This is a genomic window from Pelomonas parva (assembly GCF_043555835.1).
GTDB lineage: Bacteria > Pseudomonadota > Gammaproteobacteria > Burkholderiales > Burkholderiaceae_C > Pelomonas > Pelomonas parva.
Map to the genome: position 1 here is coordinate 113,425 of NZ_JBIGHV010000001.1, position 835,196 is coordinate 948,620.

688 protein-coding genes, 10 tRNA genes, 4 pseudogenes and 1 riboswitch (1 of these 703 running past the window's edge) are annotated in these 835,196 nt (G+C 68.7%); of the genes and pseudogenes, 286 read left to right on the forward strand and 416 right to left on the reverse strand.

The annotated features are described in order from the left end of the window. The 5 genes from ACG00Y_RS00455 to ACG00Y_RS00475 all read right to left on the reverse strand — a co-directional run. On the reverse strand, positions 1-2,827 hold the 5' portion of the coding sequence (locus ACG00Y_RS00455; protein ID WP_394475292.1) for a polysaccharide lyase family 8 super-sandwich domain-containing protein. The gene continues 59 nt to the left of window position 1, outside the view; 2,827 of the gene's 2,886 nt are visible here — the first part of the coding sequence; it begins with the start codon at positions 2,825-2,827; the stop codon falls past the left edge of the window. An 80-nt stretch (positions 2,828-2,907) separates the two neighbouring features. Further along, on the reverse strand, positions 2,908-5,757 hold the full coding sequence (locus tag ACG00Y_RS00460) for a TonB-dependent receptor (RefSeq protein ID WP_394475293.1): 2,850 nt from the start codon (positions 5,755-5,757) through the stop codon (positions 2,908-2,910). A gap of 47 nt (positions 5,758-5,804) precedes the next feature. After that, the gene (locus ACG00Y_RS00465) at positions 5,805-6,956 is read right to left on the reverse strand and encodes a glycoside hydrolase family 88 protein (RefSeq protein WP_394475294.1); all 1,152 of its coding nucleotides are present in this window, start codon (positions 6,954-6,956) and stop codon (positions 5,805-5,807) included. 107 nt (positions 6,957-7,063) lie between these two features. Then, entirely contained in the window at positions 7,064-8,419 is a 1,356-nt protein-coding gene (locus tag ACG00Y_RS00470) for an MFS transporter (RefSeq protein ID WP_394475295.1), read from the reverse strand. 8 nt (positions 8,420-8,427) lie between these two features. Then, positions 8,428-9,510, reverse strand: coding sequence for a LacI family DNA-binding transcriptional regulator (locus ACG00Y_RS00475; protein ID WP_394475296.1), 1,083 nt, complete (start codon positions 9,508-9,510; stop codon positions 8,428-8,430). A 108-nt stretch (positions 9,511-9,618) separates the two neighbouring features. Here ACG00Y_RS00475 and ACG00Y_RS00480 point away from each other — a divergent pair, with 108 nt between their 5' ends. The 5 genes from ACG00Y_RS00480 to ACG00Y_RS00500 all read left to right on the forward strand — a co-directional run bounded on the left by ACG00Y_RS00480 (position 9,619) and on the right by ACG00Y_RS00500 (position 17,549). After that, the gene (locus ACG00Y_RS00480; RefSeq protein ID WP_394475297.1) at positions 9,619-11,928 is read left to right on the forward strand and encodes a polysaccharide lyase 8 family protein; all 2,310 of its coding nucleotides are present in this window, start codon (positions 9,619-9,621) and stop codon (positions 11,926-11,928) included. Between the two features lie 132 nt (positions 11,929-12,060). Then, complete coding sequence (locus tag ACG00Y_RS00485; RefSeq protein ID WP_394475298.1) at positions 12,061-13,197, forward strand: efflux RND transporter periplasmic adaptor subunit; 1,137 nt, start codon at positions 12,061-12,063, stop codon at positions 13,195-13,197. A gap of 631 nt (positions 13,198-13,828) precedes the next feature. Next, positions 13,829-15,826, forward strand: coding sequence for an ABC transporter permease (locus tag ACG00Y_RS00490; RefSeq protein WP_394475299.1), 1,998 nt, complete (start codon positions 13,829-13,831; stop codon positions 15,824-15,826). Between the two features lie 5 nt (positions 15,827-15,831). Beyond that, positions 15,832-17,214, forward strand: a complete 1,383-nt coding sequence (locus tag ACG00Y_RS00495; protein WP_394475300.1) for a TolC family protein — start codon at positions 15,832-15,834, stop codon at positions 17,212-17,214. Further along, the gene (locus tag ACG00Y_RS00500; protein ID WP_394475301.1) at positions 17,211-17,549 is read left to right on the forward strand and encodes a low molecular weight protein tyrosine phosphatase family protein; all 339 of its coding nucleotides are present in this window, start codon (positions 17,211-17,213) and stop codon (positions 17,547-17,549) included. The genes ACG00Y_RS00495 and ACG00Y_RS00500 overlap by 4 nt, the downstream gene beginning before the upstream one ends. Here ACG00Y_RS00500 and ACG00Y_RS00505 read toward each other — a convergent pair whose 3' ends face one another. Then, on the reverse strand, positions 17,550-18,011 hold the full coding sequence (locus ACG00Y_RS00505) for a DUF4440 domain-containing protein (protein WP_394475302.1): 462 nt from the start codon (positions 18,009-18,011) through the stop codon (positions 17,550-17,552). It abuts the gene before it with no gap. A 192-nt stretch (positions 18,012-18,203) separates the two neighbouring features. Next, on the reverse strand, positions 18,204-19,382 hold the full coding sequence (locus ACG00Y_RS00510; RefSeq protein ID WP_394475303.1) for an acyl-CoA dehydrogenase: 1,179 nt from the start codon (positions 19,380-19,382) through the stop codon (positions 18,204-18,206). A 132-nt stretch (positions 19,383-19,514) separates the two neighbouring features. On the opposite strand from ACG00Y_RS00510, the gene ACG00Y_RS00515 reads away from it, so the two are divergent. The 4 genes from ACG00Y_RS00515 (at position 19,515) to aqpZ (ending at position 24,003) form a co-directional block, all read left to right on the forward strand. After that, on the forward strand, positions 19,515-20,390 hold the full coding sequence (locus tag ACG00Y_RS00515) for a LysR family transcriptional regulator (protein WP_394476160.1): 876 nt from the start codon (positions 19,515-19,517) through the stop codon (positions 20,388-20,390). 248 nt (positions 20,391-20,638) lie between these two features. After that, complete coding sequence (locus ACG00Y_RS00520; RefSeq protein WP_394475304.1) at positions 20,639-22,222, forward strand: methyl-accepting chemotaxis protein; 1,584 nt, start codon at positions 20,639-20,641, stop codon at positions 22,220-22,222. Positions 22,223-22,543: 321 nt separating this feature from the next. Further along, positions 22,544-23,314: a DUF3011 domain-containing protein gene (locus ACG00Y_RS00525; protein WP_394475305.1), complete on the forward strand. Its 771-nt coding sequence runs from the start codon at positions 22,544-22,546 to the stop codon at positions 23,312-23,314. Beyond that, on the forward strand, positions 23,311-24,003 hold the full coding sequence (aqpZ, locus tag ACG00Y_RS00530; protein ID WP_394475306.1) for an aquaporin Z: 693 nt from the start codon (positions 23,311-23,313) through the stop codon (positions 24,001-24,003). The genes ACG00Y_RS00525 and aqpZ overlap by 4 nt, the downstream gene beginning before the upstream one ends. Positions 24,004-24,008: 5 nt before the next feature. On the opposite strand, the gene ACG00Y_RS00535 is transcribed toward aqpZ, so the two are convergent. Next, positions 24,009-24,782: a hypothetical protein gene (locus ACG00Y_RS00535; protein WP_394475307.1), complete on the reverse strand. Its 774-nt coding sequence runs from the start codon at positions 24,780-24,782 to the stop codon at positions 24,009-24,011. A gap of 126 nt (positions 24,783-24,908) precedes the next feature. Here ACG00Y_RS00535 and ACG00Y_RS00540 point away from each other — a divergent pair, with 126 nt between their 5' ends. Then, positions 24,909-26,030, forward strand: a complete 1,122-nt coding sequence (locus tag ACG00Y_RS00540) for an ABC transporter substrate-binding protein (protein WP_394475308.1) — start codon at positions 24,909-24,911, stop codon at positions 26,028-26,030. Between the two features lie 198 nt (positions 26,031-26,228). On the opposite strand, the gene ACG00Y_RS00545 is transcribed toward ACG00Y_RS00540, so the two are convergent. The 3 genes from ACG00Y_RS00545 to ACG00Y_RS00555 are packed head-to-tail and all read right to left on the reverse strand — an operon-like array spanning position 26,229 to position 28,166. Then, positions 26,229-26,621, reverse strand: a complete 393-nt coding sequence (locus ACG00Y_RS00545) for a nuclear transport factor 2 family protein (protein WP_394475309.1) — start codon at positions 26,619-26,621, stop codon at positions 26,229-26,231. 13 nt (positions 26,622-26,634) lie between these two features. Beyond that, complete coding sequence (locus ACG00Y_RS00550; protein WP_394475310.1) at positions 26,635-27,339, reverse strand: DsbA family protein; 705 nt, start codon at positions 27,337-27,339, stop codon at positions 26,635-26,637. Beyond that, positions 27,336-28,166, reverse strand: coding sequence for an MBL fold metallo-hydrolase (locus tag ACG00Y_RS00555; protein ID WP_394476162.1), 831 nt, complete (start codon positions 28,164-28,166; stop codon positions 27,336-27,338). Before ACG00Y_RS00555 ends, ACG00Y_RS00550 begins: the two co-directional genes overlap by 4 nt. Before the next feature lie 171 nt (positions 28,167-28,337). Between ACG00Y_RS00555 and ACG00Y_RS00560 the strand changes: the two genes are divergently transcribed. The 7 genes and pseudogenes from ACG00Y_RS00560 to ACG00Y_RS00585 all read left to right on the forward strand — a co-directional run bounded on the left by ACG00Y_RS00560 (position 28,338) and on the right by ACG00Y_RS00585 (position 34,396). Then, positions 28,338-29,261, forward strand: coding sequence for a LysR family transcriptional regulator (locus ACG00Y_RS00560; RefSeq protein ID WP_394475311.1), 924 nt, complete (start codon positions 28,338-28,340; stop codon positions 29,259-29,261). Positions 29,262-29,449: 188 nt separating this feature from the next. Beyond that, positions 29,450-29,947, forward strand: a pseudogene (locus ACG00Y_RS28895) (MCP four helix bundle domain-containing protein); the annotation flags it as partial. A gap of 114 nt (positions 29,948-30,061) precedes the next feature. Beyond that, positions 30,062-30,985 (forward strand): annotated as a pseudogene (locus tag ACG00Y_RS28900) (methyl-accepting chemotaxis protein); the annotation flags it as partial. 94 nt (positions 30,986-31,079) lie between these two features. After that, complete coding sequence (gene kynB, locus ACG00Y_RS00570; protein ID WP_394475314.1) at positions 31,080-31,736, forward strand: arylformamidase; 657 nt, start codon at positions 31,080-31,082, stop codon at positions 31,734-31,736. Next, positions 31,733-32,986 (forward strand): kynureninase, encoded by a 1,254-nt coding sequence (kynU, locus tag ACG00Y_RS00575; protein WP_394475315.1) that lies wholly within the window; start codon positions 31,733-31,735, stop codon positions 32,984-32,986. The genes kynB and kynU overlap by 4 nt, the downstream gene beginning before the upstream one ends. Continuing rightward, the gene (gene kynA / locus ACG00Y_RS00580) at positions 32,983-33,816 is read left to right on the forward strand and encodes a tryptophan 2,3-dioxygenase (protein WP_394475316.1); all 834 of its coding nucleotides are present in this window, start codon (positions 32,983-32,985) and stop codon (positions 33,814-33,816) included. Before kynU ends, kynA begins: the two co-directional genes overlap by 4 nt. A 58-nt stretch (positions 33,817-33,874) precedes the next feature. Next, positions 33,875-34,396 carry a MarR family winged helix-turn-helix transcriptional regulator gene (locus tag ACG00Y_RS00585; protein WP_394475317.1) on the forward strand — a complete coding sequence of 174 codons (522 nt, stop codon included), beginning with the start codon at positions 33,875-33,877 and terminating at the stop codon, positions 34,394-34,396. A gap of 42 nt (positions 34,397-34,438) precedes the next feature. On the opposite strand, the gene ACG00Y_RS00590 is transcribed toward ACG00Y_RS00585, so the two are convergent. The 3 genes from ACG00Y_RS00590 to ACG00Y_RS00600 are packed head-to-tail and all read right to left on the reverse strand — an operon-like array spanning position 34,439 to position 38,533. Next, positions 34,439-35,494 (reverse strand): mechanosensitive ion channel family protein, encoded by a 1,056-nt coding sequence (locus ACG00Y_RS00590; protein WP_394475318.1) that lies wholly within the window; start codon positions 35,492-35,494, stop codon positions 34,439-34,441. Positions 35,495-35,501: 7 nt separating this feature from the next. Then, a complete protein-coding gene (gene otsB / locus ACG00Y_RS00595) occupies positions 35,502-36,272 on the reverse strand; it encodes a trehalose-phosphatase (protein ID WP_394475319.1) in 771 nt (256 codons plus the stop codon). Positions 36,273-36,295: 23 nt separating this feature from the next. Continuing rightward, the gene (locus ACG00Y_RS00600; RefSeq protein ID WP_394475320.1) at positions 36,296-38,533 is read right to left on the reverse strand and encodes an alpha,alpha-trehalose-phosphate synthase (UDP-forming); all 2,238 of its coding nucleotides are present in this window, start codon (positions 38,531-38,533) and stop codon (positions 36,296-36,298) included. A 125-nt stretch (positions 38,534-38,658) separates the two neighbouring features. Between ACG00Y_RS00600 and ACG00Y_RS00605 the strand changes: the two genes are divergently transcribed. Both ACG00Y_RS00605 and ACG00Y_RS00610 read left to right on the forward strand, forming a co-directional pair. Then, positions 38,659-40,452 carry a glycoside hydrolase family 15 protein gene (locus tag ACG00Y_RS00605; RefSeq protein WP_394476164.1) on the forward strand — a complete coding sequence of 598 codons (1,794 nt, stop codon included), beginning with the start codon at positions 38,659-38,661 and terminating at the stop codon, positions 40,450-40,452. A 151-nt stretch (positions 40,453-40,603) separates the two neighbouring features. Further along, on the forward strand, positions 40,604-42,421 hold the full coding sequence (locus ACG00Y_RS00610; RefSeq protein ID WP_394475321.1) for an aminopeptidase P family protein: 1,818 nt from the start codon (positions 40,604-40,606) through the stop codon (positions 42,419-42,421). A gap of 7 nt (positions 42,422-42,428) precedes the next feature. Here ACG00Y_RS00610 and ACG00Y_RS00615 read toward each other — a convergent pair whose 3' ends face one another. The 7 genes from ACG00Y_RS00615 to ACG00Y_RS00645 form a co-directional block, all read right to left on the reverse strand. Then, the gene (locus tag ACG00Y_RS00615; protein ID WP_394475322.1) at positions 42,429-43,619 is read right to left on the reverse strand and encodes an MFS transporter; all 1,191 of its coding nucleotides are present in this window, start codon (positions 43,617-43,619) and stop codon (positions 42,429-42,431) included. Continuing rightward, positions 43,598-44,413: an efflux RND transporter periplasmic adaptor subunit gene (locus ACG00Y_RS00620; RefSeq protein ID WP_394475323.1), complete on the reverse strand. Its 816-nt coding sequence runs from the start codon at positions 44,411-44,413 to the stop codon at positions 43,598-43,600. Before ACG00Y_RS00620 ends, ACG00Y_RS00615 begins: the two co-directional genes overlap by 22 nt. Further along, positions 44,410-46,401, reverse strand: a complete 1,992-nt coding sequence (locus tag ACG00Y_RS00625) for a preprotein translocase subunit SecA (protein WP_394475324.1) — start codon at positions 46,399-46,401, stop codon at positions 44,410-44,412. Before ACG00Y_RS00625 ends, ACG00Y_RS00620 begins: the two co-directional genes overlap by 4 nt. Positions 46,402-46,525: 124 nt before the next feature. Continuing rightward, on the reverse strand, positions 46,526-48,700 hold the full coding sequence (locus ACG00Y_RS00630; protein WP_394475325.1) for a PqqD family peptide modification chaperone: 2,175 nt from the start codon (positions 48,698-48,700) through the stop codon (positions 46,526-46,528). Further along, positions 48,688-50,532: an efflux RND transporter periplasmic adaptor subunit gene (locus tag ACG00Y_RS00635; protein WP_394475326.1), complete on the reverse strand. Its 1,845-nt coding sequence runs from the start codon at positions 50,530-50,532 to the stop codon at positions 48,688-48,690. Before ACG00Y_RS00635 ends, ACG00Y_RS00630 begins: the two co-directional genes overlap by 13 nt. A 133-nt stretch (positions 50,533-50,665) precedes the next feature. Beyond that, positions 50,666-51,259 (reverse strand): PEP-CTERM sorting domain-containing protein, encoded by a 594-nt coding sequence (locus ACG00Y_RS00640; RefSeq protein ID WP_394475327.1) that lies wholly within the window; start codon positions 51,257-51,259, stop codon positions 50,666-50,668. A gap of 19 nt (positions 51,260-51,278) precedes the next feature. After that, complete coding sequence (locus ACG00Y_RS00645) at positions 51,279-94,796, reverse strand: cadherin-like domain-containing protein (RefSeq protein ID WP_394475328.1); 43,518 nt, start codon at positions 94,794-94,796, stop codon at positions 51,279-51,281. Between the two features lie 277 nt (positions 94,797-95,073). Between ACG00Y_RS00645 and ACG00Y_RS00650 the strand changes: the two genes are divergently transcribed. Further along, positions 95,074-96,156 (forward strand): NAD(P)/FAD-dependent oxidoreductase, encoded by a 1,083-nt coding sequence (locus ACG00Y_RS00650; protein ID WP_394475329.1) that lies wholly within the window; start codon positions 95,074-95,076, stop codon positions 96,154-96,156. A 190-nt stretch (positions 96,157-96,346) separates the two neighbouring features. Here ACG00Y_RS00650 and ACG00Y_RS00655 read toward each other — a convergent pair whose 3' ends face one another. From ACG00Y_RS00655 to uvrC, 25 genes are all read right to left on the reverse strand, one after another. Then, on the reverse strand, positions 96,347-96,958 hold the full coding sequence (locus tag ACG00Y_RS00655) for a hypothetical protein (RefSeq protein ID WP_394475330.1): 612 nt from the start codon (positions 96,956-96,958) through the stop codon (positions 96,347-96,349). Between the two features lie 168 nt (positions 96,959-97,126). Next, entirely contained in the window at positions 97,127-99,631 is a 2,505-nt protein-coding gene (locus ACG00Y_RS00660) for a hypothetical protein (protein WP_394475331.1), read from the reverse strand. Positions 99,632-99,726: 95 nt separating this feature from the next. After that, positions 99,727-100,323 carry a hypothetical protein gene (locus ACG00Y_RS00665; protein WP_394475332.1) on the reverse strand — a complete coding sequence of 199 codons (597 nt, stop codon included), beginning with the start codon at positions 100,321-100,323 and terminating at the stop codon, positions 99,727-99,729. Beyond that, positions 100,320-100,805: a hypothetical protein gene (locus tag ACG00Y_RS00670; protein WP_394475333.1), complete on the reverse strand. Its 486-nt coding sequence runs from the start codon at positions 100,803-100,805 to the stop codon at positions 100,320-100,322. Before ACG00Y_RS00670 ends, ACG00Y_RS00665 begins: the two co-directional genes overlap by 4 nt. Then, positions 100,802-101,068: a hypothetical protein gene (locus tag ACG00Y_RS00675; protein WP_394475334.1), complete on the reverse strand. Its 267-nt coding sequence runs from the start codon at positions 101,066-101,068 to the stop codon at positions 100,802-100,804. Before ACG00Y_RS00675 ends, ACG00Y_RS00670 begins: the two co-directional genes overlap by 4 nt. 8 nt (positions 101,069-101,076) lie before the next feature. Beyond that, on the reverse strand, positions 101,077-101,679 hold the full coding sequence (locus ACG00Y_RS00680; RefSeq protein WP_394475335.1) for a hypothetical protein: 603 nt from the start codon (positions 101,677-101,679) through the stop codon (positions 101,077-101,079). Positions 101,680-101,682: 3 nt separating this feature from the next. Next, entirely contained in the window at positions 101,683-101,883 is a 201-nt protein-coding gene (locus ACG00Y_RS00685; RefSeq protein WP_394475336.1) for a hypothetical protein, read from the reverse strand. After that, positions 101,880-102,332, reverse strand: coding sequence for a hypothetical protein (locus ACG00Y_RS00690; protein ID WP_394475337.1), 453 nt, complete (start codon positions 102,330-102,332; stop codon positions 101,880-101,882). Before ACG00Y_RS00690 ends, ACG00Y_RS00685 begins: the two co-directional genes overlap by 4 nt. Continuing rightward, positions 102,323-102,637 (reverse strand): hypothetical protein, encoded by a 315-nt coding sequence (locus ACG00Y_RS00695; protein WP_394475338.1) that lies wholly within the window; start codon positions 102,635-102,637, stop codon positions 102,323-102,325. Before ACG00Y_RS00695 ends, ACG00Y_RS00690 begins: the two co-directional genes overlap by 10 nt. Further along, positions 102,634-102,873: a hypothetical protein gene (locus ACG00Y_RS00700; RefSeq protein WP_394475339.1), complete on the reverse strand. Its 240-nt coding sequence runs from the start codon at positions 102,871-102,873 to the stop codon at positions 102,634-102,636. The genes ACG00Y_RS00695 and ACG00Y_RS00700 overlap by 4 nt, the downstream gene beginning before the upstream one ends. Positions 102,874-102,951: 78 nt before the next feature. Further along, the gene (locus ACG00Y_RS00705; protein ID WP_394475340.1) at positions 102,952-103,176 is read right to left on the reverse strand and encodes a hypothetical protein; all 225 of its coding nucleotides are present in this window, start codon (positions 103,174-103,176) and stop codon (positions 102,952-102,954) included. Between the two features lie 124 nt (positions 103,177-103,300). Next, a complete protein-coding gene (locus ACG00Y_RS00710; RefSeq protein ID WP_394475341.1) occupies positions 103,301-104,881 on the reverse strand; it encodes a DnaB-like helicase N-terminal domain-containing protein in 1,581 nt (526 codons plus the stop codon). Further along, the gene (locus ACG00Y_RS00715) at positions 104,878-105,081 is read right to left on the reverse strand and encodes a hypothetical protein (RefSeq protein ID WP_394475342.1); all 204 of its coding nucleotides are present in this window, start codon (positions 105,079-105,081) and stop codon (positions 104,878-104,880) included. Before ACG00Y_RS00715 ends, ACG00Y_RS00710 begins: the two co-directional genes overlap by 4 nt. After that, the gene (locus ACG00Y_RS00720; RefSeq protein WP_394475343.1) at positions 105,078-105,365 is read right to left on the reverse strand and encodes a hypothetical protein; all 288 of its coding nucleotides are present in this window, start codon (positions 105,363-105,365) and stop codon (positions 105,078-105,080) included. Before ACG00Y_RS00720 ends, ACG00Y_RS00715 begins: the two co-directional genes overlap by 4 nt. A gap of 93 nt (positions 105,366-105,458) precedes the next feature. Beyond that, entirely contained in the window at positions 105,459-105,881 is a 423-nt protein-coding gene (locus ACG00Y_RS00725) for a hypothetical protein (RefSeq protein WP_394475344.1), read from the reverse strand. Then, positions 105,881-106,393, reverse strand: a complete 513-nt coding sequence (locus ACG00Y_RS00730; RefSeq protein ID WP_394475345.1) for an HNH endonuclease — start codon at positions 106,391-106,393, stop codon at positions 105,881-105,883. The genes ACG00Y_RS00725 and ACG00Y_RS00730 overlap by 1 nt, the downstream gene beginning before the upstream one ends. Before the next feature lie 11 nt (positions 106,394-106,404). Continuing rightward, entirely contained in the window at positions 106,405-106,755 is a 351-nt protein-coding gene (locus ACG00Y_RS00735) for a hypothetical protein (protein WP_394475346.1), read from the reverse strand. 89 nt (positions 106,756-106,844) lie between these two features. Beyond that, complete coding sequence (locus tag ACG00Y_RS00740; protein ID WP_394475347.1) at positions 106,845-108,086, reverse strand: tyrosine-type recombinase/integrase; 1,242 nt, start codon at positions 108,084-108,086, stop codon at positions 106,845-106,847. A gap of 173 nt (positions 108,087-108,259) precedes the next feature. Continuing rightward, positions 108,260-108,335 (reverse strand) — tRNA-His (locus tag ACG00Y_RS00745). A 28-nt stretch (positions 108,336-108,363) separates the two neighbouring features. Further along, complete coding sequence (locus tag ACG00Y_RS00750) at positions 108,364-110,277, reverse strand: SurA N-terminal domain-containing protein (protein ID WP_394475348.1); 1,914 nt, start codon at positions 110,275-110,277, stop codon at positions 108,364-108,366. A gap of 71 nt (positions 110,278-110,348) precedes the next feature. Next, positions 110,349-110,424: transfer RNA gene (locus ACG00Y_RS00755), tRNA-Val, on the reverse strand. A 35-nt stretch (positions 110,425-110,459) separates the two neighbouring features. After that, complete coding sequence (locus ACG00Y_RS00760) at positions 110,460-110,732, reverse strand: HU family DNA-binding protein (RefSeq protein ID WP_394475349.1); 273 nt, start codon at positions 110,730-110,732, stop codon at positions 110,460-110,462. A 239-nt stretch (positions 110,733-110,971) separates the two neighbouring features. After that, positions 110,972-111,538: a CDP-diacylglycerol--glycerol-3-phosphate 3-phosphatidyltransferase gene (gene pgsA / locus ACG00Y_RS00765; RefSeq protein WP_394475350.1), complete on the reverse strand. Its 567-nt coding sequence runs from the start codon at positions 111,536-111,538 to the stop codon at positions 110,972-110,974. A gap of 58 nt (positions 111,539-111,596) precedes the next feature. Further along, positions 111,597-112,118, reverse strand: coding sequence for a hypothetical protein (locus ACG00Y_RS00770; protein WP_394475351.1), 522 nt, complete (start codon positions 112,116-112,118; stop codon positions 111,597-111,599). A 39-nt stretch (positions 112,119-112,157) separates the two neighbouring features. Next, positions 112,158-114,146, reverse strand: coding sequence for an excinuclease ABC subunit UvrC (uvrC, locus tag ACG00Y_RS00775; RefSeq protein WP_394475352.1), 1,989 nt, complete (start codon positions 114,144-114,146; stop codon positions 112,158-112,160). 23 nt (positions 114,147-114,169) lie between these two features. Between uvrC and earP the strand changes: the two genes are divergently transcribed. After that, the gene (earP, locus tag ACG00Y_RS00780) at positions 114,170-115,198 is read left to right on the forward strand and encodes an elongation factor P maturation arginine rhamnosyltransferase EarP (RefSeq protein ID WP_394475353.1); all 1,029 of its coding nucleotides are present in this window, start codon (positions 114,170-114,172) and stop codon (positions 115,196-115,198) included. A 95-nt stretch (positions 115,199-115,293) separates the two neighbouring features. Then, complete coding sequence (gene efp / locus ACG00Y_RS00785) at positions 115,294-115,848, forward strand: elongation factor P (protein ID WP_394469582.1); 555 nt, start codon at positions 115,294-115,296, stop codon at positions 115,846-115,848. Between the two features lie 56 nt (positions 115,849-115,904). Here the strand turns inward: efp and ACG00Y_RS00790 are convergent, their stop codons facing one another. The 7 genes from ACG00Y_RS00790 to mltG all read right to left on the reverse strand — a co-directional run bounded on the left by ACG00Y_RS00790 (position 115,905) and on the right by mltG (position 120,776). Next, entirely contained in the window at positions 115,905-116,129 is a 225-nt protein-coding gene (locus tag ACG00Y_RS00790; protein WP_394475354.1) for a hypothetical protein, read from the reverse strand. 115 nt (positions 116,130-116,244) lie between these two features. Then, entirely contained in the window at positions 116,245-116,895 is a 651-nt protein-coding gene (locus ACG00Y_RS00795) for an ankyrin repeat domain-containing protein (RefSeq protein ID WP_394475355.1), read from the reverse strand. Then, positions 116,892-117,677, reverse strand: coding sequence for a TatD family hydrolase (locus tag ACG00Y_RS00800; protein WP_394475356.1), 786 nt, complete (start codon positions 117,675-117,677; stop codon positions 116,892-116,894). The genes ACG00Y_RS00795 and ACG00Y_RS00800 overlap by 4 nt, the downstream gene beginning before the upstream one ends. Next, entirely contained in the window at positions 117,677-118,126 is a 450-nt protein-coding gene (locus tag ACG00Y_RS00805) for a PilZ domain-containing protein (protein WP_394475357.1), read from the reverse strand. The genes ACG00Y_RS00800 and ACG00Y_RS00805 overlap by 1 nt, the downstream gene beginning before the upstream one ends. A gap of 39 nt (positions 118,127-118,165) precedes the next feature. Then, positions 118,166-119,170: a DNA polymerase III subunit delta' gene (locus tag ACG00Y_RS00810; RefSeq protein WP_394475358.1), complete on the reverse strand. Its 1,005-nt coding sequence runs from the start codon at positions 119,168-119,170 to the stop codon at positions 118,166-118,168. After that, entirely contained in the window at positions 119,164-119,784 is a 621-nt protein-coding gene (gene tmk / locus ACG00Y_RS00815; RefSeq protein ID WP_394475359.1) for a dTMP kinase, read from the reverse strand. The genes ACG00Y_RS00810 and tmk overlap by 7 nt, the downstream gene beginning before the upstream one ends. Beyond that, positions 119,781-120,776: an endolytic transglycosylase MltG gene (gene mltG / locus ACG00Y_RS00820; RefSeq protein ID WP_394475360.1), complete on the reverse strand. Its 996-nt coding sequence runs from the start codon at positions 120,774-120,776 to the stop codon at positions 119,781-119,783. The genes tmk and mltG overlap by 4 nt, the downstream gene beginning before the upstream one ends. Before the next feature lie 46 nt (positions 120,777-120,822). On the opposite strand from mltG, the gene ygfZ reads away from it, so the two are divergent. Beyond that, entirely contained in the window at positions 120,823-121,701 is an 879-nt protein-coding gene (gene ygfZ / locus ACG00Y_RS00825; protein ID WP_394475361.1) for a CAF17-like 4Fe-4S cluster assembly/insertion protein YgfZ, read from the forward strand. Further along, complete coding sequence (locus ACG00Y_RS00830) at positions 121,701-121,949, forward strand: DUF4936 family protein (protein WP_394475362.1); 249 nt, start codon at positions 121,701-121,703, stop codon at positions 121,947-121,949. Before ygfZ ends, ACG00Y_RS00830 begins: the two co-directional genes overlap by 1 nt. Here the strand turns inward: ACG00Y_RS00830 and ACG00Y_RS00835 are convergent. From ACG00Y_RS00835 to ACG00Y_RS00855, 5 genes are all read right to left on the reverse strand, one after another. Continuing rightward, complete coding sequence (locus tag ACG00Y_RS00835; protein ID WP_394475363.1) at positions 121,946-122,242, reverse strand: type II toxin-antitoxin system RelE/ParE family toxin; 297 nt, start codon at positions 122,240-122,242, stop codon at positions 121,946-121,948. The genes ACG00Y_RS00830 and ACG00Y_RS00835 overlap by 4 nt on opposite strands. After that, complete coding sequence (locus ACG00Y_RS00840) at positions 122,239-122,469, reverse strand: addiction module protein (RefSeq protein ID WP_394475365.1); 231 nt, start codon at positions 122,467-122,469, stop codon at positions 122,239-122,241. Before ACG00Y_RS00840 ends, ACG00Y_RS00835 begins: the two co-directional genes overlap by 4 nt. A gap of 62 nt (positions 122,470-122,531) precedes the next feature. Further along, the gene (locus ACG00Y_RS00845) at positions 122,532-123,389 is read right to left on the reverse strand and encodes a YbgC/FadM family acyl-CoA thioesterase (RefSeq protein ID WP_394475366.1); all 858 of its coding nucleotides are present in this window, start codon (positions 123,387-123,389) and stop codon (positions 122,532-122,534) included. Next, entirely contained in the window at positions 123,386-124,315 is a 930-nt protein-coding gene (locus tag ACG00Y_RS00850) for an alpha/beta hydrolase (RefSeq protein WP_394475367.1), read from the reverse strand. Before ACG00Y_RS00850 ends, ACG00Y_RS00845 begins: the two co-directional genes overlap by 4 nt. Continuing rightward, positions 124,312-126,009, reverse strand: coding sequence for a S10 family peptidase (locus tag ACG00Y_RS00855; RefSeq protein ID WP_394475368.1), 1,698 nt, complete (start codon positions 126,007-126,009; stop codon positions 124,312-124,314). Before ACG00Y_RS00855 ends, ACG00Y_RS00850 begins: the two co-directional genes overlap by 4 nt. Positions 126,010-126,068: 59 nt before the next feature. On the opposite strand from ACG00Y_RS00855, the gene ACG00Y_RS00860 reads away from it, so the two are divergent. Continuing rightward, positions 126,069-127,208 (forward strand): iron-containing alcohol dehydrogenase, encoded by a 1,140-nt coding sequence (locus ACG00Y_RS00860; RefSeq protein WP_394475369.1) that lies wholly within the window; start codon positions 126,069-126,071, stop codon positions 127,206-127,208. Positions 127,209-127,328: 120 nt separating this feature from the next. Then, complete coding sequence (locus ACG00Y_RS00865) at positions 127,329-128,876, forward strand: methyl-accepting chemotaxis protein (RefSeq protein WP_394476166.1); 1,548 nt, start codon at positions 127,329-127,331, stop codon at positions 128,874-128,876. A 5-nt stretch (positions 128,877-128,881) separates the two neighbouring features. Here the strand turns inward: ACG00Y_RS00865 and ACG00Y_RS00870 are convergent, their stop codons facing one another. Together ACG00Y_RS00870 and aceA are read right to left on the reverse strand one after the other, a co-directional pair. Continuing rightward, positions 128,882-129,694, reverse strand: coding sequence for a hypothetical protein (locus ACG00Y_RS00870; RefSeq protein WP_394475370.1), 813 nt, complete (start codon positions 129,692-129,694; stop codon positions 128,882-128,884). A gap of 116 nt (positions 129,695-129,810) precedes the next feature. Continuing rightward, the gene (gene aceA / locus ACG00Y_RS00875; protein WP_394475371.1) at positions 129,811-131,109 is read right to left on the reverse strand and encodes an isocitrate lyase; all 1,299 of its coding nucleotides are present in this window, start codon (positions 131,107-131,109) and stop codon (positions 129,811-129,813) included. Between the two features lie 250 nt (positions 131,110-131,359). Between aceA and ACG00Y_RS00880 the strand changes: the two genes are divergently transcribed. After that, positions 131,360-131,911: a GNAT family N-acetyltransferase gene (locus ACG00Y_RS00880; RefSeq protein WP_394475372.1), complete on the forward strand. Its 552-nt coding sequence runs from the start codon at positions 131,360-131,362 to the stop codon at positions 131,909-131,911. 30 nt (positions 131,912-131,941) lie between these two features. Then, the gene (locus tag ACG00Y_RS00885) at positions 131,942-132,094 is read left to right on the forward strand and encodes a hypothetical protein (RefSeq protein WP_394475373.1); all 153 of its coding nucleotides are present in this window, start codon (positions 131,942-131,944) and stop codon (positions 132,092-132,094) included. 21 nt (positions 132,095-132,115) lie between these two features. Here ACG00Y_RS00885 and ACG00Y_RS00890 read toward each other — a convergent pair whose 3' ends face one another. The 6 genes from ACG00Y_RS00890 to queG form a co-directional block, all read right to left on the reverse strand. Beyond that, on the reverse strand, positions 132,116-132,718 hold the full coding sequence (locus ACG00Y_RS00890; RefSeq protein ID WP_394475374.1) for a MarC family protein: 603 nt from the start codon (positions 132,716-132,718) through the stop codon (positions 132,116-132,118). Between the two features lie 31 nt (positions 132,719-132,749). Further along, a complete protein-coding gene (locus ACG00Y_RS00895) occupies positions 132,750-135,110 on the reverse strand; it encodes a TonB-dependent receptor plug domain-containing protein (protein ID WP_394475375.1) in 2,361 nt (786 codons plus the stop codon). A 145-nt stretch (positions 135,111-135,255) separates the two neighbouring features. After that, complete coding sequence (gene xerD, locus ACG00Y_RS00900; protein ID WP_394475376.1) at positions 135,256-136,131, reverse strand: site-specific tyrosine recombinase XerD; 876 nt, start codon at positions 136,129-136,131, stop codon at positions 135,256-135,258. Further along, complete coding sequence (locus tag ACG00Y_RS00905; protein WP_394475377.1) at positions 136,124-137,098, reverse strand: tripartite tricarboxylate transporter substrate binding protein BugE; 975 nt, start codon at positions 137,096-137,098, stop codon at positions 136,124-136,126. Before ACG00Y_RS00905 ends, xerD begins: the two co-directional genes overlap by 8 nt. A gap of 31 nt (positions 137,099-137,129) precedes the next feature. Further along, positions 137,130-137,732, reverse strand: a complete 603-nt coding sequence (locus tag ACG00Y_RS00910) for a chalcone isomerase family protein (protein ID WP_394475378.1) — start codon at positions 137,730-137,732, stop codon at positions 137,130-137,132. Then, entirely contained in the window at positions 137,729-138,865 is a 1,137-nt protein-coding gene (queG, locus tag ACG00Y_RS00915; protein WP_394475379.1) for a tRNA epoxyqueuosine(34) reductase QueG, read from the reverse strand. Before queG ends, ACG00Y_RS00910 begins: the two co-directional genes overlap by 4 nt. Between queG and tsaE the strand changes: the two genes are divergently transcribed. Next, positions 138,860-139,333: a tRNA (adenosine(37)-N6)-threonylcarbamoyltransferase complex ATPase subunit type 1 TsaE gene (gene tsaE / locus ACG00Y_RS00920; protein ID WP_394475380.1), complete on the forward strand. Its 474-nt coding sequence runs from the start codon at positions 138,860-138,862 to the stop codon at positions 139,331-139,333. The two genes, queG and tsaE, sit on opposite strands and share 6 nt — an antisense overlap. Next, positions 139,330-140,688: an N-acetylmuramoyl-L-alanine amidase gene (locus tag ACG00Y_RS00925; protein WP_394475381.1), complete on the forward strand. Its 1,359-nt coding sequence runs from the start codon at positions 139,330-139,332 to the stop codon at positions 140,686-140,688. The genes tsaE and ACG00Y_RS00925 overlap by 4 nt, the downstream gene beginning before the upstream one ends. Positions 140,689-140,692: 4 nt before the next feature. Here the strand turns inward: ACG00Y_RS00925 and ACG00Y_RS00930 are convergent, their stop codons facing one another. The 5 genes from ACG00Y_RS00930 to ACG00Y_RS00950 are packed head-to-tail and all read right to left on the reverse strand — an operon-like array spanning position 140,693 to position 145,317. Continuing rightward, complete coding sequence (locus ACG00Y_RS00930) at positions 140,693-141,367, reverse strand: phytanoyl-CoA dioxygenase family protein (protein ID WP_394475382.1); 675 nt, start codon at positions 141,365-141,367, stop codon at positions 140,693-140,695. Between the two features lie 16 nt (positions 141,368-141,383). Continuing rightward, positions 141,384-142,571 carry an FAD-binding domain-containing protein gene (locus tag ACG00Y_RS00935; RefSeq protein WP_394475383.1) on the reverse strand — a complete coding sequence of 396 codons (1,188 nt, stop codon included), beginning with the start codon at positions 142,569-142,571 and terminating at the stop codon, positions 141,384-141,386. Beyond that, positions 142,564-144,111: a cryptochrome/photolyase family protein gene (locus ACG00Y_RS00940; RefSeq protein WP_394475384.1), complete on the reverse strand. Its 1,548-nt coding sequence runs from the start codon at positions 144,109-144,111 to the stop codon at positions 142,564-142,566. Before ACG00Y_RS00940 ends, ACG00Y_RS00935 begins: the two co-directional genes overlap by 8 nt. Continuing rightward, positions 144,104-144,271: a DUF2256 domain-containing protein gene (locus ACG00Y_RS00945; RefSeq protein WP_394475385.1), complete on the reverse strand. Its 168-nt coding sequence runs from the start codon at positions 144,269-144,271 to the stop codon at positions 144,104-144,106. Before ACG00Y_RS00945 ends, ACG00Y_RS00940 begins: the two co-directional genes overlap by 8 nt. Continuing rightward, a complete protein-coding gene (locus ACG00Y_RS00950) occupies positions 144,271-145,317 on the reverse strand; it encodes an NAD(P)/FAD-dependent oxidoreductase (RefSeq protein ID WP_394475386.1) in 1,047 nt (348 codons plus the stop codon). The genes ACG00Y_RS00945 and ACG00Y_RS00950 overlap by 1 nt, the downstream gene beginning before the upstream one ends. 102 nt (positions 145,318-145,419) lie before the next feature. On the opposite strand from ACG00Y_RS00950, the gene ACG00Y_RS00955 reads away from it, so the two are divergent. The 3 genes from ACG00Y_RS00955 to ACG00Y_RS00965 all read left to right on the forward strand — a co-directional run bounded on the left by ACG00Y_RS00955 (position 145,420) and on the right by ACG00Y_RS00965 (position 147,748). Beyond that, positions 145,420-146,400 carry a MerR family transcriptional regulator gene (locus tag ACG00Y_RS00955; RefSeq protein ID WP_394475387.1) on the forward strand — a complete coding sequence of 327 codons (981 nt, stop codon included), beginning with the start codon at positions 145,420-145,422 and terminating at the stop codon, positions 146,398-146,400. A 57-nt stretch (positions 146,401-146,457) separates the two neighbouring features. Next, the gene (locus tag ACG00Y_RS00960) at positions 146,458-147,255 is read left to right on the forward strand and encodes an EAL domain-containing protein (RefSeq protein WP_394475388.1); all 798 of its coding nucleotides are present in this window, start codon (positions 146,458-146,460) and stop codon (positions 147,253-147,255) included. Positions 147,256-147,337: 82 nt separating this feature from the next. Continuing rightward, entirely contained in the window at positions 147,338-147,748 is a 411-nt protein-coding gene (locus ACG00Y_RS00965) for a hypothetical protein (protein WP_394475389.1), read from the forward strand. A gap of 65 nt (positions 147,749-147,813) precedes the next feature. Here ACG00Y_RS00965 and ACG00Y_RS00970 read toward each other — a convergent pair whose 3' ends face one another. Next, positions 147,814-148,014: a YbdD/YjiX family protein gene (locus tag ACG00Y_RS00970; protein WP_394475390.1), complete on the reverse strand. Its 201-nt coding sequence runs from the start codon at positions 148,012-148,014 to the stop codon at positions 147,814-147,816. Continuing rightward, positions 148,007-150,073 carry a carbon starvation CstA family protein gene (locus ACG00Y_RS00975; RefSeq protein WP_394475391.1) on the reverse strand — a complete coding sequence of 689 codons (2,067 nt, stop codon included), beginning with the start codon at positions 150,071-150,073 and terminating at the stop codon, positions 148,007-148,009. Before ACG00Y_RS00975 ends, ACG00Y_RS00970 begins: the two co-directional genes overlap by 8 nt. A gap of 243 nt (positions 150,074-150,316) precedes the next feature. On the opposite strand from ACG00Y_RS00975, the gene ACG00Y_RS00980 reads away from it, so the two are divergent. Then, complete coding sequence (locus ACG00Y_RS00980; protein WP_394475392.1) at positions 150,317-150,688, forward strand: hypothetical protein; 372 nt, start codon at positions 150,317-150,319, stop codon at positions 150,686-150,688. Positions 150,689-150,697: 9 nt separating this feature from the next. Here the strand turns inward: ACG00Y_RS00980 and ACG00Y_RS00985 are convergent, their stop codons facing one another. The 6 genes from ACG00Y_RS00985 to ACG00Y_RS01010 all read right to left on the reverse strand — a co-directional run bounded on the left by ACG00Y_RS00985 (position 150,698) and on the right by ACG00Y_RS01010 (position 156,144). Further along, the gene (locus ACG00Y_RS00985) at positions 150,698-151,114 is read right to left on the reverse strand and encodes a DUF4124 domain-containing protein (RefSeq protein WP_394475393.1); all 417 of its coding nucleotides are present in this window, start codon (positions 151,112-151,114) and stop codon (positions 150,698-150,700) included. After that, positions 151,111-151,743: a response regulator transcription factor gene (locus ACG00Y_RS00990; protein WP_394475394.1), complete on the reverse strand. Its 633-nt coding sequence runs from the start codon at positions 151,741-151,743 to the stop codon at positions 151,111-151,113. Before ACG00Y_RS00990 ends, ACG00Y_RS00985 begins: the two co-directional genes overlap by 4 nt. After that, positions 151,740-153,113 carry a cache domain-containing protein gene (locus tag ACG00Y_RS00995; protein WP_394475395.1) on the reverse strand — a complete coding sequence of 458 codons (1,374 nt, stop codon included), beginning with the start codon at positions 153,111-153,113 and terminating at the stop codon, positions 151,740-151,742. Before ACG00Y_RS00995 ends, ACG00Y_RS00990 begins: the two co-directional genes overlap by 4 nt. Positions 153,114-153,117: 4 nt before the next feature. Next, on the reverse strand, positions 153,118-153,813 hold the full coding sequence (locus ACG00Y_RS01000; protein ID WP_394475396.1) for a hypothetical protein: 696 nt from the start codon (positions 153,811-153,813) through the stop codon (positions 153,118-153,120). Between the two features lie 137 nt (positions 153,814-153,950). Beyond that, positions 153,951-155,471: an AAA family ATPase gene (locus tag ACG00Y_RS01005; protein ID WP_394475397.1), complete on the reverse strand. Its 1,521-nt coding sequence runs from the start codon at positions 155,469-155,471 to the stop codon at positions 153,951-153,953. A gap of 25 nt (positions 155,472-155,496) precedes the next feature. Continuing rightward, entirely contained in the window at positions 155,497-156,144 is a 648-nt protein-coding gene (locus ACG00Y_RS01010; RefSeq protein WP_394475398.1) for a DedA family protein, read from the reverse strand. 57 nt (positions 156,145-156,201) lie between these two features. On the opposite strand from ACG00Y_RS01010, the gene mutL reads away from it, so the two are divergent. From mutL to ACG00Y_RS01030, 4 genes are read left to right on the forward strand one after another with little or no spacing between them, the layout of a single operon-like run. Then, positions 156,202-158,052, forward strand: a complete 1,851-nt coding sequence (mutL, locus tag ACG00Y_RS01015) for a DNA mismatch repair endonuclease MutL (RefSeq protein ID WP_394475399.1) — start codon at positions 156,202-156,204, stop codon at positions 158,050-158,052. 2 nt (positions 158,053-158,054) lie between these two features. Continuing rightward, complete coding sequence (locus tag ACG00Y_RS01020; protein ID WP_394475400.1) at positions 158,055-159,386, forward strand: pseudouridine synthase; 1,332 nt, start codon at positions 158,055-158,057, stop codon at positions 159,384-159,386. Beyond that, complete coding sequence (miaA, locus tag ACG00Y_RS01025; protein ID WP_394475401.1) at positions 159,371-160,303, forward strand: tRNA (adenosine(37)-N6)-dimethylallyltransferase MiaA; 933 nt, start codon at positions 159,371-159,373, stop codon at positions 160,301-160,303. Before ACG00Y_RS01020 ends, miaA begins: the two co-directional genes overlap by 16 nt. After that, the gene (locus tag ACG00Y_RS01030; protein ID WP_394475402.1) at positions 160,300-160,953 is read left to right on the forward strand and encodes an ABC transporter ATP-binding protein; all 654 of its coding nucleotides are present in this window, start codon (positions 160,300-160,302) and stop codon (positions 160,951-160,953) included. The genes miaA and ACG00Y_RS01030 overlap by 4 nt, the downstream gene beginning before the upstream one ends. On the opposite strand, the gene ACG00Y_RS01035 is transcribed toward ACG00Y_RS01030, so the two are convergent. Both ACG00Y_RS01035 and ACG00Y_RS01040 read right to left on the reverse strand, forming a co-directional pair. Beyond that, a complete protein-coding gene (locus tag ACG00Y_RS01035) occupies positions 160,950-162,212 on the reverse strand; it encodes a pyridoxal-dependent decarboxylase, exosortase A system-associated (protein WP_394475403.1) in 1,263 nt (420 codons plus the stop codon). The two genes, ACG00Y_RS01030 and ACG00Y_RS01035, sit on opposite strands and share 4 nt — an antisense overlap. Continuing rightward, positions 162,209-163,798 carry an acyl-CoA ligase (AMP-forming), exosortase A system-associated gene (locus ACG00Y_RS01040; protein WP_394475404.1) on the reverse strand — a complete coding sequence of 530 codons (1,590 nt, stop codon included), beginning with the start codon at positions 163,796-163,798 and terminating at the stop codon, positions 162,209-162,211. Before ACG00Y_RS01040 ends, ACG00Y_RS01035 begins: the two co-directional genes overlap by 4 nt. Before the next feature lie 135 nt (positions 163,799-163,933). Between ACG00Y_RS01040 and ACG00Y_RS01045 the strand changes: the two genes are divergently transcribed. The 13 genes from ACG00Y_RS01045 (at position 163,934) to wecB (ending at position 177,193) form a co-directional block, all read left to right on the forward strand. Further along, positions 163,934-164,191 carry a phosphopantetheine-binding protein gene (locus ACG00Y_RS01045; protein WP_394475405.1) on the forward strand — a complete coding sequence of 86 codons (258 nt, stop codon included), beginning with the start codon at positions 163,934-163,936 and terminating at the stop codon, positions 164,189-164,191. Further along, positions 164,188-164,994 carry a hydrolase 2, exosortase A system-associated gene (locus ACG00Y_RS01050; protein ID WP_394475406.1) on the forward strand — a complete coding sequence of 269 codons (807 nt, stop codon included), beginning with the start codon at positions 164,188-164,190 and terminating at the stop codon, positions 164,992-164,994. The genes ACG00Y_RS01045 and ACG00Y_RS01050 overlap by 4 nt, the downstream gene beginning before the upstream one ends. Beyond that, positions 164,991-165,836 carry a hydrolase 1, exosortase A system-associated gene (locus ACG00Y_RS01055; protein WP_394475407.1) on the forward strand — a complete coding sequence of 282 codons (846 nt, stop codon included), beginning with the start codon at positions 164,991-164,993 and terminating at the stop codon, positions 165,834-165,836. Before ACG00Y_RS01050 ends, ACG00Y_RS01055 begins: the two co-directional genes overlap by 4 nt. Then, positions 165,836-166,528 (forward strand): hypothetical protein, encoded by a 693-nt coding sequence (locus tag ACG00Y_RS01060; RefSeq protein ID WP_394475408.1) that lies wholly within the window; start codon positions 165,836-165,838, stop codon positions 166,526-166,528. The genes ACG00Y_RS01055 and ACG00Y_RS01060 overlap by 1 nt, the downstream gene beginning before the upstream one ends. Before the next feature lie 2 nt (positions 166,529-166,530). Beyond that, the gene (locus ACG00Y_RS01065; protein WP_394476168.1) at positions 166,531-167,784 is read left to right on the forward strand and encodes a glycosyltransferase; all 1,254 of its coding nucleotides are present in this window, start codon (positions 166,531-166,533) and stop codon (positions 167,782-167,784) included. A gap of 82 nt (positions 167,785-167,866) precedes the next feature. Then, the gene (locus ACG00Y_RS01070; protein ID WP_394475409.1) at positions 167,867-168,823 is read left to right on the forward strand and encodes a glycosyltransferase family 2 protein; all 957 of its coding nucleotides are present in this window, start codon (positions 167,867-167,869) and stop codon (positions 168,821-168,823) included. Next, on the forward strand, positions 168,820-170,028 hold the full coding sequence (locus tag ACG00Y_RS01075; protein ID WP_394475410.1) for a glycosyltransferase family 4 protein: 1,209 nt from the start codon (positions 168,820-168,822) through the stop codon (positions 170,026-170,028). The genes ACG00Y_RS01070 and ACG00Y_RS01075 overlap by 4 nt, the downstream gene beginning before the upstream one ends. Then, the gene (locus tag ACG00Y_RS01080; RefSeq protein WP_394475411.1) at positions 170,025-171,497 is read left to right on the forward strand and encodes a lipopolysaccharide biosynthesis protein; all 1,473 of its coding nucleotides are present in this window, start codon (positions 170,025-170,027) and stop codon (positions 171,495-171,497) included. The genes ACG00Y_RS01075 and ACG00Y_RS01080 overlap by 4 nt, the downstream gene beginning before the upstream one ends. A 3-nt stretch (positions 171,498-171,500) precedes the next feature. Continuing rightward, on the forward strand, positions 171,501-172,550 hold the full coding sequence (locus ACG00Y_RS01085) for a glycosyltransferase family 4 protein (RefSeq protein ID WP_394475412.1): 1,050 nt from the start codon (positions 171,501-171,503) through the stop codon (positions 172,548-172,550). An 86-nt stretch (positions 172,551-172,636) separates the two neighbouring features. Further along, on the forward strand, positions 172,637-173,602 hold the full coding sequence (locus ACG00Y_RS01090) for a glycosyltransferase family 2 protein (protein WP_394475413.1): 966 nt from the start codon (positions 172,637-172,639) through the stop codon (positions 173,600-173,602). Positions 173,603-173,616: 14 nt separating this feature from the next. Beyond that, positions 173,617-174,357, forward strand: a complete 741-nt coding sequence (locus ACG00Y_RS01095; protein ID WP_394475414.1) for a GNAT family N-acetyltransferase — start codon at positions 173,617-173,619, stop codon at positions 174,355-174,357. Between the two features lie 40 nt (positions 174,358-174,397). Then, positions 174,398-176,071 (forward strand): asparagine synthetase B family protein, encoded by a 1,674-nt coding sequence (locus ACG00Y_RS01100; RefSeq protein ID WP_394475415.1) that lies wholly within the window; start codon positions 174,398-174,400, stop codon positions 176,069-176,071. A 21-nt stretch (positions 176,072-176,092) separates the two neighbouring features. Then, complete coding sequence (gene wecB / locus ACG00Y_RS01105) at positions 176,093-177,193, forward strand: non-hydrolyzing UDP-N-acetylglucosamine 2-epimerase (RefSeq protein WP_394475416.1); 1,101 nt, start codon at positions 176,093-176,095, stop codon at positions 177,191-177,193. Here wecB and ACG00Y_RS01110 read toward each other — a convergent pair whose 3' ends face one another. From ACG00Y_RS01110 to ACG00Y_RS01150, 9 genes are all read right to left on the reverse strand, one after another. Continuing rightward, positions 177,194-179,104: an acyltransferase family protein gene (locus ACG00Y_RS01110; protein ID WP_394475417.1), complete on the reverse strand. Its 1,911-nt coding sequence runs from the start codon at positions 179,102-179,104 to the stop codon at positions 177,194-177,196. A 9-nt stretch (positions 179,105-179,113) separates the two neighbouring features. Next, complete coding sequence (locus tag ACG00Y_RS01115) at positions 179,114-180,064, reverse strand: polysaccharide deacetylase family protein (RefSeq protein WP_394475418.1); 951 nt, start codon at positions 180,062-180,064, stop codon at positions 179,114-179,116. Continuing rightward, positions 180,061-181,374 carry a putative O-glycosylation ligase, exosortase A system-associated gene (locus tag ACG00Y_RS01120; RefSeq protein WP_394475419.1) on the reverse strand — a complete coding sequence of 438 codons (1,314 nt, stop codon included), beginning with the start codon at positions 181,372-181,374 and terminating at the stop codon, positions 180,061-180,063. Before ACG00Y_RS01120 ends, ACG00Y_RS01115 begins: the two co-directional genes overlap by 4 nt. Further along, positions 181,367-182,566: a glycosyltransferase family 4 protein gene (locus ACG00Y_RS01125; protein WP_419964746.1), complete on the reverse strand. Its 1,200-nt coding sequence runs from the start codon at positions 182,564-182,566 to the stop codon at positions 181,367-181,369. The genes ACG00Y_RS01120 and ACG00Y_RS01125 overlap by 8 nt, the downstream gene beginning before the upstream one ends. A 5-nt stretch (positions 182,567-182,571) precedes the next feature. After that, positions 182,572-183,783: a glycosyltransferase family 4 protein gene (locus tag ACG00Y_RS01130; RefSeq protein WP_394475421.1), complete on the reverse strand. Its 1,212-nt coding sequence runs from the start codon at positions 183,781-183,783 to the stop codon at positions 182,572-182,574. Next, positions 183,780-185,096 carry a nucleotide sugar dehydrogenase gene (locus tag ACG00Y_RS01135; protein ID WP_394475422.1) on the reverse strand — a complete coding sequence of 439 codons (1,317 nt, stop codon included), beginning with the start codon at positions 185,094-185,096 and terminating at the stop codon, positions 183,780-183,782. Before ACG00Y_RS01135 ends, ACG00Y_RS01130 begins: the two co-directional genes overlap by 4 nt. Before the next feature lie 19 nt (positions 185,097-185,115). After that, positions 185,116-187,041, reverse strand: a complete 1,926-nt coding sequence (locus tag ACG00Y_RS01140) for an XrtA/PEP-CTERM system amidotransferase (protein ID WP_394475423.1) — start codon at positions 187,039-187,041, stop codon at positions 185,116-185,118. A 169-nt stretch (positions 187,042-187,210) separates the two neighbouring features. Then, positions 187,211-188,167 (reverse strand): NAD-dependent epimerase/dehydratase family protein, encoded by a 957-nt coding sequence (locus tag ACG00Y_RS01145; RefSeq protein WP_394475424.1) that lies wholly within the window; start codon positions 188,165-188,167, stop codon positions 187,211-187,213. Then, entirely contained in the window at positions 188,167-189,156 is a 990-nt protein-coding gene (locus tag ACG00Y_RS01150) for a glycosyltransferase (protein ID WP_394475425.1), read from the reverse strand. Before ACG00Y_RS01150 ends, ACG00Y_RS01145 begins: the two co-directional genes overlap by 1 nt. A gap of 241 nt (positions 189,157-189,397) precedes the next feature. On the opposite strand from ACG00Y_RS01150, the gene ACG00Y_RS01155 reads away from it, so the two are divergent. Together ACG00Y_RS01155 and ACG00Y_RS01160 are read left to right on the forward strand one after the other, a co-directional pair. Then, the gene (locus ACG00Y_RS01155) at positions 189,398-189,799 is read left to right on the forward strand and encodes a GtrA family protein (RefSeq protein WP_394475427.1); all 402 of its coding nucleotides are present in this window, start codon (positions 189,398-189,400) and stop codon (positions 189,797-189,799) included. Positions 189,800-189,883: 84 nt separating this feature from the next. After that, a complete protein-coding gene (locus tag ACG00Y_RS01160; RefSeq protein WP_394475428.1) occupies positions 189,884-190,363 on the forward strand; it encodes a glycosyltransferase family protein in 480 nt (159 codons plus the stop codon). On the opposite strand, the gene ACG00Y_RS01165 is transcribed toward ACG00Y_RS01160, so the two are convergent. The 13 genes from ACG00Y_RS01165 to ACG00Y_RS01225 form a co-directional block, all read right to left on the reverse strand. After that, on the reverse strand, positions 190,346-191,860 hold the full coding sequence (locus ACG00Y_RS01165) for an ArnT family glycosyltransferase (protein WP_394475429.1): 1,515 nt from the start codon (positions 191,858-191,860) through the stop codon (positions 190,346-190,348). The genes ACG00Y_RS01160 and ACG00Y_RS01165 overlap by 18 nt on opposite strands. Positions 191,861-191,968: 108 nt before the next feature. Next, complete coding sequence (locus ACG00Y_RS01170) at positions 191,969-193,138, reverse strand: TIGR03088 family PEP-CTERM/XrtA system glycosyltransferase (protein WP_394475430.1); 1,170 nt, start codon at positions 193,136-193,138, stop codon at positions 191,969-191,971. A gap of 8 nt (positions 193,139-193,146) precedes the next feature. After that, complete coding sequence (locus ACG00Y_RS01175) at positions 193,147-194,736, reverse strand: hypothetical protein (protein ID WP_394475431.1); 1,590 nt, start codon at positions 194,734-194,736, stop codon at positions 193,147-193,149. 319 nt (positions 194,737-195,055) lie between these two features. Next, complete coding sequence (locus tag ACG00Y_RS01180) at positions 195,056-196,336, reverse strand: nucleotide sugar dehydrogenase (RefSeq protein ID WP_394475432.1); 1,281 nt, start codon at positions 196,334-196,336, stop codon at positions 195,056-195,058. Between the two features lie 44 nt (positions 196,337-196,380). Further along, positions 196,381-197,943 (reverse strand): exosortase A, encoded by a 1,563-nt coding sequence (xrtA, locus tag ACG00Y_RS01185; RefSeq protein WP_394475433.1) that lies wholly within the window; start codon positions 197,941-197,943, stop codon positions 196,381-196,383. Next, entirely contained in the window at positions 197,937-199,133 is a 1,197-nt protein-coding gene (locus ACG00Y_RS01190; RefSeq protein ID WP_394475434.1) for a TIGR03087 family PEP-CTERM/XrtA system glycosyltransferase, read from the reverse strand. The genes xrtA and ACG00Y_RS01190 overlap by 7 nt, the downstream gene beginning before the upstream one ends. 7 nt (positions 199,134-199,140) lie before the next feature. Further along, positions 199,141-200,190, reverse strand: coding sequence for a FemAB family XrtA/PEP-CTERM system-associated protein (locus tag ACG00Y_RS01195; protein ID WP_394475435.1), 1,050 nt, complete (start codon positions 200,188-200,190; stop codon positions 199,141-199,143). Next, positions 200,191-201,084: an XrtA system polysaccharide deacetylase gene (locus ACG00Y_RS01200; protein WP_394475436.1), complete on the reverse strand. Its 894-nt coding sequence runs from the start codon at positions 201,082-201,084 to the stop codon at positions 200,191-200,193. Between the two features lie 16 nt (positions 201,085-201,100). After that, entirely contained in the window at positions 201,101-202,198 is a 1,098-nt protein-coding gene (locus tag ACG00Y_RS01205) for an XrtA/PEP-CTERM system-associated ATPase (protein ID WP_394475437.1), read from the reverse strand. 77 nt (positions 202,199-202,275) lie between these two features. Continuing rightward, on the reverse strand, positions 202,276-203,862 hold the full coding sequence (locus ACG00Y_RS01210) for a TIGR03016 family PEP-CTERM system-associated outer membrane protein (RefSeq protein ID WP_394475438.1): 1,587 nt from the start codon (positions 203,860-203,862) through the stop codon (positions 202,276-202,278). Next, positions 203,792-204,781 carry an XrtA-associated tyrosine autokinase gene (locus ACG00Y_RS01215; protein WP_394475439.1) on the reverse strand — a complete coding sequence of 330 codons (990 nt, stop codon included), beginning with the start codon at positions 204,779-204,781 and terminating at the stop codon, positions 203,792-203,794. The genes ACG00Y_RS01210 and ACG00Y_RS01215 overlap by 71 nt, the downstream gene beginning before the upstream one ends. After that, the gene (locus ACG00Y_RS01220; protein ID WP_394475440.1) at positions 204,778-206,367 is read right to left on the reverse strand and encodes an XrtA system polysaccharide chain length determinant; all 1,590 of its coding nucleotides are present in this window, start codon (positions 206,365-206,367) and stop codon (positions 204,778-204,780) included. Before ACG00Y_RS01220 ends, ACG00Y_RS01215 begins: the two co-directional genes overlap by 4 nt. Before the next feature lie 68 nt (positions 206,368-206,435). Next, on the reverse strand, positions 206,436-207,011 hold the full coding sequence (locus ACG00Y_RS01225) for an XrtA/PEP-CTERM system exopolysaccharide export protein (protein ID WP_394476170.1): 576 nt from the start codon (positions 207,009-207,011) through the stop codon (positions 206,436-206,438). A 306-nt stretch (positions 207,012-207,317) separates the two neighbouring features. Here ACG00Y_RS01225 and ACG00Y_RS01230 point away from each other — a divergent pair, with 306 nt between their 5' ends. Further along, positions 207,318-208,109 (forward strand): PEP-CTERM/exosortase system-associated acyltransferase, encoded by a 792-nt coding sequence (locus ACG00Y_RS01230; protein WP_394475441.1) that lies wholly within the window; start codon positions 207,318-207,320, stop codon positions 208,107-208,109. On the opposite strand, the gene ACG00Y_RS01235 is transcribed toward ACG00Y_RS01230, so the two are convergent. Further along, on the reverse strand, positions 208,110-208,988 hold the full coding sequence (locus ACG00Y_RS01235) for a ThiF family adenylyltransferase (protein ID WP_394475442.1): 879 nt from the start codon (positions 208,986-208,988) through the stop codon (positions 208,110-208,112). Positions 208,989-209,088: 100 nt separating this feature from the next. Here ACG00Y_RS01235 and ACG00Y_RS01240 point away from each other — a divergent pair, with 100 nt between their 5' ends. Together ACG00Y_RS01240 and ACG00Y_RS01245 are read left to right on the forward strand one after the other, a co-directional pair. After that, positions 209,089-210,171: a nitroreductase family protein gene (locus tag ACG00Y_RS01240; protein WP_394475443.1), complete on the forward strand. Its 1,083-nt coding sequence runs from the start codon at positions 209,089-209,091 to the stop codon at positions 210,169-210,171. Continuing rightward, positions 210,168-211,409, forward strand: coding sequence for a glycosyltransferase (locus tag ACG00Y_RS01245; RefSeq protein ID WP_394475444.1), 1,242 nt, complete (start codon positions 210,168-210,170; stop codon positions 211,407-211,409). The genes ACG00Y_RS01240 and ACG00Y_RS01245 overlap by 4 nt, the downstream gene beginning before the upstream one ends. Positions 211,410-211,512: 103 nt before the next feature. On the opposite strand, the gene pepA is transcribed toward ACG00Y_RS01245, so the two are convergent. From pepA to ACG00Y_RS01285, 8 genes are all read right to left on the reverse strand, one after another. Beyond that, on the reverse strand, positions 211,513-212,319 hold the full coding sequence (gene pepA / locus ACG00Y_RS01250) for a flocculation-associated PEP-CTERM protein PepA (RefSeq protein WP_394475445.1): 807 nt from the start codon (positions 212,317-212,319) through the stop codon (positions 211,513-211,515). A gap of 168 nt (positions 212,320-212,487) precedes the next feature. Continuing rightward, complete coding sequence (gene prsT / locus ACG00Y_RS01255) at positions 212,488-215,277, reverse strand: XrtA/PEP-CTERM system TPR-repeat protein PrsT (protein WP_394475446.1); 2,790 nt, start codon at positions 215,275-215,277, stop codon at positions 212,488-212,490. Positions 215,278-215,839: 562 nt separating this feature from the next. Continuing rightward, the gene (gene prsR / locus ACG00Y_RS01260) at positions 215,840-217,201 is read right to left on the reverse strand and encodes a PEP-CTERM-box response regulator transcription factor (protein WP_394475447.1); all 1,362 of its coding nucleotides are present in this window, start codon (positions 217,199-217,201) and stop codon (positions 215,840-215,842) included. Then, the gene (gene prsK, locus ACG00Y_RS01265; protein ID WP_394475448.1) at positions 217,198-219,345 is read right to left on the reverse strand and encodes an XrtA/PEP-CTERM system histidine kinase PrsK; all 2,148 of its coding nucleotides are present in this window, start codon (positions 219,343-219,345) and stop codon (positions 217,198-217,200) included. The genes prsR and prsK overlap by 4 nt, the downstream gene beginning before the upstream one ends. Positions 219,346-219,405: 60 nt before the next feature. Next, on the reverse strand, positions 219,406-220,788 hold the full coding sequence (locus ACG00Y_RS01270; RefSeq protein ID WP_394475449.1) for a TIGR03013 family XrtA/PEP-CTERM system glycosyltransferase: 1,383 nt from the start codon (positions 220,786-220,788) through the stop codon (positions 219,406-219,408). A 671-nt stretch (positions 220,789-221,459) separates the two neighbouring features. Then, positions 221,460-222,599 (reverse strand): branched-chain amino acid ABC transporter substrate-binding protein, encoded by a 1,140-nt coding sequence (locus tag ACG00Y_RS01275; RefSeq protein ID WP_394475450.1) that lies wholly within the window; start codon positions 222,597-222,599, stop codon positions 221,460-221,462. A gap of 118 nt (positions 222,600-222,717) precedes the next feature. Continuing rightward, positions 222,718-223,140, reverse strand: coding sequence for a DNA polymerase III subunit chi (locus ACG00Y_RS01280; protein WP_394475451.1), 423 nt, complete (start codon positions 223,138-223,140; stop codon positions 222,718-222,720). Continuing rightward, on the reverse strand, positions 223,140-224,603 hold the full coding sequence (locus tag ACG00Y_RS01285; protein ID WP_394475452.1) for a leucyl aminopeptidase: 1,464 nt from the start codon (positions 224,601-224,603) through the stop codon (positions 223,140-223,142). Before ACG00Y_RS01285 ends, ACG00Y_RS01280 begins: the two co-directional genes overlap by 1 nt. Positions 224,604-224,633: 30 nt before the next feature. Between ACG00Y_RS01285 and lptF the strand changes: the two genes are divergently transcribed. Genes lptF through ACG00Y_RS01305 form a run of 4 tightly spaced genes read left to right on the forward strand, consistent with a single transcriptional unit; the run spans position 224,634 to position 228,164 of the window. After that, a complete protein-coding gene (lptF, locus tag ACG00Y_RS01290) occupies positions 224,634-225,731 on the forward strand; it encodes an LPS export ABC transporter permease LptF (RefSeq protein WP_394475453.1) in 1,098 nt (365 codons plus the stop codon). Continuing rightward, entirely contained in the window at positions 225,728-226,855 is a 1,128-nt protein-coding gene (gene lptG / locus ACG00Y_RS01295; protein WP_394475454.1) for an LPS export ABC transporter permease LptG, read from the forward strand. Before lptF ends, lptG begins: the two co-directional genes overlap by 4 nt. Continuing rightward, on the forward strand, positions 226,852-227,223 hold the full coding sequence (locus ACG00Y_RS01300) for a sirohydrochlorin chelatase (RefSeq protein WP_394475456.1): 372 nt from the start codon (positions 226,852-226,854) through the stop codon (positions 227,221-227,223). The genes lptG and ACG00Y_RS01300 overlap by 4 nt, the downstream gene beginning before the upstream one ends. After that, complete coding sequence (locus ACG00Y_RS01305) at positions 227,220-228,164, forward strand: CysB family HTH-type transcriptional regulator (protein WP_394475457.1); 945 nt, start codon at positions 227,220-227,222, stop codon at positions 228,162-228,164. Before ACG00Y_RS01300 ends, ACG00Y_RS01305 begins: the two co-directional genes overlap by 4 nt. Before the next feature lie 42 nt (positions 228,165-228,206). Here ACG00Y_RS01305 and ACG00Y_RS01310 read toward each other — a convergent pair whose 3' ends face one another. After that, positions 228,207-229,859: a type IV pilus assembly protein FimV gene (locus ACG00Y_RS01310; RefSeq protein WP_394475458.1), complete on the reverse strand. Its 1,653-nt coding sequence runs from the start codon at positions 229,857-229,859 to the stop codon at positions 228,207-228,209. Between the two features lie 123 nt (positions 229,860-229,982). On the opposite strand from ACG00Y_RS01310, the gene ACG00Y_RS01315 reads away from it, so the two are divergent. Both ACG00Y_RS01315 and ACG00Y_RS01320 read left to right on the forward strand, forming a co-directional pair. After that, the gene (locus ACG00Y_RS01315; RefSeq protein WP_394475460.1) at positions 229,983-230,687 is read left to right on the forward strand and encodes a Crp/Fnr family transcriptional regulator; all 705 of its coding nucleotides are present in this window, start codon (positions 229,983-229,985) and stop codon (positions 230,685-230,687) included. A gap of 62 nt (positions 230,688-230,749) precedes the next feature. Further along, on the forward strand, positions 230,750-231,823 hold the full coding sequence (locus ACG00Y_RS01320) for a phosphotransferase (RefSeq protein ID WP_394475461.1): 1,074 nt from the start codon (positions 230,750-230,752) through the stop codon (positions 231,821-231,823). Here the strand turns inward: ACG00Y_RS01320 and ACG00Y_RS01325 are convergent. Then, entirely contained in the window at positions 231,820-232,527 is a 708-nt protein-coding gene (locus ACG00Y_RS01325; protein ID WP_394475462.1) for a hypothetical protein, read from the reverse strand. The two genes, ACG00Y_RS01320 and ACG00Y_RS01325, sit on opposite strands and share 4 nt — an antisense overlap. A gap of 87 nt (positions 232,528-232,614) precedes the next feature. On the opposite strand from ACG00Y_RS01325, the gene ACG00Y_RS01330 reads away from it, so the two are divergent. Beyond that, positions 232,615-233,307, forward strand: a complete 693-nt coding sequence (locus tag ACG00Y_RS01330; protein WP_394475463.1) for a glutathione binding-like protein — start codon at positions 232,615-232,617, stop codon at positions 233,305-233,307. A 54-nt stretch (positions 233,308-233,361) separates the two neighbouring features. Here ACG00Y_RS01330 and ACG00Y_RS01335 read toward each other — a convergent pair whose 3' ends face one another. From ACG00Y_RS01335 to ACG00Y_RS01480, 30 genes are all read right to left on the reverse strand, one after another. Beyond that, entirely contained in the window at positions 233,362-236,661 is a 3,300-nt protein-coding gene (locus tag ACG00Y_RS01335) for a phage tail protein (RefSeq protein WP_394475464.1), read from the reverse strand. Then, entirely contained in the window at positions 236,662-238,566 is a 1,905-nt protein-coding gene (locus tag ACG00Y_RS01340; RefSeq protein ID WP_394475465.1) for an ATP-binding protein, read from the reverse strand. After that, a complete protein-coding gene (locus ACG00Y_RS01345) occupies positions 238,566-240,308 on the reverse strand; it encodes a hypothetical protein (protein WP_394475466.1) in 1,743 nt (580 codons plus the stop codon). Before ACG00Y_RS01345 ends, ACG00Y_RS01340 begins: the two co-directional genes overlap by 1 nt. A gap of 2 nt (positions 240,309-240,310) precedes the next feature. Continuing rightward, positions 240,311-241,576, reverse strand: a complete 1,266-nt coding sequence (locus tag ACG00Y_RS01350; protein WP_394475467.1) for a hypothetical protein — start codon at positions 241,574-241,576, stop codon at positions 240,311-240,313. Between the two features lie 4 nt (positions 241,577-241,580). After that, positions 241,581-244,025 (reverse strand): hypothetical protein, encoded by a 2,445-nt coding sequence (locus tag ACG00Y_RS01355; RefSeq protein WP_394475468.1) that lies wholly within the window; start codon positions 244,023-244,025, stop codon positions 241,581-241,583. Between the two features lie 10 nt (positions 244,026-244,035). Then, positions 244,036-246,753 carry a phage tail protein gene (locus tag ACG00Y_RS01360; RefSeq protein ID WP_394475469.1) on the reverse strand — a complete coding sequence of 906 codons (2,718 nt, stop codon included), beginning with the start codon at positions 246,751-246,753 and terminating at the stop codon, positions 244,036-244,038. Continuing rightward, the gene (locus ACG00Y_RS01365) at positions 246,753-248,951 is read right to left on the reverse strand and encodes a baseplate J/gp47 family protein (RefSeq protein WP_394475470.1); all 2,199 of its coding nucleotides are present in this window, start codon (positions 248,949-248,951) and stop codon (positions 246,753-246,755) included. The genes ACG00Y_RS01360 and ACG00Y_RS01365 overlap by 1 nt, the downstream gene beginning before the upstream one ends. Positions 248,952-249,032: 81 nt before the next feature. Then, positions 249,033-249,437, reverse strand: coding sequence for a GPW/gp25 family protein (locus tag ACG00Y_RS01370; protein ID WP_394475471.1), 405 nt, complete (start codon positions 249,435-249,437; stop codon positions 249,033-249,035). A 757-nt stretch (positions 249,438-250,194) separates the two neighbouring features. Further along, the gene (locus ACG00Y_RS01375; RefSeq protein ID WP_394475472.1) at positions 250,195-252,237 is read right to left on the reverse strand and encodes a hypothetical protein; all 2,043 of its coding nucleotides are present in this window, start codon (positions 252,235-252,237) and stop codon (positions 250,195-250,197) included. Between the two features lie 124 nt (positions 252,238-252,361). Continuing rightward, a complete protein-coding gene (locus ACG00Y_RS01380; protein ID WP_394475474.1) occupies positions 252,362-253,078 on the reverse strand; it encodes a phage baseplate assembly protein V in 717 nt (238 codons plus the stop codon). Beyond that, positions 253,075-254,154, reverse strand: coding sequence for a phage late control D family protein (locus ACG00Y_RS01385; protein WP_394475475.1), 1,080 nt, complete (start codon positions 254,152-254,154; stop codon positions 253,075-253,077). Before ACG00Y_RS01385 ends, ACG00Y_RS01380 begins: the two co-directional genes overlap by 4 nt. 3 nt (positions 254,155-254,157) lie before the next feature. After that, entirely contained in the window at positions 254,158-254,337 is a 180-nt protein-coding gene (locus ACG00Y_RS01390) for a hypothetical protein (RefSeq protein ID WP_394475476.1), read from the reverse strand. 20 nt (positions 254,338-254,357) lie between these two features. Beyond that, positions 254,358-255,251, reverse strand: a complete 894-nt coding sequence (locus tag ACG00Y_RS01395) for a CIS tube protein (protein ID WP_394475477.1) — start codon at positions 255,249-255,251, stop codon at positions 254,358-254,360. After that, complete coding sequence (locus ACG00Y_RS01400; protein ID WP_394475478.1) at positions 255,244-255,717, reverse strand: phage tail protein; 474 nt, start codon at positions 255,715-255,717, stop codon at positions 255,244-255,246. Before ACG00Y_RS01400 ends, ACG00Y_RS01395 begins: the two co-directional genes overlap by 8 nt. Continuing rightward, positions 255,717-258,107: a hypothetical protein gene (locus ACG00Y_RS01405; protein ID WP_394475479.1), complete on the reverse strand. Its 2,391-nt coding sequence runs from the start codon at positions 258,105-258,107 to the stop codon at positions 255,717-255,719. Before ACG00Y_RS01405 ends, ACG00Y_RS01400 begins: the two co-directional genes overlap by 1 nt. An 8-nt stretch (positions 258,108-258,115) precedes the next feature. Beyond that, entirely contained in the window at positions 258,116-258,568 is a 453-nt protein-coding gene (locus tag ACG00Y_RS01410; protein WP_394475480.1) for a phage tail protein, read from the reverse strand. A gap of 13 nt (positions 258,569-258,581) precedes the next feature. Further along, positions 258,582-260,687 (reverse strand): phage tail sheath family protein, encoded by a 2,106-nt coding sequence (locus tag ACG00Y_RS01415; protein ID WP_394475481.1) that lies wholly within the window; start codon positions 260,685-260,687, stop codon positions 258,582-258,584. Between the two features lie 11 nt (positions 260,688-260,698). After that, entirely contained in the window at positions 260,699-261,523 is an 825-nt protein-coding gene (locus tag ACG00Y_RS01420; RefSeq protein ID WP_394475482.1) for a hypothetical protein, read from the reverse strand. Continuing rightward, positions 261,523-262,137: a Pvc16 family protein gene (locus ACG00Y_RS01425; RefSeq protein ID WP_394475483.1), complete on the reverse strand. Its 615-nt coding sequence runs from the start codon at positions 262,135-262,137 to the stop codon at positions 261,523-261,525. Before ACG00Y_RS01425 ends, ACG00Y_RS01420 begins: the two co-directional genes overlap by 1 nt. 176 nt (positions 262,138-262,313) lie before the next feature. Continuing rightward, the gene (locus ACG00Y_RS01430; RefSeq protein ID WP_394475484.1) at positions 262,314-263,909 is read right to left on the reverse strand and encodes a mechanosensitive ion channel family protein; all 1,596 of its coding nucleotides are present in this window, start codon (positions 263,907-263,909) and stop codon (positions 262,314-262,316) included. 18 nt (positions 263,910-263,927) lie between these two features. Continuing rightward, a complete protein-coding gene (soxA, locus tag ACG00Y_RS01435) occupies positions 263,928-264,653 on the reverse strand; it encodes a sulfur oxidation c-type cytochrome SoxA (protein WP_394475485.1) in 726 nt (241 codons plus the stop codon). Next, on the reverse strand, positions 264,650-264,973 hold the full coding sequence (locus tag ACG00Y_RS01440; RefSeq protein ID WP_394475486.1) for a thiosulfate oxidation carrier complex protein SoxZ: 324 nt from the start codon (positions 264,971-264,973) through the stop codon (positions 264,650-264,652). Before ACG00Y_RS01440 ends, soxA begins: the two co-directional genes overlap by 4 nt. Further along, entirely contained in the window at positions 264,973-265,383 is a 411-nt protein-coding gene (locus ACG00Y_RS01445) for a thiosulfate oxidation carrier protein SoxY (RefSeq protein ID WP_394475487.1), read from the reverse strand. The genes ACG00Y_RS01440 and ACG00Y_RS01445 overlap by 1 nt, the downstream gene beginning before the upstream one ends. Beyond that, the gene (gene soxX, locus ACG00Y_RS01450) at positions 265,380-265,754 is read right to left on the reverse strand and encodes a sulfur oxidation c-type cytochrome SoxX (protein WP_394475488.1); all 375 of its coding nucleotides are present in this window, start codon (positions 265,752-265,754) and stop codon (positions 265,380-265,382) included. Before soxX ends, ACG00Y_RS01445 begins: the two co-directional genes overlap by 4 nt. Then, on the reverse strand, positions 265,754-267,907 hold the full coding sequence (locus tag ACG00Y_RS01455; protein WP_394475490.1) for a xanthine dehydrogenase family protein molybdopterin-binding subunit: 2,154 nt from the start codon (positions 267,905-267,907) through the stop codon (positions 265,754-265,756). The genes soxX and ACG00Y_RS01455 overlap by 1 nt, the downstream gene beginning before the upstream one ends. Beyond that, entirely contained in the window at positions 267,904-268,398 is a 495-nt protein-coding gene (locus ACG00Y_RS01460) for a (2Fe-2S)-binding protein (RefSeq protein WP_394475491.1), read from the reverse strand. The genes ACG00Y_RS01455 and ACG00Y_RS01460 overlap by 4 nt, the downstream gene beginning before the upstream one ends. 41 nt (positions 268,399-268,439) lie before the next feature. Further along, the gene (locus ACG00Y_RS01465; RefSeq protein ID WP_394475492.1) at positions 268,440-269,198 is read right to left on the reverse strand and encodes a hypothetical protein; all 759 of its coding nucleotides are present in this window, start codon (positions 269,196-269,198) and stop codon (positions 268,440-268,442) included. 79 nt (positions 269,199-269,277) lie between these two features. Next, a complete protein-coding gene (locus tag ACG00Y_RS01470) occupies positions 269,278-269,556 on the reverse strand; it encodes a hypothetical protein (protein WP_394475493.1) in 279 nt (92 codons plus the stop codon). Positions 269,557-269,599: 43 nt separating this feature from the next. Beyond that, complete coding sequence (locus tag ACG00Y_RS01475) at positions 269,600-271,168, reverse strand: phytase (RefSeq protein WP_394475494.1); 1,569 nt, start codon at positions 271,166-271,168, stop codon at positions 269,600-269,602. After that, on the reverse strand, positions 271,168-273,636 hold the full coding sequence (locus ACG00Y_RS01480; protein WP_394475495.1) for a TonB-dependent receptor: 2,469 nt from the start codon (positions 273,634-273,636) through the stop codon (positions 271,168-271,170). The genes ACG00Y_RS01475 and ACG00Y_RS01480 overlap by 1 nt, the downstream gene beginning before the upstream one ends. 171 nt (positions 273,637-273,807) lie before the next feature. Between ACG00Y_RS01480 and ACG00Y_RS01485 the strand changes: the two genes are divergently transcribed. Together ACG00Y_RS01485 and ACG00Y_RS01490 are read left to right on the forward strand one after the other, a co-directional pair. Beyond that, complete coding sequence (locus ACG00Y_RS01485) at positions 273,808-274,710, forward strand: GGDEF domain-containing protein (RefSeq protein ID WP_394475496.1); 903 nt, start codon at positions 273,808-273,810, stop codon at positions 274,708-274,710. Further along, positions 274,707-275,717, forward strand: coding sequence for a helix-turn-helix transcriptional regulator (locus ACG00Y_RS01490; protein ID WP_394475497.1), 1,011 nt, complete (start codon positions 274,707-274,709; stop codon positions 275,715-275,717). Before ACG00Y_RS01485 ends, ACG00Y_RS01490 begins: the two co-directional genes overlap by 4 nt. 184 nt (positions 275,718-275,901) lie before the next feature. Here the strand turns inward: ACG00Y_RS01490 and ACG00Y_RS01495 are convergent, their stop codons facing one another. From ACG00Y_RS01495 to ACG00Y_RS01520, 6 genes are read right to left on the reverse strand one after another with little or no spacing between them, the layout of a single operon-like run. Next, positions 275,902-276,078 carry a hypothetical protein gene (locus ACG00Y_RS01495; RefSeq protein ID WP_394475498.1) on the reverse strand — a complete coding sequence of 59 codons (177 nt, stop codon included), beginning with the start codon at positions 276,076-276,078 and terminating at the stop codon, positions 275,902-275,904. A gap of 53 nt (positions 276,079-276,131) precedes the next feature. After that, on the reverse strand, positions 276,132-277,166 hold the full coding sequence (locus tag ACG00Y_RS01500; protein ID WP_394475499.1) for a bifunctional nicotinamide-nucleotide adenylyltransferase/Nudix hydroxylase: 1,035 nt from the start codon (positions 277,164-277,166) through the stop codon (positions 276,132-276,134). A gap of 14 nt (positions 277,167-277,180) precedes the next feature. Continuing rightward, positions 277,181-277,732, reverse strand: a complete 552-nt coding sequence (locus ACG00Y_RS01505; protein WP_394475500.1) for a prolyl hydroxylase family protein — start codon at positions 277,730-277,732, stop codon at positions 277,181-277,183. Beyond that, positions 277,729-279,441: an NAD+ synthase gene (locus ACG00Y_RS01510; RefSeq protein ID WP_394475501.1), complete on the reverse strand. Its 1,713-nt coding sequence runs from the start codon at positions 279,439-279,441 to the stop codon at positions 277,729-277,731. The genes ACG00Y_RS01505 and ACG00Y_RS01510 overlap by 4 nt, the downstream gene beginning before the upstream one ends. Continuing rightward, positions 279,438-280,628, reverse strand: coding sequence for a nicotinate phosphoribosyltransferase (pncB, locus tag ACG00Y_RS01515; RefSeq protein WP_394475502.1), 1,191 nt, complete (start codon positions 280,626-280,628; stop codon positions 279,438-279,440). Before pncB ends, ACG00Y_RS01510 begins: the two co-directional genes overlap by 4 nt. A gap of 2 nt (positions 280,629-280,630) precedes the next feature. After that, positions 280,631-281,464 carry a cysteine hydrolase family protein gene (locus tag ACG00Y_RS01520; protein ID WP_394475503.1) on the reverse strand — a complete coding sequence of 278 codons (834 nt, stop codon included), beginning with the start codon at positions 281,462-281,464 and terminating at the stop codon, positions 280,631-280,633. Positions 281,465-281,574: 110 nt separating this feature from the next. On the opposite strand from ACG00Y_RS01520, the gene ACG00Y_RS01525 reads away from it, so the two are divergent. After that, on the forward strand, positions 281,575-282,264 hold the full coding sequence (locus ACG00Y_RS01525) for an NUDIX hydrolase (protein WP_394475504.1): 690 nt from the start codon (positions 281,575-281,577) through the stop codon (positions 282,262-282,264). A 48-nt stretch (positions 282,265-282,312) separates the two neighbouring features. Here the strand turns inward: ACG00Y_RS01525 and ACG00Y_RS01530 are convergent. The 5 genes from ACG00Y_RS01530 to ACG00Y_RS01550 all read right to left on the reverse strand — a co-directional run bounded on the left by ACG00Y_RS01530 (position 282,313) and on the right by ACG00Y_RS01550 (position 290,383). After that, a tRNA-Arg gene (locus tag ACG00Y_RS01530) sits at positions 282,313-282,389 on the reverse strand. A 10-nt stretch (positions 282,390-282,399) separates the two neighbouring features. Next, complete coding sequence (locus tag ACG00Y_RS01535) at positions 282,400-284,379, reverse strand: OPT family oligopeptide transporter (protein ID WP_394475505.1); 1,980 nt, start codon at positions 284,377-284,379, stop codon at positions 282,400-282,402. Between the two features lie 174 nt (positions 284,380-284,553). Further along, positions 284,554-284,630: transfer RNA gene (locus tag ACG00Y_RS01540), tRNA-Pro, on the reverse strand. Between the two features lie 15 nt (positions 284,631-284,645). Further along, positions 284,646-287,834, reverse strand: a complete 3,189-nt coding sequence (locus ACG00Y_RS01545; protein WP_394475506.1) for a UvrD-helicase domain-containing protein — start codon at positions 287,832-287,834, stop codon at positions 284,646-284,648. Next, entirely contained in the window at positions 287,831-290,383 is a 2,553-nt protein-coding gene (locus ACG00Y_RS01550; RefSeq protein WP_394475507.1) for a PD-(D/E)XK nuclease family protein, read from the reverse strand. The genes ACG00Y_RS01545 and ACG00Y_RS01550 overlap by 4 nt, the downstream gene beginning before the upstream one ends. A gap of 145 nt (positions 290,384-290,528) precedes the next feature. Between ACG00Y_RS01550 and trxA the strand changes: the two genes are divergently transcribed. The 4 genes from trxA (at position 290,529) to ACG00Y_RS01570 (ending at position 294,531) form a co-directional block, all read left to right on the forward strand. Beyond that, positions 290,529-290,858 (forward strand): thioredoxin TrxA, encoded by a 330-nt coding sequence (trxA, locus tag ACG00Y_RS01555; RefSeq protein WP_394475508.1) that lies wholly within the window; start codon positions 290,529-290,531, stop codon positions 290,856-290,858. Between the two features lie 254 nt (positions 290,859-291,112). After that, positions 291,113-292,378 carry a transcription termination factor Rho gene (gene rho / locus ACG00Y_RS01560; protein ID WP_394475509.1) on the forward strand — a complete coding sequence of 422 codons (1,266 nt, stop codon included), beginning with the start codon at positions 291,113-291,115 and terminating at the stop codon, positions 292,376-292,378. 135 nt (positions 292,379-292,513) lie between these two features. Further along, on the forward strand, positions 292,514-292,765 hold the full coding sequence (locus ACG00Y_RS01565) for a type B 50S ribosomal protein L31 (RefSeq protein ID WP_394475510.1): 252 nt from the start codon (positions 292,514-292,516) through the stop codon (positions 292,763-292,765). Between the two features lie 125 nt (positions 292,766-292,890). Beyond that, positions 292,891-294,531 carry a hypothetical protein gene (locus tag ACG00Y_RS01570; RefSeq protein ID WP_394475511.1) on the forward strand — a complete coding sequence of 547 codons (1,641 nt, stop codon included), beginning with the start codon at positions 292,891-292,893 and terminating at the stop codon, positions 294,529-294,531. Here ACG00Y_RS01570 and phoR read toward each other — a convergent pair. From phoR to pstS, 7 genes are all read right to left on the reverse strand, one after another. Then, entirely contained in the window at positions 294,525-295,892 is a 1,368-nt protein-coding gene (gene phoR / locus ACG00Y_RS01575) for a phosphate regulon sensor histidine kinase PhoR (RefSeq protein WP_394475512.1), read from the reverse strand. The genes ACG00Y_RS01570 and phoR overlap by 7 nt on opposite strands. A gap of 15 nt (positions 295,893-295,907) precedes the next feature. Beyond that, entirely contained in the window at positions 295,908-296,609 is a 702-nt protein-coding gene (gene phoB / locus ACG00Y_RS01580) for a phosphate regulon transcriptional regulator PhoB (protein WP_394475513.1), read from the reverse strand. Between the two features lie 2 nt (positions 296,610-296,611). Beyond that, entirely contained in the window at positions 296,612-297,319 is a 708-nt protein-coding gene (gene phoU / locus ACG00Y_RS01585; protein ID WP_394475514.1) for a phosphate signaling complex protein PhoU, read from the reverse strand. A 14-nt stretch (positions 297,320-297,333) separates the two neighbouring features. Continuing rightward, the gene (gene pstB / locus ACG00Y_RS01590) at positions 297,334-298,119 is read right to left on the reverse strand and encodes a phosphate ABC transporter ATP-binding protein PstB (protein ID WP_394475515.1); all 786 of its coding nucleotides are present in this window, start codon (positions 298,117-298,119) and stop codon (positions 297,334-297,336) included. 11 nt (positions 298,120-298,130) lie between these two features. Further along, positions 298,131-299,000 carry a phosphate ABC transporter permease PstA gene (gene pstA / locus ACG00Y_RS01595; protein WP_394475516.1) on the reverse strand — a complete coding sequence of 290 codons (870 nt, stop codon included), beginning with the start codon at positions 298,998-299,000 and terminating at the stop codon, positions 298,131-298,133. Beyond that, positions 298,997-300,013: a phosphate ABC transporter permease PstC gene (pstC, locus tag ACG00Y_RS01600; RefSeq protein WP_394476172.1), complete on the reverse strand. Its 1,017-nt coding sequence runs from the start codon at positions 300,011-300,013 to the stop codon at positions 298,997-298,999. Before pstC ends, pstA begins: the two co-directional genes overlap by 4 nt. Before the next feature lie 107 nt (positions 300,014-300,120). Beyond that, positions 300,121-301,125 (reverse strand): phosphate ABC transporter substrate-binding protein PstS, encoded by a 1,005-nt coding sequence (gene pstS / locus ACG00Y_RS01605; protein WP_394476174.1) that lies wholly within the window; start codon positions 301,123-301,125, stop codon positions 300,121-300,123. Positions 301,126-301,396: 271 nt separating this feature from the next. Between pstS and ACG00Y_RS01610 the strand changes: the two genes are divergently transcribed. Beyond that, positions 301,397-301,876, forward strand: coding sequence for a fasciclin domain-containing protein (locus ACG00Y_RS01610; protein WP_394475517.1), 480 nt, complete (start codon positions 301,397-301,399; stop codon positions 301,874-301,876). Between the two features lie 68 nt (positions 301,877-301,944). Here ACG00Y_RS01610 and glmM read toward each other — a convergent pair whose 3' ends face one another. The 4 genes from glmM to ACG00Y_RS01630 all read right to left on the reverse strand — a co-directional run bounded on the left by glmM (position 301,945) and on the right by ACG00Y_RS01630 (position 306,850). Beyond that, positions 301,945-303,276 carry a phosphoglucosamine mutase gene (gene glmM / locus ACG00Y_RS01615; protein ID WP_394475518.1) on the reverse strand — a complete coding sequence of 444 codons (1,332 nt, stop codon included), beginning with the start codon at positions 303,274-303,276 and terminating at the stop codon, positions 301,945-301,947. A 13-nt stretch (positions 303,277-303,289) separates the two neighbouring features. Continuing rightward, complete coding sequence (gene folP, locus ACG00Y_RS01620) at positions 303,290-304,132, reverse strand: dihydropteroate synthase (protein ID WP_394475519.1); 843 nt, start codon at positions 304,130-304,132, stop codon at positions 303,290-303,292. Between the two features lie 59 nt (positions 304,133-304,191). Continuing rightward, positions 304,192-306,090, reverse strand: a complete 1,899-nt coding sequence (gene ftsH / locus ACG00Y_RS01625) for an ATP-dependent zinc metalloprotease FtsH (protein WP_394475520.1) — start codon at positions 306,088-306,090, stop codon at positions 304,192-304,194. A gap of 85 nt (positions 306,091-306,175) precedes the next feature. After that, the gene (locus tag ACG00Y_RS01630) at positions 306,176-306,850 is read right to left on the reverse strand and encodes an RlmE family RNA methyltransferase (RefSeq protein ID WP_394475521.1); all 675 of its coding nucleotides are present in this window, start codon (positions 306,848-306,850) and stop codon (positions 306,176-306,178) included. A 20-nt stretch (positions 306,851-306,870) separates the two neighbouring features. Here ACG00Y_RS01630 and ACG00Y_RS01635 point away from each other — a divergent pair, with 20 nt between their 5' ends. Continuing rightward, a complete protein-coding gene (locus tag ACG00Y_RS01635) occupies positions 306,871-307,344 on the forward strand; it encodes a YhbY family RNA-binding protein (RefSeq protein WP_394475522.1) in 474 nt (157 codons plus the stop codon). Here ACG00Y_RS01635 and ACG00Y_RS01640 read toward each other — a convergent pair. The 6 genes from ACG00Y_RS01640 to ACG00Y_RS01665 form a co-directional block, all read right to left on the reverse strand. Next, a complete protein-coding gene (locus ACG00Y_RS01640; RefSeq protein WP_394475523.1) occupies positions 307,322-307,768 on the reverse strand; it encodes a DUF4149 domain-containing protein in 447 nt (148 codons plus the stop codon). The genes ACG00Y_RS01635 and ACG00Y_RS01640 overlap by 23 nt on opposite strands. Then, positions 307,768-308,244, reverse strand: coding sequence for a transcription elongation factor GreA (gene greA / locus ACG00Y_RS01645; RefSeq protein ID WP_394475524.1), 477 nt, complete (start codon positions 308,242-308,244; stop codon positions 307,768-307,770). The genes ACG00Y_RS01640 and greA overlap by 1 nt, the downstream gene beginning before the upstream one ends. 77 nt (positions 308,245-308,321) lie before the next feature. Continuing rightward, positions 308,322-311,600 carry a carbamoyl-phosphate synthase large subunit gene (gene carB / locus ACG00Y_RS01650; protein WP_394475525.1) on the reverse strand — a complete coding sequence of 1,093 codons (3,279 nt, stop codon included), beginning with the start codon at positions 311,598-311,600 and terminating at the stop codon, positions 308,322-308,324. 15 nt (positions 311,601-311,615) lie between these two features. Next, entirely contained in the window at positions 311,616-312,257 is a 642-nt protein-coding gene (leuE, locus tag ACG00Y_RS01655; RefSeq protein WP_394475526.1) for a leucine efflux protein LeuE, read from the reverse strand. 13 nt (positions 312,258-312,270) lie between these two features. Further along, the gene (gene carA, locus ACG00Y_RS01660) at positions 312,271-313,431 is read right to left on the reverse strand and encodes a glutamine-hydrolyzing carbamoyl-phosphate synthase small subunit (RefSeq protein ID WP_394475527.1); all 1,161 of its coding nucleotides are present in this window, start codon (positions 313,429-313,431) and stop codon (positions 312,271-312,273) included. A 168-nt stretch (positions 313,432-313,599) separates the two neighbouring features. Further along, entirely contained in the window at positions 313,600-314,001 is a 402-nt protein-coding gene (locus ACG00Y_RS01665; RefSeq protein WP_394475528.1) for a GlcG/HbpS family heme-binding protein, read from the reverse strand. Positions 314,002-314,092: 91 nt separating this feature from the next. Here ACG00Y_RS01665 and ACG00Y_RS01670 point away from each other — a divergent pair, with 91 nt between their 5' ends. Continuing rightward, on the forward strand, positions 314,093-314,785 hold the full coding sequence (locus ACG00Y_RS01670; protein WP_394475529.1) for a Bax inhibitor-1/YccA family protein: 693 nt from the start codon (positions 314,093-314,095) through the stop codon (positions 314,783-314,785). Between the two features lie 63 nt (positions 314,786-314,848). On the opposite strand, the gene ACG00Y_RS01675 is transcribed toward ACG00Y_RS01670, so the two are convergent. The 6 genes from ACG00Y_RS01675 to surE form a co-directional block, all read right to left on the reverse strand. Beyond that, positions 314,849-316,369 (reverse strand): glycoside hydrolase family 5 protein, encoded by a 1,521-nt coding sequence (locus tag ACG00Y_RS01675; RefSeq protein WP_394475530.1) that lies wholly within the window; start codon positions 316,367-316,369, stop codon positions 314,849-314,851. Between the two features lie 127 nt (positions 316,370-316,496). After that, a complete protein-coding gene (rlmD, locus tag ACG00Y_RS01680; RefSeq protein WP_394475531.1) occupies positions 316,497-317,849 on the reverse strand; it encodes a 23S rRNA (uracil(1939)-C(5))-methyltransferase RlmD in 1,353 nt (450 codons plus the stop codon). Between the two features lie 30 nt (positions 317,850-317,879). Continuing rightward, entirely contained in the window at positions 317,880-318,878 is a 999-nt protein-coding gene (rpoS, locus tag ACG00Y_RS01685; RefSeq protein ID WP_394475532.1) for an RNA polymerase sigma factor RpoS, read from the reverse strand. A gap of 41 nt (positions 318,879-318,919) precedes the next feature. Then, positions 318,920-319,822: a peptidoglycan DD-metalloendopeptidase family protein gene (locus tag ACG00Y_RS01690; RefSeq protein WP_394475533.1), complete on the reverse strand. Its 903-nt coding sequence runs from the start codon at positions 319,820-319,822 to the stop codon at positions 318,920-318,922. A 59-nt stretch (positions 319,823-319,881) separates the two neighbouring features. Next, entirely contained in the window at positions 319,882-320,682 is an 801-nt protein-coding gene (locus ACG00Y_RS01695) for a protein-L-isoaspartate(D-aspartate) O-methyltransferase (protein WP_394475534.1), read from the reverse strand. Further along, complete coding sequence (gene surE, locus ACG00Y_RS01700) at positions 320,679-321,425, reverse strand: 5'/3'-nucleotidase SurE (protein WP_394475535.1); 747 nt, start codon at positions 321,423-321,425, stop codon at positions 320,679-320,681. Before surE ends, ACG00Y_RS01695 begins: the two co-directional genes overlap by 4 nt. 93 nt (positions 321,426-321,518) lie before the next feature. Here surE and ACG00Y_RS01705 point away from each other — a divergent pair, with 93 nt between their 5' ends. Beyond that, entirely contained in the window at positions 321,519-322,496 is a 978-nt protein-coding gene (locus ACG00Y_RS01705; protein WP_394475536.1) for an NADPH:quinone oxidoreductase family protein, read from the forward strand. Positions 322,497-322,596: 100 nt separating this feature from the next. Continuing rightward, the gene (locus tag ACG00Y_RS01710) at positions 322,597-323,340 is read left to right on the forward strand and encodes a LuxR C-terminal-related transcriptional regulator (protein ID WP_394475537.1); all 744 of its coding nucleotides are present in this window, start codon (positions 322,597-322,599) and stop codon (positions 323,338-323,340) included. On the opposite strand, the gene ACG00Y_RS01715 is transcribed toward ACG00Y_RS01710, so the two are convergent. Next, complete coding sequence (locus ACG00Y_RS01715) at positions 323,341-325,242, reverse strand: propionate--CoA ligase (protein ID WP_394475538.1); 1,902 nt, start codon at positions 325,240-325,242, stop codon at positions 323,341-323,343. It lies immediately after the preceding gene. A 229-nt stretch (positions 325,243-325,471) separates the two neighbouring features. Between ACG00Y_RS01715 and ACG00Y_RS01720 the strand changes: the two genes are divergently transcribed. Beyond that, on the forward strand, positions 325,472-326,209 hold the full coding sequence (locus tag ACG00Y_RS01720; protein WP_394475539.1) for a C40 family peptidase: 738 nt from the start codon (positions 325,472-325,474) through the stop codon (positions 326,207-326,209). 1 nt (position 326,210) lies between these two features. Here the strand turns inward: ACG00Y_RS01720 and paaZ are convergent, their stop codons facing one another. The 12 genes from paaZ to ACG00Y_RS01780 form a co-directional block, all read right to left on the reverse strand. After that, on the reverse strand, positions 326,211-328,253 hold the full coding sequence (paaZ, locus tag ACG00Y_RS01725) for a phenylacetic acid degradation bifunctional protein PaaZ (protein WP_394476176.1): 2,043 nt from the start codon (positions 328,251-328,253) through the stop codon (positions 326,211-326,213). Further along, the gene (locus tag ACG00Y_RS01730) at positions 328,250-329,395 is read right to left on the reverse strand and encodes an ABC transporter substrate-binding protein (RefSeq protein WP_394475541.1); all 1,146 of its coding nucleotides are present in this window, start codon (positions 329,393-329,395) and stop codon (positions 328,250-328,252) included. The genes paaZ and ACG00Y_RS01730 overlap by 4 nt, the downstream gene beginning before the upstream one ends. Positions 329,396-329,413: 18 nt before the next feature. Continuing rightward, on the reverse strand, positions 329,414-330,031 hold the full coding sequence (locus ACG00Y_RS01735; RefSeq protein ID WP_394475542.1) for a TetR/AcrR family transcriptional regulator: 618 nt from the start codon (positions 330,029-330,031) through the stop codon (positions 329,414-329,416). Between the two features lie 6 nt (positions 330,032-330,037). Further along, positions 330,038-331,096 carry a 1,2-phenylacetyl-CoA epoxidase subunit PaaE gene (paaE, locus tag ACG00Y_RS01740; protein WP_394475543.1) on the reverse strand — a complete coding sequence of 353 codons (1,059 nt, stop codon included), beginning with the start codon at positions 331,094-331,096 and terminating at the stop codon, positions 330,038-330,040. Continuing rightward, entirely contained in the window at positions 331,096-331,563 is a 468-nt protein-coding gene (paaD, locus tag ACG00Y_RS01745; RefSeq protein WP_394475544.1) for a 1,2-phenylacetyl-CoA epoxidase subunit PaaD, read from the reverse strand. The genes paaE and paaD overlap by 1 nt, the downstream gene beginning before the upstream one ends. Continuing rightward, a complete protein-coding gene (paaC, locus tag ACG00Y_RS01750; protein WP_394475545.1) occupies positions 331,560-332,324 on the reverse strand; it encodes a 1,2-phenylacetyl-CoA epoxidase subunit PaaC in 765 nt (254 codons plus the stop codon). The genes paaD and paaC overlap by 4 nt, the downstream gene beginning before the upstream one ends. Continuing rightward, the gene (gene paaB / locus ACG00Y_RS01755; protein ID WP_394475546.1) at positions 332,324-332,617 is read right to left on the reverse strand and encodes a 1,2-phenylacetyl-CoA epoxidase subunit PaaB; all 294 of its coding nucleotides are present in this window, start codon (positions 332,615-332,617) and stop codon (positions 332,324-332,326) included. Before paaB ends, paaC begins: the two co-directional genes overlap by 1 nt. Continuing rightward, complete coding sequence (gene paaA / locus ACG00Y_RS01760) at positions 332,617-333,621, reverse strand: 1,2-phenylacetyl-CoA epoxidase subunit PaaA (RefSeq protein ID WP_394475547.1); 1,005 nt, start codon at positions 333,619-333,621, stop codon at positions 332,617-332,619. Before paaA ends, paaB begins: the two co-directional genes overlap by 1 nt. A 1-nt stretch (position 333,622) precedes the next feature. After that, positions 333,623-334,924 carry a phenylacetate--CoA ligase PaaK gene (paaK, locus tag ACG00Y_RS01765; protein ID WP_394475548.1) on the reverse strand — a complete coding sequence of 434 codons (1,302 nt, stop codon included), beginning with the start codon at positions 334,922-334,924 and terminating at the stop codon, positions 333,623-333,625. Further along, positions 334,921-335,349 carry a hydroxyphenylacetyl-CoA thioesterase PaaI gene (gene paaI, locus ACG00Y_RS01770; protein ID WP_394475549.1) on the reverse strand — a complete coding sequence of 143 codons (429 nt, stop codon included), beginning with the start codon at positions 335,347-335,349 and terminating at the stop codon, positions 334,921-334,923. The genes paaK and paaI overlap by 4 nt, the downstream gene beginning before the upstream one ends. Next, positions 335,349-336,152, reverse strand: coding sequence for an enoyl-CoA hydratase-related protein (locus tag ACG00Y_RS01775; protein WP_394475550.1), 804 nt, complete (start codon positions 336,150-336,152; stop codon positions 335,349-335,351). The genes paaI and ACG00Y_RS01775 overlap by 1 nt, the downstream gene beginning before the upstream one ends. 79 nt (positions 336,153-336,231) lie before the next feature. Continuing rightward, positions 336,232-337,167, reverse strand: a complete 936-nt coding sequence (locus ACG00Y_RS01780; RefSeq protein WP_394475551.1) for a PfkB family carbohydrate kinase — start codon at positions 337,165-337,167, stop codon at positions 336,232-336,234. Positions 337,168-337,239: 72 nt separating this feature from the next. Between ACG00Y_RS01780 and moaA the strand changes: the two genes are divergently transcribed. The 3 genes from moaA to ACG00Y_RS01795 all read left to right on the forward strand — a co-directional run bounded on the left by moaA (position 337,240) and on the right by ACG00Y_RS01795 (position 339,541). Beyond that, positions 337,240-338,346: a GTP 3',8-cyclase MoaA gene (gene moaA / locus ACG00Y_RS01785; protein WP_394475552.1), complete on the forward strand. Its 1,107-nt coding sequence runs from the start codon at positions 337,240-337,242 to the stop codon at positions 338,344-338,346. Positions 338,347-338,463: 117 nt separating this feature from the next. Next, the gene (mobA, locus tag ACG00Y_RS01790; protein ID WP_394475553.1) at positions 338,464-339,027 is read left to right on the forward strand and encodes a molybdenum cofactor guanylyltransferase MobA; all 564 of its coding nucleotides are present in this window, start codon (positions 338,464-338,466) and stop codon (positions 339,025-339,027) included. After that, positions 339,020-339,541 carry a GNAT family N-acetyltransferase gene (locus tag ACG00Y_RS01795; RefSeq protein WP_394475554.1) on the forward strand — a complete coding sequence of 174 codons (522 nt, stop codon included), beginning with the start codon at positions 339,020-339,022 and terminating at the stop codon, positions 339,539-339,541. Before mobA ends, ACG00Y_RS01795 begins: the two co-directional genes overlap by 8 nt. Here the strand turns inward: ACG00Y_RS01795 and ACG00Y_RS01800 are convergent. Further along, positions 339,530-340,132, reverse strand: coding sequence for a YceI family protein (locus ACG00Y_RS01800; protein ID WP_394475555.1), 603 nt, complete (start codon positions 340,130-340,132; stop codon positions 339,530-339,532). The two genes, ACG00Y_RS01795 and ACG00Y_RS01800, sit on opposite strands and share 12 nt — an antisense overlap. A gap of 97 nt (positions 340,133-340,229) precedes the next feature. Here ACG00Y_RS01800 and ACG00Y_RS01805 point away from each other — a divergent pair, with 97 nt between their 5' ends. The 3 genes from ACG00Y_RS01805 to ACG00Y_RS01815 all read left to right on the forward strand — a co-directional run bounded on the left by ACG00Y_RS01805 (position 340,230) and on the right by ACG00Y_RS01815 (position 342,678). Next, positions 340,230-340,772, forward strand: coding sequence for an Mpo1 family 2-hydroxy fatty acid dioxygenase (locus ACG00Y_RS01805; RefSeq protein WP_394475557.1), 543 nt, complete (start codon positions 340,230-340,232; stop codon positions 340,770-340,772). A 10-nt stretch (positions 340,773-340,782) separates the two neighbouring features. After that, a complete protein-coding gene (locus ACG00Y_RS01810) occupies positions 340,783-341,796 on the forward strand; it encodes a 2-dehydropantoate 2-reductase (protein ID WP_394475558.1) in 1,014 nt (337 codons plus the stop codon). 114 nt (positions 341,797-341,910) lie between these two features. Then, the gene (locus tag ACG00Y_RS01815) at positions 341,911-342,678 is read left to right on the forward strand and encodes a TerC family protein (RefSeq protein WP_394475559.1); all 768 of its coding nucleotides are present in this window, start codon (positions 341,911-341,913) and stop codon (positions 342,676-342,678) included. A gap of 25 nt (positions 342,679-342,703) precedes the next feature. Here the strand turns inward: ACG00Y_RS01815 and ACG00Y_RS01820 are convergent, their stop codons facing one another. The 5 genes from ACG00Y_RS01820 to ureE form a co-directional block, all read right to left on the reverse strand. After that, positions 342,704-342,922 carry a hypothetical protein gene (locus ACG00Y_RS01820; protein WP_394475560.1) on the reverse strand — a complete coding sequence of 73 codons (219 nt, stop codon included), beginning with the start codon at positions 342,920-342,922 and terminating at the stop codon, positions 342,704-342,706. 126 nt (positions 342,923-343,048) lie between these two features. After that, positions 343,049-343,888, reverse strand: a complete 840-nt coding sequence (locus ACG00Y_RS01825) for an urease accessory protein UreD (protein ID WP_394475561.1) — start codon at positions 343,886-343,888, stop codon at positions 343,049-343,051. Next, complete coding sequence (ureG, locus tag ACG00Y_RS01830) at positions 343,881-344,531, reverse strand: urease accessory protein UreG (protein WP_394475562.1); 651 nt, start codon at positions 344,529-344,531, stop codon at positions 343,881-343,883. Before ureG ends, ACG00Y_RS01825 begins: the two co-directional genes overlap by 8 nt. After that, positions 344,528-345,211 (reverse strand): urease accessory protein UreF, encoded by a 684-nt coding sequence (locus tag ACG00Y_RS01835; protein WP_394475563.1) that lies wholly within the window; start codon positions 345,209-345,211, stop codon positions 344,528-344,530. Before ACG00Y_RS01835 ends, ureG begins: the two co-directional genes overlap by 4 nt. Then, positions 345,195-345,809, reverse strand: coding sequence for an urease accessory protein UreE (gene ureE, locus ACG00Y_RS01840; RefSeq protein WP_394475564.1), 615 nt, complete (start codon positions 345,807-345,809; stop codon positions 345,195-345,197). The genes ACG00Y_RS01835 and ureE overlap by 17 nt, the downstream gene beginning before the upstream one ends. 63 nt (positions 345,810-345,872) lie before the next feature. Here ureE and ACG00Y_RS01845 point away from each other — a divergent pair, with 63 nt between their 5' ends. The 4 genes from ACG00Y_RS01845 to ACG00Y_RS01860 all read left to right on the forward strand — a co-directional run bounded on the left by ACG00Y_RS01845 (position 345,873) and on the right by ACG00Y_RS01860 (position 347,939). Beyond that, positions 345,873-346,097, forward strand: a complete 225-nt coding sequence (locus ACG00Y_RS01845) for an AbrB/MazE/SpoVT family DNA-binding domain-containing protein (RefSeq protein WP_057300201.1) — start codon at positions 345,873-345,875, stop codon at positions 346,095-346,097. Next, positions 346,094-346,489, forward strand: coding sequence for a type II toxin-antitoxin system death-on-curing family toxin (locus ACG00Y_RS01850; protein WP_394475565.1), 396 nt, complete (start codon positions 346,094-346,096; stop codon positions 346,487-346,489). The genes ACG00Y_RS01845 and ACG00Y_RS01850 overlap by 4 nt, the downstream gene beginning before the upstream one ends. An 18-nt stretch (positions 346,490-346,507) precedes the next feature. After that, positions 346,508-347,326: a crotonase/enoyl-CoA hydratase family protein gene (locus ACG00Y_RS01855; RefSeq protein ID WP_394475566.1), complete on the forward strand. Its 819-nt coding sequence runs from the start codon at positions 346,508-346,510 to the stop codon at positions 347,324-347,326. A 67-nt stretch (positions 347,327-347,393) separates the two neighbouring features. Further along, positions 347,394-347,939 carry a histidine phosphatase family protein gene (locus ACG00Y_RS01860; protein WP_394475567.1) on the forward strand — a complete coding sequence of 182 codons (546 nt, stop codon included), beginning with the start codon at positions 347,394-347,396 and terminating at the stop codon, positions 347,937-347,939. A gap of 15 nt (positions 347,940-347,954) precedes the next feature. On the opposite strand, the gene ACG00Y_RS01865 is transcribed toward ACG00Y_RS01860, so the two are convergent. Together ACG00Y_RS01865 and ACG00Y_RS01870 are read right to left on the reverse strand one after the other, a co-directional pair. After that, the gene (locus ACG00Y_RS01865) at positions 347,955-348,221 is read right to left on the reverse strand and encodes a TfoX/Sxy family protein (RefSeq protein ID WP_394475568.1); all 267 of its coding nucleotides are present in this window, start codon (positions 348,219-348,221) and stop codon (positions 347,955-347,957) included. A gap of 23 nt (positions 348,222-348,244) precedes the next feature. Then, entirely contained in the window at positions 348,245-350,059 is a 1,815-nt protein-coding gene (locus ACG00Y_RS01870) for a tetratricopeptide repeat protein (RefSeq protein WP_394475569.1), read from the reverse strand. A gap of 172 nt (positions 350,060-350,231) precedes the next feature. Here ACG00Y_RS01870 and ACG00Y_RS01875 point away from each other — a divergent pair, with 172 nt between their 5' ends. Then, the gene (locus ACG00Y_RS01875; RefSeq protein WP_394475570.1) at positions 350,232-351,416 is read left to right on the forward strand and encodes an esterase-like activity of phytase family protein; all 1,185 of its coding nucleotides are present in this window, start codon (positions 350,232-350,234) and stop codon (positions 351,414-351,416) included. 77 nt (positions 351,417-351,493) lie between these two features. After that, on the forward strand, positions 351,494-352,582 hold the full coding sequence (locus tag ACG00Y_RS01880; RefSeq protein WP_394475572.1) for a DUF3616 domain-containing protein: 1,089 nt from the start codon (positions 351,494-351,496) through the stop codon (positions 352,580-352,582). Between the two features lie 10 nt (positions 352,583-352,592). Here the strand turns inward: ACG00Y_RS01880 and ACG00Y_RS01885 are convergent, their stop codons facing one another. The 5 genes from ACG00Y_RS01885 to ACG00Y_RS01905 form a co-directional block, all read right to left on the reverse strand. After that, entirely contained in the window at positions 352,593-353,360 is a 768-nt protein-coding gene (locus tag ACG00Y_RS01885) for an HvfC/BufC N-terminal domain-containing protein (RefSeq protein ID WP_394475573.1), read from the reverse strand. Next, positions 353,357-354,187: an MNIO family bufferin maturase gene (gene bufB / locus ACG00Y_RS01890; protein ID WP_394475574.1), complete on the reverse strand. Its 831-nt coding sequence runs from the start codon at positions 354,185-354,187 to the stop codon at positions 353,357-353,359. Before bufB ends, ACG00Y_RS01885 begins: the two co-directional genes overlap by 4 nt. 13 nt (positions 354,188-354,200) lie before the next feature. Continuing rightward, positions 354,201-354,494 carry a BufA2 family periplasmic bufferin-type metallophore gene (gene bufA2 / locus ACG00Y_RS01895; protein WP_394475575.1) on the reverse strand — a complete coding sequence of 98 codons (294 nt, stop codon included), beginning with the start codon at positions 354,492-354,494 and terminating at the stop codon, positions 354,201-354,203. 176 nt (positions 354,495-354,670) lie between these two features. Beyond that, positions 354,671-355,216 carry a chlorite dismutase family protein gene (locus ACG00Y_RS01900; protein ID WP_394475576.1) on the reverse strand — a complete coding sequence of 182 codons (546 nt, stop codon included), beginning with the start codon at positions 355,214-355,216 and terminating at the stop codon, positions 354,671-354,673. 171 nt (positions 355,217-355,387) lie between these two features. Continuing rightward, positions 355,388-356,599: a CaiB/BaiF CoA transferase family protein gene (locus tag ACG00Y_RS01905; RefSeq protein WP_394475578.1), complete on the reverse strand. Its 1,212-nt coding sequence runs from the start codon at positions 356,597-356,599 to the stop codon at positions 355,388-355,390. A 109-nt stretch (positions 356,600-356,708) separates the two neighbouring features. Between ACG00Y_RS01905 and ACG00Y_RS01910 the strand changes: the two genes are divergently transcribed. From ACG00Y_RS01910 to ACG00Y_RS01920, 3 genes are all read left to right on the forward strand, one after another. Further along, positions 356,709-357,323 (forward strand): NUDIX hydrolase, encoded by a 615-nt coding sequence (locus ACG00Y_RS01910; RefSeq protein WP_394475579.1) that lies wholly within the window; start codon positions 356,709-356,711, stop codon positions 357,321-357,323. A gap of 17 nt (positions 357,324-357,340) precedes the next feature. Then, positions 357,341-358,510, forward strand: coding sequence for a sialidase family protein (locus ACG00Y_RS01915; protein ID WP_394475580.1), 1,170 nt, complete (start codon positions 357,341-357,343; stop codon positions 358,508-358,510). A 130-nt stretch (positions 358,511-358,640) separates the two neighbouring features. Next, complete coding sequence (locus ACG00Y_RS01920) at positions 358,641-359,654, forward strand: hypothetical protein (RefSeq protein ID WP_394475581.1); 1,014 nt, start codon at positions 358,641-358,643, stop codon at positions 359,652-359,654. Between the two features lie 41 nt (positions 359,655-359,695). Here the strand turns inward: ACG00Y_RS01920 and ACG00Y_RS01925 are convergent, their stop codons facing one another. Continuing rightward, positions 359,696-360,220 (reverse strand): REP-associated tyrosine transposase, encoded by a 525-nt coding sequence (locus tag ACG00Y_RS01925; RefSeq protein ID WP_394475582.1) that lies wholly within the window; start codon positions 360,218-360,220, stop codon positions 359,696-359,698. Between the two features lie 28 nt (positions 360,221-360,248). Here ACG00Y_RS01925 and ACG00Y_RS01930 point away from each other — a divergent pair, with 28 nt between their 5' ends. Next, a complete protein-coding gene (locus tag ACG00Y_RS01930) occupies positions 360,249-360,479 on the forward strand; it encodes a hypothetical protein (protein WP_394475583.1) in 231 nt (76 codons plus the stop codon). Further along, positions 360,472-361,671 carry a hypothetical protein gene (locus ACG00Y_RS01935; protein ID WP_394475584.1) on the forward strand — a complete coding sequence of 400 codons (1,200 nt, stop codon included), beginning with the start codon at positions 360,472-360,474 and terminating at the stop codon, positions 361,669-361,671. The genes ACG00Y_RS01930 and ACG00Y_RS01935 overlap by 8 nt, the downstream gene beginning before the upstream one ends. A 3-nt stretch (positions 361,672-361,674) precedes the next feature. Here ACG00Y_RS01935 and ureC (ACG00Y_RS01940) read toward each other — a convergent pair. From ureC (ACG00Y_RS01940) to apbC, 15 genes and pseudogenes are all read right to left on the reverse strand, one after another. After that, positions 361,675-362,037: pseudogene (gene ureC, locus ACG00Y_RS01940) on the reverse strand (urease subunit alpha); the annotation flags it as partial. A 40-nt stretch (positions 362,038-362,077) separates the two neighbouring features. Further along, on the reverse strand, positions 362,078-362,377 hold the full coding sequence (locus tag ACG00Y_RS01945; protein ID WP_394475585.1) for an addiction module antidote protein: 300 nt from the start codon (positions 362,375-362,377) through the stop codon (positions 362,078-362,080). A 6-nt stretch (positions 362,378-362,383) separates the two neighbouring features. After that, a complete protein-coding gene (locus ACG00Y_RS01950) occupies positions 362,384-362,680 on the reverse strand; it encodes a type II toxin-antitoxin system RelE/ParE family toxin (protein WP_394475586.1) in 297 nt (98 codons plus the stop codon). Positions 362,681-362,740: 60 nt separating this feature from the next. Further along, entirely contained in the window at positions 362,741-362,872 is a 132-nt protein-coding gene (locus ACG00Y_RS01955) for a hypothetical protein (RefSeq protein ID WP_394476192.1), read from the reverse strand. Between the two features lie 33 nt (positions 362,873-362,905). Further along, positions 362,906-363,520, reverse strand: a complete 615-nt coding sequence (locus ACG00Y_RS01960; protein ID WP_394475587.1) for a DUF4844 domain-containing protein — start codon at positions 363,518-363,520, stop codon at positions 362,906-362,908. Between the two features lie 101 nt (positions 363,521-363,621). Then, positions 363,622-365,340, reverse strand: a complete 1,719-nt coding sequence (gene ureC / locus ACG00Y_RS01965; protein ID WP_394475588.1) for an urease subunit alpha — start codon at positions 365,338-365,340, stop codon at positions 363,622-363,624. Further along, complete coding sequence (locus tag ACG00Y_RS01970; protein WP_348011652.1) at positions 365,337-365,642, reverse strand: urease subunit beta; 306 nt, start codon at positions 365,640-365,642, stop codon at positions 365,337-365,339. Before ACG00Y_RS01970 ends, ureC (ACG00Y_RS01965) begins: the two co-directional genes overlap by 4 nt. Further along, entirely contained in the window at positions 365,642-365,803 is a 162-nt protein-coding gene (locus ACG00Y_RS01975) for a hypothetical protein (protein WP_394475589.1), read from the reverse strand. The genes ACG00Y_RS01970 and ACG00Y_RS01975 overlap by 1 nt, the downstream gene beginning before the upstream one ends. Before the next feature lie 10 nt (positions 365,804-365,813). Then, a complete protein-coding gene (locus ACG00Y_RS01980) occupies positions 365,814-366,116 on the reverse strand; it encodes an urease subunit gamma (protein WP_394475590.1) in 303 nt (100 codons plus the stop codon). 149 nt (positions 366,117-366,265) lie between these two features. Continuing rightward, a complete protein-coding gene (locus ACG00Y_RS01985) occupies positions 366,266-366,853 on the reverse strand; it encodes a nitroreductase family protein (RefSeq protein WP_394475591.1) in 588 nt (195 codons plus the stop codon). Beyond that, positions 366,850-367,605 carry a phosphonate ABC transporter, permease protein PhnE gene (phnE, locus tag ACG00Y_RS01990; RefSeq protein ID WP_394475592.1) on the reverse strand — a complete coding sequence of 252 codons (756 nt, stop codon included), beginning with the start codon at positions 367,603-367,605 and terminating at the stop codon, positions 366,850-366,852. Before phnE (ACG00Y_RS01990) ends, ACG00Y_RS01985 begins: the two co-directional genes overlap by 4 nt. Continuing rightward, a complete protein-coding gene (phnE, locus tag ACG00Y_RS01995; protein WP_394475593.1) occupies positions 367,602-368,408 on the reverse strand; it encodes a phosphonate ABC transporter, permease protein PhnE in 807 nt (268 codons plus the stop codon). Before phnE (ACG00Y_RS01995) ends, phnE (ACG00Y_RS01990) begins: the two co-directional genes overlap by 4 nt. Then, positions 368,405-369,211, reverse strand: coding sequence for a phosphonate ABC transporter ATP-binding protein (locus ACG00Y_RS02000; protein ID WP_394475594.1), 807 nt, complete (start codon positions 369,209-369,211; stop codon positions 368,405-368,407). Before ACG00Y_RS02000 ends, phnE (ACG00Y_RS01995) begins: the two co-directional genes overlap by 4 nt. Beyond that, positions 369,208-370,059 (reverse strand): putative selenate ABC transporter substrate-binding protein, encoded by an 852-nt coding sequence (locus ACG00Y_RS02005; RefSeq protein ID WP_394475595.1) that lies wholly within the window; start codon positions 370,057-370,059, stop codon positions 369,208-369,210. Before ACG00Y_RS02005 ends, ACG00Y_RS02000 begins: the two co-directional genes overlap by 4 nt. Before the next feature lie 7 nt (positions 370,060-370,066). Beyond that, on the reverse strand, positions 370,067-371,161 hold the full coding sequence (gene apbC / locus ACG00Y_RS02010; protein ID WP_394475596.1) for an iron-sulfur cluster carrier protein ApbC: 1,095 nt from the start codon (positions 371,159-371,161) through the stop codon (positions 370,067-370,069). Positions 371,162-371,347: 186 nt separating this feature from the next. On the opposite strand from apbC, the gene ACG00Y_RS02015 reads away from it, so the two are divergent. Continuing rightward, entirely contained in the window at positions 371,348-373,582 is a 2,235-nt protein-coding gene (locus ACG00Y_RS02015; protein ID WP_394475597.1) for a TonB-dependent receptor plug domain-containing protein, read from the forward strand. A gap of 21 nt (positions 373,583-373,603) precedes the next feature. Here the strand turns inward: ACG00Y_RS02015 and ACG00Y_RS02020 are convergent, their stop codons facing one another. The 5 genes from ACG00Y_RS02020 to ACG00Y_RS02040 all read right to left on the reverse strand — a co-directional run bounded on the left by ACG00Y_RS02020 (position 373,604) and on the right by ACG00Y_RS02040 (position 378,926). Continuing rightward, a complete protein-coding gene (locus tag ACG00Y_RS02020; protein ID WP_394475598.1) occupies positions 373,604-375,172 on the reverse strand; it encodes a methyl-accepting chemotaxis protein in 1,569 nt (522 codons plus the stop codon). A gap of 179 nt (positions 375,173-375,351) precedes the next feature. Next, on the reverse strand, positions 375,352-377,274 hold the full coding sequence (locus tag ACG00Y_RS02025) for a bifunctional diguanylate cyclase/phosphodiesterase (RefSeq protein ID WP_394475599.1): 1,923 nt from the start codon (positions 377,272-377,274) through the stop codon (positions 375,352-375,354). Between the two features lie 13 nt (positions 377,275-377,287). Next, positions 377,288-377,962: a transglutaminase-like cysteine peptidase gene (locus tag ACG00Y_RS02030; protein WP_394475600.1), complete on the reverse strand. Its 675-nt coding sequence runs from the start codon at positions 377,960-377,962 to the stop codon at positions 377,288-377,290. A 60-nt stretch (positions 377,963-378,022) separates the two neighbouring features. Further along, positions 378,023-378,490, reverse strand: coding sequence for a DUF6152 family protein (locus tag ACG00Y_RS02035; RefSeq protein WP_394476178.1), 468 nt, complete (start codon positions 378,488-378,490; stop codon positions 378,023-378,025). 16 nt (positions 378,491-378,506) lie between these two features. Further along, entirely contained in the window at positions 378,507-378,926 is a 420-nt protein-coding gene (locus ACG00Y_RS02040) for a hypothetical protein (protein ID WP_394475601.1), read from the reverse strand. 81 nt (positions 378,927-379,007) lie between these two features. On the opposite strand from ACG00Y_RS02040, the gene ACG00Y_RS02045 reads away from it, so the two are divergent. Both ACG00Y_RS02045 and ACG00Y_RS02050 read left to right on the forward strand, forming a co-directional pair. Beyond that, positions 379,008-379,898, forward strand: coding sequence for an HDOD domain-containing protein (locus ACG00Y_RS02045; RefSeq protein ID WP_394475602.1), 891 nt, complete (start codon positions 379,008-379,010; stop codon positions 379,896-379,898). Continuing rightward, positions 379,895-380,461: a hypothetical protein gene (locus tag ACG00Y_RS02050; RefSeq protein ID WP_394475604.1), complete on the forward strand. Its 567-nt coding sequence runs from the start codon at positions 379,895-379,897 to the stop codon at positions 380,459-380,461. Before ACG00Y_RS02045 ends, ACG00Y_RS02050 begins: the two co-directional genes overlap by 4 nt. A gap of 229 nt (positions 380,462-380,690) precedes the next feature. On the opposite strand, the gene ACG00Y_RS02055 is transcribed toward ACG00Y_RS02050, so the two are convergent. From ACG00Y_RS02055 to aceE, 5 genes are all read right to left on the reverse strand, one after another. Continuing rightward, positions 380,691-380,903: a hypothetical protein gene (locus tag ACG00Y_RS02055; RefSeq protein ID WP_394475606.1), complete on the reverse strand. Its 213-nt coding sequence runs from the start codon at positions 380,901-380,903 to the stop codon at positions 380,691-380,693. 206 nt (positions 380,904-381,109) lie between these two features. After that, a complete protein-coding gene (locus ACG00Y_RS02060) occupies positions 381,110-382,423 on the reverse strand; it encodes an HD-GYP domain-containing protein (RefSeq protein WP_394475607.1) in 1,314 nt (437 codons plus the stop codon). An 88-nt stretch (positions 382,424-382,511) separates the two neighbouring features. After that, positions 382,512-384,305 (reverse strand): dihydrolipoyl dehydrogenase, encoded by a 1,794-nt coding sequence (lpdA, locus tag ACG00Y_RS02065; protein ID WP_394475608.1) that lies wholly within the window; start codon positions 384,303-384,305, stop codon positions 382,512-382,514. A gap of 12 nt (positions 384,306-384,317) precedes the next feature. Beyond that, positions 384,318-385,976, reverse strand: a complete 1,659-nt coding sequence (gene aceF, locus ACG00Y_RS02070) for a dihydrolipoyllysine-residue acetyltransferase (protein WP_394475609.1) — start codon at positions 385,974-385,976, stop codon at positions 384,318-384,320. 78 nt (positions 385,977-386,054) lie between these two features. Next, positions 386,055-388,763: a pyruvate dehydrogenase (acetyl-transferring), homodimeric type gene (gene aceE, locus ACG00Y_RS02075; RefSeq protein WP_394475610.1), complete on the reverse strand. Its 2,709-nt coding sequence runs from the start codon at positions 388,761-388,763 to the stop codon at positions 386,055-386,057. Positions 388,764-388,941: 178 nt separating this feature from the next. Between aceE and ACG00Y_RS02080 the strand changes: the two genes are divergently transcribed. The 5 genes from ACG00Y_RS02080 (at position 388,942) to ACG00Y_RS02100 (ending at position 395,691) form a co-directional block, all read left to right on the forward strand. Continuing rightward, positions 388,942-391,545 (forward strand): PAS domain S-box protein, encoded by a 2,604-nt coding sequence (locus ACG00Y_RS02080; RefSeq protein WP_394475611.1) that lies wholly within the window; start codon positions 388,942-388,944, stop codon positions 391,543-391,545. Next, entirely contained in the window at positions 391,542-392,165 is a 624-nt protein-coding gene (locus ACG00Y_RS02085; protein WP_348011669.1) for a response regulator transcription factor, read from the forward strand. Before ACG00Y_RS02080 ends, ACG00Y_RS02085 begins: the two co-directional genes overlap by 4 nt. A 154-nt stretch (positions 392,166-392,319) precedes the next feature. After that, positions 392,320-393,180, forward strand: coding sequence for a bifunctional methylenetetrahydrofolate dehydrogenase/methenyltetrahydrofolate cyclohydrolase FolD (gene folD / locus ACG00Y_RS02090; protein WP_394475612.1), 861 nt, complete (start codon positions 392,320-392,322; stop codon positions 393,178-393,180). 1 nt (position 393,181) lies between these two features. Then, entirely contained in the window at positions 393,182-395,170 is a 1,989-nt protein-coding gene (locus ACG00Y_RS02095; protein ID WP_394475613.1) for a M3 family metallopeptidase, read from the forward strand. Continuing rightward, a complete protein-coding gene (locus ACG00Y_RS02100; RefSeq protein ID WP_394475614.1) occupies positions 395,167-395,691 on the forward strand; it encodes a DUF1697 domain-containing protein in 525 nt (174 codons plus the stop codon). The genes ACG00Y_RS02095 and ACG00Y_RS02100 overlap by 4 nt, the downstream gene beginning before the upstream one ends. On the opposite strand, the gene ACG00Y_RS02105 is transcribed toward ACG00Y_RS02100, so the two are convergent. The 15 genes from ACG00Y_RS02105 to ACG00Y_RS02175 all read right to left on the reverse strand — a co-directional run bounded on the left by ACG00Y_RS02105 (position 395,692) and on the right by ACG00Y_RS02175 (position 414,469). Beyond that, entirely contained in the window at positions 395,692-396,807 is a 1,116-nt protein-coding gene (locus tag ACG00Y_RS02105; RefSeq protein ID WP_394475615.1) for a patatin-like phospholipase family protein, read from the reverse strand. A 39-nt stretch (positions 396,808-396,846) separates the two neighbouring features. Next, on the reverse strand, positions 396,847-397,374 hold the full coding sequence (locus ACG00Y_RS02110; RefSeq protein WP_394475616.1) for a hypothetical protein: 528 nt from the start codon (positions 397,372-397,374) through the stop codon (positions 396,847-396,849). Then, positions 397,334-397,630, reverse strand: a complete 297-nt coding sequence (locus ACG00Y_RS02115; RefSeq protein ID WP_394475617.1) for a putative quinol monooxygenase — start codon at positions 397,628-397,630, stop codon at positions 397,334-397,336. The genes ACG00Y_RS02110 and ACG00Y_RS02115 overlap by 41 nt, the downstream gene beginning before the upstream one ends. A 4-nt stretch (positions 397,631-397,634) precedes the next feature. Next, complete coding sequence (locus tag ACG00Y_RS02120) at positions 397,635-398,171, reverse strand: hypothetical protein (RefSeq protein WP_394475618.1); 537 nt, start codon at positions 398,169-398,171, stop codon at positions 397,635-397,637. Further along, entirely contained in the window at positions 398,171-398,593 is a 423-nt protein-coding gene (locus ACG00Y_RS02125) for a VOC family protein (protein WP_394475619.1), read from the reverse strand. Before ACG00Y_RS02125 ends, ACG00Y_RS02120 begins: the two co-directional genes overlap by 1 nt. A gap of 33 nt (positions 398,594-398,626) precedes the next feature. Beyond that, a complete protein-coding gene (locus ACG00Y_RS02130; RefSeq protein WP_394475620.1) occupies positions 398,627-401,398 on the reverse strand; it encodes a M16 family metallopeptidase in 2,772 nt (923 codons plus the stop codon). A gap of 206 nt (positions 401,399-401,604) precedes the next feature. Beyond that, entirely contained in the window at positions 401,605-404,394 is a 2,790-nt protein-coding gene (locus tag ACG00Y_RS02135; RefSeq protein ID WP_394475621.1) for a M16 family metallopeptidase, read from the reverse strand. A gap of 53 nt (positions 404,395-404,447) precedes the next feature. Beyond that, a complete protein-coding gene (locus ACG00Y_RS02140; protein WP_394475622.1) occupies positions 404,448-406,142 on the reverse strand; it encodes a hypothetical protein in 1,695 nt (564 codons plus the stop codon). Beyond that, positions 406,139-406,639 (reverse strand): toxin-activating lysine-acyltransferase, encoded by a 501-nt coding sequence (locus ACG00Y_RS02145; protein WP_394475623.1) that lies wholly within the window; start codon positions 406,637-406,639, stop codon positions 406,139-406,141. The genes ACG00Y_RS02140 and ACG00Y_RS02145 overlap by 4 nt, the downstream gene beginning before the upstream one ends. A gap of 61 nt (positions 406,640-406,700) precedes the next feature. After that, positions 406,701-408,848: a peptidase domain-containing ABC transporter gene (locus ACG00Y_RS02150; protein ID WP_394475624.1), complete on the reverse strand. Its 2,148-nt coding sequence runs from the start codon at positions 408,846-408,848 to the stop codon at positions 406,701-406,703. Positions 408,849-408,869: 21 nt separating this feature from the next. Continuing rightward, positions 408,870-409,328 (reverse strand): hypothetical protein, encoded by a 459-nt coding sequence (locus ACG00Y_RS02155; RefSeq protein WP_394475625.1) that lies wholly within the window; start codon positions 409,326-409,328, stop codon positions 408,870-408,872. Positions 409,329-409,381: 53 nt separating this feature from the next. Then, entirely contained in the window at positions 409,382-409,603 is a 222-nt protein-coding gene (locus ACG00Y_RS02160; RefSeq protein WP_394475626.1) for a hypothetical protein, read from the reverse strand. Positions 409,604-409,714: 111 nt separating this feature from the next. Then, complete coding sequence (locus ACG00Y_RS02165) at positions 409,715-411,049, reverse strand: HlyD family secretion protein (protein ID WP_394475627.1); 1,335 nt, start codon at positions 411,047-411,049, stop codon at positions 409,715-409,717. 380 nt (positions 411,050-411,429) lie between these two features. Then, positions 411,430-412,989, reverse strand: coding sequence for a hybrid sensor histidine kinase/response regulator (locus ACG00Y_RS02170; RefSeq protein ID WP_394475628.1), 1,560 nt, complete (start codon positions 412,987-412,989; stop codon positions 411,430-411,432). Beyond that, positions 412,970-414,469 (reverse strand): DUF7125 family protein, encoded by a 1,500-nt coding sequence (locus tag ACG00Y_RS02175; RefSeq protein ID WP_394475629.1) that lies wholly within the window; start codon positions 414,467-414,469, stop codon positions 412,970-412,972. Before ACG00Y_RS02175 ends, ACG00Y_RS02170 begins: the two co-directional genes overlap by 20 nt. 360 nt (positions 414,470-414,829) lie before the next feature. On the opposite strand from ACG00Y_RS02175, the gene ACG00Y_RS02180 reads away from it, so the two are divergent. Further along, on the forward strand, positions 414,830-415,078 hold the full coding sequence (locus tag ACG00Y_RS02180; RefSeq protein WP_394475630.1) for a hypothetical protein: 249 nt from the start codon (positions 414,830-414,832) through the stop codon (positions 415,076-415,078). Between the two features lie 159 nt (positions 415,079-415,237). Here ACG00Y_RS02180 and ACG00Y_RS02185 read toward each other — a convergent pair whose 3' ends face one another. The 12 genes from ACG00Y_RS02185 to ACG00Y_RS02240 form a co-directional block, all read right to left on the reverse strand. Continuing rightward, on the reverse strand, positions 415,238-417,223 hold the full coding sequence (locus tag ACG00Y_RS02185) for a hybrid sensor histidine kinase/response regulator (protein WP_394475631.1): 1,986 nt from the start codon (positions 417,221-417,223) through the stop codon (positions 415,238-415,240). Then, entirely contained in the window at positions 417,220-418,098 is an 879-nt protein-coding gene (locus tag ACG00Y_RS02190; protein ID WP_394475632.1) for a sensor histidine kinase, read from the reverse strand. The genes ACG00Y_RS02185 and ACG00Y_RS02190 overlap by 4 nt, the downstream gene beginning before the upstream one ends. A 14-nt stretch (positions 418,099-418,112) precedes the next feature. After that, positions 418,113-419,090, reverse strand: a complete 978-nt coding sequence (locus ACG00Y_RS02195) for an ATP-binding protein (protein ID WP_394475633.1) — start codon at positions 419,088-419,090, stop codon at positions 418,113-418,115. Between the two features lie 7 nt (positions 419,091-419,097). After that, positions 419,098-419,511 (reverse strand): anti-sigma regulatory factor, encoded by a 414-nt coding sequence (locus ACG00Y_RS02200; RefSeq protein ID WP_394475634.1) that lies wholly within the window; start codon positions 419,509-419,511, stop codon positions 419,098-419,100. Continuing rightward, entirely contained in the window at positions 419,486-419,875 is a 390-nt protein-coding gene (locus tag ACG00Y_RS02205; RefSeq protein WP_394475635.1) for an STAS domain-containing protein, read from the reverse strand. The genes ACG00Y_RS02200 and ACG00Y_RS02205 overlap by 26 nt, the downstream gene beginning before the upstream one ends. A 219-nt stretch (positions 419,876-420,094) precedes the next feature. Next, positions 420,095-420,943: an STAS domain-containing protein gene (locus ACG00Y_RS02210; protein ID WP_394475636.1), complete on the reverse strand. Its 849-nt coding sequence runs from the start codon at positions 420,941-420,943 to the stop codon at positions 420,095-420,097. A gap of 189 nt (positions 420,944-421,132) precedes the next feature. Continuing rightward, positions 421,133-421,927: a metallophosphoesterase family protein gene (locus tag ACG00Y_RS02215; RefSeq protein ID WP_394475637.1), complete on the reverse strand. Its 795-nt coding sequence runs from the start codon at positions 421,925-421,927 to the stop codon at positions 421,133-421,135. After that, positions 421,924-422,898 (reverse strand): diacylglycerol/lipid kinase family protein, encoded by a 975-nt coding sequence (locus ACG00Y_RS02220; protein ID WP_394475638.1) that lies wholly within the window; start codon positions 422,896-422,898, stop codon positions 421,924-421,926. The genes ACG00Y_RS02215 and ACG00Y_RS02220 overlap by 4 nt, the downstream gene beginning before the upstream one ends. Positions 422,899-423,011: 113 nt before the next feature. Further along, positions 423,012-424,553: a methyl-accepting chemotaxis protein gene (locus ACG00Y_RS02225; protein WP_394475639.1), complete on the reverse strand. Its 1,542-nt coding sequence runs from the start codon at positions 424,551-424,553 to the stop codon at positions 423,012-423,014. A 114-nt stretch (positions 424,554-424,667) separates the two neighbouring features. After that, positions 424,668-427,604: an EAL domain-containing protein gene (locus ACG00Y_RS02230; protein WP_394475640.1), complete on the reverse strand. Its 2,937-nt coding sequence runs from the start codon at positions 427,602-427,604 to the stop codon at positions 424,668-424,670. Beyond that, complete coding sequence (locus ACG00Y_RS02235; protein WP_394475641.1) at positions 427,601-428,212, reverse strand: FecR family protein; 612 nt, start codon at positions 428,210-428,212, stop codon at positions 427,601-427,603. The genes ACG00Y_RS02230 and ACG00Y_RS02235 overlap by 4 nt, the downstream gene beginning before the upstream one ends. A gap of 10 nt (positions 428,213-428,222) precedes the next feature. Further along, the gene (locus ACG00Y_RS02240) at positions 428,223-431,216 is read right to left on the reverse strand and encodes a CHAT domain-containing protein (protein ID WP_394475642.1); all 2,994 of its coding nucleotides are present in this window, start codon (positions 431,214-431,216) and stop codon (positions 428,223-428,225) included. Positions 431,217-431,366: 150 nt separating this feature from the next. On the opposite strand from ACG00Y_RS02240, the gene ACG00Y_RS02245 reads away from it, so the two are divergent. The 5 genes from ACG00Y_RS02245 to ACG00Y_RS02265 all read left to right on the forward strand — a co-directional run bounded on the left by ACG00Y_RS02245 (position 431,367) and on the right by ACG00Y_RS02265 (position 434,825). Further along, complete coding sequence (locus ACG00Y_RS02245; RefSeq protein ID WP_394475643.1) at positions 431,367-431,501, forward strand: hypothetical protein; 135 nt, start codon at positions 431,367-431,369, stop codon at positions 431,499-431,501. Between the two features lie 129 nt (positions 431,502-431,630). Then, on the forward strand, positions 431,631-432,299 hold the full coding sequence (locus tag ACG00Y_RS02250) for a hypothetical protein (protein ID WP_394475644.1): 669 nt from the start codon (positions 431,631-431,633) through the stop codon (positions 432,297-432,299). Between the two features lie 50 nt (positions 432,300-432,349). Further along, positions 432,350-433,039 (forward strand): hypothetical protein, encoded by a 690-nt coding sequence (locus ACG00Y_RS02255; RefSeq protein WP_394475645.1) that lies wholly within the window; start codon positions 432,350-432,352, stop codon positions 433,037-433,039. A gap of 8 nt (positions 433,040-433,047) precedes the next feature. Continuing rightward, positions 433,048-434,064 (forward strand): sensor histidine kinase, encoded by a 1,017-nt coding sequence (locus tag ACG00Y_RS02260; protein ID WP_394475646.1) that lies wholly within the window; start codon positions 433,048-433,050, stop codon positions 434,062-434,064. Next, entirely contained in the window at positions 434,061-434,825 is a 765-nt protein-coding gene (locus tag ACG00Y_RS02265) for a LytR/AlgR family response regulator transcription factor (protein WP_394475647.1), read from the forward strand. The genes ACG00Y_RS02260 and ACG00Y_RS02265 overlap by 4 nt, the downstream gene beginning before the upstream one ends. 5 nt (positions 434,826-434,830) lie before the next feature. Here ACG00Y_RS02265 and ACG00Y_RS02270 read toward each other — a convergent pair whose 3' ends face one another. From ACG00Y_RS02270 to ACG00Y_RS02305, 8 genes are all read right to left on the reverse strand, one after another. Further along, entirely contained in the window at positions 434,831-436,009 is a 1,179-nt protein-coding gene (locus ACG00Y_RS02270; RefSeq protein ID WP_394475648.1) for an MFS transporter, read from the reverse strand. Then, positions 436,006-437,385: a DNA recombination protein RmuC gene (locus tag ACG00Y_RS02275; protein ID WP_394475649.1), complete on the reverse strand. Its 1,380-nt coding sequence runs from the start codon at positions 437,383-437,385 to the stop codon at positions 436,006-436,008. Before ACG00Y_RS02275 ends, ACG00Y_RS02270 begins: the two co-directional genes overlap by 4 nt. Before the next feature lie 23 nt (positions 437,386-437,408). Continuing rightward, positions 437,409-438,116, reverse strand: a complete 708-nt coding sequence (locus tag ACG00Y_RS02280; RefSeq protein WP_394475650.1) for a LytR/AlgR family response regulator transcription factor — start codon at positions 438,114-438,116, stop codon at positions 437,409-437,411. After that, on the reverse strand, positions 438,113-439,411 hold the full coding sequence (locus ACG00Y_RS02285; RefSeq protein ID WP_394475651.1) for a sensor histidine kinase: 1,299 nt from the start codon (positions 439,409-439,411) through the stop codon (positions 438,113-438,115). The genes ACG00Y_RS02280 and ACG00Y_RS02285 overlap by 4 nt, the downstream gene beginning before the upstream one ends. A 132-nt stretch (positions 439,412-439,543) precedes the next feature. Continuing rightward, positions 439,544-440,335 (reverse strand): hypothetical protein, encoded by a 792-nt coding sequence (locus ACG00Y_RS02290; protein ID WP_394475652.1) that lies wholly within the window; start codon positions 440,333-440,335, stop codon positions 439,544-439,546. Next, positions 440,332-441,312, reverse strand: a complete 981-nt coding sequence (locus ACG00Y_RS02295; RefSeq protein WP_394475653.1) for a 2-hydroxyacid dehydrogenase — start codon at positions 441,310-441,312, stop codon at positions 440,332-440,334. The genes ACG00Y_RS02290 and ACG00Y_RS02295 overlap by 4 nt, the downstream gene beginning before the upstream one ends. Before the next feature lie 2 nt (positions 441,313-441,314). Next, positions 441,315-442,013 (reverse strand): nitroreductase, encoded by a 699-nt coding sequence (locus ACG00Y_RS02300; RefSeq protein WP_394476180.1) that lies wholly within the window; start codon positions 442,011-442,013, stop codon positions 441,315-441,317. Between the two features lie 11 nt (positions 442,014-442,024). Further along, positions 442,025-442,462 (reverse strand): acyl-CoA thioesterase, encoded by a 438-nt coding sequence (locus ACG00Y_RS02305; protein WP_394475654.1) that lies wholly within the window; start codon positions 442,460-442,462, stop codon positions 442,025-442,027. A 178-nt stretch (positions 442,463-442,640) separates the two neighbouring features. Here ACG00Y_RS02305 and ACG00Y_RS02310 point away from each other — a divergent pair, with 178 nt between their 5' ends. Beyond that, positions 442,641-443,111 carry a cache domain-containing protein gene (locus ACG00Y_RS02310; RefSeq protein WP_394475655.1) on the forward strand — a complete coding sequence of 157 codons (471 nt, stop codon included), beginning with the start codon at positions 442,641-442,643 and terminating at the stop codon, positions 443,109-443,111. Positions 443,112-443,117: 6 nt separating this feature from the next. Continuing rightward, positions 443,118-444,653 (forward strand): methyl-accepting chemotaxis protein, encoded by a 1,536-nt coding sequence (locus ACG00Y_RS02315; RefSeq protein WP_394475656.1) that lies wholly within the window; start codon positions 443,118-443,120, stop codon positions 444,651-444,653. Here ACG00Y_RS02315 and ACG00Y_RS02320 read toward each other — a convergent pair. Then, complete coding sequence (locus ACG00Y_RS02320) at positions 444,631-445,566, reverse strand: histone deacetylase family protein (RefSeq protein WP_394475657.1); 936 nt, start codon at positions 445,564-445,566, stop codon at positions 444,631-444,633. The genes ACG00Y_RS02315 and ACG00Y_RS02320 overlap by 23 nt on opposite strands. Positions 445,567-445,737: 171 nt before the next feature. On the opposite strand from ACG00Y_RS02320, the gene ACG00Y_RS02325 reads away from it, so the two are divergent. From ACG00Y_RS02325 to ACG00Y_RS02375, 11 genes are all read left to right on the forward strand, one after another. Continuing rightward, the gene (locus ACG00Y_RS02325; protein WP_394475659.1) at positions 445,738-446,295 is read left to right on the forward strand and encodes a phasin family protein; all 558 of its coding nucleotides are present in this window, start codon (positions 445,738-445,740) and stop codon (positions 446,293-446,295) included. A gap of 169 nt (positions 446,296-446,464) precedes the next feature. Beyond that, positions 446,465-447,184, forward strand: a complete 720-nt coding sequence (locus ACG00Y_RS02330; RefSeq protein ID WP_394475660.1) for a LiaI-LiaF-like domain-containing protein — start codon at positions 446,465-446,467, stop codon at positions 447,182-447,184. 5 nt (positions 447,185-447,189) lie between these two features. Further along, positions 447,190-448,251 (forward strand): sensor histidine kinase, encoded by a 1,062-nt coding sequence (locus ACG00Y_RS02335; RefSeq protein ID WP_394475661.1) that lies wholly within the window; start codon positions 447,190-447,192, stop codon positions 448,249-448,251. Beyond that, positions 448,248-448,970 (forward strand): LytR/AlgR family response regulator transcription factor, encoded by a 723-nt coding sequence (locus ACG00Y_RS02340; RefSeq protein ID WP_394475662.1) that lies wholly within the window; start codon positions 448,248-448,250, stop codon positions 448,968-448,970. The genes ACG00Y_RS02335 and ACG00Y_RS02340 overlap by 4 nt, the downstream gene beginning before the upstream one ends. 9 nt (positions 448,971-448,979) lie before the next feature. Beyond that, complete coding sequence (locus tag ACG00Y_RS02345; RefSeq protein ID WP_394475663.1) at positions 448,980-449,369, forward strand: VOC family protein; 390 nt, start codon at positions 448,980-448,982, stop codon at positions 449,367-449,369. A gap of 6 nt (positions 449,370-449,375) precedes the next feature. Then, complete coding sequence (locus ACG00Y_RS02350) at positions 449,376-449,666, forward strand: ASCH domain-containing protein (RefSeq protein ID WP_394475664.1); 291 nt, start codon at positions 449,376-449,378, stop codon at positions 449,664-449,666. Further along, positions 449,641-450,012, forward strand: coding sequence for a cupin domain-containing protein (locus ACG00Y_RS02355; protein ID WP_394475665.1), 372 nt, complete (start codon positions 449,641-449,643; stop codon positions 450,010-450,012). The genes ACG00Y_RS02350 and ACG00Y_RS02355 overlap by 26 nt, the downstream gene beginning before the upstream one ends. A gap of 77 nt (positions 450,013-450,089) precedes the next feature. Beyond that, on the forward strand, positions 450,090-450,989 hold the full coding sequence (locus ACG00Y_RS02360) for a YihY/virulence factor BrkB family protein (protein WP_394475666.1): 900 nt from the start codon (positions 450,090-450,092) through the stop codon (positions 450,987-450,989). A gap of 64 nt (positions 450,990-451,053) precedes the next feature. Continuing rightward, positions 451,054-451,575, forward strand: coding sequence for a gluconokinase (locus ACG00Y_RS02365; RefSeq protein WP_394475667.1), 522 nt, complete (start codon positions 451,054-451,056; stop codon positions 451,573-451,575). A gap of 17 nt (positions 451,576-451,592) precedes the next feature. Beyond that, entirely contained in the window at positions 451,593-452,960 is a 1,368-nt protein-coding gene (locus ACG00Y_RS02370) for an MFS transporter (protein WP_394475668.1), read from the forward strand. Continuing rightward, positions 452,957-455,293: a GH36-type glycosyl hydrolase domain-containing protein gene (locus ACG00Y_RS02375; RefSeq protein WP_394475669.1), complete on the forward strand. Its 2,337-nt coding sequence runs from the start codon at positions 452,957-452,959 to the stop codon at positions 455,291-455,293. Before ACG00Y_RS02370 ends, ACG00Y_RS02375 begins: the two co-directional genes overlap by 4 nt. On the opposite strand, the gene gntR is transcribed toward ACG00Y_RS02375, so the two are convergent. Continuing rightward, positions 455,285-456,331 carry an HTH-type transcriptional regulator GntR gene (gene gntR, locus ACG00Y_RS02380; RefSeq protein WP_394475670.1) on the reverse strand — a complete coding sequence of 349 codons (1,047 nt, stop codon included), beginning with the start codon at positions 456,329-456,331 and terminating at the stop codon, positions 455,285-455,287. The two genes, ACG00Y_RS02375 and gntR, sit on opposite strands and share 9 nt — an antisense overlap. A gap of 257 nt (positions 456,332-456,588) precedes the next feature. Here gntR and ACG00Y_RS02385 point away from each other — a divergent pair, with 257 nt between their 5' ends. Both ACG00Y_RS02385 and ACG00Y_RS02390 read left to right on the forward strand, forming a co-directional pair. Next, a complete protein-coding gene (locus ACG00Y_RS02385) occupies positions 456,589-459,516 on the forward strand; it encodes a TonB-dependent receptor plug domain-containing protein (protein ID WP_394475671.1) in 2,928 nt (975 codons plus the stop codon). A gap of 50 nt (positions 459,517-459,566) precedes the next feature. Continuing rightward, complete coding sequence (locus tag ACG00Y_RS02390) at positions 459,567-460,388, forward strand: alpha/beta hydrolase (RefSeq protein ID WP_394475672.1); 822 nt, start codon at positions 459,567-459,569, stop codon at positions 460,386-460,388. On the opposite strand, the gene ACG00Y_RS02395 is transcribed toward ACG00Y_RS02390, so the two are convergent. From ACG00Y_RS02395 to ACG00Y_RS02405, 3 genes are read right to left on the reverse strand one after another with little or no spacing between them, the layout of a single operon-like run. Continuing rightward, positions 460,366-460,998 (reverse strand): LON peptidase substrate-binding domain-containing protein, encoded by a 633-nt coding sequence (locus tag ACG00Y_RS02395; protein ID WP_394475673.1) that lies wholly within the window; start codon positions 460,996-460,998, stop codon positions 460,366-460,368. The two genes, ACG00Y_RS02390 and ACG00Y_RS02395, sit on opposite strands and share 23 nt — an antisense overlap. 4 nt (positions 460,999-461,002) lie before the next feature. Then, positions 461,003-461,908: a patatin-like phospholipase family protein gene (locus tag ACG00Y_RS02400; RefSeq protein WP_394475674.1), complete on the reverse strand. Its 906-nt coding sequence runs from the start codon at positions 461,906-461,908 to the stop codon at positions 461,003-461,005. Positions 461,909-461,921: 13 nt separating this feature from the next. Next, entirely contained in the window at positions 461,922-462,347 is a 426-nt protein-coding gene (locus ACG00Y_RS02405) for an Lrp/AsnC family transcriptional regulator (RefSeq protein WP_394475675.1), read from the reverse strand. Between the two features lie 124 nt (positions 462,348-462,471). On the opposite strand from ACG00Y_RS02405, the gene ACG00Y_RS02410 reads away from it, so the two are divergent. After that, complete coding sequence (locus ACG00Y_RS02410; protein WP_394475676.1) at positions 462,472-463,509, forward strand: ornithine cyclodeaminase; 1,038 nt, start codon at positions 462,472-462,474, stop codon at positions 463,507-463,509. A 75-nt stretch (positions 463,510-463,584) separates the two neighbouring features. Beyond that, the gene (locus ACG00Y_RS02415) at positions 463,585-464,466 is read left to right on the forward strand and encodes a DUF4399 domain-containing protein (protein ID WP_394475677.1); all 882 of its coding nucleotides are present in this window, start codon (positions 463,585-463,587) and stop codon (positions 464,464-464,466) included. Here the strand turns inward: ACG00Y_RS02415 and ACG00Y_RS02420 are convergent. Further along, positions 464,454-467,411 (reverse strand): HD domain-containing phosphohydrolase, encoded by a 2,958-nt coding sequence (locus tag ACG00Y_RS02420; protein ID WP_394475678.1) that lies wholly within the window; start codon positions 467,409-467,411, stop codon positions 464,454-464,456. The genes ACG00Y_RS02415 and ACG00Y_RS02420 overlap by 13 nt on opposite strands. Before the next feature lie 238 nt (positions 467,412-467,649). On the opposite strand from ACG00Y_RS02420, the gene ACG00Y_RS02425 reads away from it, so the two are divergent. The 11 genes from ACG00Y_RS02425 (at position 467,650) to ACG00Y_RS02475 (ending at position 477,452) form a co-directional block, all read left to right on the forward strand. Next, positions 467,650-468,207 carry an outer membrane beta-barrel protein gene (locus ACG00Y_RS02425; protein WP_394475679.1) on the forward strand — a complete coding sequence of 186 codons (558 nt, stop codon included), beginning with the start codon at positions 467,650-467,652 and terminating at the stop codon, positions 468,205-468,207. 33 nt (positions 468,208-468,240) lie between these two features. Continuing rightward, positions 468,241-469,164 (forward strand): DNA-binding protein YbiB, encoded by a 924-nt coding sequence (ybiB, locus tag ACG00Y_RS02430; protein ID WP_394475680.1) that lies wholly within the window; start codon positions 468,241-468,243, stop codon positions 469,162-469,164. Between the two features lie 118 nt (positions 469,165-469,282). Then, positions 469,283-470,050 carry a sulfite exporter TauE/SafE family protein gene (locus tag ACG00Y_RS02435; RefSeq protein ID WP_394476182.1) on the forward strand — a complete coding sequence of 256 codons (768 nt, stop codon included), beginning with the start codon at positions 469,283-469,285 and terminating at the stop codon, positions 470,048-470,050. Between the two features lie 12 nt (positions 470,051-470,062). Beyond that, positions 470,063-471,778, forward strand: a complete 1,716-nt coding sequence (locus ACG00Y_RS02440) for a nitrite/sulfite reductase (protein WP_394475681.1) — start codon at positions 470,063-470,065, stop codon at positions 471,776-471,778. A gap of 7 nt (positions 471,779-471,785) precedes the next feature. After that, the gene (locus ACG00Y_RS02445) at positions 471,786-472,283 is read left to right on the forward strand and encodes a DUF934 domain-containing protein (protein ID WP_394475683.1); all 498 of its coding nucleotides are present in this window, start codon (positions 471,786-471,788) and stop codon (positions 472,281-472,283) included. Continuing rightward, a complete protein-coding gene (locus ACG00Y_RS02450; RefSeq protein ID WP_394475684.1) occupies positions 472,280-473,035 on the forward strand; it encodes a phosphoadenylyl-sulfate reductase in 756 nt (251 codons plus the stop codon). Before ACG00Y_RS02445 ends, ACG00Y_RS02450 begins: the two co-directional genes overlap by 4 nt. Continuing rightward, positions 473,032-473,997: a sulfate adenylyltransferase subunit CysD gene (gene cysD, locus ACG00Y_RS02455; protein WP_394475685.1), complete on the forward strand. Its 966-nt coding sequence runs from the start codon at positions 473,032-473,034 to the stop codon at positions 473,995-473,997. The genes ACG00Y_RS02450 and cysD overlap by 4 nt, the downstream gene beginning before the upstream one ends. Next, the gene (locus tag ACG00Y_RS02460) at positions 473,997-475,283 is read left to right on the forward strand and encodes a sulfate adenylyltransferase subunit 1 (RefSeq protein ID WP_394475686.1); all 1,287 of its coding nucleotides are present in this window, start codon (positions 473,997-473,999) and stop codon (positions 475,281-475,283) included. The genes cysD and ACG00Y_RS02460 overlap by 1 nt, the downstream gene beginning before the upstream one ends. Further along, positions 475,283-476,035: a uroporphyrinogen-III C-methyltransferase gene (gene cobA / locus ACG00Y_RS02465; protein ID WP_394475687.1), complete on the forward strand. Its 753-nt coding sequence runs from the start codon at positions 475,283-475,285 to the stop codon at positions 476,033-476,035. The genes ACG00Y_RS02460 and cobA overlap by 1 nt, the downstream gene beginning before the upstream one ends. Then, positions 476,032-476,355, forward strand: coding sequence for a ferredoxin FdxA (gene fdxA, locus ACG00Y_RS02470; protein ID WP_394475688.1), 324 nt, complete (start codon positions 476,032-476,034; stop codon positions 476,353-476,355). Before cobA ends, fdxA begins: the two co-directional genes overlap by 4 nt. Before the next feature lie 11 nt (positions 476,356-476,366). After that, positions 476,367-477,452, forward strand: a complete 1,086-nt coding sequence (locus ACG00Y_RS02475; RefSeq protein ID WP_394475689.1) for an NAD(P)/FAD-dependent oxidoreductase — start codon at positions 476,367-476,369, stop codon at positions 477,450-477,452. A 3-nt stretch (positions 477,453-477,455) separates the two neighbouring features. Here ACG00Y_RS02475 and ACG00Y_RS02480 read toward each other — a convergent pair whose 3' ends face one another. Together ACG00Y_RS02480 and ACG00Y_RS02485 are read right to left on the reverse strand one after the other, a co-directional pair. Continuing rightward, positions 477,456-478,721 (reverse strand): type II toxin-antitoxin system HipA family toxin, encoded by a 1,266-nt coding sequence (locus ACG00Y_RS02480; RefSeq protein WP_394475690.1) that lies wholly within the window; start codon positions 478,719-478,721, stop codon positions 477,456-477,458. Further along, positions 478,711-478,980 carry a helix-turn-helix domain-containing protein gene (locus tag ACG00Y_RS02485; protein ID WP_394475691.1) on the reverse strand — a complete coding sequence of 90 codons (270 nt, stop codon included), beginning with the start codon at positions 478,978-478,980 and terminating at the stop codon, positions 478,711-478,713. The genes ACG00Y_RS02480 and ACG00Y_RS02485 overlap by 11 nt, the downstream gene beginning before the upstream one ends. A 119-nt stretch (positions 478,981-479,099) precedes the next feature. Next, positions 479,100-479,204: riboswitch (TPP riboswitch) on the forward strand. Between the two features lie 68 nt (positions 479,205-479,272). Between ACG00Y_RS02485 and ACG00Y_RS02490 the strand changes: the two genes are divergently transcribed. The 4 genes from ACG00Y_RS02490 to ACG00Y_RS02505 all read left to right on the forward strand — a co-directional run bounded on the left by ACG00Y_RS02490 (position 479,273) and on the right by ACG00Y_RS02505 (position 482,049). Beyond that, the gene (locus ACG00Y_RS02490; RefSeq protein WP_394475692.1) at positions 479,273-481,408 is read left to right on the forward strand and encodes a TonB-dependent siderophore receptor; all 2,136 of its coding nucleotides are present in this window, start codon (positions 479,273-479,275) and stop codon (positions 481,406-481,408) included. A 27-nt stretch (positions 481,409-481,435) separates the two neighbouring features. Then, positions 481,436-481,511: transfer RNA gene (locus ACG00Y_RS02495), tRNA-Asn, on the forward strand. Positions 481,512-481,571: 60 nt separating this feature from the next. Beyond that, positions 481,572-481,647, forward strand: a tRNA-Asn gene (locus tag ACG00Y_RS02500). A gap of 63 nt (positions 481,648-481,710) precedes the next feature. Beyond that, positions 481,711-482,049, forward strand: coding sequence for a zinc ribbon domain-containing protein YjdM (locus tag ACG00Y_RS02505; protein ID WP_394475693.1), 339 nt, complete (start codon positions 481,711-481,713; stop codon positions 482,047-482,049). A gap of 25 nt (positions 482,050-482,074) precedes the next feature. On the opposite strand, the gene ACG00Y_RS02510 is transcribed toward ACG00Y_RS02505, so the two are convergent. Then, positions 482,075-482,896: an HDOD domain-containing protein gene (locus tag ACG00Y_RS02510; RefSeq protein WP_394475694.1), complete on the reverse strand. Its 822-nt coding sequence runs from the start codon at positions 482,894-482,896 to the stop codon at positions 482,075-482,077. A 216-nt stretch (positions 482,897-483,112) separates the two neighbouring features. Here ACG00Y_RS02510 and ACG00Y_RS02515 point away from each other — a divergent pair, with 216 nt between their 5' ends. The 4 genes from ACG00Y_RS02515 to ACG00Y_RS02530 all read left to right on the forward strand — a co-directional run bounded on the left by ACG00Y_RS02515 (position 483,113) and on the right by ACG00Y_RS02530 (position 487,046). Continuing rightward, complete coding sequence (locus tag ACG00Y_RS02515) at positions 483,113-484,543, forward strand: hypothetical protein (RefSeq protein ID WP_394475695.1); 1,431 nt, start codon at positions 483,113-483,115, stop codon at positions 484,541-484,543. A 97-nt stretch (positions 484,544-484,640) separates the two neighbouring features. Continuing rightward, the gene (locus tag ACG00Y_RS02520; protein WP_394475696.1) at positions 484,641-485,126 is read left to right on the forward strand and encodes a hypothetical protein; all 486 of its coding nucleotides are present in this window, start codon (positions 484,641-484,643) and stop codon (positions 485,124-485,126) included. 14 nt (positions 485,127-485,140) lie between these two features. After that, the gene (locus ACG00Y_RS02525) at positions 485,141-486,307 is read left to right on the forward strand and encodes a WG repeat-containing protein (RefSeq protein ID WP_394475697.1); all 1,167 of its coding nucleotides are present in this window, start codon (positions 485,141-485,143) and stop codon (positions 486,305-486,307) included. A 22-nt stretch (positions 486,308-486,329) separates the two neighbouring features. Next, the gene (locus ACG00Y_RS02530; RefSeq protein ID WP_394475698.1) at positions 486,330-487,046 is read left to right on the forward strand and encodes a hypothetical protein; all 717 of its coding nucleotides are present in this window, start codon (positions 486,330-486,332) and stop codon (positions 487,044-487,046) included. 16 nt (positions 487,047-487,062) lie between these two features. Here ACG00Y_RS02530 and ACG00Y_RS02535 read toward each other — a convergent pair whose 3' ends face one another. Next, positions 487,063-488,199, reverse strand: a complete 1,137-nt coding sequence (locus ACG00Y_RS02535; protein ID WP_394475699.1) for a hypothetical protein — start codon at positions 488,197-488,199, stop codon at positions 487,063-487,065. Between the two features lie 180 nt (positions 488,200-488,379). On the opposite strand from ACG00Y_RS02535, the gene ACG00Y_RS02540 reads away from it, so the two are divergent. After that, positions 488,380-489,393, forward strand: coding sequence for a hypothetical protein (locus tag ACG00Y_RS02540; RefSeq protein ID WP_394475700.1), 1,014 nt, complete (start codon positions 488,380-488,382; stop codon positions 489,391-489,393). A gap of 2 nt (positions 489,394-489,395) precedes the next feature. On the opposite strand, the gene ACG00Y_RS02545 is transcribed toward ACG00Y_RS02540, so the two are convergent. From ACG00Y_RS02545 to ACG00Y_RS02555, 3 genes are read right to left on the reverse strand one after another with little or no spacing between them, the layout of a single operon-like run. Continuing rightward, a complete protein-coding gene (locus ACG00Y_RS02545; RefSeq protein ID WP_394475701.1) occupies positions 489,396-490,280 on the reverse strand; it encodes an ankyrin repeat domain-containing protein in 885 nt (294 codons plus the stop codon). Positions 490,281-490,291: 11 nt separating this feature from the next. Then, positions 490,292-490,801, reverse strand: coding sequence for a hypothetical protein (locus tag ACG00Y_RS02550; protein ID WP_394475702.1), 510 nt, complete (start codon positions 490,799-490,801; stop codon positions 490,292-490,294). 15 nt (positions 490,802-490,816) lie between these two features. After that, positions 490,817-491,128 carry a hypothetical protein gene (locus ACG00Y_RS02555; protein WP_394475703.1) on the reverse strand — a complete coding sequence of 104 codons (312 nt, stop codon included), beginning with the start codon at positions 491,126-491,128 and terminating at the stop codon, positions 490,817-490,819. Positions 491,129-491,294: 166 nt separating this feature from the next. Here ACG00Y_RS02555 and ACG00Y_RS02560 point away from each other — a divergent pair, with 166 nt between their 5' ends. Further along, positions 491,295-492,602, forward strand: coding sequence for a leucine-rich repeat-containing protein kinase family protein (locus tag ACG00Y_RS02560; protein ID WP_394475704.1), 1,308 nt, complete (start codon positions 491,295-491,297; stop codon positions 492,600-492,602). Here ACG00Y_RS02560 and ACG00Y_RS02565 read toward each other — a convergent pair. Beyond that, complete coding sequence (locus ACG00Y_RS02565) at positions 492,599-495,070, reverse strand: DEAD/DEAH box helicase (protein WP_394475705.1); 2,472 nt, start codon at positions 495,068-495,070, stop codon at positions 492,599-492,601. The two genes, ACG00Y_RS02560 and ACG00Y_RS02565, sit on opposite strands and share 4 nt — an antisense overlap. 309 nt (positions 495,071-495,379) lie before the next feature. Next, positions 495,380-497,107: an ATP-binding cassette domain-containing protein gene (locus ACG00Y_RS02570; protein WP_394475706.1), complete on the reverse strand. Its 1,728-nt coding sequence runs from the start codon at positions 497,105-497,107 to the stop codon at positions 495,380-495,382. An 88-nt stretch (positions 497,108-497,195) separates the two neighbouring features. Here ACG00Y_RS02570 and ACG00Y_RS02575 point away from each other — a divergent pair, with 88 nt between their 5' ends. After that, positions 497,196-498,350 (forward strand): glycosyltransferase family protein, encoded by a 1,155-nt coding sequence (locus tag ACG00Y_RS02575; RefSeq protein WP_394475707.1) that lies wholly within the window; start codon positions 497,196-497,198, stop codon positions 498,348-498,350. Positions 498,351-498,361: 11 nt separating this feature from the next. Here the strand turns inward: ACG00Y_RS02575 and ACG00Y_RS02580 are convergent, their stop codons facing one another. From ACG00Y_RS02580 to ACG00Y_RS02635, 12 genes are all read right to left on the reverse strand, one after another. After that, positions 498,362-498,982, reverse strand: a complete 621-nt coding sequence (locus ACG00Y_RS02580) for a hypothetical protein (RefSeq protein WP_394475708.1) — start codon at positions 498,980-498,982, stop codon at positions 498,362-498,364. Continuing rightward, a complete protein-coding gene (locus ACG00Y_RS02585; protein WP_394475709.1) occupies positions 498,979-499,710 on the reverse strand; it encodes a methyltransferase in 732 nt (243 codons plus the stop codon). Before ACG00Y_RS02585 ends, ACG00Y_RS02580 begins: the two co-directional genes overlap by 4 nt. Next, a complete protein-coding gene (locus ACG00Y_RS02590; RefSeq protein WP_394475710.1) occupies positions 499,707-501,107 on the reverse strand; it encodes a B12-binding domain-containing radical SAM protein in 1,401 nt (466 codons plus the stop codon). The genes ACG00Y_RS02585 and ACG00Y_RS02590 overlap by 4 nt, the downstream gene beginning before the upstream one ends. A gap of 2 nt (positions 501,108-501,109) precedes the next feature. Then, positions 501,110-501,934 (reverse strand): class I SAM-dependent methyltransferase, encoded by an 825-nt coding sequence (locus tag ACG00Y_RS02595; RefSeq protein WP_394475711.1) that lies wholly within the window; start codon positions 501,932-501,934, stop codon positions 501,110-501,112. Then, on the reverse strand, positions 501,931-504,369 hold the full coding sequence (locus ACG00Y_RS02600) for a B12-binding domain-containing radical SAM protein (protein WP_394475712.1): 2,439 nt from the start codon (positions 504,367-504,369) through the stop codon (positions 501,931-501,933). Before ACG00Y_RS02600 ends, ACG00Y_RS02595 begins: the two co-directional genes overlap by 4 nt. Beyond that, complete coding sequence (locus ACG00Y_RS02605; protein ID WP_394475713.1) at positions 504,353-505,930, reverse strand: B12-binding domain-containing radical SAM protein; 1,578 nt, start codon at positions 505,928-505,930, stop codon at positions 504,353-504,355. Before ACG00Y_RS02605 ends, ACG00Y_RS02600 begins: the two co-directional genes overlap by 17 nt. 34 nt (positions 505,931-505,964) lie before the next feature. Then, complete coding sequence (locus ACG00Y_RS02610; RefSeq protein ID WP_394475714.1) at positions 505,965-507,050, reverse strand: hypothetical protein; 1,086 nt, start codon at positions 507,048-507,050, stop codon at positions 505,965-505,967. Continuing rightward, positions 507,047-507,496, reverse strand: coding sequence for a hypothetical protein (locus ACG00Y_RS02615; protein WP_394475715.1), 450 nt, complete (start codon positions 507,494-507,496; stop codon positions 507,047-507,049). The genes ACG00Y_RS02610 and ACG00Y_RS02615 overlap by 4 nt, the downstream gene beginning before the upstream one ends. A 79-nt stretch (positions 507,497-507,575) precedes the next feature. Next, on the reverse strand, positions 507,576-508,295 hold the full coding sequence (locus ACG00Y_RS02620; RefSeq protein ID WP_394475717.1) for a TorF family putative porin: 720 nt from the start codon (positions 508,293-508,295) through the stop codon (positions 507,576-507,578). Then, positions 508,295-509,500, reverse strand: a complete 1,206-nt coding sequence (locus ACG00Y_RS02625) for a S8 family peptidase (protein ID WP_394475718.1) — start codon at positions 509,498-509,500, stop codon at positions 508,295-508,297. Before ACG00Y_RS02625 ends, ACG00Y_RS02620 begins: the two co-directional genes overlap by 1 nt. After that, complete coding sequence (locus ACG00Y_RS02630) at positions 509,497-510,105, reverse strand: zf-HC2 domain-containing protein (RefSeq protein ID WP_394475719.1); 609 nt, start codon at positions 510,103-510,105, stop codon at positions 509,497-509,499. Before ACG00Y_RS02630 ends, ACG00Y_RS02625 begins: the two co-directional genes overlap by 4 nt. Continuing rightward, a complete protein-coding gene (locus tag ACG00Y_RS02635) occupies positions 510,102-510,725 on the reverse strand; it encodes an RNA polymerase sigma factor (RefSeq protein WP_394475720.1) in 624 nt (207 codons plus the stop codon). Before ACG00Y_RS02635 ends, ACG00Y_RS02630 begins: the two co-directional genes overlap by 4 nt. Positions 510,726-510,800: 75 nt before the next feature. On the opposite strand from ACG00Y_RS02635, the gene ACG00Y_RS02640 reads away from it, so the two are divergent. From ACG00Y_RS02640 to ACG00Y_RS02660, 5 genes are read left to right on the forward strand one after another with little or no spacing between them, the layout of a single operon-like run. Beyond that, entirely contained in the window at positions 510,801-511,964 is a 1,164-nt protein-coding gene (locus ACG00Y_RS02640) for an MlaE family ABC transporter permease (RefSeq protein ID WP_394475721.1), read from the forward strand. After that, positions 511,961-512,806, forward strand: coding sequence for an ABC transporter ATP-binding protein (locus ACG00Y_RS02645; RefSeq protein WP_394475722.1), 846 nt, complete (start codon positions 511,961-511,963; stop codon positions 512,804-512,806). The genes ACG00Y_RS02640 and ACG00Y_RS02645 overlap by 4 nt, the downstream gene beginning before the upstream one ends. A 10-nt stretch (positions 512,807-512,816) precedes the next feature. After that, positions 512,817-513,779: an MlaD family protein gene (locus ACG00Y_RS02650; RefSeq protein ID WP_394475723.1), complete on the forward strand. Its 963-nt coding sequence runs from the start codon at positions 512,817-512,819 to the stop codon at positions 513,777-513,779. After that, entirely contained in the window at positions 513,776-514,342 is a 567-nt protein-coding gene (locus ACG00Y_RS02655; RefSeq protein WP_394475724.1) for an ABC-type transport auxiliary lipoprotein family protein, read from the forward strand. Before ACG00Y_RS02650 ends, ACG00Y_RS02655 begins: the two co-directional genes overlap by 4 nt. Continuing rightward, a complete protein-coding gene (locus tag ACG00Y_RS02660) occupies positions 514,297-515,145 on the forward strand; it encodes an alpha/beta hydrolase (RefSeq protein ID WP_394475725.1) in 849 nt (282 codons plus the stop codon). Before ACG00Y_RS02655 ends, ACG00Y_RS02660 begins: the two co-directional genes overlap by 46 nt. On the opposite strand, the gene ACG00Y_RS02665 is transcribed toward ACG00Y_RS02660, so the two are convergent. Genes ACG00Y_RS02665 through ACG00Y_RS02695 form a run of 7 tightly spaced genes read right to left on the reverse strand, consistent with a single transcriptional unit; the run spans position 515,146 to position 521,106 of the window. Then, on the reverse strand, positions 515,146-515,880 hold the full coding sequence (locus tag ACG00Y_RS02665) for an Lcl domain-containing protein (RefSeq protein WP_394475726.1): 735 nt from the start codon (positions 515,878-515,880) through the stop codon (positions 515,146-515,148). A gap of 30 nt (positions 515,881-515,910) precedes the next feature. Continuing rightward, positions 515,911-516,672: a PEP-CTERM sorting domain-containing protein gene (locus ACG00Y_RS02670; RefSeq protein WP_394475727.1), complete on the reverse strand. Its 762-nt coding sequence runs from the start codon at positions 516,670-516,672 to the stop codon at positions 515,911-515,913. Next, positions 516,672-517,484, reverse strand: coding sequence for a transketolase C-terminal domain-containing protein (locus ACG00Y_RS02675; RefSeq protein WP_394475729.1), 813 nt, complete (start codon positions 517,482-517,484; stop codon positions 516,672-516,674). The genes ACG00Y_RS02670 and ACG00Y_RS02675 overlap by 1 nt, the downstream gene beginning before the upstream one ends. A gap of 5 nt (positions 517,485-517,489) precedes the next feature. After that, on the reverse strand, positions 517,490-518,317 hold the full coding sequence (locus ACG00Y_RS02680; RefSeq protein ID WP_394475731.1) for a thiamine pyrophosphate-dependent dehydrogenase E1 component subunit alpha: 828 nt from the start codon (positions 518,315-518,317) through the stop codon (positions 517,490-517,492). A 3-nt stretch (positions 518,318-518,320) separates the two neighbouring features. Continuing rightward, entirely contained in the window at positions 518,321-518,479 is a 159-nt protein-coding gene (locus ACG00Y_RS02685; protein ID WP_394475733.1) for a hypothetical protein, read from the reverse strand. Between the two features lie 9 nt (positions 518,480-518,488). Beyond that, positions 518,489-519,553, reverse strand: a complete 1,065-nt coding sequence (locus ACG00Y_RS02690; RefSeq protein ID WP_394475734.1) for a hypothetical protein — start codon at positions 519,551-519,553, stop codon at positions 518,489-518,491. An 8-nt stretch (positions 519,554-519,561) separates the two neighbouring features. Continuing rightward, complete coding sequence (locus tag ACG00Y_RS02695; protein ID WP_394475736.1) at positions 519,562-521,106, reverse strand: hypothetical protein; 1,545 nt, start codon at positions 521,104-521,106, stop codon at positions 519,562-519,564. Between the two features lie 228 nt (positions 521,107-521,334). Here ACG00Y_RS02695 and ACG00Y_RS02700 point away from each other — a divergent pair, with 228 nt between their 5' ends. From ACG00Y_RS02700 to ACG00Y_RS02710, 3 genes are read left to right on the forward strand one after another with little or no spacing between them, the layout of a single operon-like run. Beyond that, the gene (locus tag ACG00Y_RS02700) at positions 521,335-521,817 is read left to right on the forward strand and encodes a hypothetical protein (protein WP_394475738.1); all 483 of its coding nucleotides are present in this window, start codon (positions 521,335-521,337) and stop codon (positions 521,815-521,817) included. Continuing rightward, the gene (locus ACG00Y_RS02705; protein ID WP_394475740.1) at positions 521,817-522,299 is read left to right on the forward strand and encodes a hypothetical protein; all 483 of its coding nucleotides are present in this window, start codon (positions 521,817-521,819) and stop codon (positions 522,297-522,299) included. Before ACG00Y_RS02700 ends, ACG00Y_RS02705 begins: the two co-directional genes overlap by 1 nt. After that, the gene (locus ACG00Y_RS02710) at positions 522,296-523,678 is read left to right on the forward strand and encodes a GAF domain-containing protein (RefSeq protein ID WP_394475741.1); all 1,383 of its coding nucleotides are present in this window, start codon (positions 522,296-522,298) and stop codon (positions 523,676-523,678) included. Before ACG00Y_RS02705 ends, ACG00Y_RS02710 begins: the two co-directional genes overlap by 4 nt. Here ACG00Y_RS02710 and ACG00Y_RS02715 read toward each other — a convergent pair. Continuing rightward, positions 523,675-523,965, reverse strand: coding sequence for a hypothetical protein (locus ACG00Y_RS02715; RefSeq protein WP_394475743.1), 291 nt, complete (start codon positions 523,963-523,965; stop codon positions 523,675-523,677). The two genes, ACG00Y_RS02710 and ACG00Y_RS02715, sit on opposite strands and share 4 nt — an antisense overlap. A gap of 244 nt (positions 523,966-524,209) precedes the next feature. On the opposite strand from ACG00Y_RS02715, the gene ACG00Y_RS02720 reads away from it, so the two are divergent. The 6 genes from ACG00Y_RS02720 to ACG00Y_RS02745 are packed head-to-tail and all read left to right on the forward strand — an operon-like array spanning position 524,210 to position 530,873. Further along, positions 524,210-525,166, forward strand: coding sequence for a sugar kinase (locus ACG00Y_RS02720; protein WP_394475745.1), 957 nt, complete (start codon positions 524,210-524,212; stop codon positions 525,164-525,166). A 12-nt stretch (positions 525,167-525,178) separates the two neighbouring features. After that, positions 525,179-526,501, forward strand: coding sequence for a pectate lyase family protein (locus tag ACG00Y_RS02725; RefSeq protein ID WP_394475746.1), 1,323 nt, complete (start codon positions 525,179-525,181; stop codon positions 526,499-526,501). Then, positions 526,498-528,102, forward strand: a complete 1,605-nt coding sequence (locus tag ACG00Y_RS02730) for a family 43 glycosylhydrolase (RefSeq protein WP_394475748.1) — start codon at positions 526,498-526,500, stop codon at positions 528,100-528,102. Before ACG00Y_RS02725 ends, ACG00Y_RS02730 begins: the two co-directional genes overlap by 4 nt. Positions 528,103-528,113: 11 nt before the next feature. Further along, positions 528,114-529,073, forward strand: coding sequence for a TRAP transporter substrate-binding protein (locus tag ACG00Y_RS02735; RefSeq protein WP_394475749.1), 960 nt, complete (start codon positions 528,114-528,116; stop codon positions 529,071-529,073). After that, positions 529,073-529,567 (forward strand): TRAP transporter small permease, encoded by a 495-nt coding sequence (locus ACG00Y_RS02740; RefSeq protein WP_394475752.1) that lies wholly within the window; start codon positions 529,073-529,075, stop codon positions 529,565-529,567. Before ACG00Y_RS02735 ends, ACG00Y_RS02740 begins: the two co-directional genes overlap by 1 nt. 25 nt (positions 529,568-529,592) lie before the next feature. Beyond that, positions 529,593-530,873, forward strand: a complete 1,281-nt coding sequence (locus ACG00Y_RS02745; protein WP_394476184.1) for a TRAP transporter large permease — start codon at positions 529,593-529,595, stop codon at positions 530,871-530,873. Here ACG00Y_RS02745 and ACG00Y_RS02750 read toward each other — a convergent pair. After that, positions 530,870-531,637, reverse strand: coding sequence for a substrate-binding periplasmic protein (locus ACG00Y_RS02750; protein WP_394475754.1), 768 nt, complete (start codon positions 531,635-531,637; stop codon positions 530,870-530,872). The two genes, ACG00Y_RS02745 and ACG00Y_RS02750, sit on opposite strands and share 4 nt — an antisense overlap. Positions 531,638-531,687: 50 nt before the next feature. Here ACG00Y_RS02750 and ACG00Y_RS02755 point away from each other — a divergent pair, with 50 nt between their 5' ends. From ACG00Y_RS02755 to ACG00Y_RS02785, 7 genes and pseudogenes are all read left to right on the forward strand, one after another. Next, positions 531,688-532,776 carry a dienelactone hydrolase family protein gene (locus tag ACG00Y_RS02755; protein ID WP_394475756.1) on the forward strand — a complete coding sequence of 363 codons (1,089 nt, stop codon included), beginning with the start codon at positions 531,688-531,690 and terminating at the stop codon, positions 532,774-532,776. Positions 532,777-532,812: 36 nt separating this feature from the next. Beyond that, positions 532,813-533,331, forward strand: coding sequence for a tetratricopeptide repeat protein (locus tag ACG00Y_RS02760; protein ID WP_394475758.1), 519 nt, complete (start codon positions 532,813-532,815; stop codon positions 533,329-533,331). A gap of 52 nt (positions 533,332-533,383) precedes the next feature. Continuing rightward, positions 533,384-533,698 carry a hypothetical protein gene (locus ACG00Y_RS02765; RefSeq protein ID WP_394475760.1) on the forward strand — a complete coding sequence of 105 codons (315 nt, stop codon included), beginning with the start codon at positions 533,384-533,386 and terminating at the stop codon, positions 533,696-533,698. A 26-nt stretch (positions 533,699-533,724) separates the two neighbouring features. After that, positions 533,725-533,982, forward strand: a pseudogene (locus tag ACG00Y_RS02770) (penicillin-insensitive murein endopeptidase); the annotation flags it as partial. A gap of 74 nt (positions 533,983-534,056) precedes the next feature. Beyond that, complete coding sequence (locus ACG00Y_RS02775; RefSeq protein WP_394476194.1) at positions 534,057-534,371, forward strand: hypothetical protein; 315 nt, start codon at positions 534,057-534,059, stop codon at positions 534,369-534,371. 21 nt (positions 534,372-534,392) lie between these two features. Continuing rightward, the gene (locus tag ACG00Y_RS02780; protein WP_394475762.1) at positions 534,393-534,794 is read left to right on the forward strand and encodes a DUF3592 domain-containing protein; all 402 of its coding nucleotides are present in this window, start codon (positions 534,393-534,395) and stop codon (positions 534,792-534,794) included. Positions 534,795-534,837: 43 nt separating this feature from the next. After that, complete coding sequence (locus ACG00Y_RS02785; protein WP_394475764.1) at positions 534,838-535,335, forward strand: rod shape-determining protein; 498 nt, start codon at positions 534,838-534,840, stop codon at positions 535,333-535,335. On the opposite strand, the gene ACG00Y_RS02790 is transcribed toward ACG00Y_RS02785, so the two are convergent. The 6 genes from ACG00Y_RS02790 to ACG00Y_RS02815 form a co-directional block, all read right to left on the reverse strand. Continuing rightward, on the reverse strand, positions 535,332-536,084 hold the full coding sequence (locus ACG00Y_RS02790) for a rhamnogalacturonan acetylesterase (protein WP_394475766.1): 753 nt from the start codon (positions 536,082-536,084) through the stop codon (positions 535,332-535,334). The two genes, ACG00Y_RS02785 and ACG00Y_RS02790, sit on opposite strands and share 4 nt — an antisense overlap. Before the next feature lie 5 nt (positions 536,085-536,089). Next, positions 536,090-537,430: a pectate lyase family protein gene (locus tag ACG00Y_RS02795; RefSeq protein WP_394475768.1), complete on the reverse strand. Its 1,341-nt coding sequence runs from the start codon at positions 537,428-537,430 to the stop codon at positions 536,090-536,092. Between the two features lie 187 nt (positions 537,431-537,617). Beyond that, positions 537,618-540,515, reverse strand: coding sequence for a TonB-dependent receptor domain-containing protein (locus ACG00Y_RS02800; protein ID WP_394475770.1), 2,898 nt, complete (start codon positions 540,513-540,515; stop codon positions 537,618-537,620). Between the two features lie 34 nt (positions 540,516-540,549). Further along, positions 540,550-543,357: a pectate lyase family protein gene (locus tag ACG00Y_RS02805; protein WP_394475772.1), complete on the reverse strand. Its 2,808-nt coding sequence runs from the start codon at positions 543,355-543,357 to the stop codon at positions 540,550-540,552. Positions 543,358-543,379: 22 nt separating this feature from the next. Next, a complete protein-coding gene (locus ACG00Y_RS02810) occupies positions 543,380-543,937 on the reverse strand; it encodes a PEP-CTERM sorting domain-containing protein (protein ID WP_394475774.1) in 558 nt (185 codons plus the stop codon). 14 nt (positions 543,938-543,951) lie between these two features. Continuing rightward, the gene (locus ACG00Y_RS02815; RefSeq protein WP_394475775.1) at positions 543,952-546,891 is read right to left on the reverse strand and encodes a TonB-dependent receptor; all 2,940 of its coding nucleotides are present in this window, start codon (positions 546,889-546,891) and stop codon (positions 543,952-543,954) included. A gap of 500 nt (positions 546,892-547,391) precedes the next feature. Between ACG00Y_RS02815 and kduD the strand changes: the two genes are divergently transcribed. From kduD to kdgR, 5 genes are all read left to right on the forward strand, one after another. Then, entirely contained in the window at positions 547,392-548,153 is a 762-nt protein-coding gene (kduD, locus tag ACG00Y_RS02820; protein ID WP_394475777.1) for a 2-dehydro-3-deoxy-D-gluconate 5-dehydrogenase KduD, read from the forward strand. A 153-nt stretch (positions 548,154-548,306) separates the two neighbouring features. Further along, positions 548,307-549,476 carry an oligogalacturonate lyase family protein gene (locus tag ACG00Y_RS02825; protein WP_394475779.1) on the forward strand — a complete coding sequence of 390 codons (1,170 nt, stop codon included), beginning with the start codon at positions 548,307-548,309 and terminating at the stop codon, positions 549,474-549,476. Continuing rightward, positions 549,473-550,552: a pectinesterase family protein gene (locus ACG00Y_RS02830; RefSeq protein ID WP_394475780.1), complete on the forward strand. Its 1,080-nt coding sequence runs from the start codon at positions 549,473-549,475 to the stop codon at positions 550,550-550,552. Before ACG00Y_RS02825 ends, ACG00Y_RS02830 begins: the two co-directional genes overlap by 4 nt. Further along, complete coding sequence (locus ACG00Y_RS02835) at positions 550,549-551,784, forward strand: pectate lyase family protein (protein ID WP_394475782.1); 1,236 nt, start codon at positions 550,549-550,551, stop codon at positions 551,782-551,784. Before ACG00Y_RS02830 ends, ACG00Y_RS02835 begins: the two co-directional genes overlap by 4 nt. Before the next feature lie 53 nt (positions 551,785-551,837). Then, on the forward strand, positions 551,838-552,644 hold the full coding sequence (gene kdgR, locus ACG00Y_RS02840) for a DNA-binding transcriptional regulator KdgR (protein ID WP_394475784.1): 807 nt from the start codon (positions 551,838-551,840) through the stop codon (positions 552,642-552,644). Between the two features lie 19 nt (positions 552,645-552,663). On the opposite strand, the gene ACG00Y_RS02845 is transcribed toward kdgR, so the two are convergent. After that, complete coding sequence (locus tag ACG00Y_RS02845) at positions 552,664-553,692, reverse strand: hypothetical protein (protein WP_394475786.1); 1,029 nt, start codon at positions 553,690-553,692, stop codon at positions 552,664-552,666. Next, the gene (locus tag ACG00Y_RS02850) at positions 553,689-554,786 is read right to left on the reverse strand and encodes a hypothetical protein (protein WP_394475788.1); all 1,098 of its coding nucleotides are present in this window, start codon (positions 554,784-554,786) and stop codon (positions 553,689-553,691) included. The genes ACG00Y_RS02845 and ACG00Y_RS02850 overlap by 4 nt, the downstream gene beginning before the upstream one ends. Before the next feature lie 130 nt (positions 554,787-554,916). On the opposite strand from ACG00Y_RS02850, the gene ACG00Y_RS02855 reads away from it, so the two are divergent. The 6 genes from ACG00Y_RS02855 to ACG00Y_RS02880 all read left to right on the forward strand — a co-directional run bounded on the left by ACG00Y_RS02855 (position 554,917) and on the right by ACG00Y_RS02880 (position 561,433). Next, the gene (locus tag ACG00Y_RS02855; RefSeq protein WP_394475790.1) at positions 554,917-555,936 is read left to right on the forward strand and encodes an NADP-dependent oxidoreductase; all 1,020 of its coding nucleotides are present in this window, start codon (positions 554,917-554,919) and stop codon (positions 555,934-555,936) included. Further along, positions 555,936-556,388: a GNAT family N-acetyltransferase gene (locus ACG00Y_RS02860; protein ID WP_394475791.1), complete on the forward strand. Its 453-nt coding sequence runs from the start codon at positions 555,936-555,938 to the stop codon at positions 556,386-556,388. Before ACG00Y_RS02855 ends, ACG00Y_RS02860 begins: the two co-directional genes overlap by 1 nt. After that, on the forward strand, positions 556,385-557,272 hold the full coding sequence (locus tag ACG00Y_RS02865; RefSeq protein WP_394475793.1) for an SDR family oxidoreductase: 888 nt from the start codon (positions 556,385-556,387) through the stop codon (positions 557,270-557,272). Before ACG00Y_RS02860 ends, ACG00Y_RS02865 begins: the two co-directional genes overlap by 4 nt. A gap of 217 nt (positions 557,273-557,489) precedes the next feature. Further along, a complete protein-coding gene (locus ACG00Y_RS02870) occupies positions 557,490-559,001 on the forward strand; it encodes an MFS transporter (protein WP_394475794.1) in 1,512 nt (503 codons plus the stop codon). A 56-nt stretch (positions 559,002-559,057) separates the two neighbouring features. Beyond that, positions 559,058-560,323, forward strand: a complete 1,266-nt coding sequence (locus ACG00Y_RS02875) for a TIGR03862 family flavoprotein (protein WP_394475796.1) — start codon at positions 559,058-559,060, stop codon at positions 560,321-560,323. A 120-nt stretch (positions 560,324-560,443) separates the two neighbouring features. Further along, complete coding sequence (locus ACG00Y_RS02880) at positions 560,444-561,433, forward strand: hypothetical protein (RefSeq protein ID WP_394475798.1); 990 nt, start codon at positions 560,444-560,446, stop codon at positions 561,431-561,433. On the opposite strand, the gene ACG00Y_RS02885 is transcribed toward ACG00Y_RS02880, so the two are convergent. After that, positions 561,430-562,074: a glycoside hydrolase family 19 protein gene (locus tag ACG00Y_RS02885; protein WP_394475799.1), complete on the reverse strand. Its 645-nt coding sequence runs from the start codon at positions 562,072-562,074 to the stop codon at positions 561,430-561,432. The genes ACG00Y_RS02880 and ACG00Y_RS02885 overlap by 4 nt on opposite strands. 144 nt (positions 562,075-562,218) lie before the next feature. Here ACG00Y_RS02885 and ACG00Y_RS02890 point away from each other — a divergent pair, with 144 nt between their 5' ends. From ACG00Y_RS02890 to ACG00Y_RS02945, 12 genes are all read left to right on the forward strand, one after another. After that, complete coding sequence (locus ACG00Y_RS02890) at positions 562,219-564,543, forward strand: Tex family protein (RefSeq protein ID WP_394475801.1); 2,325 nt, start codon at positions 562,219-562,221, stop codon at positions 564,541-564,543. 152 nt (positions 564,544-564,695) lie between these two features. Then, positions 564,696-566,930, forward strand: a complete 2,235-nt coding sequence (locus ACG00Y_RS02895; RefSeq protein ID WP_394475803.1) for a TonB-dependent receptor plug domain-containing protein — start codon at positions 564,696-564,698, stop codon at positions 566,928-566,930. Beyond that, positions 566,930-568,015: a patatin-like phospholipase family protein gene (locus tag ACG00Y_RS02900; RefSeq protein WP_394475804.1), complete on the forward strand. Its 1,086-nt coding sequence runs from the start codon at positions 566,930-566,932 to the stop codon at positions 568,013-568,015. Before ACG00Y_RS02895 ends, ACG00Y_RS02900 begins: the two co-directional genes overlap by 1 nt. Positions 568,016-568,195: 180 nt before the next feature. After that, positions 568,196-570,103 carry a threonine--tRNA ligase gene (gene thrS, locus ACG00Y_RS02905; protein WP_394475806.1) on the forward strand — a complete coding sequence of 636 codons (1,908 nt, stop codon included), beginning with the start codon at positions 568,196-568,198 and terminating at the stop codon, positions 570,101-570,103. 68 nt (positions 570,104-570,171) lie between these two features. Beyond that, the gene (gene infC / locus ACG00Y_RS02910) at positions 570,172-570,717 is read left to right on the forward strand and encodes a translation initiation factor IF-3 (RefSeq protein ID WP_082568087.1); all 546 of its coding nucleotides are present in this window, start codon (positions 570,172-570,174) and stop codon (positions 570,715-570,717) included. A 120-nt stretch (positions 570,718-570,837) separates the two neighbouring features. Beyond that, entirely contained in the window at positions 570,838-571,041 is a 204-nt protein-coding gene (rpmI, locus tag ACG00Y_RS02915) for a 50S ribosomal protein L35 (protein WP_119042821.1), read from the forward strand. Between the two features lie 26 nt (positions 571,042-571,067). Beyond that, positions 571,068-571,424: a 50S ribosomal protein L20 gene (gene rplT, locus ACG00Y_RS02920; RefSeq protein WP_025564000.1), complete on the forward strand. Its 357-nt coding sequence runs from the start codon at positions 571,068-571,070 to the stop codon at positions 571,422-571,424. Between the two features lie 85 nt (positions 571,425-571,509). Next, positions 571,510-572,565 carry a phenylalanine--tRNA ligase subunit alpha gene (gene pheS, locus ACG00Y_RS02925; protein ID WP_394475808.1) on the forward strand — a complete coding sequence of 352 codons (1,056 nt, stop codon included), beginning with the start codon at positions 571,510-571,512 and terminating at the stop codon, positions 572,563-572,565. A 10-nt stretch (positions 572,566-572,575) separates the two neighbouring features. Then, positions 572,576-575,005, forward strand: coding sequence for a phenylalanine--tRNA ligase subunit beta (gene pheT, locus ACG00Y_RS02930; protein ID WP_394475810.1), 2,430 nt, complete (start codon positions 572,576-572,578; stop codon positions 575,003-575,005). A gap of 24 nt (positions 575,006-575,029) precedes the next feature. Beyond that, the gene (locus ACG00Y_RS02935; RefSeq protein ID WP_394475812.1) at positions 575,030-575,398 is read left to right on the forward strand and encodes an integration host factor subunit alpha; all 369 of its coding nucleotides are present in this window, start codon (positions 575,030-575,032) and stop codon (positions 575,396-575,398) included. Between the two features lie 35 nt (positions 575,399-575,433). Beyond that, entirely contained in the window at positions 575,434-575,958 is a 525-nt protein-coding gene (locus ACG00Y_RS02940; RefSeq protein ID WP_394475814.1) for a MerR family transcriptional regulator, read from the forward strand. 34 nt (positions 575,959-575,992) lie between these two features. After that, positions 575,993-576,069 (forward strand) — tRNA-Pro (locus tag ACG00Y_RS02945). A 1,058-nt stretch (positions 576,070-577,127) separates the two neighbouring features. Here the strand turns inward: ACG00Y_RS02945 and ACG00Y_RS02950 are convergent. Then, positions 577,128-577,451 carry a helix-turn-helix domain-containing protein gene (locus ACG00Y_RS02950; RefSeq protein WP_394475816.1) on the reverse strand — a complete coding sequence of 108 codons (324 nt, stop codon included), beginning with the start codon at positions 577,449-577,451 and terminating at the stop codon, positions 577,128-577,130. A gap of 201 nt (positions 577,452-577,652) precedes the next feature. Here ACG00Y_RS02950 and ACG00Y_RS02955 point away from each other — a divergent pair, with 201 nt between their 5' ends. The 5 genes from ACG00Y_RS02955 to ACG00Y_RS02975 all read left to right on the forward strand — a co-directional run bounded on the left by ACG00Y_RS02955 (position 577,653) and on the right by ACG00Y_RS02975 (position 581,517). Then, the gene (locus ACG00Y_RS02955; protein WP_394475817.1) at positions 577,653-578,132 is read left to right on the forward strand and encodes a hypothetical protein; all 480 of its coding nucleotides are present in this window, start codon (positions 577,653-577,655) and stop codon (positions 578,130-578,132) included. Between the two features lie 7 nt (positions 578,133-578,139). After that, on the forward strand, positions 578,140-578,631 hold the full coding sequence (locus tag ACG00Y_RS02960) for an RNA polymerase sigma factor (RefSeq protein ID WP_394475819.1): 492 nt from the start codon (positions 578,140-578,142) through the stop codon (positions 578,629-578,631). A gap of 68 nt (positions 578,632-578,699) precedes the next feature. Next, a complete protein-coding gene (locus tag ACG00Y_RS02965) occupies positions 578,700-579,680 on the forward strand; it encodes a FecR family protein (RefSeq protein WP_394475821.1) in 981 nt (326 codons plus the stop codon). A gap of 488 nt (positions 579,681-580,168) precedes the next feature. Continuing rightward, positions 580,169-580,525, forward strand: a complete 357-nt coding sequence (locus tag ACG00Y_RS02970; RefSeq protein WP_394475823.1) for a hypothetical protein — start codon at positions 580,169-580,171, stop codon at positions 580,523-580,525. After that, a complete protein-coding gene (locus ACG00Y_RS02975) occupies positions 580,522-581,517 on the forward strand; it encodes a relaxase/mobilization nuclease domain-containing protein (RefSeq protein WP_394475824.1) in 996 nt (331 codons plus the stop codon). Before ACG00Y_RS02970 ends, ACG00Y_RS02975 begins: the two co-directional genes overlap by 4 nt. Before the next feature lie 205 nt (positions 581,518-581,722). Here the strand turns inward: ACG00Y_RS02975 and ACG00Y_RS02980 are convergent, their stop codons facing one another. The 7 genes from ACG00Y_RS02980 to ACG00Y_RS03010 all read right to left on the reverse strand — a co-directional run bounded on the left by ACG00Y_RS02980 (position 581,723) and on the right by ACG00Y_RS03010 (position 617,183). After that, positions 581,723-582,022: a hypothetical protein gene (locus ACG00Y_RS02980; RefSeq protein ID WP_394475826.1), complete on the reverse strand. Its 300-nt coding sequence runs from the start codon at positions 582,020-582,022 to the stop codon at positions 581,723-581,725. A gap of 532 nt (positions 582,023-582,554) precedes the next feature. Next, positions 582,555-583,292, reverse strand: a complete 738-nt coding sequence (locus ACG00Y_RS02985) for an efflux RND transporter periplasmic adaptor subunit (protein WP_394476186.1) — start codon at positions 583,290-583,292, stop codon at positions 582,555-582,557. Positions 583,293-583,393: 101 nt separating this feature from the next. Then, positions 583,394-585,409, reverse strand: a complete 2,016-nt coding sequence (locus ACG00Y_RS02990; protein WP_394475828.1) for a preprotein translocase subunit SecA — start codon at positions 585,407-585,409, stop codon at positions 583,394-583,396. Beyond that, the gene (locus tag ACG00Y_RS02995; protein WP_394475830.1) at positions 585,402-587,561 is read right to left on the reverse strand and encodes a site-2 protease family protein; all 2,160 of its coding nucleotides are present in this window, start codon (positions 587,559-587,561) and stop codon (positions 585,402-585,404) included. Before ACG00Y_RS02995 ends, ACG00Y_RS02990 begins: the two co-directional genes overlap by 8 nt. Positions 587,562-587,565: 4 nt before the next feature. Continuing rightward, the gene (locus ACG00Y_RS03000; RefSeq protein WP_394475832.1) at positions 587,566-589,440 is read right to left on the reverse strand and encodes an efflux RND transporter periplasmic adaptor subunit; all 1,875 of its coding nucleotides are present in this window, start codon (positions 589,438-589,440) and stop codon (positions 587,566-587,568) included. Next, the gene (locus ACG00Y_RS03005; RefSeq protein WP_394475833.1) at positions 589,437-590,219 is read right to left on the reverse strand and encodes a SapC family protein; all 783 of its coding nucleotides are present in this window, start codon (positions 590,217-590,219) and stop codon (positions 589,437-589,439) included. Before ACG00Y_RS03005 ends, ACG00Y_RS03000 begins: the two co-directional genes overlap by 4 nt. A gap of 36 nt (positions 590,220-590,255) precedes the next feature. Then, entirely contained in the window at positions 590,256-617,183 is a 26,928-nt protein-coding gene (locus tag ACG00Y_RS03010) for an LEPR-XLL domain-containing protein (protein ID WP_394475835.1), read from the reverse strand. A gap of 413 nt (positions 617,184-617,596) precedes the next feature. On the opposite strand from ACG00Y_RS03010, the gene ACG00Y_RS03015 reads away from it, so the two are divergent. The 7 genes from ACG00Y_RS03015 (at position 617,597) to ACG00Y_RS03045 (ending at position 628,431) form a co-directional block, all read left to right on the forward strand. Then, positions 617,597-617,821 carry a type II toxin-antitoxin system ParD family antitoxin gene (locus ACG00Y_RS03015; RefSeq protein WP_394476188.1) on the forward strand — a complete coding sequence of 75 codons (225 nt, stop codon included), beginning with the start codon at positions 617,597-617,599 and terminating at the stop codon, positions 617,819-617,821. An 86-nt stretch (positions 617,822-617,907) separates the two neighbouring features. Then, complete coding sequence (locus ACG00Y_RS03020) at positions 617,908-618,135, forward strand: hypothetical protein (protein ID WP_394475837.1); 228 nt, start codon at positions 617,908-617,910, stop codon at positions 618,133-618,135. Positions 618,136-619,008: 873 nt separating this feature from the next. Then, positions 619,009-623,889, forward strand: coding sequence for an NACHT domain-containing protein (locus tag ACG00Y_RS03025; protein WP_394475839.1), 4,881 nt, complete (start codon positions 619,009-619,011; stop codon positions 623,887-623,889). Between the two features lie 440 nt (positions 623,890-624,329). Next, positions 624,330-625,187: a formylglycine-generating enzyme family protein gene (locus ACG00Y_RS03030; RefSeq protein WP_419964748.1), complete on the forward strand. Its 858-nt coding sequence runs from the start codon at positions 624,330-624,332 to the stop codon at positions 625,185-625,187. A 139-nt stretch (positions 625,188-625,326) separates the two neighbouring features. Next, the gene (locus tag ACG00Y_RS03035; protein ID WP_394475843.1) at positions 625,327-626,304 is read left to right on the forward strand and encodes a TAXI family TRAP transporter solute-binding subunit; all 978 of its coding nucleotides are present in this window, start codon (positions 625,327-625,329) and stop codon (positions 626,302-626,304) included. 811 nt (positions 626,305-627,115) lie between these two features. After that, a complete protein-coding gene (locus ACG00Y_RS03040; protein ID WP_394475845.1) occupies positions 627,116-627,976 on the forward strand; it encodes a DUF932 domain-containing protein in 861 nt (286 codons plus the stop codon). Between the two features lie 116 nt (positions 627,977-628,092). After that, entirely contained in the window at positions 628,093-628,431 is a 339-nt protein-coding gene (locus tag ACG00Y_RS03045; protein ID WP_394475847.1) for a DUF7673 family protein, read from the forward strand. 172 nt (positions 628,432-628,603) lie between these two features. On the opposite strand, the gene ACG00Y_RS03050 is transcribed toward ACG00Y_RS03045, so the two are convergent. The 3 genes from ACG00Y_RS03050 to ACG00Y_RS03060 are packed head-to-tail and all read right to left on the reverse strand — an operon-like array spanning position 628,604 to position 630,266. Continuing rightward, positions 628,604-629,074, reverse strand: a complete 471-nt coding sequence (locus ACG00Y_RS03050) for an H-NS histone family protein (protein WP_394475849.1) — start codon at positions 629,072-629,074, stop codon at positions 628,604-628,606. A 59-nt stretch (positions 629,075-629,133) separates the two neighbouring features. Then, positions 629,134-629,883 (reverse strand): StbB family protein, encoded by a 750-nt coding sequence (gene stbB, locus ACG00Y_RS03055; protein ID WP_394475850.1) that lies wholly within the window; start codon positions 629,881-629,883, stop codon positions 629,134-629,136. After that, entirely contained in the window at positions 629,880-630,266 is a 387-nt protein-coding gene (locus ACG00Y_RS03060) for a hypothetical protein (RefSeq protein WP_394475852.1), read from the reverse strand. The genes stbB and ACG00Y_RS03060 overlap by 4 nt, the downstream gene beginning before the upstream one ends. Before the next feature lie 984 nt (positions 630,267-631,250). Between ACG00Y_RS03060 and ACG00Y_RS03065 the strand changes: the two genes are divergently transcribed. Together ACG00Y_RS03065 and ACG00Y_RS03070 are read left to right on the forward strand one after the other, a co-directional pair. Continuing rightward, positions 631,251-632,348 carry a DNA cytosine methyltransferase gene (locus ACG00Y_RS03065; RefSeq protein WP_394475854.1) on the forward strand — a complete coding sequence of 366 codons (1,098 nt, stop codon included), beginning with the start codon at positions 631,251-631,253 and terminating at the stop codon, positions 632,346-632,348. Between the two features lie 42 nt (positions 632,349-632,390). After that, a complete protein-coding gene (locus ACG00Y_RS03070) occupies positions 632,391-635,504 on the forward strand; it encodes an N-6 DNA methylase (protein ID WP_394475856.1) in 3,114 nt (1,037 codons plus the stop codon). A 104-nt stretch (positions 635,505-635,608) separates the two neighbouring features. Here the strand turns inward: ACG00Y_RS03070 and ACG00Y_RS03075 are convergent, their stop codons facing one another. The 4 genes from ACG00Y_RS03075 to ACG00Y_RS03090 all read right to left on the reverse strand — a co-directional run bounded on the left by ACG00Y_RS03075 (position 635,609) and on the right by ACG00Y_RS03090 (position 641,264). Continuing rightward, the gene (locus tag ACG00Y_RS03075; RefSeq protein ID WP_394475858.1) at positions 635,609-636,538 is read right to left on the reverse strand and encodes a hypothetical protein; all 930 of its coding nucleotides are present in this window, start codon (positions 636,536-636,538) and stop codon (positions 635,609-635,611) included. Between the two features lie 6 nt (positions 636,539-636,544). Further along, positions 636,545-637,660, reverse strand: a complete 1,116-nt coding sequence (locus ACG00Y_RS03080) for a ParB N-terminal domain-containing protein (protein ID WP_394475860.1) — start codon at positions 637,658-637,660, stop codon at positions 636,545-636,547. A gap of 240 nt (positions 637,661-637,900) precedes the next feature. Next, positions 637,901-639,301, reverse strand: coding sequence for a tyrosine-type recombinase/integrase (locus ACG00Y_RS03085; RefSeq protein WP_394475862.1), 1,401 nt, complete (start codon positions 639,299-639,301; stop codon positions 637,901-637,903). A 667-nt stretch (positions 639,302-639,968) separates the two neighbouring features. Further along, positions 639,969-641,264, reverse strand: coding sequence for an acetyl-CoA hydrolase/transferase family protein (locus ACG00Y_RS03090; RefSeq protein ID WP_394475864.1), 1,296 nt, complete (start codon positions 641,262-641,264; stop codon positions 639,969-639,971). Between the two features lie 288 nt (positions 641,265-641,552). Between ACG00Y_RS03090 and ACG00Y_RS03095 the strand changes: the two genes are divergently transcribed. Further along, positions 641,553-641,990, forward strand: a complete 438-nt coding sequence (locus ACG00Y_RS03095; RefSeq protein WP_394475866.1) for an acyl-CoA thioesterase — start codon at positions 641,553-641,555, stop codon at positions 641,988-641,990. A gap of 19 nt (positions 641,991-642,009) precedes the next feature. On the opposite strand, the gene ACG00Y_RS03100 is transcribed toward ACG00Y_RS03095, so the two are convergent. After that, entirely contained in the window at positions 642,010-643,485 is a 1,476-nt protein-coding gene (locus tag ACG00Y_RS03100) for an NAD-dependent succinate-semialdehyde dehydrogenase (protein WP_394475868.1), read from the reverse strand. Next, complete coding sequence (locus ACG00Y_RS03105) at positions 643,485-644,660, reverse strand: iron-containing alcohol dehydrogenase (protein WP_394475870.1); 1,176 nt, start codon at positions 644,658-644,660, stop codon at positions 643,485-643,487. The genes ACG00Y_RS03100 and ACG00Y_RS03105 overlap by 1 nt, the downstream gene beginning before the upstream one ends. A gap of 284 nt (positions 644,661-644,944) precedes the next feature. Here ACG00Y_RS03105 and ACG00Y_RS03110 point away from each other — a divergent pair, with 284 nt between their 5' ends. Continuing rightward, a complete protein-coding gene (locus ACG00Y_RS03110) occupies positions 644,945-645,769 on the forward strand; it encodes an IclR family transcriptional regulator domain-containing protein (RefSeq protein ID WP_394475872.1) in 825 nt (274 codons plus the stop codon). 3 nt (positions 645,770-645,772) lie between these two features. Here ACG00Y_RS03110 and ACG00Y_RS03115 read toward each other — a convergent pair whose 3' ends face one another. The 3 genes from ACG00Y_RS03115 to ACG00Y_RS03125 form a co-directional block, all read right to left on the reverse strand. Then, positions 645,773-646,912 carry an MmgE/PrpD family protein gene (locus ACG00Y_RS03115; protein ID WP_394475874.1) on the reverse strand — a complete coding sequence of 380 codons (1,140 nt, stop codon included), beginning with the start codon at positions 646,910-646,912 and terminating at the stop codon, positions 645,773-645,775. A gap of 125 nt (positions 646,913-647,037) precedes the next feature. Further along, a complete protein-coding gene (locus ACG00Y_RS03120; RefSeq protein WP_394475876.1) occupies positions 647,038-647,871 on the reverse strand; it encodes a helix-turn-helix domain-containing protein in 834 nt (277 codons plus the stop codon). A 48-nt stretch (positions 647,872-647,919) separates the two neighbouring features. Continuing rightward, the gene (locus ACG00Y_RS03125; RefSeq protein ID WP_394475877.1) at positions 647,920-649,179 is read right to left on the reverse strand and encodes an MFS transporter; all 1,260 of its coding nucleotides are present in this window, start codon (positions 649,177-649,179) and stop codon (positions 647,920-647,922) included. A gap of 221 nt (positions 649,180-649,400) precedes the next feature. Between ACG00Y_RS03125 and ACG00Y_RS03130 the strand changes: the two genes are divergently transcribed. From ACG00Y_RS03130 to ACG00Y_RS03175, 10 genes are all read left to right on the forward strand, one after another. Continuing rightward, positions 649,401-650,621, forward strand: a complete 1,221-nt coding sequence (locus ACG00Y_RS03130) for a class I SAM-dependent methyltransferase (RefSeq protein WP_394475878.1) — start codon at positions 649,401-649,403, stop codon at positions 650,619-650,621. Continuing rightward, the gene (locus tag ACG00Y_RS03135) at positions 650,618-650,974 is read left to right on the forward strand and encodes a hypothetical protein (protein ID WP_394475879.1); all 357 of its coding nucleotides are present in this window, start codon (positions 650,618-650,620) and stop codon (positions 650,972-650,974) included. The genes ACG00Y_RS03130 and ACG00Y_RS03135 overlap by 4 nt, the downstream gene beginning before the upstream one ends. Beyond that, the gene (locus tag ACG00Y_RS03140) at positions 650,971-652,152 is read left to right on the forward strand and encodes an FAD-dependent monooxygenase (protein WP_394475881.1); all 1,182 of its coding nucleotides are present in this window, start codon (positions 650,971-650,973) and stop codon (positions 652,150-652,152) included. Before ACG00Y_RS03135 ends, ACG00Y_RS03140 begins: the two co-directional genes overlap by 4 nt. A gap of 9 nt (positions 652,153-652,161) precedes the next feature. Further along, positions 652,162-653,196: an alpha/beta fold hydrolase gene (locus ACG00Y_RS03145; RefSeq protein WP_394475883.1), complete on the forward strand. Its 1,035-nt coding sequence runs from the start codon at positions 652,162-652,164 to the stop codon at positions 653,194-653,196. A gap of 26 nt (positions 653,197-653,222) precedes the next feature. Next, a complete protein-coding gene (locus ACG00Y_RS03150) occupies positions 653,223-654,140 on the forward strand; it encodes a polysaccharide deacetylase family protein (RefSeq protein ID WP_394475884.1) in 918 nt (305 codons plus the stop codon). Further along, a complete protein-coding gene (locus ACG00Y_RS03155; protein ID WP_394475886.1) occupies positions 654,137-655,651 on the forward strand; it encodes an aldehyde dehydrogenase family protein in 1,515 nt (504 codons plus the stop codon). Before ACG00Y_RS03150 ends, ACG00Y_RS03155 begins: the two co-directional genes overlap by 4 nt. Positions 655,652-655,689: 38 nt before the next feature. Next, positions 655,690-656,649: a DUF1838 family protein gene (locus ACG00Y_RS03160; RefSeq protein WP_394475887.1), complete on the forward strand. Its 960-nt coding sequence runs from the start codon at positions 655,690-655,692 to the stop codon at positions 656,647-656,649. 2 nt (positions 656,650-656,651) lie between these two features. Beyond that, on the forward strand, positions 656,652-658,988 hold the full coding sequence (locus ACG00Y_RS03165) for a serine hydrolase domain-containing protein (RefSeq protein ID WP_394475889.1): 2,337 nt from the start codon (positions 656,652-656,654) through the stop codon (positions 658,986-658,988). A 10-nt stretch (positions 658,989-658,998) separates the two neighbouring features. After that, complete coding sequence (locus ACG00Y_RS03170; RefSeq protein ID WP_394475890.1) at positions 658,999-659,898, forward strand: alpha/beta fold hydrolase; 900 nt, start codon at positions 658,999-659,001, stop codon at positions 659,896-659,898. Between the two features lie 115 nt (positions 659,899-660,013). Further along, positions 660,014-660,856, forward strand: coding sequence for a hypothetical protein (locus ACG00Y_RS03175; protein WP_394475892.1), 843 nt, complete (start codon positions 660,014-660,016; stop codon positions 660,854-660,856). A gap of 185 nt (positions 660,857-661,041) precedes the next feature. Here ACG00Y_RS03175 and ACG00Y_RS03180 read toward each other — a convergent pair whose 3' ends face one another. From ACG00Y_RS03180 to ACG00Y_RS03190, 3 genes are read right to left on the reverse strand one after another with little or no spacing between them, the layout of a single operon-like run. Continuing rightward, the gene (locus ACG00Y_RS03180; RefSeq protein WP_394475894.1) at positions 661,042-661,881 is read right to left on the reverse strand and encodes an SGNH/GDSL hydrolase family protein; all 840 of its coding nucleotides are present in this window, start codon (positions 661,879-661,881) and stop codon (positions 661,042-661,044) included. Continuing rightward, positions 661,881-663,161 carry a sugar MFS transporter gene (locus ACG00Y_RS03185; RefSeq protein WP_394475895.1) on the reverse strand — a complete coding sequence of 427 codons (1,281 nt, stop codon included), beginning with the start codon at positions 663,159-663,161 and terminating at the stop codon, positions 661,881-661,883. The genes ACG00Y_RS03180 and ACG00Y_RS03185 overlap by 1 nt, the downstream gene beginning before the upstream one ends. Continuing rightward, entirely contained in the window at positions 663,158-663,799 is a 642-nt protein-coding gene (locus ACG00Y_RS03190; RefSeq protein ID WP_394475896.1) for an isochorismatase family protein, read from the reverse strand. Before ACG00Y_RS03190 ends, ACG00Y_RS03185 begins: the two co-directional genes overlap by 4 nt. A 195-nt stretch (positions 663,800-663,994) precedes the next feature. On the opposite strand from ACG00Y_RS03190, the gene ACG00Y_RS03195 reads away from it, so the two are divergent. From ACG00Y_RS03195 to ACG00Y_RS03230, 8 genes are all read left to right on the forward strand, one after another. Further along, a complete protein-coding gene (locus ACG00Y_RS03195; RefSeq protein ID WP_394475898.1) occupies positions 663,995-664,852 on the forward strand; it encodes an IclR family transcriptional regulator domain-containing protein in 858 nt (285 codons plus the stop codon). A 78-nt stretch (positions 664,853-664,930) separates the two neighbouring features. Beyond that, positions 664,931-666,358 (forward strand): 3-isopropylmalate dehydratase large subunit, encoded by a 1,428-nt coding sequence (gene leuC / locus ACG00Y_RS03200; RefSeq protein ID WP_394475900.1) that lies wholly within the window; start codon positions 664,931-664,933, stop codon positions 666,356-666,358. Continuing rightward, positions 666,358-666,966 (forward strand): 3-isopropylmalate dehydratase small subunit, encoded by a 609-nt coding sequence (gene leuD, locus ACG00Y_RS03205; protein WP_394475902.1) that lies wholly within the window; start codon positions 666,358-666,360, stop codon positions 666,964-666,966. The genes leuC (ACG00Y_RS03200) and leuD (ACG00Y_RS03205) overlap by 1 nt, the downstream gene beginning before the upstream one ends. A 30-nt stretch (positions 666,967-666,996) precedes the next feature. Further along, on the forward strand, positions 666,997-667,860 hold the full coding sequence (locus ACG00Y_RS03210) for an isocitrate lyase/PEP mutase family protein (protein WP_394475903.1): 864 nt from the start codon (positions 666,997-666,999) through the stop codon (positions 667,858-667,860). Between the two features lie 187 nt (positions 667,861-668,047). Then, on the forward strand, positions 668,048-669,235 hold the full coding sequence (locus ACG00Y_RS03215) for an alpha/beta hydrolase-fold protein (RefSeq protein WP_394475905.1): 1,188 nt from the start codon (positions 668,048-668,050) through the stop codon (positions 669,233-669,235). A gap of 41 nt (positions 669,236-669,276) precedes the next feature. Beyond that, on the forward strand, positions 669,277-670,131 hold the full coding sequence (locus ACG00Y_RS03220; protein WP_394475906.1) for a DUF1838 family protein: 855 nt from the start codon (positions 669,277-669,279) through the stop codon (positions 670,129-670,131). A gap of 2 nt (positions 670,132-670,133) precedes the next feature. Then, complete coding sequence (locus ACG00Y_RS03225; protein WP_394475909.1) at positions 670,134-671,168, forward strand: alpha/beta hydrolase; 1,035 nt, start codon at positions 670,134-670,136, stop codon at positions 671,166-671,168. Positions 671,169-671,274: 106 nt separating this feature from the next. Continuing rightward, positions 671,275-672,279: an alpha/beta hydrolase gene (locus ACG00Y_RS03230; protein ID WP_394475911.1), complete on the forward strand. Its 1,005-nt coding sequence runs from the start codon at positions 671,275-671,277 to the stop codon at positions 672,277-672,279. Positions 672,280-672,410: 131 nt separating this feature from the next. Here ACG00Y_RS03230 and ACG00Y_RS03235 read toward each other — a convergent pair whose 3' ends face one another. The 3 genes from ACG00Y_RS03235 to ACG00Y_RS03245 all read right to left on the reverse strand — a co-directional run bounded on the left by ACG00Y_RS03235 (position 672,411) and on the right by ACG00Y_RS03245 (position 677,544). Next, positions 672,411-674,894: a TonB-dependent receptor gene (locus ACG00Y_RS03235; RefSeq protein ID WP_394475913.1), complete on the reverse strand. Its 2,484-nt coding sequence runs from the start codon at positions 674,892-674,894 to the stop codon at positions 672,411-672,413. Positions 674,895-675,163: 269 nt separating this feature from the next. Next, a complete protein-coding gene (locus ACG00Y_RS03240) occupies positions 675,164-675,988 on the reverse strand; it encodes a helix-turn-helix domain-containing protein (RefSeq protein WP_394475914.1) in 825 nt (274 codons plus the stop codon). A 20-nt stretch (positions 675,989-676,008) separates the two neighbouring features. Beyond that, on the reverse strand, positions 676,009-677,544 hold the full coding sequence (locus ACG00Y_RS03245) for an FAD-binding oxidoreductase (protein ID WP_394475916.1): 1,536 nt from the start codon (positions 677,542-677,544) through the stop codon (positions 676,009-676,011). Positions 677,545-677,822: 278 nt separating this feature from the next. On the opposite strand from ACG00Y_RS03245, the gene ACG00Y_RS03250 reads away from it, so the two are divergent. Together ACG00Y_RS03250 and ACG00Y_RS03255 are read left to right on the forward strand one after the other, a co-directional pair. Beyond that, a complete protein-coding gene (locus tag ACG00Y_RS03250; RefSeq protein WP_394475917.1) occupies positions 677,823-679,280 on the forward strand; it encodes a flavin monoamine oxidase family protein in 1,458 nt (485 codons plus the stop codon). 14 nt (positions 679,281-679,294) lie between these two features. Next, positions 679,295-680,299 (forward strand): alpha/beta fold hydrolase, encoded by a 1,005-nt coding sequence (locus ACG00Y_RS03255; RefSeq protein WP_394475919.1) that lies wholly within the window; start codon positions 679,295-679,297, stop codon positions 680,297-680,299. Between the two features lie 125 nt (positions 680,300-680,424). Here ACG00Y_RS03255 and ACG00Y_RS03260 read toward each other — a convergent pair whose 3' ends face one another. The 5 genes from ACG00Y_RS03260 to ACG00Y_RS03280 all read right to left on the reverse strand — a co-directional run bounded on the left by ACG00Y_RS03260 (position 680,425) and on the right by ACG00Y_RS03280 (position 688,365). Next, positions 680,425-681,942, reverse strand: a complete 1,518-nt coding sequence (locus tag ACG00Y_RS03260; RefSeq protein WP_394475921.1) for an aldehyde dehydrogenase family protein — start codon at positions 681,940-681,942, stop codon at positions 680,425-680,427. A gap of 1 nt (position 681,943) precedes the next feature. Then, the gene (locus tag ACG00Y_RS03265) at positions 681,944-683,329 is read right to left on the reverse strand and encodes an MFS transporter (protein ID WP_394475923.1); all 1,386 of its coding nucleotides are present in this window, start codon (positions 683,327-683,329) and stop codon (positions 681,944-681,946) included. 48 nt (positions 683,330-683,377) lie between these two features. Beyond that, positions 683,378-684,187 carry an alpha/beta fold hydrolase gene (locus tag ACG00Y_RS03270; RefSeq protein WP_394475925.1) on the reverse strand — a complete coding sequence of 270 codons (810 nt, stop codon included), beginning with the start codon at positions 684,185-684,187 and terminating at the stop codon, positions 683,378-683,380. A 217-nt stretch (positions 684,188-684,404) separates the two neighbouring features. Then, positions 684,405-686,900, reverse strand: coding sequence for a TonB-dependent receptor (locus ACG00Y_RS03275; RefSeq protein ID WP_394475928.1), 2,496 nt, complete (start codon positions 686,898-686,900; stop codon positions 684,405-684,407). Positions 686,901-687,159: 259 nt separating this feature from the next. Beyond that, positions 687,160-688,365: an FAD-dependent oxidoreductase gene (locus tag ACG00Y_RS03280; protein WP_394475929.1), complete on the reverse strand. Its 1,206-nt coding sequence runs from the start codon at positions 688,363-688,365 to the stop codon at positions 687,160-687,162. Positions 688,366-688,593: 228 nt separating this feature from the next. Between ACG00Y_RS03280 and ACG00Y_RS03285 the strand changes: the two genes are divergently transcribed. The 11 genes from ACG00Y_RS03285 to ACG00Y_RS03335 all read left to right on the forward strand — a co-directional run bounded on the left by ACG00Y_RS03285 (position 688,594) and on the right by ACG00Y_RS03335 (position 698,411). After that, a complete protein-coding gene (locus ACG00Y_RS03285; RefSeq protein WP_394475931.1) occupies positions 688,594-688,998 on the forward strand; it encodes a c-type cytochrome in 405 nt (134 codons plus the stop codon). After that, complete coding sequence (locus tag ACG00Y_RS03290; RefSeq protein WP_394475933.1) at positions 688,995-689,987, forward strand: VOC family protein; 993 nt, start codon at positions 688,995-688,997, stop codon at positions 689,985-689,987. Before ACG00Y_RS03285 ends, ACG00Y_RS03290 begins: the two co-directional genes overlap by 4 nt. 67 nt (positions 689,988-690,054) lie before the next feature. Continuing rightward, the gene (locus tag ACG00Y_RS03295) at positions 690,055-690,732 is read left to right on the forward strand and encodes an isochorismatase family protein (protein ID WP_394475934.1); all 678 of its coding nucleotides are present in this window, start codon (positions 690,055-690,057) and stop codon (positions 690,730-690,732) included. Then, a complete protein-coding gene (locus ACG00Y_RS03300; RefSeq protein ID WP_394475935.1) occupies positions 690,729-691,646 on the forward strand; it encodes a polysaccharide deacetylase family protein in 918 nt (305 codons plus the stop codon). The genes ACG00Y_RS03295 and ACG00Y_RS03300 overlap by 4 nt, the downstream gene beginning before the upstream one ends. Continuing rightward, positions 691,647-692,582, forward strand: a complete 936-nt coding sequence (locus ACG00Y_RS03305) for a polysaccharide deacetylase family protein (protein ID WP_394475938.1) — start codon at positions 691,647-691,649, stop codon at positions 692,580-692,582. After that, positions 692,579-693,532, forward strand: a complete 954-nt coding sequence (locus tag ACG00Y_RS03310) for a hydroxymethylglutaryl-CoA lyase (RefSeq protein WP_394475940.1) — start codon at positions 692,579-692,581, stop codon at positions 693,530-693,532. The genes ACG00Y_RS03305 and ACG00Y_RS03310 overlap by 4 nt, the downstream gene beginning before the upstream one ends. After that, positions 693,529-694,716, forward strand: coding sequence for a CaiB/BaiF CoA transferase family protein (locus ACG00Y_RS03315; protein ID WP_394475942.1), 1,188 nt, complete (start codon positions 693,529-693,531; stop codon positions 694,714-694,716). The genes ACG00Y_RS03310 and ACG00Y_RS03315 overlap by 4 nt, the downstream gene beginning before the upstream one ends. Then, positions 694,713-696,119, forward strand: a complete 1,407-nt coding sequence (leuC, locus tag ACG00Y_RS03320; protein ID WP_394475944.1) for a 3-isopropylmalate dehydratase large subunit — start codon at positions 694,713-694,715, stop codon at positions 696,117-696,119. The genes ACG00Y_RS03315 and leuC (ACG00Y_RS03320) overlap by 4 nt, the downstream gene beginning before the upstream one ends. Beyond that, entirely contained in the window at positions 696,120-696,737 is a 618-nt protein-coding gene (gene leuD, locus ACG00Y_RS03325; protein WP_394475945.1) for a 3-isopropylmalate dehydratase small subunit, read from the forward strand. Position 696,738: 1 nt separating this feature from the next. Beyond that, positions 696,739-697,581 carry a cupin domain-containing protein gene (locus ACG00Y_RS03330; RefSeq protein WP_394475946.1) on the forward strand — a complete coding sequence of 281 codons (843 nt, stop codon included), beginning with the start codon at positions 696,739-696,741 and terminating at the stop codon, positions 697,579-697,581. After that, positions 697,581-698,411, forward strand: coding sequence for an alpha/beta fold hydrolase (locus ACG00Y_RS03335; RefSeq protein WP_394475948.1), 831 nt, complete (start codon positions 697,581-697,583; stop codon positions 698,409-698,411). The genes ACG00Y_RS03330 and ACG00Y_RS03335 overlap by 1 nt, the downstream gene beginning before the upstream one ends. Before the next feature lie 163 nt (positions 698,412-698,574). Here ACG00Y_RS03335 and ACG00Y_RS03340 read toward each other — a convergent pair whose 3' ends face one another. Beyond that, entirely contained in the window at positions 698,575-699,276 is a 702-nt protein-coding gene (locus ACG00Y_RS03340; RefSeq protein ID WP_394475949.1) for a hypothetical protein, read from the reverse strand. 501 nt (positions 699,277-699,777) lie between these two features. Between ACG00Y_RS03340 and ACG00Y_RS03345 the strand changes: the two genes are divergently transcribed. After that, positions 699,778-701,979: a beta-glucosidase gene (locus tag ACG00Y_RS03345; RefSeq protein WP_394475950.1), complete on the forward strand. Its 2,202-nt coding sequence runs from the start codon at positions 699,778-699,780 to the stop codon at positions 701,977-701,979. A gap of 31 nt (positions 701,980-702,010) precedes the next feature. Here ACG00Y_RS03345 and ACG00Y_RS03350 read toward each other — a convergent pair whose 3' ends face one another. Beyond that, positions 702,011-702,325 (reverse strand): helix-turn-helix domain-containing protein, encoded by a 315-nt coding sequence (locus tag ACG00Y_RS03350; protein WP_394475952.1) that lies wholly within the window; start codon positions 702,323-702,325, stop codon positions 702,011-702,013. After that, the gene (locus tag ACG00Y_RS03355; RefSeq protein ID WP_394475953.1) at positions 702,309-702,632 is read right to left on the reverse strand and encodes a transcriptional regulator; all 324 of its coding nucleotides are present in this window, start codon (positions 702,630-702,632) and stop codon (positions 702,309-702,311) included. Before ACG00Y_RS03355 ends, ACG00Y_RS03350 begins: the two co-directional genes overlap by 17 nt. A gap of 148 nt (positions 702,633-702,780) precedes the next feature. Here ACG00Y_RS03355 and ACG00Y_RS03360 point away from each other — a divergent pair, with 148 nt between their 5' ends. Continuing rightward, entirely contained in the window at positions 702,781-703,680 is a 900-nt protein-coding gene (locus ACG00Y_RS03360; RefSeq protein WP_394475955.1) for a DUF4437 domain-containing protein, read from the forward strand. Continuing rightward, a complete protein-coding gene (locus ACG00Y_RS03365) occupies positions 703,677-704,474 on the forward strand; it encodes a maleate cis-trans isomerase family protein (RefSeq protein WP_394475957.1) in 798 nt (265 codons plus the stop codon). The genes ACG00Y_RS03360 and ACG00Y_RS03365 overlap by 4 nt, the downstream gene beginning before the upstream one ends. A gap of 75 nt (positions 704,475-704,549) precedes the next feature. Here ACG00Y_RS03365 and ACG00Y_RS03370 read toward each other — a convergent pair whose 3' ends face one another. Continuing rightward, positions 704,550-706,751, reverse strand: a complete 2,202-nt coding sequence (locus tag ACG00Y_RS03370) for a TonB-dependent receptor (protein WP_394475958.1) — start codon at positions 706,749-706,751, stop codon at positions 704,550-704,552. A gap of 105 nt (positions 706,752-706,856) precedes the next feature. Beyond that, complete coding sequence (locus ACG00Y_RS03375) at positions 706,857-708,467, reverse strand: FAD-binding oxidoreductase (protein WP_394475960.1); 1,611 nt, start codon at positions 708,465-708,467, stop codon at positions 706,857-706,859. A 186-nt stretch (positions 708,468-708,653) separates the two neighbouring features. Between ACG00Y_RS03375 and ACG00Y_RS03380 the strand changes: the two genes are divergently transcribed. From ACG00Y_RS03380 to ACG00Y_RS03390, 3 genes are all read left to right on the forward strand, one after another. Beyond that, positions 708,654-709,883, forward strand: a complete 1,230-nt coding sequence (locus ACG00Y_RS03380; protein WP_394475961.1) for an MFS transporter — start codon at positions 708,654-708,656, stop codon at positions 709,881-709,883. Next, the gene (locus tag ACG00Y_RS03385) at positions 709,883-710,362 is read left to right on the forward strand and encodes a (2Fe-2S)-binding protein (protein WP_394475964.1); all 480 of its coding nucleotides are present in this window, start codon (positions 709,883-709,885) and stop codon (positions 710,360-710,362) included. Before ACG00Y_RS03380 ends, ACG00Y_RS03385 begins: the two co-directional genes overlap by 1 nt. A gap of 152 nt (positions 710,363-710,514) precedes the next feature. After that, positions 710,515-711,243: a hypothetical protein gene (locus tag ACG00Y_RS03390; RefSeq protein ID WP_394475965.1), complete on the forward strand. Its 729-nt coding sequence runs from the start codon at positions 710,515-710,517 to the stop codon at positions 711,241-711,243. 103 nt (positions 711,244-711,346) lie between these two features. On the opposite strand, the gene ACG00Y_RS03395 is transcribed toward ACG00Y_RS03390, so the two are convergent. The 5 genes from ACG00Y_RS03395 to ACG00Y_RS03415 form a co-directional block, all read right to left on the reverse strand. Then, positions 711,347-712,027 carry a hypothetical protein gene (locus tag ACG00Y_RS03395; protein WP_394475967.1) on the reverse strand — a complete coding sequence of 227 codons (681 nt, stop codon included), beginning with the start codon at positions 712,025-712,027 and terminating at the stop codon, positions 711,347-711,349. Positions 712,028-712,136: 109 nt separating this feature from the next. Beyond that, positions 712,137-713,159, reverse strand: coding sequence for a zinc-dependent alcohol dehydrogenase family protein (locus ACG00Y_RS03400; protein ID WP_394475969.1), 1,023 nt, complete (start codon positions 713,157-713,159; stop codon positions 712,137-712,139). After that, positions 713,159-715,309: a xanthine dehydrogenase family protein molybdopterin-binding subunit gene (locus ACG00Y_RS03405; protein WP_394475970.1), complete on the reverse strand. Its 2,151-nt coding sequence runs from the start codon at positions 715,307-715,309 to the stop codon at positions 713,159-713,161. The genes ACG00Y_RS03400 and ACG00Y_RS03405 overlap by 1 nt, the downstream gene beginning before the upstream one ends. Beyond that, the gene (locus tag ACG00Y_RS03410; RefSeq protein WP_394475971.1) at positions 715,306-717,201 is read right to left on the reverse strand and encodes a hydantoinase B/oxoprolinase family protein; all 1,896 of its coding nucleotides are present in this window, start codon (positions 717,199-717,201) and stop codon (positions 715,306-715,308) included. Before ACG00Y_RS03410 ends, ACG00Y_RS03405 begins: the two co-directional genes overlap by 4 nt. Before the next feature lie 16 nt (positions 717,202-717,217). Continuing rightward, positions 717,218-719,269 carry a hydantoinase/oxoprolinase family protein gene (locus tag ACG00Y_RS03415; RefSeq protein ID WP_394475972.1) on the reverse strand — a complete coding sequence of 684 codons (2,052 nt, stop codon included), beginning with the start codon at positions 719,267-719,269 and terminating at the stop codon, positions 717,218-717,220. Positions 719,270-719,421: 152 nt separating this feature from the next. Here ACG00Y_RS03415 and ACG00Y_RS03420 point away from each other — a divergent pair, with 152 nt between their 5' ends. Beyond that, complete coding sequence (locus ACG00Y_RS03420) at positions 719,422-719,943, forward strand: hypothetical protein (protein WP_394475974.1); 522 nt, start codon at positions 719,422-719,424, stop codon at positions 719,941-719,943. 87 nt (positions 719,944-720,030) lie between these two features. Here ACG00Y_RS03420 and truD read toward each other — a convergent pair whose 3' ends face one another. From truD to galB, 4 genes are all read right to left on the reverse strand, one after another. Then, positions 720,031-721,044 carry a tRNA pseudouridine(13) synthase TruD gene (gene truD, locus ACG00Y_RS03425; RefSeq protein ID WP_394475976.1) on the reverse strand — a complete coding sequence of 338 codons (1,014 nt, stop codon included), beginning with the start codon at positions 721,042-721,044 and terminating at the stop codon, positions 720,031-720,033. Positions 721,045-721,274: 230 nt separating this feature from the next. Beyond that, the gene (locus tag ACG00Y_RS03430; protein ID WP_394475978.1) at positions 721,275-722,360 is read right to left on the reverse strand and encodes a LacI family DNA-binding transcriptional regulator; all 1,086 of its coding nucleotides are present in this window, start codon (positions 722,358-722,360) and stop codon (positions 721,275-721,277) included. Between the two features lie 237 nt (positions 722,361-722,597). Further along, on the reverse strand, positions 722,598-723,677 hold the full coding sequence (locus ACG00Y_RS03435) for a LacI family DNA-binding transcriptional regulator (RefSeq protein ID WP_394475979.1): 1,080 nt from the start codon (positions 723,675-723,677) through the stop codon (positions 722,598-722,600). 245 nt (positions 723,678-723,922) lie between these two features. Next, positions 723,923-726,643, reverse strand: a complete 2,721-nt coding sequence (gene galB / locus ACG00Y_RS03440) for a beta-galactosidase GalB (protein WP_394475981.1) — start codon at positions 726,641-726,643, stop codon at positions 723,923-723,925. A 159-nt stretch (positions 726,644-726,802) separates the two neighbouring features. Between galB and ACG00Y_RS03445 the strand changes: the two genes are divergently transcribed. Beyond that, a complete protein-coding gene (locus tag ACG00Y_RS03445) occupies positions 726,803-727,855 on the forward strand; it encodes a LacI family DNA-binding transcriptional regulator (protein ID WP_394475982.1) in 1,053 nt (350 codons plus the stop codon). Then, a complete protein-coding gene (locus ACG00Y_RS03450; RefSeq protein ID WP_394475984.1) occupies positions 727,852-729,435 on the forward strand; it encodes a glycoside hydrolase family 43 protein in 1,584 nt (527 codons plus the stop codon). Before ACG00Y_RS03445 ends, ACG00Y_RS03450 begins: the two co-directional genes overlap by 4 nt. A 2-nt stretch (positions 729,436-729,437) precedes the next feature. On the opposite strand, the gene ACG00Y_RS03455 is transcribed toward ACG00Y_RS03450, so the two are convergent. From ACG00Y_RS03455 to ACG00Y_RS03540, 18 genes are all read right to left on the reverse strand, one after another. Beyond that, the gene (locus ACG00Y_RS03455) at positions 729,438-731,051 is read right to left on the reverse strand and encodes a glycoside hydrolase family 43 protein (protein WP_394475986.1); all 1,614 of its coding nucleotides are present in this window, start codon (positions 731,049-731,051) and stop codon (positions 729,438-729,440) included. 102 nt (positions 731,052-731,153) lie between these two features. After that, the gene (locus tag ACG00Y_RS03460; protein WP_394475987.1) at positions 731,154-734,309 is read right to left on the reverse strand and encodes a TonB-dependent receptor; all 3,156 of its coding nucleotides are present in this window, start codon (positions 734,307-734,309) and stop codon (positions 731,154-731,156) included. Between the two features lie 185 nt (positions 734,310-734,494). Further along, positions 734,495-736,078 (reverse strand): glycoside hydrolase family 43 protein, encoded by a 1,584-nt coding sequence (locus ACG00Y_RS03465; RefSeq protein ID WP_394475989.1) that lies wholly within the window; start codon positions 736,076-736,078, stop codon positions 734,495-734,497. Positions 736,079-736,360: 282 nt separating this feature from the next. Then, complete coding sequence (locus ACG00Y_RS03470) at positions 736,361-737,065, reverse strand: pentapeptide repeat-containing protein (RefSeq protein WP_394475991.1); 705 nt, start codon at positions 737,063-737,065, stop codon at positions 736,361-736,363. Further along, entirely contained in the window at positions 737,062-738,573 is a 1,512-nt protein-coding gene (locus ACG00Y_RS03475; RefSeq protein ID WP_394475992.1) for an MFS transporter, read from the reverse strand. Before ACG00Y_RS03475 ends, ACG00Y_RS03470 begins: the two co-directional genes overlap by 4 nt. Further along, positions 738,574-739,776 (reverse strand): MFS transporter, encoded by a 1,203-nt coding sequence (locus ACG00Y_RS03480; RefSeq protein WP_394475994.1) that lies wholly within the window; start codon positions 739,774-739,776, stop codon positions 738,574-738,576. It lies immediately after the preceding gene. A gap of 34 nt (positions 739,777-739,810) precedes the next feature. Continuing rightward, positions 739,811-741,490, reverse strand: coding sequence for a GMC oxidoreductase (locus tag ACG00Y_RS03485; protein ID WP_394475996.1), 1,680 nt, complete (start codon positions 741,488-741,490; stop codon positions 739,811-739,813). Between the two features lie 10 nt (positions 741,491-741,500). Then, entirely contained in the window at positions 741,501-742,268 is a 768-nt protein-coding gene (locus ACG00Y_RS03490) for a TIM barrel protein (protein WP_394475998.1), read from the reverse strand. Beyond that, positions 742,265-743,047 (reverse strand): TIM barrel protein, encoded by a 783-nt coding sequence (locus ACG00Y_RS03495; RefSeq protein WP_394475999.1) that lies wholly within the window; start codon positions 743,045-743,047, stop codon positions 742,265-742,267. The genes ACG00Y_RS03490 and ACG00Y_RS03495 overlap by 4 nt, the downstream gene beginning before the upstream one ends. Before the next feature lie 21 nt (positions 743,048-743,068). After that, positions 743,069-744,028 (reverse strand): sugar phosphate isomerase/epimerase family protein, encoded by a 960-nt coding sequence (locus ACG00Y_RS03500; RefSeq protein ID WP_394476001.1) that lies wholly within the window; start codon positions 744,026-744,028, stop codon positions 743,069-743,071. Beyond that, positions 744,021-744,989 carry a sugar phosphate isomerase/epimerase family protein gene (locus ACG00Y_RS03505; RefSeq protein WP_394476003.1) on the reverse strand — a complete coding sequence of 323 codons (969 nt, stop codon included), beginning with the start codon at positions 744,987-744,989 and terminating at the stop codon, positions 744,021-744,023. The genes ACG00Y_RS03500 and ACG00Y_RS03505 overlap by 8 nt, the downstream gene beginning before the upstream one ends. Continuing rightward, positions 744,986-746,014, reverse strand: a complete 1,029-nt coding sequence (locus tag ACG00Y_RS03510; RefSeq protein ID WP_394476005.1) for a sugar phosphate isomerase/epimerase family protein — start codon at positions 746,012-746,014, stop codon at positions 744,986-744,988. Before ACG00Y_RS03510 ends, ACG00Y_RS03505 begins: the two co-directional genes overlap by 4 nt. Before the next feature lie 10 nt (positions 746,015-746,024). After that, complete coding sequence (locus ACG00Y_RS03515) at positions 746,025-746,423, reverse strand: C-glycoside deglycosidase beta subunit domain-containing protein (protein ID WP_394476006.1); 399 nt, start codon at positions 746,421-746,423, stop codon at positions 746,025-746,027. 27 nt (positions 746,424-746,450) lie between these two features. After that, positions 746,451-746,843, reverse strand: a complete 393-nt coding sequence (locus tag ACG00Y_RS03520; RefSeq protein ID WP_394476008.1) for a C-glycoside deglycosidase beta subunit domain-containing protein — start codon at positions 746,841-746,843, stop codon at positions 746,451-746,453. Positions 746,844-746,867: 24 nt separating this feature from the next. Beyond that, positions 746,868-747,878: a sugar phosphate isomerase/epimerase family protein gene (locus ACG00Y_RS03525; protein WP_394476010.1), complete on the reverse strand. Its 1,011-nt coding sequence runs from the start codon at positions 747,876-747,878 to the stop codon at positions 746,868-746,870. Between the two features lie 22 nt (positions 747,879-747,900). Further along, entirely contained in the window at positions 747,901-749,091 is a 1,191-nt protein-coding gene (locus tag ACG00Y_RS03530) for a Gfo/Idh/MocA family protein (protein ID WP_394476011.1), read from the reverse strand. Continuing rightward, on the reverse strand, positions 749,091-750,149 hold the full coding sequence (locus ACG00Y_RS03535) for a sugar phosphate isomerase/epimerase family protein (protein ID WP_394476013.1): 1,059 nt from the start codon (positions 750,147-750,149) through the stop codon (positions 749,091-749,093). The genes ACG00Y_RS03530 and ACG00Y_RS03535 overlap by 1 nt, the downstream gene beginning before the upstream one ends. 63 nt (positions 750,150-750,212) lie before the next feature. Further along, positions 750,213-752,462: a TonB-dependent receptor gene (locus ACG00Y_RS03540; RefSeq protein WP_394476014.1), complete on the reverse strand. Its 2,250-nt coding sequence runs from the start codon at positions 752,460-752,462 to the stop codon at positions 750,213-750,215. 386 nt (positions 752,463-752,848) lie between these two features. On the opposite strand from ACG00Y_RS03540, the gene ACG00Y_RS03545 reads away from it, so the two are divergent. From ACG00Y_RS03545 to ACG00Y_RS03570, 6 genes are all read left to right on the forward strand, one after another. Continuing rightward, positions 752,849-753,877 carry a LacI family DNA-binding transcriptional regulator gene (locus ACG00Y_RS03545; protein WP_394476016.1) on the forward strand — a complete coding sequence of 343 codons (1,029 nt, stop codon included), beginning with the start codon at positions 752,849-752,851 and terminating at the stop codon, positions 753,875-753,877. A gap of 149 nt (positions 753,878-754,026) precedes the next feature. After that, positions 754,027-754,956: a LysR family transcriptional regulator gene (locus tag ACG00Y_RS03550; RefSeq protein ID WP_394476017.1), complete on the forward strand. Its 930-nt coding sequence runs from the start codon at positions 754,027-754,029 to the stop codon at positions 754,954-754,956. Between the two features lie 332 nt (positions 754,957-755,288). Beyond that, positions 755,289-755,690 carry a helix-turn-helix domain-containing protein gene (locus ACG00Y_RS03555; RefSeq protein WP_394476019.1) on the forward strand — a complete coding sequence of 134 codons (402 nt, stop codon included), beginning with the start codon at positions 755,289-755,291 and terminating at the stop codon, positions 755,688-755,690. Further along, on the forward strand, positions 755,687-755,995 hold the full coding sequence (locus ACG00Y_RS03560; protein ID WP_394476021.1) for a BrnT family toxin: 309 nt from the start codon (positions 755,687-755,689) through the stop codon (positions 755,993-755,995). The genes ACG00Y_RS03555 and ACG00Y_RS03560 overlap by 4 nt, the downstream gene beginning before the upstream one ends. Before the next feature lie 51 nt (positions 755,996-756,046). Continuing rightward, positions 756,047-756,250 (forward strand): hypothetical protein, encoded by a 204-nt coding sequence (locus tag ACG00Y_RS03565; protein WP_394476023.1) that lies wholly within the window; start codon positions 756,047-756,049, stop codon positions 756,248-756,250. 42 nt (positions 756,251-756,292) lie between these two features. After that, on the forward strand, positions 756,293-756,523 hold the full coding sequence (locus ACG00Y_RS03570) for a BlaI/MecI/CopY family transcriptional regulator (protein ID WP_394476025.1): 231 nt from the start codon (positions 756,293-756,295) through the stop codon (positions 756,521-756,523). Positions 756,524-756,995: 472 nt separating this feature from the next. Here the strand turns inward: ACG00Y_RS03570 and ACG00Y_RS03575 are convergent, their stop codons facing one another. Then, entirely contained in the window at positions 756,996-757,922 is a 927-nt protein-coding gene (locus tag ACG00Y_RS03575; RefSeq protein WP_394476026.1) for a LysR family transcriptional regulator, read from the reverse strand. A gap of 87 nt (positions 757,923-758,009) precedes the next feature. On the opposite strand from ACG00Y_RS03575, the gene ACG00Y_RS03580 reads away from it, so the two are divergent. Genes ACG00Y_RS03580 through ACG00Y_RS03625 form a run of 10 tightly spaced genes read left to right on the forward strand, consistent with a single transcriptional unit; the run spans position 758,010 to position 765,908 of the window. Beyond that, complete coding sequence (locus ACG00Y_RS03580; RefSeq protein ID WP_394476028.1) at positions 758,010-759,182, forward strand: alpha/beta hydrolase family protein; 1,173 nt, start codon at positions 758,010-758,012, stop codon at positions 759,180-759,182. Between the two features lie 15 nt (positions 759,183-759,197). After that, on the forward strand, positions 759,198-760,145 hold the full coding sequence (locus tag ACG00Y_RS03585; RefSeq protein WP_394476029.1) for a VOC family protein: 948 nt from the start codon (positions 759,198-759,200) through the stop codon (positions 760,143-760,145). A 6-nt stretch (positions 760,146-760,151) separates the two neighbouring features. Then, positions 760,152-760,508: a Rieske (2Fe-2S) protein gene (locus ACG00Y_RS03590; RefSeq protein ID WP_394476031.1), complete on the forward strand. Its 357-nt coding sequence runs from the start codon at positions 760,152-760,154 to the stop codon at positions 760,506-760,508. Further along, positions 760,505-761,635 carry an FAD-dependent oxidoreductase gene (locus ACG00Y_RS03595; protein WP_394476032.1) on the forward strand — a complete coding sequence of 377 codons (1,131 nt, stop codon included), beginning with the start codon at positions 760,505-760,507 and terminating at the stop codon, positions 761,633-761,635. Before ACG00Y_RS03590 ends, ACG00Y_RS03595 begins: the two co-directional genes overlap by 4 nt. Before the next feature lie 11 nt (positions 761,636-761,646). Further along, complete coding sequence (locus ACG00Y_RS03600) at positions 761,647-762,450, forward strand: cyclase family protein (RefSeq protein WP_394476034.1); 804 nt, start codon at positions 761,647-761,649, stop codon at positions 762,448-762,450. Between the two features lie 5 nt (positions 762,451-762,455). Next, positions 762,456-763,439, forward strand: a complete 984-nt coding sequence (locus ACG00Y_RS03605) for a fumarylacetoacetate hydrolase family protein (protein ID WP_394476036.1) — start codon at positions 762,456-762,458, stop codon at positions 763,437-763,439. Further along, positions 763,436-763,609, forward strand: a complete 174-nt coding sequence (locus tag ACG00Y_RS03610) for a hypothetical protein (RefSeq protein WP_394476038.1) — start codon at positions 763,436-763,438, stop codon at positions 763,607-763,609. Before ACG00Y_RS03605 ends, ACG00Y_RS03610 begins: the two co-directional genes overlap by 4 nt. Beyond that, positions 763,606-764,190 (forward strand): cupin domain-containing protein, encoded by a 585-nt coding sequence (locus ACG00Y_RS03615; RefSeq protein ID WP_394476039.1) that lies wholly within the window; start codon positions 763,606-763,608, stop codon positions 764,188-764,190. The genes ACG00Y_RS03610 and ACG00Y_RS03615 overlap by 4 nt, the downstream gene beginning before the upstream one ends. Next, the gene (locus ACG00Y_RS03620) at positions 764,187-764,951 is read left to right on the forward strand and encodes an SDR family NAD(P)-dependent oxidoreductase (RefSeq protein ID WP_394476040.1); all 765 of its coding nucleotides are present in this window, start codon (positions 764,187-764,189) and stop codon (positions 764,949-764,951) included. The genes ACG00Y_RS03615 and ACG00Y_RS03620 overlap by 4 nt, the downstream gene beginning before the upstream one ends. Beyond that, positions 764,952-765,908, forward strand: coding sequence for an NAD-dependent epimerase/dehydratase family protein (locus ACG00Y_RS03625; protein WP_394476042.1), 957 nt, complete (start codon positions 764,952-764,954; stop codon positions 765,906-765,908). It begins immediately after the preceding gene. 42 nt (positions 765,909-765,950) lie between these two features. On the opposite strand, the gene ACG00Y_RS03630 is transcribed toward ACG00Y_RS03625, so the two are convergent. The 5 genes from ACG00Y_RS03630 to ACG00Y_RS03650 all read right to left on the reverse strand — a co-directional run bounded on the left by ACG00Y_RS03630 (position 765,951) and on the right by ACG00Y_RS03650 (position 768,629). Beyond that, positions 765,951-766,025: transfer RNA gene (locus tag ACG00Y_RS03630), tRNA-Val, on the reverse strand. Positions 766,026-766,063: 38 nt separating this feature from the next. Beyond that, positions 766,064-766,138, reverse strand: a tRNA-Val gene (locus ACG00Y_RS03635). A gap of 55 nt (positions 766,139-766,193) precedes the next feature. Further along, positions 766,194-766,922: a DNA polymerase III subunit epsilon gene (gene dnaQ, locus ACG00Y_RS03640; protein WP_394476043.1), complete on the reverse strand. Its 729-nt coding sequence runs from the start codon at positions 766,920-766,922 to the stop codon at positions 766,194-766,196. Next, complete coding sequence (gene lgt, locus ACG00Y_RS03645) at positions 766,919-767,728, reverse strand: prolipoprotein diacylglyceryl transferase (protein ID WP_394476045.1); 810 nt, start codon at positions 767,726-767,728, stop codon at positions 766,919-766,921. Before lgt ends, dnaQ begins: the two co-directional genes overlap by 4 nt. Positions 767,729-767,774: 46 nt before the next feature. Then, a complete protein-coding gene (locus tag ACG00Y_RS03650; protein WP_394476046.1) occupies positions 767,775-768,629 on the reverse strand; it encodes a LysR family transcriptional regulator in 855 nt (284 codons plus the stop codon). Positions 768,630-768,720: 91 nt separating this feature from the next. On the opposite strand from ACG00Y_RS03650, the gene ilvD reads away from it, so the two are divergent. Beyond that, entirely contained in the window at positions 768,721-770,400 is a 1,680-nt protein-coding gene (ilvD, locus tag ACG00Y_RS03655; protein WP_394476048.1) for a dihydroxy-acid dehydratase, read from the forward strand. 128 nt (positions 770,401-770,528) lie between these two features. Here the strand turns inward: ilvD and ACG00Y_RS03660 are convergent, their stop codons facing one another. Next, positions 770,529-770,789: a TIGR04438 family Trp-rich protein gene (locus ACG00Y_RS03660; RefSeq protein WP_394476049.1), complete on the reverse strand. Its 261-nt coding sequence runs from the start codon at positions 770,787-770,789 to the stop codon at positions 770,529-770,531. 60 nt (positions 770,790-770,849) lie between these two features. Between ACG00Y_RS03660 and ACG00Y_RS03665 the strand changes: the two genes are divergently transcribed. Together ACG00Y_RS03665 and ACG00Y_RS03670 are read left to right on the forward strand one after the other, a co-directional pair. Then, positions 770,850-771,152 (forward strand): c-type cytochrome, encoded by a 303-nt coding sequence (locus tag ACG00Y_RS03665; protein ID WP_394476051.1) that lies wholly within the window; start codon positions 770,850-770,852, stop codon positions 771,150-771,152. Between the two features lie 167 nt (positions 771,153-771,319). After that, the gene (locus ACG00Y_RS03670) at positions 771,320-772,675 is read left to right on the forward strand and encodes an esterase-like activity of phytase family protein (RefSeq protein ID WP_394476053.1); all 1,356 of its coding nucleotides are present in this window, start codon (positions 771,320-771,322) and stop codon (positions 772,673-772,675) included. 58 nt (positions 772,676-772,733) lie between these two features. On the opposite strand, the gene acs is transcribed toward ACG00Y_RS03670, so the two are convergent. Then, positions 772,734-774,695 carry an acetate--CoA ligase gene (acs, locus tag ACG00Y_RS03675; protein WP_394476055.1) on the reverse strand — a complete coding sequence of 654 codons (1,962 nt, stop codon included), beginning with the start codon at positions 774,693-774,695 and terminating at the stop codon, positions 772,734-772,736. Positions 774,696-774,813: 118 nt separating this feature from the next. Here acs and ACG00Y_RS03680 point away from each other — a divergent pair, with 118 nt between their 5' ends. Then, entirely contained in the window at positions 774,814-775,434 is a 621-nt protein-coding gene (locus tag ACG00Y_RS03680) for a TIGR00645 family protein (protein ID WP_394476057.1), read from the forward strand. Between the two features lie 4 nt (positions 775,435-775,438). Here ACG00Y_RS03680 and fumC read toward each other — a convergent pair whose 3' ends face one another. Then, positions 775,439-776,824, reverse strand: a complete 1,386-nt coding sequence (fumC, locus tag ACG00Y_RS03685; protein WP_394476059.1) for a class II fumarate hydratase — start codon at positions 776,822-776,824, stop codon at positions 775,439-775,441. An 87-nt stretch (positions 776,825-776,911) separates the two neighbouring features. On the opposite strand from fumC, the gene ACG00Y_RS03690 reads away from it, so the two are divergent. From ACG00Y_RS03690 to ahr, 3 genes are all read left to right on the forward strand, one after another. Then, positions 776,912-778,453: a fumarate hydratase gene (locus tag ACG00Y_RS03690; RefSeq protein WP_394476060.1), complete on the forward strand. Its 1,542-nt coding sequence runs from the start codon at positions 776,912-776,914 to the stop codon at positions 778,451-778,453. 69 nt (positions 778,454-778,522) lie between these two features. Further along, entirely contained in the window at positions 778,523-779,386 is an 864-nt protein-coding gene (locus ACG00Y_RS03695) for a CE1 family esterase (RefSeq protein ID WP_394476062.1), read from the forward strand. 9 nt (positions 779,387-779,395) lie between these two features. Beyond that, positions 779,396-780,421, forward strand: coding sequence for an NADPH-dependent aldehyde reductase Ahr (gene ahr, locus ACG00Y_RS03700; RefSeq protein WP_394476064.1), 1,026 nt, complete (start codon positions 779,396-779,398; stop codon positions 780,419-780,421). On the opposite strand, the gene ACG00Y_RS03705 is transcribed toward ahr, so the two are convergent. Continuing rightward, positions 780,391-781,707, reverse strand: a complete 1,317-nt coding sequence (locus tag ACG00Y_RS03705; RefSeq protein ID WP_394476066.1) for a mechanosensitive ion channel family protein — start codon at positions 781,705-781,707, stop codon at positions 780,391-780,393. The two genes, ahr and ACG00Y_RS03705, sit on opposite strands and share 31 nt — an antisense overlap. Before the next feature lie 124 nt (positions 781,708-781,831). Beyond that, positions 781,832-782,767 (reverse strand): histone deacetylase family protein, encoded by a 936-nt coding sequence (locus ACG00Y_RS03710; RefSeq protein ID WP_394476068.1) that lies wholly within the window; start codon positions 782,765-782,767, stop codon positions 781,832-781,834. A 35-nt stretch (positions 782,768-782,802) separates the two neighbouring features. Here ACG00Y_RS03710 and ACG00Y_RS03715 point away from each other — a divergent pair, with 35 nt between their 5' ends. Further along, the gene (locus ACG00Y_RS03715) at positions 782,803-783,738 is read left to right on the forward strand and encodes an AAA family ATPase (RefSeq protein WP_394476069.1); all 936 of its coding nucleotides are present in this window, start codon (positions 782,803-782,805) and stop codon (positions 783,736-783,738) included. 12 nt (positions 783,739-783,750) lie between these two features. Here the strand turns inward: ACG00Y_RS03715 and ACG00Y_RS03720 are convergent, their stop codons facing one another. Together ACG00Y_RS03720 and ACG00Y_RS03725 are read right to left on the reverse strand one after the other, a co-directional pair. After that, positions 783,751-784,158, reverse strand: coding sequence for a disulfide bond formation protein B (locus ACG00Y_RS03720; protein WP_394476190.1), 408 nt, complete (start codon positions 784,156-784,158; stop codon positions 783,751-783,753). An 83-nt stretch (positions 784,159-784,241) separates the two neighbouring features. Further along, positions 784,242-784,709 carry a RidA family protein gene (locus ACG00Y_RS03725; protein WP_394476071.1) on the reverse strand — a complete coding sequence of 156 codons (468 nt, stop codon included), beginning with the start codon at positions 784,707-784,709 and terminating at the stop codon, positions 784,242-784,244. An 80-nt stretch (positions 784,710-784,789) separates the two neighbouring features. On the opposite strand from ACG00Y_RS03725, the gene ACG00Y_RS03730 reads away from it, so the two are divergent. Together ACG00Y_RS03730 and ACG00Y_RS03735 are read left to right on the forward strand one after the other, a co-directional pair. Next, on the forward strand, positions 784,790-787,177 hold the full coding sequence (locus ACG00Y_RS03730; protein ID WP_394476072.1) for a DNA internalization-related competence protein ComEC/Rec2: 2,388 nt from the start codon (positions 784,790-784,792) through the stop codon (positions 787,175-787,177). A gap of 58 nt (positions 787,178-787,235) precedes the next feature. Beyond that, the gene (locus tag ACG00Y_RS03735) at positions 787,236-787,781 is read left to right on the forward strand and encodes a hypothetical protein (protein WP_394476074.1); all 546 of its coding nucleotides are present in this window, start codon (positions 787,236-787,238) and stop codon (positions 787,779-787,781) included. A gap of 6 nt (positions 787,782-787,787) precedes the next feature. Here the strand turns inward: ACG00Y_RS03735 and mltB are convergent, their stop codons facing one another. The 6 genes from mltB to ACG00Y_RS03765 all read right to left on the reverse strand — a co-directional run bounded on the left by mltB (position 787,788) and on the right by ACG00Y_RS03765 (position 795,236). Then, complete coding sequence (gene mltB / locus ACG00Y_RS03740; protein WP_394476075.1) at positions 787,788-788,849, reverse strand: lytic murein transglycosylase B; 1,062 nt, start codon at positions 788,847-788,849, stop codon at positions 787,788-787,790. Between the two features lie 34 nt (positions 788,850-788,883). Next, positions 788,884-789,951 carry a hypothetical protein gene (locus ACG00Y_RS03745; RefSeq protein ID WP_394476077.1) on the reverse strand — a complete coding sequence of 356 codons (1,068 nt, stop codon included), beginning with the start codon at positions 789,949-789,951 and terminating at the stop codon, positions 788,884-788,886. Positions 789,952-789,980: 29 nt separating this feature from the next. After that, a complete protein-coding gene (locus tag ACG00Y_RS03750) occupies positions 789,981-791,006 on the reverse strand; it encodes a hypothetical protein (protein ID WP_394476078.1) in 1,026 nt (341 codons plus the stop codon). Positions 791,007-791,028: 22 nt separating this feature from the next. Further along, positions 791,029-793,050 carry a transglutaminase TgpA family protein gene (locus ACG00Y_RS03755; protein ID WP_394476080.1) on the reverse strand — a complete coding sequence of 674 codons (2,022 nt, stop codon included), beginning with the start codon at positions 793,048-793,050 and terminating at the stop codon, positions 791,029-791,031. Next, entirely contained in the window at positions 793,047-794,030 is a 984-nt protein-coding gene (locus ACG00Y_RS03760) for a DUF58 domain-containing protein (protein WP_394476082.1), read from the reverse strand. Before ACG00Y_RS03760 ends, ACG00Y_RS03755 begins: the two co-directional genes overlap by 4 nt. A gap of 63 nt (positions 794,031-794,093) precedes the next feature. Further along, positions 794,094-795,236 carry a pectinesterase family protein gene (locus ACG00Y_RS03765; protein ID WP_394476084.1) on the reverse strand — a complete coding sequence of 381 codons (1,143 nt, stop codon included), beginning with the start codon at positions 795,234-795,236 and terminating at the stop codon, positions 794,094-794,096. 211 nt (positions 795,237-795,447) lie between these two features. Here ACG00Y_RS03765 and ACG00Y_RS03770 point away from each other — a divergent pair, with 211 nt between their 5' ends. Beyond that, a complete protein-coding gene (locus tag ACG00Y_RS03770) occupies positions 795,448-796,542 on the forward strand; it encodes a hypothetical protein (RefSeq protein WP_394476086.1) in 1,095 nt (364 codons plus the stop codon). 10 nt (positions 796,543-796,552) lie between these two features. Here the strand turns inward: ACG00Y_RS03770 and ACG00Y_RS03775 are convergent, their stop codons facing one another. From ACG00Y_RS03775 to ACG00Y_RS03815, 9 genes are all read right to left on the reverse strand, one after another. Continuing rightward, on the reverse strand, positions 796,553-797,374 hold the full coding sequence (locus ACG00Y_RS03775) for a plasmid replication/partition related protein (RefSeq protein WP_394476089.1): 822 nt from the start codon (positions 797,372-797,374) through the stop codon (positions 796,553-796,555). A gap of 715 nt (positions 797,375-798,089) precedes the next feature. After that, the gene (locus ACG00Y_RS03780) at positions 798,090-798,836 is read right to left on the reverse strand and encodes an L-fucose dehydrogenase (protein ID WP_394476091.1); all 747 of its coding nucleotides are present in this window, start codon (positions 798,834-798,836) and stop codon (positions 798,090-798,092) included. Between the two features lie 137 nt (positions 798,837-798,973). Then, positions 798,974-800,251 carry an L-fuconate dehydratase gene (locus tag ACG00Y_RS03785; protein WP_394476093.1) on the reverse strand — a complete coding sequence of 426 codons (1,278 nt, stop codon included), beginning with the start codon at positions 800,249-800,251 and terminating at the stop codon, positions 798,974-798,976. Positions 800,252-800,258: 7 nt separating this feature from the next. Next, positions 800,259-801,113: an ureidoglycolate lyase gene (locus ACG00Y_RS03790; RefSeq protein ID WP_394476096.1), complete on the reverse strand. Its 855-nt coding sequence runs from the start codon at positions 801,111-801,113 to the stop codon at positions 800,259-800,261. Between the two features lie 123 nt (positions 801,114-801,236). Then, entirely contained in the window at positions 801,237-802,169 is a 933-nt protein-coding gene (locus ACG00Y_RS03795; protein ID WP_394476098.1) for an ABC transporter substrate-binding protein, read from the reverse strand. Between the two features lie 22 nt (positions 802,170-802,191). Beyond that, positions 802,192-802,950: a hypothetical protein gene (locus ACG00Y_RS03800; protein WP_394476100.1), complete on the reverse strand. Its 759-nt coding sequence runs from the start codon at positions 802,948-802,950 to the stop codon at positions 802,192-802,194. A gap of 4 nt (positions 802,951-802,954) precedes the next feature. Then, positions 802,955-803,926 (reverse strand): ABC transporter permease, encoded by a 972-nt coding sequence (locus ACG00Y_RS03805; protein ID WP_394476102.1) that lies wholly within the window; start codon positions 803,924-803,926, stop codon positions 802,955-802,957. A 97-nt stretch (positions 803,927-804,023) separates the two neighbouring features. After that, positions 804,024-805,547, reverse strand: a complete 1,524-nt coding sequence (locus ACG00Y_RS03810) for a sugar ABC transporter ATP-binding protein (protein ID WP_394476104.1) — start codon at positions 805,545-805,547, stop codon at positions 804,024-804,026. Continuing rightward, positions 805,547-806,335 (reverse strand): SDR family oxidoreductase, encoded by a 789-nt coding sequence (locus tag ACG00Y_RS03815; RefSeq protein ID WP_394476106.1) that lies wholly within the window; start codon positions 806,333-806,335, stop codon positions 805,547-805,549. The genes ACG00Y_RS03810 and ACG00Y_RS03815 overlap by 1 nt, the downstream gene beginning before the upstream one ends. Positions 806,336-806,436: 101 nt before the next feature. Here ACG00Y_RS03815 and ACG00Y_RS03820 point away from each other — a divergent pair, with 101 nt between their 5' ends. Next, positions 806,437-807,135 (forward strand): FadR/GntR family transcriptional regulator, encoded by a 699-nt coding sequence (locus ACG00Y_RS03820; RefSeq protein WP_394476108.1) that lies wholly within the window; start codon positions 806,437-806,439, stop codon positions 807,133-807,135. A gap of 5 nt (positions 807,136-807,140) precedes the next feature. Here the strand turns inward: ACG00Y_RS03820 and ACG00Y_RS03825 are convergent, their stop codons facing one another. The 6 genes from ACG00Y_RS03825 to ACG00Y_RS03850 all read right to left on the reverse strand — a co-directional run bounded on the left by ACG00Y_RS03825 (position 807,141) and on the right by ACG00Y_RS03850 (position 815,040). Continuing rightward, positions 807,141-808,904 (reverse strand): gamma-glutamyltransferase family protein, encoded by a 1,764-nt coding sequence (locus ACG00Y_RS03825; RefSeq protein ID WP_394476110.1) that lies wholly within the window; start codon positions 808,902-808,904, stop codon positions 807,141-807,143. A 59-nt stretch (positions 808,905-808,963) separates the two neighbouring features. After that, positions 808,964-810,103 carry an endo-1,4-beta-xylanase gene (locus ACG00Y_RS03830; protein WP_394476112.1) on the reverse strand — a complete coding sequence of 380 codons (1,140 nt, stop codon included), beginning with the start codon at positions 810,101-810,103 and terminating at the stop codon, positions 808,964-808,966. A 271-nt stretch (positions 810,104-810,374) separates the two neighbouring features. Next, positions 810,375-811,748, reverse strand: coding sequence for a DUF1501 domain-containing protein (locus ACG00Y_RS03835; protein WP_394476114.1), 1,374 nt, complete (start codon positions 811,746-811,748; stop codon positions 810,375-810,377). A 136-nt stretch (positions 811,749-811,884) separates the two neighbouring features. Then, positions 811,885-813,582: a DUF1800 domain-containing protein gene (locus tag ACG00Y_RS03840; protein WP_394476116.1), complete on the reverse strand. Its 1,698-nt coding sequence runs from the start codon at positions 813,580-813,582 to the stop codon at positions 811,885-811,887. A gap of 110 nt (positions 813,583-813,692) precedes the next feature. After that, complete coding sequence (locus tag ACG00Y_RS03845; RefSeq protein ID WP_394476118.1) at positions 813,693-814,331, reverse strand: 3-oxoacid CoA-transferase subunit B; 639 nt, start codon at positions 814,329-814,331, stop codon at positions 813,693-813,695. Between the two features lies 1 nt (position 814,332). Next, positions 814,333-815,040 carry a CoA transferase subunit A gene (locus tag ACG00Y_RS03850; RefSeq protein ID WP_394476120.1) on the reverse strand — a complete coding sequence of 236 codons (708 nt, stop codon included), beginning with the start codon at positions 815,038-815,040 and terminating at the stop codon, positions 814,333-814,335. A 107-nt stretch (positions 815,041-815,147) separates the two neighbouring features. Between ACG00Y_RS03850 and ACG00Y_RS03855 the strand changes: the two genes are divergently transcribed. Genes ACG00Y_RS03855 through ACG00Y_RS03870 form a run of 4 tightly spaced genes read left to right on the forward strand, consistent with a single transcriptional unit; the run spans position 815,148 to position 818,876 of the window. Continuing rightward, the gene (locus ACG00Y_RS03855; RefSeq protein WP_394476122.1) at positions 815,148-816,377 is read left to right on the forward strand and encodes a hypothetical protein; all 1,230 of its coding nucleotides are present in this window, start codon (positions 815,148-815,150) and stop codon (positions 816,375-816,377) included. A gap of 5 nt (positions 816,378-816,382) precedes the next feature. Next, on the forward strand, positions 816,383-817,462 hold the full coding sequence (locus ACG00Y_RS03860) for a substrate-binding periplasmic protein (protein ID WP_394476124.1): 1,080 nt from the start codon (positions 816,383-816,385) through the stop codon (positions 817,460-817,462). Further along, a complete protein-coding gene (locus ACG00Y_RS03865) occupies positions 817,462-818,001 on the forward strand; it encodes a LuxR C-terminal-related transcriptional regulator (protein ID WP_394476126.1) in 540 nt (179 codons plus the stop codon). The genes ACG00Y_RS03860 and ACG00Y_RS03865 overlap by 1 nt, the downstream gene beginning before the upstream one ends. Beyond that, positions 817,998-818,876 carry a DUF3667 domain-containing protein gene (locus tag ACG00Y_RS03870; RefSeq protein WP_394476128.1) on the forward strand — a complete coding sequence of 293 codons (879 nt, stop codon included), beginning with the start codon at positions 817,998-818,000 and terminating at the stop codon, positions 818,874-818,876. Before ACG00Y_RS03865 ends, ACG00Y_RS03870 begins: the two co-directional genes overlap by 4 nt. Here ACG00Y_RS03870 and ACG00Y_RS03875 read toward each other — a convergent pair whose 3' ends face one another. Genes ACG00Y_RS03875 through ACG00Y_RS03900 form a run of 6 tightly spaced genes read right to left on the reverse strand, consistent with a single transcriptional unit; the run spans position 818,877 to position 822,331 of the window. Next, positions 818,877-819,719, reverse strand: coding sequence for a 2OG-Fe(II) oxygenase (locus ACG00Y_RS03875; RefSeq protein ID WP_394476130.1), 843 nt, complete (start codon positions 819,717-819,719; stop codon positions 818,877-818,879). Beyond that, positions 819,716-820,495: a peroxide stress protein YaaA gene (yaaA, locus tag ACG00Y_RS03880; RefSeq protein WP_394476132.1), complete on the reverse strand. Its 780-nt coding sequence runs from the start codon at positions 820,493-820,495 to the stop codon at positions 819,716-819,718. The genes ACG00Y_RS03875 and yaaA overlap by 4 nt, the downstream gene beginning before the upstream one ends. Before the next feature lie 27 nt (positions 820,496-820,522). Then, the gene (locus ACG00Y_RS03885; protein WP_394476134.1) at positions 820,523-821,155 is read right to left on the reverse strand and encodes a DUF599 family protein; all 633 of its coding nucleotides are present in this window, start codon (positions 821,153-821,155) and stop codon (positions 820,523-820,525) included. A 3-nt stretch (positions 821,156-821,158) separates the two neighbouring features. Then, positions 821,159-821,569: a DUF6691 family protein gene (locus ACG00Y_RS03890; protein ID WP_394476136.1), complete on the reverse strand. Its 411-nt coding sequence runs from the start codon at positions 821,567-821,569 to the stop codon at positions 821,159-821,161. 9 nt (positions 821,570-821,578) lie between these two features. After that, a complete protein-coding gene (locus ACG00Y_RS03895) occupies positions 821,579-822,013 on the reverse strand; it encodes a YeeE/YedE family protein (RefSeq protein WP_394476138.1) in 435 nt (144 codons plus the stop codon). A 3-nt stretch (positions 822,014-822,016) separates the two neighbouring features. Continuing rightward, on the reverse strand, positions 822,017-822,331 hold the full coding sequence (locus tag ACG00Y_RS03900) for a metalloregulator ArsR/SmtB family transcription factor (RefSeq protein WP_394476140.1): 315 nt from the start codon (positions 822,329-822,331) through the stop codon (positions 822,017-822,019). A gap of 78 nt (positions 822,332-822,409) precedes the next feature. On the opposite strand from ACG00Y_RS03900, the gene ACG00Y_RS03905 reads away from it, so the two are divergent. Beyond that, entirely contained in the window at positions 822,410-823,285 is an 876-nt protein-coding gene (locus ACG00Y_RS03905; protein WP_394476142.1) for an MBL fold metallo-hydrolase, read from the forward strand. Between the two features lie 42 nt (positions 823,286-823,327). Here the strand turns inward: ACG00Y_RS03905 and ACG00Y_RS03910 are convergent, their stop codons facing one another. The 3 genes from ACG00Y_RS03910 to ACG00Y_RS03920 form a co-directional block, all read right to left on the reverse strand. Further along, positions 823,328-824,674, reverse strand: a complete 1,347-nt coding sequence (locus ACG00Y_RS03910) for a TolC family outer membrane protein (protein WP_394476144.1) — start codon at positions 824,672-824,674, stop codon at positions 823,328-823,330. Positions 824,675-824,813: 139 nt separating this feature from the next. After that, positions 824,814-825,467, reverse strand: coding sequence for a protein-L-isoaspartate O-methyltransferase family protein (locus ACG00Y_RS03915; RefSeq protein ID WP_394476145.1), 654 nt, complete (start codon positions 825,465-825,467; stop codon positions 824,814-824,816). Between the two features lie 208 nt (positions 825,468-825,675). Further along, positions 825,676-826,311 (reverse strand): TetR/AcrR family transcriptional regulator, encoded by a 636-nt coding sequence (locus ACG00Y_RS03920; RefSeq protein WP_394476147.1) that lies wholly within the window; start codon positions 826,309-826,311, stop codon positions 825,676-825,678. Between the two features lie 128 nt (positions 826,312-826,439). Here ACG00Y_RS03920 and ACG00Y_RS03925 point away from each other — a divergent pair, with 128 nt between their 5' ends. The 7 genes from ACG00Y_RS03925 (at position 826,440) to ACG00Y_RS03955 (ending at position 834,426) form a co-directional block, all read left to right on the forward strand. Next, positions 826,440-827,297, forward strand: coding sequence for an undecaprenyl-diphosphate phosphatase (locus ACG00Y_RS03925; protein ID WP_394476149.1), 858 nt, complete (start codon positions 826,440-826,442; stop codon positions 827,295-827,297). A 209-nt stretch (positions 827,298-827,506) separates the two neighbouring features. Next, positions 827,507-828,328, forward strand: a complete 822-nt coding sequence (gene map / locus ACG00Y_RS03930; protein ID WP_394476150.1) for a type I methionyl aminopeptidase — start codon at positions 827,507-827,509, stop codon at positions 828,326-828,328. Position 828,329: 1 nt separating this feature from the next. Continuing rightward, the gene (locus tag ACG00Y_RS03935) at positions 828,330-830,918 is read left to right on the forward strand and encodes a [protein-PII] uridylyltransferase (protein ID WP_394476152.1); all 2,589 of its coding nucleotides are present in this window, start codon (positions 828,330-828,332) and stop codon (positions 830,916-830,918) included. A gap of 60 nt (positions 830,919-830,978) precedes the next feature. After that, positions 830,979-831,054 (forward strand) — tRNA-Ala (locus tag ACG00Y_RS03940). Between the two features lie 187 nt (positions 831,055-831,241). After that, complete coding sequence (locus tag ACG00Y_RS03945; protein WP_394476154.1) at positions 831,242-832,549, forward strand: tyrosine-type recombinase/integrase; 1,308 nt, start codon at positions 831,242-831,244, stop codon at positions 832,547-832,549. A gap of 21 nt (positions 832,550-832,570) precedes the next feature. After that, positions 832,571-834,154, forward strand: a complete 1,584-nt coding sequence (locus ACG00Y_RS03950) for a S8 family peptidase (RefSeq protein ID WP_394476156.1) — start codon at positions 832,571-832,573, stop codon at positions 834,152-834,154. Between the two features lie 8 nt (positions 834,155-834,162). Next, positions 834,163-834,426, forward strand: a complete 264-nt coding sequence (locus ACG00Y_RS03955) for a hypothetical protein (RefSeq protein ID WP_394476158.1) — start codon at positions 834,163-834,165, stop codon at positions 834,424-834,426. Positions 834,427-835,196: the final 770 nt, after the last annotated feature.

Here is an 835,196-nt window from a genome sequence, read left to right on the forward strand (position 1 = left end):
GCACCCAGCCTGTGCTGCCGGCGTTGGCGGCGGCATCGACGAGGAAGGACACCAGCTTGTCGCCGCCCAGCGCGGTGACGACTTGCGCCGTCACGTCGATGTCCACATGGCTGCCCGGCACGACCGTCCAGCTGCCCAGCGGTGTCGATGCGGCCGGCTTGTTGTTCCACGTGAGGCCGGCTTCCGTCCACGCATCGCCGGCGGACAGGAAGGCCTGGTTGACGATGCCGGCCGCACCTGTCGCGGTCGCGTACAGACGCAGCGTGGCGCTGGACACCGCGCCGGTGATGCCGTTCAGGTCGAACTTGACGAAGGTCTGGCGGTCATAGCCGGTGGCTTCCTTCTTCACGTCCAGCACGGTGGCCGCGCCGTAGTTGGTGTCGGCGTAGCTGCCGCTACGCACATGCGCGTCGGCAGCCGCCTCGCACGGCGTCAGCGTGCCGAGCTGCAGTCTGGCCGTGTACGTCTTGCCGGCCGACGCATTGACATTGACGCGGAGCTTGATGGTGGGCGCCAGCCGCAGCACGGTCACGCCGGCATCCGCCGCGATCAGCCGCGTGGCGGCGCGGTGGACCTCGATGACGATGCTGCCGGTGTTCAGCTGCGTCGGGTCGGCGATGCCGATGTGCAGCTCGCGGGCTGCGTTCTCCAGCATCGTGACCGAGGCCTTTTTGTCGCTGCTGATGACGGGCGAGCCGGCGTCGCTGACGGTCTTGGCCGCGTCGTTCCAGAAGTTGACGCCGACGAGCTTGAGGCTCGCATCCTTGGCCGCATGGGCTTCGGCCGAGTTCTCCAGGATGGTGATGGTCGGCGCGGCCGCGTAGCTGGCCAACTGCACGGCGCTGACGTTGGGCAGCACGACATAGGCATAGCCCGACGCCGTCGGGTTGACACCATGCGGGACAGCCAGGCTCAGGTAGTGGCGTGTGATGGTGTCGGTGCTGCCGCCGTTGTCGATCTGGGACTGGCTGCCGGTGCGGGCCTCGCGCTTGCCGTCCAGCGTGGCGGTGAAGGGGAAGTGGTAGCCGATGTCCGCGCCCGCCACGCTGCCGGCCAGGTGGGCCCAGCTGACGCCGCTGATGCGCTCGGCCCAGCCCGTCGCCGTGGACCTGGCGCTGCCGTTGACGGCCAGGGCGTTGCTGCCGCCTGCGTTGAGCTTGCGGTTCTCGACGATGGTCTCAACGTTGCGGCCATCGGTCGTCGCGATGCCCGAGCCCAGCGCGACGATGCGGTCACCGAAGACGAACCACGATTTTTTGCCCTGCAGCGTGGAGCCGGTGCCGCCGGAGGTTGCGAACTGCATGCCGCTGGACAGGTGCTGGTCGCCCACCGTGCTGCCGCCCACCCAGCTGTTGGGGTTGGGGTAGCTCTTGAAGCTGACCAGCGTGCCGGCCGAACCGTCCGTCGTGGTGCCGGGGAGGCGGAAGGAGTCGACGGTGGGCCAGAAGCCATCGGAGAACTGGGTCTGGTCGGCGTTATAGAGCGTGGTCATGCCCAGCCCGGTGAACCAGCCCTTCTTGTTGTTGCCGTTGCCGTATTCGAAGGTGGCGATGCGGCTGGACGACAGGCTCAAGCCCCAGGCATAACCGGGCGCCAGCTTCAGGCCGCGGTCCATGCTGGCGTAGAAGCGCGCGCTGTCGAGCGCGGCTGTCGGCGTGATGGCACTGTTGGCCATCACCGCCTTGATGCGGACGATGTCGGGCAGGCGCAGCTCGGCGTAGTAGTTCGCGAAGCTGGTGTCGCGCTGCACCTGGCCCTTGACGATGCCTTGCAGCAGCGTGGCCTGCGCGGCCGGCGCGCCCTGGGCCAGCATGGCCAGCGTCGCGACGATGGCGCGGCCGCTGAGGTGGTCGCTGGTGGCCGGGAAGCTGATGCTGCGCCCGCGCAGCATGTCCATCATGGCGCCCTGGTAGAGGAAGGGCTGGAAGGAATCGCTGACCCAGCGATAGACGTTGCCGGCATTGGCGTCCGTGATGGGCCAGCTGGAGCCGTTCAGCAGATAGAACAGCTTGGCGACGCCCGACAGCAGCACCGCGCCATAGCTGCCGGCATAGGGCACGTTGTAGTGCTGGATGAAGGAGCCGTCGACATAGAAGCCGTCGCTGCTGGTCACATAGGGGTAGACCTGGTTCATCGCGTCGCGGCCCTGCACCATCTTGGCTGCGGACTTGCCCAGCACGCCGCGCACGACGACGACGAGGGCCTTGTCCAGCCGGTTCGCGCCCGTGGCCACGGCGTTGTAGAAGGTAAAGACCGTGGGGTCGCCGCAGAAGCGGTCCACCGCGCGGATATAGCTGGCGCGCTGCGTGGCGGTGAGCTGCGCATGCATCAGGGCCATCGCGTCCAGCAGCGCCTGCGGCGTGCCGATCTCCCAGTCCCACCAGTTGCCATAGGGTGTCTTGTTCTCGTGGTAGCGCTGGGCGTAGAGCCAGTCCAGCCCGCTGACGACGTCGGCGGCCAGCGCGGCGTTGCCCTGCAGCGCCGAGCCGGCGGTGGCGTAGGCCAGCGCCATCGTCCGCAGGCGCTGGTAGGCGTAGCTGATGTGCGCGGACGTGGTGGTGGAGGCCGTGTCATCCCACAGCGTCGTGCGGCCGGGCTCCTTGCGCATGCCGTCCCAGTGCAGCTGCGCGTTGCTCGTGATGAAGCCGACCTGGGCGGCGATGTCCGCGTCAGCGGTGTTGACGCTGCCGCCGGTGAGGTGCGTCACCCACTTGCCGCGCAGGTCGTCGTACTCATCGGCGCGCACCAGGCCCGCGGCGCACAGCATGAAGAAGAAGCAGGCGAGCAGCCGCATTGCGTGCGACAGCCCTTGCAGTCGTGAAGTCATGGCGATGGCTCCTGTCGTTGACATGGATGGACCGAAGGCGATGAGAAGCAAACAGCCCCCGCGACGGGGGCCTGGCCAGCTCAATACTTGTAGCGAAGGCCGACGTAGACCTGGCGGCCGCTGTTGTAGAGCGCCGTGGTCTGCTCGGGCAGCGACGCATTCGTCGGCACCTTGTTGAAGTAGCGCAGCGTCGGGCTGTTCAGGTTCAGGCCTTCGACGCTGAGCGTCAGCGCGTCCGTCAGCTTGACGCCGAACGACGCGTTCACCGTGCCGCTGGCCGCCGCATAGCTCTGCTGCGCGCCGTACAGACCGATGCGGATCTCGCTGCGGTGGGCGTAGGCGATGCGGGCGTTGAAGCGCTCGTCCTCGTAGTAGGCGCCGAGGTTGTAGGTGTGGCGGGCGGCGCCCATGATGGGGTTGCCGTTGGCTTCCTTGGCGTCGGCGAACGTGTAGTTCGCGTTGGCGCCAAAGCCGCCCCACAGCGGTTGCTCCCAGCCCAGCTCGATGCCCTTGGACTTGCCCGTCACCGAGATCGGCTGGCTGACGGTCGTGTCCATGAAGGCAGGCTTCAACACGCCGGTGACCGGGTCCTTGGCCGCCGTGTTGAACAGGTATTGCACCGAGCTGCCGGCGCCGATCAGCGAGTCGAAGTCGATGACGAAGACCTGGGCCGACAGCAGAGAACGCGGCTGGAAGTACCACTCAACGCCGAGGTTGTAGTTCTTGGCGACCACCGGGTCCAGCTTCGGATTGCCGCCCGACGCGGTGGACACCGGCGTGGACGCGGGGTTGTACTGGAAGTTGCCGATGGCCGTACCCAAGGCGCTGTACTCGGGGCGTGACATCGTCTTGGCCACGGCCGCGCGCACAGTCAGGTTCTTGCTGACGTCGAACACCAGGCTGGCGCTGGGCAGCAGCTCGCTGCCCTTGCTGTCGGTGGTCATCGTGAAGAAGTTGCCGAAGCGCGAGCCGGTCGTCAGCGTGGCGCCGGTGGGCACAAAGGCCGCGCACTCGCTGGCCTGCAGCGCGCTGCCATAGGTGATGAGCGTGCCGTCCGCCGCGCGGCTGCCCGCGGCGCCGCAGGACAGGCCGGTGTTGGTCGTCACGCTGGTGTTCGTCTTCACGTAGCGCAGGCCGACATTGCCGCGCCACGCGTCACCGCTGAGCTTGGCCATCAGGTAGAGCGCCTGGCTCTTCTCGCCGACGCGGAAGGGGCCGGAGGCCGGGCGGTTGAAGACCGGGTCGTTGCTGAGGTTGGCCTCGCTCCATTGCGCGATGGTGGACGGCGACAGCGACGGCACGTAGCCCGCCAGGCCGCCGGCACCATCGCCGAGGCTGGCGCCGAAGTCCGACGGCAACGTCTTGCCGTCCCAGGCGATCTGCGGCAGGCCGCCGTCGACCTGGCCCGTGCCGGCGGCATTCATCGGCCAGCCGGTCTTCAGCGGCCGGTAGGCCTGGCGCAGATGGTCGGCGCCGCGCCAGCCGAACTTGAGGCTGTTCAGCGCGCCGCTGTCGAAGCTCCATTCACCGTCGAGCTGCGCGAAGTCCTCGCGGTCGACGCTGCTGGCCAGCGTGTGGTTGTGGTCGCTGCGGATGAAGTTCCAGTTGCTCGCCGACAGGCCGTTCGGCAGGCTGATGCTGGTGGCGCCCGACTCGTTGCCCAGCGCATAGGCCTGGGTCACGCCGCGGAAGCTCATGTAGTGCTCGTAGAAGTCGGCCTTGCCCTCGGCCTTGGTCGTGCCGACGAGGCCATTGACCGACAGCTGCTCGCTGGCCTTGAGCTTGAAGTCGGCCGTGTAGTAATTCGTCTTCACCGCCGCGCCGGGGTTGTAGGTGGCCTGCAGGTTGTTGCCGTTGTTGGTCGTGTTGGCGAAGGTGCCGCCGGTCAGCACGCCGTTGCTGATGACCGCGCCGGTCGGCACGACTTTGCTGTTCAGGCTGTTGGCGAAGTCGGTGTTGAAGACCTGCCGGTGGTAGCTCGCGTCCAGCTGGGACATGAAGGCCTCGGCGCCCAGCGTCAGGTCGTCGCTGGCCTTCCACTGCACGCCCAGCACGCCGCCGCGACGCTTGCGCTCCTGCTCGAACAGCTGCGTCGCCACGTTGGTGACGAAGGTGGTGCCCACCGGCACGGCCGCATTGGCCTGCGCGGCGGTGGCGATGCCGTAGCTGCGCGTCTGGCCGTCGCGGCGCACGTGGCGGCGCTCGTCGAAGAACTGGCCCATCACGCCTAAGGTGTTGCCCGCGTTCTTCCAATTCACCAGGGCGGACAGCTGCGGGTCGGTCTTGCCGGCGCGGTCGCTGTAGACGGCCTGCAGGCCAATCTCGGCCGTGAAGGGCTTCTTGAAGTCGAGCGGGCGCCTGGTGATGATGTCGATGGAGCCGGCCACGCCGCCCTCGATGTCGTCGGCCTGGGCGCTCTTGTGCACGACGACCTGGCTGACCAGCTCCGACGGCAGCAGCAGGAAGCTGACGCTGCGCGCCGAGCCGCTGGTGTTGGGGCCGGCGCCGCCGGCAATCATGTCGCCGTAGTCCCAGTCGGCCGACGCGACCGAGTGGCCGTTCAGCGTCACCAGCGACAGGCTGGGGCTGGTGCCGCGCATGCTGACGCGGTCGTTCTCGTCATAGCCGCCGTTGCCACCGGTGCCGGTGGCGGTGTTGATGCCGGGCAGGCGCTGCAGCGCGTCGGCCACGTTCTTGTCGGGCATCTTGCCGATGTCCTCGGCGCTGATGACCTCCGTCACGCCGTCGGCGTAGCGCTTGCTCGCCAGCGACTTGTCCTTGGCGGCGCGGATGCCGGTGACGAGCACGGTCTCCAGCTTGTTGTTGTCGGCGTCGGCGGGCGCGGCCGTCTGGGCCTGGGCGGCGCCCATCAGCAGCGTGAAGACGGCCAGGGCCGTGGGGCGCAGGGAGAGGCAGGAGGTCGATCGCATGGTGTGGCTCCGAATGATGAGGGTTTCGAGTGGTGCGGCGCTGGCTGTTAGCCGCCCGGGTGCCAGAAGGGAGCCCAGCCCCGCGCTCGGCGGGCCAGGGCTTCGAGAAAGAAGAAGTCGCCCCACAGGCAGGCCTCGTCGACGCCGAGGCTCTCGGGCTTGCTGTAGACGCTGTGCAGCAGCAGCGCGTTGCTGCCCGCCGTGCGCCAACCGGCGCAGTGCTGCAGCAGGCCGGCGAGCAGGCGGTCGGCCTGCTGCAGGTAGTAGGCGGCGCGGTCGGCCTGGCCTTCGGCCTGCAGCAGCTCGGCGATCTCGATGAGGCCGCTGGCCGCGATGGCGCTGGCGGAGCTGTCCCAGGGTTCGCCGGGGTCGGCGGCCAGGCTCAGGTCCCAGCAGGCGACGCCGTGTTCCGGCAGGCCGGCCAGGAAGCGCCGCGCCAGCCGCTCGGCAGTCTGCAAGAAACCGTGGCTCGGTGCCCAGCGGTGGTTGAGCGCGAAGCCGTACAGCCCCCAGGCCTGACCGCGCGCCCAGCAGGAGTCGTGCGAGGCGCCCTGGGCCGTCGTGCCGTGCAGCGGCGCGCCGGTCTCGGGGTCGAAGTGGAAGGTGTGGAAGCTCGTGTCGTCGCCGCGCACGAGGTGCTGCTGCGAGCGCAGCGCATGGCTGAGGGCCGCTTCGCGAAAGCGTCCGTCGCCGCTTTGAGTGCTCGCCCAATGCAGCAACGGCAGGTTCAGCAGGCAGTCGATGATGATGCGGCCACGTTGCGACGGCTCGTCCAGCCGGCCCCAGGCCTGGATGACGCCGGCCTTGGGCAGGTAGCGCGTCATCAGCAGCTGGGCGGCCTGCAGCGCGGTGTCGGTCGCATCCACGCCGCTGCGCCCGGCTGCAATGCACGACGGCATGAACAGGAAGCCCAGGTCGTGGTGGTCGACGACGTAGCGCTTCTCCAGCCGCTCGGCATAACCCGGCAGCTGCGCGCGTGCTGCGGCTGCGAAGTGCGGCTCTTCGCTCAGCTCGTGCGCCATCCACAGCAGGCCGGTCCAGAAACCGGCCGTCCAGCTGCCATTGGCACCGAGCGGCGCGTCGGCCCAGCAGGACGGCCGGAAGCGGTTGGCCTCGCTGGTGTCGCCAGGGAAGTGGTCGCCCAGCTGCGCCAGGCAGCGGCCCAACTGCGCGCAGGCGTCCTGGATCTCGCTGGCCATCACCACGCCGCGCCTCGCTTGTGTGAACTACTGTTATTCATAGGTTAACGTCAACATATCCGGTGCAAAAAAAACGGCCACGGGCCCGGCCGCGGCCGCAAAGGAGATCAGGGCGCGCGGTAGGCGGCAAAGCCGCCGAGTGCGCGCATCTGCCGGGCCAGCAACACATAGCAAAGTGCCGAGCCGGCGGCGAGCACGCCGCTGGCGATGAAGGTGTGGCGGTAGTGGCTGCCGGTGGCGTCCAGCCAGGCGCCCATGCCAGGGGCGACGAGCATGTAGCCCAGCGCCGCCAGCAGGTTCATCGCCGAGAAGAACTGCGCGAAGCTGGCGCGCGGGAACAGGTACTGGCCCAGCGCGGCGGTGCCCGTCAGGTAGACGCCCGACACGACGCCGTGCAGCACGAAGGCGAAGCCGAACTGCTGCGCATCCTGCACCCACAGCCCAGCGACCAGCATGCACGCCGCGTAGACGGCAATGGCGCCGAGGCCGACGCGCAGCGGGTGCCAGCGGTCCGCCAGCCAGCCCACCGGCAGCGCCAGCACCAGCGAGAAGCCATAGCTGATGGCCAGCGCCTTGCCGTAGCCGTCCAGCCCCAGGCCCACCTGCTTGGCATAGAACACACCGAAGCTGTTGACCGGGCTCCCGCTGACGAGGCCCAGCATCATGGCGACGAACAGCAGCACGTAGAACCGATGGCTGAAGCACTCGCGCAGGTAGCGCCGCGTGCCGGCGACCCAGCCGCCCTCCTCCGCCGGCACAGGCTCGGGCGGCGGGTAGCTGCCCTCCTTCACGCGCCAGCACAGCAGCGCAAAGCACAGGCCGTAGATCAGCGCGATGCCGGTGAAGATGGCGGCGAACTGCTGCTCCGCATGGCCCAGCACATGCGAGCTGAAGCCGATGCCGGCCAGCAGGCTGGTGGCGCGGAACAGGCCGTAGAAGCGACCCACCAGCGGTTGCGGCACCACATCGTTGATGAGGCCGCCGAACACCGCGTTCGCCGTGACTGAGGCCACCTCGAACACGGTCCACATCAGCGTGAACCAGGCCAGCTGGCACAGGCGCGGCGACAGGCCGGCCAGCTCGCTCAGCCAGGCGCCGGCCACCGGCGTGGCGGCCATGCCCAGCAGACCGATGACGATGGGCGGCGTGGGCAGCAGCAGGTAGGGGATGCGCCGCCCGAGCCGGCCACGGTGGCGGTCCGACCGCACCGCGATGACCGGCCCCAGCAGCATGCCAAGCGCCGCCGGCAGCGAGCCGACGACCAGCGCGATGAAGAAGTCGCTGGCCTGCAGCTGCTTCAGCAACACCTGCGCCACCGGCACGACCGCCCGCTCCTTCAGGCTCCAGGCAAAGTCGCCGAGCAGCAGCCAGGCGAACAGCACGGCCAGGCCGCCCACGCCATAGACGAGGCTGCCCTGCTGCCACTGGCGCGGCGCGTCGGGGAGATCCGCAGGTGTGGTCACCGCCGGCGTCATCCGCGCTTCTTCCCGCCCGCGCGCCTGGCCACCGGCGGCGCGGCCGTCGAGTCGCGCGTCACCAGATGGCTCTGCAGCTCGATGCGCATGCCGCGCTGCGTGCCGTTCTCGATGTGCTGCAGCAGCAGCCGAACGGCGCTCTCGCCGAGTTGGTCGTAGTCCTGCCGCACCGTCGTCAGCGCCGGGTGGCTGTGGGCGGCGGCGGGGATGTCGTCGAAGCCGGCAATCGACAGCTGGCCCGGCACCTCCACGCCGGCCGCCCGCGCCGCGTCCAGCACGCCCAGCGCCATCAGGTCGCTGGCGCAGAAGATCGCGGTCGGCGGCTCGGCCAGGCCGAGCAAGACCTGGCCCTGCTCGAAGCCCGAGCGCTGCCCGAAGTCGCCCTGCGCGATCAGCGCCGGGTCGGCCTGCAGGCCGGCCGCGGCCAGCGCGGCGAGGTAGCCGCGTTCACGCTCCGGGCTCTGGCCCGAGTGCGACGTGCCGCGCATGAAGCCGATGCGGCGATGCCCCAGCCCCAGCAGGTGCTGGGTCACCGCGTAGGCGCCCTCGTAGTTGTCGGCGCGCACGACCGGCAGCGGCGTCGGCGCGCGCCAGTAGTTCACCAGCACCACCGGCAGCTTGGCGCGCTGGAACTGCTCCAGCTGTTCGGCCTGCTTGCCCGGCAGGATGAGCAGCAGCCCGTCGCACAGGCTGGACATCAGCGGCACGATCTCGGGCCGGGCGCTGTCGCCATCGGGCGTGGCGATGTCGTAGAGCAGCAGGTCCAGCCCGGCCTGCTTCACGACCCGACTGATGGCATTGATGATGGCCGCGATGACGGGTGACTGGAAGTCCGTCACCAGCAGGCCCAGCACGCGCGTGCGGCCGCCCTTCATCGCCTTGGCGCCCACGTTGGCCACATAGCCCATCGACTGCGCGATCTGGTGGATCTTGGCCCGCGTGGCCTCGGCCACATAGCCCTTGCCGCTGAGTGCGCGCGAGACCGTCATCACCGACACACCCGCCGCTGCAGCGATGTCGGTGACCGTCACGCGGCCCGTGCCGCTGCCGGTGGCTTCATCGTCGGGTGGCTTGAGCATGCCTGTTATACCTGTCATTTTATGTGTTAACGTTAGCTCATTGTGAACGACCAACGGCGCCGTGACAAGCCGTCCGGCACCCGGGTTTACGACAGGATCGACGCCGTGATGAGAGTTCTGCTGCTGTTGCTGTGCTGGCCCTGCCTGGCCTGGGCTGCCCCTGCCGAGGACGCCATGCTGGCCCGTGCCAGCGCGCTGCTGCTCGCGGCGCCGGCGCAGCTGGCCGACGCCGACGTGGCCGCCGAGATCCGCCGCCAGCAGGCTTTGGCCCGTGAGCTGTGGCAGACGCTCGACACGCGCGCCGTCCGCCGCGAGCTGTGGGCGGACCTAGCCGCCAAGCCGCGCAGCGAGGCCAACTCGCTGAGCTTCAAGCGCCTGCGCACGCTGGCCCTGGCGCACGCGCAACCGGGCTCCGCGCTGCACGGCCACGCCGAGCTGGCCGAAGCGCTGCGCCGCAGCCTCGACTGGCTCGTCGAACACCACTACCGTCCCGACACGCCCTACAGCGGCAACTGGTGGGACTGGGAGATCGGCTCACCACAGTCGCTGCTGGACTGCCTGCTGCTGTTGCATGACGAACTGGGTGCCGAGCGCCGAGCGCGCTACCTCGCGTCCATCACCCGCTGGGTGCCCGATGCCACGCGGCGCCTCAACGGCTCGACGGCCGAGGAGACCGGCGCCAACCGCGTCGACAAGGCCTTGATCGTCGTGCTGAGCGGCGCGCTCGAAGGCGACGCGAGGAAGGTCGCCGCCGGCCGTGCGGCGCTGGACGCCGTCTTCCCCTACGTCACCCACGGCGACGGCTTCCACAGCGACGGCTCCTTCATCCAGCACGACTTCGTGCCCTACACCGGCAGCTACGGCACCGTGCTGCTCGCCGCGCTGGCCCGCCTTACCGTCGTGCTGGGCGATGGCGCGCTGACCGACGCACAACGCGCGACCCTCGCTGCATGGGCCGACGACGCCTTCCTGCCGGTGCTCGTGCGCGGCGCCGTGCTCGACAGCGTGCGCGGCCGCGCCATCTCCCGCCCCGCCGAGGAGGGGCGCGCCGGCCGCACGCTACTGCGCGACCTGCTGCGCTTGAGTGCGCAGATGCCACCTGGGCTGCGCGCCCGGCTCAAGTTCCATCTGCTCCACGACAAGCGCCAGCCGGACTACTACCGGGGTCTGGACGCCCCCTCTATCGCCGAGCTGAAAGCCCTCGCGGCCGACGCCACGACAGCGCAGCAGCCAGCGCCCGACACCAAGGTCTTTGCCGCCATGGACCGTGCCGTCCACCACCGGCCCGGTTTCGCGTGGGCGCTGTCGCTGTTCTCGCCTCGCATCGCCGCCTTCGAGTACGGCAACGGCGAGAACCCGCGTGGCTGGCTGACCGGCGCCGGCATGACGACGCTGCTGCTGCCCGGCGACGACGCGCAGTTCGCCGACGGCTACTGGGCCACCGTCGACATGGCCCGCCTGCCCGGCGTGACGACGAGCGGCCACCTGCCAGCCGAACCGCCGCGCGACTTCTCCATGGTCCCCAACCCCGAGCCCTGGGTCGGCGGCGCCGCGCTGCCCGGCGGCAGCGGCGTGGCGGGCATGGCCTTCAACCTGCGCAACCTGGGCCAGGGTGAGCTGAGCGGCCGCAAGTCCTGGTTCATGTTCGGCGACCGCATGCTGGCGCTGGGCTCGGACATTCGCGGCGAGGGCGCGGTGGAAACCATCGTCGATCAGCGCAAGCTGCCTCAGCCCGACGCTGTGCTGCATGTCGATGGCCAGGCGCCGACCACCCACCGCGCCAGCCGGCCCGCGCGCACCGCCCAGCTCGCCGGCGTCGGCTACCACTTCCCCACGCTGCTGCAGCCGCAGTTGCTGAACATCAGCCGCGAATGGCGCGAAGGCAGCTGGCGCGCCATCAACCCCGCGGGCTCGCCCGCCCCGCTGCGCCGCGCCTACGCCAGCCTCGCGCTGCAGCATGGCCACCGGCCGGACGGCGCGAGCTATGCCTACACGACGTTGCCCGGCATCAGCGCCGACGCACTGGCCCGTTATGCCGACGCGCCGCCGCTGCGCATCCTCGCGCTGGACGCGCAAGCCCACGCGGCGGCCGATGCCGACACCGGCATGGCCGCAGCCACCTTCTGGGGCGACGAGCAACACACCGTGGTTCGCGATGGCCAGCCCTGGATGGTCGCGAGCGGCGCTTGCGCCGTGGTGCTACACAACAGGTCCGACGGCAGCTTGCAACTGGCCGTCTCCGCGCCGACCCAGCCGGAGCGCGGCTCACTGATGCTGGAGCTGCATACCGCCGTGTCGCCGCATGTCGCCCACGATCCGGCCATCCACGTGCTGTCGACTTCGCCCACGCTGCGCCTGCGCATCGCCCTCGAAGGGCTGCGCGGCCGCTCGGTCCAGCTGCTCGCGCGCAAGCCCTGACCCCACATGACTTTCGCCAAGCCCGCGTTCGCGAGGGACGATCGCCACGTTAAGCGGACACTTAGGTGGCGACTGCTACGCTAACGGCTACATCCGTAGGCGGGGCGCAGACCCCGGCACCCTGGGAGGGACATGAAAGCATTCCTGAAGCGTTGGCGCGTGCGCCTGATTGTCATCGCCGTGATCGCGGCCGGTGTCGCCTGGTGGGCCACTCGCAAGCCGCCGCCGCCGCCGCCGCCACCCACCGGCGTCGTCGCGCTGGCCGACATCACGCAGGCCGTGCAGGCCGCCGGCGTGCTGCAGGCCAAGACCAAGGTCGACGTGGGCGCCCAGGTCAGCGGCCAGATCCAGACGCTGCATGTGCAGCTCGGCCAGCAGGTCAAGAAGGGCGAGCTGCTCGTCAGCCTGGACCCGGAGCTGGCGCGCAGCGACGTCGCCCAGGCCGAGGCCGCGCTGGCCCAGGCGCGCGCGCAGCTGGACAGCAGCAAGGTCGACGCCGAGGCCTCGCGCCGCGAGGTCGCGCGCCAGCGTCGCATGCTCGCCGGCCAGGCCACCGCGGCCATCGAGGCAGAGCGGGCCGAGACCGACCTCGCCAAGATCGAGGCCGCTCTGCGCGGCCAGGCCGCCACCGTCGCGCGCTTCGAGGCCGACCTCGACAACCGCAAGCTGCGCCAGTCGTACACGCGCATCACGGCGCCGATGGACGGCACCGTCGTCAACCTGCCGGTGCAGGCCGGCCAGACCGTCATCGCCATCCAGGTCACGCCGGTCATGCTGACGCTGGCGGACCTGGACACCATCACCGTGCGGGCCAAGGTGCCCGAGGCCGACATCCAGTCCATCAAGATCGGCCAGACGGCGCGCTTCTCGACGCTGTCCGGCGAGGGCAAGCGCTACGAGGGCAAGCTGCGCGTCATCCAGCCGGTGCCCGAGCGCGCCGGCAACGCGGTGTTCTACAACGTGCTGTTCGACGTCGACAACCGCGACCGCGCGCTGTTCAGCGACATGACGGTGCAGGTGGACATCGAGACGGGGGCGGTGAAGCAGGTGCCGGCGATGCCCATCGTGGCGCTGGGCGAGCGCGGCAAGGACGGGCGCTTCACTGTGACGGTGCTGGATGCGGCCAACAAGCAGGTGCCGAGGCAGGTGAAGGTGGGGTTGCAGGACGGCGCTCGGGTGCAGGTGCTGGAGGGCGTGAAGGCCGGCGAGAAGGTGCTGCTGGCACCGCCGAGTGCGGTGGACGCGGCGGCGTCAGCGGCGAGCAGGTGATGGGTATCGCTTCTCGGTGCTTCGGCTTTGTGGTCAGGCCCAGCCGGGATTTCGTCCCGGCGGCCGACCTACTTTTTGCGCCGCCAAAAAGTAGGCAAAAAGCTCTCCCCTGCAAAACCGGCCCTGCGGGCTCCCCTGCGATGCTCGAAGCCCAGGGCCGCGCCGAACTCACTTCGCTACGCTCCGTTCAAACAAGCGTCGCGAGTCAGTTCTTGAAGCGTGCTGCGCACGCGCCCTGGGCTTCTGCGCTTCTCTGCGGTTTTGAAGGGGAGGCCCCAAACAGCCGAACAGCCAACAGCCAAGCCCAACAGCCAGGCCGTGGATGTGTTCATCTTCCCCCCTCTGAGCCCGCCGAGAAGCGCAGGGCCTTGAGCCCGCGAGCGAAGCTCGCCTCAACTTCTGACTCGCGCCGCTTGTCTGAGCAGAGCGTAGCGGCGCGAGTTCGGCGCGCGGGCTCAAGGACCGAGCATCGCAGGGCAGCCCGCTGCGAAGCTAAGGGCCGGGCGGTTCGGGGGCGGTTTCTTTGGTTACTTTCTTGGGCGCCCAAGAAAGTGACTCGCCCGCCGGGGCGAAATCCCGGCATGGGCCTGGGCACCAAGCCAACCTCCGTTCAACACACGGAGGCCTCCCCATGCCTCTGATCGAACTCAAGAACGTCGCCCGTCACTACCAACTCGGCGAAATCGACGTCCCCGCCCTCGACGGTGTGAGCCTGGCCATCGAGGCCGGCGAGTTCGTCGCCATCATGGGCCAGTCCGGCTCGGGCAAGAGCACGCTGATGAACGTGCTCGGCTGCCTGGACAACCCCACCAGCGGCCGCTTCCTGATCGGCGGCACCGACGCCGGCACGCTGGGCCCCGACGAGCTGGCCGCGCTGCGCCGCGAGCGCTTCGGCTTCATCTTCCAGCGCTACCACCTGCTGCCCCACCTGGACGCCCGCGCCAACGCGGCGCTGCCGGCGGTCTATGCCGGCGTGGGTGTCAATGCACGCGGCGAACGCGCCCGCGCGCTGCTGGAGCGCCTGGGCCTGGGCGAACGCCTGCATCACCGACCTAACGAGCTGTCCGGTGGCCAGCAGCAGCGCGTGTCCATCGCGCGGGCACTGATGAACGGCGGCCAGATCATCCTGGCGGATGAGCCCACCGGCGCACTGGACTCGGCCTCGGGCGCCGAGATGCTGCGGCTGCTCAAGGAGCTGAACGAGCGCGGCCACACCATCATCCTGGTCACGCATGATGCCGCCGTGGCCGCGCATGCACGCCGCGTCATTGAGCTGAAGGACGGCAAGGTCGTCGCCGACAACGGCACGCCCGCCGGCCATGTGCCACCCGCCGAGCTGCCCAGCGACGCACCGCCGGTGAAGCAGAGCGCCTGGCCGGGTCGCTGGCTCGTGCAATGGCGCGAGGCGGTCGCCACGGCGCTGCTGGCGCTGAAGAGCAACCGGCTGCGCACGGCGCTGTCCATGCTGGGCATCAGCATCGGCATCGCCTCGGTGGTCAGCATCGTCGCGCTGACGACGGCGGCGCGTGACTCCATCGAGAGCAATGTCGCAAGCATGATGTCCGGCCGCATCCCCGTCTGGGCCGGCAACCCGTCCCTGCCGCCGGGCGTGCAGCCCAAACCCTTCCGGCCCAACGAGATCGACTCGCTGCGCGCGCTGGACGGCGTGCGCGGCATCACGCCCAACCGGCAGATGCAGCTGACGGCTCACCACCGCTCGCGCGACGCGACCGTGCAGGCCGTGGCCGCCGACGCCAACACGCTGAAGGGCCGCAAGCTCAAGCTCGTGCAGGGGCGCTACTTCGGCGCGATGGACTTCGAGGCCCACAGCCAGGTGCTGGTGCTGGACGAGAAGGCGCGCGACGCGCTGTTCAAGAAGGGGCAGTCGCCCATCGGCCAGGTCGTGTTGCTGCAGCTGGGCGGCGGCGCACCGGTCGGCCAGTGGGTGCCGCCCACGGCCGCCCTGCCCTTCACGGTCATCGGTGTCGCCGCCGCGGACGGCGGCGCGATCAGCTTCAGCGGCGGCCAGAGCCAGCTCTACCTGCCCAACACCACGTTCGGGCGCAAGCTGGAGTCCCGCGCCGAGGTCTGGAGCTTCGACGTGAACCTGGACAACAGTGTGCCGCCGCAGCAGGTGCGCGAGCACGTCATCCACCGCCTGAAGGCCTTGCATGGCCGCGAGGACTTCAGCAGCTTCAACGCCGAAGAGGAGTTCCGCAAGTTCCAGCAGATCACCAGTGCGATGGCCGCCGTGTTCGCCGGCGTGGGCGCCATCTCGCTGCTGGTGGGCGGCGTGGGCGTCATGAACATCATGCTGGTGTCGGTGTCCGAGCGCACCCGCGAGATCGGCATTCGCATGGCCGTGGGCGCGCGCCAGGGCGACGTGAGGCTGCAGTTCCTCATCGAAGCGGTCGTCCTCTGTTGCCTGGGCGGGCTGGTGGGCGTTTTCCTGAGCTGGCTCGCGGCACAGGGGCTGAACGCGGCGCAGAAGGAAGTCGTGGTGGTCGTCAGCTGGGCAGCGCTGGGCGTGGCCTTTGGCGTGTCGAGCCTGGTGGGCCTGGTGTTCGGCACGCTGCCCGCACGGCGCGCGGCAGCACTGAGCCCCGTGGATGCATTGGCTCGGGAGTGAGCAACATGAAAACAAGACTGACCTCGATGGCCGCCGCCTGGTTGCTGGTCGGCTGCGCGCATGGCCCCGTGGACAAGGCGCCGGAAGTCGCCCTGCCCACCGCCTGGAGCCAGGCCGGCGGCGACGCCACGCCCGACTGGGCCGGCCTGCTGGACCCCACGCTGGCCGCGCTGCAGGCCCGCGCGCTGGACGCCAACCGCGACATCGCACTGGCGGCACAGCGCTGGAAGCGCGCGCAGCTGCTGGCCGACCACGGCGCGCTGCGCTGGACGCCCAGCGCCGGTCTGTCCACCAACGCCAGCCGGCCGCTGGAGACCCAGAGCACGACCCGCAATGTCGACGTCGGCGGCGTGACCATTCCGGTGACGTCATCTACCGGCGTGTCACGCAGTTATGGCGCCAACATCGGCGTGGGCTACGAGCTGGACCTGTGGGACCGCCTGGGCCAGACGCAGGCCGCCCAGCGCGCCAACGCCGAGGCCGCGCAGACCGACATCGCCGCCGCCCGCCTGTCGATCCGCAACCAGGTGGCCGAGGCCTACTGGACGCTGGCCTCGCTGCGTGCCCGCCAGCCGCTGGCCGAGACCCAGCTCGCGATCACCCGCGAGACGCTGGAGCTGACGCGCGCACGCGTTCGCGAGGGCAAGCTGCTGCCCATCGAGCTGGACAAGATCGCCGCCACCGTGCAGGCCGCCGAGAACCGCCTGGCCGACCTGGCCGCCGACACGCTGCTGCAGCGCCAGCGCCTGGCCCTGCTGCTGGACGAGCCGCTGCCGGGACCGTCGCCCGACGCGGCCTTGCCCGTCAACGAGCCGCCGCAATGGCGCCTGGCTCCACCCGCCGACGTGCTGGCCCGCCGCCCCGACGTGCAGAGCGCCCGCCTCGGCGTGGACGCCGCGCTGGCCCGGCTGCGCGCCAGCGAGGCCGAGCGCTACCCGCGCCTGAGCTTCTCCGGCAGCATCGGCACGGGCGGCTCGCATGCCAGCGACTGGCTGTCGCAGCCGCTGGCCTCGCTGGGCGCCAACCTCGTCGTGCCCATGATCGACTGGAAGCGCCTGGCCCTGTCACGCGACGGCGCCCGCACCGACCTCGACACCGCCGCGCTGACGCTGCGCGACACGCTGAACAAGGCCTTGGCCGACATCGAGACCCAGCGCATCGAGGCCGAGCGCCTGGCCCAGCAGCTGAGCGCCAACAACAGCCGTCTGCGCGAGGCCGTCGAGAACGAGCGGCTGGCCACGCTGCGCTATGAAGCCGGCGCGATTGCCCGCGCCGACTGGCTGCAGGCCCGCAGCGCGCGGCTGGATGCGGAGCAGAACCGCATCCAGCTGCGTGCCCAGCAGTGGGTACGGCAGGCGGCCTTGTTCAAGGCACTGGGTGGTGCGTGAGCAGCAAGCTCAACGTCCTGTTCATCTGCAGCCGCAACCAGTGGCGCAGCCCCACCGCTGAGCAGACCTTCCGCCGCCACCCGGCACTGGCCGTGCGCTCGGCCGGCACCAGCGCAAGCGCGCGCAAGCAGGTCAGCCACCTCGACCTGGCCTGGGCCGACGTCGTCATCGTCATGGAGAGCAAGCACAAGTCTCGCCTGCTGGCCGAGCACGCGCGCACGCTTGCCCACAAGCCACTGCACGTGCTGGACATCCCCGACGACTACCGCTTCATGGACCCGGAGTTGGTAGAGCTGCTGGAAGCGGCCGTGCCGCCGCTGCTCGGCATCGAGTGATCAGCGGCAGACGTCGGTGCCGAAGTCGAACACGATCTCCCAACCACCGACCGGCTTGCGCCGCCACACCGACTGGAAGCGCTGGAACAGCTTGCCATCCGGGTCCAGCACCGGGCCGCTGGTGCGGGCCAGGTCGCCGCTGGGCAGCACCAGCACCAGGTCGGGCGCCCAGCTGAACGGCGGCTTGGCCGCGCTCAGATAGCCCGCCCATGCCTGCATGACGGCTTCGGGGCCGTGCAGCGGGTCCCTGCCCACCCAGATGGTGTCGGGCGCCAGGAAGCGCCGGAACGCCGCTGCATCCCGGGCCGCGAACGCGGCGGCGAAGGCGGTCTCGGCGGCCCGCGCTTCGGCCACGCGGCGCGCAATTTCGTCGGCGGCGGGCCAGCCCGGCTGGGCGGTGGCCGTACCCGCTGCGGCGGGCAGGGTGGCGGCGGCGAGCAGGGCGTTGCGGCGAGTGGTCATGGGCTGTCTCCGGCGTGTTGGGGCAGCGAAGGATGGCGGCACGATCAGCGAGTGCTGCAAGTCACACTGCGTCCACGCCAGCATCGCCGAAGTCCGCCACAGAGGCACAGAGGCACAGAGAGATCACGGCACAGGGAACAAACGAATTCCTCTGTGCCTCTGTGGCTGTGTTCTGTTCTCCGCTTCCTGACCTCAGAACGCCGCGATGCCCGTGATCGCCCGCCCCAGGATCAACGCATGGATGTCGTGCGTGCCCTCGTAGGTGTTCACCACCTCCAGGTTGACGAGATGCCGCGCGATGCCGAACTCGTCGGAGATGCCGTTGCCGCCCAGCATGTCGCGCGCCATGCGGGCGATGTCCAGGCTCTTGCCGCAGCTGTTGCGCTTCATAATGGACGTGATCTCCACGGCGGCCGTGCCCTCGTCCTTCATGCGGCCCAGGCGCAGGCAGCCTTGCAGGCCCAGCGTGATCTCGGTCTGCATGTCGGCCAGCTTCTTCTGCACCAACTGGTTGGCCGCCAGCGGCTTGCCGAACTGCTGGCGGTCCATCGTGTACTGACGGGCCGTGTACCAGCAGTCCTCGGCCGCGCCGAGCGCGCCCCAGGCGATGCCGTAGCGCGCGCTGTTCAGGCAGGTAAACGGCCCTTTCAACCCACGGACTTCAGGGAAGGCGTTCTCATCGGGGCAGAACACCTTGTCCATGACGATCTCGCCGGTGATGGACGCGCGCAGGCCCACCTTGCCGTGGATGGCGGGCGCCGTCAGGCCCTTGGCGCCCTTCTCCAGCACGAAGCCACGGATCTGCCCGCCGTCATCCTTGGCCCAGACGACGAACACGTCGGCGATGGGGCTGTTGGTGATCCACATCTTGCTGCCGGTCAACTCGTAGCCGCCGTCCACCTTGCGGGCGCGGGTGACCATGGAGCCGGGGTCGGAGCCGTGGTTGGGCTCGGTCAGGCCGAAGCAGCCTATCCACTCGCCGCTGGCCAGCTTGGGCAGGTACTTCTGCTTGGTGGCCTCGTTGCCAAACTCGTTGATTGGCACCATCACCAGCGACGACTGCACGCTCATCATCGAGCGGTAGCCTGAGTCGACGCGCTCCACCTCGCGGGCGACGAGGCCGTAGCAGACGTAGTTCAGCCCGGCGCCGCCGTACTGCGCGGGGATGGTCGGGCCCAGCAGGCCTAACTCACCCATCTCACGGAAGATGGCCACGTCGGTCTTCTCGTGGCGGAAGGCCTCCAGCACGCGCGGCTTCAGGCGCTCCTGGCAGTAGGCGGCGGCGGCATCGCGCACCAGGCGCTCGTCCTCGGTGAGCTGCTCGTTCAGCAGCAGCGGGTCGTCCCAGTGAAAGCTTGCCTTGTGGGCCATGGCGGTCTCCTCGATGGTCAGTGGGCGCCGGTCAAGCGCGTATGGCGCCGAGTATTCCTCCGCTGCCCGATTCGTGTCCAATTCAAGAAACGACTCCGACCATTCGCCATGCCTATCGATGCGACACGCTCGCTGGAGTTCCGCCACCTGCGCTACTTCCTCGCGCTGGCCGAGGAACTGCACTTCGGCCGCGCCGCCCAGCGCCTGGCCATCTCGCAACCGCCGCTGTCCGTGGCCATCCAGCAACTGGAGGCCAGCGTCGGCGCCCGGTTGTTCGACCGCGACAGCAAGGGTGTGCGCCTGACGCCGGCGGGCCTGGCCTTCCGCGCCAGCGCGCAAGGCCTGATCGACCGCGCCGAGGACGCCTGCGCGCTGGCCCGCGACGTGCAGTCCGGCGAGGTGGGCCGGCTGCGGCTGGGCTTTGTCGGCTCCACGCTGTTCAACGGCCTGTCGGCCTGGCTGCAGGCCTTCCAGGCCAGCCATCCCAGGGTCGAGGTGGTCGTCGTGGAGCTGAACTCGCAGGACCAGATCGACGCGCTGCTCGGCGAGGAACTGGACCTCGGCCTCGTCCACACCGACCGCCTGCCGCCGGCGCTGGCCTCGCAGCCGCTCTACAGCGAGCCCTTTCTCGCCTGCCTGCCCGCCGGCCACCCGCTGGCAGTGCTCGAGGAGATCCCGCTCGCGGGCTTGAGCGACCAGCCCTTCATCCTGTTCTCCCGCAAGGGCTCGCCGGACTACCACGCCCGCATCGTCGAGATCTGCCGCCAGCACGGCTTCTACCCGCGGCTGCAGCACGAAGGCCGGCACTGGCTGTCGGTCGTGTCACTGGTAGCGCAGGGGCTGGGCGTCAGCATCGTGCCGGCGGCGTTCCTGCGGGCGGGCGTGCAGGGGGCGGTGTTCAGGCCGCTGGTCGAGGCCCTCGAGACGTCGGCCGTGTTCGCAGCATGGCGCAAGGATTCGGCCGGCGTGTTGCGGGAAAACTTCCTGGCCGTGCGGCCGACACGCTGAACCTTCCAAGCCACCAGGGAGGACGCCCACCGCAGATCGCCAGCCGGCCGCAACGGCTGCACGTTGGGCGCAACCGCGAAATCCTGCCGCGCCTTCACGCCTCCTACAAACGGGCTGAGCCGGAAACCACTCATCATTCGTCTGTCCGCAATTTGTCCTGGACAAACCTTGTTAAAGGCAGCCCGCTGCGCTTTCGCGACAGTCATTGCCGCCCCTTGTTTCGCCGCTCGAAAAAGAAAGTGCACCCCATGAAACTCGATCAGTTGCCCGTCGGCACGCGCCTGCGTCTGGGCTTCGGACTTGTGCTCACCATCCTGGTGATCGTCACGTCGGTGGCGGTGGTCAAGGTGAACGCCATCCGAGCGGCGCTGCATGCCAACAACGATGTGCACGCCTCCATCCAGCGCTTTGCGATCAACTTCCGCGGCTCGGCGCACGACCGGGCCATTGCCGTGCGTGACGTGGTGCTGGGCGCAGAGCCGGCCGACCGGCAAAAGGAGACCGCCGCCATCGATGCGCTGGCCAGGTTCTACGCCGAGTCAGCGAAGCCGCTGGAGACGCTGCTAGCCACTTCTGCAGACAAGCCCGCACTCGACAAGCTGTACGGCGACATCAAGGCCATCGAGGCGCAAGCCGTAGCCACCACCCAGAACGTCGTCAAGCTGATGGACGCGGGCGACACGGCGGGCGCGCAGGCACTGCTGTGGGGTGAAGCCAAGCCGCAATACGTGCAATGGCTGGCGGCGATCAACCGCCTGATCGACTACGAGGAGAGCCGCATCCAGGTCGAGAACAAGATTGCGCTGGAGCAGTCGGACGGTTTCCTGCAGGTAATGTTGATCGCGCTGGCCCTGGCGCTGCTCTGCGGCACGGCGCTGGCGTGGCTGCTGTCGCGCAGCATCCTGCGCCAGCTGGGTGCCGAGCCCCAGGCGCTGGGAGACGCGGCGCGGCGCGTGGCTGCCGGCGACCTGAACCAGCTGCCGGGTGCGGCGGCCGCACCGCCGCAGAGCGTGCTGGCCTCGCTCGGCGCCATGCGCGACAGCCTGGCGGCCATCGTCCTCCAGGTCCGCCAAGCGTCCGACTCCATCGCCACCGGCTCGGCGGAGATCGCCAGCGGCAATGCCGACCTGTCCACGCGCACCGAGCAGCAGGCGTCCAGCCTGCAGCAGACGGCGTCCTCAATGAGCCAGATGAACGCGGCCGTCAAGGGCAATGCGGACACCGCACGCCAGGCCACCCAGCTCGCCGCCTCGGCCAGTGCCGCGGCCGCCAAGGGAGGTCAGGTGGTGGGACAGGTGGTGGCAACGATGGAAGACATCAGCACCAGCTCCAAGAAGATCGCCGACATCATCGGCGTCATCGACGGCATCGCCTTCCAGACCAATATCCTGGCGCTGAATGCCGCCGTCGAGGCGGCCCGCGCCGGCGAGCAAGGCCGCGGGTTTGCCGTCGTGGCCTCCGAGGTGCGCAGCCTGGCGCAGCGCAGCGCCGAGGCGGCCAAGGAGATCAAGTCGCTCATCGGCGCGAGCGTGGGCCGGGTGGAGGCCGGCACGCAACTGGTCAGCGATGCCGGCGCGACGATGGATGACATCGTCAGGCAGGTGAAGAACGTGGCCGACCTGATCACCGAGATCGGCGCATCCGCGCATGAGCAGACCGAAGGCATCGGCCGCGTCAGCGGCTCCGTCTTCGAACTGGACCGCAGCACGCAGCAGAACGCGGCCCTGGTCGAACAAAGCGCGGCGGCCGCCGAGAGCCTGACCCAGCAGGCCAGCCGCCTGGCCGAAGTCGTGCGGCTGTTCCACATCGATCGGCCGGCGTCGCGTGGCTGACAGCGGTTGCCCCGCATGGAGACAGGCGGGGCTCAACCGGCCGACATTGTCAAGCAGCGGAACGGCAGGATCTGCCGCAGCTACGCGAGAACGTTCGTGCCGGCGTCCAGCCTGCCGATGACTTCCCGCCGGCAAGCAAGGCGCACTCCGGCCACGGCAACTTCCACCCGGTCGCCTGGTGCCAGCATTGCGAAGGCGGCGGCATCCTCAATCGAAGGGAAAGGCACTTCGCCATCGCGACGCCGGCTTCATGGCCCCGCCATCGCGCTGCAATAGCATCGGGCCGCTTCGCTAACGAAGCGTCACGTGGACGGAGGCGGCATGCTGGCAAGGCATTGTCAAAAGTCGGCCGCAGCCCCGAGCAGCCTGGGTCGGGCGGTCCTGCCGGGGCCGGCGGCGGCCGAAGAGACCCTAGGCTGCGACAGCCGCAGTTTCAGCTATCGCTACTGCCGGGCCGACACCGACAACCGGATGGAACTGCTCCGGCAGCGCAGCCTCATCGATTGCCGCGAGGGGCGCTACTGGGGCCATGACCGCTACGGCGTATGGGTGGATCGCGGCTGCCCGGCAGACTTCCGCGTCGGCCGCAACGACCACCACGACCGCCACAAGACCGTCGGCAGCGGTGTGGCCATCGTCGGGCTGGCCACGTTGACCGCTTTGGTGAGCAGTCGCAAGCAGCAAGCTCGACAAGGGAGGCCCGGGGTGAGGCGCTACCCTCCGCCGTGGGTCATTTCAGTTGTCCATTCCGCATTCGCGGCACCCGCGACGCATGAAAGAAGCAATTCGGGCCGAGCGCCGGGCCGCTCCCAAGCCGGCCCGGTGGGCGATGTGCTTGCCGGTCGAGCCCGCAAGCATCGCCGCCCCCCGGGGGGCCGACTGGGCCGGCCCGCGTCCAGCGGGGCAAGACCGGGCGAGGGGCTCACTTTCACTTCAGCGGCTACGACGCGCAGGAGCGGGTCAAGGCCCGGATGCAGTTTCTGCCCCGCCTTCGCCGCTCCGCCACAGCGTCGTTCTGTTGCAGGCGAGAGCACCCCGTCGCGGCGCAGCGCCTCCAGAATCCCACCATCTAGAACCTGGAGTTACTCATGATCAACAAGCTCGCCGCCGAATCCATCGGCACCTTCTGGCTCGTCCTTGGCGGCTGCGGCAGTGCCGTGCTCGCCGCAGCCTTCCCGCAGGTGGGCATCGGCCTGCACGGCGTATCGCTGGCCTTCGGCCTGACCGTGCTGACCATGGCCTTCGCCATCGGCCACATCTCGGGCTGCCACCTGAACCCGGCCGTGTCGGTAGGCCTGTGGGCCGGCGGGCGCTTCCCGGCCAAGGAGTTGTTGCCCTACATCGTGGCCCAGGTCGCGGGCGGCATCGCTGCGGGTGCCGTGCTGTATGTCATCGCCAGCGGCGCGCCGGGCTTCGATGTCAGCAAGGGCTTCGCATCCAACGGCTACGGCGCGCATTCGCCGGGTGGCTATTCGCTCACCGCCGCGCTGGTGACCGAGGTGGTCATGACGGCCTTCTTCCTCCTCATCATCCTCGGCGCGACCGACCGCCGCGCACCGGCCGGCTTTGCGCCCATCGCCATCGGCCTGGCGCTGACGCTGATCCACCTGATCAGCATCCCGGTCACGAACACCTCGGTCAACCCGGCGCGCAGCACCGGCGCGGCGCTCTTCGTCGGCGGCTGGGCGGTGGAGCAGCTGTGGTTGTTCTGGGTCGCGCCCATCATCGGCGCGGTGCTGGGTGCCGCCATGTACCGGGTCATCGGCAGCGAACAGCGCTGAGCCTGTCAACGCCTCAACCCGTTGAGCACCTCACCCCCACTCCCCAGCAGCCGCTCGACGACCGCCTCAAACAAGCCCTCCTCCGCCACCACGCCCTGCAACGTCTGCCCCTGCAGCGACCCGCACAGGTTGACGCTCGCCAGTGGCGCCGGCAGCGCCCGCATGTACTCGGCCACCGCCACCGGCTGCGCCGCCACGATCTCGGCCATGAAGGCGGGGCTCAGCAGGCCGACGTTGTCGAGCAACGGAAACGGCAGGATCTGCCGCAGCTGCGAGAAAAAGTTCGTGCCGACGTCGAGCTTGCCGACGACTTCCCGCTGGCGGCCGATGCGCGCGCAGGCATCGATGAAGAAGTCCAGATGCAGGCTGCCGGCGCAGAACACGGCCACCGAGTTGTTGACGCGGTGGATGACGCGGCGGGTGCCCGTTGGATCGGTGAACAGCCAGAGTTCATGGCAAAGCGCAAAGCCGCTCTCCGCCGTGATCTGCAGCGCATCGGGGTCGAAGACGAGCATGTCCGCGTCCACCCAGATGCTGCGCTGCCAGCCCTCGGCCAGCAGCTCCTTGGCGACGACGAGGCGGGCCAGGTCCGTGACGGGGCAGATCGCGTGTTGCGCCTTGGCGCGGAACCAGTCGGGCGCGCGGGCCAGGAAGGCGTCGTCGTAGAAGCGGTAGTCGAACCCCTGCGCCTGCGCCCAGGCCTTGACGGTGGCCATGCAGGCGGTGATCCAGGCCGGCACCCGCTCGGTGCGGAAGGATTGGTAGACGATAGTCTTCATGAATGTGGAAGTACGCAGTAGCCGGGCACGGGTGCCGAATCTAAAGTCAACGCGCTCGCGCGAGCTGGTCTCGCGTGATGACCTTCCTCTTCAAAACAACTGCGCCGGCCCGGCCTGGAGACAACGATGCATCACTTCCGACGACTGGCCAGCCGCCTGCTCGCCACCGCCGCCACGACGGCCGGGCTGATGGCCGGCGCCCACGCGCAGATCACCATCGGCCAGACCGCCGGCCACACCGGCACCGTGGCCGCCAGCGTGAAGGAGGCGACACAGGGCGCCAAGCTCTACTTCGACATCGTCAACGCCGGCGGCGGCGTCAACGGCCAGAAGCTGACGCTGGTGTCGCTGGACGACAAGTTCGACGCCAAGCTGGCCGTTACCAATGCCAAGGCGCTGATCGACCAAGGCGTGGTGGCGCTGTTCCTGAACCGCGGCACGCCGCTGACGCAGGCCATCATGCCGCTGCTCACCGAGCACAAGATCCCGCTGGTGGCGCCGTCCACCGGCGCGATGGTGCTGCACAAGCCCGTGCACCCCTGGCTGTTCAACGTGCGCGCCACCTATCAGCGCGAGGCCGAGCGGTCCATCGAGCACCTGAGCCTGATCGGCGTCGAGCGCATCGCCATCGTGCAGGTCGACGACTCCTTCGGCGAGGACGCCGTGCAAGGCGCGATGGCTGGCCTGGCCAAGGTGAACAAGGCGGCCGTCGCTCACGAGAAGTACGACCGTGCCAAGCCCGACTTCGCGCCCTTGCTGCCCCGGCTGCTGGCCAAGGAGCCTCAGGCGGTGCTGTTCATCGGCTCCGGCACGGCCGTCGTGCAGGGCATGAAGGCCGTGCGGGCGGCGGGATCGTCGGCGCAGCTGGTGACCTTGTCCAACAACGCCTCGGCCGGCTTCATCAAGGACCTGGGCGACATTGCCTACGGCGTCATCGTCAGCCAGGTGTTCCCGTACGAGCGCTCCATCGCCAAGCCGGTCATCAAGGAGGCCCTGGAGGCCGCGCAGAAGGCTGGCCTGGAGCTGACGCCCACCACCGTCGAAGGCTATGTGTCGGCCAAGGTGCTGGTGGAGGGCCTGAAGCGGGCTGGCAAGCAGCCGACGCGCCAGAGCCTGCGCGATGCGCTGGAAGGCATGGGCCGCTATGACCTGGGCGGCATCGAGGTGGGCTACAGCGCCAAGGACCACAGCGGGCTGGACTATGTCGACCTTGCCATCATCGACAGGACGGGCAAGTTCAGGCGGTGAGGCGTGAGCCCCTCGCCCGGTCTTGCAGCCCGCGCAGCCGACAGAGCGGCTGCTCTTCGGCAGGCACGCCAAGTCCACAGGACTTGCCGTGTCCGGCCTCAGCCCCCAAGGGGACGGCGATGCTTGCCGGTTCGACCGGCAAGCACATCGCCCACCGGGCCGGCTTGGGGCGGCCCGGCGCTCGGCCCGAATGCGGCCTCAAGCCGTCATCGCCCTGGCCACCAGCAGCGTGTCGGTGAACTGCTCGAAGGCCACGACCCGGCCCTGCGCCAGGCGCCACACGTGCGCCACCCGCGCCTGCATGGCCTTGCCGGTGGCGCTGCAGCGGCCGCTGTAGTGGCCGATGCCCACCAGTTGGTCGCCGCCATCGATGATCTGCTCCAGCGTGAAGCGGTAGCCGTCCCAGTCGCGGCCCAACACAGCAAAGACGTTGTTGACGACCTCTTGCGGCCCGACCCAGGTGCCGCCACAGGGGAAGCCGGCCATCTCCGTCCGGGCCACGTCGGGCGCCACGTCGGCCATCATGGCGGCGATGTCGCCACGCGCCGAGGCGGCGTAGTGGTCGGTCACGATCTGCAGGTGGGTCTTCATGTTCGGCTCCGCTTCATGGAGTACAGCCGTCGACCGCGCACAGCGTTGCCGCGTCGTCTGGCCCCACCGGCGGCTGGCCTGCCAGGCCTTGCAGCACCGCAGCGAAGTCCAGCGGCCGCCCCAGGTAGGCCATGGCGTCCAACCGGCTCAGGCCTGCCGGCGTCTCCAGGATGAAGCCGGGAAAGCCGCGCACGCCGGTCCGCGCCATGAAGGCCCGGGTCTGCTGGATGTGCGTCTGCACCGGGCCGGCGCTCTGGCGTGCCAGCTCGTCAGCGAAATCCGCCTCGGCCAGGCCGATGGCGCCGGCAAGCTCCACCAGCACGGCCGGCTCCGCGATGCGCCGCCCCTGCACGTAGTGCGCCGCCTGCAGTTCGGCCAGCAGGTGCAGCCCGCGCCCGCCCAGCGCGTCGGCGGCAAGGATGGCAGCGGTGGGCGGCTCGGAGTCGAACACCGCCTCGCCGTCACGCAGCAGCACGTCACGGTAGGGCGCGCCAAAGGGCTGGCCGCTGGCCTCGGCGATGCGCTGGTCATGCGCCATCACGTAGCCGCGCAGCTCGGGCGTGACGGGCTGGCGCTGGGCGCCGGCCATCATGCCGCCGCCATGCAGGCGCAGCGGCAGCACGGCACTGGCCGCGCGCACCAGCGGCGCGGCGCCCCAGCACCAGCCGCACAGCGGGTCGTGGATGTAGTGGAGGACGGGGTTGGTCACGGCGCTCACCAGGCCATTTCGCCCTTGTTGACCTTGGCGCCGATGTCCAGCGCGATGCCAAGGCCGGCCTGCGGGTAGGCCTGCTTCATGGCGTCGATCAGCTCAGCGCCGGTCTTGGCCTTGGCAGCTTCGGCGTCGAAGCGGCGCAGGTAGTCGCGGGTGTGGCGGATGGCGCTGGCGTCCAGCGTGGTGCCGGCGGCCATGTGGCCGGGCACGACGGTGGCGGGCTTGAGCGCCTCGATCTCGTCGAGCTGGGCAAACCAGGCCTGGCGCTCGGCGGGCTTCTGCGTGTCGGCCGTCCACACATGCAGGTTGCCGAAGATGGCGATGTTGCCGGCGATGGTCTTGATGGACGGAATCCACACATAGGGCCGGTGGGCCAGCACGCCGGTGGTGCCGCGCACCTCGACGGTCTCGCCATCCACGGTCAGGCTGCTGCCTTGAAGCGCCTCGGGCACGACGGGCTGCTGCGGCGCGTTGGCGCCCATCTTGGGCGACCAGAAGGCGAGCTTGCCCGCCAGCTTGGCCTGGATCTTTTCGCGCACGGCGGGCGTGGTCAGCACGCGGGCGTTGGGGAAGAGGGTCTTCAGCGTCTCGGCGCCGAAGTAGAAGTCCGGGTCGGCATTGCTGATGAAGATGGTCTTCAGCGTCTTGCCGCTGTCCAGCACGTTGGCCGCCACGCGCAGCGCGTCGGCGCGGGTGAAGCCGCTGTCGATGACCAGCGCCTCGGTCTTGCCGCTCACCACCACGGCATTGACGTGGAAGCTGTTGCCATCGGCGTTGTAGACCTTGACGGCCAGCGGTGTCTGGGCTTGTGCGGCGCCGCTGGCGACCATGCCGAGGGCCAGTGCGGGCAGCAGGCGGCGGACGAGTTGGCTGAGGGGGAACATGGGCATCTCCGTGGGTGAGGTGGGTATGGGCTGAACTCTAGGCATTGCGATACGGTTGATAAAGTCCGCTTCGGTTGACTGTTTATTTCACCGTTCGTCTCAATCCGAAGGGAACCCATGGATCGCCTGACCGCCTTGCGTGTCTTTGTCGAAGTGGCGGACCGCGGCAGCCTGACCCAGGCGGCCGATCAGCTGGAGATGTCCACCGCCATGGTCAGCCGCTACCTGGCAGCGGCCGAGGACTGGCTGGGCGCGCGGCTGCTGCACCGCACGACGCGCCGGGTCAGCCTGACCGATGCCGGCAGCGCCGCCCTGCCCGCCTGCCGCCAGCTGCTGGACCTGGCGCTGGAGACCCAGCACCTGGCCGCCGAGCGCAGCCGCGAACCCGCCGGCCTGCTGCGCATCACCACGCCGGGTTCGCTGGCGGAGGCGCAGCTGACAAGCGCGCTGGTGGACTTCCAGCAGCAGTACCAGCAGGTGGAGGTGATGCTGTCCGTCGCCGACAAGGCGGCCGACCTGGTGGCCGAGCGGGTGGACCTGGCCGTGCGCATCACCAACCACCTGGACCCGGCCATGATTGCCCGCCCACTGGCGCGCTGCCGCTCCCTGCTCTGCGCCTCGCCCGGCTACCTGCAGCAGCACGGCACTCCGCACACGGCCGACGAACTGCGCCAGCACCGCTGCGTGGCGCACGCCTTCGGCATTGGCCGGCAGTACCGCTTCCTGCACGGCGGCGAGGTCATCACCGTGCCGGTCAACTGGAACCTGCACACCAACGAGACCGCCGTGCTGCGCCGCGCCGTGCTGGCCGGGGCCGGCATCGGCATGCTGCCGACCTACTACCTGGGTGATGACCTGCGCGCCGGCCGGCTGGTGCCGCTGCTGCCTGACCATCAGCCCGAGGAGATGGGCATCCATGCCATCTACCTGTCGCGCCAGCACCAGCCGCTGGCGCTGCGCCTGCTGGTGGACTTCCTCGCCGCCCGCTTCGCCGACGAGCCCTGGGACCGTGACCTGGGTGCCGCCACGACGGCGGCCTGATCACCGGCGGGCCTGACGGGCGCCTGCGGCCAGGCCACATCTGTGCACTCCTTCGCAGCAGGCTGCCCGTGCGCTCTGGCCGGGCTGGCCCGGGGGCCAGCCCCTGGGCTACAAAGGCCGGTGCAGGACGTGCCGGCAGCCCCCCCCCCGCAGCTGACCCGGTCGCGAAGACGCAGAAAGGGCAAGCCATGCGAATCTCCACCCAGTTCCAGCTGCTGACCTCCGGCTTGATCGCCGCGCTCTTCCTGGCCTGCGGCGTGGCGGCCTGGGAATCCCGCAAGGCGCAGCAAACCAACGAGCGCACCTACAAGGGCGAAACGCTGGCCACGGCCTATCTGAACGACGCCACGAATGCGATGTGGGCCCAGCGCCTGGGCACGGCGCAATTCCGCAGCACGACGGACCGCGCGCAGCAGCAGGCGCTGATCGACGGCGGCAAGCAGCAGGCCCGCAATTTCGAGCTGGCCCTGGCCGGCCTGACCGAACAGCCGCTTTCCGCCACGGCCGTGAGCCAGGTCGGCGAGATGCGCGCCAGCTTCGACAAATACACCCAGGCACGCGCCCGTTGGTTCGAGCTGTCCCTGCAAGGCGACGCCGAGGCGGCCGAGGCGCAACGCAAGAGCGAGCTGACACCGGCCGCCGCCGCTGCGGTCAAGTCGCTGCAGGCGCTGGTCGACCTGGTGCGGTTGGAAGGCAAGACCGGCTTTGAATCACGCAATGCCAGCCTGCAGACCATGAGCAGCGCGCTCTTGCTCAGCGGCCTGTTCATCGTGCTGGCGGCGGCCGTGGCGTCGGCCCTGATCGTCCGCAAGCTTCGCCAGCGCCTACAGCGGGCGGCGGGCAAGGTTGGCCGCATCGCCGCCCTGGACCTGACGGACAGCATGCCGGACGACGGCCGTGACGAGATCAGCGAACTCATCGGCGCCTTGAACCAGATGCAGACCCAGCTGTTCGACGTGGTGCAGACCGTGCGCGCCAATGCCGGCAGCGTGGGTGTGGCCAGCGAAGAGATCGCCAAGGGCGCCATGGACTTGTCGATGCGCACCGAGCAGCAGGCCAGCGGCCTGGAGGAAACCGCCGCGTCGATGGCGGAGCTGTCGGGCCAGGTCAAGCAGAACGCCGAGAGCGGCCGGCAGGCGAATCAACTGACGGCCAGCGCCACGCAGGTGGCGCGCGACGGCGGCGAACTCGTCGCGCAGGTCGTCAGCACCATGCGCGGCATCGACGACAGCTCCAAGCAGATCGTCGACATCATCGGCGTCATCGACGGCATCGCCTTCCAGACCAACATCCTGGCCCTGAATGCGGCGGTCGAAGCCGCCCGGGCAGGCGAGCAGGGGCGCGGCTTCGCCGTCGTGGCCAGCGAGGTGCGCACGCTGGCCCAGCGCAGCGCGGCCGCCGCGAAGGAGATCAAGGCCTTGATCGCCGCCAATGTGGAGCGCGTCGAACAGGGCAATGTGCTGGTCAACCGCGCCGGGCAGACGATGAACGAGGTGGTGAGCGCCATCCAGAACGTCGCCACCATCACCGCGGAGATCAGCGGCGCCAGTGCCGAGCAAAGCCTGGGCGTGACCCAGATCAACCAGGCCATCAGCCTCATGGACGACGCCACGCAGCAGAACGCCGCCCTGGTCGAGCAAAGCGCGGCGGCGGCCGAGAGCCTCAAGGACCAGGCCCGGCAACTGGTGAAAGCGATGGAAGTGTTCCGGCTGAGCCAAGGCTGAACCGCGGCCGCCCAGGCGCGGCCCTCGCCGATTGACAGGCAGTTGGATTTAACCGACACCACGCTCTCCAGCGCGAAGCTATGGTGCCGCCGCCATGAGCAGTTCCAACGTCCCTCCCCACCCCTCGGCCCGCCTCTGGGACATTTCGCCCACCGTCGCTCCCGAGGCACCCGTCTTCCCCGGTGACGAGCCCTACAGCCTGCGCTGGACGGCGCAGCTCTCGCCCGGCTACCCGGTCAACCTGAGTGCCATCACGATGTCGCCCCACGTCGGCGCGCATGCGGATGCACCGCTGCACTACGCCAATGACGCGCCGGCCATCGATGAAGTGCCGCTGGACACCTACCTCGGCCGCTGCCGCGTCATCCATGCCATCGGCGCGGCGCCGCTGATCACGGTCGCGCATCTCCAGCATGCTGGGCAAGACCTGCCCCCGCGCGTGCTGGTGCGCTGCTGCGAACGGGCCGACACCGCGTGGAACCCCACCTTCACCGCCTATGCCCCCGAGGCCATCGAATGGCTGGCCGTGCGCGGCGTGAAGCTCATCGGCATCGACACACCCAGCGTGGACCCGGCCGACTCCAAGGCGCTGAGCAGCCACCAGCAGCTGAAGCGCCTGGACCTGCGCGTGCTGGAGAACCTCGTGCTCGACGACGTGCCCGAGGGCGACTACGAGCTGATCGCCCTGCCCCTCAAACTCCAAGGCGCCTGTGCCTCTCCGGTGCGCGCCGTTCTCAGGGAAATCCAATGAATCTCGACGACGCCAAGCGGCTCGATGCCGCCGACCCGCTGCGCAGCCTGCGCGACCTCTTCACGCTGCCCGAGGGCATCACCTACCTGGACGGCAATTCCCTCGGCGCCCTGCCCCGCGCCACGCCCGAGCGCATACGGCGCGCGGTCGAGCAGGAGTGGGGCCAGGGCCTCATCAAGAGCTGGAACACGGCCGGCTGGATCGACCTGCCACGCCGGCTGGGCGACCGGCTGGCACCTTGGCTGGGCGCACGGCCCGGCGAGGTGCTGGTGGCCGACTCGACCTCCATCAACCTCTACAAGGTCCTGCACGCCGCGCTGCAACTGCAGCAGGGCCAACGCCGCGTCATCGTCAGCGAGCGCAGCAACTTCCCGACCGACAACTACATCGCCCAGAGCGTCGTGCGCGCCCATGGCGGCGAGCTGATCCTGGCCGAGTCGCCGGAAGAGATCCCGCCCCTGCTGGACGAGCGCTGTGCCGTGCTGATGCTGACGCACGTGAACTACCGCAGCGGCCGCATGCACGACATGGGGCTGCTGACGCGCTGGGCCCACCAGGCCGGTGCACTGGCCGTGTGGGACCTGGCGCACAGCGCCGGCGCCGTCCCCATCGACCTGCTGGGCAGCGCGGCGGACTTCGCCATCGGCTGCGGCTACAAGTACCTCAACGGCGGCCCCGGCGCCCCCGCCTTCGTGTGGATGCACCCGCGCCACGAGGGCCAGGTGTGGCAGCCGCTGACCGGCTGGCTGGGCCATGCCAATCCCTTCGACTTCGACAGCGACTACCAGCCCGCGCCGGGCATCCAGCAATACCAGTGCGGCACGCCGCCCGTGCTGTCCATGACTGGTCTGGACACGGCGCTGGACGTGTTCGACGCGGCGCAGAAGCTGGGCGGCATCAAGGCGCTGCGCAACAAGTCGCTGGCGCTGACCGAGGCCTTCATCGGCGGCGTGGAAGAGCGCGTGCCGGGCGCGGCAATTGCCACCCCGCGCGAGGCGGCGCTGCGCGGCTCGCAGGTGTCGTTCTCGCTGCCGCGCGACGTCGACGGCTATGCGGTCATGCAGGCCCTCATCCACCAGGGCGTCATCGGCGACTTCCGCGCCGGGGACCCCGAACTGCTGCGCTTCGGCTTCGCACCGCTGTACAACGGCTTTGCCGACGTGGCGCGAGCCGTGGACGTGATGGGCGACATCCTGGACAAGCGCAGCTGGGATGCGCCCGAGTTCACCAATCGGAACAAGGTGACGTGACCGTGTCGACGACCGAACACCACGGCGCCCAGCTCGACTTCTCCAAGGACATGAGCTACGGCGACTACCTGCAGCTCGACGCCATCCTCAGCGCCCAGAAACCGCTCTCGCCCGACCACAACGAGATGTTGTTCATCGTGCAGCACCAGACGTCCGAGCTGTGGATGAAGCTGATGCTGCACGAGCTGCATGCGGCCATTGCTAACGTCGCGGCCGACCGGCTGCCGGAAGCCTTCAAGATGCTGGCGCGGGTCTCGCGCATCATGGAGCAGTTGGTCCACGCCTGGGACGTGCTGGCGACGATGACGCCGCCCGAGTACAGCGCCGTCCGGCCCTACCTGGCCAAGAGCAGCGGCTTCCAGAGCGCGCAGTACCGGCGCATCGAGTTCCTGCTCGGCAACAAGAACGCGGCCATGCTCAAGCCCCACGAGCACCGGCCCGATCTGCTGGCGCAGGTGCAGCAGGCGTATGAGGCGCCGTCTCTCTACGACGAAGTTCTGAAGCTGATGGCCAGCCGCGGCATTACCGTGCCGGGCTCGCACACGCAGCGTGACTGGACCCAGCCCTACGCCGCCGACGACGGCGTGAAGGACGCCTGGCTGGTGGTCTACCGCGCGCCCAGGGACCACTGGGACCTCTACCAGATGGGTGAGGAGCTGGTGGACCTGGAAGACGCCTTCCGCCTCTGGCGCTTTCGCCACGTGACCACCGTGGAGCGCGTCATCGGCTTCAAGCGCGGCACGGGTGGCACGGGCGGCGTGAGCTATCTGCGCAAGATGCTGGACGTGGTGCTGTTCCCGGAGCTGTGGACGCTGCGCACGGAGCTTTGAGGCGCGCCGCGTCAGGCAGCGCACAGCCTCGAACCAGCCGCCGCCCTATCATTTGCCCATGGCCGAAATCAAGAAAAACAAGGTCGCTGCGCCGACCAGCCCCAGCACCGAGGGCGTCGCCCTCGACGATCCGACGGCCCAGGTGCTGAGCCACTTCCGCCTGATCTTCAACTCGGTCAAGACCCACTTTCAGAAGGTCGAAAGGAAGGCTGGCATCAGCGGCGCCCAGGCCTGGGCACTGAGCATCATCTCCACATCTGAAGGCCTGGGCGTCAGCGCACTGGCACGGGCCATGCACATTCACCAGTCCACCGCGAGCAATCTGGTCAAGGCATTGATCGAGCGCGAGCTGATCGTTGCCGCCAAGGATGGGCCGGACAAGCGCACCGTGCAGCTGCACCTGCTGCCGGCCGGCAGGAAAGTGCTCAAGCGCGTACCGGGTCCGTTCTCGGGTGTGCTTCCGCAAGCATTGGCCAACCTGGACCCGCCAACATTGCAGCGGCTGGATACCGACCTCGCCCAACTGATCGTTGTCTTGGGCGCGGATGAGCGGGGGGCGCAGATACCGCTCGGCGAGTGAGCCGGGGCTGCTTCAGCGTCTGCGGCCGCCGCGCCGCCATGCTCAGGTGCTGGCCGCCATGACCACCGTGCGCGTGGGAAAGGCGAAGTCCACACCCAGCTCGCTCAGCTCACGCATCAGCGCAAGGTTGACGCGCTGTTGCTCGTCCATGTAGGTCCCGTAGTCGGCATTGAGGACGTGGTAGACGACCTCGTAGTCCAGCGAGCTTTCGCCGAATGCCTTGAAGTGCGCGCGGTCGAACCGCAGCCGCTCGCTGGCCTCCACCACCCGTCGGACGGCGCCAGGGATGGCCTCGGCCTGCGCAGGCGTAGTGCCATAGGTGACGCCGAAGCCAAACACGATCCGCCGCTCTCTCAGGCGTTTGTAGTTGCTGACGGTTTGCTTCAACAGTTCGGTGTTGGACATGACGACCTGCTCTCCGCCTAGGCTGCGAATGCGGGTCGTCTTGACTCCCACCCGCTCCACCGTGCCCGACACCGAGCCCAGCACGATGAAGTCACCCACTTCAAATGGCTTGTCCAGCGCGATGGCGACGGAAGCAAAGAGGTCGCCGAGGATGTTCTGCGCCGCCAGCGCGACGGCGATGCCGCCCACCCCGAGGCTGGCGACAAAGGCCGTGATGTTCACGCCGACGTTGGACAGCACGGCGAGCAGCACGACCGTCCAGATCAGCACCCGCAAGGCCCAAGACAGCAGCGTTGCCGCCGCGCCTGCCGGGGACGCGACGCCGGGCTCCTGCACGGCGACATGACTGCGGCGCCCCACGGTGACGGCCGTATTGCTCCACAGACCCAGCTGCAGAGCCAGCACCGCAAACCAGAGCTGACCGACGCGCAGGTCCCAGCGATCTGAGAGGCTGAGCGTGCCCACGCCGATGAGCAGCGCCGCGAGTGCGATCAGCCAGGGCCGCGTGCTCTCCAGCACTTCCACCAGCATGTCATCCGCGCGGTTGGTCGTGTGCTGTGCCAGCTGCCGAAGCCGCCGATGAGCGAATCGCAGCACCAACGACATGCCCAGGTAGGCCGCCAGCGCAACCCCCGATGCAATGCCGATTTCCGCCACAGGAACGCCGAACCATGGGGTCGCCAAGAATGTCATTGCCAACTCAGTCATCGGGGCTGGGGGCCTCTCTCACCATGGCTTGCTGTAGCCGCTCCAGCAACGCGCTCATTTCCGAATGGGTATCGAGAAAAAACATCGCCAGGCTGGCGCCGTGCGAGCGGCCGATGCGCACCGTCAACCAGCCGTCCTGGGCGCACTCGAACACCGCCTCGTCGTTCACGTCGTCCCCCACGAACAGCAACGCCTCACAGCCGCTGGCGCGCAGCAGTGCCTTGGCGGCATCACCCTTGTCGGGCGCGTCCTGACTCACGACGTTGACGACGCATTTGCCACCGAACATCTGCACACCGGCCGCCGGCGCCGCCAACAGCCTTTCAATCGCCTGCATCGCCACCCCGCGGTCGCGGGCCAGCCGGTAGTGCAGCGCCAACGAGAACACCTTGTCTTCAACCTGCACGCCCGCCGCCCGCAGATCATCGGCATGCGCACGCAACCGGGCACGGAACTGATCCATGCCTTCGCCCGAGGGTGACCAGCCCATGCCCTCGGCGCCATGGTTGCCGACGACGAAGCTGGGTTCGAACCCAAGCCGCGGCCGCACATCCGCAACGCTGCGGCCGGTGATCACCGCGACGGGACGCTGCGCTGCCAGCAGCGACAGTCGCCGCGCGATGGCCACCGACACCCGTGCGTCGTCGGGCCGGGCGACGATGGGGGCGAGCGTGCCGTCGAAGTCGAAGGCCAGCAGGACGTCCTGACGACGCATCAACTGGGCAACGGCGGCTTCACCGGCGGGACTGAAAAGATGCCGCATGGCTCCTTGGCTCACTTTCTCGATCAATCGCCGTTGTGCCGCAGCATGCGGGCCTCGATGCGTTCCCGCAGGCGCCAGCGCGCCGCGTCGGCCAGCATGCGGCCTGCCCAGCGGTAGACGTTGAAGTCCCGCACCGTCATGCGCAGGTTGGCCATGCGCTCGCGTTGTTCGGCGGCCGGCATCGTGATCGCGCGGTACAGCGCATCGGCACTTTCCTCGACGTGATAGGGGTTCACGATCAGCGCTTCGTTAAGCTCGGCCGCCGCACCGGCGAACCGGCTCAGGATCATGACGCCTTGCTCGTCATCGCGGGCCGCGACGAACTCCTTGCAAACCAGGTTCATGCCGTCGTGGAGGCTGGTCACCATGCAGACCTCGGCGGCGCGATACAGCTCGGTGACCGCATCGTGCTCGTGGTGCTCGGCCAGCAGGTAGATCGCCTGGTAGCCCGGAGATCCGAAGCGTGCATTCACGCGCCCCACCACCTGATGGATGCGCTGCTGGAACGCCTTGTACTCATCCAGGTCGCTTCGTGATGGCGCCGCCACCTGCACCAGGCTGAACTCGCCGACCCAGCTCGGGTGTTTCTCCAGCATGCGCTCCACCGCATGGATGCGCTCCAGGATGCCCTTGGTGTAGTCGAAGCGGTCCACGCCCACGGCGAGCTTGTGCGCGGGGCCAAGGCCAAGCCGATGCCGGACGGCACTGCGACAGTCCGCCACCGAGGGCCAGGCGGCGCGTTGCGTGTCCGATGGCCAGGCAATCGAAATGGGGTAGCTCTCGACCAGGGTCGTCTGCTTGTTGATCGTGACCGTCGAGTGCTCATGCTCGGTACGGGCCTCCAGGTTGCGATCAACCGTCTCGATGAAGTTCTTGCAGTGGAAGCGCGTGTGGAACCCCAGGATCGTGCTGCCCAGCAGCCCCTCCAGCAGCTCGGTGCGCCAGGGGCAGATGCTGAAGGACTCGGGGTTCGGCCAGGGGATGTGCCAGAAGGTCAGGATGGTGGCGCGAGGCAATCGCTGGCGGATCAGCGCGGGCAGCAGCGCAAAGTGGTAGTCCTGGACCAGCACCACCGGGTCGGCGCTGCGCGCCTCGGCGACCACGGCGTCCGCAAATCGCTCGTTGACGCGCCGGTAGGCCTCCCAGTCCGATTCACGGAACACGGGTCGCACATGGGCCACATGGCACAGCGGCCAGAGGCCCTCGTTGGCAAACCCGTAGTAGTAGCCCTGCTCCTCTTCGGGCGTGAGCCAGATGCGCCGCAGCGTGTACTCCTCGCTGCCGGGCGGCACCATCACGCGGTCATGCTTGTCGACCACGCTTCGGTCAGCGCTGCCACTACCGTGGGCGATCCAGGTGCCCGAGCAGGCCCGCATGACCGGCTCGACCGCCGTGACAAGCCCGCTGGCCGGACGCTTGAAATGCACGCCGTCGGGACCCGTCTCGTGGATGTAGGGCTCGCGGTTGGACACCACGATGAGCTCGTCTCCGCGCAGTTGCGCGTGCAGCAGTGCACGCAGGCGCTCAGGGTCCCACTGGTCATCCCGGTCGAGCGAGCGGCGGTAGGCATCCTCCAGGTCACGCAGCCGGTCGCGGAAGTCGTCTGCCAGCGGCCCCAGGTCATGGTTGTTCTGCATCAGAGGCGTCAGCAGCCCCTCGCCGCGCAGCAGCGCGCGCGCACCCTTGACCCATCCCCGCCAGCTCAACTGGGCGACGACCACCGTGATGACGGCAATCACGGCGCCCAGGGCGACCATGAAGGCAATCAGGTACTTCTGTGTGTCTTCGCTGCGCCGCTCGACAAAGCTCAGGTCGTGCAGCAGCACGAGGTCGGCCACGTGAGCGCCCCCCAGCTCCAGGGCATGCATGCCGACATGCACCGTGCCTCCGGCCAGCTGCAGCTTGGGCAACGGCAGATTCGCGAGTTCGGCTGCTCCCGCACAAGTCAGGTCGCCAGGGTAGGCCGCGCTGCGCTGGAGAAGTTCGCCACCTGGCGCACAGGCTGCCAGCGCAACCAGCCGCTCGTCCTGCACGGTCCGCGTGAACAAGGCCTGCACACGGGCGTCGTTGCCCTCCTGGAGCGCGCCCACCAGGGAGTCGGACAGCGTGTTGGTGACCAAGGTGCCACGCAGGCTGAGGTCCCGCGAGAACCAGCGCAAGGTCAGGTTGTCGAGCAGCGGCAAGGCGAGGAAGGCCGCAGCAGCCAGCGTCAGAAGCAGCGGCGCCAGGAACCTGAACTGCAAACGTAGTGTGCTCAGCATGGCGTCGAGAACGTCCGTTCGGCGAGCCGATGGCGGCGATGGATGTCAAAATACATTGGCACAAATGTAATGCATTGAAATTCCCAACTCTCCGCAACGGCAACGAAGGGCCCGTCATGACGCCAATGAATCGCGAAGCCAACCTGTCGCTCGCCTTGATCGGCAACTGCGCCGTGAACGCGTTGGTCGACGCACAAGCGCGCATCGTCTGGGCCTGCATGCCGCGGCCGGACGCCGATCCGGTCTTCCACGCGCTGCTCGATTCGGCAGAGGGCATCGGGCGTGACGGCACGATGGCGATCGAGCTGGAGGGCATGGTTCAGTGCACGCAAAGCTATGTGCCAGGTACAGCCGTGGTGCGCACACGCATGTTCGACGCGGACGGCGCGGGCATCGAGGTGACGGACTTCGCCCCGCGCTACCGCAGCCGCGACCGCATGTTCCGGCCGGCTCAGCTGATCAGGCGGGTGCGCCCCTTGTCAGGAACGCCCAGGGTACGCGTCATCGTTCGGCCGCGCGCCGACTGGGGGGAGAGCGTGCCGGCGCTGACCCGGGGCAGCAACCACCTTCGTTTCGTCACGGCGGGCTGGACCCTGCGCTTGAACACGAACGTGCCGCTGACCTACCTCGTCGACGAGACCTGGTTCCTGCTGCGTGAGCCGATGAGCCTGCTGCTTGGCCCGGATGAATCGCTGCACGGCGGTATCGAGGACACGGCGCGGGAATTCGAGGAGGAGACGATTTCGTACTGGCGCCACTGGACCTCGCGCCTGCACCTGCCGCTGGAATGGCAGGACGCCGTCATCCGCGCAGCCATCACGCTCAAGCTCTGCCAGTTCGAGGAGACCGGGGCCATCATGGCGGCGGTCACCACCAGCATTCCCGAGGCTCCCCACACCCAGCGCAACTGGGACTACCGCTACTGCTGGCTGCGCGATGCCTTCTTCGTCGTGCGTGCACTCAACAGCCTGTCGGAAGTGGGCACCATGGAGGACTACCTGCGCTGGCTGCAGGATGTCGTGCGCGGCACCTCGGGTCACGTGCAGCCGCTGTACGGCATCGGCCTGGAGGCCACGCTGACGGAGCGCCTCATCGAAGGACCCGCAGGCTACCGGGGCATGGGGCCGGTACGGGTGGGCAACCAGGCCTACGAGCACTTCCAGCACGACGTGTACGGCAACATCGTGCTCGGCGCCGCACAGGCCTTTCACGACCATCGACTGATGCGCCGTGCGGACGTGCAGGACTTCCACCACCTGGAGCGCTTCGGCGAACAGGCATGGCTGCTGCACGACCGCCCCGACGCCGGCATGTGGGAGCTGCGCACGCGGGCCCGCATCCACACGTCGTCCTCCCTGATGTGCTGGGCCGCGTGCGACCGGCTGAGCAAGATCGCCCGCGCGCTCGGCCTGGCGGACCGCGCGGCCTTCTGGCAGGAACGGGCGGAGACCATTCGCGAGAAGATCCTGCTGCTTTCCTGGAACGAGCGTCGCGGTGCGTTTGCGGAGAGCTTCGGCGGCCAGGATCTCGATGCCAGCGTGCTGCTGATGTGCGAGGTGGGCTTCATCAACCCGCGCGACCCGCGCTTCGTCGGCACCTTGCAAGCCATGGAACAAAGCCTGTGCGACGGACCGTTCATGCGCCGCTACGAGGCCCCCGACGACTTTGGCAAACCCGAAACGGCGTTCAACGTCTGCTCGTTCTGGCGCATAGACGCGCTGGCGCGCATCGGGCGCATCGAGGAGGCGCGCGACATCTTCGAGACGCTGTTGGCGCGGCGCAACCATGTCGGCCTGCTGTCCGAGGACCTGTCGCCGACCACCGGCGAGCTGTGGGGCAACTTCCCGCAGACGTACTCGATGGTCGGCATCATCAACGGGGCCATGCGGCTGTCGAAGCCTTGGGACGACGTCGTCTGACAGGCGTCCACTAGAGGGCTGCGGACCAACGCGTGGCGCCGGGCGGCCCACGGGGACCGGCCAGGCCGCCGCTGTCTTTTGCGAGAATCTGGCGATCCCTCCCCAGGCCGCTGCCGACCCGGCAGAGACCGTCAGCCAAGGCTCCAACACCATGGACACCCGCACCTCCGAAACCCGCCTGCGCATTGAGCGCCTGCGTGACGCGCTGATCGCCAGCAACGTGCACGCCGTGCTCGTGCCGTCAAGCGACCCCCACCTCTCCGAGTACCTGCCCGAGCGCTGGCAGGGCCGGCAGTGGCTGTCGGGCTTCGACGGCTCGGCGGGCAGTCTGGTCGTCACGCGCGACCGCGCCGCGCTGTTCGCCGACAGCCGCTACTGGGCCCAGGCCGAGGCACAGCTGGCCGGCAGCGGCATCGACCTGGAAAAGACGACTTCCGGCGCGTCGACGCAGTTCATCGACTGGATCGCGCGGCAGCTGCAGCCCGGTGAGGTGCTGGGCGTGGACGGCCAGGTGCTGGGCCTGTCGCTGGCCCAGCAGCTGCGCGGGGCGCTGGGCCGCAAGGGCATCAAGCTGAACACCGACGTGGACCTGCTGCAGCCCGCCTGGGACGACCGCCCCGGCCTGCCGCTTCAGCCCGTCTACGAACACCTGCCGCCCCAGGCCACCGTGGCCCGCGCCGACAAGCTGGCCCGCGTGCGCGTGGCGATGGCAACGGCCGCCGCGACCCACCACCTCGTCTCCACCGTCGACGACGTGGCCTGGCTCCTGAACCTGCGAGGCAGCGACGTGGAGTGCAACCCGGTGTTCATCGCCCACTTGCTGCTCGACACGCAGGGCGGCCGGCTCTTCATTGGCAGCGGCAAAGTGCCGGCCGATGTGGCCGCACGCCTGAGCGCCGACGGCATCGAGCTCGCTGCCTATGACCAGGCCGCTGCCGCGCTGGCCACGCTGCCAGCCGACGCCACGCTGTTGATCGACCCGCGTCGCGTCACGCTGGGCCTGCGCGAGGCCGTGCCGGCTGGCGTCAAGGTCGTCGAGCAGATCAACCCCAGCACGCTGCTGAAGAGCCGCAAGACGCCGAACGAAGCCCACTTCATCCGCGAGGCCATGGCCGAGGACGGCGCGGCGATGTGCGAGTTCTACGCCGAGTTCGAGGCAGCCCTCGCGCGCGGCGAGCGCTGGAGCGAGCTGGATGTGGATACGCGGCTGTCCGCTCAGCGCAGCAAGCGCAAGGGTTTCGTGGGGCTGAGCTTTTCAACCATCGCCGGCTGGATGGCCAATGGCGCCCTGCCCCACTACCGCGCCACGGCCGAGTCGTTCGCACAGATCGAAGGCGATGGCTTGCTGCTGATCGACTCCGGCGGGCAGTACCTCGGCGGCACGACGGACATCACGCGCGTCTGGCCCATCGGCACCGTCAGTGCCCAGCAGAAGCGCGACTACACGCTGGTGCTCAAGGGCACGATGGCCTTGTCGCGCACCCGCTTCCCGCGCGGCACGCTGAGCCCCATGCTCGACGCCATCGCCCGCGCGCCGCTGTGGGAGCACGGCCTGGACTACGGCCATGGCACCGGCCATGGCGTGGGCTACTTTATGAACGTGCACGAAGGCCCGCAGAGCATCAGCAAGGCCATCCCCGAGCCAGCCATGGCGATGGAGCCCGGCATGATCACGTCCATCGAGCCGGGCCTGTACCGGCCAGGGCTGTGGGGCGTGCGCATCGAGAACCTGGTCATGAACGTGGCCGTGGAAACGCCCGAGAAGAACGCCTTCGGCGAGATGCTGGCGTTCGAGACGCTGACGCTGTGCCCTATCGCCACCAGCTGCATCGACAAGTCGTTGCTGCGTGCCGACGAGATTGCCTGGCTGAACGATTACCACGCCACCGTGCGCGAGCGCCTGCAGCCGCTGGTGAGCGGGCCGGCGCTAGCCTGGCTGCTGGAGCGCACAGAGCCGTTGACGGCCTGATCTGTACTCAGGCCGTCCGCGGCACCGGATAGCGCCACACCAGCGCCGCGCTGACCAGCAACTGCAGCAGCACGCCGCAGAACAGCGGCACGGCGCTGTCCTCGCCACCCAGGAACGGCGCCACCAGTTGCGTGCCCAAGGCGCCGAACGCCAGCAGCGCCAGCACCAGCAGCGCCGTGGCGCGGCCCATCTGGGCGGGCGGCACGGCCAGCGCGTCGACGAAGGTGGCCGGCCCGCGGAGGGCCAGAGCGCCGCAGAAGCACATCCAGTAGGCCGCCATCGCCGCATACGACAGCTGGCCCAGCGCCGCGCCCGCAAGCGCCAGCGCGCAGGCCAACGCCTGCACCGCGTTGCCCAGGCGCACAACGCGCGCATGCCCCAGCCGCTTGGCCAGCCGGCCCGACTGCGACGCGCCCAGCATGAAGCTGCCCACGCCCAGCACCTGCAGCAGCGCGAACGCCGACGTGCCCAGGCCCAGCGTGTGCTGTAGCAGCTGCGGCGCGCTGGACAAGAAGGTCAGCAAGGCGCCCATGCACAGCGCGTGTGACAAGGCCAGGCGCAGATAGCTGCGGTTGCGCAGGATGGCGGCATAGCTCGCGTCGTGCGCGAGGTTGAGCCCGGGCAGCTGGCGAGGCGCGATCTTGACGACCCAGGGCAGCACCAGCAGCGACAGCGCCGCCAGCAGCCAGAAGGTGCCGCGCCAGTCCGTGAAGGTCAGCAGCAGCGCGCCGATGACGGGCCCGGCCGCCGGCACGATGGCCTCGACCATGGAGATGGCCGCAATGCCGCGCACCACATCGGCCTCGCCCAGCGTGGCGCGCGCGACGGTGGGTGCCACAACTGTCGCCGCTGCCGCCGCCACGCCTTGCAGCAGGCGCATCACCAGCAGCACCTCGATGTTGGGCGCCAGCGCGCAGCCTAGGCTGGCGAGCGCCAGCAGCCCTAGGCCCCACTCCATGCAGCGGCGCGGGCCCAGGCGGTTCAGCAGCTCGCCCCACAGCAGCTGCGCGCCGGCCAGGCCGGCGAGGTAGACGGCCACCGTCGCCTGGGCCAGCGTGATGCTGATGCCCATGCCGGTCTGCAGGGCCGGCACGGCGGGCAGGTAGACGTCCATCGCCGCCATGCTGACGCCGGTGACGAAGGCCAGCGGCAGGATGGTGCGGATCGATGCGGCGCTCAGAGAAAGCGCACCTTGCAACGCACGCCGGCCGGGATGTCGCCATTCGGGTTGGGCAATTCCAGCCGCACGCCGAACGAACCGCTGGCCGAGTCCATCACGCGGTCGACGACCTTGATGCTGGCCTGCCACGTGCCCTTGAGCGGCGCCTCGGGCATGATCTCGGCCGTGCGGCCGGCCTTGACCTGGCCCAGCACCGACACCGGCAGCACGACCTCTACGCGCAGCGGGTTCGTCTGCGCCATCTTCAGGATGGGCCGCGAGCCCTCGCCGGTGAAGGCCAGTTCACCGGGGTTTTGCAGCCGCTCGGTGACGATGCCGCTGAAGGGCGCGCGCAGCGAGCGTTGCTTGACGACCGCACTCAGCCGCTGCGCCTCGATGCCGGCCAGGCGGCGGTTGTCCACGGCCAGCGCCAGTTCGGCCTCGGCAACGCGCAGCTCGGCCTGGGCCTCGTCACGGTCCTGGGCGGTGATGTAGTTCTGCTCGCGCAAGTCCTCGCGGCGGCGGAACTTCTCGCGGGCGTAGTCGGCGCGGGCGCGGGCCACGCGCAGCTCGGCCTCGGAGTCGGCACGCTGCTGGGCACCGGCCAGCGCCTCGCGCTCGACGCTGCCGTCCAGCAGCACCAGCGTGTCGCCGGCGCGCACGGAGCTGCCGCGCTCGACCAGGATCTTGTCGATGAGGGCATTGGTGGGGCTGCGGATCTCGATGCGCTGGTTGGGCTCGATGAGGCAGTCGTAGCCGGTGGGTGCAGCAGCCGGCTTGGGCGCTTGCGCGAGGGCCGCCGAGGAGAGCAGGACGAGCGAGAGGGCTTTCATATCTGGTTTCCAGCGAATCCAAGCAGGTTGTCGAGCTGGCGGTCGGCCTTGAGCGTGCGGCGGCGCATGGCCGCGTGCAGGCGGCCGGCGTGGCCTTGGGCAGCGCGGCGCAGCAGTTCCAGCGCCCATCTCGGCAGCTCGTCGCGGCCCGCAAACACACGGCCCAGCAAGGCCTGCAGTGTCGCGGCATGGGCGGTGAAGATCTCGTCGTCCAACGCGACGATGGCCAGCGCCACGCCGGGATCGCCCTGGCGCGCGCCGCGGCCGACGAGCTGGCGGTCGATGCGGGCGGAGTCGTGGAACTCGGTCAGCAGCACGGCAAGGCCGCCCTTGTCCTTGACGCGGTCGTCGAGGTGGATGTCGGTGCCGCGCCCGGCCATGTTGGTGGCCACCGTCACGGCACCGGGCTCACCGGCGGCTGAGACGATGTCGGCTTCCTCCTTGTCCTGCCGCGCATTCAGCACGCGATGGACCTGGCGTGGGCCGAGTTCTTCGGACAGCGCGACGGAGGCACGGACGGAGCGGGTGCCGACGAGGACGGGACGGCCGGCGGCGAGTTCATTGGCGACCGCCTCGTGCACGGTCTTCCACTTCGCCGCCTGCGTGCGCAGCAGGCGCGGCGGCAGCGTGACGCGCTGGTCGGGCCTGTGCGTGGGCAGGCGCACGACGTCCAGTCGGTAGACCTGGTTCAGCTCGGGCGCGACCTCGGCGGCCGTGCCGGTCATGCCGGCCAGACGCAGGTAGCGGCAGAAGAAGCGCTGAAAGGTGATGCGGGCCAGCGTGCGCGCCGGCTCGGTCAGCGCCAGCCCTTCCTTGGCCTCCATCATCTGGTGCAGACCGCCCTCCCAGCTGCGACCTTCGAGCACGCGGCCGGTGTATTCGTCGACGATCTGCACGGTGCCGTCGATGACGACGTAGTGCTGGTCGCGGCGGAAGAGGTGCAGCGCCCGCAGCGCCTGGCCGACGAGGTGCTCGCGGCCGCGTGCGACGCCCCAGATGCCACCTAGACCTTCGGCCGCCTCGCGCACGGCGGGCAGGCCGGCGGCCTCGAAGTGCAGGCTGTGGCGGGCGGCATCGATGCCGAAGTGCTCGCCGAGTTTCAGCGTCGCGGCGATCTTCAGCGCCTGCTGGTAGTCGGTCGCGTCGGGCGGCTTGCCCTGCTTTTCGGACAGGATCAGCGGCGTGCGCGCCTCGTCGATGAGGATGGAGTCGGCTTCGTCGACGATGGCGAAGTGCAGGCCACGCAGCAGCAGCGGCTGCGGCAGCTGGCCGTGAAGCAGCCGGGCCTGCATCTGCGCCGGGCTGACCCGGCCACCGGCCGACACGCGGTCGCGCAAGTAGTCGAACACCAGGCTCTGGTTGGTGCAGTAAGTGATGGGCCGCTGGTAGGCGACGCGCTTGGCCTCGTGTTCCAGCGTGGCCCAGACGACCCCGGCCGTCATGCCGAAGAAGTTGAACAGCGGCTGCATCAGCTCGCAGTCGCGGCGGGCGAGGTAGTCGTTGACGGTGACGACATGGGTGGGCAGGCCGGCGGCGCCGGCGATGGCTGCGGCCAGTCCTGCCGTTAGCGTTTTTCCTTCGCCCGTTTGCATCTCGGCGAGGCGGCCTTCGAGGAGGACGGCGGCGCCCATGAGCTGGGTGTCGAAGGGGCGTTTGTTCAGCGCTCGGCGGGCGCCTTCACGGACGAGGGCCATCACTTCGGCAAGGCCTTGTGCCTTGCCGGCCTGGACGGCGGCGGGGGCTTTCTGGAAGAGGCGTTTGCGCAGTTCCTGGTCGGGCTGCTGCTGGAGTTCGGCTTCGAGTTCGCCGGCCTGTTGCGCCATCTTGCGGAGTGTCGGAACGGCGGGGATGAGGCGGCGCTTCAGGCGCCACAGCACGCCGCGCGCGAAGCGGTCGTGGATGGGCTCGTCCACGTCACGGCGCTCGGGGAAGATGCCGTGGGCAAGGGATTCGCCGATGTCGAGGGGGAGCGTGGCGGTTGCGCTCATGGCATGCACCCTGAGAGGTCGCCGCGACGAGTGCCTCGCGCCTCGGTAATCCTGCGCATCCCGGCACCGCACTCTGCAAAACGCAGGAGTACCGAGGCGTGTCTCACGCGTCCCTCATCCACCGTCATAACTGAAAGTGCGACAAGAACAACCGCCGCAGCCCTTCCCAAACCCTCACCGCCACCGGCTCCGACTCATGCTCCAGCCGCACCAGCACCCTCGCCCCGATCTGCCGGTATGGCATGTCGATGCCCAGCTGCAGCTCATGCTCGAACAAGGTCTGCAGCGCCTGCAGTCCCTTCGGATCATGCGGGTCCAACGCAATGTCCCCACCGGCTGCCGTCCCCAACGCCGGACTCGGTAACTCACGCGCCGCCGCGGGCACGCTGCGTTTCAACACCGCCTCAAAGCTCTGCCCCGGCTGCTGCGGCAGCCGCACCTCGAAGCCCCGCACCGCCGCGCTCTGCCACTGCGGCAGCACCAGCCGCACGCGCGCCGGGCCGGCCGTGTCGACGTGGCCCAGCACCTCGCCGCGCTTGAAGAAGCGGCCGGCCAGATCATCCGGCCGCGTCAGCAACAGGATGCCCGCCACCTCCGAGCGCACCACCAACCGCGCGGCCTCGTCTTCCAGCGCCGCCAGCGCAGCCTGCTCGCGCCGCACCTCCTCGGCCAGCAGCGCCGCCCGCGCAGGCGCCATGCCGATGACGCCGAACGCCGCGTCGTGCCGGGCCTGCGCCAACTCCAGCCGGCCGCGCTGCTCGCCGACACGAGCGTCCAGCATGGGGTCGACCAGTTCGGCGACGGGCTGGCCCTCCAGCACCACCGTGCCGGGCCGCACCAGCAGCTTGGAGAGGAATCCGCCGCCCTGCGCGCGCAGCACCGCGTTGTCGCTGGGCCAGACGACGCCGGTCGCCACCGTGTGATGCGGCATCGGGATGACGAAGAGCAGCAACGCCAGCGCCGCGCCCGATGCCCACAGCACCCGCCGCACACGGCCCGCCTGCGGCTCCAGCGCCGGGTCGCCGGCCAGCTTCTTCAACCCGCGCGCCCAGGGCAGGATGACGCTGGCGAACAAGCCCCAGGCCGCAATCAGCACGCCGATGAAGAAGTAGCGGCTGGCGATGAAGATCGCGATGCTGAACATGACGAACAGCCGGTAGGCCAGCGCCAGCGGCGCGTAGACCAGGAACCAGCGGCGCTCGCCCGGCGTGCTGGGCGGCGGCTCGGCCTGGTGCTGGCCGAACAGGTGATAGCGCATCAGCCAGCCCCAGTAGGCCGTGGAGCGTTGGCCAAGGTTGGGGCTCTCGATGGCGTCCGCAAAGATGTAGTAGCCGTCGTAGCGCAGCAGCGGGTTGGCGTTGAACAGCAGCGTCGTCACGCTGGCCAGCACGATGACGTTGAAGGCCAGCGAGCGGGCAAAGCCCGGCTCCAGCGCCAGCCACAAGAAGAAGGCGACGGCCGCGATGAACAGCTCGGTGAGCATGCCCGCTGCACCCACCAGCATGCGCGGCCAGCGGCTCTCGAAGGCTGAGGAACTGCTGGCGTCGACATAGGGCACGGGGAAGAACACGAGCAGCATGACGCCCATCTCGTGCACCTCGCCGCCAAAGCGCTTGGCGGCCAGTCCGTGGCCGATCTCGTGCGCGGCCTTCAGCAGCGGGAAGAGGATGGCCAGCAGGATGAGGTTGTCCACCGCGAGCAGGCGCTCGTTGATGTTGCCGGTCAGCTCGCGCCAGTGGCTGGGCGCCAGCAGCAGCGCCGGCAGCACGACGGCCAACCACAGCGCCACCCCCACCCAGCCCTTGAGTGGCCCTGCCTTGGCGATGACCCGGCCCAGCCAGGCGTCCGGGTCCACCAGCGGGAAGCGCAGCGACACCGGGTTGGCGAAGCGCTGCAGCAGCTTGGCCTTGCGCTGCTTGCCGCCGCGCTCGAACAGCTCTGCCACGTCGGGCGTCACGTCGCACTGGATCAGGTCGGCCGCGTAGAGCTGGCCGAACAGCTGCACCAGTTCGTCCTGGCTGGGCGTGTGCTCGTCCATCGCAGCCGACAGCCGCTCCCACACCTGCTGCAGGGAACGCTCGCCGTCCAGCAGGCCGATGACGCGGTAGCTGCTGGGGTTGAAGCGGTGGTATTTGCCGGAGACGCGGTCCTCGACGACGTACCAGATCTCGCCGCGGTAGACGTGGCGGTGGATGCGCACATGGCCGCGCAGCCGCGGCTTCAGCGTGGCGACGCGGTACCAGTTGGCGGAGAAAAGCGCGTCGCCGAGTGGCCGCTCAGTAGGTGCTACGGCGTCCATTGCCACAGGGCCAGCTTGACCCAGTCGGTGAAGCGATGTGTCCACACCCACAGCAGGCTGCGCTCGCCGACGACGACCTTGGCCACGCCCTCCATGTTGGGCTTGAGCTGGACGCCCTCCTGGCCCACCAGCTCCGCCTCGGCGCGGAAGTAGTTGCGGCCTTCCTCCACCACCGACACCGGCGTGACGGACTTGACCTTGAAGTGCCAGCGCTCGCCCGGCGCGCCGGTCAGCACCAGCTCGCCGCCCTGCCCCGGCTGCACGCGGGCGATGTCGCGCTCGTCGATCTTCAGCATGACGCGCCAGCTCGCCAGCGGCGCCAGCTCGAACAGCGTCTTGCCCATCTCCAGCGGCGCACCGAGCTGCTGCGACAGGTCGCCCTTGACGACGATGGCGTCGAACGGCGCGGCCAGCTCGACGCGGGCAAGCTTGGACAGCGTCAGGTCGAGCTGCGCGCGGGCCTGGTTGGCCTGGGCGGCGGACAGGCGCTGGTTGACGCGGTCAGCCTGCGCCATGGCCTCGCGCTCCTTGCGCTGGGCCATCTCCAGCTCGGTCTCCCAGCGCACCTTTTCGAGCTGCAGCTCGCGGTCGTCCATGCGCGCCAGCACCTGGCCGGCCTTGACGGTGTCGCCGGCGCGGGCGGGGGCGTCGCGCAGGAAGCCGTCGAAGGGCACGACGGCCGAGCGCTGCACGGCGCCTTCGACGATGGCCGGCGACGACACGCGGTGATCCACCGGCACGATGGCCGCAACCAGCAGCAGCAAGGCCAGCACGCCGGCACCGAGCTTGAGCCCGGGGTGGGACGCATCGGTCAGCCGCGCCGCCGTGTGGCGCAGGCTGCGGCGGGCGTGTTGGGCCAGGCTCTCGTCGCGCGCATGCTTGTGCTCCAGCACCGGCGCCAGCACGCCGGCCAGCAGCGCCATGCCCTTGAGCTCGGCCGGCTGGAAGACGGTGTTGCGCTCGAACAGCAGCACGGCGAACGGCGGCGCGGCGCCAATGGCCAGCGGCTGGGACACGAGGGCCAGGCTTCCGGAGTCCGTCGCGTAGCGGCCATGGGCCATGCGCGGCATGCGGCCCTCGGTGCTGTCGTCCTCCGGCCAGACGACCGCGCCGCGCTGGTCGAAGGCCTCGGTCATGGCCGCGCGGGCCAGCGCCGTCAGGTTGGCGCGTTCGTCGAACCAGGCCGAATGCGATACGGCCGCCGTCTTCAGCTTGGGGCCGTCGGCCAGCGCCAGCTGCACCTGGTGGCAGCCGAAGCGCGCGGCCAGCTTGTTGACGAGGGTCAGGCCGGCCTGGCGGAAGTCGGGCTCGGCCAGGGCCGCGAGCGAGACCTCGAACAGGAAGGCGGATTCATCGAGGCGCTGGCGGGCCTGGCCCAGCTCGCGCTGCGCGAACAGGTCGGCCATCCAGCCGGCGCCCCAGTGCGTGAGGCGAGCGGCCAGACGCGCGGCCTCGGGGCTGGGGTCGAGCAGTTCCAGCACGACGGCGCCGTGCAACGCGTTGCCGGCGGCCAGCGGATAGGCCAGTTGCACCGGGTGGCCGGCATGCTGGCGGCGCACGCCCTGGCGCGTGCCCAGGCATTCGCGGGCAATGTCGGCCAGGCGTTGCAGCTCGGTACCCTCGGGCCAGGCGGCGGCGGGCACGTAGGAGCCGCTGGCGTCCTGCAGCAGCAGCAGGCCCACCTGGGCACCAGGCACCAGCTGGCACAGCACCGCCAGCCAGGCCCGGCAAAGCTGCTCGGCCGAATCGGCGCCCGCCAAGGCAGCCCAGGCTTGATCACCCGCAGGCGATGCGTCCATGGGGCTGGTCGGGAGATCGTGGCGGGCGTTCATGGCTGGGGCCCGATCTTGCCAGCCCGGGCGGGCAGCCGGCTGAGCGTCCCGCAGCAGACGGGCCGGCTCAGCACCGCGCCATCCGAGCCCGTGAAGGCGGCACCACTGGGCGGCGTGTGGGGTTCAGTCAGGCTCAAGCCGCGCGGCGACGACCGAGCCAGCCCAGGCAGGCCAGACCGGCCAACAGCAGCAGCGCCGGCTCGGGCTCGGGCACGGCGCTGACCGTGATGGGTGTGCTGAGCTCGGTGCTGGTGAAGACGATGCCTTGATCGTCGATCAACTGGATGAGATCGGTCTTGACCGGGAAACTGCCGGCCGACAGGCCATCAAACTTGAGCGTCAGGGTTTGGGTGCCAGCAGCCAGGTTCAAGGGCAGGCTCAGGAAGCTGGACAAGCCGTAGCTACCGAAGGTGTTGCCCTCCTCCGTTTCGCCTTCGCCCAGGCCGCCCATTGCCACCAGGTCTGGCAAGGCCGTCCCCAAAAAGGTGGAGCCGTTGCGATTGAAGATCAGGCCAGCGCCGTCCCAGCTGAATTGAAAGTTCACGGCGATCAGTGACAAGGCGCTCGCGGTCTCGAAGGTCAGCGTCAAGGTCGCCTCGGTGCTACCGACGACGGCACCCGTGGCCGAGCCGGTCAGCACAAGGGGCTCGTCGGCACGGGCAGCCGCCGAGGCCATCAGGAGTGCAAGGCTGATGGCACCCAGGCGGGCGGTCAGATGGGGGGTCATGAGCTTCTCCTCAAAGCAGTTATTCAATTGTGAGCTTCCAGTCGTTGGGTGCCGATTGGCGCGAACCCGCCACCCATTCATTCACCCAGTCGCTGCTCGGCAGCGGCGCCTTCAAGCCGAAATTCAGGCCAAAGTCGAGGGCGCCACCCAGCTGCACCACCGGCGCTGCAGCGACAGCGGTCGCAGCGGAGGCAGGCGCCGCTGCTGCGCGTGCGGTGGGTTGCGCGCTCAACGGCACAGTCGCTGGAACAACCGCAGCAGTCTGCGCCGTCACGGCCGAACCCACCACCCCCGAGATGCCGGTAGCCGCCGGGGCGGCGAGCGGCATCGGGGTGCCGATCTGGGCACGCACCTGAGCGGAATCGACGATGGTGATGCGACCGTCGCGGTTCATGTCGGCCACGCGCACCGGGTCGATCAGTCCGTAGGCGGCAAAGCCGGTATCAACGCGCCCGCTGACCCGCTGCACGGCAGCGAAGTCGTTGGTGCTGATGATGCGGTCGCCGTCCGCATCGCCCAGGCGGGCCACGACTTGCAGACCCTCGTCGACGCTGATCGCCGCCAGGTTGCCCGAGACCTCGGTAAGCCGCAGCACCTGCGCGGCGCCATAGCCGGCCGTGACCGGCACGGTGGCCTGCACCAGCACCAGTTGGCGGAGGGCGGCGTCGGCGATCGGGCTGCCCAGGGTGATCTGCACCTGCAGGCGGCCCGGCTCGATGACGCTGGCCACGATGCTGGAGCCTGCAGGCAGGCCGGCGGCCAGGGTGGCGCCGGTGACGTTGAGCAGGGCAGCGTCGTAGCGCAGCTCAAAGCTCACGGTGCTCAGGCCCGCCGCACGCTCCAGGCTGACGGCGAAGGCGCCGAGGGCCGGGTCATAGCTGGCCACCTGGCCGGGAGCGCGCGCGAACTCCTGCACCGACAGCACGGCGGCGCTGGAGGCGGCGACCGTGAAGCTGCGGGTGTAGTTGTCGCCGGTGGCGCCGTCACCGTTGCCGTCCAGGCGCAGGCCGCCGAGGCTGATGAAGCCATCGGCGCCGGCGTTCAGCGACAGTTGGTAGTTGCCGGCTTCGAGCAGGCCGCCGGTCTTGACGAAGCTGAGGCCGCGGCCGTCGGCGTCGAAGACCAGGCTGCCGGCCACGCGGCCTTGCACGCCGCCGGTGGTGCCGGTGAAGGCGACATCGGGCACGACGGCGCCCGCGCCGTATTGCTGGATCAGGCTGGGGTCGACGGCGCCGTCGAAGCGCAGGCGCCAACCCGTGTCGGTAGCCTGGAAGCTTTCCACGCGCAGGGTCGTCTGGGCCGGCAGCACGGTCAGGTCGACACGGCCCGTCGCCGTGCCGCCCACACCGTCGCTGAGCAGGTAGCTGAAGCTGGTGGCGCCGCTGAAGCCAGCCGTCGGCGTGAAGCGCAGGCTGCCATCGGGCAAGACCTGGACCGTGCCCTGCGTGCCGGTGGTGTCGACGGACTGGATGGCCAGCGCGTCGCCATCGGCGTCGCTGTCGTTGCCGAGCAAGCCCGGTGCGGGGATGTCGAGCACCTGGCCGGCGATGACGGTGTAGCTGTCGTTGGCCGCCACCGGGGCGGCGTTGGTGACGGCAATGCGCACGACGGCCGTGGACGTGCCGCCGTAGCCGTCAACCACGGTGTAGCCGAACTGCGTATTGCCGACGAAGCCGGCGGTGGGCGTGAAGACGAGTTGGCCGTCCGGCTGGGCAGAGACCGAGCCCTGCAGACCGGCCACCTGCAGGGAAGTGATGGTCAGCGTGTCGCCGTCGGCGTCGCTGTCATTGCCCAACAGGCCCGGTGCGGCGATGGTGAGCACCTGACCGGCATGGACCGTGTAGCTGTCATCCGTCGCCAAGGGGGTGGCATTGACGACGGCGATGCGCACGACACCGGTGGTTGTGCCGCCGTTGCTGTCGCGCAGCGTGTAACCGAACTGCGTATTGCCGACAAAGCCGGCGGTGGGGGTGAAGACGAACTGGCCGTCGGGGTTGGCGGCGACGGTGCCCTGCAGACCGGCGACCTGCAGCGAGGCAATGGCCAGCGTGTCGCCGTCGGCGTCGCTGTCGTTGCCCAGCAGGCCCGGCGCGGGGATGGTGAGCGTGCGATTGGCGCGCACCGTGTAGCTGTCGTCCACCGCCACCGGGGCGGTGTTGGTCACGGCGATTCGCACGACGCCGGTGGACACGCCACCGAAGCCGTCGGTCAGCGTGTAGCCGAACTGCGTGTCGCCGACAAAGCCGGCCGTGGGCGTGAAGACGAACTGGCCGTCGGGGTTGGCGGTGACGGTGCCCTGCAGGCCGGCGATCTGCAGGGAAGTGATCTCCAGCGTGTCGCCATCGGCGTCGCTGTCGTTGCCCAGCAGGCCGGGTGCGGGGATGGTCAGCACCTGGCCGGCGTGCACCGTGTAGCTGTCGTCCGCCGCCACGGGCGTGGCATTGACGACGGCGATGCGCACGACGCCGGCAGACGTGCCACCCAGGCCGTCGGACATCGTGTAGCCGAACTGCGTGTTGCCAACGAAGCCGGCGTTGGGCGTGAAGACGAACTGGCCGTCCGGCTGGGCAGAGACCGAGCCTTGCAGACCGGCCACCTGCAGTGAGGTGATGGCTAGCGTGTCGCCGTCGGCGTCGCTGTCATTGCCCAGCAGGCCGGGCGCGGGGATGGTGAGCGTGCGGTTGGCGCGCACGGTGTAGCTGTCGTCCGCTGCCACCGGAGCGGCATTGGTGACGGCGATGCGCACGACGCCGGTGGCCGTGCCGCCCTGGCCGTCGCTCAGCGTGTAGCCGAACTGCGTGTTGCCGACGAAGCCCGTCGTGGGCGTGAAGACGAACTGGCCGTCTGGGTTGGCGGCGACCGAGCCCTGCAGGCCGGCCACCTGCAGCGAGGTGACGGTCAGCGTGTCGCCGTCGGGGTCGCTGTCGTTGGCCAGCATGCCGGGCGCGACGATGGTGAGCACCTGGCCAGCGTGCACCGTGTAGCTGTCGTCCAGCGCGGTGGGCGCCTGGTTGGACGTGGTGATGCTGACGGCGACCGGCGCGGCCGCATAGCTGCCGTCCTCGTCGGTGGCGGTGGCCGTGATCTGCGCGTTGCCCGCGGTGGCGAACACGTGGGTCGCGCTGGTCGCGGTGCCGGCCACGGTCGTGTTGGGCGTGCCGTCGCCCCAGTTGATGACCCACTGGCTGATCGTGTCGGCACCGGCGTCGGTGGCCGAGAAGTTCAACGTGTAGGTCTGGCCGGTGCCGATGATGGCCGGGCCGGTGACGGTGAGGGTCGGCGCGACGTTGACGACATCGACATCGAAGCTGGTCGTGCTCAAACCACTCGCGCCGTCGTTGGCCTGGACGGTGAAGCCGTAGGTGGCGTTGCCGTCGGCGGCCGTCCAGCTGATGAGGCCGGACGTGGCGTTGATGGTGGCGCCGGCCGGGGCGCTGGTGAGCGACCAGGTAATGGGGCCGGGCCCGTCGACGTCGGTGGCCGTGGCGGTGAGGCTGAGGGCCTGGCCTTCGTTGACGGTCTGCGTCGCAATCGCAGCGACGACGGGCTTGTCGTTGATCGGGTTGACGACGAGGTTGATCGTCGCCGTGCCAGTCTTGCCGCCCCCGTCGGTGACGCGGAACACGAAGCTGTCGATGCCATTGAAGTCGGCGTCGGGCGTGAAGGTGACGGCGCCGGTGCTGGCGTCGATGCTGCCCAGCGTGCCGTGGGCCGGGCCGCTGACGAGGCTGTAGGTCAGCGCGCCGCCTTCGGGGTCGGTGCCGGCCAGCGTGATGGCCTTGGCCACGTCCTCGTCGACCTGCACGGTCTGGCCGCTGGCCACCGGCGGGTCGTTGAACTCCATGCGCAGATTGAGCGTGCTGGCCGGGTGGGCGCCGTCCTCGTTCGAGGGGCTGACGCTGACCGTGTAGTTGCCGTCCACGTTCGCGTAGCTGTGGCTGAGGCTGCCGGGGTTGCCGGTGACGGTCTCGGTGGTGCCGTCGCCCCAGTCGACGAACAGCGACGTGATCGTGTCGGTACCGGGGTCGGTCACCGTGTAGGCGAAGGTGTAGGCCTGGCCGGCGACGCCATTGCCGGCGTTCGGTGCGCTGAAGCTGAGCACCGGCGCGACATCGTTGACGAGGATCTTGAACGTCAGGTCGGCGCTGCGGGCGGGCGTGCCGCCGTCGCTGACGCGCACGAGGATGTCGACGCTGCCGGGGCCGTCGGTCGGTGTCCAGCTGAACAGGCCGGTGCTGGCGTTCAGCGTGGCGCCGGCGGGGGCGCTGAGCAGGGTCCAGGTCTTGCCCGGGCCGTCGGGGTCGGTGGCGGTGAGCTGGACCTGGATCTGGCTGCCCTCATTGACCTGCTGGTCAGCCACGGGGGCGATGACGGGCGCGTCATTGACGTTGACGACATTGAGCGTGAAGGTGGCGGTGGCCGACGTGGCGGCGTTGCCGACGGTGCCGTCCGGGTCACCACGATCCTTGGCGCGCCAGGTAAAGCTGTCGGCGCCGATGTAGCCGGCGGTGGGCGTGTAGATCCAGGCGCCACCCGCGCCTTGCGTCAACGTGCCGTGAGCGGGGCCTGTGACCAGTTCGAAGGTGAGGTTGGCGCGGGCGGTCTCTTCGTCGGCGGCGGCGAGCAGCAGGTTGAGGCTGCCGTTCTCGTTGACGGTGCCGGATTGATCCTGCGCCACCGGGGCGGTGTTGGTGGGCGTGACGTTGAGCGTGATCGTGGCAGAGGACACGCCGGTCTTGCCGTCGTCGACCTTGAAGACGAAGCTGTCCGGGCCGTTGTAGTTGGCGTCCGGCGTGTAGGTCAGCTTGCGGGTGACCGGGTCGATGGCCGACAGCGTGCCGTGCAGTGCATCGGTCGGGATCGAGTAGGTCAGCGCGTCGCCGTCGGCGTCCGTCGCGGCCAGCGTGATTTCTATCGTGCCGTTCTCGGCGACGTTGACGGTGGCGGGCGTGGCCACCGGCGCGTTGTTGGTGCTGCGGTCGATGGTGAAGGTGCGCACGTAGTCGCCACCCGGCGTGCCGTTGGCGTCGCCGTCCAGCGGGTTGCCGGCGGTGTCGAAGATGGCCTTGGTGCCAGACAGCGTCAGGCGGTAGTCGCCTTCGGCCAGCACGCCGCCGAAGTTCAGCGTCAGGCTGGTCTCGGGGAACGAATAGAACGGCGTCAGCTTGACGATGACGTCGTCGCCGGTGTCGAACTGGCCATCCGCGCCGGCGCGGCGCAGCTCGTAGTTGGCCGGGCTGCGCGCGGAGACGCCGTTGAGCGCCTCGTTGAAGTCGATCTGCACGGCCGAGAAGGCCAGCGCCGTCGTGCCGCCGTTGGCCGGCAGTTGCGAGATGCTGGCGACCAGCGGGCCGGTGGTGTCGCCGGACGCGCCCTGGAACTCGTAGGCGCCGATGTCGTGATAGACGAGGCCGGGCGTGGGTGTCCACAGCAGCGAGCTGGCGCTGGCGAGGTTGGCCTGGCCGTCGTAGGCGGCCAGCACGTAGGTGACGCCGTTGCCGGCGGACATGCCGACCGTGGGCGTGAGGCCGGTGTTGCCGGCGCCGTAGTCGAAGCGCAGCTTGCCATCGGCGAACAGCGTCATCGCGACATTGACATCAGTGGCCGTGCCCTGCAGCTTGGCCGCCCAGCGAATGGTGATGCTGTCGGCCGTCTGGCTGACGAAGATGTCCTTGCCGGTGGGGCCGGTGTCGAGGTTGTCCCACAGCGGCGCGATGCGGACATTGCGCAGCAGCAGGTCGGTGCTGTTGGCGTTGCCGTTGTAGGCCGAGTCGGGGCCCTCGAACTGCACGAAGCCGTTCACGTTCACGACCATCCTGGTGTAGGTCTTGCCGTAGAACGAGAAGCTGAAGCCGAGGTCCTGCTCGAAGGCGTAGTCGCTGGTGCGGAAGTTCTTGGCCGTGCCGGTGGCCGTGAACAGCGCGCCGGCATCGGTCGGGACAAAGAGATCCCAGCCCGTGCCCTTGTTGGTCACGTCGGGGTCGTTGCGGCGGTCGCGGCCTTCGATGTCCTTGGCCGGTGCGAGGTAGGCATTGGCGGCGTCGATGGCAGCCGAGAAGGCGTCCAGTTCGAAGTTGTCGTCGAAGCCGTTGCCGGTGGAGACGCCCTGCTCGCCGAGGATGTTGTCGGCGCCGTCGATGTCGAGGAACAGCGGGTTGCCGGTCTGCGAGTTGGCGTCCTTGCCAGAGGCCGTCTGCCAGGCCGCGAGCGTGGTCTGCGTCGCGCCGTTCCACAGGCCGACGTAGGCGTTGGCAGCGGGGCCGCGATAGAGCAGGTTGTAGTTGCTCTGCAGGCCGACCTGGCTGTTGTTGTCGACGGCGATGCCGTAGCCGGCGTCGACGCGCAAGATGTTGTTGGCCAGTACCACGTTGGCGGCGCTGCCGGTCAGGCGGATGCCCTCGCCCACCGTCTGCAGGATGGTGTTGTTGAAGAGACCGTCGCCCGCCGCGACGGTGTGGCCGCCCTGCACGCGCACGCCCTGGTTGGTGTTGGCATAGATGACGTTGTTGACGATGCGGCTGTAGCCGGTGTCGATGATGCCGACCGAGTTGCTGTAGATGCGGTTGCCTTCCAGCAGGCCGTCGTAGATCTGGATGCCGGTGGTGTTGGCGTAGACGGCATTGCCGCGCAGCGTCGCAGTGGCCTGCGTGCCTTCGATGCCGAAGCCGTTGTGGTGCACCAGGTTGCCGTCGATCAGCAGCGTGCCATAGGCGAACTGCAGGCCGTAGTTGGCCTGGTTGTAGATCTCGTTGCCGCGGAAGACGTTGTTCGTGCCGCTCCAGTTGTAGAGGCCGTAGCCGCTGTTGTCGTGGACCTTGTTGCCTTCGGCGAGGTTGGCGTTGGTGGCGTAGAAGTACAGGCCGTTGGCGTTGTCGCGGATGTCGTTGTTCTCGACGCGATTGCCCGTCGCGTACTCGAAATAGATGCCGCGGCTGGCGTTGTTGCGAACGACGTTCTCGGTGAGCAGGTTGTTGTCGTTGCTGGTGCCCAGCCAGACGCCGTCCTGCGTGGCGCTGCTGATGTCGTTGGCGCGCAGCGTGTTGCCGTCGCTATCGGCATTGCTGTTGAACACGACGCCATAGGCCGCGCCGGTGATGTTGAGGTGGTCGACGGTGACGTTGTCGGCGCCCGAGAACTCCAGCGTGTAGGTGCCGGTGTTGGTGTTGCCGCGGTTGATGGTGGCGGTGTGGCCCACGCCCGTGGGGCCGCTGACCGTCACGCCCGAGTCACTGGCCTCAAACGGCACGTTGGTGTAGGCGCGGTAGGTGCCGCTGTCGACGTGGACGACGTCGCCCGGGTTGAGGTCATAGGCCCGCAGCAGTGCTGCAAGGCTGGACATCGGGTTGGCGGCGTCCTTGCCGCTGTTGAGGTTGTTGCCGACCGCCGTGCTGAACTCGTCGCCGGCCAGGCTGGCGTCGTTGACGAAGAACTCGGTGCCGCCGTTGGCGATCAGGAAGGGCTCGTCCGACAGGTCCTGGGCCGCGACGCTGCCGTCGCCATGGCGCAGCACGGCGCGGATGAGGGCGGTGTTTCCGGCGGTGGTCTGGTCGGGCGTCCAGCTGTAGTGGCCGTTGCCGAGGCGGTCCATGGCGAGACCGGTCGCCAGGGTCTGCCAGGTGTTGCCGTTGTCCAGGCTGGTCTGCAGGTCGACCGTGGCTTCCAGATCGGCCGCCGGCACGACGCGCAGGATCTCGATGCCGTTGATCAGCGCGCCTGCGCCGCTGGTGCGGGTGATGAGGTCGAGGTCGATGCCGTTGCCGCCGCTGGCGACGACGTTGAACTCGCGCACCACCGCCTTGAAGTTCGCACCCGCCGTGGCGCGGATGTCGAAGTTGCTCTGCACGGTGTTGCCGTTGAGCTTGATGTCGAACTGGCGCGTGCCGTTCTGGGCGTAGAAGTAAGTCTCGGCGAAATGCAGACGCACGATGTACTGCCCGTCGTCGACCGGCAGTTCATAGCTCACGCCCTGCCCCACGGTGCCGTTGCCGTACATCGCGGTCTGGTAGACGCTGGCCGGCGCCGGGTCGGTGACGCCGCTGAGGTCCACCGCGTCGGTGAAGCTGGTGTAGCTGTAGTACTGCGTCTGGTAGGCGTTGCGCTGCCAGTAGCCCATCACGGCCTCGCCCACCGGGCCGGCATTGCCGGCGTTGATGAGCAGGGCCGGCTCGGTGCGATTGATGCCGGCGGTGTGCCAGCTGACGTCGACGGCCGTGCCGACCTCGAGCTTGGCATAGCCGCTCGGGCCGGTGACCTGGATCAGCGGCACTGGGCTCGGCGTCGCGTTGACGGTGTTGCCATAGGCGCCCATGTCGATGCGGGCGCCGTTGTCCAGCGGCTCATGCACGTAGGCGAAGCGGGGGTCACCGGCATCGATGCCGGCCGAGCCGACGGCCAGGCGGAAGTCGTCGTCCCGGCCGGTGTCGCCCTGCACCCGCTGCAGGCGGATGGCGTCGGCGGTGAACTTGCCGGAGGCGCCGCTGTCGGAGACGCGCACCGTCAGCGTGTTGCCGGTGATGACGACGGTCGAGATCTCGCGCCAGTTGGCGCCATTGGCCGTGAAGCCGCTGGGCAGGCTGTTCTGCCCGGTGCGCTGGAAGCTGATCTGCCGGTCGGGGTCGACCAGGCCGTCGTAGATCTCGTAAGGCGTGTTGCCCGAGTGGCCGCTGGTGACCGCCCAGGTGGCGGCGATCTGGTAGGTGCCCGGTGCGAGGTCGGTGAAGGTGTAGACGGCGTGGTTGCTGCCGTTGCCGGTGGCGCCGCTGCCGGCTTCGCGGCGGTCGCCGCCGTAGCCCGGGGTGCCGTTGGTGACGGTGGTGAAGCTGCCGCTGAAGCTGACACCAATGTCGCCGTCGTCCAGGATGACGGCGTCGCCCACGGCCGCGTTGGACCAGCCGTAGATGTCGTCGGCCCCATTTACATCGCGGAACTGCACGGGCGCGACCAGGCTGTGTGTGTCGTTGCCGGTCTCGAAGCGCCAGGTCAGCAGGTTGTTGAAGGCCACGCCCTCCCAGTTCATGCCGAGGAAGTCGGTCGCGCTGGCACCGCTGAAGAGGTTGTAGTCGCTGTCGAAACCGCGCTCGGCGCTGGCCGGCACGAAGATGGCCGTCGCGTCGACCAGGTCGAAGACGTTGTTGCGCAGCGTGACGTTGGTGGCGTTGGCCTCGACGTCGATGGCGCGGCCGCCGGTCTGGCGGATGGTGTTGTTGTAGAAGCCGTTCTGGTCGTTGCCACTGCGGCCGCCGGAGATGCGCGCCGCCGTGGCATTGGCCCAGAAGACGTTGTTGCGCACCAGGTCCGAACCCGTGTCGCGCAGGCCCACCGTGTTGCTGTAGATGCGGTTGTCCCAGATCGTGCTGCTGGACATCTCGATGCCGACGCTGTTGGCGTAGACATGGTTGCCGACGATGTCCGAGCCGCTGCCGGCGATGCCGGTGGTGTTCTGGCGCAGCACGTTGTTCTCGGCGCGCACGTTGGTGAGGGACAGGCCGGTGCTGGCGTCCCAGATCTCGTTGCCACGCACGACGCCCTCGTAGGACATCGAGACGCCGGTGCTGACGTCGTGCACGCGGTTGTTGACGACCAGGGGTGCGTCGTTGGCCTCGTCGCCGGCCGACCAGGTGTAGATGCCGGTGGACTGGTTGTAGACCTCGTTGTCGGTGATGACGGCGCGGGTGGCCTGCTGCGCCTGGATGCCGGTGCTGTTGCCGTTGTCGTGGACGGTGTTGCCGGTGACCAGCGCGTCGTCGATGTTGACGCCGACGTAGATGCCGCCGCTGGTGTTGCCGGTGACTTCCAGGTTCTTCAGCGTGACGCGGTGTGAGCCGGTGTTGTCGCCCAGCACGACGCCCCACTGGCCGCCGCTGAGCTTGAGGTTCTCCAGCGTGACGTCCGTCGCGCCGGTGATGTTGATCGGGTACTGGCCAGTGTTGGTGTTGCCGCGGTTCAGTTCGGTCGCGGCATGCAGCGCGCCGACGATGCGCACGCCGGAGTCCTTGGCCGTCAGCGTGAAGTTGGTGATGAGGTTGTAGCGGCCGCTGTCGACGAAGACGGTGTCGCCGGGGCCCACGTCGTAGGCGCGCAGCAGGGCCGACAGGCTGGCCATGGGGTGGGCCGCGTCCTTGCCGCTGTTGGCGTTGTCGCCGACCGCCGTCGTGTACTCGTCGTTGGCGGTGGTGGCGTCGTTGACGTAGTAGACCTTGCCGCCGTTGGCGATCAGGAAGGGCTCGTCGGAGGTGTCGATGGCGGCCGTCGTGCCGTCGCCATGCACGGCGATCGCACGGATGAGGGCCGTGTTGCCGGCGGTGGCGAACTCGGGGGTCCAGGTCGTGCGGCCGTTGCCGAAGCGGTCCATCGTCAGGCCCGTGGCAATGGCTGTCCACGACAGGCCGTTGTCCAGGCTGACCTGCAGGTTGACCTTCGCGTCGGCGTCTCCCGCAGGGACGACGCGCTGGACCTCGATGCCGCTGATCAGGGCGCCCGAGCCGTTGGTCCGGGTGATGAGATCGAGATCGATGCCATTGCCGCCGCTGGCGGTGACGGAGAACTCGCGCACCACGGCCTTGAAGTTGGCGCCCGCCGTGGCACGGATGTCGAAGTTGCTCTGCACCGTCGTGCCATTGAGCTGGATGTCGAACTGGCGCGTGCCAGCCTGAGCGTAGACATAGCTCTCGGCGAAGTGCAGGCGGATGACGTAGGTGCCGTCGGCCACCGGCAACGCATAGCTCAGGCCCTGGCCGACCGTGCCGTTGGCGTACTGGTTGGTCTGGTAGATGCTCGCAGGCGCCGGGTTGGTGACGCCGCTGAGATCGGGGTTCTCGGTGAAGCTGGTGTAGCTGTAGCCCTGGGTCTGGTAGGCGTTGCGCTGCCAGTTGCCGAGTGCGCCGCCCGCCACCGGGCCGGCATTGCCGGCGTTGATGGCCAGCACGGGCTCGGTCGGCAGCAGGCCGGCGGTGTGCCAGTCGATGGTGACCGGCGTGCCGACGGTCAGCTTGGCGTAGCCGGCCGGGCCGGTGACCTGGATCAGCGGCGCCGGGCTCTGCGTGGCGCCGAGGGTGTTGCCGTAGGCACCCTGGTCGATGCGGGCGCCGTTGTTCAGTGGCTCGACGTGGTAGGGCGAGGTCGGGTCGCCACCGTCGATGCCGGCGGAACCGGCGACGAGCCGGAAGTTGTCGTCGGCGCCATGGTCGCCGCCGATGCGCTGCAGGCGGATCGCGTCGGCCAGGATCTTGCCGCTGGAGCCGGCATCGCTGATGCGCACGGTCAGCGTGTCGCCGGTGATGACGACGGTGGCCAGGTCGCGCCAATTGGCGCCATCAACCGTGTAGTCGGCAGGCAGCCCCTGCAGGTTGGTGCGCATGTTGCGCACGAGGTTGGCCGCCGTCGGCGCGCCGTCGTAGAAGTAATAGGGCTGGTTGCTGGTGTTGCCCGACGTGCTGCTCCACGTCGAGGCGACGACATAGGTGCCCGCCTGCAGGCCAGTGAAGGTGTAGGTGGCAGTGTTGCTGCCGGTCTGGGCGCCGGTGGCTTCGCGGCGGTCGCCGCCGTAGCCGGAGGTGCCGGTGACAACCGTGGCCCAGCTGCCGGTGAAGCTGACACCGGCGTCGCCGTCGTCCAGCACGATGGCCGCGCCGATGGCGCTGCCATCCCAGCCGAAGCGGTTGTCGGCGCCATTGGCATCGACATAGTCGGGCGACGCAACGCGGCTGTGCACGTCGTAGCCGGTCTCGTAGACCCAGTCAGGCCGGCTGGTGAAGTTGCGGCCTTCCCAGCGTGTCAGCACCGTGCCGGTCGGCTGGTTGAACAGGTTGTAGTCGCTGTGGAAGCCGTTCTGGCTGTTTGGGCTGACCGAGATGCCGATGGCGCCGCTGCGCAGGTCGAGGATGTTGTTGACGATGCGGACGTTGGTGGCGCCCTCGGCCAGCACGGCCGTGCCGCCAGTCTGCACGATGGTGTTGTTGGCGATGCCGTGCTGCTCGGTGCCGTTGTGGCTGCTGGTGATGCGAACGCCGGCGGTGTTTTCCCAGATCAGGTTGTTGGTCAGCAGCGTGTTGCTGCTGACGTTGACGCCCAGCGTGTTGTCGTAGATGCGGTTTTCGCGGGCGACCAGGCTGTTGATGCTCAGGCCGGTGGTGTTGGCGTAGAGGGTGTTGCCGGTGACCGAGACACCGCCGGCATCGATGCCGGTGTTGCTGCCCCAGACGGTGTTGCCGCTGACGTCCTGGTTGCTGTTGGCGCCGATGCCGGTGCCGGTGGCCGCCCAGACGGTGTTGTTGCGCACCCAGCCCTCGTAGGACTGCGAGATGCCGGTGGACACGTCATGGACCAGGTTGCCGATGACCATGGGGCCGTCGTTGGCCTCGTCGCCGGCCGACCAGGTGTAGATGCCGGTGCTCTGGTTGTAGACCTCGTTGCCGCTGATCAGCAGGCGGGTCGACTGCTGGCCCTGGATGCCGATCGTGTTGCCGTTGTCGTGGACGATGTTGTTCAACACCTTGCCGTCGTCGATATTGACGCCGACATAGACGCCGCCCGAGCTGTTGCCGCTGATGTCGCTGTTGCTCAGCGTGAAGCGGTGGGCGCCGGTGTTGTCGTTGGCCACGAAGCCCCACTGGCCGCCCGTCAGCGTGACGCGGTCCAACGTCACGTCGGTGGCGCCGCTGCCGAGCAGGAAGGCGTACTGGCCGCTGTTGGTGTTGCCGCGGTTCAGCACGGACGCATGGCTGACCGCGCCGCGGATGACCACGCCGCTGTCCTGCGCGTCCAGCAGCAGGTTGGTGGACAGGTTGTAGACGCCGGTGTCGATGAGGATGAGGTCGCCCGGCTTGAAGTCGTAGGCGTTCAGCAGGGCCTGCAGCGAGGCCTTGGGCCTGGACGCACTGCGGCCGTCGTTGGCGTCGTTGCCGATCGCCGTGGCGTACTCGTCGCCGGTGGTGGAGCCGTCGTTGACGTAGAAGACGCTGACGGTGCTGGCCAGGTTGAAGGTCGCGTCGGACTGGTCCTGCACCGCCGGCTGGCTGGCCGAGCTGACACGCAGCACGTAGTCGCCGCCCGGGAACTGGCCGGTGCCCGGCGTCCAGTCGAAGACGCCGTCATTGGCCTCGCCAGCAGCCACGGACAGCCAGCTGCCGCCGCCATCGCGGCTGATGTCGAGGTTGACGCTGCCGCTGAAGCCGTCGGAGCGCCAGCGCACGGTGAAGGTCTCGCCCTCGGCAACGGTCTCGCCGCCGTTGGGCGTCATCACGCGCACGTAGACGGCCGGGCTCAACGAGGCGTACCGGGTGTTGCCGTCCGAGCCGATGTTGACGTAGCCGCCGCGCGGTGCGGGCTCCTGATCGAAGGGCTGGTTCAGCGCGCCGCGGTCGATGCCCGGGCTATCCTGGGCGTCGAGGGTCAGCGTGCCGGTCAGCAACACCGGCAGGCCGCCCGCGCCCAGCACGGGCGCCAGCGAGGCGCCGTGGAAGCTGCCCTGCGTGCTGCGCAGGTGGAAGTCGTCGTCGCGGCCATCGCTGGCCGGGCTGGCGTAGCCGAGGTTGCCGTCGGCGCCGGTGATGTCGACGAACAGCGGGTCGGTGGCCTGGCCGTCCAGGTCCTGGAAGTTGGCCTGGCGCCAGGCGGTCAGCGTTGCGCGCTGCGTGCCCTGCCAGGTACCGACGGCGCCCTGGAAGATGTTGAAGTTGGACGTGAAGCCGTTCTGCGAGTTCGCGTCGATGTTGAGGGCGACGCCGCCGGTGCCTGCCCACAGGATGTTGTTGATGAACTGGGCATTGCTGGCCGAGCCGTAGAGCTGGATGGCGTCGCCCGTGGTCTGGTAGACCGTGTTGCCGATGAACTGCGGCGCACTGCCCTGCAACTGCACGCCCGCCGCCGAGTTGGCATAGACGAGGTTGCTGCGCAGCACGCTGTTGCCCTGGCTGTAGACGCCGACGCGGTTGCTGTAGACGGTGTTGCCGGTGGCCGTGGCGGTGCTGAGCCACAGGCCGGTGCCGTAGCTGCCGGCCGTGCCCGGGTTGTTGTTGTAGATGCGGTTGTCGGCGACCAGGCCGCTGTACATGTACAGGCCGTTGGAGTTGCCGTGGACGACGTTCTGACGGGCCTCGCCGCCGCTCATGCCGATGCCGTAATTGCCGTTGCCGGCGTTGCCACTGGCGACGTTGCCCCAGACCAGCGCATTGCCGTTGAAGATGGCGCCGCCGTTGCCGTTGTTCAGGAAGCGATTGCCCAGGCCCGAGCCCAGCGCGCCGCCCACCAGCGCCTGGCTGCTGCCGCCGACGTTGTAGTTCAGGCCGGTGTTGCTGTTGCCCTGGAACAGGTTGCCCTGCACGCGCACGGCGCCGGGGTAGTAGAGGTTGGCGCCATGGCCGACGTTGTCGGTCAGCGTCGATTGGGTCAGGAAGCCCAGCGCGCCTTCGGCGTAGAGGCCGCCGTGGCCGCGGTTGCGGGTGGACGTCAGCTGGTCGATGCCGCCCAGCGTGCCGGACACGAACAGCCCGGTCTGGCTGTTGTCATGCACGTTCAGGCCCGTCCAGGTCGCCAGCGGCGCATTGACCTGCGACGCGTAGATGCCTTCGTTGACATGGCCGTAGGCCTCGATGTCGTCGAGGTCGATGGCGTCCGCACCACCGCTGATCAGCACGCCGCGGTTAGCGTCACGCAGCTGCAGGTGGCTGATGGTGACGAAGTCGGTGTCGGACAGGTCCAGCAGCGCCCAGGTGCGCTCGTTCGGCACGATGGGGAACAGGGACGCGAGATGGCTGCCCTGGGTCGGGCCGGTCATGACGAAGCCCTCGTCGATGCCGAAGCCACGCGTGGCGGTGCCCGACAGCGTCAGCGACTCCAGCAAGGCGTAGTTGCCGGTATCGACATAGAGGGTGGCGCCGGCCTGCAGGTCGTAGGCGCGGAACAGGTTGGTGACGTTGGGCTTGGGCGCGTCGGCGGACTTGCCGGTGTTGCGGTTGTCGCCCGCAGCCGTGGCGTACTCGTCACCGGCGGTGGAACCATCGTTGACCCAGTAGGTCAGGCCGTCCTCGGGCACGGTGAAAGGCTCCTGGCTGCGATCCAGCACGGCCGGGTTGGTCACCAGGCTGACCTGGATGCGCAGGCCGTGGGTGTTGAAGTCGATGCCGCTGTTGCCCGGAATCCACGTGAACTGGCCGGAGTCCGGCGTGGCCGATACGACGTTGGCGACCCAGGTCGGGCCGTCGGCCGTGTCCCGGTAGACGTCGATGCGCACCGGCGAGTCGTCGGCGTTGCCGAAGGTTTCCCAGGTGATGTTGAGCGGCTTGAACTTTTCCCAGTCGAGATAGAGGTCGGGGCCGCGCAGGTTGATGCGGGGCGCACCAGTCAGCGCAAGGTCCGTCGCGTCATGGCCGTAGGCGCCGAGGTCGCTGGCCTGGTTCTCGCTGACCTTGTAGAGGAAGGCCTGGTCGAAATAGCCGTCGGCATTGCCGCCGGTGATGCGGTTGGTCTTGAAGACGTACTCGACCGAGCGCGTGCCGAAGGGCACGTCGGCGCGCTGGCCGACCAGTTCCCAGCGGTTGGTGGTGCCGCTGGCCTTGGCCACGGCCGTGGCGAGCACGTCGCCGCCGGCGTTGCGGAAGATCAGCTGCACCTCGCCGCTGTCCACCGGGCTTTCCACGCCCATGCGGATGCGTCCACCGAAAAGCAGCTCGAAGTCCTGGCCGTCGGCTTGCGCGGCGGTGAGGCCCAGTTGGGCCAGCGTGAAGGTCTGGCGCGCGAAACCGCCCGTCACGCCGCCGCCGAAGAAGAAGTTGTTGCCTTCGTAGGCCTTGGTCGTAGCGCCTGTCGGCGTGTGCGAGCTTGAGCCGGCATTGGTCTCCCAGCCCGCCAGCGAGCCTTCGAAGCCGGGGTTGGCGATGAGGTTCTGCTCGGCCGGGTTGCGGCCGTTGTCGACCAGCAGATTGCCCATGTCGATGCCGGGCGAGCTGAAGCGCTGCAGGCCCAGCGGGTCGCGCAGGCGGAAATCGTCGCCCAGGATGCTGACGAACTCAGGCTTTGCCCAGGTCGGGTTGACCACCGTGGCGCCGATGGAGTGCAGGTCGAAGCGGTCGATGTCCGCCTGCCAGTCGAGGATGTCGGTGAAGTCCTTGGTCCAGAAGCCAACCTTGCCGGTGCCGGACGTGAACAGGTTGTTGTAGTCGGAGTAGAAGCCGTAGCGGCTGTCGTTGGCGACGTACAAGTCGTAGCCGGACATCGCCCACATCAGGTTGTTCTGCACCTCGACTTCGGTGCTGTTGCCTTCGGAGCGCAGGTTGTCGCCGGTGACGGCGTAGAACGTGTTGTTGAACACCCTCACGTCGTTCTTGCCGGTGATCTGCACGCCCACCGCCGTGTTGCGATAGAACAGGTTGTGCAGGATGCGCTGCTCGCTGCTCGCATTGACGGCGACGTTGTTGGCCGAGAAACGGTTGAACTGGATGGTGCCCGTGAAGGCGTTGACGCCGGTGGTGTTGGTCTCGATCAGGTTGGCGTGGGCCAGCGTCGCGCCGCCCAGTTGGCCAGTGCCGGTGACGCCCACCGTGTTGCCACGCACGACCTGACCCTGCATGAAGGCGCCGCCGAGCAATTGCACGCCGGTGGCGTTGCCCTCGAAGGTGTTGGGGCGGTCGACGGACGCGCCCACCCAGCCCAGCGCGGCCGCGCCGGCCAGGCTGCTCTTCAGGCCCACGGTGGCGCCGCTGACGGTGTTGCCGGCCAGCTGGTTGGCGGCCGCGTAGTTGATGCCCAGCGCGCCGCCCAGCACGCGGTTGCCCTCGATGAGGCCGTTGAACGTGGCCAGCAGGTCGAGGACGGTGGCTGCGGCGGTGCCGGCCAGCGTGTTGCCGGCGATGCGGCCACTGGCGGTGGCGCCGTCGGCGATGCGCAGCGCGGCGGTGGTCCCGGTGATGCGGTTGTCGCGGATCTGCACGCCGGTGGCGCTGTCCAACAACAGCGCGACGCCGCCGGTGATGGTGTTGAAGCGCAGGCTGGCGTTCTGCACGCCGGCCGCGATGCTGACGCCGCCGGTGAGCGCATTGCCGAACAGCTTGGCGCCCTGCCCTGCGCTGATGCTGACCGCGCCGGTCGCGCTGGAGTCACTGACGCCCACGCCGTTGCCGGCGATGGTCAGCGTGGACTGCAGCTTCAGGTTCTGCAGCGTCACGTTGGCGCCGTTAATGGTCACCGCGCCGGCGATGCTGCTGCCCGCCGCGCCCCAGATCGTCACGCCGGCATCGCCGGCCGCCACGGTGAAGCCGCCCTGGCTGCCGTTGACGACGATGACATCCCCCGCGCCGAGATCCTGGCTGTCGAGGATGTCCTGCACCGAGTTGCCCGCGCTGGTGTTGAAGACACGGCTGACCGGGGCTGCGTCGGCGCGAACAAGGATTTCCGGTGAACCGACGCTGGCGTCTGCCCAAGCCAGCACGGCCCGGCCGCTGCTGTCCACGGCCAGCGCCAACTGCTGCGGCTCGCCGCCGGTCTGGCTGATGCCACTGCCTTCGCCAATGCCGCTGGCCTGGCCGGGCAGCACTTCCTCGAAGTGCTGCGTTGTCGCGTTCCATTGGCGCTCGTACAGGCTGCTGGATGCGTTCAGCAGCGGCGTGTTGACCCACACCAGGCGCAGCGAGCTGCCGCCGGCCGCCAACTGCGGCAGGCCCGGGCGGCTCTGATCCTGGATGACATCGCGGACGGTCACGCCAGCTGCGCTCAGTTGAGCTGTCACGACGGTGGCGCCCTGGTCGGCCCAGGCTTGCCAGGCGACGAAGAGGCTGCCGCCGAAGTAGGCCACGCTGGGTTGCGCGTGCCAGGTCGAGTCGAGGCCCAACGCCGTCTTGACGGCCGCGCCACCGCTGACGCCGGTGGTCGCGTTGGAGCCGGCAAGGCCGGCCCAGGTGCCCGTGCCCGCCGAGCCGCCCGCTGTGAGCGTGAATTCGGTGACGTAGACCTGGCGCAGCGAGGCGCCCGGCTGCACGGCCGAGTAGGCGATGGCCACCTTGGTGCCGCTGGCCGCGACGCTGAAGTCGCTCAGCTCGGTGCCGATGGCGAGGCCGGTGCCGGTCGTGGCGGCTTGGGCCCCCAGGGCGACCCAGCTGCCGCCGGTGTAGATCTTGGCGTAGACGCGCAGGTTGCCGGCGGAGTCATCGGTGTAGACGACGACCGGGCCATTGCTCGTGTTGACCAGCCTGGCCTGCACCGCGTTGCCGTTGTTGGTCGCATTGCCCAGGCTGACCCAGGCCGAGCCGTCCCAGCGCTTGACGACGATGTCGCGGCTGCCGTCGGCCAGCGTCTCCGTCCAGGCGACGACGGGCGCACCTGTGCCATCGACGGTCAAGGTCGGCTTCGCAGAGGCCGCCGCGCTGCTGGCGGACACGCCGCCCTGCGACGCGCTGGTGCCCAGCGTGACCCACTGCGTGCCGTCATGCTTGGCGACGTAGATCTCCAGGTTGCCGTTGCGGCTGTCGCTCCAGGCGACGTAACGCTCGCCGCCGGTGCCGACCGCGACGGCCGGCTCCTGCGACAGGCCGAGGTCGCCGGCCAAACCCCGCAACACAGCGGAGTCCGCCGAGCTGCCGTTCAGGTCGGCCCAGCGGCCGCTGCCAACCACCCCATCGGGCAGCACGCCCACGGCGCGCGGGCTGGTGTCGTCCACCGGCTGAATAGCCGGTGCCGGCGTGGCGGGGAAGGCGCTGAAGAAGCCGGCGTCGTCGCCAGCACCGCCGAAGTCGATGAGGTTGGTCGTGCCGCCGCCGGCCTCGGTCTGGGCCATGCCGGCCACACCCTGAATGAGGTCGTCGCCGCCTTCGCCGTACAGCAGGTCGTTGCCCCCCTGGCCGAACAGCTTGTCGCTGCCCGAGCCGGCCTCGTTGGCATTGCTGCCGAAATCGCCATAGAGGTAGTCGGCCGCGTTGTCGTCACCCGCGCCGCCGACCGAGTGGCCGTGCAGCGTGTCGTTGCCGGCGCCGCCGACCATCAGATCCGCGCCCGCGCCGCCTTCGAGCAGGTCGTCGCCCTCGCCGCCTTCCAGTGTGTCGGCGCCCGCGCCGCCGTCCAGGCTGTCGTCGCCGGCCAGGCCTTGCAGGCGGTCCTCGCCGTCGCCGCCATAGAGGGCGTCCTCGCCGTCGGCGGAGCCCACCAGCAGGTCGTCGCCGTCGCCGCCTTGCATCACGCCGCCCTGGCCGTAGCCCTGGATCAGCTCGTCGTTGCCGTCGTTGCCCTGGATGTTGTCGGCACCGAAGCCGCCGTCGATGAAGTCGTCGCCGCCGTTGCCGTAGAGCTGGTCGTCGCCCTGCTCGCCGAAGATGCGGTCGGTGGCGTTGTCGTCGGCCGGTTGGTCGGTCCGCTCCGACAGCGCATGGCCCCAGATGGTGTCGTTGCCACGGCCGCCGTACAGCCTGTCCTTGCCGGCGCCGCCGGTGATCTCGTCGTGCCCGGAGCCGCCGTCGACGAAGTCGTCGCCGGCACCAGCGTCGATGGTGTCGGAGCCGCCCAGCGCCCAGATCTGGTCGTCGCCGTCGCCGCCAAGAATGGTGTCGCCTTGCGCACCATCGCCGCCGTCGTCGCTGCCGAAGATGCGATCCGCGCCCTCGCCGCCACTGAGCGTGCCGCCAGCGCCGGGGCCGGCCACGAGCAAGTCGTCGCCGCCATTGCCGGTAAGGGTGTCGACACCATCGCCGCCGTACAGGTCATCGGCGCCCGAGCCGCCAACGAGGGCGTCATCGCCGCCGCGGCCGTAGATCGTCCAACCTTGCGACTGGGCGGAGACGTTCAGCACGTCGTCCTGCTCGTTGCCGACCAGTTCCTGGCGGTCGCCCGTCACCGTGCCGCCGATGACGGCGGTGGCGCCTTCGGCATCTGCGCTTTGATGGTCGACGCCGAAGAACAGGCGGTCGCCGGCCGAGACCGTGCCGGTGACGATCAGGTTGTCGCCGGCGCTGAGCGTGACGCTCCTGCCTGCGCTGACGCTGCGGCCGTCGCCGATGACGATGTTCTCGCCCGTGGCCTGGCTGTCACGCGTGGTCAGGCGCACATGGCCGGCGCTGCTGACGATGGCGCCCACGTAGAGCGCCTGCACGACTTCGGTCAGCTGGACGCCAGCATTGCCGGTGGCGTTGACGAAGCCGCCCGCCGCGCTGAAACGGCTGTCGATCTCGACATCGTTGTAGTAGCTGCCGATGCTGCCGCTGACGGTCATCGTCAGCGTGTTGCCGTCGATGTCGGAGAGCAGATCGGCCAGGTCGTCCACCAGGTCGCCGGCCAGCACGGTCAGCTCCACGTCGGCGCTGCTGGAGCGCACGCGGTCGAGGTTGAGGTCGCCCGCGACCTCGATCATGTAGACGGACCCGTCGGCCAGCGCCCAGACGTTGCCGTGGCTGGGGCGGGAGGAGTCAATCTCCAGCGCGTTGGCATTCGTGCCGATGCCGGCGACGCCGGCAGTCAGGCGCAGGCTGATCCCCAGCACATCAGCATCCGCGTCGCTGCCAATCTCCTGGATGCCGCCGTTGGCTGCGGAGAGGGTGACGTCGTTGTTGGCCGCCTCGACGCGCGCCAGCAGCACGCTTCCGCCGGTGCTGGTGATGCTGATGGCGCCGGTCTGAGCCAGCACCAGGCGGGGCAGCGTGATGTCGCCGCCGGCCAGCATGGTGATGCTGTCGCCTGCGGTGACGAGGTTGTTCGGGTAGAGGGCGAGACGGTTGCCGGTCTGGCCGCCGGTCACGTTGGAGATCGTGCCTTGCGTGGCCGTGATGGACACGTCGCTGCCGGCGACGACATGGTCGACCTGCACCGAGCCGCTGACGCTGGTGACGGACACGTCGGCCGTCTCAGACCAGATGGACGCGGGTGCCAGCACCTGCTGGCCAGCCTGGATGACGACGTTGTTGCCGGCCTGCACGATGCGCGGCAGCGTGATGTCACGGCCGGCGGTCATCGCGGCGGTGCCGCCGGTGGTCAACAGGTTGTTGGTGTACAGCGCCAGCCAGGTGTGGGCGTAGCTGGCCAGCACGTTGGAAATGTCCAGTGCGGCGCTGACCGAGGCGTTGCCACCGGCGATGAGATGGTCGGCCTGGACGGAGTTGTTCAGGCTCTGCACCGTCAGGTTGCCGGTGCCGGCCTGCACGGTGCTGGGCAGCGTGATGTCGCCGTTGCTGCGGATGGTGGCGTTGGCGCCGGCCGTCCAGGTGTTGCGCTGGAACAAGTCCATGCGCTGGGCCGGCGTCTGGGCGATGACGCTCAGGTCGGTGCCTGCACTGAGCGTGCCGATGGTGGTCGTCGAGGCGATGGCCTCGTTGCCGGTGCCGAAGAAGCCGACGGGGAAGTCGACGATGGCATTGCCCGCCTGGTCGGGGCGGAAGTGGCGTATCCAGTTCGTCGTACCGAGGTCGAGGCCGCGGCTGGCGTAGTCGATGTTGACCTCGACCTGGTAGGTCGGCGGCGTGCCGACGACGGTGACCTGGCGCTTGGCTTCGCGCAGCAGCAGGTTCAGTTCGCCACCAGCGGACAGGTTGCCCAAGGAGAGCGTGAAGCTGCCGGCGTTCGGATCACGCTGCAGGCCGCGGATGCCGAGGAAAGTGCCGCCGCCGGAGGCGCTGGCCAGCGTGGCCAGGCGGCCCTCGCTTTGCACCAGCTCCAGTTCCAGACGCTGGTTGGACAGGCCGATGGCGCTGCCGGCGCTGAAGGACGCGGTGTTGGTGCGCACCAGCGCACCCGCGCTGAACGGCACGATGCTGCCGCCGACGGCGGCGATCAGTGTCGAGCCCAGCGGGTTGTCGATGACGCCGTTGAGCTGCACGTCCGAACCGCTGTTGGTGCTGGTGTTGCGGATCAGCAGCTCGGTGGCGCCGTAGCTGTGGCGGATGTTGAACTCGAACGGCGTCGGGTCGCCGGCCGGCCCGGTCACGTTGTCGACGTCGATGTGCACGCGCGGCACCGCCGTCGTGTTGACCGGCGCGATGTTGTTGATGCGCAGGTCCTTGGCCGACTGGTTGGTCAGCGTGATGCGGTTGTAGGTGTGGACGAAGGTGAAGGTGGACTGCGTGCCGGTGATGGTGCCGGGCTGGATGTCCTTGCCAGGGTCGTACACGCCGTTGGCGCGGAAGTTGGCCGTGCCGATGTCGTCGTTGGTGATGTCGTTGACGATGACGGTGCTGGCCGTGTTGTTGACCGTCACGTTCTGCGCCGTGACGACATTGCCGGCGGCGTCGACCAGCAGCACCGGGTTGGGGCCGGACGACAGGCGCGCATCCGAGTTGAAGTCGATGTGCTGGTTGTAGGTGTGCGGTGCGCCCGCGTTCACATCGCCGTCGTCGATCCAGGCGCCGTCCTGCACGTAGCGGTAGTTGGTGGCGTAGCCGTTCAGCTCGGCGCGCACGTCCAGCGCATGGGTCTCGAAGGTGGCGCCCGCCTCGGCGTTGACCAGCGTGTTGAGCCGCTGCTCGATGGTCAGGTCGACATCGGTATCACCGCCGGCCGCATCGGCCTCGCCCTTGGAGTAGGCATAGGCGTTCAGCCCGCCATGCGAGGCCTGCACATCGATGTTCTCCAGCGAGCTGACGAGCGCACCGCTGCGCACGTTGACGACCGCGTCCGAGAACATGCGCAGATAGGCATGCGAGTCCGGGTTGGCGCCCACGGCGGCCGAGTAGGCGGTCGCGGAGACGCGGCTCTTGGCATGCGTCATCGCCGCGTCGAGCGTGATGTCGTCGCCGGCCTTGACAACCGCACTGCTGCCGACGTTGACGGCCGTCTGCTGCTGGTTGCCGCTGCCGCCGACGCGCCAGTACATGTCGGCATCCGACCCGGCGCCCAGGCCGCCGCTGGAGGCCCGGCCGTTGACCTCGCCATCGAACTGCGACTCGGCCTTGATGTTGACGTTGTTCGCCGCCGTGATGCTGCCGCTGTCGCCGATGCCGGCGTTGGTGCTGTGGTTGAGCTGCACGCCGCCCGTCACGTCGGACGAGTTGATGACGCCGCCGCCCTTGGAATTGGCGTCGATGGTGCCGTTCTGCGTGCTCTTGGACAGCAGGCTGACCGAGCCGCCCGAGGTCAGCTGCGCGCCGCTGCCTGCCGTGGCCTGCACGGTCTGCGTCGCATTGACGTAGGCCTCGGAGTAGCCCACGGCAACGAAGGAACCGCTGCTGGAGCCCGCCGTGCCCGCGCCGTTGGCGGCCGAGAAGGCATCGAGCAGGATGTCACCGCCGGCCTGCACGACCGCGTTGTCGCCGACCGTCGCACGCACATTGGTGACCACGTCGACGCGCGACTCCGAGCCCTTCACGCCGAAGAACAGCGAGCCCGCCGCACCCGAGGTCTTGCCGCTGGAGACGCCGTTGTCGGTGACGCTGTCGACCAGCTGCAGCGCACCGCCCGCGCCCAGCAGTTGGTGGCCGTTGCCGCTGCCGGTGCCGGTGATGTCGACCTCCAGCTGGTGCATGCCGGTGGTGCTGGCACCCGAAAGCTCCATGCCCTCGACGCCGATGGTGTGCTTGCCGCCGCCCGCACCGAGGTTGATCGCCGCGCCGCCCGCCGTCGCGGCGAGCTGGAAGGTGTTGGCGTCGATGAACTTGACGTAGTAGGTATTCCCGGCGGCGAGGCCGGACAGCGGCGCCGCGCCGACGCGCGTCAGCACATGGCCGCTGGCGGCGGACTCGGCGGTGTTGCTGATGTCGATGGCCGTGCCGGCGGTGGCATTGCTGGCGCTGCTGGCCAGCTTGATCTGGTTGTCGTTGATGCGGATGACGTAGTAGTTGCTGTCGCCCGTCAGATTGGTGATCGCGGCCGGCGGTTGGCCGTCCAGCGTGTTGAGGTCGCGCAGGCTGTACTTGACCTGGTCGCCGGTGTTGAAGCCGTGGCCGGCGATGGCGATCTGGTCGGCGCCGCCCGACTCGACGGCCGAGCCCTCGAACTGCTCGTCACCGGCCGTGCGGTAGGTGACGGCCTGGCCTTCCGAGAAGCCGTGGCCGCCGAGCGAGATCTGCTCGGTCGTCGCGTTAACGGCACCGCTGAGGAAGGTCTTGGGCGCCACCGTGGCCGCCGCCGCGCTGGTCGCGAGCTTGATGGTCTGCGCGTCGATGACACGCACGAAGTAGGCCTGCCCGTCGTTCAGGCCGCTGATGGCCGCGTTGCCGGCCGCGTGGTAGATGACGCGCTGACCGTTGACGAAGCCATGCTCGACGTCGAAGGTGATCTGGTCCTTGGCCGCGTCGACGGTGCTGGACTTGAACACCGAGCCCAGCTTGACGGCGGTGGCCGACTGCACGATGACCTGGTAGTTGCGCCCGTCGCCCAGACCGCCGACCGCGACATTGCCGTCCAGGCCGATGCTGTAGTTGACCGTGTCGCCGGTGGCCAGGCCATGGGCGCCGTTGAGGGTGACGGTGTTGTCGCCCGTGTTGACGCCGCCTGCGCCGAAGCTGGTGTCGGCGGTGTTGACGGTCTGGCCCTGGTCGGCCCTGACCTCGACATTGCCGCCCGCCTTCACGCGCGCACCGGCACCGATGTCGGCGCGCACGCTGGGGTTGATGTTGACGTCGGCCAACGAGATGCTGCCCGTGCCCAGGCCGGCAAAGGAGCTGCCGTCGGCCACGCCATCGCCCTCGGCATTGCCGTGTGCACGGATGGCCACGTTGCCGCCCACGTCGACATTGGCGCCGCCGTACAGCTCGGCCGCGATGGTCGGGTTGACGTTGACGACCGGCGCGGCACCGTTGCCGGACACCAGCAGGCCGCCCGTCGCGGCCACCGCCGTGGCGGCGCCGCGGCCGCCGCCGGAAGCGTCGACCGTCAGGCTAGCGCCGGTGATCTGGGCGTTGCCCACGGTCGCGCGGCTGCTGGAGTTGGCATCGGCACGGGCATCGGTGGCACCGATGGCGACGCCCAGCGAATAGGCCTCGCCGTCCGAGCGGGCGCTGGCCTTGTCGGACACGGCGGACAACACCTCGGTGCCGCCGTCGGCGTTCACGGATGCGCCGTTGCGGATCTCGGCGCTGACCGCCGCTGCGGTGGCGGCGCGCGTGTCGGCGCCGTTGATGCTGGCAAAACCGCTGCCGCCGCCCGCCTCGCCCTTGGCCGTGGCGCCCTCGGAGCCGTCATGCGCGGCGCGGATGGTGATGCGGCCGCCGGCATCGAGCACGCCGCCCACGGTGGTCGCGACCGTCGGCGTGACCTGGGCATTGGCCTGCGCCTTGCCCAGCGAGACCAGGCCGAAGGAGGTGGCATCGGACGTGGCGCGCGCGCCGCCGCTGGTGGCGCCGCCGAGCAGGATATTGCCGCCGGCCGTGATGCCGCTGCCGAGCATGGAGGTGCTCAGGTTGCGCGCCACGATGGCGTTGGAGTCGTTGGAGGCCGCGCCGATCAGGCCGCCGGCCGGGGCCGTCGTGTCGGTCGCCGCGCCCTGGTCGCTGATGTTGTCGATGGCGACATTGCCACCGGCCGCGATGCCGGTGCCGGCCGCGATGGTCGTGGCCTGGTTGTCGTTGCTGTAGGTGTTGTTCTGGGCATTGGTCAGCGTGCCGCCGACGATGCTGTCCGCGCGGGCATTGCCCTTGCCGAGCAGGCCGCCGATGGACAGGCCGTAGCCCTCGGCGCTGGCCATGTTGCCGGAGCGGGTGGTGACCGTGAAGTCGCCGGTACCGGCGGACAGGTCGCTGCTGGCACCACCCAGCGAGGTGTTCATGTCGGCCGAGGACTGCGCCAGGCTGTTGGCGCCGACGCCGCTGAAGCCGAAGGAGCCGCCGGAGGCGTTGGCGTAGGCCGTCGCGTCCTGGCCGCTGGCGCCGTTGCCGGTGTGGTTGTGGCTGGCCAGCACTTGGAAGTTGCGGCCGGCGCTGACATCGGCGTTGCCGATCGTCGTGTCCATGTCCGGCCGCACGCGCGCCGCCGCGTCGGAGCCGCTGAACGAGCCCAGGCCGCCGACGCTGACGCCGTCGGCCCGCGCATTGGCGTCGCCGGTGGAGACGTTGTGGATGATGACGTCGCGGCCGGCCGCGATGCTGCCGCCGGCGCCGATGCCGACGTTGATGACCGGCGTGATGACGGCGTTGGCTGTGTTGGCGCCGCCCGAGCCGAGCAGGCCGACGGCGGCGGCGTCGCTGTCGGAGACGGCGCGGTAGTTGCTGGCCGTGTTGATGACCAGGTCGCCGCCGACGGTGCCGGAGATGGCGCCCGTGGTCGCGTTGGTCGTGCCGCCCATCGTCGCGCTGGACCTGGCCACGCCGCCCGCGCCGACGAGGCCCAGGTTGAGGCTGTCACCCACCGCATCGGCCGTCAGGCCCGACAGCGTGTCGAAGCGGACATTGCCCGAGGTGTTGAAGACGACGCCCGAGCCGGTGTTGTTGGTCAGGTTGGCGACCGTCGAGGCGGTCGAGTTGCTGCCCGAGACCGACAGCGCCGAGCCCGCGCTGGCGCTGGAGCGCGCGGTCGCCTTGCCGGCGCCGGCATCGCCGTTGTTCAGGCGCAAGGCCATCTGCACGTTGCCGTTGCCGCCGCTCGTCGTGATGCGCGCGTTGTTGCCGATGTTGACGGTCATCGTCGGGTTGATGTCCACATCGGCGACCGAGCCGCCCGCGCCGACACCACCCGAGAACTGCACGCCATCGGCGGTGCCGGTGGACGCGGTGTTGGCATTGGCGCCGACGTTGACGGCGCCATTCACGTCGATGACTGCGCCCGCGCCGATGCCGGCGTTGACCGTGGGCGTCACGGCGCTGGTGGCCCGGGCGCCGGCGCTGGCGACCAGCAGGCCGCCGGCCGCAGCCGAGCTGTCGGCGGTGGCGTTCTGGTTGGCCGTCGCCTCGATGACGAGACCGCCGCCGTTGACCTTGGCCGCGCTGTTGGCGTTGGTGGTACCGGTGGACGTGGCCGTGGCCGTCATCGCGCCGCGTGCCAGGCCGCCGCCGCCCAGCGCCGTCCCGTCGGCGGTGACGTTGTTGTTGGCCAGCGCCTGCACGGTGGCGACGCCGCCGTTGCCGTTCAGCGTCGCGTTGACCTGGGTGACGGCGCTGGTGTTGGCGCCGGACTTGGCCACCGCGTTCGCCCCGGCGACGCTGACACCGGCGCCGATGCCGGCGCTGTCCGCCTTGGCGCGCGCGTTCTGGCCGCCCTGGTTGTGCTGGGCCAGCACGTTGACGCCCTGCCCGCTCAGCGTCGTCGTGCCCTGCACGAGGTTGCTGACCGTGGGCGAGACATCGGCGTTGGCCGACATGACCCCGACCGCGCCCAGCAGCCCGACCGACAGGCCACGCGCCTGCGCGTTCGCGTCCGCCTGGGACAGCGCCAGGATGTTGATGAGGCCGGCGCTCGTCACCGTGTTGGTGGCGTTCGCCGTGCCCGCACCGGCCGTGACGGCGCCATTGGCCTTGGCCGTCGCGTCGCCGCTGTTGACGCCGGCCGCCAGGCCGCCGCCGGAGGCATTGGCGTGCGCATCGGCGTAGTTGCGGCCGAGCGCGCGCACGTCGACGCCGGTGCTGCCGCCCGAGCCACCGCCGATCTCGGCCGTCGTCGCGCCATTGGCGTTGGACGCAGCCACCGACTTGCCCGCCGAGACGACCAGGCTCACGGCCAGACCCGAGGTTTCGCTATGCGCCAGGTTGGCCGCATCGGCGCGGATGCTCAACGAGCCGCCGGCCGTCAGCACGCTGCCGGTCCCGCTGCGCGCGGTGGTGGTGGCGTTGGCGTTCGCCGTCGACGACGCGCCCGCGACGCTGAGCAGCACGGACCCGGTGGACGCGCGCGCCACAGCCGAGGTGTTGCCGCCCGTCGCGTTAGCGCCGTCATGGTTGTGCGCGGCGCGGATGCTGATGTTGCGGCCGACCGTGGCCGACTCGTTGCCAGTCAGCGCATTGATCGTCGGGCTCATCGTCGCGGTGGCGAACGAGCCGCCGAAGCCGATGCCGGCGCTCGTGGCCGCGCCGAGCGCGGTGGCCGTCGTGTCGGCCGTGGACAGCGCCGTGACGATGAGGTCGCGGCCGACGTTGATGCTGCCGCCGCCACCGAGGTTGGCGCCAATGGTCGGGCTGAAGCTGGCCGTCGCGCCGTTGATCTGGGCCGCGCCGAGCAGACCCAGCGTCGAGGCGCGCGAGGTGGCATCGACGAGGTGGTTGGCCGTCGTCTCGACCTTGAAGTCGATGCCCTGCGTGCCGCTGACGGCGCCCAGGGCCTGGTTGACCGTGCCAGTGACGGTAGCGTTAGACACAGCGCCGCCCAGGCCGCCGACGAGGCCGAAGCCACGGGCATCGCCGTCGGCTTCCACGTGCGCGCCGGTCTGCGTCGCGAAGGACACGCCGCGCGCCGAGTTCAGCGTCACGCCGGTGCCAGTCGTCGCGCTGATGTTGTAGTTGAGGGCCGCGCTCGCATCGGCGCCGCCGCCGGCCGCAATGCCGCCGCCGGCCGCAAAGGCCGTGGACGTGGCGCCGCCGGCCTGGTTGCTGCCGCCGTTGTGGCTGAGCGAGAAATTGATGTCGCCGGTGTTGGCGGATTGCGTCGTCGCGTTGACGCCGGTGCCGACACGCAGCGTCATCGTCGGCGCCAGCGTCACGTCGGACTTGGACAGGCCCAGCGACGGGCCAAGGGACACGGCCACGCCGGTCGCCGTGCCGTCGGCATCGGTGTTGGCCGTGCCGCTGACGTTGATGCCGCCGGCCACATTGATGACCGCACCATCGCCCAGGCCCGCGCGCACATCCGGGTTGACGGTGGTCGTCACGCCCGCGCCGGTGCCGGCGGCAAGCAGGCCGCCGGCCGCGCCCTCGGCCGTGGCCAGGCCGGTCTGCGTGGCGGTGGACTGCACGGTCAGCGAGCCGCCCTGCACGTCGGCACCGCTGGTGGCCTCGGTGATGCCGCCGGAGCGGGCCGTGGCCGAGACGATGCCGGCAGACACGCCGAGCGCGCCGCTGAACGCATCGCCGGTGCCGGTGACGACGTTGGCCGCATTGGCCTGCACCAGCACGGCGCCGTTGCCGGCGTTGAAGCTGGTCGCATTGCCCGCCAGCGCATTGGTGTCGGCCGCGCCGGTGGCGTCGGCATGCGCGCCGCTGATGGACACGCCGCCGGCCACGCCGGCCGCATCGGCCACCGCCGTGCTGTTCTCACCCGCCTGGTTGTGGCGGGCGCGCACGGTGATGCCGTTGCCGCTGACGCTGGTGGTGCCGCGCACCTCGGCCGTGACATTGGGTGAGACCTGGCTGGTGGCGCTCATGAAGCCGAGCGCGCCGGCAAAGCCAAAGGAGAAAGCCTTGGCCTTGGCGTCGGCATCGGCGCTGGAGATGGCGTCGACGAGGACGGCGCCGGTGGTCGTCGAGCTGCTGGCGATGCCGCCGTCGCCCATGCCCGCCGTCACGCCGCTGTTGGAGCGCGCCGTCGCGCTGCCGCCGCTGGCGCCGGCCAGGCCGGCCGCGCCGGAGGCGTTGGCTCCGGCCACGGCGGTGTTCTTGCCCTGGGCGATGACCTGGACGGACGTGGCTCCGCCCACGCCGCCACGCAGGTCGGCCGTCGTGCCGCCGCCAACAACGGCCGAGCTGGTGGATAGACCGATGCCGATCAGGCCGCCGGCGCCCAGGCCGGCCGTGTCGCCGCTGGCCAGGTTGGCCGCGTCGGCCAGCACCTTGACCGTGCTGTTGGACGTCAGGCTGCTGCCCGCGCCGACGGTGGCGTCGACGACGGCCGATGCGGTGGCGGACGCAGACGCACCCGTGCCGCTGACCAGCGCGCTGCCGGCCGAGGCCAGCGCGGTGGCGACGGCATTCAGGCCGGTGGGCGCGGTGCCGTCGTGGTTGTGGCGGGCCTCGACGAGGATGGCGCCGCCGGCCGTCAGCTGCTGGCTGCCGGTGCGGGCGAAGATCGTCGGGCTCATCGTCGCCGTGGCGCTGGACGAACCGATGCTGGCCGCGACGCTGAGCGCCTTGCCGACGGCGTTCGCCGTCGTGTCGGTGCTGGACAGCATCTGCACCGTCGCGCTGCCGCCGACGTTGGTCGTGCCGCTGCCGAGGTTGATGCCGAGGGTCGGCGTGAAGCTGGCCGTGGCGCTGTTGAACTGCCCGCTGACCAGGCCGCCGCCGGAGGCGCGCGCGGTGCTAGTGACGGGCTGGCTGGAGACACCCAGCGCGTTCAGGTTGCGCCCGACCGTGCCGCTGGCGCTCGTGAAGTTGCTCTGCGCGCTGCCGTCGACGGTAGCGCTGGAGACGGCGCCGCCGATGGCCGCGACCAGGCCGAAGGTGTCGCTGTTGGCGGTGGACTCGACGTGGTTGCCGACCTTGAGCTCCACGTTCAGGTCGCGGCCAGCGTTCAGCGTGACGCCGGTGCCGGAGCTTTGCAGGATGTTGTAGGTCGTCTGCGCCGAAGCGCCGGTGCCGCTGAGCCCCGCCGCCAGGCCGCCGGACGGCGCGGTGGCGGTGGCCGTGGCGCCGCCGGCATTGCTGGCGCCGTTGTTGACCCGGGTGGCGATGGTCAGGTCCGAGCCAGCGCCGTTGGCGCTGAGGCTGGAGCCCGTGCCGATGCGGTTGGTCATCGTCGGGCTCAACGTCGCGTCGGCGACGGAGATGCCCATGGACACACCGCCCGACACGGCCACGCCGCTGGCGAGGCCGTCGGAGTCGGCATTCGTCTCGGCCACGACCGAGATAGCGCCGCCGACGCTGACCTGCGCACCGTCACCGATGCCGGCGTTGATGGTCGGCGTGACGGTGCTGGTGCCACCGGCACCGGTGGCGCCGCCGGTCAGTCCGCCGGCCGCGGCCGTGGCGTGGCCGTCGGCGTTCTGGTCGGCATGGGCCAGCACGGTGTAGCTGGCGCCGGTCACGTCGGCGCCGCTGACGGCGCCCGTCGTGCCGCCGGTGGTGGCATTGGCCACCACGCCGCCGACGCCGACCACGGCGCCGACCGCAAAGGCCGTGCCGGTGGCGTTGGCGACGTTGTCGGACAGGCCTTCGACCGTCACCGCGCCGCTGCCGCCCGCGATGGACGTGTTGTTGCCCACCAGCGACTGCGCCCCGCCCTGGCTGTTGGCGTTGACGATGGTGCCGCTCACTGCCAGGCCAAGCCCGCCGCCGGCCGCGTCGGCCGTGGCGCGCACGTCTTCACCGTTCTGGTTGTGGTACGAGCCGACGCGCACGCCGTTGCCCGCCACCAGGCCGGTGTTGCCGGTGACGGTGGAGCGCACGTCGGGCGAGGCCTCGGCGCTGGCGGCCATGATGCCGACCGCGCTGCTCACGCCCAGCGACAGGCCGTAGGTGTTGGCCGTCGCGTCATTGCTGGAGCGCGACTCGATGACGATGGCGCCGCTGGCGTTGATCGTCGCGTCCTGCGCGGCGACGCCGACTGTCGTCTGCACATTGCCGTTGGCGCGCGCGGTGCTGCTGGCGCCGTTGTTGGCGTCCAGGCCGCCGCCGGAGGCATCGGCCTCCGCGTTGGCGAGGTTGCGCGCCTGGGCGCGCACGGTCAGGTCGGTGGATGAACCGACACCGCCGAGCAGCTCGGCCGTCGTGCCGCCATTGGCGCGGGCGTTGCCGATGCTGACACCGACGGTCGCCCCGCCGATGGACAGGGCCAGGGCCTCGGCCTGAGCCTCGTTGTTGTTGTAGGCCAGCACGTCGAGTTGGCCACCCGCGCTGACGAGCGAGCCGGAGCCGATGCTGGCCTTGACGCTGCCATTGGCCTCGGCCGTGGGCACCGCGCCGTTGCCGGTGAAGCCGCCAAATCCCGGCGCCGTGGACTGCGCCCAGGCGCCCTTGTTGGCCAGGGCCGTCGTGCCGTTGTGGTTGTTGCGCGCCTGCACGCGGATCAAGCCGCCGGCGTTCAGCACCGAGGTGGCACCGAACAGCGCCTGCACGGTGGGCGAGAAGGTGGCGGAGGACAGGCTGACACCGGTCGCACCCGCACCGGCGGTGACGGTCAGCACGTCGGCGTCGGCCTTGCCGGTGGTGACGGCGTCGACCGTCGCCTCGCCGGTGGTCTTGATCAGCGAGGCGTCGCCCACCGAGGCGCGCACCAGCGGCTTCACGTCGACGACGGCGAAGTTGGCGCTGATGGCGACCGCGCCGACCGAGAAGGCCAGCGTGTGCGCATAGGTGTCGAAATCCGCCGTGGCGTTGACATGCAGCGCGCCGACGTTGAGGCCTGCCTCCTGGCCAATGCGGGCGCCCGCGCCCACGTCGGCGCTGACCTGGCCGTCGCTGCTGAGGCTCGTGAAGGACGCACCCGCAGCCACGGCACCCGCCGTGCCCTGCGCCGTGTTCAGGTGAATCGTGCGGTTGGAGATGGCGGTCACGTCGACGCTGGCTGCGGCACGCACGCGGGCGTTATCGGCCAGCGCGCTCTGCACATAGCTGCTGTCGCTGAGCACGGACACGGCCGCGCCCAGGCCCACGAAGCCGCCGCCACCAGCAAAGGCGGTGGCGTCGACGGTGCTGTCCAGCCGCGAGCTGACCGTGAAGACACCGCCGGCCGTGTAGCTGCCGCCCGCATTCGCATTGGTGTTGAAAGCGGTCGAGAACACGCCGATGCCGGCGCCAAATCCCCCGGCGCCCCCGGCGACGGCGCCGACCAGGAAGTCCAAATCGGCCCATTGCCGGGCATTGACCGTGATGGCGCCACCGGCCGTGATGCTGGTGCCGCCGGCCACCGTGGCCTCGGTGCCCTGAGCGGGCGTGGCGGCATTGATGGCGGCGAGCAGCGCGGCCTGGCTGGGGCCGGAGCCGGTGACCAGCGCGCCGGCCGCACCGGCGCGGTCCTTGACGCGCTGCTGGCCGCTGCCGGCGGAGCCCCCGTCGAAGCCACCCAGCGCGGTGCCGACCTGGCCCTTGGCCGCCGTGGCTTGGGCGGCGGCGTCACTGTCGCCGCTGCCGCCGTTGATCTCCAGGCTGTCGGCCGAGTCGCCGTCCTCGTTCTCGTAGCCGCGCTCCATCGGCGTGCCTACGGACCAGACCGTGACCGCGCCCGCCACGCCGACGAAGCCGCCGGCGCCGGAGATGGTCAGCGTATCGAGGTCGATGTGCGACAGGCCGTTGACGGCCACGTTGCCGGCGGCCGCGACATCCGCATTGCCAAGGATGCGCGCTGCCGTGTCGTTGCGCAGGCTGCCGACCTGCACGGCCGCACCGACGCCGACGAAGCCGCCCGCCGCCGCGCCGGTGAAGTGCGTGCCCGAGGCGCTGTTGGCCGCGGTCACGTAGACGCCCTGGTCGCCGTCCGCGCCGGCATTGCCGTTGGCGCGGTTGATTCTGGTGTTGGCGCCGATGATGGCCGTGGTGTCGGAGTCCAGCAGCGTCACACCGACGCCGCCGGCCACGCCGACATAGCCCGCCCCGACGGCGACGTTGAGGTGGAAGAACTCCTCGCTGCTCTTGCTCTGCACGACCACGCCGTGGCGCTCGGCCGTGCCGAAGCCGCCCGAGCCGACGCTGCCGTCCAGCCGGCCCGCCAGGCCGCTGCCGGCGCCCTTGGCGTCGACGCTGGCGCCGGTCAGGATGCCGGCATCCGTCTGCTTGGTGACGGTGACGACACCGACCGACGCACCGACGCCGACCATGCCGCCCGCGCCCGCGCCGGCGATGACCGTCAACTCGGAGTCGTCGACGGCCAGCACGCCGACATCGCCGCCGGCGCTGACCGTGGCCGCGGCGCCGATGGTGGCGGCGGTCTGGTTGTCCATCACCAGCACGTTGACGGCGCCGCCGACGCCGACGGTGCCGCCAGCCACACCGGCCGCGATCAGCAGCAGGTGGTCCTTGTTGGCCGCCTGCACGACCACGTCATCGCGCGCCTTGACGCTGGCGCTGCCGCCGATGCCGGCGGTCGTTTCATGGCTGATGACGGACACGTCCACGCCCGGCGCCACACCGACCGTGCCCAGGCCCACGGCCGCCGCGACGGCGACATGCGAGAAGTCGTTGCCCGCGCCGACCAGCACGCTCTGGCCCGCGCCAGCGGTGCTGGTGTCGGCATTGATGTCGGCGCCCGCGCCGATGTTGGCGTTGGTCGTCGTGTCGATGACGTTGGTCGCCGAGCCGACGCCGATGCCCACCGTGCCGCCGCCCAGGCTGATGGCGAAGGTGTTGATGTTGTCGCGGTTGGTGGCCGTGACGGCCAGGCCCTGGAAGCCGCTGCGCGTCGTCGGCGTGGCAGCACGGATGCCGCTGAAGCTGGCGTCGTCGCTGCTGTTGCCCTGGCCATCCTGCGAGTTGTAGGCCGGCGTGCCGACCTGGTAGTCCGAGGCGGAGCCGCGCTGGCCGGACGAGGCGTCGGGCAGCGCCTCGACGTCCATCTCGGCGGCCGGCGTGTAGCCCACGCCGATGCCGCCGTCCTGCACGGTGATGCCCGGGCGCAGGCCATCGGCCGTGACCTTGGCGCCGTCGCCGATCAGGGCTTGCGTGTTCTTGGTCGCCGTGACGACACCCACCGCTGCGCCGATGCCGGCGGTGCCGGACACGCCGATGGAGCCGGTGATGATGTTGGCGTTGCTGTATTCGTCGGCCGCCACCTGCACGCTGCCCTGCGCATGCAGGTCGCCGGCACCGGCGCTGGCCTTGGCGTCGGTCGGGTCGTCGCCGAGGATGGCGCGCGTGGTGATGTTGAGCACCTGGACGTTGGCGTCCACCGCGATGCCCACCGAGGAGCTGGCGGCGATGCCGCCCGACACCGAGGCGATGTTCTCGCTGGAGTCGGACAGCACGTGCACATTGCCGTCGACCGTGCCGACGGCGTTGGAGCCGATGCGCGCCTCGGTCGTCTTGTTCAGCGTGTTGACGACGGCGCCGACGCCGACGCCGACGCTGCTGGATGCCGCCACCGAACCGGCCACCGAAACGATCTCGGTGTGGTCCTCGGCGCGCACCTTGACATCGGCCTGAGTGGCCCCGGAGGCCGTGCCGACCACCAGCGTCGCGCTGTCGTCGATGCGGGCCTTGGTCGTCTCGTTCAGCACGTTGACGACGACCGAGCCGGCCACGGCCGCGCTGCTGGACGCACCGCCGCCGACGGCGATGGTGACAAGGTTCTCGTGCGACGTGGCGGCCACGTCGACGCCCCCGGTCGCCCCGGCGGCGATGGCGGTGTTCGGGCCGACCAGGGCCTGCACCGTGTCGGTGTGCACGAGCACGGTGCTGGAGATGCCGACGCCGGCCGAGTTGCCGTAGGCCAGCGCACCGGCAATTTGCGTGAGGTCGAACGGCGCATCGGCCACCACGGCCAGCGCGCCGCCCGCCTGCAGCGCCGAGCCGGCGCCACCGGCCGTCGTGGCTTCGGTCGTGTTGGTGACGATGTAGACGGACACGCTGCCGCCCACGCCGGTGCCGTCGGTTGCCACGCCTGCCGTGGCGGCGACGCTGGTGATGTCTTGATCCGAGTTCGCGCGCACCGCGATGTCGCGGCCTGCCTTCAGCGCAACGCCGGTGCCCAGCGTGGCCTTGGTGTTCTCGATGAGGACGGTCACGTCCAGGCCGATGCCGACGCCGGCATTGCCGATGGAGATGCCGCCGGCGCCCGCGCCGCCTTCGATGTTGGTCTTGCTCCTGGCGCCCACCGTCACGTCCTGGGCCGCGCCTGCGGCCACGCCCAGAGCGGCGTCGTTGACCGTCACGCCGTTGTCCAGACGCGCGATGGTGTCCAGCGTGTAGATGTTGACCGCCGCCGAGCCGGCGCCCGCGGCGCCGTCGGTGGAGATGCCACCGGAGATGGCGAGGTTGCTGACCGTCAGGCCGCCCAGCGGATCGGGCAGGTCCAGCGTGGCCGGGATGACCTGGCCGGTGGCGGTGATGGTGGTCGCATCGCGCGCGGCGAGCTGGGCGCCCGCGCCCACGGTCGCGTGGGTCCGCTCGACGACGATGTTCAAACCGACCGACGCACCGACGCCCGTGCCGCCCGTGCTCAGCGCGGCCGCGCCGGCGATGGCCTGGATGGCGGTGCTCTGGTCGGCGACGACGTCGAGCTTGCCGGCATTGGCGCGCACCTGGCTACCTGCGCCGACCGTGGCCGCAGTGTCCAGCGTGACGATGTTGATGGCGGCGCTGCCGGCCACCGAGGTGTCCTTGCCACCCGCAGCGGCAACGGCCAGGCTGCGGAATTCATGGTCGCCGCTGTCGCCGGGGCGGTCGGCGCGGATCAGCACCGAGGCGCCGCGCAGGTCGGCATTCGCGCCGACCTGGGCCACATTGCTGGCGTCCGTGACACCCAGCGCCACGGCCGCGCCGACGTTGGTGTCCTTACTCAGGTCGATGGCATCGCCCTGGGCGGTGTTGATGACGTTGTAGTCGGCGGTGGCATCGAGGGCAATAGCGCCGCCGGCCGTCAGCTTGACGCCGTCGGCCACGCTGGCCGTGTTGTCGGTGACGAGCACCTGCACGACGATGGCTGCCGCCACACCGGTGCCTTCCGACCCGGTGCCGCCGGTCTCGCCGCTGGTCTGCGAGTTGGCGGAGTTGGTCTGGTCGTTGCTCTTGGGCAGCGTGCGGTCGCCGCCGTTGTTGGGGTTGTTGTTGACCTGGTTGTCGGCCTCGCTGTCGGAGCTGCGGCCACCCGAATCGTTGCCCGAGGCGCTGGCCTCGGCCGTGCCGACAGCCAGCACCGTAGCGCCGGACGACACCTCGGCCGCGCCGCCGGCCGTCACGTTGCGGGCCAGGCGCGCGCTGACATCGCCGTCGACGACGGTGACGACGACCGAGGCGCCGACGGCGGTGTCCTTGCCGGCCGCTTCGGCCTTGGCGCTGCCTGTCACCTGGTCGAGGCGGAAGGCGCGCACGGCCATGTCACCACCTACGGTCAGCGTGCCGGTGCCCGTGCCGACGTAGGCATTCGTGTCGTTCGTGGCGATGGTGACAGCCGCCGCCACGCCGACGCCGGTGTCGCCCTTGGCGCCGTTCTCGGTCTCGGTGGTGATGGAGTCCATCGCGGTGGACGAGACCGTCATCGCCGACACATTGCCGGCGATCTGTGCGCCGTCGGCCAGCGTGGCATCGAGGTTACGGTCGACCACATTGACGGCGACGGACGCACCGACGCCCACGTCGCTGCCGCCGGCCTGTGCGCCCTCGTTCTCGGGCAGCGCCTTCGCCGTGTCGCTGGCGGTGGACTGGGTGATGGCCTGCAGCGAGCCGCCGGAATCGGCACCCGACAAGGTGGCGCCGCCGCTGAACTGGGCGCGCGTGTCCTCGTTGACGACGTTGATGGCAACCGAGCCGGCCACGCCGATGTCGCCGCCGCCCGCGCCGCTCTTGGCGCTGGACAGCGTCGTGTGCGTGGTGTCGCCGCCGACGTTGGTCATCGTCGCGCCGAGTTGCAGGCCGTCGGCGGCGATGACGACGCCGGTGTTGACCAGCGCCTCGTTGGTCGTCGCGGCGTAATTCACCGCGACCGCAGCGCCGACGCCGGTGCCGCCGTCGCCGGTCGTCGCGCTGCCGTCGGCAATAGCCTGCACGTCGGTGTTGGCGGAGGACTGAACCGAGACGTTCTTGGTCGGCGTGGAGATCGTGCCGGCGCTGATGCGCGCGCGGCTGGTCACGTCGGTGACGTTGACGGCCACGGCAGCGGCGACGCTGACGGTCTCGCTGCTGCCGCTGTCGCCACTGGTGGAATCGGTGCTGGCCACGCCGGCCGAGGGCGTGGCCGCGCTGCTGCTGGAGTCGCGCGCGCCGCCGTCGCCGGCTGCGGAGTTGCCCAGGCCACGGCCGGCCGCCGTCTTCTGGTTGACGCCGTCGTCGTCGGAGGCGCTGTCGCTGTCCTGCTCACCGCCGACCGCGCTGGCCTCGGCCTTGCCCGTGGTGCTGACCTGGCTGCTGCCGGCCACGCTGACGGCGCCGGTGCTGGTGACCGAGCGGGCCAGCTCGGCGGTCGAGTGGTCGAGTTCCACGTTGACGGCGACGGCGGCGCCGATGGCCGCATCCTCATCGCCCTCGGCCTTGCCCTTGGCCGTGGTGTTGTTGGTGGAGCGCAGGTCGGCCGTGACGGCCAAGTCGCCCGTGGACGTGAGCAGCCCGCCCGTACCCAAGCGCGCGATGCTGTCCTGGTTGGCCACCGTGACGGCGACGACCGGCGCGACGGCCGTGCCGCCCTTGGCGCCGCCTTCGGCCTGGGTCGTGATGGTGTTCTGGAGAGCGGACGAAATCGTCAGAGCGCCCGCGCTGCTCAGGCCCGCACCGTTGAGCACCTCGGCCCGCACGATGTGGTCGGGCACGTTGACGGCGACGGACGCGCCGACGCCGGTGTTCTGCGCGTCGGCCTGCACGCCCGAGTCCGTGGGCGTGGCCTTGGCCGTGTCGGCATGCGTGCTCTTGGCCGTGACGCTGCTGGCGCCCGCGCCGGCCTGGGCATTGCCGGCCAGCTCGGCCGTCGTGCGGTCCACCGCCACGTTGACGGCCAGCGCACCGGCCACGCCGGTCTTGGCGCCGCCCGCGCCGCTCTTGGCCTCGGCGCTGGTGGTGTGCGTCGCGCCGTCCCCCGATACGGCGGCCATGCCGGCCGTGATGTTCAGGCCCTGGCTGTTGATCGTGCTGCCCGACAGCACGCGCGCTTCATTGGTGCTGTGGCCCACGTTGATGGCCACAGCCACGCCGACGCCGGTGTCGTTAGGCTCGTCCTCGTCCTTGGCGCGGGTGCTGCCGTCGGCTATTGCCCTGGCGTCGCTGTCGGCGGTGCTGGCGACGGTGACGGCGCCGCTGGAGGCGATGCTGGCGCCGGAAACCGTCGCGCTCGCCGTCGCGTCGGCGATGTTGACGGCCACCGCAGCAGCCACGCTGACCGTGCCGCCGCCCGTGCCTTCAGCCGACGGCGTAGACGTGGATGACGACGAATTGCGCGCGCCGCCCGCTGCGGCCGCCGAGTCGCCGGTGCCACGCGCGGCATTGTTCTGGTCGTTGACGGCTGCGTCGTCGCTGGACGAATTGCTGTCGTCTTCCTTGCCGCCCACGGCGCTGGCCTTGGCGCTTGCCGTCGTGTCCGTCTCGCTAGACGCGCTGATGCCGAGGCTGGTCGTGCCCGTCAGGTTGCGGTTGACGCTGGCGCGGCTCTCGTCGTTCTCGACGTTGATGGCGATGGCGGCGCCGACGGCAGCGTCCTTGCTGCCTTCGGCCTTGCCCTCGGCCTTGGTCGTGTTGGTGGACTTGAGGCTGGCGTTGACGTTGACGGCGCCGGTCGCGTTGATGGCGCTGGGGCTGGTGCCGATGCGGGCGATGGCGTCCTGGTTGGCGACCGTGACGGCCACGACAGGCGCGACGGCGGTCTCGCCCTTGGCGCCGCCTTCGGCCGTCGTCGTGATGGCGTTTTCCAGCGAGCCGCTGACGGTCAGCGCGCCGCTGCTGGAGACGACTGAGCCGTCGGCGATTTCGCCGCGGGCAATGATGTCGGGCACGTTGACGGCGACGGAAGCACCGACGCCGGTGTTCTTGGCATCGGCTTGCACGCCGGAGTCGGTCGGCGTGGCGCTGGCCGAGTCGGCATGCTTGGTGGCGGCACTGATGGTGCTGGCGCCCGCGCCGGCATTGACGTTGGCGCCGGCGACGACCTCGGCCGTCGTGCGGTCCACGGCCACGTTGACGGCCAGCGCACCGGCGATGCCGGTCTTGGCGCCGCCCGCGCCGCTCTTGGCTTCGGCCGCGTTGGTGTGGGTACCGTTGCTAGTCATGCCGGCGCGCACGTTGACGCCCTGGCTGGCGACAACGGCGTCACCGAGCAGGCGCGCCTCGTTGGTGTTGGTGGCGGCGTTGATGGCCACGCCGACACCCACGCCGGTGTCGTTCGGATTGGCCGCTTCCTTGGCCCGCGTCGAGCCGTCGGCCGTGGCCTTGGCGTCGGTGTCGGCCTTGCTGTCCAGGCTGACCGCGCCGCCTGCCGTCAGCGTGCCGCCGCCGGCCGTGGCCCGGCTGGTGGCTGCGGCCACGTTGACGGCGACGGCCGCCGCCACGCTGACCGTGCCGCCGCCGGTACCCTGGGCGGACGGTGTCGACGACGAGGTGGACGAGTTGCGTGCGCCGGCCGAGTTGGCCGCCGAGTTGCCGCTGTTGCGGGCGGCGGTGTTCTGGTTGTCGACGGCCGCGTCGTCGCTGGACGAGTTGCTGTCGTCCTCCTTGCCGCCCACGGCGCTGACTTTGGCGGACGCCGTGCTGGCCGCGCTGCTGGTGGCGGAGATGCCGATGGCGCCGGTGCTCTTCAAACTGCGCGCGGTGCTGGCGGTGCTCTTGTCGTTCTCGACGTTGAGGGCCACGGCGGCGCCGACGGCCGCGTCCTTCGTGCCCTCCGCCTTGCCTTCGGCCTTGGTCGTGTTGGTGCTGGCCAGCGTGGCGTTCACGCCAATGGCGCCGCTCGCGTCGACGAGATCGCCGGTCCCGACGCGCGCCAGCGCATCCTGGTTGGCCACCGTGACGGCGACGACGGGTGCGACGGCCGTGCCGCCCTTGGCACCGCCTTCCGCAGTGGTCGCAATGGCCGAGTCGGTCTTGGCGTTCAGCGTCACCGACCCGGCCGGCGTCAGCGTGGCGCCGTTCTCGATCTCCGCGCGGCTCAGGTGGTCGGCCACGTTGATGGCGACGGACGCACCGACGCCGGTGTTCTCTGCCACCGCACCGCCGCCGTCGGGCAGCGCCTTGACGGTATCGCCCGTCGTCGAGTCGGCGTCCAGCGTCACGGCACCGCTGCCGGCGTTGACCTTGGCGGCCGGCGACAGCGTCGCCTCGAACTTGCTGATGCCCACGCCGATAGCGAGCGACCCAGCCACGCCGGTGTCGCCGGTGGCCGCACCCGAGGTGGCGGTCGTCGTCGCCTCGCTGCGCTGGCCGGACACGGTGGTCGCGCCCAGGGCCAGGCCCTGGCTGCTGACGCTGCCTGTGCCGCTGCCGCCCACGCGTGCGCTGCTGCCGATCTCGGCCACGTTGATGGCCACCGCCGCGCCGACGTTGGTGCTGCCGTTGCTGGCCACGCCGATGGCGTCGGACTGGGCGTCGAGGTCGGTCTCGTTCTTCAGCGAGAGCAGGCCGCTGGTGGTGATCTGCGCGTTGTCGCCGACGCGCGCCATGCTCTGGCCGCCGAGGTGGTGGATGGCGATGGCCGCAGCCACCGTGACCGGGCCTTCGCCGCTGCTGGCCTGGGGCGTGCTGCCCGAGGCGCCACGCGCGCCGTTGTTGCCGGCCGCCGTGTTGCCGGCGCCCTGCGCGGCCGTGCCCTGCTGGCTGGCGTTGTTGCCGTTGTCGGTTGCACCGCGCGCGGCGGCCTTGGCCTCGCTGCGCGTCAGGCCGGTGTTGCGGCCCGTCAGCAGCACGGCGGCGCCCGCCTGCAGCTTGCCGTCCAGCGCCAGCTCGACGATGGGCGCCGCATGCGTGACGACGACGGAGGCGCCGACGGCGGCGCTGTCATCGCCCACCGCGTCGCCGTGGCCTTTGGCCAGCACGTTCAGCGCGCTCTTGGCGTCGCTGGTCAGGCCCCCGGTCAGGGTGATGTCGCTGCCGCCCAGCGCGCCGACCCTGGCGTCGGTGTTCACGACGGTGACCGCCACGACCGGCGCAACGGCCGTGCCACCGCTGGCACCGCCCTTGGCCTCGGTGTCGACATCGCCGGTGGCATTGGCGTTCTGCGTCAGGCTGGTGCCGGTGAACGTGGCGTTGGCGTTCGCCTGGGCGCGTGTCGTCTCGTCGACGACGTTGATGGCGACGGACGCACCGATGCCGGTGCTCTCGCCGGTGGCGCCATTGACCTTGGGCAGCGCACGCGCCTGATGGTGGGTGTTGCTGGTCGCGTTGAAGGTGACCGCACCGGTTGACGACGCCGTGCTGCCGGTCTCCTGCACGGCCTCGGTCGACAGCACGCCGACGTGCAAGGCCAGCGAGCCGGCCACCGCGACACCGCTGGTGCTGCCCGCGCCGGACGTGGCGATGGCGCCGAAGTTGGCATCCGTCGTCGTGCTGGCGCTGAACGTCGCGCTGGGCGCGGTGATGGCGGCGCCGTCGCCAAGTGAGGCGCGTGTCGTGCCGTCGATGAAGCTCAATGCGGCGGCCACACCCACGCCGGGGCTGCCGGTCGCGGCGCTGCCGTCGGCCTCGGTGGTTGCGGCGGCACCGGCGATGGTGGCCGTCGACGACGTGGCCGACACGGTGACCGCGCTGGCGCTCGTCACATTGCCGCCGGCCAGGCGGGCGGTGGTGTCGCCGCCGACATGGGTCACGGCCACGGCGGCGCCGAAGTTCAGCGCGCCGTCGCCCGTCTGGGCGTTGTTGTTGGCGAGCTGCTGCTGCCCTTGCGTGGGCGTGCCGGCGCCCGGCTGCGTCGCCCCGCCGGCGGTGGCCTTGGCGGAGGTGTGCACGGTGCGCGCTGCGGTCGATGCCGCCGTGACGCTGCTGCCGGCCAGCGCCGCCGAGTCGGTCACGTTGACGGACGTGTTGCCGCCCAGCGCCGTGACGGCGACCGTGCCGCCCTTGGCACCGCTGGCATTCGCGCCGGCCGTGCCGTCGGCGATGGTGTCAACGCTGACCGTGTTTGTCGCGGTCAGGATCACCGCGCCGCTTGCCGTCAGCGAGGAGCTGCCGCCGACCGTCACGCCGGCCGAGCTGCTGACGATGGACGAGGCGACGGACGCATCCGTGTCGGACGCCGTGCTGTTGGCGTCGGGCTGGGTCGTCGCCCTGGCGGTGACGGTGGAGTTGGACGCCAGCGTGATCTTGCCGGCGGTCGCGTTCAGGTTGGTGGCGCCGGACAGCGTGATCTGCGCGTCGGAGTTGGTCTGGACGAAGGCAACCTTGATCAGATTGCTGGCGTAGCTGGAATCCGTCGTGCTGACGTTGATGCTGGTGTTGACGATGAGGCCGATGTCGCTGGCCGTCAGCGTCGCGCCGGTCAGGTTGATCGCGCCGGTGGCGCTGCCCAGCAGGTTGAAGCCGTCCAGCAGCGTCACGCCGTCGGTGACGGCCTTGTTGACGCCCAAATACATGTCGCTGGCCTGCAGCGTCACGCCATTGGCGCTGATGCCTTCCTCGGAGTCGACATTCAGCGCGCCAGTGGACGAGAAGTTGCTGGCGAAGACGATGTTGTCCGTGCTCTTAAGGAACAGCGTCGTCGGGTTGTAGAAGTCCGGACCGCTGCTGTTGAAGGTCAGCGTGTCGTCGGTCAGCAGCGGCACATCGAGGCCGCCGTCCAGTTCCACCATGACGGCGAACGGACTGGTGGCGGCAGTGCCTGCCACACCGTCGTCGTAGCCCAGGTCGACCTGGACGTTGTCGTTCAAGCCCGGCAGGCCGTTGATGCTGATCTTGACGTTCTGCGTCAACGCCACCTGGCCCAGCGACATGCCGACCGTGTTGTCCCAGACGCGGATCTGCGGCGTGCCGCCGCTGTAGACCGTCTCGACCTTGAGGTCGCCCGAGTGGACGTTGATCGTCAGCGTGCCGGCGGGCGCGAAGGCGGCCAGCGGGATGGGCGTGTCCGACAGCAGCAGGCGGGGTTCGAGATGCTCGAAGACCAGCTTCTCGCGGGACAGCGCAGGCGCTTCCGGTTTGTCCAGCGGCGTCGGCGGGGTGGCCTTGTCTGCGTGCTTGCCCAGGCTGTGCTGAAGCTTCTGCCAGAAATTCTTGCGCTTGGCCATTTGCCGTCTCCGCTGACGTTGGACACCCACCGGGCCGGAGCGCGCATGACCACGCGCTCACGCCGCAACCGGGCGGGTGCCAAGACGGCGATCTTCGTCTCCTGCGACCGATGCACCAATCCAGACCGTCACCCTAAGCGGCGACAGTGGCCCCCTCAGGCTAGGGGGCGGCTTCATGCCAGGCTGGGTTGCGGAACTCAATACAGCGGGAAAACCCTCTGCCGACAGCGGCCGCAGCGGGCGCAAGGCAAACCCGTGGCATTGGTAGGCTGCGACCATGGATCAGGTTGAAGTCGCCGTCATCGGCGCTGGCGTCGTGGGCCTTGCCGTGGCCCGCGAACTGGCGCAGCGCGGGCGGGAGGTCATCATCATCGAAACCGCTGGCGCGGTGGGAACCGGCATCTCTTCGCGCAACAGCGAAGTCATCCACGCCGGCCTCTACGACGTGGGAGGCAGCCTGAAGGCGCGGCTGTGCGTGCGCGGCAAGGCGCTGCTCTACGGCTACTGCGAGGCCCGCGGCATCGCGCACCGGCGTTGCGGCAAGCTGGTCGTCGCCACCCGGCCCGAAGACCTGCCCCGGCTGGAGCAGATCGCTGCCCGCGGGGCAAGCAACGGCGTCGACGACCTGCGCCTGCTGGATGCCGCCGACACGCTGGCGCTGGAGCCCGCGCTGCGAGCGACTGGCGCGCTGCTGTCGCCTTCCAGCGGCATCGTCGACAGCCATGGCCTGATGACGGCGTTGCTGGGCGACGCCGAAGCGGCAGGCGCGACGCTGGCGCTGGCCAGTCCGGTGACGAGTGGCGAGCGAGATGGGGACGGCTGGCGGCTGCGCGTGGGCGTGGATTTCGAGTTGCGGGCGGGCAGTGTCATCAACGCCGCCGGCCTGTTCGCAGCCCAGGTGGGGCAGTCGCTGGGAGCGCCGTCGCCACCGCTGCGTTTCGCGCGCGGCCACTATTTCTCGCTGGCCGGCCGCGCGCCGTTCTCACGCCTGATCTACCCGCTGCCGATGGACGGCGGCCTGGGCGTGCACCTGACGCTGGACCTGGGCGGCCAGGCGCGCTTCGGCCCGGACGTGCATTGGCTGCCCGACACCGATCCGGCCACGCTGGACTACGCCGTCGATGCCGCGCTCGCGCCGGTCTTCGAGGCCGAGGTGCGTCGCTACTGGCCGGGCCTGCCGGCCGGCGCGCTGCAGCCGGGCTACAGCGGCATCCGCCCCAAGCTGAGCGGCCCGGACGAGGCGGCGGCGGACTTTCACATCGACACCGGGACACCCGGCCTCGTGCAGTTGTTCGGCATCGAGTCGCCCGGGTTGACGGCCTCGCTCGCGCTCGCTGAAGAGGTAGCGAACCGCCTCTGAGCCGTTCAGGCCGACCAAACAAAACGGACGCCTAAGCGTCCGTTTTGTTTTCGACTTTCATCGAGATTAGTTGGGGTGCTGATGGAGATTGAACAATTCAATGCAAGCCACGCCAGCGCTTGCGCAGCGACGTGTGGAACTCAATCGTTCCCCGATCTGTTCCCCTTGTTGCGCTGAAGCCGGCGCGCGCTCAGTCCTGCTTGCTGGCGACAGGTAGGGGGGTGTTGCGATGCTGTTGCATCGCTTCCCACAGCCGGTCGAGAAAAGCTTCGTCTGGTCGCCCTACGCAGGCAGCACCGACCGACGTGTGGGCTATTACCCGCAAGCGCCTTAGGCTGCGCCGGGTGCGAAGCACGTCACTGAAAAAGCCGTGCTCCCGCGGCGTTCTAAACCAGTCGTGCGGCCCGAAGGCAGCCAGGCTGAACGTCGCGCTTTCGCCGTGGGCCAAGACTAACGGCAGTCGTGGATTCGGCCATTGAGCCGAAGTAGTCTCCACGAACTGGTGCATAGCCAGACGCCGGTAGCCCCACCAGAAGCGCCTTCGGAGCCTCCAGCCAACCGACTGGATGATGACGTTCTGAGGCCCTTTGTTCACAACCGAAATGACAAGGAACTCGGGCATATCGTCTCGACCGTCGCCATACACCAGCACTCGCATGTTCGCGGATACAGACACCTCGACGCCCGGTCTCCGCTGCGCCAGCCAAAGCGACACGATCACCGCGCCGCACGTACCAATCGCGCTGGCGATTTGCGCCCAGTCGACCAGCGTGCCCGGCCAAAATTTGACAGCCTCAACCATGCAGCCTCCCCTCCCGGGCTTGTTCTGCGGCCGATTTTGAACTATCGCCTGGCGCAGATCTGAGGCCAAGTCAGGACCTCTGGCGGACACCCGATGTCGCCAGAAGAAAAAGGCCCGGCGCTGAGGCCGGGCAAACACAGGATCTCTGGACGGTGCAACTTTGGCGCGCTACACCTGAGGCGCGATGAGCCACTCCTGTCCCTGCTTCTCCATGTCGCGCTGCACCCGCCGCAGGTAGCCGGGCGAGAGCATCTCCTGCATCTGGTACAGCACCATGTGGTTGAGCACGGGCCGGACATAGAAGAGGTTCATGAACGGCGTCGTGTTCAGCACGGTCGTGAACGCGCGGGCCGCCACGTCGTCCCCTTCAAGCATGCGGTGGTAGAGGTCAATGACTCGCCCCGCGTCGCTGATCGTCGGGCCGGCCAGGCTCTCGATCGTGCCGGAGCCCATGCGATTGGCCGCGCCGAACAGGAAGTCGCCGTAGATACCGGCGCCGCCGCCCTGCACCATCGCGGCCAGCATGACCTTCAGCGCCTGGCCGTCCTCGGTCGGGTCGCGCGGCGTCTTGCCCTTGGCGACGTCCTTCAGCGACATCGACGCGTAGCCCAGCAGCGTGGACATGGCCACCAGCCGGGCCAGGCCCTGGAACTCGCCGTTGCCGTTGCGCAGCGCGCCGATGAGGCTGTCGCCCTCGTAGCCGCGACCGTAGAACTCGCGGCCGAGGATGCGCTGCATGTAGGCGCCGGTGAAGCTTTTGAACTGCATGGCGAAACGCATGAACTCGCCGGTCCAGGTGCCGGGGCGCGTGCCCTGCAGCAGGATGGCGCGCGTCTTGGCGTCGGGCTCCAGCGCCAGCGTCTGCGTCTGGTCGACGTAATAGGTGCGGAGCTTGTCCTCGATCTCGCGGCGGGCCCGGGCGATCTCGCCCTCGGTGGCGCCAGCGCCGGCGTAGTCGCGCAGCGCCTTCTCGTCGACCGTGCGCAGCGCCTCGGGGACGATGTAGGCCTTGCCGTCGACGTGCTGCTCCGACGTTTGGCGGATCACGTTCCACTCGGCCTCGCCGATGCCGTAGAGGCCCAGCACGCGCTGGTACTCGCCGCCGATGTCGGCGAAGGTCTTGCCGGCCTGCAGCGCCATGTGATGCGACATGCCGAAGGCGGCCGACGTGCGCATGCGACTCGTCCACCACTGCGAGCCGTTCCACTTCATGAAGGTGGACATGACGCGGGACATCGAGCCGGCTTCGTTGAACGACCCGACGCGGCCCAGCTCGCCGGCCATATTGTCCAGCACGACGCCGAGGGACGCGGCCAGCTCGCGACGCTCCGGTGCGCTGAGGTCGCGACCCAGGCCGCCGACGGCCTCGGCCATGCCGGAGAAGAAGCCGCGGCCCTGGTAGCGCGCACCGGAGCCGTAGACCGCCACGTCGTTGAGCTGGGACAGCAGCATGCCGCCGAGCTTCGACAGCGACTCCCACGACCGCACGTTGGCCGAGCGTCGCGCCCACATCGCATTCCCGGCGATGTTCATGGAGCCGTCCACCGCCGACAGGTAGCGCTCGATCTTGCCTTGGGCCTCGCCGAGCTTCGTCGCCGCCTCGACGTTGCCGGCGTCCTTGGCGGCCAGCGTCAGGTCGTCCTTGATGGCGTTGACCATGGCGGCCGGGTTGGTGCCCAGCATCTGCATGATGCCGGTGGACTGCGCAGACCGCTCCAGGCCTTGCAGCACGCTCTCGCGCAGGTTGCCGCTGCCGAACTGGTTGTTGTAGTCGAACCAGTCGTCGGCACTCTTGAAGATGACCGAGCGCGACTGCGACAGCTTCTTCGCGATGTTGGCCGGGCCCTTGAAGCCGCTGGCCACGTCGTCCGGCGCGGCCTTGAGGTGGTTGCCGCTGGCCAGGTTCGTCCAGAGCCCGCGCAGCATCTTGTCCGGGTCGGCGGCGCCGCTGAGCGCCTGCATCTGCGGTAGGTCGAACGCCTGCCGTGCGACGTCGGCCCAGCGCTGGAAATCAGCCTCGGCGCCTCCGCCGCGCACCTTCTCGGGAACATGCGACTGGCGGGTGATGTAGTCGTCGCGCTGACCGACCCAGGCGCCGGCCCGGTTGGCGTCCAGGCGAGTCACCTCCTGCCACTTGCCCACGATGCGGGCCATCTCGACGGCTTCGGCCGGCACGCCGGACAGGTCGGCGCCGTCGCGGCGGATAAGGTACAGCGCCTTGGCGACGTCGCGGTCCATGGCGCCCGAGGCGAACAGCGCACCGTGTCCGCTGGCCTCCAGATCGTGAGTGAAGCCGGCCAGGTATTGGGCCTTCAACGACTCCTGCACCGAGGCGACCGACAGCCGGGCGCCCTGCTTCGCGCGCTGCGTGCCCACCAGCATCGACTCGACGCCCAGCGCCACGTTGTTGCCGAAGTGCTGCTGCACCCAGCCGACGCGCTCCAGGCGCTTGGCCGCATTCAACACGGCGTTGCGCTTCTCGACCATGGCTGCCTGCAACACCTGATCCGCAACCTCCTGGCCGGCCTTGAGCCGGGCGTCCGGCTCGGCCAGGCCGTCGCGGATCATCACGTACCGGGTGCGCGCGCGGATCGCGTCCTCCAGCGCCGCCAGCTCCTCCGGCGACAAGGGGGAGCCTTCAGCCTGGTTCACCTTCTCAAAACACTCGCTCACGTTGGGTCCATTCGTGCCGCTTAGCGACACCGTTCGGGGAATAGAAAGGGGCACACGAACGAGCGGCCCCCAGTGAAGTGCAGGCTGCGCGCGGCCTAGCGGCCAGCCTTCGAGGTCCGCGACCGACCTTGAGCACGGGCCAGCAGCATCTTGGCGATCGGCGCCGAGTTGGCGAAGCCGGCGGCGAGGGCGTAGTCGGCGTAGCTCATGCCCCGCCGGATGGTGTCCGGCATGGCCTCGTAGAGGCGGCGCCCTTCCTGATTGGCGGCCTGCAGGTTGGCGTCGAACTGGTCGCCCCAGGCCTGGCGCAGCGAGCGCTCCCCCGTGGAGTAGTCCACCGCCACCGACAGCGGCGTGACCTCGCGCTGCGCCGCGTTGAGAGCGACGAGGTAGAGCGAGGACGCCAGGCTACCGTCGACGCCGGCCGAGTGCAGCGCGGCGCGCAGCTCGGCCTCGACGGCGAAGTCGACCTGCAGGCCACGCTGCACGGCGGTCTGGCTGGGCAGCTGGTAGTCCGCCGGGCGCGGAGGAGGGGCAAAGAACGCGGCCACGGCGGCCTCGTCCGTCGCGGCCTCGTCGACCTCAACGTCTGCGGCGGCTCGTGCCTCGTTCGGCTGCAGCTGCAGCGAGGGGGAGGCCTGCGCCGCGGGCGCGGGCGCCGGTGCTGGTGCCGGGATCTCGGCGGCGCTCACGACAGAACCCCCGTCAGCGCTGCGACGGCGCCAGCGACGAGTGCGCCACGCGCCGCATCAGACCCTGGTTGCTCGTGGTCGACGATCAGCGCCACGGCGTGCGGGCCGCCGATGCTGCCCATGACGTAAGGACGCATCGTCGCGGAGACGTTCGCGGCGGTCCACCCGGCCTTGTACGAGAACGCGAGCACCTGCGGGTTGGGCTGCGGATTGCTGGGCGGCGCGAAAGGTCCAGTGGAGAGGATGCCGGGACCGATGCCGCTTTGCGCAGGCGGCCGCGTGCCGCTCGTGCGACCGAAGTAGTCGCTGGCGGGGTAGATCGGAAGCGCCGCCAACGCCGAGTTGAGCTGCGCCAAGGTCCGCACCTGGCCGAGGTTGACGATCAGCAGTGCGGCGTTGCCCTCGCACGGAAGGCTGCTGGACCAGACCCCGCGGGACACGCCCGCACCGGCGTTCACGTCGGCCACGCAGATGGCGCTCATTGGGCACCGCCTTCGAGCGCAGCCTGGAACACGCCGGGCTTCTGGCCTGCGGCGTCCAGCACGTCCATGTCGGTGAGGATGGCCTGTTCCAGCGTGCGCAGCACCCTGTGCAGGTCGCCCGTGTTGGTGATCTGAGCTGGGTTGATGATGACTGCGACGCCGGCCTCGCCGATGAAGCGGCTGTCGGGCCCGAGCTGCTGCGAAGCCTGCATCTCGTCGATGCGCTGAGCGATGTTGCCCAAGTACAAAACGGTTTGAGCCATGGGCCCTCCTACCTGTCGTGCTGCGGATGGGCCGCAGCGTCCCTCACGCGGAAAAACTCCGCGACAGATTCGACTTGCGTCGAGGCGCGTGCACCACCGACCTCGTGGAACGTTCGGCCGGTGGTCTGCGTGAAGCGCCTCCAAACCCGGCGCCACACCTGATCCGGCTTGGACCCGTTCACGTCCAGGAAAGGAACGTGCGCATCTATGGCCGAGAGGCGGGCCTTCTGGAACAGCCGCTCAACGTCCAGCCACAGCTCGGCCACCTCGCCGTTCACCAGCTCGTCGAACTCGATGGCGCGCGCGATCAGCGCCTGCATGTGCTTCTCGTGGGTTTCGCGCAGTGCGGCAATGGCTGCCTGCTCGGTCCGCTGGCGCTCGCCGCGCTCCAGCTGCTCGCCGGCGTCGACGGCGGCCGCAAGCGCCGCAATGTCCTCGTCGAGCTTGGCCAGCGCCTTGCGGGCCCTGGCTGCTGCCGCGTCGTCATCGGAGGCGATTGCGGCCAGGTACTCGCCCTCAAGATCCGGCCGGCGGCCTCGGAGTTCGGCGAGCTGCCGCCTGCGGCGCGCCGAGGCGTCCAGCAGGCGGGTCAACATGGTGGAGATCGACATTGGTCAGTCCTTTCGGAGGGGCACTCGGGCGAGGTTGGCGACGTAGAGCGTTTCGGCGATGCCGCGCACTGCATCAAAGCGGCACTGCGCCTCGACCTGGCCAATGCCGGGCCGCAGGAGCAGGCCAGCCACCACGGGCACCGGAGGGGCAGCAAGGGCCTCCAGGCGGCGCACGCGGTTGCGCAGGGATGCGTTGAGGGTCATGGGGTCTCCTTGAAAAGATCGCCAGCAAGGGCGACATCGGCGAGGTACTGGCGCGCGGCCTCGCGGTTTCGCTGCTGGTCACTCCAGTCGGCCATGGCAATGCAGCGGGCATCCATGTCTCGCACGGTGGCGTTCGGCGGCAAGGGGCCGGGCTCGGCCAGATCGGGCTCGTGCAGCGACGCCATCGCGGCGAGGTGCCGCTGGCCTTGCCAACGACTCGCGCGAACCAAGCGGCTTTCGACGTCCTCGCCCGTCGGCTCCGGCAGCGCGACCAAGGCGACCCCGCGCGCAGCGCGCTGGCAACGTTCAGCGGCGCGCTGCTGCGGCGTCATGGCGCGCCACCGCTCACGGGCGCGGCGCAGCCGCTCCGCAATGGTTGGCTGCGCGGCGTCGGCTTGGCGCTCCTCCAGCCGACGGACGCGATTGCGCAAAGACGAGTTCAGCGCCATGAGGGCTCCTTCATGAGATCGCCGGCCAGCGCCAGGTCGGCCAGGTAGGCACGGCCGAAAGCACGGTGGCGCAGCTGGTTGCGCCACGCGGCGCGGGCTTCGACGTCCAACGGCGAGGGCTCTGGCAGGGTCGGCTCTTTCAGCGAGGCCATCGCAGCCACGTGCAAGCGACCACGGTTGCGCACCCGGTGAGCGCGAATCGCGGCCAGGCTCTCGCCAACGGGCTCTGGTCCTTCCAGCGACTCGACGGCGGCCACGATGGCCTTGCAGCGCTCCGCTGCCTGCTGATGGGGCGTCAGCTTCATCGCCCGCCCCCTGCCTTGCCTTCGAGCGCCTCGATGCGCGCGATGGTGTCGGTGCCCTCGATCAGTCGGCCCAAAGTGCCCAACATGTTGACCATCTTTGACGCGTCGGAGATCTCGCGGCGGCCCGCCTTCGCGTCCTTGTAAACACGCGCAATCTCGGCTTTCACATGCCGCATGGTCTTGAGCGGCGGCTCTCGCCCACGGGATGGGGGTGTCGAGCTTTTCTCAGTGTTCATCGTGGTTCCCTCGGATTCAGCGTTGCGTTTTCTGCGGAAAATCGATCAGGGCGCGTGCGGTTTCGGGCCAAAAAGCGCCTAAACCTCGACAACAAGAACCGGTATGCCCAGGCTCAGCAATGCGGCATCACGGCCGCGGCGGTACTGCTTGAACTGCGCCTTCGTCAGCTTCTGAGGCTGCGTTGGCGCCCACTCGATCACTGCGGCGCGCTGGCCGTCTGGGCTGGGCTGCGACACGGTCAGCGTGGCTGTGCGGTTGCCGACACGCCAGGACCGGACGAGGGCTGCGGCTGATGCGCTCATGCTTCGGCTCCCCATGCACTGCACGCACACAACGCACACCATCTCCCCCTACTCCGTAGGGGGGAGAGGTTGTGTGCAGGGCTTTGTGCGGCTTGGTGCAGACTTTGTGCAGACACTTGGTGCATCACGCCATCTCCTCAGACTGGAGCACCAGACCCTGCTTCGGGTTCCGGTTCGAGTAGTGCCCGACCGGGCCGCGGATGAAATGACCGCGCCCCATGAGGCGATTCATCGCCCTGGCCAGTTCTGAGGAGCTGTAGCCGCAGCCGAGGCCTTTCGCCGCCATCTGCTTGGGCAAGTAGTCCGGCGAGTTCTTGCCGTCGGTGGCGCTGATGCCCATCGCCTTCAGCGACTTGAAGCCGGCGACGACCAGCTCCTCGGCGCGCTTCTCGTCCAGCTGCGAGACCTGCCCTGCGACACCGCCGACCTGTACCTGGTCCGGCACCAACACCCCGTCGCGCATGCTGAAGCGCACGTAGTCGCGGCTGGAGTAGTTCGCCTTGCGCTTGCACAGGAAGCGCGCATCTGCGGCTTCGTCCTCGCCGTCGTCGCCCTTCTGGTCGGGCAACTTGGTGCCGAGGTACCAGCGCATGCGCACCGCGTTCTCCCATGCGGCCGAGCCGGCGAACTCCGAGCCGGCCTGGCGCGCCGTGTGGGCCAACAGCACCACGGCGAACTGCCGGCCGGAGACCAGCCCGGCCATGGAGTTGATGAAGGCGGTCACCTGGCCGCGCACGTTCTCATCGCCGCCGAACAGGTGAGCGACGTTGTCGAGCCAAAGGACGTCGATGCGCAGGTCGTTCACCTGGTGCCTCAGCTCATCGAAGATCGGGGTGCGCTTCAGCGCGCCGTAGGCCGGCGCCATCAGGACGCTGTCGACGCCGCGGCGGCTCTGGATGACCAAGTTGTCGGCCGGTGCGTCGAGCTCGACCTCGAGCTGCGCGCTGATGGCCTCCTGGCGGCGCCACAGCTCCTCGGCGTCGTCCTCGCAGGCCCAGATCAGGCTGCGGAAGGGCTGTTCGATCTCGCCGACGAAGCCGCGGCCGAGAGCACCGCACGTGGCGGCCTGCTGAGCCAGCAGAGTCTTGCCGACGCCGCCGGCAGCAGCGAACAGCGTCGGGCCGTCGGCGAGCCAGTCGCGGACGAACCACTGTCGCGCAGGCGCTTTCTGAGCGGCGAGATCGCGCAGGTCAAGCGTGCGCGGCCGCACCATCGTGCTGAGCGAGCGCTGCTCATGAAGCCGTGCAAACTCCAGCTTCAGATCGCCCAGCAGTTCCGCGGGCGGCTCGTTCTTGAAGGCGCGCGAACTGGCCACGTCGGCCGCCGCGATGATCGAGCGCAGGGTGGCTCGCTCGGCCACGATCTCCGCATACCGCACGATGTTCGCGGGGCTCGGCACCGACTGCGCGACCTGGTTCAGGTAGGACAGGCCACCGCATGCTGCTGCCGTGTCGCCCAGCTCGTCGAACACCGTGATGACGTCCACCGGCTTGCCGGCGCCGATCAGCGCGGTGATGGCCGTGAAGATGGTGCGATGCGTGTGCGAGTAGAAGTCGGCCGCGGTGAGGCTGTCGCTGATGCGCGCGAACGCCGTGCTGTCGATCAGCAGGCCGCCCAGCACGCTGTATTCCGCCTCGTCGGAGTGCGGCGGCGTGCGCAGCTGCTCCGGAGCGTCGATGTGATGCGCCGGGGGATCGACGATCACCGCTTGCCCTCGACGCGATCAAGCCAGGCCTCGACCTCGGCCAGCGTGGCGAACGACTTGGTCAGGTGCCAGCGCGAGACGATGAACTCGCTGCGGCCGGCGTCGTCCGGCAGGGCATGGAGCGTGGCGCCCAGCAGTGCGGCGCGAGCCTTGCAAGTGGCCAGAGCCTTTCCCTCAACAGCAGACGCAGCAGCGCTCATACCGGTGTGCCGGCCAGGCGCTGCAGATAGGCCTTGGCGTTCTCTGAGGTGACCCTGGTGCACCTGGCGCCGCGCTTCGACACCACGAGATCGCCGCGCTTCACCGCGCGATAGAGGGTGGCGATGGATTCGCCCGACAGCTTCGCCAGCGTTTCGAGCTTGAGCAGTGCGCCAGGGATGTTGATGACGTCGGTCGGCTGGCCTACACGCGTGTACTTTCTCTTTGCGACCTCTCCGCGTTCAGCGGCCAGCGGACTGGTAGGGACGTTGTGCAGTGCTTCCATTTGCGCTCCGTGACACGTCGTTTAACGACATGACGCAAATGGTCTGCCTTGGCGTCTCCCGACGCGACCCGGTCTTTAGCTCAATGACCGCCCCTACTTGGCTTGTCGCTTCAAGTCGAGCACGACGCGAAGCTTCGGAAACATAGCGCGACCTTCCCGCTCTATGTCTTCGATGGTGCTGGGTGACTTGGAATGCTTGATGCCGACGAGTTCGCGAGCTGCCCCCTTCTTGAGTCCATCGGCTTCGGCCTCCAACAGATCGATCAGGACGTCGAGCAGTTCTTCGGGTCGACGCTCCCGCGTCCCTGTGCCTTTCGCCTTGAGGTGCCCCGCCAGCATCTTGCGAAAGCCAGGCCGTCGATCAGCGATTGCGCCAACCTGTGCGGCCAGCAGGCGCATGAACTCTTGGCTCTGCAGAGCGTGCTCGAAGACATGCGCGAGGAGGCCCATCTCCTGCGCCGTCAGCGTGCTGGGTGGCAGATGGTCCGTGCGCGCATCGCGGTGAACTACCGGCATCAGCGTCGGCTTCCTTGTGCGCACAGGAACTCTAGAGCCGTCCGGTCGCTCTTCTGCAGGTTGCAGCGCTCGCAGGCCGCGACGAGGTTCAGCGCTTCGTCTGTCCCGCCCAGCGCGCGCGGCAACTGGTGCTCGACGTGCCACGCGCCGTCGATGCGCTGGGGCGTGCCGCAATAGTGGCAGCAACCGCCCGAGCGCACGAAGACCTCACGCCGGCGCCGAGACACCGGCCGGGGCGGTGGTTCAGCGGCCACCACCGACAGCTCAGCGTCCGACCAGAGGCGCGGCTGCACCCAGCGAGGCTCATCGTTCGCAGCGTGGGTGGCGCGCAGCACGCGCCGGGCGCCGGCCAGGGCCTCGGTCTTGCTTTCGGCAATGGCCAGCACCCGGCCGGCGCGCGGCTGGATCACAAGGAACCGGACCGCGTGCAGGCCGTTGCTGATCGTCGGCTGCGTGGCCAGCTCGAACTCGCCCTGGCCGAACAGACCGCCCAGCAGAGGGCGTCTGAGCATGGGTGGGGCGGTCATGACGCGTGCCTGCCGCGCAGCGTACCGATGCCCTGGACCGCGTTCGCCGCGAGGTTGACCGCCTCCATCGCTGGGGTCAGCACCGCTCGCAACGCGTAGGGGAGCGCTTCGTCGGCATCGGCACGAGACAGGGCGCGAAGCACCTCATCCAGGATGCAAAGCTGGCCATGCGCATACGCCAGCAGATCAGGGACGCCTGCGCCTGCGTTGAAGACCACGGCCGAGGGGCCATCGGTATCCAACCGAATGGTGTCGTGAATGCCGGCTTGGGCGCTGATCGGCAGCATGGCCCGGTCGGCGGAGAGTGCAGGTGAGCCGCTGGCGGCGGTAGAGTTATGAGAGGCCATGTTGATCTCCTATCGATCAGGGTGGTTCAGGGCTCGCTCGGTGTGTCACCACCTTGCGGGCCCGCTTTGCCGCCATCCGGGCGGCGCGGTCAAGCAGCCTTGAAGGGCACGATCTCCGCCCCCTGTGCCAAGCGCTGCAAGTAGTCGGCCCACAGATCCATCATCTGCCGGCGCTGTTCCATGAATTCGGCCCGGTCGTAGGCCATGCCCAGCGGCCCGGACTTGCCGTGCGCGAGCTGGGCCTCAATGACGTCGGGGTGCACGTTCAGGCGTTCGACCATCAGCGTGCGCGCCATCGCGCGGAAGCCGTGCGGTGTCATTGTGTCGTTGTCGAAGCCCATGCGCCGCAGTGCCGTGCGCAGCGTGTTATCGCTCATCGCGCGTTCGCCGGTGAGCAAGCTCGGGAAGACGAAGCGCCCGTGCCCGGTGAGCGGCTGCAGATCCTTCAACAGCTCCACGGCGCGCGGCGCCAGGGGCACGAAGTGCGGTCGGCCGTTGATCTTGCCGGCCTTGATGCGCTTCATGGAGTCGGCCGGGATCGTCAGCATGGCGGAGTCCAGGTCGACCCAGGCCCATTCCATGGCGCGGACGTTGCCCGGCCGCTGGAAGATCAGCGCCGACAGCTCCAGGGCCGTCCTGGTGGACGGCTGCCCCTCGTAACCATAGATAGCGCGCATGAGGTCGCCCGCAGCCTTGGGCTCTAGCACCGCGGCCATGTGCTTGGTCGCCACCGGCTTGAGTGCGCCGCCCAGCGTGGCCGCCGGGTTGTGCTCGCACGCGCCGATGGAGTTGCCGTGCTTGAACACCTGGCCGCAGGCCTCGCGCAGCGAGTGCGCCAGTTCCTTGACCCCCCTGCCCTCCACCCGCCGCAGCGTGCTCAGCAGCAGCGGAGCCTTGACGTCGACGATGGGCAGCTTGCCGATCCAGGGCAACACGTCTTTCTCAAGCCTGGCCAGCCAGCGCTCGGCATAGTGGTCGCTCCAGCCGGAGGCCTTCAGCTGGTGGAAGTCGCGCGCAACCGCCTCGAATGTGTTGACGCTGGCAGCTTTGCGCTGCAGCTTGGCGACGATGCGCTCCTGGGCCGGGTCGCTGCCGGCCTGCTGGAGCAACCGGGCCTCGTCGCGCTTGAGCCGGGCGGCCTTAGGCGCGGTGTCCGGGTAGGAGCCCAGCGCCAGGCGCTTCTCCTTGCCGCCGAAGTAGTACTTCCAGAACCAGCGCTTCGAGCCGGCGGGCGCGACTTCGAGGTACAGCCCCTGGCCATCGGCCAGCCGAACACGCTTCAGCTCAGGGGGGCATGCGGCGTTCTTGCATTCCAGATCGGTGAGCGGCATCGGGGAACAATCCTCGCTGCGAGACCGGAATCGGCCTTCGTTCCCCGAAATGTGCCCCTTGTTCCCCTGCGCTGCAATGCCTCGACATGCGACGCACTGACAAGAAAAAAGCCCCAAGTGCTTGATGCGCCTGGGGCTTTTGCGATTTCATGACGCATCATGAAGTGTTCTTATGGGGTGGCTGATGGGACTCGAACCCACGACGACAGGAATCACAATCCTGGACTCTACCAACTGAGCTACAGCCACCGCAGAGCCAAAGAGTATAGCGTAGAAATCAGGGTGCGCTAGCGGCAGACGCCGGTGCTGCCACCTTGATGACCGCCTTGTGCTGCGTCTTCAGCGCGGCCAGATAGGCCTCGCTTTCGGCGCGAGCCCAGGCGCTGGTGTACTGCTGGGCGGCTCGCTTGTCATCGATGACGGCAGCGTCACGCGGTTGCAGCTGGCTGATGCGCACGACGACGTAGCTGCCGTCGTCCGCCGCCACGCCCAACGCCGCAGGCAGCTTGGCCGCGTCGGCACCGAGCACGGCTTCGAGCTGGGCGCGGGTCAGGTTCAGCGGCTTGGCGCGCGAGACGGTCACCGCAGCCTCCAGGCCGGCCGTGTCGGTGGGCGTCGCCTTGAGCGCCGCCAGGCGCGCTTCGCCGGCCTTCTTCGCGTCAGCGCTGGCGAGCTTCTGCACGAGTTGCTGGCGGACGGTCTCCTTCACATCGGCCAACGGCGGCACGCGGGCGGGGTTGTGCTGGGTGACGCGGGCGGAGACCAGCTGGCTGGGGCCAGCCTCGACGGCTTCGGTGTTGCGCTTGTTGCGCAGCGCCTCGGCGCCGAAGACAGCGTCCAGCAGCTTGGGCGAGGCCAGTGGGCCGGTGGCGCCGGGCTGTGGCTGGCGCGCGACGGTGGCGGTCTGGATCTGCAGCTTGAGCTTGTCGGCCACCGGCTGCAGGCTGTCGGACTGTTCGTAGACCAGGTTGCCGAACTGCTCGGCGACCTCGGAGTAGCGGCGCTGGGCGAGCTGCTTGCGCACCTCGTCCTCGATCTCGCCGCGCACGGCCTCGAAGGACTTTTTCTCGCCGCCGCGGGCGCCGGTCATCTGGATGATGTGGAAGCCGAAGTCGGTCTCGACCAGGTTGCTGATCTCGCCTTCCTTCATCGCGTAGACGGCAGCATCGAACTCCTTGACCATGGCACCTCGACCAAAGAAGTCGAGGTCACCCCCATTGGCGCCCGAGCCCTCGTCCTGCGAGTTCTTCCTGGCGACGTCGGCGAAGGACGCAGGCGTCTTGCGCACCTGGGCCAGCAACTCCTCGGCCTTGGCCTTGGCCTTGGCGCGCTCCTCAGCGGGCGCGCTGCGCTCGGCCTTGATGAGGATGTGGCTGGCGCGGCGCTCTTCCGGCACGCCGTAGCGCGAGGCGTTCTCGGCGTAGTACTTGCGCAGGTCTTCCTCGGTGAAGGTCACGTCCTTCTTCAGCGCTTCCAAGTCCAGCACCACGTACTGGATCTGGGCCGATTCGGGCAACTGGAACTTGGTGGCGTTGGCCGGTTCCTTGTAGAACGCTTCGAGTTCCGCGTCGGTGGGCGACAGCTTGGCGGCGAAGTCCCGCACGTCGAAGCGCTGCAGCTGCACCTCGCGCTGCTGCAGCAGGGAGTCGAAGGCCAGCTTGGCGTTGGCAGCGCCGGCCACCGCAGAGGTCTCGACGGGCGTCATGACCTGGCGCAGCGCGTAGCTCTGGCGCATGCGCTCGACGAAGCCGGTAGGCGTCAAGCCCTGCGCGGCAAGGATGCCCTTGTTGACCGTGCCGTCCGGGTTGCGCAAGTCCTTGAACTCCGGACTGTTGAAGATCCGGTCCTGGACGGTCTCGAAGCTGGGCGTGAAGTGCTGGTGCGTGGCTTCGGCCTGCAGCGTGCGCTCGTTGACGAGGTTCTCCAGCGCCCGGTGCTTGATCTCCGGCGTGTCCAGCAGCTTGGCATCGATGCCGGGGCTCTGGCGGCGGATGTTGTCGGCCTGCTCGCGCTGGGCGAGCTCCCATTCGGCCTGCGTGATCTTGCGGCCATCGACCGTAGCGACGCCGGCGTTGGCGCCGTCCATCATGCTGGTGTAGCCCTCCATGCCGACGAAGGCGAAGGACGGCAGGATCAACAGCAGCAGGATGCCCTGGAACAGGCGCATGTGAGCGCGGACGAAATCAAACATCTCGGGAAGCCTTGAGGATCAAACGCGACGAAGGCGAACCGAGGTTCGCCTTCGAGGGGAGTCACATTCTATGGTGGGCGCTGACGGGCTCGAACCGCCGACAATCTCCGTGTAAGGGAGGTGCTCTACCAACTGAGCTAAGCGCCCGGAAAAACCGGGAATTCTCGGAACCGGCGAGGGCTTCAGTTCACAGCGTCCTTGAGCGCCTTGCCGGGTTTGAACTTGGGCACCTTGGCCGACTTGATCTTGATCGCATCGCCGGTGCGCGGGTTGCGGCCGGCGCGCGCGGCGCGTTTGGTGATGCTGAACGTGCCGAAGCCTACCAGCGACACGGTGCCGTTCTTCTTCAGCGTCGTCTTGACGCCGCCGATGACGGCTTCGAGCGCCCGCCCCGCAGCGGCCTTGGAAATGTCGGCCTGCTTGGCGATGTGCTCGATCAATTCTGACTTGTTCACTCGTGCCCCCAGATTGGACGATTCAGCGGACTGTTGCGCCCCGCAGCTTGGTCGACGTGCAGGACTCAGTTGAGACGGCGACCCGCACACTGCTGAAGCCCGGAGGGGGCCGCGTTGGCGGCCTGGGGCTCGCGCGGGGAAGGCGATTCTAGACGCGGGCCCGACGGTCGGCGGGGCGGGAAAAGTCCCGATACAACTCGTTGTCGCGCAAGCTGGCGGACAGCGTCCGAGCGAGCGTCTCAACGCGCCTTGGCCCGGATCTCCGGCAAGGCCTTCTGCAGGTAATAGACCATCGACCAGATGGTCAGCACGACGGCGGCATAGACCAGCCAGGTGCCCCAGAGCCGTGTCGGGATGACGCCGAACAGCGTGCCGTCGTACAGAAGGAAGGGGATGGCCACCATCTGCACCGTCGTCTTGAGCTTGCCCACCATGTGGACGGCGACGCTGCGCGAGGCGCCGATCTGCGCCATCCACTCGCGCAGCGCCGAGATGGCGATCTCGCGGCCGACGATGACGAGCGCAACGAAGGCGTTGACGCGGCCCAGCTCCAGCAGGATGAGCAACGCCGAGCAGACCAGGAACTTGTCGGCCACCGGGTCGAGGAAGGCGCCGAAGGACGAGGTCTGGTTGAGCTTGCGGGCGAGGTAGCCGTCCAGCCAGTCGGTCAGCGCGACGACGATGAACAGGCTGGTCGCGAACAGGTTCTGTTGGGAGGGCTGCAGCTCCAGGTAGAACACGCCGACGATCAGCGGGATGGCCACGATGCGGGCCCAGGTCAACAGAGTCGGTAGCGTCCAGAACATGCGGGCGATTGTGCACAACCCAGGGGCATCGCCACGGCTAGGTTGTGGTGGCGAACCCTCAATCGAGGCTGCGCGGCTTGAAGCGGCGGTTCTCGTCGAAGAGGAAGGTTTCGGTGAATCGCCAGGGCTCGGGCATGCGGCGCACGTCACCGAAGGGGGCGGCGCGGTGCACGGCGTCGATGGCCATCTGCAATGTCTCGGGGCCGAACCTGGGCGGGCGCAGGACGTTGATCTTGCGCACGCTGCCGTCGGCCTTCACCTCCACGTCCAGCACGACGACGGTCAGCAGGTGCGAAGGCGCCGGCGTCATGTAGCTGCGCTCCGGGTTGGCCATGACGAGACGCTGCGCCGCCTGGCGACGCAACTCCTCATGGGTGCGTACCGGCTTGGGCGCCGGCATGCCCTGGGGCTTGTGCAGCGTGGCCGGGGGTTGCGGGGCGGGTGCAGGCACGGCTGCCGGGGCAGCAACGGGCGCGGGCGCCGGCTGCGCCGGGGCGGGAGCCGGTGCACGAGGCGCGGCGCCACAGGCGGCCAGGAAGGGTGCAATCAGCCAGCAAGCGGCGCGTTTGATGCGGTCCATGGTTTCTCCTCCGAGTCTGTTCTTGTCGCGATCTTGCATTCAGTGCAGCGCGCGGTAGATATCTTCGGCTAGCTCGCGTGAGATGCCTTTCACGCTGCACAACTCGTCGACGCTGGCGCCCGCCACACCGCGCACACCACCAAAGCGCTGCAGCAGCTGCGAGCGCTTCTTGGGGCCCACGCCGGGCACGTCCTCCAGCCGCGAGCCGCCGGTACGCGTGGCCGCACGCTTGGCGCGCATGCCGGTGATGGCAAAGCGATGGGCCTCGTCGCGGATCTGCGCGATCAGCATCAGCGCGGCGGAGTCGCGGCCCAGGTAGACCTTCTCGCGGCCGTCGGCGAACACCAGCTCCTCCAGCCCGACCTTGCGGCCCTCGCCCTTCTCGACGCCGGCGATCAAGCTCAGGTCCAGTCCCAGCTCCTCGAAGACCTCGCGCGCCATGCTGACCTGGCCGCGACCGCCGTCCACCAGCACCAGGTCAGGCAGGCGCCCCGTGCCGAGCTGGGCGGCCTCGGCCATCTTGGCGTAGCGGCGCGTCAGCACCTGGCGCATGGCGGCATAGTCGTCGCCGCCTGTGATGCCCTCAATGTTGTAACGACGGTACTGGCTGCTCTGCATCTGGTGGCTCTCGAAGACGACGCAGCTCGCCATCGTCGCCTCGCCGGCCGTGTGGCTGATGTCGAAGCACTCGACGCGGAACTTGTCGATCTCGGCGACGGACAGGTCCAGCGCATCGACCAGCGCCCGCGTGCGCGCCTGCTGCGAGCCCTCCTCGGCCAAGAGCCGCGCCAGCGCCAGCTCGGCGCCCTTGACGCACATCTCCAGCCAGATGCGCCGCTGGCCGCGCGGTTGGGCCTGCACGGTGACACGGCTGCCGGCCTGCGTGCTCAGCGCATCGGCAAGGCTGGCCTCGACGGGGTCGCTGACGACGATGAGGCCAGGCACCGGCGACGCCAGGTAGTGCTGGGCCATGAAAGCCTCCAGCACCAGCCGCTCGGGCGAAAGCCGCGCTTCGTCGTCCAGCTGGATGGCCGTCGCGTCGTCGACATGCTTGGGAAAGAACGCCCGGTCGCCCAGATGCCGGCCGCCGCGCACCATGGCCAGGTTCACGCAGGCCTTGCCGCCCTGCACCTTGACGGCCAGCACATCCACGTCGCGTTCGCCGCCGGTGGCGCTGCTTTCTTCCATGACCTGCTGCTGCAGCACCTTGGACAGCGCCTGGATCTGGTTTCGCACTTCGGCGGCCAGCTCGTACTGGAAGCGCTCGGCGTAGGCGCCCATCTGCTCCTGCAGCGCTGCCAGCACCGCATCGGTCTCACCGCGCAGGAAGCGCTCGGCGCTGCGCACGTCGCGCTCGTATTCCGGCGTCTGGCCGAGTGGCACGCAGGGGGCCGAACAGCGCTTGATCTGGTGCAAGAGGCAGGGCCGGCTGCGGTTGTTGAAGACGCTGTCCTCGCAGGTGCGCAGCTTGAACACCTTCTGCATCAGCTGGATGGACTCCTTCACCGCCCAGGCACTGGGGAAGGGGCCGAAGTACTGGTGCCGCTTGTCCACCGCGCCGCGGTAGTAGGCCATGCGCGGCCAGGCGTGCGCGGTGATCTTCAGGTAGGGGTAGCTCTTGTCGTCGCGGAACAGGATGTTGAAGCGCGGGTTCAACGTCTTGATGAGGTTGTTCTCCAGCAGCAGCGCCTCGGCCTCGGTACGCACGACCGTGGTCTCCATGCGCGCGATGCGCGAGACCATGACGCCGATGCGCGTGCCGCCGTGGTTTTTCTGGAAGTAGCTGGAGACGCGCTTCTTCAGCTCCCTGGCCTTGCCGACGTAGAGCACCTCGCCCTTGGCGTCGAAGTAGCGATAGACGCCCGGCATGGCCGGCAGCGCATTGACCTCGATCAGCAGCTTCTCGCGCGTCTCGCGGGCGGCGGCCTCCAGATCGGCGGCGCGTTGCTTCTCGGCGGCTTCGATGACGGCGCGCTCGGCGGGGGCTTGCTCGCCGAGGTCGGCGGGGGAAGGAGGCGTGCTGGACATTGGCGAGATTCTGGCCTGGGACAATGAGGTCCATGCTCTGGGACATCTTCTGCCGCGTCATCGACAACCACGGCGACCTCGGCGTCTGCTGGCGGCTGGCGCGTGATCTGGCGGCACGCGGTGAGCGCGCCAGGCTGTGGATCGACGACGCGACGGCGCTGGGTTGGATGGCGCCAGAGCGGCCCGGCGGCATCGACGTTTGTGTATGGCCGATGGGCGACGTGGACGTGCAGCCGGGCGACGTCGTCATCGAAGCCTTCGGCTGCGACCTCCCCCCCGCCTTTGTCGCCCGCATGGCCGCGCGGCAGCCGGTGCCGCGCTGGATCAACCTGGAATACCTCAGCGCCGAGGACTACGTCGAGCGCAGCCACGGCCTGGCCTCGCCGCAGTTCAGCGGCCCTGGCGCGGGCCTGACCAAGCACTTCTTCTACCCCGGCTTCACGCCGCGCACCGGTGGGCTGCTGCGCGAACCGGGCCTGCTGGAGCGCATCGCTGCGTTCGACGGGCCGGCCTGGCTGGCCGCGCATGGCTGGGCGCCGCAGCCCGGCGAGCGTGTCGTCAGCCTGTTCGCCTACGCCAATCAGGCCCTGCCGCCGCTGCTGAATGCACTCGCCGATCAACCCACACTGCTGCTGGCCTGCCCGGGACCGTTGCAGGCGCAGATCGCCGATCGCCCGGGCCTGCGCACGGTCGCCCTGCCCTATCTCGCCCAGGACGACTACGACCGGCTGCTGTGGGCGTGCGACCTGAATTTCGTCCGCGGCGAGGATTCGTTTGTGCGCGCGCAGTGGGCCGGCAAGCCCTTTGTCTGGCAGATCTACCCGCAGGACGACAACGCCCACTACGCCAAGCTCGAGGCCTTCATGGCCCGCGCCGACCTGCCCGACGCCTGGCGCGCGGTCTGGCGCGGCTGGAACGGCCTCGGTGCACTGCCGGCACGGCCCGAAGGCCTGACCGACGCCACAGCTCACGCACCGGCCTGGCGTGCGCAGTTGGCGACTCAACCCGACCTGCTCAGCCAGCTTCTCTGGTTCCTGGGGGCTTTCCGCTAGAATGTCGGGCTTTGCCGCGCCAAGCCGAGACGGAATCTGGTGCGCTGCAACGGTTCACCAGCTGGCACCGCCAGCCCCCAACTTCGCAACACACCATGAAACTCGCACAAGAAATCCGCGCCGGCAACGTGATCATGCAAGGCAAGGACCCGATGGTCGTGCTGAAGACTGAATACAGCCGCGGTGGCCGTGGTGCCGCCACCGTGCGCATCAAGATGAAGAACCTGCTGAACGGCTCTGGCGCCGAGCTGGTCTTCAAGGCCGACGACAAGATGGAGCAGATCATCCTCGACAAGAAGGAGTGCACCTACTCCTACTTCGCCGACCCGATGTACGTCTTCATGGACACCGAGTACAACCAGTACGAAGTCGAGTCCGAGAACATGGGCGACGGCATCTCCTACCTGGAAGACGGCATGGCCGCGGAAGTGACCTTCTACGACGGCAAGGCCATCTCCATCGAACTGCCCACCAGCGTCGTGCGCGAGATCGAGACCGAGCCGGCCGTCAAGGGCGACACCTCGGGCAAGGTCATGAAGCCCGCCCGCCTGAAGGGCACCGGCTTCGAGATCAACGTGCCGCTGTTCGTCGAGAACGGCGACAAGATCGAAATCGACACCCGCACGCACGAGTACCGCAAGCGCGTCTAACGCCTCTCCGGTCTCGCCAAAACGAAACGCCCGCTTTGCGCGGGCGTTTTGCTTTGTCAGGCGTCGTCGGAGAGGTCGGGGATGTCGATTTCCAGCTCGGCGTCGATCTCGCTGTCGAAGTCGGCGCTGGCCTTGATCGGAATCCACGGCCGGTCCAGCGGCCGGTAGACGCGGCGCTGCAGGCGGGCCAGGCGGTCGGAGCGCCCGATGGCGTCCATGACTTGCTCGGGTGCGAGCAGCATGGCGAACGGATCAGCCAGATTCGGGGTGGTGGACAGCATGGTGAGCCTCCTGTTGACGATGGGTCCACTGTAGGCAGACCCCTCTTTTCGCAACAGTCGGCACAGCGCGCTAGGGGCTGTAAGACTTTGCCTTACACGCCCTTTGCGGCGTGAACTACTTCTCGGCGGCCACGCGCTGGCGCTCGGCCATCGCGCGGCGCAGCTCCGCAGCAATCTTGTCGCGGCCGCTGCGCTGGGCGAAGTCGGCTGCCGTCAACTCCTGCTCGTTGGCCGCACGAGGCTCGGCACCGGCCTTCAGCAGCATCGGCACCACGTCGGCATTGCCGTAGCGGGCGGCCATCATCAGCGGCGTCGTGCCGTTCTCGGAGCGGGCGTTCAGCTCGGCACCCTGGGCGATGAGGAAGGCGGCGACGCCGTTGTCCGGCCCGCTGCAGGCGTAGTGCAGCGGCGTCCAGCCCTTGCGGTTGACGGCAGCGCCGCGCTTGACCAGCGCCTGGACCGCCGGCAGCGAGCCACGGATGGCCGCAATCATCAAGGGCGTCTCACCATCGGCGTTGACGGTGTCCACCTGCAGTTGCGGCGCCACCAGCAGGCTGTCAAGCGCCCGCTGCGAGCCTTCGCGCACGGCGGTGAACAACGCCGTGCGGCCGCGGGAATCCGCCAGGTTGGGGTCCACGCCCTTCAGCAGCAGTGCGACGACCGCGCGCGGGTCGTTCATCTCCGCAGCCATGACGAGGTCGTCAATCGGTGCGGCGCGGGCACCGGCAGCGGCCGTCAAGGCAAGGGCAATCAGCAGTGCCTTCATGCGGACTCCGGCAAGTTGAAAAGGCGGCGCGTGTTGGCCGTCGTGAGGGCGGCCAGCTCGGGCACCGGCAGGCCGACGGCATCCGCCACGGCCTTGGCCACATGCGGCACGTAGGCTGGCGAGTTGGTCTTGCCACGGAAGGGCACGGGCGCGAGATACGGGCTGTCGGTCTCGATCAGCACGCGGTCCAACGGCAGCAGCTTCAAGAGGTCGCGCAGGTCCTGCGCATTCTTGAAGCTGACGATGCCGGAGAACGAGATGTAGTAGCCACGCTCGACGGCCGCCAGCGCCACCTCGGCCGTCTCGGTGAAGCAGTGGAAGACACCGCCGGCCTGCTCGCCGGCCTCCTCGTCCAGCACGCGCAGCGTGTCGGCAGCGCTGGAACGGGTGTGGATGACCAGCGGCTTGGCAGCCTGCTTCGCCGCGCGGATGTGCGTGCGGAAGCGCTCGCGCTGCCACTCCATGTCGTCGATGCTGCGGCCGTTCAGGCGGTAGTAGTCCAGCCCCGTCTCGCCGATGGCGACGACGCGCGGCAGCGCCGCCAGCCGCACCAGCTCCGCCACGTCGGGCTCGCGCATGTCCTCGGTGTCGGGGTGCACGCCAACGGTGGCCCAGAGCACATCGTTCTCAAGCGCCAGCGCGTGCACGGTCTCGAATTCCTCCATCTGCGTGCAGATGCAGATGGCTTGCTCGACCTGCGCGTTGCGCATGTCGACAAGGATATCGGGGAGCCTTTGCTTCAGTTCGGGAAAGCTGAGGTGGCAATGCGAATCGACAAACATCAGAGCGTCTGGGTGGGCTTGCTCGACGAGATCGCCGTGCCCAGCACTTCCTCGATGCGCACGCGGATCAGCCGCGTCTTGTCGTCGCCGGGGAAGCGCACGCCCACGCCCTGGGTGCGACCGCCTGACGCGTTGGCTGGCGTCAGCCAAGCGACCTTGCCGGCGACGGGGTAGCGCTGGTTGTCCTCGGGCAGGGCGAGCAGCAGATAGACGTCTTCGCCGAGCTTGTAGTCACGCGTGGTCGGCACGAACAGGCCACCCTCAGTGAAGGCGGGGATGTAGGCCGCGTAGAGCGCCGACTTCTCACGGAACACGAGCTGGATGACGCTGGGCCGCGCCTGCGAACTGCTGGCGGACCCGCTGACCGTGGGCACCGGCAGCGCACCACCGAGTTGGCTGGGCTGGAACTGCAGGGAAGCCGGGCCCTGCTTGGATGTGGCGTCGCTCATGACCCGAGTGTATGAGCCTGGAAACCGCAGCTGCCAGGCTCAGCGCAACGACGCCGACATCGCCGCCTGGGCCTGCGCCACCAGCGCCTCGATCCACAGGCTGGCGTTCAGCGGGTGATCGGCATGACGCGCTGCGCGGCGCAGTTCCGCATCCCACGTCAGCAGCGGGGCTGCGCGTTTGGGCGACGGCAGCGCGGCCGGCGCAAAGAACTGGCCCGGCTGGCCATGGCTGCGGCGCAGGAGGTCGTGGCACAGGCGCTGCAAGGCGTCGATGGCGCGGGGTGGCGCCAGGTCGGACAAGGCCTGCACCTCGCCGCGCGCGACGCGCTTGGGGATGGCCTGCCAGGCCGCGTCGGTCAGGCCGGCCTGCGACCATTCCAGCGCCTGCTGCGGCCGGCCGCCGGTGGCATCGAGCAGGCCTTCCGCCCCGTCGACGCCCTTGGACGCCAGCCAGGCCAGCGCGGCGGCGCGCTCGGGCAAGGCCAGCGGCAGCGGTTGGCAACGGCTGCGGATGGTGGGCAACAGGCCGGCGCTGTCATGGCTGGCGAGTGCGAAGCGCAGCAGGCCCGAGGGTTCCTCCAGTGTCTTCAGCAGCGCATTGGCGGCGACGCCGTTCAGCGCCTCGGCCGGGAAGATGACGACGACCTTGGCGCGACCGCGCGCCGATGTAGCCTGCGCGAAGGACAGCAGGTTGCGTACCGCCTCCACCTTGATCTCGCGGCTGGGCTTGGCCTTGCCGGCCTTGGTCTCGATCTCCTCGAACGGCAGGCCGAGCGATTCGCGGGCCGACGCATCGAGCGCCTCGGGCAGCAGCAGCTGGAAGTCGGGATGCGTGCCGCTGGCGAACAGCTTGCAGCTGGGGCACTGGTTGCAGGCGGGTTGGCCGGGCGCTGCGGCCTCGCAGAGCCAGCTCTGCGCCAGCTTGACGGCCAGTTCCAGCTGACCGACGCCGGCCGGGCCTTGCACCAGCAACGCATGCGAGCGGGCACGGGCCAGCGCATCGGCCAGCGGGGCCTGCAACCAGGGGAGATCGGCGTTCAACATGCCGGGTAGCGCTCGGCAAGCACGGCCAACACCGCAGCGCCCACCTGCTCGACCGTGCCGCTCGCGTCGACTCGCACGATGCGCTGCGGCGCCTGGGCCGCGCGGGCGGCGTAGCCGGCACGCACACGCCCGAAGAAGTCCAGATCCAGTTGCTCGATGCGGTCGGCCTCGCGGGCGCTGGCACGGCGGGCGGCGGCTTGCTCGGCGGGGAGGTCGAACCACAGCGTCAGCTCGGGCTCGGTGCCCTCTTGCACCCAGTCCGCCAGCGAATTCAGCACCGACAGCGGCAGGCCACGGCCGCCGCCCTGGTAGGCAAAGCTGGCGTCGGTGAAGCGGTCGCAGAGCAGTGTCCTGCCGGCGGTCAGCGCGGGCTTGATGACCGTTTCGACATGGTCACGGCGGCCGGCGAACATCAGCAAGACCTCGGTCAGTGAGCCCATGGGCTGCTTCAGCACGATCTCGCGCAGCGTCTCTGCCAGCGGCGTGCCGCCGGGCTCGCGGCTGAGCTGCACGTCCGCACCTCGGGCGCAAAACCAGTCGGCCACCGCCTGGATGTGGGTGGACTTGCCGGCACCGTCGATGCCCTCGAAGCTGATGAAACGTCCTGAACTCACTGAGCGCCGCGCTGGTACTTGTTGACCGCGCGATTGTGCGCGGGGAGGTCATCGCTGAACTCGCTGCTGCCGTCGCCGCGCGCCACGAAGTACAGCGACTTGACCGGCGCCGGGTTCAGCGCCGCCTGCAGCGAGGCCGCGCCGGGCATGGCGATAGGCGTGGGCGGCAGGCCGCCGCGCGTGTAGGTGTTGAAGGGCGTATCGGCCAGCAGGTCGCGCTTGCGCAGGTTGCCGTCGAAGCGCTCGCCCAGGCCGTAGATGACGGTGGGGTCGGTCTGCAGCGGCATGGCTATGCGCAGCCGGTTGACGAATACGGCAGCAACGCGACTGCGGTCGGCCGGGGTGCCGGTCTCCTTCTCGACGATGGAGGCCAAGATAAGCGCCTCCTCGGCGGACTTCAGCGGCAGGTCGGGCTGGCGCTTGCTCCAGGCGTCGGCGAGGCGCTTCCTCATGGCTTCACGGGCGCGCTTGAGCACGGTCAGGTCGCTGACGCCACGGCTGTAGGCATAGGTGTCGGGGAAGAAGCGGCCCTCGGGTGCGACGCCGGGCTCGCCCAAAGCGGCCATGATTTCGGCGTCGCTCATCGCTGCCGTCTTCGCCTTGAGCGATGGCGCGGCAGCGAGAGCCGCCCTCACCTGGCGCCAGTTCCAGCCCTCGATGAGGCGCAACTGCTCAAGGATCTGGTCGCCACGCACCATCTTGTCGAGCAGCGCGCGCGGCGTGACGCCGGCATGGACTTCATAGCTGCCGGCGCGGATCTGCCGAGCCTGGCCGGACCACTTGAACCATTGGTAGAGGACGCGTGCATCCGTCTGCACGCCGGCAGCCACCCAGGCGCGGGCGACCTCGGCCGGGTTGGTGCCGGGTTCGATGGACAGCTCCACGGACGGTGCGGTCAACGTCAACGGGCTGCGCAGCCATTGCCAAATCGCGCCTGCGGCCAGCGCCGCGATCAACAACAAGACGAGCAGCGCCCGCAACAACCACTTCATGCCCTTGCCCGGCTCCGTCAAAAGGGCGCCGATGATAATTCCGGACATGTCCCAAGCCTCCCAACTCCGCCTCGCCGACTGGGGCGTCATCCGCGCCCAGGGCGCCGACGCCGCCAGCTTCCTGCACAGCCAGCTGACCCAGGACTTCGCCCTGCTCGACCGCGAGCACGCGCGGCTGGCCGGCTTCTGCACGGCGAAGGGCCGGCTGCTGGCGACGCTGGTGGGCTGGCGCGGTGGTGACGAAGAGATCCTGCTGGCGCTGCCGGCCGAGACGCTGGCGGCGACGCTGAAGCGGCTGTCCATGTTCGTCATGCGGGCCAAGTGCAAGTTGAGCGATGCGAGCGCGGAGTTCGCGGTCTATGGCCTGCTCGGCGCGCCGACCGCAGAGGCCTGGACCTTGAGCCGCGACGGCGATGCCGTGCAGATCGCCCTGCCGGGCACGGGCCGCGCGCTGCGTGTCCTGCCGGTCGATGCGCCCGGCCCGGCCGGCGAGGCCATCACGCCCGACGACTGGGCCTGGGCCGAAGCCGAGGCCGGCATCGCCTGGGTGCGCGGCACGACGGTCGAGGCCTTTGTGCCGCAGATGATCAACTTCGAGGTGCTGGGCGGCGTGAGCTTCAAGAAAGGCTGCTACCCCGGCCAGGAGATCGTCGCGCGCAGCCAGTACCGCGGCACGTTGAAGCGCCGGCTGCAGGTGTTCGAGACCGACGCGCCGGCGACGGTGGGCCAGGAGATCTTTCACAGCGCCGACCCCGAACAGCCGGCCGGCGTCGTCGCCAGCAGTGGTTCGCGGGACGGTCGTTCGTTGATCGCTGCGGAGATCAAGCTGGCGACGCTGGAGAGCGGCAGCCTGCACCTGGGCAGCGCTGCTGGTGCGACGCTGCAGCCACGAGCCCTGCCCTACGAAATTCCTCCCCAAGACTGATGCAGCTCTACGTCTACTACCGCGTAGCGACGGAGAACGTCGACACCGCCCTCATCGCCTTCCGCAAAGCCCGCGTCGAGGCGCCCATCGAGCTGCTGCAACGCCCCGAGCCGGATGCCGATGGGCATTGGACGTGGATGGAGATCTACCCCGAAGGCTGGGGCCACCGCGAGCCGCAGGTGGCGGGGGCGATGGCGCAATGGCTGGCCAGCGAGCGCAAGGTGGAACGGTTCGAGATGCTGGGTTAATCCGCTCGCGGCAGCCAGTAGCCGGGCTGATGCCGGTCCGGCGCGATCGCGAACACGATAACGGCGGCCGGTTCGTCCCGGTAGACCACGGTGAACGGGAAGCCCTTGACCTTGGTGCGCCGTGTCGACGCCGGCCCGGGAGCGCCGCCCATCGGGAAGCGGCGGATCAGGTCGAACGACGCTGCGACCGCCTCGCGAAACCGCTTGCCGGTGCCCTCGCGTTTGCCTTCGTAGTACGCCGTTTCCCGCAGCAGTTCGGCGCGCGCCTCACCGCGCAGGCGCAGCGGTTTCAAGGGGCCAGCCGTCGGGCTTCGGCCATCACATCGTCCAGCTCGTGCAAGTTGCCTTCGCCTCGCTCGTGCGCTGCCACGCGTCGCTCGATCTCCTGAGCCCAGGCTTCATCGCTGAGCTGCGCCGACAGGGGCTGCAAGGACTCCAGCAACAGATCAAGCAGTCGCACCCGGTCCTCAGGCGAAAGGTTGCGGCCTTGCTCGGCAAGTTCGGCAACGGGATCAGGCATGGCGGCCTCCTGCAGCGGGTCAACGGGTGGCGGGATTGTCCTGCGTAGCGAAAGAGAAGTCCCTACAAGCCGCGCACCATCTCCACATGCGCGATGCCCGCCTCTTCAAACGGTTGGCCCCTTCGCTGGAACCCCGCCCGCAGATAAAAATTCTCCGCCGACAGCTGCGCATGCAGCAGCACCTCGCGGTAGCCCTGCTTCTTGGCCTCGGCCATCAGCGCGTCCAGCACCTGCCGGCCTATCTGGGTGCCTCGCATGGCGCGCAGCACGGCCATGCGGCCGATCTTGGCGACGCCGGGGACATGCTCCAGCAAGCGGCCGGTGGCCAGCGGCCTGCCGAAGCGGTTGCGGGCCAGCGCGTGCAGGCAGCTGGCATCGGCCGCGTCCCATTCCATGTCGGCCGGGATGCCCTGCTCCTCGATGAAGACCTCGCGGCGGATGGCCCCGGCCGCGTCGCCCAGTTCGCGCCAGCTGCCCACGGCCACGTCGACGACCGGCTGGCCGGTCTCGAAGCCATGGATGGCATCGCGCAGCGCGTCGGGCACGCGCTGCGGCGTCTGCGTGGCGGGCTCGGCGAAGACGTAGATCATGTCGGCCTGCACCAGCAACTGCTCGCCGCGAAAGACGCCAGCGTCGACCTTCATCGAGCTGTTGCCGAACTCGCGGCAGCGCACGCCGATGTCCAGGCGGTCGTCGTAACGGGCCGAGCCGAGGTAGTCCAGCACGGACCGGCGTACGAAGAGGTCGCCGCCGAGCTGCTTCATGCTGTCGGCATAGGGCAGCGCCAGCGCGCGCCAGTAGCCGCTCATGGCCGTGTCGAGGTAGGTCAGGTAATGGCCGTTGAAGACGATGCCCTGGGCGTCGATCTCGGCCCAGCGAACGCGCAGGGGTTCGAGGTGGCGGAAGTCTTGGCGTTTCATGGCTGCAGATGATCCCTGATCGCGGCGGCGCAGGCGTCGAGGGCGGTGATGGCCTCGGGGATCTGGCGGCCCATCTTGATGAAGTCGTGCGTGACGCCGCGATACAGCTCCAGCTGCACGGCCACACCGGCGGCGCGCAGCGTGTCGGCGTAGGCAATGCCTTCGTCCACCAGCGGGTCGCATTCAGCCAGCACGACGCAGGCCGGGGCGAGTCCGGCGTGGTCGTCGGCCTCCAGCGGCGCGAAGCGCCAGTCGTGGCGCTGTTGGCGGTCGATGTAGTGCCCGAAGAACCACTCGATGCTGGCGGCGTCGAGCAGGAAGCCATTGGCGAACAGCTCATGCGACGGCGTGCCGGCGTGGCTGGCGCTACCGGGCGTGATGAGCAATTGCCCCTTCAGCGGCAGGCCGCGGTCGCGGGCGAAGAAGGCGGTGCCGGCGGCCAGCGTGCCGCCCGCGCTGTCGCCACCCACGGCCAGCCGCGAGCCGTCCAGGCCCTGCGAGCCGGCGTGCTCATGCAGCCAGGCCAGCGCCGCCCAGGCGTCGTCGACGGCGGCCGGAAAGCGGTGCTCGGGCGCCAGCCGGTAGTCCAGCGCCAGCACGGCACAGCCACTGCGCAAGGCGAGCTGGCGGCACAGGCTGTCGTGCGTCTCCAGGTCGCCGATGGTGAAGCCGCCGCCGTGCAGGTAGAGCATCACGGGCAGCTGCTCCGCGCTGGGCGCGTACAGGCGCGCCGGGCGACCGGCGGCTTCGAGGTCTTCGACGCGCGGCAGCGGCGCGCGCGGCAGGTCGAGGATCTCGGCGCCCATGCGGTAGGCGATGCGGGCCTCGCGCGGCGTCAGGCTGTGGAAGGGCGGCCGGTTGGCGCGGCGTATGCGTTCGAGCACGCCGGCCATGCGCGGCGTCAGCAATCGAGTGGGCGAGGTCATTGGGCGCGCATTGTCTGCGGCGGCACCCACGGGTCGCGCAGCGGCGCCTGGAAGGCCCGCTCGTTCGTCGGCGCGACGCTGCCTGGCTTCTGCGGCGTGCCGGCGCGGTCAACGGCGATGACGGCCCGAGCTTCCAACGTGCGGCGCTCAGGGCCGAGGTCTGCTGCGGCGCGCAAGGCCAGCGTGTTGGCGTAGAAGGCCTTCATGTCGGCCAACTGCGCGATGCAGGTGGCGTCGTCCAGGTAGCTCATGTGGCCGCCCGCGTAGTTGCGGATCTTCACGCGGCTGGCGTCCACGCGGGCCAGGTCGATCTCGGTCAGGTGGAAGGGCGTGGCCAGGTCGTGATAGCCGCTCACGGCCAGCACGCGCAGACGCGGGTTCTGCGTGAGTGCTGCGGCCAGGTCGGGCAGCGTGTCAGGTAATGCACGGCCGGCGTGGCTGAAGTCCCAGTGCTGGATGGCGTTGCTGAGGATGACGTAGGTGGAGGCATTGCGATAGCCGAGCTGGTCGCGCAGATGCGTGGTGATGCCTTGGGCAAAGCTGCCGCCTATCCAGGTGCTGGATGGGTCACCCTCGGCGGCGAGCTGGCTGCCCGTCGCCGCCTTCATGCGGCCGTCGTAGCGGCCCAGCAACTGGCCGCTGATGAGCCACTGGCGGTAGTCGTCGGCGCTGACGTTGAGCGTGGCCTGCCAGCGCGACACCGGCAGGCCGGTCAGGTCGGCCAGCGGCTGCCACAGCGCGGGCGCCTGCTGGCCGCCGCTGATGAAGGCCTGCAGCGCGGGCGCGTAGACCTGCTCCGCATAACTGCGCGCGTTGGCGGCCCAGGCATCGGGGTCGCTGGGCACCGGCTGCGTCAGGCGGTGGAAGGCGCCGACGGCGGCAAAGGTCGGCAGGAAGCCGTTGCAGCCCTTGCCCGTCGTGATGGCGCAATTGCTGTTGTAGTCCATGGCCGGCGACTGCAGCACCAGGCCGTCCAGCATGACGCCGGCCTCCTGCAGCCGCCGCGCCAGCACGGCCGTGCGCGGGCCGCCGTAGCTTTCGCCGAACAGGTATTTGGGCGAAGCGGCGCGGTTGTAGACGGCCAGGTAGCGCAGGATGAAGTCGCGGAACAAGGCGGCGTCGGCGCCCACGCCCCAGAAGCTGCGGTTCGTGAAGGGCGCGATGGCCTGCGAGTAGCCGCTGCCCACCGCGTTGATGAAGACGAGGTCGCTCTGGCCCAGCAGGTGCTCGGCGTTGTCCACCATTGTGAAGGGCCGTGCGGCGGTCGTCTCGGGCACGCCGGTCACCAGCCGCTTGGGGCCGAAGCTGCCCAGCTGCAGCCAGACCGAGGCCGAGCCCGGGCCGCCGTTGTAGAAGAAGGTGACGGGGCGCGTGGTGGCATCGGCACCGGACAATGTGTAGGCGACATAGAAGACCGAGGCCTGGGCGGCACCGGCCGCGTCGCGCGCGATCAGGTGGCCGGCGGTGGCGGTGTAGCTCAGCGTCTGGCCGTTGGCGGTGAGCGTCTGCGTGCTGACGGCAGCAGCCTCGACGGCGCCGGGCAACGAGGCCTCGGGCGCTGAGGAATAGACCGTCGTGTCGGTCAGGCCGGGCAGGTTGCCGACGGGTGGCGGGGCAGATGACCCACCTCCCCCACCGCCGCCGCAGGCCGTGAGCAGGAGGACGAGCAGCCAGGTCAGTGGAGTCGCGCGCATGACTGCCAGTCTAGACAGCCGGCCACTACGATGAGGAAAGACATTGCGGAGACCGCGCCATGGCCCAGATCCTCTACCTGACCCGCATTGAGCTTGAGTTCGGCGCCTGCCGCCTGCTGCCCGCCGAATGCGAGCGCATCGGCATTCGCCGTCCCCTCGTCGTGACCGATGCCGGCGTGCGCGCGGCCGGTGTGCTGGACGAGGCGCTGGCGGCCTTCGAGGTCAAGCCACCCGTCTTCGACCGCACGCCCGCCAACCCGACCGAGTCCGCCGTGCGCCTGGCCGTGCAGGTGGCGCAAGAGTTCGGCTGCGACGGCCTCATCGCCATCGGCGGCGGCTCCAGCATGGACCTGGCCAAGGGCGTGGCCATCGCCGCCACGCACGAGGGGCCGCTCAAGCGCTGGGCCACCATCGGGGGCGGTGCCGTCAACATCACGTCCAAGGTGCTGCCCCTGATCGCCGTGCCGACGACGGCGGGCACCGGCAGCGAGGTGGCGCGCGGCGCCATTCTTATCGTCGACGACGGCCGCAAGCTGGGCTTCCACAACTGGGAGCTGCTGCCCAAGGCCGCCATCTGCGACCCGGCGCTGACGCTGAAGCTGCCACCCGCGCTGACCGCCGCCACCGGCATGGACGCCGTCGCCCACTGCATCGAGACCTTCCTCGCGCCGGCCTTCAACCCGGCGGCCGACGGCATCGCGCTGGAGGGCTTGCGCCGGGGCTGGCAGAGCATCGAACGCGCCACCCGCGACGGCCAGGACCGCGACGCGCGGCTGGACATGATGTGCGCCAGCGTGCACGGGGCGCTGGCCTTCCAGAAGGGGCTGGGCGCCGTGCACTCGCTGAGCCATTCGCTGGGCGGCATCAACCCGCGCCTGCACCATGGCACGCTGAACGCCGTCTTCCTGCCCGCCGTCATCCGCTTCAACGCCGAGGCCGACAGCGTGCTGCGCGAGGACCGCATGGCGCGGCTGGCGCAGGCGATGGGCCTGGCCGGCAGCGATGCCGATGCCGTGGCCGAGGCCATCACGGCGATGAACGCGCGGCTGGGCCTGCCGTCAGGCCTTGCTGCCATGGGCGCCGGGCCGGAGCTGGACGATCGCATCATTGAGCACGCGCTGCTGGACCACTGCCACAAGACCAACCCGCGCATCGCCAGCGCCGAGGACTATCGGGCGCTGCTCGCCGCCTCACGCTGATCCGCGTTGCGACGCGATCCGTGACGTAAGCCGCATGGCCCGGCACGCGGGACCCAAGGCGCATGCGCATGGGGGCGAACATCGCAGGTTGACAAATAAGACCTGCAGGAGACCGCCGTGATGAACCTTTCCATTGGCAAGCGCCTGGCCGCCGGCTTCGCCTTGATCCTCGTGCTGGCTGCGTGCGTCATTTCATTGGCGTCTTTGCGCATGACCGCCACCGCCACGGCAACGCGGCAGATGATGGACGAGCCGCTGACCAAGGAGCGCTTGCTCGCGGACTGGAACCGCAACATCAATGCCGGTGTGCGCCGCACGATCGCGATTGCCAAGAGTTCCGACACCTCCCTGGTCGCCCTGTTTGCCGAGGACCAGGCGCAGTCGACCCAGCAATCCGGCGAGTTGCAGAAGAAGATCAAGGCGCTGATCCGTTCGCCCGAGGAGCAGGCACTGTTCGATGCAGTGGCCAAGGCCAGACAGGTCTACATCGCCTCACGCGAGGAGATCGTCCAGCTGAAGAAAGCCGGAGAGGCCGAGGCCGCCGACAAGCAGCTGACCGACGTCTTCGTGCCCGGCTCCAAGGTCTACCTCGCGCGGATGCAGGAGTTCCTGGACCACCAGCGCAAGAGCATCGACCAGACCGCCGCTGGCATTGACGCCGCCAACGGCAACAGCCGGCTGCTGCTGATCGGCTTCGGCCTGGCGATGCTGGCTGTGGGCGTGGCAGCGGCCTGGAGCATCACGCGCAGCATCACCGTGCCGCTGGCGGCCGCCAACGAGCTGGCCGAACGCGTGGCGGACGGCAACCTGATGCGCTCCGGCCAGGGCAGCCTGGCGGGCAGCGACGAGATCGGCAAGCTGCAGACGACGCTGCGACGCATGCGCGAAACGCTGGCGCAGACCATCGGCAGCATCCGTGATTCCGCCGAGTCCATCGGCACCGCCTCGGCCGAGATCGCCAGCGGCAACCAGGACCTGAGCGCGCGCACCGAGAAGGCCGCGTCCAGCCTGGAGGAGACGGCCAGCGCGATGGAGGAGCTGACCGGCACCGTGCAGCAGTCGGCCGCGTCGGCAGGCCAGGCGAACTCGCTGGCCGTGTCGGCCGCCAGCGTGGCGCAGCGCGGTGGCGAGGTGGTCGCCCAGGTGGTGCACACGATGGACGAGATCAATGCCAGCTCACGCAAGATCGCAGACATCATTGGCGTCATCGACGGCATCGCCTTCCAGACCAACATCCTGGCGCTGAACGCGGCCGTCGAGGCGGCGCGCGCGGGTGAACAAGGCCGCGGTTTCGCCGTCGTGGCGAGCGAGGTGCGCTCGCTGGCTGGCCGTTCGGCGGACGCGGCCAAGGAGATCAAGGGCCTGATCGGCAGCAGCGTCGACCGCGTGGAGGCCGGCTCGCGGCTGGTGGCCGAGGCGGGCAAGACGATGGGCGAACTCGTCGGCGCCGTGCAGCGCGTCAAAGACATCATGGGCGAGATCACGACCGCGACGGCCGAGCAGTCCGACGGCATCGCCCAGGTCAACATCGCCATCGCCCAGCTCGACCAGGTCACGCAGCAGAACGCCGCGCTGGTGGAGGAGTCCACCGCCGCCGCCGAGAGCCTGCGCGAGCAGGCGACGACGTTGAACGGCGCGGTCGGGACCTTCCAGGTCGCGAGGCGTTGAGCCTCTCAGGTCCCGCCGCCGCAGCCCGATCCGCAGCTGCAGCCGCCGCCATCTGAGCTGGTGCTGCAGCTGCCGGAGTCGACTGAAGTTCCAGTACCACCGCCGCCGTCGCCGCCCTGCTGTCGGCGCAGCGAGATCAACTCCGCTTCGCTGACGAGGCCCAGCGCCACCAGGCCGGTCGCCGCGACGCTTGCATGCGTGAACGCAACGCCGCAGGGCTGACCGAAACCGTCGATCTGCCGGTGCAGCAACGCACCCCGCTTGTGCTGATAAGCCCAGCCGGCGGGCAGGCGCAGCAGGCCGTCGAGTGCGAACAGCAAAGGAAGCTGCGGCCCGAGCGGGCTCGCGCCCTCGCTGCGGCAGGCGCCCACCCAGGCGCGGGCGAGACAGTCGTCTAGCGGCGCGCCCAGATCGGCAGACTCGCAGTGCTCGACGACCCGGCCGAAGTAGCGCTGCTGCCAGTCGGCCAGCCCCGCCGGGTCAAGCTGGAGCCAGACATGCCAGACCGAATCCGCCGCCTTGCTGGGCAGCGCACAAGGGCCATGCTCGCGCTGCAGCCGGCAGGCCTCGAAGAACTGCGCCAGGCCGAGCGAGCAGCGCAGCCAGGCGCTGTCGCTGACGGCCAGACCGGGGAATTCATCCGGCGCGTGATGAACCCAGGCAATGCGGACGGCGGGCGCGATCTGCCCGGCCGCCAGCGTCGCCGGCGGGCAGCGCTTGCGCAGTGCGACGGCCTCGCTGCCCTCGCGCCGCTGCGCCCACCAGCCACCGATGCGGGTGGTGAGACTGAACCTTGTATTTATTGTTGTGTTGTTCATGGCAGCGAGTGTTTGACGAAAGTGTGACGCGACCATGACGAGACGTAAAAAAGCCCGCCAAAGCGGGCTGTGAAACCGTCAGGAGTTGAGGTTGACGGGGAGATATTGCGACGGGATCAACCGTGCTTGGCGTCGAAGAACTGTTCGTCTTCGGTCGAGCCTTTCAGCGCCGCGGTGGAGGCGTTGGCTTCGATGGTGGTGGTGACGGCGTCGAAGTAGCCGGTGCCGACTTCGCGTTGGTGCTTCACGGCGGTGAAGCCCTTCTCGGCGGCGGCGAATTCCTTTTCCTGCAGTTCGACGAAGGCACTCATCTGGTGGCGCGCATAGCCGTGCGCCAGCTCGAACATCGAGTAGTTCAAGCTGTGGAAGCCGGCCAGCGTGATGAACTGGAACTTGTAGCCCAGCGCACCCAGCTCGCGCTGGAACTTGGCGATGGTGGCGTCGTCGAGGTTCTTCTTCCAGTTGAACGACGGCGAGCAGTTGTAGGCCAGCAGCTTGCCGGGGAACTTGGCGTGGATGGCGTCCGCGAAAGCCTTGGCGAAGGCCAGGTCGGGCTTGCCGGTCTCGCACCAGATCAGGTCCGCGTAAGGCGCGTAGGCCAGGCCGCGGCTGATGGCCTGGTCCAGGCCGTTGCGGGTGCGGTAGAAGCCTTCGACGGTGCGCTCGCCGGTGCAGAAGGGCTTGTCGTTGTCGTCGATGTCGGCGGTGACGAGGTCGCCGGCTTCGGCGTCGGTGCGGGCGACCAGCAGCGTGGGCGTGCCCATCACGTCGGCGGCCAGGCGGGCGGCGACGAGCTTGGCGACAGCTTCGCGGGTGGGCACCAGCACCTTGCCGCCCATGTGGCCGCACTTCTTGGCGCTGGCCAGTTGGTCCTCGAAGTGCACGCCGGCGGCGCCGGCTTCGATCATGGCCTTCATCAGCTCGAAGGCGTTCAGCACGCCGCCGAAGCCGGCTTCGGCGTCGGCCACGATGGGGGCGAAGAAGTCGATGTCGTCCTTGCCTTCGCTCCACTGGATCTGGTCGGCGCGCTGAAAGGTGGCGTTGATCTTCTTGACGACCTTGGGCACCGAGTCCACCGAGTACAGCGACTGGTCCGGGTACATCTCGCCATTGCTGTTGGCGTCACCGGCCACCTGCCAGCCCGACAGGTAGATGGCCTTCAGGCCGGCCTTGACCTGCTGCATGGCCTGGTTGCCGGTGAGCGCGCCCAAGGCGTTGACGAAAGGCTCGGTGTTCACCAGGCCCCAGAGCTTCTCGGCGCCGCGCTTGGCGAGCGTGTGCTCGATCTCGATGGAGCCGCGCAGGCGCACGACGTCGGCGGCGCTGTAGCCGCGGGTGATGCCCTTCCAGCGCGGGTTCTCGGCCCAGTCTTTCTCGAGGGCGGCGATCTGTTGTTCACGGGTCAGGCGGGTCATGGAAGCTCCTTGCAAAACATTGAAAACCGATGCCGCAAGACTAGTCCTCACGGCCGCCTCTGTGCGCACCCAAGTCTTCTATAAGAATAATTTGTTTGTTATTTAAAATCAGTTGCTTACGATGCACATTTCAAATTGCAAAAAGACATTCACCATAATGAGAAAAAATGCGGCGCCGCAACACGCGCGCATTTCTCGATATGAAAAGTGACTTTCGAATCGTGAGAACGTGCGGATGCAACATCGGCGCATGCCTTTACTGAACACACCCCGGCTGCGGCTGGAGCCGCTGGACGATGGCCACTTCGACGCGCTGCATCGCTTGAACAGCGACCCGGTCGTCATGCGCCACATCACCGGCCGGCCCGAGACGCCGCAGGACACACGGCTCATGATCGAGCGCGTGAAGGCACGCTGGGCCGAGTTCGGCTACTCCTGGTGGGCCTTCATCAAGCAGGACGGCGGCAACCTGATCGGCACCGGCTGCATCCAGCACCTGAACCGCGACCCGGCCGGCCCGCTGGAGACCGGCTGGCGGCTGCGTCAGGACGCCTGGGGCCAGGGCTATGCCAGCGAGGCGGCGCGGCACATGGTGGGCTGGGCATTCGCGACGCTGCAGCCAGAGCGCATCTGCGCCGTCTGCCAGCCGGACAACACGCCCTCCTCCACCGTCATGGAGCGCCTGGGCATGAGCTACACGGGCACGGGCCGCTGGTACGACATGGACTGCGACCGCTACGACATCACAGCCGCCGAATGGGCAGCGAGCCCCGCCAAGGCGCGCTACGACGCTGAGGCATAGTTCAAACTTTCACCCAACCTGGAGGACAGCATGGCCAACACCGAACAACGCGGCAACAAGATGACGAAGAAGCCCAAGAAGGACAGCGCGCCCATCAAGGCGGCAGCGGGTTCCGACCGTCCGGTCGCACCGATGACGGCCGTGCTGCCCAAGGGCAAGGAAGCCAAGCTGAAGAACAAGTGAGGCCCGCATCGGCGGGCTGGCTCACAGCCCACCGATGAAATAGCGCTTCAGGCCCGCCAGCACCATTTCCACGGCGATGGCCGTCAGCACCAGGCCCATCAGCTTCTCGATGGCCGACACGACCGAATCGCCCAGCAGCTTGCGGATGCGGTCGGCCAACACCAGCACGATGCCCGACACCAGCAGCGCCGCGCTGAGCGCGCCTATCCACTCGTAGATGCGGTCCGGCTGGCGGGAGGCCAGCAGCAGCACGGTGGCCATGGCCGATGGCCCGGCCAGCAGCGGCACGGCCAGCGGGAAGATCAGCGGCTCCTTGCCGGGCTCCAGCCCGTAGGCCGACTCGGCCGAACTGCCGAAGATCATGCGGATGGCGATGATCATCAGGATGACGCCGCCCGCCACTTCCAGCGAACGCTCCGACAGGTGCATCACGCGCAGGAAGCCTTCGCCCAGAAACATGAAGGCGAACAGCACGCAGAAGGCGATGCCCACCTCGCGCAGCGCCACGCGCGTGCGGCGCTCTTTGGGCACCGCACGCATGACGGAGATGAAGATGGGCAGGCTGCCGAGCGGGTCCAGCACCAGCAGCAGCAGGATCAGGGCGGAGACGAAGCTGTGGTCCATCCGCCCGGATTGTCCAGGAGCAGGCTCCGGCTCAGAACCGGTAGTGCGCCCGCGCGAAGTAGGACGCGCCATTCAGGCCGAACTGCACGGCGTCGTAGTAGAAACCGTTGTCGGTCTCATACGGGTCCTGGCGGGTCGGCTTCACGTTGAAGACGTTGTTGCCGCCCATGCTCAGCTTCAGCGCCTTCGTGACCTGCCAGGTCAGGCCCAGGTCCATCGAGGTCTTGGGCTTGTAGTGCAGGTTGGGCACCGGCGGACCGGAGAACGTGCCCTGGGTCTGGCTGCCGAAGTGGATGACCTTGGCCTCGCCCGTCCAGGCACCTTGGATGTACTCGAAGCCCAGCGTCGCCTTGGCGCGCGGGCCGCCCTGCTCGATGAACAGGCGCTCGCGCTCGGACAGCAGCACGTCCGCGTCCATCTTCAGGCTGGCCGGCACGTTGACCTTGCTGACGTTGGTGCGGCTGATGTTCAACGCCAGGAAGGTGTTGAGCGTGCCAGCGCCCAGCTTGCTGCGCTGCGACGCCGTCAGGTCCAGGCCGCGCGTGCGGGTGTCGACCGAGTTGACGAAGAACTGCGCCTGGCCCACGCCCAGGCCCTGCAGGATGGGGCCCAGGTTGGGGTCGCTGGCATCGACGCGGCCGGACAGCACGATGCGGTCCTTGATGTTGATCTGGTACAGGTCGACCGTGATGGCGGTATCGGCGCTCGGCTTGACGGTGAAGCCGACGGTGAGGTTCTTGGACTTCTCCTGCTTCAGCGCCGGCACGCCCGCCGCGTTCGTCAGCGCGCTGCCGTTGGGCGCCAGCACGACGTCCAGCGGCTGCTGGTTGATGAAGTCGGTGAAGGTGGACGAGAAGTACAGCTGCTGCAGGCTGGGCGCGCGGAAGCCCGTGCTGGCCGCGCCGCGCAGCAGGAATGCCTTGCTGAGCTTGTAACTGCCGGAGAGCTTGGCCGTCGTCGTGGAGCCGAAGTCGCTGTAGCGCTCGGCACGGACGGCGGCATCCACCGTCAGCGCGGGCGTCAGGCTGACCTCCCAGTCGGCGTAGAGCGCCCGGCTGTTGCGGCTGCGGTTCGTGGCATCACCGGGCTGGAAGCCCGGGAAGCCCTGGCTGCCGGCGTTGCCGCCGACGCCTACGCCATCGACGTCGCTGTAGGAGCCGGGCTCGCCCGCGACGATGTCGTACTTCTCGCGGCGGTACTCGGCACCGAAGGCGATGTTGCTGCCGCCCAGCAGATCGGGGAAGTAGCGGCTGACGTCGAAGTTGGTCGTGGCCTGGCTGAAGCCGAAGCCGCCGGCATCGAAGCGCGTCGGGCTGATGCCCTGCCCGCCCGCCAGCAGATCCTTGTTGGCGACGGACGCATTCAGCGTGTTGCTGATGTCGTAGCGCATCTTGTTGGAGCCATAGGTCTGCGACAGGTCGGTGTCCCAGCCGGCGATGGACGACTTCCAGCCGACGATGACGTAGCGGTCCTGCACGTCGCCGTTGATGAAGGGCACGAAGCCGTTGGGGTACATCGCGGCCGAGTTGCGGCTGGGGATGTCGTCTGAGCCGACACCACCACGCGCCCAGGCGCCAGATGACGCATCGCGGTCCTGCGCGCCGGCGGTCAGGTAGACGCGGTTGTCGACGTCGACAGGGAACTCGCCGTTCAGGTAGACCGTCTTGTTCTTGACGGCCGTGTCGCCGATGGTGCGCAGGTCGCCCGGGTCGGCCCGGTTGGAGCGGCCGCGGTCCTGCCATTCGCCGGTGACGGCCAGCGTGCCGCCGCCCAGCTTGACGCCGCAGTAGGCCGAGGCGAGGTAGTTCTTGCCGTCGCCGGCCGAATACTGGCCGTAGCCGGCGACGGCCTCGCAGCCGGCCTTCTTCTTGAGCTGGATGTTGATGACGCCGGCGATCGCGTCCGAGCCGTACTGCGCTGCCGCGCCATCGCGCAGCACCTGCACGTTGTCGATGGCCAGCAGCGGCAGCGAGTTCATGTCCGTGCCGGTCGAGCCGCGGTTGCGCGCGCCGAACAGGTTGACCAGGGCCACGGTGTGGCGGCGCTTGCCGTTGACCAGCACCAGCGTCTGGTCCGAACCCAGGCCGCGCAGTGCGGCGGAGTCGATCAGGTCGGCGCCGTCCGCGCCGGTCTGGCGCGTCGAGTTGAACGACGGGGACAGGTATTGCAGCGACTGCGCCAGGTCGAACTGGCCGCCGCCTTCGGTGACCTTGCTCATCGAATAGATGTCCACGGGCACCAGCGTGTCGGTGCTGGACGCGGCGGGCATCGTCTTGCGCGAGCCAACGACGCTGACGCGCTCCAGGCTGGTGGTTTCCTGGGCGACGGCGGCCATGGTGGCGAAGAGGCTGAGGGCGGCCAGGGCCGTGGGCAGCAGGCGGGGGGCGGGCATGGAGAACTCCGTGAAGTGGTGTGCGATGGCGGCGCAGTTTGCTCGCGGCCAAACCGCCGTGGGACGCCCTGTTGCTGCCCACCGACGGGTTTGAAACCAACGAAACGAACGAAGCCGCCGTGCAACGCTTTCGCGAGAAACGTGCCTACCCCCGGGGGTGGTGTTGCGCGTGCAAGGCCTTGAGGCGCTCCCGCGCCACATGGGTGTAGATCTGCGTCGTCGACAGGTCGGCATGCCCCAGCAGCAGTTGCACCGCGCGCAGGTCCGCACCATGGTTGAGCAGGTGCGTGGCGAAGGCGTGGCGCAGCGTGTGTGGCGACAGCGGCACCGTGATGCCGGCCACCAGCGCATGGCGCTTGATCAGGGTCCAGAACATCTGCCGCGTCATGCCCGCGCCGCGCGCGGTGACGAACAAGTCGTCGCTGCTCTGGCCGGCCAGGATCTCTGCGCGCGCCTCGCGAATGTAGCGCGCCATCCACTCCGCCGCGTGCTCGCCGAAGGGCACGAGGCGGGCCTTGCCGCCCTTGCCGGTGACATGCAACACGGCGTCCTTGAAGGCGACGTGCGCGCCCTTGAGCGTGACCAGCTCCGACACGCGCAGGCCGCTCGCATACATCAGCTCCAGCATGGCGCGGTCGCGCAGGCCCAGCGGCGTGTTGACGTCGGGCGCGGCGAGCAAGGCGCTGACCTGCGCCTCGCTGAGCAGCTTGATGTTGCGGTGCCCCGCCTTGGCAGCGGTCAGCTTGAGGGTCGGGTCGGCTGCCAGCCGGCCCTCGCGCAGCGCCCAGCGGAAGTAGCGCTTGATGGCCGACAGCCGCCGGTTGGCGCTGCTGGATTTGCCGCCCGCTTTGGCCACGGCAAGTTCGAGCAGGTCGTGTTCGGTGCAGCTGTCGAGCGGCCGGGGTGCGATCAGCGCTGCCAGCGCCGTCAGGTCGCGCCGGTAGGCCGCCTGCGTGTTGGCGCTCAGGCCGTCTTCCAGCCAGAGCGCCTCGATGAACGATTCAATCGCTGGGTCAGTCAAGCTTCAATTTTTGTTGAGCGACGACCTTCTTGTAGACCTCGAACTCCGCCGCCACCTGCGCCGAAAACTCGGCAGGGGTGTTGGCGACGATCAGCGAGCCGGTGTCCTCGATGCGCTTCTTCACGTCGGGCATCTCGACGGCCTTGCGGACGGCGGCGTGCACCTTGTCGACGACCTCCTTCGGCAGCCCCTTGGGGCCCTGGATGCCGTAGTAGGCCATGCGGTTGACCAGTTCCAGCCCCACCTCCTTGAAGGTCGGCACGTTGGGCAGCGTCGCCAGCCGCTGCGGCGCGGCAACGACGATGGGGATGAGGCGGCCGTCCTTGATGAAGGGCAGCGCCGAGGGCAGGTTGTCGAAGATCATCGGCACCTGGCCGGCCACCGTGTCGTTCAGCGCCGGGCCCGCACCGCGGTAGGGGATGTGCAGGATGAACAGGCCCGTCAGCGACTTGTACAGCTCCATCTGCAGGTGGCCGATGCCGCCCGTGCCCGAAGTCGCGAAGCTGTACTTGCCGGGATTCTTCTTGATCTCGGTGACAAAGCCCTTGTAGTCGCGAGCCGGGAAGCTGGGGTGCACCGCGATGACGTTGGGCGTGGCCGCAACATTGGTGATGGCCGTGAAGTCGGTCAGCGGGTTGTAGGCGATCTTGGGGTTGATGGCCGGGTTGGAGGCCGTCGTCGACACCGTAGCCACGCCCAGCGTGTAGCCGTCCGGCGCGGCGCGCACGATCTCGTTCGCGCCCACCGTGCCGCCACCACCGGCCCGGTTGTCCACCACCATGGTCTGGCCCAGCAGCGCGGGCATGCGCTCGGACAGGATGCGGGCAATGATGTCCGTCGTGCCGCCGGGCGCGAATGGCACGATGAGGCGCACGGTCTTGGCCGGGTAGGCCTGGGCCCAGGCGAGCGGGGCCAGCGGGCCGAGGCCGGTCAGTGCGGCGGCTTGGAGGATGGAACGACGTTGCATGGTCTGTCTCCTTGTTGTTGGCGAGGCGATGCTAGCTCGACTGCCCCAGCAGGCCGGCGCGCAGTTGGGCGTCGCTGTTGCGCTCACCGATGAACACCTTGAGGAAGGCGGCGTAGAAGTCCTGGCCCTCGATGGGCTTGCCATGGACCTTGCCGTTGATGGTCAGCACCGTGCCTTGGTCTGGCAGGTAGTCGATGACGAGTCGGTCGCCCTTTTTCACCCGCCCGACCTCGCTGATGGCGGCGTTGAACTGCCTCACGCGCTCCTCGACCGCCGCCTTCTCGGCCTCGGTGGAGTTGCGGCTGACGCCCTTGTTGATGGCCTTGACGAACTCCTGCGTCGACACGTCCTTCACGATCGGGATGACGATGCGCAGTTCCAGCCGCTTGGGCCCGCCCTGCGCATAGATCGCCTCCGGGGTGCTGGCCTTCTGCGGCAGGTAGAGCGCGGCCAGGTAGGCCGAGTAGCGCATGACGAACACCTTGGCCCCCACGCCGTTGAGCTGCAGCGTGGCGCCACCCAGCGGCAGGGTGTCGGCAAAGTCCTGGCCTTCGAAGCGCACGGCCTGCGCCGGCAGGGACACAACGGCAGCCAGGGCCAGCACGGCGGCGTGGCGGCGGATCGACAGACTCATGCAGGGGCTCCAGCGGAAGACGTTCCGGACGATAACGGCAGGGACGACGGTGGCGCCGACAAGGCCCAGGCGACATGCTCGGCCACCAGCGCCTCGGCGCCCTCCCCGGCCCGCTGCAGCGCGGCCCGCAGGCTGGCGTCGTCACGCTGGCGCAGCGCGTTGCCGGCAGCCACCGCCAGGTTGCGTTGCCAGCGCGCAAAGCCAATGCGACGGATGGCGGAGCCCTCCGTGCGGCGCAGGAACTCGGCCTCGTCCCAGGCCAGCAACTCGGCAATCGGCGTGCCTGCCAGGCCCGGGCGCACGTCGAAATCAGCCAGCACGGCAGGCTGCGCGAACTTGTTCCACGGGCAGGCCAATTGGCAGTCGTCGCAGCCGTAGACACGGTTGCCGATCAGCGGCCGAAGTTCGGTCGGAATGGACCCGTCGTGCTCGATGGTCAGGTAGGAAATGCAGCGCCGCGCATCGACGCGGTAGGGCGCCGTGATAGCCGCCGTGGGGCAGACAGCGATGCAGGCGCTGCACTCGCCGCAGTGCGCGCTGACGGCCTCAGTAAGCGGCAAGGCGATGTCGATGAACAGCTCGCCGAGGAAGAACATCGAGCCCGCCTCGCGGTGCAGCGTCAAGGTGTGCTTGCCGCGCCAGCCCAGGCCCGAGCGCGCGGCCAACTCCACCTCCAGCACCGGCGCCGAGTCGGTGAACACCCGGTAGCCCAGCGGCCCGACCTCGGCCTCCAGTTTCTCGGCGAGCTTCTGCAGGCGGTTGCGCAGCACCTTGTGATAGTCGCGGCCTCTCGCATAAATGGAGACCTGCGCCTGCGTCGGCTCGGCCAGGCCGGCCCATTCGACTGCCTGCCAACCCGGCTCGGTCGCCTGAGGCAGATAGTCCATGCGCGCCGTGACGACCCGCAGCGTGCCCGGCACCAGCTCCGCCGGCCGCGCCCGCTTCATGCCGTGCGCGGCCATGTAGTGCATGCGGCCGTGGTGGCCTGCGTCAAGCCAGGCCTGCAGGCCGGGCTCGGCGCTGCTGAGGTCCACATCGGCCACGGCGATCTGTGAGAATCCCAGCTCACGCGCCCAGCCCCGCAAACGCTCCAACAGCGCGGTGGCATCGACAGTAGACGGGACCTCTTGCATTTGTCGCCGATTCTAGAAACCGAACTCCTGTGGTCCGACGAGACTGCGGCTCAAGCCTCCGCTGAAAAGCTCGCGGCGGCGCTGCTCCCCTCCCCCGACGCCGTCATCGAGCTGCATGGCCCGCTCGGCGCCGGCAAGACGACCTTCACGCGCCTGCTGCTGCGTGCGCTGGGTGTCGAGGGCCGCATCAAGAGCCCGAGCTATGCCGTCATGGAAAGCTACGAGTTGCCGGGCGGCGCGACCGCCAGCCACTTCGACTTCTACCGCTTCGGCGACCCGCGCGAGTGGGAGGACGCGGGCTTTCGCGATGTCTTCGCCGCGCCCGGCCTCAAGCTCTGCGAATGGCCCGAGAAGGCGGCCGGCCAGTTGCCGCCGGCCGACCTGCAGCTCTTCATCGAGTTGATGGCCGATGACGGCCGCCGCGTGCGCATGGTGGGCGACGCGCGACTCGTGGAGGCGCTGAAGTGAAGCGCCGCGCCTCCCTCGGCTTTCTCGCGCTGCTGCTGAAAGCGCCCACGACGCTGGCCGCGAGCAGCCAGGCCAGCATCGTCGCCGTGCGTGTCTGGCCGGCGGCCGACTACACGCGGGTGACCATCGAGTCCGACCGCCTACTCGCGGCCAGGCACTTCCTCGTCGACTCCCCGCACCGGCTGGTCATCGACATCGACGGCCTGTCGCTGAGCCCCGGCCTGCGCGAGCTGATCGGCAAGGTCAAGGCCGACGACCCCTACATCGCCGGCGTGCGCGTGGGCCAGAACACGCCCACCGTCGTGCGCATCGTGCTGGACCTGAAGCAGCCCGCCGCGCCGCAGGTGTTCACGCTGGCACCGGTGGCGGCCTACAAGCACCGGCTGGTGCTGGACCTGCACCCCAAGGTCGAGACGGACCCGCTGGTCGCCCTGGCCCAGGAGCACGACAAGCCGCCGGCTGCCGCAAGGCGCGCCGAGGCAGCGGCCAGCGCCGTCAACGACGCGCTGGAGGAACTGATCCAGAAGATCGAGCGCCCCGCCGCTCCGCCTGTTGCGCCACCACCCGTCGTTGCTGCCGCACCCAAGCCGGCCTCGGCGCCCGAGCCCAAGCCGCAGGCCGCCAAGGCCATGGACAGCCTCATCGTCATCGCGCTGGACCCCGGCCATGGCGGCGAGGACCCCGGCGCCGTCGGTCCCTCGGGCCTGCGCGAGAAGGACGTGGTACTCGCCGTGGGCCTGAAGCTGCGCGAGCGCCTGCAGTCCAACCCCAACATCCGCGTGCTGATGACGCGCGATGCCGACTTCTTCGTGCCGCTGCACGAGCGCGTGCGCAAGGCCCGGCGCGTGCAGGCCGACCTGTTCGTCTCCATCCATGCTGACGCCTTCTTCACGCCCAAGGCGCGGGGCGCCTCGGTGTTCGTCCTTTCGGACGGCGCCGCGACCAGCGCCGCCGCGCGCTGGATGGCCAACAAGGAGAACGCGGCCGACATGGTGGGCGGCGTCAACGTCGGCGCGGCGGTGAAGGACGCCAGCGTGCTGCGCGCGCTGCTGGACATGAGCACGACGGCGCAGATCAAGGACAGCCTCAAGCTCGGCAGGGAGGTGCTGGGGCAGATCGGCAAGGTCGGCCGGCTGCACAAGCCGCGCGTCGAGCAGGCCGGCTTTGCGGTGCTGAAGGCGCCGGACATCCCGAGCATCCTGGTCGAGACGGCCTTCATCTCCAACCCCGAGGAAGAGAAGAAGCTGCGCGACCCGGACTACCAGGACAAGCTGGTGGACGCGCTGGCGTCAGGGATCGCAAGGTATTTTGCAAAGAACCCGCCGATGGCGAGGAAGCGCGGCACGGCGCTCTGACGTTTCACCAAGCCCATCGCAGGCCCAGCGGCAGTTGCCGAGGCCCGAACAGGAAGTGCAGCACGCGGCGCCGCCCCGACGCCGACGCCTTCGACGACGCGTGCAGCACCAGCGGCCGCATCAACAGCCCGTCGCCGGCCCGCGCGTCCACCGCGACTTCACCGACCCGGCCGCGGCACTGCGCTGCGTCGGCTTCGCTGAGCACGCCGCGCCGATGCGATCCCGGCACGAAGCGGAGCCCGCCGTCGGCCTGCGTCGCGTTGTCCAGATGCAGGCGCAGCGCCACCATCTGCGCCAGCACCTCTGCCGGCGCCAGCACGAAATGCCGTCCGCCCTTGATGGACCAGGCGGTCAGCGCCGCATGCTCGATGCGCTCGGCCACGGGGATCGCCAGGTCCTGATGCGGCGCAACCAGCCAGTTGCGGTCGGGCGACTTCTCGAACAGCGTGCACTGCACCGCCACCGCATCGGCCGGCAGCACGCCGCGCAGCTGCGGCAGCGCCTGTAGCCACCGTGACAAGACCTGGCACCACGGCTGCTCCAGCAGCTCGCGCTGCCCGGCGGCACCGGGCGGCAGCGTGGCGAGTTCGGCGATCAGCCCCTGCCGCCGCTCGAGCGCCAGCAGGCCAGGGAGAAGGCGGAAGCCCTCGGGCAAGGCGTCGTCGTTCAGGACCGGCACGGGCCGGGATTTGACCTCACAGCCCCGGCACCTCGTTCACGGCCAGCAGGTCGGCGGCGGTAGCCAGCCCGCGCGAGGTACGCGCCCACCACTGCGAGAAGGAGTCGCAGCGGCGGTCCGCCGGCGGGAACAGCGCCGGCGCAGGCAGGCAGTCCGCCCAGCCCGCCAGCCAGGGCGCGAGGTGGGGCTCGGCGACGCTGCGCACGCTGCGGGCGGCCTGCAGCGCCGCACTGATGGCCGCTGGGTCGCCGTGCCAGGCCTGCGCCACCAGCTCACCCATGCGCCGGCCGACAAAGCGCCAGCGGCGCTCGCTCCACGGCCAGGCGCGGTGGTAGTCGCTCACGTAAAGGCCGATGGCCAAGGTGTCGGCGGGCAGCTCGCCCAGGCACCAGGGATGGACGAGCCAGACATCCCGGCCAGCGACGGCCGCCGCGCTTGGCGCCATGGCGCCCAGGTCGGGTGGCGGCGCGTCGCTCAAGCCGGGCTCGATACGGGCGGCGGCACTGGCAGGTGCAACGGCGCTGGACCGAGGCTCACGCGCCATCCGGTCCAGCGCTTCGTAGCTCGTGTCGATGACGCTGCCCGGGCTGTGCCAGTGCGCCGGCGCATAGCGGGCCACATTGTCGGCGTTGAAGAGATAAGGCCTGCTGCTGCCGGTACCGGCCACCCATTGCCAGCTGAGGTGGTTGCTGGCCAGGTCGCCGTCCAGCAAGTGGGCATAGAGCCAGTCGGCGCCGGCCCGCCAGTGCACACGGCGCACATGCACCACGTAGCTGGCCAGCCACATGCGCGCATGGTTGTGCAGCATGCCGGTGGCGTAGAGCGCGCGCACGGCCTCGTCCACCACGGGCACGCCGGTGCAGGCCTGGCGGATGTCGTCCGGAAGCTCACGGGCATAGGCGTCATCGGGCAGCGGGCCGGCGTGCAGCGACTGCAGGATGGCGTCGCCCCGGTGCTGCCAGACATGGCGGAAGTAGGCGCGCCAGCCCAGCTCGTAGACGAACTTGTGCTGCACGAGCAGCGGGTGGCGTGCCGCCACGCCGGCCAGCACCTCGGGCAACGTGACCAGGCCGTGCGTGAGGTAGGGCGACAGGCCGCTGACGGCGCCGTCGAGCGCATTGCGGGTGCGCGCATAGGCGGCCGGCCGCACGGCGGCGATGCGCGCCCGGGCGGCGGCCAGCGTGGGGGCGAAGGCCTCATCCATGGCCGACGTGCCCGCACCGGATCTGCGCCGCCCGCTCCTGCACGGCCTGCCTTTGCTCGTCGCTCAACCGCGCCACGTTCTTGACCTGCAGCACCATGCGCGGGTTGTTCGCCAGCCGCGCCTCGTGGCGCATCAGGAAGTCCCAGTACAGCGTCGTGAACGGGCAGGCGCGGTGGCCCGTGCGCTGCGCCGGGTCGTAGCGGCAGTCCTGGCAGTGCGGGCTCATGCGCTGGATGTACTTGCCGGTGGCGACATAGGGCTTGCTGCCCATCAGGCCGCCGTCGGCGTATTGGCTCATGCCCAGCGTGTTGGGCAGCTCCACCCACTCGACGGCATCCACGTAGACGGCCAGGTACCAGGAGTGCACCTGCTGCGGCGCCACGCCCAGCATCAGCGCGAACAGCCCGGTCACCATCAGGCGCTGGATGTGGTTGGCATAGCCGTGGGCCAGCGTCTGCGCCAGCGCATCGCGCAGGCAGGCCATGTCGGTGGCGCCGGTCCAGTACCAGGCGGGCAGGTCTTCGCACGCATCGAGCGCGTTGAGGTCGGCATAGCGCGGCATGCGCGTCCAGTAGATGCCGCGCACGTACTCGCGCCAGCCCAGGATCTGGCGGATGAAGCCCTCCACGCTGGCCAGCGGCGCCTGGCCCGCGCGGTACGCAGCTTCGGCGGCGGTCACGACCTCGCGCGGGTTCAGCAGCTTGAGGTTGAGCGCGGCCGACAGGTGCGAGTGGTAGAGCCAGGGGTCGCCGGGCCACATCGCGTCCTGGTAGCGGCCAAACCGCGGCAAGCGCTGTGCGATGAAGCCTTCCAAGGCCTGCAGCGCCTGCTCGCGGGTCACGGGCCAGGCGAAGCTGTCCAGCTGGCCTGGGTGATCGGCAAACCGGCTGTTGACCAAGGCGATCACGTCGCGCGTGACGGCATCGGGCTCGAAACCCGCTCGCGCCGGCACCTCGCCCGGGCCGTCGGCACCGAAGGCCTCGCGGTTGTCCGCATCGAAGTTCCACTGCCCGCCTTCCGGCTGGCCGTCCTGCATCAGCACGCCGTGGCGCTGGCGCTGCTCGCGGTAGAAGTACTCCATGCGCAGCGACTTGCGGCCCTTGGCATGGGCGGCGAACTCGCGCACGGTGACATAGAAATGCCGGTCCTCGCGGATGTCCAGCGGCAGGCCGCTCGTCTGCGCGACCGCCTTGATGGCCTGCAGCACGCGCCAGTCGCCCGGGGCGGTAATGACCAATCCGGCCGGCCGCAGCCGCGCGATGTCGGCCTGCAGCTGGGCGGCCAGCGTGCCGCAGTTGGCCGCGTCATCCAGCAGCATGTGGTGCAAGGGCCGGCCCGCTGCCTGCAGGGCCAGCGCGAAGTGCCGCATGGCGGCGAGGAACATCGCCGTGCGCGGCTTGCTGCTCCAGACGTGAGTGGACTCCTCCACCACCTCGGCCATCCAGACGGCATCGGTCGCCGCATCGAAGCCGTCGAAGCCGGACGCATCGAGATCAAGCTGATCGCCCAGCACGATGACCAGGTTGCGCAGCTCAGCCACGCGGCGCCCTCTTGCGGCGGCAGGCGTCGGAGCAGTACTTCACCTCGGCCCAGTTGCTGGCCCAGCGGCGGCGCCAGGTCATGGCCAGCCCGCAGCCCGCGCAGGGCTTGCTGGGCAGGGCGGCCTTGTTGCCGCGAAAGCCGCTGCGTTCGCGCGACATCAAGCGGCCCGCGCGGCGTCACCCAGCCAACGCAACATCGCCGTCGACAGCGAATGCGCAGACAGCCAGGCGCCCTCGACGCCCGCGCCGCCCAGGAAGTCGCCACACACGCCCAGGCCTTGCGCGGCGTCCCACCAGAACGATTCGCCCGGCGCCGTGCGGCGCGCCTGGGGCAGCGCATAACGCCAGCGATGCACGGTGCCATGAAGCCAGGCTACCGGCCGCCCCAGCGTGTCGCTCAGCGCCGCCTGGAGTTGCTGCAGCACCCACTCGGGCGGCTGCTCCAGGTGTTGCCGGCTCCAGCCCGCACGCGCATGGGCGACCCAGTGCGCCTGCCCCGGCGCACGCGCCCGGCCAGGCCGCGCGTCGTTGCGCATCACCCAGGCCAGCGGCCCGGCGGGTGGGCGGGCCAGCTCCCAGGCGGGCACAGCGTCGTCTGCGGCTACACCCATCAGCGTCCAGCAGGGCTGCATGGGCGCCAGCGACGCGTGTCGGGCCCAGTCGCTCCGGTGTGTCACTAGCAGCGGCGCCGCCTGGGCCGGCGGCAGCGCCAGCACGACCGCGTCGAAAGGCCCGCCCTGACGCTGGCCGGCGGCCTCCACCTGCCAGCCCGACGTTGTCCACTGCAGGTTGTCGATGACGCACGACCACCGGGTGGCTACGCCGGCCAGCAGGCGGCGGCACAGCTCGGGGCTGTCGGGCACGGGCACATGGAACTCAGCGGCGCCGTCCAGCGGCAGGCTGCCTGCGGCCAGCACCGGCCGCCACTCGGCCAGCCAGCCGGCCTGCAAGCCCTTGTCGACGAAGGCGCCGAAGGGCTCGACATGGGCCGTCATGCCCAGCGCGCCATGGTCCAGCCATGTCGTGCAGGGCTCTCCGGCACTGTCGACCCACGCCATGCGGCGCGTCGCCAGCCGCCCACCGGGGCCGCGCGCCTTGTCGAACACCTGCACCGCATGCCCGGCCTGCGCCAACGCGTGCGCGCAAGCCGACCCGGCGATGCCCGCGCCGATCACTGCCACCCGTTGAAGCTCTTTCAATGCCATCGCTGAATGCTACGCAAAACCGATTCAATTCATGAACTCGAATCGAATGCTCCGCGTCATCGCTTGGATAATCAGCGTCAAAGACGATTCAACAAGAAGGCCATGAACAAAGCCCAGGACACACCGACGCGCCACCGCAGTGGCGCCGTGGCGCGCATGCTGCGCATGCCGGTGGCGACGCTGCGCATCTGGGAGCGCCGCTACGCGCTGACCCGGCCGGCGTTGTCGCCCAGCGGCCAGCGCCTCTATTCGGCAGACGACGTGCGCCGGCTGGCCCTCATCAAGCAGCTGACGGACCTGGGCCATGACATCGGCAGCCTGGCGCCGCTGGACATGGCGCAGCTGCAGCAGGTGGCGGCCACGCATGCGACCACGCTGGCCAGCCGGGTGACGGCGGCCGAGGCCACGCCCGCCCGCGAGCGGCGCCTGGTGGTGATCGGCGCGGCCCTGGGCGCAAGGCTGCGCCGCCCTGCCCTGCTGCGGCAGCTGCCGGTGGCCGTGGAGATGCTGGGGCCGTTCAACGACGCGGCGCAGGCGGCGGCAGCCGTCGATGCGGCCAGCGTCGATGCCGTGCTTGTCGATGAGCCGCAACTGCACACCGGCTGGCGGACGGCGTTCGACGCCGCCGCCCCGGCGCTTGCCGGCCTGCCCACCGCGGTGCTGTACGGCTTTGCCGCCGACGCCGTCTGCGACGAGCTGGCCCGCAGCGGCACGCGGCTGTTGCGCGGGCCGCAGCCGGACGCGGTGGTGGCGCAGTGGCTGGCCGGCCTGATCGCCGTGCCCGCAACGACGACGGCGGCCGCCGGGGCCACCACCCCGTCACCCCGGCGCTGGAGCGACGCCGCGCTGGCCGACTTTGCCGGCCTGTCCTCCACCATCGCCTGCGAGTGCCCGCGCCATGTGGCGGAGCTGCTGGTGCAGCTGTCGCATTTCGAGGCCTACAGCGCCGACTGCCTGCAGCGCAGCCCCGACGACGCCGAGCTGCACGCCCACCTGGCGCAGGTCGCCGCCAGTTGCCGTGCGAAATTCGAGGCGGCGCTGGAACATGTGGCGCGGCACGAAGGCCTGCTGCTGCCGCGCTGACCGCACCGCGTCGGACAATGGCGGCCTTCGAATGACGCCCATCTGCAGAGGCCGGAAATGCCCCACAACCAGCCGCAACCCTCGGACTTCATTCCCCTGACCAGCGACACGCCGAACGACTGCGGCGGCTGCGGCAATGCCGACCGCCTGGGCTTCCAGTTCGACTACGCCTACCAGCCCATCGTCGACGTGGCCGCCCGCAACGTCTATGCGCATGAAGCCCTGGTGCGCGGGCCGCAGGGCGAAGGCGCGATGTCGGTGCTGGCCCAGGTGAACGAGGCCAACCGCTACCGCTTCGACCAGGCCTGCCGCGTCAAGGCCATCAAGACGGCCGCGCAGCTGGGCATGGCGGAGCGCGTCTCCATCAACTTCCTGCCCAACGCCGTCTACAAGCCCGAGGTGTGCATCCGCACGACGCTGGAGGCGGCGCGCACGCACGGCTTTCCGACCGAACGCATCATCTTCGAGGTGACCGAGGGCGAGCGCGTGGAGGACGGCCCCTGGCTGGCGACCATCCTGCGCGAGTACCAGCGCTGCGGCTTCCTGACGGCCATCGACGACTTCGGCGCGGGCTACGCGGGGCTGGAACTGCTGGCCGACTTCACGCCCGACATCATCAAATTGGACATGGCGCTGGTGCGGGGCGTGGACACCGGCAAGGCGCGCCAGGCGATCGCGCGCGGCATGGTGCGCATCTGCGCGGAGCTGGGCATCCAAGTCGTCGCCGAAGGCGTCGAGACGGCTGGCGAGCGCGACTTCTTCCTCAGCGAGGGCGTGACGCTGATGCAGGGCTATCTGTTCGCCCGGCCGGCGTTCCGGGCGCTGACGGCGGCGAGTGACATTGGCTGGGCATGAGCCTCTGCAACACGGCAGCTTCAGCCGACGGACTCGAGCACGGGGGGAACGGATGAACGAGATCAGATTTCTGATGGGCCTCATGACCGCCGCCGTTGTGGCCGGTTGTTCACAAAGCGCAGACGTTTCCAGCCGCATCGCCGCCGAAGCGGCAAAGGCGCAGACCATCGACCTGGCAGCGCTCACGCCGTTCGCGTGGGACCGCGCGTTGGTGTTCGGCCCCTATGCCTCGACAGATCGCATCTGCGCAGCGCTTCCCAAGTCCTTCGCCGAATGCGCCAAGAGCTATCCGCAGGGCGTGGGTGAAGGCAGCTATCTACTGACCTTCATTCGTGACAGCCGCGTCGTCCACCACGAGTTGCACTCCCGTCGCCACGGGGAGTTCTGTAAGAACAGCTGCGTACTTGAACTCAGCCCAGAGACTGCCCGCTTCACTGTCGGCGTTTCATCGTCCGTCCCTGACAGAAAGCACTTCTCGCCAGCGACTCGCTGACCCGGCGCCGCAGGCGGCGCAGGCGAGTGGTCTTCGGGGAGAGGCTTGTCGTTTGCGCTGCTCGGTCAGCAGCACTTCCCGACTCGCGCGCTGTAGCGCGCCGCCTGCCTCTCCCTGAAGAACTCCTCGTAGCTCATCGGCGCCCGCTCCGGGTGCGTGGCCTGGTGGTGGGCCAGGTAGGTGCCGTAGTCCGGCACGCCCACCATCAGACGCAGCCCTTGGGCCAGGTAGCGACCCGCACGGGTCAGGTCGCCACGCTCAAGCACGCTGGCCCGCCGGCAGCTGCACGAAGGCCGTTTCCTGCGCCGTGACCCTGGCCGTGCCACGCGCCACGCGGATGGCCTTGACGCTGTAGATCAGCACGCTGATGACCACGCCCATGAAGAGCACGCACAGCGCCGCGTCCAGCCGGTCGTTGAAGACGACGCGCTCCATCGCCGCCAGCGTCTTGGCCGGCGCCAGCACCTTGCCTTCCGCAATCGCGGCGGCGTACTTGTCGGCATGGGCCAGGAAGCCCAGCTTGGGGTCGCTTGAGAAGATCTTCAGCCAGCCCGCCGTCATCGTGCACACCAGCAGCCAGGCGGCGGGCACCATGGTGACCCAGGCGTAGCGGTCCTTCTTCATCTTGAACAGCACGACCGTGCCCAGCATCAGCGCGACGGCGGCCAGCATCTGGTTGCCGATGCCGAACAGCGGCCACAGCGTGTTGATGCCGCCCAGCGGGTCGACGACGCCCTGGTAGAGGAAGTAGCCCCAGGTCGCCACGCACAGGCCGGTGGCGACAAGGTTGGCAACCCAGCTCTCGGTGCGCTTCATGGACGGCACGAAGCTGCCCAGCAGGTCCTGCAGCATGAAGCGGCCGGCGCGCGTGCCGGCGTCCACGGCGGTCAGGATGAACAGCGCCTCGAACAGGATGGCGAAGTGGTACCAGAACGCCATCATGGCTTTGCCGCCCACCACCTGATGCAGGATCTCGGCCATGCCCACCGCCAGCGTCGGCGCACCGCCGGCACGGGCCAGGATGGTCTTTTCGCCGACATCGGCCGCCGCCTGGGTCAGCTGCTCGGGCGTGATGACGAAGCCCCAGGTCGACAGCGTCTGCGCGACCGTCGCCGCATCTTTGCCGACGACGGCGGCCGGGCTGTTCATCGCGAAGTAGACGCCCGGCTCGATGCACGAGGCCGCGACGAGGGCCATCACCGCGACGAAGCTCTCGGCCAGCATGCCGCCGTAGCCGATGTAGCGGGCGTGGGTCTCGTTCTCCAGCAGCTTCGGGGTCGTGCCCGAGGAGATCAGCGCATGGAAGCCCGACACCGCGCCGCAGGCGATGGTGATGAACAGGAAGGGGAACAGGCCGCCCGCCCAGACCGGGCCGCCACCGGCCGCGAACTGCGTCAGCGCCGGCATCTTCAGCGGCGGCGCAACGATGACGATGCCGATGGCCAGCGCGATGATGGTGCCGATCTTCAGGAAGGTGCTGAGGTAGTCGCGCGGCGCCAGCAGCAGCCACACCGGGATGCTCGCGGCGACGAAGCCGTAGCCGACCAGCAGCCAGACCAGCGTGGTCGGCTCCAGCGTGAAGATGGGCGCCAGCGTGGCGCTCTCGCTGACCCACTGGCCGCCGAAGATGGACGCCATCAGCAGCACGAAGCCGATGGCCGACACTTCGCCGATGCGGCCCGGGCGCAGGTAGCGCAGGTAGACGCCCATGAAGAGCGCGACGGGAATCGTCGCCGCCACCGTGAACAGGCCCCAGGGCGAGTCCGCCAGCGCCTTGACGACGATCAGAGCCAGCACCGCCAGGATGATGATCATGATCATGAAGGCGCCGAACAGCGCGATCAGTCCGGGCACCGTGCCCATCTCCTGCTTGACGAGGTCGCCCAGCGAGCGGCCGTCACGGCGCGTGGAGATGAACAGCACGATGAAGTCCTGCACCGCCCCGGCGAACACGACACCGGCCAGTATCCACAGCAGCCCCGGCAGATAACCCATCTGCGCCGCCAGCACGGGGCCCACCAGCGGGCCGGCGCCGGCAATCGCCGCGAAGTGGTGGCCGTAGAGCACGTGCTTGTTGGTGGGCACGTAGTCCAGCCCGTCGTTGTACTTCCAGGCCGGTGTCTGCCGGCTGGCGTCCAGGCCCAACACCTTGTGGGCGATGAACAGGCTGTAGTAGCGGTAGGCAATCAGGTAGACGCACAGGGCGGCGGCCACGACCCACAGCGCGCTGATCGTCTCGCCGCGGCTCAAGGCCACGGTGGCGAGGGATGCGGCGCCGAGGATGGCAACGCCGGCCCACGCGAGGTGGCGACCGATGTTCTGCATGAGGTTTGTCTCCGTTGCGGCGCACGCCTCGACGAGGGCGCATGGCCGTGGCGGCAGTCTCGGCATTCGGCCTTCGCGGCACATCGTCCATGCCACGCGGGTCGGGCACGCGGCAACACCTAAGGGTCAACCCCGAACACAGCCGCTTACGAATGCAGCGCCGGCGGCCGTCAACGACCCGCCGGACGCCGCGTTGATCCAGGCATCGCAGGCCAGCCCTCACGGCCTCGAAGGAGAGTTGAAATGCTTCGTCGCACTGTTGCCATCCTCGCCACCGTCAGCGCGCTGCTCGGCGCCACCGCTGCTCAAGCCGGCACGAGCTGGTCCATCGGCATCAACCTGCCGGGTGCCGCTGTCGTCGTGGCCGACGGCCCGCGCCACTATGTGCGGGAGGTGACCCCGGTCTACTACGCCGCCGCACCGCGGTATGTGGAGCGCGAGGTCTACTACGCACCGCCCCCGCGCGTCGTCTACCAGCCCCACTACCGCCATCGCCACGTGCATCACCACCACAGCCACCGATGGGACGACCGTCGCCATGACCGCCGGGATGACCGGCGAGACGATCGCCGCAACGACAGGCGCGACGACCACGGCCCGCACCGCGGCCGTTGAGCCCGGCCGCTAACGGCAGAACCGCCTGACATCCGCCGTGGCGATGTCGCGGTCGTGTTGGTCGATGCTGGCGCCGTTGGTGTGCCTGAGCCTGCCGTTGAGGATGTCCTGGGCCAGCGCGCAGCGCGAGGCGTCGGTGCCATGCTCCTTGCCGCCCGACTGCGAGCGAGGCGGCGGCGCCGGACGGGGCGGCTCGGGCCAGCGCAGCTCCGAGGCCTTGGCCGCAGGCGCCCAGGCTGCAGGCGCGGACGCCGGTGGCGGGGCCGGCGGCAGCTTGATCTTCAGCTCCTGCTGCCTGGCAGCGGCGTCCTTGCGGTCGCCGTAGTGCACCTTGCCATTGGCGTCCGTCCACTTGTAGACCTGCGCCTGGCTGGCGCCTGCACAGCAGGCCGCGCCCAGCACGAGCGATCGCATCCACGCCTTCATGTCAGTCCCTCCTGCCTGGCATGTTCCACCGCATAGCGGATCAGCTCGGCCTGCCCGTCCAGCGCCAGCTTGCGCTTGATGCTCTGGCGGTGGGCCTCGACGGTGCGCACCGACAGGTTCAGCTCGCGGGCGATCTGCTTGCTGGAGGCGCCGCGGCCCAGCGCGGACAGGATCTCGCTTTCACGCGGCGTCAGCACCGGCTTGGGCGCCTGGCCGCGGAAGAGCCGGCCGGACACGGCGGCACTCAGGAAGGTGCCGCCGGCCGCCACCGCGTCAATGGCCGACACGATCTCGGTCGCTGGCGCGTCCTTGAGCACATAGCCCCGCGCGCCGGCGGTCAGCGCGCGCTGCACGTACTCGGGGTTGTCGTACATGCTGAACATCAGCAGCTTGACGCTAGCTTGGGCGGTCAGCATCTCGGCGGCCAGCGCGATGCCGTTGACGTCCTTCAGGCCCACGTCCATCAGCACGACGTCAGGTGCCGTGCGCGCGAGCTGCTCCAGCGCCTCGACGCGGTTGCCCGCCTCGCCGACGACATCGAAGCGCGCCACGGCCGCCAGGCGCGCGACCAGACCTTCGCGCACCATCGGATGGTCGTCGACAAGCAGGATGCGGATGGGCGTGGTCATGCGGCGGCGCGGGCGAGGTCGGCAGCCGATAGTTTGACCGTGAGCCGGCTGCCGTCGCCGGGTGCAGTCTCCAGACTCAGGCGCGCGCCCAGCGCGGCGGCACGTTCGCGCATGCTGCGCAGGCCCAGGCCCCGGTCGGCCACGGCCTGTGCGGCGTCGGCGTCGAAGCCCTGGCCGTCATCCCTGATGTCGAGGCTGAGGCCACCATGGGCTTCGAAGCGCAGCGTCATGTCCACCGCCGTCGCATGCGCATGGCGGGCGGCGTTGCTCAGCGCCTCCTGGGCGATGCGGAACAGCGCCGTGTTGACCACCTCCGGCAGCGCGACTTCCTGGCCCTCGACGGCCGCCGAGAACCGCGTGCCACCGGCCGCGTCGAACTCACCCGCCAGGTGCTGCAGCGCGGCCGGCAGGCCCAGCGTGTCCAACAGCGCCGGGCGCAGCGCGTGGGACAGGTGGCGCACCTCGGCCAGCGTGCTGTTCAGCCGCTTCAGCGCCAGCGCCTGCAGCCGCTCGGCGCCGGCGGGCGCTTGCTGGGCCGATTCGATCAGCAGCTTGGTGGCCACCAGCGCCTGGCTGACACCGTCGTGCAGCTCGCGGGCCAGCCGGGCGCGCTCGTCCTCCTGGCTCTGCACCACCTCGCGGGCCAGCGCGCGCAGCTTGGCCTCGGCGCTGCGGTGCTCGCTCAGGTTGAGGGCCAATGCCCCCGCGCTGATCAGCGCGATGCCGAACACAGCCACGGCCCCCACCCACAGCATGGTGGCGGTGATGTTCTGCCGTGCGCCCTGGGCCAGATCGGCCATGGTGGCCTCGATGCCGTCCAGGTACAGCCCGGTACCCAGCATCCAGCCCCACTCCGGCACGGCCACCACGTAGCCCAGCTTGGGCGCGAGCAGGCTGCTCGATGGCTTGCGCCACAGGTACTCGACATAGCCGCCGCCCGCCTTGGCCTGCGCAATGAGCTGCTGGATGGTGGGCCGGCCCTGCGGGTCGCGCAGCTCCCAAAGGTTCTGGCCGGCCAGCTCGGGCTGGCGGGAATGCATCAGCACCTGGCCGTCCAGCGCGTAGACGAAGAAGTAGCCATCGGGCCCGTAGTCCAGCGACTTCAGGATGGCCAGCGCCTGCTGCTGCCCGCCGGGCTGGCCCAGCAGCGGCCTGACGGTGCTGACGGCCAGGTCGACGTAATGCTTCAGCTCGGTGCGACGCGCATCCATGTAGCTGGCGCGCACCAGCGCATGCTCCCGCTCGACCAGCTGGCTTTCCTGCTGGCGCACGACGAGGGCGATCAGCGCCAGCGAGGCCAGCAGCGGCAGCAGAGCCAACAAGGCCAGCTTGCCGCGCAGGGACAGAGCGGGCAGGCGCGTGTCGGGCACAGCCTTACTTCGTCGGCAGCATCACGACGCGGGCATCGCGCAGGCGGATGCGCTCGCCGACGACCTTGACCCAGGGCTGAAGGCGCGCTTCGGCCGGCGCCGCACGCTCGAGCAGCACCGCTGCTTCGTCGAAGCGGGCCAATTGCCGCAAGCCCTCCACCTTGGTCAGCAACTGGTTGACGTTGGACTCATCGAGGCTGGCCAACAGCGCTTCCAGGTTGTCCCTGTCGGCTGAACCGGCCGCGAAATCGCTGGATTCGATGGCGGCCTGGGAGGCTTCTCTCGGCCGGCGTTGGTGATTGGCTTCCCACCAGGCGTGGCGCCGCAGGTAGGCGAGCCGCTCCGCCGTGTCGCCCAGTCCATCAGCAATGGCCTGCAGGTACTCGGCGCCTTTCAGGGAGCGCACGGTCGGCGCCTGTTTCCAGCCCTGCGGCGCGGACGCTGGCAGTTCGCCCCAGGGCGTGATCTCGCCCAGCACCTTTGCCGACGCCACCCAGAAGATGGGGCCGCTGTCGCTGCAGCGCGTCACCGCAGGGAATCTCGGCAGCATGGGCGCCACCATGTAGCCATCGGTCCAGATCCGCGCGCCAAAGGTATTGCCAGAGTTGATGCTGGGCACCGAGCGAATCTCGTCCGAGCCCGGGCATTGGATGATCTTCGTGGGCCCCGGCGTGGTGGCTTGTGAGGTCGCGGCAGCCATCAGGCCTGCGACGCCCAGAAGTGACAGAAGGGAGGTGGCGCGAATCTTCATCCGCCGAGTGTCGCCGCAGCCATGCGCAGCGCGACTGCTCCCACCGCAAGACCTTGGGCCCGATGTAGCGCCGGGTTCTCAGAAGTTCAGTCCGCCCGCACCGTGCGGCCTGCCGCCCACGCCCGCAGCGCCTCCACCGCCTCGGCGCGTGTCACCGACAAGGGCTTGGTACGCCGGAGTTCAGCACCGATGTGTGTGGCGTCGGGCTTCACGTTCTGCGCATGCGCCTCGTAGCGCGCGGCCACGACGGCGGCTTCGATCTCCGCGCCCGAGTAGCCGTCGCTCAGCTCGGCCAGCGCCTTGATGGCGCCCTCGTTGCAGGCCACGCCCAGTTTGCCCAGGTGGATGCGGAAGATGGCGTCGCGCACCGGCGCGTCGGGCAGGTCGACGAAGAAGATCTCGTCGAAGCGTCCTTTGCGCATCAGCTCAGGCGGCAGCGTCTCGATGTCGTTCGCGGTGGCGACGAGGAAAACGCTCGAACGCCGCTCGGCCATCCAGGTGAGCAGCGTGCCCAGCATGCGCTTGCCAGCGCCGGTGTCGCCATCGCCCCCGCCGCTCGCCAGGCCTTTCTCGATCTCGTCCATCCACAGCACGCACGGCTGCATCGCGTCGGCAACACGCAGGGCTTCGCGCAGCTTGCGTTCGCTCTCGCCCTGGTATTTGTCGAAGAGCGCGCCGAAGTCCATGCGAAACAGTGGCACTTGCCACGAGGCCGCGATGGCCTTGGCCGCGAGGCTTTTGCCCGCACCTTGCACGCCCAGCAGCAGCACACCGCGCGGGGCCGGCAGGCCCGCCGCCAGCGGGTCGATGAAGGGGAGCTTGCGCGCCGCGAGCCAGCGCTTGAGTGCCGCCATGCCGGCCACCTGGCTCATCGGCGGCAGATGCTGCTCGAACACCAGCAGTTCCGCCACGCCAAGTGACTCGTTCTTCGCGGCCAGCACCTTCAACAGGTCCTGCGTGCAGATGCGGCCATCGCCCAGCGCCAGGCGCACCATGTGCCGCACCGAAGTCTCGGGCAGGCCAACCATGTGGCGCAGCAGCGACTGCAGCGTGTCACGGCAACCACCCACCTCGCGGCCGGACTGGTCACGCTGGCGGGCCATTTCGGCGCTGAACAGCGTCTTCACGCGCTCCAGCGTCATGGGCTCGATCTCGTAGCGGCTCGCGAAAGGCGCCAGCTCGCCGGGCAGTGCGATCTCATGCCCCACCAGCACCACCTGCCGGCCCTGGCTTTCGCACTTGAGCGCCAGCTCCTTGATGGCGCGCGTGATGAGCGGGTTGCTCAGATAGGGGTGAACGTCGAGCAGCAGCACGATGGCGCCCGGCTGCAGCCTGTCGATCTGCTCCAGCGCCGCAGGCAGCTCCTTCGTCTCGGCCGCGCCGGCCATGTCTTTGCTGCCGCCGAAGTCGAGCAGACTCAGCTTCAGCCCATGGGCCACGCGCAGGCCTCGGCTCGCCGACCAGTGCCACACCTCACGCTCGCTGCGCTTGGACACCTCGGTGAAGAGCGCCATCACACGCGCTTCTTCGTGCGTCTCGATCACCACCAGCGGCGTGCGGGTGGACAAGAGGTCCAGCAGGGACTGGGTTTGCTCTGGCGTGGGCATCGTGTGGGCTGCTTCGAACGAAGGTTCAACCCGGCTGGCGCTTGAACTTCGCCTTCAACCCGCCGGCGATGACGATGAGGCCGGGGATGATGATCATGGCCCAGATGATCTTGCTGAGGTGCGTCTGCACCCAGGGCAGGTTGCCGAAGAGGTAGCCCACCACGGTGATGCCCACCACCCAGATCAGCGCGCCGGTCACGTTGAAGAACGTGAACTTGGATCGCGTCATCTCGGCCACGCCCGCCACAAAGGGAACGAAGGTGCGCACGAAGGGCATGAAGCGGGCAATGATGATGGTGACGCCGCCGTGCTTCTCGTAGAAAGCGTGCGCCGCGTCGAAGGCCTTCTTGTTGAAGAAGCGCGATTGCTCCCACTGGAAGACCTTGGGGCCGATGTGCCGCCCGATCATGTAGTTGGTCTGGTCGCCCAGGATGGCCGCGGCCAGCAGCACGACGATGGCTACCGGCAGGCTCATCAGGCCCGCACCGCACAGTGCGCCGACGACGAACAGCAGTGAATCACCCGGCAGGAAGGGCATGACCACCACGCCCGTCTCGACGAAGACAATCGCGAATAGCAGCGCATAGACCCAGACGCCATAGGCCTGGACGAATTCGGCCAGGTGCTTGTCGACATGCAGGATGAAGTCGATGAGGAAGGTGAGCAGTTCCATGGGCGCGCATTATCCCGGCGAGTTTGTGACGCCTCGGGGGAAACGATAATCCCAGCGATGGATTCCCCCCTGCCTGAGGTCCCCGCCCCCCGCGCCATCCGCGAACTGCCCGACGAGCTGGTCAGCCAGATCGCCGCCGGCGAGGTCGTCGAGCGCCCGGCGTCGGTGGTGCGCGAGCTGGTGGACAACGCGCTGGATGCCGGCGCCCGCAACATCCAGGTGAAGCTGATGGCCGGCGGCGTGCGCGCCATCGTCGTGGAAGACGACGGCTGCGGCATCCCGGTCGCGCAGCTGCCGCTGGCGCTGAAGCGCCATGCGACAAGCAAGATCGCCAGCCTGAACGACCTCGAATCGGTGGCCACCATGGGTTTCCGTGGCGAGGCACTGGCGGCGATCTCGTCGGTGTCCGACATGGCGATCGCCAGCCGCACCGGCGCCGACGCCCACGCCCACCGGCTGGACGCCCGCAGCGGCGAGCTGCAGCCCGCCGCTCGCGGCCGTGGCACCAGTGTGGAGGTGCGCGAGCTGTTCTTCTCGACGCCGGCCCGCCGCAAGTTCCTGAAGACCGATGCCACCGAGCTGGCCCACTGCGTGGAGGCCGTGCGCCGCCATGCGCTGGCCCGGCCGGACGTTGGCTTTGCGATCTGGCACGAGGGCAAGCTCGTCGACCAATGGCGCGCGGCGTCCAGCGAGCAGCGTATCGCCGACGTACTGGGCGAGGACTTCAGCGCCGAGAGCCGCCCGTTTGAATACAGCGCCGGCCCGCTGGCTCTGAGCGGCCGCGCCGGCCTGCCCGAGGCGGCGCGCTCGCGGGCCGACCAGCAATACGTCTGGGTCAACGGCCGCTATGTGCGCGACAAGCTCATCAGCCACGCCATCCGCTCGGCCTACGAAGACGTGCTGCACGGCCAGCGCCAGCCCAGCTATGTGCTCTTCATCGAGATCGCACCCGAGCTGGTGGACGTGAACGTGCATCCGACCAAGATCGAGGTGCGCTTCCGTGACGGCCGCGCCATCCATCAATCGGTGCGCCGCGCCTTCATCGACGCGCTGGCCCAGTCGCGCGCGGATGCCGCCGCCGTCGAGTCGGCCATGGCGCCGCTGGCCTTCGAGCCGACGATGGCGGCGACGCTCTACGTTGCCGAGCCACGGCCGAGCTACCAACCCTTCACGCCGCCCGTGCCGCCCTCGGCCGAGCAGGTGCGGCTGTCGCTGGTGCAGCACGAGACGCTGTGGGAGGCGCCCAAGCCGGAGGTCGCCACCTCGCTGCCGGCGGCCCCTACACAGCCCGATGTCAGCCTGCCCGAGCTGTCGGCCAAAGACGATTGGCCGCTGGGCCGCGCCATCGCGCAGATCCAGGGCGTCTACATCCTGGCCGAGAACCGCCAAGGCCTGGTCATCGTCGACATGCACGCGGCCCACGAGCGCGTCGTCTACGAGCGGCTCAAGGCCAGGCTGGGCGCGACGCAGATCGAAAGCCAGCCGCTGCTGATCCCAGTCAGCTTCGCCGCCACCGCCGAGGAAGTCGCCGCCGCCGAGCAGCATGCCGACACGCTGAACCAGCTGGGCCTGGACGTGTCGCCGCTGTCCGGCCGCACGCTGGCCGTGCGCTCCCGCCCTGCCCTGCTGGCGGCCAGCGACCTCGTCGCGCTGACGCGCGAGCTGCTGGCCGAGATGGCCCAGTTCGACGCCAGCTCGGTGCTCGAACGCGCCCAGCACGAAATCCTCGCAACGATGGCCTGCCACGGCGCCGTGCGCGCCAACCGGCAGCTGACACTGGATGAAATGAACGCGCTGCTGCGCGACATGGAAACCACCGAACGCGCCGACCAGTGCAACCACGGCCGCCCCACCTGGCGCCAGCTCGACATGCGCGAGCTGGATGCTCTCTTTCTACGCGGACGCTGAACATGGCCACGCTGACACTCAAAAACAAGAAACCCGCCGCCAAGACCCGCAACGCCGAGGGCGAGAAGCGTGCGCCCATACGCGGCAAAGGCGTCTCCAAGCCCCGCCCGTCGCTGGCCAAGGCGCAAGCCGAGCGGGCCGAGCGCGAGGAGCGCTACCAGCAGGCGCAACAGCAACGCAACGAGCGACCGGCGCCCCGGCGCGAGGAGCGCCCAGCCTGGCCCGGCCCCAAACCAGGCGGCTTCCAGCAGGACCGTCCGCCGCAGCGCGGGGAACCCTTCCGCCGCGACGAGCGCCCCGACCGACCGCGCGATGAACGCCAGGGTCGCCCTGGCCCAAGGCCGGGCGGCCCCGGTGGGTTCAGCCCGGACCGCCCGCCGCAGCGCGGCGAACCCGTGCGCCGCAACGAGCACCGCGACGAGCGCCCGATGGACCGCCCTCGCGACGACCGCCCGCCGCGTGTCGACCAACGCCGCGTCGCCAACCGCGGCCCCAACTTCGAGCCACCGCAGCGCCCGCAACAGCGCCACAACCCGGCACGCGAGGTAGCGCCGGAGGACGGCGAGCGCCTGTCCAAGCGCATGGGCGAGCTCAAGCTCGCGTCACGCCGCGAGGCCGATGAATGGATCGCTGCCGGCTGGGTGCGCGTCAACGGCAAGGTCGCCGTGCTGGGCCAGCGCGTCGGCCCCGACGTGCAGATCGACATCGACCCCGCCGCCCGCAACCAGCAGGCCCAGCTCGTCACGGTGCTGCTGCACAAACCCATAGGCTATGTCTCCGGCCAGGCCGAGGACGGCTACGAGCCAGCGGCCGTGCTGTTCCAGCCCCAGAACCGCTGGGCGGAAGACGCCTCCGGCATCCAGCCCAACGCCGGCCACCACCGCAACCTGGCCCCGGCCGGGCGGCTGGACATCGACTCCACCGGCCTGCTGGTGCTGACGCAGGACGGCCGCATCGCCCGCGTGCTGATCGGCGACGACTCCGATGTGGAGAAGGAGTACCTCGTGCGCGTCGAGTACGTCGGCCTGCCGGGCGCTGAAGTCCCGCCCGAGGGCACGCTACCCAACGCGGCGCTGTCGAACAACAAGCTGGCGCTGCTCAACCACGGCCTGGCGCTGGACGGCGAAGAACTGAAGCCCGCCAAGGTCAGCTGGCAGAACGAGCACCAGTTGCGCTTTGTGCTGCGCGAGGGCAAGAAGCGCCAGATCCGCCGCATGTGCGAGCTGGTGGGACTGAAGGTCGTGGGCCTCAAGCGCGTGCGCATCGGCCGCATTCCGCTGGGGCATCTGCCAGTGGGCCAATGGCGCTACCTGGCACCATGGGAGAAATTCTGAACACACCGATCTGCCTGGCCGGCCCGACCGGCTGCGGCAAGACGGCGGCGGCGCTGGCCATCGCCGAGGTGCTGCCCGTCGAGATCATCAGCGTCGACTCGGCGCTGGTGTATCGCGGCATGAACATCGGCACAGCCAAGCCCACGGCCGCCGAGCTGGCCGCTGTGCCGCATCACCTCATCGACATCCTCGATCCGACCGGGAGCTACTCCGCCGCGGAGTTCGTGCGTGACGCGAAGCGGCTGGCCGCCGAGATCCGTGCGCGCGGCCGGCTACCGCTGCTGGTGGGCGGCACGATGCTGTACTTCAAGGCGCTGTTCGACGGCCTCTCAGCGCTGCCCCAGGCGGATGCCGACCTGCGCGCGGACATTGACGCCGAGGCCGCCGAGCGCGGCTGGCCGGCGCTGCACGCCGAACTGGCAAGGCTTGACCCCGAGACCGGCGCACGCCTTGCACCCAACGACAGCCAGCGCATCCAGCGCGCGCTGGAAGTCATCCGTCTGACCGGCCAGCCGCTGAGCGTGCTGCACGCCGCGTCGCGCGACGAAGGCGTCGACTGGCCGCTGTTCTCCCTGGAGCCGACCGACCGCGCCTGGCTGCACGAACGCCTGGCCAAGCGCTTCGACGTGATGCTGGCGGGTGGTCTCGTCGACGAGGTCAGGGCGCTGCGCGCCCGTGGCGACCTGAGCCTGGCCTTGCCGGCCATGCGCTGCGTCGGCTACCGCCAGGTCTGGGAAGCGCTGGACGCCAACGACTTCTCCGACCTGCGTGAGCGCGGCGTAGCCGCCACGCGCCAGCTCGCCAAGCGCCAGGTCACATGGCTGCGCAGCATGCCCCGGCGCCGCGTCATCGCCTGCGACGGGCCGCAACCGGTGCCCGAACTGCTGGCGACCCTTCAACGACTGCTGCACGCATGACCGTCCTCACCGCCCGTGGCCTGGCCAAGCGCTACGCCGACACGCCCGTCTTCTCCGGCATCGACCTGGACCTCGCCCCCGGTGAGGTCGTCGCCCTGCTTGGCGAATCGGGCAGCGGCAAGTCGACGCTGCTGAACTGCCTGGCCGGGCTGGACGAAGTCGACGCCGGCAGCATCAAGCTGGCCGGCCGGGACCTGCGCGCTCTGGACGACGAGGGCCGCTCGGCGCTGCGGCGCGAGTCGCTGGGCTTCGTCTTTCAGGCCTTCCACCTGCTGCCCCACCTGAGCGTGGCGGACAACGTCGCGCTGCCGCTGCGCCTGCTCGGGCGCCACGACCCCGACCGCGTGGCGCAGGTGCTGGACGCGGTGGGTCTGGGCCATCTGCTGGCGCGCATGCCGCGCCAGCTGTCAGGCGGGCAGTTGCAGCGCGTGGCGATCGCTCGGGCGCTGGTGCACAGGCCGCAGCTGGTGCTGGCAGACGAGCCCACCGGCAACCTCGACGCCCGCCACGCAGCCGAGGTGCTGGCCTTGCTGCGTCAGTGCACGCACGAGGCCGGCGCCGCCTGCCTGCTGGTCACGCACTCCGAAGTGGCTGCGCAGTCAGCGGACCGCCGGCTGCGGCTGGACGCCAGCGGCCTGCACGCAGCCTAAACAAGCACCTCGACGCAGGCGGGGTGGCCCAGGAAGCCCTCCGGGCTGGCGCTGCGGCCGTAGGCACCGCTCTGGTAGACGACGGCCAGATCGCCGATCTCGCCACGCGCCATCTCCATGCGGTCGGCCAGCAGGTCCAGCGGCGTGCACAGCGGGCCGACGACGCTGGCCGGCTCCATCGCCGTCTCGGCACGGCCCTGCGGCTCAACCGAGGCCGGGTAGTTCTTGCGCAGCACCTGGCCGAAGTTGCCGGAAGCCGACAGGTGGTGATGCAGGCCACCGTCCGCCACCAGGAAGACCTGGCCGCGCGAGACCTTGCGGTCGACGATGCGGCTGACGTAGACGCCGGCCTCGCCGACGAAGTAACGGCCCAGCTCGATGACGAGTTTTGCCTGCGGCAGGTCGGCCTTGGCGCGCGCCTGAAGCTCGGCCAGGTTGTCGGCGATGGACGCCAGCTCCAGCCGCGACTCGCCTGGGAAATACGGAATGCCGAAGCCGCCGCCCAGGTTCAGGAAACGGACCGGCGCCGGGGCCGACTCCGCCAGGCGCAGCGCCAGCTCATAGCTCTTCAGCTGCGCCTCGCAGATGGCTTCGGCCTTCAGGTTCTGCGAGCCGGCGAACAGGTGGAAGCCTTCGAAGGCCACGCCGTCGCCGCTCAGGCGGCCCACCTCGGCCAGCACCTCGGGCAGCGCCTCGGCATCGATGCCGAACTGCTTGGGCCCGCCGCTCATGCGCATGCCCGAACCCTTTAGCTCGAAGTCCGGGTTCACGCGCAGCGCGACGCGCGCCGGCAGGCCCAGGCGCTGCGACGCACGCGCCAGTGGCGCCAGCTCGCGCAGCGATTCCACGTTGACGAGCACACCGGCCGCCACCGCCTGGCCCAGCTCGATGTCGCGCTTGCCTGGGCCGGCGAAGCTGACTTCGCGCGGGTCCGCGCCGGCATTCAGCGCCACCTGCAGCTCGCCGGCAGAAGCCACGTCGATGCCGTCGACCAGGCCCGCCATCAGCTGCACCAACGCCGGCATCGGGTTGGCCTTCATCGCGTAGTGCAGCTCGATGCCCTGCGGCAGCGCGGCGCGCAGCTCGGCGACGCGGGCTCTCAGCAGGCCACGGTCGTAGGCATAGAACGGCGTCTGGCCGACGCGCTCGGCCAGCACCGACAGCCGCTGACCGCCGACGAGCAGCTCGCCGTTGGCATCGCGGGGAAACAGGACGGGGGCGTGTTCGAGGGCACGCTTCGGAGTCGGGGCGTCGGTCATGCAGCGTGGCGCTCAAGCCAGTCGGTCGAGAGGGTCTTGCGGTCGATCTTGCCGTTGGGGTTGCGCGGCAGCGGGCCGGTTCGGGCATCGATGCCGTGCGGCACCATGTAGGCGGGCATGCGCGCCTTGCAGGCGGCGGTCAGCGCGGCCAGGTCCAGCTCGGCAGCGCCTTCTGACGGCGTGGCGATGACCTGGATGGCCTGGCCCAGCGTGTCGTGGTGGACACCAAAGGCGACGCACTCGCCGACCAGACCGGTCGCATACAGCACTTCCTCGACCTCGGTCGGGCTGACCCGGTAACCCGAGGTCTTCATCATCTCGTCGCGGCGGCCGACGAAGTACAGGAAGCCCTCGGCGTCACGCGTGACCGTGTCGCCGGAGAACACGGCGTACTCCGGCAGTTGCAGCCCGCTCTCGCGGCCGCCCACGCCGGCCGGCAAGGGCTTGTAGCGCTCGGCCGTCTTCTCGGCGTCGTTCCAGTAGCCCAGGCCGACGAGGGCGCCGCGATGCACCAGTTCGCCCGGCTCGTCCGGCGCGCACTCGCTGCCGTCCTCGCGCAGCACGAGGATCTCGGCGTTGGGGATGGCCTTGCCGATGGAGTCCGGCCGGCGGTCGACCTCAGCAGGCGGCAGGTAGGTGGAGCGGAAGGCCTCGGTCAGGCCGTACATCAGGAAGGGCTTGGCCGACGGCACACGGGCGCGCAGCAAGTCCAGCGTCGCACGCGGCATGCGGCCACCGGTGTTGGCGAAGTAGCGCAGGTTCGCGTCAATCGCAGCGGGCCATTCGAGCTGCGTGAGCTGGATGTAGAGCGGCGGCACGGCCGTGAGGCCTGTGACCTTCTCACGCTCCATGGCCTTGAGCACGTCCTTGGGCATCAGATAGTTCAGCAGCACGACGCGGGCGCCACTGTGGAAGGCGGTCGTCAACTGGCTGAAGCCGGCATCGAAGGACAGCGGCAGCGCAGCCAGCAGCGTGTCGCTGGCGCGGTTCTCCAGGTAGCTCGCCACGCTCTTGCCGCCCGCCACCATGTTGCGGTGGGACAGCACGACGCCCTTGGGCCGGCCGGTGGAGCCCGAGGTGTAGAGGATGGCCGTCACGTCGGTGTCGATGACACGATGGCCTGCATGCGCGGGCGACGCCAGCAGCGCGGCCCAGTCATGCACCGGCACGGGCGCGGAGCCAGTGCCGCTGGTCAGTACCACATGGCGCAGAGACGGGCATTGCGTCAGCACATCGCCCAGCTGCGCCAGGCGCTCGGGCGATGTGACCAGCACGCGCACGTCGCAGTCGCGCAGGATGAAACCGACCTGCTCGGGCTTGAGCAACGGGTTCAACGGCACGAAGACGCCGCCAGCCGCCGGCGCACCAAAGCTGGCGATGACGGTCTCGAAGCGCTTTTCCAGATAGATGGCGACGCGCTCGCCGCGCGCCAGGCCCAGGGCCATCAGGCCACTGGCGAAGCCCCGCACCGCGAGGTCGAGTTCGCCGTAGCTCAGCGTCGTGTTGCCATAAGTCAGCGCCGGGGCGTCGGGCGTGCGCTCGGCGGCAACGGCCACCAGTTCGTTCAGCAGGGTCGATTCAGGCATGAAGCGGCGATGTCAGAGTGGGCGCAATCAGTGAAAAAAGTATCTCATGCGACCCCTCTGCCTCGGGGGACGCGCCCCCGAGGCAGAGGGGGGCCGCAGCTAAACTGGCGAGCTAACCTTTTTGGACGGCCACGGATGGACAACGCCCAAGTACTCGGCCATGTGCTGAGGCTTCTCGACGACGTGCTTAGCCTGGACGGTCGCGCCCAGACTTTCACTAGCGACACCGCCCTGCTGGGTGCACTGCCCGAGCTGGATTCGATGGCGGTGGTCAGCCTGATCACCGCCATGGAGGAACAGCTCGGCATCACGGTCGACGACGACGACATCGATGGCGACGTCTTCGCCACGGTCGGGTCCCTGGCCGGGTTCGTCGCGGCCCGCCTAGGTTGACTCCCCGCGCCGACGTCTTCTTTCTGCCCGCTGCCCACGATGAGCAGCGGCTCTGCCTGTTCCACGCCCCTGCGGGCGCTGCGCGCAGCAAGATCCTCTATCTGCATCCGTTTGCAGAGGAGATGAACAAGTCCCGGCGCATGGCAGCCCTCACCTGTCGCGCGCTGGCCGAAGCGGGACACGCGGTGCTGCAGATCGACCTGCGCGGCTGCGGCGACTCGTCGGCTGATTTCGGCGATGCGAGCTGGGCCGACTGGCAGGCCGATGTCCGGCTCGGGCTGGCGGCGCTGGACGCCCGTATCCCGGACGGGCTGCCGGTCTGGCTCTGGAGCCTGCGCGCCGGCTGCCTGCTGATCGCCGGTGACTGGGGACGCCCTGTGAACCATCTGTTCTGGCAGCCGATGCCCAGCGGCAAGCTGGCACTGCAGCAGTTCCTTCGCTTGAAGCTGGCGGCCGACATGGCTGGCGGCGTCGGCAAGGGGTTGATGGAACAGATGAAGACTGACCTGGCCGCCGGCCGGTCGATCGAGGTGGCCGGCTACACCCTGAACGCCGCCATGGCCTCCGGGCTGGACACCGCTCAGCTGGTCCCGCCGGCGCGGCCGGCACGTCTCGAATGGCTGGAGCTGAGCACGCGCGAGAGTGCATCGCTGCTGCCTGCCAGCGAGCCGGTGATCAAGCGCTGGCAAGACAACGGCTGGCAGGTGCGCCCGCAGGTCGTGCAGGGCCCGGCATTCTGGGCGACCAGCGAGATCGAAGTCGCCCCGGTTCTGATCGACCGCACGCTGGAGGCGTTGTCGTGAAGGAATCCGTGCTGGCGTTCGATTGCCAAGGCGAACGCCTGATCGGCATCCTGTCCGAGCCGGATGCTGACGCCGCGGACACCGGCGTCATCGTCATCGTCGGCGGCCCGCAGTACCGCGCCGGCAGCCACCGGCAGTTCACGCTGCAGGCGCGCCATGTCGCCCGCCACGGCTTCCCGACGCTGCGCTTCGACTACTGCGGCATGGGCGATGCCACGGGCGAAGCGAGGGACTTCCAGCAGGTGGATGCGGACATCGCCGCCGCCATCGACGCGCTACTCGCGGCCCGGCCGACTTTGAAGCGGGTCGTGCTGTCTGGGCTGTGCGATGCAGCGTCAGCCGCCCTGCTCTACCTGAACGCCACCCGAGACCCGCGGGTCTCGGGCCTGGTGCTGATCAACCCATGGGTGCGCTCAGCTACGACGCTGGCACAGACCCATGTGAAGCACTACTACTGGCACCGCCTGCGTCAGCACGATTTCTGGTTGAAGCTGTTGCGGGGCGGCGTCGGCCTGAAGGCCTTGCGCACCTTGGGCCGCAACCTGCAACTGGCCCGCGGCGACGCCGCACCCGGCGACCAGCGCAGCTTCCAGGAACGCATGGCATCGGCAGCCGAGGGCTTCGCAGGCGCCATGCTGCTGCTGCTCAGTACCGACGACTACACCGCGCGAGAGTTCGTCGCCCACGCAACCCAGACCCCGCGCTGGCTGGCCGTACTGGCGCGCCCTTCGCTCCGGCGTGTGGACCTCGAAGGCGCCGACCACACGCTGTCCACCTCCGGCCACCTCGACGCCGCTCATGCCTGTATCGTCGAATGGCTACAACATGGACCTGCCCAGTGATGAAGCTCGCACGACACTCGCTCGCCTTGGGCCTGCTCTGCAGCGCCTTGTGCCTCCCTGCCCATGCGCAGCTGGAGTCCTCCTGCGGATCTCTGGGGAACCCTTACGGACCTTTCGACTACCGGACCGAACGCTTCAAGAAGCTGAGGATCGTCGACGAGCACCATTTCACCGCCAAGGTCGAACGCCTGATCGGCGGCCAGAGCGGCTATCTGGGCGGCGACATCGACTACACACTGCGGGCGTCGCCCAACCACCACCGGGCGCTGCTGGCGCTCGCCAACTGGGCCGTCAAGCTGAAGGGGCTGCAGCCGCCGCATACGAAGTACACGGTCGACTGCTACTTCGATCGCGCCTTCCGTTTCCGCCAGGATGACCGAGTGCCGCAACTGATCTACATCGACTACCTGGGCCGGCTGGGCCGCAAGGAAGAGGCACTGAAGACTGCAGAGCCGCTGCTGCGCGCACCGGAACTAAGCGCGATCACGCGCAACAACCTCGGCATGCTGATGTTCGACCTTGGCAACTACGACGAGGCGCTAAAGCAATGCCATCTGGCCATGGCCGATGGCTGGGAACGTACCGACCTGAAGGCGCGGCTCAAGTCGGTCGGCCGCTGGCAGGAGCCGGCACAACCACCCGCCGATGCCGCATCGGCGCCCGAACTTGCCGCACCGGCATCTGCCCCTTGAACATGCCCGAATGCTCGCCAAAGAAGAACGCGCAGCGCCGTCGGGTGCTGCTGATCGCCTATCACTTCCCGCCGCTCACCGGCTCCAGCGGCATTCAGCGCACCTTGCGCCTGGCGCAGCATCTGCCCGAGCTGGGTTGGGACGTGTCGGTGCTGACCTGCCAGCCTCGTGCCTACGAGCGTGTGGCCGATGACCTGCTGCGCGAGTTGCCGCCGCAGGTGCATGTGGAGCGCGCCTTCGCACTCGATGCAGCCCGTCACCTGTCGCTGGGCGGGAGGCACCTGGCGTTCACGACGCGCCCCGACCGCTGGGCGTCCTGGCGCCTTGACGGCATACGACGCGGAAGACAGCTGCTGGCCCGCACGCCCCACCACGCCATCTGGAGCACCTACCCCATCCCCACGGCCCACGTCATCGGTGCCGCACTTGCGCAGCACTCGGGCCTGCCCTGGATCGCGGACTTCCGCGATCCGATGATGCAGCCCGACTACCCCACCGATCCGAAGACACGTGCCCAGTGGCGTGCGCTGGAAGAGCGCATCGCCGCCCGGGCACAGATCATCACGGTCACGACACCCGGCACACGGCAGCACATGCTGCAACGCCATCCGGGTGCGCACATCGAGCTGATGGAGAACGGCTACGACGAAGCCAGTTTCGCCGACCTGCCGGCGCAGGCCGGCGCGCCACTGAACCCCGGCGCCATCACGCTGGTGCACAGCGGCATCGTGTATCCCTGGGAGCGTGACCCGACCCAACTCATCGAGGCGCTGGCCCAGTTGCGTTCGCAAGGCCTAGGGGCACAGCAGTTGCGCGTCCGCTTCCGAGCGCCGGTGCATGCGGAACTCATCACCGACTTGGCCGCACGGCACCAGGTCAGCGACATGGTCGAGGTCATGCCCGCCATCGGCTACCGCGCCGCCCTGGAGGAGATGCAGCGCGCCGACGCGCTGCTGGTAATGCAGGCCGCCAACTGCAACGCGCAGGTGCCGGCCAAGGTGTATGAATATCTACGCGCCGGCCCGAGGATCGTGGCGCTGGCCGCGCCCGAGGGCGATACCGCGCTGGTCTTGCGCCAGGCGGGGGTCGCCGACCAGGCCCCGCTGGACAACGCGGCCGCGATCGCGACGCTGCTGCAGCGCCTGTGCACCGGCGACGCCGGCCTGCGCCTGTCCCCCACGCCCCAGGCCGTGGCAGGCGCCTCGCGCTGGGCGCGCAGCGAACAACTGGTCCGGTGGCTGGACGCGCTGGCATGAGTGGCTCGCCGCACCAACTGCCCGTCGGGGCGCGCGCTTCGTGCGTCCTCGGACAACCCGGCCTTGCTCCAGGGCAGACACCATGATCATCACCGTCGTGTTCTCCACCCACAACGGCGCCGGGACCTTGCCGGCCATGCTGGCCAAGTTCCGTGAACTGACGATGCCGCCAGGGACGGAGCTGCAGATCGTGGCGGTCGACAACAACAGCAGCGATGCAACGGGCGACATCCTGCGGACCGCGTCTGCGGACCTGCCGCTGACCGCGATCCGGCACGGCGAGCGCGGCAAGAACCGCGCGCTGAACGCCGCCCTGCCACTGGCCAGGGGCGAGCTGGTCATCTTCACCGACGACGACGTCCTGCCCGACCCCAACTGGCTGGTCGCCCTGCAGCGAGCAGCGGCGGAGAACCCTGGCTTCGACATCTTCGGCGGCCACATCATTCCCCACTGGCCCAGCCCGCCGCCACGCTGGATCACCGAGCAGACGCCGCTCGGCATCACCTATGCGCTGACGGCCTCCCACCTGCCCGCCGGGGAAATCTTTCCTGGCCTGATCTGGGGCCCCAACATGATGGTCCGCCGCTCGGTGTTCGACGCGGGCCTGCGCTTCAACGAGGCCATCGGACCGAGTTCCGGCCAGTACATCATGGGCAGCGAGACCGAGTTCAACCTCCGGGCGCACAGGAACGGCCACCGCTGCTACTTCGCGCCGGATGCCAAGGTGCAGCACATCATCCGGCCGGGTCAGATGAGCAAGCAGTGGGTGGTGCAGCGCGCCTACCGCTTCGGCCGCAATGCCTGGAACCAGTACGTCAGTGGCGCCGAGAAGTTCAACGGGCCAACCCTGCTCGGCATGCCTCGGTGGCGGTTCAGGTCCTACCTCGACCATGCCTGCCGGGCGCTGCTGCTGCGGCTGCGCAACCGTGCCGACGACGCCTTTGCCCATGACTGGGAGAAGTCCTTCCTGCGCGGCTACTTTGCCCAGTGGTGGCAGACGCGGCGCAGCCAGCCTCTGCCCACCGCCACGGCGAAATGAGTGCGCCGCGCATCCTGCTGACCAGCCTCTCGGGGCAGCTCGGCGGCCTGGAACTGCGCCTGGCCGACGAGGCCCGGCAGCTCCAGTCCTGCGGGACCGAGCCGATGCTGGCCATCTCCCCGTTTCCGGGCCTGCAGCCCTGGCTGCAAGGGCTGCGGCAAAGCGGCCTTCAGACGGCCGAGTTCTCGCCGCCGCCCTTCTTCGAGGAATGGCGCTATCGCCGCCTGCGCAAGCTCTGGGCCTGCACCTACCACCTCCGCCAGCTCAGGGACCTCGCGCCCGACCTGGTCCACGTCGCCTATGCCTGGACCCACACCGGTGGCTCGCGGCTGTGGCTGGCCGACCGTGCCGGCATCCCCAGTGTGATCAGCGTGCACAACACCTTCCCGGTGGCCGCGTTGCCGCCCTGGTCGGCACGGCTGATGCGCGAGGCTTTCCGCAGCGTGCGGGGCATCTACGGCGTGTCGCGCAGCGCGCTGGCAGCCTTCCAGGCGAACTACGGCGAGTTCATCGCGACCACGACCGCGCAGACCGTCATCCACAACTTCGTCGACACGCGGCGCTTCCACTTCTCAGAAGAACGCCGGCGACAGGCGCGAGCCCAACTGGACCTGCCTGACGACGCCCTGGTGCTAGGCTCCATCGCCCGGCTGGACAAGCAGAAGGAACCGCTGACCGTGCTGCGCTGCTTCGAGCAGGTCAGCCGCGTGGTACCGAACACCTACCTGGTGTACGTCGGCAGCGGTGGGCTGGAGGCCGAGGTCAAGGCCTTGGCGCAAAAGCTGGGGCTGACCTCACGCATCCGACACCTGCCGTTTACGCCGGCACCGGAACTCATCTATCCCGGCCTGGACGTGCACCTGCTGCTGAGCCGGCAGGAGGGCTTCGGCATCTCCACGGTGGAGGCCATGGCCAGTGGTGTCGCCGTGATCTGCTCCGACGTGCCCGGCTCCCGCGACGTGCTGGAGACGGCGGGAACCGGGCGCCTCGTCGCCTACAACGACGTCGAAGGAACCACGCGCGCGCTCATCGAGCTGCTGTCGGATTCCGCTCACCGCCAGGCACTCGGCCGCACCGGTGAGCAAGCGGCACGCGAGCATTTCGACCGCACGATCTGGCAGCAGCGCCTCGGCAGCTTCTACGACACCGTCCTGCCCGCCAGCGGCAGAACGCCGACGCACGACTCACCGGTTCCCCAGCGATGAAGCAGTTGCGGCTGGCGCTGTTCTTCTCCCTGGTCGAGCGCTACTTTTCCGTGCTGCTCGCGTTCGGCAGCAGCATGGCGCTGGCCCGGTTGCTGACGCCGCAAGAGATCGGTGACTACTCGATCACGCTGGCCGCCATCGGCATTGCCCAGGTGCTGCGAGATTTCGGGGTGGGCAGCTACCTGATCCAGAAGGCGGAGCTCGACGAGGACACGGTGCGCTCCGCCTTCGGCATGGCGCTGCTGATCGGCGTCGCGCTGTTCGCCGTGGTCTTCAGCGTGGCACCCTGGGTGGGCGAGTTCTACCGCAGCGAGCGGCTCGCCGTGCTGATGCGTGTCGTGGCCTTTAACTTCCTGATCCTGCCGTTCTGCACGATCTCGCTGTCTCTGCTGCGGCGGGACATGCGGTTTCGCGCGCTGATGGGGGTGAACCTGACCGCCGCCGTTTGCGCCACAGCGATCACCGTGGGCGGCGCCTGGGCGGACTGGGGTCCGGTGTGCATGGCCATCGGATCGGTCGCCAACAACGCCGTCACGGGTTTCGGTGCTTGGTGGGCGCGGGGGCGCAAGCGCTTCATGCGCCCGGCCCTGAAGGCGTGGCGGCCCATCGCGCGCTTCGGCGCCCAGTCGGTGTCCGCCGGCATCGTCACCTCGGTGGCCATGGATATCAACGACCTCGTCGTTGGCCGCGTGCTGGGCACTGCGCCGGTGGCCATCAGCAGCCGCGCCCAGGGGCTGATGAACCTGTTCCACCGCGACTTCATGGCCGCCATCCGCGGCGCCATGTTCCCCGCCTTCGCGCAGACGCACCGCGAGGGCGGCGACGTGGATGCCCGCCACACGGCGGCCGTCATCCGCATCACGGTGCTGGCCTGGCCGTTCTACGGTTTCCTGGCCCTGCACGCCCATGAAGTGCTGCGCCTGCTGTTCGGGCCGCAATGGGATGCAGCGGCACCGCTGGTCCCGGTCTTCTGTCTGGCGGGCGCCGTGGTCTGCACCGCCAACCTGGTGCTCAGCCTGCTGACGGCCATCGGGCGCAACGATGTCGCGACGATGGCCGAACTCGTCTTCCAGCCGCTGCGCGCCCTGCTCATCGTGGCCGCAGCGCTGCACTTCCAGAGCCTGCTGGCCTGCGCCTGGGCCTACTGCCTCAGCTTCTGTCTGCAACCCGCCTGGCTGTACCACCTCAAGCAGCGCTGCCTGAAGACAGACACGGCAGCACTCGGCAACGGCCTGGTGCGCAGCGCCGTCGTCGCCCTGTTGACGCTGCTTGGGCCCTGGTTGCTGTCCATGGCGATGGCCGACCAGGCCGGCATCGTCCGGCTCGGCGTGAACGCCGCGGTGACCGCCATCGCCTGGCTCGCCATGCTGCACCTGCTGCGCCACCCGTTGGCCATGGACCTCGACCTGGCTGGCCGCTGGCGAGCCCTGGCTCGCGGCAGCAGACTCGCCAACAAACCTCGTCAATAGCCCATGCGGATTGCTGCGATTTCCTACCCCGCGCTGTTCCAGGCCATCGGTGGCCTGCAGATTCAGATGCTGGAAACCATCGATGCCGTCCGCCGCGCCGGCCACGACATGGTGTTGATCGATCCCACACGCGACAAGTTCAGCGACTTCGACCTGGTGCATGTATTTGCCTGCGTGCACGGCAACTACACCATCGTGCGACGCGCGCAGGACCTGGGAGTGCCGGTCGTGGTATCGCCGCTGGTCAGGAGCTACTGGACCCGTTCGCTGGGCCTGAAGGCACGCTGGCTGGGCAGGCTGCTCGGGCGACTCACCGGCTGGAACGTCGCAACGGAGTACTCGCAGATGTGGCGCTGCCTGCACTGGGCCGAGCACTGCGCCTCCCTGGGCCCACTCGAAACCGTAGCCTTGCAGGACGCTTTCCAGGTCCCTGCCAGCAAGATCACCGAGGTGCCCAACGGCATTTCCCAGCGCTTCTTCTCGGCGACGCCCGATGCCTCACTGGCGCACTACGGGCTGCAGCCGGGCTACGTGCTGTGCGTGGGCAGCATCAACCCGCACAAGAACCAGCTGGGCCTGGCCCGTGCGCTGCAAGGCTCTGGCCTGCAGCTCGTGCTGGCCGGGCAATGCCTGACGGCCGACGAGGGCTACCTGAAGGACGTGCTGGCGCTGCCATACACGCGCCATCTCGGCGCCCTGCGCTACGACGACCCGCTGCTGCCCAGCCTGTATGCGGGTGCCGGCGTGATGGCGCTGGTGAGTCAATCGGAAGTGATGCCGCTGGTGGTCCTGGAATCTCTGGCTGCCGGTGTGCCAGCCGTGATGACAAGAAACCATGGCATGAGCACGCAGGGCATGTCGGCTTGCCTGAGCGAGGTCGATCCCAACGACGCCGCCGCGATACGCGCCGCCATTGATCAGTTGCTGGCGCATCCGCCTGGGGCCGCGCACTGCCGAGCGGCGGTCAAGCATCTCAGCTGGGACGAGGTCGCGTCGCAGTTGGTGGCCATCTACCGCCAGGCCATGACCGCTGGCCCCCGTCGCACGGGCTAGCTGCGCACCCGCCCCAGAACCCGCGTCCGGCCGGCAGGACGCGGCCCCTGTCGATCCGTCGCCGGCATCCACCCTTCGAATCCGCCATGCCCACTCGCTTCTCGATCATCATGCCGGCCTACAACGGCGCCAAAGTCATCAGCCGGGCTATTGAGAGCATTCAGGCCCAGACCTTCGGCGACTTCGAGTTCATCGTGGTGGACGACCATTCCAGCGATGACACCCGGGACGTGGTGCAGGCGTTTGCGCAACGCGATGCCCGCATCAGGCTGCTCAGCACGGCGAAGAACAGCGGTGGCCCGGCAGCGCCGAAGAACGTCGGCATCGACAATGCCAGCGGGGATTTCATCGTCTTCTGCGATCAGGACGATTGCTACACCCCGGAGAAGCTCCAACGCTTCGATGAAGTCCTGCGCCAGCATCCCGAGACCGAACTGCTGTTCTCAGACTACTGGGTGGAGCACACCGATCGGGACACGCAGCCTTACCGGTACCTGCACGACAAGCGCGAGTTCCTCACCCGGGCCAGCGCCTACCTGCAACCCATCGAGGCCGGCTTGTACGACTGCCAGCGCTTCATCGGCTGCATGTGCGGCGGGATCGACACCGGCATGGCGACCATCTCGGTGGCCATCCGGCGCAGCAGCCTGCAGCAGGAGCAACACTTCTTCGATCCGCGCTACCGGGTCGTGGACGACATCGACCTGTGGATGCGCCTGGCTGCGCGACTGTGCGTGCGCTACCTGGACGAGCCGCTGTCCGTCTACTTCTCCAGCCCCGATTCGCTGTCTTCGCGCAAGCACGTCGTGGACCAAGAGGCAGTCGATGTCCACGAGGCTGCGGCAACGCGCTTCGAGAAGATGCTGAACGCGCAAGAACTGGCACACCATCGTGCGCTGCGTTCGCGCATGGCCTACCGGCTGGCCTGCACACGATTCGGCGAGGCATCGGCCTGCCTGGGCTACGCCTGGCAGTCCTTCAAGCTCAGGCCCAACCTGCTGGCGGCCAAGCTGCTTGCCGAGCGCAGCGGGCGCTGGCTCCTGCGCAGGTGAGGCAGGCCCAACCCATGCTAAGAAGAATCAAAGACCGCCTGACCGGCATTGTTCGCAGCATCGGCTGGGCTGATGGCTGCGTCTACGTGGCGGCCCGCGCCATCCAGGCTCTGAGCCTGGGCCGCGCGGAGTTGCGCAAGTACTACTTCGTCTCCCAGCCGATTCCCTCGGCGCCGCTGCTGCCGAAGAACCGGGGCGCCAGCATCGTGGTGGAGCGCATCGCCCGGCAGCATCCGCTGGTCAGCGCCTTCCCGCGACCGTCGCAGGTGATCGCCGATCGGTTCGACAACGATGCAATCTGCTTCCTGGCGACCAAGAACGGCGAATTCGTCGGCTTTCTCTGGTTGCAGGCGGGCAGCTATCGGGAAGACGAAGTTCGCTGCCTGTTCACACCGCTCCCCGCTAGGCGCGCGATCTGGGACTTTGACGTCCACATAGAGCCGGCCTACCGCAGCAGCTTCGCGTTCGCGCGTCTCTGGGACACGGCCAACCAGTACCTGCGGGATCAGGACGTCTGCTGGAGCGTCAGCAGGATCTCGGCGTTCAACGCCGGATCGATCAACGCCCACGCCCGGCTCGGCGCATTCCCGATCGGCGCCGCGTGCTTCCTGAAAGGACGCACCTGGCAGTTGACGCTGTCCTCCTCGCCCGCGTTCTTCCACTTTTCAAGCGGTGAACACGCAGTTCCGCAAATATCATTGCCGGCCGCTCCGGAGCACCGCCGACGCTACCGTCGGTTCAGTCGACATGGGTAGACACCAGCCTCATGCCTTCGCAGGAATCCACCCAACTGACATGCACGCGAATTCCATCGCCCTCGACACCGCCTTTGCTGCCGGCACTCCTCGCTTCAACCGGCCCATCGCCGAAGACGCGCTGGCAACCTGGCAGCAAGCCTATGCCACGCATGGCCCGGCCTGCGCGGCCCAGGTGGGGGGAGAATTCGCCGTCGCTCTGCCGCTGCCCCAAGGCGGCACCTGGCTGGCCATCGACCGCTTCGCGATCCACAGCCTGTGCTACGCCGTGCACGACGGTCGGCTGCACTACGCCACCCGCGCCGACGAACTGGCCCGTCGCCTCAACATCCGCGACATCGACACGCAGGCCGTCTTCGACTACCTGTTCCACCACTGCATTCCGTCGCCACGCACCATCTACACGGGCATCTTCAGGCTGCCGCCCGCGCACTACGCGCTGTTCGAGAACGGCCGGCTGACGGTCGCTCCTTACTGGACGCCGCAGTTCGCGGAACAGGCTGCCCCCGATTTCGACACGTTGCGCGACGAGTTCCGCGGCATCCTGCGCGACGCGGTGACGGATCGGCTCACCGGTGACGGCAAGACCGCCTGCTTCCTGTCCGGCGGCACCGACAGCTCCACCGTCTGCGGCCTGATGCGCCAGGCCACCGACTGCCCGCCCGCGAGCTACTCCATCGGCTTCGAAGCCGAGGGCTACGACGAAATGGCCTACGCACGCATCGCGGCAAAGGCGTTCGGCGCTGACCATCATGAGTACTACGTGACTCCGGCCGACCTGGTGAAGGCCATCCCGGACGTCGCCGCGCACTACGACCAGCCCTTCGGCAACTCCTCCGCCGTACCGGCCTTCTACTGCGCCAGCAAGGCACGCGCCGACGGCCATACCCGCATGCTGGCGGGTGACGGGGGCGACGAGCTTTTCGGTGGCAACGTGCGCTACGCCAAGGAGAGCGTCTTCGACTTCTACCACCGTGCGCCGGCCGCCTTGCGCGCCATCGGCGACCCGCTGTTCCTGAACCCTTTGGTCGGCAGCATCCCGCTCCTGAAGAAGGGCACCAGCTACATCCGGCAGGCCCGTGCCCCAATGCCCGATCGCATGCAGAGCTACAACCTGCTCGATCGCCTTGGCCTGGACGAAGTCTTCACGCCGGCCTTCCTCGCCTCCGTGAACGCCAACGAGCCGCGCGAGCACCAGCGAGCCACCTGGGCGGCCGGCCCGCATGACGCCAGCCTCGTCAACCAGATGCTGACCTTCGACTGGCGCTACACGCTGGCCGAGAACGACCTGCCCAAGGTGGTCGGCACCACCGGCCTGGCCGGTGTCGAGGTCGGCTTCCCGCTGCTGGACACGCGGCTGCTGGACTTCTCGCTGAAGCTGCCGACTCACTACAAACTCAAGGGGCTCAAGCTGCGCTGGTTCTTTAAGGAAGCGCTGCGCGGCCTGCTGCCAGACGAGATCCTGACGAAGAAGAAGCACGGCTTCGGCCTCCCCTTCGGTCCTTGGGCGGTCAAGGATGCGGCGCTGAATGCGCTGGCCACCGAATCGCTGCGCGCCGTGGCGGCGCGCGGCATCATCCGCCCGGCGTTCATCGAGGGCCTGCTCACGCACAGGCTCAAGGAACACGCGGGCTACTATGGCGAGATGGTCTGGATACTGATGATGCTGGAGCAATGGCTGCGCCGCCATGCCCCCGACTACCGGATCGCCTGACAACCCTCAGAACACGCTGACATGCCCCACGCCCGCCCCCTGCTCCACCTGATCGCAGGTGCGCGCCCGAACTTCATGAAGATCGCGCCCATGGTGCGTGCGCTGCAGCAGGACGGGCGGCTGCGCTTCGAGCTGGTCCACACGGGCCAGCACTTCGACCGCGACATGAACGACGTGTTCTTCGAGGAACTCGGCATCCCGCAGCCAGATGTGCGCCTGGGCTGCGGCGGCGGCACGCAGGCTGAGCAGACCGGCAAGATCATGCTGGCCTACGAGCAACTGCTGCAAAGCTCCCGGCCGGACTGCTGCGTGGTCGTGGGCGATGTGACCTCGACGCTGGCCTGCGCGCTGGTCGCCAAGAAGGCCGGCATTCCCGTGGCCCATGTCGAAGCCGGCCTGCGCAGCGGCGACCAGTTGATGCCCGAGGAGATCAACCGGCTCGTCACCGACGCCATCACCGACTGGTTCTTCATCACGGAGCCCTCCGGCCGCATGCACCTGGAGCGTGAGGGGAAGCCGGCTGATCGCCTATACGACGTGGGCCATGTGATGGTGGACAACCTGCTGTACCAGCAGGCCAAGCTCGTCGCCCATCCACAGCCCGACGCGCTGAAGGACCAACTGGGCAGCTATGCGGTGGTCACGCTGCACCGCCCCAGCAACGTCGATGGCGAAGCCAACCTGCGCCGGGCCCTCGGCGTGGTCAATGCGCTGGCCGAGGACATTCCCATCGTCTTCCCGATGCACCCGCGCACGCGCAAAGGCCTTGAAGTACATGGCATCGACGTCGGCAAGAACGTGCATCTGCTGTCCCCGCAGCCTTACATGGCCTTCTTGAACCTGTGGCGTGATGCAGCCCTTGTGCTGACCGACAGCGGCGGCCTGCAAGAGGAAACCACGGCGCTGGGCGTGCCCTGCGTGACGATGCGCGAAACCACCGAACGACCGGTCACCGTGGACGAGGGCAGCAATGTGCTCGCCGGCACCGACCCTGCGACGGTTCTCGCCGCCTGCCGCACGGTGCTGTCCGGCCAAGGCAAGAAGGGCCGCCGCCCAGCGCTGTGGGACGGCAAGGCAGCCGAGCGCATCGTGGCCATCCTGGCCGAACGGCTGGGCGCCTGACTAGTCGACCAGAGGCTGCAAGGCCTGCCTCACCAGCAGCCTCGCGCCAGCCATGCTGACATGGTTGTCGTCGAAGTACAGCGGAAGCCCTTCGGTGCTGATGACCGCACAGCGCTCTGCACACAACACCCCCGCCACGTCGATGCGCCGCGCACCGGTGGCAGCGGCGACGCGTGCCAGCAAGGCCAGCGCGGGTCCTTCACGTCGCAGGTAGTCCTCTCGCGGCATGCCAAAGTCCTCAAGGCTCCAACCGAAGCGTTGACGCTGCGCCAGCGCAGCGGGCACTGAGTACTCATAGGTCGGCACGGGATCGAGCAGCCAGACCTTCTTTCCTGCCTGGGCCAACGCCTGCACCGCCCGCTGCAGCCCTTGCTCGAACTCCGCCGCTTCGGAGGCATCGCTCATGTAGAGCGATGTACGGCCGGCGATCAACACGCGATCAGCGCGCGCATCGGCCAACAGACCGGCCAACACTGCTTCATTGCGCATCCGGCAATAGGACACGCCCGAAGGCACATACCCCACGGCAGGCGGGCAGCGCGAGGCGGTCAGCAGGGCGAGACTGCGAAGCGGCTGCTGGTCTGCCGGCCTTTGGCTGATCAGCGCCCCCAGCGCCTCGCCCACCTCGATGCCATGGCTGTCACCCCAGACGACCAACTGGTGCCTAGCATCGGGTTGGCCGACCTGGCAGCGGCCTTCATAGGCGATCTGCGCCTGCGAGGCAGCATGGCAGCGCGTCCGTGACGGGCTGTGGTCCTTAACTGCCGCCAGCAACGCGTTCACGGGCGTTGGAGTCCTGCTGGCACGATGCGAACTCCACCAGAGGCCCAGGGCCACCAGCAAGCAAACGCCGCTGGCAGCCGCCCCCGAAAGTAGCCAGCGACGCTCGGGCCAGTCAGCCCGCCGCAGCGGCATCTCGACCCAACGCAGCGACACCCACGCCAGGGCGACCGCCAGCGCGACGGCCACTGCCGCCTGCATCGCGCTCGGATGGCCCATCAGTCCATGACGCGCAAACACCAGCAGCGGCCAGTGCCAGAGGTAGAGCGAGAAGCTCAGAGCACCTACCCAGCGCAGCGGCGGCAGGGCCAGCATGCGGCTGGCCAGCGTTTGTCCGCGCCCGGCCTCGATCAATGCCGCAGCGCCGAGGCAAGGCCATAGCGCTGCCAGCCCTGGGAAAGCGGAGTCCGGTTTCAACAGCACACAAGCCGAAACGATGGCTGCGACACCGCCCACGCCCAAGGCCTGTCGAACCCCTGCGGGCCATGGCGCCCCCCCGCCCGCGACCCGCACCGCCAGCAGTGAACCCACCATCAGCTCGAAGGTGCGCGACAACGCCGAGTAGAAGGCCAGCGGGCCGTCACTCGCCAGCAGCCACTGCGAGTAGGCGAGCGAGGCCAACCCCACCGCCGCCAGCACCCAGCCAATGGCACCGCGTGCGCGACGGTACAGCGCCGCGAGCAGCAGCGGGAAGAAGATGTAGTACTGCTCCTCCACCGCGAGCGACCAGGTGTGCACCAGCGGCTTAAGGTCGGTGGCGCCGTCAAAGTAGCCGGTCGTTCGATACAGCTCCAGATTGGACGCGAACACCGCCGTCGCCCCCAAGGTGCGCGCGAACTCAACCCGCGCGGAGGGCGTGAGCAACAGCCAGGACGCTGCCGCCACAGCCGCCAGCATCACGAACAACGCCGGGAAGATGCGGCGTATGCGCGCGCTGTAGAAGGCGCCGATGCTGAAACTGCCATTCTCCAACCGCTGCAGCAACAGGCTGGTGATGAGGTAGCCGGAGATAACGAAGAAGACATCCACGCCCACATAGCCGCCGGGCAGCACCGCAGGCCACGCATGGAAGACCACCACGGGCACGATGGCCAACGCGCGCAAGCCCTCGATGTCGGGACGAAACCGCATGTGCAACCTTCAACTCAACAGATTCTTCGCCAGTCTCAGCGCGAACTTTGAACGGCTTCGGTCCCAGGGAGTGAACCGCGGAATCTGGAAGACATCCTCTCCCTGCCGGGCTGCAGCCCATCGCGTGGACACTGCGGCGTCGAAGCCGAGTTCACGCACCAAGCCCGGGTGCACGTCGGGGAGATAGTCCGTGCCCGGCCTGCCATTCGGATACGCGAACAGGCCGACGCGCTCACCCAGCAGAGACTGCAGCATGTCGCGGCTGCGGGCCATTTCGTCAGCAGCCTGCTGCGGCGACAGCGTCGCCAGGATGGGATGGCTGACCGTGTGCGCACCGATCTGCATGCCGGCCGCACGCAGCGCACGCACCTGGCCCGAACTCATCATCAAGTCGTCGGGCAGCACCGATTCGGCTCTCGCGGCAATCGCATCCACGCAGACCTGACGCTGCTCGGGCACCAGGTACTTGACCCGCGGTATCAAGGCTTGCAGCAGCGCGCGGCGATTGGACAGCCCATGCTGGCCAAGGTCTGCGCCCTGTGCATCGCGCAGGCCGCGCAGATCGAGCATGGGCAGTGTGCTGCGACGCACCGCCTCGATCAGCGTGTCGTTCCACATGCGGCCACCGTTCAGGAAACCGGTGGCAACGAAGAAGCTGCATGGCAGGCCATGCCGCTGCAGCAGCGGTAGTGCGACGTCGTGGTTGTCGGTATAGCCGTCATCGAACGTCAGGGCTGCGGCGCGTGCAGGCAGGCTGCCGTCCTGCAGGCGGCGTGCCGCCTCATCCATGGGCAGCACGTTGAACCAGGACTTGACCCAGCCCAGCAGTTCGTCGAAGCGGGTGGCATCGACCTCTTCCGGAAACAACGGATCGGGCTCGCGCAGCACGCGGTGGAAGATCAGCACGCTGAGCCGGCCCGACGCGCCGGCCGGCGACAACCACGAAAACAGTGGCTTCATGGCAAGGCCGCCCTCTTCTTGGCAAAGCGCTTTTTAATGAACTCAGGCCACCAGATCAGCGGCTCTTCCTTCTCATGCGCCCATTCCTTGCGCGCCAGCCAGCGCCTCCCGGCGACGGCCAGGATGAGCAGGTTGTAGGGCAGGTCCCAGTAGGTCAGGGACAGGAAGGCGCCGCCCACCGCAAAGCCGGCCAAGCTGACCTGCAGCATGCTGCCGAGGTCGGACAACCAGCGCGTTTCGGGCTGGGCAACGCCCTTCACTCGCAAGTGGCCGGCCGAGAGGAAAACCATCGTGAACAGCGTTAGGTACAGAAACAGGCCAATGAAGCCGTGCTCGCCCAGCACCATGAAATAGATGCTGTGTGCAGCATGCACGCGACCGGGTTCAGGAGCGTAGATCGCAAACACGCCGGGCGACGAAACCATAAAACCGCCGCCAAAAATCCTGTCTGTGGCCAGGTTGTAGGCCATGTGCCAGGCGTTGATGCGGCCCAGTGCCGAGTCGTCCTGCTCGTAGGTCTTGATGGTGTTCATGCGGTCCCACCACTCCTGCGGCATCATGGACAGCATCACCGCGCCCAGCACTAGCAGCACGACAGCTCCCAGCAGCTTGTTCTTGCCCCGCCACCACAGCACCAGCCCCATGGCCACGAGAGCTAGCAGCGCGCCTCGCGAGTGGCTGCCCAGTGCTGCCATGGCCATCAGCGCCATGCAGACGGTCATCGTCGTCTTGGCCCACTTGGCCTGCATCTGCATCTGCAGAAAGCGCATCAGCGGAATGACGATGACGATGGCCAGCGCGATCTCATTGTTGCCTTCGATGTAGGTGCTCTCCGGCCCCCAGACGCGGTAGCTGCCCCCCGTGGCCAGTGTGAATGCGCCGCCCTTGACGCCGTAGAAGCCGATGGAGAAGACCAGCACCCAGGCCAGCAACATGATGTGGCGCTTGCTGTGTATCAGCACCATGGCCACCAGGATCATTAAATCGATCTTCATGACTCGTTTCCACAGGTCGAACGAATCGCTGAAGATGATGGAAAACGGCAGCGTGATGCACATCCACGCCATGAACAGGAGAAGCACGATGCCCTCGCGGCTTTGCGAGTAGTCGCGACGATCCTTGGTCATGAACAGCCCCAGCAACGTCGCGCCGCCGATGGCCGCCGCGAAGGGCATCGTGCTCAACGTCCAGCTGAGCTGGTGGGGGTTCATGATGCTGAGCCAAGTCCATCCGAGGATGCCAATCCAGGGCCGGCGGAAGGCCTGCAGGAAGCACCAGCCGATGATGACGAGCAGCGCGAGGTCACGCATCGCGGCGCGCCTCCCTGGTCACGCGGTCGAAAAGCGCCAGCTGGCCGTCCGTCGTGGCTTGCCAGCTGAAGCCTTCAGCATACCGGCGGGTGGCAGCACAATCCACGTCAGCGGCGAGCAGGTCTCTGGTTGCAGCCGCGAACGAGGCACCATCACGGCGCGCCACCAGGCGGCCCGCTTCCGGAAGCGCCACCACCTCGGGCGTTCCCCAGATGTCGGTGGCCACGACCGGTGTCCCGCAGGCCATCGACTCCAGCAACACGTTGGCCCAGCCCTCTCGGCTGGAGCACAGCAGCAGCGCGTCTGCGGCGCTGTACCACTTGGGCAGTTCGGTGTTGGGCAACGAACCGGTCAGCCGCACCTGGTCAGCCACACCCAGGCGCACGGCCAGCGCGGTGAGCGCCGCCCGCTCCTCCCCCTCGCCGATGATGACCAGACGTGCGCCGGGGCGCTGCTTGACGATCTCCGCCAGCGCCTCGATGGCGACGTGATGGCCCTTGCGTTCGATCAGGTGGCCCACCGACAGCAGCAGCGGCTCGCCCGAGACGCCCAGCTCCGCGCGCATGTCGGTCTGGGGCCAGGGCCTGAAGCGCTCCAGGTCCACGCCATTGCGCAGCACATGCAGGCGCGCCGGGTCATGGCCCCAGCCACGCAGCACTTCCATCAGCGCCGCACAGACGCCGATGGAGGCGGCGGCGCGGCGGGCGGCCCACTGGATCATGCGCCTGGGCAGCATGTGCTGCGGGATCAGGTTGAGGTCGGTGCCGCGGGCCGTGATCGTCAGCGGCTTGTCGAACCACTTGGCCAACAAGGCCGCCGCCACGCCGTCGGGGTAGTAGTAATGGGCATCGATGACATCGAAGTCGAAGCCCTCGTCGATCAACTGCTGCACCGCCGCCCGCGCGCCCAGCGCCAGCGTCAACGGCGCCGAGGTCATGCCGACCTTGGGTGCCAGCAGATAGCGCGGATGGCGCACGTCGATGCCGTTGCGCTGCTCGCGCGCCGGTGTCGCCGCGAACTTCGCGTACTCGCCCCAGCGCGGGTTGCTCGACGGGAACCACGGCACCGGCGCCACGACGCGCGACTCGACCTGGCCGCTCTTGATCAGCTCGCGCAGCCGCGTCTCGACGAAGATGCCATGGTTGGGCCGCACGCTGCTGGGGAACAGCGTCGAGAAGGTCAGTACCTTCAACTGCTTCACGACGCCTCCACCGCTTCAACCAGGATGCGGCCAAACACATCGGCCGCGACGCGATGGCCGAAGCGAGCCTCCACCAGTTCGCGAGCGGCGCGCGACAGCTTCAGGCGCAGCGTGCCATCGGCAATCAGCTTCAGCGTCGCGCTGGCCAATGCCTCGGCGCCATCGGCGCGCAGGAAGTGGGTGCCGTCGTCGACATCCAGGCCCTCGATGCCGATGGTCGTCGACACGACCGGCAGCCCCATCGCCATCGCCTCGAAGGCCTTGATGCGGGTGCCGCCGCCGACACGCAGCGGGATGACGAAGGCCTGGGCGTCACGCACATGGTCGCGCACGTCGTCGACGAAGCCGGTGAAGCTCACGCCCTGCACATTGCGCTGCACCAGCGACGCGGGCGGGTTCTTGCCGACGACGCGCAACTGCGCGTTCGGCACCTTGGCGCGCACCAGCGGCCACACCTCCTCGATGTAGAAGCGGATGCCGTCGACATTGGCCTCCCAGTCCATCGAGCCGGTGAAGACGACTGTGGGGCTGCCATCGGCGGGCGTCTGCCAGAAGAAGAAGTCGAGGTCCACGCCGGTCGGGATGGCGCGCGCGGTCGTCAGGCCATCGGCGGCGAACTTCTTCGCGTCGCGCTCGGACACGGCGACGATACGCGTGAAGCTCGCCAGCGCTTCGCGCTCGAAGCGGCGCATCTTGGCGGCCTGCGAGGCCCACAGCCAGCGCAGCGGCGCGCTCGCGGCCGTCTTGGCGTGACGCTCGAAGATCTCGGCCTCGACGTTGTGCGTGAAGCAGACCGTGGCGCCCTTGAGGCTGGCCGGACGCAGCACGGCGGCGTGGACAAAGTCGAACACGACGACGTCAAAGCGCTCAGCGGCGAGCAGCTTCTCTACCGCCCCGACGGCCGCCGGCGTGCGGTCGGCTGCGACGTTGATGGGCAAGGCCGACAGCAGGTCGGGCGCCCGCTGCCAGCGCGGGCGCACGGCGCTCGGCGCCCAGCCGATGAAGCGGTCGCATTGCCGTTCCAGCTCGCCCTGCCATTCGCGCTGCTGCTCGGGCGTGGCCGGCGATACCAGCGTGATCTCGAACCGGCCGCTCTCCTTCAGGCCGCGCAGGATGTTGCCCGTGCGGATCTTGCCGCCGGCATCAGCCGGGAACAGGAAGACCGGCGAGATGAACGCGATCTTGAGCCGACGCTCCTTCAGGCTCACCAGCAGATGCCCTCGTACTGCGCAAATCCAGCGTCGCGCAGATCGGCATAACCATTCAAGTCCACGACACGGGCACCCTTGGCCAGCGCGATGATGCGCTGGCGCGTCTCGGCGTCCGCATGGCCCACGACGACGATCTCGGCGCGTGCCAGCGCCGCGTCGGGCGTCTCGTGCAGCAGCTTGTCGAGGTGAGGAATCTCGCGGTCGATGTATTCCTTGTTCTTGCCCAGCAGCCGCGCGATCTTGACGAACTTGTCGTAGATCGCCAGGTCGAAGCCCTTGCCGAGCAGCTTCTCGGCCAGCACGACCAGCGGCGAGTCGCGCAGGTCGTCGGTGCCCGGCTTGAAGGCCAGGCCGAACAGCGCCACAGGCTTGCGGCCGGCGGCAGCGATCAGCTCGTAGGCACGGCCGATGTGGGCGTCATTGCTGTCCAGCAGCGCGCCCAGCACGGGGATGTCCACGCCGCGCTCGCGGGCGATGGTCAGGAAGCCCTTGACCTCCTTGGGCAGGCAGGAGCCGCCGAAGGCGAAGCCGGGGCGCAGATAGGCCTTGGAGATGTTGAGCTGGGTGTCACGGCAGAACAGCTCCAGCACGTCGCGCGAGTCCAGGCCCGTCTCCTTCAGCACCGCGCCGGCTTCGTTGGCGAAGACGATCTTCAGCGCATGGAAGACGTTGCAAAGGTATTTGACCGACTCGGCCACGCCGACGTCGGCCGCGACGAAGTTGCCCGGCACGCCGGCATACAGCCGCTTCATGACCTCGACGCCGGCTTCGTCCAAGCTGCCGACGATGGTCTGCGGCGGGTTGTGGAAGTCAGAGACCGACGAGCCCTCGCGCAGGAACTCGGGGTTGAAGACCAGCGACAGGCGGTCGCCGATCTTGCGGCCGGCGGCCTTCTCCAGCAGCGGTGCGATGCGCGCCCGCGTGGTGCCGGGTGCGACGGTGCTGCGGATGACCAGCGTGTGCTGGCCGCCCTTCTTGGCGATTTCGGCGCCGATCTGGCCGACGACCGCGTCCAGCGCGGTCAGGTCTGGCATGTAGTTAGGCAGCGACGGCGTGGCAACGGAGATCAGCGAGATCTCGGTGTCACGCACGGCGGCGGCGACGTCGCGCGTGGCCGTCAGCTTGCCGGCCTTGACGGCGGCACCGATCAGCTCCTCGATGCCCTCCTCCACCACCGGCGACTGGCCGGACGCGATCAGCTCGACCTTGAGCGGGTTGATGTCGACGCCGACGACATCGTGACCAAGTTCGGGCAGGCAGGCACAGGACACCGCACCGACATAGCCGAGACCGAAAACCGAAACCTTCATGTTCTTCCTTGTGATTTCTTCAGGCTGCGGCGCGCGCGGGCACGGCAGCGGTACCGAGGCCCGCATTGCGCAGGAAGGCGTCGAACATCAGCAGCACCCAGAGCGGCTGCGCATGGTCCATCGCGCCGCGCTCGTGCTGGTCCAGCAGGCGTGAGATGACATCGGCATTGAACCAGCCTGTCTGCGCCAGCGCGCCGTGCTGCAGGGCCTGGCGGGTCTGCTCGCGCAGCGGGCCGCGCAGCCATCGCGCCAGCGGCACTGCGAAGCCCATCTTGGGCCGGTAGAGCACGTCGTTGGGCAGCATGGGCTCCAGCGCCTTCTTGAAGATGTACTTGCCCTCCTGGCCGCGCAGCTTCAGGTCGGACGGCAGCGTGGCCACCCACTCGACGAGCTTGTGGTCCATCAGCGGCTCGCGCACTTCCAGGCTGTGGGCCATGCTGGCGCGGTCGACCTTGGTGTTGATGTCGCCCGGCAGATAGGTGTGGATGTCGAGGTACTGGATGAGGGCCAGCGGGTCGTCCGTGTTCGCGCGCTGCGCATGCTCGTGGAAGACCTCGCTGGCATGCCAACCCTGCAGCTCGCGCTTAAAGCCGTCGCTGAACAGCTCGTGGCGCAGCGGGTCGCGCACCAGGCCCATGGTGTTGAAGTAAGCGTCGACGGAATTGCGCGCGATGGCCTGGAAAGTGGTCTTGGCGCGGAACACGCGCGGCGCCCAGTCGGCCTTGGGGTAGACCTTGGCCAGCGGCCCGAAGACACCACGCCGCAGAGCCAACGGGAAGGCGCGGCGCATGCGCTCCTCGGCCATATGCATCTTGTAGCGGCGGTAGCCGCCGAGGCTCTCGTCGCCGCCGTCGCCACTGAGCGCCACTGTCACATGCTTGCGGGCCAGCTCGCAGACGCGGTAGGTGGGGATGGCGGACGAGTCGGCATAGGGCTCGTCGTAGAGGTGGGCGAGCAGGTCCACCAGGCCGAAGTCGTCGCTGCTGACGGTCTCGACGCGGTGGTTGGTGCGGTAGCGGTCCGCCACCTGCTGCGCGAACTGCGTCTCGTTGAACTTCGGGTCGTCGAAGCCGATGGAGCAGGTGTTGACGGGCTGGTCGTCCAGCTGCGCCATCGCCGCGACGACGGCGCTGGAGTCCACGCCGCCCGACAAAAAGGCACCCAGCGGCACCTCCGCCTTCAGGCGCAGCTTGACGGATTCGGATAGCTGGCGCCGCAACTCCTCGGCCGCCTCTTCCTCGCCGATCTTGGCATCCAGCGTGAAGTTCACGTCCCAGTAGCGCTGCGGCGTGCCCACAGCCTGACCGCGCTTGACGAGCAGGCGGTGGCCGGGTGCCAGCTTCTTGGCGTGCTTGTAGATGGTGGCCGGGTCGGGCACGTAGCCGAGCGCGAAATAGGCCTCCACAGAACGCGGGTCGATCTCCTGGCGCAGTCCGCCGTGGGCCATCAGGCTCTTCAGCTCGGAGCCGAACAGCAGCCAGCCGTCCTCGGTGAGCGCGTAGTGCAGCGGCTTCACGCCCAGGCGGTCGCGGGCCATGAAAAGGCAGTCGCGACGGCGGTCGTGGACCATGAAGGCGAACATGCCGCGCAAGTGGTGCACACAGTCCTCGCCCCAGTGCTCCCAGGCGCGCACGATGGCCTCCGAATCACTCTTGGTGCGGAACACATAGCCATGGCCGCGCAGCTCGTCCATCAGCTCCAGGTAGTTGTAGACCTCGCCGTTGAAGACCAGGGCCACCGTCTTGTCATCGTTGAAGATGGGCTGCTGGCCGGTAGCGATGTCGATGACCGACAGGCGCCGGTGACCGAAGCCCACACCGGGCTCGATGTGCAGGTCGCCTTCGTCAGGCCCGCGATGATGCTGGGACTCGTTCATCCGCTGCAGGCGCGCGCGCTCGGGGACGCGCTGGCCGCGGGTGTCGAACAGACCGGTGATGCCGCACATGGGTTGAGACCTGGTTCAGCCAATCGAAGGGAGGAAGCCTGACGCCGACGGGTGCAGGCAAAGGCGGATTCTTACCGAGCTTGGTGATGCGCTCCGGCGATTGAACGCATCCAGTGTGATCTGGGGCACGGGTTATCCCCCTGGCCGGGGGATGCCGGAGGGCCGGGGGTCAGTGCTGGCGATGGAAGCTCGCCGTCCGTTCTGCCTCCAGCACTTGATGGATGCCGATGTGAAGGCAGCGGCCGCTTGCATGCGGCTGGCCGGCGGGCTCGTCGGACCTGAAGCGGATGCAGCGCACGTAAAGCGGCGACAAGTTGTTCACCGACGTGACGAGGCGCACCGGCCGGCGCGACACGCGGCGGAACACGCCGACGAGTTGGGCGATGCTGACGGCCTGCTCGGCAGCGATGATCTTCAAGACGACCTCGCCCGCTCGGTCCCACAGGTCGTGCACTGCAGCCAGCGTGCGGTCGGCTGCGTCGTCGGCAAAGATGTAGTCACGGATGGTGTCCAGCGGCACGTAGATGTGCACCACCTCGTTGGCCACGATGCGCCGCGCCAGCTGGCTGATCAGGCCTTGCGCCTTGTCACGCGACTGGCCTGTGCCGTACAGCGTCGAATAGCGCGCCAGCAGGGCCGCCCAACCAGGCTGAGCCTCAATGGCAAGGCAGACTTTAGCCTCCAGGCGCAGCTTGTGCGCTGCATAGGCCGTGCCCGGGGCGGCCGCGCTGCTTTCGCTGATGACGTCCTCGCTCGACTGGCCGTAGATGGCCCCGGCGGAACTGGCCAGCACCAGGCAGCCCGGCGTAGCACGCAGCGCCAAGTCCGCCGCCAGGCGCTCCAGCAGCAGATCGAGGGCCTGCGCCTCCAGGCCCAGGCTGGCCGCATCGCTGGACATCGAGCCCACGCCGGCCGCCCAGACCAGCAGCCAACGCCCGGCCCGCTCTGCAGCGCGGGCGAAGGCCTGCACCTCGCGGTCCAGCTGTGCGGCCAGCAGGTCGTTGCGCCCCCAGGCCAGGCGTTGCTCGACGGCATGCAGCAGGGCACCGTCCACCCGGCCGAGTGCACGCACAAGCGCGCTGCCCAGCAGCCCACCCGCGCCGACCACCCAGACCGCCTGGCGCATCACTCGGTGGGCGGCCGCGTGGGCTTGCTGCTCACCACGTAGAGCGGCCGACCCATTGCAATGCCCATCGTGACCGCCAGGTACTCGGCGATGACGCCCAGCGCCATCAGCATCGCGCCGCTGAAGAAGGACACGACGATGACGAGGGACGCCCAGCCCTGCACCGGGATACCGCCCAACAGTTTGCTGATCAGCACCCACAGCATCAGCCCTAAGGCTGCGAGCACCGACAACCCGCCCGCCAACGTGATGAGGCGCAGCGGACGGGTGCCGCTGGTCAACACCAGTGCCCAGAAGTGGCCTACAAGCTTGAGCAACGAATAGCCCGAAGGCCGGTCCGACTCCTCCCGCACGTGCACAGGGCAATGTCCAACGCGCATCGTCAGCCAGGACAAGCCGACGTCCAAGTACACGCCGTAGCCGCAATAGGCCGCGAGCGAACGGGCGATCTCTCCGTCTATGAGGCGGTAGCTATTGAAGCGCCCCATCACCGCATTGCCCAGCATGCGCACGCTGACGGACTTGGCGAGGCGGCTGGCCGCATTGCGCAATACGCCGTGTGGTGGCGGGTTGGTCGGCTCGGCATAGACCAACTGGTGGCGACCGGTCAGCGCGGTGTCCAGCATGCGCGGCAGATCGGCCGGGTTCTGCTGGCCGTCTTCGTCCAGCGTCGCGATCCAGTTGCCAACCGCGCCGGCGATGCCGGCCAGCGTGGCGGCATGCTGGCCGAAGTTGCGGGACAGCCAGACCGGGCGCACCTCGGGGTGCTCGCGAGCCAGTGCCTCGATGGTCTGATCCGAGCCGTCCGGCCCGCAGTCGTGCACCAGCAGGATCTCGCAGACGCGATAGGCCACGCCCGACGGCGTGCGCCCGACCTGCGTCAACGGCATCAGCTCGCCGATCAGCGTCGGCAGGCTCTTGGCACCGCGATAGACGGGGATGACGACCGAGACGCGCAAGGCGTCCGGCACCAGGGCCGGTTCATTCATACGCTCACACCCCTCCATGTGTTGGTCGCTCCGCCCGAGAGTGGCGGTCCGGGTGGACCGCATTCCGGCGCAGCGCGCGAAAGCACGGATTCTTACCGAGCTTGGTGACGCGCCCGGCAAGCTGACGCACGTACCGTGACGTGGGGCATGGGTCACCCCCCCGTCCAAGGGATGCATCCCCAGTCAGCAGGAACGGCACCGTATCGCGAGCGCCGATACTTCGACGCTGTCCGCTGCTGCCTTGCACCGCATCGCCCCTGCCTTGATCGCCCAGCTGTTCTCCTTCCTGTCTGTCGGCGCACTCGCCACGGCGCTGCAGTACGCCATTGCGACACTGCTGGCGCTGGCCGCAGGGCTGGACCTGGTGGCTGCGTCGACGATCGGCTTCCTGATCAGCGCGGTCTTCAACTACTGGGCCAACGCGCGCCTCACCTTCGCCGCCCAGAGCAACCACACACGCGATCGTGGCCAGCAGTTGCGCTTTGCGGCCATGGTGGTGCTGGGCTGTGCGATGAACGCTGTGCTGCTGCGCATCGCCGTATCGCTGGGCATGCATGCCGTGCTGGCCCAACTCATCGCCACCGCCGGTGTGCTGGCCGCCAATTTCGCCCTCGGCCACCTCTGGGTGTTCCGCAGACATTGACTTCTGGCCCGCCATGGAATTGGTCGCCCCCAACGTTTCCCCTGCACCAGTTGGGTCGCTGGCTCGGCACCGGTCGTCAACGTCGTGCTGCCCTGTTACAACGAGGAGGCCCTGCTGCACGAGACGGCAAGCCGCCTGGGCGCGCTGCTCGCCGAGTTGAAAGCCGATGGGCTGATTGCGCAGGTCAGCTCCGCCTACTACATCGACGACGGCAGCCGAGACGGAGCCCGGGCGCCAATCGAGACGCTGGCCCGCGGACGCCTTGCGGCATCAAGCCTTCTTGCCCGGCGCTCGATCGCCGTCACGTGCCCCAGGCCGTCCTGCATCCGAAGTCGATCCATTCACCTTCACCGCATTCGCAGTTGCTGTGCGAACAAGGTTCTCAGCGTCAGGATCGACGGGGAAGATGAGTTGGCGGAACGCTTACCCAACAAACCAACCGTCGGCCTCGCCCTCCAACAGTTCCTGGTTGCCGCCGACAACGATGGCAATCGCTGCGATGCAGACCTGCTAGCCGTAGCTTCCAGCCGGCCCGCAACTTCACGTTCAGTCGACTCCCGGTGATCGTGCTCCGGGAGTTCTGACGCCACGACCGCGATACAGCGCGTAATCGCCGTAGGCCTGCTCGAGAGTCATATGGGTCTTTACCCAGCCAATGCGGTCCCAGTCACCGACCCAAATCGGATCTGTGGGTTGCACCAACTGGTAATCGTCAGCTGATGCACCTTGCGTGACCTGCCACCTCCCGACGGTACGGCCGCCGAGATATGTCAGCGGATAGGCTGCCTGAGGGAGGAAGGCGGTCACGTTTGCAGTACTTGGCAGTTCGGCAAGGTGACGGGCCATGGCCTCCTGGTTGGCACGCGGCACACCGTAAGACCCAGGCCGCGACAGCGGGGTCCTGCGGGCCGCTTCGTACACAAGCATCAGCGACTCTCCCACCGCCAACATTCGCACGTTGAGCAGGCCCTGCACGGCACACGAAGCGACGACTACCGCGTGGGCAATCCACAACACGCGCGGCCGCTCGGCGCGCGCCAGTGCGGAGGCGGCCAAGAGAAGGCCGGCCAACCAAAGCAACGGAATAGCCGGCCAGAGATAGCGGACATGCGAGATCGGTGCCTTGACGAGCCAAGCCAGCCAGCCTGAAAGGCCGGCGAACAGCAGGAAACTGCACAACTGAAGCGTGGCGTCGCCCTCGCGCTGCGCAACGAGCCGGCTGCAGATCCAACCGGTCAGGGCAAGGAGTGCCAACACTGGCATCACGCCCTCGCCGACAACGGCGTAGTTCAGGCGAAGCAGCACACCGTCATAGCCGCGAGCGACGCCGCTGGCACTGCCCGCCGCAGCCACCGCGTCGTGCCAAGGAACATCAGCGAACGCCACCACGTAGCCAGCGACACACGCGGCAAAAACACTGCCAGCCGTGGCCACAGCCAGCAGAGCATGGGCCAGGCGAACCGGCCATCCGCGACCGGCAAAAACGGCCCAAAGTAGCAGCGCCGGCAACATAGAAAGGCAGGTCATGCGCGTTGCACAAGCCAGGCCGAACAGGACCCCGGCTGCCAGCGCACCGACAGCGCTCCGGTGGCCAGGACCCACCCAATAGAGTGCAGCGAGCAAGAACACCATCGTGGCTATGATTTCCGACGTGGCGAGCGATGCCTGGAGCAGGAAGCCAGGCGCCGTGACGAACACTGCCGTACCGGCCGCCGCCAGCGCCGAGTTGCCAACGTGGCGCCGCAGCGTCCTGTACACCAGGGCCAGCAGGCACAAGGCGGCCACAACCGACACCAGCCGATGCAACAGAATGTCGCCGCTGTGAACCAACGCAACGAGGCCGTGCAGTAACGCGTGCAATCCTCCAGTCGTTGTCACTGGCGCGTCCAGGGCGCTGGTGGGCGGCTGCGGCAAGCCGAACGCCTTCATGGTGCTCATGAGGTTCCAGACCTCGTCAGGCTCAACGGTCAACAGCACCGCACCAGCCAGGAAGATCAGGCAGAACGCCGCAACAATGATCGCGTGAACTGTCAAAAGCGGCGAAAGCTTGTTGAGTCTCATGTGTGAGGCCGTTGCATTGAAGGGCAGGAGTACGCACTCAGCGATTTAAGAGGACGGGATGCGGCGAGGCGGTGAGCGGCAGGCGTTTACCGGGACAGTTGCGCACCGCTAAGCCTCATCCGCTGTTGTGAGGCCTGTGTAAAGGGCAGCATAGGCAGCCACCATACCGTCGAGGCTGAACTGCGCTCGCACGCGCGCAAGCGACGCAGACGCCAGCCGCGCGCGCAACTCTGGCTCACACACCAGTCGTGCCAGCGCTGCTGCCAATGTGGCGCTATCTTGAGACGGCACCAGCAGCCCATTGACGCCCTGCTCCACCAGTTCCGCGTTGCCGCCCACATCGGTCACCACAGGTGCGCAGCCGCAGGCCATGGCTTCGAGCAGCGTGTTGCTGATCCCCTCGGCCTGGGAGGGCAGCGCGAAGATGTCGAACTGTGGCAAGAGATCCGGGATGTCGGAACGGTCACCGGGCAGCCAAGACTGGCCCGCCGCACCGGCCTGCGACAGCCGCTCGCGCGCCGCATCCAGCAACGGCCCGCCACCCAGCATGACGAGACGCAACCTCTGCCAATCCCCGGGGCAGAGCTCACGCAGCCGCAGGAAGGCATCGACAAGGTTGAGCGGGTCCTTTACGGCCTGCATGCGGCCCACGGCACCAATGACGACATGCTGCTGGCGCCGGTAGGGCCAGTGCTCGGGGACGACGTCCGCTGGCACGAAGCGCTTTGTATCCACACCATTGCAAATGCGCAGCACCCGGTCAGGCGGGAAGCCAACCGGCCCTGTCAGATAGCCTTCGATAACCTGGGACAACGCCACGAAACGGTGTGTCCCGACTCCGTAAATCCGGCGCAAGCGTTGATTAACACGGCTGACGCCGCCCAGGTCGTTCACGTCCCAGCCATGCTCGCTGTGGATTCGCAGCGGCACACCTGCAGCCCAAGCGGGCCACTGGAACTCCATCGCGCCCAGGTTACGTGTGTGCACGATATCGGGGCGCAACTCGCGCAACAGCTTGTAAAACCGAGGGTAAAGCCAGAACCCTTGGCCGGGCGGCTTTTGCAGTGCAATGAACTGCGTTCCCGGCGCCTTCACCCGCTCCTTGAAAGCGGTGATCTCCGTCACGGCGACGACTACATGCCGGAACGCTGGCATATGGTTGATGAGGTTCACGACCCCGTTCTCCAGCCCGCCGGTGTCGAAGCGATGGAGTACATGCACAACGACGGGCCGCGAGTTCGCTGCACCGCAGCCGGCAATTTCGGTCGGGGCTTTCAACGACGCCCCTACTGCGCTGCCGGGTTGACGAGGCGAACCTCATGGAAGCGCACTTTGCCGATTTCTTCGCTACGCAATACCTCCAAGGGGCGGCCAAATTTCCAAAGAGCGTATCGCGCCAGCATCTTCAGATAGGTGTCACTGGCATAAATCTTTATCACGCGCCCACTCCGCAGACATTCCGCGAACGTACAGCCCTGGGCGTCTTCGAAAATATGTCGTGCAGGATGATTGAACATGCCACCCAAGCTGACCAAGAGAGGAACTGGAGTGGGTTCGTTCGCCAAGGGCTTGAACAGTGTCTGCAACGGCAAATGGCTAGTCTGGAAATACACGACCTCAGCGGCATGCAGCCGAAGGTGGCCTCTCACTGCCTCAACATCCCAGTCCTTGGCCCGGTAATGTTCCTTGTAGAGACAGCCGAGCGTGATCAGCTGAAGAATGGCGACGCCCGCAAATATCCAGGCTCGCCTTATTCGCATCGCGCCCTGAGCGACATGGACCAAAGTGAGCGAGAACACACCAACCGCTAGCCCCAGCCCCACCCGCTCCGGAAACGGTCTACCGAGACAGGAAAATAGCAAATCCGCACCTATAAAGATGGTAACGGACAAAAGTATGGCTATCGGGCGAGCGGAAAATGAGGCCATGAAAACCACCGCCAGCAGCAACCAGAAATAGACAAATTCGTGAAGGTGCGCCACATGATCCCGCGCCTTCCAGCGGGAGCTGCGGATCCGATCCTGCCAACTTACCGATGCAGCAATTGCGTCGAGCCGCTCCGGAGTGAACAACGAGGAATCAGCCAGAAACCACTGGGACAACAACTCCCGCTCGGTCGCATCGAGCGGAGGTATCGCCGGGTCATTGGTCTTTTCCTGTCGAATTGAAGCCAGCCCGTAATCAACGAATGGCACAAGCGGCGCATGCGCACTATCGAAGGTAACGAGCGCCGGACTTCTCATTGGAGCCACAGACAAGGCCGCAACACCTATGGCGACACCAATACCTAGGCCGATAGTGATCGCTTGCAAGTGGCGCCCGGGTTTTCCCCTCTGCGCAGCGAAAATAAACGGCGCTCCCACCGCGATGGCCAAGATAGCCATCTCCACTCTCAACGCCGCACTGAAAAAAAACAGCAGCAATGCCCCAATGACGGCGGGCCGGCGGCCGTCTGAGGCCAACAGGAGGAGCGCCATCAGGGCCAGATATCCGGCAACGACCGTATATTGCGGAATCAGGAAAAGGGGCAGCGATGCAACAGAGAACAGAAAGCACACCGCTTGGCCAACGCGCAGCCGAATCATCGCAGTGAGTCCGGTCACCAAACCCACAACCAGCAGCGTATAAATGACGATCGCATACCCCGGACCGCCCGTCACCCTAGTCAGGCCGGCGGCCAGCATGCCAACGCCCGGGTGCATGAATGGAATATCTGCGGAAGGGGATGAAACTATCCCCCACCCCTGCGCGATCATGGAATAGTAAACATCGTCATGAATTTGCCAGACTGGCAGCGAGAGTGCGAAGACGCACACAAGGGCGATTGCAGTGAGCACAATCGCCCATGATTTTCCAACCCGAACCATTGCACTCATCATATTCCTTGGCCGCGCAGTCGCACGAGAGAATCCCAAGTTTTGCCGTTATCCCCTGCACACTTGGCAAGTTCTCGGAAAGGACTTGATTGATACATCTGCAAACCACACCTACGCGCGACGGCTCACTCACGACCTGCTCAGTGTATGGGCTTCGCGGATATTAAGCGGTGCGCCGTGGAGCACGGCTGGCGCGGTCGACGACCACGCTGGCCGCACCGAGGAATCTACGCGAACCCAACCGGGCATGACCGCAAACCAATGCCTGGAAACAGTGGTCGCCCACGCGCGATCGCAAACAACGCTCGCTGGCCGGCTTTCATAGGCGCCAGAGACGGAAGCCTGCGTCCTGTAGCGCCTTGCTATCGAAAGCGGCCTTCACGTCGATGAAGGCGCCGCCCTTGACCAGCTTCTTGCCGATGTCCTCAACGCTCAGCGCGGCGTACTCGCGGTGCGACACGGCAGCGACGATGGCATCGGCGCGCGGCAGGTCGTCGAAAGGCATCAGGCGCACGCCGTACTCATGCAGTGCCTCATCAGCCTCGGCCTGGGCGTCGGTCACGAAGACCTCGACGCCATAGCTCTTCAGCTCGTTGATGATGTCGATGACCTTGGAGTTGCGCAGGTCGCCGCAGTTCTCCTTGAAGGTGAGGCCCAGCACATTGACGCGGGCGCCCTTGATGTAGCTGCCGCTGGCGATCATGTGCTTGATGGTCTGCTCGGCGATGAACTTGCCCATGCCATCGTTGATGCGCCGCCCCGCCAGGATGACCTGCGGGTGGTAGCCCAGCATGTCGGCCTTGTGAGTAAGGTAGTAAGGGTCCACGCCGATGCAATGGCCACCCACCAGGCCTGGCTTGAATTTCAGGAAGTTCCACTTCGTGCCGGCGGCCTCCAGCACCTCGGAGGTGTCGATGCCGAGCTTGTCGAAGATGATGGCCAGCTCGTTCATCAGCGCGATGTTGAGGTCGCGTTGTGTGTTCTCGATGACCTTGGCGGCCTCGGCGGCCTTGATGCTGGAGGCGCGGTGCACGCCCGGCTCAACGATCATCTCGTAGACCTTGGCGACCGCGTCCAGCGTCTCGGGCGTGTCGCCGGAGACGATCTTCAGGATCTTGGTCAGCGTGTGTTCCTTGTCGCCCGGGTTGATGCGCTCGGGGCTGTAGCCGACGAAGAAATCCTGCTTCCACTTCAGCCCGGACTCGCGCTCCAGCACAGGGATGCAGACCTCCTCCGTCGCGCCGGGGTAGACGGTGCTCTCGTAGACGACGACGGCGCCCTTCTTCATGTTGCGGCCCACGCTGATGCTGGAGCCGATCAACGGGCGGAAATCGGGGATATGGGCCTCGTCCACCGGCGTGGGCACGGCGACGATAATCACATCCGCCTCCGCCAGCAGCGCCGGGTCATCGGTGTAGACCGCGTGGGTGGCGGCCTGAACTTCCTCGTCGCTCAGCTCGCGGCTGGGGTCGGTGCCGCGCTGGCAGGCCTCCACCTTGCTCTTGGCAATATCAAAACCGATGGTGCGGACTTGCTTGCCGAACTCCACCACCAGGGGCAGGCCGACGTATCCGAGGCCGATGACTGCGAGCGTGTTCATGGGTCGTTTCTCGTTGCTATGATTCTGTGGACGGCGTGCGATTGTTAATGCTGACGCGCAGCGTCGCGGTCGCGGACCCCACGCAAAGCGGTGTCCAGTGTGACCCAGTGCGCGCGCAGAAAATCACGCAGGACGGCGTCGTCGGGGCCGGCCGTCGACTTGTCGGCATAGACGAGCACGACGGCTGCGTCGTCGCCCTGTCCGAGCAGGCTCTGCCAGGCGCCATGGAGCTTGGCCTGCCAGTCGCTGATGAAGGGCCGACCGTTGATCCAGTACACCTGCCAGACGCGCAGCCGCGGCGCCTCCGCACCGCCGCCGACGACCTGGCGCAGCGCCTGCCCGCGCAGTTCGCCGGTACGCCAGGCTTGAGAGTCGACAGCGGCCTGGCCGGCGGCCGTCTGCGTCCACCCGTCGTTGGTATCGTCATTGACGAGCCGGTTTACCGAGGTCACTAGCTGGCGGCCTTGGCGCTGGTCACGGTAGTAGCCGATGTAGACACCAACCGTCGAACCACCAGCATCGGGCACGAAGCGGCCATGCAGCGCCGCCGCCGGGTTCTCGAATTGCGGACTCCAACTCGTCAACGGCCCGGCCTGCCAGGTCCACCCCGGCAGCGCGGGAGCCGCTAGCACCGGCTCGGCGTGCGAGCCCGCACGCGCTGACTGTGCGCGCAAGACCGGCGGCAGAGCCAGCAGCAGCAGCACCAGCGCGCAGGCACCCGACCAGCGCGCCGGCGAAGCCACCCGTGCCGCATCCGCACCCGCAGGCGCTGGCTGAGGCTCGGGGTCAGCGTCGGTCCAGCGCGCGCCAATCATGAACATCGCCAGCATGATGATGCCGAAGAACACCCAGCCGTAGATGAGGTGGTCCACCCCGACGGCCAGCTCGTTGCCCGACAGATGGCCCAGCATGACGATCATGTACGCCCGCAGCCAGTTGGCCACCAGTGGCGTGACGATGGCGACGCCAACGAAGACCCAGCGCTTGGTATGTGAGCGGTAGTTCAGGTACGCGAACAGCGTGCCGACCATGACCGAGGCCATCAGGTAGCGGATGCCGCTGCAGGCCTGCACGACCGACCAGGAGCCCGTGGGGATGACGAACTGCAACGCCTCGCGGAACACCGGGATGCCGGTGGCGCGCAGCGCGATGACGGTGAAGTCGGCGGTGCGGTCCATCAGCCAGGGCGTCAGGAAATCACCGAAGGGCACAGCGAAAAACAGGAAGCCGAGCGGGAAGGCGACGCGGCGCGCGACCTCGGTGCCGAGCAGCGCAGGCACCATCAGCACGAACATGCCGACCAGCGCAAACTGCGTCGGCGCATTGGCCGCCGCCAGCTCACCCAGCAGCCACAGCAGCCCCAACGGCGGCATCAGCCACAGCCAGCGCAGCGCCGGCCGGGGCGACAGCACGGCCAGGTCGGTGCGCAGCCGCCACACCAGCCAAGCCGAGATGGGCGGCACCACCCAGGCATGGGCGAAGGTCTCGGAGCGGTTCCAGATGAACACCATGGCCGCGCCGGTGTCCCAGTACAAGGCTGCAAGCAGCGTCCAGGCCAGCAACAGGCCGAGCAGAGGCAGCCGCCAGGGCTTGGGCAGGTTCAGCATGTCGCTTCCAGATGGTGATCAAGGCCGGCCAGATGGGCTTCCCAGCTGTAGGCGCCAAGGACGAAAGCACGCGCGCTACGGCCGGTGTCGTCGGCAGCCACGCGGTCCGCCAGCAATGCGCCGAGTCGCTCCAGATAGCCCGCGACGTCGTCGGCGGGCTGCAGGCCGGGTTGGGCCCTTTGCGTGATGGCACGCACGCAGCTGCCGGCGGCCACCACCGGCCGGGCCATGGCCATGGCCTCCAGCACCTTGTTCTGGAGGCCACGCGCCAGCCGCAGCGGCGCGACCACGGCGGCTGCATGCTGCAGATAGGGCCGCACATCGGGCACCGTGCCGGTCACGTTGACGGCCTCACCGGCCAGCGCCTGCACAGCCGGCGCCGGGCTGCGGCCGACGATGTGGAAGCGCAGCGCCGGGAAGCGTTGGCGCAGCGCCGGCAGCATGTCGGCCACGAACCAGCTCACCGCATCCACGTTGGGCCAATAGTCCATGGCGCCGGTGAAGACCAGGGGCAGTTCGGCGACCGTGAACGGACTGGCGCGGGCCACATCGGGCGCGAAGAACTCGGCGTCCACGCCGTTGCCCAGCGCCGCAAGCTTGAATGACTGGCCGGGACTGAGGTCGCGGAACAGCGCGACCTCGTTGTCGGTGACGAAGAAGCTGCACGCAGCCTCCCGCGCCACGCGCTGCTCGAAGCCCAGCAGCTTGCTGAACTCGCGCCGGTACAGCCAGGACATCGGCCAGGCGTGCTCGGGCGCGTAGTCGCGCCACTTGGCCGAGTCGACGTCGACGAAATCAACCAACGTCTTCACGTTCCTCAGGCCACCGGCGTACTGCGCCATCACGCCGCTGAAGACGACGACGGCGTCGAAGCCGACACGTGCGGCCGTCTCGTCCACCCAGGCCTGCAAGCCGGTGTCGCGGTAGTAGGGCAGGCTCAAAGCCTCGCCGCTCAGCAGGCCGCGCAGGCTCAGCAGTTTGGCGATGCGCGGCGTCAAGCGCGCCACATGCAGGCTGGCGCACAGCTCGCGCACGCGCGGCAGATGCTGCTCGTCGTCGGGATCGTCGATGAAAGTGCCGAGATGAACCTCGTGCCGCGCCGCCAGATGCCTGAGCAGATGGTAGGAGCGCACCTTGTCGCCCTTGTTGGGCGGGAAAGGCAGGCGGTGGACGAGGTAGAGGATCTTCAAGCGATCCTCACCCGAGGTTCTTGACGATGAACGGCCCGAGCCAGTTCGCCACGCCGATAGGCAGCTTGCGCCAAGCCTTGATCATCAGCTGGTACTTCGGGTTGTTCGGGTTGTTCTGGGGAATCGAGTCGCGCTTGAAGAGGCGGTACTCGTAGCTCAGCGGCTGCGGCTCGAAGCCCCAGTTTTTCTTGAACGCATAGGGCCCCGTCCCCTGCTTGCTGCGGCCGTAGTCGAACACCTTGAGCCCGCGCGCGCAGGCACGGCGCATCAACTCCCAGTACTTGAAGTCATTGGCGGCCAGGTCGCGCGCGGCCTCGTCGTCACCGGCGTAGTAGGGCAACACCTCGTCGCGGAAGTAGAAGCTCAGCACCGAGGACAGCGGCTTGCCATCCGGCGCGGTGACGGTCAGCACCTCGGCATCGGCGCCGAACTCGTCGAGCAAGGCCTGGAAGTACTTCTTGGGCATGGCCGGCGTGCCGTGGCGCAGCACGTTGTCGGCGTAGAGGTCGAAGAAGCGGTCGACTCCTGGGTCGATGGCCGCCCGCAGGTCGTTCTTGATGCCCTTGCGCACCATGGCCCGCTGTTTGCGCGGGATGGCGAGCATGTTGGCCTCTTCCTCGGGCAGGATCTCCTTGCGGAAGGTCACGTAGAGGTCTTGCCGCGGCCAGTCGGCGTGACGGGTGGGGCCGAGGTTGCGGTACTCGAGATGCTCGGCGCCCTGCCCCCGGGCGATCTTCTCGGCCTCGGCTTCGAGTGCTGCGACTGCCTCGTCGTTCAGCGCGGCCACGCCGCCGTAGACGGCAAATGGCAGGCTGGCGACGGAATGCCCGAACAGCCGGCTCCTGATCTCGACCAGCGGCAGCACGCCTTCGATGGCGCCGTCACGTTCAGCGTAGAGAAAGAAGCCCCGGTGACCGAAGCTGCCCTCAATGACGCGCAACCAGCCACTGCGGTGGAAGAAGGTCGCCTTCGGGTGGGCGACCACGAAGGCGTCCCAGCGCGCGGACAAGGCTTTGTCCTGCGCGGCGAGCTGCGCAATGCGGAGGGGCGCGCTCATTCAGGCCGGGCTCAGCGAGGGCACCAGCGCGCGCGGGGCGGCTTCGCGGCCGAGGAAGATCTCGTCCATGCGCCCCCAGCGGAAGTCCTCCAGCAGCCGCGCGATGCGGCCCTCGGTGCGCGAGATGTTGACGTAGTGACGGAAGCGCGACTTCGCATCGACACCGGCCACGCGGGGCTGGCCCGGGTCGATCTCCCAGGGATGGAAGTAGAAGACCGCCGACTCGCCATCGATCTCGTTGACGCGGCGGATCATCCAGCGCGACAGCGCATAAGGTAGCAGCCGGAAGTAGCCGCCGCCACTGCTCGGCAGGTTGCGCGAGCCGACGCGCAGCGTCGTCACGGGGATCTCCAGCAGCCCCTCGCGCACCGGGTAGGCAAAGCGCGGTGAGTCGGGCATGCCGTAGTGGTCGTGCGCGATCGGGTAGACGCTGCTGGAGTAGCGATAGCCGGCGTCGCGCAGCATGTCGAAGGCCCAGAGATTGCCCTTGCCGATGGAGAAGCTCGGCGCGCGGTAGCCGACGACGGGCACGCCGCCAAGGTCTTCCAGCAGCTTCTTGGCGCTGGCGATGTCTTCGAGAAAGGCTGCCGGGCTCAGGTCACTGGCGCGCTCGTGACCATAGCCATGGCTGGCCAGTTCATGGCCGCCGGCGACGATCGCCTTGACGACCTGTGGGTAACGCTCGGCGATCCAGCCCAGCGTGAAGAAGGTGGCGTGGACCTGCTTGTCGGCCAGCAGCGCGAGGATGCGGCCGATGTTGCGCTCGACGCGGCATTCCAGCCCGTTCCAGTCGTCGCGGCGGATGTAGGGCGCGAAGGCGGAAACCTGGAAGTAGTCTTCCACGTCAATGCTCATCGCATTGCGTGGGGCGGGGTTCTTGTTGGGCATCAGCATGACGGTCCTGCTCGGTTCAATGCTGCTTGACCGCGTCGACGAGCTTCTGCAGCAGGGCCAGCGTCTGCAGGTTGATGCGCTCCAGCCGCATCATGCTGCGCTCCAGGCGCTGCAGCCGGTCGGTGTGGTGGTCGGCGCTGAGGGCCGCGATCTCGCTGGACAAGCCATCGACCTCGGCGACGCTCATCTTCAGCTTGGCGATGTCCAAGCTGCCGGGCGCGCTGTCCAGTGGTGCCGGGCGGCTGTCGGGCAGCCTGGCGGGTGTGCTGTCCAGCGGGCTGACGTCGCTGTTGCGCGGGATCTCGCTTTCCTGGGCGATGTCGCGCAGCACTTCCTTCACGTCGGCCAGCGTCAAATGCGAGCGCCCCTGCATGAAGCCCAGCAACAGCAGGCGGTCGCACAGCCGGTTGATGCGGCGCGGAATGCCGTTGCTGGCCTTGTGGATGGCCGGAAAGGCATCGTGCTCGAAGGTGGGCTTGCCAGTGGAGCCCGCGCACTTCAGGCGGTGCTCCATGTAGCGCTGCGTCTCGTCCTCGTCCAGCGGGCCGATGTGGCAGGTGGCCGCGACACGCTGGCGGAACTGCTCCATCTCGGGCTTCTGCAGGATGCCGCGGAACTCGGGCTGACCGACGAGGAAAGTCTGCAGCAGCGACTGGTTGGCGAACTGGAAGTTGGAGAGCATGCGCAACTCCTCCACCGCACGCGCGGTCAGGTTCTGCGCCTCGTCGACGATGAGCAGGCAGCGCTTGCCCTGCGTGACTTGGTTGACGAAGAAGGCCTCCAGCGTCATCAGCAGCTCGGACTTGGGCGCGTCCTTGACGCGCACGCCGAAGGCGGCGCCCACCATGCGCAGCGTGTCCTCGGCATCGAGCTGGGTCGTCACGACATTGCCGATGACGACGTTGCTGCGGTTCAGGCTGTCCAGAAGGCCGCGCAGCAGCGTGGTCTTGCCGGCACCGATCTCGCCGGTGATGACGATGAAGCCGTCATTGCGCAGCACGCCGTAGTCCAGATACGCCTTCGCCCGGCGATGCTGCTTGCTGCCGAAATAGAAGTTGGGGTCCGGGCTGAGTTGGAAGGGCTTGCTGCCCAGGCCGTAGAAGGCTTCGTACATGTCAGTGGTGCCCGGCTGCGAGCGACCCACGGCGCGCGGCGGGCGGCAAAGAAGGTGCGCGTGGGAACTGCTTCATCTTAAAAACGTTGGCTCAAGCTGGCGTAGGCGCCATTCTCGGTGTAGGGCGTGACGCTCTCAAAACGGCTGTGACGCGCACCGACCTGGACGCTGAGGCGAGAACCCAGGCGCGTGTTCCAGTTGACCATGATGCTGCTGAGTTGGGTCTGCTGACTGCCCAGGTCGCCCGAAGTCTCCTGACGCGAGGCGGTCATCGACAGTCCCGATTGGGGCGTCAGCCTATGGCTGGCGGACAAGGACACGGAGCGTTGCTCGATGCGGGAGCTGTTGGCCAGGTCGCCCTGATTCAGGTTGCTTCCCAGGCGCCGTGTGATCGAGCGATTCATCTGGGCCGACAGCGTGCTGCGCAAGCCTTGCAGCGTGAAGCTGAGCAACTGGCTGCGCAGCCGGCTCGGCCCGCTGGACAGAAAGCCGCCGGCCGCAGGCGCATCGGGAGACAGCCCCAGGGCCTGCAGAGCTTCCCGTACCCTCGCGTCGCGCTTGACCGGGTCGTCCTCAATTGCCGCGAACTGCAAAAAGAACTGGTCGTAGTTGCTGCGCACGCCACCGCTGGCGCCCGTGTTGCCCAGCACCGTGCTCTGCGTGTCGGCAATGCGCCAGACCGAACGCGCCATGCGGTGCTCCAGACTCAGCGTGTGGCTGTTGCCGTAGTCATGCCGCTGCCAGGTCGCACCCGCCCGGCTTCGCGGCGTCGGTGTCCACTGCAGGTTCGCACCGGCGGTGGTGCTGTTTCGCGTGCCGCCCAGGTAGTTGCTGCGTTCGCTGCCGACATTGCCGGAGACCGTCCAATCCGGGTCAGGCCGGTAGGTCAACCCCAGTGCCATCGCGCTGCTGCGGCTGGACGCCGCGAGCGCCGACCGAGTCTGCTGCGTGTTGGCCGACAACCACCAGCCCAGGAGGCCGGCGTTCCATTCATCGACGCGCAGCGAGAACCCTTCGCCGCGGCTGTCGCCCAGGCTGCTGCCACGCACTTCGGTGCGAGTGACGTCACCGCGCAGTTGGTAGGAAGCCAGGCTTCCCAGCATGCCCCGAAGCGACGGCGACACCGCGAGCGTGCCGGTCTCGCGCTGGTTGGCATTGGCAAGGTTGGACACCGAGCCCTGCGAACCCAGCGTCGGCACGCTCTGCTGACCGAAGGCCGAGCCACTTTGCTGGCCGATGCTGGCCCGCATGTCGACGTATAGCCTTCGCGAGATCAACTCGGCCTGCGCGCTCGCAGCGAGCGAGTTCTGCAAACGCGACGGCTGCTCCGTCTTCACGTAGGCAATGCCATTGAGCGCATAGTCCAGCGTGCCGCGCAGCGTACCGCTGTTGGCCGAGATGCTGATACCCGGCGACAAGGTAGTGATCAGCGCGGCGTCCTTGTTTCGGTCATCCAGCAGCAGGTTGTCCGTCCACGTTTGCATCAGGGCGAGCCGGGGAACCACTGTCATGGCGCCTGCGCCGCTCGCACCGCCCTCCTGGGCATGCGACAACGCCGCCCAGGCTGCGAATGCGAACGCGAGGCAGCGCGGCTCAGCTCTGCGCCGAGTCATTGCTGCCGTATCCATAGCCGTAGCCGTAGCCGTACCCATAGCCGTACCCATAGCCGTAGCCGCCGGCGGCGTTCGGGCTGGCCTGGTTGAGCAGCATCATCTTCACCGGGCACGTCTCAATCGTCGCGAGCGCCTGTTGGACGGCGCTCTGCGGCGTCTTCTCGGCATGGACGACGATGACGATTTGGCCCATATGGGACGCCAGCACGCGAGATTCGGTCGTCAGCAGCAGCGGCGGCGAGTCGAAGATGATGATGCGGTCGGGATAGCGCTGTGCCATGTCGTCCAGCAGACGGATCATCGCGTCGCTGGCCAGCAGCTCGGTCGCGCGCGCATGCGGCGTGCCGCTGGGCAGGATGGTCAGTTTCTCGACATTGGTGCGCAGCAACACCTCGGACATGTCGACACGCTCTTCCAGGACGTCCAGCAGACCCGGCCCCTGCGGCAGCCCCAGCATGCGCAACACCGACGGGCGCGCCACATCGGCGTCGACGAGCATGACGGTGTTGTCGAGCTCGGCCGCGATGCTGAGCGCCAGATTGACCGACGTGAAACTCTTGCCCTCGCCCGCCAGCGCACTCGTCACCATCAGCAGGTTGGCGTGATTGATCGTCGCCGCGCCCTTGCCCATGGCGTTCTTGATCAGCGGCCGCTTGATGACGCGGTACTGGTCACCCGTCTGCGAGCGCGGCGTGTGCGGCATCAGGAAGCCCTGGGCCGCCAGCGCAACAACATCCAGTTCCACGCGCTTGGACGAGGGGTGAGATCCGTCGTCGAGCAGGGAGATGCCCACGGGCTTGGGGGCGGACTGGGGCGCATGCACCGGCACCGCCTCTGGGGCGGCGGCAATCGGCGCGGCCGGCAGGTTGGCGGCCGCAACGGGCGCCGCCTGCTCATCGCCGGGCAGCACAACACCTGCCTGGCGCAGTTGTTCAAGCCGCTGGGCGGCCTGTTCGATCAAGCTGGTCATGTCACCACCTGCCGGCTCAGCTGCACGGCCAATATCGTCAACGCAACGGCAAACATCACCAGCAGCCCCCCAGCGCCCGCAGAGAAGCGGATCAGGTCCACGCGCTGCCGGGCCCGGTCGGCGTCAGTAACCAGCCGCGTCACCACCCCCAGGATGGGCAGCTCAACACGGGCGCGCAGGTCATTGGCGTCATGGAAGACCGGGCGCAACTGGCTGGCTGCAAAGGTCGTGAATAGGCCGACACCCAACGCAGCAGCCATCGAACCGGCCAGCAGCAGCAGGCGATTAGGTGCTACAGGCTTGGGATTGGCGCGTGGGGGGTCGATGACACGAAAGTCCGCCACGCCCGAAGCAACATCCAATTCGCCCGAGAGGGCAGCCTGCTCGCGCCGCTGCACGAGATCCTCGTAGTTTTTCTTCTGGATTGCATAGTCACGATTCAACTGAGCCGCCTCCGCCTCCATCTGTGGGGCGGTCTTCAATGCCGCCATGGCCTGGGCGTAGCGGCTCGAGTACTCGTCCACCCTAGCTCGCAGCGAAGCGACCTGAACTTCCGTCGTCGCCAAGATGCGTGCCATCTCCTGGGCGGCCGGGCTACCGCCACTTTGAGCAGCAGACACCGTGGGCATTTTCATCGCCGCCTTGCGCAGTTCGGCCATTTCGCGCTTTCGCTGGTCCTCCAGATCCTTGATCAACTTGCGCGTGGAGATGATGTCTGGATGCTGATCGGTAAATCGCTGCAGCAGCGCATCGAGGTTGCGGCGCAGATCCGCCAGCCGCGCATCCAACTCGGGCGTGCTTACGTTGGCATTAGCTTCCTGGATAAGACTCTGCGCCGTGGTCTGACCGCCACCGCCCGTCTTCTCGGCCTCCAACTGCGCTTTGGCCGCTTCACGTGCGTTCACCGCTTCGCGATATTCCAACCGGGCCCGCTCAAGCTGGGCGCTGACTTCAGATATCTGCGCCGCCGAATCCTTGCCGTCAGCGCCAAGGGCCAGGTTCTTGAGGCGAAACTCCTTCAACCGTGTCTCCGCCTCCTCCAGCTTGGCCTCGTAGGCCTTGATCTGCTCGTTAATGAACGTGGTCGCGGTCGACGTGCCCTGACGCGTCTGGCCAAGGCTGGATTCGACAAAGATCGACACCAGGGCCTGTACGACGCGCTTGGCCGTTTCCGGATCGCTGTCGCGGTAGCCCAGGATGTAGAGGTTGTCGCGGCCGCTGCTCTGGATCTTCAGACTGCCGGTCACCGCCTCGATGGTGGCCTCCTGCTGAGCCTTGGACTGGTTCTTGAGGTCCAGGTCTGCCATGCGGACCAGCTTCTCAACGTTCGGCCTGCTGATCAGCGTGCGGCTCAGCATCGTCACCTGCTGCTCGACATTGGGCTGCACCGCCAGCCCCGACATCAGCGGTTTCAGGATCGACTGCGTGTCGACATAGATGCGAGCGCTGGCCTCGTAACGATCAGGCAGCACGAACACAACCACCGCACCGACGACGCCCGTCACCCAGGCCACGACAAGCCCGACCCAGCGGTATTTCCACATGCGCCGGACGATGACCAGCAGCTGAGCAATCAGCAATTCCATCGAAAACAGTCTCGGTTATTGCTTTAGCGACGACACGCGCAACTCGACGCTCACGCGCCAAGCGCGATTCAGAACAGGCTCTGCGGAATGATGAGGATATCGCCAGGTCGCATTTCAACGTTCGCAGAAACGTCCCCGCGTTTGATCAAGTCTTTCAAGCGTACCGAATACTGCTTGTTGCCATCAGCCGTGCGCAAGATGGTGGCGCTGTTACCAGCAGCGAAGTCCGTCAGGCCTCCAACGGCAATCATCACATCCAACAAACTCATCTTCTGTTTGAACGGCAGGAACTGTGGCCTCGCGGCCTCTCCAACGACGCGAATCTGCTCGCTATACGGGCCGACAAAGCCGGTGACGATGACCGTCACGACCGGGTCACGCACATACTTGCTGAGCTGCTTTTCGACATCACGCGCAACTTGCACCGATGTCTTGCCCTGAACAACCATCTCGTCGACCAAAGGCGCGGCGATCTTGCCGTCGGGCCGCACCGGCACAGACATGGACAGCTCGGGATTGCGCCAGACCATGATGCTTAGGTTGTCACCGGCGCCGATGATGTAGCTGTAATCTTCTGGTGCCGCCGCCGCCGGCGCCGGCGGATGCAACGGGGCGGCACAACCCACCAGCCACACCGCCACCAGCGCGAGGAATGCCCCCCGCAGCCCGCGCCGCGCCTGCACGCCGCCCGATGACGTCAATTGCGCATCAACACGGTTCGAAGCATGAATGGCGTTCAAGGCGAGTCCTCTCCAGTCTGATCATCAAAAAGCCCAAGGCCTGAAGCAACCGCCCAGGCCAGATTTGGTGCGCCGGATGATGCCATAGGCTGGCCGCCACTCCAGCAGCCGATTCGGGGGGAGAACGTGTTTTCCGGCACGTCCCAAGAGCCTGCCACCGCCAAACCTCACAGTGCGGCTACCATGCACGCATACTCAAAGGGCTATCACATGCTTGAGTCGCAAGGAACCCGGGATCTTGCCGCAGCGTTCCAAAATTACTTCACCATTGCTCCAGCGCTCACACAAGAGACGCGCGAGGAGGTCTACCGCATTCGGCACGAAGTGTATTGCCGCGACCTCGGATGGGAGCCCATCAGGGCCGATGGTATGGAAACCGATGACGCGGACCTGCACTCCGTCCATTGCCTGCTGCGCCAACAGGGCACCCTGGCCCCGGTCGGATGCACCCGCCTGATCCTGGTTCGACAAGGCAAAGAACTGCCGTTCGAAGAAAGCTGTCGCGACGCCCTTGATCGCGGCATCGTCGATCCGGAGCAACTACCCAGAAACTCCATTGGTGAAGTTTCACGCCTGGCCGTGGTCAGCACCTTCCGGCAGCGCAAAGGCGAACAAGGCGTCGCCATGACGTCGGCATCCGAAACAAATTTCGCGCCGGATCAACCGATGCCGCGCTTCCCCTTCATTCCGGTCAGTCTCTATCTTGCCGCCGCCGCCGTTGCCAGACATCTCGGCGTGGAACATGTCTTCGTGCTGACAGAACCCCGGCTGGCCAGCCACTTTTTGCGCATCGGCTTCGACATCCGCACCGTGGGGAGCCCCATCGAGCACCGCGGCACACGCGTCCCATCCCTGCTCAGTTCCAGCAAGGTGGTTGAAAATCTGCGCCCGATGATCCGCCCGCTTTACGACGTGGTTCAGCAATCCGTCGAAAAGGCCTTTGCCAGCCACCCGGAAGCGATTCAAGCCCTCAAGGCGAACGGATGGCATCCCGGCACCTGATCAGCGAGGCCCCCTGCCCTCCAGCAGCGGCCGGATCAGCATCAACATCAGCTGCTGAATAGGGTTGGCATTGCCAAAGGGGCGCCAAGTAAAGCGTAACTTCTGGCGGTAGGCATCGAAATGCATGCCCCATGGCGCCGGGCGTATGGGCCCGCGCCTGAGCAGCACCTTCAGCACGGATGTACCCATGACGCCCGCACACAGGTCGCAGGCCATCATGGTCGATGGCCCCCGCTTCTCGTCAAAATTCACGGCCGACGGCTCCACCAGATAACCACGCTGCAGCATCGCCGGCGATAGGCCGGCAATGAAGCGCGCGTACTGCTCCTTTTCGCTGCGCCCCTCCACCCGGAAATACTGCTCGAAGCTCATTGCGCCAGGCTTGAAATACATCAAGGCCACCCCCATGCCCAACGGCGCCGCCGTTAGCGCCGGGATACCCCGCTCGTAACAGGCCCTGAACAACATGCGCCGTGCAGGCAGCGCAAAGAAGTCGATGCCGTCAACGTACACATCGACATCGCGCAGGAAATCATCCAGATTCGCCTCGGTGACTCCTTCCGGGAAGACGCCTACATCGGCTTCGGGGTTGATGTCCTTGGCCATTTCAGCCAGCACATGCGCCTTCGGCCGATCCACCGTGGACATGAACGCTCCAACCTGCCTGTTCATGTTGTGCACGCCGAATTCATCAAAATCAGCGATATTGAAGCGCCCCACACCCAGGCGAGCCAGCGTGAGCAGATGCGCGCCCCCCACTCCGCCCAGACCCGCGATCGCCACCCGTGCAAACCGCAGCACCCCCTGCTCGGCCGGCGTCAGCCAACCGATGTTTCTGGAAAAGGCCTGTCCATAGTCGAAAATCTGAGATGTACTCAAGACTCATCCTTTGCGCTATGCAAAGCCGCGCCGTCGATTGAAAAATGCCATCATGGTATGGCCACAGCGCAGCAATCACCAGCACGAGAGGTAGTGCCCCATGGCTTTTGACGCCACCGTCCTCGAAATTCTCGACCTGGCCCGCTGGGCGCCCAGCGGGGACAACACGCAGCCCTGGCGCTTCGAGATCATCAGCGCCAATCATGTGGTCGTCCATGGCTTCGATACGCGCGAGCACTGCGTCTACGACCTGGACGGCCATCCAAGCCAGATCTCCATCGGCGCCATGATCGAGACAGCCGCCATCGCCGCCAGCCACCATCAGCTTCGCCTCGACGTGCGGCGGCGGCTTGATGCGCCGGAAACGCGGCCAGTATTCGATCTTGAATTCCACACCGACACCGCCGTTGCCGCCGACCCGCTTCTCGCCAGCATCAAGACACGCAGCGTGCAGCGCCGCCCGCTGAGAACGCAGCCCCTGACGGGTCAGCAAAGGCAGGCACTCACAGATGCCGTCGGCCCCGCCCACACCGTCACCTGGCTGGAAAGCTCTGGCGAGCGACTGAAGATCGCCAAGATGCTGTTCCACTCAGCCAAGATCCGGCTAGTTACACCTGAGGCCTACCAGGTCCACAAGGACATCATCGAATGGGGGGCGCAGTTCAGCGTGGAGCGAGTGCCGGACCAAGCGCTTGGCACCGATCCGATGACGACCCGGCTGATGCGCTTCGTCATGCGGAGCTGGGAGCGGGTGGAAATGTTCAACCGCTACTTCGCCGGCACCTGGGCGCCGCGCATCCAACTTGATTTCATACCAGGGCTGGCCTGCGCCGCCCATTTCCTGCTGCTTGCCAAAACCCCCGCGCGCACGATCGATGAATATGTTGCAGCCGGCCGCGCGACACAGCGCTTCTGGCTGACAGCCACGCAACTGGGCTTGCAGTTGCAGCCCGAGGTGACGCCACTGGTTTTTACACGCTACGCGCGGGAAGGCATTAACTTTTCAAGCAAGCCCGGTGCACAGCAGATGGCAAGGCAGCTCGAACAGCGCTTCGTCGGCGTGGTTGGCGAGCATGCTGCAGCCCATGCCGTCTTCATGGGCCGTGTCGGCAACGGCGAGCAACCAAGCTCGCGCTCGCTGCGCCGGCCGCTGGACAGCCTGCTGATGACGGATGCCGCATGAAGGGGCCACTTGATCGGCCGCTCCGGATTGCACTCTTTGCCGAAGCAGTCACGCTTGCCCATGTAGCGCGGCCGATTGCGCTTGCCCGTGACATCGCGCCGGCAGGCCATCAGTTGCTGTTGGCTTGCGACCCACGGTATGCCACCTTTGCCGCAGACGGCCCATGGCAGCGCGCAAACATCCGCAGCATTCCGAGTGCGCAGTTCAACATGGCCCTCGCGCGAGGCACACCGGTCTATGACTTCGAGACACTGAATTCCTACGTGGCCGAGGATCTCAGGCTGATCGAGGCATTCAAGCCGGATTTGGTGGTGGGCGACTTCCGGCTCTCGCTGTCGGTCAGCGCGCGGCTGGCCGGCGTGCCGTATATGGCAATCACCAATGCCTACTGGACGCCGCAATACCAGGGCGGCTATGCGCTACCTGTGATTCCGCTGAGCCGCATGCTGCCGCTACCGCTAGCCGCCGCGCTCTTCCACACATTCCGACCGCTGGCATTCATCCCCCATTGCCGACCAATGAACCGGCTGCGCAAGCATCACAAGCTGCCGTCGCTGGGCAACAACCTGCGGCGCGTCTACACCGATGCCGACCATCTGCTGATCCCAGACCTGGCGCCGCTCTACCCGATCAGCGGGCAGAGCCATACCCACAGCTACATCGGCCCACTGATGTGGTCACCCAGCGCGCAGATACCGGATTGGTGGGACGAACCCGCCCGCGAAGAACTGGGCAGCGTCTACGTCACGATGGGCAGCTCCGGCAACAACTCGCTGCTACCGGTGATCCTTGAGGCGATGAAGAACTTGCCGGTGCGCGTGCTCGCATCGACGGCCGGCGCGCCTGCGCCGTTGAGCGCGCCAGCGAATGCGCGCCTAGCGAGCTATTTGCCGGGCGATGCTGCCGCGCTGCGCTCGCGGCTGATGATCTGCAATGGCGGCAGCCTCAGCACTCAGCAGGCACTGGCCGCCGGTATTCCGACATTGGCCATTGCCAGCAACATGGATCAGTTCCTGAACATGGCGCCTATCGAGGCGGTCGGCGCAGGCGTCACGCTGCGCGCCGACCGCTTGAGCGTGGCAGTTGTCCGCAAGGCTGCCGAGGCCTTACTGCGCTCCGAGGCCGCGGCTGCGACAGCCGCAGCCAGGAAGCTACAACAGCCGCTGCTCGTGGCCGCTGACGGGGTTGGAGCCGCCTTCAGCCGCGCGGCAGCGCGCTTGTTGACCCCGCTCAGCTAGCGGATCTATTTGGCAGCAGCACCGCGACCGAGACGCCCAACAAAAAAACGCCCCGAGTTTCTCGGGGCGCTTTGCTCTGACCGGCTGAGCCGGATCAGCCAACTTACTTGCGGCGGCGGGCGACGAAGCCGAGGCCACCCAGAGCCAGGCCGACCAGGGCCAGCGAAGCCGGCTCAGGCACCCTTGCCGAGAAAGTCTGGTTAGCGTCCGCCTGGAACACAATCTGGCCGGCGCCGATCGCGTTGCCGTCAAGCGAGGTCGGAGACGCGAAATTGGTCACAGCCGAACCGAGCTGCAAGGTCGAAGTCACGTTCGTGCTGACCAGATTCGGGTTGATGAACGCATTGTTCGTGTAGGTCACGAGGCCGTTCAGGTTGGCTTGACCGCCGGCAGTCGTGGTGAACGTCGTGGTAGTACCACCAAAGAATACGCCCGACAGGATTTTCGTGCCGTCACCAAAATTTGCCCATGCTGCGGTGTTTGCCACGGCATTGGCTGCTACGTCGTAGTAAATGTCGAACGTGCCACCGGTCACCTGGAACGTGCATTGCGATGCGCTGACGCAGCCGATGATCTTCTCATTGAAGGTGGCGACGACCGTGTATTCGTAGGCGTTTGCGTTCTTCTTGACGCCGTTAGCCGTGGCGTCAAGGTTCGAGAACTGCTCAATCTCCTGACCAAGCAGGTCGGTGACGGAAACAGCCCAACCCACATAGTTGAGGGCAAAGGTGGAGCCCACAACGCCGCTGAAACCGGAGGTCCAAGCGCCCGAAGCGGAGGCCCAATCAAACCCGCCGAACGGGGTGAACGTGCCATCCACGTTGGTGATGCTGGGATCGGCAAGCGCTCCACCACTGAAAACGGTGGCACCAGCCATCGAGAGCGCGGCGGCAATCTTCTTCAAGTTCATGTCAACTCTCCTAACGTAATGAACATGCGACCTTCGCACGATCCTGCCTACCAGCAAGCAGACTCCGTGCCAGAACTCATAAACCATTGTCGAATAACAACTTTTTTGCCATTCCATGGCACCAAGAAACCCACCCAGGCGCAAGTGTCAAGTTTTCCGACAAGGGGCTCAGAGCGCTTCGATCAACTTCTTCACTTCGCCTTGCTGCGCGAAACCATCGCCCAATTGGGCCAGACGCTGTAGTTGCTCGCTGGCCAGCTGCTTCTGACCGGCGCTGACGTAAAACTGCGCCAGGTGGAAGCGACGTGCGGCATGGTCAGGGGCGAGATCCACCACCTTCTTTTGGATCTTGATCGCCTTGTCGAGCCGCCCGCTGGATGCCAGGATCTGCGCCAAAGTGTCCTGGTAGTCCAGGTTTTCCGGCGCCAGCTTGGTTGCCTTTTCCGCGTACTCCAAAGCTCTTTGATCCTTGTTTCGGTTCAGCAGCCAGGCGACGTTGTTCGCCGCGTTGGCGTTGTCCGGTTGCAGTTTCAGCACCGCGAGATAGCGCTCCCGCGCCGCGTCATAGTTCGCCAGCAACAACATCGAATCGGCGGAATAGATCATGAACTTCAGGTCTGTCGGATGCCGCGCCAGCCATTCGGACTCGAATTGCCTAGCCTCTGGCTGCTTGCCCGCACCGGTCAGAACCCGGTGCAACTTGATCGCCACGTCGACCTGAGACAGCAGGTTCAGCGCTGCACGGTAGTTCAGTATGGCGCCAGCCCAGTCCCTGCGCACTACCGCGACGTCGCCGGAAATGGACAGCACCAGCGGATCGTTCGGATACAGAGACTTCATCGCGTCGCTAAGCCGCTGCGCCTCAGCGACGTTTCCGGCGGCGAGTTCGCTGGAAATCAATGCCCGCTGAGCCGGTTGAAAACTCGGCTTCAGCTTCACCGCGCGCTCCATCGCCTGACGCGACGCCGCCTTGTCTCCACGCGCCGCATAGACCTGGGCCAGCAGCATCAGCGGCTCCGGAGAAGTGGGCTGAAGCGAAATCAGCTTGTTGTAAGAGCTGATGGCCTGGTTGTAATCACCCGTAACGGCGTGGACACCCGCCAAGTGCCGGAGCACGCTCGGGTTGTTCGGAAGCGCCGCAACGGCCTCCGCAGCGACAGACAGGGCCTCCTTGGCCTGCTGGCGGCGCAAATGCAGTTCGATCAACGCCAGGCGCGGCCGCGGCTCGCTAGGCATCTGCTTGATCAACTTCTCCAACGCGGCGACGATTTCTTCTTTGTTGGCACCGGTCTGCTCGCGCAGTCCGATCAGCGCCATATTGGCGGCGAGGCTCTTCGGATTGACGGCGAGCACCTTTTGGAAGCGACTCAAGGCTGCCTCGGGTTTCTTGGCTTCCACATCGAGCGTGGCCAGGCTGGCGGCGGCCGGGTAGTAGGCGGGATCAATCTTTAGTGCCGCTTCGAAGGCCTGGGCAGCCTTTTCCTGACTGCCGCGAACCAGTTCAATGCGCCCACGCAGATTGCTAGGCCCGGCACTTTCAGGCGTCTTTCGCTCGAGCGCTTCTATCGACTTCAACGCCTGATCCCAGTCCTTGCGCTGCATGAAGGTAGCGATCAGCGCCAGATCTGGTACCGGGCTGGAGTCTGCCGCAGACAAGGCCCTCAAGGCTGCAATCCCCTGCTCTACCCGGCCCTTGTCGATGTCGACCATCGACAGAGCAACGCGGCTAGGAATGTCGTTCGGTTTGAGCTTGGATATCTTGTTGAAGGCCGCCTCGGCTCGGCGCGCATCGCCAGCCTGCAGGTAGGCCTCGGCGGCAACACTCAAGGCAGACGTATTGGTGCCGCCCTCTATGAGAAGAGGTTGCAGCGAGTTCAAGGCCTTGCCGGGCTCGCCGGCGCGCAACTGCGTCTGCGCCAGCAACACGCGGGCCTCTTCGAAGCCCGGATCAACGTGGAGGGTCTTGCCCAGAAAGTCCTCGGCCTCCAGCAAAGCACTTCGCCGGAACGCGACGACACCGGCAAGATGCATCACACGCACATCCTCCGGCGCAATCTTCAGCAGGGCTTGCATGCTGTCGCGCGCGCCATCCAGATCGTTGCGCTCCAGGGCCAGCAGCACCGTCAGCAACTTCACTTGCCCCGCCGCACCACGCGCGTTGCGCAAGGCATCCAGCTCGACCTTAGCGCCGTCCAGGTCCTTCTTCGCCAGCAGGAGATGAAAGGCACCGACGCGGGCCAGCACGTGAGCCTTGTCCAACGTGATCGCCTTGCGGTAGGACACCATCGCTGCGTCCGCCTTACCCTGCAAGCCCAGCAGGTCACCCTGGATCTGCCAGCCATCGGCGCTTTGCGGCGACTTCGCGAGTACCGCTTCAACGGCATGGAAACCCTCGGCCGGCCCCGAAACAGCAGCCACCAGACGGACGCGGATCAATTGCGCCCGCAGGTTGTCCGGATCCCCGGACACCGCCGCATTGGCTAACTCCATGGCCTTCGCAGCGTTGCCGGTGGCGCTGTAGGCCACGGCCAGAGACGCCTGCAGATCGGCCAGATCGGTGTTCGAAGCCGGCTTCGTATCTGCGAACTCGGAGATCACCTTGGCAAACTCGTTCAGCCCCAACATCGCTTGGGCCGTCAACGGCTCGAGCTGATCGCCCTTGAAGCCCAGCTCCCTTGCCTTGCCGAGTTCGGTCAGCGCACCGCGCGGATCGCCGCTTTGCAGCAGCGCCTGACCAAGCAGGAGGCGGGCTTCGGCGAGCGAAGGATTGTTCTGCAGCGCATTCTTCAGCTGGATCACCGCAGCGGCGTTGTCCTTCTTGGCCATGTCGACCCTGGCGGCCGCGAGATATTGCTCGGCTGACTTGTCGAAGCATCCAACCAGCAGGACGCCAGAGAGCGCCAACCCGGCCGCGCACCTGCGCTTTGCGCCAACTCCAGATGACGTAGCTTTGTTCATGAGATCAGCAATCAGAAGAATGGGCAGCACCGATCGGTGCTGCGAGTGAAACCGCCGGAAGGCAGTCGGTGCGAAGTCGGCTGTAGCCCTTCCAGCGCATGCCAGTGAGCCTCGAATGAGTGATCAACAATTGGTCGATCACTGCGTAAAGCGATTTGATCATGGGCACGTTCGAGCTGCGTATTCCACTGATCGCGGACAGTGTTCCGGGGCGATCTCGGACCCACTGAGTGGGGCGCCTGAGTGACGACCCTGATGGCAGGTCAACTGTCCGCGATCAGCGTGGAATCGGCCGCATGGGCCAGGCCCGGGATGCTCCCCGGCGCAGCGACTTACCCTAGAGCGCGATCGTGTGCGTGCCATGCATCAGCCGGGCCATGATGACGTCGGCGATGGGAGGCGGGGAAGCGCCTGCCGCATCGCCCGGTGAAACCATCGCTTCGCGAGAGAACGTCGAGTCACACTCATGGCGGACTCCCTGCCGGCCCGTTGAGTGATTGGGCTGGTACAGGTCAATTCGACGCAACCTGCCGTGGACGCCAGCACTTTGTCCTCATCGTCGTCACCTGATCTGCAACCTGTTCATCAGGTCGTAGAGCGTCGGTCGGCTGACGCCCAGCACTTCGGCCGCCTTGACGATGTTGCCGTCGGTGCGGGCAAGTGCGGTGATGACGGCATGGCGCTCCGCGTTCTCGCGCACGGTGCGCAGGTCAAGATCGTTGTCGTCGCTGGCATCCGAGGGCGAAGCGCGCAAGCCCAGGTCCGCCGCAGTGATGCGATCTTCATCCGCCATGATGACGGCTCGTTTGACGATGTTCTGTAGTTCGCGCACATTGCCTGGCCAGCGATGGGCCTCAAGTGCGTGCACCGCGTCGTCGGCAAGCGTCGGTACGGGGCGACGCATCTCGGTGGCGAAGCGGCGCGCAAAGGCATGGGCCAGCAAGACCGGATCGCCCAAGCGCTCCCGCAGCGGCGGGATGTCGACGACGATCTCGGCCAGCCGGTAGTAGAGGTCTTCGCGGAAGCGCCCATCCACGATGCGCGCCTTCAGGTCCTGATGGGTCGCGCCCACGACGCGCACGTCGATGGGGATCTCCTGCCGGCCGCCGACTCGCTCGATGACCCGCTCCTGCAGGAAGCGCAGCAGCTTGGCCTGCAGCGGCATGGGCAGGTCACCGATTTCGTCGAGCATCAGCGTCCCGCCATTGGCCGTCTCGATCTTGCCGAGCGTCGACTTGGTTGCGCCGGTGAATGCACCCTTCTCGTAGCCGAAGAGTTCGCTCTCCAGCAAGGTCTCGGGAATGGCCGCGCAGTTGATGGCGACAAAGCGCCCTTTGCGCTTGGACGCATCGTGCACCCCTTGGGCGAGCACCTCCTTGCCGGTACCACTCTCGCCGAGCAGCAGCACGGTCGCGTCGCTGGGGGCGACCTTCTCGATCATGCGGCACACCCGCTGCATGCCAGGATCGCGCGTGACGAGACCCGAGAAGACGTCACTGCTCTGCTGCATCTGCAGGCGGCGGTTCTCCTGCTGCAGTTCATAGAGGCGATAGGCGCGCTCGACGGTGAGGCTGAGCACGTCAGGGTCGACCGGCTTGGCCAGGAAGTCGTAGGCGCCCATGCGGATCGCGCGCAGCGCGTTGCCCTGGTCGTTCTGGCCGGTGAGTACGATGACCTTGACGCCGGGGTCGAGCTCCAGCAGCTTCTCGAGGCACTTGAAGCCTTCGGACACCGAGTCGCGGTCCGGTGGCAGGCCGAGGTCCATGGTGACGACCGCAGGGTTGTGGCGCCTGAACTGCAGCACGGCACTCGCAACGTCGTCGGCGGTCACGGACTCGAAACGATCCAGCGACCACTTCAGCTGCTTCTGCAGCGCAAGGTCGTCTTCGACGATGAGCAGTGGCGCGTGCCGGGGCGTGTTCATCGGGCCTCAAGCGCCAGCGGCGCGTCCGCCTGGGCGCGGAACAGAGGCAGCAGCAGGGTCACGGTGGTGCCCCGGTTCAGTTCACTTTGCACGCTGATCTTGCCTCCCAGTTCCTGCACATATTGATAGCTCTCGTGGGCGCCGATGCCCATGCCGCTTGCCTTCGTGGTCTGGAACGGCTTGAAGAGGCGATTCTGTATGAAATCCTCCGTCATGCCGCAGCCTGTATCGGCTACGCAGACCCGAGCCTGGCTGCCCTCGGCATCCAGCGTCAATCGCACGCTGCCTTCGGTCGGCGTGGCGTCGAAGGCGTTCTGCACCACATGGCCAAGCACGCGCTCGACGCGCTCCACATGCCCGCGCGTGCTGACGCCGGGCTGCAGCTCCAGTTCAAGCACCCTGCCCTTGCTCGCCGCAGCGGCGGCCAGGCGCCTGGCAATCTGCTCGAGATCGACGCCACTGGTCACGCCGTGTGGCTTGTCACCCTGGCGCAACTGCAGCATCAGTTGCCGCATCTTCTCCAGCGAGTTCTCGACCGTGTCCAGCATGTCCTGCTGGAACTCGGGGTTGTCGCGCAGGCGCTTGGCGTTCTTCATCATCAGCGAGAGCTGGGTGACGATGTTCTTGAGATCGTGCACGACGAAGGCCGACATGCGGTTGAAGGCATCGAACTTGCGCGCCTCCAGCAGCGCCTCGGTGGCCTGCGCCTGGGCCAGATAGCCCGAGGCCTGGCTGGCGGCCGTGCGCAGCAGGTCGCGCACCTCCCAGTTCAGTTCCACGACGACGCGAGGCTTGCCCAGCACGACAAAGCCGATCAGCGCCTCGCGCACGAGCAGGGGCACGATGAGCCAGCAACGGGGCTCCTCCGACAGCCATGTCGGCAGCTCCAGGCCCGGGTAAGCCTCGCGGCGCTCACGCCATTCCTCCACATCGATGATCCAGGCGCGCTCGCGCCAGAAAGTGGCCAGCGAGCCGTCGCGCGCCTCCATGCCCGGCTGCGCCGGCAGGTTCCAGCGCGCCGCCTGCAGGAAGTCGGCGTCGGCGGCCCGTTGCAGCCAAAGCATGCCGCTGGGGCTTTCGACCAGATTGGCCAACGCGCGCACGACGGTCTCGGCCATGTGCTGAGGCTCAGCGCTGCTGGACAGCAGCTGCGTGAAGCGCAGCCACTCCTCGCGATAGTCGTAGCGATAGCTGAAGAAGTTCTTGCTGATGTAGACACGCAGCCTTGACCGCATGGAGCCCGACGCCACCAGCAGCGCCAGCGCGACCAGCGCCACGAAGACCAGCGCCACCGACAGCGCCCGCCCCCACTGGCCGCCCGTGTAGCGCACGTAGTAGCCGACTGCGGCCACGATCAGCAGGTAGGCGCCGACCAGCAGCAGCGCGGCCGAGTGAAACACCGCAGCACGGGACACATGCAGCTTGCCCAGCCAATCCCCGTAGCGGCGCGAAGCGACATAGAGCAGCGGCACGGCGGCCGCGTGCACCAGGGTGCGCACGCTGGCCGCCTCACCATCGAAGCGCTGGAACAAGGCGGCCTGTGAACCGATGAAAAGGTCGAAGACGAAGATGCCCCCCAGACCAAGACAGACCGGCTTGGCGTTCCAGCGCGCATCGGCGGTGGCGTTGCGCAGCATCTGCTCAACCAGCACCAGGCCCAGCACCGCCAGGGCCAGCGACGAGAAGGCCTGCGGTCGCGTCAATGCCTCGGGTGGGAGGTTCTCGGCCACGACGATCAGCGCGAGTTGGGCCACCACCACGGCCACCACCGCCAAGCGGGCCCAGCGCACGCCGCCGCCAGGCCTGGTGCGTGGCAACAGCATCAGCACAAAAGCAAACCAGAGGCTGAACCGCAGCAGGTCGACGCAGGGCACGATCCACGTCGGCAGACGATCAGACCAATGCCGCAAGCCGTCCGCCAAGGCCGTGCCCGCCCAGGCCGCACTGATTGCCAGCGCGGCCAAGAACACCAGCGCAAGCGGAGTGACGGGGAGCCGACCGCGCAGGAGCCGTTGCGCAAAATAGAGCGCAAAAAGCCCGTAGGCCGCGCAGCAGATCAGGGCACCCAGGCTGCTCAACGATGCCAAAGGAGCGAGCGCCTGCAACCAGGCGCCGGGGGCGGAGTCCAATTCAGCGCCAAGCATGGGGAATTCCAGGACGCCCCGTACCTGGGCGGCGTCGGCGCTGACGCAGATAGAACAGGGTCAGCGCGCGCCCTTACCTGTCAGCACGACGGCCACAGTCTCCAGCATGATCAGGAGATCAAGGAAGAGCGAGTGGTTCTTGACGTAGTACAGGTCGTACTGCAGCTTCTCGACCGAGTCCTCGATCGTCGAGCCGTATTCGTAGCGCACCTGCGCCCAGCCCGTCACACCCGGCTTCACACTGTGGCGCACGGCGTAATAGGGGATCTTGGCGACCAGCTCATCGACGAAGAACTGGCGCTCGGGACGCGGGCCCACCATGCTCATCTCGCCCCAAAGCACATTGAAAAGCTGCGGCAGTTCGTCGATGCGCACCTTGCGGATGAAGCGACCCACGCGCGTCACGCGGTCATCGTTCTTGGTCGCCCAGCGGGGCTTGCCGTCCTTCTCGGCATCGGTGCGCATGCTTCGGAACTTGATGACCTTGACCGGCACGCCATTCAGGCCGACACGCTCCTGACGGTAGAGCACCGGGCCGCGCGACTCCACGCGGATGGCGATGGCCGTGATCAACATGACCGGCCACGAGACCGCCAGGATCAGCGTCGCAAAGATGATGTCGCAGACGCGCTTGATGGCCGCTCGCAGCAGCCCCTGGCTGAAGCCATCGCCAAACACCAGCCAGCCGGCGTTGACATGTTTGATGTTGATCTGCGCCAGCGTCTTCTCGAAGTGCGTCGCAATGTCGACGACGCGAACACCGGACAGCTTGCAGTCGAGCAACTGGCGCAGCGGCATGCTGCCACCGCGACGCTCGCTCAGCGCGACGACGATTTCGTCGACGTTGTGCCTCAACGCCGCCTCAGTCAGCGTGGCGCCGTCGTTGACGATCTCGGCGGCGGGCACTTCATGCTGTTCTTCGTTGGGACCGGCGTAGTAGCCGACGATTTGCGCATGTGGGTCCGACGCACGCAGCGTGTTGCCGACCGTGCGAGCGGCCGGACCAGTACCGAAGATCAGGATGCGACTGCGCAGCCGTGCCTGAGTACCGGAGTGCGCCGCGTAGACGCGATGCACCATGACGGCAGCAACAGCGCCCATGGCCACGAGCGTCAGCAGGTCGCGATGGCTGGTGTCCGACGGGACGAGGCTGAAGATGGCATAGGCCAGCGGCAGGCCGAACAACAGGCCAAACAGCGCGCGGGCGCAAGACTCCGTGACGGAGCGGTTGTGCACGTGCTGGTAGAAGCCCGTCGCGGAATTGATCACGAACATGCAGCCGGCCAGCGACAACCCGTGTGACGCAGCGAAGGGCAGCACGGTCTGGGCCGCTTCGCCCTGGCTCAGAACGACAGCGATAACGGCAAAGACAATCAGCCCCAGATCAAAAAAGACCTGTAGCAAGGTCTGCCTGTGCAGGTAATGGTTGAATATTCGAATCATTGAAATCCCCGATCACTACCGCTCTGCGCCGTCCGCATCTGCCAAACGATCGACGAATTCGAATCGCTTCGATATTCCGCCAATCTCGGCGCGCAAGCTGCATGAGCCTTTTCCGCCAGCCGTGTCAGCAACCGCTCGACCGGGCGTTGGGAGTTCCGGTCTGACGCCACGACGGCTCCAGCGTGTAAGCCTTTATCGCGCCGGCATCATGCCCTTGCCTCCCAGGCTTGAAAGCCCCCCGTTTGGAGGGTCCGCGCCCCTTGAATCCGCCTCCAGCAATGCCGGCTTCCACAACGACCGCACCAGCCACTCACACGACCGGCGGCAGTAGAACCGAAAGCCGAAGACAGCACCATGACAGGCCAGCGCGATGCCCGGCAAACCGTGCGTAACGCACAGGCCGCGCCTTGAAATCCAGCGAAACCTTTTCACCGTTGCAGCGGCGCACCCCAAAGCACGAAGGCACCCGTGAATAACTACGTGCCAATACTGAAATCAGGCCTGTCCGAAGGTTTGCCTCAGAACGCTGTCGCAGTTGGCATTCATTTATCGTCCAAGGCCACGCGAAGTTTCGAAACAAGCTACCCAGAGGCGACGAACCCGCCGAGCGGCGGGTTCGTGTCAGCAAAAACGCCCGCCGGGCAGGCGGGCGTTGCATGCAAGGCAGAGGGTCAGCGGACCACGGCGATCTGCTCGCGGGCGCCGGCCTTGTACGTGTACAGGGTCAGCGAGCCGTTCTTGATGTCACCCTTGGCATCGAAGGCGATGGTGCCGGTCACGCCCTTGTAGTTGGACGTCTTGGCCAGTTCCGACAGGTACTTGGCCGGGTCAGACGATTTGGCGCGGACCATGGCGTCCACCAGCACGTTCACCGCGTCATAGACGTAGGGCGCGTAGATCTGAACGTCGGTGTTGAACTTGGCCTTGAACTTGGCACGGAAGTCATCCAGCGACTTCTTGGCAGCGCCCTCCACGCCACCCGCTTCGGCGCAGACGACCTGACCGTCACCCATGGTGCCGGCGGCCAGCTTGGGCAACTCACCCGTGCAGATACCATCGCCGCCCATGAACTTGGCTTCGATACCCAGTTGCTTCATCTGGCGAAGCATCGGACCGGCCACGGCGTCCATACCACCGAAGAAGACGATGTCGGGCTTCTTGCCCTTCAGGGAGGTCAGGATGGCGGTGAAGTCCGTGGCCTTGTCGTTGGTGAATTCGCGGCCGACCACCTTGCCACCGGCGCCCTTGACGCCCTTCTCGAACTCGTCGGCAACGCCTTGGCCGTAGGCGGTACGGTCGTCGATGACGGCGATCGACTTGCCCTTCAAGTCCTTGGCGGCGTAGCGGCCCAGCGTGCCGCCCAGGTGCACGTCATCGGCGACGACGCGGAACGTCGTCTTGTAGCCGTTGCGCGTGAACTTGGGGTTGGTTGCGGACGGCGAAATCTGCGGAATGCCCGCATCGCTGTAGATCTTGGAGGCCGGGATGGAGGTGCCGGAGTTCAGGTGCCCGACGACGCCATTGACCTTGGCGTCGACCAGCTTCTGCGCAGCGGCGGTGCCTTGCTTCGGATCGCCGGCATCGTCTTCCGCCAGCAGTTCCAGCTTGACCTTCTTGCCGCCGATGGTGACGCCCTTGGCGTTCAGCTCTTCGATCGCCAGGCGGGCGCCCAGCTCATTGTCTTTGCCCAGGTGGGCAATCTGGCCGCTGGTGGGGCCGACGTGGCCGATCTTGACCACCTCCTGGGACATTGCTGCGCCGCTGAGCAGCGCAGCAACTGCACCGACCACCACATTCAATCTGATTTGCATACTTGAACTCCGTTTGGAAGAGAGGAACGAACCAACGAGAACTGTTGAACTTTCAACGAATTGAACATATCCCAAATACAGAGGGCACTCAGTTCGGGAAAGCGTGGACAAAAGGCTGTCAACCTGCTGCAGAAAAGTGATCCAGGTTCGCGCCCGCCTGCAGATAGGCGCGGTAGCGCTGGCGGCCTGAGCGGACCACCGAAGGCTCGCAACCGACTACTTCGAGCACGCGCTCGAATTCGAAGGCATCACCGGGCATGTCATCGCCAAGGTTCAACAGCAGGCCACGATGCGGCAGGCGCGATGCATCATCGACGAGCAGCACCTCCCCGGGAGCGGGCGGTGTCGTGCCGTCCCAACGCCGATGTGGAATGAACTCCGCAGCGTCGAAGCTCCACAGCAACTCGTCGAGCCGGGGAGCGATGGCTGCGGGGACGCAAACGCCCACGGGCTTCCCCGACGCGAGGGCGCGACGAATCAGCCGGCAGGCGTAGTGCAACGGGTCGGCCGCGTCGCTGTAGAAGCTGACCTGCTGGGGCACTACTTGGCCTGGCTCAGCACGAAGTGGGTCAGCAGCCCCACCGGCCGGCCGGTCGAGCCCTTCGCTGCGCCGCCCTTCCAGGCCGTGCCGGCAATGTCCAGATGGCCCCAGCGGTATTTGGTGGCAAACCGCTGCAGGAACTTGGCTGCCGTGATGGAGCCGCCCGCGCGGCCGGCGATGTTGGGCACGTCGGCGAAGTTGCTCTTCAGGCCTTCGGCGTACTCGTCGTCCAGCGGCATGCGCCAGCAGGGGTCAAGCGCCGCGTCGCCGGCACTGGTCAGCGCGGCAGCCAGTTCGTCGTCGCTCGCGTACATGCCACTACGCACGCCGCCCAGCGCGATGACGCAGGCGCCGGTCAGCGTGGCCACATCGACGACGACGGCGGGCTTGAAGCGCTCGGCATAGGTCAGCGCGTCGCAGAGGATGAGGCGCCCTTCCGCATCGGTGTTCAGGATCTCGATGGTCTGGCCGGACATCGACGTGACCACGTCGCCCGGCTTGACCGCACGACCGCTGGGCATGTTCTCGCAGGCCGCAACGATGACGACGAGGTTGAGCTTGGGCTTAAGCTCGGCCACCGCGCGCAGCGTGCCGATGACGCTCGCCGCGCCACCCATGTCGAACTTCATCTCATCCATCTCTGCACCCGGTTTCAGCGAGATGCCGCCGGTGTCGAAGGTGATGCCTTTGCCAACCAGCACGACCGGCGCCACCGTCTTGGCCGCGCCTTCATAGCGGGCGACGATGAAGCGCAGCGGCTCGTCCGAGCCCTGGGCGACCGACAGGAAGCTACCCATGCCGAGCTTCTCGACGGCCTTCTTGTCCATGACTTCGACCTTCAGGCCGTGCGTCTTGCCGATCTGCTGCACGACCTGACCCAGATACGTGGGCGTCGCGTAGTTGGCCGGGCGGTTGGCGCACTCACGCGCCAGCTCGATGCCGGCGGCAATCGCCTCACCGCGCGCCAGGCCGGCCTTGGCCTGCTTCTGTGCGCTCTTGCCCACCAGCAGTGCCAGCTTGGCCAGCTTGGGCGCCGCAGGCGCGCTGGGCTTGGTGTGGCGATAAAGGTAGACCGCATCGGTGCCGGCGATCGCGGTCTGCTCAGCCAGCGACTCGGCCAGATCGGCCTCGAAGCCGGCGAACGCCACGGCCGCGCTGACCACGCCGCGCGGCTTGACCTGGGCCAGGCCCGCCGACAACGCGGCACGCGCGGCGGCCAGCGTCGTCTTGCCGCTGGACACCAGCACCAGGCGGGGGGCCTTGATGCCTCCGGGCTGCGTCAGGGTCGAGACCTGACCCGCCTTCAGCGTGAAATCACCGAGCTTGATCGCTGCCTGCGCATGTTTGGCGACGGCGGCGTCCAGACCTTGGGGCAGCGAGTCGCCACCCAGCACCACGATGAGAGCGTCAGCACCTGCGGTGGCGAGTGCGTCCAGCTCAGTGGCTTGAACCTTGAAGTCCATAATGACCAGAAGTAGAAAGAAGTGCGTTTGATGTTATTCGATTCATCCACGCGGTCAGAGTTGGCAAAGAGCTTCGGGGTCACGCTGGTGGTCATCCTGACCATCATGCTGACGCAGACCCTGATCAAGACGCTGGGCCAGGCCGCCGGCGGCAATGTGGCGCCGCAGGACGTGGTGCTGCTGATGGGCTACGCCACCATCGCCCACCTGGCGACCATGCTCATCCTGTCGCTCTTCATCGCCGTCGTCGTCACGTTGGGCCGGTCCTACCGCGAGTCGGAGATGACGATCTGGTTCGCCAGCGGCATCCCGCTGTCGCGCTTCGTGCGGCCGGTGCTGCGCATGGCCTGGCCGGTGCTGCTGGCCGTCGTCGTGCTCGAGCTGGTCGTCTGGCCCTGGGGCAACCAGAACAGCGCCGAGCTGCGCGACCGCTACCAGAAGCGCAGCGACCTGTCGCGCGTCGCGCCCGGGCAGTTCCAGAGCTCGCGCGACGGCAGTCGCGTGTTCTTTATTGAACGCGATGGCGACGATGCAGCCACCGGCCGCAATGTCTTCATCCTGTCCAGCGAGAACGAGCGCGAGTCGGTCACGACGGCATCGCGCGGCCGACTGGAGATGGAGGGCGACGACCGCTTCCTGGTGCTGGACAAGGGCCAGCGCAACGAGACCCGCGCCTCGACCGGCGAGAAAAGCCTGGCCCGCTTCGAGCAGTACAAGGTGCTGACCGACACGCAGGTGCTGGCCAATGCCAGCCAGTTGCCGCCCAAGGCGACGGCGACGCTGGACTTGCTGCGCACGCCAACGCCCAAGAACCACGGCGAGCTGGCCTGGCGCTTCGGGATGATCCTCGGCGGCGTCAACATGGCCTTGCTGGGTGTCGGCCTGGCCGCCTCCAACCCGCGCCGCGCCAACAACTGGAACCTGCTGTTCGCGCTGCTGGCCTTCATCGTCTACTTCAACCTCATCAACCTGTCGCAGGCCTGGGTCAGCAATGGCCGCACGTCGCTGCCACGCGCGCTGATCACCCTGCATGGCAGCGCCCTCTTCCTGGCGCTGGCCGTCATCTGGCTGCGTGACAACGGCAACCGCTTCTGCCTGCGCCGTCGCACCGCGTTGCCCGCAGCATGAAAACCGTCCGTCGCCTGCTCTACAAGGACATCGTCGGCTCGGTCGCGCTGGTCGCGCTGGCCTTCCTGGCGCTGGACTTCTTCATCAACTTCGTCGACGAGGTGGAGCGCATGTCGCGCGTCGGCGCCGGCGCCGCGCAGGCCGCGCTGCTGGCCGCCATGGAGCTGCCGGGGAACTTCTACGAACTCTTCCCCATCGCCGTGCTGATCGGCGCCATCGTCGCGCTGGCCCGCATGGCGCAGAGCAGCGAGTTCACCATCCTGCGCACCGGCGGCCTGGGCCCGGCGCGCGCGCTGGGCCTGCTGGCCGGCCTGGCTGCCGCGTTTGCGGTGCTGACCTTCGTCGTCGGCGACTTCGTGGCGCCGCAGGTCGATCGCATCAGCGATGAGATGCGCACCCGCTTCAGCCGCAGCGCCAACCCGCCCAAGCGCGGCGCCTGGCTCAAGGACCACCGCGAGGTCGACGGCCAGCAGCGCAGCTACTCGGTCCAGGTCGGCCGCGCCGGCAGCGGCGGCGACCTGGAGGACGTGCGTATCTTCGAGTTCGACAACGAAGGCCGGCTGATGTCGCGCACCGAGGCCGGCAAGGCCACCGTGAGCGGCCAGGGCCTGTGGCATCTGCAGTCGGTCAAACGCACGGTCTGGAACCCGGGCGCCGCGACGGCCAGCGGCTCCGTCGGCGAAGCCGTCGTCAGCGAGCAGCAGATGGACAACCTGACCTGGCAAAGCTCGTTGCATGCCGGCGTCATCGCGGCGGCCGTGCTGCCCGCCATGTCGATGTCGACGCTGGAGCTGTACCGCTACACCGCCCACCTCTCGGCGCAGGAGCAGTCCGCCCAGGCGCACAACATCCAGTTCTGGCGCAAGGCCTTCTACCCGTTCGCCTGCTTCGTCATGGTGGCGCTGGCCCTGCCCTTCGCCTACCTGCACGGCCGCGCGGGCGGCATCAGCATCAAGGTGTTCGGCGGCATCATGCTGGGCATCAGCTTCGTGCTGCTGAACAACGTCGCCGGCCACCTGGGCCTGCTGAAGAACTGGACGCCGTGGGCCGTGGCGGCCACGCCCAGCCTGATCTACATGGGGCTGTCGATGGCGGCCTTCACCTGGCTTGTGAGATACCGATGAAAGACGGCCTGCTGCTGTTCGCCCATGGCGCCCGCGACCCTGCGTGGGCGCGACCGTTCGAGATCGTCAGCGAGCGGCTGCAGGCCGCGCGGCCCGACACGCCAGTGGCGATGGCCTATCTGGAATTCATGTCGCCCGACATGGACGGGGCTGCCGCGCAGCTGGCCGCCGCCGGCTGCACGCGCGTGCATGTGCTGCCCCTCTTTCTCGGCACCGGCGGCCATGTGCGGCGCGATGTGCCGCTGCTGCTGGACCGCCTGCGCGAACAGCATGGCGACGCCATCGAATGGCAGCTGCATGCGCCTCTTGGCGATCAGGACGCCGTTCTCAACGCCATCGGCCAAGCCTGTCTCTCAGTGCTCGAATGAACCTCCACCAATTCCGCTTCGTCCAGGAAGCCGCCCGCCGCAACCTCAACCTGACCGAGACGGCCAAGGCACTGTTCACGTCGCAGCCGGGCGTGTCCAAGGCCATCCTGGAGCTGGAGGAGGAACTGGGCGTCGACATCTTCTCGCGCCACGGCAAGCGGCTGCGCCGCATCACCGAACCGGGTCAGCAGGTGCTGGCCTGCATCGAGATCATCCTGCGCGAGGTGGGCAACCTGAAGCGCATCGGCGAGGAGTACTCGCGCCAGGACAGCGGCACCTTCTCGATCGCGACGACCCACACGCAGGCTCGCTACGTGTTGCCCACGCCGGTCGCCCAGTTGCGCAAGCAGATGCCGCTGCTGCGAGTCAGCCTGCACCAGGGCAGCCCGGACCAGGTCGCCCGCATGCTCATCGACGAGACCGCCGACCTGGGGCTGGCGACCGAGTCGCTGGCGCAATACCCCGAGCTGGTCACCCTGCCCTGCTACGAATGGCAGCACGTGATGGTGGTGCCGCGCGACCACCCGCTCGCGGCGCACGAGCGCATCAGCCTGGAGCAGCTCGCCGCCGAGCCGCTGGTGTCCTACCACCCCAGCTTCACCGGCCGCACGCGCATCGACAAGGCCTTCGCCTCGCGCCACCTGACGCCCAACATCGTGCTGGAGGCCATCGACTCGGACGTCATCAAGACCTATGTGCGCCTGGGCATGGGCGTGGGCATCGTCGCCGAGATGGCCATGCGCGACGAACCGGCCAACAACGACCTCGTCGCCCGGCCGCTGGGCACGCTGCTCGGCAGCAACGTCACGCGCATCGCCTTCAAGCGTGGCGCCTACCTGCGCAACTACGTCTACACCTTCGCCGAGCTGCTGTCCGAGCGCCTCAGCCGCCGCCTCATCGAGAAGGCGATGAACGGCGAGGCGGACGACTTCGATCTGTAGGAGCCTGGGCGGCAAAGGGCATGGCCCGCGCCGCCCAGGCTCCTAGTCCTGCTCGCCGAACTTCGAGTCGATCGGCAGCATCAGGTCCACGCCGTCGCTGCGCAGCCCGGCCTCGAACAGATCGCGGGCGACGCTGTAGAGGGTCAGCAGGTCGCGGTAGGCCGGCAGCTCGAAATGCGGCACGCCCGGGCCGGCGCCGCTAGCCAGCAGTTCGCGCAGCATCTGCATGGCCGCGCTGGGGTCGGACCAGACCACCTGCAGATGGGCGATGACGCTGGGGCTGGTGTCCAGCGGCCGGCCGCGTGACAGGCTCTGCGACCAGGCCGGCGCCGGCGCGCGGAAGCGCGGCTCGAACTGCTTGACCAGCTCGGCAAACAGGTCCGGCTCGCCGCGCTGCTGGCACAGCTCCATCAGCATCAGAAAGGGCATGGCGCCCGCGTTGCCGCGCGTCAAGCGGTTGGCCAGCAGGTCAGCGGCCGCCTCGTGCTGGCCGAGCAGTTGCAGGAAGTCGACCTGCTGCTGCAAGTCCAGCAGCTCGTCGGCGACGGTCAGTTCCTGTGACAAGACCGGCGCTGCGGCGGCCTGCAAGGGCATCGCCTGCGTGGCCTGCATGGACAAGGGCAGCGGCGCGGCCGGGGCAGCGGGTGCAGGTAGGGGCGCAGGCGGCCAAGCCATCGGCCGCGGCTGCGGCCTTGTGGCCTGGTGCTGGCCTTCGTCCGGCAGCGCGGCGGCGGCGGCCACCACGGGCGGCGCCATGCCGGGTGAGGCGAAGGGGCGCGCAGCGACGGGCGCGGGCGCAGCGCCCTCGGCCGCATGCAGCGCGCGCCAGTAGGCCAGCTCGCGGCGAGCACGTTCGTCGCGCCAGCGGCTGCCGTAGAAGGCTGCGGCGCCGGCCAGCAGGCTCAGGCCCAGCGTCAGCAGCCAGGTCATGGGGTCGCGCAGCGGCGACGTGCGCGCGACTCGCACCGGGGCCGGCGCGGCGGCCTGGGACGGCGCCTGTGGGATGGCCGCCGAAGCGGCCGCTGCGGCCTCCGCCAGCTGGCGAGCCTCCAGCTCGGCACGCAATTGCGCAACGGTCTGTTCGAGCAGCGTGATCTGCGCCTCCAGCTCGGGCGTCAGCTCGACCTCGGGCGCGCTCGCCGCCGGCGTCACGGGTCGAGGCGCCTCAGCCACCAGCACCTCAGGGCGCTCCAGCACCAAGCGCGGCCCGCTGGGACGGGGCTTGGGCCGGGCCCGCGGCCTGAGCGGCGGCGCGGGGGGCGGGTTGGCGGCCTCGGCCGTCGGGCGAGGCGCGGCTTCCAGAACGGCCGTCTGTGGAAGCGGCGCTGGCGCCGGCACGGCGGCCCCGCTGTCCGGCGGGTCGATGAAGGCGTTGAACTCGCGCGTCAGCCGCAACGGGCAACCCAGCGCCAGCGTGATGCGCAACGCCGGTTCGTCGACGCGCACCAGGCTCTGCAGCCGGATGCGTTGCTGCCCGGGTTCACCCTCGACGCGCATCTGCAACAGCCCCGCCGGCACACGAGCCTCACCGGCCGAGACCTCGGCGCGCACGCAGGCATCGGTGAGTTGCTCGCCTTCGGCCAGCGTCAGCGGGATGCTGGCATCCAGCGGTTTGCCGAGGGCGGAGTGGATCTGCGGTCGGCCCAGGCCGAGCGCCTGGGCCTCTTGCGGAGCCAGGCCGAGCAGCAGTGCCAAGGCGGGAGTGAAGGCGCCCAACAACGTCGGACGCAGGGCCGTGATGGGCATTGGCTGCGGGTTGTTCGAGGGGGAGGTGGACAGCGAAGTTCACTCTAGCATGGGGCCACTATCCTCTCAGCCATGAACGCACTCAGCCTCACCCCCACCGAACGCCAGCAGATCGACCAGGGCCCCTTCTTCTCCAGGCTTTCCGAAGCGCTGCGCAACGACATCCTGCAGCGCGCCTTCGTGCGCCGCCTGCCCGACGAGACCATGCTCTCCCACCGCGGCGAGCCGGCCGAGGAATGGTCGGCCGTCGCCAAGGGCGCGGTGCGCGTCAGCTCGGTGTCGCTGGCCGGCAAGCAGATCTCGCTGACCTATGTCGAGCCGGGCACCTGGTTCGGCGACATCGCCCTCTTCGACGGCCTGCCGCGCACGCACGACGCCTACGCCCACGGCGAGACGACGCTGCTGTGCGTGCGCAAGGCGGACTTCCGCGAGCTGCTGCAGACGCACTCCGAGCTGTACGACGCGCTGCTGCGCCTGAACTGCCGCCGGCTGCGGCTGATGTTCGACATGATCGAGGACCTCAACACCCGACCCCTGGCCGCCCGCCTGGCCAAGCAGGTGCTGCTGCTGGCGCGCTCCTACGGCGTGCAGGAAGGCGACGAGATCCGCATCGGCCTGCAGCTCGCGCAGGAGGACCTGGCCCAGCTGCTCGGTGCCTCGCGCCAGCGCGTCAACCAGGAGCTGAAGGCCTTCGAGCGCGAAGGTGCCGTGCGCGTGGAGCCGACGCGCTTGGTCGTGCTGAGCCGCGACAAGCTGTTGGTGGCGGCGTCGCGCTGAGGACACGCCCGCCGGCGACCTGCTCGCAGAATGGAAGGTTCACGTCCCGCGGAACGACCTCCATGGAAGCATTCACCGGCACCCGCCCCCTCACCCAGGCGCTGGACATCGCAGCGCTCGAAGCCTGGCTGGGCGCTCATGTCAACGACTTTGCCGGGCCGCTCGCCATCGAGCAGTTCAAGGGCGGCCAGTCCAACCCCACCTATCTGCTGACGACGCCGGGGGCGCAGTACGTGATGCGCAGCAAGCCCGCGCCGGTGGCCAAGCTGCTGCCGTCGGCCCATGCCATCGAGCGCGAGTTCCAGGTCATGGGCGCGCTGGCCGGGACCGACGTGCCGGTGCCGGCGATGCGCGCGCTGTGCGAGGACGAGGCCGTCATCGGCCGCGCCTTCTACGTCATGGAGTTCATGCCCGGCCGCGTGCTGTGGGACCAGAGCCTGCCCGGCATGAGCAACGCCGAGCGCGCCGCCCACTACGACGAGATGAACCGCGTCATCGCGGCGCTGCACCAGGTCGACTTCAACGCCGTGGGCCTCTCGGCCTACGGCAAGCCGGGCAACTACTTCGAGCGCCAGATCGGCCGCTGGAGCAAGCAATACCTGGCCTCGGTCACCGAGCCCAATCCGGCGATGGATGCGCTGCTGGCCTGGCTGCCGGCGCACATCCCGGCCTCGGCGCGCGACGAGCGCGAGGTGTCCATCGTCCATGGTGACTACCGCATGGACAACGTCGTCTTCCACCCCACCGAGCCACGCGTCATCGCCGTGCTGGACTGGGAGCTGTCGACGCTGGGCCACCCGCTCGCCGACTTCAGCTACCACTGCATGAGCTGGCACATCCAGACCTCGGGCGCCGCGCGCGGCCTGGGCGGCAAGGACCTGGCGGCGCTCGGCATCCCGAGCGAGCGTGAGTACGTGCAGCGCTACTGCGAGCGCAGCGGGCGTGCAGACGTGGACGCGGTCATGGCCGACTGGAACTTCTACCTCGCCTACAACCTGTTCCGCATCGCGGCCATCGTGCAAGGCATCGCCAAGCGCGTCGTGGACGGCACGGCATCCAGCGATCAGGCGAGAGAGACCGCCAAGAGCGCCAGGCCGCTGTCGGAGCTGGCCTGGAGCTTTGCCCAAAGAGCCTAGGCCACGTCCCCGGGCCGCGTCGAGGGCGTCCAGGCAACCGACGTCGTCGTCGGCCAGGCGCCGTCGTCGGACAGCCGGCCGCTGACGCGGTGCGCCTCGCGTGCGGCGCATTCCAGCAGCCGCACCAGCGCCTGCACCTTGGGCAGGTCGGGCTCGCTCATCTCGGTGCGCAGGTAGAGGTTGCCGCGCATGCTCATCAGCACGAAGGGATGTCCCTCAGGCAGCAGGTCCTGGCTGGCCTGGGCGAGTGCTTCGCTGAGTTCGCCGTCTATCCAGGCGCCGGTCAGCTCCTTCGTGACGCCGACGACGCCGAAGCGTTGGCGCACGATCTGCGAGGCGGCGTTGTTGAACTTCGGGAACATCACCAGCCAGCGCATTTCCTCAGGCGTGTCGGTATCGACCCGGGTCTTCAGCGTGTCGGTGTAGGCCTCGAAGACGGCGCGCTCCAGGTTCTCCATCAGCGCCCGGCACAGCACCATCAGCTGCAGGTCACGGTTCAGGCCCATCTCGCAGCGCATGCGCAGCTCGCTGCCCGGCAGATAGCTGCGCTGAGACACGCCCCACTCGATGCGCAGCGGCCCCGGCAACGCCTTGGGGTGCTCGATGAGAAAGCCCTGGCCGTCGCCGCTCTGGTTGAACTCGGCACCACGCGCCTCCGCCCATTCCTGGATCGGACGCCAGCGCGCTGCGTTGGCACGGGTCACGAGCCAGTGCTTGACTTGCTTTACCACCATGAGTCGTGAGAAGTCTGAGAATCGGGCTGGTTGAGACGCACCGCACGGAGGCGACGAATGATCGAAGTGTATTCATGGCCCACACCCAACGGCCACAAGGTGCACATCATGCTGGAGGAGTGCGGCTTGCCGTACCGGGTCCATCCCGTGGACATCGGCGCTGGCGAGCAGTTCGCGCCAGCCTTCCTGGCAATCAGCCCCAACAACAAGATCCCCGCGATCACCGATACCGACGGCCCGGACGGCGAGCCGATCTCGCTGTTCGAGAGCGGCGCCATCCTGCTCTACCTCGCCGGCAAGACGGGCAAGCTGCTGCCGGCGGACGTGCGTGGCAAATACGAGGTGCTGCAGTGGCTGATGTTCCAGATGGGCGGCGTGGGGCCCATGCTCGGGCAGGCGCATCACTTCCGCATCTACGCGCCCGAGAAGCTGCCCTACGCCATCGAGCGCTACACCAACGAAGCCAAACGGCTGTACGGCGTCATCAACAAGCGGCTGGCGCACACGACCTACCTCGGCGGTGACGCGTACAGCATCGCCGACATCGCCGTCTTCCCCTGGCTGCGCTCGTGGAAGAACCAGGGCGTGGAGATGCGCGACTACCCGCACCTGAAAGGCTGGTTCGACGAGATCGCCAAGCGGCCGGCGGTGCAGCGTGGCGTGGAGGTGCTGGCGGGCGCGAGAAGGCCGCTCACGGACGACAAGGCGCGGGACGTGCTGTTTGGTGACCGACAGGTGCGGCAGCACTGAACCTCGGCCAGTTCACCCTGAGGGCTTAGGCCGCTGCCGCAGGGTCAACTGGCCCTACTTCACCGGCGTCTCGCTGAAGCTGCCATCCAGCGCCCAGGCACGCTTCATCAGGCGCACATGGTTCTTCAGCGCTGCGGCGCCCATCTCGGGGTGACCGTCGTCCAGGTGCTGCTGGATGGAGCTGTTCTCCTTGCTGTCGCCGATGAAAAAATTCTTGGCGTAGCCGAAAAACGCCCCGTGGCGCGCGATGGCCGCCGCCTGGATGTTCTCCTTCTTGGTGCCGGCCACCGCCACGCGCGATTCAGCCACCGAGCCGCGCTGCTCGATCAGCAGTCTGGCCGCCGAGCCGCGCAGCGCATCCTTCTTGGCGGCACTCCTGGAGCGCAGCGCTTCTTCGTAGTGCTTGGCCATATCGTCCGACGACACGACGTGGCGGCGCGCCTGGCCGGCGGCCATGTTGATGCGCTGGCCCTCGCTGTTGTTCCTCAGCAAGTCGGGTGCAGCCTTGCCGGCGGCCTTCAGCCGCTTGTTGGTCGCCTCGTGCTGCTTCGCGATATTGGCCTTCTGCGTCACCGTGAAGCTGGGGCGTGAGATGGAGAACCAGCGCCCGCTCGGGAGCGCATCGTCATTGGCACCCCAACCGCCCAGCGTCTTGCCCACATAGCCCTGAACCTCACCCAACGAGGCATCGAGCTTGACCATCTCAGCGTCCGCCGCCGCAGCCTGCTGGCCGCCAGCGGCGAGGTCTCTCGTCTTGTTGGGGTCGTCGTCGATCTTGGCAAGGATGTCCTGAGAGGCCTTCACCTTCGCCTCCAGCGGCAGCACACCGGCGACACCGGCCTTCTTCTTCGGGTCCTTCACGCCGCGCTCGTCGGCCTGGTCGGCAAGGAAGTCAGAGGGCTTCTGTGGCGCGGAACGGATGACCAGCCGCGCCGACTTGCCCCTGCCTTCGAACATCAGGTTGTGGCCACCGCCAATGGCCAGCTTCTTCTTCCACCAGCCCAGCACCTTCTTCGCCCCGGCCTTGATCGCACCGAACGCCTTCTTCAGCACGCCGACGATCTTGCCGATCACCTTGTCGATGGCCGCATCCACCTTGCTCTGCACCTTCTTAATGAAGGCCTGGATCTTCTCCGTGATGCCCGACAGCCCCAGCAGCCGCGCCAGGAAGCCGATGACGACGGGGATCGCGGCCGCCAGCGACTTCTCAATCCACGCAATCGCGCCGCCGATGGCGCCCGTCGCAATCGCGTGGACGGAGTTGATGACCGCCTCCACCAACGCCATGATCTGCTGCGCCTTCTCGATGACGAACATGACCACGTTGTAGATGGCGATGATGGCCTGCACGATGGCGCCGGCCGGGTTGAACATCGACACGACCTTCACCACCGCCTGCTTCACCACGGTCTCGATGAGCCAGTCCTGGATGGCGCCGATGACCATGTCCTTCAGGCTGGACAGGTCGGCCTTCACCTGTTCCCACAGCTTGGCCACGCCGCCGGTGAACAGCGCCTGCACGTACTCCGCCAGCTTCTCGACGACCGTCACCGCCGTCTCGCCGACGAGCTTGACCGCCTTGGCGCGCAGCTTGGGGTAGGTGATGCCCAGCACATCCAGCACGAGCTTGAACACCGACATCGGGCTCATGTCGCTGGGCGGCGTGATGCCAGCTGCGGCCAGCGAGCCCAGCAGCCATTTGAAGAAGCCGGCCTTGAGGTGGGTCCAGATGTTGCCGACGAAGGCGTTGAAGCCGCCCTTCACCGCTGCGATCAAGTTGCCGAGGAAGCCGATGGGGTCGTCCAGGATGAGCTGGATGGTCTCCATGCCCTTCTTCAGCAGGCCCAGCAGCTTGGCCTTGAACTCCATCAGCGCCTTGACGATCTCGCCGAGTTTCGCAAGGAAGCCGGCCACCAGGCCCTTGTTCTCCTCCTGCATCTGCTTCAAGGCATCGTCGGCCTTGTCGAAGGCCTCCTTGTACTTTTGCGCCAGGCCGGCCGCGATCTCGTTCTTCTTGCTCTCTATGCTCTCCTCCAGCTCCTTGAAGCGGTCGTTCACCGCCGACTCTGCCGCCTTGCCGGCCGCCTGCAGGTTGGCGGGCAGGCTGGCCACATAGGCCTTGATCTCGGCCTGGCCGGCTGCCACCTCGGCCTTGGCTTCGGCCAGGCGCTTCTCGACCAGCGCCGCGACGCGGTCGATCAGCGCGTCCATCGCCTTCGTGAAGACGGCGCGGCCCTGTGTGTAGAAGACGTTGACCTCATCGGGCAGACCCAGGGCCGCATCCTGCAGCCAACGCGCCAGGCCCACCAGCGGGATGCTCAGGTAGCGGCGCAGCTTGTAGTCGAACAGCTTGTTGTCGACGAAGGCCTTCATCTGTGCGATGGCCGCGTCCACGCCGGGGTCGAAGATGGCGCTGACCTCGCCGTCCAGCCCGCCCAGCTTGGCCTCGACCTTGGCCTTGGTGCGCGCGTAGATGCCCTCCACGGTGGCTGCCACCTTGGCGCGCTCGGCCTCCTCCTTGGCCGCCTGCTGCTGCTGGCGCGTCAGCACCTTGGCATTGCCTGCGCCCTTGCGGCCGGCCATCAGCAGGCCGCCCGTTCGTGCGCTGCCCGCGGCCTGCGCGCCGGCCTTGGCCAGCACGGCGGCCTCCTTGGCGCGAAAGCCCGCCGGCGCCTTGTCCGCCTGCGCGGCGACCTTGCCCTTGGCGTCGGCCACCGCCGAGAAGCGCGGGTCGTTGGCCTTGGCCAGGCTCTCGGGCTTGACCTTCTCGTCCTTGAGCGCCTGGTCGGTGTCCTTCTTGGTCTCCTGCAGCGACACCTCCTGCGGCGTGGCCGGTGGTGGCATCGCCTTATCCCCAGCAATGGGTGGCGCGGCGGCGGTAGGCTCGGCTGGCAGCGGTGCACTGGGCTGCTCCGGCACGGCGCCGGCATCGGGCGGCTTCTTGACGGCTTTGTCGGCGGGGCCGGTGGCGGCCTCCTTCTGCTGCGCCACACCGCCGCTGCCTGCCGCCTTCAGCTGGCCTTGCGCGCCGCCCTGCATGAACTGCTCGGTGTCGCCCAAGGTCTTGGGCATGGCCTTGTCGATCTCGGCGCGCAGCAGCGCCTTGAAGGACGTGGGCTGGGGCTTGGGCGCCGGGGCCTCCTTCACTGCGTCGACGACCTTGGCCTTGGCGGTGGCGAGGCGTTCGTTGGCCGGCGGCTTGGCGGACTTGCTGGCCTGCTTGGCCTTGGTGGCAGCGGTGGGGTGCTGCTTGAGCTTGTGCGCTGCGGCCTTGGCTTGGTTGGTGACGGCGACGAAGCGCGGGTCGCTCTTGGGCTTGGCGACGCGGGGGGCGAAGGAGCGGGGGGCAAGCATCTACAAGCCCTTCAACGGGCACAGCCCACCGCTGCGCCGGTACTCGCGCTGCAGAGCGTCGAACAGCAGTTCGGCATCAACCGGCCGACCACGAGACAACGCCGCCGACACCGCATCCAGAACCACATTGCGCACCTGCCCGCCAGCCAACGCACAAGCCTCCGCCACCACCCCCAACTGAGCAACGCTAACCCCATGATCAAGAGGCAAATGCGCCGCCCACAACCGCAGCCGCTCCGCCACCTCCGGCGCCCGGAACGGGATGACGAAATCGAAGCGCCGCATGAAGGCCGAGTCGATGCGTGCCTGCGCATTCGTCGTCACCAGCACCAGCCCCTGGTGACTCTCCAGCCGCTGCAGCAGGAAGTTGGTCTCCAGGTTGGCATAGCGGTCGTTGCTGGAGCCGACCTCCGTGCGCGGCGCCAGCAGCGCGTCGCCCTCGTCCAGCAGCAGCATCACATCCAGCGCCTGCGCCGCCGACAGCAGCTTGTGCAGGTTGCGCTCCGTCTCGCCGATGTACTTGCTGACGACGGCCGACAGGTCCAGCCGATACAGCGGCAGCCCCAGCTCGCGCGCCAACACCTGCGCGGCCAGCGTCTTGCCGGTGCCGGAAGGCCCCGCCAGCAGCGCGCGCACGCCGGCATTCAGCCGCGCGGCAAAGGCGGCAGGCAAGGCGCCGCGCAGCCGGTCGCGCTGCTGGCAGCGCGCGGCCAGCGCGGCAAGGTCGCGCCTCAAGGCCTCGTCCAGCACCAGGGCATCGGGCGGCGCCTGCGCCGGGTCCAGCCGCTGCGCGAGCCGGGCCAGGCCTGCGGCGCCACAGGCCAGCGCGGCGTCGCGCAGCGTGGCCTCGTCGACTGCGGTCGTGCCCGCAAGCGCGCGGTGCAGATGGCCGCAGGCCAGGTGCAGGCGCGCCGCCAGGCCGGCGGCGTCCGCAGCGCCGGGGCGGGCCTGTTCGATGAGGGCCAGGCGCTGCTCGTAGGCCGGCAGCGGCAGCGACACGGCCAGCGCGTCGGCGGCCAAGCCCTCCAGCCCGTCCTCGTCGGCGGCGACGACGGCATGGTCCACGTCCAGCACCGGCAATCGCAGCGGCTCGCCCGGTGTCGCGTCCACGCGCAACAGCAGCAGCGCGCCGCACAACGCCGTCAGCGCAGCCAACGTGGGCGGCGGCGGGTTCGTGTCGAGGCGGCACTCCAGCACCGGCCGACCCTGCTCGCGCGCCAGCGCTGCCACCAGGCTGCCACGGCCGTTGTGCTCGGGGCCACGCACCAGCAGCGGCTGGCCCGGCCGCCAGCGCGCCAGGCGCTCGTGCGTCGCGTCGGTCAACACGAGGCGATCCAACGTCGGCGCGGTCTCGATGGCATGCAGCCGCAGCCCCGGCGCGGGGTCGGAAAACGGCTCCCCGCGCAGCGCGGCCCAGCAGGCCTCGTCCACCTCGAAACGCTGCGCCGCGCGCGACTGGCCGGCGCTCTCGGCCTTGAGCACACCCGCCTGCAACAGCACCCGCAACGCCGGCCGCAGCCCCTGGCCCGGCAGGTTGCCGAAGCAGTGCTGCAGCCAGGCCGGGCCCGGCTGCCCGCCCTCCTCGCCCAGCACCTGGTTCATCGCCTCGAACAGCGGGCCGAAGCGCCGGTCCTCCTCAACGAGGCCGTGCACCAGCCACAGCTCGGCCGCCTGCTCAGGCCAGCGCTGCGCCAGCGAGGCCAGGCCGGGGTGAACGGGCGGGTACTCGGGCAGCGCCTCGAAGGCGGCGGCATGGTCCAGCGCGAAGCCAAAGCGGCCGGCCAGTTCCTCGTCGCCCAGCAACTCCTGTGCGCTCTGCACGACACGCCAGGCCGCCGCCAGCAGCAACGCCCGCAAGGCCGTGGCGGCCTGCGGCCAGAGTTCGGGTGGGGTGTCGGCGCGCATCAGGTGAACGTGAAGCGCAGCGTGCAGCCGCTCGCTGGCAGCCAGCCAGGGTCGCGATCAAGGCCGGCCAGGCGCCAGGACACGTCGTGCACGTCCAGATCGAACTCGGCCACCCACTCGCCCTCGCTGAGCCACAAGCGGGCTGGCCGCGCGAGGGTCAGGGCTTGCGGCAAGGCGGCCGGGCGCAGCCCCAGGCGGCGGCACAGCCGGCGACGCAGGGACCTGGCGTAGGCGGCCAGCCACTCGGGCCAGGTGCCGGCCGGCGCGCCGGGCGCTGCAGGCATGGCCTCGGGCGCCGTCCAGTCGGGGCAGCGCTGTTGCAGGGCCGCCTGCAGGCCATCGGCCGGCAACCGCCAGGCGCAGGCCAGCGCCGCGAGAAGCGCCCACAGCGGCACCGGCAGGCCCGGGTCACGCGGCCGCGTGAAGTCGGGGTAGAGGCTGTCTTCCAGCAACGCGTTGACGACGAAGAGCAGCGGCGCCTGACGGCTGAGGACGGCTTGCGGCCAGGGCCAGGCGGCGGGGCTGCTGGTGATCTCGGGCCCGACGGGGTCAATCCTTGCCTGAGCCGGGACCGTGTCCTCGACGAATGGGGGTTGTCGTGCCAGCGACGGGTCGGGCGGGGCGGCGGGTTCCGCTGTGACTGGGGCAGATGGAGCGACCGCGTCGCGTATGGCGCCAGGCGCTGGAACTGCTTCAGGCGGTTGCGAAGCTGGCGGCGAGATGGTTTCGACGGCCGGCGGGCGCGCGTCGCTCAGGCGCGCCGACCGCCGCGTGGCCACCTCGCGCTTGCGGCGGGCGCCGGCTGCGACGGGTCGCGCCTCGGGCGGCGCTTCCCCGGGCGCAGCAAGCACAGCGGGCAATCGATCCGGGCCGTCCTCTGCATGCAAAGGCCTTGCTGCAGCAACGCTTGACGGCTCTTGCGCTCCGGTGATCGCCGGCACGGCAGCGGCCGGCGACGCAGGCTGCTCACTCCGCAACGACGACGCTTGAGCCGCAGCTGCGGGCGCGCTGGCGCCGTGCTCCAAGCCGCCCGGCCGCACTGTCACCACCGGCCTCGGCGGCTCAGGCTGCGCTTCCGCAAGTCCGACGTCATTCAGCTGCGGTGCTAGCGGGTCGTGGGCCACTCGCTCAACGACATCGAAAGCCTGCGGCGGACTCACGCCACCTTCCGCACCGAAGCTCGGCGCCGCCGGCACCGCCGGCAAGCGCTCCGTCGGTGGGCCATGCGTCCAGCCCGCCGCCACCCCGCCCTGCCCCGCCCGGGCCAGCAGCCGCTGCGCGCCCAACTGGGCCTCGGGCCGCGCGGCCCAGGCCGGTTGCCACTGCGGCCAGGCCCGCCCCAGCAGGCCACGCCACCACCAGCGGTCGAGCTGCCCGCCGTGCGCGGCCAGCGCCAGGCAGGCCAGCATCTCGGCCGCGTCGGCAAACAGCACGGCCGGCGCGGACTCGGGCACCAGGCCCAGCGCCGGCCGCGCGGCTTGCGCCAGTGCGGCGTCGAAGCGCTCACGACCGGCGGCGATCCAGTCCTGTCGCCAGGCCGCCGGTGCCGGGCGCAGCAGCGCTGCCTCGGGGGCCTGCAGATGCAACCGGCGCAGCCACAGCAGCGACTGCGGCGGCAGGCGGCGCGGCAGCGCGTCCTCCAGGTCAGCGCCCAGCACCTGCAGCGCCAGCCGAGCCGCCACCGGCTGAGCACGCGCGGGGGTGTGGGCGCTCAGGCGGTGAATGGCGAGGTTGGCTGGCATCGCTAACGGTTCTTTCGGTCGGGTGCCTGCGTCAGCGCGGAGGCGGCCGCCGCGAGTTCGTCCTTGCTCGGGCCGCCCGCGCGCGGCTGACGGCCGGCGGCCAGCACGCGAGCTGCGGCCGAGGCCACCTTGGCCGACGTGCGCTCGCCGCCGCCCGTGCCCATGCCATCACCAGGCCCGCCGGCGCCCGTGCCGGCGCGCAGCAGCAGCCGCTCGGGCTGGCCTTCCAGGCGGGCCAGGTAGAGCGCGGCACCCTGCCGGCGCACGGGCGCGCCGTCCCAGCCTTCGATCAGGGCACGGGCAAAGCGAGACCGGTTCAACACCTCGGCCGTGCCCGGCACGCCGGGCACTACGGCGCGCAGCTTCGCCAACTGCGCTGCGGTGAGCGGCAGCGTCGGCGGCAGCCAGACAAAGGCGGCGGCGTTGGCCTTGGCCCCCATCAGCTCGGCGACGAACTGCGCCGCAAAGGCCTGCATCTCCACGGCCCAGGACTCGGGCCACATCGCGTCCCCCGCCCCGCCCGGCGGCGCGGCCAGGCGGCGCCGGGCGCTGTCGGTATCGATCCACAGCGGCCGGGCGGCGGCGTCGATCTGCAGCAGCGCCAGCGGCAGTTCGTCAGCCGTCAGCCCCGGCACCGCCGCGCTGCTGCCGACGCGCTGGCGCATCCACCAGCCGACGCGGCCGCCCTCGGGCGCGGCCGCCAGCCCCTGGCCGGGCGACAGCAGCGCCACGGCCAGCTCGTTGCGCACGGACGCCGCGCCCAGACCCGCAGGCGGTTGCACCTCGACGAGCCGGGCCCTCACGGCCGGTTGCTGCGTGCGGCGGTTGCAGGCACCGACCTCGCCCAGCAGCGTCGCCGCGCGGCCCTGGCCGCTCCAGGCGGGTGTCAGCGTCAACAGGTACAGGCCCGCCAGCGGCTGGCCCTCGGCCAGACCGGCCGCGCAGTTGCCGAAGCCGCTGAACGACGCACCGCGCCCGGCGCTGCTGAGGTCCAGGTCCAGGTTGCCGATGTCGATGACGGCGCCGGAGGGCGTGACGCCCAGCCCGGCCGAGATGTGCAGCACGCTGCCGGTGCCGCCCGTCACGGTCAGGCCCTCGGCCACGCCGCAGCCGACCAGCCGCGCCAGCCGCGCTTCGGCGTCGTCGCGCGCGGCCTGCTCGCGGGTCAGGTCTTCGGCGCTGAGCATGCGGCCGTTGAAGAAGGCGCTGCGCGGCTCGCCGCCGACGGCAATGACCTGGTTGAGCCGGGCGTTTAGGACGGTGGCCATGGCATCAGCTCCGGCCGATGACCAGCCACTGCGGCGGGTCCATCTGCGTGGCCGCGATGGCTGTGATCGAAGCGGCGCCATCCAGGTTGATGGTGCCGATGTCCAAGTTGACGATGCCCACCGGCGCATTGGGCGTCGCCTTGATGACGATGACCCGGCCCTCGCTGATGCCGCCGCGGCGCAGATCGGGCATCGACAGGCGGCCGGGCACCACTCCGACCAGCACATGGTCCTCGTCCGTGACCCGCCATTCGTCCAGACTGCGCACGTAGCGGACCCGCCACTGGCCAGGGTCGCCGCCGGCGGTGGGCCGGGGCACAGTGCGCACGATCTCGTTGGTGGCCGGGTCCCAGCCCAGCGGCGGGATGTTGCCGTCGTTCAGCGGCGGCGCCGTGAGGTTGAGCCGGTTGAACCGGGGCTGGGCGGCAGGGTGCAGCGGCTGCACGGTGTTGATGGTGACGACATTGCCCGCTGGCACGGCCGTCAGGCTGGGCGGGCTGCTCGCGTTGCCCGCTGCCACGACCTGCGTTGCGGTGCCACCGCCGCTGGCATTGATGCTGAGTTCCAGGCCGCCACCGCGCGACAGCTGTGTCAGGCTGACCTCGGTGTTCTTGCCGTTGACCAGCGTGGCCAGCGCATAGTCGCCGCCGCGTGCGGTGGCACCCTTCACGCCGATCAGCACCTGCATCTCGGCCGGCCGCGCGGCCAGGCCGGTGCCGCCGTCCTCGATGCGCACCGGTGCCTTCTCGCCCGGCGCGTAGACGAAGGGCGGTGGCGTGCCGGCAGCCAAGGCTGCTTCGTCGCCATCCCAGGGCCGGGCGGCGATGACGACCCCCTTGTCGTCGGTGGCGAGCAGGCTGCTCAGCGGTTCGCCCAGCACCAGTTCACCGTCCACCGACAGGTTGCCGGTGACGCTGGCATTGCCGCCCACGGTCAGGTCGCCCGTCAGGTCCAGCCCGGCGAAGTCGGGGCTGGCGCCGGGGCCGATGTCCTGCACCGTGTCCAGGCGGATGGTGGGCGCGGCCGTCGTGGCGTCGACGAGGATGTTGGGCGACGGACCGACCGGCTTGGTCAGCGCGGCGCCGGCCAGCATGCCGAGTTCGAAGCGTGCCGGTGTCGTGCCCGAGGCCGCACGGCCCACCAACAGCGCGCCGGTGCCCGGCGCGACGGCCTGGCCAGTGCCGCCGTCGGCCACGGGGATGGGCTGGGTCATCGCGGGGCCGTAGTAGTCCGGCCCGCCGCCCGCGCCACCGCCCGGCCACTTCACGGCCGGCACGATTCGAGCCTTGTTGCCGCTGCCGCCATCGGTCGTGTCGGGCACGATGTCAATGCGCGTCATCGCATGGTCTTTGCTGGCGAAGTCGGCCAGCAGGTCCTGGGCATGGTCCAGCTCGTCGTCGCCCTTGCCGAGCACGTAATGCGCCTCGCGCGGCGCGTCCTGGCTGCCGTCGCGCAGCAGCCATTCCTGCAGGAGGCGCAGGTGCAGCAGCTGCGGCCGGCCCAGCATGCGCACGGGGCGGGTACCGTCGGCGCCGAGCTTCAGGTCGATGGCGGCCAGCAGCAGCGCGCGCTCGGCCACCGGCTCGGCGGCGGGCACGGGGCCGTGGTGGGCCATGAAGCCGCCACGCAGCAGCCGCGTCCAGACCTCGAAGGCGGCGGCGTAGTAGGCCGCCACCTCGGCACGCGGGATCTGCAACTCCTTGGGCGGTGCCGGCAGGCTGACCTGGCTGGGCTCGGGCAGCGCCGGCGTGGCGGCGGCGGGCATGCCTGGCGTCGACTGGCGCGGGTCGCCCCAGGCCGTGGTGATGGCCTCGCGCAGGCCGCGCTCCACGTCGGCCTGGAAGCTCGCCAGCGTCTGCCCCGCCGGCCCGGTGCTGCGGACCTTGATGCCGCGTATCCAGGCGACGACGGCGCGCAGCGCCAGGTCCTCGCTGGCATCGGGCGGCGCCCAGGCGAAGTCCAGCGCGAAGCTGTCGGCGATGCGGGCGTCGGCGCTCAGCGCGCTTTCGTCCCGGCAGGGCTCGCCGGGGATGGGCACGGGCGAGCCGCTGGCTTCGGCGAAGCGCAGCAGCACGTAAACGGTGGGTCGGGTGGCCGTCGTCGCATCCTTGGCCTTCTCGGCGTCCAGCCAGGTCTGCAGGTTGGCGCATTGCTCGGCGGCCACACCGACGAGGTGGCCGTCGGGCGTCAGCGCCAGGCCGGGCGCCACGCGCACCTGCTGGCCCTCGCTGCTCGACGCGGGTTTGGGCGCCGACACGCCCAGGCCGGTGATGACGCCGTAGCCTATGGTCTCGCGCAGCGCCCGCTCGTCGCGGGCGGCCAGGTAGGCGTGTTCCTGGCTGAAGTCGTCCACGCCCAGCACCATGCCGAAGGTGTAGTTCACGCGCTGCAGCGGGTCGAGCGCAGCGGCCGGGGCGGGGGTGAAGGCAGAGCCTGTGCAGCAACCCATGTTGGTCTCCCTAGCGGTCAAGGCCGACGCGGTCAGGCGGCGGCAAGGGTCGTGGATGCGTCAGCTGGCCGCCGCCCAGGTCGCGCTCACCGAGCACGAAGGGCGGCCAGAGGGACGCGGAGGTCAGCGCAGCCAGCTCGGGCCGGCGCAGCAGGCCATGCTCCAGCCGCGTGTCGTGGCCCAGCCGCGCCTCGCCGACGCGGAACAGCTCGAAGCCGAAGCGGATCTCGGCCACCGTGTGCGCCGGCTTGTCCCGCTCGACGGCCCGCTCGACGGCGGCACGGCGGCGGGCGAGCTCGTCGAAGTCAACACGCCCAGGGCCACCGGGCAAAGGCAGCACGACGCGGAAGCGGTGCGCCGGGCCCAGCGCGCGGACGATCTGCGCCTCGAAGCGCCACCAGTCCGCCAGCGCCACCGAACCTGCCGGCAGGCGCAGCGGGCTGGGGATGCGGTCGAAGCCGCGCCAGCCCGTGCCCCAGGCCGCGTTCAGCAGCGCGATGCGGCGCCAGCGGCGGGCGAGGTAGTCCTGCCAGCGCTGGCGCAGCGGCGCGCAGGGCTGCGTCGCATCGAGGTAGGCGTCGAAGGCGTCTTGCCGGGGCCGAGGTTCGTCATCGGGCAGGTCGGCCAGCCGCCACGACGTCATCAGCGCCTGCTCCTCCCGCGCGGCCAGTGGCAGGAAGCCCAGCGCCTGCTGCAGCTGCACCTCGCGGGCCGCGTCGCCGCGCAGTTGCTCGCTCCCGCCCAGCCGGGCCAGCAGCGCTGCCCTGCCCTGGCCCGGCCGCCAGGCGCTGGCGGCCAGCGGCGGCGCCAGGCCGAACAGCTCTTGCAGCCGCACACCGTCCAGTCGTTCAGGCAGGGACTCGGGCGCGGCCAGCCAGGGCTCGGCGTCGACCTCGTCCGGCTCCCAGGCCAGCGTGGCCGCCAGCAGCATGCCGGGCACGGTGCCGCGGCGGGCATGCACGCGCGTCGCGTGGCGCAGCAGCGCGCGGCGGCGCTGCGGGCCGGTGGAGCCGTCGAAGGCCAGCGCCAGCCAGTTGGCCAGCCAGTCCAGCGTGTCGCGCGGTGCGGTGCGTGCGTCCAGCAGCAGCTGGGCTGCCGCGATACGGTCCTCCCAGCGCGTCAGCTCGCCCTCGAACAGAGCCAGGAAGCGCTCGGTGAAGGCGCTGCTGGCCGCATCGGCGCGGTAGACGGCGGGCAGGTAGTGCTGCAGGTAGCTGAAGCGCGGATACCAGGCGCGCAGGCTGGCCAGGCCCGGGCTCTGCTGGCCGTCGCCGCTGGCGAGGATGCGCAGCTGCAGGTAGCGCCCGGTGGCGGCCTGCAGCAGGCAGGTCAGCGTCTGCACTTCCTTGCAGGCGGTGATGGCCGGCTCGCGCCAGCGCAGCTCGGAGCCGGCGGGGTGGGGCTGCAGGTCGGGCTCGTCGCGCCAGGGCTGCAGGCGCAGGCCTTCGGGCGTGTCGGCAGCACGGCTTTGCAGCTTCAACGCGCTGCCGGGCGGGCGGCGCGCGTCCAGCGCCACGCGGTGCCAGACGCAGCCGGGCGTGGCGCTGTCCCACTCAGGGCCGACCAGCTCGCCCTCGCGCTCGCACCGCGGCCGCGACAGCGTCAGCAGCGGCAGCCAGCGGTCGCCGCCGGCATAGAAGGCGCGCGCCGCCGGAAAGCGATGCAGCACCTGTCCGGGCGCGAGGCTGGCCAGGCCGCCGGCCTGGTAGCGGCGCAGCGGGATGAACTCGCGCAGCAGCTCGAAGTTGCCGGCCGCATCGCCCTTGAAGCGGAAGGCCTGATCGCCGCTGGCGCCGAGGACGATGGCGTTGAAGCCGTCGCCCTCCTCCGGCCATTCGACGGCCAGCGTGCGGCTGGACAGCTGCGACTCGCTGCGCCCGGCCGTGGTGTCCTGGATCAGGTCTTCGAGCGGGCCGACCGAGACGGTTTCCGCGCCCGCCCAGTCGATGACGGACAGGTAGAGGCCGTCGAGCTTGAAGCGCATGACGAGGATGCGGCCCTGGGGCAGCGCGGCCACGGCCGTGGCATCGGCACCCAGCGGCAGCACGCAGGGTGGCGCGGGCGGCGGCGGTTCGGGTGCAGGCCCGGGTGCGAAAGCCGAGGGGCTGGGAACGCGCGGCACGCAGGGGCGCAGGTCCGGCCCCAGCCGGTGCAGCATGCCGGCGCTGAACAGCGCGATGCCGCCGTCGTCCAGCGCCAGCAGCGCCTCGGGCGCGGGCATGTGGGTCCAGGGCTGCGGCAGCGGCGGGCCGCCGCCGTGCAGGTCGAAGATCAGCAGTCCGCCGGCTGCGATGCTGGCGACGACGAGGTAGTGGCCGGTCGTCACCGTCAGCGCGTCCATCACCAGCGGCGTGGCGGGCACGGTCGGTGCGCAGGGGCCGAAGGCGCCGGGCGCCGGCTCGGCGGTGGCGGGCTCGGGCAGCGGCCAGAAATCGGTGATGGTGCCGCTGCCGCTGGACCAGACGCGGATGGCCGTGCCGTCGGCCGTCAGCGAGTACAGGTTGCCGTAGGCGTCGAACACGCCCCCGGCGCGCGAGGTCGGTTCGGGCAGCGCGGCAGCGGCGCTGGCCTTGAACTCGAACAGCAGCGGCTTCAGCACCAGCTGGCCCAGCGCGGCCGGGTGCGCGGCGTCGTCGGGCAGCCATTCCCAGGGCCCGTCCTCGGGCACGTGCCCCAGCCAGTCGTCGCGCACGACGAGGGCGTGGTAGCGGCTGCCGTTGGCGTCCATCAGCAGTTCTCCGGCACGCGCGGGACCGGCAGGCGCAGCGTCTGCCGGCCGGCTGGGTCATCGTCATCGCTGCCGGCGCCCGTGCCCTGGCCGATCAGGTCGGACAGCGGCACCGGGTCGCCCAGGCTCACCGACAGGCCCGCGATCAACGGCAGCTGCAGGCCGGCCAGCGGCACGCTGTCGCGACGGGCGCCGGTCGAGTCGCCGAGCAGCAGGCCGGTCACGCCCAGCACGCCGTCCACGCGGGCGGCCACGGTGGCCAGCTCCAGCGCCGTCACGGCCTTGAACAGCGGCCAGCCGGTTGCGCTGGCCGTATTGGGCAGCGGTGCGAGGAAGGCCTTCAGCGCCGCCTTCACACGCTCACGCACCTCGGCCACGCCCTGGCCGGCATGCAGCTCCAGCCCGACGCTGATCCACACGCCCGCGTAGGCGGGGCCGCGCAACAGCACCTCGCAGGTGACGAGGCGGCGCGGCGCCAGCCAGGCGCAGAGGGCGGCGATGAAGTCGGCGTCGGGCAACGGGTAGTCGGGCCGGCGCGGGTCCTGGCGCGGGATGACCATGCAGGTGACGACACCCGGCTGGTCGCCCGGCAGACCCGGCGACAGCTCCGGGTGCCAAGCGGGCAGCACCTCGACGCGGCCCACGTCGGCCTGCGGTGTCTCCCGGAGGATGGCGTCGAAGTCCGCCGCGCTGACGGCACGGTCGCGGTGACGCAGCACGAGGGGGATGCGCTTCTCGCCCTCTAGAGCGCTCTCGGCATCGATGCCGCCATCGGCCGGCCGGGGGTTGGTGACCTTCACGCCCGAGGGCAGCGTGGGCCCGAGCTTGATCGCGCCGGCAGCGACGTTGCCTGCCGAGCCCGACGCCCAGTCGAAACGCAAGGCGATCTCGGCGCCCGCCGCCGGCCGCGCGCCACGGGCACCGTCGCCGAAGCGGATCTGGCCGCTCTCGGCATCAAGGGCGAAGACTGTGGAGCCGGGCTGGCCCTCCGGCGGCGCGGCCTCCAGCTCGTCGGTCAGCGCCCAGGGCTGGCCGGCTACCAGCAACTGCACCGATTCCGCCAGCACCTGGCCATGGCTCAACGCGCGGCGCTGCTCGGGCGAGCCATCACCCGGCGGCAGCAGTTCGCGGCTGACGTGGCTGCGCTGGCGCACGGCCGCGCAATGCGTGCCGGCCCAGGCCAGCCGCACGCCAGCGCGCGCCAAGCCGTCGATGCGCAGCCAGGTGACGAGGCGCGCGGCCAGCGCTTCGTCGGTGAGCTGCGGCGGCAGGTTGCCCACGCCGGCCTCCAGCGGCTCGGTCTCGGCCCAGGTGCCAATGGCGTCGTCACTCGCGGGCAGCGTGACCTGCAGGAGGCCAGCCTGCTCGGGGAAGCCCTGGGGCGCGGCGGTGTCCAGCCGGATGTAGTCGCCCGGCGTGCCGCGACCCTGGGCATCGGCCTTGGGCGCGAAGGCCTTCAGCGCCGGCGGCGGCAGCGCGGCGCGGCCGGGCTGCAGGCGGCCGCGGGTTTCCGGCGGCTGCGGCACGAGGCCGATGGACAGCGTGCGGCCGGCGAGTTCGAGGCGGGCGTTTGCCTTGTCGGCCTCGGTGGCCTTCGGGCTGGCCAGCAGCGCGATCCACAGCGCGCCGTCCACCGTCTCGGCGCCGACATCGATGGCGCCGGCCAGGTCGGCGAGCTGCACGCTGTCGTACAGCACGGGCTCGACGCTGCCGTCATCGTCCGGCGAGAAGTCGCGGCCGGTGGCTTCGTAGAGCTGGCGGTAGTAGTCGAGCACGGCGGGGTCGGGCGTGCCGACGGTGCGCTTGAAGACCACCAGGCCGGTGACGGGCGGCAGGTCCAGCCCGGTGTCAGTAAGGAAGGGGATGGCGCCGGCCAGCAGCGGTTGGCCGGAGGGGAGCGTGAGGGTCTTGCGCTCGCCCGATTCGTTAGCGAACTGGACGAGGGCACGCGCCGGCTGGGCGGGTGCCAAGCCAACGCCCAGCAGCTGCAGGAACTTGAGGCGGTTGCGTTCGGGGATGAGGTTGGCGCGGTAGAGCAGGCTCTCGGCCATGAAGGCGAAGAGTTCGACGAGGGTGACGCCGGGGTCGCTGGGGCCGGTGTGCGTCCACTCGGGCGCATGCACGGCGGCCAGCGCCAGCGTGTCGCGCACGAGGGCGGCGTGGTCGCGGTCGTCGATGGCGGGGAGTTGGATGGGCATTGCGACCTCAGTGCCCGCGCGGCCGCCCGAAGGGCACTGGCGCCCCCTCGGGGGGCAGCGAGCGAAGTGAGCGTGGGGGTTTCATGTCGACCTTCCCTGGACTGGGATGGAGAGGCTCATGCGGCCGGCGTGGTCGGTGGCGACGAGGGTGAAGCTGAGTTCGGCGATGGCTGCTTCGGGGTCGTTGGGGTCGGCGTTGACCTTGATGGCTTCGACCTGGACGCGCGGCTCCCACTTGGCGAGCTGGCGGCGGATGACTTCCTCGATGGCGCGCCATGTCGTGGTGACGTTAGGCTCGAACAGGAAGCGCTCCAGGCCGGCGCCGTAGTCGGGGCGGCGCAGGCGTTCGCCCTGGGCGGTGAGCAGCAGGATGCGGATGGACTCGCGCACGTTGGCTTCGCCATGGCTCCAGGCGAGGCGGCCTTCGGGGGTGAGGCGCAGCGGGAACGCGACGCCGCGGCCGTAGAGGGCGGCTTCGTCGGTCATGGGGTGGGCTCCCGGGGTGTGGTTTGCTGGTTGCTTTGGCGAAGGGCTTTGCTCATCGGGACATTGCCGGGAGTCCGTCCCGGCAGCCGGGTAACTTTCTTCTGCGGGGCCAGAAGAAAGTCACCAAAGAAGAGGCCCTGAACCGCACACGATCGCGACGCCGCGCAGAGCGGCGCGCGAAAACAGCCACCGTCATTCAGGGAAGACGCGAACCGCTGCGCTCTCGCTGCTGTCCCTGTGAAGAGCACCATGCATCGCCCCTTCACGCCCGTTAACGCAGGCTGCACGCCAGGCTCATCAGGGAATGCAAATGCAGCGTCGCTCGGGCGACGCGTCGGATGGATCAGTGGGTAGATTGGGGTGAGCGCAGCAAACCCCAACGTCGAGCGGTGGCGTGGCTGTTGGGGTTCGCTGCGCTCACCCCAACCTACGAAAAGCAACGAGCCGTCGCGTCGCCCGAGCGACGCTGTCTTCGGTATTCCTCGTGAGCACGGCTTGCAGCCGCGCGTTAAGCGGCCCGCTGGTGCAATGGATGGTGCTGGTGACAAGGACAGCAGCGAGAGCGCAGCGGGTTGCGTCTGCCCACACACCATCTGGTTGTTGCGATGCGCAGCGAGTGCACGTGGTGCTGGTGTGCGGTTCAGGGCCTCTTCTTTGGTGACTTTCTTCTGGCCCCGCAGAAGAAAGTTACCCGGCCGCCGGGACGGCCCCCCGGCAATCTCCCGATGAGCAGCCCGCTCCGCAAAGGCATCCATCGTCATGGCTTCTTCCCCTTCAACCCCGGAACGGGAAAACACACCATCAAGAACGGCAGCCACCTGAAGATCAGATCCAGCAACGTCGCAATGACGATCAACAAGATGAAGGCCACGATCGTGATGATCGGAATCGACAGCGAGCAGATCGTCCCGAACGTCGGCGCCGTTCCGCCGCTGCCGCAAGGACCGCCGTCCGGCACCGACAAGTCCTTGTGGAAGGGCCATGGCAACACCGACAACACCAGGTCACCAAAGCCCAGCCGCCGCACCCGCTTCATCTGCCCGCACAGCAAGTCACTCATGATGAAAGCGCTGTTCTTGCCGAACTTGCGCAGCCCGCCCGGCGACGTGTCGAAGGGCAACGCGATCCTGATCGGCCGCAACGGCGCATCGGTGTCGAAGAAGCCCGCCAGCTCGAACACCTCGCTCGGCTCCGACATGACCGCAGGATGCAGCGGGCCGCAGTCGCAACGCTGGTGCACGAAGCGCAACACGTAGCGCGGCGGGTCGCTGTCGGCAGCGAGCGTGGCGGCCAGCTCGGAGGCCATGCGGGCGGCGCCGGGCGCCTGGGATGAAGCGCTGCCCAGCGTGCCGGCACCGAGCGCCTCGTCGATGGCCGCCTCGATGTCGTCCAGCAGCAGCGCCACCTTCGCCTGCGCAAGCTCCATGATGTCCAAGGGCGGTGGCGGCGGCAGCGGCGGGGGCGGTGGGGGTGGCAGCGCCCACGCCTCGAAGGGGCCGAGCAGCGCGCCGCCGCTCGTCGCCACGGCGAGCGGGAATGAGAAGCCCGGCCAGATGCTGGCCGTCGCGTTGGGCGGCTCGGCAGGAAAGGCCAGCTCGGTGCGGTCGAGCTTGTCGGACGCCGCGCCCCGAGCCGGCCCCAGCTTTTGCAGCGCGGCGAGCAGCGTCGTCGCGTCATCGGCGTCCAGCGCCAGCACATGAGGCGACAGCACCAGCTCGCCGGGCTCAGGCCGCGCTGGCGTCGGGTCATGGTCGATGCGGGCACGCTCCACCGTGCCCCACTTGGCATCGCCAAGCCGCCCAAGCACGTCCGCGACGGCCGACCGCGAAGCACTGCCGGTCGTGATGCCTGCGGCCACCTCCGGCAGCACTTCGGCAAAGAACTCGTTGATGTCCTGCAGCAGCCGCCACGACGCTTCCTGGAGCTGGTCGTTGGCGGCGATCAGCGCCAGTTTGGTGGCGGTGGCGAGCTTGGTGGCGTCGACGCTCCAGGGCTTCTCGCCCGGCGCGGCCTCGGCAGCGTTGCGGGCGAGCTGCGCCTTCTCGATCAACCCCTGCCAGGGCGCCACGATCTTCATGCGCGCCAGCGCCTTGAGTTCGGCGGCGCGGTCCGCAGCCGGCGAGGCGGGCGCCGTGCCGACGCCGGCAAAGCGGAAGTCGTCATGCCGCGCGGCGGGCACGAGGCCCGCCAGCAGCTTGCGGGGCTGGCCGCCGGGCGCGGTGTAGGTGAGCGGGAAGACGGACAGCCATTCCTCGCCCGGCAACGGCTGGCCGGCGTTGGCCACCGGATGCCAGCGACCGGGCTGGCCGGGCCGCTTGACGAAGGCTGCCTCGCCGCCGCCTGCCGACTTGGGCAGCAGCCGGCGCAGCAGCATGCCGCTTTTGTCGCCGCTGGCCGTGGTGCGATTGGGCAGGCCGGGCAGCTCGCAGACGAGGTGGGCCGCCGCGACGTAAAAGCGCTGGTGCACCGGCTGGAAGAGCTTCAGCGGCATGGCGGCCGGCGGTGGCGCGGGCAAGGTCTCGCGCTTGAAGCCGAGCAGCGAGCGCTGGCGCGTGAGGGCCTTGGCAGCCGCCGACTTCGGCGCTTCGATGGCCGGCGCCGGCGTGGGCGCGGCGAGCTGTTGCCAGGACTCGGGGCGGGCGACGAACTCGGGCAGCGTCTGCGGCGCATCAGCCAGCGTCGCGAGCAGGCGATCCATGAAGTCGTCGCTGTCAAAGCGCAGCAGCGTGGGGGCGCCCGTGACCGGCGCAGCGACAAACGACTGACCGCCCACCCACCTCAACACATGCGAGGCACTCATAGGATGTTCCCCGAAAACATGTCGGCACCCCACCCGCCGTGTACGGCGGGCACCCCTCCGAGAGGGGCGGGCCTTGCTTGGGGCGGCCCGGCACGGCGGCCCGGTGACGGCGCGGTGAACCTCCTCATAGGATGTTCCCCGCGCCTGGCGTGTACGTCGCCGCAATGATGGTGTTGGTGATGACCGTGTCCGCCTGCACCACGCCCGAGAAGCGCGACATGCCGGCGTCCACGGTGACCATGCCGGCCGAGATGGCCACTTGACTCGCGTTGACGGTCACCTTGGCCGACGCGGTGACGGTGATGCCCGCCGTCTCCAGCTTGACGCTGTTGCCGTTGCTGTCTTCCAGCGTCACGGTGCCGGGACCGTCCTTCAGCGTCAGCGCGCAGCCGCCGGGGGTTTCGAGCTTGATGCTCTCCTGGCCCGACTGGTCATCGATGGTGATGACGACGCCGTTGCGGCTCTTGATGACCTTGAGGTTGTTCTGCGCGCTGGCGCTTTCGGGCGGCGTGTCCTGGCCGTTCCACAGGCCGCCGACGACGAAGGGCCAGCGTGGGTCGCCGCCCTGGAAGACGATGAGCACCTCGTCACCCACCTCAGGCATGAACCAGCTGCCCCGGTCCTTGCCGGCGAACAGCGTGGCCATGCGCGCCCAGGCCTCGTAGCGCTGGCCGTCGGCGTCGGGGGCCCAGGGCAAGGCGATCTTCACGCGGCCTTGGGCTTCGGGGTCCACCAGGTCGACGACCTCGGCGACATGGCAGCCATACCAGCGGCCGCCCCAGCCTTGCGGGTGGCGGTCGGCGTAGAGCGCCTCGGCTGGGGTGACGTCGAACAGGCTCATGGCGCCCTACCGATCCACGGCCGCTCGGCGACGAACTCGGTGCGCAGTCCCTCGGCCATGTCGAAGCGATGCGTCACTTCCGCGAGCGAATACTTGCCGCTGAACAACGGCCCCAGCCCCGTCAGCTCGACAGTCGTGCCGCAGCGCAGCCGCGCGTCCGGCTGGGCGATGCCGTGCCCGACGACGAAGCGGCGGTTGATCTGGCGCAGCCAGGCCTCGGCGAGCTGGCGGGCCTCGTCCGCCGAGCCGGGGTGCAGGTGGGCCACGGTGTCGGGCCGCGCGCCGATCTTCTGCTGCAGCAGCGCCGCGCCGGCCTCGCCGTCGCTCGTCTCGCTGCCCAGCAGGCTGCCGGCATTGGCCGTCTCCTTGATGGCCTGCTTGTCCGCAACGCTCCAGCCGGCCACGCTGAGTTCGGTGCGCTGCAGCGCCAGATCGGCGCGCACGTCGAAGGCCATCAGCTTGCCGCCGTAGTCCAGCGACAAGGTCGCGCCGCCCCGGCGCCTGCGGGCCGCGAGGTGCAGCGTCGTGCCGTCCAGCCAGACCTCCGCCTCGCAGCGCCGCGCCTGCTCGCGCAAAAAGGCCAGGTCGCTCTGGTTGACCTGGGCCAGCAGCGGCAGCGTGGGCGAATCGGCATCGACGGCGGCCGTCAGACCGTGCTCGCTGGCGATGCGCTGGGCGGCGTCGCTCAAGGACGCCTGGTCGAAGCTGCGGCTGCGGCGCTTCATGCGCAGGTCCTGCAACAGGTCATCGACCTGCACGATGAGTTCGGCCACGCCCGCCCCTGCCTTCGGAAAGCGCGCCTGCAGCGCCATCACGCGGCCGCTGAACAGCAGGTCGCTGCCGAGCTTGACGTCCAGCTTTTTGCCGAACTCCAGCCGGTCGCGGCCGAACAGCGTGTAGCCTGGCGCGCCGTCGCGCGTGCCCCAGTTGCCGAAGGCGAGCTGGGCCTGGGCCAGGCCGTCGATGCGCTCGCGGATCTCCAGCGACATCAGCGCGGCCGCCAGGTCGGACGCGATCTGGCCCTCGATGGCGATCGTGGGCCGGGCGCTGCCGAGAGGAATGGAGGCGTCGGGCATGGCTCAGTGCGTGTACGTGCGCAGCTGCAGCTCGCGCGCCGCAGCGGCGAGGCGGCTGGCGAGGGCGAGTTGTTCGAGATCGGGCTCGGGCGGGGGCTTTGCTGCCGGCGTCGCCGGCCCGCCGGGCGCGGCGGGCGGTGCCGGCGCGGGACTGACTTCAAACTCATGGATCTCGACGGGCATGGGGTCAGTCCTTGCCTGATTCAGCCGCTGACGATGCGCGGCTTGGTGGCGGAAAGGTCGATGAGCTGGCCGGCCGGCATCGCACGCGGGTTCTCGATGCCGTTGGCCAGCGCCACGGCCTGCCAGCCGCCGCCCTGGAAGGCCGCGCCGGTGCTCAGGCCCAGGCTGACGCCGGCGCTTGCTCCCAGGCTCACGCCGCCAACGCTGACGCCGGCGCTGAACCCCGCGCCCAGGCCACCGCCAAGCCCTGCTCCGCCTGCGCCGCCGCCCCCCGACGGCGCCGCGCCCGAGGCCTTCGCCGCGTCCTGCAAGGCCTGCAGCGACTGCCCGCCCCCCGCCGGCCACAGCGGCCGTGCGCCGGGCACCGCGCCGCTGCCGCTGAAGGCCGGCACGAGGATCTCCTGCTGCACCATGTTCAGCGTGATGCTGGCGCGCAGCGCCTCGCCCTTGGGCGAGAAGAACTCCACGCTCTCCTCCATGCCCTCGACGATGCCGTCGAACAGGAAGTTGCCCCAGGTGAAGCGCAGCCCCGGCGGCGTGCGCTGCGCGGTGTCGCGCGCGCCGGCTGCGGCAGGCTTGGGCTTGATGAAGTACAGCACCTGGGCCGTGATGCGGCGCACGTCGTCGACGATGAAGGGCGCGCTGGTCGCGGCGGCCACGTCGAACCACAGCTGCACCGACAGCTTGGTGGAGCCGGTGCCGACGAACTGCCGCGCCGCGCTGCCCTGGCTCTGGTTGCCACCCGCACCGCCTCCGCCGCTGGCGTTGGGTTGTTCCTTGACCTGGTTGGCGTAGGAGAGCTTCAGCGACTCGGGGTTGAACTGCACCGTCAGCGACTTGCCGCCGGGCATCACGTCGCTGAGGTCGTCCTTCAGCTCGATGAGCTTGGCGTGCTGGATTTCAAGTTCAGGCATCGCTCTTGTCCTCCCACTTGAAGGCCTCGTAAGCCACTTGAATTTCTTCCACCGCCACGTTGCCGTCCCGCGCATTCAGCATCGGCGCCTTGAGCTTGATGGGCAGGCAGCGCGACAGCACGACGCGGCCCCACTCGCTCTTGTCGTGGCGCAGCACGCTGATCGTGATGCCGGCGCGCAGCGCGGGGTTGGCCAGGGACCGGTCGAACCATTTCCACAGGTCCGTGCCGCGCGTGACGCCGCGCTTGAGCGTCAGCTGGCCGAAGCTGACCGGCCCGGCCAGCCGGTGTACGCGGTTGGGGTTGCCGCCCTCCTTCAGCGTCTTGACCTCCTGGTTGACCTCCAGACCATCGCAGTCCGAGAAGGCTGCGCCGGCCAGCGGCTTGCTGTCGCCATCGGGCAGGATCTCGACGACGAAGTTCAGCGCCGGGAAGGGCTGCCATTGCTCGCGCGCTGCGTCAGCCATCACCGTTCCTCAATCAGAAGCTGTTCACCGGACCGGCGCAGATGCAGCGTCAGGAAGCGCAGCGGCCGTGAAGGCGCGACCTGGATCAGCAGGCTGCACTCGCCGCGCTCGATCTCGCGCATCGCCTCGGCGCCAGCCGCCGTCTTCAGCAGATAGGACGAAGCGGCATCCACGCCGCGAAAGGCGCCGCGCTGCATGAGGCGCTGCAGCAGCGCGTCGAAAGACCGCTCAAGGCCGCGCCGCAGCGTCAGGTCATTGGGCTCGAAGACGAAGCGCTGGCCCTCGCGGCGGCACAGGCGGCGCAGCAGGATGAACAGGCGGCGCACGCCGATGGCGGTCCAGTCGGCGTCCAGCGACAGCGTCTGGCTGCGCACGGCCGCGATGCCGCCGGCGCGCAGGGCCAGCGGGTTGACGCCCAGCACCTCCAGCACGTCCGCCGACTGCAATTTGCCCGCGAGCGCGAGCGCGGCCACCAGCGGGTCGGCACCCGGCGCGCCCCAGGCACCGTGCACGCGGCTGCGGCGCGCCAGCAGGCCCATCAGCGCGCTGGGCGGGTGGCGGCGCAGGCGGTCGTCACCGTCGCGCTGCAACAGCCAGGGGTGGTGAATGGCGACAAAGCTGGCCGCGCTGCTGGCCTCGGCCGTGTCGACCGCTGCGGCTTCGTCACGCAGTGCGTGGATGTGGCGGTCGATGGCGGCGCGGTCCCAGTGCTGCGGCAGGGCCAGCAGCGCGAAATGCTCGCGCGACGCTGCGCACAGCGCCAGCAGCGCGGCGTTGACCGGCGTGGCGGCATCGATAACGGGCTCATCGGGCGTGCCTTGCAACGCACGCCAGCCCGCCGCGCGCACGTCGAGTTCGGCGACCTGGCTCCAGTCGCCCACCAGCCCGCCGCGATGCGCGCGGGCGCGCAGCCACCAGGCACCGGCCGGCAGGCTGAGCGCGATGTTCTGCGCGGGTGCCGCGTTGGCGATGGGAACTGCATCCGAGAAGTCCGGCTGGCCCGCCCGCTGCACCTCCAGCACCTGCAGCGCGCCGCTGTCCGACGGGTCGGCGAGCAGGCGCAGCTCGAACAGCTCGTCGGCGGCCAACACGGCCGGCGGCGCTGCGCTGAGGGGTACGAAGGCGATGCGCGGCGGCTGCGGCGGCACGGGCGGCGGTGGTGCGCAGCCGTCGAAGGTCGCCGGCGGGCAGGTGCAGACCGGATCGGCCGTGGTCGTCACCGTCACATGACGCACCGGCGGTTGACCGGTCTGGTGCCAGCCGGGGTGGACGGCATCGGGCACCAGCACCCAGCTGGCCTCGTCGGCACAGGCATCGTCGCGGCCCAGCGCGCCATGCAGGCCACGCAGGCGGCGCGGCGAGTCGCTGAAGAAGCGCACGTCGTCGGCCCAGTTCATCAGCGGCCGGCCGCGCAGGCGGTCGTTCCAGTCCGGGTCAACAAAGAGGCTGGCGTCGAACGCGTCCAGGCCGTTGCGCTCAATGGCCTGCCGGCCGTTGAGGCGGGCTGGCGCCCAGGTCGTGAATTCGTCGCTCATGCCCGTGGGCAGCAGCATCCACTCGCCGGCCGGCGCGCTGGCGTCCACACCGGCGAGTGGCCAGCCGGTCAGGTCGGCATCGGTGTCATAGCGGCCGTCCACGTCTGCGGCCCACCAGGGCAGGTGCAATGCGCCGGCCGCCAGCCCGCAGGCCTCCAGCCGCAGCATGGGCTGGCCGGGCTCGCGCAGCGCCAGGTCCACCTGCAGGCGCTCGATGAGCCAGGTGGCAGGGTCGATGGCGGCATCGGGCTCCAGCGGTGCAACGTCGGCAGGCAGGTCGGGCGTGATCCAGTGCATGGCCTGCGAGGCCTGCAGCACGGCGGCAGCGGGCACCCATCGCCACGCGACGACGCCCGGCTTGTCGCGGTGACGGGCGCGCAGCACATCGCCCTGATGCAGCGCAGCGCCCGCGTGCAGCGCCTGGCTGCGCACGCGGGCCGACAGCGAAAGCCGGTCGGCCCAGGCCCCCACGCTGTCGGCGCGCAGTTCGACATCGCGCAGCTGCCATTGCCCGCCGGCATGCGTGGCCAGGCGCAGGCCCGGCACCGTGAAGCGCACCGCCGAGGCCGACGCCGCCGCGACGCGGATCACATGGCAGCGCCGCCCGCCACCGGCGAAGAAGGCCTGCACGGCCGGCGGCAGGTGGGCCACGAGGCGTTCCGACGGGTCGCTGCCTGCCTGCACCAGGTCCAGCCCACCGCCGAACACCGCCGCGTAAGCCGCCGCGCTGTCCAGCGCCACCGGCCGGTGCAGCGGGCCACGCGCCGCGAAGCCGACGAAGACCGGCACGTCCATGACCGGCATGCCGTCGCCGCTGGGCGATGGGTCATCGACGATGCGGACACCGACTGGCACGTCTCACCTCATTCCATTTCGAGGCGTTCGTAGGAGAGCGTCAGCTCCTCCATCGCCACGTCCGTCCCCTTGGCGTTGAAAGGCCCCGACGTGTGTTTCATGATCCGCGCGTTGATGAGCCGCCAGGTCTGCACGGTCTGCGAGCGGTCCTCGCTCTTCAACTCGACGGTGACGGTGCGCAGGCCGCTGTTGGCGCCGTTGCGCACATCGTCCAGCCATTTGTAGAGGTCCAGCGAGCCGATGACGCCGCGCTTCATCGTCACATCAGTGGCCTTGTTCAGGCCGGCCGTCTTGATGACGTTGTTGAAGGCGTAGTTGCCCGGGCGGTACTCGGTGATGGTGACTTCCATGCCGATGCCGCTGACCTCCTGGAAGCCGGCCTGGGGCGTGTTGGTCACCCCGTCGCCGAGGTTGACGTGGAAGTTGAACTGGACGTAGGGGCGTTCACGAACGACGGCCATGGTGGGCTCCTATTCAGGACTTTTGGTCGGCCGTCCACTGGCCAATCCGGAAGATGACGAACTCGGCAGGCTTGAGCGGCGCGACGCCAATCAGGCAGACGAGCCGCCCGTTGTCGAGGTCGTTCTGCGTCATCGTCGAGCGGTCGCAGCGCACGAAGAAGGCCTTCTCGGGCTTGTCGCCCAGCAGCGCGCCGCTGGCCCACTCGTTGATGAGGAAGTCGCGGATGGTCGCCCTCACGTTGGCCCACAGCGCCTCGCCGTTGGGCTCGAACACGGCCCACTGCGTGCCCTTGTCGATGGACCGCTCCAGGTAAGCGAAGTAGCGGCGGATGTTCACGTACTTCCACTCGGGGTCGGAGCTGATCGTGCGCGCGCCCCAGAGGCGGTTGCCGCGCCCCTCGAAGAAGCGGAAGGCGTTGATGCCCTCGGGGTTGAGCACCTCCTGCTGGGCCGTGTTGATCAGCGTCTCGAAGCCGATGGCGCCACGTACCACCTCGTTGGCCGGCGCCTTGTAGACGGCGCGCTCGGTGTCGTTGCGGGCATAGATGCCGGCGACGAAGCCCGAGGGCGGCAGGTTCAGCGGCTGGCGCGTGACGGGGTCGAAGACGGTGACCCAGGGGTAGTAAAGCGCCGCGTACTTGCTGTCCAGCTTGGCCTTGAGCTTGCGCACATCGGCGATCTTCATGGCCTCGTGCGAGTCGAGCACGGCGATGCGGTAGCGCATCTTCTCGGCGTGGGCGATGAGCAGGTTGGTGATGGCCGCCACGTCTTCGGAGCGGTCGTTCGCCTTCCAGGTCGAGCCGGGCCCGGCGACGATGGAGATGTCCTCGATGGACTCGAACTGCTTGAGGCCGGTGGCGTGGTCGTCGGTCGGCTCGGCGCGGCCTTCGTACTCGGTGCGGCCGGGCAGCAGGCCGTCGTTGCCGCCCTTGAGGTAGGCCGTGGCCACCAGTCCGCGCTCGAACTTCTTCTTCAACGCCGCCAGTTCGTTGCGGCCGGCGTCGTCCCATTCGATCTTGCTGATCTTCAGGTCGAAGCCGGTGTCCAGGCTGTCCAGCGCCTTCAGCAACTCGCTGCCGTCTTCGATGGTGTTGCTGACCGTGGCGTCGGCGGCGACGCTGCCGTTGAGCAGCACCACAGGCAGGCCGATGCTGACCTTGCCCTTGAGGCTGAAGAGGTCGAACAAGCCATCGGGCACACCGGCGGATTTGTGCTTGGGGTCGAGCGGCAGGCCGCTCCAGGCGCCGAGCGAGCGGCCGTCGTTGGTCAGCACGTCCAGGCTCAGCGAGACCGGGCGAATGGAGTCGCCGCCGGAAGCCAGGTTGGGGTCGAAGTCGCCGATCAGGAAGCCGGCCGGATTGGCGGCGACGCGGTCCGGCGTCAGGCCGTGGAAGCGCCAGACGCCGGTGGCGGCGTCCTTGCGGGCGACGTACAGAGGCAGGCTGGCGATGGTCCGGGCCGTGGCCGGCGGGTTGGCGTCCGGCGCGGGCGCGGGCCCTGCTGGGGGCGGGGGCGCATCCGGTGCCGCCGGGTCGAGCAGCGCCTTGGGCGCGGTGATCCAGACCACGTCGCCATCGGCCAGATTGGCCAGCGTGGGGACCGGCGTGGGGCCACCACCCGGGTCGGGCAGCGACCCGAGCACATTGGCGCCCAGGCGCACGGTGAAGCGCAGCTTGAGCTTGCCGGCCTCGCCGGGGTAGCGGGCGACGATGCGGAACTGGTCCGGCGCCGTGCCGACCAGCAGGCGGGCATGGCCGTCGGGGAAGCGCTCCTCGCTGCCGAACAGCGCTGCGAGGTCGCTCGGGTAGTTGCCGCTCAACGGGCGGAACACCCGGCTCACGTAGAGCCGCTTGCCGCCCTCCTCGAAGAAGCTGCGCGCCGCCTGCCACAGGTAGTTGGGGCCGGTGGTGGCACCGTCGGCGCCGAAGGCAAGCTGGTTGCCGTCGCCATAGGTGCGCTCGAACTCCGTCAGGCTGGTGAGGATGTCCGGCTCCTCGGTGACGGGCCCGTAGCGGCAGGGGCCGATGAAGCCGGTCGTCGTGGTGCTGACGCCCTCGATGGATTTCGATCGGAAGGAGACCTCCTCGACGAAGACACCGGGCGCAAGATATTCGGGCATGAAGGTCTCCTTTAGATCGGCGCAAGCCGCAGCTCGCGCTGGGACGGCAGCAGGCCGAGGGTGGCGAGGATCAGCGGCTCGCCGGTGACGAAAGCGGGGGGCTGGTAGGTGGTGATCTCGGCGGGCGGCACGCTGGCATCGGCCAGCGCGCGCACCTCGGGCTGGGCGGCAAAGGCCAACACGTCCGGGGCACCCAGCTCCCGCGACGCGGCGGCCAGCGCCGGGTCGGCAAACACGCGCAGCTGCGCGGCCGGCTCGGGCGGCGAGCCGCGCTTGTCGGGCCGCGGGCGCGGCAGGTGAAGGGACAGGCGGCCCTCGGCATCGCTGGCGCCGTCGACGACATGGCCGTCGCCGCCCACGTAGCGCACCAGCGCCCAGGCCGCCACCTGCCCGCTGGCCTGCCACCTCAGCAGGCCGTGGATGCTGGCCATGCCGGGCGGCGCGGCCCGGCCGGGCGCGGACAACAGGCGCACGCGCAGCAGCCGCACGCCGGGCAGCAGCGTCGCGCCGATGACCTGGCCTGTCGGCTCGACCGGCAGCGGCCAGGGCAGGACCAGCGGCTGGGAGCGGCCCATCTCATCGCGCACGACGACATCGGCCAGCACGGGCGAGGCCGGCGCGGGGCTGCGCCAGCGCTCGGACAGATCGGGCCAGTGGTGCACGCCGCTGGGCGTCGTCAGCGACCGGCCCAGCACACGGCCGTCACCGCGCAGCACGAGCCTGCAGACGAGGCCGCTGGTGACCGCCGCGCCGCTGGCAGCGTCGAAGAAGGCCAGCGCGTCGCCGGCCGGCAGCCGCAGCTCGTCCAGCGGGGGCTTGAGCAGCGTCGCAACCATCAGGCCAGGCCTCCTGGCGTGCCCACACCGAAGCGGCGCTCGGTGACGGGCGCGCCGGTAGGCTGGAGCTGGTCGATGTCCAGCAGCACCATGCGCGCCACATAGGTCATGCCGGCCTGCAGGCCGCCCTTGGCGCGGTCCCACAGCGCCAGGTAGTCCGCGGTGGCCAGCGGGTCGGCAATCAGCTCGACGGACTCCTCCGACTGGAAGACGGACGGGCTGCCGATGGTATAGCGGTTGATGACCTCGCCGCTGAGCGCAGGCAGCTGGTGCAGGAAGGCCAGCGCCCAGCCCAGCATCTGCGTCTGCTTGTCGGCCGACGCGGCGATGGGCAGCATCAGGAAGTACAGGTCCACCGGCAGCGAGGGCTTGTAGATGCGTCCGTCACGCGCCCGGCGCGGCGGCAGGTTGCGCGGCGAGCCGCCAATGCCGACGCGCCACAGCACGAGGTAGAAGCCCTCGGCCGGCGGGGCCTGGCTGTCGGTCAGGCTGCCCAGCGACGCCAGTGCGAAGGCCGGCGACGCACCCAGCTGCAGCTCGGCCGCGGGGCAGGCTTCGCGCATCAGCGCCAGCACACTCTCGCCGACGGCGCGGATGGCTGCGTACTGGGCCATCAGCGGCCTCGCCTCTTGTGGATCAAGGGTGTCTCCTGCCCCGGTGGAACCAGGGCGAGGCCATCCTAGGAAGCGGGTCAGGCCACAGTCATCCTGTTTGTTAGGGACGCTGGCCGGTGCGTCCTCAATCGGGAGAAACCAAAGCAGGTGACAGGGCGGTGCTCTTGACTTGCCGGTCAGGCGCGCGGCGGAATCGGCCCGCCCTGCGGTGCAAACCAGGGCCCGGCGGGCACGACCTGCGGCGCGGCCGGGTCTTCCACGTAATGCGGCGACATGATCTGCACGCCGTTCTCGTTGAAGACATCCTGGATGTGGGCGTGCAGCTGGCTCATGGCCTCGGCCCGCCGCTGCGGCGCGGCGCGGCTGCCCTGGGCGCAGAGGCGGTACTCGACGTAGAAGTCGTTCAACGCCGTCTGCACGACGTAGGGCGCGGGCGTTTCCATCACACCGGTCGTGCGCCGCGCAGCCTCCAGCAGCATGGCGTGCACCTGCCGCCAGGGTGTGGCGTAGCCGATGGTGACGGCGGTATGCAGCACGTACTGGCCGTTGTCCTGCACCAGGCGCGAGAAGTTGCGCACCGCCTGGCTGAAGACCACGGCGTTGGGCAGGCTCACCTCCTCGCCCAGGCCCGTCTGCAGCTTGGTGGCGAACACGCCGAGCGTGGTCACCGTGCCTTCCACGTCGCCGATGCGCACGTACTCGCCCACCCGCAGCGCCCGCGAGTACATCAGCGACAGCCCCGCCATCAGCTGGCCCACGACGCCCGAAGCGCCAAGCGACAGCATGAGGCCGGCCAGCACGGTGACGCCCTTGAAGGCCTCGGTGCTGGCACCGGGCAGATAGGGATACGCCATGGCGAGGGCGAACAGCCAGACGACCAGGCCGACCAGCCGTTGCGTCGGCCCGGCCGTGTCGGCGTCCAGCCCGGCGAACTGCAGCTCGCCGCGCTCGACCCGCTCCAGCACGCCGTGCACGACGCGCAGCACGCCGCGCGCGGCGAGCAGGATCAGCGCCGCCGTGAGCAGGCCGGGTATCGCGCCCAGCGCCGCCCCGCCCAGGCTCAGCAGCTGCGCGATGAGCCAGTCGCCCGCACGTTCGCCCCAAGCCCGCGTGGCCGCGAACTGGCGCAGCACGACGCTGGCCCACAGGTCCAGCACGACGAGGGCGACGATCCAGCTCGCCAGCCCCGCCAGGCCACGCAGCAGCGCGATGGCGTGTGCGCCGGAGACCTGCCACCAGGGCCGGGCCGCATGCGTCTGGCCCGCGTCCAGGCGCCGAAACACCTGGCGCAACAAGCGCCGCCGCAGCGCGGCAAGGCCCCACAAAAGCGCCACGGCAACGGCAGTCGCCAGCAGCGAGAAGGCGATGCCCACCGCCCAGGCCTTGGGGTCGCGCGCCTCGCGGGCCTCGGCCAGCGCGAGCTTCATGCGGCGTTCGGCATCCAGTGCCGCCGCTTCCAGCAGCGAGGCTGCCTGCGCGCCGCCGAGGTCGTCGGGCACGAGATGCAGCACCGTGATGCCGTTGGCCTGCAGACGCACGGCGGGCGGCTCACCGGGCAAGACCTGGCGCTGCACCCGGTCGGGGCCGGAGGCGGCCAGCGCGGCCTGCAGCGCGTGACTCGCGGCCTCGACACGCTCGGCGGGCGACTCGCCCTTGAGCGTGGCCCGCAGCGTGACGAGCTTGCGCTGGTTCAGCGTCAGGTCGGCCTCCGCGGCACGGGCCAGCGGTGCGGCCAGCAAGGCCGCGATGAAGATCCAGCACGTCAGACGCATACATCCCTCCCGTTTTGGCTAGGGCCGGACGCCCGGCGTCTGCATCGTCAGGCCGGCCGAGCGGCGCGCCAGATAAGTCTGCAGCGCCAGCAGCTCGGCGCTGTCCCAGTCCCACACCTTGGCGCGCACGCCGCTGGCGCAGCCGCGCAGCCGGCGCTGCAGGCTGCCGAGCGACTGCCATTCCAGGCGGTAGACGGGGTAGTCGTCTACATGGCCTTGCGGGATCAGGCTGCCACCCAGGCGCTGGCCGGCGCGCTCGTCATGGCACTGGGCGCAGGACAGGTTGAGGGCGCCGATGCGCGTTGTGTAGAGGCGCTGGCCCTGAGCTGCGGCCTTGTCCAGCTCGGCGCTTGTCGGTGGCTGCAGCGGCAGGCCGCGCGACTGCTGGGCAACCAGGGCCGACAGCGCCAGCAGCGGCTCCGCCTCGGGCGCCCAGGCGGGCAGCTGCTGGTGGCGCACGCGGCAGCGCTGGATGCGACCGGGCAGGTCCATGAGGCCATGGTCCCAGGCCGGGTAGCGCGTGGCCGCACCTCGCAGCTTCTCGGGCTCGCCGTGGCAACTGGCGCAAGCCTTGGGGCCTTGCGCCCAGAGGTCCTTGCCCAGGGCCAGCGCGAGTTGGGCGGGATGCTGCGCGTCGTCGGCCTGCAGCGTGCGCAAGGCCGGGCTCATCGTGTCGCGGCCGGAGCGGCGGTCGTCGGCGTGGGCAGCCAGTGCGACGGCTAGCAGCAGCCAGGCGGCTCTCATGAGACGGTCAGCGGGCGTGTCTCGCGGTGCTCGAAGCCGTTGTCGCCGCGCCAGCTGAAGCTCAGCTCGCCGGGCTTCTCCGCACGCAGCCAGAAGGCCAGATACGGGTTGGCCGAGACGGCCGCGAACAGGTCGGCGGCGAAGACGAGGTCGCCATCCAGCCGGCACTCGAAGCGGCGCACGATGTCGCGCGGCAGGCGGTCGCCGCCGTCGGACGTGCGGTAGCCGGTCTCCATCGCATGCGCCACCGTCGCACGCACTTCAAAGGCAACGCCGGCCGTGACGGCAGCGGGCAGCGTGATGACGGCGCGCGTAGCCATCAGGGTTCCACACAGGCGGCCAGCGTGACGATGACGTCCACGCCCGTATGCCAGCAGCGCCCGTCCGCCGCCTTGGCCACGGCGACGATGCGCTGGCTGCGCGCCAGCCGCATGCGGGTGCTGAACTCGGGCTTGGCGCTGGCCGCACCGAAGGCGACATGCACGACATCCGGCTCGGGGTTCAGCGGCGTGAACAGGGCCAGGCCCACCACCGGCTCGCTGGCCACCACGCGCACCGGCACCGCGTTGCCGTTCTCCACCAGCTCGGCGATGTCGATCTTCAACACGCCCGCCTCGGGATCGCGGCCGGCCCAGGCCCGGATGGCGGCGCGCATCGCCTCGTCGCTGGCCTGCGCCTCGGGCAGCAACGCGAAGGCCGCGCCGGAGAGGACGAACTCGCGCCGCTTCATTTGGCGAGCGTGCCGAGGTAGGCCACGAGGTCGTCGAGCTGCTGCTCGGTCAGCGCCGCCTTGCCTGCCCAGGCCGGCGCCACGTCGCGCAGCCCCTCGGTCGAACGGAACGGCGGCATCACCGTGGCCGGGTTGAAGCGGCGCATGTCGGCAATGCGCTCGCGCAGGTCGGCGGGCGACAGCCGCGCCGCCGAGGCGGACAGCGGCGGCGCGAGGTTGCCCTGGTTGGCGTCGCCCGCTGGCGTCAGCGAATGGCACAGCAGGCACAGGCTGCGCGTGCGGTCGGCCATCAAAGCCCGGCCGCGTTCGGCGTCCCCCGGCCCGGCATGCGCGCTGGCCGCGAACAGCAGGGCGGCCAGCGGCAGGCGCATCAGACCAGCGCCTGGTTTTTCAGCGGCAGGTCGCGGATGCGCTTGCCCGTCGCCGCGAAGATGGCGTTCAGCACGGCCGGTGCCGCCACGGCAATCGTCGGCTCGCCCACGCCGCCCCAGAAGCCGCCCGACGGCATGACGATGGTTTCCACGGCAGGCATGTGCTCCATCTTCATGACCGGATAGGTGTCGAAGTTCTGCTGTTCGACGCGGCCGTCCTTGACGGTGATCTCGCCGAACAGCGCCGCCGACAGTCCGTAGACGAAGCTGCCTTCCACCTGCGCGGCGATCTGCTGCGGGTTGACGGCATGGCCGGGGTCGGTGGCGGCGACGATGCGGTGGATCTTCAGCTCGCCCTTCTTGCTGACCGACACCTCGGCGCAGGCCGCGACATAGCTGCCAAAGCCCATGATCTGCGCCAGCCCCAGCGCCCTGCCCTTGGCGCGCGGCTTGCCCCAGCCGGCCTTGGCGGCCACGGCGTTCAGCACGGCCAGGTGCTTGGGCGAACTGGCCAGCAGTTCGCGGCGCAGCTCCAGCGGGTCGCGCTTGGCGGCATGGGCCACTTCGTCGAGGAAGCACTCCAGGTAGACCGCGTTCTGGTTCAGGTTCACACCGCGCCAGAAGCCCGGCGGCACGGTCGGGTTGCGCATCGCGTGGTCGATGAGCAGGTTGGGCACCGCATAGCCCAGCGCGCCTTCCGCGCCGCCGGGGCTCAGGCCCTGGAAGACCACCGGGTCCTTCCCGTCCTTGATGTTCTGCGGAAAGATGCCCGCCAGGATGCTCTGGCCCGAGATGCGCATGTGCAGGCCGGTGAGCTTGCCGGCGGCGTCCAGGCCCGCCGTCAGCTTGCACTGCGTGACCGGGTGGAAGCGGCCGTGCAGCATGTCCTCCTCGCGGCTCCAGATCAGCTTGACCGGCGTGCCGGGCAACTCCTTGGCGATGGCCACCGCCTGGCGCACCCAGTCGTGCACCGCGCCGCGCCGGCCGAAGCCGCCGCCCAGGTGCAGCTTGTAGACCTCGCATTGCGCCGGCGGCAGGCCGGAGGACTCCGACGTGGCGGCCAGCGCGGCATCGCCGTTCTGCGTGGGCGTCCAGACCTCGCAACGCTCCGGCGTCCACTTGGCCGTCGCGTTCATGACCTCCATGCAGGCGTGGTTCTGATGTGGGTAGCTGTAGACCGCCTCGACCTTGCGTGCTGCAGAGGCCAGCGCAGCCTTGGCGTCGCCCTGGCTGCTGCCCACGGCGGCGCCGTCGGCGTCCAGCCCAGCCTTCAGGATGGCGGCGGTGTCGGCGCTGTTCTGCGTCGCGTTGGGGCCCTCGTCCCAGACGATGGGCAGGGCGTCGAGCGCCGTCTTGGCCCGCCACCAGGTGTCGGCCACGACGGCCACGGCCGAATCGCTGACCCGTACGACCTTCTTCACACCTGGCCGGCCCTCGATGGCCGCCGCGTCATAACTCTTCAACTTGCCGCCAAAGACCGGGCAGTCCTTGATGGCCGCGTTCAGCATGCCCGGCAGCTGCAAGTCCATGCCGTAGACGAGCGAGCCGTCCAGCTTCGGTCTCGTGTCCAGCCGCTTCATCGGCCGGCCAGCGAGCTTCCAGTCCTTGGCGGGCTTGAGCTGGATGTCGGCTGGCGCGGCCAGCTTGGCGGCCTCGGCGGCGAGCGAGCCGTAGCTGAGCTTCTTGCCGGCGTGGGTGACCCAGCCCGAACTGGTGGCGCACTCCACGACGGCCACGTTCCACTGGTTGGCCGCCGCCTGGATCAGCAGCGCCCGCGCCAGCGCGCCGCCCTTGCGCACGTACTCATGCGACTCGCGCACGCCGCGGCTGCCGCCGGTGCTCATGCTGCCCCAGGCGCGGTTGCGCGCCAGGTTCTGGCCGGGCGTCGGGTACTCGGTCTTCACCTTGGCCCAGTCGCACTCCAGTTCCTCGGCGACGAGCTGGGCCAGGCCGGTCAGCGTGCCCTGCCCCATCTCCGAGCGGGCGATGCGGATGACGACGGTCTCGTCCGGCAGGATCTGCACCCAGGCGTTCAGCTCCGGGGTGGCAGCGCCAGCTTGGGCAAGACCTGGCACGTGGAAGCCCACCATCAGGCCGCCGGCAGCGGCGGTGGTCGTGTGCAGGAAGCTGCGGCGGTTGAGGACGGCACTCATGCCTGGCCCCCTTCGATGACGATGGGAATCTGCTTGCGCTGCACCTGGCCGGCGGCCAGGTGGATGGCCGCCCGCACGCGGTTGTAGGTGCCGCAGCGGCAGATGTTGGTCATGGCCGCGTCGATGTCGGCGTCGGTGGGCTTGGGCTTGGTCTTCAGCAGCGCGGCGGCGGCCATCAGCATGCCGCTCTGGCAGAAGCCGCACTGCGGCACGTCCAGCGCGTCCCAGGCCTTCTGCAGTGGGTGCGAGGCGTTCGGCGCCAGGCCCTCGATGGTGGTGACCTTCTGCGCCGCCGTCAGCGCCGAGGCCGGCATCACGCAGCTGCGCACCGGCGCGCCGTCGATGTGCACGGTGCAGGCGCCGCATTGCGCCACGCCGCAGCCGTACTTGGTGCCCGTGAGACTGAGCTGCTCGCGCAGCACCCAGAGCAGCGGTGTGTCGGCTTCCGCCTCGTACTGCATCCGCTTGCCATTGACCGTCAATTCCGCCATGCCTGCTGCTCCCGTAACGCCACGTCCTGGCGGGCGGCAGCCTAGCAGGGTCGGCGGCGGCTTGCCAGCCAGGCGAGGCCAAGGAGAGCGAGCCACCCGGAATTGGGCTCGGGCACCGGCTGCAGCGCCGCCGTGCCGCCCAGCACCAGCGCGAAGTCGGGGTCGATGCCATGCGGCACGGCCATGGTGTAGGCAGCCGTCACCGAATAGCCATGGCCCATCAGCAGCGGCAGGTCCGCGCCCGGGCCGCCGGGCGTCAGCAAGCTGCTGGTGCCGGCGGTCTCGTCCGACAGCGTCATCGAGAAGCTCTCATACGGCAGCGCGGTACGCAGGCCGTCGACGCGCAGGCTGCCCAGCAGGCTGCCGGCGGGCAGGCCGGTGAAGAGCGGGTCCAGGTAGAAGAACATCGCCCCCTGCAGCGTCACCCGGGCCGAGGCCGGGTCGCCCGGAGCGGCCAGCGCCGACTCCGCGCTGACCGTGCCGCTGAACGTGAAGCTGAAACTGTCCGCCAGCGCCCCGGCGCCGCCGAGAAAGCTGATGGCCAGGCTGCCGCTGGCCTGGTCCTTGGCCGCGCCCGAGAACGGCCGCAGCGCCACGCCGGCCGCCGCACCGCCGGGCAAGCCGGGGTACTCGATGACGGCGGTCTGGGTGTCGTTCGCCGTCAGGCTGGCCGCGCCCTCGAAGGCGGCCTCGGCGCTGGCGCTGGTGAACACCTTGTTCGGCGCGGCATCGAGGATCAGGGCCTGCGCCGGGCCGGCCAGGGCGATCAGAAGGGCGAGGGCGAGGCGGGTGTGGGGCATGGCAGGCTCCGGGAGTCGGCGGGAGCGCCGATGCTGCCCCCAACCCTCCCGGGCCGGCAAGCCCCACGGTTGCAGGCGGTCAGGCTTGCCGCCAACCCCGCGCCGCCATGCACCGCTTCTGCGCGACCGTGGCTTCGGCGGCGATCCTCATCTGCTGGTTCTCGGCATCGGCCGCGCAGCCTCTGCCATAGAAGCAGCCACCGGCAGGTTGGCCGACGAGCTGGTTGAGCCGGCCTACACGCTCGGCATCCCGTTCGCAGGCCGCCGTGTCCGCCTGCAGATCGGCAGCCGGGTTGCGCGGGTTCACCCAATGGGGCGAGGCACAGGCGCTCAGCGAAATGCAGACGGACAACAGCAAGACTCTCATGGAAGGCAGGAATTGAGGGGGTGGGCCGCACATCCTAGCGGCGAGTCAACACCGCCTTTTCCACCGCCGACCAAGGCACCAGCTTGAAGTTCTGCGGCCCGTGCGGCAGGCGCTTGTGGCCGTCCTGCACGACGAGCACGCCGTCGGCATAGGGCCCGCCGAGGTTGGCGGGGCTCAGGTCCAGGCCGTCGGTTTCGGAGACACCGTCGATGCTCAGTGCGGCGTTGGTGGCTATGGCAAAGGTGCCGCGCTGCGCGAACGGCGGGCGGATGTCGTAGACGGCGTAGGAGTCGCTGCCCTGGGAAGACACCACCAACCAACCGCGCCCGGGGTGGATGGCCAGGCCTTCGACATCGGGCGTCAATCCTGGCCCGGCCTGGATAACAAGCTGCGGTGTGCTGCCCGGCGTGGCAAGGTCCAGGCGCCAGACGCCGCGCTTCTCCTCGCCGATGAAGAGGCCTTGGTTGGCCTCGTCCACGACGCAGCCCTCGGGCTGGCTGGCCAGACGGACCTCAGCGACGGGCTCGGCCTGCCAGGTCTTGCCTTGCTGCTTCAGGCGCAGCTGCAGCACGCGGCCATCCTTGTCATTGGGGAAGACATCCAACCCGCCCTCGGCATTGCGGCCCACGCAGACGCCGTAGATGTCGTCCAGGCTGGTCTTGAGCCGCGCCAGCTCGGTGACACGACCGACGGGCGAGATGCCGAACAGCACCAGGCCGGCCTCATCACGCTGCGTGGCCACGGCCAGGTCCAGCTTGCGGCCGCCGTAGCTCAGACCTTGCCGTAGGTCGACGTTGTTGATGCGGCCGACGGGCAGGAACTGGCGCTCCTTGCCGTCCAGGCCGTAGACGGCCAGGCCGCGCTTCTTGTCGGTCGCGAGGATGAGGCTTGATGGTCCGCGCGATGGGTGCACCCAGATGGCGGGGTCGTCGGCGGCGTCGCCGGCTTCGCGAACGGGCTGGGTCTGGCCGGTGGGCAAAACCACGGGCGGCTGTACCTGCGGTGCTGCGACCGGGTGTTCGGCCAGCCAGGCAGCCAGCCGCGCATTCAACGCCTTCTCGCCCGAGGCCGCATCGGCCAGCAGCAGGCGCCGGCCTGGGCGCTCGGCGTTGGCGGACAACGCCCACAGGCCCACGCCCGGCTCGGCGACGTAGAGCATGCCCTCTTCGTCGCGCACGCGGCAGGCGCTGGGGGCCAGCGGTGTGGCCAGGCGCTGCACCGGCAGTGCGCGCGCCCCGTCGAGCAGCCATTGCTCGGACAGCCCCTCGTTGCCGAGCAGGAAGACATGCAGCAGGCCCTGCGGGTCGCGGTAGAGGCAAAGCTGCTCGACCTCCAGCGCCGGTGCCGGCCAGGCTGCGGCCCGGCTCATGCGGCCGGCGGACGCGCGCCAGAGCTGGATCTGCCCACTGTCCGCGTCCTGCAGCACGGCCAGCAGGCCATCGCCACTGCGCTGGTCCATGTGCTTGGCGCGGATGGCGTGGCGGGCCAGCACGCGGCCGGCGTCGTCATGCAGCTCCAGCGCCGTCTTGGCGAGCACGAAACGGTCCGCCTGCACGCCACCGGCGCAGGCTGCGAGGGCCAGGGTCAACAACAGGCGGCGCATCAGAACAGGCTCCACTTCATACCCAGCTTGAAGCTGCGACCATAGCGCTCGTACTGCGCGTTCTGCGCGGGCGTGGCCTGGTAAACGTAGTAGGCCTGGTTGGTCAGGTTGGCGGCCTCGAAGCTGAGTTCGAGCTGTTTGCTGACGGCGTACTTCAACGAGAAGTCCAGCCGCTTCTGGCCGTCCACGCGCAGGTCCTTGGCGGGGTCGAAGACGCTGCCGACCTCGATCAGGTAGGACGACTGCTGGTTCAACGCCAGCCGGGTGTTGATGCCTCGCCCCTCCCAGCCCAGGCTGAGGTTGAAGCTGCGGTCGGACTGGCTGGGCAGGCTGATCTCGCGGCTCTTCCACACGCCCTCGTCATAGCCGCCGACGCGTGCCTTGGACTTCACGAAGGTCGCGTTGGCGCCGAGGATGAGGCCGTTGAACGGCGCCGGCAGGCTGCGCAGCACCTGGGCATAGGCCAGCTCCAGGCCGCGCAGCTTCGCGCTGCCGCCGTTGGCAAAGGTGTTGACCTGGCTGAAGTCCTCCCAGCCAGGGCTGCCGGCCAGGTCGGTCTGGAAGACGAAGTCCTTGATGCTTTTCGTGAAGACGTAAGCCGACAGCGTGCCGTCGCGGCCCAGGCCCTGCTCCAGGCCGAGGTCCAGGTTGCGCGAGCGCAGCGGCTTCAGGCGCGGGTTGCCCAGCTCGGCCTCGTCGCCGTCGACGACCATGCCCGGCGACAGCTGCTCGAACGTGGGCCGCACGAGGGAACTCGTCAGCGCCGCGCGCAGCAGCAGCTGGTTGCCGAGGTCCTGGCGCACCAGCAGCGCCGGCAGCCAGTGCGTGCTGCGGGTGTCGACGCTGACGGGCTGAGCCTCTGCGTCCACCAGCGCCGTGCCGCGCGCATTGAACGTGATGCGCTCCATGCGCAGCCCGCCCAGCAGCTGCAGGCCGCCGCTTTCCCAGGTGGCCTGGGCGTAGGCGGCATCGACGTGCTCCTTGATGTCGAAGTCGCCCACCACGGAGTCTTCGTCGTCGCGCGAGTCGGCCAGGTTGATGCCGCGCCACAGCGCGCGCACCTTGCCCGCATCCATGGCCGGACCGAAGCCGCCACCCCAGGGGTAGCTGACGGCGCCGCTGCCGACCACGTCGGCCAGGCCGCGTTCGCCCAGCGTGTCGCTGTCCAGCACATAGGTTTCCTGCTGGTTGTCCTTGTGGCGGCGCGTGGCCTTGGCGCCGGTCTTGAACTCAAGGCTGGCACCGCCGGCCAGCTCGAAGCTGCGCTTCAAGTCCAGCTTGACATGGCGCACGCGGTCGCGGGCGCGGCTGTCTTCCACCTCCACCTCGTCCAGCTCGTAGGCCGAGGCCTCACGCAAGGCCCCCGGGCCTTGCAGCAGCGGGCGGCGGCTGTCGGTGAAGCCCAGTCCATCGAAGTCCGCTTCAAACGCCGAGCCTGCCAGCCCCTCGGGCGTGCGCTCCTCGGCCCGGCCCAGTCCGGCCTCGGCGGCCAGCTGCCAGCCGGCAAGGTCCAGGCTGCCGCCAAGCGCCAGCGACGCGGTGCGCGCGGTCTCCTTGCGCGCCTTCAGGCTGCGCACCGCCGTACCCTCGCCCAGCTCGCCAGCCGCCTGCGCACCCTCGAACTCAACGGCCAGCGACTGGCGCTGCTCGTCGTCGCTGAAGCGGCTGCCAAAGCCGCGCAGGTAGAGCTGCTGGCCGGCGGCCGGGCGCCAGTCCAGGCTGAAGGCGGCGCCGACGCGCGTGCGCTGGATCTCGTATCGGCGCAGCTCCAGCTCCTCCAGCTTGCCCTCGTCCCAGGCGCCGCCGGTCTCGACGTTGTCGCTGGCAAAGCGGCGCTGGTCGCCGGACACCGACACGGCCAGACCCAGCTTGCCGTCGGCAAAACGGTCGGCAAAGGTCACGCCCAGGCGCGGCTTGGTGGCGCCCAGGTTGCTGTCGTGGTTCAGGCCCAGGTCCAGCGCCAGCAGGCGGCCCTTCACGTCGAAGCCGGTCAGCGTGTTGACGCTGACGCTGCCGCCCAGGCTGCTAGCGTCCATGTCGGGCGTCAGCGTCTTGTGCACTTCCAGCGAGCGAATCAGCCCGGCGGGCACGACGTCCAGCCCCGGCGCGCGGCGGCCGGCTTCGGAGGCGGGCACGGTGGCGCCGTTGATGCTGATGGTGTTGACGTCCGACCCCAGGCCGCGCACGCGCACGAAGCGGCCCTCGCCCTGGTCGCGCTCCAGCGTCACGCCGGGCAGCCGGGCCAGCGCCTCGGCGGCGTTGTCGTCGGGCAGCTGGCCGATACCGTCGGCATGCACGACGCTGAGCACGCCCTGGGCGGCGCGCTGCTTTTCTAGCGCGGACTGCAGGCTGGCGCGCTGGCCGGTGACGACGATGGTGTCGAGCTGCCGGGTCTGCGCTTGTGCCGCGAAGGCCAGGCTGAGCGAAAGGGCCAGCAGGCTGGGGCGCTGGAGATTCTTGTGATTCATTGCGGGTCGCCAGGGAGTGAATGGCCGCCATGCTCGCGACGGCCCGTGGCGCCCGTTTGAAAAGGCTGTCACAAAGGCCAAGTGGCGCATGCAGACCTCATCCGGTGAGCCGATCCGACTCCCCAGACCCTTCTTCCCAACGCTGTCACACGCTGTTCATACGATGGCCCGATGACCCGTGCGAGCCTTCCCTCCTCCTTCGCCACCCGGCCCCTGAACCTGCTGGCGCGGGAGTTCTTCTACCCCGCCCTGAGCCTGCTGCTGGGCGCGCTGACGCTGGCCTTCGCCACGTTCGGCGAGTTGAAGCCGCTGGCCGAGTGGCACTGGACGGACGTGCTGGCCGAAGGCGGCATGGCGCTGATGGTGGGCGTGTGGCTGGTCTATGTGCGCGGCAGCCGGCCGGCCGGCCGCGTGACCGCCTGGCTGGTGCTGGGCCTGGCCGCCATGCTGGTGGGCGAATGGGTGGACGCGCTGGACGAGATCTGGCGCCTGCCCAAGGCCATGGTCTGGGACAACGCGCTGGAGGCTTTGACGCCGCTGGGCATGGCGCTGCTGACCGTGGGCCTGCACTTCTGGCGCCAGGAGCAGCGCGTGCTAAGCCGCCAGCTCGCCCAGCGCGAGCGCTTCACCCGCGACCACCGCGCGGTCGACCGTGTGACGCAGCTGGCCGACGCCGGCTACATGGCCGGGCAGATCCAGCTCGAACGCGGCCTGGGCCGCGCGGGCTGCGTGCTGATGCTGGGCTTCGAGGGCTTCGACCGCCTGACACGCGAGCATGGCCTGCAGACGGCCGACCGGGCGCTGGAAGCCACCGGCCTGACGCTGCTGCTCAACCTGCGCCCCGGCGATCTGTTGTGCCGGTACGCGGGCGACCGCTTCGTCGTGTTGCTGCCCGACTGCGGCGCGGCCGACGGCGAGCGGCTGGCGGATGAGCTGAAGGCGGCGCTGGCCCGGCTCAACTTCAACGGCCGCGACGGCCAGCGCCTGCGCCTGCCGGTGCGCGCCGCGCTGCGCGCCACCGCCGGCACGCAGCCGCCCGAGCAGTTGCTGCTGGACCTGCTGCAGGCCTTATGACGCTGCAAGCCCAGCTGGACGCGCTGCTGCCCCTGGATGCCACGGCGCTGCAGCCCTACGAGATCGACACCGCCTGCCTGCCGGTGGCCGACCACGCCGCGCTGCTGGCCGAGTTCGCCCATCACCGTGACATCGCGCTGCCCTGGCCCGAGCAGCCGCTGATCTCGCCACGCCAGCTGATCGCCCTGCTGGCGCCGATGCGCGAGGCCGGCGCGGACAGCGCCTTTGCGCTGGGCCAGCTGCTGCTGCCAGGCCACTACGGCCTGGCCAGCCAGGCACTGCTGCAGGCGGGCAGCCTGGTCGACATGCTGCAGAGCCTGTGCCGCCACGCCGGCCGCCTGACGCCGCTGCTGACGCCGCGCCTGCTGGTGGACGAGCAGGAAGTCATCCTCGTCTGGGCCGACGCCTGCGGCCTGCCGGCCGGGCTGCGCGGCTTCATCGTCGACCTGCACATGAGCGCCGTCGCCAGCCTGTGCGCCTGGCGCGCCGGCCGGCGCCTGCCCTGGCGCTTCAGCTTCGACCGCACCGCGCCGCGCGACCGCGCCCAGCATGCGGTGCACCTGGGCACGGCGCTGCACTTCGGCTGCCAGGTCGACGCGATGCGCCTGCTGCGCTGCGAGGCCGATCTACAGTGGCCCGGCGCACCGGGCGTCGCCGCCACGGCGCTGGCCCGCCACGCCGACCCGCAGGCGCTGCGCCGAGGGCTGCTCGCCAGCGTCGGCGACCGCCTGCTGCGCCAGCTCGCCGAGCCGCCCAGCCTGGAGGTGCTGGCCGCCGAGTCCGGCATGAGCCCCGCCACCTTCAAGCGCCGCCTGGCCCGCCACGGCACGCACTACCAGGCCGAGGTGGACCGGGTGCGTGCCCACGTGGCCGTCTACCTGCTGGGCCCGCGCGGCCAGGGCCGCGATGCGGTGGCGCAGGCGCTGGGCTATTTCGACGGCGCGAACTTCCGCCGCTCGTTCAAGCGCTGGACCGGCATGGCGCCGGGCGCGTGGGCCCTGAGCTGAAGTCGAACGCGGAAAAAAAGAAACCCCGGTCTTGCGACCGGGGTTCAAACCGTCTTCCGCTGTCACGGTAGACGCCTGCTCAGGGAGGAACAGCAGGGGGCCGAAGCCCAGGGCCAATGTAGCTGCATCTGCGGCGGCCTGCCTGTAGGACGAGGCCGCGTCGCCATGGCGGAGCAGGCAAGCCTTACGACCCGGCACTCGATTCAGGCGGCGGCTCGCCTGGCTTGAGGTCGCGGATCGGCTTCTGCGGGCCCTTCTGGGCGGGTGAACCCGGCACAGCGGGCTTGGGTGCAGCGGCGCCGTCGTCGGTCGTGGGGTGGATGGGCAGCGGCTGCGCAGGCTGCTTGGTTTCGGGGGTCATGGTGGCTCCTTGCATGTGCGCCTCGCTCGGCAAACGCCATGCCCGCAAGCCGCTCACCCGGCCGGCAGCAAGCCCAGGAAGCGGTCCAGCATGTGGAAATGGTCGTCGAAGAACTGCGCCTCCATCGCCGCCAGTTCGGCCACCGGCACCCAGCGCGCCTGCGCCGCGTCATCGGCACCCTGCACCTCCGGCAGCTCACGGTCGCCCAGGTCGAAGTGGTGGGTGTGCGAGATCGTGCGGCCACGCTGGCTGCGGTCCGGGTGGTCGAAGACGGCCACGCCGCGCAGCGCACGCGCCAGCGTCTCGGGCAGCAGGCGCAGGCCGGTCTCCTCCTCCAGCTCGCGCAGGGCGGACTGGTAGAGCGTGTCGCGCGGCTCGACGAAGCCGCCAGGCAAGGCCCACAGGCCCTGGCCGGGGTCGCGGGCGCGCTGGATCAGCAGCACATGGCCGGCGCATTGCAGCACCAGGTCGACGGTGACGAAGGTCGGCGCATAGGGCGCGGCGGCCCAGGCGCGGCGATAGGCCTTCAGCATCGTCCACTCGCGACGCAGCGCGGCCAGGTAGGGCAGATGCGCCCAGGCCTGCACGAAGGCGCGCGTGCCGGGCGGCACCTGGTCGACCCAGCTGGCGAGCACGCCATCCAGCGCATCGGGCTCGGCCTCGAACAGGGCGGCGCGCAGGTCGGTGGCGTCGACGCGGTGCTGGCGCGGCAGGCTTTGCAGCTGCCAGGGCGAGAAGCGGCGCAGGTAGTCGCTGGTGGCGTCCTTGAAATGGCCCACGAGCGTCACGTCGGCATTGCCCACGCGCTGCTCGACGGCGGCGCGTACCGCCTGCACCCAGCGGGTCTCGTCGTAGAGGTCGCGCAGGGGCACCACTTCCACGCGCTCGCGCTCCGCCTCGGTCAGGGCCAGATTCAGCATCTCGGCGCGCTCTGTCCAGCTGAAGGGGTGGCGGGGCGAGCGCGCCTGATGCGCCGAGCCCATCATGACGATCACGCGCGGCGCGGCGGCCAGTGCCTCGCTCAGCAGGGCGAGGTGGCCGTTGTGGAAGGGCTGGAAGCGGCCAATGACGACGGCGACTGAGGTCATGTTCGAGCGGGCTCCTATGAAAGGGGGCTATACAGCACGTCAGAGCGCAGCACGTACTTCGTGCCTTCGATGATCTCGGCGCCTTCGTGCCAGGTGTCGTGCAGAAATAGAAGGGCGGTACCCGCATTCGGCTGGACGGCGAAGCTACGGAAATCCGTGCAACCACCCGTGAAGCCATCATTCAGGTAGACCAGGAAGGTCAGCTGACTGACGCGACCATCCTCGCGCCAGGGTCCGTCCTTGTGCATCTTGAAGCGCTGGCCCGGTACGTACTTGTAGAAGCGCAGCGAGCGCGGCAGCCCAGTGGCACTTTGGCCTTCAATGACCGGCAGCTCGACACGCAGCAGGCGCCCCCACAACTCCTTCGTCCATGGCGAGCTGTCGATGATCGTGCGCGCGTTGTTGCGCACGCGGGGCATGGCGCGCTGGCCCTCCTCGGTGCGCACGGCAGCCGCGTCGAAGCCCGCTTGCTCGGCCAGCGCGATCAGCTCAGCACATTCACCGGGCGCCAGGAATCCGGGCACGGAGAACACCCGCTCGCTGTGCCGCACGGTCGTCATGCTCATGCCAGCACCGCCGGAAACACCGCCGCGATCGGCATCTGCCGACCCTGGCCAAATGCGCGCGCACGCAGCCGGATCAGCGGTGGCGCCTGGCGCCGCTTGTACTCGCTGCGCTGGATCATGCGCGCGACCTTGTCGATGAGCGCCCTGCCCTCGGGCGTGGCGCGCAGCGCCGTCATGCAGGCTTCGGCGGCCTGGCGTTCGGCAGCGCCCAGGCTTTGCCCTTCGACGAGCACCTTCAGCATCTCGTCAAGCACCGGATAGGGTGGCAGGCTGTCACTGTCGCGCTGGCCGGGTGCCAGTTCGGCCGAGGGCTCCTTGTCGAGGATGGCCATGGGGATGAGTTCGCGGCCGGCCGCGTCGTTCAGATGGCGGCACAGCTCGAACACCTCGGTCTTGTACAGGTCGCCGATGAGGCCGAGGCCGCCGTTGGTGTCGCCGTACAGCGTGCAGTAGCCCACCGACACCTCGCTCTTGTTGCCGGTGGTCAGCAGCAGGTGGCCGTTGGCGTTGGAGTAGGCCATCAGGATGGTGCCGCGCACGCGGGCCTGCAGGTTCTCCAGCGTCAGCCCCTGCATGGGCGCACCGAAGCTCTGCGCGAACTGGGCCTTCAGCGCCTCTACGGCGGTCAGGATGGGGTGGTTGAGCAGCTTGATGCCGAGGTTGCGGGCGAGCGCCTCGGAGTCCGTCACCGAGCCGCTGGACGAGAAGCTGGACGGCATCGTGATGCCGACGACGTTGTCTGCACCTAACGCCTCGGTTGCGAGCGCCAGCGTCAGCGCGCTGTCGATGCCGCCGGAGCTGCCGACCACCGCCCGCGTGAAGCCGCAGCGGCGCGCATAGTCGCGCAGGCCCAGCACGATCTGAACGCGGTAGAAGGCCATGGCGCTCAGGCCGGCGGGATCGGGGTGGGCCGGGCGTTGCCCGTCCAGCTCGACAAAGCGGCCGTTCTCGAAGCCCAGCGTGCGGATCGACTCGACAAAGCGCTCCGCCTCGAAGACGACGCCCGCCTCGGGCTCGACGGCGAAGCTGGCGCCGTCGTAGACCAATTGGTCATGCCCGCCGATGTGGTTGACGTAGAGGATGGGCAGGCCGTTGCGCTTTGATGCAGCGCCGAACACCTGGTGGCGCTGCTCGCGTTTGCCGATGTGGCTGGGGCTGGCGTTGATGCTGATGACCAGGTCGGGCGCGGCGTCGCGCAGGCGCTCGAAGGGGTTGACACCGTAGTCCGCGCCGTCGTCGTTCCAGCCGTCCTCGCAGATCAGCAGGCCGACCTGGGCCGTGCCGATGCGCAGCACCCTCGCGACATCGGGGCCGGGTTCGAAGTGGCGGCGCTCGTCGAAGATGTTGTAGGTGGGCAGCAGCTGCTTGGCATAACGCAGCAACACCTCGCCACCCTTCAGCACCAGCAGGCCGTTCTCCAGCTTCTTTCCGGGGCCGTCGCGCAGCAGCGGCGCGCCGAACACCCAGGCCAGATCAGGCAGCTCGCGCGAGGCCTGCCGCAGCGCTTGCAGGCCGGCCTCGACCTCGCGCAGAAAGGCCGGCTCGTCCAGCAGGTCACCGGGGTAGTAGCCGCTGACGGCCAGCTCGGGGAAAACGACCAGTTGCGACCCGGCCCAGGCCGCCTGGCGCGCGGCGGCCACCATGCGGGCGACATTGCCGGCCACGTCGCCGACGGTCAGGTTCAGTTGCGCAATCGTCAGCTTGATCATTGCTTGATGCCAAACACCTGGCGCAGATAGGCCAGGAAGGTCTCGTCGTCGCACAGCGTCTTGCCCGGGCTGTCGCTGAGCTTGGCCACCGGCTGACCGTTGGCGTGGGTCAGCTTCATGACGATGTTCAGCGGCGTCAGGCCGAGGTCATTGCTCAGGTGGGTGCCGATGCCGAAGCCCAGCTGCACGCGGTCGGCAAAGTGGCGGTAGAGCGCGATGGCCTTGGTCACCGTCAGCCCGTCACTGAACACGAGGCGCTTGGTGTGCGGGTCGACGCGCAGCCTGGCGTAGTGGGCCAGCGCCTTCTCGCCCCACACGACCGGGTCGCCGCTGTCGTGGCGCAGGCCGTCGAAGAGCTTGGCGAAGTAGAGGTCGAAGTCGGCCAGGAAGGCGTCCATGCCGACCACGTCGGTCAGCGCCGTGCCGAGGTCGCCGCGGTACTCCTGCACCCAGTCTTCCAGCGCCGCCTTCTGGTGGTCGCGCAGACGCACGGTGCCCAGGGCCTGGTAGGTCTGCAGGTATTCGTGGGCCATGGTGCCGATGGGCACGAGGCCCAGCTCCTTGGCCAGCAGCACGTTGGAGCTGCCCTTGAAGTGCTGCGGCAAGGCGTCGCGCAGCCGGCGCACCACCTCGCGCTGCCAGGCGCCCGAAAAGCGACGGCGCAGGCCGAAGTCGAACAGGTCGAACGGATGGCGCTGCTGGCTAGGCTCGGCGGCAAAGGCCTGCAGCGCGGCGATCTTGGCGTCCAGCCGGCGCTGGCCTTCGATGCGAACCTCCGGCGTGTCCAGCCGGCGGAAGTACAGCTCGTTGACGATGGCCAGCACCGGAATCTCGAAGCCCATCACATGCACCTGCGGGCCGCGCGCGACGATGTGCAGGCTGGGGCCTTCGGTCGTCACCTCGATGAAGGCGCGCTGGAAGCGGAAGATGCGCAGGAAGTCGACAAAGTCGCTCTTGATAAAGCGCAGGCCCTTCAGATAGGCCAGCTCGTCCTCGCGGAAGCTCAGGGCGCACAGCGCGTCCAGCTCACGCTCCACATCGGCCTTCAGCTCGGCCAGCGCATAGCCCGGCTGGTTGCGGCAGACGAAGCGGTACTCGGACTGGGTCTCGGGGTGCCGATGCAGCAGCGTCTGCCACATCGTGAACTTGTAGAGGTCGGTATCCAGCAGGCTGGTGATGATGGGCATGGTCAGACCTCCGTACTGGTGGCCAGCTGCAGGCCGCGCGCCTGCATCGCCGCCAGGAACTCGGCCTGCTGAGCCTCGAAGCCGGCCACCGGGCTGATGCAGTCGGTCAGCAGCACCAGCTTGCCCAACTGCTGCGAAGGCAGGTGCGCGGCCAGGTGCTCGACGGTGGCGCGCACGCAGTGGCTGCCCGCCTCGCCGGCGATCAGCACGCGGTCGAAGCGGTCCAGCTCGGCCAGCAGCGCCTGGTTCAGCTCGGTGCGCTCGTCGGCTGCGTCGGGCACCTCAGCCTGCAGCGCGCTGTAGTGCTCGGTCCAGGGGTTCTCGCCCTTGGTGACGACGGCGACCGAACTTCCCTGCGCGTCCGCCCAGGCATCCAGCGCGGCTTGCAGGCCGGCATGCACGCCGTGACCCCAACTGCCCATTTGGCAGTGCACGGGCCAGACCATCAGCGTGTAGCGGCCGGTGGCCTCCAGCGCGTCCAGATAGGCCAGCGTGCGAGTGAGCTGGGCTGCGTCGCGCGGCGCGTAGGCGCCTGCGCGGACCTGAGCCGCCGTGATGGGCGTGAACGGCCCGGGCGCCTTGCCACCGGCGTCGAGCCAGAAGCCGGGATGGGCGATGTCGATGCGGTGGTGCGAGTCCAGCGTCACGGTGATCGCGTCGAGCCGGGCGCCCAGTCGCTGCACCAACGCGGCGGCGCGCTGCAGGTCGGCATGCGCGCCGGTCACGGGCAGCGCAGGGCGGATCAGCTCGCCGCTCACGGGCGAGCGCGGCAGCCAGTTCTCGGGCAGGTCGCAGAAATCGTTCTGCGGGTCGATCAGCAGCAGATGCGTGCTCATGTGCTTCTCCTCTTGTCGTGTGGCCGCATGATATCTCCACTTAAGTTAATTGTGCAACTAAGTAGCTGCAGACTGGCTTGTGGCGGGGCGGACCGCGTATCCTTGCTTTGGTGAATTCTTCAAAGAACTCCTCCAACGACCACCGCCTGATCTGCACCGTCGACATCGTGCTGCTGACGCTGCGCGAAGGCCAGTTGCAGGTCATGCTGCTCAAGCGCGACCGCGAACCCTTCGACGGCGCGCTGGCGCTGCCCGGCGGCTATGTTCACACCGATGAGGACCAGGGCTGCGAGGATGCCGCCCAGCGCGTGCTGCTGCAGAAGGCCGGGCTGCAAAGCCCCTACCTGGAGCAGCTGGCCAGCTTCAGCGGCCCCGCCCGCGACCCGCGCGGCTGGAGCGTGTCGGTGGCCTATTTCGCGCTGGTGGCCGCGCCCGAGCACGGCCAGCCCGGCCAGCACTGGCTTCCGGTAGACCGCCTGCCGCAGCTGCCGTTCGACCACGGTCGCATCGTCGCGATGGCCGTCGAGCGGGTGCGCAACAAGAGCCAGTACTCGTCCCTGCCCGTCTACCTGTGCACCGAGCCCTTCACGCTGCCCGAGCTGCACGCCATCTACGCGGCGCTGCTGGGCGAGGCCATCAACCCGGTGAGCTTTCGCCGCAAGATGGATGAGTTAGGCATGCTGGAGCCCGTGCCCGGCGCCAAGCGCGCGGACGGCGCCCACCGGCCGGCGCAGCTGTACCGCTTGAAGGACGAGTACCGCCGCACGCTGCGCCTCGTGGGGCGCGGGTTGAATGCGTGAAAACCAAAACACCCAGGCCGCGAAGCGCGCCTGGGTGTTCTTGTGTACTGGCCCGACCGACAGGAATCGAACCTGTAACCGCCCGCTTAGAAGGCGGGTGCTCTATCCGGTTGAGCTACGGTCGGAAAAAGCGGATTAGATCAGCACGTTGATGATCGCGTTGCCGATGCCCATCAGCGCGGCACCGGAGATGAGACCGGCACAGATCGGCTCCATGCCTTCGACCCAGACACGGTGGCCTTGGGTGCCCGGCGTCTTGTGCTTGCGGCCCATGACGAAGAAGAGCACGGCACCAACGAACATGGCCAGCACGGCCTCCGGCGGCAGCACGACGCCCAGGCCGGTGGCCACGGCGGACAGCTGGAAGCGGCCCTTGGTCTTGATGCGCGCCACTTCCATCGCGACGGCGGCCAGGGCGGCCACGGCCATGGAGATCAGCGCCGACGTCGGCAGGCCCTTCAGGCCCTTGGCGATGATCTCGGCGACGCCCTTCCACTGCAGGGCCGCAGGCATCGCGAACTGGTCGGTCACCATGTTGGCAGCGTTGCGCACGCCGTTGGCATCCGGCTGCAGGAACAGCAGGAAGAACAACGGCACGCAGGTCAGCACGCCGGCCAGGTTGCCGATGACATGGCCCACGGCCTGGTGGCGCGGCTTGCCGCCCAGCATGTAGCCGGGCTTGATGTCAGACAGCAGATTGGCCGCGTTGGACGCGATCTCGCTGGTCATGGCCGCCGGTAGCAGGTTGGAGCCGGGGTTGGTGCGGTCGATGGCGCCCATCGAGAACTGCGTGATCTTGGACAGCGCCCCCGTCGGCGTCCACGAGGTCAGCGCCATCGAGTTGGTGCAGATGATGGTCAGCACGAAGATCAGCGGCAGCGAGATCAGCGCCAGCCACATCGGCACGTCGAAGAACAGATGCGTCAGGTAGCTGCCCAAGACGCTGAACACCGGCACGCCGATGTAGCTGATCCACAGCGGCACTTCGATGTCCTTGAGCAGGTCCGGGCCGGCATCTGCGGTCGGTGCGGCCTTGCGCTTGAAGAGGCCTGTGAAGATCTCCGGCTTGGCCAGCAGGCTCACCATGGCGCCCACCACCATCATCGTGACGCCCCACCACAGCGACCACTGGTTGACGATCTCGGCGCGGTTCAGCGGGATCAGCGCGCCGTCGGCGGCGAGGCGCGGGGCGATGTCGCCGGCCTGGATCATCAGCGGCGCCAGCACGACGAAGTTGATGAAGGCGCCGAGGAAGCAGCTGGTCGCCACCGCAATGCCCATCAGGCCGCCGACGCCCAGCATGGCGGCATCCAGCGTCAGGCGCAGACCCAGCTGACGAATGTCAGTGCCCAGGATGGTGGGGATGAAGGCCTGCGCCTTGGTGGCCCAGGTGTAGTAATAGCTGTCCAGGCGGTCGTGCAGATACCAGGGCTCGACCATGCCGGCCCATTTGTCCAGCATGAGGATCTTGAATTGCACCAGCTTCATCCAGCCGTCGCTGACGATGGCTTGGTAGAGCGCCGTGAAGCCGCCCACCACGCCCAGCAGCTTGGCCTTGAACACGCCTTCATCACCGGCGCCGTGGTACAGCGAATCCAGCACCACGCCGCAAGCACGGCCTTCGGGGAACGGCGCCTGGTCTTCGTTGATGAAGCGGCGCTTCAGCGGGAAGGCCAGCAGCACGCCGATCAGCGCGACGACGAAGATCCAGACGACGAGCTGCCACCACGGCGGAATGATCCCGGTGATCAGCATGTAGGCCGCCAGGCTGGAGAACAGCGGCGTGGCCACATAACCCGCCGCCGTCGCGATGGACTGCGTGCAGTTGTTCTCCAGGATGGTGTAGTCCTGCGCGAAACCGGCGGCATGCAGCGCGCGGAACAGCGCGAAGGCCAGGATCACCGAGGTCAGCCCCACGCCGATGGCGATGCCGGTCTTGGCGCCGATGTACAGGCCCGTGGCCGACAGGATGCCGCCGAGCAGGAAGCCGGTGAAGCCGGAGCGCAGCGTCAGCTGCGCCATGTCGCCGCGGAAGATGTTCTTGAACCACCACTCGTCCTTTTGGGCGCGGGTCCAGGTGGCGATCTGCTCGTCGGTCAGGTGTTGGAGTGCCATGGGTCTCTCGGGCGCGGCTTGTGGCCCCGCCAGGGTTGCAGCAAAAGCGCGGATTGTCCCGGCCGACCGCTCGGTCGGACTTGGGGGGATGCCCTCGAATGAACGCCCCGGATGAGGGGGCCTCACAAAAGAAAACCCGCCGTGGCCGGAGCCAGGGCGGGTTGTCGAAAAGGTTGGTCGGGGCGGCGGGATTCGAACTCGCGACCCTCTGCTCCCAAAGCAGATGCGCTACCAGGCTGCGCTACGCCCCGATCAAGCCTGCCATTCTAGCTGACAGAAACGAGGCGGCCGGTGCCGCTGATCAAAGCGGCCCGAACGGGCTCGCCCGGCTGCAGTTTCTGGATGGCCGCGACGTAGCTGCGCATCTGCGCGATGTAGGCCGGCTCGCGCTCGGGCGTGGCGCCGAGCTTGTAGTCCAGCACCCACCAGACGCCGTCGTCCAGTTGCACGAGCCGGTCGATGCGGCGGTCCTCGCCGGTCGCGTTGATGGCCACCTCGTTGCCGGCCCAGCGCAGCCGCGCGGGGTCGAAGAAGGGGCGGCAGTCGGGGCTCTGCAGGATGGCGTCGGCGGCAGCGGCCAGGCGCAGGCGGGCGTTCGCATCGAGCGCAAAGGCCTGGCCGGACGAGGCGACCAACACGTCCAGCGGCAACGCCTGGCCGGCCGCACTGGCCCACTCCAGCACGCGGTGCAGGGCTTCGCCGAGATTGGCCTGGCTGGCGTCGTCGGCCGCTCCGTCCTTGACCTGCGCGGGCGGCCCGGTCCAGATCGGCAGGGGCAGATGCAAGGGCAGCGGCAGGTCCAGCGGCGCCTCGTCGCCCTGCTCTGCCAACGCCAGCGGCTGACCCAACGACGACAGCCGAGCCCACCAGCTCGTGTCACTCGCGCCACGCCGGGGCGGCGTGCGGCTGACGATCAGCCGGCGCCGTGCCCGTGTCATCGCCACGTAGAGCGCGTTCAGCTCCTCGCGCTCGCGCAGCGCCTTCTCGTCGGCGATCAGCTCGACCAAGGCGGGTGGCGGGCGGCGTTCGGAGGCGAGGAAGGCCAGCCGCGTCGGCGCCGGTGCATCGACCGGCCAGTCGCAGGCCAGCGACAGCGTCTCGGCGCGCGGTGGCGCGGCGTCCGCATCCAGCAGGATGACGACCTCGGCCTCCAGGCCCTTGGCGCCGTGCACGGTCAGCAGTTGCACGGCGTCGTCGGCCGGCGCGGGCGCGAGCTTCGGCGCACGCGCCTTCAGCGCGCGGACAAAGCCGTACAGCTCCGCAAATCGCCCGCCATCCAGCTCCAGCGCGGCCTGCAGCAGCGCGTTGACGGTGCGCAGCCGGTTCGCTGCCTCGGACGGCGGCGCGGCGGCCAGCAGGCGGGGCAGCAAGTCGCCCTCGCTGACGATGCGGTCGAGCAGCTCATGCGGCGTGCAGCGTGAGGCGACTGTGCGCCAGGCCAGCAGCAGTTGCCGGGCACGGGCAAGCGCCGGGCTGGGTTCGGCCAGGTCGGCCAGCGCGTCCCACCAACCTCGCCGTTCGCGCGGCTCAGCGCCCAGCCACGCAGCCGTGCCGGCGGCCTCGGCCAGCTGCAGCAGGTCGGCTTCGTCAACACCGAACAAGGGGCTGCGCAGCGCCCGCGCCAGCGACAGCGCATGGCCCGGCGAGGCCAGCGCATCCAGCAGCGCGATGAGGTCTTGCGCGTCGGGCAGGTCGGCCAGCCGGTTGTCCTCGGGCGCGACATGCGGGATGCCCGCCGCCAGCAACGCCTCGGCCATCTGCCGCAGCGGCGCGCGCTTGCGGGCCAGCACGAAGACATCGCGTGGCCGCAGGCCCTCGTCCAGCAGCGCGCGGATGGCGCGGGCGACGCGCTCGCACTCGGGCGCGCGGCGGGCGATCTCGGCCTCCACGCGCGGCTCGGTCAGGCTGGGGCGCCAGTAGTCGGGGTCTGGCGCGCTGGTCTCATCAGCGGGCGGTGGGCCATCCAGCGTGAACAGCCCCGCCGCGTCGTCGGCGCCCTGCTCCGTCGTGTGCGACCTGAAGCCCGGCATCTGCGCATTGAAGGCCGCGTTGACGGCGGCCAGCACCTCGGGCGCGTTGCGGCGCGTGTGGTCGCAGGCCAGCGTCACGCCGCCCAGGCCGTCGCGCACGAACTCGCCCGCTGCGGCAAACACACGTGGCTCCGCTCGACGGAAGCGATAGATGCTCTGCTTGGGGTCGCCGACGATAAACACCGAAATCTGCCCGCCGCCCGCGCCGGCATAGGCGCCCAGCCAGCCGTGCAGCGCCTGCCATTGCAGCGGGCTGGTGTCCTGGAACTCGTCGATGAGCAGGTGGCGCACGCGCGCATCCAGCTTCTGCTGCACCCAGCCGGCCAGCTCGGGCTTGGACAGCAGCGCCAGCGCGCCGCGCTCCAGGTCGTTCATGTCGACCAGGCCGCGCTCGCGCTTGAGCGCCTCGAACTCGGCGACCAGCGCCTCGGCCAGCGCCGCCATGTGGGCGTGTTCGATGGCCGCCTCGTGCTGGGCGATGTCAGAGGCGATGGCCTCCAGTGCAGCGCAGGCGGCGAGCTGAGCGGGCGAGTCGCCCAGCCCCTTCTTGGCCGTGCCGGTCTTCGTGAACAGCGCGGCCCACAGCGCGGGGAAGGCGGCTTCATCAGGCAGTGCCAGGGCTTGTTCAAGCGCCGTGGCCGCCTTCTGCGGCGTCAGCTTGCTGCTGGCGCCGAGCGTCACCGCCAGCGCCGCCAGCCGGGGCCGCCAAGGCGCCAGTGCCGCCAGCGGCTCGGCCACGTCGGGCAGGCTGCCCGCCAGCACGCCGGCGCGCACGGCCAGGCGCAACTCGACGCGCTTGTTGAAGGCCGCCAGCAGCCACTGACGCAGGTTGTGCCGGCCGCGTGTCTCGGTCAGCGCCTGGAAGGCCGCCACCAGTTTGGCATCGGCCAGCACGCGGGCATGGAAGCGGCGCCACAGCTGGGGCATCAGCTCGGCTTCGTCCTCGATGAGCTGCAGCTCAGCAGACAACCCTTCCGCCTGCAGCACGGCCAGCGGCGCGGCGCGCAGCAGCTGCGAGAACCAGCCGTGGAAGGTGCGGATCTCGACCGGCCGGCCGCCGCGCAACAACTCGTCCTGCAGGACGGCCAGGCGCGGCGCGGCGGCGCGGGCCTCGGCCTCGCTCATGCCGCGAGCGATCAGCTCGGCCAACCGCTTTTCGTCGCTTGCACCGGCGAACTCGGCCAGCCACTCCAGCAGCCGTTCGCGCATCTCGCCGGCCGCCTTGCGCGTGAAGGTGATGGCGACGATCTCCTGCGGCTGCGCACCCGCCAGCAACGCGCGCAGGATGCGTGACACCAGCATCCAGGTCTTGCCCGCGCCGGCGCAGGCCTCAACGACGGCGCTCCGCTTGGGGTCGCAGGCGAAGGCGTAGAAGCGCTCGCGGGGAATGAGGGCGCCATCGGCGTAGTAGGCGTAGGCACTCATGACCAGTCATCCCTTCGGCACAGGCCGCGGGCCTCGCAGTGTTCACAGGCGCTGCCTTCGCCGAGTGCGGCCAGCGGCTCGCCTTGCAGCATCAGCAGCAGGTCGGTCTGCAAGCCCTCGCGCAGCACCTCGGCCGTCGCCACCACGTCCGGGTGCTCCACGGTCACGACGCCGCCCGGGTCGTCCAGCGCCAGGTAGGCCGCGCTCAGGTCGGGGGCCGCATCCATCAACAGCGCGTAGACGGCCATCTGCGTGTCCTCGAAAGGCTCGGCCACCTTGCTCTTCAGGCTGGCGACGCTGCCGGTCTTGTAGTCCAGCAGCACGCGCTGGCCTTCGTCCGTCGTGTCGATGCGGTCGATGCGGCCGCGCAGCACCAGCGCTTCCAGCGCGCCGTCGAAGGGCGTGCATTGACGGTCCAGCTCGCCGTCAGCAAAGGCCAGGCCGTTGAGTTCGGCGCCGCCCAGCCACAGCACGTAGCGCGGCAGCAGGCGCTCAAAACTGGCGTGCCAGGGCAGGAAGTCGGCCTCATCCAGACCGACGCTTTCGGCCTTGGCGGCGGCCCGCAGTTGGGCCGTTACGTCGCCCGGCTGGCGCTCTGTGTGGAAGCGGTGCAGCACGGCATGCAGCCAGGTGCCGTAGTCGCGCTTCTCGACCTCTGCCTCCAACTCGTCGGCGTCTTGCAGCCCCAGCAGGTGGCGGCTGAAGAACTGGTAGGGGCAGCGGCGCAGCGACTCGACGGCGCTGGCGCTCAAAGCGGCCGGCAGCAGCGAGGCGGCAACGCTGGCTCGCACCACCGGCTGCGGAGCTATGGCCTGCGGCTGGCGCTCATCCACCCAGGGCTGCAACGGTGACTCGCGGCCGGCACGGCGGGCCGCAGCGGCCAGGCGCTCGATCAGCGGACTGGCCGGCAGCGGCTCGGCGCCGGCGCGCGTGCAGCGCAGCAGCGTCAGGATGGGCACACGCAGCGCCTGCGCAAAGGCCTGCGCCTCGGCCTCGCGCTGCTGGGCTTGCGTGGGCAGGCCCAAAGCGGCGGCATCCACATCGCTGAGCAGGCTTAGGGACCTGCCGCCGCGCCCCAGCGTGTCGGCATCGGCACCGGGCAGCACCAGTGCGCCAAACGGCCGCAACATAGCCCGCACCAGCGGCGTGATGACGACCGGCGCGTGGCCCGGGTCGCTGGGCGCGAACTGGCCGGCTTCGAGCACGTCGCCCACCCAGGCCAGGAAACCGGCGCCATCCAGCCGCGCATCACTCAGCACCGCCTCGTGCGCGCTGCCGGGCCAGGGGTTACGCGACAACCAGAGTGCGTTCAACACGCCCTCGCCACCCTCCAGCCCCACCAGCGGCTCGGGCCCCAGCGCCCGCTTCAACTCGAACAGCCACTGCACCAGCGGCCGCCGCCCGCTGCTGGTCAACGGTGCCAGCGCCTGGCGGCGGGACTGCCACAGCGCTTGGGCGGGCAGCTTGTCCATGGCGTCCAGCGACTCGGCGCGGCGAATGCGTTTACGCCGGCACAGCGCTTCGAGTGCCTCCAAGGCCGCTGACGGCTCCGCGCTGAGCTTGAGCCATGCCAGCCAGTCGTCCACCGCGCCACCGCCGAGCGCCGCTCGCAGCAGCGCCATCAGCGTCGAGGCGGCCGGCGTGGTCGCCAATGTCCAGCCGGTCTCGTCATGCAGCGGCACGCCCTGGCGGCCCAGCAGCGCGCGCACGCGGCGCACGACCACGCGGTCCTGGGCGATCAACGCGACAGGCGCCCGACCGGCGGCCAGGTGCTGCAGCACGGCGACGGCGCTGGCCTGGGCCAGGGTCTCGAAATCGGCGCACAGGGCCTCTTCGACGTGCGCGGTCGGCTCGGCGAGCGCGTCCAGGTCAACATCGGCATTCAGCAGCAGCGTCGGTACGTCGCCACGCGTCAGCAGCGCCTGGGCCAGCGGGTCCGGCCCGCCGGCCTGCAGCGCAATCCAGGCGCTGGGGCGGTGGCGGAACAGCGCATCCGTGGCGGGCGCGCGGTCGTCGGACGCGGCCCATTCCAGCGCCACCCAGGTGAGCGCGCGCTCGGTGCCGCCGATGGGGTCGTCGATCAGATGGCGGCGGGCGGCGCCGAACCAGGCGGCACGGTCTGCCGGGTCGCGCTGGCCGGCCGCGCGGGCGAAAGCGTGGGCCGTCTCCACAAGCCGCGCCAGCGCCAGCCGGTAGGCGCGCGGGTCTTCGCGCTTGAGCGTCTGGGCCCAAGTTTGCTGGGCCAGCAGCGTGTCGGCAGCCAGCGCATCCACCGGCGCGTCGCCGCTGATCTGCTGCGGCGCGGCCAGCGGCGTCGGGCCCAGCCCCGAGGCCAGGCTGTGCGTCGTCGACAAGACCGGCAGCCAGCCGCCCCGGGCCAGAAAGGCACGGCGCGCCGGCGCCAGTTGCTGGGCAAACGGCAGCAGCAGCACGGCGTCGCGCAGCGGCGCGTCCTGCACAGTCAGCCAGTCGGCACTGACGGCCGCCACGCGGCGCCAGAAACCGTCGATGTCTTCCCCTGGCGCCAGGCCTACATTGATGACTTGCAAAAGAGCCCTCCCGCCCTGACGTGTGCCTACGCTTCGGTCACCCCGCAGACCGACGGGGCGAAAGTGGCTATGTCACAATCATTTTTGCCTATTCGGACGGCGCCAACGGCGACCCGTCAACCCTTTGAGGCCAAGGAACCCTCCCATGAGCAGCGATTTGATCAAGCATGTTTCCGACGCGTCCTTCGACGCCGACGTCATCCAGTCCGGCAAGCCGGTGCTGGTGGACTACTGGGCCGAGTGGTGCGGCCCCTGCAAGATGATCGCGCCCATCCTGGACGAGGTCGCCACCGGCTACGGTGACAAGCTGCAGGTCGCCAAGATGAACGTCGACGAGAACCGCGAAGTGCCGGCCAAGTTCGGCATCCGCGGCATCCCGACGCTGATGCTCTTCAAGGACGGCCAACTCGCCGCCACCAAGGTCGGCGCCCTCTCCAAGGCCCAGTTGACCGCCTTCCTCGACGCGAACCTATAATCGCGCCCAACTGCTGCAGCGACTCACGCGCCTCCCGGCGCCTCGCTGCAGCAGCCAAAGCCAACACGCCCCGGGTTCCTGGATTCGAATTCAGCACCCAGCCAGCGTGGACTCGGCTCCCCCTCCACCACTGAGTCTTTGTCGAATCGCGTCGCTCGTTGTTTGAGCGATAGACATTCGGCCCTGTTCCGGGGCGGCCGTGGAATCGTCGTTGTGCCTGGGCTGGCACCGCGACCCCTGACGGGTATTCACCCATGCATCTTTCCGAACTCAAAGCGCTACACGTTTCCGCCCTCATCCAGATGGGCGAGGAGCTGGAGATCGACAACGTCACACGCCTGCGCAAGCAGGAGCTGATGTTCGCCATCATGAAGAAGCGCGCCAAGGGCGGCGAGCAGGTCTTCGGCGATGGCGTGCTCGAAGTCCTGCCCGACGGCTTCGGTTTCCTGCGCTCCATCGAAGCCAGCTTCATGGCGTCGACCGACGACATCTACCTGAGCCCGAGCCAGATCCGCCGCTTCAACCTGCACACCGGGGACCTGGTGGAAGGCGAAGTGCGCGTGCCCAAGGACGGCGAGCGCTACTTTGCGCTCGTGAAGGTCGACCGTGTCAACGGCCAGACGCCCGAGGAGAGCAAGAACAAGATCATGTTCGAGAACCTGACGCCCTTGTTCCCCAAGGAGCAGTTCAAGCTCGAACGTGAAGGCTACAAGGGCGAGGAGAACATCACCGGTCGCATCATCGACCTGGTGGCCCCCCTGGGCAAAGGCCAGCGCGCGCTGATCGTGTCGCAGCCCAAGACCGGCAAGACCGAGATGATGAAGAGCCTGGCGCATGCGCTGGTGGCCAACCATCCGGACTGCCACCTCATCGTGCTACTCGTCGACGAGCGGCCCGAAGAAGTGACCGAGATGATCCGCACCGTGCGCGGCGAGGTCATCAGCTCGACCTTCGACGAGCCCGCCGCCCGCCACGTGCAGGTGGCCGAGATGGTCATCGAGCGCGCCAAGCGCCTGGTGGAGCTGAAGAAGGACGTGATCATCCTGCTGGACTCGATCACGCGCCTGGCTCGCGCCTACAACAACGTGCTGCCGTCGTCGGGCAAGGTGATGTCGGGCGGCGTGGACTCCAACGCGCTGCAGCGCCCCAAGCGCTTCTTCGGCGCGGCGCGCAACATCGAGGAAGGCGGCTCGCTGACCATCATCGGCACCGCGCTGATCGACACCGGCTCGCTGATGGACCAGGTTATCTACGAAGAGTTCAAGGGCACCGGCAACTGCGAAATCCATCTGGACCGCCGCATGGCCGAGAAGCGCGTCTACCCGTCCATCCTGATCAACAAGTCCAGCACGCGCCGCGAGGAGTTGCTGCTGAAGCCGGAGATCCTGCAAAAGAGCTGGATTCTGCGCAAGCTGCTCTACAACATGGACGAGATCGAGGCGATGGAGTTCATCCTCGAGAAGATGAAGGCGTCGAAGAACAACCATGATTTCTTCGACATGATGCGGCGCGGCGGGTAACTTCAGCCCGAAACCAGCCAGACCGCAGGGAAGCCCGCTATAATCGCGGGTTTTCCGCCCCAGACAACCCGGAAAGTGCGTCGACAGCGATTCGAGAATCGTCGGCGTGGCTCCCGACCTAGCCAAGAGGTTCCCATGAAAGAAGGCATTCACCCCAACTACCGCGACGTCGTGTTCATCGACCAGTCCAATGGTTTCCAGTTCGTGACGCGCTCCACCGTGCAGTCCAAGGAATCCATCGAGATCGATGGCAAGAAGATGCCGCTGGTGAAGCTGGAAACCACCAGCGAGTCGCACCCCTTCTACACGGGCACGCAAAAGAGCATCGACAACCTCGGCGGTCGCGTCGAGAAGTTCCGCAACAAGTTTGCTCACCTCAAGAAGTGATCGCTTGGCGGCTGTTTCGGCCGCATCGATGTCAAAAGGGCAGCTTTCGCTGCCCTTTTGCTTTTTGTCATTCATGAACCTCGTTTGACGGCATCATGCCGGCCGGTTTCAACGAACTCTCGCGCGTGAATCTCCCCACCCCCGCCATCGTCGCCGAGCGCGGCGTCGAGCGCCTGCCGCGACTGACTCTGCTGCTGCTGTGCGCGGCCTATCTGCTGCCCGGCATCTTCGGCCGTGCGCCCTGGCGCAATGCCGACCTGACGTCGTTCGGCTTCATGGCCAGCATCGCCCAGGGCAAGGCACCCTGGTGGCAGCCGGCCATCGCCGGCATCCCGGCGGAGGGCGGCCCCCTGCCCTACTGGTTGGGCGCGCTGGCGATCAAGGCCCTGCCCTTCCTGGACGCGCCCGTCGCCGCGCGGCTGCCCTACGCCCTGGTGCTGGCGGGCGTGTTCGTCGCCGTCTGGTACGCCTGCTTCCACCTAGCGCGCACCGATGCGGCCCAACCGGTGGCCTTCGCCTTCGGCGGCGAGGCCCATGCCGTCGGTTACGCCCGCGCGTTGGCCGACGGCGCGCTGCTGGCACTGATGGCCTCGCTGGGCCTGCTGCAACTGGGCCATGAGACCACGCCCGAGCTGGTGCAACTGCTGGCCGTGTCGGTCTACGTCTACGGCCTCGCTGCTGCCCCCTTCCGACGCTGGCAATCGCGGCTGGCCGTGCTGGTGGCACTGCCGGTGCTGGCGGCCAGCGATGCGCCGGCGGTCGCCTGCGCGCTGGGCCTGCTGGGCCTGCTCGTCAACCACCTGTCCAGCTACGACGAGGCCAGGCGCCAACGTGTCTGGTTGCTGGCCGCGCTGACACTGGCCGTGTTGGGCGCGTGGGCGTTCAACGGCTGGGCGTGGCGGGTCAGGCAAGACCTGGATGTGGGGTCGCTGCTGAGTCTGCTGGCCTGGTTCTGCTGGCCCGCCGGGCCGCTGGCGCTGTGGACGCTGTGGCGCTGGCGGCGACACGGCCTGCGCCGCCACATCACGGTGCCGGCTGCGGCGTTGCTGGTGCCGCTGACAGCCTGCATCGCGATGGAGGGCTCCGACCGCGCGCTGCTGCTGGCCCTGCCGTCGCTCGCCATCCTTGCAGCCTTCGCGCTGCCCACGCTGACGCGCAGCTTCGCGGCGGCGGTGGACTGGTTCTGCGTCTTCATCTTTTCCGCCGTCGCGCTGTTCGGCTGGCTGTACTACCTGTCCATGCACACCGGCTGGCCGGCGCAGCCGCTGGCCAACATGCGCCGCCTGGCCGAGGGCTTCGAGCCGCAGTTCAACCCGCTGGCACTGCTGTTCGCGATCGTCGCGACGGCCGCCTGGCTGGCGCTGGTGCGCTGGCGCACGGCGCGGCATCGCCATGCGCTGTGGAAGAGCCTGGCGCTGCCGGCTGGCGGCGTCGCGCTGGGCTGGCTGCTCGTCATGAGCCTGCTGCTGCCGCCTCTGGACTACGCGCGCAGCCTGGCGCCGCTGGTGGAACGCCTGCGGGCGCACATGCCGGCCAACGTGCAATGCCTGGCCGCGCCGGGCCAGAGCCTGCCGACGCTGGCGGCGCTGGAATGGCATGGCGGCTGGCACGTCGAGGGCCGCGGCTCGCTGGCCCGCACGGCGTGCAGCCACGCGGTGCTGTCAACCGGGCAAGCGACGCCTGCAGGTTGGCGGGTCGTGGCTCAGGTCAAGCGGCCGACCGACCGCAGCGGCAGCGCCGGCCTGGTTCTGCTCAAACGTCAGTGATCTGACAAGGCAGCAGCGTTGAACGCTGCCTCATCGCCCAGCGCCGAATCGCTGGCTTGGCGGATGCGCGCTGCGGGGAAGGCCAGGCGGAAGCGCGAGCCCTTGCCGACCTCGCTCTGCACCATCAGCTCGCCGCCATGGCGCTGCATGACGTGCTTGACGATGGACAGGCCCAGCCCGGTGCCGCCGGTCTCGCGGGAGCGGCTGCCATCCACCCGGTAGAAGCGCTCGGTCAGGCGCGGGATGTGTTCACGCGCGATGCCGGGGCCGGTGTCGATGACGGTCAGCTCGCCGCTGCCGTCGTCCAGCAGGCGCCACGCGACCTCGACCTCGCCGCCCTCGGGCGTATAGCGCACGGCGTTGGTGACAAGGTTGGCAATGGCGCTGAGCAATTCGCTCTCGATGCCGGCCAGCTCGACGCCGGTGACGGGCTTGAGCGCGAGGCGATGACGGCCGCCCGACAAAGCCTCGGCATCGGCCGCGATGCGCAGCAGCAGGCCGTCCAGGCCCACCCAGCGGTCGGGCCCGGGGCGCGGGCTGCCCTCCAGCTGGGCCAGCGTCAGCAAGTCGGCCACCAGCGTCTGCATGCGCTGGGTCTGCTGGTTCATCAGCACGATGACGCGCTCGCGCTCCGCCGCCGTCAGCGGCAGCGAGTGCATGGTCTCGATGAAACCGGACAGCACAGTCAGCGGCGTGCGGATCTCATGCGAGACATTGGCGACGAAGTCACGCCGCATGGCTTCGGAGCGCACACGTTCGGTGATGTCCAGTGTCAGCACCAGGCGCATGCCCTCGCCGTACTCGCGCACGACGATGGACAGCGTGCCCGGGCCGCGGCCGTTGCCCAGCACCAGCGGCTCGGCAAAGTGGCCGGCCTGCAGATAGGCGACGAAGGCCGGCGCACGCACGAGGTTGGTGATGCGCTGGCGCAGGTCGCGGCGCGGGTCCAGAGAAAAGTGGTCCGCCGCGACACGGTTGCACCAGACGATCTGCTCCTGCGGGTCCAGCATCAGCACGCCGTTGGGCGAGGCCTCGATGGCGGACAGGAACTGCGCCAACTCCAGCTTGCCGCGTGCCACGGCCCGGTCACGGTCGCGCATGGCCCGTTCGACGCGATAGCCGAGTTCGCCCCACAGCCCGGTATCACGGGGGGCGCTCTCCTGCTGGGTGCCGCGCAGCCAGTTCAGCAGCCGGCTGCCACGCACCGCGTCGACCAGCAGCACCAGCCCGACACCCGTGAGGACACCGAACGCAAGACCGAGGCTGTCGATGCCGGTGGCTGCACGGACCGTCGCGCCGACAACAAATCCGAACAGCGCAGCGCCCAGGGCCTTCAGCAGCCGTGACAGCAACCAACTCATTACTGCGGACGAGACTCAGGCAGAGAGCGCGCTGCTCTGCTGGGTCAGGCGGTAGCCGGCACCGCGAACGGTCTCGATCATGCGGGCGCATTGCACACGCTCCAGCGCCTCGCGCAGCCGCTTGACGTGGACGTCGATGGTGCGCTCCTCGATGAAGACGTGGTCGCCCCAGACGCGGTCCAGCAGCTGCGAGCGGCTGTGCACGCGCTCGGGGTGCGTCATCAAAAAATGCAGCAGGCGGAACTCGGTGGGGCCGAGCTTGACCTCTGCCCCGTCGCGGCTGACACGGCGGGTGCCCGGGTCCAGCAGCAGCGGCCCGATCTCGACCGCGCTGTCCAGCGCCTCGGGCGCCTTGCGGCGCAGCACGGCGCGGATGCGAGCCAGCAGCTCGTTGGTCGAGAAGGGCTTGGTGATGTAGTCGTCAGCGCCCGCGTCGAGGCCGGCAATCTTGTCGCCCTCGTCGGCACGCGCCGTCAGCATGATGATGGGCAGCTCCTTCGTGCGCGCCGCGCTGCGCCACTGGCGCGCGAGGGCCACGCCGCTCTGGCCGGGCAGCATCCAGTCCAGCACGACGAGGTCGGGCAGCACGCGGTCGACCTCGTACTGGGCCGAGGTCGCGCTGGCGGCCAGCGTCACCTCGAAGCCGGCGTGGCGCAGGTTGATGGAGATCAGCTCGGCAATGGCCGATTCGTCTTCGACGACCAGGATGCGGCTCATGCTCAACGCACCATCGTTTCGACGGCTTCGGGCGTGTTGTGGCGCACGTCCTGGCCCTTGACCACGTAGATGACGACCTCGGCCAGGTTCTTGGCATGGTCACCCACGCGCTCGATGGCCTTGGCCACGAAGACCAGGTCGATGGACGAGGAGATGGTGCGCGGGTCTTCCATCATGTAGGTGATGAGCTTGCGCAGCAGGCCGTCGAATTCCTTGTCGATCTCGTCATCGTGCTTGAGCACATCCAGCGCCCGCTCCACGTCCAGGCGGGCGAAGGCGTCGAGCGCCTTGCGCAGCTGGCTGGTGGCCAGTTCGGCCTCGAAGCTGAGGTCCGACATCGGCACGCGCAGGCGGCTCGACACGCCGCTGGACACGAGGCGCTGGACGGTGCGGGCGATGCGCGCAGCCTCGTCGCCGACGCGCTCGAGGTTGGCGATGCTCTTGCTGATCGCGATCAGCAGGCGCAGGTCGCGGGCCGTGGGCTGGCGGCGCGCGATGATGGTCGAGAGATCGCGGTCGATCTCGATTTCCATCGCGTTGACGCGGCCTTCCTTGGCCAGCACCTCGTCGGCCGACTCGGGGCTGAAATCGCTGAGCGCCTGCACCGCTTGAGCCACCTGGGCTTCGACGAGGCCGCCCATTTCCAGCACGCGGGTCGAGATGCCGCTGAGTTCGGCGTCGAATTGAGTGGAGAGATGTTTGTCGACCATGTGGTTCTCCTGGATCAGCCGAAGCGACCGGTGATGTAGTCCTCGGTGTCCTTGCGCTTGGGCTTCATGAAGAGCTCAGCGGTCGGTCCGAATTCGATGAGGTCGCCCAGGTACATGTAGGCGGTGTAGTCCGAGCAGCGCGCGGCCTGCTGCATGTTGTGCGTCACGATGGCCACCGTGTAGTCGGCCTTCAGCTCGTGGATCAGTTCCTCGATCTTGCCCGTGGAGATCGGGTCCAGCGCAGAGCAGGGTTCGTCGAGCAGCAGCACTTCGGGCTTGATGGCGATGCCGCGTGCGATGCACAGGCGCTGCTGCTGGCCGCCGGAGAGGCCGGAGCCGCTCTGGTTGAGCTTGTCCTTCACCTCGCCCCACAGGGCCGCCTTCTTCAGCGCCCATTCGACGCGTTCGTCCATCTCGACGCGCGGCAGCGTCTCGAACAGCTTCACGCCAAAGGCGATGTTGTCGTAGATGGACATCGGGAAGGGCGTGGGCTTCTGGAAGACCATGCCGATCTTGGCGCGCACCAGCGAGACATCGTCCTTGCTGGCCAGCACGTCCTCGCCGTCCAGCAGGATCTGGCCTTCGGCGCGCTGCTCGGGGTAGAGCTCGAACATGCGGTTCAGCGTGCGCAGCAGCGTGCTCTTGCCGCAGCCCGACGGACCGATGAAGGCGGTGACCTTGTTCTCGGGGATGTCGAGGTTGATGTTCTTCAGCGCGTGGAAGCTGCCGTAGTAGAAGTTCAGGTTGCGCACCGAGAGTTTGGCGCGCTCGCCCACGGGCGTTTCGATCTTGGCGTCCATGATCGGGGTCCTTAGTGTTTGTTCTTGAAGAGCACGCGCGCCAGGATGTTCAGCAGCAGCACGCCAATGGTGATGATGAACACACCCGCCCAGGCCAGCTTCTGCCAGTTCTCGTAGGGGCTCATCGCGAATTTGAAGATCGTGACCGGCAGGCTGGCCATGGGCGCGCCGAGGTCCGAGGTCCAGAACTGGTTGGACAGCGCCGTGAACAGCAGCGGTGCGGTCTCGCCCGAGATGCGGGCCAGGGCCAGCAGGATGCCGGTCAGCACGCCGGCGCGGGCCGACTTCAGCGTCACCGACAGGATCACCTTCCACTTCGGCGTGCCCAAGGCGTAGGCAGCCTCGCGCAGCGCGTTCGGGATCAGGCTCAGCATGTTCTCGGTGGTTCGGATGACGACCGGGATGACGATCAGCGCCAGCGCCAGGATGCCGGCGAAGCCCGAGAAGCTCTTCATCTTCGCGACCACGACCGCGTAGATGAACAGGCCGACGACGATGGACGGCGCGGACAGCAGGATGTCGTTGATGAAGCGCACCGTGCTGCCCAGCCAGGTCTTCTGGCCGTACTCGGCCAGGTAGACACCCGCCAGCACGCCGATCGGCGTGCCCAGCAGCGTGGCCAGGCCAACCATGACGATGGAGCCGAAGATGGCGTTGGCCAGCCCGCCGGTCTCGGCCATGGGCGGCGGCGTCATCTCGGTGAAGGTCGCCAGCGCGAGGCCGCCGACACCCAGGCGCACGGTCTCGAACAAGATCCACAGCAGCCAGAACAGGCCGAAGGCCATGGCGGCCAGCGACAGGGTCAGCGCGATGGCGTTGACCCGCTTGCGCTTGGCATGCATGGCCAGGCGCTTGGCATCCAATGCGGTTGCAGCACTCATGAACGCGCTCCCTCGTTCTTCTTCAGTTGTGACAACAGCACCTTGGAGCAGGCCAGCACCACGAAGGTGATGAAGAACAGCACCAGGCCCAGGTAGATCAGCGAGGCCTGATGCAGGCCCTCGCCGGCTTCGGCGAACTCGTTGGCCAGCGCCGAGGTGATGCTGTTGGCCGCCTCGAACACCGACAGCGAGTTCAGCTGGTTCATGTTGCCGATCACGAAGGTGATGGCCATGGTCTCGCCCAGGGCGCGACCCAGGCCCAGCATGATGCCGCCGACCACGCCGGTCTTGGTGTACGGCAGCACGACCCGCCAGACCACCTCCCAGGTGGTGGCGCCCAGGCCGTAGGCGCTTTCCTTCAGCATCGGCGGCGTGACCTCGAAGACATCGCGCATCACGGCAGCGATGAACGGAATGATCATGATGGCCAGGATGATGCCGGCCGACAGGATGCCGATGCCCACCGGCGGGCCCGACACCAGCGCGCCCAGGAAGGGCACGCCCGTCAGCAGCGACTGCAGCGGCTGCTGCACATAGGTCGCGAGGATGGGGCCGAACACCAGCAGGCCCCACATGCCGTAGACGATGGACGGCACGGCGGCCAGCAACTCGACCGCCACGCCCAGCGGACGGCGCAGCCAGTTGGGCGACAGCTCGGTCAGGAACAGCGCGATACCGAAGCTCACCGGCACCGCGATCAGCAGCGCGATGAAGGAGGTCATCAGCGTGCCGTAGATCATCACCAGGCCGCCGAACTTCTCCTGCACGGGGTCCCATTCGCTGGTCCACAGGAAGCCCAGGCCGAACTCCTGGATGGCCGGCGCGGCGCCGATCAGCAAGGACACGATGATGCCCACCAGCAGGGCCAGCGTCAGCCAGGCGGCACTGTGGGCGAGCAGTGAAAACACGGTGTCGGCCCAGGGCGCGACGCGACGGCGCGTCGGCGGCGTGCCTTGAGGCTGGGCGCGCTCTGCCGGGCGGTCTTCAGACCCGAAGTTGTTGGCTGGGAGTATTGCGGCCACAGGGCCTCCTGGGGGTCAGGCGTTGAAAAGTCGGTGGCAGATTCGACAACAGCCCGGCAGCGTTGACTGCCGGGCCGCCGAGGCTGCTCAGTTCAAGATCACTTGAAAGCGATGGCCTTGCCCGAAGCGTCCTTCAGGTTGTCCGTCCACTGCTTGCGGACCAGCGCCTTGACGCTGTCCGGCAGCGGCACGTAGTCCAGATCGTCGGCCATCTTGTCGCCGTTGGCATAGGCCCAGTCGAAGAACTTCAGGCTGGCGGAGCCGCTGGCCGGCTTTTCCTGAGTCTTGTACATCAGGATGTAGGTCGGGTTGGTCAGCGGCCAGGCGTCCTTGCCGGGCTGTTCGGTCGTGATCTGGTAGAAAGTCTTCGTCCAGTCGGCACCAGCGGCAGCAGCCTTGAAGGCGGTGTCATTGGGCGTCACGAAATGGCCGTCCTTGTTGCGCATCAAGGTGTAGGTCATCTTGTTCTGCTTTACGTAGGCGTACTCGACATAACCGATCGAGTTGGGCAGGCGCTGGACGAAAGCTGCGACGCCCTCGTTGCCCTTGCCGCCGGCGCCGGTCGGCCAGTTGACGGCCGTGCCCTCGCCGACCTTGCTCTTCCACTCCTCGTTCACCTTGGACAGGTAGTTGGTGAAGATGAAGGACGTGCCCGAGCCGTCGGCGCGGCGCACCACGGCAATCGCGGCGTCCGGCAGCGGGACGCCAGGGTTCAGCGCCATCAGCGCGGCGTCGTTCCACTTGGTGATCTTGCCCAGGTAGATATCACCCAGCAGCTGGCCTGTCAGCTTGATCTGGCCCGGGGCGATGCCCTTGATGTTGACCACCGGCACGACACCGCCGATGACGGCGGGGAACTGGATCATGCCGTCCTTGGCCAGCTCTTCGTCCTTGATCGGCATGTCGGTCGCGCCGAAGTCCACCGTCTTGGCCTTGATCTGGCGAATGCCAGCGCCCGAGCCAACGGACTGATAGTTGATGCGAACGCCGGTCGCCTTGTTGTAGGCATCGGCCCACTTGGCGTAGATCGGCGCCGGGAATGTGGCGCCGGCGCCGGTGACGTCCTGGGCAAGTGCCACCTGGGCACCGAACAGGCCGGCCATGGCGGAAATGAGTGCGAGCGACTTGCTGACCTGGACAGATTTCATCTGAGACACCTTCCGCAAAGCGGTTTTGACGATGGACGGCATCCTAGGGATCGAATGTGACGATTCGGTGACCTTCATGCAATCCGTGCGGACATTGGAGCGCGATGAGGCTTCCATGTGAAGCGGTCTGGGATGCTTTGTGACACCGTCATCTGGCATTCACGCAACCGTCATGTCGCACTCCTAGAGTGCCTTCCGGTCAACTTCTGCCCCACTGGAGCCCCGCATGATCCGTCCCACGACCCTGATCGCCCTGGCGGCCGCCAGCCTGCTGGCCGCCTGCGCCACGACGCCCGCACCCGCCCCGCTGGCCGACACGCTGGCGCGCGAGCCCCAGCTCAGCACCTTCAACCGCCTCGCCGCCCAGGCCGGCCTGACCGAGCAGTTGCGTGCCGCTGGCCCGCTCACCGTGTTCGCACCCAGCGACGAGGCCTTCAAGGCCGTGCCGGCCAAGACGCTGGAGGCGCTGGCCGCCGATCCGGTTCAGTTGAAGGCCGTGCTGAGCTATCACGTCATCGACGGTCGCATGGCAGCGGCCGACGTCAGGACCGGGGGCGCCAAGTCGCGTCAGGGCGCCAACTTGGCCCTGGCGAAGGCCGGCAGCTTCATCACCGTGGACGACGCCGTCGTGCAGCAGGCCGACATCGTGGCGACGAATGGCGTGGCACATGTCCTTGACCGCGTACTGATGCCGCCGAAGAAGTAAACCGCCAGCCGGCCGACCCCATGCAACAGGCCGCCCGAGGGCGGCCTGTCTTGCGAGCACCTGACGCTTCAGGCCGAGACCGCGTCCACCAGCCGCTGGGCGCAGCGCTGTGCCAGGCCAGCGTCCGACGCCTCCACCATCACCCGCAGCAGCGGCTCGGTGCCGGAGGCGCGGATCAGGATGCGGCCGCGGTTGCCCAACTCGGCGATCACCGCCGACTGCTCCTCGGCCAGGCGGCGGCTGCTCTGCCAATCCTGGCCAGCGGCCAGCCGGACATTGATCAGCGTCTGCGGGAACAGCTCGACACCCTTCAGCTGCTCCGCCAGGCTGCGCCCGCTGCGGCAGACGGACTGCAACACCAGCAACGCGCTGACGATGCCGTCGCCGGTCGTGTGCTTGTCCAGCGCCAGCAGGTGGCCCGAGCCTTCGCCACCAAGCTGCCAGCCACGCGCGGCCAGTTCCTCCAGCACGTAACGGTCGCCCACCTTGGCGCGCACGAACTCGACATCGCGCGAGCGCAGCGCCAGCTCGACGGCCAGGTTCGTCATCAACGTGCCGACGGCCCCCGGCACGCGCTGGCCCTGGGCCAGGCGGTCCGTGACCATGGCGTAGAGCAGTTCGTCGCCGTTGTAGAGACGGCCGCTGCCGTCGACGAGCTGCAGCCGGTCGGCGTCACCGTCCAGCGCCACGCCGTAATGGGCGCCATGGGCCTTGACGGCCTCGACCAGCGCGCCGGGCGAGGTCGCGCCGAAGCCGGCATTGATGTTGAAGCCATCCGGCTTGCAGCCGATGGAGATGACCTCGGCGCCCAGTTCGTGGAAGACGTCAGGCGCGACGTGATAGGCAGCACCGTTCGCCGCGTCGACGACGATCTTCAGCCCCTTGAGCGTCAGGTCGGAGCCGAAGCTGTTCTTGCAGAACTCGATGTAGCGGCCGCGTGCATCCTCCAGGCGCTTGGCGCGACCCAGGCTGGCCGAGTCCACCCACTGCGGTGCCTCGTCCAGCGCGGCCTCGACGGCCAGCTCCCAGGCGTCGGGCAGCTTCTCGCCCTTGGCCGAGAAGAACTTGATGCCGTTGTCCTGGAAGGCGTTGTGCGAAGCGCTGATGACGACGCCCAGGTCCAGGCGCAGCGCGCGGGTCAGATAGGCCACGCCCGGCGTCGGCAGCGGGCCCGTCAGCAACACGTTGACGCCCGCCGATGCGAAGCCAGCCTCCAGCGCCGACTCGAGCATGTAGCCAGAGATGCGCGTGTCCTTGCCGATCAAGACGGTAGCGCGCGGGCTGGTCTTGCGCAGCACGCGGCCGACTGCATGGCCCAGGCGCAACATGAAGTCTGGTGTGATGGCACCCTGACCGACCGTGCCTCGGATGCCGTCGGTTCCAAAATATTTTCGGCTCATCGAGCTCTTCCCTTTATGCAGTGGGCGCAATTTTCGCCGCATCCACGGCGGCCCAGACCTTGAGCGCGTCCACTGTCGCAGCGACATCGTGCACACGAATCACGCTCGCACCGGCACTCACTGCCCGCAGCGCGGCCGCCAGGCTTGCCGGAAGGCGCTGCTCGACCGGCCGGCCGGTGATGTCGCCCAGCGTGCGCTTGCGTGACCAGCCAACCAGCAGCGGGTAGCCCAGCGCCGTCAGGCGCTGCTGGCCGGCGAGCAGCCGCAGGTTGTGGTCGGCGGTCTTGGCAAAGCCATAGCCAGGGTCCAGCGCGATGCATTCCCGGGGGAAGCCTGCGTCAAGCACTGCCTCAGCTCGCTGGGCCAGGAAGTCGCCGACCTCCGCCACCACGTCGCCGTAATCCGCCAACGCCATCATTGACGCCGGCTCGCCGCGCATGTGCATCAGGCACACGCCCGCACCGCTGCCGACGACGGCAGCGAGCGCGCCCGGCAGTTGCAGCGCCTGCACGTCGTTGACGATGTCCGCACCGGCATCCAGCGCGCGGCGCATGACCTCGGGCTTGCAGGTATCCACCGAGACCGGCACGCCCAGCGTCACGGCCGCAGCCAGCACCGGGGCGATGCGCGCCCATTCATCGTCGGCGGCCACCCTCGGCGCCCCGGGCCGCGTCGATTCGCCGCCGATGTCCAGGATGTCCGCCCCTTCCGCCACCAGGCGCTCGCAATGCGCCACGGCCGCGCGGCTGTCGTCATGACGGCCGCCGTCCGAGAACGAGTCGGGCGTCACGTTGACGATGCCCATGACGCGCGGGCGGCTCAGGTCGATGTGGAAACGGCGGGTCTGCCAGTGCATGGGTCGGCCAATGAAAAGGGCCCGGTCAATGCCGGGCCCGTCGTGTCATGCCCGCAGCATCAAGCCGCAGCGGGTGCGCCGTCGGTGCTGACCGGCGGCGTGCCGCCACTGGGGCCGCCGCTGGGCGTCGGCGTGCTGCCCGGCTCGCGCGGCGGCCGGCCGGCCATGATGTCCAGGATCTGGTCGCGGTCGATGGTTTCCCACTTCATCAGCGAGTTGGTCATGATTTCGACCTTGTCGCGGTTGTCGACCAGGATCTTCTTGGCCACGGCGTACTGCTCGTCCAGGATGCGGCGCATTTCGGCGTCGACCTTCTGCTGCGTGCTCTCGCTGATGTTGGCCGTCTTGGTCATGCTGCGGCCGAGGAAGACTTCGCCCTCGTTTTCGGCATAGACCATCGGGCCCAGCACATCGCTCATGCCGTAGCGGGTGACCATGTCGCGGGCGATGCGGGTCGCGCGCTCGTAGTCGTTGGACGCGCCGGTGGAGATGTCGTGCACGAACAAGTCCTCGGCGATGCGGCCGCCGAACAGGATGCTGACTTCGTTGAGCATCTGCTTGTAGTAGCGGCTGTACTGGTCGCGCTCCGGCAGTTGCCAGGTCACCCCCAGCGCGCGGCCGCGCGGCATGATGGTGACCTTGTGGACCGGGTCAGTGCCGGGCAGCATCTCGGCGACGATGGCGTGACCGGACTCGTGATAGGCCGTGGCGCGTTTCTCATCCTCGGACATGACCATGCTCTTGCGCTCGGGGCCCATGTAGAGCTTGTCCTTGGCGCGCTCGAAGTCGATCATTTCCACCAGGCGACCGTTGCGGCGCGCGGCGAACAGCGCCGCCTCGTTGACGAGGTTGGCCAGGTCCGCACCGCTCATGCCGGGCGTGCCGCGAGCCAGGATGGACGCGTTCACGTCCTGGCCGATGGGCACCTTGCGCATGTGCACGTTCAGGATCTGCTCGCGGCCGCGGATGTCCGGCAGCGTCACATAGACCTGACGGTCGAAACGGCCGGGGCGCAGCAAGGCCGGGTCGAGGATGTCGGGGCGGTTGGTGGCCGCGACGACGATGACGCCGAGATTGGTCTCGAAGCCGTCCATCTCGACCAGCATCTGGTTCAGCGTCTGCTCGCGCTCGTCGTTGCCACCGCCCAGTCCGGCGCCGCGATGGCGGCCGACGGCGTCGATTTCGTCGATGAAGATGATGCAGGGCGCGCTTTTCTTGGCCTGCTCAAACATGTCACGCACGCGGGCCGCGCCGACACCGACGAACATCTCGACGAAGTCGGAACCCGAGATCGTGAAGAACGGCACCTTGGCCTCGCCGGCGATGGACTTGGCCAGCAGCGTCTTGCCGGTGCCGGGAGGGCCGACCAGCAACACGCCGCGCGGAATGCGGCCGCCGAGTTTCTGGAACTTCTGCGGGTCCTTCAGGAAGTCGACCAGCTCCTTCACCTCTTCCTTGGCCTCGTCGCAACCGGCCACGTCGGCAAAGGTGATGTTGTTGCTGGCTTCGTCCAGCATGCGGGCTTTGGACTTGCCGAAGCTGAACGCCCCGCCCTTGCCGCCGCCCTGCATCTGGCGCATGAAGTAGACCCAGACGCCGATCAGCAGCAGCATGGGCGTCCAGTTGATCAGCATGCTGACCAGGAAGCTCTGCTCCTCGCGCGGCTTGATGTCGAACTTGACGCCGTTGTTGCGCAGATCGCCAACGAGGCCGCGGTCCTGGTAGGTCGCCAGCGTGCGCAGCTTGTTGCCTTCGGTGTCCTCGGCGTAGATGTCGCCGGTGATGCCATCCGGCAAGGTGACGGCCTTGATGCGGCGCTGCTGCACCAGATCAAGGAACTCGGAATAGGTCACTTGCTTGCCGGGCTGCGACGTACCGCCGAACTGCTTGACGACCATGAACAGCACGAGGGCGATCACGATCCAGACGGCAAACTTCGAAAACCATTGATTGTTCACTGCGACTCCTTGGCCCTGATTGGCCCAGCGCGGGTTTCAGGACTGTGGGGGCGATTTTAGGGGCGGCAAGGGGGTGGCCCTGTAATCAGCGGTTTTTCAACCCCAGGCCGACCAAGAAGTTCTCGGAAGAACGTATCCGGGAGGCCTTGGGCTTGACCGCCTTGACGGTTTTGAAGCGGTCGCGGAACAGCCGGACGAGTTCGTCGTAGCCGCTGCCGTGGAAGACCTTCGCGACCAGCGCACCGTCGGGCTTGAGATGCTGCTCGGCGAAATCGACGGCCAGTTCCACCAGGCCGGAGACGCGGGCGCCGTCGACGGATGCGATGCCGGACATGTTGGGCGCCATGTCGGACACCACCACGTCCACAGGCCGGCCGGCCAGCGCTGCTTCGAGCTGGGCGTAGATCGCCTCGTCCTGGAAGTCGCCCTGGATGAACTGCACGCCCTCGATAGGCTCGAACTCCAGCAGGTCCAGCGCAATGATGGTGCCGTTGAGTTGCCCCACCGCCGCCCCGCCCCGCCCCGCCTCCGTGGGCGCGAAACGGCGGCGCAGGTACTGGCTCCAGGCGCCAGGCGTGGCACCGAGGTCGACGACGACCTGGCCCGGGCGGATCAGCTTCAGCTCCTCGTCGATCTCCTTGAGCTTGTAGGCCGCGCGAGACCGGTAACCGTCCTTCTGCGCCTGTTGCACATAGGGGTCCGAGACATGGTTGTTGAGCCATGCCTTGTTGAGCTTTTTGCTTTTGGTCTGGGTTTTCATGCGGAAACGATAATAAGCAGATGCCTCAAATCAATCTGACCCCTGCCCAGCGCAAGGACAAGCGCTCCGACGCCCACCATCTCGACCCGGTCGTGATGATCGGCGGCGATGGTCTCACCCCTGCCGTCGTCAAGGAAGTCGACCTGGCGCTCAAATCCCATGGCCTGATCAAGGTGCGGGTGCTGGGCGACGACCGCACGGCGCGTGAGGCGATGCTGGCCCAGCTGTGCGACGAGCTGAGCGCGGCGCCCATCCAGCACATCGGCAAGCTGCTGGTGCTGTGGCGGCCGGTTCCTGAGAAGGCGGCCGCCGATCGCACCGATGCCAAGCCGGGGCCGCGCGTCGTCAAGATCGTCAAGTTCTCCAAGAGCGGCAACGGTCGGCCCACAGTCACCAAGCTCAAGGTGCTGGGCAACCAGCGCGTCGCCCAGGGCGGCGAGCTCAAGCGCGCCAAGCGGCGCATGACCAGCGTCAAGAAGAACGTGGCCGACTGAGACGCCAGGCCAGGGCCAGCACGACCAGGCCCTTGACCGCAAAGAAGGCCAGCGAGGCGCCATGCAGCGCCGCGAAGGACGCGACCCCGGTGCCGGCACGCGCGTCCGCCATCAGCGGCTGCAGGCCGTAGTAGCCGGCGATGGTGCAGAACAGCGCGACGGCCGATAGCAGCAGCGTTGTCGAGAAAACGTTGCTGGCGGCTCCAGCCTCCGTGGCGTCACGTGCGATACGTCGCTCCAGCAGCATCAGGATCAGCGCCACGGCCAGGCTCAGCTTCGCTTCGAAGGCAAACAGCCGCGCGACGAACAACCCGGCGCTGGCCCGATCCAAAACGGCAAAGGCACTTGGCGCTGCGGCAAACGCCACACACAGCAAAAAGCCGCCCCAGAGGGCGGCCAGCAGCACTTGAAGCTGAACGAACATCACACGTAGCGCACTTCGACGATCTCGTAGCGCTTGATGCCACCGGGGGCCTGCACCTCGGCCACGTCACCGGCTTCCTTGCCGATCAGCGCGCGGGCGATGGGCGAGCCGATGGAGATGCGGCCCTGCTTGATGTCGGCCTCGTCGTCGCCGGTGATCTGGTAGGTCACTTCGGTGCCGCTGGCTTCTTCTTCGAGATCCACGGTGGCACCGAACACCACGCGGCCACCAGCGTCCAGCGTCGACGGATCGATGATCTGGGCCGCTGCCAGCTTGCCTTCGATCTCGAGGATGCGGCCTTCGATGAAGCCCTGCTTGTCCTTGGCGGCGTCGTACTCGGCGTTCTCGCTCAGGTCCCCCTGGGCACGCGCCTCGGCGATGGCCTGGACGACGGCGTGACGCTCGACGGTCTTGAGACGGTGCAACTCGGCTTTGAGCGACTCGGCGCCGCGCTTGGTCAGGGGGATGGTCGTCATGTCAAAACTGGTTGGCAAAAAGAGTTCCGCCGCTGCGGCCCGGTCGGACTGCGGCGGCGGAATCGATGGGCTGTAGTTTAAATCAGCTCGGCGTGCAGCTCTTGCAGGGATTGCACGGTCAGGCCATCACGGTGTTTCATGCCTTCGACAGCGGCCTCACAGCCGGCCATCGTCGTGTAGTAGGTGACGCGGTTGGCCAGCGCGGCCTGACGGATGTAGCGGCTGTCGGCAATCGCGGTGCGGGTCTCGTCCACGGTCGTGAAGACGAGCTGGATGTCGCCGCCCTTCAGCGCATCAACGATGTGCGGGCGGCCGTCCTTGATCTTGTTGATCAGCTTGACGGGCACGCCGGCTTCCGTGATGGCCGCCGCCGTACCGCGCGTGGCGACGACGGTGAAGCCAAGTGCATGCAGCTCCTTGGCCACCGCAATCGCGCGGGCCTTGTCGCTGTTCTTGACCGTGATCAACACATTGCCCTGGCGCGGCAGGCGCGAGCCGGCGCCGATCTGGCTCTTCAGCATCGCTTCGCCGAAAGTGCGAGCTGCGCCCATCACCTCGCCGGTCGAGCGCATCTCGGGGCTGAGGATGGGGTCCACGCCCGGGAACTTGTTGAACGGGAAGACGGCTTCCTTGACGCTGAAGTACGGCGGAATGACCTCGGCCGGCACGCGTCCCTTGCGGTCACGCTGGTCAACGAGCTTCTGGCCGGCCATGCAGCGCGCGGCGATCTTGGCGAGTTGCTGGCCGGTGGCTTTGCTCACATAAGGCACCGTGCGCGAAGCGCGCGGGTTCACTTCCAGCACATAGACCGTGCAGGCGGCCAGGCCCTGGGTCACGTCGCCCTGGATGGCGAACTGCACGTTCATCAGGCCGACGACCTTGAGCGCCTTGGCCATCGCGGCGGTCTGGCGGCGCAGCTCGTCCTGCAGGTCGGCTGCCAGCGTGTAGGGCGGCAGCGAGCAGGCCGAGTCACCGCTGTGGATGCCGGCCGCCTCGATGTGCTCCATGATGCCGCCGATCATGACGTCGCCCGTCGAGTCGGCGATGCAGTCGACGTCCACCTCGACCGCGTCTTCCAGGAAGCGGTCCAGCAGCACCGGCGACTTCTCGCTCACACGCACGGCCTCGCGCATATAGCGCTCCAGGTCCTTGTCGCCGTGCACGATTTCCATCGCGCGGCCGCCCAGCACATAGCTGGGGCGCACGACCAGCGGGTAGCCGATCTCGTTGGCCAGCAGGACGGCCTGCTCCTCGGTGCGCGCGGTGCGGTTGGGCGGCTGGCGCAGGCCCAGCTCGTGCAGCAGCTTCTGGAAGCGCTCGCGGTCCTCGGCGATGTCGATGGAATCGGGCGTCGTGCCGATGATGGGCACGCCGGCGCGCTCCAGGTCCAACGCCAGCTTCAGCGGCGTCTGGCCGCCGTATTGCACGATGACGCCGACCGGCTTTTCCTTGTCGACGATTTCCAGCACGTCTTCCAGCGTGACCGACTCGAAATAGAGGCGGTCCGAGGTGTCGTAGTCGGTCGAGACGGTCTCGGGATTGCAGTTGACCATGATGGTTTCGTAACCGTCCTCGCGCATCGCGAGTGCGGCGTGAACGCAGCAGTAGTCGAACTCGATGCCCTGGCCGATGCGGTTCGGGCCTCCGCCCAGCACCATGATCTTCTTCTTGTCCGTCGGGTTGGCCTCGCACTCGGCGTCCGCACCCTCGTAGGTCGAGTACATGTAGGCCGTCTGCGTCGCGAACTCGGCCGCGCAGGTGTCCACGCGCTTGTAGACAGGACGCACTTTCAGCGCATGGCGGCGTTCGCGCACGGCATGCTGGTGGGTGCCCAGCAGCTTGGCCAGGCGCTTGTCCGAGAAGCCCTTGCTCTTCAGCAGGCGCAGCTCGGCTTCAGAAATGGACTCGATCGCGCGACCCTTGATCTCGCCCTCAATCTGCACCAGTTGCTCGATCTGCGCGAGGAACCACGGGTCCACCGCGGTCTCCTCGTAGATCTCGTCCAGCGTCATGCCGATGCGGAAGGCGTCGGCCAGGTAGAGGATGCGCTCCGGGCCGGCCTCGCCGATCTCCTGCACGATGTCTTCGCGGTCGGTGGAGCGCTCGGTCAGGCCGTCGATGCCGGTTTCCAGGCCGCGCAGCGCCTTCTGGAACGACTCCTGGAAGGTGCGGCCCATGGCCATCACTTCGCCCACCGACTTCATCTGCGTCGTCAGGCGCGAGTCGGCCATCGGGAACTTCTCGAAGGCAAAGCGCGGGATCTTGGTGACGACGTAGTCGATGCTGGGCTCGAACGACGCGGGCGTGATGCCGCCGGTGATGTCGTTCTTCAGCTCGTCCAGCGTGTAGCCCACGGCCAGCTTGGCGGCGATCTTGGCGATGGGGAAGCCCGTGGCCTTGGAGGCCAGCGCCGAGGAGCGCGACACGCGCGGGTTCATCTCGATGACGACCATGCGGCCGTCCTTCGGGTTGATGGAGAACTGCACGTTGGAGCCGCCGGTGTCCACGCCGATCTCGCGCAGGATGGCGATGCTGGCGTTGCGCAGCAGCTGGTATTCCTTGTCCGACAGCGTCTGCGACGGCGCCACGGTGATGGAGTCACCGGTGTGGATGCCCATCGGGTCCAGGTTCTCGATGGAGCACACGATGATGCAGTTGTCCGCCTTGTCGCGGACGACTTCCATCTCGTATTCCTTCCAGCCGATCAGGCTCTCTTCGATGAGAAGCTCGTTGGTCGGCGACAGGTCCAGCCCGCGCTTGCAGATGGTCTCGAACTCTTCCGGGTTGTAGGCAATGCCGCCACCCGAGCCGCCCAGCGTGAAGCTGGGGCGGATGACCATCGGGAAGCCGCTGCCACCGATTTCGGCCTGGATGCGCTTCTGCACCGCCAGCGCCTCTTCCATCGAATGCGCGATGCCCGACCGGGCCGAGCCCAGGCCGATCTTGGTCATCGCATCCTTGAACTTGAGGCGGTCCTCGGCCTTCTCGATGGCGTGCTCGTTGGCACCGATCATCTCGACGTTGTACTTGGCCAGCACGCCGTGCTTGTGCAGGTCCAGCGCGCAGTTCAGCGCGGTCTGGCCGCCCATCGTCGGCAGCACGGCGTCAGGCCGCTCCTTGGCGATGATCTTCTCGACCACCTGCCAGGTGATGGGCTCGATGTAGGTGACGTCTGCCGTGTCCGGGTCCGTCATGATGGTCGCCGGGTTGCTGTTGACCAGGACGACCTTGTAGCCCTCCTCGCGCAACGCCTTGCAGGCCTGGGCGCCCGAGTAGTCGAACTCGCAGGCCTGGCCAATGATGATCGGGCCCGCGCCGATGATGAGGATGGTCTTGAGGTCTGTACGTTTTGGCATGGCTTGCGAGTCTGCTTAGAGCGTGGCCGTGGCCAGCTTGGCCCCGAACCCAACGAAAAGTGCGCCGACGCTGGCGTTGGCGGTGCTGGACAGCCGGCGGCGCGCGCGGAAGGCGGCGGCCAGGCGGGCGCCGGCAAAGATCAGCGTCGAGAGATAGAGGAAGCTGAGCGCCTGGATGATGGAACCCAGGATCAGGAAGGTCAGCGCCGGATGCGGATAGGCCGGGTCGACGAACTGGATGAAGAAGGACAGCAGGAAGGCGATGGCCTTGGGGTTCAGCAGGCTGACGACGAGGGCCTTCCTGAAGGGCTGTGTAGCGTCGACAGCGCGCGGCGCGGCCTCGACTTTGGCGTCCCCGCGCCAGGTGCTGATCGCACCACGCAGCAGTTGGATGCCGATCCAGCCCAGATAGATAGCGCCGACCATCTTCACGACGAAGAAGATCTGCGGGCTGGCCAGCAGCAGCGATGCACCGCCAGCGGCGGCCGCCGTCATCAGCACCGTATCACCCACGAACACTCCACAGGCCGCGACGTAGCCGGCGCGCACGCCACGCTGCGCCGCGACGGACAGCACATACAAGGAGTTAGGCCCGGGCAGCAGGATGATGAAGATCGCTGCCGCGAGGAAGGTGCCGAGGTCGGTGATGCCGAACATGGGAGCGCCTCCTTCAGGCCTTGTCCATCAACGCAACGAAGTGATCGAACAGATAGGCGATGTCGTGCGGGCCGGGGCTGGCTTCCGGGTGGCCCTGGAAGCTGAAGGCCGGCTTGTCGGTGCGGGCGATGCCTTGCAGCGTGCCGTCGAACAGGCTGATGTGCGTGGCGCGCAGGTGGGCCGGCAGCGTGTCGGGGTCGACCGCGAAGCCGTGGTTCTGGCTGGTGATGCCGACGCGGCCACTGTCCAGGTCCTTCACCGGGTGGTTGGCACCGTGGTGGCCGAACTTCATCTTGAAGGTCTTGGCGCCCGAGGCCAGCGCCAGGATCTGGTGGCCCAGGCAGATGCCGAAGACGGGGATGCCAGACTCGATGAGCTGCGCCGTGGCCTTGATCGCGTAGTCGCAGGGCTCCGGGTCGCCCGGGCCGTTGGACAGGAAGACGCCGTCCGGCTCCAGGTCGAACACGGTGCTGGCGGGCGTTTGCGCCGGCACGACGGTGACCTTGCAGCCGCGCTCGGCCAGCATGCGCAGGATGTTGAGCTTGACGCCGAAGTCGTAGGCGACGACATGAAACTTGGGCGCGGTCTGCGTGCCGTAGCCGCTGCCGAGCTTCCACTCGGTCTGGGTCCAGACTTCGCTCTCGGTGCGGCTGACGACCTTGGCAAGGTCCAGGCCGGCCATCGACGGCGCAGCCTTGGCCTGGGCCACGGCATCGTCAATGTGCTGCTGCGTCAGCGTGACGCCGGCGGGCAGCGCCACGATGCAGCCGTTCTGCGCGCCCCGGGTCCGCAGCACGCGGGTCAGGCGGCGCGTATCGAGGCCGGCGATGGCGACCGTGCCTTCGTCGCGCAGGTACTGGTCCAGCGTCCGACCCGAGCGGAAGTTGGACGCACGCAGCGGCAGATCCTTGATGATCAGACCGGCGGCGTGAACCTTGCCGGCCTCGACGTCTTCATCGCTGACGCCATAGCTGCCGATGTGCGGATAGGTCAGCGTGACGATCTGCTTGCAGTAGCTCGGGTCGGTCAGGATTTCCTGGTAGCCGGACATCGCGGTGTTGAACACCACTTCGCCGACCGTCTGGCCGGTGGCGCCTATGGACTGGCCTCGGAACACCGACCCATCCGCCAGAGCCAGAATTGCTTGAGGGGGATGAAGCAGGTCGGTCAGCACAAAGGGTCTCCGCAAGTGGTTCGCGTGCCCAGCATCGACCCGTCCGAGGACGAGTCAACTTGTAGAAACCGTTGGGGTTTGGCGCCGGGCAGCGTGGGGTTCAGGTAAACCCATCGAGTATAGCCGCCCCGGGTTAGTACGGAGGCTTCGTGACCGGCTGGTGACGCCTCAAAGTGCCGCGATGCCGGCCTTGGCGATCTCCGCGTCTTCGCTGGACTTGACGCCACTGACACCCACGGCGCCGACCACCTGTCCATCGACCAGGATGGGGACACCGCCCTCCAGCGTGCCGGCAATACCGGGCGCGCTGAGGAAGGACACGCGGCCACCGTTGATCATGTCTTCGTAGACCTTGGACTCACGACGGCCGACGGATGCGGTGTGCGCCTTGGCGGGCGCGATCTGGGCGGAGATCGGCGCGGCGCCATCCAGGCGCTGCAGCCACAGCAGGTGGCCACCGGCGTCGACGATGGCGATGGAGACAGCCCAGCCCTTCTCAAGAGCATGGGCTTCAGCAGCGGCGGCGATGCGTTTGACGTCGGAGAATTCGAGTTGAGGTTGCTGTTTCATGGTCTTGCTTTCCTAAAGACAGCCCCCAATGTAGCTGCCCATTGGCCGCCTAGAATCGATGCGGTTTCCATTCTTCCCTCGGAGGATTCTCATGAACAACAGCGTTCAAACGCCTTATGGCTACGCCCATGCCGGCCTGGTCACCGACCGTCAGCGCGTGCTGCGCAACACTTACTGGCTGCTGGCCCTGTCTCTCGTCCCGACGGTGCTGGGCGCATGGATCGGCGTCGCCACCGGCTTCATGGCCGCCATGGGCTTCGGCATGAGCACGCTGGTGTTCTTCGTCGGCGCCTTCGGCCTGATGTTCGTCGTCGAGAAGACCAAGAACAGCAGCATGGGCGTGGTGGCGCTGCTGGGCTTCACCTTCTTCATGGGCCTGATGCTGTCGCGCCTGGTTGCGCAGGTGCTGGGCTATCGCAACGGCGCCAGCCTGGTCATGACCGCCTTTGGCGGCACGGCAGCCATCTTCTTCGCGATGGCCAGCCTGGCGACGGTCATCAAGCGCGACCTGTCCGGCATGGGCAAGTTCCTGTTTGTCGGCGCCATCATCCTGATGGTGGCCGGCATCGCCAACATCTTCCTGCAGTCGTCGGTGCTGATGCTGACCGTGCTGGTACTGATGCTGGGCGTGTTCTCGGCCTTCATGCTGTATGACATCAAGCGCGTCATCGACGGCGGCGAGACCAACTACATCAGCGCGACGATGGCCATCTACCTGGACATCTACAACGTGTTCCAGAGCCTGCTGTCGCTGCTGGGCATCTTTGGCGGCGAGCGCGACTGAGATCCGCTCCCCGCAACAAAAAGGCGGCCTCGCAGGCCGCCTTTTTTCATGTGCCGCCGAGACCTACTTGCCCGGCTTGTAGTTCTTCAGCACCAGCGGCGCGCTGAGCACCACGGGACGGCCCAGCTGGCCCAGTTGCAAGGCGAGGTTGACCGTGCCGGCCTCGAAGGCGGCGGTGGCGATGCCGCCAAATGCCACCGGCTCCAACTGGCTGGTCAAGGTGGCGGTGCCCGAGATGACGGCCGTGTACGGCGCCGCGCCCAGTTGCAGCAGCACCGGGACGGTCTCCTTGGCCCGTGCGTCATCGGTGTCCAGGCGCGCCCACATCACGACCTGGATCTGGTCACCCTTGGCAATCGAGCCCTGCACGGGTGCCACGGCGCCGATGTCCCAGACGTTCGTCTTGACGGTTTGCAAGGGCACGCGCAGGCACTGCTTGCCGAAAGCGGCGCAAGGGATCTGCTGTGTGACGACGCCGTCGCCACCATAGAGGTTCCATGTCGTGACGCGCGGCGTATTGATCAGATGGTCTAGTGCCGGGTCGCGGGCCGGCGCTGCCTGCGTCTTGTCGGCCTTCTCCGGCACCAGCGCGCCATGGATGGGCTTGACCCAGCCGTCGGCCTTCATGTCCCAGAGCACGAAGTCGGAATCGAACTGCCAGTAGGACCAGGCAAAGCCGCGCGCCTCGGCGGCCCGCGCCACCGCCGACGTCCAGGCCACGCGCTGGGCCATGCCGGCCGTCTCCAGCGCCCCGAACTCGCCCAGCAGGATGGGCCGCTTGTGCTTGTCCGCCCAGGCCTTGACGGTGTCCAGGTCCTTGTTCAGCTTCTCCTTCTCGGCCGCCGTGCCCCAGGTGATGCCGGACAGCTTCTGGAACTGCGGCGTCCACGACGCGCCCTGGTGGGTGAACTCCATCGGCGTGTAGTAGTGGAAGGTGACGATGAGCCGCCGGTCGGCCTCGGGCAGCTTCAAGCTGTCGAGCTGGTCCAGCGAGTTCCAAGACTTAGGGCCGATGATGACGCGGCGTGTCGGGTTGGTCTCGCGGATGATGGCCAGGTTCTCGGCCAGCATGTCGTTCCACACCGGATCGGCCGCACCGTTGGGCTCGTTCAGGATCTCGAAGATCACCGCGTCCGGCGTGCCCTGGTAGCGGGCGGCAACCTGGCGCCAGAAGGCCTGCAGGCGCATGCGGCAAGGCGCCAGGTCGGCCTCCTTGGCGCATTCGTTGAAGTTGTGCTCGTCGAGGATGACTTGCAGGCCCGCCTTCACGCCCGCGTTGACGAGTTCATCCAGCGTCTTGAACCACTGCGCGGACAGGCGGTTCTCCGCGTCCATGTGGGCGAAGGCATGCAGGTTCAGCCGCACATGGTCGAAGCCGCCATCACGGATGGCCTGCATGTGGCGCGACTGGAAGCGCGCCTTGGCCGGGTCGGTCCAGATCGCGTCGTAGCCGACGATGTTGACGCCGCGCTTGAGCGCCCCCAGCGCCGAGGCGCCGTCTCCTTGAGCCTGTGCCGGGCCTGACAGGCCGAGCGCCAGCCAGGCCAGACCCAGCAGTCGAGCAACTTTGAAACGATTGAACATGGCGTGCGTGTCTCCGCGTCGATGGATTTATAGATAAACAACACTAAACAGCGATGTTTACCCATTTTGTCCACTGCGCCGGATTCATGACTCCGGACTTACGCGAAGACGCAGGCAGCCCGTTTGGTCAGCGCTCGAAAACGGCGATGGACTCCACATGCGCCGTGTGCGGGAACATGTTCACCGCGCTCGCCGCCGTGCAGCGGTAGCCCGCCACGTTGACGAGCAGCCCGGCATCGCGCGCCAGCGTCGCGGGGTTGCAGCTGACATAGACGATGCGCTTCGGCGCCGTCCAGCCCGGCGCCAGCGACGGGTCTTGCGCGATGTCCGCCACCGCCTTGGCCAGCGCAAAGGCGCCCTCGCGCGGCGGGTCGATGAGCCAGCGGTCTGCCGTGCCGTCCAGCGCCAGCAGCTCGGGCGTCATCTCGAACAGGTTGCGCGCGACGAAGCTCGTCTTGTGCGCCAGGCCGTTGGCCGCCGCGTTCTCGCGCGAGCGCTGCACGAGGGTCTCACTGCCTTCGATGCCCAGCACCTCGCGCGCCTTCGTCGCCAGCGGCAGCGTGAAGTTGCCCAGGCCGCAGAACCAGTCGATGACGCGGTCATCCGGCTCGACGGCCAGCAGCCGCAGCGCGCGTCCCACCAGCGTCGCGTTGATGTGCGGGTTGACCTGGGTGAAGTCGGTCGGCTTGAAGGGCATGGTCACGCCGAACTCGGGCAGGCGGTAGGCGAGCTGCGGGCCGCCTTCATCCAACAGTTTGACCGTGTCCGGCCCCTTGGCCTGCAGCCACCACTGCACGCCGTACTGCGCGGCGAACGCGCGCAGCAATGCTAGGTCGCCATCGGGCAGCGGGTTCAGGTGGCGCAGCACCAGCGCGATGACTTCGTCGCCCATGGCCAGCTCGATCTGCGGCAGGCGGTCGCGCTCGGCCATGCCGGCGATCAGCTCGCGCATGGGCATCAGCAAGTCGCTAACGACCTTGGGCACGACCTTGCAGACCTGCATGTCGGCCACATAGCGGCTCTTGCGCTCGTGGAAGCCGATCAGCACGACGCCCTTCTTCTGCACATAACGCACCGAGAAGCGCGCGCGGTAACGGTAGCCCCAGCTCGGGCCTTCGATGGGCCGCAGCAGCACTTCGGCCTTGACCTTGCCGAGATGCCAGAGCTGGTCCTCGACAACACGCTGCTTCACCGCCACCTGGGCACCCGCGTGCAAATGCTGCATCTTGCAGCCGCCGCAGGCACCGGCATGCAGGCCGAAATGCGGGCAGCCCGGCGTCACGCGCAGCGGGCTTTCCTTCTTGATCTCGGTGAGCTGGCCCTGCTCCCAATTGTTCTTGCGACGCGAGATCTGTGCCTTCACGATCTCGCCCGGCAAGGCGCCGTCGATGAAGACCACCTTGCCCTCGGCGTTGTGCGCCACGCCCTGCGCCTCAAGTTCGAGGCTTTCGACCTTGAGCCATTCCGTTGTTTGAGTCATCCCCCGATTATCCGAGGGGCTGCGCAACGCTCAGAAGATCGAGTCTCTATCCACGCCGTGACGCATCATGTTGCGCTTCAGCTTGGCCAGCGCCTCGATCTGGATCTGGCGAATCCGCTCGCGCGTCAGCTTCAGGCGGATGGCCAGCACGTCCAGTGTCTCGGGCTCGCGGTCCGACAGGCCGTAGCGCCCGGACAGCACCTCGCGCTCGCGGTCGTTCAGGCTGGCCAGGCCGTGCCGCAGCAACTCCTCGACCTCGTGCGACAGCCGCAGGCCCAGTGGGTCGATGGCCTGGTCGTCGGCAACGAGGTCCAGCATGGACTCGCCGCCCTCGCCGTTGCGGTCCACCGGCGAGTCCAGCGAACTCGGCAGCTCGGCATAGGCCAGCAGTTCGGCCACCTCGTCAACCGGCCGGCCCAGCGCCTGGGCCACATCCTCGGCGCGCACGCGGCCCTCCGAGCCGTTGGCGCTTTGCAGCGCCTCCAGCGCGCGGCGCGCCTTCAACACCTGGTTGAGTTCGCGCACGATATGCACCGGCAGCCGCACCAGGCGAGCCTGATGCATCAGCGCGCGCTCGATGCTCTGGCGTATCCACCAGCTCGAATAGGTCGAGAAGCGGAAACCCCGCTCCGGCTCGAACTTGCTGATGGCGTGCATCAGGCCGAGGTTGCCCTCCTCGATGAGGTCGCTCATCGGCAGGCCGCGGCCAAGGTAGTTCTTGGCGATGCTGACGACCAGGCGCAGGTTGTGCTCGATCATGGCCTGGCGCGCATCGAAGTCCCCCGCGCGGGCAGCCACGGCGGTGTCGAACTCCTGTTGCGGCGTCAGCAGCGGTGTGCGGCGGATGTCGCGCAGATAGGCCTGCAGCGCATTGCCCATCTCGACGGCGTCCGTGCCGTTGCGCAGCACCTGCGCGTCTTCGTCGGGTGCTTCGGCGGCGGGCTCGGTATCGGCACCGCCGTTCATGGCCATCAGGACGCCGGGCTCGTGGGCAGCATGGCCGTTGGATTTGGGCACAGCGCGTTTCATGACGTGGTCGCTGTCCCGAGTTGATTTGCTAACCGGCTGACTCAGCGCGCCGGCAGCAGCTTGGAGGGATCGACAGGCTTGCCCAACTTGCGCACTTCGAAGTGCAGCTTGACGGTGTCGCTTTCGGTGGAGCCCATCTCGGCAATCCTCTGACCCTTGCGTACGACTTGATCCTGCTCGACCAGCATCGCCCGGTTGTGGGCATACGCGGTCAGGTAGGTGTTGTTGTGCTTGATGATGACCAAGTTGCCGTAGCCGCGCAAGCCCGAACCCGCGTAAACGACGCGACCATCGGCGACGGCGAACACCGGGTCACCCGCCTTGCCAGCGAAGTCCAGGCCCTTGTTGCGCTGCTCGTCAAAGCCGGCACTGACCGGCTGCGACACCGGCCAGGCCCAGGCCAGGTTCTCGTCGTCGTTGGAAATGCTGTCCTTGGGCGCCTCCTTAGGCGGTTCCTTGGCCGCCGTGACAGCGGGGGCCGACGCGGCGCTGGCCGAGGCCACCGGCGGCTTGGTGTCCAGCGGCCGAGTCTCGGGCTTGGGGGCGCTCGCGATGGGCCTGGCTGCGACGGTCGCCGCATCGACACCCGGCGGCACGACACGCAACACCTGGCCCACCTCGATGCGATTGGGGTTCTCCAGGTTGTTCCACTTCGCCACGTCGCGCCAGCTCTGGCCGTTGTCCAATGAGATGCGGATCAGGGCATCGCCCGGCTTGACCGTGTAATAGCCCGGCTTGCCGGCGTTCTCGGCGCCGGGCAGCGCCTTGACTTCGGGCGCCGCAACCACCGGTTCAGACGCCGCAGTGGCGGGCGCAGCAACTGCGGGCTTGGCCGGCTGCGGGTTGCGGTCTTCGACCGGCGCCTGATGCAGCGACGTGCCGCAGGCGCTGAGCAGCAGCGAGGTGGTGAGGACGGCGAGTAGGTGGCGCAGGCGTGAGGGCATCGTGTGGCTGAAGCTTGGGGGCCGCCCGGATTGTGTGGCGCGGTGCGCCAGCGACCCCGTCAGACGACGCCAGATTTTAGGGGGACGAAGAGCACGGCCTCGTGCTCGCTGCGCACCCAGCGGCTGACACCGCCTTCGACGACATGGTCCAGCACCACCAGCACCTGCCCGCGACCACCCGCTGCCGTGGGCGCGACGAGGCGGCCACCCGGCGCCAGTTGCTCGGTCCAGGCGGGCGGAATGTCCTCGCCGCCGGCGGCCGCAATGATGCTGTCGAAGGGGCCGCTGGCCGAATGGCCGATGCGGCCATCGCCCCAGATGAGGCGCGGGGAGCGCGGCAGCACGACGCGCTGCAGGTTCAGCTTGGCCTTGTCGTGCAGACCTTGCAGCCGCTCGATGGAAGTGACCTGGCGGGCCAGCATCGCGATGACGGCCGCCTGGTAGCCGCAGCCCGTGCCGATCTCCAGCACCCGGCCCAGCGAGCCGCGCTGGCGGGCACCGGCGCCGGCCAGCAGCAGGCCCAGCATGTGGGCGACGACGGAGGGCTTGGAGATGGTCTGGCCATGGCCGATGGGCAGGGCCGTGTCTTCGTAGGCCTGGGCGGCCAGCGCGCTGTCGACGAACTCGTGGCGCGGCACGGCGGCCATGGCCGCCAGCACCTGCTCGTTGAACTTGCCCTCCGCACGCAGCCGGTCGACCATGCGCTGGCGAACCGCACCGCTGTCCAGCCCCGCACCGCTGGGGCGCGCCAGCCGGGCCGCGTCGATGGTGGCCTGGTGCAGATGCCGCTGCGGCATCAACAGCTCTCGCTGCGGTGCCGTGGCGGACTTCAGCGACGCGGGAAAGCGCTTGACCGTCATGCCAGATTGAGCCGCTGCCGCCAGTCGCCAAGATGGGCGTGGTCGGTCAGGTCCACCTGCAGCGGCGTGATCGACACCTCGCCGTTCGCCGTCGCATGGAAGTCCGTGCCCTCACCGGCATCCCGGGCGTCGCCGGCCGGGCCAATCCAGTAGATGGTCTCGCCGCGCGGATTGACCTGCTCGATGACCGCCTCGCAGGAGTGGCGCCGACCCAGCCGCGTGATGCGGCGCGGCAGCAGGTCGGCATCGGGCCGGTTCGGAATGTTGACGTTGAGCAGGAAGGCCTGGCCCAGACCGCCCTGCAGCACCTGCTCGATGACGCTGCGCGCCACGCGCGCAGCCGCATCCAGGTCGCCCCAGCCCTTCTCGACCTGCGAGAAGGCGATGGACGGGATGCCGAACAGATAGCCCTCGGTCGCGGCGGCGACGGTGCCGGAGTAGAGCGTGTCGTCGCCCATGTTGGCGCCGTTGTTGATGCCGGAGACCACCAGGTCGGGCCGGTAGCCCAGCAGGCCGCTGAGCGCCAGGTGAACGCCGTCGGACGGCGTGCCGCTGACGTAGCGGAAGCCGTTGGCCGCACGGTAGACATTCAGCGGCCGGTTCAGTGTCAGCGAGTTGGAGGTGCCGCTGGCGTTTTGCTCGGGGGCGATGACGTCGATCTCGCCGAGACCCTCACAGGCTTTGACCAGAGCCGCAAGGCCGGGAGCGAGGTAGCCGTCGTCGTTGGAAATCAGGATGCGCATGGGCAGCAATTGTAGGGAGGGCGTCACCTGTGAGACCGGGTGTAACCCAGTGGATTCCTATGATCGCCGCTTCAAATTCAAGAGGAGACGGCGATGAAGGCATGGGTCTGTGACAACCCGGTGGGCGTCGAGGCGCTGCAGTGGCGCGAGCTGCCCCCGCCTGCGCTGGGCGCGGGCCAGATCCGCGTGCAGATCAAGGCCGCCAGCCTGAACTTCCCTGACCTGCTGATCGTGCAGAACAAATACCAGATGAAGCCGCCCCTGCCCTTCGTGCCGGGCACGGAGTTCTCGGGCGTCGTCAGCGAGGTGGGCGATGGCGTCACGGGCTTTGCCGTCGGCCAGCGCGTCGCGGCCTTCGGCGGGCTGGGCGGTTTTGCCACCGAGGTCTGCATCCCCGCCGCGCTGGCCATGCCGCTGCCGGATGCCTTCAGCTTCGAGGATGCCGCCGCCTTCATCTGCACCTATGCCACCAGCCACCACGCGCTGATGGACCGCGGCGCGCTGCAGGCGGGCGAGACCGTGCTCATTCTCGGCGCGGCCGGCGGCGTCGGCACGGCGGCCATCCAGGTCGCCAAGGCCGCCGGGGCGCGCGTCATCGCCGCAGCCGGCAGCGATGCCAAGTGCCAGGCCTGCAAGGCACTCGGCGCCGACGCCACCATCAACTACGCCACGCAGAACCTGCGTGACGAACTGAAGACGCTGACCGAAGGCAAGGGTCCGGACGTCATCTACGACCCCGTCGGTGGCGATCTGGCTGAAGCTGCCTTCCGCTCCATCGCCTGGCGCGGCCGCTACCTCGTCATCGGCTTCGCACAAGGCGCCATTCCCGCGCTGCCGCTGAACCTGGCACTGCTCAAGGGCGCGTCGCTGGTGGGCGTCTTCTGGGGCGAGTTCGCCAAGCGCGAGCCGGGCCGCAACGCCAGGATGCTGGGCGAGTTGGCCACCTGGTATGCCGCCGGCAAGATCAAGCCCGTGCTGGACCACGTGCTGCCGCTGGAACAACTCCCCGCCGCCTTCGCGCGCATGGCCGCTCGCGAGGTGGTCGGCAAGCTGGTTCTTACCAACGTGTGAAGCCTGAAACGGGGGCTTAGCCCCCCGCAGCCTCGCCCCGTCATCGCCAGGCGGGTGCGCTACATTCGGCGGTCGAAACGACAGCAGCCGTTCCCCCGCCATGACCGTCAAAGTCCTCATCATCGAAGACAACCCCGTTGCCCGCAGCTTTCTGTGCCGGGTGGTACGGGAGAGTTTCAGCGACGCGATGGAACTCACCGAGGTGGGCGATCTGGAGAACGCGCGCCGTCAGGTCGCCAAGTTCTCCGGCAATCCGCAGGACAACGGCTTCAAGCTCATCCTCGTCGACCTCGAACTGCCGGACGGCAGCGGCATGGAGTTCCTGACGGAGCTGACCGGCTCGGCGGCGATCAAAATCGTCACGACGCTGTACTCCGACGACGACCATCTGTTCCCCGCCCTGCAATGCGGCGCCGACGGTTACCTGCTGAAGGAAGACCGCTTCGAGGTGCTGGTGGAAGAGCTGCAGCGCATCGTGCGCGGCCAGCCGCCGCTGTCGCCGGCCATCGCGCGCCGCCTGCTGTCGCACTTCCGCCCCGCCTCCAGCGACAGCGGCACCATGCCGCTGAACTCGGGCTTCGGCTCCTTGTCGTCGTCCAACGCACCCTTCAGCAACAGCCGCAACGTCGCGCTGGACCCTCCGCCCGAGTGGGAGCGCCTGACGCCCCGTGAGAGCGAAGTGCTGACCTATCTGAGCAAGGGCTTCACGATCAAGGAGATCGCGAACCTGATGGGCATCAAGTGGTTCACGGTCAACGACCACATCAAGAGCATCTACAAGAAGCTCAACGTCAGCAGCCGCGCGGAGGCGGCAGTGCTGGCGTCGAAGCAGGGGCTGGTCTAGTCAGCCCTGCAGGCGCTGACGGACCTGGGCGAGTGCACCAGGGTCGTCCAGCGTCGTCAGGTCGCCGGGGTCACGCCCCTCGGCCACGGCCTGCAGCGCACGGCGCAGCAGCTTGCCGGAGCGGGTCTTGGGCAGCAGGCTGACGAAGACCACGCGTGACGGCCGCGCCACGGCGCCCAGTTGCTCGTCGACGCGCTTCATGATCTGGGCCTGCAGCGCCTGCGCCGCCTCCGGCGTGGCGGGCGCCTCGCGCGGCACGACGAAGGCGAGCGCGACCTGGCCCTTCAATTGATCGGCCACGCCGACGACGGCCACTTCGGCCACGGCCGCATGGCCCGAGACGCACTCCTCGATCTCGCGCGTGCCCAGGCGGTGGCCGGCCACGTTGATGACGTCGTCGGTGCGGCCAAGGATGAAGGTGTAGCCCTCGGCATCGCGCAGGCCCCAGTCGAAGGTCGAGTACACCTCGAGTCCCGGCACGCTCTGCCAGTAGGTGTTGACGAAGCGGGCGTCGTCGCCCCACACGGTCTGCAGCGCGCCGGGCGGCAGCGGGTGCTCGATGACCAGCACGCCCTTCTGGTTGGGCTCGCTGAGTTCCTGGCCGGTGTTCTCGTCGAGCAGCTTCACGCCATAGCCATACATCGGCACGCCGGGCGAACCCAGGCGCGTCGGCACGGCCTCCACGCCGGGGATGTGGTGGGCTACTGTGAGCAGCGGCCAGCCGGTCTCGGTCTGCCAGTAGTTGTCGATGATGGGCACGCCCAAGGCGTCGGCGATCCAGCTCGCGGTCGGTTCGTCCAGCGGCTCGCCGGCGAGAAAGAGCGCACGCAGGCTGGACAGGTCATGGCGCTTGAGCAGCGCCGCGTCGTGCTTCTTCAACACCCGCACTGCGGTCGGCGCGCTGAACATGACGGTGACCCGGTACTTCTCGACCAGGCTCCACAGCACGGCGGCGTCAGGGTTGACCGGCGTACCCTCGTACATCAGCGTCGCCATGCCCGCAATCAGCGGCCCGTAGACGATGTAGCTGTGGCCCACGACCCAGCCGATGTCGCTGGTGGAGAAATAGGTCTCGCCCGGCTTGCCGCCGAAGATCCAGTCCATGCTGGTGGCCAGCGCCACCGCGTGGCCACCCACATCGCGCTGCACGCCCTTCGGCTTGCCCGTCGTGCCGCTGGTGTAGAGCGTGTAGCTGATGCTGTTGGACTCCAGCCAGGTACAAGGCACCCGTGCGCCGTCGTGCTCACGGCGCAGCTCGGCGTAGTCCAGGTCACGGCCGGGCACCCGCTCGAAAGGCGCCAGGCTGCGGTCCACCATCAGCACGCGGGCCGGCTTGTGCGTGGACAAGGTGATGGCCTCGTCCAGCAGCGGCTTGTAGGGCAACACCTTGCCGGCGCGGCTGCCGGCATCGGCGCTGACGATGAGCTTCGGGCTGGCATCCTCAATGCGGCTGGCCAGGCTCACCGACGCGAAGCCCCCGAACACCACCGAGTGGATGGCACCGATGCGCGCACACGCCAGCATCGCGAACGCCGCCTCGGGAATCATGGGCATGTAGATCAGCACGCGGTCGCCCTGCCCCACGCCTTGCGCCACAAACATCGCGGCCATGGCCTCGACCTCGGCCTGCAGTTCGGCAAAGCTGTAGACCTTTTCCTGGCCCACCTCGGTCGACACCCAGATCAGCGCGCGGTCATCAGGCCGTGTGGCCGCGTGCCGGTCCACGGCGTTGTGGCAGAGGTTGGTCGTGCCGCCGACGAACCAGCGCGCGAACGGCGGGCGGCTCACGTCGCAGATCTGCTGCGGCGGCGTTTGCCAATCAATGCGCCTGGCCTGCTCGGCCCAGAAGGCGTCGCGCTCGGTCAGGGAGCGACGGTGGAAGTCGGCATAGGTCTGCGTCATGGCGGTCAGTGTGTGCCTGGGGCACTGACGTCAGTCTGACCTTCGTCAACGCGTGACAAAATCCAGGGTTTTCACCAACTTCTCCATGGGCCAAGCCGGGGTTTGCCCGGAGAATCGCCGGTTTTTCGCCCGCATTGATTGACGCTGACGGGGTCGCCTCCTAACCTCCGCGCCGCTGTCCCATTCCGCTACTCGCGACCGCTTCGCGGCCCGCCCCGGTTTCTTCTGAATGCTCCTGGCCTCCCCCACTGCCCTGCTGAATCGCATCGCTGCCGCCGGCCTCCTGGTCATCGGCTGCGCGGCGCATGCACAGGGCGTGGCCCAGGCCGCCGCGACGACATCGGCGACACCGCCGCCGGGCACGATGACGGGCGCCTATGGTCAGAGTCTGCAGCAGCAGGCAGCGGTCGAGAAGGCCACGCCGGCTGCACTGAAGCCGGCGCAGGCAGGCAACGCCGGCGATGCCGTCAGCCGCTTTCTCAGCGAGCGCGGCCTGATGCCGGCCAGCGAGCCAGGCGGGTCATCTCGCCTGCTGGCCAGCGTGCGCGACACGGCCTCGGACCTGGTGCTGTCGGCCATGAACTTCCTGGGCGTGCGCTACACGCGCGGTGGCAATTCGGTCGAGAACGGCTTTGACTGCAGCGGCTTCACGCGGCACATCTTCGAGATGAGCGTGGGCCTCGTGCTGCCCCGCCGTGCCGACGAGCAGGCCAAGCTGGGCAGCTTGCTGTCCATCAAACGTGATGAACTCAAGCCCGGCGACCTTGTGTTCTTCAACACGATGAGGCGCACCTTCAGCCACGTGGGCATCTACGTCGGCGAGGGCAAGTTCATCCACGCCCCGCGCACCGGCAGCGCCGTGCGCGTGGAGGACATGCGCGACTCCTACTGGGCCAAGCGCTTCACGGGGGCACGGCGAGCGGATCTGAAGGCTGCGGCCGGCACGGAAGGCCCGCTGGCCCGCTGAATCAGCCGGCCACGCGTTTGGCCACCAAGGTCAGGATTTCGTAGCTCGCGCACAGCTCATCGCGCTGGTTGGTCACGGCCACGTCCCAGCCAATGACGCCTTGCGCGGGTTGGTCGTCGCGCGGCGGGCGGTCGATTTTGCGCTTGGCGGTGAGGCGCGCCTGAATGGTGTCGCCGATGGCCACCGGCGTGACGAAGCGCAGGTTCTCCAACCCGTAGTTCGCGAGCACCGGGCCGGGCGCGGGGCTGACGAACAAGCCCGCCGCCGCCGACAGCACGAAATAGCCGTGGGCGATGCGCCTGCCGAACGGCGAGGCCTTGGCCGCGACCTCGTCGAAGTGCATGTAGAAGTAGTCGCCGGACAGACCGCCGAAAGCGACGATGTCCGCCTCGCCCACCGTGCGGCGGTGCGTCAGCAGGCTCATGCCGACCTCGACATCCTCGAAGTAGCGGCGGAAGGGGTGGATGTCGCTCTCGGTGACCGCGCCACCGCGCTGGTACTCGCCCGTGATGGCCGAGATCATCGTCGGCGAACCCTGCACGGCGCAGCGCTGCAGGTAGTGCTTCACGGCGCGCAGGCCGCCCAGTTCCTCGCCGCCACCCGCGCGGCCGGGGCCGCCGTGCTTCAACTTGGGCAGCGGCGAGCCGTGCCCGGTGTTCTCCAGCGCGGCCTCGCGGTCCAGCACCAGCATGCGGCCGTGCCAGGCGGCAAAAGTCGGCACGGCCTGCGCGGCCAGGGCCGGCGTCTTGGTGCAGAGGGTGCCGACGAGGCTGCCGCGGCCCAGCGTCGCCAGATGCAGCGCCTCCTCGAAGTCGCCGTAGGGCAGCAGCGTCGTCACCGGGCCAAAGGCCTCCAGGTGATGGGCATCACTCGTCGCCGAATCGCGCGCCAGCAGCAGCGTCGGCGCGAAGAACGAGCCGTCGCTGACGCCTTCGCCCCTGGGCGCAAAGCCATCCCGTTCAGAGAACAGAAGTTCGCAGCTCTTCGCTAACTGCGCGACGCGCTCGGCCACGTCGGCCTGCTGGGCCCTGCTGGCCAAGGCGCCCATGCGCACGCCTTCCACCGCCGGGTCGCCGACGACCGTCCTGAACAGCCGCGCCTTCAACGCCGTGGCGACCGCATCGACGCGGTTGGCCGGCACGATGGTGCGGCGGATGGCCGTGCACTTCTGCCCCGCCTTGGCCGTCATCTCGCGCGCAACCTCCTTGATGAAGAGGTCGAACTCCGGGTCGTCCGGCGTCACGTCCGGCGCCAGGATGGCGCAGTTCAGGCTGTCGGCCTCGGCGTTGAAGGGGACGCTCTTCTTCAGCAGATTCGGGTGTGCCTTCAGCATCAACGCGGTGTCGGCGCTGCCGGTGAAGGTGACGACATCGGCTTCGTCCAGGCGCTCGAACAGGTCGCCCGTGCTGCCGATGATGAGCTGCAGCGCGCCCGTGGGCACCAGGCCGGAATCGACGATGAGCCGCGCGCAAGCCTCGGCCACATAACTCGTTGCCGTGGCGGGCTTGACCAGGCAGGGCATGCCGGCCAGGAAGCTGGGCGCGAACTTCTCCAGCATGCCCCACATCGGGAAGTTGAAGGCATTGATGTGCAGCGCCACGCCCCGCTTGGGCACCAGCACATGGCTGCCGATGAAGTGGTTGTTGGCGCCCAGCCGCATGGGCGGGCCTTCGTGCAGCACGTTGCTGCTGGGCAGGTCCTTGCCGCCGATGGAGGCATAGGCGAACAGCGTGCCGATGCCGCCCTCGATGTCTATCCAGGAATCGGCGCGCGTCGAACCGGTGTGGGCGCTGATCGCGTACAGCTCTTCCTTGCGCTCCATCAGGTAGGCGGCCAGCGCCTTCAGCACGCGGGCACGGTCCTGGAAGTGGGTGCGCAGCAGGCCGGGCAAGGCCGTGCCGCGCGCAAAGCTCATCGCCTCGGCGAAGTCGAGCGCCTCCTCGTGGGTGTGCGCGACGACACGGCCGTTGATCGCACTGGCGAGCGGCTTGGCCGCCCGCTCGCCGACCCAGCGGCCGGCGATGTAGCTCTGCAGCGTGCTCACTTGATCAGCACCCACTTGCCATCCTTGATCTGCACCATCACGCGCGCGCGCTGGTCCAGGCCCAGGTGGTCGCCGGCCGTCATGTTGAACACGCCGTGCGCACCGGCCACGTTCTTCACGTTCTCCAGCGCGTCACGCAGCGCGGCGCGGAAGGCGGGCGTGCCGGGCTGGGCCTTCTTCAGCGCCTCGGGCGCGGCAGCGGCCAGCAGCAGGCCGGCGTCCCAGGCATGGCCGCCGAAGGTCGACACGCTGCCCTTGCCGTGCGCGGCCTCGTACTTGGCGATGTAGGCCTCGGCGCTCTTCTTCACCGGATGGTCCGCCGGCAACTGAGCGGCGACCAGCACCGGGCCGGACGGCAACAGCGTGCCTTCCACATCCTTGCCACCCACACGCAGGAAGTCGTTGTTGGCCACACCGTGGGTCTGGTAGATCTTGCCCGCGTAGCCGCGCTCCTTCAGCGCCTTCTGCGGCAGTGCGGCGGGCGTGCCGGAGCCGGCAATGAGGATGGCGTCCGGCCGGGCGGCCACGAGCTTGAGCACCTGGCCGGTGACGGAGGTGTCAGTGCGGTTGTAGCGTTCGCTCGCGACGATGTTGAGCTTCTTGGTCTGCGCGATCTTGTTGAACTCGCCCCACCAGCCCTCGCCGTAGGCGTCGGCAAAGCCGATGAACGCGGCCGTCTTGATGCCGTTGTCCACCATGTGCGTCACGATGGCCAGCGCCATCATGATGTCGTTCTGCGGCGTCTTGAAGACCCAGCGCTTCTTCGCGTCGACGGGCTCAACGATGCGGGCCGACGCGGCCATGGAGATCATCGGCGTGCCGCTCTCGGACACCGCATCGATCATCGCCAGCGAGTTGGGCGTGACGGTGGAGCCGATGACGATGTCGACCTTGTTCTCAGTGATGAACTTGCGCGTGTTGGCGACGGCGGTGGTCGTGTCGGAGGCGTCGTCCAGCACGATGTAGTTGACCTTCTGGCCGGCGATGGTGGTGGGCATCAGCGCGACGGTGTTCTTCTCCGGGATGCCCAGCGACGCGGCCGGGCCGGTGGCCGACACGGTGACGCCGACGTTGATGTCGGCCTGGGCGGCGAAGCTCAGGGTGGCGGTGATGGCAAGGGCAAGTTGCTTGAACGGCTTCATGGGGTCGTCTCCTGTTGGTTATGGATTGAGAGCGGGCTGACGCAGTTGCACCGCGCCGAGGCCACCGAAGAACAGATCGCTGACGAGGCTGGCCAGTGCGTAGTGCGACAGCTCGCCGTCGGGCCGCAGCCAGGTGAAGGTCCAGTTGATCATGCCAAAGAGCAGCATGGTCAGTGGCTTGTGCAGCCTGGCGTCGCGCAGCTCGGGGCGCACCAGACACAAGGCGGTGGCGAACTCAGCGACGACGCGGCGCTCGACGTCCAGCAGGCGCTCGCGCTCGGTGTCGGCGAGGAACTTGATCTCGCTGGTGAGCACGCGGTGCTGGGGCTGGGCATCGGCATAGGCGCGGGTGAAGCGCTCGATGAGGGCCCGCAGTTGCTCGTCCGGCGGCAGTTGCTGTGCCTTGACCTCTTCGACCAGCGCCAACAGCGCGTGAACATGGCTGTCGCAGATCTGCGCGAGCAGGGCCTGCTTGTCCTGGAAGTAGTGATACAGCGTGGGCTTGGCGACGCCGCAGGCCTCGGCGACCTGGTTCATCGACGTGGCAGAGAAACCTTGGCTCGCGAACAGCGTGGCAGCGGCGGTGAGGATGTCGGCGCGTTGGGCGTCGAAGGTGGGGGCGCGTTTGCGGGGCATCGACCTCTACCGTTCGTCGAAGGAGATGACCACACGTTCGGTCAGCGGATGGGCTTGGCAGCTGAGGATGAAGCCGGCGGCCAGCTCCGCCTTGTCCAGCGCGAAGTTCTTGTCCATGCGCACTTCGCCCTCCACCAGCTTGCAGCGGCAGGTCGAGCACACGCCGCTCTTGCAGGAGAACGGCACGTCCATGCCCTCACGGGCTGCAGCGTCGAGCAGGCTGGGGTCGGTCGAGAAGAACTCGATCTCGCGCGACAACCCGTCGCGGACGACCGTCACGCGCGCCTGCGGCGCATCGCCTGGTTTGACCTCGTGCGGCACCGGCCGGCCGCTCAGGGTCTCCGGCGTGCCGAAGCGTTCGATGTGGATGCGCTCGGCCGGCACGCCATGGCCCAGCAACGCGGCCTCGGCCTGATCGTTCATCTCGAAGGGGCCACAGATGAAGACCTCGTCGAGACTGGCCGCCGGCACCGGCCCGGCGAGGAAGGCGCTGAGCTTGCCGGCGTCCAGCCGGCCGCCATACAGAGGCGCATCCACCACCTCGCGACTGAAGACCAGATGCAGCGACAGCCGCGTCATGAAGCGGTTCTTCAGGTCTTCGAGCTCTTCCTTGAACATCGCCGATGCGGTGCGGCGGTTCGCATAGATCAGCGTCGCGCGGGACCCTGGCTCACGTTCCAGCAGTGCGGTCAACAAGGCAATGATGGGCGTGATGCCCGAGCCACCGGCGATGAACAGCACATGGCGGCCGTCGCTGGCGGCGGGCAGCACGAAGCGACCCTGCGGTGGGTAGGACTCGATGACGTCGCCGGCCTTCAGGTGCTCATGCACCCAGGTTGAGAACGAACCGCCGTCGACGCGGCGGATGCCGACCTGCAGGCGACGGTCGGAGCAGATGGAATAGCTACGGCGCAGTTCCTGACCGCCGACGCTGGCTCGCAGGGTCAGGTATTGCCCGGGCTCGAAGGCGAAACCCTCGGGCGGTGCGTCGAAGGCGACAACCATCGCGTCGTCGGTGTCTCGCTCGACGGAGGTCACGCGCAGGGGGTGGAAGTGGAGGGCCATCAGATGGGCTTGAAGTATTCAAAGGGTTCGAGGCATTCGATGCAGCGCCAGGTGGACTTGCATGCCGTCGAGCCAAAACGCGACAGCTGCTCCGTGCGGCCGCTGTCGCAACGCGGGCAGCGCAACCGCGGCACGATGCGGATGGCCTGCTCGCCACTGCACTGCGGCGGCACGATGCCGTACTGCTGCAGCTTCTGGCGGCCCTCGGCCGTGATCCAGTCGCTGCTCCAGGCCGGCGCACGCTGCATCGTCACGGTCACGTCGCCGAACTCGCTCAGCGCCGCCCGCACGTCGTCGGCAATCAGCTCGGTGGCGGGGCAGCCGCTGTAGGTCGGCGTCAACACGACCTCGACGCCCGACGCCGTCTCGCGCAGGTCGCGCACGATGCCCAGTTCCACCAGGCTGATCGCCGGGATCTCGGGGTCGGGCACGGCAGCGAGCTTGGCGCGGGCCGAGTCGAGGTTCACCACACGCCTCCGGGGTAGGTGCGCTGCAGATGCTGCATCGTTCCCAGCATGTGACCCATGTGCTCGCTGTGGGTGCCGTCAATGCCGCGAGGCTGCATGGCGCTGTCGCGCGGCAGCGTCAGCGTAGCCTCGCCCATCAGCGTGGCCCAATGAGTTCGCCATGCGGGCTCCAGTTCGTTCCAGGCCGGGCCGACGCCGTCCACGCCGTCAGCGGCAAACAGCTCGTTGAAGTAGGGCCACAGCACGTTCAGCGCGGCCTGCATGCGGGCCTGCGATGCCGCCGTGCCGTCGCCCAGGCGCACGACCCAGTCGCTGCTGTGTTGGCGGTGATAGCGCACTTCCTTCAGCGACTTGGCGGCGATGCCGGCCAGCTCGGTGTCCAGGCTCGTCTGAAGGCGCCCGTACAGCAGCTCCAGCCAGATCGCCACGGCCGTGTTGCGCAGCACGGTCAGCGCGAAGTCGCGCCCGCCGCCGCCATCGCTCGGGCTGCCCGCCGCGTTCGGCAACTCCACGAGCACGACGTTGCGGTAGTCGCGCTCCTCGCGCAGGAAGGCAAGCTGGTCTTCATCGCGCCCCGCGCCTTCAAGCTGACCGGCATAGGTCAGCAGCACCCTCGCCTGCCCCAGCAGGTCCAGCGCGATGTTGGACAAAGCAAGGTCTTCCTCCAGTACCGGCGCATGGCCGGCCCATTCGGACAGCCGCTGGCTGTGGATGAGGCAGGTGTCCGCCAGACGCAGGACGTAGGTGGTCTTGGCGTCCATCACATGTGGTTCAGTTCGTCCGGCAGTTCATAGAACGTCGGGTGGCGGTAGACCTTGTCGTCGGCCGGGTCGAACAGGCTGCCCTTCTCGGTCGGGTCGCTGGCGACGATCTGCTCGGAGCGCACGACCCAGATGCTGGTGCCTTCCTGGCGCCTTGTATAGACATCTCGCGCCATCTGGATGGCCATCGCCGAGTCGGGCGCATGCAGACTGCCGCAGTGCTTGTGGTCCAGACCGGCCTTGCTGCGCACGAACACTTCCCACAGCGGCCATTCGTTCTTCGGATCGCTCATCACGCCGCCTCCGCCTTCACAGCCTGTTTGCGCTCATGCGCCAGCGCTGCATCGCGCACCCAGGCGCCGTCATCCCAGGCCTTGTTGCGGGCGGCCAGGCGCTCGCGGTTGCACGGACCTTCGCCGCCCACCACTCGCCAGAACTCGGGCCAGTCGATATCGCCAAAGTCATAGCTGTCGCGTTCGGCATTCCACTTCAGCGCCGGGTCGGGCACGGTCACACCGAGGATGTCAGCCTGCGGGATGGTCGCGTCGACGAACTTCTGGCGCAGCTGGTCGTTGGTGACGCGCTTGATGCCCCAGCGCATGCTCTGTTCCGAGTTGGGCGAGTCCTTGTCCGCCGGGCCGAACATCATCAGCGACGGCCACCACCAGCGGTTCACGGCGTCCTGCACCATGGCCTTCTGCTGCGGGGTGCCCTTGCTCATCATTGTCAGCAGGCTTTCATAGCCCTGGCGCTGGTGGAAGCTCTCCTCGCGGCAGACGCGGATCATGGCCCGCGCATACGGTGCATAGGAGCAGCGGCAGAGCGGCACCTGGTTCATGATGGCGGCACCGTCCACCAGCCAGCCGATGACGCCGATGTCGGCCCAGGTCAGCGTCGGGTAGTTGAAGATGGAGCTGTACTTGGCCTTGCCCGACAGCAGCGCCTCGGTCATCTCGTCGCGACTGGTGCCCAGCGTCTCGGCGGCTGCATAGAGGTAGAGGCCGTGGCCGCCCTCGTCCTGCACCTTGGCGAGAAGAATCGCCTTGCGCTTGAGCGTCGGCGCACGCGTGATCCAGTTGCCCTCGGGCAGCATGCCGACGATCTCGCTGTGCGCGTGCTGGCTGATCTGGCGCACCAAGGTCTTGCGGTAATGCTCGGGCATCCAGTCCTTGGCCTCGATGAAGTCGCCAGCGTCGATACGAGCCTCGAAGGCCTCTTCGCGGGCCAGTTCTTCGGCGGACTTCACGACCTTCGGCTTGGCCTCGCGGGCCATTAGGTCCATCGCTTGCGTGTACATCTCAAGCTCCTTGCTTCTTGCGGTTGTCGACGACGCGGCGGGCCTTGCCCACCAGCGTGCGCTCGATGGCGTTGTTCGGCTCGACTTGAACAGTCGCCGTCACGCCGATCAGGTTCTTGATGCGCTCGGACAGGCGCTTAGCTATCCCGTCGTCGGCGGCGCTCAACGCCAGCTCGCAGCGGATGACCAGCTCGTCCAGCGGCCCGTTGCGGCTGACGACGAGCTGGTACTGCCCACCCAACCCCGGCTCCTGCAGCACCAGCTCCTCCACCTGCGTCGGGAACAGGTTGACGCCACGGATGATGAGCATGTCGTCGCTGCGGCCCACGATCTTGCCGATGCGGCGCATGCTGCGCGCGGTCGGCGGCAGCAGCTTTGTGAGGTCGCGCGTGCGGTAGCGGATGACGGGCATGGCCACCTTGGTCAGCGACGTGAAGACCAGCTCGCCCTCCGAGCCATCCGGCAGCACCTCGCCGGTATCGGGGTCGATGATCTCGGGGTAGAAATGATCCTCCCAGACGACCGGGCCGTCCTTGCTCTCGACGCACTCGCTGGCAACACCTGGCCCCATGACCTCGGACAGGCCGTAGATGTCCACCGCGTCGATGCCGGCACCCGCCTCGATCTCGCGGCGCATGGCCTCGGTCCAGGGCTCGGCGCCGAAGATGCCGACCTTCAGTGACGACTCGCGTGCATCAAGACCCTGGCGGGTGAATTCCTCGACCAGCACCTGCATATAGCTGGGCGTGACCATGATGATGTCGGGCTTGAAGTCGGTGATGAGCTGCACCTGCTTCTCGGTCTGGCCGCCGCTCATCGGAATCACGGTGCAACCCAGCCGTTCGGCGCCGTAGTGGGCCCCAAGGCCGCCGGTGAACAGGCCGTAGCCGTAGGCCACGTGCACCAGGTCGCCGGCGCGGCCGCCGGCGGCGCGGATGGAGCGCGCGACGAGATTGGCCCAGTGGTCGATGTCCTTCAGCGTGTAGCCGACGACCGTGGGCTTGCCCGTCGTGCCGGACGACGCATGAACGCGCGCGAGCTGCTGGCGCGGCACGGCGAACATGCCGAAAGGGTAGTTGGTGCGCAGGTCCTGCTTGGTCGCGAACGGGAACTTCGCCAGGTCAGCCAGCGTCTTCAGGTCAGCCGGATGCACACCGGCCTCAATGAACTTCGCCTTGTAGTGCGGCACGTTGTCGTAGGCGTGCTGCAGGCTCCAGCGCAGGCGCTCCAACTGCAGGGCCTGCAACTCGTCGCGGCTGGCAGTCTCGATGGGGTCCAGCTCACCGGGGCGCGGGGTTCTCATTCAAAGACCTTTCGTTCGCCGAGGCGGTAGGAGCGGCCCCGGAACATCGCGATCAGGTCGCCGTGCTGGTTCCGTACCGCAATGTCGTACAAGCCCGTGCGGCCGGCCAGCGAGGTTTCCTCGGCCGTGGCCGTCAGCAGGTCGCCGAGCTTGGCGCTTTGGAGGATGTCGATGCCGAACCCCGACGCCACCGTCAACGCGTTGCGGGCATTGCAGGCGAAGGCGAAGGCCGAGTCGGCCAGCGTCGCGATCAGGCCGCCGTGGCAGATGGCGAAGCCGTTCAGCATGTCCGCCCGCACCGTCATCGTGACGACCGCGCGGCCGGGCGCGACCTCGGCGACGTGCATGCCCAGCATCCGGGTCGCGGCATCGTCCGCGAGCATCACATCGCGGACCTTCTCGGCCGTGGCTTGCGCGTCCAGCATCAACGGTCCTTGAACTCGGGTTGGCGCTTGTTCATGAAGGCGGCAACGCCTTCGAGATAGTCATGCGCAAAACCCAGCTGGCTCTGCAGCGCCGCCTCGCGTTGCAACGCCGTCTCGTAGTCCAACTTCATCGACTCGTCCAGCGCGCGGCGCGTTTCCACAAGGGCGCGCGTGGGCATGCCGGCAAGCTTCTGCGCCAGCGCGATCGCGGCATCCTGCAGCTCCGCATCGGCAACCACGCGCGAGATCAGCCCCAGCCGCTCGGCCTCCACGGCCTTCACCTTGTCGCCCAGCAGCGCCAGCTCCAGCGCCTTGGCGCGGCCCACCAGGCGGGGCAGCAGCCAGGTGCCGCCGCAGTCAGGGATCAGGCCAATCTTCGAGAAAGCCTGGATGAAGCTCGCACTCTCGCCCGCCAGCACGATGTCGCAGCTCAGCGCCAGGTTGGCACCCGCCCCCGCCGCGACGCCGTTGACGGCCGCCACCACTGGCACCGGCAAGCTGCGCAGCCGCAGCGCCAACGGGATGTAGCAGTGCTCCAGCATCCAGCCGATGTCCTTGGGTGCTGCACCCGGCTCGCGGCTGGGCGCCACATGCGGGTCCGCCAGGTCCTGGCCGGCACTGAAAGCCCGGCCCGCGCCGGTGATCAGCACACAGCGCGTCGCGCCGTCCTCGGCCGCCGCATCCAGCGCCTGCCGGAGCTGACCCAGCATGGCCGCCGTGAAGGCGTTCAGCGCCTCGGGGCGGTTCAAGCGGAGCAGACGCACGGCGCCGTGCCGTTCGCTCTGGATCAAGACTTCGGTCATTGAACGTTTCCCTACCGATCGGTCGGCCAATGGTAGAGCGCCATCCGCCGGGCTTCAAGCCACGGCGGGTAAACCCCTGTCAGAGGATCTCGACGGCCTCGGCCAGCGCAGCGACCAACGCCGGCCGCGGCGGCGCGAAGCCATAGGCCGTGCAGGCGGCCGCACCGGCGGCCAGCGCCCAGCGCAGATGCAGGGCGGCGGGAACGCCGGCGTTGCGCATCAGGCTGTCCAGCAAGCCGGCCATGGTGGCGTCTTCGGCGCCGACTGTGTCAACCACCTCCACATGAGGCGCTCGGCCTGCGGCTTCTTCTGCGCCGTGGTAAAGCGTTGCGCCCGTCTCGCCGGTCGTCAGCAGCAGCCAGGCGCCGGGGTTCCAGGCGGCGATCTGGGCCAGGCCCGTGCGGTGGTCGTGCACGCGGAACAGGGCCCGCAACTCAGTGTCCGACAGCTTGATGACATCGGCCAGCCGGCACATCTGCTCCAGCGTGTCGTCGTAGCTGGCGTCCATGGGCGGCGCGCGGAAGCTGGGGGCGTAGCTGATCAAGCGGCCCTCCCCCTTCAACGCCTCGGCCAGCGCCCGCAGCCGCCCGGCCAGCGGCGCACGCACCAGGCCCAGGCTGCCGAAGTGGGCCCAGCGCAGCGCCCGCGTCCAGCCCGCCGGCAGGCCCTCGGGGCGGAAGTGCAGGTCGGCGCTGTCCTGGCCGATGAGGAAGCTGCGTGGCGGGTCGACCTCGTGCGCCACGGCCAGCAACGGCGGCCGCGGCAGCTGCTGGATGAAGCGCATGTCGAGGTGGGCATCCTGGCTGGCCTGCCAGATGTCGGCGCCGAAGGGGTCGCGGCTGACGGCGCCGGCAAAGGCGCTGAGCTGCCCCAGCGTCGACATCGCCACCGCCACCTGCCAGGGCGAGCCGCCACTGGCGCTACGCCAGCGATCGAGCCCGATGCGGACGAGATCGGTCAAGGCTTCGCCGAAAGCAACGAACTGCGGCAGATCGGGATGGAGGATCTGGGTCATTGCAGGGCATTCAAGCGCGACCTGACCAGGCCCGCAAGCCCCCGGCTTTGGCTGCACTGACACAATTGCGCCATGTCAGCCCGCGTGATTCCCTTGCACGACGCCCGCCAGGTGTGGCTGGCCCCGCCCGCTGCCGGCAACAGGCCGGACGGTCCGCTCGCCGACGCGCTGGGCCGGCCGCTGCGCGATCTGCGCATCTCGGTGACGGACCGCTGCAACTTCCGCTGCGGCTACTGCATGCCCAAGCAGGTGTTCGACAAGCACCACGAGTTCCTGCCCCACGCCGACCTCCTCAGTTTTGAGGAGATCAACCGGCTGGCACGCGTCTTCACCGGCCTGGGCGTCGAGAAGCTGCGCATCACCGGCGGCGAGCCGACGCTGCGCCGGGGCCTCGAAACCTTGCTTGCCATGCTGGCCCAACTGCGCACGCCCGACGGCCGCGGGCTGGACCTGACGCTGACCACCAACGGCTCCACGCTGGTGAAGAAAGCCGCCGCGCTGAAGGCTGCCGGCCTGAACCGCCTGACGGTCAGTCTGGACGGACTGGACGATGCCGTCTTCCAGCGCATGAACGATGTCGGCTTCCCCGTCGCCGACGTGCTGGCCGGCATCCGCGCCGCGCAGGATGCAGGCCTGGGACCGATCAAGGTCAACATGGTCGTGCAGCGCGGCGTCAACGACGACCAGATCCTGCCGATGGCGCGGCACTTCAGGCACAGCGGCGTCGTACTGCGCTTCATCGAATACATGGACGTGGGCGCCACCAACGGCTGGCGCATGGACCAGGTGCTGCCCAGCGCCGAGGTGCAGCGCCGCATCGCCACCGAGTGGGCGCTGACGCCGCTGTCGCACAGCGCACCCGGCGAGACAGCCGAGCGCTGGGCCTATGCCGATGGCAGCGGCGAGGTCGGTTTCATCTCCAGCGTGACGCAGGCCTTCTGCGGCGACTGCAACCGCGCCCGGCTGTCGACCGAGGGGCGGCTCTACACCTGCCTGTTCGCACACCGGGGGCACGACTTGCGCGGACTGCTGCGTGGCGCCGAGCCGTTCAGCGACGAGCAATTGGCGAGCGCCGTCGCCGGTGTGTGGACCGCGCGCGAGGACCGCTACTCACAGCTGCGCGGCACCGCTGCGGCCGGGGCGGAACCGCGCGTCGAGATGCATTACATCGGTGGCTAGTTCGACCCACCCCCTACCGGCTTCGCCGGCCCCCTCAAGGGGGCGTCGCCAGTGGCCCGGCAAAGCCGGTTCCACGGCGCCCGCTGCAGGGGCTCGCGGGCTTCGCCGCGAGCAGTCATGACTGCTGCGATGTTTGGGTTGGTGCTGGCTGGTGGTCGCGGCATACGCATGGGCGGCGCAGACAAGGGCTTGCAGTTGCTGGACGGCAGGCCGCTGGTGTCGCATGTCATGGCCCGCCTGGCGCCGCAGGCCGGCCGCGTGCTGATCAGCGCCAATCGCAACCTCGACGCCTACGCCGCCTTCGGCCACCCCGTCCTCACCGACCCGCCCGGCCTCGAATTCGCCGGCCCGCTCGCCGGCATGCTGGCCGGCCTGAGCGCGATCCCTGAAGACGCCTGGCTGCTAACCGCGCCCTGTGACTGCCCTCACCTGCCCGCCAACCTGGCCGAACGACTGATGGCACAGGCCCAGCCGCACGGCCTGGCCTTTGCGCAGGCCGCGCGCGAGCACCCGTCGCACGCGCTGCTGCACGCCCGCCTGCGCGAGCCGCTGACGGCCTATTTAAACGGCGGCGGGCGCGCCGTGCTGCGCTGGATGCTGGCCCAGCCGCACGGTGTGGCCCGCTTCGACGACGAGGCCGCCTTCGCCAACCTCAACCACGTCGCCGACCTGCATGGCTGAGATCACCCTGCGCCCCATGCTGGAGCCGGACCTGCTCGCCTACAAGGCGCTGCGCGATGCGATGCTCACCGGCCACCCCGAGGCCTTCACGTCCGACGCCGAGACCGAGCGCCAGCGCGACCTCGCCAGTTACCGCAGCCGCCTGGCCGGCGGCCTGGGCGGCGGCACGCTGTTCACGCTGCTGGCGCTGGACGGCCCCCGCGTCATCGGCGCGCTGACCTGCGAGCGCGAACCGCGCCGCAAGGTGCAGCACATCGCCCATCTCGTCGGCATGATGGTGGCGGACACCCACCGGGGCCGCGGCATCGGCCGGGCGCTGCTGGCAGGCGCCATCGCCCGACTGCAAGCGACGGCCGGGCTGGCGCAGGTCACGCTCAGCGTGACGACCGGCAACCGCGCCGCCGTAGGCCTGTACGAAAGCGCCGGTTTCACCCGTTACGGCCGCCTGCCCGACGCCGTGCGCCTGCCCGACGGGCGGCGCCTGGACAAGGACTTGATGCTGCTAAGGCTGTAGCAGTTCGAACTGCACCACCAGCGCATCCTGCACGGCCAGCAGCCCGCCCAGCACGGTGAACGGCCGGATGCCGAAGTCGCTCTGGCGGACGACCAGCTCGCCCCGCGCGCGCCGCCCATCCACCTCGGCCACGAACCATTGCCGCCGCGTCACGCCGTGCAGCGTGACCTCCGCCTCCACCGCGCGCCGCCCGCCCTCGCCCACCTGCTGCAGCGCGCGCACGACCACCTCGGGGTGGGCCGCCGCGTCCAGCGCCTTCAGCAGATTGGCGCGCGTGCCGGCACGGGCCTCGTCGTCCATGCTGCTGGCGAAGGCCGCGCCGAGGCGCTCCCGCAGCGCCGGCGGGTCGATGGCCAGCGCGTCGAGACGAAACCTCAGCATTGGCCCGCCGGCCGCCCATTGCACGCGAAGGTCTGCCGCCCGCAGCACATGGTTGTGGCCCAGGCGCGCCGCCGTGCCGCCGCGGAAGACGAGGATATGCAGCTCGTCGGTGGACGAGACCGGAGGCGCCGGCAGCGGCGCCGACGCACAGCCTGCGAGCAGGGCCAGACCCAGCAGCAGACCTCGGCGGTAGATGATTTGCGGGCTCAAACTGGGGCTTTCTCTGAGGTTTTGTGCACCGAAGCGCGGCGTTCCTGGATCAGGCTGGACTAGCATAGCCACCATCCAAAAGATGGAGGCCCGCACCATGGCCAGCCTGTTCCGCCCCGCGCTCGACCTGATGGCGCAATACGCCGCCTATCACCGCGACCGCCGCAACATCACCACCCACTTCATCGGCATCCCGCTGATCGTCTTCGCCATCAGCGCGCTGCTCGCGCGTGCCGAGTTCGCGCTGGGCGACACGCCGATGAACGCGGCCATCGTGCTGTGGGCGCTGTCGGCGCTCTGGTATCTGACCCGCGGCAACCTCATGCTGGGCGCGGCGACCGCCATCGTCAACGGCGTGCTGACGGCGCTGGCCATGACCGTCGCGGCACAAGGCTCGACAACCGGCTGGCTGGCCATCTCGCTGGGCGCCTTCGTCATCGGCTGGGTATTCCAGTTCATCGGCCACTACTACGAGGGCCGCAAGCCCGCCTTCGTGGACGACCTCGTCGGCCTGCTGGTCGGGCCGATGTTCGTCGTCGGCGAGGCCATGTTCATGCTCGGCTGGGGCCGGCCGATGCTGGAAGAGATTGAACGCCGCGTCGGCCCGACGCATCTGCGCGACCTCGCCCACCCGGTCTGACCGAGCGTCAATGGCCGGCGTTCTCGTCATGGGCGCCGGCTCGGTGGGCTGCTTCATCGGCGGCCTGACGCAGCTGGCCGGCGTGCCAGTCCACTTCGTCGGCCGCCCGCGCGTGCTGGGCGCTCTTCGCAAGCAAGGCCTTCGCCTGACCGACATGGACGGCCTGGACCGCCGCATTCCCGCCCTCGACCTGCGCCTGCACGACGAGCCCCCCGCCGGCCTCAAGCCCGACCTGGTGCTGCTGTGCGTGAAGTCCGGCGCCACGGCCGAGGCGGCCACGGCGCTGGGCCTGACGCTGCCGCAGGGCACGCCGGTCGTCAGCCTGCAGAACGGCATCGGCAATGCGACGCTGGCCCGCGCTGCCGTGCCGCAGCTGCACTGGCATGCCGGCATGGTGCCCTTCAACATCGCCGAGCTGGCGCCGGGCCACTACCACCGTGGCACCGGCGGCGCGCTGGCAGCCGAGGCGGCAGCGGGCGACGCCGCACTGGCCGCGTGGAAGACCGCGCTGGGCCGCGTCGGCATGGGCCTGGCGCTGCACGCCGACCTCGCGCCGGTGCAGTGGGGCAAGCTGCTGCTGAACCTGAACAACCCGGTCAATGCGCTGTCCGGTCGGCCGCTGCGCGACGAGTTGCTGGAACGCGGCTACCGCCGCGTGCTGGCCGCGTTGCAGCAGGAGGCGCTGGACCTGCTCGACGCTGCGCAGCGCCCCGTGGCCCAGCTCACGCCGCTGCCACCGCGCCGGCTGCTGGTGCTGCTGCGCCTGCCCACGCCGCTGTTCCGCCTCGCTGCCGCGCGCATGCTGCGCGTCGACGCCCAGGCGCGTTCCAGCATGGCCGACGACCTGGCCCACGGCCGGCCGACGGAGATCGACGCGCTGTGCGGCGAGGTCGTGCGCCTGGCGCACAGCCTGCATCGCAGTGCGCCGCTGAATGCGCGCATGCAGGCGCTGGTGGAGGCCTGGCCGCGGCGGCGCCGGGCCTACTCGCCGACAGAGCTGCTGCAGGCGCTCGGGCTGGCCTGAACGGGGCGGCGCGGCCTCTGCACAACATCGCAAGCAAAACCGAAGCGACATTCAGGCACCGCCTGCGCGCAGGCTTGCGACAATCAGCGGCTTTGTTGCCTGCCCGACGCCGCCATGCTTGAACTCCTGTCCAACCCGCAGACCTGGATTGCCTTTGCCACACTGACCGCGCTGGAGCTGGTGCTGGGCATCGACAACATCATCTTCATCAGCATCCTGGTGGACAAGCTGCCCAAGGCCCGGCAGGAGGTGGCGCGGCGCCTGGGCCTGTTCATGGCCATGTTCATGCGCATCGCGCTGCTGCTGCTGCTGGCCTGGATCGTCGGCCTGGTGGAGCCGTTGTTCACACTGCCCGTCATCGACAAGGGCATCTCGGGGCGAGACCTCATCCTCATCGGCGGCGGCCTGTTCCTGATCTGGAAGAGCACGGCCGAGATCCACGGCTCGCTCGAAGGCGAGGACGACACCACCGCCGACGGCGCCCGGGCCGCCAAGGCGGCTTTCACCTCGGTGATCCTGCAGATCATGGTCATCGACCTGGTGTTCTCGCTGGACTCCATCATTACCGCCGTCGGCATGGTCGACGACGTGCGCATCATGATCGCGGCCGTGGTTGCCTCGGTGGGCTTGATGATGCTGTTCGCCAGCGCCATCGGCCGCTTCGTGTCCGACCACCCGACCATCAAGATGCTGGCGCTGAGCTTCCTGGTCGTCGTCGGTGTCGTGCTCGTGGCCGACGGCTTCGGCCACCCGGTGCCCAAGGGCTACATCTACTTCGCGATGGCCTTCTCGCTGGGCGTCGAGATGATCAACATCAAGATGCGCAAGAAGACCGCCACCGCGGTCAAGCTGCGCCAGCAGATCCCGGGCGGCGAGGAGTAAGGCGCGGGATGCGCTGCGGCGGCGCTCAGCGTCGCCCGGCGCCGACCAGCACCAGCACACCGCCCACGATGCCGGCAATGCCCAGCCACATCGGGATGTTGACGGACTTCTCCTCCGTGACATTGATCTCCAGCGGGCCGATCTTGGCGGCGGTCTTCTCGTCCTTGTACGAGAACCCGCCGTAAGCCAGCGCGAGTACGCCGCCGACGATCAGGGCCAGGGCGATTGCACGCAAACCGTTCATAGAAACCTCCAGAGATTGTTGAGACACGCGCGGTCCCACCGCCGTGCGACTGGAGTACACCGCCCGCGCCCCGCGCCGCCTGTAGGACGCCGCGAGGGGGGCATGTCGGTTGCTGGCGCTTACGCGTCAGGTCGCCCAGATGCGCGGGTCGCCGCCGGGCAGCGCCCACAGCCGCTCGCGCCACAGCGCCCTCACCCGGCGCAAGGCCAGCGTGACGGCCTCGACCTCGTCACCGACGACGCGCATCAGCAGCACCGCGCCGCGCGGGCCGGCCAGGTGGGTGATGCCGCTGAGCGGCACGTCGGCAAGCAGCGCACGGCTGTCGGCCAGCAGCGCGTCGGCTTCGGCCAGCGTGCGGGTCTGGGCATAGGCCAGCGTGCCCAGCACGCGCTTGCCGACCAGGCCGCAGGGGCCGTCCAGCAAGGCCTTGTCGGCCGCATCCAGCCAGCCCCGGTCCAGCCATTGGCCGCTGATCTCCAGGTGCTGCAGCAGCTTGCCGGCATCAAAGTGCTGGCCCGCTGCCGGCAAGCCCAGGCCCAACACCTCGGTCGCGAACAGGCTGGCGCCAGGTGCGAGGCTGAGCCTGACCTCGTTGCGCGCGATGCAGTTGGGATAGGCCAGCGTCTCCTGCGGCAGCCATTCCAGCCGCGCGCCTTCGCCCACGCTGGCGTGCACGACCTGCGCCGCCTCGCCCGCGTTGGAACGGTAGAAGCGCGTCGCCGCCGGTGTGGTGACGAGCAGGTGGGCGCCGGGTTCGACGTCGATACGGATGTCCAGGCGGTCGCCACCGACAAGCCCGCCAGGCGGATGCACCAGCACCGCGTGAGCGATGCGGTTGGTCTCCGGGTAGAGCGTCTTCAGCAGCCGCAGAGGGCCGTCGTGGCGGGCATGCACGCGAGTCGCGCCGCTGCCGTCACGCGCGGCGCTCAGCGTCAGCCGTGCGGGCCAACGGATGAGATCAACCAACGAGCAAGCCCTTCTTCTCGATGAAGCTCACCACCTCAGCCAGGCCGTCACGGGTCTTGAGGTTGGTCATGACCCAGGGCTTCACCGGCCGCATGCGTGCGGTGTCGCTGCGCATGACGTCCAGGTCGGCGCCCACGTGCGGCGCCAGGTCGGTCTTGTTGATGACGAACAGGTCGCTCTTGGTGATACCGGGGCCGCCCTTGCGCGGGATCTTCTCGCCGGCGGCCACGTCGATGACGTAGATGGTCAGGTCGCTCAGCTCGGGGCTGAAGGTGGCCGCCAGGTTGTCGCCGCCGCTCTCGACGAAGACGATGTCCGCATCGGGGAACTTGTCCAGCATGCGGTCCACGGCTTCGAGGTTGATGGAGCAGTCCTCGCGGATGGCCGTGTGCGGGCAGCCGCCGGTCTCCACGCCCATGATGCGTTCGGGCGCCAGCGCACCGGCCACGGTCAGCAGGCGCTGGTCTTCCTTGGTGTAGATATCGTTGGTGACGACGACGAGGTCCCAGCGGTCGCGCATCGTCTTGCAGAGCATCTCGACGAGGGTGGTTTTGCCCGAGCCCACGGGGCCGCCGACGCCGACGCGCAGCGGGGGAAGCTTTTTCGTGCGGTTGGGGATGGCGTGCAAGGGTGCAGAAGTCATGAGCGGAAAAGTCGGGAGTATTGGGTTTCGTGGCGGGCGCCGTGGATGCCCAGCAGCGGCGCAAAAGCCATGGGCTCGGGCACAGTCAGCGCCGTCTCAACGGCTGGCGGGATGGCGTGCACGAGCCGTGCCAGCAGGCGCTGCCCGGCGGTCTGGCCCAGCGGCACGCTGCGCACGGCGGCCTGCATCAGGTTCTCGGCCCAGCCAAAGGCGATGGCCTGCAGCGCGGGCTGCAGCGCGGCGCCCCGCGAGGCGGCGGCGGCACCCATGACGACTGGCCAGGTCGGCGCGGGCTTGAGCTGTTGCAGCAACGGCAGCACAGCGGCGCCGGGGATCAGGCCTTGCATCCAGACCAGCAGGCTGCGCCCCATCTGCTGGGCCTGCTGCAGGCCCTCGCTGGTCTCGCGCGTCTGCAGCGTCCAGGCATTCAGCTCGGCCAGCCGTGCGCCGTCGAGCGCCAGCGTGGCGGCATGCGCGGCCGCCGCAACGGGCAGCTCGGCGCGCGCCTGCACGAGTTCAAGCTGGTTCAGCAGCCAGTCGCCGGCGCTGGTCTCGTCATGCACGATGCCGGCATCGACGGCCGCTTCCAGGCCTTCCGAATAGCTGAAGCCGCCCACCGGCAGCGCGGGCGAGGCGAGCCAGAGCAGGTGCAGCAACGAGGCGTCAGTGCTTGTGGTCATGACCGTGGTCGTGACCGCAGCCGGGGCCGTGCACATGGCCGTCGTCGTGCGCCTTGACGGGAATGGCCAGCGGCTTGCGAACGGGCGCGGGCTCGTGATGGTCGTGGGCGTGATCGTGGCCATGGTGGTGGCCATGCCCGGCGCCTTCGCCATAAGCCCCGCCCTCGGGCTCGAAGGCCGCCTGGGCTTCGGTCACGATCAGATGCTGGCGGCGCAGCATCTCGGCCAGCACGGGGTCGGGCTCGAACTGCAGCAGCGCCGGCTGCAATTCCAGCGGCACATGCCGGTTGCCGAGGTGGTAGGCGGCGCGCAGCAGGTCGAACGGCGAGCCGTGCTCGGCGCAGTGGCGCACCTGCAGCACCGGCTGGGCGGAGGCGATGACACGCACGAGCGTGCCGTCTTCGGCCACGAGCACATCACCGCCGCGCAGCGTCGTGCCACGCGGCAGCACGACGCCAATCTCGCGGCCGGTGGAATCGGTGGCCGAGAAGCGGCTCTTGCTGCGCGTGTCCCAGTCGAGTTCAAGGGTAGGCGCGCGCTTGACGAGCACGGCGGCGAGACCGGCACCGCCGGCAATGCGTTTGGAGGCGTGGATCATGGGCTTGTCAGCGGAACGAAGTGTCGGATAGTATTACAAACGTTATAACTCGAAGGGGTCGCGATGAGCGCGCTCAAGGTAACCCAAATCGGCAACTCGCTCGGCGTGATCTTGCCCAAGGAAGTGCTCGCCCGTTTGAAAGTGGAGAAGGGTGACGTGCTCTACCTCTCCGACGCCGTCAACGGCGTGCTGATCTCGCCCTACAGCCCGGAGTTCGAGCAACAGATGGACGCGGCACGCAGCATCATGAAGAAGCGCCGCGCCGTGCTGCGGGAGCTTGCCAAATGAGCGAGCGCGCGTGGCGCTGGCTGAGCGCCGACGTGCTGAGGGCCATTCACCATGAGCAGTTGGCCGAGCATGGGGGCGCAGCGGGTGTTCGTGATGAAGGCTTGTTCGAGTCAGCGGTAGCGCGGCCACAGAACCTGGTGGCCTACGGGCACCCCGACGTTTTCGAACTGGCTGCCGCATACGCAGTCGGTTTGGCCAAGAACCACCCCTTCATCGATGGCAACAAACGCACGGCCTACGTCGCCATGGAGTTGTTCCTCTGGCTCAATGGCCTGGAACTGCTGGCGACCGACGCGGATTGCGTCATCACCATGCTGGGTGTCGCCGCCAGCCAGATCAGCGAGGCCGAACTGGCCGACTGGCTGCGGCAGCAGACCGAGCCGATTGCCTGACCCCTCAAGAGACCGCACATGACCGCTCCCCATCTGGAAACCCTCACTCTCTCGATTGAGGAACACATCGCCACCGTCCGCCTGAACCGCCCCGACAAGGCGAACGCGATGAACGCGGCGATGTGGCAGGACATCCGCCGCGCCTTCGACTGGATCGACGGTCAGCCCGAGGCCCGCGTGGCGGTGCTGGAAGGCGAAGGCAAACACTTCACCGCCGGCATCGACCTGGCCATGATGATGGGCATCGCCCCGCAGATCGCCGACCCCTGCGACGGCCGCACGCGCGAGAGCCTGCGCCGCGTCATCCTCGACATGCAGGACACCCTCACCAGCCTGGAGCGCTGCCGCAAGCCCGTGCTCGCGGCCATCCACGGCGCCTGCGTGGGCGGCGGCATCGACCTGATCTGCGCCGCCGACATGCGCTACTGCAGCGCCGACGCCTACTTCTCCATCAAGGAGATCGACATCGGCATGGTGGCCGACGTCGGCACGCTGCAACGCCTGCCCAAGCTGATCGGCTCGCAGGGCCTGGTGCGTGAGTTGGCCTACACGGGCCGGCGCGTGGAGTCAGCCGAGGCGCGCGACGTGGGCCTCGTCAACCGCGTGTTCGACAGCCGCGAGGCGCTGCAGTCGGGCGTGCGCGAGATCGCCGCCGCCATCGCCACCAAGTCGCCGCTGTCCATCCGCGGCACCAAGGAACAGCTGAACTATGCGCGTGACCATTCGGTCGCCGACGGCCTCAACCACATCGCGACCTGGAACGCGGCGATGCTGATGAGCGAGGACCTGAGCAAGGCCATGATGGCCGGCAAGTCGACACCGTCGTTCCGCGACTGAACACGGCGCGAGGGTCATCGGGCGCAACGTCAGCACGACTCGATCTTGCCGCCCAGAATGCCTGGCCATGAGAAGCCTCATTGCCTGCCTGCTCTGCCTGCTGCTCGCCCCGGCCTGGGCGCTGGACCTGCGCAACGGCGATGTGCTGATCTATCGCCACGCACTGGCGCCGGGCGGCGGTGACCCGGCCGGCCTGAAGCTCGGCGACTGCGGCACTCAGCGCAACCTCAGCGCCGCCGGCCGCGCACAAGCGCGGCAGATCGGCGCGGCCCTGCGCCAGCGCCTGGGCGCGCTGCGCGTGGCCGAGGTCTGGGCCTCGCCCTGGTGCCGCACGCTGGAGACCGCGCGCCTGGCCTTCCCCGGCCTGCCGGTGCGTGAGCAGCCCGCCTTCGGCTCCTTCTTCCAGCAGCCCGAGCGCGAAGCGCAGATGCTGGGCAGCGCGCGCGAACAGTTGGCCGGCTGGCGCGGGCCGGGCGTGCTGGTGGTCGTCACGCACCAGGTGACGATCACCGGGCTGAGCGGCATCTTCCCGGCGTCGGGTGAAGGTGTCGCCATGCGCTGGACGGCCGGGCGCACCGAGGTGCTGGGGCGTCTGCAAGCGCCGCCACACTGAGAGGGCGAGAGCTCTTCAGCCCTGCCGCTCGTGGTCTTCCAGCGCCATCAGCAGCCCGGTGCGCTGCTCGCGCGCCACCTGCCGCCAATGCACGCCGGTGAGCGCGCCTTCAAGCGCCCACAGCAGGTTCAGCGACACAGGCTGCCCCGCCTGTTTTGCCTTGACGTATGCCGCCACCGAGCCGAGTGCGCGCAGCTGATCGACCGTCGTGATGCCGACGCTGGCAAGCATCTGCGCAGACTTGGGCCCGAGATTGGGCAGGGACTCGAAGGCTTCCGGCATGGCACGGCTGCAGGTTGCCCCGGCTACCGCCTCGCGGCGCCAGGAGCCCCCTCGTTCCCCGTCGCCGCGTCATTCAGGCGCGCGGCTTCCCGGATGACGTTGTCCGCGCTTTCCAGGCCGTAGCCGCGCTCCACCGCCTGCATCACGCGCTCCTTGTCGATGGTCCAGGCCTTGACCGCCACGTCGGGCGCCGGGCTGCGGCGCATCTCCGCGAGGATGTCCCAGCGGGTCACCCCCGTCTCAAGGCGGCCCTGCCACTGCTTCGCCCATTGAGCCGTGACCTCGTCGCGTTCGTTCTGCGCCAGCGAGCCCAGCGTGCGGTGCGCCTCGTCCGCCTGGCCGGTGTAGGCAGACGCCAGCGCCGCCGAGCCGCCCAGCGCGTCCACATCGCGCGCGGCCTGCCAGGCGGTGATGACGCCATCCAGCGCCGCCTTGCGCGGCTCGTCCGTCGCGGCCACCTCGGCCTTGAAGGCCGCGAACGCGGCTTCCCAGGATTGCGGGTTTACCTCGCGGGCACGCTCCAGGTGGCGCTGCGCCGCCTGGAGATGGGCGCGCCCGGCGTCGCCCGGGTTGCGCTCGGCAAGGCGCAGGTGGGCCACACCCGCCAGATACCGGGCCTCGAAATGGGCGTCATCGTCCTGCAGCACGGCCGCCAGCTGGGGCAAGGCGTCCTGCGGGTTGCCCCAGTCGATCTGGGCCCGGCTCAGGGTCAGGCGCGCCAGGTCTTCGTTGGGAAACTGCGGCGCCAGCACGGCCAACTGCTTGAGCAGGGCCTCGCCGGTCGAGCGGCTCGGGCAGGCCTTCAACGCGGCATTGGCCAGCACGAACTTGCCCGCAGCCACGGGCAGGCTGCGGATGTTCACCCGGCCAGCGGGAAACGACGGCGCCTCCACCCGCAGCGCCGCCATGCCCTTGAGCCCGTAGCGCCACATCACCGTGCTGATATCGGCCTTCTTCAGACCGAAGGCGCGCTCAAACGCTGGCGTCGGCGCCACGCCACGGCCGACCAGCACGAGGTAGCGGTCCAGGCGCTTGCGGTTCTCTTCCGACGACAGCATGTAGTGCGTCAACAGCCAGGACTTCGCCTCGAACTCCAGGCGCACGCCGGCCGCGCCGGCGTAGCTGCGGGCGTCGGCGAGCCTGCCCTCCAGCACGTCGTCGTAATCCAGGCTGTACCGCCGGCCGTCGCCGATGAACCTCAGGTAACCGCCGACGCCCTTGGGCACCCGGCCCACCACCATCTGCCGGTCGGAGAAACGCACGCTGGAGAAGTACTGCGCAAAGCCGTCGATGAACGACGCTGGCGTGCGGATGTCGGTGTGGCGGTACAGGAACTGCCGCGCATAGGCCTCGAAGACATAGGACAGCGTCTCGTTCAGCGGTGCCTTGTCCAGCTGCCCGTCGACCAGGCTGGGGATGCGCTCCAGATGCACGCCGAAGCCCTGCACGCCGGCCGCGCAGCTGCTGTACAGGCCCACAGCATCGGCCGGCGGGCTGTCGGCCACCTCGCGCAGGTCAGTCGCGCTGTTGTGGAAGTACAGCGTCATCCTGGGCTGCGGCCGCGCCACCTCGCCACTGGGCAGCGTGTAGATGCGCAGCAGATGGTCGAGCTTCTCCAGGTTGTCCAGCAGCAGGGCCACATCGTCTTCACCGGCGTCGGAATAGACGACGAAGCGGGGGCTCTCGGCCCGCACCCATTGCGACAGCTCGGCCTTCTTGCCGGCCACGCTCACGCGCGGCTGCACGTTCGCCGCGCCGGCTTGCTGGGCGCCGGCGGAGCCAATCGACAGCAGACAGAGGGCGGCGGCGAGCACGCTCGCACGGGGTCCGTTGCGCATGGATGTTCCTTCTCGATGTTCTGGCGGCCGGCTTGTCTCGGGCCGGGGGACCGATGGTAAGGGGGGGGGGGCGACCCGCCGCTCATGAGCCGGTCGGGCCACGCGCCGTGCACCGCTGTCACGTTGATCGCCAACCATGCTTGGCCTCATCCGACACTCGCCAGGAACCGCCATGCACCTCCGCAGATCAACAGCCGCCGCCCTCTTGCTGGCCGCTGGCATCGGCCACGCCGCCACCTTCGACCTGCGCCTGCTGGGCACGCAGGACATCGCCACCGGCACGCTGTTCGGCGGTGTCGAGTTCGGCGGCATCTCGGGGCTAGACCGTCTGGGCGCCGGCCGCTATGTCGCCATCGCCGATGACCGCGGCGGCGAACGCGGCACGCCGCGCTTCTACGAGCTGGGCCTGAACTACGACGCTGCCGGCTTCCACGGCGTGACGATCAACAGCCAGACCTACATGCAACGCCCCGACGGCACGCCCTTCCCCGCCACGAGCCGCACGGTCGACCCCGAGGGCATACGCCTACTGGCCAATGGCAACCTCGCCTGGTCCAGCGAAGGCAACTGGAGCGGCAACCCGGCCGCGCGCTACCAGCCCTTCGTGCGCGAGATGACGGCTGCCGGCGGCTTCGTCCGCGAGTTTGGCCTGCCGTCGATGTACGGCTACGTCGACAACACCACCACGGGCGCCCGCAGCAACAAGGGCTTCGAGGCGCTGGCCGTGACGCCCGGCGGCACGATCTACGCCGCCAACGAGGACGCGCTGATCCAGGACGGCCCACTGACCACCGTCGCCGCCGGCAGCGTCGTTCGCGTCACCGCCGTGGACACCGCCACGGGCCAGTCCGGCCGGCAATACGCCTACGCGCTGCCCGCCATCCCCGTGGACGCACCGCCCGGCGCGCCCTTCCCGCCCGACAACGGCATGTCGGAGCTGCTCGCCATCGACGACACCAGCTTCATCGCCGTCGAGCGCGCCTTTGCCGCCGGCGTGGGCAACACCATCCGCCTCGTCAAGACCAGCATCACCGCCGACACCACCGACGTGAGCGGCCTCGCCAGCCTGGTGGGCGCCACCTACACGCCGATGACGCGCGAGCTGCTGCTGGAGATGCCCATCAGCTTCGAAGGTGTGGCGCTGGACAACATCGAGGGCATCAGCTGGGGCGAGACGCTGGCCAACGGCAACCGCACGCTGGTGCTGGTGGCAGACAACAACTTCTCCGCCACGCAGCGCACGCAGATCATGGTGTTCGAGGTCAGCGCCGTGCCCGAACCCGCCACCTACGTCGCGATGCTGGGCGGCCTGGCCGTGCTGGGCCTGGTGGCTCGCCGCCGCCGCGCGCTGCGCTAGGCTTGCGCGGTGTCGGGACCGCTATCGGTCCCGACGTTCGCAGCCACCGCTGCAGCCCTTTGACGAGAGCCCACCCCGTGCCCAACAAACGCAGCAGCAACGCCGTCCGCCTGGAATTCGCGGCCGACTCCCTGGTCAAGACCAACCTGTCCGGCGCGGCCTTCACGGGCGACTGGCTTTGGGTGGCCGGCGACGAGGCCTGCGGCATCGACCGCCTGCGCCGGCTGGACACGCAGGGGCCCGAGCTGCTGCGCTTCGGCGAGGTGCGCGACTTCCCGCTGACCGAGCTGCTGGACCTGCCCGGCGCCGCCGACGAAGAGGCCGACCTGGAAGGCATGGACATGGTCGACGGCATGCTGTGGGTGGTCGGCTCGCATGGCCTGAAGCGCAAGAACGCCAAGCCCGACAAGGACGACGCCGGCAACGCCAAGCGCCTGGCCAAGGTGGCGCTGGACGGCAACCGCCGCCTGCTGGCCTGTCTGCCCGTCGAGAACAACGAGCAGGGCGAACCCTGCCTGGTGCGGCAGGCGAAGGACGGCCGGCGCGCGCTGCGGCTCAAGGGCGATGCCGAGTCCAACCTGCTCACCAAGGCGCTGGCCAGCGACCCGCACTTCGGGCCCTACATGGCCATCCCCGGCAAGGACAACGGCTTCGACATCGAAGGCCTGGCCGTGCACGGCCGCCGCCTGCTGCTGGGCCTGCGCGGGCCGGTGCTGCGCGGCTGGGCAGCGCTGCTGGAGGTGGAGATCGAAGCGCGTGACGACCACCTGCGCTTGGCGCCGCTGGACAGCAGCGGCAGCCTGTTCCGCAAGCACTTCCTGCAGCTCGACGGCCTGGGCGTGCGGGACCTGCATTTCTGCGGCGACGACCTGTTCATCCTGGCCGGCCCGACCATGGTGCTGGACGGCGAGATCCGCTTGTTCAAGTGGCCGGGCGCCAGGCAGGCGCTGGCGGACAACCGCGAGCCGGTGCGCTTTGTGCCCGCGCTGACCGAGTCGGTCGCCCTGCCCCACGGCCGCGGCGTCAACCGCGCCGAGGCGGTGTGCGACCTGCCGCCCGAACTGGCCGGCGGCAAGCCGAGCTGGCTGGTGCTGTACGACGCGCCGGGGCCGACCCGCAAGGACGGCGAGCACGCGGTCTTCGGCGACCTGCTGCAGCACGGCTGACGGTCGCCCGTCAGTGCACCGCGCTCAGCAGCGCTTCGTCCACCCACCGCCGCAGCAGGCTGCCCATCTCGGCAGCCGCGTCCGCTGAGGCGAACTGCTCCGACAGCGTGGCGCACACGGCCGCAAAGCTCAGGCCGGCCTGCAGGCCGTCCAGTGCCGCAGCTTCCAGCGCCTGCAGGCTGCGGAAGTGCGGCTGGTGGCCACGGCGCCAGATCATCAACTCGCCGGGCTCGGCCAGCGGCGCCGCGTCGGGCGGCACGCCGTCATCGTCCAGCGCCTGCCAGATCGCCAGCGTGTTGTGCTGGAGCTGAAGCCGGGCGTAGGTCGGATGCAGCGTGAAGCCCACGTCGGCCCAGCGCTCGGGCGCCAGCGCGGCCAGGTCGGCCAGCGTGAGCACCGGCGCATCGGGGCCGTCGAAGGCGTGGCGCAAGGCCCAGTCCAGCTGCGCCAGTTCGGCCACCTGGGGCGCTTCGTCAAAGCGGGCCGCCAGCGTGCGCGGAAAGTCCGCGCCGTACCAGCGCAGGCTGGGGTGGGCCGACGCATGGCCCTCCACATGCGCCAGTGCGGCGGCGTTGAAATGCTCATCACCCAGGTACAGCAGCGTGTGGCCGAAGCTGTCGCGCAGCGTGTCCACCAGGCGCATGCGGTAGGCGTGGTGGTAGACCTGCAACCGGCGCGCGGTGCCGATGCCGCCATCACGGATGTGCTCGGCAATGGCCTCGTCGCCCGTCAGCAGATGCTGCTGAAAGGCTGCTTGCAGCTGGGCGAGTGACGTCATGCCGCGACCTCGGCGGCAACCTCGGTGGCGATAGCGCGCGCGATGTCCAGCTCGGCGATCAGCTCGGGCAGCGGCGGGATGTGGTCGTCCCGTTCGATCATCGTCGGCACCGGGCCGAAGCGCTGCAGCGCCGCGCGGTACAGCGCCCACACGGCGGGCGCGACCGGGTGGTCGTGCGTGTCCACCAGGTGGTCGCCATGGTCGGTGTGGCCGGCCAGATGGAACTGGCGCACGCGCGCGGGCGGCAGCTGGCGCAGGTAGTCCAGCGCATCGAAGCCGTGGTTCACCGCGCTGACGTGGATGTTGTTGATGTCCACCAGCAGCTCGCAGTCAGCATCGGCACACAGCGCGCTCAGGAACTGCGCTTCGTCCATCGTCGAATGCTCGAACTCGACATAGCTGGACACGTTCTCCAGCACCAGCCGGCGGCCCAGCGCGTCCTGCACCTGGTGCACGTTGGCGGCCACGATGCGCAGCGCCTCGTCGGTGCAGGGCAAGGGCAGCAGGTCATGCATCTGGTGGCCGTTGCTGCCCGTCCAGCAGAGGTGGTCCGACACCCAGGCCGGCTGCACGCGCCGCGCCAGTGCGGCAAGCGCTTGCAGATAGCTGCGGTCGACGCCCTGCGCGGCGCCGATCGACAGTGACACGCCGTGCATCACCATCGGATATCGCTCGCGCAGCGCGTCCAGCATGGCCAGCGGCTTGCCGCCGGGCACCATGTAGTTGTCGCTGATGATCTCCAGCCAGTCCACGCGCTGGGGCTCGGCCAGGAAGGCGCTGTAGTGCGCCGTTCGCAGGCCCAGGCCAAAGCTGTCGCTGGAGATCATCGCGACGCGCGCCTTACTTCTTGGCGGCCAGGTCGCCGATGGTGCCGTCCTTGGCCAGGCATTCCTTGGCGGTCATGCCCTTGAAGCTGTGGCCCTTGCAGGCGTTCTGGCCCTTGCAGGCGTTCTCGGTGGTCTTGCAGTCGCCATTGCCCTTGCACTCGTGCACGCCGTAGCAATGCACCTTGTCGCTGGCGGCCACGGCCAGGCCGGTGCTGCCCTTGGGCGGGGCGGCAGCCGTGGCGGCGGCGGAGAAGGCAAACAGGGCGGCGGCAGCGGCCAGGGCGGCAGCGGATTGGGGCTTGTTCATGCGAGTAACTCCATGCGGGTTGCACCGCCCGGCCATGTGGCCTGAGCTGGCGACGGCTGGGGGCCGCAAACGGTAGTCGGCGAACCGTCAAGCTCCTTACAGGCCCGGTCGAAAGATTGCGTTCGCGGGGCAGCGCCGCAGGCATAACCCGCCATGTCGGCGCACACCAGGGCGGGTCAGCGGCTGAGCCGGACCTCCACCTCGCGGTCCACATAGGCCCACTCGGGCGAGGCGCGCAGCGCGGCCAGCAAGTCGTCGAAGGCGCTCGTGTGTTCGGGCGCGAACTCGAACCAGGTCAGGAAGTCAAACGGCTCCGCCTCGCCCAGGTCACGGCAGTGGTGAAGCCGCCGCGCGATGGCCGGCAGGTAGCGCAGCCCGATCTCCGTGTGATGCGACTGCGCTTCGAACACCGCGCGGCGTTCGTCCTGCGTCAGCGCCCACCAGGCCGCCGTCTTGCGGATGGGGATCAGCGCCGCACAGCGCGCCTGGGGCCGGCTCAGGCCCTCCTGAACCGCCAACAGCTGGGTCTTCTCGGCGCGCTCCACATAGCGCTCGTTGCTGGTGATGCCGCGCAGCGCCCACGTGCCGCTGCCCGGTGCGGCCTCCGTGCCGAGCATCGTGACGGCGGAGACCGGCGCGAGACCCTCACCGGCGAGGGTCCGCTGGCTGGTGACGGTCCAGTCGCCCTGGTCGGCGCCGACGAAGAGGAAAAGGCGAGGCATCGGCTGGCTTCCCAAAGCATGCAAAGACGATTTGCCCGGCGCCTGCCTACAAGGTTGTCATGTTGAGACCTGCCCCGAGCACTGCTGAATCCGACGGCAAGTTTTGAGCCAACCGCCTGGCCGCGAGCCATTCGCAGAACCTCAACGCCCAAGCCCGCCCTCCTCTGCCACTCACCTGACGATGCCCCGCTCCCGCAACTGCGCGATCTGCTCGCCCGTCAGCCCCAGCTCCGCCAGCACCGCGTCCGAGTCCTGCCCCAGCGCCGGTGCATTGCGGCGATGCCCGCCCGGCGTGGCGGACAGCTTGGGGCAGATGCCGGGCACATCGAGGGCTCTACCGTCCGGCAACTGCACCTGCTGCAGCATGCCGCGCGCGCGGTAATGCGGGTCGGCGGCGATGTCGGCCACCGTGTAGATGCGCCCGGCCGGCACCTCGGCGCCTTCCAGCGCCTGCAGCACCTCGTCCACGGATCGTTTCGCCGCCCAGTCACTGATCGCCGCATCGATCTCGGCCACGCGGGCCACGCGACCGGCGTTGTCGGCCAGTGCCGGGTCTTGCCCCAGGTCGTCGCGCTGGATCAGCGCCATCAGCCGGCGGAAGATGCTGTCGCCGTTGCCGGCGATCAGCGCATAGCTGCCATCGGCGCAGCGGTAGGCGTTGCTCGGCGCGATGCCCGGCATGGCGCTGCCGGCCGGTTCGCGCACCGCGCCGAAGGCGCTGTACTCGGGCAGCAGGCTTTCCATGCAATTGAATACGGCCTCGTACAGCGCCACGTCGATGACCTGCCCCTGGCCCGTGGCATGGCGGTGCTGCAGCGCCAGCAGGATGCCGATGACGCCGTGCAGCGCGGCCAGCGTGTCGCCGATGCTGACGCCCGTGCGCACCGGCACGCGGCCGGGCTCGGCGGTCAGGTGGCGCAACCCGGCCATCGCCTCGGCCACGGCGGCGAAGCCCGGCCGGTCGCGGTAGGGGCCGGTCTGCCCGTAGCCGCTGACACGCAGCACGATCAGCCGTGGGTTGGCGGCCAGCAGCTCGTCCGGGCCCAGGCCCCAGCCCTCCAGCGCGCCGGGGCGGAAGTTCTCGATCAGCACGTCGGCCTCGGCGGCGAGGCGGCGCACGATGCCCTGCCCCTCGGGCGTGCGCAGGTCCAGCGCCAGCGAGCGCTTGTTGCGCGACTGCACCTGCCACCACACCGACGTGCCGTCCAGCAGCAGCCGCCACTTGCGCAGCGGGTCGCCGGCGCCGGGTGGTTCGATCTTGATGACCTCGGCGCCGAAGTCGGCCAGCGTCTTGGCTGCGAACGGTCCGGCGATGAGTTGGCCCAGCTCGACGACCTTGAGGCCGGCGAGAGCGGCGGGGGTGGGAAACGAGTCAACAGTCATGGCGGAAAGTGTCCGGCGGCGCACCGGCGCAGTCCCTGCGGAGTTGACGCGGCTTGACTTGGCGGCGTGCGAAGCCGGCCGCCCGCTGAGCCGACGCCAGAATCCGCCCATGCCTGACTCCGCCACCATCGACCACGATCCGCATGCCGAAGCGCGCGACCATCTGGCGCGCTACCTGGCCCAGTTCCCGAACGAACAGGCCGGCCTGGCTGCACTGACCGATCAACTGCTGAACGATGCAGGCGATGTCTTCGCTCGCAGCAACATGCGCGGGCACATCACCACCAGCGCCATCGTGTACGACCCGTGCGCCGATGCCGTGTTGATGATTCACCACGCCGCGCTCGACCGCTGGCTTCAGCCTGGCGGCCACCATGAGGGCGCACAGCCGCTACAGGCCTCGGCCGCCCGCGAAGCGGCCGAGGAAACCGGCGTCGCTCCGTTGGACATCTGGCCCCATGGACCTTTTCGCGACCTCCCGCTGGACATCGACAGCCACGCCATCCCGGAGCGCCCGGCGAAGGGCGAGAGCGCCCACGTCCACCACGACTACATCTACCTGTTCTCCGCAGACAGCCGCACCGCGCTGCGGCCCGACGCTGCGGAAGTGACTGCGGCGCGCTGGGTGCCGCGTGCTGAGTTCGCCGTGATGCCCGAAGCCCGCTTCGCGCGGCTCGCGGCCAAGATCGCCTCGCTGCGAAAGCCGACGGCCCCCTCCGCATAGCCTGCAACATCCGCCGCATGAAAGTCTTTCTTTCGCTGTCGCTCGCGCTGCAGGCCCTGACCGCTGGGGCGCAGCCCCCGCCCTATCGGGTCAAGCCCGGCCTGTGGGAACCGTCCGAGGCCAACCTGGGGCTGAAGAAGGCGGCCGGCACGCAGACCGTCACCGTCTTTCGGCCACAGACAGCGAGCGATGGCGCCTTCAACAACGGCGTGGTGTTGATGCCGTTCAAGGGCCGGCTGTATGCGCAGTGGCAGTCCTCGGCCCGGGACGAGGATGCGCCGGACACGCGCGTGCTGTACGCCGTGTCGGAAGACGGCCTGCGGTGGAGCGCACCGCAGGTGCTCGCAACAGCCGGCCAAGGCGGTGAGATGCGCTCGAGTGGCGGCTGGTGGACCGATGGGAAGACACTGGTGGCCTACCTGAACATCTGGCCGACGGGCTTCCAGTCCGGCGACGGCGGCCACACCGCCTACCGCCTCAGCACCGATGGGCAGGCCTGGGGCCAGCCCCAGCGCGTCACGGGCGCCGACGGCCGGCCGGTGGAGGGCATCATCGAGCAGGACCCGCACCGGCTGCCGGGCGGCCGCATCCTGACGGCCTTCCACCTGCAGCCGGGCCTGATCGCCGCGCCCTTCTGGACCGACGACCCGCTCGGGCTGACCGGCTGGCAACGCGGGCGCATGGCGAACCTGCCGCACGACACCAACAAGGTCAGCCGCGAGCTGGAGCCCAGCCTGTTCCTGCGCGGCAATTGCGCCGTCATGGTGTTCCGCGACCAGGCGTCGAGCTTTCGGCAACTGGCTTCCGAGAGCTGCGACCGCGGCGAAAACTGGACCCCGCCGGTGCCGACCGACATGCCCGATTCACGCGCCAAGCAGAGCGCCGGCAACCTGCCGGATAGCGGAGGCTCCGTGGGCCCGGCCTTCATCGTCAACAACCCCAGCGGCGACAAGCTGCGCCTGCCGCTGGCCATCACGCTGAGCGACGACGGGCGCCTCTTCTCCCGCACCTTCCTGCTGCGCGGCGCGGACGAACTGCCGCCCCTGAGGTTCGAGGGCCGCTACAAGCGCGTCGGCTACCACTACCCCAAGAGCGCGGTGTGGCAAGGGCACCTGTACGTCGGCTACAGCACGCACAAGGAGACGGTGGATGTCACACGCGTGCCGCTAGGCAGCTTGCAGAGATAGGCGGCACCGCCGCTTGAGCTTGATTTAGGGCAACGCTGAAACAAGTGAATCAAGCCCGCATGGCGCAGCAGCACGCTTGCAACGGCCGCCATCCACAGTGGCGGCATTCCCACTTGAGCGTTCGCACCCCATGAGATTTCATGTCATCGCAGGCTGGACCCTGCTGGCGCTGGAAGCGCTCTTCGTGATGATGCTCGCGCTGCAGAAGAACATGGGCGACGACGCCGCCGGCCGCGGCATGGCCACCGGCTTCGCGATGCTGCTCGCGCCCGTTGTGCTGGTGGCCGCTGCGCTGTTGTGGTGGGGCAGCCGCAGCGGCGGCACGACCCTGGCCTGGTGGCTGGGGTTCTGCATCGTCGCCTCTCCGGTTGCCTACGGCGCGACCACCTTCTCCGCCGGCATGCTGAAGAAGATCGACCGCAGCATGTGGCGCGCCCAGCAAGGCCGCTTTGCGGACAGCCAGCTCACCGAACTGGCGCGCGCCATCGATGCACAGGATGCCCCAGGCGTGCAGCGCCTGCTGGCCGCCGGCCCGCCCGACTGGACTGCCCGCGACCGCTGGGGCCGCACGCTGCTAGGCCACGCCATCGTCCAGGCGGTGTCCGACTATGGCGACCCGTCACGCGCCGAGTTCGTGCGGCTGCTGCTGGCAGCCGGGGCGCCACCGGCTGCCAACGCCATTGCCGCCGAGGCGAGCATGGCGTCGGTAAGCGAGCACAACCTCGTCTATCACCTGTATGGCGTCCACAACGCAAATGCCTTGGCGGTGATGGACATGGTGCTGTCGGCAGGCGCCAGCGTGGACGTGGTGGACGAGGACGGGCGGCCGATCTACTACTCGACCTACACGGTGCTGCCTGCGCTCGAGATCCTGGCCCGGCATGGCGCCGACTTCACGCGGCTGGACCCGCGCAGCGACCGCCTGCACCACAACGCGCTGATGAACGCGGTGTCGATGCAGATGTGGCCCGCCGCCCTCTTCTTCCTCAAGCAAGGGCTCTCGCCCGACCATGTCGCGCCCGACGGGCAGAGCATGCGCACCATCCTCGCCGAAGTGGACGCGCCCGGGAGCAGCTACTACGGTGACGACGGCATTGCGCACAGCGCGTTTTTGGCGGAGCTGGCCAGGCAGCCAGTCAAGTGACGAACCCGTAGGTTGGGGTGAGCAAAGCGAACCCCAACGCTTCATTCACGCGCATCGATATCCGCATTCCCCACGCTCGCCCACGCGGCGTCGATGACGCCTTCACGAATAAGGCGATGAATACTGGAGTGCGGCCACTCGGCCGCCCGCTGGACCCAGCCGTGCTTGACCGGATTGAAGTGGATGTAGTCCACGTGGCGCTCGAAATCGGCGTCATCGCGAATGAGGTGTTCCCAGTAACGCCGCTGCCAAAGGCCACGTTCACCCTTGACTGCGCGGCTGGCGCTGATGCGCTCGCCTTGCGGTATCCGACGCGAGAAGCCCTGCTTGATGAGCATGATGCGCGTGGCGAAGTCGGCGTCTTCGCGCGGCAGCGTCATCAGCAGATGCAGGTGATCGGGCAGCACGACGATGGCGTCCAGGACGAATGGGCGTGACCGGCGGACGATGCGGAAGCTGTCCCGCAATGCGCCGATGTGCTCGGTCAGCAAATGGCCGCTGCGGTCGGCCGCATTCAGCGTGAAGAAGTAGGTGGCACCCGGCGTGTCGGCGCGGCGGTAGCGCATCGGATTTGCGTAGGTTGGGGTGAACCCAGTGAACCCCAACGAATCGCGGCGGTCAAACGTTGGGGTTCGCAGGCTCACCCCAACCTACGGGCTGCCGCACGACAACAGCAAGGTCAGCCGCGAGATCGAACCCAGCCTGTTCCTGCGCGCCTGCCCCGCTTGCCCATGCGGCATTGAACCCATGCAGGGCTTCCACTCTTCTGAACGAACCATGTTTGAGATAAAAAAGATCTACTACCAACCTGCATGCAATGTTTGAACAAATCGTCCTTCGACGTTCACAGTCCAACCAACCAATCTCAGCAGGAGAGATAGCGCAGGCGCTTCTTTTCTACCAAAAAGTTCACCTATTCCTAGAAAGACAGAGCGTAGTTCATCTAATAAAACAAATTGGCCCTCGTCCGTTATTAGATTTACTCCGTCGACCTGATGTTTCAGCCGTTTATTCAGAAGAATTATTGTGCGTAGTAACCAACACGTACAACAGCATGGAATTTCATTCCTTCGCAGCGTTCACGACGGTTGGATTTGAAGAAAAACGCTACAAGAACTCCGAAGACACATTGCGCCACGATCTCGCTCGAGCCGGGATTGACGATCAAGTTGCAAAGGCGTTTGCCAGCGGCTTTCTCAAACTAGTACCTATTCGAAAACTATCCGGAAAACACTACGCACCGGATGGCCTTCCCAAAGCCACAAAAAAAGAGGTCAGCGATTCAGCGTTGTTGCATGCGGCTGCGAAAATAGTGCTTTCCACGATCGCACCAAAATACAAGCTACCAGACCCCATTCAATTCGACATCATCGACACCGACAAAGATGGTTTTGTTTTATTTAACAATCTAGATTGGCAGCATGTTGATTCAGCATACGAAAATAGACCAACTCCTGCAGACAAAATAACTCCTGCACTCGTTTTAGAGCACATCCAGCAATCAATTTCAGACATGATGCTAGCAGCGCACTATGGGGGTTATTTCATCACTTCGTCGCAATCATCAAGAATCGCACAAACGAAATACGAACACATAGCGAAGCGAGCTCAAAAGAATTCAGCCATGCAAACGGAATTTTTTGACATCGTTTTACCAGAAATCCCCTCCATCGCCCAGCAAATAGACTCTGGAGATCGCAATTTTCCTGAATTCCTTAAGCTAATGAAAAAAGCTCAGAAATTTAAAAATTGGCTTGGAGCAGGAAATCCCGACGAAGGCCTTGTTCGCGAATATATAAAATCTCAATCCAAACAGGATTGGACTGAATCCTTCCCCACCAAAATGGGCAGATTTTTATTTACTTCATGGGTAGATGGCGGATTAGCCGCAGGCAATCCACTCGATCCGACAGGCCCTGCAGGGGCGTTTGACTCTTTCCTGTTTGATCGCATCTTCAAGGGATGGCGACCGAACCATTTCATCGAAGACCGATTGAAGCCATTTCTTAGAGGTTGAGCCTTAGAACAAGAAATACCTCTGCGCCATCGGCAACTCCTTCGCCGGCTCGCAGGTCAGCAGCACGCCGTCCGCCCTCACCTCGTAGGTCTGCGCGTCGATCTCCATGACCGGCAGGTAGTTGTTGAGCAGCATGTCGGCCTTCTTCACCGAGCGGCAGCCCTTCACCGGCACCAGCGTCTTGGCCAGGCCCAGCTTCTCGACGTGCGCCTGGCCCGACTGGCTCACAAACGTCAGCGAGCCCTGCTGCAGCGCCGCGCCGAACGAGCCGAACATTGGCCGGTAGTGCACCGGCTGCGGCGTCCGGATGGAGGCTTTCGCGTCGCCCATCGCGGCGGCGGCGATGAAGCCGCCTTTCAGGATCAGTGGGATTCAGGGTCAGGGCTCAAACTTCAACCCATCAGCCTCAAACCGGCTGAGCCACCAACTTGACCCCCAGCGCCGCACACACCCGCTGGATGGTGTCAAACCGCGGCCGGGCGCCGGGCCGCAGCGCCTTGTAGAGCGCTTCGCGCCCTATGCCGCTGGCCTCGGCCATTTGTGTCATGCCGCGCGCCTTGGCGGCGACGCCCAGCGCGTGCGCCAACTCGCCAGCATCACCCTCGGCCAGCACCTGGTTCAGGTACTCGACGATATCGGCCTCATCCGCGAGTTGCTCAGCCATGTCAAAGACGGGCAGGTCGGCCAGCTTGGTTTTCTTGCTCATGGTTCGTCACTCCTCAAGGGTCAGGGCCAAGGCCTGGGCGGCCGCGATGTCCGACTGCTGGGTGGACTTGTCGCCACCACCCAGCATCACGATCACCACGTCGCCCCGCTGCACGTAGTACATGCGCCAGCCCGGGCCGAAGAGCTCGCGCATCTCCATCACCCCCTGGCCCACGGGCTTCACATCACCCAGCAGCCCCCGTTGGACCTTGTCCAGGCGCCGGGCCAGTCGGATGCGCGTCGCGCGGTCCTTGAGGCCTTGCAGCCAGTCCGAGAACTCGGGGGTGAGCAGGACTTGGTACATGCGCCTAGTGTATTCGCTCGAATACGCCAGCGCGAATCCTGCGTCACGCCACCCCGGCGCTCAGAACAAGAAATACCTCTGCGCCATCGGCAACTCCTTCGCCGGCTCGCAGGTCAGCAGCACGCCGTCCGCCCGCGCCTCGTAGGTCTGCGCGTCGATCTCCATGACCGGCAGGTAGTTGTTGAGCGGCATGTCGGCCTTATCGACCAAACAATGCTCTAAAGCTCATGGAAGCTTGCGCCCCCAAAGCTGACCTCGCAGCATCCAGCTCAACACCCAAGTTCCCTGCATCTGCGTCAGGCTGATGAGGTTCTTCGTGTCCCCATTGCGCGCCCAGGCCATGCCCATTGGTTGATCCAGCAGAGGCGTGCCAAGCAGCCGTCGCAGTTCCACCGCAACGTTCGCAGCCGTGAGCCGTTCGAACTGCGCCACCAACGCACGTTCCTCATCCGTCATCTCGGCCAGCGCCGCCCGCTGCCGCGCTTCCGGCGACAACTTAGCGTCAAAGCCATAGGCCAGTCGACTGAGCAGACCGTCCGAGCTTTCGACGCCGAAGACCTTCATCAACTCCTCGAAGTAGCTGAGCGCCGCCTCGCGGTCTTCGGTGTCGGCTAGCTCGAAGGTGGGCCAGGCCCGCTCGAAGGCGCGCAGCAGCGCGGGCTTGGGGTCGGCCGACTTAACGAGCGGATTCAACTCACCGGCGAGCTGGTTCAGACGCTCGTTGAACTGCTGCCGTTGCACCGGGTCGTGAACGCCGGTGTAGTAATCAGTAGGAACAAACTTGGGGCGAGCGGAAAACGCTCGCAACGCGTCGGCACGCGCCTGTTGCGCAGAACTCATCGGATCTCCCTGAGCCCAGAGGGGCGGGCTAAAGGATATGGCGCCGCCGAAGGCAACCCAACCGATAAGGGCGCGGCGCCCTGCGTCACGCGGAGCCACGCTCAAAACAAGAAATACCTCTGCGCCATCGGCAACTCCTTCGCCGGCTCGCAGGTCAGCAGCACGCCGTCCGCCCTCACCTCGTAGGTCTGCGCGTCGATCTCCATGACCGGCAGGTAGTTGTTGAGCAGCATGTCGGCCTTCTTGACCGAGCGGCAGCCGTGCACTGGCACCAACGTCTTGGCCAGGCCCAACTTCTCGACGTGCGCCTGGCCCGACTGGCTGACAAATGTCAGCGAGCCTTGCTGCAGCGCGGCGCCGAAGGAGCCGAACATCGGCCGGTAGTGCACCGGCTGCGGCGTCGGGATGGACGCATTCGCGTCGCCCATCGCAGCGGCGGCGATGAAGCCGCCCTTCAGGATCAGCGACGGCTTCACGCCGAAGAAGGCGGGCTTCCACAAAACCAGGTCGGCCCACTTGCCGACTTCAATCGAACCGACCTCGTGGCTGATGCCGTGGGCCAGCGCGGGGTTGATGGCGAGCTTGGCGAGGTAGCGCTTCACACGGGCGTTGTCGTTGCCGGCCCCGTCGCCTGGCAAGGCGCCGCGCTGGACCTTCATCTTGTGCGCGGTCTGCCAGCAGCGCAGGGAGACCTCGCCCACGCGGCCCATGGCCTGCGAGTCGGACGAGAACATGCTGATGGCGCCGAGGTCGTGCAGGATGTCTTCGGCGGCGATGGTCTCGCGGCGGATGCGGCTCTCCGCAAAGGCCAGGTCTTCTGCGATGCCCGCGTCCAGGTGGTGGCACACCATCAGCATGTCGAGGTGCTCGTCCAGCGTGTTGACGGTGAACGGCCGCGTCGGGTTGGTAGAGCTGGGCAGCACGTTGGCTTCGCCCACCACGCGCATGATGTCCGGCGCATGGCCGCCGCCCGCCCCTTCGGTGTGGAAGCTGTGGATGGTGCGGCCCTTGAAGGCGGCGATCGTGTCTTCGACGAAGCCGCTCTCGTTGAGCGTGTCGGTGTGGATGGCGACCTGCGTGTCGGTCAGCTCGGCCACGTTCAGGCAGTTGTCGATGGCCGCAGGCGTGGTGCCCCAGTCTTCGTGCAGCTTCAGGCCGATGGCGCCGGCGTCGATCTGCTGCATCAGCGCGGCGGGGCGGCTGGCGTTGCCCTTGCCCATGAAGCCGAGGTTCATCGGGAAGGCATCGGCCGCCTTCAACATCGTCGCGATGTGATGGGGCCCGGGCGTGCAGGTGGTGGCCAGCGTGCCGGTGGCGGGGCCGGTGCCGCCGCCGATCATGGTGGTCACGCCGCTCATCAGCGCCTCTTCGATCTGCTGCGGGCAGATGAAGTGGATGTGGGTGTCGATGGCGCCGGGCGTGACGATGAAGCCCTCGCCCGCAATGATTTCGGTGCCGGGGCCGATGACGATGTCCACGCCGGGCTGCACGTCGGGGTTGCCGGCCTTGCCGATGGCCGCGATGCGGCAGCCGCGCAGGCCGATGTCGGCCTTGACGATGCCCCAGTGGTCGAGGATGACGACGTTGGTGATGACGGTGTCCACCGCGTCACCCGGGCCGGGCCCGTTGACGCGCTGGGACTGCCCCATGCCGTCGCGCACGGTCTTGCCGCCGCCGAACTTGACCTCTTCACCGTAGCCGCCGGCACGCAGCGTCAGGTCTTGCTCGATCTCGATGATGAGGGCGGTGTCGGCCAGGCGCAGCTTGTCGCCGACGGTGGGGCCGAGCATCTCGGCATAGGCGCGTCGGGAGATTTTCATAGCTTGCCTTGGACGAGGCCGCGGAAGCCGTAGACCGTGCGGTCGCCGCCCAGGTCGACCAGCTCGACGGTGCGCGATTGCCCCGGCTCGAAGCGCACGGCCGTGCCGCTGCAGATGTTGAGCCGCATGCCGCGAGCGGCCTCGCGGTCGAAGCCGAGGGCCGCGTTGGTCTCGGCAAAGTGGTAGTGGGAGCCGACCTGGATGGGCCGCTCGCCAGTGTTGGACACCTTCAGCGTCAGCGTGCGGCGGCCGGGGTTGAGTTCATGTTCACCGTCTGCGGTGATCAGCTCGCCCGGGATCATCACTTGCGCCCCTTGGTGAACCACCAGACGGCGACGCCGGCCGCGGCCACCAGGGCCAGCGTGGCGATGCCGTCCCAGCCGTGCATGTGCGGGCCGGACGGGCCGTGGCCTTCGTGGGCAAACGCCGGGGCGGCGATCAGGAGCAGGGCAAGTGCGCGCATGGTTCGGGCTTCAGGGAATGGGTTGGTGGACGGTGACAAGCTTGGTGCCGTCCGGGAAGGTGGCTTCGACCTGGATCTCGGGAATCATCTCGGCGATGCCGTCCATGACGTCGTCCCGCGTCAGGATCTCGCGGCCTTCGCTCATCAGCTGCGCGACGGTCTTGCCGTCGCGGGCGCCTTCGAGGATGGCAGCGCTGATGAAGGCGACGGCTTCGGGGTAGTTGAGCTTCAGGCCTCGGGCCTTGCGACGTTCGGCAAGCAAAGCTGCGGTGAAGAGCAGCAGCTTGTCCTTCTCTCGGGGAGTGAGTTCCATCTCGCTTCGCTCGATTCTTTTCAGTTAGCCCGAGCGACCGCAAAGGCCGTTCGAACACGTGGGGTTAGTTCCATCTCGCTTCGCTCGATTCTTTTCAGTTAGCACGTGCGGCCGCAAAGGCCGGCCGAACTCTAGGCGTTAGTTCCGGCTCAATGATCTTGCTTGCAAGCCGGGTGCCAGTCGATCAGCACCTGCCCGGGGTCGGGCTTGCGCGCCGGGCCGCTTGGTTTGCGGGCTGGCGTGCCCAGCGCGATCCAGCCCACCAGCGTCTCGCCGGGTTCGCAAAACGCGGCGGCGATTGCCGGGTTGCGGACCTTGGCGCCGCTGAGCATCTTGCCGCCAAAGCCCAGCACATGCGCCGCCATCAGGAAGTTGCTGACGGCGCCGCCAACGGCCGCCCATTGCTCGTGCGCGGGCACCAGCGGGTGGCCCAGGTCGATGCGGGCGCCGACGGCCACAGTGATCGGCGGCCGCAACGCCCGCTCGGCGTCCAGCGCGGCGCCCTCCTCGCCCTTGCCTGCCGCGCGGGCGGCATCGGCGAACAGCTCGGCCATGGCCTGCTTCGCGCTGCCGCGCACCAGCTTGAAGCGGTAAGGCACCAGTTCGGCATGGTCGGGTGCACGCAGCGCGGCCTGCACCATCAGCGTGAGCTGGGCGTCGTCGGGCCCGGGCTCGACGAGATGCTTGGGGCCGACGGAATAGCGGCCGAGCAAGGCGTGGAGGGTGTCAGCAGTCATCGCGTCAGGTTCCGTCTCAGGCTCCAGGACAGCGCATCCACGAGCGCCACCAGCAACATCATCGCGATCAGCACGGTGCAGGTCTCGTGCATCTGGAACAGGCCCAGGTGGTAGGCCAGCATCTGCCCCAGCCCGCCGGCGCCGACGACGCCCAGCACGCTGGCCGCGCGGATGTTGTTCTCCCAGCGGTAGAGGGTGTAGCTGGCCAGCTGCGGCAACGTCTGCGGCAGCGTGGCGAACAGCCACACGCGGCCGGGCCCCACGCCGCGCTGGCGCAGCGCCAGGGCGGCGGCGGGCGGCGCGTTCTCGAAGCTCTCGGCAAACAGCCGCCCCAGCACGCCACTGGTGTGCAGCGCCAGCGCCAGCGTGCCGGGCAGCGGCCCCAGGCCCGCCATGATGAGCAGCAGCACGGCCCAGACCAGCTCGGGCACGCTGCGCAGCGCGTTCAGCATCAGGCGGGACGCCGCGCGCGCAGCACCCGAACCCGCCGCAGGCAAGGCCAGCAGCAGGCCGCCCACGACGGCCAGCGCGGTGCCGACGGCCGACATCGCCAGCGTCTCCAGCAGCGCCCAGCCCGTCTTGGCCAGGAAGGCCGGCGCCGTCTCCGGCGGGAAGAAGCCCGCAGCGAAGCGGCCCATGCTGGCCAGCGCCTCGGGGCCGAGGAAGGCGGCCCATTGCAGGTCCAGCGAGACGAAGCTGGCGATGACCAGCGCCAGCAGGCCTAGCAGCACAGCTACGGTGCTTATCCTCACGCGAGCCTCCCGCGCAGCCAGCGGCTGAAGGCATCGCTCGCCATCACCAGCGCCATGAAGACCAGCAAGATGGCGCTGACCTCCGCGCCGGCAAACATCTTGGACGCGCTGTCCAGCAGCTGCCCCAGCCCGCCCGCGCCGACGAAGCCCAGCACGACGGACGAGCGCACCGCGCATTCCCAGCGGTACACCGTGTAGCTGAGCAGTTCGGGCAGACAGCTTGGCAGCGTGCCGAAGCCCAGTGCCTGCAGCCGGCCGCTGCCACCGCGCAGCAGCGCCTGCGTGGGCGCGGGGTCGGCGCTTTCCAGGATCTCGGCGTAGACCTTGCCCAGCATGCCGCCGTAAGCGATGGCAATGGCCAGCACGCCCGACGTGGGCCCCAGCCCGACGACGCGCACGAACACCAGCGCCCAGACCAGCTCGGGGATGGAACGCAGCAGCACCAGCAGCGCCCGCACGGCGCGCCGCAGCCAGCGCGACGGGCCGGGCTGACCTTCCAGCGTGCTGGCGGACAGGCGCGACGTGGCCAGCAGGGCCGTGGGCACGGCGATGACCAGCGCCAGCGTCAGCCCAGCCGTGGCGATGGCGACGGTGCGCCAGGTCTCACGCGCCAGCAGCGCCAGGAACTCGGCATCCATGCGCGGCGGGAAGAACTCGCCCAGGAAGCGCCCGGTGGCGCGCAGGCTGCGCTCGTCGAACAGCGTCCAGGGCTTGAACTCGGCCAGCACCAGCAGCGGCCAGGCCAGCACCAGGGCAATCAGGAGCAGCGCCCACCGGCCAGCTGACGCCGGGTCGCGTGTCATCGACACATCGCCTGCGGCAACGGCACGGCCTGGGGCAAAGGCGCCAGCTCGGGCGGCGACTCGTGCTGGCTGCGGTACAGCTCCTCCAGCAGCTCTTCGTCGAGGCCGCCCGGCGGGCCGTCGTAGACCACGCGGCCGGCGCGCAGCGCGACGACGCGGGGGAAGTGCTTCAGCGCCAGGTCCACCTGGTGCAGGCTGCAAACCAGCGCCGCGCCGCGCTCGGCGGCGTTGCGGCGCAGCACGGTCAGCACCTGCTCGGCGCGCGTCGGGTCCAGCGCGGCCAGCGGCTCGTCGGCCAGCCACAGGCGCGCGTCGGACACGAGCAGCCGCGCCAGGCCGACGCGCTGGCGCTCGCCGCCGGAGAGCCGGTCCACGCGCAGCCAGAGCTTGTCGGGCAGGCCCAGCTGTTCCAGCGCGGCCTGGGCCAAGGGCGCATCGGGCGGGCTCCACAGCGTGCGCAGGCTGCGCGCCAGCGACATGCCCGGCAGCCGCGCCGCCAGCACCGCCACGGCGACGCGCTGGCGTGGTGGCAGCGGAGGCTGCTGGGGTGCCAGCGCAATGCCGGCGCGCAGGCGCTGGCGGGCGCTGCGGGTCTGCAGCCAGGGGTCGGTACCGTCCAGCGCGAGGCTGCCGGCCAGCGGCGCCTGCATCAGCGCAAGCATGTTCAGCAGCGTCGTCTTGCCGGCGCCCGAAGCGCCGATGACGGCCAGCAGCTCGCCAGCGGCGACGGCGAGGTTCACGCCGTGCAGCACCGGCGCCGTGCCACCCAGCGCAGCGGCGTCGATGCCGCCGAGGGCGATCACTTCAGCAAACCTGCGTTCTCGGCAGCGGCCTTGATGCCGTTGTAGTTCTCGGGCTTGCTGGGGATGAACTTCGTCGCGCGCTGCAGGCCCAGGATCTCCTTGCCTTGCGGCGTGGCCGGGTCCAGCGCCAGGAAGGCGGCCTTGATCTTGTCCTGCAACGCCTGCGGCATGTCGGCGTGGACGGACCAGTTGTAGTCGTAGTAGCCCGGCGTCGTGAAGAACACCTTGACCTGGGTCGGGTCCACCTTCTTCTCGGCGACGAACTTCTCCCAGACCGAGATGTTCAGCGCGCCGGCGTCCACCTTGCCGCTGGCCACGGCGGCGATGGTGGCGTCATGCGCACCGCTGAAGGCCACGCGCTTGAGGTCCACATCGGGGTTGATCTTGGCGCCCAGCAGGAAGCTGCGCGGCATCAGGTGGCCCGAGGTGCTGCTCTGCGAGCCGAAGGACAGCGTCTTGCCCTTCAGGTCCTCCAGCTTGTTGATGCCGCTCTTGGCATCGGTGATGAAGACGGAACGGAACTTCTCGTCCTCCTCGCGCTGCACCAGCGGCAGCACCTTGCCGCCCGAACGCACATTGGCCTGCACGTAGGTGAAGCCACCGAACCAGGCCAGGTCGACCTTCTTGTTGACCAGCGTCTCGACGGCGGCTGCGTAGTCGGTCACCGGCGTCCATTCGACCTTCACGCCCAGCTTGCTCTCCAGGTACTGGCCCAGCGGCGCGAACTTGCGGGCCAGCTCGGTGGGCGCCTCGTCGGGGATGGCGGTGACGCGCAGCACCTGCTGGGCGTGAGCGGCGGCAGCCGTCAGCGCCAGCGTGGCGACGAGGAAGCGGGCGAGTTTTTTCATGGCGGGCTCAGGAGTTCTTGGAGATGGAAATGGTGGGGAACTTGGACGAGTAGTCCTTGCCCTGCGCGGCGATCTTGGCGGCAACCTTGCGGGCAAGCGCCTTGTAGATGGCGGCCACCTCGCCGTCGGGCTCGGCGGCGACCGTGGGCGTGCCGCTGTCGGCTTGCGCGCGGATGCTCATGGCCAGCGGCAGCGAGGCCAGCAGCTCGGTGCCGTACTGCGCGGCCATCTTGCCGCCGCCCTCGGCGCCAAAGATGTGCTCGGCATGGCCGCAGTTGCTGCAGATGTGCACGGCCATGTTCTCGACGATGCCGAGGATGGGGATGCCCACCTTCTCGAACATCCTCAAGCCCTTCTTGGCGTCGATGAGGGCAATGTCCTGCGGCGTGGTGACGATGACGGCGCCGGTGACGGGCACGCGCTGCGACAGCGTCAGCTGGATGTCGCCGGTGCCGGGCGGCAGGTCGATGACGAGGTAGTCCAGGTCCTGCCAGTTCGTCTGGCGCAGCAACTGCTCCAGCGCCTGCGTGGCCATGGGGCCGCGCCAGATCATGGCCTGGTCATCGTCGACGAGAAAGCCGATGGAGTTGAGCTGCAGGCCGTGGGCCATGTGCGGCTCCATCGTCTTGCCGTCCGCGCTCTCGGGCCGGCCGCTCACGCCCAGCATCAGCGGCTGGCTGGGGCCGTAGATGTCGGCGTCCAGCACGCCCACGCGGGCGCCTTCGGCACGCAGGGCCAGCGCCAGGTTGGCGGCCGTCGTGCTCTTGCCCACGCCGCCCTTGCCGGAGGCGACGGCGATGATGTTCTTGACACCCGGCAGCAGTTGCACGCCGCGCTGCACGGCGTGGGCGACGACGTTGGTGGTGATGGCGACGCTGACGTTGCCGACGCCGGACAGCGTCTTGGCGGCGGCCACCAGCGCGGCGGTCAGCGCCGCATGCTGGCTGGCGGCCGGGTAGGCCAGCTCGACAGCGATGGCCACGTCGCTGCCGGTCACCTTGACCGATTTGACGGCCTTGGCCTCGCCCAGCGGTCGGCTGCTGCCGGGGTCCACCACGGCTTGCAGCAGGGGTTGAAGCGCGGCTTCGGAGATGGCGGTCATGGCGGGCAGGAGTTCACGAAAACAGCAGGGTCCGGAAGTCTAGGCCCTCGGCCAGATTGCTCAGCCTGACGCCTTACCGCGACCAAATCCTCATGCCGGTGAGCGAATGCCAACAGCGCCTGTAAAGAAACCTTGCGTTAACCGGCCGGCCACAAGCCCGGCAGGGCCGCATGGCAAGCTGAAGCCATGCGACTTCTCACCCTCCCTGCCGCCACCGCGCTGCTGGCCTGCGGCCTGCCGGCCCTGGCCCAGACCACGCCCACGCCACCCGCCAACGCAGCGTCTGCACCCACCGCGCGCCCGCCCGCCAGACCGGCTGCCGCCGCGCCCGCTGCCGAACAGTTGCAGCGCGTCGAGGTCAGCGGCACGGCCAGCGACGACTCCGTGCGCCGCGCCTCCACGGCCAGCAAGATCGTCATCACGCGCGAGGAGATCGAGAAGTTCGGCGACTCCACCGTCGGCGAGGTGCTCAAGCGCCTGCCCGGCGTGACCACCGGCGGCCGCCCGGGCCGGGGCGGCGACGTGCGCATGCGCGGCATGGGCGGCGGCTTCACGCAGATGCTGGTCAACGGCGAGCGCATGCCACCCGGCTTCTCGCTGGACCAGCTGCCGCCCGAGCAGGTCGAGCGCATCGAGGTGCTGCGCGCGCCCACGGCCGAGTACGGCGCGCGCGCCATCGCCGGCACCATCAACATCGTGCTGCGCGAGCCGCTGAAGAAGAAGCTCAACGAGTTCCGCGCCGGTGTGAGCGTGGAGCGCGACAAGCTCAGCCCCAACATCAACTGGAGCCGCAACGACAGCTTCGGCGACGGCCACACCTACACCCTCAGCGTCAACGCCATGCGCGGCGAGCGCGGCGACGACGTCATCAGCGACACGCTGCGGCTGACCCGCGCCACGGGCGCCGAGTCGCTGCAAATCACGCGCGGCAGCAACGAGAGCACGCGCCAGAGCCTGAACCTGAACGGCCGCGTGCAGATCAAGCTGGGCGGGCAGGACAGCCTGAGCATCCAGCCCTTCATCGTGACCAACAAGTCGGACAGCCGCTCCGACATCACGCGCACGCCGGGCCTCTACGACCGGGTGCTGACCGAGAGCGACAACAGCTTCACGATGGCGCGGCTGAACGCGCAGTGGCTCACCCGCCCCGACAGCAACACGCGTGTCGAGCTGCGCGGCGGCATCGGCGGCGCCAGCGGCGACAGCCAAAGCGTGCGCCAGGAATCGCTGGCCGGCGCGCCCGGGCGGCTGCAACTGGACCGCACCGACAGCCGCGACCGCAACTGGAATTTGGTGGGCAAGTTCTCGCGCACGCTGGAGAACGAGCACAGCCTGGTGTTTGGCGCCGAGGGCGAGGGCAACACCCGGGACTCGAGCCGCACGACAGTGATCGATGGCAACTCCCAGCAGGGCCTGGGCGACTTCGGCGACGACCTGAATGCGTCGACCACCCGCTTTGCGGCCTATGCGCAGGACGAGTGGACGGTCGGCAAGCAATGGGACTTCTATGCCGGCCTGCGCTGGGAGGGCATCAAGACCGAGAGCAGCGCCGCCAACTACGCGGTGAAGAACACGTCCAGCGTGTTCACGCCGCTGGCGCATGCCCGATACAAGCTGGACCCGGGCGGCAAGGAAGCCATCCGCATGAGCCTGACGCGCAGCTACCGCAGCCCGCAGCTGAACGACCTGGTGGCGCGCCCGTCCATCAACACCGAGGTGGAGCATGATGAGGCCACGCCCGACCGCGCCGGCAACCCCGACCTGAAGCCCGAGCTGGCCACGGGCCTGGAGATCGGCTATGAGAAGTACCTGAGCAAGGGCGGGCTGCTCAGCGCCAACTTCTTTGCGCGCAGCATCAGCAACGTGATGCGCAACGTCGTGGCGCTGGAGACCGTGAGCTGGAGCCCAACGCCGCGCTGGGTCTCGCGCCCGCGCAACCTCGGCAAGGCCAGCACGATGGGCCTGGAGCTGGAGGCCAAGTTCCGGCTGGACGAATACTTCGACGACATGCTGCCCATCAACGTGCGCAGCAATGTCAGCTTCTTCACGTCCAAGGTAGACGGCATCCCCGGGCCCAACAACCGCATCGAAGGCCAGCCCAAGGCGACGGCCAATCTGGGCTTCGACTACCGGCTGCGTTCAGTACCGGTGTCGCTGGGCGCATCGCTGAACTGGACGCCGTCGTCGACCATCCAGCAGAGCGAGCTGCTGGTGGTGACGAGCAACCGCAAGCTGGTGAGTGATGCGTTTGCGATGTGGAACGTGACACCGGAGCAGTCGCTGCGGTTGTCGGCCAGCAACCTGACGCCGCTGGACTACTACACGGGCAGCATCAGCACGACGGACGCGCAGATCGTCACGTCGCGCAGCGGCGGGCCAAGCTACACGCAGTGGCAGTTGAGGTGGGAGATGAAGATCTAGCAGCAGTCGCGGCAGGCGCCGTCAACGTGCCAGCGAAAACACGCTGACAGCTTGCACGAGGCGCATGGCTTGGCGCTTCAGGCTCTCGGCCGCCGCAGCACTCTCCTCGACCAACGCGGAATTCTGCTGTGTGACCTGGTCCATCTGCGACACGGCCTCCCCGACCTGACCGACAGCCGTGCTTTGCTCACGACTCGCAACGCTGATCTCCTGGACGATGCCGCTCACGCGCTGGATGGCACCAACGACCTCGTGCGTTGTGGAGCCGGCACGGTCAACCAGCGTCGACCCTTTGCCGACATTGGCAACGCTCGAATCGATGAGGGCCTTGATCTCACGAGCCGCCACCGCGCTTCGCTGGGCCAACGTGCGAACCTCGCCGGCCACGACGGCAAATCCCCGCCCCTGCTCTCCGGCCCGAGCGGCTTCAACGGCGGCATTGAGGGCCAGAATGTTGGTCTGGAAGGCGATGCCGTCGATGGCACCGATGATGTCCGACATCCGCTTTGAGCCTGCCTCGATGTCCTGCATCGTCGCGATGACCTGGTTCATCACGTCGCCACCTCTGGCCGCGATGTCGGAAGCCGCACGCGCCAGCTCGCTGGCACGCTCGGCGTTGTCAGCGTTGTTGTGCACGGTGGTGCCCAGCTCGTCCATCGTCGCTGCGGTCTGCTGCAGCGCGCTGGCCTGCTCTTCCGTGCGCTGACTGAGGTTCTCGTTGCCGGTGGCGATTTGCGAAGAACCGGCCGCGATCGAGTCCGACACGTCACGCACTTGATGGACGATGTCCGCCAGACTGGCCTGCATGGCGCCCAGCGACGCCAGCACGCTGCCGGCGGGCGCACGCTCGCTGCCAGCCAACGGGCTCAGGTTGCCGGCAGCGACCCGACCGGCTGCGGCGCTCAACTCCGCCGGCTCTGCGCCCAGCGCGCGCGAGATGCTGCGCACGATGAGAACGCCGCTGACCACGGCGATCAGGAGCGCACACGCCAACGCGACCAGAAAGCCGTTACGCTCGCCCGCGACCCGCGCGTTCGATTGCTCAACCATTTCCCGCGAGCGCTGGACTGTGTAGCTCGTGTAGGCATTGGTGACATTGACGAGTTCTTCGAGAAGCGGGCGGCACTTTTCATTCATGCGACGCACGGCCTCCTCACGCTGCCCATCCACTGCCAGCCTGACGATGTCCAGCGCCACCACTGCGTATTGCTGCTCAATGCGCACCACCTCGGCGATCAGTTCGCGCCCCTTGGTAGACAGGTCGCCCGTTTGAGTCATTTGCTGCAGCGTGGCCAGTTGCTGAGAGGCGGCCGCATGTGCCCTCTCCACCTTTGTCTGCTCGGCCTGCATGTCTTCAGGACGCGTCACGAGCACCAGGTTGCGGGCGGCGATGGCCCGCTCATCGACGGCCAGCCGCAGCGCGTTGGCGGTGGCTGCACGGGCGTTGATGCCAGTCAAGAAATGCTCGAAGGCGTCGCTCTCGGTTTCAAGCGCATGCCATGCCAGACCCGCCACCAGCAGAAGGAGGCCCACCAGCGCGCAGAACACGGCCGTCAGCCGGGCGCGAACAGTTGAGAAAACGGAAAACATGGCGAGCACCTCTGACCGACTATTACGTGCCGTGAGCGTAGCTCGAATTCCACCATTTTGATATTTTTGATAAATCCAAATAGCAATAAAATCACATTCCCAGGGCGCAACTCGACGACCCACCCGCCCGGAACGCCGATTCACGGCCACGCAGCGACAGTGGTTCGCAAGCCCAGCCGTCAGGCAGGCGTGCTCGCCGTCACCCACGGCCCCGTCAATCCATCCAGCTCGCAGTCCCACAACGCCTGCGCGTCCATCGCATCAATGACGCCCTCACCGTAGACCTTCAGCGCCAGGCTACGCAACATGATCACCATGCCCCGCACGAACGCCGCGCGCCCCGCCTCGCCGGCCACGCCCAGCAGCACCGAGGCGTCCAGCTTCACGTAGTCCAGCCCCGCCTGGTAGAGCTTCTCCACCTGCGCCAGCCCGGCGCCGGCATGCTCCAGGCCCAGCTTCACGCCCAGCGGCCGCAACTGCCGGCCCAGCTCCAGCAGCCGCTCGAAATGCTCGGTCGCCGCCGCCTCGGCCAGGTCCAGCAACAGCCCCCGCGCCGCCTGCGGCGCATGGCCCAGCAGCTCGCGCAACTGCGGCAGGAAGGCCGCATCGGCCAGCGAGGCCGGCGCTACGTTGATGCAGCGCGCGCGGCCATCGGCGGCAATCGCCTGCAGCGCCAGGCTCACCGCGAACAAGTCCACCTGCGCCGTCAGCCGCGCCCTCACCGCCAGTGGCAGCCATGACGAGGCCGGCTGAAGCGCGCCATCGATCTGCAGCTGCAGCGGGCATTCCAGATGCAGCACCTGGCCGGCGCGGTCGCGCACCGGGAACTCGACGAGCCGGCCTCGCTGCAAGGCCAAGGCCTCGCGCAACTGCTCGCGCCACAGGCCCTCGCCCTGCTCGCGGCCCAAGCCGGGCTCGGCCATCACATCAACGACGAAACCGCCGCGAGATTCGCTCAGATGCTCGGCCCGCGCCAGCGCGGCATCGGCCTCGCCCAGCCAGACGCTGCTGGGCCGCTCGCGCGGCAGCTCCACGGCGCCCAGCGCCACCTGCACGCCGGGGCCGAAGGCCGGCAGGCTGGCGCGCAGCGCATCGGCCAGCGCCTGCGCCGTCTCGGCGGCCACGCCCTCGGCCGGCAGCCACAGCGCGAAGTCGCCGCCGTTGAGCCGGCCCACGCGGCAGCCGGGCACGGACTCGGGATAGGCCTGCAGCGCCGCCACCACCGTCAGCAACACGTCGTCCACCGCCACATGACCCAGGCGCGCATTGAGCCCGGTCAGATCGCGAAGCCGCACGAGCACCAGGCCGGCCACGACCGGGCCGTCGTCGCGCTGCAGTGCAGCGTCCAGCTCGGCCAGGAAATGCTTGCGCGTGGACACGCCGGTCAGCGCGTCGTGGTGCACCTGCTCGCGCAGCACCAGCAACTGGCCGGCCTGAGCCTCGAAGAGATCGCGCACGCGCTGCACCATCGCGTTCATCGCGCGTATCAGCCGCTGCAGCTCGGGCACGCGCGGCTCAGCGACCTGGCCGTAGCTGCCGGCCAGCACACCCTCGGCCTGCGCGACGGCTGCGTCCAGCGGGCGACGGATGCGCCGCAGGCCCGCCCAGGCCGCCACGGCGGCGACCATGCCCACCACCAGCAGCCAGGCCAGCAGCCGCCGCGACGCCAGCCACAGCGCATCGTGGGCATAGCCGGCATGGCTCTTCAGCTCGACGGCGCCGATGGCGTTCCAGCCGCTGGACACCTGGGCCACGCCGGGCCGCGCCGCGATGGGCACCAGCTCGCGGAACCAGCCCGGCGACTGGCCGCGCGGCGCGGCGCCGGTGCGCTCGAACACGGTCTCGCCCTTCGCGTCGCGCCAGCGCACGAACTCGTAGGCGCCGGTGTCGAACTGCGCCGACACCAGCAACTTGATCAGCTCCGCATCGCCCTGCTGCTGCGACAGCGCCAGCGCCAGCGACTGCGCGTTGTCGGCGTTCTTCAGCGCCAGCTGCGTCTGCATCAACTCGCGCAGCGACAGCGTGGACAGCCCGACCGCGCCCACCAGCGCCGCCAGCACGACGGCCAGCACCAGCCAGGCGATCTGCCGCATCAAAGACATGTCTCACTCCCCATCACAGGAAACCTTCCGCGCGCACCTTGGCCACCAAATCTCTCCACAGCGACAGCCGCGCCAGCGGGTCACCGGCGGCAACCTGGCCCACGCCCTGCCACAGCCCCTCGGTGTTGAAGCTGAACACGGGCGTCAGGTCCGGCCGTTGCGATGCGGGCAGCACCTCGGGGCGCAGGTTGTCCAGGATCAGCGGCTCGGCCCCCGGCTCGGCATGGTAGGCGAGCACCATGTGCGCCAGCGACTGGCCCTGCATGCGCGCGCGCACGTAGACCATGCGCAGCCGCGCCGTGGGCACGCCCGCGGCGGCGAGGCTGAAGTACTTGGCGATGGCGTAGTCCTCGCAGTCGCCGGCACGGCGCTCCAGGCTTTCCAGCGGCGAGGCCCAGTAGTCGGCCAGGCCCCAGGTCGCGGCGTCCTCGCGGAAGTTGACGCGGCGGTTGAAGAAGTCGTTGATGTCCTTGAGCCGCTGCAGTTCCTCCTGCGTGCCGCTGCTCTCGATCTGCTGCACGAGCGCCAGCGCCTGCTCGGCCACACGCGGGCCGCGCAGGGCCGCTGCCTCCATGACGCGCCCAGCGTCATAGGCAGCCAGCACCAGCAGGGGGCAGCCCATCAGCGCGGCCAGCCACCACCGGGACGTGGCGGAACGGCAGGTGGCGAAGAACGTGGGGATGGACAAGGCGGGCGTCGGGGGAGGTTGATTTCACTGTACCCGCCGCCCGACGGGCCGGCCGTGAATTCAGGCCGGGGAAGAGCGCAGGCCGTAGGTCTTGTCGCCGACGAACAGGTATTCCACACGCAGCACCGCGTCGCCCTGCTCGCCGGTGAAGGTGAAACCCAGCACGGCGATCTCGGCGCCGGGCTTGATCTCCTCGACGCCCCAGGCCTGCATGCGCGTCAGCGGCGCCAGCTCCACCTCCCAGCGCCGGTCGCGGCGCGTCGGCACCCTGGCCTTGGCCAGCAGCGCGGCACCGTCAACGGCCGCCGTCTGGCGCGGCAGGCTGCGTTTGGCAAGGTCGGCGGGCAGGGCCAGGTTCTCCGGCACCTCCAACTGCAGCTCGGCATGCGGGTTGCGCCAGCTGACCTTGGCAGCGCGGCCGCTGAGGTAGAGGGGCCGCTCCTGGTCGAAGCTGCTCCAGCCGTGGTGGCCAAAGGCCGGCAGGCTGGCCAGCGCAGGAAGTGAGGCAAGCAGGGTGCGTCTTTGCATCATCACGAACTCCAGGTTAGACGTAGGCGATCCAGCGGCCGCAGATGATGACAGCGACCCAAATCCCCAGTGAGATCAGGCCCAGTGCACGGGCCGGCCTGTCCGCAAGGGCCAGGCTGCCACGCGCGTGGAACCACGCAGCGTTTGCGCCGGCCAGCATCAACAGCAACAGCTTCAAGCGAAACGCCGGGTTGGCCAGCAGCTCCTGCGGCTGCGTGGCGAACATCGTCAGGCCGGTCAGCGCGCACAGCCCGAAGCCCAGCAGCGCCAGCGGCAGCACCAGTCGCGCCAGCACAGCCAGGTCGAGCGCGCGGGCCAGGCCCAGCAGGCGCAGCTCGAACACCAGGACGCCGCCGAACAGCAGCGCGATGCCGAGCACGTGCACGGTCTCCAGCGCCGGGTAGGCCCAGGGGTGCGAGGCGAGACCGGTCCACATGAAGGGGGCGCGAATCAATGCACGGAAGTGGGCAAGATTGGCCAATGTAGCGGCGCCGGCGCCGCCTATGATTTTTGGGCCATGCAGACCCCCTCCCCCGCCCCCGGCGGCAAGACCCAGCAGATCCGCGACGACCTCGACCAGTCGCGCCGTCGCGGCCCCTTGCAGCAGATCCAGATCCCGCCCTGCCCCGAGCTGCTCGCGCAGTTGCAGCAGGCCATGAGCACGCCCGAGCCCGACCTCAACCTCGTGGCCCGCATCGCCTCCAGCGACGTGGCCATGGCCGCGACGCTGCTGCGCATCGCCAACGGCCCGCTGTTCAAGCCCGTGGGCCTGCCCTGCACAACCGTGGGCCAGGCCATGACGCGCATCGGCCTGCGCGAGAGCGTGGCCGTGATGACCGGCTTCCTGGTGCAGCACGCCATCCCCGTCAACTCGCCGCAGCTGGCCCGCTTCTGGGAGCGCAGCGCCAAGCGCGCCATCGCCATGGCCACCATCGCGCGCGAGCTGCCGGGCCTGTCGCCCGACCTGGCGCACAGCTTCGGCCTGTTCCTGCACGTGGGCGTGCCGGTGCTGCTGCAGAGCGTGCGCGGCTATGCGTCGACGATGGTGGAGGCCAATGCGCGCATCGACCGGCCCTACATCGCCACCGAGAACGCCAACCACCGCACCGACCATGCCGTCGTCGGCGCGCTGGTCATCCGCGTCTGGAACCTGCCGGCGCCGCTGATGGCCGCCATCCGCCTGCACCACGACTACGCGGCGCTGGGCCATGCCGACATCGAGCCCGAGATCCACACGCTGATCGCCACCGGCCTGATCGCCGAGCACCTGATGCGCCGCCACGAAGGCCTGCCCGAAGACGCCGACTGGGCCGGCCACCACGCCCGCGCGATGGACTGGCTGCACATCGGCGGGGAAGAGCTGGGCCTGTGGGAAGAGGCGGTCAACGCGCAGTTCGACGCCGCGTGAGACTGCCGCGCCTGCGCATCGTCGTCCTCGCCGTCATGGTGGTGGCGACGACGCTCACCCTGGGCTGGTGGATCTTCGGCCCTGCAGGCGTTGCGGTGGAGCTGACGCAGCGCAGCTGGCGCATGGAGATCGTCATCGAGCGGCTGCGTTCGGAGTCCGGCTCAAACTGGTGCGACGAGCTGCCGGCCGACGCGACCGACGTGACGCGGCGCGTGATGGCCGACCCCACGGGCCGGCGCGCCGAGCCGGCCGAGCACTGCCGCTACACCCAGCTCGTCTGGCGCCGCCACTGGATCGCCCAGAACACCGGTGGCCCGGCGGACCGCCCCGACTGGCCGCGCCCGCCACTGCGCGTGGCGCCGCCCGGCGAGCCCGGCAGCGAGCGCCTGGGCCGGCGCGATGCCTACTTCGAGATCGAACTGCGCGACCGCGCGAACCACGCCTGGGTCTGCCGTGTCACACAGCAGCGCTGGCAGGAGCTGCGCAAGGGCCAGCGGTTTCGCGTGCCGGTTGACCGCTTCGGCACGGCGGACTGCCCGGCCATGTACGAGTCAGCGCTCTGAAGCCTGTAGTTTCACCCCGCAAACCCACGTCGGAATTCGGTTTGGGATACGCCACACGCAGCGCTTGAAACGTGGCGATTCCGGGCCGAGCGCCGGGCCGCTCCCAAGCCGGCCCGCGCTGGCGATGTGCTTGGCGGTCGAGCCGCCAAGCATCGCCGTCCCCCCGGGGGACCGACCGGCACTGCCCGCGTTCAGCGCGGCAGGGCTGGGCGAGGGGCTCACTTTCACTTCAGCGGATCAACTGCCACACGCCCACGATGACGTGGCCCCACAGCGTGATGTTGAAGCACAACAGCGTGAACACGCGCAGGAAGGTCCAGAACTTGCGCGCCCGCAGGAAGGCCTCGTCCTCGCCGGTGAAGACATAGATGCCCATGTAGAGCATCGACGGGAGCAGGCTGGCGACCATCACGAACGCCATGAACCAGTAGAAAAAGGTCATGCCGCATTGTGGCCAAGCGCGGCCCCTCCACGATTGGTCGTTAGCCCGGGGGCATTGGAGGGTGAGAGATCTTCATCCATGCCCGCCTTGCCCGCCAAAACACCCTCGCCCGTCGTTGCAAATGCTCGCCATAGCCCGCTATGGCTGCGCTTTGCGCCTAGTTCGAGGGCGTTTTGACGCGCCTTTCGGGCACGGCTGAAAACCTCTCACCCTCCGAGTGCCTCGTGCTTCACCGCAGCGATGAGATCGCCCACCATGGCACGGTCCGCGCTGCTCAGCGTGGCCGAGCGCATCAGCAGCTCGCGCTCCAGCTCGCGCATGCGCCAGTGGAACTCGCGCAGCAGGGCCAGCACCTCCAGCTGCACCGGGCCTTCGTCGGCCACCAGGCGCTGCACCAGGTTCTCGGGGTGGTCGGTATCCAGGCCGGCGCTGCTGAAGGCGGCCTGCAGCTGCAGCATGCGCTGCAGGCAGAGGTCGAGCAGGCTGCGCAGTTCGGGGCTGGCGCCGACCGCGCGCTCGCGCAACTGTTGCCGCGAGGTGCGGAACCGCGCCAGCAGCTCGGCCACACGCAGCGCGCGCGGCAGCGCATCGGCCAGGCCGCGGTCCTCGTCCAGCACATGGTCGGGGCCCTCGCAGGTGCGCGCTGCCTGGCGCAGGCAGTCCAGCAGCGCGTCGCTGAACTCGCCGGGGATCAGCTTGGCCGCCACGCTGCTGTGGGTGATGGGCAAGGTGCCGGCCTCGATCAGCCCCATCAGCCATTCGGCGGCGGCCAGGATCTGGGCCGGCAGCGTGAAGTCGCGCCCAGCCAGCCCACGTGGGTAGCCGAAGCCGTCCAGGCGCTCGTGGTGGCACAGCACCAGCTCAGCCAGCGCCGGGCCGCCGCCCTCCAGGCCGACCAGCACACGCTGGCCGATGACGGGATGGCTGACGATCTGGCGCCATTGCTCGGCCTCCAGCGGCCCGTCGCGCCTGAGCACGGCCGGCGCGAGATACAGCTCGCCGACGTCGTGCACCAAGCCGGCCAGGCCGAGGCTGCGATGGGCGTCGATGTCGCCGGGCAGCAGGAGCCGGCCCAGGGACTTGGCGATCAGCGCCACGCCGACCGCATGGGCCAGCCGCTCGCCGGGCTGGTCGGCATAGAGCGTCAGCAGCGACTGCAGCGGGCCGCTGATCCTGAGCTTGCCCAGGGACTGGGCCACCGGCAGCGCGCGCTCGTGCGCCGCCAACGCGCGCAGCAGGCCATGCCGCTCCAGCAGTTGTTCGGCCATGGCCGTGATCTGCGCGCCAGAGATGCCGTCCGCAATGCCCAGGCATTGCTCCAGGGGGCGGCTGAGCTTGTGGGCCAGCAGGCGCTGCTGCACATCGGCGCCAACGCGGCTGCCCTTGGCGAGCAGCTTGACGCCATTACCGTTGACGATGTCCTCGGTGACCTCGACCTCATGGCTGGCCGCACTGGCGGCCAGGTGATCGAGGTAGTGAGGGTTGACGGCGTCAGCTGTCTCGGCCGCTGTTGTTGTCATGCGAGCGCCCCGCCAGAACGGTGTCGGGTCATTGTGGCGAGGCGGCCGGCCAGCGTCCAGCCAGCCGCCCGCCGCCTGACTCCCCGCCTTACTTCTTGCGCACCGGCGGGATGTCCGTGCAGGAGCCGTGCGCCACTTCCGCGGCCATGCCCAGGCTCTCGCCCAGCGTCGGGTGCGGGTGGATGGTCTTGCCGATGTCCACCGCGTCCGCGCCCATTTCGATGGCCAGCGCGATCTCGCCGATCATGTCGCCGGCATGCGTGCCGACGATGCCGCCGCCGATGATGCGGTGGCTTTCTTCGTCGAACAGCAGCTTGGTGAAGCCCTCGTCGCGGCCATTCGCAATCGCACGGCCCGAGGCCGTCCACGGGAACAGGCCCTTGGTGACCTTGATGCCCTTGGCCTTGGCCTCGTCCTCAGTGATGCCCACCCAGGCCACCTCGGGGTCGGTGTAGGCCACGCTGGGAATCACGCGGGCGTCGAACTGGCTCTTCTTGAGCTTCTCGTCGCCCAGCAGTTCACCGGCAATGACTTCCGCCGCGACGTGGCCCTCGTGCACCGCCTTGTGGGCCAGCATGGGCTGGCCGACGATGTCGCCGATGGCGAACACGCTCGGCACATTGGTGCGCATCTGCACGTCGACCGGGATGAAGCCGCGGTCGGTCACTGCGACACCGGCATTCTCGGCAGCGATCTTCTTGCCATTGGGCGTGCGGCCCACGGCTTGCAGGACCAGGTCATAGCGCTGCGGCTCTTTCGGGGCGCCCTCGCCTTCGAAGGTGACCCAGATGCCGTCCGGCTTGGCTTCGGCGCCGACCGTCTTCGTGTTCAACATGATGTTGTCGAAGCGGTGCGCGTTGAACTTCTGCCAGACCTTGACGAGGTCGCGGTCGGCGCCGGTCATCAGCGTGGGCAGCATTTCGACCACATCCAGGCGCGAGCCCAGCGTGGAATACACGGTGCCCATCTCCAGGCCGATGATGCCGCCGCCGACGATGAGCATCTTCTCGGCTTCGACCTGCATCTCCAGCGCGCCGGTCGAGTCGACGATGCGCGGGTCGTCGGGCAGAAAGGGCAGGCGCACGGCCTGCGAGCCGGCCGCGATGATGAGGCGCTTGAAGGCGACGGTCTGCACCGCGCCGGTCTTGGCCTGGCCCGTCGCGCCCTCGGTCGCCTCGACCTTCAGGTGCTGGGCGTCCACCAGAGAGCCGACGCCGCGCAGCACGGTCACCTTGCGCATCTTGGCCATGGCCGCGAGGCCGCCGGTCAGCTTGCCGGTCACCTTGTTCTTGTGCGCGCGCAGCTTGGCGATGTCGACCTCGGGCTCGCCGAAGGCCACGCCCAGGTCGGCCATGTGGCTGACTTCGTCCATGACGGCCGCCACGTGCAGCAGCGCCTTGGACGGGATGCAGCCGACGTTCAGGCAGACGCCGCCGAGCGTGGCGTATCGCTCGACGAGGGCGACCTTGAGGCCCAGGTCGGCCGCGCGGAAGGCAGCTGAGTAGCCGCCGGGGCCGCCGCCGAGGACGACGAGGTCGAAGGCCTGGTCGGCGCTGCCCGAGTAGGTTGCGGCGACCGGGGCCGGTGCGGCGGCCACAGGTGCCGGTGCAGGCGTGGCAGGAGCCGGGGCGGGAGCGGCCGCTTCAGCCGACTCCAGCGTCAGCACGACCGAGCCCTTCTTGACCTTGTCGCCGACCTTGACGCGCAGCTCCTTCACCACACCGGCGGACGACGACGGGATCTCCATCGATGCCTTGTCGCTTTCGACGGTGATGAGGCTCTGCTCGACCTTGACGGTGTCGCCGGCCTTCACCAGCACCTCGATGACGCCGACTTCGTCGAAGTCGCCAATGTCCGGAACTTGAACTTCAATGGTTGCCATGAGTCCAGCTCCTTACAGCGCGATCCGACGGAAGTCGGACAGCAGCGACGCGAAGTAGACGTTGAAGCGAGCCGCAGCCGCGCCGTCGATGACGCGGTGGTCCCACGACAGCGACAGCGGCAGGATCAGGCGCGGCTGGAAGGCCTTGCCATCCCAGACGGGCTCGATGCTGCTCTTGCAGACGCCCATGATGGCCACTTCAGGCGCGTTGATGATGGGCGTGAAGTACTTGCCGCCGATGCCGCCGAGCGACGAGATCGAGAAGCAGCCGCCGCTCATGTCGGCCGGGCCCAGCTTGCCGTCGCGGGCCTTCTTGGCCAGCTCGCCCATTTCCTGGGTGATCTGGAAGATGCCCTTCTTGTCGGCGTCCTTGATGACGGGCACGACCAGGCCGTTGGGCGTGTCCGCCGCGAAGCCGATGTGGAAGAACTGCTTCAGCACCAGCGTGTCGCCGTCCAGCGAGCTGTTGAACTCGGGGAACTTCTTCAGCGCCGCGACGGCCGCCTTGATCATGAAGGCGAGCATCGTGACCTTGATGCCGGCCTTCTCGTTCTCCTTGTTCAGCTGGACGCGGAAGGCTTCCAGCTCGGTGATGTCCGCGTCGTCATGGTTGGTGACGTGCGGGATGACCACCCAGTTGCGATGCAGGTTGGCGCCCGAGATCTTCTTGATGCGGGACAGCTCCTTGCGCTCGACCGGGCCGAACTTCTCGAAGTCGACCTTGGGCCAGGCCAGCACGGACAGGCCGCCACCAGCGCCGCCCGCAGCGGGTGCGGGTGCGACGGCCTTCTGCGCGGCAGTCTGCACCGAGCCGGACATGACGGCCTTGACGAAGCCCTGCACGTCGCTCTCGACGATGCGGCCCTTGGCACCCGTGCCCTTCACTTCGTCCAACGGAACGCCCAGCTCGCGGGCGAGCTTGCGGATGGTGGGCGAGGCGTGGGGCAGCTTGCCGGTGGGCGCGGTGGGCTGGTGCGGCGGCAGCGCGGCCGTGGGTACGGCCTTGGCTTCTGCGGGTGCGGCAGCGGCGGCAGGCGCAGCAGCGGCAGGAGCCGGCGCCGCAGCAGCGGGTGCAGGTGCGGGCGCAGCACCGCCTGTGGCGGCGACGCGGGCCAGCGCCGAACCCTTCTTCACCTTGTCGCCGACCTTGACCAGCAACTCCTCGACGACGCCGGCATGCGACGACGGAATCTCCATCGAGGCCTTGTCGCTCTCGACGGTGATGAGGCTCTGCTCGACCTTGACGGTGTCGCCGACCTTGACCAGCACTTCGATGACGGCCACTTCGTCGAAGTCGCCGATGTCTGGCACCTCGATGGTGACGGGGCCGCTGCTCTGGACCGGGGCCGCGGCAGGGGCGGGTGCGGCAACCGGAGCCGCCGCAGGCGCCGCAGCGGCAGGCGCCGGCGCTGCGGCCGCCGGCGCGGCAGCGCCCTCGCCTTCGACGATCACCACGACGCTGCCCTGCTTGACCTTGTCGCCCACGGCGACCTTGATCTCCTTGACGACGCCGGCCTGCGACGACGGAATCTCCATCGATGCCTTGTCGCTTTCGACGGTGATCAGGCTTTGCTCGACCTTGACGGTGTCGCCCACCTTGACCAGCACCTCGATGACGCCGACCTCGTCGAAATCGCCAATGTCGGGAACCTTGACTTCAACCAATGCCATGTCTTTATCTCCTAGCCAGTTGGGGACAGAGCTACTCGCTTCGCTCGGGCGGTCTGTCCCCAAAGCCTTTTTGATTGCTTATGCGTACAGAGGATTGATCTTGTTGGCGTCGATGCCGTACTTGGCAATCGCCTCGGCCACCTTGGCGACTGGAATCGCGCCGTCATCGGCCAGCGCCTTCAGCGCGGCGACGACGATGTAATGGCGGTTGACCTCGAAGTGCGCACGCAGCTTGGAGCGGAAGTCCGAACGGCCAAAACCGTCCGTGCCCAGCACCTTGTACGAGCGGCCGCGCGGGATGAAGGCGCGAATCTGCTCGGCGTAGTTCTTCATGTAGTCGGTGGACGCGATGACCGGGCCCTTGGTCTGGCCCAACTGCTGGGTCACGAACGGCACGCAGGCCAGTTCGGTCGGGTGCAGCAGGTTCCAGCGCTCGGCGTTCTGGCCGTCGCGGGCCAGCTCGTTGAAGCTCGGACAGCTCCACACGTTGGCACCCACGCCCCACTCTGCTTCCAGCAGCTTCTTGGCAGCCTGGCTTTCGCGCAGGATGGTGCCGGAGCCCAGCAGGTTGACGGTCAGAGGCTGGGCCGCATCGGCCTCTTCCAGCAGGTACATGCCCTTGAGGATGTGCTCCTCGGTGCCGGCCTTCAGGCCCGGCATCGGGTAGTTCTCGTTCAGCAGGGTGATGTAGTAGTAGACGTTTTCCTGGTCTTCCACCATGCGCTTCAGGCCGCGCTGCATGATGACGGCGACTTCGTGCGCGAAGGTCGGGTCATAGGACACGCAGTTGGGGATGGTGCCGGCCAGGATGTGGCTGTGGCCGTCTTCGTGCTGCAGGCCTTCGCCGTTCAACGTCGTGCGGCCGGACGTGCCGCCTAGCAGGAAGCCACGGGCCTGCATGTCGCCCGCCGCCCAGGCCAGGTCGCCGATGCGCTGGAAGCCGAACATCGAGTAGTAGACGTAGAACGGGATCATCACGCGGTTGTTCGTCGAGTACGACGTCGCCGCAGCGATCCAGCTGGCCATGCCGCCGGCCTCGTTGATGCCTTCCTGCAGGATCTGACCGGCCTTGTCCTCGCGGTAGTACATGACCTGGTCCTTGTCGACCGGCGTGTAGTTCTGACCTGCGGGGTTGTAGATGCCGATCTGGCGGAACAGGCCTTCCATGCCGAAGGTGCGCGCCTCGTCGACGAGGATGGGCACCGTGCGCGGGCCCAGTTCCTTGTCGCGCAGCAGCGTCGTCAGGAAGCGCACATAGGCCTGGGTCGTCGAGATCTCGCGGCCCTCGGCGGTCGGGTCCAGCACGGCCTGGAAGGTGGCCAGGTCGGGCACCTTCAGGTTCTCGTCGGTCTTGGCGCGGCGCTTGGGCAGGTAGCCGCCCAGCGCGTTGCGGCGCTCGTGCAGGTACTTCAGTTCCTGCGAGCCTTCCGGCGGCTGGTAGAACGGGATCTTGGGCAGGTCTTCATCCGACACCGGGATGTTGAAGCGGTCGCGCATGGCGCGGATGTCGTCGTCCTGCAGCTTCTTGGTCTGGTGGGCGGTGTTCTTGCCTTCACCGATCTTGCCCATGCCGAAGCCCTTGACGGTCTTCACGAGCAGCACCGACGGCTGGCCAACGGTGTTGACGGCCTTGTGATACGCCGCGTAGACCTTCTGCGGGTCGTGGCCGCCGCGCTGCAGGCGCCAGATGTCCTCGTCGCTCATCTTGGAGACGAGTTCCAGCAGCTTGGGGTGCTTGCCGAAGAAGTTCTTGCGCACGAAGGCGCCGTCGTTGGCCTTCATGGCCTGGTAGTCACCGTCGACGGTCTCCATCATGACCTTGCGCAGCAGCTCGTCCTTGTCGCGCGCCAGCAGCGGGTCCCAGTAGCCGCCCCAGATCAGCTTGATGACGTTCCAGCCGGCACCGCGGAACTCGCCTTCGAGTTCTTGAATGATCTTGCCGTTGCCGCGCACCGGGCCGTCCAGGCGCTGCAGGTTGCAGTTGACGACGAAGATCAGGTTGTCAAGCTTCTCGCGTGCGGCGAGACCAATCGCGCCCAGCGATTCCGGCTCGTCCATCTCGCCGTCGCCCAGGAACACCCAGACCTTGCGCTTGCTCGTGTCGGCAATGCCGCGGGCGTGCAGGTACTTCAGGAAGCGCGCCTGGTAGATGGCCATCAAGGGGCCCAGGCCCATCGAGACGGTGGGGAACTGCCAGAACTCGGGCATCAGCTTCGGGTGCGGATAGCTGGACAGGCCCTTGCCGTCGACTTCCTGGCGGAAGTTGATCAGCTGTTCTTCGGTGATGCGGCCTTCCATGAAGGCGCGGGCGTAGATGCCGGGGGCGCTGTGGCCCTGGATGTAGAGCAGGTCGCCGCCGTGCACGCCGTCGTCGGCATGCCAGAAGTGGTTGAAGCCGCAACCGAGCATCGTCGCCAGCGAGGCGAAGGAGCTGATGTGGCCGCCCAGGTCACCACCGTCTTCGGGGTTGTGCTTGTTGGCGCGCACCACCATCGCCATGGCGTTCCAGCGCATGTAGGCGCGCAGGCGCTCCTCGATCTCGATGTTGCCGGGGAAGCGTTCTTCCTGGTCGGTCGGGATGGTGTTGACGTAGGCGGTGTTGGCCGAGAACGGCACCTCGATGCCGGCCTGGCGGGCGTGATCGATCAGGGTTTCGAGCAGGAAGTGGGCGCGGTCGCCGCCCTCCTCGCCGATGACGGCCGAGAGGGCATCCAGCCACTCACGGGTTTCCGTCGGATCTTTGTCATTCGCGGCGGCGCCGAGAAATTCTTGCGGCTGGGCGGACATGGCCGGTCTCCTTCAAGTGCCGCCTCTACGGGCAGCGGGGTGTTCTGACGAGGGCAAGCAGGCGCAGCGGCCGCGAGCGGGCGGAGTGTCTCACAAGTCATTGCCACTTCCCAAATGGCGCGAGACGATTTCTCATTATGAAATTACCATGGCTCCCGCCGGCCCGGATAATTTGGCGATGGCCCTTGACCCGCACGCCCCCGAGACCCGCACACGCCGACAGCGCCTGCTGGCGCCCTGGCGCCGCCTGGTCGCCACCTGGTGGTTCCGGCAGTCGCCGTCGCGCCAGGACCGGCTGGCCACGCTGGGGCCGCTGATCTCGGTGCTGCTCTTCCTGGCGGCCATCATTTCGGCCTTCTGGTACCTGCGCAACGAGGAGATCGAGCGCGAGACCGAGTCCGTCAAGCGCGACACCGAGATCGCCCAGCAGCAGATCCGCCTGCGCCTGATCGAGAACCAGGAACAGCTCGTGCGCATCGCGCGCGAAGTTGTCACCCGGCAGATCGACGCGCACGAGTTCTCCGCCCAGGCCCAGGCCTTCGCGCGCGAGCGGCCCGAGCTGACGCATGTCACCTGGCTCAGCGCCAAGCGCGAGCGCCGCAGCAGCGTCGGCGCGGCCGGCCTGGCGGCTGATGGACTGATGTCGGCGGACGGCACCGACCCGTCCATGCCCGTCGCCAACCAGTCCAACGCCGCCGCGCTGGCCTTCGACGCCGCCAAGGAGAGGCGCCAGCCTGTCTACTCAGGCCCGTTCAGCGACGCCAACGGCACCACGGTCTTCCAACTGCACATCCCGCTGATCGACCGCGGCGGTTTCGGCGGCGTGCTGATCGCCGAGTACACCGTCGAGGCGCTGCTGCGCTATTACGTGCCCAGCGAGGTTTCCACTCGCCACAGCATCGCCGTGCTGGACGCCTCGCGGGACCAGGTTGTCAGCAGCACGGTCACGCCCATGCCGGGTCAGGTCTTGCGCCGCGCCTCGCTGGTGCACGACGTGCCGCTGGCGCCCGCGCTGAACGGCCTGGTACTGCGCGGCCAGGGCTGGCGCACGTCCATCGGCCTCATCAACAACGCGCTGTTCTGGCTGGTGCTGGCGCTGGCCGGCATGACCGTGTGGATGCTGCTGGGCACCTGGCGCCACATGCGCCGGCGCACGCAGATCCAGAACGCGCTGACGCTGGAGACCAACTTCCGCCGCGCGATGGAAAACTCCATGCTGACCGGCATGCGCGCCATGGACATGGACACGCGCATCACCTACGTGAACCCGGCCTTCTGCGCGATGACCGGCTTCTCGGAAGCCGACCTCGTCGGCCGCACGCCGCCCTATCCCTTCTGGCCCGCCGACCGCCGCGAGGAGAACGCGCGCCTGCTGCAGCAGGAACTGCAAGGCAAGAGCCCGTCGGGCGGCGTGGAGGTCAAGATTGCACGCAAGGACGGCTCGGCCTTCGATGCCCGCGTCTACGTCTCGCCGCTGGTGGACACGCGTGGCAAGCAGACCGGCTGGATGACCTCGATGACCAACATCACCGAGGCCAAGCGCGTGCGCGACCAGCTCTCTGCCTCGCACGAGCGCTTCACGACCGTGCTCGAAGGCCTGGACGCCGCCGTGTCCGTGTTGTCGGTGACGCCGCCCGAGCTGCTGTTCGCCAACCGCAGCTACCGCCTGTGGTTCGGTGCCGACCCGGCCGGCCATGCGCTGCTGGCCGGCGGCCAGCTGATGGGCACGACCAGCCGCCGTGGCGGCCTGGACGACGGTGCCGACGAGGTGGACGACTACTCCGGCCTGCCCTCCGAGGCGCTGACCGACATGGGCTCGGACCCGCGCGAGGTCTACGTCGAGTCGCTGGCCATGTGGTTCGACGTGCGCGCCCGCTACCTGCAATGGACCGACGGCCGCCTGGCGCAGATGCTGATCGCCACCGACATCACCATGCGCCGCGCTGCCGAGGCGCAGGCCGCGTTGCAGGCCGACAAGGCTCAGGTGACGAGCCGGCTGATGACCATGGGCGAGATGGCCTCCAGCGTCGCCCACGAGCTGAACCAGCCGCTGACGGCCATCACCAACTACTGCAACGGCATGGTCAGCCGCGTGCGCGCCGACAGCATCGACAAGGAAGCGCTGATGGCCGCGCTGACCAAGACGGCCAAGCAGGCCGAGCGGGCCGGGCAGATCATTCACCGCATCCGCAACTTCGTGAAGCGCAGCGAGCCGCAGCGCCAGCCGGCCCACGCGGCCGACATCGTCGAGGACGCCGTGGAGCTGGCCGGCATCGAGCTGCGCCGCCGCAACGTCGCCATCCACACCTACGTCGCGCAGCGGCTGCCGCAGATGATGGTCGACCCCATCCTCATCGAGCAGGTGTTGATGAACCTGCTGAAGAACGCCGCCGAGGCCATCGACAACGCCTCTCTGCCCACCTCGCGCCGCCACATCGAGCTGCGCGTCGTGCCCAAGCACAGCGCCGAACTGGGCGGGCAGATCGAGTTCTCGGTGACCGACATGGGCCCGGGCCTGCCCGACGAAGTCATCGCCCGCATGTACGAGGCCTTCTTCTCGACCAAGGCCGATGGGCTGGGCATTGGCTTAGGGTTATGCCGGTCTATCGTCGAGTCCCACCAGGGCCGGATAAAAGCCGAGAACCTCTACAATGGATCGTTGGTCGTCGGGTGCCGATTCGCGTTCACGATCCCCGTCACCATCACGCCCGAACACCTGCGTCAGGACCCCAACCCGGGTGCCGCCAGCAGCGCTCAGAGAACCGAACCCACCACACCATGAGCTTGATCCCCAAGAAGGGCAATGTCTACGTTGTCGACGATGACGAGGCAGTTCGCGATTCACTGCAATGGCTGCTCGAAGGCAAGGACTACCGGGTCAAGTGCTTTGACTCGGCCGAATCCTTCCTGACACGCTACGACCCCCGCGAGGTCGCCTGCCTGATCGCCGACATCCGCATGGACGGCATGACCGGCCTGGAACTGCAGGACCGCCTCATCGAGCGCAAGAGCCCGCTGCCCATCGTCTTCATCACCGGCCACGGCGACGTGCCCATGGCCGTGCAGACGATGAAGAAGGGCGCGATGGACTTCATCGAGAAGCCGTTCAAGGAAGAGGAACTGCTGGCCCTGGTGGAGCGCATGCTCGACCAGGCCCGCGAGGCCTTCTCCAGCCACCAGGAAGCCGCCAGCCGCGACGCGCTGCTGGCCCGCCTGACGACGCGCGAGGCGCAAGTGCTGGAGCGCATCGTCGCGGGTCGTCTGAACAAGCAGATCGCCGACGACCTCGGCATCAGCATCAAGACGGTGGAGGCGCACCGCGCCAACATCATGGAAAAGCTCAACGCCAACACGGTGGCGGACCTGCTCAAGATTGCCTTGGGCGCGACCGCCAAGGCTTGAGTTCCACCTTCAGCCAAAAGGCCGCTGAACCCTCAGCGGCTTTTTGCTTTCTGACTTTTGAAATGCAACCACAGAGACACAGAGGCACTGAGAAACAGCCTTTGAATTCCTCTGTGTCTCTGTGCCTCTGTGGTTGCATTCAACGGAGCCCTGTATGACCGCCCAATTGATCGACGGCCTCGCCCTCGCCAAGCAACTGCGCGCGCAAGCCGCAACCCGCGCCGCCGCGCTCACCGCCCAGGGCCGCCAGCCCGGCCTCGCCGTGGTCCTCGTCGGCGACAACCCCGCCAGCCAGGTCTACGTGCGCAACAAGGTCAAGGCCTGCGAGGAAGCTGGCATCCACTCGCGGCTGGAGAAGTACGACGCCGCCATGACCGAGGCCGAACTGCTGGCCCGCGTCGAGGCGCTGAACAACGACCCGACCATCCACGGCATCCTGGTCCAGTTGCCGCTGCCCAAGCACATCGACGACCACAAGGTCATCGAGTCCATCTCGCCAGCCAAGGACGTGGATGGCTTCCACGTCGCCAGCGCCGGCGCGCTGCTGGTGGGTGAGGCGGGCTTCAAGGCCTGCACGCCTTACGGCTGCATGAAGATGCTGGAGAGCATCGGCATGAAGGACTTGAAGGGCAAGCACGCGGTCGTCATCGGCCGCAGCAACATCGTCGGCAAGCCGATGGCGCTGATGCTACTGGCGGCCAACGCCACCGTCACCGTCTGCCACAGCGGCACGGCCGACCTGGGCGCGATGACCCGCCAGGCGGACGTCATCGTCGCCGCCGTGGGCAAGCGCAATGTACTGACGGCCGACATGGTCAAGCCCGGCGCCGTCGTCATCGACGTGGGCATGAACCGCAATGACGAGGGCAAGCTCTGCGGCGACGTGGATTTCGATGGCGTCAAAGAAGTGGCCGGCTGGATCACCCCCGTCCCGGGCGGGGTCGGGCCGATGACGATTGCCATGTTGCTGGTGAATACGCTTGAATCGGCGGAACGCAGCCTCACGTCGAACTGATATGACCAATCCGCTGCTCTCCACCACCGCCCTGCCCGACTTCGCGGCCATCCAGCCCGAGCATGTGCAGCCTGCCATCACTGAGCTGCTGGCCGCTGCGCAAGCCGCGCTCGATGAAGCGACCAAGCCCGAGACGCCCGCCGACTACGACACGCTCTCGCGCATCCTCGACACGGCCACGGAGCATTTCGGCACGGCCTGGGGCGCCGTGGGCCACCTCAATGCCGTGGCCGACACGCCCGCGCTGCGCGAGGCCTACAACGCGATGCTGCCGGCCGTCACCGAGTTCAGCACGGCCATGGGCGCCAACGAGGCGCTGTTCGCCAAATACAAGGCTGTCGTGGCGGCGCAGGGCGAGTCCCTGAGTGCGCCGCGCCAGCAGTTGCTCAAGCACGCCATCCGCGACTTCGTGCTGTCCGGCGCCGAGTTGCAGGGCGAGGCCCGCGAGCGCTACGCCGCCATCCAGGAGCGCAGCGCCGAGCTGCAGCAGCAGTTCAGCGAGCATGTGCTGGACGCGACGGACGGCTGGAGCTACGTCGCCAACGCGGACGAGCTCGCCGGCGTGCCGCAGGACGTGCTGGACGCGACCCGGCTCGACGACGGCGGCCACAAGATCACGCTGCATTTCCCGGTCTACCTGCCCGTCATGCAGTACGCCGAGAACCGCGACCTCCGCGAGAAGCTCTACCGCGCCTACGTGACACGCGCGAGTGAATCGGGCAAGCCGGACTGGGACAACACCGCCGCCATGCGCGAGATCGTGGCGCTGCGCCAGGAGGAGGCGAAGCTGCTCGGCTACGCCAGCTTCGCCGAGGTGTCGCTGGCGCCCAAGATGGCGTCCACGCCGGCCGAGGTGACGACCTTCCTGAGTGACCTCGGCAAACGCGCCCGGCCCTTCGCCGAGAAGGACCTGGCCGAGCTGCGCGAGTTCGCCAAGGGCCAGCCGCTGGAGAGCTGGGATGTGTCCTACTGGAGCGAGAAGCTCAAGGAAGCGCGCTATGCCTTCAGCGACCAGACGGTGAAGCAGTACTTCACCGCGCCCAAGGTCGTCGCCGGCCTGTTCTCCATCATTGAGCGGCTGTTCAACGTGTCGATCTCGGAGGCCAAGGCCTCGGTCTGGCATGAGACCGTCAAGTTCTACGAGCTGCGTCGCGGCGGTCAGTTGATCGCCCAGTTCTATCTGGACCTCTACGCCCGCACCGGCAAGCGCCCCGGCGCCTGGATGGACCAGGTGCGCAGCCGCTGGCTCAAGCCCACCGGCGAACAGCAGACGCCGGTCGCCCAACTGGTCTGCAACTTCGCGTCTCCCGTCGGTGGCAAGCCAGCGCTGCTGACGCACGACGACGTCATCACCCTGTTCCACGAGTTCGGCCACGGCCTGCATCACATGCTGACGCAGGTGAACGACCTGGGCGTGTCGGGCATCTCCGGCGTGGAGTGGGACGCCGTCGAGCTGCCCAGCCAGTTCATGGAGAACTTCTGCTGGGAGTGGGACGTCCTGCAGCAGCTGAGCGGCCATGTCGAGACCGGCGAGCCGCTGCCACGCGAGCTGTTCGACAAGATGACGGCGGCCAAAAACTTCCAGAGCGGGCTGATGACGCTGCGCCAGATCGAGTTCGCGCTGTTCGACATGCGTCTGCATGCAACGCCGGGCGTGGAAGCCGATGTGCAGAAGGTCATCGACGACGTGCGCGCCGAAGTCGCCGTGCTGATCCCGCCCGCCTTCAACCGCTTTCAGCACAGCTTCTCGCACATCTTTGCGGGCGGCTATGCGGCCGGCTACTACAGCTACAAGTGGGCCGAGCTGCTCAGTGCCGACGCCTGGAGCGCCTTCGAGGAGGAAGGCGTGTTCAACCCGGCCACCGGCAAGCGCTTCCTGAACGAAGTGCTGGAGCAAGGCGGCGCGCGCGACGCCATAGCCAACTTCAAGGCCTTCCGCGGCCGCGAGCCGAAGATCGACGCGCTGCTGCGCCACCAGGGCATGGCGTGACACGGTATGTCGCGCTGTGGCGCGGCATCAATGTCGGCAAGGCCAAGCGGCTGGCTATGGCCGACCTCAAGGCCTTGCTCACCGAGCTGGGTGCGACGAACGTCGTCACGCTGCTGAACAGCGGCAATGCGGTCTTCGACATCCGCAAGAAGATCACCGGCGAGGCAATCCGCAAGGCCGTCGCGGCGCGGCTGGGTGTCGACGCCCTGGTGATCCTGAAGACGGCCAGCGAATGGGCGGCCATTGCGGAACGGCTACCCATTCCCGAGGCGGACGATCCCAGCCGCACGCTCGTGGTGATCACCGCTGATACCACTGGCCTGCAGTCCGTTGCAGGCGTCGCCGTTTCAGGCGACGAGCAGTTGGTCGTCACCGGGCATGCAGCCTATGTCTGGTGCGCCAACGGCATCCTGGAGAGCCAGGCGCTCGGCGAAGTCTTCCAGAAGATCGCCGCAACCAGCAGCACGACACGCAACTGGGCAACCGTCACCAAGCTGGACGCGCTGGCCAATCCACGCTGATCAACCTGGGTCATCCAGCGCATGGAGGCGCATGCCGATGCCCTCGGCCAGCGGCGCCTTCCACGGTGCGCGGGCCAGCATGCGCCGACCATCCTTCAGCCCGGCGGCCCAGCGCGCGCGCAGGCGTGAGTCGCTGAAGTCGATGTCGCGCCAGGAGTCCTCGCCGTCCAGCGCGCGCATGACGAGGTGGACGACGTCGATGCGCGAGTCGCAGCCCAGCGCCAGCAGTTCCTTCACGGCCGGGTCGGCCGCGGCCTTGGGGCCCAGTTGCCTGCCGACCAGGCGCAGCGCGCGGCGCAGGTTCTGCATGCGCTCGTGGTCGCCCAGGTGCTCCAGGATGCGGCTGGCGTACTGGATGTCCTTGTAGCGCGTCAGCACCTGGGCCATGGTGTGCGGTGCGGCCTCGCTGGCGTCCCACACGTCCACCATGAAGCACAGCGTGTCGCGGCGCTCGCTGTCGTCCAGCACGACATCCAGCGGCGTGTTGCTGTAGATGCCGCCGTCCCAGAAGGCGTTCTCGCCGATCTGCACCGGCGCGAAACCGGGCGGCAGCGCGCCGCTGGCCATCACATGCTCGGGGCCGATCTTGGTCTGGCCATCCCGGTTGTCGAACAAGGCCAGCTCGCCCGAGCGCACGTCGACGGCGCACAGCGTCAGGCGCGTCTCGGCCGCAGCGATGCGCTCGAAGTCCACCAACTCGCGCAGCGTCGCGGCCAGCGGCGCGGTGTCGTAGAAGCTCAGCTCGGGCAGCGGCGCGCGGCGGTTCATGTCCCAGGACAGCGGGCCGCGCGGCTTGAAGAAGCCGGGCACGCCGCTGGTCAGCGTCTGCAAGGTCTGCAGGCCTTGTTGCCACAGCGACGTGAACGGGTTGACCGGCAGGTGCGGCGCGAGGCCCGGCCGGGTCACACGGTCCCAGAAGCTGCGCAAGGCCATGACCCGATCGGCCGGCGCATTGCCAGCGATCAGCGCCGCGTTGATGGCGCCAATGGACGTGCCCACCAGCCAGTCGGGCGGCAGGTCGGCGCCTTCGAGCGCCTCGACAAAGCCGGCCTGGTAGGCGCCCAGGGCCCCGCCGCCCTGGAACACGTAGACGGTCTGCGGTCGGCGTGGTGGCATGTTGATCTTCCTTCTCGTCACCGGCGCCGGCGTGAAATCTCAGGGCGACGCAGACGGTCGCGGCTTCGCGCCATCAAAGCCGAGCAGACCGTCGGCCACCACCTTGCCATGCTTGCGCTCGATCTCGGCGTGCATGACGCGGTTGTAGGCCTCCACGAAGGCGGTCGATGCAGGCGTGACTTCCTTGCTCTTGCTGACCCAGGTCACGCCATAACGCTGCTTCATGCGCTCGGCGCGTGCGGTCTCGCCCTTGGTCGGGTCGGGCCCCACGGTCTGCAGCTTCAGCTCGCCAGCCTCCAGGTCCCGCCGGGCCTGCGCCGCGCCGCGCTCTGCCGCCAGTTCGGGCGTGCCCAGGCGCAGGTCCACGGTGGCGACGAGCAGCCGGTCGCCCGAGGTGTCCAGATGCACGATGCCGAACTTGACGAACATCACCAGCACCACGCTGACGGCCGCCAGCGCAAACAGCACCGCCACGACATGGATGCGCCGGATGCCGCGCGGCCGATGCCACTTGGGCGGGACATATTCAGTGAACAAGGCCATGGCCACCTGCAGGTCGGGTTTCACGGTGCTCGCCGAAGGCCGCGATCAGTGGCATGGCTCGCGCGATGACGGCCTTCACGGCCGGTAGTTGCAGCGAGGCCTTGTGCGCCGCCGCATCCGTCCAGACTTCCGTGACCCAGATCGTCACCTCGTCGGCGGGGTCTTCGGCCACTACATAGCTCAGGCAGCCAGGCAAGGCGTCCACCTCGGCCAGCAGCAGTCGGACCAGTTCGGCCCGCCGGCCTTCGACAGCCTTGAAGCTGCCCATCAATCCATACATTGCATCAATTCCTGTCGGTTGCAGCCCGATTGTCCGCGAGCGGCGCCAGCGCCGCCTGCACACGCGCTTGCCAGGCGAGTTGCTCGGCTGCAGTCCAGTCCGGCCAGCGCGGCGCCTCGGCTTCCAGCTCGGTGGCCAGGGCTTGCAGCGTGGCCTGCTTCGTCAACGTCGCGGCCAGGTTCAGCCGGGCCAACCATTCCTGGGCCTGGCGCATGCGCGGATAGGCCGCGAACAGCCAGCGCGCCACCTCGGGCCGCTCGCGCCAGTCGGCGCTGCCGAAGCGCGCCACCGCCAGGGCCGTGAGCCGCTGCCCGGCGCCCAGGCAGTCGAAGGCCACGCAGCCGCTGAAACCCCGCTCGATCAAGCCGTCATGGATGCCGCAGCGATGGTCAGCGCAGAGGTGCTGGCAGGGCGTTTCGGCCGGCTTGTCGAAGCCGAAGCCCTGCGCGGCATCGAACGGCGGGATCACGCAGCACAGCGCCACGCAGGCCGAACAGTCAGCCTTCAGGTGGGCGGGTAGCTGCACCGTGCCCCGACCCATCACTCGGCGTCGGGAGACACGCCAACCTGCCAGCTCACGCCGAAACGGTCGGTCACCATGCCGAACAGCGGCGCCCAGAAGGTTTTGCCTAGCGGCATGGTCACGTGCCCGCCGTCGGCCAGCGCGGCGAAGGCTTCGCCGGCGGTGGTCGCGTCCGGGCAATCCAGCGACAACGCGAAACCCTTGAAGCCGCCCTCCCCCCCGCACAGGCCGTCGGACATCATGACCAGCGCACCGCCGATGTGCACCGACGCATGCATGATCTTGTCCTGCGACCCCGGCGGCAGCACGCCCTCGGGCGGCGGCTCCGGGCTCTCGGAGTTGCGCATCATGAACTCCACCTTGGCGCCCAGTGCCAGCTGGTAGAACTCGATGGCTTCTTCGCAACGGCCATCGAAGAACAGGTAGGGGTCGATCTTCATGCGGGTCTCCGGGGCAACGCAGGGCAGACAACTCTAAGGCTTGAAGTCGCCTGCCGTCGAAATGATGAAGTCCTCGGCCTTGATGTACTTGCGCCATGCCGCGTTGGCCTGCTCGACGGTGACGGCAGCGATGGCGTCGTCCTGCCGCTGGAAGAGGCTCCACGTTTCGCCTCGCTCGGCCAGTGCCGTGAGGGAGCCTGCCAACTGTCCGAGAGCGATGCGCGTGGATTTTCTGCCTTCGAGGAAGGACCTCTTGTTGCGCGCAAGCTCGGCTGCATTCACGCCATGGGCAGACATGCGAGCTGCCTCCTGCTTCACGAAAGCGATGATCCTGTCTCGATTCTCCGGCGCGTAGCCGGCCTCGATGCCAAGACTGCCGGCGTTGCCCCAGGCACTGGCGTCCAGCGAGACGCTGATGCTGTAGGTCAGTCCTTCCTTCTGGCGCACGCGTTCGGACAAGCGGCTGTCCATCCCGACGCCGAAGATGCGCACGGCCATGACCAGCGCCAGGTAGTCGGGATCTTCGCTGTTCAGCGGCAGCGCCTGTTGCAGCCTGACGGTGGCGCTGGCCTTGTCGCGGGCGACGACATCGAAGCGCGCTGGCGGCACGGCCACGTACTGCGGCACATGGCGCACGAACCTCGGCGCCGCAGGCTTCTTCCAGTCGCCAAAGAGCCGCTCGACTTCGGCAGCCAGGCCGTCCGGCAAGGCGCCGGCAACGCCGATCTGCGCATCGTTGGCACTCCAGTAGTCGGCATGGAAGCGCTTAACCTCTTCCAGTGTCGCGGCCTTCAACCTGGCGACGTGCTCATCGACGCTCATCACGTAGTCAGGATCACCCAGCGAGACACCACGCGCGGCGTTGTAGTGCCCGCGCGTGGCCGCCTCGATCAGGATGCCGAGCTCCTGACGCGAGGCGTCAAGCGACGCAATGTTGTGCTTGATGTCGCGGTCAAAAGCGTGCTGCGGCAGCAGCGGATGGCGCAGCAGGTCGGCAAGCACGCGCAGTGCCGGCAAGAGCGTGTCGCGCTCAGCGCTGACGGTGATCGTGGCACCCTGCGCATCACCCGAGATTTCCAGGTCAGCGCCGAGCTTGACGACCAGATCCGTCAACTGCTGCCTGCTGTAGTCCGCGCTGCCTTCGATCATGAGCGGCCCGATCATCCGCGCAGCGTTGCGCGCAAAGGTCGCATCACGTTCGCCCCAGCGCAGCCTCATCTCCAGCGCCACTGCGTTGCCGCGGGTCTGCCTCTGCAGCGTGTGCAACGCGATTCCGCTAGGCAGCAAGGTGCGCACGGTGCGCGCCTCAAGCGTGGCGGGCAGGGGCTCCAGGTGCTCGCCGTCCTGCACGCCAGGCGGGCTTGCCAGCCCGAGCAGGCTTTGTGCGAGTGCGGGCGCAGCGGGGACGTCCACGCGCTCCACCGCAGCGGCCGGAAGGTAGCGACCCAGCGTGCGGTTGGGGGGCCTGAAGTACGTCGCGCGCACGCGCTCCACGTCGGCCAGTGTGACCTTGGCGATGTCCTGCATCTGCTTGAACAGCAGCCGCCAGTCGCCAGCGGCAATGAGGCCGGAGATTTGCTGGATCAGCGCCTCGGGGTGTTTCATCCAATGGCGTTGGTCGTTGGTGAGCGCGTCGCGCACGCGCTGCAGATCGGTCTCCTCGAAGGGTTTGGCAGTGCGACCTTCAACCAGGTCTGTCAGCACGGCCTGGACCTTGTCCACGTCAGCATCCGGCGGCAATACCGCGTCGATGCTGGCCAGTCCTGGGTCCACGCCGCCTTCCACGCTGATGCTGGCAGACACGGCAAGCCCGGCATCGGCCAGTTCCTGGCCGAGTCCGCCGCCCGGCTGGCGATTCATCAGCAGTCGAAAGACGATCAAGGCCGGCATGTCGGGGTGCGTCAGGGCCGGCACGTGATAAGCCGCCCGCAGCAGGGGCTGTCCACCGACGCGGCGCACCACCACGCTGCGCTCCCCGTCCTGAGCCGGCTCCACCGTAGAGGGTTGAGGGATGGGCGCTGCCGGCTTCGGCGTAGGGCCGAAGTGCCTGGCGATTAGGGCCAGCGTGGCATGCTTGTCAAAGGCGCCGGCAATCAGCAGCGTCGCGTTGTCGGGCCGGTAGTAGCGCTTGTAGAAGGCCTGCAGCTTCTCGACACGCAAGTTCTCGATGTCACTCTTGGCGCCTATCGTGGCGCGGCCATACGGGTGCCAGGCAAAGGCGGCGGCGTTGACGCGTTTGATCAGCACCGTCCAAGGCTGGTTCTCGCCAAGCTCGAACTCATTGCGAACGACGGTCATCTCGGTGTCAAGGTCGGACTTGGCGATGCGGCTGTTCACCATGCGGTCGGCCTCCAAGTCGAGCAGGAAGGCCAGCGTGTCGGCGTTGGCGTTGAAGGTCGCGAAGTAGTTGGTGCGGTCCGGCGCCGTTGTGGCGTTCTTGCTCACACCCCGCTCTGCCAACGCACCTTCGATGTCCCGGTGCCGCGCAGTGCCCTTGAACAGCATGTGCTCCAGCAGATGCGCCATGCCGTACTCGCCTGCCACCTCGTGACGGCTGCCGACGCGGTAGGTGAGGTTGACGGTCGTGGTCGTCTGTGTCGCGTCGGGCAACAGCAGGATCTGCAAGCCGTTGGGCAGGCGGTACTCCTCGATGCCGCCAAACTCACAAACGGCCGTGGGCAGGGCAGGCGCGGATGCCGAGGGCGGAGCCACTGGCTTGGTCGCCACAGCACGCGGAGGTTTGGCCGAAGCCACGCCGGCGGCCAACAAGCAGGCCAGCATCAGGCCGATTCGCAAAGAGGTCACTCGTGTCTGCGGCTGGGGGCGACGCCACCGGCTTTTTGTTGAGGCGCGGATTCTGGCTGCGCCAACGCGGCGCCGAGCGCCCGGCGCGCTCCAGTGAATATTGCCTGCGTTGGCAACTTCGACCCGAAGCCTAGAGCGGCAATGCAGAAGGCCGTGCAACAACCGTTGCACGGCCTTCTCACTGAACGAGGCTCTGCGCCTCAGGGCTACTTGAAATCGCCCGCCGTCGAGATGACGAAGTTGTCGGCCTTGATGTGCTTGCGCCAGGCCGCATTGGCCTGCTCCACCGTGACGGCGGCCAGCACGTCGTCGCGCTTCTGCGCCGCCGCCCAGTTCTCGCCGCGCTCGGCCAGGCTCGTCAGGCCGCCGGCCAGCGCGCCGGGGTCGGCACGGCTTTGCTTGCGGCCTTCGAGGATGTCCTTCTTGGCGCGCGCCAGCTCGGCCGCCGTCAGGCCCTGGGCGCTCATGCGCTCCACCTCTTCCTTGATGACGGCGATGACGCGCTCGCGCTTGTCCGGCGCGTAGCTGGCCTGGATGGCGAAGCTGCCCTCGTTGCCCCAGAAGTCGGCGGACAGGCTGGCGCCTATGCCGTAGGTCAGGCCTTCCTTCTGGCGCACGCGCTCGGACAGCCGGCTCTCCAGCCCGCCGCCGCCGAACACGTGCACGGCCAGCTCCAGCGCCGCGTAGTCCGCATCCTCGGTGTTCAGCGGCAGCGTCTCGTGCAGGCGCACGATGGCATTGGCCTTGTCGCGGGCGATGGCGTCGATGCGTGTCGGCGGCACGGCCAGGTGCTTGGGCACATGGCGCACGAACTTCGGCGCTGCCGGCTTCTTCCAGTCGCCGAACAACTTGTCCACCTCGGCAGCCAGGCCGTCCGGCAGCGCGCCGACGACGCTGATCAGCACGTCGTTGGCGCTCCAGTAGTCCGCGTAGAAGCTCTTCACGTCGTCCAGCGTCGTCGCCTTCAGCTCGGCGATGCGTTCGTCGACGCCCATGACGTAGTCCGGGTGGCCGAGCTTGACGCCGCGCGCCGCGTTGTAGTGGCCGCGCGTGGCCTCCTGGCGCAGCACGCCGGGCTCCTGGCGCGAGGCCTCGATGCCGGCCAGCGACGCCTTGACCTCGCGGTCGAACGCGTCCTGCGGCAGGTTGGGCCGGCGCAGCACGTCGGCCACCACGCGCAGGGCCGGCAGCAGCGTGTCGCGCTCGGCGCTGAGGAAGATCGTCGCGCCCTGGTCGTAGCCGGCGATGTTGAGGCCGGCGCGCAGCTTGATGAGCGCGTCCTGCAGCTGCTGCTTGGTGAGATTCCCGCTGCCCTCGTTCATCAGCGAGCCGATCATGCCGGTGCCGTTGCGCGCGAAGGTCGCGTCGCGCTCGCCCCAGCGCAGCTGCATCTGCAGCACCACGGTGTTGCCGCGCGTCTGCTTCTGGAGCGTGTGCAGCGAGATGCCGCTGGGCAGGGTCGCCCGCTTGGTGCGCGACTCCAGCACCGCCGGCACCGGCTCCAGCTGCTCGCCGGCCTCCACCTTGGGCGGGCCTTGCAGGCCGGCCAGGCGCTGCTCCAGCGGCGGCGCGGCGGGAATCTCCACGCGCTCGCTGGCCGCCGCCGGCAGGTAGCGGCCCAGCGTGCGGTTGGCGGGCTTGAAGTAGGCGGCACGCACCCGCTCCACGTCGGCCAGTGTCACCTTCGGAATTTCTTCCATCAACTGGAACAGCAGCCGCCAGTCACCCGCAGCGATGAGGCCGGAAATCTGCTGGATCAGCGCCTCGGGGTTCTTCATCTGCTGGCGATAGCTGTTGACGGCGATGTCGCGCACGCGAGCCAGCTCGCTCTCCTCGAACGGCTTGGCCGTGCGGCCCTCGGCCAGGTCCAGCAGCAGGGTCTCGACCTTGCTCACGTCGGCGTCCGGCGGCAGCGCCGCGAAGGCACTGACCGTGCCTGGCTCCGCCCCGCCCGCGCCGCCGATGCCGGCCGCCACGGCCAGCTTGGGCTCGACGATCTGCTTGTAGAGCTGGCCGCTGGGTTGCAGGCTCATCAACAGCCCGTAGACGATCAGCGGTGCCGTGTCGGGGTGGGTGATGGCCGGCACGTGGTAGGTCGCCAGCAGGATGGGCTGGCCGCCCACGCGGCGCACGACGACCGAGCGCTCGCCGTCCTGCGCCGGCTCCACCGTGTAGGGCTGGGGCACCGGCGTGGCGGGCCGGGCGATGGCGCCGAAGTGCCGGGTGATCAGCGCCAGCGTGGCTGCCTTGTCGAACTGGCCGGCAATCAGCAGCGTCGCGTTGTCGGGCCGGTAGTAGCGCTTGTAGAAGGCCTGCAGCTTCTCGATGGGCACGTTCTCGATGTCGCTCTTGGGGCCGATGGTCGCGTTGCCGTAGGGGTGCCAGGTATAGGCCGCCGCGTTGACGCGCTGGCTCAGCACGGCGAAGGGCTGGTTCTCGCCGCGCTCGAACTCGTTGCGCACGACGGTCATCTCGGTGTCCAGGTCCGCCTTGGCCACGCGGCTGTTGGCCATGCGGTCGGCTTCCAGGTCGATCAGGAAGGCCAGCGTGTCGGCGTTCGCATTGAAGCTCGCGAAGTAGTTGGTGCGGTCCACCGTCGTCGTGCCGTTGAAGCGCACGCCGCGCTGGGCCATCGCGCCGGGGATGTCCTTCTGGCGTTCGGTGCCCTTGAACAGCATGTGCTCCAGCAGGTGGGCCATGCCGTACTCGCCCGGCGCCTCGTGGCGGCTGCCGACGCGGTAGGTGATGTTGACGGTGGTGGTGGTCTGCGTCGCGTCCGGGAACAGCAGCACCTGCAGGCCGTTGGCCAGGCGGTATTCCTCGATGCCGCCCAGCTCGCGCACGCGCTCGGGCAGTGGCACGACGGGCGCTGCGGCCGCCGCGGTCGGCTTGGGCCTGACCTTGGCCACCGGCTGGGCCTGCGCCACACCAAGCGCCAGGCTCAGCAGGGCGACACCAAGCCCCTGCGACAACAGTCCGTCGAACTTCAATCTCATTCGTCTCTCTCCAGGCAACCGCATCTTCGGCTTGGCGCGGATTCTCAGCGGTTTCAGCAGACCAGCCGTTCGTCAGTTCCCAACGCCGAGTTGGGTGCGATTGCGAGCGCGGGGACGACCTCCACCAAAGGCGACGGTCCATGGCGACACAGCGCCTGGACTTGCGCGCGGCCGGTCTCACCGGGCAGGGCCGGGCACAGGTCGGAAAGTGTCTGACGAGCCTGCAGCAGCGCGGCCTCGATGGCACCGCCAACCCGTGCAACATCGCCATCCATCTCCAGTTGTCTGATGGCGCTCAGGCTGCAATTGGCATCGCGCTGCAGCAAGGGCATGGTGGCGTTCTTGCGGGCGGCCTGCCGGCCCAGATAGGCATCCAGGCCTGACGACGGCGAACCCACCCAACTCTGGAGCCACGCCCGCACAGCGGTGGCGGCCAGGACGAAATGCTGACGCAATGCCGTGTCGTCGAGCCAGGGGCGCAAGGCAGCATCCATCGCCTCTGGCTTCCCATGCGGCCCGGCGGCTGCAAGGACCGCGTTGAGGTCATACCGGCCTTGACGTGGCGCGGGCGCGGGGCGGCCGTTGATGCTGCCCGGGTTCTGGGAGAACCGCTCCCCGGCGCCGCGCATCCAGATGGCCTGCATGACCTTCAGCCAGCGGGCCAGCAGCTCGGGCGGGCAGGCCAGCGCCATGTCTTCGGTCAATCCGGCCATGCGGGCCATCTCGATGCCCAGGCGCGCCTGCAGGGCCTGCCCATAGAGGGCTGCCATTTCCTCGACGCCGACGATGGCAGCGCCACGGACGCCCGGACGGTATTTGTCGAGCTGCTGGCGCAATGAGGCCAACGTGCTCAGCGGGAACTGCGCCTCGGTCCAGGGCTCCTGGTTCATCGCCCAGCACAGGCGCCGGTAGGCGGGCACGTGGTTGGCAATGCCGAAGTCAAGGAAGGCGCCATCCAGCGCGATGTTGGAGCAGCCCAGCGTGCCGTGCGGCAGGCGCTTTGCGAACGAGGCGGCGCACTGCCAGGCATGGCGGCGCGCCAGCTCCCGAAAGCCTTGGTCCAGGAGGGCGATCTCGTCTTCAGCCAGCACATCCAACGACAGCAGATGCCTCAAGTGGCCCGCCAGGGAGGCCTGCGCCAGGCGCGTGCGCAAGGCGTCCACCGTCCAGCCCGGCGCAGCCGGCCCCGCAGGCAGCCGCCCGGCGGGGTGAAGCAGGTTGCGCATGAAGTGCGCGGGGCGGGCCACCCACGGGCGGACGGCGAGTGCGCGCAGGCACTGGGCCTGGCTGTCATGGTCGAGCTCCCGCTTGAACGATCCGCCGGTGAAGATGACCGCATGCACCGGCACCGCGCCATACGGCAGCGCAGCCTGGTAGGCCCCCGCGAACACGGCCTCGGTGGCGGCCTCCACCAGCATCAGCGTGCCGGAGGAATGGAAGCGGTCGCCGCAGGGCGACACCAGCGGCGTCACGCCCACGCCCTTGGTCTGCAGGCCGTTGACGCCCGAGCAGCGCCCGCTGCCACCCGCCGTCGCGACACCGATGCCGCCGTAGCGGTCCGCCCATTCCTGGCGGGTCTCGTCGGTGTAGGCCTCGGGTGATTCGTAGTCCTGCGGGCAGCAGTACACCTGGCCGGCATCAAAGCCCGCGGTCGTCTCCTCGCCGCTTGTCCACAGCACCTGCGGCGCACGCAGGCGCCTCGTCGTCACGGGCGCCCAGGAGGTGGGAGGCAAGTTGAAGCCGCTCATGCCTGCACCCTCCGGCCGGCGGCCATGAAGCTGGAGCGATCCGCGCGGCTCACGCGCTTGCACATGCGGCGCCCGCCCTTGACGCGGAAGTAGGTCAGCTGCTCCTGGTCCTTGAACACCACGTCGCGCAAGTCCTGCAGCACGTGGGGCAGCGAACCCGGCGCCACGGCCATGTCCAGAATCCAGGCGCTGGTGCCGTCGCTGTACTCCCAGTCGGCCAAGGCGCGTGGCTTGCCGCTGATGAACTCGCGCTCCACGTCCGGCGTCAGCAGCGCCCACATCACATAGCCCACGCATTCCTCGTAACCGTTCAGGTAGACCTTCAACTGGCCCACTTGCTGTGTGGCCATGGCGAGGCTCATGAAGCCGGGTAGCGGCATCTGCTGATGGCTTGGCAGCCGCGCGGCGAACTGGCACAGCAGCCCCACCTCTGACGCCTGGCGCAACAGCTTGGATTCCGGCTTCAAGGCGCCGCCGACGGCGCAGATCGAATGCATGTGATGTGTCTCCCTCTCTCTTGTTTGATCGTTTCGGTGGCGGCAGGCCCGCCGCAGCGCGTCAGGTCGGCATGGCGGCCTCGCTCGTTTCGGCCGGCACCACGCGCGCCAGCTCCAGCACCTGTCCGCCCTGCGGCGTCTGCACCAGTTGCACCACGCGTTGCGCGCCGGCAATCGTCTCGGGGCGGTGGGCGATGACGAGCCGCGTGAGCTGCATGTGGGCGATGGCCGCCGTCACCGCTCGCTCGTTGGCGATGTCCAGATGGCTGGTGGCCTCGTCCAGCGCCAGCACCCGGGGCGCCTTGTAGAGCGCGCGGGCCAGCAGCAGGCGCTGCTTCTGCCCGCCAGACAGCCCGGAGCCGAGGTCACCCACCAGCGTCTCGTAGCCCATGGGCATCCGACTGATGTCGTCGTGCAACTGGGCCATCAGCGCGCAGACCTGCACGCGCTCGCGGTCCGGCTGCACGTCGAAGAAGGCGATGTTGTCGGCCAGGCTGCCGGTCAGCAGCACGTCTTCCTGCATCACGGTGCCGATCTGGCGGCGGAAGTTGGCCACGCCCAGATGCCGTACCGGCTGGCCGCCGTACAGCACCTCGCCTTCGGTAGGTTTCAGCAGGCCCAGGGCCACCTTCAGCAGCGTCGTCTTGCCCGCACCCGACGCGCCCACCACCGCCACGCTCTCACCGGCCTCAATGCGGAAGTTGGCGCCCTTCAGTATCCAGGGCTCGCCCTCGCCGTAACGGAAGCTCACGTTGCGCAGCTCGATGCTGGGCGCCAGATGGCCGAGATCGTTGTCGGGCAGTTGGTCTAGCTCGGGCGGCTCCAGGCAGATGTCGGCCAGCCGCTCGGCGTGCAGGCGCAGCATGCGGAGGTCCACCGCATAGTTGATCAGCGCCGACACGCGGGTGGAGAACTGCGTCTTGTAGCTGAGGTAAGCGAACAGCATGCCGATGGACAGGCCCGCGCCCGAGCTGACCCCGCCACCCACCATGCCGCCCATGATGAGCTTGGCCCCGAGCCACAGCACCAGCAGGTTCTCCAGGCCGAAGATGAAGGCATTGGCGGTGCCGAAGGCCATGCTCATGCGGGCCGTGCGCAGGTCGCGGTTCTGCACCTCGACAAGCAGGTTCTGCCAGCGGGCGCGGCGCTCGTCTTCGCGTCCAAAGAGCTTGAGCGGCGTCATCGCCCGCAGCGTCTCCAGGAAGTGCGAATTTTCCTTGGCAGCCACCACCAGGCGCTCGGCTGCGGCGTCACGGAAAGGCCGGTAGGAGGCCCAGCGCAGCACGCCATAGAGCACCACCGCGCCCACGGTCACCGCAGCAAGCGATGGCGCGTAGATCAACATCATCACCAGTGCCGCCATGGCCATCAGGCCGTCAAGCATTGCCTCGATGACTGCCGTGGTGAGCGTGCGCTGGATGTCCTGCACGGCACCGAAGCGGGAGGTGATGTCTCCTAGGTGGCGTCGCTCGAAAAAGGCGACGGGTAGCTTCACCAGGTGCCCGAACACATTGCTGGCCCATTGCAGAGACAGCGTCTGGCCCAACACGATCACCATCCACGAGCGGGCCAGGCCGATCAGGGTCTGCACGATGAGCAGCAGGCCAAAGCCCAGCACCAGCACGGTTAGCAGGTCGCGGTCGCCGGCGGTCAGAACGTCGTCCACCACCAGCTGCTGCATCAGCGGCGCGGTGATGGCGAACAACTCCAGCACCACGGCCACCGCCAGGATTTGCGCAAGTGACTGCCACAGGCCGGTGACCTTGCCGGTCAGCGCGCCAAGGCTCACGCGCGGCGCCGGGGCTTCGGCCTCGAAGTCCGCCGTCGGCGCCAGTTCCAGCGCCACGCCGGTGAAGTGACGCGACACCTCTGCAAGCGACAGCCTGCGTTCGCCGACTGCCGGGTCCAGCACGGTGACCGCACTGCGACCGACCTTGCTCAACACAACGAAATGATTCAGGTCCCAATGCAGCACGCAGGGCAGAGACAACTCACCCAGTTGCGACAGCTCCAACCTCAAGGGCCGGGTGCTGAACCCGGCCGCATTGGCCTGCTGGATCAGGCCCTTGAGGGTCTGGCCCTTGAGGCTGGAGCCGAAACGCCGGCGCAGTTCGAACAAGTCCGCAGGACCGCCATGGTGGCGCAGCACCATGGCCAAGCACGCGATGCCGCATTCGGAAGATTCGGCTTGAAGGATGGGGGATGCCATGCAGTATGGAACTTGGAATATTCAGGACAATTGCCGTCCGATTCTCTTCAGAAGATAGTACGGCCCTTGAATTGAGATGTCGGCACCCGATTTCTTGACAATGACATTCGATTCATCCCAGCGCAACCAAGCAGGCAACTTTTGCCGATAAACCGCAGCGGAGGCATCTTCTTGCCAAAGCACATATCCGCAACCTTCAATACCCATTTGTATTCTAGAGTCGGCAATTGAAGATACTGTCATGGCACCTGGCAACGCAAACACCAAGGATTGCAGTGCGCCGCACGCAATGGCCAGCAACAAAACAAGCGCGGGAACCTCGGGGCCTCCGGCAAACTCAAAAAACATTTGAACAAGCAAAAATGTGGCGACGACAATAAGCGCCCATGAAAGCAATTGATGCAAAGATTGGAAAAGAATTACTCGACGTGAAAGTGGCAGCAGCCATTCTGGCTTCAGCACTGAATTTTCGTCACGCATCGTTTAGCTCCTTAAAAGAGCGGGCGACAGGCTCGCCACCCGCCCATTACTCATCAGGCGTACTGGTAGTAGAAATAGGCAGCGCTGGCGCCAATGACACCGCCCACCACAGCGCCCACCGGACCAGCAGCTGCGCCCAACGTTGCACCAGCGCGGGCGCCAGCGAGGTAAGCGCCAAGCTGTGCGCCACCTAGGATGAGGCCGGCGGTGCCGACCGCCTGCCCATAGTTACCCCCACTGACTTCTTCCGCTTCATTGATGCTAAGGACTTTCATAATATTCTCCAAAGGCCAATATTCAGGCCAAGAACACGGGCCAAATGCGTGGCCCTTTCCGCTTCGTCACGCAGAAACTCCATCCTCCCGGGCTGGACTTTGTCTCATCGATCAGATTCTTTTCGCAGCCGCCAATGCCGGTTCGAGCAGCCACTCCCACACCCTGCGGCTGTCCTGCCGCACATCGGCATCCAGGCTCATGCCTGCTGCAAGGGGCGTGGGGTTTCCATAGGTGTTCACGGTCTGCCGGGGCAGCCGGACGGTGATGCGGTACATCGGCTCATTCGCCTGCGCGGCGGCCACCAAGGCCTGGGCCTGGCCGCTCGGCAAATCCTGCGGTGCGATGGGGCTGCGGCTGACGGCGGTCACCTGCCCTTCGGCCATGCCGAACTTCTGGTACGGGAAGGCCGCGTAGCGCAGCCAAACCACCTGGCCCGGCTGCACAAATCCCGCCGTGCGGCTGGGGGCAAACAGCTGGGCTTGAAGGGCTGACGGATCGACGGCCGCACCCGTGGCGGCCGTGGGAACCAGGCTTACCAACGTCTGCGCCGCCTGCACCGCCTGACCGACGCCCAGCGTCAAGGCGCTGACCCGGGCGGCCCGGGGCGCCGTCAGCGTGAGCCCATTGCGGCCGTCTGCCTCCGTGGCCTCCTGGCCCAGCGCAGCCAGGCTTCGGTCCAGCTGGGCCAACGCGGTGTGCGTCTGCGTTTCCAGCGCCTGTCGATCGGCGCGCGCTGCTTGCAGGTCGCGCTGCAGGGCCTGCAGGTTGCGCTCCGCATTGCGCTCGCGCAGTTGCAGGTCCAGCTGCTCCTCCTGCCTTTGCTGTACCTGCGCGGCGGCCACGAAGCCTTCGCGGGCCAGTTGCTGCTGACGCTCCAGGCTCATCCGGGCCAGTTGCAGCCGCAGACGGTGGGTGTCCAGCTCTGCCAGCGCCTGGCGCTCCTCGGCCTGCAGGCTTTGCTGGCGCAGCTGCAGGCTGTCCAGACGCTGGCGCAGGTTCTGCTCGGTCAGGCGGCGCTCGGTCTCCAGGCTGGCGCGGCGCGCGGCCAGGGCTTGCGCGGTGAGCAGGGCTGCATCGCCGGCAGCCGTGATGCGCTCACTTTTTAGGCGCAGCAGGGGCTGGCCGGCCTGCACCTCATCGCCTTCACGAACCAGCACTTCCGCAATGACGCCCGCCTGCGGCGCGGCCACGTCAATGAGCCCGCCCGCCGGCAGCAGCAAGCCATGCACCGTGACCTTGCGCGTCACCTCGCCCCAACAGGCAAAGGCGATCAGCGCCGCCGCCATGGCCAAAGCCGCACCAGTGACGACGCTGAAGCTCAGTGGCCGACCGATGCGGATGCCGCCCAGCCACTGGGCTTGCCGGGCATGCAGCACCTCGGGGCGGAACAGTGGTGTGGCGCGATTGGCGGCAGCCGGCGCTGGGGCGGCCTGTGCGGCGTCCATGAAAACGGTGTCTCCTCGATGTTGTTGTCATCCGGCCCTCTTGCGCTCTCGGGATGAGCGCAGGCAACCAGTGACGCCATGGTGCAAAGACTGCGGCCCAGCGTCCACCTGACAAAGCTCCCAGGCAAGGAAACCCGATGTGCACTGGGCTCGGCAGCCGGCGGCACCTTGCCCTTTCATCGCCCTTCGGAACGCATACCTGTGGGTGTAACTCAACGAAACCCATGTGCCGATTCACACTCACACGGGGGGAAGCGCGCGGCATCGACGTGCGGATGAGGGCTAGCCAGCAGGCGCCCTCCCCGCTACCCGGTGACGGACTTGTCCCGAGAGCAGCAACGAGCCGCCGCTGTCGGCGCTTCGGGGGGGTTGAGCACCTCCTAGAGCCGCGCCAGCAGCGCCGACACTGCCTCCAAGCTCGCCGGCTTGGTCAGGTGCTCGTCGAAGCCGGCCGCGCGTGAGCGGCGCCGGTCTTCGTCGGAGCCCCAGCCGGTCACCGCCACCAGCAGCGTCGACGCGAAGCGCGCGTCCTGGCGCAGCCGGGTGGCGAACTCGTGGCCGTCCATGCCGGGCATGCCGACGTCGCAGAAGATGGCATGAGGTTGCAGGGCGGCGGCGGCGGCCAGCCCGGCCACGCCGCCGTTTTCCACCTGCACCTCATGGCCGTACAGCGCCAGCAGCAGGGCCAGCGACTCGGCGGCGTCCTCGTTGTCGTCGACGAGCAGGATGCGCAGCCGCCGCACCGGCGCCTCGGCCTTGTCGCCCATCAAGGCCTCGGTTGGGGCTGCCTCTTGCAGCAACGGCAGGCGGATGGTGAAGGTGCTGCCCCGGCCCGGCCCGGGGCTGGCGGCGCTGACCTCGCCGCCGTGCATCGCCACCAGTCTGCGCACTAGCGCCAGGCCGATGCCCAGGCCGCCCTGCGCACGCTCCAGCGAGCGGTTGACCTGGGCGAACATGTCGAACACCCGCGTGATCATGTCCGCCGGCAGACCGACGCCACTGTCCTGCACCGTCAGCACCGCCTCGGCCCCACTGCGCGCCAGCGTGACGACGATGCGCCCGCCGTCCGGCGTGTACTTCGCGGCGTTGTTGACGAGGTTGCTCAGCGACTGCGCCAGCCGCGTCAGGTCGCCATTCACGTGCAAGGCCTCGTCGGGCAGGCTGACCGACAGCCGGTGCCGGCCGCGCGCGATCAGCGGCTCACAGGCTTCCAGCGCCGTCTGCACCACCTGGCGCAGGTCCAGCCGCTCGCTGCGCAGCACCAGCTTGCCGGTGGAGATGCGCGACACCTCCAGCAGGTCGTCGATGAGCCGCAGCAGCTGGCTCATCTGCCGGTCCATCATCTCGGTGACGTGGCGGCGCTGGTCGGCGTCGGCGGCCTCCCCGGTCAGCAACTGCAGCCCGGTGCGGATGGGCGCCAGCGGGTTGCGCAGCTCGTGCGCCAGCGTGGCCAGGAACTCGTCCTTGCGCTGGTCCGCCTGGCGCAGCGAGCGGTCGGCCTGCAGCAGCGAATCGATCTGGTCGCGGATCTGGTACTGCCAGCGCCGCCCACGCAGTGCCGTCATCACGGCGCTGAGCATCGCGCGCATCGACGTCGGCCGGTCCAGCACCGTCAGGTTGCGCAGCCCGGCGTCGCGCAGCGTCGGCGCCAGCACGCCCTGGCGGCACAAGGCCAGCAGCGGCAGGTTGGACCAGGCCGGCTGGCGCTGCAGCGACACGAGCAGGCCCGCGAAGCCCGGTCCGGCCAGCATCACGTCGGTGAACATCAGTGCGCCGGCACCCTCATGGATGAACTCCTGCGCCTGGCGCCAGTCGCGGGCGACGATGCCCTCCAGGCCGGCACCCGCCAGGGCCTGTCGCGTGACATCCGCATCACGCACCGTGGGGGCCAGGATGATGACGCGTTCGCTGTAGCTCGGTTCAGATCCGCCCGCCGCCATCGTCGCCCCCTCCCAACGCCACCTTGGCGCTGCCGATCTCGACCGGCACACCGGAGAGGACCCCGCGCAGGTGGGTCAGCGCCGGGCCGACGTGGACGCCCTGCTCGTCGAACCACAGCTGGCGGATGGTCTCCTCATGCCGGCCGCTGCGCTTCTTGACGACCGAAATGGCCTTGCGCACCGCGCCCGCATGCTCGTACATGCGGAACAGCATGATGGCGTCCGCCAGGTAGCTGGTATCGACGACGTTGCGCATGCTGGTGCCCATCAGGCCCGACTGCGTGGCGACGACGAAGGTCGCGACGCCCTGGTTGTTGAGGTAGCTCAGCAGCTCGTGCAGCTGGACCGTCAGCGCCCGCGCTTCCGGCATCGCATTCAGGTAGCCGTTGAGACTGTCGATGACGACGACCCTGGCGCCGCCTCGCTCCACCGCGTCGCGCACGATGTTGGCGAACTGGCTGGGCAGCACCTCGGCCGGGTCGAGCTGGCGTACGACCAGGTTGCCGCCCAGCAGCTCGATGTCCATGCCCAGGCCCTTGAGGCGATCCAGCAGCAGGGCGCGCGATTCCTCGAAGGTGAAGATGACGGCATGCGTGCCGCGCCGCGCCGCCTGCACCGCGTATTGCGCTGCGATGGTCGACTTGCCCGACCCCGCCGGGCCGATGAGCAAGGTCGACGTACCGCGGTCCACACCGCCGCCGAGCAGCTGATCCAGCGCCGCGATGCCGCTGGGCACCGTGTCGCGCGCATAGGCCGAGCCATGCTCGTTCGGCGTGAGCCGGGGGAACACCTGCAGGCCGCCGCGCCGGATCAGCAAGTCCTGCTGGCCGCTGATGAAGTCGCTGCCGCGCAGCTTGGTGACGTGCAGCTGCCGCTGCGCAGGCCCGTAGGCGGGCACCTTGCGCTCCAGCGCGATGACGCCGTGGGCGATGCTGTGCACCTGCGTGTCGATGACGGCTCCCGAACGGTCGTCCAGGAACAGCGCCGTGCACTGGCGGCCGATGAAGAACTGCTTCAGCGCCAGGACCTGGCGACGGTAGCGCAGCGAGCTCTGGGCCAGCAGGCGCAGCTCGGACAGCGAGTCCAGCACCATGCGCCGGGGCATGCTGCGCTCCACGGCCTCGAGGATGCGCTTGGTCGTCTCGTTCAGCTCGACCTCGGCGGGGTGGTACATCGTCAGCTCGGAGTCGCCCAGCAGTTCGCTTTCATCGGCCACCAGCTCGACGATCTCGATGCCGTCCAGTGACAGGCCATGCGAGGCCGCCCCCGCGCGCAGCTCTGCCGCCGTCTCGCCCAGCGTCACGTACAGGCAGGACTCCCCCTCACGCACGCCCTGGATCAGGTACTGCAGTGCCAGCGTCGTCTTGCCGGCGCCGGGCTCGCCGTCGATCAGATAAAGCCGGCCGGCGATCAGCCCGCCATGCAACACCTCATCCAGCCCTGGTACACCGCTCGCGGAACGGGTTTGGCTCCCTGTCATCGCACTCTCCTTCGCAAAGGCGCCGCGTGCGATAACGCAGCATGCAGCGACGATTTCAGTTTATTTGTGCGGGGCGCTGCGGCCGCGCGCGCGGCGCCGAATCCGGCCTCGTCTGACAAGGGTGCGGCGTACACTTCCTTCGCCTGTCGCGGGTCTGCTCACTGCCGCGACAGCTGGTCAGGCTGGACGCCACGCATCACATCCGCGTTCCCGGTTTGCCGGCCCCGCCGGCGCTCATCGGTCGTCACCTGCCCTCGGCGGCGAGCCCCGCATGCCGCATCGAAGCGACTGACGCCCCGCATGGCAAGGCCAATCTCGTCCGTCGACGACAGCCGCTGCTCATACGCCCTGGAGATCCTGATGAAGCCGGCCCAACCTGCCCCCGAAACCCTGCGACGCGAAGCGCTTCGCGACGGCCTGCTCGCCACGGTCGACCTGCTCAAGCGCCGCCGTGCCGCCGACATCTCCGAGACCGTCATCGAGGAGTACGTCAGCTTGAACTGGCTCGAATGGCATGGCGGCTCGCTGCGCCTGACGACCACCGGCGAAAACATGTGCAAGCACCTGACCGCCGTGCTGGGCCGCAACGCGCCGCGCGCGGCGTACTGAGAGGCACAGCTGGGTCTTCGGGCCGAGCGCCGGGCCGCCCCCAAGCCGGACCGGCGGGCGATGTGCTTGCGGCTCAATGCTGCAAGCATCGCCGTTCCCCCGGGGGACCGACCAGGCACGCCCGCGTTCAGCGGCGCGGGACTGGGCGAGGGGCTCCAACTACCTTTCCGAGCCGAGCAGCCGCAGCATCTGCGTCAGCAACTGCTGCGGCCGCACGGGCTTGCCCAGGTGCACGTCGAAGCCGGCGCGCAAGGCCGTGGCGCGGTCGCTGTCGCGCGAGAACGCGGTCAGCGCGATCGCCGGCAGGCGGCGCTTGCCACCCTCCCGCTGCCGCAGCTCGCGGATCAATTCGTAGCCATCGCGGCCTGGCATGCCGACATCGCTGATCAGCAGGTCGAAGCGCCGCACCGACAGGCATTCCAGCGCCTCGTCCACCGAGGCCGCATGGCGCACCTGCACGCCCTGCTCGCCGAGGATCATGGACAGCATGGCGCCGGCCTCCAGGTCGTCCTCCACCAGCAGCACCTGCAGCCCCAGCAGCCCCGCCGGGGCACCGCCGCCCATTCCGCCGAAGCCGCTTGACGGGCCCGCGTCCTGGCCTGCCGGGGTCGCCTGCTGGCCCGGCAGCCAGACGCTGAACCGCGCGCCCAGCCCCGGCCCGTCGCTGGCCACGCCGACATGGCCGCCATGGGACTCGACCAGGCTCTTGACGATGGCCAGGCCCAGACCCAGGCCGCCATGCTGGCGGTTGCTGGCGGCGTCGCTCTGCGCGAAGCGGTCGAAGACGAAGGGCAGGAAGTCGGCCGCAATGCCCTGGCCCTGGTCGGCCACGGTGATGCTCAAGCCGCCGGCCTCGGCGCGCAGCGTCAGCGTGATCTCGCTGCCACCGGGCGAGAACTTGACCGCATTGCCCAGCAGGTTCCACAGCACTTGCTGGATGCGCGCGTCATCGGCGTAGATGCGGGTGTCCTCCTGTTCCAGGTCCAGCCGCAGGCGGTGGCCGCTGCGCTGCAGCAGCGGCTGCACGGCCGAGGCCGCCGCAGCGATGAGGCTGCCGACGTCCACCCAGTCGCGGTTCAGCGGCAGCTTGCCGAGGTTCAGGCGCGACATGTCCAGGATGTCGGTGATCAGCCGCGCCTGGATCTCGGCATTGCGCTCGATGGCGGCCAGGCCTCGCTCCAGCAGGTCGGGCTGGCTGCGCTTGCGCAGCATGTGGGCCCAGTTCAGGATGACGTTCAGCGGCGTGCGCAATTCGTGCGACAGCACGGCCAGCAGGTCGTCCTTCAACCGGCCATGCCGCTCGGCCGTGCCGCGCGCGCTGCGCTCGCGCTCCAGCAGTTCATGCCGCTGCTGGGCCACCAGCAGGCGCTGCGAGATGTCGGTCGCGACGATCATCGCGATGCCGGGTTCGATGTAGCTGGCGGCGGCACATTCGATGGGCACGAGCCGGCCGTCGGGGTGGACGAACTGGAACTCCGCCTGCGTGCTGTCGGCGGACAGATTGCGCACGAAGGCCTCGACCGCGGCGGCGTCGGCCGGCGCGACGAAGTCGTGCAGCGGCAGGCCGGTCACCTGCGCCTGTGCGCGGCCCAGCAGCGCCAGCAGCGCGGGGTTGACGTCCAGCAGCCGGCCGTCGACACGGTCCACCAGGCCGATGCCGCCCGGCGCGCGCTCGAAGGCGGCGCGGAACTTGGCCTCGCTGTGGCGCATCGCGTCCTCGGCCTCACGCGTGCGCACCAGGGCCTGGATGGTGGAGATGAGCACGGCCGGCTCCACCGGATGGGTCAGGTAGGCGTCGGCGCCAGAGTCCAGGCCGCGCACCTTGTCCTCGTCGGTCAGGTAGGCCGCCGTCAGGTGGATGACCGGCAGCTTGAAGGTGGTGGGCTGGCGGCGCAGCCGGCGGCAGACCTCCAGGCCGTCGATGTCGGGCAGGTGAATGTCCAGCACGACGGCCGAGAGGCTCTCGTCGGCCAGAGCCAGCGCCTCCATGCCGGTGCCGGCCTCGACGACCGGGAAGCCCGCCGATTGCAGCTGGCGCACGGTGGCGTAGCGGCCGACGGGGTCGTCATTGACGACCAGCAGCCGGTGACGCGAGCGGTCCAGCTTGCGCGCGCCCAGCGCCGCAGGAGGCTGCAGTTCGGTCATGGCGCCGTGGCCTCCGGCTGGGCGGCCGCGAGCCGCAGCGGCACGGTGACCGAGAAGGTCGAGCCCACGCCCGCCTCGCTTGTCAGCGCGATGCTACCGCCCAGCAGCTCGGCCAGGCGCTTGCTCAGGGACAGGCCCAGGCCGGTGCCGCGCAGGCGCTTCTGGATGGGCGAGTCGAGCTGCGTGAAGTCATGGAAGATGGCCGCGTGGTACTCCGGCGCGATGCCGATGCCGGTGTCGGCGACCGAGAAGACGATGAACTCGCCCTGCTCCACGGCCGACACGCGCACCTCGCCGCGGGTCGTGAACTTCAATGCATTGGCGATGAAGTTGCGCAGGATCTGCGACAGCTTGGCGTTGTCGGTGAACAGCTGCCGCGTGCCTTGCGGCGCCTCGAAGACCAGCTGCACCTCGTGGTTCACCAGCACCGGCTTGAACATGCCGCGCAGCGCCACGAACAGGTCGACCAGCTCGAACCAGGCCGGCGACACGTCGATGCGCCCGGCCTCTACCTTGGCCAGGTCCAGCAAGTCGTTGACCATCTCGGCGAACTCCTCCGACGTGGTGCGGATGAAGTTGACCTGCTTCTCCTGCTCGGCCGTCAGCGGGCCGTCGATGCGATCCAGCAGCAGGCGCGTCAGGCTGCGGATGGAGGCGATGGGCGTGCGGAACTCATGGCTCATGTAGGCCAGGAAGCGGCTCTTCAGCTCGGTGGCATGGCGCAGCTGCTGGGTGTGGTTGTCGAGCTCGGCGTACAGCGCCAGCACGCCGCTGTTGGTCTCGTCCAGCTCCTGCTGCAGTTGCCGCACCTGCTGGCGCGACTCGTCCAGCGCGGCCTGCAGGGCGGCGACATCGGGGGCGGGCTGTGGCTGCATCGGGGTTCCGCGTTTCAGTGGCGTCGCACGACGACGACGGTCGCGTCATCGCGGCCGCGGCAATGGTCGCGCAATATCCAGCCGGCGATGACGATGGGCTCGCACTGCAGCAGGCCGGCGGCGCCGGCCAGGCTCCAGCGCGAGACGATGCCGTCGGAGTGCAGCACGAGGATGGCGTGCTCGGGCCAGTCGTGCGCACTGTCCTGCAAACGCCGAATTTGCACGCCCAGCGTGCCCGGCTGGGTCAGCAGGCTGCGGTCGCTGATGCCGGAGACCAGCCGGCCGACGATGTTGCCCGCGCCGGCCAGCACCAGCGGGGCGGGCGCAGCAGCCATGGCGGCGACGGCGACGGCGGCGCCGCGCGTGCTGCGCATGGTCGCGTGGGCGTCTTCCAGCAGCGCGGCGGGGCTGGCAGCGGGCGAGCGCTGGAACAGCGCCAGCGCCAGGTCCGAGGCCTCGGCGGCCTGGGGCCCGTGGCCCAGGCCGTCGGCCAGCATGAGCAGCAGCCGGCCGTCCTGCGCGCGCAGGCCCCAGCCATCGCCCGAGACCTGCTCGCCCGGCGCCGGCAGGCAGACGCCGGCCACGCTGAAGCCAGGCGTCGGCACGGGTACGCCGCCAAAGCGCGCGGCGATGACAGCGCCGCACCCTGGCAGCGAGAACGCCGAGAAGCGGTCGGCCAGGCGCTTGACGGCGCCCAGGCCGGTGCCGGCGGTGCCGCCGGTCGAGTAGCCGTCGCCCAGGCAGCGCGCCACGTCCATGCCGGGGCCGCGGTCCAGCGACAGCAGCTGCACCGCCGCGCCATCCACGCCCAGCAGCAGCGCGCCGCCGCAGGCATGGCGGACGAGGTTGGTGCCCAGCTCGGTGATGCCAATGGCCAGGCGCCCGGCGGCGGCCTCGTCGAAGCCCAGCTCCTCGGCCAGCAGTCGCGCCGCGCGGCGGGCCTCGCCGACCTGGCTGGCGTCCTCGACGACGTAGCGCTGGAAGGGACGCATGGGCGGGCTACTTCCAGCGCGTGATCGTCACGCGCGTGCCCTGGCCGACGGTCGACGCCAGCTCGAACTCGTTGACCAGCCGCTTGCTGCCCGACAAGCCCTTGCCCAGGCCACCGCCCGAGGTCCAGCCGTCCTTCATCGCCAGATCCAGGTCGGGGATGCCCGGTCCCTGGTCGACGAAGGCCAGCGTCAGCCCGGCACGGATGCCGTCCAGCCGCAGGCGCCACTGCATGTCGCCGCCGCCGCCATAGATCAGCGTGTTGCGCGACAGCTCGCTGGCTGCCGTGATCATCTTGGTCTGGTCGACCAGCGAGAAGCCGAGCTGCTGCGTCAGCTTGCGCACGAGCTGCCGGCTGGTGACAACATCGTGCTCGTTGCGGATCGCCACGCTGCCTTCATTGCCCGTCTGATTCGTTGTCATCGGACTGCCCCTCGGTTGCTTGGCGGAGCAATGCCATGCCACGGTCGACGTTGAGCGCGGTGCGGACGCCGTCCAGGGACAGCCCCAGCTCGACAAGCGTGATCGCGACAGCGGGCTGCATGCCCACCACCACCGATGACGCGCCCAGCACGCTGGCGATGCCCGAGATGCTGGCCAGCATGCGGCCGATGAACGAGTCGACCATCTCCAGCGCCGAGATGTCGATCAGCACGCCGGTGGCGCCGCTGCGCTGGATCTTGTTGGCGAGGTCGTCCTGCAGCGCCAGCGCGGTCTGGTCCATCAGGTCGACCTGGATCGTGACCAGCAACAGCTTGCCGATCTGCAGGATGGGGATGCGCTGCATGTCAACCTACCTTGGTCTTCGGGACGAGCGCCGGGCCGCTCCCAAGCCGGCCCGTTTGGCGATGTGCGAGCGGCTCAATGCCGCGAGCATCGCCGTCCCCTCGGGGGCTGAGGCCGGACTCAGCGCGCCCAGTGGGCGCGCTGTGCCTGCCGAAGAGCTGCGGCGTGAGCCGCGGCGCGGTCTGCAAGACCGGACAAGGTACGCCTTGGACGAGGGGCCTCATGACGTGCGGCTGACGATGAAGCCGGTGCGCTTCAGGGCCACGGCCAGTGCATCGGCCAGCGTGGCCTTGGTGATGACGCCTTGCAGGTCGATGCCCAGATGCACGATGGTCTGCGCGATCTGCGGGCGGATGCCGCTGATGATGCATTCCGCGCCCATCAGGCGGATGGCCGTGACGGTCTTGAGCAGATGCTGGGCCACCAGCGTGTCGACGGTGGGCACGCCGGTGATGTCGATGATGGCGATGCTGGAGCCGGTGTCGACGATGCGCTGCAGCAGCTCCTCCATGACGATCTGCGTGCGGCCGCTGTCCAGTGTGCCGATCATGGGCGCGGCCAGCACGCCGTCCCACAGCTTGATGACCGGCGTCGACAGCTCCAGCAGCTCCTGCTGCTGGCGGGCAATGATGTCCTCGCGGGTGCGCTGGTAGGCCGACACGGTGAACTGGGCCATGTTGTCGATCAACGTGGACGCCTCCCACACGGCGTTCACCAGCGCCGTTGCATCGCTGCCGAGCAGACGCTGCAGGCCGGTGAACAGCGGCTTCTTCAGGGCCAGCACGAAGCGGCTGGTGTCGGCCGCCGTCGACCCCTGCGCCGCACGCGAGCGCGACAGGCCGGCAAGGAACTCGCGGCTGGGCTCCCAGGCCTTGGCGTCGAAGTCGTCGAGGCCGCCGCCGGCGCGCAGGCCGGTGGCCATCGCGTCCAGCAGCGTCGCTGTGCCCTCCAGATCGGTGCTCAGCCCGCGACCGGCGCCGCCGGCAGTGAGTTCCGACCGCCATTCGGCCAGCACCTGATCGCGGTGTTGGGACAGCAGCGCTTCAACGGCCGCACTGTTTTTCTGCATGGAGTCCCTCGCATGACATGTCGAGGCCACGAAAGGCTCGTGCTTATTGGCGACAGTTGCGAGCGATGGTAGGCCGCCAGACCGCAGCGCTCTGTCGGACAAGGCGCCGTACTGACACGCTATCTGCGCAGCAGCGTCAGCCCGATCAGCCAATGACGGCCGCCGCAAGTGCGGATTCCGTGAGCAGGTTCAACCGCCGATGTGCGAGGAGCGCACAGGCCGGAAGACGCCCGCCGGATCGTCCAGGTCCCAGCGCTCCACCACGGCGCTGCGGCCCGGGCCGGTGCGGATGACGTTGACCGAGTTGGAGATGCCGCCGCGCAGCCGGTCGCTGAGCGACGTGCCCGCCTGCACCGCCCACATCGGCCGCGGCAGGTCGGGCCAAACGTCCTGCAGCGGCAACACATAGGGCAGATGGATGTGGCCGCCCAGCACCGCGTCGGCGCCCGCCTCGGCCCAGCGCCGCACGGCCGGTCCGTGGCCGCGCAGCAGGTTGTCGATGTCCACCGCCTGCAGCGCCGCCACTGGCTGATGCACGGCCACGAGGCGCACCTGCCGCTCGGTGGCCCGCGCCAGCCGCGCCGCCACCCGGTCCACCTGCGCCGGCGACACCTCGCCATGCTTGTGCCGATAGCGCCGCGTCGTGTTGAGCGTGAGGACGAGCAGGTCGTCGCTCTCGAACTCGCCCTCCAGCACCGGGCCGAACGCGCGGGCGTAGCGGCGGTAGGGATGGAAGCAGCGGCTGAAGAGGTCGAACAAAGGGATGTCGTGATTGCCCGGGATGACCAGCCGCGCCGGCACGGCCAGCTTGTCGAAGAAGGCCCGTGCCGCGTCGAACTCGACCCGGCGGGCACGCTGCGTGATGTCGCCGGTGACCAGCAGCAGGTCGGGGCGCAGCTCGGCCGCCAGACGCTCCAGGGCCGCCATCGCGATCGTCCGTTCGGTACCGAAGTGCGGGTCGGAGACCTGCAGCACCACCGTCACGCGCCCGCCTCCGTGCCGTGCTGCGCCTGCGCTTCACGCCGCTCGGGCGCCAGCCCCGGCGGACGGATCAGCAGCAGCGGCTGCGGCGCCACCTGGAAGCGCAGCGGCAGCCGCATCTTCAGCACCTCGCCGTCGGTGGCCACCTTCAGCTGCCGGGAGCCGAAGCGGCGCGCCTTCACGGTCAGGCAGCGGAACGAGAGCTTCAGCAGCTGGTCCGCCTCGCCCAGCCGGCCGAAGGCGCCGCGCGCCAGCAGCGCCAGCATCGCCCAGCGGCCCACCGGCTTGAGCATGACGCCCGCCAGGCAGCCATGGTCGATGGCGTCGGCCACCGGCAAACCCACCTGCTCCATCTGCAGCGCGTTGTTGCCGACGAACAGCGTCGGCGTGCGCACCTGCCGCGTGCGGCCCGGCAGCTCCACGCTCAGGCGCAGGCTGCGGTGGCCGCTGAGCAGCGTCTTGATGCCGGCGCCCAGCGCCACCAGCCGGCTGCGACCGAACTGCCGCTTCCAGGCCTCGCGGTCCTGCAGCAGCTGCGAGTACAGGCCGAGGCTGGCGTTGACGAGGAAGACACGGTCGTTGACCTGCCCGACCTGCACGGCCACGGCGTCCTCGGTCAGCAGCACGCGCAGGGCGCCGTCCAGGTCGGTGGGGATGCCATGCGTGCGCGCGAAGTAGTTGAAGGTGCCGCGCGGCAGCACGCCGAAGCGGCAGCCACTGCCCAGCACCGCCTGCGCGACGCCGTTGATCGTGCCGTCGCCACCGGCCGCGACGACGATGCCGCCCACGGCGCGGGCGCGGCGCACAGCCTCCTGCGCCTTCTCGGCCAGCTGGCCGGGCTGCTCCACCGGCAGCAGCTCACAGCGCCTGCCGGCGGCGGCGCAGGCGGCCTCCACGGCCGGGCCGACCTCGTCACGGTCGCCCCGGCCCGAGGCGCGGTTGAAGATGACGAAGAGCGGGGAGGGTTCTGTCATGGCTGGGGCGTTGGCAACCGGCGTGCCCGGCTTGCCCGCAGTCTGCCCGAAGGCGCCGGAGCCGCCGGCCTACATGCCCTTGCCGGCTGGATCGCCCAAGCGTTGATCGTGCCTCAACGGAACACACCGACTGCGTCGACAAGGCTCGCCACCTGCTGCTTCAGGCTCATCGACGCCGCCGTGCTCTGCTCCACCAGCGCCGCGTTCTGCTGCGTGACCTGGTCCAGCTGGCCGACGGTCTGCCCCACCTGGGCGATGCCGCTGCTCTGCTCGCGCACCGAGCCGCTGATCTCGCCGATCAGGTCGGACACGCGCTGCACCTTGCTCATGATCTCGCCCATCGCCTGCCCGGCATCGTCGACAAGCTTGGAGCCCGCCTCGACCTGCTCGACGCTGGCACCGATCAGCGACTTGATCTCCTTGGCCGCCTCGGCGCTGCGCTGGGCCAGGCTGCGCACCTCGGCCGCCACCACCGCGAAACCGCGCCCCTGCTCGCCCGCGCGCGCGGCCTCCACGGCGGCGTTCAGCGCCAGGATGTTGGTCTGGAAGGCAATGCCGTCGATGGTGCCGATGATGTCGGCAATCTTGCGCGAGCTGGCGCTGATGTCGCCCATGCGGGAGATGACCTGGGACACCGCCTGCCCGCCCTGCGTGGCGGCCGTTCTGGCCTGGCCCGACAGATCATTGGCCTGCTGCGCCGTCTCGGCGTTGTTCTGCACGGTGGCCGTCATCTGGTCCATGGACGAGGCCGTCTGCTGCAGGCTGGACGCGGCCTGCTCGGTGCGCGAGCTGAGGTCCTCGTTGCCCTTGGCGATCTCGTCGACCGCCGTCTGCAGGTTCATCACCTGCTGGCTGACGTCGCTCACCAGCCAGCGGAACATCAGGCCTAACTGGCTGATGCAGCGCATGCTCATGCCGATCTCGTCGGCGCGGTCCATGCTGGTCACCTCCTGCTGGGCACCGGTGGCCACGCCCAGGGCCTGCTTGCGCAGCTCTTCCAGCGGACGGGCAAACATCTGCTCGAAGGTGATGCCGATGATGACCATGCCCACGCCCACCACGGCCGCGAGGCGCGCCAGCGCCATCCAGTCCGACGTCAACGGAATGCCCGCGATCAGCATGGCCAGCCACACCAGACCCAGCGTCAGGCGGATGCGGCTGCGCGCGCCCAGCGTCTTGCGCCAGTTGAGCAGGCCCGCCAGGCCCGAGCCCAGCAGCAGGCCCTTGTGCAGGCGCACGCCGGCACGACCCTCGCGCATCTGCGCATACAGGCGCTCGGCAGCAGCCGACTCCTCGCGCGTGGCGCTGGTGCGCACGGACATATAGCCCTGCGGGCGGCCGTTGCGCACGATGGGCACGGCGTTGGCGCGCACCCAGTAGTGGTCGCCGTCCTTGCGGCGGTTCTTGACCAGGCCGGTCCAGGGTTCGCCGCCCTTGAGCGTGGCCCACATGTCGGCGAAAGCCTCCGCCGGCATGTCGGGGTGGCGCACGAAGTTGTGCGGCTGGCCGATGATCTCGTCGCGCGTAAAACCGCTGACGGCGATGAAGGCGTCGTTGGCGTACTTGACGTAGCTCTGCGTATCCGTGGTCGACATCAACGTGGCATCTGCCGCGAAGTCGAATTCCCGCTGTGTCACCGGCTGGTTGACGCGCATATCACCTCCACTGTGGTTTGGGATCATGCAGACAGCTTGCAGGATGCCTGCAGCTGCATGATCGCGCGGCCGGTCAGGAAAGGCGAGACGTTAGAACACCACGAAAGCTGACCGTCAGCGCCGCCAGGGCAGGCTCGTGATGGCCTCGGTCGCCTGCGCCTCCGGCATCGCCTTGGCGAACAGCCAGCCCTGGCCGACCTGCACGCCCAGCTTCTCCAGCAGCGCGGCCTGGTGCTCGTCCTCGACGCCTTCGGCCAGCGTCTGCTTGCCCAGGGCCGCGCCCAAGCCGACGATGGTGCGCACGATCTCCTGCGCCTCGCGGCCGGCGGCCAGCCGGATGACGAAGCTGCGGTCCACCTTCAGCGTGTCGAACGGGAAGCGGTGCAGATAGGCCAGCGACGAATAGCCGGTGCCGAAGTCGTCGATGCTGAGCTTGAAGCCCATGCGCGCCAGCTCCTGCAGCACCTCGGCGCTGCGCTGCGGGTTGGCCATGGCCATGCTCTCGGTGACTTCGAGCTTGAGCCGGTGCGTGGGCACGTTACCCAGGGCGGCCAGCGTGGCGCGGGCGTCGGCCAGCAGCTCGATGTCGCGCTCCAGTTGCACGCCGGACAGGTTGACGGCCACCTCGCCGGTGAAGCCCAGCGCCTGCCAGCGGCGCAGCTGGGCGGCGGCCTCCAGCAGGCCCCAGCGACCGATGGCGCAGATCTGCCCGCTGGCCTCGGCGACCGGGATGAAGTCACCCGGCATGATGAGCCCCTTGGTCGGGTGGCGCCAGCGGATCAGCGCCTCGAAGCCCAGCAGCGCACGGTCGCTCAGGCGCACGAAGGGCTGGTAGTGCAGCTCGAACTGGTCGCCTGCAGCGAGCGCCGCATCGATGGCGTCGCGCAGCCAGCGGCGCGACTGCTCGACGAGCTGCTCGGCGGGGTCGAACTCATGTGTGTGCCCGGGGCCCATCGACTTGGCGCGGGCCAGCGCGCCCTCAGCGGCGGCCAGCAACTCGTCGGCGCTGGCGGGGCCGTGGCGGCGCTGCGCCCAGGCCATGCTGGCCGTGACGCTCAGGCGGTGCTCGCCAAACGGCGCCTCCAACTGCGCCTGCACTTGCTTGGCGAGGTCTGCCGCCACGTCGCCGCCGGCCAGCAGCAGCGCGAACTGGTCCGGCCCCAGGCGGGCGACGAGGTGGCGCGAACCGAAGGCCGCTTTCAGGCGCGAGGCCAGCTCGGTCAGCACCGAGTCCCCAGCGACCGGGCCGTGGGCCTCGTTCAGCGCGCGGAAGCCGTCCAGCCCCAGCAGCAGCAGGCCGGTGCCCGGTGCGGGCACGCCGGTCAACAGCTGGGTTAGCTGTTCGCGAAACAGCACGCGGTTGGCCAGGCCGGTGAGGCGGTCGTGCAGCGCGTCGAAGCTGATCTGCCGCTGCAGGCGCTGGCTCTCGGAAATGTCGGTCAGCGAGCCGGCCATGCGCACGGGCTTGCCGGCCTCGCGGGTGGCCAGGCCGCGCGCCAGCAGCCAGCGCTCCTGGCCGCCCTGGGTGAAGTGCAGCACATGGTGGAACTGCAGGCTGCGACCGTCCAGGTGGGCCTGCACCTCGGCATTGAAGGCCTGGGCGGCGGCCGGGTCCAGCGGCAGCGTCCAGGCCGCGATGCCCTGGCCGGCCTCGGCGCCAGACAAGCCCATCAGCGCCAGCCAGCGCGGCGAGTAGTAGACCTGGCCGGTGCCGATGTCCCAGTCCCACAGGCCGTCGTTGGCGCCCTGGGCCGCGAGCGCATAACGCTGCTCACTGGCGGCCAGCTGGCGGGCGGCCTCGCGGCGCTGCGCCTGCTCGACATTGGCGCGCCAGGCGCTGGCAGCCAGCGTCGCCAGGGCCAGCGTGAGCAGCGGCGGCGCGATGGACAGCACGAGGTGGTGGGCCTCGAACGCCCATTGCGCAAGCCCCAGCAGCAGCAGCGCGGCCAACGCCAGGCCGCCCAATGCGCGGCCGAGCGACACCCGCGCCAGCAGCAGCACGGCCGCCAGCGGCAGCAGCACCATGGCCGCGAGCTCGGCCGCGCCGCCCCAGTCCGGGCGCACCAGGCTGCGGCCGGTCAGCAGGTTGTCGGTGACCGTCGCCACACGCTCCATGCCCGGCAGGCCGCCGTCGAACGGCGACGGGAAATGGTCGCCTGCCGCCAACGCAGACACGCCGACCACGGCCACACGACCGCGCAGCCGCGACGTGTCGACCTTGCCCGCCAGCAGCTCGGCAAAGCCGATGGACTCGAAGTGCCCGCTTTCGCCGTAGTAGTTGACGTTCAGCCGGGAGAGCGCATCCAGCGGCGCGCGCAGCGTGGGGCCGACGCTCAGCTCGCGGCCGAAGCTGGCGCGGGCCTCGCGCCAGTCCGCGCCACGCGCGAACGCGGCCAGCCGCAGCGCCAACGACGGGTAGACCTCGCCGTTCAAGCGCAGCAGCGGCAGGTCATGGCGCAGGCTGCCATCGGTCTCGCGATTCACGCTGACATGACCCAGGCCCGCAGCGGCGGCCGCCAGCACGGGCGCGGGCGCGAGCAGGCGGCGCGGCTGGTAGAAGCCGGTCTCGCTTTGCGCCAGCACGTCCTCGCCGTCGTAGCGCAGCAGCGCCTGGGCCAGCACGGGCTCGGGCGCCGCCTCCGTGCTCACCGCGCCGTCGTCGGGCAGCGCGAACGGGATCAGCGTGCGGCCACCGGCCTTCATCGCGGCGGCCAGCGCGGCGTCGCCATCGGCCGAGTCACCGCCGGGCAGCAGCAGGATGTCCAGCCCGACGGCGCGGGCGCCGCCGTCCTGCAAGGCCTGCACGGCGCGCGCCAGCTCGGCGCGGTCGGGCACGCGGCCGCCCAGCGACTCCAGCGCCGCGTCGTCCACGCGCACCAGCAGCAGCGGCAGCTCGGTGCCCGGCGCCAGCGGGCCGCGCCATAGCGTCTGCGCGTCCAGGGCCCAGTGGTCCAGTTGCTGAAAGGCGGACACGTCGGCGCGCAAGGCCCAGACGGCCGCGCCCAGCAGCGCGGCGGCAAGCGCGATCAGCGCAAAACCGGCGCGCCTCAATCCAGCGACCCCAGTCGCTGCTCCACGCGCTGCACCCGCTCGGCCGACCAGGTCGAGCCGGTGCTGCAGTCGCTGGCGTCGCAGCGGGTGCCGCTGAGCTTGCCGGCCAGCTTGACCGGGTAGCGCGGCTTGATGCCGCGGGTCTGCGAGCCGGTGGGTTCGACGTCGACCTCGCCGGTCTTCACGAGCACGGCGGTGGCGCGGTCGTCGCCCACCTCGACAGTGAACTCGGTGCCGCGCACGGCGGTCACGGCGCTGGGCGTGCGCACGCGCCATGAGCCGCCGGCCGAGGGGCTCACGCGCTGGCCGATCAGCCCCAGCTCCAGCATGAACGAGGCCTCGCGCGGCTTGCCGGCACCGGCGCTGAAGGCCTCGATGCGCAGCTGGCTCTTGTCGGCCAGCACCAGCACCGAACCGTCGATGAACTTCAGCCGCACGCGGCCGGCCGTGCCGGTGCGCAGCGCGGTGCCGACCTCCAGCTTGTCGCCCACGGCGAGCGCCTTGCCGTCGACCCGCTGCGCCTCGCCGCTGACGGCCATGACCTCGCAGGCCTGCTGGGCCAAGGCGGCTGAACTGAGCAGGGACAGGCACAACAACAGTGCGCGCATTTCAAGACTCCTATCGAGACGGGTCGCCGAACAAGGCGTATCCCGCCCAGTAGAACGGATGCGCCCAGCGGCCGCTACCGAGAGTTCCCTCAATCATGCTGACCTGGGCCAGCCGCAGGCCCTCAGCACGCGGGGCCTTGGTGGCAAAGGCGGCCGAGGTCAGCGCGGCGGCCGAGGTGGTCTCGACCGCCCAGTGCGTGGCCAGCACCGAGCGGCTGCCGGCGAAGAAGAAGCCGCGCACCAGGCCCGACATGGCCGCCCCGCCCTGCTCGCCCGCCGCCGTGTTGCAGGCCGACAGCAGCACCGCCTGTGCGTTCAGGCGCAGCGTCAGCACGTCGTCCAGCTCCAGCAGCGGCGAGGCGGTCGCGTCCGCCGTGGGCGCCAGCGCCAATGCGGGCTTGGACACACCCGGCAGCTCGCCCGGCATCAACCCGTGCGTGGCGAAGGCGACGAGGCGGCGGTCGGCCAGCGGCGCGGCCAGCACGGCCTCGCGCGTGGCGGCGGCGCCCAGCAGCAGGTCGGTCTGCGCATTGGCGCCCAGGGCCTTGGTCAGCGCCAGCAGCTCGGCGCGGGTCTCGGGCAGCGGCGGGATCTCGCCATAACTGAAGCCCCAGGCGGCGTCGTACTTCGTCGCACCCTGCCCGAGCGCCCCGCGGCCCGCCTTGGCCGTGGACTTGAATTGCGGGTCACCCACGCCGAACAGCGCCTTGGCCGCCGGCGCGGGTGCGGGCGCACGCCGCAAAGCGTAGAGCGCGCCGGCCGAGGGCAGCTGTGTGACGGCCATGCGGCGGGCGACAAAGGCGCCGGGCTCGGCGGAAGTCAGCGCGGCGGCAAGCGGCAGCGCGGCGAGCGCGCCGTCCGCTGCGACCAGCAGGCTCTTCACGTCGGTGCCGGCCAGCAAGGGCGCCATCAGCTCGCGCCAGACCTCGTGCAATGCGGGCACCGGCAGCGTCGGCGGGCGGCCGGTGCTGAGGTCCAGTGCGGTGCGGATCTGCGCCACACGCTCCGCCCAGCCCGCCGCGCCGATGGCCGAGGCGGCGAAGCGCGTCGGCTCGCCCGGAAGCACCAGCCAGGCCAGCGTGGCGCCCTCCAGCGGCTGCAGCACCAGCAGCGCCTCACCGGGGGACAGCAATTTCTGCAGCAGCGCGGGCGCGGGCAGCGTCGGCGTGACGAGGTCGGCATAGGCCGGGTAGGCCTTGGCGACGCGGTCGCGCTGCTGGTTGAGCGCCTCGCGCGCGGCCTGCGCCTGTTCGCGCTGCTGGCGCACCTGCTCGCGCACGGCGGCCAGCTCGTCGGTCTGGGCCTTCTGCTGCTTCTTGCGTTCGGCATCGGGCAGGGCCTTGAGCTGGGCCTTGTGGTCGTCGTTGCTGTTGCGACGGCGCAGGCGGTCCTCCTCGCCCAGCGTCGCGTTCAGCGTGCCGGTGCGCGCGGCCGCTGCGGCGCGCAGCGTCTGCTCCTCCTCGATCAGGCCGCGCAAGGCCGGCGTGGCGGCCAGCACGCGGGCGCTGGCGTCCACCAGCGCGCGGTGGGCACTGCCGGTCTGCAGGCGGTCGGCCACCTGCAGCGCGCGATCGGTCCAGGCGGGCTCCAGCTTGTCACCCCGCTGCGCGCGGGCGGCGATCTCGCGGAGGAACTCGTCAAAAGCCAGGCCCAGCACGAAGCCGCGCGCGCCGGACAGGTCCAGGTCTTGCCAGCCGCCGGGCGTGTCCAGCAGCGCGGCGAACAGCGGCTGGTAGTCGACCCAGGCGCCGGCCATGTCACCCTTCAAAAGCTTCACCAGCGCCCGCACGCCGGCCGCCTCCTGCGTCTGCGGATGGGCGTCGCCGTACAGCCGCAGCCGGAAGCGATGGATGCGCTCCACCGTCTCCAGCGCCTCGTCGAAGCGGCCGTTCTTGGCGGCCAGCAGCGCGCGCAGCCGCCAGTCGTTGGCGCGGTCGCGGGCCAGGCTGTCGGCGGGCAGGTTGGCCAGGAAGTCGCGGTAGAAGGCATCGGCCTCGGTCCAGCGGCGCAGGCCGATCAGCGAGCGCACCTGCTCCTGCCGCGCCAGCCAGCGCGCATGGCTGGCGGGCCCGGCGCCGGCGCGCTGCAGCATGTCGTCGGAGCGCTGCGCGTTCTCCAGCGCGGCGGCGTACTGGCGTGACGCCACCTGGGCTTGCGCCAGCCGGTAGCTCCAGCGGGCGCCCATCGCGTCGGTCAGCTGGCCGGCCCGCCACAGCGCCAGGTTGCTCTGGCCGACCTGCACCGCCTCGGGCGCGCGGCCCTGGCGCACCAGGGCATAGGTCAGCATGCCCTGCGAGCCGTCGTACCAGCCGTAGGCGTCCTGCACGGCAGGGTCGCGCAGCGGCTTGCCGCCACGGCGGGCTTCCTCAACGCCCTTGTGGGCCAGGCGCACGGCCTCGCGCAGCGTCGCCACGGCCTCGACCAGGCGGCCGTCGCGGCGTTCGATCTCGGAGCGAATCTGCAGCCGGTCCACCTGCAGGCGCAGCGTGCCGGCGGGGTCGTTGGCCATGCCCTCCAGCGCCTGCTTCGCGAGGCCTTGCGCACGCGCCCACATGCGGTCCAGCTGCGCGCGGTCCCGGGCCTGGCTCAGCGCATAGACCTGGCGCAACGCGGCGCTGGCGCGCACGGGCAGGCTCAGCGTTGCATCGCTGGCGATGGCATCGGCAGCCGCCAGCCCCTTGCCGGAGCTGCCCCAGACGAACTCGGCGCTGAGGTACTGCCGCACCCGCACGTCATGCCCGGGCTGGCCGCGGCCGAGCTGGGCCAGCTCGGCCAGCAGCTCCACCCAGCGCCCGCGCTGCTCCAGCGACTGAGCCGCCCTGACCTGCTGCTGCAACAGCGCCAACCGCGCCGGGGCTTCGGCGGGCAGCGGCTGCGCCAGCAAGGCCTGCGCTTCGGCATCGGCCATGACGACGGGTGCCTCGCTGTCGTCCTCCTCCACCTGAGCGCCGGCCGTTCCCATGGCGAACGCCAACAACCAGGCCCAGCCTGCGTGGCGCCTCATCGCTGCCTCGCTGGCATCGTCCACGGCGCCGGCCGCGCGGCGATGCGGCGCACAACGCGCACAGGCCAATGTGTGTGCATGGTCTTGCTCCCCTCGCCGACGCCGGCCGGCGCGGGCGACTATCGCACGCACCCATACACTGCCGCCCGCATGGGATCGACCGCCAACACCTTCGTCGTGCCCCTCCTGGCGCTGGCGGGCGGCGCGACCAGGGTGTCGCGCGACCCGGGTGCCGACGTGCCGGGCGACTTCCCCGGGCCAAACGCCACGTCGCCGCGGCCTTGAGGCCGGCAGGCGCTCATCACCTGGCGCTTGGCCTTGTCGGCGCTGAGGCTGGCTCGTCGCATCGGGCGGGCGCCATGGGCCTCGGCTGCCCACACTGCGGTCGTTCCTCACATGTCAAAGGATGACTTCATGGACTACCGCGCCCTCTTGACCATTCCGCTGGCGGCTCTGGCGCTGAGCGCCAGCGGCGGCGCCGGGCTGCGCCAGCCCAGTGGCTGGGAAAGCGGCAGCACCTACCGCCCGCCGCAGGGCGCCACGCACGAGGCCGGCGTCGCCCCCGAGACGGAGAACAGCGGCCAGCGCGCCCTGACCGTCAAGGCCATTGGCAAGCGCGAGCTCCACGACATCGGCAGCGTCAGCCAAACACTCAGTGGCTACGCCGGCCAGCGCGTGCGCTTCTCGGCACAGGTGAAGACGGTCGGCGTCGACCAGTGGGCCGGGCTCGCGGTCGGCCCGGGCTATATGCCGTTCTGGTCGCACCCGGAGTCCCGCGAGGCCGACGCTGACGCCACGGTGCCGCGCGGCGCTGCCGGCTGCCCCGAGTGGTGCAACGTGAGCGTGGTGGTCGACATCCCAGCGGAAACGCGCGGCAGGGTGCAGGTGGGCCTGGCCCTGGTGGGCAATGGCCAGGTCTGGGCGCGCGGCTTCAAGCTGGAGACGGTCGGGCACGAGGTGCCGGTGTCATCGCACCGCTTCGCCGCAGAGGCCGCTGCGGCGACCAAGGCCAGGAAGAAGTTCTACGACACGTACCGGCTCAACCGGTCACCGACAGCCCCCAAAAACCTGTCGCTGAAGTAAGTGCCGCTCAGGCCGCCAACCCACCCGAACGCTCGCCAAGGCCACCTTCCATGGACTACCGCACCCTTCTCCTCGCTCCGCTGGCCGCCATCGTGCTCAGCGTCGGCGCCACCACACCGATGCGCATGCCCGACGGCTGGCGTGCACACAACACCTTCATCTTCTCCGTGCTCACACTGACGGCTTCGAAAGGCTACGAAGTCGGCATCGATCCCGCCAGCGATGCAGCCGGCAACCCCAGCCTCACGATCCGCTTCCTGAAGCCGACATTGCCGCAGCGTGTCGACATCGCTGCCGCGCGCCAATCCGTGGATGGCTACGCGGGCAAGCGGCTGCGCTTCAGCGGCCAGCTGCGTGCTGACTCCGTGAAGGGCTGGGCCGGCCTCTATCTCGGACGGGGCGACGGCAGCTGGCTGCACCGGATGGCTGTCGCCGGGCCCGATGCCGAGTCGCTGCTGCCCGCCGGCACGGCGGTCGTGGCTGATGGCGGCTGGCATGACGCCAGCGTCGTGTTCGACGTGCCGGCCGATGCAGCCAGCGTCGACTTCGGCGTCGCCCTGGTGGGCGAAGGCCAGGTCTGGGCCCGCAACCTGCAGTTCGAGGTGGTGGGCTCCGAAGTGGCGGCGACGGCGACCACCCTCGGCGTTGACCTGCAATCCGTCCGGCGCGCCCAAGCCGAGGACAAGGCGCAGATGGCGAAGTTGCCGCCCGAACCGCTGGTGAACGCGGCGCTGGAATGAGTCCGCCCATGTCACGCCCGCCGCTGCGCCGCGCCCTCCTCCCCGCCTTGCTGTTCTGGGCGACGTTGGCCCTGCTTCACTGGCTCTGGCCCCATGCGCGCTGGCTGGCGCCGGCCGCCCAGATGTGGCTGGCCTACAGCGCTGCCTGGTTCACGCTCAACTGGCGCTGGTGGCCCGTGGCGGTGCCGCTGGCCGCAGCGTTGGGCGCAGCGGCGGGCACGCTGCTGCTGCCCGGCATTGAGCTGGCGCAATGGCAGGCCCCGCTGGCGCTGTGGCGGCCCTGGCTGCCAGGCTTTGCCTTCGCGCTGCTGCTGCACCTGCCACTGCGCTGGTGGCGCTGGCGCGAGGAGCAGGCCATCGCGCTGCGACTGGCCCGCACCGAGCAGACGGCGGCCATGGCCGAGCTGTCGCGCCAGGTCAGTCTGACCGAGCTGAAGGCGCTGCAGGCCCAGGTGGAGCCGCACTTCCTGTTCAACTCGCTGGCCAGCCTGCAGCAGCTGATCCGCAGCCAGCCGGCCACAGTCGAGCGTTTTCTCGGCGAGCTGCATGACTACCTGCGCCTGGCCCTGCCCTCGCTGCGCGAACCCACCAGCACGCTGGCGCAGGAGTTCGAGCTGGCACGCGCCTATCTCACGGTCATGGCCACGCGGTTGGGCGAGCGCCTGCGCTTCGGCCTGCAGGCGCAGCCCGAATGCCAGGACTGCAGGCTGCCGCCAATGATGCTGCTAACGCTGGTGGAGAACGCCGTGCGCCATGGCATCGAGCCCAAGCCGCAGGGCGGCCGCATCGAGCTGGAGGCGCGGCGCGAGGGCGACCGCTTCGTGCTCGAAGTGCGCGACGACGGCGTCGGCCTGCAAGCGGCCGCAGCGTCGCCCACGCAGGACCAGGGCCTGGGTCTGGCCAACCTGCGCGACCGCCTGGCTGGCCTGTACGGCGGGTCGGCCCGGCTGATCATCCAGCAGCGCCCCACTGGCGGCGTCAGCGCCCGCATCGAACTGCCCTGGGAGGCAACCCGGAACCCATGAGAAATCCCACCGCCCTGCTGATCGAAGACGAACCCCTGCCCCGCCAGCGGCTGCGCGAGGGCCTGGCCGAGCTGTGGCCACAGCTGCAGGTGCTGGCCGAGACCGAGGACGGCGAACGCGGCCTGGCGCTGGTGCTGGAGCTGCGGCCCGACATCGTCTTCGTCGACATCCGCCTGCCCGGGCTGGACGGGCTGCAGCTGGCGCGGCGCATCAAGGGTCTGTGCCACGTCGTCTTTGTCACCGCCTACGACGCACATGCCGTGACCGCCTTCGACCAGGGCGCGGTGGACTACCTGCTCAAGCCGCTGGCCACCGAGCGCCTGCGCGAGACGGTGCAACGCCTGCAACAGCGCCTGCAGCTGCCGCCGGCCGAGCTGGCGCGCTGGCTGCAGCAGTGGGCACCGCCCGAGCTGCCGCCGGCTGCGGCTGCGCCCGCCGCGCCGCTGCGCTGGCTGCAGGCCTCGCAGGGCGAGCGCCTGCACCTGGTGATGGTGGCCGACGTGAGCCACTTCCGCAGCGACAACAAGTACACCTGCGCTGTCACGCCCGAGGGCGAGTTCCTGCTGCGGCTGCCGCTGCGCGAGCTGCTCGCCCAGCTGGACCCCGAGCAGTTCTGGCAGATCCACCGCGCCGTCGTCATCAACCTGGCGCAGGTGGCGCGCGTGGAGCGCAGCCTCACCGGCATGGACGTGCTGCTCAAGGATGGCTGCACGCGGCTGCCGGTGAGCCAGAGCTTTCAGCCGCGCTTCAAGCCGATGTGAAAACTTCAGGCGGGGCCATCGCTGCCCAGGCGCCGCGCCGGCCACTGCGCCGCCAGCAGCGCCCCGGCCATCAGCCACATCGGCGCCGCCAGCGCCGTGGCCGCCGCCAGCATGCCGAAGCCGGCCGGCATGGCGACCGTGGCGCCGTTGACCGACAGCATGCGCAGCCCCAGCGCCTGGCCGTGGCGCTCGGGCGGCGTGGCGCGGTGCAGCATGGCCAGGATCATGGGCTGCGTGGAGCCCAGCGCCACGCCCAGCAGCGCCGAGCCGCACATCAGCCCCGCCGTGCCGGGCAGCCAGGCGTAGGCCATGAAGGTCAGCGCGGCCAGCGCCATCGCGCCGCGCACGGCCTTGGCCTCGTCGATGTCGTCCGAGAAGCGCACGATGGCCAGCCGCACCACCGTGGCCGCCGCCGCGAAGCAGCCCAGCACCAGGCCGATGCTGGCCGCCGACAGCCCGCGCGCATGGCCCACGACCGGCACGACGAAGCTGTGCGCATCCCAGCCGGCCGACAGCGCCAGGTTGACGATCAGCAGGCGGCGGTAGGCGGGCAGCCTGAACAAGTCCCACGCCGCCGGCTCACGAAAGCTCTTGCTGAAGACGGCCGGCGGGTTGCGCGGCACCTTCATGGCCAGCCCCCAGGCCAGCACCGGCAGCACGGCGGCGAAGGCGAACGCGGCCGTCATGCCGGCATGGTCGATCAGCAGGCCGGCGGCGATGGGCGACAGCGCGTTGGACATCGCCGGGCCGAGTGCCATCCAGCTGAAGATGCGCTTGAGGTCGCGAGGCTCTTCGGCCATCAGCCCGGCCTCACGCTGCATCGCCACCGCCGCCACCGCGACGGCGCCGCCGCACAGCAGGCAGCCGATGGCAATGGCCCAGACCTGTTGCACCGCCAGCGCCAGCAGCGCACCGACGAGCGCCAGCAGCACGCCGAAGCCGACCGGGCGATGAAAACCGTGCCGGTCCGCCAGCCGCCCGGCCCACAGCGACAGCGCAATGGGCGCGACGGCGAACAGGCTCAGCAGCAGGCCGACCGAGGCCTCGCCATAGCCTTGCTTGAGCACCCACAGGCTGGCCGTGACGCGCGTGACGGCCATGCAGGCATGGACGCAGACCAGCGTGGCGATCAGCCACACGAAGGCGTGGCGCAGGTTTTTTTTCGCTGGCGCGGCAGCGCTCACTCGGCGTCCTCGCCCGCCGCAAGCTGCAGCAGTTGCGCAGCCGCGTCGTCCGGCAGCGCCTCCACGCCCTTGAGCTTGCGCGTCATCGCACGGGTGCGCACCTCGGCGGCGTCCAGCGTCTTGCCGGCTTCGTCGAGCTTGTTCTTCACCTTGGTCAGCACGTCGCCGAACTTGCCGAACTCGGTCTTCACCGCGCCCAGCACCTCCCAGACCTCGGCCGAGCGCTTTTCCAGCGCCAGCGTGCGGAAACCCATCTGCAGGCTGGTCAGCGTGGCCAGCAGCGTGGTGGGCCCGCACAGCATGACCTTGTGCTCGCGCTGCAGGCTCTCCATCAGGCCGGGCCGGCGCAGCGCCTCGGCGTACAAGCCCTCGGTGGGCACGAACAGGATGGCGAAGTCGGTCGTGTGCGGCGGGCCGATGTACTTTTCGCGGATGGTCTTGGCCTCCAGCCGCAGCCGGCTCTCGATGGCCTTGCCCGCCGCGTCGGCAGCGGGCGCATCGGCGCGTTCCTGGGCGTCGAGCAGGCGCTCGTAGTCCTCGCGCGGGAACTTGGCATCGATGGGCAGCCACAGCGGCTGGCCATCGTCGCGCTGGCCCGGCAGCTTGATCGCGAATTCGACCCGCGCGCTGGAGCCGGGCAGCACCGCCACGTTGGCGGCGTACTGCTCGGCCGTGAAGACCTGGTCCAGCAAGCCCGCGAGCTGCACCTCGCCGAACACGCCGCGCGTCTTCACGTTGGTCAGCACGCGGTTCAGCGAGCCCACGTCGCGTGCCAGGTTCTGCATCTCGCCCAGGCCCTTGTGCACCTGCTCCAGCCGCTCGGCCACCTGCTTGAAGCTCTCGCCCAGGCGCTGCTCCAGCGTCGCATGCAGCTTCTCGTCGACGGTGGCGCGCATCTGCTCCAGCTTCTTCTCGTTGTCCTGCTGGATGGCGGTCAGGCGCAGCTCCACCGTGTGGCGCAGCTCGGCCAGGCGCTGCTCGTTCAGCAGCGACATGGCCTGCAGCTGCTCGCGCATGCCGTCGGCCAGGCGCTGCATGGATTCGGCCTGCGCCTGCGCGTTGCGCAACGCGGCAGCGTCCTGCGCCTCGCGCGCGGCGAGGGCCTGCTGTGCGAGGGACTGGTTGCTGTTCTGCAGGCCCTGGCCCAGCACCTGCTGGAACTGCGCCAGGCCCTGCACCAGCTCCTGGCGTGTGCCGCTGGCGCTGCGACTCAACTCGTCGCGCAGCTCGCGTTCCAGGCGTTCGTTGCCCTGCTGCAGCAGCTCCGGCGAGACCCCCGTCTGGGGCTTGTGGCGAGTCAGGATCAACACCACCAACAACAGGATCAAGGCCAGCAGGCCCAGCAGCAACATCTCGATCAGGCTCATGCCCGGCATTGTCGCTGCGGTGGCTCAGTGGCTCAGAGGGCCTTGAACAGCTGGTGATGCTGGGTGGACACCTTGAGCCGCTCGGCCCGGCCCTTGATCTCCAGCTCCAGCGCGTCGCCCGCGCGGTGCACGCCGTGCACATGGCGGCGGTTGACGACGACGCTGCGGTGGACCTGCATGAAGCGAGCCGGGTCCAGCCGCTCCAGCAGCTCCTTCAACGACAGCCGGATCAGCCCGTCGCAGTCCGGCGCGACGACGCGGGTGTACTTGCTGTCGGACTCGAAGTACTGCACGTCGTCCACATGCAGCAGCCGCACTTGGCTGCCCACGGCCACCTGCAGCCAGTCGTCGGCAGGGCGAGTTTGCGAAGGGGTCAGCGCCTCGCGCAGCCGCGCCACCGTCTTGGCCAGGCGCGGCAGCTCCACCGGCTTGAGCACATAGTCCACCGCCTGGGCCTCGAAGGCCTCGACGGCATGCGCGTCGTAGGCGGTCACGAAGACGACGCGCGTGTCCACGCCCTGCAGCGCGTCGGCCACCTGCAGGCCGGTCAGGCCGGGCATGCGGATGTCGAGAAAGGCGAGCTGTGGGCGCAACCGCTGGATGGCCTGCAAGGCCTCGATGCCGTCCTCGCACTCCTGCAGCAAGCGCAGCTCCGGCCACAGCTGGGCCAGCCGCTCGCGCAAGGCGGCGCGCATGAAGGGCTCGTCGTCGGCCAGGATGGCGGTGGGGGCGTCGGTCATGGTTTCAACGGCACCACCACCGTGGCCAGCACACCGCCTTCGGCCAGGCCCACGACGGACAGCTGCGCCCGCTCGCCGTGCAGGCCGCGCAGCCGCTCGCGGATGTTCTGCAGGCCCGTGCCGCCGTCGGGCGCCGTCACGCCGCTGAGGCCCACGCCGTTGTCCTGCACGCCCACGTGCAGCTCCGCCCCCACCTGCCGCGCGAACACGCGGATGCGCACCGGCCCGGGCTTGGGCTCCACGCCATGCTTGATGGCGTTCTCCACCAGCGTCTGCACCACCAGCGACGGGAACTCCGTGGTCAGCAGCGCGTCGGGCAGCTCCACGTCCACGGCCAGCCGCCCACCCATGCGCAGCTGGGCGATCTGCAGATAGGCGTCGGTCAGCTCGAACTCGCGGCCCAGCGTGGACGACAGCTGCCGCATGGACGGCATGGCCAGGCGCAGGTAACGGGTGAGCTGGTTCAGCAGCAGGCCGGCCTTGTCCGGATCGCTCTTGATCAGGTACTCGACCGTGGCCAGCGTGTTGAACAGGAAATGCGGTTCGATCTGCGCCTGCAGCACGGCCAACCGGGCTTCGGCGAGGTGGCGGGCGATGTCAGCCGTGTTGGCGCGCTCGTTGGCCTGGTCCACGCGCGGCTGCCATTTCAGCGTCGTTTGGTGGGTGACCACCAGCACCAGCAGGTAGAGCAGGCCCAGCGCAGGCGCGAGTGCGTAGTGCATAGGCCGCACCAGACCGAAACGCCCGATATGCAGCAGGTCCAGCACGATCCAGCAGGCCAGTTGGCCCACCAGTAGAGCCGGCAGCCACAGCCCCAGCGCGCGGCGCATCGTCGGGCGGTCACCCGCATGCCGCGCCAGCCACCAGTTGCTGAAGTCCAGCGGCATAGCGGCCGGCACGAACAGCAGGACCAGCAGCAGGTACTTCGCATCGATCGGCTTCAGTCCGTCTAGCAGCAGCGGCAACATTCCGACCAGCAAAAGCCCTGCGTAGATGCCTGCCAGCGCCAGCAGCGTGGCCGGCTTGCGGTAGCTGGCGAAGAGGCCGGCGCTACGCACATCCGTGCCGTAGCCCAGCACGCCCGACCCGGCCCAGTTCATGCCGTCGCGCACCATGAAGGCGACCGCCGCAAGCAGCGTCCACAGCGTCGTCACCATCATCCCGAGCACGCCCCAGCGCGGCTCGACTTGGATCACCAGCAGGCTGGACAGCGCCAGCACCGCCGTCGGCGCCCAGAACCAGCGGAGCTTGTGGCGGCGCTGCTCATGGCCAGCGTCAGACCTCTCCAAACTCATCGCATCCTGCATCGTCATGTCTCCGGCATGGCGGCCGCCCGCTCGCGACGCGCCCAGCCGCAGCTTGGACAAACGACGCGGGCGCGGCCTTTGGCGTACGACGACCGCCACCCCAGCCGCGACGAACACCCCTCAGGGCGCGACCAACCCCTTCACCGCCTTGGGCAGTTCGGCCTCGATCAGCACCTCCAGCGCCTGCACGCGCTGCTCGGGCGTGGTGGCCGCCCAGGGGTTGGCGGCCGCCTCGCGAGCCACCGGCAGGCGGCTGCCGACGGCCAGCGACTGCTCACGCCGCAGGCGCATGTCGTCCAGGTCGATCAGCGCGACGCGGATGGACACGAAGGGCGCGAACACCGGCAGGCCGGCCTGGCCGTCGAAGCCGATCTGGCCGCTGGGCCGCTGGTCCAGCACGAAGCCCGGGCCTTGCAGCGTGTTGAGGATGCGCGCCGGCAGCGCGGCGATCAGCCCCGGCTCCTGCACGCTGCGCGTGACCAGCAGCAGCTTGCCCGCGCCGCCCGAACGCACGGCGGCGGCGAGGTTGCCCGGCAGGCTGAGCTTGCCGTCGACGAAGAGCAGGGCCGGGTCGCCGAACAGGCTGCGCGTGGACGAGGTGTAGAGCTTGACGTCGTACTTGTCGCTCGCGGCCTTGACCGCCAGGTTGAGGGCCTGCAGCACCGCGTTGTCCATGGCACCGGCCGGCGTGGCTCGCCACTCGCCGGCCTGCACGGTGTCGCCGCGCGCGGGCGTCAGGCTCAGCAGCTGCACGCCGTCACCCAGCAGGGAGAGCGCCGCAAACTTGTTGGGGTCGCGCGGCGCGTTGTCAGCGGCGGCAGGCGCCGAACTGGCGGCGGGCGACGTTGGAGGCGTCTGGCCCACAGCAAGGGCGGGCAGCAAGGCAAGCAGGCAGAGCAGGCGGCGATTCATGCAGGAAGGATCTCGGGGTTCAGCGGCGTGGGCGGCACAGTGCCTGTGAGCGCAGCGACCAGATTGTCAGCGGCCAGCTGCGCCATCGCGAGCCGGGTGGGCATGGTGGCGCTGGCGATGTGCGGCGTGAGGACGACGTTGGGCAGCGTCAAGAGCGCCGGGTTGACCTTGGGCTCGCCTTCGAACACATCGAGCCCAGCCGCAGCGATGCGGTGCTCGCGCAGCGCCGCAGCCAGCGCGTCCTCGTCGACGACGCCGCCGCGCGCGATGTTGACCAGCGTGGCGGTCGGCTTCATCAGCGCGATCTCGCCGGCGGCGATGCAGTGGTGGGCTTCGGCCGAGTACGGCAGCACGAGGATGAGGTGGTCCGCCTCGCGCAGCAGCTCGTCCTTGCTGACGTAGCGGGCGCCGAGCTGGCCCTCGATGTCGGCCGGCAGCCGGGAGCGGTTGTGATAGATCACCTTCATGCCGAAGCCCAGGTGGCCGCGCCGCGCGATGGCCTGGCCGATGCGGCCCATGCCCAGGATGCCCAGCGTCGCGCCATGGATGTCCGAGCCGGCCAGGTAGTCCCAGGACCAGCGCTTCCATTGCCCGTCGCGCAGCAGACGTTCGCCCTCGCTCATGCGCCGGGCGGTGGCCATCAGCAGCGCGAAGCCGAAGTCGGCTGTCGTCTCGGTCAGCACGTCGGGCGTGTTGGTGACGAGCACGCGGCGCGCGGTGCAGGCGGCCAGGTCGATGTGGTTGTAGCCCACGCTCATCGTGCTGACGACGCGCAGCTCGGGGCAGGCGTCCAGCAGGTCGGCCGTGATGCGCTCGGAGCCGGTGATGTAGGCGCCGGCCTTGCCCTGCAGCCGCGCCCGCAGCTCGTCCGGCGTCAGCACGGTCTCGCCCTGCACGGCGTCCACGTCGAACTGGGCAGAGAGTTGCTCGATGACGGCAGCCGGCGCGCGGCGTGCGACGAGGATGTTCTTGCGCATGCTCATTCCTCCAGGAAACGCGCGAACTCAGCCACCGGCGCGCGTTCGGTGACCAGGCTGTTCTCGACAGCGGCCGGGTCGGCAAACCCGAGCGACATGCCGCAGACCAGCATCTGCTCCTCGCCCAACTGCAGCTCCTCGCCGATCAGCCGGTGGAACTGCGTGAACGCCGCCTGCGGGCAGGTATGCAGGCCGCGCGCGCGGGCGGCCACCATGATGTTCTGCAGGAACATGCCGTAGTCCAGCCACGAGCCCTGCTGCATGACGCGGTCGATGGTGAAGAACAAGCCCACCGGCGCGTCGAAGAAGATGAAGTTGCGGCCATGCTGGTGCTGCATGCGCGCCTTGTCGGTCTTGGCGATGCCCAGCAGCCCGTACAGGTCCCAGCCCACCTTGCGGCGGCGGTCGATGTAGGGGCTGCGCCACTCGGTGGGGTAGTAGGCGTATTCCTCCTTGCTCGCAGCGTTCTGCGCGGGGTCGAGATAGGCGCCCTGGATGCGGCCGCCGACACGCTTGAGCGCCGCGCCGGTCAGCACATGGACCTGCCAGGGCTGGGTGTTGGTGCCCGACGGCGCGCGGGACGCGACTTCGAGAATCTCCTCCACCGTCTGGCGCGGCACCGGCGTGGGCAGGAAGGCGCGCAGCGAGTGCCGGGTCTTGATGGCCTCGTCGACGGCGGCGGTCTGCTCGGGCGTGGGCATGTCGAAACGGCTCATGGGGTCAGGTCTTTCAGCGCTTGAAGATAGGCGGCGGGCAGTTCGGTCACCGGGCGGCGGCTGTCGCGGTCGACGTAGACATGCACGAAGTGGCCGCGCGCCGCGCACAGGTCGCTGCCTTCGGCGAACAGGCCGATCTCGTAGCGCACGCTGGAGCGGCCCTGGTGGGCCACGCGCACACCGGCCTGGATGGCCTGCGGGAAGGCCAGCGACTCGAAGAAGTTGCAGTGCGTCTCGACCACCAGGCCGATGACGGCGCCGCCATGGATGTCCAGCGCGCCGGCGTCGATCAGCAGGCGGTTCACCGCCGTGTCGAAGAGGCTGTAGTAGACGACGTTGTTCAGGTGGCCGTAGACGTCGTTGTCCATCCAGCGCGTCGTCAGCGGCACGAAGGCGGGGTAGGCATGGCGGGCATCGGGTTGCGGTCGCGTCATGCGGGGCATTCTTCCATGCGTGCCAAGCTGCCCACAGATTGCAAAGGATTGCGGCATATGCCCTTGCGCGCGGCGAATTTCCGGAGCGACACTGCCCGCGAGCCTTTCGGCTTGGCCTGGCCGCAACATGGCGGCTCTGGTGAAACGGATTCACAAACGGCTCGGAAGGAGCACTCGCATGAATCGATTCCCGAAGTCTTCAGGTCTGGCCGCCCTCGCGGTCGTGGCGGCAGCCTTGCTGGCCCAGCCCGCACTGGCACAGAACGCCACCAAGGACGACGCGGTGGCCATGGTCAAGAAGGGCATCACCTTCATCAAGGCCAACGGCAAGGACAAGGGCTATGCGGAGATCACCGCCAAGAGCCCGCAATTCATCAAGCACGACCTCTACCTGGTTGTCTACGGCCTGGACGGCAAGTGCCTGGCCCACGGCGCCAACGAGAAGCAGGTCGGCCGCGACCTCATCGAGCTGAAGGACATCGACGGCAAGCCCTTCGTGCGCGAGCGCACCGAGCTGGGCCGCTCCAAGCCCAACGGCTTCTGGCAGGACTACAAGTTCACCAACCCGACGACCAAGAAGATCGAGCCCAAGCAGATGTATTGCGAGCGGCTGGACGAGACCATCGTCTGCGGTGGCATCTACAAGTAGCCCGCGATGAAGCTGGCTGCAAAGATGCTGCTGCCGCCGATGGCAGCGCTCGCTGTCGTGCTGGCCATCGGTCTCGGCAACAACCTGTACTCGTCGCGGCAGGTCGTGGCCGCCAACGAGGCCGGCCAGCAGCGCAACGAGGTCTTCATGACCATGGTGGCCGTGCAGACCCAGGTGGGCGAGATGCACGGCGGCGTCTACCGCGCGATCGCGCTGATGGCGTCGCTCGATGAAGCCCAGGTCAAGGCGCTGCGCGGCCAGCTCAAGCAGCAGATCGACGGCGTGACGCGCACGCTGACGGCACTGGCCGACATGGACGGCACACCGGCCGAGACCGACGCCCATATCCAGGCGGCGCTGCCGCTGCTGCAGGTCTACCTGACCAAGGCCGATGGCGCGGTCGACCTGGCCTCGGTGGACCCCAACACCGGCGTGGCCGCGATGCAGGACGCCGAGGCACGCTACAAGGACCTGGCCGGGCTGATCTCCAAGATCGTGCAGAGCATGGGCGCCGAGCAGCAGAGCGCCGCCGAGGCCCAGCAGGCCCATACGACCCAGCGCGCCTGGCTCTTTGGCGTCATCTCACTGCTGGCCACCTTCGCCGGCATGGGCGTGCTGCTGGTCATCCAGCGCAAGATCGCCGCCGACGTGAACGCCTCGCTGTCGCTGGCCCAGGCCGTGGCCAGTGGCGACCTGACGCAGCGCGCCACGCCGCTGGGCCAGGATGAGCTGGCGGGGTTGATGACGGCGCTGAACCAGATGTGCGAGCAGCTGGGCAGCACGGTGGGCGAGGTCATGATGGTGGCCGACTCCATCCGAACCGCGTCCGCCGAGATCGCCTCGGGCAACCAGGACCTGAGCCAGCGCACCGAGCAGACGGCCTCCAGCCTGGAGGTCACCAGCTCGTCGATGGCGCAGCTGACCGGCACCGTGCACCAGAGCGCCGACCATGCCGAGACCGCCAACCAGCTGGCCACGTCGGCCGCCACCGTGGCCCACCGCGGCGGCAGCGTCGTGCAGCAGGTGGTGGACACGATGACCGACATCGCGTCCTCCTCCAAGCGCATCGCCGACATCATTGGGGTCATCGACGACATCGCCTTCCAGACCAACATCCTGGCGCTGAATGCCGCGGTGGAAGCCGCGCGGGCCGGCGAGCAGGGCCGCGGCTTCGCGGTGGTGGCGGGCGAGGTGCGCAGCCTTGCGGGCCGCAGCGCGGCGGCCGCCAAGGAGATCAAGGCGCTGATATCCGCCAGCGTCGAACGCGTCGAGTCCGGCGCGCGGCAGGTGCAGGATGCCGGCGCGACGATGGGCGAGATCGTCGGCGCCGTGCAGCGCGTGACCGACGTCATGGGCGAGATCAGCGCCGGTGCCGCCGCGCAGAGCAAGGGCATCGCCGATGTCACCCAGGCTGTCACGCAGGTGGACGACATGACGCAGCAGAACGCCGCCCTCGTCGAGGAAAGCGCTGCAGCGGCCGAGTCGCTGCGCGAGCAGGCGCAGCGGCTGGCGCAGGTGGTCAGCCAGTTCCGCGTGCGCTGAGCCAGGCCTGCCACGAGCCGGCCGCGAGGTTCAGCGTGTTGACCTGCACGGCCACCGTCGTCGCCAGGTCGCGCCCGTAGCCGCCGGCCATGCTCAGCGCGACGGGGATTCGCCGCTCACGCAGCGCCGACAGCACGCGGCGGTCGCGCTCGGCTAGGCCTTCATAGGTCAGCTTCAGCCGGCCCAGGCGGTCGCCCTCGTGCGGGTCGGCGCCGGCCAGGTAGAAGGCTAGGCCGGGCTGAAAGCGACGCCAGATGTCGTCCAGCGCGCCGTCCAGTGCCGCGAGGTAGTCCGCATCGGCGCAGCCGTCGGCCAGGTCCACGTCCAGGTCGCTGGCCTCCTTGCGGAACGGGAAGTTGCGTGCGCCATGCATGGAGAAGGTGAACACGGTGTCGTCGTCACGGAAGATGGACGCGGTGCCGTTGCCCTGGTGCACGTCTAGGTCGATGACGAGGACGCGCAGCAGGCTGCGGTGCGTGCGGCCCCACTCCGCCTGCATCAACCGCGCGGCGACGGCCACGTCGTTGAAGACGCAGTAGCCCGAGCCCTTGTCGGCATAGGCATGGTGGGTGCCACCGGCCATGTTGGCCGCCACGCCCTCGGCCAGCGCCGCCCGCGCCGCTGCGATGCTGGCGCCGACCGAATGCCGCGAACGCGCGGCCATGGACGGGCTCCACGGGAAGCCGATCTCGCGCTGCGCGGCGGCACTCAGATGGCCCAGCAGCACGGCGTCCACGTAGTCCGGCGTGTGCGCCAGCGCCAGTTCGCCCTCGCTGGCAGCCGGCGCCGCCACCATGCGCAGCAGGCCCGGCTCGCGCTCGAAATGCTCGCGCAGCAGCCGGTACTTGGACTGCGGAAAGCGGTGGCCCGGCGGCAGGGCCAGGCTGTGGGCGTCGGAATGGAAAGCCAGCATGGGCTGGACCATAGCGTCACCCCTTTGTCACACGCTGTCACCCCTAATTTGCTGCACCGCAGCAAAAAGTTCTTGCAATCCGCTCAAGGCCCTCTATCATTCAGTCCATGTTGCAGTGCAGCAAAAGAAGCACAGCAAACGGTTCAACCACCTGATAGACGGAGAAACACCATGCTGACCGCTGAACAAGTCATTGCCGCCCACAAGGCCAACATCGAAACCCTGTTCGGCCTGACGAACAAGGCGTTCGAAGGCGTCGAGAAGCTCGTCGAGCTGAACCTGCAGGTCGCCAAGACCGCGCTGAGCGAAGCCGCCGACACGACCACCGCCGCCCTGTCGGTCAAGGACGCGCAAGAGCTGCTGTCCCTGCAAGCCGCCCTGCTGCAGCCGACCGCCGAGAAGGCCGCCTCCTACAGCCGCCACGTCTACGACATCGCTTCGAGCACCGGCGCTGAAGTCGCCAAGGTCGCAGAAGGCCAGTTCGCCGACGCACAGAAGAAGTTCTCGACCCTCGTCGACACCGCCGCCAAGAACGCGCCGGCCGGCACCGAGAACGCCGTCGCGCTGGTGAAGTCCGCCGTCGCCGCTGCCAACAACGCTTTCGAGTCGGTCCAGAAGGCCACCAAGCAAGCCGTTGAAGTGGCCGAAGCCAACTTCCAGGCCGCCACGACGCAAGCCGTCAAGGCCACGCAGACCGCCGCCCGCTCTGCCCCGAAGCGCGCTGCCTAAAGCCCGCTGAGGTTCACGCCTCCTGAAAGCCCGGTGTTTCGACACCGGGCTTTTTCATTGGCGACGCGCGCTGTCGATTCATCGGCCAAACCCGGCGATTCGCCGGCACCCGCGCCACGCGGTGCGTCGGTCAGGGTCTACTTGCGGCTCCGTTCGCTGCCTCAGCCCCATGCCGCCCCGCTCGCCCAACACTTCTCCTCAGCATGCCGGCCACCGCATCCTGTTCGGCCTGGCCATCGTTGGCATCGGCGTGCTGGCCTTGCTGGACAACCTGCACGTCTTCGACATCGAGCTGCTGAAGACCTTCTGGCCGCTGTGCCTGGTGCTGTGGGGCGTGGGCCGGCTGGTCTGGCGGGCGCAGGCGGGCAGCGCCATGGTCGGTGTGCTGGCCATAGCCGCGGGCCTGGTGCTGACGGCGGAGAACCTGGACTACCTGCGGTTCGACTGGCAGGACTGGTGGCCGCTGCTGATCATCGGCGCCGGCGTGTCCATCCTGATGCGCGGCTTCTCGCCCCGCCCCCACCCGGGCCGCTCGGGCGATGCAACTCAGCCAGCGCACGGCGCCCTGGTCGACATCGACGCCACGTTCAGCGGCATCAACCAGCGCATCGACTCCCGCGCCTTCCAGGGCGGCCGCATCAGCTGCACCTTTGGCGGCGTCGAGCTGGACCTGACCCAGGCCACCATCGTCGGCGACGAAGCCACGCTGGACATCGCGGCCCACTTCAGCGGCGTCGACCTGCGCGTACCGCGTGACTGGCTGGTGGTGGTGGAGGTAGCGTCCGTGTTCGGCGGCGTGGAGGACAAGACCGTACCGCCCATGAACCCCGGCCCGCGCCTGGTGCTGCGCGGCGACGTGATGTTCGCCGGCCTCGACATAAAAAACTGACCGCCTTGCACCCCCTGCTGACCCATCTGCGCGGGCTGGCGCTCTACCTGCTGGCCTGGGCGCTGGCCGGGCCGGCCCTGGCGGCGCTGCTGCAAGCCTTGGACATCGCGCCCATGGGCCGCGCGCTGGCATGGACGGCACCGCTGTGCTGCGTGTTCGCGTTCGTCGCGCTGGCCACCTACTACCCCTGCCGCAGCCGGCCCTTCGGCACGGCCAACTGGCCGGCGGCGCTGGGATATCGCATCGGTCTCGTCGCCACGTTGGCCACGGTGATGCTCGGGTTGGCAGTGGGCTGGGACCTGGCCGGCAGCCTGTTCGGCCACGCCGACGGCTGGGTGAGCCTGAGCCGCCACGGCCTGGCGCTGCTGGCCGCCGCCTTGCTGGGCCTGCTGACGCTGGCGGTGCTGACCCACGACCTGCTGCTCGCCTTTCAGGGCAGCCAGGCCGCCGCCGCACGCGAGGCCCAGGCGCGGCTGCTGGCGCGCGACATGGAGCTGCAGCTGCTGCGGCTGCAGATCGACCCGCACTTCCTGTTCAACAGCCTGAACTCCATCAGCGCCCTCACCCACCTGGACCCAGCCGCCGCTCGCGCGATGGCCATCGACCTGGCGCAGTTCTTCCGCCAGACGCTGGACCTCGCCGGCCGCGAGCGCATCCGCCTGGAAGACGAGCTGGGCCTGTTGTCGCACTACCTCGCCATCGAGCAGCAGCGGCTGGGCGACAAGCTGGCCACGGCCGTCGATGTGCCGCCCGAAAGCCTGGCCGCGCTGTTGCCGCCGCTGACGCTGCAGCCGCTGGTGGAGAACGCGCTCAAGCACGGCCTGCGCCCGCGCGACGACGGCGGCCTGCTGAGCATCCAGGCGCTGGTGCGCAACGGCTGGCTGCACCTGGCCGTGCGCAACCCCGTGCCCGAGACGGCGCCCGACAAGACCTGCCTGGGCATGGGCCTGCGCAACCTGCGCGAGCGCCTGGCCGCGCACTACGCCGGCCGCGCCCGCGTGCACTGGGGTGCCACGGCCGAAGGCTTCGCGGTAGAAATCGCCCTCCCTTTCGAGACGACGCCATGACCCTGCGCGCCCTCATCGCCGACGACGAATCGCTGGCCCGCCGGCTGCTCGCCGAGTACCTGCGCCCGCACGCCGATATCAGCATCGCGGCCGAGGCCGACAACGGCCTGGCCGCCGCGCGCGCCATCACCGAGCTGAAGCCCGACCTCGTCTTCCTCGACATCCAGATGCCCAAGCTCACCGGCCTGGAGGTGCTGGAGCTGACCGGCCGCCGCGACGGCGTCATCTTCACGACGGCCTACGACCAGCACGCGATGCGCGCCTTCGAGCTGCACGCGGTGGACTACCTGCTCAAGCCGTTCGCGCAGACCCGTTTCGACGCCGCGCTGGCCCGTGCCCGGCGCCTGCTGGGCCAGGCCGCGCCGGAGCTGGAGCGGCTGGTGGCGCCCGGCCCCCGGCTCACAAGGGTGCTCGTGAAAGACGGCGAAGGCATGCAGGTGCTGCTGGTCGACGACATCGCCTACATCGAGTCCCAGGCCGACCAGGTCGCCTTCCACGCCCACGGCCGCGAGCACCTGAAGACGCAGCGCATCTCCGAGCTGGAGGCCCAGCTCGACCCCGCGCGCTTCGTGCGCGTGCACCGCAGCTTCATCATCAACCTGGCCGCGCTGCAAGGCCTGGAGAAGACCGACAGCGACGCCTATCTGGCGCGGATGAAGAACGGCAAGCGCATCCCCATCAGCCGCAGCGGCTACGAGCGGCTGCGCACGGAGATCTGAGCCTGGACCATGAAGCCCCGAATGATCATTCCCATGCTGGTCTGCGCCGACGCCGCACGCCAGATCCAGTTCTGCCAGGCAGCGTTCGGCGCGGTCGAGCTGTCGCGCCGCGCCGGCGCCGACGGCCAGGTCATCCACGCCACGCTGTCCATCCACGAGTCCCTGTTCATGGTGCACGACGACTCGCCCCACCTGGGCAGCCGCCCACCGTCGCCGGACGGCAGCTCGCCGGTCGTCCACTACCTGTACTGCGACGACGTCGACGCCACCATCGCCAAGGCCGTGGTCGCCGGTGCCCGCGTGCTGATGCCGGCCGCCGACCAGTTCTGGGGCGACCGCATGGGCCGCATCATTGACCCGTCGCACCACGTGTGGAACGTGACGACGCGCCTCGGCTGACGGCCCATGCAGTTCACGAAGAAGCTGCGCGAAGGCGTCAAGCGCGGCGACATCACCACCAGCATCCGCGTCTGGCAGTCGCCCCACGTGAAGGAAGGTGGCCGCTACCCGCTGGAGGGCGGCCACGTCGTCGTCACGTCCATCCGCGAGATCACGCTGAACGACATTTCCGAGTCGCTGGCCCGCGAATCGGGCTTCCGCAGCCTGGCCGACCTGCTCCAGACCGCGCGCCACGGCAGCGGCCACAAGGTCTACTTCATCCGCTTCCGCTATGAATCCACTACCGATCCGCTTTGACGGCAGTGACTGCCTGCACCTGGGCGCCGACCTGGCGATCAGCCGAGGCAGCGCCGCCAACCCATTCAACGGCTTTGCGGGCTTCACCTTCACGCCCGTCTCGATGGCGCGGGACGCGCCACACGGCGGCGAGATGCACCCTGACGGCGACGAGATCCTCTACGTCGTCGCGGGCCGCATCACGGTCACGCTGGAACTCGACAGCGTCGAGACCACCGAGCTCGGCCCCGGCCAGGGCCTGGTGGTGCCGCGCGGCGTCTGGCACAAGGTCCACGTGCTCAGCCCGGCAGAGCTGATCACGCTGTCGCCCGGGCCGCGACTGGAATTCCGCGCGCTGCAGCGGTAGCAAGGCCCCGTCCTACAAGCCAAGCTCACGCCCGCAGCCAGACTGCGCCCATGCGCTGGCTGGATCTGAGACAAACGGTGGCCCCGCTCGGCCGTGTGCTGCGGCTGACCTTCGACGGCTTCCTCGACAACCGCGGGCCGCGCATGGGTGCCGCCATCGCCTACTACACGCTGTTCTCGCTGGCGCCGCTGCTGCTGATCGTCGTGTCCATCGCCGGCATCGTCTGGGGCGGCGATGCGGTGCGGGGCCAACTGGTGGGGCAGCTCGAAGGCCTGCTCGGCGCGTCGGCGGCCATCACCATCGAGGAGATGCTCAAGACCGTCGCCTGGCCGGCCGGCGGCTGGCTCAGCACCGCCGTGGGCCTGGCGCTGATGCTGGTGGGCGCGACGACCGTGTTCGCCGAACTGCAGGACGCGCTGGACACCATCTGGCATGTGCCGGCCCGGCCGCTGCAGGGCTGGTGGGCCTGGGTGCGGGCGCGGCTGCTGAGCTTCGGGCTCATCCTGGGGCTGAGCTTCCTGCTGCTGGTGTCGCTGCTGCTGGGCGCCGCTTTAGGCGTGGCCGAGACCTGGTGGAAGCCGTGGTTCGGGCCCTGGCTCTACGTCGCGGCCATCGCCAACATGGTCATCAGCCAGGGCCTGGTGGTGGCCGTGTTCGCGCTGATCTTCAAGTGGATGCCGCGCGCCCGCATCGCCTGGCGCGACGTGCTGCTGGGCGCCCTCGTCACGGCCGGCCTGTTCGAGCTGGGGCGCCAGCTGATCGGCGCCTACCTGCAGGGCAGCGGCGTCGCCTCGGGCTTTGGCGCGGCGGCCTCGGTGGTGGCGCTGCTGGTGTGGGTGTACTTCTCGGCGCAGATCCTGCTGATCGGCGCGGAATTCACCTGGGCCTATGCGCGCGTGCTGGGCTCGCGGCGCGAGTCGGCCGCCCCCGCAACCGGCGGGGAAAACACGGAGCGGGCAAAGCCAGCGATTGGTTAGGATAGCGCTGTCCGCACCCACGCTGCGGCCCGCCCTGTTCTCACCGCTCGCCCTCTCTCGCTCCATGACACATCCAGCGCCCGATGCCCTCGTCTTCATGGGGGTCGCCGGCAGCGGCAAATCCACACTGGGCGAAGCGCTCGCCCGCCGCGCCGGCCGCGTCTGGCTGGAGGGTGACGACTTCCATGGTGAGGCCAACCGCCGCAAGATGGCCCAGGGCCAGCCGCTGGACGACGACGACCGCGCCGCCTGGCTGGCCGCGCTGTGCGAGCAACTGCGCCAACACCCCGCCGGCTTCGCGGCCTGCTCGGCCCTCAAGCGCGCCTACCGCGACCAGCTGCGCGCCGCCGCGCCGGGCCTGCGCTTCGCCTTCCTGGACGTCGAGAAGACCGAAGCCGCCCGCCGGCTGTCGACGCGCGCCACGCATTTCTTCAACGCCAGCCTCATCGACAGCCAGTTCGCCACGCTGGAGTCACCCGTCGGCGAACCCGGCGTGCTGCGCCTGGACGCGACACTGCCGCTGAACCAGCTGGAGGTGCAGGTCTGCGACTGGCTGCGCCTGCCCTCCCCCGTCGCCGCTCGCTGAATCGCTGAAGGCTCGCCATGACCACACCGTCCCACGCCACAGCGCGTCCCCTCACGCGCCGCGAGATCGTCGGCTACGGCCTGGGCGACATGGGGTTCAACTTCTACTGGACCAACATCTCGACCTTCCTGTTGATCTTCTACACCGACGTGTTCGGCATCACCGCCGCCGCCGCCGCGACGATGCTGTTCGTCGTCAAGATCTTCAACGCCTTCACCGACCCCATGATCGGCGCCTTCGCCGACCGCACGCAGACACGCTGGGGCAAGTTCCGGCCCTACCTGCTGTTCATGCCTGTGCCACTGGCCGTCATCGGTGTGCTGACCTACACGACGCCAGACCTCGGCCCCACCGGAAAGCTGGTCTGGGCCTATGTGACCTACCTGCTGTTGATGACGGTCTACACCAGCGTCAACCTGCCCTACAGCGCGCTGTCCGGCGTCATCACGGGTGACGCGCGGGAACGCAACGCGGTCAACGCGTCGCGCTTCGTGGCCGGCTTTGCGGGCGGCACCATCGTCACGTTCGCATCGCCCAAGCTGGTGGCCTGGCTCGGCGCCGGCGATGCCGCGCTGGGCTGGACGCTGACCATGGTGTTCTGGGGCATCGCCGCCGCGCTGATCTTCGTCTTCACGTTCAGCGCCACGACCGAACGCGTGCAGCCGGTGCAGGCAGAGCCGTCCACCGTGCGCCAGGACATTGCCGACCTGCGCGCCAACCTGCCCTGGATTCTTCTGTTTTTCCTGGCGCTGATCATCATGCTCAGCATCACGCTGCGCATGACCAGTGCGGCCTACTACTTCAAGTACGTCGTCAACCGCCCCGACCTGCTGGCCACCTTCATGCCGGCCTACCTGCTGGCCGCCGCTGCCGGCACGGCCTGCACGCCGCTGCTGACCCGCTTCATCGACAAGCGCAAGCTGCTGATCTGGCTGATGCTGATCTCCACGGTGCTGTCGACGGCCTTCCTGTTCGTGGACGCCGGCCAGATCTGGCTGATGTACGCGCTGCAGATTGCGCTGGGCCTGGCGCTGGGGCCGAAGTCGCCGCTGTCCTTCTCGATGCTGGCGGACACGGCCGACTTCAACGAATGGCGCAACGGCCGGCGCGCCACCGGCATGACCTTCGCGGCCAGCTCCTTCGCGCAGAAGCTCGGCACGGCGGTGGCGGTCGCGGTCATCGGCGCGCTGTTCACGACGCTGGGCTATGTGCCCAACGTGGCGCAGTCGGCCGAGTCGCAGGCGGGCATCGTCTGGCTGATGTCCGTGATCCCGGCCGCCTTCACGCTGATGGCCGCCGTCATCATGATCTTCTACACCCTCGACAACCCGACGATGGCGCGCATCCAGGCTGACCTGGCCGCGCGCAAGGCGGCCACATCATGACCAACACCCTGCTCGGCCCCATCGCCGGCGGCGAACGCTACGAACTCACCAGCCCCACGGCCATGCCCATGGCGGGCGGCTTCCTGTGGAACCGCCGCATGATGATCCACGCGACCTGCCGCGGCTACGCCACCGCGCAGTTCATGCAGCCCGAACCGGCCAAGTACGCGCATGCGCCCAACCTGGAGGCCAAGACCTTCATGCAGCCGGAGCAGGCCTACTACGCCCACCACCCCGGCCGCTTCGTCTACGTGAAGGACGAGGAGACGGGCGAGCTGTTCTCGGCCCCCTACGAGCCGGTGCGCGCCAAGCTTGATAGCTTCCGCTTCATCGCCGGCCAGCACGACCTGGGCTGGACGGTGGAGCACCTGGGCCTGCGCGTGGAGCTGGTTCTGGGCCTGCCGACCGACGACGTCGCCGAGCTGTGGGAGCTGCGCGTGAGCAACCTGTCGGGCCGCGCGCGGCGCATCAGCGTCGTGCCGTACTTTCCCATCGGCAACATGTCGTGGATGAACCAGTCCGCCGAATGGCGGGCCGACCTGGGCGGCATCGTCGCCAACTGCGTGACGCCCTACCAGAAGGTGGCCGACTACTTCAAGAACCTGCACCTGAAGGACAAGACCGTCTTGCTGTGCGAGCGCACACCCGACGCCTGGGAGGCGCGCCAGTCGGCCTTCGAGGGCGAAGGCGGACTGCACAACCCCAGCGCGCTGCAGGCCGAGCAGCTGGCCGGCGGCGACGCGCGCTACGAGACACCGGCCGCCAGCGTGCAGTACCGGCTCTCGTTGCAGGCGAACGAGGGCCAGGTCTTGCGCTTCCTGTTCGGCCCGGCGTTCGACGACGCCGAGATCGCGCAGCTGCGAACGACTTATCTGAGCGAAGCCGGCTTCGAGCGCACACGCCAGGCCTATGCCGCCTACATCGCCAGCGGCAGTGGCTGCCTGCAGGTGCAGACGCCGGACGCCGAGTTCGACAACTTCGTCAACCACTGGCTGCCGCGCCAGGTCTTCTATCACGGCGACGTCAACCGCCTCAGCACCGACCCGCAGACGCGCAACTACCTGCAGGACAACCTGGGCATGGCCTACATCGCGCCGCAGGTCACGCGCGGCGCGCTGCTGCATGCCTTGAGCCAGCAGGCCGCCAACGGCGCCATGCCCGACGGCATCCTGCTCATCGAAGGCGCCGAGCTGAAGTACATCAACCAGGTGCCGCACACCGACCACTGCGTCTGGCTGCCGGTCTGCCTGCAGGCCTACCTGGACGAGACCGGCGACTTCGCGCTGCTGGACGAAGTCGTCAACGACCTGACCGTCGCCGAGCGGCTGGATGCCGCCATGGCCTGGCTGCATCAGGACCGCGACGCGCGGGGCCTGAGCTTCATCGCCCAGGGCGACTGGTGCGACCCGATGAACATGGTGGGCTACAAGGGCCGCGGCGTGTCCGGCTGGCTGACGGTGGCCGCCGCACATGCGATGAAGCTGTGGGCCGCCATCTGCGATGCGTCCGGCCGCTCCGGCGCCCGCTGGCGCGACGCCGCCGGCGAGCTGAACGCGGCCGCCAACCGCCACCTGTGGGACGGCGACTGGTTCGCTCGCGGCATCACCGATGACGACGTCAAGTTCGGCATCGCTGCGGACAAGGAAGGCCGCATCTACCTGAACCCGCAGGCCTGGGCCATGCTCAGCGGCGCGGCCAGCGAGGCGCAGCGGGCGAAGATGATCGCCGCCGTCGAGGACCAGCTGGAAACGCCGCACGGCGTGGCCATGTTCGCGCCGCCCTATTCGCGCATGCGCGACGACGTCGGCCGCGTGACGCAGAAGCACCCGGGCTCGGCCGAGAACGGCGCCGTCTACAACCACGCGGCCAGCTTCTACATCCATGCGCTCTACGAAGGCGGCGACGGCGAGCGCGCGTTCAAGCTGCTGCGCCAGATGATCCCGGGGCCGGACATGGCGGACTATCTGCAGCGCGGCCAGTTGCCGGTGTTCATCCCGAACTACTACCGCGGCGCCCACCGCGAGTACCCGCGCACGGCCGGCCGCTCCAGCCAGCTGTTCAACACCGGCACGGCCGCCTGGGCTTATCGCTGCGTCATCGAGGGGCTGTGCGGCCTGCGCGGCGATGCCCTGGGCCTGCGCGTGCAGCCGCAGCTGCCGGCGGGCTGGGACGAGCTGCGCGCACGGCGCGAGTTACGTGGTGCGACCTTCCACCTGAACGTGCGCCGCACTGGTGTCGCGAGCGTGAAGCTGGACGGCCAGCCGCTGCCCGACGGCCTCGTGCGCGGCATCGAAGCCGGCCGCGAGTACCGCCTGGACGTCGAGTTAGGCTGACGCCCGCCGCACGATCTGGAAGCCCAGATCGAGATGCGGCTGCTCCACCGGCTGGCCGCGCATCAGCGCCATCAGCATCTGCGCGGCCTGCACGCCGATCTCGCCGCGCGGCGTGGCCACCGTCGTCAGCGGCGGCACCATCTGGTCGCTGCCCGGCAGGTTGTTGAAGCCGGCTACGGCGATGCGTTCGGGGACCTTCACACCCAGGCGCAGCGCGGCCAGCAAGGCGCCCTGGGCCAGGTCGTCGTTGCAGAAGAAGATGGCGTCCGTGTCCGGCGCCTCCTTGAGCACGCGCGCCAGCAACTGGCCGCCCAGCGCCATGGACGACGGCTCGGCGCTGTGCACCTGGCGCACCCGCTCGCCCATGCCCGCCGCCTGCAGCGCCGCCACATAACCCTCGCCGCGCTGCAGCGTGCGCGGGTCCAGCTGGGCGGCGACGTAGGTAACGTGGCGCCGGCCGCTGTCCAGTAGATGTTGAGTGATGGCCCGGCCCGCCTCGCGCTGCGAGAAGCCGACGCTGTGGCTGCCCGGCTCGGCCGACAGCTCCATGACATGCACGCAGGGCACGCCGCTGCCCTCGATCAAGGCCGCCGTCGCGGGGCTGTGCTCCAGCCCGGTCATGATGAGCCCCGCCGGCCGGTGCGCCAGGAAGCTGCGCAGCACCGCCTCCTCCTCGCGGGCGTCGTACTGCGTCACGCCGATCAGCATCTGGTAGCCGGCGGCGGTCAGGCTGCGCTGCAGCGCGTCCAGCAGTTCAACGAACACCGTGTTGCTGAGCTTGGGGATCAGCACCGCCACGTGCGAGCTGCGGCTGGACGCCAGCGCCCGGGCGGCGGGGTCGGGCACATAGCCCAGCTCGGCCACCGCCGCCTGCACGCGCTCGACCAGGTCCGCTGCCACCGCGCGCTCGCCACGTAGCGCGCGCGAGACGGTGATGGGGCTGACGCCGGCCGCCTGGGCCACGTCCGCCAGAGTTACACGGCCGGTGGCACGCGTGCGTCGAGGGGCGGCGTTTGTTGTCAATTTGCGACTCGGCATGGCTACATAGTATCCCCCATACCGCTGCGCTCACGGCTGCCTAAGATAGCGCTATCCACCCAGGAGCCGCCGCAGTTTTGAGGCGGTTCGGCGAGGTGGTGGGCGGTCGTCCTGCTGGTTGCAGGAAAGGCGTCAGTCCCTTTTTTTGATCATTTGGGATAGCGCTATCCAGTAACCGGCCTGAAACCCGGCGGCGAGCGCCATCCGACGTTTGGCCCACACAAGCCGCGACTCACGCGGCCATCCAGGAGACCTTCATGCGAACCCCCCGTCGTCAGACCCTGATCCATCTCGCCGTTCTCGGCGCCTGCGCCACGGCCCAGGCCCAGACCGCCGACGCGCCGAACGCACAGCCCGTCGCCGAGGGCTCCAATGTGCTCAGCCCGGTCATCGTGTCGGGCTCGCGCATCTCCGCGCGTGGCTTCACGCAGCCGACGCCAACGACGCGCATCGACGCCGTCGACATGGAGAAAGCCGCCAAGCCCAACCTGTTCAACGCGCTGGCCGACCTGCCCGCGCTGCAGGGCAGCACCGGCCGCACCACCAGCACCAACAGCACCAGCAGCGGCATCCAGGGCCTCAGCTCGCTGAGCCTGCGCGGCCTGGGCCCCATCCGCACGCTGACGCTGATCGACGGGCAGCGCGTCATCGGCGCCAACGTGACCGGCGTGACCGACGTGAGCCAGTTCCCGCAGTTGCTCGTCAAGCAGGTGGACGTGGTGACCGGCGGCGCGTCGGCCTCCTATGGCTCGGACGCCGTCGGCGGCGTGGTGAACTTCATCACCGACAAGCGCTTCACCGGCTTCAAGGCCAACGTCGCTGCCGGCCAGACGAATTACAACGACGACCGCAATGCCACGCTGCAGGCCGCCTGGGGCGGCAGCTTCCTGGACGGCCGGGCGCACCTGACGGCCAGCGTGGAGTACAGCCGCGAGAAGGGCGTGCCCTCGCCGCGCTTCGGCGGCGCCGGCGCCAATGGCCGCAGCTGGTTCAAGAACCCGGCCTTCCAGGTGCGCCCCATCGGCCAGACCACCGACGGCAAGCCGCAGTACATCTCCATCGAGAACGCGCAGCAGTTCCAGTACGCCAAGTACGGCCTCATCACCAACGGCCCGCTGCAGGGCACGGCCTTCGGCAAGGACGGCGTGCCGTTCCAGTTCCAGTACGGTTCCAACGGCGTGCCCACCGGCACCGGCGCGGTGACGGGCTGCATCACGCCCTTCTGCATCGGCGGCGACCTGGCCGGCACCGTCGGCGGCGGCACGACGCTGGGCATGAACATGTCGCGTCAGGTGGCCTACACGCGCGGCAGCTTCGAGATCACACCCGACCACGAGGTCTTCTTCACGCTGAACTACGGCAAGGTCGACTCGCTGTTCACGCCCAACCCCGGCGCTGCCAAGAACGCCAACCTGACCATCCAGTGCAGCAACCCCTTCCTGCCCGCGTCCATCGTGACGGCCTGCGCGGCCAACAACATCACCAGCTTTCAGTACGGCGTCGCGAACGCGATCTTCCCCAAGGACATCGAGGTCAACCCGGTGCGCACGCAGCTGCGTGCGGTGGTCGGCGCCAACGGCCGCTTCGATCTGTTCGGCAAGGACTGGACCTATGACGCCTACGCCAGCCACGGCCAGAACACCATCGACATCAACGTCGACAACATGACGCTGAACGCGCGCTACAACGCCGCCATCGACGCCGTCCGCGGGCCCAACAACACCATCATCTGCCGCAACGCTGCGGCCGCCGCGTCGGGCTGCGTGCCGCTGAACATCATCGGCGACGTGCCCATCGACCCCGCCGCCTGGGCCTACATCGCGCCGGCCAACGGCCCGCGCCAATACTCGCGCCAGCGCCAGTCCGTCGCCAGCTTCAGCGTCAATGGCGAGCCCTTCTCGCTGTGGGCCGGCCCGGTGGCCGTGGCCTTCGGCGCCGAGGGCCGCCGCGAGCAGTACTACGTGTTGGGCGACCCCTATGGCAACGGCGTGTTCCCGAGCAGCCCCAACACGCCACAGTACCCGGCCGACCCGCTGCTCAACACCGCCATCGGCAACAACTGGTATGCCGGCAACTATCACAACGCCGAGGGCGCTTATCACGTCAAGGAAGGCTTCCTGGAGCTGAACCTGCCGCTGTTCAAGAGCGCCAGCCTGGGCGAGGCCAACCTGAACGTCGCCGGCCGCCACACGCGCTACAGCACATCCGGCAACGTCGACAGCTGGAAGGTCGGCTCCACGTGGAAGACCGGCGTGGACCGCCTGCGCCTGCGCGCCGTCACGTCCAAGGACGTGCGCGCGCCCAACCTCAGCGAGCTGTTCGCCGCGCCGCTGGTCGTCAACAACACGGTCAACTACCAGGGCACGACGCTGACCGTGCAGCAACGCACCATCGGCAACGTCAACCTGCGCCCCGAGATTGCGCGCAACACGACCCTCGGCATCGTGCTGGCCCAGCCAAGCTGGGCGCCGGGTTTCAGCGCCTCCGTCGACTACTTCGACATCAAGGTCAACGACGTCATCTCCTCGCTGAACGCGCAGCAGGAAGTCGATCTCTGCGTGGCCGGCAACCAGGAGATCTGCGCCGCGATGGACCTCGTCAGCGCGACCAAGTTCGTCACGCTGCAGGCCTTCAACCTCGCCTCGATGCGCAACAAGGGCTTCGATCTGGAAGGCGTCTACCGCTTCGACCTGGGCGGCATGGGCCTGCCCGGCAAGCTGACGCTGCGCGGCCTGGCCACGCACACGAAGAGCTTCGTCACGAACTCCGGCGTCGTCGGCACCATCCCGAGCGAGGCGGCCGGCGTCAACCTGGGCAACACTCCGAAGTGGAAGGGCCAGTTCTCGCAGTCCTGGGACACCGACACCCTGAGCCTGAGCCTATCGCAGCGCTGGATCAGCGACGGCGTCTACAGCAACGAGTACATCGAGTGCCAGACCAACTGCCCGACCTCCACCGTCACGCGGCCGACCATCCTGAACAACCAGATGAAGGGCGCCTTCTACTGGGACATCGGCGGCTCCTACAAGTACTCGAAGAACCTGACGATGTACTTCAAGGTCGACAACGTGACCGACGTCGACCCGGTCGCCGCGCCGCAGACCGGCACCGGTTACGGCATCAACCCCTTCCTGTACGACGTGCTGGGCCGGCAGTACCGTGTCGGGGCGCGCCTCTCGTTCTGACGGCGTGACGGGTTAACCTCGGGCGACACCCTGCCCGAGGACCCTCACGCATGACGACCACCGACGACGGCCTGCAGCTCCACCTGCGCCACTGGCCGGCCACCGCGCCTGCCCGTGGCCAGGTGCTCATCGTGCATGGCCTGGGCGAGCACATCGAACGCTATGCCCATGTCGCCGCAGCACTGAACGCCGCCGGCTGGGACGTGCACGGCTGGGATCACCGCGGCCACGGCCAGAGCCAGGGCCGTCGCGGCGACATCCCCGACCACGACGCGCTGCTGCGCGACACCGCCCGCGTCATCGACACGGTGCGCCGGCCCGACACCCGCTTTGTGCTGCTGGGCCACAGCCTGGGCGGCGCCGTCGCGGCGCGCTTTGCTGCCGAGGCACTGTCGGACCACCCCGCTGCCTGGAGCCGGCCGCTGGACGGTCTGGCGCTGTCCTCACCCGCGCTCGACGCGGGCCTCTCCGGTGGCCAGAAGCTGGCCCTCGCGCTGGCCGAGAACCTGGCACCAGGTCTGGCAGTTAGCAACGGCCTGAAGCCGGCCTGGATCAGCCGCGACCCCGCCGTCGTCAGCGCCTACGAGAACGACCCGCTGGTGCACGACCGCATCACCGCGCGGACGACGCGCTTCCTCATCGACGCCGGCGAGCGCGTCATCGCCGACGCGCCGCGCTGGCAGGTCTCGACGCTGCTGATGTGGGCCGGCGAGGACCGCTGCGTCGCGCCGCGCGGCAGCGAGGCCTTCGCGTCCGCCGTGCCGGCCAACGTCGTCGCCACCCAGCCCTGGCCCGACCTCTTCCACGAGATATTCAACGAGCCCGAAAAGGCTGAGGTGCTGACCGTCCTTACGAGCTGGCTGAACCGCTAAGCGCATCCAGCCGATCGACGACCAGCTCCAGCCGCAGCAGCGGGTTGTCCATCGTCATCAGCCGCTGCCGGTCGGCAAGCGGCATGGGCAGCAGCTCGGCCCAGCGGTTGGACAGCCAGCCCGCGTCGTCCCACTGGTAAGGCGGCTGCACCGGCAGTTCATCGGCTGCAGCGCGCTCGCGCCAGCCGGCCAGCAAGTCCTGCAGTTGCTGCGCGGCCGGGCGCAGGTCGTCGGGCGCCGGCACGGCGGCGTCGTCCGGCTGCAGCTCGATCTGGCCGACCCACAACCCATGGCTCAGGCAACGTGAAGATCGCAGTCGGAAGCGCTGCGTGCCGCGCGTGCGGATGTGGATGAGCCCTGGCTGGTCATGCTCGAAATGCTCGATGCGCGCCAGCGTGCCGACATCGTGGAAGGCCTCGCGCCGGAAGCCCTCGCCTTCGCGCTGCCGCACCTCGTGGCCCTGCGTCAGCGCCACCACGCCGAAGGCATGGCCCTGCGCATGGCAGCGCTGCACCATGTCCAGGTAGCGCGGCTCGAAGATGCGCAGCGGCAGATGACCGCCGGGGAAGAGCACCGAGCCAAGCGGGAACAGTGGGATTTCGGCGTCCACGGCTTCAGCGGGTTTTCTCGGCAATGCGCTGGCGGATCAACGGCAGCACGGCCTGCGCCGCATCCCGCCCGGCCTGGATGGCACGGCGCCGGGCCGTGAAGTCGGCGCTGGATACGCCGTCCAGCCGCGGGCGCACCAGCACGTCCGCGTCGCGCAGCTCGAAGCCGTTGATGCTGCGGCCCATGATGGCGAAGGTCTGCAGCAGCATGCGGAACGGGTCGTTGAGCGGGTCGCTGGCTGGCGGTGACGTGATGTCCACCGCAATGACGAGCTGAGCGCCCATCTCGCGCGCGAAGCGCACCGGCACCGGCGACACCAGGCCGCCGTCGACGTACTCGCGCTGGCCGATCTTGACCGGCTGGAACACCGCCGGCACGGCGCTGGACGCGCGCACGGCGGTGCCGGTGTCGCCACTGCGGAACAGGATGGCCGAGCCGTCGGACAGGTCCGTCGCGACGATGCCCAGCGGCACCACCATCTGCTCGATGGCCTTGCCGCCTGTCTTGTCGCGAATGAAGCGGGCGAGCGCCTCGCCGCGGATCAGGCCGCGCAGCGGGAAGGACCAGTCGGTGATGGCGCCCTCGTCCATGCCCTCGGCCAGCGTCTGCATCTCCTTGCCGCCCTTGCCCGAGGCATAGAGCGCCGCGACCAGGCTGCCAGCCGACGTGCCGGCGACGAGTTCGACCTTGATGCCGTTCTCCTCCAGCACCTGGATGACGCCGATGTGCGCAAAGCCGCGCGCCGCGCCGCCGCCCAGGGCCAGGCCCAGGCGGGGCGGCTTGGGCGGGGGCTTGACGACGGCGATGGGGTCTGGCGCGGGCACGACGACCGGCGCGGGCGGCTGCGTGGGGCCGAAGGCGCAGGCGGACAGCGCCAGCGCGAGGGTGAGGGAAGCGAGGCGGCGGAACATGGCGCGCATCATCTCAGCCCAACTTGTAGCTCTGCAGATGGATGCTGGTCTCCGTCCCCGCGATGCCCTTGATCAGCCGCACCCGCTCCAACACGTCGGCCAGCTCCTGCAGGCTGGAGCTGCGGATCTCAGCGAGCAGGTCCCAGCGGCCATTGGTGTCAAACAAGCCCGTGATGCCGGGCTCGCCCAGCAGCATGGCCACCACCTCGCGGGTGCGGTTGCCTTCGACGGTGATGCTCATCCAGGCCGTGATCTGGTCGGGCACCGAATCGGGCCGCAGCCGCACCGTGTAGCCGGTGATGACGCCGCTGTCCTCCAGCCTGGCGATGCGGTTGGTGACGGTGCCGCGCGACACCTTGAGCTTGGCTGCGAGCGTGGCGACGCTGCCTCGGGCATCGGTGCGCAGCAGGGCGAGGAGTTGCTGGTCCAGAGCGTCCATGTTGTGCACTTTGTCAATTGAAGCTGCCATTTTGGCAAATTAGCTTGCATTACTGCACAGGAGTTGCGCTTCTGTTTGGCAGGCCGCCTCGGAAGAATCCCCTCAACAACTCCCGGAGACCCGCATGACCACCCTTCTCACCACTCAGGATGTCGCCCACATCGTGCAGCGCGTCGGACTTCCCGATTTACTGCGCCGCCTCGTCGCCTACCTCGAAGCCGACTACCTGCGCTGGGCCGAGTTCGACAAGACGCCGCGCGTGGCCGCCCATTCCGCCGACGGCGTCATCGAGTTGATGCCCATTGCCGACGCCAGCCTCTACAGCTTCAAGTACGTCAACGGCCACCCCAAAAACCACCGCGTCGGCCTGCCGACCGTGATGGCGTTTGGCGTGCTCGCCGACGTGGCCACCGGGGCGCCGGCACTGCTGTCCGAGCTGACGCTCACCACCGCGATGCGCACGGCCGCCACCTCCGTGATGGTCGCCAAGCGCCTGGCCCGCCCCGACAGCCGCGTGATGGCGCTGATCGGCAACGGTGCCCAGAGCGAGTTCCAGGCGCTGGCCTTCCATCATCTGCTGGGCATCCGCGAACTGCGCCTGTACGACATCGACCCGGCCGCCACCGCCAGGCTGGTGCGCCATCTGCAGGGCGCGCAAGACCTGACCCTGACCGTCTGCACATCCACCGCAGAGGCGGTACGCGGCGCCGACATCGTCACCACCGTCACCGCCGACAAGACCGCCGCGACCATCCTGACGCCGGACATGGTCGAGCCCGGCATGCACATCAACGGCGTCGGCGGCGACTGCCCCGGCAAGACCGAGCTGCATCGAGGCGTGCTGGAGATGGCGCGTGTCGTCTGCGAGTTCGAGCCGCAGTCGCGCATCGAGGGCGACATGCAGCAGATGCCGGTCGACTTCCCCGTCACCGAGTTCTGGCGCGTGCTGGCCTGCCAGGCACCGGGCCGAGAATCGCGCGAACAGGTCACCGTGTTCGACTCGGTCGGCTTCGCGCTGGAAGACTTCTCGGCGCTGCGGCTGCTGCGCGAACTCAGCACCCAGCTGGGCCTGGGCTCGGCGGTCGATCTCATCCCGCAGATGGCCGACCCCAAGGACTTGTTCGGCGAGCTGCAATTGACCCGCCAGCGCCAGGCCGCCTGAGCGTCATCACTATTCACCAGAACCGCCGTCACAGGGAGCCGCCACAATGGCTTGAACCTGCTGACGGAGGGTCGAATGAAGACGTTTTTCGCCTGCCTCTCCATGGCCTGCGGCCTGGTCCAGGCCGACCCGCTGCCCGCCGACCCGCTGGAGCGCCAGTGCTGGCTGGCCCACACGCAACAGCGCACGGCCGTGGACTTGCGCGAGCCCGTCTCGGTGCACTTCGGCAACCTCAAGAGCGGCTACCGCGTGCGCTCGCCGTTTTGGGTGGAGTTCGGCGTGCGCGGCATGGGCGTCATCCCGGCCGGCAATGCCAACGACAAGGCCGGCCACCACCACATCCTCATCGACACGCCGCTGCCGCGTGACCACACGGCGCCCATCCCCTTCTCGGCCACGCACAAGCACTTCGGCAAGGGCCAGACCGGCGCCGAGCTGGACCTGCCACCGGGCCGGCACACGTTGCGCCTGCTGTTCGCCGACCACGCCCACAAGCCCTATTTCGTCTTCAGCAACGAGATCGTCATCGAGGTCACCGGCAAGCGCAGCGGCCCCGCGCCCAAGGTCGTCGCGGGCGACGCCGCAAGCTGCGCGGCCTGGTATCAGGACCAGCGCGCCGCGCCGCGCGCCTCCAGCGAGCCGGCGGTCTACGTGAAGAACCTGCGCGAAGGCGAAGCCGTGTCCAGCCCCTTCACGCTGTCCCTGGGCGTGCTGGGCGCCGGCGTGGGCGTGGCGCCGGCCGGCACCAGCATCAAGGACACCGGCCACTTCCGCCTGAGCTTCAACCAGAACGGCAACACGGTGCGGCGGCAAGACCTCAGCGACGGCCGCAGCGAGGCCATCGTCGACCTGCCGCTGGGCGACTACGAGGTCGTCGTCGCGCTGCATGACGGCGCGGGCAACCCACTGCTGAAAGCCGCGCCGCTCAAGGTCAGCGTCAACCGTCAGGACAGATAGGCCGTCACGTCCGCCACGTCGACCAGCTCCGCCGCCATGAAGCGCCGCGCATAGGCCATGCAGGCGCCCGAGCGCAGGAAGAGCTCGAAGAGTTCGGCATCCAGGTGCTGCTCGCGCACCATGCGGGCCAGGATGGTCAGCGCCTCGGACAACGGCTTGCCGGGTTTGTAGGGCCGGTCATCGGCGGTCAGCGCCTCGAAGACATCGGCGATGGCCATCATGCGGGCCTGCGGGCTCATCTGCTCGCGCGTCAGGCCGCGCGGGTAGCCCTTGCCGTCCATGCGCTCGTGGTGGCCGCCGGCGATCTCGGGCACGCTGCGCAGATGCCTCGGGAAGGGCAGCTCGTGCAGCATCTTGACGGTCTGCACGATGTGGTCGTTGATCTTGCTGCGCTCCTCGTCCGTCAGCGTGCCGCGCGACACCGCCAGGTTGTGCAGTTCGCCCCGGTGGTACAGGTGCTCGGGCTGGCTGATGCGGAAACCCCAGCGGTTGCCCTTGTCCAGCGTCTCGGCCGGCGCGCGGGGCAGCACATGCTCGGGCCGGTCGGCCAGCAAGGCCTCGGGCGCCGGCAGCGGCGGCCTGGGGCGCGGCAGGCGCCGGGCTTCGTCGGCGGACAGGCCAAGGCCGTCGTCCAGCGTGCGCCACCAGCGCCGCGCGGCGATCTCGCGCAGCCGGGCCAGTTGCTCGGGGCCGAGGAACTCGCCGCCCTGGTTGCAGGCGGCGACGAAGGCGAAGTCGGCGTCCAGCGCGGCCAGCGCCGGGGCCGCCTGGGCGCGCGCCTCGGCCGCGCCTTCGGCACCAAGACCGGCCTCCAGGCGCTCGATCAGCGCGTCGCGCTTGAGCACCTCGAAGCGGGTGCGGATCTCGTGGATGCGGTTGTAGAGCGTCTCCAGCTTGGTGGCCTTGTCGACAACGTACTCCGGCGTCGTCACCTTGCCGCAGTCGTGCAGCCAGGCGGCGATGTGCAAGGCCTCCCATTCGTCGGTGCTCATCTTGAAGCCGGCATACGGCCCCTCGGTCGCATCGCAGGCGGCCTGGGCCAGCATCTTGGTCAGCTCCGGCACGCGCTGGCAGTGGCCGGCGGTGTAGGGGCTCTTGGCGTCGATGGCGCCGGCGACAAGCTGGATGAAGCTCTCCAGCAACTCCTTGCGCGCACGCAGCAGCAGCTGGTTGTCCATGGCCAGCGCCGCCGTGCCCGACAGCGCGCGCACGAAGGCCACGCGGGCGGCGCCCAGCGGCTCGGTCCAGCCTTGCGCCGGCATGGCGAAGGACAGCGTCAGCGTGCCAAGGGTCTCGTCCTGGCGGTTTTTCAGCGGCATGGACAGCAGCCGCACGCGCGACGCACTGAGGCTGCCGAACAGCGGCTCATAGGCCTTGAGATGACTCGGGTTGTCCCAGCTCAGGTCCACCTCCACCGGCCCGTCGGCGCGCAAGGCCTGCACCGGCGCGCTGATGCTGTCGGGCGCCTGGACATCCCAGGTCAGGCCGGCGCGCTGGGCCGTCTCGCCATGCAGGTGCGAGGCCGCCGGCTGCAGCAGGCGGCCGTCGGCGGACAGCAGGTGCACGGCACCGCCGTTGGCCTCGGCCACGGCGATGGTCTCGCGCAGGATGAGGTCCAGCAAGGTGTCGAAGTCGCGCTCGGCGCTGAGGGCAGCGCTGATGTCGAGGAAGCGGCGCAGCGAATGCTTCATGGCCGTCATCGCCACGGCCAGCCTGTCGACCTCGCGGATCAGGCTGCGCTTCGGGTCGGGGCTGTCGAACTCGAAGTGGCGGATGGCCTCGGCCTGGCGGGCCAGCTCGCGCAGGGGCCGGGAGATGCGGTCGGCCAACAGATGCACCAGCGGCAGCAGCAACAGCATCAGGCCCAGCGAGATGTAGAAGCCATGGCGCCGGCTCTCGATCTGGAAGGCCTGCAGCTCCTCGCGCGGCGCGGCCATCAGCAACGTCAGCGCGGCGCCGGCCACGACATCTCCCTGGCCGCCCTCGCGGCCGGGGTTGCCCAGCAGCGGCAGCGCGTGGGCCACCCACTCGCGGCCGTCGACCGTCTGCACCGGCGCGAAGCCGCCGCCGGCATCGCGGCGCGCCCACAGCGCGCGCATCAGCGGCGTGGCGGCGTCGGCCACCTGGCGCAAGCCCTTGACCCCGTTCGCCGCCGCCGGCGGATCACGGCGCGCCTCGGCCAGCAGCTCGCCGCCGGCGGTGGCGATCAGCAGTTCGGCCGAACGGCTGATCTGCGGGCGCGTCAGCATGGTGCTCAAGGCCTTCAGGCTGACATCGGCGCCGATGACGACGGCGCCACGCGCCTCGGCCAGCGTCACGCCGGGCTCGCCGGTCGTGAAGAAGAGATAGGGCTTGGACTGCACGGCCTGGCCGTCGCCAGCACGCCGAGCCAGCTCGTACCAGGGCCGGGTGCGCGGGTCGAAGACATAGTCGGGCCGCGCCACGATCTGCAGCTCGCGCATGCCGGCATCCAGGAAACGGTAGCTGCCGCGCGCCTCGCCGCCGTCGCGGTCCACGCTCTGCAGGCCGAAGGCTGCGTCGGCCGGCGCGCCCATGCGGCTGCGCGCGGCGTCGTCCTCCAGCCGGCGCAGCAGCAGGAAGGAGCCGCTGGCCGTGCCGGCATAGACCGCCGACACCGAGGCATTGCCGCGCAGCGCCGCCGCCAGTTGCGGCAGTGCCGCCAGCCGCTGCGCCTCGCTGGTGGCGCTGCCCAGGGCGCCAGAGGCCAGCAAAGCCACGCTGACCCGCGCCGGCCGCAGCTCCGTCTCGACCGTGGCCGCTGCCTCGCGCCCGATGCGCTTGGCCGCCGCACCGGCCTGCTGCAGCATCAACGCGTCGCTGCGCGAGGCCTCGTACAACATCAGCGCGCCGTAGACCAGCGCCACGAGGCCGACCATCAACGCGCTGAGGGTGATGTAGAGCGTCTTGGGCTTGAGGTGCGGCATGTCGACCAGGTTGGACCGGAGTTCGGGTCAGTATCGACGCGCCGGCCGCCCGCCGTTGATGACAGATCACGCCAACAAGGCGGTCGCACGGGGCATATTCACCAGCGTCGCTTGTCTACGACAACGCTCGCTGGCCGGCTTGCACGGCGCCCATAGCATGCGGGCCCGCTTCGACGACGAGGCAACGCGGGCCGGTCACCCAGCCGGCTCCTCCATCAAGAACCACAGGGAAGTTTTCATGAAGAAGCACGCCATCATCCTGGCCGCAGTCCTCGCTGCCACCGCTGCCCACGCCGACCAGCAAGCCCATGGCTACATCGGCACCGCCGGTGGTGCCACGCACATCAATCTCGACTGCACGGGCGCGACCAGCTGCGACGCGAGCGATACCGGTGCCAAGCTGTTCGGCGGCTACAACTTCGGCAATGGCTTCAGCCTGGAAGCCAGCTACATGGCCTTCGGCAAGTTCAAGGGTGCGGACGGCACGATGTCCCTCACCATCAAGCCGACCGCCATCGCGCTGGGCGCGGGCTTCGCGCTGCCGCTGAGCACCGACTGGGGCATGAACTTCCGCCTGGGCGTTGCTCGGGTGAAGACCCAGGCCAGTGCCACCGTCGGCGCGGCGAGCGGCTCCCAATCGGAAAGCAAGGCCAAGGTCTACGCCGGCCTGGGCGTCGCCTATGCCATCTCCAATACCGTCAAGCTGGAGCTGGGTGTCGACACGACCGAGGCCCAATTCGCTGGCGAAAAGGGCACGCTGCGCCTGGTCTCCCTGGCCGCGAGCTTCGCGTTCTGACCCTGCAGCTGCGTCATTCCTACACTGGGCGCCATGAACTACGCCCGGTTGATCAAGGAAGTGGGCCGCGGCGCCCGCGGTGCACGTGACCTCAGCCGCGCCCAGGCCGAGGAGCTGTTCGGCGAGATGCTGGACGGCGCGGTGCCCGACATGGAGATGGGCGCGCTGCTGATCGCCATGCGCATCAAGGGCGAGAGCGCCGACGAGGTGGCCGGCTTCCTGGCGGCGATGCAGGCGCGCACGGCATCGCTGGCTGCCCCGGCAGGCCCGCGCACCGTGCTGCTGCCCAGCTTCAACGGCGCCCGCAAGCAGGCCAACCTGATGCCGCTGGTGGCGCAGCTGCTGGCCCGCGAGGGCGTGCCGGTGCTGATCTTCGGCCGGCATGACTTCGACAGCCGCCACAGCCCCTTCGAGCTGCTGGACGCGCTGGGCCTGCACGCCAGCGCCACGCTGGCCGATGCCGAACAGCGCCTGGCGACGGCCAAGCTCGCCGTCCTGCCTTTGCAAATGCTCAACCCTGGCTTGAACAATCTGATGGCCTTGCGCCCCCGCCTGGGCCTGCGCAACAGCTCGCACAGCCTGGCCAAGCTGCTGGACCCCTTCCCCGCCGGGCGCGGCGTGCGCGTCGTCGCGGTGACTCATCCGGAGTACCTGGACAGCATGGGCCAGGCCCTGCCCGGCCTGACGGCGAACGGCGGCCGCGCGCTGCTGATGCGCGCCAGCGAGGGCGAGGCCTACGCCCACCTGCGCCGCAAGGCCCATCTGATCGGCTTCCAGGACGGTGCCGCGGCCCCGCTGCACCCGGCGGACACCGCCGACCTGGACTGGCCGCTCTCGCCCGCCTGCGAGCCGGGCGAGAACGCCGCGCTGATCCGCGCCATGCTGGATGGCACCGAAACAGTGCCGACGCGCATCGCCGAACAGGTCGCGGTGTTGAAGCTGCTCGCCACGAACTGAAGTTGCTTATTCGGCTTGGGCATATGGGCCCAAGAATTAAATAGTTCTGCGGCACTGCAACATTCCCTAGAGTCGCGCCCTCAGGTGACAAGGGGTCGCCGCCGGAGTGTTCTGGGTGCTGGACTGGATTGCGATTGCGAGTGGCTTGGGGGTCGGCATCATCGTCGGCATCACCGGCGTGGGTGGCGGCTCGCTGATGACACCGCTGCTGCTGACCGTCTTCAAGCTGAGCCCGGCCGTCGCCATCGGCACCGACCTGTGGTTTGCGGCGCTGACCAAGATGAGCGGCTCCGTCGCCCACGCCCGCCACGGCCATGTCAACTGGGCCATCACGCGCCGCCTGCTGGCCGGCTCCATCCCGGCGTCGCTGGCCACGGTGGCGCTGATGCACTTCAGCGGCGTGACCAAGGGCTGGGCCTCGGCGCTGACGTTTTCACTCGGCATCGCGCTGCTGCTGACGGCCGTCGTCGTCGCCTTCAAGAAGAGCTGGCAGGCGCTGGGCCTGCGGCTGGAGCGCTGGATTCCCGACAGCCGCAAGCCGGCGCTGACCGTCATCAGCGGCGTCATCCTGGGCGTGCTGGTGTCGCTGTCGTCCATTGGCGCCGGCGCGATTGGCGCGACACTGATCCTGTTGATCTACCCGCGCATGCAGGCCCGCGACATCGTCGGCACCGACATCGCCCATGCCGTGCCGCTGACGCTGGTGGCTGGCATCGGCCATGCCACGCTTGGCAATGTGAACTGGGCGCTGCTCGTGCCGCTGTTGATCGGCTCTTTACCCGGCATCTGGCTGGGTGCCCAATTGACCCGCCGCCTGCCCGACGGCGTCGTGCGCAGCCTGCTGTGCGCCTCGCTGCTGATGGCCGGCTGGAAAGTGATTCACTGAAAGAACCCTTCGATGTATCAGTACACCGACTTCGACCGCCGCTTCGTCCACGCCCGCGCTGCGCAGTACCGCGACCAGCTGGAGCGCCACCTGGCCGGCACGCTGGGCACCGACGAGTTCCGCGCGCTGCGCCTGCAGAACGGCTGGTACATCCAGCGCCATGCACCCATGCTGCGTGTGGCCGTGCCTTACGGTGAGCTGTCCTCGCGCCAGCTGCGCCAGCTGGCCAAGATCGCCCGCGAGTACGACCGCCAGCCCGACGGCCCCTTCGCCGGCCAGGGCGGCTACGTCCACTTCACGACGCGCCAGAACGTTCAGTACAACTGGATTCCGCTGGTCGACAGCGCCACGGTCATGGACCTGCTGGCCGAGGTCGACATGCACGGCATCCAGACCAGCGGCAACTGCATCCGCAACATCACCAGCGACGCCTTCGTCGGCATCGCGCCGGACGAGATCGTCGACGCGCGCCCCTACGCCGAGGTGCTGCGCCAGTGGAGCACGCTGCACCCCGAGTTCGCCCACCTGCCGCGCAAGTTCAAGATCGCCATCAGCGGCGCGGCGGAAGACCGCGCGGCTATCGGCTGGCATGACATCGGCCTGCAGCTGAAGAAGAACGAGGCCGGCGAGATCGGCTTCCAGGTCCTCGTCGGCGGCGGCATGGGCCGCACGCCCATCCCGGGCGTGGAGATCAATTCCTTCGTGCCCTGGCAGCAGATCCTCGTCTACATCGAGGCCATCGTGCGTGTCTACAACCTGGCCGGCCGGCGCGACAACCTCTACAAGGCCCGCATCAAGATCCTCGTCAAGGCCGAGGGCCAGAAGTTCTTCGACGCGGTCAACGAGGAGTACCAGCGCATCCTGGCCGGCGACCCGGCCGGCCACGAGCAGATCATTCCGCAGGCCGAGCTGGACCGCGTGGCCGCCTGCTTCGTCGACCCGGCCGGCGTCAAGGCTGAAGCCCCCGTGCAGCTCGACACCAGCGACCCCGCCTTCGCCCGCTGGCTCTCGCGCAACGTACACGGCCACCGACTGAGCGGCTACCGCGCCGTCACGCTGAGCCTCAAGCGCATCGGCATCGCCCCCGGCGACACCAGCGCCGACGTGATGGACACCGCCGCCGCGCTGGCCGACCGCTTCAGCCATGGCGAGCTGCGCGTGTCACACCGCCAGAACCTCGTGCTGCCCTGGGTGAAGGAATCCGAACTGGCCGACCTGTTCGTGGCCGCCCGCGCCGCCGGCTTCGCCACGCCCAACGCCGGCCTGCTGACCGATCAGATCGCCTGCCCCGGCGGCGACTTCTGCGCGCTGGCCAACGCCCGCTCGCTGCCGCTGGCCGCCGAGATCGCCGAGCGCTACCAGGACATCGACGAGCTGGAAGACCTCGGAGAGATCGACCTGCACATCAGCGGCTGCATCAACTCCTGCGGCCACCACCACAGCGGCCACATCGGCGTGCTGGGCGTCGACAAGGACGGCACCGAGTGGTACCAGTTGACGCTGGGCGGCGGCGACGGCACGAAGCTCGCCGGCGGCACCGTGGCCGGCAAGGTCATCGGCCCCAGCTTTGCGGCCGACGAGATCGCCGACGCCATCGACGCCGTCATCGAGACCTTCACACGCGAGCGCTTAGCCGGTGAGCACTTCATCGACGCGGTGAAGCGCCTGGGCCTCGACCCCTTCAAGACCGCCGCGAATGCCGTTCGCGTTTCGACTGCGAAGGCTTGATCACATCATGAAGTTCATCAACGCCACCACCTGTGCCTGGAAGCACGCCATCGGCGAAGACGGCCCCAAGCCCGATCCCGATCCCGCGCCCAACCGCCTGCTGTCGCTGGAGCAATGGCACGCCGTGCGCGCCCACTGGCCGCAGGACATGCCGGTCGCCATCGAGTTCCCGAACGACGCCGACATCAACCAGCTCGCGCCCGACCTGCCGCGCATCGCGCTGGTGGTGCTGGACTTCCCGAAGTGGACCGACGGCCGCGCCTACAGCCAGGCCCACCTGCTGCGCATCCGCCACCAGTTCAAGGGCGCCATCCGCGCCCGCGGCGAAGTGCTGGTGGACATGATGCAGCTGCTGGCCCGCACTGGCTTCGACGAGGTCGTCATGCGTGGCGACCAGTCGCAGGCGGCGGCGCAGAAGGCGCTGGACCTGTTCGCGCCGGTCGGCTTCTACCAGGGCGACGTGGCCGAGACGCGGCCGTGGTTCATGCGCAGGAGCGCAGCGTGAGCGAGGTCAGCAGCCTGCCCTGGGCCGCCGCGCCTGCGGCCGGCAATGCCATAGCCCTGTATGCCAAGTGGACGCCCGCACTTGACGCCAAGATCGAAGCCGCCTTGCAGCGCCTGCGTGAGGCCAACATCGAGCACGGCGACGGCCTGGTGCAGAGCAGCAGCCTGGGCGTGGAAGACATGGTCATCACCGACCTGATCGCCCGCACCCAGTTGCCCATCGCCATCTCGACGCTGGACACCGGCAGGCTGCACGCCGAGACCTTGGCCCTGCTGCCGCGCATCCACGAGCGCTACGGCCGCGACGTCGAGGTCTTCAGCCCCGTCGCCGAAGCCGTCATCCAGTTCGTCACCCGCGAGGGCGAGGAGCCGATGTACAAGAGCATCGAGCTGCGCAAGGCCTGTTGCGGCGTGCGCAAGATGGAGCCGTTAGGCCGCATGTTGAAGGGCCGCTCGGCCTGGATCACCGGCCTGCGCCGCGAGCAGAGTGGTGCGCGAGGTGACGTGGCCTTCGACGAAGACGACGGCCAAGGCCGCCGCAAGATCAGCCCCATCGCCGACTGGACCTGGGCTGAGGTCTGGGCCTATGTCGAGAAATACGACGTTCCCTACAACCCGCTGCATGACCAGTTCATGCCCTCGATCGGCTGCGCGCCCTGCACGCGCGCCATCGCCGTCGGCGAGGACTTCCGCGCTGGTCGGTGGTGGTGGGAGGACAGTTCCAAGGAGTGCGGTCTGCACGCGAAATCATGAATGCTGCTGTGAAACCCGAACAACTCATCGCCGACGTCGACCACGCGCATCTCGATGCGCTGGAAGAAGAAGCCATCTTCATCCTGCGCGAGGTGGCCGCCAGCTTCGAGCGCCCCGCCCTGCTGTTCTCCGGCGGCAAGGACTCCTGCGTCGTGCTGCGCCTGGCCGAGAAGGCCTTCAAGATGAAGAACGCGGCGCATCCGAGTGGCTACTCGGGCGCCCTGCCCTTCCCGCTGGTGCACATCGACACGGGCCACAACTTCCCCGAGGTCATCACCTTCCGTGACCAGCGCGTGGCGGACATGGGCGAGCGCCTGATCGTCGGCCACCTCGAAGACTCGATGGCCAAGGGCACCATCCGCTTGAGCCATCCGCTGGAAAGCCGCAACGGCCACCAGACCGTGACGCTGCTGGAGACCATCGAGGAGCACAAGTTCGACTGCCTGATCGGCGGTGCCCGGCGCGACGAGGAGAAGGCGCGCGCCAAGGAGCGCATCTTCAGCCACCGCGACAGCTTCGGCCAATGGCAGCCCAAGGAACAGCGTCCCGAGCTGTGGACGCTGTTCAACACGCGCATCCGCCCGGGCGAGCATTTCCGCTGCTTCCCCATCAGCAACTGGACCGAGTTGGACGTGTGGCTCTACATCGCCCGCGAGAACATCCCGCTGCCGCAGATGTACTTCGCGCACCAGCGCCAGGTCATCCGCCGCAAGGGCCTGCTGGTGCCGCTGACCGATGTGACGCCGCCGGAACCCGGCGAGACCGTCGAGACCGCGCAGGTGCGATTCCGCACCGTCGGCGACATGACCTGCACCTGCCCGGTCGAGAGCCCCGCCGCCAACGCCAGCGAGGTGGTGGCCGAGACGTTGACCGTCACCGTCAGCGAACGCGGCGCCACCCGCATGGACGACCGCACCAGTGAAGCTTCCATGGAGAAGCGCAAGAAGGAAGGGTATTTCTGATGAAGGCGCTGCGATTCCTCACGGCCGGTTCCGTTGACGACGGCAAGAGCACGCTGATCGGCCGCCTGCTGTTCGACGGCCAGGCCATCCTGGCCGACCAGCTCGACACGCTGGAGCGCCGCGCCGCCGGCCGCCCCATCGACCTGAGCCTGCTGACCGACGGCCTCGAAGCCGAGCGCGAGCAAGGCATCACCATCGACGTGGCTTACCGCTACTTCGCCACCAAGACGCGCAAGTTCATCATTGCCGACGCCCCCGGCCATGAGCAGTACACGCGCAACATGGTCACGGCCGCCGCCGGCAGCGATGCGGCCGTCGTGCTGGTGGACATCACCAAGCTGGACCTGACGCAGGACGAGGTCACGCTGCTGCCGCAGACGCGCCGCCATTCGCTGCTGGCCCAGCTGCTGCGCGTGCCGAGCATCGTCTTCGCCATCAACAAGATCGACGCGCTGGACGACGCGGGCGCCGGCTTCGCCAAGGTCAAGACGGCGCTTGACAAGTTCGCCACCGCCGCCGGCCTGAACGTGGCCGCCACCGTGCCGGTGAGTGCGCTGCGGGGCGACAACGTCACGCAGCCGCTGGACGCGCCCTGGTGGAACGGCGAGTCCCTGCTGCAAGTGCTGGAGCGCCTGCCCACGCTGAGCGAGCGCGCCGACGCGCCGCTGAGCCTGCCCGTCCAGTACGTGCAGAAAGACGCCTACCAGTCCGCCGGCACCGGCTTCCAGCCACGCGTGCTGTGGGGCCGCATCGCCCACGGCGCGGTGAAGGCCGGCGACACCATCGAGGTGCTGCCGTCCAGGCAGACGGCGGTTGTGTCCGAAGTGCGCCTGGCCGGCGAGGCCGTTGCCAGTGCCGAAGCCGGCGACTCGGCCGGCCTGGTGCTGGACCGCCAGCTCGACGTCAGCCGCGGCGACTGGATCGTCACGCCCGGCAGCGCGGCCGCCACCAAGAACTTCTCCGCGACGCTGGCCTGGCTGGACACCGAAGCCGCCAAGCCCGGCCGCAAGTACTGGGTGCGCCATGGCAACCGCTGGGTGCAGGCGCGCATCTCGGCCATCGATTCGGTGCTGGACATCAACACGCTGACGCCGCAGGACGCCCACGAGCTGCCCGTCAACACCATCGGCCGCGTGCAGATGGAAGTGCAGCACGAGCTGCCCGTCGAGCCCTTCGCAGACAACCGCGTCGGCGGCGCGCTGATCGTCGTCGACCCCGCCAGCCACCGCACCAGCGGCGCGCTGCTGGTGGACGTGCAAGCCGCACCGGCGGAAGAGGCCTGGTAATGGCCGGCCGTGTGATCTTCGTCAGCGCGGGCCCTGGCGCCGCTGACCTGATCACGCTGCGCGGCGCCCGTGCGCTCGCCACCGCCGAGGTCGTGCTCGCCGATGCGCTGGCCGACCCGGCCCTGCAAGACCTCGCGCCGCACGCCCGCTGGACCTACGTCGGCAAACGCGGCTTCGAGCATTCGGCCAAGCAGGCCGAGATCAACGCGCTGCTCGTCCAGGCCGCGCAGGATCACGCCATCGTCGTGCGCTTGAAGGGCGGCGACGCCAGCATCTTCGGCCGCCTGGAGGAAGAACTGCAGGCGCTAGCCGAAGCTGGCATCGCCAGCGAAGTCATCCCCGGCGTCACTGCCGCCTCGGCAGCCGCCGCGCTGACCCAACGCCCGCTGACCCGCCGTGGCCGAGGCCGCAACGTGAGCCTGACGACGGCCATGACGGCCGAGGGCGAACTGCGCGCGGCGCTGTCGGCAGACACCGAAGTCTTCTACATGGCCGGCCGCCAGCTCGACACGCTAGGCCCCAAGCTGCAGGCCGCCGGCTGGCCGGCAGATACACCCGCACTCGTCGTCAGCCGTGCCGGCTGCGACGACGCGCTGACCAGCGAACACGCGCTGGCCGACCTCGCCGAAGCGGCACCGCTGCACGGCGGCCGGCCGGCCGTTCTCATCGTCGGCACGGGCGCCCTGCCGGCGTCCAATAAAATCATCGTTTCGCCTGAAAAGGCGCCCCTCACTTCCCAGAGCCGCTCATGACCCACGTCGTCACCGAAGCCTGCATCCGCTGCAAATACACCGACTGCGTCGACGTCTGCCCGGTCGACTGCTTCCGCGAAGGCCCGAACTTCCTGACCATCGACCCGGACGAATGCATCGACTGCGCCGTCTGCATCCCCGAGTGCCCGGTCAATGCCATCCTGCCCGAGGAGGACGTGCCCGGCGATCAGATCCACATGATCAAGATCAACGCCGACCTGGCGAAGACCTGGCCCAGCATCACCAAGCGCAAGCCCGCGCTGCCCGATGCCGACGACTGGAAAGACAAGACGGGCAAGCTGCCCGAGCTGATCCGCTGAACTTGTTCCCCATGCAGGCAGTACAGATCCGGCCCGACGCCGTCGAGACCGATGCCGTCATCGTCGGCGCCGGCCCGGTCGGCCTGTTCCAGGTCTTCGAGCTGGGCCTGCTGGAGATCAAGGCCCACATCATCGACAGCCTGGCCTACCCCGGGGGCCAGTGCATCGAGCTGTATCCCGACAAGCCCATCTACGACATCCCCGCCGTGCCGGTGTGCACCGGCAAGGAGCTGACGGACAACCTGCTCAAGCAGATCGCGCCTTTTGGCGCGACCTTCCACCTGGGCCAGGAAGTCACCGTGGTGCAGAAGCTGGACGATGGCCGCTTCATCGTCGAGACCAACAAGGGCACGCAGCTCGTCACCAAGACCGTCTTCATCGCCGGCGGCGTCGGCAGCTTCCAGCCGCGCACGCTGAAGGTCGAGGGCGTCGAGGCGTATGAAGGCTCGCAGGTGCACTACCGCGTCAAGAGCCCGGCGCAGTTCGCCGGCAAGCACCTGCTCATCATCGGCGGCGGCGACTCGGCGCTGGATTGGGCGCTGAACTTCTGCGCCGGCCACGCAGACGGCAACCCGCACAAGGCCGAGAGCGTCATCCTCGTGCACCGCCGCGACGGCTTCAAGGCCGCGCCCGCCAGCGTGGCCAAGATGCATGAACTCTGCGACGCCCAGCAGATGCAGTTCATCGTCGGCCAGGCCACGGGCATTGACGAGCGCGACGGCCAGCTCACAGGCCTGAAGATCACCGGCAACGACGGCATCACCCGCGTCGTGCCCTGCGACCAGGTGCTGGCCTTCTTCGGCCTGTCCCCCAAGCTCGGGCCCATCGCCGAATGGGGCCTGGCGCTGGAACGCAAGCAGATCGTCGTCGACACCGAGAAGTTCGAGACCAGCGTGCCGGGCATCTTTGCGGTGGGCGACGTGAACACCTATCCGGGCAAGAAGAAGCTGATCCTGAGTGGCTTCCACGAGACGGCGCTGGCCGCGTTCGGCGCAGCGCCCTACGTGTTCCCGGACAAGCGCATCCACCTGCAGTACACGACGACGAGCCCGAAGTTGCACAAGGTGCTGGGCGTGGACTCGCCAGTGTTTGATTGAGCCCTACTGCTGGCCGCGCGGCCTTGCCGTTTCGGCATCGCCATAGGCCAGCCCTAACTCCCAGACTTCCCGCATGCGCGCCAGCAGCTCGCGCGGGATGCGCTCATCGGCCTTCGCTTCGTGCAGCGCCTGCCGCATGCCCAGGGCCAGGCGTTGCAGCACGGCGGCCGGCGCCTTCACGCTGCACACCTTGGCGCCGAAGAGGAGCAGTTCCTGCACGCTCGGGTAAGCCTTGGTGGTGTGCTTGCCGGCAAAGAGCCTGAGCGCCAACGTCCGGTCTTCGAGTTCGGGGCCGCCCGCGTACTGCGTGTAGCGGTAGATGGCCGTCGTGACGACATCGAACATCGGCGCCAGCCAGATGTCACTGGCCGAGCGGTAGAGCAGCCCGAAGTTCTTCAGATGCGCGTCGCCGTTGCGAACCATGATGGAGAACGCGACCTGCTCGAAGAAGCGGTCGAGGTCGGCTTGCGGCAGCTGCAGCTGCCTCAGCAGACCCGCGATGCGCTCATAGCTGCCGTGGTATTTGCGGTCGGAGAGGGTGTCACGCACGCGCTGGCCCGACAGCGCCGCAATGTCCTCAAAGCCGAGTCGCTCCACCGTGCCATCCGCATTGGCAACGGCGTCGAAGCGCTCGAGCACCAGCATCTGGCCGTCATGCGACAGGTCGAACACCGGCGTCTGGATGCCGGCCAGGTTGGCTGCGCGCAGGCACAGGTATTCGTTGGCCGCCAGGGCGGGATAGGCCTCGCTCGCGGTCTTGACGATGAGCGTCGGAATGGGAACCGAGACCCGCACCTCCGGCACCATGATCTTGGGCTGCATGCCGGCAATGCCGGCGCCGGTGCTCAGGTAGGCCGCCACCAGGTCGCTGAACACCTGGGGCGAATAGGCGGTGCCGAGCAGGCTCTCCTTGCTCAAGGGGACGGCGGCCTGCGGCGCGTCGGCACCGGGGATGCGGTAGCCCAGCCGGCCGATGCCGTTGTCGCCGATGAGGGCGAGCAAGTGCATCGCCGTCGTCTGCTGCTTGGGGAACAGGGCGCGGATGCGCATGAACAGGTCACCCTCGGGCAGGTTCTGATCCATGGGTGGGAAGAGGTCGCCGTCCGTCCAGGTGAGCCTGGCCGCCGCCGGCATCAGCAGCGCGACCGAGGGCTGTTCGGCGGCCGCTTCCAGATACCGGAACTCGTAGGTCGAGGCCTTGAGCAGCTGGCCGGCACCCACGCGCTGCCCGATGGACACATCGAGCTGGGCGATGCGCTCAGGCAGCATCGTCGTCCTTGTTGAAGGCGGCAGCCACCTCCTCCATCGTCGGCAGGCCCGCCGGCTCCAGGCGCATGGCCAGGTTCAGCGACCGCAGCACGTCGAACAGCGACGACACGGACGCCTCCTCACCGCCCTCCAGGCGGTAGATCACCTCGCGCACGCGCCCCGCCCGCTCGGCCACCGCCTTCTTGCTCAGGCCCAAGTCTTCTCGTCGCTGGCGCAACAACTCGCCAAGATCAGCGGGCAGCCTGATAATGTCAGCCATAGCTTGCATTTTTATTCGAAAAATTATGATTTGCAAGCCACGGCTTACACATCGGACCCGAAAACAGCAGCGCCCGCGCAGCGCATAGAATCCCGCCCGACGCGTCGCCAACGGTGACGCGTCTTCGCTAGGGGTGTTGCGACTGCTTTCGGCAGCGCGACTGAGACAGTCCCTTTGAACCTGATTGAGGTAATCCTCGCGCAGGGAAGCAGCCGATCAGCAGGGCCCCCTTTTCACGTCTCCGGAGCCCTCCGCGTTCTCGTTTGCCGACCTGCCATCGCTTTGCATTCCGATGGCACGACACACTCTTTCCCTCATCGCCACCGCTGCGGCCTTGCTGACCGCCAGCATCGCCTCCGCCCAGACCCTGCCCATCGTCAGCGTGGCCGGCAAGTCCACCGAGGCCGTGCCCAGCCTGTCCGGTTTCAACGAGCCACCCGCCAAGCTGCCGATGCAGGCCCTGAGCCTGTCCGCCGAACGGCTGGACGACCTCGGCATCACCCAACTCTCGGGCATCACCAAGCTCGACGCCTCCATCTCCGACGCCTACAACGCCGTCGGCTACTGGTCGCAGCTCAAGATCCGTGGCTTCGACCTCGACAACCGCTTCAACCTGCGCCGCGACGGCCTGCCCGTCAGCGGCGAGACCGCGCTGTCGCTGGCCAACAAGTCGGGCATCGAGGTGCTGAAAGGCAGCTCCGGCATGCAGGCCGGCACCAGCTCGCCGGCCGGCCTCGTCAACTTCGTCGTCAAGCGCCCGCTGGCCGACGATGCCACGGCGCTGATGCTGGAAGCCATCCAGGGCGGCTCGGCACAGGCCAGCCTCGACCACTCCCAGCGCTTCGGCGCCAGCCGCGAGTTCGGCGTGCGCGTCAACCTCGCGGCGGCCCACCTGGACCCGCAACTGCGCAACAGCCAGGGCCGTTCGCACACCGCTGCGCTGGCCACCGACTGGCGCGCTAGCGCCGACACGCTGGTGGAGGCCGAGGTCGAGTTCAACCGCCAGAGGCAACCCAGCCAGCAAGGCTTCAGCCTGCTGGGCGACCGCCTGCCCGACGCCGGCAGCGTCGACCCCCGGCTCAACCTCAACAACCAGCCCTGGAGCTTGCCGGTCGTCTTCGACAACACGCACGCCTCGCTGCGCGTGCAACACAAGCTGGGCGGCGACTGGCGCGTGCAGGCAGCACTGGGCATGCAGCGGCTGCGCACCGACGACCGGCTGGCCTATGCGTTCGGCCTGGACTGCAACGAGAACAGCGACTTCGCCGGCGTCTTCTACTGCGACCGCTTCGGCCCCGACGGCCGCTTCGACGTGTACGACTTCCGCAGCGAGAACGAGCACCGCGACACCACATCGGTGGACATCTCAGCCAGCGGCCCTGTGCAACTGGCCGGCCTGCGCCATGACGTCACCGTCGGTGGACTGAGCAGCCAGTTCAAGAGCCGCTTCCAACGCCAGGCCTACAACATCACCGGCATCGGCAACATCGACGGCAGCATCGTCACGTCGCCCAGCCCTGCGCTGACCGGCGAGAACACCAACCGCGACGAACGCAGCCACGAGCTCTACCTGCGTGACCGCGTGGCTCTGAGCGCCGACACCAGCGCCTGGCTGGGCCTGCGCCACACCCGCCTGCAACGCGAGAGCGTGCGCACCGATGGCTCGCGCGCCACCGACTACTCGCAGGGCGTGACGACGCCGTGGCTCGCGCTCAGCCACGCCATCGCCAGCGACTGGCTGGTCTACGCCAGCTGGGGCCAGGGCATCGAGAGCGAGGTCGCACCCAACCGCCCGCGCTACAAGAACGCGGGCCAGGCCTTGCCTGCGCTGAAGAGCCGCCAGACCGAGATCGGCCTGAAGACCGGCAGCCAGCGCGTCGAAGGCTCGCTGACGGTGTTCGACATCCGCCGCCCGGCATGGCGTGACATCGGCGCCTGCGATGTCGACAACAGCTGCGAGCGCCGTGCCGACGGCGTCGCCCGCCACCGTGGCATTGAGGCCAGCGCCGACCTGAAGTGGAGCGGCGGCGGGTTGTTCGCCAGCGCCATGCGCCTGCAGGCGCGCCGGGAAGGCAGTGCCGAGGCCAGCCTCAACGGCCGCCAACCCGCCAACGTGCCACAGACGACGATCAAGGCACACGTGCGCCAGGACCTGCTGCCCGGCCTGCAAGCCCAGCTCGGCCTGCGCCACGAAGGCCGCCGCTTCGCCACGCCCGACAACAGCATCGCCGTGCCCGCCTGGACCGTGGCCGACGCCGGCCTGCGCTACACGCAGCTGCAGGGCAACCAGACCTGGATCTGGCGCGCGGCCATCGACAACCTCGCCAACAAGCGCGCCTGGCGCGAGTCGCCCTGGCAGTTTGAGCACAGCTATCTCTACCCGCTGGCGCCACGCACCTTGCGTGCGAGCCTGGAGGTCAGACTCTGAAAATCCTGCTATAGTCACGGGCTCTGTTCCTCGATAGCTCAGTCGGTAGAGCGCCGGACTGTTAATCCGTAGGTCCCTGGTTCGAGCCCAGGTCGGGGAGCCAAACAGATGTTTTAAAAACAGCCCGCCACAACCGAATGGCAGGCAACAAGTACCGAACAATTCCTCGATAGCTCAGTCGGTAGAGCGCCGGACTGTTAATCCGTAGGTCCCTGGTTCGAGCCCAGGTCGGGGAGCCAAATCAGAAGCCTCACATGCGAAAGCCTGTGGGGCTTTTTTCTTCCCGAGCGAAGAGAGAACCCATGACCACCCTGCCCGCCTGCCCGAAATGCCAGTCTGCGTACACCTACGAGGACGGCGCTCAGTTCATCTGCCCCGAGTGCGGCCATGAGTGGTCGTCGTCGGCTGCGCCCGCCGCCGAAGAGGTGCGCCTCGTCAAGGACGCAGTCGGCAACGTGCTGCAGGACGGCGACACGGTCATCTTGATCAAGGACCTCAAGGTCAAGGGCTCGTCCCTGGTGGTGAAGCTTGGCACCAAGGTCAAGAACATCCGTCTGGTCGACGCCGATCACGACATCGACTGCAAGGTCGACGGCGTCGGCGCGATGGGGCTGAAGTCGGAGTTCGTGAAGAAGGTCTGAGCGGGCTCAACGCTTGCCGGCAACGTCACGAGAAGTCGCGTGCCTCATCCGCCGCCGTCCACTCAATGACCTTGTCGCCGCACAGCCGCTCCGTGTCGGTCAGGCCGATGGCCTCGGCCACGCCGCGCGGGAAAGTGTCGAACAGCGCGGTGCCTTCGATATCCAGTTCATGGGCGCGCGCGCTCCAGCACGACAGGTACAGCAGGCTGGACAGCGTCTGGTCGTCACCTTCCTGCGGATCGCATTGGTGGCGGATGGCGTCGACGATGCTTTCCGGAAACAGCCATCGCGACGCGAAGGCAGCACCGACTTCCGGGTAGGCATAGCCCAGATCGGCGATCTGGGCGTCATAGCGGTTGTCATCCGTGGCAAAGCCCGGCTGCAGGCTCGGGCGGTCGGGCATGGCCATCTTGAGCACCAGGTCGCCCGCGCCGTGCAGCAGCCCCGCAGTGAACGCGATGCCCTTGTCCAGCCTGAATTCCTCGGCCAGGGACTGGGCGATCTTGGCGACGTCCAGACTGTGGCGCCAGAACTCTGTCATGTCCACGCCCGGCACGCCCTTGAAGGCGCCACCCACGGCCGCTGCCTGCACGAGTTGGCGCGTGGCCCCCAATCCCAGCAGGGCCGTGGCCGCTTCGACGGTCGCAATGCGCTGGCCGCCCGGGCTGTAGCGCGCCGAGTTCACCAGCCGCAGGATGCGCACCGTCAACCCGACCTCGCCGGACAGCAGCTGGTTGACGCGACGAAGATCAGGCTCTTCAGCCTGCAGTTCGCCAAGGATTCGATTCACCGCCTCCGGCAAGGACGGGATCAGGGCGTCGGTAGCGAGAAGGTCTTGGAGTTTCACGGGATACCTCGCGAGTGAGGGCACGATGCTACTGGCCTGCGCCGGGTCTTCAAGCGGTAACGCAGATCAGGACGCGACTCCAAGCCTGTCTGTTGGGCTTCCGTAGTCGACTGTTTCAAAGGTTTCAGCTCCGGCATGTCGTGGCTCGTGCAAACGAAATCCGATTGAAACGCCGCCCGCGCACGATGGCGAATCGCCACCCTCGCGGACACCGCCATGACCTCATCGACTTTCGTGCAGCGCGACTTTCCCGCGCGCATCGCCAACCTGGGCTTTTCCGTCGACCTGCCCGACAGCTGGCAAGCGCAGGACTTGCCGGAGGAAGAGCCCGCTTTCGACGACGCCACCCGGCTGTTCGGTCTGGCCGCCGTGGCTGCGCCCTATGCCGCCATCATCCTGGTCGCCTCGGCCCGACCGGCCTTCGACGAAGGCACGGTGCAGGACTGGGCGCTGTGGCTGATACAGCAGCACCAGGTGCAGCCCAGCACGCTGGGCCCCGCCAGCCTGGGCGACCTGCCCGCCATCGTGGGCCAATGCGCCGTGCAGGGCGACTTCGGCCCGATGACGATGTTCTTCGCCTTTGCAGAAGACGGCGGGCGGCTGCTGCACCTCAGCCTCATCGGGCCGGACGCGCTGGGCGCGCACGTGTTCCAAGTTTGGCAACGCGTCCTGGCCAGCTTTCGGCTGGCCGCGCCCCAAGGCGCCACGGTGTTGCTGCAACCCCAGCCCGAGGTGATGACCGCGGCGCCAGGCGACGACTTGACCCTGCCCGACATCGGCAGCTTCGCCCTGGCCGGCGGCCGCGCCACGCTGGAGCAGACCCATCCCATCAACCAGGCGCTGCTGGAGCAAGGCCAGGGCTTTGCGCCGCGTATCCAGGCGATGGACGAAGACAACGGCCGGGCCTGGGTGGTCAGCCCGGCGCTGCAGGCCGTACTGGCCGTGCCGCTGGGCTGGCACCTGCTGGACGACAGCCGGCGCCTGCTGCTGCTGCACCCCGACAGTTCGGTGCAGATCAGCCTGGAGCAACTGCCCGCGCCCGAGGGCGACCTGCAGGCCTTGCTCGGCCGCATCGAGGCGCAGGCGCGCGCCGACTACCCTGCGCCGCAGTGCCAGCGCATCGCCAGTGGCGCCACCGTGGGCCTGGCGGTGTTCGACATCGACGACGGCCCCGAGCCGATCGCGCAATTGCACCTGCTGGTGGCCGGCAATGAGCCCGAGACGGCGCTGCGGGCCCGTGTGACGACCACGCGCGAGCAAGCCACGATGGCGGGCGACCTGGGCGAGGTGCTGCTGTACGGCATCCAGTTCCAGATGGAGTTCGAGCCGCCGGCCCCCGACGACGGCCAGCCCGAATGGGCACGAGAAGCCTACGCGCTGGAAGCACAGGACCGGCTGGAAGAAGCCGAGCAGGCCATGCGCCGGGGCTGCGACCACATCGGCGTGCTGATCTCCATCGCCCACATGTACCGCCAGCGCATGCTGCGCCTGGCCCAGGCCGGCGACACAGCTGGTGCGGCACATGCACGCAGCAAGGCGGTGGAGTGGGCCTACAGCTACGCGGGCAGCGCCACCAGTGGCGGCGAAGGTGCGGCGCTGTCGATGGAGCGCGACGAATTCGTTCGCGAACTGGGCGGCCAGACGTAGCCACGCTGCAACCAACGAAACAAGCCCACGCCCTGCAGGCAACGCGCTTGAAACTCGGGCCAGGCATCGTGCCGGCATACCCAACCGGAGCCCATCGATGAACCACTTTTCCACCGCCCTTGCCCTGCTGGTGATCGGCACTGCTGCCCAGGCTGCTGAGCCGCAAGACACCTTGTCGCGCCTGGCCTCGTGCCAGGATTCCTGGCTGGACATGAAGGACGACCCGGCCCGCGCGCAGAAGTTTGCCGACGTCATCAAGACCCACTTCGTGCAGGACGACCGTGCGCCGACGTGGAAGCCGCGCCGGCCGATCAGCTGGCTGGGCAAACCCATCATCGAGATCACGCCACAGAGCATCGGCATGGGCCTCGGCTTTGCCGTCACGGTCAAGGCGGTGGCCAATGACGTGAAGCCCGCCTATGAACAGCTGGTCGGTCAGTCGCTGGGCAACTGCGAGAAGAGCGAAGGCGCGCTGATGTGCGAACGCCCCATTGCCGAGAAGCGCACGGCCATGCTGACCGCGCCGCTGACCAAACCCGAGCTGGGCACGATGCTGGGCTGCTACTACTTCTACCAACAGTGACGGTCGCACCCGCCATGACCACCGCCGACAAGCCACACGCCGTCACCGCGATGTCGCGGGTCCGCAAGACCGTGCAATGCCTGCTGGCGATGTGCGGCCTGCTGGTGGCCCGGGCCCCGATGGCGGCCACGCCCGTGCCGGCCGAAGCGGCGCTGCACACCATCCGGGAAGGCGATCTCTTCGGTCTGATCGACGCAAACGGCCGCGTTGTGCTGCCGCCGGAGTTCCGGGAAATCATCCCGGGCCAGCCGTTGACGCTGGTGCGCAAGGGCCAGCGAGCGGCCTATCTGGACGGAGCCGGCCGCATGGTGGTGGCACCGCAGGAGGCCTGGACGCTGCCCTACACCGAAGGCCTGATGCCGGCGCTGGGCAAGGACGCACAGGGCCGGGCACGCTGGGGCTATGTGGACGCCGCGGGTGCATGGGCGATCGCGCCCGCCTACGACAGTGCCGGGCCGTTCTCGGGCGGTGTGGCGGTGGTGGGCCTGGACGATGCCTGGGGCAGCCCGAAGTACGGCGCCATCAACCGCGCCGGCAAGCTGGTGGTGGCGGCCCAGCACGACAAGCTGCTGCCCGCCGCCGGCGGCCTGGTGCGCAGTGAAAGCCGGCAGCGCACGCACCGCGTGTTCGATGCCAGCGGGCGCGACATCACGCCGCCGAAGATCGACTTCGTCGGCATCCCGGCCGACGGCATGGTGCGGGTGTGGGAGGGTCGCAAGCAGGGCTACATGACCGTTGCCGGCGAGCTGCTCGTGCCGCCTCGCTTCGAGCAGGCCAGCGAGTTCAGCGAGGGCCATGCCCGCGTGTGGATGGACGGCAAGTACGGCTACATCGACCGCGCGGGCCGGATGGTCGTGCCGGCCCAATACGACACGGCGGAGGACTTCGCCGACGGCCTGGCCCTGGTGAAACAAGGCGACCGCATCCTGTTCATCGACACGCAGGGCACGGTGCAGCAGCAGCCGGCGGTGGACCGCGCCTGGTCGTTCTCGGAAGGCCTGGCGGTGGTGAAGGTGGGCAAGCTGCACGGCTACATCGACAAGCGCGGCAAGACCGTGATCCCGCCGCAGTACAGCTTCGCGCGGCCCTTCAGTCGTGGCCTGGCATTCGTGGGTGTGGGGCGAAGCTCCAGCTACATCAATGCCGACGGGCTGGCTGTGTGGAGCAGCTCCAATCCCTGAGCACCGTGAGCTCCGCATCGGCATGCCCCTGACCGCTGATCAGCTCGCAGAGCTGGCGCGCTTTCCCGGCGCCCTGCGCGACCTGGTGCGGGCGGAGCTGGCAGCGGGCAACGCCATCGAGGACATCGGCCACAGCTTCCCGGCGCCGCCCGTGGGCGCCTACATGCTGTTGGCCCGGGCCTTGACAACGCGGCCGGCCGCCAGCGGCCAGGGCCTGGACTTCCGCGCCCGCAACAGCGCCATCGCCAGCGGCGAGTTCACGGACGCACGGCGCCACTTCTTCGTGCTGCTGCCACCGGTGGCGGCGCCGGAGCTGCCCGACATGGACGCCATCCGCAGGTCGCACGCGCCGCTCGATCAGCCGCTGGGCGCTGAAGGCGCCACGCAGCGCCTGCCCGCTCAAGCCCGCCCTGCCCCGCAGCCGTCGCATGCGCCGGTGCTCACCTGCCCGGACAGCGTCGAAGCCATTCAGCAAGCCATCGTTCATGCGCTGAAACGAGGGGCGCGCTTCAGCCGGTCCGACAAGGAAGGCTGCAGCACCCTCATGTGGCGTGCCGGCCGCTTCGTGCGCACCGATGAGGGCGATCACCCGTCCGAGGCGTCTTGCAGCGAGGAGGCCGAACTTTGGCCCCTGCTGCGCTCGTTCTGCCACCTGGCGCTGTGGCGCGCGCAGCAGGGCCAGCCCTTGTCAGAGCTGGACACCTGGCGGGTCATCTGGCGCTCCATGAGCCCACCCTGACCCACTTGCACGATGCTCACTTCCACAAGGAAGTGCTGACCATGGCGCCGGTCTCGCTGTTCACCCGCACCAGCAACGGCTCGGACAACTTGTCCGGCACCGGCGGCCGCGTGCCGATGAAGGCCACCCAGGGCGAGCCCGGCAGGATCTGCGACAACTTGAAGCGCTCGATGCCCGTGTCCACCCGCCACAGCAACTTGCCGGCGCTGTCCACGCGGGCCACAACCACGGTGGCGCCCAGGCTTGCCGAGGCGCTGTAGGCCATCAGCAAGCTGTCCGGCGAGGCGACACGGATGGGCTCGCCCGCGTTGGCGCTGCGCACAAAGGCCGCGTTGAAGTACTCGTCGGCCGACAGCGGCGTCAGCGACTGGATAGGGCGCATGCCGCGGTCCATCACCGGCCCCAGCTCGGCGCGGTGCAGGCGCCGCATCACCTTGGCGCTCTCTGCCGAAATCGCTGGCGACAGCCGCTGGCCGGGCCTGAACTCGCGCGCCGCTTGCTGAGGCGACAGCAGGGCCAGCCACTGCTGCGGCGCCGGGTGCGCACCTACGCTCAGGAAGTCCTGCACGTCGGGGGTGAACGGCAGCTTCGGCTTGGCCGGTGCCACCGGCTCGGCGCGCAGCGTGGCGGGGTCGACGGCGTGGACGCGCTGGCGGTCGGGCGAGGTCACGCGCAGCCGCTGGTCGAAGTCGGCGCGCCGGTAGTCGTCCCAGGGCTCGTCCAGCTCGGGATTGGCCCGCCGCAGCTCGGCCGGGCCGATGAGCCGGCGTGAAGCCACATCCACGCCGCCCAGACCCGCCACGTTGAACCACACCGTTCTGCCATCACCGCCCAGCAGGCGCGCCAGCGTCAGCTCGCCGGAGCGCTTGCCCTTGGCGATGGGGATGAGTTGCTCGCCCGAGCGCCCGTCCACCGGCACCAGCAGCAGGCTGATCGTGTAGCGGTCGTTCTCAGGCCGGTGGTGCAGCGACGGCACATAGGGCTCCAGCTTGGAGATCAAGGTCGCCACATGCTGCGGTGTTCGCACCGAGGGGCCCATCGGCACGCCCGAGCCGGACTTCACGGTGAAGAGGCTCTGCATGCCCACCGCAGCGGCAGCGGCCAGCAGAAGCGCGCCGCCAATGGCCATGCGCTGCGAGTTGCTCGTGTTCATGGTCGTGTCGCCTGTGCGTGCAGCGGTTGCCGGAATGCCCGCAGTGTCGACACGCCGCGTTTCAATCCGCCTTCCCGAAAGGCCCCGCGCGTTTCCTTTGTTTCACTGGTCTCAGCGGCAGTCACGAGCGGCGGCCGGCCCCTACATTCAGCCGCCCAAACCAAGCTGACCCTGGCCACCATGCTGCCCTACCAAACCATCGGCAACGTCTGCGCTGCCATCGCCGTCGTCCTGCTGCTGTGGCCGCTGCAACACCTGCTGTGGGCCTACTCCCACGAGAAGGCGTTCCGCAATGGCTGGGAGCCTGAGGTTCTGTTCGTCTTGATTCCGCAGTGGCTGCTGTTGATGGGCGGACTGCTCTGCGTCACCGCCAGCGGTGGCTTCGATGGGCTGCGCCTGGGGCGCCCTGCCCTGTTTGCGCTGAGCGTCGCCACGGCGGCTTCGCTGGCCGTCGTCTGCTTCGTGCTGGTGGCGATGTTCATCCAGCCGGGGTTCTCGCCCCGCGTGATCTATGTGCCGCTGATCGTGCTGGTTCCGCTCGCCACGGCGCTGCTGATCTGCCTGAGCCTGACTCCCGGCCTGGCGCTCGGGTCTTCGTTGCAGTGGCTGCGCTGGCCGTGGACCGCGTTTGCCGCGCTGAGCCTCGTCGCCTGCGTGGGCTTCTTCGGCTCCCAGCTCGCGCGCACGGGGCTCGGCAACCTGGCCGGCATCGTCCACCGCCTACAGCAGGCCCATGACGACGCACCTGCGCAACTGGCCGAGATGGCCCGCCTCGAGCCGCAGACCGACCTCGGCTTTGCGGAACTGCTCAAACTGGCGGATGGCTACCACACCAGCGCCGTGCGCGAGGCTGCCACGGCGCGCCTGCGGTCGGCGGCCGACTTCCCCGCGCGGCTGGCTGCGGAGCTGGCGGGCCGCAGGAACGAACATGCCCTGGAATTTGTGCTTGCCGCCACGTTGTCGCCCGAGGAGAAGGCGCTGCTGGCCCAGCCCAGCCAGGCCGCGCTGCAGCGATTCACGGACGGGATTCCCGCGCCCAACTACATGCCACCCGAGCGCCGCAAGCAGTTGCTGAAATGGGGCCGCAAGACCTTCCCGGCCCTCGCCAGGAAGTTCGAGGGCACGGGCGTGGACTTCGCGCCGACGCTGGCCGCCTTTGAACACGCCTTGCGCCGCGACGACAGCCGCCGCTGACCTCAACGAGAGAACCAGCCCTCGCGCGGCGTCGCCTTGTCCAGCAGTTCCCAGACCCGACGGAACTTGCCCGTGGACCACTTGACCTCGTCGTGTCGTGCCTTGGCCAGGTCGTAGGAGCGCAAGCCCGCCGGGTAGGTGGCGGTGGACGCCCATTCGGCAGCCAGGACGGGGTCGGTGTAGACATAGGCCGCCGTGCTGCGCAGGCGCGGGTTGGCGCCCTGGGCCAGCAGCCACGCGGCAGCCTCATGTCCGCCCTCAAAGGCCGCCCAGTGCAAAGGCGTGAAGCCTTGCGCGTCGGCCACGTCCAGGCCCACGCCCGGGCCCGTCAGTTCGGCGCTGGGCATCGCCACCGTGTGCAAGGGCACGCGGCCCAGCTTGTCACGCGCGGCGATGTCCGCCCCGCCGGCCAGCAAGGCGGCGCGGGTCTCGGGCTTGGACATGTGCAGGGGTGTCGTGCCGTGCTTGCGGCTGGCCACCTGCACGCGGGCACCTGCACGCAGCAGCAGCTGCACGCAGGGTGCGCAGGTGGAGAAGGCCGCCATGTGCAGCGGCGTGAAGCCCCCCGATGTCGCGGCGTGCACATCGGCACCGTGGGCCAGCAGCGCCGTCATCACGGGCACGACATCGCCAGACTCATGCAGCGCAGGCAGCTTGTGCAGCGGTGTGTCGCCGAACCGGTTGCGCGGCATGTCGCCCTTGGCGCGGCGCAGCAAGGCGGTCACGCGTTGCACGTCACGGGCCTGGAGCGCATCGTCCCATTCAGCGGTGAATTCGATGTGGCGGGTCATAGTGACGGCCGGTGTGGCGCTGGCGGATGCCTTCTCAGAGCCCTGGGCCTGCGCGGCGCCCACGAGCAGCAGACCCGCCAGCAGCCTGGCTTTCAAAGGAGGACTCCTCACCGGCTCTGCGGCAGGTAGCCGGCCCACACGGTGTGCAGCGCCAGGAGGCAGAAGGCCGCCAGCGCCATCATGGGCCAGCGAACGCCGCTGCCCGCCGACAAGGCCAGCAGCAGCGACGGCAACAGCAGCAGCGTGAGCATCGCAGCGGCGCTGACGCGCGCCCAGGCCGCCTGTGCCGCCAGGCCACGGCCGGTGAACCAGCACAGCGTGGCGACCACCAGGCCCGCCACGGCAACCATGGCCACCACGTTGAACATCCACTGCGCCACCGACCCCACCGCACCGGCGATGGAGGCGATGGCCGTGCTGATCCCTTTGAGCATCAGCAGGAGGGCGTCGGGGTTGCTGCCAAACCCGGCGCCCGCTGCACGCTCACTCGCGTCGCCGCCGGCACCCACCGCCCGGTACAAGCCGTAGAGCACCAGCACCACGGTCGACGGGGCGCCCAAGAGCCCACCTGCCCAGGTGAACAGGCTGGCAAGCATCGCCATCGACACGGGATTCATGGCACGGATGCTTTTTCAAAAGCCGGCAACAACGGCATCGATGCGGTCCAGGCGCACCACGATGCGCGAAGACTGCGCGTTGCGCCCCACCACGCAACAGCCCTCGACCGACGTCACCACCATCGCAATCGCCGCACCTGCGGCATGCACCGTGACACCGCGGCCCTTGGCCAGGCTGTCGGCCAGCAAGGCCTTCAACGGCCCCAGGTCCTCCGCCGCATGGCTGGCCGGCGAGAAGGCCAGCCCCGCTGCCAGGCAGCAGGTCGCCATGCAGGTGGTCAACGACGACTGGATCTTGCGAACGTTCGAACGGTGCATGCGGTTCATGGCTTGGCCCTTGGATTGACAGAAGAGAAGCCGGTACTGTGGCCACCGCTTGCATCAGCCGCGCTTCAAGCGCGCTGCCATCTTGTTTCGTTTGTTGTCTGCCGACGCGCCCTGCGCCCCGCGACCACAATACTTGCCCTCTTCCGGCAACCAGCGGACCGCCCGTTTGAACACCCTGACCCAACTTCGCAGCGGCGCCCTCCAGGGCGCGCAACGCCTGACCCTGCGCGCCGGCCTGCGCGAGCTGCCCGAGGAGGTCTATTCCCTGGCCGACTCGCTGGAGGAGCTGGACCTGTCCGGCAACGAGCTGGACGACCTGTCCGACGACCTCACCCGGCTGCACCGGCTGCGCGTGATCTTCTGCTCCAACAACCGCTTCACGCGGCTGCCCGAGGTGCTGGGCCGGTGCGAGGCTCTGGAGATGGTGGGCTTCAAGGCCAACCAGATCGCCGAGGTGCCAGCCATCGCGCTGCCGCCGCGGCTGCGCTGGCTGATCCTGACCGACAACCGCATCACCGCCCTGCCCGACGAGCTGGGCCGCAGGCCGCGCCTGCAGAAGATGGCGCTGGCCGGCAACCGGCTGCGCGCCCTGCCCGCCAGCCTCGCGGCCTGCGGGCGGCTGGAGCTGCTGCGCATCTCGGCCAACCAGCTCGACGGCCTGCCCGACTGGCTGCTGGCGCTGCCACGGCTGACCTGGCTGGCCCACGGCGGCAATCCTTTCAGCGCCGCGCACGAGGCGCACGCGCTCAACCACGCACCCATGCCGAGCGTGCCGTGGTCACAGCTCGACGTGCAGGGGCTGCTGGGCGAAGGCGCGTCGGGCCACATCTACCGCGCTGCCCCGGCCGGCGGCGAGGCGGTCGCGGTGAAGGTGTTCAAGGGCGAGGTCACCAGCGACGGCCTGCCTTCCACGGAGCTGGCGGCCTGCCTGCATGCGGGCGCGCACCCGCAGCTGATTCCCGCCATCGGCCGCCTCAGCGACCACCCGGCCGGTGCCGACGGCCTGCTGATGCCGCTGGTGGGCCCCGAGTTCCGCACGCTGGCCGGGCCGCCCAGCCTGGCCAGCTGCACGCGCGATGTCTACGACCCCGCCCTGCGCCTGACGCCACGCGCCGCGTTGACCGTGGCCGCCGGCATCGCCAGCGCGCTGGCCCACCTGCACGCGCGCGGCCTCACGCACGGCGACCTGTACGCACACAACATCCTGCACGACGGCCTGGGTCAGGCGCGGTTGGGCGACTTCGGCGCGGCGTCCTTCCTGGCCAGCGTGCCGGCGCATCAGGCCGTTAGGCTGCAGGCGCTGGACGTGCGCGCGCTGGGCTGCCTGCTGGAAGAGCTGGTGGCCTGCTGCGACGAGCGCACGCCGCCGCTGCAGGCCATGTCAGCGCTCGCGCAGGCCTGCCTGCAGGCGGACATAGACCGCCGACCAAGCGCTGCGGAACTGGCCAAGCTGTTGCTGGTGCAGGTCGCCTAAGTCTTCAACCACGGGGCCAGCGCCTTCGCCAGTTGCCCCAGCAAAGCCGGGTCGGGCATTGGCAACCGCAGGCTGGGCTGGCCCGTCTCGGGGTCGCGCTCGATGCGGATGGGCGGCGCCGCGCCAGGCTGGCGCTGCGCCGCCAGGCCCTGCAACATCGCCGCGCCGGCCTGCAGCAGTTGGGCCCACGCATCAGCCTCGGCCACCGGCTTCTCGCCGCCGTCGGCAGCCTCCCCGGCAGGCGCAGCCGCCTCTTTGGGCAACACAGCGGCCACCGCAGCAGGCAACGGCTCGGGCAGCGCGTGTTCCTCAGCCGCCACCGGCCCAACGCCCTCCCCGGCGCTCTCGTCCTCCCCCATCGCCCCCGCCACCTGCTCCACGCTCTTCATGAAGCTGGCCAGCCGCGTGCCCTGCAGGAAGACCTCGCTGGCGCCGCCGTCAAGCACGCCGGCAAACAGACTCTTCTTGAAGGCCAGCACGCCCAGCATGCCCTCCTCGATGCTGCCCTGGCCGATCAGGTTGACGACCTGCACGCCGCGCGACTGCCCCATGCGGTGCACGCGGCCGATGCGCTGCTCCAGCACCGCCGGGTTCCACGGCAAGTCCATGTTGACCACCAGCGCGGCGGCATGCTGCAGGTTCAGGCCGACGCCGCCGGCATCGGTGCTCAGGAAGATGCGGCAGTCGGGGTCGGTGTTGAAACGCTCCACCAGCGCGCCGCGCTGATCGCCCGGCACGCCACCGTGGAACAGCACATGGCCCCAGGGCCGGCCCGCCAGGCGGCGGCCGATCAGCTCGTGCGTGCCCAGCCACTGGCTGAACACCACCACCTTGGCGGCGGGGTCCTCCAGCCACTCGTCCAGCAAGGTCAGCAGCTCATCAGCCTTACTGCCATGGTCGGTCTCGTGGTCGAGCAGGAAGGTGCTGTTGCAGGCCATGCGCATGTTCTGCAGTGCGCACTGCAGGCGGCGCTGGTCCACGTCCGACAGGTAGCCCGTCTTGCGCCAGCGCGACACGATGCGCGTGACGATGCCGCCGTTCTCGTCATGGTGCACGCGCTGTTGCGGCGTCAGCGGCACGAACAGGCGGTTGTCCACGCGCTCGGGCAGTTGGGCCAGCACCTCGGCCTTGCGCCGGCGCAGCATCACCGGCGCCAGCGTCTGCTGGATGCGGTCCAGCGCGCGGTAGCCGATGACGCGGCCCGCGTCGTCGCGCAACTGGTGCTCGTCCAGCAGCTGCCATGTCGGGCCCAGGCGGTGCTGGTCGACGAACTGCACGATGGAGATCAGTTCCTCCAGGCGGTTCTCCAGCGGCGTGCCGGTGAGCACCAGCGCGTAGGGGCTGGCGATGCGCTTGAGCGCGCGGGCCGCCACCGTGTTCCAGTTCTTGATGCGCTGCGCCTCGTCGGCGATGACCAGTTCGGGCGCCCAGCCGGCGATGAGGTCGGCGTCGCGCGCCAGCATCTCGTAGTTGACGATGCGGCAGAAGGCGTCCTCGGCGTACTGCGCCTGGCGCTGCGGCCGCAGGCCATGGATGACCTGCGCGGGCCGGCCGGCGAAGCGCGCCAACTCTGCCTTCCACTGGTGCTTCAGCGAGGTCGGGCACACCACCAGCACCCGCTGCACGCCGAAGTGGCGCGCCATCAACTCGGCGGCGGCGATGGCCTGCACCGTCTTGCCCAGGCCCATCTCGTCGCCCAGCAAGGCCCGCCCCGCACGCGCCGCGAACAGCGCGCCTTCGGCCTGGTAGGGGTAGAGGCGCGCCTTCAGCAGCTTGTGCAGCGCCTTGTCGTGCGCGCCCTTGGGGTAGGCCTGGGCTAGTGTGAGCTGGCGCTGCTCGGCGTCGCGCACCTGGGCGATGAAGGCCCAGACATCGTCGCTCACGCGCAGCTCGTGGCCGGCGGCCTGCGCCGCCCGGGCCAGCGTGCTCACGTCGTCGAGCCGGTTCCAGGGAAGCGCCCAGCCGGCGGCGGCGTCGAAGCTCTGGCGCGCCCGCTTCAGCAGCGCCGGTGGGCAGGCCGCGCCGGGGTGCAGGCGCAGCTGGCGGGCGCCGAGGTAGTCGAGCCGGACTTCGCTGTGAGCAGCCCCATGGCCGCGTGCCAGGGCCGCCTTGCCACCGCGGCGCGCCTGCAGGCGTGCCAGCGTGAACTCGATGTGCTTGCAGGTGCCCAGGTGGTTGGTGGCGTAGTCCCAGCAGCTGCATGTATTGCGGCCCGGCTCCAGGCCACGGATGGTGACCTGGTAGTGCGTGCCGCTGTCGGGGTTGTCGACGCGGAAGGTCGAGAACACCGGCTCGCTGCCCAGGTTGCGCAAGCCGAAGGCCTGTTCGCGGCCGAACTGGCGTCGCAGCGCCGCCTGCCAGTCGGCCACCGGCAGCGTCTCGGGGCGGCGGGTGCGCGACAGGCGGGGCTCGGCGCTCGTTGTCGGACGGGTTGCGGGCTTGGCTTTGCGCGCAGCGGCAGCAGGCATGGCATCAGCGTGTGTGGCGGCGGGAGCGGCATTGTTGCCGCTGCACGACAAGGCGAACGATCCTCAATCGTTGATCACCACCAACATCCACGCGGCCTCGCGGCACGTCAAGGCGGCTGCAGAGCGGTTCAAGACGGCGGCCCGATGAGCACTGATGCTGCACCAAGTGAGCGACAACATCGCGCCGACCCTCAGCCCGTTCAGCCCCCTGGCCGGGCTTCAGGAAACGGGGGTAGCGGCCGTATCCAAGGCTGAATGTCGGTGGCGGGCAGAGCCGCCGTTCCTGTTCCCAGTGTCCCCTGCGTTGCATCACGGGCAGGAGTGGTCGCGCGCGCACAGGCGCCCGTCCACCATCGCCAGCACCTGATCGGCCTGGGCGATGAGGGCCGGTGCGTGGCTGACGATCAGTACTGCAGGGTCATCCGGCAGTTGCCGAAGCAAGGCCATGAGGGCCTGCGCACTGGCGGCATCCAGGTGGTTCGTCGGCTCGTCCAGCACCAGCAGCCGGGGCCGGCGCAACAAGACCCTGGCCAGGGCCACGCGCTGGCGCTCCCCCCCCGACAGCGGGCTGCCGCCCGGCCCCAGCCGCGTCGCCAGCCCCTCGGGCCGCTCGCTCAGCGCCACCCCCAGGCCCACGGCATGCGCCGCAGCCTGCACGGCCACGCGCGTGGCGCCGGGGGCGGCATAGGCGATGTTGTCGTGCACGGTGCCGGCGAAGAGCACCGGGTTCTGCGGCAGGTAGCCCACGCCACGACGGAACGCCGCGCGATCGATCCAGGCCCAGGGCACGCCGTCAACGCAGACGGCGCCGCTGTCCGCCTCGCCGAGGCCCAGCAGCACGCGCAACAGCGTCGTCTTACCGGCGCCGTTCTCGCCGGTCAGCACGGCGATGCGTCCGGGTTCGAGCGTCAGGTCGACGTTGCGGAACAGGACACGCCCGCCCACACGGCAGTTCACGTCTTCGAGCGTGACCCGCCAGCGCGTCGGCAGCACGGTCCCCTCATGCGCGGGCGCCGGTTGCATCGCCAGCAGGCGCTCGATGCCGGCCAGCGCGGGCATGCCTTGCGCCATCTCCTGCAGCGCGCCGAGCAAGCCCTGCAAGGCGCTGCGCAATGCCAGCAGCAGGAACAACACCGTGGCCAGGTGCGGCCCGGAGACCGCAGGCCCGCCGGCGGTCGTCACCCAAGCGAGCAGGCCCAGCAACGACAAGCCAAGCACCAGCGCATCGACCTCGGCCGTGCAGGCTTGTGTACCCGACAGCCTGCGCGCGAGCGCATGGGTATGAGCGATGGTGGCGCGGCACGCCTCGCGTTCATGAGATTCATGAGACTGGCTGACCGCAAGCTCATGGCGCAGCACGCTGCCACCGAGCTGCTCGTAGAGCTGGTCGATGGCCTCGTGCGTCAAGGCCATCTGAGCCGCCAGCCGCAGCGAGAGCCGCTGGCGCACCAGCCACAGTGCCGACAGCGCCAACAGCAACGGCAGCGCCAGCGCGGGCAGGGTCAGGGCGATGCCGCCCAGACACAACAGCACCAGCACCGCCCCGGGCAGCAGCGTGCCGAAGCAGGCGCGCGCCATCTGGCCCAGCAACTCGCTGTCGCGCGTCATGCCGAGCACGAAGCCCTCGGCGCCGTGGCGCAGCACTACGTCGACCGGCAGGCTCAGCTGCCGGTCCACCAACTGCTCGCGCAGGCGGGTCAGGCCGTGCTGGATGGCATCGATGACGATGCGCTGCCCGGCATAGCCCAGCACGGCCGCAGCCAGCAAGCCTGCGGCAGCGACGCCGGCCCAGGCCGGCACATCGATGCCACGCACGACCTGCCCGACCGCAGCGGACACGAGCAGCAGCACGCCGGCTCGCAGCAAGGCCATCAGCAGCCCGGCGGCCAGCGCCGTCGACCGTGCGCCAAGCAACCGCCACAGCGACCGCATCACGCGGCCCGGCCGCCAGGAGCGCAGCGGGGCCGCCAGCCCCGGGCGACGAGCGAGCGCAGCCACATCCAGCGGTTTTGCCGCGGCGCTGGCAGGTTCAGGCATCGGATTGAACCGCGTTGGCTTGAATGAGGAACCCACGTGAGCCAACCTGCCGATGGCATAGTGAAATCAGACGAACGGGACGGACCGGATGGAGGGATGGCGAGCTTGGGGCGACAAGGCGCGGCTGCGCGGCATGCGCCGGCATGTGCAGGCCTGCTGCATCGCCGGCCGCCTGCAAGCACGGCCCCGGCCGGCCGAGACGCCCGACACCGACCTGCAGCAGCGCGGCGCCGAGCTGTGCACGCAAGCCCTGGCATGCTTCAGCCAGATCCGCGCCGCCTGCGGCGAACGCGTGCTGCTGATCACCCTGCCCTCGCCAGCGGGCCGGGTGTGGTTCGAAGACCTGCGCTGCGCGCTGAAGCACATCGGCGTGGCGGCCCTGCGCATCGACGACGAGCAGGGCTTGACGCCGGCGCTGGTGGCGGGCTTCCAGCCCACGCTGCTGCTCGGCCTGGACACGGATCAGCTTCACCTGCGCCTGCAAGCGGTCGGCATGGATGTGCCATCGCGCTGCACGCGGCTGCTGATCCCCGCACGCGACAGCCCCGAGTCCCGCGCGCCACTGACCGCCGCCGAGTCCCGGCGCCTCGACCGCATGGCCAGTGGCGCCGGCGCGGACCTGCTGCTGTCGCTGCATGCCGAGCCGTTCATGCAGCGCTCGGTAGCGCCGTGGCTGGCCATCGGCAAGCCCTTGCTGTGGCTGCCGCAGGCCGCCAGCCCGTTTCGCGACCGACCCCATGCCGGCGAGCGCGTGTTCGACTACGCCCACCTGTCCGTGGCCAATCCGGAGCGGGTCAAGGCGGTGTGGCAGACGATGTGCGGCATCCTCGCCCGGCACCACGGCCTGTTCGGCGAACGCGAGACCTGGGGCTTCGGCGTGCCGCGGCTGCCGGTTGAAGAGCACGCCCGCTGCCAGGCCCTGGCCCGCGTGTCGCTGGCTCCGCTGGTGGCGCCCCTGCTCGACGTGGCCGGCGATCTGACGCAGCGCGTCTACGCCGCCGCCGCCAGCGCCACCTTCCAGATCACCGAACTCAGCCCGCTGACCCGGCAGCACTTCGACGACGACGAACTCATCGCCGTGCCGCGCGGACCGGGGTCGCTGCACGACACCTTCGATCGCTGGCTGGACGACCGGCCGGGGCGCGAGCGCATCGCGCGGGGCGCGCTGGAGCGCGTGTACCGGGATCACACCAGCCTGCACCGCGCGGTGCAACTCATCGACGAGGTGCAGGCCCGGCGCTGATGGCGGCATGATCATGCGTGCCTCAAGTCAAGGCCCACCGGGCGCCGATGTAGCCACCATGCAGCGCCCGCCGGCACGAGCGCTGCGCCCGCCCAGGCGATGACGCTTGGCTGCGGGTCGAAGACGAAGATGCACAGCTCCGCGACGTAGAACCAGCCCACCGCCAGCATGCGGTGGGCGTGGGCACGCCAGGGTTGCCTGTGCCCGGTGCGCAGGTCAGCAGCCGCCAGGACTCCCAGCGTCAGCGCCGTCCATGCGAAAGCCAGCACGTCGATGAGATCGCGCGCGACCAGGAAGCGCAGGAAGCCATGCAGCACGCCCAGCGCCACCAGCAGGCTCACGACGCCCAGCCCGTGCACCACCCACCGCGACCGCAGGAACTGTGCAGCGCCGCTCAGGGCGAGCAGCAGCGGCTGTAGCGCGAACAGCACGCCGAAGCGGTTGCCCGAATCCGCCGCCAGCCCCACGGCCAGCACGCTGCTGGTGACAACCAGCACCACCAGGCCGCGGCCGATCAGCACGTGATGCCGGCGCCAGGGCGTGGCCCGTGCCATCAGCGCCACCAGCCAGGCCAGCGTCGCGCCGCATGACAGCAGCACATGGGTCGCGATGACACCCTCGCGCGCGCTCACCGAACCTCCTCGGCAACCCGCACCACGCGCATGAAAACGTTCCGCTCCAGCCAGGCCTGCCCGCGCCCCCGCAACACCAGGTGCAGCCCATGGGCGAGGCCGGCCTGCCGGATGCCCTGCTCGTCGCAGTCCTCCGACAACACCATCAGCACCTCCGTGCGCATCAGGTCGAGCGCGGCCAGTTGCGCGAACAGCGCGTCGAAGAACTCGAAGCCCGCACCGCAAAACCAGGCCCGCTCAGGCATCGAACGCGGCGCGCGCGCGTAATACGGCGGGTTGATCAGGATGCAGTCCAGCGCCGGGGTGTGGATGCCGGCCAGCAGGTCGGCCACCACCACCGTCAGCGCCAGCCCGTTCGCCTGCGCATTGAAGGCGGCATTGGCCGCCGCAGCGGGGTTGATGTCCGACGCGATGACCTGCGCGCCGGCCCGGGCCACGGCCAGGCCGATGACGCCGCTGCCGCAGCCCATGTCGAGCACGCGACGGCCCGGCCACGGGCCGGGGCCGTCTGCCGAGAGCAGCCAGCGGGCGAAGAGCGCCGAGCTCAGCGTCGGGCCGGGCGGGAAGACGCCCGGGTCTATGCGCAGCCGCAAGCTGCCCAGGCGCCAGTGCTGCGCCTCCCGGCCGGCGCGCGCCAGGCGGCGCTGCAGCCACGGCGAGACGACCCGCCGCACCGGCCCGCGCGCGAGGCGCGCCAGCAGGCCGTGGCGCGGCAGGCCCCAGCTCATGCCGGCTGCATCCCGCTGCGGCGATGCCACCACATGCCCAGCCGCGAGCGCCACCAGGCCAGCCGGTGGGCCAGCGCGCGCGCACCGAACGGGCGCGCGGCCGTGGTCACCGCATGGGTGTGGGTGAGCAGACGCACCGCGTGGCGGTAGTAGTCGTCGCTGTAGGTGCGCGGGTAGCGGCGGTCGCGGTCGCTGCCCTGATCGAAAGGCGGCGCCGTGGTCTGGTCGGCCACCTGGTCATGGAACAGCGTGCCGCGGATCGGGTAGGCCAGCGTCACCGTGAACAGGTCCGGCCGCGCCTCACGCAGGTAGCGCTCGGTGGCGACGATGTCCGACTCGGTCTCGCCGGGGTAGCCCAGCATCAGGAAGGTGCCGGTCTGGATGCCCGCATCGGACGCCGCGCGGATCATCGCGGTGACCTGCTCGACGCGCACCTGACGCTGCATGGCGTCCAGGATGCGCTGGGAGCCGCTCTCCGCGCCTATCCAGACGCGCACGCAGCCGGTGCGTGCCAGCAGCTGCACGACCCGCTCGTTCATGCGATCGGCCCGCGTGATGCATTCGTAGCGGATGCGCAGCCCGGCGGCATCGAGCGCCTCGGCGAACCCGGCGAGCCAGTTGTGGTTGATCGTGAACACGTCGTCGACGAACCAGAACTGGTCGGGTGCGTAGCGGTCCACCAGGTTGCGCAGTTCGGCCACCACATGCTGTGGCGAGCGGCGGCGGTAGCTGGTGCCGTAGACGGCGCGGCTGCACCAGGCGCACTTGTAGGGGCAGCCGCGCTGGGTGCTGACGTTCAGCGAGGTCTGGCCATGGGCGGCGCGCCAGGCCTGCAGATAGGGCTGCAGGTCGATGCGATGACGCGCGGGCTCGGGCAGCTCGTCGAGCTCGGGCACGAAGCGGCGATCGCCAGTGAACACCGGCTGCCCCTGGGCATCGGCGTGAATGAGGCCGGGGATCGCGGCCAACGCTGCAGCGTCCCGGCAGGCCTCCTGCGACAGCCGCGCCACGTCGGCCATCGTCTGCTCGCCCTCGCCGACGACCAGCAGGTGCGCGCCGTGGCTCAGGTAGTCGGCGGCGTTGTGGCGCACGTCGGGCCCGCCCAGCACGATGACGGGGCCGTCCTCGCCACCGCCCAGCGCCGCGATCAGACGCAGCACCGAGCTGCGTGTCATCAGCGTCACGTAGAAGGCCATCATGCGCGGCCGCAGGGCACCCACGCGCTGCACGAAGGTGTCGGCATCGAGGAAAGTGGCGTCGATGACGTGGTGGTCAATGCCGTCGCGATCCAGCCATGCCGAGATGGACAGCAGGCCCAGCGGCGGATAGGGCCGCATGATGCGCTGCTCGATGGCGTCGTCGGCGATGAAATAGCCGTGTGTCAGGATCAGGCTCATCGTCACCGCCTGCGCCACTGAATCAGCGCATGGTCCGACAGGCAGGCACCCCAGGCGGCCGTGAGCCAGCGGCGGTCAAGCCGCTCCATCAGCGCCAGCCAGCGCGGCGCACGGCGTGCCAGCGGTTCCAGGTAGGACGGCGGCACCGCCAACCCGACCGGGCGTACCCGCTCGCGCTGGAAGTGGCTGCCCAGAGCCCGCTGCATGTCGGCCACGCCGTGGTACCACACCGACAGCGGGGGCTGGGCGTCGCCCAGGCGGGCCGACACCGGCCCGCCGCGCCAGCGCCGTGCGGCCCGGCGGGGTTGCAGGTGCAGCAAGGCCCAGGCGCTTTCCCACAGGCACAGCCGCGGCATCACGACGGCGATGACCTGCCCCTGTGGCGCCAGGCAAGCCGCCAGCGGAGCCGCCAAGTCTTGCAGCACCTCGGGCGACAGGCAGTTCAGACCACCGAAGTTGGAGAACACGAGGTCGAACGGCCCGCCCAGGTCCTGCGCCCTCACCTCACCGGATGCCAGCGCCTGGACGTCCAGCAGCTGCGTCTGCAGCCGATGACCGAGCCCGCTGCACTCGAACTTGCCGCGCGCCACGCGCAGCATCTCGCCCGACACGTCGGTGGCCACCACACGATGACCGGCGCGGGCCATGTGCAGTGCATCCTCGCCGGTGCCGCAGTTCAACTCGAGCACGGCAAGGGTCCGGCCATGCAGGCACAGGCAGTCGTCCAGGACGTCCCAGACCACGCGCCGCTGCGCCGCACCCACCAGGCTGTGGGTGAAGTCGCCGTCGTAGCCGGCGGCCAATGCATCAAAGGCGGCCGCACTCATGGCGAGACCACGGCGCCGGCGGGCGCCGGCAGACGCTGTTCGCGCCACATGCCAATCCGCGCTGACAGCAGCGACGGCGTGACACGCAGCAGGGAGGCCAGCGTGCGGAGCCGGCCACCGCGCGCCGGTGGCGGCAACCGCCCACGCAGCACCGACCAGCAGCGTGCGACGTGGAAACGCCGCGACGTGTAGGCATGCAGATGCCGGTAGAACGCCGGTGAGAAGGTGCCGGGAAACATCAGGTCCAGGTCGTTGCTATGCAGCCAGTGGGTCTTGCTCCCCATCTGGGCTTTGACGCGATCATGAAACTTGGTGCCCGGCAGTGGGTAGGACACCGAGATGCCGATCTCATCGGGCATCAGTTGAGCTACCATCTGCTGCGTGAGTCGGATGTCCTCGCCCGTTTCGCCCAGATAGCCGAACTGCAAGAACAGGGCCGACCTGACACCGTGCCGCTTCAGCGCCTGCACGGCACCGTCGATCTGTGCACGGGTGATGCCCTTGTCCATCGCGTCGAGGACACGCTGCGAGCCGCTCTCGGCACCAATCCACGCCGTCTCCAGGCCCGAACGCACCATCGCGTGGAGCTCCCCGGCGTCGCGCAGCAGCAGGTCGGCGCGGGTCTGGATGGTGTAGTGCAAGTCCAGGCCACGCTCTTGCACGAGCGTTGCAAAGCGCTGCACCCAGCCCGGCTTCAGGCCGAACAGGTCGTCGGTGATCCAGAAGTGCTCGGCGCCGTGGCGCTGCACCAGCAGCTGCATCTCATCCACCACCTGCTCCGGCGACCGGACGGTGTAGCGCTTGCCATAGAGCGGCTTGGCACACCAGTTGCATGCATACGGGCAGCCGCGCGTGGTGGCGACGTTGAGCGAGAAGCGGCCGTGCCGGCGCCGCCAGATCTCTCGATAGGGCGCCAGGTCAACGAGATCCCAGGCCGGCGGGGGCAGGCGGTCCAGGTCGGTGATGGGCGCCCGTGCCTGAGAGCGCAGCACGCAATCCCCGTCCAGGTAGGCCAGCCCCGGGATGTCGGCCCAGGGCCTGCCGTCGCGCCAAGCGGTCAGCACGTCGGCCAGCGTGGCCTCGCTTTCGCCGCGTATGACGGCCGCCGCGCCCGCGCGCAGATAGGGCTCGGGGAAGTCCGTCGCGTCGGAGCTGCAGACGGCCACGCGGGCTCCGAAGGCGCGTGCCAGCCTCACCATCTGCAGGGCTGCATCCCGCATGCGGTCGAGGCACATCTTGGTGAGGTAGTTGAAGCCGTCCTCCTGCAGGAGGACGAAGGCCGGGCGCTCGCGCTCCAGGCGGCGCAGGAAGTCGAGCTCGCTGTCGGCCAGGCCTGCGTCGAACACCCCGGCTGTGAAGCCAAGGCTGCGCACCAGCCCGGCCGCATACAGGCTGCCCAGCGGCGGATACGGCTTGCCGGCCTGCCATTGCTTGGGATCGAGCCGGTAGTAGTAGGCGGATGCCACCAGCACGGTGCCGTCGGCGGTGCCACGCGAGATGGGTGAACCTGCCTGCTGCTCCAACCGGTCCAGATTCGTTTGGTAGCGGTCGAGGATGCGGTACTTCCACTCCATGCTGTGGACCTTGGCCACATCCCGGCTGACTTCAAAGCTGTTGCGCGCCGTCAGCGACTGCAACTGCGCAATGGTGCGGCGATGACGCCGGCAGACCAGCCGCCAGGCGCACCAGTCAAGCAGCCCACCCACAGGCCCGCTCAAGGCCATCTCGCCGAGACGGCGCCGCGCGGTGCGCACGGGCTCTTCGGGGCTTGCCTGGATAGGCCGGTTCGGCAGATAGGTCTTAGCCCAGAGATTGGCTTCCTGCATGCGCCTGAGCACAGGCCCGCCAGCCACCGGGATCAACGTGGACAGCTCCATCGCCGTGAACGCATCCCGCCGCTCCAGCGCCAGCCTGTGGCTCGCGATCGTGTAGTTGGAGCACAGCATCGCGGGCGAGGCGAGCTTGCGTCGGTGGAATCGCAGCAACGCGTAGACCAGCCACAACCGCCCCGGGCGCGTGATGATGAGGAAGTCGAAATCGCCATCCTCTGCCAGCGACCGCTTGGACAGCGAGCCTGAGATGGCCACACCGTCGACGAAAGGCAGGCGCATCAGGCCGCGCCCGACGGCAACCGCCTGCGGCATGGCTTCGTCGGCGCGGGCGCGGTTGGCCGACCAACGTTCGATCGGGTCGCCCATCTCCGCGATCCAGAAGCACTCATCCCGGTAGGCCACCAGCCCTGCGGTCTGCAGACGCTGCAGTGCGCCCGCCACCTCGCTGATCGACACCCACGGCGTGTCCAGGAATTGCCTCACCTCCTCGAGCGTCAATGGGCAGCCGAACACCTGGCGATAGGCAAGCGTCCTCAGCACCGCCTGCTGGACGACATCCAGCGGCAGCCTCAGCGCTGCTCCGGGTTCAGTGAGCTTCAGCATAAAACCCTTCCACCTCGGGACGCGTATACCGGCGCAGGCGTTGCAACACCTTCAACTCAAGCGGCCGCCGGTACACGCCGCTCCAGTAGCGCGGCAGCGATGCGAGCTGCATCATTCGGCGACCCCAGTTGCCCAGGCTGAAGTCGGTGCACGTCGGATAACGAGCGTTCAACACGGTCTCGAAGTCGTGGATGTGCCGCACCATCTCTGGCGTCAGCCACGGCGTCAGCGGATTGCGGTGCAGGTCGAACGAGGCCCACGACGGGCTCACCCATTCCTCCAGCGTGGTCGGGAAGCGAAAACCGGCGGCCTGGCTGCTCTGCTGCAGCGCGCTGCCCTCGGTGGGCACCGGGCTGTAGATGTAGAGAATGATCTCGGTCGCCGGGCTCTGATCCTTAAGCCTGCGGATGAAGCCGATGTCGCGCTGGATCTGGCTCCAGACCTGGGCCTCGGTGGGCCGCGGAAAGCCGAGCACAAACGAGTACTCGGGGATGATGCCGAACGACAGCAGCCGGGCGGCGAAGCGCAGGATCTGCTCACCCGACTGGCGGCCGCCCTTGTCGACCATGGCCAACACCTCGTCGTCGCCACTTTCCGCACCGAAGAAGATCATGCGGCAGCCGGCCTCGCGCATCAGTGCCAGCGTCTCATCGCTGTAGCGATCCATCGTATCGATGCGGCCCTCGCCCCACCAGGTCATGCCCTGCCCGCGCATGCGCTCGGCAAAGGCGCGAACCCTCTTCTCGGAAACGAAGAAGTTGTTGTCTGTGAACTCGATGGCGTCCACGCCGTGGGCGTCGCGCATCTGCAGCACGTCGTTGGCCACCGACTCGGCCGAGCGCGCCACCCAGCGCCCCTGGTAGAGAGGCACCACGGCGCAGAAGGCGCACATGAAGGGGCAGCCCATGCTGGTGTGCATGGCGTGGGTACGGCGGCCGAGGAAGGTGCGGGGCAGGTAGCGCGCGATCGGGTGGCGCCGCGCCAGCAGGTTGAGCGGCAGTGGCGGCTGGAGGTCCAGGTCGGGCATCGGCGCGCGGCCGGTGCGCACCAGGCCACCCTCCCGCTGAAAAATCAGTCCCGGGATCGCATCGGTCGAGCGCCCCTCGCACAGCGCCCGCAACAGCGCAGGCAGAGCCCCCTCGCCGGCCGATTGCACGACGTAGTCCACCCAGCCCGACTGCAGCACGGCCTGCGGATGGTTGGAAGGAAAGTAGCCGCCCCAAATCGTGACGATGCCGGGAAAGCGCTCCCGCACCTGGCGGGCAACCGGCACCGCCTGCCGCAACTGCGGCCCGGGCATCACGGTACAGCCGAAGAAGCCGAAGCGGCCGGAGGCCAGCATCGGCTCGATCACCGCCCAGGGATCAGGCTCTAGGTTCCCATCCACCAGCTCGACCTCACAGGTGCCGCCCAGAGCCGCGGCGATGTGCAGCAGGCTGTTCGGCACGCGGCAGGTGCGCGTGGCCCAGGGATTGAAGAGCAGGATGGCCGGCTTGGGCGTCGCAGCTACGGTCGTGTTGGCGTCTGCCTGTGCGACGGCAGGCCGTCTCAGGAAGACCATGGGGACGCCGACGGGCGACACTGTCACGACGCTGTCAGAACATGCCATGCAGCTCGACGAAGCTCAGTCGCCGGTTGTCGACCGCGTTCTGCGGAATGCCGCCGAACTTCCGGTAGCCCGCGCGCAGTTGCACGAAGGCAATGGGCGTGTACTCGTAGACCAGGCTCCAGCGCACCTTGTTGTCGTTGGCCACGCGGCGGTCCGGGTCGAGGTACTCGCTGGTGAGCTTCAGGTTGTGGCCTTGCTGCACCAGCCAGTTGGCCTCCAGCAGCGTCGCGAACTGGCGGCGGCTGCCCTCGGGGTAGCCGGTGTCACTGACCAGGTCGACCTCGGCCAGCCAGGCGATGGGGCCTGTCGTCGTGCCTGCAAACAGCCCGTAGGCCTCGCGGTTGCCGGCCGCCGACTTGACCCGCGCCGCCGCCGCGCCGACGCGGCCCCAGGGCTGCAGCCAGGTCGCCTGGGCCGTCGTCTGGTGGCCGCCGGACCCGCCGCTGTTGCCCGGGCCATTGCTGCGCACGACCTGGATGGACCACTCATCGGTCTCGCGGCCCAGCTCCACGCCCTTGTCGGGCACCGTCATGCTGACGCCGCTGAGCTGCCGCACGATGGCCAGGCTGTCCTGCAGCCGCCAGCCGAACGGCAGGTAGAACTGGCCCGCCTTGGCATACCAGCCCAGGCCCGGCGTCGACAGGCGCACATAGGCCTCCTGGCGCTCGGCCTTGCCCGGGGCGACCTGCTGGTCCAGATGGACGCCCAGGTAGTCCTTGATCAGCTGCACGTCGGCGTACAGCCGCACCTGCTCCGTGCCGCCTACCTGCGTGGTCGGCCGGCCGGAGACCGCCGTGCGCGTGGTCGCCGTGCGCAGATCGCCACCCAGGCGCAGGCGGTCGTCGAACAGCGAGCCGTTCCAGCCCTGCAGTGCGTCGGGCAGCGCATTGGCCGGGATGGCACCCTGGGCGAAGGCGTTGCCCACCGCGTTGCGCAGACCGCCGCCGGTCGGGTTCACATGGCAGGCCACGCACTTGATGCCACTGCGGATGGCGAGATAGGGCTCGGCGCGCGCGGCGCCGGAGATCAACAGTGCCAGGGCCAGGCCCAGCAACAGGCGTGCGGCCTTCATGGCTGGGCTCCGTTGTTGATCCACTGGCGGATCAGCGCAATCGTCGGCGCGTCGAGGAAGGGCCCGCCCAGCGGCATGCGCGCTCCGACGGCCTGGTGGCCTTCGAGCTTGTGGATGAGGTAGCTGTTGGCCGCATCGCCCGGCGCCACGCGCTTTAGCGAGGGCACGCCGCCGCTGTTCACGCCCACCAACATCGCGTAGCTGTTGGTCGCGTCCAGCCGCAGGCCGCGCGGCGCGCTGGCGCCGGCATGGCAGCCGGTGCACGCGGGCGTGAGGACATGCGCCTGGATGGAGGCGAAGCTCGCCGTCATCGGCCCGTTCGGGTCAGTGCCTTCACCGACAGGCCGGCCATTTGCATCCAGCCCGTCACCACTGCCGCCGCCGCAACCTGCGACCAACGCTGCGGTGACGCCGAGCGCCACCCACATCCTTGTCTTCACCCTCATCGCTGCCCTTTCGCGGTTGTCATTGCGGCGTGAGTGCCGGCCCGCAACGCGAGGGTTCAAGCGAAAGGAAAAAGTTTGATCAGAAAGCCGTGGTCAGGTTGAGCAGCGCCGTGCGGCGACGCGTCGCATCGATCCATACAAACGGCCCGCCCCGGCTGGCGGCCACCCACAGCAGCTGCAGCTCGCTGCCTGCGCCGAGCTGAACGGACACGCCGGCACGCAGGTCCAGCCGCCAGGCGCGCGGCGGCCAGCGGTAGACGACGCTGGGCCGACCCCAGCCGCGCAGCAGGCCCAGGTGGCCCACGGCCGCCACGCTCTGGGTCAGCGGCCACTGCAGGTTGAACTCGCCGTAGAGGCTGCGCTGGCCGTTGCCGTAGTAGTCCGGCGACGCGTACAGGCGCAGGCTCCAGCGCTCGCCGAGCAAGGCCGCATAGGCCTCGGCGAAGTCGTAGTGCTGCAGGTTGTCGAAGCAGTGCGCGAGCAGCCCCGCCTCGGCATCCAGCCCCGGGCGCAGCTCGACGACGCGCCCGCCATAGGCGCGCAGCCAGCCGCTGCGGCGGCCGTTGTCGAAGCGGGCTCGCGCCAGCGACGCGCCCGCATACCAACCGCCCTCGCCGTCCCAGGCCAGGCCCAGCTGCGCGGCGGGCTTGTCGCCGCTGTAGCTGACGCCGCGTTCGCGCGCGTCCGACTGCAGCGACAGCGTGGCGCCGACGTCCGCCTGTGCGCCCGCAGCGCCCAGCCAGAGCGGGGCGAGCAGCGTGAACAGTCGAAGAAATTGGGCCGGGCGCGCGGGGGGCATCAGTCCACAGTTTGCCCCAGCGCCTTGCAGCTGGACACGCGCGTGCCCACGTGGCGGGCCAGCGTCGCGCAGCTGTCGAGGCGACCTTGGGCGGCCGTGACGAGGGCAGTCGCCGACGGCGCACGCATGTCCAGCTCGCGCACCAGCGCCAGCAGCCCCGCCGCATGCGCCGCCGCGAACGACGAGCCCGTCACCACCGTCCAGCCGCCGCCCGGCGCCGTGCTCGGCACGTCGCGCCCCGGCGCGAACACGGCGCCGATCGGCAGCGGCGGCGCGTTGCCCACCACCAGCACACCCGGGTGGCTGGCGGGGAAGCGGCTGCCCGGCCCGCCCCGGGTCGGCAGCGCCGCGACAATGGTGGCGCCGCGCGCCTGCGCCTGGTCCAGCAGCAGGCCCAGAAGCCGGTCGTCCGGCCCGCCCAGGCTCAGGTTGATGATGTGGGCGCCCTGCTGGATGGCCGCGTACAAGGCCTTGGCCAGGCCGAGGCTGGTGCACATGGTTTGCGCATTGGCCGCCTGCCAGCAGGCGCGCAGCGCAATGAGCCGGGCCTGCGGCGCAATGCCGGCGATGCCCGCGCCGTTGTCGGCCCGCGCCGCGATGATGCCGGCCACCGCCGTGCCATGGCCCTCGGCGGGCGGCGGGCGGTCGTCGACGAAGTTCTGGTTGTGCGCCACCTGACCGGCCAGGTCGGGGTGGTCGGCCTGCACGCCGCTGTCGATGACGGCCACGCGCACGCCGCGGCCGGTGGCCAGCTGGTGCAGCTCCGCCAGCTGCCACTGCTGCGCGGCGGGCTGGGCGGCGTAGAGCGGCTCCTGGCCCGCGCCCTCGGCCTGATAGAGGCTGACGGGCTGAGCCCAGGCCACGCGAGCGTCCTCGGCCACGGCCGTGGCGGCCTCGGCGGGGCTGCGGCGGTCGCCGTCGGGCAGGCGCATGACAAAGCAGTCCACGCCGGCCAGCGGCATGGGCCAGTCACTGCGGATCTCCAGCCCGTGGCGGCGTGCCAGGTCTTGCGCCACCCGCTGGCGCGACTGCCGGCCCACGCCCGTGCCGTAGCTGCCGGCATAGCTGCCATCGGGCCGGTAGTGGGCCTTGGGCAGGTTCAGCATGACCAGCACCTGGCGCTGCGCCTCCTCGGCCTGCGCGAAGGCGCGCGGCGCGGCCGCCATCAGCAGCAGCGCGGCCAGCAACACCAGCCAGCGCTTCATCGCGCCGGCCCGGGCTGCAGCGGCTCGGCCATCGCCACCAGCGGCGACACGCGCAACGCCGCCAGCCCGCGCGGCTCGACGCGCAGCAGCCAGGCGCCGGTCTCCGTCGGCCCGGCGACGACGCTCGCGCCCTGCGCCCGCAGCAGCTCGCGCAGCGCCTGCTCGCTGGTGCCGGGTTTGAACATGACGAGGGCGTCCGCCGCCACCGGCGCCGTGCCGGCTGCAGACAGTCCCTCGTAGCCCGGCGCTTCCACGCGCGCCTGCAGCCACAGGCCCAGCAGCAGCGCGCATGCCGCGCCCTGCAGCCCCAGCGCCCAGGGCATCCAGCGTTGCCGGGCCGGCTTGGGCTCGGGCCGCATGCTGGCGTGCAGCTTCGCCAGGCCGGCCTCCACGTCACCGCCCGCAGGCGCCGCGCCGGCCGCGCTCAGCAGCGTCTGCATCGGCCGCTCGGCGGCCAGCTCGTTGCGGCAGTCGGGGCAATGCAGCAGATGCCGCTGCACCTCGGCCATTTCATCGTCGCCCAGCTGGCCACGCGCAAACCAGGGCAGCAAGGCCTGCACGGCCGCATGCTCGTCGTGTTGTTCCATCGGGATCACCACACTCATGACAGTTCTCCATGATGACCGGCCAGGTCATCCAGCAGCAGGCGCAGGCGCCGCCGCGCATAAAACATCCGCGTCTTCACGGTCTCGGGCGGGCAGCCCACCACTTCGGCGATCTCGCCGTAGGCCATGTCATGGAAGTAGCACAGCTCCACGACGGCGCGGTGCTCCGGCGACAGCTCGGCCATGGCCTCGCGCAGCCGGCCGCGCAGCTGGGCGAGGTTGAGCTGCTCGACCGGCCCCGGCCCCGGGTCGGCCGCCTCGTCGGCCTCGTCCATGTCCATCGGCAGGTCTTGCCGGCTCAGCGCCTTCAGGCCCTTGCGGTAGGCGATGCCGAAGATCCAGGTCGACAGCTTGCTGCGCCCGTCGAAGCTGTCGGCTCGCTGCCAGACGACCAGCATGGTGTCGTTCAGCGCCTCCTCAATGGCCTCGGGCTGGCGCATCAGGTGCGTCAGGAAGCGCCACAGCCGGGGGTGGTAGACGCGATAGAGCGCGTCGAAGTCGGCCCGCCGGCCGCGCTGGATGCCGGCGAGCAGGGTCAGTTCGACGGTTTCCGAGGTCTGCGCGCGGCCTTCCGGCGGGGCGGACTCGCGTTTCTTTCGGATGCTGGGCCAGATGGACATGCGTGTGAGTTCCAGGCCGACGCCCGAAGGTTCAAACGGCATCCTAGGGTTTTGCCGCGCGGTATCGTTGCGGCCATGAGCGACGCCTCCTCAATGTCATTGCCCGAGCCGGCCGAGGGGTGGCAGGACGGCTCGCCCGACGCCGAACCGCAGCTGCTGGCCAGCGGCGAGCGCGAATGGCGGGTCAGCGGCGACTGGACGCTGCTGGCGCTGCGCGGCCGCTACGACGAGTTCCGCCAGCGCGTGGCCGGCGCCGTGGCCGCGGGCAGCGACCCGCTGTGGGACCTGCGCGGCGTTCGCCGGCTGGACACCGCAGGCGCGCTGACGCTGTGGCAGGGCTGGGGCAGGAAGGCGCCGGCCCGGCTGCTGTGGCTGCCGGAGCACGTGACGCTGTTCGCGCAGTTCCTGCAGCCCGTCGCTCTGCCCAAACGGGGCCCCCGCCTGGGCCCCGGCCTGGCCTTTGCCGAGGCTCAGCTCATGGCCTTTGCGCGGCATGCCGTCGACCTTGTCGCGCTGACCGGCCGCCTGCTGCTGGACGTGGTGCTGGTGCTGCGCCACCCGTCGCTGATCGGCTGGCGCGAGATCTCGGCCAACGTCTACCGCACCGGCGCGCAGGCGCTGCCGATCACGGCGCTGGTGGGCTTCCTCGTCGGCCTGACGCTGTCCTACCTGATCTCGCGCCAGCTCAAGACCTATGGCGCCGACATCTTCGTCATCAACATCCTGGGCCTGGCCGTGCTGCGCGAGCTGGGGCCACTGCTGGCGGCCATCATCGTGGCGGGCCGCTCGGGCTCGGCGATGACGGCGCAGATCGGCGTCATGCGCGTCACGCAGGAGCTGGACGCGCTGTCCGTCATGGGCATCTCGCACACCGTGCGGCTGGTGCTGCCCAAGGTCTTGGCGCTGGCCATCTCGCTGCCACTGGTGGCGCTGTGGACGAGCGCGCTGATGCTGCTGGGCGGCATTGCCGCCGCGAGCGCCCAGCTCAAGCTGGACCCGGTGCAGTTCCTGCATCTGCTGCCTGGCGTCGTCGAGCCGGTGAACCTGTGGCTGGGCTGGATCAAGTCGGTGCTGTTCGGCGGCCTCATCGCGCTGCTGGCCTGCCACTTCGGGCTGCGCGTGAAGCCCAACACCGAGAGCCTGGGCCAGAGCGTGACGCAGTCGGTGGTCACGGCGATCACGCTGGTCATCGTCGTCGATGCGATCTTCGCAGTGCTGTTCTCCAACGTGGGCATATGAACACCGAAGCCATCATCGAAGTCGACAACGTGACGACCGCCTTCGGCAGCCACGTCATCCACCGCCACCTCAACCTCACCGTGCATCGCGGCGAGGTCATGGCGCTGATCGGCGGTTCGGGCTCGGGCAAGACGACGCTGCTGCGCCTGCTGCTGGGCCTGGACGTGCCGCAGGCCGGCAGCGTCAAGATCTTCGGCCACCCGCTGGGCCGCTGCGCCGTGCGCGACCTGGAGCGCGTGCGCTACCGCTGGGGCGTGCTGTTCCAGGCCGGCGCGCTGTTCTCGGCGCTCAGCGTGTTCGACAACGTCGCGCTGCCGCTGCGCGAGCTCAAAAGCGTGCCGGCGGACATGGTCAAGCCCCTGGTCATGCTCAAGCTGGCCCAGGTGGGCCTGAAGCCGGACGACGCACTGAAGCGCCCGGCGGAGCTGTCGGGCGGCATGATCAAGCGCGTGTCGCTGGCGCGGGCGCTGATCCTGGACCCGCAGCTGCTGTTCCTGGACGAGCCCACCGCCGGGCTGGACCCGGACAGCGCCAAGCAGTTCGTCAAGCTGCTGCGCAAGCTGCGCCAGGAGCTGGGCCTGACCGTCGTGATGGTCACGCACGACGTGGACACGCTGTTCGCCGTCGTCGACCGCGTGGCCGTGCTGGCCGAGCAGCGCATCCTGGCCTGCGGGCCGCTGGCCGAGGTGGCGCGGCTGCCGCATCCCTTCGTGCGCAACTTCTTCCTGGGCCATGTCGAGCGCTGCGCGGAGGAGGACCTGAAGCGCTTCCGCCTCAGCCTGGACGACACCAGCGAGGATGGCGGCGTGCCCGCCGTGCTGCGCGAAGAACAAACCGTTTGACTCCACCGATATGGAAAACAAAGCCCACGCCCTCGCCGCCGGCCTCTTCTTGCTGCTGCTGGGCCTCGCGCTGGCGGCCAGCGTCGCCTGGTTCCAGGGCGACACCACCGAGCGCGTCCACTACACCGTCGTCTCGCGCAGCGGCGTGCCGGGCCTGAACCTGAAGGCGCCCGTCAAGCTGCGCGGCGTGGAGGTGGGCTGGGTCGACAGCATCGGCTTCGACCCCGAGGACCCGCGCCAGATCCTCGTCGGCATCACGGTCGACGCGGCCGCGCCGGTGTCGGCCAGCACGCATGCGCAGCTGGGCCTGCAGGGTGTCACCGGCCTGTCCTTCGTCAGCCTGGAAGAGACCGACGCCAAGGCGCCGCTGCAGCGAGCCGCGCCGGGCGCGCGGCTGGCGCTCAAGCCGACGCTGCTGGACCGCCTGGCCGACAGCGGCCCGCTGCTGCTGGCCCGCTTCACGGAGACGGCCGACCGACTCAACGCACTCCTCAGCGACGACAACCGCGCGCAGCTCGGCCGCAGCCTGGTTCAACTGGAGCAGGCCGCCAGCGACACCAGCCGCCTGATGGCCGCGCTGCAGCCGGGTGCGCGCGAGCTGCCGGTCTTCCTGAAGGACGCCGACGCGACGGCCCGGCGCGCGACCGCAGCGCTGGGCGAGATCGAGGCGCTGGCCGCCGACAGCCGCGCACTGGCGCAGGAGCTGAAGACCCGCGTCGCCGTGCTGGACCGGCTGGACGGCGCCGCTGCGCAACTGCAGACGACCACGCGCAACCTCGAAGTCGCGCTGGTCGGCGACACGCCGCCGCGCAGCCGGCCGCTGCTGGGCGACATCGCCGCCGCCAGCCGCAGCGTGGAGCGCGCCGCCACCGATCTCGGCGACCAGCCGCAAAGCCTGCTCTTTGGCCGCGGCGCCCGCGCACCCGGGCCCGGCGAGACCGGCTTTGCCGAACGACTGAAGGACGGCAAATGAAGCGCCTTGCCCTGCTGACCCTGGCTCTGGCGCTGAGCGCCTGCTCGCTCGCGCCCACCGCGCCCACACGCGCCGTCTACGACCTCGGCCCCGCGCCCGCCGCTGCGGCTGCCGGTGGCACGCTGGCCTGGCGCCTCGCCGACGTCACCGCCCCGCCCTGGCTCAGCGGCGAGGGTATCGCCTACCGCCTGAGCTTCCAGCAGGCCCAGCGCCTGCAGCACTACCGCGACAGCGTCTGGGCCGCGCCACCCGCCGCGTTGCTGACGCAGCGGCTGCGCGAACAGCTCGCGGCCGTACCGGGTTGCGCTGGCAAGCCGGCCAGCCTGCTGGCCATCCACCTCGACGAGTTCGAGCAGGTCTTCAGCAGCGCCACCAACAGCCAGGCCGTGCTGCGCGTGCAGGCCACGCTCTGGCCCGCTGGCGGCGGCGCGGCGCGGCAGCAGCACTGGCGCCTTGAACGCGCCGCCTCGCCCGACGCGCCGGGCGCCGTGCGCGCGCTGGCGCAGACGGTCGACGATTGGCTGCCGCAGCTGAGCGGCTGGCTGGCCACGACCTGCCGGTGAGCGCGCCGCGCATCGCCCTGGCGCTGGTACTGCTGCCCGTGCTGGCCTGGGCAGCCTTCACGGCGGCGCTGTGGTGGACGCAGGAGAGCCTGCTCTTTCACCCCCAGCCGCTGCCGGACGACACCCGGCTGGCCACCGAGCCCGATGTGCATGAGCGCTTCGTCGACGTGCCCGGCGCACGCCTGTCTGTGCTGGACCTGCGCCTGCCCGAGCCGCGCGGCGTCGTGTTCTTCCTGCACGGCAATGCCGGCAATCTGCAGAGCTGGTTCACCAACACCGAGTTCTACCGCCGCGCCGGTTTCGACCTGGTGATGCCGGACTACCGGGGCTATGGCAAGAGCACCGGTCGCATCGAGAGCGAAGCCCAGCTGCACGCCGACGTGATGGCGGTGTGGCGCAGCATCGCGCCGCGCTATGCCGGCAAGCGCATCGTCTTTTACGGCCGCTCGCTGGGCACGGGCCTGGCGGCCGAGCTGGCGGCGACGGTGCAGCCGGACCTGACCGTGCTGGTGTCACCCTACGCCAGCATCGTCGGCATGGCACGCGGGCACTACCCCTGGCTGCCGCCGCAGGTGGTGCGCTCCCCGCTGCGAACTGACCGCGTCATCGGGCGCATCCGCGGCCCGCTGCTGCTGGTGCATGGCGACCGCGACGAGGTCATCCCGTTCAGCGAGAGCGCCAAGCTCCAGGCCGTCGTGCCGCAGGCGCGGCTGGTGCGCATCGCCGGCGGCGGCCACAACGACTTGCAGGACCTGCCGGCCTACCGGCAGGCCGTGACGGACGCGCTCGCGGCGCTGCGCTGATCAGGCGCGGCGGCGGCGCAGCCAGCCCAGCAGCAGCACACCGGCACCGGCCATCGCCCAGGTCGACGGCTCGGGCACGGCGCTGAGCACGTCACCATCGCGCAGCGCCAGCGCCTGCATGGGCACGCCCTTCTCGTTGAGGCTCTGCATGCCGAGGCCGAAGTGGTAGCTCCAGGCGTAGTTGGCATTGCCGGTCACGCCGCTGCCGCTCCAGTAGTTGCCCGGCTGCAGGCCGGTGAAGCCGGCGGTGTTGGCCAGGCCCCAGCTCGTGCCCTGGCCCTCCCAGCCGCGGAACTGGCCGGCCGTCGTGTAGCCCGGCAGATTGCCCAGCGTGACCTGGAACAGATGGGCCAGCTCGCTGTACTCGCCCGGGCCGCCAGTCGGCACGTTGTAGCCGCAGTCGCCGCCGTTGTAGGTGACCAGGCTGCAACCGGGGAAGCCGGTGTCCAGCGTCGTCGGCAGCCGCCAATCGTCCCAGCCGCCCACCTGCAGGCCGCCGGCCCAGTCGCGCGCCTGGGCCCAGCTCTGCAGGCTGGGCGCGCCGGCCTGGCGCAGCCAGGTCACGTCCAGCACGCTGTCGTAGAAGAAGGCGGCCTGGGCGCTGTCCAGCGCGACGGCCTGGCCTTGCAGGTTGCGGGCCTGCAGCGTGCCCTGCCAGGTGCCCTGGCCGGGGATGGCGGTGGCCTGGGCGGCGAGTGCAAGGGCGGTCAAGGCGAAGGTGAGCAAGGTTTTCATCGTTGTTCTCCGGGAGTTGCGGGCAAGGGGTCAGGCGGCGATGGCGCGGCGGCGCTGGAAGAGACCCAGCACGGCCAGGCCGGCGGCCAGCAGCGCCAGGCTGCCGGGCTCGGGCACGGCGGAGTTCATGAACTGGCCGGAGGCCGAACTCGTCGTCACGCCCCCGGGCAGCGTCCAGCTGAATTTCAGGCCGTTGCTGAAGTCGGCCATGGAGACCGGCGCCTGGGCATCGGGCCAGGCAACGGTGTCGACGAACAGGTCCGCAAAGATGAAGACCGTGGTGTCGCCGGCCAGCAGGGTCAGGTCTTGACTGAGCACGGTGCTGCCGGAGCTCAGTTCGACGCTGGGGGCATAGCTGTCCAGCCGCTGCCAGAAGTCGTCATGCGCCGCGCCGACGTAGAAGCGCCCCATGGCCATGGCGGTACCGGTCAGCGTGCCCTCGATGCTCAGGCGCAGTTGGGCCGCGCCGGCGCCCGGGCCGTTGTGGAGGGTGACGGTGTCCCAGAAGCGGGTGGACGCGCTCGCCGTCATGAGGTTGTAGCAAGGCGGGCAAGGCGCCGAGTAGGACGTGGCGCCCAGCGAGCCATCGCGCAGGCTGGCCGACGCCGTGGCATTGATGTAGGTCGCCGGGGGCGTTGCTGACGCGGCCAAGACCTGGCCCTCGCCGCCCTGGTGCGCGCCGCCCTGGGCGCCGGCGTAAACGCCGTAGACCGGCGCGGCATGGGCCGGCGCGGTGGCCAGCAGGGTGGCGCTGGCCAGGGCCAGCGCGAGCGTCATCGAGATTCTCTTCATCACGTTCTCCGTTCAGTCATCAAGTTGGGGTGTTCATCGGGGTGGGTCAGGCGCAGCGGGGGTGCCTTCAGCGCGGTGAAGCCGTGTTCGGCGACCAGCGCGCACAGCTCGGCCGCCACGCCGCCGGCCTCGCCCACGCAGACCAGGCGGCCGGTGCGGCGCACCGAGGCGAGCACGGTGGCGGTGTCCAGCGGGCGCAGGCTGCGCAGGTCGATGAGGTCGGCGTCCAGCGCCGGCGCTGCGGACAGGCAGGCGTGCACGGCGGCGCCGCAGGCCACCAGCGTCAGCGTGTCGCCGTGGTGGCGGACGGCCGCCTGACCCGGCAGGACCAGTTCGTCGCCGGCCACCTCGGCCGCCTCCACGGCCAGGCCCACGTCGCTGAACAGCAGGCTGGGCCGAGGCAGGCTCAGCGCGCCGGCCAGCAGGCCCGCGGCGTCGGCCGGCGTGCTGGGCACCAGCACCTGCAGGCCCGGCAGCTGGGCGAACACCGCCTCGGCGCCGCTGCGGGCCAGCAGCACGAGCGGGAACTCCGCGCCGCCCTGGCTCAGCCGAGTGGCGTTCTCCAGCGCATCCAGTGCGCGCAAGGGCGACCAGGGCAGGTCCACCACCGGGCGCAGGCCCATGGCGGCGGCGCCCAGCGCGCAGCCGATCAGCGCGGCCTCGGCCAGCGGCGTGTTGCGCACACGCTCGGCGCCGAAGGCAGAGAGCAGCGCCGGGCTGCGCGTGGCCACGCCCTGGCCGAGAAAGATGACGCGCTCGTCCGCCGCCATCGCGCGGTGCAGCGCGGCCATCAGCGCTTGTTCAGGCGTCATCAAAGTCATGTCGCGCTCCCCAGGCGCTCGCGGGCCAGGGCCTCGCGGTGGGCCAGGTCATCGCTGCCCAGCTGCAGCCGACGCGCTTCGCGCTGGATGGGGTCGCGCCGCAGCCAGTGGGCGTGCTCGCTGCCGCACGCGCAGCCGGGCTCGTCAGGCTCGCAATGGCCGCGCTGGCGGTAGGTCACCAGCTCCAGCAGGCAGGGCCGGCCGTTGCTGCGGATCTGCGCGACGGCCGCAGTGGCGGCGAGATGCACGGCCTGCACGTCGTTGCCGTCCACCACCTCGACCGCGAGGCCGTGGCCTTGCACCCAGTCGGCGATGAACTCGCCGGGCATGGTCTCGCGCCTGTGCACGTCGCCCTGCCACTGGTTGTTCTCGCAGACGAAGAGCACGGGCAGTCGCCAGGTGGCCGCCAGGTTGACGGCTTCGTGGAAGACGCCCTGGCAGGCTGCGCCGTCGCCGAAGAACACGGCGGTGATGCCCTCGGGCTGGGCGCCGAGCTTCTGGGCCAACGCCACGCCCGGCGCCACGCCCAAGCCCGCGCCGGTGCTGGGCGACGTGAGCACGACGCCAAGCGACTGCGCGGTGACGTGCAGCGCACGGCCCGCCTGCACTTCGGCCAGCAGCTGCGCGGGCGCCAGGCCGCGGGCCAGCAGGTGGCCGGCGTTGCGGTGGTTGCTGACGATCAGGTCGTGCGGGCCCAGGGCCTGCACGACGCCGACGGCGCAGGCCTCCTGGCCGAGCGAGCTGCAATGGCCGGGCTGGCGCGCGGCGATGAGCTGCTGCTCATAGGCGCGGATCAGCAGCATGGCGTCGAGTGCCTCGGTCATGGCTCAACCCGCGAGGCTGATGGTGGCGCCCTGGGCGCGCGCCCAGGTGGGCAGGGGTTCGCAGAACACGGCACTGCGCACGACGGGCACGGGCGTCGGCCGCGGTTGCTGGGGCGGCGTCTGGCGCACCGTCGGCGGCGTGAGGGTGGTGTGAGGTGTCATGGCGGGCTTTCAGTTCAGCAGCGCGGCGACGCGGGCGAGGTCCAGCGCGGCGACAGCGTCGCGCATCGGCTGGGCATAGGCGGGGTTGTTGGGGTGGGTGCTGGCACAGACGGTCAGCAGCTGGATGCGCGTGCGGTTGCGGGCGTCCCAGGGGAAGCTCGGGTCCAGCTTGACGAGGCGCTTGAGCGGCCGGCCGGCTTCGGCCGGCGTGGGCAGGCGGTGGCGGCCGGCGCCCAGGCGGTAGTGCTCGCCGAGCTGCTCCGCCGTCATCGCGGCGCGGGTGCGGCGCAGGTCGTCCAGCTCGTCCAGCAGCATCTGGCGGCTCTTCAGCAGCAGCGCGTGGTTGCGGCCTTCGTTGGCCTTGCGCTCGCGGGCAACCTTCAGCAGCAGCTCGGCGGCCTGGGCGTTCTGCGGGCGGATCTTCTCGGCCTTGCGCTCCATGTCGGCCAGATCGAAGGGCTGCAGCGCACCCGCGTTGCTCCGGTCCCAGTCAGCAATCTTGCGCTGCTGCTCGCGCTCGAAGTAGGCCAGCATCTCGCCCACCGGCACAGGCACCCAGGGGATGCGGCGATCCGGGCCGATGACGGCGCAGTCCCGGTAGACGGGCCAGCCCTGCATCGCCTCGCCGCGCTCGCCTTCCAGGTAGGCGCTGAGCTGCTCGTCATGCGCCCAGCGGTTCATCGTCGCCATCGGCGAGTTGATGAAGACGCTGAAGCCGGCACGCGGGCCGATGCGCTGCGCCGCCTGGGCATGGATGTCGCAACCGGTGCCCGACCACGTCTTGGGGCCGAAGCCCTGGGCATGGATGACCGCCTCGCGCGGGCGGCGTGTCGGCTCGTCGGAGTCCATCACGGCTCGGGTGATGCGCAGGCGCACGTCGGGCAGCGCCAGCAGGCCGGGGTTGGGCTTGGCCTGGGCCTCGAAGGCATCCATGGCCGCGTGCAGCGGCTTGAAGGACGCGTGGTTGACCGGCAGGCCGTCGTTGCTGATCGGCTCGGCGGCGTTGGCGGCCCAGCAGTGGGCCTGGGCGGCACCGGCCGTGAGCAGCAGCGTGAAGAGCAAGGCTTGTTTCATGGCCGCGCTCACTGGGGCACCAGCGACCAGCGCAGGCGGGCGCTGCCCGACACGCCGTCGAACTCGCGGTGGCTGTCGGGGTCGACGAACTCGGTGTTGATGCGCGGGCCCAGCTCGGCGGGCAGCAGCCGCTCCTCACCGAACGCACGCCGCCCGGCCAACGCATAGCCGGAGATGCGGAAGGACAGGCCGCTGAGATTGGCCTCCATCTCGTGCGGGACGCCCTTGTACGTGCGCAGGTGGCGGGCGCTGACCGGCACATAGCCGGCGTAGTCCAGCTTGCAGGTCGCCAGGTCGACGAAGGCGCGCAGCAGCGGCACGTCGGGGTGGGTCAGCGGTGCGCCCTGGGCCGTGACCTGGACGGTGTCCGGCGCATGGGCGCTGCTGTAGAACTGGTCGACGCTGATGCTGCCGGTCTCGGCGCTGCCGGCGAACCAGACCTGGCCGACGGGCGACAGCGGGTCGCGCTGCAGCTTGCCGGCGACGCGGGCGCGGTGGGCGTAGCGGGCGCTGCCCTGGTCGTCGGCGCCGGCCCAGTGGTAGTCCTGCTCCAGCTCGACCTTGAGCTGGTTGACGCCCTTGAGCCAGTCGCAACCGGCCTGCGGGTCGATAACGGTCAGGTTGGCGACGAGCTGCACCGGGCCGTCGACGTTGTCGAAGGGGTCCTGGTAGGTGACCGACACGGCCACCGGGTTCTGCGCCGGCAGCTCGGCGGGGGCGCGGTAGCTGCGCTTGAGCGGCCCGATGGTGTTGCTGCCCGTCAGCGTGCCGACTGCGGCATTGCCGCCGGCCACGCCGTTGACGGCCCAGGCGTCGGTGGCCAGCGCGGCGGTGCCGTCGACCTCGCAGCTGAAGTGCTGGTCCTGGCCGGGCAGTGCCGCGTCGCTGCCACGGCCGCAGATCATCACCGTCAGGTCCTGTGTCTGCTGCAGGCCCACGTCGGCGGCGCCGGGGCGCAGTTGCACGCCGGCCACCAGCGACCAGTCGCTGAAGTGCGTGGTGGTGGTGCGCACGACGCCGTCGCTGTCCGTGCCCGAGGCGGCGCTGCGCCAGATGCCGTCGGCGCCCTGGGTGGCGATGCGCAGATGCTTGGCGCCGTTGCGCTCGGCGGCGGTCGGCAGCCATTCCAGCGTGATGGGCTTCTTGGCCTGCGTGCCCTCAGGCTGGATGCGCCAGGCGCCGCCGCGGGCGCCGGGCGCCTTGTTTTCAATGGGTTGCAGCGTGACGAGTTGCTCGCTGTCGAAGGCGCCGGCCGGCACGACGACGGCCAGGCCGTAGTCGGGCGCATCCAGCCGGCCACCGGCGGCGCCGATGCGGGCGCTGGCGACGACCGGGCTGAGCGGCGCGCCGATGGTGGTGACGGCCGGTGCGGGCGGCGGCGGCGACGGAGCGGGAACGGGTGCCGGCGCGGGTGAAGGCGCGGGCGTGGGCGCCGGGCTGGGCGTCGAGGTCGGCGTGGCCGTCGGCTGTTCGCCATCGCCACCGCCACCACAGGCTTGCAGCAGGGCGGCGGCCAACAAGGCACTCAGCAGGGGGGTGGGGCGTGCGTTCATGGCGGGGTCTCGTGGTTCGGGCAAAGCTGCGCCCTGCCGCTGCCTGGAAGGCTTCGGCCGGTCGGTGGCTGGGGGTTTCGTCGGTGGAGCCGGTGTCGTTCCGGCGTGGGCTCTACTGTGGTCGGCCCGCCTCTCGGGCGCTGCTAGTTGTCGGCTAAGGGTTTGTTAACTCTTCGGTAAGCACCTGCGGCCTGCCTATCATTCGGGCCTTTGACACCGGCCATCACCTTGCCCCGCCTGCCATCCCACTGGGCCGCCCACCTCGAAAGCGGCGTCTCCCACCGCCTCGGCGGCGTCCATGCCGATGGCCAGCCCGAGATCTGCCGCGGGCTGGCGGCGCAGTCGCTGCCCGACGGCCGCATCGAGGTGCTGATGGCCGTCAGTACCAGCGGCGGCCTGCTGGACGCCGTGCGCGAAAGCGGCCGCGTCGCCTACGTGGCCGCGCTGCCCACCAGCCACCGCTCGCTGCACGTCAAGGGCGTCGACGCCGAACTCATCGCCGTGCGCGCCGACCATGCGCCGCTGTTCACCCGCAGCCGCGACAACTTCGTCGCCCAGATCGAACCCTTCGGCTTCTGCCGCGAGTTCGCGGAGTCGCTCTGGTATGGCGTCGACCTGGCCGGCCTGGCCGGCCTGCGCTTCACGCCCTGCGGCGCCTGGGACCAGACGCCCGGCCCCGGCGCCGGCACCCCCTTGGAGTTGCTGCCCTGATGGCCCGCCTGCCTGAACACTGGATCGCCCATCTGCAGCAGGGTTGCTCTCTGCGCGTGGGGTCGAGCACACCGGACGGCCAGCCTGAGCTGCATCCCGCCCACGGCATCTGGGCGCTGCCCGATGGCCGCATCGAGCTGCTGGTGCGCAGCGTGCCGGGTGCCGACCTGCTGGCCGCGATCCGCGCCACCGGCCGCGTGGCCGTCTCCGCGGGCCTGCCTGGCACCTATCGCGTGCTGCACATCAAGGGTGTCGACGCCGAGGTGCTGCCCGCCTACGCCGAGCAAGGCCCGAAGTTCGCGCAAGGCTTCGAGGCCTGGCTGCAGCAGATCGAGCGTTTCGGTGCCGACCGCCGCCAGATCATGGCCGTGCTCGGCGACCTCACGCTGGCCGACCGCAGCTGCGTGCGCTTCACGCCGCTGGCCGCCTGGGACCAGACCCCCGGGCCCGGCGCGGGCCAGCCCATCGACCTGATGCCATGACCAACACCTCCACCCAACAGGACCGCCGCGCGCTCAAGCTGCGCGACGTGCGCCGCCTGCTCGAAGGCGTGATCCCGCCGGCCATGTGCTCGGTGGGCGCCGACGGCATGCCGCACGTCAACTACCTGTCGCATGCCGAGTACGTCGACGACGAGCATGTCGCGCTGACCTACCAATTCCTGAATCGCGCCCGCGCCAACGTGCTGGCCACCGGCCGTGTCGCGCTCAGCGTGGAGGACCCGATCACCGGCGTGTCCGTGCTGCTGCAGCTGCGCTATCTGCGCACCGACACCGAGGGCCCGATCTTCGAGCGCCTGCGCGCCAAGCTGGCCGGCATCGCCGCGCAGACGGGCATGGAAAAGGTCTTCCACCTGCGTGGCGCCGATGTCTACCGCGTCGAGTCGCTGCGCAAGCTGGACCCGGTGCACCCGCTGCCGGCGATAGCGCCGCGCTGCGATCTGGCGGCCGGCGTGCGGCGCCTCTCCGAGCAGCTCGCCGAGGCGCCCGACCTGCGCAGCCTGCTGAACGCCTTCACCGAAGGGCTGCAGCGCGACCTGTCCATCACGCACGCCATCGTCTGGCTGCTGGACGAAGAGCGCCAAGGCCTGTTCACGCTGGCCAGCATCGGCTATGAGCAGACCGGCACGGGTGCGGAGCTGCCGCTGGCGGAGGCCGGCCTGGCCGGCGTGGCGCTGCGCGAGAGCGTGCCCATCCGCATCGGCCACATGAGCCAGATGTACAGCTACGGCATGTCCTGGCGCGCCAAGGCCGAGCAGCTGGGCCTGCAGGCCGCCATGGCCGACACCATCCCCCTGCCCGGCCTGGCCAGCCCGCGCAGCCAACTGGCCGTGCCGCTGCGCGCGCGCGGCCGCACGGTGGGCGCGCTGCTGGTGGAGAGCGAGAACGACCAGTTCTTCAGCTACGACGACGAGGACGCGCTGACGGCCGTGGGTGCCCAGCTCGCGCAGGGCCTGGCATCACTGCGCACGGCGGAGCTGGTGGAGGAGCCCGTCACGGCGCCCGCGCCGCTGCAAGCCCCGCAGGACAGCCGGGCGCCGCTGCGCGTGCGCCACTACCCGCGCGACCACAGCGTCTTCGTCAACGACCAGTACCTCATCAAGGGCGTGGCCGGCGCCATCGTCGCCAAGCTGGTGCGCGACCAGATCGACAGCGGCCGCGAGGCCTTCAGCACCCGCGAGCTGCGCCTGGCCGGCGGCGACCTGCGCCTGCCCGAGGTGCAGGACAACCTCGGCGTGCGCCTGCTGCTGCTGGAACGCCGGCTGGCGGAGAAGGACTTCGGCCTGCGCATCGAACGCGCCGGGCGGGGCCAGTACCGGCTCATTGCCAGCGGCCCGCTGAGCCTGGTGACGGAAGGCTAGACGTCCAGCGCGTAGACCGTCGCGCTCGCGCGCTCGGCTGCCGTGTGGCCGCCCAGCGCCCGGTCCCACTCGGGGCCGCTGGCGCCGGTGCTGGCGACCGCCGTCTTGATCAGCTCGACCACCTCCTCGGTGCCGGCATCGAACTCGCCCACCTGCGTGTGGTCGGCCAGGAACAGCCGGGCGAGGCCGCCATCGTTCGAGCCGATGACGACGAGGTAGCGCGACACCTGGCGGTGCGTCTGCTGGGCGTGCCGGGGTGGCACTTCATGGCCAAAGCCGTCATTCATGGGACCTCCTCATTCGAATTTAAGCGGCATCGGCTCGGTGGCCGGGATGGACGGGCGTACCCCATCATCCGCGCTCGGGCCAGGGCGCGTCGAGTAACAGCGGGTTGCGGCCGCATGAACGAGCACTGCAATTACGCATCTGTTTGAGCATTTCACCGCTGCGGGCGCCTGCCTGGGTAAACCAGAACCCACGGGGTGAACCAGGTAAGCTATCTTTATTGAACCGCTGTTTCATTTTCAAATCGTGAACATCTCTTCCTCGGCCGCCACGCGGCCGGTGTCCATCGCCGCCCTGGGCGAATGCATGCTCGAACTGCAAGGCCAGGCCTTCGGCAACCTGCGCCAGACCTTTGGCGGCGACACGCTGAACACCGCCGTCTACCTGGCCCGCTGCGGTGGCCCCGACCTGCGCGTGCACTACGCGACGGCGCTGGGCGACGACTCCCTGAGCGCCGGCATGCTGGAGCGCTGGCAGGCCGAAGGCGTGCTGACCGGCCTGGTGCAGCGCCTGCCCGGCCGCGTGCCGGGGCTGTACCTGATCGAGCTGGACGACAACGGCGAGCGGCGCTTCCACTACTGGCGCGGTCAGGCGGCGGCGCGGGCCTATTTCGACGCGGCCACCACGGCGCTGGAAGAGCAGGCCGAGGCGCTGGATGCGCTGTATCTGTCGGGCATCAGCCTGGCCATCCTGCCGCAGGCCGGCCGCGAGCGCGTGCTGGCGCTGATGGCGCGCATGCGGTCCAAGGGCAAGGTCGTCGCCTTCGACAACAACTTCCGCCCACGGCTGTGGGACTCGGCAGCCGACGCCCGCTACTGGTATGGCCGCGCCTTCGCGGCGGCGTCCATTGCGCTGATCACGGCCGACGACCACCAGGCCTTGCATGGCCTGCCGGACCTGGCGACTGCGGTGAGCGCGGCCCAGGCGCTGCCGGTGCCCGAGATCGCCATCAAGCGCGGCGCGCTGTCGGCCATCGTCGGCAGTGAAGGCGGCTGGCAGGAAGTGGCGACCGAGACGGTGCCGCGCGTCGTCGACACCACCGCGGCGGGCGATTCCTTCGCCGCCGGCTACCTGAGCCGCCGCCTGCGCGGCGTGGCGCCGGCCGAGGCCGCGGCCTTTGGCAACCGACTGGCGGCCCGCGTCATCCAGCATCCGGGCGCGCTGATCCCGCGCGAGGCGATGCAAGACCTGCTGCAAGGCTAAGGCCAACCTCCGATGCGACTTCTCTGCACCCTGGCCCTCGCGGCCACCGCCGGCCTGTGCCATGCCCAAAGCACGGCGCCGCTGCACCCGGCCACCTATGTGCACGCCGGCTGGGCGCAGACGACCGGCGGCCAGGGCGGCAAGGTCATCCGCGTGACGACGCTGGCGGCGGAAGGCCCCGGCAGCCTGAAGGCTGCGCTGGACACGCCGGGCCCGCGCATCGTCGTGTTCGAGGTGGGCGGCGTCATCGACATGGGCGGCAAGAGCTGGCGCCTGAGCGAAGGCCGCCTCACCGTGGCCGGCCAGACAGCCCCGGACCCCGGCATCACGCTGGTGCGCGGCGAGCTGTCGGTAGCGGCCGCAGACATCATCCTGCAGCACCTCAGCGTGCGCCCCGGCGCCTACGGGCGCGCCCGGCGCAGCGGCGGCGACCACGATGGCATCACCACCGGCGCCGGCGCGGCGCGCATCATCGTCGACCACTGCAGCTTCTCCTGGGCCACCGACGAGAACATGTCCATCGCCGGCCCGCGCTTCAAGGGCGCCACGCCCGACGCCTGGCGCGAGTCCACCTCGCACGCCATCACCTACAGCCACAACCTCATCTACGAAGGCCTGGGCGAGGCGGTGCACATGAAGGGCGAGCACAGCAAGGGCACGCTGATCCACGACAACGCCAACCGCATCCTGCTGCTGGGCAATGTCTACGCCTCCAACCGCGAGCGCAATGCGCTGTTCAAGGGCGGCGCCTGGGGCGCGATGGTCAACAACCTGATCTACAACCCCGGCGGCAAGGCCGTGCACTACAACCTGATCGCCCATGAGTGGCTGGGCCAGCCCTACCAGGTCGGCAAGGTCACGCTGGCCGGCAATGTCTACCGCGCCGGCCCCGGCACGGTGGAGCGGCTGCCGCTGTTCACGCTGGGCGGCGCGGGCGACGTGGAGTTGTTCGAGCAGGACAACCTGGCCCTGGACCGCCACGGCCAGCCGCTGCCGCTGACCGGCCGCTACACCAGCAGCGCCGCGCAGATCGTGCCGGTGCGCGAGCCCTACTTGCCGGCCGGTCTCTCGTGGCTGCCGCCGCGCGAGCTGGAGAAGCTGCTGCCGCTGGTCGTGGGCTCGCGGCCCTGGGCGCGCGACCCGCTGGACTTCAAGCAGCTGTCCGACATCGCCGAGGACCGTGGCCTGCACATCGACGACGAGACGCAGAACAACGTCGATGGCCTGCCCAAGCGCAAGGCCACGCAGCGCGCCTTCGTCGAGGCGGACTGGAACCTGGCCGACATGAGCCCGAAGGCGGGCTGGCAGTCGCTGTTCATGCAGGTGACCAAATGAGCGGGCTGGACCGCCGCGGGCTGCTGGCGCTGCTGGCAGCCCCGCCCGCCTGGAGCGCCGTCGACTGCAGCGACGCGCCCGGCCTGCCCTATCTGCCGCCGTGCAAGCCCTGGCCGAAAGGCATCGAGGGCCAGCGCAAGGCCGACCAGGGCGACGGCCGCTTCCTGAACCCCGTGCTCGCCGGCGACCGGCCCGACCCCACGGTGCTGAAGGACGGCGACGACTACTACCTGACACACTCCAGCTTCGAGGCCGTGCCGGGTCTGTTGATCTGGCACTCGCGCGACCTCGTCAACTGGCGGCCCGTGGCCAACGCGCTGCTGGAGCCGGTGGGCAGCGTCTGGGCGCCGGACCTGTGCAAGCACGGCGGCCGCTACTACCTCTACCTGCCGGTCAAGGCCCAGCCCAACGACATCCTCGTCATGTGGGCCGACCGCATCGAGGGCCCGTGGTCCAAGCCGGTGCCGCTGGGCCTGCACAGGCACATCGACCCCACGCACGTGGTGGGCGAGGACGGCCGGCGCTGGCTCTATCTGTCGGGCGGCGACCGCGTGCGCCTCAGCGCCGACGGGCTGAAGGTGACGGGCACCGTGGAGCATGTCTACGACCCCTGGCGCTACCCCGACGACTGGGACGTCGAGGCCTTCTCGCCCGAGGGCCCCAAGATGCTGTTCCACGGCGGCTGGTGGCACATGGTGCTGGCCGTGGGCGGCACGGCCGGGCCGCCGACCGGGCACATGGTCATCGCCGCGCGCAGCCGCACGCTCGACGGCCCCTGGGAGCAGGCGCCGCACAACCCGCTGATGCGCACGACCTCGTCGCGCGAGCGCTGGTGGTCGCGCGGCCACGGCAGCCTGGTGCAAGGCCCGCGGGGCGACTGGTGGATGCTGTACCACGGCTACGAGCACGGCTTCCACACGCTGGGCCGGCAGATGCTGCTGGCGCCGGCGCGCTTCAGCGCGGACGGCTGGTTCCATGTCGATGTGGACGACGGCGTGCCCCTGCCGATGCCGGCGGGCGGCCAGGCCGTTCGTCATGGCCTGCCGCTGTCCGACGACTTTGCCGGCACGACGCTCAAGCCCCATTGGCAGTTCCTCAGCGGCGGCCCCGGCCAGCAGGCACGCACCCGCGTGGCCGGCGGCAAGCTGCATCTGCGCGCCACCGGCAAGGACCCGGGCGACAGCCCGCCGCTGGGCTTCATCCAGGGCGACCCGGCCTTCGAAGTCGAGGTGGACGTGGACTTCGACGAAGGCGTGCAGATGGGCCTGATGATGTTCTACAGCCCGCGCCTGTACGCTGGCATGGGCGCCAACGCCAAGGGCTACCGGCTGCTGCGCTACGGCCTGGACCTGCGCGGCGCGCCGCGCCCGCCGGGCATCGCCCGCACGCTGCAGCTCAAGCTGAAATGCGCCCGCCATGTGCTGACGCTCTACAGCCGCCTGGACGCCACCCAGCCCTGGATCAAGTTCCCGGTGCAGATGGACGTGACCGGCTATCACCACAACGTGGCGGGCGGCTTCGCCAGCCTGCGCCCGGCGATCTACGCCGCCGGCCAGGGCGAGGCCCGCTTCTCGAATTTGCGCTATCGCGCGCTCGATTAAGGAGACAAACCATGAAGAAGACCCTCACCCTGCTGTCCGCCGCGCTGCTCGGCACCAGCGCCTTCGCGCTGGAACTGAAGTCCGCCGATGTGCACAACGCCGACGACTACCCCACCGTCACCGCCGTCAGGCACCTGGGCGAGGTGCTGGCCAAGAGCAGCGGCGGCAAGCTGACCGTCAAGGTCTTCAACAAGGGCGCCCTGGGCAGCGAGAAGGAGACCATCGACCAGGTCAAGATCGGCGCGCTGGCGATGACGCGCGTCAACCTGGGCCCGTTGTCGGCCATGTGCCCCAAGACGCTGGTGCCTGCCCTGCCCTTCCTGTTCCGCGACACGGCCCACATGCGCAAGGCCTATGACGGTGCGCCGGGCGAGGAAATCCTGAAGGCCTGCGAGCACCAGGGCATGGTGGGCCTGGCGCTGTACGACTCGGGCGCCCGCTCGGTCTATGCGCGCAAGCCCATCAAGACGCTGGCCGACATGAAGGGCCTGAAGATCCGCGTGCAGCAGACCGACCTGTGGGTGGCCGCCATGCAGGCCATGGGCGCCAACCCCTCGCCCATGCCGATCAGCGAGGTCTACACCGGTCTGAAGACCAACCTGCTGGACGCCGCCGAGAACAACATCCCGAGCTACGAGGGCTTCCGCCACTTCGAGGCCGCCAAGTTCTACAGCCGCACGGAGCACTCCATGACGCCGGACGCGCTGTTCATCAGCAAGCGCGTGTGGGACAAGCTCAAGCCCGAGCAGCAGGCCCAGCTGCGCGCCGCCGCCAAGGCCTCGGTCGCCGTGCAGCGCCAGGCTTGGGATGCGCAGGAAGCCAAGGCTCTGGCCCTCGTGAAGGCCGCCGGCGCGCAGATCGTCGACACCGACCGCGAGGCCTTCCGCCAGGTGGTGCAGCCGGTCAATGCCAAGTTCACCGCCGCGCCCGAGCTGCAGAAGCTGGTCAAGGCCATTCAAGACGTCAAGTGATGGCGCTGTACACAAAGCTCTGCGCGTCCCTGTCGCGCTGGTCGCTGCGTGCGGCCGTGCTGGGCCTGGTGCTGCTGGTCGTCTGCGTGCAGTGGCAGGTCATCGGCCGCTATCTGCTGAACGACTCGCCCACCTGGACCGAGCCGGTGGCGCTGCTGCTGGTGCTCTACATCACGTCACTGGCCGTCGCGGTGGGCGTGCGTGACGCGGGGCACCTGGGGCTGGAGTCGCTGGTGGCGCTGCTGCCGCGCACCGCGCAGCGCGTGGCCGAGGCGCTGATCCACCTGTGCGTCATCGTCTTCGCCGTGCTGATGGCCATGGCCGGCTGGGAATGGCTGACGCTGAAATGGGAAGAGCCCAAGCCGCTGTTGGGCGTGCCCGAGGGGCTGGACTACCTGCCGCTGCTGATCGCCGGCGTGCTCATCGTGCTGTTCTGCATCGAACACCTGATCGCGCTGTGGCGCAACGAAACCGTAGAAGAAGCTGGGGTCTGAGGTGGAAAACCTGGAACTTTGGGTCATGTGCGGCAGCTTCGTGCTGCTGCTTCTGCTGGGCGTGCCCGTCGCCTTCTCCATCGGCCTCGCGTCCGTCGCTACCGTGCTGGCGGCCGACCTGCCCATGGCGATCGTCTTCCAGAAGATGGTCGGCGGCATGCAGATCTTCTCCTTCCTGGCGATCCCGTTCTTCATCTTCGCCGGCGAGCTGATGCTGCACGGCGGCATTGCCGAGCGCATCGTCAACTTCGCCAACCGGCTGGTGGGCCATGTGCGCGGCGGCCTGGGCATGAGCAACGTGCTGGGCTGCACGCTGTTCGGCGGCGTGGCCGGCTCGCCGCTGGCCGACGTGTCGGCGATGGGCTCGGTGATGATCCCGCTGATGAAGCGCGAGGGCTACGACGCCGACTACGCCGTCAACGTGACGACGCATGCGGCGCTGGTGGGCGCACTGATGCCGACCTCGCACAACCTCATCATCTACGTGCTGGCCACCGCCGGCATCGCGGCGGTGAGCGTGTTCAACCTCATCCTCGCGGCGCTGATCCCGGCCCTGCTGCTGACCATTGCCAACCTCGTCGCCGCCTACACGGTGGCCGTGAAGCGCGGCTACCCCACGCATGGCGCCTTCCCCGGCTGGGGCCCGGTGCTCGCGGCCTTCCTGGCGGCGCTGCCGGGGTTGCTGGTCATCGTCATCATCCTGGGCGGCATCCTGAGCGGCGTGTTCACCGCTACCGAGTCGGCCGCCACGGCCGTGTGCTGGGCGCTGCTGGTGACGGGGCTGGTCTACAAATCCTTGAGCTGGAAGGGCTTCCTGGCCGCCTGCGCCAAGGCCTGCAAGACCACCGGTGTCGTGCTGCTGCTGATCGGCATCTCGGCCGCCTTCGGCTACTTCCTGGCGCTGTACGAGGTGCCGCAGAAGACCGGCGACTGGCTGACCCAGCTCAGCGGCAACCGGCCCTGGCTGATCTTCCTGTGGGTCAACGTGCTGCTGTTCCTGCTGGGCACCTTCCTGGACATGGCGGCCACCATCCTGATCTGCACGCCCATCTTCCTGCCCATCTGCATGAAGGCCGGCATGGACCCGACCCAGTTCGGTGTCGTCATGCTCGTGAACTGCGCGTTAGGCCTGAACACGCCGCCGGTGGGCAGCGTGCAGTTCGTCGGCTGTGCGATCGGCGGCGTCAGCGTGGGCCAGGTGATGCGCTCGATCGCGCCGTTCTACGGCGCACTGCTGGCCACGCTGCTGGCCGTGACCTACATCCCGGCGCTGTCGCTGGCGCTGCCGGCATGGGTGGGCGGCTAATCGGCGGCATACCGGGCCAGAACCCGATGCCATTCGGGTTGCTGGCGCGCACGCTGCAGGCCCGCGTTGAGGCGCTGCATCAGGTCCGGCCGGCGCTCGATAGTGCGCCGGCTGACGTAGACATGCACGGGGCTGACGGCCAGCTCCAGCACCACCTCCACCGCCTCGCCGGGTTCGCGGGCGGCGCGGTAGAGCAGCGTGGCGGGGTCGTCGATGACGTAGTCCACCCGCCGCCCACGCAGCGCCGACAGCGTCAGGTCATTGGCATGCAGCGGCACCAGCAGGCCGGTCAGCCCGGGGTCGTCCAGCTCGCGCCGCACGGCCTGCGGAAAGGACACGCCGCGGATCATGCCGACCTTGACCGCACGGCCCTTCAGGTCGGCCAGCCGGCGCGGCGGCTGGGCCGCACCGACCAGACCCAGCAAGGCCACGCGCTCATTGCGGTAGGCCTGCGTGAAGTCGCCAAACGCCAGCCGCTCCGGCGTGTGCGTGGCCGAGGACATCAGGTCCAGTTCGCCCTGGGCGATGTCCGGAATCTGCCGCGCCCACGGCCGGCGCGACCACCGCAGCCGCTCGCCGCAGGCCTGGGCCATCAGCTCCAGCAGCTCCACGTCCATCCCTTGCAACGGGCCGGCCGCGTTCCTGAACTGGAAGGGCGGGTAGTCGCTCCAGCCTATGCTCAGCGGCGCCTTGTCGTCGCCCCACGCGCCGGCCACTGGCAAGGCCAGTGGCAGCAGGCAGGCATGACGGCGGCGCAGGAGCATCGCCCGACTCTGTCACAGCACCGCCGGCTTGGCAGCCCCTGGCAACCATGATGAAACCCGACCGCCGCCAACTGCTCGCCACGCTGGCCGCCTGGCCCCTGATGGCGGGCGCCGACACGCTGGACGACACGCTGGCCGGCCTGCAGCGCCGCTGGCGCCCGCGCCAGGCCTGGCGGCCCGACCCCGGCTGGCGTGAGCAAGCGCTGGCCACGGCGCGCAGGCTCATGCTGCTGCCGGGCGACGATGGCAGCGCCTTCGCCACCGACGTGCTGGCGGAGCAGGACCGCGGCAGCCACACCGCCCAGTCCCTGACGCTGCGCGGCGCCCTCGGCGACCGCGTGCCGGCGCTCTACCTGCGCCCCAAGGGCCCGGGCCTGCACCCGGCCGTCGTCGTCATGCACGACCACGGCGCGCGCTTCGACATTGGCAAGGAAAAGCTCGTCCGCCCGCTGAGCGCCAACCTGTCCGCCGAGAGCTGGGTGCAGCGCTACTACGGTGGCGCCTTCGTCGGCGACACGCTGGTGGACGCCGGCTTCGCGGTGCTGGCCATCGACGCGCTCGGCTGGGGCCAGCGCGGCCGCTCAGGCTTTGCGCGTGACGACCAGCAGGCGCTGATGAACCACCTGCTGCAGCTGGGCCACAGCTGGGCCGGCGTCATCGCCAGCGACGACCTGCGCTCGCACCGCTGGCTGCGCGAGCAGCCGGAGATCGACGCGAAGCGCGTCGCCGTGCTGGGCTTCTCGATGGGCGCCTTCCGCGCGTGGCAACTGGCTGCTGTCTGCGACGAGGTCTCCGCCTGCGTTAGCGCGCACTGGATGTGCACGCGGGACGGCCTGCTGCGTGCCGGCGAACACACGCTGCAAGGCCAGTCGGCCTTCAGCATGGCGCACCCTGGGCTGGCGGCTGAGCTGGATCACCCGGACGTGGCGGCGCTCATTGCGCCACGGCCGTTGCTGCTGTTCGGGTCTGCCGAGGACAAACTGTTTCCGTGGGATGCGGCGCAGGCGGCGTGGAACCAGTTGGCGCGAGCATGGCCGGACCGCAGGAAATTCAGCACGCAGGCCACACCGGGCGGGCATCGATTCGACCCCGAACAACAGTCCGCTGCCGTCGCGTGGCTCAAGCAACGCGGCGCCTGAATACCATCGAGTCTGTTTGGCATAGCCGGTCGCAACATGCAGCGAGATACCGAACTGCAAGCCCACGATGCCTGGGACCGTGGTGACTTGCGAACAGCGCTCGCGCTGTTCGTGACCTCGGCCGCCTCCGGCAGCAGGGGCTGCGCGCTGAACCTCGGCTATTTCTACGACGAGGGCCTCGGCATTCCGCAGAGCAAGTCTTCTGCGCTGTATTGGTATCGGCAGGCATGCCGGCTGGGCGATCTCAGCGGTGCCACCAACATCGCCATCCTCTGCCGGGAGCGCGGCCAGCACCATGCCATGTTCCGCTGGTTCCGCAAGGCCTGCCGGGCCAACGGCGGCGACGACGGCGATGCCGAACTGGCCGTTGCCAGGTGCCTGCTGTCTGGCCTCGGCGCCGGCAAGTCCCGCGACCGGGCGCTCCGGCACCTGCGCCGTGCGCTCCGGTCACGCCACGTCACTCCGGCGAGCGTCGAGCAAGCCCATGCCTTGCATCGACGCCTGACTGGCACTGCCGCCCGCAGGCATCCTCAGCCCATACGATCGCGGCCTTGAGGCCCTCGTCCCGCCGCGACACACTCAGGCCAAACCAGCACGGAATGCCGCCATGAACGAACTGCTCGCCGCCTTCCGCTACACGACCAACAACTGGGCACAGATCGAGGCCAGCACTCAATGCGGCTGCTGTCACTGCGTAGCGCTCTTCAGGCCCGACGAGATCGTTGGCTGGACGGGGCTGACGATGGAGAACATGAACGATGCCGAGGCGGTCAGCCAGCAGACGGCCATGTGCCCGCGCTGCGGCTCGGAGGCGGTGCTGGGCGACGGCTGCGGCTTCGCCATCAACGCGAACTTCCTGGCGCGCATGAACGAGGCCTGGTTCCAGCGGACGATGATCCACCGGCCCGCCGCCCGCAAGTGAGGTTCGCGGCGATTGCACTGCTGGCGGTGGCTGCAACCGCGCAGGCCGCCGGCAGCCAGTGCTTCGGCACGACCAGCAACGGCCGCATCGAAGGCAGCGTCGCCCTGCCCGGCAGCGGCCCCAACTTCTCGCCCTACAGCCGCCTCGCCGTGTCGGCCGGCCGCACGCATGTGCATGCCAGGGTCGCCGAGATCGTCACCGCCGCCTATGCCGAACTGGCGAAGCAGACGCCCGACGTGCGCTACGTCTACGGCGAGACGGGCTGGCCGTCGGGCGGGCGTTTCAAGCCGCACCGCACACACCAGAACGGCTTGTCGGTCGACTTCTTCGTGCCTGTCCGGACGGGGCCGGCAAGTCCGTGCCCTTGCCCACGCCGGTGGGCGAGCGCTTCGGCTACGACATCGAGTTCGATGCCAAGGGCCGCTGGGGCGAGTACCGCGTCGACTTTGCGGCGCTGGCCGAGCATCTCTACCAACTGCATCGCGCAGCGGCCCAGCGTGGCGTGGGCCTGAGGCTGGTCATCGTCGACAAGCCCTTCCTGCCCAGGCTGTTCGCCACGCCGCGCGGTGCCTATCTGAAGCAGCACATGAACTTCATGAGGGGCACGCCTTGGGTGCGGCATGACGAGCACTATCACGTGGACTTTGCGGTGCCGTGCAAGGCGATGCGCTGAACACCCAAAGTCAGGAACACGATGCTCGCGACGCTGGCTATCTCCGTGCTGACACTGGCGCTGCTTGCCATGCTCGCGGGCGGCATCGCCTTGACGGTCAGGCAGTTCGCCTTTGTCGCTCAGGCCTATCGGGTGCAGGGCACCGTGGTCAGCGAATGGCACTACGAACTCCGGGGCCGCCAGCGCTTCTACCGCGTCGAGTTCCAACTTCGCAACGGCCAGCGCGCCGAGTTGCGCGGCTCGGGATTTCGCCCGCTGGTGGGTCAACCCGTGCCGGTGCTGGTGAGAGAGCGCCCGGGCCATGGGCCGAAGGCGCAGATCGACGCCTGGGAGGAACTCTGGCTGGTGCCGACAACCTGTCTGGCGATGGGCGCCCTTGGCACGATGTTCATGGCATGGGTGATCGTCACCCCGGGAATTTGAGTCGCATGGGACTCCTCGCCGTCTTCACCGCATACTGAAAGCAATGCTCAAGCAGTTCTTCAATCAGCAGCTCTACATCCAGCTGTCGCCGCAGCGCGTGCTCGTGCGTGATCCGAAATCGGGTCAGGCGATCGACGAGGTGCCGGAAATCGCACTGCAGCGGGCCCCCAGTGGAAAGCTCACCATCGTGGCCCTGGGGCAAGACGCGCGCGGCGCAGTGGCTCAACCCGACACGGCGGTGCACAACCCCTTTGCGCACCCACGCTCGCTGGTCTCCGACTTCACACTCGCAGAGCAGGTGCTGAAGGGCTTCATCTGGCGCGTGCGCGGCAGGCGCCTGTTCACCATGAGTCCGGTCATCGTCATGCACCCGCTGGGCGAGCATGCCGGTGGGTTGACGCAGCTGGAATTGCGTGCCTTTCGGGAGCTGGCGCTTGGGGCCGGCGCCGCTAGCGTGCGAATCTGGCTGGGGCCGCCGTTGACGGACGAGCAGCTGCTGTCCGGCACGCTGCCGGCCACCGGCCGCATCGTCTCGCCTTAGGGCACCAGCGTCTTCATCCCTGCCAGCTCCGGCCTGAGCTTCAGCAGCCCCTCCAGCACCTGCTCCGAGAACAGCGCCGCGCCCTTGGGTCCCAGGTGGGTGCGGTCAAAGCGCGGCGGCGCTTCGGCCAGCGTGTCGGCCTGCGCCTGGCCCATGGCGGCGACGGCCGCGTGGCTGATGGCGTTCAGGTCCAGCACGGGCACGCCTTGCTCGGCGCCGATCTGAACAAGGCTTTCGGCCCAGGGCCGCAGGTCGTTGGGCAGCTCGCCCGCCTTGAAGGTGCGGCGCGTCAGCGGTGTAACGAGCACGACTTCGCCGCCCGCCGCCTTCACTTCCTTCACATAGCCCGTCATGTTGGGCCCGAATTCGGTGGCCAGGTCCGTCGAGCGGCCAGGCTTGCCGGGCTGGTCGTTGTGGCCGAACTGGATCAGCACCAGCGTCTTCTGCTTCGCGGCGCCGCCTTCGTTCAGCAGCGCCAGCACCGTGTCCCACAGGCCTTCGGCGCGGAAGCTCTTGCTGGAGCGGCCACCTCGCGCGAGGTTGATGCAGGCGACCTGCTGGACGCGGGCGCACAGCGCGTTGCCGTAGCCGCTGCGCGGCGCCATCGTCGAGTCGCCGACAAGGATGAGGCGCGGGCCGGTGGCGACGTTGGCGGTGGTTTCGCCACGGGGCGCGGAGGCGGCAGGCGTCTGGGCAAAGGCGGCGCCGGCCAGCAGCAGCGGTGCGATGAACAGGGAAGAGAGCTTCATGGGCGTCATGGTTTGGCGAGGGCTGTCCAGCCGGCTTTGGGGCTCATGTCATCAAGGTTCCACGCGTCGGCATTGAAAGGCCGCCGCGTCGGCGCATGGCGCGGGTAGCCCAGCGCGTTCTCCACTTCGGAGTCGATCAGCTTGCCGCGCCCCTGCGACATATCGGCCAGCACGCGTGCATCGAGCGGGTCACGCGCCCAGGGCCGGGCGCCCACCAGCGGCGGCAGTTCGCGCGCCAGGTCGGCGGCAGAGCGGACCACGAGCCCCGGCGGCAGGTCGGCCTTGGGCGCGACGATGATCTTGCCCGTCGTCGTCGGCCCATTGCCCAGCAGCGGCACCGGCCGGCCCTGCGTGTCGTGCGCGAGGTTGTCGGTCATGTGCAGCTCCAGGTCGCCCTGGCCCAGCATCGTGAAGAAGGCCATGCCCGGCACGGTGCTCGGGCCGTGGCGCAGCGCGTTGCCGACCAGGGTCAAGCGACCGTTCTGCCAGGGCTGGCCCACCCACTCCTTGTCCAGCAGGTTGTAGTGCACGGCCCGGTCGCCGGGGTTGAAGATGTAGTTGTTGACCATGGCGCCCTGCGCGCCGCCCTTGAAGAGCGCGTTGCGCTGGCGGTTGGAGACGTAGACGTTGCCGTAGATCAGCACCTGGCTGGTGTTGTCGTGGATGAGACTGCCCTTGCTGTGCTCGCCCTTTTCGTGCACGGAGTTGCCCAGGCCCTCGTAGATGAGGTTGTGGCTGTAGGTGATGCGGTGCGATGTGGCCTTGCGCCACTCCTCCGGCGTCTTGCCGTCGAAGCGCGGGCCGCTGGCCGAGAGGTTCTCGTCGGTGGCCCAGGAGAAGCTGCAGTGGTCGACGATGACGTCGCGCGCGCCGCCGAGCGCCGAGATGGCGTCCTGGTCGCCGCCGCCCTTCTTGGGCCGGCCGAACTCGCCGGGGCGGAAGGACAGATGCTGGATCACGACGTCGTGCGTGGAGATCGTCGTCTCGGCCTTGAGGATGGTGACCCCCGGGTCGGGCGCGGTCTGGCCAGCCAGCGTCAGGAAGGGCTGGGTGATCTTGAGCGGCTGGCCGGCCATGTCGATGACGCCGCCGACCTCGAAGACGACGATGCGCGGGCCGGTTGCAGCGATGGCTTCGGCCAGGCTGCCGGGGCCGGCGGCGGCCAGTGTCGTGACCTTGATGATGCGGCCGCCGCGGCCGCCCTGGGTGGCCGTCCAACCACGGGTGGTGATGCCGGCAGAGGCCGATGGGGCGGCCGCAGGCGCCGGGCCGGCGGCGCGGGCGTCGCCGCCGATCAGCGCCGCAGCCAGCGCCAGTGTGGACAGGGCAAGGGTCTTGAGAGTCATGAGTTGCGGTCCAGCAAAATGAGAAAGCGCGCAAAGGCCGGGGCCTGTTGCGCGCCATCACGGGTCGTCGGTTTTAGCCAGTTGGGGACAGAGCTACTCGCTGCGCTCGATCGGTCTGTCCCGCAAAGCATTAGCCAGTTGGGGACAGAGCTACTCGCTGCGCTCGATCGGTCTGTCCCGCAAAGCTTTAGAACGTGTACTCGCCGCTGAAGCGGAAGCTGCGACCCAGGATGTCCGCACCACTGGTCAGGTAGCCCTGGTAGGTCGTGTTGGCCGTCAGCACCGGGTAGACGTTGGTCAGGTTGTTGATGCCCACCGCCAGCTTCATCGACTTGATGCCGCTGTAGGCGATGCTCAGGTTGTACTGCTTGTAGGCCTTGACATCGGTGTAGGTGGACGGGGCACGCGGGGTCAGGTCATTCAGGCCGCTGCTGTAGCGCTGCGACAGCTGGGTGGACCACTTGCCCGCACGCCAGTTGACCGACGCGGTGTGCTTCCAGCGGTAGATGATCTGCTGCATGGTGGCCAGGCCGGCGTTGGGGCCGGTGAACTTGCCGTCGCCGGTCAGGATGCCGATGTTGTCCAGCATCACGCCGCCCTTCTCCACCGAGAACGCATACTTGTCGTAGTAGGTGCCGTCCAGCTTGAAGTTGAACGTGCCCCAGTTGCTGGTCTTCAGCTGGTAGGTGGCGGCAATGTCCAGGCCGCGCATTTCCATCTCGCCGCGGTTGGCCTGGCTGGTCAGGATGTAGTTGATGGTGCCGTCGGGCTTGCGCAGGATGTTGGCGGCGTACTTGCCCGGTTGTTGCTGCACTTCGGCCAGCGTCACGGCACCCAGCACGTCGGTCAGCTTGATGCCCCAGTAGTCGGCCGTCACCAGCAGGCCGCGCACGGGCTCGAAGGCACCACCGATGCTCCAGCCCTTGGACTTCTCGGGCTTGAGGTGGCTGTTGTCGGGCGACTTGGTCCAGTAGTCGGTGATGACATTGCAGACCAGGCTCTCCTTGTCCGGCGCAGACCAGGCAGGCACCGGCACGCCGGTGTCGGTGATGGTCGGCGTCGCGCTCGGGCACAGGACCGGGTCGTCCATGGTGGCCTGGCGCACTTCGGGCGTCGGGTTCTGGATGTCCATGATGGACGGTGCGCGGAAGCCCGTGTTGGCCGACGCGCGCAGCATCATCTCGGCAGTGGGCTGGAAGCGCACCGACAGCTTGGGGTTGACCGTGGTGGTCTTGAGGTCGCTGTAGGTGTCGGAGCGCACGGCGCCGTTGATGCTCCAGACCTTGGTCAGCGGCGCATCCATTTCGATGACGGCGGACTTGATGTTGCGATGCAGATTGGCAGCGACGCCCTGCGGGTTCTCGCCGACGATGTCGTCCTTGAGCACGACGCCGGCGCTGCTGATGTTGTAGCTGCCGTTGGGCAACTTGGCGACATGGTCCAGCGGCGCGTTGTGCGTCTTGGCCTCGTCGCGGCGCAGTTCGCCCGACACGGCCACGGTCAGCGGGCCACCGCCCAGCTCCATCAGCTCACGGGTCAGCGTGAAGTCGACCGCCTTGTTGAAGGCCTCATTGAAGCGGTAGGTGTAGTCGCGCACCTCGATGCTCTTCAGGTACTCCAGGCCGGCAGCGTCCTGGGGGCCGAAGGGGTTGAGGATGCCGTTGGTGAAGCCTTGCTGCGCCTTGCTGTAGAGGATGTAGCCGCCGCCGACACGCGTGTCGCGCTGCGAGTGGCCGTAGTTCAGGCCGACACGGTAGTCCCAGTTGAAGACCGAGCCTTCGGCGCTCAGCACGATGCGGTCGTTGATCTGTTCGTCGTTGCGGTAGGCCGGGCCCAACTCGCCCGGGCCCCAGGCGAAATGGACCAGCCGGTTGTTCATGTTCAGCGGGCTGACGACGCCGGGGGTCTTGACCGGGTCGATGTACATGGCCGGCGTATTGGCGCCGGTGTTGCTGCCGACCACATTGACCAGCGGCGTGATGCCCTTGCCCGGGTAGAACTTGCTGGTCGACGGGATGCTGTACGTCGTGGCCGGCTCGTTGGAGCTGGGCAGTTGCATGCCACGGTACTTCTCGACCGTAAAGGCCGAGTGCAGCACCTCCACGCTGACGCGGTGGCCCTTGCCCAGGTTCATGCTGGCCTTGCCGAACATGGTGGAGATCTTGCTGCCATCCGTGACGGCGTCGAAGAAGTTCGGGTCGCGGTAGCAGCCGGCGTTGTTGTAGGTGGGCGGCGTGTTGACGCTGCCGCTGCCCAGCGTGGGCAGCGAATAAGGCGCCACGCAGCCGGTCGCGAAGCTGGAGTTGTAGTTGCTGTTGGCGCCGGCGCTGAAGCCGTAGTTGGCGATCGGGCTCTGGTTCTTGTTGCTGGGCGTCATCAGCAGGCCGAGCTGGTTCAGCGCCGAGCCGTCAAAGAGCTCGGGGCGCTCGCCCTTGAACAGCGCCGTCTTGGTCTGGTAGTCGAACGCGCCGTAGACGTTCCAGCCATCACTGGCCAGGTCGCCAATGCCGCCGATCAGGCCCAGGCCATTGGTCGTGCCGCCGCCGGCGCGCTCGGGCGAGTTCATCTCGACCTTGATCTTGGCGCCGTTGAAGCTGCCGTAGGTCAGGAAGTTCTGCACGCCGCCGATGGCGTCGGAGCCGTAGATGGACGAAGCGCCGTCGCGAAGCGTCTCGGCGCGCTGCAAGGCCATGCGCGGGATGACGTTGGCCGACACGTACTGGTCCTGCAGCGGCTCGTTGGCCATGCGGCGGCCGTTCAGCAGCGTCAGCGTGCGCATGGGGCCGAGGCCGCGCAGGTTCAGCACCGGGCCAGCCGCGCCGGAGTTGGTGCCCAGGGACTGCGACTGCGGCAGCTCCAGGATCAGGTCCTTCAGCTCCGTGTGGCCGCGCGCCTCCAGCTCCTCGGAGCGGATCGCCGTCACCGGCAGCGCCGTTTCACCGGCCAGGCGCTTGATGGAGGAGCCGGTGATCTGGATGCGCTCCAGCGTGGCGGTCTCCTGGGCGTGGGCCAGGCCGGTCAGGGCCATTGCGGCGGCGGCGCACAGGCTCAGGCGGGGGCGGTAGCAGCGTTGCGTGGGGTTCATGGGTGTCTCTCCGTGGTTCGCGTTGTGATGTGTTTCAGGGCGCGGGCGCCCAGCCGCCGGGCGAGCCGGTGGCGATGGTGGAGCGGTGGAAGATGTCGGCGCGGCTGGTCAGGCCGGCGGTGTTGTCCAGCGTCTTGGCGAGTTGCACCGGGGTGCTGGCGCCGTTGAGCATGACGTTGGCCAGGCCCAGGCGGGCGGCGGTGTTCAGCGGGTTGCCGTCCAGGTCCTTGCTGCCCCATTCGCGCCAGCCGGCCGCGTCGGTAGCGCCGCCGTTGGCCGTGCCGGCCCAGGGCGGTGGGTTGCTGCTGCAGCCGCCGGTGCCGGTGCCGGTCTTGCTGGTACCGGCGCCCACACACCAGCCCACCGGCAGGATGTGCGGGCCGATGCGGCTGTTGATGAAGGCGATGTTGTCGACGTAGGCGGTGCTGGCGGTGCCGCCGCTGCGCGCCAGGTAGGCCGCGGTGACGCCGGGGCCGGCCGTGAGCTGGCTGTTCAGGAACACGTAGCCCACGTCGCCCGCCGTCGCGCGCGCCTGCAGGATGTAGCCCGGCGAGCTGCTGGACGCGTCCAGCACGCTGCGGATCTCGCTGTCCTCGAACAGCGCGGCCATCACGTTGCCCCAGATGTAGTCCACGTTGCCGGCCACCAGCGACTTGTAGACCCACACATAGCCCTTGAGCTGCAGCGTGTCCTGCTCGGAGATGAAGTTCATCTCGCGGGCGACCAGACGGTGCGCCGCCGCGGTCGTGCTGGTGTTGAAGTAGATCGCCTCGGCCTGGTTGTCGTAGAGGGAGGCGCGGCCGTGCGGGTTGACCAGCGTGAAGCCGCGCAGTTGCAGCAGGTCGCTGTTCTCCACCAGCAGCACCGAGCGCCCGCCGCCCAGCACGCGGTGGCCCACGACGCGGCCGCCGGTGGTCAGCGTGGCGCCGGCCGACGCGGTGCTGGCGCCGCTGCCGCTGTTGAGCGACTCGAAGTTGGCCCGGCCCACCTGCACGCCGTCGCGGCTCTCGCCGACCAGCGTCAGGTTGGCGACGTTGCGCAGCATCAGCAGCTCGGGATAGAGGCCCATGCGGATGCTGATGGTCTTGGGCGTGGCCACGGTGTTGCAACCGCTGGCCGACGGGCTGCCGGTCGAGCAGTTGGCCATGATCCAGTTCAGCGCGCCCTGCACGCTGCGGAAGTCGGCGCTGCTGCCGTCGTCGTCCACGCTGACCGCGGTCTTGCTGGCCGGCGCGCTGCGCGTCGTGAAGCTCCAGCTCAGGCCCGCGAACGGGGAGCCGTTGATGCTGCCGCTGAAGGCGGCGGCATCCACGGTGATCGTGTAGGCGGTGTCGAAGGCCAGCCGGTTGTTGTGCAGCCGGATGACGGCCTGGTTGCCGCTGAGGCTGACCGGGCGATACCAGACGAAACGGGCCCGCGCGGCGTTCTCCGGCATGGCGCCCAGCGCCAGCGCGTCGATCTCGAGGTTGGTGCGCGGGATGATGGTCTGCGTGTCGGTGGACGACGGTGCGTTGGACAGGTCGATGCGGTCGACGATCGCGTTGTCGCTGGCGCGGCGCACGGTGATGAAGCCGCTGCTGCCGACACCGGGCGCGGCGTCGAAGGCGATGGCCAGCGTCGTGTCGGTGTGCACGCCGGTGGCGTTGCGCGCCGGCTCCACACTGCCGGGCACCACGCCCACCGAGCCGGTGCCGGTGATGTTGGTCGTCAGCTTGCCGGCACCGGCGCGGGCCAGCGCATTGGCCTTGACCAGCGCCGCCGGCCGCGGCGTGACGGCATAGGGCAGGCTCCAGCCCACGGCGCTGGACACCGGGCAGGCGCCCAGCGGCGCGCCGTTCAACGTGGAGCCGCTGTCGGCGAAGGCGCTGGCGGCATCGGCGTTCAGCGTCTGCAGCACCGAGGCGCAGCCCGGCGCCGCGCCGGCGATGGCGTGCACATTGGCCTGCGAGATCACCCGCGCGCCCGTGCCTATGCCCACCGCATAGCTGTGCGCATAGGGCGAGGCGGTCTTGCTGCCGACGTGGTAGTTGTTCAGCAGGTGCACCTGGCCGTAGCGCACCCGCGGCACGCGCTGCGCGACGTTGGAGAAGACGTTGTTGGCGATGGTGACCTTGAGCCGGCCGATGTCGGCGGTGTAGCTGTCGGAATGGCCGATCAGCATCGTCTTGTCGTGCTTGTCGATGAGGTTGTGGCTCACCGTCACGTAGTTGGCGCCGCGCGTGATGTCGATGGCGCCGTCGTGGCACTGCCGGGGCTTGCCGTTCTCGATGGGCAGCTGGTCGTCGGTGAGCGGCGCGTCGGTGATGGTGTTGCGGTCGATCCAGACGCGCTCGGCGCCCTGGATGCTGATGGCGTCATAGGCGGCGTTCCAGCTGCCGGTCGCGCCGTCGGTGGGGTCCCACACCGGCGCCACGTCGCAGGGCGCCGCAATGTGCAGGTTGCGCACGATGACGTTCGCCACGCCGATGATCTCTATGCGGCCGTTCACCAGGCCCGCGCCCGGCCCGCCGCCGATCAGCGTGGTGTTGGACGGCAGGCGCACGGCGGCGCGCTGGTCCTGGTCGGAGCGGCTGGCGAAGGGCTGGCCTTCGCTCATGTCGATGCGGCCCACGACCTTGACGATCTTGGGCAGGCTGCCGCCATTGGCCAGCGCCGTCAGCAGCTGCTGGCGGTTCGCGGCGGTGTAGATCTGCGCGGCCGCAGCGGCCGAGCCGCCGTTGGTGCCGCCGCCCAGGGCCGCAAAGCCATCGGGCGGCGCGGCTTCGCGCGCCGGGTCGGTCTGGGAAAGCGCAGGCAAAGCCAGGGCCAGCAGCGCACTCAGCGCCACAACATGCAGCTTCATGACGGACTCCTCGAAGGAGGGGTTAGCGGTGCTTCAGGCGGCGCAGCGCCAGGCCCAGCAGGCCCAGGGACAGCAGCACGGCAGGCGCGGGCTCGGGCACGGGGGCCAAAGCGAGTTGGGCATCGACGTAGGCGTAGCCGGGATCAATGCGCGCATCCGTCAGCGTCAGGCGGACGGACTGCGGGCTCAGCAATTGCAGTTGCAACGAGCCGGACAGCAGCGGCGCCGTGGCGCTGAGCGTGGGCAGGCCCAGCTGCAACGCCGCGTCCGCGAAGCTCAGCTCGATGACGTGCGTGCCCAGCAAGCCGGTGCCGGTGTTGTCCCACAGCCGCAGCAGCCCGTCGCTGCCGAGGTCCAGCCCAAGGCTGTAGTCGGCGGACATGAACTCGAAGTCGCCATCGAGCAGCGGCGCGGCCAAGCCGGCAACGTAGTCCTGGGCGTCGGCATCGAAGCCCAGCAGGCCGGCGGCATCGCCGTCCAGCGTGCCGGTGACGGGCGTACCCGGCACCAGCACGGCGGCCGAGGCCGCCACCGACATGGCCAGACTCGCCACCGCGGCAAGCAGTGAAGAACGCTTCATGGCGGGCCTGCGCGTCAGAACTTGTAGCGGGCGCCGACCGCGAACTCGCGGCCGGTGTAGTGGTTGACCACCACGTTGTTCATCGAGCGCGAGATGAACTGGTCGTTGGGCTGGTTGGTCAGGTTGATGGCCTCCAGCGTGAACTCCAGCTGCTTGGAGTACTTGTAGCCCAGCGACATGTCGACGTTGAAGGTCTTGTTCTTGCCTGCCACGTCCTGGTTGTTGCCGGCCGGGACGGTGTTCAGGAAGGCCGAGCGCGCCGAGCCGGACACGCGGCCGCTGAAGGTGCCGTCGTCGTAGTAGACGGACAGGTTCCAGGAGCGCGGCGACAGGTTGATCAGGTCCTCGGTGACGGTGGTCGTGGTCAGCGAGGTGGCCGACAGCACGTACTCCATCTTGGACTTCACCTGCGTGAAGTTGGCCAGCATGCCGAAGTTCTTGCCGATGCCCGGCAGGAAGGTGAACGGCTGCTGCACGTTGATCTCGAAGCCGGACAGCTTGCCGCCGTTGCTGTTGATCGGTGCGCTGACGCGGAAGATCTCGTCGCCGGTGAAGTTGCTCGGCAGCAGCGACTGCGGCAGGCCGGTCTGGTTGAAGGCCATGTCGCGGCCCCGGGTCAGCACGAAGCTGCTGATGTCCTTGTGGAACACGCCCAGGCCGATGAAGGCGTTCTTGGCGTGGTACCACTCGAGGCTGGCGTCGGCCGTGGTGGCGCGATAGGGGTCCAGCGCCGGGTTGCCGCCGGTGTAGCTGAGCGTGCCGGTGGTGCTGAGCGTGCCGCCGGGGTTCAGGCTCTGCAGCGGCGGGCGCGACATGACCTTGGCCGCCGCCACGCGCAGCATCAGGTCGCGGCTCAGGCTGACCGACAGGTTGGCGGAGGGCAGCCAGTCCTTGTAGGTGCGCTCGGCCGTGACCGGGCTGCCGCCGCCGGTGGCCAGGTAGCCGGTGGCGGAGATGGCCGTCTTCACATGGCGGGCGCCGAGGTTGCCCTTGACCGGGAAGCCGCCCAGGCGGGTGTCGAACTCGGCCTGCAGCCAGGCACCGGTGTCGGTCTCGGTGATGGCACGGTTGCCACCGCGGGCATTGCCGTTGGTGATGGAGGTCAGGCGGTAGTCGCCAGGGCCGCCGGCGGGGCCGCTCTGCAGGCAGTCGCAGTAGATGTTGTAGGCCGAGGCGATGGCGGGCAGGCTGGGGATGACCCAGGAGGTCACCGAGCCGGCCGGCAGGTTCTGGCCCTTGCCGAAGCCGTCCAGCGTCGTCACCAGGCTGTTGGGCAGCACGTTGGCCGGCAGCGCGGTCATGGTCTCGACCGTGCGGCGCTTGTCGAAGCTGGTGAAGCTGAACTGCTTGTAGCTGATGCCGCCCCTGACGGTCAGCGCCGTGTTCACGTCCCAGGCCAGGTCGACGGTCAGCACGTCCTGGCGGTTGGTCACGCCGTTGGGGCGGATGCGCACTTCGCTGGGCGTGAAGTTGGTGATGCTGGTCGCGCCCACCGGCACGCCGTAGATCGCGAAGCCGCCGCTGGCGGTGCTGGGGTTGAGGGTGCCGTACTTGATCAGCGGCGCGCGGTCGTCGCCGCGGGCGTCGTACTCATAGCCGTTGACGTTGGGCGCCTCCAGCGTGGTGGTGGTCTGGATGGGGTTGTTGAAGCGCGACGTGGCGCGGCCGCCGCGCACGGTCAGCTTCATCGAGTCGCCGATGTCCTGCTCGACGGTCAGCGTCGGCTGGCTGAACTCGGTGCTCAGCTCGTCGAAACGCTGCTCGGAGCGGATGTCCACACCGTTGAACTTGCCGTAGACCATCTGGCCGGCGGCGTTGTATTCGGCCGCGAGCACGCTGGTCTGCTGCTTGCCGCCGGCCGACAGCGCACGGCTGAAGGAGATGGCTTCCAGAAAGTCTTCCTGGCGCGTCGCGTCGAGCTTGCTGTACAGCATGTCGAAGGTCAGCAGCGTCGTGTCGGACGGGCGCACCTGGACGGAGCCCGTCAGGCCCAGGCGGGACTGGTCATGCGTGAGGCGGCCGTAGCGCGGCAGGCGGGGGTGGAAGTTGGTGGCCGACGAGGCGGCGTTGTAGGCAGCGATGTTTTCAGCCGTGCCGGGCAGGCGCGCCGGCACCGGCGTGGCGGGCACCGTGGTGCCGGCCGTGCCGCAGTTGGCGCCGCCCGTGGTGGGGCTCAGCGGCGTCACGCCGACCGGCGAGCACCAGCCGCCGCTGGACGGGCCGTTGTCCCAGCGCACCGTGCTGAAGCCCTCTTCGAAGATCTTGCGCTGCGAGTAGGCACCCGACAGCAGCACGCCGATCTTCTTGTCGGCGAAGGTGTTGGAGATCAGGAAGGAGGTCTTGGGCGTCGTCGTGCCGGACAGCTGGTTGTAGGTGCCCTTCACCGACACGGCGGCCACGAAACCCTTCATGTCGAAGGGGCGCGCGGTCTGCAGGTCGATGGTGGCGCCGAGCGAGCCTTCGTCCACATCGGCGGAACTGCTCTTGCGCACGGTCAGCGAGTTGAACAAGTCGGCCGCGAAGACGTTGAAGTCGAAGGCGCGCGTGCGGTTGGCGCCGCCGGAGCTGTCGGTGCCGCCGGTGGTGGCCAGCGCCTCGATGCCGTTGATGCGGGTGCGGGCGAAGTCGCCGCCCAGGCCGCGCACGGTGATGTTGCGGCCTTCGCCGGCATCACGGTCGATCACCACGCCGGGGATGCGCTGCAGCGACTCGGCGAGGTTGGTGTCCGGGAACTTGCCCATGTCCTCGGCCTTGATGACATCGACGATGCCCTTGTCCTGGCGCTTGGCGTTCAGCGCGCTCTCCAGCGAGGCGCGGATGCCGGTGACCGTGACGGTCTCCAGTTGCGCGGCAGGCGCAGCGGCCTGTTGGGCCCATGCCGGGGCGGCGACGAGCGCGACAGCCAGGGCGACGGGGCGAAGGGCCAGTGGGCGGGAAGGACGGAATGCGGGCATGTGGGTCTCCTGGTGCAAGGTCGCCTGGGCGTGAAACGCTGGCGGCTCTCGGGTCTGTGGTGCTTGAACCCGGGCGCACGCAGGGCACCCGTTGATTTCTTGGGACCGGCTTCGCGGCAGTGCGAGCACCGGGGTTGTCGCGGCGACTACAGGCAGCCGTCGCGGCGGGAAAACTGGGCAAGCGGTTGGGCGGCTTCAGCGACGGAACAGACGCTCATCGTTTTGCGCTTTTGGCTTGTTGTGGACGATGATAGGGGGAAGCTGGCAAAATCGGAACAGTGGTTCACTAAATAGAAACCATGATTCCGCAACACTTTCCACCCACCTAAGCTTCGTGCATTCCGTATTTCGGAACCGCGTTTCAACTCTAACGATCCAAACACGACCAGGTCTCGAACGACCGCGTCACACCGCCAAGATTTCACGGCGGGAGTCATTCGGTCGGGCCGTGTTCCCCTGACGCAACGCAACTGGCGCTTGACGCGCCTTGGACTACTGACATGGTTCTTCAAACCTTCAACCTGGCCGGTAAGACGGCCATCGTCACCGGCTGCAACACGGGCCTCGGCCAGGGCATGGCGCTGGCACTGGCCCAGGCGGGCGCGGACGTCGTCGGCGTCAACGTCACCGACCCGGACGAGACCAAGGCCGGCGTCGAGGCCCTGGGCCGCAAGTTCCTGGACCTGCGCGCCAACCTGGGCGACATCAGCTGCATCCCCGACCTGGTGGCCCAGGCCAAAGCACTGAACGGCGAGGTACACATCCTCGTCAACAACGCCGGCATCATTCGCCGCGAGGACGCCATCAAGTTCTCCGAGGCCGACTGGGACGACGTCATGGACCTGAACCTGAAGTCGGTGTTCTTCCTGTCGCAGGCCGTGGCCAAGGCCTTCATCGCTCAGGGCAAGGGCGGCAAGATCATCAACATCGCGTCGATGCTGAGCTTCCAGGGCGGCGTGCGCGTGCCCTCGTACACGGCCAGCAAGAGCGGCGTCATGGGCATCACCCGCCTGATGGCCAACGAGTGGGCACAGCACGGCGTCAACGTCAACGCCATCGCCCCGGGCTACATGGCCACCAACAACACCGCCGCGCTGCGCGCCGACGAGCAGCGCAACAGCGCCATCCTCGACCGCATCCCCGCCGGCCGCTGGGGCAAGCCCGAAGACCTGGCCGGCCCGGTCGTGTTCCTGGCGTCGACCGCGTCCGACTACGTCAACGGCTACACCGTGGCAGTCGACGGCGGCTGGCTGGCCAGGTAAAAGGCCCCTCGCCCAGCCTCGCGTCGCTGGACGCGAGCGAGTCTGGTCGATCCCCCGAGGGGATGGCGATGCTCGCGGCATTGAGCCGCTCGCACATCGCCCGACGGGCCGGCTTGGGAGCGGCCCGGCGCTCGGCCCATAAAGGATCAAGTCATGAAATCCACCGAACGCAAATTCGAATTCCTCACCCGCGAGGACCCCGACACCGGCGCGCGCGTCACGCGGCTGACGCCGCCGGACGTCACCTGCCATCGCAACTACTTCTATCAGAAGTGCTTCACGAACGATGGCCGCAAGCTGATCTTCGGTGGCGAGTTCGGCCCCAACCCCAGCCCGAACTGGAACTACCACCTGCTGGACCTGGACACGCAGACGGCCATCCAGCTGACCGACGGCGCGGGCGAGAACACCTTCGGCGGCTTCCTCAGCCCCGATGACCGCCACCTCTTCTTCGTGCGCGACAAGCGCCAGTTCATCCGGCTGGATCTGGCCTCGCTGAAGGAGGAAGTGCTGTATATCGTGCCCGACGACTGGGTGGGCTATGGCACCTGGGTCAGCAACAGCGCCTGCACCAAGATCGTCGGCATCGAGATCGCCGCCACCGACTGGTTCCCGCTGAACACCTGGCAGAAGTTCAACGAGATGTTCCACAAGAAGCCGCTGTGCCGGCTGTTCTCGGTGGACCTCGCGACGGGCAAGCGCACCGTCATCCTGGAACAGCGCGGCTGGCTGGGCCATCCGCAGTACCGCCCCTTCGACGACAACACCGTGGCCTACTGCCACGAAGGCCCGCACGACCTCATCGACGCGCGCATGTGGTTCATCAATGAAGACGGCACGAACCGCCGCTGCGGCAAGGAGCACCTGGACGGCGAAAGCTGCACGCACGAGTTCTGGGTGCCGGACGGCAGCGCCATGATCTACGTCAGCTACAACACCAAGTCACCCGAGCGCTGGATCTACAGCCTGGACCCGGTCACGCTGGAGAACAAGCTGCTGACCACCATGCCGCAGTGCTCGCACCTGATGAGCAACCACGACGGCACGCTCATCGTCGGCGACGGCGTCGGCAAGGTCAGCCACGACAGCACGGCCAGCAACGCGATGCTGGTGGGCGACCCCTACCTGCACCTGTTCGATCTGAAGGCCGGCACGACGCGCCCCATCGCCCGCCACGACAGCGGCTGGGATGTCTACAAGGACGACCGCCAGGTCACGCATCCGCACCCCAGCTTCACGCCGGACAACAAGCAGGTGCTGTTCAGCTGCGACAAGGAGCGCGCCAGCGGCGTCGAGCCGGCCCTCTACCTGGCCGACCTGTGAGGCTGCTCGCCCTCGCCCTGGCCGCGCTGGCGATGACAGCGCAGGCGCAGCGGCCGCAACTGACCGCCGAGCAGGCCGCTGCGCACACGACGGCCGCCTACCTCGGCGACTGGACGCCCGCGCCGCTGGCCGACCTCGGCGCCGAGCCGCCCGACTTCGTCGTCAAGCCCGGCGAGTCTGTCCAGGCCGCCATCGACAAGGTGCCCGCTGACGGAACGAAGCGCTGGGTCATCCACATCCAGCCCGGCACCTACCGTGGCCCGATCTGCCTCAAGGACAAGGCGCCCATCGCCTTGATCGGCACGACGCTGGACGCCAGCGCCGTCGTGCTGGTGGACAACCGCTTCTCCGGCAAACCCAAGGCCGAGAACGAGCCCGCCCACCCCTGCTGGCCCGAGCTGGGCAAGACCACCATCGGCACCAGCGGCAGCACCAGCATGCTGGTGCAGAGCAACGACGTGCAGCTCATCTCGCTGACCATCGCCAATGACGCCATGGACGGCGTGCGTCGCGGCGAGGCCTACCCGCCCGGCGTGGGCGAAGGCGGCGGCGCCCAGGCCGTGGCGCTGACGCTGACCGGCGACCGCATCCAGCTGCAAGGCGTGCGCCTGCTGAGCCACCAGGACACGCTCTACGTCAAGCGGCGCGCGCCTGATCAGCCCGCCCGCCAGCTGATCCGCCACAGCCTCATCGCCGGTGACGTGGACTTCATCTTCGGCGCCGCGACGCTGGTGATCGAGCAGTCCACCCTCCTGACGCGCGCCAACCGCCGCAAACCGGGCCAGGGCGGCATCATCCTCGCGCCCAGCACGCCGCCGGGCTTGAGCCAGGGCTTCCTGGTCACGCACAGCCGCCTGGTCGGCGAGCCCGGCGTCGCACCCGGCGCCACGGCCATCGGCCGGGCCTGGGACGCGGGCGTCAAGGCCGGCACCTGGACGGCCGGCGTCAGCCCCAGTGGCATGGCGGTCGTGCGCGACAGCGAGGTCGGCGCCCATGTCGGACCGTGGGCGCCCAGCACCTCGCGCCGCGCCCCCGATCCGGCGCGCCTGAACGAATTCAACAATCGACAGCCATGAGTTTGAGCCGCCGCGACCTTCTCGCCCTTGCCGCATTGCCGGCGCTTGGCGCATGCGCCACGACACCGGCGGCCACCGACGCGCCCCTGGGCTGGGCCGGCGTCGGCAAGACCACCGGCGGTGCCGGCGCCCTGCCTCAGCACATCCTCGACGTGCGCGACCGCGCCGGCCTGGACGCCGCGCTGAAGCTGGGCGACACACCGAAGATCATCCGCGTGCACACGCTGATCGACCTGGGCCCCGGCGGCGCCGAGGCCTTCCGCGACCCCGCCTTCGACTTCGATGCCTTCGACCGCGCCTTCGACCCCGCCACCTGGGGCCGCGCCGACCCCAAGGGCCCGCTGGAAGACGCCCGCGAACGCTCCGCCAAGCGGCAGGCCGCCGCCATCGTCGTGCGCGTGCCGTCCAACACCACGCTGATCGGTGTGGCGCCCGGTGCCGGCTTCCAGCACGGCACGCTGCTGCTGAACAAGGTCAGCAACATCGTCATCCGCGACCTGCGCCTCTCGGACGCCTACGACCACTTCCCCGAATGGCAGCCGCGCGACAACGGCCACGGCGAATGGAACTCGGCCTACGACCCGGTCAGCCTCACCGGCGCCGAGCGCGTCTGGGTGGACCACTGCCACTTCGACGACGGCAGCCGCCCCGACCACCTGGAGCCCATCCGCCTGGGCCGCCGCGTGCAGCATCACGACGGCCTGCTGGACATCACCCTCGCCAGCGACCTGGTGACCTTGTCCTGGTGCCGCTACCAGGGCCATGACAAGACCATGCTGATCGGCGGCGACGACAAGCATGTCGGCGACGACGGCAAGCTGCGCGTGACGCTGCATCACAACCACTTCCACGGCTGCAAGGAACGCACGCCGCGCGTGCGCTTCGGCCGCGTGCATCTGGCCAGCAACCTGTTCAGCGCCGACCGAGCCGAGGACTTCGGTTACTCGCTGGGCATCGGCCACCAGTCGCGCGTCGTCGCCGAATCCAATGCCTGGGAACTGCCCCCCAGCGTGGCGGCCAGCCAGCTGATCCGCCGCCTGAAGGGCACGGCGCTCGCCGACCGTGGCGGCAACCGCCTCAATGGCAGGCCCGTGGTGCTGACGGCCGAGGGGCTGTCACCGGACGTTGGCTGGCGCCCGGAAGAGGCCTACGACACCACGGCGCTGCGGCCGGGCGACGCCAATCGTCTTGCTGAGCAAATCCGCGCCAGCGCCGGACCGCGCCTGGGCTGAGTCAGAATCCGCCCCTGGGAATCCCGAAACAAGCGCCCGAAAGAACCAAAACGATGGACGAAGACATTGGCGATGCAAAGCAGCCGGAATCGGTTGCCGCGGTACTCAAGGTGTTCGCCATCCTGAATGCGCTGGGCGAACGCAGTGATATCGGTATCACGGACCTGTCCGTGCGCCTGGCCATGCCCAAGGCCACCGTCTACCGCTTCCTGCAGACGATGAAGAGCCTGGGCTATGTGCGCCAGGAGGCCGACAGCGAGCGCTACGGCCTGGCCATGCGCATGTTCGAGATCGGCGCCAAGGCCCTGCCCTCGCCCGACCTGGTGGACCTGGCCAAGCACCCCATGCAGATGCTGGCCGATGCCACCGGCGAGACCGTCCACCTGGGCAGCCTCATCGACAGCGAAATCATCTACATCCACAAGGTCGACTCGCGCCACATGCTGGGCATGTACTCGCGCGTCGGCCGACGCGCGCCCATCCACTGCACGGCCATCGGCAAGGTGCTGATGGCCTGGGAGCACCCCGAGCGCCGCGACCGCATCCTGGACGGCGCCGAGTTCAAGCGCTTCCGCGACAAGACCATCACCGAGCGCGGCGCCTTCCTGGCCGAGCTGGCGACCGTCAAGGCGCAGGGCTTCGGCGAGGACCGCGAGGAATTCGACGACCACATCCGCTGCCTGGGCGTGCCCATCTTCGACCGCCTGGGCCAGCCCATCGCCGGCATGAGCGTGTCCTTCCCCACCTTCCGCTTCGACGTTGCCAAGGCGCCGGAGTACGTCAGCATGCTGCAGGCCGCCAGCCGCGACATCTCCGAGAAGCTGGGCTGCACGAACTACCCGATCAAGACGGCCGGCTGATCGCCCGCCGCCCGGGCGCTCAACGCGCCTCGTTGACCCAGCGCACGCAGGCTTCGTAGTTCTGGGTGCCGGCTGCACCGCCGCCCCGCCAGTCGCCGGCATCTGCCCGGTCGCCCAGCTGGGCCAGCGCCGCCCGGGCCGCCGGCAGCGCACGCGCCGTGCACGCCAGGTAGGCGAGCCGGTTCGCGTAGTGCGGGTCGGCCCGCTTGGCGACCAGGCTCTCGTAGCCCTGCTTGATGCGCGGCCAGTCGGCGCGCAGGTCCGCGAAGATGTTGCCGTCGTAGCTGCTGGCCACCATGGACCACAGCAGCGCATAGGCCTCATGGCCGCGGCGCGCCTTCGTGCGTGCGTCGACCGCCTCGACGTAGCGATGCAGCTCGGGCCAGCTGCCGCCCCACTTGGGCATCAGCTCGGCGGCAAGCTCCTCGTACAGCGAGTCTTCGTCCGCCGGCGACCGGCGCAGCGAGTCCTCGGCGATCGCTTCCAGCTGCTCGAACGTCCAGTTCGACACGCGCCCGATCATCACCAGGTAGATGTGCGAGGACGTGTCCGTCATCAAGAGCTTGGCGCGGTCGCTTAGGTGCTTGTTGGCCTTGGCGATCAGGCGCGTGAACTCGGCCTTGGCCGGTGCCGGCACACTCTGCCAGTAGCTGGTGCCGCGCACATGCCAGGCATGGGCATACAAGGCCCGCGCATAGACGAGCTGGGCCAGCACGCTGTCGGGCCGCGAGCGCGCCCAGCCCTCGGTCAGCTTCTCCAGCTCGCGGAAATAGGCGCCGTTCAGGTTGCCGTACTTGAAGGCGCTCGCCATCCCCGACCGGAACGACTGCACCGGATGGCTGCCGTTCCAGGCATTCAGCGCCGTCTGGGGCTGCTTCTGGGCCTCGACGTAGAGCTGCTCCAGCGCCTCGAAGTCGCCCCACCACATCGCCTGCTCGGCCCGCGCGGCGAGCGAGTCCTTATCGGCATCCTGTATCCAGGCCTGGGCCGGGCTCAGGGCCAGCGTCAGCAGCGCGGCCCCCAGTGCATGCAACATCCGCGTGTTCATTTGATCTTCCATGTGAAGGGGGCCTCCGTCCATTCGCCCTGGCCAGGTGGGGTCTTGGTCTTGGCGACGCGGTCCAGCGTGACCTCGTCGAACACGGTCTCGAACGCGACGGCCCGAACACCGCGCACCCCGGGCACGTCGACCTGGCGCTTGTCGATGCGGGCCTCGTCCAGGCCCAGGCCGCTGGCCCGCAGCCGGCCGACCGCCGTCACATCGCCATCGACGGCAAACCTGGCAGCGACCGGGGAATAGCCGCGCTCGTCAGCGGCAGCGTCCATGCCGGGCCTGAACAGCGCCACCGCGTCGACGAGCAGGGCATAGCGCGCCAATGTCATCTGCGTGGCCGCAGCGGTCTTGGCGAACTGCTCGCGAGACAGGGTCCAGCGCACCAGCGCACAACGCAGGTCCGGGGCCATGGCCTTGGGCGGCGTCGCCAGCAGGTTGAAGGCCAGCACGGGCGGCACGGCGGGCTCGCCCTCCACAGGCTTCGGGGCACGCAGCTTCGCCATCACCGCCTGCCCCTGCTCCAGCAGCGACGGCACCGGGCGCACGGGAATGGCGCGCACCTGGCCCCAGCGCGCCAGCATCTGCTGCTGCGCCGCCAGCGCCAGTTCGCGATCGGCGGCACTCATGCCCTGCAACATGGCGGCGAGCGCGCCGAACGAGCGTTTGCCGTCGACGGCCTGGCAAGTGCCGGCGCGGCGGACCGCGCGCAACATCAGTTCGTCATGGGCGTCGCCGGTCGAGTCCAGCTGCCAGATCGCCGACTCGTTCATGTAGCGGGCCAGCAGGTTGCGGCTGAGCACCCAGGCCTCCTTGGCCACATTGACATGCTGCAGCTCTTCGGCAACCCAGCCTGCGGCCAAGGCCGCGACGCGCTCGCGGTGGGCGGATGCCAGCGCAACGAGCTGCTCGCGCAGCGGGGCGTCCAGCTTCAGGTCGGCCGGCAGCTTGAACTCGTCGTCGACCCAGCCCGCGACCACGCCCTTCGCCGCCTCCACCGGGGCCGGGTCGTCCTGCGCTGCTGCGGCTGGCACCACCAGGCCACAACCCAAGGCCAGGGCAGCGAGGCCATGCGCCCATGTCTTCTTCATGCCATCTCCCTGTGGATCGGTCCATCGCCGGCCCAGCCCGACCGATGGTAGCGGCCCTGTCGCCCCTGGGACGTGCGTGATCCGGCCCGCAGTGCTTCAATGCCGGCTGCTATTTGAAGAGAGTTCCGCCATGACCCAGACCAACCGCCAGATCGTCCTCGCCTCCCGCCCCAAGGGCGAGGTCACGCCCGACAACTTCCGCCTCGTGGAAGCTCAACTTGCCCCGCTCGCTGAGGGCCAGGTGCGGGTGCGCAACCACTTCCTGAGCCTGGACCCGTACATGCGCGGCCGCATGAACGAGAGCAAGAGCTACGCCGCCTCGCAGCCGCTGGACGAGGTCATGATCGGCGGCACCGTCGGCGAGGTCGTCGAGTCGAAGAACAGCCATTTCACCATCGGCGACAAGGTCGTCGGCATGGGCGGCTGGCAGGAGTTCCAGACCGTCGACGCCAGCCAGCGCGGCGTGCTGCAGAAGGTCGACACGACGCACATCCCCCTGTCCGCCTACCTCGGCCCGGTCGGCATGCCCGGCGTGACGGCCTGGTATGGCCTCGTGAAGATCATCAACCCCAAGGCCGGCGAGACGGTCGTCGTCAGTGCCGCCAGCGGTGCCGTCGGCTCGGTTGTCGGCCAGTTGGCCAAGGCGCGCGGCGCCCGTGCGGTAGGCCTGGCGGGCGGCGCTGACAAGTGCCGTTATGTCGTCGAGGAACTCGGCTTCGACGCCTGCATCGACTACAAGCAGCACGCCGATGTGCGCTCGCTGTCTGCCGCGCTGAAGGCCGAGTGCCCGAACGGCATCGACGGCTATTTCGAGAACGTCGGCGGCATGATCCTGGACGCCGTGCTGCTGCGCGCCAACGCCTTCAGCCGCGTGGCCATGTGCGGCATGATCTCGGGCTACGACGGTCAGCCCATCCCGATGGCCGCACCCCAGCTCATCCTCGTCAACCGCATGAAGGTCGAGGGCTTCATCGTCTCCGAGCACATGGAGGTGTGGCCCGAGGCACTGAAGGAACTGGGCGGGCTGGTGGCCACGGGCAAGCTGAAGTACCGCGAGTCGGTGGCAGACGGCATCGCCGCCGCGCCCGAGGCCTTCATGGGCCTGCTCAAGGGCAAGAACTTCGGCAAGCAGCTGGTCAAGCTGATCTGATGCGTTGGACCTGCCTGCGCTTCGATGAACTGAGCGTCCGGCAACTCCACGACGTGCTGGCGCTGCGCTCCGAAGTCTTCGTCGTCGAGCAGAACTGCGTGTTCCTCGACATCGACGGGCTGGACCCGCTAACGCTGCATCTGCTCGGCACCGACGACGACGGCGCGCTTCAGGCCTATGCACGACTGATCCCGCCCGGCGTGAAGGCGCCGGACGCCCTCATCGGCCGCGTCGTCACCTCGCCCGCAGCGCGCGGCGGCGGCACCGGCCGCGTGTTGATGACCGAGGCCGTTGCGCAGTGCGAGCGCCTGTGGCCTGCTCATCCGATCACGCTGCATGCGCAGGCGCACCTGGAGCGCTTCTACGGCGGCTTCGGCTTCTCGCCCATCGGCGAGCAATACATGGAAGACGGCATCCCTCACCAGGAGATGCGCAAGGAAACGCAAACATGACCAAGAGAACAGCCGTCATCACCGGCGCCGGCTCCGGCTTCGGCCTGGAAACCGCCCGCCTGGCCGCCCAACGGGGCATGAACCTCGTCCTCGTCGATGTGCAAGCCGATGCGCTTGAGAAAGCCGTCGCCGAGTTCACCAACGTTGAAGTGCTGTCCCGCGTCGTCGACGTCGCAAAGGCCGAGCAGATGCAGGCGCTTGCCGAGGCCGTGCAGGCCCGCTTCGGCGCCCCTCATTTCGTCTTCAACAATGCCGGCGTCGGCTCGGGCGGCCTGATCTGGGAGAACACGCTCGCGGACTGGGAATGGGTGCTGGGGGTCAACCTGATGGGCGTCGTCCACGGCGTGCGCCTGTTCACGCCCATGATGCTGGCCGCCGCCAAGGCCGACCCGGGCTACTCGGGCCACATCGTCAACACCGCCTCCATGGCTGGCATGCTGAACCCGCCCAACATGGGCGTCTACAACGTGTCCAAGCACGCGGTGGTGTCGCTGAGCGAGACGCTCCATCAAGACCTGTCCCTCGTCACGGACCAGGTTCACGCGTCCGTGCTCTGCCCCTTCTTCGTGCCCACCGGCATCCACCAGAGCCACCGCAACCGGCCGAGCGAATTCGCGTCGGCCAAGCCGACCAAGAGCCAGCTGATCTCCCAGGCGCAGACCGACAAGGCCGTGTCCTCCGGCAAGCTGACGGCGGCCGACGTGGCCGCGCTGGTGTTCGACGCCATCGACCACCAGAAGTTCTACATCTTCAGCCACCCGCAGGCGCTGGCCGGCGTGCAGACGCGGCTGGAAGACGTGATGCTGCAGCGCAATCCGAGCGACCCGTTCAAGGACAGGCCCGAGATCGGCGCCGGCCTGCGCGCCAAGCTGCGCGCCGACTGACCATCGCGTCGGCCTCCCCCCGGCCGCCAGCACCACCCCAGCGCCGCGAGGCGCCCATGACCGAGCGCGTCTTGTCACCCATGGCTGACAAGACGTGGTCGCGGCCGCTCAGGGTTCACGACAAGCTCCAAAGCACCTGGAAATGGGATACTCATTCCACGGAACGACAGGTCACAAAAAATGAACCTGCATTCCATTACAACAAGAGACAGCGATCATGAGTAGACCGGTCACGTTGAAGCACACGCTGAGCTACGGCAGCGCCAACCTGCTGGGCAGCGGTGCGCTGGCCATTGCATCGGCCTGGCTGCTGTATTTCTACACGACCTTCTGCGGCTTGACGGTCGTCGAGGCGGCCACGATCTTCGCGGTGGCCAACATCATCGACGCCATCAGCAACCCGGTGATCGGCTATGTCAGCGACAACTTCTACAACACGCGGCTGGGCCGCAAGTTCGGGCGGCGGCGGTTTTTCATTCTGGTCGGCATTCCTGCGGTCCTGATCTATCCGCTGATGTGGCTGGAGGGTTTCGGCTTCTGGTATTACCTGACCATGTTCGTGCTGTTCGAACTGGTCTACACCATGATCATGGTGCCGTATGAAACCCTGGCCACGGAGATGACCGACGATTTCGCCGTGCGCTCCAAGCTGACGGGTTCCAAGGCCATGTTCGGCAAGGTGGCCAATTTCCTGGCGGCCTTCATCCCGGCCCAGCTTTTCCTGGTCTACAGCAAGGATTCGGCCACGCCTTTCCTGCTGACCGGCATCATCTACGCCCTCATCATGTGCGGCGCCATGGCGGCCCTGTATTTCATGTCCTGGGAGCGGCCGGCGCACGAGGTGGTGCACGAGCGTGCCGGCAGCCTTTGGCAGGCGCTCAAGAAGCTGTGCAAGGACATGCTGTCCACCTTCCACCTGAGGATTTTCCGCAAGCACCTGGGCATGTATCTGCTGGGGTTTGGCGCGGAATGGCTGTTCGCCTCGATATTCACCTACTTCATCATTTTCGCGATTGGCCAGGACAAAGCCACGGTCGGTTACCTGAACAGTTTCAGCTCGGTGATGCAGCTGATATCGACGATGGCCTTCATCGGCCTGTGCATCAAATTCGGTTTTGCGCGGCCCTACCGGATTGCGCTGCTGGTCGTGTGCGGCAGCGTGCTGGCCTATGCCGGGCTGTATTACCTGGGTTGGTCCAAGGAAACGACCGTCATCGCGCTGTTCGCCATCACGGCCGTGTTCGGCCTGGGCACCGGCGGCGTCTACTACATCCCCTGGACGGTCTACACCTTCCTGGCCGACGTCGACGAGGTGCTGACCGGCCGGCGGCGTGAAGGCATCTATGCCGGCGCGATGACCTTCGCCGGCAAGATCACCCGCTCGATCATCGTCTTCGCGATGGGCTGGCTGCTTGGACAGTTCGGCTTTCTGTCGGGCCAGGCCACCCAGCCGGACACGGCCGTCAACGCCATCGTCGGCATCTTCACGCTGGGCGTGATCGCGCTGGGCCTGGGCGGCATCTACTACACCTACCAGATGAAGCTGGACCGCAAGAACCACGCGGTGCTGCTGCAGGAAATCGCCCGCATCAAGGCCGGCGGCCGCATCGCCGACGTCCCCGCCGAAGCCCGCGCGGTGGCCGAGGAGCTGACCGGCTGGAAGTACGAGCAGTGCTGGGGCAACAACCACTTGGCGCCTGAGGGCGGGAACGCGACGGCGCGGGCCTGAGAGGGCAGCCCGCTCGCCTGCCACGGCGCGATGAGCCCGGGTTCCTAGAATCCGGCATGCATCCCCAAGACACGCTCACGCCCGACATCGCCGTCATCGGCGGCGGCCCCGCCGGCCTGATGGCCGCCGAGGTGCTGGCCGCAGCCGGCCACACCGTCACCGTCTTCGACGCCAAGCCCAGCGTCGGCCGCAAGTTCCTGCTGGCCGGCATCGGCGGCCTCAACCTCACGCACTCCGAGCCCTTAGCCCCTTTCCTCGGCCGCTTCGGCGAACGCGCCTGTCAGATCGAACCGCTGCTGCGCAGCTTCGATGCCGCCGCGCTGCGCGACTGGGCCGCAGGCCTGGGCGTCGAGACCTTTGTAGGCACCTCGGGTCGCGTCTTCCCCAAGGACTTGAAGGCCGCGCCGCTGCTGCGTGCCTGGCTGCACCGGCTGCGCGCGGCCGGCGTGAAGTTCGCGATGAGGCACCGCTGGACCGGCTGGGCCGAAGACGGCGTGCTGCGTTTCGACACACCCGACGGCGAGCGCCTCGCCACACCGCGCGCCACGCTGCTGGCGCTGGGCGGCGCGTCCTGGCCGCAGCTCGGCTCCGATGGCGCCTGGGCGCCGCTGCTGGCCGCGCACGGTGTCGACATCGCGCCGCTGCAGCCGGCCAACTGCGGCTTCGACGTCGGCGCCACCGCAGCCCACCCGGGCAGCCCCGGCTGGAGCGAGCGCTTCGCCGCCGAGTTCGCCGGCCAGCCGGTCAAGCCTGTCGCATTGGCCACCGACGGCTTTGCCCACCGCGCCGGCGAATTCGTCATCACGACCACCGGCATCGAAGGTTCACTCGTCTATGCCGCCAGCAGCGCGTTGCGCGAGCAGATCGCCCGCGACGGCTCGGCCACGCTGCACCTGGACCTGCTGCCCCAGCTGGCGCCCGAGCGCGTGTTCGCCGAGGTGCGCCACGCGCGCGGCAGCCGCTCGCTGTCGTCGCACCTGAAGAGCCGCCTGCACCTGAGCCCGCTGAAACTGGGCCTGCTGCACGAGCTGCTGACGCGCGAGCAGATGCTCGACGCCGCCACGCTGGCCGCGTCCATCAAGTCCCTGCCGCTGCGCCTGCATGCCGCGCGGCCGGTCGCCGAGGCGATCTCGACGGCCGGCGGCATCCGCTTCGAGGCCATGAACGACGGCCTGATGCTGACCGCGCTGCCGGGCGTCTTTGCCGCCGGCGAGATGGTCGACTGGGAAGCACCGACGGGCGGCTATCTGCTGACGGCCTGCTTCGCCAGCGGCCGGGCGGCGGCTGGCGGCGTCTCGGCGTGGCTCGCCGCGCAGCTCTGAGCGCCGCCGTCACAGGCTGTTGCAATCGGCGCGGCGCGGCTCCCTAAGTCGCAGGTGCCGCCTGGGCTGGCGAGCAAGAGGCGGCTTCTAGACTGCCGCGTCTTCCTAACGCCACCTCGCATGAACTCCCTGCGCCTCGCCGCCTCGGCCCTGAGCCTGTCCGCCGCCCTCGCCCCGCAAGCCGCCATGGCCGACGCTGCGGCACCCACCCTGCCCCTGGGCCAGCCGGACCTGTCCAACCTGTACGGGCTGGAGCTGAACCAGTGGTATGTCTTCGCCAACTTCAACACGGCGGGCACCGTGGTCGACGGCGTGGTCACGCAGCAGGGCGGGTTCAAGGCCTTCCCTGCCGGCGCCGATCTCAGCCGCAGCGCCGAGACCTCGCAGGCCGCCGGAGCGAAGCTCGCCGCCGCCTCGGCCCGCGTGTCGCCCACCGGCGTTGGCACCATGGCGTCGGCCCGCGACACGCTGAATCCGCTCGGCACGGGGGCCGCCGCCATCGGCTACTCGACCGTGACCTACGCCGCCTACCTGGAGCAGGACACGAGCTTCCAGTTCGACATCAAGCTCACCGGCCAGCTCAGCCGCCTCGGCGACCGGCCGGCCGGCGCCGACACCTCGGGCGCGGCCGTGGCGGCGTTGACTTATGGCTCCCATGCCAACTACACAACGGAAGCGGCCGTCGCCACGTTCAACGCCGCCGGCTTGGACCCCTATGCCGAGGGCGACGCGCTCATCCAGCAGTACCGCAGCCTCACGTCCAGCACGCAGACGCATCTGGACGCCTTCGGGGCGCAGACCAGCGCGGCGGACAGCACCATCGCCGTGGACACGACGCTGCGCGTCACGGCCCAGGGCACGCGGCAGAACTGCGACACGCCGTTCTCGCCGGCCTGCGGCCGCTACCTGTATTTCTTCAACGTCGTGCTGTTCACCGGCGCGCAGAACGGCGGCCTCGCCGACTTCTCGCACAGCCTGGAGGTCAGCAGCGTGTCGGTCGGTGGCGATGCGGCGCTGCCCTTCAGCGCGATCTCGCCGGTGCCGGAGCCGGCGCAGGCAGCCCTGCTGATCGCGGGCCTGCTGGCGGTGTGCGCAGCACGCCGCCGCTAGATCTTAAGCAGCGCCTTCACCCGCAGCAGCCAGTCGCGCCGCGCGGCAATGCCGATCTGCCCGCCGTTGATGCGCTGCGTGACCTTGGTGATCTGGTCTTCATCCGCCAGCGGGTTGCAGCCCTTGGACTCCCACTCGGCGGCCGCGATCGGCAGGGCCCAGGCGGCGCTGAAGACGAGGTCGGGGTCGGCCTCGAAGTCGGGCGCGTCGGCCGAGAACCCGCGCAGGATGCGCGTCGCCTCCTGGTAGCTGCTGCGGCCGGTCAGCTGCATCAGCCCCCGGCCACGGTACTTGAAGCCGTCGCCCGGCCGCGTGTTGCCCATGCGGCCGCCGTAGACCTCGTTGGCCAGCTTCTCGGGGTTGTTGGCGAAGGCGGCCGGGTCCAGCGGCCCGCGCGGCTGGAAGCGTGACGGCCACACCACCGGCAGGCGCGGCGCGCTGTAGTTCAGGTTCTCCTGCTGCAGCGTCAGCGCGCCGCTCTCGTGCATGATCTGCGCTAGGAAATGCGCCAGGCGCAGCTTGCTCTGCGTAATGCCGTGGCGGTCCAGCACCGGCTGCGCGTTGGCCGCGCCCTCGCGACAGCTGGAGCGGGCGTTGGGCGCGAGCTGGGCAAGCAAGGGCAGCGACAGGGCGATGGGCATGGCGGGCTCCGGCAGTGGGAGGGCGCAGCCTAGCCAGATCGCCCCAGCCCCGCCTCCATGCGATTGAGGACGCCCCGTTGCGCTTTGGCAGAATGCGGGTTCTCGCGTTTTCCCCAGGGCGCCCATGCCGGCGCCCTTTGTTTTGTGGACAGCATCCTTCTTCAGATTGCCGCCGAACTCAAGGTTCGGCCCGCCCAGGTTCAAGCTGCCGTCGACCTGCTGGACGGCGGGGCCACCGTGCCCTTCATCGCCCGCTACCGCAAGGAGGCCACCGACGGCCTGGACGACATCCAGCTGCGCGAGCTGGACGCCCGCCTGGCCTACCTGCGCGAGCTGGCCGACCGGCGCGAGGCGGTGCTCAAGAGCATCGCCGAGCAGGGCAAGCTGACGCCGGAGCTGCGGGCTGCCATCGAGGCCGCCCCGACCAAGCAGGAGTTGGAAGACCTCTACCTGCCCTACAAAGTCAAGCGCCGCACCAAGGGCTTGATCGCCCGCGAGGCGGGGCTAGAGCCGCTGGCGGACAAGCTGTTCGCCGACCCGACGCTGACGCCGCTCGACGAAGCGGCCAGCTTCATCAACGTCGAAGGCGGCTTTGCCGATGCCCACGCGGTGCTGGACGGCGTGCGCGACCTGCTCTCCGAGCGCTGGGCCGAGGACGCCGCGCTGGTGGGCAAGCTGCGCGAGTGGCTGTGGGCCGACGGCCTGTTCCAGAGCAAGATCATGGACGGCAAGAGCCCGGACGTGCCGGACCACGCCAAGTTCCGCGACTACTTCGACTACGCCGAACCCATTCGCACCGTGCCCTCGCACCGCGCGCTGGCTGTGTTCCGCGGCCGCACGCTGGAGCTGCTGGATGCCAAGCTCGTGCTCGACGAGGAAGTCATTGCCGGCCAGCCCACGCTGGCCGAGGGCCGCATTGCCTCCCACCTCGGCTGGCGCCACGCCAATCGCCCGGGCGACGCGCTGATCCGCAAGACCATTGGCTGGACCTGGAAGGTCAAGCTGTCGCTGAGCCTTGAGCGCGACCTGTTTGCGCGTCTTCGGGAGTCGGCCGAAGCCACCGCCATCAAGGTCTTCGCCGAGAACCTGCGCGACCTGCTGCTGGCCGCACCGGCCGGCAAGCGCGTCGTCATGGGGCTGGACCCGGGCATCCGCACCGGCGTCAAGGTGGCCGTGGTAAGCGACACGGGTCGTGTTTTGGACACCTCAACCGTCTACCCCCACGAACCCCGCCGCGATTGGGACGGCGCCCTGCACACGCTGGCCAAGCTGTGCGCCACGCACGGCGTCAATCTCATCGCCATCGGCAACGGCACCGCCAGCCGCGAGACTGACAAGCTGGCTGGGGAACTCATCAAGAAGCTGCAGGCGCTGGACGCTAACGTCAAGATCGAGCGCGTCGTCGTCAGCGAGGCCGGCGCGTCGGTCTACTCGGCGAGCGAGTTCGCGTCCAAGGAGCTGCCCGACCTGGACGTGTCGCTGCGCGGCGCCGTCTCCATCGCGCGCCGCCTGCAGGACCCGCTGGCCGAGCTGGTCAAGATCGACCCCAAGAGCATCGGCGTCGGCCAGTACCAGCACGACGTCAACCAGAGCGAGATGGCGCGCGCGCTGGACGCCGTCGTCGAGGACTGCGTCAACAAGGTGGGAGTGGACCTGAACACCGCGTCGCAGGCGCTGCTGGCGCGCGTGTCGGGGCTGTCGGCGTCGGTGGCCAGCAGCATCGTGCGCTGGCGCGATGCCAACGGCGCCTTCCGCAATCGCCAGCAGCTGCTGGACGTGACGGGCCTAGGCCCCAAGACCTTCGAGCAGTCGGCCGGCTTCCTGCGCATCCGCGGCGGCGACAACCCGTTGGACCTCAGCGGCGTACACCCGGAGACCTATCCGCTGGTCGAGAAGGCTTTGACGCTGCTGAAGCGCACGGCCGACGAGATCGTCGGTCGCAGTGACGTGTTGCGCACCTTGAAGCCCGAGCTGCTGGCCGACGAGCGCTTCGGCCTCATCACCGTCAAGGACGTGCTGGCCGAGCTGGAGAAACCTGGCCGCGACCCGCGCCCGGACTTCAAGGTGGCGCGCTTCAACGACGGCGTCGAGGACGTCAAGGACTTGCAACCCGGCATGCTGCTCGAAGGCACGGTCAGCAACGTCGCGCAGTTCGGCGCTTTCGTCGACCTGGGCGTGCACCAGGACGGCCTGATCCACGTCAGCCAACTAGCCAACAAGTTCGTCAGCGACGCGCGCGAGGTGGTCAAGACCGGCGACATCGTCAAGGTCAAGGTGCTGGAGGTCGACCTGGCGCGCCAGCGCATCTCGCTGACGATGAAGCTCGATGCCCAGGCGCCACGTGGCCCCAAGCAGGACAACAGCTATCGCCCCGCCGCCCGCAACGAACGACCCGGCGGCGGTGCGCGCGACACGCAACCGGCCGGTGCCAGCGCCATGGCCTCGGCCTTCGCCAAGCTCAAACGCTGACCTTCGTCATTGACACGCAGCGCTGCCAACATCCCGCCCCGCACCCATGGCCGTCGACTGATGCCCCGCAAACCGCAGCCGGTCGCAGGCCGACTGCATCGCGTCTTCATCACGGCTATGGTCCGCGCCGCATCGAACATCCGGAGTCCCTCTTGAAAACCCCCGCCCTCGCCTCCCTGCTGCTGCTCTGCCCCGCCCTGGTCCTGGCCCAGCAGGAGGTCGACCGCGCCGCCACCTCGCCGACGCAGAACAACCAGCTCGAGCGCGTGTCCGTCACGCGTCAGCAGACCGACACCGACCTGCGCCGCCGCGAGCCCATCGCCAAGCAGCTCTATGGCCGCGAGGAGCTGGACAAGTACGGCGACACGCAACTCAGCGATGTGCTCAAGCGCCTGCCCGGCATCAACGTCTCCGGCGGCCAGCTGCGCATGCGCGGCATGGGCGGCGCCTACACGCAGATCCTCGTCAACGGCGAGCCGGCGCCCCCGGGCTTCAGCCTGGACAACCTCAACCCCGCCCAGGTCGAGCGCCTGGAGGTGACCAAGGCCCCGACCGCCGACCAGAGCGCCCAGGCCATTGCCGGCACGCTGAACATCATCCTCAAGGATGCGCCCCGCGTCGTGCAGAAGGACCTGCGCATCGGCGTGAACTACGCGAGCGAGAAGCCCGTCATCAACGCCGGCTTCACCTACGGCGACCGGGTCGTCGGCGGCGTGGGCTTCGTGCTGCCGATTTCGGTCTACCAGTGGAACTTCGTCAATGAGACGGAGGGCGAGAGGCTGACCAATCTCAACCCACCAAATGGCACGCCGCAGCGCCAGCATGTCACCAACGAGGGCCGGGACCGCGCCCACGGCCGCGGCTTCAACATCTCGCCGCGCCTGAACTGGAAGCTGGGCGACGACGAGACCCTCAGCGTGCAGGGCTTCTTCGTGCAGAACCGCTTCCGCAATGAAGGCGCCAACACCGTCAGCACCCTGGCGGACAGCTCCGTCGGCTACAAGCCACGCACCGTTGACGAGACCACGCGCAATCGCGGCACGTTCTCGGCCAATCGCATCAACCTGCAATACAACAACCGATTCAGCGAGGACCGCCGCATCGAACTGCGCGCCGGCACGGGCTCGGGCGGGGCCGACTTCCGCTTCGCCTTCAACGGCCGCAACGGCTCCGCGCCCGAGCCCATCGAACGCATCACGTCGGGAGACAACAAGAACCGCAACACCACGCTGGGCGGCAAGTACAGCCAGTACGCGGGCGAGGCTCACACCATCACGTTCGGCGGAGAGATCGACCGCCGTGTGCGCGACGAAAAGCGCCGCACCACCGAGAACGGCAATGACTTGCTGCCCGGCATCGAAGGCCAGCCCTTCAACGCCACCATCACCCGCACCGCCGTCTACGGCCAGGACGAGTGGGAGATCAACAAGCAGTGGTCCGCCTATTTCGGCGTGCGCCATGAGCAGATCAAGATGGCCAGCGAAGGCAGCACGGACGCGGCCGGCAGCAGCGATTTCCAGAGCACCAGCAAGGTCACGACGCCGCTGCTGCACCTGAACTTCAAGCCCGACCCGAAAAGCCGCGACCTCGTGCGCGCCAGCCTGACGCGCAGCTACAAGGCGCCGGACATCCAGCAGCTCATCAACCGCCCGTCCATCAACCTCACTGAGGAGAACGGCAACACGAAGTCCACGCCTGATCGCAATGGCAACCCCGCGCTCAAGCCCGAACTGGCCACCGGCCTGGACATCGCCTACGAGCGCTATCTGCCGGCCGGCGGCCTGATGTCGGTGGGCGTCTTCCACCGCCGCATCACCAACCTGATCCGCACCGACCAGCCCCGCCTGATGACGGTGCCCTGGTCAACAACCCCGCGCTGGGTCGTCACACAAGTCAACCTCAGCAAGGCAACTACGCAAGGCCTGGAGCTGGAAGTCAAGGGCCGCGCCGGGGAGCTGTTCCCCAGCCTGTTCGAGCCGACGACGGCGCTGAGCCTGCGCGCGTCGTTGAACTTGTACCGCTCCACCGTCGGCGACATTCCCGGCCCCAACAACCGGCTGGAAGGCCAGCAGCCTTGGCAGTTCAACTTCGGCGCGGACTACCGCATGAAGAGCCTGCCGATCAGCATGGGTTTCAGCGCTCAGATCGCGCCGGACTTCACGGTGCGCCAGAGCACGGAGGCGAGCCAGGAGAACTTCGCCGCCCGCTCGGTGGACGCCTTCGCAATGTGGCAGCTCAGTCCCAAGGACGGCGTGCGCGTCAGCGTCAATGGACTGTTCCAGCCCAAGCAAGGCAACCGCGTGACCTACACCGAGCTGGCCGACTTCAGCGTCAACAGGCGCGAGCCTGTGCCCTGGTGGTCGGTGAACTGGGAACACAAGTTCTGATGCCCCAAGCCTTGCAGGTCTACGCGGGCGCCGCCGCCAAAGCGCGGCTGGCCGAACGGGGCCTGCGGGCTGAAGACATTGGCTTGATCCCTGCCGCTGCCGGCGGCCCCAAGGGCCTGATCCTGAACGGCCTGGACCGCTTCATCTTCGGCGACTGGCTGCCGCAAAGCCGCCAGACCGTGCACCTCGTCGGCGCCAGCATCGGCGCCTGGCGCATGGCCACCGCAGCCCTCGCCCATCGCGATGTCGCCGATGCGTTCAACGTCATGGCCGAGGCCTACGTGACGCAGCAATACGACGCGCTGCCCGGCGACAAGCGCCCGCGGCCAGAGGGCGTCAGCCGGCGATTCGGCGAGATCCTGGGTGAGATCTTCCAGGGCCGCGAGGCCGACGTGCTGGCCCACCCGCGCTTCCGACTGCACGTCGTCACGTCACGTGGTCGCGCGGGCCTGCTGGCACGCGAGGGCAAGCTGCGCACGCCGCTGGGCTACCTCGGCGCCTTCGCCGCGAATGCCGTGTCGCGCCCGCTGCTGGGCCGCTTCCTGGAGCGCGTCGTCTTCTCAGACCCGCGTGACCGCCTGCCACTGCGACTGAACGACTTCCGCAGCCGCGAGGTCCACCTGTCCCGCGCCAACCTGCGCGACGCGCTGCTGGCGAGCTGCTCCATTCCGTTCTGGCTGCAGGCCCAGCACGACCTCCCCGGCGCGCCGCGCGGTGCCTACTGGGATGGCGGCATCACCGACTACCACCTGCACCTCGACTACCGCGCGCTGCAGTCATCCAATGCGCCGCTGGTGCTGTACCCGCACTTCCAGCGCCAGGTCGTACCGGGCTGGCTGGACAAGGCCCTGAAGCACCGCCACCGCTCGACCGCCTTCCTCGACAACGTGGTGCTGCTGTGCCCGTCTGCGGAATGGATCGCATCACTGCCCGGCGCCAAGCTGCCCGACCGCAACGATTTCATCAAGCTGGACGCTGAAGAGCGCCGCCGCCGCTGGCGCATCGCCGTGGCGGAAAGCCAGCGCCTGGCCGACGAATTCGCCGCGTTGGCCCAGCGCGACTCGGTTTCCGCCCTGCCGCTTTAGAATCGCGCCTCCCTCCCATCACAAGAGCGAGAAAGGCACCCTGGTTATGACACCGCGAACTACGACCACCTTCACCGGTACCTAGTCGGCCGCGGCTCGTCACGCCAGTCCTTTTCGGACTTCACCAATTAAGCGCGGCAAGTGGCCGCGCTTTTTTGTTTCTCGCTCCCGGAGCACCTCATGATTTCCATCCAACTCCCCGACGGCTCGCGCCGTGAGTACCCGGCCGCCCTTTCGGTCGGCGACGTCGCCGCCAGCATCGGCGCCGGCCTGGCCAAGGCCGCGCTCGGCGGCAAGGTTGACGGCAAGGTCGTCGACCTCAGCCACGTCATCGACCGCAACGTCCAGCTCGCCATCGTCACCGAGAAGGACGCCGACGGCCTGGACTTGATCCGCCACTCCACGGCCCACCTGTTGGCCTACGCGGTCAAGTCGCTCTATCCCGAGGCCCAGGTCACCATCGGCCCGGTCATCGAGAACGGCTTCTATTACGACTTTGCCTACAAGCGCCCGTTCACGCCCGACGACCTGGCCGCCATCGAGGCCAAGATGACCGAGCTGGCGAAGAAGGACGTGAAGGTCTCGCGCCGCGTGCTGCCGCGCGACGAGGCGGTGGCCCATTTCAAGGCCATGGGCGAGGCCTACAAGGCCGAGATCATCGAGAGCATCCCGGCCGACCAGGACGTGTCGCTGTACGCCGAAGGCGCCTTCGAAGACCTCTGCCGCGGCCCCCACGTGCCCAGCACCGGCAAGCTCAAGCACTTCAAGCTGATGAAGGTGGCCGGCGCCTACTGGCGCGGCGACCACCGCAACGAGCAGTTGCAGCGCATCTACGGCACGGCCTGGGCCACCAAGGACGACCTGCAGAAGTACCTGACGATGCTGGAGGAGGCCGAGAAGCGTGACCACCGCAAGCTCGGCAAGGAGCTGGACCTCTTCCACATCGACGAGCACGCCCCCGGCGTCGTCTTCTGGCACCCCAAGGGCTGGACGGTGTGGCAGGAGGTGGAGCAGTACATGCGCCGCGTCTACCGCGACAACGGCTATCAGGAGGTCAAGGGCCCGCAGCTCCTCGACCAGGGCCTGTGGGAGAAGACCGGCCACTGGGACAAGTACCGCGAGAACATGTTCGTCACCGAGTCGGAGAAGCGCGACTACGCGCTCAAGCCGATGAACTGCCCCGGTCACATCCTGATCTTCAAGCAGGGCGTGAAGAGCTACCGCGACCTGCCACTGCGTTTCGGCGAGTTCGGCCAGTGCCACCGCAACGAGCCCACCGGCGGCCTGCACGGCATCATGCGCGTGCGCGGCTTCACGCAGGACGACGGCCATATCTTCTGCACGGAAGACCAGATCCAGGGCGAGGTCACCGCCTTCACGGCACTGCTGCAGAAGGTCTACAAGGACTTCGGCTTCACCGACATCATCTACAAACTGTCGACGCGCCCGGAAAAGCGCATCGGCAGCGAGGAGAGCTGGGACAAGGCCGAGCACGCGCTGGCCGAGGGCTTGCGCGCGTCGGGCTGCGACTTCACCTACCTGCCCGGCGAAGGCGCCTTCTACGGCCCCAAGATCGAATACACGCTGAAGGACGCCCTCGGCCGCGAGTGGCAGTGCGGCACGATCCAGGTCGACCCGAACATGCCGGAGCGCCTGGATGCGGCCTTCGTCGACGAAGACGGCGAGCACAAACGCCCCTTGATGCTGCACCGCGCCATCGTCGGCAGCCTGGAGCGATTCATCGGCATCCTGATCGAACAGCACGCCGGCGCGCTGCCCACTTGGCTTGCACCAACTCAGGTCGTCGTGGCCAATATCACCGACGCGCAGGCCGATTACGTGTCTGAAATTGTGAAATCGCTGCAAAAACAAGGGCTTAGAGCCTCGGCTGATTTGCGCAACGAGAAGATCACCTATAAAATCCGTCAGCATTCAATGCAAAAGCTGCCGTACATCCTCGTCGTAGGCGACAAGGAAAAGGCGAATGGCAGCGTTGCGGTACGCGCCCGTGGCAACCAGGATCTCGGCGTGATGCCCCTGCAGGACTTCCTTAATCGGATCTCCGCAGACATCACCAACAAGGTCTGACGAGCCCGCCGGGCGCGATTTGTTTTGTTTGGGCCCCTCGCCTTGGGGCCTGTTGAAAGGTCACCACCATCGCTACGTTTGCCGACCGTCGTGCGATTCCGGAGCGCAAGCACCGGTTGAACCGCGAAATCATGGCTCCCGAAGTCCGTCTGAACGGCCCCGAGAACGAACCCATCGGCGTTGTCAGCATCCAGGAAGCCCTGCGCATGGCGGGCGAACTGGATGTGGATCTGGTCGAGATCTCTGCCACTGCCAATCCGCCGGTCTGCCGGCTGATGGACTACGGCAAGTTCAAGTACCAGGAGCAGAAACGCGCTGCCGAAGCCAAGTCCAAGCAGAAGATCATCGAGATCAAGGAAGTCAAGTTCCGCCCGGGTACGGACGAAGGCGACTACCAGATCAAGATGCGCAATCTGCGCCGCTTCATTGCCGAAGACGGCGACAAGGGCAAGGTCACGCTGCGCTACCGGGGCCGCGAAATCACGCACCAGGACATCGGTATGCGCCTGCTGGAGCGGATTCGCGACGAACTGGCCGATGTGGCGATCGTCGAGAACATGCCAAAGCTCGAAGGTCGGCAAATGATCATGGTCCTGGCGCCCAAAAAGCGCTGAGAGCCGCAAAGTTTTAACCCGCCGGTTTGGTCGCCGACGGGTTCATTAGTCTCCTGAGGCCAACAAGTGTGCCGGGCTCACCGGCACCGCCCCAGGGACGCATTTAGAAGGAGCATTCACATGCCCAAAATGAAGACCAAGAGCAGCGCGAAAAAGCGTTTTCGCGTTCGTCCGGGTGGCACCGTCAAGCGCGGTCAGGCGTTCAAGCGCCACATCCTGACCAAGAAGACCACGAAGAACAAGCGTCAGCTGCGCGGCGCTGTGAACGTGCACGAAACCAACATGGGTCACATCGCTCAGATGCTGCCCTTTGCTGGTCTGTAATCCACTAACGACTCAAGGAGAAACACATGCCTCGCGTCAAACGTGGTGTAACCGCTCGTGCCCGTCACAAGAAGGTCCTGGCTCTGGCCAAGGGCTTCCGCGGTCGTCGTAAGAACGTCTTCCGCATCGCCAAGCAGGCGGTGATGAAGGCGGGCCAATACGCTTACCGTGACCGCCGCACCAAGAAGCGCGTCTTCCGCCAGCTCTGGATTGCCCGTATCAACGCTGCATCGCGTGGTCTGGGTCTGTCCTACAGCAAGTTCGTGGCGGGTCTGAAGAAGGCCCAGATCGAGATCGACCGCAAGGTCCTCGCCGATCTGGCCGTCAACGATCCGGCTGGTTTTGCCAGCATCTTCGCCAAGGTGAAGGCCGCGCTCGCCTGATTGCGACACGCTCTGGTTTGCGCCGGAGCACGCAACTTTCAGGGCCGGCCCAATGGGTCGGCCCTTTTTCATTTCCGAATTCCGAATGTCAGATCTCGACGCCCTTCTTGATGCGGCCCGAAGCGACTTTGCCGCTGCGCCTACGCCCGCCGAACTCGAAAACGCCAAGGCCCGTTTCCTCGGCAAGTCCGGTCGCGTGACCGAGCTGATGAAGGGCCTGGGCGCCCTCAGCATCGAGGAAAAGAAGACCCGCGGCGCCGAGATCAACCAGCTCAAGGTCGGCATCGAAGCCGCCCTCACCGCTCGCCGCGACGCGCTGGCCGCCGCCGAGTTGGAGAAGCAGCTCAAGGCCGAGGCGCTAGACATCACCCTGCCCGGCCGCAGCCGTGGCACCGGCGGCCTGCACCCGATCACGCGGGCCATGGAGCGCATCGAGGCCATCTTCGGCTCCATGGGCTTCGACGTGGCTGACGGCCCCGAGATCGAGACTGACTGGTACAGCTTCTCGGCACTCAACAACCCGGAGAACCACCCCGCCCGCTCCATGCAGGACACGTTCTACGTCGACATGAAGGACGAGAACGGCGCCTGGCTGAACCTGCGCCCGCACACCAGCCCGATGCAGATCCGCTACGCGCAAGCCCACGCCAAGCGCTATGCAGCCCAAGCCACGATGCCCGAAGGGATGCCAGAAATACGCGTCATCGCGCCGGGCCGCACCTACCGTGTCGACAGCGACGCGACCCACTCGCCGATGTTCCACCAGGTCGAAGGCCTGTGGGTGGGCGAGAACATCTCGTTCAAGGACCTGAAGGCGGTCTACCTGAACTTCATCACCGCCTTCTTCGAGACCGACCAGCTGCAGCTGCGTTTCCGCCCCAGCTACTTCCCGTTCACCGAACCCAGCGCCGAGATCGACATCATGTTCGAGAGCGGCCCGCTGAAGGGCCGCTGGCTGGAGGTGTCGGGCTCCGGCCAGGTGCATCCGCAGGTGATCCGCAACATGGGCCTGGACCCGGAGCGCTACATCGGCTTTGCGTTCGGCTCCGGCATCGACCGCCTGGCGATGCTGCGCTATGGCGTCAACGACCTGCGCGCCTTCTTCGACGGCGACCTCCGTTTTCTCTCGCAGTTCAAGTAACTAGAACGTTATGCAATTCCCCGAGTCCTGGCTGCGCGAGTTCTGCAACCCGCCGCTGTCTACCCAAGCCCTGGCCGAGCTGCTGACCATGTCCGGCATGGAAGTGGAAGACCTGAGCCCCGTGGCACCGCCCTTCCACGGCATCGTCGTCGCCGAAATCCTCGAAGCCGAGCAGCACCCGAACGCCGACAAGCTGCGCGTCTGCAAGGTCAACGCCGGTGGCACCGAACCGGTGCAGATCGTCTGCGGCGCGCCCAACGCCCGTGTCGGCATCAAGGTGCCGCTGGCCACGGTCGGCGCTGAATTGCCGACCGACGACGCGGCCAAACCCTTCAAGATCGGTGTCGGCAAGCTGCGCGGCGTCGAGAGCTTCGGCATGCTGTGCTCGGCGCGTGAGCTCAAGCTCAGCGAAGACCATGGTGGCCTGCTGGAACTGCCGGCCGATGCGGTCATCGGCGAGGACATCCGCAAGCACCTGAACCTCGACGACACGCTGTTCACGCTGAAGCTCACGCCCAACCTGGGCCACGGCCTGAGCGTCTACGGCATCGCCCGCGAAGTGGCCGCGCTGACCGGCGCGCCGCTGCTGAAGGCCGAGTTCCCGCCGGTCAAGCCGACGCTGGACGACAAGCTGCCCGTGCGCGTCGAGGCCACCGATCTGTGCGGCCGTTTCTCCGGCCGCATCGTCAAGGGCATCGACACCAAGGCCAAGACACCCGCCTGGATGATCCAGCGCCTGGAGCGCTGCGGCCAGCGCTCGGTGACGGCGCTGGTGGATATCTCGAACTACGTGATGTTCGAGTACGGCCGCCCGTCGCACATCTTCGACCTCGACAAGATCAGCGGCGAGCTGGTCGTGCGCTGGGGCAAGGCAGGGGAGCAGCTCAAGCTGCTGAACGGGAATACCATCACCGTTGACGAAAAAGTCGGCGTCATCGCCGATGCGCGCGAGGTCGAGTCGCTCGCCGGCATCATGGGCGGCGACCACACCGCCGTGTCCGACGACACGCGCAACGTCTACGTCGAAGCCGCCTTCTGGTGGCCTGAGGCCGTCATGGGCCGAGGCCGCCGCTACAACTTCTCCACCGACGCCGGCCATCGCTTCGAGCGCGGTGTCGATGCGTCGCAAACCGTCGAGCACATCGAGCGCATCACGCAGCTCATCATCGACATCTGCGGTACGGCAGACACGCGCGTGGGCCCGATGGACGACCAGTCGCCCAACGTGCCCGTGGCCAAGCCCGTGGCCCTGCGGGTCGGGCGCGCTGCCAAGGTCATTGGCATGCCGGTGACTCAGGCCCAATGCGAAAGCGTGTTCACGCGCCTGGGCCTGCCCTTCACGGCTGCTGACGGCGTGATCACGGTGACACCGCCGAGCTGGCGATTCGACATCCAGATCGAGGAAGACCTCATCGAGGAAGTCATCCGCGTGCTGGGCTACCCGACGTTGCCGTCCACCGCGCCACTGGCACCCATCGTCGGCCGCACAGGCTCGGAGTCGCGCCAGTCCACCCACGCGCTGCGCCGTGCCGTGGCCGCGCGCGACTACTTCGAGACGATCAACTTCAGCTTCGTCGAGGAACGCTGGGAGCGCGAACTGGCCGGCGTCACCGACCCGATCAAGCTGCTGAACCCCATCGCGGCGCCGCTGTCGGTGATGCGCACCAGCCTCATCGGCAGCCTTGTCCAGGTACTGCGCCACAACCAGGCCCGTCGCGCGCCCCGCGTGCGCGTGTTCGAGCTGGGCCGCGTGTTCAAGCGCGATGCCGGTGTGAGGCATGGGCCGCTCAGCGTAGCCGGCATTGAGCAGCCGCTGCGCCTGGGCGGTCTGGCCTGGGGCCCGGCCGATCAGCAGCAGTGGAGCCAGAAGGATCGTGCGGTCGACTTCTTCGATGTGAAGGGCGACCTCGAAGCACTGTTCGCGCCGCAGACACTGGCCTTCGACGCCGCCGAGCACCCCGCCCTGCACCCAGGCCGCAGCGCGCGCGTCAGCCTGAACGGCGCTGTCATCGGTGTCGTCGGTGAACTGCACCCACGCTGGCGCCAGGGCTACGAGATCAGCGGCGGCGCGCCCGTTGTCTTCGAGCTGAACCTTGATGCCGCGCTGCTGCGCACGCTGCCGCAAGGCCGGCCGTTGCCGCGTCAGCAGGCCGTGCAGCGCGACCTGGCGTTGGTGGTGAAGGACAGCACGCCGCACGATGCACTGATCGCCACCATCACGACGGCTGGCGGCGCACTGCTGCGCTCGGCGAAGTTGTTCGACGTTTTCAAGCCCGCCGCTGGCAGCGCCACCGACCTGCAAGCCGACGAGCGCAGCCTGGCCGTGCGCCTGGAACTGCTCGACGACGAAGCCACGCTGACCGAAGAGCGCATCGACGCGGCCGTGGCGGGCATCGTCGCGGCAGCAAGCAGCCAGTTGGGCGCCCGCCTGCGCGGCTGATCCTCAGGAGGAGGAACACACAAAATGGACGCAAACGACGTCAAGAAACAAGCCGCAGCGGTCGTCATCGGCAGCCTGGAAACGCCCACGCTGACCAAGGCCGAGCTGGCCGAGCTGCTGTTCGACAAGCTGGGCCTGAACAAGCGCGAGTCCAAGGACATGGTCGAGGCCTTCTTCGACATCCTGCACGACAGCCTCGTCAAGGGTCAGGACGTGAAGCTCTCTGGGTTCGGCAACTTCAACATCCGCCGCAAGGCGCCACGCCCCGGGCGCAACCCACGCACCGGCGAATCCATCCCGATCAAGGCGCGCAACGTCGTGACTTTTCACGCCAGTCACAAACTCAAGGGCTTGGTACAAGGCGACGCGCCGCCTGGGGAAGACTTCGAGTAGAGTCCCCCCTCCTCACCAGAACTCGTTGATTTGCAATGGAAAAGGCGCTTCCCGCCATCCCCGCCAAACGCTACTTCACCATTGGTGAAGTGAGCGAGTTGTGCGGTGTGAAGCCCTATGTCTTGCGTTACTGGGAGCAGGAGTTCACCCAGCTCAAGCCCATGAAGCGGCGCGGCAACCGGCGCTACTACCAACACCACGAGGTGCTGCTGATCCGCCGCATCCGTGACCTGCTCTACGACCAGGGCTTCACGATCAGCGGCGCGCGCAACCAACTCAGCGAAGGCCTGCCGCCTTCTGCAGCGCAGAACTTCCGTGATGAAGCGGAAGCCGCCCAGGCGCTCGATGCGTTGGACGGTGAGCTGGAAGAGGATGACGACCTCGATACCGCCCCTGCAGCGCCACGCCTACCCGCCGCGCGCACGTCCTTAGCCCATGCGCAACCGCTGAAGGCTGCCGAGGCCACGATGACGCTGCCCGTGCTGGCCGTTGACCCACTCACGTCGCTGGAGCAGGTCCGCGCAGAACTTCTTTCTATCCGCGCCAGCCTTCTAACCTGAGCGCGACATTCTGGGTTATACTTTTTGGCTCAGTCGGGGCGTAGCGCAGCCTGGTAGCGCACTTGCATGGGGTGCAAGGGGTCGCGAGTTCGAATCCCGCCGTCCCGACCATTTTTATTGAAGTAGATCAACGGGTTAGCAGCTCAGGCCGCTAACCCGTTTTTCCATTTACGGCTTACCAATCACTCAGTGGGTAAACCAATGGGTAAACCGGCGACAAGCAGGCACGAGCTTTCGCGTCAGGCATCGATTTGGCTAAGGTCGTTGACGTGCCCCTGCGCGCGCCCACCTATGCAAGAGGGGCCACTCGATGGGCAAGGTCGCCTTCAGGCTGCTCTGAGTCATTCGCGGACCAGGGTCTCAGCGTCAGCTACCGCCAACATCGGGTCAGTGAACGCCGCCGGCCTGAGGGCATCTTCACTCTGGCCTGTCCGACCCTGACTCGCATCACTCGACCCAGAAAGGGAGCCTGATCCTCCAGCAGGATTTCGCAATCGTTTTACAGCTCTCCGAAGGCCCGCGCTGAGGTTGCCTCCTCCAATCAGCTCAGCCTTGGCAATCGTTTCCTCATCGAGCATCACATTGACCCGTCGCATCGGTTCGGTGTAAAGGGGCTTTGCACCTGCTCCGTCGCGTTTGCCTCCGCGCTTCTTGCTAAGCATTCGTCATGGCCGCTTTACGTTCAAGCAAGGTGTTGCCATCTGGTTCGCCTGCAGTAGTCAGGGACGCACTTATGCCGGCACTAGGTCGGCAACCAAGTACACGTGTGTCGGCTTAATTCGCATGTCGCAGATGAACTCCACGAGTACGCGGTCGCCTCGAAGTTCGAGAACGATGAATCGCTCGGTTTCTTCGTCTGGGCTCTGGGGCGCGGCGAACCTAACCGTTTGGCCAACATTCAGTTCTGCGCGCAGGCTTGGGATCATGTTGACAATATACACACAAAATCAAATGGCGTGTGGATTCTCGGGCTGCAAGTCTTGACCGTTTTGAGCGCGAAAACACCGTACGAACCTGTGGCTCGACCATCGGCGCCCAGGGGGCGAAGATGTCCGCAGTGGCACGGTGAGTAGCCCCGCGCATCCCATCCTGTCCGGGTTCTGGACTTACACCACGCGATGGGACATCACCCATCTGCGCTGGAGCGCCATACCGTCTTGTCTCGTCAACTACTCGTGCCCTTGCAAAGCCGCCAGGGCATGTCTTCGTGCCGCCTTAGGCGCACGATGAAACGCCAAAACCATCTGCGCCATCTCATCGTTGTCGCAGTACAGAAAGGCGGTGGGCACTTGCAGCACGTGTGCGAGCCGCATGGACATTTGGTAGTCCGGAGCGTGAACCCCAAGCTCGTAGCGGTTGATTCGTGTCGATGCCACGAACTCATCCAGGCCGGCATCGATCCCAAGCTGCTTCTGACTGAGGCCAAGGGCAACCCTCGCCTCCTTTAAGCGCTTCGGCCAGACATCTCCTGCAGCAATCCCCGCTTTCGCCATGTTGCTACGAGGGTCGTAGCTTCCATACAATCCGACTACTACGAATTACGTAGTCGTGTTCAGTGAGGCATCGGCGCATCTGCGCGATCTCGCCTCGATGAAGGGGATGTGATGGCAAGTACTTGGCTCACCAAACCACTCTGCTGCAGGTACGTCCTCGCAGAGTTCAAGACCCTCGCCTTGCCCGTCCGACGGGACGGCGTGGTCGAGCAATCCCGCTGGCGCTGGGCTCTGGGCCTGTTCAAGGGGGATCAGTACGAGCTGCTGGGCGCCTGGTCTGCGCAAGTACCTGTGCCGAGCGTTGCCGATGAACTGCACGACCGCGGAATCGAGCACCTCAAGGCGATTTCCGCTGAAGGCGGCGTGGACTGCACGTCGACCTATCCCGATGCTGTCGCCTGGTCGGCGTGTAGCGATCCTGATGCCACAAGCACCTTCGGCCCACGGCGCCGTGCCGCGCTTCAGTCGGCCACCGCGACTGCTGAACGCTTACAGGCCAGCCTCACCCGCGCGATCAAGCGCCGGGCCCCGTTCGCGGACGAGGGTGCCGCTGCTGCCTTCCTGATACACGCCCTCGAAAACGCCGACCGCCAGCTCCAGGGGCTCCCCAAGCTGCGATTCAAGACGTCCCTGCGCCGTTCTCGCTCCGGCGGGACGCCTGCCTCGCACCCACCCGCGTGACCGGCCCATGACGGCAGCCTTGGTCAAGAACTTGCGCGAGACACTCGCGCGGGTGCGCAGCGCCTTGATGCGCCGTGGCCGCAACGCGCACGAAGCCGATGACCTGGTGCAGGAAGCCTGGGTCCGGCTGGCCTGCTACGAGCGCGACCAGCCCGTCGAGCGGCCCGAAGCCTTCCTGATGCGTACCGCGCTCAACCTGTCTGTTGACGCCCATCGCGCTCAGACGACCCGAGGTGAAGAAGTCCTCGTCGAGGATGTCGTTATCATCGACTACGCGCCCACGGCCGAGGCCACGCTGCTCGCCAAGGAGCGGCTCGAACGCTTGAGCCTCGGCGTCAGCCGTATGAGCGAGACCACGCGGAGCATCTTCCTGGCCCACCGGATCGACGGGCTGACCATCGTCGAGCTCTCGCGGCTGTACGGCCTGAGCACCACGACCGTCCACAAGCACATCGCCAAGGCCACGCTGCAGCTCACGACCTGGATGGAAGGCTGGTAGCGATGGCTCGCCGTCAGGCGTCCGCCGGGGCGGCGGAGCCCGAGGGACCGCCGCTGGTGCCGAAAGACGTGGCCGCCGAGGCCGCCGTGTGGATCACCCGCCTGCATGGCGGCCACCGCACCCCGCAGATGGAGCAAGAGTGCCGCGCCTGGCAGGCCCGCTCCGCCGCGCACAGGCTGGCGTTTGAGCGTTGCACCGACACCTGGCAGGACGTGGCCAGCCTCACGCTGGCGGGCTACGCCACCGCGATTGCGTCCCGCGAACTGCCAGACAGTGGCAGGGCAGCTCGGTCCTTGCCCTGGCGCTCAAGCCTGGCGATTGCCTTGGTGCTGGTGGCGAGCGTGCTGGCGCTTCGACCCTGGAGCGCCGGGGAGGCGTACGAAACCGGCGTCGGCGAGCAGCGCCTTGTGGTGCTTCAAGACGGCTCCCGCCTGTCGATGAACACGTCCACCCGAATCCGCGTGGACTTCGCTGAGTCACAGCGCACCGTCAGGGTGGAGCGCGGCGAAGCCCTGTTCGAGGTCGCCAAGGATGCCAGCCGCCCGTTCGTCGTCCAGGCCGCCGGCACTGAGGTCGTCGCCACCGGCACGGCGTTCCTGGTGAAGGCGTCACCCGCAGCCAAGCCGGGTGACCAAGCGCTTGCCGTGACGCTAGTTGAAGGCCAGGTGGTGGTGCGAAGCGCTGCCGGCGAGTACCGCCAGTTGGAGAGGCCGCTGGTGATGGCGCCCGGCCAGCGCCTGCGTCTCACCCGTTCCGATGAGGCGGATCGCCCTGCCACGGCGACCCGCGTGGATCGGCCTCAGATGGACCAACTGCTGGCCTGGCGGCGGGGCGAAGCCCGCTTTGACAATGTGTCGCTGCGCGAAGCGGTCGATGAGATGAACCGCTACGACCGCCTGCCGATCGTCGTGTCCGGCACGGCGGGCGAGAGGCGCGTGAGCGGCGTGGTCAAGACCGGCGACAACGCCAGCTTCGCGGAAGCCATGGCAAGTTTGCATGGCCTGGTCGTGCGCAACCATGGTGATCGGCTGGAACTCGTCCAGCCGTAGGCCGCTTGCTCAGCCAAGCGCGCAGGCTGATGCGGGCCTGGCGCTGCAGAGTTGCTACGAATGGTGACCACCAAGCCAACCTCCTGGGAAGACATGGGACGGCGGCGGACATGCATGGAGCTTCTGGGACAGACAACCCGCCGGCCTTCGGGACCTATCGCATCGGGGAGGCTGGTCGCACGATAGGGCGCATGGTCTCCTCAAGGCGCGAGAGCGAGCATCAGCAGCTTGACCTGCTGAGTGCTGTCGCGACGCCGCTCACAGGGAGCCTGGCCAGTGCACCACGCAAGCCAGGGCGAGGGAACGCACGCGACCGGGTGTGCGTGGATCTGCGCGGCCTGGGTGATCGACTCCGTGCGCAGGCTCAGCGACAGCACACCACACCCGCCTTCCTTACGAGGCGCGCTGTTCTGCTGCTGCTCGATGACCGTCCAAGCGGCGAGGAACCCGCCGTCCCGACGCGCGCTGACACCCCAGCGCGGGGAGTCGTGAAAGTCACGCTGCGTGTGTCGAGCGGTCATGCAACGACGTTGGCCACGCGGGCGCGCGCCGCCGACATGTCGCAGGGTGACTATGTCTCCTCGCTCCTGGACGGCGTGGCGCCTGTCGCCATGCCTGCAGACCACGCATCGACAGTGAAGGCGCTCATGGCGTCGACGGATCGCGTGGCCGCGCTGTCGGCTGATCTCAACGCGTTCCTGCGGGTGCTCGGCCGGGCCTCTGTGCCGCAGTTGGAGCCGTATCGCGCCAGCATCACTTCCTTGACGAAGGATGTGCGGCAGCACCTTGCGGTTGCAGCCGCGTTGGTTGCCGAACTCCGGCCAGCCAGGAGGCCACGGAGATGACCAGCGGCCAGCACATTGACGGTGTTCTGGTTCAGTGGGGCGAGCGGCTGTTCTACCCCGGCAATCGGATCGTCAGGTCGGCGCCGCTGCCTCGTCTGGACGGGATGCTGCGGCGCAAGGCTGCCGTCATCCGAAAGCGCATCGAGGCGACGGTGCGCAGGGCGCCCCAGGTGATGATCAAGGTGACTGGCGGTGGCCGAGGGATGGCGGCCATCGCGGCGCATTTCCGGTACATCAGCAAGAACGGCAAGCTGGAGATCGAGGACGACCGCGAGGTGGTTCGCACGGGCAAGGAAGCCGTGCGAGACCTGGCGGAGCAGTGGCGCTACGGCGGTTCACTGATCCCAGAGGAAGGCCACCGGCGGGAAGCCTTCAACATCATGTTGTCGATGCCGGCCGGCACGAACGCGACGCTCCTGCAGAAAGCAGCGCGTGAGTTCGCGCAGACCGAGCTGGCGGGGCATCGCTACGTCATGGTCCTGCACGAGCACCAAGCCAATCCGCATGTCCACCTGAGCGTGCGGGCGGAGGCGGCCTCGGGTAAGCGTCTGAATCCTCGCAAGGCGGACCTGCAGCGATGGCGGGAGACGTTCGCCGAGAAGTTGCGCGGCTGGGGCATCGAGGCAGAAGCAACGCGGCAGGCCTCTCGCGGGGAAAGCCGGAACTTTGAACCGCTGTGGCGGATCAAGGCGAAGGAGGAGGGGCGCCTGCGCACTGCTTCGGTCGCCATGAAGACCGGTCGAGCAGGCACGCTGAGTCGCGCCGACGCGATGGTGAGCTGGGCGCACATCATGAAAGCGCTGGCGGCGTCCGAGGTTGCCGAGGACCGCCAGCTCGCGGAGAGGGTGGCGGCCTTCGTGCGCGGCACGACATTCGTTCGCGAGCAGTTCGGCCAAGGGTCCAAGGTGCCGTTGCGGCAGCATCGGCCTTCAAACGAGCTCTCGCCGCCCGGAGTCGGCAGAAGCCGACCGTCACCGGACATCAGTCGTTGATCACTGTCCATCGCGAAGGCGCCTCAGGCGCAGGTGTTTCACCGTCGCGAAGACGATGCGTGTGACGGTGCTGGCGGTGCCTGTCCTGAAGCAAAGGCTGTGCAACAGCCCGGGCCAGCGGCCTCCAACACAATCCGCCCGTCCTCCGTTGGCAAAGGCCCGCCCGTGCGACGCCTCGGCGCAGCCAAACTTGGCAGGCTGCGAACTACTCCGGTGTCGCTGGGTCGTTGTCGGCGCCACCGTGGGCCAACGCCTGGCGCGCCAACTCCTCTTCGCTGAGCTCGGGGGCATCCTGAAGTGCCGCTATCTCTTCGAGCATCTCGGGCGTGGCCTCAGCGTTGCCCAGCAGCACGTCTTCGATGCTGGCATGGGCGGCCTTCAGCTCTTCATGGTCGACTGGCGACGGATGCACAGGCGTCAGCGCAGGCAGCTTGACCGCAGCCAGCTCCAGTTGTTCATCGACCAGCTTGTTGAAACCGCCCTCGGGCGGTGTGTCCTGGGTCATTGCAGCCTCCTTTGAATGCCCGATGTTCCGCCATCTGGCGTTCAGCTGCCAGTTGGCTCTTTTGCTGCGTGTACTGTCTGCGTGCCAATCGCGTCAGTTGGGCGGCGGCGTGGCTGACCTGCGGGCTCTTTCCGATGGCGGCGTTCAGGTATGGGGAATGACCGAGGCTTCCCGTCCAGCTGCGGGCCAGCCCCTACCGTGTCGAGCGACAGCTTCGTGCCCAAAGCAGAAACTCGCTGACCTACGGCAGCAGGCTGGCTGCCGACTTCCAGTTTTGGTCGTTCGATGGGCGCTGCCGCCGGTAGCGGTCATTCGACGCCCTGCGGGCCGCGTGGCCGCTGCACAGCCACGACCTGACGCTCGGCGGAACTCGTCCCTGCGACGCCTGAGGTCCAACGCCCCCACGCCGGTCAACGGCAGCTCTGAAGTGCTTCGAGCTTGCGCTATCGACCCGCTGCGGTCATAGCGTCTGCCTTGTCGAGCGAAAGCTTCGTGCCGATAGTCGAACTTCGTCACGTCCGCCAGGTGGCATCTACTGGAGCCGGGGCTTGGGCGTAGCCGCCAGGCCGTCGATGCTGGCCAGGCAACGTGACCCAGCCGGCGCCTTGTCGCCCGGGTTGGGTACTTCCAGCCGCTCGACAAAGGTGCTGCTGGCGGCGTCGATGACGCGGTCGACGCTGCGCACCACGGCGTTGAAGCGCACGCCGCCCAACTGGGCCAGCACCGTGGCCTTGGTGCCCACGCGCACCTTGCCGAACAGCGCGGCGGGCAAGGCGACGTCGGCACGCATCGGGTCGATCTGCGCGACCTTCAGCACCGGCTTGCGGCCGCTGCCGGCCTCGACCAGCTCGCCGACGTTGAGCATGCGGTCGATAACGACGCCGTTGAACGGTGCACTGACGGTGCGCAGCGCCAGCTGTTCCTGCGCCCGCTGCAGCTCCACCTTGGCTAGCTCGCGGCTCTCCAGCGCCGTGCGCAGCTCGGCCTCGGCCAGGCGCTTCTCGGCGTCGGCCTCGTCGCGTGCCTGCACTGAGATGAACTTGTCCTTCTCCAGGTCGGCCTGGCGGGCCTGGCGCTTGGTGGCGTAGTCGATGCGGTTGCGCACCGTGGCCAGCGGGCCCTCCAGCTTGCTGCGCAGGCGCGCCAGCTCTACCGCCGCCTTCTCGCTCTGCGACTGCAGCTCCACCAGCGGCTGGCCGCGCCGGATGGCGTCGCCGCGGTGGGCGCTGATGGCACCGATGGTGCCGTCCACCGGCGTGCGGATCTCTATGACCTACCGTAGTTCCAGCAGGCATTCGAACCCCGCCTCGTCGGCAGCCCTCGCTGCCTGCGCTGCAGCCAGCAGCACCAACGCCAACACGGGGCGCACGCTCATTCGCCTCTCCCTGAAAACGACAGCATCGCCGCCAGCCGGCGGTCTTGTTTGAGACTGGCCGCGCGCGCCGCGCGATGGCGGGATTCGGCCGAGGATTGCGCCGCGCGGCGCAGCAGCCACAGCAGTGCGGCATGGGGTTCACGGCCCGCCAGCAGCCGCTGCAGCAGCGCGCTCAGCAGCGGCGCGTGCAGGCGGAACAGCTCGTCGTCCAGCGCGACGATGGCCTCGCCGCTGCCGGGGTCGCCCTGGCGGGCGGCGCGGCCGAACAGCTGGCGGTCGATGCGCGCCGAATCGTGGAACTCGGTCAGGATCACATGCAGCCCACCACGCCCGGCCACGCCCTCGCCCAGCGCGATGTCGGTGCCGCGCCCGGCCATGTTGGTGGCCACGGTCACGACGCCCGAGCCGCCGGCGCGGGCGATGACCTCGGCCTCGACGCGGTCGTGCTTGGCATTGAGGACGACGTGCTCGATCCCTGCCGCAGCGAGCAGTGCCGACAGATGCTCCGACGACTGCACCGTGCGTGTGCCCACCAGCACCGGCCGGCCCTGCTGCTGCGCCTGCGCCTGCACACTGGCCAACACCGCCGCCCAGCGCGCATCGGCGTCGGGCAGGCAGCGCGGCCGCGCGCGCAGCGCCAGCGACGGCCGGTGCAACGGCACCCGCGCCACCGGCAAGCCGTAGACGCGGCCGATCTCGGCCGCCACCTCGGTGGCCGTGCCGGTCATGCCGGCCAGGCGCAGGTAGCGGCGGAAGAAGCGCTGGTAGGTGATGCGCGCCAGCGTGACGCGCTCACCGCTGAGCACCAGCCCCTCCTTGGCCTCGATCATCTGGTGCAGGCCGCGCTCCCAGGCGCGGTCGGCCATCACGCGGCCGGTGGATTCGTCGACGATCTGCACCTTGCCGTCGACCACCACGTACTGCTGGTCACGCCGGTACAGCCACAGCGCGGCCAGCGCCTGCGTGACGGCCTCGGTGCAGGCGCGCAGGCCGACGTCGGGCGGCGCTGCCGCGCTATCCAGTGCGGCCTCGACGGCCGCGCGGCCGGTGTCGTTCAGCCGCACGCGCGGCTGGGCGGGTTCCAGGTCGAAGTCGCGAGCGGGCTGCAAGCCGCGCGCGAAGGCCAGCGCCCAGTCGACCAGCGCACCACGCGCACCCGGCGGCAGCGAGGCGGACAGGATCAGCGGCGTGCGCGCCTCGTCGATGAAGACGCTGTCGGCCTCGTCGACCAGTGCGAAGGTCAGGCCACGCAGCACCGTGGCCGGGTTGTCGGACATGCCGCCGCCTTCGGCCAGCGCGCGGTGCAGCGGGCTGGCGCGGTCGCCCAGCGCGGTGCGGTCGCGCAGGTAGTCGAAGGTCAGTTCCTTGTTGCTGCAATAGGCAATGTCGCCGGCATAGACCTCGCGCCGCTGCGCCCGGGTCAGCTCGTGCACGATGGCGCCGCAGCGCAGGCCGAAAAAGGCGTAGAGCGGCGCCATGGCCTCGGCATCGCGGGCAGCCAGGTAGTCGTTGACGGTCACCACATGCACCGGCAGGCCCACCAGCGCGGCCGCACAGACGGGCAGCGTGGCGGCAAAGGTCTTGCCCTCGCCGGTGGCCATCTCCGCCAGGCTGCCGTGCAGCAGCAGCCAGCCGGCGTGCAGCTGGCTGTCGTAGTGGCGCTTGCCCAGCACGCGGCCGGCCACCTCACGCACCAGCGCAAAGAAGGCGGCCACCGCGTCGACGCCGAAGCGGCTGCGGCGCATCGCGTGGCGCAGCAGCGCGGCGCGCTGGCGCAGCTGCTGCTCGTCCAGCGCCGCCATCTCGACCTCCAGCGCGCGCGCCAGCCGGACGACCTTGCGCGCACCGGCACCGGCGATGTCCAGCGGCCGCAGCGCCGGCCGCACCCAGCCATGCCACAGCCCCAGCGCGAACTCGTCGTGCCAGGCCGGCGTGCGCTCGTCGCGCTCGGCATAGGGCCGGCCGCTGGCCAGGTCGCGCGGGCGCAGCCGCAGCAGCAGGGCTTCAGACATCGAAGTGGCGCAGGAACAGCCGCCGCAGCACCGGCCAGAGCTGGGCGGCCAGCGGCGCGGGCTCGTGCGTGAAGCGCACCTGCACGCGCTCGCCATAACGCAGCGTCTGACCGGTGAGCGAGTCAACGCCGACGTCGAGCTGGAACACACGGTCCAGCGTGCGCAGGCCCTTGGGGTCGCGCGGGTCGACGGCGATGCTGCCGCCGCCCGAGGGCGTCAACGCCTGGCTGGGCACTTCGTCGCGCCCGGCGGGCACCTGGCGCAGCACGCGGCCTGGCAGCACCTGGCCGGTCACGCTGGCCCGGCGCACCTGCACGTCAAGCGTGGACGAGGCCACCACGTCGACCGTGCCCTGGTCCAGCACGACGCGCACCACCGGCGGCGCATCGCCCAGCACATAGCCCAGCACATCGCCCTGGCGCAGATGGCGGCCCGGCATGTCGCTGGCGCGCGGCACGGTGAAGCGCCCCGGCGCGCCGGCCACCATCTGCAGGCCCTGGGCGCGCTGCTCGGCGCGCTGCAGGGTGGTCTGCGCCAGTTGCAGCTGCTCACGGGCGATCTCGGCCCGCGCACGGTCGGCGACGAACTCGATGGCGTAGGTTGCCTCCAGCTCGCGCACGCGCGCTGTCAGCAGCCGCCGCTCGGCATCGAGCGCCGGGTCGATGCTGCGTGCCAGCACCCGGCCCGGCTCGACGAGGCTGCCCGGCTCTGCCTCGAAGCTGCGGAAGAATCCTGGCGCGGCGGCGCGCACGATGCTCTGCTCCGGCAGCCAGACGATGCCTTGCGCGACCGTGCGGTTGGGCAGAGGCAGCACGGCCACCAGCAGCACCAGCACAGCGGCGCTGCCCAGCGCGGTGGCCAGCACGCGGCTACGGCGCTCGCGCACCTCGGGCTGGGCCGTCAGCGCCTTGGCGGCCTTGAACAGCGGCACGACCGTCATCATCGCCACGGCCCACAGCGCCAGCAGCACGCCGACGAAGAAGAAGCGCGAGCCGATGAACAGTGCAATCGCCAGCGCCACAAAAAGCCGGTACAGCGCCGAGGCCAGGCCGTAGATGCCGAACCACAGCCGCTCCGAACGCGTGTGCGCCGGCGACTCGACATCGCGCAGACGGAACAGATAGCGCTGCAGCAGATAGCCCCAGTAACGCGCCGACTGGGCGGCCAGGTTGGGCAGCTCGGCCAGGTCGGCGAGGACGTAGTAGGCGTCGTAGCGCAGCAGCGGGTTGCCGTTGAAGACCAGTGTCGACAGGCCGGCGACGAAGACGATGTTGAAACAGACGGCCCGCGCCAGCCCGGGCTCCAGCAGCAGCCAGGCGTAGAACGCCAGCGCGGCGACGAACAGCTCGACCACCATGCCCGCCGCGCCGATCAGCGCGCGCTGCCAGCGCGAGCGCAGCACGTTGGCGGCCGATGCGTCGACGTAAGGCACCGGCATCAGCACCAGCAGCATCACGCCCATGTCGTGCACCTCGCCGCCGGCGGCGCGTGTGGCCGTGGCATGGCCCAGCTCGTGCAGCAGCTTGATGAGCGGGAAGACGAGCGCCATCAGCAGCAGGTTGTCGGCCTGCAGCACGCGGTCGGACAGGTTGCCGCTGAGCTCGCCCCAGTGCGCCGGCAGCATCAGCAGCGCCGGCAGCACCACGGCCAGCCACAGCAGGCCGGCACCGCGGCTCCACAGGCGCCGCCACAGGCCGGCATGGCGGTCCAGCCAGCGGCCCGGGTCCCACAGCGGGATGCGGATGGCCATCGGATTGACCCACGAGCGCCGGCGCTTGGCGCGGGCCTCGCGCTGGCTGCGGTCGAACAGCTCCAGCGCATCGGGCGGCACGTCGGTGGCCAGCAGGTCGGCGCTGTGCAGCTGGCCCAGCAGCTGGATCAGCTCGTCCTGCGTGGGTGCGTCGTCGCCGAGCTTGTCGCTGGTGATCTCCCACAGCTCGCGCACGCTGCGCTGGCCGTCCATCGCCGCGATCACCAGCCGCGCGGCCGGCGTGAAGCGGTGCACGCGGCCCGAGGCCGGGTCCTGCAGCAGATACCAGACGCCGCCGCGATAGCGATGGCGGTGCAGCCGGGCGCGCGCCACCAGCCGCGGCCGCAGCTCGGCCACGCGGTACCAGAGGCCGCTTTCCAGCGGGGCGTCCAGGCTCGCCACGACGTCAGGGCGCCCAGGCCCAGAACGTCAGGCGCAGCCAGTCCAGCAGGCCGTGCGTCCAGATCCACAGCAGGCTGCGCTGGCCCACCACGACCTTGCCGATGCCTTGCATGCCGGGGCGAAGCGCCTCCTGGCCGGCGCCGGCTATGCTGGCCTCGACCGCGAACACATTGCGCCCGTCCTGCTGCGTGGACACCGGCGTGATGCGCTGCACGCGGATGGCCAGCGGCCGCGCGGGCAGGCCCGACAGCAGCAGCTCGCCGCGCTGGCCCTGCGCCAGGCCGGCGATGTCGCGGTCGTCCACCTGCAGCATCACCCGAAAGCCCTGCAGCGGCGCGACTTCGAACAAGGTCTGCCCGGTCTGCAGCGGCGCGCCGATCTGCTGGCTCAGGTCGCCGGCCACGACCAGGCCGTCGAACGGCGCCACCAGCGTCGTGCGGCCCAGGCGCTCCTCGGCCAGGGCGAGCTGCGCGTCGGCCTGGTTGACCTGCGCCGACAGCACGCCCATGGCAGACCGGTCGCCCTGCGCCTGCGCCACCTGGTAGCGGCGCTGCAGCTGCTCCCGCTCTGCCGACCAGCGGCTGCGCTCCAGGCGCAGGTCGCGGTCGTCCAGGCGGGCCAGCGGCTGGCCCTTGCGCACCGTGTCGCCGGCGCGCACCAGGCCTTCGGCGATGAAGCCGTCGAACGGCGCGACGGCAGCGATCTGCGTTGCGCCTTCCACCACCGTGCGGGCGGAGATGCGGTAGTCGGTCTGCCACAGCGCCAGCGCGGCCAGCACCAAGGCGCCCAGCACCGACACGAGCTTGAGCCCTGGCCGATGCGGCCCGCTCAGCTCACGCGTGGCGTTGCGGGCGGTGTCGCGCCAGTGCGCCAGCGCACCGCGCTCGCGCCAGCGCTGCTGGCCCCAGTACGGGCCCAGCAGCACGCCCAAGGCGGTGGCCTGCTGCACCTGCGCCTCGCTGAAGGCCGGGCCGGCGATGCGCTCGAAGCACAGCACGCCGATGGTCTGGCCCTGGTCGCGCACCGGCACCGACAGCATGGCCTGCACGGCCAGCTGGCGCGCGGTCTCCTGGTGCGCCAGCGCACCCAGCGGCTCGTCGGCCGGCACCGGCAGCTGCACCGGCACCCCCAGGTCCAGCACCTCGTCCATCGCCTCGCCAAGCCAGCGCACGAGGTCGGAGCGGGCATCGAAGCTGGCCGTGTTGGACATCACCAGCGGCGTCACCTGGCCCGCCGCCTCGAAGCCCACCGAGACGCGGTCGCAGCGCAGCCGCTGGGCCAGCTCGTTGACGACCGACAGGGCCGACGGCTGCAGCTGCGCATGCTGCATGGCCGTGGCCATCGCGTCGTTCAGCAGTGACACCCGCTCCAGCTCCGCCTGCCGCGCCGCCAGCGCCTGCAGGCTGAAGTGCTGCATCAGCCAGGCGATGCCCCAGTGGATGTCGCGCAGAGCGGTCTGAAGCTCGGCCAGCGGGCCCGGGCCGAGGTCGAAGACGACCGCGCCGCACAGCTCGCCGGCCACCTCGATGGGGTAGCCGACATGGGCCACGCCGTCCGCCGCCGGCGGCTGCCCGCCACCGGGCGCGCTGACCACGCCTTCACGCGCCTGCAGCACCTGCTGGGCGACGGGGGACAGGTATTGCAGGTCGCGCCGCGGGTCGGGCCAGACAGCGGCCACGGCGAAGGCGCCGGCAGCGCTCTCGCGCGTCAGCAGCAGCGCCGCCCGCGAGCGCGGGATGCGGCCGGCCAGCAGCACCAGCCAGGCGGCGTACAGCTCGGCGGTGTCGCCGGTGGTGGTGAAGCTGGACCAGGCCGCGGACTCGCTGCGCGTGCGCTGCTCGTCCGCCAGGGAATAGACGGGCGCGCTGTTCTGCGTCATGCAGGCAGCGGATCGGGCTGCGCCGCTTCGGCCGCGGCCGGTGTCTCGTCGTCCGTCAGGCTGCTGATGAAGCGGTCCTTGATGCCGGCGAAGTTGCTCATCGACTGCAGCTGCAGGTAGAGCAGCTCCAGCTCGTCGTTGCGCGCCAGGCCGGCGAGCGCCTCGCCGCTCAGCTCGCGCAGCTTGGCGCGGTTGACGCCGAAGAAGCCGTTCAGCGAGCGCTTCTCGCCGGACGGCGTCGTCACCTGCGCCTGCATCTGCTCCAGCAGGCCCAGCTCATGCACCCGGCGACCGAAGCGGCGCGTGCGCTCGAACTGGCTCTGGTACTCCTGCAGGAATTTCAGCACCCGCTCGACGAAGGCGGTCGGCTTGCCGGCGGCGTCGAACAGCGCCTCCCCGCGGCCTTCGCGGTTGACGCCCGGGTGGGCCTCGTCGATGCACAGCGTGTGCGTCTTGCCGTCGTCGCTGCGCGAGAACACGAACGGGTAGCGGCGGATGAAGGCCGGCACGTAGCGGGCCTGCCACTGGGCGTCAGGCGTCAGGTAGAGGTTCTGGTCGTTGCGCACGCCCAGCACCACCACCGGCATCACCTCTTCGCCGGTGACGGTGAAGACGATGGCGTACTCGGCCGCCGCGCGCGGGAACTCCACCGCCATCAGCGGCACCGCGTTGATGCCGGCCGAGAAGCCGTAGCCGGGGCTGGCCTCCAGCGACACCTTGCCATGGCGGGACGCCGATACCGGCATGGCGGACTCATAGATCAGCAGCTGTTTGGACATGGAAGGCTCGGGTTCGGGTCGATGTGTGTGACGGCGTCACTCGGCGCAGTCTGCCAGCACGCGCAGCTTGTTCGCCACTGGGGTAGACACGGCCAGGTGCAGGCGCAGCGCGGCGTTCGGGTCCAGCCGCTCGGGCGACGCGCCAAGGTGGCTGACGAAGCGGTCCTGCCAGCTCAGCGGCTTGCCGCGCGCGGCGACGGCGGCCAGCACCGGCTCGCGCACCGTGGTGGCGGTCCAGTCGATGCTGAACACCGGCGCGGTCGCCTCGCTGGACGACGCGCTGGCATCGATGCTGCGTTCACCGGCGGCGAGGTCCTCGTGCATGACGCCATGGTCGTCATGGCCCACGCCCATCACATGGCCCATCTCGTGGGTCAGCACGCTGAGCAGGTCCATGCGCCCGGCCGCAGCGCCGGAAGCGGCGGCCAGGCCGCTGCCGGTCTGCACGAACTCCAGGCTGTCCTGCGGCGTCGCGTCGACGAACCAGCCCCAGCCGGCGGCGTCGCTGTCGATGCGGATCAGGCCGGCGTCGCTGTCCGCCTCGCCCAATGTCAGGCCAGTCAGGCTGGCCATGCTCACCTTCACGGCATCGAGCTGCGCGAGTTGCGCGGCCGTGACGCCGGTGGCCACCCAGGCCTGGCGGGCCTGCGCGACAAGGCTGGCCAGTTGCTCGTCGGTCACGGCCTGGGCAGCTGGTGCGGACGCGGCGGGTGCCTCCTCCGCCAGCAGCACCGCGGTCTGGTTCTCCGGATGCGCCTGCTGGTTGCCGTTGCGCAGGTTGCCGGCCACGAACAGCACCAGCTGGCCCTGCGGGTCGCGGATCTCGATGCGGGCAAAGTCCTTCTTGCCCGGCTCGCCGTTGTCCGTGAACGTGAACCAGATGCGGTAGCCGGACACGCCGTTGAAGCGGCCCAGGCCCTCGCCCACCATGGTGTCGAACGGGGCCTGGCGCGGCAGGTGGTTCAGCGCCGGGTCGTCGAAGCAGTCCACATCGAGCAACTGCTCCAGGTGGAAGCGGTTGCCCTCGAAATTGACCTGCAGGTTGTTCGGCCCGTCGTCGATGTCGCAGTGCAGCGTGAAGCCGTGCGTGACGCGCATGCCGTCTTCGGTGAAGACGCTGCCGCCGCCGGTCATGCGGCCCTCGCCATGGACCGGCGCGGTGACGAGGTAGTGCGCCGGGTCGTCGTCGCGGACGACGGTGCCGGTCACCACGTCGGTGCCACGAACCTGGGCAACGTTGACGTGGGCGCCTGCGGCGGGTGCCGCCAGGTTCAGCCCTTGCGTCGTGTAGCGCCAGGTCTCGCCCGGGTCCAGCAGGCCGTCGCGGTCGCTGTCGCCGACGATGTTGGCGCCCTGACGAACGATCAGCGGCTGGTAGTCGTCGGACGGGTTGTCGGTGCCGGCGTCGTCCAGGACGCTGACGCCCGAGAGCGCGCGCGTGCCCAGGTTCTGCACGAGGAAGGTGAAGACCGGCACGGCGCCCGCCGTCAGCTGCACCGGGTGGTCGGCGTCGTTGGCATCCTCCGTAACCGTGGGCCGGGTTGGGTCGACGGCGTTGATGGCCTTGGTAATGCGGATGCCGGACTGGCCATCGCGCACCGTGCCGAGGTAGTGCGCCAGGTCGGTGTCGCTGTAGCGCTGGCCGTTGTCGTCCTGCGCCAGCACCGTCGCGGTGTTGGCATGCTGGCCGAGCAGCGCCGTCGTGGGTGCGCCGATGACGCCGGCGGACGTGAACAGCCAGACCTCGTCGACGCCGAGCAGGCCGTCGGGGTCGGTGTCGCCGCTGACGTAGACCGGGGAGAAGCCGTCGGAGTCGACCAGGTCCAGCAGGCTCAACGCCGCGCCGGACTGGTTGAAGACCTGGTAGGTCCAAATCGTCGACGCGCCGACGGCCAGGATGGGGCCGGTGGCCGTGTCGGCGTCTTCATAGCGGGTGGGCGACAGCGGGTGCACCGCATTGAGCGCCTTCTCGATGCGGATGGCGCCTTCCTGGCCGCGGTAGCTGGCGGCGTCGCTGTCGCTGGTCGTGCGGCCGGTGCGGCCGTCGGTGCCCGTGGCGGTGGCGATGTTGGTGTGCAGCCCGGTCACGGCCACGGCGTTGCCGGCGCTCGTGCCGGCTGATGTGTAGCGCCAGATTTCGCCGACGTCCAACAGGTTGTCGCGGTCGGCGTCACCGATGTTGAAGCCGCCGCTGAGCACGGCGGCGGGCGTGAAGTCATCGCTCGTCACGCCCGGCGTGCCGGCGTCGTCGCGCAGCGAGTTCACCGTCAGCGGCCCGTTGCCGGTGTTGCGCAGCAGGTAGGTGAAGGTGATGGGCGTGCCCAGGTTCAGCAGCAGCGGCTGGGCGGCATCATCTGCGTCCTCGGCCGCAGTCGGGTTGGCCGGGTCGGCGGCGTTGATGGCCTTCTCGACGTCGATGCGCGCCACGGCGCCGAACAGGTTGGCCGGGTCGTCGTCGCGCAGCGTGGCCAGGTTCACCGTGTTGGTGGCGCTGACGTTGGCGTAGTTGGTGTATGTCCCTTCTGGCGCCGCGCGGACGGCGGTGTAGAGCCAGGCCTCGCCGCGGTCCAGCAGGCCGTTGCGGTTGTAGTCGCCGGTGTTGTAGACCCTGCCCCCGGACGTGATCGTGACCGCTGCCGGCGTGAAGTCGTCGCCCGGCACGCCCACGGTGCCGGCGTCGTCCACCAGCACCACGTCGCGCAGCGCATCGTTGCCGGTGTTGCGCACCGCGTAGCTGAAGACCACCGTCGAGCCGGCGACCACGACGACCGGCGAGGCGGCGTTGTTGGCGTCCTGCACGACCGTCGGAGACAACGGCCGGTCGGCGTTGATGGCCTTGACGACCTGAAGGCCGGCGGCGCTGCCGAAGTGGTGCGCCAGGTCGGCGCTGGTGGCCGTGGCCGCGCTGGCCGGGTCGCGCACCGTCACGAGGCCGGTGTTGGCGTACTGGCCGGCGGCCACAGTGCCGGTGGCGCGGTAGAGCCAGACCTCGCTGGTGTCGACCAGGTTGTCGCGGTCGATGTCGCCCACGTTGAAGCTCGTGCTGGAAGCCAGCACCGCCGCAGGCGTGAAGTCGTCGCTGCTAACGCTGACGGTGCCGGCGTCGTCGCGCAGAGAGGTCACCGCGAAAGCGGTGCCGCCGGTGTTGAACAGCTGGTAGGTCCAGACGACCGTGCTGCCCACCGCGAGGATGGGGCCGGTCGGGCTGTCGGCATCTTCGTAGGCCGTGGGCGCGTTCGGGTTGACCGCGTTGACGGCCTTCTCCAGCCGCACGCCCAGTGGCTGCGGCGTGGCCTGGCCGTTGTGGTGGGCCGCGTCGCTGTCCTGCACGGCCGTGCCGCTGACCGCGCCGGTGCCGCGCACCGTGGCGACGTTGGCATAGGCGCCAGCGACCGCCACGTAGCCACCGGCGGCAGTGCCGGCCGACGTGAACTGCCAGGTCTCGCCGCTGTCGACGAGGTGGTCGTGGTCAAAGTCACCGACATTGAAGGTCTGTCCACCCTCCGTCACCGTGACGGCAGCGGGCGTGAAGTCGTCGCCGGCAACGGCCGGCGTGCCGAAGTCGTCAACGATGCCGGTGAGCTGCAAGGCCTCGGTGCCGTCGTTGACGACCAGGTAGGTCCAGGTGATGGGCGTGCCCACCGCGAAGGTCCGGCCCGGCGCGCTGTCGGCGTCTTCGGTGGCCGTCGGGTTGCGCGGGTCGGCGGCGTTCACCGCCTTCTCGATGCGGATGGCCGCGGTCGGCGTGCTGATGCCGTTGCCGTTGTAGTGCAGCAGGTCGCTGTCCAGCAGCCCGTTGCCGGCCGCCGAGGTGCCGAGCACCGTGGCCACGTGGCGCTGCAGGCCGGCCTTGGCAAGGTTGCCCGCGGGTGCAGAGAACAGCCAGGCCTCGCCCACCTCCAGCAGCAGGTCGCCATCGTCGCCACTGACGTAGACCGGCACGATGTCGTCGCTCAGCACGCCGGGCGTGCCGGCGTCGTCGAGCAGGCTGACATCGCTGATCGGGGCGCCATCCGGGCTGAGGTTCTGAACCAGATAGGTCAGCGTCAGCGCCGTGCCGGCGGCCAGCGCCGGGCCGGTGGGCAGGTCAGCGTCTTCGGCCGCCGTGGGCGCCAGCGGCTGCAGCGCGTTGATGGCGCTCTCGACCTGGATGACCGCCGTGTCCGGCGCGGCCGGCACGCCGCCGCTGGGCGTGCTGCCATGGGCCGTCTGCAGCGGCGCCAGCGTGCGGTCGTCTTCCTTGCCGCCGGCGTCGTCGTGGCGCGCATGGCCGTTGCCGGGCTGCGGGTCGCGCGGGGCGCCGTGCTGCTCGTTCCACTCGGGGTCGTCCTGGTTCACCAAGCCGATCTCGCCATGCGGCTCGGCCAGCGAACGGTCGGCACCACCGGCATAGGCCAGCTCGGTGATGAAGGCCTGCGTGTGCGGCGCCAGCAGGCGGTTGACCGTCGGCGCGCCGAAGCGGGCGAAGGGCACGATGAAGCTGTTGAACTCGCCGGTCCAGTCGAACATGCGGTCGTGGCCGGTGTTGGCGATCAGCACGTCCAGGCCGCCGCCGCCGTAGGCGAAGTCGCCGGTGCCGCCGGTGTTCTGCACGTCGGTGGCGTCGTCTGTCTCGTCGTTCGCGCCGCCGTTGGTGTCGAGGTTGTCGTCGAGCTGGTGATAGTCGTCGCCCAGGCCGCCGAACAGGCGGTCGTGGCCGGTGCCGCCGAACAGCGCGTCATGGCCGCCGTCGCCGAAGATCCAGTCCTTGCCGTCCTCGATCAGCACGCCTTGGCTGAAGGCGTCGAAGTTCAGCAGGAAGTTCTCGACCTTCAGCAGCGGCGCGTCGGCGTCGTAGAAGTCGAGCTTGCGGGTGACGGTGTCGTACTGGAACGGGGCTGCCGTGGCGGCGCGCACGTCGTCGTAGAACGGGGCCAGCGCCTCGGCGCCGGAGAGCGCGTCGTTGCCGTCGCCGCCGTGGATGAAGTCGTCGCCCAGGCCGCCGTAGATCACGTCGTCCCCGCCCTGCCCTTCCCAGGCCAGCAGGTTGACGGTCTTCTTCAGGTAGCCGTTCAGGTCGACCACCGCGCCGGTGAACGGGCCGGGCAGCTCGATCATGCGTTCCGTGCTGACCGTGATGCCGTACAGCGGCTCGGCCACGCCGTTGCGGCTGGTGGAGATGCGGCCGTCGTCGCCGACCAGGCCGTCCTCGCCGCTGCCGCCGAACAGCCGGTCGCTGCCGGTGCCGCCGTACAGGTCGTCGTCCCAGCCGTCGCCGTAGAGCACGTCGTTGCCGCGCCCGCCGTGCACGATGTCGTCACCGTCCTCGGCCTTGACGAGGTCGTTGCCGCCAATGGCCGCCGCGTCGTTGCCCGGCGTGTAGTCCAGCAGGTCGAAGGTGCGCACGACGATGCGTTCGCTGCCGCGCGGCTCGGTGAGCTGCGGGGCGGCCGGGTCGGAGCCGATGTCCACCGTGGCGTCGTAGGCGAATTGCAGCGGCGCGCCATTGGCGCCCAGCACGCGCAGGATGACCGCGTTGTCGCCGGTGATGACGTCGGCGTCGAAGGCGTGCTCGGCGATCAGGCTGGTGCGCGACTCGCCGCCGGTGCCCAGCGTGTTGCGGTCGATGCGCAGGCCGGCGCCGCCGAACAGGATGTCGGCGCCGTCGGGGCGCAGCGTCGGCGTGGCGAAGCCGTACAGGCTGGAGCTGCCGCCGATGATGTCGTCCTGGCCCAGGTTGCCGAAGACAACGTCGTTGCCGCCGCCGCCTTCGATGTAGTCGTCGCCGTCAGTGGCCAGGTTCTCGGCCGAGGCCTGCACGACCAGCGCGCCGCCGGCCGTGATGGTGGCGCCGACCGGTGCGCCGAGGATGGAGCCGTCGCCTTCGATGATGTCGTCGCCCAGCTGGCCGAAGATTTCGTCGTCCTGAGCGCCGCCCGCAATGCGGTCGTCACCCCAGACGCGGATGGCCGGGTTGTCGGCCTGCTGCTCCAGCGCGGCGCTGTGGTCCAGCAGGCGGATGCGGTACTCGCGGTGCGTGGGCAGCAGCGCCGTGGCGGCTGCGGGCAGCACGCCGTCGGGGTCGGCGTTCAGCGGCCGGCCGAGCGCGTCGACCGAGGCCGTCTGCGAGCGGCCCTCGCTGGCGCCGGCCACCTCGCTGTACAGCGTGGCGCCGGTCAGCGTGGCGAAGCGCACGTCCAGGTTGTCGGGGCGGAAGTAGATGTCGGCGTTGTCCCCGGCGATCACGTCGTGGCCGGTGCCGCCGTCCAGGCGGTCGTCGCCGTCCAGCGCGCCCACCACGTTGCTGCCGCCGATGACGATGTCGTCGCCGTTGCCGGCGAACACCACGTCCTGGCCTTGCTGGCCCAGGATGATGTCGCTGCCGTCTTCGCCGTAGACCAGATCGTCACCGCTGCCGGTGTTGGTGGTCGTGTTGATGGCGGTGAAGGCCAGCGTGCGCTGGCCGGCCAGCAGCAGTTCGGGCGCCAAGGCCGGCAGGCTCTGCGTGGGCAGGTAGGCGCCGGCTCCATTCGCAAGGACAGCTTCGGCCAGGCCCTGGTCGCCGAAGACCAGGTCAGCGCCCGCGCCGGCGCGGATTTCGTCGCTCGCACCGCCGCCGAGCAGCACGTCGTTGCCGCTGCCGGCCGTGATGTTGTCGGCGCCGTTGTCGGCGTCCTGGAAGGCGATGGACGCGATCGATTGCACCGTGAACAGGTGCACCGAGAACGGCGTGGCCGCCTCGTCGACGGTGCCGGTGCTGACCTGGCCGTTGTCGCCGAAGACGATGTTATGGCCGTCGCCGGCCTGGACCACATCGGCACCGGTGCCGGCTATGACGATGTCATGGCTGTTGCCGACGTTGATGCGGTCGGCGCCGCCGATGCGGCTGGCCGCGGCGATGGACCAGACGCGGTCGATGTCGTCGGTGCGCTGCGGGTTCAGCGCGCTGCCTTGCAGGATCTCGGAGGCCAGGTAGTCCGCCAGGCCGTGGTCGCCGAAGACGATGTTGCTGCCGTCCAGCGCGGCCGTGCCGCCCTGGCTGGCGAAGGCGTCGATGAGGTCGTCGCCACCGCCGCCGATGAGGATGTCTCGACCCACGCCGCTGCGGATGCTGTCGTTGCCGTTGCCGAACTCGTTGGCCGCGCCGTTGATGGCGCCCCAGTCGATGGACGTGACGAGGCCCAGCACCTGCACCTGGTAGTCGTCGTCCGTGCCGGCGGGCGTGCCCACCGGGCGGTTGGCGCCGCTGTCCACGCCCAGGATGCGGCCGTGGTCGCCGAAGACGATGTTCTGGCCGGCGCCGGCATCGATGCTGTCGCCGCCCTGGCCGCCAACGATGATGTCGTTGCCGACGTCGTCGGTGATGGTGTCGGCCGCGCCGAAGGCGGCCGCGGTGTCCACGCTCTCCAGCAGGTCCAGCGTGCCCAGGCCGGCCAGCCCGGTCTCGACATTGCCGAAGTAGTCGGCACCCAGGTAGCTGACATGGCCCTGGTCGCCAAAGATAACGTCGGACTCGCTGCCGCCGTCGATCACATCACTGCCGTTGCCGCCAAAGATGCGGTCGCGGCCCGCGCCGCCAAGGATGCTGTCGGCCGCGCCGTTGCCCGGCTGGGCCGTGCGCAGGTCCTGGATGAAACCAGTGGTCAGCAGCTTGTCGCTGGCCGCCAGGCTGAACTGGCTGATGCTGGCGTTGCCTGTGGCATAGCCGAACACCGCCGCCCGGCCGCTGGCCGCGGCCCAGTCGGCATACACCCGGCCGCGCGGCACGTCCTGCTGCGCCACGCCGTGGTCGCCGAAGATGACGTCGTCGCCCGTGCCGCCTTCGATGCTGTCCGCGCCGGCCACCAGGCCATCGCGCACCGGGCCGAAGGCCAGCGTGCCGACGCCGGCATCGGCCGTCACCACCACCAGCGTGCGGGTGATAGGGTCGACGTTGAAGCCGGAGTCGCCGTAGACGATGTCCAGGCCGCCGTTGGCGACGATGCGGTCATCGCCCGAGCCGCCGGCCAGGTGGTCGCCCGCGCCGGTGCCCAGGATCGTGTCGTTGCCGGCGCCACCGTAGACGACGATGCCCAGCGTCGTGCTGTTGGCGTCAGCGCTGGTGAACAGCGCGCTGGCGTCGATGACGTCGTTGCCAGCCTGGTGGAAGGGGTTGGCGCGCGGGAAGCGGAACAGGTCGTCCGCCGTGCCGACCTGGTCGAACAGCTTGGGTCCGAGCACCAGGTTGTCGCCGCGGCTGGTCTGGTTGGCCATGCCGCTGTACCAGGTGCCGTCCTGCGAGGTGTCGCCGTAGACCACCAGCGGCGAGCTGGCGCCGGCACCGCCGGTGACGGTGATGGTGTCGCCGCTGATGGCGCTGCCGCCCGGCGTCAGCGCCAGGTTGCCACCGCCATGCACGGTGGTCAGCGTGCCGTGGCGGGCCGGGCCGCGGTTGGCGTCGCGGCCTTCATCGGCCGGCACCAGGGTGCCAGTGATGGTGAGGCGGTCGTTGCCCTCGCCCATCAGCAGGTTGAGCACCTCAATGCCCGACTTGCCGGTGGCGGCGTCGCCCCAGGTGATGCCGCCGGGGAAGACGCCGGGTTCGCCGAAGCTGTTGGTGCCCACCACCAGGTCCGGCGCCAGGCCGAAGCCCGTCAGCCCGGTGGCGCTCAGCACGCCGACCTTGTCCTCGCGGCTGGCGTCGTCAAAGATGTTCAGCGTGTCGATCTGGTCGCGTTCGTCGGGCTGGGTGCCGATCTGCAACAGCGGCGCATTCAGCTCGGTCGGCAGCAGCACGGCGGGCATCAGCGCCCGCTCGCCCAGCGTGCCGCCCACGACGGAAAGCGGCCCGCCCAGCTTGGTCAGCAGATGCTGCTGCGGCGCCCACACCTTCTGCGTGGTCGGGTCGATGGGCAGGCTGGCCGCATCGAACCCGGCGTTCGCCGTCACGGTGACGGTCTGCGGCACGTACCAGTTGCTGGCGGTGAAGGTCAGCGACGTGGGTGCCGTCAGAACCTGGCCGTCGGTGTTGATGGCCACGACGACATCGCCCACCGGCGCCTGGGTCAGGCGCACGGTGTAGCTGTCGGCCACAGACTGGTCGCCCGGCGTGGCCGCATCGTCCTTGACCACCTGGGTGCTGCCGCCGCTTTGCAGCACCAGCACGCCCGGGGCGTCGTCGTCATGCACGCTGACGGCCAGTTGGGCCAGCTGGCCGGCATAGGCCGGTGCGCCGTTGGTGGCGCTGACGGCGGCGTTGATAAAGCTGCGCTTGAAGTCCTCGCGGGTGGCGTCGTCCACCGCCGTGACGGCGATGTTGATGCCTGTGGCCGCGCTGGCTGCGTCGAATGTGACGCGCGCCTGGCCGCCGCCCAGCAGCGTGACACCGGCACCGGCCAGCGTGACCTGCTGCGCGTCGTAGCTCAGCGTGACGGTCACCGTCTGGCTGCCGGTCAGCGCCTGGCCCAGGCGCAGGTTGACGCTGTCGGCGATGCCGGGCGTGAAGCCTCCGGCGTCGGCCGTCAGGCTGCCTTCCAGCACCAGCGTGCCGCCGTCGCTCTGCGTGAAGATCAGCTCGGGCGCGTCGTCGTCGACCACGGTCACCTCGACATTGCGCACCTTGGCGAAGTCGAAGGTGGCGATGGACGCCGCTTGGTCGTTGGCCGCGCTGTTCAGCGACGCGTCCTCGGCAATCGCCCGCACGCTGTGGTTGACGGTGACGGTGCGCTCGCCTTCGGCCAGCGCATCGCCGACGCCGTAGACCTGCACCGCCTGCTCCTGGTCCCAGTTGGCGGACGTGAACTTCAGCACCAGCGCGCGGTCGGGCGTAACGACGGTCTGGCCGTCGATGGCCACGTCACGCGTAAAGCCCGAGGGCAGCGTGCGCGCCAGCCACAGCCCGTCGCCGCCCGCCATCTGCTCCTCGCGGTTGGAGCGGGCCGCCGACACGGTGACGTAGACCGCCACGCCCTCGGCCGGCCGGGAGGCCAGGCGCACCTGGTAGGTGTCGACGCTGGCCGCATTGCCGGTCAGGCCTTCGCGCACCTCGGTGCTGCCGCCGCTCTCGCGAATGACCACCGCGCCGGTACTGGCCTGGGCCACGGTGGGGTCGATGCCGTCGACCGCGATGCCGTCGTACAGCGAGCCGGGTGCCGTGACGCTGTGGCCGATGCTGCTGGAGCTGCCCTCCAGCTGCTGCATGACGATGGGCTCGGCCACGTCGCCGCCCACGTTGATGCTGTCGCTGCCCAGGCCGCCGATGACGCGGGTGATGACGCCCACCGGCGTGCCCAGCACGTAGAAGTCGTCGTCGGACTCTAGGCCGTCGACCTCCAGTACCTCGATGTTCTCGAAGCGCACGTTGACGCCGGCGCCGAACACGCCGTTCTCGGTGATGACGAAGTTGTCGGCGAACTCGGTGCCCAGCACGACGACCTTGTCGAAGCCGCTGCCACCGTCCACCGACACCGGCGCGTTGATGTTGTATTGCACCGTGTCGTTGCCGTCGCCGGGGCGCACGTTCATCTGCGCCGCGGTAGAGACATCGCTGGTCAGCAGCGGCACAGCCACGCCGTTGGCATCGAGCTTGATGTCGCCGTTGGCGTCCGTCTGAGCGAGAGCGAAGGCACGGACGATGAACAAGTCGTCGCCGGCATCGCCTTCCAGGCGCAGTTCGGCCTTGTTGGCGTAGACGTTGAAGCTGTCGTTGCCGCTGCCGCCCTGGGCCACCAGGGGCGCGGACGCGCCGCGGCTGACATAGCCGCGCGTGGTGGCGATGGTCTCGAAGGCGTCGCTGGCCGGCAGGTTGGCCGGCTGGCGCTGGCTGCCGTAGAGCTGGCCGATCTGGAAGGCGTCGTCGCCGCTGCCGCCGTCCAGGCTGGTGATGGCGCTGTTGTCGTCGACGGCGAAGTAGTCGTTGCCGCCCAGGCCGAAGACCTGCAGGCGGCCGTTGAGGTTGGCGTCGTAGTTGATGCGCTGCACCGCCTGCGAGCGCACGCTGCCATCGGCGCTGGCCGTGCGGGCCTGGTCCAGCGAGCCATGCAGCAACGCGACGAAGGCCGGCGCGGTGGCCAGTTCGGACGGGATGGTGGTGCTGCGGCGCAGCAGGAAGATGTCGTCGGTGGCGCCGGCAGCCGCGCTGCCATCGATGCCGAAGATGGACAGTTCGTCCACGCCGTCGTCAAGCGCGCCGGTGTCCAGCACGTTGATGACATGGTTGCGCTCGGCACCCTGGCTGCCGGTGGTGTAGACCACGACGGCGTCGGTGTCGGCCTGGCCGTCCAGCGTCAGCGTGTCGCCGATGCCGAAACGGTCCACGTGCATGGAGCCCAGGCGGGTGACGGTGAAGCGGTCCTCGCCATCGCTGTTGGCCGTGGGCAGGTTGGCGCCCACTGTGACGGTGGCGCTGCCGTAGGCGCTGGTGTTGGCGTCCAGGTCGGTCTCGTAGAACTGGAAGCTGTCGCTGTCGTCGTTGCCGAAGATCTGCGTGAAGCTCTTGGCGTTGGCATTGGCCTGGGCCAGGTCCGCCGGGGCGCCGGACTTGCCGATGGTGCCGCGCAGCAGCATCGTGCTGCCGAAGCCCACGTCGGGGTCCGTCGGGTCCAGGCTGCCGTCGGCCTTGCGGCGCTCGTCGCCGCGGATCTGTATGCCGGTGCCGGCCAGCACGCGGTTGACCGACTGGGTCACCACGTTGTCGCCCACCCACAGCATCACGCTCAGTGCGGCCACGGCCTCGCCGGTGCTGACGGTCAGCGCCGCTCCTTGAGCGATCTGCGCGCCTTCGCCGCCGTCGCCGGCCAGCAGGTAGAGGTCTTCGCCCGTGCTGAGCACCAGCGACGGGTCGCCGTTCAGGAACACCGGCGTCAGCACGGTGTCCGGCACGGTCAGGCGGATGTCGCCGGCCAGCGAGCGCGCCGCCAGCAGGTTCAACTCGCGGTCGGTCTCGCTCAGGTAGACGCCGGCATCGCCCTGCACATAGACGCGGCCGTCGCGCACATAGGCGCCGGCAACCACGCCGCTGTCCACGTCCAGATCGTTGCCGAACTGGCCGACGCTGCCGGCATGGGCCGCCAGGTCGACGCGGCGCGCCGTGATGTTGGGCAGGTCTTCGCCATCGGCGGCAACCTCGGCGCGCTGGTCGCGGATGTCACCGGCGCGCGCCGCCAGCGACACGTCGCCGCGGTTGGCCAGCACGGTGTTGACGCGCAGGTTGCCGGCGATCTCCTCAATGTAGACCGAGCGCTCGGCGGCCACCGTCAACGCGCCGCTCTTGTCGCCCACGCGCAGGCCGCTGGCCACGCTGTCGACGAGGTCGGTCTCGATGAAGTTGCCGGTGCTGCCCACGGCGCCGGCCAGGGCCGTCAGCGTGATGTGGATGCCGCCGATGTCGGCCAGCGAGCTGGTGTCGACATCGCTCGCGTCGGCGTCGACGATGCTGCGCGGTGCCAGCAGGAAAACGCTGTCCGTCGTGGAGCGGATGCCGCCCACGCGCAGGTCGTCGCCGTCGGTGGCATCCACCGCAACGATCTCGCGCCAGGGGTCGGCTTCGCTGCCGATGAAGCCGTTGGTGAGGATGTCGACGAACTCGCCGCCGGCCTCGATGTTGCTGACGCCCAGGATGTTGACCACGCGGGTGTCGGCATCGGGGTCACCGGCATCAGCGGCGCTGATGCGCACATGCTCGCCGGCCTCGGCCAGCGAAAAGGTCCAGGTCGCATCCACCGCAGTGGCGGTGCCGGTGGCCACGGCGGCCGCCGGGTAGAGCGCGCGCACCGGCTGGCCGTTCACCAGGGGCTCGGGTCGGTAGAAGCTGTAGTAAGTGCCGCTCTCCGGGTAGCTGTTGCGGTTCTGCACGGTCACCAGCACACCGTTGGCGGCCTGGCGGCCGCCCTCGATGACGCTCTGACCCAGGCGCACGACAGTGTCGCCACCGGCGGTCAGCGTGTCGATGTGCGGCGTCACGCCGCCGGCCGGTTCGGCAAAGAAGTCGCGGAAGCGCGCGGATAGGTCCAGGTACAGGTTGCCACCCGCCTCGCCCCACGTCTGCGAGACCTGGGTGGGCGCGTTGATCAGCTCCACCCGCACCGGCGACGCCGCCGAGCCCACCGAGCCCTTGGCCTCGATGCCGTGGAAACGGCTGACCAGCGCCTCGGACGTGCCGGGCAGCACCGCCTCCAGCGTGTTCAGCACGGCCGTCTGCTGGTTGCCGCCGGTGAAGGCGGCGATCTGCACGACGTAAGGCGTCTGGCCGGCCACCTCGATCTTGACGAGGTCGCCGACAACGAAGCCTTCCGCCAGCCAGCTGCCGCCATCGTTGCGCGTCAGGCTGTCGGGCGCCGCGCCATTGGTGGCGAAGGCGATGACGCCCTCGTAGCGACGTGTGGTTTCGCCTTCGAAATCCGCCGGCACGGTGGCGCTGTGCTCGTCGCCCAGCTTGCCCGTCGTGATCAGGTAGGTGCCCGCCGGGTTGGCGCCGGCCTCGGCCAGGATGTTGCCGCCGGTGTTGAGGATGCGGGTCTCGCCGATCGGGTTGTTGATCTTCTTGCCGTAGCGCAGCGTGATGTCGGCAGCGCCCAGGTTGCGGATGTCGATCAGCGCCGGCTCGTAGGTCTCGTTGAGCCGGAAGTTCAGCGACACGGGGTCGCCGCCGCGGTCCAGGTGCACGCGCGGCTGACCCTGCGGGTCGATCAGGTCGATGCCGTTGATCAGCAGCGGCTTGTCGGACGCATTGGTGATGCGCACCGTGTCGAAGCCGTCTGCAAACGTGAACGTGCCCCAGTAGTGGCTGCCGATCTGCTGGCCGCCGGAAATCTCGCTGCGCGCCTGGAAGACGATCTCGCCGAGCTGGTTGTTGGCGATGTCGCCGACCTCGATCTGCGCGCCCACCGGCGTGCCGGGCGCCGGATGCGCCTGGCCGTTGACGGTGACGTTGACGGCGCGGTCGATGGTGCCGTCGGCACGTACGTACAGCTCGGGCGCCGGGCCGGCACCGACGACGACGTCGGAGTTCCAGGCGATGGCGCGGCGGTCCTCGGAGATGCCGTCGCTGATGAAGCCGTTGTTGGCCTGGCCCAGCAGCGCCAGGCTGTTGAAGCCGGCGACGTTGTTGAGCGGGCCGGCGGGCACGGCGCTGCTGGTGGCGCTGCCGGGGCGCGGCGCCACGGTGACGACCACGCCGGCATCGCCGTCGATGAGGTTGCTGACGGAGCCGGAGTTGTCGCCCGGCTCGGACGAGCCGCCGAACAGTCCGTACCAGCGGCCGTCGGGGTCGCGCACGGCGTTGACCATCAAGTGGCGCGCCTCCATGTCCATGCCCTGGCGGCCGGTGATGGCGGTCAAGCCGGCGGCCGTGCCTTCCAGCAGCACGAGGGTGCTGCTGGTCAGGTCGTTGTCGGCCCGCGCGGTGGCGCCACCGGCGAAGCCGCCGGCCGTGGCCTCGGAGCGGGCGATGGGCAGGATGTTGCGCGCCAGCGCGCTGGCATCCACCGTGCGCGCATCGACCGTGGCGCCGCTGCCGAACACGGCGTTGGTGCGGGCAATGACGTCGTTGGTGGCGGTGGCCTCGGACACCGAGATGAAGCCGCCGCCCTTGCCCGAGGCGGTCGCGCTGGTGATCACGTCGGTGATGGCGCTGAGCTTGAAGTCGCCCGCCGCTTCGATGTTGACCCCGCTGGCGTTGATCTGCGGCGAGGCACCCTCGTCGCTGAGGCCGCGCACGACACCCGGCGCCGCATGGCCCACGAAGGCATTGCTGCGGCTGTCGTAGTCGACGCTGGCGTTGGTCACGCCCACCTGGATGAAGCCGCCCGAGCGGCTGTTGCCGAAGGCCGAGACAGCGCCGGCCGACAGCGTCGTGATGCTGACGTCGCCGCCGCTGCGCACGAGGTCGGCGTCGATGGAGGCTTGTACGTCGGCAAAGAAGTCGGCCGTGGCCTCGGGCACCTGCACGTCGGCAAAGGCGCCGCCCGCACCGCGCGCGGACGACGAGGACTGTCCGTCGCCGATGGGCGGGCTGACCTGGCGCAGCGACACGCCGCCCGGGCCGAGCAGCAGGTTGACGGCGTCAGCGGTGGTGTCGGTCAGGTCCAGCCGCAGCTGGTGGTTGGCCTGGGTGCCGCCGCTGGCAGCCAGGGCCACGCCTTCCTTGCCGAGCTGATGCACACCCTGGGCGTTGCCCACGCTGATGGCGGGCACGATAACGCCGTCAGGCCCGCGCAGCTGGAAGCTTCCGCCTGAGCTGTTGACGACCGTGTAGTTCAGGCCGCTCTGCAGGCCGCCGAGCGTGACCGGCACGAGCAGGTGGCGCACGCCGGCGGTCGACGTGCTCGGGTCCAGCAGGATGTCGGCGCTGCGCAGCGTGGCGCCGCTGGTCTCGTCGGTCAGCACGTCGCCGGCAAAGGTCAGCACCGTGGCGCTGACGCTGGCAATGGTGCGCTCGCCGTTGTTGCTGCCGGTGCCCGTGATGTTGATCTTCTGGCCGGCCACGAAGCCGTCGGCCACCCAGCTGCCGCCGGCGTCGCTGCGGGTGATCGTGTCGACGGCGCTGGCCACTCGGTCGAACACCAGGCCTGGGACGGTCGCCTGCGTGGTGCCGCTGAGCTTGACGCGGAAGGCGTCGATGACCTGCACCTTGTACGTGGCGCCGTCGATCAGGCCGCCGATGTTGGCGCCGTTGGTGCGGTAGGTGACGACCTGGCCATTGGCCAGGCCATGGCCCACGTCGGCGTCCGGCGCACCGTCACCATTGGTGTCGATGCGGTTCTTGATGTAGATCTCGTTGTTGTCGCTGGCCGTGAACTCGCCCTGGCCGTTGGGCCCGGCCTGGTCGACCGCGTCGCTGCTGAAACCGGCGCTGGCCGGCGCGCGGTAGGTGACCAGGTCGCCGTCGGCAAAGCCCGCCAGGTTCAGGCGGTTGCCGCTGCTGACCAGGCCGCCCTGCGTGGCGTTGAAGGTGACGGGCGCGGTGAGCGCCGTGGCCAGCTTGATGGTGCGGTCGTCGATGACGCGCACGTAGTAGGAACCGGGCGCGACGATGTCGCCAGCGGCACCGCCGCCGGTGTAGACGATGCGGTCGCCGGTGTTGAAGTTGTGCGGGCCGCCGAAGACGATGAGGTCGCGGTCGGTGTCCACGCCCGACGTTCCCGCGCCCAGCGGGAAGGGGCTGCCGGCGTTCAGCGCCGTGCCGTTTGTGGCAGCGCCCAGGGCCAGCGTGTTGGCGTCGACGGCGATCACGCCGTAGTCGCGGTCAGCCACCAGCGTGACGCCGGCCGGGCTGACGGACGTGGCGGTGCCGATGGCAGCGCCGCCGTTGGCGCTGTAGGTCACCACGTCGCCGGTGGTGAGACCGTGGCGCGTGAAGGCGATGGTGTTGTCGCCGATGCTGACGCCGTTGTGGGCCAGGTTGTCGTCGAGTTGCAGGCCGCCCTGCTGCTGGCGCAGTTCGGCGTTGACGGCAAGGTCGCCGCCGGTGTCGATGCGCGTGCCGCCGCCAACCCAGGCCTGCACCGTGGGGCGAATGTTGATGTCTGACACCGCGGCGCCGACCGAGATCAGGCCCCCGCCCGCCGCTGTGGCGCTGGCATCGCCTTCGGCCGTCTGAGCGATGGCGTCGATCCGGAGCGCGCCGCGGGTGTCCAGGCGCACGTCGCGGCCCACCCAGGCCAGGGTGCTCGGCGTGACCGTGGTCTGCGCCTTCGTGCCGCGGCCGCTGATGAGGCCGCCACTGGCGACGTTGGACGTGGCGTAGGCGGCGTCCTTGGAGTCGGCCTTCACTGCGACGCTGCCGGCGCCAATGATGTGCGTGCCGTCGGCGATCCAGGCTTGGGTGCTGGCGTTGTTCGATGCACTGGCCAGCGCCACCTGGACACTGATGGTGCCGCCGCCGCCCAGTTGCGTGCGCGCGCTGGCGGTGCCTGCGGCCGTCTCGGCCGTCACCTTCATCGCGCCGGCGATGTCCAGCGTGCTGGCATTGCCACCGGCAAAGGCCTTCGCCGCACCCGAGACCTCGGCGACCGCCGAGGTGACGCCGACGTCAAGCCCCAGGCTGACGTTGACGAGGTTGGTGCTGGACTGCGCGCTGCGCTGGTCCACCGTGGCCTCGATGTCCAGCGAACCGGCTTCGAGCGTGACGCCCGAGCCCACCCAGGCCGCGGTCTGCGTGGCGACGGTCGCCTTGGGCACCATGCCCGAGATGGCCACGCCGAGGCCGACCGTGACGCCCGAGGCGTCGGTGACGGCCAGCGCGTCGGACGTGGCGGTGACCACCACACTGCCGGCCACGTCGACCACCGTCGTTCCGGCCGCCAGGCTTTCGCCTTGGGCGCCACCGATCCAGGCTTCGACCGGCCCGTCGATGGTGGACGCCGTGTTCACGCCCGCGCCGCTGCCCAGTGCCGAGAAGCCGAAGGCCGAGGCATTGGCGTCGGTGCGCAACGTGGCATCGGCGCGCACGGCGAGCGTGCCGGCCTGAAGGTCGGCGCTACGCCCGACGTAGGCACTGACGGCGGCGCTGTCGATGGCGTTGGGGTTGAGCACCGAGACGGTGAGCAGGCCGCCGCTCACGCCGGTGATGTGGGAGGTGGCGCTGGAATCATTGACGGCGTCGATGGTCGCGGCCTGGTCCAGGCGCAGCGTCGCGGCGCCACCGCCGGCCGGGCCGGTGCGATGGGCGCCGACGAAGGCTTCGGTCTGGCTCCGGATGACTGCGTCGGATTTGGCCACCGTGATCGTGGCGCCCCCTGCGCCGACGATGACGGCGTCGGTGTCGACGTGTTCGGTCGACTTGGCGTCAATGTCGAGCGAGCGCGCATTCAGCGTCGTGGCCCGGCCGACATAGGCTCGCGTGGCACCGTCGATGGTGGCCGAAGGCACGAAGGCCGCGATGGCGATGGCGGCACCCGCGCCGCCATAGGCGTTGGTGCTGGCGGTGGCGGTGGACGTGGCGTCGATGACCACGTCGGTGGCCGTGATGCTGCTGGCCGTGGGCGAGGCCTCGGTGTGGTCAGCGCCGACATGGGCATCGGTGGTGCGGTGGATGCGCGTGACGCCACCCACGCCGGTGGCGCCGGCGATACCGATGGTCAGCGCGATCGATTGCGCCTCGGCCTCCGACGTCGAATCGGCCTTGACCTCCAGCCCGCCACCTGCGGTGATGCTGCTGGCGCCGCCCAGCGCGGCCAGCGTGCTGCCGCCGATGTCGGTGGTGGGCAGCGTGATGGCGATGCCGGCTGAGCCGGCGCCGACGCCGTCGGTCTCGGCGCGAGCGAACTGGTCGGAACTGGCCACGACCCGCACCTGGCCGGCGGCGGACAGCGTGACCGTGCGTGCCGTCGCCGACACGGTATTGCTGATCGTCGCGCTGGCCTGCGCCCCGGCGGCGCCCAGGCTGGTGGCCGCCGCGACACCGACCGAACGTGCGTTGATGGACTGCACCGCCGAGGCGGTGATCACCAGGTCACCGCCGCCCGCACTGGCCGACGAATCGGCCACCAGGGCCGTGACACTGCCCCCGATCTGGTTGTCGGTGAGCGAGACGCCCACCGCGATGCCGCCTCCGGCAATGGCTGCGGCGGCGGCGACCACCACGGCCGAGATGTCGGAACTGTCCGTCGCCTTCACGCCCAGCGCGGTGCCGGCCAGCACGGTGGAGCCGCCCGTGATCGAAGCCTCGGTCAGGTGCGGTGTGGCGGCGTCGCCGCTGCCGCCGATAATGTTCATCGCGCTCGACCCGGCGCCAGAGGCCGCGCCGACCGAGCCGGACACGGCGATGGCCATCGACAAGGTCTCGATCTGGTTCGCCGAGGTGGCGTCGACATCGACACGTCCGCCGGTGGACTGCAGGCGCGATGCGTCCACATTGGCGCGCACCCGGTTGTCGACGTTGTTGGTGGCCGGCGAAGCGCCAATGGCGACCGCACCCCCGATCGCCACGGAGATGGCCAGTGCTGCCGCCACGTTCTCGGCCTTGATGCCGGTGTCGTCGCTGGCGCTGATGCGGATGTCGCCGGCGGCGCGCAGGCCCTCGTCCGGCGAAGCGACGCCGGGTGCGCTGGAAAGCACCAGGGCCTGGGTGTCGTTGGTCACCGTGTTGTTGGTGACGCTGGCCGCGCCGGCAAGGGAGACGGCGCCGATGGCCCCCGTGATGGCCAGCGAGGCGCCCACGGCCAGTGAATCGATGCGCCCGCTGGAGGCGCTTTCGACGGTGATCGTGCCCGCGCTGTCGAAGCCCGAGTCGTCGACCTGAGCCAGGGTGATGTTGTCGATGTGGTTGTCGGCGAAGGCGATGCCGAAACTCACGGCCACGGCGCCGATGGCCACGGCGGCGGTGACCGAGGCGCCGACCGCGTTGGCCATGATCTCGGCGTCGCTGGCCGCCCGCACGGTGACACTGCCGGAGCGGGCGAAGACGCTGTCGGAGACCGTGGCCTGCGTGGTGTTCGCGATCGCGTTCTGCGACACGGCGCCGGCGGCGGCCACGGACACGGCGGCGAACAGGGACACCGAAGCCGCGCCTGCGGCGCTGACCGACAGCGCATCAATCTTGGCGTCGGAGTCGGCGGTCACGCGCACCGCGCCCAGGGTGCCGCCATTGCGTGAGGTGACGGTGACGCGGTCGACGGACGCCCGTGTGGTGTTGCCGATCTCGTTGATGGCCACCGAGGCCCCGACGGCCGCACCGACACCGGCATAGATGCCGCCGGCCAGGGCGAACGACAGCGCGGCCGCATCGGCCTTCAGCGCGGCCTTGTCGGCGGCGGTGACCGCATAGGCAGCACCGGTGCGCAGCTGGAAGCTGGCGTCCTGCGTCGTCGCCTGCACGGTGTTGTGGATCTTGTTGAGCGATACCGCGCCGGCGCCGGCAATGGCCACGCCCACGTCGACGCCGACGCCGACGCTGGCCGCGCCGGCCACGGTCAGTGCCGTGATCCTGGAGGTGGAAGCGCCGTCGATCAGCACATCGCCGCTGTCGAGCACGGTGCTGTTGCTGACCGTCGCGCTGGTGCTGTTGCGGATGTCATTGAGCGCCACGGAGATGCCGATGGCCACCGAGACGCCCACGCTGCCGCCCACGCCGACCGCCAGTGCGCCCGCGCCGGCGATGGTGTCGATGACGGCACTGTCGGTCGCGCGCACGGTCAGCGGGCCGCCGGCCGTCACCGTGCTGTTGTGGATTCGCGCCGTGGCCGTGTTGGCGATGTAGCCGCCCGATCCCGAGCCCGCACCCGCAATGCCGATGCCGGCGCTGGAGCCGGCCGCCACGGCGCCCGCGACGCCGAAGGAATAGGCGCGGATCGATGCCGCCGATTCGGCCTCGACACGCGTGCCGGCCCTGGCCACCACCGTCGAGCCGTCGATCGCAGCCGTGATGGTGTTGGAGATGTTGTTGACCGACAGGCCGATGCCGATGCCGACGGCCACGCCGGCGGAGCTGGTCCCCGCGCCGATGGCCAGCGCGGCGCCGCCGGAGTCGGCGTCGATGTCGGCGCTGTCCGTGGCGGTGACGGTGACGCTGCCGCTGTCCAGCGTGGCGGACGACGCGTAGATGCGCGCCTCGACCGTGCGCGCGATCTCGTTCTTCGACGCGGCGCCAGCGCCGGCCACGGCCACGCCGACGTTGCCGATGCCCGCAGACAGGCTGCCGACCAGGCTCAGCGCGTCGATGCTGCCGCTCGACACGGAAGCGACGGTCAGCCCGCTGGCATGCGCCACCGTGCTGGCGTCGATCTCGGCCCGCACGCTGCCGGTGATCTCGTTGATCGACAACGCGGCGCCCACGGCGAGGCCGATGCCGGCACTGCTGCCGCTGGCGGCGATGGCCACCGCGAAGCCGCCGGCGTCGGCGCTGACGCTGCTGTCGTCGGTGGCGGTGATGGCCACCTTGCCACCGGCATCGACGCTGCTGTCGGCACGCAGCTTGGCCTGTGTGCTGTTGCGGATGCGGTTGTAGCTGAAGGAACCGGCCAGGCTGCCGGCCAGCGCCGCGCCGCTGCCCGAGACGCTGGCACTGCCGGCCACGCCCAGGGTCAGCGCGGAGATGCTCGACATCGACTGGGCGTCGACCGTGACATCACCGCCGCCTTCAACGCTCGATCCACTGACCTCGGCCAGCACGTTGTTCGCGTCGCTGTGGCCGATGCTGTTGACGGCAAAGGCCGCGCCGAAGGCGATGCCGACCGTGGTGGACGAGGACGAGAAGCCCAGCGCGCCGCCAATGCCGCCGGCCAGCACCTGGACGGCGGTTTTGTCGGCCGCGAGCACGCTGATCGAACCCACGCCGGTGTTGACCGTGCTGTCGCGCAGGGTGGCCTCGGTGTCGGCGTCGATCAGGTTGACCGAACCCGAGCCGGCAACAGCTGCGGCCACGCCGCTGCCCTGCGCGCCGATGGCACCGGCCACGGCTGCCGCCAAGGTGTAGGCGCCGATCTTCTGAGCGCTGGTGGCCTGCACCGTCAGGTTGCCGGCGGCGCCGTCGGCCCAGGTCAGCGATGCATGGGTCACGTTGGCGCGCGCGCCACCGTCGACGATGTTGACGGCCACGGACACACCTGCGGCCACGGCCAGCGAACTGCCCTGCTGACCGCTGGCAAACGACAGCGACAGACCGCCGGCGGCCGCCGTGATCAGCGACGTGTCGCTGGCCGTCACGCGGGCGTCGCCAGTGGCCAGAGCGGCCGTGCTGTAGCCGTAGTAGGCCGAGGTCTCGCCACTGATCAGGTTGACGGTCACCGAGCCGGCCAGGGCCACTGCCGCGGAACTCCCACCACCGCCGCCACCGCTGGTGCTCTGGCCCGAAGCCATCGCGCCGGCGCCGCCCGCGGCCAGCGAGATGATGCGCGACTGGTTGTCGCCACGCACACGCAGCGTGTCGACGCTGGTGGCCTCGCCGCGGGCATTGCCGCTGAGCTCGAAGGCCGTGTCTTGCACCGAGGCGCGGGTGTCGCCGTCGATCTTGTTCAACGAGAAGGCACCCGCCAGTGCCACCGCAGCGGAGCCGCTGTTCACCTTCGCGAACGCCACGCTGCCCGTCACTGCGAGGATGCCCAGGTTGTTCTCGGCGTCCACGGCCACGAAACCGGCCTTGACCTGACCCGCGTCGGCAATGGAAGACTGGACCTGATCGTCGACCAGGTTGATCGACACCGCGCCCGACAGCGCAATGCCAGCCTTGGGTTCGTTGTTGCTGCCGCCTGCCGCACCCGCGGCAGCCGGCACGCCGGGTATCGACTGGCCCTGCGTTGGGCTCTGTGGCGCCTGCGTCGCGGTGGCGTTGGCAGGCGTGTCGTTGTCGGGCTTGGCCACGGCGCCGGCCACGGTGAAGGCCCAGATGTCGCCGTCGATCTTGGCCAGCGTGCTGACGCCGTCGGCCACGTCGATGCGCTGCACGGCAGACACGGGTGTGCCGGCCACCGCATTGGCGGCGCCGATGAGCGCGCGCGTCTGGCGGTCCAGATCGTTGATGGCCACCGAAATGCCCACGCCCAGCGTCTCGCCCGCGGCGATGCCGCCGGCCCAGGTGACATTGGTCGTGAGGTCGCCTGCGTACAGGCGCGCGTCGCGACCGGTCACGGTGGCGGCGGCACCCAGCAGCGCCAGCGTGTCGCTGGTCTGGCCGGCATAGAGCACCGTGCCGCCGATGGCGAAGGTCTTGCCGTTGGCCCAGGACTGCGCCAGGTTGACGTTGAGGATGGCCTCCTCGGCCTTCATGTTGAAGCCGCCGTCCAGACCGCTGTAGACGCTGGCGCCGTCCTGCACGATGGCGTGCGTGGTGTTCTTCTGCACGCTGATGAAGATGGCGCCGCCGGCGCCGCCCGTGCCGCCGTTGACGCCCGCCGGATTCAGGCTCAGCGATTTCTTGGCGCGGTACTTCTCCCAGAGCTTGGCATCCGCGGCCGAGGGGCCAATGATGGGCACGGCGTCGATCTCGAAGTCGGGCAGCGAGAACACGCCCGTCATGTTGATCGTCTGCTGGTAGTTGGTGGCTTCCACCGACACCACCTGCTCACCCTTGCCGTCGCCCTGCCGATCCGCCTGGTTGACGTGGGGGTTGCCGCTGCCCGGTTGGCCGGGCAGGTCGATGTCGCTGCGCCAGCCCAGGTTCTGGTTCAGCGCGGCGCCGCCCTCGACCACGGCTTCGGAACGGTTCGTGAACACCAGCACCGAGACCGAGCCGGCGACGCCGATGTCCTCCGCCTCCGAGGTGGCCGAGGTCCAGGTGTTGAAGAACGCGTCGACAGCGCCGAGGTTGAGATTGAGGTACTTGGTGATCGCGCTCAATCCATCGTTGCGGATCGCATCCGTCAACTCGCCCCAGGACAGCGGGATGAACTGGTCCGCGCGCGTCAGGATGGGGTAGCTGACATCGGAGATCACGCGCAACGCGCGCAGCGCATCGAGCCTGGCGCCGCCGTGCACGGTGGCCAGCGCGGTGTTGTTGGTGAGGTTGATGGCCACCGCCACGCTGGCGTTGTTGGGCGCGCTGGACGAGCTGTTGCCGCCGCCCGCCAGCTGTTGCGGCTTGGTGCTGCTGCCCGCGCTGATGTTGAACTTCTGGGTGATCAGCGCCTTGACTTCGAGGTCCTCGTTGGACTTCAGCACCGCGTTGGCCAACACATCGCTCGTGACGACGTGGTCGGCGTAGGTGAAGGCCAGCCCGCCGGCGATGGAGAACTTGCCGCTGGCGCCGGCTTCGGGCTTGGACGCCACGTCGCGGTAGCTCGAGGTCAGGCCCTGCAGCAACTTGTCGGCGATATTGGGCGTGAGCTTGCCGGGCACTTCCTTGAGCTGCTCGGTCACGCCCTTGGGGTCGGGGTTCTCGCTGTTCAGGCCGGCACTGGCGGTGGCCTTGTCGGTGGCCGACAACTGGGCAACGATACCGATGCCGGTGGCGAAGCCGGAGTCCAGCACATGCTTGGCGTAGAGCTGGTGGCCGTCGCCGGTGGCCGCGCCGATGTCGATGAAGACACCCGCGCGCGACTCGTTCTCGCTCTCGGCCAGGCGCAGCACCTGCGCGTCGGCAAAGCGCGAATCGCCCTGCAGGTTCTGCTCATTGGTGCTGGCGACGACGTAGTAGGTGCCGCCGTCAACCAGCCCCGGAATCGCCGTGCCGCCCGCCGGGGCCTTGTAGACCACCGCCTGGCCCAGTTCGAAAGCGTTGAACACCGTGCCGCTGCGCTGGACGGTGATCGTATTGGCGGCATCACTGACGCCTGCGGCACCGAACAAGTGGCTATTGTTCTCGGTCGGCTGCAGGACCTCGGTGCGCAGGTCGATGATGTTCAGGTACTCGAGACCGGCCGCTGCGCGCAGCGCCTGCGTTTCGGTGTCGGCCAGCTTGATCCAGCCGTCGCCACCGGTGATGACGTAGTAGGTGGCGCCGTCGCGCAGACCACCGAGGCTGGTGCCACGGCGGTTGGTATAGGTAATGGTGTCTTCCGTGACCAGCGCGTTCGGCCCGACATAGATGCGGTCGTTGTCGTAGTCGACGTAGCCGAGCTGCGGCGTGCCGTCGGGGTTCAGCCCGGCCAGCGGGTCGATCTCGATCTTCACCGTGTAGCCGAGATCCGGGTCGGCGTGGGCGATCACCGTGCCGTCGACGCTGGTGCGGATGTCGGCCTTGGAGAAATTCAGGCCAAAGGCCAGACCCGCCTTGCCGTCCGCGAAGATGCCCGACTCCGCCTCTGCTTCGGAGGTGCTGCCGCCCTTGGCGGTGATGTTGGCCGTGAGCTGAGCCTCGATGTGAGCGCCCGTGGCCACCGTCACCAGCGAGGTGGCGTTGGCATCGCTGACCGCCAGCGCCAACGCGATCTGCGCCTTGCCGGGGTTTTGCGTGCTGTCCATCTCGCGCTCGGTCGACGCGTTCATGCCGGCCGTGGCTTCGCCGGTGGCGGTGATGACTACGGCGGCGCCCGAGGTGATGCTGACGCCGGTCTGGATGTCGATGCGCGCATCGGCCACGGCACGCGTATAGCCCACGCTGAACAAGCTGCCCTTGGCGACGCCCGAGGCGTCGGCAGCTGCGGTGGCATAGATGCCGACCGTGCTGCTGCCTTCGATCACCACGCCCTCGTGCAGCGTGATGGTGGCGCTGGAGTTCTTCACCAGCAGCTTCACCGGCAGCGCCAGCGAGTCGGCCAGCACGCCCTGCAGCGGCGAGATGATGAAGTTGTCGACTTCCTTGGGGACGCCGGCGGCGTCGGCGGTGCTCTTGTCCTCGGCTTGGGCGATGAGGTACACGCCACCGCCCTTGAGCGTGGCGTTGGCACCGACGTTGATGTCGACGTTGCGCGCGGTGCCGTACACCGGCAGCAGGTTCTCGAGGTCGGCCAGGCCGGTCAGGCGCGCGCGCAGCACGATGTCCGCGTCGCCGGTGTCAACCACGACACCCGGGTTCACGGCAATCCGGTCAGCCCAGATGTCGAGGAAACCGCCCTGGGTGGCGATGCTGCCGCTGATGACCACGCTGTCGATGAACCCGTCGTCCTCGGGCACCTGCGCCAGCGCGGCCACGATGGGCATGCGGCTGCCATAGACACGCAGGTCGGCGCTGTACAGGCTGTCCAGCGACTTGATCTCGAACTGATCCGCGCCGTCCAGGCCGTAGACCGACAGCGAGTCGGCCGGGTTGTCGAAGACGATGCTGGTGCTGTAGTTGAAACCGTCGAAGAACTTGAAGCCGACGAAGCGCACCTGCATCTGGCCATCGGCGGCCGTGCCGTAGTCCTCGATGACGAAGCGGTCATTGAAGAGGGTGCCGAAGATGATCTTGTTGAAGGCGTCGCCGCCGACCAGGTCCTGGCGGTCGATGCCGGTGTAGACGATGGTCTTGCCGTGCAGCACCACGGCGCCCGCCGCGTCGAGACCGGCCGGGTTGAAGACGGAGTACTCCCCACCCACGCCGTCCTGCACCGAGATGCCGTCGTAGGTGCCACTACCCCCGGCCACGCTGCCGCTCAGCGATCCAGACGCCTCAAAAACGAACAGGTCATTGGCGGTCAGGTCGGCACCGACCAGATTCTCGAAGCTCGAGAACTTCACCCCACCGACGTCGCCGCTGTTGACGCCGCTCACGGTCCAGGTGATGTGGCCTTCATCAGGGCCGGTCAGCGTGTCGGCAGCACTGCTGCCGATCAGGACTTCGATGCCCTGGAACGCAGCCACGTCGGTGGCGCTGGGGGCGTCGCCGCCCAGCGACATGGCCACGGCGGCGCTGCGAGCGGCAAAGCTGAGCGTGTCGACAGCCGGCGTGGCGGCTTGGGCGTCGTCCAGACCGCCGTCGATGGCGCCCGAAAGCGAGCCGCCAACGGCCAGCAGGAAGGTGTCGGCGAGTTGCCCGCCAAGCAGGTTCTCAACGCTCGCGAAAGTCAGGCTGCCGTCGATCGTGCCGGCGTTCGGTCCGTGGATGAGCCAGGTATGCGCCTGCGTCTCCGACGCAACGATGCCGTCATCGCCCAGCCCGCCGTCAATGCCGCCGGGCAGGGTCGTGCCGACCTGAAGCGTGAAGCTGTCGGCCTCGCTGCCACCGACTAGGCGCTCGAAGCCGCTGAACGACGCACCCGCTGCATCGCCCGTGCCGGCGCCGGTCACCGTCCATTGGGTGTCGATGTCAGGTCCGAAATAGGTATCGCTGCCGCTGCCGCCGTCAAGGTTGGTGGGAATCGTGACTTCACCCGCCAGGGTGACCGTGTCGGCACCGCCCAGCGTGCTCACGGCCAGCGACTTGACGCCTGTGAAGTCGGGCAAGAGGCTTCCGTCGAGCGTGACCCGGATGGTGGCGCTGCCATCGTCAGCCTGCGCGATCTGTTCGATGACCACCGTGTCGGCCGCTGCCGTCCCGGTGACGCTGACCACGCCAGCAGCATCCATCGAGGCCGACAGCAGCATGCGCGGTTCCAGCGCCTCGAGCCGCAACGACGGACGCCGAGTCAGGGGCCGGCTCGCCTTCTCCGCCATCGCCACACGGGCCCGCTGAGATTGGACGATTCGGCTCTTCAGCTGGCGCAGCCATTGCATGGCGGTCTCCCTCGGGGGCATGCCTGATTCAGGGGCTTGCACCCCAATTTGCGCACTGTCGGAATCAGGACGACCGACAGTGGATCGATACGCGAAACTGAAAACACTGCCGTCGGTGCGGCTTGATCAGTCCGAACGCTTCATCTGCGCGTTGAATTCTTATCTGTAAAAGAATGCTTCAAGGGCGGCGAACCACTGAATCGCAGCTAAACGTGCTGCCCCCCCACGTTTGAAGTCGACCAATACCCTGTAGAAACCCTTGCTCTTGCCTCAACGAATGCTTCATGAATGAGCAGGCGTCAAAGTAGAGCCTGCTCGAGCCGCTGATCCCGGCTTTCGTGACCGACCGCTGGCCAGACATGAAGGCCTAAAAATTAGCCCGAACTGCCTGCCCGGCGCAGACCCGCACTGACCTGACTCAAAAGCAGGACTCCCTCGTCGCTCAGTGGGTCGAGTACGGCGAGTACGGCAACACCAGCGAGTACGTGCGCGAACTGATTCGAAAGGCCCAGCGTGAGCAACGGGTCCAGCGACTGCGCGCCCTGGTCGAGGACGGCCTTACCAGGGGAACAGCAACGCCGTACACGCGCGGCGACTGGGCTGAACCGAACGGCATCGCCGACGGTCAAGGCCAGTGAAGCTAGCAAGGCTGGCGCCGGCGGCCAAGCAAGACCGCCGCGATAAGGTTCTGTATTACTGCAACGAAGCCGAGTCGACGGTGGCGATGAAGCTGGTCGCCGCCATGAAGCAGGCGCTGCATGCGCTTGAGCAGCCGCCTGGGATGAGCTCACTGGCCATCGCACAGGAACTCGACATCGATGGACTGTGTGCTTGGCGCCTGGACGGCTTCCCTCTGTCGTTTTGGTACTTTGAGCGCGTAGATCACGTGTTCGTTGTCCGCCTGGTTGGGCAGCCACAAGACCCCGAACACATCGAAGTCATGAACAACTGAGCCCGTCCATTGGCTTTGCGCTTTGCCACTCGCTTGCGGGCATCCCCAAACCTGATTCTGCGAACAGCAGTTCCTGGCCGCCGGCCAGGTCGGGCGGCAGCAATCGCTGCCTATGTGCAGGTCGCAACTATGCGCACGACGAAGCCGTGACAGCGCAAGTTGCCCTATGAAAGCCGCACGATACGCGCTGCAGATTCTGCGCATATTTGTCGGTGACATGCGTCCGCGAACTGCACGGTTCCCGCTGCGACTGCGGTCCTAGCGAGTTCGATGGCTGACCTCGCCTCGAACTAGACACTGGCCTTGGGTCTATCGGCTGGGCCGTTGGATACTGGCACTCGCGCGATTTGGGTCGACGATGCATCGTTGCCGGGTCGAGGACGGGCGCGAAATGCGACAACCAGCCATCGTCATCACTCGCTGCTCCGCATCGCCGCATGCTCGCGAAGACTATGTCAAGGTTTGGCCGCCCGTGCCTCCTTGGAGGCCGCGCATATCCTGGACATCAGAGGATCGCCCCGCCCGTCATCTGCGCATAGTTGCGACCTGCGCATAGGCAGCGCTATGGAAAGCTCTCCATAACGCTGCAAAGCAGATCGCCGCCACGCCGAGGTCCGCTCCAGGCTGGCTGCTGCCGCACCGATCTGTGAGTCGTGTAGCAGCAATGTGCCCAAAGCCGAAAGTCCAGATCGACGGTGATGGACAGCCCTGCAGCGAAAGCTAACCCCCGATGTCATCAATGGAACGGCCGCTAGCACTGAGCGGACGCTGGCGAAGCGCTACATCGTGGGGCCGCAATCTGCTCCTTCTTGAGCAGGTTTCGTGTGCGGGCCAAGGACTGTGGACGGAGCTGATACTCGGCCAGAATGTCGTATGCCTAGCCCGCCCGCCGCCAATCTAACCGTGTCGTTGACCGGTCCTGCAGACAGCATACCTGCCGCCCTGCCGGTTATGACTCGGGAACAAGTGCTGCCATTCGGCCAGCTCACCTGGGAGAATTTTGAACGGCTGTGCCATAGGCTAATCAGTCTGGACGCAGAGGTGGAACACGCTGCGCGCTACGGAAGATCTGGTGACGCACAACAAGGCCTCGACGTATACGCCCGTCAGGCCAACGGTCGATATCACTGCCTCCAAGCGAAGCGTCACAAATCCTTCAGCGCCGGGCAAATTGGTGACGCGGTTGATCTGTTCATGTTGGGTAGCTGGGCGTCTCGTTCGGAACGCTTCACGATCGCCGTTCAAGCCTCACTCCGAGCGACGGACGTTCAAGACGAAATTGAGCGGCAAGCAGCGAAGCTTGCCCAGCAGGGAATTGTCTTTGTTGCGCTTGACGGTGAAGAGCTCACTAGCTGCCTGCGAGATCACCCGCTTCTCATTGACGACTTCTTCGGCCGGCCGTGGGTAGCCGCTGTTCTCGGTGCGGAGGCGGCGGAGGCCCTCAAGACTCGGCTTGACGGCGGAGCGTTCGCCAGGGCTCGTAGCCAGCTCGCTGCCGTCTACGAAACTCACTTTCATTTTGTTGATCCCGGCAGCTTTGGTTCAGTCGTCGACACCGATGGTCGCCCTGCGCTGACGCTTTTGGAGCGGTACCTCGCGCCCGATGTTCTCGTTCACGAGAAATCCTCGCTCACCGCAGCCGCAAACGACCAACGCAACGCTGCGAGAGACGCGGCCGGATCCGAAGCTTCCCAAGAACACTCCAGAGAAGGCTGGGCAAGAACAATCCCGAAGGAAAGCAGTCGAACTCGCCGCATCCCTTTAATTCAATGGGCAGCGAATTCACAACGATTGGTGGTACTCGGCGACGCCGGCAGCGGCAAGAGCACTTTGCTTCGAGTCATTGCGCTTGATATCTTGCATAGCCAGTCACTCTTCCCAGAGTTCGCCTCGCAATGGGGGCGGCATCTACCTGTCTACATACCCTTTGCTCGCTGGTCAGCCCAAGCAGCGCGCGAAGGCGGCATAGTCGGGGTTAAAGAAATTGTTCGGCGCACCATTGAACAACTGCTGACCGAATCCCTGGCCAATCTGATAAATCAGGCCATCGATGATCATCGAGTTCTCCTACTCATCGATGGTCTTGATGAGTGGAGCAGTGAACAGGCCGCAAGAACAACGCTTAGTGCGCTCGTCACTTCGGTGGAGGCTCACGGCATACCAGCTATCGTGTCTGGCCGCCCGCGCGGTCTAGATCGCATTGGCGCGCTGCCGGCGACTTGGAAGCGGGCCAAGATCGCACCGCTCTCGGAGTTTCAGCAAGGCGCCATCGCATCGCGCTGGTTTGCACGCTTCTCGAGTTCCACCACTGGCGAAATCGCGCCTTCAGACTCCAGTCTACGAACTAGCCGATTCATGGCAGAGTTGTCTCGCGATGCGAGTCTCGGCGAATTGGCGTCCACCCCGTTACTCCTGGTCGGCCTGGTGACGCTGGCTCTTCGAGGGCAGATCCTGCCGCGTACGCGCGGTGAGGTTTACAACCAGTTGGTGCGCGTTCTCTTGGAAGTTCACCCGAACAACCGTGCCACTGCATCGGGAGACACAGAATCTCGATTTCGTCATGCAAGTGAAGACCAGCGCCGAGCAGCAATTGCTCGACTGGCATACGAGGTTTGGCGGCACGCTGGAGGTGCTGGTATCGCGCTGTCCGACGCTCGCGACACGTTGCATTCATATCTCGCGTCACCGAAAGGCTTCGAACTCGACTACACAACCGCGACTAATGCGGCCTCCGAAATCCTGTCCGTAAATTCCGAAACGCAAGGCCTTATCGTCGAGAAGTCACCAGGCGAAGTAGGGTTTGTGCACGCAAGCTTTGAGGAGTACCTCGCAGCCGAGCATATCGGGGGGTGGCCGTTTGCTGAAATTGAGGAGTTTGTGCGTTCCCATGCCGGACAGAGTCGATGGCGCAATGTTGTCGCCAATCTTCTGAGCTATGTGCAGAGGCGCGATGAGTTTGATCGTCTCGTAGCCATCATTGAGGAACCCGCCAGTGATGAGCCGTCTTGGCTGAACAAGCAGGCATTGCTTGGCGATGTTGCATTCGGCGTGGCTGCTCGCGCCGTGTCTACCGCGAAGCGATTGTCGACGGTCGTAATGCAAAGCGTGGAGGCTCTCGATTGGATGCCGGCTCGGCGCGAGGCATTGGCTTCAGTGCTGAAGGGGCTCAACGATCCAGCTCTCAGAATCGCTGTGGAGCGTCGGCTTTCCAGGTGGCTGCCCAATCGTCTTTCATGGAGACAGTCGCTGGTCGATGCGCTTGGGCATTGGGAGGCAACACCCGAGCTTCGGGATACGCTGTTTCGAGCCCTGCATGACGAAGACCGCGGGGTGCAACGTGCTGCAGCGAACGCCTACGCTCGGGCGTTTTCTGAATCTGAGTCGGCACTGCAGCATTTGATTCAAAGCCTCGCCGTTTCGCGCGACCACCGGTCGAGCGTCGCAATGTTGGAAGCAGTTGCATTGGGCTGGCCAAGTACTCAACAGTCGATCGACTTGTTTCAACTGGCCTGGGATACCCGTGAGCATGAATTACGTCTTGTAGGGGCGATGGGCCTTTCGGCACAAGGCATGAGCACCCCAGCTATGCGCGATGCTGCCATGCGTGCTCAAAGCAATTGGTCGGCGGTATCTTACGAATATCGATCGATAGCGATCTGGATGCTTCGGCGCTATTGGCCAAATGATCCCGAATTGATCAAGAGCGCAGTCGACCGAATGACCGGAAGATACGACAGCGTATGGGAGTACGACGCCGCCGCCTCTTATCTGATGGCTTGTGACATTGCGAATGTGGACTTGCGCAAATGGGTTCTTGCCGAATTCACCCGTCAGCATCCGTTCAATTTTCACTTCAGCGAAGACACTGCTTGGCAAAAGATTGGGCAATTCGCCGCCTCAGACGAGGACATCCGAAAGGCTGCCAATGCCTACTGGCAGAACCCTGAAAACAGAATAATTGGCATGCGCCACCTAGTGGGATATGTCACTCACGTTTGCGATTCTGAAATAGCAGCCGTCCTACGTGAGGTTCTCCAGGAGGAAGAGCATGGATTTAATCGATTCTGGGCTCTTCACGCCATGCTCACGGGATGGGGCCGTGAGCATCCCGAGGTGCGTCAGTCGATTGACATGCTCATGGACGAATCAGACGAACAGCTCCTTGAATTGGCTTCGCTCATGCCAGCCATATATCGAGATAAGAAACTGGCGCGCGAGCGCCTTCTTAGTATGGCCGATCATCCGAAGATACGGTTTGACCTGCTGACAGACGGATTCTCCGAATGCGGCTGCACTGGTGCAGACGATCAAGTTGTACAAAAACTCCTCAAGGCTCCGCTACGCAAGGGTCTGTTCTCACCCACATCTGCGATCATCGAACTGTTTAGCCAGCACCCTGACGTTCGATCCTTGGCAGAACGCGGCATGCAAGGGGACGACCCTCCTCTCGCGTCGATTGCTTCGGCCTACCGCGACGATCCAGACCTCGCCGAAGCTCTTTTCGCAGCAGCAGTACCGCTGCCCTTGGGGCTTCGCACACAGGTGATTGAGTACTCGGCGGGAGGCGCTCCAGGCACGACACTAGATGCGGCGCTTGGAATGGCATTGCAAGAGTGCGACTCCGAACTTAGGGTTCGCATGTCTATCTTGCGGTACCGAGCCATAGCTAAGGATCATCGTGAAGCTGCCATCCAAGAGTTGCTTCAAAAGTCTGTTGCGGTCGGCCCTGATTTTGAGGCCGTTCGCGGTGCTGCACTAGCAGGGCTAATTGCAATTGGCGCTGTTGACGAGTTGGTCAACATGCAAGACCGAGAAAAGCCGATAGGTCTCTATACGGGCAATGTGTTGCACCAAATGCCATCGCTCTATCGGTTGATCTGCGAGCAGTACGGCGAGATTGAATCAAAGTTCGGAGACAGCTTAACCGACAGGCTGGAACGCTCCGGGCAGGGCACCAAGCTCGGATCCATTCTTTCGACCGCTCCCAGCGCGTCCCCGGCAGCGAAGGCTGCGTTTTTGAAGCTGGCCGACGCGGGGAAGCTCCCACTCGATGCGCAGGCGTTGCACTCGCTGGCAGCGGAGCGGCCACGCAGCCAAACACTCCTGAACTATTGCTGGCAAGTTCTGGAGTCGCGGGACGAGAACAACTCCACTGCCACTCTCAATGCTGAGGTCGCGGAAATCCTTCGCTCCCAGTTCCCTGATGAAAATGGCATACACAGGAGGCTCGTGGCTCTACATAGCAACGGGCATGACGCCGCTTCATCCATTGCTCTGGTCATCTATTCGCCCCTGGCTGAAGAACTTGGTGAGCTTGCTACAAATGTGCGACATAGGAATTTCGCGGACTGGGCTGTAGCGGTACGTCTTTCGGCTGCGCGCGATAACAGCGAGTCTTTCGTCAAACTTCTTGAGCGCATGGCAACGCGTGAACATCCAACTCAGTTCGACGCCCAGGACTGCATCAACCGCGCCGTCTATGAGCGACTTCAACACGACTCCGAGCTTGTGGAACTCCTCGCCGCGCGGCTGAGAAAGGACGTCAATGGCAGCATCAGCGGTACATTCGCGCGTTACCTCACTTCTGCAGCAAAGCTCGATGCAGCATCAAGAGCGAGGGCTCTTGATCTGCTGCAATCACTGGCTGCTGAGCAGCGATTGGTCGTAGTCTCGTTTGACGCTGTTGCAGGAAGGTATCGTGCCTTGCGCGCCACTCTGCTTGACGCGGTGGCGGCCGGGGTGGACTTGACTTGACAACGATCAACCTTCGGCATCGCAGATGTCGTTAGCTAGTCCGCAATCGGTTGGCATGAACCTGCAGCGACACGCAGACTGAGCCGTTCAGGCCCGACCGATTCGGAGAGGTCGCGCGCAAAGACTGGTTTAGAAAGTTGCTGCCGCTCAGGCGCATATCGATGAACGACTCATGTCAGCCTGGACCGTAGTTCGACCGAGGTCTGCTTTGGGCACGAAGCAGCCGCCGACTCCATGACGACGGTCAGGAATGTGCCAAAAGAGGAAGGTCGAGATTGGCCGCGATAGACGGCGCCGTGGCGGGTGCCGTCGCTCGCGTCACGGACCACTCTCTTGAAGAAAGGCAGCTGGCCAGCTTTCGATAAAGGGAGGGTGCAGCGCGCCAGAGCATGAATGCCCCGATTTGCCCTGGGGGTTCGGGCTGCTGCAACACTCAAACCATGCAATCTGATCGCCTCTCTCGACCGTTCGTTGGACAGACATTGCAGTTGCTCACGCGATCGGCAACTCGACCGGCATTCACCCCGTGCATCCGCAGGCAGCATGTTGTGCTGCTCGCAGCCTGCTACTTCGCAGCACCCAGCGCGGCCCAACGGGGAGCAGCGGCCGTGGACTGGCAGCGTGTCGACAACTTCAGCATCGCGCGGACCGAAACCACGGTGGCGCAGTTCAGCCGCTTCGTCGCCGCAACGAAGACCGTGACCCAGGCAGAACGGGACGGCGGCGGCCTGGTCTACGAAGCCGGCTTCGTCAAGAAACCCGGCTGGACATGGCGCACCCCGTTCGGCAAACCTGCTGCGGACGATGAACCTGCCGTGCATGTGAATTTCAGTGAAGCGCAGGCCTTCTGCCGCTGGGCCGGTGGCAGCCTGCCGACCGACGCGCAATGGGTTTCCGCCGCCTACACCGAACAGCGTTCCCAGCCCGCGCCGGGTTTCATCGCCGGCCGCACCTACGCCTACCCCACAGGCGACACACCGGCCGGTGCCCAATGCCTGGACGACTGCGGCCCCGCAGCGCGCGACCGCGGCGTGGCCCAGGGCGCACGCTTGTCGCGTGGCCACGGCCATGCACGTGTCACCTCTACCCCGCCTGCCGTCAACGGCCTGCACGACATGGGCGCCAACGCATGGGAATGGGTCGACGAACCAGCCGGCTCCACCGGCAACACGCCGCGTCGCACACGGGGTGGTTCATGGTGGTACGGCCAGGGGCCCATGCGCGCCGATCAGCCGCAGGAAAAACAGGCCGACATGGCGGTCGTCTACATCGGCTTCCGGTGTGCACGCAACCTTTGACAGCACCGGTTCCGAAAAAGGAGTGCCCTTGTCCTGCGACAGTTCTGTTCTCGCGTCGACCCCGGCGGCCCAAGCTGGCCTGCGGCGTCGCCTGATGTTGGCGGCGCCGTTTTGCTCTAGCCTGCTGGCTTTGCCCCGCATGGCTGCAGCCACACCTGCAGCAGTGCCCGCAACGGCTTCTGCAACCGCCATCTTGCGGCCGCTGCGACTGGGCACTTCGACGCCGGGCGGGGGGTTCTCCCAGTACGGTGAACTCTTGCAGGCCGTACTGAACCGGCGCCAGGGCCGGGACTTGCTGCAGGCACTGCCCACCCGCGGCACGGTCGAGAACCTCGACCTCCTGCAACGCGGCGAACTGGACATGGCCCTGATCCAGGGCACATCCGCCGACGAAGTGCTGCAAAAAGGGACTGCGGGCGGCCTGTGCATCCTGTACGCGATGTACCCGAGCCCCGGCATGCTGGCCGTGCCCAGGGCTTCGGCCGCGAGGCGGCTCGAAGACCTGGCCGGGCAGCCCGTCGTCTTCGGCGTGCGGACCAGCGGGCTCGTCACGCTGGCACGCCAAGTCTTTGCGGGCATCGGGCTGGACATCGACCGTGACTTCAAGGCCATCTATGTCGAACGCGCCGCCGATTCACCCCGCATTGTGCTGAGTGGTGAAGCTGGCGGGCTTTGGGGCGCGGGCGAGGGCTGGCCCGGGTTCGTGCAGGTGGCACAGTCGCCGGGCGGGGCGCGCTTCATCGGGCCTTCGCCAGCACAGATCCCTCGCATCATCGCCCGCTACCCGCTGCTGAAAGGCATGGAGGTCCCGGCCCAGGCCTACGCCGGCATCGAGTCGCCGTTGCCCACGGTCGGATCAGTGAACCTGATTCTGGCCCGCGCAGACCTGGACGACGCCCGCGCCGAAGCCTTCGTCAAGGCCATGCAGCAGGCGGGGCCGGAACTGACGGCCGCCCTGCCGCAGGCGGGCTTCAGTACGCTGGCCAACACCCTGGCGAGTGCACCTTCGCCCGAGCTTCTGCACCGCGTACTGAGCGCCACAAGGCCGGCCGAAGTCGGCCGTCCCCCACAGGGATCAAGCAAAGTGGCAAAGCCACGTTTGCTTGAAAGAGGCTGAGCGTTTTTCGAGGGCGACGGCGGGGCCGTGATGCCCATTCAACGTTTCGGCTCGACCGCCAGAAGGTCCAAAGACCGGTGCTAGCGGACGCGGTCGCAGGGTCGCCAAAACTGGGCGGCAGCAGCCAGCCTGCAGCGGGCGACTGCGTCCATATCTGTATGGGTCACGCAGCAGGCATTTGATCCAGAACTTCCAGTCACGGCTTGCTTACCAACTCCATCGCGGCCCTCCCGCGCTCGCGGACCGCAGGCACTCTCCTTCACGCTGCGCGCGAACGGCCTGCTTGGCGAACAGGCCGGCCCTGATCAACTGCGCTGCGCGCTGACCCGGCCTGATCGCCACCCCGAGCGCCCGCCAAGCCCGAGGCCGGGCCGCTCTTGAAGTGTTCGCCACGGCTCGACCGTCGCGCCAGTCGCTTCGCTTCGTGTCACGCCGGCCGCAGAGCCGCCGTGGCTCGTGGCGTTTGGGCTCCTCCGCTGCACGCGCTGCGCCAGGCAAGCTGTCACATCACCTGCTTGGCTGCGTCGCCCGTGATGAGGCAGCCTGTGCGCCGGTCGTCCCACCGCGCTCCCCCCACAACCCCCGTCCCCTTGTGAGGGGGACTTGTGGGGGGATCTTCTAGCGGTGGGCCGGGAAGCCGGCGCACTGCTTCGGCTGCTGTTTTGAACATCCATCCCCAACCCCTTCCCGCCGGAAGGGGCCCTGCCCACCCCCCGCCCGCCCGTGGGCGGGAGCGAGGAGTCCGAGCAAGAGGATCAGCGTTCAGGACTTCAATCCGGAGCCCGGCTGGCCTCTCCTAGGAGATCTCGCCATGCATTCTGCGACCCGTACGACCCTGGCCACCCGCTTTGGTGGCCGCACCACCCAGGTCATCCGCAGCGCCGAGCCGCTCAGCGAAGACCAGATGCGCGCGGCGGCGCCGTCCATCTTTGCGCTGGGCAAGCACGTCAGCCGCTCCGACCGCTACACCTACATCCCGACCATCGACGTCCTGCGCGGCCTGCGCAGGGAGGGTTTTGAGCCCTTCATGGTGGCCCAGGGTGCCAGCCGCATCGAGGGCAAGGTCGAGTTCACCAAACACATGATCCGCATGCGCCACGCTGGCCAGGTCCAGGCCAAGCCCGAGGCCAACGAGATCATCCTCATCAACAGCCATGACGGCGCCAGCTCGTACCAGATGCTCGCTGGGATGCTGAGGTTCGTTTGCTGTAACGGTCTGGTCGTCGGCGACGTGGTCGAAGACATCCGCATCCCTCACAAGGGCAACATTCAGGGCGAGGTCATCGAAGGCGCCTTCCGGGTGCTGGATCAGTTCAGCACTGTCGAAGAACACGCCGAAGGCATGAAGGCCTTGCAGCTGAAACCCGGCGAGCAGACGGCATTCGCCACGGCAGCCCTGGCCTTGCGCTTCGGCGAGCGGACCGAGGGCCAGCCGCCCGCGCCGGTGACGGCCGAGCAGCTGATCCATGCGCGGCGGTTCGAGGACACCGGCCACAGCCTGTGGACCACCTTCCAGCGGGTTCAAGAGAACGTCATCCGGGGCGGGCAGCCAGGCCGCAGCGCCCAAGGCAAGCGCATGCAGACCCGACCCGTGCAGAGCATCGACCGGGGCGTGAGCCTCAACCGGGCTCTCTGGATGCTGGCCGAGGAGATGCGCAAGCTGAAGGCTTGAGCCTCTCCCTCTGCAACCCTGTGCTGGATTCACCCCTCGAATCCAGCGTGAGCACAACCGGCGCGCGGCCCGAGCATGCAGCCAGGCCGGCGCCAACCTCCAGCCAGGAGAACCTCATGGCCACATCAACACTGGACATCATGGCCCGCTGCGCGGCACGCTCGCAGAGGGCAACCTCGCAGGCCGAACGGGCATTCGCACGACTTCTGAGAATCGCCGAGCAGGGCGACTCGGGACAGACGCGCCGCGTGGCGGCATTCATTGCCGGCACGTTCAATGGGCGGACGTTCCCGTTCGATCTGTTCGAGCTGCGCGCCGTAGACGTCGGCATCAGCGACGACATGCTGTGCTGCCTGGATGCGCTGCGATGGGCCCGGGCGGATCTTTACATGCTGGTGCCGAACGGCGAAGCACGGGTGCGCGAAATCGTTCGGCGCTTGCGTCAGGCGAGCTGACCAGATCGCAGCCGGCCGCACAAAAGAAAAGCCCCGGGCACTGCCACGGGGCTGCAACCGGCAGGGCCGGCCTGCTCAGGGAGGAAAAGCAGGGGCTCAGTGAAGAGCCGCCTGCAGTGTGCCAGCCCTTGCTAAAGCGGAGCTGGGGCGGCCCTGATGGCCGCTGTGCTCGTTAGGACTCTGGAGAAGCCGATGCTGCGTCAGTCGCCTTCTTGCGCCCTGGACGCTTAGCGGCGACTTTCTTCGGCGCTGCCGCAGGGGCAGCCTTCTTGGCTGCGGGCTTGCGACCCGGCTTGGCGGCCTTGGCAGGCTTCGGCGCAGCGCCGACAAGGAACTCTTCGAGAGACCTGCCAGCCTCCAGCGCCTCGCGGATCCAGGCCGGGCGCTTGCCCATGCCGCCCCAGGTGTTGCCCGAGCCGTCGACGTATTTCGGCGGCCTGTCGCCCTTGGTCTTGATCTTGCCCTTGGTCGCACGGCCACTGCCAGTCGAGGTGCTGCTCGCCGGGCCGAACAGGTCGTCGGCGGTCAGGCCGTGTTGCGCCATTTCCTTGCGAATACGGACAACGGCGGCCGAGCGAACGGCGTCGACCTGTTTCTGGAGTTTCTCAATCTGGCTTTGGATCTGCGTCAGGGACTTGGCCACGTAATGCTCCGGGTGAATAACGCGAGCAGTCTAGCCAGGAATGCTGAAAGCGTTGAGTTTCAGAATACCAACTGCGGCGGCGCGTCACTCACCAAACCCTCGAACAGCAGCGACTGCAAGTCCAGGGCATCAAAGCACGCATCGAGTTCTGGCAGCACGCCGCGAGCCAGGCGATTCGTTGCGAGTGTTTGGGCCAGTGCAACCTTTTCGCCGGTGCTGCTGGCCTGCGCAATGAGTTGTTTGTAGTCGGTCGGATCGGCCGCCAGCGCTTTGAGGGATCGGTCCGTGCCCCGAAGGAGCGCGTAGATCTCGTTGTAGCGGAGGCAGGCCGCAAGCCGTGGCTCGACGGCCTTGGACGCCTTGCAGTACGCGAGCAATGTCTCAAACACCCGTTCTACAGGTCCGTCGTCGTTGACCTGGTTGAAGAGCAGCCGCACACGATTGGCAGGAACGCCAATGCGGGCCAACTCGGCCAGCGTGGCCGCAGAGTCCTGCTGCTGCTTGCGAGCCGGCACGGTCGGCACGATGTAGCCGTCGAAGTCGAGGTGGCTGCCTTGGTAGCGTTGCATGAGCTGGAGCAGCTCTTCGACGTTGCTGGCGCCGATGTCGACCACAACATTCGAGGCGGTCTGCAGGAACTCCTGCAGTTCGGCGAACTGTCGGCCGCGTACGGTTTTGCCTTGCGCGTCGTCGGCGTTGATGCTTTCCACTGCGATGACCTCGCAGCGGGGGATGCGCGGCGCCAACAGGTGGCGGGCGATGGTGCTCTTCCCGACGTTGCCGGAAAAGTTGATGACAGCGAGTTTCATGGGATCTCCTGGGACTTGAGTAGAGGGTTGCTGGGGTTGGCGCTGAAGAAGGCCTCAGCCACGTCTCGGCCGCGAATGCCGCCTGGCCGGTCGTGCGGTGGTGGTCGGGGCGCGGGCGCGTGTGACTGCAGCGACGCTGAGGGGGCCAAAGGTGGGGGCGGCGGCCCTGGCGCTGGATGCAGTGCGCTGCCGACCTCGCGCGTGCGCAGTCGCTGCACTTCCCGGCGCAGCGCGCTGGTGCTGGCCACGACGCCGACATCAAGCAGCGCTTCTCGAATGGCCTCGTAGGTGTAGCCGGCGCCGCGCAGATCTGCGATGTCGAAGGCGTACGCTGCAGCCTTACGGTCGACGCGGCCAGGCGGGCGTTTGGGGTGCAGTTTCATGCAGCGCTCTGGACTGGTGAGCTACCAATCTAGGTGCGCTGGGCGTCGGCGAGCGAGCTGGATTCATGGCGGAAAACCAGCGCGTTCGCGGCAAAACCGCGGCGCCTGGCTGCCGGATCGGTGTCAGCGGCGGCGGCTACGCGTCGGCTTTGCGTCGGCTACCAGTCACAAGCGCCGCCTGTGTGTCGGATGGGCGGCGGGTCCGGGCGCCAGCGCGTCGCCTTCGGTGCAGGTGGACGCGGCTTTGCGTCGCCACGCGTGCGGTTCGCCGCCCGCTGCTTCCTGCACCTGCGGGCTGAAAGCCCGAGGTGAGGACAGAAATGCTTTAGTGCAGGATAGGCTGAGCACTGGCATTTGGATGACAAGCATCGCGAATGCTGGCAAGCAGCGTCTTCGGCTCGCCGGGTACTCAGCTCTACGCTTGGCTCCGTCGCCGCTGCTTCTGGCACGGCCATCTTTGCCGGATTGCGCCAGGACCGAAATCAAATACCGCGTACTGGTCCCCAAAGCTTGAGGCGAACCGATCTCGGGACCAACGGCACCGCGCCGCCCTTTTGGACCTCGGCTGGCAGGTCCTCGAGTTGTGGGAATGTGAAATCCGCGACCTGCAGCAAACCGAGGAGCGCCTCTTGGCGTTCTTGCAATCCAACCTTGGACCTCCCCCGCCACCTCGCTGAGCCTTGCCGAGCGGCCTGCGGCGTTCACCACCCTGGTGTAAACTGGTGCATCAGCTCTTCAGTGTTCGGGGATAGCCATGCGCCCTCAGGCGAAACGCAATGACAGTGGGGCGCAAGAGCGCACTGTTCGTGCTTCCATCAGCTTCCCGGAGGAGCAGTACCAAGTCCTGGAAAGGATTGCGGCAGAGAACAAAGTGTCTCTTGCCTGGGTCGTACGCGACGCGATCGACGGCTACTTGAAGTCGAGATGGCCTCTCCTACCGCAAGGCCCCGACGCCGAAGACGCTAAGTAGAGAAGCGAGAGCGCGTGAAGAAGAAATTTGAACAAGCCGGTAGTGAGATCCGGGTGCTATCCCTGTTCTCAGGTTGCGGCGGCATGGACTTCGGTGTCGAGGCGGCTGGCGGCCACGTCATCTTCTCGAACGACATCATGGTGGACGCCTGCAAGACGCTAGAGAAGTACTTTCCCGGCGCAGACATCCGCAACGCAGACATCTCTGGCATCCAGGCCTTCCCGGACGCAGACGTCGTTGTTGGCGGCTATCCCTGCCAATCCTTTTCGATGGCCGGCAATCGGGATCCGGAGAAGGATGAGCGGACGAGCCTGTACAAGCAGTTCTTGCGCGTAGTCGGCATTGTCCGGCCCAGGTATTTTGTCGCCGAGAACGTATCCGGCCTAAAGCAGTTGAGCAGCGGGACATTCCTGAAAGAGCAGCTCGACGCTTACGGCAAGGCCGGCTACAACGTCACGTACAAGCTACTCAACGCCAAAGACTACGGCGTACCGCAGTCACGCAAGCGGCTATTCATCGTTGGCGTGAGGAAAGACCTTAACCAAGCCTTCGAGTTTCCGAAGGAAACCCACGGAAAAACAACCAAGGCTTCAGGCCCCCTACTGCCGTATGCATCGCACGGCGACGCGATCAAGGGCCTCCCGTTGTGGCCAGCAGGCGAATTCTACGAACGCCCGCACGATCCGGAAGGCCACTTCTCCTGGTACTACATGTCCAGGAACCGGAAGGCCAAATGGGCTGATCCCGCCTTTACCGTCGTTGCCAACTGGAGGCACATCACGCTGCATCCAGCCAGCCCGGTGATGACTCTGACCTGGTCAAACCTCGCAGATGGATGGAAGCAGCGCTGGGATTTTTCCGATCAATACGAGCACTTGGAAGCCGACCCAAAGCGCAAAAAGCTGGATGAACCGCGCAGGCTGTCCTGGCGCGAATGTGCGCGCATCCAGACCTTCGATTCCAAGTTCACGCCAGTGGGCGAAACGGACTCGAAGTTCACCCAGATCGGAAACGCCGTGCCGCCAAAGCTTGCAGAGACCATATTTACACACCTCTTCTCCGGTGAAGGCCTGGTGGCGCTCAGCGCCTCAGATTCCCGCAAGGCAGCTTAGAACTGAAATGCAATTGCCGAACGAGTCTGCGAAAGGATTGCTGTGAACGGGGCGACTACAACGGCATTCGTTAGCGCTGTCGTCTCTGCGGCCGAGATCTCTAAGAACGAGGCGCAGCTGCGGCACGAGTTAGAGAATGCGCTCGAGCAGGCTTGCGCCGAACTAGCTATTCCTTGGACACCGTTCCAGCTTGAACGCGCCCTCAAAGCGAAGGGGAAGACCACTAAGTTTGCCGACGTAGCGCACGGCGCTGTGGTCATCGAGTACGAACCCCCGAAGTCATTTGGCGGACGCGCAGGCGCGAAGGCAGTCCACGCACGGCAGCAGGCTGAAGAGTATGCAGAGCTGATCTCCGCCGAAGAGGGACGCGCCCTCCAAGAATACGTCCTGGTCGCATGGGACGGGGCGCACATCACTTTCGGACAGTTTGACGGCGTGGATGCGGCCTGGGAAGACGTTGCCTCTTTCGATAGGATCTCGGCTGAACGATTGCTCTCCGCACTTGAAAGCAACGGCCGTCCTCTAGTCCACCCACAGCTTTTACAATCATTGGTAGGGCCGGACTCGGAGTACGGTACTGCGCTGATCCCTGAGCTGTACGCCAGCATCTGCAGGGCGGATGCTTCAGCAGCCACCACGAAAACCAAGATGCTGTTTTCGGAATGGCGCAGGCTCTTTAGCCAAGTCGTAGGGTTCCAGCCTGCGCACATGAAAAAGCTGCTTGCCCGGCAGGAGATCTCGCACGACCAACCGTACCAAGAGAACCCCGCTGCATACCTATTTGCGCTCAACACGTACATCGCCATCATCGCGAAGCTGGTAGCTGCTTGCGCCCTTCCCAGGGCCAGCCAGGACGTGCTGGCGCCAGGAGTACCGGTGGCGGATCGGCTGCGGTCGGTGGAGACAGGTGAGCTGTTCGAGCACGCCGGTATTCTGAACATGCTCAGCGGAGATTTCTTTTCCTGGTACCTGGACGACAGCGGCTGGCTCCGCTTCCAAGCGCCTCTCGGCGCCATGCTGGGCAGGTTGGGCGGCGTTGACTTCACCGTATCGAAAAAGCACGCAGACACGACACGAGACCTGTTCAAAGGCATCTACGAACGATTCATCCCCCGAGAAGTCAGACACGCGCTCGGCGAGTTCTACACGCCAGACTGGCTTGCAGAACACGGGATGGACCTGCTCGAATGGAAGCCGCATAATTCCTTGACCGATCCCACCTGCGGGTCGGGTACTTTCTTACTCGAAGCGATTCGACGCCGGCGCAAGGCCGACAGCGGCGCTACGGCCCAGTCGCTGCTTGCGGGCATCCACGGCATCGACCTAAACCCTCTTGCGGTCCTCGCCGCGAAAGGGTCGCTTGCTGTCTTCCTGTCGCCCCACCTCGACCCCGCGCAGCCCATACGGCTTCCGGTCTATTTGGCGGACGCCGTCTACCCGGCGGCCGTCGACCTCTTCTCGAACTACAGCCACGTCCTGCAAACGGAAGTTGGCCCCAGGGAATTTTCCGTCCCCGAAAGGATGATCGGACACCCAGACTTTTTCCGTGTCTTTGCGAAGGTACGGATGCTGATCGATGCGGACTATCACGCAGCAAAGATCTGCGGCTCGATCCTTGCCGACTTGCAAGCAATGGGTCTAGATCCATCCGATATCTCTATCGTCGGCACGACGGTGGGCAACTTGGTCGAACTCCATGACCAAGGGTGGAACGGTATCTGGTGTTCAATTTTGGCCGATCGCTTTGCAGCAGGCGCGATTCCACCCGCCTCCCACATCTGCGGTAATCCGCCGTGGGTCAAGTGGAGCAACCTGCCAAAGGAGTATGCCCAGTCGATCCAAGAACATTGCCGAGGACTCGGCGTATTCAGTACTGACAGATGGGTGGGCGGCATCGAGTCTGACATCTCGACCGTAATTACCTACCAGGCCGTGAAGCACTACCTCGCGCGGGACGGGCGCCTAGGCTTCTTCCTACCCGGATCGGTGTTTACGACGGAATCCAGTGCAGGCTTTAGGCGCTTTTCAATCGACAACGGCAGCTTGCATTGCCGCGTCTTGCTCGTTGAGGATTACCAAGACATCAAGCCGTTCGATGGAGTCAGCAACCACCCAACGTTCCTGATGCTTCAGCGAGACGCAGCGACTGCATTCCCTGTTCCCTACCGCTCATGGATCCCAAACCCGGATGGCAGCGCCGTTCAGCGGACCTATGCTTCGGCGGAGCAGTTTCGCTGTACTGCCAAACGAATTGACGGAGCTGCGGTACCAGTACCGGGCGGCGATGGAACGCGCCCATGGCTGGTCGGGTCTGCTCAAGACCACGCAGTGTTCTCGAAGGTTTTTGCGGCGGGCGCAAAGCCTGAGTACAAGGCGCGGAAAGGCGTCACAACCGATCGCAACGGCATCTTCTGGGTCCACGCCACGGGTGCGGTTGGGACCGGGCTGGTAACGGTGCAGAACGCAGCAGACATCGGCAAGACGAAGGGCATTCCCCAGATCACCGCACCAGTGGAATCAGAGCACCTCTTCCCACTTCTTCGCGGCCGCGGCGTTGCCCCGTTCAACGCTGTGCCGGAAGCAGACCTTCGCATCCTGGTCCCTCAACGCGGCATGCATGGCGACCCAAACCTTCCGACCTCGAGCCCGCACACATACAAGTTCCTCAATCGTTTCAAGAGCCACCTTGAACAGCGCTCCAGCCTCAAACGCTTCCAAAAGGGGCAGGAGTTCTATTCGCTATGGAGCACGGGCACCTACACGTTTGCTCCGTTCAAAGTGCTATGGCGCGAGATGGGGAACACCTTCGCTGCGGCATACATCGGTAGCGCAACGATCAAGCACGCGGGCGAAAAAACCGTTGTGCCTGACCACAAGCTCTATTTCATACCGCTTGAATCAGAGCCCGAGGCGGCTTACCTGACAGGTTTCTTAAACGCCCCGACCATTGCCAAGGCGGTGTCCGCTTACGCGGCGCAACTCAGCTTGGGTGCCAGCGTTGCAGAGTACCTCAACATCCCAAAGTTCGACGAGGACAACGGGGAGATGTCTGCCATCGGCACTATCGCAATGGACCTGACGAACAGAGCAGGCGATGCGCAAGAATCGGACTTCGAACGGCTTGATTCGCATGTCCGGAAACTGCTTTCGATCTAGATTGCCTACGCGAACCTGCGGACATCAAGCCGCCTCGGCAAGCGCGTCAGGCGTGAGGTGCCACAAATCCTCGGATGGGCTAGATCTCCGCACATACTGATCAGCTACGAGTACCGGGCACTCATCACAGCGCGAAGCGGTGCCCAGCGCGGTGCCAGCGCATGAAGCTGATGAGCATCTGCCAGCCGAAGAAGGCGCAGCCGATCCACGATGATTGCGCCTCCCAAATCGCTCTCGTTGGCCCAGCCCCCATCGGCGTGGCGAAAATCAAGAGGCAAGAAGTAGTAGCTGGCCCAGGGATGCATGATGGGCATCTTCCACCCGAGCTTTGCATGGCTGGTCTCAAGCTGCTTGAACCGCCAATCCTCTTTGGAGCAGCCGCACTGCGCGAGGGCCGCTGGGATGCCCTTTCGGTCATCCGCCATGGGATGCCATGCAACAAGATCGATCCCGCCATCCCCGCTGTCGTTGCGTTTGAAGTCGCGGGCAACGAAGTTCACCCCTGCGCGGATATCGTGTGCCATCGCAGTCATCTTCGCCAACAGAGTGCCCTTATAACGAGCCCCAGCACCCCCTCCAGCACCAGTTGCGTGAACTTCAGAACCTACGGGAATGAGATGCCGAAATACCGCCAGTGAAAGTCCTTCAAAGTAGCGAGCGAGTTCGTTCCGCTCGCGAGTTGACTCGATATGGCGCAACAGCGATGCCAGGAGCAAGTGCAAATAGGAATGCTGCTGAGGAGTGCTCGGCGCTTCCCTAAGTTCGAGTGTGTCCTCGTCCGCACTTACCGCGAATGGGTAAACAGCATCTCCAAATTCGGTGCGTCGCGCCGCCGCGAAGCTGATCAGATCGCGCCATCGCGATTCCGGGTCGAACTTCCGATTCGCTGCCGTTGCCTCCACGCGTCTCGCGAGTCCCACTAGGTCACCGCGCGAGTAGCACCTGTCCGGATGAACCAATGCACGCAACTCGGCAAAGTCCGTCCACAAGTACGGATCGCCCGTATCGGGCGGCACTTCCAATGCGGTCAGCATGCCCGGCTAGTCCTCTAGCTTCTCACGAATGTACGTTCGCACGTCGCGCGCGCCCTCTGCTAGCTTCTCGGCTTGGCTCAAGTGGTCACGCGTAAGCGGCTTCGTGTCGGGCAGCATGTTCCACACGATGGAAATCTGCTTTTGAGCCTCGTCGAGCGCATTGTTAAGGGCTTGCTGCGGGCCTTCGCTATACAGATACGCGGTATTCAGATCGCGCGTCTTAGCCAACATTGCCGCAGCATGCTTACTACTCACAATCTCGGCCAGCTTGCCGATGTTCCGAGACTCGCCAATGATGGTTCGCCCTTGCTGATCTTTGGGGAACAGCCAGCTAAAGAGCATCTGCAGGCGATCATCCTTGAGCGCAGACATTTCGAAATCGTCCCGCGACGAAAGACCCAGCCAGTCAGTAATCTTTTTGTAGTTGAGGGCCGTAGTTAGGTACGAAAACTCTACGTCCTTGGACTCCATGGGAAGCATGAAGAACTTCGCATCTTGAGCCGTGTGATAAAGCTGTAAGCCGGTGAGAAGTTGCCCCACATAGTCTGCACGGCTTCCAATGTCTCTGGCCAAAACTCGAAGCAACTCGCTCTTAGGCAAGCGCTTGTAGAACTCTTGGCGGATGTCCATCAGGTACTGGGCCTTCGACAGCGAGTCCCATTCCTTGATGCCGGTGATATGCCGGTATCCCAGGTAGCGCATTGATGACCGGCGATCCGGATATTCAATGCACGGCAGTTCGACAGGCGGCTCAACAGAGGCGGCCTCACGAAGCTCTGCAATGCTAGACCTACGGCGCGCCGGAGGCTCAAACTGTCGGTTTAGTAGTTTGACGGCCGCAAGCCGCCGGTTGCCTTCTACGACGATCAGCCGGCCGCCTTCTCGCGTGACAAGCAGCGGCTCTCCCTCAAAGTAGCCCTTCTGACCAATCGACGCCATCAGATCCTGAACGCCTTCGTCATCGAGCATTTCCTCGATTACCTGCTTGTCTTCAATCGCGTTGTTGAGCCGATAAAAGCGCGGATTCTTTGGGTCGAAATGCAGGTCCCTGGTCTTGAACCTGACAATAGGCGGCGGTGCTGCAGCCGCGGCCTGGGCAGAGGGTGTGCTTGTTTTAGCCATTGTGCTCAGGGTTTGACGTCGATCTGCGCGGCCGGCCCAGATGCGGCCAGACCGGCCGCGCCCAGGAGAATAGGGATGATTTTGGCTGCTGGCATTATGAGGTAGCAGAAATGAGATGTCGGCGGGCCTTCCTGATCAGCCGTCCCCTCTATAGCCTGAGATCGACTGCCGCAGCGGGGCATGCAGAAGGCAGCCCTAGGGGGATGGGATTTTCCGCCCTGGGCAACAGCGGTCTCTTGATCAGTCACGGGGCACGACGTTTAAGGCGACCAGCAAAGCGTCTAACCGTTCCCCCAGGCGCTCCCAAGCTTCACGCTTCTCCGCTGCGTAGTCATGATGCAGATAGGCTCTGCGGACACGGCTCCCGGCTAACACATGATTTTGGCATCGATCAATCAGATCGAGTGACACGCCCAACTGCTGCATCATGGTGGCGCCGGTGCGCCGTAAGTCGTGGGGCGTCCACGCGCCCGCCGCTCCCTCTGACAGCGTGAGCGAGTTGTCATGCTTGCGGTGCGCCAACGGCCCGGCGCGCTTCTTGAACTGTGTTTGGCGATCGCCGATCTGCTTGGACACGCTCTTCACGCAGACGTGGTGCGCTGGCGCTTCACCAGTCGCCGCTCGGGCGGGGAAGCAAAACGGCGTGTCACCGGTCAGCGCATGCAGCGCCTTGAACTGCCGCAGCGCGAATGGCGACAGGTAGACCTTCCAGCTGACGCGTGTCTTGGTGTTCTCTCCCGGCACAAACCACTCGCCGATCTGTAGGTTCACGTGCTCCCAACGGGCCATCAACAGCTCGCCGATTCGGCAGAGCGTGCCCAGGCAAATCCACAGAGCGAGCTGCGTCTCCTTCTTCAGCGGACGATCAGTCCCGTACTTCTGTCCAGCTGGCGTCGCTGCATAGGCGGCCTCCATGTCTGCGAGTTTTGCGTGCAGCTCGCGCAACTCATCGGGGGACAACACGCGGTCACGCTCTGCGTCTGGATCGCATCCGTGCGGCAGCAACTTTGCCAACTCGACCAGCTTGGTCGGATTGCCTTCGATCATGAGCGCGCGCCAGGGCTTGCGAGCTTCTGCCCAAGCAAACAACTGCACCAGATCGGCATAGATCCGCGAGGCCATGCGATAGGTGCCTCGGCTGATTACGGCGCGCAGCACCGCGCGGATGTCGCCTTCGTCCACCAACCGCACGGGCTTTCTACCAATGAGCGGCAGCACGTCCTTCTCGAAGCTGCGCTGCAATTCGCCGTTCTCACCTGCACGTTTCACGCCGTCCCGCAACCACACTTCGAACATCGCTCGAAGCGGAAGATCCTCGGCCTGGTGACGGGCGGCCTCCGCAATAGTCGCCTCGACCTTGGCCTGCGCTTCGATCTTTGCGGCTCGCTTGGCGTCGGTCGGCTTCACGCCGTCTTTGATCAGCGCCCTCGCCCGATCACGCTCGACACGAATCGCTTCAAGACTTGTAGCGGGCCAGCTGCCGCAGTAGTGCCAGGTCACTTTGCCCTCCCACTTGAAGGCATACCGGAACGGCAGAAAGACGGCGCCGCCGTCCGATAAACGGACCTCCCCGCTCAATCCGTCGCCGTCGCTCAGGGTGTCGCGCTTCCAGCCGGCCGGCACGGACTCCAGCTCTTTCACGGTCCAGCGTCGGCCTTTTCCTTGCCTCGGATACCGAGTCACAACCCCTCCAATGGGTAAACCAGTGGGTAAACCAGCGCCGGGCTTTCGGCAAATCTCGCTAGACGCCTTGGGACACAAGGATAGACGCAACCGATTGATTTACAAGAACATTTTTAGTCCCAGAGCGTCCCACCACATCCCGCCAGATTTCCTTCTTAATCGCATGGGGTGCAAGGGGTAGCGAGTTCGAATCCCGCCGTCCCGACCAAAAATAAGAAGAGAAATCAAGGACTTAGAAGCGAAAGCCTCTAAGTCCTTTTTCCTTTCTGGCGTCGAAAAAGCTCTGAGGGGTCCACCCAGGGGTCCACTGGCAAAAGGCTGCGGCAGGCAAGCCCCACACCGGCACGACCGCCGTCTTATTCGCGCATGTTCAGCATCCCCGAGTGGTCTAGACCGCATCAAGGAGGATCTCATGCCCCAGGACCCCACTCTTGCCCAACCAACGGCCGTAGCAGCCACTTCAAACGCCCGCCCAACCGGGGCGCTTTGTGAAGCATCTTTTGGACGCTTTCAACCCGAGCAGCTTCGGTTGATCAAGGAAATCGCCATCACGCGGCGCGGGCGCCTTCTGAGGGAAGGGCATCCGAACGGTGCATCGTCGAAGGGCTCACGTTCGTCGCCAGGACTAGAAAAGTTTCAGGCGTCCCGCTTGGTCCTTTAGCTGAAGCCTGAAATCAGGATGGGCGATGTCAATGAGCGCCGCCGCCCGCTCACGCATCGACTTGCCCCGCAACTGCGCGACGCCGAACTCGGTCACGACGTAGTTGACGTCGTTCTTGCTGGTGCTGACCAAGGTGCCCGGTTCGAGCGTGGGCACGATGCGGGAGATCGTGCCGTCCTTGGCCGTGGACGGCAGGACGATGAAGGACTTCCCACCCGCCGAGCGGTTGGCGGCGCGCACGAAGTCGGACTGGCCGCCCGTGCCCGAATAGGGCGTTGCGCCCAGCGACTCCGAGCCGCATTGGCCGAACAGGTCGATCTGCAGCGTCGCATTGATCGAGACCAGCTTGTCGTTGCGGCCGGCGATGAAGGGGTCATTCGTGAAATCCGCCGGGTGCAACTCGAACGCCGGATTGCGATGGATGTAGCGGTACAGCTTCGCCGAGCCCAGCGCAAAGGTGGCGATCGCCTTGCCGGTCTGGAAGTTCTTGCGGCGGTTGGTGACGGCACCGCACTCAATGAGCGAGAGCAGCCCGTCGCCCATCATCTCGGAATGGATGCCCAGGTCGCGCTTGTGCCGCAACTGCATGACCACCGCATCCGGGATGCCGCCATAGCCGATCTGCAGCGTGGAGCCATCCTCGATCATCTCGGCGACGTAGCCGCCAATCGCCTGCTGGACCGGGCCGATGGCGGGCAGGCCGACTTCGCGCAGCGGCGCGTCACTCTCGGCGAAGGCGGTGACCTGGGAGATGTGCACATGGCAGTTGCCGTGCGCGAACGGCATCGCGGAGTTCACCTCGAGGACCACCACGCGGGCGCGCTCGACGGCGGCCATCGTGTAGTCGGCGCCAAGCGAGAGGGCGAAGTAGCCGTGTTCGTCCATCGGTGACGCCATGCTGAACACGACATCGGCCGGCGTGAGCCCGAGCCGGATCATCTGCGGCAGCTCGGAGAAATGGCATGCCAGTGTCTCGACCCAGCCCTGCTGCGCCCCAGGCCGCGAGGCGCCGCCCAGAAAGTAGCCGATGTGCCGGATGTGCCCGACGGTCTCGGGGTCGAAATAGCCGTAGGCGCCGAGCGGCAGGATCTGCCCAATGCGGACATCGAGCAGCTCCCGGCGGCGCTCGGACAGCGCACCCAGCAACGCAGGGGGCTCCCCCGCGCCTGTCGGCACCACGATGGTGTCGCCGTTTCTGACTTCGCTGACGCACTCGGCGGCGCAGCGGCGCTTCTGGCGGTACTGCTCTTGGAAGGACATCGTGGTCTCCTGGGTTCGTTGCTCTTGTGAAGCCTGGCGACGGACTGACCGTGGGAAAAGCTCCAGCACGTCGCCCTGACCAGGACGGCGCCGGATTCTTGGCAGCCGCGAACCCGCCTGAAAACCGAGCCGTGATTGTGTTCGCCTGATGGCTTGCGGACTGGGCGCTGGCGGCAGCCGCAAGCCTTGCCACCAACAACTCCGCGGTACGGTCATTGCCAATGTGGCGTTTGATGCAGGCGTCGCGCGCTGCAACGATGGCGCGCCACCCCACTACCCCCTGCGCCCATGGACTGGATCAAGGCCTTGACCGCCACACCGCTGGACCAACTGACCCGCACGGAACTGGTCCTACCCCAGCACGGCAATCCCTACGGCACGCTGTTCGCCCCTGAGGCGCTGTCCATGCTGGGCAAGACGGCCCTGCTGGCCGCCACCCGCTTCAGCCGCCAGTCGGTCGTGATGGCTGCGTCGCGCGACATCAGGTTCCTGCAACCGATCGCGGTGGGTTCACTGCTTCACCTGCATGCGCGCGTCGTGCGCGTGGGCCGCACCTCGATGACGCTGGAGGTACACGCAGCACTCGATGCCGCGCCTGGCACCAAGCCCCAGGACGCCTTGCAGGGCAGCTTCGAGATGGTGGCCGTGGATGCCTCCGGCCGGCCCGTGGCTATCGAGCCTCCCGAGCCGTCTCGCCCGGCTCACGCAGGCATGAGTGAGCCGTGAGCCAGCCGCTGCAAGCACCTCAGGCCATGCCACCCATGCACACGTACTTGACCTCCAGGTACTCCTCGATGCCCAGCGCCGACCCTTCCCGGCCCAGGCCTGACTGCTTGACGCCGCCGAAGGGCACATGCTCCGTCGCGATGACGCCGGCGTTGACGCCGACCATGCCGTACTCCAGTGCTTCGGCGACGCGAAAGCAGCGGCCCAGGCCGGTGCTGTAGAAGTACGCTGCCAGGCCGAACTCGGTGGCATTGGCCAGTTCGATGGCCTGCTGTTCCGTCTCGAAGCGGAAGACCGGCGCCAGCGGGCCGAAGGTTTCCTCGCGGGCGCAGAGCATGTCGGCCGTGGCATCGGCCAGCACCGTGGGCGCATAGAACTGACCCGCCAGCCGCTCCCCGCCGGTGAGCAGCCGGGCGCCACGCGCGAGCGCGTCAGCCACATGCGCCTCGACCTTGTCCAGCGCAGCCGGCTCGATGAGCGGGCCCTGCGTGCTGTCGGGCGCGAAGCCATTGCCGGCCTTCAGCGCAGACACCCGGGCGGTGAACTTGTCGAGGAAGCGCTCATAGACCGGCGCCTGCACATAGATGCGGTTGGCGCAGACGCAGGTCTGGCCGGCGTTGCGGAACTTGCTGGCAATGGCGCCCTCCACCGCCGCGTCGATGTCGGCATCGTCGAAGACGATGAAGGGCGCATTGCCGCCCAGCTCCAGCGCCAGCTTCTTGACGGTCGGCGCGCTCTGCGCCATCAGCAGGCGGCCCACCTCGGTGCTGCCAGTGAAGCTGATGTGGCGCACGACGTCGCTGGCACACAGGCGCTTGCCGATGGCGATGCTGTTGGCGCTGTCCGCCGTCACCAGGTTCAGCACGCCGGCCGGCACGCCGGCGCGCTCGGCCAGCGCGGCCACGGCCAGCGCGACCAGCGGCGTCTGCTCGGCGGGCTTGAGCACCACGGTGCAGCCCGCCGCCAGCGCGGGCGCGACCTTGCGCGTGATCATGGCCAGCGGGAAGTTCCACGGCGTGATGGCGGCGCAGACGCCGATGGGCTGGCGCAGCACCAGCAGCCGCCGGCCGTTGTCGTATGGCGGCAGCGTCTCGCCGTTGATGCGCTTGGCCTGCTCGGCGTACCACTCGACGAAGCTGGCGCCATAGGCCACCTCGCCACGCGCCTCGGTCAGCGGCTTGCCCTGCTCGGCGGTGATGAGCCTGGCCAGGTCGTCCTGGTTGTCCATCAGCAGCTGGAACCAGCGCAGCAGCACGGCATGCCGCTGCTTGACCGTCGTGTCGCGCCAGGCGGGCCAGGCGCGGTGGGCGGCCTGGATGGCGGCTTCGGCGTCACCCGCATCAAGGTTGGCGACGCGGGCCAGTTCGTGGCCGGTGGCCGGGTCGTGCACGGCAAAGCGCTGCGGCGCATCGCGCCACCGGCCGTCGATGAAGGCGTCGGTCTTCAGCAAGCGGGCATCGGCCAGCAGGTTCAGCGGGGATGTCGCCGTGTTCATCAGAAAGCACTCCGGTAAATGGCCAGCGCGTCGGCTTCGCCGACCTCGCGCGGGTTGTTGATGAGCAGCCGGGTCTGCCCCATCGCATCGGCGGCGAGCTGGGGCAGAGCATCGGCGGTGATGCCGTGGTCGCGCAGCCGCAGGGCCAGGCCGGTCGCGGCGATCAGCGCCTCCAGGTGACGGATGAAGGCCTGCGCCTTGGCCGGCACGTCGCCGCTGGCGCCGGGCACCAGCGCGTCGGCCAACTGGGCATAGCCCTCGGGCGCGGTCTCGGCGTTGAAGCGCAACACGGGTGCCAGCACCAGCGCATTGCTGAGGCCATGCGGCAGGTGGAAGCGCCCGCCCAGCGGATAGGCCAGCGCATGCACGGCGGCGACGGGGGCGTTGGCGAAGGCCTGGCCGGCCAGCAGCGCGCCGAGCAGCATGGCCTCCCGGGCTTCCAGGTCCTGCCCATCCTGGCAGGCTCGCAACAGGTGGCGCGACAGCAGATCCAGCGACTGCAGCGCCAGCGTGCCGGACAGCGGATTCTTCAGCCGCCGGCTCGTGAAGGCTTCGATGGCGTGCACCATCGCGTCGATGCCGGTCGCGGCCGTGATGGCCGGCGGCAGGCCAGTCGTCAGCGTCGCGTCCAGCACCGCCATGTCGGCATAGAGCTGGCGGGCCACGATGCCGCTCTTGCTGGCGTTGCCCATGGCGGCGCCGGTCGTGACGATGGCGATGGCCGTGACCTCCGAGCCGGTGCCGGCCGTCGTGGGCACCTGCACCAGCGGCAGGCGCTCGCCTTTGACCTTGTCCACACCGTACATGTCCGCCAGCGGCTGCGTGCCGGCCAGCAGCACGGCCACCAGCTTGGCCACGTCCATGGACGAGCCGCCGCCGATGGCCAGCACCAACTGGGCACCGAAGTCGCGCGCCCTTGCGGTGACCGCCTCCACCACCGGCTCGGGCGGGTCGGCCTGCACGTCGTCCACCACCAACACCTCGTAGCCCGCCGCGCGCAGGCTCGCCAGCGCCGGCGCCAGCAGGCCGCTGGCGTGCAGGAACGCATCGGTGACGACACAGATCCGCCGGACTGTGGCGAGCGAGAAACGGGCCGCGAGCAGCTCGCCCAGGCGCGCGTTGGCGCCACGCTCAACGACCAGCTGCGGAACGGTTTGGAAGGAGAAGGCTTGCACGATGGGAATGCCGAGGCAGTGACGGGCGGGCGGCCAGTGTGCGGACGCAAGGGCCGGTGACGCCACCCTCGCGCGGCCTGTCTCCACAGGGCGGAAACGCTCGCCTCGCGCCCTGCTTTCAATCGAAATCTTGGCCCTGCCCGCATTGCGGTCAGGCGTTTCGAATGGGCGTTTCCCCAGCCCCAACGGCATGCCGCTTGCGACACATTGCACACATCCGTCGTGGGCTTGAGGGCCCTCCTCCCCCGCGGCGGCAACGATCCTCCGACCTTGAAGGTGCCACCATGGAAAGAAGCGTTCCGATCCGCTCCGTCAGCCGCAGCATCGCGGTGCTGCAGGCCATCAATCGCGGCGACTGGTTGACCGTGATGGAGATCTCGAAAGCCGTCGACCTGCCCTACCCGACGACCTTCCGCATCATCCAGACGCTGATGCACGAGGGCCTGGTCGTGTGCGAGGCGGGCAGCAAGCGCTACCGCGTGACGGCGCTGGTGCAGTCGCTCGCGCTGGGCTATGCAGACCGTGGCAGCCTCATCGAGGTGGCGCGCCCCCGCATGGTGGCGCTGACGCAGAAGCACGCCTGGCCGGTCTCGCTGACCACCCATGTCGGGCGCAGCATGATCGTGCGCGACTCGACGCACACGCTCAGCTCGCTGACCTTCTGCAACTACGCGCCGGGCTACAGCCTGCCGCTGCTGGAGTGCGCCTCGGGCCACGCCTTCCTCGCCCACCTCAGCGACGACGAGCGGCTGGGCCTGCTGGCAGGGCTGGAGGCCTACGAGCGCCGCACGCCGCTGCTCGACATGTTCAAGACCGAGCGCCTGGTGCAGAACATCCGCGACAACGGCTATGCCACCTGGGAGCGCAACCCGCACACCCAGTTCCCGGGCAAGACCTCCTCCATCGCCGTGCCGGTGTTCGAGCAGGGCGAGGTCGTGGCCACGCTGACGCTGGTGTTCTTTGCCTCGGCCATCCCGATGGCCGAGGCCGTGCGCCGCTATGCCGAGGACATGAAGGCCACCGCGCGCGAGATCACCGCACAGCTGGAGGCCGGTACGCAAGGCGCCACCGAGCACGCAATGCCCGCCGAGCACCTGGCCCTGGCCTGACCCTCAAGCCCGGCGCAGCAAGCCCAGCAGCGCCCGGCTGTCGGGCGCCAGGTCCAGCCCCCAGAGCGCATGCAGGATCTCGCCGGACCGGCGGGGCAGCACCAGGTCATCGGCGGCGCTGCGGAACAGCTCGCTGAGCTGCGAGTCGCTCAGCGGCTGGGCCGCGCTGCCCAGGAAGGCGTCGATGCGGACGTGCTCGCTGGCACCTTCCTCGAAGTGCGCCGTCAGGCTGCAGGCCTCGATGCCGCCGTCCCCGCCCCCGCCCGGCAGCAGCTCGATGCGGGCGGCCAGGGCGCGGACGGCGGGGCTGTCCCGGCACGACGGCTCCCGCTCATCGGTCGTGAACTGCCCCAGCAGCCAGGCAGCCGCCAAATCGCGGCACAGGCCGTCCGCTGCGGCCGGCGCCTGCGTCTGAAGCAGACGCCAGGCCTGCGGCGACAGCGCCAACTGCATCAGGCGCGGCTCGCGGCCCAGCGCCAGCGGCCGCAAGGCCAGCACCGCGTCGACCGGCGCCAACGCCTGCACCGGCAGCGGCCGGCAGTGCAAGGCGATGTCCTGCAGGCGCCAACGCCCACCCAGCCCGTCGATGGCCAACCCCGACGCGGCGCCGACCCCGGCCAGCGCGGTGGACAAGGCGGTGCGGTCCATCCCCAACAAGGTGCCGCAAGCCACGACCGCACCAAGACTGCGCGAGCCGCCGCCCTCGACCTCTGCACAGGCGAGGCCCACCTCCAGCCCCAGGGCCAGGGCTTGCAACAGGTCGCGCCCCGCATGAGCGCCGGCTTCGGCCTGCGCCAGCAAGGGCGGGACGATGGCGGCCGTGACCTGGCCGAGGCTGGGCAGGTGGGTGTCGCCGAAATCCAGCATGCCGAGCAGCTGGGCGTTGACGGCCGCCGCCTGTGCCGGCGGCGCCAGCATGTCGGTCCACCACAGCCGCGCCAGCGCAGGCTTGCGATCCGCCTGACGCGCCTGGGCCGCCTGCGCCAGCAGCGCCACGCCTGCAGGCTGCAGCGCCGCAGCGGCCGAGGCCTTCAGCTGGTTGAGCAGCAGGCGCTTGGCCTGGTGCAAGACCCTCTCCGGCAGGCCGTTGCGGCGTTGGTCGCAGACGAAATCGGCCAGACGCTCGGCCACGGTGTTCGCCATCCTCACGCCCGGCCGCTCGGCGGATGGCGATGCCCAGCGGCGGGCGGCTGCCCTGTCGAGAATGTCATGCGAGGGCCTCCCGGACTGCCTGGTTGTGGCTTGCAGACTAGTGCTGCGCCAGCCGTTCAGGAAGCGTCGCGGGCTTTCGTATTCACACCTTGAATTGCCTGCGCCGCTTGGGCCGTTTGGGCCACATGCAGCGGGTGCCGCTCGGCCACCTCGCGCGCCAGCCGCTGCAGGCGCGGCGCGTAGACCTCGCGCAGCCGGTCGGTGTTGCGCAGCGTGGACTTGATGTAGCGCATGACGATGCCGCCCACCGGCCGGCCGGCCAGCAGCAGCGGCACGCCCAGGTTGCCCTCGCGGTAATGGTCGAACTCCAGATGGCAGAAGCCATCGCTCAGCACGCCGTCGATCAGCCGCTGGATCTGCGGGCGGTCAAACCGCACGGGCGCGGTCGGGTCGGCTTGCTGCAGGGCCGAGCTGACGATGGACTCGCGCTCGGTCGGCGTGCAGTGGGCCAGGTAGCAGTAGCCGCAGGTCGACAGCAGGATGGGCAGCGAGGCGCCGACGCCGTAGCGGATCAGGGCCAGCGGCGAGTCGTGGTCGGTGTTCAGGCGCACCACCATGTCGGTGCCGCGCGGTGTGGACAGCGCGATGGCCCAGCCCAGTTCCTGCTGGGCCTCGGCCAGCAGCGGCCGGGCGATCTCGATCAGCAAGTCCTCGTCCTGGAAGCCGGCGGCCAGCCGCCGGACCAGGCTGGTGAGGCGGTAGATGTCGCTGTTGGGCAGCTTGTCGACATAGCCCTCGGAGGCCAGCGTCTGCAGCAGCCGGTAAGCCGTGGCACGCGGCACTTCGATGCCCTGGGCCACCTGCGTGACGGTGGCGTCGCCCTGCTGGTTCAGGAAGGTGATCGCCCGCAACGCCTTTTTCAGCGACTTGATTTCATCCCGCTCACCCATGCACGTCTCGCCCGGCGCCCTGTCTGCGCCGAGTTTAGGGGTGGCGGTTCAGGACGCGGCAGCGGCCTTCGGGTAGCGCCCCAGGCCCAGCAGCAGCAGCGGGCCCACCACCAGCATCGCGGCGGCCACCCACAGCGCGTCCTGGTAGCTGCCGGTGCGGTCGAAGATCATCGCGAAGGCGATGGGCCCAGCGCCGGCCGCCACCGAGAAGTTGACCCATTGCCACGCATAGATCTGGCCGAAGTTGCGCTTGCCGAAGTAGCGCAGGCACAGGTAGGCGATCAGGTCGAACTCGGCACCGGCCGCCAGGCCGATCATCATCACCGCCGCGCCGGGCCACTGCGGCACGGCCAGCAGCAGGCAGGCCAGCGTCGGCGGCATCAGCAGCACCAGGGCCACGGCCGGGCCCCAGAAGTGGTCCAGCAGCCAGCCCGCCAGCAGCCGACCGGCCATCACGTTCAGGCCCAGCAGGCTGGCATAGCCGGCCGCTTGCGCCATCGTCAGGCCGCTGTCGGTCAGCATGGGCACGAGGTTGGGGATGAGGCCCGACACCGCCGCGCAGATCAACCAGAAGCCGACGATGAGCAGCCAGAAATGACGCGTGCGCAGCGCCTGGCCCACGGTCATTCCCTCGCCTTCGGGCGAAGCGCTCGCGGCGCCGACTGCGGCGCTCGGCTTCTCGCGGAACAGCAGCCACACGGCCGGCATCGCCACCAGCACGATGGCCAGCGCGATGGCCAGGTAACCGGCCCGCCAGCCGTAGGCGCCCACGATCAGGTTGACCAGCGGCGGCGCCACCAGCGCCGTCACGCCTGTGCCGCTGAGCGCAATGCCCAGCGCCAAGCCGCGGCGCTTGTCGAACCACGCCGCGATGCCGCGCGACCAGGTCAGCGGCGTGGTGCCGACGCCCAGCACCGCGAAGATGAACCAGTTGGCCTGCCACAGCGTCGGCGAGCCGGTCTGCGCGGCCAGGCCGGCGAAGCCCAGCGCCAGGCCCAGCTGGCTGAACAGCGCGACCGGCCGCACGCCGAAGCGGTCGATGGCCCAGCCCGCCGCCCAGGCGCTGCAGATCACGCCGACCATCGAGAAAGTGAAGCCGCTCTGGATCACCGAGCGCGACCAGCCGAACTCCAGCGCCAGAGGCTTGGCAAAGATGCCCAGCGTGTAGAAGGGCAGCGCCGTCAGCCCCATGGCCACGCCGATCCAGGCCGCCAGCACCACGCGCCAGGCGTGGTCGCGCCTGAACTCGCTGACCTCGGGGTCCGAGGCGGAGGGCAGCGCGGCGGGCTGTGCGGAGAGAGTGCTCATGGTGGGCGGACGAATGCTGGCAAGTGGCGGCAGGCTAGGGGATAGGGTCGGGCCGGTCAACGCGGCCCTCCGCCGCAGTTCACCTCGCGAACAGCGGGCGGCACCCCAAGACCTTGGCAAGGGCCGAACGGCGCGGCCTGTTCATCTGGCGGCTAGCCGGCGAGCCCGGCGCACAGACGGCGAGAGCCGGTCCTACATTCATTCGAGACCAAGGAGTTCCCGTGCTCAACACCTTCCAGCAAGCCCAGCACCCGATGCTGCCCCGCGCCAGCCACGACGAAGCGTCGCGGCAGGAGTTCGCCAAGAGCCTCAAGCAGTTCGTGCAGCAAGGCCTGCTGCCGGGCCTGCAGCCGGTGTTCTCGCAGCGCGCCGCCAAGGCCTTCGAGCAGGAACATGGCCGCGCACCGCAGGACCGCCGCGAAATCCGCAAGGTGATGGAGCCCGACCTCTACTTCCAGCACTACGCCGCGCTCAACCGCATCGCGCAGGAGCTGATGTGGAACTCGGTCATCGACTCCGTCGAGCGCCAACTGCCGGCGCTGAACGAGGGCGCCAAGGCCTGGTCGGCCAAGACCCAGGCCCAGCTTCGCATAACCCCCGACTTCGTGCCGCCCCGCTACGTGACGGCGCTGGACATCCACTGCATGCCCGGCGGCTACGCCAGCGAGCTGAGCCCCGGCGACATCAGCGTGGCGGCCCTCTACGACCGCGGCGCCTACCTCTACGGCATGGGCTTCGCCGGCCCGCTGAACGACGACATGGGCCGTTCGGTCTGCAACTACGTGCAGCGCAAGCTGCCCGGCTTCAAGCCGCGCCGCATCCTCGACATGGGCTGCACCGTGGGCCACTCCACGCTGCCCTACAAGACGCTGTTCCCCGATGCTGAGGTCTGGGGCATCGACGTGGGCGGGCCGGTGGTGCGCTATGCCCACGCCCGCGCCGCAGCACTGGGCATGGACGTGAACTTCGCGCAGATGAATGCCGAGGCCACCGACTTCGAGGACGGCTACTTCGACCTGATCGTCAGCCACATCCTGCTGCACGAGACCAGCGGCAAGGCCATGCCGCGCATCGTGCGCGAGTGCCATCGGCTGCTGTCGCCGGGCGGCTATGTGATCCACGCCGACCTGCCGCCTTTCGACCTGATGAGCCCGTTCACGCAGTTCATTCTCGACAACGAGACTTGGTACAACAACGAACCGTTCTGGGGTGCGATGAGAGAGATCGATCAGATCAAGCTGGCGGTCGACGCCGGCTTCCCGGCCGACAGCGTGGCCTTCGCCACCGCACCGATGGCCATCCTGGAATCGAGCGCCGAAGGCGCGGCCGGCTACACCGGCGACTCCACGGCGGCCGTGGCCGACCGCGAGTTCACCGCCGGTGAGTTCGCCCCCGGTGGCGGCTGGGAAGTGCTGGTCGCACGCAAGGCTGTGCAAGCATGAGCGCGCCCAACCTGAAGCCCCAGCGCCACGCGCGCGGCAAGCGCCCGCAGTTCTATGCCACGCCGGGCCTGGACGATGCGATGTCCATGATCATCGTGCTGGCCCAGGAGCTGAGCGTGCTGCGCGACCGCGTCGACGCCATCGAGCGGGTCTCGGCCAAACGCGGCATCGACCTCGCCAGCGAGATCGAATCGCTGGAGCTGGACCAGGCCGCGCTGGATGCCCGCGAGCTGCAGCGCCAGCAGCTGTTCGAGCGTCTGTACTACGTCGCCCGCAAGGAAGCCGACGAGCTGGCACAGGCCGACAGCAAGCAGCGCTACGACCAGGTCATTGAAGAAACGGCGCAGGCATGAGCGGCACCGTTGACAAGCAGCCCGTCCTGATTGCGGGCGCCGGCATCGCCGGCCTGTGCACGGCGCTGGGCCTGTTGCGCGCCGGCATCCCGGTGCGCGTGCTGGAGCAGGCAGCCGAGCTGCGCGAGGTCGGCGCCGCCGTGTCGCTGGCCCCCAATGCCACCCGCGCGCTCGACAGCCTGGGTGTGGGCGAGGCCTTGCGCGCCGCGTCCAACTGGCCGCAGCGCGCGGCGATGAAGCACTACCAGAGCGGCGCCGAGATGGTGGCCTACGACATGGGCCCCGAGATGGAGCGCCGCTGGGGCAGCCCCTATCTGCAGCTGCTGCGCGCCGACCTGCACACGGTGCTGGTGGACGAGCTGCGCCGGCTCGACACGACGGCGCTGCAGCTGGGCGCCCGGGTGCTGGGTGTCAGCCAGGACGGCGACTCGGTCACCGTGGAGACGGCCGCCGGCAGCTTCACCGGCACCTGCCTGGTGGGCGCCGATGGCGTGCGCTCGGCGGTGCGCGCGGCGCTCTACGGCGACGGCGCGCCGGACTTCACGGGCTATGTCGCCTGGCGCGGCGTGGTGCCGACGGACTCGCTGCGCAACCCCGACTTCACGCCCGACACCGCCGTCTTCCTCGGCCCGCAGCGCACCCTGCTGCGCTACCGCGTGCGCGGCCACACGGCCGTCAACGTGGTGGCCTTCGCGCGGGTGGAGAGCTGGGCCGATGAGGGCTGGTCGCTGCCGGCAGACCGGGCCGAGCTGCGCGCCAGCTTCGCCGGCTGGCACCCGGAGGCCGACGACATGATCGAAGGCCTGTGCCGCGCCGGCGCCTTCAAGTGGGGCCTGTTCGGCCGCGCCGCGCTGCCGCGCTGGCAGCAGGGCCGCGTCAGCCTGGTCGGCGACGCCGCCCACCCGATGCTGCCCTTCCTGGGCCAGGGCGCCGCGATGGCCATCGAGGACGGCGTGCTGATGGCGCGCGCGCTGGTGCGTGGGCCTGATGTCGAAACGGCGCTGGCCTGCTATGAACGCATCCGCTACCCGCGCGCCACGAACACCGCCAAGCGCGCCGATGCCCACGGCCTGCGCATCCACCAGCATCTGGTGACGGCCTCCGCCGATGCGCCGGTGCCGCGTGACGACTTCGCCGAGTTCGACTTCGATGTGGCCACCACGCCGCTGGACGCCTGAGGAATGACCATGCGCCTGTCCCTCGCCCTGCCCGCCGCGCTACTGCTCGCGTCCCTGTCCGCCGTGGCCCAACCCGCGTCGGCAGCGGAGGTCAAGACCACCCGCGTGCTGACCCGCGAATCGGTCATCGCCCGCTTTGCCGATGCCCAGTCCAAGTTCGTCGACGTGGACGGCGTCAACATCCACTACAAGGACCAGGGCAGCGGCCCGGCCATCCTGCTGATGCAGGGCACGCTGGGAGACCTGGCCGACTGGGACGGCTGGGCCGAACAGCTGTCCAAGCGCTACCGCGTGCTGCGCTTCGACATGCCGGCCTTCGGCCTCAGCGGCCAACTGCGCAGCGGCAACTACTCGGCCGACCGCATGCTGTCGCTGATCGACGCCTTCATGGACCAGATGGGCGTGGAGCGCTTCGCGATTGCCGGCACGTCCTACGGCGGCCTGGTGGCCTTCCGCTACGCCGCCACCCGCACCGACCGCGTCATGGCGCTGATCCTGGCCAACTCGGCCGGCGTCGAGTACGGCAAGCGGCCGTCTCAGATCGCCACCGCCAGCCTGCCGACGCCGCTGGCCGGCTCGGCGACGGCGCCCGCCCCTGCATCCGCACCCGCAGGCGAGACCCGCGCCAACATCTTCAACGACCCCGTCATCACCGCCGCCGACGTGGAGGTCAACCTGCGCCATGTGCTGGCCAACCAATCCCTGGTGACGCCGCTGATGGTGGAGCGCAAACTGGCCTTCACGAACATGCAGGGCCGGCTGGAGGAGTCGCTGGCCGGCCGCAAGCTCTACGAGCGCGGTGACCCGCTGCGGGTGCTGAGCCGGGTGCGTGCGCCGGCCCTGGTGCTGTGGGGCGCGGCGAACAAGGCGCTGGACCCCAAGACCGCCGACGCCTTCGTCGCCGCGCTGAAGAACGCCTGCAACGCCGAGCGCATCGTCTACGGCGACGCCGGCCACCTGCTCATCGTCGACAAGGCGGCGCAGAGCGCGGCCGACGCGATGGCCTTTCTCGACCGCAGCACGAAGTGCCGCAGCAAGACCTGATCACCTGCCCCCCGGGAAGCCCTCTCATGCATTACGACTACGTCCCCCTGCCCGAACGCCAGCCGCTGCGCTGGCCCGGCGACAAGCGCGTCGCGCTGTTCCTGACCATCAATCTCGAAACCTGGGACCTGATCAAGGACACCGACAAGCCCTACTACGCCGGCGGCCCGGCCATCCTGCCCGACACGCTGCCCGGCAACGTGCCCGACTTCCCCAACTACAGCTGGCGCGAGTACGGCCAGCGCGTCGGCGTGTGGCGCCTGTACGAGCTGTTCGACGAGATGGGCGTCAAACCGGCCGTGACGATGAATGCCGTCACCGGCCTGCGCCGCACGGCGATGGTGACCGCAGCGCTGAAGCGCGGCTGCGAGGTCATTGCCCACAACTACGAGCAGGGCGAGTTGCTGACCAACTTTGCCGGCGACGTGGCCGCTGAGCGCGCCGTCATCGAGCGCACGCTGGCCGTCTACGAGCAGGTCTGCGGCCGCCAGGCCCAGGGCTGGCTGTCGTCCTCGCTGCGCGGCACGCTGAACACGGCGGACATCCTGGCCGAGAAGGGCCTGAAGTTCTACTGCGACCTGATGAACGACGACCAGCCCTACCTGGTGCAGACGCCGCACGGCCCCATCGTCTCCACGCCCTACTCCAACGAGATCAACGACTTCACGCTGCTGACCCGGCGCGGCCACACCACGGCCGAGTTCCGCGACGTGCTGATCGAGGAGTTGAGCGTGCTGCATGACGAAGGCGCCAAGACCGGCCGCATCATGAACGTGGGCCTGCACCCGCACGTCAGCGGCCGCGCCTACCGCATCAGCGCGCTGCGCGAGTTCCTGGAGTTCGCCAAGTCGCTGCCCGGCGTCTGGTTCACCACCCGCGAGGAGGTGGCGAGCTGGTATCTGGAACACCACCACGAACACATCACGCCGAGGGCCGGCGCATGAGCCTCGTCATCCCTGAGCTGCAAGCCAGCCACGCCGACGCGCTGGAGTTCCTCGGTCGCGGCGACCATCCGATGCTGCTGGGCGAGCAGTGGGTCGCCGCCCGCTCCGGCGAGTGGATGGAGGCCGTCAACCCGGCCACCGGCGCCGTGCTGGGCCGCTTCCCCAATGGCGACGCGGCCGATGTCGACATCGCCGTGCAGACCGCGCGAGCCGCCTTCGAGCAAGGCCCCTGGCCAGCGATGACGCCAGCACAGCGCGCCAAGATCCTGTGGCGCGTGGGCGAGCTGATCGAGCAGCACATCGACGAGCTGTCCGAACTGGAGACGCTGGACCAGGGCAAGCCGATCTGGGTCGGCCGCTATGCCGAGATTCCCGGAGCGGCCGAGCAGTTCCGCTTCTTCGCCGGCCAGGCCCAGCGCATCGAGGGGCAGACCCTCCCGACCTCGATCAACTACCAGCCGCCCGGCAAGCAGGTCTTCGCCTACACGCTGAAGGCCCCCGTCGGCGTCGTCGCGGCCATCGTGCCGTGGAACTCGCCGCTGGTGCTGACCGCGATGAAGTTGGCGCCCGCGCTGGCCGCCGGTTGCTGCGTCGTGCTCAAGCCCGCCGAAGACACGTCGCTGACCGCGCTGCGCCTGGGCGAGCTGCTGCTGGAGGCCGGCCTGCCGCCGGGTGTGGTGAACATCGTCACCGGCCGTGGCGACGTGGTGGGCGCCGCGCTGGCCGCGCATCCGGGCGTCGACAAGATCTCCTTCACCGGCTCCACGCAGGTAGGCCGCTCGGTGCTGTCAGCGGCCGGCGGCAACCTGAAGAAGGTGACGCTGGAGCTGGGCGGCAAGTCGCCGGTCATCGTCATGCCCGATGCCGACATGGACCTGGCCATCCCGGGCGCAGCGAATGCGATCTTCTTCAACACCGGCCAGGTCTGCGTGGCCGGCTCTCGGCTGTACGTGCACCGCAGCGTGTTCGACCAGGTCGTCAACGGCATCGCCGACATCGCCCGCGGCATGAAGCTGGGCCACGGCCTGGACGCGACCACGCAGATCGGCCCGCTGGTCAGCCGCAAGCAGGCCGACCGAGTCCACCGCTATGTGCAGGACGCGCTGACCGATGGCGCCAAGGCTGTGGTGGGCGGGCGCCAGCTGGGCCCCAACAACACCTTCATCGAGCCGACCGTGCTGGTCAACGTGCGGCCGGACATGGCCTGCGTGCAGGAGGAAATCTTCGGCCCGGTCGTCGTGGCCACGCCGGTCGACTCGCTGGAAGAAGCGCTGGCCTTGGCCAACGATTCCATCTACGGCCTCGCCGCCAGCATCTGGACCAGCGACCTGTCCACCGCCCACCGCGCCGCCGCGCGACTGAAGTCCGGCACCGTGTGGATCAACTGCCACCTGATGTTCGACGCCAGCCTGCCCATCGGCGGCGTTCGGCAATCCGGCTGGGGCCGCGAAAGCGGCCAGGCCGCCGTCGACAACTTCCTGGAGCTCAAGACGGTCTGCGCCGTCGTCTGAGCCCCGCGCACCTTCCGCCCTGTTTCCTGGAGAAAGCCATGTCCCTGAATGACTTCAAGCGCCGTGACGCGCTGCGCCTGGCCGCTGCGGCCGCGCTGACCGGCGGCGCCACCGGCCCCGCACTCGCGGCCACGCCGGCCCACCGGCCGCTGGCCTTCAAAGACCCGATCTGGAACCGCGAGGTGTCCGCCCGCCTGGAGGCCTGCGCCGACCCGAAAAACTTCGTCTACGGCGCGGTGTCCGGCGTGGTGGCCGGCGTGCGCGACGGCGAGAAGGTGCGCCCGCTGATGCGCTTCGAGGTGTTCAGCACCATCCGCGTGGTGCGCATGGCCGACGGCAACTACCAGCGCCTGTGCCGCGAGGTGGTGTTCTATCGCAACCTCGAAACCGGCCAGCTGATGGACGAGTGGGACAACCCGTACACCGGCGAGCGGGTCAAGGTGGTGGACGTGGCCAACGACCCCTACAACTACGTCATTGCCGACCACTTCCCACAGCCGCCCAGCTACGGCGGGCTGAACAAGGAGACGCGTCCGCCGCGCCCCTTCATCCGCAACTGGAGCATGCTGGACGAGAACACCGTCGGCCTGGAATCCGACATCCACCTGTACTACCCCAGCGCGATGCGGCCGGAGAAGTGGCTGCGCGAGTCGCCCGGCGCGATGACGCGCGTGTCGGAGATGTTCCGCTACGTCATCCGCCGCAGTGACCTGGAAGACGCCACGCTGGACCACATCCCCTACCACGGCGTGTGGAACCGCGTCACGCCCTGGCTGCCCTGGATGCTGATGGACCAGGCCCCCGGCCACATCCTCTACACCGGCACGATGACGGCGCAGACCAAGATGGTCCACCCCAAGGACGTCATCGAGCGCGTGCGCGAGCGCCACGCCAAGTACCTGGTGGCGCCGGAGAAGGTCGAGGGGCCCAGCCTGTCGAGCCTGGAGCGCTATGCGCTCGAACAGACGCCAGCAGCGCCCCGTACCAAGAAGCCCTGAAGATGAAGTCAAGCAAGCCTCTGTTGTTGATCGCGGGGCTTGCTGCCCTGCTGGCCGCCACCGCCGCGCAGGCGCAGACCGCGCCGCCGCGCGACGCGCGCAACGCGTCGTTCTGGAACCGTGTCGACTTCCCGCCGGCGGACCGCCTGCAGCCGCCCAAGAGCTGGTACAAGCCGCTCGGCATGCTGGCCCACCAGCCCGGGCCTTTCCTGCCGGCGGCGCAGCCCGGCCGCACCACCATCCCGGCACGCGCGATGGAAGAAGCTGCGCAGTTCGTGCAGGCCAGCAATGGCCAGGCGCTGATCGTCGTGCACAAGGGCGTGGTGCAGACCGAGCGCTACTTCGGCGGCACCGATGCCAACACCCAGTTCAGCTCGCACAGCTTCGCCAAGACGCTGGCCGCCGTGGCCCTGGGCGCGGCGGTGGACGACGGCTTCATCGGCTCGGTCGATCTGCCGGCCTCGCGCTGGATCAAGGAGTGGCAAGGCGACGCCCGCGCAGCCATCACGCTGCGCCAGCTGCTGACGATGAGCGGGGGCTTTCGCACCAAGCTCAACGTCGACCCTGCCGACCGCTACATGCAGATGCATTACGGCTCGGACGTCGAGCAGATCGTCGCCACGGCGCCGCTGGCCTATGCGCCGGGCACCGATTTCTCCTACGACAACGACAACCTGCAGGCGCTCGGCCTGGTGATCGAGCGCGCCACCGGCAAGCCGTATCTGGACTACGTCGGCACGCGGCTGTGGCAACCGCTGGGCGCCAGCCCGAGCGAGCTGCTGATGGACCGCGAGGGCGGCCGGGCCATGGTCTATTGCTGCGCCTGGACGCTGCCACGCGACTGGGTGCGCGTAGGCCAGATGCTGCTGGACGGCGGCAGCTGGCAGGGCAAGCGCCTGCTCAGCGAGGCCTTCGTCAAGGACCTGCGCACGCCCTCGGCGGCCAATGCCAACTTCGGCTTCCAGGTCGCGCTGGGCTCGGCATGGATGGACCCGCGCCTGCACCGCGCGACCGCAGCACAGAAGTCCAGCCTCGTGGCGTCCGCCGCGCCGGACCTGTACTACCTGAGCGGTGCCGGTGGCCTGCAGGTGGCACTGATCCCGAGCGAGCAGCTGCTGATCCTGCGCGTCGGCAAGGGCTCGCCGGCCTGGCGTGACCAGACGCTGCCCAACCTGCTCTACGCCGCGCTGAATCCGGAGGAGAAGGCCGAATGGGACTGGCTGTACGACTGGCGCATGGCCAACCGCGCCGCGCCGGGCAGTGCCTCGCTGCTGGAGCTGGACAAGCCCCAGCAATGGCCGGCCGAGCGCGTGGCCGGCGGTGGCGCGAAGGCGCTGCCGCGCCGCGCCAGCGCGTGCCTCACCGACGCCGCGCTGGCCCCGGCCCTGGCCGAGATCCAGCGCGTCAAGAGCTACAGCTTCATGGTGTGGCGCGACGGTGCGGTGGAGGCGGAGTACTACGCCCCCGGCTTCAGTGCCGACACGCGCGCCGAGCCGGCCTCCATGCACAAATCGGTGCTGGCCATCCTGGTGGGCCAGGCCGTGGCCGACGGCGCCATCCCCAGCCTGCAGACGCCCGTGTCGCGCTGGCTCAAGGAGTGGGCCGGCGACCCGCGCGGCGCCATCACCGTGGAGCAGATGCTGCAGATGGCCAGCGGCCTGGCGCCCCTGCCCTTCGACCTGAAGCCCGGCTCGGCCTACAGCCGCGCGCTCTACGGCGCCGACAGCACGGCCGTGCCGCTGGAGGCCGCACTGAGCGACACGCCCGGCAGCCGCTTCAACTACGCCAGCGGCATCTCGCAGCTGCTGGGCCTGATCATCGAGCGCGCCACCGGCCAACGCTATGCGGATTACCTGTCCAAACGCCTGTGGCAGCCGTTGGGCGCGCAGGACGCCTATGTGACGCTGGACCATCCCGGCGGCCTGGCCCGCACCTCCAGCGCGCTGTTCGCTCAGCCCGAGGACTGGCTGCGGCTGGGCCTGCTGTTCGCGCACCAGGGCCGCGTGGATGGCAAGCAAGTCGTTGATCCGGCCTGGTTGAAGGCCATGTCTGCACCGAGCGCGGCCAACCCCAACTATGGCTACCAGCTGTGGCGCGGCAGCCCGCACGCGCCGGCGCGCGGCTACAACACGTCCACGCCGGCCACCGTGCCAGCCAAGCAGCCCTTCCTGGCCAGCGACATGGTCTATTTCGACGGCGCCGGGGCGCAGCGCGTCTACGTCTCGCCGGCCGAGAAGCTGGTCATCGTGAGGCTGGGCGCGGGGGTCTTCGATTGGGACGACTCGCTGGTGCCCAACCTCGTCACTGCGGCGGCGCGCCAGTGCAAGCAAGCCTCTTGATGGACCTGTGATGAAGACCCTGCTCCTGGCCACCAGCCTCGCCCTGCTGCCACTCGCTGCTCACGCCCAGGCGCCGTTCGACGGCGCGCGCATCAGCCAGGTCGCCGGCTTTGACGGCGTGCCGCTGAACATGGTGCAAAAGGGCGAGCCCGGTCGGCCCGCCGTGCTGTTCCTGCATGGCTACAAGCAGAGCTACCTGAGCTGGTCGGCGCAGTTCGGCTCGGACCTCGCTAAGCGCTGCCACCTGGTGGCCTACGACCTGCGCGGGCACGGCAACTCCGGCCAGCCCTGGCAGGCCGGCGCCTACGACAACAGCCGCCCCTGGGCCGACGACATGGCCGCCGTCATCAAGGCCAGCGGCCTGGTGAAGCCGCTGGTGGTGGCCTGGTCCTTCGGCGGCAATGTGGCGATGGACTTCCTGCGCCATCACGCCGACGTGCCGATTGCCGGGCTGGTGCTGGTGTCGTCACCGGCCGGCCTGCTGACGGCGCCGGGCAGCGCGCCCGCCAACGCACCGCGCCCGCCCGCTCTGGACCTGGCCCACGGCGTGGCTGCGGCCGAGCGCTCGGCGCAGTTCGTCTTCGGCAGCGGCGTCGAGCCCGCGCTGCGCGTCCAACTGACCGCCGCCTCGATGCGCGTCGGGCCCTACCTCGACAGCGCCATGGCCGTGCGCGGCGCCGGTGCGAATGCGGACCTGCTGCCGGCACTCACCGCGTTGCCGCTCACCCTCGCCCTCGGCGGCCGCGACCCCATCGTGCCCACGGCCGTGGCGCTGAAGCTGCGCGCCGCCCTGCCCGGCGCGCGGGTGGTCGAGTTCCCCGAGGCCGGGCATGCGATGTTCGCGGAGGCTGACGCAGCGGCGCGGTTCAATGCGGTGTTGGACGAGCTGCAGTGCACTGGGCAGCGCTGAGGCGTTGAGAGGCGGCTCCCGGCCAGATGCAAACGGTCGCGATGGATGGCTTTGGGTCTGCTTAAATGCTGGGCCGCAATCGTCAACGGGCCCTCGCGACAGCCGAATGTTTCCAGTGACCAAAAGCCTTTCGTCGATCGCGGACTTTGACGCCGCGCTACTCAGCGAGTACACCCGCTTTCGCAGCTTGGTTCCAAGCGCGTCAAATGCCTATGTCCAGCGCCGCTTTGCGCAGTACTGCGTGTTTCCAGAACTCGGTTGGGCCCTGCTCGGCGTTGGCGAAAACGAGGCACTAGCAGCCAATGACCCCAGCATTCTTTACGCGACGATCACGAGGTTTCTGAAGTGTGCGCATCATTGCTGGGGACCAACCGACGAGACGGGGCTCCATTGGGGTGGGCACGATTTCTGCGCCTTGGTCGTACCTTCGCTCTACTCAGCCTTCCTCGGCAACGCATACATCGCCTCGGCGTTCAACTGCGGGCGACCGATGTCTAGGAATGGCTCTGGGGCGTATGTGCACGCCGCGAACCTTATGGTGTGCATAGAGTGCCCCACATGGCCCTTTCGAGCAAAGGCTGTCACGCTTGCTGAGGCCTTTGTATCCTCAAAAAGCAGAACCAAGACTGACAAGACTTTCGTCAGCTTCTTCATAGCCGTTCTAGCGCAAGACAGAAGGGCAATGACCGAGGCGCTAGTCGAATTCTCCAATGGCTACGGCAAGAGCGACTGGGGCCGACACAAACCTTGGACTGCGGCCACGCTCATCCAGGCTTTGGTCACCTATGCCGGCAGCCGTGTCGCGGAGCCCGTCGATGTCCAGACCCATCGCTCGCTCGTATCCGAGGACCGCATTCAGTTGTGGTCCGCGATGCAACAGACGCTCAACAAGCTTGCGCTCGCGCAACACAAATTTCCCGAGCCGCTCGGCTTTCTGAATGACCTCGAGTTTGAATAGGCCGGCAGCACTTGATTGCAAAGGTGTTCCTGATTCCGGCCAACTCTCCGATCACCCGAACTGCCGCAAAGCGACGGTGAACTCGGGCTTGGAATGACAGCTTTTCCCTAGTTCACTTCGCCGAGGCCTATCTCCGCTCTGGGTCGATCGCCGCCACCCCTTCGCGGCTCAAGGCCGGCCACGCCTCACCGCTCCAAGATCTCATCCAGTGCCTGCGCCAGCCCTGCCATCGCCTGTGCATTCGGGTGATACGGCGCGCCACCTGCCGGCGCCGGGTAGCCCCACATCCACGGCTCGGCTGAGCAGGCGTGGTGTGCGGCCGACAGGCGCGAGGCCGGCAGCAACAGGGCGCCGGCATCGCGGGCCGCCGCTGCGGTGAGCGCGAGCAGCCGGGCTGCCGTGCGGCGGGCCAGGTCGGCGTCGGCCTCGGGCATAGGCGTCGCCTCGCACAGGCCGGCAGACGGCAACACGGTCAGGTAGTCGACAAACACCAGCGTGGCCCCTGGCACCCGCGCGCGAACGGCAGCGGCAAGCTCGCGCAGCGAGCGCGCCAGCGCGGCAAAGTCGGCCTCGGTGGGCGGCGCCACCGCGCGGCAGCGGCTGGCGGGCACGCGGCCCTGGGCGGCGAGCTGCGCGCAGGAGGCGGCCAACAGGCCACCGATGTAGCCCACGTCATTGCCGCCAATGGTGACCGTGACCAGCCGCGTGTCGGCACCCAGCGCGTCGATCTGCGCGGGCAGTTCGCCCCAGGGTTCGAGCAGCGCCCGGGTGGTGGCGGCGCTGCAGCTCACGTCGTTCAGGCGCAGGCCACGCATAGTCGCGAACTGGCGCGCGTAGTTGGCCAGCGAGCGGGCGCAACGCGGCGGCGCGTCGGGCGCATAGGGCGGCAGGCCGGGGCCGGCGGCGAAGGAACTGCCCATGGCGACGTATTCCGCCGACGGTTGCGCCGACGGTTGCGCCGCTTGCGCGAGCCCGGCGCACAACAGCGCCAGCGCGGCGGCGAGCGTGCGGGCCAGCGGCTTCATCACGGGTTCCCGTCGCGGTGCAGCCTGGCGTACTTCACGCCGAAGTAGACGATAAACAGGTAGCAGGCCGCCGGGACCAGGAAGGAGGTCTGCACGCCGGCCCAGTCGGCCACCAGGCCCTGCCCGAACGGCACGATGGCGCCGCCGGCAATCGCCATGCACAGCAGGCCCGATCCCTGCCCGGTCGCCGGGCCGAGCTTGTGCAGGGCCATGCTGAAGATGGTCGGGAACATGATGGAGTTGCACAGGCCCACGGCCAGCAGCGACCACATCGCCAGCGGGCCCTGCGTCTGCGTGGCCGTCACGATCAGCAGCACCGACGCAGCGGCATTGAAGGCCAGCACGCGCCCCGGGCTGACATAGCGCATCACGGCCGCGCCGATGAAGCGGCCCACCATCGCGCCGCCCCAGTAGTAGCTGACGTAAAGCGCCGCCTCAGCGTGGCTGAGCCCGGCGATGTGACCTTCGCCCATGAAGTTGATCAGGAAGCTGCCGATGCTGACCTCGGCGCCCACGTAGACAAAGATGCACACGACGCCCAGCAGCAAGTGACGGTGGCGCAGCGCATCGCGCAGGCCGGCGCGGCCGGCGTCGGCATGAGCGGCCACGCGGGGTAGCCGGGCCAATGCGAACAGCAGCGCCAAAGCCAGCAGCGCGGCGGCCAGCGCCAGGTAGGGGCCTTGCACCATCGCGGCTTCCTTGGCGCGGTAGGCCAGCTGCTCGGCCTCGGGCAGGCGGGCCAGTTCGTCCAGCGACAGCACAGCGCCGGGCAGGATCAGCAGGCCGCCGAGCGCCGGTGCCACCGTGGTGCCCAGCGCGTTGAAGGCCTGTGTCAGCGTCAGGCGGCTGGACGCCGTGGCCGGGTCGCCCAGCGCCGTGACGTAGGGGTTGGCCGCCACCTGCAGCAAGGTGATACCGGCGGCCAGCACGAACAGCGCGCCGAGGAACAGGCCGTAGCCGCCCTCGGCCGCCGGGTAGAACAGCGCGCAGCCCGCAGCAGCAATGACCAGACCTGCCACGGCACCGCGCTGGTAGCCCAGGCGCTTGATCAGCGCACCGGCCGGGATGGACACCAGGAAGTAGGCGCCGAAGAAGCAGAACTGCACGAGCATGGCCTGCACGTAGCTGAGCGAGTAGACCGACTTGAGGTGCGGGATCAGCACGTCGTTCAGCGAGGTCAGCAGGCCCCACATGAAGAACAGCACGGTCAGGATGAACAGCGCATGGCCGTGGCGCGCCGTGCTGCCGGCAACCTGGACCGGCGGGGCAGTGAAGCTCATCGTGCAGCGCTGCACGCGGCCATCAGCGCGACGGCGCGGGCCTCGCCGATGACCTCGGCGTACTTGGCCTGCAGGTCAAACAGGTTGGCCTCCTGCGGGCGCGGGTCGCGCTCGCCGCAGGCCTCAGGCACGACGAAGGGCGCGAAGCCGTGCTGCAGCGCGTCCAGCGTTGTCGCGCGCACGCAGCCCGACGTGGAGTAGCCGGTCACCAGCACGGTGTCTATGCCCATGGCCACCAGCGTGGCGGCCAGCGAGGTGCCGCAGAAGGCAGACGCGTACTGCTTGCTGACCACCACCTCATCAACGCGCGGCACGATGCCGGCCGGGAAGGCGCCCAGCGGCGAGCCCTTCAGGAAGCAGCGCAGGGCCGGCACCTTGCGGTAGAACAGCCCGCCATCACGGCCCTCGGCACCGTAGACCACATTGGTGAACACCACCGGCACACCGGCCGCGCGTGCCGCCTCGATGAGCCGCACGTTGGGCGCCAGCGCATCGACAAAGCCCTGTGCAAACAGCGGGCTGTCGGGCTGCACATAGGCCTGCACGACATCGATCACCAGCAGGGCCGGGCGTTGCCCGAAGGCCAGCGTGCCGCCGAAGCCGGCACGCTGGTAGTCGTCTTGGAGCGAGGCTGTCATGGCCGGCAATTTAGGGCGCTGCAGCGGCCGCGCCACACCGGCTCGCCCGCCTGTTCGGCTGGCGGATAGATCCGAACAAGCCAGGGATTACCCAGATATAGCTGGCCAAACGCTGATCCACATTACGTTTCCGTGACGTGCCGCTGCATCCCGCGCGGCAGCCAAAGCGTCTCCACGCGCACACCCGAGGACATCATGGAAAGAGGCGTTCCCATTCGTGCGGTCAGCCGCAGCATCGCGGTGCTCCAGTGCATCAACCGGCATGGCTCGCTGTCGCTGATGGAGATTGCGCGCTGGGTGTCGCTGCCCTACCCCACCACCTTCCGCATCATCCAGACGCTGCTGCACGAAGGCCTGGTGGAGTGCGAGCCGACGCGCAAGCACTACCGCGCCACGCAGCTGGTGCAGACGCTGTCGGTGGGCTACCGCGAGAACGGCAACCTGCTGAGCCGGGCGCGCCCGCACATGGTGGCGCTGACGCGCAAGCTGTCCTGGCCGGTGTCGCTGGTCACGCATGTGGGCCAGAGCATGATGGTGCGCGACTCCACGCACAGCGAGACCTCGCTGAGCTTCTGCAACTACGAGCCGGGCTACACGTTGCCTCTGCTGGAGTGCGCATCCGGCCACGCCTACCTGGCCCATGTGCCGGACAGCGACCGGCTGAGCATGCTGGCCGGGCTGGAGACGCTGGATCAGCGCAGCCACATGCTGGAGATGTTCAAGGGCGACAAGCTGGTGCAGCGCATCCGCGAGGACGGCTATGCCACCTGCGAGCGCAACCCGCACTCGGCCGTGCCGCGCAAGACCTCGTCCATCGGCGTGCCGTTGTTCGAGGGCTCGCGCGTGGTGGGCGCGATGGCGCTGGTGTTCTTCGCCTCGGCCATGCCGATGGCCGAGGCTGTACGCCGCTACGTGGAGGAGCTGAAGGCCATGGCCGAGGCGGTGTCCGACGAGCTGACGCAAGACCTGTCCCTGCAGCCCGCTCCCGCAGCACGCGAAAGCCGCGGTGCTCCGGCGCATCCCACCCTGCGACAGGCCAGCGCGGTCTGCTGAGCCTGCGCCTCGTCCACGTAGTGAACACGCGGCCACTCGGGCGTGGCACGCGCGCCACCGGCTTGCACACTGCCCGACATGAGCCCAGCCACGAGCCCGCAGACCCTGTACGACAAACTCTGGACCTCGCATGTGGTCAGCGAAGACCGCGATGAGCACGGCGACACCACGGCGCTGATCTACATCGACCGCCAGATGCTGCACGAGGTGAGCAGCCCGCAGGGCTTCGAGGGCCTGCGCATGCGCGGCCTGCCGGTGCGCCGCGCCGAGACCCAGCTCGCCGTGGCCGACCACGCCGTGCCCACCCGCCACCGCGACCAGCCCATCGCCGACCCGCTGGCGCGTGAGCAGGTGGCGCTGCTGGAGCGCAACACCACGGCCACCGGCCTGCGCTACATCCCGCTGACCGACGGTCGCCACGGCATCGTCCACGTCATCGGCCCCGAGCAGGGCTTCACGCTGCCGGGCATCACGCTGGTCTGCGGCGACTCGCACACCTCCACCCACGGCGCCTTCGGTGCGCTGGCCTTCGGTATCGGCGCGAGCGAGGTCGAATGCGTGCTAGCCACGCAGACCCTGCGCCAGCGCCGCGCGCGCAACCTGCGCGTGCGGGTCAGCGGCACGCTGCCGCCGGGCGTCACGGCCAAGGACGTGATCCTGGCCGTCATCGGCCGGCTCGGTGCCTCGGGCGCGGTGGGCCACACGCTGGAGTTCTGCGGCGACACCATCGAAGCCATGACGATGGCCGAGCGCATGACGGTCTGCAACATGAGCATCGAGGCCGGCGCGCGCAGCGGCCTGATCGCGCCGGACGAGCGCACCTACGCCTGGCTGGAAGGCCGGCCCATGGCGCCACGCGGCGCGCAGTGGGAGCAGGCGCTGGACTACTGGCGCACGCTGCACAGCGATGCCGGCGCCGTGTTCGACCGCAGCATCGACCTCGACGCGAACACGCTGGCCCCGCAGGTGACCTGGGGCACCAGCCCCGACCAGGTGCTGGCCATCGACGGCCGCGTGCCCGACCCGGCCACGGCACCGAACGACGCCGCCGCCCGCAAGATCGCCCGCGCGCTCGACTACATGGGCCTGAGCGCTGGCACACCGCTGCAGGACGTGGCCATCGACCACGTCTTCATCGGCTCCTGCACCAACAGCCGCATCGAGGACTTGCGCGCCGCCGCCGCCCAGTTGCAGGGGCGCCGCAAGGCCGAGCATGTGAAGGCGCTGGTGGTGCCCGGCTCGGCCCAGGTGGCGCGCCAGGCCGAGGCCGAAGGGTTGGACCGCCTCTTCACCGCCGCCGGCTTCGAGTGGCGCGAGCCGGCCTGCTCGCTGTGCGTGGCGATGAACGACGACCGCCTGCTGCCGGGCGAGCGCTGCGCGAGCACCAGCAACCGCAATTTCGAGGGCCGCCAGGGCGTGGGCGCCCGCACCCACCTCGTCAGCCCGGCGATGGCCGCCGAGAGCGCCATCGCCGGCCACCTGGCCGACCCCCGCACGGAGCGCTGATGAAAGCCTTCACCACCCTGCACTCGGTCGCCGCACCGATGCCCGATGCCGACATCGACACCGACATCATCTTCCCCGGCCGCTTCCTGGTGCTGACGCAGAAGGCGGGCCTGGGCCCCTATGCCTTCTACGAAAAGCGCTTCGACGATCAAGGCCGGGAACGGCCAGACTTCGTGCTGCACCGGCCGCGCTGGCGCGGGGCCGCGATCCTGGTGGCCGGCGCCAACTTCGGCTGCGGCTCCAGCCGCGAGCAGGCGCCGTGGGCGCTGGCCGACCTGGGCCTGCGCTGCATCATCGCGCCGGGCTTCGGCGACATCTTTCAGTCCAACTGTCTGAACAACGGCCTGCTGCCCATCCGCCTGGCTGCCGCCGAGCATGCCCGCGTGATGGCCGCCGCGCAGGCCGGCCAGGCACTGACGGTGGACCTGGCCGCCAGCACCATCACGCTGGCCGACGGTGGCCTGATCCGCTTCGACATTGCCGAGCGCGCGCGCCAGGCGCTGCTGGAAGGCCGCGACGAGATCGAGCGCATCCGCCAGGACGCCGGCCCGGCGATTGCCGACTTCGAGGCGCAGCAGCGCCAGCGCCAGCCCTGGCTCTACACCTGACCTAACACCCACTCAAAGCGCATACCGACCATGGCCAATCCCATCTTTCGCCAGATGCTCGACAAGGGCGAGTTCTTCGTCGTCCCCGGCATGCAGGACATGATCGCCACCGCCGTGGCCAACAAGGTGGGCTTTCCCATCGTCTACGGCAGCGGCTACTGGCTGACCGCCTCCAGCCTGGGCCTGCCCGACGCCGGCATCGCCAGCTACACGCAGATGCTGGACCGCATGGCCACGCTGGTGCAGACCAGCAACGCCGCCGTCATCGCCGACGGCGACACCGGCTACGGCGGCCTGCTGAACGTGGCACACACGGTGCGCGGCTACGAGAAGGCCGGCGTCACCGCCATCCAGATCGAGGACCAGGAGTTCCCCAAGAAGTGCGGCCACACGCCATTCAAGCGCTGCGTGCCGCTGGAAGACATGGTGGAGAAGATCAAGGTCGCCGCCGAGACGCGCGAGGACAAGAGGAACTTCCTCATCATTGCCCGCACCGATTCGCGCGCCGGCTTCGGCGTGGACGACGCGATGCGCCGGCTGGAGGCCTATGCGAAGGCCGGCGCCGACGTGCTGTTCTTCGAGGCGCCGCAGTCCGAGGAAGAGATGCGCCGCGCCTGCGAGGCCTTCGACCTGCCGATGATGGCCAACATGGCCGACGGCGGCAAGACGCCCATCCTGCCGGCCGCCACGCTGAAGGACATCGGCTATGCGTTTGCCATCTACCCGTCCATGACCAGCCTGGTGGCGGCTGCGGCGATGGAGCAGGCACTGCGCCATCTCAAGGATCAAGGACTGAGCCAGGTGCCCGACCTGCCGATGTTCGACTTCACCGAGTTCTGCAAGCTGATCGGCTTCCAGGAAGTCTGGGACTTCGAGAAACGCTGGGCAAAGTGATGTGAGCCCCTCGCCCAGCGCGCCCCGCTGCACGCGGGCTCGCTGGTCGGTCCCCCGAGGGGACGGCGATGCTTGCGGCGTTGAACCGCAAGCACATCGCCCAACGGGCCGGCTTGGGAGCGGCCCGGCGCTCGGCCCAAATGCATGCGCTTCATCCGCAGCGCCACGGACACCTGATAGGACCGTCATGACCCTGATTCGATCCACCGCTGCCGCCCTGTTGGCCATCTGCGCCAGCGCCCAGGCTCAGCAGCCGGCACCGGCCGCCCCTGCCTGCGAACAGCGCACGCCGATGCAGCGCCCGCTGCAGTACCGCTCGGTCGAGCCGCTCGCCGATGGCCGCGTGTCGTTCCGGCTGTGCGCGCCGGTCGCCGAGGCGGTGCGGCTGGTGAGCCCCGACGTGGAGGGCATTCCCGGCGGCTTCGACGGCAAGCCTGCCGGCCTGGCGATGGCGCGTGACGCGCAAGGCTTCTGGCAGGCGAGCACGCCGTCCGCCGTGCCCGCAGGCCGCTGGCGCTACGGCTTCCAGATCGGCGGCGTGGTGCTGCCGGACCCGCAGGGCTCACAGCATTCCGAGCTGGCGCGCGGCGTGCGCTCGGTGTTCGACGTGGCCGGCGCTGCGGGCGACCCCACCAACTGGCAGCCTGGCATCGCGCATGGCCAGGTGGCGACGATGGAGTACGCATCCACCCTGCCCGGCGTGGTGCGCCGTGCCCACGTTTACACGCCACCGGGCTACGAGGCCGGCGGCGCGCAACGCTACCCGGTGCTGTATCTGGTGCATGGCTATGGCGACAGCGACGACAGCTGGACTTCCGTCGGCGCGGCCCATCGCATCCTCGACGCGCTGATCGCCTCGGGCAAGGCGCGGCCGATGATCGTCGTCATGCCCAACGGCCACACGCCGGACCGCGCCGAGGTCAACCCGATGAACAACACCGACTTCGGCGACGACCTGCTGAAGACGCTGGTGCCGCTGGTCGACGGCCGCTACCGCACGGTCGCCAAGCCCCAGCAGCGGGCGATGGCCGGCCTGTCGATGGGCGGCATGCACACGCTGAACTTCGGCCTGCCGCGGCCGGATGTCTTTGGCGCCATCGGCGTGTTCAGCATGGGCGTCGGCGTCGGCGGCCCGGCGTCGCTGGACGACTACAAGCAGCGCCACGCCGAAGGCCTGAAGCGGCGCGCCGCCCAGGGCGGGCTGGTGTACTACGCCTACGGCAAGACCGACTTCATCCACGCGCTGGCCGCGCCGACGCGGCAGTTGCTCGACGAGGTCAAGATCCGCCACACCTGGTACGAGACCGAGGGCGGCCACACCTGGGCGAACTGGCGGCACTACCTGGCGGAACTGGCGCCCCAGCTGTTCCGTTGAGGCCGACCGCACTTCCACCTTCTTCACGCGAGCCGATCACCATGACCTCACCCCTCTCGACACATCGCCGCCTGCTGCTGCAAGGCCTGGCCGGCATGGCCGCCACCGGGCTGGCCGGTGCCGACACCGGCGCCGCCCTGCCCACCGACGAGCGCCTGCGCCGCTTCCTGATGATGCGCGGCGCCCTCGACGACCGGCTGGTCATCGGCGAGATCGATGCGCAGTTCCATGCCGTCATCAACGGCCAGACGGTGCCCTTGTGCGGCCTGCTGGCCACGACCTTCACGCGCTGGCAGGCCGCGGGCGATGGCACCTGGCTGTCGGCCAGCTTCGAGCATGTGTACTACACCGACATCGCCTCCGGTGCGGTGCTCACCGAGTGGCGCAACCCCGTGACCGGCCGCACGGTGGCGGTGCCGGCCTACTCCTCCAGGCCCACCGTGCGGCGCCTGACGCCGGACCTGAGCGCCACGCCCATCCAGCCGATGCCGCCCGGCACGACGATGGAGGACCGCGTCAACGCCGCCTACGAGGACCGCGGCGAGCAGGTGTTCGTCGAGCGCGTGCAGGCCGTGCTGCCGCGCCCGGGTCAGGCCTTGCCCTATGCCTATGGCGAACTCGTCACGCTGCGTGCGCCGCTGGCCGCGCTGCGTGACCCGAAGGCGCGCCAGGTCCGCGCGCGCAACAGCTTCAGCTCGGTGAGCGGCTGGCGGCCGTGGATGCAGATGGGCGACCAGCCCGGCCATGTGCTGGGCCATGGCAGCGGCAGCTACGGGCTGACGCTGGACGAGATCAATCCGCGCTGGCTGGCGGCGGCCCGTGCGGGCAGCGTGGAATGGCTGGCCGACCCGGCCGCCCGGCTGGTGCCGCTGCTGGCGGCAGCCGTGAAGGCCTGACCATGGCCGGCCACCGTCGACGCCTCTTCACCGCAGCAACGGCGCTGTCCCTGGCGCTGGCGGCCCTGCCATCGCTCACCGCAGCGGCCAGCGAGGCCGCGCCAGCCGCGCCCTGCGTGCAGGGCGTGTGCGTGCTGCCTGCGCGGCAGGTCTGGCCGACCGGGCAGCCCGCGTTGGCGGACTGGTTCGGCAGCGTGCCCAACGCCGGCCCCGATGAAGAACGCGAGGGCGGCGACGTCGTCTTCAACATCAGCCGGCCCAGCTACCAGCCCTTCCTGCCCGAGCCCGGCCGGGCCACCGGCGCGGCCGTGCTGGTGGCGCCGGGCGGAGGGTTCCGGCACCTGTCGGTCCGCAAGGACGGCACCGAGGTGGCGCAATTCCTGGCCGAGCGCGGCATCGCCGCCTTCGTGCTGCGCTACCGCACCATCTACCAGCCGCCCACCGAGAGCGCCGAGGCGTACCGGCAGCGCGTCTTCACGGCCATGACCACCGGCCCGCAGGGCCAGATCGGCGCGGCCGGCGCGGCCGATGGCCTGCAGGCGCTGCGCGAGATCCGTGCGCATGCGGCCGAGTTCGGCATCGACCCGCAGCGCGTCGGCGCCGTCGGCTTCTCGGCCGGCGGCCACGTCGTGGGCATGCTGGCGCTGGCGGCCGACCTGCGCGACCGGCCCGCCTTCACCGGCCTCATCTACGGCCTGCCGTTGCTGACGCCGCCGACGCTGCCGCCCGCCCACCTGCCCTATCCGCCCGGCACGCCCAAGGAGCCGTGGCTGCAGCCCGCACCGACGCCGGCGCCCGGCGCGCTGCCGCCCTTCTTCATCGCGATGGCCCAGGACGACCGGCTGGTCGGCACGGGCGTGCGCGGCTTCTACGCGGCGCTGATGGCGGCCGGCTACAGCCCGGAGCTGCACCTCTACGCCAGCGGCGGCCACAGCTTCGGCATGAAGACCCAGGGCACGACCTCCGACCTCTGGGCCGAGTCCTTCCACGCCTGGATCAAGGCCCTGGGGTTCAAGCAGGCGGGCAAGGCACGCTGACCCGGGCGTGGCCGTCAGGCGGACAGGTCGGCGCCCGCGCTTGGCGTGAGCGAGGGCTGGGCATAGCGTGGATCGTCTCCACCACCGCTTGCACCCAGCCCGCCCCATGCCGTCCCAACGAAGAACCCTCCTCAAGGCCACCGCGCTGTCGCTCGCGCTGGCCGCAGCATCCGGCACCAGCCAGGCCGCGCCCTGCACCCAGGACGTCTGCACGCTGGCGCCCCAACTGCTGTGGCCGGCCGGCGTGCCCGCCATCCCCAACTGGCCGGGCACGGCGCCCGCCATCGGGCGGGACGAAGTGCGCGAAGGCGGCGAGATCGTCGTCAACGTCAGCCAGCCCAGCTACCAGGCCTGGCTGCCCCGGGCCAGCAAGGCCACGGGCGCGGCAGTGCTGATCGCGCCGGGTGGCGGCTTCAGCGCGCTGTCCATCCGCAGCGAGGGCACGCAGGTGGCGCAGTGGCTTGCCGAGCGCGGCATCGCGGCCTTCGTGCTGCGCTACCGCACCTTCCACCAGTCGCCCGGCGAGACGCGGGAGTCGTTGAACAAGCGCATGTTCGGCAGCCTGGCCAGTGGCCTGGCGGGCGCGGCCGGCGTGGCCGACGGCATGGAGGCACTGCGCCAGATCCGCGCCGGAGCCGCCGGGTTCGGCATCGACCCGCAACGCATCGGCGCGGTGGGCTTCTCCGCCGGCGGCCATGTGGTGGGCATGATGGCCCTGGCCGCCAACGAGCGAGAGCGGCCCAACTTCGTCGGCCTGATCTACGGCATGCCCATGACGACGCCCCTGCCGCCGCTGCCGCCCGCCCACCTGCCCTACCCCGAAGGCACGCCCAAGGAGCCCTGGCTGCGCCCCAAGCCCACGCCGGCACCGGGCGCCCTGCCGCCAACCTTCATCGCCATGGCGCAGGACGACCTGGCCGTCGGCACCGGCGTGCGGGCCTATTACGACGCGATGTTCGCCGCCGGCTACCGGCCGGAGCTGCACCTGTACCAGCGCGGCAACCACGGCTTCGGCATGCGCCAACAGGGCAGCACCAGCGACCGCTGGCTCGACGCCTTCGGCGGGTGGATAGCCGCCGAGGGTTTCAACAAGCGGCCGCCCGCCCCATAAGCGGCAAGAGCCGCAAGACCTGGCCCTGCCCGGCCCAAAACAGTTCGGCCCGGGTCCTCGTGAGACCCGGGCCGATGGCAGGTCATCGCAGCTTCGCGATGTGAACCGGCCTGCTTGCGCAGGCCCTGGGTTCAGAAGCCGAAGCGCAGACGGGCCCCGACGGTACGGGACTCCTGCACGGTCACCTGCATGCCCTGCTGGCTGTAGTTGGTCAGCGGGGACAGGCTCAGGTTGGGGTAGCGCGAGATCGACTGCCAGCCCCGGTTGTCGAACAGGTTGCGCACGAAGAACTCGACCAGCACATCCTTGCCCTCGAAGCCCTGGCGCACGTCGAAACGGCTGTAGCCGTCGGCCTGGACGATGTTGAAGTCGGAGTCCCAGCGCTTGCCGACATAGGTCAGGTCGCCGCGCGTGTAGCCGGTCCAGCCGTTGCTGAAGGCATAGCGGTAGGTGGAGTTGGCCGTCACGCTGAGCTTGGGCTGGCGGCCCAGTTCATTGCCGTCGAAGGCCACCGCAGAGCCGGTGATCACGGAGGCGTTGGCGGCGTCGAAGGTGGTCCAGTAGGCCTTCTTGTAGTCGATGTAGCCGCCGGCCGACCAGCTCGGCGTGAGCTGGGCTTCCAGCACCAGCTCCAGGCCGCGCACGCGCGCCTGGTTGGTGATGGTCACGCCGCTGCCGGCGGTGGAGAACGGGCACTCCGGCGTGTCGGTGACGCGGCCGCAGCTGGCCGGGTTGAAGACCGTCGTGCCGGACAGGCGGTTGCGCCACTTCTGGTCGTACACCGCCAGCGCGTACTGGAAGCTGCGGCTGACCTGCTGCTTCACGCCCAGCTCGATGGAATCGAGCTTGGGCTGCTTGGTGAAGGGCGAGATGCCGGGGAACATCTGCTCCAGGTAGGCCTTGCCACTGGCATTGGCGTTGACGTAGCCGCCGTTGGTCGTCAGCGGCTGCACGCCCTGGGCCAGGTTGACATAGGTCGAGATGCCGGGGGCGGGCTTGTAGCGCAGCGTCAGGCGCGGCAGCAGGTTGGAGATGCTCTGACCCGTGGTCGTGCCCTGCTGCGACGTGAACTCGCTCTTGTCCGTCTGGTAGCGGGCCTCGGCCGAGACGGTCCACTGGGGGTTCAAGTCGTACTCGACCGAGCCGTAGATGGCCGGCACCGTCGAGCGCAGGTTGAGGTAGGCACCCGTGCTGATCGTCGGGGCGGCCTGGCCGAAGGCCGGGCTGAAGTCGACCTGCGACATCTGGTAGACCGACTTGAAATAACTCACGCCGATCAGGCCGCGCAGCGAAGCCTGCGCATCCGTCGACAGGCGCGCATCCAGCGTCAGGTCCTTGGTGGGGTTGGTCTGCAGCGCCAGGAAGTTGAAGGTCTTGCTGCGGTCCAGGTCGTGGATGGACGACGCTTTCGACTCGTTGTAGCCGGCGTTCACCGCCAGGTCCATGTCCTTGGGCAGCAGCAGGCCCATCTGGGCCGACACGCGCGTGGACTCACGCACCATGCCCATGTGGTCGATGCGCGGCGTCTTGGCCAGGAAGGGGTCCTTCAGGCTGTTGTTGACCATGGGGTCCACCGCCACCGCGGGCAGCGCGGTGTTGGCGTCGAAGATGCCGCTGCCGACATCCTTGAAGTTCGGGATGCGGTCGCAGAAATAGGCGACGCTCGGCGTGAAGCTGATGGGCGTGCGGTCGATCGTCTGCCCGGTGTAGCTGCGGCTCGCGCAGCTGGTGTTGCCGGCGGCCGCGAAGAAGCCCATCGCGGGTGCCGAGTCTTCGTCGCGCTGGTAGTGGCCGCGCAAGCGCATCCACAGGTCGGCAGTCGGGGCGAAGTAGAGCGTGCCGCTGACGAACTTGCTCGTCTCCGCGCCCAGGTCGCCACCGTCGCTGGCCTGGAACTGCGCGGCCTTGCTGCGGCTGCCGAAGGAGATGCGCGCACCCAGCTTCTCGGTCAGCGGGCCTTGCAGCGTGGCGTCCACGTCGCTCGTGCCCTTGTGGTCGATGCTGGCGTTGACGGTGCCCTTGAAGGTCGACGACGGGTTGCTGGTGATGAAGTTCACCGCACCGCCGAACGTGCTGCGGCCGAAGAAGGCGTTCTGCGGGCCCTTCAGCACTTCCACACGCGCGACGTCGCCCATGCCGACACCGGACACGCCGCCGGACAGGAAGATGCCGTCAATGAACACACCGCCGGAGTTCTCCCAGGGGAAGGTCAGGTCGCCCTGCAGGCCGCGGAAGGTGATAACGCCGAAGGAACGACCCTGCGCGCTGGTGCCGGTGGCGGACGAGAAGGTGAAGCCGGTCTGCTCGCCCAGGTCCTTGATGTCGGTGATGCCGGCGCTGCGCAGTTCGCGCTCCGAGATGGCCTGCATGGAGATGGGCACGTCCATCAGCAGTTCCTTGCGCTTGCGGGCGGTCACGGTGACCGTCGGCAAGGCGTTCGTGGTCTCTGCGCCGGCCTTCGTGCTGGCTTGAGCGTCTGTCTCGGCGGTCCCGGCAGTGGCCTGGGCGAGTGCCCCGGCCGCAAAGAGGGAACAGGCCAGTGCGACGCTGGTTCTCGCGAGCCATTGGGGATGGTGCGAGCGCTGTGCGGCTTCGCGCCGGTGGTCTGCATGCATGCGAAATTCTCCGGGGGTGGTTATGTGAGGGAAACCGTGGCACTCGATCTCGAACTCCACTCGCATGTCCTGGTGACAGCGTGAAGACGCTCCGATCTGGCTCGGCCGCAATGTAGGGACGGCCCCCCCGGAAATCCTCTTTTGTTCCACACCGCTCGGCAGGCGGATAAGCGGCCGGCACGCAGCCCCGTGAGCGCTGCAGGTCAGTGCCTGAATCACCGGCGCGGTGCCTGATGCCCCAACGCCGCCCGCGGCCTAACCGAGGCGAATTACTCGCCTTCAGCCGCAGTCCCTGACGCCAGCCCGGCCATGCGCTCGCCATGATCCCGATGGGCGGGATGGCGCTGCGCAATCTCCAGTGCCAGGCGCTGCAGGCGCGGCACATAGCTGCTGCGCAGGCGGTCGGTGCTGCGCATCGTGGACTTGATGTAGCGCATCAGGATGCCGCCCACGGGCCGCCCGGCCAGCAGCAGGGGCACGCCCAGATTGCCTTCGCGCTCATGGTCGAACTCGATGCTGCAGAAGCCCTCGTCCCGCACGCCCTGCACCCGTTCCTGGATCTGCTGGCGGTCGAAGGGCATGGGGTGTTCATGGTCAGGGTCGGCCAGGCCGGCGGTGATCATGGCCTCGCTCTCGGCCGGCGTGCAGTGGGCCAGATAGCAGTAGCCACAGGCCGACACCAGCAGGTGGCGCGAGCCGCCGATGCCGTGGCGGATCAGGGCCAGCGGCGACTCGTAGTCGGTGTTCAGCCGCATCACCATCTGGCTGCCGCGAGGCGTGCTCACGCCGATCGACCAGCCCAGTTCGCGCTGCGCCTCGGCGAGCAGGGGCCGCGCCAGTTCAAGCAGCAGCTCTTCGTCGCGGAACCCCGTCGACAGGCTGCGCACGAGGCTGGTGAGCCGGTAGATGTCGCTGTTGGGCAGCTTGTCCACATAGCCCTCGGAGGCCAGCGTGGCGAGCAGGCGGTAGGCCGTGGCGCGGGGCACCTCGATGCCCGCCGCCACCTGGGACACGGTGCAGTCGCCCTGCTGGTTCAGGTAGGTGATGGCGCGCAACGCCTTCTTCAGTGACTTGATCTGGTCGCGTTCGGCCATGCGAAGCAGGGTTGGGCGCGTCAGCCTCCAAGTCCGAGCGCGCCAGGGTTCATCAACTGCTGCGGATCGAGCTGCTGCTTCAGGCCTTGCAACAGGGCCAGCGCCGCCGGGTCGAGTCGCTGCGCATAGGGATAGGCGCGGCCGATCTGGAAATGGGCGGCGCCATGGGCAGCATACAGCTCGATCAGTTCGAGCTTGAGGGTCTCCACCAGGGCCGAAGACGCCGCATTGGGCGCGTGGCTGGAGACCTGGCGCAGGTACTCGCCCCCCAGCACCGCCTCGTGATACGCGGCCGGCGCTTCGGGCCAGTAGAGCGCAATCTCGTAGAGCAGGCCCGTGGACGAGACGGTGGAGAACATGGTGCCCATCCACACGCCCAGCCGCGCCATCGCGTCGCGGTGGCGGGCGTTGAAGTCCAGCAGCGCCGCGTGGAAGGCCGGCACATCGGCATGCGGCAGGATGCCGTGCACGGGCACCCAGCGTTCGCCCTTGGGGCCGAGGATGTTGGTCAGTGGTGCGAAGGGCATGGCGCGCACGAAGCCCGGCACGCTGTTGGCGATCTCATGGCCGCGCGCCAGGGCCAGCTCGCGCAAGCGCGCCGCCTTGCCCTGCACCTCGGCCATGTTGGCGCCTTCGACGATGAAGTGCGCCATGTACTCGCCACTGGTCAGCACCTCGTCGCCCGCCAGCAGCATGCGCAGCAGCTGCCGCACGCCGGCCAGCGCGTTCGGCGCCGAGCGGAACACCTTCAGCGCGATGGCCAGCTTGGAGCCCAGGCCCTCCTGCTTGCCGATCTGCCCCTGCGACAAGGCCTTGTCGAGGCCGAACTGCTCGTCCTCCAGCCCCTCCAGCGCCGCCAGGCGCAGGGTCTCGTGGAAGCTGGCGAAGTCGGGGAAGGCGAAGGACAGCGCGTCGAACTGGCTGCGCGCGGCGATCAGCGGCAGGCGGATGGCGGCCTTGATGCCCAGGGCGCCGCAGTCGCCGGTGAACAGGCCGGTCAGGTCGGGGCCGAAATGGCGGGTGGCCGTGCTGATGCCGGTGCGCAGCAGCTCGCCCGAGGCCAGCACCACGTCCAGCGACAGCACCGACTGCGCCGAGATGCCGTGGCTGGCGCTGCCGTGGCTGATGGCGTTCTGGCTGACGCTGCCGCCCACCGTGGCGGCCAGGCCCGAGAACGGCCCCCAGAACGGGGTGCGCAGGCCTTGCGCGGCCAGGCGCTCGCGCAAGCCCGCCCAGGTGACGCCAGCGCCCACGGTGACGACGGCGTTGGCGGCGTCGATCTCGATGCTGTCCAGCGCGCCGGTGTCGAACAGCACATGGCCGCCCGCAGGCAGCAGGTAGCCGTCGGTATAGGAGGCACCGCCGCCGCGCGGCACCATCGCCACGCCGGCTGCGGCACACAGGCGCACCGCGGCCTGCAGCGCCGCCACATCGCGCGGCCGCACCGCCGCCAGCGGCAGGCCGCCCTGCCGGTAGACGTCATGCGAGAGCAGCGCAAGCCGGTCGGACTCGCAGCAGACGCTGTCCGCGCCCAGCGCGGCGATCAGTTGTGGCAACAGCGGGGCGGCAGCCGAGACGTGAGACGGGGGCAGCTGCGTTTCGTGGGGAGCGGAGGCGTTCATCGCCAGCACACTAACCGGGCTCGCCGCCGCCCGCTGTCCGGTCGGCGCCGCTGTTCACACCGCGATGAGGCGCCCGCAGGCCTGCTCGCCCCGTGAACACGGCCGCCGGCCCGGATGCAAACCGGCGCTTCTGGTGGCTCACTGGCGCGCTACCCGTGCGAATGGCACCTTGGACATCGCGCGCCCCGCATCGTGGCGCATGAGGAGTACGAATGGCTGAACATGAACTCACGCGCCGCGCGGCGCTGGCCCTGGGCGCTGCCGCCTGGGCCGGCCACGCGGGCATCGCATCGGCTGCCGCAACGCCAGCGGCAGCGCCGGCCGATGTGCTGATCCTCGGCGCCGGCATCGCCGGCCTGCATGCGGCGCGCATGCTGCAGGGCGCGGGCATCAGCGTGACCGTGCTCGAAGCCAGCCCGCGCGTCGGCGGGCGCTGCTGGACCGGCGTGGACGTGCCGGGCCGCCCCGAGTTCGGCGCCGCCGAGATCGGCAGCGGCTACGGCCGGGTGCGCGCCAATGCGGCGGACCTCGGCGTGCCGCTGGACGTGCGGGCCAGCGGCGGGCCGTCGATGCTGGGCGGCAACCAGGTGGCGATGAGCGTCTACGGCCAGCCGGCGGTGAACCGCGCCTGGAGCAGCTCGCCGCTGAACCGGCTGGCGCCGAACGAACAGGCGCTGCTGCCGCTGCAGTTGTCGGGCCGCTATCTGGTGGGCGCCATGCCGCTGTCCGACCTGTCGGACTGGCTCAAGCCCGAGTTCGCCGCACTCGACAAGATGTCTCTGCGCCAGTACTTCAAGAGCAAGGGCGCGTCCGACGAAGCGCTGCGCCTGCTCAACGTCAACACCAGCGCCCGCAACCTCGACGAGGCCAATGCCCTCGACACGCTGCGCAAGCTCAACTACTACCTGTGGGAAGCCAAGGCCGGCCCCAGCGCCAAGGTGCGCGGCGGCACCAGCGCGCTGACCGATGCGATGGCCGCATCGCTGCAGCGGCCGGTGCAGCTGCGCCGGGCGGTCAACGGCATCGAGGTCGGCCGCCGCGGCGTGGTGGTGCGCTGCGCCGACGGCAGCCAGCATCGGGCCCGTGCCTGCATCAGCACGATTCCGATGTCCGTATTCAAGGGCGTGCGGGTCGAAGGTGTCGGCGGCGTGCAGGTGCCGCCGCAACAGCGCCAGGCCTGGAGCGCGCTGCGCTACGGCCAGTTGGTGCAGGTGTTCCTGGAGGCCGATGCGCCGTTCTGGGAGCGCGACGGCATGGCCCCCGAGCTGTGGTCGGACGGCGCCATCGAGCGTGTGCTGAACATGGGATCGACGGGCGGCAAGCACCATTTCGTCAGCTTCATCAACGGCGAGGCCACCGAGCGCTTCAAGGGCTTGTCGAATGCCGCAATCGGCAAGGCCGTGGTGGCCGAGCTGGCACGCATCCGCCCGTCCACCGCCGGCGTCGTGCGCGCCACCCACGTGCACGACTGGATGGCCCAGCCCTACAACCGCGGCCACATCGCCAGCTTCGCCCCCGGGGACATCGGCCGCTACGAGGCGCTGCTGTCCCAGCCCATCGGCGCGCTGCACTTCGCCGGCGAGCACTGCGGCAAGGCGCACGCCGGCCTGGAGTCGGCCTGCGAGGCCGCCGAGAACGCCGTGCTGCGACTGATGGACGAACTGGCGTGAGCTGGGACACCGCCATGAAGCTGAACCGACTCTTGCCTCCCGCCGCGCTGGCCCTGTCCTTGATCGGCGCGGCCCTGCCCGGCCATGCGGCCGAGACCACCCGCGTGCTGACGCGCGAATCGGTGATCGCCCGCTACGCCGACGCCCAGTCGCGCTTCATCGACGTGGACGGCGTTGACGTGCACTACAAGGACGAGGGCAGCGGCCCGGTGCTGCTGCTGGTGCACGGCACGCTCGGCGACCTGTCCGACTGGGACGCCTGGGCGGCGGTGCTGTCCAGGCACTACCGCGTGCTGCGGCTGGACCTGCCGGCGTTTGGCCTGACCGGCCCGCTGCGCAGCGGCAACTACTCGGTGGACCGCTGGCTGTCGCTGGTGGACGCCTTCATGGACCGCCTGGGAGCCGAGCGCTTTGCCATTGCCGGCACGTCCTATGGCGGGCTGGTGGCCTTTCGCTACGCCGCCACGCGCACCGACCGGGTCACCGGCCTGATCCTGGCCAACTCCGCCGGCATCCAGACCGGCAAGGGCCCGAGCGAGGTGGAAAAGCCATCGGCCAAGGCCCGCAAGATCCCGGACGCCAGCGTGTTCAGCAGCCCGGTCATCACGGCCGACGACATCGAGGCCAACCTCTACCACCTGCTGGCCGACGAGGCGCTGGTGACGCCCGAGCGCGTGGCGCGCAAGCTGGCCTATGCCAACATGCGCGGCCGTGGCGAAGAGGCCATCGCCGGCCGCACGCTGTACGAACGCGGCGATCCGCAGCGGGTGCTGGCCCATGTACGCGCGCCGGCCCTGGTGCTGTGGGGCGCGGCCAACCGCGCGCTCAACATCGAGACCGCGCAGGCCTTCGCCGATGCGATGAAGAACGCCTGCCGCGTCGACGTGCGCATCTATCCCGAGGCTGGCCACATGCTGATGGTGGACACCGCCGCCAGGAGTGCGGCAGACGTGCAGGCCTTCCTGGCCAGCCTGGCCGCTGCGCCCGCCTGCCGTGCACGGCCTGCCGCGCAACCCTGAACCCCGACGCCAGGCGCAGCGCCTGCGACGTAAGCGGGTGTTCACCGCGACCTTGCTACCGGCCAGCTGAGGGACGAAAGGGACAACTCCTGCACCGGCGAACGGGCAAGGTGGCGGGCGGCACCTCAAAGCCTTGCCGTGACGGCCTTGGTTTCCAGGTAGGCGTCCAGCCCCTCGCGGCCGAACTCGCGGCCCCAGCCGGATTGCCGCATGCCACCGAACGGGATGTTGGTGCCGATGGCGCCGTGGCAGTTGATCGACACCTGCCCCGAGCGGATGCGCGAGACCAGCTTGTGCGCGAAGGACAGGTCGCGGGTCCAGACGCTGCCTGACAGGCCGAAGGGGCTGTCATTGGCGAGCGCGGCGATCTGCTCGATGTCGTTGCTGGCGAAGCGCTGGATGGCCATCACCGGGCCGAAGATCTCCTCGCGCATGAGGGCCATGTGCGGCTGCGCGCCGGTGAAGATGACCGGGCGCATGAAGTGCCCGGGTCCCGCCGGCTGTGCCATGCCGGCCACGCGCGTGGCGCCTGCGGCTTCGCCACCATGGACATAGCCCATCACCCGCGCCCGATGGCCGGCCGAGATCAGCGGGCCGACCTGGGTCGCCGGGTCCAGCCCGTGGCCCAGCACCATGCCGTCGGCAAAGGCCGCCAGGCCCCGCACCAGCTCGTCGTGGATGGCCTCGTGCACGAAGATGCGGGTGCCGGCCATGCAGTTCTGGCCCTGCAGGAAGAAGGTGGCCATGGCCACGCCGGGCACCGCCAGCGACAGGTCCGCATCGGGCATCACCACCACCGGCGACTTGCCGCCCAGTTCCAGCGAGACTTTCTTCAGGTTGCAGGCGGCGGCGATGACGATCTTGCGGCCCACCTCGGTCGAGCCGGTAAAGGAGATCTTATCCACGTCGGGGTGCGCGGCCAGCGCGGCGCCGACGCTCTCGCCGCGCCCGTTGACGATGTTGACGACACCGGGCGGAAAGCCGGCCTCGATGATCAGCTCCCCCAGCAGCAGCGCCGACAGCGGTGTCTCCTCGGCGGGCTTGAGCACCACGGTGCAGCCAGCCGCCAGCGCGGGTGCCAGCTTCAGGATGGCGGTGGAGAGGGGCACATTCCACGGCACGATCTGGCCCACCACGCCGACCGGCTCGCGCACCGTGTAGGTCAGCGCCTCGGCCAAGGCCGTCACATGCGGCGGCGGCGTGGTGGTGCGGCCTTCGATGCTCAGCGTGGCGCCGGCGTAGTAGTCCAGCATCTCCACGCAGTTGGCCACCGTCAGCGCGGCGATGGCGCGCGGCATGCCGTTGTCGAGCACCTCGACCTCGGTGAACACCTCGGCGCGCGCTTCGAGCAGGCGCGCCAGGCGGGTCATCAGCCGGGTGCGCTCGCGGGCGCCGGTGCGCGACCAGCCGCCATCGAAGGCGCGCCGGGCCGCCGCCACGGCGCGGTCCATGTCCGCCGGGCTGCCGGCCGCCACCGTGGCCAGCGGCAGGCCGGTGGCGGGGTCGCTGCTGGCGAGGGTCTCGCCGGCCGAGCCTTCGGCCCACTCACCGTCGATCAGGAATCGATGTGCGCGCCGCAGGAAGGCGCGCGTGGCGGGTGCCACCGGGTGGCCGTCGAACTCGGTGGGCGCCCTGTCTGCCACGTCATTTGCGGCGCAGGCCGAAGACCAGCAGGCTGATCACCATGCCGGCCGCCGGCACCACCGAGTACAGCAGCACGATGCTGGACACCACCTGCGGCGATTGCTGCGCCATGCCGGTGGTGGAGGACGCGAAGCCCGACAGGCTGAGCGCAAACCCCGCGAGCAGCGGGCCCACCGCAAAGGCCAGCTTCTCGATGGCAGAGAACACGCCGGACAGCAGGCCCTCGTCGTCCGGGCCGTCCTTGCCGGCTTCATCGTCGCCGCGCTTGATGGCGTCGGTCAGCAGCGACAGCATCAACAGCAGGAAGCCCGAGTTGGTGATGCCGATCACCACCGCGCGCAGCAGCACCCACAGGTGCTCGCTGGCCAGCGGGCCGAAGAAGGGCAACGTCAGCAGCACGTCGGTGCCCGGGCGCACCACCAGCCAGCTCAGCGTGACGCCGACCCAGCCGGCGCAGGCGAGCAGGAAGGCGCTGCGCTTGCCGATGCGCCGCGACAGGCCCAGCCAGAAGGGCTGGGCGGCCAGCGCCGCAGCCGACATCACCAGCACGAAGGGCAGCAGCAGGTCGATCTTGCCGATGGCGTAGATGAAGATGAAGGCCACCATCGTGTAGCTGCAGGCCAGCGAGCACGACTGGATGAAGTGCGTGCAGACCAGGCGCAGGTAGGGCTTGTTGCGGCGCGCCGCGCGCAGGCCGGCCGCCAGGCCGGTGGTGGCGACGGCGGCGGCGGTCGAGTTGATGGCACTGCGCAGCTGGCGGTGCAGCCCCAGCGGCGTGGCCAGCATCGTCACCAGGGACAGGCCGCCCAGGATCAGCGCCATGCCCCGCCAGCCCTCGGGGCCGCCGCCCAGATGGAACACCAGCGGTTGCGCCAGCCCCACGCTGAGGATCACGCCGACCACGGAGAACACCACCCGCCAGGTGAGGATGCGGGTGCGTTCATGCGGGTCGTCGGACAACTCCGCCGCCACCGCCAGATAGGGCACCGAGAAGGCGCTGAAAGCGGTGGAGGCCAGCGCAAACAGCACGCCGATGGCGACGGCCGCCATCACCGGCGACGAGAAGCCGGTGAACGAGAACAGCCCCATGAAGCCCAGCGCCGTCAGCAGCGCGCCGATCAACAGGAAGGGCGCACGGCCGACGCGGCTCTTGAGCCGGTCGGACCAGGCGCCCATCAGCGGGTCACACAGGATCACCCACAGCTTGGGGCCCAGCACCACGAAGCCCGACAACCAGGCCGGCACGCCCAGCAAGGTGGTCAGGAAGACCGGCAGCAGCACGGCGGGCGTGTCGCGGAAGACCTGCGCGCCGGTCTGGCCCACGCCGTAGGCCAGCATGGTGCGCAGCGACATGGCGGGTGGCCGCGTCGGAATGGGAGATGGCATGGAAAGTCCTGTGACGGTGCAGAGGTGGGGGCCGGGGTCGGCGCGGGCTCAGAGCGAATGGACGAAACCGGCCACCAGCGCTGACCAGGCGTCGGGCTGTTGGTCGACGATGTCCACCCCGCCGCCATCGAGCTCGGCGTAGGCGAAATCCGGGCGCAGGGCGCGCGCTCGCAGCGCAAGGTCGTAGATCATGTCGCCGGTGTTGGTGAGGATGAACGCGGGGTGCTTCACCTTCAGCAGGCTCAGCTCATGTCGGTACTGGAAGGCCGCATGGTGGCCATGCCAGTAGGCGCCCCGGCCCGACAGGGCCTGGATGACGTAGTCGCTCAGCCGGTGCAGCGGCACGCTGCCGGCGGCCATGCGTTCGCGGGTCTTGAACATCTCGGCGAGATGCTCGCCGCCGGGCAAGGCGGCAAAGGCCTGTTCCTGGACCGTGACCGTGGCGAGGAAGTTGCTGCGCTCCTCTTCGGTCAGCGGCAGCGGGCCGGCCAGCACCAGCGCGATGGCACGGTCGGGAAACTGCAGCGCCGCTTCGGTCGCCACCGCCGAGCCGGTGTGATGGCCCAGCATCACGGCCTTGTCCAGGCCGAGCGCATCCAGCACGGCCGGCGCGACGCGGGCGTAGTCCTCGACGCGCGGCACGAAGTCGGTCGGGTCGGACATGCCGAAGCCCGGCATGTCGACGCCGATGACCTGCAGGCCGTGCGCCGACAGCGGTCCATACACGCCGTCGAACTGGGCCGAGGTCATCGGCGCCTGATGGAACATCAGCACCGCAGGCCCCTGGCCGAGCACACGGTAGTGGACCTGCCCGAACGGGCCGTCTGCATAGGCCCGACGGGGCAACGGTGGATTCATCTGGATGGCCTTCAGGAATGCGTGGCAGCGGTTCAGCCGGTCGATCCGGGCGGGCGCGCCCGTGCATGATCGCCACGGCACTTGCCGCCACAAGCGCTGGGTAGCGCGCGATTCACCAGGTGAACAGCGCGTCGTCGGGTGACCTTGCTGGCGCCGAAAAAAGGCGCTCCGAAGAGCGCCTTTGGCAAGGCTGGCCAGCCAGCGCGCGAGCCGAAGCTCAGAAGCCGTAGCGAACGCGCACGCCGAACGTGCGCTCGTCCTGCACCGTCGTGAACAGGGCCTGTTGGGAGAAGTTGACCAGCGGCGTCAAGGTCAGGTTGACCGTGCGGCCCACCGTGACCCAGCCGCGGTTGTCCGTCAGGTTGCGCACGAACAGCTCCACGGACGTGTTGCCCTTCTCCACGCCGAGCCGGGCGTCCAGGCGGTGATAGGCGTCCGTCTGGCCGAAGTTGTAGTCCGTCTCCCATTGCTTGCCGACATAGGTCAGGTCGCCGCGCACGAAGCTGCTCCAGCCGCTGGGCAGGCCGAAGCGGTAGGTGGTGTTGGCGGACACCGTGACCTTGGGCACGCGCCCCAGGTCGTTGCCATCAAAGGCCACGGCGGTACCGGTCAGCGCCATGGCCCCGTTCGAGCCGTAGACCGACGCACCGGCGGCGTTGAACTTGTCCCAGGTGGCGCGCTTCAGGTCCAGGTAGGCACCGGCGGTCCAGCTGCTGCCGAGCTGGGCGTCGACCTGCAGCTCCAGGCCGCGGATCTTGGCGTCGTTGCCGAAGGTCACGCCGGAGCCCGTGGCAGTGAACGGACAGGCCGTGGTGCCGGTGGTCGTGCCGCAGCTGGCCGGGTTGAAGAGCGCGCTGGAGGACAGGCGGTTGTTCCACTTCTGGTCGTACACCGCGAGCGAGTACTGCAGGGAGTCCGACACGCGCTGCTTCACACCCAGCTCGATGGACTTGAGCTTGGGCTGGGGCGTGAAGTTGCCCAGGTCCGGGTAGATGCTCTGCATGTAGGCCTTGCCCGCCGCCGAGGCATTGACGTAGCCCGTGTTGACCGTCAACGGCTGCACGCCGCGCGCGACGTTGGCATAGATCGACAGGTCGGCGCTCGGCTTGAAGCGCACCGTCATGCGCGGCAGCCAGTTCTCCACGGTGTTGGAGAAGACGGTGCCTGCAAAGGTGGTGGACTCGATCTTGTCCTTCTGGCGACGGGTCTCGAACGAGGCCGTGATCTGCTGGGTGATGTCGTACTCGATGGAGCCGTAGAGGGCGGGCACCGACGAGTCGAGGTTGAGGTAGTTGCCGGAGTCGCGCACGGCGGCGGTGGCGCCGTAGGCACTGTTCAGGTTGAGCTGCGACAGCTGGTAGCGCGACTTGAAGTAGCTGGCGCCGATGACGCCGCGCAAGGCTGCGCGCGGGTTGGTGGACAGCCGCGCATCGACGGTCATGTCGTTCGTCGCATTGGTCTGCAGCGCGTAGAAGGCCTGCACCTTGCTGCGGTCCAGGTCGAAGATGCTGGCCGAGTTCGCTTCGTTGTAGCCAATGTTGAAGGAGGCCTCCATGTCCAGCGGCAGCGAGTAGCCGGCCTGCGCCGAGAAACGCTTGACCTCGCGGGCCATGCCGCCGTGGTCCAGGCGCGGCGCCTTGGCCAGGAAGGGATCGCTCAGGCTGTTGTTGACATAGGCCTCGTAGGCGGCGGCCGGGATGGCGGTGTTGGCATCGAAGACGCCACTGCCCACGCTCTTGAACGACGGGATGCTGCCGCAGAAGTACGCCGTGCCCGGCGTGTACTGCACGCGGCTGCCATCACGGCCGATGCCGCTGAAGGTCTGGCCGGCACAGCTGGTGTTGCCCGTGGCCCGGATGAGGGCCGTGGCCGCCATGGAGTCCTCGTCCTTCTGGTAGTGGCCACGCACGCGCACCCACAGGTCGTCGGTGGGCGAGAAGTGCAAGGTGCCGGAGATGAACTTGGTGCTCTCCGCGCCCAGGTCGCCGCCATCACTGGCGCGGTAGGTGGCCGCCTTGTTGCGCGAGCCGAACGAGATGCGGCCGTTCAGCAGGTTGTCGATGAGCGGGCCTTCGATGGTCACGTCGACATCGTTGGAGCCATGCTGGTTCAGCGACGCATTCACCGTGCCGCGCAGCACGCCGGCCGGTGGCTTGGTGATGAAGTTGACCGCGCCGCCAAAGGTGCTGCGGCCGAAGAAGGCATTCTGCGGGCCCTTGAGCACTTCAACCCGCGCCACATCGGTCATGCCGATGCTGGAGACGCCGCCCGAGATGAAGATGCCGTCGATGAAGATGCCGCCCGAGTTGTCCCACGGGAAGTTCAACTCGCCTTGCAGGCCGCGGAACGTCGTCACGCCGAAGGCACGGCCCTGGGCGCCCGAGCCCTGCGCGGAGGTGAAGTTGAAGCCGGCCTGCGTGGTCAGGTCCTTGATCTCGGTCGTGCCGCTGGCACGCAGTTCCTTGTCGGAGAACGACTGGATCGAGATCGGCACCTCCAGCAGTTTTTCGCTGCGCTTGCGGGCCGTGACGGTGACCGTCGGCAGTGCGTTGCTGCTCGTCGCTGCAGCGTCCGCCACGGCAGGCGCGGCGGCGGCTTCAGTCTGCGCGAGCGCCGGGGCGGTCAACAGGGCGCAGGCGAGCGCGACGGCGGTAGGAGCGAGCCATGGCTGGTGCGGCTGCTGCGATTGGCACAGGGGCTGATGCGATTGCATGTGTATTTCTCCGGGTTGCGTAGAGAGGACCGTGACGTGGGTGGTTCAGGCGCGACGCCTGTCTGGCCATCCGGGCTGGAGCGGTGATTTCTTGCTCGGGTTGGACGCGAATGTAGGCAGCCCCACCGATGCGCGTCGCCTTCTGTTTGCCTTCACTCGGCAGGTGGATAAGCGTCCGCCTGCGGGCTGTTTTCATGCTGCAGCGCAGTGCCTGCGAGCCTCCGCGCGGTGCCTCATGCCCCAGCCTGGCGAGGCGGGTTCATGCGATGGCCGCAGCCTGTTCGAGGCTCGTGAACATCGACTGCTTGAGCAGGTAGGTTCGGCGCGCGGCGCTGTCGTTCATCAGCTTGTTCATCGCCTCGCTGCGCTGCGCGCGGGCGTTGGCCCAGCCGTCGCGCATCAGCCGCGTGTTCTCTATCGTCTGGGCCTGCACGAAGTCATGCGTGATGGTGCGGCGCTGGCGCTCGTACAGCGCGATCTGTTCGGCCGCATCGGCGCCGTGGCGCAGCACGCGCACCAGCTTCTCGGTGGCGTTCATGGCATCGTGGATGCCGCTGTTCATGCCGAAGCCGCCCATCGGGCTGTTCAGGTGGGCCGAGTCACCGACCAGCAGGATGTTGCCAACGGCGAAGCGCTCGCAGACGCGCTGGTGCGCGCGGTAGATGGTGCGGTGGCGCGTGACGATGTCGCACTCGCGGCCCAGCATGCGGCCGAACACGCCGTTCTTGTACTCGTCCGACACCAGTTGCTCGTCGGTCAGGTCGGTCGGCGCCGGCACGAGGATGCGCCACAGGCCCGGCACGCGCAGCACCACCATCCACTCCTGCGGGTCGGAGATGTAGTTGACGTAGCTGAGGTCGTCGAAGGCCTCCTCGATGGGGTACTCGGTCGAGAAGCAGACGAACTTCTCGTCATACGTGAAGCCCGGGAACTGCAGGCCCAGCACCTTGCGCACGACGCTGCTGGCGCCGTCGGCAGCAATGAGGTGGCGGGCGCGCCAGCGCTCCACCGTGTTGGCGCTCTCGACATAGGCGGTCACGCCGTCGGCGTCCTGCTCGACGAACAGCACGCGCTGGCCCTGCAGCACGGTGGCGCTGGGCTGCAGCTTGAGCTGGGCGACGATGTTGGCCGTCACGCGGTGCTGCTCGCACTGGATGCGGAATGGGAAGCGCGTGCGGTCGGCGATCTCGCCCATGTCGAACGAGAAGACCTCGCCGGTCTGGCGGTCGCGGTACTGGTAGATCGGCGCCTTCAGACCCTGGCTGAACAGCGTGTCGGCCGCGCCGAGGTCGCTGAGGATCTCCAGCGTCGGTGCGTGATAGGTGGAGGCGCGCAGGTCGGTCGCGCTGCTGGACAGCGGCTCGATGGCGGCGACGGTGATGCCCTGGCGGGCCAGCGAGAGCGCGGCAGTGGCGCCGACCGGCCCGAGACCGGCGACCAGCACCTCGGTGTCGTGAGTGATCATGGGGAGAGATGCCTTCCAGGCTGCAGCAGAGATGCCCCATCCTGGCGCGCCACGGCGGCCGGGTCTTGCCTGGGTGCGCGGCCGTCCATCAGGCGGATAGGCCGGGGCCGCCGCAGCGACGGAGTTGCCGCAGCGTGAACAACGCAGCACGCCGCGCCGGGCCTACGCACCACCCCGCCCTAGCATCGGCAGCGACTCGCGTTCCCGGACTCATCCAAAGGTATGGACATGCTGCTGAAGACCTTGCGCCTCGCCCCGTTGGGCGCCACCTTGTTGTTCGCGCTGCTCGGCACGGGCGCCGCGCTGGCACAGCCGGCCGCCGATGCCGCCAGCATCAACAAAGGCAAGCGCCTGTACATGCGCTGCGCCGCCTGCCATGACACCGGCGACACCGGCCCCGCCCGCATCGGCCCGCACCTGAAGGGCCTGGTCGGCCGGCCCATGGGCAGCGTGCCGGGCTACAACTACTCCGCCGCGATGAAGGCCAAGCCGCTGGTGTGGGACGAGGCCCAGCTGAATGCCTGGCTGATCAAGCCGGCGGCCGTGGTGCCCGGCACCACGATGGCATTCGCCGGCATGCCTGACGCGGCCGAGCGCAAGGCGCTGATCGACTACCTGCGCACGATCAAGTGACGGCGGCGGCCGCCACCGGCGGCGACTTCCGCATCGACGGCTTCAACGAAGCCGTGCTGATCGTCCGCGACGAGCGCCCGCACCTGGCCTGCTGGGTCGGCAACGGCGGCTGGGTCGTGCGCCACCAGGGCGCTGTGGACCCGCGCCTGCTGGCCGCCTGGGGCCGCCCCGGCGCCAGCGGCCAGGAATGGCTGCTGGCCCACCCCGACTGCGACACCGGCTTCGTGCGCCTGCTGCGCCTGGAGGGTGCAGGCCCGCAGCACGACATCCGCGCCGATGACCAATGCTGGGACAGCGGCGGCATCTTCGACCTCAACGTGCGCGTGCTGGACGTCGACGCGATGGCCGCGCGCATGCGGGCGCTGCAATGGCACGGCGTGGCACCGCCCATCGCCTGGGACTTCGGCACGCTGGGCGTCAAGGAATGGCTGGTGCGCGGGCCGGACAACGTGCGCCTGGCGCTGATCGAGCGCCTGCATCCGCCGCTGGAAGGCTTCAGCCACCTGCGCGAGTTCAGCCAGGTCTTCAACTCCAGCCAGATCGTGCGCGACGTGGACGTGGCGCTGGCCTTCTACCGCGACGTGCTGGGTTTTCAGATCGCATCGCGCTATGAGTCGCCAGGCTTTGCGCCTGGGCCCAACCTGTTCGGCGCGCCGCCCGGCCTGGCCTCGCAGATCGGCCTGAAGCTGTGCATCGTGCATCCGCAGGGCAAGGTCGAGGGCTCGGTCGAGCTGGTGGCCGCGCCCGGCGCCGAGGGGCGCGACCTGTCCGCCGACGCCGGCCCGCCGCATTTCGGCATGGCGACGCTGCGCTTCCCGACGCGCGGCGTCGAGGCCCTGGCCCGCCATGTCGAAGCCGCCGGCCATGCGCTGGCGATGCCGCCGAGCACGGTCACGCTGGCGCCGCATGGCGAGGTGCGCCTGCTGGCGCTGCGGGCGCCGGATGGGGCCTGGCTGGAGTTCTTCGAGACGCCACTGCTCGCAGGCTGATCAGCCGCCCGGCCGGCTTTGTCGCTGCCGGCGCGCCTGCCTATCGTCCCCAGCAAAGGAGCGACGCATGGAAACATCCAACAAGACCGCCCGCGAGATCTGGGCCGACATCAAGGCCAACCCCCAGCGCGCCCGCTTCGGCTACGGCCGCAAGGCCGTGCTGGTGAACATCGATTTCCAGTGCGCCTACACGCGCGTCGACGAGTTCAAGACCGCCTACGAGACCGACCCGCGCCAGATCGAATACGTCAATGCGCTGGCCCAACGCTTTCGTGCGCTGGACTGGCCGGTCGTCTGGACCCATGTGGCCTATGCCGAATCGGCCGAGGATGCCGGCGTCTGGGGCACGCGCACAGACACGCCCGACTCGCTGCAGAACATCAAGCACGGCTCGCGCCGTGCGGCGTTCGACGAGCGCTGCGACATTGAGCACGGCCGCGACCTCGTCTATTGCAAGCGCATGCCCTCGCCCTTCTTCGAGACGCCGCTGCCCTCGCTGCTGGTCTGGCACCAGGTCGACACGGTGGTCATCACCGGCGGCTCCACCTCGGGCTGCGTGCGCGCAGCGGCTGTGGACTCGCTGTCGCGGGGCTACCGCACCATCGTTCCCGAGCAGTGCGTGGCGGACAAGCACGAGTCCTACCACTTCGCCAACCTGACCGACCTGATGCTGAAGTACGCCGATGTCGTCGACGTGAGCGAAACGCTGGGCTGGCTGGACGAGCGCGCGAAGGTGCCCGCATGAAGGCCGACACCGGCCACTACGACTACTGGCCCTACCTCGACCGGCCCAAGATCCGCTGGCCGGGCAACGCGCGCGTGGCCTTCTGGGTGGCGCCCAACATCGAGTTCTACGAGCTGAACCCGCCGGTCAACCCGTCGCGCGCCGCCTGGCCGCACCCGTCGCCCGCCGTGCCCGGCTACTCGATACGCGACTACGGCAACCGCGTCGGCCACATGCGGCAGATGAAGCTGCTGGACAAGTACGGCGTGCGCGGCTCGATCTCGCTGTCCACCGCGCTGTGCATCCACCATCCCGAGATCATCGCGATGTGCCGCGAGCGCGATTGGGAGTTCTTCAGCCACGGCATCTACAACACGCGCTACACCTACGGCATGTCCGAGGCGCAGGAGCGCTCGATGATCCTCGAGTCCATCGAGACCATCGCCCAGCACACCGGCCGCGCGCCGGCCGGCTACCTGGCGCCGGCGCTGTCGCACAGCGAGCACACGCTGGACCTCTTTGCCGAGCTGGGCGGCCTCTACAGCTGCGACCTCTTCCACGACGACCAGCCCACGCCGCTGCGCGTGCGCGGCGGCCAGCGCTTCGTGTCGGTGCCCTACTCGCTGGAGCTGAACGACACCATCGCCTACGTGGTCAACAAGATCGAGCCGCGCCGCTACGGCCAGATGATCAAGGACAGCTTCGACCGCCTCTACGCCGAGGGCGCCGAGAGCGGCACGGTGATGTGCATCCCGACGCACAACTACCAGGTCAGCTGCCCGCACCGGCTCAAGGCCTTCGAGGACGCGCTGGCCTACATCACCGGCCACAGCGATGTCTGGGTCACCACCGGCCGCGAGATCGCCGAGCACTACCTCGCGCACCAGCACGACGACGCGCTGGCCAGCATCGCAGCCAAGAACGGAGGCCGCTGAATGGCACTCGACCCCTCCCATCTGGACTACCCGCAGCGCCGCTACGGCATGGACCATGGGCGCTACGACTGGTCCCTGCTGACCGACCGGCCGCGCCTGCAATGGCCCGGCGGCAAGCCGCTGGCCGTGTGGATCAACGTGAGCCTGCAGCATTTCCCGATGAACCCATCGGCCAAGCTGAAGCTGCCCGGCTCCATGACCATGCCCTACCCCGACCTGCGCCACTTCACGCTGCGCGACTACGGCAACCGGGTCGGCATCTACCGCCTGCTGCGCGCCTTCGATGCCTATGGCGTGCGGCCCAGCTTTGCCATCAATGCCGAGCTGGCGCTGCGCTACCCGGCGCTGATGGCCGACATCCGCGCGCGCGGCGACGAGGTGCTGGGCCACTCGTGGTCCATGGACACACCGCATGTCGGCGGCCTGGCGGTTGACGAGGAGCGGGCCACCGTGCAGCGCTCGCTGGCCACGCTGCGCGAAGCCAGCGGCCAGCCCGTGCGCGGCTGGCTCAGCCCCGGCAAGCTGCAGAGCCCCCACACGCCCGAGCTGCTGAAGGCCGAAGGCATCGACTACTTCTGCGACTGGGTCAACGACGAGTTGCCCTATGCCTTCCACACCGCCCACGGCAGCCTGTGGAACCTGCCGCTGGCCACCGAGATCGAGGACCGCTTCGTCGTGATGGACAACCTGCATGCCGAGGCCTCATGGGCCGAACAGGTGATGGACGCCTTCGACCTGTTGCTGGCCGAGGCCCGCGAGCAGGGCGGCAGGCTGCTGAGCCTGTCGCTGCACCCCTGGGTGATGGGCCAGCCGCACCGCATCCAGCACCTGGAGACGGTGCTGCAGCACATCAGCGCGTCCAGCGAGGTCTGGCAGGCGTCGCCCGGCGAGATCATCGATGCCTTCGCCGCCCAGCAGCTGGAGGTGGCGGCATGACCGACAGGGATGTCCTCATCAGCGAGGTGGGCCCGCGCGACGGCCTGCAAAGCATCTCGGCCATCATGCCCACGGCGGCCAAGAAGGCCTGGATCAGCGCCGCAGCCGCAGCCGGCGTGGCCGAGATCGAAGTCGGCTCTTTCGTGCCGGCCCACATCCTGCCGCAGCTGGCCGACACGGCCGAGATCGTCGCCCATGCGCGCACCATCCCCGGCCTGAACGTCGCCGTGCTGGTGCCCAACTTCAAGGGCGCGCAGGCGGCGGTGGCGGCCGGCGCGCACAAGATCACCATCCCGCTGTCGGTCAGCGAGACGCACAGCCTGCGCAACGTGCGCCGCAGCCACGCGCAGATGCTGGACGAGGTGCGCCAGATCTCGACCCTCATCCAGAGCCTGCCGGTAGGGCAGCGCCCGCACCTGGAGGGCAGCCTGTCCACCGCCTTCGGCTGCACGCTGGAAGGCGTGGTGCCGGAGAAGCGCGTGCTGGAGCTGGCCGTGGCGCTGATGGAAGCCGGCTGCGACGAGGTGGGCCTGTCCGACACCACCGGCTATGCCAACCCGGCCCAGGTGCGGCGGCTGACGCGCGCGGTCTGGTCGGCCGTGGGCCGCGACCAGCTGACCGGCATCCACCTGCACAACACGCGCGGCCAGGGCCTGGCCAATGTGGTGGCGGCGCTGGACGTGGGGCTGACGACGCTGGACGCGTCACTGGGTGGCCTGGGCGGCTGCCCCTTCGCGCCCGGTGCCAGCGGCAACATCGTCACCGAAGACCTGGTCTTCATGCTCGAAGCCATGGGCCTGCGCACCGGCATCGACCTCGAGGCCTTGTTCGCCACGCGCGAACTGCTGGCCGCTGCGCTGCCCGGCGAGCCGCTGTACGGCCTGACGCCGCTGGCCGGCCTGCCCAAGGGCTTCGTGCCCGCCACTCCCCAGAAGAAGAACGACGCATGACGACACAGCAAGACCTGCCCCTCTCGGGGCTGAAGGTGATCGAGTTCACCCACATGGTGATGGGCCCCAGCATCGGCCTGATCCTGGCCGACATGGGCGCCGACGTCACCAAGGTGGAGCCCGTCGAGGGCGACAACACGCGCCGCCTCAGCGGCTCGGGCGCCGGCTACTTCGCGATGTACAACCGCAACAAGAAGAGCCTGGCAATCGACCTGAAGTCCGAGACGGGGCGCCGGCTGGTGCTGGAGCTGCTGGCCGACGCCGACGTGCTGGTCGAGAACTTCCGCGGCGGCGCAATGGAGGCGCTGGGCTTCGGCCATGAGGCGCTGGCCAAGGCCAACCCGCGGCTGATCTACTGCTCGGGCAAGGGCTTCCTGGCTGGCCCCTACGAGAACCGCACCGCGCTGGACGAAGTGGCGCAGATGATGGGTGGCCTAGCCTACATGACCGGCCTGCCGGACCGGCCCATGCGCGCGGGTGCATCGGTCATCGACGTGACCGGCGCGATGTTCGGCGTCATCGGCATCCTCGGCGCGCTGGCGCAGCGCCAGCGCACGGGCCTGGGCCAGCAGGTCACCACGTCGTTGTACGAGACCACCGCCTTCCTCGTCGGCCAGCACATGGCGCAGTTCGCGTCCACCGGCGTCGCCGCGCCGCCCATGTCCATCCGCCAGTCGGCCTGGGCCGTGTACGACGTGTTTGAGGCCGGCGACGGCGAGCGCGTGTTCGCCGCCGTCGTCAGCGACACGCAATGGCGCAAGTTCTGCGAGTCCTTCGGCTTCACCGACTTCCTGGCCGACGCCAGCCTGGCCAGGAACACCGAGCGCGTGCGCCAGCGCGAGCGCACGCTGCCCATCATCCGCGAGCGCTTCAAGCAGTTCGACAAGGCCGCGCTGATGGCCAAGCTGGAGGAAACCGGCCTGCCCTTTGCGCCCATCGCCAAGCCCGAGGAGCTGTTCGACGACCCGCACCTGAACGCCGCTGGCGGCCTGGTGCCGTTGACGCTGCCCGACGGCCGCACCACCAAGCTGCCGGCCCTGCCCATCGCGATGGCCGGTCGCCGCTTCGGCTTGCGTCATGACCTGCCCGGCATCGGCGCCGATGGCAGCGCGCTGCTGCTGGCTCGTGGCCTGAGCCAGGCGGATGTCGACGGGCTCGTCGCGCAAGGCGTGCTGCATCCATGAGCGGCTTGTCGTTGTTTGAGAAGCTCTGGCGCCAGCACCTGTTGGCCGAGCTGGACGAGGGCGACAGCCTGATCCACATCGACCGCGTCTTCCTGCACGAGCGCACCGGCGGCGTCGCGCTGCAGGCGCTGGCCGAGGCGGGGCACCGCGTGCGCAACCCGCAGCTGGCCTTTGCGACGCTGGACCACATCGTCGACACCTTCCCGGGCCGCAGCGACAACACCTTGATGCCCGGCGGCGAGGCCTTCATCCGCATCACGCGCGAGCAGACGGCCAAGAGCGGCATCCAGCTCTTCGACCTCGGCGACGAGCGCCAGGGCATCGTCCATGTGGTGTCGCCGGAGCAGGGCATCGTGCTGCCCGGCGCCACCGTCGTCTGCCCCGACAGCCACACCTGCACGCAGGGCGCTTTAGGCGCGCTGGCCTGGGGCATCGGCTCGTCGGAAGCCGAACATGCGCTGGCCACGCAGACGCTGCGCGTGGTCAAGCCGAAATCGATGCGCGTGACCTTCGACGGCCAGCTGCCGCAAGGCGTCACCGCCAAGGACATGATCCTGGCGCTGATCGCGCGCGACAGCGCCTCGGGCGCGCGCGGCTCGGTGGTCGAGTTTGCCGGCGAGGCCGTGCAGCGCCTGAGCGTCGAGGCGCGCATGACGCTGTGCAACATGGCGGTCGAGTTCTCGGCCTTCACCGGCCTCATCGCGCCCGACCAGGCCACGCTGGACTATGTGCAGGGCCGGCCCTTCGCGCCCAAGGGCGAGGCCTGGGAACGCGCGGCAACAGCCTGGCGCGAGCTGCGCAGCGACGCCGATGCCCGCTTCGACTTCGAGACACGGCTGGACGTCGGCGCGCTCAGCCCCATGCTGACCTGGGGCACCAGCCCGCAGCACGCCATTGGCGTGGGCGAGTGCGTGCCCGACCCGGCCTCGGCGGCAGACGGCGCCACCCGCGCAGCGATGGACAAGGCGCTGGCCTACATGGGCCTGCAGGCCGGCCAGCCGCTGGCCGGCACGCCCATCGATGCCGCCTTCATCGGCTCCTGCACCAACAGCCGCCTGTCCGACCTGCGCGCCGCCGCCGCCGTGCTGCGTGGCCGCAAGGTGGCCGCCGGCGTCAAGGCCATCTGCGTGCCGGGCTCCACGCAGGTCAAGCTCGCCGCCGAGGCGGAGGGCCTGCACCAGGTGTTCCTGGATGCCGGCTTCGAGTGGCGCGAGTCGGGCTGCTCGATGTGCTTCTTTGCCGGCGGCGAGAGCTTCGGGCTGCAGCAGCGCGTTGTCAGCACCACCAACCGCAACTTCGAGAGCCGCCAGGGGCCGCAGACGCGCACGCACCTGGCCAGCCCGATCACGGTGGCGGCCTCGGCCATCGCCGGCTGCATTGCCGACCCTCGCAGGCTGACGTAGATGGACAAGTTCACCACACACACCGGCGTGGCCGCGGCCCTGCTGCGCAGCAACATCGACACCGACGCCATCATCCCGTCGCGCGAGATGAAGACCGTCTCCAAGACCGGCCTCGCGGGCGGCCTGTTCGCCGGCTGGCGCTACGTGCAGGCGCGCGAGCCCGACCCCAACTTCGTGCTGAACCGCGTGGTGCAGCGCGGCAGCAGCATCCTGCTGGCCGGTGCCAACTTCGGCTGCGGCTCGTCGCGCGAGCATGCGGTCTGGGCGCTGAAGGAGTACGGCATCCGCGCCATCATCGCGCCCAGCTTTGGCGCCATCTTTGCCGGCAACTGCGTGCGCAACGGCCTGCTGCCCGTGGTGTTGCCGGAGGCGCAGATCGCCGCAATGGCAGCGTCCACCTCGGCCGACCCGCAGGGCCGCCGGCTGAACGTCGACCTGCAGCGCTGCGTGGTGACGGACGCAGCGGGCAACGCCTACCCCTTCGAGCTGGCGGCCAGCCAGCGCGAGATGCTGCTGCAGGGGCTGGACCCGATCGCGCTGACGCTGCAGTCGAGCGCAGCCATCGAGGCCTTCCAGGCCAAAGACCGCCAGGCCCGGCCCTGGATCTATCTCGACTGACATGCTCAACCGCCCGCACACCGAGTTCGTCCAGTCGCAGATGCTGCCGTGGCGCCGCATCCCGCCTGGCGCGGCGCGGCCCGACGCCGAGTACAAATACCTCAGCCGCGACGCCGACACCGGCGCCTGCACCTGCCTGATCCGCTACGCGCCCGGGTGGGCGCGGCTGGCCGACGAGCGCCTGAATGCGGGCGAAGAGTTTTACGTGCTGGAAGGCGAGATCGAGATCAACGGCCTGCGCTTCGGCGCCGACCACTACGGCCAGGTGCCGCGAGGCCTGCTGCGCCACTCGATGTCCACGCTGCGCGGCGCCGTGGTGCTGACCTTCTTCGACGCCCGGCCCGAGTTGGGGCCGACCGTGGCGGCAGAAGCTGCAGCCATCGAGCAGCGCGACGTGCTGCACATGCCCTGGGACATGCGGCTGAACGACCAGAAGCTCGCCCACCTGGGCATCTCGCGCAAGGACCTGCGCGCCGACCCGGTGACGGGCGAGCGCACGTTCCTGTCGATGATGCTGCCGCACTCCGAACCGCCCGGCTCGCAAGGCCCGCGCGAGTCGCATCCGGTCGTCGAGGAGTGCTTCGTCATCGCCGGCTCCCTGGTCGGCCCTCATGGCGAGATGCATGCCGGCGCCTACTTCTGGCGCCCGCCCGGCATCCCGCACGGGCCCTTCGGCACGCGCTGGGGCTGCGTCGCGCTGATCCGCTTCGTCGGCGGCTGGCACATCAACATCTGGACAGCCGACGAAGCGCCGTTCGACTTCCACCAGCCCTACGCACCCGTGCTGCCGGCCGAGATGGGCCATCTGCGCGACCTGCCCTGGCAGCCGGCGCGGGGCTATTGATGACGATGTGGATCGACCGACATTTCCTGCGCCTGGCCGATGGCAGGCTGGCCCACTACCGCGTGGCCGGTGAAGCCCGGCCGGGCGAGCTGCCACTGCTGCTGGCCCACGCCGGGCCGGGCTCGTCGGCGGGCCTGGTGCCGCTGATCCAGCAACTGGCCCCGCACCGCCGCGTCATCGCGCCGGACATGCCCGGCAACGGCGACTCCGAGCCGCTGCCGATGGCCGCGCCCTCCATGGCCGACTATGTCGAGCAGATGGTCGAGCTGCTCGACCGGCTCGGCATCGCCCAGGTCGACTTCTGCGGCCAGCACACCGGCGCCCACATCGGCCTGGAGCTGGCGCTGCGCCACCCCACGCGCGTGCGGCGCCTGATGCTGGACGGCCTGGGGTTGTTCGAGCCCGAGCTGCGCGCGCAGATGGTGGCCCGCTACGCGCCGCCCATCACGCCGGACGACTTCGGCGGCCACCTCGCCTGGTCCTGGCATTTCGTCGAAGGCATGTTCCTGCACTTCCCCTACCACCTGCCCGACCCCGCGCACCGCCTGCACCGCAACGCCGTGCCGCCCGCTGCCGCCCGACAGGCCCTGGTGGTGGACCTGCTGAAGGCCTTGCCCAGCTACCACCTGGCCTACCACGCCGTGTTCGCCCACCCCACCGCCGAGCGCCTGCCGCTGCTGACCCACCCGACCTTGCTGATGGCCGACGACGGCGACCCGCTGGGGATCTACCTCGATGCGGCTGCCGCGCTGGTGCCGGGGAGTGTGAAGGTGCGGATGGCGCGGGACGCGCGGGCGGGGGTGATGCTGGGCTTTGTGGCGGGCGGCTGAGCCGCACTGGCGCCGCCGGCTCGACACTGCGGCTCGCAGTGCGCGAAGGCTATCGACCCGGAGCGGACTTCCGTTTTACCTGAAGCGCTGCCCGAAAGCGGGCGCTCAACGTGAAAGTGAGCGGCCTGCGCGACTGTTTGCGCAAGTCCTCTCGACTGAATGGCTAGCCTGCACCGCCTGCGTCTTCGATACCGAATAGCGATCTCAATTCTGAGAGCGAATAGCAGCGAACAACGACCGGCACTGGATTCTTGGCGAACATCGCGACCAGTAGCTCACGAGTTCGTCCGACTTGCTCGGCGTCCTCAAAGACAAGGGCGAGGATGATTTGCGCATCGGGCCAGCCATAGGTTCGAACTGACTGAGTTAGTCGAGTGATCGACTCCTGGAAGCGGTGACCAGGGCCACCTCTTGAGACGTACTTAACTTCGACCACGCTCACTCGGCCAGAAGAGAGAAAGATTCCGTCGAATCCGTCATCCCTTCCTGCAGTCACCTGCCGATTGATTGGAGACCCGTACTCAGTCTGGATCGCGCGAAGCACCAAGTCTTCTGCTTGCAGGAAGCGACTCTTTGTGATGCGAGCGAGGTTCGACGGTTCCAAGTGCTCACTATCGACCGACAGCTTGGGAGGCGGCGTGGCTTCCTTGATCTCATTAGTCAGCTTGGCCTCAACCTTCACAGGATCTTGAGGCTTCAGTTGCTCGCTCAGCTCGAATGGGCCAGCCTTGATCGTGCTACCAGCATCGACCCGCCTGCCTAGAGCGGTAAGGAGGTCGTAAATCGGTCGATGAAAGCGCCAAACAATGCCACCGGCCAGTGCGACCCAGAGGATGGTCTGTAGCAAGGGGGCTATGTGCTCCATGGTGCTTGTGCAGGCTAACGTGCTATCGACAGTCTCCGTAATGTAGACCCGTGCCGCGTCATGCGTACCGCGTCGGCACGGGCAAGTACTTGATCCATCGGAACAATCGGCTGCCGACTGCTGGCGAACACCGTGCGTCGCTGTCTGCGTAATGACTCAGCGGATGCGGGCCCAACCCGTTGCTCACGGCCTGTCCAGGCCTGGCCGTGAGCTGCTGCCGGCTGCTGGCGGCGCTGTACGCGCCGATTCACGCCGTTCGGCTGACCAGGGACGACCGGCGCCGCAAGGCTCAATCCGACACGGACTCAGGCCGGTGCCCTGCCGGCGCTCCCGCCGCCTGGGCGCCCAACCGATGCCAATTTCACCAACTGGTGAACACCGCGCCACCCGCGCTATCGGCTCGCTGGGCCTCAATGTCAGCATCCGCGCACCACTGGGCCGGCGCACGCGCGTGGTCGGCTCATTCCCGGTTTCCCGGATGACTGCCCGAGCCCGCCGCCCATGAAACACCGCAAGCCACTGCTGCTCCTCGTTCCCGCCCTGCTCTGCGCCACCGCCAACGGCGCAGCCAGCGCCGCCAGCACCCCGAACCGCGAGGACCCCGACGCCCGCGCCGCGCGCGTCGAGGCACAGATGACCGATGCCGAGCGCATGAGCTTGCTGGTGGGGGTGATGCCCATCCTTATCCCGGGGCTGAAGGCCGACATCCCGCCCGGCGTGCCCGCTTCTGCCGGCCATGTGCCGGGCGTGCCGCGCCTGGGCGTGCCGCCGCAACTGGCGACCGACGCCAGCCTGGGCGTGACCAACCCCAATCTCGCCCGCCCCGGCGATGTCGCCACGGCCATGCCGTCCGGCCTGGCGCTGGCCTCGTCCTTCGACCCTGGACTGGCCGCGCGCATCGGCGCCTCGGTGGCGCAGGAGGCGCGCGCCAAGGGCTTCAACGTGCTGCTGGCCGGCGGGCTGAACCTGGCGCGGGACCCGCGCAACGGCCGCAACTTCGAGTACCTGGGCGAAGACCCGCTGCTGGCCGGCGTGCTGGCCGGGCATTCGATCCAGGCGATCCAGGCGCAGGGCGTGGTGTCGACCATCAAGCACTTCGCGCTGAACGGCCAGGAGACGCTGCGTTTCTATGCCGACTCGGTGATCGCCGAGGCGCCGCTGCGCGAGAGCGAGCTGCTGGCGTTCCAGATCGGCATCGAGATCGGCCAGCCGGGCTCGGTGATGTGCGCCTACAACCTCGTCAACGGCCACAAGGCCTGCGGCAATGACCACCTGCTCAACACCGTGCTCAAGCGCGACTGGGGCTACAAGGGCTGGGTGATGTCGGACTGGGGCGCCGTCAGCGGCGCCGAGTTCTTCAACGCCGGCCTGGACCAGCAGGCCGGCAGCCAGTTGGACCGCCAGGTCTGGTTCGGCAAGCCGCTGCAGGCGCTGATCGACGCCGGCAAGGTGAGCAAGGCACGCGTGTCGGACGCCGTGCGGCGCATGCTGCGCAGCTTCTATGCGCTGGGCATAGAAGCGCCCTACGCACCGCAGCCCATCGACTACAAGGCCAACGCCCAGGTGGCGCTGGCGGCCGCGCGGGCCGGCCTGGTGCTGCTGAAGAACGAGGGCGGCCTGCTGCCGCTGGACAAGTCGGCAAAGAGCATCCTGGTCGTCGGTGGGAATGCCGACTTCGGCGTGCTCTCGGGCGGCGGCTCCAGCCAGGTGTTCTCCAGCAACGGCAAGCCGCGTTTCGTCGGCGGCGATGTCGATGACCCATCGACCACCTTCACGCGCCAGGTCTACACACCCAGCGCGCCGCTGGCCGCGCTGAAGGCCGCGCTGCCCCAGGCCAAGTTCCGCTTCAACTCGGGCTACTCGCCGGACACGGCGGCGGCCTATGCGGCGCAGGCGGACCTGGTCATCGTGTTCGCCACCAAATGGGAGGGCGAGGCCTACGACTCCGGCTCGCTGGCGTTGCCGCAAGGGCAGGACGAGCTGATCGCCAAGCTGGCCGCGGCCAACAAGCACGTCGTCGTCGTGCTGGAGACTGGCAACCCGGTCACCATGCCCTGGCTGCGCGACGTGCGCGCGGTCGTGCAAGCCTGGTACCCGGGCCAGGAGGGCGCGCAGGCAATTGCCGAGGCGCTGACGGGCGCCATCAATCCTTCGGGCCGGCTGCCGGTCAGCTTCCCGCAGTCCATCACGCAGTGGCCGCGCGCGGCGCTGCCCGGCATCGGCCTGGTCGAGCGCACGCCGGTCAAGGTGGTCTATGACGAAGGCGCCGATGCGGGCTACCGCTGGTTCGCCAAGACCGGCCTGGCGCCGCTGTTCCCCTTCGGCCACGGCCTGAGCTACACGCGCTTCGAGCACAGCGCAGCGAGCGTGCGCCACGACAAGGGCGTCGTCGAGCTGGGCCTGACGGTCAGCAACGCCGGCGCAATGTCCGGCGCCGATGTGCCGCAGGCCTACCTGGTGGCCCGCAATGGCCAGAAGCTGCAGCGGCTGGTGGGTTTCCAGAAGGTGGCGCTGGAGCCCGGCCAGCGGCAGACGGTGAGCCTGCGCGTCGACTCGCGCCTGCTGGCCGACTACCGCGAAGAAAAGGGCCTGGGCGGCTGGACCGTACCGGCCGGCACCTACACCTTCGCCTTCGGCAAGAGCGCGGCCGACCTGGGTGCGCCAGTCGAGGTGAAGCTGCCGGCGCAGCGGCTCAAGCCCTGATCGGCCTGCCGCTGGAGCAGTCGGTTTGGCCTCACTGCGCCGAGACCGCGAGAACCGCCTTCGGATTGGTGCGCGCGATGGCCAGGAGCGTCCGAGCCGCACCGCTTGGCTGCTTTCGCCCTTGTTCCCAGCCCTGGAGCGTGCGAACGGAGACGCCCAGCAAGCTGGCGAACTGGGACTGGGAAAGACCCGTGGCCTCCCGTGCCTCTGTGGCAGAAGAGACCACCACCTTGCCCTTGCCTGCCTTCATGTCCTTGATGGACTGCAGGGTCTCCGCGCCGATGTCTCGCTTCGCTTCAAACGCAGCGAGCTCGGCGGGGTTGAGCTTCCTAGACTTTGAGGGCACGACAAATCTCCTTGAGTGTGCCGAGGGAGATGCTCCCCGACTCGGACTTTGCATAAAGCGTGAGCAGATAGATCTCACCCGCTTCGTTCCGGGTGAGGTAGACGATCCTGACGCCACCCGACTTGCCCGTTCCTTCCCGAACCCAGCGCACCTTGCGGACGCCACCGGAGCCACGAACGACGGCGCCGGCTTCTGGGTTCAGCGCAATGAAGGACGCGAACTCGGCGCGCTCATCTTCGTCCCAGTAGCGGGGCCACAGCTTCCGAAAGATGGGGCTCTCGACGACGGTCGAGCATGCCGCAACCATACGCCCAAAGCGTATAGCGGCCAACTTGCCCCGGCCTCGGGGCTGAGCCTTCCATTCAACAGGCGGACACGGCTGCAGCCTCGATTGGCTTGGCGGCAGCCGCCCGCAATCATCACCGCATCCCCACGCTGACACGAGGTAACCCGCCATGCGACCGCATGTAGAGCTCATCGACGAGAAAGACCTGATCTGGCACCCGGCCGAACTGCCGCACGGCAGCGGCGAGGCGCGCCAGCGCAACCTGAACTATTGCGAAGAGAAGGGCGAGGCCTCGCTGCTGGTGGAGTTCACCAGCGACTGGAGCCGCCCGGCCGGCCTGCATGCCGCTCAGACGGAGTGGTATGTGCTGTCGGGTGAAGTCACTGTCGGCGACCAGGTGCTGGTCAAGGACGACTACCTGATGGCCCCGCAAGGCGTGCTGATGCCCGCCGTGAAGGCCAAGGCCGGCACGCGCATCCTGCTGTTCCGCGAGTACGCCGACTGGGCCTTCACGCCGGGCAACGCGCACGGCGCGAACCGCAACCCGGCGCACGAGCTGGTCATCAAGCAGGCCAGCAAGATGGACTGGTACGACGTGACCCACCCGACGCACGGCAGCCCGATGGACTTCTCGCGCGGCGGCACGCCGGTGCCGGGTCTGTTCATCAAGCTGCTGCACCACGACAAGGTGACCGGCTTCTACACGCGGCTGATCCATGCCAAGGCGAACTGGAAGGAGCATCCGCTCGCCCACCACCCCTGCTACGAAGAGGCCTTCACGCTGGAAGGCAGCTTCGAATACAACTTCGGCACCATGTACCCGGGCACCTACTTCTTCCGCCCGGCCGGTGTGCGCCATGGCGACTTCGTGGCCGGCGACGAAGGCACGACCTGGCTGCTGCGCTGCGACGGCCGGCTGGTCGACTGGTACACGGACAACGCCCGTGTCGAGATGCATGGCGACCCCGTCAACTGGGGCCCCGACTTCCCCGGCAGCGAGCCGCCGGTGATGCTGCAGGCGACCCGCTCCCGTTCCGTTGGCCCCATGAAAGATCCGCACTACGTATGAGCACCATCGCCAAACCCGTCCCCCGCCCCCAGGGCCGCGACACCTGCGGCTGGCGCAAGGTCTTCGCCGTGTTCGGCCCCTCCACCAACACGGTGGTGGAGCCCGAGTTCGCAGCCATGCGCCCGGCCGGCGTGACCAACCAGTACCGCGACATCTACATCGAGAACGCCAAGGCGCTGTCGGACGAGACCTTCATGGCCGGCATCGACATCCTGCAGGGCGCCGTCGATGCGGCGGTGCGCACGGCCATGACGGCCGAACCCGACTACATGGTGATGGGCGTCTCGGCCGTCTCCTTCGTCGGCGGCGCCGAGGCCTGCCACGCCCAGCTCAAGCACCTGCGCGAGATCAGCGGCAAGGAGTTCAGCGTCGGCCCGATCAGCTGCGTGGAGGCGATCAAGGCCTACGGCGGCATCCGCCGCGTGGCCGTGATCTCGCCCTACTACCCCGTGGCCAACGAGCATGTGCGGCGCTTCTTCAGCGACTACGGCATCCAGCAGGTACGCGACACGCCGCTGCGCTGCAAGAGCTGGACCGACATCTCGCGCGTCACCGAGCCGCAGCTGGCCCGGGCGCTGATGGAGCTCGACGGCGACGACATCGACGCCATCGTTCAAGTGGGCACCAACCTGTCGATGGCGCGGCTGGCACCGTATGCCGAGGCCTTCCTCAACAAGCCGGTCATCGCCATCAACACCGCGACCTACTGGCATGCGCTGCGCACCAACGGCATCCTGGACGGCGTCGACGGCTTCGGCCCGCTGCTGCAGCACCTGGATCTGAAGCGCGACTGACGCACCTGCCGCCCCGGCAACGAAGGCCCGGCGTCGCCAGACGCCGGGCCTTTCTCATGGCCCCGGGGCCTGCCCTCAATACTGGTAGCGCGCCGTCAACATCACACTGCGGCCGGGGATGGCGAAGCGCGGCTGCACGACGCTGAAGCCAAAGCCCGTCTGCCAGCCCTCTTGCTGCGTCAGGTTCTTGCCGGCGAGCTGCACGGTCCATGCGCCAACGTCGTAGGCGACGTAGGCGTTCAGCGATTTCTGCCGTGGCACCGCGCCGATCGGGGCGTTGTCGGCGGTGGAGTAGTAGGCCGCTCGCTGGCTGTAGTCCGCGCCGAACCGCAGCGCGCCCGGGCCGGCCAGCGTGTTGTGGTCAAAGCCGACGGTGAAGGCATGGTCCGGGAACAGCGGCAGCGCGTTGTCGATCACCGAGCAGGGCACGTTCACGGTGGTCGCGCAGCCGGTGTACTTGCCGCTGTTGACGGCGCCGTTGGCCCACAGCGTCAGCGTGGGCAGCAGGCGCCAGGCGGCCTCCACCTCCAGCCCCGTGAGCTTGGCGTTGTAGTTCTCCACGACGAAGCTGCCGGCACTGGGGCCGTTGCTCACCGTCAGTGTCTGCTGCCGGTTCTTGATCTTGTTGTGGAACAGCGCTGCATTCACGCGCAGCCGGCGCTCCAGCAGCTCGGACTTCAGCCCCAGCTCCCAGGCATCGGTGGTCTGCGGCAGGAAGGCCTGGCTGATTTGCGCCACCGTCGCCGCCAGGCCGTTGTAGCCCCCAGCCTTGAAGCCCTGGCTGTAGCTGACGTAGGCCAGCGTGTCGGGCGCGAGCTTGTGGTCGATGCCGACCTTGGGCGTGAACTTGCCGTAACGGTTCGACTGATCGAAGGGCTGGGCCGCGAGCGCGCCATCGAGCTGCTTGCGGTCCTGGCTGTAGCGGCCGCCGACCAGCAGCGTCGTGACCGGCGTGAGGCGCGCACTGAGCTGGCCGAAGGCGGCGCGGCTCGTCGTGTCGGCGTTGAAGCGCACCTGGGACGGCTGGAAGAAGATGGTCGAGGCCAGATCCTGGCTGCCCGACTCATCGAAGTAGTACAGCCCCGTGACGTAGCTGAGCCGCCCGTCCAGCAGCTCGCCGGCGGCTTGCAGTTCCTGGCTGAACTGGTGGTGGCGGGTGTGGCTCTCGCGCTCGAACAACGCGAGCGTGTCGCTGGCCGAACCGCCGATGAGCGCGGCCGACACACCGCCGCTGAAGTCCTGCCGCCAGTGGTCGTTCATGCGCACGAAGCCGGTGATCGAGGTCAGCCGGACGTCGCCCAGCCGGCCCTGCAGCCGCAGCGTCGCACCGGACTGCCGCACATCGGTCAGCGAGTCATAGGGCGACGCCACCTTGCGGTAGGAGCCGGTGCTGGGCGTGATGGTGCCGTCCGGGGCGATGGTGTTGGGCACGGCCCATTGGCCATCGCCGTCGGTGCGGGTGGTGAACACGCTGAGCCGGGCCTGCAGCTCGGGGCCTTCGTAGGCCAGGTCGCCCTGCAGGCCGACGGTGTCCTCTGCGCCCACGTCCTTGCGCTGCGTGACGTTGTACTGGCCATTGCCATCACGGCGCTTGACCATGCCTTGCAGCGACCCGCGCCAGCGCTTGTCCTCGGAGATGGCCGAGGAGACGTGGCCCTTGATGTGGCGCTGCCCGTTGTTGCCCAGGCCCAGCTCGAAGCTGCCCGTGGTGGCGGCGGTGGGTGCCCGCGTGACGATGCTCAACGCGCCGGCCGACGAGTTGCGGCCATACAGCACGCCCTGCGGGCCGCGCAGCACCTCGATGCGGTCGAGCTGCACGAACTCCATCAGCGCGCCCGACAGCCGCGCGCGGTAGACGTCGTCGACATAGATGCCGACCTCGGACTCCGACGTGATCTGGCCGCCGTCGGTGACGCCACCGCCGCGGATGAAGGGCTTGAGCGCGGTGGAGCCCGCCGTCACGGCATCGAACTTCACGTTGGGCACCAGGCGGCTGAGATCGGTCGCACTCTGCACCTGCAGCGACTCCATGGACTCGGCCGTCAGGGCGGTGACGGCAGCGGCCACGTCCTGCAGCTTCTGTGGCTTGCGCTGCGCGGTGACGACGACCGCCCCCAGCGTCTGCCGCGTGTCGGCAGACGCGGCGGGCTCGGCAGGTGTGGCCTCGGGCGCTGCTCTCACCTGCGCCTGTGCGCCGGCAAGCGGTGCCACCAGGCCCAGCAACAGCGGCAGGCAGTGCCGCGGGCGGTGACGGGCGATCTTTCGGGCAGTGGTCATGGCGGCGACGGCATCGGAGTGGGGATGCGCCATGTTGTGCGCCGCAACAAGAGGCTGCAGTCCCCATTCCAGTCTTGTCCGCTGGTCGGACAAGGCGCTCGCTGATCAGCGTGCGGTGCCCAGGCCCAGCACGCCGGGATTGAGCAGCCCCGCCGGATCGACCGACGCCTTGATGGCCTCGACCAGGCGCCAGCTGGCCTCGTCGCGGCTGGCGCGGTAGGGATAGGTGCGGCCGATCTGGAAGTGGCCGCAGCCAAAGCGCTGGAACAGCGCCATCAGCCGCGTGCGCGCCTGCACCACCACCTGCGTGGCTGCTGGGTCGTCGGGCAGCGCGGGCAGCTTGGCCAGGTGCTCCGGCTGCATCGCGGCGGCATGCACCGCCAGGCGCTCGCCCGGCCAATAGAACACCGGCTCGACGATCAGCGCGTTGGTGGAGATGGACGTGAACAGATAGCCGGCCTTCACGCCGCAGCGCTGGAAGTCCGCATCCATCTCGGCGAAGACCCGCTGGATGGCCTCGAACAGGTCGGCTGCGGTGGACAGCGGCGCCACGCCATGCACCGGCGTCCAGCGCTCGCCGCCCGGGCCCAGCACGCTGTTCAGCGGCGGGAAGGGCTGGGCGCGAATCACCTTGGCAATGGTGTTGGCGATCTCCTCGCCCTGGTTCGCGCTGGCGATGCGCCGCGCCTCGGCGATGTCGGCCTGCACGCCGGCGGCGCTGCGGCCCTCGGCAATCATGTGCAGCGAGTAGTTCTCGTCGCCGACGAAGTCGCGCCCGGCCAGTGCCATCTTGCCGGCCTCCAGCAGGCCCTTGACGAGCGACTTCTGCCGGCCCACCACGGCGCCCAGCGTCTTCACGTCGCTGGCCAGCGACGAGCGCTGCATGCGCACGCGCGTCAGCCCGGGGTCGAAGGCGCACATCTCGCAGGCAATGCCGGCGCGCGCCATCGCGGCCATGGCCGCCAGCAGGTCACGGCCGGTCTGGAAGGCGAAGGAGGCGTAGTCCTCGTGCGCGGGGCTGGCCATCAACCGCAGCGTGATGCGCGCCTTGATACCCAGCGCGCCGCCGTCGCCGCAGAACAGCCCGGTCAGGTCGGGGCCGTAGTGGCGGAAGAACGGCTGGTCACCGCCCTGCCCGCGCGCGCCGGTGCGCAACACCTGGCCATCGCCCAGCACCACGGTCAGCGCGACCACGCTCTCGCTGGAGATGCCGTGCTGGCCTGCGCCCAGCATGGCCGCGTTCTGCGAGATGGCGCCGCCCACCGTCGAGCGCAGGCCCGACATCGGCCCCCAGAACGGCGTGCGCAGGCCCAGCGGCGCCAGCGCGGCGCGCAGCGCGGCCCAGGTGCAGCCAGGCTCGACGGTGACGGTCATGTCGGCCGCATGGATGTCGACGATGCGGTCCATGCGCGACATGTCCAGCGACACCACACGCGGCGAGTCCACCACGTAGGCGCCGGTGTAGCCCATGCCGGCGCCGCGCGGCGCGACCACATGGCCGGCCTGCTGGATGAGGCGCAGCGCGGCAACGATCTGCTCCACCGAGCCGGGCGCCACCACCAGCGCCACGCGGTGAGCGCCGCTGCGCCAGATGTCCTGGCTGTGCAGAGTGCGCAGCGCCTCGTCGTCATGCACATGCTCGGGTCCGAGCAGCGCCACCAGGCCGGCCTTCAGTTGCTGCAGCGTGGCAAGGCCTTGCGCTTCGATCCCAGACATCGCGACTCCGAAAGATGACAGGGCCGCAGCGTAGGAGGGCTCAGGCCTTTGCCGGGGTTCCAGCAGGCCGCCTGTTCGCTTGCTGGATAGCCGGCTGCGCAGCTTTCTCAATCGGTCGGGGGCTGGCCATCATGGCCCGGAGGCGGACGTTCGGCCGCCAGCACAGCAGCTTCAGGAGCAGGGACGATGAGCGAGAAGAAACTTGGCTACGGTGAGTTCCGGCGCGGCTGGCCCATCGTGCTGGCGGCGTTTCTCGGCGTAGGCCTCGGGCTGTCACCACTGCCCTTCTACACGATAGGCCTGCTGGCGCCCGAGCTGGCGCGGGAGTTCGGCTGGGGCATCGGCCAGGTGTTCTTCGGCATCACCGTGATGACGCTGGCCACGCTGGTCGCCGCACCGCTGGCCGGCTTCCTGGCCGGGCGCTACGGCACCCGCCCGGTGGCGCTGGCGTCGACGCTGCTGTTCTCGCTGTCCTTCATGGCCTTCGCGCTGGGCGACGGCTCGCTGACGATGTACTACCTGACCTGGGTCGGCATCGCCGTGCTGGGTTCCGGCACGCTGCCGATCACGTGGACGCGCGGCGTCAACGCGTGGTTCGAGGAGCGCAAGGGCCTCGCGCTGGGGCTGGCGCTGACCGGCACCGGCCTGTTCGGCGTCATTGCCAAGCCCTACACCGCCTGGCTCATCGCCAGTTTCGGTTGGCGCGGTGCCTACATCGGCCTGGGCCTGCTGCCACTGTTGATCGCGCTGCCGGTGGCTTATCTGCTGTTCCGCAACGTCGAAGGCAACCCGCAGCAGCCCGGCGGCGCGCGCGCCGAGGCCAACGGCCTGACGTTTGCACAGACGCTGCGCGACTGGCGCTTCTGGCTGATCGCGGTTTCCTTGATTCCCATCTCCTTCGCGCTCGGCGGGCCGATCCCGAACATGGAGAACATCCTCAAGACCAACGGCTTCGAGCGCTCGCAGATCCTGGGGCTGACCGCCTTCATCGGCCTGTCCGCGCTGACCGGCCGGCTGGTGGGCGGCTGGCTCATCGATCGCTTCTGGGCGCCGGGCGTGGCCCTGGTGATCCTGTGCCTGCCGGGCATCTCCTGCTGGCTGATCGCCCAAGGCCAGATGAGCTATGCGATGGCGCTGCTGTCCATCGTGCTGATCGGCTTTGCGGTGGGCGTGGAGTACGACCTGCTGGCCTTCCTCGTGGCGCGCTACTTCGGCATGCGCAGCTACACGCAGATCTATTCGCTGCTGTACTGCTGCTTCGCCATCGGCACCGGCTTCGGCCCGGCCGTGTTCGGCTGGAGCTTCGACAAGACGGGCTCCTATGTCGTCGTGCTGACAGCGGCCGGCATTGCGCTGGTGCTGAGCGCCTTCGCCTTGCTGGGTTTGGGGCGCTATCGCAGCTTCGAGAACAAGTGATGAAGACTCAAACCCTGCACATCAACGGCCAGGCCCGCCAGGTCGAGGCCGACCCCGCCATGCCCCTGCTCTGGCTGCTGCGCGACACGCTGGGCCTGACCGGCACCAAGTTCGGCTGCGGCATGGCGCAATGCGGCGCCTGCACCGTGCACCTGAACGGCCAGGCCACGCGCGCCTGCGTGACGCCGGTCGCGGCCGCTGCCGGCCAGAAGATCACCACCATCGAAAGCCTGGCCGCCGGCACCGACAAGGTCGCGCAGGCGGTGCTGGCCGCGTGGGTGCGGCACGACGTGGCCCAGTGCGGCTACTGCCAAGGGGGCCAGGTCATGACGGCCACCGCCTTCCTGAAGAGCCTGCCGCGCGGCAGGCAGCCGAGTGCAGCCGAGATCGACGCGGCGATGTCCGGCAACCTGTGCCGCTGCGGCACCTATGCGCGCATTCGAGCGGCAGTCGCCGACGCGGCGCGCGCGTTGGCCTGAAGGCTAGCTCCGGCTCGCGTTCCACTCAAAACGGAAGGGCCCTGGCGGGCAAGCGCAGGAATCCGACGAAGCGTTGAATGCGTGGGATGAGCTGCATCACGCATGCGAAACCGGGCACTACGCTTTGATTCCCTTCTGCCTTGGAGCCCGTTTTGAGCCGAACCCGAAGCTTTCTCGCCGGCATGACTGCCTGCGCCACATTCATCGCTGCCGTCACGCTTCTGACGGGCGCCAAGGCGCCGCCGACCAAGTTCGAGGAGATCGACGTTGGCCGCATCAACATCCGGGAGCCCGATGGCCAGCTGCGCATGGTCATCTCCAACCGCGAGCAGTTCCCAGGCACACCGTGGAAGGGTGCCGAACAGCCAAGACCGGATCGACGCACCATGGCGGGCATGCTTTTCATCAACGATGAAGGCACGGAGAACGGCGGGCTGATCCAGAAGGGTGCCATCGGCGCGGACGGCAAGGTGAATGCCGGCCTCAGCCTGACATTCGACCGCTTCCGGACGGACCAGGTGCTCCAACTGCTGCATGCGGAACAGGACGGACGTGTCCGCACCGAGATCGCGATCAACGACGAAGCGGACCCGCTCAAGCTGGACCTGCCGCAACGCAAGGAGTTGCTGCGCGAGTTCTCGACCCTGCCGACCGAGGAGCGCCGCGCCGAGATGGCAAAGCTGCGGGCAGAGGGCTTGCTGCCGCAGAACCGGGTGCGCATCGGCACGACGGCCGACCGCGCATCAGCCTTGCAATTGAGCGATGCACAGGGACGGCCTCGGCTGCTGCTGCTCGTCACTGCGGATGGCAAGCCGAGCATTCAGATGCTCGATGACAAGGGCAAGGTCGCACGAACGATCTCGCTGGATACAGCGCTTTAAGCGCCACATCGGCACGAACCGGCAGCCACGTCGGATGCCCGCAAAGAAGAAAAGGGAGCCCCGAGGCTCCCTTTTTTTGTGCGGTCGCCAACCTCGCGCGCGCTCAGAACGGCTTGACCGCCCCCATGAACGCCACCGACAGGATGATCACCCAGTAGCAGTAGGCGATGAAGCGGCTGATGCGCAGCGAACGCTCCAGCGTGGCCTCGACCTTGGGGTTGGGGCCCTTGGCCAGCTCGCGGAACATCATGGTCCATTCACGCATGACAAAGCGCAGGTACAGGCCGATGACCAGCGTGCCCGAGTACAGCAGGACCTTGATGGAGAACCACTTCTGGCCGGGCTCCGCCGCGAACGGGCCGTGGCCCAGCAGCGAGCTGATGGCACACACGGCCAGCACCGGGATCAGCACGAAGCGCACACGCTCGTCGAGCATGGTCAGGCGGATGCCGGTGTCGCTTTCGCGGTAGAAGAAGGCCGCGAGGCACAGGCCCAGCCAGCTCAGCGCCACCACCCACATGCCCGTGAGCCAGGCACCACCCAGCGGCTGCGTGCCCCAGAAGTGGCCCATGTGCAGGCCCAGCGGCAGCAGCAGGATGATGCCGGAGCGCGCCAGGATGTCGATGCGATAAGCCGTCTCCATGTGGCGGCGGCGCTCCTCCATCGGCAGCGTGCGGTTCACGATGTGCCGGGAGAGGTTGAAGATGCCCCACTCGCCACCTAACCAGTAAACCATGCAGACGATGTGGACCCATCGCAGCACGGCCAGTTCATTGAATTCCATACGATTGCTTTCTATTGAAGGATGAGTGCGACTCGGCCTTCATGATCTGCGTTGCAGCAGCCTCTTGCCGACTGGCGATGACGCTTGTTCGGCCTGCGAATGTGGGCGCTCAACGGCCGCGAATCAGCACCTTGCCGAGGTGCTCTGCGGCCTGCAGATGCGCATAGGCCTCGGCCGCGTCGTCGAAGCCGAACTCGCAGTCGATGACCGGCGCAAGCCCGTTGGCGGCGGCCGCGCGCACCAGGCGCTCCAGCATGCTGCGGCTGCCCGAGGTGATGCCCTTGAGCACGAGGTTCTTCAGCACCAGCGTCGTGAAGTTGGGCAGGCTGGTGGCGCCGTAGCCGCCCAGTGCGCCGATGACGGCGATGCGCGCATTCGGCGCGGCCGCGTCAATGGAGGCCGGCAGCGTGGCCAGGCCGCCCGTTTCAAGAATGATGTCGGCGCCCTGCCCGCCGCTGGCGCGCAGCAGCTCGGTGGCCCAGTCGGGATGGGTGCGGTAGTTGACGGTGATGTCGGCCCCCAGCTCGCGGGCCAGGTCCAGCTTGGCATCGCTGGACGAAGTGATGGCGACGCGGGCGCCGTGCATCTTGGCCAGCTGCAGCGCAAAGATGGATACGCCGCCGGTGCCCAGCGTCAGCACCAGGTCGCCGGCCTGTACGCGGCCTAACTCCACCAACGCATGCCAGGCCGTCAGGCCCGCCGCGCACAGCGGCGCGGCCTGCGCATCGCTGAGTGCATCGGGCACGGTCACCAGCGCCGCAGCGGGCAGCAGCACCGTTTCCGCCAGCCAGCCGTCGAGCGAGGTGCCGAGGTCGGCAGCAAAGATGCGCGGGTGGAAATCGCCATCGATCCAACTGACGAAGTGCGAACAGATGACGCGCTCCCCCACGGCCAGCTCGCCGCAGCCAGCGCCCAGCGCGATGACCTCGCCCACACCGTCACTCAGCGGAATGCGCGTCTCGGGCCGCAGCGGGCCGTAGCGGCCCTGCAGCACCAGCAGGTCGCGGTGGTTCAGGCAGGCGGCACGCAGGCGCACCAGCACCTGGCCGGGGCCGGGCGCGGCTTGCGGGCGGCGCACCGCGCGCAGGCCGGCCAGGCCCTGCTGGGGGCCGATTTCATAGGCTTTGATCATCAGGTGTCGGTCTTGTCGAGCCGTATGGGCAGCGAGCGCACCGGCTTAGCCGTAAGCCGGGCGACGGCGTTGGCCACGGCGGCCAGGATGGGCACGCTGCCGGGCTCGCCGATGCCGGTGGGCGCGGCGTCGCTGGCGATGCTGTGCACCTCGATGGCCGGCATCTCGTGCAGGCGCAGCACCGGGGCGTCGTGGAAGTTGCTCTGCTGCACGCGGCCCGACTCCAGCGTCAGCTCGTTGTGCAGCACGGCGCTGAGGCCCCAGGCGATGCCGCCTTCCATCTGCGCGCGCAGCGTGCCGGGGTTGATGACGACGCCGCAGTCCACCACGCAGACCACGCGTTCGACGACGACCTGGCCCTGCTCGATGCGCACCTGCGCGACCTGGGCGACGACGGTCTTGTAGGCCTCCTGCACGGCCAGCCCGAGCGCGCGACCGGGCGGCAAGGCCTGGCCCCAGCCGGCACGCTCGGCCGCCAGGCGCAGCGCGGCGGCGTGGCGCGGGTGGGCGCCCAGGTGGGCGAGGCGAAAGGCCAGCGCGTCCTGCCCGGCGGCGCGCGCCAACTCGTCCATCATCACCTCCTTGCTGAAGGTCGTGTGGTTGTAGCCCAGCGCGCGGTAGGTGTGCACCGGCACGCCGACATCGGGCTTGACCCAGCGCGTGCGCGCATGCGGCACCGTGTAGCCCTCGGCCAGCTGGCCTTCGGTGATGAAGGGGTCGGGTCTTGCCGGCACGCCGGGTTTGAGCATGCTGGGCGAGAAGGACTGCGCGACGATGGTCTGCTCGATGGCCAGCAAGCGGCCTTGCGCGTCCAGCCCGGCGCGCAGCCGGTGCAGGTTCATCGGCCGGTAGTAGCCGCCGGTGATGTCGTCCTCGCGGGTCCACATCAGCTTGACGGGGCGCGCGTCGCCGGCGGCAGCCTGCGCACGCAGCAGCTCGGCCAGCTCGCTGATCCAGTCGGCGCTGAAGGTGGCGCGGCGGCCGAAGCTGCCGCCCGAGGGCAGCAGGTGCAGCGTGACCTTGTCGGCCGGCAGCCCGAGGAGGCGCACCGCCGCGCGGTGATCGGCGCTGGGGTTCTGGCAGCCGGCCCAGATGTCGCAGCGGCCGTCGCGCAGCTCGCCCACGGCGGCCAGCGGCTCCATCGGCTGGTGGGCCAGGTAGGGCAGCTCGAAGTCGGCGGACAAGACCTTCGCGGCGCCGGCCAGCGCCTGGGCTGCGTCGCCGCGCACGAGGGCGTCGATGCCGGGGTCGCCGGCGGAGGCCAGGCGCTTGAACTCGGCCTTCAGCTCGGGCGTGGAGCGCGTCTCGGCCTGGCTGTCGTCCCAGACTATCTTCAGCAGCGCGCGGCCCTGGATGGCCACCCAGCTGTTGTCGGCCACCACGGCCACGCCCTGCGGCAGCCGGTACACGGCGCGCACGCCGGGCAGGGCCAGCGCGGCGGTGGCGTCGAACGTGCGCACGCTGCCACCGAAGCGCGGCGGGCGCTGGATGACGGCGATGCGCTGGCCGGGCCGCTGGATGTCGATGCCATAAGCCGCCGCGCCACGCGCCATGTCGGCGGAACCCAGCCGGCCGCCTTCACGGCCGATGAGGGTGTAGGCGGCGCGGGATTTCAGCGGCACGCCGCTGGGCACGGGTAGCTTGCCGGCCGCCTCGGCCAGCTCGCCGTAGGCCAGCTGCCGGCCGGTGGCGCCATGCATCACGCGGCCACGGTGGGCCGTCAGCTCATCCGCCGGCACACCCCAGCGCTGCGCCGCCGCCTGCACGAGCATCGCCCGCGCCACGGCGCCGGCCTCGCGCAGCTGCTGCCAGCTGTTGGCCACCGAGGTGGAGCCGCCGGTGGTCTGCCAGCCGAACAGCGTGTGCTTGTACAGCGTCGGGTTGAAGGGCGCGGGCTCGCTGCGCACGCGGGTCCAGTCGGCGTCCAGCTCGTCGGCGAGGATGGTGGCCAGGCCGGTGGACACGCCCTGCCCCATCTCCAGGTGCTTGATCAGGATGGTGATCTCGCCGCTGGGCGCGATGCGCACGAAGGGCTGGCTCAGGCCGCCGGCAGCGGGCGGCTCTACAGCCTCGGCCGGCAGCCCCAGCACCAGGCCGGCACCCGCGCCGGCCAGGCTGATGAACCGGCGGCGGGTGACGGCGGTGCTCATGCCGCGACGGCGCTGCGACGGCCGGGCCAGACCGGCGGCTTGGGTGCCGGCAGGCCGGTCTCGGCCAGGCAGTTCTCTCTCAGCGTGGCCAGGTCGGGGCCGCGGTCGAACACGGCCAGCGGTGCGCGGCTGGCGCGCATCTCGGCGCGCAGCGCGGCGGTGGCGGCCTCGTCCACCGTCAGCGCGGGCGTGATGACGACGCCGTAGCGGCGCGCGCCTTCGGCCGTGACCAGACCACGGCGCACTTCCAGCGCCACCGTCTCGGCCTCGCGCTCCAGCGGGTCGCCCCAGCCACCGGCGCCCCAGGTGACGAAGTGCAGCTGGTCACCCGCCTGCACGGCGATGGAGTCGCACTTGGCGGGCAGCGACTGCTCGCTGCCGTCAACGCGCTGCAGCGTCTTGAACGAGCGCTGCGCCGGCTGGCCGCCGTTGACGCCCCAGGGCGGGATGAACCAGCGGTCGTCGTGGATGGAGATGTTGCCGGCCTCGGTGAAGCGGTAGGTCATCAGGATGCCGTTGCCGCCGCGGAACTTGCCGGCGCCGCCCGAGTCGGGCACGGTCTCGTAGCGCTCGATGACCATCGGGAAATAGCGCTCCAGGAATTCGTTGGGCACGTTGGTGAAGCCGGGCCACAGCGAGTGGCCGTCGGCGCCATCGCCGAACGGCCGACCCGGGATGCCGCCAAAGCCGATCTGGAACAGCTGGAACCAGTCGCCCTGGCCGCCGTCATCATTGGCACGGTGGCCCGAGAACATCAGGTGCGGGCTGGACGAGAAGCCGGCCGCGCACAGGAACTCCGGCGTCTTCTGGCCCAGCAGCGCGCCCAGCACGTCGAAGATGCGGCCCAGCGCGTGGGTCCGGCAGCTGAGCGCTGCGGGGAACTTCGGCTTGAGCAGCGAGCCCTCGGGGATGCGCACATCGACCAGGTCATAGAAGCCGTCGTTGAACAGCACCTGCGGGTCGAACACCATGATCATGTAGATGCCGAAGAACATCTTGAACATGTTCTCGTTCAACAGGTAGTTGATCGAGGAGGTGGACTGCGGATCGGTGCCGGCGAAGTCGAGGATGACGCGCTCACCCTCGCGCCACATCGTGCACTTGATCTTGAACGGGCCGAAGCCGCGGCCGTCGTCGCAGAGGTAGTCCTCGAAGGACACCGGCGCCTCGCCGATCTGCGTGCTGATCAGGTGCTTCATCGCGCGGTGGTTGCGCGCCAGCAGTTCCTGCGTGGCGGTGTCGAACACCTCGTCGCCGAAGCGCTCGCACATCTCGTCGATGCGCCGCGCCGCGACGCGGCAGGACGCCACCAGCGCGTGCAGGTCGGCCTTGCACCACTCGGGCATGCGCGACTGGTTGACGTTGATGCGGACGATGTCCTCCTGCAGCTGGCCCTTGCGGTAGAGCTTGACCGGCGGCAGGCGAAAGCCTTCCTCGAAGATGCTGGTCGCGTCGGTCGGCAGCGAGCCCGGCACCTTGCCGCCCACATCGGTCATGTGGCCGAACATAGCCGCCCAGGCCATCAGCCGGCCCTTGCGGAACACCGGCAGGATGACGAGCTGGTCGTTCAGGTGGCTGATGGCGCCTTCGCAGGAATATGGGTCGTTCAGGAAGATGACGTCGCCGTCCTCGATCTCGCCGTCGTAGTTGCGCAGGAAGCCGTCGATGAAGGAGCCGAACTGGCCGACGACCATGCGGCCGTGCCGGTCGGCGATCAGCGGGAAGGCGTCGCCCTGCTCGCGGATGCCCGGCGACAGCGCGGTGCGGAACAGCGTCGCGTCCATCTCCACGCGCGCATTGCGCAGCGCGTTCTCGATGATGTCCAGCGTGATGGGGTCGACCGTGGCGCCGCCCAGCGGCGTGGTGGCGGTTTCGATGATGCGTGCAGGCATTGGGCTAACTCCGGTTTCAGGCGGGGTTGATCAGGATGTTGCCGAAGGCGTCCACGGTGCCGACATGCTCGGCCAGGATGACTGTCGTGGAGTCCATCTCGCAGACCACGGCGGGGCCGGGGATCACGTCGCCGGCACGCAGCCTGGCGCGGTCGTAGATGACGCCGGGCACGAAGCCGCCGGTGGCCCACATCTGGTGGTCGCGCAGCTTGGCGGCGATGGGGTTGCCGTCGCCCTTGGGCAAGGCCAGCGCCGGCAGGTCCAGCGCCTTGCCCAGGGCCACGGCGCGCAGGTTCACCAGCTCGGTCTCGGTGTCCATGCTGAAGGTGAAGAGGCGCTTGTGGGCCTCGTGGAACGTGGCGTTGAGGCCCGCAAGCCCGGTGCCGGCCACGAAGTCGTCCAGCGTGACCGGCAGCGGCACCTCGAAAGCCTGGCCGGCATAGCGCATGTCGGCTTCGAAGCGCAGCTCGATCTCGTCGGCGGCGACGCCTTCGCCGAGCAGGGTCTGCTGGACCTGGTCGCGCATGGTCTCCAGCATCGTCACGACCTGGGCATCGCTGCTGCGCGAGACCAGCTGCGAGAAGGACCGCGCGGTCTCGGTGCGCATGCGCGTGGTGGCATCGCCCAGCGCGCACAGCACGCCCGGCGAGACGGGCGACACGGCCGGCCAGGAGTTCATCAATTTGGCCACCGCATTGACATGCAGCGGGCCGGCGCCGCCGAAGCCCATCAGCGCGAAGTCGCGCGGGTCGTAGCCCTGCTGCACGGAGATCATGCGCAGCGCGCCGAACATGTTCTCGTTGACGATGTCGATGATGCCGCGGGCTGCGTCGTAGAGGTCCACGCCGAGGTCGTCGGCCACCTTCTGCACGGCCGCGCGCGCGCCTTCGCGGTCCAGCTTGAAGGTGCCGCCCAGCAGGTTCTCGGGCAGGTAGCCCAGCACCACGTTGGCGTCGGTCACCGTGGCCACCGTGCCGCCCCGGCTGTAGGCCACTGGGCCGGGCACTGCACCGGCCGACTCGGGGCCGACCCGCAGCGCTTTCGTCAGCTCCGGAATCTTGGCAATGGAGCCGCCGCCGGCGCCCACCGTCTTCACGTCCAGCGCCGAGACGCGCACGGTCAGGTGGCCCACGTCGGTGGTGCGCACCAGGCGCGGCTCGCCGTTCTCGATCAACGCCACGTCGGTCGACGTGCCGCCCACATCCAGCGTCAGGATGTTCTTCAGGCCGGCGTTCTTCGCCACCCACAGCGCGCCGGTCACGCCACCGGCCGGGCCGGACATCAGCAGCGAGACGGGCTTCTCTTCGGATGCTTCGGAGGACATCAGCCCGCCGTCCGAGCGCAGCAGCGAGATGCGGCCCTTCATGCCCAGCTCGCGCAGCTTGCTGCGCAGGTTGCGCACATAGCGGCTGACGATGGGGCGCACCGAGGCGTTGGCCACCGTCGTCAGCGTGCGCTCGTACTCCTGCATCTCGGGCAGCACGACATGCGACAGCGACACCGGCACGTCGGGCAGGATCTTCGCCGCCAGTTCGGCGACGCGACTCTCGTGAACGCCGTTGACGTAGGCATTCATCAGCGAGATGGTCAATGCCTCGATGCCGCGCGCCTTCAGCAGCTGCAGCTGGGCGCGGATGTCGGCCTCGTCCAGCGGGCGCAGCTCGCGGCCTTGCGCATCCAGCCGGCCCTTCACCTCGACCGTGTCTTCCAGCTTGGCCAGCGGTTCGGGCTTGGGCCAGACGATCCAGGCCGCCAGGCCACCCGGCACCAGCGAGCGCGCCACCTGCATCATCTGCCGGTAGCCCTCGGTCACCACCAGGCCGACGCGGGCGCCCTTGCCCTCCAGCACCGCATTGGTGGCCACCGTCGTGCCGTGCAGGAAGACCTCGATGTCGCTGGCGGCGATGCCGGCCTTCTCGCAGATGGCACGCACGCCGACGAGGATGCCCTCGGAGGAATCATGCGGTGTCGAGGGCGTCTTGTGGCGCCAGCAGCTACCGTCGGCGTCGTTGAACAACAAGAGGTCGGTGAACGTGCCACCGACGTCCACACCCAGGCGATAGGCCATTGGAAAGCTCCAGCATTGCGTCCTTGAGCAGGACCGATGCGTGGATTCTTTCCAGGCTCAGGCTGGAGCCGAAGACGGTGCGCGTTCGTGTTCGCCTGATGGCTATTGCCTGAACGACAGGCCGGAGACGGTCACGCCGTCCTTTCATCGTCGTGGTTGCACGGCTGGCGGGGTTTGTTACGTGCGAGCGCCACACCATCGACATCGCCGCCGGTCTCGAACACGGCGAGGGCCTGCCGCTGTGCTCGCGACCCTATGCGGCATGCGCCAGGCCGCCGGGTTGCAGCGAGCAGCGCGTGCTGACGCACCTGAACGCCTGGCGCCGCAGCGGCCAGCTCGAGGGCCTGACGCTGAAGCCCCCGCCCACGCCGGTGCCGCGGCCGGGGTTGCTGGCGCTTTGGCGGCAGGTCGCGCTGCCCGCTGCGCTGCCGGCGCGTCTGCTGGCCTTGCCGGGCATGGACCGCGTGGTGCCGGGCCCGGGCTCGCCCGCCTGGCCCTGGCGCCTCAGCGTGGTGATGTGCACGGCACCGCTGCGGGATGCCGCCCCCTGGCGCGAGCGGCTGGCCGAGGCCGGGCTGGCAGCACCGCCCGACGCCTGCCTGCCGCTGCGCATCGAACAGCCGCGCGATCAGGCCTTGCTGTTCGACACCGGCGACGCTCAGGGCGGGGGTTAGGCGGCTGACGCCCCCAGCAGCACACTGGGCGTCAGCACGGCGCGCGCGCCGCCAGGCCGGCCACGCTGGCGAACAGTGCGGGCACCGTCATTCGAGGGCCGCAGGCTCGTTCTCCGTGTGCCGCTCAGGCTCCGTGGTGCGCAGGATTTCGTTCAGCACGGAGGTGGCGTAGTTCCCGGCGGGCAAGGAGAACGTGAGCAGCAGTTGATCGGCCTGCGGCCATGCCCATGACAGGTCCGCCGGCCAGGCCACCAGCGCACGGCGCTCCTGGTCCAGGCCGGCGTGTTCCATGCCGTCGCACAGCACGGCGTGACGAGCAGCCACGCCGTTCTCCAGCGCCTGCGCCTGATCGGTGGTGATCACGCGGCCGCGCCCCCACAGCGGCCCGGTGGGCCGACCCGCGTCGTCCATCACGTCGCCGGGCAAGGCCTGGCCCCAGAGCCCCTGTTGGATGCGCAGCGCCAGCACTTCGTTGAAGACAAAGGAGCGCACCGCCGACAGGTAGATGCCCTTCTTCTTCGGGTTGCGCACGCGGATCTCTCGCGCCAGCATGGCCCTGCCCTGCTCGACGTTGCCGCCGTCAAAGCCGAAACGCTGGGCGCCGAAGTAGTTGGGCACGCCCTGCGCCGCCACGGCCTGGAGGTTGGCCTCGATGGCAGCTCGTTCGCCGCCCACGTCACGCAGCACGATGCGAAAAGCGTTGCCCTGCAGGTCCCCGGGGCGCAGCTTCTTCACGTGGCGGCTCTGGCCCAGCACCTTGAACTCCGGGTGCTGAAGCTGGGTCAGGTCGGGCGTCTCGCCCTTCGGCAGATAAATGCTGAACCACTGACGCGTGATGGCGTAGCGGTCCTTGAGGCCGGCATAGCCCACGTCTCTTTCCTGCACGCCGGCGGCGTCGGCCAGTTGCTGGGCGACGAAGGCGGTGTTGGCACCGTTCTTTTCGACGTCCAGCCAGATGTGTTCGCCCGCCCCCGAGGGCAGTTGCAGCGGCAGTTCGGTGACGATGAAATCCTCGTTGAGGCCTTTCAGCGTGGCGCTGGCGCCGCTGGCCGGATAAGCGTTGGGCCAGGTCGGCAAGGTCGTGTAGTGAGCGTCGGTCATGAGGGGCCTGAAGGCAGCAGCTGGAGTCGGGCAACGCTGATCGAGCCCGTCCTTCCGGCTTGATCGGGTGGCAAGGCAGCGCCGCGTCGGCATGATGCTCGCACGAAGCCCGCCACACGCGCAGCGGCCGTCGACCAGGGTGCGGAATTCCAGCAGCGTCGCCGGCTGACCCGGCGCGCTGTGTTCCTGCAGGCGATCCAGGCCGAGCTGCTGGCGCTCGGCGGCGCCCGTCAGGCCACGATGCCCAGGCGCACGGCGGGCCGGTGCTTGGGCGCGGCGTCGGACTGCCGGCGGATCAGCGTGTAGTCCATCATCTGCTGGCCGAAGGGCAGGTTGACGCCGTTGCGGGCGGCGCGGATGTGGCGCACCAGCATGTCTACCGCCATGCTGGCCATGTCGCCGACGGGCTGGCGCACGGTCGTCAGCTCGGGCCAGATCGTCGTGGCCAGCGGTGCGTCGTCGAAACCCACCACGGTCAGGTCGCTGGGCACGTACAGCCCCAGCCGCTGGGCGACCGCCACGGTGGCCGCTGCCATGTCGTCGTTGCTGGCGAAGATCGCCGACGGCCGCCGGCCGCCGGACAGCAGCAGCTCGGCGGCGTCCAGCCCGGAGTGGTAGGTGAAGCGGCCCTGCACCGCCTGGATGTCGTGCTCCGGGTCCAGCCCGGCCTCGGCGACGGCAGCGCGAAAGCCCGCGAGGCGGCGCTCGCTGCTGCTGTGACCGGGGTCGCCCATGATGAAACCCAGCCGCTGGTGGCCCAGGGCCAGCAGGTGGCGGGTCATCTCGTAGGCCGCCTTGTAGTCGTCGATGCTGACGCCGTGGCACAGCGGCGACGGCCGGCCTGCAGAGACGGTCACCGCAGGCGTGCCGCTGCGGGCGATCAGGTCCAGCAGCGCCTGCGATTCGCAGAACGGCGGCGGCAGGATGACGCCGTCGATGCCCGTGGCGATCATGTTCGCGACCGCCTCCTCGCCGTCGTCGGCCGCGTCGCAGTACTGCGCATTGAGCTGCACATGCCGCAGGCTGATCTTGCTCAGCAGACCCAGCATGAAGCCGCTCAGGTAGCCCGCGCGGCTGTCGCTGTAGAGCAGCCCCAGCATGATGGGCCGCGAGCCGGCCAGCTTGCGGGCCGCCGGGTTGGGCGTGTAGTTCAGCGCGGCGACCGCGGCCTGCACCTTGGCTCGAGCCGCCTGCTTCACCGTCGGCTCGCCGTTCACGACACGCGACACGGTCATGGTCGACACCCCCGCCAGCCGGGCGACATCGGTCACCGTGGCCGGCTTCGGGCTGCTGCCCGGCTGCGCTGCGTGCTTCATGAACATCCTTTCAAGCGGGGCGGGATGCCCACTGATATATCAGTGGACATCCTAAAAAGCGCCGCCTGAGCCAGGTAATCAATTTTCAGAGCGATTCGATGCCGAGATGGGTATCAATGCACTCAGCACGAGGTGATTGACAGCCGCCGTTGAGGCAGGCGATGACCAAAGCCGCATCGCTCGACGGCCACAAGTCATCGGCCCGGCCGAGGGCGGCGGCGCTCCGCCCTCGGTCCGTCAGGCCACTGCGCCCAGGCGCGGGCGCGAGCGGGGTGCCGCGTCGGACTGGCGGCGCACCAGCTCGAAAGGCATCAGCACATGCTCGCGCGGCAGCGGCTCGCCATTGCGGCGGGCGCGCAGATGGCGCACCAGCAGTTCGACCGCCGCGCCGGCCATCGCCGTGATGGGCTGGCGCACGGTGGTCAGCTCGGGCCAGATGGTGGTCGCCAGCGGCGCGTCGTCGAAGCCGACGACAGCCAGGTCGCCGGGCAGGTCCAGGCCCATGCGGTGGGCGATGGCCACGGTGGCGGCAGCCATGTCGTCGTTGCTGGCGAAGATGGCGGTCGGCCGCTGCGGCGCCGCCAGCAGCGCCTCGGCGGCGTCCAGGCCGGAGCGGTAGCTGAAATCGCCTTGCGCCACCACGCTCGCGGTCGCCGGGTCCAGCCCGGCGTCGCGCAGCGCGCTGCGAAAGCCCGCCAGGCGCCGCTCGCTGCAGTGCTGCTGCTTGTCGCCCAGGATGAAACCCAGCCGCTGATGACCCAGCGACAGCAGGTGGCGCGTCATCTCGTAGGCGGCGCGCTGGTCGTCGATGCCGATGGCGTGGGCGCTGTCGCTGGGCCGGCCGCTGGACACGGCCACGGCCAACACGCCGTGCTCGGCCAGCTTCTTTAGCAGCGGCTCCGAGTCGCAGAACGGCGGCGGCAGGATGAGGCCGTGGATGCCGCCGGCGATCATGGCCTGGACTGTGGCCTCCTCGTCCTCGCGCAGCTCACAGCGCTGCACGTCCAGCTGCACATGGCGCAGGCTGGCCTTGTTGAGCAGGCCGATCATGAAGTCGGTCAGGTAGCCCACGTTGGCATGGTTGAAGACCATGCCGATGCGGATGGGGTCCAACTCGCCCGTGCGGCGCGCGGCCGGCTGGGGCAGGTAGTCCAGCGCGGCCAGCGCGGCGATGACCTTGTCGCGCGTTTCCGGCCGCACGCCGGGCTCCTCGTTGACGACGCGGGAGACGGTCATCGGCGAGACGCCGGCCAGCTCGGCAACGTCGGCAATCGTGGCGGCCTTGGTGCGACGCCGCTGACGCGCGGGTTGATTCAATCTCTACCTCGATGGTTGGCCGGCGTCCTCAGACTGCCCGTGGGCCGATCCGGCCCGCCCGCCGGAATGGTATGCGATTGTCGCCGACCACCCACAACGATGGTTGCGCGACCAACCAAGTCATCATGGCAGCCTTCGTCAATCGTTCACGCGTGCGGGCGCTCCAGACAGCCGCTTCCCGCCGGCCGCTGCACGCGTCGATTGGTAGCGCTACATGATTGCGCCGTTGTCGCTGCGCATGAGTTTCATCGGCCCGCCCGGCTGTGGAGGGTGACTTCGGCCGCTGCCAGGCCGTCGGCCTCGGCGCGCACGACCAGCTTGCCGGCAGCACCAACGCGGCCGCGCACGATGGCCAGCGCCTGGCCGCTGAAGGCCTTGCGGCTGGTGGAGGGAAAGGGCTCGAAGCTGGTGGCGTCGCCGTTGTCGGTGGCGACGATGTCGCCGGGGCCGTCGACGCTGAAACGGATGCGCGCGTCGGCGCGCGGCACGGGGCGGCCGGCGGCGTCGGTGATGGTCAGCGTGACGAAGCCGAGGTCGCTGCCGTCGGCGGCTATGGCCGCGCGGTCGGCCTTCAGTTCGAGCCGGGCTGCGGCACCGGCCGTGGCGACGCTGGCCGTGGCCCAGGGCTTGCCGTCGCGGTAAGCCTGCAGCTTCAGCTCACCGGGTTCGTAGACGACGTCGTCCCAGCGCAGCCGGTACTGGCCCGCGCCCTTCTTGCGCTTGCCCAGCGAGCGGCCGTTGAGGAACAGCTCGGCCTCGTCGCCGCTCGTGAAGGCGTGGACAGGCGTGACCTGCCCCATGCGTTCCGGCCAGGTCCAGTGCGGCAGCAGATGGGCCATGGGCAGCTCGGGCCGCCAGCGCGACTGGTAGAGCCAGTAGCGGTCCTTGGGGAAGCCAGCCAGGTCGACGATGCCCGAATACGAGCTGCGCGCGGCGTAGTAGGGCGTGGGCTCGCCGAGGTAGTCGAAGCCGGTCCAGACGAACTCGCCAGCGACGTAGGGGTGGGCGTCCAGCGCGGCGAACACCTTGTCCGCCGACGAGCCAAAGTCCACCGCGTACAGCTCGTAGCCGCTGACCTGCAGCGCCTTGGAATCGCCGCCGCGGCCGTCGCGCGTGATGGAGCTGCTGGCCGACGTGACCGGGAACAGGTAGACGCCCCGGCTGCTGAAGGCCGAGGCCGTCTCGCTGCTGAGGATGAGCTTGTCTGGGAAACGCTTGTGGAAGTTGGGGTATTGCGGCGGCGTGCGGATGCGGTCCGTGCCGACGAACTCGGGGTCTTGGCGTATGCCCTCGCCCTGGTAGTTCAGGCTGATCAGGTCCACCTCGGCCGGCAGCGGCATGTCGGACTTGGCGAAGTTCATCGCCGTCGTCGTGGGCCGCGTCGGGTCTTCCTCGCGGGCGATCTCGTGCAAGCGGCGCGCGACGGCGGCGCCGGCCGCGCCGGTGTATTGCTCACCGACCTCGTTGCCGATGCTCCACATGATGACCGACGGGTGGTTGCGGTCGCGGCGCAGCATGGCGCGCAGGTCGGCCTCGTGCCAGTCCGGGAAGATGAGGTGGAAGTCCAGCGGCGTCTTCTTGCGCTCCCAGCTGTCGAAGATCTCGTCCACCACCAGCAGGCCCATGCGGTCGGTCAGTACCAGCAGCGCCGGGTCCGGCGGGTTGTGGGCCATGCGGATGGCGTTGGCGCCCATGGCCTGCAGGATCTCCAGCTGCCGCTCGGCGGCACGCACATTGAAGGCAGCGCCGAGCGCGCCGAGGTCGTGGTGCTGGTTGACGCCTTGCAGCTTCACCGGCTGGCCGTTGACGTGCAGGCCGGTGTTCGCGTCGAAGCGCAGCGTGCGGATGCCGAACGGCGTCTCGTAACGGTCCAGCACGCCGGCCTTGCCCTGCAGGCGCGTGACGGCCAGGTAGCGATGCGGTTGCTGCTGGGGCCTGGGACCCCACAGCCGCGGCTTGGCGATGCGCAGTGACATCGTCACGACGCCCTGCCCGCGCGCCGGCACGGCGACCTGCGGCTTGCGCGCTGTCACGACGACCTCGCCCATCGGCTTGCCGTCGGCGTCGAGCGCAAAGATCTCGGTCAGCACGTCGACGCGCGCCGCACTGGCACCGTCGTTGTCCACGCGCACGTCCACCGCCACGGTGGCCTCCTGTGCGGACACCTGCGGCGTCGTGATGCGCGTGCCCCAGTGCGCCACATGCACCGGCGCCGTCTTCGTCAGCCAGACCTTGCGATACAGGCCCGCGCCGGGATACCAGCGCGCCGACTCAGGCGGGTTGTCCAGCCGGATGACCAGCTGATTGGCGCCGCCCGGCTGGGCCCAGGGCGTCAGGTCCAGGCGGAAGGAGTTGTAGCCATAGGGCCAGCCGCCCACCAGCTTGCCGTTGAGCCAGACCGTCGCGTAAGACATCGCGCCGTCCACGTCCAGGAACAGCGAGCGGCCACGGTCCGATGCCGGGATGTCCAGCGCGCGGCGATACCAGACCGGTCCCCAGGTCTGCAGCCGGCCCATGCCGCCGTAGGGGCCGGTCTCCAGGAAGGGACCGGCGATGGCCCAGTCATGCGGCAGCGTGACGGCCTGCCAGCCGCTGTCGTCGAAGCCGGGGCGCACGAAGTCCACGTCGCTGCCCGGGTGTCCCTCGGGGCGGCGGTGGCGCCTGGCGGGGTCCTTGATGAAGGCATTGGCGCTGGGCAGTACCCAGGGCTTGAGCACGCGGTCCTGGGCACCGGCCTTGGCCTGCACGGCCTCGTCCGGGCGCGCGTCGGCCACCTTGCCGTCGGCCGAGGCCGTCACCTCGGGGCGCACGTCGTACATCAGCCGCGCCGTCGCGCCGACCGGGTCACCGCGATGGAAGCGCCAGCCAGTGGCCAGGTCGATGCGCTCACGCGCCACCGCCGGCAGCGCGGCCACGCAGGCCCACATCAAGCCGACGGCCACATGCCGCCAGGGTTTGCCAAGCATCCAGGTCTCCTGTGTTCTTGTTACCGTTCTCATCCACCCGATCGGCATGAGGTCCGCTAGGGGAAACGCCAAGGATTGTGAGATGGTTGATAAATATGATAGCGATACCAACCAATCCGACACAAGACTTCTCATGAAGTTGACGAAAGGCATGCCGTGATGGCGTCTGCGCTTGCGCCGCGACCCGACCTCCGAGCCAGGCTGCACGAGGTTGCCCGCGAAGCCGGTGTCAGCCTCGCCACCGTGGACAGGGTGATGAACGAGCGCCCCGGCGTCAGCGCCCGCACGCTGGCGCGGGTGCAGGACGCCGTACAGCGCCTGGCGCTGCAGGGCGACGCCAGCAGCGCGCCGCAGCCCCGGGCCGGCAGCTGGCTGCTGTGCTTTCTGCTGCCGGCCGGGCAGAACGCGTTCGTCGAGCAGCTGCGCGAGGCCTTGCACGCGCTGGCGCCCTGGCTGGCCGAGCAGCACGCCCGCGTGGATGTGCGCACCACGGACGCCTTCTCCCCGGCCGCCGCGTCGTCCGCCGTCAAGCGGCTGCGCGGCCAGTACGACGCCGTGGTGCTGATGCTGGAGGACCACCCGCTGGTGCGCGAGGCCGTGGAACGCATGGCCGGCGACGGCACCTGCGTCATCACGCTGGTGTCGGACATTCCCGCGCGCGCCCGCAATCACTTCGTCGGCATCGACAACCGTGCTGCGGGCCGCACGGCCGGCGCCCTGCTGGGCCGCTGCCTCACGGGCCGCAGCGGGCCCGTGGGCGTCGTCATGGGCTCGCAGGCGCTGCGCGACCACGCCGACCGGCTGCAGGGCTTTCGCGAGCTGATGGCGGCCGAGCATCCCCGGCTGGCGCTGCTGCCGCCGCTGCAATGCCAGGACCGCCCCGAGTCCGCCCGGCCGCTGGTGGCGCAATTGCTGGCCGAGCGGCCTGACCTGGCCGGGTTGTACAGCATCGGCGCTGGCAACGACGGCATCCACGCGGCGCTGCTGGACGGCGGCGGCGCCGGGCGCGTGGCCTGGGTCTGCCACGAGCTGACGCCCCACACCCGCGCGGCGCTGCTGGACGGCACGGCCAGCGCCGTCATCGGCCAGTCGGCCGCCCAGGAGGCGCAGCTGGCCTGCCGCCTGGCGCTGGCCCGGCTGACGCGCCAGCGCTGCCCGGCCGACGCCACGCCGCTGCGCATCGAGATCTACCTGAAGGACAACCTGCCATGAAGTTCCCCCTGGCCTCCCTGGCTTCCCGCGTGGCGCTCGCACTGGGCGCGGCGGGCCTGCTGCTCGCCGGCCTGCCGGCCCTCGCCTGGCAGGCCGACAACGGCGACGGCAGCTACAGCAACCCGCCGCTCAACGCCGACTACCCCGACCCCGACGTCATCCGCGTCGGCCACGACTTCTACTTCGCGACCACCACCTTCGCCAACTCGCCGGGCCTGCGCATCCTGCACTCGCGCGACCTCGTCAACTGGCGCATCGCCGGCCATGTGCTGCCCAGGCTGGAGGGCGGCCCGGCCTTCGACCTGACCGGCGGCAGCGTCTACCGGCGCGGCGTGTTCGCGCCCAGCCTGCGCTTCCACGACGGCGAATTCGTCATCGCCTTCACGGTGGTGGGCCAGAACACGCGCATCTGCCGCGCCGTCCAGGTTGCCGGCCCGTGGCGCTGCCATTCGCTGGACCGCGCGGCCTTCGACCCCGGGCTGTTCTTCGACCGCGACGGCAGCGCCTTCATCGCCACGGCCATCGGCAGCGACGGTACGGTGACGCTGTTGTCGCTGGATAAGTCGCTGAGCCGCGTCACCGAGGCGCGCAAGGTGCACTACATCCCCGGCGCGGAAGGCTCCAAGCTGATCCGCCGGGGCGACTGGTACTACCTGTTCAACGCCATCCCGCGCCGGCTGGCGATGACGATCTCGCGCGCCAAGGCGCTGACCGGGCCGTGGGAAACCATCAACGCGATCGACACGGCCACCAGCGGCGGCCACCAGGGCGCCATCGTCGACCTGGCCGACGGGCGCTGGTGGGGCTTTGTCATGCAGGACAAGCCCGCCATCGGCCGCATCACCAACTTCAGCCCCATCTTCTGGCAGGACGACTGGCCCGTCTGGGGCACGCCCGAGGCGCCCGGCCGCGTGCCGGCGCGGGCCGTCAAGCCCGTGCAGGGCCAGCCGCTGGCGCAGCCGGACACGAGCGACGAGTTCGACCGCCCGCAACTGGGCCTGCAATGGGCGTGGAACCACAACCCCGACGACACGCGCTGGTCGCTTGCCGAGCGGCCGGGCTGGCTGCGGCTAAAGGCCACGCGGGCGGACGGCTTCTGGACCGCGCGCAACACGCTGACGCAAAAAGGCCAGGGCCCGTACAGCCGGGGCGACGTGCGGCTGGACCTGTCAGGCCTGGCCGCGGGGGACCGCTGCGGCCTGGGTACGCTGGGCAAGGTCAACGCCGGCATCGCCGCCGTGCGCACCGAGGACGGTCGCCTGCGGCTGGAGCGGCACACGATCATCGACAACGGCGACCGCCAGCCCGCCACCACCCTGCCCGGCCCCAGCGCGGCGCTGGACGCGAACGGCGTGACGCTGCGGCTGGAGATGGACTTCGTGCGCGCGCGCGGCCGGCTGTCTTGGCTGGACGGCGAGGCCGCGAAGCCGCTGGGCGACGAGTTCGAGCTGATCTACGACTGGCGCACCGGCACCTTCCAGGGGCCGCAGGTCGCCCTCTTCTGCTTCAACACCGGCACGGGCAAGGCAGGCCAGGTGGACGTGGACTGGTTCCGCTTCAGCGACAAACGCGCCGAGTGAGCTCAGGGCCTGGCGTAGAGCGCGAAGGCGAAGTCGGCCGGTTGATCCTTCTTGTCCTTGAACAGCCTGCCGTCGAGGTAGGCCGCGCCGTCGGCATAGACGTCCTTGCGGCTGGCTCGCAGATAGACCGTTATTGAATTGCGTTCGCCGCGCAGTTCCAGCGCGTAGCGGTGGCCGGCCTTCAGCTGCACAGGCGCGCCGCCGACGAGGCTGATGTCCAGCAGGCCCGCGCCCTGCGGCTGGTAGGCCAGCGCCAGGCCTTCGCCCGCGCCCAGCAGGTCCGCGCCGGCGCCGTAGCTGGCCGCGTTCGCGTCCCCGGGACCCAGGTCCAGCAACGCCAGCCGCAGCGGCGCGTCGGCCTGCGTGCCATGGCCGTCACCGGCGTAGAGGCTGATGCGGCCGAGCGTGAAGTCCGACTTGGGCACGAAGGTCTGCGCGATGCGGCTGGCGCCGCCGTGGCTGTTGAAGCCGCGCGGCTCGGGGGCGTGCTCGAACGGCGACGTGACCGAGGCCAGCACCGGCTCGCCGCGCCAGGCCGACGGGTAGCCCTGGATGAACTGGCCGACACGCAGCCGCGCGTCCGAGCGGCCGAAGTCCGGCGCGGCAGGCCTCGAAGTGGGTAGGACCGGCGGGCGGCTCAGGCCTTCCGGCGTCTGCACGATGGGTGCGATGCTGCCGTCGTCCAGGTAGTGCAGGTAGTCCAGCGCCACCGAACGCCGACCGACGGCGCCGGTCTGGCCATCGGGCAAGGTCAGCGTGGCGTTGTGATAGGCCAGGTAGGACTGGCCCTTGAAGTCGTCGATGAGGCCGGCGTGGATGGTGTAGCTGTTCTTGGCCGTGCCGGTGATCATGCCGCGGTAGGTCCACGGGCCCTTCATGCTGGGCGCGGTGGCATAGGACAGGTGCTCCCACAGCCCCTGGTGGGCCATGGAGGCGTAGGTAAGGTAGTACAGGCCCTTGCGCTTGGAGAGCCAAGGGCCCTCGGTGTAGTTGGGCAGGGCGATCTTCTCGATAGGGCCATCCAGCTCGGTCATGTTGGGTTTGAGCTTGACCAGATGGAGCGTCGGGTTGCCCCAGGCCATCCAGGCGGTACCGTCGTCGTCGACGAAGACCGTGGGGTCGATGTCGTTCCAGCCGTAGGGGCCGGGCGTCATCTCCTCGGTGATGAGCGCCGAGCCGCGTGCGTCCTTGAACGGGCCGAGCGGGTTGTCGGCCACGGCCACGCCGATGGCCTTGCCCTCGTGGGTCTTGTCGTGCTGGACCGTCGTGTAGAGATAGAACCTGCCGTTGCGCCGCACGACCTGCGCGGCCCAGGCGTCGCGCACGGCCCACTTGAAGTCGGTGGCCCTCATCACCGGGCCGTGGGCTTGCCAGCGCTTCAGGTCTTTAGACGAGTAGGCGAGCCACTGGTTCATCGTGAACATCTCGCTGCCACGGGCCTCGTCATGGCCGACGTAGAGATAGACCGTGTCGCCGACCACCAAGGGCGCCGGATCGGCCGTGAAGACGTCGCGCAGCGCCGGGTTGCTGCCCGGCGCTGGCGCATCGGCGGCTGCTTGCGCCAGCAGCAGGCCGGCAGCGAGCGCCGCGACCATGCGTGTGAGAGAAGAGTGCATGTGACAAGCCCATGAAAAAGGCCGGCTCCAGGGAGCCGGCCGTGAAGCCCGAAGGCACACCAGAGACCGGCCCTGCGGGGCCGGCTTTCTCAAGCGGAGACCTCAGAAGGCGGCGCGCAGCGAGACGTTGTAGCTCGGGCCTGGCTTGTACTCGTCGAACGTGGCGCCGGGGAACTGCACCCAGGTGCGGCTGACCGCATCGGTGGCGTTCCAGACGCTGAGGTTCAGGCTGGTGTCGTACTTGAAGCCGAAGGCGTGCTTGAAGTTGATGCCCGCCGACGCGTCGTACTGCGTGCGCGCCGTCGTCCACATGTAGGCGCCCGGCGTGGACAGGCCCACGCTGGAGCCGACGATGTGCTCGGACTGGTGCTGGCGCGAGACGCGCATGCTGTAGCCGTTGCGCTCGTAGTACAGCGTCAGGTTGTTGGTGCGCGGTGGCACGCCGGCCACCGGCAGCGCATTGGGCAGCGTGTCCGTCTGCTTGGTGTAGGTGTAGTTGGCCGTGAAGCCGAAGCCCTTGACCGGCAGGAAGTCCAGCGGCTGCTGCCAGGTCAGCTCGGCGCCACGCACCTTCAGCTTGGCGGCAATGTTGAAGGGCTCGGTGATTTCTACGCGGTGCTGTGTCCGGCCGCCGCTGGCGGTGACGGATTGCAGCTGCGCGTCGGTCAAGCCCACTTCACCATACAGCGCGTCCAGTTGCGCCAGCGTGTAGCTGACGACACGGTTCGCCGGGCGGCCCGTCAGGTCCTTGCCGAAGGCACTCAGCGCCACATAGGCCTCGCGGGTCATGTAGTACTCGAGCGCCAGGTCGAAGTTGTTGGACTTGAACGGCGACAGCTTGGGGTTGGTCAGGTTGCCCTGGCGCGCGCCCTGGTCGCCGATGGTCAGGCGGGTCTGGCGCAGGTCGGCCGGGTTGGCGCGCGTCATCGACTTGGACCCCGAGGCGCGGGCGATCAGGCTGGGCGTGATGTTGTAGGCCAGCGAGAACGACGGCAACAGGTTGGTGTAGGTCGTCGACTCGTAGTTCCACAGCGACAGATCGTCGTAGCGGGCGCCGTTGATGTTGCCCAGCGCTGCATTGCGCGGGTCGGCCTGCGTGACGACTTCACCGATGGTCTGCTGGGTCTCCGTGAAGCGCAGGCCGGCGTTGTAGCGCAGCGTGCGGCCCAGCGGCTTCAGCACGCCAGTCACCTCGCCATAGGCACCGTAGACCTGCTCGCGGATGTAGCCGCCGCTGCCGTTGCCGAAGCCGCGGCGGATGTTGTCGCGGAAGTAGCTGTAGTCGGTGTCCTTGGCGAACTTGTCCCAGTCGACCGTGATGAAGCCCTGGCTGGACGCCATCGCGTACTCGGGCACGCGCGAGTTGGGGATGACGGAGCCCAGGTAGGCCAGCGGCGTCGTGACGCCGGCCGTCGAGCCCTGGCCGAAGCCGGGATAGGCGGTGGCCGGCAGCGCGCCGGTGGTCGTGCGGCCATCGCAGCCCGGCGTCTGCAGTTGGGTGTTGGGCTGGAAGAAGCGGTAGTTCATGTTGCCGCCGCAGGTCACGTTCATCCACGCGTCGGCGACCGAGTAGCCACGGTAGCGGCGCTCGATGTCATCGACGGTCACGCCCGCCTTGACGTTGAACATCTCGTCGCCCCACTTCACGTTCAGGCGGCCGCCGCTGGTCGTGTTGCGGCGGTCGTAGAGGTCCATGCGCAGGCCCGACAAGCCCTGGCCGGCCTGGTACCAGCCGAAGTTGGCCGGGTCGTTGACGTTCAGGTTGCTGGAGTAGGTCGGGATCTCGCCCGGGCGCGAGTTGTCGTAGGTGATGACCGAGTTGGGCGAGCGCGTGGCCAGCAGCACCGTGGGCATGTCACGGTAGAAGTCGCTGTAGGTCAGGTTGATATGGCCGTCGATGGTCCAGTCATCGTTGGGGCGCACCTCGAAACCGGGGTTGAAGCTCCAGAACTTGGTCTTCTCCTCCATCGGCCGGAACTCCAGCGACCAGAAGGTGTTGGCGAAGGTCGCCTTGGTCAGCACGCAGCCGCTGGTGCAGTCGCTGCGGTCGAACTCCATGCCGATGGGGATGGGCGTGTTCGCGCGCGTGCCGGCGTTCATCGCGTTGTAGACCATCTGGTTGGACTTCTGGGCACCCAGCATGTCCAGGTAGACGTCCCACTTCTCGTTGGGGCGCCACTGCAGGCTGACGATGCCGCTGGCGCGCTCGCGCTCGCCTTCATAGCTGATGTGGCGACCCAGGCGGCCCATCAGCGCGTTGTCGATCTGCTTGATGTCGGCGCCCGGGTTCAGGCCCAGCAGCATGGCGCGGTTGATCTGCGCGCCCGGCACGAGCAGGGGTCGCGCGTAGGCCGGCAGCGCGTCCAGCGCCAGGCCCGAGGGCACCGTGTCCGGCGTGGACTGCGAGCCGCCGCCGGTGTTGTTGGGGTTGTCGCCCGCGTTGGCCTGGAAGGACTTGAGCTGGAAGTTGCGCATGTCCACCGTCTGGAAGCCGGTGGTCTTGTACTTGGTGTTGCCCCAGGCCGCGCCGACCAGCACGCCGAACTCGCCCAGCGTGTTGTTGCGCCAGGTGTTGCTGACCAGCGCCGAGCCGGTGTCGCTCCACTTGCCGACCTGGTCGCGGTAGTTGCCGCTGAGCGTGAAGGCCGAGCGGAAGCCCTTCTTGTCGAAGGGGCGCACGCTGCGCATGTCCACCGTGCCGGCGATGCCGCCCTCCAGCACGCTGGCGCGCTGGCTCTTGTAGACCGTGGCGCTGCGGAACAGCTCCGAGGGCAGGAAGTCCATGTCGACTTCGCGGTTCGCGCTGATCGTGCCGCCCCAGTGGCCGGCCGATGCAGACGCCATCGGCGCGCCGTTCAGCAGCACGCGCGTGAAGTTGGCGCCCATGCCGCGGATGGAGATGTTCAGGCCCTCGCCGTCGATGGTGGCGCGGTTGACCCGCACGCCGGGCACGCGCGACAGCGAATCGGCGATGCTGGAGTCCGGGAACTTGCCGATGTCCTCGGCAAAGACCGTCTCGCTCAGGCCGATGTCGTCGCGCTTCTCGCGCGCCGCGTTCGCCAGCGAGCTGCGGTAGCCGGTCACGGTCACCGTCTCCAGCGTGTTCGCCTTGGCGGCCGGCGCCGAGGCGGCACCGGCCGGCGCCGGCACGCCCTGCGCGTAGGCGCAGGCGATCATGCCGGCCAAGGTGGTGGTTGCGAAAACATCGCGTGCCACACGCATGCGGCGCTGCCCAGCGCCCATTGAATACTCGTTCACTCTCGTCTCCTGGTTGGCCCCATGTCGGGGTCTTTGCTGATGCTCACCGCCTAAGAGGCGGTCGCGGACTTCTGGTAAATCAACCAAATGGTTGGTAACGCAATCATTTCAGTCTAGTGCCATCCCACGGGTGCTGCCCTATGGTTTTCCCGGTTCGTGTGGCGGCCCAGCCTCGGGGGCGGGGCTCAGGGGCCCAGGGCCTCGAAGTCCACCCAGGCGAAGTCGGCGGTCGCCGGCTTGTCGGTACTGCTCTGCGCGTACAGGCCCAGGTAGACCCCGGTGAAGCCGGTGGCCGTTTCGGTCGACAACTGGTGCGTGGGAACGCTGCACAGCGCCTGCCACTCCCCCGACGCCCCCGCCGCGCGCCAGGCCAGGCTGTAGCGCAGCGGGTCGGCGCGCACCTGCAGTTGCAGCGCCGTGGCCGGTGCAGGCGCCGAAGCCAGCACGCGCGGCGCGCCGCCGGTCTGCAGCACGCATTCCACGCGCCGCTCGCTGCCGCCGGTCACGCGCAACAGCGCATGGTGCGATTCATTCATGCGCAGCGCCAGGCCGGCCGCATCGCCCGCAGCCGCCGGGCTGAAATCCACTTCCGTCGCGAAGCGCTGGTTCAGCCGCTCCTGGCGCCGGCCGACGAAGGACGGCGTGCCCACCACGTCAAGGCCGTTGCGCGCGCCGATCAGGCGCAGTTGCCCGGGCCGGTCCGACAGCGACCACTGCCCCGCCGCCAGCGTGCGCAGGAAGGCCCAGTGCGGCGGCAGCTTGGCGCCCGCCGCGAAGGTCTCGCGCACCGCCGGCTGTGGCCAGGGGTGCCAGCCGGGCAGGCCCTGGGTCGGCTGCGGCTGGGCGAGCACGCCCTTCTGGCCGAACTCCGGCCAGCCATCGGCGCGCCAACGCACCGGCGACAACAGCGTCTCGCGGCCGATGTGGTGATGCCGCTTGCCGTCGGCCGCCTGCGGGCGTATGGCCAGCAGCGTGGCCCACCAGTCGCCCTTGGGCGTAGTCACCAGGTCGGCATGGCCCAGCGCCTGGAAGGGGTGGTCGGGCAGGTTGCGGTGGGTCAGCACCGGGTTGTCGGGATGCGCCTCGAACGGGCCCCAGGGCGAGCGCGACCGGGCCATCGTGATGCGGTGGTCATAGGAAGTGCCGCCCTCGGCGATCAGCAGGTAGTACCAGCCCTCACGCTTGTACAGGTGCGGGCCCTCGGGCCAGATGCCGCCCATGCCGCTCCACACCAGCCGCGGCTCGTCCAGCAGCTTGCCGGCCTTCAGATCCACGCGCGCCTGGTAGACCCCGCCGTTGCGGCCGCCGCCGTGGCGCGTGTAGTAGACGGTGCCGTCGTCATCGAAGAAGAACGACGGGTCCATGCCGAACACCGGCTCCGGCAGGCGCACGGGGTCGGACCACTCGCCGGCCGGGTCGGTCGCGGTGATGAAGAAGTTGCCGATGCCGCCCACGTCGGTCGTGACGATGTAGAAGCGGCCGGCCTCGCAGCGGATCGTCGGCGCGAAGATGGCCTGCGAACTCTTGCGGCCCACGAAGCTCAGCTGGCTTTCGCGCGACAAGGCATTGCCGATGAGCCGCCAATGCACCAGGTCCCGGCTGTGATAGACCGGCAGCCCCGGCAGGTATTCGAAGGTGCTGGTGACCAGATAGAAGTCGCTGCCCGAGCGGCAGACGCTGGGGTCGGAGGCGAAACCGCTCACCACCGGGTTGTCGAACGTCGCCGGCATGCCGCCCTGCGCCACGCCGGCCACCGGGAACCACGCCATGGCCGCAAGAAGAACGGCACCCACGCCTTGTCGAATCACCTGACTCACGCTGCTTCCCGAATGTTAGCTCTACCAACAAATATGGTACCGATATCAATTCGCAGCGATTCAAGGGTCTACCCGGCCCCGGCAAGGGCGGTCTGGCGGACGGGCCGACAAGCGCGCGCCAAAGGGCAGTTGCCGCGCCGATTCACCCGAATCGGCGCCTCAGCGGAGGTGATCGATAGCCAACTCGATATCGCCTTGGCGAAACAAGTCATTGCCCCAGCCGGCGTCTGCGCCCTAGACCACCTGCACACCGAGCGCCGAGACGATGACTGCGGCCTGCTCGGCGGAAATCGTGCTGCCCTTGAAGTGATGGATCAGGTCGCCGACCTGGATGTTCCCCAGCCTCGCCGCGCGCAGGTCCGCCCGGGCAAACCTCGCGTTCTTGAGCGCGGCACTCGTCAGGTTGCAGTCCGTCAGGACCGCCTCCGTGAAGTCGCACCCGGACAGGTCGGCGCCTTCGAAGTTGAGCCCCTGGAGCACCTGCTTGCGAAACGAGATGCCCCGCAAGTCCGCGCTGACCGCGAGGCTGTCCCTGAGGGTCAGGCCCAGCGTGACCGCGTCGGTGAACCGGGCCCCGGTCAGCTTCACTTCGCTGAAGGATGCCGATGAAAGCCGGGCCCGGCGCCAGTCGGTGTTGTTCAGGTCGCAGGACTCGAACTGGGCATCGGTCAGGTCGCACAGCTCGAACACCGCACCGGCGGCGCGGCAGCGGCGCCAGCGGGTACCGGCGAGCGAGGCCCGGGTCAGCCGCGTGCCCGTGAGCTGGCAGCCGAGGAACTCGGCGCCGTTCAGGTCCAGCCCTTGCAGGTCCTCGCCGTCGAACACGCAGTCTTGGAATTGCAGCGCTGGGCGCCCGGCGCCGAGGAGATGAGCCAGCCCTTGCCGATCAAGGTGCTGGCCGGATGCCGTGGGCGCGGAGGCAGGTAGTGCGAGTGTCATGAAGGGTCGGGGACTGCAGGAGCTTGAGTGGCCAGTGTCGCGCCCATCGCCAGCGGCGGCAGGCGCCAGGCGAGCACGGCGCTGACAGCCATCAGCGCGCACAGTCCCGGCAGGGCCAGCAGCAGCGTCGTCGGCGCGTGGCGCTGCCCGTCGGCGCTGTGGATCAGCGCGGCCACCAGGGCGATGCCGCCCACCGCCGCGAACTGCCGGCCCGCGTTGACGACGCCCGAGGCCCCGCCTGCCTGCTCACGCGGCACCGACTGCAAGGTCACCGCTGTCAGCGGCGGCCCGATGAAGCCCACACCCAGGCCCAGCAGGCCCTGGGCCAGCAGGCCGGGCCAGCCCATCACCTGGCGCACCGGCTCACCCCACAGGCCGGCCGCCGTCGACGCCATCAGGCCGATGCCCCCAGCCTGGATCGCCAGGCCCAGGACGATGCAACGCGAGCCGAAGCGGGCAAAGGCCAGCTTGCCCAGGTAGGTGACGCTGCACATCACGCCCAGCGCGATCGGCATGCACAGCAGCGACATCTGCGTGGCGCTCAGGCCAGCGCCCACCTGCCACGCAAAGGTCAGCACAAAGAGCTGGGCCGGCACCACGCCCGTGCACACCAGCGACAGCAGCAGGCCCAGGCGGTAGCCCGGGTCCTTCATCAGGCGCGGCTGCACGATCGGCCGCCCTCCCCGGCCTTCAAGCCGCAGGCAGTGCCGCCACAGCGCGGCGGTCCACAGCGGCGCGCTGGCCAGCAGCAGCACGAGCACCGGCGTCCAGCCCTGCTCGGGGCCTTGCATCAGCGGAACGCTCCAGGCGAGCGCCGCCACCAGGCACAGGGCCGCGCCCGTCAGGTCCAGCGCGGTGCCGGGCGAAGGCGGGTCCTTGGGCAGCAGACACAAGGCGCCGGCGACAGCCAGCACGCCGATCGGCAGGTTGATGAGGAACACCGAGCGCCAACCCAGCCCAGCCAGATCGGCGTCGACCATGAGGCCGCCGATCACCGGGCCCAGCGCGGACGACACGCCGCCCAGCATGCCGAAGATGGTGAAGGCCCGCATGCGCTCATGCGGTGCATACATGGCCTGCATCAGCGTCAACACCTGCGGCACCATCAGTGCCGCGCAGCCGCCCTGCGCCACCCGGGCCAGCACCAGGCCGTTGGCCGATGTGGCCAGGCCGCAGGCCATGGACGCCACCGTGAAGCTGGACACGCCCCACAGGAACATGGTGCGGTGACCGTACAGATCGCCCAGCCGGCCGCCGACGACCAGCAGCACGGCGAACGACAGCGCATAGCCGGCCACGATCCACGCCGCCTGGGCACTGCTGGCCTGCAAGGCCTGGCCGATGCCGGGCAGTGCGACGTTGACGATGGTGACGTCCAGCAGGTCCATCACGAAGGCGATGGCCACGATAGTGAAGGCCAGGCTGCGCCGGCGCGGCGAGAGCGCGTTCGCAAGGGCGTGCGACGGCCCCACCGGCCCCGGTGGGCCGGCTTTCAGGCGATCACCCATTCAGCGCCCCTGACCGCTGAGCACCGGCGCCGGCGCGCGCCGCGCCAGCAGCGCCTGGGCCAACGCGATCGCGATGCACAGCGCACCGGCCGCCACGAAGGTCTGCAGCAGGCCGCCGGTCCAGCCACGCGCCAGCGTCACGAACAGCGGCGACAGGAACTGCCCCAGGAAGAACGCACTGGTCCACCAGCCCATGCCGCGGCCGCGGAACTGGTCGGGCAGCTCGCGCAGGCCCCAGCCGATCAGGATGGGAATGCACATGCCGGCGCCGAGCTGCTGCACGAAGGCGAAGCCCACCACGGTGTTGATGTCATGCGACAGGCCGATGCCCACCATGCCGACACCCAGCAGCAGGAAGAGCACGGTGAACTGCAGCGCCGAGCTGCGCTTGGACAGCAGCTTGAAGAGGATGGCGCCCAGTGGCACGGCGAGGCTGGCCACGGCGCTGTAGTTGCCGATGCGGTGGGTCTGCTTCAGCCCCATGGCATCCAGCGCGAGGGAGAACTGCAGCGTGTAGACGAAATAGAGGGCCGCCAGCACGAAGGTGGCGCCGGCGATGCGCAGCATCAACGCGGTCGGGAAGCGCGGCTGTATCCAGCTGCCCGAGGCCGTGAAGGCCGGCGCGGGGCGCTCGGGCTCGAACAGGAAGAACCAGGCGGCCAGCGCGATCAGCAGCGCCACGCCATAGACCAGGAAGGAGAAGTTCCAGCCGAAGGAGGCCAGGTAGCCGCTGGCCGCCAGCAGCAGCGAGCCGCAGAAGGAGCCGACGATGCCCTGCCACATCAGCCACTTGGCGCGCTGCTCCTTGTCGAAGTAGTCGCCCAGCAGCGTGTTGCCCATCGTCAGGATGAAGGCCTCGCCCACGCCCAGCAGCAGCCGGCCCGCGAACAGCGCCGTGAAGTCCTGGATGAAGAAGGGCACCATGCCGCCCACGCCGTAGACGGCGGCAAAGATGATGGCCAGCTTGCGCCGGCCCACCCGGTCGGCCAGCCAGCCGGCAAACGGCGACAGCAGCGCCACGCACAGCCCCGGCGCCGACAGCACCAGCGGCGCCAGCGTCTGGATGTTGGGCACGTGCTGGAAGTTCTTCACCAGCAGCGGCACGATGGGCATCAAGGCCACGATGGCCATCATCGGCAGCAGGCTGATCGCGATGATGATCAGCCCCTGCGGCAGTCCGGCCCGGCGTTGGGTGGTTTGCATGGCTTGTCTCCGTTCTTGGTATGCCGGCGGCCGGTCAGGCGGCGCGCAGGTTGGCCGAGTGGCCGTATTCGCTGGCGATGTGCTCGCAGGCCCGCACGGTCAGCGCCATCGTCGTCAGCGTCGGGCCGCAGGTGCCGTTGGTGACGAAGCAGCTGCTGTCGGTGACGAAGACGTTGGGCGCGTCCCAGAGCTGGTTCATCGCGTTCAGCACCGAGGTCTTCGGGTCCTCACCCATGCGCGCGCCGCCGCATTCGTGGATGGCCGCGCCGACCGCGACGCTGCGCTTGTAGGCCAGGCGGAACAGCAGGCGTTCATGCCATTTCGCGTTGGGCAGGAAGGGGCTGTCGGGGTCGATGCCCAGCGGACTGATCAGGAAGTCGGTGCGCAGGCCGGCCTCGCGCATCAACGCCTTCTGCGTATCGACCTGGTTGCGCAGCAGCTTCCATTCGTTGTCGCGCATGCGGATGCCGACCGACGGGATCGGCACGCCCAGCCGATCGCGCCGGCCCGCCAGCGTCACGCGGTTGTCGGCGTGCGGCAGCATCTCGCCATGGCCGGTCAGGCCGACGATGGAATCCATATGCTGGGGCACCATGGGCCGGCCGATGATGCCCTGCAAGTTGAAGCCGCCGGCAAAACCGCCCGCACCGGGCCGCTTGAGGTTCTGGAAACGCGGGATGTAGATGCCGCCATGGTTGTCGGCCGGCGAGGTGCCGTCCACCAACTGGCCGCCCTTGAAGCCGGGCGCCGAGCCCAGGCTCAGCGTCAGCATCTGGTCCATGAAGTAGCGGCCCAGCAGACCCGAGGAATTGCCCAGGCCGTTGGGATGCTTCTCGCCGCTGGAGTTCAGCATCAGGCGCAGCGTCTCGATGGTGGACGCGCACAGCACCACCACGTTGCCCTTCGCCTCGTGGCGGGCACCGCTGAACTTGTCGATGTAGGTCACGCCGGTGGCGCGGCCGGTGCGCGGGTCGGTGTTGACGCGCTCTACCGGCGAGTTGGAACGCAGGGTCAGGTTGCCGGTGGCGGCGGCGGCCTGCAGCGGCGTGGTCGTGCGGTTGCGCTGCTCGTCCACCGGCGTGGCCTCCTTGCGCACATAGCGCCAGGCCATCACCTTGCAGTCCGGCCAGCGCGCCTCGACCTTGGCCTTGAAGGCCTGCTCGGCGTTGCTCAGTCCGGCCGGGCGGGCATAGGCGCCGCTGGGGCAGTAGGCGATGCCGTCGTCGTTGCCCACCACGCCCAGGAAGCGCTCGACCTTCTCGTAGTAGGGCGCGATGTCGGCGTAGGAGATGGGCCAGTCGAAGCCCGTGCCCTCGTGGCTCTTGAACTTGAACGTGTGGTCGGACATGCGCAGCGCCACCCGGCCCCAGGCCAAGAAGCGGCCGCCGACCTGCTTGCCGCGCAGCCACAGGTAGCTGTCCTGCGGCGATTGATAGGGATGCTCGCGGTCGTTGACGAACAGGAAGCTCTTCTCTGGCGTGAAGAAGGAGGTCAGCGCCTGCTTGTGCTGGCCGTTGATGCCGGCCTTGATGCGGGCCCAGGAGCCGATGCTGGCGAATTGGGCCTTGAGCGCCTGCTCGAACTTCTCCTCCGGCAGCGGGCCGCCGGCTTCCAGCACCAGCACCTTGAGGCCTCGCTCGGTGAGTTCCTTGGCTGCAAAGCCGCCGGTGGCGCCGGAGCCAACGACGATGGCGTCGAAATGGTCTTGTTTCATGCGATTCAACTCAAAGGCCCAGGCTGCGGCGCGTCAGCGCCAGGGAGTCGGCGATGGGCAGCGAGGGCAGGTATTCGAGGCCGATGGGGCCGGTGTAGCCGCGCTCACGCAGCAGCGGCAGCAAGGTGGCCCACGGCAGGCTGCCGGTGCCGGGTTCGTGGCGGCCTTCGAAGTCGGCCAACTGCACATGGCCGATGAGTTCGACGCGGTCGGCAAACGCGTCTTCGAAACTCTGGCCGTCGACGGCGTTGTGGAACACGTCGGCCAGCACCTTGAGCGCGGGGCTACCCACCTCTTCCACGATGTCCAGACCCTGGCGGATGTTGCGCACGGCCATCAGGTTGCCGTTGATGACCATGTGCACGGGCTCCAGCAGGATCGTCGCGCCGCCGTCTTCGGCGATGCGGCAGGCCTCGCGCAGCACCTTGACGGCGTTGGCGCGCAACTCGGACTCAGACTGACCGGGCAGGCCGAAGCCCGAGGCCATGATCATGTGGGCGCCGTTCAGGCGGTGCGCCACCGGCACCGCGTCGCGCACGCCGGCCAGTACGGTGGCGTGCTCGGCCGGGTTCACGAGGCTGGCGCGCGGGTCCACGCAGAAGCTGAACACCTGCACGCCCGTCTCGGCCACGACGTCGACGACGGCGTCCAACGGCTTGTCCCGCCACAGCCACGTGTCGACCGCGTCGAACCCGTCGGCCTTGGCGGCGCGGAAGCGTTCGATGAAATCGGGATGCTCGGCCTTGTAGAGCATCTCGATGCAGGGGATCAGCTTCATGCCGCCACCTCTGTGATGCCGAAGACCTCGCGGGTGCGGGTCAGCGACGCCAGCGTCGAGCCGCTGGGCCGGTACTCCAGGCCGATGTCGCCCTGGTAGCCTGCAGCCTTCAGCGCCGGCAGCCAGGCGGCCCAGTCAATGCTGCCCGTGCCGGGTTCGTGGCGGCCGTTGGTATCGGCCACCTGCACGTAGCCGATCAGGTGGGCGCGCCGCAGGATCTCGCGGTAGTCCTCGCCCATCACCTCGGCGTGGTAAGCGTCGTACAGCAGGCGCACCGCCGGGCTGTCCACCGCTTCGACGATGTCCAGGCCTTCGATGGCCGAAGCCATGAAGAAGCCGACATGATCGATGCGGTTGTTCAGCGGCTCCAACAGCAGCCGCATGCCGGCGGCATGAACGCGCGGCGCGGCACGCTGCAGCAGGTAGACCATGTTGTCGTGCTGCTCGGCGGCCGATGCGCCGGCCAGTGCCGGGCCGCCGGCGATCACCATGTCCTTCGCCCCCAGGCGCCGGCACATCGCCATCGTGCGATCGATGGCGTCCATCACGTAGGCTTCCTTGCTGCGGTCGACGCAGCCCACGCGTGGCCCGACCGTCAGGCTCAGCAGGCGAACGCCCGTCTCCTTCAGCGCGGCCTCCACCGCGTCCATGCCCTCCGGGCCCCACATGTGGAACTCCACCCGGTCCAGGCCGGCCGCCGCGGCGGCGCGGATGCGCGCCGGCATGTCGCCGGCCTCGTTGAACATGTACAGGTCTTCAATGACGGCAGACAGCTTCATCGCGTCTTCTCCTTGTCGTTATCAAGTCAACAGCGGCTGCAGCACATGGCGAACGGTCCAGGCGTTCTGCATCATGCTGGCGGCCGCCGGTGCAGGCCCCTTGTCGCTCTCGACGATGAGCCAGCCGGCATAGCCCGTCTCGCGCAGCGCGCCCATCAGCGCGGTCCAGTCCACCAGGCCGGTGCCCAGCTCGCCGAACCAGCGCTGGATGCCGCGCTGGCCGCCGGCCTGCAACAGCGCACGCTCGGCATTCGGCGCGCGGTACTCGTCGAGCGTGTCCACGGCCAGCGCGTCCTTCAGGTGGATATGCCAGACGCGATCGTGAAAGCGCCGGTACCAGGCCGTGACGTCATGGCCGGCGATGGTCAGCTCGGCCGTGTCCATGCACAGGCCCACGGTGACGGGGTCCAGTCGCTCCAGCCAGGCAGCGAGTTCGTCCGCGTCACGCAGCGGCGACAGCGCATCCAGGTGCAGCACGGTCTTGATGCCCAGCGCCGCCGTCATCGCGCCGACTGCATTCCAGCAGTCGGCCGCAGCGGCCTGGCGCTCGGCGTCCAGCCCGGCGTGGCGGCCATGCGGCGGCAGCGCGCGCACCACCAGTACCTCGCCGCCCACCTCGGCCAGGAAGCGCGCGAACACGCCGGCCTGTTGCAACAGCAGCGCATGCTGGCCACGGTCGCTGCAGTCCAGGCCGTGGTGCAGCTCCTCGAAGCTCATCTGCAGCGGGTCGAAGAACAGGCTGGCGACGCGCTGGATGCCCCAGTCACGCAGGCGCAGCTTGAAGTGCTCGACGGAGCCGAAGTTCTGCACGATGTTCTCGGGCCGTCCCATCGGGTCCCAGCGGCCGGTGCCGCCCGACAGTTCGATGGCGTCGAAGCCGCAAGCGGCCGTGACCTTGAGCGCCCGCTCCTGCTGTTCCATGCGGGCGAAGCCCGTAAAGCCGGCCATCCACTGGTTGGTGGCGTAACCCCACTTAGTCATTGATCTTCCTCAGCACGTTGCGGATGGTCCACGCCGCGATGGCCGTGCTCTCGGGGTAGTTGCCGCCGCCGACATCGGCCTTGTCATGCTCCACTCCGACCCAGCCCTGCCAGCCCACCTCCTTCATCGCACCGTAGAGCGCGGGGAAGTCGACCAGCCCGCCTTCGGTGCCGATCTCGTAGAACCAGCGCGCCGTCGTCGGCGCCATCACCTCGGCATCGGGCTTGCGGCGGTAGTCGCCGTTGGTGTCGACGTGGTGCGTGTCCTTCAGGTGAAAGGCGGCGCAGCGGTCGTGCAGCTTCAGGAACAGGTCCACCGGGTCGACGCCGGCGATGACGTGCTGGGCCGTGTCCAGGCACAGGAAGACGTAGCGCGGGTCGGTCCAGTCGTAGAACTTCTGCAACTGCTCGGCCGAGCGGATGCCGCAGAAGAACTCATGGTGGCAGCAGGTCTTGACGCCGTAGCCCTCCAGCGTCATCTGGCCGACGCGGTTCCACAGCTCCGCGCAGGCGCGCAGCTTGTCGTCTGTGACCGGCTCCACATCGAAGTACAGCCCCGCCGGCATGACGATGAAGTTCTGCACGCCCAGGCCGGCGCTGCTCTTCATGATGTATTCGGCGTAGTTGACGATGCGGTCATGCGTGGCACGCACATGCGGCGTGCTCTGGCGCGCGTCGTACATGACGGCGTGAAACAGGCTCAGCACGCGATCGATGCCGCGCGACTGCATGTGGGCCCGCGCGGCCTCCAGCGAACCGAACAGGTCGCGCAGCGCGCCGAGGTGGAAGTCGAAGGTCTCGATGGCCTCGTAACCCACGCCGGCGATCTGCTTGAGAAAAGCGTCGAAGCGCTCCACGGAGCTGTACTGCGAGACCTGGCCTTGGGCCGTGTCCACGCGCCAGTGATCCATGTAGGCGTAGCGCAGCTTGCGCCCGCCCAGTGGCGTTCCAACAGTGGTCATGCAAGCTGCCCCGTGTGCCTGGCGATGACGCGACGCGCCAGCGCCTGGTGCTTGGCCACCATGTCAAAGGCGTCCACGCCGCGCATGTAGAGGTGGCCCTCCCATTCGCTGGACATGAAGCCGGTGAAGCCGCCGTCGTGGAAGACCGGCAGGATCTTGTCGTAGGCAATCGAGGTCTCGTTGCCGTCGGCGTCGAAGTCGTAGAACTTGCCGTGCACGTGCACGACCTGCGGAATGATCTCCTTCCACATCTCGGCAACGCCGGGGCTCAGGATGTTGAACATCACCGACAGCGCGCTGACGTCGGCCGGGTCCGCCTGCAGCGGCTCGACGCGACGGGCGAACTCCTGGCGCTTCCAGCCGGCGTCCTTGGGCAGGTGCCAGACCTCCAGCGCCAGCTGGATCAGGTGCTCGGGCAGCTCCTGGCGGCGCAGGTTCTCGATGTAGGTGGCTGGCAGGTCGAAGGCGCAGCAGCCGAAATCGGGCACGAAGCCCAGCAGCGGCGAGTTGACCTTGGCATAGGCCTCGCGGTAGGCCATGACCGGCGGCGAGTTGGGGTTCAGCGGTGCATGCACCTCCGGCCCCATCTTGATGCCATGCTTCTCCAGCAGCGGCAGCAGCTTGATGGCCACCTCGGCCGGCGCGGCGAACTGGCTGCGGATGACCGGGAAGCCCAGCTTGGCGGCGGCCTCGATCTGCGGCACGTGGTAGGCCACCGCCTCGTCGATGCTCATCATGGTGCCGCGGCGGATCGCCACGTCGGCATTGATGGCCAGGCAGCTGGGCGTGAGCCCGTGCTTGGCCATCAAGTCCTTGAAGTGGGCGGCGAAGTCGTCGCTGACGTTCGGAAAGCCGCGGATGCTGGAGAAGCCGATGATCTCCAGGCCCGGGCCGAGATTGCGGCGCGCGACCTCGGCGATCAGGTCCTCGAAACCGAAGCGGCGCTCATGCCACTCGTTGGTGAAGCTGTACAGCGTGGAGCCAAGCTTGAAGCCCTTGGCGGCAGGCGTGGTGTTTGCGTTCATGGGGTGGATCTCAGGCGGCTTGCAGGACCGCGTCGCCGCGGGTGACCCAGGTCAGCATGGGGATGTAGGGCGGGAACAGGTTCAGCGTCAGCACGACGCGGTGCGCACCGGCGGCCAGCGGCTGGGGCGTGGGCACGTGCAGCGTCACGGAGTCCTGGATGAACCACCACGCGGCTATCTGCTCGGGCAGTTCGGCCAGCGTGTAGCGGCGGCCTTCGTGCTCGACGGTGGCGTCTTCCAGCGACACGGGCTGGTCGTCCACCAGCAGCTCGCTGGGCATCACCACCGACAGCGGCAGCGAGCGGTACCAGGGCAGGCGGATGTCCAGCGCCAGGCCCTCGGGCGTGACGCGCGAGTCCTGCGGCGTGATCAGGAAGTCGCTGAAGTTGTTCTTGAAGAAGCGGGCCATGGGTGGCTTTCTGTGTCGTGCGGCCGCTCAGGCCGCCAGGGTGAGTTCTCGCCCGGTGCGCGTGGTGGGCACGAAGGGCAGGTAGGACACGCGGTAGCGGATGGCCAGGTCGACGCGGTGCGCACCGGCGGCGAGGCCGCCCGGGCGCGCCACGACCACGCGGGCCTTCTCGCCGAAGTTCCACTTTTCATCGAAGCAGGTCTCCAGCTCGTCCAGGCTCCACGAGCGCCCACGCAGCGCCAGGCGCACGGCCTCGCGGGGCATGGGCTGGCCGTCCACGCTGACGGCGATGTCCTCGACCATGGACAGGCCCAGGCCGCGGTAATAGGGCAGGCGCGCCAGCAGCGCGAATCCGGTGACTTCCTGACCGACGACGACGTTCTCGAAGCCGTCGTCGCAGAGCATGTGTTGATCCATCATGGTGGGGTTCTCCTGGAGTTCGGTTCAGGCCTGCAGCGCGGCCGGGATGGGCTGGTCCAGCAGGCGGCACAACATGCGGTGCTGGCGCTTGACCTGCTCGACCGACTGCACCGGGTGCGCGTCCTCGATCCAGCGGTTGCCCTCGTACTCGGAGCAGATGTGGCCCTGGTAGCCGCCTTGCTTGAGCACCGCGACGATCTCGTCGTAGGGGATGGAGTACTCCACGTCGTCCTCGGTCATCTCGTAGAACTTGCCGTGGATGTTGTGGATGCGGGGCATGAAATCCAGCATGCGCTTGGGCTCGAAGGCGGCGTTGTGGCGCAGCGTCTCGGCCATCGCGATGGACGGGCCGGTGCCGCCCATCTGCTGCACGTCCAGCAGCACGTACTCGCTGAGCGTGCGGTCCTCGTAAGCCTTCTCGATGAAGTCGGCGATGTGCTGCGGCACGCCATTGCGCACGAAGCGCTCCTTCCACACGCGCGGGAAGCGGTGCACGAACATGCCCATGTCGGGCAGGAAGCCCAGCGCCTGGGAGCCGCTCTTCTCGTAGGCCTCGGCGTGGCGAATGATCCAGGGGTGGTCGAAGTGCAGCGGCGCATGCACCTCCAGCAGGATCTTCAAGCCCTTGTCCTCGGCATAGCCGGCGCAGGCCACCAGCACGTCCGGGTTGATGGACACCAGCGCGCGGATGTACTTCATGCCCAGGCGGGCGCCGAAGTCGAGGTCGCGCTTGACGCTGGCCACCTGCTCGTCGAAGGGCATGGGGCGGCCCTTGTAGCGCTTGTAGTCCAGCATGAAGTCGTGGCAGACCGGCGTCGTGCCGTAGCGCTCCATCAGCGCATGCCAGTGGGCGATCTCGGCCTCGGGCATGCCCACTTCGGGCCAGCCGGTGAAGGTCTGCTCGCCCACCACCTCGATGCCCATGGCGCCGATCTCGGCGCAGGTGCGGATGCAGTCTTCCAGCGACATGGTGCGCAGGAAGGTGTCGTTCTGGAAGCTGTAGAGGCTGACGCCCCGCTTGATGTCATGGCTCATGGTTCTCTCTCTTGTCTAGCGTTCACGCCGCCGTGGCCGGCAGCTTGATCCAGCGTCCGCCCTGACGGGAAGAGCGCTGCACGGCCTCGATGAACTGCACGCCGCGCAGCCCATCGGCAATGGTGGGGAAATGGCAGGCCTTGTCGGCCTTGATGGCCCTACTCGCCTTGCGGCCGCCGCCACGCGCCGCACGCAGGTGCTGGGCGATCTCGGCATACAGGGACGCAAAGGCTTCGAGGTAACCCTCGGGATGGCCGCCGGGGATGCGGGCCAAGCGCGCACCGGCGGCATCGAACCCTGGCCCGGCGCGCTCCAGGATCTGCGTGGGCTGGCCCAGCAGCGTGAAGCGCAGCTGGTTGGGCTGCTCCTGGCGCCATTCGATGCCGCCCTTGCTGCCGTAGACGCGCAGGCGCAGATCGTTCAGATGGCCGGGCGCGACCTGGCTCGCCCAGATCATGCCGCGCGCGCCGTTGGCATAGCGCAGCATCACCTGGGCGTTGTCGTCGATGGGCCGGCCGGGCACGAAGCTGCTCAGCTCGGCGCAGACCTGGAACAGCGGCTCGCCGGTCACGTAGTCGGCCAGATGCCAGGCATGCGAGCCGATGTCGCCGATGGCGCCGCCACCGGCCTGGGCCGGGTCGGTGCGCCAGGCGGCCTGCTTGTTGCCGCCCTGCTCCAGCGGTTCGGCCAGCCAGTCCTGCGGGTACTCGGCCTGCACGACGCGCAGCTCGCCCAGGCAGCCGGACTGCACCATCTTCCGCGCCACGCGCACCATCGGGTAGGCGCTGTAGTTGTGCGTCACCGCGAAGATCAGGCCCTGCTTGCGCGCCAGCGCCAGCAAGGCCTTGGCGTCTGCGCTGCGCGTGGTGACGGGCTTGTCGCAGATGACGTGGATGCCGGCCTTCAGGAAGGCCGTGGCCACCGGCGCATGCAGGTGGTTGGGCGTGACGATGGCCACGGCCTCGATGCCGTCTTCGCGCGCCGCCTCGGCCTGCGCCATGGCCTCGTAGCTGTCGTAGCAGCGCTCGGGCGCCAGGCCCAGGGCCAGGCCGGAGCGCAGCGCCTTGTCGGCCGAGGAGGACAGCGCGCCGGCCACCAGCTCGTACTCGTCGTCCAGCCGCGCGGCAATGCGATGCACGGCGCCGATGAAGGCGCCCTCGCCCCCGCCAACCATGCCCAGGCGGATGCGTGCCGGTTTTGCTGTGCTGGCCATCACGCGATCCCCAGCATGCGGCGCAGCTGCGCCGGGTCCGGCGCACTGCCGGCGAAGTCGTCGAAGGCCTTGTCGGTGACACGGATGATGTGGTCGCGGATGAAGGGCGCGCCCTCGGCGGCGCCCTGCTCCGGATGCTTCAGGCAGCACTCCCACTCCAGCACGGCCCAGCCCTTGAAGTCGTGTTGCGCCATCTTCGAGAACACGGCCTTGAAGTCCACCTGGCCGTCGCCCAGCGAGCGGAAGCGGCCGGCCCGGTCCGCCCAGGGCTGGAAGCCGCCGTAGACGCCCTGGCGGCCGTTGGGCCGGAACTCGGCGTCCTTGACGTGGAAGACCTTGATGCGCTCGTGGTACAGGTCGATGAACTGCAGGTAGTCCAGCTGCTGCAGCACGAAGTGCGACGGGTCGTAGGCGATGTTCAGCCGGCGGTGGCCGTCCAGGCGCTGCAGCAGCATGTCGAACGTGACGCCGTCGTGCAGGTCCTCGCCCGGGTGCAGCTCGAAGGCGATGTCGACGCCGGCCGCGTCATAGGCGTCGAGGATGGGCTTCCAGCGCCGCGCCAGCTCATCGAAGGCGGTCTCGACCAGGCCGGCCGGCCGCTGCGGCCAGGGGTAGAGATAAGGCCAGGCCAGCGCGCCGGGGAAGCTGATGCTGGCGTTCAGGCCGAGGTGCCTGGAGGCCTGCGCGGCCTTCAGCACCTGCTCCACGCCCCAAGCCTGGCGCTCGGCCGGCTTGCCGCGCAGCGCCTCGGGCGCGAAGGCGTCGAAGGCTTCGTCATAGGCCGGGTGCACGGCCACCAGCTGGCCCTGCAGGTGCGTGCTCAGCTCGGTGATCGCGACACCGTTGTCGCGGGCCACGCCGGCAAAGTCATCGCAGTACTGCTGGGAGGACGCTGCGGCGTCGAGGTCGAACAACCGGGCGTCCCAGGTGGGCACCTGCACGCCCTGGTAGCCGAGCGAGGCGGCCCAGCGCGTGATCGCGGGCCAGGAGTTGAAGGGCGCGGCGTCGCCGGCAAACTGGGCCAGGAAGATCGCCGGGCCTTGGATCGTGGTGGGCATGTCGTACTTCTGGAAGGTGATGCGGGCGGCGCGCTCACGCCGCCCGCTGGGGGCGGAGCCCGTTCAGAACTTGGCGCTGAAGCGCACGCCGTAGGTCCGCGGCTCGCCGATGTTGACGCTGCCGGGCTGGCGGCTTTCCACGGTGATCTCTTCGGTCAGGTTCTTCGCGAAGGCCTGCACCGAGTAGCGGTCATCGGCGCTGTGCCACACCACCTGCGCGTCGTACTTGGTGAACGACGGCTGGCGGTAGCGGGTCGCGTAGTCGTCGCCGTAGCTGCTCATCAGGTAGCCGCTGTTGTAGCGGGCCGAGACGCCGGCCTCGACGTAGCCGCCGCTACTCAGGTCGAAGGCGTGGGTGTAGCCCAGCCTTGCCGAGCCCTTGGGCGCGCGGTCGAGCTGCTGGCCGGTCCAGTCGATGACGACGTTAGGGGCCGCCGCCGGCTTGTTGACGGGCTGGTAGTCGCCGAAGCGCGAGTGGTTGTAGGCCAGCCCGAAGTCGAAGGTGCCGTCGTCCCAGGGGCGCAGGCGGCCTTCCAGTTCCAGCCCGGTCATCTTGGCCGAGGCCGCGTTGACGGTGCGCGAGCCGCAGGTGTTCACGCCCTGGGCGTTGGTCGTGCAGACCGTAGAGGTCAGCTGCAGGTCGGCGTAGTCGTAGGCGAACACCGAGGCGCTCAGCTGCAGGCGGTTCTTGAAGGCCTGCGTCTTGACGCCGAACTCCACCGCCGTCAGCTCCTCGGGCTTGTAGGTCATGGTGTCGCTGCTGGTGTTGAACCCCCCGGCTTTGTAGCCCGTGGACACGCTGCCGTAGACGAAGGTCTCGCGCGTCAGGTCCCAGTCCAGGCCCAGCTTGTAGGTGGACTGCGAGAACTCCACCGTGCGGGCGAAGGGCGCGGCCGGGATGGTCAGGCCGCCACCGTTGAAGTCGTCCTGCGCGCTCTTGGTGTCCTTGCTGAAGCGCGCGCCGGTGACCAGCTTGAGCGTGTCGGTCAGCGCATAGCGGCTCTGGCCGAACACCGCCTTGGCCTTGTTCTCCACGGTCGGCTCGAACTTCAGCCGGAACGTGAAGTTGGGGTTGATGAAGGTGTTGTAGCGGATGCTGCGCGTGATGTCCTCGTCGAACAGGTAGGCGCCGACCACCCAGGTGAGCGGCCCCTTGCCGGTGGAGTGCAGGCGCAGTTCGTGCGAGAGCTGCTCCGACTCGCCGGCCAGCGTCTCGCCCAGGAAGGGCGCGCCGTTGAACGGCGAGATGAAGCTGTTGGACAGCGAGGACTTCAGGTGGCCGAGCTGGTAGACCAGCTCCGTGGGGCCGAAGTTGTGGCGGAACTCGGCGCGCAGGCCGGTGTTCTCGTTCAGGCGGAAGGTCGGGCGGGCGTAGTAGGGGTCGACCGTGCGCTGGGCGTCGTCGTCAGCACCGATGTAGACCGGGTCCAGCAAGTCGTTGTACCAGTTGGCATTGCCGCCCTTGGGCGTGCCGGTGTAGGAGCCCTTCATCGCCACCGGCGTGAAGCCGTTGGCGTTGACCTTGCTGTACTCGGCCGTCAGCAGCAGGCTGGTGTCGGGCGAGAACGTCAGCATCCCGTGCAGGCGGGCGGCCATGTCGTCCTGGTCCTCCAGGCCGAAGCCGGCGCCACCCTTCAGGTAGGTGTCGCGCTTGTTGGTGCCGACCGCGGCGCGCAGCTTCAGCACGTCGTTGACCGGCACGTCGATGGCCGCTTCCGCGCGCCGGGCGTTGTAGTTGCCGAGTTCGAGACTGACCGTGCCGCCCAGGCGGTTGCCCGGCTTCTTGCTGATGACATTGACCGCGCCGCCGGTGGCATTGCGACCGTACAGCGTGCCCTGCGGGCCGCGCAGCACCTCGATGCGCTCCACGTCCAGGAAGGACGAGAACTGCGACTCCGGCCGGCCGACGTACATGCCGTCGATGTTGAAGGCATTGGACGGATCACCGCGCTCGGTGTTGTTGATGCTCATCACGCCGCGGATGTTGATCTGCAGGCGGCCGGATTCCTGCGCCACCTGCACGCTCGGGCTCAGCTCCTGCAGCGCGCGGGCGTCGACGACGCCGGACAAGCGCAGCTGCTCGCCGTCGATCACCGACAAGGCCACCGAGGTCTTGGACGCCGGCTGCATGACCTTCTGCGCGGTCACGATGACCGTTGGCAGCTCGGAGCGGGAGTTCGTCGCGGGCGCGGAGGCGGCCGCTGCGGGCGCTGCCGCTGCGTCTGCCGGGGTCTGGGCCAGCGCCTGGCTGGCAGCCAGGGCCAATGCCGTGAGGCCGACGGTGCGACGGCCGATTTGCAGGGATGGGTTCATTGTTTGTCTCCTTCTCGTTGTGATGCGCGGTCCCGTTCCGGGCCGCTGGGTGGAGCGCTGCAGCACTCACTGATCTGATGGACTGAAAGGTAAGCGGTTTCCCGAAATTTCCCACTCAGGGTTTACGCGGCACATCGGTGCTTCGCATCAATGCCAGCCATCGGTCCCGTGAATTCAATCTCCCTCCGACGCGTCGCCTCACTCAATAAGAATCAACTGTCTATTGAAACAAACAGGACATCCTGCCGCTGTCACCGGCGTGTCTGCGCTGGCCGCGCACGGCCTGCGGACAGCCGGACCGGGGTGACGTGATGCGCCACTCAGGTCCGTCTTCCGTCGCGCGTTTCGGCATTTTCATGTAATGCGTTTCCCGCTATGCTCGGCCCATGCCCAGAAAGCCGCCCAGCCCCTCGAATCGCGCCAGCCCGCCCCCGCCGCAGGAGGCCCCGGGCAGCAATGCGTCCATCGCCGCCGTCGCCGCGCTGGCGGGGGTGTCGACCGCCACCGTCTCGCGTGTGCTGAACCAGAGCAAGCCCGTCAATGCCGAGACTCGCGAGCGCGTCGAGGCGGCCGTGGCCCAGCTGGGCTACCGCGCCAACCCGTTCGCGCGCAGCCTGACCAGCGGCGAGAGCCGGCTGATCCTGGTGGTCGTGCCCGACGTGGCCAACCCCTTCTTCGCCGAGATCGTGCAGGGGGTCGAGTCCGTCACGCGCCGCAACGGCTACAGCATCGTGCTGGCTATCGCGGCCGGCGACGGCCCGCTGGACGCCGTCTACGACCGCCTGACCGACGGCGTCATCAGCATGGCCCACACGCAGCGCCCGCGCACCGGCGGCCGCGACCTGCCCTGGGTGGCCTGCTCCGAGGTCATGACCGAGGGAAGCACGCCCTACGTCAGCATCGACCACCGCCAGGCCGCGATGGACGCCGTGCAATACCTGCTCAACCGCGGGCACCGGCGCATCGCGCTGCTGACCGCCGAAGAGGACTACGCCTGGGCCCGCCAGCGCCGTGCCGGCTACGAGACGGCCATGGCCCGCGCCGGCCTGCCCGTCGACCCGGCTTATGTACGCGTGGCGCGCGGTACCGACTACGGCGACGGCAGCGAGGCTGCCGGCGGCCTGCTGACGCTGCCCGAGCCGCCCACCGCCGTGTTCGCCGTGGCCGACACGCTGGCCATCGGCGCCATCAAGGCCTTCCGGCGCGCCGGCCGGCGCGTGCCCGAGGACATCGCCGTCGTCGGCTTCGACAACGTGCCGCTGGCCCAGGTCTTCGAGCCGGGCTTGACCACCATCGCCCAGCCGCTGCGCGAACTGGGCGCGGTGGCGGCGGAGCTGCTGCTGGAGCAACTGGCCGGCGGCAAGCCCGAGCCGCGCATCCTGCCGCATGCACTGGTGGTGAGGGACTCGGGCTGAAGTGAAAACCAAAGGCAACCACAGAGACACAGAGACACAGAGACACAGAGACACAGAGACACAGAGGGAATCCATGAAGGCTGCTTCTCCGTGCCTCTGTGCCTCTGTGGTTGCATTTCCTGCATTCGTTTCATGCCGGATTCGTTGACATGCGCTTCAAGAAGCTGGACCTGAACCTGCTCGTCGCGCTGGACGCGCTGCTGTTGGAGAGCAGCATCAGCCGCGCCGCCGAGCGCGTGCACCTGAGCCAGGGCGCGATGAGCAATGCGCTGTCACGCCTGCGCGAGCACTTCGACGACGAGCTGCTGGTGGCCGTGGGCCGGCGCATGGAGGCCACGCCGCGCGCCGAGGCGCTGAAACCGCTGGTGCGCGACCTGCTCGTGCGCATCGACTCGACGATGCAGGTGCAGCCGCACTTCGACCCGACGACGACCGAACGCAGCTTTCGCATCGTCGTGTCCGACTACTCGCTGTGGGTCTTCGTGCCGCATCTGCTGCGCCACGCGGCCGAGCTGGGCGCGAGCGCGCGCTTCGAGTTCCTGCCCCAGGTCGGCGAACCGACGCAGGCGCTGGAGCGCGGCGAGGCGGATGTGCTCATCATCCCCAAACGCTTTGTCTCGACGGAGCACCCGTCTGCCGCGCTGTTCGAGGACGAGTTCACCTGCCTGATGGCCGCAGACCATCCGCTCGCGGGGCTGCCGCTGACCCGCGAGGCCTACGAGGCGGCGGGCCACGTCCTCATGCAGCCGGCCTCCGCCTCGGGCACGGCCATCGACGCCATGCACCTGCAGCGGCTGGGCATACAGCGCCGCGCCGAGGTGACGTCGTACAGCTTCTCGTCGCTGCCCGGCATGCTGCTGGGCACGCAGCGGCTGGCCACGGTGCAGCGCCACATCGCGCGCCAGGCCTGCCGCCACCTGCCGCTGGCGATGGCCGATCCCGGGTTCGAGCTGCCCAAGGTGGACCAGCGCCTGCAATGGCACCGCCACCGCAGCGAAGACCCCGGCCTGTTGTGGCTGCGCGAGACGCTGCTCGCCGCCGCGCGGAAGATGGACGCCGTCCAATTGCTATCGCGGTAGAGATGCCGGTTACCCGGCACCCCGGCACAAATCCGTACAGGCGTGCCGTTGCCAAGCTGGGCATCGCGCCGGCTTTTCAAGTCTTTTTCAACTGGTGGTGCTGGCAACCATGGCGCTGGCAGCGGCACAGACAGGGGCTCAGGCGCGAACGGTTGGTCGCTTGAAACGCCCCCGATGCCTGGCACAAGGCCATCACGTCGGCCGCAAGTGTTCGACACGAAGTGCAGTCAGCGGCGGACAGTGGATCTGCGGGGACGACTAAAGATCTCCGCTTCAGCGTACTTCGTTTCGAAGTACGATGATGTCGTTTCGTCAACCCGAGGCTTACCGTCATGGCTGCCCACGAGTTCCCCGCAGCCACCAAGACCATCAGCGCCGAAGAACGCGAGTTCTTCGTTTCCATGGGCGAGCGCATCGCCTCGCTGCGCCGTGACCACGCCGTCACGCAGGTGCAGCTCGCCGAAGCGCTGGGTGTGTCCCAGCAGACGATGCAATCCTACGAAGTGGGGCGTCGGCGCATTCCGGTGTCGGCCCTGCCGGCCTTGGCGCGCACGCTGTCGGTGTCGCTCGAAGAGCTGTTCGGCGAGGTGAGCCCCAAGCCAGCCCGCAGCCGCCGGGGGCCTGTGCCCCAGTGGCAAGAGCACATCGAGGCCATCGCCAAGCTGCCGCGCACGCAGCAACGCTTCGTCACGCAGATGCTGGCGACGGCGTTGGCCCAGCAAGCGCGCTCATGACCTCGCCGGTGTTGCACTTCGAGTGGGACCCGAACAAGGCCCGCACCAACCTCACCAAGCATGGCGTGGCTTTCGAGACGGCGGCCACCGTGCTGCAGGACGCGCTGGCCCTGACGGTCTACGATGAAGCGCACAGCGAGTTCGAGGAGCGCTGGTTCACCATCGGCCGCGCCAGCAGCGGCTCGCTGCTGGTGGTCGTGCATACCTACGAGGCGCTCAGCGCCACCGAGGCCCGCGTGCGCCTCATCTCCGCCCGCGAGGCCACGCCGCGCGAACGTCGCAGCTATGAGGATGAACCTCGCTGAACCCCTCTTGAGGCAGCCCACATGAACGCAAGCACCACCCCAGACGACGGTATGCCCGCAGAGATTGACTTCTCTAATGGCGTGCGCGGCAAGTTCCACCGCTCCGGCGCGAAATTGCGCATGCCGGTCTACCTCGATGACGAGGTGCAGTCCTTCCTCGCCGAGCGCGCCCGCGCCAAGGGCGTGGAGGTCGCAGCACTGGTCAACAGCCTGCTTCGCAAGGACATCGAACTCATCCAGGCCGTCGCGAAGTAGGTCCCACCCGCTGCCTTTCTTTAGCGGCTGATGAAGCCCCGCGTGAGCGGGGCTGCCGGCCGCGCCGAGCTGACCGAGAGGCAGAAGCTGGTTCTGGAGGTGGCCTTCAGGCTCGAACCGGTGAAGGCGTCAGACGTGGCGGCGGCATTGGCGCAGAAGGTGATGGAGCGCACTGTGCGGAGCGACCTGCTCGCGCTGGTCGAGCACGGCATGCTGGTGCGACAGGGGCAGGGGCCCAGCACCACCTACCGGGCCACAACGGCACCTTTCTGAGCCGGCTGAATCGCTTCCAGATATTTCCAGATGCCTGCCAGGTCGGACGCCTCGATTGGCGTGACGCCAGGAGAGCGCCCTGAGAAGAGGTCTCGGCGCTGCTTCCAGAAATTTCCAGATCGCTTCCAGAATCGCGCCGCGAACTCCGAAAGCGTCCGCCGAACACACCCCGAAGGCCTTATGCCGAGGTCAACACCGATTCCCATCCCCTTTATAAAGGGGATGGGAATCGGTGTTCACAGGGTTGCGCGCCAGGCGATTCCTGCGCCGGGGTGTGCAGTCGATATTTCCCATCCCCTGCAACAGGGGATGGGAATCGGCTTGCAGGCGACGGCGCGATCTCGGCTTCACGCCCGCCTTGAAGTGCGTCGGCCATCGCCTCCCTGGACCCTTCCCTGCAGGCTCCTTGCAGCCCAGCGGCGAGGCGGGTCACCGTTCCCGCCCGAAAAGCTCAGATTTGAATGAACAAAGTTCAGAACTGAGCGGTGGCGACAGCCGCGCCGGCCTGCCTGAACAGCCCGCGCAGCCAGACGATGCCCTCGTCCTGCGTGCGGTACTTGTGCCACTGGATGGCCTGCTCCATCGGCGGGATGGCGATGGGGCAGGGCAGGATGGCCAGCGGCCACACCGGCATCAGCAGCCGCGCCAGGCGCGCGTGCAGCGTGGCGATCAGCTCGGTACCCACCAGCAGGCCCGGCATGGGCGCAAAGCTGTAGCTGGTGGCGGCCACGCGGCGGCTCACGCCCAGGCGCTTGATGAAGGCGTCCTCGAAGGCGCTGGCCCGCACGGCCTGGGGTCGCATGATGACGTGGGCCTCCGCCAGGTAGCGCTCCAGCGTCAGCGCCTGCGGCTCCTGCGCAAGCCGGCTGCCGGCCCAGACGACGCAGACGAAGCGCTCCTCGTACATGACCTCGTGCGGATGATCCGGCGACATCAGCGGCCGCGGCAGCACGAGCAGGTCGGCCTCGCCACGCTCCAGGTCGCGCTGCGGGTTGTCCACCTGGGGCAGGAACTCGAACTTCACCGTGCCCTGCTGCGCCGCGACGGCGGCCATCACGCGCGGGCCCACCACCAGCTGCGTGTAGTCTGACGTGAAGATCTTGAACACGCGCTCGCTCTGCGTCGCGTCGAAGCTGGGTTGCATGGCGATGGTGCTGTCCACGCGCACGAGCACGTCGCGCACGGCCTGCTGCAGCGCCTCGGCGCGCGGCGTGGGCTCCATGCGCCGGCCGACCTGCACGAGCAGGTCGTCGCCGAAATAGTCGCGCAGCCGGGACAGCGCATCGCTGGTCGCCGAGGGGCTGAGGTTGAGCCGCAGCGCAGCCTTCGTCACGCTGCGCTCGGTCAGCAGCGCGTCCAGCGCCACGAGAAGATTCAGGTCCAGTCGGTTGAAGCGCATCGCCCCGCCAATGATTCGGTTTCGTCGAATTATGGAATGGACGGAATCCGCTTTTCCGAACGATGGGGCGTCATTAGTCTGCCGCCCATGTTCAAGTACTTCCCCACCAATTACGTCTGGAACCTCTCGGTCGACCTGGCCATCGAGATGGGCGCCAGGATCGGCGAGATCGAGGCCATGTGCGCGCCGCTGCAGGAGGCCGCCAAGGCGCCCGATGCCGCCGGCACGCGCGCCTTCCGCGAAACCTGGGTGCGCATGGCCGACCAGCTCTGCAGCCTGGCCGAGGAGGACGAGGCACGCGGCCGCCGCTACTCGGCCGGCGAGAAATACCGCCGCGCCGCCAGCTACCTCATCACCGCCGAACGCCTGCAAGCCCACGACGCCCCCGGCCGCCTGGCGCTGTACCAGCGCGAGCTGGCGCTGTTCCAGCAGGGTTCGGCGCTGCTGGGCGACCGCGTGCAGCGCGTCGAGATTCCCTACGAGGGTCAGGTCTTGTCAGCCCTCTACCTGCCGGCCGAGGGGCTGCGCCCGGGAGAGCGCGCGCCGCTGCTGGTGCAGCTCAACGGCCTGGACTCGACCAAGGAGATGAAATACCTGGTCGGCCTGCCCGCCTGGCTGGCGCGGCGCGGCGTGTCTTCCCTGGTCGTCGATCAGCCGGGCACCGGCGAGGCGCTCCGCCTGCTGGGCCTGACAGCGCGCTTTGATGCCGAGCACTGGGCCAGCCGCGTCGTCGACTGGCTGGAGCAGCACCCGCATGTCGACGCCAGCCGCATCGGCTGCGAAGGCGTGTCGCTGGGCGGCTATTACTGCCCGCGCGCCGTGGCCATGGAGCCGCGCTTCGCCTGCGGCGTGGCCTGGGGCGCCAACCATGACTGGCGCGACGTGCAGAAGCGCCGGCTCGACAAGGAGGGCGACTTCCCCGTGCCGCACTACTGGGCCCATGTCTGCTGGGTCTGGGGTGCCAAGGACATCCCGGACTTCATGCGCATCGCCGAGGACGTGCACCTGGACGGCGTGGTCGAGAAGATCCGCGTGCCCTTCCTCGTCACGCATGGCGCGCGGGACTCGCAGATCCCGCTGAAGTGGGCCGAGCGCACCTACGAGCAGCTCGTCAACAGCCCGAAGCGCGAGCTGAAGGTGTTCACCGACCGTGAGGGCGGCAGCCAGCACGCCAGCTTCGACAACAGCATCAACGCCGGCCACTACATCGCCGACTGGGTGGCCGAAACCCTGGGCGCGCGCACCGCGCCTAAGCCTTAAGAAAGACAGAACGACATGCAGATCATCGGACCCGATGCGCTGGTGTTCGGCGTCGACGACGTCGCCGCCTGCGCGCAATTCCTGACCGACTACGGCCTCACGCCGGTCGGCGTCACCGACGCCGGTGGCCGCTTCGAGGCGCTGGACGGCACGGCCGTCGTCATCGCCCGCGCCGACGACTCGGCCCTGCCGCCGCCGCTGGGCACCGCAAGCCTGCTGCGCAAGACCGTCTACGGCGTGAAGGACGCCGCCGCGCTGCGGCAGATCGCCGAGGAGCTGGGCCGCGACCGCGAGGTCAAGCGCCTGCCCGACGGCTCGATCGAGGCGCACGACGACATGGGCTTCCTGCTCGGCTTTCAGGTGACCGTGCGCCGGCCGCTGCAGGCGCGCGGCGAGGCCGCCAATCTGCCCGGCGCGCCGGCTCGCGGAATGAATGCCGTGGCGGTGCAGGAGGACACCCTGCACCAGCCGCTGACGCTGTCGCATGTCGTGTACTTCGTGCCCGACGCGGCCAAGGCCGAGGCCTTCTACGTCGAGCGGCTGGGCTTTCGCTGCACCGACCGGTTGCTGGGCGCCGGCCCCTTCCTGCGTCCGGCGGCGACCGACGACCACCACACGCTGTTCCTGATCCAGACGCCGCCGTTCATGAAGGGCATCGAGCACTTCACCTTCCACATGAGCGGCCCCACCGCCGTGATGCAGAACGGCTACCGCCTCGTCGCCAAGGGCTACCAGAGCTTCTGGGGCCCGGGCCGGCACAAGATGGGCTCCAACTGGTTCTGGTACTTCAACAGCCCGCTGGCCACGCACATCGAGTACGACGCCGACATGGACCAGCACGACGACAGCTGGACCGCCCGCGCGGTGCCGCTGAGCGCCGATGCGTCGCAGGCCTTCCTGTTCCAGTCGCGCGACAAGTGGGCACCGGGCGGCCCGCCCCCGGGCGCCGGCGCACCGCGCTGAAACCCCATGACCCGGCTGTGCCACCAGCAGGACCTGGCCGAAGGCCAGGCGCGTGGCTTCGACCCGGCCGGCACCGGCCAAGACCAGCTGCTGCTGGTGCGCCACGCCGGTCACCTGCACGCCTGGCGCAACGCCTGCCCGCATGTGGACGGCGCGCCGCTGGCCTGGCGGCGTGACGCCTACCTCAGCGCCGACCGCCGCCACATCGTCTGCTACGCCCATGGCGCGCGCTTCGACCCCGCCACCGGCCACTGCGTCGCGGGCGCCGCCCTGGGCAGCGCGCTGACGGCCGTGGCCATCGAGATCAAGAACGACGGCGAGGTCCACCTCGCCCACCCCACCCCACAGGAGACAACCCCATGAGCCTCGCAGCCCAGCGCATCCTCATCATCGGCGGCGGCTTTTCCGGCATGGCCGCAGCCATCCAATTGCGCAAGCACGGCGCCAATGTCGAGATCGCCGAGATCGACCCCGACTGGCGCAACTACGGCGCCGGCATCAGCCTGGGCGGCGCAACGCTGCGCGCCTTCCGCCAGCTCGGCGTGCTCGATGAATTCCTGCGGCTCGGCGCCGCCAGCGACGGCGTGGCGCTGCGCCTGCCGAACGGCCAGCCCATCGGCGAACTGCCCACGCCGCGCCTGGCCGGCGCCGACGTGCCGGGCGGCGGCGCCATCATGCGGCCCGTGCTGGCGCGCATCCTGGCCGACGCCACACGCGCCAGCGGCGCCAAGGTGCGGCTGGGCTGCACCTTCACCGCCATCGAGCAGGACGCCGACGGCGTGGACGTGACCTTCACCGACGGCCGCCGCGAGCGCTACGACCTCGTCATCGGCGCCGACGGCCTCTACTCCAAGGTGCGCGAGGCCGTGCTGCCCGACGCGCCCAGACCGCAGTACAGCGGCCAGGCCGTCTGGCGCGCCGTGCTGCCGCGGCCGGACGAACTCAAGACCATCACGATGTGGATGGGCGGCGCCGTCAAGCCGGGCGTCAACCCGGTCTCGGCCGATGAGCTCTACCTGTTCGTCACCGAGCACCGGCCAAGCAACGACTTCGTCGACCCGGCCACCTTCTGCGACACATTGAAGGCCTTGCTCGCGCCCTTCCCCGACCCGCTGCTGCAAGGCCTGCGCGCGCAACTCACGCCCGGCTCGCAGATCGTCTACCGCCCGCTGGAGGGCCTGCTGGTGCGCGGCGACTGGTACCGCGGCCGCGTCGTGCTGATCGGCGACACCGTGCATGCGACGACGCCGCACATGGCCTCGGGCGCCTGCATCGGCCTCGAGGACGCCCTCGTGCTGGCCGACGAGATCGCCAGCAAGGCCACTGTGGACGCAGCGCTGGCGGCCTTCCAGTCGCGGCGCTTCGAGCGCTGCCGCCTCGTCGTCGACAACTCGGCACGGCTGGGCCAGATCGAGATGGAAGGCGGCTCCAAGGAAGAGCACGGCCAGATCATGCGCGAGACGCTGATGGCACTCGGCAAGCCCATCTGACGACAAGCACCATGCGCCCGACCCACCGCCCCCGCCGCCTCGTCGACCTGTCGATCTACCTCGAAAACGACGTGCTGTCCGACCCGCCCCCGCTGGCGCCCAAGATCACCTACCAGAAGCACCAGGACACGCTGCACGAGTTCATGGCCATGATCCCGGGCACGAAGCCCGAGGACTACCCCGACGGCGAGGCCGCCGCAGCCGAGTGGGTCACGCTGACGACGCACAACGGCACCCATCTGGACGCGCCCTGGCACTTTCATTCGACGCAGGACGCCAAGAACGGCGGCAGCCGGCCCAGCATCACCATCGACGAGGTTCCGCTGGACTGGTGCCTGCAGCCCGGCGTGAAGCTGGACTTCCGCCACTTGCCCGATGGCCACGTCGCCACCGCCGCCGAGGTCGAGGCCGAGCTGGCCCGCATCGGCTGGGACCTGCAGCCGCTGGACATCGTGCTCGTCAACACCCGCGCCGGCTCCCGCTACGGCCACCCCGACTACCTGGGCGCCGGCTGCGGCATGGGCTACGAGGCGACGATGTACCTGCTGGAGCGCGGCGTGCGCCTGACCGGCACCGACGCCTGGAGCTGGGACGCGCCCTTCTCGTACACCGCCAAGAAGGTGGCCGCCACCGGCGACACCTCGCTGATCTGGGAAGGCCACAAGGCCGGCCGCGACATCGGCTACTGCCACCTGGAGAAGCTGCACAACCTGGAGGCGCTGCCCGCGCACGGCTTCCTCGTCAGCTGCTTCCCGCACAAGATCCGCGGCGCCTCCGCGGGCTGGACGCGCGCCGTCGCCATCTTCGAGGACTGACCGCCATGCGCCTCGCCACCCTCAACGACGGCAGCCTGGACGGCCGCCTCATCCTCGTCTCGCAGGACGGCCGCCACGCCACGACGGCACCGGCATCGACGCTGATCGGCGCCCTGCAAAACTGGACGCAGGCCGAGCCCGCGCTGCGCGAGTGCGCGGCCGCGCTCGAAGCCGGCAAGGCCGCGACCTTGGCCTTCGACCCGCAGCGTTGCGCCGCGCCGCTGCCGCGCAGCCCGCAGTGGCTGGACGCCTCGGCCTTCCTGAACCACGGCCGGCTGATGGAAACGGCCTTCGGCACGCCGCCGATTCCCGACTTCGACACCGTGCCCGTGATGTACCAGGGCGCCAGCGACGACTTCCTCGGTCCGCACGCCAACGTGCCGCTGCCCAGCGAAGCCGACGGCATCGACTTCGAGGGCGAGTTCGGCGTCATCGTCGGCGAGGTGCCGCTGGGCGCCAGCCCGACCCAGGCGCTGGCCGCCGTGCGCCTGCTGGTGCAGCTCAACGACTGGAGCCTGCGCGCGCTGGGCCAGCGCGAGGTGCGCACCGGCTTCGGCTTCCTGCAGGCCAAGCCGTCCACCGCCTTCGCGCCCTTCGCCGTCACGCCCGACGAGCTGGGCCCCGCGTGGAGCGACGGCCGGCTGCGGTTGCGCCTGCACATCGAATGGAACGGCGAGCGCTTCGGCGAGCCCAGCGCCGCGCCGATGAACTTCCACTTCGGCCAGCTCATCGCGCATGCCGCGCGCACGCGCCGGCTGCGCGCGGGCACCCTCATCGGCTCGGGCACCGTCTCCAATGTCGAACGCGCGGCCGGCTCGGCCTGCATCGCCGAGCGCCGCATGATCGAGAAGATCGATCTCGGCGAAGTCCGCAGCGGCTTCATGCGCTTTGGCGACCGCGTGCGCATGGAGGCCCGCTTCGAGAACGGCGAGCCCGGGCCTTTCGGCGTGCTGGACCAGCGCGTCGTGGACGCGGGCAGACCGGCATGACCCGGCTCGTCAACATCGGCGGCGCGCTGGTCGCGGTGTCGACGGCGCTCGACGGTGCGACGACACCCGCACACCCGCACTCGCCCCAGGGCAAGCCGGCTTGCGCCGCCGCTGCCACCGCATCCGTGCCGACCGCCCCCAGTCTCAAACCCGCACCGCACACGTCATGAGCCTGCTGCCGCCCATCCATCGCGTGGTCACCGGCCACGATGCGCACGGCCGGGCCATCGTCATCAGCGACGGCCCGCTGCCCACCGTCGTCGAACTGCAGGCCATTCCGGGCACGGTCTTCCACGAGGTCTGGTCCACCGCAGGCTCGCCCGCCCGCGTCGACAACGGCCCCGACCCGACCCACGGCCCGCTGGTGCTGCCGCCGCCTCGCCAGGGCAGCCGCTTGCGCTTTGTCGACATCCCGCCCGACACGGCCGAGCACCTGACCCAGGGCGCCGCCCGCATGCGCGAGGCCTTCGCCCAGCTCGGCGATGCCGAGGCCTCGACCGTGCGCGCGGACTCGCCCCACCCGCTGATGCACCGCACCGAGTCCGTCGACTACGGCGTCGTCATTGACGGCGAACTGACCCTGGTGCTCGACGAGGGCGAGGTGCTGCTGCGCCCCGGCAGCGTGGTCATCCAGCGCGGCAGCAACCATGCCTGGGCCAACCGCTCGGACCGCCCCTGCCGCATGCTCTTCGTGCTGCTGGACGGCCGCTACGAACCCGGGCTCGCGACGGCACTGGCATCGAAGCCGTGAGCCGGGGCCTGTTCGACCTCGCCGAACGCACGGCCCTCGTGACCGGCGCCGGCCAGGGCCTGGGCCTGGCCATCGCGCGTGCGCTGGCGGCCCAGGGTGCGCACGTGCTCGTCTCCGACCGCATGCCTGCCGACTGCGAGCGCACGGCCGACGCGCTCCGGGCCGAGGGCCACACGGCCACAGCCATCGCGGCCGACCTGGCGCTGCCGGCACAGATCGAGGCCTTGATCGCCGCAGCGGGCGGCATCGACGTGCTGATCTGCAATGCCGGCATCCAGGGGCCGGCCGGCCCGCTGACGGCCGCGGGCGACGCCGACTGGCAGCAGGTGCTGGACATCAACCTGCGCTCCGCAGCCCGCCTGTGCACGGGCCTGCTGCCCGGCATGGCCCGGCGTGGTGGCGGCAGCGTCATCCTGATGTCCAGCATCGCCGGCCTGCGCGGCAACCGCTCGCTGGGCCTCTACGGCCTGTCCAAGGCCGCGCTGGCGCAGCTGGCACGCAATCTCGCCGTCGAATGGGGACCTCAACGCGTGCGCGTCAACGCGGTATCGCCCGGGCTGATCCGCACGCCGCTGGCCGAGGAGCTGCTGCAGGACGCCAGCTTCATGGCCCGGCGCCTGCAGGCCACGCCGCTGCGCCGCGTCGGCGAGCCCGAAGAGGTGGCCGGCGTCGTCGTCATGCTGGCCAGTGCCGCTGGCGCCTTCGTCACCGGGCACAACCTGGTCGTGGACGGCGGCACGACGGTCTCGGACGGCGCTTGAATGTCCGGCCCGGGCATGGCCGTGCTGCTCACAGGCGCCAACGGCTTCGTCGGCCGGGCCCTGCTGAGGCGCCTGCTGTCGCACGGCCTCGGCGGGCGCCCCGTGGCCAGCCTCGTAGCCTCGGACCTGAATCTGGAGGACCTGCCCGCCGACGCCCGCATCCGGCCGGTAGCCGGATCGATTGCCGAAGCGGGCGTGCTGGAACGCGCGCTCGCGGCTCCGGTTGACGCGGTCTTCCATCTCGCCAGCGTCCCCGGTGGGGCCGCCGAGCAGGCACCGGACACGGCACGCCGCGTCAACCTCGACGCCACACTGCGACTGGTCGACCTGCTACGCGCCCAGGGTGGCGCGCCGCGCCTCGTCTTCGCCAGCACGGTGGCGGTCTATGGTGATCCGTTGCCAGCCTGGGTCGACGACGCCACGCCGGCCCAGCCGGCCCTGAGCTACGGCGCCCACAAGCTGGCCGCCGAGGTGCTACTGGCGGACGCCGACCGGCGCGGCTGGGTGCAGGCCTGTTCGCTGCGCCTGCCGGGCATCGTCGCCCGCCCCGGCGACGGCGCCGGCCTGATGTCCGCCTTCATGAGCCAGCTGTTCTGGAAGCTGCGCGACGGCCAGCCTCTCGTGCTGCCGGTGAGTGCATGCGGCACCGCCTGGTGGCTGTCAGTGCAGGCCTGTGTCGACAACCTGCTGCTGGCCGCGTGCCTGGACACGGCCCGACTCGGCCCGCGCCGCGTGGTGCAGGTGCCGGCCTTGCATCTGTCGATGCAGCAGGTCATCGCCGCGCTGGCCCGCATCTGCGGCCCCGGCCGGGAGGCGCTGGTCCGCTTCGAGCCCCAAGCGCAGGTGCAACGGCTGTTTGCCGGCTACCCACCGCTCCACACGCCGGCGGCCCATGCGCTGGGATTCCGGCACGATGGCAGCGCCGATGAACTGGTCAGGCGTGCGCTGACGTCCTGAAACGACAAACCCGGCACGCGGGCCGGGTTCGACAACTTCTGTTGGTGGGCGGTGCAGGGTTCGAACCTGCGACCCCTGCCGTGTGAAGGCAGTGCTCTACCGCTGAGCTAACCGCCCGGGTTTGCGGTGACTGTGTTCAGATACCAAGCAAGGCTTGGTGGGCGGTGCAGGTTTCGAACCTGCGACCCCCACAGTGTGAATGTGGTGCTCTACCCCTGAGCTAACCGCCCTGAACGCCGCACTTGCGTGCGGCTTATCAACGTCCCGTATCCGGGAAGCCCGCGATTATGCCACGGGTTGGGCGGGCTCCAGAGCACGCCACTTGCAGGCACCACCTGCTGCCTTGTCCAGCTCGGCCATCAGCTTGGCATGGGCCGCCGCCTCGGCGGCGTCGGCGCGCAGCACGGGCAGCTCGAAACGGCTCAGGTCCACGGCGTCGACGGTCGCGTGCGCATCGCCGCTGGCCGAGTCGCCGTGGTCGTCCATCAGCAGCGCGTCCTGGCCGCGCGTCAGGCGGATGTAGACATCGGCCAGCAGCTCGGCGTCCAGCAGCGCGCCGTGCAGCACGCGCTTGGTGTTGTCCACTTCCAGGCGGCGGCACAACGCGTCCAGCGAGTTGGCCTTGCCGGGGAAGAGGTCCCGCGCCATCAGCAGCGTGTCGCGCACGCCGCCGACATGGTCGGTCAGCACGCCACGGCGCAGGCGCTTCAGCTCGGCGTTGATGAAGCCGATGTCGAAGGGCGCGTTGTGGATGACCAGCTCGGCGCCGGCCACGAAGGCCAGCAACTGGTCGACGATCTCGGCGAACTTGGGCTTGTCCGACAGGAAGGCCTCGGTCAGCCCGTGCACCCGCAGCGCGTCCTCATGGCTGGCTCGCTCGGGGTTGATGTAGAGGTGCAGGTTGTTGCCGGTGAGCTGCCGGTTGAGCATCTCCACGCAGCCGATCTCGATGATGCGGTCGCCCTTGTCGGCATCCAGGCCGGTGGTTTCGGTGTCGAAGAAGATCTGCCTCATGCGGGCCTCTGATTGCGCTTCGTGGCCCAGACAAAGATTGCAGCACCCGCCAGGATCATCGGCAGGCTCAACCACTGCCCCTGGCTCCAGTTCAGCGCGCGCAGGCCGAGGAAGTCGTCGGGCTGCCGGAAGTACTCGGCCATGAAGCGGAACACGCCGTAGCCCATCATGAAGACGCCCGAGATCTGCCCGGTCGCGCGCGGCTTGCGGGCATAGAACCACAGGATGACGAAGAGCAGCAGGCCTTCTCCGGCCGCTTGGTAGAGCTGGGACGGGTGACGAGCGATGCCGCCATCGTTGGCCTGCGGAAAGACCATAGCCCATGGCAGATCGGCCGGCGCCTCGCGCCCCCACAGCTCGCCGTTGATGAAGTTGCCCAGCCGCACGGCCATGATGCCGGTGGGCACGCAGGGCGCAATCAGGTCAGCCACCTCGAAGAAGCTGCGGCCGCGCTGGCGGCCGAACAGCCAGAGGCCAAACAGCACGCCCAGCAGGCCACCGTGGAAGGCCATGCCGCCCTTCCAGACTGCGAAGATTTCGCCCAGGTTGTGCAGGTAGTAGTCCGGCTTGTAGAAGAAGCAGTAGCCCAGCCGCCCGCCCACCACGACGCCCAGCACGCCGTAGAACAGCACGTCGTCGACGTCCCGCTTCGTCCAGCCCACGGCCGCGTGCTGCGGCATGCGCGCGCGCTTGCCCGCCAGCCACAGGAAAAGGCCGAAGGCGATCAGGTAGGTGATGCCGTACCAGTGCACGGCCACGGGGCCGAGCTGGAGGGCGATGGGGTCGAACTGTGGGTGAACCAGCATGGCTCGATCGGGAAGCAGGAAGCGGCGCGCATCATAGCCAGCGCCCTCAGGCGTGGCTGGCCACGTGCTCGACGAAGCGTGCGACGGCGGGTGGTGCATCGGCGCGCCAGATCAGGCTGGTCTCGACCTCGGGCGCGCCGTCCATGCGGCGGTAGACGACACCCGCGCGCTGCAGGCCCTGCAGGCTGGCCGGCACCCAGGCCACGCCGATGGCGGCGGAGACGAGGTTGATGATGGTCTGCATCTGGATGGCCTCCTGCGCCACGCCGTTGCTGCCGTGGTGGGCCAGGATGGCGTCGAAGAGAGACGGCGCAATCTCGCGCGGGAAGATGACCAGCGGCGCCGCCAGGCACTGGGCGTCGCTGGGCGGCTGGTCAGTGCTGGGCAGGGCCAGGATGAGGGGCTCGACACCGATGGACAGCCGCTCGAAGCCGGCCGGCGCCTGGCCCGGCGTGTGGATGACGAAGCCGGCGTCGATGCTGCCGGCGGCAAACTCGTGCAACTGCACGTCCAGCGTCGCCTCGCGCAGCAGCAGCGCCACCTGCGGGCAGGCCTCGCGGAAGGACCGCAGCCACAGCGGCAGGCCGCCGAAGCCCACGGTGGACACGAAGGCCAGCCGCAGCCGCCCGGCCAGGCCGTCGGCCACCGCCCTCACCTCGCCCGGCAACGCTGCGGCTTCGGCCAGCAGCTTCTGCGCCGACACCTGCAGCGCCGCGCCGGCCGCCGTCAGCCGCACGCTGCGGCTGCTGCGCTCGAACAGTTGCACGCCGAGCTGCGCCTCCAGCTTGCGCACCGCCTGCGTCAGCGGCGGCTGGCTCATGTGCAGGCGCTCGGCGGCGCGGCCGAAGTGCAGCAGCTCGGCCACGGCAAGGAATTGCTGGAGGGGGCGCAGCTCGATCATTGATTCACCGAACGTATTGATTCAATGAGAACAATATATTTGATAAGCGTTGAGACGCGCGCCAAACTGCCGACTTCTTCAGGAGACCGTCATGAGCTTCAACCGCCGCAGCAAGAACATCACCGAGGGCGTGGCCCGCGCGCCCAACCGCTCCATGTACTACGGCATGGGCTACCAGGAGACCGACTTCGGCAAGCCGATGATCGGCATCGCCAACGGCCACTCGACGATCACGCCCTGCAACTCCGGCCTGCAGAAGCTCGCCGACGCGGCGGTCATCGGCCTGAAGGCGGCCGGCGCCAACGCCCAGCTGTTCGGCACGCCGACCATCTCCGACGGCATGGCCATGGGCACCGAGGGCATGAAGTACAGCCTGGTGTCGCGCGAGGTCATCTCCGACTGCGTGGAGACCTGCGTGGGCGGTCAGTGGCTGGACGGTGTCATGGTCATCGGCGGCTGTGACAAGAACATGCCCGGCGGCATGATGGGCATGTTGCGCGCCAACGTGCCGGCCATCTACATCTACGGCGGCACCATCAAGCCGGGCCACTACAAGGGCCAGGACTTGAACATCGTCTCGGTGTTTGAAGCCGTGGGCCAGTTCAGCGCCGGCAAGATGAGCGAGGAAGACTTCTGCCAGATCGAGAAGCGCGCCATCCCCGGCAGCGGCTCCTGCGGCGGCATGTACACGGCCAACACGATGAGCTCGGCCTTCGAGGCGCTGGGCATGAGCCTGCCCTACTCGTCCAGCATGTCCAACGTCGAGGACGAGGTGGTCGAGAACACCAAGAAGGCCGCTGACTACCTGGTCGCAGCCGTCAAGGCCGACCTGAAGCCGCGCGACATCGTCACCAAGAAGGCGATCGAGAACGCCGTCGCCGTCATCATGGCCACGGGCGGCTCGACGAACGCGGTGCTGCACTTCCTGGCCATCGCCCATGCGGCCGAGGTGGACTGGACCATCGACGACTTCGAGCGCATGCGCAAGAAGATCCCGGTGCTGTGCAACCTCAAGCCCAGCGGCAAGTACCTGGCCGTGGACCTGCACAAGGCCGGCGGCGTGCCCGCCGTCATGAAGGAGCTGCTGACCGCCGGCCTGCTGCACGGCGACTGCATCACCATCACCGGCAAGACCGTGGCCGAGAACCTGGCCGACGTGCCCGCACTGAGCGCCGATCAGGACGTCATCCAGCCGGTGGCCCAGCCCATCTATGCAGAAGGCCACCTGGCCATCCTGCGCGGCAATCTCTCGCCCGAAGGCTGCGTCGCCAAGATCACCGGTCTGAAAACGCCGGTGATGACCGGCCCGGCGCGCGTCTTCGACGACGAGCAGAGCGCGCTGGCCGCCATCATGGCCAACAAGATCGTTGCGGGCGACGTCATGGTGCTGCGCTACCTGGGCCCCAAGGGCGGCCCCGGCATGCCGGAGATGCTGGCCCCCACCGGCGCGCTGATCGGTCAGGGCCTGGGCGAGAGCGTGGGCTTGATCACCGACGGCCGCTTCTCGGGCGGCACCTGGGGCATGGTGGTGGGCCATGTGGCGCCGGAGGCCTACGAGGGCGGCGTCATCGCACTGGTGCAGGAGGGCGACACCATCACCATTGACGCGCACAAGCTGGTGCTGGACCTGCACGTCGACGAAGCCGAGCTGGCCAAGCGCCGGGCGGCCTGGGTGCAGCCGGCGCCGCGCTACACGCGGGGCGTGCTGGCCAAGTTCGCGAAGAATGCGTCGAGCGCGAGCAGCGGCGCGGTGCTGGACCGGTTCGAGTGAGTTCGCTGACGAACTCACTGCCGGTGTCGGTCACGACGCCGGCCTGAAACCGCGCAGCTGTTTCAGATCGAATCGGGGCGCAGGCTCGCTGAGCCTGCGTCAACGGTTCGAGTGACCGGGAAGCGCTCTCAGCGCTTCTTTTTCTGCCCCGGCTTGTACTGGCCCAGCGCTTCCATCTGCTGCTCCCGCCGCGCCGCCTTCTTGGCGTCCAGCGAGTCCATGACCTTGCGCTGCGTGAAACCGCTGGCGTCCGCCCAGGCCCACCAGACGACGGCCAGCGCGAAGGGCGACAGCACGATGAGCCAGGCCCAGGTATCGTCCTTGTGGAAGTCGACCCAGCCCCCAAGCCGCAGCACGAGGAACAGGACGCCGATCAACACGAATGCCATGCGTCAACTCCTTCAGGTATCTTTGCGTTCACTGTAGTTCACCGCCCCCGAAAGGTTTGCATGAAGAATGTCCTGATCCTCAGCCTCGCCCTGATCGCGCCCGCCGCCGCGTTCGCCAACCAGGAACTGGCGCAGAAGAAGAACTGCATGGCCTGCCATGCCGTCGACAAGAAGCTGGTCGGCCCGTCCTACAAGGACGTCGCCGCCAAGTACGCCAAGGACAAGGACGCCACCAAGAAGCTGGCCGAAAAGATCATCAAGGGCGGCAAGGACGCCTGGGGCCCCGTGCCCATGCCGCCCAACCCGCAGGTCACGCCGGCCGAGGCCGAGACGCTGGCCAAGTGGGTGCTGTCGGTCAAGTGACCCCCTTCCGCCATTGATTCAACGGGCCCTGCGGGGCCCGTTCTCTTTGTGCGCCGCATGAGCCGAACGGGGGAAAACGGCGCGGCGGCACTTCATGGGGGATTCATCGCCGCCACGAAGAATGCCGGCGCGCAGGCCTTTCTGCGCACCTTTCCCCTCGGCTCCCCATGACCATCCACCGCACCCCCCAACTCGCTGCCATCGCCGCGACCGTTGCCGCCCTGTTTGCCGGCGCTGCCCAGGCCGCCTCGGCCACGCTGGAAGGCTGGGCGCTGATGCCGGCCAACACGTTCTCGGAAGGCCCCACGTCCGGCCAGTTCGCCAACGGCGCCGGTGGCAACCCGCTGCCGTTGGTCAACAAGCAGCCCGTGCAGGGCTTCTCCGGCGTGCTGGCGGGCCCGACGGCCGGCAGCTACCTGTTCACCACCGACAACGGCTTCGGCAACAAGGCCAACTCCGGCGACACGCTGCTGCGCATGTACGGCGTGACGCCCGACTTCAAGACCGCTACGGGCGGCACCGGCACCGTCTCGGCCGCCAACTTCAGCACCGGCGCGGCCATGGGCGGCTTCACGGCCGGCAGCTACATCACGCTGTCCGACCCCAACCACCTGCTGTCCCTCAAGGTGCAGGCGGACTACACGCGTTACTACAACAACGCCGCCAACCCGCTGGTCGACAGCAGCATCCGCAGCGGCCGCCTGCTGACCGGCGCCGACCTGGACATCGAGTCGGTGCGCAAGGACAAGAACGGCAACCTGTGGTTCGGCGACGAGTTCGGCCCCTACCTGGTCAAGACCAGCGCCAGCGGCGAAGTGCTGCGCCGCGAGATCGGCATGAAGGGTGTGTTGTCGCCGTCGAACGAGGCCGTGCAGAACGGCAGCGTGCTCAGCACCATCGCCAACTCGGGCGGTTTCGAGGGCATGGCCATCAACCCGAACGGCGACCGCCTCTACACGCTGCTGGAAGGCACGGTCTCCGGCGACCCCGCCAAGACGCTGCGCATCAACGCCTTCAACGTCGACACCGAGGCCTACACCGGCGAGCAGTGGCGCTACAAGCTGGAGGGCGCGGGCACGGCCATCGGCGACATGACGGCCATCAACGACCACGAGTTCCTCATCATCGAGCGCAATGGCGGCACCGCCACCAGCGGCACGCCGTTCAAGAAGATCTACAAGGTCGACCTGAACAAGGTCGACGGCAGCGGCAACCTGGTGAAGACCGAAGTGGTCGACCTGATGAACATCGCCGACCCCAACGACTTGAACGGCGACGGCAGCACCGCCTTCACCTTCCCGTTCGTCACCATCGAGAACGTGTTGCTGCTGGACGCCAACACGTTGCTGGTCGTCAACGACAACAACTATCCCGGCGTCGGTGGCCGCAACCTCGGCTCCGACAACACGGAGTTCCTGAAGATCCACCTGGCCACCCCCGTGCCGGAGCCGAGCAGCTACGCGCTGCTGTTAGGCGGCATGGGCTTGCTGGGCATCGTCGCCCGCCGCCGCCGGCGCGGTTGATTCGCCTCGCGATGAAAAAGGCCGCCCGAGGGCGGCCTTTTTGTTGGAGCGCGTGGACTCAGTACGCCTGACCCAACTGCTCAAGGATCGCGGGATTCTCAAGAGTTGACGTGTCCTGCGTCACCGTCTCCCCCTTCGCCACCGACCTCAACAGCCGCCGCATGATCTTGCCCGAACGGGTCTTGGGCAGGTTGTCGCCAAAGCGGATGTCCTTGGGCTTGGCGATGGGGCCGATCTCCTTGGCCACGTGGTCGCGCAGCTGCTTGGCGATGGCCTTGGCCTCGTCGCCGGTCGGCCGGGCGCGCTTGAGCACGACGAAGGCGCAGATGGCCTCGCCGGTCGTGTCGTCCGGGCGACCCACGACCGCCGCCTCGGCGACCAGCTCCGTGCAGCTGACCAGCGCCGACTCGATCTCCATCGTGCCCATGCGGTGGCCGGACACGTTCAGCACGTCGTCGATCCGGCCGGTGATCGTGAAGTAGCCCGTCTCGGCGTCGCGTATGGCGCCGTCGCCGGCGAGGTAGTAGCCCTTCAGCTCCGGCGGGTAGTAGCTCTTCTTGAATCGCTCGGGGTCGCCCCAGATCGTGCGGATCATCGAAGGCCAGGGCTTCTTGACGACCAGGATGCCGCCCTGGCCGTTGGGCACGTCGTTGCCGGTCTCGTCGACGATGGCCGTCGTGATGCCCGGGAAGGGCAACGTGCAGGAGCCCGGCACCAGCGTCGTCGCGCCCGGCAGCGGCGTGATCATGTGGCCGCCGGTCTCGGTCTGCCAGAAGGTGTCGACGATGGGGCAGCGGCCGCCGCCGACATGCTGGTGGTACCACTCCCAGGCGGCCGGGTTGATGGGCTCGCCCACCGAGCCCAGCAGGCGCAGGCTGCTCAGGTCGGAGCGCGCGGGGTGGACGGCGGCGTTGCTCTCGGCCGCCTTGATCAGCGAACGTATGGCCGTGGGCGCCGTGTAGAAGATCGTGACCTTGTGCTTCTCGATCATCTGCCAGAAGCGGCCGGCGTCCGGGTAGGTGGGCACGCCCTCGAAGACGATCTCGGTGCCGCCCAGCGCCAGCGGGCCGTAGGTGATGTAGGTATGGCCCGTGACCCAGCCGATGTCGGCCGTGCACCAGAAGATGTCGTCATCCTTCAGGTCGAAGGTCCACTTGGTCGTCAGCGCGGCATGCAGCAGATAGCCGCCGGTGCTGTGCTGCACACCCTTGGGCTTGCCGGTGGAGCCGGAGGTGTAGAGCAGGAAGAGCGGATGCTCGGCCTCGACCCACTCCGGCGCGCAGGTGGTGGGCTCGGCGGCCATCAGCTCGTGCAGCCAGGAATCGCGGCCCTCGACCCAGTTGATCTTGCCGCCGGTGCGCTTGTAGACGATGACGTCCTTCAGCGTCGGGCAGACGCCACCGTCCAGCGCCTCGTCGACGATTGATTTCAGCGGCAGCGCCTTGCCGCCACGCGCCTGCTCGTCGGCACAGAGGATGGCCACGGCGCCGGCGTCCTGCACGCGGTCGCGCAGCGACTGGGCCGAGAAGCCGCCGAACACCACCGAGTGCGTCGCGCCGATGCGCGCGCAGGCCTGCATGGCCACCACGCCTTCGACGGACATGGGCATGTAGATGACGACGCGGTCGCCCTTGTTGATGCCGCGGGTCTTCAGCGCATTGGCGAGCTGGCTGACCTTGGCCAGCAGCTCAGAGTAGGTGACCTTGGTGACCGTACCGTCGTCGGCCTCGAAGATCAGCGCCGTCTTGCCACCCTTGCCCGCCTCGACATGGCGGTCCAGGCAGTTGTAGGAGACGTTGAGCTTGCCGTCCTCGAACCACTTGAAGAACGGCGCGTCGCTGTCGTTCAGCGTCTTGGTGAACGGCGTCTGCCAGCTCAGCAGCTCGCGTGCCTGGCGGGCCCAGAAGCCGGCGTAGTCGGCCTCGGCCTCGGCCACCAGTGCGGCGTAACCGGCCTCGCCTTTGACGTGGGCGTTGGCGACCCACTCAGCCGTGGGTGCATAAGTATTCAGCGTGCTCATGGCTTGTCTCCTGATGATTCTTGGCGCGGACTGTGCGGCGGGCGTCTGACGATGCCCTGACGGCGTGGCGTCATGCACGGGACCTAGAATTTCCCCTAATTCTGCTCGGTCTCCATCCATGCCCAACGATCCCCAGCTTCGCCCCCTGCCCCGCCTGATCTTTGCCAGCCGCTGGCTGCAGCTGCCGCTGTACATCGGCTTGATCCTGGCGCAGGCGGTCTACGTCTTCCAGTTCTGGACCGAACTGGTCCACCTGATCGAGGCAGCGTTCGGCAACCAGGAAGCGCTGACCATGCTGGTCAAGAGCATTGGCTACAAGGCCGTGGCCATCAAGGATGCCGCCGACCAAGTCATCGGATACGAACCCATCGCCAAGCTCAACGAGACCATCCTGATGCTGGTGGTGCTCGGCCTGATCGATGTGGTGATGATTTCCAACCTGCTCATCATGGTCATCATCGGCGGCTACGAGACCTTCGTGTCCCGCATGGGCCTGAGCGAACACCCGGACCAGCCGGAGTGGCTCAGCCACGTGAACGCCTCGGTGCTGAAGGTCAAGCTGGCCACGGCCATCATCGGCATCAGCTCCATCCACCTGCTGAAGACCTTCATCAACGCCGACAACTACACCGAGAAGACGCTGATGTGGCAGACGCTGATCCACGTCGCCTTCCTGCTGTCGGCGATGGCGATTGCCTACACCGACCGGCTGCTGCAGGCGCCCGCCGACAAGCACTGAAGCCTCACCGGCCCACCATCTGGGCCGGCACCACCCAGGCGTCGAACTGCTCGGCCGTCACATGGCCGAGTGCCAGCGCTGCCTCGCGCAGGCTGCTGCCGTCCTTGTGCGCCTTCTTGGCGATCTGCGCGGCCTGGTCGTAGCCGATGTGGGTGTTCAGCGCCGTCACCAGCATCAGTGAGCGCTCCACCAGCTCGGCGATGCGCGCCTCGTTGGGCGTGATGCCCACGGCGCAGTGCTTGTCGAAGCTGGACATGCCGTCCGCCAACAGGCGCACGCTCTGCAGGAAGTTGTGGATGACCATGGGCCGGAACACGTTCAGCTCGAAGTTGCCCGACGCGCCGCCGATGTTGATGGCCACATCGTTGCCCATCACCTGAGCGGCCAGCATCGTCACCGCCTCGCTCTGCGTCGGGTTGACCTTGCCCGGCATGATGGACGAGCCCGGCTCGTTCTCCGGGATGCTGATCTCGCCAATGCCGCTGCGCGGGCCGCTGGCCAGCCAGCGCACGTCGTTGGCGATCTTGGTCATGCTGGCGGCAAGCGTCTTCAGCGCGCCGTGGGCGTGGACGAGGGCGTCGCAGGCCGCCATCGCCTCGAACTTGTTGGGCGCGGTGACGAAGGGATGGCCCGTCAGCCGCGCCAGCTCGGCGGCAACCGCTTCCGCATAGCCCTTGGGCGCGTTCAGCCCCGTGCCGACGGCCGTGCCGCCCAGCGCCAGCTCGTGCAGATGCGGCAGCGCCGCCAGCACATGGCGCTCCCCGTGGGCCAGCTGCGCCACCCAGCCCGAGATCTCCTGCCCCAGCGTCAGCGGCGTCGCGTCCTGCAGGTGGGTGCGGCCGATCTTGACGATGTCATCGAACGCCTCGGCCTTCTGCTGCAACGTCGTGCGCAAGGCCCGCAGCGGCGGCAGCAGGCGCTCCATCAGCGCCTGCACGGCCGCCACATGCATGGCGGTGGGAAAGACGTCGTTGCTGCTCTGGCTGCGGTTCACATCGTCGTTGGGGTGCACCAACCTGCACTCACCGCGCTCGCCGCCCAGCAGTTCGCTGGCGCGGTTGGCCAGCACCTCGTTGACGTTCATGTTGGTCTGCGTGCCCGAGCCGGTCTGCCAGACGACGAGCGGGAACTCGTCCACATGCAGGCCGGCGATGACCTCATCGGCCGCGGCCACGATGGCCTCGGTCTTCCCCGCGTCCTGCAGGCCCAGCGCCTGGTTGACGACGGCCGACGCGCGCTTGACCTTGGCCAGCGCGCGGATCAGCTCGGGCGCCTGGCGCTCGCCGGAGATGTCGAAGTTCTGCAGCGAGCGCTGCGTCTGCGCGCCCCACAGCCTGTCGGCCGGCACCTCGATGGGGCCGAAGGTGTCGCGTTCGATGCGGGTGTTCATCACGGGGTCTCCTGGCGTGCTGTCAGCAGCATAGAGGGCATGGCGCCGGATAATCCCAGCTGCAGTCCATCCTCACCCGACTCCGCCATGACCGTCACCATCCGCCAGCAAGACCTCGTCGACAGCATCGCCGCCGCCCTGCAGTACATCTCGTACTACCACCCGGCCGACTACATCGCCCACCTGGCCCGTGCCTACGAGAGCGAAGCCTCGCCCGCAGCCAAGGACGCGATCGCGCAGATCCTGACCAACAGCCGCATGTGCGCCGAAGGCAAGCGGCCCATCTGCCAGGACACCGGCATCGTCAACGTCTTCCTGAAGATCGGCATGGACGTGCGCTGGGAAGGTTTCAGCGGCAGCATCGAGGACGCCATCAACGAAGGCGTGCGCCAGGGTTACCTCAACCCCGACAACAAGCTGCGCGCCTCGGTGCTGGACGACCCTATCTTTGCCCGCAAGAACACCAAGGACAACACGCCCGCCGTCGTGCAGATGGAGGTGGTGCCCGGCAACACCGTGGACGTCATCGTCGCGGCCAAGGGCGGCGGCAGCGAGAACAAGAGCAAGGTCTACATGCTCAACCCCGGCGACGACATCGTCGACTGGGTGCTCAAGACCGTGCCGACCATGGGCGCCGGCTGGTGCCCGCCGGGCATGCTGGGCATCGGCGTCGGCGGCACGGCCGAGAAGGCCGCGCTGCTGGCCAAGCAGTCGCTGATGGAAGACATCGACATGTACGAGCTGCTGCAGCGCGGCCCGCAAAACAAGCTCGAAGAGATGCGCATCGAGCTGTACGAGAAGGTCAACGCGCTGGGCATCGGCGCGCAAGGCCTGGGCGGCCTGACGACCGTGCTGGACGTGAAGATCAAGACCTTCCCGACCCACGCGGCCAGCAAGCCCATCGCGATGATCCCGAACTGTGCGGCCACGCGCCATGCGCACTTCGTGCTGGACGGCAGCGGCCCCACCTACCTGGAGCCGCCCAGCCTGGACCTGTGGCCCGACGTGAAGTGGGCGCCCGACTACAACAAGAGCAAGCGCGTCGACCTCAACACGCTGACGCCCGCAGACGTGGCGGGCTGGAAGCCCGGCGACACGCTGCTGCTGAACGGCAAGATGCTGACCGGCCGCGACGCCGCCCACAAGCGCATCCAGGACATGCTGGCCAAGGGCGAGAGCCTGCCGGTGGACTTCACCAACCGCGTCATCTACTACGTCGGCCCGGTGGACCCGGTGCGCGACGAGGTCGTCGGCCCGGCCGGCCCGACGACTGCCACGCGCATGGACAAGTTCACCGACATGATGTTGGCCAAGACCGGCCTCATCGCCATGGTCGGCAAGGCCGAGCGCGGCCCGGTCGCCATCGAGTCCATCAAGAACCACAAGAGCGCCTACCTGATGGCGGTCGGCGGCAGCGCCTACCTCGTCAGCAAGGCGATCAAGGGCGCCAAGGTGGTCGGCTTCGAGGACCTGGGCATGGAAGCGATCTACGAGTTCGACGTGGTGGACATGCCCGTCACGGTGGCCGTCGACGCCAGCGGCACCAGCGCCCACATCACCGGCCCGGCCGAGTGGAAGCAGCGCATCGCTTCGGGCAAGGCAATCGGCATCCCGGTCACCACGGCCTGACTGCAGCAGGCGCCCTGCGCCTCCCCGTGCCGGCGCAGCTTATGCTGGCGGCCCCTCGGAGGATTCCACGTGCGCCTGCTGTCAGTCACCGCCACCCTGCTCCTGCTGTGCGCGCTGTCGCCACTCGCCCGCGCGCAGGCCCCGGCACCTGCCAAGGCCTGCGCGCTGACAGCCGTCGCCGGCGAGATGCACGAGCTGACCTCGGGTGGCCGCCAGCGTACCTACCGGCTCTTCGTGCCGCCGGCCATCGCTGGCCGCGCGCAGCTGCCGCTGGTGCTGGACCTGCACGGCTCGGGAGGCAATGCCAACGACCGTGCCAAGGCAAGCGGCTTCGAGGCGCTGGCGGCGCGTGAAGGCTTTGCCGTCGCCACGCTGCAGGCCGTGGACGCGCGCTGGAATGTGCCGGCCGCCAGCTCCCGACCGGATGACGTGCAGTACGTGTCCGACGTCATCGACCACATCGCCGCCCGCACCTGCATCGACCCGGCGCGCGTCCACGCGACGGGCTTCTCCGGCGGCGGGCGCATGTCGTCGCTGCTGGGCTGCCGGTTGAACCAGCGCATCGCGTCGATCGCGCCGGTCGCCGGGCTGCGCTGGACGGGCCCCTGCCCCGGCCGCGCGATACCCGTGTTCACCGTGCACGGCCTGGCCGACACGGTCAACGCCTACGAAGGCCACGCCGACCGCGGCGCCGAGTGGGTCGAGAGCGTGCCCGAGGCCCTGGCCGGATGGGCGACCCACAACCGCTGCCAGCCCAAGCTGCTGCAGGACAAGCAGACCGGGCCGCTGCAGACACTGCGTTACGGCGGCTGCTCGAACGGCGCCGAGGTCAGGCTCGCACGCATCGACGGCATGGGCCACATCTGGCCGCGCGCCGAGATCGATGCGAGTGACGCTGCCTGGCAGTTCTTCAAGAACCACCCGCTGCAGTAAGGAGACCCCATGCCCGACTTCCGCGCTGAAATTCGCGCTTTTGCCGCCCACACCGCCGGAGCCCCGCTGCAGCCCTTCGCCTTCGACCCCGGCCCGCTGGGCGAGGAGGACGTCGAGATCACCGTCGAGCACTGTGGCGTCTGCCACTCCGACCTGGCGATGATCGACAGCGAGTGGTTCCCCGCCAGCTACCCCGTCGTGCCCGGCCACGAGGTCGTCGGCCGCATCACCGCCTTGGGCGCGCACGCCAAGGGCCGGCAGTTGGGCCAGCGAGTGGGCGTGGGCTGGCACACGGGCAGCTGCACGCACTGCAACTTCTGCATCGGTGGCGAGCAGCACCTGTGCGGCCAGCGCCAGCCGACGCTGATCGGCCGCCATGGCGGATTTGCGGACCGGCTGCGTTCGCACTGGTCCTGGGCCATCCCGCTGCCCGACGCGCTGGACCCGGCCGCCGCCGGCCCGCTGATGTGCGGTGGCGGCACGGTCTTCCTGCCCTTCGTGCTGCATGCCATCAAGCCGACCGACCGCGTCGGCGTCGTCGGCATCGGCGGCTTGGGCCACCTGGCTGTGAAGTTCGCGCGCGCCTGGGGTTGCGAGGTGACGGCGTTCACCTCGTCACCGTCCAAGCGCGACGAGGCACTGGCGCTGGGCGCGCACAAGACGCTGTCCAGCGTCGACAAGGCCGAGCTGAAGGCCGCGGCCGGCAGCCTGGACTTCCTGCTCATCACCGTAGGTGCCGCGCTGAACTGGGATGCGCTCGTCGGCACGCTGGCGCCCAAGGGGCGCATGCATCTGGTGGGTGTTGTAAAAGACGCACTGAGCGTCAGGAGCGGCGGCCTGCTGAGCTGGCAGAAGGGCTTGTCTGCCTCGCCCACGCCGCCGCCCTCGGTGCTGGCGACGATGCTGGAGTTCTCGGCCCGCCACCAGATCCTGCCGCAGGTGGAACGCTTCCCCATGAGCCGGGTCAACGATGCGCTGGACCACCTGCGCAGCGGCAAGGCGCGCTACAGGGTCGTGCTGGACGCGGATTTCTGAGCATCGGCCGGCGAAAGCGCCGGCATGGCGAGGCCATGCACGACGCGCTGGGGATAGGGAATCTCCACGCCGAGACCACCCAGCGTGCGCAGGATGGCGAGGTTGACAACGGAGCGCACATTGCCGCTGCCGTTCTCGGGGTCCATGATCCAGAAGAAGATCGTCAGCTCCAGGCCATCACTGGCGAAATTGCTCAACTGCACGGCCGGGCCCGGCTCACTCAGCACCCGCGGCACCTGCCGCACGGCCGTCGCCAGCGCCTCGATGACACGTTCGACATCGCAGCCGTAGCTGACCTGGACGATCGTCGACAGCAGCACGCGCGGGTCGGCCAGCGACGAGTTCTCGACGCGCTGCGTGATCAGCATCTCGTTGGGCACGATGGCTTCCTTGCCGCCCATGGAGCGGATCACCGTGTAGCGCGTCTTGATGTCCGTCACGCGGCCTTCGAAGCCGTCGACCTTGACCATGTCGCCGATGCGCAAGCTGCGTTCGGCCAGGATGACGAAGCCGCTCACATAGTTGGCCGCCAGCTTCTGCAGGCCGAAGCCAAGGCCCACGCCCAGGGCGCCGCCCAGCACGCCCAGGGCCGTCAGGTCGATGCCCGCCGCCGACAGCGCGAACAGCAGGCCGATGAACAGCAGCAGTGCACGGATGGCGCTGGCGGCGATCTTGCGCATGGACAAGTCCATGGACTCGCGCTGCAGCAGCCTCGACTCGATGGCCGCCGAGACCCACAGCGCCGCCACCAGCACCAGCGCAGCCGTCAGACCGCCCTCGATGAGGTTGCGCAATGTCAGCTGCACGCTGCCGAACTTCCAGCCGATCTGATCCAGCTCGTCCAGGATGATGGGCAGCAAGCCGGTGATCCACAGCACCGCGCCCGCCCAGACCAGCCAGGAGCCGATGCGCTCGACCAGCTTGATCGGCGCCGAGTCCGGCCAGGCCGCCCGCAGCACGCGGGCGATGACGCGGATGACGGCCAGCGACACCAGCACCGGCAGCGCGAGCTTGAACAGCGCCGGTGCCAGCTCCCACAACGGCAGCAGGCGGCGCACACCGAAGGCCAGGGCCAGGGCCAACAGCGGAAACAGCGCGCCGTCGATGACACGCTCGCCGAACAGCACGCTGTTCTCGTGCCTGGTCACGGCGCGCGACAACGCCCAGCTCAGCAGCGCGGCCAGCGCCAGGCAGCCCAGCAGCAGCGCCCATTCGGCCAGGGCGTCGGCGCTGAAGACGCGGCCCAGCAAGGCCTGCAGTTCGGTCAGGCTCAGAGGTTGATGCATTGAATTCGTCTAGTCAGTTGGGGACAGAGCTACTCGCTTCGCTCGGGCGGTCTGTCCCGCAAAATTGTCAGATTAGTTGGTGACAGAGCTACTCGCTTCGCTCGGGCGGTCTGCCCCGCAAGGTCTAGAGATCCGCCAGTACCCGCAAATGCACCCCCACGCTGCGCGACAGCGCCCGCAGGTCATAGCCACCCTCCAGCACCGACACGATGCGGCCCTGGGCGTGGCGCTCGGCCACGTCCTTAAGCTTGAGGGTCAGCCACTCGTAGTCGGCCTCCACCAGGCCCATCTGGCCCAGCTCGTCGTCGCGGTGGGCGTCAAAGCCGGCGGAGATGAAGACCATCTGCGGCTTGAAGCGCTCCAGCGCCGGCAGCCACATCGCCTCGACCATCTCGCGCATCTCGGGCCCGCGCGTGTAGGCCGGCAGCGGCACGTTGACCATGTTCGTGCCCTTGGGCACCGCGCCGCTGTACGGGTAGAGCGGGTGCTGGAACAGGCTGACCATCAGCACGCGGTCGTCGCCGGCAATGATGTCCTCGGTGCCGTTGCCATGGTGCACGTCGAAGTCGACGATAGCCACCCGCTGCAGGCCGCGCACGTCCAGTGCATGTCGCGCCGCGATGGCCACGTTGTTGAAGAAGCAGAAGCCCATGCTCTGGTCGCGCGTGGCGTGGTGACCGGGCGGGCGCACGGAGCAGAAGGCGTTATCGGCGCGGCCGTCGATGACCAGGTCAGTCGCCTGCACGGCGGCACCGGCGCCGGCCAGCACGGCCGCCCAGGTGTGGGCGTTGGCGGAGGTGTCGGGGTCCACGGCGCAGCGCTCGCCCGTCGCGGCGCAGTCGCGCAGCAACCGGCCGATCTCGGCGACATAACCATGGGTGTGAGCGCGCTCCACGGCGGCCAGGTCCACGGGCCGGGCATCGACATGCTCCAGCGCCTGGGCCACGCCCGAGGCGATCAGCCAGTCGTCGATGGCGGCCAGCCGCTCGGGGCATTCGGGATGGCCGTCGCCCATTTCGTGGCGGCGGCATTCGGGAGGGTTGAAATACGCGGTAGACATGGAATGGCGGTCTGTCTCTTGATATGGTCCGGCCCATGACGACGCCATCACGAACGCTGGCAGGGCAACTGCAAGCCCTGCAAAACCAGATTAGCACGGTCATCAAGGGCAAACCCGCCCAGATCGCCGACAGCCTGGCCTGCCTGATCGCCGGCGGCCACCTGCTCATCGAGGACCTGCCCGGCGTCGGCAAGACGACGCTGGCCCATGCGCTGGCCATCTCGCTGGGCCTGAAATTCTCGCGCCTGCAGTTCACGGCCGACCTGCTGCCCAGCGACCTGCTGGGCGTGTCGGTCTACGAGCGCGAAAAGAACGGCTTTGCCTTCCACCCCGGCCCGGTGTTCGCGCAGGTGCTGCTGGCCGACGAGATCAACCGCGCCGGCCCCAAGACGCAGAGCGCGCTGCTGGAAGCGATGGAGGAGCACCAGGTCAGCATCGAGGGCATCAGCCACCCGCTGCCCGAGCCCTTCTTCGTCATCGCCACGCAGAACCCCAGCGAGCAGCTCGGCACCTTCCCGCTGCCGGAGTCGCAGCTGGACCGCTTCCTGATGTGCATCTCGCTGGGCTACCCCGACGCCGCCGCCGAGCGCGAGCTGCTGACCGGCCAGGACAGCCGCGAGCAGCTGCGCACGCTGAAGGCCGTCATGACACCGGCCGAGCTGGTGGAGGCGCAGGCCGCCGTGCGCAAGATCCACGCGGCGCCGCCGCTGCTCGACTACCTGCAGGCCTTGATCGCCGCGACGCGCTCGGGCCAGTGGTTCGTCGAAGGCCTGTCGCCCCGCGCCGGCCTGGCCGTGCTGCGCGCATCGCGGGCACGGGCGCTGCTGCAGGGGCGGGACTATGTGTCCCCTGACGACATCCAGGCCATCCTGCCGCAGACGATCTCGCACCGGCTGCAGCCGCGGGCAGGTGCTGGGCGGGGGGCGAGGGAGCAGGTGCGGGCGATGATCGAGGCCGTCGCCCTGCCCTGACCCGCCTGGCGCTCAGCGCCGGGTCAAGACCACCAGACCCAGCGCGCCAAGCCCTGCAAACAGCAGCCCGCTCCAGACCTCATACGGCAAGCCCAGCAGCCGGTACGCGGCCGCCTCCGCGCAGTTGGCCGTGATCATGAACACGTCGGGCCACAGCTCTTCCAGCCCCAGCGCCGTGACGATCTTGTCGGCCAGGCCCATGGCGCAGGTGGCCGTCTGCGACGCCACCTCGTGCTGGAACACGGCCGCCGTCAGCCCCGCCGCGCACAGCATCAGCACGAGCACCACCGCGCCCTGACGCAGCGCACGCTTGGCATGGACCAGCCAGCCCAGCAGCGCCAACGCGCCGATCAACAGAAAGATGCCCCGCTGCAACACGCACCATGGGCAAGGCTTGACCCCGAACTGATGCTGGGCCACCAAAGCAACGCCGACGGCGGCAAAGCTCGCCGCAGCCATGCCCGCCAGCGCCAGCGCCGGCAACCGCGAAGGGCGCGCGTACATCAGCCCTGCACTTCCGCGATCAGCTCGATCTCGACGCAGGCGCCGAGCGGCACCTGCGCCACGCCGAAGGCGCTGCGCGCATGCTTGCCGGCATCACCCAGCACGGCGGCCAGCAGGTCGGAGCAGCCGTTGGTGACGAGGTGCTGCTCGGTGTAGTCCGGCGTGCTGTTGACCAGGCTCATGACCTTGACGATGCGCACCACCTTGCCGAGGTCGCCCGTGGCGGCCTGCAACGTGCCGAGCAGGTCGATGGCGACCGCGCGCGCGGCGGCCTGGCCGGTGGCGGTGTCCGTGTCGCGGCCGAGCTGGCCGACCCAGACCTTGCCGTCCTTCTTGGCGATGTGGCCGGACAGGAACACCAGGTTGCCGGTGCGCATGAAGGGCAGGTAGGCAGCGGCCGGCGTGGCGACGGGGGGCAGCGTGATGCCCAGTTCGGCCAGCTTGGCCTGGATGGCAGAGGAGCTCATGGGGAAAAGCGCCGTGGCGCAGGGCGAAAACGGCGGCATGCTACACCCCGCTCCCAACCCAGAGGAGCATCGGAGGGGCATTGGCAAAGCGGCCTTGGGGTGTGCGCGAGCTGGTGGTGACAGGCCTTGCCTGGCTCACGGGCCTGGCGCTGCTGCACCGCTGCGAGCGGCTGCCAAATGCTGCCGAGTACGCCGCGTTGGCCGTCGCCTTCGCGCTGCTGTTCGCCTTGCGCCGCCGGCACTGGCTGGCGCTCGCCGGCTGCGTCGCCGTGCTGGCCTTCAGCCAGGCCGCGCTGCGCGCCGAGTGGCGCATGACGCCCGAGCTGCATCCCGCCTGGGAGGGGCGCGACCTGACGCTGACCGGCCGCGTCGACTCTCTGCCCATCGCCGTCACCGGCCAGGGCGGCATGCCCGGCTGGCGCTTCGAGTTCGCCGTCGACGCGGTGGGCCCGACGGGCACCGCGCTGCCGCCCGAGGTGCCGCGCCGGCTGATGCTGCTCAGCTACGACGGCCCGCCCATTACCGCTGGTGAGCACTGGCGCTTCACCGCGCGGCTCAAGCGCGCCCATGGCCTGGCCAACCCCGGCGGCTTCGACGCCGAGCTGTGGCTGTTCGAGCAAGGCCTGCGCGCCACCGGCGTGGTGCGCTCGGCCGAGCGCCTGCAGCCGGCGCCGTGGTGGGAAATCGACGTTGCCCGTCAGCGGCTGCGCGCATCCATCCAGCAACGCGTGGCCGGCCCCGGCATGGCCGGCGTGGTGGCCGCGCTGAGCCTGGGCGATCAGAACGCCATCGCCCACGCCGACTGGGCGCTGCTGCGCGACACCGGGGTGGCGCACGCCTTCAGCATCAGCGGCCTGCACGTGACGATGTTCGCCTGGCTGGCCACGGCCTTGGCCGGCGCGCTGTGGCGGCGCAGCGGGCGGCTCTGCCTTTCCCTGCCCGCGCCCACGGCCGCGCGCTGGCTGGGCGTGCTGGCCGCGCTGGGCTATGCGCTGTTCTCTGGCTGGGGCGTGCCGGCGCAGCGCACGGTGGTGATGCTGGCCGCTGTCGCCGGGCTGCGCAGCCTGGGTGTGCGCTGGCCCTGGCCGCTGGTGTTGCTGATGGCGGCCGTCGTCGTCACGGCGGTGGACCCATGGGCGGTGATGCAGCCGGGCTTCTGGCTGTCCTTCGGCGCCGTGGGCCTGCTGATGGCCGCAGGCGACGGGCAGGCGCAAGGCTGGCGCGCGCGGTTGAAGGCGGCCGTCCACACCCAGGCCATCGCGACGGTGGGCCTCGCGCCGCTGAGCCTGATCTGCTTCGCGCAGCTGTCCGTCGTCGGTCTGCTGGCCAACCTGGTGGCCATTCCCGCCATCAGCTTTCTCATCACGCCGCTGGCGCTGCTGGGTGGCCTGGCACCGCCGCTGTGGACATTGGCCGCCTGGCTGACGCAGGCGCTGATGGCCTGGCTCAAGCTGCTGACGGCGCTGCCGGGCGCCGTCTTCTGGCTGCCCGCCGCGCCGGTGTGGGCGCAGCTGCTCGCTCTGCTGGGTGCGGCCTTGATCGTCATGCGCCTGCCCTGGCGGCTGCGGCTGGCGGGTCTGGCGATGATGCTGCCGCTGCTGTGGCCGGCCGTGCCGCGCCCGCCGCCCGGCGAGTTCGAGCTGCTGGCGCCGGACATCGGCCAGGGCAACGCGGTGCTGGTGCGCACGGCGGGCCATGTGCTGCTGTTCGACACCGGCCCGGCCTATGCGCCCGGCGCCGATGCCGGCGAGCGCGTGCTGCTGCCGCTGCTGCGCTCGCTGGGGCACCGGCGGCTGGACATGCTGGTGCTCAGCCACCGCGACACCGACCACGTGGGTGGCGCGGCGTCGCTGATGCAGGCGCTGCCGGTCAGCGAACTGCGCAGTTCACTGGAGCCCGGCCACCCGTTGCTGCGCGCCGGGCCGGCCGAGGTGCGCTGCGAGGCCGGCCAGGGCTGGACGTGGGACGGCGTGCGCTTCGACATGCTGCACCCGCTGGCGGCTCATTTCGACGCGGAGCTGAAGTCCAACGACCTGTCCTGCGTGCTGCGCATCACGTCGGCGTCGGGGCGGCGGGCGCTGCTGGCGGGCGACCTGGAGGCGGAGCAGGAACGACAGCTCGTGAAGCGTGAGCCTGACCTGCGCGCCGACGTGCTACTGGTGCCGCACCATGGCAGCAAGACCTCCTCCAGCGCCGAGTTGCTGGCGGCCGTGCAGCCGGCGGTGGGCCTCGTGCAGGCCGGCTACCGCAGCCGCTTCGGCCACCCTGCCCCGCCGGTCCTGGCGCGCTACCAGGCGGCCAGCATCGCGGTCGTCGCCAGCCCGGCCTGCGGCGCCTGGCGCTGGCACAGCGACGGCAAGGCGGCGACCTGCGAGCGCGAGCTGAGGCGGCGCTACTGGCATGACCGCGTGCCACCTAGCGTGCCCATCGAGCTGACCGGCCCCTGGCCTGAGGATGCTGAGCCGTGACCCAACGGGCTACGCTGCGGCACTTCCAGGCAGCATTGAGCTTCGAGATACAAAAACCATGCGCATCAAAGCGATTCACGTGGGAGCGGCCGTGGCGCTGTTGCCCTTCATTCTGTTGGCGCCCATGTTCGGGCTGGGCTGGGAGCTGCGGCCGGTGATGCTGCCCGTGTTGCTGACCTCCGCATTCATGTCGCTGTTCCTGACCATGGGCTGGATATCGACAAAGGCATGGCGCCGGCCGGTCAAGCTGATGGCGATGTTGGCGATGTTGCTGGTGTCGGTTTCCTGCGCGTTGTCCGCCTTGGTTTTGGTGGTCGGGTCGTTAATGCAAGCGACGACGGCGTCGCTGCCACTTGGCGACGGCTGCCGCGTCGATGCAGATCGGGTCGGCGGTTTGGGTGACTACCTGATCGTCGTGTCGCGTGTCTGCCCGAGAGCGGGCCTGTGGCAGCGCTCAACTCGGCTGCTTTCCGACGAGGAAGCGGGCGTGAAGGCGCTTCGATCGACGCCGGCAGCGCCGGACGGCGCCGCGCAGGTCGCCGTCACGTTGAGCCGTTATGGCAAGCCCGACGCAGAGACCGTGCTGCGCCTGCCTGCGCGTTGATGCACGTCAACGCGACGCCAGCCGCTTCGCCTTGACCGCCTGCCCCAGCTCGATGACCGCCAGCGCGTAATAGGCCGACCAGTTGTAGCGCGTCACGACCCAGAAGTTCTGCGTGCCCAGCAGCACGGTCGTGGGCTTCTTCGGGCCGTTCTGCAGCTCGATGACGGCCATCGCGCCGACGTGGTCGCGAGCGGCTTCGGATGGTTCCGCGCCGGCTTCCAGCAACTCGGCCGCCGTGAAGGTCGGCTTGATGTCGGGCGCCAGCAGCCGGCGGCGCGTGATCGGGTCGGCCGGCAGGCGCACGCTGTAGTGCGTGGCCTCGCCGGGCTTCCAGCCGTACTCGCTCAGGTAGTGCGCCACGCTGCCGATGGCGTCCACGGGGCTGGCGATCAGGTCGATGCGGCCGTCACCGTCGAAGTCCACCGCGTGCCGGCGCCAGCTGCCGGGCATGAACTGCGGCCAGCCGAGTGCGCCTGCGTAGCTGCCGCGCACGTCGGCGGCGTCCAGACCGTTCTCGCGGCAAAGCTTCAGGAATTCGACCAGTTCGCTGCGAAAGAACGCCTGGCGTTCGGCGGCACGCGGGTGTTCGGCGGGGAAATCGAAGGCCAGCGTGGCCAGCGCGTCCAGCACCTTGAAGCCGCCGGTGATGCGGCCGTAGAAGGTCTCCACGCCGACGATGCCGACGATGACCTCGGCCGGCACGCCGTACCGGCTTTCGGCCCGCAACAGCGCGGCCTCGTGCTCGGCCCAGAAGGCCAGGGCGGCGTCAATGCGCTTGGGTTCGATGAAGCGGTCGCGGTAGGCCGCCCAGTCCTTGGCGGTGCCTTTCGCCGCGGGCAGGATGAGCTGCTTCACGCGCGGCAGGTCCAGCGCCCGGCCGAGCTGCTCGCGCAGCGCGGCCGCGTCCCAGTTCTGCGCGGCGGCCAGCTCGTCGGCGAAGGCGATGACGGCGGGGTGGGCGCCAAAGGGCTGGGGCGCAGGTACCCGCTTGGGCTTGCCGTGAGCGGCGAGGTTGACAGCCAGCAGCAGGCCGGCGCAGAGCGTGGGAAGAAGGCGATGGCGTTTCACGGCGGCAGCATACGGGGCGCCTGCGACCGCTCCCTCAGCGAATCTTGAACTGGAACTCCTGCTCGAAGAGATGCTCACCGTCGCACTCATAGCCAGCCAAAGCCTGCAGGACCAAGCTGCGGAAGTAGTCGGCCACCTCGTCCCGCTTGCGGCCCGAGATCGACAGCACGTCGATGTCGGCCACTTCCACCACGCCGGCGCGCGTCGCGGCGACCGCCTTCAGCAGCACGTCACCCGACCAGTAGATGGTGTTCGGCAGCTTCGGCTTGGGCAGCTTCGCGCAGTGCAGCTCATGGAACTGCAGCAGCGGCGGGAGCGGCGCCAGGCTGCTGTCGCCGTCGTCAGCGATGAATCTCATGCCTTGGGGCGGCTTGGCGGGAATGCTCTTGACGGATTTCAGCGCGGTGCGGTTGAACTCACCCTGCTGCGCAACGGCATGGCCGACCAGCGTCTGCATCAGCGCGCCCTCCACCAGCGCCTGGCGCAGCTCGGGCGATGTGTTGGGGCAGCGGGCCAGCCAGGCGCGCTTGCCGGCGTCCGGCACGGCCTCGGCGCCCGCCGCCTCCAGCGACCGGATGATGGCGCCGATGGCGGCCCCCTTGGTCTTCAGCAGGTGGCCCATGCGGAGCAGATAGGGCGGCAGCAGTGCATAGCGTTCACGGGTGAGGGCGCCGGGCTGGCAGGCGGCCAGCGTCAGGCTCGGCGCGAAGCTGGCCACCATCCAGGCGGTTTCACCGCGCTTGTCGGGCACGTTGATCGCCAGCTTCACGCTGGGGTCGGCTAGCAGCGCGTCGACGACGAGGGCGTAGCCGCCGCTGGCGGCCAGCATCAGCGGCGTGCGGCCATGGACGTCCCGCTCGGTGAGCGACAGATGGCCTTCGGCGCTGCGTATCAGCGCGGTGATCTGCTCCGCGGCGGCGCGCTCGACGTCCTCGGGCGTCCGGCCCGAGTCGCGGACTGCCAGGACCTGGCGAATCTGCACCCCCAGCTTGTCGATCACCTGCCGTGGCGTGCGCTGCGAGTCGGCATGGGCGGGTTGAACACAGAGCAGGAGTACGGCCAGCAGCACGCTGGCGCGGTTCAATCGGGAGCTTGGTGTCATGGGGCGTGTGGGCGGAACAAGCGATGGCGTCAATCGACCTTGAACTCGAACTCCTGCTCGAAGACCCGGTCGCCTTCGCACTGGTAGCCGGCCAGCGTACGGATCAGGATGTTGCGGAAGTGGTTGACGACGGCGGGGGGCGGATCGCCGTCGGACAGCGTCGTGAAGTCGACGGTCTCCACCACGCCCGCACGCGTTGCGACCAGGGTCTTGAAGCGGATGCTGCCCTGCCAGTTGAGCCCGCCGAGGAGCGCGGGTCGCGGTTTCTGCGGGCAGTTCAGGTCCCTGACCTGCGCTGACTCGCGCACCGAGGAGATGAAGCGCATGTCCTGCGGGGGCCTCTGCGGGATGGTGGTCAGGCCCACCCGGTAGGCCTTGTTGAAGCCCAGCTGGCGGTCGAGCGCGTCGTTGACGAGGGTGGTCAGCAAATCCCCACGCGCGATGGCGCGGCGCAGTTCGGGTGTCGTGTTGGGGCAGCGCACGAACCACGCCTTGCGGGCCGCATCGGGGTCGGCTTCGGCGCCGGCATCTTCCAATGCCTGGACGATGCCGGCGACGACCGACTTCCTGGCCGTCATCAGCACTGACATGCGCTGCAGGTAAGGGGTCAACAGGGGTTGGCGTTCCAGCGTGAGGGCACCGGGCTGGCAGGCAACCAGCGTCATCGCGGGCGCGAAGTTGGCCACCATCCAGGCGGTTTCGCCGGCCTTGTCGCGGGCGTTGATGCGTGCCTTGACGATGGGGTCGGCCAGCAGCGCCCTGACCACCAGCGGATAGGCGCCGCTGACGGCCAGCAGCAGCGGCGTGCGGCCTTGCGCGTCTGCGTCGAACAAGCTGTCGTCGCCCGGCGAGCGCTGGGCCAGCGCGGTGATCTGCTGCGCGACAGCGCGCTCCGCGTCCTCGGGGGTCCTGCCGGGCTTGGGGGCCTCCAGGATCTGGCGAATCTCCACGCCCAGGCCGTCGATCAGCTGCCGCGGTGTGCGGGCGGGCTCGGCGTTAGCGCTGGCAAGCGCAGAAAGCAGGAGCAGCAGGGCGGCGGGCAGGCGTGGCGGCATGGGGCCGGAGTGTCTCCCGACCTCAGCCCTTCAACATGCGCGCCGCCAGGTGGAATTCACGCCAGGCGGGTGCCGGCGCGTCCGGCGCGTAGCGCGAACGTTCCAGCTTCTCCAGCCACTGCGCGGCCGGCTCGGCTTTCTGGCCGTGCTGGCGGCGCAGCGTGCGCGCCCAGGCGGCCGGGCTCTCATGCGGCGGCACCGCCACGCCGGCCCGCGCCAGCAGCGCCGCGATGCGCGCCCGCTGCCGGCTCCAGGCGTCGTGCGGCCGGCTGCTCCAGCGTATCCAGGCCCAGGCGGCCAGCGTGAAGGCGAGGATGACGCCGGCCAGCGCCTGGCCCAGGCCGGTCCAGTCGGGGCGCTCGAAGCCGAGCTTCTTCATCAGGTCGAACTGGTTCTGGCGCGAATAGTTCAGCACCAGTTGCTGCCAGCGGTTGTTGATGGCCTCCCAGCCGCCGCGCATCGCCCGCCACAGCGTCGGGTTGAGCTGGCCGATGACGCCCGGCTGCGGCTGCAGGGCCAGGCCTTGCGTGACGCGGTTGGGCGCGACGGCGGCGGTGGGGTCGCTGCGCAGCCAGCCCCGGCCCTCCACCCAGTACTCGGCCCAGGCATGGGCGTTGGCATTGCGCACGATGAGGTAGCCGTCCTGCGGCTCGGCGTCCCAGCCCTGGAAGCCGGTGACGATGCGGGCCGGCACGTCCATGGCACGCATCAGCACGACAAAGGCCGACGCGAAGTGCTCGCAGAAGCCCAGCCGCCGGTCCAGCCAGAACTCATCGATGACGTGAGGCGATTCCTCGCCATAGCGGCCGGGGGCCAGCGTGTAGGTGAAGTCGTTGGCACGCACGTGCTCAAGCAAGGCGGCGGCGAGGGCCTGCGCGCGCGCGCCCGGCGCCAGGCCGGCAAAGCGCGGCTCGGCGGCCAGTTGCTGCGCCCAGGCCAGGCTGCGCGGGTTCTGGCCGCGCGGCAGCTCCAGGTCGCGTGCCTGGTGCAGCCGCATGCGGTTCAGGCCGGCCTGCCAGTCGACATGGGCGCTGGCGGTCAGCCGCAGCCGCTCGGTGATGGGGCGCGGCGCCAGCCACTGCAGTTCGGGGCCGCGCATCAGCGTCAGGTCGGGCAGCGGCAGCTCGCCGCCAACGTTGCCGGGGCTCATCTCCAGCAGTGGCAGCACGGGGATGCGCAACGGCTCCAGCGTCATCTCGTAGCGCAAGGCCGGGCCGGCCGTGGCCAGCTCGTCGCGGCCGCGCAGCCAGTTCTGGTTGGGGCGGTTGTCGGGCGCGCGCCAGGTCTTGCCATCGAAGCGTGTCAGCACGGGGCCGCGAAAGTAGCGCTGGTCGGGTGGCGGCGCGGCACCCTCGAACTTCACGCGCAGCGCGATGCTGTCGTCGTTGGCGATCTCGCTCATCGCCCCGAACTCCATCTGGTTGGACAGGCCCGTCTTGCCGATGCTCTCGGTCGGCACGCCCCATAACGGCGCGATGCGCGGGAACAAGACGAACAGCAGCACCATGACCGGCAGGCCCAGCGCCGTCGTGCTGGCCGCGCGTCGCGCCGCGATGGCGATGCTGGGCACGCCCGTGGGCATCTGCGCCAGCACGACGGCCGCCAGCAGCCCCCACAGCGACAGCAGCGCGCCCGCCGCCGTCAGCAGCGACTGCGAGTACAGGAACTGCGTCAGCACCAGGAAGAAGCCAAGGAAGAACACGACGAAGGCGTCGCGGCGGGCGCGCAGCTCCAGCGTCTTCAGCGCCATCAGCACCGTCAGCAGCGTGATGCCGGCCTCGCGGCCCACCAGCGTGCGGAAGGTCAGCCAGGTCAGCGCGGCGTAGATGAGGGCGATGGCGAACAGCGCCCAGCGGCTGGGCAGCGGTCGCTGGCGCCAGGCGATGTGGCCGCGCCACAGCAGCACCAGGCCGGTCAGCGCCGTGGCCCACAGCGGCAGGTGGCTGGCATGCGGCGCCATGACGGCGGTGATGACGCCGAGCAGGAAGAGGCTGTCGCGGGTGTCGCGAGGCAGGCGCTCCCACCACACTTGGATTGCGTTCATGCTTTGAAGTCCGCCAGCAGTTCCAGGCAGGCCTGGCGGTGCGCCGCGCCCAGCGACGGCGCCAGCTCGCGGCCGGCCAGGCGCAGGCCGTAGGGCTGGCTCTGGCGCTCGGCGGCCAGCACCCAGGCGGTCAGGCGGGACAGCCGCGCCTCCACGTCGCGGCCCTGCGTGTCGCGCCAGTCCAGCCACAGGTCTTTCGCCAGCGGCGCCTCGGTCTCGCGCACCCACAGCGGCAGGCCCTGGTCCAGCGCCAGGGCGGACTTGCGCCACAGGATCTGCTTCATCGAGTCGCCCCGGCGGTAGCTGCGCACGCCGGAGAAGTCCGTGCCGCTGGGTGACTGACGGGTGGACGCCGCCTCGGCGCTGCCGGCCTCCGCCTGCGTCGGGAACGGGGCGAGCACCGCTTCAGCCTGCGGGTAGACCCAGACCTTGCTGGCCGGCCGCCAGTAGCTCCAGGCGCGGAAGAAGCCGAGCGGGAAGCGGGTCGTCACGACCAGCCGTGGCAGCTCGCGCAGGCCGCGCTTCAGCGCCGGCAGGCGCAGGCGCAGCACCGCGTGGCCCAGGGCCGGCACGTCCACCCAGGCGGGCTCGCTGAGGCCGCTGTCGAGCTGGGCGCTGACGGCGATGCCAAAGCGCGCCTTGCCCGGGTTGTGCAGGCGCAGCTCCAGCGTGAACTCGTCGCCGGCATGCACGCCGTCGGGCGCCCGCAAGTCCATCTGCAGGCCGCGCAGGTTGGCGTGCGTGGTGTGCATGGAGGCCAGCCCCGCGCCGGTCAGCGCGAAGGTCAGCGCATAGCCCAGGCTCAGCTGCTCGTTGATGGACGCGACCAGCAGCACGCCCAGCGTGCCGCAGAAGGCCAGGCCCGCGAGCGTGGGGACGATGTAGACGTTGCGCTGGGTGGTGCTGTGCGTGTCCGCCACGGGCTGGCGGGCTTGCCACCAGAACTGCCAACGACGGCGCATGACGTTGAAAACTGCCATGGGCGGCAGGATACGTGCGGTTGCTTCCTGCGCGCCGACGGAGGGGTGCTTGCAGCCGCTACTTCAGGGGGCCGCACCGGCGCCGGTGTTCATGTGTTCGGCCAGCCGCCGGTTGCCGGCGCTACCGTAGTTGACCTTGTTGCTGCTGTTCCAGTCGGCCCAGGGCGCGGCCTTCTTGATATGGCCGCCCACGGCCACCTCGCGCACGATCATCTGGCCGGTGGTGGACCCGTTCTGCGGCCACTGGCGCGCGAACGACACGCTGTTGCTGCCGCCCGTGGTCGTGAACGAGCCGCCCTTGAACAGGAAACCCTTGTTGCCGATCACATGGCTGGGCGCGGCGATGACGCCGGTGCTGGTGCGGGCGTTCGTGTAGCGCACCTCGCAGGCGTCGAACACGGCGGTCATGTCGCCGAAGATGAAGTCGATGTCGCCCTGGATGAAGCTGTTGCGCACATAGGTGCGCTTGCCGGAGCCGGCCAGCCACAGCGTGTCCTGGTTGCCCAGCAGGCGCACGGTGTCCAGCGTCACCTGGTCACCGCCGTTGTTCAGGTAGGCCACGGCCTGGTGCTGGCCGTTGGCCGCCGCGTTGTTCTCGCCGTAGGTGTTCTGGATGGTGAGGTTCTTGATCTGCAGCTGGCTGGCGTAGCTGACGACGGTGCCCGTGCAGTTGGTGCCCAGCGTGCTGCGGCCGCCGCAGTCGTTGTAGTAGGCGCTGACCCGGCTGGGCGCGCTGCTGCCGAAGTTGGCCGCGTTGCCCACGGCGGTCTTGAACGCCGAGCCGGTCATCGCGTAGTGCGCGCCGAGCTGCAGCACCACGCCGGTCTGGCTGTCGCCATAGATCGTCAGCGGCACGCCCGACGGAATGACGACCAGCCCGGTGTAGGTGCCGGCCTTGATCTGGATGTACTTGCGCGTGCTGCCGCCTGCGGCGATGGCCGCGTTCACCGCCGCCTGCACGGTCTTGTACGTGCCGCTGGGGCTGACGACGTAGTCGCCGGTGCTCTTGGTGCCCACGGTGCCGGGGCTCCAACTGCCGAGGAAGCTGGCCAACGTGTAGCTGCCTTGTTCAGATGCCGACAGCTGCGGGCGCGTGGCGGTGGACGTGGCGGCCCAGGCCGGCAGCGCGGCCGATACGGCAAGGGCCAGCACGGCGTGGCGGCACAGCACGCGGGAGATGGGGGCGAAGGCGAGGTTGGCAGTCATGCGCTGATGTCTCGTTGTTGTATGCGGGGCCCGGGGATCGGGGGCGGCACACACCAACGTGCTGCGCCGCAGGGCGCACAGGCTGACGTGCAGGAACAGTCCCTGGGGATGCAGACGCCAGGGCGGCCGCGATTCTGCAAGCGGCCTGGCCGAGCGCGCCTCATGGGTTTCCCGCTTACGGGCCGGCGGCCGCCCGCCGATGCTGCGCCGCGTGAAACGACGCACCGGCATGCTGGCGACGCTCGGCGGCCTGCTGGCGGCCGTGGCGGCGTTGTGGGTGGCCCTGCCGCACCAGGCCCCAACTGACAGCGTGCCCGGCGCGACGGCCGCCGTGCTGCCCCGGCCTGCCGCTGTGTTGGCGGTTCCTGCTGCCGCGCCCGCAATGCGCCCGACTGCGGCGGCGCCGGTGGATGCCGTGCACGAGCTATGCGGCACCGGCCGCATGCCGCTGCGCAACGCGGGCGGCGCCGGTGCCGATGCCTTCGAGAACCTGCCCGACCCCCTCGGCCGCCTGGCGCTGCAGGAGCTGCGGGAACGGCTGGTTCACATGCTGACCCTGGGCGACGCCCGCCAGCGCGTGGCCGCCTGGCGCCTGCGCCAGCCCGACGCCGCCGACCCAGCCGCGCAAACCGCGTGGGCGGCGGGCCTGCTGGCCGAAGCGCATGCCGGCGGTGATGCCCAGGCCTTGCGCTGGGCCACCGCCGCCTGCGGCCACACCGAGCACGCCCCACGCTGCCGCCGCGACCTGGCCCTGGCGCGCACGCGGGCCGAGCCCGACAACGGCCTGCACTGGCTCGAATGGGCGCAGGAGGCTGGCAGCGAGCCGCTGCAGCACGCGGCCTGGCTGGGCGCGCTGCGCGCACGGCGCTGGCACGAGCATCCCGTGGGCCTCACGGCCGTCACGCAGGCGGCACTGGCCGCCATGCAGCCGGTGCCGCCCGCCTACCTGCGCAGCCGGCTGGCGCGCGAGACGCTGGGCCACGACGCCGCCCAGGCACCCGAGGGCTTCGCGTGGCTGGATCAGCAATGCGCACGGCAGCTTGGCGACTGCGCGCAGGTGGCCGAGCGCATGGCGGGTGAGGCGGATTCGGCCGCACTGCTGCAGCAGGCGGCAGCCCTGGGCCAGCAGGCGGGTTGGAGCGAGGCGCGCTTGCAGGCGCTGGCGGCCACCACGCAGGCCTTCCATGCGCAGCTGCCGGCGTGGCATGAAGCCGCGGGCGCCTCGCTGGCCTGCGCTGCAGCCGAACCGCAGCTTGCCCATGTCGAGGCGGTGGCGCGCCGGGGCGAGGTGCCCCGCACCCGCTAACGCGCGAGGCTCAGAACGGCGAGGGTTCGCCCGCGTCGCCCGCCCGAAGCGCGGCCAGCTCCTGCCGCAGCGCCGCGTTCTCGGCCTCGAGGGTGGCCACGCGCAGGCGCAGCGATTCGACCGTCTGCTCAGGCGCAGCTGCTGCCGCCTCGGTCGCCTGCGAGCCAGCCTCCGGGCTCGGCGCCGGCGCCCTGCGCTTGGCCTCGCGCACCCGCTTGGCCGCCTGCTTGAGCTCGTCCGCCCCGGCCGCAGCCGCAGCCGCCTGTTCCTCGGCCGGCAAGGTGGCCACGGCCGCCGCAGCGTTGATGGACACGGTGCCGGCCTTCACCGCCGCCACCAGCTCGGGCGCGCCCTGCTTCTGGATCTTCTCGATCAGCACGACCTGGCTGCTGCTGATCCGCGCGGCCTTGGCCAGCGCCTCGCGGGTTTCAAGCGCCGTCGCGTCCGGCACCTCGGGTGGGGCCTCGGCCACCGGCAGCGCGGCCGCCACGGCGGCGCTGCGGGCGCGCCGCTCGGCCACGATCTCGCGCTTGCGCAGCGCCAGGACCCCGCGCTGAAAGTCAGAGATGCTGCGCCGCCCCAGGTGCTGGTCGATCATCCACAGGTGCACGTCCTCCATGGACTTGAAGCGCGTGTTCTGCACCGTCTGGAACGGCAGCCCATGCTTGCTGCAGATGCCGTAGCGGTTGTGCCCGTCCACCAGCACATCGCCCCACAGCACCAGCGCATCGCGGCAGCCCTCGGCCAGGATGCTGCGCTCCAGCGCTTCATGCTCCTCCGGCGTCAACGGGTCGATGTAGGCCTTGAGTTCTTCGTTGACGACGATGTGCATGGAGCCAGGGGCGGGGTGGGCAAAAGGGGGCGGATTCTAGAGTTCGGGGTGAGTGCGATGGGTTGTGAAGCCTGGCGCCGGCCGGCGCGGTCTCTGATCACCGTTGGGTTGCCGTCGCGTCGGGATTCCAACGGACGCCCTGATCGCGTGCTCAAATGTTGGGCAGAAATCGTTAACGGTCCACCGATAACAAGTTAAAGCGCATGTTTCGCTGCCCACACTGTCAACAGTTAGGCCTGCGTGGATTGGAGTTGGCGCTGTCTGCCTCATGGGCGCCCGCTCGTTGCCTGCTGTGTCGCAAGCAGGCGCATACGAGCGAAGCTATCCGTTTCGCGTCGCATCTGGCCTCTCATCTTGTGCTCTACGTCTCGGTAGGTCTCGCTATGTACTTGTGGAGTTGGTGGCCATTCGCCATTTTGCCGCTCGTTCTTGTCGGATTCCCATTAGCCGCACTGGCCGTTCCTGCCATTCCTACCACGCCCCAGCGCGTGCACAGGGCGCGTTGGCTCAATCGCGCGCTTCTTGTCATGGTGGTTGCAGCTATCGCCTATGCAGGAATCACTGATCCGTCGTCGCATGCTGCGCTTTAACCACTTGCTGCAGCGGACGGCTTCGCCGTCCGCTGAGCGCAAACGTTGACCGGTTGTATCCAACAGGCCTGATGGCTCTGCGCAAACTTCCGCTCGGTGCCGTTCGCTACCAGCCGTCAGCCGCCTCAACCCAGCGCCCGATCCAGATGGGTATAGCCCCCATCCACAAACACCCACTGCCCCGTCGTGTGCCCCGCTCGCTCTGAAAGCAGAAAAGCCACCGTGTCGGCGATCTCGTCAGCCGTCGTCAAGCGCTGCCCCAGCGGAATACGCCGGGCAATGTCGGCGAGCTGAGTTGCAGGGTCGGGGAAGCCGTCCAGCCACAGCTGGTACAGCGGCGTCATGACCTCGGCTGGCACCACCGCGTTGACGCGGATGCCGTCCTGGCGCAACGCAGCGGCCCATTCGCGGGTGAGGGACAGCAGCGCACCTTTCGATGCCGTATAGCCACTCGTGCCGCCCTGCCCCGTCACGGCCGTCTTGGACGAGATGTTGACGATGCTGCCGCGCGTGGCCTTCAGCGCTGGCATGCAGAGGTGGGCCAGCAGGTAGGCGTGGACGAGGTTGCGTTCCAGCGAGGCGCGGAAGGCGGCCGGCCCGGCGTCCAGGCCGACGCCGTCGTTGACGCCGGCGTTGTTGACCAGGCCGTGGATGGCGCCGAAGTCGGCCAGCGTGGCGTCCACGGCGGCGCGGACGGCGGCTTCGTCCTCCAGCTCCAGCTCGACATGGCGTGCCGCGTGCTCCGCAGTCGTGCCACGGCCGAGGCTGATGGGCACGGCGCCTTCACGCGTCAGCGCTGCGCAGATGGCCGCGCCGATGCCGGCACCGCCGCCGGTGACGATGAAGACCTTGCCGCTGAGTCCGAGGTCCATGTCAGCGGCCCAAAGACTGAACACAGCCGGTAGGGCGCGTCGCGACCCGCCGTTCGATGGCGACAACCCGACACGCGCGCCTCGATTCCGCAACCAAACGGCGGGTCATGACCCGCCCTACGGGGTTGGTTTTCATCTCAGCCCCTGAACCTGTACTGCTCCAACGACGCCGCCTTCATCGTGATCGAGAACCCCGGCGCCTCGGGCGGCAGGTAGGCCGCGCCGCGCACGACGCAGGGGTCGACGAAGTGCTCGTGCAGATGGTCCACGTACTCGATGACGCGGCCGTCGCGGGTGCCGGCGATGCAGAGGTAGTCGATCATGGACAGGTGCTGCACATACTCGCACAGCCCCACGCCGCCGGCATGCGGGCACACGGGCAGGCCCAGCTTGGCGGCCATCAGCATGACGGCCAGGATCTCGTTGACGCCGCCCAGCCGGCAGCTGTCGATCTGCACCACGTCGATGGCGCCGCGCATCATGAACTGCTTGAACAGGATGCGGTTCTGGCACATCTCGCCGGTGGCGACCTGCATCGGCGCGATGGCCTCCCGGATGGCGCGGTGGCCTTCGACGTCGTCGGGGCTGGTGGGCTCCTCGATGAACCAGGGCTTGGCGAAGGCCAGGTCCTTCAGCCAATCGATGGCGACTGGCACGTCCCAGACCTGGTTGGCGTCGATCATCAGCTTGCGATCCGGCCCCAGCACCTCGCGGGCTATCGCCAAGCGGCGGATGTCATCCTTGCGGTCGCGGCCCACTTTCAGCTTGACGTGGTTGAAGCCGGCGTCCACGGCCTCCTGGCAGAGCCGGCGCAGCTTGTCGTCGGGGTAGCCCAGCCAGCCGGCCGAGGTCGTGTAGCAGGGGTAGCCCTCGCGCTTGAGCGTGGCCAGGCGTTCGGCCTTGCCGTAGGCGGCGCGGGTCAGCAGGGCGAGTGCCTCGTCGGGCGTGATGCAGTCGGTGATGTAGCGGAAGTCGATGCAGCGCACGAGTTCCGCCGGGCTCATGTCGGCGACGAGCCGCCACACCGGCTTGCCCTCGGCCTTGGCCCACAGGTCCCACACGGCGTTGACGACGGCGCCGGTGGCCAGGTGGATGGCGCCCTTGTCCGGGCCTATCCAGCGCAACTGGCTGTCCGACGTGACATGGCGCCAGAAGCGGCCCATGTCGGCGGCGATCCAGCTCAGCTCTAACCCGACGACCAGGTGGCGCATGGCCTCGATGGCCGCGCAGCAGATGTCGTTGCCGCGGCCGATGGTGAAGGTCAGGCCGTGGCCTTCCAGCCCGGACTGGTCAGTCTCCAGGATGACGTAGGCGGCCGAGTAGTCCGGGTCGGGGTTCATCGCGTCCGAGCCGTCGAGGTGCTGGGACGTGGGGAAGCGCACGTCGACCGTGCGCAGGTTGGTGATGCGGGTCATGGCTGGGTTATGCGGCGACGGTCTTCTGCGTCTGCACGCCCAGGCCTTCGATGCCCAGGCGCATGGTCTGGCCGGGCTTGAGGTACAGCGGCGGCTTCTGGCCCAGGCCCACGCCGGGCGGCGTGCCGGTGGAGATGACGTCGCCGGGCTGCAGGCTCATGAACTTGCTCAGGTAGCTGACGATCTGCGCCACGTTGAACACCATCGTGCGCGTGTTGCCGTTCTGGAAGCGGTGGCCGTCGATCTCCAGCCAGAGGCCCAGCTGCTGTGGGTCAGCAACTTCGTCGGCAGTGACCAGCCAGGGGCCGATGGGGCCGAAGGTGTCGCAGCCCTTGCCCTTGTCCCACTGCGTGCCGCGCTCCAGCTGCCATTCACGCTCGGACACGTCGTTGACGACGCAGTAGCCAGCGACGTGCTTCATCGCGTCGGCCTCCTCGATGTAGCTGCCGCCCTGGCCGATGACGACGCCCAGCTCGACCTCCCAGTCGGTCTTGACGGAGCCGCGCGGGATCTTCACGTCGTCGTCGGGGCCGCAGATGGCGCTGGTCCACTTGGCGAAGACGACCGGCTCGGTCGGCACCGGCAGGCCGGACTCGGCGGCGTGGTCGGCGTAGTTCAGGCCGATGCAGATGAACTTGCCGACGCGGCCGACGCAGGGGCCGATGCGCAGGTCTTGCTGGGGCGTGCCTTCCACCAGCGGCAGCGTGGCTGGGTCGATGCCGCGCAGCTTGGCGAGGCCTTCGGGCGTCAGCGTGTCGCCGGCCACGTCGTCGACATGGGCGGAGAGGTCGCGCACGCGACCCTGGACATCGAGCAGGCCGGGGCGTTCCTGGCCCGGGGGGCCGTAGCGGAGGAGTTTCATGGTGATGGTCCTGGGAAGAGAAATGCAACCACAGAGGCACTGAGCCACAGAGAAAGGCTCCGTGTTCGCTCTGTGACTCTGTGACTCTGTGGTTGCATTGGTGATTGAAAGTGGCTGAGGTGCTCAGTCGTAAAGGACAGCCGCGATCTTGGGATCGCGCAGGTTGGTCTTGTCGTACCAGTAGTAGCCGGTGTCGATGGCCTTGGGCAGGGCCTCGCCCTTGAGCGCCTTCACGGCGGCTTCCACCGTGCGGTAGCCGATGCCCACGGGGTTCTGCGTGATGGCGCCGGCCATCGCGCCGCTGGCGATGGCGTCCTTCTGCTGCTTGCCGGAGTCGAAGCCGACGACGGTGACGTTGGCCCGCTTCATCTCGCGCACGGCGTTGACGATGCCGATGGCCGAACCCTCGTTGGTGCCGAACAGTGCCTTCAACTTCGGGTTGCCTTGCAGCATGGACTTGGCGACGTCGGTGGACTTCAGGTGATCGCCGCCGCCGTATTGCACGGTGACGACGCGCACCTTGGGGTGAGCTGCCTTGAGCCGGTTCACGAAGCCCTCGACGCGCTCGATGCCGGTGCGGCTGGTCTGGTCATGGCCCACGACGGCCACCTCGCCTTCGCCGCCGATCAGCGCGGCCAGCTTGTCGGCGGCGAGTGCGGCGGCGGCGCGGTTGTCCGTCGACGCCGTCGTCAGCGGAATGGGGCTGTCCACACCCGAGTCGAAGGCGATGACGGGGATCTTGGCGGCCTGCGCCTTGCGCAGCAGCGGGATGGTCGCCTTGCTGTCCAGCGCGGCGATGGCGATGGCCTGGGGCTTCTTGGCGAGTGCGGCAGCGAGCATGTCGATCTGCTTGTCTACCATGGCCTCGCTCTCGGGGCCCTCGAAGGTGACCCGCACCTTGTAGTCCTTGCCCGCCTGCTCGGCGCCGGCCTTCACGGCCTGCCAGAACTGGTGCTGGAAGCCTTTGGAGATGAGGGGGATGTAGACCGTGGGCTGCTGCGCCTGGGCGGTGGCGGCGGTGAGCAGGGCGGCGGTCAGCAGGAGGCGGCGGCGCATGATGGGGTGTCTCTGGTCGGGTTCATTGGGGCTGGTGCGGTGGCGATGCCATGAAGGACTTCAGCAGGTAGACATAGTCGTGTCCGAGCTTCCTCCCGTCCCTGAGGTCGCCGGCGTCGCCGGGCGGTAGAGGCAGCGGAGGGACGGCATGTTCAGCACAGATCGGCGGCGGCGGCGAACTGCCCGCAGGCGCCGTACTTCTGCACTGCCAGGCCGAGCCTCCCTGCCGCGCATGTACCTCGACGTGCACCGTCCCCTCACCGACATAGCTGCCCATAGGCGCGACGCCCGGCATCCAGTCGAAGGCCTCCCGCCGGCTGTGGAAGCTGCCACCGAGCACGATGACCCGGGCGTGCTTGCGCATCAACGCGTTCAGCGCCTGGCCGCCGGCTTTCTCGTAGTCGGCCTGATTGGGGTAGTGGGTCGTGGGCTGGTGGTAATCCAGCTTCAGCGTGCCGGCCGTCTGCTGCGTCAGCAGCCACTGGTGCAGCCGCCACATCGCCTGCGAGGCGCGGCCGTCTTGGTTCTTCCAGAACAGGCTGTCTGGCCGGCGCGCCTCCTCGGGCATCTCCAGCGACACGGCGAGCCTGTCAGGCTGGGCGGCGATGGCCTTCTCCACAAGACATTGCACGAGCTGCGGCACTTCGGCGGTGCCATGGGTCTCGCCAAGGTAGAGCCGCTCGAACGAGGCCAGTTTCCTGAAGCCGTCGTCTTCCGGGCAGGCCGCTGCGACAGGGCCGGCCAGGCTCAGCAGCAGAGCGAACAGTGGCGTGGTCTTCATGTGATCAGTCCTTCCCGCGCCTGAGGATGTCCAGATACACCGCCAGCACGATGATGATGCCGGTCAGCGCCGTCTGCCATTCCTGCGGCACGTTGAGGATGCGCAGGCCGTTGGCCAGCACGCTCATGATGAAGGCGCCGATCAACGTGCCGAGCACGGAGCCGCGACCGCCGACCAGCGACGTGCCGCCGATGACGACGGCGGCGATGGCGTCCAGCTCGTAGCCCTGACCCAGCGCCGGCTGCGCCGAGTTGAGCCGCGACGCGATCAACAGCCCGGCAATGCCGCAGATGGCGCCGCCCACCGCGTAGACGGCCACTTTCCAGCGCTTGACCTGCAGGCCCGACAGCCGAGCGGCCTCCTCGTTGCTGCCGAGTGCGAAGGCATAGCGGCCGAACAGCGTCTGGCTCAGCAGCCAGCTGGCGACGATGGCCACCGCAAACAGGATGAGCACCGAGTTGGGAATCGGCAGCGCGGGCAGGACCGCGCCCAACAACGAGTCCTGCGCAATCGCCTCGAAGCCCGGCGTGTCCAGGAAGTAGATCGGCTTGCTGCCCGAGATGACGAGGGCCAGGCCCTTGAGCAGCATCATCATGCCGAGCGTGGCGATGAAGGGCGGCACGCGCAGTTGCGCGACCAGCCAGCCGGACAGGGCGCCGCAGACTGCGCCGGTCGCAATCGCGGCGAGGATACCCAGCGGCAGCGGCATGCCCCAGTTCGTCAGCACGACGCCGGTGACGACGGCGCAGAAGGTCATCAGGCAACCCACCGACAGGTCGATGCCGCCGCTGACGATGACCAGCGTGCAGGCGATGGCCAGCACGCCGTTGACGGCCGTGGCCTGCAGGATGCTGACGAGGTTGTCGGTCTGCAGGAAGTTATCGGACGCGATGCTGAAGACGAGCATCAGCGCGACGAGACCGGCGAAGGCGAGCAGGCGTTGTAGTGCGGCGGGGGAGAAGGAGAGTCGGGTCATCGCAGTCAATTGAAATGCAACCACAGAGGCACGGAGGCACAGAGAAAAACTCTGTGTTCGCTCTGTGTCTCTGTGCCTCTGTGGTCGTCTTCGAATTTCATTGGACGGCCTCGAATTGCTGCCTTGTGGCCAGAGCCATCAACGCTTCTTGCGTGGCCTCGGCGGCAGGCAGTTCGCCGCTGATGCGGCCCTCGCACATGACGAGGATGCGGTGGGCCAGGCCCAGCAGTTCGGGCAGCTCGGAGGAGATGACGATGAGCGCCTTGCCGCTGGCGGCCAGCTCGCGCAGCAGGCGGTGGATCTCGCCCTTGGCGCCCACGTCGATGCCTCGCGTGGGCTCGTCGACGATGAGGATGTCGCCCTCGCGCAGCAGCCATTTGGCGAGCGCGATCTTCTGCTGGTTGCCGCCGGACAGGCGCGCCACGGTCTGACCGAGCGACGGCGTCTTGATGCCCAGGCGCTCGACGAATTGCTGTGCAGCCGTCTGACCGGCGCGGCGGTCGATATGGCCTAACGCGCCGGTGAAGCGGGCCAGACTGGGCATCAGCAGGTTGGCCTCCACGTCCAGGCCCGTCGCCAGGCCCAGGCCCTTGCGGTCCTCGGACAGATAGGCGATGCCGTGTGCCACCGCATCGGCCGGGCTGCGGATGTCGGCGGGCTTGCCGTTGACGAACACCTCGCCACCGTCGCGCCGGTCGGCGCCGAAGACGAGGCGGGCCAGCTCCGTGCGGCCGGCACCCATCAGGCCGGCGAAGCCCAGGATCTCGCCACGGCGCAGCGTGAAGGACGCGCCGCGCACGGCGCGGCCTCGGCTCAGGTGGCGGGCCTCCAGCACGACGGGCGCGGCGCTGAGGTCGGGCGTGGCGTGGGCCGTCTGCTGCAGCTCGCGGCCCACCATCAGGTGGATGAGTTCATCCATGTCGGCGCCGGCCATCGCCAGCGTGGCGATGTGCCGGCCGTCGCGCAGCACGGTGACGCGGTCGGCAATGCGCTGCAGTTCGTCCATCTTGTGCGAGATGTAGACGATGCCCACGCCGTCGGCGCGCAGCTGCCGCACGACGCGGAACAGCTCTGTCACTTCTTCCGGGTTCAGCGCGGCGGTGGGCTCGTCCATGATGAGGACTCGCGCGTTCAGCGACAACGCCTTGGCGATCTCCACCATCTGCTGCTGGGCGACGCTCAAGCGGCCGACCTCGCGGCGCGGGTCGAGCTTGAGGCCCAGGCGCTCGAACAGGATGCGCGTGTCGGCCAGCTGCCGCGTGTGGTCCAGCAGCCAGCCGGCCCGACGCGGCTCCCGGCCGATGAAGACATTGGCCGCCGCGCTGAGGTCGGGCATCAGCTGCAGCTCCTGGTGGATCAGCGCTATGCCCAGGTCCTGCGCCTCGCGCGGGCTGCCGGGGCGCACGGGACGGCCGTCCAGCAGCACCTCGCCCGCGTCGGCCTGGTGCACGCCGGCCAGGATCTTCATCAGCGTGGACTTGCCCGCGCCGTTCTCGCCCATCAGCGCGTGCACTTCGCCGGCCTTCACGTCGAAGGAAATGCCTTGCAGCACCGTCACGCTGGCGAAGGCCTTGGACAGGCCGCAGGCCTGCAGCAGCGGCTGGCTCGCCTCGGCAGACATCAGATCGTGACGCCGCCGTCGACGCTGACCGCCTGGCCGGTGATGAAGCGCGATGCATCGCTGAGCAGGAAGACCACCAGCGGCGCGATGTCGTCCACCGTGGCCAGCCGCCCCATCGGCTGGCGGGCGATGAAGTCCTTCTCGGCCTGAACGGGGTCCGCAGCTGCCGCGATGCGGCCGCGCAGCGAGGGCGTGTCCACCGTGCCGGGGCACAGCGCATTGCAGCGCAGGCCTTGCTTGACGTAGTCGGCCGCGACCGACTTGGTCAGGCCGATGACGGCTGCCTTGGTCGTGCAGTAGGCGAAGCGGTTCGGGAAGCCCTTGATCGACGACGCCATGGACGCCATGTTCAGCACCGCCGCGCCGGCGCCCGTGCGCTGGCCTTCAGCCAGCATGCCGGGCAGGAAGGCGCGCAGCATGCGCAGCATGCTCTTCACATTCAAGTCCACGCTGAAGTCCCAGGCCGCTTCGTCGCAGTCCAGCACGCTGCCGTGGTGAACAAAGCCGGCGCAGTTGAACAGGCCGTGCAGCGGCGGCAGCGCAGCAGCCAGCGCATTGACGCCAGCCGTGTCGCGCACATCCAACCGCGCGGTGCGGAGGCGGGCGCCGGGGCCGGCCTCGGCGATCAGGCTTTCAAGGCCCTCGGTCTGGATGTCCGTCGCGATCACGTCGGCCCCGGCGGTCAGACAGGCCAGAGAACTGGCCCGACCAATACCCTGGGCGGCGGCGGTGATGAGGACGGTTTTGCCGGTCAGACCCGCAAGCTGGGATGATGTCAACGTTTCCACGGCGCCATTCTAGGTTCGTCGCCGAAATTGGCCTTACCGTACAAACCCGATTGGGCAATTTTTGGATGATTGGTCAGACCGGCGCCCGCCACAATCCCACCATGATCGAACAGCTCAAAGGCGCCGACTCGCGCCGCCTGTACCACCAGATTGCGGACCAGCTGCGCGAGCAGATCCGCCAGGGCCACTACAGCCTGGGCAGCCGCCTGCCGCCCGAGCGCGAGCTGGCCATCCAGCTCGGCGTGTCGCGGCCATCGGTGCGCGAGGCGCTGATCGCGCTGGAGATTGCCGGTTGCGTGGAGGTGCGCATGGGTGCCGGCATCTATGTGCGCGGCAGCGGCGACAGCGAGCCCACGGCCGCCCTGGGCGAGAGCCCGCTGGAGCTGATGCAGGCGCGCGTGGTGCTGGAGGGTGGCCTCATGCCGCAAGCCTGCGCGCGCGCCACATCGGCCGGCCTGGCGGCGGTGCGCGAGGCACTGGAGGCGATGCGCGAGGCCATGCAGGCCGGCCGGCCGGCGCTGGACGCCGACCGGCGCTTCCACCTCGCCGTGGCGGCGCTGGTCGGCAACACGGTGCTGGAGCGCATGGTGAGCGAGCTGTTCAACGGCCGCTACAGCCCCATGTCGCTGCAGCTCAGCGCGCTGGCCGACACGCACCAGAACTGGGGAGACGCGCTGATCGAGCATGAGCGCATCCTCAATGCGCTGGAAGCCCAGGACCCGCTGGCCGCGCAGGCGGCGATGCGCACGCATCTGCTGAATGCGCAGGAGCGGTGGGCCGGCAACCGGCTCAAGGGTTAGCGGGGCTACTCCCCCAGCACGACGCCTTCCCGGCGCGGGTCCGCGCCGCCCACCCAGCCGACCGGCGTGCGCAGCAGCACCTGCAGGCCGCTGGTCAGGTCGGTCTCGATGACAGTGTGGCCTCGGCCGCGCAGGTCGGCGAGCTGGGCGGCCGTCAGCGCGCTGCGCTCGACGATCAGCGAGCCGCTGTTGAAGTGGCCGAAGTTGGGCAGGTCCACCGCCTGCTGCACCGGCAGGCCCCAGGCCAGCGCGCCGGTCAGCACCTTGGCGACGTAGTGAATGATGACCGGCCCACCCGGCGAGCCGGCCACCATGAGGAGCTTGCCGTCGCGATCAAAGACCAGCGTGGGCGCCATGCTGGAGCGCGGGCGCTTGCCCGCCTCCACGCGGTTGGCCACCGGCTTGCCGTCGGCGCCCACGGGGTTCAGCGAGAAATCGGTCAGCTGGTTGTTGAGCATGAAGCCGCCGGCCAGCCCCGTGCCGCCGTCGCTCATGACGCGGTTGCCGAAGGCCGACTCGACGCTGCTGGTCATCGCCACCGCCCTGCCCTGCGCATCGACGACGCTGATCTGGCTGGTGCCGGCTTCCAGCTGCTCGGCCTGCGGTGCCAGGGCTTGCCTGACGGCGCCGGGGTCGCCCGCCTTGGCAGGTGCCATCGCGCGCCCGCCGATCAACGCCGCGCGGTCCTTGAGATAGGCGGGCGCCAGCAGATTGAGCCAGGCACCCCCCGGCGCGCTGACGAAGGCCGGGTCGGCGATGAACTGCGCGCGGTCGGCGAAGGCCAGCTTGGCGGACTCGGCATAGGCGTGCATCCAGTCGGCCGTGATGCGCTGCGCGGCGACGGCCCGGGGCTGCGTGTCGAGCAGGCCAAGGATCTGCATCAGCGTCAGGTGGCCCGAGGTCGGCGGGCCGAAGCCGCAGACGCGGTAGCGGCGCCATTCATTGCACAGCGGCGGGCGCTGCACGGGCTTGTAGCCGGCCAGGTCGGCGGTGGTCAGCAGGCCGGGCCGGGCGTGGCCCTTCACGCGGAGGGCAATGTCCTCGGCCACCGGCCCCGCGTAGAAGCCTGCTGCGCCCTGCTTCGCGATGCCGCGCAGCACGGCCGCGTAGGCGGGGTTCTTCAGCACCGTGCCCACGGGCTTGGGCGCGCCGGCCGCGTCGAAGAAATACGGCCCGGCCTGCGGATCGCTGCGCAGCGCCGTCTCGTTGGAGGCCAGCTCGAACAGCCGCGGGCTGATCGCAAAGCCCTGCTCGGCCAGCGCAATGGCCGGCTCGAACAGCCGCGCCCAGGGCAATTGCCCGTGCTGGCGGTGCGCCTCGGCCAGCATGGCCAGCACGCCGGGCACGCCGGTGGACAAGCCGCTCAGCACCGCGTCGCGCATCGCCATCGGCTTGCCGTCGGGCTTGAGGAACAGCTCGGGTGTGGCGGCCGCTGGCGCGGTCTCGCGGCCATCCAGCGTCTGCACCTGCCGGCCGTCCCAGTGCATCAGGAAGGCGCCGCCGGCAATGCCGCTGGACTGCGGCTCCACGAGGCTCAGAACGGCCTGCACGGCGACGGTGGCGTCGACGGCCGAGCCCCCGGCGCGCAGGATCTCCAGGCCGGCCTGGGCGGCCAGCGGGTTGGCGGCGGTGACGGCGAAACGTTGGGCCGGCGTTGTCAGGCCGACCCGCTTGGCGGTCCGGCTGGTGGCCGCTTCCGGCTGCTCGACGGGCTGGGCCACGGCCCCAGCGACGGCGAGCATGCCAATCAGGAAAGGCGTCAGGTGCATGCGCGGCATCTTAGGCAGCGCATGCACGGTGCTCGAAATCTATCTGAGCTGCCGACAAACTACAGCGCCAGAACCCTGCGGTAAGCATCCTTGGGTTGACGTTTTCGATCAAACAGCAAGGGATAAGCAGTCCGGCCCCTGATCGGAAAATCGTTCAGCCAAGAGGCGTCGTCGCTGACACCCCACAACGTCACTCGATCGATCTTGTCTTTGTGCTTGATGAACAGCTTGAACAGCTCTTCATAGCGGCTACTCAGTTTGTCGTTCGCTTCTTTGGTCAAACCGCTCTTGAACGGGTCGCGCTCGGGCTTGTACTCAAAACGGGTAGAAATCTCCGCGACCGGCAGATTCCAGACCTGGGGCAGCACATCGACATCCAACTCGGTGAAGTGCACGCGCAAACCCAGGTCGGCATAGGCCACGATGCTCTTCTCGATATCTGAAATGCTCGGGCCATCCACTGCGACATGGGCCTGAATGCCAATGCCCTGCACGGGCACACCGCGCTTTTTCAGGCGCTTCAGCAATTCAGCGCAGGCTTCACGCTTCCCACCTCTTTCGATGTTGTAGTCGTTGTACATCAAGTGCGCCTTGGGATCGACCTCGTGCGCCAGATGAAACGCCTTGTCGATGAACTGCTCGCCCAAGATATTGAAGTAGTGGCTCTTGCGCATCTGGTTGTCGTCACCAACCGCTTCGTTGACGGCATCCCACGCGTGAAGTTTTCCTTTGTAACGCCCCACGATGGTGGTGATGTGCTCCTCCATCTTCTTGGTCAATTCGGCGGGCTTGATGTAGTCGCCTTTTGCATTCTTGAAAACGGAATCTGGCGTTTGCCCGTGCCAAGCCAGCGTGTGCCCAACGGCATGCAAATTGTGTTGGGCGGCGAAGTTCATGAAGTGGTCTGCTTCCTCCCACTTCCAACCGCCATCTGCGGCCCTCACAGAACCCCACTTCATCGAGTTCTCAGGCGTTACAGAACTGAAATCTCGCTGGATGATTTCGGTGATGTCCGGGTGTTTACCGCTGGCAATGGAAGTATTGATGGCGGCGCCGATCAAAAAGCGGTCTCTGTACGCCTCCTTCAGTCCAGTTCTTTCAGCGGCGGCTGCCAAGGCCATGAACTTCACTTGGCCTGCAAGCGCTGCTGTCAAACCGGAGCTGACGACAAAATTTCTTCTGCTGGATCGCATGTCCATGGCCCTTTATTGATGAGCTGATCGGTCGTTGACAAAGCCAATTTGGGCGCATTCTGATGCAACGGCGCCGAGTTCGAACCGCCAGGGGCCAAGCGCTCGTGAAGGCGCCATCAGCCCACAAACAAAAAAAGGCCCGAGGGCCCCGTTGCTGCCTGCTGCGCCAGCCTCGGCGCTTCTTGACCGGCGGCACGTCGGTGCACGAGCCGTGCGCGACTTCGGCCGCCACAGGAAACCGCAAATGACTTCGCGGGAATCCTGCTCCAGATGAACGTCAGAAGTAGCCCAGGTCCTTTTGGCTGTAATTGCCAATCTGCGGCAGCACCATCGGCAGATCCGTCGCCGACACCCCCATCCACGTCGCCAGCGTCGCGGCCAACTGGTCCACCGAGGTCGTCGGCAGCAGCCGCCCCTGCCCCACGTCGTCCGGCCCGTTGACGCTGACCGACGGCAGCGCGCCGTAGTAGCGCCCACCCTTGACCGCGCCACCCATGACGAAGTGGTGGCTGCCCCAGCCGTGGTCGCTGCCGTCGCCGTTGCTGGTCAGCGTGCGGCCGAAGTCGCTGGCGGTGAAGGTGGTGACCTGGTCGGCCACTCCCAGCTCCACCGTGGCGGCATAGAAGCTGGCCATCGCGTCGTTGACCTGCGTCATCAGCAGCGGGTGCTGGGTGGCCAGCAGGTCGTGCAGGTCGAAGCCGCCGATGGACACGAAGTACACCTGCCGCGTGGCGCCCAGCGCCTGGCGCGCGGCGATGAGCTTGGCGACCATCTGCAGTTGGGTGGAGAGGCTGGTCGTCTCGAACGTGGTGCCGAACGCAGGCACGCCGGCCAGCGCCGTGCTCAGCGTGGCCTGCGCGTCGGCGGAGCGCTTGACGACACGGGTCAGCTCGGCCTCCATCCAGTGCGCGCGGTCCGCCGTGATGAGGGAGCGCAGCGCCGTGGAGCAGGCGGCCGAGCCGTACAGCGACTTGGTGATGCCATTGATGGGCACGGCGCCGCTGGTGGACACCTGGTACTGCACCGCCTGCTTGCCGGCCATGTAGACGGCGTTGCCCGACACGTTGATGCAGGTGAAGGTGGACGTGCCGTTGCCGCCCATGAAGAGGTCGCCCAGCCGCCCGCCCCAGCCCGACGTGGCACCCTCGGGCGAGCTGGCCTGCCAGACGGATTGCTGGTCGTTGTGCGAGAACAGCTTGGGCGGCAGCGGCACGCTCCTGGCCTTGTACTGGGCCAGCGTGGTGGGCTGCACCAGCGTGCCCACGTTGAGCTGCACGGCCAGCTTGCCGGCATCCCACAGGCCCTTGAGCTTGCCGAGTTGCGGCGCCAGCGCCATCTGGCGGCCGTCGGTGCCCGCGGGCAGCGCGGTGGCGGCCAGCGCGTCGCGCGGGATGGTCAACGCCTGGCGGATGCCGGCGTAGGCGGCGTGGTTGGTCGCGTCGTACGGCACCAGCGTGTTGCCATAGTCGTTGCCGCCGTACATGAAGAGGCAGACCAGCGCCTTGTAGTCGCCCGGCGTGGTGGCCGCAGCGGCCTCGCCGATGCCGGCCAGCGACAGCGCCCAGGGCGCGGCGGTGCCGGCGATGCCGACGGCGGAGGCGCGGCGCAGGAACTCGCGGCGCTGCAGTTCGGGGAGTTTGTTCACACGCACAAAAGCACTCCTCGGGCCAAACGACATTCGCTCGGCCGCGTATCCAACGAAAACCCAGCGACTGCCGTGGAACTGGCTTTGCCAGGCCACTGGCAGTGCCCCCTTGAGGGGGCGCGCGAAGCGCGTAGGGGGTGGGTCATTTCTGCACCAGGTATTCGGGACAGGCCATCAGCATCAGGATGGCGGCGTAGACGCGGTTGAGCTTGCCGGCGTCGGTCGTGGCGGTGATGGTGGCGATGGCTGTGGCGACGACCGACTCGGTCGCCGCCGAGATGCCGCCGCCGCCCAGGCGCAGCGCCAGGTTGGCCACCAGCGCGGGCGGATCGGCCACCAGCGCCAGCTCGGCCGTGTAGCTGGCCTTGACTTCGCCGATGCCGCTGGCGATGGCCGTCTGCAGGAAGTTGAGATAGCCCGCCGCCGTGCTCTCGTTGCAGAGCTGGAACTCGGGCGCCGTGATGGCATTGGTGCCCAGCGTGGAGCCTGGCGGCACATAGCCGGGGCGGAAGAAGTTGAACACCGAGCCGCTGCGCAGCGGGCTCTGGCCCAGGCGCGTGGCGGGGTTGGTGGTATCGCCGATGTTCCACAGGCCGGTGGGCGACGCGGCGTTGAAGCTGCGCGCCCACTGCACCAGCCGCAGTACCGGCTCGCGCAGCTTGCCGGCGGAGGGCGCCGTGGAGGCGGTGCGGGCCTCGGGGTCCAGCAGCACGGCGCGCACGACGGCCTTCAGGTCGCCGCGCACGCCGGCGCCGTTGTTGGCCCACACGGCCGCCACGCGGGCCACATAGGCCGGGCTGGGGTGGGAGGCCACCAGCCGCTGGATCAGTTGCCGGCCGATGAAGGGGCCCACGTTGGCATGCTCGGCCAGCGTGTCCATGGCCGTCTTCATGGCGGCGGCGCCGTCGGCGGTGGCGGGGATGTCCACGCCCAGCACCTTCTTCGCGCCGGTGGCGAAGCGTGAGGCGGTGTTCACCATCGGCTTCTTCACATAGGCCGGGTCGGTGGCACTGCTGCCGTCGTAGTCCCAGCCGGTGAAGACGCGCGCCAGCTCGGTGATCTGGGCCTGGGTGTAGGTCTCCAGCGGCTTGCCGTCGCTGCCCAGCTTGGACGAGCCGTCGGCGTTGAGCTGCACCAGGCCGATGGTGAACAGCTGCATGACCTCGCGCGCATAGTTCTCGTCGGGCACGCGGCCGGTGCGCGTGTCTTCCTTCTGGTTGCCGCGCATGTTCAGGTAGACCCCCATCGCGGGCGACAGCGTCACCGCCTCCAGCAGCGCGCGGAAGTTGCCGAAGGCATGCTGCTCCAGCAGGTCCACATAGGCCGCGCCCATCAGGCCGCGCCACTGCACCGGCAGCCCGGTCATCGACACGACGAAGATCTCCGACAGCGCCAGCACGACGCGCTGGCGCAGCGTGTCGGGGGCGGACATCAGCTTGCGCCAGATCGAGTTGTCCAACCCGTTGAAGCTGTTGCGGTTGGCCTCCACCGCGTAGCCGCGCTCCACCATCCAGTCGAAATGACCCGCGCTGACCGGCAGCGCGAACTGCGCATCCAGCCAGGCGGCATAACCGCCGGACTTGACGGTGGCGATGTCGGCCGTGGGCGCGGCAAAGCCGGCCTGGGCGAGGAAACGGGCGCCCTCGGCGTCGGTGGGCGGGGGTGGTGGAGGCGGCGCGGCGGCTGTACCGGGGCCGGGTGCGGCGCCGCCCTCTGCGCCACCACCACCGCCGCCGCAGGCGCTCAGCAGCGTGGCGGCGGCCAGCGCGGCGGCGATCGGAGCCAGCGGCGCGGGTGTGTCTTCGGCAGGGCCGGGGGGAGCGGTGAGCAATTCAGGCATGGAGCGTCCGGAGGCTATGCGGCGCGGATGATCGCCAACCCCGCACGCTCCGGCGCACCCGTCACGGCTCCACCGTGACAAACGCCCTCGCGCTTACCGAGTGAAACAAGTCAGAGCAGCGGAACCCCCGTCTTGCTCTGCGCGAACTCCCGCGTCACGCCCTCGGCCAGCTCGACGAGCTTGAGGCCTTCGGGCACGACATCGAAAACGCCGAGGTCCGTGATGACCCGGTCCACCACGCCCACGCCGGTCAGCGGCAGCGTGCACTTCGGGATGATCTTGAGGTCTTCCGTGCCGTCCTTCTTCTTCGCGACGTGCTCCATCAGCACGATGACGCGCTTGACGCCGGCCACCAGGTCCATGGCGCCACCCATGCCCTTGACCATCTTGCCGGGGATCATCCAGTTGGCCAGGTCGCCGTTGGCGCTGACCTGCATGGCGCCGAGGATGCTGAGGTTGATCTTGCCGCCGCGGATCATCGCGAAGCTCTCGTGGCTGCCGAAGATGCTGGAGCCGGCAATGGTGGTGACGGTCTGCTTGCCGGCGTTGATGAGGTCGGCGTCGACCTCGTCCTCGGTCGGGAAGGGGCCGATGCCCAGCATGCCGTTCTCGCTCTGCAGCCAGACTTCCTTGTCTGCCGGCACATGGTTGGCCACCAGCGTCGGGATGCCGATGCCGAGGTTCACGTAGAAGCCGTCTTCCAGCTCCTGGGCCGCGCGGGCGGCCATCTGGTCTTGGGTCCAGGGCATGTCAGGCCTCCGTCTTGGGCGTCAGGGTTTTCTTTTCAATGCGCTTTTCTGGGTTCGCATTGAGGACGATGCGGTGCACGTAGATGCCCGGCAGGTGCACGCTGTCCGGGTCGATCTCGCCGGTCTCGACGATCTGCTCGACTTCCACCACCGTCAGCTTGCCCGCCATCGCCACGGCCGGGTTGAAGTTGCGCGCGGTGCGCCGGAACACGAGGTTGCCGCTCTTGTCGGCCTTGTAGGCCTTGACCAGCGACACATCGGGCATCAGCGCCCGCTCCATGATGTAGGTCTCGCCATCGAACTCGCGCGTCTCCTTGCCCTCGGCGATCAGCGTGCCCACGCCGGTGCGCACGTAGAAGGCCGGGATGCCCGCGCCACCGGCGCGCAGCTTCTCGGCGAGAGTCCCCTGCGGCGTGAACTCCAGCTCCAGCTCCTTGGCCAGGAACTGGCGCTCGAACTCCTTGTTCTCGCCGACGTAGCTGGAAATCATCTTCCTGATCTGGCGCGTCTCCAGCAGTTGGCCGAGGCCGAAACCGTCGACGCCGGCGTTGTTGGAGATGACCGTCAAGTCCTTCTTGCCGCTGTCGCGCAGCGCCGCGATCAGCGCCTCGGGGATGCCGCACAGGCCGAAGCCGCCGACGGCCAGCAACTGCCCATCCGCCACGACGCCGCGCAGCGCTTCCGCAGCGCTCGGGTAAACCTTGTTCATGCCCTTGTCTCCATCTGAACCTCGGGAAGGCGCAGAGCGTAGCTGCGCCGGCCTACGTATGGCGTTACGTAGAATCGCCTAATCCCTTTGGACCCGAGGAAGCCCGCATGTCGGCCTGGCGCTGGATCTCGGCGAGCTGCCTTTTTCTGGCCGGCCTGCCCGCAACAGCAGGCGAGCTGGAGTTCAGCGGCTTCGGCACGCTGTCGGCCTACCGGGGCGACGACGCCACGGCGGCCGTGCGTCCGCGCCGCTTCGTCGTCGAGTCGTCCAGGAACGGCGACTGGCGCTGGGATGGCGACTCCGTGCTCGGCGCGCAGGTGCGCTGGCTGATCAACGACTCGGTGCAGGCCGTCTGGCAGCTGCAGGCCGCCGACGAGGTGGACCGCCGCTGGCAGCCGCGCACCGAATGGCTCTACCTCGGCTGGACGATGTCGCCCGCCTGGAGCCTGCGCGTGGGCCGGCAGCCACAGCCGCTGCAGCAGCATTCCGAGACTCGCAGCGTCGGCCTGGCGCGCGTCACGGTGCGGCCCGTGTCCACCGTCTACGAGTTGATCTCCAACACACCCGTCGACGGTGCCACGCTGAGCTGGAACGGCGATGTGGCCGGCGGCAGCCTGCTCGTGGACCTGGCCTGGGGCCGTCTCGACCTCCGCACCAACTCCGGCCGCGCGGTGGGCCGCAGCCTCTACAGCCTGGCGGCGCGCTGGCAGGTCGGCCCCGCCACGCTGCGGGCCGGCTTCTCGCGCGGCGGGCTGGACCTGCTGAATTCGCCGCTCGAAGCGCTCGGCGCCTCGCTGCGCCAGCCCGGCGGGCCCTGCCTGAACTGCGCGGCGGTCTTCGACGACCGGCTCAAGACACAAGGCATCGTCGTGGACCGCCTCACCGTCGGCCAGACGCTGGCCTGGGGCCCGTGGACGCTGGACATGGAAGTTCTGCGCCGCAACAGCAACTCGGTGGTCACGCCGTCGGCGGACGGCTGGTATGCGCTGCTGTCGCACCGCTGGGGCGCGTTGACGCCGTTCGCCGCCGTCGGCGGCACGCGCTACCGCGAGGCGCCGCTGGGCCTGCAGGTCGCGGCCGGCACACCGCCCAATGCCGCAGGCGGCATCACCGCGCTGGACAGCCGCCTGCAGGCCCGCCATGACCGGCAGATCGCGCTGCTGGGCTTGCGCTGGGACGTGCACGAACGCGCCGCGCTGAAGCTGCAGGCCGAGCACTGGCGCTCCACGCGCGACACGCGCACGCCGCGCAGCGACGAGATCGTGCTACTCGAAGGCTCGGCGGGCTGGGATGGCCGCGTCAACCTGCTCAGCGTCAGCCTGGACTTTGTCTTCTGACCGCCATGCTCAAACGCGCCGTCTCCCTCTGCGTCCTGCTGCTGGCCGGGCCCGCGCTCGCGCAGGAGAAGCTGCGCGTCGCCCTCCCGCAGTCGCTGAGCCCGCCCTTCGTCATCTGGCGCGACACGCAGCCGGTGGGCGGCTTCGACGTGGAGCTGGCGAAGGCGATTGCCGATCAGCTGCGGCTGGGCGTGGAGCTGATCGCGCTGCCGCGACCGCGCGTGGACGTGGCGCTGGCCGCAGGCGAGGCCGACCTGGCCTGCAATGTCACGCTGGCGCGGCGCGACGCCGCCCTGCCCGGCCCGGTGCTGTTCGAGACGCAAGACCTGCTGCTGGGCCACGAGGCCACGCAGGCGCCCGACAGCATCGAGCAGTTGCCGGCCGGCAGCACCGTGGGCACCGTGCAAGGCCAGGCCCATGCCGCGCTGGAGCCGGCGTTCGCCGACGGCCGGCTGCGGCGCGACGAAGCGCCCAGCGACGAGAAGCTGCTGCGCAAGCTGGCGCTGAGCCGCCACCCCTACGGCGTCAGCAACCAGCCGACGGCGAGCTGGTACACCAGCCGCGAACCCATCGAAGGCCTCGCACCCTGGCGGCTGCAGCTCGGCAACCGGCCGTACCGCTGCGTGGTGTCGGCGCGTGGCCGCGTGGAGGCGCGCCAGCTCATCGCCGCCATCGAGCAATTGCAGGCAAGCGGCCGCGCGCAGCAACTGTGGGCCGCGCACGTGGGCGCGCCGCTGGCGGTCGTCGTCTCGGTGAACAGCTCCCTGCGCGGCATCACGCGCCAGACGCTGGCCGAGCTGTTCCTCGGCCAGCGCCAGCGCCTGCGCGACGGCAGCGCGCCCGAGCCGGTCATGGCCAATGCCGGCGCCGAACGCGAGCAGTTCTTCAGCAGCGTGCTGCGCCGCCCCGCCGCCGAATACCGCAGCGCCTGGGCCGCCCAACAGTTCGGCGGCCGCCGCCGCGCGCCGCCGGAGCTGGCCGGCGCCGACGCCATCAAGGCCCACCTGCAGCGCCATGCTGGCGCCATCGGCTACTTGCCGCTGTCGCTCGTCGATGCGTCGCTGCGCATCGTTTTTCTCCCCTGATGCCCGACTACCGCCTCGCCTTCGACCTGGCCCCCGTCGGCCTGATCCTGTCCGAGCAGCGCATCGTGCGCGACTGCAACCAGCAGGTGCTAGCCATCTTCGGCGCGCGGCGCGAGCAGCTGGTGGGCCACAGCTTCGAGCAGCTCTACCCGTCGCACGACGAGTTCGAGCGCACCGGCGACCGCATCGTCGCCAGCCTGGACTCGCGCGGCTACTACGGCGACGACCGCGTCATGAAGCGCTGCGACGGCAGCCTGTTCTGGTGCCACGTCATCGGCCGCGCGCTGGACCCCAAGGACCCGCATGCGCGCGGCATCTGGAGCTTCGAGGACTTGTCCGCCCGGCGTGGCCTGACGGCCGAGCTGACGCCGCGCGAGCGCGAGATCGCCGCCCTGCTCATCGACGGCCTGACCAGCAAGCTCATCGGCCGCCGCCTGGGGCTGAGTCCCCGCACGGTGGATGTCTACCGCGCGCGGCTGATCAAGAAGTACCAGGCGGCCGGCACGCCCGACCTGATCCACAAGCTGCTTTCTGCATGAGCCAAGAGCACACACACGGGCACGCGCCCGCCCTGCCCTATTGCCGCAACTGCCACTTCACGCTGGCCACGCCGCGCCCCGCCTATTGCGGCCACTGCGGCCAGGAGACCGACCTGCACCCACCGTCGGTGCGCGAGATGTTCACCGAGTACCTGGGCCACTATGTCGCCTTCGACGGCCCGCTGTGGCGCACGCTGTGGGCGCTGGTGTGCCTGCCGGGGCACCTGACGAACGCCTACTTCCATGGCCGGCGGCGGCGCTATGTGCTGCCGCTGCGGGTCTATCTGAGCGCGAGCTTCCTCTTCTTCATTGGCGCGGCGCTGCTGTCGCAAGGGCCGACAAAAGTCATCGAAGCAGACCCCGCCGGTGTCGCCCAGGGTGCCAGCGCCCCGAGCAGCGGTGTCAAGGTCAGCACCAAGCTCGGAACCTGCGACCTGGCGCGGCCCGAGACCTGCAGCCGCACCCAGCGTTGGTTGACCGGTGTGTTCAACAAGGCCGAGGCGATGAGCTTCGAGCAGTGGAAGGCCCGCGCCCGCGCGCTGGCGCCCTACGCGATGCTGGCCATGCAGCCCATCTTCGCGGCGCTGCTGCTGCTGATGTTCGCCGGCAGCGGCCGACGCTATGCCGAGCACTTCGTGTTCTCGCTGCATAGCCACAGCCTGTGGTTCCTCGCCCTGCTGCTGGCGATGTCAGCTGGGCTGGAGGGGCTGATGCTGTTCGCCGTCTTCGGCCACGGCCTGGTGGCGATGCGGCGTGTGTACGGCCTGGGCTGGTTCGGCGCAACGTGGCGCGGCGTGCTGCTCAGCTTCTTCTACTTCGTGCTGCTGGGCGGCGTTGTGGCGATCCTGGGCGCCCTGATTGCACTCACGGCCTGATCAGGTGAACACGCCCTGGCGCAGCCACTTGGTCGCCACCCATTTCTCGCCCTCGATGACGGGCGAGCCGCCATGCAGCGTCTGCGTGGACGGGTGCGGCCGGTCGTAGCTGAAGAACACGGCGTTGCCCTTCACGGGCGCGACGTCCAGGCCGATGTCCGGGAAGATCGTCGAGCCACCGGCCACCGGCGTGTTCAGGTACATGACCAGCGTGCCGACGCGCTGGCCGCCGCGCTTGAGGATGTTGGGCGTGCTGACGTGGCCGGGCTCGAAGTAGTCGTAGTGCGGCTGGTACTCGGCGCCCGGGCGGTAGCGCAGCACCTGCAGGCCCTCGCCATGGTCCAGCGGCCAGCGCAGCAGCGTGGCGATGCGCGACTCGACGCGGCGGATCAGGTCGGTCTCGCAGCGCTCGAAGAACATGCCGTCGCTGGTGCGCGCGGCATTCACCTCGCTGCCGTCGGCGGCGGTGGCCACGGTCTCCGAGCGCGCCAGCCGCTTGGTCGCCAGCGCGACGATGCCGTCGCATTCGGCCTCACTCAGCAGGTCGCCGAAGACGACGACACGCGGCTGGCGCAGCGCCATCAGGATCTTGACGGGGCGGTCACCGGCATGAAGGATCGGCGCGAACCGGCTCAGCTCGGGCTCGGGCAGCCCCACCACCGCGCCGGGCGGCGGCGTCAGCGTGGCCGCCTGGCCCAGCGTGCGCGCTAGCGCCTGGCGGGCGATGGTCTCGTCCCAGCCGCTGCCCAGCATGGCCGCCAGGATGCTCTCGGACGCATGGCCGGCGCGGGTCTGCTCGGCGATCCACTCGCACAGCTCGGGGGTGATGACTTGTTGGCTCATGGTTTACGGCGAAAAACCAGACGTTCGGGCGAAGACACCTCGGGTGCCCAACGATAGCCGTCCAGGTTGAAGGCTTTGAGACCGTCCGGCGTCTCCAGGCGTTGCTGGATGGCAAAGCGCGCCATCAGGCCCCGGGCGCGCTTGGCGAAGAAGCTGATGATCTTGTAGTCGCCGTTCTTCCAGTCCTCGAACTGACAGTCGACGACGCGGGGCTTGAGCGCCTTGCGGTCGGCGGCGCGAAAGTATTCCTGCGACGCGAGATTGACGATGACTGGCACTTTCTCCGCCTTGGCCAGCTTGTTCAGGTGCAGCGCCAAGCGGTCGCCCCACCAGTCGTAGAGGCTGCTGCCAGCGTCCGTCGCCAGGCGCGTTCCCATCTCCAGGCGATAAGGCTGCATGCGGTCCAGCGGGCGCAGGATGCCGTACAGGCCCGACAGCATGCGCACGTGCGCCTGCGCCCAGGCGATGTCATCGGTGCTCAGCGTCTTGGCGTCCAGCCCGTCGTAGACATCACCGTTGAAGGCCAGCACGGCCGGCTTGCTGTTGTGATCGGTGAAGCGCGGGCGCCAGGCGGCGTAGCGGTCGACATTGAGCTGGGCCAGCGGCTCGGACAAGTCCATCAGCTCGCGAACGTCGGCGACGGTCTTGGTGCGCAACACGGCTATCAGCGCGGCGGTGTCGGCCAGGAACTGCGGGCGGGTCAGCGCGGCGCTGAGTTCGGGCGGCGTGGGGGTGTCGTAGTCGAGCGACTTGGCGGGCGAAAGCAGGAACAGCATGGGCGCGGATTTTGAAGCCTCTTTGCGTCAGCCCTCCGCACCCTCGTCGTTGAATCGGTCCAGCGAGTACAGCACCGCCACCACGAGCAGCGCCGCCACCGGGCCAGAGGCCGAGAGCAGCATGGCCGACACGACCGGCACGACCAGCACCAGCTGGCGCAGGCCCACGCCGTACAGCACGCCGGCCCGCCGCACGTAGCGCACGCCCGCCGCCGTCCACCGCGCTCGCGCTTCCGACTCGACCGGCATGCCGCCGATGAAACCGGCGTGGTTGTAAAAGCGCACCGCCATGACGGTCGACACCAGCGAGGCGAACAGCAGCACCAGCAGCGCCAGTTCCAGCACCAGGCGCGGGCTGAGGCTGGCGAGGTCGTCGTGCAGCGACGGTGCGGCGAGCGTGACCGTCCCCATCAGCGCCAGCGCCGCCGTGGAGGCCAGCATGGTGGCCGACATCAGCGAGTTGCGCAGCGTCTGCACCGCCAGCACCTCCGAGCCCTTGTGCGCGGAGACGACGCGGAACCACTCCTCGCGCAGCCCGGCATGGCGGGCCGAGGCCAGCCGCTGCGGCCGCCACCGCCGCAGCAGCAACAGCAAGGCCTCGTACAGACCGAGCACCGCCAACGTCGCGCCGACGCTGGCCCAGGTCCAGTCGACGCTCATGGCTCAGCGCCGCTCAAGCAGTTCGAACACGCCCATGCCCGCCAGCATCGCCGCGACGAACACCACGGCCTTGATCTCGCCCATCCCCAGCGCCACCAGCGCCGGCCCCGGGCAGAAGCCGGCCAGGCCCCAGCCGGCGCCGAACATCAGGCTGCCGCCAACCAGCCGGCCATCGATGTGACTGGCAGTTGGCAGCTTGAAGGCCAGGCCCAGCAGCGTCGTGTCCCGCCGCTTGACGAGCGCAAACGCGATCAGGCCCACGGCAATGGCGCCGACCATGACCAGGGCGAGCGACGGGTCCCAGGGGCCGGCCAGGTCCAGGAAGCCCAGCACCTTGGCCGGGTCGGCCATGCCCGAGAGGATGAGGCCGAGGCCGAACACCAGGCCGGCGAGAAGTGAGGTGAGGATGGGCATGACGGCTCCTTAAGCAGCGACGAGGTGACGCAACACGAACACGGTGACGAAGCCCGCGCCCATGAAAGCGAGGGTGGCGACCAGCGAGCGCGGTGACAGCCGCGACATGCCGCAGACGCCATGGCCGCTGGTGCAGCCGGAGCCGTAGCGCGTGCCCACGCCCACCAGCAAGCCGGCCAGCACCAGCACCGTCCAGCCCGCATCGATGCGGGGCACGGGCCAGGCCGTGAACAACAGGTAGACCCAGGGCGCGATGACGATCCCGCCGATGAAGGCGACGCGCCAGCCCAGGTCGCCCCGGACCGGCCTCAGCAGCCCGCCCAGCACGCCGCTGATGCCGGCGATGCGACCGTTGAACAGCACGAACAGCGCCGCCGCCAGGCCGATGAGCGCGCCGCCCGCCAGCGAGGCCAGCGGGGTGAAGGAGTTCCAGTCGATGTTCATCATTCAGTCTCTCGGGCAGTAAAGGTCGTACAAAACAGCCAGCACCTGCAGCAGCCTCGCGTCGGCGATGCTGTAGAAGATGCGCTTGCCGTCGCGGCGGGTGTCCACCACGCCCTCGCCGCGCAGCACGCCCAGTTGCTGCGACAAGGTCGGCTGGCGGATGCCGAGCACGGCTTCCAGGTCGCCGACGGACATCTCGCCCTGCGACAGCTGGCACAGCAGCAGCAGGCGTTCCTCGTTGGCCAGCACCTTCAAGGCGCTGACGGCCTGGCCGGCCGCCTGGCGCAAAACTTCGGGGTCGATGACGGTGGTGGGCATGTGTCGCTCCATCAAGTTGACTTCACTATATTCACAAATATAATGTCAGTCAACATACTGTTCAGAAAGGGGTCCCACATGGCCGCCAGAACCACCGTGCAAGCCTTCTTCGACGACAAGACCTGGACCGTCTCCTACGTCATCGTCGACAACGCCAGCCGATGCGCGGCCATCGTCGACCCCGTGCTGGACTTCGACTTCAAGTCAGGTCGCACCAGCACCGTCCAGGCCGACAAACTGCTCGCCTACATCGCGGAGCACGGCCTCCAGGTGCAGTGGATTCTGGAGACGCACGCCCATGCCGACCACCTGTCCAGCGCCCGCTACCTGCAGGGCAAGGTCGGCGGCCGCATCGCCATCGGCGAGCACATCCGCGAGGTGCAGGCGACCTTCAAGAAGCTCTACAACCTGGAGCGCGGCTTCCTGCCCGATGGCGCGCAGTTCGACCACCTCTTCAAGGACGGCGAGGTGTTCCACATCGGCACGGTCGAGGTGCGGGCGCTGCTGGTGCCCGGACACACGCCGGCCGACATGGCCTATGTCGTCGACGGCGCGGTGTTCGTGGGCGACACGCTCTTCATGCCCGACGTCGGCACGGCGCGGGCCGACTTCCCCGGTGGCGACGCGCACACGCTGTACCGCTCGGCGCAGCGCATCCTGGCGCTGCCGCCCGAGACGCGCATGTACGTCTGCCACGACTACCCGCCCAATGGCCGCACGCCCGCCTGGGAAACGACGGTGGCCGCGCAGCGGGCCGGCAACATCCATGTGCGCGATGGCGTCAGCGAGGCGGAGTTCGTCCAGATGCGTCAGGCGCGCGACGCCACGCTGGATGTGCCCACGCTGATCCTGCCGTCCATCCAGGTCAACATCCGCGCCGGCCAGCTGCCGCCGGCCGAGGACGACGGCGTCAGCTACCTGAAGATTCCGCTCAACGTGCTGGGCAAGGCATGAGAAACCCCGCCGCAGCGGGGTTCGGGGCGGCCGGTCGGGTGCCTACTTGACCAGCAGCGTGTTGACCGCGTTCACGTCCTCGGCGCGCAGCTGGCCCGAGGCCTGGCGCAGCTTGAGGCTGTTGACGACCACGTCGTAGCGCGCCTTGGCCAGGTCGCGCTGGGTGGAGTAGAGCTGGGTCTGGGCGTTCAGCACGTCCAGGTTGACGCGCACGCCGACCTTGTAGCCCAGCTGCGTGGCTTCCAGCGCCAGCTTGGTGGACGACTCGGCGGCCTCGTAGGCGGCCACCTGGGCCTTCAGCGACTGCACGCCGAAGAACGCGCGGCGCGTGGCCTCGGAGACGGCGCGGCGCGCGAAGTCGAGGTCGTTGCGGGCCTTGTCTTCCAGCACCAGGGTTTCCTTGATGCGGTTCTGCGTCAGGCCGCCGGTGTAGAGCGGGTAGCTCAGCGTCAGGCCGATGCTGGCCGTCTTGGACGTGCCCACGCCCGACGACTGCGCGGCAATGCCGGTCAGGTTGTTGTGCAGGTTCTGGCCGCCCAGCGTCGCGTTGGCGTCCAGCGTCGGCCGCTGGCCGGCACGGGCGATCTGCGTGTCCAGCTGCGCCACTTCCAGGCCCAGGCGGGCCTTGCGCACGACCGGGTGCTGCTCGTCGGCGGTGGCCACCCAGGTGTCGACATTGGTGCTGGGCAGGGCCGGCAGCGCCACCGGCTGGGCCAGGCCCTTGGGCTCGACGCCGACGCGGCCGACGAACTGATCCAGCGTCACGCGCTTGACGCGCAAGTCGTTGTCCGCCGCCAGCTCCTGGGCCACGGCCAGGTCGTATCGGGCCTGGGCTTCACGCGTGTCGGTGATGGTGGCCGTGCCGACTTCGAAGTTGCGCTTGGCCGAGGCCAGCTGCTCGGCGATGCCGGCCTTGTTGGCCTGCGAGGTGGTCAACGCATCCTTGGCCGCCAGCACATCGAAATAAGCCGTGGCCAGGCGCACGATGAGGTCTTGCTCGGCGCTCTCCAGGTCTGCCTGGGCGGCGGCGAGGCCGCGACGAGCCTTGTCGATGGTGGGCAGGTTGGCCGCGTTGTAGACCGAGTACCGGCCCTGCAGGCCCGCCGCCAGCGTGCGGTTGTTGACGCCGCCGCCGTTCGGCGGCTCCGAGCGCGCCTGGGTGGCGGAGGCCGACAGGCCCAGCGACGGCCGGGTCAGCGCCTCGGCCTGGGCCGCGCGGGCGGCAGCGGCCTCGGCGTTGGCGCGGGTCGACAGATAGGTCGCGTCATAGCCCCGCGCCGCGTCGTACAGCTCCTGCAGGCTCTGGGCCTGGGCCGCGCCGGCCAGCAGAAGGCTGGCGGCCAGGGCCAACGGTTGCAGGATCAGGCGTTGGGCTTTGACGAGGGGCATGGGATTCCTTGGCTGGAGCAATGTTTTAAGCAGCGGCCGGGGTTATAGACGCAAAGCCCGCCGGTGACTGAAGCCATGTGACGAGTTGCCCCTTGAAGGCGGCAAGCGGCATCTGGCGGCGACGGGCGGCGTCCACGAGTCAGAAGCTGAACGCAGGCGCCTCGGCAAACCCGGGCAGGCGGCCGGCCACCGTGTCGAACAGCTCGACGCGGCGGAAATCACTCGCGCCGGTGCGCGTGATGAGCACGGCGCGCATGACCGGCTCGCCACCAACGATGGCCGCCAGGCGGCCACCCACCTTGAGCTGGTTCAGCAGCGCCTGCGGCACCGAGGCGACCGAGCCCGACAGCAGGATGACGTCGAAGGGCTCCTCGGCGGCCAGACCGGCGGCGCCGTCCTGGTTCAGCACGCTGACGTTCAGCACGCCGGCGCGGCGCAGATTGGCCGTGGCCTGGGCGGCCAGGCCGGTGTCGGCCTCGACGGCGATGACGCGCTGCGCCTTGTGGCCCAGCAGCGCGGCCAGGTGACCGGTGGCGGCGCCGATCTCCAGCACCTTCTCGTGGCGCTGCACCTTCAGCTCCTGCAGCAGCCGCGCCTCGACCTTGGGCGCCAGCATGCGGCGCGTGGCGGTCAGCGGCAGCTCGACGTCGACGAAGGCCTGGTGCCGGTGCGCCTCGGGCACGAAGTCCTCGCGGTGCACGACGTGCAGCAGTTCCAGCACGCTCGTGTCCAGCACGTCCCAGGGGCGGATCTGCTGCTCGACCATGTTGAAGCGGGCTTGTTCCAGGTTCATCTTGTTCTCCGGGCGGGGTACGGCGGTAAAAACCAAAATTCTAGGTGCCAGAAGCTGCGAACAGGCCCGGCGCGACCGAGCAGACCGCCGCAGCGTCGCCAATCAAGGCGCAAAGCGGAGTCGTAGCTCGGCTACGGCGAGCATTTGCAACGCAGAGTGGCGGCGTTGCGGAGGAATGAGCGGGCGTGAGGAGCCTGTTCACAGCTTCTCAAGCCAGCAGGCCGTGCAGCAGCAGCGACATCTGCGCGTCCAGCAACTCCTCGGCGCTCATCGTGCGGTGGCACAGACCCTGGTCGCCAAACGAGTGCTCCTGCAGCAGCATGTGCAGCATGGGCGCGATCAGCAGGTGAACGGTCGCCTCGATGGGCACGGCGCGGAACTCGCCACTGCGCATGCCGCGCTCGATGAGGCCGCCGATGAGCCGCTGGGACGGCTCGATGACCTCGTCGATGTAGAACGCGGCCAGCTCGGGGAAGTTGCGCGCCTCGATCATCATGATCTTGCAGACGCCACCCGCCTTGCCGTGGCCGACCTTGGCCCACCAAGCCTGCATCATCTGCCGCATCAGCCCGGCGATGGGGCCCTCGTGCTGCGCGGCCAGCGCGGCGGACTCGGCGATGTGCACCGACAGGTTCTCCCGCACCATGGCTTTGAACAGCTCGTCCTTGCTCGGGTAGTAGCGGTACAGCGTGCCCTTGGCGACGCCGGCACGCGCGGCCACCTCCTCGCTGCGCGTCGCGGCAAAGCCCTTCTCGACGAACAACGCCAGCGCCGCGTCCAGCAGCTCCTGCGGACGGGCGTCCTTGCGGCGTTGACGGGGGGCGGCTGTGACCAAGGGCGGCATAGTTAATGACCGAAGGGTCATTAATGTAGCCACCGCGCCGGCCGGCGGCAAGCTCGGGCACGAGTTGTGCAACGGGGCCTCGCTACACTGCGCCGCCCTTTGCATCCCTAGCCTTCGGAGCCTTTTACGTGGACGTCATCCTGCTGATCAAAGCCGCCATCATGGGCATCGTCGAAGGGTTGACGGAATTCCTGCCGATCTCGTCCACGGGGCACCTGATCCTCGCCGGCTCGCTGCTGAACTTCGTCGGCGAGAAGGCCAAGGTGTTCGAGATCGCGGTGCAGACGGGCGCGATGTTCGCCGTCGTCTGGGAGTACCGCGAGCGCCTGGCCAACACGGTCAGGGGCATCACCCACGAGCCGCAGGCGCAGCGCTTCGCGCTCAATGTGCTGATCGCCTTCATCCCGGCCGTCGTGCTGGGGCTGGCCTTCGGCAAGTACATCAAGGCGCATCTGTTCCACCCGGTGCCGGTGGCGCTGGCCTTCATCGTCGGCGGCTTCATCATCCTGTGGGTGGAGGCACGCCACAAACGCCTGTACGGAGCGATGGACATGCAGGGCGGCCGCAAGGCCCGCATCGAGACCGTCGACGACATGAAGCCGGTGGATGCGCTGAAGATCGGCCTGCTGCAATGCCTGGCCATGATCCCCGGCACCAGCCGCTCGGGCGCCACCATCATCGGCGGCGTCGTGCTGGGCATGTCACGCAAGGCGGCGGCGGAGTTCAGCTTCTACCTGGGCATCCCGACGCTGATGGGCGCCGGCGCCTACTCGGTGCTGAAGCAGCGCGACGCGCTGGACTGGGCCGATGTGCCGATGTTCGCCGTCGGCCTGGTGTTCGCGTTCTTCAGCGCGCTGCTGTGCATCCGCTGGCTGATCCGCTACGTGTCCAGCCACGACTTCAAGATCTTCGCGTACTACCGCATCGTCTTCGGCCTGGTCGTGCTGGCGACATGGTGGACGGGCACGGTCGTCTGGGCCGACTGAAGTGAAAGTGCCCCTCGCCCAGTCCCGCGCCGCTGAACGCGGGCGCGCCTAGTCGGTCCCCCGTGGGGACGGCGATGCTTGCGGCGTTGAGCCGCAAGCACATCGCCGAGTCGGGCCGGCTTGGGAGCGGCCCGGCGCTCGGCCCGAGTACCAGGCCCTACACGCCCAGGTCCCGCAGAGGCGGGATGGGCAACTGAGATAATCCAGCCATGGCCATCACGATCAAGACCGCTGCCGATGTCGAAGGCATGCGCATCGCCGGGCGCCTCGCCTCCGAAGTCCTGGACATGCTCACCGCGCATGTCAAACCCGGCATCACGACCAACGAACTGGACAAGCTCGCGCACGACCACATCGTCCACGTGCAGCAAGGCATCCCGGCGCCGCTGAACTACTGCCCGCCCGGCTACATCCCTTACCCGAAGTCCATCTGCACCTCGGTCAACCAGGTGGTCTGCCACGGCATCCCGAACGACAAGGCGCTGAAGAACGGCGACATCGTCAACATCGACGTCACCGTCATCAAGGACGGCTGGCATGGCGACACGAGCCGCATGTTCGTCGTCGGGGAAGGCTCCATTGCGGCCAAGCGCCTGTGCGCCTTCACGTATGAAGCCATGTGGAAGGGCATCGCCAAGGTCAAGCCCGGCGCGCGCCTGGGCGACATCGGCCACGCCATCCAGACCTTCGCCGAGAACGCCGGCTTCTCCATCGTGCGCGAGTTCTGCGGCCACGGCATCGGCCGCGTCTTCCACGAGGACCCGCAGGTGCTGCACTACGGCCGCCCGGGCACGCTGGACGAACTGGTGCCCGGCATGATGTTCACCATCGAGCCCATGATCAACGCCGGCCGCCGCGAGATCCGCGAGACCGGCGACGGCTGGACCATCGCCACCAAGGACCGGTCCCTCTCGGCCCAGTGGGAGCACACCATCCTCGTGACGGACACCGGCTACGAAGTCATGACGGTCTCCGCCGGCAGCCCGCCGCCGCCGGCATTCATCACGCAGGCTGCTGCCGTTAGCGCCTGACGTGGCGACGCTCGCCGATCTCCGCCAGCAGTTCAAGGCCGGCAAGCAGGCGCTGATCGACGGCTTCCTGGCCGAGCGCCCGACCCAGGCCGGCGCGCGCACGCTGCTGCGCCGCCTGGCCCGCCATGTCGACGACACGCTGCGCAGCCTGTGGGCGCAGGCCCGCATGCCCGAAGGCGCCTGCCTGGCCGCCGTTGGCGGCTACGGCCGCGGCGAGCTGTTCCCGCATTCCGATGTCGACGTGCTCGTGCTGCTGCCCGACGGCGTCGAGACCCACCAGCCCGGCCCGGTCAAGGCCGCCATCGAGGGTTTCATCACGTCCTGCTGGGACGTGGGCCTGGAGATCGGCTCCTCGGTGCGCACGCTGGGCGAATGCCTGAGCGAGTCGGCGGGCGACGTGACAGTGCAGACGGCGCTGCTCGAAGCCCGCGCGCTGGCCGGTGACGAGAAGCTGTTCGAGCGCATGACCGAGCGCTTCGCGCTGGCCATGGACGTGCGCGCCTTCTTCCGCGCCAAGATGCTGGAGGGCTCGCAGCGCCACACCAAGTTCGACGACACGCCGTATGCGCTGGAGCCCAACTGCAAGGAAAGTCCCGGTGGCCTGCGCGACCTGCAGATGCTGCTCTGGATCGCGCGCGCGGCCGGCCTGGGCCACACCTGGCGGGGCCTCGTCCAGCGCGGCCTCATCACGCCGTTCGAAGGCCGCCAACTGCAGCGCAACGAAGGCCAGCTCACGCTGATCCGCGCGCGGCTGCATGCCGTGGCCGGCCGGCGCGAGGACCGCCTCGTCTTCGACCTGCAGACCGCCGTGGCGCAGAGCTTCGGCTTCCAGAGCACCGGCTCGCAGCGCGCGTCGGAAGTGCTGATGCGCCGCTACTACTGGGCGGCCAAGGCCGTGTCGCAGTTGCATCAGATCCTGCTGCTGAACCTGGAGGAGCAGATCAGCGGCCCGGAGCAAAGCCAGCTGCGGCGCATCGACGGCCAGATCGACTTCCTGGACCGCGGCCGCATGCTGGAGGTGGCGACGGACGACCTCTATCTGCAGGACCCGCACGCCATCCTGCGCACCTTCCTCGTCTACCAGCAGACGCCCGGCATCAAGGGCTTGTCGGCCAGCACGCTGCGGGCGCTGTACAACGCGCGCGGCCTCATGGACGCCGCCTGGCGCCGTGACCCGGTCAACCGCGCCACCTTCATGGCCATGCTGCGCGCGCCCGAGGGCCAGACGCATGCCTTCCGGCTGATGAACCAGACCTCCGTGCTGGGCCGCTACCTGTGGGTGTTCCGCGCCATCGTCGGGCAGATGCAACACGACCTCTTCCACGTCTACACCGTGGACCAGCACATCCTCATGGTGCTGCGCAACGTGCGGCGCTTCCTCGTGCCCGAGCACGCCCACGAGTACCCGTTCTGCTCCCAGCTCGCGGCGCAGTTCGACGCACCCGAGCTGCTCTACATCGCCGCCCTCTTCCACGACGTGGCCAAGGGCCGCGGCGGCGACCACTCCGAGCTGGGTGCCGTCGAGGTGCGGCGCTTCTGCCGCCAGCACGGCGTCGGCGCGGACGAGACGGCGCTGTGCGTCTTCCTCGTCGAGCATCACCTGACGATGTCGCGCGTGGCGCAGAAGGAAGACCTGTCCGACCCCGACGTCATCGCCGCCTTCGCCGCCAAGGTCGGCAATGCGCGCAATCTCACGGCACTGTACCTGCTGACCGTGGCCGACATCCGCGGCACCAGCCCCAAGGTCTGGAACGCCTGGAAGGGCAAGCTGCTGGAGGACCTCTTCCGCATCACGCTGCGTGCGCTGGGCGGCGCGCCCATCAATCTCGACGCCGAGATCGAGGCCCGCAAGCAGGAGGCCAGGCAAGCCCTGGCCCTGCACTCCCAGCTGCCCGGCACCGAGGAGCCGCTGTGGAAGACGCTGGCCCTGAGCTACTTCGCGCGCCACGACGGCGCCGAGCTGGCCTGGCATGCGCGCTCGCTGTGGCGCCACGTCGAGACGCAGGCGCCCATCGTGCGCGCCCGGCCGTCGCCTATTGGCGAAGGCCTGCAGGTGTTGGTCTATGCGCCGGACCAGCCCGACCTGTTCGCCCGCATCTGCGGCTACTTCGACAGTGCCGGTTTCAGCATCCTCGACGCCAAGGTGCACACCACGCGCAAGGGCTATGCGCTGGACACCTTCCAGGCCATCCGCCCCGAGGCGGACGTGCACCACCGCGACCTCGTGCCCATGGTCGAGCAGAAACTCGCCGCCGTGCTGCTGGCCGGCGGCCCGCTGCCCGAGCCGCGCCGGGGACGGCTGTCGCGGCGCGTCAAGAGCTTCCCCTACTCGCCGCGCATCTCGCTGCGGCCTGACGAGCGCGCCACCGCCTGGCTGCTGACCATCTCCACCAGCGACCGCGCCGGCCTCCTGTATGCCATCGCCCGCGTGCTGGCGCGCCACCGCATCAACCTGCAACTGGCCAAGATCTCGACGCTGGGCGAGCGAGTGGAGGACACCTTCCTCGTCGAAGGCCCGGCACTGCAGCAGAACAAGGCGCAGATCCAAATCGAAAGCGAACTGCTGGACGCGGTATCGCTGCCGGCCTGAGCCACGCGCCGTCGCGACCGCTGGCCGCTTTCTTCGACGGCTATACTTTTTGCGTCGTGTGGGGGGGTAGCTCAGCTGGGAGAGCGCCGCGTTCGCAATGCGGAGGTCGGGAGTTCGATCCTCCTCCTCTCCACCAACCGATCATTCCAGACGGTTCCGCACCGTCCCATGAAATCCGAAAAGCCCTTGAGAATCAACGCTCTAGGGCTTTTTTCTTTTGCTTACGGTCCCAGCACATCCCAGGAGATCCGAGATCACATTGCAGTAACTAACGCAGTAACTCGAAAATTTGGGCCTCCGAGCCCGAAAAGTTACTGCATGCCATGGCACAGCATCTGATCCCCTCCAATGCCACCCTCAAAGCCATCAAGGCGGGCGACAGCCGCAAGCGCTTGAACGACGGTGCAGGCTTGTATCTGCTGCTGTTCGTCAAGGGCGGCTCCCACGCCTGGCGCCTGGACTACGCCGTTGCTGGTCGGCGCAAAACGCTCAGTCTCGGCACCTATCCACTCACCGGTCTCGCGGAGGCCCGCAAGCTCGCCGACGACGCACGCAAGCTCGTCCGCGCCGGTTTCGACCCCAGCAAGCATCGACAAGCCAAGCGCGCCGAAGTGGAGAAGCAGCGGGAGCTGGAGGCGCTTGCCGAAGCAGGGATTGCCGCCCCGGGAACGTTTGAGGCGGTCGCGCGCGAGTGGTTCGCCAAGAACGAGTCCACCTGGGCTGACTCGCACTCCGACAAGATCATCAGGCGCCTTGAGCGAGACGTGTTCCCGTGGATCGGCAGCCGGCCGGTCAAGGAAATCAAGCCCGCGGATGTCCTCGCCCTGCTGAGACGCGTTGAAGAACGGGGAGCGCTTGAAACAACCCATCGCGTCCAGCAGAACTGCGGTCAGGTTTTCCGCTACGCAGTGTCGACCGGGCTCATCGAAAGCGATCCAAGCCGCGACTTGCGTGGCGCCCTACCCGCTTGGAAGCCTGTCCACTACCCGACCATCACCGACCCGCGCGAAGTCGGACAGCTACTTCGCGACATCGATGATCACAAGGGCAAGCTCGTCACCCGGATCGCCATGCAGCTGACGCCCTTGCTGTTCGTGCGCCCAGGAGAGCTTCGCCAAGCTGAATGGTCGGAGATCAACCTCGAATCTGCAGAGTGGCGCATTCCCGCCGCAAAGATGAAGCGGCGCGTCATGCACATAGTGCCGCTTTCCACCCAGGCTGTCGCGTTGCTGAAGGACTTGCAGCCGCTCACCGGCAAGAGGAACTGGGTGTTCCCAGGCAACCGGACGAACGGCGAACCGATGAGCGAGAACACGGTGAACGCCGCGCTGCGGCGCATGGGCTATGACCGCACGATGCTGACCGCCCACGGTTTTAGAGGCATGGCTTCAACCATGCTGCACGAGCAAGGGTGGCCTTCCGACGTGATTGAGCGGCAGCTGTCCCATGTTGAACGCAACGAAGTCAAGGCTGCGTACAACCATGCGGAGTACCTTCCTCAGCGCAGGGAAATGATGCAGGCCTGGGCTGACTACCTCGACTGCCTTCGTGCCCAGAAGCCAGCTCAGCCGAGCACTGCACATCGGTCCGCGCCTGCGGCCAACTCAGCGTCTCGTGTTGCAGCAGCGTGACCGAGCAAAGCAAGGACAGTCGTGACCAGCACACCGAAATTCCCTAAGCGCTTCGTCGTCATTCCTCAGAAGACATCGGTGAACCTGGACGAGCCGCAGAAGATCACCGTGGTCGGCCTAGGCCAGTTCACCACCCGCTCGCCCGCCGCTCGAAGGTCGTTTCAAGTGGCCATCGCGGCGCCCCCCGGTCGAGGAGGCGGCGCGACGCAGGTCAAGATTCTTGCGGCCAGGCCGGCGGCGCTGCAGCCGGCGCCCGGGCTCAAGGTGGTGAAGACCTCGCCGACCGACTGCGCGGTCCTCGTTGAGGGAGGGAATCTCAGCCTGACCGAAGTTCAGGAGAAGTCTGTTCCTGGAGCCAAGGTTTTCCAGGAGCAGTGGTACCGGCTGGATCGCCCCGCTCGACCCTGGCGCAAGTTGAGCACTGAGCTCAAGAAGCCGCGCGTGAAGCCCGGACATGGTGCGACGTACCAAGTCAAGGTGGTGGTCGATGGTCCAAAGCCCATACCACTTGCGGATGCGCTGGTCACCGTCATGCTGAACTCTGCAAAGGGTATCGGTCTGGAGGTCCGTACCGACACGGAAGGCATCGCCACATTCGTGTTGAGCAAGAGCACTTCAGAGCTCGAGTCCGTTGCCGTCGAACCTTTGCACTCTGCGTGGCCAGTTGCCCTGCTGAGCGTCTCAGTTCCCCAATCGACCCTGACCGTGAAGGTGCCCGCCCTCGCGATTGATGAGCCGGACGCGCGCAACAAGGTGTACGGCAAGGCCAAGATCGGCGACGGCAAGAAGGTTCGCGTCGGTGTGATCGACACCGGTGTCGGCAAACATGCTGCGCTGACGGTTCTCGGTGGGATGAACACCACGGGCGAGTCGGCGACGCTCTACACCGACGAGGAAGGTCACGGAACGCATGTGGCGGGGGTCATCGCTTCGTCAGCAAGCGGCTGGCGTCGAGGCGAGGCGCCAAAGGTCGAGCTGCTCTCCTACCGGATCTTCAAATCCGGCGCTGAATACGCCTCGACTTTCGACATCTCCACAGCGATCAAGCAGGCTGCGGCCGACGGATGTGACCTGATCAACCTCAGCATCGGCGGCGCCGAGGACGGCGCAGTCAAGGATGCCATCGACCTTGCCTGGGAAGCGGGCTGCGTCTGCATCGCGGCCACCGGGAACGATGGGCACGACAACGTCGACTATCCGGCTGGCTACAAACGATGCTTGGCGGTGTCGGCCATCGGACTTGAGGCGAGCTGGCCGGCCGGCACCTACATCGATTGGACCTTGAGCAAGGTGACGGGCAAGCAGATCGCAGGGTCGCAGACATTCTTCGCGAGCTTCTCGAACCGTGGATCCAAGGTGGCGATGACCGCTCCCGGGGTTGCCATCGTATCGACGATATTTGGAGATCGCTGGGGCGTCATGAGCGGCACCTCCATGGCAAGCCCGATCGCCACCGGTGTTGTGGCGCGCGGCTTGGCCGGTAGCCTGGCGTTCGATCTCCCGCGGGACGCCGCTCGCTCCCAGGCCATCGTGGATCTCGCTCTTGCGAACGCCGAAGACCTTGGATTCACGGCCAGTAGGCAAGGAAAGGGCTTGGCGCGATAATCGAGGCCATGAGCAGGTACGTTTTCTCGTTCCCCGCGCTGCAGCCCGACCCTGCTGTGGTGGCTGAGGCGCAGACGACCGTCAAGGCGTTGGGTGCCACGGTGGTGCGCTGCATCGCCGGCTCGATGCTGCTCGACGCTGCCCCCGCCGTCGCGTCCAAGGTTGCTGCGGCCATGCCTGATTGGCGGCTGAGCGAAGAGAACTGCGGCTACCGAGCCCCGGAACGCACCCCGTTGCAACGCGCGCGTCAGGCGGTTAACGGTAGGCGGTAATCCTGGATCGGGTGCAAGGGATAGCGAGTTCGAATCCCGCCGTACAGACCAAAAATAAGAAAAGAAATCAAGGATTTAGAAGCGAAAGCCTCTAAGTCCCTTTTTCATTTCGGCTCGAATTTCAGTTCCAGGGGTGAAGCAGAATTCTGCTTGCTTGTCGGCTAGTGATTGGCTGCCTGTCGAGGGAGCGATGCCGGCGCTGCCGAAGCCTCACGCCCCGTCCCCAGCCTCCCGAACACGGCGCTTTTCTCAGGCTGGCAGGTGACGTCCTCGTCGTGCCGCCCAGCGTGACGGCGACGTTCCAGGCGCGTTTGACGAGCGACGATCAGTCGATCCAAAACGACGACCACGGATTCACGGTTGCGTCTTCCAGTGAGCATGTCAGCATCCAGTCCCGTTCGACGAGCACATGATCCAGTCTTCATGAGCACCGGCGGCTGCCAGGGGCATGCGAACGGAGCAGTCCGTCGGCTTCGCAGCGTTTTGCACAGCACCCAAGCGATCTGGCCGCCGCACACCGCGTCAAACTGCGGCGAATGTCTGCTGATCGACGGGGTCGAACGGGTGATCTCGACCCGTTGCAGCCGAAGGCCCGGGCGCCGTGGGCGGCAGCAAAGTGCCCTTATGTACAGCTCTCCATAAAGGGCACTTATGCACAGTGCTCGATTATGAGTAGCTCAGTAGGTGCTCGTGCGACATCTCCCTCGTGCGGGGGGCGTGCCTGGGCTTCGAAACTGTCCATAGTTTCGTCATGCTCAAAGGCGTCAAAC

Excerpts from the sequence above, each read along its gene's own strand:
- paaI (WP_394475549.1), bottom strand. The coding sequence starts at position 335,349 with ATGCTGGACGCGCAAGCCACGGCCGAGAAGGTCCGCGATGTGATGCTC.
- ACG00Y_RS03765 (WP_394476084.1), bottom strand. The coding sequence starts at position 795,236 with ATGACTGCCAACCTCGCCTTCGCCCCCATCTCCCGCGTGCTGTGCCGC.
- ACG00Y_RS03380 (WP_394475961.1), top strand. The coding sequence starts at position 708,654 with ATGAGCGAGAAGAAACTTGGCTACGGTGAGTTCCGGCGCGGCTGGCCC.
- ACG00Y_RS02550 (WP_394475702.1), bottom strand. The coding sequence starts at position 490,801 with ATGAATCCCGTGTCGATGGCGATGCTTGCCAGCCTGTTCACCTGGGCA.
- ACG00Y_RS00985 (WP_394475393.1), bottom strand. The coding sequence starts at position 151,114 with ATGAAGGCGTGGATGCGATCGCTCGTGCTGGGCGCGGCCTGCTGTGCA.
- ACG00Y_RS02190 (WP_394475632.1), bottom strand. The coding sequence starts at position 418,098 with ATGCAGCCACAGCCCGCCCCCGATGTCGCCGCCCTGCAGGCCGCGCTG.
- acs (WP_394476055.1), bottom strand. The coding sequence starts at position 774,695 with ATGAGCACGCTGAATACTTATGCACCCACGGCTGAGTGGGTCGCCAAC.
- ACG00Y_RS03615 (WP_394476039.1), top strand. The coding sequence starts at position 763,606 with ATGAGCCTGCTGCCGCCCATCCATCGCGTGGTCACCGGCCACGATGCG.
- ACG00Y_RS02505 (WP_394475693.1), top strand. The coding sequence starts at position 481,711 with ATGACCACCCTGCCCGCCTGCCCGAAATGCCAGTCTGCGTACACCTAC.
- lptG (WP_394475454.1), top strand. The coding sequence starts at position 225,728 with ATGAAAACCGTCCGTCGCCTGCTCTACAAGGACATCGTCGGCTCGGTC.
- ACG00Y_RS02320 (WP_394475657.1), bottom strand. The coding sequence starts at position 445,566 with ATGCTGGCTTTCCATTCCGACGCCCACAGCCTGGCCCTGCCGCCGGGC.
- ACG00Y_RS02165 (WP_394475627.1), bottom strand. The coding sequence starts at position 411,049 with ATGGACGCCGCACAGGCCGCCCCAGCGCCGGCTGCCGCCAATCGCGCC.
- ACG00Y_RS02990 (WP_394475828.1), bottom strand. The coding sequence starts at position 585,409 with ATGTCTGAAGCCCTGCTGCTGCGGCTGCGCCCGCGCGACCTGGCCAGC.
- folD (WP_394475612.1), top strand. The coding sequence starts at position 392,320 with ATGACCGCCCAATTGATCGACGGCCTCGCCCTCGCCAAGCAACTGCGC.
- ACG00Y_RS01610 (WP_394475517.1), top strand. The coding sequence starts at position 301,397 with ATGATCCGTCCCACGACCCTGATCGCCCTGGCGGCCGCCAGCCTGCTG.
- ACG00Y_RS02540 (WP_394475700.1), top strand. The coding sequence starts at position 488,380 with ATGCTGCCCTACCAAACCATCGGCAACGTCTGCGCTGCCATCGCCGTC.
- ACG00Y_RS00700 (WP_394475339.1), bottom strand. The coding sequence starts at position 102,873 with ATGAACACTGAGAAAAGCTCGACACCCCCATCCCGTGGGCGAGAGCCG.
- ACG00Y_RS02170 (WP_394475628.1), bottom strand. The coding sequence starts at position 412,989 with ATGGCGGCGGGCGGATCTGAACCGAGCTACAGCGAACGCGTCATCATC.
- ACG00Y_RS00805 (WP_394475357.1), bottom strand. The coding sequence starts at position 118,126 with ATGAGCGACGCCACATCCAAGCAGGGCCCGGCTTCCCTGCAGTTCCAG.
- ACG00Y_RS02750 (WP_394475754.1), bottom strand. The coding sequence starts at position 531,637 with ATGCTCCTGCGCCGCCGTCATGCCTGCCTGCTGCCACTGGCCTTGCCA.
- ACG00Y_RS01300 (WP_394475456.1), top strand. The coding sequence starts at position 226,852 with ATGAAAGACGGCCTGCTGCTGTTCGCCCATGGCGCCCGCGACCCTGCG.
- ACG00Y_RS00975 (WP_394475391.1), bottom strand. The coding sequence starts at position 150,073 with ATGCAGAACATCGGTCGCCACCTCGCGTGGGCCGGCGTTGCCATCCTC.
- ACG00Y_RS01795 (WP_394475554.1), top strand. The coding sequence starts at position 339,020 with ATGGCTGAGATCACCCTGCGCCCCATGCTGGAGCCGGACCTGCTCGCC.
- ACG00Y_RS00605 (WP_394476164.1), top strand. The coding sequence starts at position 38,659 with ATGAATCGCGAAGCCAACCTGTCGCTCGCCTTGATCGGCAACTGCGCC.
- ACG00Y_RS02160 (WP_394475626.1), bottom strand. The coding sequence starts at position 409,603 with ATGAAAGTCCTTAGCATCAATGAAGCGGAAGAAGTCAGTGGGGGTAAC.
- ACG00Y_RS00645 (WP_394475328.1), bottom strand. The coding sequence starts at position 94,796 with ATGGCCAAGCGCAAGAATTTCTGGCAGAAGCTTCAGCACAGCCTGGGC.
- ACG00Y_RS01150 (WP_394475425.1), bottom strand. The coding sequence starts at position 189,156 with ATGAATGAACCGGCCCTGGTGCCGGACGCCTTGCGCGTCTCGGTCGTC.
- ACG00Y_RS02520 (WP_394475696.1), top strand. The coding sequence starts at position 484,641 with ATGAACCACTTTTCCACCGCCCTTGCCCTGCTGGTGATCGGCACTGCT.
- ACG00Y_RS03470 (WP_394475991.1), bottom strand. The coding sequence starts at position 737,065 with ATGACACTCGCACTACCTGCCTCCGCGCCCACGGCATCCGGCCAGCAC.
- ACG00Y_RS01775 (WP_394475550.1), bottom strand. The coding sequence starts at position 336,152 with ATGACCGAAGTCTTGATCCAGAGCGAACGGCACGGCGCCGTGCGTCTG.
- ACG00Y_RS00475 (WP_394475296.1), bottom strand. The coding sequence starts at position 9,510 with ATGCTCAAGCCACCCGACGATGAAGCCACCGGCAGCGGCACGGGCCGC.
- ACG00Y_RS00535 (WP_394475307.1), bottom strand. The coding sequence starts at position 24,782 with ATGAAGACTATCGTCTACCAATCCTTCCGCACCGAGCGGGTGCCGGCC.
- ACG00Y_RS02445 (WP_394475683.1), top strand. The coding sequence starts at position 471,786 with ATGAAGTTCATCAACGCCACCACCTGTGCCTGGAAGCACGCCATCGGC.
- ACG00Y_RS03165 (WP_394475889.1), top strand. The coding sequence starts at position 656,652 with ATGAAGTCAAGCAAGCCTCTGTTGTTGATCGCGGGGCTTGCTGCCCTG.
- ACG00Y_RS03710 (WP_394476068.1), bottom strand. The coding sequence starts at position 782,767 with ATGTCTACCGCGTATTTCAACCCTCCCGAATGCCGCCGCCACGAAATG.
- ACG00Y_RS03020 (WP_394475837.1), top strand. The coding sequence starts at position 617,908 with ATGAAGCTGGTCGCCGCCATGAAGCAGGCGCTGCATGCGCTTGAGCAG.
- fumC (WP_394476059.1), bottom strand. The coding sequence starts at position 776,824 with ATGAACACCCGCATCGAACGCGACACCTTCGGCCCCATCGAGGTGCCG.
- ACG00Y_RS01315 (WP_394475460.1), top strand. The coding sequence starts at position 229,983 with ATGAACGCACTCAGCCTCACCCCCACCGAACGCCAGCAGATCGACCAG.
- ACG00Y_RS02390 (WP_394475672.1), top strand. The coding sequence starts at position 459,567 with ATGACGACCACCGACGACGGCCTGCAGCTCCACCTGCGCCACTGGCCG.
- ACG00Y_RS03585 (WP_394476029.1), top strand. The coding sequence starts at position 759,198 with ATGCAGATCATCGGACCCGATGCGCTGGTGTTCGGCGTCGACGACGTC.
- ACG00Y_RS02225 (WP_394475639.1), bottom strand. The coding sequence starts at position 424,553 with ATGCGCGTCAACCAGCCGGTGACACAGCGGGAATTCGACTTCGCGGCA.
- ACG00Y_RS00810 (WP_394475358.1), bottom strand. The coding sequence starts at position 119,170 with ATGTTGAACGCCGATCTCCCCTGGTTGCAGGCCCCGCTGGCCGATGCG.
- ACG00Y_RS03090 (WP_394475864.1), bottom strand. The coding sequence starts at position 641,264 with ATGTCCTTCCAAGAGCAGTACCGCCAGAAGCGCCGCTGCGCCGCCGAG.
- ACG00Y_RS01375 (WP_394475472.1), bottom strand. The coding sequence starts at position 252,237 with ATGAGTGCCTCGCATGTGTTGAGGTGGGTGGGCGGTCAGTCGTTTGTC.
- ACG00Y_RS01180 (WP_394475432.1), bottom strand. The coding sequence starts at position 196,336 with ATGAACACGCTCGCAGTCATCGGCCTCGGATACGTCGGCCTGCCCCTG.
- phoB (WP_394475513.1), bottom strand. The coding sequence starts at position 296,609 with ATGAGCCGCATCCTGGTCGTCGAAGACGAATCGGCCATTGCCGAGCTG.
- prsT (WP_394475446.1), bottom strand. The coding sequence starts at position 215,277 with ATGAACAAAGCTACGTCATCTGGAGTTGGCGCAAAGCGCAGGTGCGCG.
- ACG00Y_RS01630 (WP_394475521.1), bottom strand. The coding sequence starts at position 306,850 with ATGAAAACCCAGACCAAAAGCAAAAAGCTCAACAAGGCATGGCTCAAC.
- pheT (WP_394475810.1), top strand. The coding sequence starts at position 572,576 with ATGCAATTCCCCGAGTCCTGGCTGCGCGAGTTCTGCAACCCGCCGCTG.
- ACG00Y_RS02795 (WP_394475768.1), bottom strand. The coding sequence starts at position 537,430 with ATGACTCTCAAGACCCTTGCCCTGTCCACACTGGCGCTGGCTGCGGCG.
- ACG00Y_RS01270 (WP_394475449.1), bottom strand. The coding sequence starts at position 220,788 with ATGATTCGAATATTCAACCATTACCTGCACAGGCAGACCTTGCTACAG.
- ACG00Y_RS02630 (WP_394475719.1), bottom strand. The coding sequence starts at position 510,105 with ATGAGTGTGGTGATCCCGATGGAACAACACGACGAGCATGCGGCCGTG.
- ACG00Y_RS03780 (WP_394476091.1), bottom strand. The coding sequence starts at position 798,836 with ATGGACCTCGGACTCAGCGGCAAGGTCTTCATCGTCACCGGCGGCGGT.
- surE (WP_394475535.1), bottom strand. The coding sequence starts at position 321,425 with ATGCGCATCCTGATTTCCAACGACGACGGCTACCTCGCTCCCGGCCTT.
- ACG00Y_RS01905 (WP_394475578.1), bottom strand. The coding sequence starts at position 356,599 with ATGACTGTTGACTCGTTTCCCACCCCCGCCGCTCTCGCCGGCCTCAAG.
- ACG00Y_RS03690 (WP_394476060.1), top strand. The coding sequence starts at position 776,912 with ATGACCGTCACCATCCGCCAGCAAGACCTCGTCGACAGCATCGCCGCC.
- ACG00Y_RS02060 (WP_394475607.1), bottom strand. The coding sequence starts at position 382,423 with ATGACAACAACAGCGGCCGAGACAGCTGACGCCGTCAACCCTCACTAC.
- aceF (WP_394475609.1), bottom strand. The coding sequence starts at position 385,976 with ATGGCATTGGTTGAAGTCAAGGTTCCCGACATTGGCGATTTCGACGAG.
- ACG00Y_RS01425 (WP_394475483.1), bottom strand. The coding sequence starts at position 262,137 with ATGGCCCAGTACGCAGCCATCCGCGCCGTCGGCGAGAGTGTGCTGGCG.
- ACG00Y_RS00850 (WP_394475367.1), bottom strand. The coding sequence starts at position 124,315 with ATGACCTCGCCCACTCGATTGCTGACGCCGCGCATGGCCGGCGTGCTC.
- ACG00Y_RS03665 (WP_394476051.1), top strand. The coding sequence starts at position 770,850 with ATGAAGAATGTCCTGATCCTCAGCCTCGCCCTGATCGCGCCCGCCGCC.
- ACG00Y_RS01330 (WP_394475463.1), top strand. The coding sequence starts at position 232,615 with ATGATCGAAGTGTATTCATGGCCCACACCCAACGGCCACAAGGTGCAC.
- ACG00Y_RS03855 (WP_394476122.1), top strand. The coding sequence starts at position 815,148 with ATGTCGGCCTGGCGCTGGATCTCGGCGAGCTGCCTTTTTCTGGCCGGC.
- ACG00Y_RS01460 (WP_394475491.1), bottom strand. The coding sequence starts at position 268,398 with ATGGCGGAATTGACGGTCAATGGCAAGCGGATGCAGTACGAGGCGGAA.
- ACG00Y_RS00740 (WP_394475347.1), bottom strand. The coding sequence starts at position 108,086 with ATGCCGCTCACCGATCTGGAATGCAAGAACGCCGCATGCCCCCCTGAG.
- ACG00Y_RS02020 (WP_394475598.1), bottom strand. The coding sequence starts at position 375,172 with ATGTTTTCCGTTTTCTCAACTGTTCGCGCCCGGCTGACGGCCGTGTTC.
- ACG00Y_RS02535 (WP_394475699.1), bottom strand. The coding sequence starts at position 488,199 with ATGAACACGAGCAACTCGCAGCGCATGGCCATTGGCGGCGCGCTTCTG.
- ACG00Y_RS03315 (WP_394475942.1), top strand. The coding sequence starts at position 693,529 with ATGACGACACAGCAAGACCTGCCCCTCTCGGGGCTGAAGGTGATCGAG.
- ACG00Y_RS02585 (WP_394475709.1), bottom strand. The coding sequence starts at position 499,710 with ATGAGCTGGGGCCTGCCGCGCCACGGCCTGCTGGCGCGCCTCGCGCGC.
- ACG00Y_RS02125 (WP_394475619.1), bottom strand. The coding sequence starts at position 398,593 with ATGAAGATCGACCCCTACCTGTTCTTCGATGGCCGTTGCGAAGAAGCC.
- ACG00Y_RS02765 (WP_394475760.1), top strand. The coding sequence starts at position 533,384 with ATGAACGAACTGCTCGCCGCCTTCCGCTACACGACCAACAACTGGGCA.
- ACG00Y_RS03510 (WP_394476005.1), bottom strand. The coding sequence starts at position 746,014 with ATGAACGCAAACACCACGCCTGCCGCCAAGGGCTTCAAGCTTGGCTCC.
- ureC (WP_394475588.1), bottom strand. The coding sequence starts at position 365,340 with ATGAAAATCTCCCGACGCGCCTATGCCGAGATGCTCGGCCCCACCGTC.
- ACG00Y_RS01945 (WP_394475585.1), bottom strand. The coding sequence starts at position 362,377 with ATGAGCAAGAAAACCAAGCTGGCCGACCTGCCCGTCTTTGACATGGCT.
- ACG00Y_RS03535 (WP_394476013.1), bottom strand. The coding sequence starts at position 750,149 with ATGCCCACCACGATCCAAGGCCCGGCGATCTTCCTGGCCCAGTTTGCC.
- ACG00Y_RS03560 (WP_394476021.1), top strand. The coding sequence starts at position 755,687 with ATGACCTCGCCGGTGTTGCACTTCGAGTGGGACCCGAACAAGGCCCGC.
- ACG00Y_RS02280 (WP_394475650.1), bottom strand. The coding sequence starts at position 438,116 with ATGACCGACGCCCCCACCGCCATCCTGGCCGACGACGAGCCCTTCATG.
- ACG00Y_RS03790 (WP_394476096.1), bottom strand. The coding sequence starts at position 801,113 with ATGAAACTCCTCCGCTACGGCCCCCCGGGCCAGGAACGCCCCGGCCTG.
- ACG00Y_RS02705 (WP_394475740.1), top strand. The coding sequence starts at position 521,817 with ATGGCCCGCCTGCCTGAACACTGGATCGCCCATCTGCAGCAGGGTTGC.
- ACG00Y_RS03745 (WP_394476077.1), bottom strand. The coding sequence starts at position 789,951 with ATGACACCAAGCTCCCGATTGAACCGCGCCAGCGTGCTGCTGGCCGTA.
- ACG00Y_RS03225 (WP_394475909.1), top strand. The coding sequence starts at position 670,134 with ATGGCCGGCCACCGTCGACGCCTCTTCACCGCAGCAACGGCGCTGTCC.
- ACG00Y_RS01360 (WP_394475469.1), bottom strand. The coding sequence starts at position 246,753 with ATGGACGCCAACGGCAGCCGCTACCACGCCCTCGTCGTGCGCGACGAC.
- ACG00Y_RS02870 (WP_394475794.1), top strand. The coding sequence starts at position 557,490 with ATGAGTAGACCGGTCACGTTGAAGCACACGCTGAGCTACGGCAGCGCC.
- ACG00Y_RS02610 (WP_394475714.1), bottom strand. The coding sequence starts at position 507,050 with ATGAAGGCCGCACGCCTGTTGCTGGGCCTGGCCCTGGCACTGTTGATC.
- ACG00Y_RS00990 (WP_394475394.1), bottom strand. The coding sequence starts at position 151,743 with ATGACCACGCCCATCCGCATCCTGCTTGTCGACGACCATCCGATGGTG.
- ACG00Y_RS03080 (WP_394475860.1), bottom strand. The coding sequence starts at position 637,660 with ATGGCTAAAACAAGCACACCCTCTGCCCAGGCCGCGGCTGCAGCACCG.
- ACG00Y_RS00955 (WP_394475387.1), top strand. The coding sequence starts at position 145,420 with ATGAACAAAGCCCAGGACACACCGACGCGCCACCGCAGTGGCGCCGTG.
- ACG00Y_RS01665 (WP_394475528.1), bottom strand. The coding sequence starts at position 314,001 with ATGAAACAGCAACCTCAACTCGAATTCTCCGACGTCAAACGCATCGCC.
- ACG00Y_RS02145 (WP_394475623.1), bottom strand. The coding sequence starts at position 406,639 with ATGCATTCGATCTGCGCCGTCGGCGGCGCCTTGAAGCCGGAATCCAAG.
- ACG00Y_RS01060 (WP_394475408.1), top strand. The coding sequence starts at position 165,836 with ATGAAGCTCGCACGACACTCGCTCGCCTTGGGCCTGCTCTGCAGCGCC.
- kduD (WP_394475777.1), top strand. The coding sequence starts at position 547,392 with ATGGTTCTTCAAACCTTCAACCTGGCCGGTAAGACGGCCATCGTCACC.
- ACG00Y_RS01845 (WP_057300201.1), top strand. The coding sequence starts at position 345,873 with ATGAGCGCGCTCAAGGTAACCCAAATCGGCAACTCGCTCGGCGTGATC.
- ACG00Y_RS03840 (WP_394476116.1), bottom strand. The coding sequence starts at position 813,582 with ATGCCTGAATTGCTCACCGCTCCCCCCGGCCCTGCCGAAGACACACCC.
- ACG00Y_RS00460 (WP_394475293.1), bottom strand. The coding sequence starts at position 5,757 with ATGCGATCGACCTCCTGCCTCTCCCTGCGCCCCACGGCCCTGGCCGTC.
- ACG00Y_RS00640 (WP_394475327.1), bottom strand. The coding sequence starts at position 51,259 with ATGACCCCCCATCTGACCGCCCGCCTGGGTGCCATCAGCCTTGCACTC.
- ACG00Y_RS01505 (WP_394475500.1), bottom strand. The coding sequence starts at position 277,732 with ATGAGCATGACGACCGTGCGGCACAGCGAGCGGGTGTTCTCCGTGCCC.
- ACG00Y_RS03895 (WP_394476138.1), bottom strand. The coding sequence starts at position 822,013 with ATGAACATCGACTGGAACTCCTTCACCCCGCTGGCCTCGCTGGCGGGC.
- ACG00Y_RS02825 (WP_394475779.1), top strand. The coding sequence starts at position 548,307 with ATGAAATCCACCGAACGCAAATTCGAATTCCTCACCCGCGAGGACCCC.
- ACG00Y_RS01000 (WP_394475396.1), bottom strand. The coding sequence starts at position 153,813 with ATGGCTGCCGCGACCTCACAAGCCACCACGCCGGGGCCCACGAAGATC.
- ACG00Y_RS03870 (WP_394476128.1), top strand. The coding sequence starts at position 817,998 with ATGAGCCAAGAGCACACACACGGGCACGCGCCCGCCCTGCCCTATTGC.
- ACG00Y_RS01820 (WP_394475560.1), bottom strand. The coding sequence starts at position 342,922 with ATGAACGGTTTGCGTGCAATCGCCCTGGCCCTGATCGTCGGCGGCGTA.
- pgsA (WP_394475350.1), bottom strand. The coding sequence starts at position 111,538 with ATGTTCTGGACGCTACCGACTCTGTTGACCTGGGCCCGCATCGTGGCC.
- ACG00Y_RS00465 (WP_394475294.1), bottom strand. The coding sequence starts at position 6,956 with ATGGCCAGCGAGATCCAGGACGCCTGCGCGCAGTTGGGCCGCTGCCTG.
- ACG00Y_RS02755 (WP_394475756.1), top strand. The coding sequence starts at position 531,688 with ATGAAACCCGACCGCCGCCAACTGCTCGCCACGCTGGCCGCCTGGCCC.
- ACG00Y_RS03575 (WP_394476026.1), bottom strand. The coding sequence starts at position 757,922 with ATGCGCTTCAACCGACTGGACCTGAATCTTCTCGTGGCGCTGGACGCG.
- ACG00Y_RS01420 (WP_394475482.1), bottom strand. The coding sequence starts at position 261,523 with ATGGTTGCGACGCTGCTCAAGCCCCCGCTGGACGAGCTGCGGCTGCCG.
- ACG00Y_RS03805 (WP_394476102.1), bottom strand. The coding sequence starts at position 803,926 with ATGACCCGACTCTCCTTCTCCCCCGCCGCACTACAACGCCTGCTCGCC.
- ACG00Y_RS03530 (WP_394476011.1), bottom strand. The coding sequence starts at position 749,091 with ATGGCCAGCACAGCAAAACCGGCACGCATCCGCCTGGGCATGGTTGGC.
- ACG00Y_RS01380 (WP_394475474.1), bottom strand. The coding sequence starts at position 253,078 with ATGAGCCTGTTCGACGTCACCCCAGCCGAGGCGCTCTACGCCGACCGC.
- dnaQ (WP_394476043.1), bottom strand. The coding sequence starts at position 766,922 with ATGAGGCAGATCTTCTTCGACACCGAAACCACCGGCCTGGATGCCGAC.
- ACG00Y_RS03095 (WP_394475866.1), top strand. The coding sequence starts at position 641,553 with ATGGACTGGATCAAGGCCTTGACCGCCACACCGCTGGACCAACTGACC.
- ACG00Y_RS00905 (WP_394475377.1), bottom strand. The coding sequence starts at position 137,098 with ATGCAACGTCGTTCCATCCTCCAAGCCGCCGCACTGACCGGCCTCGGC.
- ACG00Y_RS02780 (WP_394475762.1), top strand. The coding sequence starts at position 534,393 with ATGCTCGCGACGCTGGCTATCTCCGTGCTGACACTGGCGCTGCTTGCC.
- ACG00Y_RS01240 (WP_394475443.1), top strand. The coding sequence starts at position 209,089 with ATGGCTTTTGACGCCACCGTCCTCGAAATTCTCGACCTGGCCCGCTGG.
- ACG00Y_RS00880 (WP_394475372.1), top strand. The coding sequence starts at position 131,360 with ATGCCTTTACTGAACACACCCCGGCTGCGGCTGGAGCCGCTGGACGAT.
- ACG00Y_RS02305 (WP_394475654.1), bottom strand. The coding sequence starts at position 442,462 with ATGACGCGACCGCAACCCGATGCCCGCCATGCCTACCCCGCCTTCGTG.
- ACG00Y_RS03265 (WP_394475923.1), bottom strand. The coding sequence starts at position 683,329 with ATGCCATCTCCCATTCCGACGCGGCCACCCGCCATGTCGCTGCGCACC.
- ACG00Y_RS02265 (WP_394475647.1), top strand. The coding sequence starts at position 434,061 with ATGAGAAATCCCACCGCCCTGCTGATCGAAGACGAACCCCTGCCCCGC.
- ACG00Y_RS02260 (WP_394475646.1), top strand. The coding sequence starts at position 433,048 with ATGTCACGCCCGCCGCTGCGCCGCGCCCTCCTCCCCGCCTTGCTGTTC.
- soxX (WP_394475488.1), bottom strand. The coding sequence starts at position 265,754 with ATGCGCCTGCCGCTGGCCGCCCTGCTGTTCGCGGCCAGCGCGCATGCC.
- ACG00Y_RS01850 (WP_394475565.1), top strand. The coding sequence starts at position 346,094 with ATGAGCGAGCGCGCGTGGCGCTGGCTGAGCGCCGACGTGCTGAGGGCC.
- ACG00Y_RS01145 (WP_394475424.1), bottom strand. The coding sequence starts at position 188,167 with ATGCGCCAGGCGGTCTGGGTGGTCGGCGCGGGTGGGCTGCTGGGCAGC.
- ACG00Y_RS03210 (WP_394475903.1), top strand. The coding sequence starts at position 666,997 with ATGGCCAATCCCATCTTTCGCCAGATGCTCGACAAGGGCGAGTTCTTC.
- paaA (WP_394475547.1), bottom strand. The coding sequence starts at position 333,621 with ATGTACACGCAAGCGATGGACCTAATGGCCCGCGAGGCCAAGCCGAAG.
- leuC (WP_394475944.1), top strand. The coding sequence starts at position 694,713 with ATGAGCGGCTTGTCGTTGTTTGAGAAGCTCTGGCGCCAGCACCTGTTG.
- ACG00Y_RS03215 (WP_394475905.1), top strand. The coding sequence starts at position 668,048 with ATGACCCTGATTCGATCCACCGCTGCCGCCCTGTTGGCCATCTGCGCC.
- ACG00Y_RS01220 (WP_394475440.1), bottom strand. The coding sequence starts at position 206,367 with ATGGAATTGCTGATTGCTCAGCTGCTGGTCATCGTCCGGCGCATGTGG.
- ACG00Y_RS02405 (WP_394475675.1), bottom strand. The coding sequence starts at position 462,347 with ATGGACGCTCTGGACCAGCAACTCCTCGCCCTGCTGCGCACCGATGCC.
- ACG00Y_RS02155 (WP_394475625.1), bottom strand. The coding sequence starts at position 409,328 with ATGCGTGACGAAAATTCAGTGCTGAAGCCAGAATGGCTGCTGCCACTT.
- ACG00Y_RS03915 (WP_394476145.1), bottom strand. The coding sequence starts at position 825,467 with ATGAACCTGGAACAAGCCCGCTTCAACATGGTCGAGCAGCAGATCCGC.
- pncB (WP_394475502.1), bottom strand. The coding sequence starts at position 280,628 with ATGCCCATCATCACCAGCCTGCTGGATACCGACCTCTACAAGTTCACG.
- ACG00Y_RS00795 (WP_394475355.1), bottom strand. The coding sequence starts at position 116,895 with ATGAAGGCACTGCTGATTGCCCTTGCCTTGACGGCCGCTGCCGGTGCC.
- ACG00Y_RS01200 (WP_394475436.1), bottom strand. The coding sequence starts at position 201,084 with ATGCTGATGCCCAACAAGAACCCCGCCCCACGCAATGCGATGAGCATT.
- ACG00Y_RS01490 (WP_394475497.1), top strand. The coding sequence starts at position 274,707 with ATGACGCTGCAAGCCCAGCTGGACGCGCTGCTGCCCCTGGATGCCACG.
- ACG00Y_RS01080 (WP_394475411.1), top strand. The coding sequence starts at position 170,025 with ATGAAGCAGTTGCGGCTGGCGCTGTTCTTCTCCCTGGTCGAGCGCTAC.
- glmM (WP_394475518.1), bottom strand. The coding sequence starts at position 303,276 with ATGAGCCGAAAATATTTTGGAACCGACGGCATCCGAGGCACGGTCGGT.
- ACG00Y_RS02605 (WP_394475713.1), bottom strand. The coding sequence starts at position 505,930 with ATGGTCTTCCTGAGACGGCCTGCCGTCGCACAGGCAGACGCCAACACG.
- paaK (WP_394475548.1), bottom strand. The coding sequence starts at position 334,924 with ATGAGAACCCCGCGCCCCGGTGAGCTGGACCCCATCGAGACTGCCAGC.
- prsK (WP_394475448.1), bottom strand. The coding sequence starts at position 219,345 with ATGCTTGGCGCTGAATTGGACTCCGCCCCCGGCGCCTGGTTGCAGGCG.
- ACG00Y_RS01485 (WP_394475496.1), top strand. The coding sequence starts at position 273,808 with ATGACCCGTGCGAGCCTTCCCTCCTCCTTCGCCACCCGGCCCCTGAAC.
- ACG00Y_RS02440 (WP_394475681.1), top strand. The coding sequence starts at position 470,063 with ATGTATCAGTACACCGACTTCGACCGCCGCTTCGTCCACGCCCGCGCT.
- ACG00Y_RS02850 (WP_394475788.1), bottom strand. The coding sequence starts at position 554,786 with ATGAAGAAGACATGGGCGCATGGCCTCGCTGCCCTGGCCTTGGGTTGT.
- ACG00Y_RS00705 (WP_394475340.1), bottom strand. The coding sequence starts at position 103,176 with ATGAGCGCATCAGCCGCAGCCCTCGTCCGGTCCTGGCGTGTCGGCAAC.
- xrtA (WP_394475433.1), bottom strand. The coding sequence starts at position 197,943 with ATGCTGAACCTGCCCAAGCCCTGGCGGCTGCCTCTGCTCGGCCTGTTG.
- ACG00Y_RS02635 (WP_394475720.1), bottom strand. The coding sequence starts at position 510,725 with ATGTCCATCTGGCCCAGCATCCGAAAGAAACGCGAGTCCGCCCCGCCG.
- ACG00Y_RS01855 (WP_394475566.1), top strand. The coding sequence starts at position 346,508 with ATGACCGCTCCCCATCTGGAAACCCTCACTCTCTCGATTGAGGAACAC.
- ACG00Y_RS03605 (WP_394476036.1), top strand. The coding sequence starts at position 762,456 with ATGCGCCTCGCCACCCTCAACGACGGCAGCCTGGACGGCCGCCTCATC.
- ACG00Y_RS02235 (WP_394475641.1), bottom strand. The coding sequence starts at position 428,212 with ATGCGCGCACTGTTGTTGTGCCTGTCCCTGCTCAGTTCAGCCGCCTTG.
- ACG00Y_RS00560 (WP_394475311.1), top strand. The coding sequence starts at position 28,338 with ATGGATCGCCTGACCGCCTTGCGTGTCTTTGTCGAAGTGGCGGACCGC.
- cysD (WP_394475685.1), top strand. The coding sequence starts at position 473,032 with ATGAATGCTGCTGTGAAACCCGAACAACTCATCGCCGACGTCGACCAC.
- ACG00Y_RS02790 (WP_394475766.1), bottom strand. The coding sequence starts at position 536,084 with ATGAAGCTCTCTTCCCTGTTCATCGCACCGCTGCTGCTGGCCGGCGCC.
- ACG00Y_RS01285 (WP_394475452.1), bottom strand. The coding sequence starts at position 224,603 with ATGGACTTCAAGGTTCAAGCCACTGAGCTGGACGCACTCGCCACCGCA.
- ACG00Y_RS03755 (WP_394476080.1), bottom strand. The coding sequence starts at position 793,050 with ATGAACGCAATCCAAGTGTGGTGGGAGCGCCTGCCTCGCGACACCCGC.
- ACG00Y_RS02295 (WP_394475653.1), bottom strand. The coding sequence starts at position 441,312 with ATGCGCAAGAACATCCTCGTCGCACGCCGCGCGCCGGCTGCCGTCATC.
- ACG00Y_RS03190 (WP_394475896.1), bottom strand. The coding sequence starts at position 663,799 with ATGACAGCCTCGCTCCAAGACGACTACCAGCGTGCCGGCTTCGGCGGC.
- ACG00Y_RS02785 (WP_394475764.1), top strand. The coding sequence starts at position 534,838 with ATGCTCAAGCAGTTCTTCAATCAGCAGCTCTACATCCAGCTGTCGCCG.
- ACG00Y_RS02690 (WP_394475734.1), bottom strand. The coding sequence starts at position 519,553 with ATGAAACAAGCCTTGCTCTTCACGCTGCTGCTCACGGCCGGTGCCGCC.
- ACG00Y_RS03365 (WP_394475957.1), top strand. The coding sequence starts at position 703,677 with ATGAGCACCATCGCCAAACCCGTCCCCCGCCCCCAGGGCCGCGACACC.
- ACG00Y_RS02725 (WP_394475746.1), top strand. The coding sequence starts at position 525,179 with ATGCGACTTCTCTGCACCCTGGCCCTCGCGGCCACCGCCGGCCTGTGC.
- mobA (WP_394475553.1), top strand. The coding sequence starts at position 338,464 with ATGACTGCTGCGATGTTTGGGTTGGTGCTGGCTGGTGGTCGCGGCATA.
- ACG00Y_RS03125 (WP_394475877.1), bottom strand. The coding sequence starts at position 649,179 with ATGAGCACTCTCTCCGCACAGCCCGCCGCGCTGCCCTCCGCCTCGGAC.
- ACG00Y_RS00725 (WP_394475344.1), bottom strand. The coding sequence starts at position 105,881 with ATGCCGGTAGTTCACCGCGATGCGCGCACGGACCATCTGCCACCCAGC.
- ACG00Y_RS01320 (WP_394475461.1), top strand. The coding sequence starts at position 230,750 with ATGGAAGCATTCACCGGCACCCGCCCCCTCACCCAGGCGCTGGACATC.
- ACG00Y_RS01690 (WP_394475533.1), bottom strand. The coding sequence starts at position 319,822 with ATGCCCTCACGCCTGCGCCACCTACTCGCCGTCCTCACCACCTCGCTG.
- ACG00Y_RS02570 (WP_394475706.1), bottom strand. The coding sequence starts at position 497,107 with ATGCCTGAACCTGCCAGCGCCGCGGCAAAACCGCTGGATGTGGCTGCG.
- ACG00Y_RS03140 (WP_394475881.1), top strand. The coding sequence starts at position 650,971 with ATGAGCGGCACCGTTGACAAGCAGCCCGTCCTGATTGCGGGCGCCGGC.
- ACG00Y_RS01355 (WP_394475468.1), bottom strand. The coding sequence starts at position 244,025 with ATGGGTTGCTGCACAGGCTCTGCCTTCACCCCCGCCCCGGCCGCTGCG.
- ACG00Y_RS01340 (WP_394475465.1), bottom strand. The coding sequence starts at position 238,566 with ATGCGCGCCGACACCCCACCCGAACTCTGGCCGCAGGCCGCCACGGCC.
- ACG00Y_RS01910 (WP_394475579.1), top strand. The coding sequence starts at position 356,709 with ATGCCTGACTCCGCCACCATCGACCACGATCCGCATGCCGAAGCGCGC.
- ACG00Y_RS03920 (WP_394476147.1), bottom strand. The coding sequence starts at position 826,311 with ATGCCGCCCTTGGTCACAGCCGCCCCCCGTCAACGCCGCAAGGACGCC.
- ACG00Y_RS03405 (WP_394475970.1), bottom strand. The coding sequence starts at position 715,309 with ATGAGCACCGCCGTCACCCGCCGCCGGTTCATCAGCCTGGCCGGCGCG.
- ygfZ (WP_394475361.1), top strand. The coding sequence starts at position 120,823 with ATGTCCCAAGCCTCCCAACTCCGCCTCGCCGACTGGGGCGTCATCCGC.
- ACG00Y_RS03735 (WP_394476074.1), top strand. The coding sequence starts at position 787,236 with ATGCGCATCAAAGCGATTCACGTGGGAGCGGCCGTGGCGCTGTTGCCC.
- ACG00Y_RS00490 (WP_394475299.1), top strand. The coding sequence starts at position 13,829 with ATGCCTCTGATCGAACTCAAGAACGTCGCCCGTCACTACCAACTCGGC.
- ACG00Y_RS02025 (WP_394475599.1), bottom strand. The coding sequence starts at position 377,274 with ATGTCTTTGATGCGGCAGATCGCCTGGCTGGTGCTGGCCGTCGTGCTG.
- ACG00Y_RS01465 (WP_394475492.1), bottom strand. The coding sequence starts at position 269,198 with ATGCCCCACACCCGCCTCGCCCTCGCCCTTCTGATCGCCCTGGCCGGC.
- ACG00Y_RS00625 (WP_394475324.1), bottom strand. The coding sequence starts at position 46,401 with ATGAGCGCAACCGCCACGCTCCCCCTCGACATCGGCGAATCCCTTGCC.
- stbB (WP_394475850.1), bottom strand. The coding sequence starts at position 629,883 with ATGAAACTCGCTGTCATCAACTTTTCCGGCAACGTCGGGAAGAGCACC.
- ACG00Y_RS02650 (WP_394475723.1), top strand. The coding sequence starts at position 512,817 with ATGGAAAACAAAGCCCACGCCCTCGCCGCCGGCCTCTTCTTGCTGCTG.
- ACG00Y_RS01090 (WP_394475413.1), top strand. The coding sequence starts at position 172,637 with ATGCCCACTCGCTTCTCGATCATCATGCCGGCCTACAACGGCGCCAAA.
- ACG00Y_RS03650 (WP_394476046.1), bottom strand. The coding sequence starts at position 768,629 with ATGATCGAGCTGCGCCCCCTCCAGCAATTCCTTGCCGTGGCCGAGCTG.
- ACG00Y_RS03150 (WP_394475884.1), top strand. The coding sequence starts at position 653,223 with ATGCATTACGACTACGTCCCCCTGCCCGAACGCCAGCCGCTGCGCTGG.
- ACG00Y_RS00650 (WP_394475329.1), top strand. The coding sequence starts at position 95,074 with ATGGATCAGGTTGAAGTCGCCGTCATCGGCGCTGGCGTCGTGGGCCTT.
- ACG00Y_RS02615 (WP_394475715.1), bottom strand. The coding sequence starts at position 507,496 with ATGAGGGTGAAGACAAGGATGTGGGTGGCGCTCGGCGTCACCGCAGCG.
- ACG00Y_RS00600 (WP_394475320.1), bottom strand. The coding sequence starts at position 38,533 with ATGCTGAGCACACTACGTTTGCAGTTCAGGTTCCTGGCGCCGCTGCTT.
- ACG00Y_RS00980 (WP_394475392.1), top strand. The coding sequence starts at position 150,317 with ATGCTTCGTCGCACTGTTGCCATCCTCGCCACCGTCAGCGCGCTGCTC.
- ACG00Y_RS01865 (WP_394475568.1), bottom strand. The coding sequence starts at position 348,221 with ATGCCGGAAGCCTTCGAGTCCCTGCCCAATCTCGGGCCCAAGTCTGCG.
- trxA (WP_394475508.1), top strand. The coding sequence starts at position 290,529 with ATGAGCAGCGATTTGATCAAGCATGTTTCCGACGCGTCCTTCGACGCC.
- ACG00Y_RS02625 (WP_394475718.1), bottom strand. The coding sequence starts at position 509,500 with ATGAAGCGCTGGCTGGTGTTGCTGGCCGCGCTGCTGCTGATGGCGGCC.
- ACG00Y_RS02745 (WP_394476184.1), top strand. The coding sequence starts at position 529,593 with ATGTGCGGCAGCTTCGTGCTGCTGCTTCTGCTGGGCGTGCCCGTCGCC.
- ACG00Y_RS00730 (WP_394475345.1), bottom strand. The coding sequence starts at position 106,393 with ATGCTCAGACGCCCTCTGCTGGGCGGTCTGTTCGGCCAGGGCGAGTTC.
- ACG00Y_RS01565 (WP_394475510.1), top strand. The coding sequence starts at position 292,514 with ATGAAAGAAGGCATTCACCCCAACTACCGCGACGTCGTGTTCATCGAC.
- ACG00Y_RS02845 (WP_394475786.1), bottom strand. The coding sequence starts at position 553,692 with ATGAACACGCGGATGTTGCATGCACTGGGGGCCGCGCTGCTGACGCTG.
- ACG00Y_RS02420 (WP_394475678.1), bottom strand. The coding sequence starts at position 467,411 with ATGCCGCACCTCAAGCCCAAGACGCTCTACATCACCCTCAGCGCGTTG.
- ACG00Y_RS00860 (WP_394475369.1), top strand. The coding sequence starts at position 126,069 with ATGGCCCAGATCCTCTACCTGACCCGCATTGAGCTTGAGTTCGGCGCC.
- ACG00Y_RS03955 (WP_394476158.1), top strand. The coding sequence starts at position 834,163 with ATGAGCAGGTACGTTTTCTCGTTCCCCGCGCTGCAGCCCGACCCTGCT.
- ACG00Y_RS03220 (WP_394475906.1), top strand. The coding sequence starts at position 669,277 with ATGACCTCACCCCTCTCGACACATCGCCGCCTGCTGCTGCAAGGCCTG.
- ACG00Y_RS02960 (WP_394475819.1), top strand. The coding sequence starts at position 578,140 with ATGACGGCAGCCTTGGTCAAGAACTTGCGCGAGACACTCGCGCGGGTG.
- ACG00Y_RS00965 (WP_394475389.1), top strand. The coding sequence starts at position 147,338 with ATGACCGCCGCCGTTGTGGCCGGTTGTTCACAAAGCGCAGACGTTTCC.
- ACG00Y_RS02715 (WP_394475743.1), bottom strand. The coding sequence starts at position 523,965 with ATGAATGACGGCTTTGGCCATGAAGTGCCACCCCGGCACGCCCAGCAG.
- ahr (WP_394476064.1), top strand. The coding sequence starts at position 779,396 with ATGCCCGACTTCCGCGCTGAAATTCGCGCTTTTGCCGCCCACACCGCC.
- ACG00Y_RS01215 (WP_394475439.1), bottom strand. The coding sequence starts at position 204,781 with ATGACCAGCTTGATCGAACAGGCCGCCCAGCGGCTTGAACAACTGCGC.
- ACG00Y_RS03490 (WP_394475998.1), bottom strand. The coding sequence starts at position 742,268 with ATGAAGCTGATCCCCTGCATCGAGATGCTCTACAAGGCCGAGCATCCC.
- ACG00Y_RS02240 (WP_394475642.1), bottom strand. The coding sequence starts at position 431,216 with ATGAGGCGCCACGCAGGCTGGGCCTGGTTGTTGGCGTTCGCCATGGGA.
- ACG00Y_RS01875 (WP_394475570.1), top strand. The coding sequence starts at position 350,232 with ATGCACCTCCGCAGATCAACAGCCGCCGCCCTCTTGCTGGCCGCTGGC.
- rlmD (WP_394475531.1), bottom strand. The coding sequence starts at position 317,849 with ATGACTCAAACAACGGAATGGCTCAAGGTCGAAAGCCTCGAACTTGAG.
- ACG00Y_RS01035 (WP_394475403.1), bottom strand. The coding sequence starts at position 162,212 with ATGACCGACGCCCCGACTCCGAAGCGTGCCCTCGAACACGCCCCCGTC.
- ACG00Y_RS00910 (WP_394475378.1), bottom strand. The coding sequence starts at position 137,732 with ATGAGTCTGTCGATCCGCCGCCACGCCGCCGTGCTGGCCCTGGCTGCC.
- ACG00Y_RS01385 (WP_394475475.1), bottom strand. The coding sequence starts at position 254,154 with ATGCCCGACGCCTCCATTCCTCTCGGCAGCGCCCGGCCCACGATCGCC.
- phnE (WP_394475593.1), bottom strand. The coding sequence starts at position 368,408 with ATGACACGCGACCCGGCGTCAGCTGGCCGGTGGGCGCTGCTCCTGATT.
- ACG00Y_RS00935 (WP_394475383.1), bottom strand. The coding sequence starts at position 142,571 with ATGGATGAGGCCTTCGCCCCCACGCTGGCCGCCGCCCGGGCGCGCATC.
- ACG00Y_RS02015 (WP_394475597.1), top strand. The coding sequence starts at position 371,348 with ATGCGACTTCTCACCCTCCCTGCCGCCACCGCGCTGCTGGCCTGCGGC.
- ACG00Y_RS03075 (WP_394475858.1), bottom strand. The coding sequence starts at position 636,538 with ATGCTGACCGCATTGGAAGTGCCGCCCGATACGGGCGATCCGTACTTG.
- ACG00Y_RS01520 (WP_394475503.1), bottom strand. The coding sequence starts at position 281,464 with ATGAGCACGCATCTGCTGCTGATCGACCCGCAGAACGATTTCTGCGAC.
- ACG00Y_RS02480 (WP_394475690.1), bottom strand. The coding sequence starts at position 478,721 with ATGCTGCCTGAGCGCATCGCCCAGCTCGATGTGTCCATCGGGCAGCGC.
- ACG00Y_RS01925 (WP_394475582.1), bottom strand. The coding sequence starts at position 360,220 with ATGCGCTACCGCCGCGCCGACACGCCGGGTGCCACCTACTTCTTCACG.
- ACG00Y_RS03670 (WP_394476053.1), top strand. The coding sequence starts at position 771,320 with ATGACCATCCACCGCACCCCCCAACTCGCTGCCATCGCCGCGACCGTT.
- ACG00Y_RS00855 (WP_394475368.1), bottom strand. The coding sequence starts at position 126,009 with ATGCGCGCGACTCCACTGACCTGGCTGCTCGTCCTCCTGCTCACGGCC.
- ACG00Y_RS03775 (WP_394476089.1), bottom strand. The coding sequence starts at position 797,374 with ATGCACATCGTCGTCAACGAAGAACTCAAGGCCTACATCGACCCGTTG.
- ACG00Y_RS02640 (WP_394475721.1), top strand. The coding sequence starts at position 510,801 with ATGAGCGACGCCTCCTCAATGTCATTGCCCGAGCCGGCCGAGGGGTGG.
- ACG00Y_RS01970 (WP_348011652.1), bottom strand. The coding sequence starts at position 365,642 with ATGATCCCGGGCGAGCTGATCACCGCAGACGGTGAACATGAACTCAAC.
- ACG00Y_RS03595 (WP_394476032.1), top strand. The coding sequence starts at position 760,505 with ATGAGCCTCGCAGCCCAGCGCATCCTCATCATCGGCGGCGGCTTTTCC.
- ACG00Y_RS02055 (WP_394475606.1), bottom strand. The coding sequence starts at position 380,903 with ATGACCTTTTTCTACTGGTTCATGGCGTTCGTGATGGTCGCCAGCCTG.
- ACG00Y_RS02805 (WP_394475772.1), bottom strand. The coding sequence starts at position 543,357 with ATGAAGCTGCATGTTGTGGCGCTGAGTGCGCTGCTGGCCCTGGCTTTG.
- rpoS (WP_394475532.1), bottom strand. The coding sequence starts at position 318,878 with ATGAAACGCGCTGTGCCCAAATCCAACGGCCATGCTGCCCACGAGCCC.
- ACG00Y_RS03485 (WP_394475996.1), bottom strand. The coding sequence starts at position 741,490 with ATGAAACAAGACCATTTCGACGCCATCGTCGTTGGCTCCGGCGCCACC.
- ACG00Y_RS00885 (WP_394475373.1), top strand. The coding sequence starts at position 131,942 with ATGGCCAACACCGAACAACGCGGCAACAAGATGACGAAGAAGCCCAAG.
- ACG00Y_RS01980 (WP_394475590.1), bottom strand. The coding sequence starts at position 366,116 with ATGGAACTCACTCCCCGAGAGAAGGACAAGCTGCTGCTCTTCACCGCA.
- ACG00Y_RS01860 (WP_394475567.1), top strand. The coding sequence starts at position 347,394 with ATGAGAAGCCTCATTGCCTGCCTGCTCTGCCTGCTGCTCGCCCCGGCC.
- queG (WP_394475379.1), bottom strand. The coding sequence starts at position 138,865 with ATGCAAGAGGTCCCGTCTACTGTCGATGCCACCGCGCTGTTGGAGCGT.
- ACG00Y_RS01805 (WP_394475557.1), top strand. The coding sequence starts at position 340,230 with ATGGCCAGCCTGTTCCGCCCCGCGCTCGACCTGATGGCGCAATACGCC.
- ACG00Y_RS02670 (WP_394475727.1), bottom strand. The coding sequence starts at position 516,672 with ATGAAGAGAATCTCGATGACGCTCGCGCTGGCCCTGGCCAGCGCCACC.
- ACG00Y_RS02680 (WP_394475731.1), bottom strand. The coding sequence starts at position 518,317 with ATGACCGAGGCACTCGACGCCATGCTGCTGATCCGCGCCTATGAGCAG.
- ACG00Y_RS00790 (WP_394475354.1), bottom strand. The coding sequence starts at position 116,129 with ATGCTGTCCACCACCCCGAATCTGGCTGATCCGTTCGCCATGCTGCTC.
- ACG00Y_RS03760 (WP_394476082.1), bottom strand. The coding sequence starts at position 794,030 with ATGGCAGTTTTCAACGTCATGCGCCGTCGTTGGCAGTTCTGGTGGCAA.
- ACG00Y_RS03185 (WP_394475895.1), bottom strand. The coding sequence starts at position 663,161 with ATGAGCTTCACTGCCCCGCCGGTCCAGGTTGCCGGCAGCACGGCGCGC.
- ACG00Y_RS01345 (WP_394475466.1), bottom strand. The coding sequence starts at position 240,308 with ATGCCAGCCAACCTCGCCATTCACCGCCTGAGCGCCCACACCCCCGCG.
- ACG00Y_RS02150 (WP_394475624.1), bottom strand. The coding sequence starts at position 408,848 with ATGGCATCCCCCATCCTTCAAGCCGAATCTTCCGAATGCGGCATCGCG.
- ACG00Y_RS01480 (WP_394475495.1), bottom strand. The coding sequence starts at position 273,636 with ATGAATCACAAGAATCTCCAGCGCCCCAGCCTGCTGGCCCTTTCGCTC.
- ACG00Y_RS01670 (WP_394475529.1), top strand. The coding sequence starts at position 314,093 with ATGAACAACAGCGTTCAAACGCCTTATGGCTACGCCCATGCCGGCCTG.
- ACG00Y_RS00520 (WP_394475304.1), top strand. The coding sequence starts at position 20,639 with ATGAAACTCGATCAGTTGCCCGTCGGCACGCGCCTGCGTCTGGGCTTC.
- ACG00Y_RS02460 (WP_394475686.1), top strand. The coding sequence starts at position 473,997 with ATGAAGGCGCTGCGATTCCTCACGGCCGGTTCCGTTGACGACGGCAAG.
- ACG00Y_RS03830 (WP_394476112.1), bottom strand. The coding sequence starts at position 810,103 with ATGGACATGCGATCCAGCAGAAGAAATTTTGTCGTCAGCTCCGGTTTG.
- ACG00Y_RS03060 (WP_394475852.1), bottom strand. The coding sequence starts at position 630,266 with ATGAAACTGCACCCCAAACGCCCGCCTGGCCGCGTCGACCGTAAGGCT.
- ACG00Y_RS01305 (WP_394475457.1), top strand. The coding sequence starts at position 227,220 with ATGAACCTCCACCAATTCCGCTTCGTCCAGGAAGCCGCCCGCCGCAAC.
- ACG00Y_RS03715 (WP_394476069.1), top strand. The coding sequence starts at position 782,803 with ATGACGACGCCATCACGAACGCTGGCAGGGCAACTGCAAGCCCTGCAA.
- leuC (WP_394475900.1), top strand. The coding sequence starts at position 664,931 with ATGAGCCCAGCCACGAGCCCGCAGACCCTGTACGACAAACTCTGGACC.
- ACG00Y_RS03335 (WP_394475948.1), top strand. The coding sequence starts at position 697,581 with ATGACGATGTGGATCGACCGACATTTCCTGCGCCTGGCCGATGGCAGG.
- ACG00Y_RS02875 (WP_394475796.1), top strand. The coding sequence starts at position 559,058 with ATGCATCCCCAAGACACGCTCACGCCCGACATCGCCGTCATCGGCGGC.
- ACG00Y_RS02600 (WP_394475712.1), bottom strand. The coding sequence starts at position 504,369 with ATGCTGAAGCTCACTGAACCCGGAGCAGCGCTGAGGCTGCCGCTGGAT.
- ACG00Y_RS02860 (WP_394475791.1), top strand. The coding sequence starts at position 555,936 with ATGCGTTGGACCTGCCTGCGCTTCGATGAACTGAGCGTCCGGCAACTC.
- ACG00Y_RS01635 (WP_394475522.1), top strand. The coding sequence starts at position 306,871 with ATGCCTCAAATCAATCTGACCCCTGCCCAGCGCAAGGACAAGCGCTCC.
- apbC (WP_394475596.1), bottom strand. The coding sequence starts at position 371,161 with ATGACCGCCATCTCCGAAGCCGCGCTTCAACCCCTGCTGCAAGCCGTG.
- ACG00Y_RS03505 (WP_394476003.1), bottom strand. The coding sequence starts at position 744,989 with ATGACCACTGTTGGAACGCCACTGGGCGGGCGCAAGCTGCGCTACGCC.
- ACG00Y_RS02730 (WP_394475748.1), top strand. The coding sequence starts at position 526,498 with ATGAGCGGGCTGGACCGCCGCGGGCTGCTGGCGCTGCTGGCAGCCCCG.
- ACG00Y_RS02880 (WP_394475798.1), top strand. The coding sequence starts at position 560,444 with ATGAACTCCCTGCGCCTCGCCGCCTCGGCCCTGAGCCTGTCCGCCGCC.
- ACG00Y_RS00720 (WP_394475343.1), bottom strand. The coding sequence starts at position 105,365 with ATGGAAGCACTGCACAACGTCCCTACCAGTCCGCTGGCCGCTGAACGC.
- aqpZ (WP_394475306.1), top strand. The coding sequence starts at position 23,311 with ATGATCAACAAGCTCGCCGCCGAATCCATCGGCACCTTCTGGCTCGTC.
- greA (WP_394475524.1), bottom strand. The coding sequence starts at position 308,244 with ATGACGACCATCCCCCTGACCAAGCGCGGCGCCGAGTCGCTCAAAGCC.
- ACG00Y_RS01440 (WP_394475486.1), bottom strand. The coding sequence starts at position 264,973 with ATGGCTACGCGCGCCGTCATCACGCTGCCCGCTGCCGTCACGGCCGGC.
- ACG00Y_RS00510 (WP_394475303.1), bottom strand. The coding sequence starts at position 19,382 with ATGGCCCACAAGGCAAGCTTTCACTGGGACGACCCGCTGCTGCTGAAC.
- paaE (WP_394475543.1), bottom strand. The coding sequence starts at position 331,096 with ATGGCCCTCCACTTCCACCCCCTGCGCGTGACCTCCGTCGAGCGAGAC.
- ACG00Y_RS02595 (WP_394475711.1), bottom strand. The coding sequence starts at position 501,934 with ATGAGTGCGGCCGCCTTTGATGCATTGGCCGCCGGCTACGACGGCGAC.
- ACG00Y_RS03040 (WP_394475845.1), top strand. The coding sequence starts at position 627,116 with ATGCATTCTGCGACCCGTACGACCCTGGCCACCCGCTTTGGTGGCCGC.
- ACG00Y_RS03300 (WP_394475935.1), top strand. The coding sequence starts at position 690,729 with ATGAAGGCCGACACCGGCCACTACGACTACTGGCCCTACCTCGACCGG.
- ACG00Y_RS01165 (WP_394475429.1), bottom strand. The coding sequence starts at position 191,860 with ATGAGACTCAACAAGCTTTCGCCGCTTTTGACAGTTCACGCGATCATT.
- ACG00Y_RS00545 (WP_394475309.1), bottom strand. The coding sequence starts at position 26,621 with ATGAAGACCCACCTGCAGATCGTGACCGACCACTACGCCGCCTCGGCG.
- ACG00Y_RS01675 (WP_394475530.1), bottom strand. The coding sequence starts at position 316,369 with ATGTTCAATCGTTTCAAAGTTGCTCGACTGCTGGGTCTGGCCTGGCTG.
- ACG00Y_RS02350 (WP_394475664.1), top strand. The coding sequence starts at position 449,376 with ATGCAGTTCACGAAGAAGCTGCGCGAAGGCGTCAAGCGCGGCGACATC.
- ACG00Y_RS03520 (WP_394476008.1), bottom strand. The coding sequence starts at position 746,843 with ATGATGGATCAACACATGCTCTGCGACGACGGCTTCGAGAACGTCGTC.
- ACG00Y_RS02415 (WP_394475677.1), top strand. The coding sequence starts at position 463,585 with ATGAAGACGTTTTTCGCCTGCCTCTCCATGGCCTGCGGCCTGGTCCAG.
- ACG00Y_RS03905 (WP_394476142.1), top strand. The coding sequence starts at position 822,410 with ATGGCCGCCAGAACCACCGTGCAAGCCTTCTTCGACGACAAGACCTGG.
- thrS (WP_394475806.1), top strand. The coding sequence starts at position 568,196 with ATGATTTCCATCCAACTCCCCGACGGCTCGCGCCGTGAGTACCCGGCC.
- ACG00Y_RS01985 (WP_394475591.1), bottom strand. The coding sequence starts at position 366,853 with ATGACTGCTGACACCCTCCACGCCTTGCTCGGCCGCTATTCCGTCGGC.
- ACG00Y_RS01395 (WP_394475477.1), bottom strand. The coding sequence starts at position 255,251 with ATGCCTGAACTTGAAATCCAGCACGCCAAGCTCATCGAGCTGAAGGAC.
- ACG00Y_RS00840 (WP_394475365.1), bottom strand. The coding sequence starts at position 122,469 with ATGCCTGATCCCGTTGCCGAACTTGCCGAGCAAGGCCGCAACCTTTCG.
- ACG00Y_RS00695 (WP_394475338.1), bottom strand. The coding sequence starts at position 102,637 with ATGAAGCTGACGCCCCATCAGCAGGCAGCGGAGCGCTGCAAGGCCATC.
- ybiB (WP_394475680.1), top strand. The coding sequence starts at position 468,241 with ATGAACTACGCCCGGTTGATCAAGGAAGTGGGCCGCGGCGCCCGCGGT.
- ACG00Y_RS03475 (WP_394475992.1), bottom strand. The coding sequence starts at position 738,573 with ATGGGTGATCGCCTGAAAGCCGGCCCACCGGGGCCGGTGGGGCCGTCG.
- ACG00Y_RS02835 (WP_394475782.1), top strand. The coding sequence starts at position 550,549 with ATGAGTTTGAGCCGCCGCGACCTTCTCGCCCTTGCCGCATTGCCGGCG.
- ACG00Y_RS03590 (WP_394476031.1), top strand. The coding sequence starts at position 760,152 with ATGACCCGGCTGTGCCACCAGCAGGACCTGGCCGAAGGCCAGGCGCGT.
- ACG00Y_RS02325 (WP_394475659.1), top strand. The coding sequence starts at position 445,738 with ATGCTGACCGCTGAACAAGTCATTGCCGCCCACAAGGCCAACATCGAA.
- ACG00Y_RS02275 (WP_394475649.1), bottom strand. The coding sequence starts at position 437,385 with ATGCCGGGCATGAGCCTGATCGAGATGTTGCTGCTGGGCCTGCTGGCC.
- ACG00Y_RS02590 (WP_394475710.1), bottom strand. The coding sequence starts at position 501,107 with ATGAGCCTGATCCTGACACACGGCTATTTCATCGCCGACGACGCCATC.
- ACG00Y_RS01735 (WP_394475542.1), bottom strand. The coding sequence starts at position 330,031 with ATGCCCCGCAAACGCGCCCCCACCTTCGACGCCCAACGCGCCGACATC.
- ACG00Y_RS03155 (WP_394475886.1), top strand. The coding sequence starts at position 654,137 with ATGAGCCTCGTCATCCCTGAGCTGCAAGCCAGCCACGCCGACGCGCTG.
- ACG00Y_RS02035 (WP_394476178.1), bottom strand. The coding sequence starts at position 378,490 with ATGCAAAGACGCACCCTGCTTGCCTCACTTCCTGCGCTGGCCAGCCTG.
- galB (WP_394475981.1), bottom strand. The coding sequence starts at position 726,643 with ATGCTTGGCAAACCCTGGCGGCATGTGGCCGTCGGCTTGATGTGGGCC.
- rho (WP_394475509.1), top strand. The coding sequence starts at position 291,113 with ATGCATCTTTCCGAACTCAAAGCGCTACACGTTTCCGCCCTCATCCAG.
- ACG00Y_RS00735 (WP_394475346.1), bottom strand. The coding sequence starts at position 106,755 with ATGGCCTCTCATAACTCTACCGCCGCCAGCGGCTCACCTGCACTCTCC.
- paaC (WP_394475545.1), bottom strand. The coding sequence starts at position 332,324 with ATGGACGCCAAGACCACCTACGTCCTGCGTCTGGCGGACACCTGCCTC.
- ACG00Y_RS03860 (WP_394476124.1), top strand. The coding sequence starts at position 816,383 with ATGCTCAAACGCGCCGTCTCCCTCTGCGTCCTGCTGCTGGCCGGGCCC.
- ACG00Y_RS01275 (WP_394475450.1), bottom strand. The coding sequence starts at position 222,599 with ATGCAAATCAGATTGAATGTGGTGGTCGGTGCAGTTGCTGCGCTGCTC.
- earP (WP_394475353.1), top strand. The coding sequence starts at position 114,170 with ATGAGGTCCATGCTCTGGGACATCTTCTGCCGCGTCATCGACAACCAC.
- ACG00Y_RS01935 (WP_394475584.1), top strand. The coding sequence starts at position 360,472 with ATGTTTGAACAAATCGTCCTTCGACGTTCACAGTCCAACCAACCAATC.
- ACG00Y_RS02980 (WP_394475826.1), bottom strand. The coding sequence starts at position 582,022 with ATGACCCAGGACACACCGCCCGAGGGCGGTTTCAACAAGCTGGTCGAT.
- ACG00Y_RS01110 (WP_394475417.1), bottom strand. The coding sequence starts at position 179,104 with ATGCGGTTTCGTCCCGACATCGAGGGCTTGCGCGCGTTGGCCATCGTG.
- aceE (WP_394475610.1), bottom strand. The coding sequence starts at position 388,763 with ATGTCCGCCCAGCCGCAAGAATTTCTCGGCGCCGCCGCGAATGACAAA.
- ACG00Y_RS03340 (WP_394475949.1), bottom strand. The coding sequence starts at position 699,276 with ATGGAGCACATAGCCCCCTTGCTACAGACCATCCTCTGGGTCGCACTG.
- ACG00Y_RS00505 (WP_394475302.1), bottom strand. The coding sequence starts at position 18,011 with ATGACCACTCGCCGCAACGCCCTGCTCGCCGCCGCCACCCTGCCCGCC.
- ACG00Y_RS01430 (WP_394475484.1), bottom strand. The coding sequence starts at position 263,909 with ATGCGTCTGACGTGCTGGATCTTCATCGCGGCCTTGCTGGCCGCACCG.
- ACG00Y_RS03415 (WP_394475972.1), bottom strand. The coding sequence starts at position 719,269 with ATGGCCTATCGCCTGGGTGTGGACGTCGGTGGCACGTTCACCGACCTC.
- ACG00Y_RS03395 (WP_394475967.1), bottom strand. The coding sequence starts at position 712,027 with ATGGAATTCAATGAACTGGCCGTGCTGCGATGGGTCCACATCGTCTGC.
- ACG00Y_RS02185 (WP_394475631.1), bottom strand. The coding sequence starts at position 417,223 with ATGACCGAACTGCAGCCTCCTGCGGCGCTGGGCGCGCGCAAGCTGGAC.
- ACG00Y_RS02195 (WP_394475633.1), bottom strand. The coding sequence starts at position 419,090 with ATGCGTCCCTTCCAGCGCTACGTCGTCGAGGACGCCAGCCAGGTCGGC.
- truD (WP_394475976.1), bottom strand. The coding sequence starts at position 721,044 with ATGACCGACGCTCACTACACGACCTTGCCGACCTGGCCCAACGCTTAT.
- phoR (WP_394475512.1), bottom strand. The coding sequence starts at position 295,892 with ATGAGTTGGTTGCTGTCACGGCTGCTGAAGGCCCTGGGCGCTGCGCTG.
- aceA (WP_394475371.1), bottom strand. The coding sequence starts at position 131,109 with ATGACCCGCCTGACCCGTGAACAACAGATCGCCGCCCTCGAGAAAGAC.
- paaB (WP_394475546.1), bottom strand. The coding sequence starts at position 332,617 with ATGAGCGATCCGAAGAACGAATGGCCGCTGTGGGAAGTGTTCGTGCGC.
- ACG00Y_RS01365 (WP_394475470.1), bottom strand. The coding sequence starts at position 248,951 with ATGCCCATCCAACTCCCCGCCATCGACGACCGCGACCACGCCGCCCTC.
- ACG00Y_RS03540 (WP_394476014.1), bottom strand. The coding sequence starts at position 752,462 with ATGAACCCATCCCTGCAAATCGGCCGTCGCACCGTCGGCCTCACGGCA.
- phoU (WP_394475514.1), bottom strand. The coding sequence starts at position 297,319 with ATGGTCGACAAACATCTCTCCACTCAATTCGACGCCGAACTCAGCGGC.
- ACG00Y_RS02315 (WP_394475656.1), top strand. The coding sequence starts at position 443,118 with ATGAAGCTGGCTGCAAAGATGCTGCTGCCGCCGATGGCAGCGCTCGCT.
- ACG00Y_RS01120 (WP_394475419.1), bottom strand. The coding sequence starts at position 181,374 with ATGCGTGACCTCGCGCTGCTCGTCATCATCGGCTGGTGCTTCCTGCAG.
- ACG00Y_RS02085 (WP_348011669.1), top strand. The coding sequence starts at position 391,542 with ATGAGCTTGATCCCCAAGAAGGGCAATGTCTACGTTGTCGACGATGAC.
- ACG00Y_RS01810 (WP_394475558.1), top strand. The coding sequence starts at position 340,783 with ATGGCCGGCGTTCTCGTCATGGGCGCCGGCTCGGTGGGCTGCTTCATC.
- prsR (WP_394475447.1), bottom strand. The coding sequence starts at position 217,201 with ATGAACACGCCCCGGCACGCGCCACTGCTCATCGTCGAAGACGACCTT.
- ACG00Y_RS03610 (WP_394476038.1), top strand. The coding sequence starts at position 763,436 with ATGACCCGGCTCGTCAACATCGGCGGCGCGCTGGTCGCGGTGTCGACG.
- ACG00Y_RS01975 (WP_394475589.1), bottom strand. The coding sequence starts at position 365,803 with ATGCGCGCACTTGCCCTGCTCCTGATCGCCGCCCCGGCGTTTGCCCAC.
- ACG00Y_RS02300 (WP_394476180.1), bottom strand. The coding sequence starts at position 442,013 with ATGCCCACGCCCGAGCAGACCGCCGCCGTCGACGAGGCCATCAAGACC.
- ACG00Y_RS00610 (WP_394475321.1), top strand. The coding sequence starts at position 40,604 with ATGGACACCCGCACCTCCGAAACCCGCCTGCGCATTGAGCGCCTGCGT.
- ACG00Y_RS02330 (WP_394475660.1), top strand. The coding sequence starts at position 446,465 with ATGCCGCCCCGCTCGCCCAACACTTCTCCTCAGCATGCCGGCCACCGC.
- ACG00Y_RS00585 (WP_394475317.1), top strand. The coding sequence starts at position 33,875 with ATGGCCGAAATCAAGAAAAACAAGGTCGCTGCGCCGACCAGCCCCAGC.
- moaA (WP_394475552.1), top strand. The coding sequence starts at position 337,240 with ATGTCAGCCCGCGTGATTCCCTTGCACGACGCCCGCCAGGTGTGGCTG.
- ACG00Y_RS03785 (WP_394476093.1), bottom strand. The coding sequence starts at position 800,251 with ATGACCCGCATCACCAACCTGCGCACGGTCGACGTGCGCTTCCCCACG.
- fdxA (WP_394475688.1), top strand. The coding sequence starts at position 476,032 with ATGACCCACGTCGTCACCGAAGCCTGCATCCGCTGCAAATACACCGAC.
- ACG00Y_RS00525 (WP_394475305.1), top strand. The coding sequence starts at position 22,544 with ATGCTGGCAAGGCATTGTCAAAAGTCGGCCGCAGCCCCGAGCAGCCTG.
- ACG00Y_RS02005 (WP_394475595.1), bottom strand. The coding sequence starts at position 370,059 with ATGAAAAAACTCGCCCGCTTCCTCGTCGCCACGCTGGCGCTGACGGCT.
- lpdA (WP_394475608.1), bottom strand. The coding sequence starts at position 384,305 with ATGGCAACCATTGAAGTTCAAGTTCCGGACATTGGCGACTTCGACGAA.
- ACG00Y_RS03160 (WP_394475887.1), top strand. The coding sequence starts at position 655,690 with ATGTCCCTGAATGACTTCAAGCGCCGTGACGCGCTGCGCCTGGCCGCT.
- ACG00Y_RS03810 (WP_394476104.1), bottom strand. The coding sequence starts at position 805,547 with ATGTCTGCCGAGGCGAGCCAGCCGCTGCTGCAGGCCTGCGGCCTGTCC.
- ACG00Y_RS01410 (WP_394475480.1), bottom strand. The coding sequence starts at position 258,568 with ATGGCCGTCGTTCGTGAACGCCCCTACGTCCAGTTCAACTTCCACGTC.
- ACG00Y_RS02375 (WP_394475669.1), top strand. The coding sequence starts at position 452,957 with ATGACCAACACCCTGCTCGGCCCCATCGCCGGCGGCGAACGCTACGAA.
- ACG00Y_RS03100 (WP_394475868.1), bottom strand. The coding sequence starts at position 643,485 with ATGAACACGGCGACATCCCCGCTGAACCTGCTGGCCGATGCCCGCTTG.
- ACG00Y_RS00635 (WP_394475326.1), bottom strand. The coding sequence starts at position 50,532 with ATGAACGCCCGCCACGATCTCCCGACCAGCCCCATGGACGCATCGCCT.
- ACG00Y_RS02735 (WP_394475749.1), top strand. The coding sequence starts at position 528,114 with ATGAAGAAGACCCTCACCCTGCTGTCCGCCGCGCTGCTCGGCACCAGC.
- ACG00Y_RS02255 (WP_394475645.1), top strand. The coding sequence starts at position 432,350 with ATGGACTACCGCACCCTTCTCCTCGCTCCGCTGGCCGCCATCGTGCTC.
- bufA2 (WP_394475575.1), bottom strand. The coding sequence starts at position 354,494 with ATGAACAAGCCCCAATCCGCTGCCGCCCTGGCCGCTGCCGCCGCCCTG.
- ACG00Y_RS01455 (WP_394475490.1), bottom strand. The coding sequence starts at position 267,907 with ATGAGTGCCGTCCTCAACCGCCGCAGCTTCCTGCACACGACCACCGCC.
- mltG (WP_394475360.1), bottom strand. The coding sequence starts at position 120,776 with ATGAAGTGGTTGTTGCGGGCGCTGCTCGTCTTGTTGTTGATCGCGGCG.
- ACG00Y_RS03135 (WP_394475879.1), top strand. The coding sequence starts at position 650,618 with ATGAGCGCGCCCAACCTGAAGCCCCAGCGCCACGCGCGCGGCAAGCGC.
- ACG00Y_RS03385 (WP_394475964.1), top strand. The coding sequence starts at position 709,883 with ATGAAGACTCAAACCCTGCACATCAACGGCCAGGCCCGCCAGGTCGAG.
- ACG00Y_RS00690 (WP_394475337.1), bottom strand. The coding sequence starts at position 102,332 with ATGGCGCTGAACTCGTCTTTGCGCAATCGCGTCCGTCGGCTGGAGGAG.
- ACG00Y_RS02525 (WP_394475697.1), top strand. The coding sequence starts at position 485,141 with ATGACCACCGCCGACAAGCCACACGCCGTCACCGCGATGTCGCGGGTC.
- ACG00Y_RS01510 (WP_394475501.1), bottom strand. The coding sequence starts at position 279,441 with ATGATCAAGCTGACGATTGCGCAACTGAACCTGACCGTCGGCGACGTG.
- ACG00Y_RS03000 (WP_394475832.1), bottom strand. The coding sequence starts at position 589,440 with ATGACGCAGAACAGCGCGCCCGTCTATTCCCTGGCGGACGAGCAGCGC.
- ACG00Y_RS01920 (WP_394475581.1), top strand. The coding sequence starts at position 358,641 with ATGAGATTTCATGTCATCGCAGGCTGGACCCTGCTGGCGCTGGAAGCG.
- ACG00Y_RS03565 (WP_394476023.1), top strand. The coding sequence starts at position 756,047 with ATGCCCGCAGAGATTGACTTCTCTAATGGCGTGCGCGGCAAGTTCCAC.
- ACG00Y_RS03295 (WP_394475934.1), top strand. The coding sequence starts at position 690,055 with ATGGAAACATCCAACAAGACCGCCCGCGAGATCTGGGCCGACATCAAG.
- ACG00Y_RS01005 (WP_394475397.1), bottom strand. The coding sequence starts at position 155,471 with ATGCCCACGCCAGAGCAAACCCAGTCCCTGCTGGACCTCTTGTCCACC.
- ACG00Y_RS03120 (WP_394475876.1), bottom strand. The coding sequence starts at position 647,871 with ATGGGTGAGCGGGATGAAATCAAGTCGCTGAAAAAGGCGTTGCGGGCG.
- ACG00Y_RS03600 (WP_394476034.1), top strand. The coding sequence starts at position 761,647 with ATGCGCCCGACCCACCGCCCCCGCCGCCTCGTCGACCTGTCGATCTAC.
- leuD (WP_394475945.1), top strand. The coding sequence starts at position 696,120 with ATGGACAAGTTCACCACACACACCGGCGTGGCCGCGGCCCTGCTGCGC.
- ACG00Y_RS02385 (WP_394475671.1), top strand. The coding sequence starts at position 456,589 with ATGCGAACCCCCCGTCGTCAGACCCTGATCCATCTCGCCGTTCTCGGC.
- kynU (WP_394475315.1), top strand. The coding sequence starts at position 31,733 with ATGAATCTCGACGACGCCAAGCGGCTCGATGCCGCCGACCCGCTGCGC.
- ACG00Y_RS03465 (WP_394475989.1), bottom strand. The coding sequence starts at position 736,078 with ATGGCGTGGTTCCCGGTGGCCGGCGTGGCGCAGGGCGGCATGCCGGCG.
- ACG00Y_RS02340 (WP_394475662.1), top strand. The coding sequence starts at position 448,248 with ATGACCCTGCGCGCCCTCATCGCCGACGACGAATCGCTGGCCCGCCGG.
- ACG00Y_RS02515 (WP_394475695.1), top strand. The coding sequence starts at position 483,113 with ATGACCTCATCGACTTTCGTGCAGCGCGACTTTCCCGCGCGCATCGCC.
- ACG00Y_RS01885 (WP_394475573.1), bottom strand. The coding sequence starts at position 353,360 with ATGACGTCACTCGCCCAGCTGCAAGCAGCCTTTCAGCAGCATCTGCTG.
- ACG00Y_RS03885 (WP_394476134.1), bottom strand. The coding sequence starts at position 821,155 with ATGAGCGTCGACTGGACCTGGGCCAGCGTCGGCGCGACGTTGGCGGTG.
- ACG00Y_RS03270 (WP_394475925.1), bottom strand. The coding sequence starts at position 684,187 with ATGAATCCACCGTTGCCCCGTCGGGCCTATGCAGACGGCCCGTTCGGG.
- miaA (WP_394475401.1), top strand. The coding sequence starts at position 159,371 with ATGGGAGAAATTCTGAACACACCGATCTGCCTGGCCGGCCCGACCGGC.
- ACG00Y_RS01870 (WP_394475569.1), bottom strand. The coding sequence starts at position 350,059 with ATGCGCAACGGACCCCGTGCGAGCGTGCTCGCCGCCGCCCTCTGTCTG.
- ACG00Y_RS02120 (WP_394475618.1), bottom strand. The coding sequence starts at position 398,171 with ATGGGTCGGGGCACGGTGCAGCTACCCGCCCACCTGAAGGCTGACTGT.
- ACG00Y_RS02200 (WP_394475634.1), bottom strand. The coding sequence starts at position 419,511 with ATGACAACGAATCAGACGGGCAATGAAGGCAGCGTGGCGATCCGCAAC.
- ACG00Y_RS03545 (WP_394476016.1), top strand. The coding sequence starts at position 752,849 with ATGCCCAGAAAGCCGCCCAGCCCCTCGAATCGCGCCAGCCCGCCCCCG.
- ACG00Y_RS01010 (WP_394475398.1), bottom strand. The coding sequence starts at position 156,144 with ATGGAACTGCTCACCTTCCTCATCGACTTCATCCTGCATGTCGACAAG.
- ACG00Y_RS00485 (WP_394475298.1), top strand. The coding sequence starts at position 12,061 with ATGAAAGCATTCCTGAAGCGTTGGCGCGTGCGCCTGATTGTCATCGCC.
- ACG00Y_RS02485 (WP_394475691.1), bottom strand. The coding sequence starts at position 478,980 with ATGGCTGACATTATCAGGCTGCCCGCTGATCTTGGCGAGTTGTTGCGC.
- ACG00Y_RS01780 (WP_394475551.1), bottom strand. The coding sequence starts at position 337,167 with ATGACCCAGATCCTCCATCCCGATCTGCCGCAGTTCGTTGCTTTCGGC.
- ACG00Y_RS02940 (WP_394475814.1), top strand. The coding sequence starts at position 575,434 with ATGGAAAAGGCGCTTCCCGCCATCCCCGCCAAACGCTACTTCACCATT.
- ACG00Y_RS01950 (WP_394475586.1), bottom strand. The coding sequence starts at position 362,680 with ATGTACCAAGTCCTGCTCACCCCCGAGTTCTCGGACTGGCTGCAAGGC.
- ACG00Y_RS03430 (WP_394475978.1), bottom strand. The coding sequence starts at position 722,360 with ATGAAGCACGCAGCGCAGCCGGGCAGCAGCCCGAAGCCGGCCACGGTG.
- ACG00Y_RS03910 (WP_394476144.1), bottom strand. The coding sequence starts at position 824,674 with ATGCCCCTCGTCAAAGCCCAACGCCTGATCCTGCAACCGTTGGCCCTG.
- ACG00Y_RS03285 (WP_394475931.1), top strand. The coding sequence starts at position 688,594 with ATGCTGCTGAAGACCTTGCGCCTCGCCCCGTTGGGCGCCACCTTGTTG.
- ACG00Y_RS00670 (WP_394475333.1), bottom strand. The coding sequence starts at position 100,805 with ATGAGCGCCATCTGCGTGGCCGACGTGAACGCCGGTGCGGGCGTGTCC.
- ACG00Y_RS03450 (WP_394475984.1), top strand. The coding sequence starts at position 727,852 with ATGAAGTTCCCCCTGGCCTCCCTGGCTTCCCGCGTGGCGCTCGCACTG.
- ACG00Y_RS01065 (WP_394476168.1), top strand. The coding sequence starts at position 166,531 with ATGCCCGAATGCTCGCCAAAGAAGAACGCGCAGCGCCGTCGGGTGCTG.
- ACG00Y_RS01640 (WP_394475523.1), bottom strand. The coding sequence starts at position 307,768 with ATGTTCGTTCAGCTTCAAGTGCTGCTGGCCGCCCTCTGGGGCGGCTTT.
- pheS (WP_394475808.1), top strand. The coding sequence starts at position 571,510 with ATGTCAGATCTCGACGCCCTTCTTGATGCGGCCCGAAGCGACTTTGCC.
- ACG00Y_RS03370 (WP_394475958.1), bottom strand. The coding sequence starts at position 706,751 with ATGACCACTGCCCGAAAGATCGCCCGTCACCGCCCGCGGCACTGCCTG.
- ACG00Y_RS01835 (WP_394475563.1), bottom strand. The coding sequence starts at position 345,211 with ATGACCACAAGCACTGACGCCTCGTTGCTGCACCTGCTCTGGCTCGCC.
- ACG00Y_RS03680 (WP_394476057.1), top strand. The coding sequence starts at position 774,814 with ATGCCCAACGATCCCCAGCTTCGCCCCCTGCCCCGCCTGATCTTTGCC.
- ACG00Y_RS02045 (WP_394475602.1), top strand. The coding sequence starts at position 379,008 with ATGCAGACCCCCTCCCCCGCCCCCGGCGGCAAGACCCAGCAGATCCGC.
- ACG00Y_RS02285 (WP_394475651.1), bottom strand. The coding sequence starts at position 439,411 with ATGAGTTTGGAGAGGTCTGACGCTGGCCATGAGCAGCGCCGCCACAAG.
- ACG00Y_RS02490 (WP_394475692.1), top strand. The coding sequence starts at position 479,273 with ATGGCACGACACACTCTTTCCCTCATCGCCACCGCTGCGGCCTTGCTG.
- ACG00Y_RS01370 (WP_394475471.1), bottom strand. The coding sequence starts at position 249,437 with ATGACCGACGAAGCCGCCCTCTACGGCCGCGGCGTCGCGTTCCCGCTG.
- ACG00Y_RS02710 (WP_394475741.1), top strand. The coding sequence starts at position 522,296 with ATGACCAACACCTCCACCCAACAGGACCGCCGCGCGCTCAAGCTGCGC.
- ACG00Y_RS02245 (WP_394475643.1), top strand. The coding sequence starts at position 431,367 with ATGGGATCGACCGCCAACACCTTCGTCGTGCCCCTCCTGGCGCTGGCG.
- ACG00Y_RS02855 (WP_394475790.1), top strand. The coding sequence starts at position 554,917 with ATGACCCAGACCAACCGCCAGATCGTCCTCGCCTCCCGCCCCAAGGGC.
- ACG00Y_RS03025 (WP_394475839.1), top strand. The coding sequence starts at position 619,009 with ATGCCTAGCCCGCCCGCCGCCAATCTAACCGTGTCGTTGACCGGTCCT.
- ACG00Y_RS01445 (WP_394475487.1), bottom strand. The coding sequence starts at position 265,383 with ATGAAGCGGCGCGAGTTCGTCCTCTCCGGCGCGGCCTTCGCGTTGCTG.
- ACG00Y_RS03795 (WP_394476098.1), bottom strand. The coding sequence starts at position 802,169 with ATGCGCCGCCGCCTCCTGCTGACCGCCGCCCTGCTCACCGCCGCCACC.
- efp (WP_394469582.1), top strand. The coding sequence starts at position 115,294 with ATGAAACTCGCACAAGAAATCCGCGCCGGCAACGTGATCATGCAAGGC.
- ACG00Y_RS01195 (WP_394475435.1), bottom strand. The coding sequence starts at position 200,190 with ATGAGCGCGCCCCTCCGCATTGCGCAGCTCGCCGCGCAGGACAAAGCC.
- ACG00Y_RS02740 (WP_394475752.1), top strand. The coding sequence starts at position 529,073 with ATGGCGCTGTACACAAAGCTCTGCGCGTCCCTGTCGCGCTGGTCGCTG.
- ACG00Y_RS03280 (WP_394475929.1), bottom strand. The coding sequence starts at position 688,365 with ATGATCACTCACGACACCGAGGTGCTGGTCGCCGGTCTCGGGCCGGTC.
- otsB (WP_394475319.1), bottom strand. The coding sequence starts at position 36,272 with ATGCGGCATCTTTTCAGTCCCGCCGGTGAAGCCGCCGTTGCCCAGTTG.
- mutL (WP_394475399.1), top strand. The coding sequence starts at position 156,202 with ATGGATTCCCCCCTGCCTGAGGTCCCCGCCCCCCGCGCCATCCGCGAA.
- ACG00Y_RS00495 (WP_394475300.1), top strand. The coding sequence starts at position 15,832 with ATGAAAACAAGACTGACCTCGATGGCCGCCGCCTGGTTGCTGGTCGGC.
- ACG00Y_RS03240 (WP_394475914.1), bottom strand. The coding sequence starts at position 675,988 with ATGGCCGAACGCGACCAGATCAAGTCACTGAAGAAGGCGTTGCGCGCC.
- ACG00Y_RS03445 (WP_394475982.1), top strand. The coding sequence starts at position 726,803 with ATGGCGTCTGCGCTTGCGCCGCGACCCGACCTCCGAGCCAGGCTGCAC.
- ACG00Y_RS01230 (WP_394475441.1), top strand. The coding sequence starts at position 207,318 with ATGCTTGAGTCGCAAGGAACCCGGGATCTTGCCGCAGCGTTCCAAAAT.
- ACG00Y_RS03525 (WP_394476010.1), bottom strand. The coding sequence starts at position 747,878 with ATGAGCCATGACATCAAGCGGGGCGTCAGCCTCTACAGCTTCCAGAAC.
- ACG00Y_RS01210 (WP_394475438.1), bottom strand. The coding sequence starts at position 203,862 with ATGGGTACGGCTATGGGTACGGCTACGGCTACGGCTATGGATACGGCA.
- ACG00Y_RS03005 (WP_394475833.1), bottom strand. The coding sequence starts at position 590,219 with ATGTCCAAACAGCTGCTGATCTATGAGTCCGCCATGCCGGTATCGGCG.
- ACG00Y_RS01500 (WP_394475499.1), bottom strand. The coding sequence starts at position 277,166 with ATGACCTCAGTCGCCGTCGTCATTGGCCGCTTCCAGCCCTTCCACAAC.
- ACG00Y_RS01715 (WP_394475538.1), bottom strand. The coding sequence starts at position 325,242 with ATGACGCAGACCTATGCCGACTTCCACCGTCGCTCCCTGACCGAGCGC.
- ACG00Y_RS02400 (WP_394475674.1), bottom strand. The coding sequence starts at position 461,908 with ATGTTCCGCCGCCTCGCTTCCCTCACCCTCGCGCTGGCGCTGTCCGCC.
- ACG00Y_RS00830 (WP_394475362.1), top strand. The coding sequence starts at position 121,701 with ATGCAGCTCTACGTCTACTACCGCGTAGCGACGGAGAACGTCGACACC.
- ACG00Y_RS03800 (WP_394476100.1), bottom strand. The coding sequence starts at position 802,950 with ATGAAGACCACGCCACTGTTCGCTCTGCTGCTGAGCCTGGCCGGCCCT.
- ACG00Y_RS02370 (WP_394475668.1), top strand. The coding sequence starts at position 451,593 with ATGACCACACCGTCCCACGCCACAGCGCGTCCCCTCACGCGCCGCGAG.
- ACG00Y_RS02475 (WP_394475689.1), top strand. The coding sequence starts at position 476,367 with ATGCAGGCAGTACAGATCCGGCCCGACGCCGTCGAGACCGATGCCGTC.
- ACG00Y_RS02355 (WP_394475665.1), top strand. The coding sequence starts at position 449,641 with ATGAATCCACTACCGATCCGCTTTGACGGCAGTGACTGCCTGCACCTG.
- ACG00Y_RS03115 (WP_394475874.1), bottom strand. The coding sequence starts at position 646,912 with ATGGCGAACACCGTGGCCGAGCGTCTGGCCGATTTCGTCTGCGACCAA.
- ACG00Y_RS03355 (WP_394475953.1), bottom strand. The coding sequence starts at position 702,632 with ATGGTTGCGGCATGCTCGACCGTCGTCGAGAGCCCCATCTTTCGGAAG.
- ACG00Y_RS02695 (WP_394475736.1), bottom strand. The coding sequence starts at position 521,106 with ATGAACGCACGCCCCACCCCCCTGCTGAGTGCCTTGTTGGCCGCCGCC.
- ACG00Y_RS00960 (WP_394475388.1), top strand. The coding sequence starts at position 146,458 with ATGCCCCACAACCAGCCGCAACCCTCGGACTTCATTCCCCTGACCAGC.
- pstB (WP_394475515.1), bottom strand. The coding sequence starts at position 298,119 with ATGGACGCCAAGATCGAAACGCCCGTGGGCGAGCGCGCCAAACTCTCG.
- ACG00Y_RS01085 (WP_394475412.1), top strand. The coding sequence starts at position 171,501 with ATGCGGATTGCTGCGATTTCCTACCCCGCGCTGTTCCAGGCCATCGGT.
- ACG00Y_RS02950 (WP_394475816.1), bottom strand. The coding sequence starts at position 577,451 with ATGGCGAAAGCGGGGATTGCTGCAGGAGATGTCTGGCCGAAGCGCTTA.
- ACG00Y_RS00715 (WP_394475342.1), bottom strand. The coding sequence starts at position 105,081 with ATGAGCGCTGCTGCGTCTGCTGTTGAGGGAAAGGCTCTGGCCACTTGC.
- ACG00Y_RS03275 (WP_394475928.1), bottom strand. The coding sequence starts at position 686,900 with ATGCAATCGCATCAGCCCCTGTGCCAATCGCAGCAGCCGCACCAGCCA.
- lgt (WP_394476045.1), bottom strand. The coding sequence starts at position 767,728 with ATGCTGGTTCACCCACAGTTCGACCCCATCGCCCTCCAGCTCGGCCCC.
- ACG00Y_RS02365 (WP_394475667.1), top strand. The coding sequence starts at position 451,054 with ATGACACATCCAGCGCCCGATGCCCTCGTCTTCATGGGGGTCGCCGGC.
- ACG00Y_RS02760 (WP_394475758.1), top strand. The coding sequence starts at position 532,813 with ATGCAGCGAGATACCGAACTGCAAGCCCACGATGCCTGGGACCGTGGT.
- ACG00Y_RS00630 (WP_394475325.1), bottom strand. The coding sequence starts at position 48,700 with ATGGACGCCGTAGCACCTACTGAGCGGCCACTCGGCGACGCGCTTTTC.
- ACG00Y_RS00800 (WP_394475356.1), bottom strand. The coding sequence starts at position 117,677 with ATGTTTGTCGATTCGCATTGCCACCTCAGCTTTCCCGAACTGAAGCAA.
- uvrC (WP_394475352.1), bottom strand. The coding sequence starts at position 114,146 with ATGTCCAGCACGCCTCCTTCCCCCGCCGACCTCGGCGAGCAAGCCCCC.
- ACG00Y_RS01040 (WP_394475404.1), bottom strand. The coding sequence starts at position 163,798 with ATGCCTGAATCGACCCTGCTGAACGAACTGGTGGCCGTTGCCGCCGAG.
- folP (WP_394475519.1), bottom strand. The coding sequence starts at position 304,132 with ATGCACTGGCAGACCCGCCGTTTCCACATCGACCTGAGCCGCCCGCGC.
- ACG00Y_RS03400 (WP_394475969.1), bottom strand. The coding sequence starts at position 713,159 with ATGATCAAAGCCTATGAAATCGGCCCCCAGCAGGGCCTGGCCGGCCTG.
- rpmI (WP_119042821.1), top strand. The coding sequence starts at position 570,838 with ATGCCCAAAATGAAGACCAAGAGCAGCGCGAAAAAGCGTTTTCGCGTT.
- ACG00Y_RS00620 (WP_394475323.1), bottom strand. The coding sequence starts at position 44,413 with ATGAAAGCCCTCTCGCTCGTCCTGCTCTCCTCGGCGGCCCTCGCGCAA.
- ACG00Y_RS03515 (WP_394476006.1), bottom strand. The coding sequence starts at position 746,423 with ATGGCCCGCTTCTTCAAGAACAACTTCAGCGACTTCCTGATCACGCCG.
- ACG00Y_RS03180 (WP_394475894.1), bottom strand. The coding sequence starts at position 661,881 with ATGAAGCCGCTGGCCCGCACGCTCGCCGCCGCGCTGGCGCTGTTGTGC.
- ACG00Y_RS00865 (WP_394476166.1), top strand. The coding sequence starts at position 127,329 with ATGAACCTTTCCATTGGCAAGCGCCTGGCCGCCGGCTTCGCCTTGATC.
- ACG00Y_RS02310 (WP_394475655.1), top strand. The coding sequence starts at position 442,641 with ATGAATCGATTCCCGAAGTCTTCAGGTCTGGCCGCCCTCGCGGTCGTG.
- ACG00Y_RS03825 (WP_394476110.1), bottom strand. The coding sequence starts at position 808,904 with ATGCACCTGACGCCTTTCCTGATTGGCATGCTCGCCGTCGCTGGGGCC.
- ACG00Y_RS00685 (WP_394475336.1), bottom strand. The coding sequence starts at position 101,883 with ATGACCCTCAACGCATCCCTGCGCAACCGCGTGCGCCGCCTGGAGGCC.
- ACG00Y_RS02815 (WP_394475775.1), bottom strand. The coding sequence starts at position 546,891 with ATGCCCGCATTCCGTCCTTCCCGCCCACTGGCCCTTCGCCCCGTCGCC.
- ilvD (WP_394476048.1), top strand. The coding sequence starts at position 768,721 with ATGAGCTTCAACCGCCGCAGCAAGAACATCACCGAGGGCGTGGCCCGC.
- ACG00Y_RS03360 (WP_394475955.1), top strand. The coding sequence starts at position 702,781 with ATGCGACCGCATGTAGAGCTCATCGACGAGAAAGACCTGATCTGGCAC.
- ACG00Y_RS03820 (WP_394476108.1), top strand. The coding sequence starts at position 806,437 with ATGATCGAACAGCTCAAAGGCGCCGACTCGCGCCGCCTGTACCACCAG.
- ureE (WP_394475564.1), bottom strand. The coding sequence starts at position 345,809 with ATGATCCACGCCTCCAAACGCATTGCCGGCGGTGCCGGTCTCGCCGCC.
- ACG00Y_RS02210 (WP_394475636.1), bottom strand. The coding sequence starts at position 420,943 with ATGCAGAAAAACAGTGCGGCCGTTGAAGCGCTGCTGTCCCAACACCGC.
- ACG00Y_RS03890 (WP_394476136.1), bottom strand. The coding sequence starts at position 821,569 with ATGCCCATCCTCACCTCACTTCTCGCCGGCCTGGTGTTCGGCCTCGGC.
- ACG00Y_RS01695 (WP_394475534.1), bottom strand. The coding sequence starts at position 320,682 with ATGACGGTCAAGCGCTTTCCCGCGTCGCTGAAGTCCGCCACGGCACCG.
- ACG00Y_RS02685 (WP_394475733.1), bottom strand. The coding sequence starts at position 518,479 with ATGACACCTCACACCACCCTCACGCCGCCGACGGTGCGCCAGACGCCG.
- ACG00Y_RS01545 (WP_394475506.1), bottom strand. The coding sequence starts at position 287,834 with ATGAGTGCCTACGCCTACTACGCCGATGGCGCCCTCATTCCCCGCGAG.
- ACG00Y_RS03580 (WP_394476028.1), top strand. The coding sequence starts at position 758,010 with ATGTTCAAGTACTTCCCCACCAATTACGTCTGGAACCTCTCGGTCGAC.
- ACG00Y_RS01535 (WP_394475505.1), bottom strand. The coding sequence starts at position 284,379 with ATGGCACTCCAACACCTGACCGACGAGCAGATCGCCACCTGGACCCGC.
- ACG00Y_RS02105 (WP_394475615.1), bottom strand. The coding sequence starts at position 396,807 with ATGCCACCACGCCGACCGCAGACCGTCTACGTGTTCCAGGGCGGCGGG.
- ACG00Y_RS01140 (WP_394475423.1), bottom strand. The coding sequence starts at position 187,041 with ATGTGCGGCATCACCGGTCTGTTCGACACCCGCGGCCAGCGCGTCCCC.
- ACG00Y_RS03410 (WP_394475971.1), bottom strand. The coding sequence starts at position 717,201 with ATGCCTGCACGCATCATCGAAACCGCCACCACGCCGCTGGGCGGCGCC.
- carB (WP_394475525.1), bottom strand. The coding sequence starts at position 311,600 with ATGCCAAAACGTACAGACCTCAAGACCATCCTCATCATCGGCGCGGGC.
- ACG00Y_RS03945 (WP_394476154.1), top strand. The coding sequence starts at position 831,242 with ATGGCACAGCATCTGATCCCCTCCAATGCCACCCTCAAAGCCATCAAG.
- ACG00Y_RS01045 (WP_394475405.1), top strand. The coding sequence starts at position 163,934 with ATGGACAACGCCCAAGTACTCGGCCATGTGCTGAGGCTTCTCGACGAC.
- leuD (WP_394475902.1), top strand. The coding sequence starts at position 666,358 with ATGAAAGCCTTCACCACCCTGCACTCGGTCGCCGCACCGATGCCCGAT.
- ACG00Y_RS02080 (WP_394475611.1), top strand. The coding sequence starts at position 388,942 with ATGGCCCTTGACCCGCACGCCCCCGAGACCCGCACACGCCGACAGCGC.
- ACG00Y_RS01730 (WP_394475541.1), bottom strand. The coding sequence starts at position 329,395 with ATGAAGCCGTTCAAGCAACTTGCCCTTGCCATCACCGCCACCCTGAGC.
- pepA (WP_394475445.1), bottom strand. The coding sequence starts at position 212,319 with ATGAACTTGAAGAAGATTGCCGCCGCGCTCTCGATGGCTGGTGCCACC.
- ACG00Y_RS02900 (WP_394475804.1), top strand. The coding sequence starts at position 566,930 with ATGCCCCAAGCCTTGCAGGTCTACGCGGGCGCCGCCGCCAAAGCGCGG.
- yaaA (WP_394476132.1), bottom strand. The coding sequence starts at position 820,495 with ATGCTGTTCCTGCTTTCGCCCGCCAAGTCGCTCGACTACGACACCCCC.
- lptF (WP_394475453.1), top strand. The coding sequence starts at position 224,634 with ATGTTATTCGATTCATCCACGCGGTCAGAGTTGGCAAAGAGCTTCGGG.
- ACG00Y_RS01915 (WP_394475580.1), top strand. The coding sequence starts at position 357,341 with ATGAAAGTCTTTCTTTCGCTGTCGCTCGCGCTGCAGGCCCTGACCGCT.
- ACG00Y_RS01075 (WP_394475410.1), top strand. The coding sequence starts at position 168,820 with ATGAGTGCGCCGCGCATCCTGCTGACCAGCCTCTCGGGGCAGCTCGGC.
- ACG00Y_RS03330 (WP_394475946.1), top strand. The coding sequence starts at position 696,739 with ATGCTCAACCGCCCGCACACCGAGTTCGTCCAGTCGCAGATGCTGCCG.
- ACG00Y_RS00845 (WP_394475366.1), bottom strand. The coding sequence starts at position 123,389 with ATGAAACGCCAAGACTTCCGCCACCTCGAACCCCTGCGCGTTCGCTGG.
- ACG00Y_RS03555 (WP_394476019.1), top strand. The coding sequence starts at position 755,289 with ATGGCTGCCCACGAGTTCCCCGCAGCCACCAAGACCATCAGCGCCGAA.
- ACG00Y_RS02565 (WP_394475705.1), bottom strand. The coding sequence starts at position 495,070 with ATGCCTGCTGCCGCTGCGCGCAAAGCCAAGCCCGCAACCCGTCCGACA.
- ACG00Y_RS01245 (WP_394475444.1), top strand. The coding sequence starts at position 210,168 with ATGAAGGGGCCACTTGATCGGCCGCTCCGGATTGCACTCTTTGCCGAA.
- ACG00Y_RS01390 (WP_394475476.1), bottom strand. The coding sequence starts at position 254,337 with ATGCCCGTCGAGATCCATGAGTTTGAAGTCAGTCCCGCGCCGGCACCG.
- ACG00Y_RS03310 (WP_394475940.1), top strand. The coding sequence starts at position 692,579 with ATGACCGACAGGGATGTCCTCATCAGCGAGGTGGGCCCGCGCGACGGC.
- soxA (WP_394475485.1), bottom strand. The coding sequence starts at position 264,653 with ATGAGAGCCGCCTGGCTGCTGCTAGCCGTCGCACTGGCTGCCCACGCC.
- ACG00Y_RS03850 (WP_394476120.1), bottom strand. The coding sequence starts at position 815,040 with ATGAACAAGGTTTACCCGAGCGCTGCGGAAGCGCTGCGCGGCGTCGTG.
- ACG00Y_RS03455 (WP_394475986.1), bottom strand. The coding sequence starts at position 731,051 with ATGCACTCTTCTCTCACACGCATGGTCGCGGCGCTCGCTGCCGGCCTG.
- ACG00Y_RS01475 (WP_394475494.1), bottom strand. The coding sequence starts at position 271,168 with ATGCGCCGCCTGTTGTTGACCCTGGCCCTCGCAGCCTGCGCCGGTGGC.
- leuE (WP_394475526.1), bottom strand. The coding sequence starts at position 312,257 with ATGTTCGGCATCACCGACCTCGGCACCTTCCTCGCGGCAGCGATCTTC.
- ACG00Y_RS01070 (WP_394475409.1), top strand. The coding sequence starts at position 167,867 with ATGATCATCACCGTCGTGTTCTCCACCCACAACGGCGCCGGGACCTTG.
- ACG00Y_RS02655 (WP_394475724.1), top strand. The coding sequence starts at position 513,776 with ATGAAGCGCCTTGCCCTGCTGACCCTGGCTCTGGCGCTGAGCGCCTGC.
- ACG00Y_RS02095 (WP_394475613.1), top strand. The coding sequence starts at position 393,182 with ATGACCAATCCGCTGCTCTCCACCACCGCCCTGCCCGACTTCGCGGCC.
- ACG00Y_RS00750 (WP_394475348.1), bottom strand. The coding sequence starts at position 110,277 with ATGTTTGATTTCGTCCGCGCTCACATGCGCCTGTTCCAGGGCATCCTG.
- ACG00Y_RS01900 (WP_394475576.1), bottom strand. The coding sequence starts at position 355,216 with ATGCCTCGCCTTTTCCTCTTCGTCGGCGCCGACCAGGGCGACTGGACC.
- ACG00Y_RS02410 (WP_394475676.1), top strand. The coding sequence starts at position 462,472 with ATGACCACCCTTCTCACCACTCAGGATGTCGCCCACATCGTGCAGCGC.
- ACG00Y_RS01100 (WP_394475415.1), top strand. The coding sequence starts at position 174,398 with ATGCACGCGAATTCCATCGCCCTCGACACCGCCTTTGCTGCCGGCACT.
- pstA (WP_394475516.1), bottom strand. The coding sequence starts at position 299,000 with ATGAGTGCTGCAACCGCATTGGATGCCAAGCGCCTGGCCATGCATGCC.
- ACG00Y_RS02555 (WP_394475703.1), bottom strand. The coding sequence starts at position 491,128 with ATGAACCGCATGCACCGTTCGAACGTTCGCAAGATCCAGTCGTCGTTG.
- ACG00Y_RS02645 (WP_394475722.1), top strand. The coding sequence starts at position 511,961 with ATGAACACCGAAGCCATCATCGAAGTCGACAACGTGACGACCGCCTTC.
- ACG00Y_RS03480 (WP_394475994.1), bottom strand. The coding sequence starts at position 739,776 with ATGCAAACCACCCAACGCCGGGCCGGACTGCCGCAGGGGCTGATCATC.
- ACG00Y_RS03875 (WP_394476130.1), bottom strand. The coding sequence starts at position 819,719 with ATGAGCCAACAAGTCATCACCCCCGAGCTGTGCGAGTGGATCGCCGAG.
- ACG00Y_RS02975 (WP_394475824.1), top strand. The coding sequence starts at position 580,522 with ATGACCAGCGGCCAGCACATTGACGGTGTTCTGGTTCAGTGGGGCGAG.
- ACG00Y_RS00680 (WP_394475335.1), bottom strand. The coding sequence starts at position 101,679 with ATGTCGATCTCCACCATGTTGACCCGCCTGCTGGACGCCTCGGCGCGC.
- wecB (WP_394475416.1), top strand. The coding sequence starts at position 176,093 with ATGCCCCACGCCCGCCCCCTGCTCCACCTGATCGCAGGTGCGCGCCCG.
- ACG00Y_RS01415 (WP_394475481.1), bottom strand. The coding sequence starts at position 260,687 with ATGCCCGAATATCTTGCGCCCGGTGTCTTCGTCGAGGAGGTCTCCTTC.
- ACG00Y_RS03660 (WP_394476049.1), bottom strand. The coding sequence starts at position 770,789 with ATGGCATTCGTGTTGATCGGCGTCCTGTTCCTCGTGCTGCGGCTTGGG.
- ACG00Y_RS03725 (WP_394476071.1), bottom strand. The coding sequence starts at position 784,709 with ATGAGCTCCTCTGCCATCCAGGCCAAGCTGGCCGAACTGGGCATCACG.
- ACG00Y_RS02865 (WP_394475793.1), top strand. The coding sequence starts at position 556,385 with ATGACCAAGAGAACAGCCGTCATCACCGGCGCCGGCTCCGGCTTCGGC.
- ACG00Y_RS00480 (WP_394475297.1), top strand. The coding sequence starts at position 9,619 with ATGAGAGTTCTGCTGCTGTTGCTGTGCTGGCCCTGCCTGGCCTGGGCT.
- ACG00Y_RS01705 (WP_394475536.1), top strand. The coding sequence starts at position 321,519 with ATGAAGGCATGGGTCTGTGACAACCCGGTGGGCGTCGAGGCGCTGCAG.
- ACG00Y_RS02425 (WP_394475679.1), top strand. The coding sequence starts at position 467,650 with ATGAAGAAGCACGCCATCATCCTGGCCGCAGTCCTCGCTGCCACCGCT.
- ACG00Y_RS01175 (WP_394475431.1), bottom strand. The coding sequence starts at position 194,736 with ATGAGTGCAATGGTTCGGGTTGGAAAATCATGGGCGATTGTGCTCACT.
- ACG00Y_RS03250 (WP_394475917.1), top strand. The coding sequence starts at position 677,823 with ATGGCTGAACATGAACTCACGCGCCGCGCGGCGCTGGCCCTGGGCGCT.
- ACG00Y_RS03495 (WP_394475999.1), bottom strand. The coding sequence starts at position 743,047 with ATGAAGCTGTCTGCCGTCATTGAAGACCTGTACATGTTCAACGAGGCC.
- ACG00Y_RS02530 (WP_394475698.1), top strand. The coding sequence starts at position 486,330 with ATGCCCCTGACCGCTGATCAGCTCGCAGAGCTGGCGCGCTTTCCCGGC.
- ACG00Y_RS03550 (WP_394476017.1), top strand. The coding sequence starts at position 754,027 with ATGCGCTTCAAGAAGCTGGACCTGAACCTGCTCGTCGCGCTGGACGCG.
- ACG00Y_RS03625 (WP_394476042.1), top strand. The coding sequence starts at position 764,952 with ATGTCCGGCCCGGGCATGGCCGTGCTGCTCACAGGCGCCAACGGCTTC.
- ACG00Y_RS03750 (WP_394476078.1), bottom strand. The coding sequence starts at position 791,006 with ATGCCGCCACGCCTGCCCGCCGCCCTGCTGCTCCTGCTTTCTGCGCTT.
- ACG00Y_RS02135 (WP_394475621.1), bottom strand. The coding sequence starts at position 404,394 with ATGAGATTGAAGTTCGACGGACTGTTGTCGCAGGGGCTTGGTGTCGCC.
- ACG00Y_RS03865 (WP_394476126.1), top strand. The coding sequence starts at position 817,462 with ATGCCCGACTACCGCCTCGCCTTCGACCTGGCCCCCGTCGGCCTGATC.
- bufB (WP_394475574.1), bottom strand. The coding sequence starts at position 354,187 with ATGATCTCCAGCGACAGCTTTGGCCTGGGCCTGCGAACGGCGCACTAC.
- ACG00Y_RS01335 (WP_394475464.1), bottom strand. The coding sequence starts at position 236,661 with ATGCTTGCCCCCCGCTCCTTCGCCCCCCGCGTCGCCAAGCCCAAGAGC.
- kynB (WP_394475314.1), top strand. The coding sequence starts at position 31,080 with ATGAGCAGTTCCAACGTCCCTCCCCACCCCTCGGCCCGCCTCTGGGAC.
- ACG00Y_RS00590 (WP_394475318.1), bottom strand. The coding sequence starts at position 35,494 with ATGACATTCTTGGCGACCCCATGGTTCGGCGTTCCTGTGGCGGAAATC.
- ACG00Y_RS01030 (WP_394475402.1), top strand. The coding sequence starts at position 160,300 with ATGACCGTCCTCACCGCCCGTGGCCTGGCCAAGCGCTACGCCGACACG.
- ACG00Y_RS00870 (WP_394475370.1), bottom strand. The coding sequence starts at position 129,694 with ATGAACAACACAACAATAAATACAAGGTTCAGTCTCACCACCCGCATC.
- ACG00Y_RS02220 (WP_394475638.1), bottom strand. The coding sequence starts at position 422,898 with ATGACAGAACCCTCCCCGCTCTTCGTCATCTTCAACCGCGCCTCGGGC.
- ACG00Y_RS00895 (WP_394475375.1), bottom strand. The coding sequence starts at position 135,110 with ATGCCCGCCCCCCGCCTGCTGCCCACGGCCCTGGCCGCCCTCAGCCTC.
- ACG00Y_RS03145 (WP_394475883.1), top strand. The coding sequence starts at position 652,162 with ATGCGCCTGTCCCTCGCCCTGCCCGCCGCGCTACTGCTCGCGTCCCTG.
- map (WP_394476150.1), top strand. The coding sequence starts at position 827,507 with ATGGCCATCACGATCAAGACCGCTGCCGATGTCGAAGGCATGCGCATC.
- ACG00Y_RS00890 (WP_394475374.1), bottom strand. The coding sequence starts at position 132,718 with ATGGACCACAGCTTCGTCTCCGCCCTGATCCTGCTGCTGCTGGTGCTG.
- ACG00Y_RS01495 (WP_394475498.1), bottom strand. The coding sequence starts at position 276,078 with ATGACCCCCGAAACCAAGCAGCCTGCGCAGCCGCTGCCCATCCACCCC.
- ACG00Y_RS01960 (WP_394475587.1), bottom strand. The coding sequence starts at position 363,520 with ATGAGTTCTGCGCAACAGGCGCGTGCCGACGCGTTGCGAGCGTTTTCC.
- ACG00Y_RS01135 (WP_394475422.1), bottom strand. The coding sequence starts at position 185,096 with ATGAAGGTTTCGGTTTTCGGTCTCGGCTATGTCGGTGCGGTGTCCTGT.
- ACG00Y_RS03110 (WP_394475872.1), top strand. The coding sequence starts at position 644,945 with ATGGAAAGAAGCGTTCCGATCCGCTCCGTCAGCCGCAGCATCGCGGTG.
- kdgR (WP_394475784.1), top strand. The coding sequence starts at position 551,838 with ATGGACGAAGACATTGGCGATGCAAAGCAGCCGGAATCGGTTGCCGCG.
- ACG00Y_RS01020 (WP_394475400.1), top strand. The coding sequence starts at position 158,055 with ATGGCCACGCTGACACTCAAAAACAAGAAACCCGCCGCCAAGACCCGC.
- ACG00Y_RS01205 (WP_394475437.1), bottom strand. The coding sequence starts at position 202,198 with ATGTACGAAGCCTTCTACGGCCTGGGCAGCAAGCCCTTCCAACTCAGC.
- ACG00Y_RS03030 (WP_419964748.1), top strand. The coding sequence starts at position 624,330 with ATGCAATCTGATCGCCTCTCTCGACCGTTCGTTGGACAGACATTGCAG.
- pstS (WP_394476174.1), bottom strand. The coding sequence starts at position 301,125 with ATGGCCGGCCTGTTCGGTGCCCAGGTGGCACTTGCCCAGGACGTCACC.
- ACG00Y_RS02575 (WP_394475707.1), top strand. The coding sequence starts at position 497,196 with ATGGAGGGATGGCGAGCTTGGGGCGACAAGGCGCGGCTGCGCGGCATG.
- ACG00Y_RS02175 (WP_394475629.1), bottom strand. The coding sequence starts at position 414,469 with ATGACAGGGAGCCAAACCCGTTCCGCGAGCGGTGTACCAGGGCTGGAT.
- ACG00Y_RS03235 (WP_394475913.1), bottom strand. The coding sequence starts at position 674,894 with ATGCATGCAGACCACCGGCGCGAAGCCGCACAGCGCTCGCACCATCCC.
- ACG00Y_RS02115 (WP_394475617.1), bottom strand. The coding sequence starts at position 397,630 with ATGTATGGATTGATGGGCAGCTTCAAGGCTGTCGAAGGCCGGCGGGCC.
- ACG00Y_RS03375 (WP_394475960.1), bottom strand. The coding sequence starts at position 708,467 with ATGTCTGGGATCGAAGCGCAAGGCCTTGCCACGCTGCAGCAACTGAAG.
- ACG00Y_RS03045 (WP_394475847.1), top strand. The coding sequence starts at position 628,093 with ATGGCCACATCAACACTGGACATCATGGCCCGCTGCGCGGCACGCTCG.
- ACG00Y_RS01955 (WP_394476192.1), bottom strand. The coding sequence starts at position 362,872 with ATGCCGCTCAACAACTACCTGCCGGTCATGGAGATCGACGCGCAGACC.
- ACG00Y_RS03345 (WP_394475950.1), top strand. The coding sequence starts at position 699,778 with ATGAAACACCGCAAGCCACTGCTGCTCCTCGTTCCCGCCCTGCTCTGC.
- ACG00Y_RS00675 (WP_394475334.1), bottom strand. The coding sequence starts at position 101,068 with ATGGCTCAAACCGTTTTGTACTTGGGCAACATCGCTCAGCGCATCGAC.
- ACG00Y_RS02810 (WP_394475774.1), bottom strand. The coding sequence starts at position 543,937 with ATGAAGCGTTCTTCACTGCTTGCCGCGGTGGCGAGTCTGGCCATGTCG.
- ACG00Y_RS03195 (WP_394475898.1), top strand. The coding sequence starts at position 663,995 with ATGGAAAGAGGCGTTCCCATTCGTGCGGTCAGCCGCAGCATCGCGGTG.
- ACG00Y_RS03230 (WP_394475911.1), top strand. The coding sequence starts at position 671,275 with ATGCCGTCCCAACGAAGAACCCTCCTCAAGGCCACCGCGCTGTCGCTC.
- ACG00Y_RS02180 (WP_394475630.1), top strand. The coding sequence starts at position 414,830 with ATGAAGCCGGCCCAACCTGCCCCCGAAACCCTGCGACGCGAAGCGCTT.
- cobA (WP_394475687.1), top strand. The coding sequence starts at position 475,283 with ATGGCCGGCCGTGTGATCTTCGTCAGCGCGGGCCCTGGCGCCGCTGAC.
- ACG00Y_RS00555 (WP_394476162.1), bottom strand. The coding sequence starts at position 28,166 with ATGGTCGCCAGCGGCGCCGCACAAGCCCAGACACCGCTGGCCGTCAAG.
- ACG00Y_RS03500 (WP_394476001.1), bottom strand. The coding sequence starts at position 744,028 with ATGACTAAGTGGGGTTACGCCACCAACCAGTGGATGGCCGGCTTTACG.
- ACG00Y_RS03035 (WP_394475843.1), top strand. The coding sequence starts at position 625,327 with ATGGCTGCAGCCACACCTGCAGCAGTGCCCGCAACGGCTTCTGCAACC.
- ACG00Y_RS03010 (WP_394475835.1), bottom strand. The coding sequence starts at position 617,183 with ATGCAATGGCTGCGCCAGCTGAAGAGCCGAATCGTCCAATCTCAGCGG.
- ACG00Y_RS02250 (WP_394475644.1), top strand. The coding sequence starts at position 431,631 with ATGGACTACCGCGCCCTCTTGACCATTCCGCTGGCGGCTCTGGCGCTG.
- ACG00Y_RS02345 (WP_394475663.1), top strand. The coding sequence starts at position 448,980 with ATGAAGCCCCGAATGATCATTCCCATGCTGGTCTGCGCCGACGCCGCA.
- ACG00Y_RS02620 (WP_394475717.1), bottom strand. The coding sequence starts at position 508,295 with ATGCCCCCCGCGCGCCCGGCCCAATTTCTTCGACTGTTCACGCTGCTC.
- ACG00Y_RS03900 (WP_394476140.1), bottom strand. The coding sequence starts at position 822,331 with ATGCCCACCACCGTCATCGACCCCGAAGTTTTGCGCCAGGCGGCCGGC.
- ACG00Y_RS02935 (WP_394475812.1), top strand. The coding sequence starts at position 575,030 with ATGGACGCAAACGACGTCAAGAAACAAGCCGCAGCGGTCGTCATCGGC.
- ACG00Y_RS00950 (WP_394475386.1), bottom strand. The coding sequence starts at position 145,317 with ATGGCATTGAAAGAGCTTCAACGGGTGGCAGTGATCGGCGCGGGCATC.
- ACG00Y_RS03705 (WP_394476066.1), bottom strand. The coding sequence starts at position 781,707 with ATGCATCAACCTCTGAGCCTGACCGAACTGCAGGCCTTGCTGGGCCGC.
- ACG00Y_RS03255 (WP_394475919.1), top strand. The coding sequence starts at position 679,295 with ATGAAGCTGAACCGACTCTTGCCTCCCGCCGCGCTGGCCCTGTCCTTG.
- gntR (WP_394475670.1), bottom strand. The coding sequence starts at position 456,331 with ATGCCGAGTCGCAAATTGACAACAAACGCCGCCCCTCGACGCACGCGT.
- ACG00Y_RS01115 (WP_394475418.1), bottom strand. The coding sequence starts at position 180,064 with ATGAAGCCACTGTTTTCGTGGTTGTCGCCGGCCGGCGCGTCGGGCCGG.
- ACG00Y_RS01815 (WP_394475559.1), top strand. The coding sequence starts at position 341,911 with ATGCTTGAACTCCTGTCCAACCCGCAGACCTGGATTGCCTTTGCCACA.
- ACG00Y_RS03305 (WP_394475938.1), top strand. The coding sequence starts at position 691,647 with ATGGCACTCGACCCCTCCCATCTGGACTACCCGCAGCGCCGCTACGGC.
- ACG00Y_RS03170 (WP_394475890.1), top strand. The coding sequence starts at position 658,999 with ATGAAGACCCTGCTCCTGGCCACCAGCCTCGCCCTGCTGCCACTCGCT.
- ACG00Y_RS02040 (WP_394475601.1), bottom strand. The coding sequence starts at position 378,926 with ATGTGGACCGGTCTCGCCTCGCACCCCTGGGCCTACCCGGCGCTGGAG.
- ACG00Y_RS01350 (WP_394475467.1), bottom strand. The coding sequence starts at position 241,576 with ATGGCCACCGTCCTAAACGCCCGGCTCAACCAGGTCATTGCCGTCGGC.
- ACG00Y_RS00540 (WP_394475308.1), top strand. The coding sequence starts at position 24,909 with ATGCATCACTTCCGACGACTGGCCAGCCGCCTGCTCGCCACCGCCGCC.
- ACG00Y_RS02140 (WP_394475622.1), bottom strand. The coding sequence starts at position 406,142 with ATGAGCGGCTTCAACTTGCCTCCCACCTCCTGGGCGCCCGTGACGACG.
- ACG00Y_RS03845 (WP_394476118.1), bottom strand. The coding sequence starts at position 814,331 with ATGCCCTGGACCCAAGACCAGATGGCCGCCCGCGCGGCCCAGGAGCTG.
- ACG00Y_RS00770 (WP_394475351.1), bottom strand. The coding sequence starts at position 112,118 with ATGGACCGCATCAAACGCGCCGCTTGCTGGCTGATTGCACCCTTCCTG.
- ACG00Y_RS01710 (WP_394475537.1), top strand. The coding sequence starts at position 322,597 with ATGACCGTCAAAGTCCTCATCATCGAAGACAACCCCGTTGCCCGCAGC.
- ureG (WP_394475562.1), bottom strand. The coding sequence starts at position 344,531 with ATGACTTCTGCACCCTTGCACGCCATCCCCAACCGCACGAAAAAGCTT.
- ACG00Y_RS02290 (WP_394475652.1), bottom strand. The coding sequence starts at position 440,335 with ATGAATCGCCGCCTGCTCTGCCTGCTTGCCTTGCTGCCCGCCCTTGCT.
- ACG00Y_RS02665 (WP_394475726.1), bottom strand. The coding sequence starts at position 515,880 with ATGAAAACCTTGCTCACCTTCGCCTTGACCGCCCTTGCACTCGCCGCC.
- ACG00Y_RS02800 (WP_394475770.1), bottom strand. The coding sequence starts at position 540,515 with ATGAACCCCACGCAACGCTGCTACCGCCCCCGCCTGAGCCTGTGCGCC.
- ACG00Y_RS00945 (WP_394475385.1), bottom strand. The coding sequence starts at position 144,271 with ATGTCGCGCGAACGCAGCGGCTTTCGCGGCAACAAGGCCGCCCTGCCC.
- ACG00Y_RS01400 (WP_394475478.1), bottom strand. The coding sequence starts at position 255,717 with ATGGCTGACGCAGCGCGCGAGCAATGGCAGCCCTTCCCGGCGCTGAAC.
- ACG00Y_RS02885 (WP_394475799.1), bottom strand. The coding sequence starts at position 562,074 with ATGCCCATCGCCCTGTCGCTGCCCTTGCTTGCCCAGCTCGCGCCCAAC.
- rplT (WP_025564000.1), top strand. The coding sequence starts at position 571,068 with ATGCCTCGCGTCAAACGTGGTGTAACCGCTCGTGCCCGTCACAAGAAG.
- ACG00Y_RS02205 (WP_394475635.1), bottom strand. The coding sequence starts at position 419,875 with ATGCAGCGCATCCCCATCCTGCAGATCGGCAAGCTGTTGCTGGTCACG.
- ACG00Y_RS02675 (WP_394475729.1), bottom strand. The coding sequence starts at position 517,484 with ATGACGCCTGAACAAGCGCTGATGGCCGCGCTGCACCGCGCGATGGCG.
- ACG00Y_RS01095 (WP_394475414.1), top strand. The coding sequence starts at position 173,617 with ATGCTAAGAAGAATCAAAGACCGCCTGACCGGCATTGTTCGCAGCATC.
- ACG00Y_RS01720 (WP_394475539.1), top strand. The coding sequence starts at position 325,472 with ATGCTCCTGGCCTCCCCCACTGCCCTGCTGAATCGCATCGCTGCCGCC.
- ACG00Y_RS00655 (WP_394475330.1), bottom strand. The coding sequence starts at position 96,958 with ATGGTTGAGGCTGTCAAATTTTGGCCGGGCACGCTGGTCGACTGGGCG.